This is a genomic window from Solwaraspora sp. WMMB762, assembly GCF_049179115.1.
Lineage (GTDB): Bacteria > Actinomycetota > Actinomycetes > Mycobacteriales > Micromonosporaceae > Micromonospora_E.
In genome coordinates this window covers 4,886,436-5,803,704 of record NZ_JBMHMD010000001.1, presented here as the reverse complement: position 1 = coordinate 5,803,704, position 917,269 = coordinate 4,886,436, and the positions used below count along the sequence as shown (strand labels likewise).

The following is a 917,269-nucleotide window of genomic DNA, read 5'->3' as shown; positions in this document are numbered from 1 at the left end:
CCTCGGCGTGCTCGACCGGGTCGAGCCCACGCTGGCGCAGCTGGGCCGCGGCGAGGTAGTCCGGGTTGCCGCCGAGCAGGATGTCCGTGCCGCGGCCGGCCATGTTGGTCGCCACGGTGACCGCGCCCTTACGGCCGGCCTGCGCGATGATCTCGGCTTCCTTGGCGTGGAACTTCGCGTTGAGCACCGCGTGCGGGATGCCCCGGCGACGCAGCAGCTGGGAGAGGATCTCCGAATTCTCCACCGACACCGTGCCGACCAGCACCGGCTGGCCCACCGCGTGCCGCTCGGCGATGTCCTCGACGGCGGCGTTGAACTTGGCCTTCTCCGTCTTGTAGATGACGTCCGCCCGGTCCATCCGGACCATTTCCCGGTGGGTCGGGATGGTCACCACGCCGACGTCGTAGACCTTGTTGAACTCGCCGGCCTCGGTCTGCGCCGTACCGGTCATCCCGGCCAGCTTGCCGTAGAGCCGGAAGTAGTTCTGCAGGGTGATGGTGGCGAGGGTCTGGTTCTCCTGCTTGATCTCGACGCCTTCCTTGGCCTCGATCGCCTGGTGCATGCCCTCGTTGTAGCGGCGGCCGTGCAGGATTCGGCCGGTGAACTCGTCGACGATCAGGACCTCGCCGTCGTTGACGATGTAGTCCTTGTCCCGCTTGTAGAGCTCCTTCGCCTTGATGGCGTTGTTCAGATAGCCGACCAACGGGGTGTTCACCGACTCGTACAGGTTGTCGATGCCCAGCCGGTCCTCGACCTTGGCGACGCCCCGCTCGGTCACCGCGACGGTGCGCTTGGCGTAGTCGATCTCGTAGTCGCCCTCGCCGTCCTTGCCGGCCTGCATCCGCTTGACCACGGCGGCGAACTCGCCGTACCAGCGGGCGGAATGCTCGGCCGGGCCGGAGATGATCAGCGGTGTCCGCGCCTCGTCGATCAGGATCGAGTCGACCTCGTCGACGATGGCGAAGTTGTGCCCGCGCTGCACCAGGTCGTCCTTTGACCAGGCCATGTTGTCGCGCAGGTAGTCGAAGCCGAACTCGTTGTTGGTGCCGTAGGTGATGTCCGCCTGGTACGCGGCCCGGTGGTCGGCCGAGGGCCGGTTGGGCAGGATCACGCCGACGGTGAGCCCGAGGAACTCGTGCACCCGGCCCATCCAGGCGGCATCCCGCTCGGCCAGGTAGTCATTGACGGTTACGATGTGCACACCTTTGCCGGACAACGCGTTGAGGTACGCCGGCAGTACCGAGGTGAGCGTCTTACCCTCACCGGTCTTCATCTCGGCGATGTTGCCGAAGTGCAGCGCCGCGCCACCCATGATCTGCACGTCGTAGTGCCGCTGGCCGAGCACCCGTGAGGCGGCCTCCCGGGCGGTGGCGAACGCCTCCGGGAGGAGGTCGTCGAGGGACTCGCCGTCGGCGTACCGCTGGCGGTACTGGTCGGTCAGCTCCCGCAGCTCCGCGTCGGTGAGGTCGACGTAGTCGTCCTCGATCGAGTTGACGGCCGTGGCGACCGCCTTGAGCCGACGCAACATGCGGCCCTCGCCGGCGCGGAGGACCTTCTCAAGAATCGACACGGATCAACGCTCCCCTAGACGGTGTGCCTCACCATCGTAGGCGCATCAATCGGTACGGCGGCAGTCGCAGCCCGCATCCGACACCGGATATTCCGACATAACGGACCATGTCGACGGGGTGCGCCCGGCATATGCGTTATGCCCTGCGCGAAAGCTGCGTCAGGATGGGCCGGTGGAACCCGTCGAACTCACCGAGGGCGGCGTCCGGCTTCGGATGTTTCTGCCCGACGACGCCCCTGCGGTCGCCGAGGCCTGCGGCGATCCGATCACCCAGCGGTTCATCCCCGACCTGCCCCGGCCATACACGGTCATCGACGCACTGCACTGGATCACCAAGGGGTCCACCGCCGCCTGGGCCGGCGGCGGCGCGGCCTGGGCGATCGCCGACCCGGGCAGCGACGAGCTGCTCGGCTGCGTCGGGCTCAGCCGGGCGGTACCCGAGCGGGCCCAGATCGAGGTCGGCTACTGGATCACGCCCCGGGCCCGGGGCAAAGGAGCGGCCACCGCGGCCACCATCGCCGCCACCGGCCACGCGGTGCGGTCCGGGTTCGGCCGGGTCGAGCTGCTCACCGACGCGGCCAACGCGGTCAGCCAGCGGGTGGCGCTGGCCGCCGGCTTCAGCTACGAGGGGGTACGCCGAGGCGCCGCCAGCCAGCCCGGCCGACTGCCGACCGCCGATCGGGAGGACCTGGTGGTCTGGACCCGACTGGCCGGCGACCCACCGGGCCCGACCCCACGCACCCTGCCGGACCTGCCCGGCGACGGGTTGACCGACGGGGTGGTCCGGCTGCGCCCGCTCGGCCCGGCCGACGCCGACTTCGCGTACCACCTGGAGTCGCTGCCCGACGTCGCCGCGACCTCGGTCCCACCGGTGGTGCCGACCCGCGCCCTGATCGAGGCGCAGTGCGCCAAGGCACCGGGCAGGTGGCTGGCCGGCCAGCGGATCGACGTGGTCGTCTGCGACGCGGCCAGCGGTACGCCGGCCGGGCGGATCGGGCTCAGTTATCTGAGTCCGGAACTCGGCGAGGCGATGATCGGCTATTCGCTGCTGCCGCAGTGGCGCGGGCGCGGCTACACCGCTCGGGCAGTACGGCTGCTCGCCCGGTGGATCTTCGCCAACACGGCCGTCGCCCGGTTGGCCGCCGGTGCGCTGCCCAGCAACGTCGCGTCCCAGCGGGTCCTGGAGCGGGCCGGCTTTCAGCGCGAAGGGCGGAACCGGGCCCAGTTGCCCGGCGCGGACGCCAGCCGCCACGACAGTGTCCAGTACTCGCTGCTACCGGCCGACCTCGACAAAGCGTGAGCCGCGCCGGCCGGTCGGATACCGTCGACGGCCGCCCGTTTGGCGGCGATGGCCGGCGGTATCCGACCGGTCGACCACGAATTGTCGAAATGGTGGTCGATCAGGCGGTGACGGTCGGTTCAGCCAGCGCGATGACACCGTAGTCATAGCCTTTGCGGCGGTAGACCACGCTCGGCCGGCCGGACTCCTTGTCCAGGAACAGATAGAAGTCGTGCCCGACCAGTTCCATCTGGAACAACGCGTCGTCGACCGTCATCGGATTGCCCGGGTGTTCCTTCTCCCGGACGATGTGCCAGGGCTGGTCGTCGTACTCGTCGGCAACGTCTTCGTACCCATCGTCGGTGAAATCCTGCGCGGTGCGGTCGAGCACCGCGACCGATGTCGCCGGCTCCTCGGTCGGCTGGGACGGCGGCAACGGGGCGAACCCGTTCAGCCCGGCGGTCGGCAGCCCGGAGGTCGCCTCGGCCACCGAGACCGGCGCGTGCCGGCCGCGGTGCACCCGGCGCCGGTCGGCGGCGCGGCGCAGCCGGGTGTCCAGCTTGCTGATGGCGGCGTCGAGGGCGCTGTAGAAATCCTTGGCGCACGCTTCCGCCCGGATCACCGGCCCGCGCGAGACACAGGTGAGTTCGACCCGCTGGCAGTGGTCCGACTGACGGGGATTGCGCTCGTGAAACAACTCGACGTCGACGCGCATCAGCTTGTGGTCGTACCGTTCGACCTTGGCCAACTTCTCGGCTACATGGGCTCGGTAGTGGTCGGGGACCTCTACGTTACGGCCTTTCACCACGATGTCCACGCGTGACCTCCCTGGAACGATCTCAACGATCGGTGTCGCTGCGAAAGAATGTGGGACCGGTCAGCGGACCAAGAGTGGTCGGCGTCAACCGGCCGGGTAGCGGAATACACCTCCCTCCGGGACACCTCAGGTGGTTGTTCAACCACCGGCCATACCCCTGATGCGCCTACGCTAACCCGCCGACGGCGGCGCGTCATCAGTTCGGCAGAGACCGGTGCGCGAAGATTCCCAGATCATGAACAAACCACGACAAAGGACACTAGACACTGACTACCGCAGGTGACGGCGTCGCGTCGCTGCGAGCACCACGGCGGCGTACGCCGGCAGTCCCTGCGCGACAAGCAGCCGGTGCACAGCGGCCAGCGTCGCGCCAGTGGTGACGATGTCGTCCACCACGATCACCCGCAGTCGCGGATCCGCCCGCAGCGAGATGTCAAGTCCGACCCGCCGGGGCCGAAACGCCGTCCGGGCGGACGCCAGCCGCGCCGCACTGTCCAACCCGGCCGAGTCCGGGCGGGTCCGGGCCCGCAGCGGCCGCGCCACCGCGACCCGCCGGCCGTCGGCCCGCAACCGGGCCGCCGCGTACCGGGTCAGCCGGGCGAGATGATCACCGTGCCGGGCCCGCGCCGCCGCAGCGGTGCTCGGCACCGGAACCAGCAGCACCGGCCGGTCCGCACCGGTGCCGACCGCGGCGGCGACCGCGTCGCCGAGCAGCCGGCCCAGCGGCCGGCCCAGCCCGTGCCGCCCCCGTTCCTTGTACGCCAGCAGCAACTCCCGCAGCACCCCCGCGTACTCGCCCAACGCCACGCAGGGCGGCAGGTCGGGCGGGGCCGGCTCGGGGCGTACCGGCCGGGGGCGCAGCCGCTGCACCTCGTCGGCGCACCGGCCGCACACGCCGAACCGCAGCCGGCCGCCGGTGCGGCGGCAACCGGCGCACTCCGCCGGCAGCACCAGGTCGGCCAGCGCCGACCAGACGTCGCCCACCACCGCCGCAGGTCAGTACAGGAAGAACGGGGCGGTCGGATTGGCGGTCGAGTTCTCCGGCTCCTCGGTCCCGCTCGGCTCCACCCCTTCGATCTCCTCCGGCCGGATCTGCTCACTCGGCTCGAACAGGTCGTACGGAACACCGTTGGCGACGTACATCCGGGCACCGACCGTGCCGCCGCCGACCGGGTTGGCCGGATAGCCGGCCAGATGGGTCACGCTCGCCCCGCCGAGGTCCCGCAGCGAGCTGGTCTCGATCGCGCCGTCCACCGTCACGTCGTACAGGCTGACCCGCCCGTCAGGGTTCGTGCCGGCGGCCACCAGCAGCGTCTCGGCCACCCAGTCGACCTGGGTGAGGTCGGACAGCGAGGTCGGCACCCGACGGGGTGGCAGCACCTCGACCTTGCCGCCCCGGTTCAGCGCGGCCACGTACAGCCGACCGTCGACCACCAGCGCGATCCGGTGCCCGTCCGGGGCCGCACCGACCGACTGCACCTCGCCCGTCACCCCGGGCAGCGTGACCGGTTCGACCGCACCGCTGCCCACCCGGAACGAGTACAGCCCACCGTCCGCGACGACCAGCCCCACGTCGCCCGGTGCCTTGAGCCAGACCGGCCGGCCGATGTCGTCGAAGGTCCGGGTGCTGGCGTCGAAGCTGGTGCCCGCCCCGGTCGCCGCCCCGACGATCAGCCGCTGGCCATTGCCGTCGGCCACCGCGAGGGCCGCGTACGTACCGCCACCCGCCTGGGTGAAACCGGCGGTGACCACGTTCTGGTTGACCTCCTCGGTGAGCACCGGGATCGGCTCGCCGGAGCGCGCCGAGCTGCGCAACCGGTGCACCCGGCCTTGGTAGACGGTGAACCGTTCGGGCGTCTCGGGCAGCGCCTGGGTGCCGTTCATCGCCAGCAGGTCGGCACCCGGGTACACCTTCGGGCTCTGCCCCTGGATGGTCAACTCCAGGTCGTTGTCGAACTCCGGCCACAGCGACCACATCAACTGGGCGGCCAGTCGGTCGAGTTCGCGTTCGTCGGCGAACGGGGTCGCGTCGGCGATCAACGTGACCTTCAGCCGGTCCCCGGTGTCGGGCACGTTGCCACCCGAGCGGATCCCGCTCGGCAGCGCCTGCACCGCCGAGGCGAGCCAGTTCGACGGCCCGCTGATCAGCATTTCCAGCAGGACGGTGCGCTGGCGCTCCAACGGCACCGCCACCGGCAGGTAGCGCAGGTCCGGCACCAGCGCCCGTTGGCTGGTGTCCCAGAAGTAGATGGTGCGCTGCAGGTAGAACGTGTTCAACGCGTCCACGCTGAGCAGCAGCGCCGCCGGCGGGTTGAGGACGAACTTGCCCGTCTCACCGGCCACCGACCCGACCTGGAAGGTGTACTCGGTGAACTCCGGCTCCTGGGCGGGCAGCGGCTCCAACGCGCCGTTCGGCCGCAGCAGGCCGAGCTGCTGGACGTCGAGCGCCACCTCCTCCACCCCGGCCTCGGCCCGGGTGATCTGCGGACGTTCCCGCAGTCGAACCACGGTCAGCGCGACCTCGGGATTGGGATCGCGGATGTCCGCGCGGTCCTGCGGCGCGACGTACTCGCGTACCTGTTCCACTGCCCGTTCCGCCTCCACGGCGGCGGCCTGCAGGAAGTTGACGACGAACGCCTCGGTGTTGTTGCGTTCGTCGAGCCGCGACGCCGGCGTCTGGGCGCCGCCGCCACCGGTCGGCAGACCGGGTGCCGGCCCCTGCCCGTCGACCCGGACGTCGGTGTTCTCCGGAATGCCGCACCCGGCGGCCAGCACCCCGGCGAGCACCGGCAGCAGCGCCAGTCGACGCCACCGGCGGATCACGGTGCCGCTCCGGTCGCAGCCACGCCGCCACTGGCCCGGCCGCCGGAGCCGACGCTCTGCTCCGGGAGGACGACCATCGTGCCGACCGGTTCGGCGGCCGAGGGCGCGGGCTGCGTCGGCGCCCGCCACGGCTCGTCCGGATCGGCACCGTCCGACCCACCGTCCGACCCGCTGTCCGACCCACCGGACGGCGGCCGGCGGTCCTCCGGTACCAGCCGTAGCGGTGACGAGGTGAGCCGGTCACCGGCCCGGGCCGGCAGGGTGAGCCGGAACTGGGCACCCTCACCGGGCGCACCCCACGCTTCCAGCCAGCCGCCGTGCAGCCGGGCGTCCTCCACGCTGATCGACAGGCCGAGACCGGTCCCACCGGTCTGCCGGGCACGGGACGGATCCGCCCGCCAGAAGCGGTTGAACACCAACTTGTCCTCCCCGGCCCGCAGGCCGACCCCATGATCACGTACGGTCACCGCGACCGCCGCGTCGTCGACGCCGAGAGTGACCACCACCGGCCGGCCCTCGCCGTGCTCGACGGCGTTGCCGACCAGGTTGCGCAGCACCCGCTCGACCCGACGGGGATCCACCTCGGCGATCACCGGCGTCGCGGGCAGTCGCAGCTCGATCCGCACGCCGAGCCGGGCGGCCAGCCCGTCGAGCCGGTCGGCGACCCGGCGGACCACCGACACCAGATCGGTCGGCTCGGCGTCCAGCACCGCGAACCCGGCGTCGAACCGGCTGATCTCCAGCAAATCGGTGAGCAGGCTCTCGAACCGGTCCAGCTCGGTCTGCAGCAGTTCGGCGCTGCGGGCCGCCGCCGGGTCGAAGCCGTCCCGCTCGGCGAAGAGCAGATCGGCGGCCATCCGTACGGTGGTCAGCGGGGTGCGCAGCTCGTGCGACACGTCGGAGGTGAACCGACGCTGCAGCCGGGACATCTCCTCCAGCCGGGTGATCTGCCGCTGCAGGTTCGTCGCCATCTGGTTGAACGAGGCGGCCAGCATGGCCAGGTCGTCCTCGCCGTCGACCACCATCCGTTGGTCCAGCAGCCCGGCGGAGAGTCGCTGCGCGGTGCGCGCGGCCACCCGTACCGGCGTGACGACCAGCCTGGTGACCAGCGCGGCCAGCAGGCCGAGCAGCATCACCAGGGCCAGTCCGGTGATGAGCACGGTCGCCCGGATCTGGTTGGCGGCCTGATCCTGGGTGGTCAGCGGCACCAGGTAGTAGAGCTCGACCTGACCGAACTTGGTCGGCACCGGAGAGCCGTAGACCAGATACTTGAGCCGCCCCTCGCCGAGGTCACCGGTGCGGATCTGGTGCGCCTGGGCACCGGAGCCGACGTGCCGGGCCAGCTCGTCGCTGATCATACCGGACGCGTCCACCGCCGGCGAGGTCGCCGACTGGATCAGTGGGTAGCCGCTCGCCGCCATCACCACGACCACCCCACCCACCTGGTCGGGGTCGCCGCCGGCCAGGGTGCTGACGGTCAGCTCGAAGGTCACCCGGACCTGCGGGTCGAAGTACTGCGGATGCACGCTCATCTGCTCGGCGGCGTAGTCCCGCCCGTGGGTCAGCCGCCGCTGCACGTCCTCCCGGGCCCGGTCCAGCAGAATGTTGGTGCTCTGCGACGCCACCATGTACGCGAACCCGCCGACCAGCAGGCCGGACGCGACCAGAGTGATGGTCACCACCCGCAGCTGCAGGGACCTGCGCCACATCCGCTGGGCTCCGCTGGTCACCGGCCGGGTCCGGGCCAGCAGCAGCTCCCGCGCCGGGCGCAGTGCGCCACTGACACGGGAGAGCAGGTCGGACACGGTGCGGGATCGGCCAGCCACAGTACCGACCAGGCTAGCCGGTGCCCGCCTTGTAGCCCACGCCCCGAACGGTGAGGATGATTTCGGGTCGCTCCGGATCCGGCTCGATCTTGGCGCGCAACCGCTGCACGTGCACGTTCACCAGCCGGGTGTCGGCCGCGTGCCGGTAACCCCAGACCTGCTCCAGCAGCACCTCACGGGTGAACACCTGGCGCGGCTTGCGGGCCAGCGCGACCAGCAGGTCGAACTCCAACGGAGTCAGCTTCACCTCCTCACCGTCGCGGCTGACGGTGTGCGCCGGCACGTCGATGGTGATCTGGTTCCCCGGTGGCCCGATGGTGAGCAGTTCGGGTGCGACGTCCTCGCCCCGGCGCAGCCGGGCCCGCATCCGGGCGACCAGCTCCTTGGGCTTGAACGGCTTCACCACGTAGTCGTCGGCGCCGGACTCCAGGCCGAGCACGACGTCGACGGTGTCACTCTTGGCGGTGAGCATGACGATCGGGATGCCCGACTCGGAGCGGATCGCCCGGCAGACGTCGATCCCGCTCATCCCGGGCAGCATCAGGTCGAGCAGCACGATGTCCGGCCGGTTGTCCCGGAACGCGGCGAGCGCCCGCTCACCGTCGGCAACGAACGACGGCAGGAAGCCCTCGCTGCGCAGCACGATACCCATCATCTCCGCCAGGGCGGGATCGTCATCGACAACCAGCACGCGGGCTCTCATGTGACCAATATTCCATCCCGGTTCCAGCGGTGGGGGACCGCCACCGGCCGGGCCGGTCGCAGCGCCACCGGCACGGTCACGACATCCCCGTACGGTAATGACATTCCGGACGCCGCGCCGCCCTACAGCGTCCGACGGCGATCCGCGTGCCACGATGGTAGGCCAGCGTCCCGTCCGAACCATCGACCACCTCGTCACCAGGAGTCCGCGTGCATCACGCCGACCCGCCCGACGTGCTGCCGCTACGCCCGCTCACCACGGGCGAACTGCTGGACGCAGCCGTGGGTCTGCTCCGCGGCCACGCGCCCGTCCTGTTGACCGTCGGCGCCGTACTCGCTCTCGGTGAGCAGCTGCTGCTGCTCCCACTGCGCGAGGCGGCCGGAGCCACCGCCCCGGCGTACCTGCCGAGCTGGAACCGGCTCGGCCTCTACTGGCTGCTGCTCGCCGCCGGGGCGGCCCTCGAAGTGACGGCGATCGCCCTGCTCAGCGGCCTCACCTCGCGGGCGGCCGGAGCGACGCTGTCCGGTCGGCGCATCACCGGGGCCCGGCTGCTCGACCCGCGCGGCGGCCGGTTCGCCGCGGTCGTGCTGGTCGCCTGGGCGGCCGGCACCATCATGTTCACCGCCGCGCTCGCCGGGCCGGTCTGGTTCATCGGGTACGCGGTCCTCGGGCTGGCGGTCCCGGCCGTGGTGCTGGACCGGGTGCCGGTCTGGCAGTCGCTGGCCCGGTCCGCCGCGCTCGCCACCCGCGCCGGGCTGCGCGCCGGGCTGATCCGCGTCCTGGGCTACCTGATCTGGTTCGCCATCCGCGCCGGCCTGGCGATCGGCGCGGTGAACCTGGTCGACCGGGACGCGGCGTGGCTCGCCGTCGCGACCGTCGCCGGCTGGACACTTCTCAACGCGGTCGGCTACCCGGCGCTCGCCTGCCTGGACGCCGTCCTGCACGTGGAGACGCGGATGCGTACCGAAGGACTGGACATCCGCCTGCGGCGGGCATCGACCCCGACGGCCACCTCCCGGGCCGCAGCGTCGATGAGGCCGGACGCCGGTTTGCCGGTGGCCGGCAGGTGATCGCGACCGTGAGCCGCTGGTGGACCGAGTTCGTCGCCGCCGTCGGCGACGTCGTCCCGCTGTCCCTTGCCACAGTGCTGCTGGTGGCCGGTGCCGCGTTGGCCGCCCTCGGATGGTTCCACCGGCCCCGCTGGTGGCCACGGCGCCGGTCCGGTCGATGGGGCTGGCTGGGCCGGCCGGGCCTGGCCGACCGGCTGCGCCGGCTGGGCCGCTGGCGGCCGGCACTGCCCGGCCTGCCCCGCTGGCTGACCGCACTCCAGCCGCGCCGCTGGCTGGCCGCACTCCAGCCGCGCCGCTGGCTGGCCGCACTCCAGCCGCGCCGCTGGCTGGCCGCGCTCGATCCACGCCGCTGGCGACGCCGGCCGGCGGCCGCCGGCGGCCGCCCCGGTGGTTCGCCGGTGCCGCCGCCCCGGTCGACCGACGTTCCGGCCGCACTCGCCGACCGGTACGCCGACCAGGGCCGGTACGCCGAGGCGGTCCGGGAACGGCTGCGCGCGATGGTCGTGGAGATCACCGACCACGGGGTGCTCACCGACCGCCCCAGCTGGACCGTCACCGAACTCGCCGATGTGGCCGGGCGGGCCGAGCCGGCCGCCCACCCCGTGCTGACCGAGGCCGGCGGCATCTTCAGCGACGTGTGGTACGGCGGGCAGCCGGCACTGCCCGGCCACGACCGGCGGATGCGCGAACTCGCCGGCCAGCTGCGTCACGCACTCGACCAGGACCGTCGGCCCGCCGGCCAGCGACCGGGCCGGCGACGGTGACGGTGACCCGGCCCGGCGTCCGCCGCCAAGGGCTGCCACGGCGGCGGTGGCGGTGGCTGCGGATCGCGATCCCGTTCACGGTGGTCGGCGTACTGCTCGTCGGCACCGCCGTGGCGTACCAGCTGACCCACCCGGACCCGACCCGGCCCGGCTTCCTCTCCCCGACCAACCACGGCCCGGACGGCGGCAGCGACCTCGCCGCCGCGTTGCGCGACGACGGCATCGCCGTCCACTCCGCCGACGGGACCGTCGACGCGATCCGCGCCGCGCTGACCGGACCCACCACGCTGTTCGTTCCCGCACCAACCCTGGTGCATCCGGACTACCTGCAGGCGCTCGGTCGGATGCCGGCCGGGACCCGGGTGCTGCTGGTCGACCCGCCGGCCCGGCTGCTACGCGGCGAGCCGCTGCCGGTCGAGCGCCGCACCCGGCGCTGGGCGGCCCGGGTCGACGATCCGGACCACGACGGCCGGCCATGCGCACTGCCCGAGGTGGCCGACACCGGACCGGCGGCGGCCGTACGGCAGCGTTACGCTGCCCCGCCCGGAATCGACCCGGACCGGTTCGACCTGTGCTTCGATGCCGGCCTGGCCCGGCTCGACTGGGGGCAGGCCGAGCTGGTGGTGGTCGGGGCGAGCGACCCGTTCCGCAACGACCGGTTCGACGAGCACCGCAACGCGCGGTTCGCCGCCCAGCTGCTCGGCGCCCGTGCACAGGTGGTCTGGCTCGACCTCGCCCGCCCGGACACCCCACCGGAGCCCGGGGAGCCGGTGCAGCAGCCGTCGATCCACCTCGGCGAGGACGACCCCGGCGCCGGCCCGCAGGTCAGCGCCCAGCCGACCGGGCGACCGCAGGGACCCGTGGCCAGCGAGGTCCGGCCGTCGCAGGACACCCTGCTGGACGCCTTTCCGCCGTGGTTCTGGGCGTTGCTCGCCCAGTTGGCCGTCGCCGCCCTGGTACTGGTGCTGTGGCGGGCCCGCCGGTTCGGTCCACCGGTGTCCGAGGCGCTGCCGGTGACGGTTCCGGTTGCCGAGACGATGCTGGGCCGAGGGCAGCTCTACCGGCGGTCCCGGGAACGGGCCCCCACCACGGGTATCCTGCGTACCGCCGCACTGGCCCGGCTCGTCCCGATGCTGGATCTGCCGGATCAACCCCAACCGGCGGACGTCGTGGCGGCGGTCGCCGACCGAACCGGGGCGTCCGCCGAGCAGATCGACGCGTTGCTGTACGGGCCGCCGCCCACCACCGACGGCGACCTGCTGCACCTGGCCCGGCGGCTGGCCGCCCTGCCCGCCGAGGTCGCCGGTCCGGCCAACCGCATCGAACCGGCAAATGGGCCGGAGCGGACACCGCCCGACGGGCCGGAGCGGACACCGTCCGACGGGCCGGAGCGGATACCGTCCGACGGGCCGGTGGCTCCGGCACCCCGGTCCCCATCCGCGATCGAAGGAGAACCCCGGTGACCCGACCCAGCGTGACCGGTCCGGCGGACGCCGTACCCGCCGACCGGCACAGCGGCCCCGCCGCCGACCGGCACAGCGGCAGCGTCACCGCCGGCCAAGGCACCGACCTCGCCGGTCACGACGCGGCCCGCGACGCGCTACGCCGGCTGCGCGCCGAGGTCGCCAAGGCCGTGGTCGGGCAGGACGCCGTGGTCACCGGTCTGGTCATCGCGCTGCTCTGCCGTGGGCACGTGCTGCTGGAAGGCGTACCCGGCGTCGCCAAGACCCTGCTGGTACGCGCGTTCGCCGCAGCGCTGGATCTGGACGCCAAGCGGGTGCAGTTCACCCCGGACCTGATGCCGGGCGACGTCACCGGGTCACTCATCTTCGATCCACGAAGTGCTGCGTTCACCTTCCGGGAAGGCCCGGTCTTCACCAACCTGCTGCTCGCCGACGAGATCAACCGGACACCACCGAAGACGCAGTCGGCCCTGCTCGAGGTGATGGAGGAGCATCAGGTCTCGGTGGAAGGGGTCCGCCGGCCGCTGCCGGCACCGTTCATCGTGGCCGCCACCCAGAACCCGATCGAGTACGAGGGCACCTACCCGTTGCCGGAGGCGCAGCTCGACCGGTTCCTGCTCAAGCTGTCCGTACCGCTGCCCAGCCGGAACGAGGAACTGGGCGTGCTGCGGGCCCACCACGCCGGCTTCGATCCGGCGGACCTGGCCGCCGCCGGGGTGCGCCCGGTCGCCGGGGCGGCCGACGTGGCCGCGGCCCGCCGGTCCATCGGGCAGGTACGGGTCAGCGAAGAGGTGTTCGGCTACATCGTGGACCTGTGCCGGGCCACCCGGACGGCTCCCGCGCTGGCGCTCGGCGCCTCACCAAGAGGCACCACCGCGCTGCTCAACACCGCCAAGGCGTGGGGGTGGCTGGCCGGCCGCGACTACGTCACACCGGACGACGTGAAGGCGGTCACCCGGGCCACCCTGCGGCACCGGATCCGGCTACGGCCGGAGGCGGAGCTGGAGGGAGTCACCGAGGACGCCGTACTCGAATCGGTGCTCGGCGCCGTCCCGACGCCCCGGTGACCAGGCCTGACGCAGCCGTGACCAGGCTTGACGCCACGGTGACCAGGTCGCTGGCACCGCCGGCCGGGACCGGGCGGGCGCCGTGCTGACCTGGCGGGCGGCGGCGCTGCTCGGGGCCGGTGCGGTGACCCTGCCGTGGTGGCCGCGGCCATGGCTGGGTCTGGTGATCGTCACCGGATCGGTGGCCCTGCTCGCGCTGATCGACCTGGCGTTGGCCGCCCCGCTGAGCGCGCTGGAGCTGCGCCGCGACGGCGACCGGACCAGTTGGTTCGGCACTGCGGCGACGGTGACGTTGCGGCTGCGCAACGGCTCCGGACGGCGGCTGCGGGCCGAGGTCCGCGACGCCTGGACCCCGTCGGCCGGCGCCGCCCCCGCCGACAGCGCCGGCACCGATTCCGCCGATCGCGCCGGCACCGATCCGGCCGTTCGCGCCGGCACCGCCGCTAGCCCTGCCGGCACCGTCGGCGGTGGACCCATCTGGCGGGTACGGCTGGCACCGGGAGCTACCGCCGCGCTGCCCGCCGCGCTCAGCCCGACCCGTCGCGGCGACCGCCGCGCCGTCGAGGTGACCGTCCGGTCCGCCGGCCCACTCGGGCTGGCGTTCCGGCAGCGACGCCGACGGCCGGCCACCCCGCAGTGGACGCTGCGGGTGCTGCCCCGCTTCGACTCCCGGCGGCTGTTGCCGGAGAAGCTGGCCCGGCTGCGGGTGATCGACGGCATGCGGGCGACCCGGGGACGGGGGCAGGGCACCGAGTTCGACAACCTGCGCGAGTACGTGGTCGGCGACGACGTACGGTCGATCGACTGGCGGGCCAGCGCCCGGCGCTCCGACGTACTGGTCCGGACCTGGCGTCCGGAGCGGGACCGGCGGGTGGTGTTCGTCCTGGACACCGGGCGCACGTCGGCGGTCCGCGTCGGCGACCAGCCCCGGCTGGACGTGGCGGTCGACGCCGCGCTGCTGCTGGCCACGCTGGCGCACCGAGCCGGTGACCGGTTCGACCTGCTGGCGGTGGACACGAAGGTCCGGGCGCGGATCTGGGGTGCGAGCCGACAGACCCTGCTGCCCCGGTTGGTCGCCGAACTGGCGGCGCTGCAACCGGCGCTGGTGGAAACGGACCACGAACTGATGGTCGGTGAGGTGCTCCGCCGGGAGACTCGCCGGTCCCTGGTGGTGCTCTGCACCGCGCTGGAGCCGGCGGCGCTCGGCGACGGTCTGCTGCCGGTACTGCCCCGGCTCGTCGCCCGGCACCAGGTGGTGGTGGCCGCGGTCGGGGATCCGGCGGTGCCGGCCGTCGCCAACGGGCCGGTCCGCGACGTCGCCGACGTGTACCTGGCCGCATCGGCAGCACAGACCAGGGCCGAGCGGGACCGGGTCGGTGGTGCGCTGCGTCGGCACGGTGTCCCGGTGCTGGACGCGGCCGCGCCGAGCTTCGCCGGCCGGCTCGCCGACCTCTACCTTCAGCTGAAACTGCTCGGCCGGCTCTGAACCGAATCGGCGGGGCGCAGGGCCGGATCAGCGGGGCGCCGGGCCGGGTCGGCGGGACGCAGGGAGCCGAGGATGAGGACGTAGCCGAGGAAAGCGAGCCAGGCGGCGAACCCGATCGCGACCCGCAGCCAGGTCGGCAGCGGTGCCGGGGTGACGAAGGCCTCGATCAGCCCGGCCACCGCGAACAGCAGCACCAGCCCGAGCGCCACCAGTACGCCGGAGAGCCCGGCCTCGGCGACCGCCCGGCCCCGGGTCAGGTGCGCCGGCGGCGCGATCCAGGCCCCGCCGATCCGCAGCCCCACGCCGGCAGCGATGAAGACGCCGGTCAACTCCAGCAGACCGTGCGGCGTGACCAGTCCGAAGAAGACATCCGCCCGGTCGTACGAGATCATCACCCCACCGGTGACCCCGAGGTTCAGCGCGTTCACCCAGAGTAGGTAGAGCACCGGGACCACCAGTACGCCGGCGGCCAGGCACTGCGCGGCGAGCCAGGCGTTGTGCGCCCACAACTGGGCGGCGAAGTTCGGTGCCGCGTACCGGGTGTAGTAGCCGGCGAAGCTCGACTCGGCGAGCTCAGCGGCGGCCTGGTCACCGATCAGTAGCCGGGCGCTGTCCGGATTGCCGGCCACCCACCACATCAGGAAGCCGGTGAGCGTGCAGAAGGCGACGGCCACCGCCGCCCACCAGGGCGCCGCCTGGAACACCGCCCGGGGGAACCCGACGCTGAAGAACCGGCCGACCCGGGCCCAGGAGAATCCCCGACCCCGGGTGAGCCGGGCGCGGGCCGCCAGCACCAGCCGGGACAGCCGGGCGACCAGCGCCGGGTCCGGCGAGCGGCTGCGGACCGCCGACAGGTGGGTGGCGGTCCGCTGGTAGAGCGCGACCAGCTCGTCCACCTCGGCGACGGTCAGTCGCCGGGCACGCACGAGCTGTTCCAGTCGTCGCCACTGGGGCTCGTGCTCCGCCACGTACGCGTCGAGGTCCACGGTCACCTCCCGTCCCATAGTGTTCACTGGCAGGGTGGCCATGCAGACAACCGGGGGCGGCAGGCTCGTCAGCGGCGAAGCTGTCGAGGTGGAGGTACGGTTGGCCCGGCTCGGCTCGCGGCTGCTGGCCCTGCTCGTCGACCTCGTCGTGCAGGCGCTGATCGCGGTGGTGCTGGCGGTCCTGGCCGGGCTGCTGCTCGCGTCGATGCGCGCGTCCATCGAGGTCGACGAGGCGCTCGGGCAGGCCCTACTCACGGTCGGCGCGGTCCTGGTGCTGGTCGGTTACCCGGTGCTGGGCGAGACGTTGAACGCCGGCCGTACCGTCGGCAAGCTGGCGGTCGGCATCCGGGTGGTACGCGACGACGGCAGCCCGCCACGTTTCCGGCACTCGCTGACCCGCGCCCTGGTCGGCGTGGCCGCCGAGTGGCCCGGTCTGCTGCTGCCGCCGCTCACCTGGCTGGCCAGCCTGGTGACGATGGTGACCAACCGGGACGGCAAACGTCTCGGGGACCTGGCCGCCGGCACGATCGTGGTGCACGACCGGGCCCCGGCGGCCTGGGGGTGGGTGCCGGACATGCCGCCGGTGCTCGCCGGTTGGGCCCGTACCCTCGATCTGAGCCGCCTCGACGACGACCTCGCGCTGGACGTACGGCATCTGCTCGCCCGGGGGCACGGGTTCGCCGAACCGGCCCGCTCCGACCTGGTCCGGTTGGTGACCGAACAGGTCACGGCGGTGGTCACTCCCCCGCCGCCGGCCGGTGTCCCGGACTGGGCCTACCTGGCGGCGGTTCTCGCCGAACGCCGTCGCCGGTCGGCGCAGCGACTGGCCCGGACCAGGGCGGTGACCGCCGCGCTCTGGCCGGAACTCGCTGCGGTGAGTCCGGCGCGCACAAGTGCCCTGCGTCCGGCGGCGCCGGTCCGGGCCGCTGCGCCCGAGCCGGTTGCGCCGGCGCAGCGGGACGGACCGGACTGGCCGCGCGGCAGCTGGCCGCGGCCGCCCTGGCTGGGCCCGACGGCGGAGCAGCCGGACTGGACCGGGGTGCGCCGTCCACCGGTCGCCAGCACGCTGCGCACCTCCGGCGCACGATCCGACCGAGAGCGGCCGCCCGGATCCGCACTGTCGTGAACCGGCTTACGGCTGGCCAGGTGTGGCAGCATCGGTGCCGTGAAGGCATTCCTCCCGTGGTTGGTCGTCCTTTCCCTGGTGATCCTGTTGAACGCGGTCGGGTTGCGCCCGTTGGCCACCGCGCTGGCACTCGGTTGGCTGGTGTACTGCATCTGGACCTGGGTACGACCGGGCAGCCGCTCCCAGGGTTGACCCCGCCGGCACGCCACGAGTCGGTAATTTCCGGATTAGCTTGACAGCGTGACTACTCACTGCAAATCTATGGCTACGTCGCGTCACGATGATCGTCACGCTGACGCGCGGGGGAACCAAACCGGGGGGATGCGCGGGGCGGCTGTCGGTGAGCGGAGCGGACGCTCACCCGGCCGCCCCGCGTGCTTGTCCGGCAGCAGCCGGCTAGTCGATCGACGGATCGACCGAGGCGACGAACGCCGTACCAGTGCCGGAGACCACCAACGGCGTCCCGCCGGCCGGTCCCACCGCCGCCTGCCCGGCCCGGACCGACACCGCCGCCACATCGTCGTCGACGGTGACCTCACCGGCGACGCAGAGCACCACCCGGGGGCCTTCGACCGGCACCGACACCTGCCGCACGTCAGCGTCGAGCACAATTCGGTGCAGCGCGAACTCGGCGACCGGCACCGGCCAGGTGACCACCCCGGAAGCGACCGGACGGACGCGTACCACCGGGTCGTCGAGCACCTCGAAGCGCAACACCCGCAGCAGCTCCGCGACGTCGACATGCTTGGGGGTCAACCCACCGCGCAGCACGTTGTCACTGGCCGCCATGATCTCCACGCCGGCACCCCGCAGGTACGCGTGCAGGTTGCCGGCCGGCATCCAGATCGCCTCCCCCGGAGCCAGGGTGACCTGGTTGAGCAGCAACGCCACCAGTACCCCGGGGTCGGCCGGATAGTGCCCGGCCAGCCGGCGCAGCAGCGCCGCGTCGGCGGCGTACCGCGTCGGCAGCCGGTCGGCGCCCGCCACCGCCGCCGCGACCAGAGCCGACCGTTGCGGACCCGGCCACCGCAGCAACCGTTCCAATGCCTCCGGCAGCCCGCCCGGTCCGACCCGCAACGCCTTGATCACCGGCTCCAGCTCGTCGACACCCAACGCCGCCAGCACCTCGGCGGAGAGCTGCGGTGCCCGGAAGCCGCAGAGCGCATCGAACTCGCTGAGCGCCACCAGCAGCTCCGGCTTGTGGTGCGGGTCGGCGTAGTTACGCCCCGCCGAGGTGGACGGCAGCTTCGACTGCGCGGTGTACCCGGCGCGGGCCTGCGCCGCATCCGGATGCGCCTGCAACGACAGCGGCGTCTCGGCGGCCAGCACCTTCATCAGGTACGGCAGCCGCCCGTCGAACCGGGTCGCGGTCGGCTCACCCAGCCAGCCCACCGGATCCTGGTCGATCAGCTCCGGCAGCCCGACCAGCGCCCCGCCCCGCCGCACCTGGGACGGCGCACCGGGGTGGGCACCCAGCCAGAGCTCCGCCTCCGGGCCGGGTGCCGGAGCCGGGCGCCCCTGCAGCTGCGCGATGACGGTCCGCGACCCCCACGCGTAGTCCCGGATCCGGCCGGTCAACAGTTCCACGGCGCCCGCCTCAGGTGGTGGAGAGTTCCTTCATCTCGCTCACCGCCGGCACCGCCATCGGGTCCAGATGGTGCGCCAGCGCCAGGTAGACGGAGGCGAAGTCGGGGACCGAGATCAACGAGGCGAGCCGTTCCAGTGCCGAACCGCCCTCCGCGGTGATCACGTCGCACCGCACACCGCGCCGGTCCGCCAGAGTCTGCACCGCCTCGGCCCGACGCTCCTCGACCACGAAGGGTTCGTCGGCGTCGTCCTCCGGGTTCAACCCACCGTCACGCAGCAGCACCAGACGCAACCGGGTCGGCGACTCGGACTGGTCATCATCGTCGTCCGGGTCGGCGAAAATGTCCCGGGTCGACTCCCCCAGACCGCCGAAGACCCCGTCGAGCAGCCCTACCCGGCCCCGGCCGGCCTCACCGAGCGCCCCGGTGACCACCGGGTAGCGGGCGTTCGTGGACAGCGTGTCGCCGAACCGGCGGGCGGCGACCGACGCCACCGGCGACGAGCCCCAGACGATCGGCACCGACCCGGCCAGCCCGAGAGCGAGCGCCTTCGCCGGATTGACGAACGACTCAGCGGCCGGGCGGCACCGCTCGGCGTCGGCGTCCAGCCGGGCCGCCGTCTCCGCCAGATCCGCCTCGTTGACCTTGACCAGCCCCAACGCCCGCGCGGCAAGCAGCACCGGCACGGTCAACGCCCAGAGGCTGGCCCGGGCCGGAGCGCGTCGTGGCACCGGGACGAACGGGGCGCGTACTCCTTCGGCGACCGACTGCAGCTGCGAGTCGGGCGGCCCGACGGCGACCAGCCGGGCACCGCGCCGGGCGGCGGCCTGAGCCGCACCCAGCGCTTCCGGGCTGCGTCCCGAAGCGCTGACCGCGATGACCACGTCGGCCGCGCCGACCCAGCCGGGCACGCCGGCGCTGCGGTGCGGGATCACCGGTACGGGACAGCGCGGTCCGGCCACAGTGGCCAGCACGTCACCGGTCCGCCCGGCGGTACCGATACCGGCGATGACCACCGCCCGGGGGCGCCCCTCGTCGCCGAGCACACCAAGGTTGGCCTCGGCGGCCAACGCCGCCGACTCGCGCACCTGGGCACCGGCCGACGCGGTGAACCGCAGCATGCCGCCGGGATCGGTCGAGTTGAGCCCGTCCACGTCGTCGAGCAGCGCCTCGTCGGCGACCCGCCGACCCACCACCCCGGACGTGCCGTCGATCGGAACCGCCATCAGCCGGCCTCGCCGGGCCGGCGGGCCTCGTCCAGCAGCAGCACCGGGATCCCGTCGCGCACCTCGAAGATCCGCGAGCACTCCGGGCAGGTCAGGGTCGCCGCGTCCGCGTCGTAGGTCAACGGCGTGTGGTGCGTGTCCGGGCAGGCGAGGATCTCCAGCAGCTGCGAATCCAGGGCCATCGGATGGCTCCTTCCACGTGTCTCGCCGGCGGACCCCGTCCCGGGGTGCGCCTTCCGGTGAAGATCCTAGCCGCGAACCAGCGCGAGCACCCCGTCGCGCAGTTCGGCCATCCGCTCGACGGTCGGTGCCTCCACGTTGAGCCGCAGCAACGGCTCGGTGTTCGAGGCACGGATGTTGATCCAGGCACCGTCGTCGAAGCGGACGGTCAGCCCGTCGAGCTCGTCGGTGTCGGCGTCGGCGTACGCGGTCTTGATCTCGGCGAGCTTGGCCTGCTGGTCGGTGACCGTCGAGTTGATCTCACCGGAGGCGACGTACCGCTCGAACTCGTGGGCCAGCTCGGACAGCGGCTTGTCCTGCTCGCCCAGCGCGGCCAGCATGTGCATCGCGGCCAGCATCCCGGTGTCGGCGAACCAGAAGTCCCGGAAGTAGTAGTGCGCCGAGTGCTCACCGCCGAAGACCGCGTTGGTCCGGGCCATCTCGGCCTTGATGAACGAGTGGCCGACCCGGGAACGCACCGGCTCACCGCCGTTCTCCCGAACGATCTCCGGCACCGCGCTGGAGGTGATCAGGTTGTGAATGACCGTCTCGCCGGGGTGTTTGGCCAGCTCCCGGGTGGCGACCAGGGCGGTGATCGCCGACGGGGAGACCGGCTCGCCACGCTCATCGACGACGAAGCAGCGGTCGGCGTCGCCGTCGAATGCCAGCCCCAGGTCGGCGTTGTGGTCCCGGACCGCCTTCTGCAGGTCGACGATGTTCTCCGGGTTGAGCGGGTTCGCCTCGTGGTTCGGGAACGAGCCGTCCAGCTCGAAGTACATCGGCACGATGTCCAGCGGCAGAGCCGGCAGCACCGTGTCGCCGAGGACCGCCGGCACGGTGTAGCCGCCCATCCCGTTGCCGGCGTCGACGACCACCTTGAGCGGCCGGATCGCGGACAGGTCGACCAGGGTACGCAGATGCGCGGCGTAGTCGGCGAGCAGTTCGCGCCGCTCGACCTGGTCCCCGCCGGACGGCACCTCGCCACTGTCGAGCAGCGCCTGGGCCCGGTCCCGGATGTCGGTCAGCCCGGAGTCCTGGCCGATCGGCGCCGCCCCGGCCCGGCACATCTTGATGCCGTTGTACTGGGCCGGATTGTGGCTGGCGGTGAACATCGCGCCGGGCAGCTCCAGCGCGCCGGAGGCGTAGTAGAGCAGATCGGTGGAGGCCAGCCCGGCGTGCAGCACCTCGGCACCGGCGGCGGTGGCCCCGGCGGCGAACGCGTCGGCCAGCGGCGGCGACGACTCACGCATGTCGTGGGCGATGACTATCCGGTCGGCTTTGTCGCCGCGCTCGGCCAGGACCTGCACGAACGCGGTACCGATGGCCCGGGCCACGGTCTCGTTCAGCTGATCCGGAGTGGTGCCACGGACGTCGTAGGCCTTGACGATTTTGGACAAGTCAGACAAGGTCTCACTCCTCAGCCGTGCCGATGCCAACACGAGTGAGGGTAACGGAGCGGTGGGCAATGCCTTCGGCCAAGGCTGACGGTCCATCCTCCGGCAGCACGATGTTCATCCTCCGGCCGGGTACGCCGCTGCCGGCAACGCCGAGCCGCTGGTCAGCGCCGAATCCGGGGCAACAGCATGGTCGCCCCGCCGCCCCCAACATCCCCACCAGGACCACCCGTACCACCGGGGGCCGACCGGGTCGGACGCAGCCTGCGGACCAGCAGCACCAGCAGGGCGATACCGACAGCGACCATGCCGATCCCGGCGGCCATCACCCCGGTGCCGATACCGGAACCGTCGTCACCGGCCGGCCCACCGGCCGAGCCGGCCGCAGCCAGCAGATCCTGGTCCGGCAGGACGGCCGGCGCGTCGCTCGGCTCCACGGCCGCGCTGTCGACCGTCGGTTCCGGGGTCGGTTCCGCACTCGGCGACGGGGTCGGCGGACCCGGCTGGTAGGTGCCGGCGAGCCGGCCGCCGACCCGTTTGGCCCCGGCTTCCCGGCCGAGCAGCACCCCACCGGCGGTGTACGCCTCACCGACGATGTGCGCGACTCCGGCCGGCGCACCGGCCCGGAACGCCATCCGGTAGCGGACCGAGCGGCTCTTGCCCTTGCACAGCTCGTCATCTTCCGGCGCGGTGTGCTCGGTCAGCAGCAGCCCGTCGCCGTTGTCCCACAGCGGCACGGTCACCCAGTCGTCGTCGATTCGGGCCTGCACGCCGACCTGGTCGGGGGTGACACCGGGCAGCCGGATCGCCAGCGCGGTACGCACCGCCACGCACCCGTCGGTGCGTTTGGTCACCTTCACGGTCACCCCACCGGCCTTCTCGCCGACCGCGAACTTGCTCGGCAGGCCGATCCGCACCCGCTCGTCCTGGCCGTAGGCGGGACCTGCGGCGAGCACCGCTGTGCCGACGGTCAGCGCGAGCACCGTCGCCAGTCGAGCCGCGCCACGCCGTACCGACATCTCCGCCTCGCCTTCCGCGTCGCCGGCACCCGCGCTTCGGACGCCACCGCGCGACAGGCTACCGCGCTCCGGCTACGCGGCCGGCCCGCGCAGCGAGCCACCCCGGACATCGGCGACGAACCGCCCGAAGTCCGTCGCGGTGAAGGCGAGCACCGGGCTGGCCGGGTCCTTGGAATCCCGTACGCCGACGGTCCCGCCGACGACGGCGACCTCGACGCAGCTGCCGTTGCCGCCGCTGTAGCTGCTCTTGCGCCAGCCCGCCCCGGTGAAGTCTGCTGTGGACATGCGGTGCTCCTTGTCAGCGACGCGTCAGGTCAGCCCGTCGGCGACCTCGGCGATGAACGCCCGGGAGTCGTCGCAGCCGAGCGCATCCGCCCGCAGGTCGTCGAAGACAAGGTTATACCGGGCGACGCCGGCCGGCTTCTCCACGTAGAGGTCGCCGGCCTCGTTCTCGACGTAGGCCACGTCGGCGTCGGCGGTCTCCGGGAAGGTCAGCACGGTGAACGGCCCGGTGATGCAGGCTGAGGCACCGCGTGCGAAGGGCAGGACCTGCAGCCGTACGGTCGACAAAGTGGACAGGTCGACCAGGTGACGCAGCTGCCGGTGCATCAGCTCCGGCCCACCGACCAACCGGCGCAGCACCGCCTCGTCGAGGACCGCCCAGAGCCGCACCGGGTCGGTGTCGCGGGTCAGCACCCGCTGCCGGGCCATCCGGACGCCGACCTTCTCCTCGATGGTCTCGGCGCTGTGGCCGGGCAGGGTCTTGCGGATGACCGTCCGGGCGTACTCCTCGATCTGCACCAGACCGGGCAGTACGGACGGCTCGAACCAGCGCAGCTCGGCGGCGTCGTTCTCCAGCGCGATCAGCGTGGAGTATTCCCAGGTGAGACGTTCGCTGTACTCCTGCCACCAGCCGGTCTCCTGCGCCTGGCGGGCCAGGGCGACCAGCCGCTGCCGCTCGGGGCCCTCGATGCCGTAGACGTCGAGCAGCTCGTGGACGGTGCCGGGCGAGATCCTGACCCGGGCCGTCTCGATCCGGCTGATCCGGGCGGTCGAGCAGCGCAACTCGGTGGCGACCTGCTCGGCGAGCAGGCCGGATGTCTCCCGCAGGGCGCGCAGCTCGCGACCGAGCTGCCGGCGTCGCACCGTCGGCGGCGATCCGACGACCATCAGACACCTCCTGAACATTGATGCATGGATGCCAGTCTCGCTTACCGGAAGCGCGAAGTCAGCTACCAGTAGTTCAGATAGTGCAACTCGATGCACTTGCATGACCGGTGGCCACCAGAACACGATGACATCACCACACGTCACTGCGTACCGAATCGAGGACGACTGTGAGCGACCAGACCCGCACGGCAACCACCGCGATCCGGCTGGAGGCGGTCCTGCTCGACCGGGCACCGAAGGTGTTCGCCCTGTGCCGCTGATCGTGCACAGCGACGGCAGCCGCGACGGAATGACCTGGTGCAACGACATCGAGTCGGCGAGTCGGTTCTGGGCACCGCTGATCGGTGCCGACCTGCTGGCCGTCGCCTAACCTGCGAGGTGCCAGGTCAGAGGTCGAGTCCGGTGAGGACCATCACCCGGGGATCGGTGTAGTCGTCCATCGCGCTACGGACCCCTTCGCGGCCGACACCGCTGCCCTTGACCCCGCCGTACGGCATCTGGTCGGCCCGGTACGACGGCACGTCGCCGACGATCACCCCGCCGACCTGCAACGTCCGATGTGCGGTGAACGCGGTCTGCAGGTTGTGGGTGAACACGCCGGCCTGCAGCCCGTACGCCGAGTCGTTGACCGCCGCGAACCCGGCCTCGTCGTTCTCCACCCGGTCCACGACGAGCACCGGGCCGAAGACCTCCTCGGTGAGCACCTTCGCGCCGGCCGGCACCCCGGTCAGCACCGTCGGTGGGTACGTCGCGCCGTCGCGCCGGCCGCCGACCTCGATCGTCGCCCCGGCGGCCACCGCCTCGTCCACCCAGGACTCGACGCGTATCGCGGCGTCCTCGCTGATCAGCGGCCCGACGTCGGTCGCCTCGTCGGCCGGGTCACCGGCCCGCAGCGCCTGAACGGCCGCGACGAGCCGGGGCAGGAAGCCGTCGTAGAGCCATTCGTGCACGTACACCCGTTGCACCGCGATGCAGCTCTGCCCGGCCTGATAGTTGGCGAAGGTGGCTATCCGCTGTGCCGCCCGGGTCAGCTCCTCGTCGCCGGTCCAGTCCTCGCAGATCACCGCTGCGGCGTTACCGCCCAGCTCCAGGGTGACGTGCTTGTCCGGCACTGAGCGGCGGATCAGCGCGCCGACCAGGCCGGAGCCGGTGAACGACACCACCGGCAGGCGTGGGTCGGCGACCAGGTCGCCGGCCCGGTCGTTCGGCACCGGCAGTACGGAGACCATCCCGGCAGGCAGCCCGGTGCCTGATCCACTGCCCGGCACGGCGTCCGACGCGGCGTCCGGATCGGCCGGCTCGGTGACCTCGGCGATCAACTCGCCGAGCAGCAGCGCGGTCAGCGGGGTCGCCGGGGCCGGCTTGACGATGATCGGGGCGCCGACCGCGATCGCCGGGGCCACCTTGTGCGCCACCAGGTTCAGCGGAAAATTGAACGGCGAGATGCCCAGCACCGGCCCGCGCGGCACCCGGCGGATCACAGCCATCCGGCCGGCGGCGGCCGGGTCGGTGTCCAGGCGCTGCAGGTCGCCGGAGAACCGCCGGGCCTCCTCCGCCGCCCAGCGGAACGTGGAGACGGCGCGCGACACTTCGGCCCGCGCCCACTTGACCGGTTTGCCGTTCTCGGCGGTGATCAGCCGGGCGATCTCGTCGGCCCGCTGCGCGAGCCGGGCACTGATGTGGTCCAGTGCGGCCGCCCGGCGGTACGCGGGCAGCGCGGCGGCCTGCGGCGCGACCCGGTGCGCGGCGGCGACCGCCTGCTCGACCTGGTCGGGCGTGGCGTAGCTGGTTTGTCCGACGAGCCGACCGTCGTACGGGTGGTGCACGTCGAGCGGTGTGTCACCGTGCGCCGGCTCGCCGGCCAGCCAGAACGGCGTACGCGGGGTCGGGTCGGGGTGATCCATCCGGCCAGCCTAAAGCCAGTGACCGAGGCACTCGATGGCCTTGACAACGTACAACCGATCGGTTGTATATTAGCGTGGTGATCGAGGAGAGCGCGGACCGGGCGGACGCCATGTTCCACGCGCTCGCCGACCGCACCCGGCGCGACATCCTGCGCCGGGTGCTGGCCGGGGAGCACTCCGTCTCCGCGCTCGCCGCCAAGTACGACATGAGCTTCGCCGCCGTACAGAAACACGTCACCGTGCTGGAGAAGGCCGGTTTACTGACCAAGCGACGCAGTGGTCGCGAGCAGCTGGCCAGCGGCGACGTGCAGGCGGTGCGCTCGGTGGCGGCCATGCTCGCCGAGCTCGAACACATCTGGCGTGGCCGCATCGCACGCATCGACGCGCTGCTCGCAGACGACCCCGACGAAAGGACCGAACAATGCCCGTGACCGACGTCCAGCAGGACCTTGACAACCTGACCCTGACCATCACGGCGGACTTCGCCGCGCCGGTGGAGCGGGTCTGGCAGGTCTACGCCGACCCTCGCCAACTGGAGAAGGTGTGGGGACCGCCGACCTACCCGGCGACCGTGGTCGACCACGATTTCACGCCCGGCGGTCGCGTGACCTACTTCATGACCGGCCCGGAGGGCGACAAGCATGCCGGATACTGGCTGATCACCGCCGTGGACGAGCCGACGAGCTTTACCTTCGACGACGGCTTCGCGGACCTGGACTTCAATCCGCTGTCGGAGTTGCCGGCCTCCCGCAACACCTACACCTTCGCCGAGCACAACGGCGGCACCCGGGCGACCTACCTGAGTAAATACGAGTCCGCTGAGGCACTGCAACAGGTGCTGGACATGGGCGTGGTGGAGGGCTCCAAGTCGGCGATCAACCAGATCGACGAGCTACTCGCCCCCGCTCCTTGATCAAAAATCGCTGCTGCGAGAAGCGCTCCGATTTCAGCACCCACGGCAATTCACCCGGTGGTCTACTTCCACGCTGGACTATCAGTCGGTGTCGTTAGAAGATGAACCTCGTTGAACCCGCTGCCACTTCTGGGTATTCGAGGTGATAATCATGAGTGAACTCACCACAGAGCTTCGACGGCTCCGACTGTCCCGGCGCATAAACCAGACGCAGCTGGCGAAGGCGCTACGCGTGTCGAAGTCGCTGATAGCCAGCTTCGAGACCGGTCGGCTGGTGCCGAAGGAGGACACCGCGCAGGCACTCGACGAGGTGCTGAACTCCGGTGACAAGATCCAGCAACTGGCCGAGGAAGCACGCGGAGACCGCCAGCCGTGGCTGCGTCCGTGGGCCGAACACGAACGGCGGGCCGCGTTGCTGCGCTGCTGGGAGTTGTCGATCATCCCTGGGCTGCTGCAACGCGAGCCCTACATGCGTGAGCTGTTCGCCGCCTCACCCTGGAGCAAGAGCAAGGTCGACGATCTTATTCGGATCCGCCTCGACCGGCAGACGGCGGTGTTCACCCGCGACGAGCCGGTCGAGCTGTCCTGCCTGATCGGCGAGGCCGCTCTGCACCAGGGGTCCCGTGAGGTTCTCAAGGACCAGCTCGCCTACCTGGTCGACGCCAGCCACCAGTCGAACGTCCGGATACGGGTGGTGCCCGACCGCAACCTCGGCCTCAACCCAGGCCTTAACGGACCACTTTCGCTGGCCACCCTGGGCGACGGCAGCCGGATCGCCTACCTGGACGACCAGCTGCGCGGCAGGATGGCGACCACAACCGCCGACGTCATCGAACTGGAATGGGCGTGGGAGGCGATCAACGATCTCTCGCTATCGACTACCCAGAGCCGAGACCTGATTCTAAGGTTGATTGATGAACACGACTGACCCTTCATGGCGGAAGTCCACCAGATCAAGCGGCGTGAGCAACTGTGTCGAGGTGGCCGACAACCTGCCCGGCCGGGTCCTGGTCCGGGACACCAAGGACCGCGACGGCGGCACGCTGACCTTCGACGCCCCCGCCTGGCGTTCCTTCGTCGAACTGACGAAGCACCACCACTGACCCAGCCACCCACCCCGCAAGACACCGTCGAAGCGCCGGCCCTGCCAGCCAGGGCCGGCGCTTCATCTCGACCAAGCCGGCCCGGTCCCCCCTCGGCGGGGCGAGCCTGCACCCAGCGTCAGGCCGGCCGGTCACACCGATGACACGGACAGAAATCCTAGTTGCGGCAAATCGACCCAAAAGGTCTGGCAGCCTGCTCATCGACAGAGCCGGCGGTATCTTGAGGTGGTAGCCGATCGCCGGTCAGGAGGCGCGGATGACTGTCGAGATGGTCGCGCCGGCTTGGATGCACGAACAGGTCACGGCCGAGCAGTACGCGACGTGGACAGAAGAGCAGTGTGCGGGCATTGAGATCGTGGATGGGATGGTGCTCGTGAGTCCGAGTGCCTCTAAGCGGCACAATCGCCTGGCCAGGCTGCTGGCGAACGCTCTGGATGGTGCCGCCGGGCCGGATTGGAACGCTGACACCGACTTCGATGTTCGGCTCCAGGACGTGCCGCTGAACAACCGTCGTCCCGATGTGACGGTTTACCGGGCGGACACCATCGACGTCACCCCGACCCGCCCCGAGCATGTGCTACTGGTGGTCGAGGTGGTCTCTCCCGGATCGGAAACGACCGACCGGATCGTCAAGGCTGACCAGTACGCCAGGGTTGGCATCCAGTTCTACTGGCGGGTCGAGCAGGCCGCCACTGGCGCACCGCTGGTCTACACGTACGTTCTTGACCCGGCGACTGGGCGCTACCGCGATGGCGAGATCTTCACCGGCGTCGTAAAACTGACCGCGCCCTTCTCCGTTGAAGTCGATCTCGGCCAACTCTGAACGCCACGCGGCGAGGTCGGGCGGGGTCAGGCGGCTGCCGGGGTGTCGACGTCGCCGACGCGGTCGAACCCCGCCCTGCGGTTGAGGTTGCCACTCAGGCGCGCCGCCCGTTTGCGGCTCAGGAGGCGCGAGGCGAACGCGATGCCGCGATCGGACAGACCCCCGGGGAACGAGATCTCTTTGCCACGCGCGAAATCGTCGAGCGACTTCGCTGCGATGCGCTCGGGCGGGACGGCTCTGGTGTGCATCTTTGCGGTGGTTCCGTCGAAGAACCCGGTAGCGACAGGTCCGGGATGCACCGCCATCACCCGTACTGCGGTGTCGTGCAGTTCCTCGGCGAGGGCTTCGGTGAACGACAGCACGAACGCCTTGGTCGCGGCGTAGCTGGCCTGGAACGGCATGGGTTGGAAGCCGGCCACCGAGGACACGTTGATGATGCCGCCGTGGCCACGCTCCAGCATGTGGCCTCCGATGCTGTGCACGAGGCCCATGAGTGCGGTGATGTTGAGCTCGACCGAGTCGACGTTCGGAGCCAACGGGCGGGTCAGGAACGGGCCGACCGCTCCCATGCCTGCGTTGTTGATCAGCAGGTCGATCTCGACACGCTGCTCGGCGAGGGCGTCGACGATGGCACGCGGCGCGGCGCGGCGCGGTCGGACAGATCAGCGGCGAGTACGACGATTGGGGACTGGTGGGTCTGCCGCAGTGTCGCGGCGAGCTTCTCCAGCGCTTCGGTCGAGCGGGCGACGAGGACGAGGGCGGCTCCGCGGGACGCGAGTTCCCGTGCGTACGCCTCCCCAATGCCCTTCGAGGCCCCGGTGATCAGCGCAGTGGTTCCGGCAAACGAGTGCATCAGGATGTACCTTTCCGGGCCACCGGCCCCACCATGTTACTTCGAGACTCGAAGCATACGTTACTTCGAGTCTCGAATCAAATGCAGTCGGCCCCGCTAAGCGCCGTCGTCGCCATCGCGCAGGGAACGGACCATCCGCCGCAGGATCCGCAACGCCTCCGACTGCTCGGTCTCAGTCAACCCGGCCAGCATCCTGACCTCGACCGACCGGACCGCGACGGTCGCCTTTTCGAGACTCTGCCGACCCAGAGGCGTGAGCCGCGTGGGCAGCACCTTCCCGACGGGCGCTTCCGCCGGTCTGGTCACGTAGCCCTCTCGCTCCAGCGTCTGGAGCAGCACGTTCATTGACTGCCGGGTCACGAAGGCGCCCCGCGCGAGCTCGGAGTTCGACAGGCCTGGCCGTTGCGCCAGCAACTCCAGGCACGAGTAGCGCGTCACGCTCATCCCGAGGGGTCGCAGCACCTCCTCCATGGCCACCCGGAGCGCGCTCGATGCCTTCTTCAGCAGATAGCCCAGCGATGTCTCCAGGTCGACGCCCTGCCCGCTGCCCTGCCCACCTTGACTCATGTCAGCATCCTGACATACATTGCGCGATGTCAGGAACCTGACACGACCGGAGGAGATCATCATGCCCGTCACCGGCCCCGACTTCATCTCGCTGCAGGCACGCGACCTCGACGCCTCGCGGGCGTTCTACGAGCAGTACCTCGGGCTCCTACGCTCGCCGGCCGGGCCTGCGCACGCCGTCGTCTTCGAGACCAAGCCCATCGCGTTCGCGCTGCGCGAGATCGTCCCCGGCACCGACCTTGGATCCGTTGCTCAGCCGGGCATCGGTGCAGCCATCTGGCTCCACGCCACAGACGTGCAGGACATTCACGATGCTCTCGTCGCCGACGGTCACACAATCGTCTCCGCGCCGATCGACGGCCCCTTCGGTCGGACCTTCACCTTCGCCGACCCCGATGGCTACCAGGTCACTCTGCACGACCGCGCCTGACGAGCCCCGGACCCCCATGATGCGTCCGACGACCTGATGCCACAGGTGCATCTTGATGCACCTGTGGCATCAAGCTCAACCAGTACCCACCGGCTGACGTGCTCGATCCCGTCCTGCGGTATCAGCAGGTCGCCGCCGGTGTCGGGTCTGCGCCGATGACCGCCGCAACCTCGACCGGCAACGGATAGACCCGCTCGGCCGGCAGCAGGGCGGCAGCACCCGCGTCATCACCAGCGGAAAGCCGGTCACGCACGGCGTGCGCCAGCCCGGTCACCTCGGTGATGGCGACGGTCCACTCGTCGACGTACCGGTCGACTGCGTCGCCGGACAGTCCCACCTGCAGCGACCGGTACGGCAGCGGCCCGAGCCGCAGCGACCGCTCAGGATCCCACTGCACCCGCACCGGGCTCGTCCTCACCCGTCGCGCCCACGTATCGCGGTCCGGGTACAAGCTTCGGTCGAAGTGGCTCAGGCACGCTGCCGCCAGCGCCCGCTCGAACCCGCTGCGCCGGATCTCGACCGCCAGCACCCGCTCCTGACCGGGGTTGGACGCCCACCCGCACCGGTACATCATCCACAGGAACGACGGCTTGATCCACGTCATCCGGTCCCGCTTGAACGGGGCCACGAACCGCCCGTTCGCCAACGCCGGCACCGCGATCTCCGCCGGATACGCCTGGTACACGGTGACGGTGTCGGCGGTGTACCGAGCCCGGACCTGCCGATGACGAGCGTCCACGCATGAGATCATCGCCGATGCCGGCGACGGTCATCCACCAGATTTCACCCAGCATCCGCACGGCCGTAACCCGTTCCGCCCGCTAGGGCGTGTATCAAAGTCGGTCACAGCCACTCGTTGATCGCCGCGACCTGCACGGTCGCCTCGTACCGGACCGCGAGCTTGTCGTAGCGGGTCGCGACGGCACGGTTGCGCTTGAGCCGGTTGATCCCGCACTCGACCGCGTGGCGCTGCTTGTAGATCTCGGGGTCGAAGGCCGGCGGCCTGCCGCCCTTCGACCCCTTCTTCCGCCGGTTGGCGTCCTGGTCGGCCTTCGACGGGATCGTCGCGGCGACACCCCGTCGACGCAGGTAGGCACGGTTCGCCTTCGACGTGTACGCCTTGTCCGCCAGCACCCGGTCCGGACGGGTCCGGGGCCGACCGGCCCCGAGCCGGGGCACCCGGATTCGGTCGAGGACCGTCGTGAACTGCGGGCTGTCGCCACGCTGCCCGCCGGTCAGCACGATCGACAGCGGTTTCTGTCCCTGTTCACAGCCCAGGTGCAGTTTCGTGGTCCGTCCGCCACGGGAACGCCCCAACGCGTGGTCGTCGGGTTCCGACCCGGTACCGCCGGGTGGTTCGGCCTGCAGATCCCCCTTTTACGCGCTCCGGCGGCGTGCTGGTGCGCTCGGCTGATCGTGGAGTCCACGGACACGTCCCAGACGATCCGTCCCGCCGCGTCGGCCAGGGCCTGCAACGCGGTCAGGATCCGTGCCCAGGTCCCGTCGCGCTGCCACCGGCGGAACAGGGCGTACGCCGCAGCCCAGGAGCCGTAGTGGTCGGGGATGTCCCGCCACGGGGCGCCGGCCCGGGTCCGCCACCGGATCGCGTCGATGAGCTGCCGTTTCGTTGATGCGGGCGGTCGGCCCGGTCGGCGTGCGGTGGGCAGGAGAGGCTCCAGGACTGCCCACTGCGCGTCCGTCAGGTCGTGCCGCCTCGTCACCGCTACGCTGGTCACGAGGTCTCCGTGTTGATGGTTCGTCTTGGTCGATAAGCCGTCTACCGGAGACCTCGCTGTTTACCGGGCAGCGACACGCCGAAAGTCGTCACCCGCCCACGGCCGACTTTGATACACGCCCTAGGCCCTTACGCGCCGACGTCACTCAGAGCTGCGACAGCGGTGCTGCCGGTGCATGCGTTTTACGCGTTGTACGCTGGTGCCGTGGTTGCGCGAGAGTACGGGTGGACTGAGGCCGGCAAGATCAGCGCGGCACGGCACGGCGTCTCCGAACAGGAGACGGTCGAAGCGCTCCACTCGCCGCAGCGGATCGAGAACCACATCGGGACACTCCTGCTGGCGTAGCTGGCCTGGCTGGCACAGCACGCGTGATCATGGTGCTGTGTGAGCGGGTGGGAAAGGTCAACAGCTACGCGATCCTGGCGGCTCGGCCTGCGACGCCGGAGGAGGTCAAGCAGTGGATGGAGGGGACACGATGAGTGCGAGCCGTGATCCGCGGACGATGAGCCGCGAAGAGCTGGTGGCGTATTTCGACCAGGGTGGCGACATCTCGGAGCTGCTACGCGACGCCTCCAGAGGCCCCGATCTTGGCCCTACGCCGTCACCGGAGAGCGTACCCATGATCGTTACCGGAGTCCGCCTCTCCGCGACGGCCGTGCGGCGGCTGGACGAACTCGCCGGCAACGACAAGGGAGGCCGGTCGGGGCTCATTCGTCAGGCGATCGACGAGTTCCTCGCCCGACACGCCGACGAAGCGGCGTGAGACACGCTGACGAGGCGGCACGGTCCAGCAACGCGCGCACGGAAACAGTTGCCGTACCTCTTGTCTGCTGCGATTTCGGTCGCGAAGATGGCTCCTAGCTGGCGGATACCTCATCCTGCCTGATCCAGGCCGAGCCGACGTGCAGGAGCCGAACCATGACCGACAAGCAGACGGTGCGCAACTTCGTCGACGGTGCCTACGTCGACCCGGTCGACGGCGGCTACCAGGACCTGGTCGACCCGTGCACCGGTGAGGTGTTCGCCCAATCACCAACGTCCGGCCCCGTCGACGTCGACCGGGCCATGTCGGCCGCCGCCACCGCCTTCGACAGTTGGCGGGACACCATCCCGGCGCAGCGACAGCTGGCCCTGCTCAAGCTGGCCGACGCGGTCGAGGCCCGCGCCGCCGAGCTGGTCGACGCCGAGGTCCGCAACACCGGCAAGCCGCGCCAGCTGACCGCCGACGAGGAGCTGCCGCCCAGCGTCGACCAGCTCCGGTTCTTCGCCGGGGCGGCCCGGGTGCTGGAGGGCAAGTCGGCCGGCGAGTACCTGGCCGGGCACACCTCCTACGTACGCCGGGAGCCGATCGGGGTCTGCGCGCAGGTGACGCCCTGGAACTACCCGCTGATGATGGCGGTCTGGAAGATCGCCCCGGCGCTGGCCGCCGGCAACACGGTGGTACTCAAACCGTCCGACACCACCCCGCTGTCTACCCTGCTGCTGGCCGAGATCGCCGCTGAGTTCCTGCCGCCGGGCGTGTTCAACGTGGTCTGCGGCGACCGGGACACCGGCCGGGCGCTGGTCGCCCACCCGACCCCGGAGTTCGTGTCGATCACCGGATCCACCCGGGCCGGCATGGAGGTGGCGGCCGCCGCCGCGCCCGACCTCAAGCGCACCCACCTGGAACTGGGCGGCAAGGCCCCGGTGGTGGTCTTCGACGACGCCGACGTGGCGGCGGCGGCCGAGGCGATCGCCGGGGCCGGCTACTTCAACGCCGGGCAGGACTGCACCGCGGCGACCCGGGTGCTGGCCGGGCCGGGCGTGCACGACGACTTCGTCGCCGCCCTGGCCGAGCAGGCCCGAGCGACGAAGACCGGGCTACCGGACGAGCCGGACGTGGCGTACGGGCCGTTGAACAACGCCGACCAGCTGGGCCGGGTCACCGGCTTCGTCGACCGGCTGCCGGACCACGCTCAGCTGCACACCGGCGGCGTACGGGTCGGCGACCGGGGCTATTTCTACGCCCCGACGGTGGTCGCCGGGGTCCGCCAGCCCGACGAGATCATCCAGGACGAGGTGTTCGGGCCGGTGATCACCGTGCAGCGCTTCACCGACGAGGACGAGGCGGTCCGGTGGGCCAACGGCGTCCGGTACGGCCTGTCCGCCTCCGTGTGGACCCGCGACCACGGCCGGGCGATGCGGATGACCCGCCGGCTCGACTTCGGCTGCGTCTGGGTCAACACCCACATCCCGATCGTGGCGGAGATGCCGCACGGCGGGTTCAAGCACTCCGGCCACGGCAAGGACCTGTCCATGTACGGGCTGGAGGACTACACCCGGGTCAAGCACGTCATGCACGCGTTCGAGGACTGACCTGGCCTCGGCGATGCCCGAGGGCACCGCCGAGCACCACCACCAGCAGCGCCACCGCGAACATCGCCGTGCCGATCACGTTGACCTGCGGCGGGATGCCACGCTGGGCGGCACCCCAGACGTACATCGGGAAGGTGACGGTGGTGCCGGAGTTGAAGTTCGTGACGATGAAGTCGTCGAACGACAGCGAGAAGGCCAGCAGCGCGGCGGCCACGATGCCGGGCAGCACCAGCGGCAGGGTGACCAGGCGGAACGTCTGCCATTCGGAGGCGTACAGGTCCATCGCCGCCTCCTCCAGGCGGGTGTCCATGCCGGCCAGCCGCGCCTTCACCGTGACCACGACGAAGCTCAGGCAGAACATCACGTGGGCGGTCACCACCGTCCAGAAGCCGAGCGGCACCGCCCCGGCCACGAACAGGGTCAGCAGCGACGAGCCCATCACCAGCTCCGGCGTGGCCATCGGCAGGAAAATCAGCAGGTTCACCGCGGACCGGCCACGGAACCGGTGCCGGACCAGCGCGAACGCCATCAGAGTGCCGAGGATCGTGGCCCCGGCGGTGGCCAGGAACCCGATCTGTACGCTGCGCAGCACCGCGTCGCACATCTCGCTGGTCGCGCACGGCTGCCGCCAGTTGTCCAACGTGAACTCGTTGAAGTCGTAGGACAGCCGGCTGGACGGCCGGTTGACTGACAACCCGGCGACCACCGCCACCGGCAGCAGCAGGTAGCCGAGCACCAGCAGGCCGACGCCGAGCACCCACCGGTCGACCAGCCACCGAGCCAGCCGCGCACCGATCCCCGTCGCGCCCCGGCCCATCACAGCACCTCCTCGGTGCCGGTGCGCCGGACGTAGACCGACACGATGATCAGGATCGCCGCCATCAGCAGGAAGGACAGCGCCGCCGCCTGTGGATAGTCCAGCCGCACCAGGAACGCCGAGTCGATCACGTTGCCGATCATGTACTCGTTGGGGGTGCCGAGCAGCCGGGCGTTGATGTAGTCACCGGAGGCCGGGATGAAGGTCAGCAGGGTGCCGGCGACCAGACCGGGTGCCGACAACGGCAGGGTGACCCGCCAGAAGGCCCGCGCCGGGCTCGCGTACAGGTCGCTGGCCGCCTCCAGCAGCCGGGGATCGAGCCGGTCCAGGCTCGCATACAGCGGCAGCACCATGAACGGCAGGAAGTTGTACGTCAGCCCGAGCACCACCGCGACCGGGGTGAACAGCAGGCGGCCGTCCGGCGCGAGCAGGTGCAGATCCCGCAGTACGCCGACCAGCCAGCCGTTTTCCGACAGGATCGTCTTCCAGGCCAGGGTACGTACCAGGAAACTGGTGAACATCGGGGCGACGACGCAGATCAGCATCAGGTTCTTCCACCGGCCGGCCCGCCGGGCGATCGCGTACGCCAGTGGGTAGCCGAGCAGCACCGCGATCACGGTGGCGATGCCGGCGAAGAGGAAGCCGCGACCGAACTGCGTCCAGTACGCCGACAGCGCGTCCGGGTAGTTGCCGAACGACCAGGTCATCGCGTACCCGGTGGCCAGCGAGCCGGCCGGGTCGTACAGGCTGGTCGCGCCGAGTTGGATCGCCGGCACCGCGAAGAACAGGGTCAGCCAGGCCCCGCCGGGCAGGAGCAGCAGGTACGGCAGCAGCCGGCTGCGCCGCCGGGCAGCCTGCACCGGGGCGGGCGGCTTTCCCGCTCCCCCGCCGACGTGGGCCAGGACGCTCATGACGCGGGTACGGCGTCGTCGAGCAGCGGGCTGGTCTGGTCGCCGGCGCCCGGCTCGCGGGCCAGCAGGAAGGCGTGCGCCGGCTGCCAGTAGGCGACCACGTCGGCACCGACCGGCAGCAGAGCTCCGTCCCCGCTGTTCGGGCTGAACACGCTCAGCTCGGTGCCCCAACCGGTGCGCACCTGGTATTGGGTGCTGACCCCGAGGTATGCCAGCTCGGTGACCACGCCGGTGACCGACTGCGCCCCGGCCGGTACGGCGTCGGCGTCCCGGGTCAGGGCGAGCTTTTCCGGGCGTACCCCCAGATGGACCGGACCGTCGACGGACCGGGACCGGGCCGCGGGCACGGTGAACCGCGAGCCGTACGCGGTGACCAGCACGTCGTCGCCGGATCGGCCGGTGGCCTCGCCGGCCAGCAGGTTCGACTGGCCGAGGAAGTTCGCCACGAACGCGGTCGCCGGGAACTCGTACATCTGCGCGGGCGGGCCGAGCTGCTCGATCCGGCCGGCGTTCATCACCGCGACCGTGTCGGCCATCGTCATGGCCTCCTCCTGGTCGTGGGTGACGTGCACGAAGGTGATGCCGACCTCGGTCTGGATGCGTTTCAGCTCGGCCTGCATCTGTCGGCGCAGTTTGAGGTCGAGCGCGCCGAGTGGTTCGTCGAGCAGCAGCACCTGCGGGTGGTTGATCAACGCGCGGGCCAGGGCGACCCGCTGCTGCTGCCCGCCGGAGAGCTGTTGCGGGCGGCGCGGGCCGAAGCCGTCCAGCTGCACCAGGGCGAGCATCCGTTCGACCTGCGGGCGCACGTCGCGGATGCCACGCCGGCGCAGTCCGAACGCGACGTTGTCGGCCACGCTGAGGTGCGGGAAGAGTGCGTAGCTCTGGAAGACGGTGTTCACCGGCCGGCGGTACGGCCGCAGCCGGGTGATGTCCCGCCCGCCGAGCAGCAGCTGGCCGCTGGTGGGCTGCTCCAGCCCGGCGACCATCCGCAACGTGGTGGTCTTGCCGCAGCCGGAGGCACCGAGCAGGGCGAAGAACGCGCCCTGCGGGATCGTCAGGTCGAGTCCGTCCACGGCGGTGAACGGGCCGAACCGCTTGGTCAGGTCGGTCAGCTTCAGGTCACCGGCGCTCGGGTCGGCTGGGCGTGGGTCGCCGCCGAGTCGGCCACCGGCGGGTGGGTCGGTCGCCATCGGTTGCCGCCTCAGGCCCCGATGACCTGCTGGAACTTCTGCTCGTACGTGCGTTCCTGCTCCTCAGTCAGCGCCATGAACACGGCGGACCGGGCGAGCAGCGCCTCGTCGGGGAAGATCAGCGGATTGGCGGCCAGCTCCGGATCGATCGCGGCCATCGCCTCCTGGGCACCTTCGACCGGGCAGATGAAGTTGACGTACGCGGCGACCTCGGCGGCGACCGCCGGGTCGTAGTAGTGGTCCATCAGCTTCTCGGCGTTGGTCTTGTGGGCGGCCTGGTTCGGCACCTGCATGTTGTCGGAGAAGAGAATCAGCCCGGACTCGGGTGCCTGAAAGACGATGTTCGGGTCTTCGGCGGCCAACTGGATCACGTCGCCGGACCAGCCGATGCAGGCGGCGACGTCACCCCGGGCCAGGTCGGCGGCGTAGTCGTTGCCGGTGAACCGGCGGATCTGCCCGTCGGCGACCGCCCGGCGCAGCTTCTCCAGGGCGTCGTCGAACTGGGCGTCGGTGAAGTCGGCCGGGTCGTGCCCGTTCGACTGCAGCAGCAGCCCCATGGTGTCGCGCATCTCGGTCAACGCGGTCACCCGGCCTTTGAGGTCGGCCTGGGTGAGCAGGTCGTCGATGGTGCGGACCTCGCCGGTGACGGTGCCGTTGTAGGCGATGCCGGTCAGCCCGGACTGCCACGGTACGGCGTACGAGTCGTCCGGGTCGAACGGCCGGGCCTTCAGCGACGGCAGCAGGTTGGCGGCGACGTTGGGCAGGTTCGCCTTGTCGAGGGACTGCACCCAGCCGAGCCGGATCATCCGGGCGGCCAGCCAGTCGGTGAGCACCATGATGTCGCGTCCGGTGGGCTGGCAGGCGGACAGCTGGTTCTGCACCTTGCCGAAGAACTCGTTGTTGTCGTTGATGTCCTCGGTGTACGTGACCGTGATGCCGCTGGCCTGCTGGAACGCCTCCAGGGTGGGTCGGCGACTCTCGTCGTCGGCGTCGACGTCGATGTACTGCGGCCAGTTCGAGAAGTTGATCACCTGTTCGCTGTCGGACAGGTCCTCGCTGACGCAGCTCTCCTCGGTCTGCTGGGCTGCCGGGGTGCCGCAGGCGGCGAACGCACCGCCGGCGAGCAGCAGCCCACCGGAGGTGGCGGCGCCGCGTACCAGGGAGCGTCGGGTGAGGGTACGGCGCATGCCGAGGGCCGCGAGCAGGGCGGCGGCCGGCGCGGACGGTGGGGGGCGGAGGCGACTGCGCATGGACGGCTCCTGGAGTGGTGCCGGTCCGAAGGACCGGAAGGGTACGGGCCGGCGGGGCCGGCACGGAGGCAAGGCGTAGTTTGTGAACCGATCAGACGCCGATCCTGGCATGCAGATGCGCACTTCACAAGGGATTCCGTTGCGCTGCTCGCCATTGGCCACGAAATACGCCAGACTCGGACTCTTAACGCCGACCCGCTCGGCGACGTATCAGCGGTGCGGCACAATGCGCCGATTCTGACAGACGAGGAGACCCGGATGGGGACACGACAGCAGGGCGGCGGCTCCGGTCACGTCCTCCTCGACGACGTGGCGAAACAGATCATCGAACAGTTACAGGAGGACGGGCGCCGCCCGTACGCCACGATCGGCAAGGCGGTCGGACTCTCCGAGGCGGCGGTCCGCCAGCGGGTGCAGCGGCTGCTCGACGCCGGGGTGATGCAGATCGTGGCGGTCACCGATCCGCTACAGCTCGGCTTCCCCCGCCAGGCGATGATCGGGCTGCGTACCTCCGGGGATCTGGAGACGGTCGCCGACCGGCTCGCGGAGCTGGACGAGGTCGACTACGTGGTGATCACCGCCGGGTCGTTCGACCTGCTCACCGAGGTGGTTTGCCGCAACGACGACCACCTGCTGGAGATCCTGCAGCGGCTGCGCACGGTCGAGGGGGTCGTCTCCACCGAGGCGTTCGTCTACCTGAAGCTGCGCAAGCAGACCTACACCTGGGGTACGGCCTGACCGGTCGGATTGATTCGCTTTCTTACCCTGACGGCACACGTCGAGGAGAGTGGGGCAAACGGATGCGTCGTCAGCTACGGGTGATCGCGGGTCTCGGTGCGCTGCTGGTGCTGACCGTGACCGGCTGCACCACGGTAAGCACCGAGTCGGACCAGGTGGCGCTGCACTACGACGCGGGCGCCTTCTCCAGCACGACCTACCAGGCCTGCGTCACCCAGAACAACCGCACCTGGGACGGGCCGGGCGAGCGGTACTACGTGTACCCGGCCGGCCAGCGTACGTTCGACTTCACCGGCAACGAGGGCTCCGAGTCCACGCCGTTCGTGGTGGTCTCCAAGGACAACCAGGAGCTGACCGTCTCCGGCGGGTTGACGTTCCACCTGGACACCTCGTGTGCCGACGAGGGCGGGATGCTGCGCGAGTTCCACGAGGAGATCGGGCTGAAGTTCCAGCCGGTGATGGACGGCGACGGCCGGACCACCGAACACTGGCTGGACCTGCTGCGGTTCTACATCGGGCAGCCGCTGCACAAGGCGATGACCACCGAGGCGCAGAAGTACGACTGGTTGGCGCTGTACAACGACCCGGCGACCCGGGCCGCCTTCGAGACGGCGATCAACGAGGATCTGGGCGCGGCGGTGCAGGCCACCACCGGTGGGCGGGCGTACTTCCTGCAGTTCAACCTGACCCTGCAGAAGCCGACGCCGCGGCAGGATCTGGTCGACGGCCTGGCCGCGGTCCAGGTGGCGATCACCGAGCGGCGGGCGATCACCGAGCAGAACGCCACCGTCGAGGAGAAGCTCAAGCAGATCCGTCAGCTCGTCGAGGTGCTCGGCCCGGAGGGCTACATCTTGTACGAGGTGTTCCAGCGCTGCCTGACCGACGAGACCGCCAAGGGCTGCCCGACGTTCCTGCCGGTGCCCGCCGGCGGCAGCGTGGACCTCAACGCCGGGCGCCCGGCGAACACCGACTGACCGCTCGCGGGTGTTTGTCGGATCTTCACCCCGCCCCACACCTACCTACGAGCTGCTATGGTGCGACTACCGGGTGTCGATCCTCCAGAAGGGATTCGGACGATGCTGACCTTCATCCGCAACACCTTCGCCGCAGCTTTACTCGTGGTGGCCGCCACCCTGGTAGCCACCAGCGCTCCGGCACAGGCCATTCCAGACGAGTACCACTTGATGGTCACCATCTACTACTCGGACAGCAGTCGCACCACCCAGGTCGGCACCCGTTGGTACGGCCACTGTCCCGACCAGGACTGGGACCGTCTCGTCGGCTACAGCACCCCGTACTCCACCAGCGGCATTCACCCGTGCCCGTAGAAACGCGAACGGGCTCTGCCCACGCTGGCCGGCGGCAGCGTCGTCCTCAACGCCGGTCGCCCGACGACCACCGACCGATCGGCCCGATCCGGGCTCGGCCTCGCCGGCAAGCGAGGCCGAGCCGGATGCCGCAAACCGAACACGTGCGCGCCGCAGATCGAACACGAGGCTGCCGCAGACCGAACATCAACCTGCCGCAGACCGAAAGCGAGGTCGTCGCAGATCGAAAGTGTGGCGGCTAGTATGGGGTTGTGCCTACGTCACGCCTGATCCCGCGCCACGCCGCCGCCCAGGTGGACGCCGCGCTGGCGGACACCCGCGTCGTACTGATCAGCGGCGCACGCCAAGCAGGCAAGAGCACCCTCGTGCGCATCGTCGCCGGGGACCGCTTCGCCGAACGCCGTGATCTTGACCGGGCGCAGGATCGCGCGGCGGCGACAGCCGACCCGGTCGGCTTCGTTGACTCCCCGGAACTGCTGATCATCGATGAGATCCAACGTGTCCCGGAACTGCTGCTGGCTATCAAAGCCGCCGTGGATGAGGATCCCCGACCAGGTCGATACCTTCTCACCGGCTCCGCGCGGTTGTTCGGCACGTTAGCCGCTCCCGACGCGCTGCCCGGCCGGATGGAGACCATCGAGCTCTGGCCGTTCTCCCAGGGTGAGCTGGAGGATGAGCCGGACGGCTTCGTCGACGCCATCTTCACGCTCGGCCCTGAGTTGCGCCACGAGTCCGCCGTGACCCGCGCCGACTACGCCGCCAGAATCGTGCGCGGCGGTCTGCCCGAAGCCACATCCCGCGCCGACCCCCGCCGTCGTCAACGCTTTCTCGACGCATATGTCCAGGCGCTCATCGACCGCGACGTCCGGCAACTCGCCGACATCCAGCGCAAGGGCGAGCTACGCAGACTGGTACGGCTGCTCGCTGCCAGGTCGGCCACCATCGTCGCGGCCAACTCCCTCGAATCCGCGCTCGGACTGAGCCGACCGACGATCGCGCGTTACCTCCAGGCACTGGAGGAGATCTTCCTCATCAGGCGAATTCCAGGATGGTCGCGCAACCTCGGCACCCGAGCCACCGCAGCCGCCAAACTGATCTTCGTCGACTCGGGCATCGCCGCCAACGAGATGGCGGTCGACGCCCGGGCACTGCTGCGCCCCGGTGCGTCGTTCGGCCCGCTGCTCGAATCCTTCGTCCTGTCCGAGCTGTCCCGCCAACTGAGCTGGTCTGCCCAGTCCGTCGAGCTGTCCCACTACCGGGACCACAGCAAGTTCGAAGTCGACGCGGTGCTCGAGGACAGGGCCGGCCGTGTCGTCGGCATCGAGGTCAAGGCCGCCTCGACCGTCGGACCGGACGACTTCCGTGGGCTACGCAGGCTCGCCGACCGGCTCAGCGACGACTTCGTCGCCGGCGTCGTCCTCTACACCGGCACCGCCACGCTGCCGTTCGGCCCCAAACTACGGGCCATGCCGGTCAGCGCCCTGTGGCAGGTTCCTCCGCAAGCCGAGCTCCGCTGAGCGAAGCGCCGCCGGGCAGCGCCGCCTTGAAGACGAGATTCGTGCCTCCCGCCTGGCCGAGGAGTGATGTCTTTCGTCAGGGGCGGCGGGTGGTGACGAAGGTCTGCCAGGCGGCCGGGTCGAAGGTGAGCACGCCGCCGGCCCGGTCCTTGGAGTCACGGACCAGCACCCGCCCCGGCAGGTTGTCCGCCACCTCGACACAGTTTCCGCCGTTGTTGCTGCTGCGGGTAGACGTACGCCACCGGGCGCCGGTCAGGTCCATGATTGCGCCACTTCCTTGATCAGGTCGATCGATGGTGCCTCCCCGCTGACACTGTCCCACCGCCGGCCCAGCGTGGCAATGTCGTCGTGCGCGGCGTGTATCTCGCCGCGCAACTGGTTGTCCAGATAGGCGAACTCGTGACCATCGGCGAGCCGGGCGAGCGCGAACGGGCCGGCCAGCCCGGTGTGCCAGGGCACGCCCGCCGGGATCACCCGGATCTGCACGTGCGGGTGGCTCTCGGTCAACGCGATCAGGTGCCGCAACTGATCGTGCATCACCGCCCGGTCGGCGACCAGTCGACGCAGCACCACCTCGTCGATCACCATCACCAGGAACGGCGGACGTGCCCCGGTCAGGATCGTCTGACGTTCCAACCGGGTAAGCACGATCCGCTCCACCTCGTCGGCGGTGTTCACCCCGCCGACGTGCAGCATCGCCCGTGCGTACCCCTCGGTCTGCAGCAGGCCAGGCACGACGAGCGGTTCGTACGAGCGCAGCGCGACCGCCTCCCGCTCGATCTCCTCCCATGGCCGGAACCAGGCCTTGCCTCGGTGTCGGTACGGGTCCGGCCACAGCTCGGCGGGGTCCACGCCGAGCACCACCGCCGTCAGATGCCGGTTGCGCGGATGCGGCACCCAAGCTGCTGTCCACCGGCGAGGGCGGGTTCGTGCTCACCGACGATGATGAACTGGCCGACCGCATCGACTTCTACACTCACCTCGGCCACCTCAAGGGCCACGTCCACGGCGTGAACTACAAGCTCCCTGGGCCCCTCGCGGCGATCGGGCTGCGGCGGCTGCGCAGCCTGCAGGCGCAACTGCGCTCCCGCCGCGCCAACGCAACCTGGCTGCTGAGGGCGCTGCCCAAGGACGGCCACCTGACCGAACTGTCGTACGGTGAGGCCGACCAGCCCAACTACTACAACCTGGTACTCACCACGCAGCCCGCTTCCACGCAAGCACTCACCGCCGGTTTCGCCGCTGCGGGCCTGCCACCAGACTCGGTGCGCTACGGCTATCGACCGCTGTACCACCGGCCGATCTTCACCGCCTATGCCACCCCTTGCCCGAACGCCGATGCTCTCGCTGCGACGACGTTCCAGCTTCCCGTTCACCCGGGTATGTCCGAGGCGGCCCTAGGATGGGTCGCGGACCGCATCCGCGTCTTCGCCGAAGGGCAGCTCCCGTGATGATCCGGCACAACACCGCGTCCGCTGTCGTCCTCGACGATGAGGATCGAGTCCTGCTCGTGCATCACAACAAGATCGGCCTATGGCTGTACCCAGGCGGGCACATCGACCCCAACGAGGACCCGGCCCAGGCGGCGGTGCGTGAGGTGGCCGAGGAAACCGGTGTTCAGGCCACCGTTCTTGGCGATCCAGCGTTCACCCACCCGGCGGTCGCAAGCCATGCCGCCCCGTGGACGGTCATCGAGATGGACGTGACCGACTCCAAGATCGGCGCGCATCGGCACATCGACTTCGTGTACGTGTGCCGCGCCTCCGGTGGCGACCTGACCGCGCAGCTGGAGGAAGTCGCCAGCGCCCGCTGGGTGCCGGTCGCCGACCTCGCCGGGCTCCCCACCCCGGCCGAGCTGCCCGAACTGGTCGCTGCGGCCTCGCGGTGGGCCAAGACACACAGATAGATGGCGAGCGGTTCCACCGACTTGCGCCGAAGGGCGGACCGCAGCCCGGGTCCGCCCTTCGGCGTATTCGTGTGACGGCGTCACACGTGGTCGGGTGGACCGCGCAATGTCAGCGAGCGGCCCTGACTGGCCGACTCACCCGTGATGCGGATTTCGTCGTTGTAGCTGGCTCGGATTGCTCAAACCGTAGGTGAACGGCACTGTTGATCTCGTGAACCTTGCAGTGAGCGGAGGATCTGTGCGATAACCGTAGCCAGGACGGTGCCTGCGCAGGCGCCGGTGCGACCGACGCGATGGGGCCACGACATGGGCAACCCGACCGACCACCTCTGGCTGCACTTCACCCGGATGTCCAGCTACCGGGACGCCCCGGTGCCGACCATCGTGCGCGGCGACGGCGCGCACGTCTGGGACAGCGAGGGACGCAGGCTGCTGGACGGGCTGGCCGGGCTGTTCGTGGTCAACGCCGGCCACGGGCGCACCGAGCTCGCCGAGGCCGCCGCGAAGCAGGCCAGCGAGCTGGCGTACTTCCCGATCTGGTCGTACGCCCACCCGACGGCGATCGAGCTGGCCGAACGGATCGCCGCGCTCGCCCCCGGCGACCTCAACCGGGTCTTCTTCACCACCGGCGGCTCCGAGGCGGTGGAGTCGGCGTGGAAACTGGCCCGCGCCTACTTCAAGCGGGTCGGCAAACCCACCAAGCACAAGGTGGTCAGCCGGGACATCGCCTACCACGGCACCACGATGGGGGCGCTGGCGATCACCGGGCTGCCCGGCATCAAGGCCGACTTCGAGCCGCTGGTCCCGGGCGGGATCAAGGTGCCGAACACCAACTTCTACCGGGCGCCGGAGCACGGCGACGACCCGGTGGCGTTCGGCCGGTGGGCAGCCGACGAGATCGGCCGGGCGATCGAACGCGAAGGCCCGGAGACCGTCGCCGCCGTCTTCCTGGAGCCGGTGCAGAACGCCGGCGGCTGTTTCCCGCCGCCGCCGGGCTACTTCGAGCGGGTACGCGAGATCTGCGACGCGTACGACGTGCTGCTCGTCTCCGACGAGGTGATCTGCTCGTGGGGCCGGCTCGGCGAGTACTTCGGCGCCCAGCGGTACGGCTACCAGCCGGACATCATCACCACCGCCAAGGCGCTCACCTCCGGCTACTCCCCGCTCGGTGCGATGATCGCGTCGGACCGGTTGATCGAGCCGTTCCTGCACGGCACTGAGTCGTTCGGCCACGGGATCACCTTCGGCGGGCATCCGGTCTCCTGCGCGGTGGCGCTGGCCAACCTGGAGATCTTCGCCCGGGAGGAGCTGACCGGGCACGTACGGGCCAACGAAAGCGCTTTCCGGGGCACTCTGGAGAAGCTGTACGACCTGCCGATCGTCGGTGACATCCGGGGCGACGGCTACTTCTACGGCATCGAGCTGGTCAAGGACAAGGCGACCCGGGAGAGCTTTGACGACGCCGAGTCGGAGCGGCTGCTACGCGGGTTCCTCTCCGGCGCGCTGTTCGCCGCCGGGCTGTACTGCCGGGCCGACGACCGGGGCGATCCGGTGATCCAGCTCGCCCCACCGCTGATCGCCGGCCAGGCCGAGTTCGACGAGATCGAACAGATCCTGCGGGCCGTGCTGTCCGAGGCCTGGCAGCGACTGTAGCGCCGGGCCGACAACAGGAGGGTCGTGGACCATGCGCGGTCACGGTGACTACCGAGACGTGTCGCACTGGATGGCCACCGTGGACGACGAGCTGACGCCCCGGCCCGCGTTGGACGGCGACACGACCGCCGACGTGGCGATCGTCGGCGCCGGCTACACCGGGCTGTGGACGGCGTACTACCTGGCCCGCGCCGATCCGGCGCTGCGGGTCGTGGTGCTGGAGCGGGAGATCGCCGGGTACGGCGCCTCCGGCCGTAACGGCGGCTGGTGCTCGGCACTGCTGCCCAGCTCGCCGACCGCGCTGGCCCGCCGGCACGGCCGGGACGCGGCGGTCGCCATGCAGCAGGCCATGTACGCCACGGTCGACGAGGTCGGCCGGGTCGCCGCCGCCGAGGGCATCGACTGCCACTGGAGCCACGGCGGCACGGTCACTCTGGCCCGTACCCCGGCGCAGCTGCGGCGGGCCGAGGCGGCGGTCGCCGAAACCCACGCGTACGGCGGCACCCACGCCGACCTCGCCCTGCTCGACGCCGACGCGGCGACCGCCCGGTGCGCCGCCGACGGCGTACTCGGCGGCGCCTACACCCCGCACTGCGCGGCGATCCACCCCGCCCGGCTGGTCCGTGGCCTGGCCCGGGCCGTCGAACGGCACGGCGGGACGATCCACGAGCACACCCCGGTCACCAGGTACGGCCCCGGGGCGGCCGAGACGCCGACCGGCACGGTCCGCGCCCCGGTGGTGGTACGGGCGACCGAGGGCTACACCCCGGCGCTGCCCGGCGCCCGCCGCGCAGTGGCCCCGATCTACTCGCTGATGATCGCCACCGAGCCGCTGCCGGACGAGATCTGGGCCCGGATCGGGCTGGCGCGGCGCGAGACGTTCAGCGACTACCGGCATCTGATCATCTACGGGCAGCGGACCGCCGACGGCCGGCTGGCGTTCGGCGGGCGGGGCGCGCCGTACCACTTCCGGTCCCGGATCCGGCCCGAGTACGACCGCGACCCTCGGGTGTTCACCGCGCTGCGCCGGACGCTCGGCGAGCTGTTCCCGGTGCTCGGCGACGCGGTACCGGTGGCCCGGGCCTGGGGCGGTCCGCTCGGCGTCGCCCGCGACTGGGCGGCGTCGGTGGGGTTGGACCGGGCCACCGGGCTGGCCTGGGCCGGCGGGTACGTCGGCGACGGGGTGGGCACCGCCAACCTGGCCGGCCGTACCCTCGCCGACCTGATCCTCGACGTGGACAGCGAGTTGACCGCGCTGCCCTGGGTCGGGCACCGCTCGCCGCGCTGGGAGCCGGAGCCGCTGCGCTGGCTCGGCGTCAACGCGGGTCTGCGGCTGGTGACCGCCGCCGACGCGGCCGAGGCGCGCGGCGACCGGCCGTCCCGGCTGACCGGGCTGCTGGGCCGGCTGACCGGGCAGTGACGCGGTCGGCCGTACCGCCGCCTGCGGTCGGCTTGGCGGGGTCGGGGGCGGATCGGCCCGCGGTCAGGCCGGCGGGATCACCCGGAGGTGGCCACGGCGGCCGGTCGACGGGTTGATGTCGATGTCGACGGCGTCCGGGTCACCGGGGCGGGGCGGCGGGGCCGGTCGGGCCGCCTCCCGGACCGCCTCGGCGAGCGCCACCAGATCGTCGGTGGTCGGTGGGGGCGGGTCGAACTCACCCTCGTGCCGGACGACCTGCCAGCCACGGGGCGCGGTCAGGCTACGGGCGTGCTGCTCGCAGAGGTCGTAGGTGTGCGGTTCGGCGAACGCGGCGAGCGGGCCGACCACCGCGGTCGACTCGTTGTAGACATAGGTCAACGTGGCGACGGCCTGGCGGGGGCAGCCGTTACGGGAGCAGCGCCGTGGTGACCTCACGGCGGCACGTTATCTCTAATACCGGCTCCACTACCAGCTTGCCGACGCGACACGCCGGGACTCCTGATCCGCACGCCCGGAAAGGGCCGATCCGGACTACGCTGGGCAGGTGACCGGAGGATCCCAGTGACCATCCCCGTGCCCGGCAGCGCGCAGACGCCCCGCCGGGCGCGTCGGGATCGCCGGGACCGGCACGGGCGCGGGCTGCGCGGTCGGCTGGTGCCGGCGACGGTGCCGTTGGCCCGGACCAAGGCCGAGGTCTTCGACGAGCTGGTCCTGGACACGGTCGAGACGCTGGAGCGGCGCTTCGCGAAGGAGCTGGCCGGCGTCGAATTCGCCGTCGAGGACGTCCCACCTGATCTGAACGTGTACGACTCCGACGTGCTGGAGGACGGCGAGGTGCCGTTGGCCCGGCTGCTGCCCGGCCGGCCGGGGCGTCAGGAGATGCCGCCGCGGATCGTGCTCTACCGGCGTCCGCTGGAGTTCCGGGCGTTGAACCGGGAGGATCTCGCCGACCTGGTGCACGACGTGATCATCGAGCAGGTGGCGAATCTGCTCGGCGTCGACCCGGACGAGCTGGCCTGACTTGGCAACTCGCCCGGGCCGACAGCGGCAGGTCAGGCGACCCTGCGCTTGAGCTTGCGTCGTTCCCGCTCGGACAGTCCGCCCCAGATGCCGAACCGCTCGTCGTGACCGAGTGCGTACTCCAGGCACTCGGACTTCACCTCGCAACGAGAGCAGATCCGCTTGGCCTCGCGGGTGGATCCGCCCTTCTCCGGGAAGAACGCCTCCGGATCGGTCTGCGAGCACAGCGCCCGCTCCTGCCACTCCGGGGCGTTACCGAGCAGGTCCGCGACCTCCAGCCGACCATCCATACGCGTGCCTCCTTTCGCGCGCCGCCCCACCCGGCCGGCGCAACCCCCCACGCGGAAGGCGTGTCCATCTTGCCCGTTCGATCCGGTTTTGATGCAGCCCGTCCGAGCGACCCCGTTGAAATTACACGCGTGTAATGCGTGCGTCGTCAAGACGAACCTGGTAAATGGGCTTGCTGTCGCGCACCGGTCACCCGCCCTCCCCGTTGTCATCCGGCCCGCAACCTGCCCTATCGATTCAGACCCCCACCGGGTAACGCGGGACCGGCGAGTCGCACCACCCTGCCCGGCCTGACCGGCGAATCCCAGCGGCGACGACGCTGTCCGCAGACGACATCGAGCCGGTGCCGCTCACGCGGCACCGGCTCGATGTCCGGTCGGACGACCGGTCTACCTCACTAGCCCTACTTCCCTCCCCAGGGGTCGATCACGCCTACGGCCCAGAAGCCGATCGCGCCCAAGCGTCAATCTCGTCACACTGTCGTGCGGGACTCCTGTCACCCTGCCTTGGGGATCAGCCGCCCAGCGGTGGCGTGCTGCGGCCAGACGAACTCGGTCACCGCCCCGCCGGTGATCGTCACCTGACCGGCGGGCACCTCGTCGGAGCGCCACACGGTGTAGGAACCCGCCGGCAGATCGGTGTAGACGGCGCTGAAGAAGACTCCGTCGCGTACCTGCCGCTCCCGGACCGCCGCATGGGTACGCGGGGCCGGATCCGGCTGGTCCGGACCGGCGGTCGGGCTGATCTCGATCTCCCGGCCGTGGAACTCCTGTCCGGTGTAGATGATCAGGGCACCCATGTCGCCGCCGATGTCGAGGACAACGCCGCCGGTCTCCGACGGGGCCAGACTGTGCTCGTGCATGCTCCCCACCTTCTCTGGATGTGCCGGGGTCGGCCCGGACGGGACGTGCGGGCCGGTCAGGACGGGTTGTTGAACCCGTCGTACGGCACGCCGAGATACGGGAAATGCTTCAGGAACGGGGCGGTCACGTCGGCCGCGCTCAGCCCGTGGGTCACCGCGCCGGCCGCGTCGTCCGGGGTGAAGTTCTTGTCGATCAGCGGGAACGTCAACCCGGCGATGGCCCGCAGCGAGATGGTGACCACGTCGTCGGTCGTCCGGCGGCCGTTCGGGAAACCGGCCAGGTCGCCGCCGAGCAGACCGAACCGGCTCGGCCGCTTCGCCGGCGGGATCGCGGTGTTCAGCCGCAGCATGTCCGCCTGCAGATCGCCGGTGTTGTTCTGGAAACCGTCGATCAGCCCGGCCGGGATCCCGGTCAGCAGGATCGCCACCAGATCGGCGCGGGGTTTGCCGGACTCGTTGAGCTCGGCCAGATTGGGGAAGACGTCCGGGTAGAGCACCGGCAGCAACTGCGCCAGTTCGGGCTTCTCCACCAGGCCGGCGAAGCGCTTGTCCTCCGACGGGGGCAGGGTGTTCCACAGGTCCTTCTGCGCCATCGGCACGATGACCTCGTTGAACAACGGATTGCCGAGCCGCGACACCTGAGCCACCGGGCCGACGGTGACGTCGGCGGCCTTGGCCGCCCCCAGCACCCGCACCTGCTGACGCCCGGCCGAGGTCCACACCCCGATCACCGCACGCTGGTCGTTGACGTCGTACCGGCCGCCGCCGCTGACCAGGTGGGTGATCGGGATCTGCAGCGCGATGCTGGACACGTTCAGCCGGTCGGTCGCGTTGACCGGCTCGTCCGCCACGTTGAAGATGTCCTTGCCGACCACGTGCAACTGCTGGAAGGGCCGCAGGTTGCCCAGGTCGAAGATGGCGCCCAGGTCGACGAAGAACCCCTCGGCCCGCTGCCCGGCGAAGACCCGTTCACCGCTCTTGAGCTGGAACGTGGCGTCATTGGCCAGCCCCACGTAGTCGGGGGTGGACAGCGGACCGATGTTGCACGGCGGGCAGGGCACATTGCGGGCCAGCAGCTGCGCCTTGCCGTGCGAGTCCACCTTGGTAACACTGTAGAACTGGCGCCGGTTCCAGTTCTCGCTGTCCAGCGCGTCGATCGGTCCGGTGTTGTAGAGAAACGTGTTCTCGTTGGTGATCTCAGTGTGGAACCGGAACTGGTAGGTGATGTCCGGATGACCGTCACCGTTGTTGTCCACGTGGATCTCGTAGAGCACGTCATCGCCGAACTCGAAGAAGTTCGGCCCGCCCGACGGCACCTGGAAAGGCAGATAGTTGGCGATGAGAGTCACCGTGTCCGGGCGGTCCGGACTCACGAACGCGTAAAGGTCGGTGCTGTCGGCGACCGGGTCCTTGGATATCTCCGGCGCTTCACGGTGCGAAGACATGGCGAACCTACCTCACATAGCCTGAATGAATCGGTGATCGACGCGGTACGCGTCAGGTGAAACGTGCCCGTACGGCGTACTCAGCCCTGGCGGGCGGCGCGCTGCAACCGGGCGGCGAGACCTTTGTCGCGTACCTCGATCCGCGATGTGCCGACGAAGACGTCCAGCGTGCCGTTGGACGGATCCCGTAGATGGACGACGATCGCCTCGTCATTCGAGGCTGCTCCGGCCAGCCGGCTGTCCACGGCCGACGAAAGGCCGCTGACGCTGACCGCGGCCGCGCCGACACCCGCACTCGCCGCCACGGTCAGCACCTGGCGGCGGGAAATTTTGAACTTCGGTCGGTTTCGCTGGCGAGTTCTCATGGACAACCCTTCCGGTGGGTCAGGGGGTAACCCACTGTCGCGATGGGACCAGTGCCGGCGCGGCCCATCTGTCACCCGCAGTCGCCGGCACCTATCCATACGGTCGACGACGCCGGTGGGTTCGATCATCCGCGAATCGACTTTTGTCGGGTACGCCACCGCAGTGCGCCGGCCCCGGCCCCGGGCCGGCCGTCAGCGCTGGTACGCGGTGGACCGGCGGACCGCCGGACGGCCGGCGGCGGCCGCGATCGACTGCAACTGCGCCTCGGTACGCGCCGAACCGTTGGCCGAACCGGCCATCCGGGAGATCGTCTCCTCCATCAGCGTCCCGCCGAGATCGTTGCACCCGCCGCGCAGCATCGCCACGGTGCCCTCGTCGCCGAGCTTCACCCAGGAACACTGAATGTTCTCGATCCGGCCGTGCAGCAGCAGCCTGGCCATGGCGTGCACGGCGCGGTTCTCCCGCCAGGTCGGCCCGGGCCGGGCCAACCCGGCAAGGTAGATCGGCGCATTGGTGTGCACAAATGGCAGTGCGACGAACTCGGTGAAGCCGCCGGTACGGTCCTGCACCCCGGCCAGCACCCGGAAATGCGCCAACCACTGGCCGGGATGGTCCACGTGCCCGTACATCATCGTCGAGCTGGACCGCAGCCCCAGCTCGTGCGCGGTGGTCACCACCTCGACCCAGGTGGCGGCCGGCAGTTTGCCCTTGGTCAGCACCCACCGCACGTCGTCGTCGAGGATCTCCGCCGCGGTCCCCGGGATGGTGTCCAGTCCCGCCTCGCGCAGCATCAGCAGCCAGTCCCGGACCGGCATGCCCGCCTTCGCGGCGGCGGTGACGATCTCCATCGGGGAAAAGGCGTGCACGTGCAGCTGCGGCACCCGTCGTTTGACCGCCCGGACCAGCTCGGCGTACGCGGTCACCGGCAGCTTGGGGTCGATGCCGCCCTGCATGCAGACCTCGGTGGCACCGGCCCGCCACGCCTCCTCGGCCCGGTCCGCCACCTGCTCGGCGGAGAGCCGGAACGCGTCGGCGTCCCGTTCCCGCTGGGCGAACGCGCAGAACCGGCAGCCGACGTAGCAGACGTTGGAAAAGTTGATGTTGCGGTTGACCACGTAGGTGACGTCGTCGCCGACGGTGTCCCGGCGTACCTCGTCGGCGATCCGGCAGACCTGGTCCAGCGCCGCGCCATCGGCGGTGAACAGGGCGAGCGCCGCGTCGGTGTGCCGTGGTTGCAGCAGCGCCGCCGGATCGTCGGCGGCCAGCCGCAGCCCGGCCCGCAGATTCGCGTCGCCGACGCCGTCGCCGTTGGTACCGGCACCGGTCGGTACGCTGATCCGGCCGGCGACCTCGGCCCAGTCGCCGTACACCCGGTCGAAGTCGCCCCGCCGGTCGCCGGTCCGCCCGGTGGTGTCGATCGTGGTGTGCAGATCGGTCCGACCGACCGGGGCGAACACCTCCTCCGGCTCCTGCCAGGGGCGGCCGACCGGCATCGCCGACTCGTCGGCCAGACCGGTGCCCGGCTCGGCGAGCGCCGACACGTGCGCGGCCAGCCGGGGGTCCAGCCACGCCTCGCCGCGCCGCACATACTCGGGGTAGACGGTCAGCCGTTCCCGCAGAGTGAACCCGGCGGCGGCGGTACGCCGGGTCAGCTCGTCGATCTGCGGCCAGGGCCGCTCCGGGTTGACGTGGTCCGGGGTCACCGGCGACACCCCGCCCCAGTCGTCGATGCCGGCCCGCAGCAGCAGCGCGTACTCCCCCTCGACCAGGTTCGGCGGGGCCTGGATGCGGGCACCCGGCCCGAGCAGGACGCGGCCGACGGCGACCGTCGCGGCCAGGTCACGCAGTTCGGCGTCCGGCATGCCACGCATCGCCGTGTCCGGCTTGGCGCGGAAGTTCTGCAGGATCACCTCCTGGATGTGGCCGTACTCCCGGGCCGCCGAGCGGATCGCGAACAGCGACTCGACCCGTTCCCGGGGAGTTTCGCCGATGCCGATCAGCAGTCCGGTGGTGTACGGCACGCCGACCCGGCCGGCGTCGGCGATCGCCCGCAGCCGCACCGCCGGTTCCTTGTCCGGCGATCCGTGGTGCGGGCCGCCCGGCTCGGACCACAGCCGGGTCGCGGTGGTCTCCAGCATCATCCCCATGCTGGGCGCCACCGGCTTGAGCCGTTGCAGCTCGGCCCAGCTCAGCACCCCCGGGTTGAGGTGCGGCAGCAGACCGGTCTCCTCCAGTACGGCGATCGCGCAGGCCCGCAGGTAGTCGACGGTGGAGTCGTAGCCCCGCTCGTCCAGCCACCGGCGGGCCGCCGGCCAGCGGTCTTCGGGCCGGTCGCCGAGGGTGAACAACGCCTCCTTGCAGCCCTGAGCGGCACCGGCCCGGGCGATCGCAAGGACCTCGTCGCGGTCCAGGTACGCGGCGGGCAGCCGGCCCGGCACGGTGGCGAAGGTGCAGTAGTGGCAGCGGTCCCGGCAGAGCCGGGTCAACGGCACGAAGACCTTCCGCGAGTACGTGATCACGCCCGGCCGGCCGGCGTCCCGCAGCCCCGCGTCGCGCAGCGAACCGGCGAGGTCGAGCAGTTCGTCGAACTCGCCACCGGTGGCGGCCAGCAGCGCGACCGCCTCGTCCAGGTCGAGGCTGCGGCCGGTCGCGGCACGACGCAGCGCCCGCCGGACACTGGCGGTGGTGGGCTGTTCCGCCGGGGCGGCCCCGGTCACCCGGGCGACGACGGATTCGGTGTGCTCGGCCACCAGTGCAGACTAGGCCCTCGGGCCTTCGCCGGCCGGTGGCGCTCGCCACAGCGGTCACCGGCGACCGGAGCTGGGCCGCCGGCGACCGGAGCCGATCAGGAGATCCGCTGGGTCGGCCCGTCCGGTCCCGGCTCCTGCGGCCGGGGCCTGTCGCCAGCCGGCCCGGGCTGTTCCGCCGTGCCGGACGGCGGTGCCGGCTGGGCGGGCGGCCCGGACGACGGTGCCGGCTGAGCGGGCGGCCCGGACGACGGTGCCGGCGGTGGCGCGTACATCGGATGCGGGCCGCTGGGCTGCGGCGGTGGGTACGCCGGCCCCGGTTGGCCGGGCTGGCCGTACTGCCCCGGCTGGTGGTACGGACCCGGCTGGCCGTATCCGGGCGGCGGTGGGCCGTACGGACCGGGCTGGCCGTACTGCCCTACTGGGCCGTAGCCCGGCGGTGGGCCGTACTGCCCGGGTGGGCCGTAGCCGCCCGGTGCCGGCGGCTTCGGTCGCACCACCTGGTAGCGCCCCTGCCAGATCCGCCACAGCGCGTACCCGGCGACACCGAGCACCGCCAGCCACGCCGCCCGGGTCAACAGCGCCTGAAATCCGCCGCGGATGGTGTCGTCGACCAGCACGACGAAGCCGACCAGCAGCCCGAACAGACCACCGAACACCGCGACGACCGCGTACTCGACGAGGGCGACCAGGGTCATCAGCCGGGCCCGGCCCAGCTCCGGGGTGAGGTGCGTGGCGAGCAGCACCGCCAGCAACGGGAAGCCGACCGTGGCCAGGTTGACGAAGCTGCCGAAACTGTCCGCCGAACGGCGGGCAAACCCCGGCCCGAAGCCGAGCCGGTACGGGACAAGCAGGTCCAGCAACGCGGTGAACAGGAACACCGCGGTGGCACCGAGCAGGACGGCGGCGGCGAGCTCCCGCAGCGGCATGGTGAGATCTCTGGCTGGCGGCCGGTCGCCGGGCCCAGCCTCTGGTTGGGTGGTCACGCATTTCTCCCGGTGCTCGCAGGTGGCGGCGGTCGATGCCGGTGAGCGTAGTGCTCCGCCGATGGACGAGGATGGACGGCATGCGGATCGTGGTACTGACCGGCGGGATCGGCGGCGCGAAGTTCCTGGTCGGCGCGCGGGAGTACGCCCGACGCACGGGAGCCGAGCTGACCGCCGTGGTCAACGTCGGTGACGACGTCATCCTGCACGGGTTGCGGATCAGCCCGGACCTGGACAGCGTGATGTACACACTCGGCGGTGGCGCGGATCCGGAGCGCGGTTGGGGCCGGGTCGACGAGACCTGGGCGGTGAAGAACGAGCTGGCCGCGTACCAGGCGGAACCCACCTGGTTCGGGCTCGGTGACCGGGACGTCGCCACCCATCTGGTCCGCACCACCATGCTCAACGCCGGCTACCCGCTGTCGGCGGTCACCGAGGCGCTCTGCGCCCGCTGGCAGCCGGGGCTGCGGCTGCTGCCGGCCACCGACGACCGGCTGGAGACCCACGTCGTCGTCTCCGACCCGGAGTCGGGGCCGGGCTCCGAGTCGGGGCCGGGGCCTGATGCCGGCGGCGAGCGGGCCATCCATTTCCAGGAATGGTGGGTACGTCATCGGGGCGCGCTGCCCACCCACCGGTTCGTCTTCGTCGGCGCGGCACAGGCCAAGCCGGCCGCCGGCGTACTGGACGCACTGGCCGCCGCCGACGTCGTGCTGATCGCGCCGAGCAACCCGGTGGTGAGCATCGCGCCGGTGCTCGCCGTACCCGGGATCCGCGAGGCGCTCGCCGGCAACCCGGCCCCGGTGGTCGGAGTGTCGCCGATCATCGGCGACGCACCGGTACGCGGCATGGCCGACCGGTGCCTCGCGGTGCTGGGTGAACCGTGCACGGCGGCGGGGGTGGCGGCGCTCTACGGTGCCCGGCGCGCCGGTGGGCTGCTGGACGGCTGGCTGGTCGACCCGGTGGACGAGGCCACCCGGGTGGACGGGATCGAGGTGCGGGCCGTACCGCTGTGGATGTCCGACGAGGCGGCGACGGCCGCGATGGTCGGCGCCGCGATCGAACTGGCCGGCCGGCCGACCGGGGTGACCGGATGAGGCTGGAGATCCTGCCGGTCACCGGGATCGGCGAGGTGGTCCCCGGTGACGACCTGGCGGCGCTGATCGGGGACGCCGCGCCGTGGCTGCGCGACGGCGACGTCCTCGTGGTGACCAGCAAGATTGTTTCCAAGGCCGAGGGCCGGCTGGTGGACCTGCCGGCCGACGAGCCGGACCGCAGCCGGGTCCGCGACGAGGTGCTGGCCGCTGAGACCGTCGAGGTGGTGGCGCGGCGTGGGGCGACCCGGATTGTCCGGACCCGGCACGGGTTCGTGATGGCGGCCGCCGGGATCGACAACTCGAACGTCGCGCCCACCCGGCTGGTGCTGTTACCGGTCGATCCGGACCGGTCGGCCCGACAACTACGGGCCGGATTGCACGCCCGGCTGGGGCTCGATCTGGCGGTCGTCGTGTCGGACACCATGGGACGGCCGTGGCGCAACGGCCTGACCGACGTCGCGCTCGGGGCCGCCGGCATCGACCCGGTGCGCGACTACCGCGGCCAGACCGACCGGTACGGCAACGAGCTGAGGCTCACCCAGATGGCGGTGGTCGACGAGATGGCCGCTGCCGGGGACCTGGTGAAGGGCAAGTCGGAGCAGGTGCCGGTGGCGGTGGTCCGCGGCTATCCGTGGCGGCCGGAACCGCCGGCGGGGCCGGCCGGTCCCGACGGGCCGGGCGTGCGCCCACTGATCCGCGAACCAGGTCAGGACCTGTTCACGCTGGGTACGGCGGAGGCCCGCCGGGCCGGGCTGCTCGCGGCGGCGACCCTGCCGCCGGGCGGACCGGTAGCGGCCCCGGCCGGACCGGTAGCGGCCCCGGCCGGACCGGCGGGCGCTCCGGCCGTCGGAGTCGACGATCGCCGTCCGGTCGACGGCGGGACCGTGGCCCGGGCGGTCCGGCTGGTGTCCGAGGTGGTGGCACCCGGCACCCGCTTCGAACTGGCCGACGCCGACAACCAGCGGACCCCGGCCGACGGTCTGCCGGCCGACGCGGCGTACCCGGTGTTGCTGCGCTGCCGGCCGCCCGGCGATACGCCACCGGACCTGGTGCGTTTCGGCGCCGACCTGCACCGGCTACGGGCGGCGCTGGCGGCCGACGGTGTCGCCAGCGCCGAGCTGGGTACCGTCGCCGGCCCCGACGGCACCGTCGTCGCACTCGGGCTCGTCGCGCCGCCGTGACGGACCGGGTGGCTCAGACGTAGCCGTCCTCGCCGCGTTCCTTGAGTGCGTCCACCAGCCGCTTGACGTCCTGCGCCCGATCGCGCGGGCAGACCATTACCGCGTCCGGGGTGTCCACCACGATCAGGTCCCGTACGCCGAGCGCCGCGACCAGCCGGCCGGAGTGCGGCACCACCACCAGGCCGCTGCTGTCCCGCAGCAGCACCCCCGGCTTCTCCTCGGCCGCCGGGGCGCCGAGGACGACGTTGCCGTCCGGATCGGCGGGCAGCACGTCGCCGAGGGTGTGGAAGTCCCCGACGTCGTTCCAGCCGAAGTCGCCGGGGACGGTGCCGACCCGCCCGGCGGCGGCCGCGCCCTCCATCACCGCGTAGTCGACGGAGATGCGGGGCAGTGTCGGCCAGATCTCGCCGAGCACCTCGTCCCGGTCGGGGCTGTCCCACCTGGCCGCGATCCGGGTCAGGCCGGTGTGCAGCTCGGGCTGTTGGCGGGCCAGCTCGGTGAGGAACACGTCGACCCGCCAGACGAACATGCTGGCGTTCCAGAGGTGCCGGCCGGAGCGCAGGTATTTCTCGGCAACCGCCAGCCCTGGCTTCTCGGTGAACTGCTCGACCCGGCGGACCGGCCCGGAACCGATGGTGTCGCCGCAGGCCAGGTAGCCGTAGCCGGTCTCCGGCCGGGTGGGGGTGATACCGACGGTCATCAGCAGGCCGGTGCGGGCTCCGTCCACCGCCTGACGGATCGTCTCCACGTACCGGTCGGTGTCGCCGATCAAATGGTCGGCCGCGAACGAACCCATCACGGCCTGCGGTTCACGCCGGGCGACGACTGCGGCGGCGAGGGCGATCGCCGCGCAGGAGTCCCGGGGCGACGGCTCGACGAGCACGTTCTCCTCCGGCACCGTCGCCAACTGCCGGGCGACCGCCGCGGCGTGCGCCGCACCGGTCACCACCAGAATCCGTTCCGGATCGGTCAGCGGCGCCAGCCGTGCGACGGTCGCCTGCAGCAGTGAGGCGGTGGTGCCGGTGAGGGGGTGCAGGAATTTAGGGTTACCGGCGCGGGACAGCGGCCACAGTCGGGTGCCGCTGCCACCCGCCGGAATAACGGCGAAGAGCATCAGCACATCATGCCCGGCACGGGCACGCCACCCGACGAGATGGTGGATACCTACCCGTACCGGTAGGTAGTGGTCGGGTCACCAGGCGACCCGGTTCATGCTGGCGGCCCGGCTCCACGACGCCACATGCACCTCGGCGCTGGACGCCCAGGTGAACTCCTTGGCCCGGTCCACCCCGGCCTTGGCCAACGCGTGCCGGCGGGACTCGTCGTCGAGCAACGCCACCAGGTCGGCGGCGATCCGGTCCGGATCCTCGCTGGTGTAGGCGACCGCGTCACCGCCGACCTCGGGCAGCGACAGCCGCGGCGTGGTCAGCACCGGGGTACCGCAGGCCATCGCCTCCAGGATCGGCAGGCCGAAGCCCTCCCCGTAGGACGGGTAGGCGGCGACGAGGGCCCCGCCGAGGAAGCCGGGCAGGTCGGCGTAGCGCAGGTAGCCGGGACGCAGTAGCCGCAGGTGGGCGGGGACGTCGGAGACCGCACGGTCGATGTCGTCGTCATGGCCCTGCCCGCCGGCGACCACGAGCGCGGGCGGCTCGGGCCGGTCCTGCACCGCGCGCACCCAGCCCCGGATCAGGTTGGGCACGTTCTTACGCGGCTCCTTGGCACCGAGGAACGCGATGTAGTCGGTGCCGGTCAGCCCGAGCCGGGCCCGTACCCGGGCCTTCTCTTCGTCGCTGGGCACGTGGAAGGCGCCGCAGTCGACGCCGTGGTACGCCACGTCGATCCGGGCCTGGTCGGCGTTGAGTAGCCGGATCAGCTCGTCGCGGCTGGCCTTGCTGGGCACGATCACCCGACTGGCCCGGCGCAGCGAGGTCTTGATCGCGCTACGGAAGAAGGTTCGCCGCGACTTGTCGTAGTGCTCCGGTTCGGTGAAGAACGTCGCATCGTGCACAGTTACCGTTACCGGACATCCCGCCCGCATCGGACAGGTGTAGTACGGCGAGTGCAGCACGTCAGCACCGGCTTGCTGGGCGAGCAGCGGCAACCCGGTCTGCTCCCAGGCCAGCCGGGCCGGGCGATGCGCGACGGCGGCCGGCGCGGCGATCACGTCGGCGGCCGGCAACATTCGGGTGTACCGCTCGACATCTGTACGCAGCGCTACGACGGAGAGCTCGACGCCGCTGCCGATGAGCGCGCCGAGGGCCCCCAGCAGGCCGTCAACGTATCGACCGACGCCACCGCGGTCGGTGGGCACGCTCGTGGCGTCGATGAGTACGCGGGGCGGTCGACCGGCGGTCACTGGGCAACTCCTCTAAGGGGGTGGTGGAGGGTTGTGAAGAACGACACGTGTGCCAAGACTACGCCGCCCGACGCCGTCCGCCGTGTCGACGACGCGACCGAAAACGCGTCGCGGCGAACCACGCCGCCGACGATCAGCGGGGCGAGACCACCCGGTGACAGCGTGTACGTACAGTGACGGCGCTACGCTCGGCCCCGATGACCAACAACCTGGCCGGGCTACTCGCGGTCGCCGTCGCGGCGGACCCGACGCGGCCCCTGCTCACCTGGTACGACGACGCGACCGGCGACCGGACCGAACTGTCCGGCGCGACGCTGGCCAACTGGGTGGCCAAGACCGCCAACCTGGTGGTGGACGGGGCCGGCGCGGCCGCCGGTGACCACGCCGACGTCGCGTTGCCGGCCCACTGGCAGACCGCCGGCGTCCTGCTCGGTTGCTGGTCGGCCGCGCTGGTGGTGCGGACCGCCCCGGCCGCCGGACCCGGTGCCCCGACCGGCCGGGACCCGCTGCCGGCGCTGCCCGACGACCCGGCCGCGGAAGTGCTCTTCGCCAGCCCACCGGCGGTGCCCGAGGTCGATCGGCGGCCCGTCGGCGAGCGCTACCTGCTCAGCCTCGCCCCGATGGCGGCACCCGCCCGGGAACTGCCACCCGGCTGGACCGACTACATCACCGAGGTACGCGGCCACGGCGACCATTTCACCCCGTACCCGGCGGTCGACCGACAGGACGCGGAGCTGGCCGGCCGGGCCCGCCGGCGCGGCGCGGAGCTGGGCATCGGGGCCGGGGCCCGGGTCCTGGTCGACTGCGACCGGTACCCGGACCCGACCGACTGGCTGCTGGCGCCGCTGGCCGCCGAGGCGACCATGGTGCTCTGCCGCAACCTCGACCGGCAGCGGCTCGACGGGCGGGTGGACAGCGAGAAGGTCGATCTGGTCCTGGCCTGAGTGGTCGTCGTCGGCGCCGCCGGACGATCGGGGCCGGTCAGAGTTCGCGGGGCACCACTTCCCGCAGTTCGCCGTCCGGCGCGCACACGTAGAACCCGGCCCGATCGGCCAGCCACGGCTTGCCCGCCGCCTCACCGTCGCTGAGCAGCTTCTCCTGCACGCCGAGGATGATGTACCGGGACCCGTCCGGGTTGCCGTCCCGCCAGCCCGGGCCGTACAGCCGGTCGACCAGCATCTCGCGACGCTGTCGCGGCACCGCGCCGTCCACCACCCAGTCGGTTGGCAGCCGGTACCAGAACGTCCGGGTGATCCCGGCCAACGGGTTGAAGGCGTGTGCCCCCTCGACCCGGACGCCGAGCGTGTCGGTGATCTTCAAGCGGAAGTAGACACCCACGCCTGTGAGACGCGCTGCGCTGACGCTGCGTTGCCATCCCGGCGGAATCGGTCAACCCACCGACGCTTCCCGGTCCTGGGCGAACCGGATGAACGGCGCCAACGCCGCCGGATCGGTCAACGCCCCGGCCGCCGCCGCCTGCCCGGCCGGCACGCCGGTGAGGATCTTCTTCACCGGCACCTCCAGCTTCTTGCCGGACAGCGTCCGGGGCACGGCCGCGACCTGGTGAATCCCGTCCGGCACGTGCCGCGGTGACAGCGCCGAGCGCAGCTCACGCACGATCCGGGTACGCAGCGCGTCGTCCAGCCCGACCCCGGCCCGCAACGCCACGAACAGCAGCAGCTCCCCCGCCCCGCCCTGCGGATCCTCCAGGTGGATCACCAGCGAGTCGGCGACCTCCGGCAACGCCTCCACCACCGAGTAGAACTCGGCGGTGCCCAACCGCACCCCGCCCCGGTTCAGGGTGGCGTCCGAACGGCCGGTGATCGCGCAGCTCCCGTCCTCGGCGACGGTGATCCAGTCACCGTGGCACCAGACCCCCGGGTACCGGTCGAAGTACGCCTGCCGGTAACGGCTGCCGTCCGGGTCGTTCCAGAACCCGACCGGCATGCTCGGCATCGGCTCGGTGATCACCAGCTCGCCCAGCTCACCGACCACCGTCCGGCCGTCGGCGGCCCGGGCCTCGACCCGCGCGCCCAGACACCGGCAGGCGATCTCCCCGGCCCGCACCGGCAACAGTGGTACGCCGCCCACGAACCCGGTGCACACGTCGGTGCCGCCGGACAGCGACGTCAGCTGCAGATCCTCGCCGACCGACCGGTACACCCAGGTGAAACCCTCGGCCGGCAGCGGCGCCCCGGTCGAGCCGACCCCTCGCAGCCGGGACAGATCGGCGATCTCGCGGGGCACCAGCCCCTCCTTACGGCAGGCCAGCAGGAACGGCGCCGAGGTGCCGAAGTAGGTGGCGCCGGTCTCGGCGGCCAGTCGCCACAGGGTGCCCAGGTCCGGGCTGGCCGGGCCGCCCGGGGCCGCACTCACCGCCGGGTTGCCGTCGAACAGCACGATGGCCGCACCCACCGCCGGCCCGGAGGCGAGATAGTTCCACATCATCCAGCCGGTGGTGGTGAACCAGAAAAACCGGTCCCCCGGCCCCAGATCGTGATGCAACGCCAGCATCTTCAGATGCTCCAGCAGGATGCCGCCGTGCCGGTGCACGATCGGCTTGGGCAGCCCGGTGGTGCCCGACGAGTAGAGCACGTACAGCGGCTGGTCGAACGGCACCGCGTCGAACGCCAACGGCTCGTCGGTCGGCGCGGCGAGCGCCTCCCAGGTCGAGGTGGCCCACGACGGGGCGTCCGACGGCTCAGCCGACAGGTACGGGATCAGCACCCGGTGCCGCGCCGACGGCAACGCGTCCGCGATCGCCGCCACCTCGGCCCGGCGGTCGACCGCCTTGTCGCCGTACCGGTAGCCGTCGACCGCGACCAGCACCGTCGGCTCGATCTGCTGCCAGCGGTCGGTGACGCTGCGGGTGCCGAACTCCGGCGCGCAGGACGAGAAGATTCCGCCCAGACTGGCGGTGGCCAGCATCAGCACGTACGTCTCGGGGATGTTCGGCGCGTACGCCGCGACCCGGTCGCCCGGCCCCACCCCGAGCCGGCGCAGCCCGGCCCGCACCCGGCGGACCTCGTCGCGCAGTTGCCCGACGGTGAGGGTGACCGGCGCTCGGGTCTGGCTGTGCGCGATCACCACCGGCGCGTCCTCGGCCAGCCCGGGGGCGCGTAGAACGTGCTCGGCGTAGTTGAGCCGGGCACCGGGGAACCACCGCGCCCCGGGCATCCGCCGGTCAGCGAGCACCTGCTCCGCCGGCTGATGGCCGACCACCTCGAAGTAGTCCCAGATCGACCCCCAGAACCCGGCCAGGTCGTCGACCGACCACTGCCACAGCTGCCGGTAGTCGGCGAACCGCAGCCCCCGGGTGCGCTCCAGCCACGCCAGGTATCCGCCGATCCGGGTCCGCTGCCGCACGTCCGCCGGTGGGCGCCACAGCACCTCGCTCACGACTGACACTCCTCCCCGGGTCACGGCCGCGTCGCCGGACCGCGTGTGGCCGTCCACTTCCATCCTCGCGTACGTCGAGCGCCGCCGGCGGCGGTGCCGCTGATCGATTGTCCTGCCAACCGGGGCGCAACGGAGCGTGCCGGGAACACAAGCTGTCGTCGGCAGGTAGCGCAACGGGCACAGCCTGCGGCGGGCGCCAACGCGTACCCGAAAAAGTGCGCCGCCCCGCTGCGCCCCCGCCCAAGCCTCCCGCCCGAAACGGTACGGTTCGCCCATGCGTCATCTCTGGAGCTTCCTCAGCGGCCTGGCTGCGGCACCGCTGTGCTGGGTGCTGATCGCGGTCGGCCAGACGACGTCGGCCCGCACCATAGCCGGCTGGGTGACCGACGGCAGCTACCACACGGCGACCCTGCTGGCACCGGCCGCGTTCGTGTTCGCCGCCGGTCTGCTGCTCGGGCTGCTGGGCACGCTACGGTTCTCCCCGCTCGGTCCACTCACCGCCGGGCTGGCCCTGGCCGCCCCGTACGTCGCGATGTTCGTCGACCCGTTCGGTGCCCGCGACCTGATCGGTACGCCGTGGCGGCTCTTCGGTGAACCGGTGGTACTGCTGCAGCCAGTGGAGAACGGCACCCTCGCGTTGCTCGGGGTGCTGCTCAGCACCGCGGTGCTGAGCCGGCAGCGGTGGCGGTCCCGGCCCGCGACGAACAGCACCGCCGACGACAAGGCCGGCTCCGACGCGGCGGCGGCGGAGCCGTTGCCGGTCCGGCCGCTCGGCGAGTTCGATCCGTCGCTCTGGTCGCTGCCGGGCGGCAGCACCACGACGTCGGACGAATCCGCCGACGCACCGACCGGCCCGGACCGGGCCGACGCCGGCCGGCCGGCGTCGTTGACCACGAAGACGAAGACGAAGTCGACACTGGCCGCGCCGGCCGAAGACGTTCGACCCGACGGCGACGGACTACGGCCGGCCCGGCCCATCCCCCGGTCCAGTCGGGTGATTCGCTGAACCGACCCACCGACCGTCGTCGGTGACGTTGCGCCTGGCGGGTACCGTGCCGGAAGGCACCATCCCCGCGAGGAGGTCAGATGCGGCACCTGGGCTCGCTGATCCTGTCCCTGCTCCTCGCACCGGTGATCTGGTTCCTCGCCGGGCTCGGCCTGAGCGAGTACGCGCTGGCCCGACGGGACGCTTACAGCGAACCACCGCTCGACGTGTTCATCGGGTTGGCCGCGCTCGCGGTCTGCGGGGTGTCGTACGCGCTGTTGCTGCTGCCCCGGTTGTCCCCGGTCGGGCCGGTGCTGGCCGGGGCGTCGTTCGTCGCAGTGTCGGTGTGGGCCACCGTCGACATCGTGGGGTTCTACGACACGATGCCGCGCCGGCTGCTCGGCACGGACTTCGTCCTCACGGCGCCGGCCGAAGGGCTCGCCGTGGTGCTGGCCGTCCCGTTGTTGGCCACCGTGTTCAGCCCACGTCGCTGGCGGGGTGAGCGGATGGTGGCGCTGTATGCCGGCGGACCACCACCGCAGGACGTGACACGGACCGCCCCACTGCCCGGCCCCGGCGGGTACGGCGACCCGGGCGGATACGGCAGCCCAGCGGGCGGATACGGCGGCAACCCAGCGGGCGGATACGGCGGCAACCCGGCCGGCGGATACGGCGGCAACGCCGGACCGCCGGCGTGGTCGGCCCAGCCGCCGACCGGCGATCCGGCTCGGACCATCGCGTTCCCGGCTGCCGCCAACCCGCCGCTGCGGCCAGCCCGATCGGCGACGGGTGCCGGCACCGACTCGGAGCACGACACGATGCGGCTGACCCCGCCGGGGCACCGGCGGGACGATCCGACCGTCGTACTGCCCCAGGCGTCGGCGTTCGCACCGCCCCGACCGGCGGTGACTGGCGGCGACCCGGACGAGACCACCCGGATCAGCCAGCCGAGCACCACCGACCCGGACGAGACCACCCGGATCAGCCAGCCGGACCAGACAGAGCGGATCGACCAGGCCGACGAGACCACCCGGATCGTCCCGACGGCGGACGGCCCGGACGGTGGCGACGAGACCACGACGGTGCTGCCGGCCCGTCCCGACGACGCCGGAAAGTCCCAGAACTGAGGCCAGAGCTGGGCCGGACCCGGACCTCAGGTCCGGCCTCAGGTCAGGTCAGGGTGTCAGCAGCTGACGCGCCATCACGATCCGCTGCACCTGGTTCGTGCCCTCGTAGATCTGAGTGATCTTGGCGTCCCGCATCATCCGCTCGACCGGGTAGTCCCGGGTGTAGCCGTACCCGCCGAGCAGTTGCACCGCGTCGGTGGTGATCTCCATGGCCGCGTCGGAGGCGAAACACTTCGCCGCCGCCCCGAAGAAGGTCAGGTCGGCGTCGGCGCGCTCCGACCGGGCGGCGGCGGCGTAGGTGATCTGCCGGGCCGCCTCCAGCTTCATGCCCATCTCCGCGATCATGAACTGGACGCCCTGGAAGTCGGCGATCGGCTTGCCGAACTGCTGGCGCTCCCGCACGTACCCGCGGGCGAAGTCGAGCGCGCCCTGCGCGATGCCGACGGCCTGGGCGGCGATCGTCACCCGGGTGTGGTCCAGGGTGCGCATCGCGGTGGCGAACCCGGTGCCCGGCTCGCCGATCATCCGGTCCGCCGGAATCCGGACATTGTCCAGGTAGACCTCGCAGGTCGGTGACCCCTTGATGCCGAGTTTCTTCTCCGGTGCACCGAAGCTCACCCCGGGGTCGGACTTCTCCACGACGAACGCGGAGATCCCCCGTGACCGGGCACCCGGCTCGGTGACCGCGAAGACCGTGTAGTACTCCGAGACACCGGCGTTGGTGATCCACCGCTTCACCCCGTTGAGCACCCAGTGGTCGCCGTCGCGGACCGCGCGGGTGGTCATCGACGCCGCGTCGCTGCCCGCCTCCGGCTCGGACAGGCAGTACGAGAACATCGCCGCCCCGGACGCCACCGGCCGCAGATAGCGCTCCTTCAACTGCTCCGAGCCGGCCAGCAGCAGCGGCATCGTGCCGAGCTTGTTGACCGCCGGGATCAACGATGAGGATGCGCAGGCCCGCGCGACCTCCTCGATGACGATCGCGGTGGCGAGGGCGTCAGCACCCGCCCCGCCGTACTGCTCCGGGACGTGCGGGGCGTGGAAGTCCGCCGCCCGCAACGCGTCGTAGGACGCGGTGGGAAACTGTGCGGTTTCGTCGGCCTCGGCGGCGTTGGGGGCGACCTTCGCGTCGCACACCTCCCGTACCGCTTCCCGGATCGCCGTGTGCTCCTCTGGTAACTGATAGACATCGAACGCCGGCCCGGACGTCATCACGCCCTCCCTCGCCTGGAGTGTTCCCTCGATATCCTGCTCCAGTGCGAGGATACCGGCGAGTAACGCCGACGTCGGTCGCCCCCACCCAGCCATACGGACTATCGTCTGCCGGGCAGCCGATCGGCGGCTCTCAGCCGGGTCGGTCCCCACAGAAGCGGTATGCCGCGAACGTCAAAACCACGATGATTGGTGTCGAGCCCCCGGCACCGGACCACCGAGTGCGACGCGACCACAGCGCCGCCAGCGCGAGCGGAGAATCAAGGCGTGACCATCCCGTACCCGAACATCCAGCCTGTCCCGGCCATCGCGGCGGTGACCCCGCCGTCCGGTGCCCCCCGCCCGCGCCTGACCTTCCTCGGCACCGGCTACCTCGGCGCGACCTACGCCATCTGCTTCGCCGAACTCGGCTACGAGGTGATCGGCTACGACGTCGACGCCGACAAGATCGCCAAGCTGTCCGCAGGTGAGGTGCCCTTCCACGAGCCGGGTCTGGACGAGTTGCTCAAGCGGAGCCTGGCCGCCGGGCGGTTGCGGTTCACCACGGACATGGCCGCCACCGCCGATTTCGGCGACGTGCACTTCATCTGTGTGGGCACCCCGCAGCGGGCCGACGCGATGGGCGCGGACCTGTCCTACGTCGAGGCGGCGGTCACCGGCCTGGCCCAGCACCTGACCCGGAAGGCGTTGATCGTCGGCAAGTCCACCGTGCCGGTCGGCACCGCCGAGTGGATCGAGCAGCTGGTCGGCAAGCACGCCTCGGGCGACCTGGGCGTCGAGGTGGCGTGGAGTCCGGAGTTCCTGCAGGAGGGCTTCGCCGTCGAGGACGTGCTGCGGCCGAACCGGATCGTGGTCGGGGTCCGCAGCGAGTGGGCCAACGGCATGCTGTACGCCGCGCACAAGGGGGTGTTCGACCTGGCCGCCACCGAGGACCGGGAGGTGCCGTTGGTGGTGACCGACTTCGCCACCGCCGAGCTGGTGAAGGTCGCGGCGAACGCGTTTCTGGCCACGAAGATCTCGTTCATCAACGCGATGGCCGAGGTGTGTGAGGTGGCCGGCGGCGACGTCACCCAGTTGGCCCGGGCGATCGGCTACGACCCGCGGATCGGTAACCGGTTCCTGCAGGCCGGGGTCGGGTTCGGTGGTGGCTGTCTGCCGAAGGACATCCGGGCGTTCCAGGCGCGGGCGCAGGAGCTCGGCGCGGGTGAGGCGTTGCGGTTCCTGCACGAGGTGGATCTGATCAACCAGCGGCGGCGGTCCCGGGTGGTGCAGCTCGCGGCCGAGCTGCTGGGCCGCCGGTCCGGGCCGGCCGGGCCGGATCTGTCCGGCACGACGGTGGCGGTGCTGGGGGCGACGTTCAAACCCAACTCCGACGACGTCCGCGACGCGCCGTCGCTCGCGGTGGCGGCGATGCTGGCCAAGACCGGCGCGCAGGTGCGGGTCTTCGACCCCGAGGGTACGGAGAACGCCCGGCGGGCGCAGCCGGACCTGACCTACGTACCGTCGATGGTCGACGCGGTCCGCGACGCCGACCTGGTCTGCGTCCTGACCGAGTGGGCCGACTTCCGTAACGCCGACCCGGTGGCGTTGGGTGAGCTGGTCGCCGGCCGCCGGGTGATCGACGGCCGGAACTGCCTCGACTCGACGTTGTGGACCGGCGCCGGCTGGCAGTACCGCGGCATGGGCCGCCCCTGAGCCCGGCACCGCCCGCGCCGAACCGGCCGGTTGTGGGTCCGGGACGGACCCACAACCGGTTTTTCTCCGATCTCCACGCCGCCTGGGGCTGTTCAACAGTTGCTTGGTTTAGGCATGCTTCGTAGGAAGTGGTCCACAGTGTGGTCCGGGCGTGGAGGAGGGTGCCATGAGTACGCCGTACCGCTGCGCCTCGTGCGGGCGGACCGTGCCGGCGGCGGCGACCTGCCCCCGGTGCGGTGCCGAGCAGCCGCAGTTCGCTGAGGACCTGGCCCGCATCGAGCGGTCCATCGCCGAGATGAAGGCCCGCGAGCTCGCGCTGGCCAAAGAGCAGAAGCAGATGGCCAGCGATCTGCAGGCGGCGATCTTCCAGCGGGACATCCTGTCCACCGGCGGTGCCGCCGGTCGGCGTGGCCCGGGGCCCCGGGTCTCGGTCCGCCGCCGGGCCGGGCGTCGACCGCCGACCGCCGACCAGGGCACCGCCCCGCCGAAGTTCCCCCGGCAGAGCCCCAACCTGGTCGCTGACGACGACGCGCCACCGACCGGGCCGCCGCCGGGCTCTGAACCGCCCGGCTACCCGCCGGCCGCCGGTGGCGACGATCCGACCCAGGTCCTGTCGGCGGACGGCACCCGACCGGAGGCGTCCGCCCAGTCGATCCAGAACGTCCTGCTCGGCCTCGGCGCGCTGATGGCGGTGGTGGTGTTCGCCGCCGTCGCCAACAGCGCGTTGCCCGACGTCACCCGGCTGAGCGTGCTGTTCGCCGGCACGCTACTGCTGCTCGCGGCCCCGCCAGCGGTCGCCGCCCGCGGGCTCACCTCCACCGCGGAGACGATCGCCGCCGTGGCGCTGGTCCTCGTCCCGATCGACGGTTACGCGATCTGGGCGACCGACGCCGTCCGGGCCGGCCCGGTCAGCCCATCGACGTTCGCCGGCCTCACCTTCGCCGTCACCGCGCTGGTCGCCGCCGGATACGCCGCCACGACCGGGCTGCGTCTGCCCCGGTACGGCATGGTGCTCGCGATCCAGCCGGTCGTGCCGCTGCTCGGTCAGGACCTGATCCGGGGGCCGGCCGGGTGGGCGTCGGCGCTCGCCGTGGTCGCCGTGCTCGATTTGCTGCTGGTCCGGCTGCTGAGCGGCTCCGGGCAGCTCGGCGCCAACTGGCGGTTCGGGTCGCCGACGGTGGCCCGACCCCGGCCGGACGTGCCGGCCGGGTCGGCCGGGTCGGCCGCGCCGGCCGGACCGGACAGCGGCAACCGGCCCGGCGACCGGGCCAGCGGGCCGGCCGGGCCGGCTCCGTCCGGCACCGGCTCCGACCGGCCGGAGAGCGCGCCGGAGGAGGCCGACGCCGTCGTCGCGGGCGAGCCTCCCGGTGGCGGCGACGGTCGTCGACAGCCGGGCTGGCTGCCGCCGGCACCCACTGCGGCCGTCCTCTGGCTACGCGACCTGATCTGGACCCTGCACGGGCTGGCCGTCACCGCCGCGCTGCTGTTCGCTGTGGTGGCGGTGCTGCGCGCCGACACGGTGCCCGCCACGCTGGTCGCGGCGGCGGTGCTGCTGATCGCCGCCGGGGTCGGGCTCGTCGGCGGATTCACCCTGGGCCACCCGCCGCTGCCGGACCTGGCCGCCGGCGTGTTCGCCCTGGCGGTCATCGGCGCGGCCAGCCGGGTCGCGGCGGTCGCCCTGCCGGGCCCGGCGCTGTTGTTGATCGCCGCCGTGGTCGCCGTCGCCGGGATCGGCGTACGGGCCCTGCCGGAGCAGGTCCGCCGTGGCCCGCAGCTCGCGGCGGCGGCCGCGTTGACCGTGCTCGGCGTACTCGTCGCCGGTGGCGCGCTGCGGGCGGCGCTGGCGCCGGTCCGCGCCGCGTTGCCCGCCTGGCAGGCCGACCTGGCCGGCTACCAGGAGAGCCTGGTCGACTACGCCGGGCCCGCCGACTGGCAGCTCGCCCTGGCCGCGCTGCTGATCACCATCGCGGCGGCGGTCGCCATGCCGGTCGAATGGCGTCGCGAGGCGACCGTCGTCGGCGTGACGCTGACCGCGCTGGCCGTACCGGCGTCCTTCGCCCTGCCCTGGTACGCCGCACCATGGCTGCCGGTGCTCGCCGCCGTCGCGGTGGCCGGCACCGGTTTCCTCACCGACACCACCCGGGCCGCCCGGGTACACGTGATCTGCGCGGCGGTGCTCGGCACCGCCGGTGCGGGCGCGGCGCTGGCCCGACCCGGCTCCACCGCTGCCGCCCTGCTGGTGCTGGCCGCCGCCGGCGTACTGATCGCGGTAGCCGGGACGCTGCCGGAGGTACGCCGCCGGCCCGCCGGGGACGCGGTCGGGGGTTGGGCCGCCGGCGGGGCCGCGTTCGCCCTGCCCGGTGGGGTGGCGGCGTTCGTCACCGCTCTGGTGCCGCCGCCGGGGCCGACCGCGCTGGCCGTCCAGGAGACGACCGCCCCGATCCTGGCCGCCGGTTTCCTCGCGGTCTGCGGCACGCTCGGCTACTCGGCGCTGGCGCAGGTGGCGGAACGGCAGATCCCCCGACCGTTGACCATCGGCACCGGGCTGGGGGCGCTCGCGGTCACCGCCGCGGCGTTCGGCTCGCCCGGCGCGGCCATCGCCGACGTGTGGGTCGCCGTCGGGCTGCTGGTCGCCGCTGGGCTGCTGCTCATGGCGCCTTCGATCGACGCCGGCCGGCGGGCGGACCGGCTGCTCGACGGCCCCGACTACGCCGCGGCGGCGGCCACCGCCGCGCTGGTCGGCACGCTGGCCAGGGTCAGCGCGATCGTGGTACCCGGCACCGAACTGGTGGCCAGCGCGGCGCTGACCCTGCTGGTGGCGGTCGCCGTACGCGCCCTGCCCGAGCACTGGCGGCGCGGACCGGTCCTGGGCACCGCGGTCAGCGGTGGGGTCATCGCCGTCCTCGCCGGCTACACGGCGGTCGCCGGCGGCGTCCAGGCACTGGCCACTCCGGGCCAGCTCTGGCAGGCGGACCTGACCGCCTGGTCCACCGAGGTCGCCGCCAACTCCTGGCAGGTGCCGCTGGCCCTGGTGCTGCTCGCGCTGGCCGCCGCCGTCGCGCTGCCCCGGCCCTGGTCGTTCCACGCCGCCGGCGTGCTGGTCGCGCTCGCCACCGTCGGCACCCCGGCGGCGCTCGGCCTGCCCTGGTGGTCGCCGATCGTGGTCGGCTGCCTGGTCGCGATCGGGTACGGGATCGTCTCGGTGGCCGCCAACGATCCACAGGCGGCCACCGCCCGGGCCGGCGTCGCCGTGGCGGTCGCCCTGTACGCCATCGGCGCCAGCCTGGTCCGTCCGTGGACCACCGCCGCCGCGCTCGGTGTCGTGGTGCTGACCTGCGTGGTGGTGGCGGTACTCGCCCGGGTCGTCGCCACCGTGACGCTGGCCGACCAATCTGCTCAGGCTGACCAGGCTGACCAGGCTGACCAGGTCGACCAGGCAGGTACCGGGCCGCCCGTCCCCGACCGGGAGTCGATGCCGGCGCACCTGGCGAAGATCGGTGGCGCGGCGACCGGGGCCGCGCTGCTGGCACTGCCCGGAGCGGTCGCCGCGCTGGCCGCCGCGCTCGGCTGGACCACGGAGATCGTGCTGACCGGGGCGTTGGCCGCCTCAGCGCTCGGCGTCGCCGTGCTGGCCATGGTCCGCCGCCGGGTCCCGCACTACCTGCCGTACGCCACCGTCGGGTTGGCCGCCGGCGCGACGGTCACCGCCCTCGCCTCGCTCCCGACCAGCCTGCCGACCGGCATGTACGCCGCCGGAGCCGCACTGCTCGGCGTACTCGCCGAACTGCTCCGGGCCGCCACCCCACCGCCGGTGGACCTGTCCCGGCCGAGTCGCCGATGGTCCGGGCTCGGCGGCCGGTGGAGCCAGCCGGGGCCGCTGGAGATCGGCCAGGAGTGGGCGATCAGCCCGGTCAAGGGTGCGCTGGCAGCCGCCGCGCTGCCCACCGCGCTGGCCGTCGCGGCGGTGGCACCGACGCTGACCGCCGCACTGGTCGAGCCGTACCGCACCCTGACCGCGATCTGGCAGGGACCACCGGCCGGGCTGCTCGATCCGCCGGCCGCCGCCGTGGACCCGACCAACCTGCTCGCGGCGCTGCTACTCACCGTCGCGGCGGCGCTGGCCGCGACCGGGTTCAACACCGGCCAGCCGGGCCAGGCGGTTCCGGTGGTACTGCCCGGCGTGGCGATCACCCTGCTGATCACCCCGATGTCGTTCGGCGTCGGCTGGCCGGCGGGCACCATGGCGGCGCTGCTGGTCTTCGCGGTCGCCATGGTCGGACTGGCGTTGACCGAACCGCCGCCGGACACCGAGCGGCACCGGCCGCTGCGCATCGCCCGCCGGCTGCTGTTCCTGATCGGCCTCGCCGCCGGTGGCGCCGGACTCGCCGGGGCGCTGGCCAACGACCAACTGACCGTCTTCACGCTGGGCAGCTCGGTGTGCGTCGGAGCGGTGTCCGCGTACGCCGGACGCAGCCAGCCGGCCCGGATCCTCGGCTGGCTGTTCGCCTCGGTGATGGCGCAGATGTTCGTGCTGACCATAGGCCTCGTCGCCGGCCTTCCGCCGAGCTGGTCGGCGTTCGGCGTACTCGCCGTCGGTGCCGGCCTGCTGTTGTCCGCGACCCGGCTGCCCCGGCTCAGCCACCCCGAGGCGGTACGCGAGGCGGCGGTGGTCGAGTGGAGCAGCTACGCGGCCGCACTGCTCGCGCTGGCCCTGGCGTACGACTCGGCCGCGCATCTGGCCGGGCTGCTGGCCGCCTGGGGTGCGGTGCTCGGGGTGACGGCCACCCGGCCTGGCCGCCGTGCGATGGAGCGCCGGGTGCTGTTCTGGCTGGCGGTCGGCTGCGAGATCACCGCCTGGTGGATGCTGATGCGGATCACCGATGTGGCGCTCACCGAGGCGTACACCTTGCCGTTCGCCGTCCTCGCCCTGCTAGTCGGGGTGCTCGAGCTGCGGCACCGGCCGGACCTGAGCAGTTGGACGGCGTACGGGCCGGCACTGGCCGCGGCGTTCCTGCCCACCCTGGTACTGGTGATCAGCTCGGGGGAGAACAGTTTCCGGCAGGTCCTGTTGCTGCTCGGTGCGGTCGGCACCCTGCTGGTCGGGGCGATGAGTCAGCAGCAGGCCCCGGTGGTGGTCGGTACGGTGGTCAGCGCGGTGACCGCGTTGCACGCGTTGACCTTCTTCGGGCCGTGGCTGGTGCTGATCCCGGTCGGTCTGGTGCTGCTGGCGCTCGGGGCCAGCAGCGAGTGGCGCCGGCAGACCCAGGAGCGGGTGCGGGGCGCCCTGCGCGGCATGCGCTGAGGCCGCTCGGGGTTAGGCGGTACCGCCGGCTGACGCCTGCAGCGCGGCGTCCTTCGTGGCGACCAGCTCGACCAGCTCCTGCTGGTAGGCGAGCATCCGGGCGCGCAGCCCCGGGTCGGTGGCGGCGAGGATCCGCACCGCCAGCAGACCGGCGTTGCGGGCGCCACCGATCGACACCGTGGCCACCGGCACGCCCGCCGGCATCTGCACGATCGACAGCAGCGAGTCCATCCCGTCCAGGTGCTTCAACGGCACCGGCACCCCGATCACCGGCAGCGGCGTCGCCGAGGCGACCATGCCCGGCAGGTGCGCCGCACCGCCCGCCCCGGCGATGATCACCTGGAGGCCACGGTCGGCGGCGGTGCCGGCATAGTCGAGCATGCCGTGCGGGGTGCGGTGCGCCGAAATCACCCGCACCTCGTGCTCGACGTCGAACTCGGCGAGAGCCTCGGCGGCGGCCCGCATCGTCGGCCAGTCCGAGTCGCTGCCCATGATGACGCCGATCATCGACCCTCCTGTAGCCAGCGGGCGGCCCGGGCGGCCCGATTCCGGACGTCGGTGAGGTCCTCGCCGAGCACCGTCACGTGGCCGATCTTGCGGCCCGGCCGGACCTGTTTGCCGTACAGGTGGACCTTGGCGCCGGGGTCGGTCGCGAACAGGTGGTGCAGCCGCTCGTCGATGCCCATCCCGCCGTCCGCGCCGCCAAGCACGTTGGCCATCACCACCGCCGGGGCGGTCAGCCCGGTGTCACCCATCGGATAGTCCAGGACCGCCCGCAGATGCTGCTCGAATTGGGAGGTACGGGCCCCCTCGATGGTCCAGTGCCCGGAATTGTGCGGCCGCATCGCCAGCTCGTTGACCACCAGGCCACCGGGCACCTCGAACAGCTCCACCGCCAGCAGCCCGACCACGTCGAGCGCGCTGGCCAGGTCGATGGCCAGCTGCTGGGCGGCCAGAGCGCGCGACTGCGGCAGGGCCGGCGCGGGCGCCAGCACCTCGACACAGATGCCGTCCCGTTGCACGGTCTCCACCACCGGGTAGACCGCCAGCTGACCGAACGGCGAGCGGGCCACCTGCACCGCCAGCTCGCGGACCAGCTTCACCCGCTCCTCGGCGATCAGCTCCACCGCCGGGTCGGCCGACGGGCCGGCCGGGTCGAGCCCGGCGGCGACCAGCTCGTCCGGCGTGTCCAGCAACCACACCCCGCGGCCGTCGTAGCCGCCGCGCGCGGTCTTGACCACCACCGGCCAGCCGACCTCGGCGCCGAACTCGGCCAGCTCGTCGACCGAGCCGATCCGCCGCCAGCGCGGCACCGGGGCACCCAGCTCGGTCAGCCGCTGCCGCATCACCGCCTTGTCCTGGGCACAGCGCAGCGCGTCGGCCCCCGGGTGCAGGCGCACGCCGTCGGCGGCCAGCGCCCGGATGTGCTCGCCCGGCACGTGCTCGTGGTCGAAGGTGACAACGTCGCAGCCCTTGGCGAAGGTACGCAGCGCGGCGAGGTCGGTGTGCTCGCCGTACTGCACGTCGGCGGCGACCAGGGCGGCGCCGTCCTCCGGCGTACGGGCCAGCACGCGCAGCGACTGGCCGAGCGCGATCGCGGCCTGATGGGTCATCCGGGCGAGCTGCCCACCACCCACCATGCCGACGACGGGCAGTCCGGTACGGGTATCCATGGCGGCGACAGCCTAACCCAGCTGCGCGACCAGATCCGCGACGGAGGTGACCGGCCGGTCGCAGACGAAGCCCCGGCAGACGTACGCGGTCGACGCCCCGCCGATCATCGGCCGGTCCGCCAGCAGCGGTACGCCGGCCTGGTCGGGACGGCCGGCCACCACCACCGCACCGGGCGGCGCGTGCCGCCGCGCCGCCCGTAGCAGCGGGTCACCGGTCGGGTCCTCGGTGACCACGGCGATCTCGTACGGACCGGACAGCAACGCCTCGCCGACGGCGGCGGCGTAGCCGGTGAACCGGGCATGCCGGGCGACCACCGGCGCGACGGTGGCCAGCGCGGCCTCGGCGGCGGCCCGGTACTGCGGGGCGCCGCGCAGCGCCGCGTACCCGGTGAGCGCGGCGGCGGTGGCCGACAGCCCGGACGCGGTGGCGTTGTCGGTCGGGTCCGCCGGCCGGGCGACCAGCTGTTCGGCGTCGTCGGCGGTGTCGTAGAAGCCGCCGTTGTCGGCGGCGAACCGGGCCAACGCGACGTCCAGCAGCTCGCCGGCGAGGTCCAGCCATCGACGTTCCCCGGTGAGCTGGTGCAGCGAGCAGAACGCCTCGGCGAGGCAGCCGTAGTCCTCCAGCACCCCGTCGGGCGCGCCGACCAGACCGTCCCGGGAGACTCGGCGCAGCCGCCCGCCGACCAGGTGGGTACGGGCCAGATGCGCACCGGTCGCGACCGCCAACTCGGTGGCCAGCTCGACGTCGCCGTCGGTGCCGGCCGCGGCACCGGTCTCGTCGGCACCGGTCTCGTCGGCACCGCTCAGGGCATCGGCGGTGGTGGCGAACTCGACCAACGCAGTGACCGCCAGGCCGTTCCAGGCGGTCACCACCTTGTCGTCGCGGGCCGGCTGCGGCCGGCCCGACCGGGCCCGACGCAGCGCCGCCCGGACCCGGTCCAGCTGCTCCGGCGGCGTGTCGTCGACGTCGCGGGCCAGGCGCAGCACGCTGGTGCCGTGTTCGAAGGTGCCGTCGCCGGTCACCCCGTACAGGTCGGCCGCCCACCGGCCGTCGGCCTCGCCGAGGACCTCGATCAGCTGCTGCGGCGTCCACACGTAGCTGGCGCCTTCGACCCCGCCGGTGTCGGCGTCCAACGCGGAGGCGAACCCGCCACCGGGTACGGCGAGCGCCTCGGCGAGGAAACGGACCGTCTCCCGGGCGATCCGACCGGCCATCCGGTCGCCGGTGAGCCGCCACAGCAGCGTGTAGACCCGCAGCAGCAGCGCGTTGTCGTAGAGCATCTTCTCGAAGTGCGGCACCGTCCAGGTGCCGTCCACCGCGTACCGGGCGAAGCCCCCGGCGAGTTGGTCGTAGATGCCGCCCCGGGCCATCGCCTCGCAGGTGTGCTGGACGATCTCCAGGCTGTCGGCGGCGCCGGTGCGTTGATGATGCCGCAGCAGGAAGAGCAGGCTGAGATGCGGGGGGAACTTCGGCGCCCCGCCGAACCCGCCGTGCGTCGGGTCGTACTCCTTGCCCAGCGTCGCTGCGGCGGCGTCGAGCAGGTCGGCGGTCAACGGCGTGGTCGCCCCGCCGACCGCCTGCGCGCCGCCGACCGCCTCGGCCACCGCGGCCCCCTGGCGCAGCACGGCGTCGCGCTGGTCGCGCCAGGCGGCACCGACCGAGTGGAGCAGCCGGACGAAGTTCGCCTGCGGGAAGTAGGTCCCGCAGAAGAACGGGGTGCCGTCGGCGGTGGCGAACACGGTCATCGGCCAGCCGCCGTGACCGGTCATCGCCTGGGTCGCGGCCAGGTAGACCGCGTCCACGTCGGGGCGTTCCTCCCGGTCCACTTTGATCGCGACGAAGTTGTCGTTGATCAGCTGCCCGACCGCGTCGTCCTCGAACGACTCGTGCGCCATCACGTGGCACCAGTGGCAGGCCGCGTACCCGACCGAGATCAGCACCGGCACGTCCCGGCGGCGGGCCTCGTCGAACGCCTCCGGGCACCACGGCCACCAGTCGACCGGGTTGTCGGCATGCTGCTGCAGGTACGGGCTGGTCGCCTCACCGAGCCGGTTCACGCTGAGTCGCTCCTCGGGGTCGTGGCACGACTCCGACGGTGTGGGGTCGCACGTTCCGACCATAGCCAGTCGGTGGGCGGCTCACCGCCGGGTCGGCAGCGGAACGTCCGGGTATCGCAGCGCGATGAGGCCCGCCTCGGCGGCGGCCTGGACGTTCTCCGGGCGGTCGTCGACGAAGGTGACCCGGTCGGCAGGCGCGCCGAGCCGGCGCAGCAGCGCCGCGAAGATCGCCGGATCGGGTTTGGTCAACGCCAGCCGGCAGCTGAACAGCCGGTGGTGGAACACCGCCGCCCAGTCGGCCGAGTCGATCGCCGTGGCGATGGACTCGGGAGCGTTGGACAGCAGCGCCAGGCCGTGTCCGTCGGCGGCAAGGCCGGTGACGAGTTCGACGGTACGCGGATTCAGCTGCGACCAGCTGGCGATGTCGGCCCGGTCCAGCTCGGCCACGAGCGGATCGTCGGCGGACAGCGGCCGACCGACCACGTGGCTCCAGTAGCGGTCGGCCGGCCAGCCGGCGTCGTAGGCGTCCCGGTGCCGCCAGTACCCCTCGTCGAAGGTGGCCTGCGGCAGGCCGGCCAGCTGGGCCATGGCGGCCACCGCGGCCGACGGCTGCGGCAGCGAGATGACCTGGCCGTAGTCGAAGACCAGCCAGTCCCGGACGGCACCGCTGGGCCCGCCGGTCACGACGCACCGTCCGCGCGCAGCGGGTAGATCTGGGCCTGCGCGGAGTCCGCCAGGGACCGGAGCACCGCGAGCACCTTGTCGGCGGGCATCGGCTTGAAGAAGTGGTAGCCCTGGGCGGCGGCGCAGCCGAGGGCGGCCAGAGTGGCCCGCTGGTCGGCGGTCTCCACCCCCTCGGCGACCACCCGCAGGCCCATCTCCCGGCCCAGCCGGACGGTGTGTCGCACGATGGCGGCGTCGCGTGGCGAGTCGGCCATCCGGACCACGAAGGACCGGTCGACCTTCAACTCGTCGACGGTGACCCGGGTCAGGAAGGCCAGCGAGGAGAACCCCGTGCCGAAGTCGTCGACGGCGAGCTGGACGCCCATCTCCCGGAGGCTGGCCAGCACCTCGTCGATGATCTCCAACTCGCTCATCACCACTGTCTCGGTGATCTCCAGCACCAACCGGTGGGCCGGGACCTGGTGGCGGCGCAGCAGCTCGCCGATCTCGGCCGGCAGCTGCGGGTCGAGCAGGCTCCGGGCCGAGATGTTGACCGAGATCGGTACGTCGATGCCGTGCGCCGCCCACTCGGCGGCGGCCGACAACGCCCGGTCGACGACGTACCGGGTGAACGGGGCGAGCAGTTCACTGCCCTCGACCGCTCTGACGAAGTGGACCGGGGTGAGCCGGCCGCGGCGCGGATGCCGCCACCGGATCAGCGCCTCCACCCCGGTCGGCCCGCCGGTGGCGAGGTCGACCGCCGGTTGCAGGGCCAGTTCGAGCTGGTCGTCGACGTCCAGCGCGGCGCGCAGTTCGGCCAACAGTGCCAACTGGTCGGTGTTGGCGGCGTCCTTCGCGCTGTCGTAGCCGGCGACGCTACCGCCGATCGCCTTCGCCTGGCTCATCGCGATGTTCGCCCGGCGGAGCAGTTCGTTCATGTCGGCGGTGCCGGCACCGGCGACCACCACGCCGAGTGCGCCTTCGACCGACATCCGCACGCCGGCGACCTCGGTCGGCTCGGCCAGCATCGCGGTGATCTCGCGGGCCCGGCGCATCGCCACCCCGGTCGGCGAGGTCCGCTCGACGCAACCGGCCGCCGCCGGGCTCAGCGAGGTCAGGAGCAGGGCGAACTCGTCGTTGCCGAGTCGGCCGAGCAGCTCGCCGGGGCGGAGTCGGTCGCTGAGCCGCCGGGCGGCGGACTGCAGCAGCTCGTCGCCTGCGGCGTTGCCCAGGGTGTCGTTGACCTCTTTGAAGCCCTTGATGTCGAGCAGCAGCAGAGCGACCGGATGATCGTGCTCCAGCCGGTGCAGTGCGGCGTCCCCCTTGGTGAGCAGCGCCGCCCGGTTGAGCAGCTCGGTCACCGGATCGTGCATGGACCGGTGCATGGTCCGGTCGGTGAGGTGGCGCAGTGCCCGCTCGGTCGCCGCGTCGTGCAGGGCTGCGGCGAGCGCGTCACCGAAGGCGGAGAGCGCGTTGCGGTCCCGGGACCTCGGCATGGTGCTGACCGGCAGGTGGATCCGCAGCTCACCGACGCCGGTCCGGCCGACCGTGAGCGGGTGGACGAGCATCTGGTCGGTGGCGTCGTCCGCGACGTCCTCAGCCGCCGCGACGGGGTCGACGGGATCGGCCGGCGGCTCCGACCGGCGCAACCCGCCGTCGGCGTCGCCGACGTAGCGCCACAGCCTGCCGTCGACCTGCCGCACGTCGATCTCGACCCGCTCGGCACCGAACAGGGCCAGCCCGCCGGCAACTCCGGCGCCGACGACGGCCGGCTCGTCGAGCTGGTTGAGCGCCCGGGTCGCCCGGGCGAACTCCTGCCAGGCCCGACGCTCGTCCTCGATCCGCAACCGGTGGCCGTAGGTCTGCTGCAGCAGCCACAGCACCGGGGGCAGCAGCAGCAGCCAACGCGGATCGTGACCGAGCATCCCGACCGTGACCAGCCCGACCAGGACGTTGCCGACGAACATCAGCAGCTTGTTGCGCAGCGCGTGCAGCAGGGTGGCACCGAACGGCCGGCCGTGCCGCAGCGACAGGGCGACCGTGGCGAGGGCGGCGGTGATCAGCAGATAGACCAGCCCGCCGAGGAGCATGGCGGCGGCGAGCAGTGGGGTGAGCTGCTGGGCGTACGGGTCGGCGACCGCCCGGGCGGCGACGCCGGCCGCCGCGACGGCGACGGTCAACGACGCGGTGACCCGGAGGATCTCCGGCACGGTACGGGGCTCGGAGAAGATCGACAGCAGGGTCCAGGCGATGCCCACGCCGACTGCGGCGGCGGCCGGCAGCCAGCCGGCCGGGAGGACGTAGAGCCCGACGATGAGGGCGGCCTCGCCCCAGGTGAAGCTGACCGTGCCGGTCCCGATGCGGAACCGCAGTCGGGCGAGTTGCGCGACGCCGAGCAGCGCCGCGACGATCGCGAATCCGGCCAGGGGCGGGAGCGCCGACGCCTGCGGGGCCGACCCGGTGAGCAGCCCGATGGTGATGGTGGCGACGGCAGCCACCAGGACAGCGACGGTGAAGACGGGCAGCCGCCACTGGCCCCCGCCGTCCAGGGTTTCGGTCGTCGCCTGGTGCGCGGTCGCAGCCGGTTCCGGCCGCGCCGGCGTCACGGGTCACCCCCGGTGACCGCCGGGCCGTGGACCGACGCCCGGCGCGGACGACCGACCATGATGAGCATCCCTCGCGTCCGTTCCGTACGACCAGGGACGACAGCTGTGCGATCCATGGTCGCCCCTTTCCGCGCGCGGTCGGAGGAACTGAAGGTCCCCGGCGGAAGGCTAAGCCAAAGCCGATTCCGGCAACAGGGGCCACTGGGCCGGTTTACCGGCGGAGGCCCACTGGAGGGGAGAAAAGTCCCTGGTGAGAGCGCCTGTAAGCGCTTACAAAGGGGATCCGGGACGCGAGTCGCCTTCTGTCGGATCAAGGACATTGCGTTCGGCCGCCGCCGACCCGCTGCCCGGCGCCGCGTCGTCGAACCGCTCGGGCAGCCGACGCAGCCGGGCGTTCATGTTCCTGATCAGAAACACCGTCGCGGCGGCGAGCACCAGGAGCAGGAACAGCCCCATCGGCCCGGCCAGACCACCGCTGCGGGTGTCCCCGAAGTTGTTCACCGCCAGGACATGGACAGCACTCAGCACGATCGGACCCCTCTGCGTCGCTGACGTCGACTACACGTTACGCCCGGCGGATCAGGAGTGGCTGAGCCCCTCGCGAATCCCGGCAAACAGGTCGGATTCCGGCTTCGGGCTGTCGACGAACGACCGGACCAACTCGAAATCCTCGGTCGGCCAGGCCTGCCGCTGCACCTCCATCGGCACCTGGAACCAGAAGCCGTCCGGATCGACCTGGGTGGCGTGCGCGCGCAGCGCGTCGTCGCGGACCGGGAAGTAGTCGGCGCAGTCGACCCGGGTGGTGATCCGGTCGCCCTTGTCCGGGCGCTCCTCCCACCGGTCCATCCACTCCTGGTACGGCGACTCCCGACCGATCGCGAGCATCCCCTCGTGCAGCGCGAGAATCCGCGCTTTGGTGAAGCTCATGCAGTAGTACAGCTTCAACGGCTGCCACGGCTCGCCACCGACACCCGGGTAGCGGGCCGGGTCACCGGCCGCCTCGAACGCGGCGACGCTCACCCGGTTGCACATGATGTGGTCCGGGTGCGGATAACCGCCGTCCTCGTCGTAGGTGGTCACCACGTGCGGACGGAACTCCCGCATCAACCGCACCAGCGGCCCGGCCGCCTCCTCCAGCGGCTCCAGGGCGAAACACCCGTCCGGCAGCGGCGGCAGCGGATCGCCCTCGGGCAGACCCGAGTCGACGAAGCCCAACCAGGCCTGCTCGACGCCGAGGATCGCCCGGGCGGCGTCCATCTCGGCCCGGCGGATCTCGGCGATGTTCTCCCACACGTCCGGCCGGTCGAGTTTCGGGTTCAGCACACTGCCCCGCTCCCCGCCGGTGCAGGTCACCACCAGCACCTGGGCACCTTCCGCGACGTACCGGGCCATCGTCGCGGCACCCTTGCTGGACTCGTCGTCAGGATGGGCGTGCACCGCCATCAGACGCAGTTGCTCAGCCAACGAAAACGCTCCCTCATCCCGTGCCTGACATCCCCTGCCGGCGGCGTCCGGGCCCGGCTGCGACAATGGGGCCCGTCGACCATTCTCGCCGACCGCACCGACACGTCCGCCAAGGAGTTCCGTCCCGGGTGACCGACACGTCCGCCACAACCGCACCGACCGCCGCCATGTTCCCACCCGGGCGGTACGGACGGCGACGCGCGCCCCGAGCGCGCCGGCCGTGGCTCGTCGCGCTGCTCACGGCGGTGGCGGTGCTGGTCGGGACGGCGATCGCCGGCCGGCTCTACACGCTGTACGGCGACCCGCTGCACCAGCCCGAGGTGATCACCTACACCGAGGCCACCGAGGACGGGATCACCATCGACTTCGCCGTCACGGTGCCCCCCGGCGGTGCGACGACCTGCCTGGTCAGGGCCCGGTCGCGGGACGGGGCGGAGGTGGGCCGGTCCGAGGTGACCGTCCGGGCCGAACCGGGCGAACGACACGTCCGCACCACGTACCGGCTGGCCACCGAAGGGGTCGCGTTCCTGGGCGAGGTGCCACGTTGCCGACCCGCCGCCTGACCAGCCGACCGTGACCCTCGCCACACCCGCCGAGGCGGGTGGCGATCCGGCGGCCGGCACACCCGGGCCGTTGCAACCCCGGCACCTCGGTGCGGATCGCTGGTACGTTGGTAGTTCGACCTCGACCGCCCGCAAGCCCACAAGGAGATCGTCTGTGTCCACGACCGACCGCGAGGCGCCCACCACCTGGCTGTCCCAGGACGCTTACGACCGGCTCCAGGCCGAGCTCAACGAGCTGATCGCCGGACGGACGGCGATGGCCGCCGAGATCAATGCCCGTCGGGAGGAAGGCGACCTGCGGGAGAACGGCGGCTACCATGCCGCCCGCGAGGAGCAGGGCAAGCAGGAGGCCCGGATCCGCTACCTGCAGGAGCTGCTGCGTACCGCCAAGGTCGGCGAGGCACCGGACGCGGACAGCGTCGCGCCCGGCACGGTCGTCACGATCCACTTTGACGACGACCCCGCCGACACCGAGACCTTCCTGCTCGGCTCCCGGGAGATCTCCTCGACGACCGAGCTGACCGTCTACAGCCCGGAGTCCGCGCTCGGTCAGGCCATCCTGGGCAGCCGACAGGGTCAGACGGTGACCTACACCGCGCCGAGCGGCGCGGACATCAAGGTCACTGTCGACAAGTTCGAGCCCTTCGCCGGCTGAGTTTGCGGCCGCCGCAGCGGCGGTGGGTCCGTCGGCAGCGGTGGGCCAGTCAGCGAGGGTGGGTCAGTCAGCGACGGCGAACGTTACCTGGTAGCCGCGATCACGGAGCACCTCGACCAGCTCGGTCGAGTGCTCCGGGCCGCGGGTCTCTACCGACAGGCCGACCTGGACCTCACCCAACCGCAGATGCGGGTTGCGCCGCTGATGATCGACGTCGACCACGTTCGCCCGCTGCTCGGCGATCAGCGCCAGCAGCGCGGCCAGCTCACCGGGCCGGTCGCCGCACCGTACGGTGAACCGCAGGTACCGGCCGGCGGCGGCCAGGCCGTACTCGATCACCCGCAACAGCAGCAACGGGTCGATGTTGCCGCCGGAGAGCACCGCGACCGTCGGGGTGGCCGGCCGCACCGCGCCGGACAACAGCGCCGCCACCGCGGCCGAGCCGGCCGGTTCGACCACCTGCTTGCCCCGCTCCAACAGCATCAGCAGCGCCCTCGACAGATCCTCCTCGGAGACCGTCACGATCTCGTCGACCAACTTGCTGACGTGCGCGAACGTCAGGTCACCGGGGCGTCCCACGGCGATGCCGTCGGCGATCGTCCGGTAGTCGGCCAATCGCACCGGGGCACCGGCGGCCAGCGACGGTGGGTACGCGGCCGCGCTGTCCGCCTGCACGCCGATCACCCGTACGTCCGGGCGCAGCGCCTTGACCGCTACCGCGATCCCGGAGATCAACCCGCCGCCACCCACCGAAGTGACGATGGTGGCGACCTCCGGGCACTGCTCCAGGATCTCCAGCGCCACGGTGCCCTGACCGGCGATGACGTCCGGATGGTCGAACGGGTGGATGAGCACCGCACCGGTACGGTCGGCGAACTCCCGGGCCGCGTCCAACGCCTCGTCCACGGTGGTGCCGGCGAACTCGACCTCGGCACCGTACCCTCTGGTCGCGGCGACCTTCGGCAGCGGCGCGCCGGTCGGCATGAACACCGTCGCGCCGATGTCCAGCAGCCCGGCGGCGAGCGCCACGCCCTGGGCGTGGTTGCCGGCGCTGGCCGCGACCACCCCGCGCCGCCGCTGCTGCTCGGTCAGCCGGGAGATTCGCAGGTACGCGCCCCGCACCTTGTAGGAGCCAGCCCGCTGCAGGTTCTCGCACTTCAACCAGACCGGCCCGCCGAGCAGTGCGGTCAACGGGCGGGACGGCTCCAGCGGAGTCACCCGTACCACGTCCGCCAGGACGTCTCGGGCGGCGAGGACGTCCGGCAGTCCGACCAGTTCCGTCATACCGGGCTGTCCACTCTCGGCCACGACGGGGCGTGCCGGGGCCACGATGCCATCATCTCCAGCTGGCCGGCCACCGCGAGCAGCAGCAGCTCCGAGCCGGGCGGCCCGACCAGCTGGACCCCGACCGGCAAGCCGTCCGGGCGCAGCCCGGCCGGCGCCACCAACGCGGGCAGCCCGGCCATGTTCCACGGCGCGGCGTACGGGGCGTACCGCACGCAGCTCCACATGTTCGCCACCCAGGACCGGCGCGCCCAGCTGGTCGCGGCCGGCGGGGTACTGGCCAGCGCCGGCGTCAGCAGCACGTCGGCGCGCTGGTCGGTGAAGAACCCGGTCATCCGGTCCCGCCAGGCGGTGCGGTCGGCTTCCCGGACGTACCCGCGCCGTTGTGCCCACCGGCCGAGCGCGACATGCCGACGGGTCCGTGGTTGCAGTTCCCGGCCGCCGGCCCGGCCGGCCGCGGCGTCCTCGGCCGCGGCGGCGAACCAGGTGGACAGTCCCCGCAGCCCCAGCGAGGCCGGATAGTGCAGCTCGGTGCCGACCACGTCGTGCCCGGCCTCGGTGAGCCGACGCGACGTCGCCGCAACCGCGTCCCGGTTGGCCGCATCTGCCCGCAGCCCGGCCACCGGCGAGGTGAGCGAGACCGCCACCCGCAGCCGGCCCGGCTGGACCAGCTTCTCCGGTCGCCGGCCAGCGAGCACCGCGAAGCCGGTCGCGGCGTCCGCCACGCAGGTCGTCAGGATGCCGTGCTCGGTGAGGCCGAACCAGTCCTCGGTGCCGAGCTGTCGCGGAACCACGTCGCGGCCCGGTTTGAGCCCGAGCAGGCCGCAGCAGGCAGCCGGGATCCGGATCGAGCCGAATCCGTCGTTGCCGTGTGCGATCGGCACCATGCCGCTGGCCACCGCGGCCGCCGCGCCACCGGAGGAACCGCCCGGGGTGCGCGACAACTGCCAGGGGTTGCGGCTGGTTGCCGTTGCGTCGTCGGTGGTCGCCCAGAGCCCGAGCTCCGGCATCCGGGTGACCCCGACGACGACCGCGCCGGCACCGCGCATCCGGCGGACGATCTCGTGGTCGTGTTCGGCGACCGGGGTCCGCGCGGCGGCCGATCCGCGCCAGGTCGGCAGCCCGGCGACCGGGGTGTTCTCCTTGATCGCCACCGGCACCCCGGCCAGCGGCAGGTTCGCCAGGTCCTCCTGCTCGTCGACCTTCTCCGCTTCGACGATGGCCTCGCCGCCACGGACCGCTCGGAAGGCGGACAGCTCCGGGTCGGCCCGGGCGATGTGGTCGAGATGGTCGGCAACGACCCGGGTCGCCGAGGTGTCACCCCGGCGTACGGCCCGGGCGATCTGCCGGGCGGTGGTCCCGACCCAGGTCGGTACGATGTCGTGCACGGCACCTCCAGGCAGCCGGTACGCGGTTCGCGTCGCTGTGCGGACCCGTCGCCGGACCCGCCCGGGTGTCGGGCCGGCCCGGGGTGGGCCCGCCCGTCGGATCTCGCCGACGGATCCTCAGCCGAGCGCCTGATCCAGGTCGGCCAGCAGGTCGTCCACGGTTTCGATTCCGACAGACAGTCGCACGAGATCGCCGGGGACTTCAAGAGGCGAGCCGGCGGCGCTCGCGTGGGTCATCCGTCCAGGATGTTCGATCAACGATTCGACCCCGCCGAGCGATTCGGCGAGTACGAACAGTCGGGCCCGGTTGCAGATCCGCACCGCTTCCGCCTCACCGCCGGCCGCCCGGAACGAAACCATCCCACCGAACCGGCGCATCTGCTTGGCCGCCGTCTCGTGGCCGGGGTGGTCGCGGTGTCCGGGGTAGAGCACCTGGCGTACCGCCGGGTGGTGGTCGAGGAATTCGACGATCCGCTCGGCGTTGTCGCAGTGCCGTTCCATCCGTACGCCCAGGGTCTTGATCCCGCGCAGGGTGAGCCAGGCGTCGAAGGGTCCGTTGACCGCGCCCATGGCGTTCTGGTGGAAGGCCAGCTCGGCGGCGAGCTCCGGATCGTCGGTGACCAGCGCGCCACCGACCACGTCGGAGTGTCCACCGAGATATTTGGTGGTGGAGTGGACCACCACGTCGGCGCCGAGCGCCAGCGGCTGCTGCAGGTACGGCGAGGCGAAGGTGTTGTCCACCACGAGCCGCGCCGCGACGTCACGGGCCAGGGCGGCCAGCCCGGCGATGTCGGCGATGCCGAGCAGCGGGTTCGTCGGGGTCTCCGCCCAGATCATCCGGGTACGACCGGGTTGTACCGCTGCCCGGACCGCGTCGACGTCGGAGATCCGCGCGGCGGTCCAGGCCAGTCCCCAACGCTCGGCGACCTTGGCGAACAGGCGAAACGTGCCGCCGTACGCGTCGTCCGGAATGATCACGTGGTCGCCGGGCCGGCAGACGGTACGCAGCAGCGTGTCCTCAGCCGCCAGACCACTGGCGAAGGCGAGCCCGACCCGGCCCCCCTCGATCGCGGCCAGGCATTCCTGCAGCGCGTCCCGGGTCGGGTTGGCCGACCGGCTGTACTCGTACCCGGCCCGGGGCGCGCCCACCTCGTCCTGGGCGTACGTGCTGGTCTGGTAGATCGGCGGCACGACCGCTCCGGTCCGGGCCTCCGGCTCCTGCCCGGCGTGGATGGCGACCGTGTCGAACCCGTATGTCATGGCACGAGGCTAGGCCATCGGTCCGAGCGCCACCGCCGGTGGGACGGATGCCCGCCCGACCTGCGGGTACCCCGGCGGGAACGAGCTGGCCCCCGCCGGTGTTGTCCGAGAGGCCACGAACGAGAGGAGTCGCACGGTGTTCCTGCGACCGATGAAAGCGAATCTGCCCGAACCGGGGCAGGCCCTGCCCGGCCGGGACCGGCCGATGCCGGTGGCGGACCGGCACGCGGTGCTCGGTACGCCGCTGACCGGCCCGTGGCCGGCCGGTACCCGGGTGGCGGTCTTCGGGATGGGCTGCTTCTGGGGGGCCGAACGGCTGTTCTGGCGGCTGCCCGGGGTCGTGTCGACCTCGGTCGGGTACGCCGGCGGCGAGACGCCGAACCCCACGTACGAGGAGGTGTGCTCCGGCGGGACGGGGCACGCCGAGGTCGTCCAGGTGGTTTACGACCCGGCCCGGATCGGCTACGCCGACCTGCTGAAGGTGTTCTGGGAGAACCACGACCCGACGCAGGGCATGCGCCAGGGCAACGACGTCGGTACGCAGTACCGGTCGACGATCTACACCACCGATGCCGAGCAGGCGACCGAGGCCGCCGATTCCCGGGCCGCGTTCGCTCCGGTGGTGGCCGCGGCCGGCCGGGACGGGATCACCACGGAGATCCGGCCGCTCGGCGAGTACTACTACGCCGAGGGCTACCACCAGCAGTACCTGCACAAGAATCCGGGCGGCTACTGCAACCACGGGCCGAACGGGATGACCTGCCCGGTGGGCGTCGCGCGCAGCGCCGACTGACCCGGAACCGGCCCGTCGCCGATACCGACCTGGAGGCTGGCCGTCGCCGATCAGGCGGCGGCCCGCTCCACCTCCCGCAGCATCAACCGCAGCGACTGGCTGTGCTTGGCCGGTGGCAGACTCGCCAGTGCCGACCGGGCGTACCGCAGCCCTTCGACGCGGTCACCCGACTTGACCAGCATCAGCCCCCGGTGCAGCTCGATGTGGGTGGCGAACCGGGCCAGGCTGGCCGGCCGGGTCCGGTCCGCCCACTCCTGGGCGTCGACCGCAGCCGGGTCGCCGAGGCGGGCGAGCAGCATGCTGGTGAAGGTCGCCATCCGCCACTCGGGCACGGCGAAGTCGGAGATCTGCTCGGCGGAGCAGGTCTGATCGAAGACCCGGCGGGCCGCGTCCAGATGCGCCAGCGCGGCGGTACGGTCGCCACGGACGCCGGCGACGTGCGCCTTGGCCATCAACGCGTTGAGCCGCCCGAGCGACGGTCGGTCGGTCAACGTGAGGGCCTGGTCGGCCAGGTCCTGCGCGACCGCGAGGGCGGCACCCTCGTAGCCGAGGGCGAGCGCGGCGCGGCCCCGGACCCAGACCCGCACGCTCCGGTCGCCGCTGCGGTCCGCGCTGACCGCGGCCAACCGGTACCACCGGACGGCTTCCTGCGCCTCCCCGGTGGTCTTGCCGTAGACGCTGAGGAAGCGGGCGGCCAGTCCCCACATCACCGGGGACCCGAGTTGCTGCTGCAGCACGACGAGGTCGCTGGCGAGCCGGTCCTGCAGCTCACCGGCTCCGACGGACATGTAGTCGCGCCCGAGATTGCCGGCCCGCTCCTGCCACTGCTCCTCGGCCGCCGGGTCGCCGAGCGCCGCAGTGAAGCCGCGGTGGATCAACTCGGAGACGGCGGCCGGTGCCACCACCGCGGCGGCGAGCCCGGTGATCAGGCCCCGACGTTGCATATGGTCCCCCAAGACCTGCTCGTAGGCGGTCACCACGTCGGCCGTCGCTGTCCGCCGCCCCGCCTCGACGTTCGACAGATGACCCTTGCTGAAGTGGCTCAGCGCGGCCATTTTCGCCAGGCTGACACCAGCGGATTCCCGGGCCTTCCTCAGGGTCTCACCCGTATCGCTCATATTCCGCCTGCCTACCTGTATTGAAGACCTGCTGAAAACCCAACCGCGCTTTTCCTGACCTTCGACTGCCCCTGACGCTATTGGTCAGAGGCCGCGGGGATGGCGCGTGGACGCGTTGGACCGAACCTCCACCGACTCGGCGTAACGGCCCGCCGACCTCGCGGCCCATCGACCAGCATGCCAGCGACAGGCCACCATGTACACCAACGTTCCAGGGGTAGGTACACCATCCGGCAAAGACGATGGCAGATGTCGGCCGTGCTGGACAAGTCCGAGCAGACTTCATCCGATCTTCAGTGGCGCGATACCCGAGGCCAGACGAGACTAAGACCATAATCAATCATTGTCATTAACCACTCAAAGTAAGGGCAAGGTAACCATTCGTCACCTTCGGGTAGTGGACCAGCCGGGTGCGACCGACCGCCGGTTCCACCGACCGGACTGGCCCGCGAGCCGTGCCGACGGTCGACGCCGGCACCCCGGCCGAGCAGTCCACGCCGGCACCCCGGCCAGGCAGTCCACGCCGTCGCCCCGGTCGGCGGAAAAATCGTTGCCGGCGGCCGTAGCGGCCGGCTAGCGTGGCCGTACACGGGAAAGGAGGTGGTCCAGCGTTGTATAGCTATAGGACTCGTGAGGTGGCTGCCCGCTAGCCGCTGTCCTTGACAGCTCCGATCGTCGAGACCGTGTGGCAGCGGTGCGGCGAATCCACGACAGCCACCCGGCCCCCGGGGTGCCGGCCCAGTCCAGCCGGCCCGCGTCGAAGACGCGGAAGCCCCGGGGGTCGTTTCATGCCGGTAGGCTCGGCCGGGTGGCGGTCACCCTGCGCACGGCCATCCTCGACGACATCGCCCCGGTGGGTCACCTGCACCACCGGTCCCGGCGCAGCGCGTACCAGGGCATGGTGCCGGATGCCGCGCTGGACACCTACGGGGCGGACGCCGCGGCGCGGTGGTGGGTCGAGCGGTGGAGCCACGAACGTGACACGCACCGGCTGACGGTCGCCGAACACCAGGGGCGGCTGATCGGGTTCACCTACGTCGGCCCGCACGAGGACGGCGAGCCGGCCACCGGTGAGCTGTATGCGATCCACGTCGATCCCGGGCACCAGGGCCGCGGCGTCGGCCGGGCGTTGATCCGCGACGCGCTCGACACGATGCGCGAGCGCCGGTGCCGTCGGGCGGTGCTCTGGGTGTACGCGGCCAACCACCGGGCCCGAGACTTCTACGAAGCGGGTGGCTGGCGCCCGGACGGGGTCGGCCGGGACGGCTGGCTCGGGCCGGTGCCGACTCCGCAGCTGCGCTATGCGCTCGACCTCACGGTCGCCGCAGCTGAGCCGGCGACCCCGGCCGCCGCACAGGGCTGACCGCCACCGGGCTGAGCGCCGCGCCGCCACACAGGGCTTGACGGCCGGGCGAGAGTACGGGACCGCTGCTGCGGGGGTTCCGTCCAGCCCCGCACTCTCGCCCGGCACTGCCCGCCCTAACCGGGGGAAAACGCCTGGCCGAAGGCGCTCAACCGGCGGAGGCGTGCCGGTTGATCGGCGTGGGCGGGCAACAGTGCGGGACCCCGGGATGCTGGCGGGCGCCCAGGGTCACCGCGGTGGTGAAGCACCATGGTCGCCTGCCCCGGTGGCGAACCGTGCCGGGGCAGCGCTTCCATGGCCCTAGTCAACCCCAGCTACCAGCGATCAACCGGACACAATGTGCGACTATCGGCCGGACTTTCCCAGATGTGCCAGCAGGTCCTGACGGGTGATCACTCCACGTGGTTTGCCGTCGACCAGCACCAGGGCGGCGTCGGTGCCGGCCAGCAGCGCCACCGCCTCGCGTACCGGCTGGCCACCGCCCACCATGGGCAGCGGCTGCGCCATGTGCCGCTCGATCGTGTCGTGCAGCTGCGCCTTGCCGCTGAACAGCGCGTCCAGCAGATCCCGTTCGGCGATCGACCCGGCCACCTCGCCGGTCACCACCGGCGGCTCAGCCTTGAGCACCGGCAGCTGCGAGATGCCGTACTCGCGCATGTAGTCGACCGCGTCGCGGATCGTCTCGGTCGGGTGCACGTGCACCAGCTCCGGCAGGCCGCCCGGCTTCGCCGCCAGCACGTCACCGACGGTCGGTTCAGCCGCCTCGACCCCCAGAAACCCGTACCTGGCCATCCACTCGTCGTTGAAGATCTTCGACAGGTAGCCACGTCCGCCGTCCGGCAGCAGCACCACCACCACGTCGTCCGGCCCGGCCCGGCGGGCCACCCGCAGCGCCGCCGCGACGGCCATCCCGCACGAGCCACCGACCAGCAACCCTTCCTCCCGGGCCAGCCGGCGGGTCAACTCGAACGACTCCTGGTCGGAGACCTCCACGATCTCGTCACAGACCGACCGGTCGTAGGTCTGCGGCCAGAAGTCCTCCCCCACCCCTTCGACCAGGTACGGCCGCCCTGACCCGCCGGAGTAGACCGAGCCCTCCGGGTCGGCGCCGACCACCCGCACCGCGCCGCCGGACACCTCCTTCAGATAGCGGCCCACCCCGGAGATCGTCCCTCCGGTGCCTACCCCGGCGACGAAATGGGTGATCCGCCCCTCGGTCTGTGTCCACAGCTCCGGCCCGGTGCCTTCGTAGTGCGACTGCGGATTCGCCGGGTTCGCGTACTGGTCCGGCTTCCACGCGCCGGGGATCTCCGCCGCCAGTCGGTCGGACACCTGGTAGTACGAGCGGGGGTCCTCCGGCGCGACCGCCGTCGGGCAGACGACCACCTCGGCACCGTACGCCCGGAGCACGTTCTGCTTGTCCTCGCTGACCTTGTCTGGGCAGACGAAGACACACGAATAGCCGCGCAGCTGCGCGACCAACGCCAGACCGACGCCGGTGTTTCCGCTGGTCGGCTCGACGATCGTGCCACCGGGACGGAGCAGCCCGGCCTGTTCGGCGGCCTCGACCATCCGCAGCGCGATCCGGTCCTTCACCGAGCCGCCCGGGTTGAAGTACTCGACCTTGGCCAGCACCGTCGCGGAGATCCCCGCGGTGACGTTGCGCAGCCGCACCAGCGGGGTGTCGCCGATGAGATCGACAACGCTGTCGTGGTAACGCACCTCGTTGTGCCCTTCTGCTGACGCCGGCAAGGCGCCATCGTCGGGTTGAGGTCGTCAGCCGACAACAGCCCGCTGCCGGCGGTGGAGTATGTCGGGGTCAGCCTACTGGTGCACGGCCGGTCAGCCGACCACCTGACCGGGCACCACCGACTCGCGCCGGGCCTCCCAGTCCAGGAAGCGTTCGGTCTCGGCGAGCACGCTGCCAGCGAGCCAGGTCACCACGAGCGCGTCGTCGACGATGCCGAGCATCAGCAGCATCGCCTCCGGCACCAGGTCGAACGGGGACGCGACGTAGGCCACGGCCGCGGTCATCAACGCCAGCCGCAGGCCGCCGTCGTAGTCGCCGCGCATCGTGGCCCGGATCATCCGGGGCAGCGCCGCCAGCCGCCGCCCCAGTGAGGGACCACCGCGGGCGCCTGCGGTCAGCGCCCGCCCCAGCGCCGCGAACGCCGCCGCCCGCTTGAGTGTCCTGGCCATCGCGGCCACCTCCTCGTCACCGGGCCTGCCGGATGTGTGTGTGCCCACCGGCCGCCGACCGTACCCCGGTCGTCGACCCGTGGTGCCCTGCCCTCCATGATGCCCGGGATCGGCAACTGTCGCCGGACACGCGTCCGCCGGACACGCGTCCCCAGGCCGGTGGACCCCGGCCAGAATCGGGCTGAGCCCGGCACCGCGGGCCGAGATAATCTCGAAAGACCTAGCACGACGGCAGCAGCGGATCGCAGTCGGGGGGCGCGATGGGCACGGGTGGCGCGGGGACACGTCCGACCGACTGGACCGTGGCTACGCGGGCCGTCCGGCTGGCGGCGTTCGGAGCAGGTGCCGCCGCAGCGGCCGCGGTAGCCACCGCCGGCACCCTCTACGGGCAGGCCAAGCAGGCCCGGCGGATCATCCCGCTGGCCGAGGCGCCACCGCCACGCGGCGACGGGGTGTACGGTTCCCGGCTGCCCGGGCCGCCGCTGACCCTGGTGGTGCTCGGCGACTCGTCGGCCGCCGGCTACGGCGTGCACCGCCCCCGGGAGACCATCGGCGCGCTGCTGGCCACCGGCATCTCCCGCCGGCAGCGGCGACCGGTCCGGCTGCACCGGCTGGCGGTGGTGGGTGCCCGGTCGGTCGGCCTGGTCCCGCAGGTGGAGGCGGCGCTGGAGCTACGACCGGACCTCGCGGTCATCCTGATCGGCGGCAACGACGTCACCCACCGCACCCCGCCGGAGGTCGCGGTCGGGCACCTCGTCGACGCGGTACGGCAACTGCGCGCAGCCGGGGCCGAGGTGGTCGTCGGCACCTGCCCGGACCTGGGCGCGATCAAGCCGATCAAACCGCCGCTGCGCTGGCTGGCCCGTCGGTGGAGCCGACAACTCGCCGCGGCGCAGACCGTCGCGGTGGTCGAGGCCGGCGGCTGGACGGTCTCCCTCGGCGACCTGCTCGGTCCACGGTTCGCCGCCGAACCGGGCCGGCTCTACTCCTGGGACCGGTTCCACCCCTCGGCAGAGGGGTACGCCATGGCCGCCGCCGTCCTGCTGCCGGCGGCACTCGGCGCGCTCGGTGCCAGCACCGCCTCGCGTGGTGGCGTCGCCGGCCGGGAGAAGGTGCGGACGCTGCCCCAGGCCGCGCACGAGGCCGTCCGCCACGCCGGCACCGAGGTCCGCGGCACCCGGGTGGCCGGCCGGGAACGCGGTCCGGCCGGCCGCTGGGCCCGGCTGCGCCGTAGGCCGAGGTTCGCCGGCCGATCCTGGCAGACCGCGGCGCTCACCTGGTTGTTCGGTCCGCCGGGCGGCGATCGGGACGGCGACCACCGCAAGTCGGCCGTATCCTCCGATCAGCGGGTGGGCCTGTCCACCGCCGGACCGCAGGACTGAGCCGTGCGCGACCGCAACCGTACCGACGGAAGGTGACCGCCGTGACGTCGAGAAACATCGCTGTACGGATGGGCCAGGTCACCGCCGCCGCGGTCGTCGCCGGCGCGGTGGGCAGCGCCGCGCTGCTGGTCGGGGAGGCGGTGCTGGCCCGTCACCGCCGGTACGCCCAGCCGGAGCTGGGGCTGGCCGTACGGGTGGCGCTCGGTCCGGCCGGCGGCGCGCCGCTGCGGCTGGTGCTGCTCGGCGACTCGGTGACCCTCGGAGTGGGAGTGGACCGGGTGGCCGACACGGTCGGCGGCCAGTTGGCCCGGCTGCTCGCCGAGCACGAGGGCGGTTCGGCGGTCACCGGGCGCCGGGTCCTGCTCTCCAGCGTCGGTGTGGCCGGCTCCCGCTCACGGGACCTGGCCACCCAGGTCGCCCGGGCGTTGCTGGGCGAACGACCGGACGTCGCGGTCGTTCTGATCGGCACCAACGACGCGGCCGCACTGCGTCGGCCCGGCGAGTCGGCGGTTCATCTCGCCGCAGCGGTACGCCGGCTACGTGGCGCCGGGACGGAGGTGGTGGTCGGCACCTGCCCGGATCTCGGCGCCGCCCGGGCGATCGCGCCGCCGCTGCGTCAGCTCGCCGGGCTGCTCGGGCGGCGGACCGCCCGGGCCCAGGCCCGCGCCGGCCGGGACGCCGGCGCCAGGGTGGTCGACCTGGCCGGCGAGACCGGGGCGGTGTTCCGTGCCGACCCCAACACCTACTGCCATGACGGCTACCACCCGTCGGCCGACGGGTACCGGATCTGGGCGCACGCGCTGCTTCCGGCGGTACTCGCGGCGGCGAACACTGCCCCGCACCGCTGACCCACCGCGTACCACTAGACCGCACCGGCCTGGGCCGGGCGTCGGTCGACGGGGCCGTTGCCGGTGGCTCCGGTGGCGGGTCAGAGCGTATCGAGCCGGCCGGTGGGGATCAGGACGTTTCGAGCCGGCCGCGCAGCCGCCGCGCCGCAGCCGCCGCCGATTCCAGCGCCGCAGGATCGGGTGCCGCCCGGATCAGGTCGGCGGCGACCACCCGCAACTGGTCGGGCAGCGCGGTGTCCCGGCTCAGCCGGGGTACCTGCCGGCCGGGCCGCCCTTCGGCGGCCGCGCCCAAGTCGGCAAGGTACTGCACCAGGTCGTGGAACTCGTCCGCTCGGTGGCCGTCACCCGCCGCCCATCGGGGCTGTTCCCAGTGGGCCACCTGCCGGACCAGGAGGTCGACCAGGCGGGTCAGGTGCGCTGCGGCCACCGCCGCAGTCTAGTGCCGGCGACGACAGCCGCGCCGCGCCGACAGTACGGCGCGGCGCGGCGCGGCGCGGACGGGGACGGTCAGCGGACGGACGGTCAGTCGTCGCCCTGCAAGAAGCTGAGCAGGCGCAGGATCTCGATGTAGAGCCAGATCAGGCTGACCAGGATGCCGAACGCCGCGGTCCAGGAGTAGCGCTGCGGCAGGCCGAGCCGGACGCCCTCCTCGACCTCGTGGAAGCTCAACACGAAGCTCAGCGAGGCGACCACGATGCAGATGAGGCTGAAGATGATGGCGACCGGACCGCCACTACGCAGCCCGGTGTCGACGCCGAAGAGCGACAACACCAGGTTGATCATCATGACCGCGAAGACACCGACCATCGCGGCGATCAGGCCACGGGTGAACTTCGGGGTGGCCCGGATGACCTTCATCTTGTAGAGGGCGGCCATCAGGAAGAAGACGCCGAAGGTGGCTACCACCGCCTGCAGGACGATGCCCTGGTAGCCGGCGACCACCTCGAAGAACTTGCTGACCAGGCCGACGAAGACACCCTCGACGACGGCGTAGGTGACCACCAGCGCCGGGTTCGCGACCCGGGAGAACGAGATGACCAGCCCCAGTACCAGGCCGACGATCGCGGCGCCGATCCAGGCGCCGAACAGCAGCGAGTCGGGGACCAGGATCCAGGCCGCCGCCGCCGACAGCCCGGTGATGCCGAGCAGGGTGACGGTCTTGACGACGACGTCGTCGACCGTCATCGGCGCGACGGTGGGTGGCGCGGCCGGGTGACCGGCCTGCGACGGATATGGCTGCCCGGTGCCGGGCTGCCCGTAGGGACCGGCAGGGGCGTACCCGGTGGCCCGCTCCCGCTCGGCCGCCTGGCCGAGCCGAGCCAGGACCGGGTTGGATGTCTTCACTGTCCAGCCTCCCTCAGGGGGTTGTCACACGATGGTGTGAGGTCAAGGGTAGACGGCTCGATCGACGCTGTGCAGGACCGCCGGTCACGGGCGGACTCGGTCCGGTGGAACGGGCGGACTCCGGCCGGTGGCACCAGGCCTCGAAACGGCACCAGGTGACACCGAGGTACCCGGGGCGGGAATCGAACCCGCACGCTTTTCAGCAGCCGCTTTTAAGGCAGCCGTGTCTGCCATTCCACCACCCGGGCCGGCGGGTCGGCCGGGCTGCGCCCGGTCGGACCGATCGCCGACACGCCACGCGCTGGTACGCGACGGCAGATGTCACGGTAGCGGGTCGCGCCCAGCCGGACGCAGCCCGGCCGGCCCACGGCACTAGGGTGCGAACCGTGAGCCGCTCAGCAACCGCAGCGCAGGACACCGGCCCCGTTCCGCCCCGGCCCGGCGGACCCTCGACGGCTGGCTCCCGGTGGTCCCGGATCGCCGCGGCGGCTCGCGGACACCGGGTGGACGCCGTCGTGTGCCTGTTCTTCGTCCTGTTCGCCGGCGTGCTGACCCACCGGCTCTGGCCCGCACCCGGTGCCCACCTGCTGGCCTTCAACCCGGAGGACCAGACCCTGTACGAGTGGTTCCTGGCCAGCGACGCGCGGCTGCTGTTCGGCGACTTCGGCCTGCTCAGTGACCGGTTGAACGCCCCCGACGGGGTGAATCTGATGGCCAACACGACGGTCATCGCGCTCGGCTTCCTGATGGCCCCGGTCACCGTGCTCTTCGGCGCCCCGGTGAGCTTCGCGCTGCTGGTCGCCGGCAACCTGGCCGCCAGCGCGATCGCGTTCTACTTCCTGTTCTCCCGGCCCCTCGGCGCGCACCGGCTGGCCGCCGCGACCGGCGGCGCGTTCTGCGGGTTCGCCCCCGGGATGGTCTCGCAGAGCAACAGCCACCTGCACATGACCGCGCTGTGGCTGATCCCGGTCATGATGTGGCTGCTCCTCCGGATCATGCGGGCCGCCGACCCCACCGGCTCGACACCCGACGGGCGGATCCTCGGGCCGGCCGGCCGGCCCGACCGCCGCCGGATCGTCACCTCCGGCGGCTGGCTCGGGCTGGTCGTCGCGGTCCAGGTGTTCGTCGGCGAGGAGGTACTCTTCCTCACCGCGGTCACGCTGATCATCATGGCGGCGGCGTTCGCCGCGACCAGACCCCGGTACGCGTGGCGGATCCTGCCGAACTTCGTCGCCGGGATGCTGGTCGCCGTGGCCGTCGGCGTGGTGCTGCTCGGGTATCCGCTGTGGTTCCAGTTCGCCGGGCCGCAGAGCGTCTCCGACGGCGTGTTCGACCCGGCGTACTTCTCGGCCGATCTGGCCAGCTGGCCGGCGGTGTCCGAGCTGTCGGTGGCCGGTTCGGCGGCCGCCGCCGAGCTGACCACCGGACCGGCCGAGTACAACACTTTCCTCGGCTGGCCGCTGGTGCTGGTCACGGCCGCCGCCACCGGCTGGTTGATCCGGCGGCCGGTGGTCGTCGCCTGCGCCGCCGGGACGCTGCTGATGGCGGGGCTCTCACTCGGCCCACGGATCGTCGTCGACGGCGCCAAGTCCGACGTCCCGGGGCCGTACGCCCTGCTCGACGGGATGCCGGTGGTGGACGGGGCGCTGCCGATGCGGTTCGCCCTCGCGGTGATCCCGTTGATCGCCGTCATCCTGACCCTCGCCGTCGACCGGGCGTTGCGGCTCGGCCGGCGACCGGCCCGGCTGGCCGTCCCAGCCGTCGTCGCAGTGGCGCTGATCCCGGTCGTGCCGGCCCCGCTGCCGGCGATGGACCGCGACCCGTTGCCGGAGTTCATCGTCGGCGGTCACTGGCGGAGCTGCGTACCGTCCGGCGGCGTGCTGGTGCCGGTGCCGCCCGCCACCCCGCCGCAGCCGTGGCCGATGGCCTGGGCCACCGCGACCACGGTCGACTTCGGCATGCCGGAAGGGTTCTTCATCGGCCCGTACGCCCCGGGGGGCGACGCCTCGATGGGCACGTTCAAGCTGCCGACGTCGAAGATCCTCGCCGAGGTGGCCCGGACCGGCGAGGTGCCGGAGATCACCGACGAGGAACGCGCCCGGGCCCGTCGTGACCTGGCCCGTTGGGGTGCCGACTGCGTGGTGCTGGTGGACGACACCACGCACGCTGCCGAGCTGCGGCAGACCACCGAGGACCTGCTCGGGCCGGGCCAGCGGGTGGCCGACGCCTGGACCTGGCCGGTCAGCTGACCCGGGCCGGTGCGGCACCTGGCTGGTCGAGCTGCGGGGTCGCCCCGAGGAACTCCTCGCGCGGGTCGTGCAGCTGCCCGAGCGCCACCACCTCCCGCTTGAGCACCAGCGCGAGCGTCCAGTCGACGATCACCCGCACCTTGCGGTTCAGCGACGGGATCCGGCTCATGTGGTACGTACGGTGCATGAACCAGGCCGGCAGCCCGGTCATCTTGATCCCGTACACCTGGGCGACGCCCTTGTGCAGGCCGAGGCTGGCCACGCTGCCGGCGTGCTTGTGCCGGTACTCGACCGGCTGCTGCCCACGGACCACCGCCAGGATGTTGTCGGCCATCGTGCGGGCCTGGCGCACCGCGTGCTGGGCGCTCGGCGAGCAGTACGCCCCGGGCGGGCCGGTCAGGTCCGGCACCGCGGCGCAGTCACCGGCGCTCCACGCGCCGTCGACCGTCCGGTCGCCGTCGACGACCTGCAGCGTCGGCCGGCAGCTGATCCGCCGCCGCTCGTCGCGGGGCAGATCGGTGGCGTCGAGCATCGGCGACGGTTTGACCCCGGCGGTCCAGACGATCGTGTCGGCCGGGAAGCTGTCGCCGTCGGAGAGCCGCACCAGCCCGTCGACGCAGGACTCCAGCCGGGTGTCCAACCGGATGTCCATCCCCCGCTTGACCAGCTGCTGCACCGTGTAGGCGCCCATGTCCCGGTCGACCTCGGGCAGCACCCGCTGGGTCGCCTCGACAAGCACCCAGCGCATGTCCGTCGGCTTCAGCTCGGGGTAGTAGCGCAGCGCGTCCCGGGCCATGTCCTCCATCTCGGCCAGCGCCTCGATGCCGGCGTAGCCGCCGCCGACGAAGACGAACGTCAACGCGGTCCGGCGGACCTGCTCGTCGGCGGTCGCCGCTGCCACGTCGAGCCGTTCCAGGACGTGGTTGCGCAGGTAGATCGCCTCGCCGATGGTCTTGAACCCGATGCCGTGCTCACGCAGACCGGGGATCGGCAGGGTGCGGGACACCGAACCGGGAGCGACGATCACATGGTCGTAGCTGATCTCCCGGGGCGGGCCGACGATAGGTTGCACCTCGGCGACCTTGCGGGCGTGCTCGATCCTGGTCACCGCTCCGGCGATCACGTGGCAGCGGCGCAGCTCCCGGCGCAGCGGCACGACGGAGTGCCGGGGTGAGATGTTGCCCGCCGACGCCTCCGGCAGGAACGGCTGGTAGGTCATGTGCGGCTGCGGGTCGACCACGATCACCTCGACCTCGCCCCGACGCATCTTGCGGGACAGGCGCAGGGCGGCGTAGAGACCGACATGCCCGGCACCGACGACAAGGATCCGTTGCCTGTTCACGTACCCCATCTTCCTCCCGGTTGCCTCTTGACGCCGCCTCGAAAGCCAGATATGTGACCGAGCACGCCCGTGTGAGCCGCCGCACCTCCCGGCCGATCATGCCTCCGCCGGACGGTCAGCGGCGCCGGCCGATCATGCCTCCGCCGGCCGGTCAGCGGCGCCGGCCCAGGGCGGCGAGCAGGGCGACCGCGCCGACCGCCACCGCCAAGCCGGCCAGCACCGCGAGCAGGAAAGGCTGACCGGCGGTCCGGCCGGCGGCGGTGATCAGCAGCACCACCAGCACCGCCGAGGCGAGCAGCACCGCCGCCACCCGGGTCGACCAGCGCACCACGACCTCGGGGGCCAGCACCACGTCGTACGGCACGGCGGCGGCCAGCGCGGCGAGACTGTGGGTCAGGTACAGCAGCGCGCCGACCGCCAACAGCCGCCACAGCTGCACCGGGGTCCCGTACCCGGTGGTGGCGAGCACCCAGCCGCCGATCCCGACCAGGATCGTCACCGCCGGCGCGTGCCCGCGCGGCGCCAACGCCGGCAGCAGCGCGACGGCGAGCAGCGCCGGGCCGGCCCGGCCGAGGAAGACTTCGGCCGGGTACGCGAGCCCGAACGCGAGCAGCGCGGTGACCGCCACCACGCCCCGCAGCAGCACCGGCGCGAGGGTGACCCGGGTGAATCCGGTGCGCACCGCCGCCACCCGGTCCCGGATCGCGGTGATCATCGCAGTACCGCCTTCGGCGCCGACGCCAGCCGGGCCACGTCCCGCAGCACCTGGTCGAGGCTTCCAGCCCCGGCCCAGTTCACCACCGGTACGCCGTGTTCACGCAACTGTCCGACGGTGTTCTCCCGGTCCAGCCGCCACAGCCGGTACGCCACCTCGGTCCACTGGCCCTGCCGGGGCGGCGGCGCCACCGTGGTGGGCAGCGTGTCGACGGCGACGACGATCCGCCCCGAGCGGGCCATCCGGGCCAGCATCTCCGCCGAACGCGGGTCCACCAGTGGGGTCAGCACCACGACCAGCGCGTCCGAGGAGAGCAGTTGGGGGCCGAAGACCTGGTCGTACGGTTCGTACGGGGTGGGCCGCACCTCGACGTCGAGCAGCCACTCCAGGACCGTCAGGTACTGCCGGCGGCCGGTGGCCGGGCGGAGCCGGCGGGCCGTCGGCCCATACTCCAGCATCGACACCCGGTCACCGCGGTGCAGATAGTGTTCGGCGATCGCGGCCGCCGCCCGGACCGTGGTGTCCAGCACCGACGCACCGCCGGACACCCCACCGGAGCGGCCGACCTCGGTGAGGACGTCGAGCAGCAGCACCACCTCAGCGTCGCGGTCGGACAGGGTCGCGGCGACGTGCAGTTGTCGGGCCCGCAGCGACACCCGCCAGTCGATGCGGCGCAGCCGGTCGCCGGGGCCGAAGATGCGCACCCCGGCCAGTTCACCGCCCTCCCCCGGCCGGCGGGAGCGGTGCCCGCCGACCAGCCCGGCGGCGCGGGGCATCGCCTCGTCGGCGTTGAACGGGTCGATCACCGGGTAGACCGGCACCCGGACCGGTTCGGCGACCACCGGCCGGCAGGACAGCAGCCCGTCGCAGGAGATCGCCCGCGCGGCGACCGGTCCGACCGGCTGCCGGCCCCAGCGCAGCGCCACCCCGGACAGTTCGAAACCGGCCGCCGAGCCGGTCGGCACCGCCAGGCCGAACGGGCGGTCCGGCACTCCACCACTGGGACGGGGACGGGCCGCCGCCGCCAACCGTTCGAGTACCAGCAGTTGGCCACCACCGGCGGGCGGGTCGGTGGACGGGTCGCCCGGATCCGCGGCCCGTCCGCCACCGGAACGGCCGCCGTCGAGCGGAATCGGCGCCAGCACCCCGACCTCGTCGATGCGCAACCACGGCGACACCAGCGCGCGTACCACGACCAGGTCGTAGTCGGCGTCGGCCGGGTTGGCTGCGGCGGCCCGGGCACCGACCTGGCCGCCCTCGACGAGGTTGGCGTCGACCGCCCCGAGGTCCAGCACCGGCGCGGCGACCGGCCGACGGCGCAGCGCGTACGCGGTGCCCAGCGCGAACGGGGTGGCCAGGGCGACCAGGTCGACCCGGCCGAGGATCACCCCGGTGATCAGCAGCAGCCCGGTGATCAGCACCGCCCGGCCCAGCGCCCGGGTCGGTTGCCATTGCGTGGCGGTCATGACACGCCGCCGCCGGTCACGGTGCCGCGCGGCGGCCGGCCGCCGCGTTGCCCGGTGGGCCGAACCCGCCGCCGTAGCTGGGCAGCGCGCCGCTGGCCGGGGCCGGGGTCTGCGCCAGCACCTCGCCTACCACGAACGACGGATCCACCCGGCGCAGCCACATCTCCGGCCGCAGGGTGATCCGGTGTGCCAGTACGGGGGCGGCCACCTCCTTGACGTCCTCCGGCACGACGAAGTCCCGGCCGGCCAGCACCGCCTTGGCCCGGGCCAGCAGCAGCAGCGCCAGCGAACCCCGGGGCGACGCTCCGACCAGGACCGACGGATGTTCCCGGGTGGCCGCGGTGAGGGCCACGATGTACCGGCCGATGGAGTCCTCGACCACCACGTTCTCCAGCGCCGCCTGCATGGCCCGCAGCCCGGCGGCGTCAACCACGGCGGCCAGCTCGGTCTCCTCCTGGCGGCGGGAGATGCGCCGGCGCAGCACCTCCCACTCCTCCTCGTGGCTGGGGTAGCCGAACGACACCCGCAGCAGGAACCGGTCGAGTTGCGCCTCGGGCAGCGGGTAGGTTCCCTCGTACTCGATCGGGTTGGCGGTGGCCAGTACGTGGAACGGCGCCTCGAGCCGGTAGGTGACCCCCTCGACCGACACCTGCTTCTCCTGCATCGCCTCCAGCAGCGCCGACTGGGTCTTCGGCGGTGTCCGGTTGATCTCGTCGGCGAGCAGCAAATTGGTGAACAGTGGACCGGCCCGGAAAGTGAAGTCGGCGCTGCGCTGGTCGTAGAGGAACGAACCGGTGACGTCGGCCGGCAGCAGGTCGGGGGTGAACTGCAGCCGACGGAAGTCCAGCCCCAACGCCTGGGCGAACGACCGGGCGGTCAGCGTCTTACCCAGCCCGGGCAGATCCTCCAGCAGCACGTGCCCGCCGGCGAGGATGCCGGCGAGGACCAGCTCCAGCGCGTCCCGCTTGCCGACCAGCACGGTGCCGACCGAGTCCAGTACGGCGTGCGCGAGCCGGCTGACCTCGGTGGTCGGGGCTGCCACCACGTCGTTCATATTTTCTCCAATTGGCTGACGAACACCGCGCAGTCCTTGGCCGACGGCTTGCGCCGGGCCGGGGTGTTCAGGAAGTTCCACAGTTCGTCCCCGCAGATATCCCGGGCCCGTTGTGGGTCGGTGGCCCGGGTCAGCCCGTACCGGTGCCGTAGCCGCTCGTCGACCAGCTCGCCGAGCACCGGCAGGGTCACCTCGGCGAACCGGCCCGCGTCGCCCTGACCGGCCCGCAGCCGGCGTTCCCACCGGCCGACCGCCTCCCGCAGGCCGTCCTCGCTGCCGAAGACGTAGCTGCCGTCCTCCGGGTCGGAGCCGACCCGGCGCAGCTTGACCGGGGGCGGGGCGGCGACCGACCGGACGGTGCGGCGCAGCACCACCAGCGCGAGGCAGCCGGCGAAGACCGCCTCGACCGGCACCGTCAGGCCGAACAGCCGCAGCCCGAGCAGGACGGCAGCGGTGCCGGCGGCGGCCAGCGCCAGCGCCGTCAGCCAGGACCGGACCCGGCCGGGCGCGCGACGCTCGCGGGGCGGCGCCTCCTCGTCGTGGTAGAGCAGGTCGTCGATGCTGGTCTGCGGGTCACTCACCGGCCGGCCCGCCTTCGCCTTCGCCGGGGCCGACTGCGGCGGTCAGCTCGGTACGCAGCCGGCGCAGCGCCCACCGCGCCTGCTCCCGGGTCCGTTCGTCGACGTCGTGCCGGGCGTAGCGGGCCTCGCGGTAGACGCCCGCGAACGCCGACAGCACCTCGGCGCTGATCTCGTGCCCGGCGAGCAGCCGGGTGACCAGGTCGGTCGAGGTGTCGCCGATCTGGCGCGGGGTGCCGGCCGCGGCGGCGGCCTGCTCCAGCCGTACCCAGCAGGCGATCACCGCCCGGCGCGGGTCGGCGTCGGCGGCGGAGAGCTCGACCAGTCCGGCGTCGACGGCGGCGACCACCTCGGCCGTGCTGGCCGGGCCGGGCCCTGCGGTGCTCCGCCGGCGGATGCCGACCGGGATCGACCGGGGTCGGCGGCGCACCACGTCACGCAGCAGGGTCCACAGCAGCAGGCCGGCGACGACCAGCACGGCGAGGCCGCACAGCGCCCCGGCGAGCAGCGGAACCCAGGACGGAAGCTGCTGCTGGTCGGCGGCGGCGAAGTCGTCCGGCGGCGGCTGGTACGTCGGTGCCGTCTGCGGCTGCTGGTAGTCCGGCAGCGCGGGGATGTCCCGTTCGACGGTGGCGTCGGTGCGGCCGACCGGCAGGGTGGAGTTCGCCGCCGCGACCGCGGTCAGCGCGAGCAGTACGGCGACGGCGGCGAGTGGCCACAGCCTGCGGATAGCCGCGGAATCCATTGCCGGCGGGTGCCCCCTCGAGTCCTCCAGTGGTCGTCTCGGCCCGATCAAATCCGCCCCGCCAGGCGATTCACCTCGGTGAACACCTCGTCGAGCATGGCGGGAGTGAGCCGTCCAGTGAACGTGTTCTGCTGGCTGACGTGGTAGCAGCCCAGCACGTCGGGCACCGCCCCGCCGCCCGACCAGTGTGCCCCATGGCCGAACACCGGCCTGGGTGTGGGCGGTCGTCGCCCGTACACCCGGCTCATCGCCGGCCACCACGCGGCCCAGGCGAACGCGCCGAGCGCGACCACCACCCGCAGCGTCGGTCTCAGCAGGGCGATCTCCCGGTGCAGCCAGGGCGCACAGGTGTCCCGCTCGGCCGGGGTGGGCCGGTTCGCCGGCGGGGCGCAGCGGACGGCGGCCACCACCCGGGTGTCCGACAGCCGCAGACCGTCATCGACGGCGACGCTGGTCGGCTGGTTGGCCAGCCCGGCGCGGTGCAGGGCGGCGAACAGCACGTCGCCGGAGCGGTCGCCGGTGAAGACCCGACCGGTGCGGTTGCCGCCGTGCGCCGCCGGCGCCAGCCCGAGGATCGCGATCCGGGCGTCCGGCGGCCCGAAGCCGGGGACCGGACGGCCCCAGTAGGTCTGGTCACGAAACGCCGCGCGCTTCGTCGCGGCGACCTCTTCCCGCCAGGCCACCAGGTTCGGGCAGGCCCGGCAGCCGGCTATCGCGTGGTCCAGTGCCGGCAGGTCCGGCACCCGCGCCGCCACGCTGGTCACGTCGGCCGCGCTGGTCACGTCGGCTGCGGTACCGGTCACCACGGCTCCTTCCGACGTCGGTCGGCCAGCGGACGACGCACCGCGAGACCGAGACCGGCCGGCCGTGGCGTCAGCCGAGTCGGGTCCGGAACATCTCCAAGGTCCGCGCCCAGGCACGCGTCGACGCGTCGTCGTCGTACGACTCCGGCCGGTCGTCATTGAAGAACGCGTGCCGGGTGCCAGGGTAGTCGTAGACCACGCAACCCCCGCCGGCCGCCTCGATGTAGCCCTTGGCCTGCTGGATCCCGTCGGCGGCGGAGGTGCCGTCCTGCTCCGAGCAGTGGATCATCGCCGACTTGCCGGCGTAGCCCGCCCAGTCGGGACGCATCCGCTCCCACGGCAGCGCCGGATAGAACCCGGCGGTGGCGACGATCCGCCCGGTCAGCGTGGCCGACCAGAGCGCCAGGCTGCCGCCAGCGCAGAAGCCGACCGTACCGACGGTGTCGCCCGCCGACTCGGCCCGGCCGGCGAGGTACTCGGCGGCGCCGGCGATGTCCTTGGCCGCCTGGTCCATCGCCAGGCCCATCAGCAGCCGGCGGGCGTCGTCCGGCTCGGTCGCCTGTACGCCGTGGTAGAGGTCGGGAGCGAGGGCCACGAACCCCGCCTCGGCTAGCCGGTCGGCGACCGCGGTGATGTGCGGCACCAGCCCCCACCATTCCTGGATCACGATGACCGCAGGTGCGGCGCCCGCCGCGCCGCCCTCCCCGGGTGCCGGTGGCAGGGCCAGGTATCCCTCGCTGGTCCCGCCGTTGCTGCGGTAGCTCACCATCTCGCCCATGGGGGTCCTCCTGTCGGTCAGTCATCGTTGGCTGGCGCGCAGTGGGGCACGTGTCCGGGTAGCCTGACACGCGCCGTGGGGCCGGGGAAGGCGCGCGGAGGGTGGCGTACGCCTCTTGGTGAGCTGCGGTACGTCTGCCGGTCACCGCAAGCTCAGGCAGATCCCGTCCAGGATGTCGTGCTCGCTGGCCACCACCGACGACACGTCGGCGCGTTCCATGACGATCCGCAGCACCAGGGCGCCGGCGGCGATCACGTCGGCCCGGCCCGGGTGCATCACCGGGATCCGCAGCCGCTGCCCGACCGGCATGGCCAGCAGGTCGGCGGTCACCTCGGCCACCTGGTCGTAGCTGATCCGGGCGTGGTGCAGCCGGTCCGCCCGGTAGCTGTCCAGCCGCAGCGCGATCCCGGCCACCGTGGTCACCGACCCGGCGAGCCCGACCAGCGTCGGCGGCGGGCCGGACCGGTCCGGCCCCATCACCACCGACAGCGCCCGGTCGACCGCCACCGCGATGTCGCGTTCGGCGGCGGCGATCTGGGCGGCGGTCGGCGGATCGGCACGCAGGTGCCGCTCGGTCATCCGTACGCAGCCGACGTCCACCGACACCGCCCGGTGCACCGTGTCGGTGCCGACGACGAACTCGCTCGACCCGCCGCCGATGTCCACCACCAGGTACGGTGCCGGCGCGGTGGCGGCCAGCCCACCGACCGCCCCGGCGAAGGTGAGCCGGGCCTCCTCGTCGCCGGTCACCACCTCCGGGGTCACTCCGAGGGTGGCCTGCACCATCGCCACGAACTCGTCGGCGTTGTCGGCGTCGCGGCTGGCCGAGGTGGCGCACATCCGCACCCGCTCGACGCCGTGCGCGGCCAGCTCGGCGGCGTACCCGGTGAGAGCCTGCCGGGTCCGTTCGATGGCCGCCGGGGCGAGCCGGCGGGTCCGGTCGACGCCTTCCCCGAGCCGGACGATCTCCATCCGACGGACCACGTCGGTCAGCGGCGCGGCGGCCGACCCGGCCGGCGAGCCGGCTCCCGTGACCGAGCCGGCTCCCGTGACCGAGCCGGTCCCGGATTCTGCCAGCTGCTGCGGGTCCGGCAGGTCCGCGATCAGCAACCGGACCGCGTTGGTGCCACAGTCGATGCCCGCCACCCGCGTCGCCACACCGGACACCGTACCGGGTACGCAGCCGCTGCCGGGCCGGCGGCCGACGCCGTCGGGCGCGGGTGCGGTGCACGTCAGCGCAGGTGCAGCAGCAGTCAGCGCAGGTGCAGCAGCATCCGGGTGTTGCCGAGCGTGTTCGGCTTGACCCGCTCCAACCCGAGGAACTCGGCGACGCCCTCGTCGTACGAACGCAGCAGCTGCTCGTAGACCTGGGCCGGCACCGGGGCCCCGTCGATCTCGACGAAGCCAAAGCTGGCGAAGAACCTGGTCTCGAAGGTGAGCACGAACACCCGGGCCACGCCCAGTTGACGGGCGACGGCGACCAGCTCCGTCACGATCCGGTGCCCGATCCGCCGGCCCCGGCACTGCGGGTCGACCGCGACGGTACGGATCTCCGCCAGGTCCTCCCACATCACGTGCAGCGCGCCGCAGCCGACGATCGCCCCGTCCGCCGACCGCTCGGCGACCCAGAACTCCTGGACGTCCTCGAACAGCGTGACCGTGGCCTTGCTGAGCAGCCGACGGTCCGGGCTGTACAGGTCGATCAGCCGGCGGATGCCCCGTACGTCGCGGGTCCGGGCCCGCCGGACGACCAGGCCGGCGTCGGATCCGGGATCCGTCACGCCGGTCACCTAGTCCGACTCCGGCGGCGGTACGCAGGGGCCGCCGGCCCACCAGGGGCCGATCAGCTCCCGCACCCGGTCGCCGATCGGGTTGACGCCGGGGCCGACGGCGAGCGCGTGACCCAGGTGGACGTGCAGGCACTTGACCCGGCCCGGCATGCCGCCGGCCGACACTCCGGCGATCTCCGGGACGTGGCCGATCGCCTCCCGCCGGGCGAGGTAGTCCTCGTGCGCCGCCCGGTAGTCGGCGGCGAACTCGGGATCCTCGGCCAGCTCGGCGGCGTACTCACGCATCAGTCCAGCTGATTCGAGCCGACTGCAGGCCGATGTCGCCCGGGGGCAGGTGAGATAGAACAGGGTCGGGAACGGCGTGCCGTCGGCGAGCCGGGGCACCGTCTCGACCACGTCGGGCAGTTGACACGGACAGCGGTGGGCGACCGCCCGGGTGCCGCGCGGCGGCCGGCCGAGCTGCGCGGCGACCGCCGCGAGATCGCGTTCGTCGGCTGCTTCACTCACCGATTCGTTCACCGATTCGCTCACCGAGAAATGCCCTCCGCGTCGGCGGCCTGCACGCTCGACCAGAGCGTGTCGTACCACGGGCCGGCCGGGCCGTCGCGCTCACCGGCCGGCTCGACCGGCTCGCCCGAGTCGCGGGCGGCACCGTCCGGATCGTGCAGCACCAGCAGCGGGACCTCACCCGGGTAGACCATGTAGAACCGCCGCTTCGCCTCGATCCGGATGAAGTCCGGGTCCTGCCAGCGCTCGGCCTGCGCGTTGAGCTCGGCGATCCGTTCGCGCTGGGCCTGCTGGGCCTGCTCGATGCGGGCGATGTCGGACTGCTGGGCCAGGTAGACCCGCACCGGATAGGTGTACGCCAGCGCCAGGGCGACCAGCACCACCAGCAGCACGGTCGCCCGGCCGGTGAACCGGTTGGGCTGCGGCGCGGTGGTCCGCTTGACCGGGCCGCCGGGCACCCGGCGGCCGGCAGCCGGGCGGCTGGCCGGGCGACCCGGGTCACCGGAGCGGCCCGCAGCGGGGCGGGGCACGCCGGAGCGCGGCGCAGCGACCCGGTCGGCACCCGCCGACCGGGTCGCTCTGCCGCGCTGGTCGGCCCGGGAGCCGCCGTCGGAACCGGTGTCGCGGCCGGCGAGCCGCAGTGGCCCGCGCGAGCCGGACCGGCCGGGCTGTCCCGGCCGGCGGGCCGGGCCCTGACCACTCGGTGTGCGCCGTTGCGGCACCGTCGTCACACCCCTCCCCGGGCGGTTGGCTGTACGGGACCGGTCGGGTGCGCAGGCGGCTGGTCGAACCGTCGGCGCGCCGGGACCGGTCGGACCGGACCCGGTCACCAGGACCGGGCCGGTCGAACCGGCGGGACGCTAGGCGGAACGGTACCTCGGGAACGCGCCGGCCCCGGCGTAGCGCGCCGCGTCGGCCAGCTCCTCCTCGATCCGCAGCAGCTGGTTGTACTTGGCCACCCGCTCGGAGCGGGCCGGTGCGCCGGTCTTGATCTGGCCGCAGCCGGTGGCTACCGCCAGGTCGGCGATCGTGGTGTCCTCGGTCTCACCGGACCGGTGGCTCATCATGCAGCGGAAGTTGCTGCGGTGGGCCAGCTCGACCGCGTCGAACGTCTCGGTCAGCGAGCCGATCTGGTTGACCTTGACCAGAACGGCGTTCGCCGCCTGCTCGGCGATGCCCCGGGCGATCCGCTCCGGGTTGGTGACGAACAGATCGTCGCCGACGATCTGAATCCGGTCGCCGAGCGCGGCGGTCATCGCCGACCAGCCAGCCCAGTCGTCCTCGCCCAGCGGGTCCTCGATGGACACGATCGGGTACTCGCCGACCAGCTTGGTGTAGTAGGCGACCATCTCGTCGGAGGTCTTGCCGGAGCCTTCGAAGACGTACGCGCCGTCGCGGTAGAACTCGGTGGCGGCGACGTCGAGCGCCAGCACGATGTCGGTGCCGAGCTGGTAGCCGGCGGCGCCGACCGCCTCGGCGATCAGGTCCAGCGCGGCGGCGTTGGTGGGCAGGTCCGGGGCGAAGCCACCCTCGTCACCGAGGCCGGTGGCCAGGCCCTTCTTCTTCAGCACCGACTTGAGCTTGTGGTAGACCTCGGCACCGCAGCGCAACGCCTCCCGGAAGGTCGGCGCGCCGATCGGGGCGATCATGAACTCCTGCACGTCGACGTTGGAGTCGGCGTGTGCGCCGCCGTTGAGGATGTTCATCATCGGCACCGGCAGCAGGTGGGCGTTCGGCCCGCCGAGGTACCGGAAGAGGCTCAGCTCGGCGCTGTTCGCGGCGGCCTTCGCGACCGCCAGGGAAACGCCGAGAATGGCGTTCGCGCCCAGCCCGGACTTGTCCGCGGTGCCGTCCAGATCCAGCATCTTCTGGTCGATCAGCCGCTGCTCGCTCGCCTCGAAACCGACCAGCTGGTCGACGATGCGCTCCTCGATGTTGGCCACCGCCTGCTCGACGCCCTTGCCGGAGTAGCGGTCCGCGTCGCCGTCACGCAGCTCGATCGCCTCGAAGGCCCCGGTGGACGCGCCGGACGGCACCGCAGCGCGGGCGATGGTGCCGTCGTCAAGCCCGATTTCGACCTCGACGGTCGGATTGCCGCGCGAATCGAGAATCTCCCTGGCGACGATTCCCTCGATGGTAGCCACTGTGTCGCTCCTCGTGATCAAGTCCCGCAAGGCCGCGACGGTGCGGCCGACCGTTCCGGTGGCAGCGTATCGGGCGACGGTGACGCTGCGGGCGCTGGCTTCCGAAACGCGGGATGTACGCGTCGGGAACCACCCGGATCCGGCATCGATCTCATTTACTGACATTGATGGCAATCGGTTTGCGGTGGGTGGACAGGATCGGTCACCCTGTCACCATGCGTGCAACGGAGAACCGGTTCCGCCGCGCCGCAGCGGCCACCGCCGCCGGCACGCTGCTGCTGGTCGCCGGCTGCCAGACCATCGCCGACGCCGGCCAGACCATCGAGCCGGCCGACCTGGTCAACGAGCTGGCCGCCCGACTCGACGGGGCCAGGGCATTGACCTACTCGGCCGAGTACCAGCTGGTCGGCGGGGCCAGTGCCAGCATCGTGCAGGCGCAGACCCCGCAACGTACGGCGTACGTCTACCCGGGCGGCAAGCTGATCGTCACCGACGAGACCACCACCGAGTGTGACACCGACGACTCCCCGCCGGTCTGCACCCTGACCAGCGGGCCGTCCCCGTCCGCCCAACCAGATCCGGAGCTGTTCACCGACGCCAACGCCGGAGGCCTGGTCACCCCACCGGTGGTGATCACGCTACTCAACGCCACCGCGCTGGATCCGGCGGCCGTGGTGAGCCAGAACGACACCACGATCGCCGGCCGACACGCCACCTGTGTGCAGGTCAGCCAGGTGCAGGGGGCGGCGGCGTCCCGGTTCGACGTGTGTGTCACCACCGAAGGCGCGCTGGGCAGCTTCACCGGGGTGGTCGATGGACAGACCGTCGAATTCGCGATAAGCCGGTACAGTGACACTGCCGACGAGACCGCCTTCACGCTCCCCCACGGAGCACGGTCCGTCGACCGTCGACCCGGCCCCGCGTAACGGGCCGTCCGTGGCCGATCCGCCCCCGCCCAGCGACCCGGCCCCGCCCAGCGACCCGGCCCCGCCCGGCAGATTCGTTCCCGACGCCCGGGTGGGCCGAGGCGCCGACCCGGCCGATCCGTGCCTGGTGGTGGCCGGCCGCCGACTGCTGGTCGGCGCCGACGGCGGACTACCGTCGGTGGCCGATCTACCGGCCAGCACCGAGTGGGTGCCGCTGGGCAGCCTGGACGGCACCCGGGTGTGGGCAGCCGGCCTGCCCGCCGTCGACGACCAGCTCGGCGGCTGGCGGAGCTGGCCGGCGATGGCCGGTGAGCTGGGTGAGCCACTCGCCGCGCTCGCCGGACGCGCCCTGCAGGTGATCACCTGGCGGCGTACCCACCGGTTCTGCGGAGCCTGCGCCACCGAGCTGGCCGAGGTGCCCGGCGAGCATGCCCGCCGCTGCCCCGGCTGCGACCTGTACGTACCGATGCAGCTCTCCCCCGCCGTGCTGGCCGCGATCACCCGCAGCCCCGGACCCGACGGTGACGAGTTGCTGCTGGTCCGGCACACCTACGGGCCGACCGCTGTCTGGGCCCTGGTCGCCGGATTCGTCGAGGCCGGCGAGACGCTGGAGGAGGCGGTGCACCGCGAGGTCGCCGAGGAGGTCGGTCTCGACGTGCACGAGGTGGACTACTTCGGCAGCCAGCCGTGGGCGATGTCCGGCCCCGGCGTGGTGCTCGCCGGTTTCACCGCCCGCGCCGGGCCGGACGCCGAACCGGTCGTCGACGGCCGGGAGATCGCCGAGGCCCGGTGGTTCGCCCTGGACGACCTGCCGGCCGAGCTGCCGGCAACGTACTCGATCTCCCGCTGGCTGATCGAACACCAGCGCGCCGGCAGGTCAGACCGGCAGTAGCGCCGGCAGGTGCCGCGGCGGCGGCGAGCCGTGCGCCAGCATCGCGTCGTGCCACTGCCGCGCCGGTACGCCGGCCGGCCGCGCCGCCGCCACCTGCGCCACCTCGGCGTACCCCACGAAGTACGTGGACAGCTGGGTGGAGGTCAGCAACGCCCGACGCCACTTGCCGGCCGCTTCGCCCTCCTCCTGGAAGCCGCGGCCGGTCATCAACGCCATCGCCTCGGCCTGCGGCAGCTCCGCGCAGTGCGTCAACTGGTCCAGGATCGCGTTGATGGTCATCCGCAGCTGCATCTTCAACTGCTGCAGCCGCACCGGCAGGCCACCGAACCCGGCGTCGACCATCATCTCCTCGGCGTACACCGCCCAGCCCTCGACGAACGGCCCGGACCGGCCGACCGCCCGCACCCGGGTGGTGCCGAGGAACCGGCGGGCGTGCGCCAACTGCAGGAAGTGCCCCGGCATCGCCTCGTGCACGGTCAGGTTACGCACCATGTGGTCGTTGTACTCGCGGTAGAACGACTCGACCCGCTCGGCGGGCCAATCCGTCGGCGTCGGCGCGATGCAGTAGAACGTCGGCACGTCGGCTCGCTCCAGCACCCCGGGCGGGTCGCAGTAGGCCACCGCGACGCCCCGGGCGAACTCCGGCATCTCCTGGATCACGCACCGGTCGTCCACCATCGACACCAGATCGTGGGCGGCGACGAACTCGGTGGTCTCCCGCATCGCGGTCTGTGCCAGCGACACGATGGACGAGTCGTCCGGATGCTCGGCGGCCAGCCGGGCCAACGCGGTGCGTACCGTGTCGTCGGTGGCCGGCCCACCGGTCAGCTCGGCCGCCGCCGCCCGGATCTCGCCGGTTACCCGCTCCAGATTCGCCCAGGCCCGGTCCAGCACGTCGGCGGCGGTCAGCTCGGTGTCCAGGGTGTGCCACAGCTGCGCCTCCCACAGCCGCCGGCCCAGCCGTGGGTCCCGCCGGTCGACGTCGCGCTCCAGGCTGTCGCGCAGCCAGCCGGCGAACTCGTCCAACGCGAACGCCGCCTCGGCCGCCAGCGGCTCGACCTTGTCCCGCAGCCCCGGCTCCTCGGCCAGCAGCCCCGGCACCTGGTCGCGGACCAGCGCGGCGGTGCCGGCGAACTGGCCGGCGGCGGTCTCGGCGTGGATCGCCGGCACGCCGCGCAGCGTCTCGCGGGCGGTAGCCAGCATGTCCGGTACGGCGCCGAGCCGCCCGGCCAGGCTGGTCAGCCGCTGCGCGGCCGGCGCGAACGGGCGGGCGATCAGCCCGTGCAGCAGCGGCCCCGGGTTGTAGACCAGCGGATTCCACTCCCGGGCACGCACCTCGGTCAGCTCGAACAGCCGCCGATCGACGATCGCCGACAGGATCGCGTGATCCACCTGCTCCTGGGTGGACAATGCGTCCGCGTCGACCTCGGCGAGCGCGTTGGTGGCGTCCAGCAGCATCGTCGCGGTGGCGGCGACGCCGTCGACCGACAGGTCCGGCAACCGGTCGTCGTGGCGGTGGTCACCGGCCGACGACGCCAGGGCCGGATCGCTGGCCAGCAGCGCGTCGATGATGCGTTCAGCCAGAGGTACGAACGACGCCATGCCACCGACCCTAGGCCATCCCACCGACGCTATGCGTCGAGCAACCCGGCGAGTGTCCGGACCGCCGATTCCAGTTCGTCGGGTGAATGCGCGGCGTAGCCGAGCACCAGGCCGGGCCGACCCGCCGGCGGTGACGGTCCGAGCCGGGCCGCAGACAGCGGTACCGGCCCCAGCCCGACCCGTGTAGCGGCCGCGGCCAGCGCCGTGTCGTCGACCCCGGCCGGCAGCTCCAGCACCAGATGCAGGCCGGCCGCAACACCGGAGACCCGGGCCTGCGGCAGATGCCGACGGATGGCACCGATCAGGGCGTCCCGCCGTCGCCGGTGCACCAGCCGGGAGCGACGCAGCTGCCGGTCGTACCCGCCGCAGGCCAACAGCTCGGCGAAGGCGAGCTGTTCCAGGACCGGTCCGCCGAGGTCGGCCGCCGCCTTCTCGGCCAGCACCGACTGCCGAAGATCCGGCGGTACGCCGAGCCAGCCCAGCCGCATCCCCGGTGCCAGGGCCTTGCTGACCGAGCCGACGTAGGCCACCAGGTCCGGTGCCAGCCCTTGCAGGCAGCCGACCGGATCCCGGTCGTAGCGGAACTCGGCGTCGTAGTCGTCCTCGACGATCAACCGGCCGGTACGCCGAGCCCAGTCGAGCAGCTCGTGGCGGCGGCGCGGGGCCAGCACCACCCCGGTCGGAAACTGGTGCGCCGGGGTGACCAGCACCGCGTGCGCGTCACTCGCCGCGAGCGCGCCGACGTCGAGACCGTCGGCGTCGACCAGCACCGGCACCAGCCGCAGCCCGTGCGCCGTCAGGTGCCCACGGATGCCAGGGCTGCCCGGATCCTCAATACCGACCGTGGTCGCGCCGTGCTGTCGCAGCACGGCGGCGAGCAAGCCGAACGCCTGTGCGGCGCCGGTGGTGACGAACAGTTCATCCGGGTCGAGCCGGGCGGCCCGAACCCGGCCGAGGTAGCCGGCCAGTTCGGTGCGTAGCCGTGGCGCCCCGCGCGGGTCGCCGTAGTCGAGGTCGGCGTCGCGGGCGGTGCGCAGCGCCCGCTCGTACGCCCGGCGCCACTCGGCGCGCGGAAACATCGCCAGATCCGGTACGCCCGGCCGCAGCACCGTCGCCCGGGCCCCGGTTCCCGCCGGTCCGTGCAGTGGTCCTCGCGGCGGGTCCGGCGGGGTGTACTGAGCTGCCGGGCGCGGCGGGGTCGCGGCGACCGTGGTGCCGGCACCCCGTCGGGCCAGCAGCCAGCCCTCGGCGGACAACTGCTCGTACGCCTCGACGACGACCCCCCGGGAGACCATCAGCTCGGCGGCCAGGTTGCGGGTGGACGGCAGTCGGGTGCCGGCGGCGAGCCGGCCATCGCCGATCGCCGATCGCAGCGCACCGGTCAGCTGGTCAGTGAGCCCTGCCCGGGTCCGGTCCAGCTCGACCAGCACCTCCCACATCCGAATTGGTCCTTTCAGTGGAGTAGAAATTGGCACTTAAGACTGGACCACCACGCGCCTAGCGTCAACCGACGTGAATCCCGTTGGAGTGCTGCTCTGCACCGCAGCCATGATCGTGCTCGGCAACTCGGTCTCAATCAGCCGACTGGTCCTGAACTACCCGACCCTGACCGGCCAGACCCTGCGGTACGCCGTTGCCACCGTGCTGCTGGCCGCGCTGGTTCGCTACGCGCCCCGGCTCGGTGGCGGCCCCCGCCCGGCAGGTCACCGTCGGCTGCGCCGGCGGGACTGGACCCTGCTCGCCGCACTGGCCGCCACCGGCCTGGTCGCGTTCAACATCTGCGTGCTGGCCGCGCTGCGGCACGCCGACCCCGCCACCGTCGGCACCATAGTCGGCGCCGCCCCGCTCGCCCTGGCGCTACTCGGCCCGCTGCTGCGCGGCTGCCGCCCGGCAGCCCGGCTGGTGCTTGCCGCCGGCATCGTGGTCGTCGGTACGGCGACCGTCCACGGCACCGGCACCGCCGATGCCGTCGGGCTGACCGCCTGCGCGGGGGCGCTCGCCGGCGAGGTGGCGTTCTCACTGCTCGCCGCCGCCCTGCTGGACCGGCTCGGGGCGGTACGGGTCTCCGCGTACAGCTGCGGGTTGGCGGTGCCAATGTTCGCGCTGGCCGCGCTCGTCGCCGGAGAGGCGACCCGCTGGCGGCTACCGACGGCGGCCGAGACGGCGGCGTTCGGCTACCTGGCGGTGATGCTGACCGTGGTGGCGTTCCTGGCTTGGTTCACCGGGCTGCGCCGGCTCGGAGTGGAACGTGCCGGCATGTTCATCGGTGTGCTGCCGATCGCCACCCTCGTCTCGGCCGCTCTGCTCGATCGGGAACCACCGTCGGCCGGGCAGAGCGTCGGCGTACTGATCGTCGCGGCCGGCCTCGCCATCGGGCTGGGTCGAGTTCTGCCGGCCCGGCAGCCCTCGCGCCAGATAGTCGACGCCGCGCCGGTCGAGCCAGAGCACCAGCAGGGCGTGCGGTGCGGTTAGCCCGGCCAACACCGCGAAGCCGGTGGACATCCCCACCTGCGGCGTGGCCGAGACGGCGAACGGCACCAGGACAGCCAGTACGGCTCCGGTAGGGATCGCCGCCTGGGCAGCGAACCGCCACAGTGCCGGACCGAGCCGGCCGGCGGCCAGGGTGGCAGCGTTGCCGGGGTCGGCCAGCAGCAGCCGGGCCACATGCCGCACCGAGTGACCCGCCGCGAAGTAGGTGCCGAACGCCCACGCAGGCGGCACCAGCACGAACACGGCGATCAGCAGCCCGAGGTATCCGGCGTCACCGCGCCGGCCAGCCCGCAGGTCGTTGACCATGGTGGCGACCACCGCCGCGCCGGCAACCACGACGGCACTCACCCGGACCTCGCTGTTCAGCAGGTACGCCGAACCGGCGCCGATGCTCTCCAGCAGCGGATCAACGTGGTCCGGCCAGAGCGTCAACGGCAGCAGCACCGGCGGCGCTCCGTAGGCGAGCACGGCGTACGGCCGAGTCGGTGTTCGTCGTGCGTCCCGTTGCCGGTGGAACGCCTCGTCGCCGGCGCCGAAGTGGACGACCGCGACCATCAGGAACACGACGAGCGCCGGGCCGGGGACGCGGTAGCAGATCCACCAGACGAGGACTGCGAGGCAGACGTACCCGACGAGCAGACCTGCCCGTGCTCGCCATTCGTCGGCGGCGGGTTTCAGCCAGGCCGGCACCAGATGATCGACGGCACCGTGGGGTAGGCCGAGTAACAGCCCCACCAGCAACGGCAGCGTGGAATCGGCCGTTGATGTCGTGTGGCTCAGCACCGGCAGTTGGATCAGCAGCACCACGCCGAACGCCGGGACGACGACCCGCCCGGCCCGGCGCAGCAGCCAACGGCCGGCATTCAATGCACGACGTGCAGCGCGTCCCGGTTGGCGAACAACCGCAGCCGCCCCAGGTCGAGCGCGCTCCACACGATCTTCATCAGCACCGTGAGGACCACGAACACCGCCGTCGTGGTGGGCTCGTCGAACACGCCGAGACCGGCTGGTCCCATCAGCCAGACCAGGGTGAAGCCGAGCCACAGGGCGCTGAGCAGCACGGCCAACTGGTTGAAGTGCGTCCGCATGTGGTCCGGCTGCTGAGCTGCCGCTCTGCGCAGCGGCCCCCAGATCACGACATAGTTGGCGCCGAGCGCGAGCACGCCGACACCGTAGGCGAGGTACCGCGTGGTCGGTTCGAGCGCCAGGTCCCCGACCAGTCCGCAGAAGATCATGGGAACGCTGGTCACTACCACGAGGACCACCAGGTCGGTCCTCCTGCCGGCCGACGCATGCGTTCCGACCAGCACCAGCGCGTAACCGAGCAACGGGGCGGTGACGATCCAGTCGGCGTAGTACCCCCAGTGCACGGCATGGTCGCCGACCGTGGTCAGGGCGCCGCCAAGCGCCATCACCGCGTGCCAGATGGCAGACCAGATCAGGATGACGATCGCGAGCAGGTACACGGCGACCGGGACGCCCTTGGGCTCGCGCATCCAGCGGACGAAGTACAGCACGGCACCGAGCGCGACCACCACGAAGGACCACAACCACAACTGCGAAACCACGAATCCTCCGCAGTCGGGAAGCCCACCGGAGACATCTTCCCAACGGTATCCCCTTGCCACGCTCTTGGTGGCTATTCGCAACATCAGCCGACCTGCCAGTTGCACCGTCCACCTAGGCTTGAGTCGTGCAGGCGGAGCCAGTGGCGTACTCCGACCCTGCCGGGCAGGGTGCGGGGTCCGAAGAGCCTGTCGACGCGGCTGTGCACTTCCGGGCAGCGGTGGGAGAATCACCGATCATGAGTGAGCGCGCCGGCACCGACGAGAGCATCCACGAACCGACTGACGGCGGTACGGCAGCACGCGCGCCCCGGCGGCAGCGATGGACCGACTGGGCTCCGTGGCTCGCCTTCGTAATCGCCGCCACGGTGCTCGTCGTCGACCAGTTGACGAAGATGTGGGCGGAGGCGACGCTGACCCGGGGCGAGCGGACCCCGCTGATCGGCGACGCCCTCGGCATTCAACTGATCTACAACCCGGGTGCCGCGTTCTCCTTTGGCGAGAACACCACGTGGATCTTCACCATCGCCGCCGCGATCGGTGTCGGCGTGACTGCCTGGTTCGCGTTGCGGGCCCGTTCTCGGGCCTGGGCGACAGCGCTCGGCCTGGTGCTGGGTGGGGCATTCACCCATCTGCTGGACCGGCTGTTCCGGAAGCCGTCGTTCGGGCAGGGCCACGTCGTCGACTTCATCGCATACTTCGACTGGTTCATCGGCAACGTCGCCGACATCGCGCTCTTCTTCGGCGTCGTCACGTTCCTGACCCTGGAGCTGCTCGGCATCCGGCTCCGGCCAGAGCCGTCGGAACCCTCCGAGCCGTCCGAGCCGTCCGAGCCGTCGGAACCCTCCGAGCCGTCGGTGCCGCCGAAGCCGTCAGTCGGTGGCGGCGGTGCGGACGGCGGCGGCGTACGCGAGGGTGGCACGGCGTAACGCGCCCTCGGCGTCCAGTCCGTCGGCGCGGGCCTGCGCGACCAGCTCGAGCAGTTGCGCGCCGAGCCGCGTCGACGGGTCATCTGCCGGGTCCGGCTGCGGCAGCGGTACGTCGACCCCGGCGCGCCCGGCCCGCTGCAGCACCTTGTCGGCCAGCGACAACGCCGGCTGGGCGAGTACGATCCCGTCCATCGGCGACGGGGTCTCGCCCGCGCCGGAAGCGGCACCCGACTCGACCCGTTCGGCAGCCTTGATCTGCTCCCAGTTGTCGACGATGTCGTCGATGCCATCGACCTGCACGCCGGCGAAGACGTGCGGATTGCGGCGGATCATCTTCGCCACCAGGCCACCGGCTACGTCGTCGACGTCCCAACGTTCGCCGTCCGGCAGCTCCTGGGCGAGCCTGGCGTGCAGCACCACCTGCAGCAGCACGTCACCCAGCTCGTCGCGCAGCGCTGTCAGGTCACCGGCCGCGATCGCGTCGTACGCCTCGTAGCTCTCCTCCAGCAGGTACCGCGCCAGCGAGTCGTGGGTCTGCTGCCGCTTCCACGGATCGCCGCCGGGCGAGACGAGCCGGTCCATGACCTCGACCGCGTCGAGCAGCCGGGCCCCGGGCGGATCCCAGGAGCCGTACATCAGCTCCAGCTCGGCCAGGGCAGGCTCGCGGGCCAGCCGCAGCCCCAGCCGGCGGGCCAGGTCCTCGTCGCCGGCCGGACCGGCCAGCCACACCGCGGTGCCGTGCTCGGCGGCCGCCGCCAACAGCGTCTGCTCAACCGACTCCGACTCCGGTGCCGGTACGGTGACCGTGCCACCGGCGACACTGACCGCCGTGGCCAGCTCACTGTCCGCGCCGGCGAACACCGGGAACCGGCGTACGACGTCCCAGGCCTGCGCGGTCAGCAGCCCGGCCGGCAGCCGGGGCGAGGTGACCAGCAGGACGATCCGGGCGGTCACTGCCGTTCGGAGACCGTGCCCGAGTCGCCGCCACCCAACGGGATGCCGACCGCGATCACGTTGCCCTGGGCCGTCTGGAAGCTGAGCACCGGGAACTCCAGCGGACGGTACCGCGGGTTGACCGTGACATCCTGCTCGGCGACCGCGTCGGCGATCGCGTCGCGGGCGGCCAGCGCGGACCGCAACTGCTCACCGTCGAGTTGACCGGCGGCCTCCTCATCGGTCACGTCGTCCGGGATCACCCCGGCGGCCCGGCCCTTCTCGACCAGGTCGAACAGCTCCTCCTGGGTCGGCTGCACCTGGCCGCCGGCCTGCAGGCCGGTGACGCAGGTCCAGGCCTGCGCTGCCGCCCGCACGTACTCCGAGTCGGGCGGCAGACCGAACTGCTGGGCGTACTGCTCCGGGGAGATCGGCTGCGCGCCGCCCGGCACGTCGAGCTGCGCGCAGACGTCGGCGAGCACCAGGGCACTGACCACCTGCTGCCGGGTCGGCAGCGGCGGGGCGCCCTGCTCACCGGCCTGCTCGCCGAGCTGGTCGCCCAGGTCGTCGACGACGCTGGTCACCTGCTCCTCGGTGTACTGCTCGTCGCCGACGTAGGCGGCGACCCCGGGCTGCGACCGGCAGGCGGACAGTGCGGCGACCCCGACCAGGGCAATGACGGTGATCGACGCCAGGCGACGGACACGCTGCATGGACGACACTCTCTCACGCACCCCTGCCGGCCGGTGCACCGACCCGGGCACTGTCCGTCGACGGTACGGCATCCGTGGTCGGCGGGTCACCGAGCACGTCGCGCAGCAGCTGGGCGCACCAGTCCAGCAGCGCCTGGTCGCGCAGCGGCTCGCCGCCGATCCGCCGGGTCGTCGGCCGGGGCACGCTGACCTGGTCGGCGGCCGACTTGTAGACCGAGTCCGGGTGGTAACGCTTGAGCCGCAGCTGCTTCGAGTCGGGCAGCACCAGCGGGGCGAACCGGACATGTTTGCCCTGCATCGACACGTCGGTCAGCCCGTACGCCTTGGCCAGCAGCCGGAACCTCGCCACCGCCACCAGGTTGCCGACCTGCGCCGGTGGTTCGCCGTACCGGTCGGTCATCTCGGCGACGATCTCCTGCAGGGCGGCGGCGTCGCGCGCCCCGGCGAGTTTGCGGTACATCTCCAGACGCAGCCGTTCCACGCCGATGTAGTCGTGCGGCAGGTGCGCGTCGACCGGCAGGTCGACCTTCACCTCGGCGGCCTCGGCGTCGTCCGGCGCCTCGCCCTTGAAGTTCTGCACCGCCTCGCCGACCATCCGCACGTACAGGTCGAAGCCGACGCCCTCGATGTGGCCGGACTGTTCGCCGCCGAGCAGGTTGCCGGCGCCCCGGATCTCCAGGTCCTTCATCGCCACGTACATGCCGGCGCCCAGCTCGGTGTGCTGGGCGATGGTGGACAGCCGCTCGTGGGCGTGCTCGGTCAACGGCTTCTCGCGCGGGTAGAGGAAGTAGGCGTACGCCCGCTCCCGGCCCCGGCCGACCCGGCCGCGGATCTGATGCAGCTGGGCCAGGCCGAGCAGGTCGGCCCGCTCCACGATCAGCGTGTTCGCGTTCGGGATGTCGATACCCGACTCGACGATCGTGGTGCAGACCAGGACGTCGAACTCCTTCTCCCAGAAGCCGACCATCACCTTCTCCAGGGCGTCCTCACCCATCTGGCCGTGCGCCACCGCAACCCGCGCCTCCGGCACCAGCTCGCGGAGCCGCCGCGCCGCCTTGTCGATCGACTCGACCCGGTTGTGCAGGTAGAAGACCTGGCCGTCGCGGAGCAGCTCGCGGTGGATCGCGGCGGCGACCTGCTTGTCGTCGTACGCCCCGACGGCGGTCAGCACCGGATGGCGCTCCTCCGGTGGGGTGGCGATCGTCGACATCTCCCGGATGCCGGTGATCGCCATCTCCAGGGTGCGCGGAATCGGCGTCGCCGACATGGTCAGCACGTCGACCGAGGTACGCAGCGACTTCAGGTGCTCCTTGTGCTCCACCCCGAACCGCTGCTCCTCGTCGACGATGATCAACCCGAGCGCCTTGAAGCGGGTGGCCGACTGCAGCAGCCGGTGGGTGCCGATGACGATGTCGGCGGTGCCCTCGGCTGCCATGGTCAGCGTCTGCTCGGTCTCCTTCGGGGTCTGGAACCGCGACAGCTGCCGGATCTCGACCGGGAACTGGGCCATCCGCTCGGCGAACGTGTTGAAATGCTGCTGGGCGAGCAGCGTCGTCGGCACCAGCACCGCCACCTGCTTGCCGTCCTGCACCGCCTTGAACGCCGCCCGTACCGCGATCTCGGTCTTGCCGTAGCCGACGTCGCCGCAGATCAGCCGGTCCATCGGGGTCGACTGCTGCATGTCGCCCTTGACCTCGTCGATCGCCGCCAGCTGGTCCGGGGTCTCGGTGTACGGGAAGGCGTCCTCCAGCTCCCGCTGCCACGGGGTGTCCGGGCCGAACGCGTGCCCCTTGGCTGCCTTGCGGGCCGCGTACAGCTGGATCAGCTGGGCGGCGATCTCCCGGACCGCCTTGCGGGCCCGGGTCTTGGCCTTCTGCCAGTCCGAGCCGCCCATCTTGTGCAGCGTCGGCTGCTCCCCGCCGACGTAGCGGGACAGCTGGTCCAGCTGGTCGGTCGGGACGAACAGCCGGTCGCCGGGCTGGCCGCGCTTGGCCGGCGCGTACTCGATGACCAGGTACTCCCGGTCGGCGCCGTTGACCTTGCGCTGCACCAGCTCGACGTAGCGGCCGATGCCGTGCTGCTCGTGCACCACGTGGTCGCCGGCGCGCAACTCCAGCGGGTCGATGGTGTTGCGCCGCCGGCTCGGCATCTTGCGCATGTCCTTGGTGGACGCGCCCCGGCCGCCGCTGATGTCGGCGCCGGTGACGATCGCCAGCCGGGCCCGTTCGGCGACGAAGCCGTTGCCGAGGCTGCCGCAGGTGACGACCAGCTCACCGGCTTTCGGCGCGTCCGGCACCGCCTCGGTGAGCGTCGCGCCGAGGCCGGCGTCGCGCAGCACGGCCACCGATCGCTGCGCCGGCCCGTGCCCCTCGAAGACCAGCACCACCGACCAACCGTCGCCGGTCCAGCGTTTCAGGTCGTCGACGACCCGGGCGGTCTCCCCGTGGTAGAGCGGCGCGGGGGCGGCGGTCAGCGCCACCGCGTCCCCGGCGTCCGGGCTGACGCTCACCGGCGCCGACGCGTCCTCCCAGGGCGCGATGTCGGAGGTTGCGTCGGTTTCCGCCTCGGCCAGCCCGAACGGCGACAGCGTCCACCACGGCTGGTCGAGCGTGGCGGCCACCGCGCGTACCTCGGCCAGCGTGCGGAAGGCGGCCGCGCCCAGGTCGATCGGGGCCTGGCCGCCGACGGCGGCCGCGGCCCAGCTGGCTTCGAGAAACTCCGCCGAGGTACGGACCAGATCGTGCGCCCGGGTGCGAATCCGCTCCGGGTCGCAGAGCAGTACGTGGGTGCCGGTCGGCATGCAGTGCAGCAGCAGCTCCATGCTGTCGGTGCCGTCCAGCAGGGCCGGGGCCAGCGACTCCATGCCTTCGACCGGGATGCCCTCGGCCAGCTTGTCCAGGATCTCGCCCAGCTCGGGATGCTGCTGGGCCAGCTCGGCGGCCCGCTGGCGTACCGGGTCGGTGAGCAGCAGTTCCCGGCACGGCGGTGCCCACAGCCGGTCGACGGCTTCGATGGTGCGCTGGTCGGCGACGGCGAAGGTGCGGATTTCCTCGACATCGTCGCCCCAGAACTCGACCCGGGACGGGTGCTCGTCCGTCGGCGGGAACACGTCCAGGATGCCGCCGCGTACCGCGAACTCACCGCGCTTGGTGACCAGGTCGACCCGTGCGTACGCCATCGCGACCAGCCGGTCGACGACCTCCTCCAGGCCGCCGGAGTTGCCTCCGGCGGTCAGCTGGACCGGCTCCAGGTCACCGAGCCCTCTTAGCTGCGGCTGCAGCACGGAGCGGACCGGCGCCACGACCACCCGCAGCGGCCCTTGCCGCTGTCGCTCGCCGTGCGTACCGTCGCCGGACTTGCCGTCGCTGGCCGTTGGTCCGGTGTCCGCTTCGGGGTGCGCCAGCCGGCGCAGCACGGCGAGCCGTCGCCCGACGGTGTCCGAACGCGGCGACAGCCGCTCGTGCGGCAGCGTCTCCCAGCTCGGGAAGACCGCGACCTGGCCGGCCGGCAGTAGCTCACCGAGGGCGGCGGCCAGGTCGTCGGCCTCCCGGCTGGTCGCGGTGACCGCCAGCACCGGTCGCCCCGCCCCGCCGGCCTGCGTCTCGGCGGCCACCGCCGCGACCGTGAACGGGCGCAGCGCCGGCGGCGCGGTGACGTCCAGCCCGTCTTTTTCAGGCGTGGCGATCTTTGCCAGATCCCGTACCCGGGTCAGGGCGGGATCGGCGAGAGCGGCATTGAGCAGGCCGGCGAGCGCGGTCATGGTCACAACCTTCGCGGTGGGATACGCCTTGCTGTGCGGCGGTGCACGCTTAGGGCGCACACGCGACGACAACCCCACGCCCGGTCCGGGCGGGGGGTCAGGCCTACCAGCCTATCCGCCCGCTGATCCGCCCTCACCCACTAACCTCGCCGGACATGGGCACACCGACCGAGAAACGGTTCGTCGAACTCAGCCACGTCGTCCGGGACGGCATGGTCACCTATCCGGGGCTACCCGCCCCGGCGATCACCGAGTGGCTCAGCCGGGAGGCATCGGCCGAGCGGTACGCGGCCGGCACCACGTTCCGGATCAACCAGATCACGATGATCGGCAACACCGGAACGTACCTGGACGCCCCGTCGCACCGCTGGTCCGACGGGGCGGACCTGGCCGGGCTGCCGCTGGAAAAGCTGGCTGATCTGCCCGGCGTGGTGGTCCGGGTGCCGTCCGCCACGCGAGCGGTGGACGCCGCGCTGCTGCGCCCGCACCTGGCCGGGGCAGCCGTCGTCGACGGCACGGTCGTCGGCGGCACGGCCGCTGGCGACGGCACGGCCGCCGGCGGGGCGCTGGCGGGGCGGGCGGTGCTACTGGACACCGGCTGGTCGGCACACTTCGGCACCGAGCGGTACGCCGCCCCGGACCACCCGTACCTGGCAGCGGACGGTGCGGAACTGCTGGTCTCGGCAGGAGTCGCCCTGGTCGGCATCGACTCGATCAACATCGACGACACCGCGCCCTCGGCCAACGGTGCCCGGCCGGCGCACAGCATCCTGCTGGCCGCCGGGATCCCGATCGTCGAGCACCTACGTGGGCTCGGCGAGCTACCGGCGTACGGGTTCCGGTTCAGCGCCGTACCGCCGATGTTCGCCGGGCTGGACACCGCGCCGGTCCGCGCGTACGCCATCGTCGACTGACCGTGCTGAACCTACGGTCACCGACCGGCGTACCGGCCCTGGCCGTCAGGCAGCTGGCCCCGTCAGCCGGCAGCCGTCAGGCTGCACGGCGGAGCCGGGGCACGACGTCGTCGCGCAGCAGTCGCGGGATGAGCCGGGTCAGGGCGAGCGCCTGCGCCCGGTCGACCGGCCACTGGTCGACGTCGTCACCGAGTCGAAATTCCAGCAGTACGCCACCAGCCAGCAGCGCCGCCGTACCGGTCGCGCCGGTCCGCTGCCTTCGGGCCGCCTGCGGTGCTCCGGCCGGATCGAGTTGCCAGCGGCCGACAGCGACGTCCACGCACGGGTGCACGTCGGTCGCGGCGACTCGCAGCAGGCGGGACGAGTGCCAGGCGGCGCTGTCGGGCGTAGTGGCGCAGTCGGCGCCGCGCAGGCACCACGGCGGGTGGGCACGCTTCGGTAGATTGCTCATGGGCCGGGGTCCTCTCCCGGTCAAGGCCCGGGAGCCTGGAGCGCCAACTCTACCCGGGCCGCCTACAAATCTCATCACTTCGACCTGCCACGGTCGACGGGCTCAATCTAGGATTACCTGTCATGTCAGGTCAAGCCCTGTCGGCTCTTGACATTGACGCTCGGACGAGATCCGTGATCACATGGGCATACCTGCCACGGAAGTCATGCCCATGCCTGCCTACACGAAGAAGCAACGACTGATCGACACGCTGACCTCGCGGATCGAGTCAGGCGAGTACCCGCCCGGCGCGAAGCTGCCATCCGGCACCGAGTTGTGCGCCGAGTTCGACGTCTCCCGTCAGGTCGTCCGCGCCGCGATCGACTGGCTGAAAGCACGCGGGCTCGTCGACGGTGCACCCGGCGCCGGCGTCTTCGTACGGGAGCAGTCGGATCGGTGACGATCCGGCAGACCCGAGGCGCCGACTACCAACGGTCGTCGGGCAGGTCACGCTCCGACATCTGCCGCCAGAACCGGCTCAGCGCCGAACGGGGCACTGCCTGCCAGGTTGCCCGGTTGACGAACCAGGCTCGCCATAATTCTGGACGCCACGGGCCGTACCGCCAATAGCCTGACTTCCAGAAATCGCGGTGCCAGAAATCGACCCTCATCGTGCTGGCCAGGTCCGCCTGGCGCGCACAGAAGCTCTGGTCCATCTGGTACGTCAGCCGTTCGCCCCGGGCTGGCAGTGGGCAGAGTCGAAACGGGCAGCCGTGCAGGCAGGTCTTGCCCGGTTCGCCACGTTCCTTGAGGTCAAGGTTCCGCTTGACCTGCAATGCCTCGCGGTCACTTGTCATACACGGCGGCAGGTCGCTACGGTCCGACCGGGCCAGCCGTACTTCCCGGCGGTCCGGGCTATCACCTCGGTCGGCAAGGTTGTAGAGCAGCATGACGTCGGCCAGCAGGCGCTGTGCTCGGGGCACCAGCAGACTCCAGCCCATCGAATCGGGGATCCACGACGTCTGGTGCCACCGGACATCCTCCGACGGGCTGCACGCACCGACCCGGCTTGCTGTCTCGCTCTCGTCGATCCAGATGTAGCGCTCGGGACGCAGTGTGAGCAGCGCAGACAAACAAAAGCGACCGACCTCGGTGACAAATGGATGTGCCTTGCCCCTCTCGCCACCTGGAACGGCGCTGCCGGCCAGACCGATCCAGTACTGGACCTGGGCCCAGGGATCGGCAACATGCCCGCCCGGCGGAGCCGACGCATTCGGATCATCGGGGAGCGAAAGCAGGGTGAGCGCCTGGATCAGAGCGATCTGGCTGTACCAGAACCCGGAGTTGCGCAGCGCCAACTCGGCCCGCTCGACCATGAAGCTACGGTCTCGGACCCGGGCGCCCCTGGGCAGGCGACGTAGATTTGCGGCAAGCCGGAAGCCCTGTGCCAGCGCGAGCTCCGCCCTGATCGAGAAACGTGCATGAGGTTGGGCGGGATCCCGCTTGGGCAACGCAAACAGCCACTGGTCGAGCTTCTCGGTGAGCATGTCGTTTCCGCAGGAACTACTGGCCAGCCGGGACCGGCCGGCGGTTCCCTGGAAATCCTGGTCCTCTAGGGAGGTCGACAGGTATAGCAGGGGTAGCACCCATCCAACGATCTGGTAGTGGTCATCATTCTTGTGATCCTGCGAAACTCCCATATTGCGGTCCGGTAGACCAGTTTGCCCGTCGCCGGTCCCCAACTGCACCTTCTCCGTTGAGACCACCGCCTGTGCGGCAGAGTAGGACGCACGCTTCCCTGCGATTGGCAGGCCCGACCGTCGCAGCGACAACCAGCGGTACGAAGAACTGTGGCTGGCGGCCGCCTCTGCTGCATATATGACCTCCGATCGCCGAGAGTGATCCAACAGCGGCGGCGGCGGCGCGAGTAGATCCCCCACACACAACTGCTCTACAGCATCGATGCCACCGAGACCGACCTCGCGGGCAGCCGCCAACCGAACACGGTACGAGTTCTCCTTGAGGGCGATGCGAAACAATCTCTCGTACGACAGCGCTACGCCACTGACGTCGCCAACATGGGATCTGTCGTGAAGTATCCGCACGGCGTCTCCAGCTCGCCGCACGAGATGGAGCTTGGCTTCATCCAACGGCCGATCAGGTGCGGTCTCGTCCTCACAGAAGTCGTCCCAGCACCCCAGCAACTGATCGATTATCGAATATTGTTCAGGCTCCTCACGCATGGCGTCGATCTCCAGCGCCGCTGCATACATCTCCAGGCGCCAGCATGGAATTATCCAATCTTTTCCTTCACTCGTCCGCGCACCATCGAGAAGGTCTTCAACTATTCCACACAAGAATTCCCTCTTCCACCCCTCTTCACTCGGCATTCTTGACATCATAATCAACGAATCCAGCAACTCCCGGCTTGGCTGTCGATTGCCAGAGAAACCCTTGCCACCTCGCCCAAGGCCAAATTGTTTCGCAACTCGACGAAAGTCCTTCATACTTAATCTGGACATGAATTCTGCGGCGAGGTACGCCTGAAGATCACCGTACTGAAAACGCACACCATCCCTTGCCTCATCGACAAATCCTAGCGCTTCACCACGCTGAATGGCGATGACAACACTATCCCTATCCTCGATCTCAACTCTGCCACTAGGAATATGATCACGCAGTCGCACTTGCAGATCATCCCTGATCAGTTCGGCAAATCCACGGTCCTTCCCGCGATCTATATAGAGACGGTCAAAGTGCACGAACTGCGGCGATTGCTGGTTGAGACCAAGACTCAGACAGGCGAACGCCTGAAGGATCTCCTCAGTCATCCTTCGCTCATCTTTGGTATGGGCATAGTCTATTCGGAAACCTCCTTCGCATAGCGCTTCGCACCACTTCCTGAGCAGAGCTAGCCGAACGGTAGCTCGATCCCTTGACTGCCAATCCCCTCTGATGTCCACCTTGGTGCCGCCGAATAATTCACGGGGTAGTTGATCAGCCCCCTCCAAGTCACGGATGACGCGCAGGAACATCGGCGACTGCGCGACATCCGCCGTGTGCACGACAGTTGCAATTTCGGCGATCGACCGATTCGCCAGGGAGCCACCCCCGTTGCTCACATACTCGATAGCAGCACCTTCACCAAGCGGCTCCAGCGCGATGACAGTCGACTTCATACCGCGTAGCGGATCGTAAGGGCGGGAAGCGATCACCAACGGCAGACCGTCATGGACGGCCTGCTGAATAGCTTCCCGGATCGCACTATCCCTAGCCGGCGCTCCCTGAATTGCCTCGTCGAGTCCGTCCGCGAGGATAGCCACCTCGTTGGAGCGGAAGAGCTCCCGCCAGAGCCGCTCCATGTGGCCGTCACTGAACAGTTTCGAATCGACTTCCTTCTTGAACTTCTCTCTAGCCAGCTCCTTGAAGTTGAGTTCTTCCTTCCCAGCCGTGTCCCGTAGCCGGATCGGGATAGGCACGATATCTTGTGCAGCCAACTTCCGGGTCAGCTCGACCAGCGTTGCAGTCTTTCCGGCACCGACCCCACCGATGAGCACCATCGGAGACCGAGTCGCCGGATCCCGAATTCGCTCGATCAGCACCTCACACAACTCCCGGCGACCAGGCACGTCATCGATAATCTTTGTTGCGGTCTCCACGAGTTCCGTCGGCGAATCATGCGCCTTCTTCCGATAGAAGCGGATGATTCGCCAATGCGCAAATATGTAGTAGACGACAAAGGCGAAGGCGATGCTGATAATCGGACCGAGAACGGTCTTCATCTCACCCCACGCCGTGGCTGGGCTCCACTGCAGCCATTGGTACGACCATGGCGGAATTAGCCTGTCCCAGTCATGCCAGCGCGAAAAGATGCTGTAAAGGGGAACCAACAATTGGAAGATCACGACGACTAAAGCGATCAGCACCAATGCCGCTCGGCAGAGGGCAAACCACAGGGTTCGGTGCCACGGGCGGGCGTCGGTCTGCCGCGGCTCGACGGCACGCTGCAGGAGGGGCCGAGACTGGTACTCCACCTCTATCTCGGCTCGACGAACCAAGCGGGCCCACCAGACGCGGGGGGACAAGAGCCAGGATCTTCCGAGCCAGCCGCGCATCACCGTACCCCCGTCCACGGCGCGTCCAGCTGGGGCGAAGTGCCCCCTGCCATCGCGGTCAACGTAGCCCGGTCACTCGTGGTGCGAAGGCGTCTTCGTACAGGAGCAGTCGGATCGGTGACGCAACCGGTCGCTGGGGCAGCGGTCAGTGAAGCCTGTCGGGCAGGCTCTGCCGATGTCTGTCGCCGCCAGAGTCCCTCGCGAGTTGAGGTTCGCCCCGTTCTCCGGTAGCCGAGCGGTGGCTGCCGGCCTGGCCACCTGGCAGATGCTCCGTGGCCCTGCCTGGCAACGGCTGCTTCCCGACGTCTACGTGGAGGCGGCGGCGTTCGACCCCGACGACCACCGGATGTGGTGCGAGGCGGTGGCGGTGAAGCTGCCCGTCGGCGGGGCGATCAGCGGACTGAGCGCCGCGTACCTGTGGGGTGTCGACCTGCTCCCCCGTAGGAGCCCGGTGCACGTCACCCTGCCTCGCTCGGCCAGACTCGGCGCGCACCCCCGGCTGGCCGTCTCCCGTCGCGCGCTCGACCCGACCGACATCACCGTTTCGTTCGGCGGTATCGCGTTGACCACCGAGATACGCACGGCGTTCGACCTGGGCCGTCTGCTGCCCCGGGCCGACGCGCTCGCCGCACTCGACGCCATGCTGCACCGCCGTCTGCTGCGCGCTGAAGCCATCACCGGCTACCTCGACACCAACACCGGCGGACGTGGCATCGCCCAACTGCGCGAACTCGTCACGCTCGCCGAGCCGTTGGCCGAGTCGCCGATGGAGTCGCGGCTCCGGCTCGTGCTGCACGATGCCGGCCTGCCCCGCCCGACAGTGCAGTACGAAGTACGCCGGCCGGCGCAGCAGGCGAGGCCGCCGCAGGCGAGGCCGCAACGGCATACGACATCGCGACGACAGGCATCGGATGGTGCCGGCCGGGGTCGCTTCATTGCTCGGGTCGATCTTGCCTACCCGCAGTGGCGGATCGCCATCGAGTACGAGGGTGACCACCATCGGGAGCGCACGACGTTCCGCCGCGACGTGGGTCGGTACAACGCGCTACGGGCCGCCGGCTGGCTCGTACTGCGCTTCACTGCGGACGACGTCCTCCGGCAAAGCGGACAACTCGCCCGGATGGTCCGGCAGGCCATCGCCGAGCAACGCCAGTGATCGGATCGAGGGAACCTACATTGTTGTCACCCGGCGGGTTTGACGACAATGTAGGTTCCCTCGCTGAGCAGGTGGGGGTGACCGGCTCCCCTCGCTGCGTGGGCGCCGCCCCTGAAGGGGGCATCGCCGGTTGGGCGGGCCACCCCAGAAAGGGACATTCCGGGACGGTACGCCGAACGTTGAGACAAGACTCACCAGTTTCCCCGTGGCCGGGGGGACGGCCGATAACATCCAAGTTGTCGGACAGCGCCGTCCTTCGTACTCGCGTGAGGAGCGCCCAGTGACTGAGCTGTCCGCAAACCCGATGCCCGACGCCCAGCAACTCGCCGCCACCCAACCCGCAAACGCCGCGCAACCGGACGCCGCGCAAGCCAACAAGGCCCAGGCCGGCAACGCGCAGGACGGTGCCGCCCAGGCCGGCAACGCGAAGGCAGGCACCGTGCAGACCGATGCTGCTGGCAGCGGTCAGGACGGGCCGGACGCGGCGCTGCGGTCCGACATCCGCCGGCTCGGCACCCTGCTCGGCCAGACGCTGGCCCGGCAGGAGGGTCAGCCGCTGCTCGACCTGGTCGAGGAGATCCGTACCCAGGTGCGCAGTGACGCCGAGGCCGCCGCGGCCCGGCTCGCCGCGATGGACGTCACCACGGGTACGAAGCTGGCCCGCGCCTTCTCCACCTACTTCCACCTGGCGAACATCACCGAGCAGGTGCACCGGGCCCGGGACCTGCGCCGCCGCCGGGCCACCGAGGGTGGCTGGCTGGACAAGGCCGCGACGTTGATCTCCGCTCGCGGGGTGTCGGCCGACGAGATCGCCGCCGCCGCCCGCCGGCTCGCGGTACGCCCGGTGTTCACCGCGCATCCGACCGAGGCGGCCCGCCGGTCGATCCTGTCGAAGCTGCGGGCGGTCGCCGACGAACTCGACGTGGAGATGTCCGAAGCGGTGCTGTACGGGGCCAGTGAGCACGCCTCGGCGAGCAGCCGCCGGCTGGCGGAGCTGCTGGATCTGCTCTGGCAGACCGACGAGTTGCGGCTGGACCGCCCGGACCCGACCGACGAAGCCCGCAACGCGGTGTACTACCTGCGGGACCTGTACGCCGACGCCGCCCCGCAGGTACTCGACGATCTTGCTGACACGCTGCGCCGGCTGGGTGTCGAGACCGCCCCCACGGCGCGGCCGTTGACCTTCGGCAGTTGGATCGGCGGTGACCGGGACGGTAACCCGTACGTCACCCCGGCGGTGACCCGCGACGTGTTGATGATCCAGCACGAGCACGGCATCCAGGCCACCGACGAGGCGATGGACGCGCTGATCAACGAGGTGTCGGTGTCCCGGCGGCTGCGCGGCGTCTCGCTGGATCTGTCGGCCAGCCTGGCCAAGGATCTGGACGCGTTGCCGGAGGTGGCGCCCCGGTTCCGGCGTACCAACGCGGAGGAGCCGTACCGGCTGAAGGCCCGGTGCGTGAAGGCGAAGCTGGCGAACACCCGGCTGCGGCTCAACCGGGGCACCGCGCACGTGCCGGGCCGCGACTACCGCGGCTCCGACGAGCTGTTGTCCGATCTGGAGCTGATGCGGGCGTCGCTGGCCCGCAACTCGGGTCAGCTGACCGCGGTCGGCAAGCTGGCGTCGGCGATCCGTACGGTGTCGGCGTTCGGTCTGCACCTGGCGACGCTGGACGTGCGCGAGCACGCCGAGGCGCACCACGCGGTGCTGGCCCAGATGTACGCCCGGGTCGGCGAGGTGACCGACTACAACTCGTTGAGCCGCCCCGAGCGGACGAAGCTGCTGGCCGACGAGCTGACCGGCCGCCGGCCGCTGTCTAGCATGGACGCTCCGCTGACCGAGTCGGCGCGCAAGACGTTCAACGTCTTCGGCACGATCCGCGAGGCGCAGCAGCGGTTCGGCCCGGAGGTCGTCGAGTCGTACATCATCTCGATGACGTTGGGCAGTGACGACGTGCTGGCCGCCGCGGTACTGGCCCGCGAGGCCGGCCTGGTCGACGTGCACAACGGGCTGGCCCGGGTCGGGTTCGTGCCGCTGCTGGAGACCCCGGCCGAGCTGGATTCCGGTGGCGACCTGCTCGACGAGCTGCTGTCGCTGCCGGCGTACCGGGCGATCGTTGCCGCGCGCGGCGAGGTGCAGGAGGTGATGCTGGGCTACTCCGACTCCAACAAGGAGGCCGGCATCACCACCAGCCAGTGGAAGATCCACCGGGCGCAGCGGGCGCTGCGCGACGTCGCGGCCCGGCACGGCGTACGGCTGCGGTTGTTCCACGGCCGAGGCGGCACCGTCGGCCGGGGCGGTGGGCCGACGCACGAGGCGATTCTGGCCCAGCCGTACGGCACCCTGGACGGTTCGATCAAGGTGACCGAGCAGGGCGAGGTGATCTCCGACAAGTACACGATCCCCGCCCTGGCCCGGGAAAACCTGGAGTTGACGGTCGCGGCGGTGCTGCAGGCGACGCTGCTGCACACCGAGCCGCGCCAGCCGCTTGAGCTGCTGGAAAACTGGGACGCGGCGATGGACGTCGTCTCCGACTCGGCGTACGCCTGCTACCGCTCGCTGGTCGAGGACCCGGACCTGCCGGCGTACTTCTGGGCGGCGACCCCGACCGAGTTGCTGGGCGCGCTCAACATCGGCTCCCGGCCGGCGAAGCGGCCGAACACCGGCGCCGGGCTGGGTGGGCTGCGGGCGATTCCGTGGGTGTTCGGCTGGACCCAGTCGCGGCAGATCGTGCCCGGCTGGTTCGGGGTCGGCTCCGGGCTGGCCGCCGCCCGTGAGGCCGGCCTGTCCGACGTGCTCGGCGAGATGTTCGAGCAGTGGCACTTCTTCCGCACGTTCCTGTCGAACGTCGAGATGATGCTGACCAAGACCGACCTGGGCATCGCGCGGCGCTACGTGGAGACGCTGGTGCCGGGTCCGCTGCAGCCGATCTTCGACAAGATCACCGAGGAGTACGAGCGGACGGTACGCGAGGTACTTGCGATCACCGGGTCGTCGAGCCTGCTGCAGAACAACAACGTGCTGCAGCGCACCCTCGCGGTCCGGGACACCTACCTGGAGCCGCTGCACCACCTGCAGGTGGCGTTGCTGCGGCAGTACCGCGACTCGGGGGCGGCGACGCGGACGGTGGCGACCGCGCCGGGTGCCCGGCGGGCGCCGAGCGACAACACCGCGTTGGAGCGGGCCCTGCTGACCACGGTCAACGGCATCGCCGCCGGTATGCGCAACACGGGCTGACGCAGCCGGGCCGGCCGACCAGCGGGGAGACTGGTCGGCCGGCACGGGCACCCCCCGATGCGAGCCGCTCGATGCCGGTCGGGTCAGCTGGTCTCGCCGGCTACGCTGAACGAACGGAGCCGGTCGATGGCGAGCAGGGTGAACAGCACCGCGATCACCGCGGTCATGATCACCGACACGGTGACCGACACCTGGCCGTCGAACAGTGTCGTGGCGGCCATCCGGTCGGCGAAGGTGACCACGTACTGCTGGACGGAGAGCACCTGGGTGCCGGAGACGATGTTGCCCAGCAGCCCTTCCCAGATCAGCACGTAGACCAGGCCGAGTAGCACCGGACGGCGGGTGACCAGGCTCAGCGCCACGAACAGCGCCGAGTAGGCCAGCGCTCCGGCGGCGCTCGCGGCGGCCAGGGCGAGGCCGAGGCGCGCCGATTCGGCAAGCACCCCGGCGACGTACAGCGGCACCGCGACGGTCAGCGTGGTGACACCGAACGCGACGACGAGCTTCGGCAGCACGATCTGCCAGCGCGGCAGCGGCTTGCTGAGTACGTGCACGATGGTGCCGTCGTCGATCTCCGAACCGAGCACCCCGGTGCCGACGATCAGCGCCACCACCGGCAGCACCACGGCCAGGCCGAGCGCGATCAGGACCGGCTGGGCCCAGTTGCCCGGCGCGACGCCGAGCCACCGGCACAGGACGGCGAGGGCGATCACCAGCACCGGCAGCGGCAGCAGGAGCAGGAACCGGCGGCGGCCGAACAGCCCCCGCGCGGTGATCCACATGACGGTCGAGTTCACGGCTCTCAGGCCTCCACGAGGTAGGAGAAGACGCTCTCCAGGGATTCGTCCGACGGCAGCAGGCGGTGCACCCGGATCCCTTCGGTGAGCGCGATCCGGGGCAGGGCGCGGGTGAAGCTGCCGTAGTCACCGGCGCGTACGGTGATCCCACCGCCCTTGGGCAGGTCGACGCCGGTGACCGAGTCGTGGCGCAGCAGCGCCACCGCCAGGGCCCGGTCGTCGCTGGACTGTACGGCGAACACGTGCGGCCGGTTGGTCATCAGCCGCCGGATGCTGCGGAAGTCGCCGGAGGCGGCCAGCCGGCCGGCGACCATCACCTGGACGGTGCCGGAGACCTGCTCGACCTCCTCCAGGATGTGCGAGCTGAACAGGATGGTCCGGCCGGCGTCGCCGAGCGAGTGCAGCAGCGTCATCATGTGCATCCGCTGGCGCGGGTCCATGCCGTTGAACGGCTCGTCGAGCAGCAGCACCGTCGGGTCGTGCACCAGCGCGGCGGCGACCCGGGTGCGCTGGCGCATCCCCTTGGAGTAGGTGCCGATCCGCCGGTCCTGCGCCGGGGTCATCTCGACCAGCTCGATCGCCCGCCGGGCGGCGGCCGCCGGGTCGGGCAACCCGTGCAGCCGGGCGCTGGCCAGCACGAACTCGTACGCGGTGAGGAAGCCGTGCACGGCCTCCCGTTCGCTGACCAGCCCGAGTTTGCGGTAGACGCCCGGGTTGCGCCAGGTCGGTTCGCCGTCGACGGTGACGGCACCCCGCGACGGCGGCAGGAAGCCGGCCATCATGTGCAGCAGCGTGGTCTTGCCGGCGCCGTTCGGGCCGAGCAGGCCGGTGACCCCGGCATTGAGGGCCATACTGACGTCGTTGACCGCGACGACGTTGCCGTACCAGCGGGAAACCCCGGCGAGCTCGATCGCGGCGGGGCGGCCGGCGGTGCCAGCGGTGCCGGTGCCGGCGGCGGAGGTAACCGGGGCCGCGGCGGCCGGGGTGGAGCTCGGGGTCGAGGTCGAGGTGGTCATCGACGGGCCGCCTTCCGGTAGCGGGCGATCAGGGCGGCGATGCAGCCGGCGATCAGGACGACAGTGACCAGCCCGTACAGCGGGCCGAAGCCGCCGGTGTCCAGACCGGTGCCGGCTTCGGTTATCAGCGCGTCCCGGAACAGCCAGATCCCGGTGCCCTGCACCAGGCTGGACGGGGCGACCAGACCGGCGAGCTGGTTGGCGGTGACCGACGGCAGCACCGAGAGCACCCCGCCGATCGGGGTGGTCATCAGGAAGACTGCGACGATCCCACCGGCGGCGAATGCCCGCTTACCGGTGACTGAGGCGACCGCCAGCCCGATGGCGCTGAACACACCGGCCCACAACACGGCGTACGCCAGGCCTGGGGCGAGGTCGGTGACCTCGTCCCACACCCCGGACCAGCCGGCGTCGGTGGTGAACGCGCCGCCGAGGAACATCACCAGCTGTGGTGCGCCGAGCAGCATGAACACGGCGGTGGCCAGGGCGGCGAACTTGGCCAGTGGGTAGTCGACGAGCCGCAGCGGCCGGGAGAAGTACAGCGGCAGCACACCGCTGCCGAGGTCGCGGGAGACCAGTTCGGGGGCGACCACCGCGACGAAGAAGATCACCAGCCAGCTCATCGTGTCGGCGAACTGCGCGTAGCTGAGCAGCACCTGGCCGATCTGGGCGCGGACGGCCACCAGGCCGGCGGCGGCGGCGACCACCACCCCGACGATGAACCAGGGGAAGATCTTGGCCTTGGCGCTGCGGCCGAGCCCGAACGCGGTACGCAGGCTGTGCGCGTAGAGCGCGCCGACGACGTGCCGGCGACCGAGCCGGACCCCGGTGTAGCGCTGGTAGCCGATGTCGTGGATGACGCCGCCCGGCGCGCCGTTCGAGGTGGTGCCCGCGACAGCCGGGCCGGCCGGCGTCGGCCCGGTGCCCCGGGCGGCGGTGAGCTGGTCAGACGTTGACACGGGAGTCCTCCGTGGTGGCGAAGAGTTCGGCGACCCGGTGCCGGCGCTGGTCGAGCCGGTGCAGCGGCAGGTCGAGTTCGACGACCGCGGTGAGGATCCGGTCGTACACGTCGGAGCCGGTCTCGGCGGGCACCAGCAGCAGCTGACCTTCCCGGCTGACCGGCAGGTCGGCCGCGGCCAGCCGGGCGGCCAGCGCCTCGGTGCCCTCGCTGACCTCGATCGCCAGCACGTCACTGGCGGTGGTCATGTCGGAGAGCTGGGCGGAACGCAGCAGTCGGCCGCCGTCGATGGCGATCAGCGAGTCGCAGATCCGTTCCACCTCGCCGAGCAGGTGCGAGCAGACCAGCACCGAGATGCCGAACTCGGCGCCGATCCGGTGCACCAGGGCCAGCATGGCGTCCCGGCCGGCCGGGTCCAGGCCGTTGGTCGGCTCGTCCAGCAGCAGCAGGTCGGGGTCGTGCACCAGCGCCTGGGCCAGCTTGACCCGCTGCTTCATACCGGTGGAGTAGCCGCCGATCTGCCGGTAGCGCTCCTCGTAGAGCCCGACGTGGCGCAGCGCCTCGGAGGCCCGTTCCCGGGCCGCCGCGCGCGGCAGACCGCTGATCCGCCCCAGGTGGGTGACGAATTCGGCGGCGCTGAGGTCCGGCGGCAGGCAGTCGTTCTCCGGCATGTAGCCGACCCGGGCGCGGACCGCGTCGGCGTCGGTGGTGGGGTCCAGTCCGAGCACCCGGGCCTGTCCGCTGGTCGGGGCGAGCAGGCCGAGCAGGATCTTGATCAGGGTCGACTTGCCGGCGCCGTTGGCCCCGACGAGGCCGACGATGCCGGGCTGGACCTCGACGGTCAGGTCGGCCAGGGCCGTCACCCGCCCGCCGTACGTCTTGGTCAGCGCATCGGTTGCGATGAGAGTCACCCGGTCAGCGTATGGACTGCCGGCACGTCGTGGGATGGGGTTTCCCCCTGGAGGTTCCCTGAGGTGCGACCCATGCCCTGCCATTAGGGGTGACTCCGCCGGACCCGGAAGCAAGCGTTGCTCTGGTTCGGCCCCGGACGAGACGTCGACATCGCGCGACGATGGTCGACATCCCGCGATGGTGACAGAACTCGCCGTGCCAGTCTCGACCGACGGCCGGCCGGCTGCGAAACTGTGAGTTCGATCCATTGGGGGGTGTGATGACCGACGGCTGGGTGCTGCCTGACGACGTGCTGCGGGACGCGCCGGCGTACACGCCGCGGCCGTTCGAGTTGGCCGACCTTGAGCTGATCCTGTCCGAGGCGTACGCCCCGCTGACCGGCTTCCACACCCGCGCCGATCTTGCCTCGTTGCGTAGTCGCGGCCGGCTGGCCGACGGCACCGCCTGGCCGGTGCCGGTCACCCTGGAGGTGCCGGCCGGCCTGGTCGCCGGGCTCGACCTGACGAATCCGCTGCTGCGGGTGCTGGTGCTCACCGACCCGGAGGGTGCTCCGGTGGCCGCGCTGGACATCGTCGACGCCTGGCCGAGCCGGGACGGCTTCTCGGCGGTCGGCGGCCGGGTGCGCCGGCTCGGCGACGGCACCGGCGGGCCGTTCCAGCGGCTGCGTCGCAGCCCGGCGGAGGTACGCGCGCTGCTGCCCCCGGGCCGGGTGCTCGGGGTGATCGCCGACCGCCCGTTGCACCGCCCGCAGCTGGCCCAGATCGCGCACGCCGCCCGTACCCTCGCCGCACATCTGCTGATCCTGATCCCGGTCGCCGACGGCGGGGTCAGCGGGCTGCCGCCGGAGGTGCTGGTCCGCAGTGTCTTCGCGGCCCGGGACCGGATGCCGCCGGCGACGTTGGTCGCGGTGCCGTTGACCCGGCGCGGTGACGAGATCCGCGACGCGCTGCTGCGGGCCCGGGTGGCGGCCGCGTACGGCGTCACCCACCTGCTGTCCACCGGCGAGATGCTCTCCGGCGGCGGTCCACGGGTGCTGGTGCCCCGGGAGCTGGCCTACGACAACCGGGACGGTCAGTGGCGCTGGCGCGACGACATCCCGCCGCGCAACCGGCGGCTGGCGCTCGACCAGGAGGAGATCGACGACCTGCTGGACCGGGGTTTTCCGCTACCGGAGTGGCACACCCCGCCGGCGGTGGCGCGGGAGCTGGCCCGGGCCCGGCCGCCGCGCCGGCATCGTGGCCTGGTGGTGTTCTTCACCGGGCTGTCCGGTTCCGGCAAGTCGACCATCGCCCGGGGGGTGGCGGACGCGCTGCGGGAGAGCGGCGACCGGACCGTCACGCTGCTCGACGGGGACGTGGTACGCCGTGAGCTCTCCGCCGGGTTGACGTTCTCCAAGACGGACCGGGACCGCAACGTCCGTCGGATCGGCTGGGTCGCGTCCGAGGTCGGTCGGCACCACGGGGTGGCGATCTGCTGCCCGATCGCACCGTACGCCCAGGCCCGGGCGGTGGCCCGGCAGATGGCGAACGACGCCGGGGCCGGGTTCCTGCTGGTCTGGGTGGCGACCCCGTTGGAGGTCTGCGAGGCCCGCGACCGTAAGGGGCTGTATGCCAAGGCGCGGGCCGGTCAGCTGACCGGGATGACCGGGATCGACGATCCGTACGAGGAGCCGACTGATGCCGACCTGGTGCTGAACACCAGTGAGATGAGCATCGAGCAGGGCGTGCAGACGGTGCTGCAGCACCTCACCGAAACGGGTTGGGTGGAGCCGCGACTGAAGCCGGCCTGACCCACGACATCCTCCTTTGTCGCCTTTTCTGCAGATGACGGCAAGTCGGGCGAGAAGCCGCTCTTGTCCGGGTAGCGGCAGCGTTATCCGGTAAATAGCGTTTCGCGCCACCCCGGCAGCACAGCCGTCCAGGCAGGACAGGAGAGGGCGACATGCCGATACGCAGTCGGATCCCGGAGCCGCTACGCCGGATCGTGCCCACCCGGTCCTGGTCGTACGGGCGGTGGACGGCCCCGAGGCGGGTGCTGCCGTCGTTCCTGATCTGCGGCGGGCACCGGTGCGGGACCGCCGGGTTGCACCGGATGCTGGCCGCTCATCCGCTGGTGCTGCGGGCGGCCCGCCGCGACGGGGTGAGCTTCTTCGACACCTCGTACGAGCGCGGCATCGACTGGTACCGGGGGCACTTCCCCCGCCAGCGCACCGCCCGCCGGTTGCAGCGACGCCACGGCGGCACCGCCAGCGCCTTCGAGACCAGCACCTACTACCTCTACCACCCGTACGCGGCGCTGCGGATCGCCCGCGACCTGCCGGACGTGCGGCTGCTGGTGCTGGTCCGCGATCCGGTGGACCGGGCCTGGTCGCACTTCCGGGTGGAACGGCTGGCCGGGCACGAGCCGGAGCCATCGTTCGCTCGGGCGCTGGCGCTGGAGTCCGCCCGGCTACGCGGGCAGGAGGAACGCCTCGGGGTGGAGGCCGGGTACCGCAGCTTCGCCCACCAGCACCACGCGTACCGGCAGCGCGGCGAGTACGCCACCTACCTGGACCGGTTGGCCTCTCAGGTTGGCCGGGAGCGGATCTGCCTGGTGGAGGCCGAACGGCTGTGGACCACGCCGGCCAAGGTGTACGGCGAGGTGCTGGACTTCCTCGGCCTGCCGAGGCTCGACGAGGAGCCGTGGCTACCGCCGCCGACGCAACCGCCGGCCCTGGTCGACGGAGCACCGGGCGCACCGTCCGACGGCCTGCCGGTCGAGCCGCCCGGTGCCCGTACCCGTCGGGAGCTGGCCGACCACTACGCCCCGCACGACGCGCACCTCGCCGCCTGGCTCGGCCGTCCGCCGGTCTGGCGCAGCGCGGTGGCGGAAGCGTTCCGCTGACCCGACCCTACGCAGGCGCCTACCTGGCCGGGCGTACTTCCGTTCGGCCGCACCTGCGCGATAGTGTTCGCATCTGTTGGATTTAGTGCGAGCAGGTGGGAGCAGGACGTGGTGCTGATGCTCGCGCCGCAGCGCCAGGCAGCGATCCTGGACCGGGTCCGGGCCGCTGGCGGGGTACGGGTCACCGACCTGGCCGTCGAGTTCGGCGTCTCAGACATGACGATCCGCCGGGACCTGGACGTCCTCGCCGACCGGGGGCTGCTGGCCAAGGTGCACGGCGGGGCCACCCTGGTCGATCCCGGGGCCACCGACGAGCCCGGGTTCGTGGCGAAGTCCGCCCGGCAGCAGGCCGAGAAGGCGGCGATCGCCGCACGCGCCGCCGAGCTGGTCGTCGCCGGCGGGGCGGTGGCGTTGTCGGCCGGCACCACCACGGTGGAGCTCGCCCGCCGGCTGGTCGACGTCCCCGGGCTGACGGTGGTGACCAACTCGATCCCGGTGGCCGACGTGTTCTACCGGGACGGTCGGGGCGACCGTACGGTGATCCTCACCGGTGGGGTGCGTACCCCGTCGGACGCGCTGGTCGGGCCGGTGGCCGTGACCGCCCTCCGCGACCTGCACGTGGACCTGCTCTTCCTCGGTGTGCACGGGATGAGCGAACGGGCCGGCTACACCACCCCGAACCTGATGGAGTCCGACACCAACCGCGCCCTGATCACAGCGGCGGCCCGCCTGGTGGTGCTGGCCGACCATACCAAATGGGACGTCGTGGGCATCTCCTCGATGGCAGAGCTGGCCACGGCCCAGGTCGTGGTCAGCGACCCCGGACTACCCGCACCGGCCCGCGACGTCCTGGCCGGACACGGCGTCGAGCTGTCGATCGCCGACCCACACCGATAGGAACTCAGCGTCGTGAAACGCCATGCGGTACGGCTCGCCGACGGGCGGGAACTCATCTACTTCGACGAGCGGGACGACGCCGTCCGGGAAGGACCGGACCGGCGGGAGCTGCCGCCCCCGCCACCCGCCTCGGAGCTTCGCCACGATCCGTTGACCGACGAGTGGGTGGCGATCGCCGCGCACCGGCAGACCCGGACCTTCCTGCCGCCGACCGACCAGTGCCCGCTCTGCCCGTCGCGGCCCGACCGGTCCAGTGAGATTCCGGCGTACGACTACGACGTGGTGGTCTTCGAGAACCGGTTCCCGTCGCTGAGCGACCGGGTGGGTGACGGGACCGCCGGCTACCCCGGTGGTACGCCGTTCACCCCGACCCGGCCCGGTCTCGGGCGCTGCGAGGTGGTCTGCTTCACCGCCGAGCACGGCACCTCGTTCGCCGCCCTGGCCCCGGCCCGGGTCCGCACCGTCGTCGACGCGCTGGCCGACCGGACCGCCGAGTTGTCCGCGCTGGACGCGGTGGAGCAGGTGTTCTGTTTCGAGAACCGGGGCGTGGAGATCGGGGTAACCCTGCATCACCCGCACGGACAGATCTACGCGTACCCGTTCGTGCCGCCGCGTACCCGGTCGATGCTGGCCGCCGCCCGACGGCACGCCGCAGCGACCGGCGGGCGGAGCCTGTACGCGGACGTGCTGGCCGCCGAGCGGGCGGCCGGGGTACGGGTGGTGGCGGCGAACGACCGGTGGACGGCGTACGTACCGGCCGCGGCGCGCTGGCCGTTCGAGGTGCACCTGGCACCGCACCGCCGGGTGCCGGACATCGCCGCGTTGGACGACGCCGAACGGGACGCATTCGGGCCGCTCTACCTGGACGTACTGCGCCGCTTCGACCGGCTCTTCGACAGCCGGCAGGGCACACCGTACATCGCGGCGTGGCATCAGGCCCCGGTACGTCACGAACGGGAGCTGGGTTACCTGCATCTGCAGGTGTTCACCATCCGGCGGGCGGCGGACAAGCTGAAGTACCTGGCCGGTTCGGAATCGGCGATGGGCGTATTCATCAACGACGTCCGGCCCGAACAGGCGGCTGCGCTGCTGCGTGACGCCTGACCGGCCCGGACACGTTCCACCGGACCCGACATGTCCGACCGTGCCGGACATGGTTGCGGGGGGCCCGGGACAGGGCCCCCCGCAGGGAAGGGACGGCAGGCTGCTGGTTCACAGCCGAGGATCCACCGTTGGCGTCATGTTGCTCAGGGCGACCGCCACCGGAAGATCCCCTTGGACGCGACTGGCACCACGTCCACCCTGTTCAACGATTCGCCGGAGGAACCGGTGACGGTGCCGGCCGCGAGCTCAGGCGCTCAGCTGCTCAGACGCTCGGCTACTCAGGCGCTCAGCCGCTTGGCCAGGTTGCCGTCGAGAGCCGCCATGAACTCGTCGGTGGTCAGCCACGGAGCGTTGCGGTCGATCAGCAGCGCCAGGTCCTTGGTCATCTGGCCCGCCTCGACGGTCTCGATGCAGACCTGCTCGAGCGTGTTGGCGAACTCGGTCACCGCCGGAGTGCCGTCCAGCTTGCCGCGGTGGGCCAGACCCCGGGTCCAGGCGAAAATCGACGCGATCGGGTTGGTCGACGTCTTCTCGCCCTTCTGCCACTGCCGGTAGTGCCGGGTGACCGTGCCGTGCGCGGCCTCCGCCTCCACGGTACGGCCGTCCGGGGTCATCAGCACCGACGTCATCAGCCCCAGCGAGCCGAAGCCCTGGGCGACGGTGTCCGACTGCACGTCACCGTCGTAGTTCTTGCAGGCCCAGACAAAGCCGCCCTCCCACTTGAGCGCGGCGGCGACCATGTCATCGATCAGCCGGTGCTCGTAGGTGATGCCAGCGGCGGCGAACTCGGTGGCGAACTCGGCCTCGTACACCTCGGCGAAGATGTCCTTGAACCGACCGTCGTACGCCTTGAGGATGGTGTTCTTGGTCGACAGGTAGACCGGGTAACCGCGGTCCAGACCGTAGCGCAGCGAGGCGCGGGCGAAGTCACGGATCGACTCGTCGAAGTTGTACATACCCATCGCGACACCGCCGCCGGGGAAGTTGGCGACCTCCATCTCGACCGGGGCGCTGCCGTCGGCCGGGGTGTAGGTGATGGTCACCGTGCCCGGCCCGGGTACCACGAAGTCGGAGGCCTTGTACTGGTCGCCGTGCGCGTGCCGGCCGATGATGATCGGCTTGGTCCAGCCGGGCACCAGCCGGGGGACGTTCGACATGATGATCGGCTCGCGGAACACCACGCCGCCGAGGATGTTCCGGATGGTGCCGTTCGGGGAGCGCCACATCTTCTTGAGGCCGAACTCCTCGACCCGGGCCTCGTCCGGGGTGATGGTGGCGCACTTGACGCCGACGCCGTGCTGCTTGATGGCGTTCGCGGCGTCCACCGTCACCTGGTCGTCGGTCTCGTCGCGGTACTGGATCGACAGGTCGTAGTAGTGCAGGTCGACGTCGAGGTAGGGCAGGATCAACTGCTCCCGGATCTGCTTCCAGATGATCCTGGTCATCTCGTCGCCGTCGAGCTCGACGACCGGGTTGGTTACCTTGATCTTCGCCATCGACCGGCGCTCCTCTCGGAAACTCGTGTTAGCAGTACGAGCGTACTGGATTGCCGAACCCGGTGCGCAGCGGGCGGGACGAACGAGGCGCGACACACGTCGGGGCGGGCACCCGGATGCCCGCCCCGATCGTCACGCCGGTACGGCTCAGAGGTCGGCCACGTCCGCCTGCTTGGCCCGGACCGCCTCGGCGGCCTCCTTCAGTGCGGCCAGCTCCGTGTCGGTCAGGTCGGTGGTCACCACCCGACGGACACCCTCGGCCCCGAGCTCGGCCTCCACGCCCAGGTAGACGCCGTCGATGCCGTACTCCCCGGTGACCCAGGCGCAGACCGGCATCACCGCGCCGGAGTCCTCGGCCACCGCCTTGGCCATCCGGGCCGCCGCCGCCGACGGCGCGTAGTACGCCGACCCGGTCTTGAGCAGGGCGACGACCTCGGCCCCACCGTTGCGGGTCCGGACCACCAGCTCCTCGATCTTGTCCGCCGGCAGCAGCTCGGTCAGCGGCTTGCCGTTGACGGTGCACCGCGACGGCACCGGCACCATGGTGTCACCGTGCGAGCCGAGAGTCAGCGTGCGTACGGTCGCCACCGGTACCGCCAGGGTCTCGGCGACGAAGTGGGAGAACCGGGCGGTGTCCAGCATGCCGGCCTGGCCGAGCACCCGGTTGCGCGGGAACCCGGTGGCGATCTGCGCCAGCGCGGTCATCTCGTCGAGCGGGTTGGACACCACGATGACCACCGCGTCCGGGGCGTACCGGGCGATGTTCTCCGCGACGCCGCGGACGATCTTGGCGTTGACCTCCAGCAGGTCCATCCGGCTCATCCCCGGCTTGCGCGGCAGGCCGGCGGTGACGATGACGACGTCCGAGCCGGAGATCACCTCGTAGCCGGAGCCGTCCACCCCGGTGGTCGCACCGACGACCTTGGTCTCGAAGCCCTCGATCGGCCGCGACTGGTTGAGATCGAGGGCCAGTCCCTCGGGCTTGCCCTCGATGATGTCGGTCAGCACGACGGTGTCGAAGACGTCGTACTCGGCCAGGCGCTGCGCGGTCGTCGAGCCGTAGAAGCCGGCCCCGACGACGGTGACCTTCTTGCCCATTGTCGTCTCACTCCCTGCTACCGGGCGAATTTGACGGGACCGTATCAGCCAGGTAACGGCTGAGCGGGTCAGGGGCGCGCCCGGAGACCCACCTCACGCCCACCACACCGATCGGCTCACCGGCCGGCTCACCGGCCGGCCAGGCCCCGCTCGGCCAGTTCCACGACGTTGGTCAGCAGCATGGCCCGGGTCATCGGGCCGATCCCGCCGGGCACCGGGGCCAGCGCACCGGCCACCTCGGCCACGTCCGGTGCCACGTCACCGGTGTACTGGCCCTTGCCGTTCTCGCCGAGCACCCGGGTGATGCCGACGTCGACGACCGTCGCCCCCGGCGTGATCATTTCGGCGGTGACCAGCCCCGGTACGCCCGCCGCAGCGATCACGATGTCGGCCCGGCGGGTGTGGTCGCCCAGATCCAGGGTGCCGGTGTGGCACAGGGTCACCGTGGCGTTCTCACTGCGCCGGGTCAGCAGCAGACCCAGCGGCCGGCCGACGGTGGTGCCCCGGCCGATCACCACCACCTCCGCGCCCCGGATCCGGATCCCGTTGCGGCGCAGCAGGTCGACGATGCCGCGCGGGGTGCAGGCGACCGGCGCGTCGAAACCGAGCACCAGCCGGCCCAGGTTCACCGGGTGCAGCCCGTCGGCGTCCTTGTCCGGATCGACCCGCTCAAGCACCCGCTGGGTGTCGATCTGGGCCGGCATCGGCAGCTGCACGATGTAGCCGTGGCAGGCCGGATCGGCGTTCAGCTCGGCCACCACCGCCTCCACCTGCTCCTGGGTCGCGTCGGCCGGCAGGTCCCGGCGGATCGAGGCGATGCCGACCTCGGCGCAGTCGCGGTGCTTGCCGTTGACGTACGCCTGGGAGCCGGGATCCTCACCGACCAGCACGGTGCCGAGACCAGGCACCACCGACTGCTCCGCGAGCGCCTTGACCCGGGCACGAAGGTTGTCCTTGATGGCGGAAGCCGCCGCCTTGCCGTCCAGAATTGTCGCCGTCACGTCACCGATCGTCTCACGTCGCCCGATCCGCCCCGGTTGGCACCTCGCACGGACCAGCCCGGTCAGGGGCCGCACGGACCAGCCGGTCAGGGCCCTGCGGACCAGCCGGTCAGGGCCGCACGTCGGCGCCGTACGCCGCCGCGACCTGCACCGCCTGGGCCAGGTCGATCCGCGCCCCGGTCAGATCGAGGCCGCGCAGCTCGACCCCGGCCAGATCCGCCCCACGCAGGTCCGTGCCGCGCAGCTTCGCGCTGGTCAGCCGGGCATAGCCGAGGTCCGCCCCGGAAAGATCCACCCGGCTCAGGTCCGCCTCGGTCAGGTCGGCCTCCCGTAGCCGCAGCCCGGACAGCTTCGTCCCGGTCAGGTCCTGGCCGCGCAGCAGCACGAACCCCCAGTCCCCGCCGTCGACGTGCAGCGGGCGCAGCGTGCAGTCGAGGAACTGGGTGCCGGTCAGTTTGCAGTCGGCGAACGTCGCGTCGAAGAACGACGACCGCCGGATCACGCAGTGCAGCAGCGCGCAGTGGGTCAGCCGGGCCGCGTTGGCCCGCACGTTCGCCAGTACGCAGTTGGTGAAGACGCAGCCGGTCAGCACCGCCTCGGTCAGGTCGACGTCGACGAGCTCACAGCGGTCGAAGTGCACCCGGTCGAACTCGTCGAGCGCCCAGTCGGCCCCGACGATCCGCTCCTCGACGCGCTGCTGCGGCGACACGACGACGGCCGGCCGGTCAGTGGAAGAAGTGCCGGGTGCCGGTCAGGTACATGGCGACCCCGGCGGCGTTCGCCGCCGCGATCACCTCGTCGTCCCGGATCGAACCGCCGGGCTGCACCACCGCGCGTACCCCGGCGTCGATCAGCACCTGCAGGCCGTCCGGAAACGGGAAGAACGCGTCGGAGGCGGCCACCGCACCGGCGGCCCGGCCGGCACCGGCCCGGCGCACCGCCAACTCGGCGGCGTCGACCCGGTTGACCTGGCCCATCCCGACCCCGACGGTGGCACCGTCGCGGGCCAGCAGGATCGCGTTGCTCTTCACCGCACGTACCGCCCGCCAGGCAAAGCCCAGGTCGGCCAGCAGGTCCGCGTCAGCCGGAGCACCGGTGGCCAGCCGCCAGCTCGCCGGATCGTCGCCGGCGGCGTCGATCCGGTCGGCGGTCTGCGCCAGCCGGCCGCCGGAGACCTGCCGCCACTCGACCTCCGCCGGCTGCCACGCCGGGGCGAGCAGCAGCCGCAGGTTCTTCTTCCGGGCCAGCACCTCGACCGCGGCCGGGTCGAACCCGGGGGCCACCACCACCTCGGTGAAGATCTCCGCGACCTGGTTGGCCAGCTCGACGGTGACCGGCCGGTTGACCGCGATCACCCCGCCGTACGCGGAGACCGGGTCGCAGGCGTGCGCCTTGCGGTGCGCCTCGGCGACGTCGACACCGACCGCGATGCCGCACGGGTTGGCGTGCTTGATGATCGCCACCGCCGGGGCGGTGAAGTCGTTCGCCGCCCGCCAGGCGGCATCGGCGTCGACGTAGTTGTTGTACGACATCTCCTTGCCGTGCAACTGCTCGGCCTGGGCCAGCCCGGCCGGTGCCGCCGGGTCCAGGTAGAGGGCCGCCCGCTGGTGCGGGTTCTCGCCGTAGCGCAGCACGGCGGCCCGGCGCAGCGCGGTGCCGGCGAACTCCGGCCAGTCGACCGGCTGGTCGGTGTCCGCGCCGACCAGGGTCCGGGCGCACCAGTCGGCGACCGCGACGTCGTACTCGGCGATGTCGGCGAACGCGCGGGCGGCGAGGGCGCGCCGCTGCCGCAGGGTGAAGCCGCCGTCGGCGAGGGCCTGCTCGATCAGCGGGTACGCCGACACCGAGGTGACCACCGCGACGCTGGCGTGGTTCTTCGCCGCCGCCCGCACCATCGCCGGGCCACCGATGTCGATCTGCTCCACACAGCCGTCCAGGTCGGCGCCGGAGGCCACCGTCTGCTGGAACGGGTACAGGTTGGACACCAGCAGGTCGAACGGGGCGACGCCGAGCTCGGCCAGCTGCGTGGTGTGGTCGGCGGAGCGCAGGTCGGCCAGCAGCCCGGCGTGCACGTGCGGGTGCAGCGTCTTGACCCGGCCGTCCAGGCATTCCGGGAAGCCGGTCACGTCCTCCACCCGGACCACCGGCACGCCGGCGGCGGCGATGGTGGTCGCGGTCGACCCGGTGGAGACGATCTCCACCCCGGCGGCGTGCAGCATGGTGGCCAGCTCGACCAGGCCGGTCTTGTCGTAGACGCTGATCAACGCCCGGTGCAGCGGGCGGCGGCCGTCGATGCTCGGGTTCATCGGATGGTGACCTTTCGATGCGAGATGGTCCAGCCGTGCCGGACCAGCCGGCCGACGTACTCGACGAGCTGCGCCCGTTCCGCTTCCTTGATCCGCTCGGTCAGGCTGGCCTCGTCGTCGTCCGGCTCGACCGGGACCGCGACCTGCGCGACGATCGGTCCGGTGTCGACGCCGGCGTCGACGAAGAAGAGCGTGGCACCGGCCAGCTTGACCCCGTAGGCGAGGGCGTCCCGCGGTCCGTTCATGCCGGGGAACGCGGGCAGCAGCGAGTTGTGGGTGTTGACGTAGCGGTCCCCGAAGGCGGCCAGGAACCGGGCGCCGACCAGCTTCAGGAAGCCGGCCGAAACGATCAGGTCCGGCTGGTACGCGGCGACCTCGGCGGTCAGCGCGGCGTCCCAGTCGGCCCGGCTGGCGTGGTCGGCGACCCGGGCCACGAAGGTGGGCACCCCGGCGGCCTTGGCCCGGTCCAGCCCGGCGATCCCGTCCCGGTCCGCGCCGACCGCGACGACGACCGCGCCGTACGCGGGGTCCTCGGTGGCGTCGAGCAGCGCCTGCAGATTGGTGCCGGAGCCGGAGACGAGCACCACGAGTCTGGCCGGGGACGAGGTCACCCGAGCACCCTACCCGGCCGCCGACGAGGCCCCGCCCAGGTCCCGCCCAGGTCCCGCCCAACGCGACGGGCGGGCGCGACGGGCGGCAGGATTTGCGCTGACCAGATACGCTGCCCGACGCTCGGGCAAAAACACGATCTCCGACCGCCCTGAGCGTCGTCGTCATGAAGGAGCTCTCTGTGCAGCCCGGCTACCCAGGCCAAGATCCGTACGGCCAGCAGCCCCAGCAGCCCCAGGACCCGACCTCGTCGCCACCGTCCGACCCGTACGGTCAGCCGCCGTCCTCGGGGCAGCCCTACTCGGACCCGTACGGCCAGCAGCCGCCGTCGTCAGGACAGCCCTACTCGGACCCGTACGGCCAGCAGCCGCCGCCGGGGCAGCCGTACCCGCAGCAGCCGCCGGGGCAGCCCTACGGTGACCCGTACGCGCAGCAGCCGGTGCCGGGCCAGCCGTACCCCGCCGGCGGCTACGGCATGCCGGGCCAGCAGAAGAACAACAACCTGGGCCTGATCGGCATGATCGTCGGCATCGCCTCGCTGGTGCTGGCCGTGTGCTGCCCGCTGCTCGGCATTCCGGCCGGGATCGCCGGCGCGGTGCTCGGCTTCCTCGGCAAGAACAAGGTCGACCAGGGCCTGGCCGACAACCGTGGCCAGGCGATGGCCGGGCTGATCTGCGGCGCGATCGGGGTGGTGCTCGGCATCGCGAACTCGATCCTCGGCGTTCTGCTGGACTTCGGCAGCGGGTTCAACAGCATCTGAGCCAGGCTCTGTGACGCGACCCGATCAGGGCGTCCCGGATCGTCCGGGGCGCCCTGTGCCGTTGCCGAGATGTCCCTGCCCGGCACCGGACCGGGCGGCGGCGGACCGGGCGGCGGCGGACCGGGCGGCGGCGGACCGCCGCTGGCGGGGCGCGGACCGGTCCGCCGGAGGTGCCGCCACCGCCCGCGCCGCCGCCGCGCCGACCACCGCCCCGACCGCGACCACCGCGCTCGACACCACCGCCACCTGCCAGGCGACCGGGCCGACGTCGGCGAGCCGCCCGGCACCGAGCGGCCCGCCGGACACCGCCGCCGCACCGCCCAGGAACAGTCCGGCCACCGGCCCGCTGATCAGGGCAGCACCGATCAGCACCGGCCAGCCGGGCAGCCCGGCACCACCCCGGTCGGACCCCGCCGGCCAGCGGCGGGCCAGCACCCACCCGGTGGTCATCCCGGCCAGCACCGGCAGGGCGAGCAACGCCGCGCTGAGCCCGCCGGCCGGGCCGTTGGGCAGCCCGGCGAACAACGGGACCGCTGGCAGGCTGCCGAGGGTGACTTCGGTGGTCCGTACCGCCGTGTCGGATCCGAGCGCGAAGCCCGGCCCAAGTAGGTAGGCGGTCGCCCAGATGGTGGCGTTCGGCGCGTAGGCGATGCTGAGCAGCGTGATCCCGGCCTGCCCGGCCACCCCGGCCCGGTACACCCCGATGGTGTCGGCGGCGTCCCCACCGCTGATCGCCACGGACAGCCCGGCCACGGCGGCGCCGGCACCGAGCACCAGCAGCGCGGCGACCAGCCCGGCCCGCGCCGCGTGCCGGAGCAGGTCGGGGCAGCGCGCCGCCAGTCGGCGCAGCGTTCCGGTGGTCTGGCCGGCTCCGAGCAACGCGCCGATCCCGCCGAACGCCGCCAGCGTGCCCCCGGCCCGCAGCGGTTCGACCGCCGTGGTAGCGCTGTTGGTGACGTGCGCGGCGGCGGCGCCCAGCGCGCCGTACGCGGTCGCGACGGCAAACGCGACGACGATCGCCCGGCCGGCGGACCCGCGGTGCCGGGCACCGACCGCCCGGGTGGTGTGCACCCCGGCCCGGTAGATCCGCCAGGCGGCGAGCGCGCTGAGCAGCAGCGGCGGCAGGCCGAGCGGACCGGTCGGCGTGTCCAGCGGTACGCCGTGCCCGAGCAGCCAGGCGGCCAGACCGATCCGGGCCGCGCCGAGGACCGACGAGTCGCCTTCGGCGAGTCGGATCAGCCACATCACCACCGCGACCGGCAGGTACGACACGACGGCGGCCCACAGGGTGGTCACCGAGGCCGCGACGGCCAGCGGGGCCCGGCCACGGCGGGCGGCGCCGGGGGCACGGCCGGGGCCGGGGTGCCGAACGGCGTCGACCGACGCGGTACTGTCCGCCGTCCGTGGCGGATCCGGGGGGTGGGCTGCCATCGTGCCTACTTTGGCACGTGGGCGCACTGATCCGGCGGCAATATCGCCGTGGCCTGGCCGGTCACCTGCCGAACCCGCCGACATTCCGGTCATTTGGCCGTACGCTCGGTGCTGGACCGCGCCGTCGACGACGGCGGTTGTCGAGTTGACGGGGGATCCTGCCGATGACCCAGTATCCACCGGCCGCAGCGTCGGCCGGCAGCGACCGCAGCACCTTGTGGGGTGTGCTCGGCATCGTGGTCGGCCTGCTCTGCTGCGGTATCCTCGGCATCGTCTTCGGCGCACTGTCGATCCGCGACGCCAACCGCTTCCGGAAGTCCCCGGTGCTCGGCTGGGTGGCCATCGTGCTGAGCGTGCTGAACATCATCGCCAACGCCAGCTTCTGGGCCACCGGGAACTACCCGATCGGCTGACCACACGACGACGGCCGCCGACCGGTCTCCCGGTCGACGGCCCATGTCGGCTGTGGCCGGTCAGCCGCCGGTGATCACCTGACGCATCAGCCGGGCGGTCTCGCTCGGCGTACGGCCGACCTTGACTCCGGCCGCCTCCAGCGCGACCTGCTTGGCGGCGGCGGTACCCGCCGAGCCGGAGATGATCGCACCGGCGTGGCCCATCGTCTTGCCGGGCGGGGCGGTGAACCCGGCGATGTAGCCGACCACCGGTTTGGTCACGTTCGCCTTGATGAACTCCGCGGCCCGCTCCTCGGCGTCGCCGCCGATCTCGCCGATCATCACGATCGCGTCGGTCTCCGGGTCCTCCTGGAAGGCCGCCAGCGCGTCGATGTGGGTGGTGCCGATGACCGGGTCACCGCCGATACCGACGCAGGTGGAGAAGCCGATGTCGCGCAGCTCGTACATCAGCTGGTAGGTCAGCGTGCCGCTCTTGCTGACCAGGCCGATCCGGCCGGCCGGGGTGATGTCCGCCGGAATGATGCCGGCGTTCGAGGCACCCGGGGAGGCGATGCCCGGACAGTTCGGACCGACGATCCTGGTCTTGCCGCCCTTAACCGTGTTGTAGGCCCAGAAGGCGGTCGAGTCGTGCACCGGGATGCCTTCGGTGATCACCACGGCGAGCGGGATCTCGGCGTCGATCGCCTCGATCACCGCCGCCTTGCAGAACGCCGGCGGGACGAAGATGACCGTGACGTCGGCTCCGGTCTCCTTCATCGCCTCGCCGACGTTGGCGAACACCGGCAGCCGGGTGTCGCCGAACTCGACCTGCTGCCCGGCCTTGCGCGGGTTGACCCCGCCGACGACGGTGGTGCCGGCGGCGAGCATCCGCCGGGTGTGCTTGGAGCCCTCGGAGCCGGTCATCCCCTGCACGATGACCTTGGAGTCCTTGGTCAGCCAGATCGCCATCTCGATCACTGTCCTTCCGGGCGGCCGGACGCCGCTGCGGCGAGCTGCGCGGCCCGCTCGGCCGCTCCGTCCATGGTGTCGACCCGCTCGACGAGGGGGTTGGCGGCCGAGTCGAGGATCGCCCGGCCCGCCTCGGCGTTGTTGCCGTCCAGCCGGACGACGAGCGGCTTGGTCACCGTCTCTCCGCGCTGTTCGAGCAGAGCCAGCGCCTGGACGACGCCGTTGGCCACCTCGTCGCAGGCGGTGATCCCGCCGAAGACGTTGACGAACACGGTCCGCACGTCCGGGTCGGAGAGCACGATCTCCAGCCCGTTGGCCATCACCGCGGCGCTGGCGCCACCGCCGATGTCGAGGAAGTTGGCCGGTTTGACGCCGCCGTGCGCCTCGCCGGCGTACGCCACCACGTCGAGGGTGGACATGACCAGGCCGGCCCCGTTGCCGATGATCCCGACCGAGCCGTCGAGCTTGACGTAGTTGAGGTCCTTCTCCTTGGCCCGCTGCTCCAGCGGGTCGACCGCGGACTGGTCGACCATCGCCTCGTGGTCGGGGTGCCGGAAACCGGCGTTCTCATCCAGGGTGACCTTGGCGTCGAGGCAGAGCACCCGACCCTCGGGGGTCCGGGCCAGCGGGTTCACCTCGACCAGGGTGGCGTCCTCGGCGATGAACGCCTGCCAGAGGCGGACCGCGATCTCGGTGATCTGGTCGGTGAGCTCGGCCGGAAAGCCGGCGGCGGTGACGATCTCGGCGGCCTTGGCCTCGTCCACCCCGACGTTGGCGTCGATGGCGATCTTCGCCACCCGCTCCGGCGTCTCGGCGGCGACCTGCTCGATGTCCATCCCGCCCGCGACACTGGCGATGCAGAGGAAGGTGCGGTTGGCCCGGTCCAGCAGGTACGACAGGTAGTACTCGTCGGCGATGTCGGCGGTCACCGTCAGCATCACCTTGCCGACGGTGTGCCCCTTGATGTCCATACCGAGGATGTTGGTGGCGTGGCTGACCGCCTCGTCGGCGTCCTCGGCCAGCTTCACGCCGCCGGCCTTGCCTCGACCACCGACCTTGACCTGGGCCTTGACCACGACACGGCCGCCGAGGCGCTCGGCGATCGCGCGGGCCTCTTCCGGGGTGGTGGCGACGCCGCCGGCGAGCACGGGCAACCCGTGTCGCTCGAACAGCTCGCGCCCCTGGTACTCGTACAGGTCCACGTTTGCGCGTCCCGTTCCGTCTCCGCGGCGCGCCGTCGCGCCGCCGCCAGCGTGCAGAATCAGATGATTTCCCGGTCACGAGCGGTGACCGGCCATTGGCGCAGCCTAACCACCCGGCCCTGGGACGCCAGTAGGCGGGCGGACGGTGTGCGCAACTGCACACATCCGGCGAGCCGCCCACCCAGCCGTACGGCGACCCGGCCGCGACCACCGGCACGGCCCCCGAAAATAAGGTGTGCCGGCGACGTAACCCCCGGTGACAGGTGTCGTTGAGTGAGGTGTCGGAAACGCAGCGCGGGGCCGACGGAAGCGGCCGATGCCCTGTCGGTCGAGGGGTGGCGGCGGGGCATCGTGCATGGAGAGGCCGGACGTGTGAGGGGTGCGTCCGGCCTCTCACCCTTTTCGCTGGGTCGCTCACCTTTTCACTGGGCGGGGACGTTGCCGCTTCACTGGGCGGGGACGTTGCCGCGGACCCAGTCGACAATGTCGGCGGTGCTCGCCCCGGGGGTGAAGATCCTGGCCACGCCGAGCGCGCTGAGTGCCGCGATGTCCTCGTCGGGGACGATGCCTCCACCGAAGACCACGATGTCGTCCGCACCCCGCTCGCGCAGCAGGTCGAGCACTCGGCGGAACAGCGTCAGGTGCGCGCCGGACAGCACGGAGAGCCCGATGGCGTCGGCATCCTCCTGGATGGCGGTCTCGACGATCTGCTCCGGTGTCTGGTGCAGACCGGTGTAGATGACTTCGATGCCGGCATCCCGCAACGCCCTGGCCACCACTTTGACGCCGCGGTCGTGGCCGTCGAGACCAGGCTTCGCCACCACCACCCGGATCCGAGTCTCCATCGCTGCCCGCCTCCTGCCGACCGGTCGATCCTTAACGAAGGTTAACCAACCTCGGCACATCGCCGGCAGCCCGGCCGACCCCGAGCCGCAACCCCGAATCCACCCTGACTGAACGCACGATAAGTAATGCTCAATGTAACCAGCAGTTACCAACGAGTGGCCCGATAAAAGGTTACGAAATCGGGCAATACACAACGGACGGTCGCAGATCGTCAACAGTTTTTCGCGAGTCGGGTTGTGGCGACCCTAGGGGTTGGCTACCGTGTCCACGGTTGTCCTCTGGCTCCGGCCAGAACCAACCCGGCCAACGAGCGTTAATCCCAGGTTCCGCAACGAGGTCCCGGATGCTCGCACCGCCGCCGAACTACCCGCCGATGGAGGGTGTGCGTGCGCCAGCGCCTGTCGTCAGAGCCCGATCGATATCGGGGTCGTCGCCGCGTACCGACTCCACCCCGTAGCCGCTACGCGGCGGTCATGACCACCGCCGTCGTCGGCGCGGGTGTCGTCGCCCTCGGGGCCAGCGCGATGCCCGACGCCAAGACACTCAGCCCGTCGGCCCTGGCCGACCTGGAGAACAGCGTCGCGCTGAGCGACCAGGCTCTGGAGATCGACGACCAGGCCCTCGACCTGGACAGCCAGATCAGCGAGCGGGCCGAGGACGCCGAGCGCGCCTCCCGGGACGCCGACCGGACCCCGGCCACCTCGATGACCCAGGCCGCTCCGGACGTGTGGATGCTGCCACTGCGCGGCTACACCTTCACCTCCCCGTACGGCATGCGCTGGGGAAAGCTGCACGCCGGCGTCGACCTAGCCGCCGCCGAGGGCACCCCGTTCCACTCGATCCACGCTGGCACGGTCACCCTCGCCGGTTGGAACGGCGGCTACGGCTACTGCGTGATCGTCAAGCACGACGACGGGACCGAGGCCGTCTACGGCCATGCGTCCCGGCTGCGGGTCACCGCCGGTCAGCGGGTGGAAGCCGGTGATCTGCTCGGCGACGTCGGCAACACCGGCCACTCCTACGGCGCCCACCTGCACCTCGAGGTGCACGTGGACTCGGAGCCGCAGGACCCGATCACCTGGCTGCGGGGCAAGGGAGTGGACCTCAAGCTGCAGGTCGAGGCGATCTACGGTGGCGTCGTCGAGCCCTGACACTCTAAGTGACTGACGAAAACCGCTCAGACCGTACGGTCTGAGCGGTTTTCTTGTGCAGTTCGGTCGCCCGTACCAGCGAAAATATGTCCTACGTCACACTGGATCTTGTGATCTGCACCACTACCGGTCGGGCCAGCGAATCCCCCATCTGACCACGGAGAGTCACGAAAGTCCGGCCTCCGGGCGGTGCGCGCCGACTTCTCCGCCTACCCGGTACCCACCCTCTGTGCCTGGCACACCACCATTTCCGGGTCCGTGCCCCCCTTACCACGGAGGTCACCCCCGTGTCGCACCCCGAGCCCCCGGAGCGCAGCAAGCCCTCGACCCGGCGTCGGTCACCAGGGCTGCACCGGCTGGTTCCGCCCGGCAAGCACGCCCAGGTGGCGGAGTTCGGCCGCCGGACCCGTACCGCCGCCCTCACCGCGCTGGCCGTCGCGGCCCTCGCTATCGGCGGCGCGGCCACCGCACTCAACTCCGCCCCCGACCCCGCCGCGACCGATCCGGCGACGACCTCGGCCCTCGCCGACCGGGCCGACTCGGCGGGACGCGCCGACCGGAGCACCCGTCAGCCGACGACCACCCCGGACAGCGGCGGGGACGAGACCGGTTTCGGCCCGGCGCCCACCGACAGCAGCACCAGCCGCGCCGAGGAGACCGGTCAACCGGCGGACCCGACCGAAGCAGCCGACGACGCCGCGCCGACCGGGACCGACGACGAGACCGCGAGATCGACCGACGACGCCGCGAGGCAGACCGACGACGCCGGCAGCGACGGCAATGACCCGGCCACGACCGCGGCGGCGGCGGCGAGTACAGCGGCCAGCACGGCCGACTGGGTCACCCCGATGCCCGGCGCCCAGATCACCTCCTGCTACGGCCAGCGCTGGGGCGTGCTGCACGCCGGGATCGACCTGGCCCTGCCGGCCGGCACCCCGGTGCTCGCCGCCGGCGCCGGAACGGTGCAGGTCGCCGGCTGGGCGTACACCGGGTACGGGATCTCGGTGGTGATCGACCACGGCGGCGGTGTACTCACCCACTACGCGCACCTCTCCGCGACCAGCGTCGCCGTCGGTGACCAGGTGGCCCCCGGGGACACCATCGGCGCGGAGGGCTCCACCGGCGACTCCACCGGCCCGCACCTGCACTTCGAGGTGCACGTCGGCGGGCTGTGGAGCCAGGTGGACCCGGCCCCGTGGATGCGCGAACGCGGCGTCGACCTGGGCTGCTGACCGCTGCGGTACGGGCCGGGTCAGATCTTCTCGATCGGCGCGTGCCGCAGCACCAGCCACATCGTCTGGTCACCGAAGTCGACCTGGGCCCTGGCTCCCGGCCCGTGCCCCTCCACGGCCAGCACCCGGCCCAGCCCGTACCGCTGGTGGTTGACCCGCTCCCCCACCGTCACCTTGGGCGCGGTGGGCAGCTCGCTGGCGGTGCTCAGCCGGCTCGGATCCACCCCGAGCCGCTGAGCGAGGCGGGCGGCCTTCGGCGTACCGCCGGCGAAGCCGCCGCCGCGCGCGACCGGCGACCGGTCCGCGGCGGCCGACCGCCCACCGACCCCGCCACCCGTGCCCGACCAGGAGGTGTACGCCGCCTCGGTCCGCTCCCAGCGGACCAGCTCGGCCGGCAACTCGGAGAGGAACCGCGACGGCGGGTTGTACGCCGGCTGCCCCCACGCGGCCCGGGTCACCGACCGGGACAGGAACAGGCGCTGCCGGGCCCGGGTGATCCCGACGTACGCCAGCCGCCGCTCCTCCTCCAGCTCCCCGGTGTCGCCGAGAGCCCGCAGGTGCGGGAAGACGCCGTCCTCCAGGCCGGTCAGGAAGACCACCGGGAACTCCAGGCCCTTGGCGGTGTGCAGGGTCATCAGGGTGACCACACCCTGGTGGTCCGGGTCGTCGTCGGGCACCTGGTCGGCGTCGGCGACCAGCGCGACCTGCTCCAGGAAGCCGGCGACGGTCGCCGGCTCGTCGGACGCCTCGACCCGCTCGGTGTACTCGCGGGCCACGCTGACCAGCTCCTGCAGGTTCTCCACCCGGCCGGCGTCCTGCGGATCCAGGCTCTCCTCCAGCTCGGTCAGGTAACCCGAGCGCAGCAGCACCGACTCCAGTGCCTCCTCCGGGGTGGTGGTGGCCAGTTGCTCCCGTACCCCGTCGAGCAGCGCCACGAAGTCGGCGATCGCGTTCGCCGCCCGGGTGGAGATCCCCGGTGCCTCGGTCGCCCGCCGCAGCGCGGCACCGAACGAGATCCGCTCGCGGGCGGCCAGCGCCTCGACGCACGCCTCGGCCCGGTCGCCGATGCCCCGACGCGGCGTGTTGAGCACCCGCCGGATGCTCACCGTGTCGTCGGCGTTGACCACCGCCCGCAGATAGGCCAGCGCGTCGCGGACCTCCTTGCGCTCGTAGAAGCGCACCCCGCCGACCACCTTGTACGGCAGGCCGACCCGGATGAACACCTCCTCGAAGACCCGGGACTGGGCGTTGGTGCGGTAGAAGACCGCCACGTCGCCCGGGCGGGCCGCGCCGTCGTCGCACAACCGGTCGATCTGCCGGGCCGCCCAGTCCGCCTCGGCGTGCTCGGTGTCGGCGACGTAGCCGACGATCCGCTCGCCGTCGCCCTGATCGCTCCACAGGCGCTTCGGCTTGCGACCGGCGTTGTTGGTGATCACCGCGTTGGCGGCGGTCAGGATCGTCTGGGTGGAGCGGTAGTTCTGCTCCAGCAGGATCGTGCGGGCCTGGGCGAAGTCCCGCTCGAACTCCAGGATGTTGCGGATGGTCGCGCCCCGGAAGGCGTAGATGGACTGGTCGGCGTCGCCGACCACGCAGAGCTCCCCCGGCGGTACGTCGTCCGAACCGTCCCCCACCAGCTCCTTGACCAGCTGGTACTGCGCGTGGTTCGTGTCCTGGTACTCGTCGACCAGCACGTGCCGGAACCGCCGCCGGTAGCTGCCGGCCACGTGCGGGTGGGCCTGCAGCAGGTGCACCGTCGTCATGATCAGGTCGTCGAAGTCGAGCGCGTGCGCCTCGCGCAGCCGGCGCTGATAGAGCGTGTACGCCTCGGCCAGGGCCCGCTCGTTGGGGCCGGCCGCCCGGTCGGCGAACGTCTCCGGGTCGACCAGCTCGTTCTTCAGGTTCGACACCTGGGTGGCCAGCCCTCGGGCCGGGTAGCGCTTCGGGTCCAGGTCGAGCTCCCGGGCGACCAGTTGCATCAGCCGCCGCGAGTCGTCCGCGTCGTAGATGGAGAACGTCGACTTCAGCCCGGCGTGCTCGTGCTCGGCCCGCAGGATTCGCACACAGGCGGAGTGGAAGGTGGAGACCCACATCATCCGGGCCCGTGGCCCGACCAGGTTGCCGACCCGCTCCTTCAGCTCACCGGCCGCCTTGTTGGTGAAGGTGATCGCCAGGACCTCACCGGGGTGGGTCTGCCGGGCCGCGAGCAGGTAGGCGATCCGGTGGGTGAGCACCTTGGTCTTGCCGGAACCGGCACCGGCCACGATCAGCAGCGGGCCACCGGCGTGGGTGACTGCCTCCCGTTGCGGGCCGTTGAGCCCGGTCAGCAGCGCGGCACCGGCCAGATTGGGTTCAACCGACCCTCGGCCGGCCACACCGGGCTCGACCGGGGGCGGTCCGGCCGACGGACCGTCCCGATCTGGGGCAGGTGCGGATGGGGCCGCTGGGGTTTCGAAGAGTGGATGCATCGCACGGCGAGTCTATGCCGCACGACCGACAGCCCTGCGCCGCCCGCGCCGCCAGCCCGGATCGCAGGCTCAGGCCCGCCCAAGCTCAGGCCCGCCCAAGCTCGGGCCCGCCAAGCTCAGGCCGTCGGCGCGCTGGGTGTCTTCCCAGAGGATGGCGGAATTCTTGCGCTGGCGTCACCGGCCTGGGCATACTCGTAGCGTGATCCGCCAGGCACGATTTTTCTTTAGCTACGGTTCCGGGAGTCCGGCTGCCGTAGGTCGCGCCTGATCATCAGACCTACAAGTGCCCCGGGCTCTCGCGAGAGCCCGGGGCACTTCGCGTTCCGGGTTCCGCGTCCACCGGGGCCGGACAGTCCAGGAGGCAGGACATGGGGACCAACGCCGTTGCGCACACCGCCGACAGCAGCGCGACGCCACCGGCCGGCACCGCCGAGGAGGCGAGCCAACCGGGCGCGACCGGCTCAACGGGGCGATCCGACGGTCGGCACCAGACCGGGACGGACGCGCCGGAGGCGGCCGATCGCATCCTGGCCATCCGGAACAGGATCAACGAGATCGACGACGCCCTGATCGCGCTCTGGCAGGAACGGGCCGAGCTGTCGAAGCAGGTGGGCGCGGTGCGGATCGCCTCGGGCGGCACCCGGCTGGTGCTCTCCCGGGAACGTGAGATCGTCGACCGCTACCGGTCGGAGCTGGGTGCCGACGGCACCCAGTTGGCGCTGCTGGTGCTGCGGGCAGGCCGCGGCCCGTTGTGATCACCGCCCGGCACCTGCGATGGCCGGCCGACCGGCCCGCACGGTGCCCAGCCGGCCCGCCCAGGCCGTGCGTCGAGGTGACGCGAGGCGACGAGCGGGCCGGCGCCGGGACTACTCGGTGACCCGCACGACGTTGCGTACCTCGGCGAAGTGGCAGGCGCTGGGGTGCGCCGAAGCGTCCCGTACCGTCAGGGTCGGTTCCTCGGCGGCGCAGATGTCCTGCGCCTTCCAGCAGCGGGTCCGGAACCGGCAGCCCGACGGCGGGTCGGCCGGTGACGGCACGTCGCCTTCCAGCACGATCTGGTCCCGCAGGCCGCGTACCGTCGGGTCGGGCAGCGGGACCGCGGAGAGCAACGCCTGGGTGTACGGGTGGGTCGGCTGCTCGTAGATTTCCTCCTCGGTGCCGATCTCCGCGATCTTGCCGAGGTACATCACGCCGACCCGGTGCGCGATGTGCCGCACCACCGACAGGTCGTGGGCGATGAAGATGTACGACAGCCCCAGTTCCTTCTGCAGCTGCTCCAGCAGGTTGATCACCTGAGCCTGGATCGACACGTCCAGCGCGGAGACCGGCTCGTCGCAGAGGATGATCTCCGGGCGCAGCGCCAGCGCCCGGGCGATGCCGATCCGCTGCCGCTGCCCGCCGGAGAACTGGTGCGGGTAGCGGTTGATGTGGTCCGGGTTGAGGCCGACCAGTTCCAGCAGCTCCTGGACCCGGCGGCTACGGTCGCCTTTCGGCGCCACGTCCGGGTGGATCTCGAACGGTTCGCCGATCAGGTCGCCGACCGTCATCCGCGGGTTCAGCGAGGTGTACGGATCCTGCATCACCAGCTGGATGTTGCGCCGGGCCCGGCGCATCTCGGCGCCGCTGCGGCCGGCGATGTCCGCACCGTGCACCATGATCGAGCCGGACGACGGGGTCTCCAACCCGACCAGCAGCTTGGCCAGGGTGGACTTGCCGCACCCGGACTCGCCGACGATGCCGAGCGTCTCGCCCCGGTGCAGCTGGAGGTTGATCCCGTCCACCGCGCGGACCGCGCCGATCTGCCTCTTGAACAGGATGCCCTGGGTCAGCGGGAAGTGCTTGACCAGGTCCTTGGTCTCCAGGACAACGTCACTCATCGCCCTTGACCTCCTTCCAGAAGTGGCAGGCGGAGGTCCGGCTCGGGGCCAGCGCGAACCGGGGCGGCTCCGGGTCGGCCCGGCAGACATCCTGCGCGTACCGGCAGCGCGGGTTGAACGAGCAGCCGGCCGGGATGTTCGTCAACGCGGGCGGCAGGCCCTTGATGACGTTCAGCTCCTGGCCCTTGAGGTCGATCCGGGGGATCGATTCCAGCAGCGCCTTGGTGTACGGGTGGGCCGGCGAGGCGTAGATGTCCCGCACCGGCGCCTCCTCGACGACCCGACCGGCGTACATGACCGAGATCCGGTCGGCGACGTCGGCCACCACCCCCATGTCGTGGGTGATCAGCACCAGGCCCATGTTGCGTTCCCGCTGCAGCTCCGCGAGCAGGGCCATCACCTGGGCCTGGACGGTGACGTCGAGGGCGGTGGTCGGCTCGTCGGCGATCAGCACCTCGGGGTCGAGAGCCAACGCCATCGCGATCATCACCCGCTGGCGCATGCCACCGGAGAACTGGTGCGGGAAGTCGCTGACCCGTTGTTTGGCGGCCGGGATCTTCACCAGGTCGAGCAGTTCGACCGCCCGGGCCTTTCCGTCGGCCCGGGACATTCCCCGGTGCTTGCGGAACAGCTCGGAGAGCTGGAAGCCGACGGTGAACACCGGGTTCAACGCCGACAGCGCGTCCTGGAAGATCATCGCGACCCGGTTGGCCCGGATCTTGCGCCGCTGCGATTCGGGCAGCTTGAGCAGATCCACGCCCCGGTACTTGATTTCGCCGCCGGTGACGAACCCGGGCGGTGAGTCGATGATGCCCATGATCGCCTGGGCGGTGACGCTCTTTCCGCAGCCGGACTCACCCAGGATGGCCAGGGTCTCGCCGGCCTGCAACGAGAAGCTCACCCCGTTGACCGCGCGGGCGATGCCGTTGCGGGTGCGGAACTCGACCTGCAGGTCGTTGACCTCCAGCGGCGGTGCGCTGGCGTCGAGCCCGGGCAGCGCGTCGATGGTGGCGGTGATGTCTCTGTCTGTCGCCATGGCTCACCTCACCGCAGCTTCGGGTCGAGGGCGTCGCGCAGCGCGTCGCCCATGAGGATGAAGGAGAGCACCGTGCCGACCAGCAGCCCGCACGGGAAGAGCAGCAGCCACGGGTGGTCCAGGAAGTAGACCTGGTGCTGGGAGATCATGATGCCCCAGGACTCCTCCGGTGGCTGCAGGCCGACGCCGAGGTAGGTCAGCGTCGCCTCGGCGGAGACGAACGCGCCCAGGGTGATCGTCGCGTAGACGACCATCGGGGCGATCGCGTTCGGCAGGATGTGCCGGAACATCAGCCGGCCGTGCCCGGCCCCCATCGCCTTGGCCGCCTGCACGTAGTCCAGGCCCTTGGAGGAGAGCACGCTGCCGCGCATGATCCGGGCGATGGTGGTCCAGCCGAGCACGATCAGCACAGCGGCCAGCGTCCAGACGTTCTGCTGCTTGATCACGGTCAGGAAGACGATCGCACCGAGCAGGAACGGCAGCGAGAAGAAAATGTCGGTGATCCGCGAGATGATCGCGTCCACCCAGCCGCCGAAGTAGCCGGCGAGCAGCCCGGCGATGCCACCGAGCAGGACGATGCCCAGCGTGGCGAAGATCGCGATCTGCAGCGACGGCCGGGCCCCGTGGATGGCGTGCGAGTAGTAGTCGCAGCCCAGGTTGTTGAACCCGAACGGGTGCTCCCAGCTGGGCGCGATCCGGGTCCGCTGGACGTCACAGGCGCGCGGGTCCTGCCGGGTCCACAGGGTGGGGAAGGCGGCCATCGACGCGACCAGCAGCACGTAGATCGACGCGGCGATGAAGACCGGGTCACGCAGCAGTTGCCGCCGGGCGTCGGCCCACAGGCTGGCGTTGCGTTCGGTGGTGGCCGGGGCCGGTTCGGGTGGCGGTGGCGCCACCTCGGTGCCGCCGGCGGGGGCCGTGGGATGGGTCGGGTCACTCATGGTGGCACCTCGCTACGCTCGGTCCGCCGTGGATCAACACGGCGCCGGGCCGGATGTTCGGTCCATTGCGATCACTCATAGCGGATCCTCGGGTCGAGGACCGCGTAAAGCAGGTCCACCAGCAGGTTCACCAGCAGGAAGACCATGACCAGCATGGTCACCACGCCGATCGCCACCGAGGCTTCACCGGAGGTGGCGGCCTGGGCGACCAACGATCCGATACCGCGTACGTTGAAGATCCGCTCGGTGACCACCGCGCCGCCCATCAGCGAGCCGATGTCGACACCGAGGTACGTGATCACCGGGATCAGCGAGTTGCGCAGCGTGTGCACGCCGATGACCCGCCGGTTCGCCAGACCCTTGGCCTTGGCGGTACGCACGTAGTCGGCCCGGATGTTCTCCATGATGCTGGTCCGGGTGAGCCGGGCGGTGGTGGCCAGGGAGACCGCGCCGAGCACCATGCCGGGGATGACCAGGCTGGCGGTCGGGTAGTCGGCGATGAACCCGGCGCCGAAGACGCCTCGGGAGATCAGTTCCGGTATCCAGTCCTGCCCACGTAGGACGTTGCCGAACTCGACGCCGACGTACTGGCGGACCACGACGCCGAGGACGAAGATCGGCACGGAGATGACGAAGACCGTGGAGATCTTCACCAGGTAGTCCCAGAAGCTGCCGTTACGCAGCCCAGCCAGGACACCGGCGAAGATGCCGATGACCGCCTCGAAGACGATGGCGATGAGCACCAGCTTGAGAGTGTGCGGCAGGGCCCGGGAGACCAGTTCGGTGACCGGCTCCTGCTGCAGGTTGATGCCGAAGTCGAAGCGCAGGAAGATGTCCTGCAGGCGGTCGAAGAACAGACCGAAGCACGGGTTGCCCGGCTGCTCCAGGCAGGGGTCGCCGAAGCCGAGCTTCTCGGTCATGGCGGCGAGCTGCGCTTCGGTCGGCTTGCGGTCGCCGAAGATCGCCCGGACCGGGTTGCCGCTGAACTGGATGCCCAGCGACGTGACGTAGTGCAGTAGGAACATGGTGCCCAGCACGGTGGGGATGAACTGGAGCAACCGTCGGATGACGTAGCGCCCCATCTGGGGGGTCTCCTCTCGGCGCTAAACGTGGCGGCAACAGGCCCCCTCGTGGGAGTTCCCGTTGCCGCCACGTCGCGTTACGACTTGATCAGTCAGACTCGCAGGTCAGGAGTTCTTCAGAGTGATCTTGCCGTACTCAGCGTCCGAGATCTTGTTCCAGTGGAACTCGTCGACGTTCTCGCCGTACAGCGCGGCGATCTTGCTGAACCACATCGGGATGACCGGCATGTCCTCCACGATGATGTCCTCGGCCTGGTTGTAGAACGGGATCGCCGCCTCGAGGTCCGCCGCGGCGTCGCCCTGGGCGATCAGCGCGTCGAAGTCGGGGTTGTTGTAGCCCGAGCTGTTGCTGTCCGAACCGGAGCCGTAGAGCGGGTAGAGGTAGGTCTCGACCACCGGGTAGTCCGGGCCCCAGCCGAGCCGGAACGGACCGGTGAACTCCTTCTCGTCGGCGGTCGCCAGGTACTCGGGGAACTGCAGGTTGACCTTCAGCTCGTAGTCGATGCCCAGCGCGGCCTTCAGCTGGTCGCCGACCGCCTGCAGCCACTGCTCGTGACCGGCACCGGCGTTGGCCCACAGCACCAGCGGCTCGCCGTCCCAGCCGCCGGCCTCTTCCAGCAGCTCCTTGGCCCGGTCGACGTCCTGGGTGCAGTACTCGCAGACGCCCGGACGGTAGCCGTCGAAGGTCGGCGCCACGACGCCCTCGGCGGGGGTGAACCGGCCGTCGAAGACGGCGTCGATGATGCCCTGCCGGTCGATCGCGAGCGAGAAGGCCTGCCGCACCCGCTTGTCGGCGAAGCGCTCGTCGTAGGTCGGGAAGCCGACGTAGGTGAAGCTGTCGCCGGGGGCCTCGTACATCCGGTCGCCGTACTGCTGCTTGGCCTCCTGGTACCGCGCCGGCGGGATGGTGTACATCACGTCCAGCTCGCCGGACTGGAAGGCGGCGTAGCCGGCGTCCACATCGGCGTAGATCTTGTAGTCCAGGACGTCGGCCGCGCCCTTTTCCTCACCGGCCCAGGTCTCGCTGCGCGCCAGCTGGATCCGCTGGTCGTGCTCCCAGCTGCCCTCGATCTTGTACGGACCGTTGCCGATCGGGGTCTCGTTGCAGGCGTCGGTGTCCGCGAGGCAGGCCTCGGCCATCGGGAAGAACCCGGAGTAGCCGACGATCGCCGGGAAGCCGGCGAACGGCTCCTTCAGCTCGACGGTGAAGGTCAGCTCGTCGACCTTCTGCAGGCCGGAGAGCTCCTCGGCCGCCGGCTCCTCGCCGCTGACCTCGTCGATGCCGGCGATGCGCTTCATGAAGTACGCGTTGTTCTGGGCGTTGGGCCCGTACGCCGTGTAGTTCCACGCCCGGATGAAGGCGTCGGCGTTGACCGGCTCACCGTTGTCGAAGGTGTAGCCGTCCTTGAGCGTGACCGTCCAGGTCTTGTTGTCCTCGGACTCGATCGACTCGGCGAGGTCGTTCTCCGGCTCACCGGTCTCGGCGTTGTACTTGACCAGACCACGGTAGAGCTGGCGGATGACCAGGATGGACGGCTCGTCGTCACCAGCGGACGGCAGCAGGAACGCCGGCTCCGAGGCGTAGATGCGAAGCGTACCTCCGGAGTTGTTGTTCTCCGTGGTTTCTTCGCCGTCGCTACTGCAAGCGGTGGCGAACAGAGCGATGGCGGTCGCTGCGACCGCCACCTTTAGGGTTTTCCCACGCATGGGAGAGCCTCCTCAGGGCGCTCACGGGGGGGTTGTGAGGTGACTGACACTGTGACACCAGGTAGCCCGTTGCGTGAAGGTGCCGTTATCAAGGTGATACGCGGACGGGACGGCCCCGATACTCCGGTCAAGATCACTCAACCGTCGCTCAGACCCGCCCTGACCTGGGCATCGGACCACTGTACAACCCTTATTACTGCAGAGTAGGAAAGCCCTCGTGTGACCTTCCCCGCGACCCCTCCATCACGTTCGGATGTCAAGTGAATACGAATAGTCACCACTTGTCCGAGGTGCCCGGATGCCGGATTGGCGGCAATTTCCGGCTTGTAACCTCAGGGTTAACACCGGTCCGCAGCAGACCCACAACGAGCCAAGAACCAGGCCCGCCATGATCGACTCCGGACGGATCGCCAACCAGGTTCCCATCATCCGGGAGATAGAGCAAGTCCGCTGGTCGGTCAGATGAGCCGCCGGTCCGCCGCCCATCTGGACAGTTCGTACCGGTTCGACATCTGCAGCTTGCGCAGCACGTTGGAGACGTGGGTCTCCACCGTCTTGATCGAGATGAACAGCTCCTTGGCGATCTCCTTGTAGGCGTAGCCCCGGGCGAGCAGCCGCAGCACCTCCCGCTCCCGGTTGGTCAGCTGGTCCAGCTCCGGATCCACCACCGGCGCGTCCGACCGGGAGGCGAACGCGTCCAGCACGAACCCGGCCAGCCGAGGGCTGAACACCGCGTCCCCGTCGGCCACCCGTTGGATCGCCGCCGCCAGATCGTCCGGTGAGATCGTCTTCGTCACGTATCCACGGGCGCCCGCCCGGATCAGCCCGATCACGTCCTCCGCCGCGTCCGAGACACTCAGCGCCAGGAACCGCACCGACGGCCGCGCCACGCCGGAGCCCCGTAGCACCGCGTCCAGCACCGCCCGTCCCCCACCATCAGGCATGTGTACGTCGAGCAGCACCACGTCCGGGCCGACCGCGGCGATCCCGCTGACCGCCTCGGCCACCGTGCTCGCCTCGCCCACCACATCCACGTGGGCGCCGAGTTCGGCGCGGACCCCGGTGCGGAACATCGCATGGTCGTCGACCAGGAAGACCCGCAACCGCCGTCCGTCCGGCTGCCCCGGTGCCCCACCCGCCGCCGGCTGGCTGGTCGGTTCACTCATCTCTGCCCCTCTCCAGGCTGTCGGCGCTCCGGCGTGGGCTGTGGACTCTGCGGCCCAGGTTGCCGGCCCTGCGGTCCAGGTTGCCGGCTCTCCGGCCCGACCGGCAGCGTCAGCCGGACCTCGGTGCCCGAGCCCGGCGTACTGATGATCTCGGCTCGACCGCCGTGCCGGCGCATCCGGCCGACGATCGAGCCGCGCACCCCGTGCCGGTGCTCCCCCACCCGGGCCGGGTCGAAGCCCGCGCCCCGGTCCCGGACGAAGACGCTGAGCTGCTCCGGCTCCACCTCCGCGTACAGCGACACGGTCTGCACCCCGGCGTGCCGCGCCGCGTTGACCAGCGCCTCCCGGGTCGCCGCCACCAACGCGCCGACCCGTTCGTCGGTGCCCCGGTCACCCACCACGACCGCCTCGACGGACAACCCGAAGGTGTCCTCCACCTCGGCCGCCACCTGCTCCAACGCCGCCGCGAAGCGCTCGGTCGGCGAGGCCGTCGGCTTGTAGAGCCAGTTCCGCAGGGTCCGTTCCTGACCCCGGGCCAGCCGCTGCACGGTCTTCGGGTCGGCGGCGTTGCGCTGGATCAGCGCCAGGGTGTGCAGCACCTGGTCGTGGATCATCGCGGCGAGCTCGGCCCGCTCCTGCTCCCGGACCCGGCCTTCCCGCTCGGTGCGCAACTGGTTGAACGTCCGCCACAGCACCGGGGCGGTGACCACCCCGACGCCGGCGAGACCGACCAGGGCGAAGATGACGCCGTTGATGACGGCAGCGAAGTCGCCCCGGGGCGAATACACCGCGGCCACCCCGATCACGCCGACCGCCACCAGCAGCCCACCGCCGATGAACCGCAGCAGGAAGGCTCGGCGGTCGCTCTCGTCGACCACCGCACCCAGCCACGGCACCTGCGGCAGGGTCTCCCGCCAGGCCCGCCGCCGTTCCGGTGCCGACTGGTGCCAGATGATCCCGGTCCCGACCGCGATGACCGCCACCAGCCAGCCGGCGGTGGCACTCACTCCACTGGACTCGAAGACCAGCACCTGGATCAGGATGACGCCGAGGCCGATCGCCACGAACGGCAGTAGTTCGCCCAGGTCGCGACGCTTCGGCGGCCCGGCGGTCGCGGGTGGCACCACCGCCCAGAACGCCGCGTAGAGCAGCACGCCGAGGCCGCTGAACCCGATCAGTACGACGAACGCCACCCGTACGCCGACCACCGGCAGTCGCAGGTGGTGGGCGATCCCGGCGGCGACTCCGGCGACCACCCGCTGCTCGCGACTGCGATACAGACGTGGCGGCTCGATCGCGGTAGTGATCGCTGCCTCCTCGGCGGATGGGACGTGGACGATCTGACGGCCGATCCGGCCGGCGCCCGCTGGCGGTGAGTTCGGCCGGCGAGTTCAGCCGGTGGATTCGATCGTCACACGGCGACGACCCGCGCGACCACGGGGACGTCCCGGACAACCACCGTCTGGAAAGTCAGGGTGGCGTCAGGGTCGATTCCCGAGGCAGGTCGGACAGCCGGGCACGGAGGATCACAAGTATGACCGACGACCCGACCAAGCCAGGTGGACCGGCTCAGCCACCCGACCCAGCGACCAGACCGGCGCAGCCGCCCGACCATGCGGACGAGTCGGCACAGCAGCCCGGCACAGCGGGCGAGCCGGCCGACGGGACCGCGTCGGCCCCGCCGACGGACGCCCCCGGGTACGGCTGGCCGCCACCGCCACCGCCACCGCAGGCCGAGGCCCTCGCCTCGCGGTACGGGTTGATCAGGCCGCGTCAGGGCCGGTACCTGGCCGGGGTGTGCGGGGCCATCGGCCGGGCCACCAACACCGACCCGGTCCTGTGGCGGGTGCTGCTGGCGGTGCTCGGCTTCTTCGGCGGCATCGGCATCCTGGTGTATCTGGTGGTGTGGCTGGCCACCCCGAGTGAGGGGGACAGCACCTCGCCGGTGGAAGGGCTGCTGGGCCGGGGCCGGTCGAGCACCTCACCGGTCGTCGTACTGGTGATCGGCATCCTCGCCGCTGTCATGTTCGGCTTCATCGTCACCGACGGGTTCCGGGCCGTCCTGCTCGGCTCGGCGGTGCTGATCGGCGGCGCATTGCTGCTCAACCGCAGTTTCCGGGAGGACGGCCCGCGACCGGCCGGACCCCCGGCGCCGGCACCGCCGGGATACGGCCCACCACCACCCGGATACGGCCCACCGCTGGCAGGGTACGGTCCACCACCGCCGCACGGGTACAACCCACCACCGCCACCCGCGCCGGTAGCGGGAGCGGCGGGTGCAGCCGTACCGGTCGCCGCCGGGCAGCTGGCCCAGCCACGGCCGGACGACCCGCCGACCCACCCGCTGCCGGTGTACCCGCCGGTAGGCCCGCCACCACCGGCCGGGGGCTACCGGGCACCGTTCGCGCCCTACGGCCCGTACGCCGGTCGTAGCAGGCCACCGGGGCAGTTCCCCCCGCCGCCGGTCCCCCCGCCGCCGGCGGCCGCACCACGGCCCCGCAAGGAACGGTCCCGGCTGGGCACCATCACCTTTTCGATGATCTTCGTGGTGCTCGGGCTGGTCGCCGCGCTCGACCTGACCGACCTGGCACCCACGCCACCCTCGGCCTACTTCGCGGCGGTACTCGCCACGATCGCGGTCGGGCTGCTGGTCGGGGCCTGGATCGGCCGGGCCCGCTGGCTCATCGCGCTGGGTCTGACGGCTGCCGCTGCGGTCGGTGTCTCCAGCCTCGTCGAGTCGGCCAAGGAGGCCACGTCGGAGCCGGTGGTGTGGAAACCGGCAACCTACGGCCAGGTGGATTCGCGGTACGCGGCGACATTCGGCGACGCCGTACTGGACCTGCGCAACGTGGACTTCACCGACCGGCAGAAGGACGTGACGGTCTCGCTGTCGTTCGGCAAACTCCGCGTCTACCTACCGGACGAGGTCGACGTCCGGACCGAGACCGACATGAACGCCGGCAACGCGTCCGTGCTCGGCCACCGCTGGGACGGCTTCGAGCAGGGCAGTCGCGTCGTGGAGGACCTCGGATCGGACGGCACCGGCGGCGGCGAACTCACCCTGCGGATCGAAATCAACGCTGGCGACTTGGAGGTCATCCGATGAAACGGCATCGTACCGACGGCGTCTCCCTCACCTTCGGGCTGATCTTCCTCCTGATCGCCGGCTGGTGGTTGATCGCCCAGTCAGTCAACGTACCGCTGCCTCGAGTCGGCTGGATCGTCGCCGGCGGGCTGATCCTGATCGGCGTACTCGGGTTGGTCGGTGCCTTGCGGTCCGGCCGCCGCGAACCTCCCGCTGGCACCGCTGGCCAGGACAACGGGCCGGCGGACGCCGACGAGCACAGCGGCGGACCGGCGGACGCCCACGCCCGGACGCCCGACGCCGCCGCGCCCGGCGAGCCCGCGCCCGGCCAGCCGGCTACCCCGCCCAGCGGGTCGGGTGGTTGACGGCCCGCTGCAGCCCACCGGTGGTGCACCTATGCTGGGTCCGCGTCCCACCATTGCCGCGAGGAGCCCGTCCGCCATGTCCGACACCCCCGTACCAGTCGCTTCCGTGCTTCGCACCCGCGTCGACATCGGCGAGCGCGCCGCCCGAGCGCTGACCGCCGAACTCGCCCGCGACAACGCGGCAAAGCACGTCCTGCTGGTCGAGGTGGTTCCGGGAACAAGGGTGGTCAACGCCGCCATCGACGCACTGCTGCCCGGCGACACGATGACCGTGGTGCCGGCCAGCGTCGACCAGACGGCACAACTGCGGGCGGAGATCGCCGGTCACGGCCCGTGGGTCGACGAACGGGTCCGGGTGATCGAGACGGTGTCGGCCGCCGACCCGGCCGATCTGCTGATCGTCGGAACCGTCCTCACCGGAAGTGGTGAACAGGCCCGCACCATGATCGACGGCTACGGCAAGTACCTCACCGAAGGCGCCGTACTGTCCGTGGCCGTCGCGGCGCTGCCGGGCGGCACCTCCGGTGCGGCCGCCGAACTGGACCGGCAGGCGGCGCTCTTCGGCGTCGGCAGTGACCTGGTGCTGCGCAACGTCCCGCCGCTGCGGGTGCACCGGCTGCGGTTCACCCCGGCACCGGTCGACCGGACCGCCAAGCTGGGGCCGGCGTTCCGGACCAGCAGCGTTCCGCTGACCCGGGGGATGCACATCGACTCCAGCGGCGTGGCCGCCGCCGGGATTGCCCTCGGGCTGGCCGCCGCGACCCGGCTGGCCCGGCCGAAGAGCCGGCTCTGGCTGCTGCCGGCGTTGGCCGCCGGCCCGGTCGCCGCGTTCTTCCGCGACCCGCAACGCGACGTACCGGAGGACCCGACCGCCGTGGTCGCGGCGAGCGACGGCCGGGTGCTGTCGGTGGAACGGGTGCACGACGAACGGCTCGGTGCCGCCGGGTTCCTACGGATCGCGGTCTTCCTCTCGGTGCTCGACGTGCACGTCAACCGCAGTCCGGTCGCCGGCCGGGTGGTTGACCACTTCGTCACCGACGGGGGTTTCGCCGCCGCGATGAAGCCGGCCGCGGAGCACAACGTCGCCGCGTACACGGTGCTGGAGACCTCCCACGGCCGGGTGGTGGTCGCGCAGCGTACCGGGATGGTGGCCCGCCGGATCGTGCACCGCGCCCCGGTCGGCAGTCTGCTCGCCAAGGGCGAGCGGTTCGGACTGATCAGGTTCGGTTCGCGCACCGACGTCTACCTGCCGGCGGACGCCGCCGAGGCGCTGGTCGGGCCGGGTGACCGGGTGGCCGGTGGCAGCTCGGTGATCGCCCGCTGGCGCTGACCCGCAGGGCCGGCCGGTCGGGGCCGGCCGGTGACTGAGGGTCAGGCGGCCCGTCGCTGGTGCAGCCAGAGCAACGGCCCGCTCACCAGGTAGGCCAGCACGGTCAGGCCGAAGGTCAGCCGGGCGTCGATCAACGCGCCGACCACCGGCACGACCCACAGCCACGGCGGCAGCTTGATCAGCCGGGCCAGCTTCGCGTACGGGAAGCTGGAGACCATCGCGAAGGCCAGCAGCGCCACGACCGCCAGCTGCGCACCACCGGGGATCGGGACGTCGATCAGCACGCCGAGACCGAGGACGGCGGCGGCCAGCGTGGTCGGTACGCCGGTGAAGAACCCACCGTCGCACGGCGACACGTTGAACCGGGCCAGCCGGATCGCTGCGCAGCCGGCGACCAGGGCGCAGGCGACCGCCGCGGCGGTGGTGGAGACCGAGCCGGCCAGCGAGGCGTAGACGACGACCGGGGCGGCCAGCCCGAACGAACACATGTCGGCGAGTGAGTCCATCTGCGCGCCGAACGGGCTCGCCACCCCGAGCCGGCGGGCCAGCGCCCCGTCGAGTCCGTCGAAGACCACGCAGGCGATCAGGCAGACCGCAGCCGGGCGTACGTCGCCTTCCATGGCCAGAAAGATGGCGGTGAGGCCGAGCGTGAGGCTGGCCAGCGTGGTCGAGTTGACCAGCACGAAGCCGGCCCGCCGGGCCGCCGTCGGGGTGCCGGGCAGCAGCGGTACGGGAGCCGGCTGCAGCCCGCCGGGCCGGCTGTCCGCCGTGGCGGTGTGGTCCTCAGGGGTGATCGGGTGGTCCTCGACGCCGGCGGCAGGTGCCGGACCGACCGGACCGACCGCCGGGCTGAGCGGAGCGATCGCGGCGATCTCGGCCGCCGTCAGCGGGTCGACCCGGTACCGTCCGACGGAGTCCGCCGACCGCCGGCCGAACCGGAGCCGGTCGCTGCCGCTGCGGCCGACCCGCACCAGCAGGACCTGGCGGGCCAGGCTGCCACTACGACGAAGCGGACCGGTCCATCGACGGCCCGCCCATTGACGTCCTGCCGGCCGGGGACTGTCAGTCGTACGCCGCCGCCGCCACGGGGCTCTCGCCACGGATCCCTCCATCATCGGTCGGTCGTCCCGCGCAACTTGCGCCGGACGCCCGATTATGCGGCCTACACCATTGCACAGCCGACGCGGGATGGCGAGAGATCAGTCTGAGTTATGCCGGTTCGTCCGGGCCAAACCGGTCACCTGCTCACGGCGGTACGCTAGCTCAAGCAAAGCAGCGCTAGCTGGAGCTAGCACCGACCACGGCCTTCCCGGCGGCGCCGCCGAGCGTCGGTGGCACCGCCGGGGTCGGGTCAGACCAGCCGGGCGGCTCCGACCGCCTCGGCGGTCACCTCGGTCAGCTCCGACCGGATGGCTGCCAGATCCGTACGGGCGAACCAGCGGGCCTCCGAGGTCGACCCACCAATGTCAGTGACGATCGGCAGGGACGGGCGGTCCACCTCCACCTGGTAGAAAGCGCGCACCCCGTGCCAGTCGATCGGGTAACCCTCCGGACCGAGCGAGGCCGCGTCCCGGTGGCTGGCCACGCCGAGCAGCCGGACCAGCCGGCCACGCTGGCCGGTCTCCTCGACCAGCTCGCGGATCAGCGCCGTGCCGGGCTGCTCGCCGTAGTCGGTGCCACCGCCGGGCAGATGCCACCGACCGGCACCCGGGTAGCCGGGCGCGATCCGGGTCAGCAGGACCCGCCGGGCCGGGTCGGTGGCGACCGCGTACGCCGCGAACCGTTGCGCCCGGTGCAGCCCGTCCGGCCCCGGTACGGCGTAGAACGACGGGAAGTCGGGAGCGGTGTCCGGCCGCAGGTCGATCGTCTCCGGCGGCAGGCCGAGAGCGCTGGCGGTGAACGGACGCAGCGGCAACTGCTTCGCCTCGTCCAGACTGCACCACCGGGCGAGGTCGGTGGGCTGGTTGATCCGGTGGCAGATCTGTCCGCCACGGATCGACGCGTCGTAGATCAACCGGTCGGTGTGCAGGGTGATGCCGCGCCGGGGAAGGGAGCGCATGTCGGCGAGGACGTCCCGCAACCCGGTGACCGCGACCGAAATGCCAGTTTCCGCGGCGGTCTCCCGGACGACGGTGTGGTTGGGATCCTCCCCGTGGTCCACTGCTCCTCCCGGCAGCGACCACACCCCGGGTGTACCAGAGCGCGGAGAGGCGCGGACCAGCAGAACCCGGTCCTCCGAATCGGCACAGACAGCGTATGCCGCGATCCTGCGAAGCGGCTCTAGGGCGGGAGTCACGAGTCCGAATTCTGCCCGCAAGTGGCCAGTCGGCGCGGACGACTGTCAGATTGGCGACAGTATTCTAGGTAACTACTTGACTACCTAGAGCCGCATTCCGGGACGGATCAGGGTATTGATCCGGGAGGTCACCGAGGTCGCCGAGGACCGTCGCGCGGACCGTTGAAGCATGACGACCTCCCAGAACCCCACAGCTCAGGCCCCGTACAAGCAGCTCCGGCGACCCACCACGGACCGCATGATCGCCGGTGTCGCCAGCGGCCTCGGCCGCTACTTCGACACCGACCCCACCCTGGTCCGGGTGATCTTCGCGGTGGTCACCGTACTGACCGGCGGCCTGGCCGCGCTGACCTACCCGGTGATCTGGTTCCTGATGCCGGAGGAGCCGCCGACCGCGCCGCCCTGGCCCGGCGGCACCACCGACTGACCGGTCAGCTCACTCCCACTCGATGGTGCCCGGCGGCTTGCTGGTCACGTCCAGCACCACCCGGTTCACCTCGGGCACCTCGTTGGTGATCCGGGTGGAGATCCGGCCGATCACCTCGTACGGCAGCCGGGACCAGTCGGCGGTCATCGCGTCCTCACTGGACACCGGACGCAGCACCACCGGGTGGCCGTAGCTGCGCCCGTCGCCCTGCACCCCGACGCTGCGCACGTCGGCCAGCAGTACCACCGGGAACTGCCAGACGTCGCGGTCCAGCCCGGCGGCGGTGAGCTCCTCGCGGGCGATCAGATCGGCGGCGCGCAGCAGGTCCAGCCGCTGCCGGTCGACCGCGCCGATGATCCGGATCGCCAGACCCGGGCCGGGGAACGGGTGCCGCCAGACCATCGCCTCCGGCAGCCCGAGTTGCAGGCCGAGCGCCCGCACCTCGTCCTTGAACAGCGTGCGCAGCGGCTCGACCAGGGCGAACTGCAGGTCGTCCGGCAGCCCGCCGACGTTGTGGTGCGACTTGATGTTGGCGGTGCCGGTGCCGCCACCGGACTCCACCACGTCCGGGTAGAGGGTGCCCTGCACCAGGAACTCGACGTCACCGGCGGCGGCCACCTCGCGGGCCGCCGCCTCGAAGACCCGGATGAACTCCCGACCGATGATCTTGCGCTTCTGCTCCGGGTCGGTCACCCCGGTCAACGCGCCGAGGAACTGGTCGGTGGCGTCGACCACCTTCAACTTGATCCCGGTCGCGGCGACGTAGTCCGACTCGACCTGCTCGGCCTCCCCCGCCCGCAGCAGCCCGTGGTCGACGAAGACACAGGTCAGCTGGTCGCCGACAGCCCGGTGCACCAACGCGGCGACGACCGCCGAGTCGACCCCGCCGGACAGCCCGCAGATGACCTCCTTGGCACCGACCTGCTCGCGGATCCGGGCCACCTGCTCGTCGATGATGTTCTGCGGCGTCCAGGTCGGCTCGATGCCGGCGATGTCGTACAGGAAGCGGGTCAGCATCAGCTGGCCGTGCGCGGTGTGCCCCACCTCCGGGTGGAACTGCACCCCGGCCCGCCGGCCGGCGAGATCCTCGAACGCGGCGACCGGTGCCCCGGCCGAACCGGCGGTGACCGTGAACCCTTCCGGCGCGGCGGTCACGCAGTCACCGTGACTCATCCACACCGGGATCTCGGTCGGCAGCTCCCGTAGCAGCACTCCGGCCTCGGGGCGGGCGGCCAGCGGGGTGCCGCCGTACTCCCGGTTGCCGGTGTGCGCGACGGTGCCGCCGAGCGCCAACGCCATCGCCTGGAAGCCGTAGCAGATGCCGAAGACCGGCACCCCGCCGTCGAACAGCTTCGGGTCGACCCGCGGGGCACCGTCGGCGTAGACGCTGGCCGGGCCGCCGGACAGGATGATCGCGGCCGGCTCCTTGGCCATCATCTCGGCCACCGGCATGTCGTGCGGGACGATCTCCGAGTAGACCTTGGCCTCGCGCACCCGACGGGCGATCAGCTGGGCGTACTGGGCTCCGAAGTCCACCACCAGGACCGGACGCGGCGTGCTCATGCTCCGGAGCCTACCGACCGTCGCCGAACCGTCCCGACGATGGTTCAGGGTCGCGGCTCAGCTCGCCGGCGGACGGCGGTCCGGCTCGCCCTTGACCGGCCAGTGGGCCATCGCCCGCTCGGCGAGCGCGGCGATGGTCAGCGACGGGTTCACCCCTAGGTTCGCCGGGACCGCCGCGCCGTCGACCACGTGCAGGCCCGGACAACCGAAGACCCGGTGGTACGCGTCGACGACGCCGTCCGCGCGGGTGGCCCCGATCACCGCCCCGCCCAGAATGTGCGCGGTCATCGGCACGTCGAACGGCTCGGTGACCGCGCCGCCCGGCATGCCGCCGATCTCGTCGGCGAGCAGCCGCACCGCCCGGTGACCGGCCGGGATCCAGCTCGGGTTGGGTCGGCCGTGCCCGTGCCCGGCGACCAGCCGCCCGCGTCGGTGGTACGTGGTCAGCGAGTTGTCCACCGACTGCATCACCAGCGCCACGATGGTGCGCCGCGACCAGTCCCGAACCGACAGCAGCCGCAGCGTCTCCCGGGGCCGGCCGGCCAGCGCGGCCAGCCAGCGGCGCACCCGGTGCGGCCCGCCGGGCACCAGCGCCGACTGCAGCAGCCCCATCAGGTTGGACCCGTCGCCGTAACGCACCGGCTCGACGTGGGTGCCCGGCTCCGGGTGGAACGAACTGGTGATCGCCGCCCCGTCGGTGAAGTCGAGGGCGCGGCGGCGGGCGGCCCGGCGGGGGACAGACACGCCGAGGATCGCCTCCGAGTTGGTCCGGGTCAGGGTGCCGATCCGGGCGGAGATCGCCGGCAGCGCGCCGGTGGCGCGGGCGGCGTGCAGCAGCCGCTGGGTGCCGAGCGCCCCGGCGGCGAGCACCACCTGGTCGGCGACGATCGTCTGCCGGCCGCCGACCCAGGCACCGGTACGACGTACGTCGACAAGGTAGCCGGCACCGTCCGGACCCGGCCGCAACCCGACGACGGTGGTCAGCGGCCGGATGTGCGCTCCGGCCCGTTCGGCGAACCACAGGTAGTTCTTCGGCAGCGAGTTCTTGGCACCGACCCGGCAACCGGTCATGCAGGAACCGCAGTGGGTGCAGCCGACCCGGTCCGGCCCGGCCCCACCGAAGTACGGGTCGGCGACCCGCTCACCGGGACGACCGAGGTAGACGGCGACCGGGGTGGACCGGAACGTGTCGCCGGCACCCATCCGGTCGGCGACCGCCCGCATCGCCTCGTCGGCGGCGGTGGTGCGCGGATAGTCGACGACGCCGAGCATCTGCTTGGCGCGGGCGTAGTGCGGGGCGAGTTCGGCCCGCCAGTTGATGATGCCGGACCATTGCGGGTCGGCGTAGAAGTCGTCCGGCGGCTCGTAGAGCGTGTTCGCGTAGATCAGCGACCCGCCGCCGACCCCGGCTCCGGAGAGCACCAGCACCCCGGCCCGGCCGCTGCTCTCCCCCGCAGGTGCCTCCCCTGTACCTGTTCCTCCTGCGCGTACGCGGGCTGCTCCGCGTCGGCCGGCCGGGCGCAGCAGGGCGATCCGCTGGATTCCGTAGCAGCCGAGCGCCGGCGCCCACAGGAACCGTCGCACCCGCCAGGAGGTGCGCGGCAACTCGTGGTCGGCGAAGCGGCGGCCGGCCTCCAGTACCAGCACCGAGTAGCCCTTCTCAGCGAGCCGCAGCGCGGCGACGCTGCCGCCGAACCCGGACCCGATCACGACCACGTCGTACCGCATCCCGCCATCATTACCGACTGGTAACCGCTGCACCACCAGCCGATCCGCCGATCCATCCGCTAGCGGATCGGCAAGCAGCCGCACGCCGACCAGGCGCTGAGGGCAAAGATGCGGGCCGACGCGGAGCACGCTCGTGGCAACATCGACGACCTCGCGGAGGTTCGCCGGGTACAGGCTGAGATGGACGAGCTCGGTGCGTGGTGACGTTTACCGGCTGCGCGCACCCCGCGATGCCGTCGGTCACGAGCAACAAGGAGCGCGGTACGTCGTGGTGGTGCAGTCCGACGATCTCAACCTGTCCACGACGATCGTCGCTCCTACCTCCGCCTCAGCCCACCCGTACGTGTTCCGGCCCGAGGTCGCCGTGCGCGGCGAGCCAACCCGACTCATGCTGGACCAACTGCGTGCCGTCGACGTCGAAAAGGCAATCGGCGAGCGCGTCGGCCGGCTGAGCCCGGCCGAGATGGTCGAGGTCAACCGGCTGCTACGCGCCGTTCTCGACATCCTTTGAGCCGGCCCAGCTCCTGGACGGCAAACTACCGGACCTGCGCGTCGGGGTCCTGCGTCGAAGCCTCCAGCGCTCGGGCGACCGCCGAGATGATCTGGCTGTCGTCCACGCCGAGTTGACGCGTCTCGCGGACGAACGCGGCAGCGTGGTGACGCAGCATCTCATCCGGACCGGGCCCGGCGGGCGGCGCGGCCGCGACCCGGGTGCCGCCGCCACGCCGGGAGGTCACCAGCCCCGCCCAGCGCAGCGAGCCGCGCCGCGCACCCGGTCCGGCATCGGCCTCCGCTGCCCACTCCCGGGTCGACACGCTCAGCCTGGAGAGCTTCACGGGCGGCTCGGAGGTTGACCGGCGCGGTCCACGTCCATCATCATCCCAGGCTGGGCGTACTATCATCTCAGGCTGAGATGCGCAGCATCCGCTGATGCGTGTCGTCCACTTCGGGCAGGGATCCGCTTCGGACAGGGACCGGCTGCGGGCAGAGACAGGGCTAGGACACTGATCAAACGGACCTTCACCTTCGCCAAGCACCACACGCCCAGCAACGTGCGCGTGGCGGTGCGGTGGACGATGCTCGAGACGCGGATCGCGAGAAGCCGGCTGACGATCCCGGTGGTCGCCCGCTGCGAATACGACAACATCTACCACTGCACGGTCCGCAAGACGGGCAGCCAGTGGGTGAAGGCCATCCTCAGCGACCCGGTCGTGTATCAGTACTCCGGCCTGCTGCCCTTCGATCAGCGAGTCCACCGGCGGCGTTACCCTGACGCCATTCCGCCCGGCCGGGTCGCCTCGTCGCTCTTCGTCGGCTACAAACGCTTCGAAGCGATCCCCAAGCCGGAGAAGTACCGGGCCTTCTTCGTGATGCGGGACCCGCGCGACATCGTCGTCTCCAGTTACTTCTCGCTGCGGAACTCGCACACCCCGATGGGTGACGTCCTGCACCATCGGAAGATCCTCAAAGAGAAGCCACGCAAGGAAGGCCTGCTCTACATCATCAACCACCTCGCGGAGAAGAACCTGTTCTCCGCGCTGCGGTCGTGGGTGGCCGCACCCAGCGCCGAGACGTTCCGCCTCTTCCGGTACGAGGATCTGACCGGTGAGCGACAGGCGGACGAGGTGGAAGAGTTGATGCGGCACTGTGGGATTGCCCTGCCTCCGGCCGAGTTGGCGGCGCTGCTCGACCGGCACGGGTTCTCCCGGATGCGCAAGAATCGCCTGGAGACCGGGCCGACTGCGCACTACCGCAAGGGCAAGGCCGGCGACTGGCTCAACCATTTCGACGACGACATCTACGAAGCCTTCGTCGCGACGACCGGCAACCTCGTCGAGCTCTGCGGGTACCCCAGCCGCGACGAGGCGCGTGCGGCCCTGGACCCGAACGGTCAGCAGAGCCTGGACCCGAACGGCCAGTAGGGCCGCACCGAAACGGATCGACCGTGATGCGGGCCGATCCCGGCGGGGCGGGGCTGCGGTCCAGCGATCGAGCCATCACAATGCGTACATGGTCTATGACGCCAACCAGGTGCCTGAGCACCTGTTGATCAAAATCGAGCATCGGGACGACCCGGTATCGGCGGTTTCCGAGGACGACGCCCGCAACCGTGCGGCCGCTTATCCGAAGCTCATGTGGGGTGCCCCGATCTACGGCTCTGCCCAGGAGGTAAACGGTCGGTGGCGGATCCTGCGGCTGAACGCCGACAGCCCGCAGGACGCCCGTGACAGCCTTGCATCCCACTTCCGGAGGCTGCACAGTGAGACACCGCAGACCCCCGAGCACGCCGCCGAGCGGGCAGAGTACGAAGCGGTGTACGAGTTGCTGGACTGGGAGGCGGTCGACGAGCTGACCGTCAACGGTTCCCGCTACCGGATCATCCGCGCCCAGCCGTTCATCCGGATGGGCGCGGACGGGCCGGAGCCACCCCGGCCGACCGACCCGGACCCGTACCCGCCGGGCCAGACGAAGCGGAACACGTCGCAGTTGGATGGATTCGTTATTGACCCGGCCGCCGGCACCGGACTGACCAACGGACTCGTCCGGATGGAAATGATCTCCGCCTCCTACCATCCGAGGGCCGTCCCAGGGGACGTGCACGCCGATTCCCGGCTGGCGGTGACCACGCATCCGAACGTGGTGCTGCTCCCGGTCGGTTTCACCGTCGGAGAGTGCGTCGCTGGCCGATGGCGGCCGCGGTCGTCCACCACCTACGCGACGCCGCAGGACGCCCGGGACGCGCAGTCGTTCTCGATCTCCGACGTCGGGGTCAAGCTGGACGACGACACCCCGATGGAAGAGTTCATCGCCGCGTACGAGCGGGCCCGCGCGGCGCACCGGCCACCCCGCACCGACGACTTCGAGTTGAAGGGCGTCCCGTGCCGGGTGACCCGGGTGGAGACCTTCGTCCGGGTCGGCCCGGACGGCCCGGAAGGGCCCCGCCCGTCGGACCCGGACTCGCACCTGCCACCGGCGCGGCTCATGCAGGAACCTGACGTCCCAGCATAGACATAGGTTGATGGACTGGGAGCGCTCCCGTAACATACCCGGCACGGATGTTAACGCTCACCTAACACTGACCTGAGCACAAGTGCGAGGTCACCGTCCTGCCGGGAGAGTGCTACATGATCAAATCGAGAACAACCAGAGCCGGGCTGGCGTCGGCCGGGGCCGCGTTGCTGGCGTCGGCGGCGCTCGTCGTGGCGGCACCGGCCGGTGCCGCCGCGGCGGGCTGCTCGGTCAACTACGCCGTGTCGTCACAGTGGCCGGGCGGCTTCGGCGCCAACGTGACCATCACGAACCTCGGGGACCCACTGACCAGTTGGACGCTGACGTGGTCGTTCGGCGCCGGGCAGACGGTGACGCAGGCCTGGAACACGTCACTGACCCAGAGCGGCTCGGCGGTGACCGCCAGCAACGTCAGCTACAACAACGCCGTCCCCACCAACGGCACGGTGTCGTTCGGCTTCAACGGCTCGTGGACGGGCAGCAACCCGGCACCGACGAGTTTCGCGCTCAACGGTGTGGCATGTAACGGCGGCACGACCCCGACCACCGCACCGCCACCCACCACCGCACCACCGACCACCGCACCGCCACCGACCACCGCACCGCCCACCACCGCACCGCCGCCGACCACCGCACCGCCGACCTGCAATCTGCCGTCGAGCTACCGCTGGACCTCCACCGGCGCACTCGCCCAACCCCGCTCCGGCTGGGTGTCACTGAAAGACTTCACCCACGCCCCCTACAACGGCCAACACCTCGTCTACGCCACCAACCACGACTACGGCACCAGCTGGGGCTCGATGAACTTCGGCCTCTTCTCCAACTGGAACCAGATGGGCTCCGCCAGCCAGAACGCCATGCCCTTCTCCGCCGTCGCACCCAGCCTGTTCTACTTCGCCCCCCGCAACATCTGGGTCCTCGCCTACCAGTGGGGCGGCCCCGCCTTCTCCTACCGCACCTCCACCAACCCCACCAACGTCAACAGCTGGTCCGCCCACCAGACCCTCTTCACCGGCAGCATCAGCAACTCCGGCACCGGACCCATCGACCAAGCACTCATCGGCGACGACCAGAACATGTACCTCTTCTTCGCCGGCGACAACGGCCGCATCTACCGCGCCAGCATGCCCATCGGCAACTTCCCCGGCAACTTCGGCTCCAACTACACCACCATCATGACCGACACCACCAACAACCTCTTCGAAGGCGTCCAGGTCTACAAACTCCAAGGCCAACAGCGCTACCTCATGATCGTCGAAGCCATCGGCTCCCAGGGCCGCTACTTCCGCTCCTTCACCGCCACCAACCTCGGCGGCACCTGGACCCCCAACGCCACCAGCGAGAACAACCCCTTCGCAGGCCGTGCCAACAGCGGCGCCACCTGGACCAACGACATCAGCCACGGCGAACTCATCCGCACCAACGCCGACCAGACCATGACCATCGACCCCTGCAACCTCCAAATGCTCTACCAAGGCCGCTCCCCCAACTCCGGCGGCGACTACGGCCTCCTGCCCTACCGCCCCGGCCTCCTCACCCTCCAACGCTGAACCACACCCACACCACACCATGACAAGGCGGGCCCGGCATCCACGCCGGGCCCGCCACGCACTACCAGTCAGGGCTTGGCCGGAGCGGTGTCGCCGTACAGCCAGGCATCGAAGAATTCCCGCAACGGCTGGCCGGAAACCCGCTCGGCGAGCGTGACGAACTCCTCGGTGCTGGCGTTGCCGTTGCGTCGCTCGGCCGTCCAGGTGCGGAGCAGGCGGAAGAACGCGTCGTCCCCGATGGTCAGCCGCAACGCGTGCACGGTCAGCCCACCCCGCTTGTACACCGACTGGCTGAAGATCCCCGCCGGGCCAGGGTCACCGGCCGGACTCGCCCAGTCGATCCGGTCGTACTCCCGGTCGAACATCTCGTCGACGGTGGCCGCACCGTCGTGCTCGGACCACAACCACTCCGCGTACGTCGCGAAACCCTCGTTGAGCCACATGTCCCGCCAGTGCCGGATCGACACGCTGTTGCCGAACCACTGGTGGGCCAACTCGTGCGCGACCACCCAGGTGACCGGCCCGGAGTCGAAGAACACGTCGCCGTACACCGGCCGGGACTGGGTCTCCAGGGCGTAGCGGATCCGGTCGTCGTTCACCACCACGCCGCCGTACGCGTCGACCGGGTACGGGCCGAACACCGACTCCAGGTAGTCGGCGATCTCACCGGTGCGGGCCATCGCCTGCTCGGCCGGGCCACCTTCCGGCAGATCGGCGGAGACGGCGGTCACCATCGGCCGGCCGGCGTGGGTGCCACGCTCCACCCGGTAGTCGCCGATCACCAGGGTGGTCAGGTAGCTGGCCAACGGGGTGGACTCCGACCAGGTCCAGGTGGTCCAGCCGTCGGCGCTGCTGGTCGGCCCCGGTACGCCGATGCTCAGCGCGGCCAGCCCGTCCGGGACGGTGACGTCGATGTCGAAGGTCGCCTTGTCCAGCGGATGGTCGTTGACCGGGAACCAGGTGCTGGCCGACTCAGGCTGGCCGAGCGCGATCGCCCCGTCGTCGGTCACGTGAAAGCCGCCCGCGCCCAGGTCCGGGCTGGTCAGGAGCTCGGGCCGGCCGCCGTAGTCGACGACCACGGTGAACTGCGTACCGTCGGCCAGCCCGGTGGCCGGGGTGACGACCAGCTCGTTGCCGTCGCGGCTGTGCCCGGCCGGGGTGTCGTCGACGGTGACCGCGTCGACGACCAGCCCGGCCAGGTCAAGGTTGAACCGGGACAGATCCGTGGTGGCGGTGGCGGTGATCGTGGCGGTGCCGTCGAGCCGCTCGCTGTCCGGGTCGTAGCGCAGCGTCAACTGGTAGCCGGCCACGTCGTAGCCACCGTTGCCGTACGTCGGGAAGTAGGGGTCGCCGATGCCGGCCGCACCGGGTTGGAAACCACCCGTCGAGCTGTCGTCGCCCCGGTCGACCAGCTCCGGCAGTACGCCGCAGCCGGCGATGCCGGCGGCCAGCACCGCCGCGAGCAGCGCGGTGACACCCGCCGTACGCCGCCGTGGCCCGGACCACCGACGGCGGCCCGGCGCGAACGACGGACGGCGGCTGGTCACCGGTCGAGGACCAGACCGACCCGCTGGAACTCCTTCAGATCGCGGTAGCCGCACTTGGCCATCGCCCGGCGCAGCCCGCCGAACAGGTTCTGCTGGCCGTCCGGGGAGTCGGCCGGCCCGAACAGCAACTGCTCCATGGTGCCCAGCGGCTCGTCGGCCACCCCGAACGCGCCACGCGGCAGCTTCGGGTGGCTGGCCACCGAATGCCACCACGCCCCGGCTGCCGGGGCCTCGGCGCACAGCGACAGCGGCTCACCGAGCATCACCGCGTCGGCACCGCAGCCCAGCGCCTTGGCGATGTCACCGGAGGTCTGCAGGTCACCGTCGGCGATCAGGTGCACGTACCGGCCGCCGGTCTCGTCCAGGTAGTCGCGGCGGGCGGCGGCCGCGTCGGCGATCGCCGTGGCCATCGGCACCCGGATACCGAGCACCGAGTCGGTGGTCGACCACTCGTCCGCGCCGATCCCGACGATCACCCCGGCCGCGCCGGTACGCATCAGGTGCAGCGCCGTCTTGTAGTCGGTGCAGCCGCCGACCACCACCGGCAGGTCCAGGTCGGCGATGAACTCCTTGAGGTTCAGCGGCTCGTCGGTGGTGGAGACGTGCTCCGCCGACACCAGGGTGCCCTGGATCACCAGGATGTCCACGCCGGCGTCCAGCACCACCGGGGCCAGCGCCAGGGTGTGCTGCGGCGACACCCGGGCAGCGACCGTACCGCCGCCGGCCCGCATCTGCCGGACCCGTTCGGCGATCAGCTCGGGACGGATCGGTTCGGCGTACACCTCCTGCAGCCGGCGGGTCGCCGGGTCGTCGTCGCCCAGCGCGGTCAGCTCGCCGAGCACCCTGCTCGGGTCCTCGTAGCGGGTCCACAGCCCTTCGACGTTGAGCACGCCGAGCCCGCCCAGCTCGCTCAGCTTGGCGGCGCTGGCCGGGCTCATCGTGGCATCCGACGGATGCGCCACGCACGGGATCTTGAACTGGTACGCGTCGAGCTGCCACGCGGTGGAGACGTCGTCGACGTCCCGGGTCCGCCGGCTCGGCACGATGGCGATGTCGTCCAGGTGGTAGCCGCGCTGCGCGGTCTTGCCCAGCCCGATCTCGACCACGTCACGCATGGCATATCTCCGTCATGGACAGGTCGACCGCCCGGCGGCTCGGCCACCGCGCGGGCAGGTCGACGGCGTAGGTCAGCGGGTGTGGTAGTTGGGGGCCTCGACGGTCATCTGGATGTCGTGCGGGTGGCTCTCCTTCAGACCGGCGGCGGTGATCCGGATCAGCTGGCCGCGCTGGTGCAGGTCGTCGATGCCTTCGGCGCCGACGTACCCCATGGCCAGCCGGACCCCGCCGATCAGCTGGTGCACGACGGTGGCCAGCGGTCCACGGTACGGCACCTGGCCCTCGACACCCTCCGGGACCAGCTTCTCGTCGCTGAGCACATCGTGCTGGAAGTAGCGGTCCTTGGAGTAGGAGCGGGCCTGGCCACGGGACTGCATCGCGCCCAGCGACCCCATTCCCCGGTACGACTTGAACTGCTTGCCGTTGATGAACAGCAGCTCGCCGGGGCTCTCCTCGCAGCCGGCGAGCAGGCTGCCCAGCATCACCGTGTGCGCACCGGCGACCAGCGCCTTGGCGATGTCGCCCGAGTACTGGATGCCGCCGTCGGCGATCACCGGAACGCCGGCCGGGTGGCAGGCCCGGACCGCCTCCATGATCGCGGTGACCTGCGGCACGCCGACCCCGGCGACCACCCGGGTGGTGCAGATCGCGCCCGGGCCGACCCCGACCTTGACCGCGTCCACGCCGGCCTCGACCAGCGCGCGGGCACCGGCGTAGGTGGCGACGTTGCCGCCGACCACGTCGACCTCGGTGTCCCGTTTCAGGGCGCGCACCATGTCCAGCACCCCGCGCTGGTGGCCGTGGGCGGTGTCCACGATCAGTACGTCGACGCCCGCGTCGACCAGGGTCCGGGCCCGCTTGTACGAGTCGTCGCCGACGCCGATCGCAGCGGCCACCCGCAGCCGGCCGGCGTCGTCCTTGGTCGCGTCCGGGTACTGCTCGCTCTTGGTGAAGTCCTTCACGGTGATCAGCCCGCGCAGCCGGCCGGCGTCGTCGACCAGGGGCAGCTTCTCCACCTTGTGCTGGCGCAGCAGGGCCAGCGCGTCCGCCTTGGCCACCCCGACCGGGGCGGTGACCAGCGGCATCGAGGTCATCAGGTCGCGTACCGGGCGGCTCTGGTCGGTCTCGAACCGCATGTCGCGGTTGGTGATGATGCCGACCAGGGCGCCCTGCTCGTCGACGACCGGGACACCGGAGATGCGGTACCGGCCACACAGCGTGTCGACGTGCCGCAGCGTGTCGTCCGGGCCGCAGGTCACCGGGTTGGTGATCATGCCGGCCTCGGAACGCTTCACCAGGTCGACCTGGATCGCCTGGTCGTCGGCGGAGAGGTTGCGGTGCAGTACGCCGATGCCGCCCTGCCGGGCCATCGCGATCGCCATCCGCGCCTCGGTCACCGTGTCCATCGCGCTGGACAGCAACGGTACGGACAGTCGCACGTTGCGGGTCATCGAGGTCACCGTGTTGACCCGGCTCGGGATGACGTCCGACTCGGCGGGCTGCAGCAACACGTCGTCGAAGGTCAACCCGAGCGGCACCGCCCGGGCCGACCCGGCGGGCATCTCCGGCACGTGGCCGCCGAACGCGGCGGGGACCGGGGGCACGTGACCGCCGTTGGCGGTGCTGTCGACGACGGGCTGCTGGGTGGGCGAGTTTTCCACGACTTCTTCCCCTGAGCTGGTCGGACGGTTCGCCTGGGGCCGGCGGCGGCTGATGCCCAGGCGCCGGGTCGGCAGGCGGCCCGGCGTGGGTGGCGGTTGACCGGCTCGCCCCGTCTTGCGGTGCGATGGTTCATCGTACCCACCGCCTGACCGGCGGGGCGCGCCACCTGCGCGGCCGGCCGGACCGGGTGGGGCCCACGCAGCCGGTACGGGTGGGACTACGGTGGAGGGGTGCACGAAGAGCCGATCGATCCGTTCAGCGGCGACCCCGCCGATCCGGCAGCCGGGCTGGAGGATCCCACCGAGGCCGGCGAGCCGGACTCGTTGACGCCCGCCGAACGGCAGGACGTGTTGGAGGACCTCGCCGACCTGGAGGTCTACCGGGCGCTGCTCGGCGCGGTCGGGATCCGCGGGCTGGTGATCGACTGCGAGGACTGCCGGGAGCCGCACTACTTCGACTGGGACCTGCTGCGCGGCAATCTGCGCCACCTGCTGGACTCCGGCCGGCCGCGGGTGCACGAGCCGGCCTTCAACCCCGACCCGGACCACTACGTGAGCTGGGAGTACGCCCGGGGGTACGCCGACGGCGTGCACGACACCCTGCGGGACGAGGCGGACGACGACCAGGACCGGCCGGGCTAAGGTCGGTCAGGCGACCAGTCCGGTACGGAATCCGGTGGCCACCGCGTGCGCCCGGTCCCGTGCGCCGAGCTTGCGGAACAGTCGTCGCGCGTGGGTCTTGACGGTGTCCTCCGAGACGAACAGGTCGCGGCCGATCTCGCCGTTGCTCTTGCCTTCCGCCATCCCGCGTAGCACCTGGAGTTCGCGTTCGGTGAGCCCGATCCGGCGTAGTGCGGTGACTCGACCGTCCGACGGCTGGGCGCCGTCCGGTCCGGCACCGGGCGCCACGCCGTCATTGGGTGCGCTGTCATTGGGTGCGCTGTCATTGGGTGCGCTGTCGGTCGGCGCGCCGTCGGGGTGCGGGACGGGTGCCGGTGCTTCGGCGGTGTCGGCGGCCGGCGCCGTAGCGGCCGCGTCGTCGCGTTGGTTCGGCACCACGTTCGGGCCGGTGGCCGGGTCCGCACCGGCAGCGGCCGCAGCCGTCTGCTCGGCGGCGCCGGTGACCGATCGTCCGGCGGAGTCGGTACCAGCGGCGGCAGCCCCGGAGTGATGAGTCGCCGTGCCAGCGGCACCAATAGTGGCGGTCACCGCCGAGGCCGGTGCGGCGGCTGCTGACTGCTCGGTCAGCAGTGCCGGCGTACGGCGGCCCGGCGCGGCGAGCAGCAGCAGGGTCTTCGCCACGGCGGTGACCAGGTCGTCGGTGCCGCGCAGCAGCCCACGGGCACCGGCGGCCAGCGCGGCCGACGCCACCTGCGGGTCCTCCCCGCCGAACAGCACGATCACGCTGCCCGGCGAACGGGCCAGCACCCGGCGGGTGAAGCTTGCGCTGTCCGGACGGGCAAGGGCGGTGTCGGCGAGTACGATCTCGGCTGGCCGTTCGGCGAGCCGCAGCATCACCTCCGGTTCAGAGACCGCTGTGCGTACTGCGGCGGAGAGGCCGAGCCGGGCGGCGGCGGCGGTGATGTTCTGAGCTGCAATTACCGTTCGTACACACACGAGCACCTTGCGCACTTGTGACTCCCCTCTCCCGCCAGCAGCAGATCACGCGAGGCACGCTCGCTCATGCGCTTTGCCACGAAAAAAGATGAAAGTTCAGGACCGGCGGCCACGTCGCCGACCGGCTATCGCGCGCAGGTTCCGACCCGGGTGATCCCACACGTTCCGGCACGGGTGATTGAGCAGTGGGACTCCCGGGTACCCCGGTGACACGAAGGACCGGAGCGCTTGCGCGGCCGGCCGCCCGGTCCTACCACGAAGTGTCCGCGGGAGCCGCGCGGAAGGAGGGGTGCAGATGTCGGATGTACGCCGACTGCCCGGACCGATCGTCGACCTGTGGGAGTGGCAGATCCTCGGTGCCTGCCGTGGCCGGGACAGCGCCCAGTTCTTCCACCCCGACGGTGAGCGGGGGTCGTCACGCAACCGCCGGGAGTCGGGAGCCAAGGCGGTCTGCCGGACCTGCCCGGTCCGCGCGGAGTGCGCCGCGCACGCCCTGTCGGTGCGCGAGCCGTACGGGGTGTGGGGCGGCTTCAGCGAGTCGGAACGGCTCCGGCTGCTCGCCCTCGGCTGGGAGGATCTCGCCGACCGCCGCGGCGGCCGGGTCGACGTGCAACGGCTGGAGGCCCGGCTGGGCCGACCGCACAAGTCGACCGTGCCGGCCCAGCGCCGGCCGGAATCGGCTGCCGTCAGGCCGCAGCCGGCGGACTCGGCCACCGCCGCCTGACCACGGCAAACTGCCACCTGACCGCGCGGCTGCGGTCGCGGTCGCGGCCACCACCTGGGCCGCGACCTCGGCCACCGGCCGCAGCCGGTTCGATTGTCCCTACTGGACTGTTACGCGGACCGAGTGCCAGCCTGTCGCCCCGTCCGGGGCGACAGGCTGGCGTAGTTCGGGCTGGGTGGCGCCGGTCCCGTCGGTGGCCCGGACCTGCAGCAGGTGCTCACCCGAGGTCGCCGGCCACTGCCAGACCCACTGCACCCAGGTGTCCGCGGAGACCGCCGGGGCCAGCTCGGCCGGCTGCCAGGGGCCGTCGTCCACCCGTACCTCGACGCCGCTGATGCCCCGGTGCGGGGCCCACGCCACCCCGGCCACCGGTACGGTGCCGGCGGACAGTTCGGCGCGGACCCGGGGGGTGTCGATCCGGGACTGGGTCTTGATCGGGCCCTGCGCCGCCCAGCCGCGCGGCACCCAGTACGCGTCGAAGTCGGCGAAGCTGGTCAACTCCAGCTCGGTGACCCACTTGCAGGCGGAGACGTACCCGTAGAGGCCGGGCACCACCATGCGGACCGGAAAACCGTGCTCGACCGGCAGCGGTTGACCGTTCATCCCGACCGCGAGCAGCGCGTCCCGCCCGTCCAGCAGCGCCTCGGTCGGGGTGCCGCAGGTCCAGCCGTCGACGGACCGGCCGACGACCTGGTCGGCTCCGGGCAGCGGGCCCGCCTCGACCAGCAGGTCCCGCACCGGTACGCCGAGCCAGCGGGCGTTGCCGATGAGATTCCCGCCCACCTCGTTCGAGACACAGGCCAGCGTGACGTACCGCTCCACCAGCTCCATCCCGAGCAGGTCGGCGTAGCTCAGGGTGATCGGGTTGGTCACCCGGCCGTGGATCCGCAGTCGCCATTCGTCCGGGTCGACCTGGGGCACGACCAACGCGGTGTCGATCCGGTAGAAGTCACGGTTGGTGGTGACGTACCGGCTCAGCCCCGGCGCTGCCGGGTCCACACCGGAAGGCAGCGGCGGCGCGGCGTCGACCGGGGCGGGCAGCGTCACGGCGGACCGGGCGGTGGCCACCCCCCGGCGTTGCGCCAGCCAGCGCCCGCCGGCACCGGTGACCAGGGCAGCGCCGACCGACACGCCGACGCTGGACAGGAACCGGCGCCGGTCGGCGGTGCCGGCACCGGGCCGAACCGGTACCGGCGCCGGTTCGGCAGGCGAAGCCGGCGAGGCCGACGCGGCGACGGCGGCCGGCCGCAGCGGGCCGGCGAGCAGCGCCCAGAGCAGCAGCGCGGCGGCGGACGCGCCGATCACCGCCGGCAGGACGGCGGCCGGCCCGGCACCGGGCCGGGTGAGCGCGGCCGCCGCGCCGATCACGCCGAAGACCGCGATGCCGGCGAAGCCGACGGCGAGCCGGCGGGCGGCCAGCATCCCGATGACGGCGGCGAACCCGGCGAGCAGTACGCCGGTGCCGATCAGCAGCGCGGTCTTGTCGTGTACGCCGAACACGTCGATGGCGAACTGCTTCAGCGGCTCGGGGACGGTGTCGACGACCACCCCGCCGACCGCGACCAGCGGTGCCGAGCGGGCGCCGGTGGCGACGGCGATCAGCTCGGCCAGGCCCAGGGCGAGCGCGGCCGCGGCCACCCCGGCGAGCGCCGCGAGCGGCCCGGGCAGGCGGCCCGGCGGTTCGGTCTGCGCAGCTGGCCCGGTCGGCTCCGGCCCTGTCGCGTCCGGCACCGTCGGTTCCGGCCTCATCGCGTCCAGCCCATCTGTCCGGCACCGTACGGGGTCGACGGCGCGTAGGTACCGCCGACGATACGCAGAATCCGCGTGATCAGAAACCTCGGGCGGAGTGCGCCCTCGGCCGTACTGATCACGCGGATCCAGGGTGGAGCAGGTGGAGCAGGGTGGAATTTCCGGTCAGAAACCGGGACCGTGCTGGTGGCCGTGCCCATGGTCGTGACCGTGACCGCCGGCGGCCGGCTCGACCTTCTCCGGCTTCTCCACCACCAGGCTCTCGGTGGTGAGCAGCAGCCCGGCGATCGACGCGGCGTTGCTGACCGCGTTGCGGGTCACCTTCACCGGGTCGATGATGCCGGCCCGGGCCAGATCGACGTACTCACCGGTGGCGGCGTTGAGACCGTGGCCCCAGTCGCCTTCGAGTACCTTGCCGACCACGACGTACCCGTCGTAGCCGGCGTTCTGGGCGATCCACCGCAGCGGCTCGTGCAGCGCCTTGCGGACCACCGACACGCCGACCTTCTCGTCGCCGTCGAAGCCGAGGTCGTCGTCGAGCACGGCGGCGATCTGGCTCAGCGCCGCGCCGCCACCGGGGATGGTGCCCTCCTCGACCGCGGCCTTGGTCGCGGCGATGGCGTCCTCGATGCGGTGCTTGCGCTCCTTCATCTCCACCTCGGTGGCGGCCCCGGCCTTGATCACCGCGATGCCACCGGAGAGCTTGGCCAGCCGCTCGGCGAGCTTCTCCCGGTCCCAGTCCGAGTCGGACGCGTCGATCTCCTTGCGGATCTGGGTGACCCGGTCGGCGACCTCGGAGTCGTTGCCGGCACCGTCGACCACCGTGGTGGTGTCCTTGTCGACCACGATCCGCCGGGCCCGGCCCAGCGACTCCAGCCCGACCGCGTCGAGCTTGTAGCCCAGCTCCGGGGCGATCAGCTCGGCACCGGTCAGGATCGCCATGTCCTGCAGCATCGCCTTGCGCCGGTCACCGAAGCCGGGAGCCTTGACCGCACAGATCTTCACGGTCTTGCGCACGGCGTTGACCACCAGGGTGGACAGCGCCTGCCCGTCGACATCCTCGGCGACGATCAGCAGCGGCTTGCTGTCCTGGACGATCTTCTCCAGCAGCGGCAGCAGCTCCTCGATCGAGGAGATCTTCTGGGTGGTGATCAGGATGTACGCGTCCTCGAGGACCGCCTCCTGCGCTTCGGCGTCGGTGACGAAGTGCGGGGAGATGAAGCCCTTGTCGAACTGCAGGCCCTCGGTGACCTCCAGCTCGGTGGCCAGGGTCGAGCCTTCCTCGACGGTGATCACGCCGTCGCGGCCGACCCGCTCCATCGCCTCGGCGATCAGCTCGCCGATCGTGGCGTCCTGGGCCGAGATCGTCGCGACCTGCGCGATCGAGCCCTTGTCGGCCACGTCCGCCGCCTTGGCCAGCAGCGATTCGGAGACCTTCTGCGCGGCCGCGTCGATGCCGCGCTTGAGGCCGGCCGGGTTGGTCCCGGCGGCGACGTTGCGCAGACCTTCACGGACCATCGCCTGGGCGAGCACGGTGGCGGTGGTGGTCCCGTCGCCGGCGACGTCGTTGGTCTTCGTCGCCACCTCCTTGACCAGCTGCGCACCGAGGTTCTCGTACGGGTTGGTGAGCTCGATCTCCTTGGCGATGGTCACGCCATCGTTGGTGATCGTCGGAGCGCCGAACTTCTTGTCCAGCACGACGTTGCGCCCGCGCGGGCCGAGGGTGACCTTGACCGTGTCCGCGAGCGTGTTGACGCCGTGCTCCAAGAGGTGCCGGGCGTCGTCCGAGAAACTCAGGATCTTCGCCATGACATTCCCTTCACAGGCACTAGCCGTCGGCCGGCCGGCGGCTGCCGGCACCGGCCAACGGGCGACGCCCCGAAGCCCCGGGCTGGGGCTTCGGGGCGTTCAGCACTGGCAGTAGGTCACTTCTCGATGACCGCGAGGACGTCGCGGGCGGAGAGCACCAGGTACTCCTCGCCGGCGTACTTGACCTCGGTGCCGCCGTACTTCGAGTAGATGACCGTGTCGCCGACGTTGACGTCAACCGGGATCCGGTTGCCCTTGTCGTCGACGCGGCCGGGGCCGACAGCGAGGACGGTGCCCTCCTGCGGCTTCTCCTTGGCGGTGTCGGGGATCACGATGCCCGACGCCGTGGTGGTCTCAGCCTCGTTCGCCTGGACCAGGATCCGGTCCTCGAGCGGCTTGATCGCAACCTTGGTCGCGGTAGTCACGGGCATACCCTCCTGGGGTATCTGGTTTTGGTGCCGGCCACGTGGGTAACCGGCGTCAATCTGCCTCATGTCCACCGGGCGGATCCGTCGTCGCGGGTGCCGGACCGCCTGGCGTTTCGCTCACCGGCGGGAGCCGGCGGGCTGGCACCCTCGACCCGAGAGTGCTAACCGCAGATTAGCAGTCGCCTGTACGGAGTGCTAGCCCGATGGCCGAGCATGGACAATGTCGCGGTGCACCCGGACGAACTGGCCGCCCTGCGCGCCCCGGAAGGCGCGGCCGCGCTGGTCACCGCAGCCGAGGTGCTGGCCGCGCCGGGCGGGACGGATCCACTCACGGCGGCGACCGCGCTGCGTACCGCCGGGGTGCCGGCACCGCTGGCGACCGCCGCGCTCACCCAGGCCGCGCTGCGTGCCCGCGCGGTCGGCAAGTTCGGCCCGGCCGCCGCCCGGATGTTCTTCACCCGCGCCGGCCTGGAGCAGGCCACCCGGTCAGCGGTCGCCGACCGGCGCGCCGCCCGGTTGCGCGCCGCCGGGGTGCGCCACCTCGCCGACCTCGGTTGCGGTCTCGGCGCGGACACCCTCGCCGCCGCCCGGGCCGGCATCCGGGTGTACGCGGTGGAGGCCGACCCGGGCACCGCCGCGATCGCCGCCGCCAACGTCGAGGCGACCGGGCTGGCCGACCTGGTCGACGTGGTCTGCGCCGACGCCACCGGAGTCGACCTCACCGGCTACGACGCGGTCTTCTGCGACCCGGCCCGCCGGTCCGGCAACGGTCGGCGCACCTTCGACCCGGACAGCTACTCCCCGCCGTGGGACTTCGTCCGGTCGCTGGTCGCCCGGGTGCCCCGGACCGTGCTGAAGGTGGCGCCGGGGATCGACCACGCGCTGATCCCGCCGGGAGCCGAGGCCGAGTGGGTCAGCGTCGACCGGGATGTGGTCGAGGCGGCGTTCTGGTGCGGCCCGCTGGCCGACACGCCGCGCCGGGCCACCCTGCTGCGGGCCGGGCAGCCGGCCACGGAGCTGACCGGCGACGGTGGCGAGCCGGTCGACGTCGGCCCGGTCCGGCGCTACCTGTACGACCCGGACGGGGCGGTGGTCCGCTCGCACCTGGTCGCCGCGTTCGCCGCGACCGTCGACGGCACCCTCGCCGACGGGTCGATCGCCTACGTCTACGCCGACACGCCGACCGACACGCCGTACGGCCGGTGTCTGGAGATCACCGACGTGCTGCCGTTCTCGCTGAAGCGGCTGCGGGCGCTGCTGCGCGAACGCGGTGTCACGCGGCTGGAGATCCTCAAACGCGGCTCCCCGCTCGACCCCGCCCAGTTGCGCCGCGAGCTGCGGCTGCGTACCGCCTCCGGGGCCGGCGTGGCGGCGAGCCTGGTGCTGACCCGGGTGGCCGGCGCCCCGACGGCGCTGCTCGCCCACCCGGTGCCGGCGCCGGGCCGGTGAGCGTGCCAGGCCGGGCGAGCGCGCCCGCCCGATGAGCGCGCGGGCCGGTAACGTCGCGCGGCATGGCAGGTACCGCGACCCCGGCGACGACGCTGCTGACCAAGCGGCGGATCACCTTCCAACTGCACCCGTACCGGGTCTCGCCGGACACCCCGGACTACGGCGCGGCGGTCGCGGCCGCCCTCGGCGTCGCCGCCGAGCAGGTGTTCAAGACGCTGGTGGCGCAGGTCGACGGGGCACTCGCCGTCGGCGTCGTGCCGGTCACCGGGGAGCTGGACCTGAAGGCTCTGGCGGTGGCGCTCGGCGGCAAGCGCGCGGTGCTCGCCGACCGGGTGCTCGCCGAGCGGACCACCGGGTACGTCCGGGGCGGGATCAGCCCGATCGGGCAGCGCAGACGCCTGCCGACGGTGCTGGACGCCTCGGCGCAGCGGTACGCCGACGTGTACGTCTCGGCCGGCCGTCGCGGGTTGCAGTTGAGTATCACTCCGGGCGACCTGGCAGCGGTGGCCGACGCCCGGTTCGCCCCGATCGCTACCCACTGATCCGGTCAGTCGACGGGCAGATGTCCGCCACGTTGCTGAATTGTTATCGCGGGCAACAAAACTGGTGACGTCAGCGGTCTTGTGCTCGGCGCCACACTCCTAATACGTTGCCGGACACAACAAAACTGTGACGGCCCAGCCCAGCCCCAGGCCGTTGCCGTCGCCGGCCGGGTCTCCGGAGCCCACCAGCGCCGCGCGAGCCACACCTGAGACCGCACGACACGCACCAGCACAAAACCCTTGTACGCGAAACATCACCCTTCGAAAGGACCCGAGCGATGCGCAGAGGGATCCTCAGCACCGCCGCCGCTGGCGTCCTGCTCGCCGGCGGCCTGACCGCCTGCAGCAGCGACACCGGCACCGACAGCGGTGACACGCCCACCCCGAAGATCGGCGTGATCCTGCCGGACAGCGCCTCCTCCGACCGCTGGGAGACCGCCGACCGGCGCTTCCTGCAGGAGGCGTTCGACGCCGCCGGCGTCGACGCCACCATCCAGAACGCGCAGGGCGACAAGGCCCAGTTCCAGACCCTCGCCGACCAGATGATCACCGACGGGGCCACCGTCCTGATGATCGTCAACCTGGACTCCGGCACCGGCAAGGCCGTGCTGGACAAGGCCAAGCAGCAGGGCGTCGCCACCATCGACTACGACCGGCTGACCCTGGGCGGCTCCGCCGAGTACTACGTGAGCTTCGACAACGAGGCCGTCGGCCAGCTGCAGGGCGAGGGTCTGGTCAAGTGCCTGACCGACGCCGGCGTGGAAGAGCCGACCATCGCCACCCTCAACGGCTCCGAGACCGACAACAACGCCACCCTGTTCAAGAACGGCTACGACGGCGTGCTCGACCCGTTGTACGAGTCCGGCGAATACGTCAAGGGCCCGGACCAGTGGGTGCCGGACTGGGACGGCGCCCAGGCCGCCACCATCTTCGAGCAGATGCTGACCCAGACCGGCGGCGAGATCCACGGTGTGCTGGCCGCCAACGACACCCTCGGCAACGCGGCGATCTCGGTGCTCAAGCGCAACCAGCTCAACGGCCAGGTGCCGGTCACCGGGCAGGACGCCACCCCGCAGGGTCTGCAGAACATCCTCGCCGGCGACCAGTGCATGACCGTCTACAAGGCGATCAAGGCCGAGGCGCAGGCCGCCGCCGACCTGGCGGTCGCGCTGGCCAACGGTGAGCGCAAGGAGGTCGCGCAGACCGTCACCGACCCGGAGACCAACCGGGAGGTGCCGTCGGTGCTGCTCACCCCGCAGGCCATCTACAAGGAGAACGTCGCCGACGTGGTCAACGACGGCTACGTCACCGCCGAGGAGCTCTGCACCGACGAGTTCGCCGAGCTCTGCGCCGAGGCCGGCATCAGCTGACCGGCGTACCGGCGACCGACCGGTAGCCCCGCCGCGGGTGTCACCCGGCAGCACCATCGCCGGGTGACACCCGCGGCGGCGGAACCGGCACCGGCCGGGCACCCTCACGAAGGAGACCACCCGTGTCCGCGACCCCCCTGCTGCAACTGCGCGGGATCGACAAGAACTTCGGCCCCGTCCAGGTGCTGCGCAACGTCGACTTCGCCGTCTACCCCGGCGAGGTGACCGCGCTCGTCGGTGACAACGGTGCCGGCAAGTCCACCCTGGTCAAATGCATCAGCGGCATCCACCCGATCGACCGCGGCGAGGTCCTCGTCAACGGCCGCCGGGTGCACATCCACAACCCGCGCGACGCCGCCTCGCACGGCATCGAGGTCGTCTACCAGGACCTCGCGCTCTGCGACAACCTCGACATCGTGCAGAACATGTTCCTCGGGCGGGAGAAGCGCACCGGGATCGTGCTGGACGAGACCACCATGGAGCAGATGGCCGCGGACACCCTCGCCGGGCTCTCCGTCCGGACCGTCAAGTCGCTGCGGCAACTCGTCGCCAGCCTCTCCGGCGGCCAGCGCCAGACCGTCGCCATCGCCAAGGCGGTGCTGTGGAACAGCAAGGTCGTCATCCTCGACGAACCCACCGCGGCGCTCGGCGTCGCCCAGACCGCCCAGGTGCTCGAACTGGTCCGCCGGCTCGCCGACAACGGCCTCGCCGTCGTGCTGATCTCGCACAACATGAACGATGTCTTCGCGGTGTCGGACCGGATCGCCGCGCTGTACCTCGGCCAGATGGTCGCCCAGGTCCGCAGCACGGAGATCACCCACGCGCAGATCGTGGAGCTGATCACCGCCGGCCGCAGCGGTGACCTCGGCCTGCCGGCCGACAACGGCACCGAGTACACCGTCACCACCGGACCGGGAGCCGACCGATGAGCACCGCCACCTCGACAGTCCAGCGGCCCGCCGCCCCGGCCGACTCGCCCGGCGTCGGCGAACACCTGCGCAACTACTTCTCCCGGGTGCGCGGCGGCGACCTCGGCGCGCTGCCCGCCATCCTCGGTCTCGTCGTGCTCTGCACGGTCTTCTCGATCGTGCGGCCCAACTTCTTCACCGCCGGCAACTTCGCCAACCTGTTCATCCAGGGCGGAGCGGTCACCCTGATCGCGATGGGGCTGATCTTCGTCCTGCTGCTCGGTGAGATCGACCTCTCCGCCGGCTTCGCCAGCGGTGTCTGCGCCGCGATCCTGGCGGTCGTCTCCACCGAGATGGGACTGCCCTGGTACGTGGCGGTGCTGGCGGCGGTCGCCACCGGCACCCTGATCGGCACCACCCTCGGATTCCTGGTCGCCAAGGTCGGCATCCCGTCGTTCGTGGTCACCCTGGCCGCGTTCCTCGCCTTCCAGGGCACCGTGCTGCTGCTGATCGAAGGCGGCAAGAACGTCTCGCTGCGCGACGACGTGCTCATCGCGATCGTCAACCGCAACGTCCCGCCGGTCGTCGGCTGGGCGATCTTCGGCGTCGGGGTGGCCGGGTTCGCGCTGATCCAACTGCTGCGCTACCGCACCCGGTCCGCCAAGGGCCTGGTCACCGACCCGATGGTGGTGGTGCTGACCCGCATCGGCGTGCTGATCGCGATCGCCGGCGCCGCCGTCTACATCCTCAACCAGGAGCGCAGCATCAACCCGCTGATCACCTCGCTGCGCGGGGTGCCGATCGTGGTGCCGGTCATCGTGGTACTGCTGGTCTTCTGGACCTTCGTGCTGCGGCGTACCGCGTACGGCCGGCACATCTACGCCGTCGGCGGCAACCGGGAAGCCGCCCGCCGGGCCGGCATCAACGTCGACCGGATCCGGATCTCCGCCTTCATGATCTGCTCCTCGATGGCCGCCGTCGGCGGCATCGTGGCCGCCAGCCGGGCCAACTCGGTCGATGCCAACACCGGCGGCAGCAACGTGCTGCTGTTCGCCGTCGGCGCGGCGGTGATCGGCGGCACCAGCCTGTTCGGCGGCAAGGGCCGGGTCCTCGACGCGGTCCTCGGCGGCGCCGTGGTCGCGGTCATCGAGAACGGCATGGGGCTGATGAACGTCAGCTCCGGGGTGAAGTTCGTCTTCACCGGGCTGGTGCTGCTGCTGGCCGCCAGCGTCGACGCGCTGTCCCGTCGTCGCGCCGCCGCCGGGTCACGATGACTGCGGAGACGACGATCCGATGCGGGCAAGACCCAGCCAGGAGGAGATCCGCCGGCACAACCTCGGCGCGCTGCTGCGCCACGTGCACGTGCACGGCGCCACCTCACGGGCCGAACTGACCACCACGCTGGGGCTCAACCGCAGCACCATCGGCGCGCTCACCGCCGACCTGGCCGCCGCCGGCCTGGTCAGCGAGGGCGGCGCCCGGGAAACCGGCCGGGCCGGACGACCGTCGCTGGTCGTCCGGCCCGCGTCCGAGCGGGTGTACGCGTACGCGCTCAGCATCGAGGTCGACCGGTTACGGGCCGCCCGGGTCGGGCTCGGCGGCCGGATCCTCGACATCCGCACCGCCGAACGGCCGCGCGGGACGCTGGCCGCCGAGGCGGTCGGCCCGCTCACCGGCTTCGTCAAGGAGCTGCACCAGGCGGTGCCGGCCGGCGCGGTCTGCGTCGGCAGCGGCGTCGCGGTCTGCGGCATGGTCCGCCGCGACGACGGCATGGTCCGGCTCGGGCCGACCATGGGCTGGGTCGACGAGCCGCTCGGCGCGGCCCTGGCCGAGGCGCTCGGCGGTGACCGGGGCGTGCTGGTCGGCAACGTCTCCGACGTGTGTGCGCTGGCCGAACACACCCGGGGCGCGGCGGTCGGCTGCGACCACGTCATCTACCTGTACGGCGACGTCGGCGTCGGCGCCGGCATCATCGCCGGTGGCCGGCGGGTCACCGGCCACGGCGGGTACGGCGGCGAGGTCGGCCACATGGTGGTGCACCCCGGTGGCCGGCCCTGCCTGTGCGGATCCCGGGGCTGCTGGGAGACCGAGATCGGCGAACACGCGCTGATCCAGGCGGCGGGCCGCAGCGGGGCCGTCGTCGGCCGGGAAGCGGTGCTCGCCGTGGTGGACGCGGCCGACCGAGGCGACAGCCAGGCCCAGGCCGCGGTCCGCCAGGTCGGCAACTGGCTCGGTTTCGGCGTGGCCAACCTGGTCAACATCTTCAACCCGGAGACGGTGATCTTCGGCGGCACGCTGCGGGACGTCTACCTGGCGGCGGCCGCGCACGTGCGCAGCCGGCTCAACTCCAACGGGCTACCGGCCTGCCGGGAACACGTCCGGCTGCGCACCCCGAAACTCGGCGACGACGCCCCGCTGATCGGCGCCGCCGAACTCGCCTTCGAACAGCTGCTCGCCGACCCGCTCGACGCGGTGGCCGGCTGACCCCGGTCAGCCGACCGCCTGCGCCGACCCGACGCCCTGCCAGGTGCGCCACAGTACGGCGTACGGGCCGTCGGCGGCGACCAGCTCGTCGTGCGAGCCGAACTCGGTGATCAGCCCGTCCTCGACCACGGCGATCCGGTCGGCGTCGTGTGCCGAGTACAGCCGGTGCGCGATCGCGATCACCGTACGCCCGTGCAGCACCGCAGCGAGCGACCGCTCCGTGCGCCGGGCGGTACGCGGGTCGATCAGCGACGTCGCCTCGTCCAGCACCAGGGTCTGCGGATCGGCCAGCACCAGCCGGGCCAGGGCGAGCTGCTGGGCCTGGTCCGGACCGACCGGATGGCCGCCGGCACCGACCACCGTGGCCGCCCCGTCCGGCAGGGCGGAGACCCAGTCCAGTGCGTCGACGGCGGCCAACGCGGCGCGTACCTCGGCGTCGCTGGCGTCCGGTCGGACCAGCGCGACATTGTCGCGCACCGTACCGATGAAGACGTGATGCTCCTGGGTGACCAGGGCGACCCGGCCGCGCAGCTGGTCCGGGGCGAGGTCGGTCAGCGGCACGCCGCCGGCGGTGACCGAACCGGCGGTCGGCCGCAGCACCCCGGCCAGCAGCCGGCCCAGGGTGGACTTGCCGGCGCCGGACGGCCCGACGATGGCGATCCGCTCCCCCGGCTGCGGCACCAGGGTGACCCCGCGCAGCACCTCCCGCCCGTCGACGTAGCTGAAGTGGACGTCGACCGCCGCGACCGGGTCGGCGGCGCGCACGCCGTCAGGTGCCGGCGCGCGGGGCACCGCGATCGCGGGCCGGTCCGGCTGGGCGACGCCGAGCAGCCGGGCCAGCGACGCGGCACCGAGCTGCAGTTCGTCCAGCCAGTTCAGCAGCCGGTCCAGCGGGGCGGCCAGCATCTGCACGTACAGCACCGCCGCGGTGACCTGGCCGAGCGTCACCCAACCGCGCAGGTAGCACCAGCCGCCGACGGCCAGGGTCGCCGCGACCGGCACCACGTAGCTGATCTCGATCAGCGGGAACCAGACGGTACGCAGCCACAGCGTGTAACGCTCGGCCGCGTACTGCCGGGCGATGTCGGCGTCGGTACGCCGCCGCCGGTGCTCCTGCCGGCGCAGCGCCTCGACGGTCCGGGCACCGTCGACGGTCTCGCTGAGCCCGTCGGTGATCCGCGAGTACGCGGCGCTCTCGGCCAGGTAGCCGTCCGGTGCCCGGCGCAGATACCAGCGGGTGCCCGCCCACAACAGCGGCACCACGATCAGGCAGGGCACCGCCAGCACCGGGCCGACCAGCAGCAACGCCCCGAAGATGAAGGTCGCGGTGCTGATCGCGATCAGCGTCTCGGGCACCGCGAACCGCACCGACTTGGACAGCACGGCGACGTCGTGCGAGGTCCGGGTGAGCAGGTCACCGGTGCCGGCCTTCTCCACCGTCGACAGCGGGATGGACAGCACCCGGCCGATGAATTCTTCGCGCAACGCGGCCAGCACCCGCTCGCCGAGCCGGGCGGACGCGACGTGCGCGTAGCGGGCCAGCACCGCCTGTAAGACCAGGAAGCCGGCGATCGCCAGGGCGGTCCGGTCGACGGCGGCGACCGCCGCCGTCCCGGTGGTGAGCGTCTCGACCAGGCCGCCGAGCAGCCGGGGCGCGGCGAGCCCGGCGACCGCGGCACCCACGTGCAGCGCCAGGGCACCGGCCAGCATCCGTGGGTGCCGGCGGACCAGGACACGGGCGTACCGGCGGACCTCGGCCCGGTCCGCGACCGGCAACGCTGTCACGACGTCACCTCGCTCAACGCCGCCGACTCGGCGCGGGTCACCAGGGCGGCGTACCCGGGTTCGGTGCGCAGCAGATCGGCGTGACTGCCGTCGGCCACCACCCGGCCGGCGTCGACGAACACCACCCGGTCGGCGTGTTCCAGCAGCAGTGGGCTGGTGGTGCAGACGACGGTGGTCCGGCCGGTCCGGGCGGCCGGCAGTCGGGCGGCGATCCGCACCTCGGTGTGCGCGTCCACGGCGCTGGTCGGCTCGACCAGCACCAGGACCGGCGGGTCGGCGAGCAGCGCCCGGGCCAGCCGGAGCCGCTGCTGCTGGCCGCCGGAGAACTCCCGGCCACGTTCGGCGACCTCGACGTCGAGACCGTCCGGCAGCGCGTCGACGATGTCGGTGGCGCTGGCCGCGACCAGGGCCGCCCGGATCGCGTCGTCGCTGGCCCGCCCGGTGCCGTCGAGTTCGTCGCGCAGCCGGCCGGTGAACAGCCGGTCGTCGTTGTCGGCCACCAGGATCCGCTGCCGGACCGTGGCCAGGTCCAGCTCCCGCAGCGGTACGCCGGCCAGGGCGACCTCGGCGTCGCGGTAGCGCCCCAGCCGGTCGGCGAGCCCGGCGACGTCCTCCGGCGCGGTGGCCGCGATGGCGGTCAACTGGTACGGGGCCACCCGCAGGCCGGACGTGCAATCGACCAGTTCGCCGTCGCGGTCCGGCAGTCGGCGCGGCCACGCCGGGTCGGTGAACTCCGGCGTGATGGCGAGCAGGCCCGCGACCCGGCGGGCGGCGACGTGGCCACGGGTCATGGTGTGCAGGAACTCGGTCAGCGTCCGGATCGGACCGGTCAGGAACGCGGTGTACGCGTAGGCGGCGACCAGCTGCCCGACGGTCAGCTCGCCGGAGAGCGTGAGCCGCGCCCCGAGCCAGGTCACCAGCACCAGGAACATCCCGGGCAGCAGCAGCTGGCCGGCCTCCAGTACGGACTCGACCCGGGCCAGTCGGTCGCCGCGCCGCCGCAGCTCCTGCGACTGGTCCCGGTAGCGGTCGGCGAAGGCCGGTTCACCGCCGACGCCGCGCAGAATCCGCAGGCCGGTCACGATGTCGCCGGCCAGGGTCGCCAGGGTGGCCTGCTGGTCCCGGTAGGTCTGCTGGCGGCGGTGCAGCGGCCGCAGGCCGAGCCCGACGGCCGCCATCAGCACCGGCACCCCGATCACGATCACCAGCCCGAGCGGAACGGAGGTGCCGAGCAGGATCGCGGCGACCACGACGATCGCCACCACCGCACCGACCGCCCGGGCGACGACCTCCACCGCGCTGCCGAGACTGCTCATGTCGGCGGTCCCGATGCTCACCACCTCGCCGGTGGCCAGCCGTTTCGGCAGGGTGGCGCCGAGCCGGTTGGCCTGCCGTACGGTGAGCTGGACCGTGCGGTACGCGGTGGACAGCCAGTTGAACACCCCGAACCAGTGCTGGCTGATGCTGGCCGTCGCCTGGACCAGCCCCAGCCCCAGTAGCACCGCTGACCAGCCGAGCAGCGCCTGCGGATCGCGGGCGGTGAGGCCGACGTCGACGGCCTGCCCGAGAACCGCCGGCATCAACGCCTGGCTGCCCATCCAGACCACGCTGAGCACCGATCCCCAAGCCACGGACGCCCCGGCGCGTCCGGCCAGCCAGCGCAGCAGACGCAGGGCTGACCGGTGATCGGCTACGCCGGGATCGGCGACGGGCAGGGACCACATGACATCGCGACGGTACGGCTACTTTGCGTGGCCGATCCACCGATTTTCCCATTTCCGCCGGTCGGTCGGCGGCTTCAGCGGTCGACCTGGGTGAAGTCCCAGCTGTGCGGTGGACGGGTGACCAGCCGCAGCGGTGGTTCCGGCAACGACAGCGGGCTGCTGCGCCACTTCGAGATGACCACCAGCCGGTCATCGGTCGACGAGAAGACCTCACTGGCCACGTGCAGCGGGCTGTGTTCGATCTCCGGAAGCGCGGTGTCGCAGACCCAGGTGAGCAACTCGGTCAGGCGGGACGGCTCGGCCTTGGCCTCCCACATCCGCACGATCACGTCGCCGGACATTACACGCTCACCGTGGTCAACGGCAGCGCGGAGTCGGCCGGCAGGTCCAGCCGGCTGGCCGGTACCCCGGCGGCGACCAGATGCGAACCGAGCGCCGCGACCATCGCGCCGTTGTCGGTGCACAGTTTCGGCCGGGGCACCCGGACCTGGATCCCGTACCGCTCGCAGCGTTGCTCGGCCATCGCCCGCAGCCGCGAGTTGGCCGCCACCCCACCACCGATGACCAGGGTCTCGACGCCCCGGTCCCGACAGGCGTCGACCGCCTTGGCGGTCAGCACGTCACAGACCGCCTCCTGGAACGACGCGGCGACGTCCGCCACCGGCACCGGCTCACCGGCCCGTTCCCGGGCCTCGACCCAGCGGGCCACCGCGGTCTTCAGCCCGGAGAAGGAGAAGTCGAACCGGTGTGCGGCGAGGTCCTTCGGCGCGGTGAGTCCACGGGGAAACGCGATCGCCGCGGCGTCACCGTCGCGGGCCGACCGGTCGATCGGCGGCCCGCCGGGGAACGGCAGGCCGAGCAGCCGGGCCACCTTGTCGAACGCCTCGCCGGCCGCGTCGTCGATGGTGGCACCGAGCGGGGTGACCCCGGCGGTCAGGTCGTCGACCAGCAGCAGCGACGAGTGCCCACCGGAGACCAGCAGGGCGATCGCCGGCTCCGGCAGCGGACCGTGTTCCAGGGTGTCGACGGCCACGTGGGCGGCGAGGTGGTTGACGCCGTACACCGGCTTGTCGGTGGCGATCGCGTAGCCCTTGGCCGCCGCGACACCGACCAGCAGGGCACCGGCCAGACCGGGGCCGGCGGTCACCGCGATCGCGTCGATGTCGGCCAGGGTGACACCGGCGTCGTCGAGGGCCCGGCGCATCGTCGGCACGATCGCCTCCAGGTGGGCCCGGCTGGCCACCTCCGGCACCACGCCGCCGAACCGGGCGTGTTCGGCCACGCTGGAGGCCAGCGCGTCGGCGAGCAGCGTGTGCCCGCGGACGATGCCGACCCCGGTCTCGTCGCAGGAGGTCTCGATCCCGAGGACCAGAGGTTCGTCAGCCATCTCGCATCATCACCAGAGCGTCGGTGTTGCTGGGTTGGTAGTAGCCACGGCGTACGCCGACCGGTTCGAAACCGTACGCCGCGTACAGCCGCTGCGCGGCTGCGTTGTCCACCGCGACCTCCAGGAAGGTCCGGCCGGCCCCGCGCCGGGTGGCTTCGTCGAGCAGCCCGACCAGCAGGGTCCGGCCCACGCCGCGCCGTTGGCTGTCCCGGCGTACCGCGACGTTCTGCACCCACGCCTCGTCGGGTGTCGCCGGGTCGCCGGCCAGTGCCAGCCCGGCGTACCCGGCCAGCTGGTCGGTGCCGTCGACGGCGGCCAGGTAGTGGTGCCCGTTGGCCAGCTCGTTCCAGAACATCTCGGCCGACCACTGTTCGGCACCGAACAGGTCGGCTTCGATCGGCACCGCCTGTTCGATGTGCCACCAGCGGAACCGGACGATCCGCAGCTGCCCACCGACCTGGGTCACTGGAGCACCGGTTTGCGTCCGGCCGCCGCGACCGCGTCGGGCCGGCGCAGATAGCACGGGGTCAGCGGCTCGGTGGGCGCGGCGGTGCGGACCCGGTCGGCCGCCAACCGCGCCAGCGCCAGCGCGTCCGGGTAGCGGGGCTCGGGTCGCACCGGTACGCCGAGCAGTTCGGCGTAGCGCAGGGCGCCGTCGCCGACGGCCGTGGTGACGCCGAGACCCGCCAGGGCCTCGGCGACGGCGGCCGGCGCGCCGACTGCCGGGTCGGTGAGCCGCCGACCGTCGGCGGCGTACACCGCCCAGTAGATTTCCCGGCGCCGCGCGTCGGTGGCAGCCAGCACCCGGCCGGTCGCGGCGTCGCTGCCGGCGAGGTCGTCGCTTGCGAGGTCGGTGCCGGCGAGGTCGGTGCCGGCGAGGTCGGTGCCGGCGGCGTGGCCGAGCGCGTCGAGCGAGTTGACGCCGTACGTCGGGATGTCGAGGGCGTGCGCCACGCTGGCGGCGGTGACCAAGCCGACCCGCAGTCCGGTGAACGGCCCGGGGCCGAGCCCGGCCACCACTGCGGTCAGGTCCGCCGCCGTCGCACCGGACTCGGCCAGGCAGGCCGCGATCTGCGGGGAGAGCAGCTCGCCGTGCGCCCGCGCATCGACCGTACGTCGGCTCGCCAGCAGACGTACGTCATCGGTGATCTCGGCCAGCGCGGCGGTCACTGCGGGAGTCGACGAATCCAGCACCAGTACCAGCACGGTATGCACCCTAACCGGACACCGGGGCCGGCTCCTGGCTGCCCTCGGCGCGCCCGTGGCCGGGTCACCCCACACCCCCCGCGACCCCGCGACCCCGCGTCCCGTATGTCGCGCGTGTCCCGCGTATCGCCCGCCACTCATACTCTCCGGACCTGATGCCACACGTGCATCTTGATGCCACAGATGCATCAAGCCTGGAGAGAGACCATGTCCCCCGCGCCGAACCTGGCCCGGTCCGAGTCCGGTCCGAGTCCGGCCGCCCGGGAGTCCAACCAGCCGGTCACGCGCCGCCGGTCGGGAACCGGACATCCGTCGAGGATGGACATCATCGGTACCGGACAGGGACCATCAGCGAATGGAATCGTCGACCCGGCTCGGCGGGGAGGTCGGCCGGCTGCTGCGGCAGGAACGCGAACTCCGCCGGCTGACCCAGCGGGATCTGGCCACGGCCACCGGAATCGCGCAAACCACCGTGGCCCGGGTCGAGTCCGGTCACCGGGGCGCGGCGTTACCACTGGTCGAGCGGTTGTTCGCGGCGCTGGGCCGGCAGCTCGTGGTCGGAGTCGAGGACCTCGACGAGGACGTGGACCGGCAGATAGCGCAACTCGCCGACCGCGGGATCGATGACCGGCTCCTGGACACCGACGTCGAGCGGTTCCGCCGCCACGTCGACGGAATCAGCTACGTATTCGACGGTCCGACCGCCGCACTGCTGCAGGGCGCACCGGTGCCGGCACCCGGAGTGCACGTGGCCCTGCTCTGGTCCGAGGCGGACACCATCAGCGAATGGCTGACCGGCCGGTACGCGAGCCGGTGGATGGACCGTTGGCAGGAGTACCGGCACATTCCGGTCGATCCGCGCGAGCCGTATCCACACCGGTGGCAGACGATAGCCGGGGAGATCCACGCCCGGATGTGCGACGAACTCCCCGAGTCGATCGACGTACGGCACGGCGAGCGGCACTACCCGGTGGTGCCGCTGGCCGAGCTGGCGATCGCCGATCCGGGCGTCGCCCGGCTACTGGACCGGCACCGGGCGGGCCGCAGCGGTCAGCCGGTCGCCGGGGAGCGGCGGTTGACCGGTCAGCCGGCCACCGGCTGATCGGCACCACCGGTCCGGCTCCAGTCGATGCCGGGCAGGCCGGCATCGGCCAGCGCCTTGTCGGTGGCGCTGAACGGCCGGCTGCCGAGAAAGCCCCGCGGGTTCATCGGGCTGGGGTGGCCGGCCTCCAGCACGACGTGCCCCGGGTTGGTGATCAGCCCGCGCTTCTTGCGGGCGTAGCCGCCCCACAGCAGGAAGACGACCCGCTGGTCGCGGGCGTCGAGCGCGGCGATCGTGGCGTCGGTGAACTCCTCCCAGCCCTTGCCGGCGTGTGAGCCGGGCCGGCCCTGCCGCACGGTGAGCACCGCGTTGAGCAGCAGCACGCCCTGGGCCGCCCAGCCGGTCAGGTCACCACTGCGCGGCATCGGCACCCCGACATCGGTGCCCAGCTCCTTGAAGACGTTGCGCAGCGACGGCGGCACCGGCACCCCGTCGCGGACGCTGAAGCTCAGCCCGTGGGCCTGCCCGGCCCGGTGGTACGGGTCCTGGCCGAGGATCAGCACCCGGCACTGCTCCGGCGGGCACAGCCGGTACGCGGTGAACAGGTCCTCCACCGGCGGGTACACCGTCTGGTCGGCGTACTCGTCGGCGACGTACCGGCCGAGCGCGGCGGTGCCGGCCGGGTCCAGGTGCGGGGTGAGCGCGGTGGCCCAGGCAGAAGGCAGCATGGCCAGCAGATCGAGCATCTCGGGAGCCTTTCGTCACGCCTCGGTGGTGGCCGCCGCCCCTCCTCATGGATAGCTGCGCGCCGTCCGGCACTCTACGGGTGGCCTACGACATCACCGTCCAGCATGGCCGGCCGGCTGGTCCAGTGCGGCGAGCCGGCCCGACCAGCCGAGGCCCCGCCCGGTCACCTCGGCGGTCCGGGAGTCGTCCTCGGCCCGGTGCATGCGGATCAGCAGGTGCGCCTCGGCGAGCTGCTCGACCATCCCCTCGCCCCACTCGACGACGGTGACCGCCCGGTCCATGTCGGCGTCCAGGTCGAGGTCGTCGATCTCGGCCCGCGGGTCGGGCGCGTCGCCGAGCCGGTACGCATCGGCGTGCACCAGGGTGAGCGTGCCGCCCCGGGCCGGATCCGGCTGGTGCACCCGGGCGATGACGAAGGTCGGCGAGGTGACGTCGCCGCGTACCCCGAGGCCGTCGCCGATCCCCTGCACCAGGGCGGTCTTGCCGGCACCGAGCGGACCGGTCAGCACCACCAGGTCACCCTGGCGCAGCAGCCGGCCGAGGCGGCGGCCGAGGTCGTGGGTGTCGGCCAGTTCGGGTAGCGGAATCCGGACGGTCATCGGGCAATTTTCGCAAGGAACGCGAACAGCGCCGCGTTGACCCGGTCGGCGTGTTCCAGCATCACCACGTGCCCACCGTCGGGGATCCTCACGTAGTCGGCGTCGGGCAGCCGACGCAGGATCTCCTCCGAGTGGGTCACCGGGGTGATCATGTCCTTGTCGCCGACGATGACCAGGGTGGGGCTGCTCTCCAGGACCGCGAGCGCCGGGTACCGGGAGTGGGTCAGCAGGGTCCGCACGTACCGGGTGACGGTCTCCGCCGAGGTCCGCGAGTTCATCCGCTCCACGTAGCTGACCAGCGCCGGGCTGGGCCGGGCGGTGCCGAAGCCGTACTGGCGGGTCAGCAGCCAGGCGAGGTCGGCGGTGGCCACCCGCAGCCGGTCGATCACTGGACCGGTCAGCCGGGTGGCGTTGTTGACCAGCATCAGCAGCGGCGAGCCGGCCCGGCTGAGGATCGCCGGCAGACCGAGCCGGGCCTCGTCGACCAGACTGCCCGAGGTCGCCATCAGTACGGTGCCGACCACCCGGTCGCGGAACAGCTCCGGATGCCGTTGCGCCAGGGCCATGATGGTCATACCGCCCATCGAATGTCCGACCAGGATCAATGGGCCGTCACCGGCGGCCTGCTCGATGACCGCCCGCAGCGTCTCACCGAGCGCGTCGATCTCGTAGTCGCCGGACTCCAGCCGGCCGGAGCGGCCGTGGCCGGGCTGGTCGTAGCAGACCAACCGGTACTCTCCCCGCCGGGTCAGCTCCCGGCGCTGGAAGTGGAAGGTCCCCATGTCCAGGCAGTAGCCGTGCACGAAGACGATGGTCGGCCGCAGCGGTGCCGCGTCGTCCGGCTCGACGATCTCCACGTAGACGTCGGTGCCGTCGGCGGCGGTGACCACCCGGGTCTCGTCGTAGGGCAGCTCGCCGAAGGGTTCGTCGGCGTACCGGTCCGCCACCTCCCGCTTGAGTCGGCGCACCAGGGCGCGTTCGACGGTGACCGTCGCGGTCACCCCGGCAGCCGCGACGCCGATGGCCGCGCCGACGATGCCGGCGGTCCGGGCCACCTTCTGCGCACCGGCCCGCTGCCCGCTCATGGCCGGATGTCCTGGTAGATCCGGGGCACCCGGGGACTACCGAACCGGGTGACGATCTCGTAGTTGATGGTGCCGACCGCGTCGGCCCAGTCGTCGGCGGTCGGGCCGCCGTCGCGTCCGTCACCGAACAATGTGGCCACCTCCCCAGCGTTGATCTCGTCGTCGCCGCAGTCGAGCACGATCTGGTCCATGCACACCCGCCCGGCGATCCGGCGCGTCCGGCCGCCGAGGCGCACCGGCCCGGTGTTGGACGCGTGCCGGGGCACGCCGTCGGCGTAGCCGAGCGGCACCACGGCCAGGGTGCTCTCCCGTTCGGTGTGGTAGGTGTGCCCGTAGGAGACGCCCTGCCCGGCGGGGACCCGTTTGACCAGCATCACCCGGGCACGGACGGTCATCGCCGGTCGCAGACCGAAGGTCTCGCCCGGCACCGGGGACAGCCCGTAGCAGGCGATACCGGGCCGGACCAGGTCGAAGTGGGTGTCCGGCCGGGTCAGGGTGGCCGCCGAATTGGCCAGGTGCCGGTAGCGGGGTCGCAGCCCGTACCGGCTGGCCACGGCGAGCCCGTCGTGGTACGCCGCCAACTGCCGGTCGATGGTGGCGTGGCCGGGCGCGTCGGCGAAGACGAAGTGGCTCCACACCCCGACCACCTCGACGGTGCCGTCGGACTGTGCCTTGGCGGCCGCCTCGACCAGCTCTGGCCAGTCGTCGCCGGTGGCCCCACCCCGGGACAAGCCAGTGTCGATCTTGAGATGCAACCGGGCCGGCCGGCCGGCGAGTCGGGCCGCGGCGACGGCCTCGGACAGCAGGGCGCGGCTGCCGACGCCGAGGTCGACGTCGGCGGCGACCGCGTCGTGCAGGGGCAGTCCGGGGCTGAGCAGCCAGGCCAGCACCGGCCCGGTCAGTCCGGCACCGCGCAGCTCCAGCGCCTCACCGAGGGTGCAGACGCCCAGCCAGTCCGCTCCGGCGTCGAGGGCGGCCCGGGCCGCCGGCACCATGCCGTGGCCGTACCCGTCGCCCTTCACCACCGCCATCAGCTCGGCGCTGGTGCCGGCCCGCAGCCGGGCCACGTTCTCCCGGATCGCGTCCAGGTCGACCCGCACCTCTGCCTGCCACATGAGGCCAGCCTACTGACCGGTCACCTGATCGGGCAGGTTCCCAGCCGGTCAGGTCGGCGGCCGGCCGGGTCAGATCATCGTCACCCGTCGGAAGGTCACCGTCACCCACCGGTCAGGTCGGCCACCACCGGGCGCAGCGCGGCGGCCACCTCGACTGCGGTGACCGGCCCGCTCCGGGCGGCGGCCCGGCCGGCCAGGCCGTGCACGTACGCGGCGGCCAACGCCGCCCGCTGCGGGTCCAGCCCGGCGGCGAGCAGCGAGCCGAGCAGGCCGGCCAGCACGTCGCCGGTGCCGCCGGTGGCCAGCGCCGGGGTGCCGGTGGCGTTCACGTACGCCCGTCCGTCCGGGGCGGCGACCACCGTACGGTCGCCTTTGAGCAGGACGGTCGCCCGCATCCAGGCGGCCAGCCGCAGCGCGGCCCCGACCCGGTCGTCGCCGGGTGGCTGGCCGGCGAGCCGGGCGAACTCCCGGTCGTGCGGGGTGATCACGGTGGGTGCCTGCCGGCCGCGTAGCTGCTCCGCCCAGCTGCCGTCGACCAGCATGGTCAACGCGTCGGCGTCCAGCACCACCGGCACCGGCGCGGCCAGCACCGACCGCAGCTCGGTCACGGCGTGTTCCCCGCCGCCCAGCCCGGAGCCGCACACCCAGGCCTGCACCCGGCCGGCGTCGGCGACCCGACCGGTGGCGATCACCGAGGGGTACCGGTCCAGCACCTGGGCGGCGGCGCTGCCGGCGTACCGGACCAGGCCGGTCGGCCCGGCGACCGCCCCGCCGACGGAGAGCACCGCCGCGCCCGGGTAGGTCGCCGATCCGGTCGCCACCCCGACGACTCCCCGGGTGTACTTCTCGGCGGCCGGGGCCAGCGTCGGCCACCAGGCTGACACGTCGTCGCGACCGGGCACCTCGAACGCGGGTGTGCCGCGCAGCCACGGTCGCAGGCCGATGTCGACCAGGTCCACGTGGCCGGCGCGGACGGCGGCCGGTCCGACCATCAGGGCCGGCTTCAGGCAGCCGAAGGTGACGGTGACGTCGGCTCGTACGGTGTCCGTCCCGGCCGCGGCGGGCCCGGCTCCGGCAAGGCCGGCTCCGGCCGACGGCACCGCAGCACCGTCGGGCACCCCGCCGGTGTCGACCGCCACGCCGCTGGGCACGTCCACCGCGACCATGACCGGCCGACCGCCGCGTGCCGAGGTGAGCTCGCCGACCCGGGCGAGCGCACCGGCGGCCGGCTCCCGCAGCCCGCCGGTGCCCCCGATGCCGACGATCCCGTCCAGGATCAGGTCCGCGTGCCGGCCGGCGCCGTCGGCGGTCCGGCCGTCGATGGTACGGCCGCCGGCGGCCCGCAGCGCGGCGAGCCCGCCGCAGTGGACCCGGTCCGGTCGCAGCAGCCAGGCGGTGACCCGGGCACCCCGGCGGGCCAGCCGGGCTCCGGCGTACAGCGTGTCACCGCCGTTGTCGCCCGAGCCGACCAGCAGCAGCACCTCGGCACCGTAGACCCCGCCGCGCTCGGCGAGCAGGGTGGCGCACCTGCGGGCCAGGCCGGCGGCGGCCCGGTGCATCAATGTCCCCGGTGGAACGGTCGCCATCAGCGCCTGCTCGGCGCTGCGGACGTCGGACACCCGCCACACCTGGATCATTCGCGTACCTCCACCGCGCCGCTTCGTCGCTCACCGCCCACGGTCACCCTACCGGCGGCGGGGACCGGCGGGACGGTAACCGCTGCGCCGATTGTCCACAGGGTCCCCCGCCACGCCGCCGGTTCCGGCTAGCGTCTGCCCATCGACGCATGCCGACGGAGGCGACACGGTGAACGGAGCCGACACGGGCGAACGGAGGCGACATGGGTGAACGGAGGCGACATGGGTGAACGGAGGCGACATGGGTGAACGGAGGCGACATGGGTGAACTGCCCGGCAACGACGTGGGCCCGGCCGGCGGCGGGCCGCTGCGGGTGCGGCCGGCCGTGCTGCACGACGCCGCCGACCGGTTGACCGGGCTGGCCTACCGGCTGGCGCACGGGCTGGCCGGCCAGCCGGAGCTGACCGTCGCCGCACCGGGCTGGGCCGCAGCCGACCTGCTGGTCACGGTGGAGGCCGCAGTGCACCGGCAGGTGAGCCGGGCCGGCGCGGACGCGGCCGCCACCGGGCAGGCGCTGGCCAGGGCCTCCGACGAGTACGACGCCGCCGACTGGCGGGCGGTCCACCGGCTGGCCGGGTGATCACGTACCGGCAGCTGTGGCGGGCCGACCCGGCGGCCTGGCAACGGGCCGCGTACGGCTGGCGGCGCCGGCAACCAGCGGTCGAGCGGCGGGCCGCCGAGGTGGCCGGGGCGGCCGGGGCACTGCGCGCCGGCTGGTCCGGCCCGGCGGCGACCGCCGCCGACACCCGGTTGGCCGGCCTGGGTGACCGGTTGGACGCCGTCGGCCCGGCGCTGTGCGTCGTCGACCAGATCCTCAGCCGGTACGCCGAGCAGCTGGCCCGGGCCAAGGCGGTGCTCGCCGACTGGGTCGCCACGGCGGGGGTGCTCGGTCTGTCGATCGACCGGGACGGTCGAGTCGGCGTGGACCCGGCGGTGACCCGCCCGGACGCACCGACCCTGGCCGGTGCCCGCCGGGTGGCCGCCGGCGTCGCCGACGCGCTTGCCCTGGCCACCGAGGCGGACGTCGACGCGGCCCGCCGGCTCGACGCGGCCGCCACCGCCGCCAGCCAGGGCTGGCCGGCCCGCCCGCCGGCGACGCGGCCGCCGCCGTCGGCCGCGCCGGCGACGGTGCGGGCCTGGTGGGCCGGGCTGGACGACGCGCAGCGACGCTGGTTGATCCGACACGAGCCGGCCCGGGTCGGTCGGTGGGACGGTCTGCCGGCGGCCGTTCGAGACCAGGCGAACCGGCTGCTGCTGGGTCGGCAGCGGACGGCGTTGCTGGCCGAGCGGGCGGCGCTGCTGGACAGCACGGACCCGACGGCGGTGCCGCGGTTGCGCCGGCTGGACCGGCTGATCGACGGCTTGGACACGGTCGACGACCGGCTCGCGTCCGCAGCCGGCCCGCGGGCCTACCTGCTGGCGCTGGACGGCGGTGCCGGCCGGCCGGCTGATCCGTCGGCCCCCGCCTCGACCGGCCGGGTGATCCTCGCGCTGGGCGATCCCGATCAGGCCCGACGCGTGCTGACCCACGTGCCGGGGATGGGCAGCGGTCTCGACCGGGTCGGCGGCGAGTTGGTCCGCACCGAGCAGGTGCTGCGACGTTGCCAGCAGTTGGCTCCGCAGGAGTCGACCGCCGCCGTGTTGTGGCTGGACTACGCAGCGCCGGCGTTCGTCAACGAGGCGGCCAGCACCGCCCCGGCGCGGGCCGGGGCCGCCGACCTGCGCCGGTTCCAGGAAGGTCTGGGCGTCAACCGCGACGGCGACCCGGGCGGGCTGACGGTGCTCGGACACAGCTACGGCTCGCTGGTGGTGGGTACGGCGGCCCAGGCACCCGGCCTGGCCGCCGACAACCTGATCTTCGTCGGTTCGCCCGGGGTGGGGGTGGATCGGGTGGGCGAGTTGGCGGTGCCGGCCGACCGGGTGTGGGCCACCACCGCCGACAACGATGTCATCCGCCGGGCGACCTGGCCGCAGCTGTGGCCGGGCGACCGGCTGTGGCACGGCGAGGACCCGAGCGGCGAGGACTTCGGTGCCCGGGTCTTCACCGGTGACGCGTCGGGGCATCTGGGCTACTGGGCCGGGGACAATCCGGCGCTGGACTCGATGGCCCGGATCGTGCTCGGCGTCGACCACCCGGCTGGCAGCCGCCCCGGCACGGGCCCGGCGGTCACTCCACGGTGACCGACTTCGCCAGGTTCCGGGGCTGGTCGACGTCGTGTCCCCGGGCGGCGGCGATCTCGCAGGCGAGCACCTGCAGCGGCACCGTGGTCAACAGCGGGGCCAGCAGCGTCGGGGTGCGCGGTACGTAGATCAGATCGTCGGCGTACGGTGCCACGGCGGTGTCGCCCTCCTCGGCGATCACCACGGTACGGGCGCCCCGGGCCCGTACCTCCTGGATGTTCGACACGATCTTGTCGTGCAGCATGCCCCGGCCGGCCGGTGAGGGCACCACGCAGACCACCGGGGTGCCCTGGTCGATCAGCGCGATCGGGCCATGCTTGAGCTCGCCGGCGGCGAAGCCCTCGGCGTGCATGTAGGCGAGCTCCTTGAGCTTGAGCGCGCCTTCGAGGGCGACCGGGTAGCCGACGTGCCGGCCGATGAACAGCACCTGGTTGGCGGTGGCGAGGTCCCGGGCGAGCTGGCGGACCGGTTCCATCGAGTCCAGCACCTGCCGCAGCTTGTCCGGCATCTCCTGCAGCTGGCTGACCACGGCGGCCACCTCGTCGGCGTACTTGATGCCGCGTACCTGGGCCAGGTGCAGGCCGATCAGGTAGCAGGCCACCAGCTGGGTGAGGAACGCCTTGGTGGAGGCGACCGCGATCTCCGGGCCGCTGTGGGTGTACAGCACCGCGTCGGACTCGCGCGGAATGGTGGAACCGTTGGTGTTGCAGATCGCCAGCACCCGGGCCTTCTGCTCCTTGGCGTGGCGCAGCGCCATCAGGGTGTCCATCGTCTCGCCGGACTGGGAGATCGCCACCACCAGGGTGGACCGGTCCAGCACCGGGTCCCGGTAACGGAACTCGCTGGCCAGCTCCACTTCGCACGGGATCCGGGTCCAGTGTTCGATGGCGTACTTGGCGACCATCCCGGAGTGGTACGCCGTACCGCAGGCGACGATGAAGACCTTGTCGGCGTCGCGCAGGTCCTGGTCGGTGAGGCGGACCTCGTCCAGCATGATCTCGCCGGTCTCGGTGAGCCGGCCGAGCAGCGTGTCGGCGACCGCCTGCGGCTGCTCGGCGATCTCCTTGAGCATGAAGTAGTCGTAGCCGCCCTTCTCGGCGGCGGAGGCGTCCCAGTCGATGTGGAAGTCGCGGCCGAGCGCCGGCGCGCCGGAGAAGTCGGTGATCTCGATGCTGTCCGGGGTGATCAGGACGACCTGGTCCTGACCGAGCTCGACGGCGTCGCGGGTGTGCTCGATGAACGCGGAGACGTCGCTGGCCAGGTAGTGCTCGCTTGGGCCGCGACCGACCACCAGCGGGGAGTTGCGCCGCGCTCCGACCACCGCGTCCGGGATGCTGGCGTCCACCGCGAGCAGGGTGAACGCGCCTTCGAGGCGTTGACACACCCGACGCATCGCGGCGGCCAGCAGCCGCGGCCCCTCCGGCTCGCCGGCGGCCCGCAGGTCGGCCAGCGCGGCGGCGAGCAGGTGGGCGGCGCATTCGGTGTCGGTGTCGCTGACGAACTCGACCCCGTCGGCTTCGAGCTCGGCGACCAGCTTGGCGAAGTTCTCGATGATCCCGTTGTGGATCACCGCGATCCGGCCGTCCCGGGACACGTGCGGGTGGGCGTTGCGGTCGGTCGGTCCGCCGTGGGTGGCCCACCGGGTGTGGCCGATGCCGGCGGTGCCGTCGCCGATGCCGACCGGGGCCGGGCAGCCGGTGCCGTCGGCCGTCGTGGTGTCACCGGCCGTGCCGGTGCCGAACCGCTCGTCGCCGAGCGCCTTCTCCAGGTTGGCGAGTTTGCCGGCCCGCTTCTCGGTGCGCAGTTCGTCGTCACAGACGATCGCCACGCCGGCCGAGTCGTAGCCCCGGTATTCGAGCCGCCGGAGCCCGTCCAGCACGATGCCCAGCGCCGGCCGCGTGCCGACGTACCCCACGATTCCACACATGAGTCGTAGCCTAACCCACGATCGCTCATCGGCTGTGCGCATAACCCCAGCAATCAATCAAGCACGCTGAGCAGTAACCGACCAAACCCGCCTTATGGTGCAAAGTACGGGTGCCGTCATCTGTTTCGATGGACCGCATAAAGTGGCGAGGTGGTCACCTCCCCCGGCGCCCCCGCCGACATCGACCCCCTGGTCCGCCGCATGCGCCCGTTCGGCACGACGATTTTCGCCGAGATGTCCGCTCTTGCCGTCCGCACCGGCGCGGTCAACCTCGGCCAGGGTTTCCCGGACACCGACGGGCCCACCGTGATGCTGACCGCCGCCACCGAGGCGCTGCGCAGCGGCCACAACCAGTACCCACCCGGTCCTGGGATTCCGGCGCTGCGCACCGCCGTCGCCCGCAACCAGCAGCGCTTCTGGGATCTCGACTACGACCCGGAGACCGAGGTCCTGATCACCGCCGGCGCGACCGAGGCGATCACCGCCGCCATCCTCGCGCTGTGCGAGCCGGGCGACGAAGTCGTCTGCTTCGAGCCCTACTACGACTCGTACGCGGCCGCGATCGCGCTCGCCGGGGCGGTCCGCCGGCCGGTCACCCTACGTCCCGACGGGGACGGCCGGTACGCCTTCGACCCCGCCGCACTGCGCGCCGCGGTCGGGCCGCGTACCCGACTGGTGCTGCTCAACTCCCCGCACAACCCGACCGGCAAGGTCTTCACCGTCGCCGAGCTCACCGCGATCGCCGCGATCTGCCGGGAGCACGACATCTGGGCGGTCACCGACGAGGTGTACGAGCACCTCGTCTTCACCGACGCCGACACCCCGCACGTCCCGCTCGCCACCCTGCCCGGGATGCGAGACCGGACGCTGCGCATCTCGTCGGCCGGCAAGACCTTCTCCTGTACGGGCTGGAAGATCGGCTGGGCCAGTGGGCCGGCCGCGTTGGTCTCCGCCACCGCCCGGGTCAAGCAGTTCCTCACCTACGTCAACGGCGGGCCGCTGCAGCCAGCCGTCGCGGTGGCGCTGGACCTGCCGGACAGCTACTACACCGGGCTGCGGCAGCACATGCAGGCGCAGCGCGACCAACTGGTGGCCGGGCTGTCCGAGGCCGGATTCCGGGTGCTGGTGCCGGAGGGCACCTACTTCGCCACCGCCGACATCAGTGCGCTGGGCGGCACCGACGGGATCGAATTCTGCCTGTCCCTACCGGAGCGCTGTGGCGTGGTCGCGGTTCCGACCCAGGTGTTCTACGACGAGCCGGACGCCGGGCGGCTGCTGGTCAGGTTCGCCTTCTGCAAACGTCCCGAGGTCCTCGCCGAAGCCAGCCGGCGGCTGGCCGGCCTGCGACCGGCCGGCTGACGGGGCCGGGCAGACGGGAACAGGCCGGGCGGGCCGGACCGGGTTCAGGCCGGGCTGGCCGCGCGGACGGCGGCGGCGATCCGCTCGGCGACCGAGCGGGCGGTCTCCACCGTCGCCGCCTCGACCATCACCCGGACCAGCGGCTCGGTGCCGGACGGGCGCAGCAGCACCCGCCCGGTGCCGCCCAGCTCGGCCTCGGCCTGCTCGGCGGCGGCCCGTACCGCCGGGTCTCCGGCGCCGGCGACCCGGTCGCCGACCGGCACGTTGATCAGCACCTGGGGCAGCTTGGTGACGGCGGCGGCCAGGCCGGCCAGCGAAGATCCGGTAGCCGCCATCCGGGACATCAGCTGCAGCCCGGTGAGCACCCCGTCGCCGGTGGTGGCGTAGCTGGGCATCACGATGTGCCCGCTCTGCTCACCGCCCAGCGCCAGCCCGCTGGCCCGCAGCTCCTCCAGCACGTACCGGTCGCCGACCTTGGTCTCGACCAGCTTGATGCCCTCCCGGGACATGGCCAGTCGCAGACCGAGGTTGCTCATCACGGTGGCCACCAGGGTGTCGGCGGTCAACGTGCCGGCGTCGCGCATGGCCAGCGCCAGGATCGCCATGATCTCGTCGCCGTCCACCTCGGTGCCGTCGGCGGTCACCGCCAGGCACCGGTCGGCGTCGCCGTCGTGGGCCAGCCCAAGATCGGCACCGTGTTCGAGGACGGCGGCCCGGACCACGTCGAGGTGGGTCGAGCCGCAACCGTCGTTGATGTTGAGCCCGTTCGGCTCGGCGTTGATCGCGATGACCTCCGCGCCGGCCTCCCGGTAGGCGACCGGGCCGACCTCGGCCGCCGCCCCGTTCGCGCAGTCGACCACCACCCGCAGCCCGTCGAGCCGGTGGTCGACCGTGCCGACCAGATGCCCGACGTAGTGCTCGGCCCCGTCCAGCAGGTCACTCACCCGGCCGATCCCGGCCCCGGTGGGTCGCCGACGGCCGGTGGACCCGTCGCCCTCGATCGCCGCGCCGATCGCGGCCTCGATCCTCATTTCGAGATCGTCCGGCAGTTTGTGCCCACCGGCGGCGAACAGCTTGATGCCGTTGTCCGGCATCGGGTTGTGCGACGCGGAGAGCATCACTCCGAAGTCGGCCTTGGTCTCGCCGACCAGGAACGCGACACCGGGGGTCGGTAGCACACCGACCCGCAACACGTTCGCGCCAGCGCTGGTCAGCCCGGCCACCACGGCGGCCTCCAGCATCTCGCCGCTGGCCCGCGGGTCGCGGCCGACCACGGCCAGCGGCTGACGGCTCGGATCCCGCTCGGCCAGGGTGTGCGCGGCGGCGACCGCGACCGCCAGCGCCAGCTCCGGGGTGAGATCGGCGTTGGCCCGCCCGCGTACGCCATCGGTGCCGAACAGCCGCGCCATACCTGTCATCCTCCGATGGTCCCGCTAATGGTGCCGCTCCGCCGCCCCGTCGGGGGTAGGGATCCGCCCCGCTGCGATGGCGAGCGGGCCGGCAACCGATGAAGATACTGCCGATGAACGGAAGAATCCGCATCAACTAGACAAAAAAGCACGGACGGCCGAGAAACCCCACGAAGGAGGTGTCCCAGCCGTCCGTTCAGCCGTGTCGGACTAGCGCTTCGAGTACTGCGGAGCCTTACGGGCCTTCTTCAGGCCGTACTTCTTGCTTTCCTTGACCCGGTCGTCGCGGGTGAGGAAACCCGCCTTCTTCAGCGCCGGGCGGTCGTCGCCGTCATTGGCGCACAGCGCCCGGGCGATGCCCAGCCGCAGCGCACCCGCCTGGCCGGTGATGCCGCCACCGCGCAGGTTGGCGATCACGTCGAACGCCTCGGCCTTCTCGGCCGTCACCAGCGGCTCCCGGATCAGCTGCTGGTGCACCTTGCTCGGGAAGTACTCCTCGAGCTCGCGACCGTTGCAGGTGATCTTGCCGGAGCCGGGGACGATCCGCACCCGGACGATGGCTTCCTTGCGCCGCCCAACGGTCTGGATCGGGCGCTCGCCGCGCGGCGCGCGCACCACTGGCGCGGGCGTCACGGCGGTGGCCGGCTCGGTCTCGGCAACGGCGACCGGGCTGGCCTCGGTGGTGTCGGTCATGCTGGTTCCTTCGCCCGCGCTCACTGCGCGATCTGCTTGATCTCGAACGGCACCGGCTGCTGCGCGCCGTGCGGGTGCTCGGCGCCGGCGTAGACCTTGAGCTTGCGGATCAGCTTGGCACCGAGCTTGTTGTGCGGCAGCATGCCCTTGACGGCCAGCTCGATCGCCCGCTCGGGGCGCTTGGCCAGCAGCTCGTCGTAGCCGACCTGCTTCAGCCCGCCGGGGTATCCGGAGTGCCGGTAGGCCACCTTGGTGTGCCGCTTGTTGCCAGTCAACGCCACCTTGCCGGCGTTGACGACGATGACGAAGTCACCGGTGTCGACATGCGGCGCGAAAGTCGGCTTGTGCTTGCCGCGCAGCAGCGTGGCGGCGTGGGTGGCCAGGCGGCCCAGCACGACGTCAGAGGCGTCGATCACATGCCACTGACGCTCGATCTCACCCGGCTTCGGGCTGTACGTACGCACAGGTCTACCTTGTCTCGTCGTCGGTCTGGGGTCGCGCGTCGGTCGTCAGGTAACGCGCGGGCCGTCGGGGCGACCCGGAACCGGGCGACCTGGCAGAGAACGCGCGCGCGAACGACAAGCATACCCCGGCTGACCTGGCACCATCGGACGGGGCCTCCCGCAGACGGTGAGCTGCATCCACGGACGGTGACCTGGGACGGTGACGGGTCTGGCGAGGGACGCCCCTCGGTTGTCGCACAACAGCAGGCGACGATACCCGCTGCCCGGCACGCCGGTCAAAACGGCTGGTCGGCACCGGTACGCCGGAGGTCCCAGCAGATGGGCTGGCTAACCCCCTGACAACGGTCCGTGTGAGCTGCTCTTAGCAGGCTGGAAACAATCGGGACGTCGCGGTGAAATCGCCCCCCGGCACGCTTCGCACATGCCAGGCAGCGTGCAGGTGGCCATCGGGCCGACCGGCGGATCCGTCGACCGGACCGTGGCCACCCACTGCCCGTACTGCGCCCTGCAGTGCGGCATGCGGCTGCGCGCAAGCGCCGACGGCGGCGTACAGGTGCTGCCCCGGCAGTTTCCCACCAACCAGGGCGGGCTCTGTCAGAAGGGCTGGACCGCCGCCGAGCTGCTCGACCACCCGCAGCGGCTGACCACCCCGCTGGTCCGTGACCGACCGGGAGCGGAGCTGCGGCCGGCCAGCTGGGACGAGGCGCTGGACCGGATCGTCGCCGACGTCACCGGCATTCAGCAGGCACACGGCCGCGACGCGGTCGCGATGTTCGGCGGCGGCGGGCTCACCAACGAGAAGGCGTACGCGCTGGGCAAGTTCGCCCGGGTCGCGCTGCGCACCCGCAACATCGACTACAACGGCCGGTTCTGCATGTCCTCGGCGGCCGCCGCCGGGATCCGGGCCTTCGGCGTCGACCGCGGTCTGCCGTTCCCGATGGCCGACGTCGGCGCCGCCGACACCCTGCTGCTGGTCGGCGCGAACGTGGCCGAGACGATGCCGCCGTTCGCCCGCTACCTGACCGAGATGAAACAGCGCGGCGGCACGCTGATCGTGATCGACCCCCGCCGCACCGCCACGGCCCGCCTGGCCGACCTGCACCTGCAGCCCACCCCCGGCACCGACCTCGCGGTGGCCAACGCGCTGCTGCACGTCGCGCTGCGGGAGGGCTGGGTGGACCAGACCTACGTCACCGAGCGGACCACCGGCTTCGACACCGTCCGGGCCACCGTCGCCGGCTACTGGCCGGCCCGGGTGGAACGGCTCACCGGCGTACCGATCGGCGATCTGGAGGCGGCGGCGCGGGCGCTGGCCGGCGGCGACCGCCGCGCGACCGACGCCCCGCCCGCGAAGGTCGTCATCCTCACCGCGCGCGGAGCCGAACAGCACGCCAAGGGCGTCGACACGGTCAGCGCCTACGTCAACCTGGCGCTCGCCCTCGGGCTGCCCGGCCGACCCGGCTCCGGATACGGCTGCCTGACCGGCCAGGGCAACGGTCAGGGTGGCCGGGAGCACGGTCAGAAGGCCGACCAGCTGCCCGGCTACCGGCGCATCGACGACCCGGCGGCGCGGGCACACGTGGCCGGGGTGTGGGGAGTCGACCCGGCCGACCTGCCCGGGCCGGGGGTTTCCGCGTACGAGCTGCTGGACGCGCTCGGCACCCCGGCCGGGCCGAAGGCGTTGCTGGTCTTCGGCTCCAACCCGGTGGTCTCCGCCCCCCGCGCCGGCCGGGTCCAGCGCCGACTGGCCGATCTGGACCTGCTGGTCGTCGCCGACTTCGTGCTGTCCGAGACGGCGGCGATGGCCGACGTGGTGCTGCCCACCGCCCAGTGGGCCGAAGAGGACGGCACCATGACCAACCTGGAGGGCCGGGTGCTGCGCCGGCACGCGCTGCGGCCACCCCCGCCCGGCGCCCGCACCGACCTGGCCGTCCTGGCCGACCTGGCGCAGCGGCTCGGCTGCCCGGCCGGGCAGTTCCCGGCCGACCCAGCCGAGGTCTTCACCGAGCTACGCCGGGCCTCGGCCGGCGGGGTCGCCGACTACGCCGGGGTCACCTGGGAGCGGATCGACGCCGCCGACGGGGTCTTCTGGCCCTGCCCGGACCCGGACCGGCCGGACACCCCACGGATGTTCACCGAGCGGTTCGCCACCCCGGACGGGCGGGCCCGGTTCGTGCCGGTGGAGCACCGGGCCGCCGCCGAGGAGGTCTGCGCCGACTATCCGCTCTACCTGACCACCGGCCGGGTGCTGGCCCAGTACCAGTCCGGTGCACAGACCCGCCGGATCGCGCCGCTGCGCGGCGCCGCCCCGGAGGCCTTCGTGGAGCTGCACCCGGACCTGGCCGCCCGGCTCGGCGTCGCCGACGGCGACCCGGTCACGGTGACCAGCCGACGCGGCGAGATGCGCGCCCCGGCCCGACTGACCGAGTCGATCCGCCCGGACACCGTGTTCGCCCCGTTCCACTGGGGTGGCGCGGGGCGGATCAACTCGGTCACCAACGACGCGTTGGACCCGACATCCCGGATGCCCGAGTTCAAGATCTGTGCGGTCAGGGTGGAGCGAGCGTGAACCGTATCGTCATCGTCGGCCACGGCATGGCCGGTGCCCGGCTCGCCGCCGAGCTGCACGCCCGGCGCGGCGACTACAAGATCACCGTGTACGGGGCGGAGCGGCACCGGGCGTACAACCGGATCATGCTGTCGAACCTGCTCGCCGGCCGGGCCGACGAGCTGGACGTCACGCTCACCGAGGCCGCCGGGCACGGCATCGACGTGCGGTCCGGGTTGGCGGTGACCGCGATCGAGCCGGCCACCCGGACGGTGCGCACCGCCGACGGCACCGCCACCGAGTACGACCATCTGGTGCTCGCCACCGGCAGCCGGGCCGTGGTCCCCGACCTGCCCGGCCTGACCGGTGCCGACGGCCCGGCGGGGTTGCCCGACCGGGTCGCGGTGTTCCGGACCCTGGACGACTGCCGGCGGATCCTCGCCGCCGCAGCCGGTGCCCGCACCGCGCTGGTGCTCGGCGGCGGCCTGCTCGGGCTGGAAGCCGCCCGTGGGCTCGCCGCACGCGGACTGGACGTGCGGGTGGTACACAAGGTCGGTCAGCTGATGGAGCGTCAACTCGACGCCACCGCCAGCGCGGTGCTCGCCCGTACCCTGGCCGGCCTCGGCGTCGGCACCGAGCTGGCCGCCGCCGCCGAGTCGGTCACCGCCACCACGGACGGGGTACGGCTACGGCTCGGCGACAGCCGGGAGCTGGACGCCGACCTGCTGGTGCTGGCCTGCGGTGTCCGGCCGGACACCGACCTGGCCCGGCGGGCCGGGCTACGGGTCGGGCGCGGTGTGATGGTCGACGACCGGATGGCCACCAGCGACCCGCACATCTGGGCGATCGGGGACTGCGCCGAACACGACGGCGTCGTTACCGGGCTGGTCGCCCCCGCCTGGGAACAGGCCCAGGTGCTGGCCCGGGTGCTGGCCGGCGACGACCCGGGTGCCCGCTACCGGCCACTGCCGACGGTGACCCGGCTCAAGGCCGCCGGCATCGACCTCGCCGCGATGGGCGACACCCGGCCGGGCGCCGACGGGCAGACCGAGGAGCTCAGCTTCGCCGACCCGGCGCGCGGCACGTACGCCCGGCTGCTGATCCGCGACGACCGGCTGACCGGGGCGATCATGCTCGGCGACAACCCGGCCGTCGGCACCGTCATCCAACTGTTCGACCGGGGCGGTCCGGTGCCGACCGACCGGCGGGCGCTGCTGCTCGGCCGGGCGGTCGGCGGCACCGTCGCGGCGCCGGCGACCAGTCCGGCGCTGATGCCGGACGCGGCGACCGTCTGCCAGTGCAACACGGTCAGCAAGGGGGCGCTGGTGCGCTGCTGGCGCGCCGGTGCCCGGTCGGTCGCCGAGGTGGTCGCCGCCACCCGGGCCACCACCGGCTGTGGCAGCTGCACCGACGCGGTCACCGGCATCGTCGACTGGCTCTCATCTGTGGATTCCGACGTGGAGGTACCAGCGTGAACCGGTTGATCGTCATCGGCAACGGCATGGTCGGGCAGCGCCTGGTCGAAGCGGTCCGGTCCCGCGACACCGGCGGCGAATGGCAGGTCACGGTGCTCGCCGAGGAGTCGCGGCCGGCGTACGACCGGGTCCGGTTGTCGGCCTTCTTCGACGGTGTCGGGCCGGACGAGTTGAGCGTGCACACCCCGGACGACGGGGTGGACCTGCGGCTGGCCGAGCCGGCCCGGCGCATCGACCGGGACCGTCGGGTGGTCGTCACCGACCACGGCGAGTACGGCTACGACGCGCTGGTGCTGGCCACCGGCTCGTACCCGTTCGTCCCGCCGATCGACGGCGCACACCGCCCCACCGACGGCGCCGACGGCGGCGGCCTGCGCGACGGGGTGTTCGTCTACCGGACGCTGGACGACCTGGTCGCCATCCGCGACTTCGCCACCGATCCGGCCGCCGGCCGGCGGGTCGGCACGGTGATCGGCGGCGGCCTGCTCGGCCTGGAGGCCGCCAACGCGCTGCGGCTGCTCGGCCTGCGTACCCACGTGGTGGAGTTCGCGCCCCGGCTGATGCCGGTCCAGATCGACGAGGCCGGCGGGGCGATGCTGCGCCGCTACGTCGAGGACCTCGGCGTTGACGTGCACCTGGGGACCGCGACGTCGGCGATCCGCACCGGGCCGGACGGCACCCCGCACGGAGTGGCCCTCACCGACGGCACCGAACTGGAGACCGACCTGGTGGTCGTCGCCGCCGGCATCCGGCCCCGCGACGACCTGGCCCGCGCCGCCGCGCTGGCCATCGGCGAGCGCGGCGGGGTGACCGTCAACGCCACCTGCCGGACCAGCGACCCGCACATCTGGGCGGTCGGCGAGTGCGCCGCGGTCAGCGTGGACGGCGAACCGGGCCGCTGCTACGGGCTGGTCGCCCCCGGCTACGCGATGGCCGAGGTGGTCGCGGACCGGCTGCTCGGCGGCACCGCCGCCTTCCCCGGCGCGGACACCTCCACGAAGCTCAAACTGCTCGGGGTGGACGTGGCGTCGTTCGGCGACGCGCACGGCACCACCGCCGACTGTCTGGACGTCACCTTCACCGACCCGGCCACCCGGGTCTACGCCAAGTTGGTGCTCTCCGACGACGCGCGGACCCTGCTCGGCGGGGTGCTGGTCGGCGACGCGACGGCGTACCCGACGCTGCGGGCCAGCGTCGGCGGGCCGCTGCCCGGCCCGCCGCTGGCGCTGCTCGCCCCGGCCGGTTCCGACGGTGCCGCCGGCGGGGCCGGCATCGACGCGCTGCCCGGCAGCGCCCAGGTCTGCTCCTGCAACGCGGTCACCAAGGATCAGATCCTCGGCGCGATCGGCGAAGGCTGCACCGACGTCGCCGGGATCAAGGCGTGCACCCGGGCCGGCACCAGCTGCGGGTCCTGCGTACCGATGCTCAAGCAGTTGCTGTCCGTCGCCGGGGTGGCCCAGTCGACCGCGCTGTGCGAACACTTCGACCACAGCCGCCAGGAGCTGTTCGACATCGTCCGGGTACGCGGCATCCGGACCTTTTCCCAGCTGGTCGCCGAGCACGGTCGGGGCCGGGGCTGCGACATCTGCAAGCCGGTGGTCGCCTCGATTCTCGCCTCGCTGGGCAACGGCTACGTCCTCGACGGCGAGCAGGCCACCCTGCAGGACACCAACGACCACTTCCTGGCCAACATCCAGCGCGACGGCACCTACTCGGTGGTGCCGCGGATCCCCGGCGGGGAGATCACCCCGGAGAAGCTGATCGTGATCGGCGAGGTGGCCCGGGACTTCAACCTCTACACGAAGATCACCGGTGGGCAGCGGATCGACCTGTTCGGTGCCCGGGTGGAGCAGTTGCCGAAGATCTGGCGGCGGCTGGTCGACGCCGGCTTCGAGTCCGGTCACGCTTACGGCAAGGCGCTGCGGACGGTGAAGTCCTGCGTCGGCTCCACCTGGTGCCGCTACGGGGTGCAGGACTCGGTCGGCCTGGCGGTCGCCCTGGAGCTGCGCTACCGAGGGCTGCGCGCCCCGCACAAGATCAAGTCTGCGGTCTCCGGCTGCGCCCGGGAGTGCGCCGAAGCGCGCAGCAAGGACTTCGGCATCATCGCCACCGACGTCGGCTGGAACCTCTACGTCGGCGGCAACGGCGGCTTCCGGCCCCGGCACGCCGACCTGTTCGCCAGCGACCTGTCCACTGAGGAGCTCGTCCGTACCATCGACCGGTTCCTGATGTTCTACATCCGCACCGCCGATCGGCTGCAACGCACCGCGGCCTGGATCGAGGCCATGGACGGCGGCCTGGACCACCTGCGATCGGTGATCGTCGACGACTCGCTCGGGCTGGCGGCCGAGCTGGACGAGGCGATGGCCCGGCACGTCGAGTCCTACTCGGACGAGTGGCGGGACACGATCGACGACCCGGAGCGGCTACGCCGCTTCGCCTCCTTCGTCAACGCACCCGACACCCCGGACCCGTCGATCACCTTCGAGGTCGAGCGGGGCCAGCCGGTGCCGGCCCTGGGCGAGCGCCGGCCCGTCGCGCTCGGTCTCCCGACAACCCTGGAGGTACGCCGATGAGTGTGCAGACAGTCAACGTCACCGCCCGGTGGACACCGGTGTGCCCGTACTCCCGGGTGGAGCCGGAGCGGGGCGTGGCCGCACTGGTCGACGGCGAGCAGGTGGCGGTCTTCCGGACCTACGACGGGACGTTGTACGCGATCGGCAACCAGGACCCGGTGGCCGGCGCCCACGTCATGTCCCGGGGCATCGTCGGTACCCGGGGGGACATCCCGACCTTGGCGTCACCACTGCACAAGCAGGTCTACGACCTGCGTACCGGCGAATGTCTGGATCTGCCGGGCGTCGCCGTGCCGACCTACCGGGTGCGCTGTCGGGACGGGCTGATCGAGGTGCTCGGTCGGCGGCAGGACCAGTGATGTCCGACGAGCTGTCCGGATTCACCATCGGGGTCACCGCCGACCGGCGGCGCGACGAGCTGGCCGCGCTGCTGGAACGGCGGGGTGCCCGGGTGGTGCTCGCCCCGGCGCTGCGGATCGTGCCGCTGGCCGACGACACCGAACTACGGGCGTCGACCCGGGCCTGCCTGGACAATCCGCCGGACGTGCTGATCGCCAACACCGGCATCGGCATGCGTGGCTGGCTGGAGGCCGCGGAGGGGTGGGGCTTGGCCGAGCCGCTGCGGGCGGTGCTCGGCGGCGCCTACATCGTGGCCCGCGGTCCCAAGGCCCGGGGCGCGATCCGGGCAGCCGGCCTGCACGACCAATGGTCACCCGCGTCGGAGAGCTGTGACGAGGTCACCGACTATCTGCGGGCCCGCGGCGTGGCCGGCCAGGTGATCGCGATGCAGCTGCACGGGGAACGGCAACCGGAGTGTTCGGCGGCGCTCGAGGCGGCCGGCGCCACCGTGATCGAGGTGCCGGTGTACCGGTGGGCGCCGCCGACCGACCCGGCACCACTGCACCGGCTGGTCGATCTGGTCGCCGGCCGGCTCGTCGACGCGGTCACCTTCACCTCCGCGCCGGCGGTCGGAGCGCTGCTGCGCGCCGCCGGGCCCAACGCCGACGCGGTGCTCGAGGCGATGCGGACCGACGTACTGGCCGCCTGCGTCGGGCCGGTCACCGCGGCGCCGCTGCGCCGGCACGGAGTGCCGGTGACCGCACCGGCTCGCGCCCGACTCGGGGCGCTGGTCCGGACCATCGTCGACGAACTGCCCCGCCGGGCGGTCAACCTGAAGGTCGGCGGACACCTGCTCACCCTACGCGGACACGCCGCGGTGATCGACGGTGAGCTGCGCCCGTTGGCACCGGCACCGATGGCGGTGCTACGCGCGCTGGCGCAGACCCCGGGACGGGTGCTGTCCCGGGCCGCGCTGCTGCGCACCCTGCCCCGAGGCGCCGACGAGCACGCCGTCGAGATGGCGGTGGCCCGGCTCCGGGCCGGGCTGGGTACGCCCGGGGTGATCCAGACCGTGGTCAAACGCGGCTACCGACTGCCCATCGACTGAGGTCGCACCGGCCGGCGGCGCAGCGGCCGCCGGCCGTTTCCGTAGCGGTCAGCCGACCGGCGTCGGATACCCTCGGCCGTGCTCGGCGCGCAGCGTCGCCATCGCGTGTTCGACCACGGTGACCAGGACGCTCTTCGTCGAGTCCCGGCTGCGGGCGTCGCACATCACCAGCGGCACGTGCGGCGCGATGGCCAGCGCCTCCCGCACCTCCTCCGGCTCGTACTGTGGCGCGCCGTCGAAGCAGTTCAACGCCACGAGGTACGGCAGCTGCCGGTTCTCGAAGTAGTCGAGCGGGGCGAAGGCGTCGGTGATCCGGCGGGTGTCCACCAGCACCGCGGCACCGACCGCGCCGCGGATGATCTCGTCCCACATGAACCAGAACCGGGTCTGTCCGGGTGTGCCGAACAGATAGAGAATCAGGTCGTCGGCCATGGTGATCCGGCCGAAGTCCATCGCCACCGTGGTGGTCTCCTTGCCGGGGACCTTTGACGGATCGTCGATGCCGACACCGGCCGAGGTCATCAGCGCCTCGGTGGTCAGCGGCGTGATCTCGGAGACCGCGCCGACCATGGTGGTCTTGCCCACCCCGAATCCACCGGCGATGACGATCTTCGCCGAGGTGATTCCCTTGTCCCGGCGGACGCCGGGACGGTCATAGCCTGCGAAGTCCACTTAGCACCCTCTCAAGAAGTTCCATCCGCTCCTCGTAGCCCTCTGTCTCAGTCGGAGCGGTGCTGTGCAACGCCAGCAGGCCGTCGGCGACCATGTCGGCGACGAGGACCCGTGCGACGCCCAGCGGGAGCCGGGTGTACGCGGCGATCTCCGCCAGTGACTGGGCACGGTTGTCGCAGATCGTGGCGATTCGATGCTTGTCGTGCCCGGCGAAACGAGACTCGGTGACCGCTGCCGCCGAGGCCACCAGCACCGCCTCCAGTGCGATGTGCTGCCGTGGCTCGGTACGCCCGCGGGTGACCGCATAGGGGCGGACCAGCGCTCCGCGCGGGTCCTGTCGTGGTTGGCCCATTGAGCGGTCACCTCCTCGTGGGTCTGCTGGCACGTCATCGGTGACGGTCCCTTGTGTCGCAGCGGAACTTCAGCCTCGGATCAGGGTCGGCCGCCCACGGTCTCCCGTGGCGCCGGGACCAGCGCGGCACCGACCCGCTCGACCAGCAATGCCATCTCGTACCCGACCTGACCGACGTCGCAACTACGGGCGGCGAGCACCGCCATCGACGATCCATCGCTGATGGACATCAGGAACAGGTACCCGCTGTCCATCTCGATCACCGTCTGCAGCACGCCACCCGCGCTGAACATCCGCGACGCCCCGTCGGTGAGGCTGACCACGCCGGAGGTGATCGCCGCCAACTGGTCGGCCCGGTCCGCCGGCAGGTCACGCGAGGAGGCGAGCAGCAGTCCGTCTGCCGAGACAGCCACGACATGGGCGATCCCCGCCACGCTGTCGGCAAAGTTGCTGAGCAGCCAACCCATGTCCTGAATAGCTGCTGGCCTGTTCATTCGCTGGTCTCCTTGGTTGAGGTGGCGCGGTACTGCTCGCTGCCGACGGTCCGGCCGCGTTGCACGCCACGGTGATATGCCGACAACAGGCCGCGGACCTCGTCCGGGGTCCGCCGGGTCGGCTCGCGGCCCTGCTTGGCCTCCACGCCACCCGGCACCAGCTGTGCCTGGGGCTGGCGCTTCGGCAGACCAGAGCGGGTGGTGCCGGCGGTCGCCGGCTCCGCTGCCTTACTGGCCCGGGCCCAGCCCTCGTCAGCGGCGGTACGCCAACTGCCGGAGTCGCCGGTCCGTTGCCGGGGAATGGCACCCAGCGCCGACGTCGCCGCGCCGGCCGGAGTGGACGGTGCGGGCGCCGGTGGCGCGGCCGGGGGTGGTGGTGCGGCGTTCGGCTGCACCGGAGCAGAGTACGCCGCCGGCTGTGGAGTCGACTGTCCCGGGTTGCGGGCCGGCAGCGGTGTCCTGGTCGGAGCGGGTGCCGGTGAGTACGCCGGTGCGGGCGCACCGGCAGCAGGCGGACGACCGGCGGTCGGCAGCGGCAGGACGGTGGTCTCGGCCGAGCCGTGTGACCGGAACCAGACCGCCTCCATCTCCCGGAAGATGGGCATCTCGGCGGCGTCCTCGGGCCGGGCACCGGGGTTGGCGGGCGCAGCGGGGTTGGCGGGCGCAGCGGGCGCACCGCCGCCGGTGGAGCCGCCGGCCATCGGGCCGTGCGGCAGCTGGCCGCCGGTGCGTACCGCCGGGGCCAGCGGGTGCATGGTGGCCGGGATGACCGACTGGTCCGGGTAGCCGCTGGTACCGGTCGGTCGCACCGTCGGGTAGGCCACGGTCGGCGTACCGACGTTGGCCACCGGCGATGCCGCCGCAGGCGGGGCGGCGGATGCCGCCGGACGGTACGCCGGCAGCCCCGGGTTGTACGTCGGCGCGGCCGGGCCGGCGGCCGGGGCAGCCGGTGCCCCGGACATGGGAGCGCCGGACATCGGGGGGCCCGACATCGGCGGCCCGGACATCGGCGAGCCGGACATCGGCGACGCGGAGATCGGGGCGGCGGACACCGGCGTCGACTGCCCGCCGGTGGTCACCGGGAAGGCGGCGGTAGGTGCACCGGCCACCGCGTTCCACTGTGACGACCGGGCGTTCTGCCACTGGTCGGTGAGGGTCGCCGTACGGCCTGGTGCCGCCGCCGGCGGACTCGAGATCGGCGACCAGGTCCCGCCTGACGTGGGCGCGGCGGAGATCGGCTCGGCCGCCATGGCCGGGCGTCCCCGCGTGATCACCGGCTCCCGGGTGCGCTGCGGCAGTACCAGGATGCTGCTCGGCAGCGTGGCCTGGGCGATAGTGCCGCCCTCCGGGTTGGGCCGCAGCTCGACCCGGATGCCGTACCGGCCGGCCAGCCGGCTGACCACGGCGAGACCCATCAGTCGGAACGCCGAGACGTCGACCGTGGACGGCTCGGCGAGCCTCCGGTTGAGATTGTCCAACTGCTCCTCGGACAGCCCCAGGCCGCGGTCCTCCACCTGGACCAGTACGTAGTCGCGCAGCCGCCGGGCGTCGGCGACGACCGTGGTGGTCGGCGGGGAGAACCGGGTGGCGTTGTCGAGCAGCTCGGCGACGAGACGTACCACGTCGTTGACCGCGTGCGCGGAGATCAGGATGTCGGTGTCGACGGTGCCGAACTCGATCCGGTTGTAGAGCTCGACCTCAGACTGCGCGGCCCGCAGCGCGTCGACCAGCAGCGCGTCCTCCCGGCGTGGCGCCGTCGAGTCGGCACCGGCCAGGACCAGCAGGTTCTCGTCGTTGCGGCGCATCCGGGTGGCGAGGTGGTCGAGCTGGAACAGCTGGGCGAGCCGCTTCGGGTCCTCCTCGCCACGCTCGATCGCGTCGAGCTCGCCGATCATCCGGTCGACCAGCGTCTGGCTTCGGCGGGCCAGGGAGAGGAACATCGCCGACACGCTCGCCCGCAGTGCGGCCTGCTCGGCGGCGATCCGGACCGCCTCCCGGTGCACCACGTTGAACGCCTGGCCGACCTGGCCGACCTCGTCGCGGTTGGGCAGGCGGATCGGGTCACGTAGGTTGCGGACGATCTCCTCCGGGCCCCGGTCGTTGAGGTCGTTGACGTCGCGGAGCTTGGCCACCGCTTCCGGCAGGTCCCGGCTGGCCACCGACATGGCGCCTTCCCGCAGCCGCCGCAGCGAGTCGTTCAACGAGCGGGCCAGGACCACCGCCAGGGCGATCGCCAGCACCAGGACGATCAGCACCGCGATCGACTCGATGATCGCCTGCCGGGTGACGTTGGTGCTCACCTCGGTGGCCCGGTCGAGCAGCCGGTTCTCCAGCTGGATCTCGGCCCACCGCATCAGGTCGTTGACCGCGCCCACGGCCCGGGCCGCCTGTGCGGCGCTCATCGGAGCCCGCTGGCCCACCGAACGGGTGATCTCGGTGGCGACCCGGTCGGCCAGGAAGACGGCGTCACCGGTGACGCTGCTGTCGACCAGCTCCTGCTCCCACGGCGACGCGGCCAGCGAGAACGACAGCAGCGCCTCCTGCTGGCTGGTCAGCGTGGCCAGGTAGGACGAGAACTGCTCCTCGTCCAGCCGGCCGGTGGACAGCGCGGCGAAGATGATCGCCTCCTCCTCGGCCGTGGCCAGCTTGGCCCGGGCGAAGGCGGAGACGGCACGCAGACTGTCCGGCACCTCGCCGTCACCGGAGACCTGGCCGAGCACCTCACCGTAGGAAGCCAGGTCGGACAGGATGACGCCGTACCGCAGCACCGCTTCCGGCACTGGCATCTGCCGCCGGTCGAGCACCTCCTGGCGGGTGGCGTTCAAGGTGTCCAGGTGGTCGTCGATGGCGACCAGCTGCCGCTCGACCGCCTCCGGCACGTTACCGACCCGGTCGCGTTCGGCGGCGTACGCAGCGATCCGCTCGTCGGTGCTGCGCACCCGGATGTTGTAGGCCTCGGCGTCGGCGTCACGGGCGGCCAGGAAGGTCACCGCGGCCATCCGCTCCTTGTGGACGTCCTGAGCCAGGGCTGAGACGTCGACGGAGAGTTCGGCCATCGACCGCACCATTCGCGCGTCGATTGCGCCCTGTCCTACGTCGACCAGCCGTACCGTGGCCAGAGCGGCGACCGCGGCCAGCGGAACGACCAGGATCAGGGCCAGTTTGGACCTGATCCGCGCATCCCTCAGTCGCGGCACCCAACGCAATGGCGCGCGGCGCTTCCGCGGGCCGTTGTCGGGCAGGGTCGTCGGTCCGGTCCTCACGACATCGCCTCCGTCGCTATCTCCACACGCGGACTGCCGACCGATGCCTGCTGCAGCGGTGAGCGCCGCATGCGGCACGGCCGCGATTTCACCAGAAGTGGACCCGCTTGGGAAGCCTCAGTGGGGCAGGAATCGGTCGGACGACCCGTAATCACCCTAGTGTTACCGGAGAGTATCTTCATCACACCGCCCTGATCAGCGCGGATAGAACTTCCACCGTCAGTTGTCCCGCCAAAGTCAACGCTCGCAACATGTACTCGTTGCCAACATGTGGGACGACAGTCCCGGAAACGCCCCGACCGGCGCGCTTGACCAGAACGCCGCCCATTGGCATGGTTTCCCAAGTTTGCAGGCTCCGCGCACACCGTACGGCATGCCGCCGGCGCGACTTCTACTGAGGACGTGCTCAGCCGCGCCGCCGCCCACCGACCGGGTGCGCATCCGCCGCGTACCTGGAGGACTGACTTGAGGCCCACCCGTTCCGCCCTACTCATGGCGCTCGCATCCACATTGCTGGCCTCTTCGCTCACCGGCTGCCAGTTCGCCAGCGACTCGGCCGGCGGGGACGGCGGCGAGATCGTCATCGCCGCCGACCTGGAACTGTCCGGTGCCGCCGCAACCGTCGGCAAGGGCTACCAGCGAGCCCTCGAACTGAAGGTCGAGCAGATCAACGAATCGGGTCTGCTGGGCGACCGGACGATCCGGCTGGACGTCCGGGACAATCGTTCCGACCCGAGCGAGTCGCTGCGCAACATCGGCGACTTCACCGGCGACTCCGCGGTGACCGCGATCATCATGGGCAGTTGCAGTGACTGTGCGGTCGGCGCCGCCCGGACGATCAACGACAAACGGGTGCCGACCATCTCGCTGGCCCCGGCCACCGCGGTCGCCACCCCGGTCACCGAGCGTCGCTATCTGTTCAAGCTCGGCCCCAACGCGGCGGACAGCGCCGCCGCGGTCGCCAACGAGCTGCGCCGCCGCAACATCGGGCGGGCCAGCCTGCTGCACACCGACGACGAGTACGGCCGGGACGGCCTGCGGGTGATCACCGCCGAACTGGACAAGCTCGGCATCAACCTGGTCGGCACCGAACAGGTGCGTACCACCGACACCGACGTGAGCCAGGCCGTCGCCACCCTGGCGCAGCCGTTGACCGGCGAGAATCCGGGCGCGCTGCTGGTCTGGACCTCGGCCGAGCAGGCGGCGCTGGCGGCGGACAGCGCGGCGCAGGCCGACTACCCGGGGCCCCTGTTCTTCGACGCCGCCGCCGCCGGGGACCTGTTCCTGTCCGGTGGTTCGGCCACCGGCACCAAGGGCGTCAACCTGGTCTTCACCCAGACCATGGTGATCGACGACGTGATCGCCAACACCCCGGCGAAGGCAGCCCGCAAGCAGTGGTTCCGCGACTACACGGCCAGGTTCGGCAGCTACTACGGGTTCTCTTCGTTCGCGGCCGACGCCGTCCAGCTGATCGCCGACGCGGTGGCCACGTCGACCGGCGACGGCTCGATCAACCGGGAGGCCATCCGTGAGGTGCTGGAGACCACCCAGTTCGACGGGCTGTCCGGGCCGATCCGGATGACCCCGGACAACCACTCCGGACTGATGCCCCAGGCACTGACCATGCTGGTCTCCCGGGGCGGCCGCTGGCGGCTGGCCAGCTGACGGCCCCGGTACGGACCGGCCTCGTGCGCCCGCCAGGAGTTGTTCCTGGCGGGCGCACGACGTCCGGGGCGGGCGCGACATGGTGGCGACGTCAGCGGGCGGACGTCGTCTCCCGCACCCACGGCAGCAGCAGCCGTTCGAAGCCGACCAGCGCGAAGTAGAGCAGAATGCTCATCAGCCCGATCAACACGATCGCCGCCCAGGCGGCGGAGTTCTCGCCCATCCCGCTGAACTGCAGGGTCATGTAGCCCAGGCCTTCCTCACCGGCCTGGAACTCGCCGATCACGGCACCGATCGCCGCCAACGGCATCGCGACCTTCAGGCCGACGAAGATCTGCGGCAACGCCGCCGGAAACCGGATCTTGCGAAAGGTCTGCCACCGGGACGCGTCCAGCGACCGGGCCAGCTCGGCCAGATCGGCCGGGGTCGAGGTCAGGCCGGTCACCGTGGAGAGCACGATCGGAAAGAAGCAGAGCAGGAAGACCATGGTGAGGATCGACTGCTGGCCCCAGCCGAGAGTGACCACGAGCAGCGGGGCGAGCACGATCTTCGGTACGGCGTTGAGCGCCACCAGCAGCGGGGAGAACATCCGCTCGGCCACCTGTGAGCCGGCCAGCGCCAGACCGATCAGCACCCCGACCACGGTGGAGATCGCGAACCCGGCGACGGTCGAGGTGGTGGTCGCCAGGGTGTGTTCCAGCAGTCGCGGCACCCGCAGGGAGAACGCCGCGTACACGTCCTGCGGGGGTGGCAGCACCACCGAGTGCACCAGGTCGAACACGCTGGTCACGAGCCACCACACGGTCACCGTCACCGCCACGCCGAGCAGCGGTAGTCCAACGGCGGCGACCCGGCCGCCGGCGGGGCGGCGGACCGGAGCGGTGGTCGCGGCGCGTACCGGTGGCGCCTGCGCCGGTTTGAGTACGGTCATCAGATGCCTTCCGTGGATACTCCGGCCTTCCGGCCGGGGAGGAAACGGACACCTGCGGAGCACGGCAGGGAAAGTCGACTCGCCGCCGAGGCGGATCGACGTCCACTACTCACACACCGAGAGATCCGGCGTGCGAACAGGTGTGCTAACGTGGCCTTGCCCTTCCGGTGACAGCCAGGCCGGTCGGGCCTACCGCCGGGCTGGTGGGAAGTGACGTCTGTGGAGACCGTGTAAGACCGATGGGCGGTACTCCGTCCCTCGCCGTTGATTCGGGTCGGCAGTGGTCGGCGAAGCAGAAAGCTCGACCCGTGAGGGTCGAATCTCCTTGCTTCAGCAGGGGGAGATGTCAACGACACTCCTCAGGCTCGCCGAGCCGCCGGGTGTGGGCGGGTGGGCCACCCACCGGTGGCCCACCCGCCCACACCCGGGTCGGTCAGGATTCGGCGTTCGGGGCCAGGTCGAAGTTGACGACCTGCTCCGGCTCCAGGCCCGGCGGGATCGCCCCGGCGCCCTGCAGGATCGCGATGCTGCGGGCGATCCGCTGGCTGTCCAGCGCACCGACCGGCACACCGGAGCTGGTCGACTTCACGAAGGCGGCCATCAGCTCCAGTTCGGCGGCGGCGGCGGCCGGGTTGGCCTCCTCCACGTTCTTGGCCAGGATCTCGCCGGCCTCCTCCGGGTTGGTGATGCTGTACTCCAGGCCCTTGAGCAGTGCCGCGCTGAAGCGCTTCACCATCTCCGGGTCCTCCTCGGCGATCGCCGTCGAGGTGATCAGCACGTTGCCGTACAGGTCGGTCATGATGTCGCTGTACGGCAGCACCACGGCGGTCTTGCCCTGCGCGACGGTCTCCACGGTGGGCTTACCGACCACGAACTGGCCGATGCCGTCCACCGAACCGGAGGCCAGGGTGCCCATCAGGGTCTGCGGGGCGCCGTTGACCCACTCGACCTTGGTCTCGTCGATGCCGGCCAGCGAGGCGTAGGTCGGGAACAGGTTGCGCACCACCGAGCCGGGGGCGTCGGCGAGCGTCTTGCCCTCCAGGTCCTTGGGGGTGGTGATGCCGCTGCCGTCGAGCGCGATGATCGCGGCCATGGTGCGCTGCTGGATGCCGGCGACCACGACGAAGTCCTTCGCCTCGCCGTTGCCGTACTGCAGCAGTCCGCCGGTCATGTCGATCGGCGTGAAGTGGGCCTGGCCTGCGACGACGGTCTTGATGTTGTCGCCGGTGCCGGCTCCTGCCTTGACCTCGACGTCGAAACCGGCCTCCTCGAAGAAGCCCTTGTCCTTGGCGACCCAGGCGTAGGAGTCCCGACCGAAGTTACCGAAGGAAGTGAGGTACGTCACTTTCTTCAATTCCTCGGTGCCACCGGCATTCGCCTCGTCACCGTCGTCCGCGCTGCAGCCGGCAGTGACCGCGAGCGCCGCCGCGAGGGCCGTGGCGGCGATCGTACGGGTGAGCCTTGTCATGAACGTGTGTCCTTTCCAACCCGACGGCCCCTCGACAAACCCGCAGGTCGTCGAGCCGACCGGAGGGGGTAGTTGGTCCGGCGCGGCAGCCGGTCGGTGGGGGCCGCACCGGTGCCGCGGTCGCGTTGGGAAACTTCGCGGGCAACAGAGTACGAGGGAAACCTCACCAATGCGACAGCCGGGCATCGCGAACCCTGGATCGCAATCAAAAGTGTTTACCGTGCGGGTGGTGCATGGCCGGCACGATCCGGATACTCTGTCCCCCGCTTGTTGATCGACTCAGGACGAGGGAGCTGCCGGCCCCATGATCCAGCTCAGCGGAGTCGGACGGACGTTCGCCGGTCGCTCCGGCACAGTGGAGGCACTGCGCGGCATCGACCTTTCGGTGACTGCCGGTGAGTTCGTCGCGGTCGTAGGTCGATCCGGTTGCGGCAAGTCCACCCTGCTCAGACTCATCGCCGGACTGCTTCCGACGACAGCCGGCGAGATCACCGTCGGTGGTCAGCAGGTGGTCAAACCACGCCGGGACATCGCGATGCTCTTTCAACGTCCGGCCCTGCTGCCCTGGCGATCAGTGCTGGACAATGTTCTGCTGCCGGCGGAGATCTTCGGGTTGCGCCGCAGACAGCACCGGGCAAAGGCCATGGAACTGCTGGAGATGGTCGGGCTGGCCGGCTTCGACAAGCGGCTGCCGCACGAGCTGTCCGGCGGCATGCAGCAGCGGGTGTCGCTGTGCCGCTCGTTGCTCGCCGAACCACAGGTGCTGCTGATGGACGAGCCGTTCTCGGCGCTGGACGCGCTGACCCGGGAGGAACTCTCCGTCGAGCTGCAACGGATCCACATGGAGCGCGCGGCGACCATCGTCTTCGTCACCCACTCGATCGACGAAGCCGTCCTGCTCGCCGACCGGGTCGTGGTGCTGAGCCCTCGACCAGGGCGGATCCGCAAGATCGTGCCGATCGACATCCCCCGCCCCCGCAGCCTGGGGCGCAACGCGCACACCGAGGACGTGGCCCGGTGCAGTGCGGAACTGCACGAGGTGCTGATGGAACGCGACGCACCGGCGACGGCCGGGATCGGAGGGTACTGACCATGCGGGTCAGCGTGTTCACCGAGCCGCACCGCGGCGCCAGCTACGACGACCAGCTCCGGCTGGCCCGGCTCGCCGAGGAGTCCGGGTTCGAGGGTTACCTGCGGGCCGACCACTACCAGTCGATGGGCGAGGAGCTGGCGCTGCCGGGGCCGACCGACGCCTGGCTGACCCTGGCCGCGCTGGCCCGGGAGACCTCCCGGATCCGGCTCGGCACGCTGGTCACCTCGGCGACCTTCCGGCTGCCCGGACCGCTCGCCGTGATGGTCGCCCAGGTCGACCAGATGAGCGGTGGCCGGGTCGACCTCGGCATCGGCGCCGGCTGGTACGCCCGGGAACACACCGCGTACGGGCTGCCGTTCCCGTCCGTCGGGGAACGCTTCGACCGGTTGGCCGAGCAGCTCGAGGTGATCACCGGGCTGTGGCGTACCCCGGTCGGTGACAAGTTCAGCTTCCACGGCGACCACTACCAGCTGGTCGACGCTCCGGCGCTACCGAAGCCGGCGCAGCCGGCCGGCCCGCCGATCATCATCGGCGGACGGGGGCCGAAGCGGACCCCGGAGCTCGCCGCCCAGTTCGCCGACGAGTTCAACATGCCGTTCAAGTCGGTCGCCGAGACCGCGGCGGCTTACGAGCGGGTGACCGAGGCCTGTCACCGGACCGGGCGCACCGAGCAGGGCCGACCGCCGCTGACCATGTCAGCCGGCATCGTCATCGCGATCGGGCGTACCGACGCCGAGGCGCAGCGTCGCGCCGCGCCGCTGCACGAGAAGAGCGCCCTGCCACCGGAGGACCCGGTGATCGGTTCGCCGGCCCAGCTGGTGGACCGGATCGGGGAGTTCGCGGCGATCGGTACCAGCCGGGTACACCTGCGGTTCATCGACCTCGCCGATCTGGACCACCTGGAGCTGGTCGCCGCCGAGGTGCTGCCCCAGCTGGGCTGACCCACCGGCCCGGCGGCGGTCGCCCCGGTCCAGGTCGACAGTGCGGGCGGCCGGCCGTAACCTCCCGGCATGGCCTTGCGGACCTGGCTCAGAGCGATCACCACGGCATTCGGTGTAGCGGCGTTCGCCGGCGCCGTCCAGCTCGGTGCCGGTTACGGTCTCCAACTGGTACGCCTGCGTCGCGACTTCGTCGGGCCGACCGCAGACTTCTGGCCGACCCAGCTGTCCTGGCTCGCCTGGTTCGCGATCGTCGCTGCCGTCGTCGGCGCGTGCGTGGCGCAACGGGTCGCCGAGCAGCGTCCGGCCCGGCCCCGGCGGGTGTCGGCGGTCCGGACAGCGCTCCGCCGGGTCGTCTTGGCGCTGGTCGCCGCAATCGGTGCGGCGCTCGCCGTGGTCGGGTTGTCGGTGCTGCCGGCGCAGGCGTCGACCGGGGTCGACGATCCGGTGACGGTTACCGCCCTGATCGGCGGGATCGGGGCGGTGGTGGGTCTGCCGGCGGCGCTGGCCGCGTTGACCCATCCGGCGATGCGCTGGAACGTGCTGGTGTTCAGCGGCGCGCTCTGGCTGCTGGCGGTCGGGTCAGTTGCCCCGGACCTGTGGGCGGGTGACCCCGTCGCCGAGATCCGACCCGGGGTACTCGAACCGGTCGCGCTCGACCCGGGTGACCCCGGTTGGCAGCTGTTCGTGCTGCTGCCGGCGCTGGCGCTGGCGCTCGGTGCGGCGGTGAGCGGGCTGGCCCGGTGGCGGGCGGCGCCGACGGTGGCCACGGCGGTGTCCGGAATGGCCGGACCGGCGGTCCTCGACGCCGCGTACCTGGCCGCCGGGGCCGGCCGCGCCGGGCCTTACCAGGACGACCCCTACTGGGCGGCGCTGCTGGCGGTGGCCGCCGGGGTCGTCGGTTCGATCACCGTGGCTGCCGTGCGTCGGCCCGGCCGACGGGCCAGCACCGCAACCGGAACGCCCGCACCCGTGCCCGCGAGTGGGACGCCCACGAGTGGGACGCCCGCGAGTGGGACGCCCGTGCCCGCCGTCGGAGCGACCGTCGGACCCGCCGATAGCTCGTCCGAGAGCCGAGAATCGGTAGTGGAAATTGCCCTATCTGAAAAGATTCCCGCCGATTCGGCATCCGTCGGGCGGGTGTCACCCGGTCCGGCAGCGCCGCCTGTGCCGGACCCGCCGACGCCGGGCCGGCCCACGCCCGACCTGCTGGCGTCATACCCGCCCGCAGCGGACCCGCCCACACCGAGCCTGACCTCACCGGACCCGGTCCGATCAGGCCCGGTCCGATCAGGCCCGGTCCGATCAGGCCCGGTCCGATCAGGCCCGGTCCGATCAGGCCCGACCGCAGCGTCACCGGTGCCGGTCGCCGCGCAGTCGCATCCGGGCGACCGTCCGCCGCCGACACCTGCGGCGGTCACCCCCCGTGTCGACCCGACACCGATCGCGCCGGACGGGCCGCCGACACCGACACCGACACCGGTGACCGATGGCGTCGACCGGCCGACGCCAAGGCCGGTGGCACCACCACCGGTCGCACCGCAACCGGTCGCCGCACCACCCGCCGCACCTGCGGCCGGCCGGATTCCCCGGCCACGGTTCATGCGCCAGCGGCGGCCGGCGCCTCCACCGGCGTTGACCGACGAGGACGCCGAACACGTGGACTGGGTCAGCGAGTTGCGTCGGCAGCCCCGCCGCGCGGACGGCCGGAGCCGTAACGGTGCGGAGGACCGGAACCGCGACGGTGCCGACAATCGGAGCCGTAGCGGCGCCGACGATCAGGCCAACGGCAGGTAGACCCGGCCACCGGATGCGACGAATTCATCCGACTTGTCCTTCATGCCCTGCTGGGCGTACTCCTTCAGATCCTGCGTGATTTTCATCGAGCAGAACTTCGGGCCGCACATCGAGCAGAAGTGGGCCGACTTCGCCGGCTCGGCCGGCAGCGTCGCGTCGTGGTAGGACCGGGCGGTCTCCGGGTCGAGCGACAGGTTGAACTGGTCCTCCCAGCGGAACTCGAACCGCGCCTTGGACAGCGCGTCGTCCCACGCCTGCGCACCTGGATGCCCCTTGGCCAGGTCGGCGGCGTGCGCCGCGATCTTGTACGCGATCACCCCGGCCTTGACGTCGTCGCGATCCGGCAGCCCCAGATGCTCCTTCGGCGTGACGTAGCAGAGCATCGCGGTACCGAACATGCCGATCATCGCCGCTCCGATCGCCGACGTGATGTGGTCGTACGCCGGCGCGATGTCGGTGGTCAGCGGGCCGAGCGTGTAGAACGGCGCCTGGTGGCACAGCTCCTGCTGCAGGTCCACGTTCTCCTTGATCTTGTGCATCGGCACGTGGCCGGGGCCTTCGATCATCACCTGCACGTCGTGCTCCCACGCCACGGACGTCAGCTCGCCCAACGTCCGCAGCTCGGCGAACTGCGCGGCGTCGTTGGCGTCGGCGATCGACCCCGGCCGCAGCCCGTCACCCAACGAGAAGGTCACGTCGTAGCGGGCCAGGATCTCGCACAGCTCCGCGAAGTTGGTGTAGAGGAAGTTCTCCTCGTGGTGCGCCAGGCACCAGGCAGCCATGATCGACCCGCCCCGGGAGACGATCCCGGTGACCCGGTCGACCGCCAACGGCACGTACGGCAGCAGCACCCCGGCATGCACCGTCATGTAGTCGACGCCCTGCTCGGCCTGCTCGATCACGGTCTCCCGGAACACGTCCCAGCTCAGCTTGACCGGATCCCCACCAACCTTCTCCAACGCCTGGTAGATCGGCACCGTACCGATCGGCACCGCCGAGTTGCGCACGATCGCCTCGCGGGTCTCGTGGATCCGCTTGCCGGTGGACAGGTCCATCACCGTGTCCGCACCCCACCGGGTGGCCCAGGTCAGCTTCTCCACCTCCTCGGCCACCGACGACGAGACCGCCGAGGTGCCGATGTTGGCGTTCACCTTCACCAGGAACCGACCGCCGATGATCATCGGCTCGGACTCGGGATGGTTGACGTTGGCCGGCAGCACCGCGCGTCCGGCGGCGATCTCGTCGCGTACCACCTCGGCCGGCAGGTTCTCCCGCAGCGCGACGAACTCCATCTCCGGGGTGACCATCCCGGCCCGGGCGTACGCCAGTTGGGTGGGCCGACGCCCGAGGGCCCCGGCCAGCGGGGTGCCGGCACCGCGCACCGGGGCGACGTCGCCGCGCTCGGCAATCCACCGCCCACGCAGCGCGGCCAGCCCGACCTGCGGGTCCGACCCCGGGCCGGACGTGTCGTAGAGCCGCACCGGCGGGTTGTCGCCGGTCAGGGTCACCTCGGCGAACGGCACCTGGATGTCCGGTCGCGGTCCTTGCACGTACACCTTGCGCCGAGCCTGCATCAGCGGGCCTCCTTCAGGTAGTTGCCGAAATGGTCTATTGGTCCGTGGCCGGAACCCAACCGCCAGTGCCGGGCACCGGCCAGCGCCCGCGCGACGTACTCCTTGGCGAAGACCAACGCCGCCGGTACGTCGTCGCCGAGCGCCAGCCGGGCGGCCACCGCCGCCGCGAAACTGCACCCGGTGCCGTGCGTGTTGCCGGTGTCCAGCCGCTCGCCGACCAGCCGCCAGCCGCCGTCGGCGGTGCCGACGACGTCGACCGCCGGGTCCGCCGCCGCGAGCACGTCGGCCGAGGCCGGGTCGGTCGACGTACCGTCCGGGTCGCCACCGGTCACCACCACGAACCTCGGCCCGCCGGCGGCCAGCTCGGCGGCGGCCCGCGCCATCTCGTCGACGGTCCGCACCGGCCAGCCGACCAACGCCGAGGCCTCCGCCCGATTCGGCGTCGCGACCAGCGCGTACGGCAGCAGCCGCTCGACCGCGCCGACCACGCCGAGCCGGTGCCCGCTGGTCGAGACCAGTACCGGATCGACCACCAGGTTCGGCAGCTCCCCGGCTCGGGCCAGCGCGGCGACCGCCCCGGCGATCCGGGCCGTACCGAGCATGCCGGTCTTCACCGCGCGCACCGGCAGGTCGGCGCGGACCGCCTCGATCTGGGCGAGCACCTGCGCTGCCGGCAGTTGGTGGACGCTGGTGACGCCGGTGGTGTTCTGCGCGGTCACCGCAGTGATCGCGCTGGTGCCGTAGACGCCGAGCGCGGCGAAGACCTTGAGGTCCGCCTGGATGCCGGCGCCGCCGCCGGAATCGGAGCCGGCGATCGTCATCGCCACCACCGGGGTGATCCGGTCGGCGGGCGTCAGCTGCTCACCTCGATCGCCGGCCATCAGCAGCTCACCTCGGCCGGTGCGGCCGCAGCGACCAACTCCGCCACGACGGCCGCCGGGTCGGCGGCGCGCATCACCGCGCCCATCACCGCCACCCCGGCGGCACCGGCCGCCCGGCAGGTGGCGACCTGCTCCGCCGTGGTCACCCCGGCGAGGGCGACCACCGGCCGGCCGGCGGCCACCCGGACCAGGCGGGCCAGCCCGGCCGGGCCCAGCGGCGGCCCGTACCCGGGCTTGGACGCGGTCACGAAGACCGGCGACACCGTCAGGTAGTCCTCCGTGGTCAGTCGGCGGAGCTCGGCCTCGTCGTGGCAGGAGCGGCCGACCAGCCCGAACGCCGGTGGCGGGTACGGTCCGGCGGCGCTCAGATGCACCGCGTCACCGCCCAGCGGATCGGGGCCGGCCACGATCAACGTCCCGCCGACCGGGGCGAGGATGCCGCGCAGCCGGTCGGCCAACGCGGCGCGTTCGGCTCGGGGCAGGTCACGTTCCCGCAGCACCACCTGCCGGAGTCCGCCGGCCACCGCCGCCGCGACCACCTCCGACAGCGGCCGGGCCGTCTGCCGGCGATCGGTGAGCAACAAAATCCCGTTCACAGTTCGGGTCGCCCCTCGTCCGGAGTGGATGCCAGGGCGTGGAAACGCTTCGGGATCCGCCCGGCGCGGGCCGCCAGCCGGCCTGCGTCGATGGCGTACCGCATGGCGGTGGCCATCGCGACCGGGTCGGCGGCCCGGGTGACCGCGCTGGCCAGCAGCACCGCGTCGCAGCCGAGTTCCATCGCGAGCGCGGCGTCGGAGGCAGTGCCGACCCCCGCGTCCAGCACCACCGGGATGTCCACTGACTGACGAATCAGTCGGATGTGGTGCGGGTTGAGGATGCCCAGCCCGGAGCCGATCGGCGCACCGGCCGGCATCACCGCCGCGCAGCCGGCGTCGGCCAGCCGGCGGGCCAGCACCGGATCGTCGGTGGTGTACGGCAGCACGGTGAAACCGTCGTCGACCAGCTGCTCGGCGGCGCGCAGCAACTCGGCGCCGTCCGGCAGCAGGGTCCGTTCGTCGCCGATGACCTCCAGCTTCACCCAGTCGGTGTCGAACGCCTCGCGGGCCAGGTGGGCGACCTTGACCGCCTCGGTGGCGGTGTAGCAGCCGGCGGTGTTCGGCAGCAGCCGTACGCCGCAGCGCTCCAGCAGGTCGAGCAGCCCGCCGTGCATGGTGGCGGCGCTGTCCACCCGGCGCAGCGCGACCGTGACCAGACCGGTGCCACTGGCCGCGATCGCCTGCTCCAGGATGTGCAGGTTGGCGGCACCGCCGGTGCCGAGGATCAGCCGGGAGTCGAAACTGTGCCCGGCAACGGTGAACGGCATCCGGCTCACCCGCCCTGCGCCGCGATCAGCACCTCGACCCGGTCGCCGTCGCACAGCTGCTCGGCCGACCAGCCGCTGCGCGGCACCACCTCACCGTTGACGGCGACAGCGACGCCACGTGCTCGGTCGGTGACCGCCCGGACGACGTCGGCCAGCACGGTTCCCGTCGGCGCGGTCATCGATGCCCCGTTGACGATCAACTCCACGGCTGCTCCTCCCTCGCGTTTTCCCTGTTCGCGGCAGTGAACCGGCCGGGCGTAAACGGTGCCAGCGCCGGATCCGGGTCGGCACCGGCCACCATGTCGGCGATCAGGTCGGCGGTCACCGGGGTCAGCACGATGCCGTGCCGGTGATGCCCGGTCGCCACCAGCACTTCCCTGCCTGCGGAGCCGCCGGCCGAGTTGACGTCGGGCTGCTGGTGCCAGCCGAGCAGCGGCGCGTTGTCCGGGGTGCCGGGCCGGGCCGCCGCCTGTGCCTCGACCAGCTCGTACTCGGCGATCTCCGGCAGCAGGTCGGCGGCGGCACGCAGCAGCTCCAGCACCGCTCCGGCGGTGACGGTGGTGTCGACGCGCTCCTCGACGGTGGCGCCGACGACCACCTCACCGTCGGCGCGCGGCACCAGGTAGACGTGCCGGCCGTCGGCGTACCCCCGGATCACGTGCCGGAACCCGACGGCGCCGGCGGGTGCCCGCAGCCGCAGGATCTGGCCTTTGACCGGGCGGACCGGCAGCCCGGTCAGCGCCGCTGATCCACAGCCGGCGGCGACCACGACCACCGCCGCATCCAATGTGGAAACGTCGGTGACCGGCTGCGGGACGACGGTGACCCCGGCCCGGTCCAGCGCGGTGTCCAACGCCGCGACCAGCCGGCGCGGGTCGACCTGGTGGTCGTCGGGCATCAGCGCACCGCCGCGCACCCTGGGGGCCAACGCCGGTTCGCGCTCCCGCAGCGCCGTGGCGCGCAGCAGCGTGATCGGCAGGTCCAGACTCTGCTGGTACGCCCAGAGCCGCTCCGCCTCGCGTCGGTCGTCACCGGTGAGCGTGACGACCAGGGTGCCGTCGGTGCGGTAGCCGATGTCCTGGCCGGTGACTGCGGTCAGCTCGGCGGCGAACGCCGGCCAACGGGCCGCCGAGTCGACCAGCAGCCGGGTCAGCTCAGCCTCGCCGAAGTGCGACTCGGCGACCGGGGCGAGCATCCCGGCGGCCACCGAGGACGCCCCGGATCCGGGTGCCGGGTCGTAGAGCACGGTACGCAGCTCACGCTGGGCGCAGCGCCAGGCGATACTCATCCCGATCGGCCCGCCGCCGACCACCGCCACATCAGCCCGGCTGCTGGCCCAGCCGTTGGCGTGTCCGTTGCCCGTCGCCGTCATGCCGGCGCTCCGTTGTCGGTGCCGGTAGGCCGCTGCCGTACCGCAGTCAGCAGGTCGGCGGTGGCCCGCCCCGGGTCGGCGGCGGCGGCGATCGCGCCGACCACCGCGACCCCGTGCGCACCGGCGGCCAGCAGGTCCGACACCCGGTCCACGGTGACCCCGGCGATCGCGACCACCGGTACGTCGACGGCGGCGGCGACGGCGGCCAGCCCGGCCGGCCCGATCGGGTCGGGCAGCTCGGTCTTGGTGCCGGTGGCGTAGCACGGCCCGACCCCCAGGTACGTCGCCCCGGCCGCGACCGCCGCCCGCCCGGTGGCCGGGTCGCGGGCGGTGGCACCGAGGATCGCGGCCGGCCCGAGCACCCGGCGGGCGGCGTCGACCGGCAGGTCCAGCGCGCCGACGTGCGCGCCGGCCGCACCGGTGGCGAGCGCGACGTGCAGCCGGTCGTTGACCAAACAGGTCACCTGGTACGCGGCACATTCGGCGACCGCGCGGCCGGTCAGCTCGTACGCGTCCCGGTCGGACATGTCGTCCTCGACCCGGACCTGCACGACCAGGTCGGCGGTGGCGTCGGCGGCGTGGGCGGCGGCCAACGCCGCCCGCAGTACGCCGAGCGGGTCGCACCCGGGTCGGGTGTCGGTGATCAGATGCAGTCGCCCAAGGGACGGCACGGCAACGCTCCTCCCTGCGCCGGCATTACCCGGATCAGGTTCTACGGTCGGAGGCCGCGTCAGCCTCCCTCTCAGCCCGGTGCACCGGGCTCCCGTGGGTTACTTGCCTGTTACCGTACGACGGTCTCGTCGATCCGCCAAGGGCCGATCCGAGGCAACCTTCGGTCGCTGCCCGCCCCGCCGCTGTCGGCCGTGACCAGGCTCACCGCCGGCCGGCCGCCGGCGCACCGCCGCCGTCAGCTGGTGAGGGCCCCGCCCTTGGCGGCGGCGACGAAGCGTGACCAGCTTGTCGGGGCGACCACCAGCACCGGACCAGCCGGATCCTTCGAGTCCCGCACCCCGACGACCCCACCCAGCCCGTCAGCCACCTCGACACACTGACCCTGGTTGTTTGATCGGCTGCTCTTGCGCCAGCTAGCTCCGGAAAGATCGATCATGACTCGTACTCCTTCGCGGTCCGCCAGAAGAGGTCACGACTGGCCTGCTCGCTCAGCGCCCGGCCAGCGATGTCGGTGAAGGTCCAAGCGTACCGCTCAGCCTCATCCGGCCGATCGAGGAACAGAGCTCCTGTCAGCTCCTCCACGTAGACAGTCGTCGGCTCGTTCCCTTCTGGAAAATCAAGAAGAGTGAACGAACCGTGCGCCATCAGGCCGGCGTGCAACCCGGCGCTGAACGGCAGCACCCGGACCGAGACATTCGGCTGCTCCCCGGCCTGAGCCAGCCGACGCAACTGTCCGGCCATGATCTGCCCGCTGCCGATCGGTCGACGCAGGATCGCTTCATCGAGCACGATGTCGAACCTGGGCAGGTAGGGCTCCATCCGGGTCAGCAACCGCGCGCGACGCATCCGCATCTCGACCCTGCGCTCGATCTCATCCGCAGGCACTTCATCCTGGTTCACGCTGAACACGGCAGTTGCGTACTCGCGGGTCTGCAGCACGCCGGAGACGAGCTCCGTATGGAATTCGCGGAGATGGGCGGCGGCCTCCTCCAGGCCGACGAACAGCTCGAACCAGGACGGGATGCTGGCGTAGTCGTGCCACCAGCCCTTCTCCTTGGTCTTCGGGGCCAACGCGGCCAACGCCTCGACGGTCTTCAGGTCCGCGCCGTACAGCTCACAGAGCAGCACCACGTCCTCGGCGCGGATCGGCACCTCACCCCGCTCCATCCGCAGCAGCTTGGTCGCCGACCACTCCAACTCCCCGGGCCGCCGTGGTCTGCGGGACCCCGGCCAACCGCTCACGCAGCCGACGCAGCTCCCGACCGAGCTGCCGTCGGGGCACCGACGAGTTCAACAATGCTGCGGGCACGTTGCCACCTCCTGGTATGCCACTCACCGACGACGGAATGATCGACAGACGACAGTCACTATCGAGTGGACATATCTCTACCACAACGCCACGACGCCATTGCCGAACCGCTAATTGATCATTGATTGACGGCTGGCCTGAAAATCGGCACGAAGCACCGCGATCCGCAGCCGGTCTCCACGCCACGCAATGCGGGTACCCGATCATCGGCGGAAGTCCAGCCGAGGAGTCAGGATCATGTGAGGCTCAGCCTTGCCGGCACTCCCCCGGCGCGGCACCCCGCATCGCCCCTGGGCGGTGCGCGGGGCGGCCGGTGACGCGGATCAGCTCGAGGGAACCGTCATTGTCGTCAAAACGGCCCCGAGACAACAATGTGGGTTCCCTCGGCACCATGAGCTCTCGGCACCGTGAGCTCTCGGCGCCATGAGTGGCAGTGGCGGTCAGCTCAGCGAGCCGCCGGGGCCGGCGTGCTCCGGCAGGATCGACCGCAGTTCGGCGAGGTCGGCGGCGTCGGGCTGCCAGGTCCCGGCGGCGGCGTTCGCCCGTACCTGCTCGGGGGTGGTCGCCCCGGCGATCACCGACGCCACGGCCGGCTGCGCGGCCAAGCCGCCGATCGCGACCGCGAGCAGCGACAGGTCCCGCTTCGCGGCGTACGCGTCGAGGGCCTCGATGACGTCCCACGGCGCTCCGCCGAGTCGGGCGGCGTACCGGCTGCTCTCGCCGGCCAGCCGGCTACCCGGCGGCGGCGCCTCGCTCCGGCGGTACTTGCCGGTCAGCAGCCCGTCGGCGAGCGGGAAGTACGGCAGCAGTCCCAGGCCGAAGCGCCGGCAGGCCGGCACCACTTCCTGCTCGACCCGCCGGTCCAGCAGGTTGTACTCGTTCTGCGCGCTGACGAACGGCGACAACCCGGCGGTACGCGCGATCCACGCGGCGTCGGCGATCTGCCAGCCGGCGAAGTTCGAGCACCCGACATAGCGGACCTTGCCGGCGCGGACCAGGTCGTCCAGGGCCTGCAGGGTCTCCTCGATCGGGGTAACCGGGTCCGGCTCGTGGAACTGGTACAGGTCGATGTAGTCGGTGCCGAGTCGGCGCAACGACGCCTCGACGGCCCGCATGATGTACCGCCGGGAGCCACGTACCCCGTGGTCGACGCCGTTCATCCCCGACATGTCCATGCCGAACTTGGTGGCCAGCACCACGTCGTCGCGGCGGCCGCGCAGCGCCGCCCCGAGTTGCTCCTCGGAACCGCCGTGCGGGGTGCCGTAGATGTCGGCGGTGTCGAACAGGGTGATCCCGGCGTCGAGTGCGGCGTCGACCACCGCCCGGGTGCCGGCCGCGTCCAGCTTGCGGCCGAAGTTGTTGCAGCCGACCCCGACCGCCGACACCATCAGCCCGGAGTCACCCAACCGGCGGTAGATCATCTCAGCCATGTCGGTCAGCGTACGTCCCAGACCGGCTCGGGGACCTCGACCACCTCCCCGTCGCCCTGGAACAGCACGAACCGGTCGAAGGATCGGCTGAACCAACGGTCGTGGGTGACCGCGATCACCGTACCCTCGAAGGCCTTCAGCCCTTCCTCCAGCGCCTCCGCCGACGCCAGGTCCAGGTTGTCGGTCGGCTCGTCGAGCAGCAGCAGGGTGGCGCCGGACAGCTCCAGCAGCAGCACCAGGAACCGGGCCTGCTGGCCACCGGAGAGGGTGCCGAACCGCTGGTCGCCCTGGCCGGCCAGGTCGTAGCGGGACAGCACGGCCATCGCCGCGTGCCGGTCCATCCCGTCGCGGTGGTCGTCGCCGCGCCACAGTACGTCGGCGAGGGTCTGGTCGAGCAGTTCCGGCCGGTCGTGGGTCTGCGAGAAGTGGCCGGGCCGGACCCGGGCACCGAGCCGGACCATGCCGTCATGGGCCACCGGGGCGAGCGTCGCGCCGGCGATCGGGCCGGCCGCCGGGTCCGGGTCGGTGCCGCCCCGCGCCAGCAACCGCAGAAAGTGGGACTTGCCGGTGCCGTTGGCGCCGAGCACCGCGACCCGGTCGCCGTACCAGATCTCCAGGTCGAACGGGTAGGTCAGCCCATCCAGCTCCAGTTGCTCACAGATCACCGCCCGCTTGCCGGTACGGCCGCCGGACAGCCGCATCCGCAGCGACTGGTCCTTCGGCGGCAGCGGCGGCGGGCCGGCCTCCTCGAACTTGCGCAGCCGGGTCTGCGCGGCCTGGTACCGCGAGGCCAACCCGTCGTTGTACGCCGCCTTCTGCTTGTACATCAGCATCAGTTCGCGCAGTTTCTCGTGCTCCTCGTCCCACCGGCGGCGCTGCTCCTCCAGCCGGGCGTGCCGGGCGACCCGCGCGGAGTGCCAGCTGGCGAAGCCGCCCGGATGGGTCCAGGCGGAGCCGCCTTCGACGGCGACCACCCGGTCGGCGGTCTGGGCCAGCAGCTCCCGGTCGTGCGAGACGTAGAGCACCGACTTGGTCGACTCGCGCAGCCGCTGCTCCAGCCACCGTTTCCCGGGTACGTCGAGGAAGTTGTCCGGCTCGTCGAGCAGCAGCACCTCGTCGGTGCCGCGCAGCAGCAGCTCCAGCGCGAACCGTTTCTGCTGTCCACCGGAGAGTGTCCGGACGGGACGGTCACGGACCCGGTCCCACGGCAGGTCGAGCACTGCGGTGGCCACCGTGTCGAAGACGACCTCGGCCTCGTAGCCGCCGGCTTCGCCCCAGGCGGCGAGGGCGTTGGCGTACCCGATCTGGGTTTTCTCGGCGGCGGCCGAGGTCGCGCCGGCGGCCTCTGCGGCGTGCACGGCCCGTTCGGCGGCGGCGAGCCGTTCTCCTGCGGCCCGCAGCGGCGGCGGGGCGAGTGACAGTGCCAGGTCGGCGAGGGTACGGTCGTCGCCGATCATGCCGATGAACTGCCGCATCACGCCGAGCCCGCCGGCGCGGGCGACTGCTCCGGTGGCCACCGGCAGGTCACCGGCGACCATCCGCAGCAGCGTCGTCTTGCCGGCGCCGTTCGGGCCGACCAGTGCCACCTTGGCACCCTCGCCGACCCGGAACGACACGTCGGCAAAGAGCTCCCGACCATCCGGCAGGGTGTGCCCCACCGCGGCCACGTCCACGTATCCCACCCCGGCATGGTGCCTGATCGGGCCTGTCGTCGGCAGCTGAGATTCGCGCCGCCGGGTGAGCGACTGGCACTGGCACTGGCGAACCGGGGTGGCGGTCAGTCGGCGTGGTGGGTGACCCGCAGCACCCGGTAGCCCTTCTGGCTGGCGTGCCGATCCACCTGCCAGCCCTGCTCCCGCAGCCACTGCTGCACCGAGTCGCCACCCAGGTAGCGGGCGATGACCAGCCAGCCGACGCCGCCCGGGGCGAGGCGGGGCAGCCAGCGGGCGAGCAGGGCGTGCAGTTCCGCCTTGCCGACCCGGATCGGCGGGTTGGACCACAGCTGGGTGAAGGTGAGCTCCGACGGCACGCGGTCCGGATCAGCAACCCGGACCCGGTCGGCGACGCCGATCCGGCCGGCGTTGAGCAGGGTGAGCTCGCGGGCGCGGGCGTTGACGTCCACCGCGTAGACCGTTGCGGCCGGTGCCTGGTCGGCCAGCACGCAGGTGATCGGGCCGTACCCGCAGCCGAGGTCGAGGAAGGGACCGGGGTCGGTCGGCGCGGGCAGGTCGGCCTTACGCAGCAGTACGGCGGTGCCCGGGTCGAGCCGGCCGGCGGAGAACACCCCGGCGGCGGCGGTCAGCGGGTAGTCGCGCCCGGCCACCGTGAACTCGATCTCCGACCGTACGTCCGCGGTGCCGGGTTGCGGGCTGAAGTAGTGGTCGCCGGTCACCGGGGCATTGTCGCCCAACCCGGGGTACGGCGTTGACGGCGGTCACCATGATCGATGTGGCTTATGCCCGGTCTTCAATTGATGCAAGTCTTGACCGGCAGCTCTCCCCCCAATCCGTCCGTTACCCTGTGCGATATGACGTACGGGTACGAATCCGGCGCGGACCGCCGGCCGATTCGACCCGATCAATCGGCTCGGCCGCCGTGGTCCGCCGGTGTACCGCCGACGCCACCGCGCCCCCGGCCCCAGCCGATACCCCGAGCACACCCCGGTGGGCAGCCGTCACCGCGACCGCGCCCCGGGGTCCAGCCGCCGCCGGGAGCACACCCCCGCGCCCAGCCCCAACCGCATCCCCGCGCCCAGCCCCAACCGCATCCGGGGCGGCCGAGTTGGCCGCCGCCTGCCGCACCGCCGTCGGGTGCCGGGCCGGCGCACTACGCCGTACCGCGCGGCACCGGGCCGGCGCGCTACGCCGTGCCACCGCCGGGCGTCGCGCCGCCGCAGCGCGGTGCCGGCCCGGCACACTACGCTGTGCCACCGCCGCAGGCATTCCGGCCGCCGCAGGTATCCCCGCCCCCGCAGGCATTCCCGCCGCCGGCCGCACCGAGCCCGGCGGGCGACGCGCCGCCGGGCGGCGGACCTACCGCGCCCGGATCGCCTCGGAGTCCCAGGACACGTCGTCAGGCCGGACGCCGGCGGCCGGGCACCGCCCCGCCGCCGGGCAGGACCCCCCGACCGCGTCGACCCCCGACCGGCGGTCCCACTGAACCTCACGGCCGGCGACCGCCCGGGCCGGCCGCAGCAGTGTGGTCGTCGACGAAGCTGTGGCAGGTCGTGATCAGCGGTGTCGCCGTCCTGCTGATGCTCGGCGTCTGCGGGCTTAGCTCGTACTTCATCGTCGTGGACGAACGTAACGGGCGGGCGGCGGCGGGTGCCCCGGCGGCGGCACCGACCGTGGTCCCCCGGGACATCAGCTCCCGGGAGGCCGATCCGCAGCCGCTCACCGTCGAGGAGGTCTTCCCGACCGGTGACATCGTGATCGACCCGGCCGAGCCGCCGTACCGGCTGCTGAAAACCCAGATCGAGGAGCGCTGCCGGGCGGCGGTCGCCGGCGACATCGGCACCCTGCTCGACGAGCTCGGCTGCAACCAGGTGGTCCGCGGCACGCTACGGTCACCGACCGGCGAGTATCTGATCACCACCGGGGTGTTCAACCTGGCCGACGCCTCCGGCGCGGAATGGGCACACACCCGGATAAAACCGATGGTCGACGAGGAGAAGGGCCGCTTTCAGGGCATGATCGCCGACGAGGGGACCGAGGCGATCGCGCTCTCCTCCGCCCAGGTCGGCTGGCACTCGCTCGGCCACTTCCTGATGTACTGCGTGATCGCCCGCGCCGACAGCGAACCGGTGCCCGCCGACGACCCGTACGCCCGGCAGATCCTCTTCGACATGCTGCAACTGCACCTGCAGGCGAACGTGCTGGAGAAGCGGGCGGTGCAACCGGCAGCAGCGGACGAGCCGGCCGGGTCCGACGGCGATCCCGCAGCGGCCGACGGCGACGCGGCACCGAACGAGGCCGACGCGGGGGCTGACGCCGCAGCAGCTCGGTGACCGGCCGTCAGTCGGCCGCCGGTAGCCGCAGCCGGCGGGTGACGCTGGCGCGGGCCGCGTACCCGGCCGGGTCGGTGGGGTAGCCGACCTCGACCAGGGTGAGCCCGTGCGGCGGGGCGACGGTGACCTCACTGGACCGTTCCCGCCGGGTCAGCAGGCTGCCCGGCCAGTCGACCGGCCGGCGGCCGTCACCGACGAACAGCATCGCCCCGACCAGGCTGCGCACCATCGCCTGGCAGAACGCGTCCGCCTGTACGGTGCCGATGAGTGTCCCGTCCGGGTCCCGGTGCCAGTCCAGCCGGGTGATCTGCCGGATCGTGGTGGCATGCTCCTTGCGCCGGCAGTACGCGGCGAAGTCGTGCTCGCCGACCAGCAGGGCGGCGGCGGCGTTCAGCGCGGCCAGGTCGAGCGGACGCGGCCAGGCAAGCGTGTCGTGCCGGCGCAGCGGCTCCGCACCGTACGGGGCGTCGGTGACCCGGTACGCGTACCGCCGGTAGGTGGCCGCGAACCGGGCCTCGAAGTCGGCCGGCACCTCGGTGACCGCCCGCACCCGGACGTCGCGGGGCAGCGTACCGGCGAACCGGCGCAGCAGCGTCGCGGACCGTTCGCTCCACACCTCGGCCGGCACGTCGAGGTGGCACACCTGGCCGGTGGCGTGCACCCCCGCGTCGGTACGCCCGGCCACGGTCAGCCCAAGTGCGACGCCTGGCCCGAACGCCCGGTCGAGTGCCTCGGTCAGCACCCCGGCGACGGTCCGCCGCTGCGGCTGCACCGCCCAGCCGGAGAAGTCGGTGCCGTCGTACGCGACATCGAGCCGCAGCCGGACGTACCCCTGCCGCACCTGATCCTCCTGTGTCGCGTGGTTGCCGGAAAGACGGTGGGACCCGACGCTGCTGTCGCAGCGCCGGGTCCCACCGGTTGTGCTCCTCGCCGGCTCAGGCCGTGTCGTCGCCTTCGGCGGCGGCTCAGGCCTTGTTGTCGCCTTCGCCGGCCGGGGCGGCCTGGGTGGCATCACTGTCGCCTGCGGCGGCCTGGGTGGCAGCGGTGTCGGTGTCACCGGAGGCCGACACCGGCGGCTCGGCGTCCTGGTCGGCCGCGGTGTCCGCGTCGGTACGCGCGGCCGGTGCCTCGTCGGCACCGGCGAGCGCCTCGACCTTGTCCTGCTGGGCGGCCGCCCGACGGTCGGCCTTGGCCGGCGCCGGGGTGGTCACCACCAGCTCCTCGACCAGCTCGATGATCGCCATCGGGGCGTTGTCGCCCTTGCGCGGTCCGGTCTTCACGATCCGGGTGTAGCCACCCGGACGGTTGGCGAACCGGGGCGCGATCTGGTCGAACAGCTCGAAGACCACGTCCTTGTCCCGCACGACGGTCAGCACCCGACGGCGCGAGTGCAGGTCGCCCCGCTTGGCCTTGGTGATCAGCTGCTCCGCGAGGGGACGCAGCCGCTTCGCCTTGGTCTCGGTGGTCTTGATCTTGCCGTACCGGAACAGCGAGGTGGCCAGGTTGGCCAGCATCATCCGCTCGTGCGCGGGGCTGCCGCCGAGGCGGGGGCCCTTGGTGGGCGTGGGCATGGTTGGTGCTCCTCAGTGGTGGCGGCAGCCGGCGTTACAGCTGCTCGGTCTCGCGGTAGTCGTCGGTGTCGTAGTCGGCTTCGCTGAAGGAGTCCACGACGTGTGCCGGGTCGAAGTTGGGCGCCGAGTCCTTCAGACCCAGCCCCATCCCGGCGAGCTTCATCTTGACCTCGTCGATCGACTTCTGACCGAAATTCCTTATATCGAGGAGGTCCGCTTCGGTCCGCCCGATCAGCTCGCCGACGCTGTTGATGCCCTCGCGCTTGAGGCAGTTGTACGACCGTACGGTCAGGTCCAGCTCCTCGATCGGCAGCGCCAGGTCGGCGGCCAGCTGGGCGTCCTGCGGCGACGGCCCGATGTCGATGCCCTCCGCGGTCTCGTCCAGCTCGCGGGCCAAACCGAACAGCTCGACCAGGGTGGAGCCGGCCGAGGCCAGCGCGGTACGCGGCCCGATCGACGCCTTGGTCTCGACGTCGATGATCAGCCGGTCGAAGTCGGTCCGTTGCTCGACCCGGGTCGCCTCCACCCGGTAGGTGACCTTGAGCACCGGCGAGTAGATCGAGTCGACCGGGATCCGGCCGATCTCGGCACCGGCCTGCTTGTTCTGCGCGGCGGTGACGTACCCGCGGCCCCGCTCGACGGTGAGCTCCATGTCGAGGCGGCCCTTGCCGTTGAGGGTGGCCAGTTTGAGGTCCGGGTTGTGCACCGAGACCCCGGCCGGCGGCTGGATGTCACCGGCGGTCACGTCACCGGGGCCCTGCTTGCGCAGGTACATGCTGACCGGCTCGTCGTGCTCGGAGCTGACGCACAGCTCCTTGACGTTCATGACCAGCTCGACCACGTCCTCCTTGACGCCGGGGATCGTGGTGAACTCGTGCAGCACGCCGTCGATCTTGATGCTGGTGACCGCCGCGCCCGGAATGGAGCTGAGCAGGGTACGCCGCAGCGAGTTGCCGAGCGTGTAGCCGAAACCCGGCTCCAACGGCTCGATGGTGAACAGGGACCTCGTGTCGCTGATCGACTCCTCGGACAGAGTCGGCCGCTGGCTGATGAGCACGTACTTCTCCTTGGGTCGGGGCGACCGCTATATGACGCCCGTCGGTCGTGCGCCCATCGACGGGGGCCGGGCCGGTGCCGTACGTCGGTGACGCCGGTCGACCGCGACCCCCCGTCGACGGGGGTGGCTCACTTCGAGTAGAGCTCGACGATCAGCTGCTCCTGAACCTGCGTGTCGATCGTCTGACGCGCCGGCATGGAGTGCACGAGGATCTTCATCTGGCTGGGGATCGCCTCCAGCCAGGCCGGGACGGTCTTGGAACCGGCCTCGCCCTGGGCGACCAGGAACGGGGTCAGCTCCTTCGACTTCGTCCGCACCTCGACGATGTCGTGCTCCTTGACGCGGAACGAGGGGATGTCGACCTTCTTGCCGTTGACCATGAAGTGCCCGTGCTTGACCAGCTGGCGCGCCATGTCCCGGGACTTGGCGTAGCCAGCCCGGTACACGACGTTGTCAATCCGGGACTCCAGGATCTGCAGCAGCACCTCACCGGTCTTCGCCTGCTTGGCCACTGCTTCCTCGTAGTAGCCGCGGAACTGCTTCTCCAGCACGCCGTACACCCGGCGGGCCTTCTGCTTCTCCCGCAGCTGGAGGAGGTACTCGGTCTCCTTGGTCCGACCACGGCCGTGCTGGCCGGGCGGGAAGGGCCGGGATTCGAACGGGCACTTCGGCCCATCGCACTTGCTGCCCTTGAGGAACAGCTTCATCTTCTCCCGCCGGCAACGGCGGCAGTCAGCACCCGTGTAACGAGCCATCTCTTCCTAACCTCTCAGACCCGGCGACGCTTCGGCGGACGGCACCCGTTGTGCGGCTGCGGCGTGACATCGGAGATCTGCCCGACCTCCAGGCCGACGGCCTGCAACGAACGGATTGCGGTCTCCCGGCCGGAGCCGGGGCCCTTGACGAAGACGTCGACCTTGCGCATGCCGTGCTCCATCGCCCGCCGGGCGGCGGCCTCGGCGGCCAGCTGCGCGGCGAACGGCGTCGACTTGCGGGAGCCCTTGAAACCGACCTGGCCGGCGGAGGCCCAGGAGATCACCGCACCGGTCGGGTCGGTGATCGAGACGATGGTGTTGTTGAAGGTGCTCTTGATGTGCGCCTGCCCGTGGGCGACGTTCTTGCGTTCCTTGCGCCGGACCTTCTTGACAGCGGCTCCAGCGCGAGCCTTCGGTGGCATAAGTTTTCTGCGCTCCTATTGAACGATCGAGGTATCCGGGCGAGCCCGGCGTCGGCCAGGACTACTTCTTGCCCGGCTTCTTCTTGCCGGCGACGGTCCGCTTCGGGCCCTTGCGGGTCCGGGCGTTGGTCCGGGTGCGCTGGCCGTGCACGGGCAACCCGCGGCGGTGCCGGATGCCCTCGTAGCAGCCGATCTCCACCTTGCGGCGGATGTCTGCGGCAACCTCCCGACGCAGATCACCCTCGACCTTGAAGCTGGCCTCGATGTGATCCCGGAGCTGGACCAGCTCCTCGTCGGTGAGGTCCCGGACCCGCTTGTTCGGGTCGATGCCAGTCGCGGCAAGCGTGGCGATCGAACGGGTCCGGCCGATCCCGAAGATGTAGGTGAGCGCGATCTCCATCCGCTTCTCGCGGGGCAGATCCACGCCGACTAGACGTGCCATGTGCGGGCGTACTCCTCAAGTGGTGTGCACGGAGGTCTGAGCCCGCCCCACCCCGGCTGCCCTCGCCGACCACCCACCTGGGCGGGCCGGCATGCCGGGCCCCGGCCTCCGACCGGGGGTTGCGCCACGGACACGGCGACATGGTCACCGGGTGCTCGCGGCTGGAACGAGCATGTGCTGTTGTGCGATCGGCCGCCTGAACCGCCCCGTCGCCGGCCCGGCTCCTGCCGGTCGGCTCGGGGTCAGCCCTGGCGCTGCTTGTGCCGGGGGTCGGTGCAGATGACCATCACCCGGCCGTGCCGGCGGATCACCCGGCACTTGTTGCAGATCCTCTTGACGCTCGGCTTGACCTTCACGGTGTGCCTTACTTCCGTTGACGCCCGGCCGCATACACGGTGCGGGCTTGAGGACGGACACGGGACGCCCCGGCCGCCGTCAGGCGGTTACTTGTAGCGATAGACGATGCGCCCGCGGGTGAGGTCGTACGGCGAAAGCTCGACGACGACCCGGTCCTCGGGCAGGATGCGGATGTAGTGCTGCCGCATCTTGCCGCTGATGTGAGCCAGCACCTTGTGGCCGTTGGCGAGCTCCACCCGGAACATCGCGTTCGGTAGTGGCTCGATCACTCGACCTTCGATCTCGATGGCCCCGTCTTTTTTCGGCATGTCCTCCGCTGTCCTGACGTCGGTTGCTCGGGATCGGCTCACAACACCATTCGCGGACGGACCCGTCCGGCCTGCCGACCGTACCGATTCGACCGCGCCAGCCGCGGCTCCAGACGTCTGACGACGGGCTCGGTCCGGGTTACGGAAACCCAGGCGACACCCGATCAGACACGGCCTGCCGAAGCGCAGAGCAGGCACGCTGGAGTGGACGCTGTGCGCCGATCTATCAGTGTACGCGGGTTGTCACGCGGACAGCAAACCGCGCGCTGCCGCAGGTCAGCATACCCGACAAAGCAGCAGGAGCAGGGAGTTTACCGGCAACCCGCCGGCCGTCGGTCAGGCCTTCTACCGCCGTGAGCCGGTCAGGCCTTCGACCGCCGGCCGACCGCGCGGCCTCCGGTGTGTGCGGCCGGGTGGCTACCTGGCTACCCCTGGCCCGGGGCTGGACCATCGGCCCCGCCGGACTCGTGCTCGAGCCGCTTGCGTTCCGCCTTCTCCTGCTTCGCCAGGTGCCTCCGGGCCTGCTTGGCCGCCCACTGTTGCGGCTCGCCCTTCATCAGACCCAGCACGGTGGTCACCAGCAGCACCGCGCCCCACGGGCCGGCCACCCAGCCCGGCCAGAAGTACAGCAGGTCCTGACTCATGACGCAGGTCACCGCCCAGATCGCGATGGTGATCCCGACCGCCGTCCCGTACCCGTCCCACTCGTTGACCAGCCACCGGCGGGTCGCACCGGGATAGCGGCCGTCCGGGCCGGGAGTCAACTCGGCGGGCAGCCCGTCAGCGACGATCGGCACCAACTGCGAGCGTCCGGCGGCGGTCACCGGTGGCAGATCGTCGAGCAGTCCGTCCAGATCACCGTACGTCTTCGCCGCGTAGGCCAGCTGCAACCGCTCGTCGAACTCGGCAAGATCCAGTCGACCCTCGCTCAGCGCGTTGCGCAACCGTTCGGCCACTGCCTCCCGGTCGGCGTCGGCCGCCCGCATCTCGTCCCGCCGATCCATGGCTACCAGCTTGACACCCCGGTGCCAGCCCGACCAGACCGGCACCGGACCTGACCAGAGAGCGGCCGGAGCCGGGGCAGGCCCCGGGTCAGCGTCGGGAATTGGCCGGCTGACGGGCGGTCACCAGATCGCCGAGCCGGGAGCGGCCGCCGTCCGGCTCGGTCAACACCCAGACGCCGTCCGGCAGCAGCGCCATCGAATGTTCGACGTGCACCGCCATCGACCCGTCCCGGGTCACCACCGTCCAGCCGTCAGCCAGCTCGTCGGTGCGGGCCGACCCCTCGGTGATCATCGGCTCGATGGCCAACGCCATCCCCGGGACCAGGCGCGGGCCCTTGCCCGGCCGTCCGTAGTTGAGCACGTGCGGGTCCTGGTGCATCTCGGTGCCGATCCCGTGGCCGCCGTAGCCCTCGACGATGCCGTACCGGCCGCCCGCCCGGATCGCCCGTTCCACCGCGTACGAGATGTCGGTGAGCCGGCCACGGCCACTGACCGCACCGCGCGCCGCAGCGGCGATCCCGGCCCACAGCGCGTCCTGGGCGACCGTGATCATCCGCAGCAGTTCCGGACGTACCTCCCCGACCGGAGCGGTGAAGGCCGCGTCGCCGTGCCAGCCGTCCAGTACGGCCCCGCAGTCGACCGAGATGACGTCACCGTCGCGCAGCACCTGCCCAGCGGCCGGGATCGCGTGCACCACCTGCTCGTTGACCGAGGAGCAGATGGTCGCCGGGTAGCCGTGGTAGCCCTTGAACGACGGGACAGCGCCGGCGTCGCGGATCGTCTCCGCGGCGATGGCGTCCAGGTCGGCGGTGGAGACGCCGGGGGCGATCGCCGCCCGCATCCGGGCCAGGGCGTCTGCGACCACCAGGCCGGCGGCGCGCATCCGGTCGATCTGCTCCGGAGTCTTCAGCTGGATGTCCAACTGCTGGCGGCGCATCGGACGCTACCCGCCGTACGAACGCAGGGCGTCGATCGCGCGTACGGTGACGTCCTCGACCGGCCCGGTGGCGTCGATCCCGACCAGCTTGCCCTGGGCACCGTAGAAGTCGACCAGCGGCGCGGTCTTCTCGGCGTACTCCACCAGGCGCTGGGCGATGGTCTCCGGCTTGTCGTCGTCGCGCTGGAACAGCTCGGCGCCGCACCGGTCACAGCGGCCCTCGGTCGCCGGCGCGTCGAACTCGACGTGCCAGATCTTGCCGCAGCCGCGACAGGTACGCCGACCGGACAGCCGCCGGATCACCTCGTCGTCGTCGACGACCAGCTCCAGCACCAGATCCAGCGCGGTGCCGAGGTCGGCCAGCAGCTTGTCCAGCGCGGCGGCCTGCGGAGTGGTCCTCGGGAAACCGTCGAGCAGGAAGCCTTCAGCAGCGTCCGGCTCGGCCAGCCGGTCCCGGACCATGTTGATGGTCACTTCGTCCGGGACCAGCTTGCCGGCGTCCATGTATCGCTTGGCCTCGACACCCAGCGGCGTGCCCTGGGAGACGTTGGCCCGGAAGATGTCCCCGGTCGAGATCTTGGGCACGACCAGGTGAGCGGCGATGAACTCGGCCTGGGTCCCCTTCCCCGCCCCGGGGGGACCGACCAGTACCAGCCTCATCTACCGGAGGAACCCTTCGTAGTTGCGCTGCATGAGTTGGCTCTCGATCTGCTTCACGGTTTCCAGACCGACACCGACCATGATGAGCACGGCGGTGCCACCGAACGGGAAGTTCACGTACTGGTCGCTGTCCAGCCAGATGAAGAAGAAGTTCGGCAGGACGGAGATGAGGCCGAGGTAGAGCGCACCGGGGAGGGTGATCCGGCTGAGGATGAAGTCGAGGTACTCGGCCGTGGGCCGGCCCGGTCGGATGCCGGGCACGAAGCCACCGTACTTCTTCATGTTCTCCGCGACCTCGGTCGGGTTGAACGTGATCGACACGTAGAAGTACGTGAAGAAGATGATCATAAAGAAGTACGTGACGATGTAGATCGGGCTGGTCGGGTTCGCCAGGTTGTTCTGAATCCACGCCTGGACCTGACCAGGGTCGTTCGGATCGAAGAACTGCAGCCCGAGCTGCGGCAGGTAGAGCACCGACGAGGCGAAGATCACCGGAATGACACCGGCCTGGTTGACCTTCAACGGGATGTAGGTCGAGGTGCCACCGTACATCCGCCGGCCGATCATCCGCTTGGCGTACTGCACCGGGATCCGGCGCTGTGCCTGCTCGATGAAGACCACCGCGGTGATGACCACCAGGACCAGCACGATCACCAGGCCGAACATGCCCCAGCCGTGGGTGTTCTTGATCGCCCAACCCTCGCTGGGCAGCCGCGCCGCGATCGAGGTGAAGATCAGCACCGACATGCCGTTGCCGACGCCCCGGTCGGTGATCAGCTCGCCGAGCCACATCACCATGCCGGTGCCGGCGGTCATCGTGATGACCAGCACGCTGAGCGTCAACCAGGTCGGCAGGCCGGTCCCGTCCGGGATGATCGGCCACTGGTCGCACTGGTTGTTGAACAGCTGCCCGGAGCGGGCCAGCGCGACGAACGCCGAGGCCTGCAGGATGCCCAAGCCCAGGGTCAGGTACCGGGTGTACTGGGTGATCTTGGCCTGGCCGGACTGCCCCTCCTTGCGGAGCTGCTCCAACCGTGGAATCACCACGGTGAGCAACTGCAGGATGATCGACGCGGTGATGTAGGGCATGATGCCCAGCGCGAAGACGGACAGGGACAGCAACGCACCGCCGGAGAAGAGGTTCAGCAGGGTGAAGACCCCGCTGGAGTCCCCGGACTCCAGGGCGGTGATGCACTGCTGCACGTTGCCGTACGACACGCCTGGGCTCGGCAGCGTGGCGCCGAGCCGGTAGATCGCGACGATGAAGACCGTGAACAGCAGCTTCTTGCGCAGGTCAGGCGTGCGGAACGCACTGAGAAAGGCGGAGAGCAACTTCTTCCTCCTGCGCGAGGCGGCCGCCGGATGTTCTGGCGGGTCGGGGTGGGTGCGGAGCGCCCGATATCCATGGCTGGCATCGGACTCTAACAGTCCGGCGTCGGTCTGGGCAGGCGTGCCCTAGAACATACACCGGTCCCGATATTAACGGGACGGAGGCTTCACCAGTAGGCCGTGGCGCCCGTCAGTCGCGGACAACTGAGCGAGCGCCACGTCCAAGCTGGGTGTTCAGAGCTCGGTGACCGAGCCGCCAGCTGCGGTGATCTTCTCCTTGGCCGACCCGCTGAACGCGTGCGCCGACACCTGGAGAGACACACCACCGAGGTCGCCGCTGCCCAGCACCTTGACCGGCTGGCCCTTGCGGACCGCACCGGACTCGGCCAACTGCTGCGGACCGACCTCACCACCGTTCGGGAAGAGCTCCGCCAACCGGTCCAGGTTGACCACCTGGTAGACGACCTTGAACCGGTTCTTGAAGCCCTTCAGCTTCGGCAGACGCATGTGGATGGGCATCTGCCCACCCTCGAACGCCGCCGGGATGTTCTTGCGGGCCTTGGAGCCCTTGGTGCCCCGACCGGCGGTCTTGCCCTTGGAGCCCTCACCGCGGCCCACCCGGGTCTTCGCGGTCTTGGCCCCCGGCGCCGGCCGGAGGTGGTGGACCTTGATCGCCATTACTCGACCTCCTCGACCTTCACGAGGTGGTTCACGGTGAAGATCATGCCCCGGATCTCGGGCCGGTCCTCCTTGACCACCACGTCGTTGATCCGCTTCAGACCGAGCGACCGCAGCGACTCCCGCTGGTTGCGCTTGGTCCCGATCCCGGACCGGACCTGGGTCACCTTCAGACGTGCCATCACAGCCGCCCTCCGTTCATCTTCGCTGTCACGCCCCTGCGCCCGCGCGGGACGCGAGCATCGCGGCTGGGGCCACGTCCTCGACCGGCAGGCCACGCCGGGTGGCGACCGCCTCCGGCGACTCCAGGCTCTTCAGCGCGGCGACCGTGGCGTGCACGATGTTGATCGGGTTCGACGAGCCGAGGCTCTTGGAGAGCACGTCGTGGATGCCCGCGCACTCCAGCACCGCACGCACCGGGCCACCGGCGATCACACCCGTACCGGCGCTCGCCGGCTTCAACAGGACCACGCCAGCGGCGTCCTCGCCCTGCACCGGGTGCGGGATCGACGCGGCGATCCGGGGCACCTTGAAGAAGTGCTTCTTGGCCTCCTCGACACCCTTGGCGATCGCCGCCGGCACCTCCTTGGCCTTGCCGTAACCCACGCCGACCGTGCCGTCACCGTCGCCCACGATCACCAGGGCGGTGAAGCTGAAACGCCGACCGCCCTTCACGACCTTGGCGACCCGGTTGATCGCGACGACGCGCTCCAGGTGTGGGGTCTTCTCGACGGGCGCGTTGCCGCGACCGCCCTCACGGCGGTTGTCGCGGCGACCACCTTCGTTGCCACCGGACCCGCCGCCACGACGCTGTTGACCTGGCATCAGCAGCCTTCCTTCCTACTCGTGACGGGGTTTGCTTCGATTTGCGTCTGGACAGGCATCAGACGGCCGCTAGAACTCGAGTCCGGCTTCGCGGGCGGCGTCGGCCAGCGCGGCGATCCGCCCCGCGTACCGGTTGCCCCCACGGTCGAACACGACCTTGGAGATACCTGCCGCCTTGGCCCGCTCGGCGAGCAGCGTGCCCACCTTGCCGGCCAGTTCGCTCTTGGCACCCGCGGTACCCCGCAGCGACGCGTCCATGGTCGACGCGGACGCCAGGGTGTGGCCCTTGGTGTCGTCGACGATCTGGGCGACCATGTGCTTCAGGGAACGGGTGACCACCAGGCGCGGCCGCTGCGCGGTCCCGCTGAGGTTCTTGCGCACCCGGAAGTGCCGGCGCGCCCGCCCGATGGCACGCCGCGCGGAGACGCTGCCGCCCGCCCGACGCTTCAACAGTGTGGCGCTCACTTCTTACCTGCCTTTCCGGCCTTGCGGCGGATGACCTCGCCCTGGTACTTCACGCCCTTGCCCTTGTACGGCTCCGGCGGGCGGATCTTCCGGATGTTGGCGGCGACCTCACCGACCTGCCACTTGTTGATCCCGGCCACGTGGAACAGCGTCGGCCGCTCCACGGTGAAGGTGATCCCCTCCGGGGCCGGCACCAGCACCGGGTGCGAGAACCCGAGCGCGAACTCCAAGTCCTTGCCCTTGGCGGTGACCCGGTAACCCGTACCCGCGATCTCCAGGGTCTTGCGGTAACCGTCGGTCACCCCGATGACCATGTTCGACACCAGGGTGCGGCTCAGCCCGTGCAGTTCCTTGGCCTGGCGCTCGTCGTTGGCCCGGTTGATCTGGAGCTGACCGTCCTCGGTCCGCTCAACGGTGATCGACTCGGGCAGGACGTGCGACAGCTCGCCCTTGGGGCCCTTGACCGTGACGGTCTGGCCATCGATCTTGACATCGACGCCGGCCGGCACCGGGATCGACTTACGTCCAATACGCGACATTGTTACCAGTCTCCCGATTACCAGACGAAGGCGAGGACTTCCCCGCCCACGCTCCGCTTACGGGCCTGCCGGTCGGTGAGCAGCCCCTGGGACGTCGAAATGATCGCCACGCCCAGGCCGCCGAGCACCCGGGGCAGCTCATCCGACTTGGCGTACACCCGCAGACCCGGCTTGGACACGCGCTTGATCCCGGCGAGGCTGCGCTCCCGGTTCTGGCCGTACTTCAAATCGACCACCAGCCGCCGGCCGACGGCACCCTCCGCGGGGTCCTCGACCTGCCAGGTCGAGATGTAACCCTCGGCCTTGAGGACCTCGGCGATGTTCGCCTTGACCTTCGAGTACGGCATCGTCACCCGGTCGTGGTACGCCTGGTTGGCGTTGCGCAGACGGGTCAGCATGTCTGCGATCGGGTCGGTCATCGTCATGGGTCTCGTCAACCTTTCTCGCCGGGGTTCCCGGTGGCTGTGCCACCGGGCCTACGGCGAAGACCTGTCAAGGTGGGGTTACCAGGAAGCCTTCGACACACCGGGCAGCTCACCGCGGTGCGCCATCTCCCGGATGCAGACCCGGCAGAGGCCGAACTTGCGGTAGACCGCCTTGGGCCGCCCGCACCGCTGGCAACGGGTGTACGCGCGCACCGAGAACTTCGGCTTCGCGGCGGCCTTGATGATCAGCGCCTTCTTGGCCATAGCTCAGTTCTCCTTGAACGGGAAGCCCAGGAGCTTGAGCAGCGCCCGGCCCTCGTCGTCGGTCTTGGCGGTGGTCACCACCGTGATGTCCATGCCCCGGGTGCGGTCGATCCGGTCCTGGTCGATCTCGTGGAACACCGACTGCTCGGTGAGCCCGAAGGTGTAGTTGCCGTTGCCGTCGAGCTTGCGACCGTCCAGCCCGCGGAAGTCCCGGATCCGGGGCAGCGCGATGGACAGCAGCCGGTCCAGGAACTCCCACATCCGGTCACCACGCAGGGTGACCTTCGCGCCGATCGGCATCCCCTCACGGAGCTTGAACTGCGCGATCGACTTGGTCGCCCGCCGCACCTGCGGCTTCTGACCGGTAATGGTGGCCAGGTCACGCATGGCACCGTCGATCAGCTTGGCGTCCCGGGCGGCCTCGCCGACACCCATGTTCACGACGATCTTGACGAGCCCCGGAACCTGCATCGGGTTCGCGTACTGGAACTGCTCACGCAGCTGCGCGATGGTCTCCTCGCGGTACCGCTGCTTGAGGCGCGGCGCCGGCCTGGTCTGGGTAGCGGTGGTCATCACAGGTCCTTACCGTTGCTACGCGCGATCCGCACCTTCTGGCCGCTGTCGTCGAACCGGTAGCCGACCCGGGTCGGCTTGCCGTCGGAGTCGAGCACCTGCACGTTCGAGACGTGGATCGGAGCTTCCTGGGTGACGATGCCACCGGTCTGCCCGCCGCGCTGGGTGGTCTGGATGCGGGTGTGCTTCTTGATCCGGTTCACGCCTTCGACGAGGACCTTGTCCTGCCGCGGGTAGGCCGCGATGACCTTGCCCTTGGCACCCTTGTCCTTACCGGCGATGACGACGACCGTGTCGCCCTTCTTCACCTTCACGGTCACAGCACCTCCGGCGCCAAAGAAATGATCTTCATGAACCGCTTGTCCCGCAGCTCACGCCCGACCGGGCCGAAGATGCGGGTACCGCGCGGGTCCCCACCGTCCTTGATGATGACGGCAGCGTTCTCGTCGAAGCGGATGTACGACCCGTCCGGCCGCCGCTTCTCCTTCGCGGTCCGGACCACGACGGCCTTCACCACGTCGCCCTTTTTCACGCCGGCGCCGGGAATCGCGTCCTTGACCGTCCCGACGATCACGTCGCCGATGCCTGCGTAGCGCCGACCGGAGCCACCGAGCACCCGGATGCACAGGATCTCCCGGGCACCCGTGTTGTCGGCGACACGCAGTCGCGACTCCTGCTGGATCACGTCTATCTCCTATGTCTGCCAGTCCTCCGGTCACCCGGAGCTTGGAAGAACCTGGTCCGCGCTACGCGCGGGCTGCCATCCGGACCCGACCGACCCGAACGCCGCGCGACGGCGGCGGACGGGTCGCCCGGCTACTTCGCCTTCTCGAGAATCTCGACGACCCGCCACCGCTTGGTGGCGGACAACGGCCGGGTCTCCATCAGCAGCACCCGGTCACCGACCCCGCACGCGTTCTGCTCGTCGTGTGCCTTCAGCTTGCTGGTACGGCGCATGACCTTGCCGTACAGCCGGTGCTTGACCCGGTCCTCGACCTCGACGACGACGGTCTTTTCCATCTTGTCGCTGACCACGAGCCCTTCGCGAACCTTGCGGCGGGCCCGGACGACCGTTGCGCCCTGCTCGGGGGCGGTGTTCTCACTCATGATGCAGCCACCTCAGTCGGCGCGGCGGAGAGTCCCAACTCACGCTCACGCATGATCGTGTAGATCCGGGCGATCTCCCGACGGATGACCTGCAGCCGGCGGTTGTTGTCCAGCTGACCGGTCGCGGCCTGCACGCGGAGGTTGAACAGCTCCGCCTTGGCCTCCCGCAGCTTCGTGACCAGCTCCTCCTCGGAGAGTTCACGCAGCTCGGCGGCCGAAACGCCCGCTGCCATCAGCTTTCACCCACTTCGCGCGTCACGATGCGGCACTTCATCGGGAGCTTGTGGATCGCACGACGCATCGCCTCACGCGCGATCTGCTCGTTCGGGAAGGACATCTCGAAGAGCACCCGTCCCGGCTTGATGTTGGCGACCCACCACTCGGGCGAGCCCTTACCGGACCCCATCCGGGTCTCGGCCGGCTTCTTGGTCAGCGCCTGGTCGGGGAAGACCGTGATCCAGACCTTGCCACCACGCTTGATGTGGCGGGTCATGGCGATACGGGCCGACTCGATCTGACGGTTGGTCACGTACGCCGGCTCGAGCGCCTGGATACCGAACTCGCCGAACACCACCCGGGTGCCGCCCTTGGCGGCGCCAGTACGGCTCGGGTGATGCGGCTTGCGGAAGCCCTTCGGGGGCTTGCGCGGGATCAGCATCTGTCAGCCCTCCTGCGCTGAGCTGTCCGCTCCGGCCGAAGCGGCCGGAGTGGCCGGCGCGGCATCAGCCGGCGCGGCACTGCTGGTCGTGGTCGACGGGCCACCGGAGATCTCCGCGGCGGCCGCCCGGCCGGCCTCGGTGCCACCGGCGGTCGTCCCGCTGGAGCCGGAACGCCCGCGACGGGGCCGGTCCGGCCGCTCCCGGCGGGGACGGCTGGGCGCCTCGGCCGGAGCCTCCCGCCCCGGGACCGCGTCGCCCTTGTAGATCCACACCTTGACGCCGATGCGGCCAAAGGTGGTCCGGGCCTCGAAGAAGCCGTACTCGATGTTGGCCCGCAGCGTGTGCAGCGGCACCCGACCCTCGCGGTAGAACTCGGTACGGCTCATCTCCGCACCGCCGAGCCGGCCGGAGACCTGCACCCGGATGCCCTTGACGATCGGGTTCTTCATCGCCGACTGCATGGCCTTGCGCATCGCCCGCCGGAAGCTGACCCGACTGGCCAGCTGCTCGGCGACGCCCTGCGCGACCAGCTGTGCGTCCGACTCGGGGCTCTTCACCTCGAGGATGTTGAGCTGCACCTGCTTGCCGGTGAGCTTCTCCAGCTTGCCCCGGATCCGGTCCGCCTCGGCGCCCTTACGGCCGATGACGATGCCCGGGCGGGCGGTGTGGATGTCGACCCGGACCCGGTCACGGGTCCGCTCGATGTCCACCTTGGAGATACCGGCCCGCTCGAGACCGCTGGACATCATCCGGCGGATCTTGACGTCCTCGGCGATGTAGTCCTTGTACAGCTTGTCCGCGTACCAGCGCGACTTCCAGTCGGTCGAGATGCCGAGCCGGAACCCGTGCGGGTGAACTTTCTGACCCATTACTCGGCACCCTCCGTGCTGCTCTGCTTGCCGCCGGCCGGCTCGTTCGCGGTCGTGCCGCCCTGCGCCGTGCTCTCGGTCTGCTCCACGGCCGCCGGCTGCGCGTCGGTCGCTGCCGCCTCGGCCGGCTGGGCCTTCTTCGCGGCCTTCGCCGGCTGGGCCTTGGCCGCCCGCCGCGTCGGCTTCGCCGCGGCGACGGCCTCCACCGCGATGGTGATGTGGCAGGTCCGCTTACGGATCCGGTACGCCCGGCCCTGCGCCCGTGGCCGGAACCGCTTCAGCGTCGGACCCTCGTCCACGAACGCCTCGCTGACCAGCAGCGCGTCGGGGTCCAGCTGCTCGTTGTTCTCGGCGTTGGCGATCGCGCTGGCCAGGACCTTGTACACCTGCTCACTGGCGGCCTGCGGCGCGAACTGCAGGACGGTGAGTGCCTCCTTCGCGGGCAGACCGCGGACGAGGTCGACCACCCGACGCGCCTTCATCGGCGAGATGCGCACGTACCGCGCAACCGCCCGCGCGCCCGGAAGCACCGGAGCGTCGCCCTTCACTGGCATCGCTGTAACCCCTTGATCCTCTATCCGTGCCCGCGACTCAGCGCCGACGGCTCTTGCGGTCGTCCTTCTCGTGACCCTTGAAGGTGCGGGTCAGGGCAAACTCGCCGAGCTTGTGCCCGACCATCGACTCGGTGATGAACACCGGGACGTGCTTGCGCCCGTCGTGCACGGCGATCGTGTGCCCGAGCATCTCCGGGGTGATCGTCGAGCGCCGCGACCAGGTCTTGATGACGTTCTTCGAGCCCTTGTCGTTCTGCGTCTCCACCTTCTTCATCAGGTGGTCGTCGACGAACGGGCCCTTCTTCAGGCTGCGAGGCATGTGCTACCAGACTCCTTCTAGCCGCGCTTGCGGGTGGCGTAGCGGCGGCGGACGATCAGCCGGTCACTCGGCTGGCCCTTACGACGGGTCCGGCCCTCCGGCTTGCCCTTCGGGTTCACCGGGTGGCGACCACCGGAGGTCTTGCCCTCACCACCACCGTGCGGGTGGTCGACCGGGTTCATCGCGACGCCACGGACGGTCGGGCGCTTGCCCTTCCACCGCATGCGGCCCGCCTTGCCCCAGTTGATGTTTGACTGGTCGGCGTTGCCGATCTCGCCGATGGTGGCCCGGCAGCGCACGTCGACCCGGCGGATCTCGCCGGAGGGCATCCGCAGCGTCGCGTAGGCACCCTCCCGGCCGAGCAGCTGGATACCGGTGCCGGCCGAGCGGGCCAGCTTGGCGCCGCCACCCGGCCGCAGCTCCACACCGTGGATGGTGGAACCGACCGGGATGTTGCGCAGCGGCAGGTTGTTGCCGGGCTTGATGTCGGCGCCGGGGCCGGACTCGACGGTGTCGCCCTGCTTCAGGTCCTTCGGCGCGATGATGTAGCGCTTCTCGCCGTCGGCGTAGTGCAGCAGCGCGATCCGGGCGGTCCGGTTCGGGTCGTACTCGATGTGCGCGACCTTGGCCGGTACGCCGTCCTTGTCGACCCGCTTGAAGTCGATCAGCCGGTACTGGCGCTTGTGACCACCGCCGTGGTGCCGGGCGGTGATCCGGCCGTGCGTGTTCCGACCGCCCTTCTTGGGCAGCGGCACCAGCAGCGACTTCTCCGGCGTGGACCGGGTGATCTCGGCGAAGTCGGCGACGGACGAACCACGGCGGCCCGGCGTCGTCGGCTTGTACTTACGGATTGGCATTGTCTACACCCCTCAGCTGACCGGGCCGCCGAAGGCCTCGATACGGTCACCGTCGGCCAGCTTCACCATCGCCCGCTTGGTCGCCTTGCGCTGACCGAAGCCGGTCCGGGTGCGCTTGCGCTTGCCTTCGCGGTTGAGCGTGTTCACGGTCAGCACCCGGACGTCGAAGATCTGCTGGATCGCGATCTTGATCTGGGTCTTGTTGGCGTCCGGGTGGACCAGGAACGTGTACCAGTTCCGGTTGAGCTCGGCGTAGCTCTTCTCCGAGACCACCGGCGCCACGATGATGTCGCGCGGGTCGGCAATCGTGCTCACTTGTCGCCCTCCTCGGTCTGCGCCGGAACACCGAGGAACTCGTCGAGAGCCCCCTTGGTGAAGACCACGTCGTCGGCGACCAGCACGTCGTACGTGTTGAGCTGCCCCACCTCGATGAGGTGCACCAGCGGCTCGCTGTTGCGCAGGTTGCGCAGCGACAGCCAGTTGAGCTCGTCGGTCGCGCTCAGCACGACCAGCACCCGCTTGGCGGAGCTGACCTTGCGCAGCGTGGCCAGGGCGCTCTTGGTCGACGGCTTTTCACCGGTGACGAACGCCTCCACGACGTGCAGCTGCCCGGCCCGCGCCCGGTCGGAGAGGGCGCCGCGCAGCGCGGCGGCCTTCATCTTCTTGGGGGTCCGCTGGCTGTAGTCACGCGGCACCGGGCCGTGCACCACGCCACCGCCGGCGAACTGCGGCGCGCGGATCGAGCCCTGCCGGGCCCGGCCGGTGCCCTTCTGCTTGTACGGCTTCTTGCCGCCGCCGGCGACCTCGCCGCGGGTCTTGGTCTTGTGGGTGCCCTGCCGCGCGGCGGCGAGCTGGGCGACCACGACCTGGTGCATCAGGGCGATGTTGGCCTGTACGTCGAAGACCTCGCCCGGCAGGTCGACGGTGCCGCTCTTGGCACCCTCGGGGTTGATCACGTCAACGGTGGTCATTTGCCGGCACCGCCCTTCTTCGCCTGCGCCTTCGCCGCGCTGCGGACCAGGATCAGCGCGCCCGCCGGGCCCGGGATCGCGCCCTTGACGAGCAGCAGGTTGCTCTCCGGGTCGACCGCCTGCACGGTGAGGTTCTGCACGGTGTAGCGCACGCTGCCCATGCGGCCGGCCATCTTGACGCCCTTGAAGACGCGACCCGGGGTAGCGCAGGCGCCGATCGAGCCGGGCGAGCGGTGCTTGCGCTCGACACCGTGGCTGGCCCGCAGGCCGTGGAAGCCGTGCCGCTTCATGACACCGGCGAAGCCCTTGCCCTTGGTCCGGCCGGTGACGTCGACCCGGGCACCCGGCTCGAAGGTCTCGACGGTGATCTCCTGGCCCAGCTCGTACTCGCTGGCGTCCGTGGTGCGCAGCTCGACCAGGTGCCGCCGCGGTGCCACGCCGGACTTGGCGAAGTGACCGGATTCCGGCTTGTTCACCTTGCGTGGGTCGACCGCGCCGAACGCGAGCTGGACCGCGGAGTAACCGTCCTTGTCGGCGGTCCGCACCTGGGTCACCACACACGGGCCGGCCTGCACCACCGTCACCGGGACGACCCGGTTGTTGTCCCAGACCTGGGTCATGCCGAGCTTGGCGCCCAGGATGCCCTTCACTTGCCTGTCCATTGTCCGGTCCCTACAGCTTGATCTCGATGTCGACGCCAGCCGGCAGGTCGAGGCGCATCAGCGAATCGACCGTCTTCGGAGTCGGGTCGATGATGTCGATCAGACGCTTGTGCGTGCGCATCTCGAAGTGCTCGCGCGAGTCCTTGTACTTGTGCGGCGAACGGATGACGCAGAAACGGTTGATCTCAGTGGGCAGCGGCACCGGGCCTGCGACCTGAGCGCCGGTGCGCGTCACCGTCTCGACGATCTTCCGCGCCGAGGAGTCCACGACCTCGTGGTCATAGGCCTTGAGCCGGATGCGGATCTTTTGTCCCGCCATGGTGGCTTCTGTTCCTTCTCTCTCCGCCCGCAATGGAGCCCGCTCGCCGGAGCGGATGCCGCCGGTCGGACCCCGGCGCTGCCGTTTCATTTCGGTGTCCGACCCCCGCGGTCGGGCGTGTCGCAACCGCTGACCAGGCTCCGCCCCGGGACTCCGGAGCGATCTGGCCCCACACGGAGACGATCCCCACCGCTGAGGTCTTGGGCACCGGGCCAGGCCAGCGGCATCACCGCCCCGGTCGGCGAAACGGCGAAGCCGTACGCTGCCGAACAGTGCGGGTGCCGCGGCGAATCTGCCCCGGACGCCGTGCGAGGGTGGCTGGCTGCCGGGCAGCCAGCCACCCTACGCGGACGCAACCTGACTAGTATGCCGTACCGAGGTACGGCAAGGCCAATCGGGTTACCAGTTCACTTGATGATCTTGGTGACCCGGCCGGCGCCGACGGTGCGGCCACCCTCCCGGATCGCGAACTTCAGGTTCTCCTCCATGGCGATCGGCTGGATCAGCTTCACGCTCATCGAGGTGTTGTCACCGGGCATGACCATCTCGGTGCCTTCCGGCAGCGTGACCACACCGGTCACGTCGGTGGTCCGGAAGTAGAACTGCGGACGGTAGTTCTGGAAGAACGGGGTGTGCCGGCCGCCCTCCTCCTTGGAGAGGATGTAGACCGTCGCCTCGAACTCCGTGTGCGGGGTGGTGGTACCCGGCTTGATGACCACCATGCCGCGCTCGACGTCCTCGCGCTTGATACCACGCAGCAGCAGACCGACGTTCTCACCGGCCCGCGCCTCGTCGAGCAGCTTGCGGAACATCTCGATACCGGTGCAGGTGGTCTTCATCGACTTCTCACGGATGCCGACGATCTCCACCTCCTCGTTCGGCTTGAGCACGCCACGCTCGGCGCGACCGGTCACCACGGTGCCCCGACCGGTGATCGTGAAGACGTCCTCGATCGGCATCAGGAACGGCTTCTCGGTCTCCCGCTCGGGCTGCGGGATCGCGGTGTCGACCGCGTTCATCAGCTCCATGAGCTTGTCGGACCACTCCTGGTCGCCCTCCAGCGCCTTCAGCGCGGAGACCCGAACCACCGGCAGGTCGTCGCCCGGGTACTCCTGGGCCGACAGCAGCTCACGTACCTCGAGCTCGACCAGCTCGAGCAGCTCCTCGTCGTCGACCATGTCGCTCTTGTTGAGCGCCACGACGATGTACGGGACGCCGACCTGACGGGCCAGCAGCACGTGCTCGCGGGTCTGCGGCATCGGGCCGTCGGTCGCCGCGACCACCAGGATCGCGCCGTCCATCTGCGCGGCACCGGTGATCATGTTCTTGATGTAGTCGGCGTGCCCGGGGCAGTCGACGTGCGCGTAGTGCCGCGCCTCGGTCTGGTACTCGACGTGCGCGATCGAGATCGTGATGCCGCGGGCCTTCTCCTCCGGCGCCTTGTCGATCTCGTCGAACGGCGTGTACGGGTTGAGGTCCGGCATCCTGTCGTGCAGGACCTTGGTGATGGCCGCCGTCAGCGTCGTCTTACCGTGGTCGATGTGACCAATGGTGCCGATGTTGACGTGCGGCTTAGTCCGCTCGAACTTCGCCTTCGCCACTGGTGTCCTCCTGTGGACTTCTTGGTTCGTACGCCCGGCGCGCCGTTCGGCGCTTAGGACTCTGTCGACAGCCTTTCCGGTCCGGTGTCGGCGACCGGGAAGTGCTCGGGTCTTGCGGCGGTCACGCCTTCAGGCCCGGTATGCAGTTCGCCCGAGACGGGCCGGGGAGGGTCAACTCCCCGGACCGTTACTCGCCCGTCGCCTTCGCGATGATCTCCTTCGCCACGCTCTGCGGCACTTCGGCGTAGGAGTCGAACTGCATGCTGTAGCTCGCCCGGCCCTGGGTCTTCGACCGCAGGTCGCCGACGTAGCCGAACATCTCCGACAGTGGCACCAGGGCACGGACGACGCGGGCTCCGCCGCGCTCCTCCATCGCCTGGATGATGCCACGCCGGGAGTTGAGGTCGCCGATGACGTCACCCATGTTCTCCTCGGGAGAGGTGACCTCAACGGCCATCATCGGTTCGAGCAGCGCGGGGTCCGCCCGGCGGGCGGCCTCCTTGAGCGCCATCGAGCCGGCGATCTTGAACGCCATCTCGGACGAGTCGACCTCGTGGTACTGCCCGTCGACCAGGGTCAGCTTGACCCCGACCAGCGGGTAGCCGGCGAGGATGCCGTACTGCATGGCGTCCTGGGCACCGGCGTCGACCGACGGGATGAACTCCCGCGGCACCCGACCACCGGTCACCGCGTTGGCGAACTCGTAGGTCGGCGCCTCGTTGTCCAGCGGCAGCGGCTCCAGACTGATGATCACCCGGGCGTACTGGCCGGAACCACCGGTCTGCTTCTTGTGGGTGTACTCGACCTTCTCCACCTTCCGGCGGATGGTCTCCCGGTACGCCACCTGCGGCTTGCCGATGTTGGCCTCGACGTTGAACTCGCGGCGCATCCGGTCGACCAGGATGTCCAGGTGCAGCTCGCCCATGCCGGCGATGACCGTCTGCCCGGTCTCCTCGTCGTTCTTGACGCGGAAGGTCGGGTCCTCCTCGGCCAGCCGCTGGATCGCGGTGGAGAGCTTCTCCTGGTCGGCCTTTGTCTTGGGCTCGATCGCCACCTCGATGACCGGCTCCGGGAACGTCATCGACTCCAGGATGACCGGGTTCGCCGGATCGGACAGGGTGTCGCCGGTGGTGGTCTGCTTCAGGCCCTGGACGGCGATGATGTCGCCGGCGATCGCGGTCGCCCGCTCCTCACGCTTGTTCGCGTGCATCTGGTAGATCTTGCCGATCCGCTCCTTGCGGTCCTTGGTGGAGTTGATCACCTGGGACCCGGAGTCCAGCGTGCCGGAGTAGACCCGTACGTAGGTCAGCTTGCCGAGGTGCCGGTCGGTCTGGATCTTGAACGCGAGGCCGGAGAACGGCTCGGTGGTCGACGGCTTGCGCAGCATCGGCGTCTCGCCGTCCGTCGCGGTGCCCTCGATCGCCGGGATGTCCAGCGGCGACGGCAGGTAGTCGACCACCGCGTCCAGCATCGGCTGGACGCCCTTGTTCTTGAACGCCGAGCCGCACAGCACCGGGTTGCCCTTGTCGGCGAGGGTGGCCCGGCGGATCGCCGCCTTGATCTCCTCGACCGACAACTCCTCACCCTCGAGGTACTTCTCCATGATGGAGTCGTCCACGTCGGCGAGGGTCTCCAGCAGCTTCTCCCGCCACTCGGCGGCCGAATCGGCGAGGTCGGCCGGGATCTCCTCGACCGCGTAGTCCTCGCCCTTCATCGTCTCGCCACGCCAGGTGAGCGCCCGCATCTCGACCAGGTCGACGACACCGATGTGGCCGCTCTCGAGGCCGATCGGGATCTGCAGCACCAGCGGGGTGGCGTTGAGCCGGTCCACCATCATCTGCACGCAGCGGAAGAAGTCGGCCCCGGTCCGGTCGAGCTTGTTGACGAAGCACATCCGGGGGACCTTGTACTTGTCCGCCTGCCGCCACACGTTCTCGGTCTGCGGCTCCACGCCGGCCACGCCGTCGTAGACCGCGACCGCACCATCGAGCACCCGCAGCGACCGCTCGACCTCGACCGTGAAGTCGACGTGGCCCGGCGTGTCGATGATCTGGATCGTGTGGCCCTTCCACTCGCACTTGGTGGCGGCGGAGGTGATGGTGATGCCCCGCTCCTGCTCCTGTTCCATCCAGTCCATGACGGCAGCGCCCTCGTGGACCTCACCGATCTTGTACGTGATACCGGTGTAGAACAGGATCCGCTCAGTGGTCGTGGTCTTACCGGCATCGATGTGCGCCATGATGCCGATGTTGCGTACCTTGGCGAGCGCGTCTACGGCGGCCACTTCAATCCCTACTTCGTCTCGTCGTCGACTGTGTCTGCGCGGCTATGCCGGCGGGCATGACAGCGGCTTACCAGCGGTAGTGGGCGAAGGCCTTGTTGGACTCCGCCATCTTGTGGGTGTCCTCGCGGCGCTTGACCGCCGCGCCGAGACCGTTGCTCGCGTCCAGCAGCTCGTTCATCAGCCGCTCGATCATCGTCTTCTCCCGGCGGGCCTTGGAGTACTGGACGAGCCAGCGCAGCCCGAGGGTGGTCGCCCGGGACGGGCGAACCTCGACCGGCACCTGGTACGTCGCGCCACCGACCCGGCGGCTGCGGACCTCCAGGGTCGGCTTCACGTTGTCCATGGCGCGCTTGAGGGTGACGACCGGGTCGGTGCCGGACTTCTCCCGGCAGCCCTCCAGGGCGCCGTAGACGATCCGCTCGGCGAGCTGACGCTTGCCCCGCAGCAGGATCTTGTTGACCAGCTGGGTCACCAGCGGGGAGTTGTACACCGGGTCCGCGACCAGGGGGCGACGCGGAGCAGGGCCCTTACGCGGCATCTCAGCTCTTCTCCTTCTTCGCGCCGTAGCGGCTGCGAGCCTGCTTGCGGTTACGGACACCCTGGGTGTCCAGCGAACCGCGGACGATCTTGTAGCGGACGCCCGGAAGGTCCTTCACCCGGCCGCCGCGCACCAGCACGATGGAGTGCTCCTGCAGGTTGTGGCCGACGCCGGGGATGTAGGCGGTCACCTCGATCTGGCTGCTCAGCTTCACCCGAGCGACCTTGCGCAGCGCGGAGTTCGGCTTCTTGGGGGTGGTGGTGTACACACGGGTGCACACGCCACGACGCTGCGGGCTGCCCTTGAGCGCCGGCGTCTTGGTCTTGCTCGTCTTGTCCTGGCGGCCCTTACGGACCAGCTGCTGGATCGTTGGCACCGGGTTCCTTTGCTCCCTCCGGCCGCACAGGCGGCCGCACTTTTCCTCAGCCGCCCTGCGGGCCGACTCTCCTACACTCCGACCGGCCACCCGCCAGGGCACCGGCACCCGCGGTCGGGCGTGTCGCCCGCACACGGACCCGGCCGTCAGCTGTCAACCACCGGGATCTGCACTCCGCCGTTGCGCTGCTCGATGACCATCGGCTGGATCGGGCGCACGCACGACTTGCCCGGGCAGGCCGGGCACAAGAGGGTAGAGTACCCACCACGCGCGCGCAGGTCAAAACGGCGGCACCGAACTCCTGACCCTGGCCCCGTAATCTCGGAACCCGAACCCCGGACCTCGGATCGGCCGTCTGTCTGCTCCGCCTGCAGCGGACCGCTCCGGTCACCAAGTGTACCGGTTCGCCCGGCTGCCGGCCCGGCGGGCGGCGTACTGGGCACTGGCCGGATGCTCCGGCGAATGTCAGCCGGCGACCAGCAGGAGCGCGACGGCGAAGCTGAACAGGGTCACCGCCAGCCCCACCCCGCCGCAGCTGATCCCGGCGATCGCCAGACCGCGGCCGGTGAACCGCACCGCCGGCGGTGGCGCGGTCTGCCGGACCTGGCGCAGACCGAGCAGGCCCAGGCCGACGGCCGCCCCTCCGAAGGCGACGCCGAGCAGGGTGAACGCCCCGGCGGCCCAGCCGCCCCAGCCACCGTCCGCGCCGGCCACGCCCAGGCAGCCGACGGTCAGCGAGACCAGCACCGAGATGACGCCGGCGATCAACGACGTCACCGCCAGCCCGGACACCACCGGCGGCACCTCCAGGTGCACCAGCCCGAAACTCGTGCCAGGCACCTGCTCCACCCGCCGTGGGGACAGCCGTCCCTCCGGCGGTGGCGGGGCCACCGGTCGGGCACCGGGCGGCGGCCCGATCGGCGGCCCGGCCGGTGGCGCTGCGGTCCCGTACCCCGAGGGCTGGGTCACCTGCGTTCCTCCTCGTCCTGCGACCGGCCCAGCCGGTCGTTCGTGACCGGCCGGTGGCGGCCCGGTCGCCCGGGCCGGCCCGGTGCCGCTGCGGTCAGTCGATGCCGGGGTCGAAGTCCTGCCCGACCGGACCGGTGGCCCAGTCGAAGATGCCGAACACCAGCGCCAGGGTCAGCGTCACGGCGGCGAGGAGCAGGCCCGTCCAGGCCAGGCGTTCGCCGCGGCGCAGCCAGCCCGCCCCGGTCAGGTAACCCCGCGACGAGTACGCCTCCCGGCGCGCCTGGTTGGCCAGCAGCAGCGCCACCACGGCCGGTACCACGCCGCCGACCAGCAGCCCGGTGATCGCCGCGACCAGCCCGAGCGCGAAGACGGCTCCGGCCTTGGTGGACCGCACCGGGTCGGGGTCCGCCGGATGCCGTGGCGTCGGGTGCGCGGCCTGGGGCACCGGGGTCACCTGCACGGTGCCAGCCTACAAGCTGAAGGCGCCTGCCCCGCCGCGGTCGCGGCGGGGCAGGCGCCCGGACAGTCGTACCAGCCGTTGATCAGCGGTAGGAACCGAAATCGAAGTCGTCCAGCGGTACGGCCTGACCGCTGGCCGGCCCGAACCCGTAGTCGGTCTCCGGGTAGCCGGTCATCGAGTAGACCTTCGCCTTCGCTTCCTCGGTCGGCTCGACCCGGATGTTGCGGTACTTGCTGATGCCGGTACCGGCCGGGATGAGCTTACCGATGATCACGTTCTCCTTGAGGCCGATCAGCGAGTCGCTGCGGGCGTTGATCGCCGCGTCGGTCAGCACCCGGGTGGTCTCCTGGAAGGAGGCCGCCGAGAGCCAGGAGTCGGTGGCCAGCGACGCCTTGGTGATGCCCATCAGCATCGGCCGACCGGCGGCGGGCTCGCCGCCTTCGGAGACGAGCCGGCGGTTCTCCGACTCGAAGACCGCGCGGTCGACGAGCACACCGGGCAGCAGTTCGGTGCCGCCGGAGTCGATGACCGTCACCCGCTTGAGCATCTGCCGGATGATGATCTCGATGTGCTTGTCGTGGATCAGCACACCCTGCGAGCGGTAGACCTCCTGGACCTCCTGGGTCAGGTGGACCTGGACCGCCCGCGGGCCGAGGATCCGCAGCAGTTCGTGCGGATCGATGGTGCCCTCGGTGAGCTTCTCGCCGACGGTGACGTGGTCACCGTCGTGCACCCGCAGCCGGACCCGCTTGGAGACCTTGTCGTGGACGATCTCGTCGCTGCCGTCGTCCGGGATGACGACGATCTTCCGGGACCGCTCGCCGTCCTCGATCCGCACCCGGCCCGGGGTGTCGGCGATCGGCGCCTTGCCCTTCGGCACCCGGGCCTCGAAGATCTCCTGCACCCGGGGCAGACCCTGGGTGATGTCCTCACCGGCGACACCACCGGTGTGGAAGGTCCGCATCGTCAGCTGGGTGCCCGGCTCACCGATCGACTGGGCGGCGATGATGCCGACCGCCTCGCCGATGTCCACCGTCTTGCCGGTGGGCAGCGAACGCCCGTAGCAGGCGCCGCAGACACCCAGCTTGGATTCGCAGGTGAGCACGCTGCGTACCCGCACGTTCTCCACCCCGGCGGCGACCAGCTTGTCCACCAGGATCGAGTTGAGGTCCGCGCCGCGCTCGACCACGACCTCGCCGTCGGCACCCTTGATGTCCTCGGCGAGGGTACGGGCGTGCACGCCGGTCTCGGCGAACTCGTGCACCACCAGCTTGCCGTCGAGCCGCTCACCGACCTGCATGGTGATCGCCCGGTCGGTGCCGCAGTCCTCCTCGCGGATGATGACGTCCTGCGACACGTCGACCAGTCGACGGGTCAGGTAACCGGAGTCGGCGGTCCGCAGCGCGGTGTCGGCCAGACCCTTACGGGCACCGTGGGTGGAGATGAAGTACTCCAGTACCGACAGACCCTCCCGGTAGCTCGACTTGATCGGCCGCGGGATGATCTCGCCCTTCGGGTTGGCCACCAGACCACGGATCGCGGCGATCTGCCGCAGCTGCAGCAGGTTGCCTCGGGCACCAGAGTGGATCATCTTCCACAGCGGGTTCTCGTGCGGCAGCGAGGTCTCCAGATCCTTGGCGATCTCGTTGGTCGCCTTGGTCCAGATCTCGATCAGCTCACCGCGTCGTTCCTCGCCGGTCATCAGACCGCGCTGGTACTGCTTGTCGATCCGGGCGGCCTCCGCCTCGTACCGCTCCAGGGTCTCCTGCTTGTGCGGCGGCGCGACGACGTCCTGCATGCCGATGGTCACGCCGGACCAGGTGGCCCAGTGGTAGCCGGCCTCCTTGAGCCCGTCCAGGGTCGCCGCGAGGGCCACCTTCGGGAACCGCTCGGCCAGGTCGTTGACGATCGCCGACAGCTGGCTCTTGCGGACCTCGTAGTTGACGAACCGGTAGCCGACCGGCATGACCTCGTTGAACAGCACCCGGCCGAGGGTGGTGTCGACGATCAGCGGCGTACCCGGCTGCCAATCCTCGGGTGCCACCCAACGCGACGCGCCGGCACCGTTGTCGACCTCGACCACGCCGTGCAGCCGGATCCGGACCGGCGACTGCAGGTGCAGTTCGCCGTTGTCGAACGCCATCCGGGCCTCGGCGTCCGAGCTGAACAGCCGACCCTCACCGGTCAGACCCTCGGTCCGGTGGGTGAGGTGGTACAGCCCGATGATCATGTCCTGGGTGGGCATGGTCACCGGCTTGCCGTCGGACGGCTTGAGGATGTTGTTCGACGACAGCATCAGGATCCGGGCCTCGGCCTGCGCCTCGGCCGACAGCGGTACGTGCACCGCCATCTGGTCACCGTCGAAGTCGGCGTTGAAGGCGGTGCAGACCAACGGGTGGATCTGGATCGCCTTGCCCTCGACCAGCTGCGGCTCGAACGCCTGGATGCCCAGCCGGTGCAGGGTCGGCGCCCGGTTGAGCAGGACCGGGTGCTCGGAGATGACCTCTTCGAGCACGTCCCACACCACCGGCCGCTGCCGCTCGACCATCCGCTTGGCGGACTTGATGTTCTGCGCGTGGTTCAGGTCGACCAGCCGCTTCATCACGAACGGCTTGAACAGCTCCAGCGCCATCTGCTTGGGCAGACCGCACTGGTGCAGCTTCAGCTTCGGACCGACGACGATGACCGACCGGCCGGAGTAGTCGACCCGCTTGCCGAGCAGGTTCTGCCGGAACCGGCCCTGCTTGCCCTTGAGCATGTCGGACAGCGACTTCAGCGGACGGTTACCCGGGCCGGTGACCGGCCGGCCGCGGCGGCCGTTGTCGAACAGCGCGTCGACGGCCTCCTGCAGCATCCGCTTCTCGTTGTTGACGATGATCTCCGGTGCGCCCAGGTCGATCAGCCGCTTGAGCCGGTTGTTCCGGTTGATCACCCGGCGGTACAGGTCGTTGAGGTCGCTGGTGGCGAACCGGCCACCGTCGAGCTGCACCATCGGGCGCAGGTCCGGCGGGATCACCGGTACGCAGTCGAGGACCATGCCCCCGGGCGAGTTCCGGGTGCTGAGGAACGCGGCGACCACCTTGAGCCGCTTCAAGGCCCGGATCTTGCGCTGGCCCTTGCCGCTCCGGATGATCTCCCGCAGGTTGTCCGCCTCGGCGTCCAGATCCATGTGCTGCAGCAGGGTCTTGATCGCCTCGGCGCCCATCCCGCCGGTGAAGTACTCACCGAACCGGTCGCGCAGCTCCCGGTACAGCAGCTCGTCGGTGACCAGCTGCTTCGGCTCCAGCTTGCGGAAGGTGTCGAGCACCTCGTCGAGCCGGTCGATCTCCCGCTGCGCCCGGTCGCGGATCTGGCGCATCTCCCGCTCGCCGGACTCCTTGACCTTGCGGCGTACGTCGGCCTTGGCGCCCTCGGCCTCCAGCTCGGCCAGGTCGGCCTCCAGCTTGGCGGCCCGCTTCTCGATCTCCGAGTCGCGGCTGTTCTCCGACTGGCGCTTCTCCGCGAAGATCTCGTTCTCGATCGTCGACATGTCGCGGTGGCGCGCCTCGGCGTCCACCCCGGTCACCACGTACGACGCGAAGTAGATGATCTTTTCCAGGTCCTTCGGCGCCAGGTCGAGCAGGTAGCCGAGCCGGCTCGGGACGCCCTTGAAGTACCAGATGTGAGTGACCGGAGCGGCGAGCTCGATGTGCCCCATCCGCTCACGACGGACCTTGGAGCGGGTCACCTCGACGCCGCACCGCTCACAGATGATGCCCTTGAAGCGGACGCGCTTGTACTTGCCGCAGTAGCACTCCCAGTCCCGCTGCGGGCCGAAGATCTTCTCGCAGAAGAGCCCGTCCTTCTCCGGCTTGAGGGTGCGGTAGTTGATCGTCTCGGGCTTCTTGACCTCGCCGTGGGACCACTGACGAATGTCGTCGGCGGTGGCGAGACCGATGCGCAACTCGTCGAAGAAGTTGACGTCGAGCACGTTTCGTGTCCCCTATGTCGTCGTCGCTACTGCTGGTTCACGGGGCCCCGGTCGGCGGCCCTGGGGTCAGGGCCGCCGACCGCGCCTCACACTTCCTCGACCGAGCTCGGCTCCCGCCGGGACAGGTCGATACCGAGTTCCTCCGCGGCCCGGAACACCTCGTCGTCGGTCTCGCGCATCTCCAGGGCCACGCCGTCGCTGGACAGCACCTCGACGTTGAGGCACAGCGACTGCAGCTCCTTGAGCAGCACCTTGAACGACTCCGGGATGCCCGGCTCGGGGATGTTCTCGCCCTTGACAATCGCCTCGTAGACCTTGACCCGGCCCAGGACGTCGTCCGACTTGATGGTGAGCAGCTCCTGCAGCGCGTAGGCGGCGCCGTAGGCCTGCATCGCCCAGCACTCCATCTCACCGAAGCGCTGGCCGCCGAACTGTGCCTTACCGCCGAGCGGCTGCTGGGTGATCATGGAGTACGGGCCAGTCGACCGCGCATGGATCTTGTCGTCCACCAGGTGGTTGAGCTTGAGGATGTAGATGTAGCCGACCGCGATCGCGTCCGGCAGCGGCTCACCGGACCGGCCGTCGAACAGCTGGGCCTTGCCCGAGCTGCCGATCAGCTGCACGCCGTCCCGGTTGGGCAGGGTGCTGCCCAGCAGGCCGGTGATCTCCTCCTCGCGGACACCGTCGAAGACCGGGGTCGCGACGTTGGTGTCCGGCTCGGCGTCGTCCGAGCCGATGGCGCGCAGCGCGGCCTTCCACTCGGCGTCGTCACCCTCGACCTTCCACCCGGTCTTGGCCACCCACCCGAGGTGGGTCTCCAGGATCTGGCCGATGTTCATCCGGCCCGGCACACCGAGCGGGTTGAGCACGATGTCGACCGGCGTGCCGTCGGAGAGGAACGGCATGTCCTCGACCGGCAGGATCTTGGAGATGACGCCCTTGTTGCCGTGCCGGCCGGCGAGCTTGTCGCCGTCCTGGATCTTCCGCTTCTGCGCGACGTAGACCCGGACCAGCTCGTTGACGCCGGGCGGCAACTCGTCGCCGTCGTCGCGGGAGAAGGTCCGTACGCCGATCACCGTGCCGGTCTCGCCGTGCGGCACCTTCAGTGAGGTGTCCCGGACCTCCCGGGCCTTCTCGCCGAAGATCGCCCGCAGCAGCCGCTCCTCCGGGGTCAGCTCGGTCTCACCCTTCGGGGTGACCTTGCCGACCAGGATGTCACCGGGAACCACCTCGGCGCCGATCCGGATGATGCCGCGCTCGTCGAGGTCGGCGAGCATCTCCTCGCTGACGTTCGGGATGTCGCGGGTGATCTCCTCGGGGCCGAGCTTGGTGTCCCGGGCGTCGACCTCGTGCTCCTCGATGTGGATCGAGGTGAGCACGTCCTGCTGCACCAGCCGCTGGGACAGGATGATGGCGTCCTCGTAGTTGTAACCCTCCCACGGCATGAACGCCACGAGCAGGTTGCGGCCGAGTGCCATCTCGCCGTCGTCGGTGCACGGGCCGTCCGCGATGACCTGGCCGGCCTCGACCCGGTCGCCCTCGAAGACGGTCGGCTTCTGGTTGACGCAGGAGCCGGCGTTCGAGCGACGGAACTTGTGCAGCAGGTAGGTCCGGCGGTGGCCGTCGTCCTGGTGCACGGTGACGTAGTCGGCGCACAGGTCCTCGACCACACCACCGGACTCGGCGATCACCACGTCACCGGCGTCGACCGCGGCGCGGTACTCCATGCCGGTGCCGACCAGCGGGGACTCCGCCTTGACCAGCGGCACCGCCTGGCGCTGCATGTTCGCGCCCATCAGCGCCCGGTTGGCGTCGTCGTGCTCCAGGAACGGGATCATCGCGGTGGCGACGGAGACCATCTGCCGCGGTGATACGTCCATGTAGTCGACGGCCGCCGGCGGGACGAAGTCGACCTCACCGCCCTTGCGTCGGACCAGGACCCGGTCCTCGGCGAAGGTGCCGTCGGCCATCAGCGGCGCGTTGGCCTGCGCCTTGACGAACCGGTCCTCCTCGTCCGCGGTCAGGTAGTCGATCTGATCGGTGACCCGGCCGTCGATGACCTTGCGGTACGGGGTCTCGATGAAGCCGAACGGGTTGACCCGCCCGAAGGTGGACAGCGCCCCGATCAGACCGATGTTCGGGCCTTCCGGGGTCTCGATCGGGCACATCCGACCGTAGTGCGACGGGTGCACGTCACGGACCTCGAAGCCGGCCCGTTCCCGGGACAGACCACCCGGGCCGAGCGCGCTGAGCCGCCGGCGGTGGGTCAACCCGGCCAGCGGGTTGGTCTGGTCCATGAACTGGGACAGCTGCGAGGTGCCGAAGAACTCCTTGATCGCCGCCACCACCGGGCGGATGTTGATCAGGGTCTGCGGCGTGATGGCCTCGACGTCCTGCGTCGTCATCCGCTCGCGGACGACCCGCTCCATCCGGGACAGGCCGACCCGTACCTGGTTCTGGATCAGCTCGCCGACGGTACGCAGCCGCCGGTTGCCGAAGTGGTCGATGTCGTCGGCTTCGTAGCCCTCCTCACCGGCGTGCAGCCGGCAGAGGTACTCGACGGTGGCGACGATGTCGTCCTCGGTGAGCGTCCCGGAGTTGATCGGGACGTCGAGGTTGAGCTTCTTGTTGAACTTGTACCGGCCGACCTTGGCGACGTCGTACCGCTTGGGGTTGAAGAACAGGTTGTCGAGCAGCGTCTGCGCGTTCTCGCGGGTCGGCGGCTCACCAGGACGGAGCTTGCGGTAGATGTCGAGCAGCGCCTCGTCCACCCCGGCGATGTGGTCCTTCTCCAGGGTGGTCATCATCAGCTCGGACCAGCCGAACCGCTCCCGGATCCGGTCGGCGGACCAACCGATGGCCTTGAGCAGGACGGTGACGGCCTGACGCCGCTTACGGTCGATGCGGACACCGACGGTGTCGCGCTTGTCGATGTCGAACTCCAGCCAGGCACCCCGGCTAGGGATCACCTTGACGCTGGACAGGTCGCGGTCGGAGGTCTTGTCCGGCTGCTTGTCGAAGTACACGCCCGGGGACCGGACGAGCTGGCTGACCACCACGCGCTCGGTGCCATTGATGATGAAGGTGCCCTTCGGCGTCATCATCGGGAAGTCACCCATGAACACCGTCTGGCTCTTGATCTCGCCGGTGGTGTTGTTGGTGAACTCCGCGGTGACGAAGAGCGGTGCGCAGTAGGTCAGGTCCTTCTCCTTGCACTCCTCGATCGAGGCCTTGACCTCGTCGAAGCGCGGGCTGGAGAAGGAGAGCGACATGGTGCCGGAAAAGTCCTCAATGGGACTGATCTCGTCGAGGATCTCCGCGAGGCCGGATCGTGCGTGCGGGTCGTCAGCCGACCGGCCCTGCCAAGCCTCGTTGCCCACCAGCCAGTCGAACGACTCGGTCTGGATGGAGAGAAGGTTGGGGACCTCGAGGTGTTCGGTGATCCGGCCGAATGAGATTCGGCGAGGAGCGAAAGCGCTCGACGTACGACTGGTCTTCGCAGGGCGGGAAGCTGCCAAGATGCGTCCTTCCGAGGACCGGTGCTGCAGACGGCTGTTTCGCGCGCACTCCAAAGAACCTCGGTCAAAATATCCAGGATCGGACATTCCGGGCGCGAGGCAAGTCGGAAGGCAGCGCAAACTAGCAGTGTAGCCGAGCGGCTAACCGCTGTCCAGCCCGACGCCGAAGGACGTCGCGGAGCTGGTCGGGGCGACCGGGACCGGTGCCTCCGTACCGCTCGGAACGCGGCGTTCCCACGGAGCCTGGTGGGGGCTGGCGAACACCGGGACCCCTGACCGGTCTCCCGATCCGGCGACCCGCTGCTGGTGCCATTACCCAGCTTTGGCCGTCGCAAGCCCGTGAAACAGCTTGCTGTAGTCAGCGTGCCTGCCGGTCCGTGCCGCGTCAAGGCCTGTCGTACGGGGAGATCGCCCACTACGTCAGCCGGTTGCCGGCCGGCCGGGCAGCCCGTCGACCCCGACCAGGGTGAAATGCCCTGATCATCGGGCAATCGCACCGGGTGTGCGAACGGAAACGGGCGGCAACCCCCGTCGGGGATCGCCGCCCGCAATCAACCTCGGTGTGGGTCAGGTCACTTGAGGGTGACCTTGGCGCCCTCCGCCTCCAGCTTGGCCTTGGCCTTGTCGGCGGTCTCCTTGTTGGCCTTCTCGAGGACCGCCTTCGGCGCGGCCTCGACCAGGTCCTTGGCCTCCTTGAGGCCGAGGCCGGTCAGCTCCCGGACCACCTTGATGACCTGGATCTTCTTGCCACCGTCCGCGTCGAGGATGACGTCGAACTCGTCCTTCTCCGGCTCGGCCTCGGCCGGGGCGGCGGCCGGGCCACCGGCGGCCGCGACGGCCACCGGCGCGGCGGCGGTCACGTCGAAGGTCTCCTCGAACTGCTTCACGAACTCCGAGAGCTCGATCAGCGTCATCTCCTTGAACGCGTCGAGCAGCTCGTCGGTGCTGAGCTTCGCCATGGTCGGCTTCCTTTCGAATTGAGTACGTTGACGGGGCGCTGGCGGGTCAGGCCTGCGTACCCTCGGATTCGCGCTTGTCCTGCAGCGCTGCCGCCAGGCGGGCGGTCTTCGACAGCGGGGCCTGCAGCACGGCCGCGGCCTTGCTCAGGTTCGCCTTCATGCCACCGGCCAGCTTGGCCAGCAGCACCTCGCGGGACTCGAGGTCGGCCAACTTGTTGACCTCGGTCGCGGTGATCGCGCGCCCCTCGAAGACCCCGCCCTTGATGACCAGCATCGGGTTGGCCTTAGCGAAGTCGCGCAGGCCCTTCGCGGCCTCGACCACGTCGCCGGAGACGAAGGTGAGCGCGGTAGGACCGGTGAACAGCGCGTCGAGTCCGTCGATGCCCGCGTCCGACGCGGCCCGCTTGGCCAGGGTGTTCTTCGCCACCGAGTAGGTCGCGCTCTGCCCCAGCGAACGGCGCAGCTGGGTCAGCTGGGCGACGGTGAGACCCCGGTACTCGGTGAGCACCGTGGCACCCGATGCACGGAACCGTTCGGTCAGGTCGGCGACCGCAGTCGCCTTGTCGGCACGAACCGGCTTGTCCGCCATGTCCCTCCTCTCTGGTGCTCCAGGCTGGCGGTCGGCCGGCGGGTGGCCGGCCGGCCGTGAAGATCCCGCGCCCACGAAAAACGCCCCGGGCGCAGGGCGCACGGGGCGAGGCAGCCGTCAGCCGACGGCGATGACTCATCGTCCGTTCCGCCCCTGCGCGGGCCGCCCGTGGAAACGGGACCTTCAACCGTGCCGAGGCACGGTGACCAGCGGTCTTTGGGTGTGGATACGGCAAGCGTACGGCACCGCACTGGCGGGCACCAAATCCGCCCGGCACGGCGGTGGGGGTGGAGTCCGCCGGACCCCACCCCCACCGTCAGTCGATCTGGACCGCTCAGCCTTCGCTGGTCGCCTCGTGTAGGTCCTTGACCACGTTCGGGTCCACCGGCACGCCCGGCCCCATGGTGGTGGTCAGCACGACCTTCTTGAGGTACTTGCCCTTGGCCGCGGACGGCTTGGCCCGCAGCACCTCGTCGAGCACGGCCGCGTAGTTGTCGATCAACTGGGCCTCGCCGAACGAGGCCTTCCCGATGATCAGGTGCAGGTTGGAGTGCTTGTCCACCCGGAAGGCGATCTTGCCGCCCTTGATGTCCGAGACGGCCTTGGTCACGTCCATGGTGACCGTGCCGGTCTTCGGGTTCGGCATCAGGCCGCGCGGGCCCAGGATCCGCGCGATCCGGCCGATCTTCGCCATCTGGTCCGGAGTGGCGATCGCCGCGTCGAAGTCCAGCCAGCCACCCTGGATCCGGGCGACCAGCTCGTCGGTGCCGACCTCGTCCGCGCCGGCGGCGACGGCCTCCTCCGCCTTCGCCCCGGCGGCGAAGACGATCACCCGGGCCGTCTTGCCCGTACCGTGCGGCAGGTTGACCGTGCCGCGGACCATCTGGTCCGCCTTACGCGGGTCGATGCCGAGGCGCATCGCGACCTCGACCGTGGCGTCGAACTTCGCCGAGCTGGTTTCCTTGGCCAACTTCACCGCCTCGGCCGGGGCGTACAGCTTCGTCCGGTCGATCTGCTCGGTGGCCTTGCGGTAGTTCTTGCTGCGCTGCATTGTCTCTGGCTCCTGTGGTCACTGGCGGGCGACGCCGTGCGCGCGCCCTCCCACGTCGGTCGGCTCCGACCCGCAGTCGCGGGTCGGGACGGTCACTCCTTGACGGTGATGCCCATCGACCGGGCGGTCCCGGTGATGATCTTCTCCGCCTGCTCGATGCTGTTCGCGTTGAGGTCGGCCATCTTCTTCTCGGCGATCTCCCGCAGCTGGGCGGTGGTCACCTGGCCGACCTTGGTGGTGTGCGGCACACCCGAGCCCTTCTGGATCCCGGCGGCCTTGAGCAGCAGCCGGGCAGCGGGCGGGGTCTTCAGCACGAACGTGAAGGACCGGTCCTCGTACACGCTGATCTCAGCGGGCACGATGTCGCCCCGCTGGGATTCGGTCTGCGCGTTGTACGACTTGCAGAACTCCATGATGTTCACGCCGTGCTGACCCAGCGCCGGACCGACCGGCGGTGCCGGGGTGGCCTGACCCGCCGGCAACTGCAGCGTGAACGTCTTGACGAGCTTCTTCTTCGGAGGCATGTCACTTCCTGGGGCTTGATCTGGTGTTCCGCACCGGATCTGCGGGACGTCACCGGCGACTGGCCGTCGTCCGGCACGGGCTGGCGAACCCTCGACACGCGCGCACGGTCAGGCGCGGCCCAGGGCCGACGTTCTAGGTTAGCGCAGCTGACGGCGGCAACCCCAGCTGGGGTTGCCGCCGTCGGTGCAGCAGTGGTTACGCAGGCGCCGGAGAACCGCCGGCCCGGCTGAGCCGGAGTCAGATCTTGGCGACCTGGTTGAAGTTCAGCTCCACCGGGGTCTCCCGGCCGAAGATCGACACCAGCACCTTCAGCTTCTGCTGGTCGGCGTTGATCTCGCTGATCGTGGCCGGCAACGAGGCGAACGCGCCGTCGGTCACGGTGACCGAGTCGCCGACCTCGAAGTCCAGCACCTTGACCTCGGGCTTGGCCTTCTTGGGCTCGGCCGCCACCGCCGGGACGAGCCACTTGAGCACCTCGTTGAGCGACAACGGCGCCGGCCGGTCGGCCCGGTCGGTCGCCCCGACGAAGCCGGTGACGCCCGGGGTGTTACGCACGCAGGAGTACGACTCCGGGGTGAGGTCCATCCGGACCAGGATGTAGCCGGGGAAGACCTTGTTCTGCACCTGGAGCCGCTTGCCGTTCTTGACCTCGACCTCCTCCCGGGTCGGCACCTCGACCTGGAAGATGTACTCCTCCATGTCGAGGCTGCTGATCCGGGTCTCGAGGTTGGTCTTGACCTTGTTCTCGTAGCCGGCGTACGAGTGCACCACGTACCAGTCGCCTGGCGCGTAGCGCAGCTTCTGCCGCAGCTCGGCGACCGGGTCGAACTCCTCGTCGTCGGCCGCGGCGGCGGGTTCGGCGGCCTCGGCCGCTGAACTGTCCGGACTGTCCGGCCCGGCGGCGGAGCCGTTGGCGTCGGCCGGGGAGTCGTCCGCCCCGGCAGCGGGGACCGGTGGTGCGCTGGCGGCCTCAACCGACTCATCAGCCGCCGCCGTGGCCACCGTCGACTGGTCGTCGGTGACGCCGGCGGTCTCGTCGTACTCAGGCACGCTTGCTCACTTCCGTCACAAAATCAGCTGGGGTTGCCGAATACCCACAGCACACCCTTGGCGAACACGAAGTCCAGCCCGGCCACGATGGTCAGCATGACCGCGATGAACACGACCACCACGGCGGTGTAGGTCAGCAACTCCTTACGAGTCGGCCAGATGACCTTACGCAGTTCGGCGACCACTTCGCGGACGAACCGGATGATCCGCCCGAAAAACCCCACCCCGGCCTCGGACTTCGCCTTCGGTCGTCCCTCCGACGACTCCGCCTTGGCCTTGCTCCGGGTGGCCGTGCCACCCCGTGCCGCCGGCTCGTCGTCGTCGACCTCGTCCTCGACCGACGTCTCGTCGATCGACTCGTCCTCGGGGCGGTCGTCCGCGGCGTCATCGCCACGCCGGTTCCTCTCGGCCATCTCGCCCTCCGTCGGGGTGATCGGGTCGCGCGCCAGGTCAGACGCGCTGCGTCGTGCACGTCGGCCATTCCCCTTGCGGGACGGCCGCCAACGGGGACGGCAGCCGACCCACCGGGTCGGTCAGGCCTTGGGCGCAGGGGTGACAGGACTTGAACCTGCAGCCTGCGGTTTTGGAGACCGCTGCTCTGCCAATTGAGCTACACCCCTGTGCGGGTCGGCAACCCCACCCAACCCCGCGAGGCGCAGGGCCACGCAGGACTGAACAGGGGTCACAGGCCCCACGGCGGACCAGTGTACGGGTAGAGCCACCACTTTCCCAACCGGTACCGGCACCGCGCGTACCCGGGCCGGTACCACCGGCCGTCAGCGCGAGGTACGAACCAGTGCCCGGGCCTGGCTGAGCACCTTCTCGCCGCCGCAGACGGCCGTGACGTCGATCCGGGTCAACCCGTCCTCGGTGGTGCCCTTGACCACCCCGGTCACCTCGATCTCGGTGCCTTCGTCGTCGTCCGGGACCACGACCGGGCGGGTGAACCGGACCGAGTACTCGACCACCGCGTCCGCCGATCCGGCCCACTGCGTCACCGCGCGCCCGGCCAACGCCATGGTGAGCATGCCGTGGGCGATGACACCTGGCAGGCCGACCCCGGTGGCGAACCGGTCGCTCCAGTGGATGGGGTTGAAGTCACCGGAGGCTCCGGCGTAGCGGACGAGGTCGGCCCGGGTGACCCGGAACCGTTGCGGAGTCAGCTCCATCTCAGTCCTCCCCCCGGACGACCAGCTTCATCCAGACGGTGACCACCGGTTCACCGGTCGCCGCAGCGGCGACCTCGGTACGGACGGTCAGAAAGTCATGTCCGCCCCGGGACATGATCTCCTCGATGGTGTCGGTGCACACCAGTTCGTCGCCGGCGACCGCCGGGCGGACGTACCGGAACCGCTGGTCGCCGTGCACGACCCGGCTGTAGTCGATCGCGAGATCGGGATCGGAGATCACCCGCTCGGACGAGGACATGGTGACCGCCACCGGGAAGGTCGGTGGCGCGACCACGTCCGGATAGCCCGCTTTGCGGGCGGCATCCGGATCGTGGTGGACGGCATCGCTGGCCCCGATGGCGGCGGCGAACTCGCGGATCTTCTCCCGCCCCACCAGGTACGTACCGCCGGGCGGGTAACTGCGACCGACTAAGGACGGATCCATGGGCATGCGCAGCAACCTACCCGCTGGCCGGTACCCGGACGACGTGCGGGCCGCCCGGAACGGCGATGGTCAGCGGGTCTCGCGATGCAGCGTGTGCTTGCCGTCCCGGGGGCAGAACTTCTTCAGCTCGATGCGGTCCGGGTCGTTCCGGCGGTTCTTCCGCGTGATGTAGTTGCGCTCCTTGCACTCCACACACGCCAAAGTGATCTTTGGACGGACGTCGGTCGCCTTGGCCACGGCGGGGTGCCTTCCTCGCTATCGGAACAACTACAGCGTGCCAGCGTAGCCTGCGGCAGCGCGGACATGCAAAGCGGGCGCCTGCGGCGCCCACCCGTACTTCGTACCACCGGCCTCACCCACGAAGCCGACCGTAGCGGTGGCCGGACTTGAACCGGCGACACAACGATTATGAGCCGTTTGCTCTACCACCTGAGCTACACCGCCGTGACGGGTCCAGTGGAACCCTCTGAGCCCCCTTACGGAATCGAACCGTAGACCTTCTCCTTACCATGGAGACGCTCTGCCGACTGAGCTAAGGGGGCCGAACACCCACCCGCCTGGGCGGATGTGCACGGGTAAGAGTACACGGCCCGCCCCGCGAGGTGAAATCAGCTTGGCCCGGCCACGCCGCCGCAGGTCAGAGGCCCTGCCCGTCGCGAATCAGGCGCTGCCGGTCGGGGCTCAGGCGCTGCCGGTCGGCGTTCAGGGCACGGCCCGCAGCCGGCGAACCTCGCTGGACTGCAGGCTCTCCGGGTCGGCCTGGGCCTCGTACCAGGCGGCCAGCCGCTCGTACGGCAACGGACGGCTGAACAGGAAGCCCTGCCCGACCTGGCAGCCGATGTCCTGCAGCAGCTCCAGGGTCAACTCGCTTTCCACCCCTTCGGCCACCACGGTCAGGCCGAACTGCTGGGACAGCGTCACGACCGCGTTGACGATCGCCAGGTCCCCCGGGTCGGTCGCCATCCCCTGCACGAACGACCGGTCGACCTTCACCTCGTGCACCGGCAGCCGGCGCAGGTGCGCCAGCGAGGTGTAGCCGGTGCCGAAATCGTCGACGGACAGCCGCACCCCCAGGTCGCGCAGCCGCCGCAGGGTCGGCATCGGCCGGTCCGTACCATCCAGCACACCGGCCTCGGCGATCTCCAGGGTGAGCAGCTCCGGAGCGACCTGTGCCTCGTCCAGCAGGGTCCGGACCAGCTCGGGAAACTCCGGATCGGTCAGGGTACGGGCGGACAGGTTGACGGCCACCGGCAACGGCTGTTGACCGACATTCCACTCCCGGCTGCGGCGCAGCCCTTCGCGCAGCACGAACTCGGTCAGCCGACCGAGCTGACCGGTGTGTTCGGCGACCGCGACGAAGTCCTCCGGCGAGACCGAACCGTGGGTCGGATGCTCCCACCGGGTCAGACACTCGACCCCGACCAGCCGGCGGCCGTGCAGCGTCACCTTCGGCTGGTAGTAGACCTCCAGCTGCGTCTCGTCGAGCGCGACCCGCAGGTCACCGGCGAGACCGAGGCGGCGTACCGAACGGGACTCCAACGCCGGGTTGAACAGCTGGACGCCGCCGGGCACCGACTTCGCCGCCGTCGCGGCCAGGTCCGCCCGCTGCAGCAGCGTCGCGGCGTCGCTGCCGTGGTCGGGGTGCACCGCGACACCGGCCACGGTGTCGACGTCCAGGGTCAACGCGCCGAAGACCATCTGGTCGCGGATCTGGTCCCGGAGCTCGACCGCGAGCTGTACGGCGTACTCGGCGGCCTCCATCCGCAGGGTGACCACGAACTCGTCCCCGCCGCTGCGGCCGACCAGCGCGGCCGACGGGGCCCTGGCCCGTAGCCGCCGGGCGACCTCGGCCAGGACCTTGTCCCCGGCCGCGTGGCCGAGCGACTCGTTGACCTGCCGCAGCCCGGCGACGTCGAAGAGCAGCACCGCGACCACCTCACCCGGGGTCCGGATGGCCACCGACTCGTCGAGTGCGGCGGTCAGCCTGCGACGGTTGGCCAGCCGGGTCAAGCCGTCGTGGGCCGCGTCGAAGCGCAGCCGATCGACCAGGCGCGAGTTCTCCACGGCGACTGCGGCGTGCACGGCGATAGCTTCCAGTAGCCGCAGGTCACCGGGTCCGAAGTGGGAGATGTCCCCGAGCCGGCCGGACACCTCCAGGCAGCCGATCACCAGCGAGCCGGCACGCAACGGCACCACGACGGCGTCCTTCGTGCCCCATTCACGAAGTGCCGTGTCGAACGGGCTGTCGCCGAATTTCGCCCCGACGGCCAGGGAACTCCCGGTTTCAAAGACGTGTTCACGGATCGATTCCGGAGCGCCGACCGTGTCGACCAGCCCTTGCCCGTCGGCCGTCGCCGACAGCAGCACCTCGGGATACCGCCCCTGTTTCGGCAGCCAGAGCGTGGCGTACTCGGATTGCAGCACCTCCCGGACCCGCTTGAGCAGTATGTCGATGATCGTCCCGTCGTGCGGGGTGTCGGCGATCGCCCGGGTCAACGCGTAGATCTGAGAGAGCGTGCGGTTCTGCCGCAGTGATTTCGCGTACGACCGGTAGGCGAGCACGAAGAAGGTGATCAGCGCGACCAGCAGGATCAGCGCCCAGTCGCTCTGCGCCAGCAGGATCAGCACCACCAGCCCGAAGGTGATGTTGATGGAGGCGACGACCAGGGCGGGGACGGTCGTGGTGGTGAGCTCCTTGGTGGACAACCGGCCCTGGGCCAGGGTGATCACCACGAGCACGGCGACCAGGGTGATGATCTGGCAGGCGATCATCGCCCCGACCAGGGTCAGCCAGGTACGCGGCTCGGCGGCGTCGAGCACGTCTGCGTTGACGACCATCGCGGTGGCGATGGACGTGCCGGCGGCCACGTTCGCGACGTTGAACCACAACTTGACGGGTGGTTGCCGCAGGCTCAGATGACCGAGTACGGCGGCCAGCACCCGGCCGATGATCAGGGTGAGTGGCGGCAGGAAAAACAGACCCAGCAGAAACGGGATCTCGCCCATGTTCAGGGTGAACGACTGTCGGCGTACCTCGAACAACAGGATTGCCGCGTGTGCGGCCAGGAACAGGCCGAAGAACAGCAGACCGAGCAGCCAATCTCCGGTGGGATTGGGGTGGTTGATGGCCAAGGCCACAGAGATGAGTACGGCTATCAGAGCGAGTGGCCCGGTTACGAACCACGCCCGCCCGGAAGAATGCCGTGAGATCGCCTGTGGCCTTGGCACTCGATCCCCTTGGTGTCGGATGCGGCGATCAGGTCCAGCTGAAGTCGTAGAGCGAGACCTGCGAATCCACCGTGGCGTCGAAGCCGTACTTGTCCACCGGGGAAACCACAGGCACTTCGTCACCGACCGTAACCCAGGCTTGGGCAGCCTGGGCGGCGGTCCCAGCGGTGAACGAGACAGCAATCCCGAGTGCGGCGACCGCGACGACCCTGCCGAGCCGGCGGCCCATCGTGTGTCCACGCATGTTACAGACTCCCGTCCAAGGAGGCGAATGAGTTACGCGAATGAGGGGCAGAGTCCTGATGGTGCCACACCGGACCGCACCAACGGTAGGTTGACGCGGCCGGCCTGCACCTTCGGCACCGCCCATCCTAGCCAATCGGACGAGGAGAACCTTAGCGGCGGCTTTGCCCTGCGGCTTTCGTCCCGCTGCTGCTCAGGCTGGGCGATCCGGCTCGGCGACAGCCGGTGACGCCGCGAAGAGGATTGGCGGCCACGGACACTAGGCAAACCCCGCACTCAGCGACGCGACTGGGCCAATATCATGACCGACATGCCGGATTTATTACGAATCAACGAAGGAAGTGATTTGTTGCTCTTTTATGCAACTAAAATTCGGGATAGATGGTCAACTGACCGAGTCATCAGCCAGCCGACAACGGACCGTCGCCGGGTCTCGACGCTAAGCCCTGCCGGCCACTCGATGGCGCCCTTTTCGGTCACGGCTCGGTGTCGGTAGCTACTCGCCAGTTCGGAAATCGCAGCCCAAACGGTGTACTGCGGCCAAGAACACTACCCAGTCCGGATCGACGGCGCCGGCGGGCGCGGCGCGCGGGCCAGTTGACGCACCTCTCCCCTGCCGACCGGTCCCCTGCCGACCGGCCTTCACCGACCGGACCACGCGGGCCCGTCGTTGACCTCCGAGACCCACCGACAACGATACGCACCGATCGATTGACGCAGAGCAACCACCCCGGGTCGGTGGCACCGGTCGGGCTTGATGCCACAGGTGCATCTTGATGCACCTGTGGCATCAAGGCCGCAGAGGCACGTTGGGGTCCGGCGCCTTGGTCCCGGAAAGCCGGGGACGGCTGGATCTGGCTGGACCGGACGGGACGCGCCGGGAGCCCGTACGACAACAGCCCTTGACCTGTTGGTGCAGGTCAAGGGCTGTTGGTGCGCCTGGTGGCGGGTAGAGGATTCGAACCTCTGTAGCTTTCGCGACGGATTTACAGTGTGCCGACGATCCCGACCCTCATCCGGCCGCTGACCTGGCGCTTCGTCTCCCCCGCCGGGCCAACCGGCGCAGTCCCGCCCACTATTCGCCCACCGTGGCCGGCCTGCCCACCAGCAGGAAGCTGACCTGAGCCAGCCACTCCAGCCAGCCCGCCAAGTTCACCGAACTTGGCTAGGGATTTTTTGGGGGTCCGGATGGCCCAGGGCGATGACCGCAGCCATCGCAGCGGCGATGCCGCCCATGGTGAGCTGGAATCCGGAAGGAGCTTCGGCGAAGCCAGCAGAGGCCGCCGCGCCCGTCGTGCATGCCGCGAGGATGGCCCGGAGGGCAGCGCGGCTACGCCGGGGAACTCTGGCCATACAGGAAGTGTGGCAGGTCGGGTAAAGGTCATCCGAGCGCGCCGCCGATCTTGTCGTTCATGCCGTCGTCCCCGCCGTCGACGCAGTTGGCGTATACCCGGAGCAGGACCGCGACCCCGTGGCCGAGGCGTCGGGCGACCTCGGTCGGCGGTACTCCGGCGTTCAGCCACAGGGACGCCGCAGCGTGACGAAGGTCATACGGACGACGGACCAGCGGCGAGGCGACCTGTTCCTCTGTCAGCGCCTTCTCACGCGCGAGCTTCCACCACCGGTCGTACACCGACTCAGACAGCGGCCCGCCGTGCAGCCCGTGGAAGAGCCGACCATCGCGCGCCGTGCCGTACCGGCGCAGGTGCACGCAGAGCAGTTCGACCTGTTGGGGAGGAATCGAGACGGTTCGCGTCTCTTTGTCCGCCCGATGCTTGAGCCCACGCCGCTCGTGAGGCTGCCCGTCATCGGTCCAGTGCGACCCAGCGCGCGGCGAGGTACCCGCCAACGTCACCCGACCCCACCCGTACTCGATTTTCTCGTGATCGCAGGACCGGCCCGGCTGGACGGTGACCGCGTCGACCAGGTCCACGCCGCAGCCGACGCACCGACCCGGCAACACGCAGTCCGCCCGCCGCAGGTCCGCCGCTTCAGCCGGACGCATGCCCGCGTAGTAGAGGCAGCCGAAGAAGGCGACCACCCGGTCAGCCCGGTTGCCGAGAGATTTCACCGCTTCCAGCAGCGCCGCCACCTGGGCCGGGTTGGCGACCACCCGACGGTCGATCGACTGGGCGACCTCGGGTGCCTTCCACTGCACCCGGTCGACCGGGTTGGCGTCGAGTAGTTCCAGCTCCACCGCGTACCCCAGGGCGTTGTAGAACGTCGCCCGCTTGCGCTGCACCGTCGCGGCCGCCGCCGGCTTACCGTCCAACCGCAGGCACAACCCGTCGAGTACGCGACGCACCATCACCGGCGAGTCCAGCTCGACCACCGGCAACGACGCCGATTCCAGCCAGGCCAGGGCCGCCGCATGCTCGCCGGGCACCTCGTCCGACCAGCGTCGCGGGTTGAACCCGTACAGGTACAGCGCCTCACGCAGCAGTTCATCGGCCGGACGCCCCCGCTTGGCAGGCCGGGTCAAGATCACCGTGACGGACGTCAGCGCTTCGACGATCGACCGCCGCGTTTTCGCCGCCGCCCGTGGCCACTTCATTTCGACGTACGCCCGAGCGTGCGCGTACCAGGTGACGCCGAGCCGCTCGCGGATCTGGTCGACGGGACGCCCGGTCTCCGTGTCGAAGGGCTCCCCCGCGTTGGATGCCTTGACCAGGTCCGACCGGAACGACTCCGCGAGCGCCCTGGTACGGAAGGTGTCTTCGAACCGCTTACCGGCGACGGACCACCGCACCCGCCACGGCCGGGCCTTCCGGTCGGCACGCTTGCCGACGCCCCAGACCTGGAAGTCGTAGCTCTTCACGCCGCGTCACACTCCAGCGTGCCGAGCCACTGCCCGAGGACCGAGCGCCGGATGCGTAGCTCCCCATTGGGCAGCTTGATGACCCGTGGAGCCTTGCCCGTCTGCCGCCAGTAGTACCAGGTAGAGCGAGGAACCCGCAGTTCCGCCAGCACCTCTGGCACGGTCAGCAGCTCGTCATTCACTGTCTCTCCCCGTCCGTCGTCGTTCCGCCGCCAGTTGCCGAAAGGTCGTGGCTCGTCTCCTGGGCCGCCCGGTCCTTCGCGGCGAGGAGTTGGGAGCGCCAGCGGGCGCGTTCGGAGATGGAGCGCAGGAGTCGGTGCCCGAGGGGTGTGACGTCCGGGTCGTCGGGCCGGGCCAGTTCCCACGCGTGCCGGGACGAGGTCGCGCCGTCGGTGCCGGTCGCCTGGTCGACGCCGGCCAGATCGGTGGTAGCGCCGAGCAGTGCCCGGACCCAGGCGCGCGCGTCGTGTTTGTGGTCGGTGAGGGTTTTGCCGGACCAGTCGCGGGAGATGAGGATGCGCCGGCCGCCGATGCCGAGGGTGGCGCGTTGGTGGACTTTGCCCCGGCAGCGTCCGGGCCGCAGCTTCGCACTGGCGTTCTTGGGCTGGACGCCGTAGAGCAGCCAGTTCGCGCACCGGTCGGTGCAGGGGGTGACCTGCAGTTGTTGCCAGAACCGTTCGAGATGCTGGCGTTGCCGGCCGCTGGTGGTGGTGTGGCAGTCGGCGGCGTGTTTGGTGATGTACTTCGTGATGTAGCGGATGGTGCGTTCCGCATCCTGCGTGCCGGGCATGACGCCGCGTGCGTCGACCTGGGTGCCGAAGCGGACCACGTGGACTGGTTCCGCGTCCGGGTCGGCGTCGACGGCGTCGAGTGCTTCCGCCCAGCTGGTCAGCGGTTGACGGGTGTGCGGGTCGACCCAGGCCGTCTGGTCGACGTCCCAGACGGGCAGGTGTTCGCCGCCGTAGTGCTGGACGTCGACGGACGGCCACCACACCTGGTGATAGGTCGCCGCCGCCACCGTCCGCAGCGTCTGTCGGGGGATGGTGCCGCGGATCGCGAAGTGCGCGTGAGGGGCGAGGCGTCGTTGGGGTTCGACGCATCCGGCGTACTGGACGTTCCAGCCTTCGCAGCGGCGGAGGTTCTGCCAGAACCGGTCGAGGAGTCGGGGGAAGTGGACCGCGTCCCAGGCGGCACGGCGGTAGTCGTAGCGGTCGGGGTTGACCGGGGTGCCGTCCGGGCGGACGGGTCCGTAGCTGTCGAGGGTGAGGGTGAGCCACATCGACGGGCGGTAGGTGGTGCCGTCGGGTGCGGTGTAGGTCTTGCCGACGGTGCGCGCTTCCACCGGTCGGCGGGGTAGGTCGGGTGCGTCCTGGCGCCGTCTGGTCGACCGCTTCCGCCGTTTGCCGTTGTCCTGCGCGTCGCCCTGGTCGACACCATCGCCGTCGGTGGTGGTCGGGGTGTGGGGTGGTGCGACGCGGCCGCGTAGTCCTTCGGCGGTGATGGCGTCTTCTACTTCGCGGATGGCGTCGTCGAGGTCGGTGACCTGCTTCCAGTCGGCTTCCCGTACGGCCGCGTCGCGTTCGAACTCGAAGTGCGCCCGCAGCACGATCAGCGCCTTCTGCTCATCCGACGCCGGTGCAGGTGGCGGCAACGGTTCGTCGTCGCGGTGCCAGCCGTCGCGGATCTGCGCCTGCCGCAGCCGCCGGTTCCGCTTCGCACACGGTGGGCATTTGTCCTCACGGGTCGCGCCGCAGGGCAGGTCGATGACCCCGGTACGGCCGGTGTCGAGGTCGGTGCGCCGCATGGCGAGCGGGCGGATGCAGACGCCGTATTCGGTGGCGACGTCGCGCAGGACATCAACCGACCGGGGCAGGCCCATCCGCGCGGCACGGGAGCCGGGCCGAGGCTGTTGTTCGACGGTCGTCGGCCGATCCGTGGCGGATCCTTCCAGGCCGGGGAGGGTGGTGGGTGCGGTCACCGGCCGACCACCATCCCGTTTGCCCGTCGCGGCTGGACGACCCCGAGCGGCGGCAACACCGACGCGTGACCGGCGACGCGGACCGGTTCGACGACCGCAGGCCGCTCGACGTGATCCGGTTCCGGGTCGGTGTCGTCGGTCGGGACCTGGTCGACGCGCACCCGATCAGCAGGACCAGCAGGACCAGTCGGGTTGGCCGCCGCAGTCGACGCCGCCGGACCAGCAGGGACAGCCGGGACAGCGGGTGCGCTGGACAGCACGACCTTGACCAGGGCCAGGAACGCCAGCGACGGCACAGCGGCCACGATCCAGCCCCACACGGACGGTTCCGCTTCCGCGACCTGCGCGGCCAACGACAGGAGTGCGAAGCCGACGAGGAGGACGGCGACGAACCCGACCGGTCGACCCGCCCGACGCCGAGCCCGGATCTCCAGCCCCAGGTAGATAGCCATCAGCTCGACGGCGACGGCGTTGGCCCAGCCGATCCAGTGGGGTTGGCCGTGAGCGACGGACAGGTCATGAACGTGGGTGAACGCCGCCGCGCCGGCCATCGAGCCGATGGCGAGCAGGATCACCAGCCGCAGCACCGTTTCGGCACGCTGCCAGGTCACGGCGTGTCCTCCCGGTCGGTGATGGTCAGGTCGATGCGGACCCGCATTCCTGGCCTGCCACGAAGGTTGAGGTAGGTGCGGAGACCGGCGAGGAGCGCGGCGAGTTGATCGGCCGGGCCGGTCGCGGTAATGCGGATCGGCCGGTGCAGGAGTCGGGCCAGCCACGGCAGCCGCAGCAGGAGCCAGGAGGGGCGGTTGAGGGATGGCATCAGGGGTTACCTCCCGGTCGGGTGGATGGTGGTGCGGATGTGGTCGGGTGGATCGCCGAGGGACGCGACGGCTTCGGACAGGCAGCGCCACAGCGCCCACGCCTCACCGGGGGTCAGGTAGACCCGGCGTCGGCCGGAGCCGATGGCGACATACAGCGGGTAGGGGTCGGGCCGGTCGGTGTCGACCCGGACAGATACCGCTGTTCCGCGCCCGCCGTCGGTGGTGGGGGTCCGCAGCCGGTAGAAGCGCCGCCCCGGCGTAGACGTCTGTGTCACCGGGAACCACCGCCGCCGCTGGTGTCGGTGTCGCCCTGGTCGTGCCGGCCGTTGTTGTCGCGCAGCAGGTTGAGTAGTGAGTCAGGCAGCAGCGGTCCGGAAGGCTTACGAGACAACGGAATCCGCCGCACACCCGATGTCGGAGACGGGTCAGGTTCGGGGATGGTTTCCCGGCCGACCTGGGCGAGGATGTCCGCAGCGGCCACCGGCGCCGGGAACTCTTCGGCCATGGTTTTGATGTCGGTGTCGGTGAGGTAGGAGAACCGGACCCGGACCGGGTCGGGTGTGCCGTCCAGCAGGACGTAGCCGACGCCTTTGGCCCACGACGGCATCTGATCCGCCAACGCGCCCCGGTTGCGTGCGCCGTCGCCCAACACCATGTCGACCTGCGACGCCTCGGTCAGACCGAGCGCGATCCGGGTGGGGAACAGGTCCCGGAACGGCAGCACCTCCTTACGCGGGTCCTGCAACGCGGCCACCACGAGGACACCGACGCCGGCACCCTGGGACAGCAGCAGCCCCAACGAGGAGGCGATGCGCTTCCGCAGCTCGACGTCTTGCAGGTACGCGGTCAGGGCCGCCATTTCGTCGATCACCACGACGACCAGCGGGTCATCGACGGTGGGTGTGTGGACGCGGACCGTGCCGGCAAGGCGTGCCTGCCGCTCCCGCAGCACGGCGACCGCCTCATCGAGGAGATCGGCCATGGCGTCGAAGGAGGTGGAGGCGAACCGGGCGAACATCGGCCGGCCGAACGCGAATTCCATCCCGCCCTTGGGGTCGATCACCCACAGCCGGACCAGCCCGGACGCCACCCCACCCGCCAACGAGCGCACGAGGGACCAGAGGACGGAGCCTTTCCCGCGTCGGGTCGCCCCACCGATCAGCACATGCGTCGCCAACAGCCGCAGGTGCCACGTGCGGAGGTCTTCCCGCACGGCCAGCGGGAGCGCGGTGAAGTCCGGGACGGTCGGCACCGGGAACGGTGGGACCGTCTTCCGAAGGGCATCGGTGCGGACCAGGACGATGTAGACGACGTCGGGCCGGTCACGGAACCGGTAGGCGTCGGCCTGGCGCAGCAGCCACCCCACCCAGCCACCGCCACGCACCGGCAGTTCATCGGGGCGTTCGGTGTAGACGCGGGCGTGCCGCCGGCCGAACGCGTACGCCAACTGCTCCGTGGCACGTTGGAAGTCGGCGGGGGTCTGCCCGCGCAGCATCCGCACCGACAACACATCCAACGCCTGGTCACAGTGCACGGCCAGAAGCTGCGGCAACACCGTCTGGTGCTGGTAGACCCGCGACAGGTCACACATGGTCATCGCTTCACGCCACACCCGCCGGTACACGACCGTGTGCCGCCACCGGCCGAGCACAGGCCCGGCGCACCACACCCACCAGGACGATTCGTGCCGCCACCGCCACAACGCCGACCCCAACCCCGCCAACACGACCGGAGTCACCAGACCGGGCACGCCGTAGTCGAGGTACACGGCGACCGTGATCACCGAGACGGTGAGGATGCGGGGGTGCTTGAGGCACCACCACAGGCCCCGACCGGTCCACCGCGCGAGCAGGCCGAGAAGGACCGCCCACCAGGGCAGCCGCAGCCGGCGGGGCCGGACGACGAGCAGATCACCGGAGACGGTGGTGACGACCTCACCACGCGGACGCCCCATCACCGGCCACCACCGACGACCGGGAGGAAACGGCCGCGAGCGTCGCGCAACCTTGGGAACGGCAACACCAGCTGACCCGCGCACAGCCCACACCGGGCCGCATCACCGCCGACGGTCACGGCGTTGGTGGCGTTGTCGGTGTCGCCCTGGGCGTCGTCGGTCGGGGTGGGGGTGAACATGTTCTTGCAGTCGGCGCAGCGGATCCGCGCCCGATTTTGGGCGCGCTTAACCTGGGACACGTCGGAACCTCACCGAATCTGAGAAAGAGGAGTGGGGGGAGACACCAGGGGTGGGGCTGCCGTCCGCCAAGACCAGACAGCCCCACCCCGAACCGAGTGCTACGAGCCGGAACCCGCAGCGGCGCGCGCCTTACCGTTGGAGGCCGCGCCGGCCGGGGCGCGCATCCCCGACGCCCGCAGCGAGTACGCCATCCGTCCGTTGGACGCCACGTACGGCGTGACCGTCATGTCGTCGAACTCCACCGCCTCGAACGGCGTGCCGGTCGGCGGGACCGGCTGGTGGTCGGCCGAGATCTTGACCGTGGTTTCCCGCGACCGCTTGCCCAACTCCGGGTCGAGGTCCATCACCCGGACCTGCCACACCCGCTGGCCCGTCAGCTTGTCTTTCGCCGGCGACCGCCGACCCGTCTTCTCGTCGTAGTCCTCGACCTCACCCAGCGACTCGGGCACCAACGCGCACCCCGCCGGGAACACGTCCGAACACCGGACCGAGAACCTCGTTCCGCCTCGCAGAGCCATCTCTGCAACTCCCAACTTGTAGTAACGTCTGCCAACCGGCAGGACCAAAGGTAGGGACTACTTGGCAGACATGTCAACGAGTCTCGGAAAGTGGTCCGGTATACCCCGAATGACCCTTGCGGACAGCCCCGCAACCCCGCCCAGACCGGCTACCGGGTCGACGGACGTCGACGGGCACGCGAAAAGCCCCGCCGGTCGGTGTGGACTAGGCGGGGCGGGACGAGCGCCGGGTTAGGGCAGGGTGACCGTGGTGTTCAGCTTGGCCAGCGCTCTGACGCGGGTGTCGATGATCCGCATCCGGGTCGCGTGTTCGCCGGGTTCGCGGTGCGCGGCCTGGCTGGTGACCTGACCGGGCCACTTGCGATACAGCAGGCCGGTTTCGGCGTGGAAGAAGCCGCCGGTGATGGTGCTCGCGGCCAGGAGCAGGCCGGTGTCCTCGGACGCGGGCAGGGCCATCCAGCCGCCCAGGGCGAACAGCACATCCGTCCGCAGACACAGCGTCGCCGGATGCACCGGTGCCCGGTAGTTGTTGGCGAGCCAGAACGCGTGCACGTCACCGCAGGCGATCGGCCCGGCGGGCGGGTCGGAGTCGAAGCCGACCGTTGACCCGTCCGGCAGCAGATCCAGCACCCGCGACGTCGACCACCCGATCGACGGGTGCGCGGTCAGGGCGGCGATGTCCCGGGCGAGGACACCGGGGGTGAGCTGGTCGTCGGCGTCGAGGACCTTCACCAACGGCCCGTCGACCCGGTCCATCGCGAGGGTCCGGGCGACACCGGGGCCGCCGGGTCGGCCGACACCGACGGAGATACGCGGGTCGTCGGGCAACGCGTCGGCCACAGCCCCGGTGCGCCCGTCCTCCTGGACCAGCCACCGCCACCCCCAGCCGTCCGGCATGTCCTGGGCGACCAGGGAGGCGTAGGCGTCGGCGAGATAGCCGATGCTCGGCGGGTGCACCGGGGTGATGACCGAAACGACCTGGGTCAAGCAGGCCACCGCGTCAGCGTGTTCGAGTACACGAGCTCGGTGCGGTCGCCGGGCATGACGACGTCAGCGACCTCCACCACCCGCTCACCGATGTCCACCGACGTTTTCCGCACGGTCAGCACGGACACGCCCGGATCGATGTCGAGGAGTTCGGCCTCATCCGGCGACGGAGGCCGCGCCCTGATCTCGTCGACGATCCGGTCCAGTTCGATCCCGACCGTGTACAGCTGATGCTGCGTACCGCCCGGCCACGGCTCGTTCGCCGCGTCGAGCAGGTCCGGGTTCCCGGCGATCAACGCCACCGGCAGGAACGAGTACGACACCGACAACGGAGCCGACTCCGTGCGCGTCGTGGTCCAGTACACCCGCCGCAGCAACTCCGTACCCGGTTCCAGGCCGAACGCGGCCGCCATCTCGGCATCGGCCGGGACGCGGGTGTACTCGGCGTGGAACTTCAGATCATCGACCGTCAGCCCGGTGTCATGCTCTGTGCCGCCCGTCGCCCGCCGTTCCGCGTCGGGGAGTAGGACGCGGTCCTTCTCCCACTGGTAGCGCTCCGTGTTGCGCCGCCGCACCCGCTGACGCGGAGCCCGTACGTAGGTGCCCCGCCCTTGTTCTGCGCGGACCAGGCCCCATTCCCGCAGCTGCCGGATCGCGTTACGGACACTCGTGCGCGACAGGCCCGACGATTCGGCCAACTCGGTTTCCGACGGCATCAACGTGCCCGGCGGCATCTCCCCGGACAGGATCTGACCCCGCAACTGCTCAGCGAGTTGCAGATACCGGGGTCGCCAGTCCTTGGCCGTCACGCCAGCAACGCTACCCCCTAGACGTTCATACGTCTGCCAGGTGGTCGGCGCTCCCGCACGGTCAGCCCACACCCCGCCCCGCACCACCCTGCGGCTGATCCTTTGGGTCATGGGCCGATCACCAGCGGCTCCATATCGGCCGGCACCAGCACCGTGTAGACCGCGCCGCCGGACTCCTGCCGCACCGACAACAGCGCCGCCGTCGGGAACTCCGGCACCTCGTCGGTGTCGACGACCAGGACCACGCCGCCGAACAGCAGCACCCGCATCCCCGGCTCCAACTGCGCCGCCCGCCGGTACGCCAACCCCTCCACCCGTTCCGTCGGGCGGGTGAACGCGTGCAGCAGCCGCGTCGCCTGGTTCAGGCCGCCGAGGAACCGCGCCGCCGGACCCGGCTGCAGCAACACCGTCTGCGTCGACGCGTACCGGGTGACGTCCACCTTCACGCGCACATCCGACACCGCCCCGTGATCGGCGATCACATCCGCACTCACCCAGCCCGTGCGCTCCGTTCCCGCCGTCACCAGACCGGCCCGGTGCATCCGGTCACGCGGACCACACCCCGCGCACCACACCGGACACAACACCAGCCCACCCGGCCGGGCATCCTCCCCGTTCACGAGCCGCCCGCCTTCCCCCGGTCGGCACCGTTGGTGTCATCGCCCGGTCCGGTGCCGGCCGCGTCGGCGTCGGCGAGCAGGCCGGTCAACGCGTCGACGAGCTTGCGCACCTCCGACAACCGCAACTCAGCACACCCCGCGCCCAGCCACGGCGCAGCCGCGTGCACCGCCACCACCGGCGGCAACCGGTCACCACCGATCAGATACGCGACCACACTGCCGCCCGCGACACGAGGCGTGCCCACCTGACACAACCTGGACCGGTGCCGCCGCGCCATGTGCGCAAAGAGTGGTGGCACGACGTGCCCGCACCGATCCCGCGCACACCACGCCGGATGCTCCACCTTCTCCGCGCCACCGCCGACCGGGGTCACCGCGACCACCGCCCACCAGCAGCCCGGAACCGCTGACCCACCGTCAACAACGGCGCACCCACCACCAGCGGAGACACCTCCGTCGGCTCCACCGCCCACCCAGGAACGACACGGGCCACCGCCCGCACAGTCGGGCCGGTCCGACGTCGACGACGCCACCACGCCACCAGACGCGAAGTCCTCATCATCAGCACCTCCCACGCTGACAGGAGACCGGCGACCCCGCACGCAACGGGGGGAACGCACAGAGCCGCCGGCCCCACCGCGAGGTACGGCGCACCGCCCGGCGGGCGGAGTCGGGTAACGCCGCACCCCGACCAGGACGCACACCACCCGCACCCCCACCACGGGAGGTGCCATCAGGCAGTACGCGAGCGTGTGGCCGGGACACCACCGCAGCCAACCCCTTGATCACGAGCGGCTAACTCGGCCACACACAGGGAAACGTACCTACAAGTGGACCTGTTGTCCAGACGTAGAAACGAGCAGCCAGACGGCACTTGACTACACAACAGACAGGTAACGTGACACGAGTGCCAACCCCGCACTACGGAACACCCCGCTACCGCCGCGTAGCCGACCAACTCCGCGACCGCATCACCAGCGGCGCCATACCACCCGGCGCACTCCTACCCGCAGAAACCGCACTCGCCAAAGAGTTCAACGTCGCACGCGGCACCATCCGCGCCGCCATCAACGCCCTACGCCAAGACGGACTCGTCACCACCGAACACGGCCGAGGCACCCACACCCGACCAACACCCGCACCGCGCAGCGCCGACCGCGACCACCAAGCCGACGCAGACCGAGCGACCGCCGCCAGCGACTCCGGCGCACAACGCCGCTATGTCGTCCACATCCCGATCCACGCCCGCGACCTCACCTCAGCCATCGCAACAGCCCGCACCATCGCGGCGACCCTCGTTGACGCCCGCCCTGACCTACGCGGACTCGACTACCGCAGCGCCACCGTCACCGCCGACGAGGACCAGGCCCAGCACCATCGGGTTATCTGAACCAATGTCGAGTGCGCTTCTCGGACCCCACGTGACCTCCGAGTGCGGGCCAGAAAAGCTTGTAGTGCCGACAGAGACTCCGGTGGTCGCAATTGAAGAAGATCCTGCCATACACTACCTCAGGCAGTCAACGCATCACAGTCACTACCGACACCACATACACGTCGCCGATACCTATATTCGCCAGATCCGAAGGTGTGGCAGTTAGGTCGCTACAAACCTTCAATCACAGGATAGGCTACGTGACAGAGCTACTAAAATCCTGATCGCGACCCACGAAACCGGCATGTAAGGCCAGCACCATTGGCCGCTCGGACGCGGACGCAGTTCGAACCGCACGTCTTGCACCCGTAGGCCAATCTCAATCTCGCAGTTATGACCGAATGCCTGGTTTAATGTTAGCTGCAGTCCTACATCTCAGAGTCGTCTTCCGCAGCTTCCTCGACAGCTTCGACGCTAGAAAGAAATACGTGGTGTCGATCATCCTTAGCAAGGTATGCGAGAAAGGATTCCCGAATCTTCTGCGACTCCTTATAGTAGCTCCTAAAGGCCCCCGAAGCGACTCTCGCTTGATCCGATGTGGGCGGGATAGGTATTCTAATCTCGCGGTAGCGAGACCCAACATCTTCACGATTGGTCTGCATAAAGATGACACGCCCCCATTGGCGACGAACAGCCTTCAGCGTCATGGCCCAAAGAAGATAGAAGTTGTCAAACGGCGCCCCGTCCATCGCGCGAAGGACAAGCATCTCTTTGGTCAGAACCACACGCTCTTGGCCCGGCATGAGGACAGCAAACTCGCCGATGTTCTTTGAGGTTCGGATTGGTGTAATCAGATCCCAAGCCTGTAGCCCGGAATCCGAACCACCCCAGAACCGTTCCGCAACCACGCTCGATACGCGATTGCTAGGGTTTATGTTTATTAGACCAGCCCGCACATCGCTCACTTTAATGTACGGAACCTCGCCTGTGCGTAAATCAGCCGAGGGACTACCATGGCCCGCGCTGGCCCTCACCCACCGCCGGCCTATAAGGTCACCCAACGATGCACTCGACCACCCGTCAAAATCGTCACCGTCGAGCAGGGCATCGAACTCTCGCTGTGGCCGCTCATCGAAGTAGGCTGGCACAGCAAGGAACGGCTCATCATGATTGAGCCTTACCCACCGGCTAGTGTCCCCAGCGCTGGGCGTGAGGCCGGCCAAAAGCCTGTCTACGTCGTCGGCCATCCGGTCGTCGATAATCCCCGTACGCTGACCTGTTGCGGCATCAACAACGTAAAGCTCCTCACCATCTTTGTTGATGCCGCAGGTCGGAGCGTACGAAATGAACACTTCACCGTCGCGGAACCAAGCCGGCTTATGCACCACGCCAACTACCTCTTTTCCAGAATGTAAAAATTCGTCTTTGCGCGGCAAAATCCCTGGAAAGCCTCCATCGGAATATTCACCGCACCTCGGAGAGTGAACCTTTCCTCTAGCCAAGAAGTGAACCAACGATACGAAGAAGAGAAGAAGTACGTCTCGGGCAAGATGATTCCGAGGCGCCCACCTGGCATGAGTAGCTGATGGGCACGCTCAACGAATACGAGCCCAATCTCAACATCCCTGTGCTCGCGACCGCCCGCTCTTGTTACCGTGTAGCCGTTACGCTTTCCGTCATTCCTTGAAACTCTTAGATTTCTACCGAATGGCGGATTCGTGATGACGACCGAGAAGGCACCGTCTTGCACCGATGGCGGAAGATGTGGGTAGTCGCGCTGCCATCGGTCTTTCAAAAGTGAATCGCCGACATGAATGTGAGCCGATCCGTCGCCAAGGATAACCATGACTGCACGCGAAAGCTTGACATTGATTGAATCCTTGTCGATGCCGAACACATTACGATGAGCCCACGTCCTAGCGGCGCCAGGATTCGCACCAACCCCCATCTTACTAATGTGCCGGAATGCCTCAACCAAGAAGCCGCCCGTACCGCAGGCCGGATCGATAATCTTGTCACCCGGCCGGATATCCATGAGTCGCACCGCGCTCGAGATCACCCTTTGAGGAGTAAAATATTGGCCCTCGCCAGCCTTCAGGTTCGCCCTACGAAAAACCTGGAAGGCCGATGAAACCGCCTCGGCGCCGACCTCTAGGAGATTCAGACTACTAAGCTCGTAGACGGCTGCTTGAATTGTGTGATCATCCAGGAAAAGACCAGGCTCGTTGTCGTTTGCGAAGACATCCCCGTTCTTAGTGCGAAGCTGGTCGAACTGCCTTCGAATTGTCCTTGCGGTTGCGCTCTCAGCTGCAGAAAGCTGGAATGCGAGCGGCTCACGAGGCTCGAAGGATCCCTGCGTATCCGAATCGAGCTTTAGCAGAAGAAGGTTACACAGTTGATTTAGCTGTCCGTCGGATCGCGTAGATTTACTATCCCGAGCGACGATCGCATCGAGCAGCCGCTTGAAGACAGCCTTGAGCCTCCCGCCATCCGGTATCACGAGGTCACTATAGGTTAATGGCTTCTCGCTGGGCTGCTCAAAATTGTCGCCCGGGCGAGGAATTCCGCCACCCCCGCGATGCTGGAAGGTGCCGTCTGCCCGCTTCAGAACAGTAAGGGATTCGCTGCCATTGCTCCAGTAGCCTACCCGGGCTCGCGGCTCTCTCGCTAAGTAGATCTCGAGCTGGGAGGCACCTTCTGACAGGGTCGGCGCCTTGAACTCGCAAATCACTAGCAGATGCTCCCACTGCCCTACAGTGCTCACATCATCAAAGATCGCCAGGTCGACAGGCCAGCCTGCGAATGACTTCCCCACCTCGCGCTTGGCAGCGTCGTGCGGCGACTGCGGAACTCTCCACTCAGGTTTCCACTGAAGTTGTGACCGATCCCATCCTGCCGCAAGCAGGGCATCGATTGTAGGGACGCGGACCCGCACGTGTTCCGGTCCGCCTAGCGCCCCTCGGGGCTGTGTCGCTTCTGGTGCCACGGCCGCATAGCCTACCGAATAAAAGCCGCTGACGACAGAACCGGCCGGCGTCTAATGCTAGTCCCAGGCCGGCTCAGTTGCCGTACTGCTCACCAACTAGCGCCTCCACCAGGCAGCATCGGACAACGTTGGGGCCAACCAGCAAGGCGGGAGGACGTGCGACACAAAGCTCGACAAATCGATTGATCACGCGAGACAGCAGGCCACATCGAGGCTCCAAGGATCGACTTCATGTCCGGGGAAAATTCGCTCGTCACTGCAAGTGACCCCAGAGCCAGACTGACCGCCAACTCCAGGAATTAAATGGTTCTCTCCTTAGAAACATTCTTAATCCGAGCCACCGTCTGACACCTCAAGGATTGAAAACTCCTGCTCTGCTCTCAGATTATCCGCAATGTCCTTCAAAGATCCCTGATCTGGCACGTGCCAATGCAACGTACCTGCGACATTCACACTCTTACCCGAGGCCATCTCTCGCATCTTTCGCACGAGGCCACTAGGCGAGTACCATTGCCCATCAATCTGCCATTGAAGCGGATTCCTCGCATGGTTGCGCCACTGCGCAAGTCCGCGATCCGGGTTCGCGGCCAGCCACTCGGTCATTTCGCGGCGCTCGGGTCGAGTGGTCGGCCGAAACTCAAGTACGGTTCCGTCCGGAATTCGCGCCGCCGCGACGATCGTCTTGACAGCGTCAACCTGCCTGCCTTTTTCTCCTGCCGATGGGATCCTATATCCAGGACGCAGCTTCGGAGGCTTGTGGCCAGCCCTAATCCCTTCGATTGCACTACGAGCTACGCGCTGAATACGCTCCGTATTGCGAACGGCTGCGATGATATGACTTGTTGTACCGTATTCGGCATCGATTGCCTGCAGGCACCACCCAAGCGATCGCTCAGCCAGAGTAGGGACTTCCGTCAGCTGCGCGTTCCAGCCGCTGTCAGGATCACCAATGCCCTTGTTGTTCAGATTCTTAAAGACAACATGGGTGATAAGAAGATCCCCGTAACCCGCCATCGCGGCGGCGCGCCATAGCAATCCTTCGCGAAGCCCAGCTAACCGCTCTCGTACCTGGCGCAGTAGCTGCACCGACCGCCAGACCTGGTGAACATTCGGCGCAGATCCGAAGATGTTCTTATACACGTCATCTTTCCAGATGGCGGAGAGTTCACGCTTGGCAAGGGCGGCGTACTCGGCGTTGGGATGAGTAGCGGCCAGAGCTTCTGCAACCTCGCTAATCGACGTACCGTGCTCCTGATCAGGTAGCGGTTCGCCGCGCTTGAAGACGTAACTTAGACTGAGTTCGAACGCGAATTCATCTCGTAGTTTGATTTGAACTTCATCCAACGATTTGAAGTCGCGGTCTTCGATCGGATTCTGCGTGTTGGTGCTCGTCGTAACCAGGTCACCGAAGCCCGGAGGACAATCTTCAAGCGAGATCAGCCTCACTAAGACACGGCCACGCTCTGCGGTGGCGGGGTCGGCAACGTACGCCGTGTGAATGGCACTGACTGTTTGCGCGCCATTTACTACGCTAGCGCGGCGCAAAGCCAGCTCACCCACACCGCCGAGAATCACTTTTCGGACCGGCTTGATCGAGTCGCATAAGATGGTTATGCCGTTGCTAAAATACCAAAAATGCTCCGGTTCCTGCAGGAGCGTGTTTCTTATCTTTACGTTGACGTCGGTGCTATCGAGGGAATCTCTGATGTTTCTGGCAAAAAGCCCGCGTCTGTGTTGGCTAAAGATGTCGGCTAAATCTGGGACTGTCATCGTTCCATACATGGCCTTGTATGGGCTTGATTCTTGTCCGATCCCTTCCAGTCGTACCGTAACGTCGATGTTTGACGTTGCGGCTTCGCCAAGGATCGCCCGATGGAAGTCTCTTAAATCGAGGATCTTGTAGTCGACCATTTCTTCGACTTGATTGAACGGAGCAATCTTTTTCTCAAGCAGCTTACGAACGTTCGCATTAATCGGCTCAGTTCGCATGAGCGCCAACACGAGTACAATCCTCGGTGTTCCGGTTTTAGTGTCGAATGCGATATCGAGTTCCGGAACATGCCTCTGGAAACGTTGGTTAAACGCAGTGAACTGCAGGTCGAGCATCAAGTCGAGGCCTTCGATCATCTTATGGACCTCAGCCTCTCCAAAGCCGCCCACGGCCTTATCGCTCCACTTGGCCTGGTATAGATATATCCTTGGGCGCGCGGTCCGCCGGTCCACGCTGATTGCATCTAGGCCCCGGTCGTCACGCCCGTCGAATACAGAATCTGCCGCTATTTGGTCGTTACACGGATGCTCGATTTGTCGGGCAAGGGCAGCCAAGCCGCGACTTAGGAACTCTTGCTCCCGCTTCTCCTCGGAAATGTTCGGCCTGTCAGACATGCTAATCAAAGGACCAAATCGATCTTTAATCGCGTTTCGGACAAATCTGACCTGGACGACACTCAATGTTTCCCCCTGTGGGCAGCGGCGAATGTGTCACTGTAGTCCCGTGGCGCGCTACTGACGAGTCGATGCCTCCAGAGCTTCAATCAGAGCGCGTCGGTAAGGGCCGCGTGACCTCGACGCCGGGTTGTTCTAGCACCAAGCCAGCTCCGGACGGGCTCTGCTCGTACTGCGTCCGGCCGCAGGAGCTTCGTACCGTCCTTCCGGCGGAGCGACTACTGTGGTGTCGGGCTCTGTGGTGGGCTCTGTGGCTCCTGCCGAATTGCTCTGTACTGGATCAAGGCGCGCCGCGCCCGGCGCGGCGCGCGGGCGGAACGCCGGCCGGCGGCAAGCCGCCCCGGCTGCCTCCGGCGCCGGGGCGGGAACCACCGAGAGCCGCCGGGCAGCCGCCCGCGCGCCCGCCTGGTGGCGAGCAGGGTTACCGTGCGATCGTGATGAGGCTCGACCCTGCGACAGCCGAGGACCTTCGGAACGTGCTCTACGACCTGGGCGAGCACCAGGCCGCTGGCAGGCCCGATCCCCCACATGGACGGCGGGACCAGCGACCGACTCGGCGCGCTCCTGCGCGACCTTGACGCCATGCTGAGCGGACCCGGCAGGTTCTCCTAGCCACTTGAGGCGCGGCCGTACGGAAGCCGGCGGGGCTGGTCGCCGTCGAGGTCGGGGCTTCCGGCTGCCGCGCCAGTCCAAGAACGGGACCGGCTTGCCCCCGAGCTGCCCGCTGACGGCCCGTACCGCCGCGTCCCACATCCCAGCCGCCCCGGCACCCGTACGGCGTCCGTGGAAGCCCCAGGACCGGCCCGCCGCCCCCAGCGACCTCGCCCAGGCCCCCGCCGACCAGGTCCACGGCCAAGATCAACCTGCCCACGATCCGCCCACAGACCGCCGTAGACGGCTGGATCTGGCTGGACTGGACGGGACGCGCCGGGAGCCCGTACGACAACAGCCCTTGACCTGTTGGTGCAGGTCAAGGGCTGTTGGTGCGCCTGGTGGCGGGTAGAGGATTCGAACCTCTGTAGCTTTCGCGACGGATTTACAGTCCGCTCCCATTGGCCGCTCGGGCAACCCGCCAGGGCGTGCCGCCTCGTCACGCGAGGCGACGCAGGAAAGGATAGCGGCATGCCGGGGCTCTCCCGCAACCGGGTACCGTCAGCGGGAGTCAACTGTCCAGCAACGTCCGATACACCGTCCGAGACCCGCGCACCGTCCGAGACCCGCACTGGCAGGGAGCAGATCATGGCAGCCAACCCGTCGTTCGACATCGTGAGCAAGGTCGACCGGCAGGAGATCGACAACGCCCTCCGGCAGACCGAGAAGGAGCTGTCCACCCGCTTCGACTTCCGTGGCACCGGCGCCGAGATCACCTGGTCCGGCGAGGAGGCCGTGACGTTGCAGGCGGAGACCGAGGAGCGGGTCAAGGCCAGCCTGGACGTGTTCAAGGAGAAGCTGGTCAAGCGGAACATCTCGCTCAAGTCGCTGGACGCCGGTGACCCACGCTCGTCGGGCAAGACCTACAAGATCGACTGCAAGGTCATCCAGGGCATCGAGTCGGACAAGGCGAAGGCGATCAGCAAGAAGATCCGCGACGACGGCCCCAAGGGTGTCCAGGCGCAGATCCAGGGCGACCAGCTGCGCGTCACCGCCAAGAAGAAGGACGACCTGCAGGCGGTCATCGCGCTGCTCAAGCAGGAGGACTTCGGCATCGCCCTGCAGTTCACCAACTACCGCTGACCCAGCTCAGGCCGGATCGCCGAGCAGGGCTCGGTCCAGGTCGACCGACGCGCGGGCCTCGGCCCGGCTGATCGGACCGGCCGGCCAGCCGGCCAGCAGCGCAGCCAGGGCGAGCGCGGCGGCGGCGAACAGGAACGCCGCCGCCGGGCCACCAACACGGTCCACGAGCACTCCGGCGACCGCACCGCCGGCCGCACTGGCACCGACCGCCATGGTGGTCACCCAGGTGTACGCCTCGTTCAGCATGCTGACCGGGGCGATCCGGCCGACCATGGTGTTCTCGACGGTCAGCGCCGGGGCGATCACGGCGCCGCCGAGTGTCAGCGCCACGCCCAGGGCCAGCGGGTGCGGCATCACCGCGTACACGACGAAACTGGCGGCGACCCCGGCGAGCAGCCAGGCGAACTGCCGGGACGCGTCGACCGCCGGTCGGCGGATGCCGAAGTAGATCCCGCCGGTGGCGCTACCGACGGCCCAGACGGCCAGCAGTACGCCGGCGAGGCTGCCGCCGTCGTCGTTGGCGCCCAGGTAGTTGGAGGCGTACGCGGGCACCGCCACGCCGGCCGTACCGAAGCCGATGCCGAGCCCGCCGACGCAGGCGAGCAACGCCGGGAAGCCGGGCACCCGCAGCGGGCCGAGGCCCCGGGCGTGACCTTCCCGTGAGTGTGGTCGCCAGCCGCGCATCGCCCTACCGAGCGCCACCACGGTGGTGCCGGCCAGGGTGAGTACGGCCGCGGCGACCAGCGCGGCCGCGGCGTCGGCGATCACGACGAGCCCGGCGACGAGCAGCGGGCCGATCACGAACACCACCTCGAAGATGGTGGTCTCGGCGGCGAGCGCGGTGTTGCGCAGCGGGTAGCGGCCGCTGGCCGGGCTGGTCAGGTTGTTCCAGGCGCCCCGGATCGCGGCGCTGAGCGGCGGATAGCTGGCACCGGCGAGGCCGGACACCAGGAACACGGCCAGGATCGAGCCGCCGCTGCGGGTGGCGAACAGCAGGGCGATCAGGGCGACCGGGTGGGCGATCCCGGTGGCCAGCAGCACCGGGCTCGGGCCGAGCCGGTCGGCGATCCGCCCGGCGACCGGGCTGAGGGCCGCACCGGCGAGGGCGTAGACGCCGCCGGCGATCGCGGCGAGTGAGTACCGGCCGGTGGAGTCGCTGATCACCAGCAGCAGGGCGAGCGGGGTCATGCCGATGCTGAGCCGGCCGATGACGCCCGGGATCAGCAGGGTGGGTCCGCCGGGGATGCGCCAGACGGCGACATACTTCCGCAATCCGGACACTGTTCCGTTCCCTTCACCGGCTGGTGGCACCGGCGGCCGACGTGCTGCGGACCTGCCGATGGGCCGGCGGCGGTAACGACCGCTCGGCCTGCCGACCCTAACCCGCTGACGGCCCCGCACCCCACCGGTTTCGGTCCGGTACGGGGTGCGAGGCCGCTCACACAGGCGTATTTACAACCGGCTGTATTTACTACCGGCGCTGCACCGGACCGCCGGCACCGGCGTACGCCAGCTGCTCCAGCCGGGCCACCCGCTGCTCCATCGGCGGGTGGGTGGAGAACAGCGCGGCGAATCCGCCCTTGCGCAGCGGGTTGTCGATCATCAGGTGGGCCGAGCTGGCCAGCTGACCCTCGGCCGGCAGCGGCATCCGCTGCGTACCCATGTGGATCTTGCGTAGCGCGCTGGCCAGCGCGAGCGGGTCGCGGGTCAGCGCGGCGCCGGACGCGTCCGCCTGGTACTCGCGGTTACGGCTGATCGCCAGCTGGATGATCGACGCGGCCAGCGGCCCGAGGATCAGCATGGCGAGCAGCGCCGCCGGGTTGGCGCCCTCGTCGTCGTCCCCGCCGCCGAACGGCAGGAACCAGGCGAGGTGGGCCAGCATGGTGACGATGCCGGCGAGCGACGCCGCGACGCTGGAGATCAGGATGTCCCGGTTGTAGACGTGGGACAGTTCGTGCCCGATCACCCCGCGCAGTTCGCGGTAGTCGAGGATCTGCACGATCCCCTGGGTGACGCAGACCGCCGCGTTGGCCGGGTTACGCCCGGTCGCGAACGCGTTGGGCTGCATGGTCGGGCTGACGTAGAGCCGGGGCATCGGCTGCCCGGCCTCGGCGGCCAGCTCCCGGACCATCCGATGCAGCGCCGGGAACTGCGCTTCGCTGACCGGCTGGGCCCGCATCGAGCGCAACGCGATCTTGTCGGACCAGAAGTAGGTGCCGGCGTTCATCGCCAGCGAGACTCCTACGGCGATCATCAGGCCGCCGCTGCCGCCGAACCAGTAGCCAACGCCGAGGATCATGGCGGTGAGCAGGCCGAGCAGGGCTGCCGTTTTGAGACCGTTGTGGTGGCTGTGCACGTTCACTCCCTCTCCACCGGGTCATCTGGAGGACCCCACGGCAGGTGCAACGCTCACGTACCCACTGCGCATCCCGCAATAGCTGAGAGTTAGCTGTCAATCAAGACCTGGCGGGCATGTTTCACTCAGTCAGGAACTCTCACTCAGCCCGCGACGACGTCAAAGACCACCTGTGGTGCGAATCCGAGCAGAACGGCCAGAACGGTCGCGACGGCGAGCGTCGCCACCACCGGCCACGCCACCGGGCCACCGGGCACCGGCACTGCGCCACCAGGTGCAGGCACGCCACGAGCCGAGGACTGCGGCGCCGGCTCCCGGGCGTACAGCGTGGCGCTGACCCGCAGGTAGTAGACCAGGCCGAGGACCGCGTTGACGGCGACCACCAACGCCAGCCAGCCGGCCCCGCCGACCAGCAGCGACCGGACCACCGCCACCTTGGCGAACAACCCGGCCAGGCCCGGCGGCAGACCAGCCAGCCCGATCAACGCCAGCGTCAGCGCGGCACCGACCCACGGCCGACGGCGGGCCGCGCCCGCATACGCGGCGATCAGGCCGCCGTCGCCGGCCGCCGGCCGCAACGCCACCACCGCCGCGAAGGCGGCCAGCTCCAACAACACAAAGAAGACGGTGTACGCGAAGACCGCCGCGACGGCCACCGCCTGCTCCTCGACGCCCCGGCCGGCCACCCCGGCGGCCGCCGCCAGCGGCACCAGGATGTACCCGGCCTGCGCGATCGACGACCAGGCCAGCAGCCGCACCATCCGCCGCTGCCGCAGCGCGACCAGGTTACCGACCGTCATGGTCGCCACCGCCAGCACCGCGAGCACCGGCCCGGACGCGGCCAACTGCGGGGTGAGCCCTTCGGTCACCACCGCGACGATCGCCACCACACCGCCGAGCTTCGACGCGGTCGACAGGTACGCGGCGACCGGCAGCGGCGCACCGTCGTAGGTGTTCGGCGCCCAGGCGTGCAGCGGCACCGCCGCCACCTTGAACGCCAGACCGGTCAGCAGCAGCACCACACCGACCCGGGCCAGCCGGGCCTGCCCGTCGGCCGAGCCGCCGACGACCGTACCGGCCGGCTCGGCCAGGCCGCTGGCTCCGGCGAGCAGGTCGAGGTGCACCGCGCCGTACGCGGCGTACAGCAGCGCCACGCCGAGCAGCGCCACCGCCGTGGACACCACGCTGACCACGAAGAAGCTCACTGCCGACTCGGCCGAGGCGGCCCGCTGCCGGCGCAGCCCGACCAGGATGTACAGCGGCAGGGTGAGCGTCTCCACCGCCACGACCAGGGTGATCAGGTCTCCGGCGGCGCCGAGCACCACCCCGCCGGTCATCGAGCAGACCAGCAGGAAGCAGTACTCGCCGGCCGGCACCGCACCGGAGGTCAGCAACGGCGCGGACAGCGCGAGCACCCCAGCGGTGAGCGCCGCGAACAGCAGCGCGACCAGGGCGGCCCGGCTGTCGGCGACGTATGAGCAGGCGAACCCGCCGTCGACGAGCCCGCCGGACGGCAGTCCGCCCTCGGTGGGTACGGCGGACGGCGTACCGCAGAAGGTGGCCCGTGCCGGATGCGCCAGCGCCACCAGCGCGGCGAGGCCGACCCCGGCGGCACCGGCGACAGCGGTCGCCCCGGTGACCGCCCGCCGGCTGACGAACAGGTCGGCCAGCAGCACCGCGACCGCGGTCGCCGCCGCCAGGTACGCCGGAAGCAGCGCCAGGTGGTCGATCGTCTGTGCGGCAGTCCCGTCGGTCACCGGATCACCTCCAGCAGGATCGTGACCGGCGACTCGGCGACGCCGAGCACCAGCGCCGGCACCAGCCCGATGGCCAACGCCAGCAGCACCAGCGGTGCCCAGGCCAGCGCCTCGGGGCGGCTGATCGCCGGGGCGGGCACCACGGCCCGGACCGCTGTACCGGCCGGGCCGTGGGTGACCCGGCGCAGCATCCGCAGCAGGTACGCGGCGGTCAGCGCCGCCCCGAACGCCGCCGCCACGGCCAGCGTCGTCCACAGTGCCCCGCCGCGCTGCCAGGCGGCGACGACGGCGAACGCCTCCCCCCAGAAGCCGGCCAGGCCGGGCAGGCCGAGTGAGGCGATCGCCGCGTAGCCGAGCAGCCCGGACAGCGCCGGGGAGCGTTCCCGCAGTCCGCCGAGCGCCGCCAACTCGCCGGTGTGGTAGCGGTCCTTGACCGCGCCGGCGAGGAAGAACAGCAGGCCGGTGATGACGCCGTGGGCGATGTTGCCGATCAGCGCGGCCTGGATGCCGGTGGCGCTCAGCGTGGCGATGCCGAGCAGCACGAACCCCATGTGTCCGACGCTGGAGTAGGCGATCAGCCGTTTCAGCTCGGTCTGCGCCAGGCACACCAGGGAGCCGACGATGATCGCGGCGACGGCGAGGGTGCCGAGCACCGGGGCGGCCCACCTGGCGCCTTCGGGGGCGACGCCGACGGCGACCCGGATCAGCCCGTACGTGCCCATTTTGAGCAGCACCCCGGCGAGGATCACGCTGCCGACGGTGGGTGCCTGGCTGTGCGCGTCGGGCAGCCAGCTGTGCAGTGGCCACAGCGGTGCCTTGACCGCGAAGGCCAGCGCCAGCAGCGTGAACGCGAAGAGCTGGGTGCCCCGGCCGAGTCCGTCGCCGCCGGTGAGTACGGTCAGGTCGGCGGTGCCGGCGGCGGTCGTCACGGTCACCACGCCGACCAGCAGCAGCACCGAGCCGGCCAGGGTGTAGATGGCGAACTTGGTCGCCGCCCGCCGGTGCGCGCCACCGGTCTGCTCCGTGCTGCCGCCCCAGCCGGCGATGATCGCGTACATCGGCAGCAGCACGACCTCGAAGAAGACGAAGAACAGCACCAGGTCGAGGGCGAGGAAGGTGCCGACGATGCCGACCTCGACGACCAGCAGCAACGCGACCAACGCCCGCCCGTTGCGCCCGTGCGGGGCGCGCCAGACGGTGTACGCGCAGCAGAGCAGGGTCAGCCCGGTGGTGAGTAGCACCAGCGGGTACGAGATCCCGTCGACGCCGAGGTGGAACCGCAGGTCCAGGGCGGGCACCCAGGGCAGGTCGAGTTGATGCCAGGGCAGCACCCCGGGTGGGCCGTCCAGCGGTGGACCGTACGCGAACCAGCCGACCCCGGTCGGGTCGCGCAGCAACGGCAGGCTGACCAGAAACGTGATCGCCGCGAAGACGGTGCCGGTGACCCGGCCGGCCCGGTCGCCGCCGACCGGCAGGGCGAGCAGCAGCGCGCCGAGCGCCGGCACGACCAGCACGGCCAGCAGGGCGAACTGCCCGACGGTCCAGCCGTCGTCGGCGTACGTCATCATCGTCGGCCCCCGCTCATCCCGCGCTCCCCAGGGCGGCGGCGGCCGCGGTCGCCAACCCGATCAGCAGTACGCCGGCGAGGACCATGGTGACCGCCCGGGGCAGCGGGGCGGCGTGCCAGCGGCGCAACCAGTCGCCCAGCCCGGTCACTGCCCGGCCGGTGCCGGTGACCGTGCCGTCCACGCCGGACTCGTCGCCGACCCGGGCCGCGGCGGCGAGCGCCGTCACCGGGCGGACCACCACGGCCCGCTGCACCGCGTCGAGCCAGAACGCCGCCGCGAACGCCGGCCGCAGCGGGCCGAGCACCCGGGCCGGGTCAGCGGCCGGGTCACGTCGATGCAGCCACACCGCCGCGCCGACGCCGACGGCCAGCAGCAGCACCGGCAGCACCAGGTCGGGACCGAAGTGCACCAGCTCAGCTTGCACCGGTGGGAACTGGTCGCCGGCGGGTCGGTTGTCGCCCGGACCGAATCCCGCGCTGGGCTGCGGGGCGTTGAGCCAGTTTGTGAAGGTGGTGCTGAATGCGGCCAGGCCGAGCAGCCCGGCCGGCACGGCCAGCGCCAGCACCGGCCAGCGCATCAACGCCGGCGGGTCGTGCGGGTGCACGCCGGCGGGCACCCGGGAGGGCCCGAGGAAGGTCCGCAGCAGCAGCCGGGTGGCGTACCAGGCGGTGACCGCCACCCCGACGAGTCCGGCCGTCCAGACCAGCCAGCCCAGCCACGCCGGCACCGGCCCGTCGCCCGGGTGGCGGGCGGCTTCGGCGGCCGCGTACAGCACGCTCTCCTTGCTCCAGAAGCCGGCCAGCGGCGGCAGCCCGGCGAGCGCGCCGAGCCCGACGGCGGTGGCGGCGAAGGTGACCGGCATCGGCCGGCGCAGCCCGCCCATCGCCGACATCAGGTTGCTGCCGACGGCGTGGATCACGCAGCCGGCGGCGAGGAACAGCAGTGCCTTGAACGCGGCGTGGGTGAGCAGGTGAAACAGGGCGGCCGGTGGGGAGCCGACGGCCAACGCGCCGGTCATGTAGCCCAGCTGGGAGACGGTCGACCAGGCCAGTACCCGTTTGATGTCGTCGGCGGCGGTGGCCGCGAACGCGCCGAGCAGCAGGGTGACGACGCCGAGTACGCCGAGCAGTATCAGCGCGGCCGGGGCGGCGACGAAGACCGGGTAGAGCCGGATCACCACGTACACCCCGGCGGCGACCATGGTGGCGGCGTGGATGAGCGCGGAGATCGGCGTCGGGCCGGCCATCGCGTCCGGCAGCCAGGTGTGCAGCGGGAACTGGGCGCTCTTGCCGGCCACGCCGGCGAGCAGCAGCAGCGCCGCCGTGGTGACCGTGGCCGGCGGGTAGTCGTGGGCGAGCACCTCGGCGATCCGGAAGCTGCCGGCGCCGATGCCGAGCACCGCGATGCCGAGCAGGAAACCGACGTCGCCGACCCGGGTGACCAGGAACGCCTTCATGGCCGCCGCCGGTGCCTCGGGCAGCCGCCGGTCGTGCGCGATCAGCAGGTACGAGCAGGCGCCCATCACCTCCCAGCCGACCAGCAGCATGATCAGGTCACCGGCGACGACGACCAGCAGCATGGCGGCGGTGAACAGGCTGACCTGGGCGGCGTACGCCGGGTAGCGGTCGTCGTCGGCGAGGTAGGCGACGGAGTACAGCTGTACGGCGAGCGCGACCGCGCCGACCGCGACGGCGACCAGGGCGGCGGGGCCGTCCAGCCGTACGCCGAAGGTGACCGCCAGCCCGCCGACGTCGACCCACGACCGGGACTGCTCGACGGTCGGTGCCCCGCTGGCCAGCAGTGCGACGGCGACGGCCAGCGCGGCGGCGGCACCGCCGACGCCGAGCCCGGCGGCGACCCGTCGTCGGGTGGCGGTCAGTGGGTCGGGTCGCAGGCTGACCAGCAGGCCGGCCAGGGCGGCCGCGAACGGTACGGCGGGCAGCAGGTGGCCCAGGGTCGACCCGGTCACCGGGTCACCTCCTGCCGCTCGGCGGGATCGACCGGCGCGGCAGCGGTGTCGGCCGGCGGGTCTGCGTCGAGCGGCCCGGCAGCGTCATCGCCGAGCGGCACGTCGTCGACGATGACGCTGGCCCGCAGCCGGTACAGGTGCAGCACGATGGCCAGCCCGACACCCACCTCGGCGGCGGCGATCACGATGATGAACAGGGCGAACGTCTGCCCGGTGTACGGCAGTGCGGCGCGCACCGTGGTGTCGGCGGTGACCAGGACCAGGTTGACGGCGTTGAGCATCAGCTCGACCGACATCAGCAGCAGGACGGCGTTACGGCGGCGCAGCACGCCGTACAGGCCGAGCCCGAACAGCGCGGCGGCGACGAGGTACGGGATGACCGGGCGCATCAGCCGCGCCCGCCCGGCTCAGTCGGCTCCGGCTGCCCGGCCTGCTCGGGCGGTGCGCCGGCTTCGGGACTCGGCGCCGCGCCGACGTCGGGGCGGGACAGCACGATCGCGCCGATCAGCGCGGACAGCAGCAGCACCGACAGCACCTCGAACGGCAGCACCCAGCTACCGAAGACGGCAGCGCCGAGCCGGTCGGCGGTGCCGGCGTCGGGCAGGTCGACGCGCGACCAGCGGTACGCGTCGACGAACAGTGCGGCCAGCCCCAGCCCGGCCCCGCCGCCGATCAGCGCGGCCGGCCAGCCGGGCCGGTCCAGGTCGGTGGCGGCACCGATCGGGGCGCGGGTGAGCATCACCGCGAACAGCAGCAGCACCACGACCGCGCCGACGTAGATCAGCACCTGCACCCAGGCGACCAGTTCGGCGGTGAGCACCAGGTACAGGCCGGCGACGGCGCCGAGGCAGCCGACCAGGTACAGCCCGGCGCGGACGATGTGCCGGGTGGTCACCACCAGGGTGGCTGCGCCGACGGCGACCGCGCCGAGGGCGAGCAGCAGCACGTCCGTACCGGTCACGTGGTCGCCCCACGGGCAGGCCGACCGGGCGCGGCGGCCTTGCGGGCGGCGGCGGTCTCCTCTTTGGCCGGTTCGCCGTTCGGGTCGTGCGCCGGCGGCGGCGGTACGCTCGCCATCCACTCGCCGAGGTGTTCCTTGTCGTGCAGCAGGTTCCGGATGTCGTACTCGGCGTACTCGAACTCGGGCGACCAGTAGAGCGCGTCGAACGGGCAGACCTCAACGCAGATGCCGCAGTACATGCAGAGCGAGAAGTCGATGTCGAACCGGTCGAGGACGTTGCGCTGCCGGGCCCGTGCCGCCCCCGGCACCTGCACCTCCTCCTTGTGCGAGTCGATGTAGATGCACCAGTCGGGGCATTCGCGGGCGCAGAGCATGCAGACCGTGCAGTTCTCGGCCAGCAGCGCGATGACCCCACGGGAGCGGGGCGGCAGGTCGGGGGCGACGTCCGGATACTGCTGGGTGTGGGCCGGGGAGACCATCGTCTTGAAGGTCGTCGCCAGGCCTTTCAGCAGCCCTTCGCCGTGCCCGCCACGGTGCCCGCTCTCGCCGTGCCCGGCACCACCGTGTCCGGTGCCGCTGTGTCCGGTGTCGTGCTCCTCGCCGCTCATGCCGGTCGTCCGCCGCGTCGGTCCATGCGCCTCATCCTGCCGAATCCGTGCCGGGCACGCGAGCATCTGATCTCCGTTGCCTTCGATCTCCGCTGTCTCCGGTCTCCGGTCTCCGTCGCCGATTGCCGATTGCCGATTGCCACGCTGTCACCAGCGGCCGAGGCAGGCGTACCCGGAATCCGGTTCGACGACCGGCGGCTGCGGGTCCGGCCCGGCCGTCAGGTCGACCAGCACCCAGGCCGCGGTGGACGTCGACCAGCGGTCGGCGGGGAAGTCGCGGATTTCGACGACGGTGCCGAGCTCGGCGAGCTCGGCGGCGACCCGGGTCGGGTAGTCGGCCGGCTCGCCGCTGAGGTTGCGGCCGTGCACGTACCAGACGCGGTCGGCGTCACCGAGCCATTCGCCGAACGCCTGCGGGTCGCATTTGTCGTGATCGGACAGGTACAGCCGGACGGTACGCGGTGCCAGGTCGTGCTGCGGCCCGTACCAGACCACCATCCGGTAGCTGAACCAGTAGAACAGGACGACGTCGCCGGGCCGGGCCCGGGCGGCCACGTCGGCGAGGGCGGCGGGACCGGCGTCCTTCATCCGTGGGTCGATCACCTGCCGGTACGCCGCGACGGCCGCCGGGTGGGCGATCACTGGCAGCACGGCGGCGGCCAGTAGCAGCGCCAGGGACGCCACCGCCACCCGACCGGCGCGCCGGGCCAGCCCGGCGCTGGCGTGCAGAGCCAGCCGTACGCCGCCGTCCAGGCCGGCGACGACCAGGATCACCGTCGGGGCGATCAGCCAGGTCGCCACCCGGTCGGCGAGCGGCAGGCCACGGGCCGCCGCAGCGGCCACCGCCACCAGCAGGGTCCCGCCGAGCATCGCCGCCCACAGCGGCCGGCGCCGCCAGATCAGCGCCGCGACGCCGGCTACGGCCAGCAGCAGGACCAGCAGCGGTTGGCGCCAGTCCAGGGTCACCGTGACGAAACTGGACCACATCCGGGGCAGCCAGGTGAGGATCTCCACCGGCCCGGAGCCGGCCGGCGGGGTGCCGTCGGCGAAGTAGTCGGACTGGCCGGGCATGAACGGGAACCGGCGGCGGCGGTGGATCAGGTAGCCGGCGAAGGCGACCGCCGGCGCGGAGCCGGCGAGCAGGACCGCTGCGTCGGTCCAGCGGCGACGCAGCGCGAGCAGCAGGGTCATCCCGGCGACGGCACCGGCGAGGGCCAGTACCGCAGTCAGGCTGACGAAGACGGCGACCAAGGTGGCCGCCGCCCAGCCGACCGGGATCAGCCAGCGGGACCGGCCCTGGCGGGAGCCGACCGACGCCAGGTACCGGTCACCGAGCAGCAGTACCGCCAGGGCGACCGCCGATTCGACGGCGTACTGCTTGAGCTCGCCGACGTAGGTCAGGATCATCGGCGCTGCGGCGATCAGCGCGGTCGCGGCCACCGCCGCCCACCGCCCGACCACCCGGTGGGTGATGATCGCGGTCAGCGCCAGGACGGCCAGCATGCCGGCCAGCGACGGCAGCCGCAGCACCCGTTCGCCGTCGCCGAACGCCCACCACAGGGTCTTTTCCAGCCAGAGCCAGCCGACTGGGGCGACCTGCTGGAACTCCATCCCCCGGGTCAGTTCGAGGAAGGTGCGGCGCAGGTTGATGGCGATGGCGGTCTCGTCGTTCCACAGCCAGTTGCCGGCGGCCCAGACCGCGATCTGCCCGGCGGCGCCAGCGGCCAGGGTCACGGCGAGGGCGATCCGGGCCAGCCAGCGTAGCCGGTCCCGGTCCAGCCACCGCCACCGGTTGACCGGCGGCTGGCGCAGCCGGTCCCCCGGCGCCCCAGCGGTGCCGGCCGGCGGCGACTCGTCGGGCTGGTCGGGCCCGTCAGGTCGGTCGGCCCGGCCGTCCGCACGCTCCTGGGTGTGCGTGGCGCTGGTCATCAGATGGTCACCTTCACCCCTGCGGTGAGTACCAGCTGGGCCAGGGCGAGCGGCACCAGCACCAGCCAGCACAACCGTTGCAGCTGGTCTTCGCGCAGCCGGGGGAACGACACCCGCAGCCAGATGATCACGAACGCGACGGCGAAGACCTTCAGCAGCGTCCACAGCCAGCCGAGCTGTTCGACACCGAACGGCCCCTGCCAGCCGCCGAGGAACAGCACGGTGGTCAGCGCGGCGATGACGACGATGCCGGCGTACTCGGCGAGCAGGAAGAACGCGAACCGCAGCCCGGTGTACTCGGTCAGGTAGCCGAAGACCAGCTCGGAGTCGGCGATCGGCATGTCGAACGGTGGGCGACGGATCTCGGCCATGCCGGCGAGGAAGAACACGATCAGGGCGGGTGCCTGCCAGAGCAGCCACCAGGGCCGCCACGCTTCGACGATGCCGGACAGCGACAGGGTGCCGGCGGCCATCGCGACGCTGGCGGCGGCGAGCACCAGCGGCAGTTCGTAGGCGAGCAGCTGGGCGGCCCCGCGCAGCCCGCCGAGCAGGCTGTACTTGTTGGCCGACGCCCAGGCGGCCATCAGCACGGCGACGACGCCGACACCCATCACGGCGAGGACGAAGAACAGGCCGACGTCGAGCGGCTGGCCGACGAGGTCGCCCGGCCCGAGGGGGATGACGAGCAGGACCAGCAGGTACGGCACGAGGGCGATCGCCGGGGCGAGCCGGAACACCGGCCGGTCGGCGGCGCGCGGGGTGATGTCCTCCTTCTGCACGAACTTGACGCCGTCGGCGATGAGTTGCGCCCAGCCGTGGAAGCCACCGGCGTACATCGGGCCGAGCCGGCCCTGCATATGCGCCATCGCCTTGTGTTCCAGCTGCCCGACGAGCAGCGGCAGGGTGAGGAACGCGGCGACGACGGCACCGACCCGGATCGTCAGCTCCAGCCAGAGCGGCATCAGTCCGTACCCCCGTCGGGGTCGGCGTCGCGCGCGGGCCTGGCGGCCTGCGGACCCCATTCGGTCGGCAGCGGTACGCCCGGTGGCCGCATCGGGGCCCGCCGGGATCCAGTGCCGCCGCCGGCCGGTTCGCCGGGCTCCTTCGCGCCCGGCCACGGCTTGGCGACCCGGGCGGCGAGGACGAATTCCTTGCGCAGCGGGTGGCCTTCGAACTCGGGGGGCAGCAGCAGCGGGGTGAGGGCGGGGTGGCCGACGAAGTGGACGCCGAACATCTCGTGGGTTTCCCGCTCGTGCCAGTCGGCGCCGGGGAACACGTCGACCACGGACAGCAGCTCGGGGCGTTCGCGCGGCACCCGGGTGCGCAGCAGCAGTCCGTGCCGGTGCCGGGTGGACCACAGGTGGGCGACGATCGCGAAGCCGTCGTCGAGCTCGTCGACGGCGGAGAGCCAGTCGAAGAAGTCGCAGGCCAGGTCGGCGTCGTCGCGGGCGGCGGCGAGCGCGGCCGGCCAGCTGTCGGCGGGTACGTCGACGGTGGCCCGGGCGTACCGGTCGCCGCCTGCGGAGACCGTGGCGGTGACCGGCGCGGCCGGCGACGCCGCCTCCGACGCGGCCGCCGGCTGGTCGAGCAGGCTGACCAGGTGCGCGCCGATCTCCTCGGGGGTCATGGGTCTGATCCTAAGGGCGCGGGTGGGAGGCACGTGGGCCCGACATTGCGCGTGTAGGTACTGACCTGCGGGGAAACATCCTGGTCATGCGTGCGCTGACTGTCACCCCGGGCAAGGCCGATTCGCTGCGGCTCGTCGACGACGTGCCGGAGCCGTCACCCGACGAGGGTGAGGTGCTGGTCGAGGCGGTCGCGGTCGGCATCTGCGGCACCGACGGGGAGATCCTCGGCGGTGACTACGGCGAACCGCCGCCGGGCCGGGACACGCTGGTCCTCGGCCACGAGTCGCTGGGCCGGGTGGTCGAGGACCCGAGTGGGACGACCCGGCCAGGTGACCTGGTCGCCGGGATCGTCCGGCGGCCCGACCCGGTGCCGTGCCGGTACTGTGCCGCCGGCGAGTGGGACATGTGCACCAACGGGCGGTACACCGAGTGCGGGATCAAGGGGATCGACGGGTTCGCCCGGCAGCGGTGGCGGGTGCCGGCCGAGTACGCCGTACCGCTGCGGCCGGAGCTGGGGCTGGCCGGGGTGCTGCTGGAGCCGACCAGCGTGGTCGCGAAGGCCTGGGACCACGTCGACAGGATCGGGGCGCGTGGTTTCTGGGCACCGCAGCGGGTGCTGGTCACCGGCGCCGGCCCGATCGGGCTGCTGGCGGCGCTGCTGAGCGTGCAGCGCGGCCTGGAGACGCATGTGCTGGCCCGGGGCACGTCGGGGCCGAAGCCGGAGCTGGCCCGCCGGCTGGGTGCGACGTACCACGCGGTGCCGGTGGAGGAGTTGGACTTCGACCCGGACGTCATCATCGAGTGCACCGGCGCGCCGCCGGTGGTCCGTGAGGTGTTCAGCAAACTGGCGCCGAACGGCATCGGCTGCCTGACCGGGATCAACGCCAAGGCCCACCACATCGAGCTGGACCTCAACGAGCTGAACCGCTGCCTGGTGTTGAAGAACAACGTCCTGTTCGGCACGGTCAACGCCAACCGGCGGCACTGGCGGCAGGCCGCCGAGGCGCTGGCCCGCGCCGACCACGACTGGCTGATGGGCCTGATCACCCACCGGTACGGCCTAGACGACTTCGAGCGGGCGTACGCCGAGGAGGAAGGCATCAAGACGGTCATCGAGTTCTGACCGGTCCACCCGGCGGGCCGGCGCTCCGGGTTGAGGACGGGCCGTCAGGCCCAGGGCAGGTCGGCGTTGGTCAGCTCCCGGCCGGCCGACCCCGACGGGTACGACGACCGGCGGACCCGGGCCGAGAAGCGACGCCAGGCCCCGGCCCCAGTGGCCGGGTCGACTGCGGCGAGGTGCCGTTCGCCGCCGACGTGGAGCAGGTCGTCGGCGACGGTCAGCGCGTCGATCCGGCCGACCGGCAGCCTCCGCCACCAGCTCACCTCGCGGCGGTCCCGGTGGAACGCGACCAGCAGCCCGTGGATGCCGCCGACGTGCAGCAGCTCGTCGGAGACGGCGATGCTGAGCGCCGGTACGCCGATCCGCCAGACGCGCCGCACCTCGCCTGTGTCCCGGTCCAGCAGGTGAACGTCGCCGTTGCGGCTCGGCACGTGGATCTCCTGCTCGGTGAGCACCGGCCGGTCGACCTGCTGACCGGCGAACGCCGCCGCCCCGCCCGGTGCGGCGAACGGAAGCAGCCCGGATCGGATCGGCAGTCCCAACTTCGGGCCGGCCCGCACCAGCCAGGCCGTGTCGCCGGTGTCGCGGCGGAGCACGATGAACCGGCCTTGACCGTCGCCGACGCAGACCAGGTCACCGCCGACGGTCAGCGTGGCTCCGCCGCCGCCTTCGACGCGGCCACTCCAGACTTCGGTGCCGGTGGACCGGTCGAAGGCCATGATCAGGTAGCCGCCGTCGGTGGGCGAGTTCTGGGTGCGGATCCGGGCGATCGCGTACACATGGTCGCCGTCGACCGCCGGTTGGTCGAAGACGGCCTCCCACGGCCCGGTCGTCTGCGGCGGCGGCACCGTCCACCGCACCCGCCCGTCGGCCGGGTCGAGGCAGGTCAGACCGTCGCGGTCGGTGACGACGACGTCTTTGTCGTCGGCGGCGAGCCCGGTGACGGTGGTGCCGACGAGCGGGTACGTCCACCGCTGGGCGCCGTCGGCGGTGGCCAGCCCGAGCACCGCGTCCGCCCAGCCGGACCCGCCGAGGGAGGCGGTGACGGCCAAGGTGTCACCGGCGAGCACCGGCGGCAGCGGCGGGTAGTACGGGTTGGGCTTCGGCTCGCCCCGCCGGGCCCGCCACCGGGGCCGGCCGCTGCCGGCGTCGAGGGTGTGGACGTGCCCGTCCTCACCGGCGACGTGGACGAGTCCACCGGCCACCAGTGGGGCGCTCAGCAACTCTGTCGATTCGAACCGCCAACCGGGTCGGGCCACCACTCGACGGTAGCCCGGTCATGCCACCGTCCGTCGCCAGTGGTCGGCGTCGTCGCCCGGATCCACGCCGTCCTGGCTGACCCGGCTCAGGCGGGCTTGAACAGATTCCCGTAGCCGTACGGCGGGGTCAGGACGAGCCAGTCGCCTTGAAAGCCGAACCGGAACTGGCTGCCGACCTGGGCACCCTGGCCGTCGCTGGCGACCACTTCCGCGATCGCGGAGTTGCGGGTGGCGAGGATGATCTTCAGCTGGACGGTGGACATCCACACCGGGTCGGACCACCGGTCAACCAGGTACGTCGCCTCGGCGCTGCCGTCCGGGCGCACTTCGAGTGGGCCGTCCTCCTGGCTGCGCCACGCCCCGACGAAGGCGGAGACGTCCGGTGGCTCCGCCGGGGGCGGCGGCTCCTGCATCATGTCCGGGAACAGTGGCTGCAACTCCTGCGGGTCCAGGTCGAAGTAGGCGAGGTCGGCGGGGCGGAACCGGCCGTCCCATCCGGTGGAGAGCGCCCGGGTGTGCCAGCTCGCCCCGATCGCGGCGAACAGCACCGCCTGGCGTGGGCGGTCGGCGTGTGCGGTGTCGGTGAACTGGACGTGGGCGTACCCGTCCCGGCAGTTGACCGACGTGACGTCCGGCTCGTCGATCAGCGTCGGGGCCTGGTCGGCGAAGAATTGTTCGGTGCACGGCGGCGGGGTCGTCCGTACCGCCATGGCCGGGTCAGCGCCGGTTGCCGGCGGCACCGTCACCATCGGCTCCCGGTCGGTGTCCACGACGACCTGCCGCTGCTCGTCCTGCACGACGAGGCGGCGACTACGGTCGAGGATGATCTGCGTTTCCGGGTCGATCTGCCGGATCCACTCGGCACCTCGGAGGCTGTCCAGGCGCTCCCACTGGCCGTCGGTCAGCCGCCACAGGGTCACCGGCCTGGCCCGCCGGTGGTCGGGGTTGCTCCGGTCCAGCCGGTCGGTCCGGCAGAAGTACGGCCGGACCAGGGCGTACAGCTCGCCGTCGGCTCCCCACCACAGGTCGGTGACGCGCGTGCCGTCGTCGGGGCCGTGTTCGATGGCGAAACCCGGGGTCCTGGTCAGCTGCCCGGACGCGGGGTCGAGCAGTGACACGCCAGCAGACTGGCAGGAGTGGAACTCGCTTTCCTCGACCGGTTGGATGACCGAAGCGTCGAACGCGAACACCGTGGCACCGTCGACCGTGCCGGTTGCGGCGTCGAACGGGACGCTGCTGTCGGAATCGCCGGCCACCGTCCGTGCCGTCCCGTCGCGGCTGATCAGCTGCAGGTTGCCGGTCCCCCGGCTCGGTGCGACGAGGACGACGTCCGGCACGGCGGCGATCACCCGGTATCCACGGTCCGGATCGGGGGTCGGCGGCAGGCCCCGTACCGGCGTACTGCTCGGTGGTTCCTCCGGGGTGGCCAGGTCCAGGACCCGCAGGTCTGCCTGTTGGTTCCGTTGGTCCAGGTAGGCCACGCTGCTGCCGCCGGCGGCGACCGGGGTGCCCTCGTCGGGGCAGTCCGGGCAGTCGACGGTGTGTTGTCGGCCGGTGGCGACGTCCACCACCAGGATCCGGTGCTGCTCGCGATCCTCGTTGCTGGAGATGGCGTACGCGTAGGCGGCGTCGGCGGTGAACCTGGGGCGGCCCAGCGACCAGCCGTCCCCGGCCGGCATGGTCACCGCCGGGCGGCTCCCGCGCATCAGGGTCAGCGATTCGCCGTCGGTCACGGCGAACAGCCCGCTGCCGATCGGCTGCCGCCCTGCCCCGTCGGGGTCGCCGGGGCCGAATCTGGTCCAGACGACATGGGCGGTCGCGCCCACGATGGCGGCGAGCACGACCGACGCCGCGACGAGGCGTACGACGCCGCGCCGGCCCGCCCGGCTCATCGGTCCTCATCGGGGCAGAGGAACGGCGCGGTCTGCCGGTGCAGTCGCGGCGGCTGGTCGTGCACACACCACACGTAGCTCTCCGTACGTGGCAGGCGGGTCAGGTCGTCACCGAGGTAACCGGAGTTGGTGCTGAACGGCCGGTCGTCGCGGCCGTCCCGCAGCCGGTAGGTCCGCTGCTCTCCGTCGACGAGCAGGTGTACGACGAGCTCCCAGTCGTACCAGCCGTAGCGGGCCTCCAGCCGGACCGTGATGTACGGCTTCCGGTCGCCGGCGAGCAGCTCGATCGGTTGCGGTGACGTCCAGAACATGTGTACGTAGTGGGCTGGCACCTCGGTGGGCACACCGGTTTCCAGCCCGTCCAGGGTCCGGGCGTCGCCGGCCCGGGAGGGCGTGTCACCGGGCACGTCAACGAGCGGAAGCTGCCCCTCGTCGGGAACCTTCTGGGTGGCGGAGCAGGCGATCGCCCGGCTCTCGAACGGGTCGCGCCGGTCCAGCCGTACCACTTCGACCTTGGTGGCGGTGACGGTCACGTCGTCGGTCGGCGCCCAGAGGTTGACCTGGACCTGGCTGCCGCCGACGTCGATCGCGCCCTGGGTCCGCATCCAGGCGTGCAGGTCGCCGCAGGTGCTGATCCCGGCTGGTGGGTCGGGTGGCTCGGCGAGGCTGGGGAAGGCGACGACCGCCGCGTCGCCGGGCAGTCCGAAGTCGTCCACTGTGCTGGTGGCGGTGACGTCGAGTTGCGGGCCGTCGGACTCCGCCGTTGACGGGGCGTCAGACGAGACCGTCGGTGGGGCGTCGAACTCCGCCGTCGGCGGCGCGTCGGACTCGACCGCAGGAGTCGCCTCGGCCTCAGGCTCGGCCTCGGACCCGGATTCGCTGCCGGTGCAGGCGACGAGGAGCGTCGCGAGAAGCACCGCGCTCACGGCGACGGCGAGTGCTCGGCGGTTCCTCAACCGGGCCACTACCAATTCCTGCACTGGCCTGGGGACCGTTCGTACCAGCCGTTGTCCTTCTGCCAGTCGTGGTCGAACTCCTGCTTTCCGGCCCGGACGAGGTAGGTCTGGTAGTCGTCAGCCTCGTCGCTGATGGTGAACGGCGAGCCGTTGTCGTCGATGACGAGCGTGGCTGGCTCGCCGTCGACCGTGTATCTGACTTCGAGGTGCCACGCCGCCCATCGACCGGGCGGCGGAAGTGCGGTCACCACCAGGCTGTGGGTCTCGTTCTTGGCCAGCGTGATGTCTCCGTTGGAGAGGAAGTAGGAGGAGCCGGTCCCTCGACCGTTCGCGACTCGCGCGACCGGGTCCTGGTCACCGAGGTTGATTTCGACGACGGTGACGTCCCCGGTGCCCTCCGAGTACTCGCAGAAAAGGCTGCCGTCCCACGCTGGTTGGCTGTCCACCACCCGGCCCCGGATACTGTTGATCCGCACCTGGCGCTCCCGGGGGTTGGTGAACTCGATGCGGGTCACGTGGCTGTAGACCTGCACACCGCCCTCGGCCAGCACCCACTTGTGGAAGTCCGGCCCGGCCTGCGGCATCGCCGCCTCCTGCTCGGCCGTCACATCTGCCGGCAGGGCCCAGGCGTCGCCGATCGACGTCGTGGGGAAGTGACGCTCCAACGTGTACGTCAGGTGCGTCCCGCCCTGGGCCCGGTCGACCAGACCGAGAAGGGACTCCCTGGTCAGCACCGCGGCCACTACCGCGCCGACGACCGCCGTGATGACCGTCAGGATCACGGCGTTCTTCAGGCCGCTACCGGAACGATTGGCCCTGCCGCTGCCGCTACCCCGCCGGGCCGGGATCTGCCTGGATCTTCTCGCCACGGTAGCCCTTCATCCGTGTCCGTGCCGACACTGTCCAGGATGGCAGCCCCGGCCCAACGGCGCGGTCGGCGACCTGACATTTTGATCTCGCTGTTACCGGGCACCCGGCGCTAGACCCAGGGCAGTTGGCCGTTGCGGAACAGGTCGACGAAGATCCGGTGGTCGGTGCGGGCGCGGGCACCGTACCGGTGGGCGAAGTCGACCAGGCCCGCGACGAAGCCGGCCTCGTCGGTGTCGATCGCCGCGACGATCGCCTCCTCGGTCGAGTAGTCGACCAGGTCGTGGCTGGACTCGTCGTCGGCGACCGAATGCATCCGGGCCACCGAGTGGGCCAGGTCGGTGACGACGCCGGTCAGCTCGTCTTGCTCGTTGACGTCGGACCAGTCCAGGTCGGCGGCGTACGGCGAGACTTCGGCGACGAGCTGGCCGACGCCGGCCAGCTCGGTGAAGCCGAGCCACGGGTCGGCGTGGGCCTGCAACGCCCGCTGCGACTCGGCGGTCCGGTGGCCCTGGTGCCGGAAGTACGACCGGACGCCTTCGTCGTGGACGTGCCGGGCGACGGCCGGCACCTGGGCCTGCTTCATGTAGACGACGACGTCGTTCTCCAGCGCCTGGGTGTGGCCTTCGAGCAGGATGCTGTACGACGGCAGCCCGGCCGAGCCGATGCCGACGCCTTTGCGTAGCACGATGTCCTTGATCTGGGCGGCGACGGCGCGACCGCCGCCGGCCCGGTGCGGCAGCGTGGCCAGGTAGTCGCCGAACGCGGCGGTGACCGCGGCCCGGGTGTCGTCGTCGACCTCGTACACCCCGTCGCGGATGATGAACCGCCGCTCGTAGTCATTGATGGTGGTGAGGTTCTCCAGCAGGCCGACGCGGGTGTTGAGCCGGGCCTCCTGCAGCACGTGGCGCAGCACGCCGGTGGCGTTGGCCAGGGTGATCGAGCCGATCGCCTCTTCGCCGCCGGCGACGATGGCCCGCAGCTCGGCCAGGTAGGCGGTGGCGAACTCGCGTACCAGGGTGCCGATGATCTCGTCGGAGAGCGCCTTGCCGTAGCCGATCAGGGCGAGGCTGGCGGCGAAGCGGCGCAGGTCCCAGATGAACGGGCCGACGTACGCCTCGTCGAAGTCGTTGACGTTGAAGACCAGCTCGCCGGAGCCGTTCATGTAGGTGCCGAAGTTCTCGGCGTGCAGGTCGCCGTGGATCCAGACCCGGCTGGTCTGCTTGTCGCAGAAGCTGTCGTCGTTGAACGGCCCGTCGGGCTCGGTCTGGTCGGCGTAGAACAGGCAGGCGGTGCCCCGGTAGAACGCGAACGGGCTGGCGGCCATCTTGCGGAACTTGCGGCGGAAGGCGGCCGGGTCCACCGCCATCAGCTCGCCGAACTCGGCGGTCAGGATGTCGACGATCTGCGTCGCGCGCTGAGAATCACTCACGTTGGCGCAGGCTACCGCGTTTCAGCAACCGCGCCACTGAGCGCCGGGTCAGATCCCGGCGGTACGCCGGGTCAGCTCGCCGGTCGGTCTGGTTCCGGCTGGTGGGCCGGCTCAGCTCGGTGGCTTGACGACCGGTGCGGTGAGCCGGTCGACCGGCGAGGCGAGCGGGTCGGGCCGGTGCACGCCGCCGATGCCGGAGCGCTCGGCGGCGATCTTGTCCTGCAGCCGCAGGATGCCGTGCAACAGGGCTTCCGGCCGGGGCGGGCAGCCGGGCACGTACACGTCGACGGGGATCAGCTGGTCGACGCCCTTGGTCACCGAGTACGAGTCCCAGTACGGGCCGCCGCAGTTGGAGCAGGCACCGAACGAGATCACGTACTTGGGCTCGGGCATCTGGTCGTAGAGCCGCTTGATCGCCGGCGCCATCTTGTCGGTGACGGTGCCGGAGACGACCATCAGGTCGGCCTGGCGCGGCCCGTGGGCGAACGGGATGACGCCGAGCCGGATGAAGTCGTGCCGGCCCATGCTGGTGGCGATGAACTCGATCGCGCAGCAGGCCAGGCCGAAGTTGAACACCCACAGCGAGTAGCGGCGACCCCAGTTCAGCACGAACCGGATCGGCTCACCGAGCACCGCCGGCAACTGCACCACCGCGCCGCCACCTCCTCCGGCCCCGCTCCCCCACCTACGTACGCGCTACCCAGTCAACCACAACGGGCACACGCCTGGTCGTCAGGAAGACTGACGCCATGAGCGGTGGGCGGTTCGTGTTTCTGGACCCTGACGGTACGGCCGGCATGTGGATTCACCTGGTCGTCGAGGCCCGGACGGGGGTGGTCTATCAGCAGCAGTACGGCGGTACGGCGTGTCGACAAGGGCAGGTGGAGGGCTTCCTCGTCCCGATGGCGGATGAGGACGCGTTGGACGCGCTTCGCGAGCTGTTCGAGAAGGACTTCCGTGGCGCTGGCACACGGAACCGTGCATGGTCGGAGCCGGAGCGGAGCAGGCTCCGCAGGATCATCGGCGGCATCACCTACTGGGCGTGCGATCGACACAGCCAGGAGCCACATGCCCTGCAACTGGACGAGAGCCGTATGCACGAGGCCGACGAGGCATGGATACCGGTGACCACTCCGGACGGTCCCGGGATGCTCGTCTGGTACAACTCGGACTAGCCGGGACCGGTCCCGGCTGCGACGATAGGCTAAGCGGGCCGGCGGCGAGGCGTAGTCGTGCCGTAACCTTGTGGCAGATCGACCCTGACGCGCGACTGGTCCGACAGGGTCGAATCCCCTCCCCGCCACTCCCCCTGGACCGGTGAGCATCGTTGAGCAGGCAAGCCTCCCCGCTGGCCACGCACGCGAACCTGGGCAGCCTCCTGTCACCCGCCGCCTCCGCAACGACCGTTGGGGGCATCACCTGGAGGCAGAAGCCCGGCCTCGACAAGGAGGGCCTGGTCCAGGTCCGGATCGCCATCAAGCATCTTGCGCCGTGCGTCCTACGGATGACGGTCCATCCGCTACGACCGAGCGAGCCTTTCCTTCAGTACCTCGTCGGCGCTGGTCGTGACGGCTTCTCGGCTCGGCGACTGTGCGTCAACCACACGCACCGGCCCATCGATGGCACCCACAAGCATCAGACAGAGCCGGCGATGGGCGACGAAGTCGCCTATAAGCCTACGGACATCCCCGAAGTGCCGTTGGCGCCTCGCGTCGCTCCAGGCGTCTACCGTGCGATATTTGAAGCGTTCGCGGCAGAGTGCCTCGTCGAGCTGGGTACTGATTTCACCTGGGTAGAGCCGTGATGGGGGTGGCGATGAACAGCGAAACCGTCGTAGGCGCGATCTTGCGCGCGGTCAACGACCACAGCGTCACCCAGGCGTACGGCGACGGCCTGCTCATCGACCTGCCGCTCACCTACGGCGACGGCGACGCGGTGCGCCTGCTCGTCGAGCCGATCGGCGATGGCTACCGCATCTCCGACCGCGCCATGGCGACCACCCTGCTGTCGATGGCTGGTGTCAACTTCGACCACGGTCGTCCTGCGGAGGCGATCGCTGAGGCCGCGCGCCTGTCCGGCCTGAACGGCTTCAACGCCGTGCCCGGCGAGTTGGCCACCTACGGCGCCAAGGAGTCGTTGGGCGAGCTGGTGCTCGCCGTCGCCCAAGCGTCGATGCGGGTGGACCAGCTGCGGTGGCTGGCGGTGAAGCAACCACTGGTTCGCTTCCCCGATCAGGTCGTCGATCGGGTCAAGGAGTGGGCAACCAAGGATGGTCGACGGGTACGGCGCGAGGCGGCGATGCGCCTGAGCTCGGGTCGCGAGCGACAGGTCACTCTGCAGGTGTCGTCCGCCAACAAGGCCGCATACGTGCAGGCGGTCAGCGGACGCGACCAGGAGCAAGCTGCCTCGCACTGCTACCACATCTTCAGCCTGTCCGAGGTGCCGAAACAGCAGCGCATCGCAGCTCTCGACGGGACACAAGACGACTGGTCGCCGGCCATCGTCCGCGAGCTGGAGTCGGTGAGCGACGTGGAGTTTTTCGCCAACCCCCACAAGTTGGAGCAGCGGATCGACGCCGTCGTGCCGCCCCCGCACGCGCCGCTACTGGCCTGACCCTGGTCGCCGGACCACCATCAGCTCGTCGCGTGCCCGGGTCGCCGCGACGTAGCGCAGCGATCGGGCTCGCAGCTCCGCGTCGGCCCGGTCTGCGGGATCCAACGATTCCATCCTGGCGAGTTCGGCCGGGGACGGCTTGCCGAGCGCGAGTACGACCTTGGAGAACTCGGTGCCTTTGGCTCGGTGCATGGTCAGCACTGGCACTCGACCTGCTGGCGGACGGTCACGGTCGACGGCACGGGCGTCGATGCCCTGGTCGGTCAGGGCGGTGACGACCCGGTCCCGGTGGAATCGGTCTTGGACGAGGACCGCGATCGTGTCGGGTGCGGCGCCTTCGTCGAGCCAGCGGCGCACGGTGCCGACGATCGCCGTCAGCTCGTCGGTGATGGAGTCTGCGGATTCCACGACCGGTGTCGGTCCGGTCCGGGCGGAGCGGTAACCGGTGGCTTCACGGTCGCCATCGAGGTCGACGAACTCGGCGCCGTCGAGGATCGCCAACGCGTACTTCAGGTTCTGGGCGGTGGTGCGGTAGTTGAGGGTCAGCCGGTGGGATCGGCCGACGACGGCGACGCCGTACCGGGACAGCACGGTGCGGGCGCCGTAGATGCGCTGGTGGGAGTCCTCGGCGATGAACATGTCGTCCGGTCCGGCGGCGACGAGGGCACGCAGCAGCTGCCAATGGGTCGGTGACAGGTCTTGCCCCTCGTCGACCAGCACGTGGTCGGCGGGTCGGTCGGGCTGGCCGGTCAGGTGTGCGGCGGCGACAGCGGCGGCCTCGGCGAAGTCGAGGCTGCCGTCGATACGGCTCTGTGCCCGGTACGCGGCGATCAGCTCCCACACCGCCGCGCGCTTGGCGCGGTCGAGTGCCACGCCTCGGCCGGGGCGGCGGACCCGTAGGTAGCCGGCCTCGTCGTGGATCTTGTTGGGCAGTACGACGTGGGCGTACTCGGTGGCGAGGAAGGTCTCGTTGGCCAGCTCTGGTGGCAGCGTGGTCCCGGTCGATTCGATCGTCTCCCGCCAGCGGGTGCCGGCTGTCCTGGCGACCGGGGTGGACCGTTCTTCGCCGAGCACGTCCCGCATGGCGGCGGTGAGCCCACCGCCGGCGCCGCGCAGCACGGCGGCGGCCAGCGCGTCGACTCCGGCCACGTACACGCCGGGCTGGCCGAGCGTCTTGGTCTGCGGCACCTGGGGGTCGAGTTGGGTGAGGTTGTCGCCGAGGGCTTCGGCGAGGTTGGTGGTGAAGGTGGTCAGCACGATCCGCGCTTGCGGGTCACGCCGGGCCAGCGCGCGGGCGCGGTGGACGAGGACGACGGTCTTGCCGGTGCCGGCTCCACCGGAGACCCGGTACGGGCCGTTGTAGCGGCGTTCGACGTACCGGCGCTGCTCGGGGTGCAGGAAGATCCGCCAGGCACCGAAGTCGCCGTCTTCGATGACGCGGCGCAGTTCCTCCTGGTCGCCGATGAAGGCGTACTGGAGCGCGGCTGCCGGGCGCTTGAGTGACTGCAGCACGTCGGCGTCGGCGTCGGCGGCCGGGTCGGTCTTCTCCAGTTGCATCCGGGCGACGATCGCGTCAACGGTGTCGCCTGCTGCGAGGTCGACGAGGATGGTGCCGACCCAGCCGTCGTGGCGCTGCGCCAGGTCGAGCACGGCGTCCTCGTCGGCTGCGGCCATCGCGTCGGCGACGACGTCGGCGGGCAGGCCGAGGACCTCGATCAGGTCCGTCTGGTCGTGGCCGAGCCGCAGCAGCAGCGGTTCGGCGACGGGCCGGGCCGGCGGCGGAGGTGGGGGCGGGGGCGGCGTGGGGTCGATCTCCTCGATCTGCGGCAGGCCGTTGATCGGATTGACTTTGAGCCGTACGCGCCCGGCCACGGCGATCGCGTCGTCGTGCGGCCAGATCCCGTGGATGACGTAGTGCGTTTCGCCGTCTCCGTCGAGGCGGAACATCACAGCCCGCCAGAATTCGTCGACCCGGCCGGTGCGTACCCGGGGGTCGGCGGATTTCTGGATCGGTTCCACGTGCAGGCCGGGTGTGGCGTCGTCGGTGCCGAGCTTCTGCAGGAAGGCCATGGCCTTTCCGCGCACGGAGCCGTCGATTTTGTTGGCGAGCTTGCCCATGATGATCGTCGGCATCAGCGTTCTCCGGCGGGGTCGAGGACGTGGGTGACGGTTTCGGCGACGAGTTCGGGGGTGGGCTCGACGAGTCGCCAGCCTGCTTCGGCGAGGTCGGCGCGATCTTGTGCCGACATGTGGGCGAAGGCGACGGCCACTCGCAGGGTGGGCCAGGAAAGGTCGAGTGGGATGCCGTCGGGGCCTTCCGCGCCGACCACTGGCGGGGCGATTCCGTCGTGCGCGGCGAGCGCGGCGACGAGTCGTCGTTCTTCGCCGGGCGCGGCGGCGTCGTAGACGTCGGCCCAGGCGCCGACAGGGCGTCCGAGCACGGTTCCGGTCTGCTCGTCGGCCGGGTCGCCGGCGGCGGCGTGGACGAGGCTCGTGGTGGTCACTACGGTCGGCCAGTCTCGCAGCGCCAGCGCGTTGGACAACCGCAGCCATGCTCGCCACGCTTCGGCGTGGGCGTCGTCGAGTGCTTCGTCGCGGTCGTCGAGGACCACGGCGACTTCGACGACCATTCCGGCGAGGATCTCCACGACCACCGCGAGGGCTCCTCGGCGGTTCAGGTAGAGCTTGCGCTCGCCGACTGGCAGGTGCTCGTCGAGCAGGGCGGCACGGGCCAACTCTTCGGGGGTGACCGAATCGGCGACGGGCATCACGTGCGCTCCGGCCGACAGGAACATCGGTACGGCGCGGGCGACGGCCCGGACCGCAGCCGGTTGGGGGTTCGACACCCAGTCGACGAGCCAGTCGACGGGTCCTCGGCCGAGGCTACGGTACGCCTCTGGTGGCGCCTGCAGTTGCGGTATGTTCATCAGGTTGCCGGCCATGTCGGGGTTGTACCACCAGGGCGGGGCGGCGCCCTGGTCGCCGGGTTCGACGTCGGCGATGGTGGCGGCGAGCACCACGAATCCGGCGTCGCGCAGGTTGGCCCGTTTCGCGGCGTCGTCGGCGAGCCGGTTCGCGGCAGCGGTGGCGTGGTACGCCCGCCCGTCGGTGAAGATGGCGACCGTGGGCACGTTCATGTCGTTGGTTTCCAGCAGGAAGTCGGGCCGGGAATCGACGACGTTGGCTTGCGGGGTGAGGGTCCACTGCCGGTGCATGCCGGGCAGGGTGAACCGCACGACGTTGCCGGTCGGCCCGGGCGCTTCGGAGACGGCGGCACCGGCTCGCCGCAGCCGGCCGACGAAGATCCGGTGGAAGGCGCGTTCCAGATGCGACTCGGGCTCCTCGTGCGGTGCCACCTCGGTCACGGTCCAGGTCGTCCCTTCTGCGGTTTCGGCGTCGGGCGCGAGCTCGAGCAGGGCACGCAGGTGCCGTTCGGCCGATGCCCGGGAGACTCGCCGCACGGCCCCGGGGTCGGTGAACGGCAGGAGGCATCGATGGCAGGCGAGCCGGTCTTCGTGGCGGCATTCGCAGTCACGGACCCGATCCCAGGCGAGGACGAGCAGTTCGCGTAGCCGCTCGGGGGTGGCGGTTTCGGCGAGGTAGCCGGTCCCGGCGGGTACCGCGTCGTGCAGCAGGATCGCGTCGTGGTTGTCGGTGCCGTCGGTGAGGGTGGGGTCGACGACGTGTTCGACCCGGATGTGGTCGGGGTGGCCGCCCATCTGTTCCCGGAGGCCGAGCAGCAGCGCGGCGGAGAGGCTGGGCACGGCGAAGTCGTCGCCGATGCTGACCGCGTGCGGCAGCCGGATCAGCAACCCTTGGGTACGCAGCGTCCGGGACAGCGCGATGGTGCTGGTCTTCTCGGTGGGCGACATCCGATGTGGGCACCACGGCCGGTGCTCGTGCGGCCGGTTGCGGCCGGTTTCGGTGTCTTTCTTGCCGCAGCCGGAGCAGACGCGAAACAGGTTGCCCTGCCGCTCGTCGCCGGCGATCGTCCGGGTGGTGCCGTGCCCGCGTAGTCCCAGGTTGATCCAGCGCAGGTCGACGACGCGCAGATAGGTGCAGCCGAGCCCGGTGCCTTCGACGAACCAGCGGCGGGCGACGTTCGCCGGGTCGACGTCGGCGGCGACGACGACCAGAAACCCGGTACGGGTTCGATCGTCCTTGCGGTCGGAGATGGCGGCTTCGTCGCGGCGCACTTCGGCGGAGACCCGGGTCAGTTCGACGACGTCGAGTCGTTGCCCGGTGTCGCCGATGCCGGTGCTGCCGCAGCGCGGGCAGGCCGGGACCGGCACTTCACGGCCGGTCAGCGCGACGTCGACGGCGTACCCGCAGGCGGGGCAGAACGCCCACTTGCGGATCGCCGAGCCGTCCATGCCGAGGTCGACGGCGTCGATGTCGATTTCCCAGCCACGGGCGTAGAAGGTGGCGCCGGGGGCGAACTCACTGAGCGCCTGCGCGGAGCCGCGTGCGAAGTGCGCCCGGTCGTAGGTGTACGTGAGAGTATCCGGATCCATCCAGGACAGACCGACGTCGAGGGTGACGGTGTCGTCGAGCAGCGTGTAGTTGGGCAGCAGTCCGTATTCTTCGAGGACGCTGATCCAGTAGCCGCCGCGCAGGTCGGCCAGCTGACCGCCGGTCAGCCCGAGGGCGGATCGCGCCGACCGCAACGCCTGCTTGTCGTCGTCGGTGGCGGCAGGCGACGCCGTCTTCGCTTCCAGCTCGGGCAGCAGCTCGGTGATCTTCGTCCGTCGGCGTTCCAGCGTCTCGACGTTGTCCCGCCAGCGGCGGCTGGCTTCCTGTACGTGCGCGGCGAACCCGCTGGTCCGTGGCCCGCTGACCGGCCGCAGCCAGTCGCGCAGCCGCTCGACGACGTCGTCGGGCAGGTCGAAGGTGGCCACGAATCGGGGCAGCTGTTCGTCGGCGCTGGTCTCGGCGTGCGACACCAGGTCACCGAGGAAGGTGCCCGGGTTGGTCGAGGCGATCGCCCCGACGGCGGTCCTCGGGTGGCGGCGGCCGGCGTCGCGGGCGAAGCCGTCGGCCAGGTAAGCGGTGTACTGCCGGCGCAGGATCTCCTCCGCCGCCAGGTAGGTCGCCGGTGGCCGCACCTCTCCGTCGATGACCGACAGCGGGTCGCCGAGTTTCGGCAGGTGCTCACCGCGCCCGGTGACGAAGGCCAGGTTGAGCGCGTTGCCGGTGAGCCGGCCGGCGCGGCCGACCCGCTGCAGGTAGGAGGCGACGGTGCGGGGCAGCGACGCGAGGAGCACCGCCGACAGGTCGCCGATGTCGATACCCATCTCCAGGGTGGGGGTGGCGACGAGGACGTTCGGGGCCTGCGGGCTGGTCGCGGCGTCGCGGAACCCGTCTTCGTACGCCAGGCGGGTCTCGTCGTCGAGCAGGCTGGTGTGTTCCCGGGAGACGACTCGGCGCATGTCCGGGGATCCGTACAGCCGTCGGTAGAAGTTGTCCTTCAGCCGGTCGGGCTGCAGGTGCCCACGGCAGCGCACGTGCAGGCAGGGTGCACCGGTGAGCTGGGCGACGACGTCGACGGTGCCCGGGGTGACGGCCCGGCAGGTCTCGCAGACCAGCAGGTGCCGGCCGGCGGCCAGGTCGGCTTCGTCGACTGGCGCGACGACGACCGCAGACGGGGGGATCCCGTAGACGGTGGCGCCGGATTCGCTGGTGGTCGTGGTGAGGGTTCCGTCGCGGGCGAGCCGGTCGAGCAGCTGCCGGGCGAGCCGGCCGCCGTCGAGCGGGGAGACGTCGAGTACGCGGGACGTCCAGCGGGCGTACCAGGATTGTGGGGTGGTCACCGGGTCCAGTCCGCCGTTGGCCGGTCCGGCGCCGCCGCCGACCCTCGGGTACGCGGGCCGGGGCCGGTTTCGGGGGAACGCCGGCATGCCGTCGCTGCGGGGCCGCCCGCCCCAGATCGACCAGTCGCGGCCGTCTTCGGCCCGGTAGTGGTCGAACCACGGGTGGTCGATGGCACCTTGTGCGCGCATCCGGTCCAGCAGGCCGCGGACCCACCGCACCAGCGTCGCGTCGTCGGGCCCGGTCACGCCGAGCGCGGCCTGCCAGGACGCGCCGTCGAGCACGGCTCGGGCCGTCCCGGCCATCCGGGCGGGTTCACCGGCGGTGACCTCGACGGCGACCGCGCCGGTGAGTTCCAGGGTTCGGCCGGTGCGGGAGTTGAGCCCGAACTCCAGCGCGGCGTCGAGCGCGAGCCGTTTGCGCACCCGGGCCTGCACCTTCGCGGGCACCGCACGCAGCTTTCCGGCCTTCCAGAACTCCACGAAGGACTCCCGGTCGGCGCAGTCCGGGGCGAGGACCCGGTAGCGCGCGAACGGGTCGTCGCCGGCTTGCCGGATCACTTCCTCGACGAGTGCGTCGAGGGTCAGCTCCCCGTCGGCGACGGCGTGCCGCAGCACGGACCGCAGCGTCAACGTGTGCGACCGGGCCTGGACGAACCCGGCCCGGTGCGCGGCGTCCTGCACCGAGTCGGTGAAGACCAGCGCCTTCTTCTCCCGGGCGTCGAGGGTCGGCGAGCCGAACAGCGTCGACAGCGACACCGACAGCAGCGTGGCGACCGCGCTGCCGAGGAACCGGATGCCGTCTTCCTGCCCGCAGGACGGGCAGGCGTCCTTGCGGCTCTGCTGGTCGGCGTCGGTGCCGAGGTTGGTGAGCACCGGCAGGATCCAGCCGTCGCGCAGCTCCGGGTCGTCGTCGGCGACGCTGGTGAGCAGTTCCCGGCTGCGGATCGAGAACCACACCAGTCCGTCGATGGGCTCGCCGCTGTCGATGCTGGCGGCGGCTTCGGCCGGCGCGTACAGCAGTGGCCGGAACCGGCCCTCCTTGACGGCGTGGTCGCGGCGGATGTAATCGTCCTCGGGGGTGAGGCTGTTGCCGACCGGGGCGAGGCCGATCCCCCAGCCGGATCTGCCGCAGTGTCGGCAGAAGATCGCCGGGAAGGACGGCCGGGTGTCCTCGGCGTCGCCGCCGGGGACCGGCGGGCCGTCGTCGCTCCACCGGAACCGTGCGGCGGTGGCGGCGGCCCGGTCGATGCGGGTCAGCTCCCGGATCCACAGGTGCACGTCGACGGCGAGCGCGTCACGGCCGGCGACCGCGCGGACGTGCCCGAGCGCGGCGATCACGTGCGTCAGCAGCGCCTGGGCGCGGGCGGGGTGACCGACGCCGAAGACCCGTTCGGCGAGGGCGTCTAAGGCGACGGCATGTTCGGCTTCGCGGGCCAGGGTGTGCACCAGCGGATGCGCTTGGCAGAGCGCGAGCAGCAGGTGCGGGTCGGCGCCGGCGAACCGCTCCGGTTCGACGCCGTAGAGCTGGCTGAGGACGACGTGGGCGAGCTGCTCACCGGTCGGGTCGTGGCCGAGGTCGGCGACGGCGTCCAGCGCGGCCGTCACGTCCAGCGTGCCGACCTCGACCGGGTGAAGGTTGGCGGCGGTGGTCTGGTCGGCCGCGCCGGCGGACCACTCGTCGAGGTCGAGCCTGGTCTCGGTGACGATCGAGTCGGCGTTGAACCGTTCACCGAACACGGTGTGGGCGAAGTCGAGCATCACCAGCGGGTCGCCCTTGTCGCCGAGGGTCGCCGAGGTCGCCACCGGGGTCGCCAGCCCCAGCGGCCGGCTGCGCGCGGCGTCGTCGATGGCCGGGTCGTCGTCGCGCCAGTGGCTCTTGAGGGCCAGGCCGAGCCGGCGCAGCAGCATCGCCACGTCGGTGCCTTGCGCGCCGTCGTAGGTGTGAAATTCGTCGAGTACGAGGTACCGCAGGCTGGTCGCCGACTGTCGCCACAGCTCCTGGTCCTCGACCCGCAGCAGCAGCTGGTCGAGCATCTTGTAATTGGTCAGGAGGATGTCCGGCGCGGTGTCCCGAATGATCTCCCGGTCGGTAATCAGCCCGTCGGCGCTCACCGCCGGCCGGGTCTCCCCAGCCTGCCCGGTGTAGAGCGCAGCGGTCACCTCGGCCAGGTCGGGCTGCTCGACGAGCAGCTTCGTCAACCGGGCCGCCTGGTCGTTGGCGAGCGCGTTCATCGGGTAGAGGATCAACGCCTTGATGCCGGTCACCCCGTCGCGGCGGGCCCGCTGCACATGGTCCAGGATCGGTGCCAGGAACGCCTCGGTCTTGCCCGAGCCGGTGCCGGTGGTGACCAGGGTCGGCAGCGGCCGGCGCGGCTGTCCGCCGGCTGCCGAGGCGAGCCGGGCGAACGCGGCGGCCTGGTGGCCGTACGGCGGCGGGAAGCCTTCGTACCACTCCAGGGTGTCCCGCCAGCCGGCGTCGGCGGGCCGGTACGGCAGTCGCAGCCGCACGTACGGGCCTTTGAACATGCCGGTGTCCGGGTCGGACAGGAAGCGGTCCAGGCCGTCGCGGGCGTCGCCGTCGGTCAGCCCGAACGTCGTCGTCAGGTAGTCGACGAGGCTGTGCCGGATCCGGTCCGCCTGGTGGGTGGGGAGCAGCTCGCTCACGTGCGCTCCCGCAGCAGCTGCTCGAAGTGGGCGTATGCCTGCCGCATGTCCGCCTCCCGGTCCAGGGTCACGAACGGCAGCTCGTACGTGTACGTGTTGCCCGCCTGGTTGGTCGCGGTCCGCTCCTCCTCGGTGATCCGGTCGCCCTTCTTCCGCCACACGCTCAACACGGAGTTGGGCACCAGCCGCCCGTTGACGTCGTAGTAGTAGACGTTGCGGTCGTAGCCATAGAGCACGGCGAACTGGGTCCGGTAGATCGTGCACAGCTCGTCGGCGGTCAGCCCGAGCATCAGCGCCACCAACGCATCGATCTCGACGAGCGCCTGCCGACGGTCCGCCGCGATCCGCAGCGGCGTGTCCGCGTCCCACTCCGGTCCTACCGCCCCCAACGGCCGCCGCCGAGCATGCGCGAACCCACCCGCCCACTGATCGTCAAGGAACTCGGGCGTGTAACACTCCCGCCACAGATCCGCGTAGGCATCCGTCACACAGTTCAGCCGAAGCACACGAAAGACGATTTCAGATTCCATCTCAATTTGCACGTTGCCAGGCAATCGAGCTATCGTACTATAGCGAATATTCGCCTTCGGTGCGACGCGGACAACCATATCACATACAAGAGATGCCGCAAATCCAGCAATTTCCACCAGGCGGAGCGGATGTTCATCCGGAACACCAAGAGATGAAATTCCGTCGATATGAGCTGCACCCGGTGGGATGATGCCTGAGATAAGCGTCCGTTCTCCAGTATTGGCAGCCATCTTCCGCCACGCGAGCCGATAGTATTTGCACGCAAGGTCGGGGTCTTCCTTCGAGCCCCAATTCGTATAGTCGCGATCGTACCGCTCCCGATCGCCAACCGGCTTGTACGAGGTCACCGGAACTGCATCGACAGCCAGCGCCTCGAAGTCAGTCGCCGACCAGTCTTGGTTGTGCAGCATCGTCTTGTTCGGCATCTTGTACAGCGGAGTCGCTACGAATAGGTGAGGACCCTGCAAGATCACATCATTCCACGATCTGACCGCACCCCACTCCAACTCAAAGTAGCCCTTAGTTCGATCACTTTTCTCATGCCAGCCAGGCGAAAAATGGAGTCCCGCTTCACCAATTCGCCGCGCACCCGAAAGTTTGAACAGTACCCTCGCCACCGAACTATTGACCGCATACACCATACGTGACTGCCCTACCGAGACGCTGTCATCCTCGAGAACTCCGTGCCAGGTTGACAGGGTTTCCTTGGTAACCAACGTAATCCGAGCCGCATGCGGGCGAATGTCCCAGTTTCCACTCACGTCTTTCGTGCCTGGCTCGACCCCTGAGCCATCATGCCCCAACGAACGCTCCACCGTTTCGGGGTGGTAGAGGGAAGTTGCCATCAAGAAGCGGGGATTGTCCAGGCACTCGCCATAGATGTGGACACCATAGGAAACCTGGTCGTGGACCTCAAACAGGAACAATGCGTTCATGAATTGCCAATGGCGGCGCAGTCGCCGGTAGGATTCCCCACGAACAGCCTTCGCCTTCTCATCCGTAAAATGCGACTCAGGATGTATTAGCCCAATGATTCCATGCCGCGATCCATGCCGCCAGCTCTGCAACATGAAGCAGCGGTAGAAGTCGGGCTGCAGGCCCTTAAGGGAACCATACTGCGATACTGATCCAGCAAATTCGGCAAGGCAGGCGACATCCGTCACGCCATCCACGACGAGGTCTGCGAGTCCCGGGAGAACAAGGGTCGTCTCGCGGCGAGCCGTTACTTGTACCTGCGTCGGTTTAACGACGAGCTGCCACCACGGATCGCCCTCGGCTAGCAGGGCAGGAATGTCGACAATCGGTCGAACCCAGGGTGGGTTACCGACTTGGAGGTCGAAGCCGCCGCGGGCGAAGACGGTGGCAAAGTCGAGGTTCCAGTGGAAGAAGCCTTGCTGTTCGGCGACCCGCTCGCACACCACCAGCCACGGGTGTTTCCGCAGCGCATCGGCTACGGGGAGGGCGTTAGCGAAGCCGAGGTCGATCTTCTCGCCCTCGTTCAGCTCGTCCCAGCTTGCGCTGGCGGCGAGCGTCTCACGCGGCAGGGATGGCTTGCGCAGCTCAGGGCTGCGTCCAAGCAGCGCCTGCAAACCGGCGAGCCATTCTGTCATGGTGGGTGGCGCGACCTGTGCCCCATCGACCGTGGTGATCTCGTCGGTGAGGGGCCAGAACCACAGCGCGGTCCAGGCATCCATCACCCGGCGCAACCGCTGGTAGGCGCCATCGGGGTCGGCGAGTGCGGCCTCGATCTGCTCGCGTTGCACGCCACCTCCGGCCGGCAAGTCGCCCGCCTCCCAGACCGCGATCGCCCGGCGGATCTCCCGTTCGGCGATGCTCAGCCGGCGGTAGGCGATCTGCCATAGCACCTCGACCCGGTGCGCCAGCTCGACCAGGGTGTTGACCTGCTGCTGGCTGGGCTTCGACTTGACGCTGCTGCGCCACGACTTGAGCCGCTTCGCGGCCACGGGGGCGAGTGCAGCGGCTTCCTTGGCGTCAGCGGCGGCTCCCCAGCCGTCTGCCGGCAGCAGGAAGTGGTGGATGCCGCCGCTGGCGACGCGTTCGGCCTCCATGTCCTCGACCAGTGAGGTCAGCGGCACGTCGGTCGGCACCGCGCCGAGCCAGGACTTGTCGCTGACCTGGTTACGCCGGTAGACGGCCCGGCGGGCACCGACGAGAGAGTTGCCGCGTCGCAGGTGCAGGCCGAACCACGGCGCGGCGAGGCCTTCGACCATGGTGTCCAGCCAGAGCGAGATTTCGGCCAGCTCGACGGCGGTGGCGTTGAGGTCGACGCCGTAGACGTTGTGCAACGCCAGGTACGCCTTGACTTCCTGCACCCGACGCGGGTACTCGTCGGGGTCGATCCGGATGCCCAGCTCGGCTTGGCGACGTTTGAGGTACTGGTCGGCGAGCTGCCGGACGGCTTCGATGGCGAAGGCACCAGAGCCGAGCGCCGGCTCGCAGACCGTCATCTCCAGGATTTCGGCGGCCTTGGTGGTGCGGCCGTCCTGGTCGAGCAGCTCCTCCAGGGCCTGGCCGACGGTGAAGCGGGTCAGCACCTCGGGGGTGTAGTACGACGCGGACTGCTGGCGTTCACGACCGGCGAGCCGGAAGACGAACGAGCCTTCCGGGTGCAGGACCGGCTTCGACTCGCCGGTCTGCTCGTCGGTTGCCTTGACGAAGTCGGCGGCGGAGATGCCGTCCACCCGGTCGGTGGGCACCACCCAGGAGCCCTTGGACGAGTCGCCGTTCTTGGCGACCTCGTACAGGTCGGTTTCGGCGAAGAAGCCGGTGTAGGACATCAGCCCCTCGTAGACCGCGCCGAGCTGGTTGATGCCCAGTTCGGCGTACGAGATGAAGCCCCGGTCCTTGCCGCGTGATTCCTTGCTGAGCAGCAGGTGGGTGAGGACCTTCTGCAGGGCGACGTTGCCGAGGCCGACGGCGTCGATGTGGGCGGTCGCCTCCGGGCGGAACAGGTCGGCGCGCAGTGCGTTGAAGGTCAGCCCTTCAGCGGCCAACGGTGCGTCGTCGCCTTCGGTGTCATCGTCCGAGGCGGCGACCGCGCCCGGCTGGTGTCCCTTGTCGACCAGGCGGAACAGCACGCCGAGGGATTCGTAGAGGTGGGTGCCACTGCGAGCACGTGGGGTGGCCAACTCCACCTGGACCAGGTCCCGCAGTCGGTCCAGGCTGTAGCCCTGGTCGTATTCTCCGGCACCGACCGGCAGCACGCCCAGCTCGGGGGACGCCTCGGCGTACAGCAAGAACAGGATGCGGTAGAGGAACCGCAGCGACTGCTTGGCCAGCGGCTGGGCTTCGCTGGCCGGCAGCGGTGGGAGCCCCTTGGCGCGGCGACGGTCGACGACCTCGTTGGCGATGATCTCGATCGAGAGCCGGACACCGTCGCGCAGGTCCTTGGAGACGCCGACGGTGTGCTTGACCGAGGCAGCGAGGATGTCGTGCCACCACAGCTTGCCGTCGGCGTCCGGGGCGATCGACTCGGCGGAGAGGCAGGTCAGCGCCCGGTCGATCTCCCCGCCCTTCTTGGTGTCGTTGCGTTCGCAGACCAGCTGCACGTCAACGGCGAGGTAGCGGCCTTCGGCCCAGCGTTCCCGCTCGGCGAGCAGCGCCCATCGGCCGGCGAGCACCAGGACCAGGTCGGGGGCGTCGTCGGCGACGAACAACGCGGACACCAGCCGGGCGGCGGACTTCAGCTCCTCGGTGCCCTCGGTGAGGCTGACCGGTTCGGGCAGCGTGGCCGCGTCGCGGGCCAGCAGCTCCTCGACGGCGGCGACCGGACGGGCCGAGACGACGACCAGCGGCGCCCGGTCGGTGATCCCGGGTGAGGAGATCCGCAGCAGCGGCCCGTCGCGGCGCACGACCAGGCCGTGGCCGGTCAGCTCCAACACGTCGATCAGTCGCTCATGGACGGTGGCGGCGACGTCGTCGGCCGTACGGCCGTCTAGCGGCTCGGCGCTGGCGGCCGGGTCGAGCAGCTCGGCCAGGGTCGCCAGCTCGGTTTCCAGGGTCTGCCGGGCCTCGGTGAAGCGCGACCTCGGCGTCGGTCGGCCTTCCTTGGCTTCGGCGTCCCAGGCGTCGCGGCGCTTCTTGACCTCGGCGCGGAACGATTCGCCCTTGGCTTCGGTGGTGAAGTAGTGCTCCGAGATCCATCCTTCGCCGACGAGGATCGCGTCCGAGCCGCTCACCGCTTGCCACCTTCCATGTCCGGGACGACCAGCAGCAGCGGCCGTACGAGCTGTCGATCGGGCGCCATCGCCTGCACCATTTCGCGTTCCTGCTCGACGCTGGCCCGGCGCTGCTTGATGTCGCTGCGTTGGATGAGTGCGTCTGCTTCGACGTCCCAGCGGTCCAGCCGCTGCGACCACTGTTCGACCCGCTGGGCGACGTCCTTCTTCGACGCCTCGAACACGGTGCGCAGGTGCCGTTCGGCTTCGTGCACCGCCGGGGCGACGAGTCGCTGCAGGGTCTCGACGTCGGCGACCGGGCCCGGGTTGTTGCGGGCCGTGCCCCAGCCGAGGGCGTGCAGCGCGTCGCGGGCAGACTCGTGCGGGGAGACCAGCGAGAACGACGGGTCGTCCGGCGACGGGAACTCGGCGGTCAGCCAGGCCGCCGAGACGATCTGCCCACGCCGGTTGGTGAGCGTGCCGAGCAGCAGCACCGTGGGCGCGTCGACGGCGCCCCGAACGGCGAAGACCTCGTTGCGGCCGAGCGCCGCCAACGCCCGGTCCGACGCCCAGTCCAGCACCGGATGCAGCGGGCTGAGGAAGTGCGCGTCCGGCCAGGTCGAGTCGCTGTCATCGCGCAACGCCGCCGCGAGCCGGTCCTTGCCTCGGCCCGTGGTGGCAGCCAACACGAGTCGTTCGGTGACCCGCCGGTCGGCGAGGTACGACTGTGGCAGCACGTCGAGGCGCTGCGCGAGGTCCGGTGGCGGGGTCAGCTCGACGGTGCCGAACGCGGCGTCGCGGCGCCAGCCGACGCCCCCGTTCTTCGGCGGGGCCGCCGGCTCGATGAACGCCTCCTGCAGCGCGTCCTCCAGGTAGGACACGTCGTCGGGGTAGAGGCCGGAGTCGAGATCGGCGACGTCGGCCACGGGGCCCGTCTGCTGCGGGGCCGGCGCGGCGGGCGCGTCGAAGAGCTGGCTGAACATCGCGGCCAGGTCGTTGCCGGTGGCGACCTTCTCGACCGGCCGTACGACGTCGTCGAGGGTCTTCTTGCCGGCGAGCACCGCGCGGATCTCGTCCTCCTCCCCCTTGACGTCGTAGCAGCCCATCAGCGAGGCGGCGTCGCCGAGCGCGGTGTGCGCCTGGTCTTCCTTCTCCACCAGCTTCGCGAGGATCCGTACGTCGCCGGCGAAGCGTTCGCTCGACGGGTCCAGCAGCAGCGCGGTGACCCGGGGTGGATGTTTCTGCCCGTACCGGTCGATCCGGCCGTTGCGCTGCTCGATGCGGATCAGGCTCCACGGGATGTCGTAGTGGACCAGCTCGTGGCACTGGGCGTGCAGGTTGACACCTTCGGAGGCGACGTCGCCGGTGACGAGCACCCGTACCGCTGTCTTCTCTTGCTTGAAAGCCTCGACGATGCGCTGCTGCTCGTCGTCGGCGAGACCACCGTGCATGATCTCGACGGCGTCGGCGGGCAACCCGAGGTCCTTCGGCAGGCTGCGGTGCAGCCAGCGCAGCGTCTCCAGCCGTTCGGCGAAGACCACCGCGCGGGCCGGCGATCCCTGGCCGACGCCGATCTCCTTCAGGTGTGCGACCAGGCGGGTGTACTTCGCCGACGGTTGACGCAGGGTCTGCTCGTTGAGCGCGGCGAGCCGCCGCAGCGCCTGACGCTCGACGTCGGCCCGGTCGTCGTGCGCGAGCCGGCCCAGCCGGCCGTCGATGGTTTCCCGCAGCGCGGCCGGGGACGACAGGAACGCCTTGGCGAGCGTCCACGGAAACAGCGACGCGTTCTGCCCCGAGTACGGGCTGCCGCCCTTGCCCGGCCACAGCCAGACTTCCTCCAGCTCACGGGCGACGGCGTCCTCGGCTGGCGTGGCCGGCACGAGCACGTTGTTGGGTTCCTGCCGTTTCGCCCAGTCCGCGCCGACGACCTGCGCGACCTCCGGGCTGTGCCGGTGTCTGCGCACCACCAACCGCCGCACCTCCTCGCGGTCGAGGGTGCCGTCGGGTGGCACCGCCGACGGGTCGAGCAGCCGCAGCAGCTCCGCGAAGGAATCTGCCCGGCCGTTGTGCGGGGTCGCCGACGCGAGGATCAGGGCCTCGGCGTTGCGGGCGAGCAGCCGTGCCAGCCGGTTGTTCAGCGTCGCGGTGTTCGACAGGTTGTGCGACTCGTCGATGACCACCGCGTCCCACCGCTGCTTGCGCAGGCTGGCGACGTACCGATCGGACTTGAGCGTGTCGATCGAGATGATCGCCCGCTTGTAGTAGGTGAACGGGTTACGGGTCGCCGGCAGCTTCTGCCGCACCCGCTGGATGCCGGCGGAGTCCAGCCGGACGAACGGCAACGCGAAACGGGTCCACAGCTCGTGCTGCATCTGCTCCAGCACGTGCCGGGGCGTCACCACCAGAATCCGGTCACCGCGCCCCCGGCGGACCAACTCCGACAAGATCATGCCGATTTCGAGGGTCTTGCCGAGGCCGACCGCGTCGGCGAGCAGGATCCGGGGTCGCAGGTTCTCCGGTGCCAGCGCCTTGCGCACCGCCGACTGCTGGTAGCTGAGCGCGTCGGCCAGGCCGCGGGTGGCAACCGACAACGCCCGGGTGCCGAGCGGTACGGCCGTCTTGCGGATCGTCGACTCCAGCCACAGCCGCGCGGTGCGGTAGCGCGGGCTGCCGTCGGCCACGACCGTGGCCTCCGCCGGCTCCAGCGGCGTGATCGTGTCGAGGGAGTCGTAGAAGGAAGCGGTGGTGTCGCGGACCAGATCGCCGAGACCCTGGACGTGCACCAACGTGCCGTCGGCGGTTTCCTCGGTCGCGACGACGAGCCACTCTTCGTCGCGGATCACGACGACCGACCCCGGCGCGATCGACCTGCGGACGTCTTGCTTCGATCCCGTCACAGGTGTTTTCTCCGTTTTCGAGTCGTTACAAATGAGACGTTCGCCGACAAGTCGCGTTGTCGCCAGTTCGCAAGCCTAACTGCCTGTGATCTAACGGAACGTCCCCAGATAGGTTGGAGAGATGGGCCGAAAGTCCCCCTTGCCCGTACCGCTCGATGCCGCCACGTCGGCCCGACTCCGCCGTCAACCCCGCACCTCGACCAAGCCCGAGCTGTTGTTGCGCCGCGAACTGCACCGCCGTGGGCTGCGCTTCCGCATCCACGACGCGCGGCTGCCGGGCCGGCCCGACGTGGTCTTCACCCGAGCGCGGCTGGCGGTCTTCGTCGACGGCTGCTTCTGGCACTGCTGCCCCGAACACGGCACCCTGCCGCGCAACAACCGAGACTGGTGGCAGGCGAAGCTGGACCGCAACGTCGCCCGCGACCGTGCGAAGGACGCGGCACTGGCCGACCTGGGCTGGACCGTGCTGCACGTGTGGGAGCACGAGGCGACCGCAGCCGCCGCCGACCGAGTCGAAGCGCAGTGGCGGCGGCTGCTGGCCGTCACTCCTCGGGCCGTATCCGCAGGTAGCCGCCCTGACCGAACAACACCCCCCGATCGAGGAAGCGGTTGAAGAACCGGCACGACGGCTCACCCAGATGTACGCAGGCACTGCACGCCCCGCTGCCCCGACTGCAACCCGGGTCCAGCGGGCACCGGTGCTCCGCGTCGACGAAGGTGTGCATCAGGTCGTCGAGGTTGGACTCGAACACCGCTTGCATGCCGCCGAGCACGAAGTCACCCTTGGCGCCGGCGTACACGAAGAACGCCAAATGTCCAGGCAACAGGTACTCGCTGAGCGCATCGCGTTCGATGCCGGAAAAGACCGCTGTCTGGCGAATGAACCGGTGAGCGTAGGTGTGCACCAGCTTGAGAAGGTCGGTGCCGGGTGAGCCGTCGGACGGATCGTCGCGCTTCGACGGCACCACCGCCGACTCCAGCACCGCGACCCGCGCCGCAACCTCGTCCTGGTCTCCGACTTTCCAGCCCGAAAGCCGGTGGCCGCGCCCGGAGAGCCAGGTCGCCACCCGCAGCGGATCCAGCCGAATCAGGAACGCCTCCGTCTCGGCGAGGTTGCCGTACAGCCGGTAGCCGCCCCTCTTACGGCGGAACGGCCGCAACCGGCACTTCGCCGGGTCGTCGTCACCACGGGTGTAGCCGTACATCGCATTGAGCACCGGGAACCGGTCGACCAGGTCCAGCCCGGCCACGCCAGCCCGAGTTAGCGCCGCCGGGTAGCTGTCACGGTAGCGAGCGGCGAGGGCGCCACCGACCCCCGATCCGCCCAGCTTGGTCGTCGGCAATCGGCTCTCGGCCAGCGCCATCGCGATGTCGGCAGCTTCGCGTTCGGCCGTCTCGCGCCGATGTCCCGACAGCCGGTCGATCGGATGCGCGCCCGGCTTGGCGAGCCCTCCATCCCGCTCGGCGCTGTTTGCGGCGTTCTCCGCAATCGCACGATCAAGACCAGAGGCCACGAGTTGCTCGACAAGTTCTTCGCGGGTTGGCAGCGAGCTCACATCGGCAGGGCGGTCGGCGGTCAGCCCTTCGACGACCCAGACGAGCGCCTTGCGAGCACCACCGGCGAGCTTCAGGCCCTCCCGGTGCTCCGGCCTGGGCGGGTTGATGAGCACCGTGCTGCGCGGGGTGTAGACGGTGCGCGCCTTATGGACGTTCCACCGTACGGTGCCTTTGCCGCAGTCGCAGGGCCGGTTGAAGCCAAGCCCTTGCATCGTCTGCTTGCTGCAAGTGGGGCAGACGAAGCTGATGTCGGCCGCCTTGGCGCTCTTCGGAATCACGACCTTGACATCGTCGTGCTCCTTGCAGCGCCGGATCCACGGTTCGTAGATCGCCCCGCAGTCGTGGATGCCCACGAAGTGCAGCTGGCCCCATTTGCCGCGCTGCCCGCACCTGCAGGCTCGGTCCGACGATTTGCCGATGCGCTTGCAGACCCGGCACAGCCACACCTGGGGATACCGTTCGACCGTTACGCCGCGTCGGTCGTCCAGCTCCACGACCTCGACCGGCGCCTTGCGGAGCAGCTCGCCACCCATCCCGTCGTCGTTGTCCTTGACCGCCCACGCGGCGATCTCCCCTAGCAGATGCCGGCGCAACAGATCGGTGTCGACCTCTATCGGGCTAGGTGCCGACCATTCGGTGACCCGGTAGATGTCGCCGCGCAAGTCGACCGTCTGCTCGGGCAGGAAGGTCCGCAGGATCTGGCTGCCGCTGCGAGATGCGAGAGGCTTCATCACGACCGCCTGTCTTCGTGGATCGGTGCGCTGGCCTCGACGTCGCGGAGGCTCCTCATCGGTTGCCGGGGTCCGAGTTCACTGGTGAATCGTGCCCGAGTGCTCGGATCTTCGAGATCCGCGAACCACTCTCTCATCCACTGCGCGATCTGCTCACAGTGCAGCGGATCCGCTACGTCGTCGAACCCGAGCAGCGCCGCGATGTCGGCGGCCTCGCCAGCGGGAGTCATCCCGGAGTCACGGGCGTAGCCGCGCAGGTTCGCCGGTGTGCTGAGTCTCTGTTTGCTCGCCGGTTCGCGGATCATCAACGTTCGCGCACCGACGACACCCGGAATCGTCAGATCCAGCACCCTCCGGCTGCGTCGGGTGATCGGGATCGCGTCGACGAACCGGTCACCCTGTCGGACGTAGGGGCCGAAGTGCCGGAAGGTCTGGGCGTCCCGCTCCCGGCCGATCTTGTGCAGCACGTAGACCAAACCGGGGTGCCGCCGGCCGACCCGGGCCGTCGTCTGGATGAACTCGGCGGTGGTCAGCGGCAACCCCAGCATCACCATCGTGTTGAGTCGGTCGACGTCGACGCCGTGCGAGAGCATCGAGCTGGCTGCGATCACGTGAATGCGGTCGTCGAAGTTCGGCTCCGGGTGGTCCAGACGGTCGAGGATCTCTCGCACCTCGTCGAAGTCGGTCTGGCCGGTGAGCTGCTCGACGTTGATGCCCGACACGGTGTTGTTGCTGCCCAGGCTCCGCCCGGCGGCCTCCACGTCGTAGAGAGTGGTGCCGTACACGACGTCCGTGCCGTACAGGCTGACGAGCTTGTCGACGTGCTGCGTATCGACTCCGGCGTCCGCGCAAACCCTCGCCGGTTCGTCCTTGAGTTCGCGGATGCAGCGCTGCAGCGTGTCCAAGGTCCGGTCGCTGACGTGCTCCAGCGTGACGCCGCGCGGCGCGACCGCCACGAAGCGCCGCAGTGGCTGGTCGGTCGACATCGTCCAGAACGATTCGCCGGCACGCGGACCGGGCTGCGGAAACACGCGGCCGCGCCGGCGATAGAGCACGTCGACCTGATGCTCGTAGCCGGTCAGCGTCGCGCTACTGGCGACGATCTTCGCCCGAGAGCCGCACAGCCTCTGCTGCAGGTGATCCAGCAGGCTCTCGTAATGGGAGTCGACCGCCCCAAGGCTGTCCCGCAGCAGGTGCAGCTCGTCCTGCAGCCGCAACGACGGTCCGAACCGCTCGCCGTCCATCGGCAGGTCCTTGAGCAGCGGCCCGCCTTGGCAGTCCGGCACCAGGCACCCGTTGGGCGACGACGACCGCTGGGCGTAGGTGAACCCGTGCCAGGGCACCGAGCACAGCTTCTGCGGCGGACCAACCAGGCCGCGCATCGCCTGCTGCATGCCGATCGACGCCGCCTTGTCCAAGGTCCCGACGACGACCGTCGGCAGGAAGCGGAACACCTCCTGGTCGACCACGTACATCGGAAGCGGGCGGCTGCCGTTGGGGCAGTCGGTGTTGGTGCAGCGGTGTTCGAGCATCCACCGTTTGCGGTCGAACCGCATCGTCAGCTTCTCCGCCCGACAGAACGGGCAGTGCAGCAAGACCTGGTACTTGTCCGGCATACCAGGGCTGTCCGGAGTGATCTCGTCTTTCTCGGTCGTCGGAACCACCTTGTTGGGTGTGCCCGCTTGACCTACGAGGAAGCCCAGGCTGAACGGCTTGCCTCCCACCTTCTCTTCCTGGCGGACCATTTCGGCGCCTGCGAGCGCGTCAGCGAACCGCTGGGTCTGCTGCAGGCTGAGCAGCCGCAGCGGGAACCGCGACCAGGCCGTAACCCCTATCGTCTTACCCGTCAGCCGGTCGAAGAAGGCCGCCGTGAGCAGCAGACCCAGATACGTCTCGGTCTTGCCACCACCCGTGGCAAACCAGACGGTGTCGACGTACTCGGCTTCCTCGTCCCGCTCGATCAGGAACCGAACCGTTGCCAGCAGGAAGCCGATCTGGAACGGCCGCCACGTGTCGTATCCGCGCCCTTGGGCGCTGCGGGCGATCGCCTTGTTCATCAGCTGGAAGGCACGGCACAGCTCCGGTCGGGCGCGCAGCAGCTCAAGACCGGCGCGGAGCCGGTCCAGCTCGCCGAAGACCTCCGACGCCGACCGGTCCGCCTCGCCCCGCATCTCCGTGGTCCAGCCTTCGGCCGCCTGCCGGGCGTCGAGCACCGACGGCGACCAGTGCGCGTCGTCGTACCCCGCCAGCGCGCTCACGAGCGCGGACAGCTGCGGGATCGGATCGGCTGCCAGCGTCGCGAACGACAGATCCGGCGGCGCCTCGGCACCGTTCCAGTACGTCGGCCGGAAGGTCTGCACCGTCACCGTGTCGGTCGTACGGAAGACGTCGGACTCCAGCACCTCGACGCCGACGTTCACGCCGTAGGCAGGCACCTGGCGGTCGTACCGGAAGCTGTCGGGCAGCGCCTCCAGCTGAAACGGCACGGTTGGCAAGCCGCGCACTTCGATCTGCGTCTCGAAAAGATGGGAGTCGGCCAAGCCAGGCGCCTTGATCGGGCTGGTGTTGACCAGCTGCACGACCAGCTCGGTCTGCTTGTGCCAGTCCTCGACGTCGACCTTGACCTTCGCCGACAGCCCGGGCACGCCGACGGCGGCGAAGGCGTCCTCGAGCTGTTTCGATCCGGCCTCTGTACCGGCGCTGTCGACCAACACCGAGACGACCTCCTCGACGAGATCGCTCCGCCACCAGCGGCCTCTCGGATCTGGATCCTTCGCCTCGTCCTTGCCCCAGGCGCGTGCCCGCACCGTGACGGACATCGACCAGGGCGGCCCGCCGGCCGGACGCAGTCTGATCCCGATCGCACACGGATCCAGCCGTTCCGAACGGTCGTCGTTGAGTCCGTCCTTGACCTCGTCCTCGCAGGACAGCCGCCCGAGCCAGAAGGTGCCGGACGGAGCGACCTCCAGTCGTTCCAGGCCGTCACCACGGCCGGCCGCGATCACCCGACGGTCGAGCCAGGCAACGAACGCCTCGCACGCCTGCTCCAGACTCTGAACCCCTGAGCTAGTCACGAAGCCCACCTCCCTGCTGAAGCACCGTCAGCTCCCGCTCGCGAATCATCGATTAGATATGAACGAAGGCTCTGCACATCAGGGCTTTCCCTGAGCTTGGCCAGCGACTTCCCCAGCAGCTGCCGAATGCGCTCTCGGGTGATATTGAAGTGCACCCCGATCCGGTCAAGCGTTTCCTCTTCGCCGTTACCAATACCAAACCTACGCCTAATTATCTCAACCTCCCGAGGCCGGAGAACAATTTTCACGGCCCTAGCGATTTCGGCTTGGAAAACCGAGTACATCACAATCTCTGCCGGATCAGCCCGACCGTCGCGTTCCCCATCGACCGCCAGAACGTCGGAAAGTCGAAAGTCGCCATCTTCTCCAATCAATTGATCGATGCTACGAACTGGTTGCAGCAGATCAAGCGCGGCCTGCGCCTGCCCCGGCTCGAGCCCGGTCCGCTCACACATCTCCGACAGCGTCGGCTCGCGACCAAATCGGTCGGCCAGCTTCAGCTTGATTGCCCTGACCCTTCGCAACTTCTCGTACATGTGCACAGGAATGCGGATCGTTCTTCCACGGTCGCCGATGCCCCGATCAATCGCTTGCCTGATCCACCAGGACGCATAGGTGGAAAACTTGAAGCCCTTTGATCCGTCGAACTTGTCGGCCGCTCGCATCAATCCAGTGTTGCCGTCCTGGATACGGTCGGCGAACTCGACACCACAGCCTTCGTACTGCTTCAGCTTGGCTATGGAGACGACCAGACGTAGGTTGGCACAGACGAGCTCAGCGTGCGCCCGTCGACCCTCCACCGCTTGTTCCTGCAGCCGTTGTCGAAGCCCAGGGGTCAACCCTGTTTGGTCGGCGTCGTCGAGTCGCTGCTGGGCGGCCACACCTTGCGAGATCGATGACCAAAGCTCCACCTCGCGCACGGCGTTGATCAGCGGATAGCGGCCGATCTGCCGTATGTACAGACGTACCGCATCCCCATCACCTCGAGTAACGGCGGCATCCGACTTGGCTTTGATGGGCCGCGCGCCAGCTGCCACTGGCAGCTCGACGCCGGCCTCCGCTAGCCGATCGAGCAGCTCGCCATGCTGCACCAGGGAGAGTTTGCGCTGAACGGCCAATCGCGACACCTCGTCGCGCGTCAGCTGCCCGCCCTTCCTCTCCCAGTCTCCCAGGAGATCGTCGAGCGCTCGCCCGACGACATCGCTGGCTGGTCGCGGAGCTGGCAGGGGTGGCTCGTCCGCGAACATCCAATCCAAGGCGTCGTCGTCGGTCGACATCTCGGCGAGGCCGACAGGCTCGACCGGCCCATGATCGAGATCAAGGTCGCCGGCAGCAGGTCCGCCCGGCTCTACACCGGCCGGCCGCTCCTCCGGGCCCCTGGTCAGCCCGTTCAAAAGTGCATCCACGTCGTGGTGGCTGATCTGGTGGCGATTCGCAAAGTTGCCCACTAGATTGCGGGCTTGTTCAGCTCCATGCTGTTCGAGGATCGCACGCAACTCGTCGACATGAGCCTTGTTAACGTTGGTCGATTCACGCCTCGTCTGCCGCGCTGCCGACCGGACCATCGCCATGACGTTCGCCTCCTCGATCACGAGTGGCACCATGATAGGGACGAACACCGACAAGAAAACGATTCTCATACATATGTTCGAGCGTCGACGGAGGTCGTTGTCCGCTCGGATGGCAACCAGTTCGACCTTTTCATGCAGGTAAGACCACGTGCCACTCGCCGCGGCCCGCGCGTCGGCCGAGGCCGACCGAGACGAACGTACGAGATTCACAGTCGAAATCACGACGGTACGTCATCCAGCTGGCAAGTCGACCCCGAGAACGTTCCGAACACCCTGGTCGACACACAGTCCACTACGGATCTTGAGCCTGTCGAGGATCGGGCGCGGCACCACACAGGCGACGGCCCGGGGCGTACGCTCTCCTGGTTTGATCCACTAGGATCCCAGCATGGCCGCCCGACCTGTCAAGATCTCCGCTGTCGACCTGTTCTGCGGAGTCGGCGGGCTTTCGTACGGTCTCTTGAAGGCCGGCATCCACGTCGCCGCCGGGGTCGACGTCGACGACAGCTGCGACTACCCGTTCCGCGCGAACATCGATGCGCCGTTCCACCGCCGCGACGTCCGTGAGCTCACCGCCGACGAGCTTGCCGCGATGTGGCCCGGTAAGTCCGTCCGGGTCCTCGCCGGGTGCGCGCCATGCCAGCCCTTCTCCTCGTACCGTCGTGGCGTCGACACCTCGCAGGAGGCCCAGTGGCCCCTCGTCGACGAGATGCTCCGCCTGATCGCGGGCACGCTGCCCGAGATCGTCACGATGGAGAACGTGCCACGGATCGTCAGCACCGCGATCTTCCGCAAGTTCGTAGCCGGGCTGCGCGAGCTCGGCTACTCGGTCGATCACTCGTCGTGCTTCTGCCCCGCGTACGGGGTGCCGCAGCGCCGGCGGCGCATGGTCCTGGTCGCCTCGTTGCTCGGCCCGATCGCGGTTCCTAAGGGCACGGTCCCCAGCTCGGAGTACGTCACTGTCCGCCAACGAATCGGGGGCCTCACTCCAGTGGAGCACGGGCAGGCCGCGGCCGACGACCCGCTGCACAAGTGCCGGAGTCTGAGCGACACGAATCTCGACCGGATCAGGCAGTCCAAGCCGGGCGGTACGTGGGAGCAGTGGGACGAAGAGCTACGCGCGCCCTGCCATCGCAAGGCCTCCGGGTCGACCTTCCGCAACGTGTACGCCCGGATGGCATGGGACGAGCCCGCACCGACGATCACTACGCTCGCGTACAACTACGGCGCCGGCCGATTCGGGCACCCCGAGCAGGACCGGGCCCTCACGCTGCGGGAGGCCGCGATCTTGCAGAGCTTCCCGGAGGAGTACGAGTTCGTGGCCCCCGATCAGCCCGTCCAGTTCGCGCCGCTCGGCCGTCTGATCGGCAACGCCGTCCCGCCTCGGCTCGCGGAGGCCGTCGGGACGGCCATCGTCGACCACGTCCACGCCCACACGAAGCAGAAGCGGTCCCGCCCCCGGGCGGTCGTCCAGCAACTGCCGTTGCCGGCCGTCTGAGGTCAGTGCGTCGCTTCCTCGAAGATGTGCTGGCGATGCCACGCCAGATACTTGGTGTGCGGAGGCTGGGCGCCATCCGGTAGCAGCAGCCGCTCGGCCAGGGGTGGCCGACCAAAGGCCGCTCGCGTCGCAGGGTCCGTCTCGACCGCTGCGGCGAGCACGGGCTTGACGTGGATGCGCAACCCACCGTTGACGGTCAACAGCCCGGTGTCGAACGCGACGTCGTGTGTCGGGCAGGCAGTCAGCCCGTTGCGTGCGTCGAGCCGCTCGGCGTGACTGCACGCCCGCCACGGCTTGATGTGGCTGGCGACGAGCATCCGCGCCGCTCGCTTTTCCGGCAGCGAAACCGAGAGGCCACAGAAGACGCACTGATGCCCGTGGTTGCGCAACACTTCGCTGGCGAACCGGTGCTGGCCGACCCGAACGGCCGCCATCAGGAGACGCTCCGTGGTCCGCTCGTCCAGATCGGCCCGCGAAGCGCGCCACACATCCACTGCCGGGCGAACGGCGGCGGCGACGTCCGTCTCGTCCAGCTCACGCTGGCCGATCAGGAGCAGATCGCCGTCGTCGTCGGCCAGGCCGAGGAAGTCTGGCAGAGCGTCCGGCCCAATACCGACGCTGCGAGCGGCGGTGAGCAGGAGCCGGTAGACAGCGCCGAGCTGTCCAGGCTCGGCGAGCAACTGAGCAGCGACCTGGACCTCATGCTTGGCACCGTTGCGCAGACTGCCGTCGAGATTGGCCATCTTCGCCAAAATGCTCCCGTTTGGCCGGCAGAACAGCCGTGCGATCGTCGGTATGGGCTCGGCGGCGTTGTCCGCCGTGCCTCCGCCGTACCGACGACGATCGACAACTAGGCCCACGGCAAGGCAGATGAGGGTCTCGACCGGCAGGAAGTCGACTTGCCGCTTGCCGGGAACTGGAACGCGAGAGGCGATCGATCTCCACTGCTCACGGGCCGAGCCGAGCTGGATATCGACATAGTCTCGCAGATCAGGCATCTGACCCCTCGGCTTCCCTGATGTGCCCCAATGATGCAGCGCCCGCGATCAGCCAGGGCCCCTGGCGCTGGATGAGTTTGTCCCAGCTCGACATCTTGTGGCCCAATCGGCTGGAATGGGGTCCTGTCTGACCTTCGTCAACCACCAAATGCCTGCCCCAAGAAGTTTCGACCCCGGCGGTTCTCCCAATCCGCCAGGGGCAACTGGATGCCGGGTTTACGGCGGAGATATCACCCACCACCTATCCGAATATTGCAGAGCAACTTCCCTTAAGGGCTTGCAAGTTTGTTGACAACTACCGTCAGCGCCTCACGCGCTGCCCAATTCCGGATAGCCACACGATCAGACAGGGAACTACGCAAGGAGATGCACTGATCACCCACACTATCTGCAAAACCTATATGAAGAGTTCCAACAGGATGTCCATCCTGCATGGTCGGACCCGCTACGCCAGTGGTTGCGAGACCAATAGATGATCCAAATTTCTCTCTAATTCGCGCCGCCATCTGGCGGGCAGTGTTGCAGCTTACCGGTCCCTCCTCCCTGATCGTATCGCGATCCACGCCAAGCACTTCAGATTTGGACTCCGTAGCGTACGTAATCATTCCACCGAGATAGAAACTTGACGCGCCAGGAACTGAGGTTATCAATTCACCAACCAGGCCGCCCGTAAGAGATTCGGCGGTTGCCAAAGTAAGGTTCGACTGCTTGAGCAATTTTGCCAAAGCCTCTTCGGGGAGCATCCTTCAACCAACTCCTTGACGTGAGATCATTACTCGAAAATATCTCTACCATTGTTCTTGATTTGCCTTATCAACTGCTCGATGTCACTGAATCGATACTGTCGAGTTGGCGGTAGTCTGCGACTGGTAGAGTTCGCCGCACCTTCGAGCATAAACGGAAGGGAAACATTCCGTCCAGTGAAGTAGATCGCCGGCTTACCTAGAGCCAGGGCCATCCCGGCCTCCACCAAAGCACTTGACACGATGCTTTCCGGAAATATCATCAAGAACCTTCTACTAGCCCTGACTGCCTCCATATCATTACGAAGTCCAACATCGGTGGCCTCGAAATCTTCGAGAGTCGGCCGATGCTTCCCCGAGTAGTAGCAGCGCAGTCGACAGTGCGTCTCAATTGCCTCCATTACTCTTAGGATATCTTTTCGAAATTTTTCATATCCAATACTCTCCAACGAGCTCATAGGCGACGATATGAAGATATCATACTTGATTTCAGGCTCTTCAGTTACTGCCGTCAAATCATGACCGGAGCGCCCACCGGGATGTTGTGGCACTCGTTCCCCGCGCTTCGTTCCGATCAGTTCCGGTCTCACCAGGGCCAGAACGAAGTACATTAATATAACCAACGCGAGAATACCCATGGTGTACCGGAAAGCACCATCACTGTCAGTCAGCGAAACCGCAAGCGATATCGCAATAGCCTCGACTACCAGCAACGCAAGGGTAGTTACCCCGGAGGCAGACGTCACGCTCCTAATGACAGAGGCTCTGCTAGGCAAGGCACCACTACCCTTCGTTGTCCCTTTCCCACCCACACACGAGGACTGCTCATCTTACTCGGGGATGGACAGATAGCGATGACAGCAGTCTAAGTTGATCTGTCAGATACACGTCGGAAGCCCTTGCGTCCGTTGATCCTCGAAACTACGTATTCGCCACATGTCCGACAAGATAGGAGATCTATTGATTGTCGAGCATAGATAAACTATCGGGCCAGCCAGGCAACGTCGGGCCTCGACGAAGGGGGATGGGTTGCGTCGCACCTGCCGGTCGATAACGACCCTGGCCGCTTGGTGTACGCCACTTGTTAGTAGCACCGAACCATCAGAACTCGAACTCCGGCCGAGCGTCATCGTCACCATCGGGCAGCAGCCACCGGTCGCGAGGCTCAACGAACGTGCCTTTGCCCTGATGACGGCGGACCAGTCGGCGCGCTTCCAGCCGTACGAGGATCATCTTGATGGTCGTAGCACCGACCTTGTAGCGCTTGCTCATCTCGGCGATCGAAGGCAGCTTCTCGCCAGGCTTGAGCTGGCCGCTGACGATCGCAGCACCGTACGCGTCCGATATGCGGATATAGTCCGGCCGGGTAGGCATTGGCGTCTCCTTGCGTGGCAGCAAAGATTACTCAATACCGGTCAGTGCCAGCTGCCGCCTCACCCCGTCAGGCGGCCCACCGTCCGATCTTCATCCTGGTGTCAGGTGTGCGGATGTCGATCTCACCGCCCTGCTCTGCAGCCCCAACTAAAGGGGCAGTCACTTGGGTTCGGCGACGAAGACGCCAACGCCATGGGCGCTCTCGACCAGGCCCTCCGTGCGCAGTGCATGCATGGCGTAGCGGATCACCGAGTCCGAGACGTTGTGCTCGGCCTTGAGCTGGGCAGTTGACGGGAGCTTGTCGCCGGGCCGCAGTTCGCCGCTCTTGATCTGAGCGCGGATGTGGTCGGCAAGCTTCTCCCACTTGGTGGCGGGCATGGGCACTCCTTGGTCTCCACCCGCCATGAGATCACGCGGACAGCTCAGGCAGCAAGATGCCGGTACAGCGAACTAGTGGTGTTGACTTAAGCGAACTACTTCGCTTAGGTTCCTCGGTGCGAGGTTTCCTCCTTGGTCTCCAACCTCAGAGGACTCCACGCGGCTGGTCGGGGCGTGTAGCGGGTCACGCCGTTGGGCGTCCCGGCCCCGAAGGTTTGCCCTGGTCGCCGTACTGCCGAGGAGGGCTGCGGCGATCGGGGTGGGGGTGGCCCCGCCGGGATCGGCAAGCGGCAGGGCCACCCCCGTCCAGACCCACCCACGACACCGCGAGACCCGAACACCAGCAGCGAAGGAATGGGGAGGAACACGTGATGCGAGAGCTCTGGCGACGCTGGCGGCTGCGCCGGCAACGCCGCACCATGGCTGGCACGCCACCGCGCGACTGGCCGAACGGCAGCGGTGTCTACCGCGTACCCGCCGATGGTCGTAGCCGTAATCAGCGGCCCGCCGCGTACCGGCCGATCCGGCCCTGGCAGATCCGCAGCCACCGCTTCCCGACCGTCACCCGCAAGGCCCACGGACCCGGCCTGGACCCCGGCGAAGTCGCCGCCTTCCTCGAACGGGTCGCCCACGACCTCGGCGTCGTCTACGCCGAACTCGACCGCACCTACGAGCAGAACGACCGGATCAAGGACGCGCTCCGCCGCTGGCAGACCAGCCAGGCCCGCGCTGCGCAGGCCACCGTCAACCTGCCCGCCTGGACCGGCGCCGGCACCACCACCAGGTACGCGGGACAGTCGTGACCCACGACCCGACCCCGCACCACACCGTCACCGTCGTCAGCTGCCCCCGCTGCGACGGCAGCCCCGCCGCAGCCTGTCCGCGCTGCGGCGGGGCCGGCAAACGCCGCGCCCAGTTCGTGCTCACCGTCGCCAACATCGACACCGCCGCCGTCGCGTCGGCGAACGTCGTACCCGGCGCGGTCACCCCGACCCGCACCGACGACGGCCGCTTCTGGTGCCTCGACCTGGCACCCGTCGTCGACGACCTCGCCGCCCGGGTCGGCGCCGCCCACGTCTACGACCCCGAACTACCCGGCGAACCCATCTTCGCCCCGTGGGCGGAGCTGCCCGCCGGCTGGCAACCCGACCTGCCCGACCACCAACGGCACGCCCTCGAAGCCGGGCCGATCGCCGGCGAAGGCTACGAACCATGGCGGATCTGGTACGGCCGCAGCGCCGCCCCACCACCACCCGACCCGGCCCGCCGCCTCGGCGAACTCTGCGAAACCGCCGAACTGCTCTGCCTCGACCTGGTCGTCGAAGCCCGCCGCGACCCACTCGCCCCCGACAGCGACCGCTTCCGCTGGGACGTCCGCTTCGAACTGCCCGGCAGCCCGGTCCCCGCCGGCACCGGCCGCTACGGCAGCTTCGCCGAGGCCGCCACCCGGGTCAGTGTCGCCCGCGCCTGCTACGAGCTGGTCGACCGCGGCCAGCACGCCCCCGCCCACTACGTGACCCCGCGCCCGGCCAGCGGCATCAGCCTCGGCCCGCCACCGGTCGACGTCGACCAGCTGGAACGCCGCATCGTCGCCGACTGCTCCGCGCTGCTCACCGGCGAGCCGACCCCCGGCGCGCACGCCATCTGGCGCGACGGCCGCTGGTGGCACACCACCCTGCGCACCGCCGACACTCACACCGGCACCGGCACCGGCTCCGGCGGGCGGCTGGCCCGCTCCTGGCAGCCGCCCCCACCATCGTGGCAGGGACCACCGATCCCACACCGGCGCTGCCCCGACTGCACTCACCTGCCCCACTGGGAAGACTGCGACTGCGAACCGATCGGTGGCTGCCGCACCTGCGGCGGCACCCACCGCATCTATCAAGGTGCGACCGTCACCATCGCCGCCGGCCGCCGCCGGGTCCGCCACCTCAACTGGCCACCCCTCGGCGGTACGCCGCCAGCCGCACCGCCCTGGATCGGCTACCACCCCAACGGCAAGGCGATCCACCAGCTCCCGCCGGAGTACCAGCTCGCCCACCAGCTGACCGAGATCGGCCTCGACCCGACCGAGCTGGCCACCCTCGACGGGCTCACCATGCACCTGCGCGACCACGAGCTGCTGCACGGCTACGCCACCGTGCACCGCACCGGCGGCAACCCGGTCACCGCGTACCTCGAAAATGTCACCAACGGGCACCCCGGCGGGCGGATCATGCTGCACGCCAGCCCACCGAAAGTGCCGCCCCTGGCCACAGTGGTCAAACTGGCGTACGCCCTCGACCTGGCCCTGGTCGTCAGCGTCGCCGACCACCGCCGCAACGACGGCATCCCGTACCAGGTGCAGGGCCTGCGGTGGGGGATCCGCTTTGCCCCACCCGACACCACCCGCCACCTCGGCCGCTGGGATCCCGGGGCACACAGCCCCAGCCTGCCGAAGGCGATCGCGCAGGCCCTGGAGTACCTCCCCAACGCCACCGACGCCACCGTGCCCGCCGACCCGACGACCCCGATCCCGGTGCCGACCAACCTCCACAGCAGCCCAGGTGAGCCCGACGGCGCAGGCGATGCCCAGCCCGGCAACGGCCTACCCGACCCGGTGCCGGCGCTCACCGCGCTCGCCACCCACCACCCCGGCACCGCCGTCACCGTCCTGCTCACTCCACAGCGATGCGAAGTCCACCTGCCCGACGGCCCGCACCACACCAGGCTGATCGCCACCGCCGCTACCCTCGACGGAGCAGTCACCGCGGTGACTGCCGACATCTGACCGCACGCCGCCAGCTCGGCGCCACCAGCGGGAGACCGCGCCGACCTCACCCGCAGGCGGGGCAGTCACCAGTCACCGTCATCGACTGCCCCGCCTGCACCAAACCACCACCGGCTCCCGCCCCTCCACCGTCCGCACCGGGCCGGAGCCTCCCAGCAGCCCACTCCCCCTCACTCTTGAGTCGGATTCGCGACCAGATCGACGATCGGGGCAGCGAAGCATGCATGTGTGCCGGCAAGCTCTGCCGGATGGCCCGCCCCGTCAAGGTGCCCCGCGAGTTGACCGTCGAACCGTTCGCCGGCAGCCAGGCGATCGCCGCCGGCCTGCTCACCAAGCGGATGCTCGCCGGCCCGACCTGGCGCCGTCTGCTCCACGACGTCTACGTGCATGCTGACGCGTACCAGCCAAACGACCACCGGATGTGGTGCCTCGCCGTCGCAGTCCGTCTCCCACCCATTGCGACTATCTACGGCCTGAGCGCCGCCTTTCTCTGGGGCGTCGACCTGCTGCCACACAAGGGCGCTGTGCCAGCACCCGTGCACGTCGCCGTACCGAGCAAGGCTCGACCAGACCCGCACCCCCGCATCCGGTACGCCAACCTGGCCCTCAACTGGGAGCATGACGTCACTTCCCTCACCGGGATGCCCATCACCACCGGCGTCCGGACCGCCTTCGACCTGGGTAGGCGGCTGCCAAGGGCCGACGCGCTCGTCGCCCTGGACGCGCTCCTGCGCCGCCGGACCTGCACGAAAGCCCAACTATCGGCGTACGTCGACGCCCACCCGGGGCGACGGCAGGTAAAGCAGCTCCGCGAGTTGCTGATCCTCGCTGAGCCGTTGAGCGAGTCACCGATGGAGAGCCGGCTCCGGCTGCTGCTGCACGACGCCGGCCTGCCGAAGCCCACCCCGCAGTTCAAAGTCGTCGCCCCAACAACCAGCTCGGCAGGCTCGACAGGCAGCGGGAAGTTCATCGCCAGGGTCGACCTGGCGTACCCGCAGTGGCGCATCGCCATCGAGTACGAAGGCGACCACCACCGGGAGCAGGCCACCTTCCGCAAGGACGTGCACCGGTTCAACGCCCTGCGGGCCGCCGGTTGGCTGGCACTGCGCTTCACCGCCGACGACGTACTCCGGCGAAGCGAACAAATCCCCCAAACAGTACGGCAGGCGATCGCCGAGCGTGCCGGGTGACCGCGTCGAGTGGAGGGCTGGGGTACATAATTCCGCGAGAATTACGTACCCCGGCCCTCCACTCGCGGGTCTCACCCGCTTTACTGCGGCGGGTACCAGGCGGCGGCTTTCATGTCGACGCCGTCACCGCGCAACGGACAACCCTCGGCGCGCAGCAAAGCAGAGGCGCGCTCCTCATGCCCCGGCGGCAGCCGGCCGGCCGACGAAACCACCCGGTGCCAGGGGACGGCGGAGCCGTGCCGCGCCATGATGTTCCCGACCAGGCGGGCAGAACAACGCCGACTGCGCTCAGACAACGCATCAGCGACCGCGCCGTACGACATGACCTTCCCAGCTGGGATGCGTTCGACGAGCGCCAGCACTTCCTCCACGTACTCCTGCGGGGTCACGCGCGCCACGATATGAGATCTCGGGCCGACGACGCGCACGCCGGCGCGCACAATGGGGCTCGTGCGTGCCGCAGTTACCCAGGCGAAGCGGGTCGTCGTCAAGATCGGCTCATCCTCCCTCACGACAGCGGAGGGCGGACTGGACGGCGACCGGGTCGACGCCCTCGTCGACGTCCTCGCCTCCCTCACGAACGACGGACGGGAGGTTGTGCTCGTCTCCTCCGGGGCGATCGCGGCCGGGCTCGCGCCGCTCGGGCTGACCCGACGCCCAAATGACCTGGCCACCCAGCAGGCGGCGGCCAGCGTCGGGCAGGGGCTGCTGATCGGCCGGTACGCCGCCAGCCTGGCCCGGCACGGTCTGACGACCGGCCAGGTGCTGCTGACAGTCGACGACGTGACCAGGCGGGTGCACTACCGCAACGCGTACCGGACGTTGCGCAAGCTGCTCGACCTCGGCGCGGTCCCGATCGTCAACGAGAACGACACGGTCGCCACCGACGAGATCCGGTTCGGCGACAACGACCGACTGGCCGCCCTGGTCGCCGCCCTGGTCCACGCCGACCTGCTGGTGCTGCTCTCCGACGTCGACGCCCTCTACACCGGCGACCCGGCGAAGCCGGCCAGTGAACGGATCACCGAAGTACGCGACGCCGCCGACCTGGCCGGGGTGGCGATCGGCAGGGCCGGACGGGCCGGGGTCGGCACCGGCGGCATGGTCACCAAGGTGGAGGCGGCCCGGATCGCCACCGGATTCGGCATCCCGGTGGTGCTGACCGCCGCCCCGCTCGCCGCCGAAGCATTGCGCGGTGACACCGTCGGCACCCTGTTCCACCGGGTGGAGCGCCGGCCCGCCGCCCGGCTGTTCTGGCTGGCGCACGCCACCGCGCCCCGGGGCCGGCTGCACCTGGACCCCGGGGCGGTGCAGGCGGTGGTGGCCCGCCGCAAGTCGCTGCTGCCGGCCGGGATCACCGCCGTTGACGGTACGTTCACCGCCGGCGACCCGGTCGACCTGGTCGACGCGGCGGGTGCGCCGGTGGCCCGTGGGCTGGTCAACTACGACGCGGTGGAGTTGCCGACGCTGCTCGGCCGGTCCACCGGTGAGCTGGCCGCGGCACTGGGGCCAGGATATGAGCGGGAGGTCGTGCACCGTGACGACCTGGTGCTCCTATGACCACACGACAATCGAGTGACCACACGACATTCGAGGAGAAGCTGACCATGAGCGTGACCGAGCAGGCCAAGCGGGCGCGGGTGGCGGCCGACGATCTGGTCACCGCAACCCGGGCGACCAAGGACGCCGGGTTGCTGGCGATGGCCGATGCGCTCGTCGCCCGTACCGCCGAGATCGTGGCCGCGAACGCGGCCGACCTGGACGCCGGACGGGCCAACGGCCTGTCGACGGCGATCCTGGACCGACTGGCGCTCAACGAGAAGCGCGTTGAGGACATGGCGCAGGCGCTGCGGGAGATGGCCGGCCTGGCCGACCCGGTCGGCGAGGTGGTACGCGGCTCGACGCTGCCCAACGGTCTGGAGCTGCGCCAGGTGCGGGTGCCGTTCGGGGTGGTCGGCATCATCTACGAGGCGCGGCCGAACGTGACCGTCGACGCCGCCGGGATCTGCCTGAAGTCGGGCAACGCGGCGCTGCTGCGCGGCTCGTCGTCGGCGGCGCACTCCAACGCGATCCTCGTCGAGGTGCTGCGGGACGCGCTGGTCGGCGTCGGCCTGCCGGCGGACGCGGTGCAGCTGCTGGACGCCTCGTCGCGGGACTCGGTCAAGGAGCTGATGCGGGCGCGCGGCCTGGTCGACGTGCTGATCCCCCGGGGCGGGGCGGACCTGATCCGCACCGTGGTCGAGGAGTCGACGGTGCCGGTGATCGAGACCGGCGTCGGCAACTGCCACGTGTACGTCGACGCCGCCGCCGACCTGGACAAGGCCCTCGCCGTGGCGGTCAACTCGAAGACGCAGCGGCTGTCGACCTGCAACACCGCCGAGTCGCTGCTGGTGCACGTGGACGTGGCGGCGGCGTTCCTGCCGAAACTGCTGAAGGAACTGCGTGACGCGAATGTGACCGTGCACGGCACCCCGGAGGTCGCGGCGTTCTCGGCTGACGTGGTGCCGGCCACGGACGAGGACTTCGCCACCGAGTACCTGTCGGCGGACATCTCGGTCGCCGTCGTCGGCTCACTCGACGCGGCGGTGGCGCACATCAAGCGGTACGGCACCGGGCACACCGAGGCGATCGTCACCGACTCGGCGAGCGCGGCCCGGGAGTTCACCGCCCGGGTCGACGCGGCGGCGGTGATGGTGAACGCGTCGACCCGGTTCACCGACGGCGGGCAGTTCGGCTTCGGCGCGGAGATCGGCATCTCCACCCAGAAGCTGCACGCCCGTGGGCCGATGGGGCTGCCGGAGCTGACCTCGACGAAGTACGTGGTCACCGGCGACGGCCACCTGCGCGGGTAACCCCACCCGACGGCAGGCGCGCACGCCGCCAGGCCCGGTCAGCGGCAGGCGCGGATCGCGGCCAGGACGACGTGCACCTCGAACGCGTCGCCCGCGTCGCTGTCCCAGCCGCCGTCGCTGCGCTGGGTGGTGGCCAGCCGACGGCGGGCGTTGGTCAGCAGCCAGTCGTCGTCGGCCAGGCCGGCCCGGCGCAGCGCGGCGGCCAGCTGGGCGACGTCACCGGGGGCCATGGTGGCGAGCCGGTCGTTGAGCACCACCTGCATCCGGGCCGACTCGTAGAACATGGTCTGCCGGTAGAGGGTGGCGGCGGCCAGCCAGCCGGCCAGCAGGTACGACGGCCAGGTGCCGTCCGGGCGCATCTGGGCAGCCAGGTAGTGGGCGGCGCGCTGCGCGGCGGCGCGGTGACCGGGGTCGCCGGCACCGTCGGTGTCGGCGACGCTCAGCCAGTAGCCGGCGTTGGCGGTCAGGTAGTAGGTGGCCTCCGGGTCGCCGGGCCGCGCCCAGTCGGGTGCCTCGGCGGCCAGGGTCTCGTCCTCTTCCCAGCTGCCGTCGGCCCGTTGCCGGGCGGCCAGCCAGTCGAGCGCCTTGCGGGCCGGTGGCCGGTCGAGCGCGCCGAGGTCGTCCAGTTCGGCGAGCCGGAAGCAGGTGGCGTCGACCGAGGCGACGTCGCCGGCCCAGAAGGCGGGCCAGCCGCCGTCCGGGGCCTGCCCGACCTCGGCGCTGGTGAGTGCGTCGGGCTGCGGGGCGGCCCCGGTCCGCAACCAGGACAGCCGGGCCCGGTCCACGGTGTCGCCGTGCGCGACGACGAACCCGATGGCGGCATCCATATCGACCACGGACGACAGGCTACCGCCGGGTCCGCCGGTCCGCCTCGGTAACTCAGTCAAGGTCAACTAGCCGGCCGGGGACCTGGACGGACCAGATCCCCGGCGGCGCCGTCGTCAGCGGCCAGCAGGGTGGTGGCCGGCGGGCTGGATCAGTAGCTGGGCAGCGACGGGTCGATCTGCTTGACCCAGGAGAGCACCCCGCCCTGGACGTGCACGGCGTCGGCGAAACCGGCGGCCTTGACCGCGGCGAGGGCTTCGGCCGACCGTACGCCGGACTTGCAGTGCAGCACGATCTGCCGGCCCTGGGGCAGCTTCGCCAGCGCCTCGCCGTTGAGGAACTCGCCCTTGGGGATCAGCGTCGAGCCGGGGATCTTGACGATCTCGTACTCGGCCGGCTCCCGGACGTCGACCAGGAAGAAGTCCTTGCCGGCGTCCTGCCAGTCCTTCAGCTCGCGGGCGGTGATCGTGGAGTCGACGACCGCCTCCTCGGCCTCGGTCGACACCGCGCCGCAGAAGTCGTCGTAGTCGATCAGGCCGGTGATCGGCTCGCCGTTCGGGTCCTTGCGGATCTTGATGACCCGGTAGGTCATCTCCAGTGCGTCGTAGACCATCAGCCGGCCGAGCAGCGGGTCACCGATGCCGGTGATCAGCTTGATCGCCTCGGTCACCATGATCGATCCGATCGAGGCGCAGAGCACGCCGAGTACGCCGCCCTCGGCGCAGGACGGCACCATGCCGGGCGGCGGCGGCTCCGGGTAGAGGTCCCGGTAGTTCGGGCCGTGCTGGTCCCAGAAGACGCTGACCTGGCCGTCGAACCGGTAGATCGACCCCCACACGTACGGCTTGCCGAGCAGCACGCAGGCGTCGTTGACCAGGTAGCGGGTGGCGAAGTTGTCGGTGCCGTCGAGGATCAGGTCGTACTGGCCGAAGATGTCGAAGACGTTGTCGTTGTCCAGCGACACGTCGTGGATCTGGATGTTGACGTACGGGTTGATCTCCCGCACCGACGACGCGGCCGACTCGGCCTTGGACCGGCCGATGTCCGACTGGCCGTGGATGATCTGGCGCTGCAGGTTCGACTCGTCGACGGTGTCGAAGTCGACGATGCCCAGCGTCCCGACACCGGCCGCGGCCAGGTACATCAGGGCGGGTGAGCCGAGCCCGCCGGCGCCCACGCAGAGCACCTTGGCGTTCTTGAGGCGTTTCTGGCCGTCAACCCCGACATCCGGGATGATGAGGTGCCGCGAGTAGCGGCGGATCTCATCGACGGTCAGCTCGGCGGCGGGTTCGACGAGCGGGGGCAACGACACGGTGAACTCCCCGGGATCGGCAATGCTGGCTGCGCTATTGTTGCTCGCTTCGCGCCGACTCGGCCATGAGTAGCGACACCGCCCGCCATCCGGGATCCGGGAATAGCCGTTCCCGGCGCGGGTCGCCACCCGGCACCCTGGACCGGTCGCTCCCGGTCAGGTCATCGGTGGGCCGGTGTACCGCTTACCGTCCAGGTACGGCCAGCCGTTGGCCACACAGCCCTGCATCCCGTACGTCTGCTGCTGCATCACCGGAGCGGGTCGGCCGGGTGCCGGGCAGAGTTCGTGGCCCATGCCGAACTGGTGACCGACCTCGTGGTTGATCACGTAGGCGCGGTACTCGGCGAGTGTCCCGTCGTAATGTGGCACCGCCTCCAGCCAGCGCGCCAGATTGATGATCACCTGGCCCGGCAGCCGGCATGAGGTGTACTTCTCGGTGGACAGCCCACCGAGGGCGCACATCTGCTCCGACGTGCCCGGGGTGGCCAGGTAGATGGTGAACTCGGCCGCGTCGACCCGGGACACCCGCTGCAGCCGGAACTGCCGGGAGGCGATCCAGCTGCGTCCGTCGCCGAGCGTCGCGTCGACGATCGCGGCGAACTCGTCGGCGCGCTGGCCGGTCCCGTCCTCGACGGCGACCCGGAACCGGCGGAGTTCCCCGGCCCAGCCGAGCAGCGGGCCGGTCCCGGTGAGGTAGCCGAAGGTGCCCGGCCCGGTCTCCGGGTAGCTGGCTGGCGACGGGGCCGGCGACGAGGCGGGCGGCAGGCCGGCGCCGTCCGGCGGTGCGCTGCCGGCGGGTGCCGCCCCGCCGCCGGGGCCGGGCTCGCGTACCGCCGCCGCCAGCAGCCCGGTGGCGTCGGGCCCGGCTCGCAGGACGTCGGTGACGATCAGCGCCGCCGCCATCGTCACCAGGACGAGTGCCCCGGCCCGGCGGCGTCGGCGACGGGCCGCCCGTCGACGCTCCGTCCGGTGATCCCGCTGGCGGTCCGGCCCGTGCTCCGGCCCGTTGCCCGGCCGGTGCTCCGGCTCCTCGGTGACTGGTCGTCGGTCGTGCATCGTGGCCCGCCCCTCATGGCGTGCTTCGCCACCCGCGCCGGTCGGACTGGTGCACGACAGGGGGCAAACCGGCGCGAATCCCTGGCCTGACCCGCCCAGATTGTCACGTCATGTCGGTAAGGCCCGAACGACGCGCGGGGACCATCGGTTCAGGGATTCAATCCGACCGTACGCCCCGTGTCCTCCGCCGATTAGCCGAGCGGACCGATCACAGTGGGGGACCGGAGTACTGCTTACCAGCCAGGAACGGCCACGGATTGGCCACACAGTCGTCGAGGAACAGGGTCTGCGGCATCATCACCGGGGCCGGTTCGCCCTCCCCCGGACAGCGCTCGTGACCGTGGCCCAGCTCGTGGCCGACTTCATGATTGATCACGTACGCCCGGTAGACGTCGAGCGGGACCTCGCCGCTGACGTAGTGGTCGACCGAGAACCGCCAGCGGTCCAGGTTGATGATCGCCTGGCCCTGCGCCCGACACGAGGTGTACGGCTCGCCGTCGACCCGGATGTCCACCCAGCCGGCCTGGCACATCCGGGCGGCGGTCTGCGCCGTGGCCAGGTAGACGGTGAAGTCGTGGCCGGCCTGGTCCGGCACCCGCTGCAGGCGCAGCTGACCGCCGCCGATCCAGCTCCGTTCGTCGGAGAGCAGCTTCTCCACCGCGTCACCGAACGCCTCGACGTCCTCCTCGGAGCCGATCTCCACGGCCACCCGGTAACGGCGCAGCGTGCCGGACCGACCGGCGATCTTCCCCTGCTTCGAGCTGAAATCGAACTCGCCGCTGCCGGCCGACGGCGCCGTGCCGGACAGCCGCAGCACCGGCGCGGGTGGCGCGGTGGTCGGCGGTGGGCCGGTCGTCGGGGGCGGTTCGACGCTGGGCGTCGCCGCCGTGGTGTCGCCGGGTGGCGCGGCCACCGCGTCCCGATCGCCGCCCACTCCGACCTTGGGCAACGCGAACCCGATCGCCGCCAGCCCGAGCACGGTCACCAGCGCCGCCGCCAGCACCGGCCACCGCAGCTGCCGTCGGCGGGTACGCGACGCGTCCCGCCGCTGCCGGCGGTGCGCCGACCGGCTCCGTGCCCCGGTCGGGTGGTCACGGCGTGTCGGGCGGGTACGGCGGTCAGACATCGCTGACCAGCGTGCCACAGCCGGCGCCGGTCCGGGCACCCCGGACCGGCGCGTCGATCCGGGTACCCCGTACCGCCGAATGGGCCACTGAGCGACCAGTCAGGCCGCCGGACGGTGCCGAGCAGGCCGCAGGTGCGTGCCGAGCAGGCCGCGGATACGTGCCGATCAGGCGCGGGGACCGTGCCGATCAGGCCAGCAGAGCGTCCAGTCGCCGGTTGACGGCGGCGAGTGTGGCTCTCACCACAGCCTGCCGCGGGTCCCCCGAGACGACCGCCGAACCGGCCAGCTGCTCCACCCAGCCACCGCAGGCGAGCAGTACGACGACCACCGCCACCTCGCAGCCGCCCATCGGCACCACGGCCGCGTGCTCGACGATGCACCGTCCCCGGTCCGCCGCGCCGGCCGGACCGGCCAACAGCTTCTCGATCGCCGAGGCGGCGGCCACCGCGCACAACCGCAGCACGTACCCGTCGACCGCCGGCCCGGTCGCCACACCGGACGTGGTCCGCTGGCCGGCGGTCAGTCGCACCTCGACGGTGGCGTCCACGCCGAACGTGCTGACCTGGACGTGGTCCAGCACGACCCGGGGGCCGGGCCGGCCACCCGGGTTCAGCGGCCGGGGCGGCCCGCTCTCCGGCGCGGTACCGGCCGGCTCCAGGCACGGCACAGCGGATGTCGCGGCGGCCGCACCCGCGTGCCGGGGCGGCGGATCCTCCTGGCCGGGGCGGGGACCCAGCGGCTGTCGGCGGCGGCGCGGTACGTCCGCCGGTTCCGGGGCGACCCAGCCGGGTATGCCGCCCGGCGCCGTCGGCGGCGGTGCCGTCAGGCCCGGCGGCCGACCCGGCGCCGGCAGGTCGGCGCGGCCGGGCAACGCCGGCAGCCCGTGGTCGGGTTCGACACCCGGCAGGTTCTGCGGGGCCGCCGCCAGGCCCATCCGTTCCTGGAGCAGCCGCGCCACCAACCGGCTCACCTCGGCCGGGTCGGCACCCTCGGACAGGTCGAGCCGGAGGCTGTGGGCACCGGCGTCGGTGGTCCGCAGCGAGGCGTCGCGGACTCCGCCGACGCCGCGTACCGCTGCCAGGATCGCTCCGACGTCGAAGCCTTCCGGCCGCTCCTGCGGCTGGTCGACGACGTCGCCGCGGCGCAGGTGGGACGCGATCCGCGCGAGTTCCGGCGTCTCCGCCGCGTGTTCGACCGGCGGCAGCTGCTGTGGCACGGTCGGCACGTCCGGGTCGGCGGGAACCCGCTGCGGCAACGCGTCCAGCGCGGCAGCCGCGATGGGGGTGGTGGACAGGTCCGCCGGATGTTCTACCGGCGGCAGCGCGCCACCGGCCGGCTCGGCGGTGACCGGTGCCCCAGGCGGCTCCGCAGGGACCGACGCGCCAGCCGGCCCGGACGCCGTCACCTCGCCCAGTTCGTCGTCCGCGCGGCGGGACACCGCCCGGCGGCGGGGCATCAGGTCGTCGGCATCCCCGCCGCTGTCGCCCTGGCCGGCCCGCCCCGGTCCGTACTGCCCGGCGGGAGCCGTCGGCTCGTACCGGGGCTGGCCACTGACCGGCCGGTACCCGGCGGCCTGGCCCAGGTCGGCCGGGCGGTCGGGGCGCCACGGCATCTCCTCCGGCACGGTCGGCGGATCTGGCATCGCCCAGCCCGACTCGCCGCCCGCCGCGCCCGGCCAGCCGCCGCGGTCGTCGCCGCCCCAGCTCGGTGGCGGCGGACCGGACCAGCCGCTGTCAGCCGTGGCGGTCCGATCGTCGGACCAGGCCGACGGCTCGGGGTCGTCCCGTTCCGCCGGGCCGCTCGGCCCACCGGCGGCCTCGGCCGCCCACCCCTGACCGCCGGATTCCGCAGCCGCCCAGCTCGAATCGGTCGGCCCATCCGTCCAGCCCGGCTCCGACGCCGACCAGTGCTGCCCGTACGACCAGTCCGGATCGCCGGCCGGGGGCCCGGAGGCCGACCCGGAGGCCGACCCCTGACCACGCTGGATCCGGTGGCCCGCCTCGTCGCCGGAGGGCCGGTCCCACGCGGCGGAGCTGGTCGGTCGTGGCCATTCACCGGTGGCGCTCTGTCGGTGCCACTGGTCTGCGGCCGGTGCGGCGCTGGTCGGAACCGGCCGTCGCCACTCGTCGGCGGCGCCGGGCCGGGGCCACTCGCCGGTCACCTGCCGGGACCACGGCCCGCCAGCACCTGGACCGGGCCATTCGCCGGTCGGCTGCCGGAGCGGACCGGCGTTGGACGGCTGCCCAGCAGGCTGCGGCGGTGTGGGGGCAAAGTCATCGGGTCGGGCAGGTGCGTCACGTCGGGCAGGTTCGTCACGTCCAGCTGCGTCCGCCGTACGGCCGGCGGGGCCGCCAGCAGACCGGTCGGCCGGCATACCCAGGGGGCCGGGCCGGTCGGGCGGGAGGTCAGGCCGCTCGGGCGGGAGGTCGGACTGCGCGGTGCGCTGCCGGTCGGGTTCGACCGAGCGGTCGTCGGGCTCGGACCGTTGCCCGCCGGGCCGACCGGTCGTCGGTGGTTGGAAGCCCGGTGGGGTGCCGGGGCGGGTCTGCCGGGCGGGCGACACCGGTGCCGCCGAGGCCACCGGCACCGCGCGCAGCGGCGCGGTCGGCACCACCCGGGCCGTCTCCTGCCAGCGGGGCGGCGGGTTGACCGGCGTCGGGGTCGGGCGTGGGTTGTCACCGCCCCGGCGCTCGGCGGGGCGGCCAGCTGCGGGTGGGTCGTCCGCGGGTCCGCCGGCTACCCGGCCGGTCGGCTCGTCGTCGGCTCGTCCGGTGTCCGCGCCGCCCGGCTGGATCGACTCACCGGCCGGCGCGGGGCGTGGGGTCGGTACGACGGTCTCGGCCGGCCCGGAGACCGGCCGGCCGTTGACGGCTGTGGCGCGGCCGTTGTCGGTGCTGCGGGAGCTGCGGGTGGCTGAGCCGCCGCGCGGCGTCCGGGTGAACGGCAGCACCTCGGCGTACCGGGACGGCGGGTCGGCCCAGTGCGGGCCGCTCACCGGTTCGTCGCGGGCGGCCCAGCCGGCACCGGCATGGTCGGCGTCCGGCCCGACCCCGGAGCCGTCCGACCACCGGGTCGGCGACCCCGTCCAACTGCCCATGCCCTGGTCACGACGGTCTCGCGGATCCGCTCCGCCGTCCTCTGGTCCCGGTGCAGCCCCGCGGGGTTCACCTGATTCGTCCACCGTGCGCTCCTCGGTCGCCCCCGCTGAGGCTACCGTGTGCTGACAGTGGCGATAAGTTGCAACGTCGGGCCAATTGACCGGCCAGGTGATATGCACTGATCGTTTCGTTTCTTCGCCGACCAGATGGCCGCGACCGGACTCGGAGGTTCGACATGACCGCTGCGTCGAGCGACGCACAGACAAGCGGCCGACCGGCCCGGATGCCGCGGTCCGCCCGCCGCAAGCAGCTGCTCGCCGCCGCCCAGGAGGTGTTCGTCGCACAGGGTTACCACGCGGCGGCGATGGACGACATCGCGGAGCGGGCCGGCGTGTCCAAGCCGGTGCTTTATCAGCATTTTCCGGGCAAGCTGGAGTTGTATCTGGCACTGCTCGACACGCACTGCGACGCCATAATCGCGAAGGTCGCCGCCGCGATGGCCGCGACCACCGACAACAAGGAACGGGTCAGCGGGGCGGTGCAGGCCTACTTCGACTTCGTCGACGAGGAGAGCGGCGCCTTCCGGCTGGTCTTCGACTCCGACCTGCGCAACGAACCGCTGGTACGGGCCCGGGTGGAACGCGTCGAACGCGAGTGCATCGCGTCGATCACCGACACCATCATCTCGGACACCGGGGTGAGTCGATCCCGGGCCGAACTGCTCGCCTCCGGGCTGGTCGGCGCGGCCGAGACCGCCGCCCAGTTCTGGCTGGCCGGTGGTCGACAGGTGCCCAAGGACGAAGCCGAGTCGTTGCTCGCCGCACTCTCCTGGCGGGGCATCGCCGGGTTCCCGCTGCAGGGTGAGGCATCCTGACCACAGCGCGTCCGCATCGGCTAACCTTCGCGTTGGCGTTGTTTTCGCCCACCTCAAGGAGGACCCGTGGAGGTCAAGATCGGCGTGCAGTACGCGCCGCGCGAGCTCGTTCTGGACAGTGCCCAGTCACCGGCTGAGATCGAGCAGATCGTGACCCAGGCAATCACGACCGAGGGGACTCTGTCACTCACCGACGAGCGCGGCCGGCGGGTCATCGTCCCGGTCAGCAAGATCGCGTACGTGGAGATCGCCGAGGCCGCTCCCCGCTCGGTCGGCTTCACCGTCCGCTGACCTGGCCGGACCGGCCCGAAGCCGCCAGGCCGGCTGCCGACTACCGGCCGCCAGCTCCCGGCTGCCGACTACCGGCCACCGACCGCACCGATCCGGATCGGTTCACCCTGATCCGGATCGGTCCGCCCAGATCACCCGCCAGATCGCCGCGCCGGTCGCGACTGCGGCTCGGCCGCGAAGCCGTCCGGCCGACACCGTCGACGACCGTGCCGTTCGTCACTGCCGCCGCGCCTGCACCACCCCGGCGGCGTGACAAGAACCACAGCTGAGTCGTCGGTCCGGCCACCGTCGCCGAGGATCTGCACGTCGACGCGGACCGTCAGCTACCATGGTCAGCAATGCTGCGGCCGTCGAGGATGCTCGAGCGGGGTTCGCGGCGCGCGTGCGGCCCGCGACCTGCTGATCGCGTGTGGCCAGCGCCGTCAATTGACGCACTGCGGCACGCCGCAGACAACGCGTCGCCCCGGCATCGCGACGGCACGTCGCAGCACCCGCACCGCACCGACGCGACGTCGGTGCCGACGACCATCGGACGCGCCGGCTCGGCGCGCCACACAACCGGAGCCCTTCCGGCACCGGCCACAACCGGCGCGCACCGTGCGCACCGCACAACCGGCGCCGTCGCGGCGCCGCATCCGACACGCGCCCTCAGGAACAGGCGGGGCGCACCACGAGAGGCACCCCCGACACCTGATGACTGACATTTTCGATCACAACGCCGGTGACGAGCCGGCGAAACGCCCACCGGCACGGCCGGACAGCCCCACCTTCGCCGACCTGGGCGCCCGCCCGGAGACGGTGACCGCTCTCGCCGAGGTCGGCATCGTCCACGCCTTCGCCATCCAGGAGTACGCCCTGCCGATCGCGCTGCGCGGCAGCGACCTGATCGGCCAGGCACCGACCGGGACCGGCAAGACGCTCGGCTTCGGCGTACCGCTCATCGACCGGGTGCTCGCGCCGGCCGAGGGCGGTGACGGCGTGCCGCAGGCACTCGTCGTCGTCCCGACCCGCGAGCTCGGCCTGCAGGTCGCCAAGGACCTGGCCGCCGCCGGCAGCACCCGGGGCGTGCGGGTGCTGCCGATCTACGGTGGCGTCGCGTACGAGCCGCAGATCGAGACGCTGCGCTCCGGCGTGGAGATCCTGGTCGGTACGCCGGGTCGGTTGATGGACCTGGCCAAGCAGAAGAAGCTGCGGCTGGACCGGATCCGGGCGCTGGTGCTGGACGAGGCCGACCGGATGCTCGATCTGGGCTTCCTCGACGACGTCGAGCGGATTCTGGCGATGCTGCCGGAGGACCGGCAGACGATGCTGTTCTCCGCCACCATGCCCGACCCGATCGTGGCCCTCTCCCGGCGGTTCCTGCGCCACCCGGTGACCATCCACGCCGGGCACACCACGGAGGCGGGCGTTCCCCCGCTGACCCGTCAGGTGGTCTACCGCACCCACCCGATGAACAAGATCGAGATCGTCGCCCGGATCCTGCAGGCCGAGGAGCGCGGGCTGACGATGATCTTCACGCGTACCAAGCGGGCGGCCGACCGGGTCGCCGAGGACCTGGACTTCCGTGGCTTCGCGGTGGCCGCCGTGCACGGCGACCTCGGCCAGGGAGCCCGGGAACGGGCGCTGCGCGCCTTCCGTACCGGAAAGATCGACATCCTGGTGGCCACCGACGTCGCCGCCCGCGGTCTGGACGTCTCCGGCGTCACCCACGTCATCAACTACGACTGCCCGGAGGACCAGGACACCTACACCCACCGGATCGGCCGTACCGGCCGGGCCGGCGCGACCGGGGTGGCGGTGACCTTCGTCGACTGGGAGGACATCACCCGGTGGCGAATCATCGACAAGACCCTCGGGCTGGAAATGCCCGAGCCGCCGGAGACGTACCACACATCCGAGCACCTCTACGCAGACCTGGGCATCTCCCGCGACGTCTCCGGCACGCTGCCCAGCGCCGACCGCACCCGGGCCGGGCTGTCCGCCGAGGTCGAGGAGGACCTCGGCGGCCGCAGTGCCGGCCGACGGCGGCGCGGTGACGGCGACGGCCGCGCCGAGCGCGGACCGCGCGGTGACAGCCGGGGCCGCCGGTCGTCGCGGTCGCGCCGTTCCGCCGCGCCGGACGACACCGACCGGTCCGCCGCCACCGCGACGACCGCCGGTGAGGACGATGCCCCGGCCAGCCGCCGGCCACGTCGGCGGCGGCGCGGCGGCCAGCTCGTCGACGGCGGTGCCGGCACCGACTCCGGTGCGGCGTCCACCGGCGGTACGGAGATCACGGCCGCCGCCACGTCGGACGGCGGCTCGGGCGGTTCGACGCGCCGCCGCCGGCGCCGCCGGGGTGGCTCAGGCGGAGCCGGCCGGGCCGACCAGGTCGGCGGAGCCGGCCGGGCCGACCAGGGCAGCGGCGGCGAAAACTGACTCGGTCCCTCGCCGACGCCCTCGACGACGTCCGGGCGCTGCTGCTCAGCCCGCAGCTCACCCGGGCAGTCGCCGCCGGGCGTCGGCGCAACGCCGCCCCGTCGGTCGTTCGGGCCGAGCTCCGGCCGGTCGCCCTGCGGGCCGGTACCCATCTGCAGATCGTCACCAACGACGGCACCCGGCCGGTGACCCGTAACCTGCCGCCGGGTGCCCCCGCCGAAGCAGCGATCGACCAGCTGCTCGCTGAGCCGTTCGGCAACTGGCACGTCGAGACCAGCACCAGCACGCTGCAGCTGCGGGTGACCAAGAAGGGCACGGCGCAGGTGCACCGGTCGACCGCCGACCGGGCCGACACCGGCCCCGGCGACCACGACCGGGCCAAGCGATACCTGCTGGATCCGGACGACCCGCTGTTCGCCGCGATCGGCGCCAACGCCGCGAAACGACGCCAGGTCGACGCGTTCCTGCGGGCACTCGCCGCCACCCTGCCCGACCCGCTGCCCGCCGGGCCGCTGCACGTCGTCGACCTGGGCTGCGGCAACGCCTACCTGACCTTCGCGGCCTACCGCTACCTGGTCGCCCGTGGCGCGCAGCCGGTGGTGACCGGCGTCGACGTCCGCGAGGACCAGCGGCGGCGCAACACCGCGCTGGCCGACCAGCTCGGCTGCGCCGGGCAGGTCCGGTTCGTCGCCGGCACGATCCGGCAGGCACCGGTCGAGCCGGCACCGGACCTGGTGCTGGCGTTGCACGCCTGCGACACCGCCACCGACGAGGCGCTGGCCCGCGCCGTCGACTGGCAGGCCCGGTGGGTGCTGGCCGCGCCCTGCTGCCACCACGACATCGCCGCCCAGCTGCGCCGGCTGCCGGCACCGCAGCCGTACGGGCCGCTGGTCTCCGCCGGCATCCTGCGAGAACGGTTCGCCGACGTGCTCACCGACACGCTGCGGGCGACCCTGCTCCGGGCGTACGGCTACCGGGTGGACGTGGTCGAGTTCATCGACTCCCAGCACACGCCGCGCAACCTGCTGCTGCGGGCCCGGCGCGGCGGCGTACCGGACCGGCGCGAGCAGCACCGGGCCTACCGGGCGCTGGTCGACCAGTGGGCGGTGACCCCCCGGCTGCAGACCCTGCTGCCGGCGCCGCCGGACGCCGCCGGGGCGGTGGTACCCGACGCCGCCGGGGCGGCCGTGGTCAGTCGACCGTGACGGTGAACTCGGCGGTGTGCACCTCGCCGGCCACCTGGAAGTCCAGGAACAGCCGGTAGTCTCCGGGGCTCGGGGCGGTCAGCCAGAACTTCACCGCGCCGTCGACCAGCTCGGCCTCCGGATGCACGTGCAGGTAGCCGAGGTCGCCGTCGCGCAGCGCGACCAGATGCCCGTACGCGCCGAGATAGGGCTCCAGCGTCGGGGCCTGGCCGGCCCGGCTCACCTCGAACAGCAGCGGCGTAACCACCCCGCGCTGCGCGACCCCACGCATCCGTACGGTGAAATCGTTCACCTCGGCGGTGTCGGCGGCGGCCGGCAGGTCGGCCGGCAGATACTCGCCGGCCACCACGAGGTCGACGCCGAGCGTCAACGCGACCGGCGTACCGTCGGGGTCGCGCAAGGTGAAGTCGGTGTAGAGCCGCCAGATGCCGGCGGTGGCCAGCCGGACCGCGACGCTCCAGGTGCCGTCCGATGCCATCGTCGGGTGCAGGTGCTGGTAGCCGGTCAGATCCCGGCGGGCGATGATCAGGTGCATCGGCTTGTCGTGCACCACGTCGAAGGCGGTGACCGGCCGCTGATCGGCGTCGACGATCTGGAAGCGCAGGTCGACCTGGTCGCCGATCGGCAGTTGCCGCCGCACCGGCACCAGGGTGTAGCCGCCGACACTGACCGACAGGCCGGACACCTGGTCGCGGCCGTCACCGCCGTCACCGCCGTCGGTGCCGCCGCCGTGCACATGCGGGGTGGTCCCGGGCGGGTGGGTGTGGTCGGCCGCGCCGGCCGCGTACTGGGTGCCGATGCTGGTCGGTGCGGTCGCCGCCCGGCCCAGGGCGAACCCGGCGAGCATCGCGAGCACGACGGCAGCGACCCCGGTCGCCAGCCGCACGGTGGACGTCCCCGGCCCCGCCGGGTCTGCCCGATCCGTCGACTCAGCCGGCTCTGTCGGCCCCGCCGGCCCCGCCGGGTCTGTCGGCCCCGTCGGATCGCCGGCACCGGTCACTGTTTCTCCCACCTCGCCGACGGTAGTCGCTACCGGCCGGCAACGCCTCGGCCGGGTCGTCGGCTGGTCGTCGGCTGGATCGTCGGCCGTGGCTTCCGCAACGCACCGTCGTTGTACCATCCGTGACCGTTAATAGCTTGGCAAGTAGGGCAGCCGCCCTCGTCACCGCTGTAACCGCCACGTTGCTGCCGGCTCCAGCCCAGGCGCAGGCCTCGATCGCCGAGTTGAATCGGCGGATCGACCAGGCGGCCCACCAGTTGGAGACGGTGGTCGAGCAGTACAACGAGATCCGGCTGGACCTGCGCCACAATCAGGAACGCGCTGGTGGACTCAGCGAGACGATCATCGAACTGGACCGGCAGCTCGCGGTCCGACACGATCAGGTCGGCCAACTCGCGGCCAGCAACTACCGGGTGAACGGTGCCCGACCCGTCGCCACCCTGCTGTCCACCGCGTCGGCGGAACACTTCGTCGACCAGCTGCTCATCGCCGACGTGATCAACCGCGACAACGAGCGGACGATCGCCGGGCTGCGCGACACCCGGGACCGCAGCGAAGCGGCCCGCCGGGCGGCGAACGCGCTGATCGAGCAGCAGTTGCTGCAGCAGGAGCAGCTGTCCGCGACGCAGCGGCAGATCGAGTCGGACATCCGGGCGCTGACCGAGCTGCGGGACCGCCAGCAGGCGCTGCTGGACCGGTCCGGCGCCGCCGCCGCCGACCGCAGCCCGGCCGACCCACTGCCCGAGGCGGCGACCGGCAGTGCGGCCAGCGTCGTCGCCTTCGCCCACACCCAGCTCGGCAAGCCGTACCGGTGGGGGTCGGCCGGGCCGCACTCGTACGACTGCTCCGGGCTGACCTCGGCGGCCTGGGCGACGGCCGGGGTGCGGCTGCCGCACAACGCCCGCCGCCAGTTCGGCACCGTCACCCGGATCGGCCGCGCCCAGCTCCGCCCCGGTGACCTGGTCTTCTTCTACAGCAACGTGCAGCACGTCGGGATCTACATCGGGGCCGACCAGATGATCCACGCGCCGCGACACGGTGAAGTGGTCCGCGTCGACCGGATCGACCGGATGCCGATCAAGGGCTACGGCCGGCCGGGCTGACTCGGATCAGGCTGACCGGGGCCGGGCGACCCCGTATCGCTCGGACCGGGTCAGTTCGTGGTGGCGAGGGCGAACGGCAGCACCGCCGGGGCACCGGAGCGCCGCAGCAGCCGGGCCACGGCGGTCAACGTCCAGCCGGTGTCGACCAGGTCGTCAACCAGCAGCACCGGGCCGGTCAGCCCGGACAACGCCGCGGCCAGCTCCGGCGGCGCGGCGAAGGCGTCGTGCACGGTACGGACCCGTTGGGCGCTGTTGCCCCGGCCCTGAGTCGACGGCGGCTCGGCCCAGGCCGGCTCGACCGAGCCGAGCAGCGGCAGCCGACCGACCTCGGCGATCCGTCGGGCGGTGCTGGCGACCAGCTCCGGGCGGGTCCGGGAGGCGACCGCCACCACCCCGACCGGTCGGGCCGGCCACGGTTGGGCGCCGCGCGCCCACTCGCGGAGCACGTCGATCACCGCACCAGCGACGTCGGCCGGCAGCGCGGTGTCCGGCCGGCCGGCGGCGAGCAGGTCCCGCAGCCGGCTGCCCCAGCCCAGGTCGGACAGCCGCCCGACGGCCCGGCCGGGCAGTGCCTGCTCGTCGGGGCCGATCTTGCCGCGCAGCGGTACGCCGACCGCCTCCAGCCCGGTCGGCCAGAGCTTCTTCGGGGGGATCTCCACTCCGGCCCGGCCGAGGAAGGTCTCGGCGGCGCGCAACGCGTCCGGGCTCACCTCGGACGGCAGCCACCCGCCGGCGCACCGGTCGCAGCGCCCGCACGGCTGGGCCTGCGGGTCGTCCAGGCAGTGGCGGAGGAACTCCATCCGGCAGCCGGGGCGGCCGGCCGGCGGGGCGGTGGCGGCCGGTACCGCGTACTCCTGCATGATCTGCTGTTCGGCGGTGCGCGCCTGGGCCACCCGGTGCAGCCGGGCGGCGTCGTAGTGCCACGGCTCGCCGGTGGCGACCCAGCCGCCGCGCACCCGGCGCACCGCGCCGTCCACGTCTAGCACCTTGAGCATCAGTTCGAGCCGGGTGCGCCGCAGGTCGACGATCGGTTCCAGGGCCTGGGTGGACAGCGGACGACCGGCGTTTTCGAGGGCGGCGAGCACCGAGCGCACCTGTTCCTCGCGGGGGAAGGCCAGTGACGCGAAGTACCGCCAGATCGCCTGGTCCTCGGGGCCGGGCAGCAGCACCACGTCGGCGTACCGGTCACCGTCCAGTGCCCGGCCGGCCCGGCCCACCTGCTGGTAGTAGGCGATCGGTGACGGCGGCGCGCCGAGGTGCACCACGAAGCCGAGGTCCGGCTTGTCGAAGCCCATGCCGAGCGCCGACGTCGCCACCAGGGCTTTGATCTTGTTGTCCAGCAGGTCCTGTTCGGCGGCGCGGCGTTGCGCGTCGTCGGACTGGCCGCTGTACGCGGCGACGGCGTAGCCCCGGGAGCGCAGGAACTCGGCGGTCTCGGCGGCGGCCGCGACGGTGAGTGTGTAGACGATGCCGGAGCCGGGCAGCGTGTCCAGGTGGTCGGCGAGCCAGCCGAGCCGGTGCGCGGTGCCGGGCAGGTCGAGCACGGCCAGCCGCAGCGACTGGCGGTCCAGCGGACCGCGCAGCACCAGCGTGTCGCCGAGCCTGCCGGCCCCGCCCTCGCTGGTGTCGCCGAGCTGTTCGGCGACGTCGTCGGTGACCCGGGTGTTTGCGGTCGCGGTGGTGGCCAGCACCGGCGTCCCGGGGCGCAGCTCGCGCAGGAAGGTCCGGATCCGCCGGTAGTCGGGGCGGAAGTCGTGCCCCCAGTCCGACACGCAGTGCGCCTCGTCGATGACCAGCAGGCCGGTGGTGGCGGCCAGGCTGGGCAGCACGTTGTCCCGGAAGTCCGGGTTGTTCAGCCGCTCCGGGCTGATCAGCAGTACGTCGACCGCGCCGGCCCGGATCTCCGCGCTGACGGTGTCCCACTCGTCGAGGTTGGCGGAGTTGATCGTGCGGGCCTGGATGCCGGCCCGTTCGGCGGCGGCCACCTGGTTGCGCATCAACGCCAGCAGCGGCGAGACGATCACCGTCGGCCCGGCCGGTGCGGTCGGCACCGGCCCGGCCGGGGTGGCCGGGTCGGCGCCGGACGAGCCGGTGCCGGTGCCGGACGAGCCGGCGCGCAGCAGCGCGGTGGCGATGAAGTAGACCGCCGACTTGCCCCACCCGGTGCGCTGTACGCAGAGCACCCGCCGCCGGTCGACGACCAGCGCCTCGATGGCCCGCCACTGGTCGTCGCGCAACGTCGCGTCCGGCCCGGCCAGCCGGTGCAGCGTCTGCTCGGCGCGGTCGCGCAACTCGGCCCGGTCCGGCGTAACGGTCATGGGGTGGACCGTAACAAGGACCGGCGGAACCGACCGACCGGCGGCCCCGGGCCGGGCTCAGCGGGTGGCGGCGCGGACCGCCACGGCGGTGTCCGGATGGTCGGCGAACAGTCCGTCCAACCCGAGTCCGTAGAACAGCTCGTACTCTGCGGTGATGTCGCCCCGGGCGGCCGGGTCGGCACCGATGCGATGGTCGGTCGGCAGGAACTGGTTCTCCGCCCGGAACGTCCAGGCGTGCACCGCCAGCCGGGCCCGGTGGGCGTCGCGGATCAGCGAGGTCGGGGCCAGCAGCGCACCGTCGGCGTCGCGCGGCACGATCAGGTCCTTGGTGGGCCCGATGGCGTCGGCGTACCGGCTGATCCAGGCGAGCCCGTCCGGGGTGGCCAGGTCGGCGTAGCCGCGCGGGTCACCGGCCACGACGAAGTCGTACGGCCGGCCGCTGCCGCCGAGCAGCTGCACCAGCCGCACGTCGGTCATCCGGCTCAGCTTGCGCAGGTTGGCCGTCTCGAAGGACTGGATGAACACCGCGTCGGTACGCCGGGTCAGCTTGTTGCGTCGCAGCGTGTCGACCAGCGGCTCCTCCAGGGGCAGCCCGATCGACTGGAAGTAGGTGGGGTGCTTGGTCTCCGGGTAGATGCCGATGGTTCGGCCCAGCCGCCGGCTCTGCGACCGGGCCAGGTCGATGACCTCCTGCAGGGTCGGCACCGTGAACTCACCGTCGAACGCAGTGTTGGTCGGCCGGACCTGCGGCAGTCGCTCCACGGCCCGCAGGGTACGCAGCTCGGCCAGGGTGAAGTCCTCGGTGAACCAGCCGGTGACGGATCGCCCGTCGATGGTCTTGGTGGCCCGCCGGTCGGCGAACTCGGCGCGGTCGGCGACGTCGGTGGTGCCGGAGATCTCGTTCTCGTGCCGGGCGACCAGCACCCCGTCGGCGGTCGACACCAGGTCGGGCTCGATGTAGTCGGCGCCTTGGCGGATCGCCAGCCGGTACGCCTCCAGGGTGTGCTCCGGCCGGTAGCCGCTGGCCCCTCGGTGCGCGATGACCAGTGGTTTCGGCTCGGCCTGCGGCTCGCCGCGAGTCGCCGGGTCGGTGGCGGTGGCGGTGGCGGCGGCGGCGGACGGGATCGCCATGGTGGCCAGCAGGGTGCCGGCGAGCAGCATGATCGGCAGAGTACGCGACAACGTCGTCTCCTCACAGGGGTTCCCGGGGGCACGGTCGGGCGTCAGTGAAGACGTCCCAGGCGACGGGCGGGAGACCGGTGGGCGACGGGCGGACGGTGACCGGCCGACCACCACATGAATGTTGATCAATATCCGGTGTTTTTCGGTTTTGCGGTGGTATGACATCATTGATGCGCCGGCCGCTGCGAAACCCCGCCCGGATCGTGCCGATCGCGTTCCTCGGGGCGATCGCCGTGGGCACCGTACTGATGATGGTGCCGGCCAGCCGCCAGGGACCTGACGCGGCTCCCTTCGTCACGGCCCTGTTCACCGCCACCTCGGCGGTCTGCGTGACCGGGCTGGCCGTTACCGACACCCCGGCCTACTGGACGCCGCTCGGTCTGGTGCTGATCACCGTGCTCACCCAGCTCGGCGGCTTCGGGATCATGTCGCTGGCCACCCTGCTCGGCCTGCTGGTGTCGCGCCGGCTGGGGCTGCGCAGCCGGCTCACCGCGCAGGCGGAGACCAACAGCCTGGCGCTGTCCGACATCCGGCGGGTGCTGCTGCGGATCGCGGCGACGATGCTCGGCGCCGAAACGGCGATCACCCTCATCCTGGCCGCCCGGCTGTGGCTGCACTACGACTACCCACCGCCCCGGGCCCTGTGGTACGGGCTGTTCCACGCCGTCCAGGCGTTCAACAACGGCGGCTTCGCCCTCTACTCCGACGGGCTGGTCCAGTTCGTCGGTGACTGGTGGATCTGCCTGCCGCTGATCGTCGGCGTGGTGGTCGGCGGGCTCGGCTTCCCGGCCCTGTTCGAGCTGGCCCGCGAGCGCAGCCGGCCGCAGCGCTGGTCGGTGCACACCCGGCTGACCGTCTGGGGCACGTTGGCGCTGATCGGCACCGGCTTCGTCAGCATGCTCACCTTCGAGTGGGCCAACCCGCGTACCCTGGGCCCGCTCGACCTGCCGGAGAAGCTGCTGGCCGCGCTGTTCCAGGACGTGATGACCCGGTCCGGCGGGTTCAACACGGTCGACCCGGGAGAGTTCAACCCGGAGACGACGGCGGTCTCCATCGGGATGATGTTCATCGGCGGTGGCAGCGCCAGCACCGCCGGCGGCATCAAGGTGACCACCTTCTTCCTGCTCGCCTTCGTCATCTGGTCGGAGCTGCGCGGCGAGCACGACGTGGTGATCGGCCGGCGCCGGATCGCGGCGGCCAGCCAGCGTCAGGCGCTGACCGTCGCGCTGATCGGCGTGGCGTTGGTCGGGGCCGGCACCCTGGCGCTGATCAGCCTGACCGACGACATCGGCGGCGAACAGGCGCTGTACGAGGTGACGTCGGCGTTCGGCACGACCGGGCTGTCCACCGGGATCACCGGCGACCTGCCCGACCCCGCTCAGGTGCTGCTCGTCGTGCTGATGTTCGTCGGCCGGATCGGCAGCGTCACGTTGGGCTCGGCGATCGCGTTGAACACCCGGCGGCGACGGTTCCACTACCCGGAGGAGCGACCCATCGTTGGCTGACCGTACCGGCACCAGGTCCACCCGGACCGCTGTCATCATCGGGCTCGGCCGGTTCGGCGGCCAGATCGCCGATTCCATGCTGCGGATGGGCTTCGACGTGCTCGGCGTCGACTCCAGCTCGGCGGTGGTCCAGCAGTGGGCGGACCGCCTGACGTACGTGGTGCAGGCCGACTCGACCGACACCGAGGCGCTGCGTCAGCTGGGTCTGCGGGACTTCCAGCGGGTGGTGGTCGGCATCGGCTCAGATGTCGAGGCCAGCGTGTTGACCGTGCTCAGCCTCGCCGAGATCGGCGTCACCGAGGTGTGGGCCAAGGCGGTCTCCGGCAAGCACGGCAAGATCCTGCGTTCCGTCGGCGCCCGGCACGTCATCTACCCGGAGGCCGCGATGGGCGACCGGGTGGCGCACCTGATCACCAGCAAGATGCTCGACTTCATCGAGTTCGACGACGGTTTCTCGATCGCCGAGACCCGGCTGCCGAGCGGTACGGCGGGCCGGCGGCTCGGCGAGACCGACCTGCGGTCGCGGTACGGGGTGACGGTGATCGGGGTGAAGATGCCGGGGGAACGGTTCACCTACGCCGACCGGGAGACCGAACTGCGCGAAGGTGCTCTGCTGATCGTCTCCGGCACCACCGAACAGGTGCAGCGGTTCGCCGCCGCCACCTGAACCCGTACCCCGTCACCCGATCCCTACCGCCCACCGGTGGCCGACCGGGCCGGGGACGGGTCGGTGGCGGGCTGACCGGTCGCCGTTTCCAGCAGCTCGGTCGTCGCGCCCGCCGCCTGTCCGGCGACCGCCGCGACGGACACGTCGCAGATCAGCTCGTCGAGGTGGAACTCCAGCGGCAGGGTGTTGACCCCGTCGTAGTCACCGGCCAGCTGGAGCTGCGCGGTCGCCCCCGGGGCCAGGGTGGTGACGTCGGCGGCGGGCCGCAGCCGTACGTCGCCGCCCTGCTGTTCCCACTGGCCGCCCCGCACCGCGGTGAGCCGTTGGGTGCCGGGGAAGGCGAAGCGCAGCGACCAGTCGGTCAGTTCGGCGGACCCGGTGTTGGTGACGGTGGCTGCCGCGACGAACTCCCGCCCGGAGTCGCCGCGCACCGTGTATTCGACCCGGCAGGGCGCCGAGGACTGGGCGGCGAGCCCGAAGTCCGGCGGCGCGGCCACCGCCTCACGGAACCGGTCGGTGGCCGGCGTGGCACCGGCTCCGGCCCAGACCAGGGCGCTGAGCATCATCAGGCCGACCCCGATCACCACGGCTTCCGCCCGGCGCTGCACCCACGAGGTCCGCAGCCGGCGCCGCCGGCCGGTGCCGGTCGCGACCGGCAGGTCCAGCCCGGTGACCTCCAGCCCGCAGGTGACGTCGACGCCGACGGGTGGCGGGCCGTCGTCGGTGGCGCCGTCGGTGGCGGAGCCCGGCCGGTTCGGCAGTGGCGCCACCATCGACGGCGACAGCCCGGCGGCGACCCCGACGGCTGCCGCCAACGTCTTCGCCACCTCCTCGCTGGTCGGCCGGTCCGCCGGGCATTTGGCCAGGCACCGCAGGGTGAGGTCGACCACCTCCGCCGGCAGTCCGGCGACCGGCGGCATCGGGTCGGGCACGGTGTGCAGGTGTGCCCGCAGCATCTGGGTGACGCTCGCGGCCTGCCAGGGCAGCCGGCCGGTGAGTGAGCGGTAGAGCAGCAGGCCGACGGCGTACACGTCGGTGGCCGGGGAGACCTGGCCGCCGTTGAGGCGCTCCGGCGCCAGGTATGCCGGGGTGCCGAGCAGGTTGCCGTCCGGGCCGACGTCGCTCTCGCCGGCCAACGCGGAGATGCCGAAGTCGACGACCTTTGCTCCGGTGCTGGTCAGCATGACGTTGGCCGGGGTGACGTCGCGGTGCACGACGCCGGTGGCGTGCGCGGCGGCCAGCGCCGAGGCGACCTCGGCGCAGGCCACCACCGCGTCCCGCCAGGACAGGATGTGTTCCCGGCGCAGCCGGGTGGCCAGCGACTCACCGTCGACCAGTTCCATCACCACGTACGGCAGGGTGGCTTCGTCCCGGACGGCTTCGCCGTAGTCGTAGACGTTGGTGATGTGCGGGTGGCACAGTCGGGCGGCGGCCTGCGCCTCCACCCGGATCCGGTGGCGGAACACCTGGTCCGGAGCGTACTGCGGGGCGAGGACCTTGATCGCGACCTGCCGGTCGAGGATCTCGTCGTAGCCGCGCCAGACCACCGACGTCCCGCCGGTGCCGAGCCGTTCGATCAGCCGGTACCGGTCACCGAGCAGTTGCCCGCAGTCGTTCGCCACCCCACCCATGACTCCCGAGTTGCCCGATCTGGCCCGAGCTACACCTGCGGAAACGCGTCAGGGGGCGACGAGCAGCTGGTCGACCGGGGCATAGTCGTCGGTGAGCGGCTGCGCGCCGGCCACGAAATCGGTCAGCTCGTCCCCGGCGAGCAGATCGAACTCGGCACCGACCGAAGCGGTCAACCGGGCCCGTACCTCGTCCAACGGCAGCGGCCGGTCGGCGGCGAGGATGACGAAGTTGCTGCCGCTGAGCCGGGTCGACGCCCCCGGCCGGGTGATCAGCGCCACCTCGGGGAACTCGGCCGCGACGGTGGCCACCTCGGCCTGGATGAACCGCAGCGGCGGGTAGTCGATCACGTTCTGCAGGTAGCTGCCGCCCGGTCGGACCACCCGGCGAATCTCGGCGGCCATCTCCCGGGTGGCCAGGTGCCAGGGCACGACCAGGTGCCCGAACGCGTCCCCGACGACCACGTCGACGCTGTCCGTGGGCAGGTCGGTGACCAGGATCCGGGCGTCGCCGACCACCACGGCCAGGTCGGGACCCGGCTGTACGTCGAGCTCCCGCACGCCCAGGTCGACCAGTCCACCGTCGATTTCGTAGACGGTGTTGCGGGTGCCCGGCCGGGTGGCGCTGAGGTACCGGGGCATGGTGAAGCCACCGCCGCCGAGGTGCAGCGCGTCGAGCGGTTCCCCGGGTGGGGCGGTCACGTCGAGGGCCGCACCGATCCATTTGGTGTAGGCGAACTCCAGGTGGGTGGGGTCGTCGAGGTCCACGTACGAGTGGCGGGCCGAGTTGAGCAGCAGCAGCCGGCCGGAGCCGCGGTCCGGGTCGGCCTGCACGGTGGCGCAGTGGTACTCGGTCTCCACATCGCACGGGTCGGGTGCGACGACGGCGAGGCCGACGGCGAGCAGCCCGGTCACGGCGACGGCGGACCGCGTGGCGATGCCGGTCCGGCCGCCGGGCGCTGCGCCGCCGGTGGCGGTGGTGGTGGCGGCGGCGGTGGGTGGCCGGGTGCGGTGCAGATACACCCCGAGGGCGATACCGCTGCCGCCGAGCAGCAGCGCCAGCGTCATCATGATCACGCTGCTGGGTAGCGTGGCGACCAGGAAGAAGCCGGTGCCGAGGGTGGCGGTGATCGCGCCGAGCGTACCGATACTGGACAGCTTGCCGACCACCTCGCCGGTGCGGTTCAGGTCACCGAGCTGCAGTTTGATCACCAGTGGGGTGACCGCCGACAGCAGCGCGGCCGGCAGCACGATGGCCACCATGGTGAGCAGCAGGATGCCCACCACGGCGCTGCCGCGCAGCAGTTCACCGGCGTACCGCACCAGCGGAAGGGTGATCGCGGTGGTGATCCCGGCGAGGACCAGCGCGGCCGGCAGCAGCGGGCGGGGGTCGCGCCGGTCGGCGATCCGGCCACCGATCCAGGTGCCGTAGGCGATCGCGGCCAACGCGACGCCGATCACCGCGCTGTTGGTCTGCAGGGTCACCCCGATGTACGGCCCGACCAGCCGCAGCGCGACGATCTCCAGCACCAGTACGGCGCCGCTGGAGACGAAGACCAGCGCGGCGGCCAGGCCGGGCCGCAGCGGCGTAGCCGGCGGTGTCTCGACCTGGGTGCCGGCCGCGAGCTGGGTGTCGGCGGCGGAGTCTGCCGGGTCGGCGCTGTCGGTGGCGACGTCCGGTGGTGGCGAGTCCATCGCTGTGATGGTACGCATCCCGCCCGTCGCCCGACCGGGATGCACGCGGTCAGGTCAGAGCATCGACAGATGCACGTGGTTGGTGTGGTCGCCGGCCGGGCTGCCGCCGCCGTTGTACGACCGCCAACCGGTGCCGGGCATCCAGATCTGCCGGTACCAGATGACGTAGAGCACACCGAGCCGGTCGGCGTTGTTGATGTAGTAGCTGGCGAGGTTGTTGCCGTACGTGCGGTTGCCACCGGTGGCGGCGCGGTTCTGGAATCCGCCGGCTTCGGCGGAGAAGTCGCAGGCCCGGCCCTTGGGGTGCTCGCCGCTGCCGCCGTTGCGGAAGCAGGAGACGTACCGGGTGAAGCCGGCGGACTTCGCCTGGTTCAAGGCGTGCAGGGTGCGCGGGGTAATACAGCCGGAGGTGGTCGGGTCGTCGACGTTGCAGGACTCGGAGGGCCAGGAGCCGTCGGAGTTGCGGGGCGCGGGTTTGGCGGCGGCCGAGGTGGTGCTGACGAATCCACCGCTGGACTGGCCACCGACGGCCGCCAGGGCGCGCTCGGCGTCCTGCTTCTTGCGGGCCATGATGGCGACCTGCTTTTCCTGCTCCCGTACCTCGTTGTCGATCGCGGCCTTGGCCCGGGCGGCCTGCTCGTGAGCTTCGGTGAGGGCCCGCAGGTTGCGGCCCTCCCGCTGGGCCATCACCTCCAGCCCGGCGGCGCGGTCCAGCATGTCGGCCGGGGAGGCGCTGTTCAGCAGCATGGTGACCGAGGTCAGTCGCCCCACCCGGTAGGACTCGGCCGCCATCAGCCCGACCTCGTCGGTGAGCGAGACCAGCCGCTCCTGTACGGCGTCGTACTGGGCGGTCAGCTCCTTCTGGCGTTTCTTGGAGTTGTCCAGCTTGGCCTTCGCCTCGATGTGCCCCTTGGAAGCGGCTTCCAGGACCTCGCGCAGGCTCTTGTTGTCGCCTTCGTCCGGGGCGTCGGGTGCGGCCGAGGCGACCGGCGTGCCGATCACCAGCGCGATCGCGGTGACCAGCGCAACGAGTGACGCCGCCACACCGGAGCGCCGCCGGAGTTTCGTCGTGCCGACCACAGTCGCGTCCTCCTGGATCACTTTGTCGGGTCGCGGTCCGTAAACCGGGCACAGCTTACCGGATTTCACCGTCGCCACTGGAACACCGGCGCGTCGAGTGCATTACCACACTATGCAGATGGCGCGCAGTCGAGTCCCAACTATTACCTGCGGCAATGAACTCGTCACGCAAAATCAGCACGATTACAGATCGTGACGGCCGGCGTGTCGCACTGCCATCCCGGCGACGCCACAGGGATGCAATAAATTAAGCTAGCCTAACCTTATCCACAGTTTCCAGTGAGGATTCTGGTGCCACGTTCCGAGGCTCACGTCCGGACCCCACGGTCGCGGCGCCACCTGACCCGGCTGTGCGAACACTTCGCGACCGCCGTACCGGTCAAATGGACCGCCGACCAGGGGCTGATCGACTTCGGCTTCGGCACCTGCCGGATTGACGCCACCGACGAAAGCCTCCGGCTGCACGCCGACAGCGACGACGACATCGGGCTCGCCCGAGTGGAGTACCTCGTCGGCGAACATCTGGAACGCGCCGGCGCCCGGGAGAGCCTCGCCGTCGACTGGCAGCCGGCTGACCCGGACCAGCCGACCGCCCCGGAGCACCCGGCCGGCGGCTGATCACCCGGCCGGCAGCAGCGCCGCCCGTACCTCCTGCCAGGCCGCGTCGGTCCGGGCCACCAGCAGCCCCGACCGGTCGTCGGTGAAGTCGTACGGGCTGCCGTCCAGCCGCATCGCGACGCCGCCGGTCTCCCGCACCAGCAACGTGCCCGGCACGTGGTCCCACGGCAGGGTCCGCCAGAACACCGCGAAATCCTGCTCCCCGGCGGCGATGTCCCAGTGCTCCCGGCCGGCGCAGTGCTGCCCCGGCAGCACCGCACCCACCCGGTCACCGCCGGCCTCGACAGCGGCCCGCACCGGCACCGGCAGATACTCCAGCGGCACCGCCCCACGCAGCCGGCCCACCGGCGGCATGGTCGACGGTGACGTCAGCCGCACCCCGTCCACCCAGCAGCCGGACCCGCGCTCGGCCGACACCAGCGACCCGGCCACCGGGTCGAGAATCCAGCTCGCCACCGGCTCACCCCCGGCGAGCAGGGCCACCATCATCACGAACGGCCGACGGCCGGCCGCGTAGTTCGCCGTACCGTCGATCGGGTCGACCAGCCAGACCCGGCCGGCGTCGCCCAGCCGACGCAGCAGCCGCGGATCGACGGCGACCGCCTCCTCACCGACCACCACCGAACCCGGCGCCAGCCGACGCAGCCCGGCCGCGATGACCTCCTCGGCCTGCTGGTCGGCCACGGTGACCAGGTCACCTGGGGCCTTCTCGGTGATGTGCTCGGCGGACAGCTGGTTGAACCAGGGCAGCACCGCCCGCGCCGCCGCTTCGCGCAGCAGCTCACCTACCTCGTCGATCATGTGTCAGCCGCGCGGGGGCAGCTTCACCACGCTGACGAAGAACTCGTCGATCTGCCGGATCACCGCGATGAACCGCTCGAAGTCCACCGGCTTGGTCACGTACGCGTTCGCGTGCAGCTGGTAGGAGCGCAGGATGTCCTCGTCGGCCTGCGAGGTGGTGAGCACGACCACCGGGATCCGGCCCAGTTCGTCGTCCTTCTTGATCTCCTCAAGGACCTCACGGCCGTCGCGCCGGGGCAGGTTGAGGTCGAGCAGGATCAGGTCGGGCAGCACCGCGTCGGCGTACTTGCCCTCCCGGCGCAGGTAGGCCAGGGCCTCGGCGCCGTCGGAGACGACGGTGAGCCGGTTACGGACCTTGTGCTCCTCGAACGCCTCCTGGGTCATCAGCACGTCACCCGGATCGTCCTCGACCAGCAGCACCTCTATCGGGCTCGTGCCGTCCGGTTCGGTCATCACACGCTCGCCTCCTTCTCCGCCTGCTCCGCGTCGCCGTCGACCGGCGCGGCGGACACCGGGTCCGGGCGGGCGGTCACCGGAAGCGTAAAACGAATCGCCGTACCCTCGTCGACCTGGGTGTCCACCCAGATCCGGCCGCCGTGGTACTCGACGATCTTCTTACCGATCGCCAGCCCGATCCCGGTGCCCGGGTAGGCGTCCTTCGAGTGCAGCCGCTGGAAGATGACGAAGATCTTGTCGGCGAACTCGGCCTCGATCCCGATGCCGTTGTCCCGGCAGGTGATCTCCCACTCGCCGTCCAGCTCACGAGCGGAGATCTCCACCCGGGGCGGCACCTGGGGCTGGCGGAACTTGAACGCGTTGCTGACCAGGTTGACCAGCAGGTTCGTCAACAGCGGCTCCTCGCCGGGGACCACCGGCAGCTGCGACCAGGTCAGCTCGCCACCGGCGTACTCCCGGCTCGCCTCGGTCTGGCCGGCCACGTCGGTCATCACCTTGTTCAGGTCGACGTCGGTGAAACCGGAGGCCATCCGGCCGATCCGGGAGAACGCCAGCAGGTCGTTGATCAACCGCTGCATCCGCTGCGCGCCGTCGACCGCGAACGCGATGTACTGGTCCGCGCGGGCGTCCAGCTGACCGGCGTACCGGCGCTGCAGCAGTTGACAGAAGCTGGCCACCTTGCGCAGCGGCTCCTGCAGGTCGTGCGAGGCCACGTAGGCGAACTGCTCCAGGTCACGGTTGGAGCGGACCAGCTCCTCGGCCTGCTTCTGCAGCTGGCCGTTCACCCACTCGACCCGTTCCCGGGCGTCGCGCACCTCGGCCAGATCGGCGGCGATCTTGCGCCGCATGCCGTCCACGTCGCTGGCCAGCGCGGCCAGCTCCGGCGGCCCGATGTTCGCGATGTCCCGGTGGTATTCGCCGTTGGCCACCTGCCGTACCTGCGCGGCGAGACCGGTGACCGGGCCGATCACCAGCCGGTTCAGCGACATCAGCAGCACCACCCCGGCCAGTACCACGACCACCGCCGCGACGACCAGCAGGCCGGCCAGCGTCCGGCTCGTCCCCCGGGCGTCCGCCGCGACCTGGTTACGCACCGCGAGGATGTCCGCCTGCAGTTGGTCGACGTCGGCCCGCAACGTGTCGAACCGCTGCCGGGCGGCGTCGTCGAGCAGCGTCTGCCCGGCTGCGGTCCCGTCCGTCTCGACGGCGGCGATCGCCGGCTCGGCGACCAGGTCCCGCCACTGCCGCGACTGGTCGGCGATGGCCTCGATCTGGGCACGCAGCGGATTGTCCGGGCCGAGCAGCCCGAGCATGTGGTCGATCAGCTGCCGTTCCCGGGCCACCCCCTGCCGGTACGGTTCGAGATCGGCCGGGTCGCCGGAGACCGCGTAGCCGCGTACCCCGGTCTCCTGGTCGACCAGCACGGTCAGCAGGCTCTCCGCGTCGGTCCGCAGCGGGCCGACCTGGGTCAGGACGGTGTCGATGTGGTCCTGGTTGGCCCGGGCGACCAGGGCCGCGCCGCCGGCCAGCACCGCCAGCAGGCCGCCCACCACGACGCAGAGCAGCGTCACCCGGGCGCGCAGCGTCAACCGGCCGATCGGGCGTACGGTCACCGGCCACCGCCCCGGCTGACCAGCAGCATCGCCACGTCATCGGCGAGCGGGCCGCCGTTGATCTCCTCGGCCCGGCCGACCAGCCAGCCGGGCAGCGCCGGCAGCGGCACGTCCTGAGCCGCCGGCTCGGCCACCAGCCGTTGCAGGCCGGCCACGTCCAGCCGTTCGTCGGAGTCGCCGAACCGCCCCTCGATCAGACCGTCGGTGTACATCAACAGGGACCACTCATCGGCGTCGAACTCCACATCGAAGGCGCGGGGCGGGCGGGGGTGGACGCCGAGCAGCAGGCCGCCCGGGGCGGGCACCGGCACGACCTGACCGTGGCGGAACAACAGCGGCGGCGGATGTCCCGCCAACCGTACAGTGGCCCGGTTGGCGGCCAGGTCCAGCCGGACCGCGGCCACCGTCGCGAAGATCTCCCGCAGCCGACGCTCGCTCATCAGCACCTGCTCCAGCGCCGGCAACACCGCGTCATCGGCCACCCCGGCCAACACCAGCGCCCGCCAGGCGACCCGCAGCTCGACCCCGAGCGCGGCCTCGTCGACGCCGTGCCCGCAGACATCGCCGACGATCAGGTCGATCCGCTCCGGCGTGGTCTGCACCACGTCGAAAAAGTCACCGCCGATCAGCGCGGCGTGCCGACCCGGCCGGTAGAAGGTGTGCACCGACACCTCGTCGGTGTCCATCAACGGCTGCGGCAGCAGACCGCGCTCCAGCCGGGCCGACTCGGCCTGCCGCAGCTCGACCTCGCGCAGCCGGCGGGCGTTCTCGTCGGCCCGTTTACGCTCGACGGCGTACCGCAGTGCCCGGCTCAGCAGAACCCCGTCGACCTGGCCCTTGACCAGGTAGTCCTGGGCGCCTTCGGCGACCGCGTCGATGCCGAGGTGTTCGTCCTGCCGACCGGTGAGCACGCAGACCGCCGCCCGGCCGGCCACGCCGAGCACCCGGCGCAGGCCGTCCAGCCCTTGCGCGTCCGGCAGACCCAGGTCGAGCAGGACGCAGTCGACCCCGGCGATCCGCTCCCGGGCCTGGTTCAGGCTGTTCGCCACCACCAGGTCGACCGCCGCCTGCGCCTCCGCCAGCAACTCGCCGACCAGGAACGCGTCGCCCTCGTCGTCCTCGACCAGCAGCACCCGCAACCGCTCCGCCGGCGTCACAGCAACCGGCGGGCCCGGCTCGGACCGAGGATGGGAACGGGGCGGAACGAGTGACGAACCGGTCATGCCGGCCTGCCGCTGGTCCGCCGCCGCGCCAGGTGAGTATCGATGGTGGGCTCCTTCTCGATGACCCGCTGATCGTCTCCCGGCCGACCAGGGCACACAACCACGGGAACATTCACAAACTAGGCCACCCGGCCGACGCCTGGTGACCCGGCCGGCCCGGGTTCGGCAGGATGTAGGCACCCCGACCCCCGCAGCGCAGGAGAGCACCAATGGGCGTACCCCTCGTCGCCGCCGCCCACCGGGCGTTCGCCCGCCCCCGACGGCGGCCGGCCGCCGCGCTCGCCGCGCTCGCCGCCCTCGGCCTGCTGACCGCCGTCGCGCTGGTCGACCTGCGCCCACCCGCGCCGCGCGGCGCCGACGCGCCGGCCACCGAGTTCAGCGCGGAGCGGGCCCACCGGCACATCGAACGGATCGCGCAGCGACCGCACCCGAGCGGCAGTGCCGCCAACGACGACGTCCGCGACTACCTGGTCGACACGCTGACCGGGCTGGGGCTGGCCCCGCAGACCCAGGACGCGGTCGGTGTCGAGGCCGGGCAGCTCAGCGGCGCGGCCAGCGGCGCCACCCTGGCCCGGGTACGCAACGTGGTCGCCCGGATCCCCGGGACCGACCCGACCGGACGGATCGTGCTGGTCACCCACTACGACTCGGTCCAGGTCAGTCCGGGTGCCAACGACGACGGCGCCGGCGTCGGCACCCTGCTGGAGGTGGCCCGTGCCATCGCCGAAGGTGACCGGCCACGTAACGACGTCGTGCTGCTGTTCACCGACGCTGAGGAGGCCTGCCTGTGCGGGGCGGCGGCGTTCGTCGCCGGGCACCCGCTGGCCGACGCCGACGACACCGTGGTGCTCAACCTGGAGGCACGGGGCAGCAGCGGGCCGGTGGTCACCTTCGAGACGTCCCGCGACAACGCCGCCCTGGTCGACGTGTTCGGCCGCGCCGCCCCGCACCCGATCGGTACGTCGTTCGCCGTCGAGGTCTACCGCCTGCTGCCCAACGACACCGACTTCACCCCGTTCCTGGACGCCGGCTTCGCCGGGCTGAACTCGGCGTACATCGACGGATCGGCCATCTACCACACCCCGCAGGACACTCCCGCGTCGATGGACCTGGCCAGCCTGCAGCACCACGGCGACAACACCCTCGGTCTGGCCCGCGGATTCGGCGCGACGGACATCCCGACGCTGGCCGGCGACTCCGACGCCACCTACTTTCCCACCCCGCTCGGGCTGGCCCGCTACTCCGGCACACTCACCTGGCCGTTGGCGGTGCTGGCCGCCGTCGGGGTCGGTGTACTGGCCTGGGCGACCCGGCGACGCGGCCGGGCCGACTGGCCGCGGCTGGCCGCCGGGTTCGGCCTGGCGGCGGTCCCGCTGGTCGCCGCGCCGGCCGCCGCGCAACTGCTGTGGACCGTCGTGGTCCGGCTCCGGCCGGAGTACGCCGACCTGCTCGACCCGTACCGGCCGGTGCCGTACCGGCTGGCGGTGCTGGCGCTGACCACGGCCGTCGTTCTCACCTGGTACGCGTTGCTACGGCGGCGGGTCGGCCCGGCGGCGCTGGCCGTCGGTGGACTGGCCTGGCTGGCCCTGCTCGGTCTGCTGCTCGCCGCCCTCGCCCCCGGCGGGTCCTACCTGGCGACGCTGCCGGCGCTGGCCGGCACGGCCGGCTGCCTGGTCGCGCTGTCGCTGCGGATCACCGGCCCGTGGCCGGTGGTGGCACTGGCCGCCGGGGCGGCGGTCGGCGTGCTGTTGCTGGCGCCGACGGTGGTGCTGCTCTTCCCGGCGCTGGGCATGGGCCTGGGCGCGGCCGCCGCGTTCGTCGCGACGCTGCTGGCGCTGGCCGGGCTGCCGGTGCTGGACCTGCTGCTGCCGCAGGCCGGCGGGCAGCGTGGCGTCGCCGCGGTCCGGGCCCGCCGGGCCGGGCCGGTGCCGGCGGTCGCCGGCGGGCTCGCCGCGCTGGTGCTCACCGTCGTCGGCTTCGTCGGGGACCGGTTCGACGCCGACCATCCGGTGCCGACCCAGCTGATGTACGCGCTGGACACCGACACCGGCGAGGCCCGCTGGTTGAGCTGGGAGACCCGGCCGCAGCCGTGGACCGCCGGGTACGTCGACCAGACCGCCTCGGTGGCGGACGAGTTCCCGCTGATCGGCGACCATCCACTGCGTACCGGGTCGGCTGACGCGGCGGACCTGCCGGCCCCGGCGCTGGACCTGCTCGACGACAGCGGGGTGGCCGCCGACGGGCTGCGTACCCTGCGGCTGCGCCTGCTGCAGCAGCGGCCGGTCCGGCTGGTGGGGCTGCACGTGGCGGTCGGCGGGCCCGAGGTGGTGTCGGCGACGGTCGCCGGCCGGGAGGTGCCGGTCGAGTCGACCGGCACCTCCTCCGGTGACGGGTGGAGCTTCGGGACGGTGTTCCACGCCCCGCCGCCGCAGGGGCTGGAGGTCGTGCTGGTGCTGCGGGCCGGCGACGACGCGAACGCCGCCGCCGGCCCGGTCCGGATCCGGGTGGCCGACGGCAGCGACGGCCTGGCGGACCTGCCCGGCTTCACCCCCCGGCCGACCGGGGTCGGGGTGGCCGGTTCACACACCAGCGAACTGGTGACCGTCGCCCGGACCTACACGTTCTGACCGCCACGGCCCGGTACCCGCCCGGGCGGCGCAGGGGTGTGGATCAGCCGCGGCCCTGGTCGGCGATGAAGGCCGCGATCCAGGCCAACGGCGCGTTCCAGTTGATGGTCAGCTCGTTGGTGGCCCAGGACTCGATGTCGTCGATGTAACAGAACTGCGGCGCGCAGCCGGTCAGCAGCCGCTGCGCCACCGGGTCCTGGATCGACGAGTTCGGACCACCGGCGAGCGTGCCGCGCGGCGGGTTCGGCAGCTCGGGGTTGAGCTGCCGGGCGTACCAGCGGGAGTGCTGGTTCTGCGACGACACCGTGCCGTAGCCGGTGACGTAGGAGATGTTGAGCGCGTTGCGGCCGAAGATGTAGTCCATCGTCTGCAGCACCCCGTCGCGGTACTTCTCCTTGCCGGTCAGGTCGTAGGCGGTGGCGATCACGATCGCGTTGTTGACGATGACGCTGTTCGAACCCCAGTCGTAGATGTTGCCGACCGGGGTGTACGGGATGCCGTACGGGTGGGCCTTGAGCGTGGCCAGGTAGCGGTCGGCCGCCTCGATCACCGACGCCCGCACCTGCCACCAGCCCGGCAGGCTGTTCGGCGTCGTGGCCAGCGCCATCCGGCCCAGCGGAGCGGTCCACTGCCAGCCGAACGCGCCCTCCTCGAAGATGTCACCGGTGTGGTGCGGCGAGGCGAGCACGAAGTCGCGGAACTCGCTCTCCCCGGTGGTCAGGTACAGCTCGGCGGCCGCCCAGTAGAACTCGTCGGTGACGTCGACGTCGTCGTAGGGACCACCGCCGGTGGCGTCGGCCGGGTCGGCGTACATCTCCGGATTGGCCATGGCCGCCGCCCACGCGGTGCGGGCCGCGTTCAGGTTGCGCTCGGCGAAGGCCTCGTCGTACGGCGCGAACACCCGCGCCGCCTGGGCGCCGGTGGCCGCCAGGTTGAGCGTGGCGGCGGTCGACGGCGGGTGCAGCTCGCGCAGCTGGGCGTCGAGGTGCGGCAGCAGCGGCAGACCGGTCCACGCGGCGTCGTGGATCTTGTGATGGGCCATGCCGGCCAGCGGCTGCCCGGCCGGGACCTGCATCTTGAGCAGAAACTCCTGCTGCCAGCGGGCCTCGTCGAGGATGTCCGGCAGCTTGTTGCCGCTCTCCGGCAGGTCCAGGACGCCGTCGCGCTGCAGCCACGGCTTGCCCTGGTGCACCCGCCGGGCCCGCTCGTACTCGTTCATCAGCTGGTAGACGGAGATGCCACCGTTGACGACGTACTTGCCGTGGTCACCGGCGTCGTACCAGCCGCCGGAGACGTCCAACGTGTAGTCACAGACGCCGGGCTGGCACGGTACTTCCAGGTCGCCCTGGTTGGGTGCGACGCCGACGTGCCCGGCCGGGCGGCCGTAGCCGGGCCGCAGCTCGTCGCGGATCTCGATGCCGCTGCGCTGGGTGTAGTAGAACTTCAGCGCGTCGGCACGCAGCTGCGTGTAGAAGCTGGTGCCGATCTCGAACGGGAAGCTGGTCTCGCCGTCGGCGACCAGGGTGTAGCCGGTGCCGGGCCGGACGAAGCGGCTGAACGTGATCGAGTGGACCTGCTGGCCGGAGGATTCGTCCAGCCCGCGCGGCTTTGTCTTGCCGTTGACGACGATCTTGCCGGTGGAGTCGTACAGCTTCCACGGCAGCGGGTCGGTGGCGTCGGTGACAAGGGTGGCGTTCTTCGGCCCCTTCGGCAGGTAGCCGACCTGGTTGACCCGTACCCGGGGCCCGGTGTCCGGCACGTACTCCTCTGGTTCGGCGCCGCCGCGCAGCGACACGTCATCCAGGCAGAGCCGCCACGGGTCGGTGCTGCCGCCGACCTGGAAGGCGACCTGTGCGTTGGGCAGGTCGGTCGGCGCGGTGAACGTGTACGTGTAATTGTTGCCGGAGACGCTGACCTCGGGGTTGGCCGCCATGTACTGGGCCCACGGGTCGACCGGCAGTTGGATCAGCGCCCGGATCACCTTGTTGGGGTTGGCGGTGGCGAAGAACTTGTATTCGTACGTCTCGCCGGCGACCAGCGGGACGTCGTCCTGGCCGATGATGACGTCCCACGGGTTGACGGTGCCACCGGGGATGTCGGCGCAGAGCTGCTGGCTGCTGGAGTCGAGGGTGATGTTGGGGGTGCCCCACCAGGGGGCATGGCCGTCGTCGAAGGTGCCGTTGACAATCTGTTCGGGTGCCTCGTCCTGCGCGTGGGCAGGAACAGCGGCGGTGAGTGCGGTGGCGGTCAGCGCCGTCACTGCGGTGACGGCGAGCGGAACGGTCCGCCGCCGGGAGAGTATCGACACGCCGGGTCCTTTCGATGGTCGTGCGGCGCGGGCGAGGCTCTCTGCCCGGCGCGCCGCGTCAGCGGTCGTGCATCGAAAGCAGCGGATGGGAGCGCTCCCACCCGCAGTACTCGAATATTCTCAGCGTGTTTCGAGCATGTCAATAGATCTATGCAGGCGCCTTCAGCGCGGGCGTAGCGCCGACACCCGGTCGTAGACCTCGTTGCGGGCCAGCCCGGTCAACTGACCGGCCAACGACCGTACCGTCCGGGTGTCCAGCCCCGCACCGAGCAGCAGCTCGATCACCCGGTCCGGGTCGAGGCCGCCGGCCCCGACGCCGCCGTTGGTCGACCCACCCCGCCGGACGCCCTCCACCACCACGGTGATCTCGCCCTTGACCTCGTCGCGGGCGGCCAGGTCGGCGTGCACCTGGGACAGCGGGCCGCGCAGCCACTCCTCGTGCGACTTGGTCAGGTTGCGCACCAGCGCCGCCGACCGGTCGCCGAGCACCTCGCGTACGTCGGCGAGCATCTCCACCACCCGGTGCGGCGCCTCGAAGAAGATCAACGTGGCGGCCAACGGGGCCAGCTCGGTCAACGCGGTGCGCCGCGCCGCCGACTTGCGGGGCAGGAAGCCGACGTACAGGAAACGGTTGGCCGGCAGCCCGGAGCCGACCAGGGCGCTCAGCGCGGCACTCGCCCCGGGTAGCGGGTCGACCCGCAGCCCGTCGGCCAGCGCCGCCCCGACCACCAGATAGCCGGGGTCGTTGACCAGCGGCGTACCGGCGTCGGAGATCAACGCGACGTCGGTGCCGGCGTTCAGCACGGAGATCAACTCGGCGGTACGGGCCTGCTCGTTGTGGTCGTAGCAGCTGACAATGCGGACGTCGATGTCGTGCGCGTCGAGCAGCCGCCTGGCCCGCCGGGTGTCCTCGGCGGCGACCAACCCGGCGGTACGCAGCACGTCCAGCGCCCGCAGCGTGATGTCGCGCGGGTTGCCGATCGGCGTCGGCACCACCGACAGCGTGCCGCGCCGCTGCTCACCCGGCCCGCCCGTCTCGCCCTGGTCGGCCCTGCGCTCATCGGCTGCCTCGTTCACCCGGCGATGGTAGCCACCCGGCCGGATGTGGTCGGTCGGTGCGGTCAGCCCGAGCGCGGTCGCCAGGCGCCGACGCCGGGCAGGAACCGGCCGACCCGGGCCGCGTACCGGGTCCACGCCTCGCCGTGCACACCGACCAGGTAGGGCTCCTCGACGGCCCGCACCTGAACCTGGACCGAGACGATCAGCACGGCGGCCGCGGTGAGGCTGACAGCGTTCGGCACCATGGCGGCGAGGCCGACGACGCTGGCCGCCATCACGGTGAAGATCGGGTTGCGGACGATCCCGAACAGGCCATGGGTGACCAGGGTGGTCCGTTCACCAGGATCGACCCCGACCCGCCACGACGATCCCATCTGCTGCTGGGCGGCGAGGGTCAGCGCGGCACCCGCGACGGCCAGGGCCGTCCCGGCCAGCCGAATCCAGGGCTGGTCGAGTGGAGTCAGTGGCGGAAGCCCGACCAGTGCGGCGACCGGGCCGGCGGCTGCGAGCAGCAGTGCCACGACGAACATCAGCTTCGCCCACCAGCGCAGCGAGCCGGGCCGTCCCGCGTCCAGGCGCAGCCCGGTGTCACCGGTGCGCCGCCATTGGACGACGCTACGCCAGCCGAACGCGATGGCGAGTGCGGCCAGGTAGAGGACGAGAGCGAAGCCGGCGATCACTGTTCCTCCGTTAGGACGTGCAGCAGCAGGCGTCGCCGCGCCAGGCCTCCCGGCCTTCCTTGACGGCGACGGCGGCGATGACGAGGGCGGCTGCCGAGTCGGCCCACCACCAGCCGAACAGCGAGTTGACCGCCAGCCCGACGAGCAGGACGGCGGACAGATAGGTGCAGAGCAGGGTCTGTTTCGAGTCGGCGACAGCCGACGCCGAGCCGAGCTCCCGGCCGGCGCGGCGCTGCGCGGTGGAGAGCACCGGCATGACCGCCAGGGAGAGCGCGGCGAGGACCAGCCCGACCGTGGAGTGGTCCGGACGGTGTGCGCCCAGTAGTGCCCGTACCGATTCGACACCGACGTAGCCGGCGAGGGCGAAGAACGATACGGCGATGACCCGCAGCGCGGCGCGTTCCCGGCGTTCGCGGCGCTCGTGGTCGGCGCCGGTGAACTGCCAGGCGACCGCGGCGGCGGAGGCCACCTCGACCACCGAGTCGAGGCCGAACCCGATGAGCGCGGTGGAGGAGGCGACGGTGCCGGCGCTGATCGCGACAACCGCCTCGATCACGTTGTAGGCGATGGTGGCGGCGACGAACCATCGGATTCGCCGGGCGAGCGTCGCCTGCCGGGCGGCGGACGGCCGGGTCGGGCCGGCATGCCCGGTCAGCTGGTTCTGTTCGGACGGTCGGGTTGGGCCGATCGGGATGAGCGGCAGCTGGGCGGACATCAGCAGCAGCCGTCGGTGTCAGCGGTCGGGCAGGCCGCCGGGTCAACGGTCAGCACCAGGCCGAGCAGGTCGCCCAGGGCGTGGGCGAGCCGAGGGTCGGCCAGCTCGTAGCGGGACCGCCGGCCTTCGGGCACCGCCACGACCAGGCCGCAGCCACGCAGGCAGGCCAGGTGGTTGGAGAGGTTCTGCCGGCTGGTGCCGAGCAGGTCGGCCAGCTCGGCGGGATAGCCGGGGCCGTCGCGCAGCGCGAGCAGCAGCCGGGCCCGTACCGGGTCGGACAGGGCGTGCCCGAAGCGCGCCAGCACCTGCCCGTAGGTCAGCGTCTCCACGACCGCGACAGTACATCAGATGCTGAATAAAGCAAAGACTGAACCGTTGCTCCGGTCGCTCTGGCTGACCTGGGCCGACCTGGGCTGAACTGGCCGCTCGGGTTGCTCCGGAGCAGGGTGGCTCCGCTGACCTGATGCCACAGGTGCATCTTGATGCACCTGTGGCATCAAGCTGAACCAGCACCCCAGCCCTCTCGTAATCACGCTATGCCTACATCGAAGATGCCTAGCGTTATCGACTTGTCCTGTGCGGACCCGGCCTGTCGTCGCGTCGGCAGCGGCCGATCGACGGCGGGACACCATCATCATGTTGGTGTGATCGCCGTACAGTTCGACGCACCCGTTGATGCGCCACCGCAGGTGACCGGGTTCGAGTTGGGGCACGTCCGTTTGTGCTGGCACGGCGGGGCCTACAGTTCCCGCCAACTCGGATCGCGCGGATTGTCGATGGTGTATCTCGCCGCCGCAGACATGCTCAACGGCGTCGTAACCCTGTTGGCGCACCCGGACGCCAGCTACGTGTTGGCCGGTGCCGGCAGCGGCTGGAGTTTCGCCGTACGCCGTACCCGCCGTCATGGTCTGCAGCTGAGCACGCCCGCTGGCAGGCCGCTGTGCCAGGTGCCTGAGGCTGACTACGCGGTGGCAGTCTGGCGCGGGACCGACGAGTTGCTGTCCGCCCGCACGCCGGTCAACGGCGGACCCTTGGCCGACCTGCAGGCGGCCCTCGCCGCCTTCCCGGACGTCTACCGGCGCTGACGGTCACGGACGACCGACCGCCCGGCTCACTCCGCCGACGTGACCGCTGTTGCGGCGGCCCTGCGGGTACCGCACCGCGACGACGGCAACGGTCGTGCCGGACATCGTCACGCTGCCACCGGCCTTGTCGACAGCGAATCCGACGCCGTCCAACATCGCCGCCTGTTCGTCCGGTGCCAGCCGGGTGAGGAGGCCCTGGGTCAGCATGAGATCGAACAGCTCGTCGCGGGTGTACGGCTGCGTCCAGTCGAAGCGCAGCTGCTCGGGGGTGCTGAACCCGCCGACCTCGTGCATGCCGTCGGCGGCTCTGGTCAACAGCGGCTGGTACGCGTCGACACCTTGCTTGTCCGGTTCGAAGGTGACCGGCGAGTCGGGCACCACCCGCCGGTAGGCGGCGGCGAAGGCTTCCGCCACGAGGGACGGGAGCTGGAACACGTGCCAGAAGGGTGCCAGCAGACCACCGGTGCGCAGGACCTGGGCGGCTTTGGTCGCCCCGGCGACCGGGTCGACCCAGTGCCAGGCCGTTCCGGCGATGACAGCGTCGAAGGTCCGTCCGGCGGCCTGCCACTTCTCGAATGTCGCCACTTCGACCTCGACGCCGGCGCGCCGCGCAAAGTCCGCCATCCGCGGGTCGGGTTCGACCCCGAGCACCGTGCAGCCGGCCTGCTGGAACTGTCGGGCTTCGATGCCGGTGCCGCAGCCGACGTTCAACACCTCGGATCCGGGACTGGCGGCGACGATCCGCCGTACCAGCGCGTCGGGGTAGCGAGGTCTGGCCCGGTCGTAGCGCGGTGCGTCGACGCCGAACGATTCGGCGACGCCCCTGGCAAGATGAGGATCCGGTGGACGCCCGGACGATGAAGTGGGCATGCGCCCACTCTAGTGGGCAATCGCCCATTGCGGCGGTCCGACAGGCGAGCTGAGGAGCGCACAGTGCCAACCGGTGTGGCCATCCGCGACGCGCGCGAGCTGTTGTTCGACGCCGCCGAACGCGTCCTTCTCCAAGCTGGACCAAGTGGTCTGACCAGCCGGGCGGTCACCACCGAGGCGGGGGTCGCCAAGGGCGTCCTGCACCGCTGCTTCGCCGACTTCGACACCTTCCTCACCGAGTTCGTGCTGGACCGGATGGCCCGGATCGACACCCAGGCCGCTGCCCTGCAGCAGGCAGCCGGGACCGGCACCGTCGCCGACAATCTGACCGGGCTGCTCACCGAGCTGTTCGGATCGGTGACCCTCGCCCTGATCAGTCTCATCGTCTCCCGCGACGAGCTGCGCAGCCGGTTGCGACGCACCAGACCGGACCCGCGACTGCCGATCCTCTCGGACGCCACGACCATGATCGCGTCCTACCTGGCCGCCGAGCGCGACCTCGGCCGGATCGCGGTCGACGCCGACATCGACACGCTCGCGCCGATACTGGTAGGGACCGGACATCTGCTCTTCGCTGACCGGGAAAGCGACCCGCCGGGCGTACCCGCGGTGCGTAAGGTCGTCACCATCGCCCTCGACAGCGCCGCACCGGGCCCATCGCGTTGACGATCGTTGCTTGACCTTGTCGCGGCGGCAACGACGCCGCACCCCCGTCATCATGTTCGTCGACACTGCACTGGTGGGCCGTAGCTGATCGGCCGGCAACATTCGCAAAAAGTAGCTTTCGGTGACTGTCTCATAACCGACAGTGCGCCAAATGAGTTATATGGTCCGTCACCGGAGGAGGGAACAAGCACTTCAAGTTGAAGTGCCCGAATCCCTGTAAGTGCATGAAGACGATGTCAACAACGCCCTCGAATCCGAACTACTTACGAGACATGAGGGCTCAGCTTCGTCGGGCGACGTGCTGGGAGGCAACGTGAAAGAGTTCCGTCTCGCGGTCCAGATGACCTTCGTCAGCACCCCCCATGGCACCGATGAGCAGTTCGAAGAATTCATCGATGCGGTCCAGGAACAACTGGATTCTCTGAACGTCGAGGTCCAGATCGCCGCGAAGCTCGCTGACCGGATCGTGGACATCGCCACGTCGACCGAGGCCACCAGCTTCGAGTTCGCTGCCAGCAGGCTGCTGATGGACATCCGTACCGCGCTGCACGCCGTCGGCTGTCACACGCCGGACTGGCCACGGTTCCAGGCGGTCGACCACCACCTCCGAGAACTCCAAGACGCCTGACAGTCCGCGAGGCCGCTACGGCAAGCTTGACCTTGTCGTAGCGGCAACGTTTCTACTGGTGGCATGCGGATCGGCGAGCTTGCCGTGCTGGTCGGGGTCTCCACCCGGACCGTGCGCCACTACCACCATCTCGGGTTGCTGCCTGAGCCGGAGCGGCTGTCCAACGGCTACCGGGAGTACCGGCTGCGCGATGCGGTCGTGCTGGCCCGGGTACGCCGGTTGACCGAGCTGGGGCTCTCGCTCGACGAGATTCGTGACGTGCTCGCCGACGACCAGGGCCGGGAGCTGCGCGAGGTGCTCACCGAGCTGGACGCCGACCTGGCCCGCCAGCAGGCCGCGATCGCCAGCAGGCGGCAACGGCTCGCTGTACTGCTGGCCGCCGGCGAGAACCTCGACGAGCTGGACGCCGATGCCACGGTGTCCGAGGAGATGGCGGCGGTGCTGCGTCAACTGCCGACCGACGGCTCGGCGTTCGCCGCCCTGGACCGGGAGATGCTGGCGCTGCTGGATACCGGGGTCGGGCCGGAGCAGCGGGGTGAGTTCAGCGCGCTGTTCCAGCCGCTGACCGAGCCGGCGATGCTGTCCCGTACGCAGGAGTTCTACCGACGGCTCGACGAGATCGCCGACGCGGACCCGGCCGACGCGCGGGTGGCGTCGCTCGCCGCCGACCTGGAAGGCTTCCTGCCGGCCGAGATGACCGAGGCGATCGTCACGACCACCGGCGACGCGCAGGCCACTCAATGGCTGACCACCATCGCCGGTGAGCTCTCCCCCGCCCAGGCCGAGGTGTTCCGGCTGCTGGTCGCCCGGTTGCGAGATCACCGATGACCGCGCGTCGGGTCGGGGTGGTGCTGCGCCGGCTGGTCGGCTTCGAGGCAGCCGGCCTGGTCAGCCTCTGGCTGTGGGTACGCCGTCGCCGCCACGGCGTACCGGAGTCGGCGACGGCGGTGCCCTACGCCGGGGCGGTGGCGTCGACGATGGCGATGTTCCTGGTGGTGTCGATCGTCGAGCTGGTCGCGGTGGAGATCCTGCTACGGGCGGTCGGTGCGCCGGCCCCGCTGCGGCACGCGATCCTGATCGTCGACGCGTACGGCGTACTGATCGCACTGGCCGTGATCGCCGCGACCGTGACCCGGCCGCATGTGATCGGGCCCGACGAGATCCGGGTCCGCAACGCCGCGTTCCTGGACGTACGGGTGCCCCGTCGGCTGGTCGCCGAGGTCCGCATGGTGCGCAACTACAACGAGCAGGGCACCATCCGGGTAGCCGGTGACGTGCTGATCGTGTCGGCGATCGCGCAGACCAACCTGGTGGTCGAGCTGGCCGAGCCGCTGCGGGTGGTCCGCCCGTTGGGCAGGCTCGCACTCGTACGGACGATCCGGTTCTTCGCCGACGATCCGGTTGCCGCGCTGTCGGCCTGGTCAACCCGGCAGGCCGCGACCGGCCGGGATACGGCGACGCGGCCTGCGGCGGCGACGCCGGTCAGCCCAGCAGCTGCTCCGAGCGCTCCCACAGCCGCCGGGCGAGATCAGGGTCGTACGCCTGGGAGTTGACGCGCTTGGCGGGCCGACGCTTCTCGTAGTAGCGGCCGGGCTCCCAGTCGATGCCGGGCCGGCTGGTGGCCAGCCAGATCAGCTGGTCGGCGCCCTTCTCCGGGGTGGTCAGCATGGCCCGGGTGACCGGGTTGGTGGTGATGAACCGCATCAGCCGGCTCGCCGACTGGGTGCCGAAGCTGGTAGCGACGTTGCCCGGGTGGAAGGCGGCGGCGGCGATGCCTTCGGCGTGGTAGCGGCGGTGCAGTTCGGTGGTGAACAGGATGTTCTCCAGTTTGGCGGCGCTGTAGGCGCGTACCGGGTCGAAGTTGCGGTCGAGGTTGAGGTCGTCGACGTCGAGCTTGCCGGCCAGCCGCGCGCCGACGCTCGACGTCTGGATCACGGTGGCCCGCGACGCGGTCAGCTTGTCGATGAGCAGCCGGGTCAGCAGGAACGGTGCCAGGTGGTTGATCTGAAAGGTCAACTCGAAGCCGTCGGTCGTCTTGGTGGGGTCGCCGAAGACGCCGCCGGCGTTGTTGGCGAGCACGTCGATGCGCGGGTACGCGGCGTCCAGCTCGGCGGCGAGCTTGCGGACCTCGTCGAGGCGGGCGAAGTCGGCGAGGAAGTACTCCGCGCCGATCTCGCGGGCGACGGCCTCGGTCTTGCGCGGGGAGCGCCCGACGACGACCACCCGGTGGCCGGCGCCGTGCAGCTGACGGGCGGCAGCGGCGCCGATGCCGTCGCTGGATCCGGTAATGACGATCACCTTGGTCATGGCGACACTGTACGCCGAAACTGTCAGCTACTGTCAACCACGACGGCCAGTGCTAGGCTGACCACATCATGACTGGAAAGCAGCCAACCCTGCGCGAACGCACCCGCCGAGCGGTGCAGCGCGACATCGCCGACGCGGCCTTGCAGCTCTTCGTGTCCCGGGGCTACGACGCCACCACGATCGACGACATCGCGGCGGCCGTCGGCATGTCGCAACGCAGCGTCTTCCGCTACTTCCCGACGAAGGAGGACATCGTCGTCGGCAAGTTCGACCTCGGTGCCGACGACATGCTCGCCAACCTGCGGGAGCGCCCCGCCGACGAACCCGTCTGGGCGTCGCTGCGCCGGCTGTTCGACATCGTGGACGCCACAGCAGACACGTCAGGCCAACAGCAGGTCAGCAAGCCCGTCCAGCGGGTGATCCTGGAGACGCCCGCGCTGCTCGCCGTCTACCTGCGCAAGCTGCAGAGCATGCAGCACGCCGTCGTCGAGGTGCTACGGGAGCGCGCCGAGGCCGCCGGCGCCCCGTACGCCGCCGACGACCCGACGCCGGGGGCGCTCGCCGCCGCCGCCTTCGGCTGCCTGGTCGCGGCGCAGCACGCCTGGCTGGCGTCCACGACCGAGGACTCACTCGCCGACTACGTCGACCGGGCGATGGCGGCCCTCAGCCCGCGATAGGTGGCCGCGTCGCTACCAGCGCAGCGGCGGAGTCGCTAACAGCGCAGCGATGGAGTCACTTCCAGCGGAAGTGGACGAACAGTCGGCCGAAGTTCTTCGAGTCCTTCTCCACCCGGTGGTAGAGCTGCTTGACGTCCTTCTGGTCGAGGAACCGCAGCACCCGCTTCTTCAGCTGGCCGGAGCCCTTGCCGGGGATGATCTCGACGAGGGTGGCCTTCTTGGCCACCGCCTCGTCGATGACACCCCGCAGCGCCCGATCGATGTCCTGGCCACGGTTGTAGATGTCGTGCAGGTCCAGTTTGATCTTCACGACGCCCTTCCGTTGACCTTCGCCTCGACCCGGCGCAGCGCGGCCAGGTAGTCCGAATGCTCGGAGCGCATGGCGGCGGCGAGCCGCAGGTGCCGCAGCGCCTGCGACGGCCGACCGAGCCGTTCCAGGGTACGGCCCAGCACGTGATGGGCGTAATGGTCACTCGGGTCGCGGTCGATCAGCTCGCGCAGCTGCTCCTCGGCCCGGCCGAGCTGCGCAGACTTGAAGTAGGAGCGGGCCAGCAGCTGGCGGACCGCCGAGTTGTCGGGCTCGGCGGCGATGATCGGCTCCAGCAACCGGGCCGCCCCGGATGGATCGCCGGACTCGAAGTACAGGTTCGCCCGGCGGTACTCCTCCAACAGATCCATGGCCGCCCCACCTTCCCGGTCGCGATCACCGACAACCTTGACGCTGGCACAACCACCGGCGGAATGCGACTGTTCCCGTACCGGACATCCGCCGGTCACCCAGTCAGATTCAGGACGACCCGGCACAGACCAGTCAGGGCCGGAATGGTTTCAGGGGTCGGGCCGGTCTCGCGGTCGGACCGGTCTCAGGGTCGGATCAGCGTCCAGGCCCGTACGCCGCCGACGATGCCGGCCGTGTTCGGCACCACCACCACGTCGTCGCCCATCCGGGCCACCTGCTCGGGCCGGATCAGCCGCGAGTTGCCGCCGCCGAGGTAGAGCCGGTCCCAGCAAAACACCGGTCGCAGACCGTCGACGACGCCGCGTACCCGCCGGGACCAGAACGCGTCGCCGAGCCGGCGGCGTTCGTGCTCGCCGACGTAGGTGTCGTAGCTCTGCCCCCAGCGCACCGGTGCCTGGGACAGCTCCAGGTGCGGGGCGAGCCGGCCGCCGTCGAACAGCGCGCAGCCGAGCCCGGTGCCGAGGGTCAGGACCAGTTCGCAGCCGGTGCCGGCGACCACCCCGGCGCCGTGCACCTCGGCGTCGTTGAGCACCAGCACCGGCAGCTCGAAGGCGACGCCGAGCGCCGTACGGGCATCGAAGCCGGACCATTCGGCGAACAGTCCCGGGTCGACCTTGGTCCGCGGACCGGCCTTCGTCACATAGTGCGGGGTGGCGACCACCACCCCGTGCCGGATCATTCCGGGCATCCCGACGGTGACCCGGTCGGCCGCCGGCAGCTGGTCGCTCAACCCGCGCAGGGTGTCGACGAAGCGTTTCGGCGGCAGCGGGTACGGGGTCGGCACCCGCAGCGGCCGGGCCCGCATGGTGCCGGCCTCGTCGAGTACGGACGCCTTGATGCCGCCGCCGCCGCAGTCGATCGCCAGCGTGGAAATCATGCAGCACAGTCTGCCGGTCGGCGGCTACGATCGCCGGGCCATGAGCGCCACGTTGATCGCCAGAGACCTGTCCGCCGGGCACGGTGACCGGCAGCTCTTCACCGGGCTGGACCTCGTCGTCGCGCCCGGCGACGTGATCGGGCTGGTCGGCGCGAACGGTGCCGGCAAGTCGACGCTGCTGCGAATCCTGGCCGGGGTGGACACGCCCGAGTCGGGCACGGTCACGCTCGGCCCGCCGACCGCCACCGTCGGGCTGCTGCCGCAGGAGCCGCAGCGCCGGCCGGGCGAGTCGGTACGCGACTACCTGGCCCGCCGGACCGGGGTGGCGGCGGCGCAGCACGAACTGGACGCGTCGACGCAGGCGTTGGCCGACGGCCGGGCCGGCGCCGACGACGCGTACGCGGTGGCGCTGGAACGCTGGCTGGACCTCGGCGGCGCCGACCTGGCCGAACGCGCCGAGCAGGTGGTCGCCGACCTGGGCCTGACGGTGGCGTTGGACCAGCCGACGACGGCTCTCTCCGGCGGCCAGGCGGCCCGCGCCCAGCTCGCGTCGCTGCTGCTCAGCCGCTACGACGTGGTGCTGCTCGACGAGCCGACCAACGATCTGGACCTGGCCGGGCTGGCCCGGCTGGAGCAGTTCGTCACCGGGCTGCGCGCCGGTGCCGTGCTGGTGTCGCACGACCGGGAGTTCCTGGCCCGTACGGTGCACCGGGTGGTCGAGCTGGATCTGGCCCAGCAGCAGGTCAACCACTACGGCGGCGGGTACGAGGCGTACCTGGCCGAGCGGGAGATGGCCCGCCGGCACGCCCGCGAGGCGTACGAGGAGTATGCCGACACCCGGGCCGGGCTGGAGGCCCGCGCCCGTACCCAGCGGGCCTGGATGGAGAAAGGCGTCCGCAACGCGCGGCGCAAGGCCACCGACAACGACAAGTTCATTCCCCACCTGCGGGGCGAGACGTCGGAGAAGCAGGCGGCGAAGGCGCGGCAGACCGAGCGGATGATCGAGCGGCTGGAGGTCGTCGAGGAGCCGCGCAAGGAGTGGGAGCTGCGGATGGAGATCGCCGCCGCGCCCCGGGCCGGCGCGGTGGTCGCGGTGCTGCGACAAGCGGTGGTACGCCGAGGCGGGTTCACTCTCGGCCCGGTGGATCTGCAGATCGACTGGGCGGACCGGGTGGCGATCACCGGGCCGAACGGGTCCGGCAAGTCGACGCTGCTCGGCGCGCTGCTGGGGCGGCTGCCGCTGGCCTCGGGCGAGTCGTGGCTCGGCCCCGGGGTGGTGGTCGGCGAGATCGACCAGGCCCGCCAACTGTTCCTGCGCGACGAGCCGGTGTTGGACGCGTTCCGGGCGGCGGCCGACCTGGCCCCCGCCGAGGCCCGTACCGTGCTGGCGAAGTTCGGGCTGCGGGCCGACCACGTGCTGCGGCCGGCGGCCACCCTGTCGCCGGGCGAGCGGACCCGTACGGCGTTGGCGTTGCTGCAGGCGCGCGGGGTGAACCTGCTGGTCCTCGACGAGCCGACGAACCATCTGGATCTGCCGGCGATCGAGCAGTTGGAGTCGGCGCTGGCGTCGTTCACCGGCACGTTGCTGCTGGTCACGCACGACCGCCGGATGTTGGAGTCGGTGCGGCTGACCCGCCGGATCACGCTGGGCGGCGGCGGCCCCGCACGCCGGTCGATGCTGGACCTGTCCCTCGACTAGGGCAGGACCAGGGCCACGACCGGGTTGCGGGGGCGCCGCCGGGGCACTCCGGCTCAGCGTCGGTCGTCGTCCGGTGTCGGTTGCGGCAGTTGCTGGTAGATGTCCGGGATTCCGTCGCCGTCACGGTCCTGCCGTTCCTGTTCGGAGATCCGCCGGTAGACCTTGTTTCGTCGGCTGAGGACGATGGCGGCGAGCATCGCCGCGGTCAGCGAGCCGATCAGGACGGCCGCTTTGACGTGGGCGTCGCGGTCGCTGCCGGCACCGAACGCCAACTCGCCGATCAGCAGCGAGACGGTGAACCCGATGCCGGCCAGCAGCGACACCCCGAGCAGGTCGACCCATTTCAGCCCGCCCAGGTCGGCGCGGGTGAAGCGGGTCATCAGCCCGGTGGCGCCCAGGATGCCGATCGTCTTGCCGAGGACCAGACCGGCGATCACCCCGATCGCCACCGGATCGGTCAACACCGAGCCGATGCCGCCGTCCCGCAGCGACACACCGGCGGCGAAGAAGGCGAAGACCGGCACGGCGAAGCCGGCGGAGATCGGCCGCCACCGGTGTTCGAAGTGCTCGGCCATGCCGTGCTGCTCGCCCTTGCGGGGCAGCACCGGCACCATGAAGCCGAGCAGTACGCCGGCGATGGTGGCGTGTACGCCGGAGGCGTGCATCAGCGTCCAGGTGATGGCGGCCAGTGGGATCAGCGCCCACCACCAGGTCCTGCCGAACCGCAGCAGCAGCGCGAAGGCGAGCAGCGGCAGCAGGGAGCCGGCCAGGGCCAGGAAGTTGACCTGTTCGGTGTAGAAGAACGCGATGATGGTGATCGCCAGCAGGTCATCGACGACGGCCAGGGTGAGCAGGAAGGCGCGCAGGCCCTGCGGCAGGTGGGAGCCGATGACGGCGAGCACGGCGAGGGCGAACGCGATGTCGGTGGCGGTGGGGATCGCCCAGCCGCGCAGCGCGCTGTCGCCGGTGTTGAGGTTGATCAGTACGTAGATGAGCGCCGGCATGGCCATGCCGCCGACCGCGGCGATCACCGGCAGCGCGGCCCGGCGTGGGCTGCGCAGTTCACCGGCGACGAATTCGCGTTTGAGTTCCAGACCGACCACGAAGAAGAAGATCGCCAACAGGCCGTCCGCCGCCCAGTGGGCCAGGTCGACGTCCAGGTGCAGCGGTGCCCCACCCGGCCAGGGCACGAACTGGCCCAGGTCGGTGTAGGCGTCACCCCACGGCGAGTTGGCCCAGATCAGCGCGATGACCGCGCCGAGCAGCAGCAGCCCGCCGCCGACGGTCTCGGTGCGGAGCACGTCGCCGATGAACTTGGCTTCCGCCCAGGAGGAGAGCTGGAACGGACGCCGGGACTCCGGCGGCCTGGTTGAGTCCGACTTTTCACTCGATCCGGACTTGTCACCGGATCCGGAGGCCTTGGTGGGGGTCGGGTCGGTCATGTAGGGAACTCCACCTCCACGTACGTGCAGCAGGTACAGCGACGCCGGTCCTGGTTGACCGGCGCGTCGATGATGATCACACTATCCGTTCCGGCACGGTTACCGAAGGTCTCCGGTTGGCGACGCCGCCGCCGGGCAACCTCCGGCACCGGTTCTGCCGTACCCCGATTCTTCCAAGGTCATGTCGCGCTGACCAGCAAGTGCGGGGTCTCTCACCGACCCCGTCCGGTGCCGCAGCCAGAGTTCGAGTTGAAGCAACGTGTAGATCTCGCCGGCGTGGTCGAGCCCGGCCTGGTGCTCGTCGAGCAGCCGGCGGACCGCAGCCGGCTGGAACAGGCCACGGTCCTGGAAGGTCCGGTCGGTGAGCAGGTCCCGGGCGAGTTCGCGCAGCTCGGCTCGCAGCCAGCCGGCCAGCGGTGGCCGGGCGTCCACCGGCTCGGATGTGACCACCCGGCCCGGCAACCAGCCGGCCGCCGCCCGCCGCGCCAGGTTCCGCCGCCGCCCCGGCACCTTCCACGATGCCGGCAGGCCGGCCACCCACTCGAGCAGTCGGTGGTCGAGTAACGGCGCCTGCAGCCGTAGTCCCGCGCCGGCCGACACCGTCGACCACCGGGCGAGTACGTCGCCGGGCAGGTATCCGAGCAGGTCCGCATCGGCCATCCGGGCCGCCTGGGAGTCCCCCGACGAGGCGAGGTAGGCCGCCTCGGCCAGCAGGCCGCTGTCCACGTCGGCGAGTTCGTCGCGCAGCCGCGCCGGGTAGAGGGCATTCTTCTGCTCGGCGCTGCACTCGGCGACGATCCGCGCGTACCGGGTCGGCGGTGGGCAGCCGGCGACCTCCAGCAGCCGGCCGAACCGGCGCACCGGGGTCCCGGCCATGCTCCGCCGCACCAACGCGGCCCCGGCCCGCTGCAACCCCGGCAGTCCGGCCGGCCGCTGCGGCCAGCCGTTGAGCCAGCCGAGCAGCAGGTGGTGCGGGAACCCGCCGTACAGCAGGGCACCGCCGAGGCCGCAGAACGCCTCCGCCCGCCGCACCCCGGCGTACCGGGCGACCAGGTAGGCCGGGATCGCGGCCGGGCTGGCGAACGGTTCGTCGAACAGGCCGGCGATCTGCTGCGGTACGGCCGGGTCGAGCCCGGTCACCAGATACTCCTGGTGCTCGGTGCCGAGCGCCCGGGCGACGGCTCGCGCCGCCGCCCGCTGGTCGAGCCGGGGGTCGCCGAACCCGACGGAGCAGGTGTGCGTCCTGACGCTGGTGCTGCGGGTCACGGCGGCCGCGACCAGCGTGGCGCTGATCCCGCCGGAGAGCAGCACCTGCGGCGACCCGGTGGCCGGCAGCCGGGAGCGCACGGCGTCGACCAGCCGCCCGCGTAGCTGCTCGGCGGCCTGGTCGATGCCCAGTGCCGACGGCCCGGCAGCGGCGTCGAGTGTCCAGTAGCGACGGGTGGTGACCCGCCCGTCCGCCCAGGTCAGCGATGTGCCCGGGGGAAGCTTGCGGATGCCGGCGTAGATCGTCCACGGCGCGGGGACGTACCGGTAGGTCAGGTAGTGGTGCAGTGCGACCGGGTCGAGCTCCTGGCTGGTACGGGGATCGGCCAGCAACGCCCGCAGCTGCGAGGCGAAGGTCAGCTGGCCACCGCTGAGCCGCCAGTACAGCGTCCGCTCTCCGGTCCGGTCGGCCGCCAGCAGCAGCTGGTTCCGGTCGCGGTCCCAGACCGCGACCGCGAAGTCGCCGGTCAGCCTGGTGACAGCCGCCGTACCGTGCCGCCGGTACAGGTCGAGCAGGTCGGGTTGGGCAGTGCAGCTGACCGCGACCGCGTCCGCCGTGGCCGCGTAGTGCGGCGACCGGGTCGCGGAGTACGGCGACCGGGTCGCGGAGTACGGCGACCGGGTCGCGGAGTACGGCGACCGGGTCGCGGAGTACGGCGACCGGGTCGCCGCCCGGTCGCCGTCGGACCAGCGGGCGACGATCGCCGCTCGGTCGTCCAGGTAGCGACCGGTCTGCTGAAGGTCGTGCGGGGTGCAGGCCAGGGCGAGTTGGTCGACGCCCTCTTGGCGGCCACCTACATCACCGACAATACCGACTATTACTGACATATTGTGACGCTAACCCCAGTTGGCTGCGCCGGGTGCCGGGTTGTCGATCCGGTTCACCCGACGACGCCGGTCAGCCCGAGTCTCATCTAGATTTTCGCCGATTGGCGTTATAGATCCGTAATGTCTGGTTAGCCTGGATCTCTCAGCGATCGAGCCAGAGGTGATCACGATGACCGGGCGACCTGACGATCAGGACAATCCGGCACCGGCCTGGGAGAACTGGGCCGACCTGCCCACGCACGACCAGGGCCAGCACCGCCCCGCCACGGCGGACGACGACTGGGCCGAGTCACACCAGTGGACCATCGACCAGCAGCACGACCAATGGGCCACGGCCGACCAGACATACGACCAGTGGGCGGCCGCCGACCAGCCGCGCTGGGCGGCGGACCAGCCGCAATGCACCGTCCAGCAGCAGTCGACGGACCAGCCGCAGTGGTCCGACCAGCCGCAGTGGTCCGACCGGCAGCAGTGGTCCGACCAGCAGCAGTGGTCCGACCGGCAGCCGGCGGGTCCGGCGACCAGCCCGGTGACGCTGACCCGGTCGAGCGCCGGCAGTGGCCAGCACCGGCGGCCACCGGCCCGGCACGGCCGTCGCCGGCTGCGCCGCATCGCCCTGCTCGGCATCACCGGCCTGGTGGTCGCCGCCCTCGCCGGGGTGGCCGGGGTGGCCGCCGTCAGCCACTACTACCTCGGCGAGATCAAGCGAATCCCCGACCCGTTCGCCGCCATCCCGGCCGACCAGCGGCCGGCACCGACGCCGGAAGGGCTGACCGTGCTGCTCGCCGGCGTCGACAGCCTCGCCTCCAGCGCCACCGGCGCGGACTCCCCCACCGGGCCGTACGGCCGGACCGACTCGCTGATGGTGGTCCGGATCACCGCCGACCGGGAGCGGGCGTACGTCGTCTCCATCCCCCGCGACTCGTGGGTGCCGGTCCCCGGGCACGGCAACCTCAAGATCAATTCCGCGTACGCGCTCGGCGGCGCCAGCCTCGCCGTACAGACCGTCGAGAACGTGACCGGGCTACGCATCGACCACGTCGCCCTGATCGACCTCGTCGGGCTGCAAGACCTGACCGACGCGGTCGGTGGAGTGACCGTGGAGATCCCGGCCGGGACGCCCGGACCGAGCCTGCAATCCAGCTGGCCCGCCGGACCGCAGCGGCTCGACGGCGAGCAGGCCGTCAAGTACGTACGCCAGCGCTACGGCCTGCCGGAGGGCGACTTCGACCGGATGCGCCGCCACCAGAACTACCTGCGCGCGCTGCTCGACGAGACCCTCGACCGGGACACTCTGACCAGCCCACGACAGCTCGGTGCGCTGCTCGACGCGATCACCGCGACCGTCACCGTCGACGACGGCCTGACCAACGACAAGCTCCGGCAGCTCACCTTCGACCTGCGCAAGATCCGCAACGACGTTCGGTTCGTCACCGCGCCGGTGGCGGACACCGGATACGTCGGCGACCAGTGGGTGATGTGGCTGGACACCGATCGCGGCGTCGAGTTCTGGACCGCCGTAGGCGACGACACCTTGGAGCGGTACATCGAGCGGTACGGCGCCGAGCAGCTCGACTCGGTCGTCGTTCGCTGACCACACCACCCCACCCGTCAGTCGGACCCGACGCGGCTGAGTGCCGGGTCCGTCCCGAACCAGGAACACCGGAACGATCAAGGAAGGTAGAGAACCTGTGCGTACCAGCAGACTCCTGACCGTGGGCGCCGCGACGGTGACGGCGATCGCCCTGGCGGCCACCCCGGCCGCCGCTCAGCAGGACACCACGACGACGTTCGACCTGGACGCCGGCACCCTGGACATGACCGTCCCGGGCACCGCCGATCTGGGCAACGGCGGCAGTGGCACCACGATCACCGGACAGCTCGGCGCGGTGGCCGTCGCCGACACCCGGGCCGCCGCCGACGCGTCCTGGACCGCCGAGGTGCAGGCCACCGACTTCACCACCGACGACGGCGGTGACGCGAGTGAGATCGTCACACCCGGAAACATCGACTACTGGTCCGGCGCGGCGACGGCGACCGAGGGAAACGGCACCTTCACCCCGGGACAGGCTGACGCCGGCGCGGCTGTCCCGCTCAGCGATGTCACACCGGTCACTGCTTTCACCCACGCCGGCGGCACCGGAAACAACTCCGCGTCCTGGAACCCGACATTGGAGGTCAACGTACCGCTGGCGAACGTCGCCGGCACCTACACCGGGACGGTGACCCATTCGGTCGCCTGACCACCGTCGGCGGTGGCTGTCGTTCGCCGTCCTGCTGTGCTGCGGCGCCGTCCTGAGCCATCCGGCCCGGGCCGGCGCCGCCCCGGCGCCGGAACCGGCGCCGGCCGCCGACGCCGGGATCGGCATCCAGCTGCTGGAGGCGCCCACGCAGCGTCGCGCCGACCCGCGGGCGCACCGGTACATCGTCGACCACGTGCCGCCAGGTACCGGAATCCGGCGTGAGGTGCTGGTCGTCAACAACTCGGGGCTGCACCGGCGGATCGAGGTGTACGCCGGCGCCGCCCGCATCGAGCAGGGCCGGTTCCGCTTCGCCGCGACCGGCACCGGCAACGAGCTGACCTCCTGGACCACTGTGGACCGGCCCCGGCTGGACCTGGCACCGTACGAGCAGGCCCGGGTCGAGGTGGCCATCGCCGTGCCGCCCAAGGCATCCGAGGGCGAGCGGTACGCAGTGATCTGGGCGGCGACCGGCACAGCCGACGACAGCACGGACGACGGCGCAGACGACGACGGCACCGGTGCGGACAGTGGCACCGGCGGTGGTCAACCGGGCGACCGGCAGGGAGTGCAGGGCGATGTCCGCCAGGTGCACCGGGTCGGCATCCGGGTCTACCTCGACGTCGGGATGGGCGGCGAGCCGCGCTCCGACTTCGAGATCGAAGGGCTGCTGCCGGCCCGCGATGACGCCGGAGTGCCGTCGCTCAGTGCCCGGGTACGCAACACCGGCGGCCGGGCCGTCGACCTGACCGGCGAGGTGGAGCTGTCCGACGGGCCGGCCGGGGCGCGGGCCGGACCGTTCCCGGTGGTACGGGGGACCACCCTGCTGCCCGGGGAGACCGGATCGGTGCTGGTCGAGCTGCCGGGTGACCTGCCCGACGGACCGTGGACGGTGACCGTACGGCTGCGCAGCGGGACCGTCGCCCACGAGGCGACCGGACGGCTCACCTTCCCCGAACCGGGCGAGGTCGGCGTACCCGCGTCGATCCTGAGCGGGATGCTCACCGCGCCGACGGTGATGGGCGGGTCGCTGGTGTTCGGCCTGCTGGTGCTCGGCGCTCTGGCGATCGTGGCTCGGCGGGTTCGCTCGGGGGCCCGGACGGCGTGACCGGGGCCCGGTTCGACCACCACCGGGCCAGGGCCGCGCAGACGATCAGCTGGATCTGGTGGAAAATCATCAGCGGTAGGACCAGCAGGCCGAGCAGTTGCGGGCTGAACAGCACGGCCGCCATCGGCAACCCGGTGGCCAGGCTCTTCTTGGCGCCGCAGAAGACCGTCGCGACCCGGTCGGCGTGGTCGAAGCCGAGCAGCCGGGTGACGCCGAACAGCAGCCCCATCACCACCGCCAGCAGGGCGCCGACGGTGGCCCCGAGAACCAGCAGCTGGCTGACGGCGATCTGCTGCCAGATCCCGGCGACCACCCCGGCGCTGAACGCGGTGTAGACCACCAGCAGGATCGAGCCCCGGTCGACCACCGAGGTCAGGCTCTTGTGCCGGCCGATCCAGTCGGCGGTCCACCGCCGGGACAACTGACCGGCGACGAACGGCAGCAGCAGCTGCCCGACGATCGATCCGATCGAACCGGCGGTCAGCCGCAGGTCACCGGTGTTCTGCATGAGTAGCACGGCGAGCAGCGGGGTGAGCGCGACCCCGACGATGTTGGAGAACGACGCGCTGAACACGGCGGCCGGCACGTTGCCCCGGGCGATCGAGGTGAACGCGATCGACGACTGCACCGTCGAGGGGACCACGCAGAGGAAGAGGACCCCCTGGTAGAGGTCGGCTGGCAGCAGTTGCGGGCTGATCACCGCGACGGCCAGGCCGAGCAGCGGGAAGACCACGAAGGTGGTGCTCAGCACCACGGTGTGCAGGCGCCAGTGCCGGGCGCCGGCGAGCGCCGCGGTCGGGGCGATCCTGGCCCCGTGCAAAAAGAACAGCAGGGCGATGCCGACGCTGGCGACGACACCGGCGACCGAGGCGGCGGTACCGCGGACCGGGAGCAGCGCGGCGAGCGCCACGACGGCGAACAGCATCGCGATGAACGGGTCGATGATCGGCCAGCGGGGCCAGCGCATCCGGGTGCTCCAGGTAGCCAGGGGGTGGTCCACCCATTCTGAGCGGCTGGCCGATCAGCGGGAAAGCTGATCACCGCACTGACTGTCATCGCATATCGCGATAACATTCAGATCGTGTACGAGCCTGTCCAGCTGCGCAGCTTCCTGGCGGTCAGCCAGTTGCTGAGCTTCACCCGGGCCGCCGAGCGGCTCGGTCTGCGGCAGTCCACGGTCAGCGCGCACGTACGGCGGTTGGAGGAGGCAGCCGGGCGGCCGCTGCTGCTGCGCGACACGCACACCGTGCAGCTGACGGTGGACGGCGAAGCGATGATCAGCTTCGCCCGGGACATTCTCGACGCGCACGACCGGGCCCGCCGGCATTTCAGCACCACGGTGGTACGCGGCAAGCTGCGGCTCGGCGTCTCCGAGGACCTGATCTCCAGCTATCTGCCGGACGTGCTGCAGACCTTCCGCCGCCGCAACCCGCTGGTCGACGTCGAGCTGACCGTGGCGCTGAGCGGCACACTGCACCAGTTGCTGGACGCCCGGGCACTCGACCTGGTTTTCGCCAAACGTCTGGCGGGTCAGTCCCGGGGCGCTCTGGTCTGGCGTGACCGGCTGGTCTGGCTGGGCGCGGCGGACCAGCCGACGCCGCCGCGGCGCACCGCCGGGGAACCGGTGCCGCTGGTGGTCTACCCGCCGCCGAGCATCTCCCGGGCGCAGGCGCTCGCCGCGCTCTCGTCGGCCGGTCAACCGTGGCGGATCGCCTGCACCAGCGGCAGTCTCGGCGGGCTGGTGGCCGCCGCCCGCGCCGGTCTCGGCCTGCTGCCGCACTCGGCCCGGTTGGTGCCGGCCGGCCTGACCCCGGTGACCCCGGCCGATCTGCCGCCGCTGGGCGAGGTGGAGTTCATCCTGCTGTCCCGTCCGGACGCCGATCCGGCGGTGGCGGCGGCGGTCAGTGAGGCGGTCGGGGCCGCCGGTCGGCCGACCGTCGGCGGTCGGGGGCGGACTCCGCGTACCGCCGGCTGACCCCGGGCCGGGACCGCAGTTCGACGGATCTTGCTGCAAGCAGAGGTCAGATCTTGCAGCCCGATCCGGGACTGCCATCCGACACACCTCAAGCTCCCGGCCGAAACAAGCTGTTCACAGCGAGACGTCTGATTGTTACCCTCACCACACGCCTGGAAGTACTTGCGATCCTTGCAGGATTTTTCAGGACCCTGCTGCCTGCCTCCTCGCAGGCAGGCCATCACCAGCATTGGAGCGCCGATGTCCGTACCCGGATCGACCGTGTCCAGACCGGTGGCCACCGCCGTGGCGGCCATCCTCGGGATCCCGTTGGCCGTCACCCTGACCACGCCCGCCACCGCCACCGCCGCCGCCACGCCCCCCGCAGCGGCCCCGGCCGCGACCGCCGAGGCGACCGCCACCGCCGATGCGGCCGCCACCGCCGTCGGCAACGGCGACGCGATCGTGCACCTGTTCCAGTGGCGGTGGGACTCCATCGCCGAGGAGTGCGAGACAACACTCGGCCCGGACGGCTGGGGTGGGGTCCAGGTATCCCCGCCGCAGGAGCATGTGGTGCTGCCCAGCGCCGAAGGTGCCAGCTATCCGTGGTGGCAGGACTACCAGCCGGTCTCGTACCGGATCGACCAGACCCGGCGCGGCGACCGGGCCGACTTCGTCGACATGGTCGAACGCTGCCGCGACCAGGGCGTCAAGATCTACGTCGACATGGTGCTCAACCACATGAGCGGCACCGGATCGGTCGGCAGCGGGCCGGGCAGCGCCGGCACCGTCTACAGCAAGTACGGCTATCCCGACCTGTTCGGCGACGGCTCCGGCGACAGCTACGGCTACGCCGACTTCGGCCCCTGCTACCGCACCATCAGCAACTGGGGCAGCAAGACCGAAGTGCAGGACTGTGAACTGCTCGACCTGGCCGACCTCAACACCGCCGACCCGGAGGTACGCCGCAAGATCGCCAAGTACATGAACTCGGTGATCGCCCTCGGCGTCGCCGGGTTCCGGGTGGACGCCGCCAAACACGTCCAGGAAGCCCACCTGGCGGACATCATCTCCCGGCTCGACGACGTGCCCGGCTTCGGCGGCCGGCCCGACCTGTTCCACGAGGTGTACGGCGACGGCACCATCCCGTACACCGCGTACGCACCGTACGGCAAGGTCACCAACTTCGACTACCAGCGGGCAGTCTCCGCGGCCTTCCGCGACGGCAACATCGCCCAACTGGCCAGCCTGCCGGACTACGGCGGGCTGACCGGCGACCAGGCTGTCGTCTTCATCGACAACCACGACACCCAGCGGGCCACCCCGACGCTCACCTACCAGGACGGCGACCGCTACTACCTGGCCGACGCGTTCATGCTGGCCCACCCGTACGGGACCCCGCAGTTGATGTCCAGCTACGCCTTCGGCCCGGTGGTCGCCCAGGGCCCGCCCAGCACCGGCGACGGCACCACGCTGCCGACCGACTGCGCCAGCGCCGAGTGGATCTGCGAGCACCGCGACGAGCAGGTCGCCGGGATGGTCGGCTTCCGCAACGCCACCGCCGGCACCGGCATCGGCGCCGTGGTCACCGACGGCAACGGCCGGTTCGGCTTCGCCCGCGCCGACCGCGGGTACGCCGCGTTCAACGCGACCGGCGGCACCTGGAGCCGCAGCTTCACCACCAGCCTGCCGGACGGCTGGTACTGCAACGTCGCCCGGGGCACCTACCGGGCGGACAGTGGCACCTGCACCGGTGGCACGATCGCCGTCACCGACGGCGACTTCCACGCCGAAATCCCGGCGAACCGGGCGGTGGCACTGCACGTCGCGGCGCGGCTCGACTGCACCGACCCGGCCGGCTGCCCCCCGGTCGACCCGCCCCCGGGCGACGGCACCCCGGTCACCGCCACCGTGCAGACCACGCCCGGTCAGCAGGTACGGGTGGTCGGCTCACTGCCCGAACTCGGCTCCTGGGACCCGGCCGGCGCGGCGCCGCTGGGCACCGACGCGGCCAGCTACCCGACCTGGACCGGCTCCGTCGACGTCCCGGACGGTACGGCGTTCGAGTGGAAACTGGTCAAGGTGGCGCCGAACGGCATCGTCGAGTGGGAAGCTGGCGCGAACCGCACCGGCGTCGGCGGCACCCCGCTCACCGCCACCTGGGGCCAACCCGACTCCGGCGGCGAGCAGCCGGGCACCGTCCCGGTCACCTTCGACGTCACCGCGACCACCTGGTACGGGCAGGACGTCCTGGTCGTCGGCTCGGTCCCGGCGCTGGGCTCGTGGGACCCGACCAGGGCGGTCGCCCTCGCTCCGGACGACTACCCGGTCTGGTCGGGCAGCGTCAACCTGCCGGCGGGTGAGTCCTTCGAGTACAAGTACGTCAAGCGCGCACCGGACGGCACCGTCGACTGGGAGTCGGGCGGCAACCGCAGTGCCACCCCGGCAGGCGACACGACGACCCTCACCGACACCTGGCGGTGACCTGCGGGGTGTACGGCGGACCGGCTCCGCGCGGTCCGCCGTACACCCGACGGCCGAGCTGATAGCCTCGGCCCAGGTGGACGGACCGGCTGCGGACGCCTGCCGTTCGGGAGGTCACCGGTGCGAATCGGGCCGCGGGTAGCAACCGTCGTAGTCAACTACCGGCACTACGACGACACTGTCCGTTGCCTCACCTCGCTGCAGGCCAGTGACACCGCCGACCAGCGGGTGATCGTCGTCGACAACACCGAACGGGAGCACCACGGACCCGATCTCACCGACTTGCTGGATCCGGCCGTGGAGGTCGTCTCGGCCGGCGACAACGTCGGCTTCGCCGCTGGCTGCAACATCGGGATCCGGGCCGCACTGGCGTCGTCCGCCGAGTTCGTCTGGCTGCTCAACCCGGATGCGGTCGTCAGCGCGGAGACGCTAACTCGTCTGCTGCAGACCGCCGAGGAGCACCCGGACGCCGGGATCGTCGGCAGCCGCATCCTCGACGGCGGACACCCGGCCCGCATTCTGTTCAACGGCGGCGTGATCAAGGGCCACGGGTCCACGTACCACGCCGACGCCGGGGTGTTCGATCCGTCCGTGCCGGACGGGACGGTACGCGACGTCGACTACGTCACCGGCGCGTGTTTCCTGATCCGGCGGGAGACGCTACGCCAGATCGGTCTGCTGTCCGAGGACTACTTCCTGTACTATGAGGAGACCGACTACTGCCTGCGTGCCCAGCAGGCCGGCTGGCGTACCGTCCTCGCTCCCTACTCCCGGGTCTGGCACTACAAACGGTCGGCCGGCAGATACCCGCCGCCGTACTACGTCTACTACATGTGCCGGAACCGGTTGCACTTCAGCAAGCGGTTCTTCACCGCCCCGCTGAGCGAGATCGAGTCGGAGCTCGAGGCGTTCGCCACCTGTTGGCTCCAGCAGGTCGCCACCCATGCCCCACAGTTGCGCGCCGGCTACGAGAAGCTCGTCGAACTGGCTCTCGCCGACGGCCGGGACGGTCGCCTCGGCCGCCGCGACGACATCGACGCGCTCGTCTGCGGCTAGCCGGAGACGACGAGCGGATCGCCAGCCGGAGACGAGCGGATCGCGAGCCGGAGACGAGCCCGATCGCCAGCCGCGCCGGGCCCGACGGATTGCCAACCGGATTTGACGCGGTTGCTGGCGCTTCGCCGCCGGTCACCCCGTTGATCCAGTAAAGTTGCTGTTCAGCCACCCCCTGCGCCCCGACTACGCACCGCCCGGCCGACGAGGCCCACGGCGCACCCGCGGAGACGGACTTGAGCAGATACTCCTACAGCTTCGAGCCGGAGGACACCAACAACACCGCCGCCGCCGTCTACCGGCTGGCGGCGAGCGGTGGCCCCCGGGTACTCGACCTCGGTTCGGGGCCGGGCGTCGTCTCCGGCATGCTCGCCACCGTCGCGGGGCGCACCGTCACCTGCGCCGACGTCGACACCGAGGCGCTCGCCGAGGCCCGGGCCGGCGGCGTACAGGAGACGATGGTCGTCGACCTGCGGGAACCGGACTGGCCCGGCGTACTGGCCGGCCGCGAGTACGACGTGGTGATCCTCGCCGACGTGCTGGAGCATCTGATCGAGCCGGGTTCCGTGCTGCGCGCACTGCGGGACGACAAGATCCTCGCTCCGGACGGTCTGCTGGTCGTCAGCTTTCCGAACATGGCGCACGAGTCGATCATCATCGAGTTGATGACGGGCAACTTCGAGTACACCAGGACGGGCCTGCTGGACTCGACCCACCTGCGCTTCTTCACCCGGACCAGCATGCAGACGCTGCTCGAGTCGAACGGGTTCCTGGTCAGCGCGACACACCGGACGATCCGGTCCGCCGAGCAGACTCCGCACCGGGCCCGCGCCTTCGAGATCAGCGCCGAGCTGCGCCGGGTGGTAGCCCAGCTCGGCGCGGAGGCCGAGACCTACCAGTACGTCGTGGAGTGCCGGCCGTCCACCGAAGCGGTCCGGATCAGCCTGGCCGAGCAGCGGCTCACCGCCGAGCATTCGGCCCACCTCGACGCGCTGGCCGAGAACAAGCGGCTGGCCGCGCAACTCGACGACCTGCAGCACCGGCACCGGCAGCTGGACGAGCAGTTCCGCCTCGCTCAGGACCTGGTCGGCCAGGAACGACTCGACGCGCTGCAGGCCCGGGAGACGCTGCGCCGGGCCGAGCAGGAACGGACGCAGTTCCAGGCGAAGCTCAAGGACTCGCAGCAGAAGGTCAAGGAACTGCAGGAGACGGCCACCAGGCTGCAGACCCGGATCAACAAGATGGCCAACAGCAACACGTACCGGGCCGGAAAGATGGTCCGGTACGTGTTCCGGCCGAACGAGGGCCTGCGGGCCGTCAAACGCCGACGGAGCCGGTCGACCAACCGACGCGCCACGACCGGCACCGGTGCCGGCGCCGACAGCTCGGACGGTCGCGGGGCGCCGGCCACCAACGTACCGACCACCAACGTGCCGGCCCAGTTTCACGGGCTGACCGCTGATCCGGTGCTGTGCGACGCCTACCGGCGGGCCTGCGGGCAGGACCGGTTCCACCGCTCGGACGCGGTGAAGGTGGTGTTCTGCGTCTCCACCGTCGACCTGGACGCCGGCCGTGGCGACCTCTACGTCGCCGTCGGGATCGGCCGCTACCTGCAGCGGCACGGCTACGAGGTCGCGTACCTGCCAGCGGAGCGCTGGGCGGAGCTGCCACCGGAGACCGACGTGGCGGTCGCCATGATCCCGACGTTCGACCCGCTGACCGTGCCGGACCGCTGCCGGATCGTCGCCTGGGTCCGCAACGAGACCGACCGCTGGCGGGAGCATCCGCACCTCGCCCTGTTCGACACGGTGGTCGCCTCCTCGTCCGCCTCGGTCAGCCGGCTGCGCGAGCACTACGACGGGCCGGTCGGGTTGCTGCCGCTCGGGGTGGACACCGAGCTGTTCACCCTGCCCGGTGCCGACCAGGTCCGCAGCGGCGCGGTGACGACGGTCAACTCGTGGGGCCGGGAGCGGCACCTGTACCAGTGCCTGCGCGGGGTGGACATCAGCTTCCCGTTCGTCGTCTTCGGCGAGAAGCGCGGGCTGAACGCGTACTTCTCCCGGTACGCCGGCGGCCCGACCAGCTATTTCAACCTGCCGGGCCTGTACCGGCGGGCGCTGCTGGTGCTCGACGACCTCAACCACACCACCCGGCCGTACGGCAACGTCAACTCGCGGCTGCTGGAGAGCCTGGCGGCGGGTGCGCTGCCGCTGACGAACTGCCGGATCGGGCTCGCCGAACTCGGGCTGGCGGAGCTGCCCACGTACAGCGACGCGGCCAGCCTCGGCGACCTGATCGCCCGGCTGACCGGCGACCCCGCCGGCACCGTCGCGCTGGCCGGCCAGCTGTCCGCAGTGGTACGCGAGCGGCACTCGTTCGCCCGCCGGGCGGCGGACCTGCACGCGGTGATCGACGGCCTGGACCCGCAGCCGCGCCGGGCCAACAGCCGGTTTGTCGGCACGTACCCCTACTATGTGGACAATCCCTATCAGCAGCTGCTGATGTCGGGTCTCCGCGACGTCGGGGTGCGCTGGTTCCCGGTCGCCGACGCCGTCCGGGTCTCCGCCGCCCCGCACCTGGCCGCCGGTCGGCTGGACAACTACGTGCTGCACGTGCACTGGACCGACCCGATCGTGCACCCGGCCACCGACGTCCAGCAGGCGGCGGCGCGGCTGGCCGAGTTCCAGAACCGGATCGCCGACCTACGGCGTCGGGGCGGCCGGCTGATCTGGACCATCCACAACGTCTTCCCGCACGAGTGGAAGTTCCCGGAGGTGGAGAAGGAGCTGGCCCGCTACCTCGCCGCCGAGGCCGATGTCGTGCACCTGCTCTGTCCGGAGACGGTGGCGGCGACCGCGCCACACTATCCGCTGCCGCCGGAGAAGGTCCGGATCGTCCGGCACAGCAGCTACCTCGGGGTGTATCCCGACTCGGTGAGTCGGCTCGCGGCCCGTCGCCGGTTCGGGTACACCACCGACGACCACGTCCTGCTGTTCTTCGGTGGGATCAGACCGTACAAGGGGGTCAGCGAACTGCTCGACGCGTTCAACGCGGCCGGTGAGCAGGATCCCCGGCTGCGACTGATCGTCGCGGGGGCGCCGAAACGGCTCGACCCGCGCGACGGGCTGGCCGAACGCTGCGACGGTGACCCCCGGATCACCGCGATGTTCGATCCGGTCCCGGACGACGAGGTCCAGTTCTACTTCAAGGCCGCGGACACGGTGGTGCTGCCGTACCGCACGGTGCTCAACTCGGGCAGCTTCCATCTGGCGGTCTCGTTCGGCCGCCCGGTGGTGGCGCCACGGGTGGGCGCGTTGACCGCGCTGCTGGATCCGGCGTACACCATCGGCTTCGATCCGGCGGCCCGCGACGGGCTGACCGACGCCCTGCTGGCCTCGACCGAGCTGCGCGGCAGGCATGTGGAGCTGGCTGCCCGGGGCGCCGCCCGCAGCTACCAGTTCGGCGACATGGCCCGCGACTACGCCAAGATGGTCACCGAACTGTTCGAGGCCCCACACCGCGACTGAGCCGGTACGCGTGACGACCGCCCGGTCGCAACCTCGTGGCCGCTGCCCGATCCCGCGCCGGGCCGCGCCCTGCCACTGTGGAGGGCACATTGGATGATCACTAGGATCGCCCGGTGATCATCCGACGTACCGCCCAGGCTGTCCTGATCGGACTACTGGGCGTCATCATCCTGCCCGGAACCCCGCCCGCCGGTGCCGACGAGACCACCGAGAATCTGCGGATGCAGCTGGTCCTGGACGTCAGCGGCTCGATGCGGGAGCCCGACATGAACGGCCAGACCCGGATGGCCGTCGCCCAACGCGCGTTCAACGAGGTCGTCGACGCCGTGCCGGCCGGCACGGACCTGGGTATCCGGGTTCTCGGGGCCACCTACCCCGGCGACGACAAGGCACTCGGCTGCCAGGACACCCAGCAGATCGTGCCGGTCGGGCCGGTCGACCGCGACCAGGCGAAGGCCGCGATCGCCAGCCTGCGGCCCACCGGCTTCACCCCGATCGGGCTGGCCCTGCGGGAGGCGGCCAAGGATCTCGGCTCCGGTGAGACCGCCCGCCGCATCGTCCTGATCACCGATGGCGAGGACACCTGCGCCCCACCCGACCCGTGTGACGTCGCCCGGGAACTCGCCGCCCAGGGCACCCGGCTGATCGTCGACACGCTCGGCCTCACCCTCGACGACAAGGTCCGCCAGCAGCTGGTCTGCATCGCCGGGGCCACCGGCGGCACGTACACCACCGCGCAGAGCGCCGACCAGCTCGCCGACCGGATCAACCAGCTGGTCGACCGGGCCCAGGACACCTACACCCAGACCCCGGAGCTGGTCACCGGCAGCACCGACTGCACGGCGGCACCACTGCTCGCGGCCGGCGTCTACACCGACCGGGAACGCTTCGAGGAGCACCGCTGGTACCGCGTACCGATCCGAGCGGACCAGGAGCTGCGCGCCTCGGTGAGCATCGCGCTGGACCGCCCGGTGAACCGGGACTACGGGATCCTGCTCCGCGCGGTCCATCCCAACGGCCGTGAACTGGTCCGGGGTACCGACGCCGGCAGCGGCCGGACCGACGTACTGTCCACCGGTCTGCGCTGGTCCGCCGGCCCGGAAGACGACCGGACCGACGGGACCGACCAAGCCGACGACACCGATGGAACTGCTGACCTGGCCGGTACTCCGTCCGCCGCCGTGCCGACGGCCGCCGGCGTGGAACCACCGCCCGCCGAGGTCTGCCTGGTAGTCAGCAACTCGTTCGCCGCCGCCGGCGCGGCCGGTGACGCCCCGGGCATGCCGATCGAGCTCACCGTCGATCTGGTGGCCGCCTCCCCCACCCCGGAAAGCCCGGGCCTGGGCCGCGGCTGGCTGCTGCTGATCGTGCTCAGCCTCGCCGGGCTGGTCACCGGAGTCCTCGCCGGCTGGCTGACCCGCTGGTGGACCACTGTCTGGAAGGAGAGCTGAGTTGACCCGCCGTACATTTCGGCTGACCCGCACCGGCCTGGCCGTCGGCGCCGCTGGCGCCGCCGTCCTTCTCGTCGCGACCCCGGCGGCGGCCGATGGCCCCACCCCGGCACCGGCGGAGGCCACTCTCACCAAGGCCGGTACGTCGTTCCTCACCGCTGCGGCGGTCCACATCGACCAGCCGGTCCGGGTCTCCGCCGCGACCGGCGAGTACCTGTACTGGTCGTTCCCGGCCCAGGCCGGCCAGACCAGCTCGATCGCGGCGACCGTGACTCTCGCCGATCCGGCGACGCGCAGCGGCGCGTCGACCTGGACCATCGACGTGTTCGACGGGCTGCGCCGCCGCCAGCCGTGTACCGCAGGAATGCAGGCACCCGTCGGCTCCGCCACCGACCGGCAGGTACGGGCGGGCTGCGTACTGCGGCAGGTCCGGGCCTGGGCGGAGCCGTGGTCCGCCGATCCACTACCCGGCACCTACTACGTCCGGCTCTCCGTCACCGACCTGCCGGAGCAGGACCTCGGCCTGCCGGTGCAGGTCGAGCTGCGGGTGAGCGCCGACATGTCGGACGACACCAGCCCGGAGGGCGGCCGGCTGGAGGCGCCGCTGACGCCGACCGTACGGCAAGGGGCGGTGCTCACCAGCGACGCCGTTGCCGGCGACCCGGCCGCCGCCGGACAGGTCAGCGAAGAGTCCTGGTGGGATGGTGTCGTCGGCTGGTTCAGCGGCTGGTTGCCCGGCCTGACGAGTCGGTGGATCTGGACGGTGGCCGGTGGTGTACTGGCCGCCGTCGGTGGCGTGGTCGGCTTCGGGCTGACCCGCCGGCCGCGCCCCCGGACCGACCCCGCCGCAGCCGGCTGACCTGCTGACCGCCCGGTCAGCCGGCGGCCGCGAGCCGGCGCATCGGTTCGGCCGGCAGCCGGCGCATCGGTTCGGCCGGCAGCCGGCGCATCGGTTCGGCCGGCAGCCGGCGTCCGACCGCCACCACCGGCCGTCCGGCGGGCGTGCCGTCGCCCGAACCGGCGGCAGCCGGGTCGATCTCGGTCAGCAGCCGGCGGAACAGCGTCGGGCGGTCCACCCGGATCACCGTGCTGCGCCCACTGCGCTCGACGACCGTGTGCGGCAGCGCCAACGCCGGCGCGGCACTTCGCAGCAGCGCCGCCGCCGGGGTGCTCACCGAGATGGCGAGCACCCCGGCGGTCCGGTCCGCCGGAGCCAGCAGCGCGGCCATCCGCCAGACGGCCAGCGCAGCGGGGTAGTGCGCGGCCGCCAGCACGGGACAGCCGAGCATCCGCCGCCCGTCGCGCCACGCGCCGGCCAACGCCCGCAACACCCGGTGGTACCCGTCCGAGGACACCTCGACCCTGGTCAGCGAGGTGGCTGCGCCGACCGGGCTGGTCACCGACCAGGTGATCGTGGACAGCAGGCGGGCGGTCCGGGCCGCGGCCGCGGGCTGCTCGGTCTGGGCCACCGGTAGCTGCCGGTCCGCGGTGGCCGACGCCGCCCCCAGCCGGCGCCAGCCGACCGGCCGCCGCTCGTTCCAGCAGAACGCGGCCTCCAGCAACGGGTACGCGCCGAGCGGGCCGGCCGCGACTGCGCGCAGCACCTTCTCGGTGCCACCACCGGGCCGGTTGCCCGCCCCGGTGCAGGCCTCGCCGGCACCGCCACTGCCAGCCGTGGTCGGTAGGGTCATGACTCAACTCCTCTGCCACGTTCACGGACGCGCCCGCCAGGGGCGCGCAGGTCAACTTGCCGGGATGGACCGCTCCGCCACGAACCGGCCCTGCTGGACGCGGAACGCCCAGACCACCACCGACGACGCCACCAGCTCGCCGGTGCCGGTCCAGGCGATCCGGGTGGTGACCCCGGGCGCGTCGTAGTCGTCGACGAACGCGGCCATCGCGGCCCGGTCACCGTGTCCGGCCTGGATTCCGGCGAGGAACACCGTCGCCGCGTCGTACGACTCGGCGGAGTTGGTGCCCGGCTCCACCCCGAAGCGTTCCCGGTAGCGCTGCGGGAACTCGGCCCCGGCCCGCTCCGGCGGCAGGCAGGGGCAGGTGATCACCACCCCGGTCTCGGCGTCGTCGCCGGCCTCGCGGAGAAAGCCGTCCGCCTTCGCCCCGTCACCGGCGACGAAGGTCGCCGGGATGTCGGCCGCGCGGAGCTGGCGGCGCAGCCGACCGGCTTCCGCGTAGTAGCCGCCGTAGAAGACCACGTCGGCGTCGGCGGAACGGATCTGCCCGACGACCGCACTGAAGTCGGTCGCGCCGGCGGCGACCGTCGCCCGCTGCACCACCTTGGCGCCGAGTGTGGCGGCCACCTGGTCGGCCAGCCCTTGGCCGTACGCCCCGCCGTCGTCGACGACGAACACCGCCGTGCCGCCCAGCGCCTGGTCGATGTACCGACCGGCGGCACGCCCCTGCGCGGCGTCGTTGCCGACCAGCCGGTGAAAGGTGGACCAGCCGCGTTCGCTGAGTTCGGTACGGGTCGCCGAGGTGGTGATGGTGGCGACGCCGCCCTGGTCGAGGATCGGCAGTGCCGCTTCGGCCTCGCCGGAGAAACCCGGACCGACCACCCCGATGATGCGGGCGTCGTTGACGATCTGCTGGGCCAGCGCGGGGGCCTGCTTCGGGTCGCCCTGCGAATCGAACTCGACCAGCTCCACCGGGCAGTCCGGATGCTCCGCCCGGTACTGGTCGAAGGCCAGGCGGGCACCGTCGCGGACGTTGCCGCCGAGGTCGGCCGAGTCGCCGGAGAGCGGGCCGAGGACCGCGATGCGGCTGCCGCAGGCGCTGGCCGGTGCCGTCTGCTCGCCGCCGGCCGCGACGCATCCGGTCAGCATCGACAGCAGGCCGAGCACCGCCGTCGGCCGCAGCAACGTGCGCACGTCCACCTCCTGAACCCGGTCGGACCCGCCTATCCTGCTGGTAGGAGCGTGAGGTTTTGATGAGACGGTTGATCCTGGGTGCGGTGCTGACCCTCACCGGGTTGGTCCTCACCGGGTGCAGTGACCCCGGGGCCGGGACCCCGGTGGGTGTCTCCGCCGCGCCGTCGTCCACCGCGACCGGCACCGCGTTGTACGCGGTCGACTCCCGGACGCTGGACGAGATCGTCATCGACGCGCAGGGGTTCGTGCTGTACCGGTCCGACCGGGACACCGCGGCACCGACCTGGTCCGCCTGCGAGGGACAGTGCCGGCAGTCCTGGCTTCCGGCCCCCTGCGAGGGCGAGGTACGGGTGGAGGGGATCGACCGGCAGCTGGTCGGCTGCTTCGACCGGTCCGACGGGAGCCGGCAGCTGAGCCTGGCCGGCTGGCCGCTGTACGGGTACGCCGGTGACCGGATGCCCGGCGACGCGAACGGTCACGGCCAGTCGGGCATCTGGTTCGCGATCCGCCCCGACGGCGACAACGCGGTCTACGTGCCCTGATCGGGTGGTCCTGGCACACTGGCCGGTACGCTCGGGCATACCGCCCTACCCGCCCTGACCGCCGGGCAGCCGCAGCCGGGCCTCGGCACCGCCGCCTTCGGCGTTGACCAGCCGCAGCTGCCCGCCGTGCAGTTGCGCCACCCAGCTGGCGATGGCCAGCCCGAGCCCGGTGCCGTCCTCGGTGCCGCTGCGGAACCGCTGCTCAGGCGCGGCGGCGACGGCTTCGCTGAGCCCGGTGCCGTGGTCGCGTACCCGTACCGTCGGCGGTCCAGGGGTGACCTCGAGCCGGATCTCGGCCGGCTGGTCGGCGCCCCGCCCGTGCTGGACCGCGTTCTGGATCAGGTTGCGCAGCGCGATCCGGACCAGCGCCGGGTCGCCGTACGCCACCACCGCCTCGGTGACCGGCACCGCGCGGTGCGGTGCGACGACGGTGTCGGTCAGCACCTCCTCGGCCAGTTGGTCCAGGCGAAACGGCTCGCGGCGCAGGTCGCGCAGGCCGGCGACGAGCTGGGCCCGGGTGAGCAGGACGGAGACCGAGTCGGCGAGCCGGTCGGCGGAGCGCACCACCTGACGCAGCGCCGCCGGGCGGCGCTGCGGCTCGGCCAGCGCGGTCTCGGAGACGGCACGGATCACGGTCAACGGGGTGCGCAGCTCGTGCGCGGCGTCGGCGACGAACCGTTCCTGCTGGTTGAGCGCGTCGGCGATGGGCTCGGTGCCCCGGCGGGCGAGCAGGTAACCGCCGGCGCAGGCCAGCGCGGTGAAGCTGACCCCGCCGGCGACCAGGGCCAGGGCCAGCCGCCGGTTGGCGGTCTCGGCCGGCCCGGTGTCGCCGAGCACCACGACGGTGCCGGCCACCGCTCCGGTGACGGCGTGCTCGAACGGTACGGCGAGCAGCGGGGTGGGGGTACCGGCGGTGTCGCCGACTCCGCCGGCGAGCTCGGTGCCGGAGGTCCAGACCGTCCGGGCCGGTGCGAGCAGGTTGTTCGGCGGGACGACCGGCAGCCGGGCCGGGTATGCGAAGACCAGGCTGAGGTCGGCTCGGCCGGCCTCGTAGACGTAGACGGCGGTGGTGCCGTTGGCGACCGCGTTGTCGAACAGTTTGTCGAGTTGCAGCGCCCCGGACTCGTAGTAGAGCAGGGCGGCGGCGGTGCTGGCGGTACGCCGCAGCTCGGCGGCGACCACCTCGTCGCGCTGCCGTCCGTCGACCAGCAACGCGACGGCGCCCATCCCGGCCAGGCCGACCACGTTGATCGCCATCACCAGCAGCGTGATCCGGATCCGCAGGTTACGCAGCCGGTCAGCGGTCTGCAGCGGCTTGCCGCCCCGCCGGTCGCGGCGGTTCACGACGGCACCCCGCCGACTCGGCCGGCGGTCACGACGGCGACCCGCCAACCCGGTAGCCGACCCCGCGTACGGTGTGGATCAGCTGCGGCTCGCCGAGCTTGCGGCGCAGCTGGGCGACCACCGCGTCCACCACGTTCGAGCTGGGGTCGGCGAGCTCGTCCCAGCAGTGTTCGAACAGGTCGCTCCGGCTGACCACCGCCGGGCGCCGGACCAGCAGCATCTCCAGTACGGCGAACTCCTTGCGGGTGAGCGTCAGCAGGACGCCGGCGCGGCGCACCTCCCGGCGGGCGGCGTCGACCTCCAGATCCGCCACCCGCAGCAGCGGTGGGGTGGTTGCGCCGCGGCGTCGGCAGAGCGCCCGGACCCGCAGCACCAGTTCGGCGGTGACGAACGGCTTCACCACGTAGTCGTCGACACCGGCCTGGAAGCCGGCGATCCGGTCCCCGGCGCTGTCCAGCGCGGTGAGCACCAGGGCCGGTGTGGTGAGCCCGGCCCGCCGTCGGTGGCCGAGCTGGTGCAGTGAGTCGCCTTCCGGAAGGATCCGGTCGAGCACCAGGCAGTCGTAGTCGTTGATGCTCATGCTCAGGTCGGCCTGGCTCCAGTCGGCCGCCTGGTCGACGGCGAATCCGCCGGAGCGCAGCGCGGTGACGACGGCGCTGCGTACCTCGGGGTCGTCCTCGACCACCAGCACCCGCATGCGGGCGAGGCTAGCAAGCCGCCGTCACCAGCGCGTCTTCGACGAGGGGTCAACCCGAGGACGTGCACCGGTCGCCGTTGAGCAGGAAGTCCGTGGGCGGCGTGTTGCTCGCCGAGTACCTGACCACGAAACCGAGTTGTACGCTGCCGCCGGCCGGGATCCGGCTGTTCCACGGCGTGTTGGTGACGGTGATGTCCGGCGGGACCAGGTCGACCGGTTCGGCGCCCCACAGGTGGCTGATCTGCTGGTCGCCGGGGAAGGTCCAGCGCAGGGTCCAGCCGTCGATCACGGCCGGTCCGGCGTTGTGGATGGTCAGCTGGGCCTGGAAGGCTCCGGGCCAGTGGTTCACCACCTGGTAGCTGACCTCGCAGACCGGTGCCGCCGGCAGGGTCCGCACGGTCAGTGGCTCGGACGGTGGTGACGTGTTGCCGGCGTCGTCGTGGGCCCGCACCACGAAGGTGTACGCGGTCTGCGGCCGCAGTGCGCCGACCCGGGCGGTCGGTCCGGTCGGCGGGTGTTGCGGGGCGGTCGCCACCGGGGTGGTGGAGCCGTCAGGGTTGACTCGCAGCACCTCGTACCAGGCGACGTAGACGTTGTCGACGGACGGCTGCCACCGCAGGGTGACCGAGTCAGTGCCGATCGTGGTGGCGGTCAGCGCGCTGGGCGCGGTGGGTGGTTGGTCGTCGCCGGGCGGCATGGTCAGGCGCAGGCTCGGGCTGGCCGGCGAACGGTTGCCGGCGGCGTCGAGCGCGTACACCCAGAACTGGTACGTCTGCGACGGCCCCAGCCCGCCGATGGTGATCGCGTAGTCGGGGGTCGTGCTGATCACGACGTAGTCGGTGTGCAGTCGGGCGACCTCTTGACATCCTCTCCGCCCTGAAGAAGGACGGAGATTCCCTCCACGCTGCGCGTGGAACACGCAGCGTCCGGGTGGGTTACCGCTTCACTGCGCGCCGCCGGGACAAGTCCCGGTCTTACGTGCGCTCGACGGTCGTTGAAGTCCGCCTGTCCGGCGGCCTTGATGTTGATGGCGGCGTTGATGTCCCGGTCGTGGTGACTGCCACACGGGCAGTCCCACTCCCGGACGTTCAACGCGATCTTCTCGTTGATCCGGCCGCAGTCGCAGCACATCCGGGTGGACGGGAGCCACCGGTCCACCCGGGCGAACGCGCGCCCGTACCGCTGCGCCTTGTACTCCAGCATGCCGGTGAAGGCGGCCCAGCCCGCATCGTGCACGGACTTCGCCAGCCGAGTCCGGCCGAGACCAACAACGCACAGGTCCTCGACGTACACCGCTTGGTTCTCGCGGATGATCGCCGTGGACAGCTTGTGCTGCCAGTCCCGCCGGGTGTCGGCTACCCGCGCGTGAGCGCGGGCCACCTCGATCACGGCTTTCCTGCGGCGGTTGCTGCCCCTCTGCTTGCGTGAGAGTGCCTGCTGCAACCGCTTGAGCTTGCGGGCCGCGCGGCGCAGGAACTTCGGTGCGGTCACCTTCGTGCCGTCGGACATGACCGCGAAGTGGGTCAGGCCCAGATCGATGCCGATCTCGGAGTCGACCGGCGGCAGCGTCTCGTCCTCGCCGATCCGCACGACGAACGAGGCGAAGTACCGGCCTGCCGTGTCCTTGATCACGGTGACCGAGGTGGGATCCGACGGCAGGCCGCGCGACCAGCGCACCGGAACGTCGCCGATCTTCGGCAGCCGCAGGCGGCCGTTGTCACAGACCTTGAACCGGGAGTTCTTCGTGAACCGGATCGCCTGCCGGTTGTCCTTACGGGACCGGTACCGGGGCGGGGCCACCTTGCGGCCCCGGCGTTTGCCGGACAGCGAGTTGAAGAAGTTGCGGTACGCGGTGTTCAGATCGGCGAGGGCCTGCTGCAACACCACGGCCGACACCTCACCCAGCCAGGCCCGGTCCTCGCTGGCCTTGGCCGCTGTGATGACCAACTTCGACAGGTCGCCGTCGGAGATGTACTTCTCGCCCGCCTCGCGGGCCTGCTGACGCAGCCTGAGTCCGTCGTTGAAAACCACCCGGGCACACCCGAACGCCTGCGCCAGCGCGGTGCGCTGGGCGGCGTCCGGGGTGATCCGGTAGTTGTAACGGAGCTGCACGGCCATCACTGTATCATGTTGGTTTATGGTCGAACTTCAAGGCATCCGCACTGGCAGACACTGCACTTTCGCGATGCATGTCCACTTGGTTTTCGTGACGAAGTTCCGGCACAACGTGTTCGCCGACCGGCACCTGACCCGGATGGAGGCGATCATGCGAGACGTGTGCGCCGACTTCGAGGCCGAACTGGTCGAGTTCAACGGCGGCCACAACCACGTCCACCTGCTGGTCAACTTCCCGCCCAAGGTCGCCGTGGCCAGGCTGGTCAACAGCCTCAAAGGGGTCTCCTCGCGCCGCCTCCGGCAGGAGTTCCCCGACCTGGTGCGCCACTACTACCGGGCCAACAAACTCTGGTCCGGCTCGTACTTCGCCGGGTCTGTCGGCGGCGCACCGTTGACCGTCATCAAGCAGTACATCGAGCAGCAGAACCGTCCCGGTCAAGGCACTGCTCGGGCCTGGCGGCCCTCCCAGCGCGGGCCTTCACCCCCGGCCTGAAGGCCGGAGCACTGGCCCGCATTCCGGTAGCCGGTCACCCCGACGTCGTCGGTGGCCGCCGTCCAGACCAGGGTGACGTCGGTGGTGCTGATCTCGGCGACGGTCGGGGTGCCGGGGGTGGTCGGCGGCTCGGTGTCCGCCGCGGCGAGCGCCGCGGACGCCGGTAGCAGGGGTGGGCCGAGCAGTGCGGCGGCGACCGCGACGCCGAGCCGGCGTCGGGTGTGGTTGGGATCGCGCCGGATCCCCCGGCGGCAGCGGTGCGGCGGTTGCGGCATGGACATCTCGCTTTCGGTGCGGCCGCCGGGACGGACCAGCGACATTGATATCCATGATTGTCGATTGACTAGTCGGGCACCACCGCGCCGGCGGCGCGTGACCGGACCGTCCGGTCGCGACCAGCAGATCGACCGACTGTGAGCTTGCTCACTACCGATCGACGAGCATCGAAGCCTTACGCGGCGACGGAAAGGTCGGTCCGACCGTTTGCCGCAGACCGGACGCGGCAGCCCAGCCGCTGCCCCAGGCCCCATACACAACGAAGCCTGCCGATGCATCGGCAGGCCGGGCAGCGCTGTCGGACGGACCGGCGTCGCGGTCCTGACTTGTCGGCGATTCCCCGCCGTAACAATCGAGGACTAGCGTGGGGACGGGGAGGGCAACCCCCGTCCCCACCATCAGTTGCTAAACACGCACGAGCGGTCTGGCGTCCAGGTCGTGCGTGACGCGCGGGAGCCGGGCCACGCGAGTGGCTCTGGTTCCACCTCCTCTCGACAGGTGGTGCGCGGGCTGGCGGCGGAGTCCGGGCTTGGCCCGCCGCCAGCCTCGGGAGCTGTGCGGTTGACACGGTGATGTCGCCATCGCCGCGCCACGCGTCGATTACTTCAGCGGGGGCACATCCATCGATGGAAGCGCTCCCATGCAGGGACTGTAGCCTGAGTCACGAGTTTGCGAAAGTCCGGCGGCTGATCAGCTCACGAAATGAAGGTGTGATGAGGCGGTCACGCCCATGTTCACCGGCCGAACTGCTGAACCGCCGTGGTCGCCCCGGCGACGATCAGCAGCGCATCCGGCGGGATCAACGTCTCAGGTCCCGCGTACCTCAGCTGCCGGTCCCGCTCCTTGATCCCGACCACCGTGATGCCGTACCGCTGACGTAGCCGGGACTCGGCCAACGTCCGGCCGGCGGCGTCCGGCGGGGCGCAGACCTTGGCGATGGCGAACCCGTCGTCGAACTCGATGAAGTCGAGCATCCGACTGGCCAGCAGGTGGGCCACCCGGTCACCCATCGCCGCCTCCGGAAAGATCACATGGTGCGCGCCGACCGAGGCGAGGATCCGGCCGTGCTTGGCGGTGATCGCCTTCGCCCAGACCTCCGGGACACCCAGCTCGGTCAGCGCCACCACGGTGAGGATGCTGGCCTCGACGTCCGAGCCGATGCCGACCACCGCGCGGGGGTAGTCGGCGACGCCGCACTGGCGCAGCGCCTGGTCATCGGTCGAATCCGCCTCGACCACCCTCGGCAGCCGCTCGGACCAGCGGTGCACCCGTTTGGGATGCTCGTCGATGCCCAGCACGTCGTGGCCGAGGCGGAGCAGAGACTGGGCGACCTGACCACCGAACCGGCCGAGGCCGATCACCACCACGCTGTCGGCGTCCGGCGGCCCAACCGGGGAATCGTCATCTCTCACCGAAGATCCGTCCGACGCTACGACTTTCCCGCTTTTCCTCATACGCACTGTAGTCAGCCGCTAACCTCGGCGCAGCGAATCCGGCCCGCCTGACGACTTGTCGTACGCCGCCGAACGCAGAAAGTGGACATCACCGAAAGTCGTTGCCCGGTAACGGATTTTTCCAGCTCAGTCAGGATTGTCGAGGTGTTGATGCCGGTGACCGATCCGGTAAGCTTGCCGGCGGTCTCCGCCAGGCGGCGCCCACCGGTGCCGGCGGTGACCGCCGCCCAATCACCCTCCGGGGTGAGCCGGGGAACCACGTTTCCACCGGGGTGAATCCGCGCCAGCGGTAGGGATCGTTCCGTCCCGAACCCGTCAGCTAACTCGGTCGGCGGCCAAGGAAAGGAACAGGATGACCGCACCCCTCCGCCGGCGGATTCCGACGGCCGCGGCCCTCGCCGCCGTCGCCGCCCTGCTCGCCGGCTTCGTCGTAGCGTCGCCGGCCGCCGCTCAGGATCCGGACGACGAAGGCGCCCCGCCACTGCTCAGCGAAGTGCTCGAATCGACCGGCCGGGGCTACGTCGAAGCCAAGGCGGCGGTCGACGAGTCCCGCAAACGCCAGTTGAAGCTCAACCTCGAGTTGGAAAAGGTCGAGGAACGGATAGCGGCGCTGACCCCACAGATCGGCCAGGTCGCCTCCAACTCGTACCGTCTCGGTCGGATCACCCCGGTGATGGTCCTGCTCAACAGCGCCGACCCGGACGCGTTGCTGGAACGCGCCGAAGGCCTGGACATGATCGCCATGCACGACAACAAGCGGATCCGGGAGCTCAACGAGGCCCGCGCACAGGCCGCCCGGGCGGTCGCCGCAATCGACGCCGAGGTGGCCCGCGAGGAACAGCAACTCGAAGCGATGGCCCGCCAGAAGAAAGAGGCCGAAAAGGCCCTGCAACTGGTCGGCGCGGTCGCCACCAACGGGTTCGTCTCGGCCACCTCGCCGGTCGCCGCCCAGGCTCCGCGTAACTCGGACGGTTCCTGGCCGTCCCAGTCGTGCAGTCTGGACGACCCCACCACGAGCGGCTGCATCACGCCGCGCACCATGCACGCGCTGAACGAGGCGAAGAAGGCCGGCTTCACCCGCTTCGTCTCCTGCTTCCGCCCCGGCGGACCGTTCGAGCACCCCAAGGGGCGGGCCTGCGACTTCTCCGCTCAGCAGCAGGGGTTCGGCGGCGACGCCTTCGGCGACGACCGGCTGTACGGCAACAACCTGACCGCCTTCTTCGTCCGCAACGCCGACAAGCTCGGCATCCTGTACGTCATCTGGTACCGCCAGTTCTGGTCACCGACCACCGGTTGGAGTTCGTACAGCGGTGCCGGCGGCGACCCGAACAGCGACCACACCAACCACGTACATCTGTCCCTGCTGTGACCTGACCTCGCTTCGCGCGGTGCCGGGCCGGTCCGGCACCGCGCGAAGAACCGTCAGTCGGTACGCGCCGTCAGTCGGTACGCGCCGACCGGCGCACCGGTGACCGGCCGGTCGGCTGCTGCGGCGGCGGACCGACCGGACCGGCCGGCGGGATCGCCCGGGTGACCGGCTTGTCCGCAGCCACCGTGATCGGCTCGCCGTGGTGGGTCAGGTCGACGGTGGCGTTCGGGTCGACGTCACGCAGCGAATAGGTCACCTCGTCGTGCTGGACCGCCACCCGCAGCCGCAGGCCCCGCCACATCATGGCGAACTCCAGCCGGTTGATCCGCTGCGGCAGCCGGGGAGCGAAGGTCAGCTCCCCGCCGTGGTCACGCATCCCCCCGAAGCCGGCGACCAGCGCGAGCCACGCCCCGGCCAGGGCGGCCACGTGGATGCCGTCGCGGGTGTTGCGATTGATGTCGTGCAGGTCCATCAACGCGGCCTCACCCATGTAGTCGTGGGCGAGCTCCAGATGTCCGGTCTCCGCGGCTATCACCGACTGGGTGCACGCCGACAATGACGAGTCCCGCACCGTACGCCGCTCGTAGTAGGCGAAGTTGCGGGCCTTCTCCTCCTCGGTGAACGCGTCACCCCGCCAGTGCATCGCCAGCGCCAGGTCGGCCTGCTTGACCACCTGCTTGCGGTACAGATCGAAGTACGGGTAGTGCAGCAGCAGCGGATAGTGGTCCTGCGGGGTGCCGGCGAAGTCCCACTCCTGGTGCCGGGTGAACCCGGCCGACTGCGGGTGCACGCCCAGCTCGTCGTCGTACGGGACGTGCATCGACAGCGCCGCGTCCCGCCAGGCCGCGGTCTCCTCGTCGTCGACGCCGAGCACCCAGGCCCGGTCGGCGTAGCGCAGCGCGCAGTCGGCGGCGGTCAGCAGGTTCCGCTGCGCCATCAGGTTGGTGTAGATGTTGTCGTCGACCACGGCGGTGTACTCGTCCGGCCCGGTCACCCCGTCGATGTGGAACCGGCCGTGCCGGTCGTGGTGGCCCAGCGAACGCCACAACCGGGCGGTCTCCACCAGCAGTTCGAGGCCGATCTCCCGCTCGAACTCGACGTCCCCGGTGGCGTGCACGTACCGCCGGACCGCGTCGGCGATGTCCGCCGCCACGTGGAACGCGGCCGTGCCGGCTGGCCAGTACGCCGAGCACTCCTGGCCACGGATGGTCCGCCACGGGAACGCCGCCCCGTTGAGCCCGAGCATCCGGGCCCGCTCCCGCGCCTGGTCCAGGGTCGAGTGCCGCCAGCGCAGCACCGAGGCGACCGCCCCCGGCTGGGTGTAGGTCAGCACCGGCAGCACGAACATCTCGGTGTCCCAGAAGGCGTGCCCGTCGTACCCCGGGCCGGTCAGCCCTTTCGCCGCGATCGGCCGCTGCTCGGCTCGGGCACCGGCCTGCAGCACGTGGAACAGCCCGAACCGGACCGCCTGCTGGATCTCCGGGTCGCCGTCCACCCGCACGTCCGAGTGGCTCCAGAAGTCGTCGAGGTACTTGCGCTGCTCGGCGCAGAGCCCTTCCCAGCCGGAGATCCGGGCGCCGGCCAACGCCGCGCCGACCTGGTCGCGCAGCGCCGGCAACGAGCGCTGACTGGACCAGCCGTACGTCAGCAGCTTCACCATCCGCAGCCGCTGCCCCGGCTCCAGCAGGCAGGAGACGGTGGTCCGGACCCAGTCGTCGAAGCCCTCGGTGCTGACCGACACCTCGCCGGGGCCGTCGATCTCGTGCCCCATCGCCGCCGCCATCCGCAGCCCGCTGGCCTTGGTACGGTGGATTAGCAGCCCGCCGTCGGGCTGTACCAGCCGCTCCTCGGCCTGCAGCGGCGTCTCCAGCACCGCCGCGACACGCGGGTCCTTGCTCTGTGCCGGCAACTCCTCGTTGGCGACCAGCTCGGACTGCACGATGATGCGCAACGGCTCGTCGACCGCCTCCACCTCGAAGCAGATCGCGGCGACCGCCCGTTGGGTGAACGACACCAGCCGGGTGCTGCGGACCCGGGCGGTACGCCCGGCCGGCGAGCGCCACTCCAGCCGACGGTCCAGCAGACCGGCCCGCAGGTCGAGCACCCGCTCGTGGGAGAGCAGGTCGCCGTAGCGCACGTCGAACGGTTCGTCGTCGATCAGCAGCCGGATCGGTTTGCCGTTGGTGACGTTGACCAGCGTCTGGCCGGACTCGGGGAAGCCGTAGCCGGCTTCGGCGTACGGCAGCGGCCGCAACTCGTAGAACGAGTTCAGGTAGGTGCCGGGCAGGCCGTGCGGTTCGCCCTCGTCCAGGTTGCCGCGGAATCCGACGTGCCCGTTCGCGAGGGCGAAGACCGACTCCGACTGGGCCAGGATGTCGAAGTCGAGCCGGGTCTCCCGCACGTGCCACGGCTCCACGGGGTAGGCCCGTTCGCGGATCACCGTTCGGCTCCGACCAGCAACTCCCCCAGATCGCTCACCACGATGTCGGCACCGTTGGCGAGCAGTTCGTCACCGATGCCGACCCGGTCGACTCCGATGACACAGCCGAACTCCCCCGCACGCGCCGCCGTCACGCCGGCCAGCGCGTCCTCGAACACCGCGGCGTTGCCCGGCTCGACGCCGAGCTGCGCGGCAGCGGCCAGAAACGTGTCTGGTTCCGGCTTGCCCCGCAGGCCCTTCTCGCGCGCGATCACCCCGTCTACCCGCACCTCGACCAACTCCTCAATCCCCGCCGCGATCAGCACGTCCCGGCAGTTGGCGCTGGCCGAGACGACGGCCCGGTGCAGCCCGACCCAGCGGGCAGCATGAAGGTAGGCCAATGAACCGTCGTAGACCTGCACCCCGTCTTCGGCGATGCGTCGCAGCAGCACCTCGTTCTTCCGGGTGCCGATGCCGTACACGGTGTCGGCCTCCGGGGGGTCGTCCGCCGACCCCTCGGGAAGCTCAACGCCTCGCGAGGCGAGGAAGGAACGCACCCCGTCGGCTCGTGGTCGGCCGTCGACGTAGCGGCTGTAGTCGGCGCCCGGATCGAATGGCTGGAACGGCTGGCCGGTCTCGTCGGCGCGGGCGCGGAGGAAGTTGTTGAAGGTTTCCTCCCACGCCGCGTTGTGCACTTTCGCGGTCTGAGTCAACACCCCATCGAGGTCGAACAGGCAGGCGGTCACATGAGCGGGTAGACCGAGCACGCAGCCAATCTAACCTGATCTCCGGTCGGCCGGCTCGGTTTCCACCGGCGCGCCAGCCCATGGTGACCGGTCAGTCACTCATCGCCATCCGCCCACTCATCGCCAGCCGACGTCGATTCGGTCACCCCGTTCGTCGAAGAAGTGCAGGGCGTCCATCCGGACCGAGACGGCCAGTGGATGGCCGGGGGTGACCGCCGGGTACGGGGCCAGTCGCACGGCCAGCTCGGCCGGCCGGCGGTGGTGCCGCCCCGGGTCGCTGAGCACGCTCTCCCGGTCCGGGCCGGGCTCGGCCGACTGCTCGCCGACGGCCGCCCGGCCGACCGACCGGCCGGTGAGGCGCTGCATCACGCCACCGAACCGGCGCAGGCGGCCGCCGGCACCGGCCGGCTCCACCGCCGTGCCGGCGAGGTCGTCGACCACGATCGCGGTGGCCCCGATGTCGAGGTAGGCCAGCGACTCGTGGCCGTGGTGTTCGAGGAACCGGATCCGGCCCTGCAGCACGTCACCCGGGCTGCCGGGGGCTACCGGGGTCAGCGCCTCGGCCCGCAGGCCGACCACGATGCGTTCCCCGTGGTAGTGCGACACGGCCCGGGCGCGCAGATCGGTCCAGGGCAGGTAGAGGGTCTGTTCGCCCAGGTTGAGCGCGACGTAGCGGTCGAGATGGACGTAGACCGATGCCTCCAGCAGGTTCATCCGAGGGCTGCCGAGGAACGCGGCGACGTAGAGGGTGGCCGGCCGGCCGTACACCTCGGTCGGGGTGCCGACGTCCTGCAGCACGCCCTTGCGCATGATCGCCACCCGGTCGGCCATGGTGAGCGCCTCGGCCTGGTCGTGGGTGACGTAGACCGTGCTGACGCCGAGCTCGCGGACCAGCCCGGAGATCTCCGCCCGCAGCTCGGCCCGCAGCCCGCTGTCCAGGTTGGATAGCGGCTCGTCCATCAGGAACAGGCCGGGACGGCGGACGATGGCCCGCCCCATCGCCACCCGTTGCCGCTGGCCACCGGATAGCTGACTGGGCTTGCGGGCGAGTACGTCGCCGATGCCCAGCGCGCTGGCGACGTCCGCCACCCGCTCCTGCCGGGACGCCGTCTCCACTCCGGACAGGCGCAGCGGGAAGGCGATGTTGTCCCCCACCGACATGTGCGGGTAGAGGGCGAAGTCCTGGAAGACCATCGCGACCCGGCGGTCCCGGGGCGGAATGTCGTTGGCCAGCTCGCCGTCCAGCAGCACCGCACCGCTGCTCGGATCCTCCAGCCCGGCGATCATCCGCAGCACGGTCGACTTGCCGCAGCCGGACGGGCCGAGGAGCACCATGAACTCACCGTCGTTGACGTCGAGGTTGACCTTGTCGACGGCGACGGTCCCGTCGGCAAAGACCTTGGATACATCCTTGAGCGCGACGGTGGTCACCGTCACCTCCCCCAGCCATCGGTTGCCGGCCCCCGAATGACTGTGACGAGCGCCATCGCCCTGGCACATCGGGTAAACGTGCCATGTTCATATTGTGACAGCTCGATTACCAGGAGATCGGATGGATTACCGAGCGGTTACCTCGGGTAGTCCGACCGGCGACGTACCGAACTCCGGGTGCCGGGGCACCCCGTCCCACTGCTGGCCACCCCGACGCAGGAAGTAGTCGAGACCGGCGTCCCAGGTGTGCCCGGCCGCCCGCCGTTCGTACAGGTAGCCGAGCGGATGGGTGCGGTAGATCAGCCCGCCGGCACGCAGCACCCGGTCCATCAGGCCACGGTCCACCGACCGGGGCACCGGCCGCCAACCACCGACCGCCTCCAGGTCACCGCGCGCCATCAACATGGTGCCGCCGGCCACCGGGGCGCCGTACGCCTCCGGCGGCACCGCGGCCCGGCGGACCGTGACCCCGAGCATCTGCAGCACCACGAACTCGGCCGCCTTGCCGACCAGCATCGCGCCCGAGTACTCCCGGGCCAGCACCAGGTCCCAGATGTGCTCCGGGCCGTACACGTCGTCGTCGTCGACCTTGGTGACCAGGCTGCCCCGCGCCCGCGCGGTCGCCGCGCCCATCACCTCGCCGAAGCTGAACCCGGCGGGCGCGCTGAAGATCTGGATCGGCCGGCCGCACTCACCGAGCCGCGCCCGCAGGTCCGCCGTCAACTCGATACCGTGCAGGCAGAGCACGATCTCCAACTCCGGGTAGGTCTGCCCGGCCAGCTGCCGCACCACGTCCGGCAGGTACTCGGGACGCCGGGTGACCAGCACCGCGCTCACCGACGGCGGCGCCGCCAGCGCCGGAAACGTGTCGGCGGTGACGTCACCGGCGGCGAACGCGGCGGCGTGCCCACGCAACGCCGCCGACCGCTGCCGTACGCTGCGGATCTCCCACTCCAACGGATCCGCGCCGACCCCGGGCAGGTCGCTGTGCAGCACCGCCAGCAGCGGCTCGGCCAGCCGGTCCGCCACCGCCGGCGGCAGTTGCGGCACCCGCAGCACGGCACCGGTCGCCGCCAGCTGGGCGAGCAGCGTCGCCTCCGCCGCCGGCGCGACCGCCGGCACGTCGGGGCAGATCAGATGGGTGAACCGGCGGATGGCCGCCAGCTGGTCGCCGGACAGCGGCGCGCCGGCCAACCCGCCGCGCGCCACCGGCACCGCACCGGCTGCCGGGGAATCCGCCCCGACCGGTGCCGGATCCGCCGGGGCGGGGACGGACTCAGCCGGCCGCACCTGCCAGCCCGGCACCGGGTCGCCGGGCAGGAACTCCAGCACCCCGGTCGGCTCCGTCGGCCCGTACCGGCGGCCCCGGCCGACCGGGTTCGCCACCGCCGAATCGATCAGCACCAGCGGCTGCCGGTTGGCCACCCGGGCACCGGTGCCACCGGCGGTCACCGCCACCCCGACCAGGTCCGACGGCGCGGCCAGCGTCGCCGCGTCCGGGGCGAGCACCACGTCGTACCCGCGGATCTCGGGGTTCGTCGTCAGCGCCCCGGTCACCGAGTGGTTGGCGTCGACCGGCAGCCAGCCGGGCGCCACCCCGACCGCCGCGACGTCGGCGCTGGCCGGTCGGGGCAACGGCCGGACCGGCGCCAGCACCGCCAGCGCGGCGGTGAGCAGATCGTGCAGCGGGACCGGCTCGGCCAGGTCGACGCTCAGCCGTGCGTTGCCGCCACCGCGCGGCAGCCGCACCCGGTGCCGCCGCAGGCCCGGTACCGGGCCCAGCCGGCCGGACCAGCCGGCGGTCGGCGGACGCCAACGGCGTACCCGGACCACCAGCTGGCGGGTCGGCGTGGCCGCGGCCGGCTCAGCCAGCAGGCGGCGCAGCGCCGCCACCGAGTCGGCGTCCACCAGCGCCCGACGGGCCGCCCCGGTGGTCGGCCCGGACACCGGGCGGCCGTCCGGTCGATCGGTCAACCGGACCCGCCACCACCAGCGCCGGTGATCGGGGCTCCCGCCGCGCACGACGCCACCCACCGCATTCTCCGCCACCCTGCGCCACCTTGTCGTTCCGGCTCGGAGCACCACGTCGGGCCGACGCACGCGACACCGACCCACATCACGGCAGAGGCTACCGGCCAGGCTTCCGGTACGCTGCACGCGTGTCCCTGCCTGGTGCCGTGTCCGCCGCTCCGTCACCACACAACGACTGGACCCTGATCGCCCCCGTGGAGCCCGGTCACCCGGCACCCACCGCCCAGGTGAGCGTGCTGGTGGTCGGCGACGGTGGCGACCCGGCGGGCGCCGCCCGTACCGTCGCCGCGCTGCGCCAGCAGCGGTACCCGGACCGGCTGTTGCAGATCGTCACCGTCACCGCCGACAGCGACTTCGCCGACCAGGTCGGCACCGCGAAGGGCGAGATCATCGTCCGGATTCCGGCCGGGGCGGTCCCGGCACCGGACCTGGTCTCGGCGCTCACCCGCTGGCAGCAGGCCAGTCCGGCGGCGGTCAGTGTCGCCGTACCGATGATCTTCTCCGGCCGGGCCCCGGACCCGGACGTGATCGTGGCCCATGCCAGCGCCGGCACCCTCGGCCAGCTCTTCCCGGGCAGTACGGTCGACCCCGGGCTGGCCCGGCTGCTCGACACCACGCATCAGCTCCGCACCGCCGACCATCTCGTTTTTCTGGCCGCCGCCGGCACCGGTTATGCCTTCCAGCGGGACCGCTACCAGGCCGGCTCCGACCGGTTCCAGGGCACTGACGTCGAGGTCGCCTACCGGCTGGCGCAGGCTGGGGCGGTGTTCGTGCCGGAGCCGGCGGCGACGCTGTGGACGGCCGCCCCGGCGGATCCGGTCACCACCGGGCAGCGGGCCGACGCCGAGCTGACCGACCTGGTGCCGTTCCCCCGCGAGCGTCGCAACCGGCCCGGCCGGGTCTGGCAGGTGCCACTGGTGACCGCCGTGGTACCGGTCGACCAGCCGTACCGGGTGGTCCGGTCCTGCGTCGACCGGCTGCTCGGCGGCGACGAGCGCGACCTGCACGTCGCCCTGGTCGGCGACTGGGCCGTGGCCGGGACCGACAGCGGCGGAGCCGACAGCAGCCAAGCCGACAGCAGCGGGACCGACGGCAGCCGAGCCGACCTGCGGCTGCTGGCCGCCGAGTACCGCAGCGAACCACGGGTACGCATGGTCAGCAGTGCTCCGGTGACCGCCTTCCCCGCGCCGTACCTGCTCCGGGTGCCGGCCCGGCTGGGCGTCGGTCCACGGACCGTCCGCTCGCTGGTCGCGGCGATGGAGAAGTGGCGGTGCGGGCTGCTCCGGGTGCTGCCGGCCGGTGCCGGTGCCCCGACCCACGCCGTCGAGCTGTGGTCCACCGCAGCCCGCAGCCGGGCGCTGCACGCCGGTACCGCCGACGGCGCGCTGGTCGAGGCGGTTGCCGCCAGCCACGGGCAACGGTGGGAGACCGGCAGCGAGTACGACGTGGTCGACCTGACCGCAGCCGGGTCGGGCGCGGCGGGCGGCTCGGCTACGGCCGGACCGCGCGGCGGCCGACGGGCCGGGCAGACGGTCACCGTCGGTGGGGCCCGCAGCCTCGGCCGGGCGACCGTCTTCGTCGCCCGCAAGTACGCCCGCGGGGTACGCCGTCGGCTGGTCTCCCGCTGAGCCTCGATCACCCGCCCCCACCAAGGGCGATCATGAAAATTCCTTGTTTCAGACCACCCGGCACCACCCGCTCTTCGGGCACGGCGCTGCAGGTGGGCGATGATCCCGTCGGTTCCATCGCACCAGTGGTATAGACGTTTCAGAATATAACTTCCCAGTGTCAACTCAGATTACTCTCAGCAAGATCGGCGTTCACTGATCCGCTGTCACCGTCAGCGGACTGACGCCTGCCGATCTGATGGGAGGACGGGAGATGAATCTCCCCCGCAGGATCATCATCGTCGGTGCCACCGCACTGGCCATGGTGGCGGCAGTCACCGGACCGGTCACCGCCGCCGAACCGGAGGGGACGATCCGGCACGCTGGTGGACCGACCGCCGTACCGGACAGCTACATCGTGGTCTTCAAGAAGAGCGCGGTCACCCGGGGACAGGTCGCCGCGACCGCCCGCAACCTGGCCAGCCAGCACGGTCGGACGGTCGCCCGCACCTACACCGCCGCGCTGCGCGGCTTCGAGATCTCCGCCAACGCCAAGCAGGCGGCCCGGATCGCCGCCCACCCGGCGGTCGAGTACGTCGAGCAGAACCACACCGTACGGATCACCGACACCCAGCCGAACCCGCCGTCATGGGGGCTGGACCGGATCGACCAGCGTGATCTGCCGCTGGACGACTCGTACACCTACCCGAACACCGCGTCCAACGTGCACGCGTACATCATCGACACCGGGATCCGGTTCGGCCACAACGACTTCGGCGGCCGGGCGGTCAGCGGTTTCGACGCCGTCGACGGCGGGTCCGCGGACGACTGCAACGGCCACGGTACGCACGTCGCCGGCACCGTCGGCGGCACCGCGTACGGCGTCGCCAAGGACGTCACGCTGGTCGGCGTCCGGGTGCTGAACTGCTCCGGCAGCGGCACCACCGCCGGCGTCATCGCCGGGGTGGACTGGGTGACCGACAACGCCGAACTGCCGGCGGTGGCCAACATGAGCCTCGGCGGCGGCGCCAACACCTCGCTGGACACCGCGGTGCGCAACTCGATCGCGGCCGGTGTGACCTACAGCCTGGCGGCGGGCAACAGCAACGCCAACGCCTGCAACACCTCCCCGGCCCGGGTCACCGAAGCCATCACCGTCGGCTCCACCACCAGCAACGACGGCCGGTCCAGCTTCTCCAACTACGGCACCTGCCTTGACGTGTTCGCACCCGGGTCGTCGATCACCTCGGCCTGGCACACCAGCGACACCGCGACGAACACCATCAGCGGCACCTCTATGGCCGCGCCGCACGTGGCCGGCGCGGCTGCCCTGGTCGCCTCGACCAACCCTGGCTGGAGCCCGCAGGAGGTCCGCGACTACCTGTACGACAACGCGACGGTGGGCGCGGTGGGCAACCCGGGCAGCGGCTCGCCCAACCGGCTGCTGTACGTGGTCAACGACGGCACCCCGCCGGCGGACAACTTCTCCATGTCGGTCAGCCCGACGTCCGGCTCGACCACCCCAGGTGGTTCGGTGACGGCGACCGTCTCCACCGCCACCACGTCCGGCTCGGCGCAGTCGGTCAGCTTCTCGGCCAGCGGTCTGCCGAGCGGCGCGACCGCCAGCTTCAGCCCGTCGAGCGTCACCTCGGGCGGCTCGGCCACCCTGACCGTCAGCACCTCGGCGAGCACCCCGGGCGGCAGCTACCCGGTCACCGTCACCGGCACCGGCAGCTCGGCGACCCGTACCGCGACGTTCACCCTGACGGTGATCGGTCCGGGCGGCAGCTGCACCGGCACCAACGGCACCGACGTGGCGATCCCGGACAGCGGATCGTGGGTGAGCAGCAGCATCGCGATCAGCGGCTGCAGCAGCACCCCCTCGTCGTCGTCGACGGTGGACGTCAACATCCAGCACACCTACCGGGGTGACCTGATCGTCGACCTGATCGCCCCGGACGGCTCCTCCTACCGGTTGAAGAGCTGGGCGTTCTTCGACGGAGCCGACAACGTGATCGAGACGTACACGGTGAACCTGTCGTCGGAGACCGCCAACGGGACCTGGCAGCTGCGGGTCCGCGACATCTTCAGCGGCGACACCGGCTACATCAACACCTGGTCGCTCGAGCTGTGATCCTGTCCCGGGCCCGGTCGAGTCGGGCCTGACCGGGCTCCGGCCGGACAGCGCACCGGAACCGGGGGCGTCGCGAACCCGCGACGCCCCCGGTCGCGTACCCACCGGGCCGCCAATACATTGATTTATGCAGATTTTTTTATATGATTGCCCTTGTTGTCGCGCATGCCGCTGCTAAGAGAAGGGCAACCGTGCATGGTCAATCCAGTGACACGTCGGATTCTGGGGACGGCGTTGGCCGCCATGGTCGGCTCGGTGGGTGCCGTGGTCATCGCCGCTGGACCGGCTTCCGCCTACTGCCGTACCGGTATGACGAAGTGGAACAACACCACCTACTCGAAGACCCTCGGCGTCGACCCCAGCTTCCCGACGGCGATGCGCACCGGGCTGAGCAACGGCCTCACCCAGTGGAACCGCAGCGGCTCCACCCTGCGGTACACGACACCGGACTACACCAGCGGCTGGATGATCTACGCGTTCCGCGGCTCCCACTCCTACTCGCCGTTGATGGGCAACGCGCCCGGCTACGCGCAGACCATGGTCAGCGGCTCGACCCACTCCGGTGGCAACCTGATCCTGTCCAACCGGTTCAGCTGGGTCAACGGCAGTCAGAACATCTCCGGCGGGGTCGCCGACGTGCAGACCGTCGCGGTCCACGAGGTCGGTCACTTCACCGGGCTGGCACACCCCTGGATCGGGCACTGCACCGACGGGACGTCGTACACCCCCGCCGAGCAGGCCTCGGTCATGACGACCATCAACACCGGCACCCGCCGCACCCTCAACAGTGACGACGTCGCCGGGGTCACCGCCATCTACTAGGAGCGCCGCCATGATCGGTCACGGTTTCCTGCGACCCGGCACCATCGCGGTCGCCACCCTCGGCCTCGCCGCAGCCCTGATCGCCGGCTGCGGCCAGAACGGCGGCACCCCGTCCGCCGCCACCGCCCCCACAGTGGTGAAGGCACATCCGTACAAGATCGAGAGCGATCTGCCGAACGCCCTGGCCTTCTTCGGCAACACCAACGTCTTCGAAGGCACCGTCGACAGCGTGCTGCCGAACGTACACGCCGTCGACGTCCTCGACACCGGAGAGACCATCGAGGCGGTCTACACCCCGGTGACGATCACTATCGACACGGTCTACCGGGGCAAACTCAAGGCCGGCTCCGAGGTGACCATCAGATCGATGGGCGGCGAAGCCGGCGGAATCTCGTACGTCATCCACGAGGCACCGGCGAAGGAGACCTTCCAGCCCGGCTCACGAGTCGTCATCTTCGGCGGTGAGCTGGCCCGGGTCGACTCCGAGTCGGCTCCGGCGATCACCCCGAACTTCGTCTACCAGCAGGTCGGCGGGGAATTCGTCGACGCGACGTACGCGGACGGACCGACGAACGGGGACGCCCCCAGCGCCGCCGCCGTCGCCGAGGTCCGTGCCCAACTGCGTGCCCTGCCGTCGGCACCGCAGCGGGACTGACCGCCGTCCCGCACCCTCCACCGCTGTCGGCGGGTGGCCCGGTCCCGGGCCACCCGCCGACAGTACGAGTGTCGGGCATCTGACCTGCCGCTACGCCATCCGGCCCGGTCCCACGGGCGTCATCTGCATGACCCGGCCCACCGGCCGGGCCACCCGTCACGCAGATACGCCGACCGGCAGGAGGCCGCTGATGACCGCGATCCACCCAGCCGCCGTGACGATCCGTACCGCCGGAGTGGACGACCTCCCACAGGCCGCCACCCTGCTCACCGAGGCGTTCCTGATCGCGCCGGTGTCGCAGTGGCTGGTCAAAGACCTGGAGGCACGGGCGGAGGTCTTCCGGACGCTGTTCACCATAGAGCTGGAGCACGCCATCCGGGCCGGCGGCACGGTGCACGTCGCCGGCCAGTTCAGCGGGGTCGCGGTATGGCACCCGCGCGGGCGACGTACGCCCACCGAGCCGGAGACGGTCAGCGACCACGAGCTGCACCTGCTCACCGCGACCGGACGGTGGCAACCCCGCTTCGCCGCGTTGGGCCGGATCCTGGCGGCGCACCATCCGTGGCAGCCGCACTGGCATCTGGCCTACCTGGCGGTGGCGCCGTGGCGGCAGGGTAGCGGGTTGGGCAGTGCGCTGCTGCGGCACCACCACCGGCACCTGGACGGCTACGGCACCCCCGGCTATCTGGAGGCGACCACGCCACGCAACCGGGACCTGTACCTTCGGCACGGCTATCGGCCGCATGGGCCGGTCCGGCTGCCTGACGGCCCGCCGATCTGGCCGATGTGGCGCGAGCCCCGACCCCGAGTGAACGATCGTTGACCGGCCGCTACCCGTTGTCGCCGAGAGCCCTCAGCAGGTTCCGGCCGGCAACGTCCGCACGTTCGCCGGCGCTCAGGCCAGCCAGGCCGACCGGATCGAGTGTCTGGGCGAACGAGACGTGGTCCAGACAGGGCGGGAAATCGGAGCCCCAGTAGAGCCGTTGTGGCCCGTACCACTCGATCAGCTGCTCGACGAAGGGCCGGGCGGCCGCGTGCGGGTGGTCGTACGGGGGGTCGCTGACCGCGTACAGGCCGGAGACCTTGACCCCGACGTGGGGCAGCCTGGCCAGCTCACCCAGCGGGGCGAGGATGGCGGCTGCCGTCGACGGTGCCGGCGGTGCGGGTTGCCGGCCAGGCAGACCGAGGTGGCTGAACAGCACGGTGCAGTCGCCGACCGCGGCGAGCGCCGGGCCGAGCCGGGCGACGGCGGCCGGTACGGCGTTCACGCTGAGCAGGCAGTGCGCCCGGTTGACGGTGGCGGTGTGCCGGGTCAACCAGTCGGCGAACCAGTCGGCGCTGTCCCGGTCGCCCAGGTACGCGGCGAAGCCGACGAACCCGGCGGCCAGCCAGTGGCCGGGTGCGGTGTCACCGGTCTGGCCCCGCCGGCCGCCGCTCTCGATCGGATCGATGTGGTCGTCCCGGTGCGCGCCGGGTTTCGGTCCACCGGAGTGCAGGTAGGCGACCGGGGCCAGCCACTCGTGTACGGCGGCGAGGCTCGCCAGGTAGTGGTTGTTGCCGGCGAAGCGGGGCTCGCCCTCGTAGCCGACCACGAGAGCACGACTAATCCCGTGTTCACGTCGTATGTCCTGGTATATGGATATTTCTTGCCCGCCTGACGGGGATCTGCCGTACCGGCCCGGATAGCCGTCGGCGAACAGGTGCAGGTGTGCGTCGGCCCGTTCCATGGCCGGACCCTAACCCGGATCCGACCAGCCCATTGACGCGACGCACCCGCTGACCTAAGTTCTGTCTCTATTAGGTCCGGATTTATGTCACACGTGAGGTGAAGCTAGGTGACGCTGGCAGGCGACGAGGTCGAAGCGCTGACGCAGTTGCGGCGCCAACTTCACCAGCACCCTGAGCTGCGCTTCGAGGAGAAGCAGACAGCAGCGACACTGCAGAGACTGCTGGGACCACTGGGTCGGCTACACACCGGCATAGCCGGCACTGGGCTGCTTCTGGAGCTCGACTCCGCCACGCCTGGACCAGCCGTACTTATTCGGGCCGATATGGATGCGTACCCGGTGTCGGATGCCAAGGAGGTGCCCTACGCCTCCCGTACCCCGGGCGTCTGCCACGCCTGCGGGCACGACGTACACATGACCGTCGCGTACGGGGTCGCCGCCCGGATCGCCGGCGACCCGCCACCGGCCGGCAGCGTCACCGTGCTCTTCCAGCCCGCAGAGGAGATCCCGTTCGGCGCCGGCTCAGGGGCCGCCGCCGTGCTCGCCGACCCGGCACTCGCCGACCGGCGCTTCGACGCCGTACTCGGGCTGCACTGCTGGCCAGGGCTACCCGCCGGAGCCCTCGGTGTCGACCGGACCACCGCGATGGCCGCCAAGGACGCCTTCCGCGTCGAGTTGGTCGGCCGGGCCGCACACGCCGCCACCCCGGCCAGCGGACGCGACGCCATTCTCGGTCTCGCCACCATCGTGACCACCCTGCACACCGCCGTCGCCCGCGCACAGAACCCTGACGATCTCGTCGCCTTCAACATCGGCACGATCACCGGCGGGGCCAGCCAGAGCCAGGTCGCCGAACGCGCCGAAGCGACCGGCACGCTGCGCACCCACGATCCGGCCGTCCGGGCCCGGCTCAAACAGGTGATCGAACGGGTCGCCGTCGGGCAGGCCGACGCTCTCGACCTCGACCTGCGCTTCACCTGGGCCAACGAGATGCCGCCGGTACGCAACGCGAAACGGCTCGTCGCCCTGGCCGACGCCGTACTGCCCGGTCTGGTCGACCTGCACCCGCTGTCGGTCCCACCGCTGACCACCGACGACTTCGCGCTGCTCGGCGCGCTCGGCCCCAGCTTGTACGTCAAACTCGGCGTGTCGAGCGGCACCGCCGGCGGCGCGCCACTGCACTCCGGCTCGTTCGACGTCGACGAACGGTGCATCGGCGTCGGGGTGACGGTGCTGGAACGGCTGACCCGGGCCGTTCTCGCCGGCGGGCTCGCCCAGCCCGGCACCACCGTCCCGGCACAGCCGTCCGCACGAGCCGAACCGGCACCGGCCACCGGGGCGGCGGACCGATGAGCTCCGGACTGCGGGTCGCCGTGCTCGGAGCCGGTGCGTTCGGCACCCGGCACGTGGCCGCCTACCGATCACTCGGTGTCACCGTTGACGCCCTCGTCGACCCCGACCCGGTTGCTCGGGAGCACGTTGCCCGGCGGTACGGCGTCAGCCGCACCTTCGGTTCCGTCACCGAACTGCTCGCCGCGGCCCGGCCCGACGCCGCCTCGGTCTGCGTACCCGGCCCGGTCCACCGCGCGGTCGCCGTCGCGCTGCTCGACGCCGGTGTGCCCGTACTGGTGGAAAAGCCGCTGGCCACGACGGTCGACGACGCCGCCGCGATCGTCGCGGCCGCCCAGGAGCGCGACGTGCTCTGCCAGCCCGGCCACATCCTGCGGTTCAGTCCCGCGCACCGGGCACTGTACGACGCCGTACGCGCCGGCCGACTCGGCCAGGTGCTGGCCGTCTCGTCGCGCCGGGACCGGCCGCGCACGTTGAGCCGACTCTTCCCGCACGAGCATCCCGCGCTGCTCACCGCGGTGCACGACATCGACCTCGCTCTGTGGTACGCGCAGGCGCCGGTGGTCGAGGTGCGCGCCACGGCCCGGACCCGACCCGGATCGGCCACGCCGGTCCTGGTCTGGGCGGAGCTGCGACACGCCAACGACGTCGTGTCGTCGATCCGCAACAGCTACCTGCTGCCCGAACACACGCCCAACCACACCAGCGACCTCGTCGAGGTGTACGGCACCGACGGGGTCGGTCACGTCGACCTCGCCCACCCCACCCTGCTGGTGCAGGCCGAACAGACCGAAGCGCCGGACTGGCAGGTGTCGCCCGCCGACGGCGGCGGTGCGCTCGCCGCCGAACTGCGGCACTTCCTGCACCGCGTCGACGGCGGGGACCCGACTCCGGTCGTACCGCTCGCCGACGGCCTGCACGTGGTCGAGGTCGCCGCCGCCATCGCCGCCAGCGCCGCCGCCGGCGGCGCCACCCACCGGATCCGCCACACCTCTCGCTGATTAGGAGCTTCACCGGATGAATCGACGACGTACCCTTGCCGGCCTCGCCGCCGCCGGGACGGCAGCCGCCGCGCTGCTCACCGGCTGCGGCGGTGACGACGGCACCGCCGACGGACCGGTCACCCTCAAGGTGCTGACCTGGGAGCCGGGCGGTGCCGAATACTGGCAGCAGGTCAAGAGCAGTTTCGAGGCCAGCCACCCGGACATCAAGCTGGAGATGGAATCGGTCCCGTTCGACAAGTACCCGGAGGTGCAGGGACCGTACATCACCTCCCAGTCCGGGCCGGACGTGATGGCCAACAACGCCGGGCTGGAGCTGTTCGATCGGCGCAACGCGTACGTGCCGCTCGGCGAGCAGGCGGCCGAGATCAACAAGGACCTGGTGTCCTACAGCGGCGCCTGCGAGGACTTCGACACCAGCAAGAACTGCTACGGGGTGCCGTTCTCCTATCAGGGCAACGTCCTCTACTACAACAAGGACGTGCTGGCCGCCGCCGGGCTCGACCCGGAACAGCCGCCGGCCACCTGGGACGAGTTCGGCGCGGCCTGCGAGGCGGTCGCCGCCACCGGCAAGACCTGCCTGGCGCTCGGGCTGTCCGGCACCTTCCCGGCGTACTGGGACTTCCCGGAGATTGCCCGCAACTACCTGACCGAGGACGACATCCGCGCCCTGCTGGCCGGCACCATCTCCTGGACCGACCCGAAACTGGTGTCCACACTGGAGAAGCTTGCGGAGATCACCACCAGCGGCTGGGCCAACGACAACGCCCCGTCGATCACCATGCTGCCCGATGGCGCGGACATCTTCCAGCGCGGTGACGCCGCCTTCGCCGGCACGATCATCTCCGACGCGGTGAACTGGCAGGCGTTCGGCGAGGCCCTCGGCGACGAGACCCTCGGCGTCACCCGCTGGCCGGTGATCAACCCGGACGCGCCGCTGGCGCAGAAGTTCTCCGGCATCGAAGGCGCCGTCTACGGCGTCACCCAGTGGAGCGACAAGAAGGACGCCGGTCTGACCTTCATCTCCTGGCTGGCCGGCAAGGAGAACGGCGAGCTGTGGGTGGAGTACGCCAAGGGGCAGCCGTTGAACACGAACGTGGACTCCGCGCTGCTGCCTGACTCACCGGCGTTCCTCAAGATTCAGGAACTGGTCGCCGACCCGACCCTGCACGCCGGCGTGATGCTCTCCGGCCCGGAGGCCGACGCGCTGGCCCGCGGCTGGCAGCAGGTCACGCTGGGCCAGCTCACCGTTGACGCCTGGGCCGAACAGATGCAGCAGGCCCTGGAACGCAGCCCGACCAAGCAGCAGAACTGACCGCCGCGTCGGTGGGCAGGCATGGCACCGCCTGCCCACCGACCGGTACCCCTGCCAGGCTAAGGACACCGCGATGACGATCTCCACCGCGCCGGCACCGGAGCCGACGTCCGCCGACCGGACGCCCGGAACCGCCCGCCGACCGGCCCGCCGCCACCGGCATGCCCGCGAGTGGTGGCTGGCCGCGCTGCTGGTGTCCCCGGCGTTGGCGCTGGCCGTGGCGTTCAAACTGGTGCCGCTGGTACGGGGCGTGATCACCAGCATGGAGTCGTCGGCGGGCTTCGGCGGTGCCACGTTCGCCGGTGCCGACAACTACCTGCGGATGCTCGACGACCCGATGGTCATCACCAGCTTCCGCAACGCGCTGCTGGTGGTCGCCACTCTGCCGGTGTGGGTGGTGCTGCCACTGGTGCTGGCGGTGCTGATCCACCAGCGGGCCCCCGGCTGGAAGTTCTTCCGGGCCGTCTACTTCGTCCCGTACACGATCGCGCCGATCGTCGTCGGCATCATGTTCCGCCAGATTCTCGCCCCCGACGGCCCGATCAACGCCGGCCTGCGCACGATCGGGCTCGACCCGTTGGCGATCGCCTGGCTCAACGGCCGCTACAGCGCACTCTTCTCGCTGGTCGCCGTCGCGTTGTGGAGCTTCTTCGGGCTCGGGGTAATGACCTACCTGGCCGGGCTGGCCACCATCCCCGACGAGATGCTCGAAGCGGCGTACCTCGACGGGGCCGGCTTCTGGCGACGGCTGTTCTCGATCGTGGTGCCGATGCTGCGCCCGACCGTGGCGTACTGGAGTGTGCTGTGCGCCTCCGGGGTGCTGATCTGGCTGTTCCCGCTGATCTACGCGCTGACCCAGGGCGGCCCCGGTGACGCCACCATGCTGCCGGAGTACCTGGTCTTCCTGACCACCTTCACCTTCCTCGACCGCGGTTACGGCTCCGCGATCGGCATCGCCCTGTTCGTCTTCGTCGCCGTGCTGTCGATCTTCTCCGTGCGGCACATGTTCAAAGAGGGGACCCGCAAGCCGCGATGAGCCGACGGACCACCGCCCGACTCGGGCGCTACCTACTGACGTTCGCGCTGGTCGTCGTCGCGGTCGCGGCGATCTACCCGCTGCTGTTCACCGTGATCAGCTCGCTGAAGACGCAGTACGGCTTCGCCGAGGATCCGCTCGGGCTGCCGACCACCGGGGTGACCCTGGAGAACTACGTCGAGGCGTTCCGCCGGATGGACATGCCCCGGCTGCTGCTCAACTCGCTGATCACCACCGCGGGCGGGCTGGTGCTGTCGGTGCTGGCCGCGCTGCTCGTCGCGTACGCGGTGACGAAGCTGCGCTTCCGCGGCGGCAAGGCCGTCTTCCTGCTGATCATCATCACGCTGACCATCCCCAGCCAGGCGATCATCTACCCGCTCTACCAAACCGTGCTCGACCTGGGCATGTCCGGCGAATACCAGGGGCTGATCCTGGCGTACGCGGCGTTCGGCCTGCCGCTGGGCACCTACCAGCTGGCCGGCTACTTCCAGCAGGTGCCCGACGAGCTGATCGAAGCCGCCCGGATGGACGGTGCCGGGCACTTCACCATCCTGTTCCGGCTCCTGGTGCCGATCGCCACCCCGGCGCTGGCCGCGCTGGCCATCTTCAACTTCGTGTGGATGTGGAACGACCTGCTGCTGCCGCTGGTCATCATGGGCGGGTCGGACTCCAAGACCCTGATGGTCGGGGTGTCGCTGCTGTCCGGCCAGTACGACGTGTCGGTGCCGCTGGTCAGCGCCGGCCTGATCGTGGCGCTGCTGCCGGTGCTGATCGTCTACCTGGTGTTCCAGCGGCAACTGGTCTCCGGCGCGCTCGCGGGCTCCGGCAAGTGAGCGCACCCGCCGACAGCGAGGCGCCGGGCGCGCAGCTGTGTTACGTGTACCGGCTGCGGCCCGGCGCCGGGCAGGAGTACGAGCGGCGACACGCCGAGGTCTGGCCGGAGTTGTCGGCGCTGATCGACGAGGCCGGCATCTACGACTACCGCATCTACCGGCACGGGCTGCTGCTGATCTGCGTGCTGCGGACCCGCAACGGCTTCGGTCACGCCAGTCGGGTCACCGCCGCGTCGCAGGTGCAGGCCCGGTGGACCCGTTCGCTGGCACACCTGTTCGCCGAGGTCGCCGACGCCGACGGCGAGCCGCTGTGGGCGTACCCGGTCTTCGACCATCCGGGCCACCCACCGCCGCCCGCTGCTCCCTCGCCGCCGCCCGCCTGACGGCCATGGGCGGCGGATGCGCTACGGTCCAGGCGCGGACCTGCCCCGCTCACGCGGACAAGCAGGTCTGCTTGTGTTTCACCCTCGCATCGGGCCGTCGACGGCGCACCGTCGGCTAATCTGGACGTCATGTACACGGGTACCGGGTCGCTGAGGCTGCGCGCCGCCGCCTGACGGCAGCGCGTACCTTTCCCTTTTCTCCGCTGCCGTCCCAGGCGTCCATGCCGGGCGGCGCTCTCGCGTGCCTTCCCGGCTCTCGATCCGAGACCGCGGAGAAACCCTGTGCCTCAGCACCACCTTGATGCCACCGCGAGCCCGAACGCCGCCGGCCCGGCCGGCGACCGCTTCACCAATGACGCCGGCGACCGCATCACCGACCGCGCCGACGGCCTCGTCCCCGCTCGGGACAACGCCCAGCTCACCGCCGCCGGGCTGACCGTGCGGCGCGGCGGGCGGCTCGTCCTCGACCAGGTCGATCTCACCGTGGCCACCGGCACCCGGCTCGCCGTCGTCGGCGAGAACGGCCGAGGTAAGACCACCCTGCTGCACGCCCTGGCCGGGCGGCTCACCCCGGACGCCGGCACCGTGCACCGCGTCGGCACCTTCGGCCTCGCCGAACAGGAACTCGACGCCGCCGACGGGGTGACGGTTGGCGAGCTACTTGACGCGGCGCTCGCCGGCCCGCACGCCGCGCTGGCCGCGTTCGCGCAGGCCACCGCTGATCTCAGCGACGGTGTCCCTGGTGCCGACGAGGCGTATGCCGACGCGTTGGCGCGCTGCGAGGCGTTCGACGCCTGGGACGCCGACCGGCGACTGGACGTCGCCCTCGCCGAGTTGGGTGCCTGCGGTGACCGGCCGCGACCGCTGAACACCCTGTCGGTCGGGCAGCGTTACCGCGTCCGGCTGGCCTGCCTGCTCGGCGCGGACCTGGACCTGCTGCTGCTCGACGAGCCCACCAACCATCTCGACGCCGCCGGGCTGGACTTCCTCACCCGTCGGCTGCGCGAACACCGAGGCGGCGTCGTCGTGGTCAGCCACGACCGCGCGCTGCTCGCCGACGTCGCGAACCAGGTCCTCGACCTCGACCCGAGCCAGGACGGCCGGCCGCGTCGTTACGGCGGCGGCTACGCCGGTTGGCGCGAGGGCCGGGCCCGTGATCGAGCCCGCTGGGAGCAGGAGTACGCCGCCCAGCAGGACGAACAGCGGCGGCTGCAGCAGGCGTTGACGCAGGCGCAGGCGCGGCTACGCACCGGGTGGCGGCCGGACAAGGGCACCAACAAGCATCAGCGGCAGACCCGCACGCCAGGGGTGGTGCAGGCGGTCAACCGGCACCGCGCCGCGTTGGAGGCCCATCGGATCACCGTGCCGGAGCCGCCGCTGGAGCTGCGCGTACCGCCGCTGGGGCGGCGACGTGACGCGCACCTGGTCACCACGGTGGCCGTGGCCGTGGCCGGCCGGCTCGACGCGCCGGTGTCGATGACGCTCACGCAGGCAGGCCGGCTGCTGGTCACCGGGCCGAACGGTGCCGGCAAGTCGACGCTGCTCGCCGTGCTCGCCGGTACCCTGGAGCCCACGTCGGGCACCGTACGCCGGTCGGCGGACACCCGGGTGGCGCTGGTGGCTCAGGAGTCACCTCGGCTGACCGACGCCGATTCGGCGGCCCGGGCGTACGACGACCACGTTGATCGGTTGATCGCCCACGGGTATCTGACGCAGGCCGAGGCCGTCGGGTTGGTCGGCCTCGGCCTGCTCGATCGCGCCGCCCGCGCTACACCGGTGGGCCGGCTGTCCACCGGCCAGTTGCGCCGGCTGGAACTCGCGATGCGGCTGGCCGAGCGCCCTGATCTGCTGATCCTCGACGAGCCGACCAACCATCTGTCGATCGCCTTGGTCGACGAGCTCGTCGCGGCCCTCGACGTCACCGGCGCGGCGGTGGTGATCGCCTCCCACGACCGGCAACTACTGCGCGACCTGCACCGCTGGCCCCGGCGGGCGGTCGGCGCCGGATGAGCGCGAACCTACGAGCAGCAGCCGCCTTCGGCTGGACTGCCCGACCCGACTGCGACGGGCTCGCCGGTGTTGGCTGGCTGGTTCTGGGCGGCGGGCTGGTTCTGGGCGGCGGATGCGCCGATGTCGTCGGAGTCGCCCTTGACCACGTACACCTCCCACGGCTCGTTGCCCGGGCCACGGACCCACACCTTGTCCTGCACCGCGTAGCAGCAGGACGTGTCGTTTTCGGTGAGGGTGATCAGACCGGCCTCGGTGAGCCGGTCGGTCGCGGCGGTGACCTGCGCGCCGTCGAAGACCTCGACGCCGAGGTGGTCCAGTGCGGTCGGCTGGTCGGGGGCGCCTTCGAGCAGCACCAGCTTGAGTGGCGGCTCGGCGATCGCGAAGTTGGCGTAGCCGGGGCGCCGCTTGGCGGGCTCGACGCCGAACAGCTTGGTGTAGAAGGCGACCGACGCTTCCAGGTCGGCGACGCGCAGGGCGAGTTGGACACGGGACATCCCGCACCTCCAGCACTGATTAGACGAATATCTAGGCAGCAAGCTTGCGCGCTGTCTTGATGATCGTCAAACTAGACGCGTGTCGAGACAAGAGTTGCCGGTCGTGCCGGACACGTCAACCTGCTGCGCCCCGCTGACCGACCAGGCGCTCACCGACGAGGCGGCGGCGAGCCTGGCCCCCGGCTTCAAGGCCCTTGGCGACCCGGTACGCCTGCGACTGCTGTCGCTGATCGCGTCCCAGGCCGGCGGCGAGGTGTGCGTCTGCGACCTGACCGAGGCGTTCACCCTGACCGGGCCGACGATCTCCCACCACCTGAAGGTGCTGCGGGAGGCCGGTCTGATCGACTGCGAGCGCCGGGGCACCTGGGTGTACTACTGGATCGCCCCGACCCGGCTCGCCGCCCTGTCCCGGCTCCTCGACGTCGCCACCACCACCGGAGCCGGACGGTGACCGCCGCCGGTGCGACGCCACCGGTGGTCCTCACCTCGATGACCGACGCGCACCGCGACGCCGTGCTCGACATCTACCGCCTCGGCATCGCCACCGGCGACGCCACCTTCGAAACCGAACCACCCGGCTGGGACAGGTTCACCGCCACCCGGTTGCCGGACCACCGCTGGGTCGCCGTCGACGCCGATGCCGCTCACCTCACCGTCCTCGGCTGGACCGCCTGCACCCCGGTCTCCGACCGGTGCGTCTACGCCGGGGTCGTCGAACATTCCGTCTACGTCCACCCGGGCGCCCGAGGGCGCGGCGTCGGCCGGCTGCTGCTCCGGCAGTTGATCGCCTCAACCGAGCAGGCCGGCATCTGGACCATCCAATCTGGAATATTTCCCGAGAACACCGCCAGCCTCGCCCTGCACCACACCTGCGGTTTCCGCACCATCGGCACCCGTGAGCGCGTCGGCCGCCACCACGGCCGCTGGCGCGACGTCGTTCTGCTCGAACGCCGCAGCCCGATCATCGGCTGACGCCTGATCGGCGCCCAGACCGGCGACGGCGGCCGGATGATCGGATCGGGCCACGACGGTCGGGCGCCGCCAGGGTGCGCTCGGCCAGGCTGGACGTCGAAGGGAGGCCTACGTGATCTCGGCACTCAACCGGCTGGTCGACCTCGTCGAGGAGCACCTGACCGAGGAGCTCGACGTGGACGCGCTGGCCAGGACGCTCGGCACGACCCAGTACCACCTGCGGCGGATGTTCTCGTCGCTGGCCGGGATGCCGCTGTCGGAGTACGTACGCCGACGCCGGATGACGGTCGCCGCCGCCGAGTTGGTGCGCGGCGACGACGATCTGCTGAGCATCGCCGTCCGGCACGGGTACGGCTCGACCGAGGCGTTCGGACGGGCGTTCCGGGCGGTCCACGGTGTCGGCCCGAGTGAGGTACGCCGCGACGGAGGCCCCCTTCGCAGCCAGTCACAGCTCAGGTTCCGCCTGACCGTCGAAGGGAGCATCCCGATGGACACCCGTATCGTCGACCGGCCCGAGTTCCGGCTCGTTGGACACGCGACCCGGGTCCCGCTGATCCACCACGGCGTCAACCCGCACATCCAGCAGCACATCGCCGCACTGCCGGCGCAGGAGCATGTGCGGCTGAAGGCGCTGTGCGGCACCGAGCCGGCCGGCATCTTGCAGGTCATCGCCGATCTCGACCCGGAAGCCACCGAAGGCAGCGAGCTGACCTACCTGCACGGGGTCGCGGTCGAGGCGGAGACGCCCACGCCCGCCGACCTGGACGCCGTGGCTGCGCCGGCCGGCAGGTGGGCGGTCTTCCACGTCGCCGGGTCGTACCCGCAGGCCCTGCAGTCGGCCTGGGCGGCGACGGCGACCGACTGGTTTCCGTCGAATCCGTGGCGGCTGCGGCCAGGTCCGTCGATGGTCGCGGTGCTCGACCGCGCTGCCGATTTCAGCACCGCGACCTGCGAACTGTGGCTACCGGTCGAACCGGCCTGAGGTCGCTGGGCCGCAGCGTGAGGTCACCGGGCCGCTGCGTCGCCGCGCTGGCGGCGCAGCATCAGCCGGGCGATGAGCACCGGCGCCAGATGCAGGACGGCGGCGATCATCCCGGCGAGCACCGCGATCTGACCGACCGACAGCCCTTGCCACGCCAACACCAGTGCCGCGCAGGCGATGGTGAGCAGCGCGCCGCGCACGGCACGCAACAGGATCCGGCTGGGCGGGGCGTCCGCGCCCTGCTCAGCCGGGGTGGCGGGCCGCCGGACCAGGGTGGTGACGACCGCCGAGATCGCGATCAGCGTGGCGAACTGCAGGGCCCACAGCGCGGTCGCCGCGACGCTGGCCCCGCTGGTCGCCGCCGGCGCGACGGCGGTCGCCGCCGCGAGGACGACGAAGGCCGGCAGCCAGCTGAAGACATAGGCGAGCAGCGCGACCCGGACCAGTCCGACCGCTCCGGGTTGCTGGATCTGCGGCTGGACCTGCTGCGCGATACGACCCATCAGCTCGTCGGAGGCGTACACCAGTTGCCGGTTTGGCCGGATCTCGGGCGTCGGTTGCGACATGCCGACAAGCGTATCGACCCGTCGCTCGTCCGACCTGTCGGAATTGGGGTGACAGGTACCCCGTCCGGGGCTGTTGGGCTCAGACGGCGTAGGCGACGGAGCCGTCGGAACGCAGCGGGATCCGGCTCAGTGGCCGGCCGGTGAGGTCCAGTGGTGCGGCGTCGGTCAGGTCGAGGGTGACGCCGAGGCCCGGCTGGTCGGGCACCGGCAGGAAGCCGCCGTCACGGCGGACCGCCGGGCGGGCGGGGCCGGTGGCGGGGGTGTCGTCCAGTGGCGAGTACTCCTGGACGACGAAGTTCGGGATCGCCGCGTCGAGGTGCACCGACGCCATGGTCAGCAGCGGGCCGAGGCAGTTGTGGGTGACCACGGCGGCGTGGTGCGCCTCGGCCAGGGCGGCGATCTTACGGGCGTGACTGAGTCCGCCGGCCAGGCCGACGTCGGGGCGCACGTACTGGGCACCGCCCTGGGCGAGCAGCTCCTTGAACTCCCAGATGGTGTGCAGTCGTTCGCCGTTGGCCATCGGTACGCCGGCCGCCCGACGCGCCACGTCGGCCTGGCTGCTGACGCTGTCGATCTGGATCGGGTCCTCGACCAGCAGCGGCAGGTGCCGGGCCAGTGCGGGTACGACCGATTCGGCCTGCAGCGGGGTGAGTTTGCGGTGCAGTTCGATCAGCAGGTCGACGTCGGGCCCGACGGTGTCGCGTACGGCTGCGGTGGTGGCTTCGGTCTGCGCGACCAGCCGGGCCACCGACAGGTTCGCGTAGTCGGCCGGCAGCGGGTCGAACTTGACGGCGGTGAAGCCGTCGGCGACGGCGGCCGCCGCCTGGGCGGCCAGGTCGTCGGCACCGGTGCCGCCCAGCAGCAGGTGCAGCCGGATCCGGTCCCGGACCTGGCCGCCGAGCAGCTGCCAGACGGGTACGCCGAGTCGCTTGCCGAGCAGGTCCCACAGCGCGATGTCGATCGCGGAGACGGCGGCGGTGAGCACCGAGCCGCGGAACGGTCCCATCCGGTACAGGTGGTGCCAGTGGTGCTCGATCCGGCGTGGGTCTGCGCCGAGCAGGTACGGGCGGAAGGCTTCGACCACGGCGTGCACCGCCGCCGGGTATCCCCAGCAGGCGGACTGGCCGACGCCGGTCAGCCCGTCGGCGGTGTGCACCTGGACGAAGTGCGCGTCGCCGAGCACCACCGAGTCCACGGCGGCGATCTCCATAGCTGCCCCCAGAAAATTTGAGACCTATAACGGCCAGAAACTTGCCATCTCACTCTTCCATAGCATGACATCCCTGGTCTAGGCTCCGTTCTCAACGGACTGCAATAAGGGACTAATGAGCGTTGGGGGTGTGATGGGGCTGCCGGACGACTACCGGTCGATGGCCCGGATCCGCCGGTTCGAGGAGCGGCTGACCGCTCTCAAGGACGGCGGCGAGATCCCGGGGTCGATCCACCTGTGCAACGGTCAGGAGGCGATCCCGGTCGGTGCCTGCCGTACGCTGCGTGACGGCGACTACGTGACTGCCACCTACCGTGGTCACGGCTGGGCGATCGCTCGCGGCGTCGACCTCGCCGGACTGTTCGCCGAGATGATGGGCCGCGACAGCGCGCTGTGCGGCGGCCGGGCCGCCTCCCCGTACCTGTCGGATCCGAGCCGCTGGTTCGTCGGCGAGAACTCCATCGTCGGCGCCGGGGTGCCGGTGGCCGCCGGGGCCGCGTTGACCGCGCAGCGCACCGGCTCCGGCGCGGTCTCGGTGGTGAGCATCGGCGACGGCGCGATGAATCAGGGCAACGTGCACGAGGCGATCAACATGGCCGCCGTGCTGGACCTGCCGCTGGTCGTCGTCGTGGAGAACAACGTCTACTCGGAGATGTCGCGGATCGAAGACATGGTCCGCGTCCGCCAACTCGCCGAGCGGGCACCCGGCTACGGCGTACCCGGTCGGGTCGTCGACGGCAACGACCCGGACGCGGTCGCGGTCGCCGTCGACGAGGCGGTGGCCCGCGCCCGCGAGGGCTCCGGCCCATCCATCGTGGAGGCAATGACCGAACGCCTGGTCGGGCACTACAGCGGCGACGCCCAGCACTACCGGCCGGCCGGCGAGATCGCCGCCGCCCGCCAGCGTGAGCCGCTCGCCCGCATCCGGCAGGCCGCCGACGCGGCGCTGACCGCCGCCCTGGACGCGATCGACGCCGAGGTGGACGCCGAGATCGAAGCCGCCGTCGCCGCCGCCCGCGCCACGCCGCTGCCCGACCCGGCGACCGTCAAGGAGCACGTCCATGTCTGAGTCCCTGCGCTACATCCAGGCCGTCAACGCCGCCCTCACCTGGGCGTTGGACAGCCGGGACGACACCATCTACTTCGGCGAGGACGTCGCCCTGCCCGGCGGGCCGTTCGGCGCCACGAAAGGGCTGCACAAGCGGTTCGGCTCGGCGCGGATCTTCGACACCCCGATCTCCGAGTCCGGCTTCCTCGGCATGGCGCTCGGCGCGGCCATGACCGGCCTGCGGCCGATCGCCGAGATCATGTACGCCGACTTCTCGTTCGTCGCGATGGACCAGTTCGTCAACCAGATCCCGACGATCCACTACGCCAGCAACGGCCGGTGGCGGGTGCCGTTGGTGATCCGGATGCAGCAGGGCTACTCCCCGGGCGCCTGCGCGCAGCACTCGCACTCCCCGGAGGCGTACTTCGCGCACACCCCCGGACTACGGCTGGCTCTACCGGCCACTGCGGACGACGCGTTTCAGATGCTGCGTACCGCCGTGGTCAGCGACGACCCGGTGGTCGTCGCCGAGGCCCGGATGCTGTACCCGACCCGGGGCGAGGTGCGCACTGACGCCGCGGTGGAGCCGGTCGGCGGCGCGCGGGTGGTCCGCCCTGGCACCGACGTCACCGTGGTCGCCTGGTCCCGGATGGTGTCCGCGTCGGTGGACGCCGCCGGGCAGTTGCACGCCGACGACGGTATCGACGCCGAGGTGATCGACCTGCGTTGGCTCAACCCGCTCGACTTCGACACCGTCGCGGCGTCGGTGGCCCGTACCGGCCGGCTCGTCGTGGCCCACGAGGCCAACCTGACCGGCGGCTTCGGTGCGGAGATCGCCGCCCGCGCCGCCGCCGAGTGCTTCGCCGACCTGCGTGCCCCCGTCGCCCGGGTCGCCTGCCCGGACGTGCCGATGCCGGCCGCACCGGCGTTGCAGGCCGCCGTCGTGCCGGAGGCCGCCGACGTGGCCGCCGCCGTGCGCCGGACGGTCGGCGCGTGACCAGCGGCGGCCGGGCCGTCACCCTGGCGGAGGATCCGGCGGCGGAGGATCCGGCGGCGGCCACACCGGCCAGCGGTACGGCCTCCCTGCTGGCCGGGCGCCGGGTCGTGGTGGTCGGCGGTGCCTCCGGCATCGGGCTGGCCACCGTCCGGGCCGCCACCTCGGCCGGCGCCGCCGCAGTCGCCGTCCTCGACGCCGACGGAGCCGGTGCGGCCCGCGCCGCCGAGCAGGTCCGCCACCTCGGTGTCACGGCGTACTCCCGTCAGGTCGACGTCACGGTCGAGATTGAGGTGGCCGACGCGTTCGACGGCGTCGCCGCCGCCTGGGGCGGCATCGACGCGGTGCTGCACGTCGCCGGGATCATGCAGGGCCAGGGCCTCGACGTGACCGACGTGCCGATCGAGCTTTGGCACCGGGTGCTCTCGGTCAACCTGACCGGGCCGTTCCTGGTCGCCAAGCACGCCGTGCCGCACCTGGCCGCCGGCACCGGGGTGCTGGTGCTGGTCGGCTCCAAGGCGGGCGTGCTGACCGGCTCCGGGTCGGTACCCTACGGCGCGAGCAAGGGAGGGTTGCACGGTCTGGCGCTGACCCTGGACCGCCAGCTTCGCGCACGAGGGGTCAGAGTGCACGCGCTCTGCCCCGGCGACATCGACACCCCGTTGATGCGCCGCTCGCTGGACGAGGCGCGGGCCAACGGGGTCGATGCCGGCCGAGTCGCCGGCATCGAAGCCGGCCTGGGCCGGCCGGAAGATGTGGCGTCGGCGTTGGTGCTACTCGCGGCACCACTGTCGGCCAGCATCACCGGCACCGTCTACACCGGCTGAACGGCCCGGCTGAGCAGCCCGCCCGCGAGCCGGCGACGACGTGGAGGCAGCAACACATGATCGGCATCATCGGGCCGGAGGATTCCATCCGGCTGGTCCAGGAGGTCGCCGCCGGCGAAGGGCGGCCCGGCGAACTCGCCAGCCGCGCGTACGCCCGGCCGGAGCAGGCCCCGGAACTGGCCCGCGAGCTCGACAAGCTCTGCCAGGTACTGCTGTTCACCGGTCGGATCCCGTACGCGCTGGCCACCGCCGCCGGTGACCTGCGGGCCGAGGTCGACTACATCCGCCACGGCGGCATCGACCTCTACCGCACCCTGTCCCGGATGCTGCTGGCCACCGGCGGTCAACTGCCGACGGTCAGCGTCGACACCATCGAGGCCGCAGTGGTGCGGGAGACGTACCACGACATCGAGGTGCCCGCACCGACCGAGATCCTGCCGATCGCCGACTCGACCGGACTGCTCTACGCCACCCTCGACGACGTCACCGCCTACCACCGCGACCGGTATGCCGCCGGTGCCGTCGAAGCCTGCCTGACCTGCCTCGGTGCGGTGCACCGCGACCTGCGCGAGGCGGGCGTGCCGGTCTGGCGGGTCGAGCACACCCGCGCGTCGGTGCGCGACGCGCTACGCCGCGCCTGGCTGGCCGCCGAGATCCGGCAGTCCCGGGCCACCCAGATCGCCGTCATGATGATCGAATTCGCCGAGCCGACCAGCCGGCGGCACGACCCGTACGAGGTGGAACGGCAGCGGCTGCGGCTGCGCGAGGCGCTGCTGGAACACGCCGAACGGATGCGCGGGCGGCTCAGCATGATCGACGACCGGACGATGGTGATCACCACCACCCGGGGCACCGTGGACAGTGCCCTCGCCCGCCACCGGGCCGGCCACGCCTCCCTGCTCACCCTGCGCGGCGTCGACGGCGGCCACACCGTCGGCTTCGGCGCCGGCACGACGATCGCCGCCGCCGAGGACAACGCCCGCAAGGCCCTCGCGTTGAGCCGGGGCAGTGGTGACACCCACGTCGTCTTCCCCGACGGGGAGATCCACTCCAGCCGGGTGAGCCCGGTCAAGCAACGCCTGCGGGAGACCGCGCCCGGCATCCTGCGCGTCTCCGAGCAGCTCAAGCTCGGCCCGCTGTCCACCCGACGGCTGCTGGAGGCGCTGCATCAACTGGACCCCAACGAGGTCACCGCCCGCGGCCTGGCCGACGCATACGGGGTGGAGGCCCGCTCGGCACGCCGGCTGCTCAACTCGCTGCGCGCCGCCGGCTACGCCGACGAGGTCGGAGTGCATGTCAGCACCGGAGCCGGCCGCCCGCAGACGGTCTACCGGGTGGCGATGCAGCGGCTGTTCGAAGCGATTGGCGGTGACGCGTGAAGTTCGAGCCAACCTACCTGGTCACCGCCAGGTACGCCGCCGACGCGGCGCAGCGGCGCGGGCCGCACCGGTCCGCTCACCTGGACCGGGTCGCCACCCTGCTCGCCGACGGCACCGCGCTGGTCGCCGGCGCGTACGCCGATCTGAGCGCGTCGGTGCTCATCGTGCGGGCCGCCGACGCCGCCGCCGCCCGTGCGGTGTGCGAGGCCGACCCGTACTGGCGGCACGGGGTGTGGACCGCCATCGAGGTGGCCGAGTACCTGGCCGCCACACCACAATCCCTCGGGAGGTAGACATGTCGCAGTTACGACGGATTGCCGGAGTCCAGGTACGCGGTGCCGAATCCGCGCCGTACGCTGCCCGGCTGCTCGCCGAGACCTTCGGCAGCTCCACCGACGGGGTGCCGGTGCACCTCGACGCCGACCCGGCGCTGCCGGAGGGCGCCTACCGGATCGAGGTTCCGGCCGGTGGCGGGCCGGGCGCGGACCCGACCGGTGACGGTGGGATCCGGCTGACCGGCGACCCGTTCGCCGGCCTGATCTACGCCGCCCGGGAGCTGACCGAGCTGACCACCGAACGCGGGGTCCCGGTGGGGGTACGGGAGCAGGCACCCGGGCTGGCGCTGCGCACCCTGTGGACCTGGGACCACTCGACCAACTGGGATCTGCGCCAGCTCGGCCAGCAGGAGATCGGCGCGCTCAACCCGTACGCCAAGTCAGCCGACGCGTTCGGCGCCGACTACCGGCGACTGGTCGACTTCTGCAGCCGGGAGCGGATCGGCGGGATCGTCGTGTACGGGCTGCTGCGCGACGCGCACGGCGGAGTCGACGCGGCCCGCGACCTGTGCGCGTACGCCAACGAGCGGGGCGTGCGGATCATCGCCGGGATCGGGGTCAACGCCTACGGCGGCATCTACTTCGACGGCCGGCACCGCTACAACCTGGCGACCTGGCTGCGGCAACGCCCCGACCTGGCCGCCGAGCTGCCGAAGAAGATCGGCTTTGACATCGACGAGTTCGGCGATCTGCACTTCCCGGCCAGCGAGTACATGATGGCCGCCTGCCCGTCGCAGCCGGACAATCTGGCCTGGAATCGCGACGCCGTCGACTGGCTGCTGGAGACGATCCCGGTGGGCGGGATCAACTTCGAGACCGGCGACTACGGCAGTTGCGCCTGCGCTCGGTGCACCCGGCGCACCGGCGGTGAACGCACCTCCTGGTCGTACGAGGCGATGCGGTCGGTCTACCCTGCGCTGCTGGACACGGCCCGGCGTACCGGGCCGGCCGGGGTGCCGCTGCGGCACCTGGTCGAGGTCTACTGGGACAACATCTTCGACCTGCCGGCACAGCGTCCGCTGGCCGACCTGCCCGACGACGTGGCCTACCAGTACTGCGTCAACCGGGGGTTCTGGTACGACAACCGGGACCGGTTGACCGCCGCGCACGTCGAAGCGCTACCGCACACGGCGAACGTGCTGCGTACCCACGCCGGATCGCAGTGGAACCGGCAGCGGCACTCCTGGGTGCCGCAGCTGTACGCCGACATGGCGGCCCGGGTCGGCGCGGCCGGCATGCGGGGGCTGACCATCTTCGGCGAGGCGGGCGCCTACCACCCGACGAACGAGATCAGCTATCTGGCGTACGCCCGGTTCGGCTGGAACCCGGAGCTGGACTGGGCGGACTTCTGGCGCGACGAGGTCGCTCCCCGGTTCGGTGGCGGGGCCGAGGCGGAGGCGTTCCGCGACGGCGCCGGGCTGCTCGACGCCCCGGCGGCTGACGCCGTCGCACTGGACAGGGTGCGCACCGACGCGCTCGGCATGGTCGCCGCGACCAGCGGTGCGGTGCAGCGCCGGTGGCTGTGGCTGGCCGAACGGGCCGCCCGATACGCGTACAGCGCCGGCTGAGTCCGGCGGCGCGACCAGTCGGCAGGGTCGCCAGCCACTGGGCGCCCCGTCACGCCAGCGGGTCGAGGTGCCGCCGCAACTCGGCCGCGAACCGGGCGCTGACCTTTGCCGGGGCCAGGGCTTCGACGTGGTCACGGACCGCCGCACGGACCGGCTCGGCACGGTCCCAGGCCCCACCGGACTCGGTGATCGTCTCGGCGGTCTTGTCCGGGTCGGACAGGTCGAACCGGCGCAGCGCGGCGTCCGGCAGCAGACCACCGACGGTGGTGCCGGTCGACACGTACGCCGGCAGGCCGAATCCGGCGGTCAGCGCCAGCGCGCCGGAGTTCAGCGACGACCGGTACGGGTAGACGGCGGCGTCGGCCGCCCGCAGGAAGTACTGCACGTCGGTGTCGGGCGCGAAGCCGGGATGAAAGATCACCGCCGGGTGCTCGGCGGCCCGGCGCATGAACTCGGGGCCGCCGGCCTCCTCGCGTACCTTGCCGGCGACCAGCCAGCGCAGCCGCAGGTCGTGCCGGACCGCGACGTCGAGCGCGTCGAGGAAGTCGCCGTGCCCCTTGTACGGCCGGACCTGCCCGAAGGTGACCAGCACCCGGGCGCCGAGCGGAATGCCGAGATGGCTGCGGGCGGCGGGCCGGTCCACCCAGTCCGGATAGGCACCGGCGAAGGTCGGGTGCGGGGCGATCACCACGCGTCGGGGCTCGGCTCCGAAAGTGTCCCGCAGGATGTCGAGGTGGCTGTCGTGCATCAGGTGCACCACGTCGGCGGCGGCGAGCATCACCTGGCGCAGCCGGGTTTCGGTCGCCCGGTGCACGGTCTCGTGCGGAAGCAGGTTGTGCACCGTCCAGACCAGCCGTACGCCCTGGTCGCGCAGGGTGTCCAGCCGCTCGGCGAAGGCATCGACCGCCGCTTCGGCCTGGCTGGTGGTGGTGCAACCGGAGGTGACGTCGTAGAGCCAGTGCACATGCAGCACCCGGCCGATGCCGTCGGGCAGTGCGGGCAGCAGCTTGTCCATCTGGTCGAGCCGGCGGACCCGGATCGGCGTCAGGTTGTGCTGGGAGAACCGGCTGTACAGCAACGACTGGTACGGATTGGCCGTGTCGACCGGCCAGTGCAGCCAGGCGACCGGGGGGCGGTCGGTGTCGGACCAGTCGGCGGCGGCCAGCGCGCTCAGCGCGTCGTCAAGCAGGTGTCCGTCGGAGGTGCCACGGCGCCAGGGAACGATCACGGCTACCCACCGTACCGTGCACCGGTGCCGGCGGCGACCGCTCGGCCGACGGATGTGCTGGCCGGGTCGCCGGCGCGCACCTCGACGACGCCGCCGGTCGCCGCGAGTCGGGTGAGGACACTGGCGGTGAGCTGGTCTCGCAGGTCGGACGGCAACTCAGCCCAGGCAGGACGCCAGTACGACAGCGGTGCGGCTCGGCCGGTGACGGTGGCCTCGATCGGGGCTGCCGGATCGGGTCGGTGCAGGGTGAGCCGGACTGCGTCGCCGGCCGGTCGACCTGCGGGCGGCGGGTCGGCGACCGGGGTCGGCCGGTCGGTGGTTGCGGGCGGCGGGTCGGCGGCCGGGGCCGGTGCGCCGACGCCGACGGACCGGACCCGCCGCTGCTCGGTCTCGTTCGCCGCCCCGCGCTGCACCAGCCGGAGCAGGGCCGCCGTTATGCCCTGACGATCGCCCTTGCGCTCGGCGATGCCGGCAAGAAGACGAACGTCGCTCGCGGTAACGTTCGGGCTGTAGAGTTGCGCCGCTGGCCGGCCGGCCATGCGCTGTAACCGACCAACCATCCGCCGTGCCGGGCGCAGCACGCGACGTACTCTACGAATCAGGGTCACCGATCCAGATTACCCAGTCGTGACGTGAGGTGAACGCGGTGCCATCCCCGACGGTCAGCGTCGTCGTGCCGGTCTACAACACAGAGAAATGGCTCGCGGAAGCGCTCGGATCGATCGAACGCCAGCCTGGTCGGGACCTGGTAGAGGTCGTCGTGGTCGACGACGGCTCGACTGACGGATCAGCCGAGATCGCCCAGCGGTACGCAGGCCAGGCCACCGCGGTGCGCTACGTCCGGCAGGACAACGCCGGGCTCGGCGCGGCCCGCAATCACGGCGTGCGCCTCGCCACCGGCCGTTACCTGGCGTTCCTCGACTCGGACGACATCTACCCGGACGGCGCGCTCAGTCACCTGACCGGGCTCGCCGACCGCCACGAGGCGGCGATCGCCGTCGGCGACATGCAAGGGCTGCCGCCCCGGCCGAACCCCGCCTGGCGTCGTGAACTGCTCATCGGTGAACGGGTCGTCGAGCACATCGCGCACGCCCCGGACCTGGTTGGCAACCCGTCGGCCTGCAACAAGATCTTCCGCCGGGATCTGGTCGACGCGGTCGGCGTCACGTTCACCGAGGGCACCGCGTTCGAGGACGTGTTGTTCACCATTCCGTTGCTGGCCAGGTCGCCCCGGACGGTCCTCACCCCCCGGCTGAGCTACCTCTACCGGCAGCGGGGGGACAATTCCTCGCTGATGGATTCCCGCAGCCAGCCGGCCCGGATCATGCAGCATCTGACCATCATCGAGCGGCTCGCCGACGAGGTGCGTGACCTGCGCCCCGACGACCGCGAAGCGGTGTACCGGTGGATCGCCTACATGCAGCTGCACTACGCGTGGCGGGCGGCGGCCGGCTGCGACGACGATCAGCTCGCCGAGTTCACCGCCCGGATGCACAGCCTCTTCAAGGACATCCCGATCGATGTGGCCAGCGAGTTCGTCGGCAACGCCGGGGCCGGGTTGCGCGCCGTCGCGATCTACGAGCAGGACGCCGAGACAGTACGCCGGCCGCGTTCCAGCCGACCGCTGCGGGTGCACGCCGGCCAGCCGTACCTCGGATATCCCGACTTCGACACCTACCGCGATCTGCTCCGGGTCCGTGAGGTGACGGTCAGTGTCAAGGCGCTGCGTGGCAGTCGGCCGGTCACCGGCCCGGCAGCCGCTGGCCCGACAGTCACCGTCCTGGGCACGGTGCGCTGCGCCGGCATCGACGGCGAACCCGGTCAGGTCCGCTCCGACCTGCTGCTGGAGATCGGTGACGGGCTGCTCCGCCAACCGGTCACCGTCGAGTGCCGCGAGAGCAACGATCTGCGCTGGTCCTGCCGGCTGGCCGCCGGCGAGCTGGCTCCCGGCCGGTACCCGGTCCGGCTGGTCGTCCGGGACAGCGGCCGCGAGTACGCCGTACCGCCGGGTCCGGAGCGCGGCGGCCGGGGCACCCTCGGCACCCGACCGACCCGGGTCGGCACCCGGGTGCTCTGGCTGACGCCGGACGCCGCCGGGCCGACACTGGTCGTCACCGACGGCACCGCCGGCACCCTGGCCCGCAGCCCGCAGTGGCTGTCCGAGATGGGTGCCCGGCAGAGCCGGAACCTGCTTCACCGGGCATGGCGGACGGCACGGTCCAGTCGACGGCGGCTGACGTCTCGCGGTACCGACAGCTGACCGGTCGCGGCGGCCGGGCCGATCGCCGTCAACTGGCCAGCAGGGCGACCCGGTGCAGCCGGTCCGGCTCCAGTCGCAGCCGGAGCGGCTGCCTGCCACCGGTGCCGTCCGCTCGGCCCAGGCCGTCCCGGATACCCAGGGACACCGGCAGGTCGCACACCTGGCCACCGGCGCCCGGTCGGTAGCCGAACCACCAGCGGCCCGGTTCAAGCTGGTCCGGGCCGGCGGCCGGCACTCGGACCTGCCAGCCTTCGTCGACGCTCTCCACCGGCAGGTCGCGGTCCGCCGGGGCGGCCGCGTCCCGCAGGTCGTCGGCGTGCCGCAGGACGACCAGGGACGGTAGGTCATCAACCGCGCACTCACCGCCGATGGTCACCCCGCTCTGATCTACAGTGGCCCAGGTGACCACCGGACCGGTCGGCAGCATCCGGATCGTCAGGCTGCCCTGATCCCCCGGCTCCACCAACGGGCCCGGACGCCCACCGACCGGGTGCAGATCGACGAAGCCCTCCCCGACCGGCAGGTGTTCGTCGGTCCGGTCGGCGCCGAGCCGGTAGCCGACCAACCAGCCCGACACCGGATCACCGACCGGCGCCGGTCGCTGGACGGCAGCCCCGGCGAGCAGATCCGCGAGCGGGATCCGACAGCTGAAGACAGCTCCGGTCGCCTCGTCGGTGTCCGGACCGGCCGCCGCCGGATCGGCGGCGGGCCGGGCGGATCCGCCGACGGCGGTCGGGTAGCGCCGCCACACCACCGCCGGCGCCCGGGACAGGGACAGGGCGGTCGGCGGCGCGACACCGGCGGCGACTGTTCCGCTGATCACCAGGCTGTCGTCGTCGACCTCGGCGGCGGTGGCCCACACCCTGGGTCGTTCGACCCGCAACCGCAGCGCACCGTCGTACAGCACCGGCACGATCCGTACCTCGGGTGCCACCCAGGTGGCGGGGAGGGCCGGCTGGATCTCGCCGACCTTGACCGGTCCGCTGACCGGCGGTCCGGCCGGGTCGACCACGCCGGTCATCACCAGCCAGGTGCCGGTCCGCCATCCTGAGCTGGGCCGCAGCGCCGACGTACGGAACGATGCGTCGAACCCCGACCCGGCCGGCAGGTCCTCGGCCGACTGACACGACGCCGAGCCGCGACCAGCGAACACCCGCGAGTGGGCCGGCCCCGGCACGCGCCGCCCGGAACGGCCCCGCTCGCGCAGCCACAGGGCGCGTAGCCGTAGCCAGGGTGCGCCGGCCACCTGCGGCGCACGGTAGACGTGCCCGGATATCCGCAACCGGCCGCCCCGCCAGGCGACCGACCGCAGGGCGGTACGCAACCGCCGGTCCGGCCGGTACAGCTGTACCGGGACGTCCGGCACCACCGGCGGTTTCTGCCCGAGCCGGGTCGCCGCCACCACGGTGAGCAGCTCGGCGAGTCGACCGTCGCCAGCCAACCGCCAGGCCACCCGCAGTCCCGGTTCGAGCCGGTCCGGCACCGACGGGTCGACCTCGGCGAGGAACTCGCCGGCCAACTGCAGGAAGCGCTGCCGGTACGCCTCGTCCGCCACGTCCGGCAGCAGGTACAGGAACATCCGCAGGTCGCTGCGTAACGCGATGGTGTCGTAGTGGTTCTTCATTCTACGGTTGCCGAGCGCGGCGAGTGACCGGCTGGCGCTGCGCACCGCCGCGAACCGGTCGACCAGGTTGGTGATCTCTGTCTGCCGTTGACTGATCGACTCCTCGGCACCGGCCTCGCGCTGGCGCCAGTGGTAGACCGGGGTGCTCAGCACGTCGATCTTCGCAGCCAGAGCGTACGCCGGAACGGTCACCGGGATGTCCTCGTACCGCACCCCTTCGGGAAACCACAGCTCGTTGCCGGTCCAGAAGTCCCGCCGGAACACCTTGTTGCAGGCCAGCCGGTCGTAGAGCAGGTTCCGGCGGCGACGTAGCCGGGCACCGAGCCGGGTCCGCCGGTGGGTGCCCCGGTGCAGCGGAGACTGCCAGAGCCCGCGTGAGTTGAACAACAGGACGTTGCCGGAGGCGATCTGCGAACCGGTCGACTCCAGCGCACCGACCAGCAGCTCGAAGGCGTACCGGGGAAGCACGTCGTCGCTGTCGACGAACGCCAGGTAGTCGCCGCTGGCCGCGCGGATTCCGGTGTTGCGGGCCGCGCCCAACCCTCGGTTCGGCTGCCGGATCAGCTGGAACCGGGGATCGGCCTCGGCCCGCGCGGCGGCGATCTCACCGCTGTCGTCGGTGGAGCCGTCGTCGACCAGGACGAACTCGATGTCCGGGTGGGTCTGGTCGGCCAGCGAGTCGAGGCATTCCGGCAGGTAGCGCGCCACGTTGTAGATCGGTGTGACGACGCTGAGCAGTGCGCCCACCGGGGTCAGCGGGCAGCCGGCTGGGTTGGCTCGCCGAGCAACGCGCGGCGGACCACCCGCTCGGCGGCGTGCCCGTCGTCGAGGTGGCAGAACCGCCCCCGGAACTGGGTCCGGGCCTTGGCCGCGGCGTCGTCGTCGACCGCTCCGGTACGGAACACGTCCAGCAGGTGGCCGAAGGTGGTGGCGACCGCTCCCGGGGGTTCCGCGGTGATGTCGAAGTAGACGCCCCGCGCCATCGCGTACGCCGCGGCATCCGGCGCGTAGATCACGATCGGTCGGTCCAGGATCGCGTAGTCGAACATCGCCGACGAGTAGTCCGTGATCAGCACGTCGGCGGCGAGGTACAGGTCCTCGACCACCGGGTGCGCCGACACGTCCCGGACCCGGCCGCTGGCCGGGGCGTTGGGCGCCCGGCCGGTCCGCTGCCGGTCGTGGAAGTAGTGGCTGCGGATCAGCAGCCAGGCGTCCGGGCCGAGGACCTCGGCGAAGGCGTCGGCGTCGAAGTCGGGCCGCCAGCCGGGCTGGTGTTCGCGGTGGGTCGGCAGGTACAGCACCACCCGCTCGCCGGGAGCGATGCCGAGCGCCTCCCGGGCCGCGGCCACCTCGGCGTCGGTGGCCAGCGCCAGCCGGTCGTTGCGCGGATAGCCGGTGTCCAGCGATTCGAAGCTGGCCGGGTAGGCGCGCTCCCACATCTGGGTGGAGAAGTGGTTGGCACTGACGCTGTAGTCCCACCGGTCCACCCGGCGCAGCAGCAGGGAGAAGTTCATCGAGGTGGCACCGATCGGGTGCCGCTGCTGGTCCAGGCCCATCACCTTGACCGGCGTGCCGTGGTGGGTCTGCACGTGCACGGAGCCGGGCCGCTTGCGAACGTAGTCGGGGAAGTTCACGTTGTTGATCAGCCACTTCGACCGGGCCAGGGCCCGGTAGTAGCCCCGGGTGCCCGCGACGACGTACGGCACCCCGGGCGGCATGCTCGGGGCCCGGTCCCGCCGGACCACCCAGACGCTCTTGATCTGCGGGGCGATCTGCGCCGCCTTGGCGTGGATCGCCGCCGGGTTGCAGCTGTAGCCCCGGTACCAGTACGCGGCGTACAGCGCCAGCGACTCGTCCATCGGCAGCCGCAGCTGCAGCCGGTAGTAGCCACGCAGCAACGTCCGCCGGCCGACCCGGGCCAGGTTGATCAGCCGCCGCTTGACCGGCCGACCGAACCGTCGGGTGACCGAGGGCAGCTTCTTGCGGGCCTGCTGGCCGACCCGCAACGCGGCGAAGGTACGCCACCGGTTGGCGGCCAGCAGCCGCCGCTTCAGCCCTTCCACACCATCCGGCTCGGGGTAACCGCCGGCCGGCAGCCGCCGCTGGTAGTCGGCGTGTGCCCGGGCGAAGAACTCCCGGTGCAGCTCGCGGGGCAGCCGACCGCCGTGTCCCAGCACCATCAGGTAGTGGGAGATCATCAGACCGAACAGCTCGGGCCGGACCGGATCGGCCTGCGGGCCGCGGGCGTCCAACCAGTCGAAGGTGTGGCCCCAGTGGTCGAACATCTCGAAGTGCCGGGCGCTGCGGGTCCGGGTGATCGCCCCGGTGCGACGCTGCCGGTAGTTGACGCACGCCCGGTCGAGCACGGTGATCCGCTCGGCCGCGACCAGCAGCGGGAAGGTGAACGACACGTCCTCGTACCAGCCAGCCTCGAACCGCAGCCCGAGATCGACCAGGAACTCCCGGCGGGTGACCTTGTTCCAGGCGGTGTGCAGGACCTTGAGCGTCTCCGGCCGGGTCCGCACGTCGAACACCTCGTCGCCGGGCGAGGTCGGGAAGGCCTGACGGAGCGCGCTACCCGCCTGGTAGTTGTTCCAGAAGACCCGTACGTGGTCGACGATTAGCACGTCGGGGGTGGTGTCGCGGAGCCGGTTGGCGACCGCCCGCAGCGCACCGTCGGTCAGCCAGTCGTCGCTGTCCAGGAACCAGACGTACTCGCCGGTCGCCGCGTCCAGGCCGGCGTTTCGGGCCTTGCCCAGGCCGACGTTGGCCGGCAGCGACAGCACGGTCAGCCGGGGGTCGCGGGCGGCGTACTCGGCGAGGATCTGCCCGGAGGTGTCCGGCGAGCAGTCGTCGACCGCGATCACCTCGACGTCGGTGAACGACTGCCCGAGGATGGAGTCAAGGCACTCCCGCAGGTAGCCCTGCACCTTGTACACCGGCACAACGATACTGATCAACGTCATCGGTCATCACCTGCGATCGTGCCGGCGGGGCGGCCGGCGGGGTGGAGGGAGGGAGCCGGACCAACCGGCATGGCCGGCCGTCGGCGGGGTGCCGGGATCCGGGCGACGGCGCCCGGCGGGCGGTGATCCGCTGCTCGATCCGGCGCCGCCGGCCGATGATCGATCACCGCGGTCACGAGGAAGTGCAGCACCAGGTAGCCGGCGAATGCGGCAACCACACCGGTGGTCACCGCGACCGGGGTGACCGTCGCGGGCAGCCCGGGAGCGAGCAGCATCGGTCCGGCAGCGGCGGCGGCCAGCAGCAGTGTCCGGCCGTCCCAGCCGAGGCTCCACCGGCGCAGCGGTGGTCCGTCGAGCCGTTTCTCCAGCCGGGCGGTCAGATCGTAGTGGTGCAGGGCGAGGATCAGCAGCAGTCCGTAGGTGACCGCGGCCGGCACGCCGGCGACCACGCCGGCCGCGACGACGAAGAGAAGTTCGGCCGCCCGCAGCGCCGCCGGCACCAGCCAGTCGAGCGCGCCGGTGGCCGGCCGGGCCGCGCTGGCCGAGCCGGCCGCCAGCAGGGCCGCCGCGCCGACGAGAACGGCACCGGCACCGGCGAACACGCCGGTCGCGGTCAGGGCCAACAGGATCGCGGCTGTCCCGGCGGCGACCACCGCGAGGGGCAACTGCCCGGCGGGGGACCGACCGGTCAGCAGACCGGCGATCCGACCGGCCAGGAAACCGTCGTCACGGTAGTTCGCGGTGTCCACCGCCGCCAGTACCGGGACCCGCATCGACCGGGCCCGCAGGGTCCGCAGGCCCGCCGTCCAGATGGCCGCGAGCAGCCCCCAGCCGAGTACGGCCCACAGGCTGACCAGCGGGCCGAACAGCACCACGGTGACGGCGATCAGTGCCCACCGCTCGCCGATCGGAAAGACGATGGTCCGTTTCGCCCAGTAGATCGGCGAGCGCGGCCCGGCGAGCACCCGATCGGAGGCCTGGCTGAGCCGGCCGCCGACCCCGCCCGCCGACGCGCCGGTGGCCGGTCGGCTCGGCGGCCGGTGGGCGGCTTCGTCGTGCAGTGCCCCGTACCAGGCGTCGGTCATGTGCCGGACGGTCTGCAACACGATCGCTGCGGTGGCCAGCACCCATCCGTCGGCCGCCCACCCACCGGCCAGTCCCGCCTGGTGTACACCGACGCCGAGCCCCGCGTAGACCAGGTACTCCTTGCCCCGGTCGGCGATGGTGTCCAGCCAACCACCGAACGCGCTGAACCGGCCGGTGTAGCGGGCCAGTTGGCCGTCGACGCAGTCGAGCACGAAGCCGAGATAGAGCAGGACCGCACCGAGCAGCAGCAGCGGTCGGTCACCGACGGCGAACAACAGCGCGGCCGCGGCGGCGAACGCGACCGAGATCGCGGTGACCCCGGTCGGGCTCAGCCCGATCCGGGCCGCGAGCTTCGCGACCATCGGTGACCAACTGCTCACGAAGTAGGTGGCGAACAGGTCGTCCTGTTCCTTCACCACGAGACGCAGGCGGGCCCGGTCGGGGTCGACGGCACGGATCCGGGCCTCGGCGTCGGACAGACCGACCGGGTCGGCCACCCGCCGGGCCACCAGGTGCCGCAGCGGGTACGCACCGACGACGGCGCCGTCGGCGACGAACTCGGCGAGGATCGCGTCCAGCGGGTGGGTGCCCGGGGGCAGTCGCCGGGTGGCGGCGGCCCGGGCCGCCGTGGCAAACGCGGGCAGGTCACCGACGCCGACCCGCAGTACGCCGCCGAAGAGCGGAAGCCGGCCAGCGGTGGCCGGGCCGGCGGTGGCCGGGCCGGTGGTGGCCGGGCCGGCGGTGGCCGGGCCGGTGGTGGCCGGGCCGGTGGTGACTTCGATGATCCGGCCGCGCAGCGCGCTGACGGCGGCGGCCTGACCGCCGCCGGAGCCGTCCGCGGCGGGCAGCAGCAGCGCCCGGGTGGACTCGGCCGGTGCCACGGAGAGGACCCGGATCACCTCGGTGTGAGCGACGACGTCGGTGGCGCACAGCAGGACCGGCCCACCGGCCCGCTCGACGAGGTCGGCGACGCCGGCCGGTTCCGCCGTCCGCACCTCGGCCGCGCCGACCGCCGCAAGCTGTTCCCGGAGGTGATCGTCAAGCGACAATCCGCTTGCGGTGCGCAACTCTCCGGCATCGGCGCTGGTGGGGGTAGCAGAAGCCCGGTTCGCCGAAATCAGGATCGCCAGTGTCACATTCGCGCGCTTCCGTCTAGACGAGCGCGCGAGGCGCTCCGAGGGGTGTCGTCGCCCGAGCGCACCGACGAGGGTGGGGGCAGCGTCAGCGTGGGCAACGCCGGCAAGATTAGCAGTCGGTGAACAATGCGGGTAGCTCGCACGTCCGTGAGATGACGCCACCCGGGCGCGGCCCCCTGAATGATCTTGAATCGGTCAGGGTAACGCCGTACGGGAGCCACGCCGCGAATCGGTCCGTGGACCGAGGCCACCGCCTCCCGGCGTACCTACCGTGGAAGTGGCAGACCGGCCAGCAACGACACCCGAAGGAGCGTCCGATGAGCCGCAAACTGGTACGTCCCCGCAACGGAAGGATGATTGCCGGCGTCTGCGCCGGGCTCGGCCAACGGTTCGGCATCTCAGCGGGAATGGTGCGGTTGATCTTCCTGCTCTCCCTGCTGCTGCCCGGCACCCAGGTGATCATTTACCTGGCGCTGTGGATCGTGATGCCAAACGAGGACCGTAACCTCGCCACGTCGTACTGAGCACCCGCCCCGGGCACCGCCAGCCCCAGGAACGGCCGACCACGGTCACCGACGGACCGAGACCACGACCTGTCCCGGCAGGTCGTCGCGGACCACCCAGTACCGCGGGTCGAACTGGTCGCGATGGAACCGCAGGTCCCGCCAGATCAGCTCGTCGCCGTCCCGGGTCAGGACGAAGACGTCGATCGGCCCGAACGCGGTCGCCGCAGACTCGGCGGCGAACGCCGCCGGGTCCTCCTGGTCGGCCAGATCGCGCAGCTCGGCCCGGCGTTCGTCCCACCGGGACAGGGTGCCCGCCGCGGTCCGGTCGTTGCTCAGGTAACCCGGCCACGGCAGGTACGAGAAGAGCCGTTCGTCGACGCTGAGGGTGACTCGGTCCGGGTCCGGCCCGGTGACCTGCTCGACCGCTCGACGTACCGGCTCGACCGGGAACCAGTCAGCGCGGCCGGTGTCGGGCGCGTACCGGGGATAGCCGCCGCCGGGCAGCGGCTCAGCGTGCGCGGCCGCCGCGTACCCCGAACCGGAGCCGCTGGTGCCCGGCATCCAATTCGTGGAGTAGACCGGCACCGCCCAGGCCAGCAGCACCGCCAGCGGCACGCCGGCCAGTCCGACCGGCGGGCTGATCCGCAGCCGGCGCAGCAGCAGCGGCACCGCGTGCACCAGGGTCAGCACCCCGGCGACGGCCAGTACGACGCCGTACAGCCGGGCCGTGTAGTGCGCGAAGGCGGTGTGCCCGGTCAGCACGAACCGCACCAACGACAGCAGGCGGTAGGCGAACGCACCGGCGGCGATCAGCAGCAGCGGCCGGGCCCACCAGGTCGACCGGATCAGCCACACCGAGCCCACCAGGCCGGCCAGCTGCAGGCCACGCAGCGGCAGGTCACCCCGCTCCAGGAACGGCAGCAGACCGTCGAGGTAGTACGGCGACACGAACAGGTCGGAAACCAGCTGTCCGCCGCCGCCGGTGGTCAGGGCCGACAAATACGGCAGCACGTACCACGCCGACGAGACGGCGGCGACCGCGGCGACCAGCAGCAGCCGCCGCAGGTACGCCCACCGGTCCGGCTCGGCCCGCCAGGCCGAGCCGACGATCACCGCGAGGCCGAGCGCCCCGTAGACCAGCCAGGCCTGGTAGAGCACCACCAGCAGACCCCCGAGCAGCCCGCAGGCCAGCCAGTGCAGCCGGCTGCGAGGCGGACGGGTGAAGGTCTCCAGCACCCACGGGATGAAAACCATCAAGGCGAGGACCTCGTACGCCTTCCGCGGGTCGGACCAGGCCAGCACCCCCACGCAGGAGATCGCCAGCGCCGTCCAGGGACCCACCTGGCGGCGCCAGAGCAGGAAACCGACCAGCACCGACGCCGAGACGAACAGCACCTCGGCGTCGCCGAGCAACCGCCAGGCCGGCTGGTCGAGCAGCACCGCCGCCCGGCCGACCAGCCAGGCGTACAGCGGCGGGTACTCCGACGGCAGCCCGGGCACCGTGGTGTCCGCGCTGGCCACGGTGACCGTGTACCGGGTGGCGGTGGCGGTCATCCGCAGCATGTCCCCGGACAGGCCACCGAAGCCGAACGGGGTGCCGTACAGCGCGGCCCGCAGGATCAGCGCCAGCCAGGCCGAGGCCAGGCCGGCGCTGACTCCGGCCAGTGCCGGCATCGCGGTGGGCTGCCATCGCCGAACGGCGGCGGCGGCCAGTCCGCCGAGGCAGACCAGCAGCAGGCCACTGGCGACCGGCAGCGCCCGACCGGCCACCGTGAAGGGGTCGGCGCGCGCCACCGACGGCAGCACGACCGCCACCGGTGTGGCCACCAGCCAGGTCAGTACGGCGAGCAGCCCCGGCCGGCCGGCCAGTGCCGGCAACCGGCTGACCCGGAGCCGACCCGGCCCTGGCCCTGGCCCTGACTCCGGTCTCCGAGATCCGTCCGGATTGTCCTGCTCCGGGATCCGGCCCGATGCCGTCCGGCCTTGCGAGCCTGACTCCCGGCCGGGCGAACCGACCTCCCGGCCGGACGGCTCGCCAGCGCCGGCCGGGGATGTCTCGACAGTCATGGTGCTCCGCGGAACCGTTCGTTGTCGTGACGCGCGCCGGCTATGTCGTGCATCGGCGGCCGTCCTGGTCAGTGGGTGCTGACGACCAGCGGGCCGGGCTCCGAGATCTGCTGATCGGCCACGGCGACGGAGACCCGCCGTAGGCTGAGCAGGCTGGAGAAGAGCCCAGCGAAGATCAGTGTCGCGCCGAGGCCGATCGCGGTCGAGGAGGGCAGCACTACCCGCATGGTGTCACTCGCGTCCTGGGCGCCGAAGCCGGTCGCACCCCAGGTGGCGACCGCCAGGATGGTGCCGGCCAGACCGAGCAGGATCAACGCGATCCCGCCGGCCGTGCAGGTCTCCAGTCTGACGTACCGGCTCCACCGGTCGGACTGTCGCAGGTCGGTGATGCCCTCGTATCTGCCGTAGATCAGCGCGAACGCTCCGAAGAGCAGCAGCTGTGCGCCGGCGAGCATGGCGAGACAGGTGTAGACGAGGGTGCTGACGTCGAACCCGATCCCGCCGACGACCAACGGGCCGACGGCCAACGTGACGGTGCCGATCAGGCCGACCGTGAACAGCACCGCACCGGGCCAGATCAGCATCTTCCGGGGGGCGAACACCAGCAGGAACCGCAGGTGACGCCAGCCGTCCCGCCAGGTCCGCAGGTGGGGCGGCCGGCTCCGGCCGTCGGGGCGCAGGGTGGTCGGCACCTCGGTGATGTCGTAGCCGTTGAGCGCGGCCCGGACGACCAGTTCGGAGGCGAATTCCATGCCCGGCATGCACAGCTGCAACTGCCGGACCCGGTCCCGGTTGAACCCACGGATCCCGCAGTGAAAATCACCCACATTCAGGTTGAACAGCCGACGGCCCAGCCAGGAGAGCACCGGGTTGCCGAGATGACGGTGCAGAAACGGCATCGCGCCGTCGGCTATACCGCCGCGGAACCGGTTCCCCATCACCACATCCCGACCGCGCCGCAATTCATGAATGAAAGGTCCGAGGTCGGAAAGGTCGTACGAGTCGTCGGCGTCGGCCATGATGACGTACCGACCGCGGGCCTGCTCGACGCCGTTGATCAGTGCTCCGCCGTAGCCGCGCATCGGGGCGTGCGACACCCGGGCACCGGCGCGTACGGCGATTTCCTGTGAGCCGTCGGTGGAGCCGTTGTCGCTGACCAGGACCTCGCCCCGGACCCCGAGCTCGTCGAGCGACCGGCGGGCCTTGCGGATGCACACCTCCAGCGTCTCCGCCTCGTTCAGACACGGCAGAAGGACAGTGACCTCGACCTCGTCGTTGCGCACCGAACGCGCCACGGGTGCACCCCCGAATTAGAGACTGACCACAGTCAGGCCGCCGTACAAGTCATGAGTCAATTTCATTTTCTGTCCCGCCGTTTCCGCGGATCCGGCCCTCGACTGCACTCTAGCGCGACCCACGCGGAACGAGTGCCCACCCCTGGACAGAAAACGCCGGACCGAAGGATGATTCGGTCCGGCGGATCATCACCCTTCCCGGGCGGTTTGCGGAAATGTCTACGGCGCCACAAAGGTGACTGAGATTTCCTCGTATCCCAGAGAGCGCAGCAGCCCCGTCAGCATCTTGCGGGTGTTCTCCTCGGCCCGCCCGGCGATCCCGCTCTCCCGGGCGGCGGCCGTGATCCGGTCCTCGGCCAACTGGTAGACCTGCTGCCGCCGGTTCGGGTCACCGCCGAACACCTCACCGAGACGGTTGAGCAGGCCGCGCTCCTCGGCGAAGACATAACTGTTGTCGAGATCGAGATCCGCGTCGGTCAACTGCGGGGCCGGCAACTCGATTTGCGCAGAAAGACCATCCTCAGAGGTAGATATGGCTTCCTCGCCGATTTGCCCGAAATCGACGTATGCCTCGACCGTTCCGACCCCGACGAACAGGGTTCGTTCGTTGAGCAGGAAATCCGGCACGTACCGTCGGTCCTGCTCAAGGTCGACGACGACCTGGTAGTTGCCCTCCGCCGCGACGAACCGGCTGAGATCCTGGATCGACTGCAGCACCGGCGGCTGAGTGCGATCGGTCTCCTGTTGGGCGAAGGGGTTGCGCCAGTTCGGCAGCAACCCGACGGCCTGGGTCGACAGCAGCACCACCGCGACCAGGCCGACGATTGCGGCGAGGCCGAGCAGCCCGCGTCGACGCCCGCCGGACTCCGCCGGTGGCGTAGCCGGCTCGACCGGCCCGGCCGGCTCCGGCGAACCGTCGGGATATTCCGGAAATTCCTGAGTAGGAGTGTTGACATCGCCGCTACGGGACATCCCCATCACCGTCCTCACCAGACGCCGGCCCACCGCCGGGACGTCTGGATTCACCGTACGGCCCCGGTACGACAACCGCATCCGGAGCCGGCCGGCGGAGCATCACGCCCGGCGGACGAATCGGGCCGGCAGGCAGGGCCGGGCCGGCAGATCAGCCGGCGGCCCGCTGCTGGATGAGCAGGTACACCCGGGCGTGGATCTGGTTGCGCTGCTGGAGCGCGGCCCGCAGGGCACGGTGCAGGCCGTCCTCCAGGTAGAGACCGCCGTTCCACTGGACCACGTGCGGGAAGAGGTCGCCGTAGAACGTCGAGTCCTCGGCGAGCAGCTTGTCCAGCGCCAGCTCCCGCTTGGTGGTGATCAGCTGATCGAGCCGCAGCGGGCGGGGCGGAATCTCCGCCCACTGCTTCAGGGTCAGACCGTGCTCAGGGTAAGGACGACCGTCCCGCACCGCTTTGAAGATCACGACGGCGCGCTCCTCCCATGTCGCCTACCGGACCGTCTGTCTGCCGAACCGCCACCCGCCGGCCGGACGCCACCGTACGCCAGCGCGTCTGCCAGCGTAGCGACCTGCCGCGACCAATCGGAGCGTTCCTGTGGCCCGTATCGCAGCGTCACCGCCGGCAACCGGCCCCGGTCAACCGTTCCACCGGCCACGATGAACCACCTCGTCGACCGGACGGCGACCGCGACGCAGCGACGGGGAACGCGTGTCAGGTGCCCGGTAGCCGACGGTGATCGCACCGATCGGGACGAACTCGTCCGGCACGCCGAACGCCTCCCGGAAATTCGGCGTGCGCTCCGGCGGGATGCCGAAGAAGCAGGCTCCCAGCCCTTCGTCCACGGCGGTCAGCAGCATCAGCAGCGCCGCGAACCCGGTGTCGATGTGCCAGTACGGCACCGGCCAGCGCGCCTCGTCGCGGTCGGTCCAACCCTTGTCCGGCTGGGCGTACCGGTCCAGGTACGCCGACCGGTTGGCGTGCGGCACGATGATCAGTGGCGCCTGGGTCATGCCGGCCAGCCAGCGGCTGCGCCGCTCGGTGTCCGGGTCCGCCGCCACCGGGGTGGTCGCCGCCCAGAACGCCGCCCGGTCGTCCGGCCGGTCCAGCACCAGGAAACCCCAGCCCTGGGAGAACCCGGCCGACGGCGCGTGGATGGCGTGCTCCAGCAACCGGTCGACGATCTCAGGCGGTACCGGGCGGTCCGGATCGTAGTTGCGGACCATCCGCCGCCGACGTACCGCGTCGCGGAACTCCATCACCGGCTCTCCGGTCCCGGTCCCGCCGGCTCCTGCCCCGGCCGGATGCCCCAGCTCGCCTGCCAGGTCTCGGCCGGCGCCAGGACGATCAGATCCCGCCCGGACCGGAACGCGTCCGGCGGGCAGGTCATCGGCTCGACCGCCACCGACCGCCGGTAGCGCGGCTCCGCCAGGGTGTCCCCGCTGAACAGCTGCCACCAGCCGAAGGCGGCGTCGGCCCAGAGCGTCACGCCTTCCGATCCATCCTGGTTGGACAACCGGACCGCGGAGCCGCCCGACGGATCCCGGTCAAGATCGCCGAACGCGGTGTCCAGCACCACCGGGCCGATCCGCCGCGGCTTGGTGAAGTCGTACTCGCCACCGGCCACCTTCGCCGCACCGATCGGCAGCAGCCGGCCGTCCACCAGCAGCCGGCTGCGGGCCGGCAGGTGCAGGGTCAGGTCGTCGACGACGGTGTCCGGCAGCCGCAGGTACGGATGGACCCCGAGCCCGAACGGTGCCGGCTCGGCGCTGGCGTTGGTCACCTGATGGGTCACCCGCAGTCCGTCGGCGCCGACCGCCCAGCGGGTACGCAGCACCAGCGACCACGGGTAGCCGGGGTGCGGGAAGAGGGTGCAGCCGACCACCACTTCCTCGGCTGTCTTGGTGATCAGTTGCCAGGGCAGCCAGCAGACCAGCCCGTGCAGCGCGGTGTGCCGGTCCGGCTCGGACAGGTGCAGCTGCCGGGTGACCTCGGCGAAGGTGTAGCGGCCGTCGCGGATCCGGTTCGGCCACGGAGCCAGGACCTGGCCGGCACCGCCGACACAGAGCTCGTCCTCGGCGTACCCGTCGACGTAGTCGACCCCACCGGCGCGGTACGCCCGCAGCCCGCCACCCACCTCGACCACGACGGCCTCGTGCCCGTCCGCCGCGATCGTCCACTGCGCTCCCGACGGCGGGCCCGGACGTGCATCGACGTTGTCCATGCGGCGACGATAACGGTTCAATCCAGCTCGCGGGTCACCCGCCGGCCAGTGATCCACTATAGCTAAGAGTAAATTAAAGGTTGCGCTACGGCGCGATCCGCTCGATCGACCAGCCACCGCCGGCATCCCGGCGGTACCGCAACCGGTCGTGCAGCCGGTCGGCCCGGCCCTGCCAGAACTCGACGGTCCACGGCGTCACCCGCAGGCCGCCCCAGTGCGGCGGCGGTGGCACCACGGTCGGCTCCGGGAACCGCCGCCGGGCTGCTGCCAGACCGGCGTCGACCGCCGCGCGGTCCGGCACCACCCGCGACTGCGGGCTGGCCCACGCGCCGAGCTGGGAGCCACGCGGCCGGGTGGCGAAGTACGCCTCGGTCTGCGCCCGGGGGACCGGTGCCACCACCCCACGTACCTCCACCTGCCGGGACATCGCGAACCACGGAAAGAGCAGGCTGACCGAGGGATTGTCGGTGGCCTCGGTGCCCTTGCGGGACCGGTAGTTGGTGAAGAAGACGATTCCCGTCTCGTCGTACCCTTTCATCAGCACCGTCCGGGTACTCGGTCGCCCATCGACGTCGGCCGTGGCCAGCACCATCGCATTCGGCTCCGGCAACCCGGCCGCCACCGCGTCGGCGAACCATCGGGCGAACTGGGTGTGCCAGTCGACGGCGAGGTCGCAGCGACGCAGTTCCGGGGCACCGCGATAGTCACGACGCGGCAGACTCGGTCGTGGTGTGTCTCCCGTCACGTCGCTCTCCTGAACTAGGGCTACCCCTGGCACCGAACTTACGCTGGGTACCCACCAGGCACGAACAACCGGTCACCCACCGGGCGCGAACGACCAGTCACCGCAGCACACGGACGTCAGTGAAAGCCGTTCAGGGCAGCCTGCAGCAGTTCTACCGGGCGCTCGGGCAGCACCGCCAAAATCCCCACCAGGAGAGCCACATGTCCGACTTCAAACCGGGTCTCGAAGGTGTGATCGCATTCGAGACCGAAATCGCCGAGCCTGACAAGGAGGGCGGTGCCCTACGGTACCGCGGCGTCGACATCGAGGATCTGATCGGACAGGTCTCCTTCGGCAACGTCTGGGCACTGCTGGTCGACGGCCGGTTCGGGCCGGGTCTGCCGCCCGCCGAGCCGTTCCCGGTGCCGGTGCACTCCGGCGACATCCGGGTGGACGTGCAGTCGGCGGTCGCCATGCTCGCCCCGTACTGGGGGCTGTCCCAGCTGCTCGACATCTCCGACGAGCAGGCCCGCGCGGACCTGGCCCGGGTGTCGGTCACCGCGTTGTCGTTCGTCGCCCAGTCGGCCCGTGGACTCGGTCTGCCGGCCGTGCCGCAGAAGGAGATCGACAAGGCGCAGACCATCGTCGAGCGGTTCATGCGCCGGTGGCGTGGCGAGCCCGACCCGCGGCACGTCAAGGCGGTCGACGCGTACTTCATCTCCGCCGCCGAACACGGCATGAACGCCTCCACCTTCACCGCCCGGGTGGTCGCCTCCACCGGAGCCGACGCCGCCGCCTGCATCTCGTCGGGCATCGGCGCGCTCTCCGGACCGCTGCACGGTGGTGCCCCGTCCCGGGTGCTGCACATGATCGAGGGCGTGGAACGCAGCGGCGACGCCGAGTCGTACGTCAAGGGCGTGCTCGACCGCGGCGAACGGCTGATGGGGTTCGGCCACCGGGTGTACCGGGCCGAGGACCCGCGCGCCCGGGTGCTGCGCCGCACCGCCAAGGAGCTCGGCGCGCCCCGTTACGAGGTGGCCGAGGCGCTGGAGAAGGCCGCTCTGGAGGAGTTGCACAACCGCAAGCCGGACCGGGTGCTGGCGACCAACGTCGAGTTCTGGTCGGCGGTGGTGCTCGACTTCGCCGAGGTGCCGGCGCACATGTTCACCTCGATGTTCACCTGCGCCCGGATGGGCGGCTGGAGCGCCCACATCCTGGAGCAGAAGCGGCTCAAGCGGCTGGTCCGCCCGTCCGCCCGGTACGTCGGCCCGCAGCCGCGCAAGCCGCAGCAGGTCGCCGGCTGGGACGCGGTCCCGCACGACGTCTGATCCGGCACGGATCCTGGTCCGGCACCGATCCTGATCGGGTACGGATTCCGCCGGCACCGGCCCGGGGGATGTGGGGCACGCCTCAGTCGCAGACGTGGGACCACACCCCGGGGCCAGCCGGTCGGGTGCGAGGATTGGTCGACCCGTAGCGCATCTGGAAGGACTGCTGACCACCGTGGCTGACGTTGCGACCATCCGCATCCCAGACGAGATCAAGCCCGCCGACGGCAGGTTCGGCTGCGGCCCGTCGAAGGTCCGCCCGGCAGCCGTAGAGGCGCTGTCCGAGGTCGCCACCAGCTACCTGGGCACCTCCCACCGGCAGCGCACCGTCCGCGACGAGGTGGCCCGGCTGCGGCGCGGCATCGCCGAATTCTTCGCGCTGCCCGATGGCTACGAGGTGATTCTCGGCAACGGCGGTACCACGGCGTTCTGGGAGGTCGCCACGTTCGGTCTGGTCCGCGACCGGGCGCAGTTCGCCAGCTTCGGCGAGTTCGGGGCCAAGTTCGCCAAGGCGGTACGCGACGCGCCGTTCCTCGGCGAGCCGACGGTGCACAAGGCCGAGCCGGGCAGCGCCCCGACCCTGGTCGCCGAGGCGGGCGTCGACGTCTACGCGACGCCGCACAACGAGACCTCCACCGGGGTCGCGGTGCCGATCCGGCGGGTCGCCGGGGCCGACGACGGTGCACTGATGCTGGTCGACGCCACGTCCGGCGCCGGTGGTCTGGAGGTCGACCCGACCGAGACCGACGTCTACTACTTCGCCCCGCAGAAGTGCTTCGGCTCGGACGGCGGCATCTGGCTGGCCCTGATGTCGCCGGCTGCCCTGGACCGGGCCGCCCAGGTGAAGGCGTCCGGCCGGTACATCCCGGCGTTCCTGGACCTGGTGACCGCGATCGACAACTCGCGGTTGGAGCAGACCTACAACACCCCGGCGCTGGCGACGATCTTCCTCGCCGCCGAGCAGACCGACTGGATGAACGCCCAGGGTGGGCTCGCCTGGGCGGCGAAGCGGACGGCGGAGAGCGCGGCGGCGATCTACGGCTGGGCTCAGCGGTCCGCAGTGGCCACCCCGTTCGTCACCGATCCGGCACTGCGGTCGAACGTGGTGGCGACCATCGACTTCGTCGACGGAGTGGACGCCGCCAAGGTCGCCAAGGTACTTCGGGCCAACGGCATCGTGGACACCGAGCCGTACCGCAAGCTCGGCCGCAACCAGCTGCGGGTGGCGCTGTTCCCCGCGATCGACCCGGCCGACGTCGAGGCGTTGACCGCCTGCGTCGACTTCGTGATCGAGCGGCTCTGAGGCATATCGGGCGATAAGGCCGGTTCGGCGTTGATTGTCGCCGAACCGGCCGGTTTGCTCTAGGATGACGATCAACCGCTGACCATCCGCGATCGACCGTGATCGCCGACGCTCGATCACCGTCCGCCATCCGACCCGCCCAGCCGGACGGATCGGGGCAGCTCACTCGACATGCCCGGCGTGGCCTACTCCCATCGGGTGACTTATCGGCGTACCGTGTGCGGAGGACGTCGCGGGCGGGTCGACCTTGCGGCGTGGGGCAGCTCAGCGGGACGGAGGCAACGCGATGCGCCCGGTACGCTTCGTCGCCCTCTCCGAGGACGGTCAGGCCCTGGTCCTCGCTGACGAGGTCGGCCGACTGCTCGCCCTACCGATCGACGACCGCGTCTCCACCGCCGTGCAGGCGGACCCGGACAGCTCGACCACGTTGACGGTGGCCAGCCAGCCCGGTGATCCCCAGCCGTCGCTGTCCCCCCGGGACATCCAGGCCCGGATCCGGTCCGGCGAGTCGGCCGACGACGTCGCGCGGATCGCCGGGGTGCCGGTCGACCGGGTGCTGCGCTACGCCGGACCGGTGCTGCAGGAGCGGGCCATGCTCGCCCAGCACGCCCGGCGTACCAGGCTGAAGAACTCCGACAAGGGTGCCCCGCTCGCCGAGGTCGTCGACGGCCGGCTGGCCCAGCACGGCATCGACGCGGAGAAAATCTCCTGGGACGCGTACCGGCGCGACGACGGCACCTGGCGGATCATCGCTACCTGGCCGTCCGGTAAGGCCACCGCCCAGGCCATCTGGGAGCTCGACAAGAGCCGCCAGGTGATCTCGCCGCACGACGACATGGCGCAGTACCTCTGCACCGAGCGGCCCACCCAGATCCTCGGTCAGGAGCCGGCGCCGGAGCGGGGCGGGCACGCGCTGCCCGGTCCGTCGCGTGCCGAGCCGGGCCGGGGCGGCGGGCACGGCCTCCCGGCTGCCCCCGGTGACCAGCCACGACCCAGCCGGGACCCGATCCGGGCCGGGCGGGACGCGCTGCTCGCTTCGCTGGACCGACCGCTCGGTTCGGCGGCCGGTCGTGGCCTGGAGCCGGCGGCCAACGCCGAGACGCCCCGGCAGCGGCCGGTGGCCGGTGGTGCCGCCGCCCTGCTCGGCGGCGGCGCGGGTTCCGCCTTCGACGACGACGCCGACGCGCCCAAGGAGGTCCCGGCGGTGCCGTCCCTGGCGGTGCTGCGGCCCCGGCGCGCCGCGTCCGGTGCCACCGAGACCCCGGCCGACAGCTCCGGCAAGCCCCGCAAGCGGCTGCCGAGCTGGGACGACGTCCTGTTCGGTAGCGGCCCGGCCGACCGCGCGAGTTCCTGACCCGCCGGCGGCCGCCGACGGCCTCCGGCGGCCTGGGACCGATCGGCCCCGGGCAGTACGGCTCCAGGACCCCGGGCAGTACGGCTCCAGGTCAGGCTCGGACTGCTCCGGCATGGGCCGGCGCGGGTCGGGCCGGCAGTACGTAGAGCCGGGGCATCGGTGCCCACCTCAGCCGCAGCCGGCCGCCGGTACGCCGCAACTGCCAGGCCAGCGCGGCGGCGGCGGTCAGGAAGGACAGCAGGCCGCCCAGCCAGATGCTGGCCCCGGCGCCGAAGCGCTCGGCGACCCAGCCGATGATCGGTGCGCCGACCGGGTTGGTGCCCAGGAAGACCAGCACCCACAGCGCCATCACCCGGCCCCGGAACGCCGGGTCGACACCGAGCTGCACCCGCTGGTTGGAGGCCTGCGCGAAGTAGACCATGAAGAACCCGGTCGGCAGCAGCAGGAGCACCACCAGCCAGTACGTCGGGGCCAGCCCGACCAGGGTGCCGAGGCCGGCGAAGGTCAACGCGCTGCCCAGCACGACGTAGACCGACGGTCGGTCGCGCCGGCCGCTGGCGGCCAGGGCACCGGCCAGCGCGCCCACCGCGAGCGCCGTGGTGAACAGCCCGAACGACGCCGCACCGGTCTCGAAGACCGTCTTGGCCAACGCGGCGAGGGTCAGCTGGAAGTTGAACAGCAGTAGGCCGAGCACGGCCATCAGGGCCATCGGCAGCATCAGGTCGGGGCGGCGGGCGACGTAGCGCAACCCGTCGACCACCTTGGCGGCGTCCCGCTGCGCTCCGACCGGCAGGCCGACCCGGTGCAGTTCGCCGGAGCGCATCCGGATCAGTCCGACCAGCTGGGCCGTGGACGCGAGCGCGCTGATCAGGAAGACCGGCCCGACGTCGAACGCCGCGATGGTCAGCCCGGCCACGGCCGGGCCGACGATCCGGGCGGTGTTGAACGTCGCCGAGGACAGCGCGAGGGCGTTGGGCAGCAGCGGGGTCCCGACCAGTTCGGAGACGAACGCCTGCCGGACCGGGGTCTCCAGGGCGTTGCCGACGCCGAGCAGTCCGGCGAAGACGAAGACATGCCAGAGCGCCACCACGCCGGTCAGCACCAGCACGCTCATCACCAGGGCCAGCACGCACCAGATGGCGTTGGCGACGAACAGCAGCAGCCGCTTGTCGTAGCGGTCGGCGAGCCGGCCGAAGATCAGGGTGAACAGCAGCACCGGGGTGAACTGGAGGGCGACCACCACGCCGAGCGCGGTGGCGGAGTCGTCCGACAGCTGCAGGACGAGCCAGTCCTGCGCGATGAACATCATCCACACACCGATCAGCTTGATCAGCTGCCCGGTGGCGAAGATCCGGTAGTTGCGGACCTGTAGGGACTGGAAGGTGGTGTTCAGTGTCGCCCGCACTCGGGGTGCGCCTCCTCGGATCGTACGCGTCATCCACATGGGACGAAGCGGACCCGATGGCGACTGTCGCGTCAGCCGCGGGCGACCTGCTGCAGGATCTCCGCCGCCTGCCGTAACGTGTCCCGTTCGGCAGGACTCAGCGCGGCGAGCCGGGTGGCGAGCCACTCGTCACGTACCCGTTCGAACCCGGCGATCACCTCGCGGCCCGACCCGGTGGCCGACAGGATCACCTGCCGGCCGTCGGTCGGGTGCGGGGTGCGTTGCACCAGTCCGCGCTCCTCGAGCTTGGCGACGATCCTGGTCATCGTCGGCGGTTGGACCCGCTCGATGTCGGCCAGCTCCCGCGGCGTCATCGCACCGGCCAGCTCCAGGCTGGTGAGCGCGGACAGCTGGGTGACCGTCAGATCGCCGACCGGCCGGGCCCGTCGGACCCGCCGGTTGAGTCGGGTGATGGCATCGCGCAGGGACGTCGCCAGTTGCGCGGCCGTGACCTGCTGCTCTCCCATCACCGCCCACTCCGTCACGTTCGTTAGCCTAACTAACGAACACACCGATCGACCAGCCGTTATGACCACCGTCACCGGCGGCACCAGGGTACCGCCGGTGCCGGCAGACGAAGCGACGAGGCGGTCGGCTCAGCCGATCAGCAACTCCAGCGGATGCCGCAGGAAGTAGAGGGTGAACAGCGCGGCCACCCCGTACAGCAGCGGATGCACCTGCGCCGCGCGGCCCTTCACCAGCTTGATCAGCACGAAGGTGATCACCCCCGCGCCGATCCCGTTGGAGATCGAGTAGGTGAACGGCATCAGCACGATGGTGAGGAACGCCGGGATGGCGATCTCGTAGTCGGTCCAGTCGATGGTGCGCACCGCGGTCAGCATCAGGAAGCCGACCACCACCAGCGCGGTCGACGCCGCCTCGAACGGCACCACCTCGACCAGCGGGGACAGGAAGACGGCCAGTAGGAACAACCCGCCGGTGACCAGGTTCGCCGCTCCGGTCCGGGCGCCCTCCGCCACCCCGGCGGCGCTTTCGATGTACGAGGTGTTGCTCGACGTACTCGCCATGCCGCCCGCCGCCGCCGCGATCGAGTCGACGACCAGGATCTCCTTGGTCCTCGGCGGCATCCCCTCGGCGTCGAGCAGGCCGCCCTCCTGACCGACCGCGACCATGGTGCCCATCGTGTCGAAGAAGTCGGTCAGCAGCAGGGTGAAGACGAACATCAGGGCGATCAGCCAGGTGGCCGAGTCCCACGCCCCCAGCACGGAAAACTTGCCGAGCAGCGACAGATCCGGCATGCCGAAGACCTGGTCGGGCAGGCTCGGCACGGTCAGGGCCCAACCGCCGGGTTGGCCGTCCGGGCCGCCGGCCGGCCCGAACCCGCCGATCGCCTCGACGACAATGGCCAGCACCGTGGAGCCCAGGATGCCGATCAGGATCGCACCGCGCACCTTGCGGACCACCAGCACCAGGGTGAGCAGCAGGCCGAGTACGAAGACGAACGCCGGCCAGGTAGCGATCATGCCGTTGACGCCCAGGCCGAGCGGCGGCGACGCGGTGCCACCGGTGACGAACCCGGCGTTGACGAAGCCGATCAACGCGAGGAACAGCCCGATGCCGACCCCGATGGCGGTCTTCAGCTGGGTCGGCACGGCCCGGAAGACGGCGGTACGCAGCCCGGTCAGCACCAGGACCAGGATGATCACGCCTTCGATGACCACCAGGCCCATCGCGTCGGCCCAGGTCATCTGCGGTGCGATCTCGAAGGCGACGAGGGCGTTCACCCCGAGACCGGCGGCCAGCGCCAGCGGGAACCGGGCGACCACCCCCATCAGCAGCGTCATCAACCCGGCGATCAGGGCGGTCGCGGCGGCGATCGCCGGGATCGCCAGCGCGGCGCCCTCGCCGTCGACCGCGCTACCCAGGATCAACGGGTTGAGCACCACGATGTACGCCATCGTGAAGAAGGTGGCCAGGCCGCCGCGTACCTCCCGGCCGGGGGTGGAGCCGCGGGCGGTGATCTCGAAGAACCGGTCGAACGCGTTACGTGGGCTGCGGTCCGGAGTCGACCCGGTCGTCTCTGCCGGCACTGTCGCCATGGGTCCTCACAGCTGATCATCAGGTTGACTGGGTTGCGCGCATCGTCTCAGATCAGCTGTTACCTGTGGAGGTCCATCCGGTTACGTCCCGCGACATCGCCGATCCGGCCGCCCGCCGTCCGGGTTGACCGGCCCGTCGCGGCGGTCTCGATCAACCGGGACGTACCCTGGTAGCGTGCCCGACTCGCCGCCGATGACTCCGCCGGACGCCCCGACCGGCCCGGTGCGGCTGCCGAGGGCACCCCGACCGGCGCCGCTGGACCCACCGATGGTGCCGTTCGCCGTCGGCGGGATGATCGCCTGGGCCGTCGCCGGGCTGGTCTGCCTGCTCGCCCGAGACTGGCTGGCCGACACCGGGCGTACCGACTGGCTCTGGACCTGCCTGGCCGGTCTCCTGCTCGGGCTGCCCGGGCTCGCGGTGATGCTGCGGCACGACGCCAACCGGCGACGGCGCCACGCCGACCAGGTCAGTCGCCGGCCGGACCCGAACGCACCGTGACCGTCTCGACCTCGCCGTCGTCGTAGACCGTGGGCAGCTCGTCCACCGGGGTCACCGCCGGGCCGGTCAGCGTCTCCGAGTGCGCGCCACAGCCGTGGTCCACGCTCACCACCCGGCCGTCGTCCGGTGCGTACACGTTGCCGCACACCCCGAACGCCTGCCGCAGCGCCCCAGCCAGCATCAGGTAGAACCCGCAGGCGCCGCAGCGGGCCGTGTCCGGCGCGGCGACCGAGATCGGTGCCTGCGGGCCGTGTTCGCCGTCGTACCAGCGCTGCGCGGTGTCGGCGCGGCCCTCGCGAGACATCACCCGGCTCCGACCGAGCCCGAGCTCCCAGGAGACCTCCTCGACGGCCGGGTCGTCCGACTGCAGGTAACCGGGCGCGAGCCGGTCGTCGTCGAACGAGGTCGGCAGCAGGTCACCGACGCCCAGGTCACCGGGCTGCAGCCGGTCGTGCCAGGGCAGCCAACCCGGTGCCAGCAACGCGTCCGGGCCGGGCAGCAGCACCGTCTCACAGACGGTCACCTGCCGGCTGCGAGAGACCCGGGTCACGGTGACCGCCCACCGCCAGCCCTGGTACCCGGCAAGATGACAGTCGAAGAGGTGGGTCACCAGCCGGTCGCCTTCGGCGACTGCCTGCAGGTGCTCGCCGACCTCGGCGGGATCCACCGCGTCGGTCAGCGCGGCGTACGCCACGTCGACGGCTTTGGCGCAGACCGAGTCGAGGCGGGCGGCACGAGCGGTGCTCCTGGTCACCGTCCCATTGTTGCCTACCGGCCGGCACCGCCGACAGGCACTCCCCCGCCGACGGCGACTCGTTGTCGGCAGGCACTCCCCCGCCGACCCGGACCCGCGACCGCGAAAACCGGCACAGCCCGAGACGGGACGGCTGCGGATAGGTGAGGATGGGCGCATGGGGCTGTTTCGCTCGCTCGGGCACACGGCCGGGACCGCCTTCCGCGGCACCCGCGCGGTGCTGCGCGGCACGGCGCACAGCGGTCGCTGGGCCGGACACAAGGTTCTGCAGGTACGCCACCGCGGGGCGGGCGGTGAGCCGGGCATGTCGCGCCTGTTCGACCTGCACGCTGCCTCCTGCGCCGGGGACACCCTGATCACCATCGGGCTTGCCGGGACCATCTTCTTCAGCGCGCCGCTCGGCGAGGCGCGCAGCAGCGTGGCGCTCTACCTGCTGGTGACGATGGTGCCGTTCGCGCTGCTGGCCCCGGTGGTCGGCCCGGTGCTCGACCACTTCCGGCACGGCCGGCGGTACGCGCTGGCCACCACCATGCTCGGCCGGGCCTTCCTGGCCTGGTTGATCGCCGACCACCTGAACGGGTTCGGGCTGTATCCGGCGGCGTTCGGGGTGCTCGCCCTGTCCCGGGCGTACGGCGTCGGCCGCTCCGCCGCCGTGCCCCGTCTGTTGCCGGCCGGGCTGGGGCTGTCCCAGGCCGGGGCCCGGGCCAGCGTCTACGGCACGATCGCCGGGGCGCTGGTCGCACCACTGGGGCTGGCGGCGTTCTGGTTCGGGCCGCAGTGGCCGCTGCGGGTCGCGTCGGTGATCTTCCTGGTCGGCATGGTGATCGCGCTGCGGCTGCCGCCTCGGGCCGACTCCGAGCCCGCCGAGCGGGTGCCACGCGCGTTCCGGGTGTTCGGTCTGCGGCGCGGCACCGACCGGCAGCGGATTCTCACCGGAAGCCGGCTGGTGATCGCCACCCTGGTGGGCAGCGGCACGTTACGCTGCCTCTACGGCTTCCTGCTGCTCTTCCTCGCCTTCGCGATCAAGGCGGGCGATCTGTCCACGGTGGTGTTCCGCCAGCAGCTCGGCGACGAAGGCGCGCTGGGGTTGGTCGGAGCGGCGTTGGCCGCCGGAAGCTTCGCCGCCACCGCGATCGGCAGCCGGATGCGGATCAACCGCCCACTCGCCCTGCAGTCCAGCGGGCTGGTGATCGTGGCCGGTGTCGGTGTACTCGCCACCCTGCAGTTCTCGCTGCTGATGGTGGCACTGTTCTGTTTCGTCACCGCGATCATCAGCGGCATCGCGAAGCTCGCGGTGGACGCCACCATCCAGGAGCGGCTGCCGGAACGGCTGCGGGCCAGCGCATTCGCCCACTCCGAGACCATTCTGATGCTGTCGTTCGTCGCCGGTGGCGCGTTCGGGCTGATTCCGGTGGACGGCCGGGTCGGTGTCGTCGCGGCGGCCGGCTTCGGCATACTCGCCGCCGCCCGCGCGATGATCGTCGCCGGCCGGCAGCGCAAGGACCGGCTCAACGGCCGACCGGTCGACGCAGCCGACGACGTCCCGGAGACGCCCGAAACTGGCCCGCCCGAACCCGGCACCGCCGGATCAGTCACCGCCGATTCCGGTACGCCCGACGCCGGCTCACCCGACGACGGCGGCACGGTTGTTCCGCCACGCGCCCGCCGGTCGCTCGTCCCGGCCCGCATCCGGCCACGTCCGCGACCCGCCCCGCCGACGCCGGCACCGCCGGCACCGGTCGGCGCTGGGCAGGGCGGCACCGGCCCGGTCGGTGCCGAGCCGGTCGGCGTCCCGGCCGCCGGCGCACCCGCCGGTCACCGCGGCGACGACCGGTCCGACGGCCAAGCCGACGACGACGATCCGACGCCACCCGGATTCCACATCTACCGCCCGTCGTCGACGCTGCGCCGCGCGGCCGAGGACGATCGACCCGACGGGCCGGACAGCGGAAGCTGGCCCACGGGCGGGTAAGACGCCAACCCACGGGCAGGTGACGAGTCGCCGGGCAACGGACCCTGCCCGGCGGCCGGTAGGTCCAGGAAGGCGCGGTGGGTAGGGTGCGGCAGGTGCGGATTCTGATCGTGACCGCGGTCGAGGCCGAGGCGGTCGCCCTCCGGCGCGGAATCGCCCCGGGCGGCGGCACGGCGGGCAGCAGCACGGCCGGTAGCGGCACGGCAGCGGACGGCGGCACGACGGGCGACGCAGCCGACCGAGCGGTCGACGTCGCGGTGGTCGGGGTCGGTTCGGCGGCGGCCGCCGCCGGGACCAGCCGGCAGCTGGCACTCGCGGCGAGCAGCGGACGCCCGTACGACGCGGTGGTCAGCGCGGGGATCGGCGGCGGATTCCCCGATCGGATCGCCGTCGGGCAGACCGCCGTCGCCACCCGCAGCGTCGCGGCCGACCTCGGCGCCGAGTCGCCGGACGGGTTCCTGACGATCGACGAACTCGGCTTCGGCACCGCGGTCGCCCCCGCCGACGGCGCGCTCACCGGCTGGCTGCGGACGGTGCTGCCGGACGCCGTACCCGGCGCGGTGCTGACGGTGAACACCGTGACCGGCACCGCGACGACCGCTGGAACGCTCACCGGCCGTTACCCCGACGCGGTGGCCGAGGCCATGGAGGGGTACGGGGTGGCCTGCGCCGCCGAGCTGGCCGGGCTGCCCTTCGCGGAGCTGCGTACCATCTCCAACCCGGTCGGCCCGCGCGACCGGTCCGGCTGGCGGATCCCGTTGGCGCTGGCCGCGCTGACCACAGCGGCCAGCGCGCTGGCCAGCCGGAGTGCCGACTACCGTGGCTGACGTGACCCTGCGGCTGGCTTTCTCCCCCTGCCCCAACGACACGTTCGTCTTTCACGCCCTGGTGCACGGGCTGGTGCCGGACGCCCCGCCGGTCACCGTCCGGTACGCCGATGTGGACGTCACCAACTCCGCCGCGCAACGCGGCGAGTTCGACCTGGTCAAGGTCAGTTTCGCCGCGTTGCCCTGGCTGCTGCCGGACTACCACCTGCTGCCCTGCGGGGGTGCGTTGGGCCGGGGCTGCGGCCCGCTGCTGCTGACCGGCGGTACGGCCGGCGGTACGGCCGGCGAGGGCCGCTGGGCGGCCGGCGACCTGACCGGGGCGACTGTCGCCGTACCCGGTGAGCGGACCACCGCGTACCTGCTGTTCCGGCTCTGGTCGGCGGGTCGGCCGCCGGCCCGGATCGAGGTCGTGCCGTTCCACGAGATCATGCCCGGCGTCGCCGCCGGCCGGTACGACGCCGGGCTGGTGATCCACGAGGCGCGGTTCACCTACCAGCGGTACGGGCTCTCCGCGCTGGTCGACCTCGGAGCGTGGTGGGAGTCGGACACCGGGCTGCCGATCCCGTTGGGCGCGATCCTGGCCCGACGGGGCGTCGTCGACCCGGCGCAGGCGGCCGGCTGGGTTCGCGAGTCGGTCCGACTGGCCTGGGCCGATCCGGGCGCCTCCCGGGACTACGTGCTGGCCCATGCCCAGGAGATGGAGCCGGACGTGGTGGACCGGCACATCGGGCTGTACGTCAACGAATTCACCGCCGACCTCGGTGCCGACGGGTACGCGGCGGTCGCCGCGCTACTGGACCGGGCGGCGGCGCAAGGGCTCACCCCACCGACGGCAGGGCTGCTCGCGCCACCGCCCGACGACCAGCTACGGCGGCGGTAGAGAGCCGACCACTGCGGTCCGGGGACCGCGACCGCGGGTCAGACCTCCAGTTCGCGGGCGACCGCGTGCACCAGCTGGGCCACGGTCTGCGCCGTCTTGCGGTCCGGGAACCGGCCCCGCCGCAGGTCCGGCTGGACCTTGGCCTCCAGCACCTTGATCATGTCTTCGACCAGTCCGTGCAGCTCCTCCGGCGGTCGCCGACGCAGCTCGGCGACGGACGGCGGGGCCTCCAGCAGCTGTACGCCGAGCGCCTGCGCGCCGCGCCGGCTGTCCACCACCCCGAACTCCACCCGTTGCCCGGACTTGAGGTCGGTGACGCCAGCCGGCAACGCACCCTTGGGCAGGAACACGTCGCCACCCTCGTCACTGGTGACGAATCCGTACCCCTTTCCCGCGTCGTACCATTTCACTCGACCCGTCGGCACCACTGACCTCGACTTCACTCGCAGGATTGACCTCACCAGGCTAGCCGGAGCAGTGCGTCGGCCGCCGCCGGGAATCCGGTCAGGTCGTCGATCACCGCAGCCGCTCCGGTGGACCGCAGCTCAGCCGCCGAACAGGGGCCGGAGGCCACCCCGAGACCCGGTATCCCGGCGGTCCGCGCGGCCACCATGTCCGCCGTGTGGTCACCCACATACAGCTGTACGGCGTACTCGCGCAGGGCGACCGCCTTTCCCTCGGCGAACAGGTCCCCGGCGACCTCGTCCGCCGGCAGCCTCAGGTGGTCCAGGTGCAGGCGAGCCAGCCGGCCGAGCTTCGAGGTGACCACCACCACCCGCCCACCCCGCTCCCGGACCAGTTCGAGCGCGGCGACCGCCCCGGGCATCGGCAGGGTCGGACCGACCGCGTAGTGGGGGTAGAGCGACCGGAACTGCTCGACCGCGGCATCGACCTGGTCGGCCGGGAACCACTGGCTGATCTCGTGGCGCAGCGGCGGGCCGAGCCGGGACACCGCGACCTCGGCGTCCACCTGCACCCCGGTGAGCTCGGTCAACGCCCGGTAGGTGGCGGCGACCCCCGGCCGCGAGTCGATCAATGTCATGTCCAGGTCGAATCCGACCACCGGCGACATGCGCGTGTCCCTCCCTCGTCACGCCCGCCACGACGGGTGGGTCCGGCCGGCGGGTGGCCGGTCGGGTGGCGGCCGGAGGGTGAGCCTATGCGGGCGACTCCCGAGCCGGCGCATCTGCTCCGGACGGCCGAGGCCACCTGGGGCGTCCGGCGGGCTAGCGTGGAACAACCATGGCCAACACACTCGCCGACCACCTGCGTTCCCGCTCCGACGCGGAGCTGGGTGACCTGCTGCGCCTGCGTCCGGATCTGGTGGTGCCGGCGCCGACCGACATCGCCACGCTGGCCGCCCGGGCCCAGTCGCGGGTCTCCGCTGCCCGCGCGCTCGACGACCTCGACGAGTTCACCCTGCGGATCCTTGACGCCGCGCGGCTGTGCCGGGAGCCGTCGGCCGGAGCCGGTTCGGCCGACACCGCCGACGCCGTCGTCCCAGTGGACGCGGTGCTGGCGATGGCCACCGCGCCGGGCAGCGGGGCGACTGCGGCTCAGGTCCGCGCGGCGGTGGACCGGCTGCTGGCCCGTTGCCTGCTGTACGGGTCGGCCGGGCGGTTGCGGGTGGCCGGCGGGGTGGACGAGGCGAGTTCGCCGTACCCGGCGGGGCTGGGCCGGCCCGCCGCCGACCTGGACGACCGGGTGGCGCGACGGTGCGCCGATCCGGCCACGTTGCGCCGGACGCTGCTCAGCGCCCCGCCGTCGGCCCGGGCGGTGCTCGACCGGCTCGCCGCCGGTCCGCCGCTCGGCACGGTGACTACCGCCGCTGGCGGCCCGGCCGCTGGCGCTCAGGCCCGCGAAGCCCCGGCCGCTGGCGCTCAGGCCCGCGAGGCCCCGGCCGCTGCTGCCCCGGCCGCCCTGGGTCCAGGCGACGGGGTGAGCCCGGTGCGCTGGCTGGTCGAGGCCGGCCTGCTGGCGGTGGTCACCGACGAGCCGGCGACGGCCGGCAGCCAGGCCGTGGAATTGCCCCGCGAGGTCGGGCTGTTGCTGCGCCGGGACACCGGGCCGCTCGGCGCGCTGCGCCCCGACCCGCCTGCCGCCGGTTCCGCCGAACGCGATCCGAAGGCGGTTGACTCGACCGGTGCCGGGCAGGCGATGGAGCTGGTCCGGCAGGCCGGCGCGCTGCTGGAGGCGTTGGCCGCCGAGCCGGCGCCGCTGCTGCGTACCGGCGGGATCGGGGTGCGGGAGCTGCGCCGGCTGGCCCGCGTCGGTGGGGTCAGCGAGTCGCTGGCCGGGCTGCTGATCGAGATCGGGTACGCCGCCGGGCTGCTCGGTGCCGCCGAACTGCCCGCCTCGGCCAGCCGCACCGCCGTCGACCAGCAGATCCTGCCGACCGGCAACTACGACCAGTGGATCAACGAACCGGTGGCCCGGCGGTGGGAGCGGCTGGCCGGGGCGTGGCTGGCGATGACCCGGCGGGCCGGGTTGATCGGCCGCCGGGACGACCGGGACCGGCCGATCACCGCGTTGTCGACCGACGTGGAGCGGGCCGGCGCGCCGACGGTACGCCGTACCGTGCTCGGGGTGCTGGCCGCGCTGCCGCCGGGGGCCGCGCCGACCGCCGACGAAGTGCTCACGCTGCTCGCCTGGCAGGCGCCGCGGCGCAGCCGGGGCCGCGACGAGCTGCACCGCGAGGTCCTCGACGAGGCGGCTCAACTGGGCGTCACCGGGCTGGGCGTGTTGACCGGGTACGGCCGCTCGCTGCTCGCCGGGGAGGGCCGGGACGCTCGGGACATCGCGGCCGACGACGATCCGCTCGGCGTACGGGCAACCGAACGGGAGCACCGAGGTGCGGCGTCGACGGTGGAACGGGCGCTGGACGACCTGCTGCCGTCCCCGGTGGACCACGTTCTGGTGCAGGCCGACCTGACCGTGGTGGTGCCCGGTCCACCGGAGCCGGCCCTGGCTGCCGAATTGGAGCTGGTCGCCGAGCCGGAGTCGACCGGGGCGGCCAGTGTGCACCGGGTCACGTCGGCGAGTGTGCGCCGGGCGTTGGACGCCGGCTACCAGGCGGCCGAGCTGCATGAGTTGTTCGCCCGGCGGTCCCGCACCCCGGTGCCGCAGGGCCTCACCTACCTGATCGACGACTCAGCGCGTACCCATGGCGGGTTGCGCGCCGGATCGGCCGGCGGCTATCTGCGCAGCGACGACGAGGCGTTGCTGGCCACGGTGCTGGCGGACCGCCGGCTGGCTGCCCTGTCGCTGCGTCGGCTGGCGCCGACGGTGCTGGTCAGCGTGGTGCCCGCCGGCCGGATGCTGGAGGCGCTGCGGCAGGCCGGCTACGCCCCGGTGCCGGAGGACGGCACCGGGGCCGCGCTACGCACCGGCCGGCCCCGGGCCCGGCGGGCACCGGTGCGGCATCCGGTGACGTTGCGGTCGGTCGATCCGCTGGCCGTGCCGAAGCTGACCGCCCCCCGGATCAGCGGTCTGGTCGAGCAGCTCCGTCGGGGTGAGGCGGCGGCCCGTGCGGTACGGCGCGCACCCGGTCCGGTCCGGGCGGCGACCGGGCAGGCGGTCGACGGGCTGGCGGCGGTGCAGGCGCACTCGCAGGCGCTGGCCGTGCTGCAGCAGGCGGTACGGGACAAGGCGCTGGTCTGGGTGGGCTACGTGGACGCGCACGGTGCCGCCGCGTCCCGGCTGGTCCGTCCGGTGTCGATCGGCGCGGGTTACCTGCGGGCCGAGGACGAGCGGACCGAGACGCTGCACACCTTCGCGTTGCAGCGGGTGACCGCCGCGGTGGTGCACGACTGACTGACCGCACTGCGGCCTGCCACGGCGGTCGGCCCGGACCGCGCGGCGGCCCCGGTCGGCCCGGTCGGTACGCCCGGGAGCGTCAGCCCGTGGGCCGGCCGTCGTGCCGGTGCCGGCGGGCCGCCTCGATCACCGACACCGTGAGCAGCAGCGCGAATCCGGTGCCGAGTGCCTCACCCACCGAGTCGACGAAGCCCTGACGCAGCACCAGCCAGCCGAACAGGAACCAGCCGACGAGCAGGGTCGACGCGAACGCGTACCAGAACAACGTGGCCCGCGAGACCGACGCCGGGTAGCCCCGGTCGGCCGGCCCTGGTCGATCCGCACTGTCGTTGACCGCCATGACCGCCTCCCGGCCCGATCGCTGCCCTTCGCTGTCTCCAGACTGGCAGGTCGGGGCCGGATCGGACAGTAACCGGCACCGGCCGACGTGTCCGGTGCCGGCAGACGTGCCCGGCACCGGCCGGCACCGTCGGGGTCGGGGTGCCGGTGCGGGCGGGGACCCGCACCGGCACCCGCTGCCCTCAGTGGGTGAGCACGACGGTGGAGATGCTGCGTGCGCCCACGTTGACGGTGACCTGCTGGCCGTTCACCGTCACCGACTGGCTGGCCGCGCTGGAGTACTGCGAGGTGAGGTAGTGCTCCGCCCGCGTGACGTTCTGCGGGGCCTGGACGACCGCACCGTTGACCGCGCTGTTCGACCGGTTGAGGATCACCAGGGTGGTCTTCCCGTCACCGGTGTAGGCGGTCACCTCCAGCGGCGACGCCTTGGAGCTCTTGGTCAGGGCGACCCGCTGGTAACCGGGACGGACGTACTTGGCGTACTGCGAAAACGCGTACCCGCGCTTGAGCGGCGCTCCGGCCGTGGTGCCGAAGGCCGACTCGCCGTCGCCGATGAAGGAGTAGTACCGCTTGCCGTACCACCAGATGTAGGCGGTCCAGTTGGCCTCCATCGACCGGTGCACCGTACGCATGATGTCGTCGAGCGTCTCGTTCCAGACGGTCTGGTTGCTCGGGTTGCCCCAGATGTTCGAACCGCTTCCGTCCGCCTCGTGGAGGTTCCACTCGGTCATCCATACCGGCTTGCCGTGCTGGTTGGCCAGGTTGTACGGCCCCAGCCGGCCCGACGCCTCGGTGCCGTACAGGTGCCCGCCGATGTAGCCGATGTTGTTGCGGGCGGTCGCGTCGTTGAGGGTCGGATCGGTGTAGCTGTAGTTCAGGTTGACCGCCTCGGCGACCATCAGCTCGGTGTTCTGCACCCGCCACCCGTGGTCGCGGACGAAGTTGCGCAGTTCGGTACCGCTCCAGTCCATCGAGTCGTAGCTCGGGTGCCAGTCCGGCTCGTTCTGCACCGAGGTGACGTCGACCGTCACGCCCTGGTTGCGCATGTACTGGACGTAGCTGTTCAGATGGTTGGCGTAGTCGTCGTAGTAGTCGGTCCGCAGCTTGCCGCCGTTGATCCGGCTGTTGTTGGTCTTCCATGCCGCCGGCGCAGTCCACGGTGACGCGAGGATCTTCACGTCGGAGCCGTACGACTTCGCCGTACGCAGCGCGTTGACCTGGACCGGCCACTCACCGGACTCCGGGGAGATCCCGGTCCGGATGATCGAAAGGCCCAACTGGTTGGGCCCGAGCCCGACCATGGTCTGGGTTTCGGCGGTCGACCACGTGCCGCTGCCCCAGATCCAGGTGGCGGCGCCGAAGCCGTCGACCGTCTGGTAGCGGGTGGCGCTGTTCACCGTGATGTCGGCCGGCCCGGTCGGAGGCGGCGTGGTCGGTGGTGCGGTGGTCGGAGGTGCGGTGGTCGGAGGTGCGGTGGTCGGTGGTGCGGTCGTCGGAGGCGCGGTGGTCGGCGCGGTACCGCCGGTGCAGGCCACTCCGTTCAACGCGAAGCTGGTGGGAGCGGGGTTGCTGCCGTTCCACGAGCCGTTGAAGCCGAACGAGGTCGTGCCGTTGGTCGGGATGGCACCGTTGTAACTGACGTTCCTGGCAGTCACCGTGGCACCGCTCTGGGTCAGCGTCGTGTTCCACGCCTGGGTCACGGTCTGGCCTGCGCCGAACGACCAGGTGAGCGTCCAGCTGGTAAGTGGGTCACCGAGGTTGGTGATGGCGACGTTGGCGCCGAACCCACCCGGCCACTGCGACGACACCGCGTAATTCACCGAGCATCCGGCGGCTGCGGCGACTGGCGCCGCAGCCGCCACCGCAGCCGAGGCGAACAGAACGGCACCGACCGACGCCAAGGCGGCGTTGGTTCTCCATCTCTTCATCTACTTCCCCTGATCTCATGGACGGTCGAACGCGTTGGAATCGCACGGCCGGTCAAAGGCATTGGGCCGGCCCGGAAGCCTGCCGGGAGGAAACTGGTGCGGTCGGGCCGGTGCGGAGAGGACAGCCTCCGCACCGGCCCAGAGCTGCTCAGCCGGCAGTGCAGCTGGGCGTCGGAATCGAACCGTTTCCGCTGGCCTGGAAACCGAACTCGGTGGACTGCCCGGCACCGACCTGGCCGTTGTAGCTGACATTGGTGAAGTCGACGGCACCGGTGTTGCCGCTGCGGTCGGCGTTCCACGCGCCGGTGACGCTGGCCCCGGACGGTACGTTGAGCCGGACCCGCCAGCCGTTGATCGACGACGATCCGGCGGTGACCCGGACGGTGGCCACGAATCCGCCGTTCCAGGAGTTCATCGAGACGGTCGCGGAGCATCCGCCGCCGGACGGTGGCGGAGTGGTTGCCGGCGGCGCGGTGGTCGGCGGCGGGGGGTTGCCGCCGGCGTTGAGGGCGTTGAGTACGGCGTCGTAGGCGGGTTTCTTGTTGCCGTTGCCGTCGAACAGCAGGGGGTTGGCGCCGGTGCGCCAGGAGTCGGGGTCGAGGACGCCCCAGACGGTGATGCCGGTGCAGCGGGCGACGGCGAGGCAGGCGCGGGTGACCTGGCCGTACATGTTGGCCTGGTTTCCGCCCTGTTGGATGTCGAGTTCGGTGATCTGGACGTCGACGCCGAGGTCGGCGAAGCGTTGGATGTTCTGCTGGTAGGTGGGGTCGAGGCTGGTGCCGAGGTGGGACTGCAGGCCGACGCAGTCGATGGGGACGCCGCGGGCTTTGAAGTCGCGGACCATGTTGTAGATGGCGGTGGACTTGGCGTTGATGCCGTCGGTGTTGTAGTCGTTGTAGCAGAGTTTGGCGTTGGGGTCGGCGGCGCGGGCGGTGCGGAAGGCGACCTCGATCCAGTCGTTGCCGGTGCGTTGCAGGTTGGAGTCGCGGCGTCCGCCGCTGCCGCCGTCGGCGAAGGCTTCGTTGACGACGTCCCAGGAGTGGATCTGGCCGCGCCAGTGGCCGGCGACCCGGTTGATGTGGTTGATCATGGCGTTGCGCAGGGCGCTGCCGGACATGTTCTGGGCCCACTGGGGTTGTTGGGCGTGCCAGACGAGGGTGTGGCCGCGGACGGTCATGCCGCGGGCGCGGGCGTGGGCGATGAGTTGGTCGCCGGCGGTGAAGTTGAACTGGTTCTGGTTGGGTTCGGTGTGGTACCACTTCATTTCGTTCTCGGCCACGATGGAGTTGAACTCGCGGTTGAGGACGGTGGCGTGGGGTTGGCGGTTCAGCATGAACGAGTTGGTGGCGGCGCCGAAGTAGCGGCCGCTCTCGGCGGCGGCGGCACCCAACGTCGACGCCGCGCTGGCTGAGGTGGCTACCGCCACCGCCATTCCTGTCGACAGCGCGATCGTCGCGGAGATCGCGACCATCGTGCGTACACTTCTGGGCCTTCTCATTCCTTTTCCTCTCCTGAAGTCGCGACCGACACTCATGGCGTACTGAGTTCGAACCGTCGGACGGTGACGGAACCGCCGAGCGCCTGCGTCGCATAATTGAAGATCCCGAACCGGTAACCCATGAAGAACTGCCACTCATTGTTCAACGTGAACGCCGGCCCGAACGACGTGAAATTCACCCCGTCCGTGCTGTACGAGAACCGCGCCTGCCGCCCCGCACCCGGCCGGATATCAGCATTCGCCCGCAACCAGACCCGACCACCCGACACCGGCGCACTCGCCACCTCAGTCCCGGTCCCGATGGTGTTCCAGTTACTGTCCATCGTCAACCCGTTCGTCATCACCACCCGGGTCGACCCATTGTCCCGACGCACCCCGACCCACGCCGACGACTGCCGCAACATCACCAACCCCGACCGGTCACCATCCCGCATCGACGAATAATCCAACTCGACCGTCGCCGTCGACGTCGGCCCCTGAATCCGATGCGTCAACGTGTTCCGCGCACTGTAGAGATCATTCGTCACGGTCGCGGTGGACAACCGCAGCCCGTCGTTCACCGACCACCGCGAGTTGTCCGGATTGTGGTTCCACTCCCACTGCGGCCCCAACGTCGTCCCCGCGAACGTGTCCACCCCGGTCAACGGCTTCACCACCCGCGGCGGCGCCGGCAGATTCGGCACCGGGTAGTTCACCCCCCACCGACCGTTCACCGTCCGCAACTGCGGCCACCCGTCACCCGTCCAGGTGATCGGCGCCAACGCCGGCATCCGCCCACCCGGATACGCGTCCACGAACGCCATGTAGTACCAGTCACCGTTCTGCGTCTGCACCACACCACCCTGATGCGGCACCCCACCACCCGAGATCGGCCCCGGCAGATCCAACAACACCTGCCGCATCTCGTACGGCCCGAACGGCCCGTTCGTCGACCGCAACACATACTGACCGTTCGCCGGCCGCGTCAACCAGATGTAATAGCTACCGTTCCGCTTGTAGAACCGGGCCCCCTCCAGCGTCCCCACACTCGACGGCGTCTGGAACACCTGCTGCGCCCGCACCTGCGACCGACCATCCGCCGACAACTGCGCCACACTGATCGTCCCGTTACCGTACGCCACATACGGCGTGTCATCATCGTCGAACAACAACCCCGCGTCGTAGTAACACGGCAACGTCGCATGCTTCGTCCACGGCCCCTCCACCGACCGCGACGTGTACATGTGCGTCTGACTGAAATCGATACAACCCGCCCAGTAGTACGTCCCGTTGCTCCGCCGGTAGTTCAACGTCGACGCCCAGATCCCCCGCACATACCCACGCTGCGCCCCCGACAGGTCGTACTTCGACCCGAACTCCAACCTCGGTACCGCATGCCCCGCGAACTCCCAGTTCACCAGATCGTACGACCGCAGAATCGGCGCACCCGGCGAATAATGCATCGTCGACGCCGTCATGTAGTACGTGTCGTCGACCCGGATCACCTCCACATCCGCGAAGTCCTGCCACACCACCGGATTCGTGTAATCCCCCGACGGCGGCGGTGTCGTCGGCGGAGCCGTGGTGGGCGGGGCGGTGGTCGGCGGAGCCGTCGTGGGCGGGACGGTGGTGGGCGGAGCGGTGGTCGGGTCGGTCACGCCTCCGGTGCAGACCGTTCCGTTGAGGGTGAACGAGCCGGGCGTCGGGTTGCTGCTGTTGTTCCAGGAGCCGTTGAACCCGAACGAGGCGGTGCCGTTCGTCGCGATCGCGCTGTTCCAGCTGACATTGCGCGCGGTCACCTGTGCCCCGCTCTGGGTCAGCGACGTGTTCCACGCCTGGGTGACCTGTTGTCCAGCGGTGTACGACCAGGTGAGGGTCCAGCCGTCGATCGGGTCTCCGAGATTGGTGACGGTGACGTTGGCGCCGAATCCGCCGGGCCACTGGGACGACACGGCGTAGTCCACAGAGCATCCGGCGGCTGCGGCGGCGGTTGCGGGCAGGACCACGGTCGCCGCCGAGGCGACCAGGCCACCGGCCGCCGCGAGCAGCACTGCTCGTTTGACAGCTGTTTGTCGCACTGGAGTTCCTTTCCGGGATGGGTGCCGACGGCGCCGGGTACCCAGGCAGCAAGGTTCAGCGGAATCGCAAGTTGGGATGGCGGCGTCGGCCACGGTGCGGGCTGGGCACCGTGGCCGACGCCAGCAGGCACCGGCACCGCCGGACAGCCGCGTCGCACGGCGTGGCCCGGGGACGCTTCACCGAGGTGGACTCGCCCGGCCCGCAACGCTCGGCGCCCGAGGCCCGGCTCGGAAGGCGGGAACGCTGCCGGCCACCACACCCGGCCGACTCCCGACAAGGCCGGTGGAAGCAGGTGGGACGTGCCCCGCGCCCCACAGCAGGAGCATAGGTGTTATCGCTAACACCTTCAATACATCGAGACAACTGGATCAGTCTCGGGCGCATTGTAACGATGCAACTGGGAAAGCTGCTGCACCCTCACTGCCCATCGACCCGCCGAGCACTTTCAGCCAGCCGCTGCTTGTTTACGATAACAACATTGACCCGAACCGTTTCGAGAGGTGGTTGCCGGACCGTGGAGCCAGGGCTGGCGGCCGGAGACACGCGTGAGCCCGTCGGAGGATCCGGCGATCCTCCGACAGGCTCACGGTCGGGCGGTAGTCAGGCTGACCCGGACCCGGTTGCCCGGACCCGGGTCCGTCGGCTCAGGAGGCGCTGTCGTTGCGCTGGCTGAGCAGCCACTTCAGGATGCTGCGGTCCTCGTACGTCGGACCGTAGGCGGCGTGGTAGTCGGGCAGCGAGAACGCGTCGTTCTCGTACTCGGTGTAGCGCACCAGGTCGGCGATCTCCTGCTCGCTCTTGCCCTGCGCCGCGTGCGCCGCCTGCAGCGCGTCGCGGGAGTTGCGTCCCAGCGAGATGTTCAGCAGGTGGTCGTTGACGCCGTGGGTGACGTACACCGGCATCTCCGCCTCGGCCACCGCGGCGGCCTGCTCCTCGTTGATCTGGAACCCACCGGTGATCAGACCGGCGGCGAACAGATCCGGCCGCTGCTCGAACGCCGCCCAGGCCAGCTGCGATCCGTAGGAGACCGTGGTGGTGTAGATCCGGGTGGGGTCGACGCTGTACTCGTCGACGAACTGGTCGATCAGCTTGATCAGCAGCGCGGCCTCGGCCGCCGCACCGACCCGCTGGTTCTGCGGGGCGAGCACGATCACGTCCTCGTCGCTGCCGGTCCACTTACGCTCCAGCCAGGCCACCGCGGGGATGTCCGCCGCGATCTGTACCCCGGTGTTGTCCCCGTCGAAGCCCATCCCGTGGCCGGGCAGCACGACCATCAGCGGATACCGCTTGGCCGGGTCGTAGTTCTTCGGCAGGTGGTAGTGGTACGGCAGCACCATGCCGCCGCTCAGGTACGAGTCGTAGGCGAACTCGTCGACCAGCAGGTTCACCGGCTCCTCGGTCATCGCCCGGACCCGGTGCGGGGTGCCCGGTGCGAGCACCGGCCCCAGACCGTTGCCGTTGCCCTGCTTGGCGTGGATCCGCTTGCGCTGGGTCAGCGTGGTCGGTAGATCCGGGTTGACCTTGACCGTGCACAGAAAGGTCGGGCACTTCGAGACGATCACGGTCCAGCCGCCCACGTCGGCCGGGTCGAGTTCGATGATCACGTAGCGTCCGGTGACCGACCGCTGGTCGAACCGGGTGTGCGCCCGGCTGTTGGTGTAGACGTTGGTGATGGTCCGGTCGGCCATCTTGGTCAGGTCCTCGATCGGGTTGAACCGGAAGTTGTACACGGTGTCCGACACGGTGTAGGTGCTCGGGTCGATCGAGTCGGGGTTGACGATCTCGCCGTACTCGACCGCCACCGCGGAGACCCGCTGGCCGTACGTGTAGACCTCGGTGATCGGGGTGATGCTCTGGATGCCGGTGGTGATGCCGCCGCCGTTGCCACCCTGAGCGTTCGCCGCCCCGGCGGTGCTCAGCACCGCGGCTACGGCGAGCAGGGCAACCGCCTTCTTGCGGAGGGTCATGCGTCCTTCCTTCCCGCGCGAGCGCGTGTGCCCAGCCAGGCCTGCGGGTGGGGGTCACAAGCGGGGGACCGGCAGTCAAGCTGGGCGAGTAGATCGACGCTAAACTGATTTAGCTGAGCATGCTCGCGATGATCAGGCCATGTCAAGACACGTGCCAGAAATCGGCTGGACATATAGTTGTTGCTGGTGGGACGGGGGATACCCGCTCCGAGCCTCAGTCCAGGCAGTCCCGCAACGCGGCGGTCAGCCGGTTGGCCCGGTCGTCGTCCGCCGGCCCCATCTGGTTCAGCACGTACCCGAAGCCGACCCGGTAGCGGTCGTCAGCGAAGCCCAGATGCCCGCCCGCCCCGTCGTGACCGAAGCTGCGGTCGCCGAGCATCGGGCGGATCCGGGGCGACCCGAGCAGGAAGCCGGTCCCCCAGCGCTGCCCGGCGTCCGGGCCGCCGTACCGCTGCCGGCCCTGCGAGCGCACCACCACCGCGTCGTCCACCGAGGCGGTGGTCAGCAGCGGGGGTCCGGCCACCGGCGCGACGCAGGCGGCGTACAGCCGGGCCAGGCCGGCGGCGGAGCTCACCCCGCCGGCTCCGGGAACCTCGGCCGCCTGGACGGCCGGGTCGTTGAAGCTGACCAGGCCGGCGGCGTCCGCCGGGAAGTCGAACGCGCCACCCATGGTCAGCGACCGCTCGCTGACCCGGTCCGGGTAGCTGACCGGGTTGTCCGGCGGGGCCAGCGTCCAGGCCACGCTGTCCCGCTCGGCGGCCGGCAGCCCGATCCAGGTCCGCAGGCCGAGCGGCCCGGCCAGGGTGTCGCGGAAGAACTCCCCCACCGGTACGCCGGTGACCCGCCGGATCACCTCGCCGACCAGCCAGCCGTAGGTCAACGCGTGGTACGTGTACGCCGTACCCGGCTGCCACAGCGGGGTCTGCTCCTCGATCGCGGCGATCACCGGCTCCCAGGCCAGCACCTGTTCCCGGGTCAAATCGCGGTCCAGCGCCGGCAGGCCGGCCCGGTGGGTGAGCAGGTCGCGGACCACGATGTCGGCCTTGCCGTTGCGACCGAACCCGGGCCAGTAGCGGGTGACCGGGGCGGCCAGGTCCAGCCGGCCGGACTGCACCAGCAGGTAGGCGCAGACCGCCAGGATGCCCTTGGTGCAGGAGAAGACCACCGCCGGGGTGTCCCGCTGCCAGACCCGTCCGGTACGCGGATCGGCGAGCCCGCCGTACAGGTCGACGACCGGGCGTCCGTCGACGTAGACGGCCAGGCCGGCGCCGACCTCGCCCCGGGTGGCGAAGTTGTCCCGGAACACGTCGGCGACCCGGCCGAAGCCGTCGGCGACGTCGCCCTGCACGAGCGGCTGGTCGGACGCGGTCACCCCTTCACCGACCCTTGCAGCAGGGCCTTGATGAACTGACGCTGGAAGATCAGGAAGACGATCAGCGTCGGGGTGAGGATCAGCAGCGACCCGGCGCACAGCAGCACCTGGTCGGTGCCCCACTGCCCCTGGAAGGCGCCGAGCGCCCCGGCCATGGTCCGCTTGGTGCCGTCGTCGACGAGCACGATGGCCAGCAGGAACTGGTTCCACGTCCAGAGGAACAGCAGGATGGTCAGCGAGGCGATCGCCGGCCGGGCCAGCGGCAGGTGGATCCGCCAGAACAGCTGCCAGGTGCTGCTGCCGTCGACCCGGGCCGCCTCGGACAGCTCGGCCGGCACGTTGATGAAGTGGGTACGCATCCAGAACACGCCGAACGGCATGAAGAGCCCGATCAGCGGCAGGATGATCGCCCACCGGGTGTTCAGCAGACCGAAGTCCTGGATCTGGTAGTACAGCGGGGTGATCACCGCCTCGAACGGCATGGTCAGACCGAGCAGGAAGAAGACGAAGACGAACCGGGCGCCGGGGATCTTCAGGTGGCCGAGGCCGAAGCCGGCCATGGTCGCGATCACCACGGCGACCGGCACCACCCCGGCGACGATCAGGCCGCTGGACTTGAGCAGCGCGCCCATGTTGGCCACGGTGAAGGCGTCGGCGAAGTTGCCCCACTGCGGGTCGGACGGCCAGGTCAGCCCGGTCGGCACCGTTCCCCGGGGTTGCAACGCCGCCGACAGCATGCTCACGAACGGCAGCAGGGTGACCAGGACCAGCAGGATCAGGAAGACCCGCCCGGTCACCTGCTCGCTGCGACTGAGCCTCATCCCTTCTCCTCCCGGGTCAGACGCTGGATCGGCAGTACGCAGAGCAGCACCAGCGCCATCAGCACGATGGCCAGCGCGGAGGCGAGGCCGACCTGCCGCTGGGCGAACGCCAGCCGGTAGATCTCCAGGCCCGGCACGGTGGTCTGGTACCCCGGGCCGCCGCTGGTGGAGATATAGACGATGTCGAAGCTGGCCAGCGCCGCGATGACGGTCACCGTCAGACAGACGCCGATCTCGCGGCGCAGGCCGGGCAGGGTGACCGCGAAGAACTCCCGGACCGGGCCGGCGCCGTCCATCCGGGCCGCCTCGTACAGGCTCGGGTCGATCTTGCCGATCCCGGTGATCAGCAGGATGGTGCACAGGCCGAGGGAGACCCAGGCGCCGATCATGCCGACCGACGGCAGGGCGGTGTCGAAGTCGCCGAGCCACGGCCGGGCCAGCCCGCCCAGGCCGACGGCGCGCAGCACCTGGTTGACCACGCCGGACGACGAGAGCAGCCAGCTCCACGCGATGCCGGCGGCGACCAGCGGGATGACCTGCGGGAGAAACAGAATCGTCCGTACGGCGGTGCCGAACAGACCGGTGGCCATCCGCCGGACCAGGCTGGCCACCAGCAACCCGACCCCGACCGGGATGAAACTGAAGAAGACGATCAGCACGAACGCGTTCCCGATGATCTTCAGCAGGTCGGAGTCGGTGAAGACGGTGAGGTAGTTGTCCAGCCCGGCCCACCGCGCGACGCCGATGCCGTTCCAGTCGTAGAGCGAGTACTGGAAGGTGAGCGTCAACGGGCGGACCACGAAGACCACGTACATCACCAGGGCCGGCACCACCCACAACCAGCCGGACCAGCGGCCCGAACGGGCCCACCGGTTCCGGTGGGCCCGCGCGGGTGACGTGCTGCCGGTAGCGGGCAGCGTCATCGAGACAGTTCCTCTTCGTACTGGGCCTGGACCGCCTGCACGTACCCTTCCGGGGTCTGCTCGCCGACGATCAGCTTCTGCAGCTCCGGGGTGATCGCCGAGGCGAAGATCGAGCCGGTCGCGTTGGCGGTGAAGTCCACCGCGCCGTTCTCCTCGGCCAGCTGCCCGCTGGCGGCGAGGGTCTGGGCGAGTACGGTGCCCTCGGCGGCGGTCGGCACCTCGAGGTCGGCCGGGCCGCCCGGGCTGGAGCCACCGACCTGCACCGAGATCTCCCGGGCCTTCTCGTTCGTGTGCACCCAGTTCAGGAAGAAGGCGGCGGCGTCGGGGTTCTTCGCCTTGGCGCCGACCCCGAAGGTGTTCGGGGCGGACATCGCCACGTGCGAGGCGTCCGCGGTCTCCCCCGGGAACAGGAAGAAGCCGACCTCGCCCGCCATGTTGGCGTCCAGGTTGCCCGACTCCCAGTCACCGTTGAACATGAACAGGCCGTTGCCCTCCTGGAACTGGCCCATCATCGCGGTGTAGTCGATGGCGTTGGCGTCCGCCGGGAAGTAGCCGGCCTGGGCCCACTTCTCGATGGTCTGGGTGGCCTTGAGCGCGGCCGGCGTGTCGAAGGTGGCGCCTTCCTTCTGGAAGATCCAGTCGGCGATCTCCTGCGGGTCGCCGTACTGGTTCTGCAGCGCCTGGTGCGGGAAGTTGATCCCGGCGGTGTCCTGGTTGAACTGCATGATCGGCTGGATGCCGGCGTCCTTGGCCGCGGCGAGCAGCTCCTCGAACTCGGCGATGGTCGCCGGCGGCTCGGTCATCCCGACCTGCTCGGCGAGTTCCTTGTTGTAGAACACGCCGGTGACGCTGTAGCCGAGGCCCATGCCGTAGAGCGAGCCGCTGCCCCGGGTGCCGTCGTCGGCGATCCGCAGCTGCTCCAGCTGCGAGGCGGGGAAGCTGTCCCAGCCGTACGCGTCGAAGTAGGGGTCGAGGTTCTTCAGCAGGCCGTCGGAGACCAGGTCGATCATGGTGGGAAGCCGGATGATGTCCGGCGCGTTGTCGCCGGCCAGCACCCGGGGGGCGTTTTCGACGATGACGGTGAACTGGTCCTCGCGCACGTTGAACGTGACGTTCGGGTACTGGTTGCTGAACTCGTCGGCGAGCGCCTTGGCCAGCGGGAAGCCGGTCTCGGCGTACATCTCCAGGGTGATCGGGTCGCTGCCCAGTTCGGTGCTGACCTCGGTGTCACCGCCGTCCTCGGTGACCGGGTCGGCACCCGGGGCCGAGCAGGCGGTGATGGCAAGGGCCGCCGCCATCAGCGGCGCCAGCGCCAGCGCCGGGCGACCGGCGTGGAGCTTCCGCGCATATCTACGCATCTCGGGACTCCTTGAGTTGTCGCCGCCCCGCCGATCCCACGCGGCGCAGCGGTTCGTGATGTTTCGCCTGCGACGGCTGCGGTGCGCCGTCGGCTGGGGTTCCGCCGTGACTGCCCTGGCGGATCGGTTAGCTAAACTGATTTAGCAGAGCATGCTGCGAAAAGCTCGTTGCTGTCAAGGACCAGTTGGCAACGGTCCGGAAACGGCTCGTTCACAGGTGGCGGGTCAGCCCGCCTGCCCCGGACCAGGGGCGGCATCGCATGATGGAGCATGGGCATGACCGGCGGAGGCAGTGCTGTGGACAGTGAACCCCCATCAAGAGGATCAACGGTGCGGAACCGGGCCACCTTGGCCGATGTCGCCCGCCGAGCCGGCCTGTCCAAGACCGCCGCGTCGATGGTGCTGAACGGGCGGGAGGGAACGCGCCTCTCCGTCGAGGCGCACCAGCGGGTCTTCGCCGCCGCCGAAGAACTAGGCTACCGCCCGAACGTCGCCGCACGAAGCCTGCGGACCAGGAAAACCGCCACAATTGCCTTCGTGTCCGACATCGTGGCAACTACCCGTTTTGCCGGTGGGTTGATCCGGGGTGCGCTGGACGCCGCCCGGGAGCGCGACCACGTACTGCTGATCACCGAGACGCAGGGCGACGCCGAGTTCGAGCGGTACGCGATCGAAGCCATGCTGGACCGGCAGGTCGACGGGGTGATCTACGCCGCGATGGCCACCCGCCGGCTGACCGTGCCGCCGGCCATCCTGGGCGGCCCGGTGGTGCTGCTCAACGCCACCAGCCCGGACAACCTGCCGTGTGTGCTGCCGGACGACGAACTGGCCGGTCGGGCGGTCACCGAGGCCCTGCTCAAGCAGGGCCACCGGCAACGGATCGCGCTGATCGGGCGCAACCGCCTCAAGGAACGCGACCCGGAGGTGTCGCTGGCCGCCGAGGCCAGGCTGCTCGGCATCCGGCACGCTCTGTCGGCCGCCGACGCCACGTTGTACGCCGAGCCGTTCTGCCGGGAGTGGCTGCCCGAGCACGGCTACACCGCGATGCGCACCCTGCTCGCCCGAGCCGTCCCACCCACTGCGGTGATCTGCATGAACGACCGCCTCGCCTTCGGCGCGTACCAGGCGATCGCCGACGCCGGGCTGACCGTGCCCACCGACATCTCGGTCGTCTCGTTCGACGACGACCCGATCGCCACCTGGCTGCGGCCTGGCCTGTTCACCGCGGCGCTGCCGCACGAGCGGATGGGCCAGCGGGCGGTGGAGATCCTGCTCGACGGCGAATCCACCGAGCGGTGCATGGTGCCGATGCCACTGCACCGCCGGAAGTCGATCGCCGCGCCGGCGGACAGCAGCTGAGCAGCGACGTCGGCCGGCCCCTGGAAGTCCGTCCCCAGTACGTCGGGTAACGACGCGAACTTGGCGCTAAACCGATTCACTGCTAGGTTTCCCGGCATGCTTCGGCTACCGGATCACTGGGTGTGGGACAGCTGGTACGCACGGGACGACAGCGGCCGCTGGCACGCGTTCTTCCTGCGTGCCTCCCGGGCGTTGGGCGACCCGCACCGGCGGCACCACCGCGCCAGCATCGGCCACGCGGTCTCCACCGACCTGCGCAACTGGCGGCTGGTCGCCGACGCGCTGGTCCCGGCGGACGCACCCGCCTGGGACGACCTCGCCACCTGGACCGGCAGCACCGTCCGGGGTCCGGACGGCCGCTGGTACCTCTTCTACACCGGGGTCAGCCGGGCCGAGCAGGGGCTGGTGCAGCGGATCGGTCTGGCCGTCTCGGACGACCTGATGACCTGGCACCGGCACGGCACCGAGCCGCTGGTCGAGGCCGACCCGACCTGGTACGAACTGCTCGACCGGGACGCCTGGTACGAACAGGCGTGGCGCGACCCGTGGGTCTTCCCGGACCCGGCCGGCGCCGGTTGGCACATGCTGATCACCGCCCGGTCCGCCACCGGGCCGGCCGACACCCGGGGCGTGATCGGGCACGCCACCTCGGACGACCTGACCACCTGGCGGGTCCGGCCGCCGCTGTCCGTACCGGCGGGCTTCGGGCACCTGGAGGTCCCCCAGGTGGTGGTGATCGACGGACAGCCGTTGTTGCTGTTCTGCACCAACAACGCCGTCTCGCCGGCCCGGGGCGCGACCACCGACCAGATCTGGGTGGTGCCCGGCACCGCCACCACCGGCCCGTGGGACGTCGCCGCCGCCCAGCCGTTCACCCACCCCGGCCTGTACGCACCGCGCCTCGTGCCGGACGCAGACCAGGGCGGCTGGCAGCTGATCGGCTTCCTGGACCACCTGGACGGCCGGTTCGTCGGCGAGATCATCGACCCGGTCCCGGTGCGGTACACCTCCGGCGTCGGGCTCACCCCCGCTCGCTGAGGTGGTGGCCGCCGGCTGCTCGCTGGAGAGTCGCCAGCAGCCGGTGGCCACCACCTGGCCGTCGCACGGGTGTGGACCGCCCGCCCCCGTTACTCCGCCCGCGTCGCCGCTCCCCGGGCTGCCTCTCCGGCCCGGACGGGTCACGGTGCGGATCGAACGCGTCCGTCGGCACCGGCCAGTGTGACGCTGCCCTGGCGTACCTCCAGGTCATGTCCTGACCAGGACAGCCGTCGTGAGGTAAGACGCCGCAGCGGCCGCTGAGGTTGCGATATTCACCAGGTACGCAACGATCGTCACTCCGACAGTGGCGTCGGTCACCAGGGCCGCCCGGTGTCGGGCGGTCGCGTGCGAGACTGGTGGGTCGGCCAGAAGGGGGATACCGACAGTGAACAACGGACCGCTGATCGTCCAGTCGGACAAGACCTTGCTGCTGGAGATCGACCACCCGGACGCCACCGCGTGCCGGATGGCGATCGCCCCGTTCGCCGAGCTGGAGCGCTCACCCGAGCACGTGCACACGTACCGGCTCACCCCGCTCGGCCTGTGGAACGCCCGCGCCGCCGGGCACGACGCCGAGAGCGTCGTCGACGCGCTGCTCAAGTACTCCCGCTACCCGGTGCCGCACGCGCTGCTGGTCGACGTCGCCGACACCATGGACCGGTACGGCCGGCTGCAGCTGGCCAACGACCCCGCGTACGGGCTGGTGCTGCGGACCACCGACCGGGCCGTGCTGACCGAGGTGACCAAGAGCAAGAAGCTCGCCGGCATGTTCGGCGACAAGATCGACGACGACACGGTGGCGGTGCACCCGTCCGAACGGGGCCGGCTCAAGCAGGGCCTGCTCAAGCTCGGCTGGCCGGCCGAGGACCTGGCCGGCTACGTCGACGGCGAGGCGCACCCGATCGAGCTGGACACCGCCGGCGGCGACGGGCAGCCCGGCTGGTCGCTGCGGTCCTACCAGCAGGAGGCGGTCGAGCAGTTCTGGGCCGGCGGCTCCGGCGTGGTGGTGCTGCCCTGCGGTGCCGGCAAGACGCTGGTCGGTGCGGCGGCGATGGCCGAGGCCAAGGCGACCACGCTGATCCTGGTCACCAACACGGTCGCCGGCCGGCAGTGGAAGCGGGAGCTGGTCGCCCGCACCTCGCTGACCGCCGACGAGATCGGCGAGTACTCCGGCGAGCGCAAGGAGATCCGCCCGGTCACCATCGCCACGTACCAGGTGCTGACCTCGCGCCGCAAGGGCGCCTTCACCCACCTCGACCTGTTCAACGCCCGCGACTGGGGCCTGGTGATCTACGACGAGGTGCATCTGCTGCCGGCACCGATCTTCCGGTTCACCGCCGACCTGCAGGCCCGCCGCCGGCTCGGCCTGACCGCCACCCTGGTCCGCGAGGACGGCCGGGAAGGCGACGTCTTCTCACTGATCGGGCCGAAACGCTACGACGCGCCGTGGAAGGACATCGAGGCGCAGGGCTGGATCGCCCCGGCCGAATGCGTCGAGGTCCGGGTCACCCTCACCGACGCGGAACGGATGGGGTACGCGGTCACCGAGACCGAGGAGCGGTACCGGGCGGCGGCCACCGCGCGTACCAAGCTGCCGGTGGTCAAGGCGCTGGTCGACCGACACTACGGCGAGCAGGTGCTGGTCATCGGGGCGTACATCGACCAGCTGCACCAGCTCGGTGAGTTCCTGGGCGCGCCGATCGTGCAGGGCTCCACCACCAACAAGGAGCGGGAACGGCTGTTCGACGCGTTCCGCCATGGTGAGATCCCCACGCTGATCATCTCCAAGGTCGGGAACTTCTCCATCGACCTGCCGGAGGCGGCGGTGGCGATCCAGGTGTCCGGCACGTTCGGCTCCCGGCAGGAGGAGGCGCAGCGGCTCGGCCGGGTGCTGCGGCCCAAGGCCGACGGCCGGCAGGCGCACTTCTACACCGTGGTCTCCCGGGACACCATCGACACCGAGTACGCCGCGCACCGGCAGCGGTTCCTCGCCGAGCAGGGGTACGCGTACACGATCGTCGACGCCGACGACGTACTCGGCCCGGCCCTACCCTGACTCTTGCCTGCGCTCTGGGACCGGCGGCCCGACGGTCAGCAGGTCGGCGAGCAGGTCGCCGTACTCGGCGAGCCGGTCCAGCACCTCGGCGGCGGTGAACTGGCGGACGACGCCCGGCTCGCCGGCCGCCGCGGCCTCCACCTCCGGCCAGGTCAGCGGCGCGGAGGCGGCCGGCACCGGGCCGGCCCGCAGCGAGTACGGCGCCACCGTCGTCTTCGCCGCGTTGTTCTGGCTCCAGTCGATGAAGACCCGGCCGGGCCGCAGCCGCTTGGCCATCTTCGACGTGATCGTCTTCGGTGAGCGGCGTTCCAGCTCCTCGGCGACCCGCTTCACGTAGCCGGAGACGACGTCGGCCGGCTGCCCGGCCGACACCGGCGCGCCGAGCTGCATGCCCTTGCGGCCGGAGGTCTTCGGGAAGCAGGCGATGCCGTCGTCGGCGAACCGGTCGCGGATCAGCACCGCGACCGCGCAGCACTCCTCGATCCCGGCCGGTGCCCCCGGGTCGAGGTCGACGACCAGCAGATCGGGGTCGGCGCCGACCCGCCACTGCGGGGTGTGCAGCTCCAACGCGGCCAGGTTGGCCAGCCAGACCAGGGTGGGCAGGTCGTCGGCGATCACGAAGTCGAGCTCGTCGCGGCCCCGCGACGACCCGGGGGTGGGCAGCCGTTCGGTCCGCACCCAGTCCGGGGTGCTCGCCGGGGCGTTCTTCTCGAAGAAGAACTGGCCGTCGACGCCGTTCGGGTAGCGGATCCGGGTGAGTGCCCGGTCGGCGAGGTGCGGCAGCAGCGCACCGGAGACCCGGGTGTAGTAGTCGATCACCTCGCCCTTGGTGAACCCGGCCGCCGGGTACAGCACCTTGTCCAGGTTGGACAACTCCAGCGACCGGCCGGCGACGTCCACCCGGATCCGGCGCTCGCCCGCGCCGAGACTGCGATCAGCCCGCATCGGCGTCCTCCTCGGTGACGTCGGTGGCCGGCAGGTCCGGGCGGATCCGCAGGAACCGGGGGAACCGCAGCCGCCCGTCCGGGGTCTGCTGGCCGTACCGTACTTCGATCACCACCTCTGGGCGTACCCAGATCGCGCCGCGGGCGTCCTCCCGGGGCAGCGGCGTGTCAAACGGGGGCGTCTCGGCACGCAGCGGCTCCAACGCGGCCAGCAGGGCCCGCTCCGCGGCCGACCCGATCCCGCCGCCGACCCGGCCGGTGAAGCGCAGCGCGCCGGTCGCCGCGCCGGTCGCGTCCCGCACCGGTACGCCGACCAGCAGCCCGCCGAGCCGACGCACCCCGGGACGCCAGCCCCCGACGACGAAGTCCCGGGTCAGCTCGATTTTGACCTTGACCCAGTCGGGGCTGCGGGCACCAGGCCGGTAGATCGCGTCGCGGCGCTTGGCGACCACGCCCTCCAGCCCGTGTTCGGCGGCGGCGGCCCGGGTGGCCGGCCCGTCGGTGAAGCTGGGCGGCACCGCCCACGCCGGCCCGGCCAGCCCGAGCGCTTCCAGCGCGTGCCGCCGGTCCCGGTACGGCCAGCCGGTCAGGTCCGCGCCGCGTAGCCGCAGCAGGTCGAAGATCATGTACGTGGCCGGCGCACCGGCGGCCAGCCGGGCCGCCCGCGCCGGATCCCGCACGTGCATCCGCTCGGCGAGCAGGGTGAACGATGGTCGGCCGGCGGCGTCGAGCAGCACCATCTCCCCGTCGAGCAGGGCGTCGTCCAGGGCGCGGGGCAGCCCGGACAGCTCCGGGTAGGCGATGGTGATCTCGGCACCGGACCGGGCGTACAGCCGCTGCCCACCGGCGGAGATATCCGCCAGAGCGCGCACTCCGTCCCATTTGAACTCGTACCACCAGCCGGGGCCTGTGGGCAGCTCCCCGGTCGTCGCGAGCATCGGCCGCAGCGGTCCACCCGGCATCCTGCCACTGTAAAACCAGCAACGAAGTGGTCGCGCTGAGTTCTGTCGGATGCGATCCTGGATCAACACCGGGCCGACCTGGCGATCTTGACCTTGGGGAAGGGCGGGACAGGTCGGCGGCCGCCGGTGGTGGCGAAGGGATCAGCCATGCGCGCGATCTGGAAAGGCGCGGTGTCGTTCGGCCTCGTGTCGATCGGGGTACGCCTGTACTCCGCCACCGAGGAGAAGGACATCCGGTTCCACCAGGTGCACCGGGAGGACGGCGGGCGCATCCGGTACAAGCGGGTCTGCTCGGTCGACGGCGAGGAGGTCAGCTACGACGACATCGCCAAGGGCTACGACCTCGGCGGCGGCGAGATGGTGATCCTCACCGACGAGGACTTCGCCGACCTGCCGTTGAGCACCTCCCGGGCGATCGACGTGCTGGAGTTCGTACCGGCCGACCAGGTCGACCCGATGCTCTACAACAAGGCCTACTACCTGGAGCCGGAAGGCACCGCGACGAAGCCGTACGTGCTGCTGCGCGACGCCCTGGCCGACTCGGACCGGGTGGCGATCGTCAAGGTCGCGATCCGGCAACGCGAGCAGCTGGCCACCCTGCGGGTACGCGACAACGTGCTGGTGCTCAACACGATGCTCTGGCCGGACGAGGTCCGGCAGGCGTCTTTCGGCTTCCTCGACGACGACATCCAGGTCCGCCCGCCGGAGCTGGCGATGGCCGCCTCGCTGATCGACTCGATGGCCGGCGAGTTCGCGCCGGACGAGTACACCGACGACTACCGGGCGGCGCTGCAGGAGGTCATCGACGCCAAGGTGGAGGGCCGGGAAATCGTCGCCCCGGAGGAGGAAGAGGAGGCACCGGCCGCCGCGGTCGACCTGATGGCCGCGCTGCGCGCCTCGGTCGAGCGGGCCCGGGTGGCGCGCGGAGAGGCCCCCGGCGAGGCTGCTGGCGAGGACCGGGAGCCGGCCGAGCCGACCCCGATCACCTCGGCCAAATCGGCCAAGGCCGCCGCCCCTGCGGCGAAGAAGGCGGCCCCGGCCAGGAAGACGGCCCCGGCGAAGAAGGCTGCGGCCGCCGACCAGAAGAAGACCACCGCCAAGAAGGCCCAGCCGGAAAAGGCCCAGGCCCGCAAGACCGCCGCGAAAAGCGCCGACCAGAAGACCGGCGGTACGCGACAGACCGGTGGTACGCAGAAGTCCGGTGCCCGCAAGACCACCGCAAAGAAGACCACTGACCGCAAGTCCGCTTGAACCACCCAAGTCGGGCTGGATAAAACGGATTATTCGGATGCACCGGGCCGTGCCGGGGGCAGATGCGATTTTCAGCTTGATGCCACAGGTGCATCATGATGCACTTGTGGCATCAGCCTCAGCGGCTCGGGTCGACCCAGGCCTCAGCGGCTGGGGGCGACCCAGTAGCGGCAGCCGGCCTGGTCCAGGTGAGCGGCCATCACCTGCCCGGCGTGCGCGGCGGCCAGCTCGGTGAGCCGCCCGACGATGTCCGGCACGACCGGCGGCACCAGTTGCTGCGGCACCGGGATCGGCCGTGCCGGGTCGGCCGGCAGCGACTCGACCACCGCCAGCTCCAGGTAGCGCAGGCAACGGCCGATCGCCTGCTGCACACTGCGACTCAACGGCTCATCAATCGGCTCCGGCTCATCGACCGGCTCCGGCTCGCCCACCCGCTCCGTCCCGTCGGCCGGTTTCGCGTCATCGACCGGACGGATCACCGGCAACGCCTCGACGCCCCAGAGCAGGTCGTGCACCACCATCGGGTCGTCGACGTACGACCGCATGTCCCGGGCGGTCACCCGCAACGCCAGACCGAGCCCGACCACCAACGCAGCGAACGCGTCGAACGCCGGCAGTTCGGCCCAGTCGGTGGCGTGCACCAGCAGGCGGGCACCGGGCCGGCCGGCGGCGGCAGCCCGCAGGTACCGCCGGACCGGGTCCGGCCCGTCGCCGAGCACCGGCACCACCGCGTCGCGCAGCTCCTGCGGGACCACCCGCTCCCCGGTGAGGTCGAGCAGGTCCACCGGCCGTACGCCGAACACGCCGGCCAGCCGGCTCAGCCGGAATCGTTCCGGCAACCGCACCACCGGCGGCCCACCCGACTCCAGGACGGACGCAGCGGTGTCCCCGCTCGTGGTGCGGCTCGGCCGCCACTCGACGTGCGTCGCCCGGTCCCGCAGATTGGTGACGGTGACGACGACTCCGTCGAACTGCCGGCCGTGGCCGCCGCACCGCCGGCAGGTCAGCACCGGGTGCCGCCAGCCGGTAGCGTGACAGTCCGGGCACGGCACGCTGGGGATCGGCTCGCCGAGCCACGGCGGCAGCGGCGGCTGCCAGGTCCGGCGCAGCACCGGGGCCAGTTCGGGGATCGCCGGCCGAGGGCCCGGGATCCGGCACAGCGACGTGTGCCGCCAGCGGCGATCCCGCCAGATGGCCTGCGCCCCGGCGGTCCACTCCCCCGCGCCGGCCGGGACCGGCGGCGGCGTACCGCAGTCCTGGACGATGCGGCGCTCCAGCCGTTCGACGTCGATTTCGTCGGGCGGTGCCGCCGACCGCAACGCCGGCAGCAGGAAGTGCGCCGGTGCGGTCAACGACCGTTCGGCCAGCCCGGCCAACGCGTCCGCAACGGCGGTACGGTCGACGGCGGCAGGCAGGCTCGCGGCGTACCCGCGCTGGTCACGCGGCACGGCCGCGCCGGGCGTCTCGAACCTGATGTCCCAGTTGAGGCCGGCCGCGAACACCCCCCACCGGGCCTCGACGACCAGGTCGAGGCAGAGCAGGTCGGCCAGCGCGCACAGCCGGGCCAACGACTCGTCGACGCTGACCGGCGGCTCAGCCACCGTACGCCCGAAGTGGATCGACCAGGCCGGGTGGCCGGGACCGGTGTGCGCCGCCGCGAGCCCGGCGGCCCGCTCGGCGTCCGGATAGCGCAGGTCACGCAGCGTCGACCGGTCGACCTTGACCTGCGCCGCCAACTCGTCGCGCACCGACCACAGTGGTATCTCCCAGCCGCCGTGCGGTGCCGGCTCCGGCTCGATGTCGCCGGGCATCACGCTGGTGGAGGCGACCGCGCCGGTGTCCAGGTTCGCGACGGTCAGCACCAGTTGGGTACGCGGCCCGGCGGTCATACGTACATCCGGGTCTGGGTGGACTGCCATTCGCGCAGCGCCCGCTTGATCCGCAGGTTCTCGTCGTCGGTGCGCCGCAGGTCGTCCCGCAGGGCGGTCAGGTCCTCGGCGACGTAGTGCAGGAAGGCGTACACCTCGGCGGGGTCGAGGCCGCGCCGCACCTCGCGGAACCGGCGGTCGCGGACCTGGCCGGGGTGGATCCGGGGCCGCAACGGCGGCCGGCGGAACACTCCGGCGTTGCGAAGCACTCCGGCGTTGCGGGGCCGCAGGTGCTGCGGTGGCTCGACCACCCGGTTTGCTCGCCGGCCTGGTCGGTTGAAGATCCGGTGGAGAAGGTTGCGCATCGTCGGGGTTCCCCTTCGGTCAGGAGTACGCCGGCAGCCGATGCCGCCGACGCGATGCCGCGCTGTTGCTGTGCCTGATCTGCGCCCGGTGCTGGTGCTGCGTATCTGTGTGCTTGGACGGGGCGACCCGCCGGCCGGGAAGGCCGAAGCGGGAGGACTCGCAGCCGACGGGTCGCCCCAGCTCCGGCGGTCGCAGCCTCGTTCGGCGAGTACGACCCCGGAGCGGCTCATGCTGGATCTCTGCTGCTCACGGGTTTACGGGTTTCGCGGGGATTCGCTCGGGTAGGGCGGTCGGGGCGGGCAAGCCGCGCGCCACCACCCCGCCCCGACCACTGCACGAACACCCCATCGTTGCCACGCGAGGAGCGCCCGCAGGGAGCAACTTATATGAGGAAGCCAAGTAACTCAAGTTCCATTGCTCATACACCTTCCTTGTGATCAAATTGGAGTCGCCACGCGAGGAGCCCTCGACAAGCAGGAGCGTCATGCCTGCCAAGCCTGACTACCTGCGGATCGCCGACGAGATCATGGCGGACATCCGCGCAGGTAAGTACGCACCCGGCGACAAGCTGCCGTCGATCGCCGAGTTCTGCAAGATCTACACAGTCAGCCCGTCCACCATGCAACTGGTGCACATACGGCTCGAAGCCCTTGAGGTGATCCGCCGCCACCAAGGCAAGGGCATCTTCGTCACCGATCCGGCGACGTGGATGCGCAAGCCGTAGGCCCCTCTCCCGCTCACCGGTGACCTGCCGTCTGCGTCTCGTCAGGGCATCGTCGGTCGATGATCCACTGCGCCTCATCGACTCGACACGCCGAGGGCTCGTCAGAACGCGCGCATCCGATCACCGCACCCTGGAGCACGAAGCCCGGCCGTCAAGCCGTCCCGGGCAGCCGGCACATACGCACACCCCCCTCCCTGCCTAGGTTGACCGTCCGCGTCTGCCGGCCACCCGGCGATGCAATACCACCTGCTCAGCCGCCGCCCGATCCGTTTTGCCGAACCAACCGGAGACGACCACGGCTCAACTTACTGCACTTACTACAGCATATCTACCTCGCCTTTGCGGGACCAACTTGGCTTAGTTATTGCAGTAAGTCATCCAGGTGCGGCACGATCAGGGTGCCGAACCAACTGGAGACACCCCATGCCAACTGCAAAACCGTCGTTCCGAGAGATCGTCGACGACATCGCTGCCAAGATCAACAATGGCGAGCTGGCTCCCGGCGAGAAGCTGCCGTCGACCAGCGAGCTTGCCGATGCCTACGACGTCAGCACCGGTACGGTCTACCGCGCGCTGTCGCTCCTCCACGACCGCAATTTGATCATCGGCCAACAGGGACGCGGCACCTACGTTGCCGACCACTCGACCGGCTAGCCCGACGCCGACCCCGGCCGGGGCGAACCGCCCTGGTCAGACCCACCCACCGACGTCAGGCTCCCCCACCCGGCTCCACTCTCGCCCTCAGTGACCACCAACGCCGACACGGGCGGCCAACACCGCACCCTCAGTTTCGAGTTGAAGCTGACGCACGTTAAGCCGGCGGAGTGACGTGCGTCAGCTTCAACTCGTGGCAAGCAGAGCGGGCACCGACCGCCCACCCGTCACGGTCGGTGAAGATCGTTCCGGCAACACGGCACACATGTACCGCATCCCGCCAAGCAGCCAACCAGCTACGCCGCTGGTCCACTGTGCCTACCAGCAGACCGTCCCCGTAGCGGACAGACGGTAGCCTTTACGTCACCAGAAGGCGCAGCACGTCGCGGATTGCGTCGCCCCCGTCTGGACGGATGCCTACATGTCGGTCAACGATGTCAAGGTGCGTATCGGGCTGGCCATCGAAGCCGCCGAGGAGGCCAGGAAGCTCATCGAGCAGCTTGCGGAAGTCGCGGCAGAAGCGGGTGACCTGGCACTGCGCACCGTGCACGACAGCCAGCACGATTGCGTCAACGAAGGCCGGGAGCACTTCAAGGCTGCGATCAAGGAGGTTGAGCTGACCATCCGTCGGATCGATGCGTGTGTCGAGCACGCACGGGTGTACCGGAGAAAACTCGGGTGACCCTGGCCGACGTGGTCGCCCAGCTCCGTACCGCCGTCGAGCGACTGGACCAGGCCGCAGCCGGAGCTACTCGCGCCCAAGCGGACTTGGCCCAGGCGCACCGGCACCTCGACGAAGCCGGCGCCGGGTCCGACCACAGTGAGATCCGGGGTGCCGTCGACGATGCCGCGATCGCGGCGGCCAAGGCCGGCCGACTCGGCAACCTGCTCGCCAAGTCGGCAGAGGCGTTCTCCAGGTACGGCAACCACATCATGCCCGGCTCGATGCCCGTCGGCCGGGCCAACCCGGATACCAGCCTGCCCTCCGGCGAGGAGATCGTCGCAAGCACCGCACGCCCGAAGAGCTGGCACCGACGAGTCGCCAAGAAGAGTGTTGAGAATGCCGAGACCGCCGGCGACGTGACCGGAAAGATAACGGATGCGATAACCCAGCTTGGGCCAAAGGGAACCACATCCACGGTGCAACATCCCTCGACGCCCGGGCCCTCCAACCAAAGCCCCGGTTACGCTGAATCCGCCGAGTCCGCCGCAATTGCACTCGCGGCAACGCTTGCCCTTATCCTGAAGAAGCTCGACGACAGGAAGTCTCGGAGGCGGAAAATTGACGACTGACCGCGAGCCGTACCTGGAACTCCTCCGGGAGCTTACCCACGGCGACCCAGGTGCCTATCGGGAGCGCTGCCGGCAGCTTGACGAAGCAGGGTGGCAGGAGCTCGGCCTGGTGCTCGGAGCAGCGTTTTTCCTCGCCGCACGCGAGCGGCTCGGGGAGCGGACAACCAGGGGCGAGGTTATTCGCCTGGTCGCCGAGGTTCGCAGCAAGTTCGCGGACACCACGCTGAATCTTGATCCGGAGCTGGCCGAAAAAATGCTGATCTCGGCCCTGACCGGCGAAACCGGCGACGTTGAGGATGCTGATCAGGGCGCACTACTTGAAACCGAACTCGTCGTGCTGTGGCATCTACTCTCGGACGCACCAGCAGACAAGTTGGACCGCTTCCTCGCTGAGGTCGACCAGCTCGCGGAGGAGTGGAGTGAAGAAGATTAGTCCAGGGGCGGTTGCCCTGGTGCGGACGTTGCTGACTCTCGACGACGCTGCGGACGTGCCGACCGTTCAGGAAGATATTCCGCCCGAGGACCAGCTCTGGGTGGCAGCACTGACCACCTCCTTGTTCGTCCTCGCGGTGCAACGGCAGTACCCGGAAGGTGCCAGCCGTGGCGAGATCATCCGCTTCGTCGCGGAGCTTCGCGCCGCCCTGCCCGCAGGCACGTCGGTCGATGCGCGGGCGACCGAGGAGATGATCACCTCCGTGGTGGACGCGAAGCGCCGGGAGGAGATCCCGTACGAGGTGGCGGCGGAGTCGGTGATGGAGGTCCTCCAGTACCTTCTCGACCCAGCCAAGATCGGCACGGACGAGCTGGAAGCAGCCTTGGCGCGGGCTATCGCGTTCGCCGAGGAGCACGGCCTCGACGCTCATCTGAAAGTGAAAGAATCCTACGGGAGCCAGTCCTGATCCAACCTCAGGCAGAGGTGCCTTGATCACCGATCCGGCGACGTGGATGCGTCCGATCATCCCGCTCGGGCACGGCCGGACCGACACGTCGTCGGCAGCCCTCGATGCGCTGGCGCCGCCACCCAGCAGGGTCTGCCGTCCCAGCAGGGCCGGCCGGGACCGCTGTCACGAACGCGACGACGAGTCGCGGAGACAGCGAAGGCTATGTATGTTGGGGGACATCAGGTTACCGGGCCCATGTACCTGAAGTGGATCCACAAGTGAATTACGGGGTACCTCCCGTTCGTTGACGAACGAACTCTGCCTCGGGGGCACCGAGGTGTCGGCAGAATTTCGACGATCACGACGAGGAAGTAGGAACACGAGTGAAGATCCGTACCAGCCTGGCTGCGCTGTTCGCAGCAGTCACGGCCGCAGCGTTCATGGCCGCCCCGGCATCGGCGGCACCATCAGGCACGGCGAATGGCTCCGGCACGGCGGAGACGACCGTCGCCGTCGATCCGGCGAGCGTCGACACGATCGCGTACGGCGCGAAGTCCAGCGCACCAGAGGGTGCGGCCGAGATCGGCCTGCTCTGGGAGCGGTGCCTGATCCAGGGTTCGACCGGCAACCAGGCCTGTTTCGAGGACTACGGCGACTGGTTCCACGTGTACGACGGCGACTCCGACGGCGCGTCGGCCGCCGCGTACTGGTGGACCGACTACGGCCGGTCCGGCATCTGCTACAACTCCGAGGGTGCCGGCACCTGGGCGTCGTGCAACTACAACATGGACGAGGACGGCATCGTCTACTGGAAGACGTGCTACCAGAACCGGTCCGCCGGCGGTGACCTCTACTGCACCCAGACGACCGTGTCGAAGGCGATCAATGGCGACTGGTGACCGCCGGACGTGAGCTGACATTGAGCTGAGGCGGTGGGTGGGTCCGGGTGCACCCGGACCCACCCACCGACACCCGGCACTCAACCACCACGCAATACCCAGCGCGCCGCCACACCCGTTGTGCATCGAGAGCCACTGATGTAACGATGAGGGTGCCTACAGTGGCCTGGGCCGGCGGAGATCTGTGGGACCGTCCGTCCTGCCGGCCCGACCGGTCGGCACGGGTTCCTGGGATCGAAGGAGACCAGCCCCTATGTCGTTGTCGTCCACCCCACCGACGCACCACCGTACCGATGGATTGCCCCGCAGCCGCCGCCGGACCTCGTGGTGGCGGGCCGCGGCCGGCGTCGCCGCCGCGATGCTTCTCGCCACCAGCGGCACGGCGGCGACCGGCGCCCCGGCGTACGCGGTCGGCACGACCGCCGGCGACGCCGCCAGCGCCGGATGCCTGACGGTGACAATCGAGAGCAGCTACTGGAACAACGGCCCGGACAGCGGTGGCGTCTTCCGCGACATCACCATCACCAACAACTGCGCCACGGCGGTCAACGGCTGGAAACTGGTGCTGACGCTGCCGGCCGGTGAGACGGTCCAGCAGGGCTGGAACGCCAACTGGACCCTGGACGGCAAGACCCTCACCGCCACCCCGACAACGTGGAACAACGTCATCGCCGCCGGCGGGTCGGTCGAGATCGGGTACGTCGGCGCCTGGACCGGCGGCCGACCGCAGGATCCGGGCTGCACCATCAACGGTGACCCGTGCGACGGCACCGGTCCGGGGCCGGCACCCGAGGTGACGCTGACCAGTCCGGTCGACGGCAGCTACCTGGTGTCGGTCTGCGCGGTCCGGATGACCGCCGACGCCAGCACCGACGTGGGGACCATCGACCGGGTCGAGTTCTACATCAACGACATCCTGGTCGGCAGCGACAGCAGCGCCCCGTACGGCATCGACGTCCCGCCGGACCATCCGGCGCTGCGCATCGGCTCGCCGAGCATCCCCCGCCACACCGCGTTCGCCCGGGTCGTCACCGTCGCCCCGGCGGCCACCGCCGACTCGCCCGAGGTCGGCTTCACGCCCGCGCCGATGCCGCCGGCGCTGATGGTGATCGCCTGCCCGTCACAGGTGGCGGTGCCTGAGGGCGGCACCGCGATCGTGACGTTCGTGGTGTCCGCCTGCACCACCTCGGCGGCGCTGCACCTGACCGTCACCGGCGACCCCGGGGTCAGCGTCACCCCGACGGTCACCCGGCCCGGCAGCCCGGAGCATCCGGTCACCATCACCGCCGCGCCTGGCAGCGCCGGAGCGGTCGCCCGGGTCACCGCGACCGCCGACACCAACTCCTGTCTGCCGGCCACGGCGACGGTCACGGTCGGGCCCGCGCAGTGACGGCGGCGACGAGGGCCCGCCGCGGCGGCGGGCCCTCGTCGACCGGTGCCCGCACCCGGCACCCGGCAATCGCCCAGTGATCCCGGCAATCGCCCAGTGATCATGGACGAAGTGTTGCTCGGCGCAAAGTCCGCGAAATAGCCTCAGGCGACCGAATAGCACGTAGGTCAACGGCGACTCAGTGCACAATCGTACGCCGCGAGGAAACACGCATGTCACAAAAGAACAGTACGACCGGCAGGATATGGCAGCGGAGAATGGCCCGTAGCGCGTTGGCCATCATCTCAATTTTCGCCACACTCACCCTCGTAGCGTCGCCGGCTGCGGCGCTTCCGGGCGACGGTGGCATCATCCGCAACTGGCAGACCGGTCTGTGCCTCGACAGCAACCACAGCGGCGACGTCTACGCTATGGGCTGCAACGGCGGCAACTACCAGAACTGGGACGAAGGCTGGATCAGCAACGGGGAGCGCTACCAGATCGTGAACAAGCAGACTGGTCGCTGTCTCGACGCCAACCAGGCCGGGCAGGTCTACACCTCGCCATGCGCCAGGGACAATCCGTACCAGCGGTGGAAGCCGACCAACTGGAACCGCAGCTGCTGCAACTACTACCGCATTCAGTTCCAGCACTACATCCACGGAAACGTCTGCCTGGACAGCGACCGTCAGGGGAAGGTCTACACCATGCCGTGCAACGGCGGCAATTACCAGAACTGGCGTGCCGACGGCAACATGTAGATAGCTGGCGGGTGTGCGGCACGCTGGTGAGGTGACCCGCCACCGCGCTGCCCCGCCCCGGGTGGTGGCCGTGATCGGCTACCCGGACGCCGAGTTGCTGGACATCGCCTGCCTGACCACGACGTTCGACTACGCCAACCGGGGCGCGGACCCACCGTACGAGCTGGTGGTCGCCGCCCCGGCAGGGCGGCCGATCAGCTGCCAGTCCGGGTTGACGCTGCACGCCCAGGCGGCACTCGAACGGCTCCGTGGCCCGCTCGACACGGTGATCGTGTCGGGCGGGGAGGGGCACCTCGCCGCCGCCGGGGACTCCCGGCTGGTCGCCCACGTACGGCGGCTGGCCCGGGAGTCCCGCCGGGTCGCCTCGGTCTGCACCGGCGCGTCGGTGCTGGCCGCCGCCGGACTGCTCGACGGGCGGCGGGCCACCACCCACTGGATGTACGCCGACCAGCTCTCCGCCCGCCACCCGGCCGTACGGGTGGACGCCCGTCCGCTGTGGATCCGCGACGGCGTGGTGACCACGGCGGCCGGCGTCACCAGCGCCCTCGATCTCGCTCTGGCCTTCGTCGAGGAGGACCACGGCGCGGAGTTGGCCCGCCACGTCGCCCGCGCGCTGGTCACCTACCTGCAGCGGCCGGCCAACCAGGCCCAGGTCAGCATGTTCCTGAGCGCCCCGGTTCCCGAGCACAGCCTGGTCCGCGACCTGGTCCGGGCGATCCGGGACACGCCCGACGCCGACCTGAGCGTGCCGGCGCTCGCCGCCCGCGCGGCGGTCAGCGAACGTCACCTCACCCGGTTGTTCGTCGCCCACCTGGGGCAGAACCCGGCCCGTTTCGTCCGGGGCGTACGGACCGAGGCGGCGGCCCACCTGCTGGTCACCAGCCGGCTACCGCTGGCCGCGATCGCCACCCGGTGTGGCTTCGGCTCCACCGACGCGCTGCGCCAGTCCTTCATGGACCGGTACGGCATCACTCCGTCCGGTTACCGGGCCGGGTACCGCAGCAGCCACACCGGTGCCCCGGGTGACCAGGCCGGCCCGGCCGGATCGGCCTGGTCACCCGGAAACGGCGCCGGTGGCGGCGAGGGCCAGGAAGCCGAGCCCTAACGGGACGTCCAGCAGTACGCAGAACTCGGCCAGCGACCGGGGCACCACCTCGTCACGCCGGTGGTGGATGACGTCCCAGACGCCGTGTGCGGCCAACGCCAGCCCGGCCAGCACCATCCCGACAGCCGGCACAACCAGCACCGCGGTGACCGCCAGCCCGCCGTAGCCGAGCAGCGCAACCGTCTGCGCGGTGAGCGGCGCCCTCGGTACGCCGCCGACCAGGCCACCGGCCACCAGCACCACCGCGACGAAGCCGAGGCCGGCCCACCACGGCAGGCCGGCCAGCTCACTCGCCGCGACCACGAGCGAGCCGGCGCCGAGGCCTACCCAGGCCATCCAGCGCCGCTGGGTCGCGGCGGCGGTGAGATAGCAGAGCACGGCGACACCGAGCACGATCGCCAGGACCTCACGCCCGGCCCCGGCCACCAGCACCAGTACGGCACACCCCAGGCCGAGCGCGCTCGGCCAGCGGTGCAGCAGATTCGAGGTCATACCGATGACGGTGCCGGGGCCGGCGGCCGGTGACGAGGCCCCGGTCGCGACCTGTCCGGATTCCCGGGCATCGTGTCCGCTTAACCCGCAGTGCCGCGAAAGCTGAACGTCACAGAGCGCAGGGCCGGGCCCGCCGCCCGGCCTATCCGGCGTCGGCCGGCGTGCTGGTGCCGTCCAGGAACGGGTAGTCGGTGTAGCCGTGGGCGTCACCGCCGTACACCGTCGCCTGGTCGACCTCGTTGAGCGGAGCCCGCTCGCGCCAGCGGCGTACCAGGTCGGGGTTGGCGATGAACGGTCGACCGACCGCGACCGCGGTCGCCTTCCCACTGCGTACCAGGGTCTGCGCGGTTTCCCGGTCGGTGACCGACGCGAACCCGGTGTTGACGACGACCGGGCCGCCGAACCGGGCCGACAGGTCCGCGAGCAGCGGATCGGCCGGGTCGATCGACAGGTGCAGGAAGGCCAGGCCGAGCGGGGCGATCGCGTCGGCCAGCGCCCGGTAGGTGGCGGCGGTCTCGGCCGGGTCGTCCTCGATCAGACCGTTGGCGCCGTTGGCCGGGGAGAGCCGCAGGCCGACCCGTTCCGGGCCGATCTCCTGCGCGACGGCGGCAACCGTCTCGGCGACGAACCGGGCACGGGCGGCCGGCGAACCGCCGTACCCGTCGGTGCGCCGGTTGGTCGGCGGGGCGAGAAACTGGTGCAGCAGGTAGCCGTTGGCGCCGTGCAGCTCGACCCCGTCGAGGCCGGCGTCGACGGCCGAACGCGCCGCCTGCCGGAACTCGTCGACCACCTGCGGCAGCTCGTCGGTGGTCAGGGCACGGGGCGTCGGGTACGGCTGCATGCCGGTGGCCGTGATCATGGTGCCGTCGGCGGCGACGGCACTCGGCGCTACCGTCTCCTGTCCGTGCTTGTTGTCCGGGTGGGCGATCCGGCCGGCGTGCATCAACTGGGCGACGATCCGCCCGTCGGCGGCGTGCACCGCGTCGGCGATCCGCCGCCAGCCGTCGACCTGCGCGGGTGTGTGCAGGCCGGGGGTGTTCGGGTAGCCCTGCCCGACGGCGCTCGGCTGCACCCCCTCGGTGATGATCAGGCCGGCGGTGGCCCGCTGCTGGTAGTAGCTGGCGGCGTGCTCGTTGGGCACCCCGTCGGGCTGCGCCCGGTTGCGGGTCATGGGTGCCATGAAGACCCGGTTGGGCAGGTTCCACTTGCCGATGGTCACCGGCTCGAACAGCTCAGGCATTGGTCAGATCTCTTCCGGTTGTGACCCCGGCGGGGTCGGATCGAGCGGGTCGGATCGAGCGGGTCGGCTCAGAAGGCGTACGGGCCGAAGCGGCCCCAGGCGACGACGGCGGCCATCGCCAGGAGGACCAGGTTGGGCAGAATCGCCGGGTACTCCTTGCGCTGGAAGTGCACAATCGCGGCACCGATCATCATCGCGACCAGGCCGAGGGCGGCCAGCGGCACGAACACCGGGGCGATGCCGGTGACCGCCGGCAGGATCAGGCCGATCGCGGCAAGGATCTCCAGCGCGCCGATGGTCCGCACCAGACCCATCGGGAAGTCGGCGGCGAAGCCCATGCCCTTCTCGACGAGCTTCTCTCTCGGCTGGCTGACCTTCATCAGCCCCGCGCCGAGGAACGCTGCGGCGAGCAGGCCGGCGAGTACCCAAAGAACGATGTTCATATCTGTCTCCGATGTCGGATCGCTTTAAGCTTGAAGCGAGGCTAGTCCGTCATGACTTTAAGCGTCAAGTGACGCAGCTCTCGTGATCACTTGACGCTTGAAGCTAGACTCGACGACATGGCCACCCCGACCGAGCAGCCGCACTGGCTCGACAAGGAGGAACTGGAGACCTGGTTCGCCCTCGCCGGCGTACTGGCCAGGCTGCCGGGCGCCCTCGACCGGCAGTTGCAGCGCGACGCCGGGATCAGCCACTTCGAGTACCAGGTGATGGCCGCGCTGTCCGAGACACCCGAGCGCACCATGCGGATGAGCCGGCTCGCCATGATCGCCGACGGGTCGTTGTCGCGGCTGTCGCAGGTCGTCACCCGGCTGGAAAAGCGCGGCTGGGTCTGCCGTACGCCGGACCCGACCGACGGCCGCTACACGCTCGCGACGCTGACCGACGACGGCTGGGACAAGCTGGTCGCCACGGCCCCCGGCCACGTCGCCGAGGTGCGTCGACTCGTCTTCGACCCGATGACGAAGGCCCAGTGCCGGCAGCTACGCGACATCGGCCGACGCATCACCACCACCATCGACCCCGACGACTCCTGCCTGCGCTGAGCGCGGCGGCCTGCGCACCCTGTGCCGGTACGCAGGCCACGCTCAGCGAACGGTCACCCGATCGGGCCACCCGCCATTCCTGACATCCGGGCGATCATGGTCTCGTCGGCGGCTCCCGCGTACACCCGGACCTCGTCGACGACGCCGGTGAGGTACTGGCCGAAGCTCCCGTTGTGCAACGCCCGGCCCACCTGCAGGCCGCCGTTCGCCCGCCAGCTGGCCGTGTAGGCGGCAGTGCCAGTCGCGGAGAGTCGGCCGTCGACGTAGAACCGCACCTCCTGGCGCGCCGAGTCGTAGACCACCGCCAGGTGCTGGCCGAAGTAATCCCATTCCGGGTAGGTCAGGTTGTCCTGTATGACTGTCGACGCCGGGTCGGTGGTGTCCTGGTGTGGCAGGACCAGCTCCCAGCGATTCGACGCGGCGTTGCAGCGGATGACGAACCCGCTGGCCGTCGTACCAGCCTGGGACAGCACCGCCTGATCGGTGTCTCCGCAGTTCGGGCCCGGCAACCGCACCCGTACGCCGACGGTGAAGCTGCGGTCGGTCACCCCGACCGGTCCGTCGGTCTGCGCCCAATCGTCGACTCCGTCGAGCACCAGATGCCCATCGCCTACCAGCGGGGTCTCAACGAACGGGTCCTCGTCCATATCCGGGGTATACAGGTGCGAATCGCCATACAACCGCAGGTCCGCACCGCCGCCGTACTCCGGGCTGTCGCCGTCGGTGGCCTCGTCCAACGGCCAGTAGCCGAACGAGGTCGTCGGCCGAGCCGACAGGTCCCGCACCTCGCGGGACACCAGTACGCGGTCAAAGACCGCGACGTCGGCCAAGTCTCCGGCCCAGCCCGCGGTGTAGCCGCTGCCGCTGACGGCGCGACCGATCTGCACCGCGCCCTGCGACGCCCACACCGACTGACGCTGCGCCACCGGTTGCTCGTCGCCGTGGACGTACAACGTCATCGTGGTCAGCTCCGGATCGTACGCGGCAGCCAGGTGGGTCCACTCGCCGAGAGCGACCGGCGCGGTGCTGGTCACCGACGACACCGCCGGTGAAGGCGAGTCCGATGCAGCGATCCCGAACGCCCACCGGCCACTGTCTGCGTCGAAGCCGAGGGTGAAGCCGGGTACGTCGGTGCCGTCCTGGCTGACCGCGACCCGGTCGACCGAGTCGTCGGTCAACCGCACCCAGGCGCTGGCACCGAACCCGGTCGACGTGTCGATCAGGCCGGAAGTGCTGGTAGCCAGGTAGCTGTTAGCCGCGTCGCCGGTGAGTCGGGCCGCCCCGCCGAGTTGGCACTGCGCGCCCAGGTCAGCGCACTCCGACCCGGGAACGCCGAACGTGACGCCGCTGCCGGCGGCCGCCGGGTGGTTGCCGCGCGCGTCCGCCGCCGACGTGGCACCGGCCGCGTCGTCGAGCGGCCACTCGCCAGCAGCGAGCCGAGTCGGTACGGAGAACAGGCAGTATGCGATCGGCGAACGTCCTCCGGCGGCGTCAACCGCCTGCACGGTGACTGAGGTCGTCCGGTCCTGCACCGGCATCCAGCGCAGCGACACCGGCGCACCGATGCTCGCGGGCACCAGGACGTTGTCCGGCAAGGGGTTGGTGTTGAAGCCGTACAGGTACTTGACGACCTGAGGGGACGGCGAGTGGAAGGTGAAGGTGCCGTACACACCGATCGACCCGCGATGCTGGTTGTCCTCGGCGCAGGCGCTGGTGTGTTCGTCGGCGTCGAGCGGCAGGTACTCCGGCGAGTCGATGTCCGGCGCGATCGGCGCGACGACGTTGCTCGACGTCGCAGTTTCGTGCCCGGTCGGTCCGGCCACCGCCGGAGCGGCGGCCACGGCGTGCACCCCGAGCACCATCACGATCAGCACCGCAAGCCGCCGCAGCCCGCGCACGGATGCACCACGATCCAATGTCATCTGCTACTCCCCGTGCCAGACCTTGGAACCGATCGGCCGTCACGCTACGGGGCTGATCGCTCACTGTCAATGAGTAAACCATGGTTCCCAATTCGGCTAGCCTGAGTGAACTGAGTCGATACTCTGACGTAGATGGACGCGGGTAAGACCGACCGAGTCCACATCGATGTCGGCGGTCACCTGGTAGACCTCGGCGATCCGGGCTGGCGTCAGCACCTGCGCCGGCGGCCCGGCCGCCGCCACCCGCCCGGCGTGCAGCAGCACGATCTGATCGCAGAACCGGGCCGCCAGGTTGATGTCGTGCAGCGCCGCTATCACGGTCGTCGATCCGGCCGCCAGCCGCTCCAGCAGGTCCAGCTGGTGGCGGATGTCCAGGTGGTTGGTCGGCTCGTCGAGCAGCAGCACCTGCGGCTGCTGCAGCAGCGCACGGGCGATGTCGACCCGCTGCCGCTCCCCGCCGGACAGCGACGACCAGCGACGGTCCCCGAACCCGGGCAGCCCGGCGTCGGCCAGCGCCTGCTCGGCGGCGGCGACCTCCGCCGCCGTGGTCGCGGCGAGCAGCGGGCGGTGCGGGATCCGGGCCAGCAGCAGTACGTCACGTACCGACATGTCCACGTCGGCCGCCGTGTGCTGGGTGACCAGGGCCAACGTCCGGGCCAGCGCCCGGCGCGGGATGGATCGGGTGTCGACCCCGTCGAGCAGCACCCGCCCGGTGTCCGGCCGCTGCAGGCCGGCGAGCACCCGCAGCAGGCTGGACTTTCCGGAGCCGTTCGGGCCGAGCAGCCCGACCAGGGCGCCGTCGGGCGCGTCGAGGGTGACGTCGGCGAGCAGCGGCTTCCCGCGTACCGCCCAGCTGATCTTCTCGGCGCGCAGTCTCATGCCGGCGCCTGCCGACGGCGGATGAGCAGCGCGAACGCCGGCACCCCGAGCAGTGCGGTGACCACCCCGACCGGCACCTCCTGCGGCGCGAACACGGTCCGGGCGGCGGTGTCCGCCCAGATCAGGAAGGTAGCGCCGATGATCGCGCAGGTGGGCAGCAGGATCCGGTGCCGGGAGCCGACCAGGAACCGGGCGGCGTGCGGCACGGTCAACCCGACGAAGCCGATCGCGCCGCTGGCCGCGACGAGGACCGCCGCAAGCAACGCCGTGGTGGTGAACAGCGCCGCCCGGACCTTCGCCGGGGCGAAACCGAGGGACTGGGCGACGTCGGTGCCGTAGGTGAACGCATCGAGCGCCGGGGTGGCCGCCCAGCAGATTCCCACCGCGACGGTGGTGACGGCGGCGGCCAGCGCCACCGACGGCCAGCTCGCCATGGTCAGCGAGCCGAGCAGCCAGAAGGTGACGCCCCGGGTCTGCTGCGGCGAGGCGGCCGAGACCACGATCAGGCTGGTGACGGCGGCGAAGAGTTGGCCGACGGCGACCCCGGCGAGCAGGATCCGGGACGGTTCGGTCCATCGTCGGCCGGCCATGGCCAGGGCGGCGGCGAACGCGGCGACGGCGCCGACGAACGCGCCGCCGGTCAGCGCGGCGGTGCCGACGCCGAGGCCGAAGACCAGCACCGACACCGCGCCGGTCGACGCCCCGGCGGAGATGCCCAGCAGGTACGGGTCGGCGAGCGGGTTGCGGGTCAACGCCTGCAGGACCGCGCCGCAGACCGCCAGCCCGCCGCCGACCAGGCCGGCGAGCAGCACCCTGGGGGTACGCAGGTTCCACACGATGCTGTCGGCCAGCGGCGGCAGCCCGGTCACCGGCAGTCCGAGGTGGACGGCGTGGGTGCGGAACACGTCGGCGACGGTCAGATCGGCGGTGCCGATCGTGGTCGCCCCGGCGACGCTGAGCGCCAGCGCGGCGACGGCGAAAATCAACACCGGTGCCCGGGTACGGGTGCCCCGTGCCACCCGCACCCGGGTCCGGGTGGTCGGCGGCGTTCGCGACGGGGTGAGGGTCATCGTCGGGCGAACACCACGTGGTCGTCGAGGTACTGCCAGATGGTGCCGACCTCGGCGAATCCGGCGGTACGCAGCGCGGCGAGGTGGAACTGCAGCGGCGAGTCCGGCTGCTGCGACCGGTCGGCGAAGCGCCGCCGCCGTTCGGCGGTCAGTGCGGCGAGGGCGGGGGTGCGGGCCGCCTCGGCGTGCCAGGCGTCGTAGCGCAGCGCTCCGGCGGCGAAGCCGGCCTGCTGGGTCTGCTCATCGTGCTGCCGGGCCAGCGTGGCCAGGGTCGGCTGCTCGGGGCCGAACCGCAGGTGGTCGGCGTTGAGCAGGATTCCGCCGGGGCGTAGCAGCCGGGCGGCGGCGGTGTAGACGGCGAGCAGTTGCGCCGGGGAGAGCCAGTGCAGGGCGGTGGAGCTGACCACCGCGTCGACGGTGTCGACGCCGAGCCGGTCGGCCCAGTCGTCGGCGACCAGGTCGAGGTCGCGTACGTCGGCGCGGTCGCCGTGGTCGGCGAGCGCGGCGGTGGCGATGCGCAGCAGCATCGGGTCGTAGTCGACGGCGACGCAGCGGGCGGCGGGCAGTTCGGTGAGCACCCGGTCGGTGAGGGCGCCGGGTCCGCAGGCCAGGTCGAGTACGGTGGCCGGCCGGTCGCCGAGGTGCAGCCGCAGCACGTCGCGCATCGCCTGGAAGCGGTTCTCCCGGTGGGCGACGTACGCCGTCTGCTGGGTGTCCCACAGGTCGAGCAGTCGACGCGCGTCGGCCGGGGTGAACTGGTCGGTCATCAGGTCGGTCATCAGATTGTTCCTCAGGAGTCGGTGAGCTGGGCGAGGCCGGCGGCGACCGCTTCGACGGCGGTGACGCTGCGTACGGACGGGTCCATCGACGAACCGGAGACGGTGATGAACCGGCCGGCCTTGACGGCGTCGAGTTCGGCGGTGGTCGGGTTGCTCCGCAGGTAGTCGATCTTTGCCTGGGCGCTGTCGCCGTCGCCGCCCCGGGTCAGGTCGGCCAGCACGATGACGTCGGGGTTGCGGGCGGCGATCTCCTCCCAGCTGCCGGCCGGCCAGGTCTGTTCGGCGTCACCGTAGGCGTTGGTGACGCCGAGCTGGGTGCTGATCGCGTCGGGCAGCCCGCCGGAGCCGGCCACGTACGGGGTGGCGGTGCCCGAGTAGTACCAGAGCAGGCTGGTGTCGGCCGGTGCGGTGGCGGCCGCGATGGCGGCGTCGAGCCGGCCACGCTGGTCGGCGACGAGCTCCTCGCCCCGCTCGGTGACGCCGAAGATGGTGGCGATCTCGGTGATCTCGGCGAAGATGCCGTCGAAGTCGACCGCGCTCTCGCCGGTGGCGGGGTCCTCGCAGGCGAACCGGGACAGGTAGGCGGGGATGTCGAGGGCCGCGAGGTCCGCGCGGGGGCCGGCGGCCTCCGGGCTGTACGCGGAGGTGAAGGTGGAGTAGACGAAGTCGGGCGCGGCGTCGAGGACGGCTTCGCGGTTGGGGTAGAGGTCGGCGAGCACCGGTACGGCCGCGTAGTCGTCGGCGAGTTCGGGCAGCACCGGGTCGGTCTGGTAGCTGGTGCCGATCATGCGGTCGGCCAGGCCGAGGCTGAGCAGGATCTCGGTGGCGTTCTGCTCCATGGCGAGGGCCCGGCGCGGCGGTGCGGCGATGGTCAGCGTGGTGCCGCAGTTGGTGATCTCGACGACGTCGGCCGGGGTCGTGGCGGTGCCGGCGTCGGCGTCGGGGCTGGCGGTGGCGCAGCCGGCCAGGCCGACCGCCAGCACCACCGCCAGCCCGGCAGAAACGGTAACGGTTTTCATGTCGGCAAGCTAGCATGGTCAAACCGCAGGTCAACCCAGGGGTCCGCAGGTCAGCCCGGGATCACCCGCCGCGCCTTGCTCAGGTTGACGATCAACTCGTCACGGTTCTGATGTGCGTGCCGGAGCCAGACGGGCTGGCCCGGACCACTGCGCCAGGACTCGCTCAGCGGGCTGTTGTCGACGGTGTCGAACCCGAACTGGTCGTACAGCCGGGTCACCAGCGCCACGGCGTCCGGGAAGTCACTCGACACCGACAGCGCCAGCCGGTCGGGGGCACCCGCTGGCCGGCCGGCGGTGAGCAGCCGGGGAGCCTGGATATCGGTGAACGCCTTGGCGACCTTGGACGTCGGGAGTTGTTCCTGACGTAACTCGTGGACCGTCTTCTCGCCGGAGTCGAGGACCGGGATGTTGCCGTCGCGCCAGACGACCTGGTAGCCGACCGACACCGCCGCCCGCGCGATCTGGCTGCCGACCTCGCCGGCACCGATGATCCCGATCGTCGTTCCCACCGGCCGCGTCTTCGGCCGGTCAGTCACTGTCCCTCCCCCTCTCCTGCCCGTTACCAGCTCAGCGGACCGGACTCGTCGTGGAACGTCCCGGTGGGACCGTCGGCGTCGAGGGTGGCCCAGTGCACGATGACCCGGGCGCTGTCCGCCGCCGGCCGTCCGCCGGGCATGGCGGCCGTCATGTCGGTGGCGGTGAAGCCGGGTTCGACCGCGTTGAACCTGATGCCCGGCTCAGACTTGGCGTACTGGACGGTGAGCATGGTGGCCGCCGCCTTGGATGCCGCGTACAGCGCCGCCGGTAGACCGAACTCCGGGCGCTGCGGGTTGGTCACCGCCCAGAAGGAACCCATGCTGCTCGACACCGTGACCACCGTGGCGTTCGCGGACTTGCGCAGCAGCGGCAACGCCGCCTCGGTGACGCGGTAGATGCCGACCACGTTGGTGTCGAACACCCGCAGGGCCGCCGGCCCGTCGGCGGCGTCGAGTCCGAGGAGGCCCGCGTTGTTCACCAGGATGTCGAGGCGGCCCTCGGCCGAGGCGACCACCGCCAGGGCGTCGCGTACCGATGCGTCGTCGGTGACGTCGAGCTGCACGAACCGCGCGCCCAGCGTCGTGGCGGCCCGCTCGCCCCGCTCGACGTCGCGGGCGCCCAGGTAGACGGTGTGGCCCAACGCGAGAAGCTGCCGGGCGGTCTCGAAGCCCAGACCCTTGTTGGCGCCGGTGACCAGTGCGACTGACATGTGTCTCCTCCCAGCGGCGGCGGAACCAGTCCGCCCCCATTCTGTACCGATCGGTTGGGAGGAACCGTAACAGATTCTGTACCGATCGGTTGGTGAGCCCGGTCACGATCTGTACCGAGCGGTAAAGTAGGCGCATGGGCACAGGGACGCACCCCGCCGGCCGACCGCGCGCCTTCGACGAGGAGGCGGTCCTCGACCGGGCCACGGAGGTCTTCTGGCGGTACGGCTACGAAGGCACCTCGCTGAGCACCCTCACCGCCGCGATGGGCATCAACCGGCCGAGCCTGTACGCCGCGTTCGGCAGCAAGGAGCAGCTGTTCCAGCGCGCCTTCGCCCGCTACCACGAAACCCAGCTGGCCGCCGTCCGCGCAGCCCTCGACCAGCCCACCGCGTACGCCGCGATAGCAGCGTTCCTGCGCGCCAGCGCCGACAAACTCACCTCCGCAGGCCACCCCGGCGGCTGCCTCTCCGTCCAGGGCGGCCTGACCTGTTCACCGGAGAACACCCGGATCTCCCAGGTCCTGGCAGCCGGCCGGGCCGCCACCGAAGCAGCCGTCGCCGAACGGCTGTCCCGCGCCGCCGAGGAAGGCGACCTGCCCGACGGGGTGGACGCCCGAGCGCTGGCGCGGTTCGTGATGGCGCTCAGCGAAGGCCACGCCGTCCACGCCGCAGCCGGCGCCAGCCGCGAGGAGCTGCAGGCCTCCGTCGACATCGCGCTCCGCGCCGTCGTCGGTGCACCCCGCTGACCAGCGACTCCAGCGACTCCAGCGACTCCAGCGCCGACGGCGTCGGGCCAGAACTCAGGAGCCCGGGACGAACCGGACCCGGAACAGCGCCGGCCAGTACTTGCCGGTGATCAGGAAATCATCGGTGCCGGGCACCGCCGCGATGCCGTTGAGCACGTCCGCACCGGCCCGCTCCGCACCGGTCAGCAGGTCACCGGCGTCGACCTCGGCGACCACCTGCCCGGTCGCCGGGTCGATCCGGACGATCTCGTCGGTCCGCCAGACGTTCGCCCAGACCTGACCGTCGACGCACTCCAGCTCGTTGATGTCACGCAGCGGCGCGCCGTCGCGGGTCACCGTGACCGACCCGGTCGGGTCGAACGTGGCCGGGTCGCGGAAGGTGAGCCGGTCGGTACCGTCGCTCATCACCAGCCGGTCCGCGGCGTCGTCGTGGCAGATGCCCCAGCCCTCGCCGTCGTAGGTCACCTCGCGCAGCACGTCGAGGGTTTCCCGGTCGCGCTCGTACGCGACCCCCTCCCGCCAGGTAATCTGCCAGATGCGCGACTCCAGCACGGTGATGCCCTCACCGAAGGCGGTCTCCGGCAGGCTCACCCGGTGCCGCACCGTGCCGCTGGCCAGGTCGACGACCCGCAACTCGGACTCGCCGTACTGGCCGGTGCCCTCGTACAGGTCCGATCCGGCCAGCTCCAGCCCCTGGGTGAACGCGGCGGTGTCGTGCGGGTAGCGGGCCAGCACCTCGACCCGCAACTGCTCGGTGGGCGTGGCCGACGCGGCCCGCTCGGGGACGACCGGCACCAGCGCCGGCTCGGCGGACCGCGACCCGGTGCATCCCGCCGTGGCGGCGACCGCCGCGACGGCGGCCAGCAGCGCCACGACCCGTCGCCAATCCAGCACGCCAGCCACCTCCGATCCGCTCACGGCTCCACCCCCCGCACACGGCTCCGCTCCGTCGTCCCGGTCGCCGAGCTGCGTCGTCCGGTCGTCGACAAGTGTCGCGCACCGGCGGCCGGGCCGGGTGCCCGGAGCCGACCACCGCGTGTCGATCATGACCCGCCCGGGGTCACCTCGACGACGATCTTCGACCGGGGATGCTCCTCGACGAAGAACCGCACCGCCTCGGCCGCGCGGTCCAGCGGAAACGTCCGCTCCACCGGGAGGACCATCCGGCCGGCCTCGATCAACTCGGTCAGCTCCCGCAGCGGCTGCGGCCCGGGTGCGGCCAGGAAGCCGACCACCCGTTGGCTGACGAACGGTGCCCAGACCTTCGACCGCAGCAGCCGGCCCACCGGGCCGAACCAGCGACTGCCCGTGCCGCCGCACAGGACCAGCGTCCCGCGCGGGGTCAGCGCCCGGCGGCAGTCGGTCAGCCGGTGCCGACCCGCCACGTCGAAGATCAGATCCCACTGCCGACCCGACCGGGTGAAGTCCTCGCGGGTGTAGTCGATCACGTCGTCCGCGCCGAGTGAGCGCACCAGGTCGACGTTGCGGTCCCGGCAGACCCCGGTGACCTCGGCACCGAGCGCCTTGGCGAGCTGCACCGCGAAGGTGCCGACCCCACCGGAGGCCCCGTTGACCAGCACCCGTTGACCGGGCTGGAGCCGGCCGTGGTCCCGCAACCCCTGCCAGGCGGTTACCCCGGCGAGTGGCACCGTCGCCGCCTGCACCGGGGTGACGTTCGCCGGGGTACGCCAGGCCCGGTCGGCGGGGACGGCGGCGTACTCGGCGAAGCTGCCACTGTCGATCTCGGCGTACACCCGGTCACCGGGACGGAACCCGGAGACCGCCGCCCCGACCGCGACAACCTCGCCGGCGACGTCGCGCCCGCGTACCTTCGCCCGGGGGCCGGACAGGCCGAAGGCCAACCGGGCGAGATACGGCTCACCGGTGACGAACACCAGGTCGGCGTAGTTGACCGAGGCAGCCTGTACCCGTACCAGCAGGTCTTTGTCCGTGATGGACGGACACGGCAGCTGCCGCACGGTCAGCACCTCGGCGGACCCGTAGCGGTCCTGGACGACGGCCCGCATGGTGTCGGTGACCGGGGTGGTCCGACCGGCGCTCATTCGACGGTCCGCAGGATCTGCTCGATGGCGCTGGTCCGGGTCCGCAGCTCGGCCAGGTCGGCCGCGACCCGCTGCTGCGCGTCGACCGAGTTCTCGGCGAGCTGCTCGTAGCGGCGCACCAGTTGGCGCATCGCCTCCTCCTGCCCGGCCAGGGTCCGGGTCTTGCGGAACTCGTGCAGAGTGGACAGGATCGCGATGACCAGGATGACGGCCAGCGTCATCGCCCCAAGGGCGAGTGCCGTCTCCGGCCAGGTCGCTGCGGTCTGCGCCGCGTTGGCGTACATCAGGACTTCTCCTTACGCGCGGGGCCCGCTGCCGACGGGTCCGGTCCGGTGAGGGTCGCCGCCGCCGCGGCGAGCGTCGACGGGGTCAGGTGCAGGGTGAAATCGGCGACTTCGTAGTACTTCATGGCTTTGCCGTCCTCGGACAGCTCGAGACTTCCGACGATCAGGCCGGCGGCTTCCAGTCGCTGCAGGTGCATGTGCAGCAGCGGGCGGCTGATGCCGATCTCACGGGAGAGGTGGCTGACGTAGTCCCGACCGGCGGCGAGCCGGCCGATGATCCGCAGCCGCAGCGGGTTGGCCAGCGCCGCCAGCTTCTCGACCAGATCGTCACCGGAGGGCGTGGCCGATGTCATCGCTCTCCTTCACATGTCATGTTTTTCTGACAGGTGAAAGCGTAACAGGTCAGGGCCAGCCCGCCAACGGGCGTGAGATCAGCCGGCTTCGTCGGCGCGGTTCAGTCGGTCTTGCGGGCGCGGATCAGCACCTCGATGCCGTCCAGCACCCGGTCCAGCGCGAACCGTAGGTCCTCGTACTCACCGTCGTCCGGCTGCTCGAAGATGCCGCTGGCGACGATCTCGCTCATCGCCGGGAACCGCTCTTCGTCGATCAGCCGGGACAGCCGTCCCCCGTAGTCGGTCAGGTTGCCGGCGTTCGGCCCCCGGTACGCCTCGGCCAGCTGCAGCGCCAGGACCATCTCGCCACGCACCAGGTTTGCGATCAGCAGGACCACGGCGAGCCGTTCGGCCGGATCCAGGCCGGTCCCGGCGAGCCGGCGCAGCGCGTTGTCCGCCCAGGCCACCGCGTTCGGGGTGATCGGCGGCCCGCTGACCGGCACCTGGATGATCCACGGATCCCGCCGGTAGACGTCGGTCACGGCCCAGGCCCAGCGACCCAGCCCGGCCCGCCAGTCCTCGTCCGGCCCGATCGGCGGAGGATCGCCGTAGACGGCGTCCACCATCAGCTCGACCAGCTCGTGCTTGGCGGAGACGTAGCGGTAGAGGGACATGGTCGCCGCGCCGAGCTCTTTGGCGACCCGGCTCATCGACACCGCGCCGATCCCCTCCGCGCGGGCCACCGCGACGCCGGCGGCCACCACCCGGGCCAGGGTCAGCGCCGGTCGCGGCCCCTTCTGCGGCCGGTCCCGCAAACCCCAGGCCGCCTCGATGCTCGCCGGCAGTCCCGTCCCGGTCCCGGTCTCCGCCATCGTCGCGCCGCCCTTTCCATCCACCGCCGATGCCACGTGTTGCCGGACGATCCAACTGCGTATACCGTACGCTTAAGCGTATGTCGTACGCAGAAGATCGACCGACCCGGGGGAGCATCCCATGGAGGACAACCTGGCGGTGCGGGCGACCGCCCTGACCAAGGCGTACGGCCGGCACACCGTGCTGGCCGGAGTGGACATCGCCGTACCCGCCGGCAGCATCTTCGCGCTGCTCGGCCCGAACGGCGCCGGCAAGACCACCACCGTACGGATCCTGGCCACCCTGCTACGGCCGGACAGCGGCCAGGCCCAGGTCGCCGGCTTCGACGCGGTCCGGCAACGCCGACAGGTACGCCGGGCGATCAGCCTCACCGGCCAGCACACCGCGATCGACACCCTGCAGACCGGCCAGGAGAACCTGCGGATGCTCGGCCGGCTCGCCGGGCTGTCCCGCACCGACGCACAGCGACGCGCCACCGAACTGCTGCACCGGTTCGACCTCGTCGACGCCGGCCGCCGCCGAGTCGGCACCTACTCCGGCGGGATGCGGCGCCGGCTCGACCTCGCCGCCGGCCTGGTCGGCGCACCGTCGGTGCTGTTCCTCGACGAGCCGACCACCGGCCTCGACCCGCGCAGCCGGCAGGACCTGTGGCAGGTCATCACCGAACTGGCCGCCGGCGGCGCCACCGTCCTGCTCACCACCCAGTACCTAGAGGAGGCCGACCAACTGGCCGACCGCATCGCCGTGCTCGACGGCGGCCAGGTGGTCGCCGAAGGCACCCCCGACGAGCTGAAACACCGGGTCGCCGGGCAACGGCTCGACCTGACCGCCACCGACCAGGCCGCCTTCAGCCAACTCGTCGCCCGCGCCGGCGGCCGGGCCGGCGCCGTCGCCCCCGACCGGCTGCTGGTCAGCATGCCCACCGACGGCAGCGCCGGACACGTGCGGGCGCTGCTCGACGACATCGACCCCGGACGCGACACCGTCGCCCGGTTCACCGTGCACGCCGCCAGCCTCGACGACGTGTTCCTCGCCCTCACCGGACGCGCCACCAGCCAGGAAAGCGAGCCCACCCGTGTCTGACGTCACCGTCATGTCGCAGCGCAGCCTGCGGATCAGCCTACGCAACGTCGACGGGCTGATCACCGCGCTGATGCTGCCGGTCATGCTGATGCTGCTGTTCGTCTACCTGTTCGGCGGCGCGATCCAGACCGGCACCCGGTACGTCACCTACGTCGTGCCCGGCGTGATCCTGCTCTGCGCCGCGTACGGCGCGTCGATGACCGCCGTCTCGGTCGCCAGTGACATGAGCGAAGGAGTCATCGACCGGTTCCGCTCGATGGACGTCCCCGGGGCGGCGATCCTCGCCGGTCACGTCGCCGCGAGCAGCCTGCGCAACCTCGCCTCCGCCGGGATCGTGCTGGCCGTGGCGTATCTGATCGGCTTCCGACCGCAGGCCGGGCCACTGCGGTGGCTCGCCGCGATCGGCGTACTGCTCGCTTTCATCGTGGCGCTGTCCTGGCTGTCGGCGGCGGTCGGCCTGCTCGCGAAGTCGGCCGAGGCGGCCAGCGGGTTCACCTTCTTCGTACTGTTCCTGCCCTATCCGAGCAGCGCGTTCGTGCCGATCGAGACGATGCCGACCTGGCTGCACGGCTTCGCCGAACACCAGCCCGCCACCCCGGTCATCGAAACCATCCGCGGACTGCTGCTCGACCAGCCGACCGGCTCCAGCGTCGGACCCGCCCTCGCCTGGTGCGCCGGTATCAGCCTGGTCTCGGTGGCAGCCGCCGCCCTGCTGTTCCAGACCCGCACCCGCCGCTGATCGAGGACCCAGGCGGCGCCCGCCTCGCCTAAGGTTGCTCCATGGCCAGCATCTCCTGGGCGGATTCGTACCTCGGGCAACTGCGGGCGCTGGCCGGCGACCGTACCTTGATGTTCGTCGGTGCCCGGTGCGTGGTCCGCGACGCCGACGACCGGGTGCTGCTGATCCGGCGGTCGGACAACGGGCTGTGGGCGCTACCGGCCGGCGCGATGGAACTCGGTGAGTCGATCGCCGGCTGCGCCGCCCGGGAGGTCTACGAGGAGACCGGGCTGCGGGCCGCCGGTGTCACCCCGTTCGCCATGCACACCGGCGCCGACTACACCTTCACCAACATGTTCGACGACACGTACCAGCTGTTCGTGGTCTGTTTCCGGGTCGACGGCTTCGCCGGCGACCTGCTGACCGTCACCGACGAGACCACCGACGCCGGGTTCTTCGCGCACGCCGAGATGCCGGCCCCGTTGGCCGGCACCGTCGGCGAGACCCTCACCGACCTGGCCGCCTTCGAGCACTCCGGCCAGCTGGTGCTGAAGTAGAGCCGGCACGGACCGGACCGTCCGGTCCGTCTCCGGACTATCCGGCGAGGTCGGCTGAGGTGGCCTGCGACTCGACCTCGCCGCGCAGCTCCCGGTCCGGCAGCACCAACGTGATCAGCACGGCGATCACCGCGACCAGGCCGGTCACCAGGAACACCGTGTGCAGCGACTCCACGAAGGCGTACTGGATGGCGTCCCGGACCGGGTCGGGCAACGCCAGGATCACCGCCGGCTGGTCGATCGAGATCTCCGCGCCTCCGGCGGCGGCGATGTCGGCGGCCTGCTCCGGTGGCAGCTGGGCGATCGCGGCCGGCATTCGGTCGGCCAGCTCGCCGGTCAGCCGGGCGTTGAGCACCGCGCCGAGGATCGCGACCCCGAACGAGCCACCCAGCGTCCGGAAGAAGGCGACCGTGGAGGTGCCGGCACCCAGGTCGCGCAGCGGGATCGCGTTCTGTACGGCGAGCACCAGCGACTGCATGGACAGCCCGAGCCCGACGCCGACCGCCACCATCACCACGAACGCCTGCCAGAGCGGGCTGGTCACCTCCAGCCGGGTGAAGAGCAGACCGCCGGCGACCAGCGCCCCCGAGCCGGCCACCGGGAACCACTTGTACCGGCCGTACCGGGTCATCGCCCGCCCGGCGGCCACCGAGGTGACGATGATGCCGGCCATCATCGGCAGCATCAGCAGACCACTGGCCGTCGGTGAGGCGCCCTTGACGATCTGCAGGTAGAGCGGGATGAAGATGATCGAGCCGAACATGGCCAGACCGAGCACGAAGCCGGCGGCGTTGGCCAGCGCGAAGGTCGGTTCCCGGAACAGCCTCAGCGGCAGGATCGGCTCGGCGACCCGGGACTCCTGGACGAGGAAGATCGCGGCGAGGACCGCGCCGACGGCGAACAGTCCGATGATCACCGGGGAGCCCCAGGCGTACTCGCCGCCGCCCCAGCTCAGCGCCAGCAGGATGGCGCTGACCCCGGCTACCAGCAGGGTCGCGCCGAGCCAGTCGATCGCGTGGTCCCGCCGCCGGAACGGGATCAGCCGCATCACGTACCAGCAGATGACCATCGCGATGATCGCCAGCGGCACGTTGATGTAGAAGATCCAGCGCCAGTTCGTCTCCGCGAAATAGCCGCCGGCCAGCGGCCCGGCCACCGACGACAGGCCGAAGACCGCGCCGAACAGGCCCTGGTAGCGCCCGCGGTCGCGGGGCGACACCACGTCCGAGATGATGGTGAACGCCAGGGTCATCAGGCCGCCGGCACCGAGCCCCTGCAGGCCCCGGGTGACGATCAGCTGGGTCATGTTCTGCGACATGCCGGCCAGCAGCGAGCCCAGCAGGAACATCCCGATCGCGAACAGGAACACCGGTCGGCGGCCGATCAGGTCGGCGGTCTTGCCGTACAGCGGCGTCGACGCGGTGGACGCCAGCAGATACGCCGTGACCACCCACGAGTAGTGGTTGATCCCGCCCAGCTCGCCGACGATGGTGGGCAGCGCCACCCCGACGATGGTCTGGTCGAGCGCGGCCAGCAGCATGCCGGTCATCAGGCTGGCCAGCAGCAGCAGGATCTGCCGGCGGCTGAGTGCCGGCGCGACCCGCTCCTCGGTGGTCGTCATTGTGGTGTTTCCCCTTCCCCCCGCGGACAGCGATCCGCCGGATCCGTCCCCCCGTAGCGGGTGGTGATCGTCTCGTTGAGCCGGGTCAACAGCCGCCCGAACTCGCTCATCTCGGCCGGGGTCCAGTCGGCCAGCAGGTCCCGCATCGCGCCCACCCAGACCGCCCGGTTGTGGGTGTAGACCTGCACGCCGAGCTCGGTCGCCGCGATCACGCTGGCCCGCCGGTCGGTGGGATCCGGCGTACGGGTGGCCAGCCCGGCCGCCTCCAGCGCGGCGACCTGGCGGCTCACCGTGGACAGGTCCAGGCCGAGGCCGTCGGCGAGCACGCTGAGCCGGGCTGGCCGGTCGCCGGCGATCCGCACCAGCAGGGTGTACGCCGCCCGCTCCAGCGGCGGGTCGAACCGCAGCCGTTGGTAGAACATGTGCACGGACCGGTGGAAGACGCCGAACTGCTTGCCGAGGGCGATGAGCTCCGCGTCGGGACCGGTCGGCGGGTCGGTGTGCACCGCCGATCTCACCCCATCCGATAGTTGCTTGCTACAAGCATTCTGCCATGCCGGGGCGGAAAGCCAACCGATTTATCTGTGATCCCCGACATGTACCGACCCGCACGTTTGACCGTGCCCGTCCCGGGCACCCGCTGCCCCATGCGGCCCTCGTCCAACGACCGGCGGCACCGCGCCGGCCTGGCTGGCCCCACCGGCCCGTCTGACGGCACCGGTCCCGCCGACCCCACCGGCCCGCCTGACGGCGCCGGACCCGCCGACCTCGTCGAGCTGTGGTCCGGGCGACCCGTCCTGGTCGTCGGGGACGCGATGCTCGACGAATGGCGGTTCGCCACCTCCACCCGGCTCTGCCGGGAGGCACCCGCCCCGGTGCTCACCCTGGACCGGCGGCAGGTCGCCGCCGGCGGTGCCGCGAACACCGCAGTCAACCTCGCCGCGCTCGGCGCCCGCCCACTGCTGGTCGCCCCGATCGGCGTCGACCAGGTCGGCGACCAGGTGGCGCGCTGCCTGCACCGGGCCGGCGTGCAGGACCGGATGATCGCCCAGCCGGGCACCCGTACCCCGGTGAAACGCCGACTGCTCGCCGCCGACCAGATCCTGCTCCGCGAGGACGACGGCGGCCCGGCCGGTCCACTCCCCGCCGAACAGGTTGAACGGCTGCTCGCCGCGCTCGTCGCCAGCACCGAGGAGATCCGGCTCGGCCCAGCCGAGCCGGATGTCGACGGCACCGGGGCGAATCCCGACGTGGTGCGGCCCGACCTGGTCATCTGCGACTACGGGCTCGGTGCGCTGCCCGACCGGATCCGGCAGTGGCTGATCCGGCACCGGGACCGCTACGGCACCGTCGCCCTCGACGCCCACGACCTCACCCGGTGGGCCGGACTGCGGCCGACGCTGATCACGCCCAGCATCGCCGAGGCCGCACCGGCCGTCGGCGAACCCACGCCGGACCGCGACCGGGTCGCCGCCGCCCGGCGACTGCTGCCCCGGCTGCACGCCGCAACCGGGGCGGACCTGGTGGCGGTGACCCTGGACACCGACGGCTCGGTGGTCGGCGACCGCAGCGGCGCCACGCACCACTGCCGTACCGAACCGGTCGCGGCCAGCCGGGCCGTCGGAGCCGGCGACGCCTATCTGGCCGCTCTCACCCTGTCGGTGGTCGCCGGCGCCACCCTGCCGGTCGCCGCCGAGCTGGCCCAGCTCGCCGCCGCGCTGACCGTGCGCGACTGCGGCACCTGCGTCTGCCACCGCGACACGCTGACCGCCGCGCTGACCGAGGCGTTCCCGGCCGCCGGCACCGACCCCGCCGACCTGGTCGAACAGGTACGCGTACAGCGTGCCGCCGGAGCCCGGATCGTCTTCACCAACGGCTGCTTCGACGTGCTGCACCGCGGTCACGTCGGCTACCTGGCGGAGGCCGCCGCCCTCGGTGACCTGCTGATCGTCGCCGTCAACTCGGACCACAGCGTGCGACGGCTCAAAGGGCCGGACCGGCCGGTCAACCCGGTCGAGGACCGGGTCGCCGTGCTCGCCGCGCTGACCAGCGTCGACCACGTGGTGGTCTTCGAGGAGGACTCCCCGGCCAGGCTGATCGAGCGGATCCGCCCGGACGTCTACGTCAAGGGCGGCGACTACCCGCCGGACATGGTGCCCGAAGCGCCGCTGGTCCGCCGGCTCGGCGGGGCGGTGCACATCCTCGGCTACGTCGCGGACCGGTCCACTTCGGCCGTCATCGACCGGATCCGGTCGGCAGCCGCTCCGATCGTCCCGGCCGGCGGGCCGGCCGGCCGGCCCGAAACGCACCCGGCACCCGAAGCACACCCGCAACCCGAAGCACACCCGGAAGGAGCCCGATGAGTCGACCGTTGCCGCCCGGGGACCCGGTCGAGTTCCGCCGCAACCGGCTGCTCGACGTACTCGTCCCGACCCGCAACCGACCCGCCGAGCTGGCCGCCACCCTCGCCGGGCTCGCCGCACAGGACGCCCCCGACGGGTTCGGCGTGGTGGTCAGTGACCAGTCCGACGGCGGACCGGCGTGGGCCGACCCGGCCGCCGCCACCATGGTCCGGGCGCTGCGGCACACCGGTCACCCGGTGCTGCTCACCCGGCGGCTGCCCCGGCGCGGACTGGCCGAACACCGGGCGTACCTGCTCAGTCTCTCCACCGCCCGGCTGGTGCTGATGCTCGACGACGACGTCTGGCTCGCCCCCGGCACCATCGGCCGACTGGTCACCGCGATCGCCGAACTGCGCTGCGGCTTCGTCGGCAACGCCGTACACGGATTGTCCTACCTGGATGATGTGCGGCCGCAGGACCACGACGGGTACGTCGAATGGGACGGCCGGCCGCAGCCGGAGCGGATCCGGCCCGGTACGCCGCAGTGGTCCCGGGCCCGGCTGCACTCGGCCGCCAACCTGCTGCACGTCACCGAACGGCTCCAGCTGGGCGAAGGCCAGTGGCGGGCGTACCGGGTGTCCTGGATCGGCGGGTGCGTGCTGTTCGACCGGGCCAAGCTGGTCGCCGCCGGTGGCTTCGACTTCTGGCCCCGGATGCCGGTCGACCACCAGGGCGAGGACGTCGCCGCCCAACTTTCGGTGCTCAGCCGCTACGGCGGTGCCGGCATCGTGCCCAGCGGCGCGTTCCACCTGGAATCGCCGACCACGGTCACCGACCGGCGGGTCGAATGCTGGCAGCTGCTGCTCGACGAGGAGGCCGCGGCCGGGTACGACCCGGCGGCGGCCGGCGGCGGGCCGCGCCACGAGCGGCAGGAGGTCGGGCCGTGACGGTACGGCTGGCCCGCCCGACCACCACGATCTGGCAGCTGGACGTGGCGGTGCTGCGTACCCTCGTCGAACTGCTGCCCGACGGCGAGGCGGCGCTGCTGGTCGACGCGCTGCCGCCGCTACTGGCGATGGCGGCCCGCCCGGACCCCGAGCACCGGCCGGACCGGGACGGAACCGCCGATGGGGCCGGAGCGGGGGCGCCGGAGCGGTTCGACGCCGCCGAGCTGGTCCGGCGGGTCCGCCGCCGGACCGCCCGGTACGACACCGACGACCGGACGGTACGCGACGGGGTGCGGTCCGCGTTGGACCGGATCGCCGGCTACTGCCCGGACGGGGTGCTGTACCGGGTGCAGCTACCGTTGCCCGACGACGTCCGGGAATTGTTCCCCCCGCCGGTCCAGGTGCGCGCCGTCGGCGCCGGCTGACGCCAGCCGCCGGGTGAGCCGCCCACCTTCGACATCGACGTTCGGCAGGACCCGGTCGAGCCACCTCGGCAGCCACCACGCGGACCGGCCGAGCAGCGACAGCACCGCAGGGACGATGGTCATCCGGACCAGCAGGGCATCGACGGCGACGCCGAAAGCGAGCGCGAACCCGAGCGACTTGACGACACTGTCCTCGGCGAGGATGAAGCCGGCGAAGACGCTGACCATGATCAGCGCGGCGGCGGTGACCACCCGGGCGCTGTGCCGCATGCCGGCGACCACGGCGTCGTCCGGGGCGGCGCCGTGTACATACTCCTCCCGGGCCCGGGTGACCAGGAACATTTCGTAGTCCATGGCCAGGCCGAACAGGATGCCGACCAGGAAGATCGGGATGAAGCTGACGACCGGACCGGTCGCGGCGATGCCGAGCAGGTCGGCGAAGTGGCCCTGCTGGAACACGAAGACCAGGGCGCCGAACGAGGCAGCCACCGACAGCAGGAAACCCGCCGCCGCCTTGATCGGCACCAGAACGCTGCGGAACACCAGCATCAGCAGAACGAACGCCAGGCCGACCACGACGGCCAGATAGGGCAGCAGCGCGTCGTCGATCTGCTTTGACACGTCCAGGTCGATCGCGGCCCGACCGGTGACGGACAACGCCGCGCCGCCGGTAGCCGCGCCGAGGTCCGGCTGGTGGGCGCGGATGGCACGGACCAGCTGCTTGGTGTCTTCACTGGTCGGCCCGTGCGCGGGCACGACCTGGAGGATCGCGGTGTCACCGGTCGGGTTCGCCGCCGCCGGGGTGACCGCCACGACGTCGTCGAGGCCGGCGACGTACCGCCGGGCCTGTTCGGCGGCGGCCATCGCCGCGCCGGGAGCGGTCTCCACCACGACGATCAGCGGACCGTTGACGCCGGCTCCGAAGCCGGCGGCAAGCTGGTCGTACGCCTTGCGCTGCGTTGACTCGGGGGCGGCGGTGCCGGCGTCGGGCAACGCCAACGTCAGGTCGAGCGCGGGGATCGCGGCGACACCGGCCGCGACGACCGACAGGATCAGCGCCGGCACCCGGTGGCGTACCACGCCGCGCGCCCAGCGTTCGCCGAACGGGATCCGGCTGCCGGTGGGCCGGCGCCGCTGGGCCCTGGGCAGGACCCGGCGGCCGGCGAAGCCGAGCAGGGCCGGCAGCAGGGTCAGGCTGATCAGCACCGCCACGGCGACGGTTCCGGCGGCGGCGATCCCCATCGCGGTCAGGAACGGGATCCGGACCACGGCGAGCGCGGTCAACGCGATGACCACGGTCAGGCCGGCGAAGACGACGGCGGACCCGGCGGTGCCGACGGCCCGACCGGCGGCCTCCGCCGCGTCGCGGCCCGGATGTTCGGTCGCGTCGCGGTCGGCGGCGAGCTCGTGCCGGTAGCGGGAGATGACGAACAGGGCGTAGTCGATCCCGACGGCCAGGCCCAGCATGGTGGCCAGGGCGGAGGTGTTCGAGGTCAGGTCGAGGAAGCCAGAGGCGATCCCGATGCCGAGCAGGCCGACGGCGACCCCGATCAGCGCGGTCAGCAGCGGCAGGCCGGCGGCGGTGAGCGAACCGAAGGTGATCAGCAGGACCACGGCGGCCACCAGCAGACCGAACGCCTCGGCGGCGGCGCCCTCCTCGGCCTCGGTGACCACATCGCCGGAGTACTCGACGCCGATGCCGGCCCGCCGGGCGGTGTCGCCGGCGGCGAGCAGCGCCGCCCGGGACTCGGCGGTCACCTCGTGATCGTCCACCGCGTAGGAGACGTCGGCGTACCCGGTCCGGCCGTCCGGCGCGATCGTCTGCGTCTCGTACGGGTCGTCGACCGTCGCGACCTGCGGTAGTCGCCGCAGCTCGGCGACCGTGGCCCGGACAGCCGCCTGCTCGTCGGGGCCGGTCAACGTCGCGTCGCCCGGCACGGTGAACACCACCTTCACCGAGGCGGTGGTGCCGGTGCCGAACTTCTCGCCCAACACGTCCATCGCCCGCCACGACTCCGAGCCGGGCAGGGACAGGGCGTCGCTGGTCGGCCCGGACAGTTTGGCCGCGCCGAGCCCGAACGAGACGAGCAGGACCACCCAGACGACCAGGGTCAGTCGGCGGTGCCGGAAACTCGCCCGCCCGAGCCGGTAGAACAAGGTCGCCACGACCATCCTCCGTTGCTGGTGAAACCCCGGGATTCAGGGGTGGTTACACGATCGCGGGGGGCGGGCGGGTGCGTCGTCCGACCGGTGCAGGCGGCTGTGTACTGCGGATGCGGTAGCCGCGTAGGTCGCCGGTACCGCAGGAACAGGTCGCTGGGGACCGGCCCGGCGTTCTACCGTCGTGACCGTGTCAGCGGTGCGCAGTCGACGGAGTTTCCAGCCCTACGACCGCTACCGTGGCCTGCTGGGCGACTACCGTGGCCTGCTCGGCGACGTGGTGCTGACCGCGACCGGGGTGCTGTCGGTGCTGTTCATCGGCGTCACCTCGACCCACCCCGCGATGACGGTGCTGGCGGTGCTGTGCGCCGCGCTGGCCCTCATCCGCCGGTGGCGACCGGTCCCGGTGCTGACCGCCGCCACTGTGCTCGCCATGATCACCATCACGCTGGGTCGCCCACCGGACGGACTGTTCATCGCCGTCGGGCTGCTGACCTACTCGGCCGTGCTGTACAGCCCGCGTCGCCGGCCGTGGTTCTACGCCGGGCTCGTCTGGGCTGCGCTGATGGCCACCGGCACGGTCGTTCACCTGCTCGGCTGGTGGAACACCGAGCAGCTCACGGTGGCGGCGATCATCTTCGGCGGTGCCGGGGTGGGCGACTCGGTCCGGATGCGCCGCGCGTACGTCGCCGAGGTCACCGAACGGGCCCGGCAGGCGGAGCTGTCCCGGGAGGAGGAGGCCCGCCGCCGGGTGGTCGACGAGCGGCTGCGCATCGCCCGGGAGCTGCACGACGTCGTCGCCCACCACATCGCGGTGATCAGTGTGCACGCCGGCGCCGCCGACCATGTGCTGCGCCACCAGCCGGACCGGGTGTGGCCGGTGCTCGGGCACATCCGTACCGCCGCCGACACCGTCCTGGCGGAGATCAAGTCGGTGATCAGTGTGCTCCGCGACCCGGACGAGGTACGCGACGCCGAACCGGCCCCGGGTCTGGAACGGGTGCCGGACCTGCTGGCCGGGATGGCGGCCACCGGGTTCGCCGTACGGCACCGGCAGCGCGGCGAGCCCCGGCCGCTGCCGGCGGTGGTCGACCTGGCCGCGTACCGCATCGTGCAGGAGGCGTTGACCAATGCCCACCGGTACGGTGACGGCGGTGCCGACCTCGACCTCGAGTACGCCGCCGACACGCTCCGCGTCGAGGTCACCAACCGGGTCACCGCCGGATCCGGTCCGGGTACCGGATCCGGCCGGGGTACCGGGTTCGGGCTGCTCGGCATGCGGGAACGCGCCACCGCCGCGAACGGCACGATCACCGCCGGACCGACCGGCGACGGCATGTTCCGGGTACGCGCCGAGCTGCCCGCCGGCACCACCGAGGACCGGCACCACCGAGGAGAGGTGACGTGACCATCCGGGTTCTGCTCGCCGACGATCAGGCACTCATCCGCGCCGGGTTCCGGATGATCGTGGACGCGGCGCCGGGGCTGGAAGTCGTCGGTGAGGCCGCCGACGGCGCCGAGGCCGTCGAGCTGTGCCACCGCCACCGGGTCGACGTCGTCCTGATGGACATCCGGATGCCGCGGGTCGACGGCATCGAGGCGACCCGGCGCATCGGCGCCGACGAACGCCTCGCCGGAGTCCGGGTGCTGGTGCTCACCACGTTCGACAACGACGACAACGTGATCCACGCTCTCCAGGCCGGGGCGAGCGGATTCCTGGGCAAGAACGTGGCCCCCGGTGATCTGGTCACCGCCATCCGGGTGGTCGCCGACGGCGAGGCGCTGCTGTCGCCCCGGGCCACCCGTGGGCTGGTCAGCCGGCTGATCCGCGACCTCCAGCCGTCGGTGCGGCAGCCACCGGAGCTCGACCTGGTCACCGACCGGGAAAAGGAGATCCTGCTGCTGGTCGCGCATGGACTGTCCAACACTGACATCGCCGAACGGCTGCATCTGTCGCCGCTGACCGTCAAGACCCACATCAACCGTACGATGATCAAGCTGGCCGCCCGGGACCGGGCGCAGCTGGTGGTGTTCGCCTACCGGCACCAGCTGGTCAGACCGGGCGACCCGCCGCCCTGACGGCGGCCGGCACCCGGGCGGACCGTCGGTGCCGGCCGCCCGGTGCGCCGGATGCCGCAGGGGCCAACTCCAGCACCGCGTCGACCACCTCGGCGACCGGCACGTCGGTGACGAACGACTCCTGATGGCCGCAGCTGCGCCCGCCGCCCCGGGCCGGGAAGCCGACCGTACTGACGTCCATCCCGCACACCGGGCAGTGGATGGTGAACGCGGCCAGCGGGCGGTGTCGGCCACGTACCGGCGGAGCACCGTTGAGCAGGTTGCCGATCCAGTAGATGCCCACCGTCGGCGCGCCGACCGCCGCCGCCAGGTGCAGCGGGCCGGTGTCGTTGGCGACCAGCACCGCGCAGCCGGCCAGCAGCCCGGCCAGGCCACCCAGGCTCAACTCGTCCACCACGGTCCGCACCGGCCGGGCCGTCGCCGCGCTGACCTCGGCGACCACGTCCCGCTCCGGCCCGGTGCCGGTCACCAGCACCTCGAAACCGCGATCGGTCAGCGCGTCGGCGACCGCCGCGAACCGTTCCGCCGGCCACCGTCGGCGCGGGTCGCTGGCCCCCGGATGCAGCACCGCCCTGGGCTGCCGGGCCGGGCCGAGCACCCGGTCCGCCTCGGCCCGGTCGGCGCCGGTCACCGGCACCTTGGGCTGCAGCGTCACCGGTTCGGCGCCGACCAGCCCGGCCACCTCCAGGTAGCGGAACACCTCCGGCTGGTAGTAGACGTACCGGATCCAGCGGTCCAGCGGCGGCGCGTCGGCCGCCCGCAGCCCGGCGGTGACCCGCGCGCCCAGCGCCGCGACCAGCGGATTGCTGTTGCGCCCGCCGCCGTGCAACTGCACCGCCAGGTCGAACGACTCACGCCGGGCCCGGTCCAGGAACTGGGTCATCGTGACCGGCTCGTCGTCGGGCTGCGCCGCCCGGATACCGTCCGCGGCCGGCACCACCAGCACCCGGTCCACCGGGCCCGGCCGGTCGGCCACTGGCCGGGCATCCAGCCAGCGGGCATGCCAGGGCGCGCCGAGCAGCACCAGCTCCGCCTGCGGGTACGCGGCCCGCAACGCCGTCAACGCCGGTACGGCGAAAATGAAGTCACCGAGCGCGTTGGCGCGCAGCACCGCGATCCGGTGCACGTCCGGCACCAGTCGGTCACTGGCCGCGTCGACGGTCAGGCCCAGCGTGGCCGGCCGGGCCGGGCCGGCGGTCAGGCCCGGTGCTGCCGGCCGGGCCGGGCCGGCGGTCATCGCGCGGTGCTGGCCTGCTGCCGCTGCGGGTCCGCCTCACCCGCGTACGGATGGTGCATCTCCCGGTCGGCGGCCGGATCGATCTCCTCGGCGGCGATTCCGGCGCCGTCCGTGGTGATCCGGACCTGTTCGGCGCGGCCGGACCGGGCAGCCGCCGAACCGGCGGTCGGCTGCTGGTGCTGCGGCCGGCCCACGGTGATCGACCGGCGGCCACCCGGCTCGGCCCGGGGCATCGTGACGGTGAGCAGTCCGTGGTCCATCACCGCGTCCATCCGGTGTACGTCCACCCCGCTGGGCAGGCGCAGCCGGTACTCGAAGCCGCGCTCGGTCGAACCGGTCTCCGCCAGCCCGTTGTCGACGTTGACCTCCTGCTCGGACCGGCCCCGCAGGCACAGGTCCGCGCCGTCGATCTCGACCGCCACCTCTTCCGGTGCGACGCCGGGCAGCCGGGCGACCACCCGCCAGCCGTCGTCGGTGTCCAGCAGCTCGACCTCGGGTACGCCGGCGTCGCCGCCGAAGACCCGGCCCAGCTCCGACCAGAGCGACTGCAGACTGCCGATCGGATCCCAGCCGCGTTCCTGCATCTGGTCGCGGGGTTGGCTCATCGGACACCTCCCGTGCGGTTCGGCCGGGCGGGAGGGTGGACCCGCCCGGTCAGTGGGGCAGCATCCCCGGCGCGTACCCCTGGATCGGGGCGGCAAACCCGGTGCGGCGCCGGCGCTCGACGGCGGGGCCGGACCCGGGGTGGGTTAGGGTCGTTGCCGTGGCGGAACTCGATGTCATCACCGAGCGGTCGGATCCGGCCGTCCAGCGGATCATCGACGTCACCAAGCATTCGCGATCCGTCGTGCGGACCGTGCTGATCGAGGACGCCGAGCCGCTGGTCCAGGCGATCCACGCCGGGCTGGAGTTCATCGAGGTCTATGGGGTGCAGACCAGCCCGCTGCCCGGCGAGGTGGTCACCGCATGCCGGCGGGAAGGAATCCCGGTCCGCCTGGTCGCGGCCCCGATCATGAACGACCTGTTCCGAACCGACAAGAAGCCCAAGGCGTTCGGGATAGCCCGGGTCCCGAGACCGTGGAGCTTCGACGAGTTGTCCCGTACGACCGGCGACCTCGTCGTCCTGGACGGGGTGAAGATCGTCGGCAACATCGGGGCCATCGTGCGGACGTCGTTCGCGCTCGGCGCCGGTGGCATCGTGCTGGTGGACAGCGACCTGACCACCATCGCGGACCGGCGGCTGATCAGGGCCAGCCGGGGCTACGTCTTCTCGCTGCCGATCGTGCTCGCGTCGCGGGCCGAGGCGACCGGCTACTTCCGGCGTACCGGCATTCCGTTGATCGCCTTCGACGCCGACGGCGATCTCGCGGTCAGCGACCTACGCGACGCGGACGAGCAGCTCGCCCTGCTGCTGGGTAGCGAGAAGACCGGCACGTCGCGCTCCTTCGAGAACATCTCCCGCCATTCGGTGTCGATCCCCATCGACCCGGCCGCGGAGTCGCTGAACGTCTCCGTCTGCGCCGGGATCGCACTGTACGAGCGTTACCACTGGAACCTCGCCGACCGGCGGCGCCCGCCACCGGCCACCGCGCCCAACCAGCAGCAGCCCGCCAAGCGCCGCACCAGAAGGCCTGCATCGTCGTCCGGCGGGCCGGGCCGCCGTCGCTGAGCCACCTCAGCGGCTTGATCCGCCGGCTGCCACCGCAGATCGGGCCCATCGTCGACGTCTATACGCGTTGGTGACTTTAGGTGCTGTCCTTGCAGCGATAGGTTACCTCCATGGTCCGGACTACCGGTTCAGGCTTGATGCCAGAGGTGCATCAAGATGCACCTCTGGCATCAAGCCATCGAACACACCCTTGGCCCCTCGGAGCCGGCGAGGGGCATCTCGCCGGCGCACCGACCACCACCCGCCACTCACGGTGCCCCTGTACGACGGGGTGAACTCCGGCCGGCTCCACCTCGCCCGCCTACGTACGGCCGGTTTGCCGCAGCCCCGCGCGTGCGACGGTCGGACCGGAACCCCCTCGGGCCGCGTCGCCTGTCCTACGGCGGCGGGTAGAACATGCCCTGCGCGGTCACCGACGGACTGGCCGCCGACTCGTTGCCGGCGGCGTCGACGGCGACCACCGTGTACGTGTGCCAGGTCGCCCCGCCCACCGGCAGCGTCAGCTGGGTCCCGTCGGTCTCGCCGACGACGGTCGCTCCCTCGTACACCCGGTAGCTGACAGCAGGCTCGCCTCCAGTGGAGGCAGACCACACCAGGGTGAGCCGAGCGTCGGTGGGCCAGTTGCCGGGGGCGTTGCCGGTCACCTCGAGCGACGCCGGCGCCGCCGGCCGGGCGGCAGGACCGGGTGCGGTGGTGACCCGCGCCGGAGCGGAGCGTGGGGTCTCGCCGCAGGACTGGGGGAGGGTCGCGCTGACCCGGTAGACATGCCGGGACGCGGACGGCAGCCCGGAGACCACCGTCTCCGGGTAGCGGGAGGTGGCGACAGCCGTGTCACCGTCCCAAACGGTGTACGAAGTGGCGGTCGCGTCGAAGGTCCAGCTCAGCCGCACCGACGACGGGGAGAGCGCGGTCGCCACCAGCCCGACCGGCCGGGGCGGGCTGCTCAGGCAGGTCTCGGTGCTGGCTGACACCGCTGGGCTGTGCGCCGACTCGTTGCCGGCGGAATCGAGCGCGGCGATGGTGAAGCGGTGCCAGGTGGCGTGGAAGAGCCGCTGGACGGTGGCCGTGGTGCCGACGCTGACGGCGACCCGGGTGCCGCCCTCGTAGATCGCGTACCGGTCCGGCGGCGGTCCGGCCGGCGCGGTCCAGGCCAGGCTGATTGTGGTGTCGGTGCGCCCGGTGACGGTGAGGCCGGTAGGCGGGCCGTGCCGCGCGGGATCGCCAGCGGCGGTCGTGGCGCTGGCCGAGCCGACCGGTTCGGCGGATCCGGGACCGCATGGGTTGAGCCGGTAGAGCTGGATCTGGTGATCGGTGGCGGGTGCCAGACCGCCGACCCGGGCGCTGGTCAGCGACGTCCAGCCCAGGCTGATGCCGTTCACCCGCAGTTCCAGCTCGTCGCCGAGCGGGTGCCGGGGCCAGGAGAGCGAGACCGCCGACGCGGTCACGGCGGTGACGGTGATCGGCAGGGTCGGGGTCGGCAGACACTCCGGGTTGACCCCGGAAAGCCAGGAGCGGCCGGTTACCGGGTCGGTCGGCGCCGACTCCCGCCCGTGCCGGTCGACGGCGGTGACGGTGTACGCGTGCGACGACCCGAAGGGCACGTTCATCGTCGTCGACGTGGTGCTGGTGCGGGCGACCACTTCTCCGCCCTCGTACACCCGGAAGGAGTGGACCCGTGGCCCGGTGGGCGGTTGCTGCCAGGTCAGGCTGATCGCGACGCCGTTGGTGCTGGCCCAGAGCGCGGTCGGGGTCGGCGGGCCGGCCGGTCCGCCGTACCGCGCGACGGCGGGGGATGCGCCGAGCGCGATGACGGCGATGAGTGCGGCGCTGGTCAGCGCGGCGGCGCCGCGCCAGTGAGACGGGGTACGCACGGCTGTCCCTCCATTGACACCGGCCAGTTATCGACTTCGATCGATCACATCTAGGAAACTGGTGCATCGACGCCATGTCAAGCGCGGTGGACCCAGGGGCCCCGCATCCCGCCGACAGATACGCGGGACCTGATCGCCGGTAGGCGTTTCTGGGGAGTTCGGGGGACGATTCAAAACCCCATCGATGAGAATGATGCCCTGACCAGCGAACCTACCGGTCAGGGCATCTCTCTGAGCCGCCTGACGGAATCGAACCGTCGACCTACGCATTACGAGTGCGTCGCTCTGCCGACTGAGCTAAGGCGGCAACGATCAACCAGTGTACGGCACCGGGCGGAGATCACGCCGGCCGGCCGGTGCACCGACAGGTACGACCGGGCCCGGCCACGGGTGACAGGCGTCGATGACCGACAGTAGGCTCCGGACGTGTGACGGACGAACCGAGCACGCCTGCCCCAGCCGCCGCCGACCATCACCGACCCCGGTCGCTGGACCCGAGGGAGCTCGGCTTCACCCCCCGCCCCCCAGTGCCCTGGCTGGCCCCGATGCTGCTGCTCAGCACCGGGCTGCGCACCCTGCTGGCGACGCTGTTCGGTGCGTACCTCGACAAGCGGGAACTGCAGGGTGCCCTCCCCGACGACGTGCACCACCACGACGCCGTCGACGGGGAGCTGTGGATCGACTACGTGGCCGACCTGGGTGACGGCTTCCCGGCCACCTACTCGCTGGCGTACCTGCTGGCGCAGCCGGAGCTGGACGTCGACGGCGCCGGCCGGCTGCGCCGCGGCGACCTGCTGGTGATGGGCGGCGACCAGGTCTACCCGGCGGCCAGCGGCGAGGCGTACGAGGACCGGAGCAAGGGGCCGTACCAGGCGGCCTTCCCGAAGCCGCCGGCCGGGCAGCAGCGGCCCACGCTGTACGCCATCCCCGGCAACCACGACTGGTACGACGGGCTCACCGCGTTCCTGCGGCTGTTCGCCCGGCGGCGCGACGCCACCATCGGTGGCTGGCGCACCGAGCAGAAACGGTCGTACTTCGCCACCCGGCTGCCGAACGACTGGTGGTTGTTCGCCATCGACGAGCAGTTCGGCGCGTACCTGGACGACCCGCAGCTGATCTACTTCGAGAAGGCGGCCGGGCAGCTCAAGCCGGGCGACCGGGTGATCCTGGCGGTGCCGGAACCGGCCTGGGTCAAGGCGGTCGGCGACCCGCAGGCCTACGACGCGGTCGACTACTTCCTGCGTACGGTGATCGAGCCGACCGGCGCCCGGGTGCCGCTGATGATCTCCGGCGACCAGCACCACTACGCCCGGTACGCCAACCCGGACCGGCAGCTGATCACCTGCGGGGGCGGCGGCGCCTACCTGTCGGCGACGCACAAGCTGCCCGAGCGGATCACCGTACCGCCGGTCGACTCCCTCGCCCGCAACGCCAGCCCGCACCGCGACTACGAGCTGGCCGGCCGCTACCCGGAGGCGGCCCGGTCCCGCCGCTACAGCTGGGGGATCTTCCACCGGCTGCCGCGCCGCAACCCGGGCTTCGCCACCCTGCTCGGCACCCTGCAGACGCTGCTGATGCTGGCCGTCGCCGGGGTCATCGTCTCCTGGGCCGACCCCGACAACCAGCGGCTGTTCAGCATCCCGCTGGTCGCGATGGTGGTGCTCACCCTCGCCGCGTCGGTGGTCTTCGCCAAGCCGCCGAGCGCCAGCGGTGCCCGACATTCCCGGCACTGGCTGCTCGGGCTCGGCCACGGCGTCGCACACATCGCGCTGGCCTGGGTCGGTGCGCTGATCTGGCTGGAGCTGCCGTTCGTCGACTGGCCCTGGCCGTTGCCGGTGGTCGCCGCCGCGGTCGTCTACGGCCCGGTCGCCGGGCTGGTCGCCAGCCAGCTGACCGCCGGATATCTGGTGCTGGCCGGCACCTTCGACGTCAACCTCAACGAGCTGTTCGCCGGGCAGGGCATCGAGGACTCGAAGTGCTTCATCCGGATGCGGATCGCCGCCGACGGGTCGCTGACCCTCTACCCGGTGGCCGTCGACCGGGTGTGCCAGCGCTGGCGGGCCGACCCGCAGGCCCCCGCGCACGCCCCGTGGATCGTGCCGGAACAGCCGCTGGCCACCCGACTCGCCGAGGAGCCGATCACCATCCGCTGAGCCGCGACGTCCGGTGCGCCGCGAGGTCAGCCGTACGCCTGGTCGTGGGCGCGGCGCGGACCGCAGACGTCGGCCAGGGCGCAGCGTTTCACCGCCCCGTCGGCAATCTGCCGTACGGTGACCGACTCGCTCGGCGGATGCCGCGACACCACCTTGGCCGGCCCGTCCGGGGTCTCGACCCGCTGACCCGACGTGGGGTAGCTGCCGCTCTCCGCGTACAGCGGATGTTCGTACTTGAGGCAGCACATCAGCCGGCCGCAGGCCCCGGAGATGCGTAGCGGGTTGAGCGGCAGGTCCTGGTCCTTGGCCATCCGGATGGTCACCGGCTCGAAGTCGGTGAGGAAGGTGGCGCAGCACAGGTCCCGGCCACAGGAGCCGATGCCGCCCTGCACCCGGGCCGAGTCGCGGGCCGACAGCTGCCGCAGCTCCACCCGGCAGTGCAGGGTCGCACCGAGGTCGCGCACCAGCGACCGGAAGTCGACCCGGTGCGGCGCGGTGAAGTAGATGGTGGCCCGGGCGCTCTGCAGCGACCCTTGCTCCAGGACATGGTCGACAGCGACCACCTTCATCGGCAGGCCGTGCTCGCGGATCAGCCGCTTCGCCGCGACCTTCGCCTCCGCCTTGCGTTTGCGCTGCACCTCGTCACGGTGCAGATCCTGCTCGGTGGCCAGGCCGGCCAGCCGGGGAAAGCCGTCGGTCGGATCGTCGACCCACTGCGGGGCCCAGACGCACTCGGCGACCTCGGTGCCGTCGTCGGTGGGCACCAGCACCTTGTCGCCGACCGCCGGCCGCAGATCCCCGGGGTCGAGGTAGAAGAGGCGCCCGTACCGGTTGAAGCTGACCGCGCAGAGCATCCCCATGGCCCTACCCTACGTCGACCTCCCGGCATCGAGAAGGCAGCCGGCGACAGCCGATCCGCCGGACGGGGTCGGCTGAACGGGTGAATGTGCCGGGCGGCCCGCAACCTGTCCGGGTCGGCCGCGTTCCCTTCGGTATCAAGAGCCTGCGGGGGGTGCAGGAAAGGCCACGGCGTCGCAGCCGGAGCAACAGGCGAAAAGCCGTGCTCCTGAGCGCGGCGCCGTTGCCTGTTCCGGGGTCGTCGCGCCCTGTTGGGCCGGAAGCCCCGTCAGTAGCGCAGCCGGATCGTCCCGTCTGATCCGGCACCCGGGCTGGCGACGTCGATCGGTCGGTGCCCGCCGGCCGGTGCCAGCCGGGGCCGCCAGCGCTCCAGCAGCTCCTCGCCCCGCTCGGTGATTTCCAGGATCGCGGTCAGCACCGCCGCCGCGATCGTGGCGGCGGCGTCGGCCGGCCCCAACGATCCGACCTGCCCAAACGCGGACCATCCGGATTCGGCGGCGGCGGTCCGTACGGTGACCGCCTCGGCCGAGCCCAGCGCCTCGGCCAGCACTGCGGCCAGGCCGGCCCGGCTCAGCGCCGCCCAGTCGGCGACCGCCTCGGCGTACCCGGCGGTAGCCGCCAACCGACCGGCAAAGCTGTCCGGGTCGGCGGCGCCACCGCCGCCGGTCAGCCGGGTGGCGAGGGTACGGCGTGCCGCGTCGTACGCCTGGGCCGCCGGGCCGGACCAGTCGAGCCGGCCGGCCAGTACGTCGACCGCTTCGGCGTACCCGTCAAGTTGCGGGCGGATCGCGGTGCCGGCGGCGGCCAACGGCTCCGGGCGCACCGCGACGAACGCGGCCACCGCTTCGCCGGGCAACGCCCGCACCTGGCGCAGCAGCGGCCAGACCGGATGCCCCGGCGGCGCGCCGTTGCCGACGAGCAGCGCGTCCACCCGGGCCAGCAGCTCCCGGGCCGGGGCGGCGACCCGGTCCAACACGTCCATCAGCTGCCCTCCGTCGGCTGCCGGCGGCGGGCCGTCAGGTCGACGTCGCGGTACGCGCCGACCACGGACCGCAACCCGGCTGCGGTTTCGGCGAGTCGCCGGCCGGCCTCGTCCGCTTCGGCTGCCCGCTGCGCCACCGTGTCCCGCCACTGCCGGCCCAGCGCTGCGGTGAGCGCGCCCAACCGGCCGGCCGACGCCGCCTGCGGCCCGCCGTCGGCGGCGTCGCTCAACTCGCCGCCCGGCCCGCCGCCCAGTCCACGGTCTGCGTTGTCGCGCAGCCCGGTCAGCTGGCTCGCGGTGCCGGTCAGCTGGTCGGCGCAGCGCGCCAGCTCGGCGGCGACCAGCTGCGCGGTGGCGTCCATGTCACACCTCCCGCAGCGACGGGTGGGCACCGAACGTCTCGGCCCACAGTTTCTCGCGCGCCCAGCGGGCGGCATCGGCTGCCGCCGCCACCGTGGAGCGCACGGCGGCGGCCAGTTCGGTGTTGCTCCGGGTGTGCAGGGGACCGAGGATCCGCACGTCGGTCACGGTGCCGGCGGCGTTGACCACGATCTCGACCGACCCGTCCGGCGAGCGCACCGTCACCTCGACGGTGTGCACCGCCTTGTCGAACTCGACCTGCCGGGCCTCGATCTGGCGGTACCGCTCGACCGCGTCCTCGATCCACGCTTCGTCGATCTGCCGTACCACGGGGTCCTCACCATCGTCGGCAAGCGGGCACAGACCGGTCTGCACCCTACGTACGGATGGGGCTGCGCTACGGCACCGAACCGTACCGGCAGCAACCTAGCCGCGCCAGAGGCTGAGCATCATCGCTTCGACGGCGATCCGTGGCTTGACGTTGCCGGTGATCGCTTCTCGGCAGCTCAGCACCGCTTCCAGCCGGCGCAGCGCCGACTCCGCTGTCCACTTTTCGGCAGCCGCGCCGGTGAGCCCGGCGATGTCGGTGTGCACCGGGGCCACCGGGGCCCGCAGCGCGGAAACCAGTACGTCTCGGTAGAAGCCGGCCAGATCGACCAGCGCCCGGTCCAACGCGTCCCGCTGCGCCCGGGTGGCCCGGGACTTCTGCCGCCGTTCCAGCTCCTTGATCTGCCCGGCGGTCCCCCGGGCCGCGCTGGCGGCACCGCGCCCGGTACCGCCGGCGCCCAGCGCGGTCTGCAGCGCCGTACGCTCCGCCGCGTCGACCTCGGCGACCGCCGCCTCGGCCTCCGCCTCGGCGGCGGCGATCAACGCCGACGCGGCGTCGAAGCAGGCTCCGACCGTGGTCAGCCGGCGCGGCACCGCCAGGACGGCCTCCCGGCGCTCCCGCGCCTGCTGGTCCTGGGCCAGCCGCCGGGCCCGGCCGACGTGCCCCTGCGCGGCCGCCGCCGCCCAGGTGGCGGTCTCCGCCGGTACGCCGTCCCGCTCGGCCAGCACCTGGGCGACCGCCTCGGCCGGCGGCTGCCGCAGGCTGACCACCCGGCAGCGGGACCGGATGGTCACCGAAATGTCGTCCGGGTGGGTGGACGGCGTACAGAGCAGGAACACCGTCCTGGGCGGCGGTTCCTCGATCGCCTTGAGCAGCGCGTTGCCGGCCGCCTCGGTGAGCCGGTCGGCGTCCTCGATCACCAGCACCTGCCAGCGTCCGGCCGACGGGGTGCTGGCGGCCCGCAGCACCAGCGCGCGCATCTCGCCGACGCTGATCGACAGGCCGTCCGGCACGACGAACCGGACGTCGGCGTGGGTACCGGCCCGGGTGGTGTGGCAGCCGGCGCACCGGCCGCAGCCCTGCCCGTGCAGGCACTGCAGCGCGGCGGCCAGCGCGCGGGCGGCCACCGACCGCCCGGAGCCGGGCGGCCCGGTGAAAATCCAGGCGTGGGTCATCGCTCCGGCCGACGGCGGCGGGTCGCCGTCGCCGGCGGCGAGCAGTTCGCCAGCTGCCGCAGCGGCCCGGCGCAGGGTCTGCACCGCCTCGTCCTGGCCGACCAGGTCGGCGAAGACGTCAGCGGGCATGCTCACGGTCGTCACGTCGGTCGCGGTCGTCACGTCGGTCGCCCCGCTCCGGCATCGGCGTTCGGCTCGGCATCGGCGTTCGGCTCGGTGGCGGCGACGGGTGCCGCCGGGTCGGCCCGGCCGGTCAGCACCTCGACCCGGTCGAGCACCGCGCCGCGTACCTCGTCGACGCCCCGGGTGGCGTCCAGCACCAAATAGCGTTTCGGCTCGGCGGCGGCCAGGTCGAGGAACGCGTACCGGACCCGTTCGTGGAACGCCAGCGACTCGCTCTCCAGCCGGTCGGCACCGGCCCCGCGCCGCTGCGCCCGGTCCAGGCCGGCCCGTGGCTCGATGTCCAGCAGCACCACCAGGTCGGGTTTGAGACCCCCGGTGGCCCAGGAGGAGAGCCAGGAGACCTCATCGACCGGCAGGGTCCGCCCGGCACCCTGGTACGCCAACGACGAATCGACGTAGCGGTCGCTGATCACGACCGCGCCCCGGGCCAGCGCCGGCCGGACCACGGTCGCCACATGGTGGGCCCGGTCGGCGGCGTACAGCAGGGCCTCCGCGCGGGGCGACGGCGCGTCCGGGCCGCCGTCGAGCACCAGCCGGCGGATCTTCTCGCCGAGGCCGCTGGCCCCCGGTTCGCGGGTCACCACCACCTCCCGGCCCCGCTCGCGCAGCGCCTGCGCCAACGCTGTCACCTGTGTCGACTTGCCGGCGCCCTCGCCGCCTTCGAAGACGACGAAGACCCCGTTGGCGGTGAACGGCTCCACCGACGTCAACGGTCGCCCCCGGATCGACCCCCACAGGTCGGCCAGGACCGGAACGCCCGGTTTGTCGTCCATCTGGCGGAAGGCGCTGAGCCCGGCGAAGATGCCGAACACCCCGGCGAGCAGCAGCAGCAACCGGGTCGAGGAGAACGAGACGCCCAGGTTGGCGATCTGCAGCTGGCGGGAGCCGCCCACGCCGACCAGTACGCTGCTGACCGAGATGGCCAGCATCAGCACCACCCGGGTGCCGGTCTGCACCACGGCGAAGACCCGGCCCCGGACGTCGTCGGCGATCTCGCCGCCGAGCAGGGTGATCCCGGCCAGGAACGCCATCCCGGCCGCCGCGCCGACCAGCACCGCGCCGAGGATGGCCATGGACAGGTGGATGGACAGGGCGAGGATCAGCACCGAGCCGCTGGCCAGCACGATGCTCAGCCCGAACCAGCGCCGCCGGGACAGGTCACGCACCACCGTCGGGCCCAGCCCGATCCCGGCGCCCAGCCCGACGAAGATCGCCGCGAAGAGCAGATAGAACGCGGCGTCACCGGCGCTCAGCGAGGCGGTGAAGAACTTCGCGGTGCCGATCACGATGCCACCACCGGCGAACGCGCCGAAGATGCCCAGCACCAGGCCCCGGACCAGCGGGGTCTGGCCGATGAACCGCCACCCCTCGACGAACTGCCGGATCAGGCTCTGGTCGGCGTGCCCGGCGGCGACGGCCCGTCCGCTGATCTCCTTGATGCCGTAGAAGACCACGATCGCCGTGGCCAGCCGGGAGGCTGCGTTGAAGAACAGCGCCAACTGCGCCGGCTCCGCCCAGGCCGGCAGATCGGTCACCGCCGCCGCCCGGACGGCGGCGTCGAGGACAGCCAGACTGATCGCGGCGAGCACCGGGGTGAACCCGTACGTGGCGATCAGGGTGAGCTGGTTGGCGATCTCCAGCCGGGCCTTGGGGATCAGGTTGGGGACCGCCGCCTCCTTCGCCGGGATCCAGATCAACGTGATCGTCTCGATCAGGAAGATCGCGATCGCCGCCCAGGCGACCGTGAGTGCACCGCTCGCGCCGAACATCGGCAGCAGCGGGATGGAGGCGAACAGCACGAACCGGAGCAGGTCGCAGATGACCATCGTGTAGCGGCGGTCGAACCGGTCGGCGAGCACCCCGGCGACCGGGCCGAGGACCAACGCCGGCAGCAGCCGTACGGCGATCACACCGCCGAACGCCGCGCCCTGCGCCGCACCGCCGGAGACCTGCCCGGCCGCGAAGATCGAGGTGGCGAGCAGGCCCAGCCAGTCGCTGAACGAGGCGACCCCGAGCACGATCCACAGCCGCCGGAACGGACGGATGCGCAGCACCGAACGCAGCGCCGGCAGACCGGACAGGTCGACCGGGGCGGCAGCCTGGTCGGCCGGCGGTGTGTCGGGCGCACCACCGCGCTGCGGCCTGGTGGCGTTGTCGTCGATGACCGTTCCTCCCCGTCGGCCCGGCGGCGGGGCCCCGGTCACACTCTAATCCTGGCGCTCAGCCCGGTCGGTCACGGTCACCGTCGCGGTCACGGTCACCGGTCGCGGCGGGGTCGACGTGGCGGTGCAGGTACTCGCGGATCAGTGCCTTCGCTTCGCGCAGTACGCTCTCATCGCCCTCGGCGGTGCGCCGGAACGCCAGTTTGATCAGCGCGTCGGCGGCCTCCACCGCGATCTGCAGCGCGAACCGCAGCCGGGGTTCGTCCGGGATGCCGAACCGCCCCACCAGTACCTTGGACAGCTCACTGGCGATCACCGCGTTGTTGTCCCTGCTCTCGTCCAGCAGCCGTACGTCGACCACGTCACCGAAGTGCAGGGTGCGAAATCCGGGCACCGTCCGGTGCATGCAGATGTACTCGTCGATGCCGGCGGCGACGCCGTCCCACCAGTGGTCGAACTCGCCGCCGGTGAACCGTTCGTTGAGCCGCTGCACGTACGCCTCGATGTTGCGCAGCGTCAGCGCCTGCACGATCGCCCGCTTGTCCGGAAAGAACTGATAGACGGAACCGATGGCCACCTCGGCTCGTTCGGCGAGCAGGGTCGTCGTCAGACCCTCGTAGCCAACCTCGTCCACGATCTCGGCGCACGCGTCGAGCATGCGCTGGACCCGGGCGAGACTGCGCCCCTGGACCGGCACCCGCCGCAGCGGGCCACTGGTGACGGCTGGTGTCGACACTCGTCCCACTCCTTCCGAGAAAGATCCCCCGCGCGTCGGAACCATCGTCGGCAGCAGTGAGATCAAAAACGTTACTCGGATTAACGAGCGAAACGGATATCGGTATTCACCTGTACCACATCATCCTGACCATGAAGATCATTTACGAAGATCATTCATGACAATCTCACCGGCGGCGGGCCACCGCCGGCCAGAAGCACGACCAGGAGCACGGCCAGGAGTCATCTACCTGGCGCGCGTTCGGCGGCGTGGTCTGCGGCGTGGTCAGGAGTCGTCGGACTGGTCTGCGGCCCGGCTGGCGGTGGCCTTCTTCGGCGCCGCCTTCTTGGCCGCGGTCTTCTTGGCCGCAGTCTTCTTCGCACCGGTCGCCTTGGCGGTGGTCGCCTTGGCCGCGGTCTTCGCACCGGCGTTCTTGGCGGTGGTCTTCTTCGCCGGTGCTTTCTTCGCCGCCTTCTTACGCGGCGCCGGGCCCTTCGCCCGCTTCTCGGCCAACATCTCCGACGCCTGCTCGATCGTCAACGACTCGGGCGTCTGGCCACGCCGCAGCGAGGCGTTGCTCTCGCCGTCGGTGACGTACGGGCCGAACCGGCCGTCCTTGATCACCAGCGGGCGCTCGGTGAGCGGATCCGCGCCCATCTCCCGCAACGGCGGCGCGGCGGCCCGCCGCTGCCGGGTCTTCGGCGCGGCGAGCAACGTCAACGCCTCGTCCAGCGAGACGGTGAACAGCTGTTCCTCGGACTCCAGCGACCGGAACTCGTCGCCCTTTTTGACGTACGGGCCGTACCGGCCGGCGGCGGCGAGCACCTCGGCACCATCCGGTGCCACCCCGACCACCCGGGGCAGCGACAGCAGCCGCAGCGCCTCGGCGATGCTCAGCGTCTCCGGTGACTGGGAGCGCAGCAATGAGGAGCGGCGCTCGCCACTGGCGACGTACGGGCCGAACCGGCCGGACTTGAGCACGATCGGCTCGCCGGTCTCCGGGTGTTCGCCGAGCTTGCGCTCGCCACCACCGCCGAGGAACAGTTCGTTGATCTTCTCCGGGGTCAGCTCGTCCGGCGCGATCCCCTCCGGCAGCGAAACGCGGTCCCCGCCGGCTCCGGCTGCCGCCCCCTCCGCCTCGTCACCGCCACCGGCCGCCGGCTCGGCTCCGCCGGCAGCGCCAACTGTGGGCGCGGCCGCTGAGCCACCACCGTTCGACCCGGCCGCTGGGCCGCCACCGGTCGGCCCGGCCGCCGCGTGGTCGGCACCCTCCGTGTCGGGCAGGAACCGCTGCAGGTACGGACCGTAGCGGCCGACCCGGACGACGACCTGACGGCCCTCGTCGTCGACACCGAGCGGGATCGAATTCACGCTGCGAGCGTCGATCTCGGCGAGCTTCTCGGTGACCAGCCGCTTGAGGCCACCGGAGCGGGCGACCGACTCGTCCCCGGCGGTGTCGCTGCCGAAGTAGAACGAGGTGAGGAAGTCCACTGCCTGGTGGTCGCCGGACGCGATCTCGTCCAGCTCGTTCTCCATGCTGGCGGTGAAGTTGTAGTCGACCAGTCGCGGATAGTGCCGCTCCAGCAGCCCGATCACCGCGAAGGCCAGGAACGACGGGATGAGCGCCTGGCCGCGTTTGGCGACGTACCCCCGGTCCTGGATCGTCTGCATGATCGACGCGTAGGTGGACGGCCGCCCGATGCCCAGCTCCTCCAACGCCTTGACCAGGGAGGCCTCGGTGTAGCGGGCCGGCGGCTGGGTGCTGTGCCCGACCGCCGCCAGCTCCCGCGCGGTGAGTGGCTGATCCTTGGCCAGGTTCGGCAGCCGGCGCTCGGCGTCCTCCGCCTCGGCCGACTCGTCGTCGGAGGACTCGACGTAGGCGCGCAGAAAGCCCGGGTCGGTGATCGTCTTGCCGGTCGCACCGAAGTCGCACTCCTCGCCGGCGGTCGAGACGGCCCGGATCCGTACCGACACGCTGGAACCCACCGCGTCGGTCATCTGGGACGCGATGGTCCGCCGCCAGATCAGCTCGTAGAGCTTGAACTCCTCGGCGGACAGTTCGTTGGCCAACTCCCCGGGAGTGCGGAACTGGTCACCAGCGGGGCGGATGGCCTCGTGCGCCTCCTGGGCGTTCTTGACCTTGCCGGTATAGCGACGCGGCTCCGGTGGAACGAAACGGTCGCCGTACAGCTCGGCGACCTGGCTGCGGGCGGCGGCGATCGCCGTCTCCGACAGGTTGACCGAGTCGGTCCGCATGTAGGTGATGTAGCCGTTCTCGTACAGCCGCTGCGCGGTGCGCATCGTCTGCTGCGACGAGAACCGCAGCTTGCGGGCCGCTTCCTGTTGCAGGGTGGAGGTAATGAACGGGGCGTACGGCCGCCGGCGGTACGGCTTCTCCTCGACCCGGGTGACGGTGAACGGCCGACCGTCGAGCCGGGCCGCCAGGCCCCGCGCCCCGTCGCCGTCCAGGTGCACCACCGACGCCTCCGGGCGGACCCGTCCGGTGCTCGGCTCGAAATCCTTGCCGGTGGCGATCCGGTCGCCGCCGAGCGCGATCAGGTTGGCGGTGAACGAGCGGGGTCCGTCGGCGTCGGCCGCCGGCTGGCCGGTCACCGCCAGGGTGGCCTGGATGTCCCAATACTCGGCGGTACGGAACGCCATCCGCTGCCGCTCGCGCTCCACCACGATCCGGGTGGCCACCGACTGCACCCGGCCGGCGGACAGCCGGGGCATCACCTTCTTCCACAGCACCGGCGAGACCTCGTAGCCGTACAGCCGGTCCAGGATCCGCCGCGCCTCCTGGGCGTCGACCAGGTTGCGGTCGATCTCCCGGGGATTGGCCACTGCGGCCCGGATGGCGGCGCGGGTGATCTCGTGGAAGACCATCCGGCGCACCGGCACCTTGGGTTTGAGGGTCTCCACCAGGTGCCAGGCGATCGCTTCGCCCTCGCGGTCCTCGTCCGTGGCGAGCAGGACCTCGTCGACCTCCTTGGCCAGCTTGGTCAGCTTGGCGATCTGCTGCTTACGGTCGGCCGAGACGACGTACAGCGCGGCGAAGCCGTTGTCGACGTCGACGCCGAGCCGGGCCCACGGCTCCTTCTTGTAGCGGGCCGGCACGTCGGCGGCGTTGCGCGGCAGGTCCCGGACATGCCCGAGGCTCGCCTCGACGACGTACCCCGGGCCCAGGTAGCCCGAGATCGTCTTGGCCTTCGCCGGCGACTCGACGATGACCAGACGGCTGGTTGAGGTGTTGCTCGGCACGTCTCTCCTGACCTCGACCCCACTCGGACCGCCCGGCGACAGGCGGCGGCCCAGATCGACCGGCGCCCGCCACGACAAGCGGGCGGGCGACGGTCACGATGTCCAACGTAACGCGAACCCGGGGCCGGTGGAGCACACGCACCCAAGCCTTCGGCCCGATTTGCGTCGGTCGTCCGGTTGGTTCACCGCAGCCGGTCAGCAGCCCACCCGATGCCGACCCAGCTCGTTCCTACCGCACCAACGGCGACACGGTACACCCACCGACCGGCGTGACGTGGCGCACCGCACCGCAGCAGCCGCTGGCGTCGGTCGATGTCCCGGCTGTTCTGTCAGCGATCAGACAGCGATCAGACCGGGTCGGACAGCAGCCGGACCCCGGGTCGGACCGGGTCGTACGGGGTCGCGGTATCACGCCCAGCCGTCCTCGGGGGCGGCGGCGGGCCGGTCGCCGAGCAGCTCGGCCAGCCTGGTCAGCCGACGTCGGCCCACGATCCGGTACGCCGGACCGCCGGACCGGGCATCGAGCAGCACCGCCGGCAGCCCGATCGCGGCGAGCGCGGCACCCACCTGGGGCCAGTTGTCCGCGTCCGACTCGGCCAGCCGCAACCGGTAGCCGAGCGGGTCCCTGGCACCGGCCGCCGCAGCCCACAGCCGCAGCCGCTGACCAGCCAGGTGGAAACCGGTCGGCGGCCGCTTCACCAGCCGGTCGTCCTCGCCGCGCACCGGCCCGGCGTCCGGCAGGTCGGCCTCCGGTTGGGCGGCCTCCGGTTGGGCGGCCTCCGGCAGGTCGGCGTCCGGTTGGTCCGGCGTCGGCGGATGCAGCCAGGCCGCGCCGAGCCGGGCCAGCACCGCCGTGTACGCCGTCCGCACCGTCAGCCGGCCGTCCGGCAGCTGACGCCAACTCGGCGCCAGCCCGCGCCGCCGGAACTCGGCCACCAGCACGTGCACCCGCCAGGCCGGCTCGACGTCCACCGACACCCGTACCGTGCCGCCCATTCGGCTGATCCGGCCCGGACCGGCGAGCAGACCCGCCAGGTCGCCCGGCGTCGGATCCGCCGCCGCCACGCCGAACAGCGACAACTGCCGGGCCGTCGGGGCGCCGGCGGAGGAGTCGGTCGGCGGCGTCAGCGACACTCCGGGACCTCGTCGAAGGCCCGATTGAGCTCCGCGGAATCCAGTGAGCTGGTGTCCAGCGCGCTGCGCTGGTAGTCGTCGGTGAGGGTGGCGAGCACCGCCTCGACCCCGTCGTAGAAGCTGTCCGCCGGTCCGGTGGCGTCCAGCTCGGCAATGCCCTCCTCGGCCTTGCCGTACGCGTCGCGTACCGCGCCGAGCGAGTCGGCGAACCCGGTGGCCACCTGCTCACCCTGGTCCGCGTCGGGTACCCCGGCCTCCACCACCCGGACCCGGGCGGTCTCGGTCGCGGCGGCCGCACCGGACAGCAGTCGGACCAGGTTCTCCTGCGCCTGCGCCGGGGTCGTCTGCGCGGTCATCTGCTGCTGGGTGCTGCTGGTCAGATTGCTGATCTCGGCCCGCCACGGGCGCAGCGCGGTGCACACCTCGGCCGCCCAGACGACCGGGCTGGGCCCTCCACCGCAGCCCGACAGCGTCAACGCCACGGCAGTGAGCAGCACTGCGATCCGGGCAGTTGACACCACGCGGCGCGCTCCCATGCTGTGCAGCGTACGCACCGGTGACGACAGCCGTACGGCCCGCCGCCGGTCGGCGGTACGTCGAAGCCGGTGGCTCCACCCGGTCCACAGGGATCGGGCGGAGCCACCGGTCGGTCGGACGGTGACCGGTCAGCCTGCGACCGGTCGGTCGGAGGTCGGTCAGACGCTCACGCGCTCCGATTCGGACCCGGTGCTGCCGCCGCCGGCCGGGCCGCCGTCGATGTTCTCCCCCATCGCCATCGGCTTGCGCTTGGTGAACACCACCGCGGCTACCACGACCAGGGTCGCCACCACCGCGATGGCGATGCGCAGCGGGTCGTTCTGGTCGGTGCCCACGCCCCACATGATCACCGCGGGGGCGATCAGCAGCGCCACCAGGTTCATCACCTTGAGCAGCGGGTTGATCGCCGGGCCGGCGGTGTCCTTGAACGGGTCGCCGACGGTGTCGCCGATGACCGTGGCGGCGTGCGCCTCGGAACCCTTCCCACCGTGCGCGCCGTCCTCGACCAGCTTCTTGGCGTTGTCCCAGGCACCGCCGGAGTTGGCCAGGAAGACCGCCATCAGCACACCGGTGCCGATCGCGCCGGCCAGGTACGCGGCGAGGGCACCGGCGCCGAGGCCGAACCCGACCGCGATCGGCGCCAGCACCGCCAGCAGACCCGGGGTGAGCAGCTCCCGCTGGGCGTCGCGGGTGCAGATGTCGACCACCTTGCCGTACTCCGGCCGTTGGGTCCGTTCCATGATGCCGGGGTTGTCGCGGAACTGGCGGCGGACCTCCAGCACGACGGCGCCGGCCGAGCGGGACACCGCGTTGATGGCCAGCCCGGAGAAGAGGAAGACCACCGCGGCACCGATGATCAGACCGACCAGGTTGCCCGGGTTGGCGACGTTGAGCGAGTCGGCCAGGTAGCCCGGCACGTCGTCGATCCCGGCGTCGTTCAACGCGATGCTGACCGTGTCGGTGTAGGAGCCGAACAGCGCCGTCGCGGCGAGCACGGCGGTGGCGATCGCGATGCCCTTGGTGATCGCCTTCGTGGTGTTGCCGACCGCGTCCAGCTCGGTGAGGGTACGGGCGCCGGCCTCGTCGATGTCACCGGACATCTCGGCGATACCCTGCGCGTTGTCGGAGATCGGGCCGAAGGTGTCCATCGCCACGATCACGCCGACCGTGGTGAGCAGGCCGGTGCCGGCCAGCGCCACGGCGAACAGCGACAGGGTGATGGAACCGCCACCGAGCAGGAACGCCCCGAACACACCCGCGCCGACCAGCAGCGCCGAGTAGACCGCCGACTCCAGACCGACGCTGATGCCGGCCAGGATGACGGTGGCCGCGCCGGTCTGCGAGCTCTTGCCGATGTCCTGCACCGGGCGGCGGTGCACCTCGGTGAAGTATCCGGTGAGCAGCTGGATCGCGGCGGCCAGCACGATGCCGATGAGCACCGCGCCGATGGCCAGGCCGGCCGGGGACAGCGGCAGGTCGGCCCCGTCGTCGACACCGAGCTGTGTACGCCAGTCGTCGCCGAGCAGCGCCGTCCAGCTGCTCGGCAGGTAGAGGAAGGCGGCGACGGCGACCAGCACCGCGGCCAGCACCGCCGAGGTGAAGAACGCCCGGTTGATCGCCACCATGCCGTTGCGGTCCGACGGGCGCAGTCGGGTGATCAGTACGCCGAACAGCGCGATCACCGCACCGATGGTGGAGACGATCAGCGGGAAGACCAGGCCTTCCTCGCCGAACGCGGCCCGGCCCAGGATCAGCGCGGCGACCAGGGTCACCGCGTACGACTCGAACAGGTCGGCGGCCATGCCTGCGCAGTCACCGACGTTGTCGCCCACGTTGTCGGCGATGGTCGCCGGGTTACGGGCGTCGTCCTCCGGGATGCCCTGCTCGACCTTGCCGACCAGGTCGGCGCCGACGTCGGCGGCCTTGGTGAAGATGCCGCCGCCGACCCGCATGAACATGGCCAGCAGGGCGGCGCCGAAGCCGAAGCCCTCCAGCACGGTCGGTGCGTCGACCCGGTAGAGGACGACCACCAGGGCCGCGCCGAACAGGCCGAGGCCCACCGTGAGGAAGCCGACCACGCCGCCGGTCCGGAAGGCGATCTTCATCGCGTTCTCCCGGCCACCGGCGCCGGTGCCGGCCGCTGCGGCGACCCGCAGGTTCGCCCGGGTGGCCAGCGCCATCCCGGCGCCGCCGATGAACGCGCTGAACACCGCGCCCACCACGAAGAAGACGGATCGACCGACCTTCACCATCGTCTCGCTGCCCTGTGTCTCGTGCACAGGGAGCAGGAAGAGCAGTATGACGGCGAGTACGACGAACACGCCGAGGGTTTTGAACTGGCGGAACAGGTACGCCGACGCGCCTTCCTGCACGGCGCCGGCGATCTCCTGCATGTTCGTGGTGCCCTTACCGGTCGCCAGCACCGCCCGTACCAGGGCGGCGGCGAAACCCAGCGCCACCAGCGCGATGACCGCGGCGATGACGACGTACGTCAGGTGTGTGCCGGTAAGGGACAGCCCGCCGCCTTCGGCGGCCAAGGTGGTCCCGGACATCAGTGTCCTCCTGTACCGAACGCTCGCCCCGGTCGGTGGACGAACCGGCGGGGCGACTCCACGCGGGGAGCAACGAGGTCTGCTGGCACCCACAGGTTTGTGGGGCCAGGACAGTTGGTGATAACCCGCGTACTCTAGCCGGACCGGGTAAGGCAGGTCACACCGTCCACCCACCGAGTTGTGGATCATTCCTGCAGGCGGAACGGACAGTTGTGACGACGGAGGTTGATCTTCAGCTGGTGGGCGGGGCCGACGGGGGTCTCACCGGCCGACCGGCCAGACCATCCGCACCTCGGTTCCGACACCTTCGTCGACCGGCCGCACCTGGAGGTCCTCGACGAAACCGGCCAGCAGGGCGAAACCGACACCGACCGTCAGGGCCTCGTCGGTCAACGACTCGTCGGCCAGTTCGTCGGGCGGCAGCGCGCTCAGGCCGAGTCCGGCTTCGATCGGGGCCCGGTCGATGACCCGTACGGTGTAGGTCTCCTCATCGGACATCTCCACCTGAACCAGGTCGGCCAGCCCGTACTGGCGGTGCAGGGCGACGGCCCGGGTGCAGGCCTCGCCGATCGCCAGCCGGACCTCGTCGAGCAGCTCCTCGGCCACTCCGGCCCGGCGGGCTACGGCGACGCCGACCAGGCGGGCGGTGCGCACGTGCACCGGCGCCGGGGAGAACGAGAGGCGGACGGTGGCCATCACGCCGTCGGCGCTGCGCCAGCTGAGCCATCCGGTTCCCCACCGGTGGCGGCCTGTACGGTCGGGAAGATCGGGAAGACCTGGTCCAGCGCGGTGATCCGGAAGATCTTCAGCAGGGACTCTTTGTCGCAGACCAGCCCGAAGGTGCCGCCAGCCGGACGGAGTCGCTTCAGCGCGCCGACCAGCACGCCGAGCCCGGTGGAGTCCAGGAAGTCGACCCGGTGGAGATCAACGACGATCTTGTGGTTGCCGGCGTCGATCAGCTCGATCAACCGCTCCCGCAGCCGGGGAGCGGTATAGACGTCCACTTCGCCGCCGACCTCCAGCACCGTGTACTCGCCAACGGTGCGAGTCGACAGCGACAGCTCCATCGGTCCCCTCCTCGGCTGCGATGCACGCCTATGGCATCTAACCACCGCGCGGCGCGGTTGCGCCGCGCGACTCCATACGGTCGATGATCTCCCTGCATCCCACAGACCTACCCCGGCATGCCGGCGTCGGCGCCCCGGTGCGAGAGTGCAGACGTGACCTCACCCGCCACCGTAACGCCCGGACCGGGTCCGGACCCGGCGGGGTTGCTGCGTCGGTGGGGCGCCGCCGGGGAACTGCCGCGCCAGACCGGCACCGCGCCAGCGCACCAGACGGCCCCCGGGCAGCAGGCAACGCCGGCTAGGTCGACCGTTGGACCGGATCCGACTCCGTACCCGGCTGCGGTCACCCATGTCGAGCGGTTGCCGGTGCGGCCCGGTGCCACCGCGCCGTGGCCCGACTGGGTGCCCGCCGACCTGCGGGACGTGTTGACCACACGCGGGGTCCAGCAGCCTTGGCGGCACCAGGCGTACGCAGCCGATTTGGCCTACTCCGGCCGGCACGTCATCGTCGCCACCGGCACCGGGTCGGGCAAGTCGCTCGCGTATCTGCTGCCGGCGTTGGCGAAGCTGCTGTCCGACCCTCGGGCCACTGTGCTGTACCTGGCGCCGACGAAGGCACTCGCCGCCGACCAGTTGCGCGCCGTCGCCGACCTGGGACTCGACGGGGTACGGCCGGCCTGCTACGACGGCGACACCCCGCAGCCGGAGCGGGCCTGGATCCGGCAGCATGCCCGCTTTGTGCTGACGAATCCAGACATGCTGCATCGAGGAATCCTGCCCCGGCACGGGGCCTGGTCGAATTTCCTCCGCCGGCTGACCTACGTCATCGTCGACGAGTGCCACAGCTACCGGGGCGTGTTCGGCTCGCACGTGGCCCACGTACTGCGTCGACTGCGTCGCCAGACCGAGCGGTACCAGCGGGTCCGGCCCACCACCGCGCCCGGCACGCCGGTGTTCATCCTGGCCTCGGCGACCTCGGGAGAGCCGGCGCGGGCGGGCAGCCAGCTGACCGGGCTGCCGGTGGAGCCGGTCACCGAGGACAGCGCGCCGCGCGGGGCGGTGACCTTCGCGCTGTGGGAGCCACCGCTGCTGCCCGGTGCCCGCGCCGACACCGACGACCTCACCCCGGTACGGCGGTCGGCGCTGCGGGAAAGCGCCGACCTGCTCGCCGACGCGGTCGCCGCCGGGGTACGCACGCTCGCGTTCGTCCGGTCCCGGCGCGGGGCGGAGGTGGTTGCCAGCAGCGCGCGCCGGGCGCTCGACGAGGTAGCACCCGGGCTCGGTGACCGGGTGGCGGCGTACCGGGCCGGTTTCCTGGCCGAGGAGCGACGGGCGTTGGAGCGCGCGCTCACCACCGGTGAACTGCTCGGGCTGGCCTCGACGAACGCCCTCGAGCTCGGGGTGGACCTGGTCGGTCTGGACGCGGTGCTGATCTGCGGATATCCCGGCACCCGGGCGTCGTTGTGGCAGCAGGCCGGGCGGGCCGGACGCGCCGGACGCGAGGCGCTGGCGGTGCTGATCGCCCGGGACGACCCGCTCGACACCTACCTGGTGCACCATCCGGAGGCGGTCTTCGGCCGGCCGGTGGAGGCCACGGTGCTCGACCCGACCAATCCGTACGTGCTCGGGCCGCAACTGTGCTGCGCGGCCGCCGAGGGCGCGTTGACCTCGGCCGACATCGAACTGTTCGGTGGCGCGTCGGTCAAGCAGACGCTGGACGAACTGGTCGCCGCCGGGCTGCTGCGGCGCCGCCCCACCGGCTGGTACTGGACCGCCGCCGGGCGTCCCGAGGTCGACCTGCGCGGCGAAGGAGGCACCCCGGTCGACGTCGTGGAGACGTCGACCGGTCGGCTGCTCGGCACGGTCGACCCCGGCTCGTCGCACTTCCTGATCCATCCGGGCGCGGTCTACCTGCACCAGGGCGTGTCGTACGTGGTGGACGACCTCGATCTGGACGGGGCGTGCGCGCTGGTGCACGCCGAGGAGCCGGACTGGTCCACCCACGCCCGGGAGGTCACCTCGCTGTCGGTGGCGGCGGTACGCGAGTACCGCGACGCCGGCCCGGTCGGCCTGTTCGTCGGCGACGTCGACGTGACCAGCCAGGTCGTCTCCTACCAGCGGCGCCGGATCGGGTCGGGCGAGGTGCTGGACACCCGACCGCTGGACCTGCCGGCCCGACAGTTGCGCACCGTCGCCGTGTGGTTCACCGTCTCGCCGGCAGCGCTCGCCGCCGCCGGGGTCGAGCCGGCGGACGTGCCCGGCGCGCTGCACGCCGCCGAGCACGCGGCGATCGGCCTGCTGCCGTTGATCGCCACCTGCGACCGGTGGGACATCGGTGGGCTCTCCACCGCCGCGCACGCCGACACCGAGGCGCCGACCGTGTTCGTCTACGACGGCCACCCCGGGGGCGCCGGGTTCGCCGAACGCGCCTACCAGGCGGCCCGGACCTGGTTGAGGGCCACCCGCGATCTGATCGCCGCGTGTGGCTGCGAGACCGGCTGCCCGTCCTGCGTGCAGTCGCCGAAGTGCGGCAACGGCAACAACCCGCTGGGCAAGGCCGACGCCGTCCGGGTGCTCGACGTGGTGCTGACCAGCCTGCCGGAAAGCGCTGACTGATCCGGCACCGGACCATGTGCGATCTACTGGCATGAATTTCTCCTGATCTGGATAGATTAGACGTGGGAGCGCTTCCACCACGCCACCGGAGGAGAACGCCGTGGCCGACACCGTGGCCGACACCGTCGAACTGCTCTACTCGATCGACCCGCAGAACCTCACCGTCGACCAGCAGATCGCCCTGGCCCAGGCGTACGCGGCCCTGGCCCAGGCGGAACGCCTCGAACTGATCCAGCAGCGGCTCTACAACATTCACCAGGTGATTTCCCGCTGGGCCATGCACGCCACCACCGCCGACGGCCCGCCGCGCTGACCCGGGATCGGCCCGCGCGGCGGCGCCCACCCACGGGTCGGCCCGCAGCGGACCGGCTCGGGCGGTCACCCTCACCGGCCGGCCGACGCCGGTGGCCGGAAGCGGCGTCACCTCGACGGTGACCACGACTTCCAGCCCGTCGACGGTGCAGGCACGCAACCGCCCGCCGTTGCGTCCGACCACCTCGGCCGCCCGGTCGCAGACCACGCCGGGGCCGGCGAACACCCGGGCAGCACCGGCGAGGGCGGCCAAATCGGCGGCCACCGACGCCTGCTGCCGGGCGAGCCGGACCGCACCGATCAGCGCGCCGGCCATGCCGGCGGCGACCAGCATCAACCCGACAGCGAGCAGCCACAGGCTGGCGCTGCCGCGCTGCCCGACGTCGACCCCGGGCCGGCGTGGGCGGCCTGGGTCACGCGGCCCACGCTGGCGTCGTCGGCCGGTCACCGGTGACGCTCCGGCAGCGATCCAGCGCCGTCACCGCCGTCACCGCCGTCGACGGCACCGCCGGTAACGGAACCGCTGCTGCCGGCGCTCCCAGGTACGCCGGCTGCGCTCCCAGTCGCGACGGCAGCGCTCCCGGTGACGCCGGGCTCGACCGCTGCGGTCACCGACGCGGTGACCGACGTCAGCCCGAGCCGGGCGCCCAACGCCCGCAGCGGTGCCCGAACCGTGACGGTGACCAGGTCACCGTCGACGACCACGGAGACCTCGGCCCCCGGCGGCCCGGCCAGAGCCGCCGCGTCACGGTCGCCCCGCGCGGTGGCCAGCGCGACCGACCGCGCCATATCGAGACACTCGGACTTGGTGACCACGGCACTGACGGCGGACAACCCGACCGCCAGCAGCAGCACCAGCGCCGGCAGACCGGCGGCCAACTCGGCGGTGAACGAGCCCCGGTCACCGCCGGCCTGCCGGCGCGGCCTCATCCGAGCGCCCGGTCGATGACCGAGGCGAGGGCAGCCTGCACGCCCTCGCTGGTCAACACCTTGAGCAGAATCCCGGCGAAGGCGACGGCGGCCAGGGTGCCGACGGCGTACTCGGCGGTGTTCATCCCGGCGTCGTCGCGCAACCGGCCGGCCAGTTGGCCGCGCCACCGGCGGACCACCCGCCGTCCGAGCCCCGCTGTCGCTGTCGGCGCCGCCGCCGCGTCGGGCGGAACCTTCGTCGACCGCATGATGACTCCTTTCCTCAGAGGACGTCGCCGAGGACGGCGACGATCACCGGTACCAGACCGGCGAGAATGAAGGCGGGCAGAAAACACAGCCCGAGGGGAAGCACGATCAGCACTCCGGCGCGGCGGGCCGCCGCCTCGGCCGCCGCCGAACGACCGGCCCGCAGATCGTCGGCGAGCCTGGTCGCCGCACCGGCGAGGGCGGCGCCGCTGGCCGCGGAGCGGATCGCGGCGGCGGCCAGGCGCTCGCCGCCCGGCACCGCGTCGAGATGCCGCCACGCCTCGGCCGGCTCGGCACCGAGCCGCAACGCCCGAGCCACCCGGCTCAGCCGGGAACCGAGCGGCCCGGTCAGCGCATCGGCCACCGCGACCACCGCCTGATCCACGGGCGCTCCGGCGCGCAGCGCCGCCGCCAGTAGATCGGCGGCCAGCGGCAGGTCGGCTGCCGCGCGCAGCCGCCGACGGCGTACCGACGGTGGCTCGATCCGGCGCAGTGACCGGTCGACACCGACAGCGGCCGCGACGGCCAGCGGCACGGCGAGCCAGCTGCCGCCGATCACCAGCACCGCCAAGCCGGACAGCACCGCGACTGGCCGGACGAGCCGCGACAGGTCGGACTCCGCTGGCGGATCGCCGCCGAGCCGGGCGAGCCGGCGGCGGGTCGCGAGTGCCGTGACCGGGCGGACCGCCGGCGGCAGCATCGTGCGGGTGCCGGCCATCAGCTGGTCGCCTCCGGTGCCCGGTTCAGCCGCTCGGTCCAGGCCAGCCCGGCGACCTGCAGGGCCACCGCGGCGAGCGCGCAGGCCGCGCCGATCGGGGTCCGCAACAGCACCGCTACCGGATCCACCCCGATGCTGTAGCCGAGGGCCAGACCGCCGGCGGGCAGCCCGGCCAGCAGCCAGGCGGTCATCTGCGCACCGGCTGCCTGCGCGGCGGCAGCGTCCCGCGACCGGTCCAGCGCACGGGCGTCGGCTTCGATCCGTTCGATCAGGTCGGCCAGTGGCGCGCCGGTGCGCTCCGCCAGTCGTACGGCGGCGGTCGACAGGCCGGCGAGCCGGGTCGCGGCGGTGTCCGTCGTTGGGCCCGGGTCCGGCAACGTCGCAGGCTGCGGCAACGTCATCGGCCGCGCCGGCAGTCCGGCCCGCAGGTCGGCGGCGTGCGCGGCCAGCGCGTCCAACTGCCGTACCCGCCGATCCCGCCGGGCCTTGGCGGCGGCCCGGTTCGCCGCCGTACGCAGGCCGAGCCCCAGGTACGCGGCGGTGATCGCCGCCGCCACCGGCCCGCCCAACCACCAGGCGGCGAGCCCGCCGGTGCCTGCGACGGCCACCGACGTCCGACGCGGATGCCGGCGCGCGGCGCCGCCGAGCCGCAGCGCCCGGGACCGCAGCCGGACGCAGAACCGAACGGTGGTTGGTGTCGGCGAGTCCGGACCGCCACTGGACCGGACCGGGGTCGGTCCGGTCACCGCCAGCAGCCGACGACGGTGTCCCCACGGACGGCGCAGCCGACGCGGCCAACGCCGGTGCGACATACCGGGTCGCAGGCTCATCGCGGCCCCCGGCTGTCGAGCACCGCCGGCACCGGTACGCCGCGTTCGACGAGCAACCTGGCCAGGGCCGGGCCGGCCGGCTGCGGGCCGGCCCCGCGCCGCCAGGCCGGGGTGACCGTGATCAGCCGCTCCGGCCCGTGCGGGGTGAGCAGACAGATCGCGTCGACGAATCGCCGCCCGGCGAACCGGCGCAGCTGCACGACCACCTGGATGGCGGCCGCGATCTGCGCGTGCAACGCGGCGCGGGGCAGACCGCCGAGCAACCCCAACGCCTCCAGCCGGGCCGGCACGTCGCTGGCCGCGTTCGCGTGCAGGGTGCCAGCGCCGCCGTCGTGGCCGGTGTTGAGCGCGGCCAGCAGGTCGACGACCTCGGCGCCCCGGCACTCGCCCACGACCAGCCGGTCCGGCCGCATCCGCAACGCCTGCCGGACCAACGCACCCAGCCCGACCGACCCGACGCCCTCGACGTTGGCCGTCCGCGCCTGCAATGTCACCACGTGCGGATGCTCCGGCCGCAACTCGGCCGCGTCCTCCACCATCACGATCCGCTCGTCGGCCGGCACCAGCCCGAGCAGCGTGTTCAACAGCGTCGTCTTGCCCGACCCCGTGCCGCCCGCGATCAGGTACGCCAACCGCCCCGCCACCACCGCCCGCAGCAACTCCGCCACCGGCGGATCGACCATGCCGTTGCCCACCAGCTCCGCCAACTGGAACGGACGCTGCCGGAAGGTCCGCAACGACAGGTACGGCCCCGTCGCCGCCACCGGCGGCAACACCGCGTGCAACCGGGTACCGTCCGGCAACCGGGCATCGACGTACGGGCAACCGTCATCGAGCCGACGCCCGCAGGCCGCCGCCAGCCGCTGCGCCAACCGGCGTACCTCGTCCACGGAACCGACGCCCACGGCCGCCCGCTCCAACCCGGCACCCCGGTCCACCCACACCTGGGTGCCGTTCACCAGAACGTCGGTCACCCGCGCGTCGGCCAGCAACGGCGCCAGCGGCCCCGCCCCGGCCAACTCACCGTGCACCCGGTCAGCCAGCCGCAACAACCCGGCGTCACCCCGCAACGCCGCCCCCGGCTCGGCACGCACCGCACCGACCACCGACGCCGGCGTCACCGACGTGCCGTCCGCGACGAACCGCTCCCGTACGCGGGCCGCCACCACCGCCTCGTCGACGCCCGCACCACCCGGCCACCCGGCCGTCATGACGCCACCACCGCACGATCGACCAGGCCCGCGACGTTACGCCGAGGTCTTCCCTCGGCGGTGACGAGCGGCGTACAGGTGCGGCGAATCGTGACGGGGTACAGCGGCGGCATCTGAGCCCTCCTACGGCTCGGGGAGCGATGCCGAAACTGTGGACGCTGACGCGGCGTTCACGCCTGGACGATCAGGCAGGCTGTGGACAACCGACCTGCCTGTGGATAACTCCTCCCGGCCGGAGGTGATCTGCTATAGCGGCCGGGCAGGCAATGAACCGGCGGGGTCAGATCGAGCGGCGTGGCCAGCGCTTGCGGGGGCGCGGCTCCTCCTCACGGTGCTGACGCTTGTGCTCGTGCACGCGGTCCTCCCACGCCTGCTGGTCGTCGTCGGCGGGATCGAACGGGTACCAGCGGTGCGAACCGTCCTCGAAGTGCATGTCCTCGTCACCGGGCCGGATGACCGACATCAGCGCCACCACCCCATGAATCGCCAGTACAGGTACCCGCTGCGGTTGTCGGCCAGGTCGATCATCGCGTCGAGCAGGCACGTCGCCATATAGATCGACAGCGACACCGTCGCCCCCGCGTACTCCGCGAGCAGCTCCTCACGACGGGTGTGACAGGGCCACGGATCCGCGCATCCCGCGCAGGTCCACGCCGGCTGGATCGGGATGTGGGAGCTCACGCGCCCTCCCCTGGCCAGTGCCCCCGGTTGATCGGTATCCGGTGCCGCGCCCGGCAGGGCAACGACGCTCCACACCGGCAGACCTGTCGCCACTTGCGCCAGGACCACACCGGCCGGTGTCGCCTGGCCAGCGTCCTTGCTACAGCGACGATGTACGCCTCATAGGTGACGTGCCTCGGCATCATCCAGCCTGTCGAGAGGGATTCATCACGGGCACAGTCACTCTAAGTGCTGTATTGACGTCAACACAACACTACGGCAGCATGTAGTGACCTAACTTGCCGCTGTGACCAGAGACCGCGACTTCGATCCCGACGTCGCTACGTGGAAGCAGCTCGCAGACCGGCTGCGTCAGGCGATCCGTACGGGTGAGCTTGCCGCTGGCCAGCGAGTCCCTTCCGAACTGCATCTGGTGCAGGAGTACCAACTGAGTCGCCTCACGGTCCGGCGCGCACTACAGCAACTGCGGAGCGAGGGCTTGATCGTGGTCGTGCAGAGTCGCGGAACGTTCGTCATGGGTGAGCAGGAGCGGACTACCGTCACCTTGGGTAGTGGCGACCGGGCGCAGGCCCGGATGCCCGATCCAGAGGAACGCCGCAAGTATGGGCTCCACGAGGGCGAACCGGTCGTGCTGGTGACACGCATTGACGGCGGTGTGGAGGGCTACGGCGCACACCGGGTCACGATCGAAGGACAGTAAACGGGAACTGCCCCCGATCCCGGGTGTGGGATCGAGGGCAGTTCGGGTTAGATCACCGCCAGCCGTTCGACGGCGACCCCACGGTCTTCAAGGTCGGACAGTTCGACCGCTGACCTCAATGAACGTCTGCCCTGATGTGACGACCAGGACCAGGGGCAGACGCTGGCGTCAGGGCAGCTGTTTAGGCTGCGATGAACTCGACCGCACCGCCGCTGACCTTGATATTGAAACCCATGCCTGTGCCCTTCGATAGCTTGACCAGGGTCGCGATCGACGGAGGCTGATCGCCCGACTCAAGGCGCGCGATCACCGACTGAGTCATCCCGACCTCGCGGGCAAGACCCGCCTGGGTCAGGCCATGTTCCTGGCGGTAGCGCAAGATTCGCAGCGCGATGTCGTTGGCGAACGCTGTGCGGTCCCACTCCGAGCGAAACTCTGGGTCGTGGCGCTGCTCGTCGTGGACTTGGGCCGAGGTCTTCAGATCGGACAGGTTCATCACTCGTCGCCCCTCACTTCGTCGATGCGCTACTCCGCTTCCGCCTCGGGGTGGTAGTAGACAGGCCACGACGCCTGGCGAATATAGCAGAACTGCGATAACGGCGTGTGCCTGGAGGCCGTTTCACCAGAACGTCGGTCACCCGCGCCCGAACGGGCCGAAGCCGCAGTCACGACGCTGCCGCCGTACGGTCGACCAGGCCGGCGACGATCCGCTGACACAACTCGGCCAACGGACCCCGGCCCGAGGAACCTGGAGCGTCACCGCGCTCCAGCCCTCGGCTGACTCGTGGCTCAGGTTGCAGCACCCCGGTCACCGGCAGCCCCAGGGTCCGCCCGATCTCCCGGGCCCGCAGCCGGCCCGGGGCCGGTCCGCGCACGACCAGCGACAGGTCGGTGCAGTGCCGCTGGATGTCGGCGATCACCCGGGCGGTCGCCGCCGTGGCCCGCAACTCGGCCGGGACCAGCACCAGCACCCGGTCGGTGGCGTGCATCGCCGCGATCGCGGCGTCGTCGGGCCGCCGGGGCAGGTCGACGACGACCACGTCCCGCTCCCGCCGGGCTGCGTCGAGGGCAGCGCTCATCGTGGCGGCGGGCAGCGGTAGCGGTTCGCCCCGGTCCCAGGAGAGCAGCCCGAGGTCGCCCCGGCAGGGCAGCGCACCGGCCAGCGCCGACGGGTCGATCCGGCCGTCACTGTCGGCGAGCGCCGGCCAGCGCAGCCCGTCGATCTGCTCCCAGCCGAGGACCAGATCGAGGCCGCCACCGAGCGGGTCGGCGTCGACCAGCAGGCTGCGCAGCCCGAGCCGGGCAGCGGTGACCGACAGGGCACCGGCCAGCACGCTGGCGCCGGCACCACCCCGGCCGCCGATCACCCCGATGACAGCCGCAGCCGGTTTGTCGGTGCCGCCGTTGTCGGTAAGGCGGTCGACCAGCCACGGCTCCGCCGCCGGCAGGATCGCGACGTGCTCGGCACCGAGCAGCTCGGCGACCTGCCAGGGCTGGTCCTGGTCGGCCCGGCCGACCAGGACCAGCCGGGGTCGGCGGGGCATTCTGGCCCGCAGGTAGGCGTCCGCCTGGTCGGCACCGACCAGGACGAGCGGGGCGGCGGCCTGCCGGGACCGGGCGGCGACCGGGTCGGCAGCCAGGTCGACGTCGGTGCCGGCGAGCGCCGCGAGGCGCAGCAGGTCGTCGAGCAGTCGTTCGTCAGCGGTGACGACCAGTGGCAGCCGGCGGGGTGCAGCGGTGCTGGTGTGCGGCGGCATCCGGACCTCCTGCAGTCGGTGAGGGGATGCCGCAACTGTGGGTGCCGACCCGGTGCCGGTGGGCCCTCGACGGGGCTGCCTGTGGACAACGGGACAGGCTGTGGACAACGCCGATGCCGGCCAGCTGATCTGCTACGCGAAGAGGACCGGGCGGCGGAACGGCGCCGGAAGCTGGAACACGCCCTGGAATAGCGACGACCCCCGCCGGGGGGAGACGGGGGTCGCCTGGGGGTTCGGCTCCGGGGGGGTCGAGCCGAACCCGCTCAGCGGTCACGGGGGGTGCAACCGCCGAGTGTCTTCCGGATGAAGCCTGGGACGGGAAAGATAACTGTGTCATGACAAGCATGCCTGAGCAGACCGCCACCCGTCGAGTGGCGTTTCACCGGGAGTCGCACCGCTGACGGCACGGGACGCAGGTTGGGCCACTCAGGTTCCTGATCGTTGGATCAGATCCCGGGGGATCCCTGTCGCCGGCCGGCGACGGAGCACCGGCCGTCGCCGACGTCCCGCTCCGGCTAGACTGCACCGTCGTGGGCCGCAGCGCCGCTTTTTTTGATCTCGACAAGACTGTCATCGCCAAGTCCAGCGCCTTGGCGTTCGGCCGGCCGTTCTACCGCGACGGGCTGATCACCAGGCGGGACGTGGTCAAGTCCGCGTACGCCCAGCTGATGTTCCGGCTCGGCGGCTCCGACGAGCAGACCATGGCCCGCACCCGCGACTACCTGGCCGCGCTGTGCAAGGGCTGGCAGGTGGAGCAGGTCCGCCAGGTCGTCGCGGAGACGTTGCACGAGCTGATCAACCCGTACGTCTACGCCGAGGCGGCGGCGCTGATCGAGGAGCACCAGAACGCCGGGCGGGACGTGGTGCTGGTCTCCGCGTCGGGCGAGGAGATGGTACGCCCGATCGGCGAACTACTCGGGGTCACCGACGTGATCGCCACCCGGATGGCTGTGGAGAACGGCCGGTACAGCGGAGAAATCGAGTTCTACGCGGCCGGGGCAGCCAAGGTCACCGGTGTCACCGAGCTCGCTGAGCAGCGCGGATACGACCTCGCCGAGTGCTACGCCTACTCCGACTCGGTCACCGACGTACCCATGCTCGAATGCGTCGGGCACCCGACGGTGGTCAACCCGGACCGCCAGCTCCGCAAGCTCGCCACCGAGCAGGGCTGGCCGGTCCTCGCCTTCCGCCACCCGATACCGCTCGGCCGCAGGTTGCGGGAGCGGCCGGCGGTCCCGGTGGCGGCCGCCGCGTTGAGCGTCGGGGTCGGGGTCGCGATCGGCATCGCCTGGTACGGCCGGCACCGCCGGACAAAGACAGCCTCGGCCTGACCCTGCACCTGCCAAGCAAGATCAGGTAAGCGTCATGGACCTCTCAAGCGACCGGTGAGGTCCATGACGCTCACCTGATCTTGGTCAGGGACGCACGGCCAACCCAACAGGCTCGCACTAGCGCCCCGGCCAGTAGCGGCTCAGGCGTTGGCCAGCACTTCGTCGGCGACCCGGGTCAGCTCCTGGGCACCCAGCTCGACCGCGGTCAGATAGTGCCGCAGCCAGGAGCGGACGCCGTCTGGCGTACCCGTCGCGAGGGCGCCCGCCGAACCCACGTACTCGGGTTGCCGCTCGTGGTGGCCGACCTCGACGGCGAGCAGGCCACGCGGGTCCGTGCCGGCCGCGACCAGGGTGAGCCGCGCGGCGGCCCGGGCCACCACCCCGCTCGGCCCGGCGAACGGCCGCAACGCGAGCAGCTCGGCGTGCACCACCGCAGCCAGCAGCAGTGCCGGCACCGAGGTACCGCCGCTGACCAGTGCGGAAACCCCGTCCAGCCGCAGCGTCACATCCGGGCCCGGCGTCGCGCCTGACTGCGGCGTCACGTCAGGCCGAGCGACCGGACGACCCAGCTGGTCGGCCGGCACCAGCCCGCGCGCGGCGAGCACGTGCAACCGGGCCAGAACCTGACGGGGGGTACGGGGCCAGCGGTCGGCCAGCGCAGGGACCGCCTCGGCCACCCGCAGCGCCCCCTGCACCACCGGATCGGTCACCGTCCCGGCGCGTACGTCGGCGACCGGATGGTCGTGCCCGTCCAACGCGGCGCTGGCCACCGCCGAGCGGAGGCTGATCTCGGCCGCCACCGCCCCGCCGTGCCGACGCAGCGCCCGGTGCCGCAACGCGGCGTCGACCTGCTCGCGGGCGCGGTCCAGCGCGGGTGCCACGTCGGCGAGGTCGAGCAGCGGGGCCAGCGGGTCGGTCTCGGTCACCAGCGTCACGGTACAAGCTTGGCCAGCTGAACCGCCCGCCGCGCCGGTGTGGCCGCTCGGCGCGCGATGGGTACCCAGGTATCCGCCAAGTCTCGTGCCGGCGGGACGGCGACACTAACCTCGGAGCAAGTCAAGCGACGTGTGAGGAGCCCCACGCATGAGCGAAACGCTGGAGAACCTACTTCAGGAGAATCGCCGGTTCGAGCCGCCCGCCGAGCTGGCCGGGGCGGCCAACGTCACCGCGGCCGCGTACGACGAGGCAGCCGCCGACCGACTCGGCTTCTGGGCGGACCAGGCCCGCCGGCTGCACTGGGCCAAGGAGTGGGACCAGGTGCTGGACTGGTCCAACCCGCCGTTCGCCAAGTGGTTCGTCGGCGGTCAGCTCAACGTCGCGTACAACTGTCTGGACCGGCACGTCGCCGCCGGGGCCGGCGACCGGGTCGCCATCCACTGGGAGGGTGAGCCGGGCGACACCCGCACCATCACCTACGCCGACCTGCACCGGATGACCTGCCAGGCGGCGAACGCGCTGACCGACCTCGGTGTGACGGCGGGTGACCGGGTGGCGATCTACCTGCCGATGATCCCGGAGGCCGCAGTCGCGATGCTGGCCTGCGCCCGGATCGGCGCGACGCACAACGTCGTGTTCGGCGGCTTCTCGGTCGACGCGCTCTCCGGCCGGGTACAGGACGCCAGCGCCAAGGTGATCATCACCGCCGACGGCGGCTACCGGCGCGGCAAGCCCTCGGCCCTGAAGCCGACCGTCGACGAGGCGGTGGCCCAGTGCCCGTCGGTGGAGCACGTTCTGGTGGTCCGGCGGACCGGCGAGGAGGTCACCTGGACCGACAAGGATCACTGGTGGCATGAGACGGTGGAGAAAGCGAGCGCCGAGCACGAGGCGCAGCCGTTCGACGCCGAGCAGCCGCTGTTCATCCTCTACACCAGCGGCACCACGGCCAAGCCGAAGGGCATCCTGCACACCACCGGCGGCTATCTGACCCAGGCGTCGTACACCCATCACGCGGTCTTCGACCTCAAGCCGGAGACCGACGTCTACTGGTGCACCGCCGACATCGGCTGGGTCACCGGGCACTCGTACATTGTGTACGGTCCGCTGTCCAACGGCGCCACCCAGCTGATGTACGAGGGCACCCCGGACACCCCGCACAAGGGCCGGTTCTGGGAGCTCGTGCAGAAGTACAAGGTGAGCATCCTCTACACCGCGCCGACGCTGATCCGCACCATGATGAAGTGGGGCGAGGACATCCCGGCCGGGTACGACCTCAGTTCGCTGCGGCTGCTCGGCAGCGTCGGTGAGCCGATCAACCCGGAGGCCTGGATGTGGTACCGGGAACACATCGGCGGCGGCCGGTGTCCGATCGTGGACACCTGGTGGCAGACCGAGACGGGCTCGATCATGATCTCGCCGTTGCCCGGGGTGACCGCCACCAAGCCGGGCAGCGCGATGACCCCGCTGCCCGGAATCAGCGCCGACGTGGTCGACGACCAGGCCGAGTCGGTGCCCGACGGCGGCGGCGGCTACCTGGTGCTGCGTGAGCCGTGGCCGTCGATGCTGCGCACCATTTGGGGCGACGACCAGCGGTTCATCGACACCTACTGGTCCCGGTTCGACAAGATGTACTTCGCCGGTGACGGGGCCAAGAAGGACGCCGACGGGCACATCTGGCTGCTCGGCCGGGTGGACGACGTGATGCTGGTCTCCGGGCACAACATCTCCACCACCGAGGTGGAGTCGGCGCTGGTGTCGCACCCGTCGGTGGCGGAGGCCGCCGTGGTCGGCGCCACCGACCCGACCACCGGTCAGGCCATCGTCGCGTTCACCATCCCGCGCGGCAGCGCGGACATCGCGGGCGAGGCCGGCGAGGCGCTGATCCAGGAGCTGCGCAACCATGTGGCGCGTACGCTCGGGCCGATCGCCAAGCCCCGTCAGATCATGCTGGTGCCGGAGCTGCCGAAGACCCGCTCCGGCAAGATCATGCGCCGGTTGCTGCGCGACGTCGCCGAGAACCGGTCGCTCGGCGACGTGACCACGCTGCAGGACTCCACCGTGATGGAGCTGATCTCCTCCGGCATGCAGGGTGGCAAGTCCGACGACGACTGACGTCCGCCGCCGGCGGTGGTGCGATCCCGGCGTACCGCCGGCGGTGGTGCGGTCCCGGCGTACCGCCGACGTGAACGGCTCGTGGCCGGCCCGGTCGCTTCGGCGGCCGGGCCGGCCACTTTTCACGGCGTGATCGTTGTGACATATCAGGGCGATCCAGCCGGGAGCGTGAAACAAATCGACGCATTGACCTTCACAGGGGTTCCCTCGGGTGACTAGGTTCACGATGGCCCCAACAACGGGGGCCACATCATCCGGAGATCGTGCCGCCCTCACCCAAGTGGCGGCGTTGATTCCCCCGAACCGGAGGTATCCAGGTGCGCAAAGTCATGGTGGGGATGCTCACCGTGTCGCTCGCCTCGGGCATGGGCTTTGCTCTACCCGCGACGGCGATGGCCGCACCACCGGTGGACGCACCGGTGGCGGCTCCTTCCCGGGCCGAAGCCCCGAGCGACGACCTGCCCAACCCGCTCGGCGAGAAGCGTCGTGAACTGCGCGAACGCGCAGTGAGCGAAGTGGTCAGTGGCCGACTCACACCGGAACGGCGGGGCGCGAGCACCGTCGCGAAGGTCGGTGAGACGTCGGGCACCGGCATCGCCGGCCGGGCCGCCCGCGGCGGTGCCGGTTCCGGCAAGGACCAGTACGTCGAGTTGGAGCGGGAGACCACCGACCGGATCTTCGTGATCCTGGCCGAGTTCGGCAACGAACGGCACCCCAGCTACCCGGACGTGGACAGCAACCCGAACTGGGACGGCCCGGCCCGGTTCGACGGACCGCTGCACAACGAGATCCCCGCCCCGGACCGGACGGTCGACAACACCACCATCTGGCAGGCCGACTACTCCGCCGAGCACTACCGGGACCTCTACTTCGGTGCCGGTGAAGGCGTCGAGTCGGTCAAGACCTACTACGAGACCCAGTCCTCCGGGCGGTACAGCGTCGAGGGCACCGTCACCGACTGGGTGAAGGTCCGCTACAACGAGGCCCGGTACGGCCGCGACCTGTGCGGCGGCAACGTCTGCAGCAACGTCTGGCAGCTGCTGCGCGACGCCGCCAACCAGTGGGTCGCCGACCAGCAGGCGCTCGGCCGCACCGACGAGGAGATCGCCGCCGAGCTGCGTGAGTTCGACAAGTGGGACCGGTACGACTTCGACGGCGACGGCGACTTCAACGAGGCCGACGGCTACATCGACCACTTCCAGATCGTGCACGCCGGTGGCGACCAGGCCGACCGTGACCCGTGGCAGGGTGAGGACGCGATCTGGAGCCACCGCTGGTACGCCTTCGCCACCGACATCGGGCTGACCGGCCCGGCACAGAACCCGGCCGGTGGCACCCAGATCGGCGACAGTGGGCTGTGGATCGGCGACTACACCATCCAGCCGGAGAACGGTGGACTGAGCGTCTTCGTCCACGAGTACGGCCACGACCTGGGCCTGCCGGACGACTACGACACCTCCGGCGGCGGTGACAACAACAACGAGCACTGGACGCTGATGGCGCAGAGCCGCCTCGGTGCCGCCACCGACGGCGGGATTGGCGAGCGCCCCGGTGACCTCGGCGCATGGAACAAGCTCCAGCTGGGCTGGCTGGACTACGAAGTGGTGGTGGCCGGGCAGAAACGCACCCTGCACCTGGGTCCACAGGAGTACAACACCAAGCGGGCCCAGGCGGTCGTCGTCGTGCTGCCGAAGAAGGAGGTCACCACCGAGCTCGGCGAGCCGTACGCCGGTGAGATGCAGTACTTCTCCGGCAACGAAGACGACATGAGCAACACGATGACCCGTGAGTTCGACCTCGCCGGTGCCTCGACCGCCGCACTGTCGATGAAGGCGCGTTACGACATCGAGGACGACTACGACTACCTGTACTTCCAGGCGTCGGCGGACGGTGGGGCGAGCTGGACCTCGCTCGAAGGTACCGTCAACGGTGTCCCGTACGGCACCGACGGCAGCGGCACCCCGGCGATCGACAGCTCGACCGGTGGCCAGTGGGTCGACATCAACGTGCCGCTGGACGCGTACGCCGGGGACGCCGTACTGGTCCGGCTGCTCTACCGCACCGACGGCGCGGTGGCGTACGGCGGCTTCTTCGGCGACGAGATGACCGTGACCGCCGACGGCTCACCGATCTTCACCGACGGTGCCGAGGGCGACGGCGGTTGGGCGCTCGACGGTTGGACCACGGTCGGGGCCAGCGTGACCGCTGACTACGACAACTACTACATCGCCGGGCACCGCTCGTACGTATCGTACGACCGCTACCTGGAGACCGGCCCGTACTACTTCGGGTACGCCGACACCAAGCCCGACATGGTGGACCACTACGCGTACCAGGAGGGTCTGCTGATCTCGTACTGGGACACCTCCCAGGTCGACAACAACACCAACGTGCACCCGGGTGAGGGGCGCAACCTGTACATCGACTCGCGGCCGCGGCCGATGTACAACCTGACCGGCGCGCCGTGGCGGGCCCGGGTCCAGGTGTACGACGCGCCGTTCAGCCTCGAGAAGGCCGACGGGTTCACCCTGCACATCAACGGCGAACCGCACTGGGTACGCGGCCAGGCGGCCCAGCCGCTGTTCAACGACACCCGGAAGTACTTCTACGAGGAACTGCCCAACCACGGGGTGAAGCTGCCCGCGGTCGGCGTGAAGATCCGGGTGGTGTCGGTGGACGGCACCACGATGAAGATCCGGGTCTCCTGACCCGGCGGTGACGCGGTCCCGGCCGGCCGGTGGAACTCCGGCCGGCCGGGCGGCGTCCAACCGGCATGGCAGTACCGAAGCTGATCCGACAGTCAGCCTCCCGGTCCGTCGCCGTCATGCTGACCCGCGTGGCGCTGATCGCCGTCGCCGGTTGCGGTGGCGGCCCCACGTCAGGAGCACCGATGCCGGCGACCCCGGACGCCTCGCAGAGCGGTTCCGGCGGGCCGGCGACACCGACACCGACACCGACCGGTACGCCGGGTCTGTCCCGGACCGAACCGCCGACGCTACCCCGGCCCGGGACACCACCGAAGACCCCGTCCGACCTGATCACCGGCGACTGGCTGGTCGGTACGGTGACCCGGGGCGGCACCGGACCCTGCTACGGGCTGGTCACCGACGACGGGACCGAACACGCGCTGTACGGCGACGACGGCACCATGCTCACCCAGCACACCCGGATCCGGGTGAAGGTGGCTCCGCTGCGGATCCGGATCTACTGCGGGCCGGGCCAGCACTGGCAGTTGATCCGGGCGGAGGTCATCCGGTGACGCCGTCGGCCAGCTCCAGCCAGTGATAGTCGTGCCGGCACGGCGGGCCGGCGGCCAGCCCCAGCCGGCGGGCGTCCAAATCGATCAGCACCGAGTAGACCGTTTCCGCCTGGTCCGCCGGTGCGTCCCGCTCGTCGAGATGCCGACAGATCGCCAACGGCAGACCCAGATGATCATGAAAAACGTCGGCCAGGTCGGCCAGGCTCAACGGCCCACCGGCCGCCCGTTCGACCAGCAGCCGGCGGGCCCGTGCCGCCCGGAACATCGACGAGCCGCCGAGGTTCTTCGTCGTGTCCCGTACCGGCAGGGCCGTCTCCAGGTGGTTCGCGTGGGTGAGCACGCCGTCCACCGGGTGGGTCCACCCGACGTCGCCGGGGACCACCTCCAGGTCGAGCAGTTCCCCGCCGGCCGGGCCAGCCTGGCCGAGCAGTAGGTTGATCGACGCGTTCCGGGGGGTACGGCAGGCCACCCGGGTCGCCTGGCCGAGGCTGCCGGCTTCCAGCACCGCGCGCAGCAGCACGTGGTACGGCACCCCGGGCGATCGGCCCGGCGCCAGCCCGTCCCGGTCGCTGCCGAGCATGTTGATGCAGACCCCCAGCCCGGCCGAGTTCAGCCCGGCCTTGGCGAGCATGCCCGCCTCGGTGAGGGTGAGCACGGTCAGTCCTCGCTCGTCCGTGGTCCGCAGCAGCACCATGGTGTCCCGCTGATCGGGATGCCAGTCCCAGTTCTGCCCGAGCAGCAGATGGCCGTCGGCGGTCCGGGAGCCGAGCACCCCGGCCGTCGTACAGCCGCCGGCCGACCCGTCCGGACCGACCTCACGGCCGGGGCCGGGGCCGGGGCCGGTGGGTTCCGGCTCGGTGGGGTCGCTGGGCGGCGGGTCGGCCGCCGTCCGCCCGGTGCCGTACAGCAGTTCGGTACGGGCGTTCAGCGCGTAGACCTCGTCGACGTGCACCCCGGCGCCGCCGGCCACCGCGTCGAGCGCCTCGACGATCCTCGGGTGGGCGGCCCGGCTGGCGTTGCGGAAGGTACCGCCGGCGATCCGTACCGCCGACCTGCTCAACCCGGCCTCGTCGCGAAACCGCCGCAGGTAGTGCTCGATGTTGCGGGCGATCACCGATGCCGCCGCCGCACCGTAGCCGGCGCCGTACTCGGCCGGCGGCCCGGCGACGCTGATCAACGGGACGGGTGGCGGTTGGGGGTTGCCCGGCGCGGGTCCGGCAGCATCGTCGGCCATCCGGCAACCGTATCGCCGCCCGACCGGTTCCCGCCGCCAGCGGCGGAAGTCCGCCGCCCCCGGTGGACCACCCTGAGCCCACGCCGGTGATCGCCCTGAATCAACCTCTATTGTTTGCCCAGGCCGGATACGGTGGTGCGGGGCCGGCCTACGCTGTCGCCATGGGAGAACGTGGCAGGACAGCGGGCCCGGTCGACGAGTCCTGTGTGCTCATCAAGGGCCCCTGGGAGCACCGGTACGTCGGTGCCAACGGCAGCCGGTTCCACGTGGTCGAGGCCGGCACCGGCCCGCTGGTCCTTTTCCTGCACGGCTTTCCCGAGTTCTGGTGGGCCTGGCACGAGATGCTGCCGGCGGTGGCCGACGCCGGTTACCGTGCCGTCGCGGTCGACATGCGCGGTTTCGGCGCGAGCGACAAGCCGCCGCGCGGGTACGACGGATACACGCTGGCCGCCGACGTCACCGGCATGATCAGGGCGCTCGGCGAGCGTTCGGCGGTCATCGTCGGCGCTGGCTTCGGCGGCATGATCGGGTGGACCGCCGCCGCCTTCCACCCGAGGATGGTGCGCCGGCTGGTCGTCATCGGGGCCGCCCACCCGCTGCGGCTACGCTCGGCGATCTTCACCGACCCGCGTGGGCAGGCAGCCGCCTCCACCCCGTCGCTGCGCTTCCAGCTGCCCCGCTACGAACACGTGCTGACCCGCGACGACGCGGCGATGGTCGGTGGGTTCCTCCGCCAGTGGGGTGGGCCGGCGTGGACGGGCGGAGCCCGGTTCACCGAGTACGAACAGCTGTGCCGGACCGCGATGCGGATCCCGCAGGCGTCGTTCTGCGCGCTGGAGGGATACCGCTGGGCGTTCCGGTCGCTGCTACGGCTGCACGGCTACCGCTTCGTCAAGCTGCTGCAGGAGCCGCTGGTGACACCGACGTTGCAGCTGCACGGAGCGTTGGACCCGGCAGTGCTGCCCCGGACTGCGCAAGGCTCCGGGCGGTACGTGATCGCCCCGTACGAGTGGCGGCTACTGGACGAAGTGGGTCACTTCCCGCACGTCGAGTCGCCGGAGGTGGTGCTCGGCGAGGTACTGCGCTGGGCCAAGAGCTGACCCGCGACCCGGGGTCAGACCCGGTGCTCGCGCAGCTCGGTCACCTCGTTGGCCGCCGCCCAGCCCTGGTAGACGCCGAAGTCGAACTCCTCCAGCCCGAGCGACTGGGCGACCGGTGCCCGACCGCCGGTGTACTCGACCCGCAGCCAGCCGTCGTGCTTGGCGAGCACGACGAACGGCTGGCCGTGCCAGGTGCAGGTGGTACGCACGTACGCCAGGTCGTCGACCTCGGACATCGGCACCACCCGGACGTACCGGCCGGAGCGGATCGCGGTGAAGCCTTCGCCCTCCGTCGGCTGGTAGATCCGCACCTCGTCACCGGCCGGGCTGGCGTCGTACTCCTGCCCCTGCCAGCGGGCGACGTAGCCGTCGCGCATCATTCCTCCTTGACCCGCTGCCAGGCGGTCTCGTCGGCGTCCAGCCGGGCGACGAGCGTCCCGGTGCCGTCCGCGCCGAGCCGCCACAGCTGCGAGCCGTGCGGCAGCCGGATCCCGTCGACCTTGAACTCGGCTACGACGTCGCTGCTCTCCCCAGGGGCGAAGCCGTTGCCACGGAACGGCGGGCGCTCGATCACCCAGCCTTCCATCGCCCGCATGGCGTTCTCGTTCTGACCGCCGTAGGGGATCCGGTAGAGGCTCGGCCGGTAGGCCGGCCACCGCAGCACGAAGATCTCCTCGGCGTCCGGAGCGAACGGTGACCCGGCGTAGCCGAGCCCGAGTGCCGCGTACAGCTTGGCTGGGGTGTCCAGGTGGGCGACCTCGGCGGCGCGGTGCACGAACCCCGACACCCGGTCGTAGCCACGGTCCAGGTAGTAGCCGACCTGGCTGGCGGCGACTGTCTTCTGCATCGTGGTCGGCTGCCCCGGGACGTCCGGCCCGCTGGACACGGCCGGCTTCGGCGCGGCCGACGCGCCGGGTTGGGGTTCGGCCGGCTGTTCGACGTCGGCTTCCTCGTCTCCCAGCCCGACTTCGGCCGCCCAGCTGGCCAGGCCGACGATCTCGGTGCCGGGCAGCTTCGCGCCGACCGGAGTGCCGGGGTTGATGACGAACGACCACTGCGGGTCCGGCCAGCGGCGGATCAGCTGGACGAATTTCACTTCGACGGTCTCGACCGGGGTGTCGAAGTGATCGGCGATCCGCTCCGGCGAGGTGAACACCACGACGAACGTACCGTCGGCGGCGGTCTCGGTCCGCCAGGTGAAGCCCTCGTCGCCGGGTCTGGACCCGGCCACGGACGATTCGGAGACGGGCAGCAGCACCTTGGCGAGCAGGAGGGTGGACAGGAACGAGTTGCTGCCGCCGCCGCCTGCCGCCGCAACCAGGTCCCGCTCCACGTCGTTGGCCGGTTCGAAGGCCGGACCGGACGGTGGCTCCTCGACCACCGGACCGGACGGTGGATCGACGTCTGGCTCGAATGCCGGACCGGACGCCGGCTCGGTGGCCGGACCGACGACCGTGCTGCGCTGTTCCGCCGCTGGTGCCGGGTCTTCGGTAGGCGGCGCGGGAGTCGGCACCCGGCGGGGCAGACCGCCGGCCGACAGCCCGGCGGTCGCACCGGCCGGGGATCGGGTCGAACCGTACGGTGGCGGCGAGCCGGGCGGCACCGGACTGACGGTCGGCGGCGCCGGGTCGGCGGCCGCGTTGTCCGGGTGCGGCCACTGACCTTCCGGAGCCGGAGCGGTCGGCGCCGGAGCGGCCGGTGCCGGAGCGGCCGGTGCCGGCGGTGGGCTGGCAGCGGCGGAAGCTTCGGCGGCGTACCAGGTGGGATGCCGGCCGTGGTCCGGCAGTAGAGCCGGCCCGCCGTCAACGGGCCCACCGTCGACCGGCCCGGCACCGCCGGGATGGCTGGCCGGTCCGGGGACGGTGGCGGTCGCGCGGGCTCGGGCGGCGGCATCGGCTCGGCCCTCGGACTGGCCGCCGCGATTCGGCAGTCGCGCGTCTCCGCGAGCCAACTGGGCGACGAACCAGGCCGGCAGCCAGCCTTCGATCGGCAGACCCGGGTTGACCGCCAGCCACCACTCCAGGTTCGGCCAGGTGGCGGCCAGCTCCGCAAACGTCACCCGACGGGCGGAACTGCCGCTGTCGCCAAGGCAGGCGTGCAGGGTGACCGGCGAAGTGAACGCGAGAACGTGGGTCCGCCCGTTCGTCGTCCAGGTGCCCCAGCCCATCGGGGCCTGGCCGGCCAGGGCCTGAGCCGAAACCGGGAGCAGCAACTCGGTGCCGGCAAGCAGTTGGAAGTAGAGCTCCTGGTCCTGACGGAGCAGGGCGTCACGCATCGCGGCCTCGATCTCGGTGGCCGGTTGCCAATCGGTCACGGCCGACCCCCCTTTCCACCGGACAGGCCACACGCGTCCGGTACAACCTACAAGGTGGTGCCACGATCACAACGGCCGGCGGACGCCTTGCAGATCAACTGATGTGAGAAAACACTTCGCGTAGTCGAGGGAACACCGTTCGACTCATCGGAACAGGTCCGCGTTGCGCCGTTCGGTGCTCAGATAGTCGGCGGCCGACTCGTCGACGGCGACCTTGATCTCCCGCAGCAGGGCCTGGAGATTCTGCGCCGCGCCGCGCCACCGGGCCTGCCGTTGCTCGTACGCCTGACGGGCTGCACCCTCCCAGGTCGCTACCAGTGGCGCAGCCTCCCGTTCCACCTGGTGCAACTGCGACCCGAGAGTACGCAGCGCCTGCCCGATGTCGGCGCTGGCCTGTTGCAGCGCTCGGAAATCCACCACCAGCTCGCCGTCGGCCACCTGGTCACCTCCTCCGTGTCGTACCATCGTGCCGCCCGCCAGGTCGTGCCCCCTGGAGCAGCCGCCCGCCAGGTCGTGCCCTGGAGCAGCTGGCCGGCAGGCTGCCAGTCCGTCTCAGAGCGGCAGCTCGATCCGTCGCCCCGCCCGGGTCACCCGGTCCGCCGCCGCAGCGTCAGTCGCCTGGTACTGCGTCCCGGCGGTACGGATCGCTCCGGCCGTCTCGCGCAACGCCCGGTGCAACACCGCCTGCTCCCTGGCCCACCCGGCTGTGACCTGCTCGAAGGATCGGCCACCGGCACCACGCCAGGCGTGCTGAAGCACCTCCAAACGCTGCAGCAGACCGCGCAGCATCGCGTCGAGCTCCTCGTCGACCTGGTCGAAACGGCTGGCCGCCCGCTGCATGATCGCCAACTCGGCTTGCGTCTGCGACACGCTGTGCCCCTCTCGGTCCCGGTCCAAGCCGGTGCCTACCACCCCGGTGCCTACCGGCCGACGCTTCCCGCGCCGGACGGTGGCCAGTCACCCCCGCCGCGCCGGCGGTGAACGTCACCTCGCCGACCGTAGTCGGGTCGACCCGCCGCCGCAGCCCCACCTCGTCCGCTGTGGATAACGGCTCGGTTGCGGTGGCACCGGCGACGAATCAGCCAGCGAGCGGCTAACCCGGGGGGACGGTCAGCAGGGTCGACCGACCGTCGCGCCGGGTACCGGTAGGACTGCATCTGGTGGGACTGCAACTGGTGCTGCCGGGACGTCGACGGCGCATCTGCGGGACCGATGGGCCGCAACCGGCGGTCGGCATGGCAGGATTCCCGGATGGGTTTCCTCAAAAGCCTCCTCATCCGCCTGGGTAGTACGGCGTTGGCGTTCTGGCTGGCCACCCTGATCATTCCGGGCATCACGTTGCAGACCGACGCGATCGGCGAGGCGGTCGTCACGCTGCTGCTCGTGTCGGTCATCTTCGGCGTGGTGAACGCGGTGCTGCAGCCGATCGTCAAGACCGTCGGGTGTGGCCTGTACCTGCTGACCCTCGGGCTGATCGCGGTGGTCGTCAACGGACTGCTGTTCCTGTTGACCGGATTCATCGCCGGACAGCTCGACCTGCCGTTCGAGGTGGATGGTTTCTGGCCGGCCGCCGTGCTCGGGGCGCTGCTGGTCGGGGTGGTCACCTGGCTGCTGGGTCTGGTCCTGGACCGGGACTGACCGGCCGACCAGACTGGACCGGGACTGACCGGCCGACCAGACTGGACCGGGACTGACCGGCCAACCAGGCCGGGCCGGAACCGACCGGCAACCGACCAGGTCAGCCGACCTGGTATGCCAGGATCGCCGCGCCGTCGGAACGGACCAGTTCGAGCCGTTCCAGTTGGTCGTGCTCGAACCGGGTCGCCCCGGTGAAGACGATCTCGGCTCCGGGACTGACCGCCCACGAGCCGACCTGCTGCTTGGCCCCGTTCCGGTCGTAGGCGACCAGCTCGAAATCCATCGGTCGGCCGTCCGGGTTGGTCGGCTCCCACCAGCAGCGCATGGTGACCTCGGTGCCGTTGGCCGCCGCCTGCAGACCCACCTCGGCGTGAATCGGCAACTGCGAGGCCACCGGCTGCATCGCGACAAGCTGGGAGCCGGGCGTGGTCTCCGGCGTACCGCCGGCCCCCACCCAGCCGACCCCGAAGCCGACCACGATCGCGAGACCCGCGGCGGCCAGCGCCGCCCCGGCGGTCTGCCACCGGCGCATCCGCCGGCCCCGGCGGCGGGCCCGGCCCGCCGCGGCAACCAGGGTTGCCAACCGGGGCTCGGTCGACGGCGGGTCGCTGATCTGCTCGAAGCCGGCTGGATCCAGCCGGCCGAGCAGTCCGGGCAGCACCGCGATGTCGGCGACTGCCTGCCGGCAGCTCGGGCAGCCGGCGAGGTGATGCTCGTACGCCGCTCGCTCCGCAGGTGACAGGGCACCCAGGACGTACGCGCCGTCGTCGTGCGCGTAGTCACACCTCACTGGGTCACCCCCATCTCCTCCAGCACCAGCCGCAACGAGCGCAGTGCGTAATGTGTCCGTGACTTAACGGTACCCGGCGGAACACCGAGCCTGGCCGCCGCCTCGGAGACCGAACGCCCCCGGTAGAAGCACTCGATCAGCACTTCCCGGTGTGGTTGGGAGAGCCGGCCGAGAGCTTCGGCGACGGTCCACGCCTCCACGGCACGGTCCGCCTCGTCCACCGCCGGTGGTGGTTCCGGCAGTTCGTCGGTGACCACCTCGCCGACCCGGACACTGCGTCGACGCCAGGCGTCGATCGCGAGGTTCCGGGCCGTGGTGAACAGCCAGGCCCGTACGGATCCCCGCTCCGGGTCCAGCGACTCGGGATGTCGCCAGGCCCGCAGCAGCGTCTCCTGGACCAGGTCCTCGGCCCGCTGCCGGTCGCCACCGGCCAGCCGCAGCGCATGGGCGAAGAGCGCGTCACCGTGCTCCTCGTGCAACGCGCGCATCAGTTGTGAATCCTGGTCGGTCAAGAGGCGCCCTTCCCTTCCGCCTCATGACACGTAGCCGCCGGCCGGGCGGTTCAAGGTCCTGGAGAAACTGTTCAGCTGCCCGGATGCTCCGGGCCGGTCATCGCCTCGGCGACCGCCCGGGCGGCGGTGAGCAGCTTCGCGCGGACCACCCGGGCCGAGGTCATCATCTCGGCCGCCGGCAACGCGCAGGCGATCGCCACCCGCCGCTCGACGTCCTTGTCCGCGTTGACCATCACCGCGGCGCAGGCGAGGCCCTGCCGGTACTGGCCGATCTCCAGGTGCATGCCGCGCCGGTCGCCGACCGCGAGATCGGCTTCGAAGCCCTCGATGGTGGTGATCGTGGCCGAGGTGAACGGCCGCATGCCGAACTCTTTGAGGTAGCGGAACCGCTGGTCGGGAGTGAGGGTGGCGAGCAGCGCCTTACCCAGTGCGGTGGCGTGTGCCCCCTCGTCGAACCCGGGCACCAGGTCCTCCAGGTACGGCGAGCGCAGCCCGTCGGCCGACGCGGTCACCGCCACCTGGGACCCGACGAAGCGGCCGAGGTAGTGGCTGTAGCCGGTCTCCGCCGCTGCACGGCGCAGCGCCTCACCGACCGCTGGCGGGCCGCGGAACGCGGCGACCAGTTCGCGGTAGCGGTCCGCCACCTCGAGGCCGACGATGTAGGTGCCGTCCTCGCGACGGATCACGTAGCCCTCGTACGCCAGGGTGCGCACCAGGTGGTAAGTGGTCGCCACGGTCAGCTCGCAGCGCCGGGCAATCTGTTTGACGGTCAGTCCGCGCGGGGCACGTCCGACCGCTTCGAGCACACGCAGTGCCCGTGAAACGCTCCGGATGAGGTCCGAAGGTTCCGCCAAGGGGTCGCGCACAACCACCTCCGCCGCCGGGGACTTACACCATATGAAAAGACAGCCGCCTGTGGAATGCCCTTTCGAATCAGGGGCACCAGGTGGCGACTATCGGTGTGGCGCCCGACACGTACGGTTCATGCTATTGGCTAACGCAACATCATCGCAAATGGCGGTGCCGTTCGTCGCCCCCGTACCGTCGCCGGCCGGCGGAAATCCGCCCGGGCGACCGGACCGGACCAGGACCGGACCCCGGCCGCCCGGCTAGTTCGTCCGGTCGGCGATGAAGTCGCACAGCGACTGCATCGCCTGCCGCGCCGGGCCGGGTGGCAGCGGCGCGAGCCGGGACCGGGCCTCCTCGGCGTAGCCGCGCACCGTCTCCCGGGCCCGCTTCAGCGCCGGTGACTCGCGCAGCAGGCCCAGCGCCTCGGCGTGCAGGTCGTCGTCGGTGACCGGACCGGCGGCCAGGATCTCCCGCAACCGTCGGGAGGCGGCGTCACCGTCGTCCGAGCCGAGCGCGTAGAGCACCGGAAGCGTGTGCACCCCTTCGCGCAGGTCGGTGCCGGGTGTCTTGCCCGACTGGGCGGAGTCCGACGCGATGTCGAGCAAATCGTCGGATAGCTGAAACGCCACCCCGATGGTCTCGCCGTACCCGGCCAGGGCCTCGACGTGCTCTGCTGCCGCGCCACCGAACATCCCGCCGAACCGCGCGGACGTCGCGATCAACGACCCGGTCTTGTCCCCGATCACCTGCAGGTAGTGGCCGACCGAAGGCTCGCCGCCATGCGGGCCGACCGTCTCGGCGATCTGGCCGTGCACCAGCCGGGCGAACGTGCGGGCCTGCAGCCGTACCGCCTCGATACCGAGATCCGCGGCGAGGTCGGCGGCCCGGGCGAACAGGTAGTCCCCGACCAGGATCGCCACCGAGTTGGTCCACCGCGAGTTGGCGCTCGGTGCGCCGCGACGCACCGGTGCCTCATCCATCACGTCGTCGTGGTAGAGCGTCGCCAGATGGGTCAGCTCCATCACCACCGCCGCCGGCACCACCAGCGGTGCCGCCGGATCGCCGAAGTGCGCACCGAGCGCCACCAGCAACGGGCGAAACCGCTTGCCGCCGGCCTCGACCAGATGGCGGGCCGCCTCGGTGACGAACGGGTCGGCACTGAACACGCTGTCGCGCAGCTCGACCTCGACTCCGGCCAGGATCCCGGCGATGGACGCCTGCAGCTGCGGGTCGACGATGTCGATCCCGATCGAGGTCACCGCTCCCGCGCCGGACGCGAAGGAGCTGCCGTCAGCCGTCCTCACCACACCCCCAACCATGCCACAGCGGCGGTGGCGGCCCAGGTTGGGGGCGGGTGAGGTGGTTCATCGGACAAACTCGGCGGCGTTACTGGTCAGATCCAGCAGCGCTCCCGGTGCGACCCCGAGCAGCAGGGTGGCCAGTACCCCGATCATCAGCGCCGCCGAGGTCAGCGCACCGGGGATCACCACCGTCGGGGTGGCGTCGCTCGGCTCGCTCAGCCACATCATCACCACCACCCGCAGGTACGGGAAGGCGAGGATCATGCTGGTCACCACACCGGCGATCACCAGCCAGATCTGGCCGTCCCCGACCGCCGCCCCGAAGACGGCGAACTTGCTGGTGAAACCGCTGGTCAACGGGATACCCGCGAACGCCAGCAGGATGAAGGTGAAGATGCCGGCGAACACCGGGGACCGTCGGCCCAGCCCCGCCCAGCGGGACAGGTGGGTGGCCTCGCCGTCGGCGTCGCGGACCAGGGTGACCACCGCGAACGCGGCGAGCACGATGAAGCCGTACGCCACCAGGTAGAACATCGTGCTGGCCAGGCCCTCGGCGGACAGCGACAGCACACCGACCAGCAGGTAACCGGCGTTGGCCACCGACGAGTACGCCAGCAGCCGCTTGATGTCGGTCTGGGTGACCGCCAGGATCGCCCCGACCAGCATGGTCAGGATGGCCACCGTGCCCAGCACCGGGGTGAAGTCCCACGCCGCGCCGTAAAACGCCACGTGCAGCACCCGCAGCAGCGCGCCGAACGCGGCGACCTTGGTGCAGGCGGCCATGAAGCCGGTCACCGGTGTCGGTGCCCCCTGGTAGACGTCCGGGGCCCAGACGTGGAACGGGGCGGCGGTCGCCTTGAACAGCAGGCCGACCGAGATCAGCGCGATGCCGGCGAACAACAGCACCGGGCTGGACTGCGAGGTCTCCACCGCCGCCCGGATGGTGGCGAAGTCGACCCCGGGCCCGGTCGGACTGTCCACCCCGGAGGTGAAGCCGTAGGTCAGCGCCAGCCCGAACAGGAAGAACGCCGACGAGTAGGCGCCCAGCATGAAGTACTTGAGAGCCGCCTCCTGGCTGAGCAGCCGCCGCCGCCGGGCCAGCGCGCAGAGCAGGTACAGCGGCAGCGAGAACGCCTCCAGGGCGATGAACATGGTCAGCAGGTCGTTGGCCGCGACGAACAGCAGCATGCCGGCGAGGGCGAACAGCGCCAACGGGTAGACCTCGGTCGCACCGGACCGGCCGGCCGCCTGCTTACGGTCCTCGGCCGAGTTGACCACGATCGCCGCCTGGGCGACGAAGGCGCCGCCGGTCTCCAGCGACCGCTCACCGATCAGCAGCATCGCCATCACGCCGAGCACCAGGATCGCGCCCTGCAGGAACAGCGTAGGGCCGTCGACCGCGATCGCCTCACCGGCCGTCACCGTCCGGGTGCTGCCCTGCAGGACCACCGCGACCAGCGCGCCGACCATGCTGGCCAGGGCGAGCACCAGCTGCACCGGGTTACGCAGTGAGCGGGGCACGAACGCCTCGACGAGGACGCCGATCATCGCCGCGCCGAACAGGATCAGCATCGGCGAGATAGCCGCGTAGTCGATCGCGGGGGATGAGAACTCGCTCACCGGGCCGCCTCCTGGATTACGCCCTCGGTCGGGGCGGGGTCGGACGTGCCGACGTCATCGAACAACGTCGCCTCGATGGCCGGGTTGATGACGTCGGTCAACGGCTTCGGGTAGAAGCCGAACAGCAGGATCAGGGCGATCAGCGGGGCCACCACGACCTTCTCCCGCAGGGTGATGTCGCGCTTCATGCCGTCGACCGTGGTCAGCGCCGGGTTCAACGTGCCCTGGGTGGTGCGCTGCACCATCCACAGCACGTACGCCGCAGCCAGAATGATGCCGAGGGTGGCGATCACCGCGACCGGTTTGTTCACCGAGAAGGTGCCGATCAGCACCAGGAACTCGGAGATGAACGGCGCGGTGCCGGGCAGTGCCAGCGACGCCAGACCGGCGAAGAAGAACACCCCGGCGAGCACCGGGACCATCTTGCCGGCCCCGCCGAAGTCGCTGATCAGTGCGGAGCCGCGCCGGGCCACGAACATCCCGACGACCAGGAAGAGCAGGCCGGTGGCGAGCCCGTGGTTGACCATGTAGAGCACCGCGCCGGTGCCGGCTTGGGTGGTGAACGCGAAGATGCCGACCCCGATGAAACCGAAGTGTGAGATCGAGGTGTACGACACCAGCCGCTTCAGGTCGTTCTGACCGACCGCCAGCAGGGCCGCGTAGATGATGCCGATCACGGCCAGGGCCAGCGCCCACGGGGCGAACCACTGCGACGCCTCCGGGAACAGCCCCAGGCAGTAGCGCAGGATGCCGAACGTACCGACCTTGTCCATCACGCCGACCAGCAGCGCGGCCGATCCGGCCGGCGCGGCACCACCGGCGTCCGGCAGCCAGGTGTGGAACGGGAAGAACGGCGCCTTGATCGCGAACGCCACGAAGAAGCCGAGGAACAGCCAGCGTTCCACGCCGGTGGACATGTCGATCTCGCTGAGCGCCTGCCAGTCGAAGGTCTGCCCGCCGACCACCCACAGCCCGATCACCGCGGCCAGCATGAACAGACCGCCGACCAGCGAGTAGAGGAAGAACTTCACCGCCGCGTACTGCCGCTGGTGGCCGCCGTAGCTGCCGATCAGGAAGTACATCGGCACCAGCATGACCTCGAAGAACACGTAGAACAGGAAGATGTCGGCGGCGGCGAAGACGCCGATCATCGTGCCTTCGAGCAGCAGCAGCAGGCCGAAGTAGACCGGCACCGACCGCTTCGACGCCTCCGCGTCGTGCCAGGAGGCGAGGATCACCAACGGCACCAGCACCGCGATCAGCATCAGCATGACCAGCGCGATGCCGTCGGCCGCGAAGGTGAAGTTCACCCCCCAGTTGGGGATCCACGGGTAGGACTCACGGAACTGGAACCGGTCGCCGCCGACGGTGAAGGCGAACCACATCACCAGTGACAGCACCAGCACCGCCACCGACCAGCCGAGCGCCAGCCACTTGGCCAGCTCCCCCTGACGGCGCGGGACGAGCGCCACCACGAGCGCACCGACCAGCGGCGCCACGGTCAGCACCGAGAGGAACGGAAAGTCGTTCACGCCAGCCATCCCATCTGCAGGGCGAGGAACGCCGCGACCACCACGAAGGCACCGGCGAGCACGGACATCGCGTACGAGCGCACGAAGCCGGTCTGCAGCCGCCGCAGCCGCCCGGAGCTGCCACCGATCACGGCGGCGAGGCCGTTGACCAGGCCGTCGACTCCCCGGTTGTCGAGGAAGACCAGCGCCCGGGTGAGGAAGATGCCCGGCTTTTCGAACACCACCCGGTTGAACGCGTCGGTGTAGAGGTTGTGCCGGGCGGCGGTGACCAGCACCCCGGCCGGCTGCTCCTGCTCGGCGGTGCCGTTGCGGAACAGCAGCCAGCCGAGCAGCGCGCCGAGCACGGTGATCACCAGCGCCAGGATGGTGACCACGCCGTGCGACAGCACCGCCTCGTGGTGGCCCTCCTCGCTGCCCAGCACCGGGGTCAACCACTCTGGCACCGAGGTGGACATCAGCCAGCCGGCGGCGACCGACCCGACCGCGAGCAGGACCAGCGGCACCCACATCAGCGCCGGCGACTCGTGCGGGTGGTCGATGTCTTCGGTCCACCGCTTCGGGCCGTGGAAGGTGAGGATGAACAGCCGGGTCATGTAGAAGGCGGTCAGCCCGGCACCGAGCAGGGCGGCCCCGCCGAACAGCCAGGCGGTCCAGTCCTCCCGCTCGAAGGCCGCCGCGATGATCGGCTCCTTGGAGAAGTAGCCGGACAACGGCCAGATGCCGATGATCGCCAGCCAGGCCAACCCGAAGGTCGCCCAGGTGATCTTCATGTGCCGCCACAGGCCGCCGAACCGCCGGATGTCGGTCTGGTCCTTCATCCCGTGCATCACCGAGCCGGCACCGAGGAACAGCCCGGCCTTGAAGAAACCGTGCGCCAGCAGGTGCACGATCGCCAGCGCGTACGCGCCGCCGCCGAGCCCGACCCCGAGGAACATGTAGCCGATCTGGGAGACCGTCGACCAGGCCAGCACCCGCTTGATGTCGTCCTTGGCGCAGCCGATGACCGCGCCGATCAGCAGGGTGAGCGCGCCGACGCTGACCACCACGGTCTGCAGCGTCGGGTTGGCCGAGAAGATCGGGTTGGACCGGGCGATCAGGTAGACGCCGGCGGTGACCATCGTCGCCGCGTGGATCAGCGCCGAGACCGGGGTCGGGCCCTCCATCGCGTCCGGCAACCACGCCTGCAGCGGGAACTGACCGGACTTGCCGGTCGCGCCGAGCAGCAGCAGCAGGCCCATCGCCAGGATGGTGCCGGAGGCCAGCGCGCCGGCGCCGGTGAACACCGCCTCGAACTGGGTGGTGCCGAGCGTGGCGAACATCAGGAAGATCGCCAGCACCAGGCCGGCGTCGCCGACCCGGTTCATCAGGAACGCCTTCTTACCGGCGGTCGCCGCCGCCGGCAGGTGGTACCAGAACGAGATCAGCAGGTACGACGCCAGACCGACGCCCTCCCAGCCGAGGAACAGCATCACGTAGTTGTTGCCCAGCACCAGCACCAGCATCGCGGCGACGAACAGGTTGAAGTACGCGAAGAAGCGCCGTCGTCCCGGGTCGTGCGACATGTACTCGACCGCGTACACGTGGATCAGGAAACCCACGCCGGTGATCAGCAGCACGAAGACCGCCGACAGCGGGTCGAACAGCAGCCCGAAGTCCACCGACAGGCCACCGACCTCGATGAACTCCCACAGGCTCAGCTCGACCGCCCGGTTGTCCAGGCCGCGTAGCTGGAAGAAGTAGGTCAGGCCGAGGACGAAGATCGCCCCGACGGCGACCACCCCGAGCCAGTGTCCCCACTTGTCGGCGCGCTTGCCGAGCAGCAGCAGGATCGCCGCGCTGGCCAGCGGGATGGCCACCAGCAGCCACACGCTACTCAGCAGCCCCGTGGCCTGGGCGTACTCCACAGTCGATTCCACGTGTGGGCCCCTTTAGTACTTCAGCAGGTTGGCGTCGTCGACGCTCGCCGAGCGCCGAGTCCGGAAGATGGTCATGATGATGGCGAGCCCCACGACCACCTCGGCTGCCGCCACGACCATCACGAAGAAGGCGATGATCTGACCGTTGAGGTCACCGTTGATCCGGCTGAACGTGACCAGCGCCAGGTTCGCGGAGTTGAGCATCAGTTCGATGCACATGAACAGCACGATCGCGTTGCGGCGGACCAGCACGCCGACCGCGCCGATGGTGAACAGCACCGCCGACAGGATCAGGTAGTTGTCCGGAGTCATTTGTCAGTCCCCTTCGGGGCGGCCTCGCTGGGCGAGAGTTCGCGCGTCGGCAGGATCGCCGGGATGCTCCGGTCGGTGAGCGTGCCGTCCGGCAGCCGGCCGGGGGTGGCCACCGAGGTGGAGGTGGCGTAGACACCCGGACCCGGCTTCGGGCCGGGGTAGTTGCCGGGGGCGAACCGGGCCCGCATCATCTCCGGTTGGCCGCGCCGCTCCTCCTTGCGCTTCTCGATGTGCGCCAGGATCAGCGCGCCGATCGCGGCGGTGGTCAGCAGGGCGGCGGTCACCTCGAACGCGACCAGGTAGCGGCCGAACAGCAGGGCGGCGATGCCCTGCACGTTGCCGTCCGCGTTGGCCTGCTCCAGGCCGACCGCCTGCACCCCGCCGAGGCCCCGGTACAGCCCGGTGCCGACCAGCGCGGCGAAGCCGACGCCGAGGGCGACCGCGGCGATCCGCTGCCCGCGCAGCGTCTCGATCAGCGAGTCGGAGGCGTCCCGGCCGACCAGCATCAGCACGAACAGGAAGAGCATCATGATCGCGCCGGTGTAGACGATGATCTGCACCAGGCCGATGAACGGCCCGCCCTGCACGACGTAGAACACGCCGAGGCAGAGCATGGTCAGCACCAACCAGAGCGCCGAGTGCACCGCGTTGCGGGCCCACACCATGCCGATCGCGCCGAGCAGCGCGAGCGGAGCCAGGATCCAGAAGGTCACCGCCTCCCCGGTGGAGACCTCCGCTGCGAGCTCGGTCATGGCTTGCCCTCTCCCGTCGTCCCCGAGCCGTCCTGGGTGCCCTGCTCCGACCAGGGCGCCCGTTCGGCGCCCGCCGAGGTGCCCGGGTTGGTCAGCGCGCCGACGTAGTAGTCCTTCTCGCTGTCGCCCAACCGCATCGGGTGTGGCGGCTGCTCCATGCCTTGCAGCAGCGGCGCCAGCAGCTGCTCCTTGGTGAAGATCAGGTCCTGCCGGGAGTCGCGGGCCAACTCGTACTCGTTGCTCATGGTCAACGAGCGGGTCGGGCAGGCCTCGATGCACAGCCCGCAGAAGATGCACCGGGCGTAGTTGATCTGGTACGTGCTGGCGTACCGCTCACCCGGGGAGAACCGCTGCTCCTCGGTGTTGTCGCCGCCCTCGACGTAGATCGCATCCGCCGGGCAGGCCCAGGCGCACAGCTCACAGCCGATGCACTTCTCCAGCCCGTCCGGGTGCCGGTTGAGGATGTGCCGGCCGTGGTAGCGCGGCGCGGACACCGGCGGCTTGAACGGGTAGTCGGTGGTGACCACCTTGCGGAACATGTGGGAGAAGGTGACCCCGAAGCCTTTGAACGTTCCCGTGATCGCGCCCACGTCACACCTCCTTGTCGTCGGTGGCGGGACCGACCTGGGCCGGTTCCCGTTCGGCTACCGCCCGCTTGGCCCGTGGGCTGGGCGGGACCTGCAGGTCCATCGGGGGCAGCGGGAAGCTGCCCGGTGGCCGGGAGTCGACCTGCTCCTGCAGGGTCGGCGCCGGCCGCTCCTTGCGCGTCGGCCAGAAGATCACCACGGCGAGCAGGATGGCGACCGGGATGCCGATCGCGATCAGCCGGTCGTTGCGCTCCCAGCCGCTGGTCACCCGGATCCCGCCGAGGGCCAGGATCCAGGCCAGGTTGATCGGCAGCAGCACCTTCCAGCCGAACCGCATGAACTGGTCGTAGCGCAGCCGGGGCAGGGTGCCGCGGAGCCAGACGAAGACGAAGATCAGCGCGATCACCTTGCCCATGAACCAGAGCATCGGCCACCAGCCGCTGTTCGCCCCGTCCCAGATGCTGATCGGCCAGGGGGCCCGCCAGCCGCCGAGGAACAGCGTCACCGTCACCGCCGACATGGTCACCATGGCGACGTACTCGGAGAGCATGAACAGCGCGAACTTCAGCGAGCTGTACTCGGTCATGTAGCCGGCGACCAGCTCGGACTCCGCCTCGGGCAGGTCGAACGGCGCCCGGTTGGTCTCCGCCACCGCGGCGATGAAGAAGATGATGAAGCTGGGCAGCAGCAGGATCGCGTACCAGCCCGGGGCGTACAGGTCGAACCCGCCGATCGAGGTGAACAGGTCACCGCCGGACTGGGCGGCGACGATCCCGCTGGTCGACATGGTGCCGGCGGTCATGAAGACGCCGACCACCGACAACCCGAGCGCGATCTCGTACGAGATCACCTGCGCCGTCGAGCGCAGGCCACCGAGCAGCGGGTACGTCGACCCGGACGCCCAGCCGCCGAGCACCAGCCCGTACACACCCATCGACGAGCAGGCCAGCAGCACCAGCACCGCCACCGGCACGTCGGTGACCTGCAGTGGGGTCTGGGTGCCGAAGATGCTCACCATCGGCCCGAACGGGATCACCGACAGCGCGGTGACCGCACAGATCACCGAGATCGTCGGGGCGAAGAAGTAGACCACCTTGTCCGACGCCTTGGGGAGGATGTCCTCCTTGAAGGCCATCTTCAGCCCATCGGCCAGGGTCTGCAGCAGGCCGAACGGGCCGGCCTGGTTGGGGCCGGGACGGACCTGCATCCGGCCGACCACCCGCCGCTCGAACCAGACCCCGAGCAGGGTGCCCAGCAGCCCGAAGACGAAGGCGAAGACCACCTTGATCAGGATCAGCCACCAGGGGTCCAGCCCGAAGTCGGACAGCGTCGGTTCCTGTGCCAGTGGGTTCACCGCAGACCCCCTAGGTTCGGGTTCGTCGCGCCGTTGTGGCTGATCCGCCCGTTGCCGTCCGATCCGGCGACCGTGCCGTCCGAGCCGGTGGCGGCGCTGACCTTGACCAGTGCGCCGGAGACCGCGCCGAGGCTGCGGCGCACCGTCGAGCCGGGCGAGTTCGTCGGTAGCCAGACCACCCCGTCGGGCAGCAGATCGGTGACCGCCGCCGGCAGGGTGACCGCGCCCCGGTCGGTGCCGACAGTGACCGGATCCCCGTCGGCCACCCCGAGCGCCCCGGCCAGCGACTTGGCCAGCCGGACCACCGGCGGCCGTGCGGTGCCACCCAGGTAGGGGTCACCGTCGGTGAGAGTGCCGAGGTCGATCAGGTGGTGCCAGGTCGCCAGCACCGCCTCGCCGGCACCTGGGCTGGCCGGTGCCGTCGGGTCGACCAGCGGCAGCCCGGGACGCTGCGCCTTGGTGGCCGGCAGCGCGCCGAGCTCCCGGCGGATCAGGTTGACCTCGCCGGTGCCGAGTGCGACACCGAGCTGGGCGGCGATCGCGTCGAGCACCCGGGAGTCGGCCATCGCGGTGGTGTTCAGCACGGCCTCGAAGGTGCGCAGCCGGCCCTCCCAGTCGAGGTAGCTGCCGGCCTTCTCCACCGCCGGCGCCACCGGCAGGACCACGTCCGCGCGGCGGGTCACCGCGCTGTGCCGGATCTCCAGGCTGACCAGGAACGGCACCGCGTCGAGGGCCTGCTCGGCGAGCCGCGGGTCGGCCAGGTCGGCCGGGTCGACCCCGGCGACGACCAGCGCGCCGATCTTGCCGGCGGCGGTCGCCGCGACGATCGCGTCGACGTCGCGGCCCGGCTCGGACGGGATGGTCCCGGCACCGATGTCCCAGGCCCCGGTCAGCTCCGCCCGGGCGGCCGCGTCGGCGACCGGACGGCCGCCGGGCAGCAGGTTCGGCAGGCAGCCTGCGTCGACCGCGCCCCGGTCACCGGCCCGTCGTGGCACCCAGGCCAGCTTCGCGCCGGCCCGCTCGGCGACCGCGCCGGCGGTCGACAACCCACCGGGTACGGTGGCCAGCCGCTCGCCGACGAACAGGATCGCGCCGGACCGGCCGAGCGCCTCGGTGACCGCGCGGTCCTCGGTGAGCAGCCGCGCCTCGTCGCCGGGCACGGTCGGCACCAACGTGGCGCCCAGCTTCTCCAGCCCCCGGCTCAGGTACGGGGCCAGGGCGATCACCCGCAGCCCCTTCTTGCTGTACGCCTTACGCAGCCGCAGGAAGAGGATCGGGCACTCCTCCTCCGGCTCCAGCCCGGCGATCACCACCACCGGGGCCCGCTCGATGTCGGCGTAGGTGACGTCGGAGCCACCGGCCACCCGGGCGGCCAGGAAGTCGGCCTCCTCGGTGGAGCCGGCGGCACCGGTGACCGGTCGGGCCCGGAAGTCGATGTCGTTGGTGCGCAGCGCCACCCGGGCGAACTTGGCGTACGCGTAGGCGTCCTCGACGGTGAGCCGACCGCCGGTGAGCACCCCGACGCCGTACGCCCCGTCGCGGGCGTTGCGCAGCCCGTCGGCGGCGACCGCCAGGGCCTCGCTCCAGGACGCCTCCCGCAGCTCACCGGTGCCGGCGTCGCGGACCAGCGGGGTGGTGAGCCGGTCGGTGGCGGTGGCGTAGCGGAACCCCCACCGGCCCTTGTCGCAGTTCCACTCCTCGTTGACCGCCGGGTCGTCGCCGGCCAGCCGGCGCATCACCTTGCCGCGCCGGTGGTCGGTACGCTGCGCGCAGCCGGCCGAGCAGTGCTCACAGACGCTCGGCGAGGAGACCAGGTCGAACGGGCGGGCCCGGAACCGGTACTGGGCACCGGTGAGCGCGCCGACCGGGCAGATCTGCACCGTGTTGCCGGAGAAGTAGGAGTTGAACGGCACGTCGCCGTCGCCCTCACCGTCCGGCGTCGGTTCGGCGCCGAACGCCTCGTCCCGGTAGACGTTGATCTGCTCGCCGGAGGAGCGGTCCATCAGGTCGATGAAGGCGTCGCCGGCGATCTCCTCGGAGAACCGGGTGCAGCGCTGGCAGAGCACGCAGCGCTCGCGGTCCAGCAGCACCTGGGTGGAGATCTCGACGGGCTTCGGGTACTCCCGCTTGTGCTCGTGGAACCGGGAGTCCGGCCGGCCGGTGGACATCGCCTGGTTCTGCAGCGGACACTCGCCGCCCTTGTCGCACATCGGGCAGTCGAGCGGGTGGTTGACCAGCAGCAGCTCCATGATCCCCTGCTGGGCCTTCTTGGCCACCTCGGAGGTGAGCTGAGTGCGGACCACCATGCCGTCGGCGACGGTCTGGGTGCAGGAGGCGACGGGTTTGCGCTGCCCCTCCACGTCGACCAGGCACTGCCGGCAGGCGCCGGCCGGGGCGAGCAGCGGGTGGTCGCAGAACCGGGGGATCTCGATGCCCAGCTTCTCGGCGACCCGGATCAGCAGGGCGCCCTTGGGCGCGGTGACCTCGACGCCGTCGATGGTCAACGTCACCGTCTCGGTGGTCTTGGCTACCTCTGCCATTAGTGCGCACCTACCAATGCTTTCTCCGACAGCTTCGGTGCCGTGCGGCCCTCGATGTAGTCGAGGTAGTCCTGCTTGAAGTACTTCAGCGAGGACGTCACCGAGCTGGTCGCGCCGTCGCCGAGGCCGCAGAACGAGCGGCCGAGGATGTTGTCGCAGGTGTCGAGCAGGGTGTCCAGGTCCTCGTGGGTGCCCTGACCGGCGAGGATCCGCCGGAAGACCCGCACCATCCAGTAGTTGCCCTCCCGGCACGGGGTGCACTTGCCGCACGACTCGTGGTGGTAGAACTCCAGCCACCGGTAGGTGGCGTACACCGGACAGTCCTGGTCGGAGAAGATCTGGGTGGCGGTGGTGCCGAGGATCGAGCCGGCGCCGGCCACCCCTTCGAAGTCCAGCGGTACGTCCAGGTGCTCGGCGGTGAGCAGCGGGGTCGACGAACCGCCGGGCGTCCAGAACCGCAGCTCGTGACCGGGCTGCATCCCGCCGGCCAGCTCGATCAGCTCGCGCAGGGTGATGCCCATCGAGCACTCGTACTGCCCCGGGTTGGCGATCCGGCCGGAGAGCGAGTAGATCATCGGGCCGGACGACTTCTCCGTACCCATGCTCTTCCACCAGGCGGCGCCACCGAGCACGATGTACGGCACGCTGGAGATGGTGCCGACGTTGTTGACCACCGTCGGGCAGGCGTACAGGCCGTGGGTGGCCGGGAACGGCGGACGCAGCCGGGGCTGGCCACGGAACCCTTCGAGGGAGTCCAGCAGCGCCGTCTCCTCGCCGCAGATGTAGGCACCCGCCCCGCTGTGCACCACCAGGTCCAGGTCGAAACCGGAGCCGAGGATGTCCTTGCCGAGGTAGCCGGCCCGGTACGCCTCGTCGACCGCGTTGCGCAGCCGGCGGGCGGCGTGCACCGCCTCACCCCGGATGTAGATGTAGGCCCGGCTGGCCCGGATCGCGTACGAGGCGATGATGACGCCCTCGACCAGCGAGTGCGGGTCGTACATCATCAGCGGCAGGTCCTTGCAGGTGCCCGGCTCGCCCTCGTCGGCGTTGACCACCAGGTAGTGCGGCTTGCCGTCGCCCTGTGGGATGAACCCCCACTTGAGGCCGGTGGGGAAGCCGGCCCCGCCCCGGCCGCGCAGCCCGGAGTCCTTGATCAGCTTGATCAGGTCGTCCGGGTGCACCGGGTCGGCGTCGCGGCCCCGGCCGTCCGGCGTACCGGTCAGCACCTTGCGCAGCGCGGCGTAGCCGTCGAGCTGCTGGTAGACGTCGATCTTCCAGGCGTCCGGTGACAGCCAACGCTTGGTCAGCACCGGGGTCAGCTTCTGCAGGGTTTCCGGTCGCGGCTGGGTCATCGGGTGCCCTCCTCGCTGCGCGCGTCCCGCAGCGACCCGCGCTGTGGCTGCGAGTTGTCGCCGGCCGGTTTGGCGTCACCGGCGGGCGGGTTGGCGGCGGCGCCGGCCGACTCGGCGGCCTCGGCGTCGCTGTCCGGCTCGGCCCGGTCGGTCGGCACCGTGGTGCCGGGGGCGTCCGGGGCCGGGGTCTTCGCGTCCGGGGCGCGGGTCTCGGCGGCCCGGATCTCCGGCGACTTGGCCTGTGGTGCCTTGACGTCCGGGGCGGTGCTGCCGGTCGCCGCCGGTGCCGGCCGGCTGGGTGCCGGGGCGGGGGCGTCGCCGCTGATCGGCGTGTTCGGGTCGAAGCCGGCGACCGAGACGCCGTGCTGCTGGGCCAGCCGCAGGCCGCGCAGCGTGGGGTCGCCGGCCGGTCCGTCGGCGACCGCGCCCTCGCGGGTGTCGGAGAAGCCGGCCAGCTGCAGCGACATCTCCTTCAGCGTGCACAGCCGGGCACCCCGGGTGGGTGCCGGGCGGCCGCCGGACTGCAGCTCGGCGACGACGCCGAGCGCGATGTCCGGGTCGACCTTGTCGAAGAAGTCGTAGTTGACCGTCATCACCGGGCCGTAGTCGCAGGCGGCCAGGCACTCGGCGTGCTCCAGGGTGATGGTGCCGTCGGCGGTGGTCTCCTCGTGGCCGACACCGAGGTGCTCGCTGAGCGCGTCGTAGACCCGCTGGCCGCCGAGCACGTCGCACATCGTGTTGGTGCAGACGCTGACCAGCCAGTCACCGGTGGGCCGGCGCTTGTACATGGTGTAGAAGGTGGCGACCGCGCTGACCTGGGCCTTGTTGATGCCCAGCGCTTCGGCGCAGAACTCGACGCCGGCCGGCGAGACGTAGCCCTCCTCGGACTGCACCAGGTGCAGCAGCGGCAGCAGTGCCGACCGGGAGCGGTCCGCCGGGTAGCGGGCGATGATCTCCCGGGCCCGGTCGTGCGTTTCCTGACTGAAGCCCATCAGCGGTCACACCCACCCATCACGGGGTCCAACGAGGCGCCCCCGGCGATCACGTCGGCGAGCAGCCCGCCCTCGGCCATGGCCGGGATCGCCTGGAGGTTGACGAAGCTCGGTTCGCGGTAGTGCACCCGGTACGGCCTGGTCCCGCCGTCGGAGACGGCGTGCACGCCCAACTCGCCGCGGGGCGACTCGATGCCGACGTACACCTGGCCGGGCGGCACCCGGAAGCCCTCGGTCACCAGCTTGAAGTGGTGGATCAGCGACTCCATCGACTGACCCATGATCTTGGCGACGTGCTCCAGCGAGTTGCCCATGCCGTCCACGCCGATGGCCAGCTGCGCCGGCCAGGCGATCTTCTTGTCGGCGACCATGATCGGACCGGGCTTGAGCCGGTCCAACGCCTGCTCGATGATCTTCAGCGACTCGCGCATCTCGGCCATCCGGACCAGGTAGCGGCCCCAGACGTCGGCGGTCGGCGTGGTCGGCACGTCGAACTCGTAGTCCTCGTAGCCGCAGTACGGCATGGTCTTGCGCAGGTCCCAGGCCAGCCCGGCGGAGCGCAGCACCGGCCCGGTGACGCCCAGCGCGAGGCAGCCGGTGACGTCGAGCACTGCGACGTTCTGCGTCCGCTCCAGCCAGATCGGCTGCCCGGAGAGCAGGTCCTCGTACTCCTTGAGCCGCTTCGGCATCACCTTGAGGAACTCGCGGATCTTGGCGATCGCCTCGTCCGGCACGTCCTGGGCGACCCCGCCGGGCCGCACGTAGGCCATGTTCATCCGCAGCCCGGAGACCAGCTCGAAGATCTCCAGGATGTACTCGCGCTCCCGGAAGCAGTACAGCATGATCGAGATCGCGCCGAGTTCCAGGCCGGTGGTGCCCAGCCAGATCAGGTGCGAGGAGATCCGGTTGAGCTCCATCATCAGCACCCGGATGGTGTTCGCCCGCTCGGTGACGTCGTCGGTGATCCCGAGCAGCTTCTCCACCGCCAGGCTGTACGCCGTCTCGTTGAAGATCGGCGCCAGGTAGTCCATCCGGGTGACGAACGTGGTGCCCTGCACCCAGTTGCGGTACTCGAGGTTCTTCTCGATCCCGGTGTGCAGGTAGCCGACGACCGTCCGGGCCTCCCGGACGGTCTCCCCCTCCAGCTCCAGCACCAGCCGCAGCACCCCGTGGGTGGACGGGTGCTGCGGCCCCATGTTGACGATGATCCGCTCGTCGGTGAGCGGGTCCGTACCGCCGACCACGGTGTCCCAGTCGCCACCGGTGACGGTGAAGACCTTGCCCTCGTCGGTCTCGCGTTCGGTTGCGTATCCGGCCGTCATTGGTAGCTCCTCCGCTTGTCCGGCGGTGGGATCTCGGCGCCCTTGTACTCCACCGGGACGCCGCCCAGCGGGTAGTCCTTACGCTGCGGGTGGCCCTCCCAGTCGTCCGGCATCAGGATCCGGGTCAGCGCCGGGTGGCCGTCGAAGACCACGCCGAACATGTCGTACGTCTCCCGTTCCTGCCAGTCGGCGGTCGGGTAGACGGCGGTGACGCTCGGCAGGTGCGGATCCTCGGCGGTGACCGCCGCCTCCAGCCGGACCCGACGCCGGTAGGTCATCGAGGTCAGCTGGTAGACGACGTGCAGCCGACGCTCGTCGGCACCCAGGTAGTCCGCCCCGGACACCGAGGAGCAGAGCTCGAAGCGCAGCGCCTCGTCGTCGCGCATCACCCGGCAGACCTCGGCGATCCGCTCCGGCTTGATGTGCAGGGTCAGCTCACCCCGGTCGACCACGACCTTCTCGATCGCGTCGGCGAAGGCCGGGTACGCCTCCTCGAGGGCGTCGCACACCTCGTCGAAGTAGCCGCCGTACGGCCGTTCGCTGCCGGCCACGCTGGACCGGCGACGAACCAGGCCGCCGAAGCCGGACGTGTCGCCGGAGCCCTGGATGCCGAACATTCCCCGGCCGGCCCCGCTGGCCGGTGGGAACTCGGCCGGCGCGCCGCTGGTCGCCCCGACCGGCGGGGCGGCGGCGGGTACGCCACCGCCCGGCTGCTCACTGGGCGCGTTGGTCGGCCCGGTCACTGGATCGTCCTTTCGCTGGTCGACGCGGGAATCACTTCAGCCGCTCCCGGGCGTGCAGGTGGTTCTGGGCCTTCATCCAGTTCTCGATCCGCAGCTGCTCCTCGCGGCCTTCCCGGACGGCCTGCTCCCACTCGGCCCGGCGGGCCTTGTCGGAGCGGTACGACGACGGCATCGCCCCGGGCGCGACCACCGGCACGTCACCGCGGGCCCGGCGGGCCTCCAGCATCTTGCGGCCGTTCGGGCCGAGCGGCTCGTGGCCGATCTTCTCGCGCAGCTTGAGAACCGCGTCGATGAGCATCTCCGGACGGGGCGGGCAGCCGGGCAGGTACATGTCGACCGGCACCACGTGGTCCACGCCCTGCACGATGGCGTAGTTGTTGAACATGCCGCCGCTGGAGGCGCAGACCCCCATCGACAGCACCCAGCGGGGCTCGGCCATCTGGTCGTAGATCTGCCGCAGCACCGGGGCCATCTTCTGGCTGACCCGGCCGGCGACGATCATCAGGTCGGCCTGCCGGGGCGAGGCCCGGAACACCTCCATGCCCCAGCGACCCATGTCGTAGTGCGGGGCACCGGCCGCCATCATCTCGATCGCGCAGCAGGCCAGGCCGAAGGTCGCCCCCCAGACGGAGGTCTTGCGGGACCAGTTGACCAGCTTCTCCACCGAGGTGAGCAGTACGCCGGCGGGGAGTTTCTCCTCGATTCCCATGGTTCCTCCGTCAGTCCCAGTCGAGCCCGCCGCGCCGCCACTCGTACACATAGGCGACCGAGACGGCGACGATGAACAGCGAGACCGCGACGTAGCCGAACGCGCCGAGCGGGTCCAGCGAGACCGCCCACGGGATCAGGAAGATGATCTCGATGTCGAAGATGATGAACATCATCGCGGTCAGATAGAACTTGATCGGGATCCGACCGCCGCCGACCGGCTCCGGGCTGGGCTCGATCCCACACTCGTACGCTTCGAGCTTGGCCCGGTTGTAGCGCAGCGGCCCGGCCAGCCGGGCGGCCGCCACCGAGAACAGCGCGAAGGCCGAGGCGAGGGCGAAGACCCCGACGATGGGTATGTAAGGCGAGAGCGACATGGGCTTCTCCTGCTCGTCCTTCCCTGCCCGCGGTCAGTTTCCAGCGATCCGTGATGTCTCCCGCCGGGACCGGGCGTCGTTGCCCCATCCTGGCGACTACTGCGGTGGGCCGACGGCCCGGGGTGCTGCCGGCGGCGTCACACGGCCGGAGCCACCTTGGTCATCGCGTTGATCATCCGGTCCATCGCGTCCCCGCCACGTGGATCGGTCAGGTTCGCCAGCAGCTTCAGCACGAACCGCATCAGTGTCGGATGCGGCATGCCGTGCTTGGTGGCGATTCGCATGATTTGTGGGTTGCCGATCATCTTCACGAAGATGTTCCCGAGCCGGTAGTAGCCCCCGTAGCGGGCCTTCAGCTCGTTCGGGTAGTGCGCCAGCGCCCGCTCCCGGTCGACGCCGGCCGGCCGGGCCAACGCCTGCACCGCCACCTCGGCGGCCAGCTCACCGGACTCCATCGCGTACGCGATGCCTTCGCCGTTGAACGGGTTGACCATACCGCCGGAGTCACCGACCAGCAGGACTCCCCGGGTGTAGTGCGGAACCCGGTTGAAGCCCATCGGCAGGGCCGCGCCGAGGATCGGGCCGTCGGCGTTGGCCTCGTCGGCCAGCCCCCAGTCCGGTGGCGTGCTGCCCAGCCAGTCGGTCAGCATCCGCCGGTAGTTGGTCTTGCCGAAGGCGCTGGACGAGTTGAGCACACCCAGGCCGACATTGACCCGGCCGTCACCCATGCCGAAGATCCAGCCGTAGCCGGGCAGCAGTTTCTCGCCGCCCTCCCGGCTGCGCAGCTCCAGCCAGGACTCCAGGTACTCGTCCCGGTGCCGCACCGGCGACCGGTAGTACCGCCGGACCGCGACTCCGATCGGCCGGTCCTCGCGCTTGGCCAGCCCCATGGCGAGCGGGAACCGGCCGGAGACCCCGTCCGCGGCGACGATCAACGGGGCATGGAAGGTGGCCGGCTGCTTGTCCGGGCCGACCTCGGCGGTCACGCCGATCGCCCGCCCGGTGGCGTCCAGCACCGGAGCCACCACGTTGGTGTTGGTGTGCAGCACCGCTCCCGCCTCGACCGCCTGCTTCGCCAGCAGGTCGTCGAAGTCCAGTCGGGTGCGGACCAGGCCGTAGTTGGGGAAGCTGGCCAGGTCGGGCCAGTCGAGCTCCAGCCGGATGCCGCCGCCGATCACCCGCAGGCCGCGGTTGTGCAGCCAGCCGGCCTCGGGCGAGGTGTCGACGCCCAGCTTGATCAACTGCTTGACGGCGCGCGGCGTGAGCCCGTCACCGCAGACCTTCTCCCGGGGAAAGGTGGTCTTCTCCAGCAGGAGTACCCGTACGCCGTGCCGGGCGAGGTGGAAGGCGGTCGCGGAACCACCGGGGCCCGCCCCGACGACGATCACATCGGCTTCGGTCTCGCTCACAGCCACCTCCCGTTCGCCTCCCAGTCGCTCGTGAAATGCTTCACAAGCCGTCTCGCAGGTGAGTCTAGAACCGTTAACAGGGCGGCAATCGGTTAGGCGACCCTAACCCTGCGAGGTAGCGACCTCGGCGGGTGACCGACGACCCGAAATCACCCATCGACGGACACCGAGGAGTGACCGACCCGTCGCCCGAGCACCCGGATCCGGCGTACGGCAGCACGGCGCTACTTCCAGGTGGCACGGCGCTACCGCCGGGTGGCGCGGTGCAGCGCCACGATGCCACCGGTGAGATTGCGCCACTGCGCCGACCGCCACCCCGCCGCCGTGATCCGCCCGGCGAGCGCCGCCTGGTCCGGCCACTGCCGGATGGACTCGGCCAGATAGACGTACGCGTCCGGGTTGCTCGCCACCGCACGGGCCACCGCCGGCAACGACCGCATCAGATAGGACAGGTAGAGCGTCCGGAAGGCGGGACTGGTCGGCTGACTGAACTCGCACACCACCAGCCGTCCGCCGGGCCGGGTCACCCGGGCCAGCTCGGCCAACGCGGCGTCGGTGTCGACCACGTTGCGCAGCGCGAACGAGATCGTCACCGCGTCGAAGGTGGCGTCCCGGAACGGCAACGCCAGGGCGTCCCCGGCGAGCAGTGGCACCTGCGGACGGGCCCGGCGGCCGGCCCGCAGCATGCCGAGCGAGATGTCCGAGCCGACCGCCCACACCCCACCCCGGCCGAGTTCGGCGGTGGAGACCCCGGTGCCGGCGCCGACGTCGAGCACCCGGTCGCCGGGGAGCAGGTCGAGCGCCGCCCGGGTGGCCCGGCGCCACCGTCGGTCCTGGCCGAAGGAGATCACCGTGTTGGTCAGGTCGTACCGGCCGGCCACGCCGTCGAACATCGCGGCGACCTCGGCCGGCTGCTTGTCCAGGCCGGCGCGGACCGGCGGCGGGATGTCAGTCACGCCCGACCACTTTGCCAGGCACCCGTCCCGACCTGCGGCGCGGGGCCGGCGGCGCGGGTGACCGAGGCCACATACACTACGGGCGAGGTGGGTTGAACCACCTCGCCCGTAATGCCGTGCGTTATGTGGACGGCCCCCTCGGACCGCTGGAGTACGGCTCCGGCGACCACCGCCATTAGGGGACGTGACCTGCGACGACCAGGGGGACGGCGTCGCGGCGCGGGCGGCTGCCGGAACGTTGTTGACGAGGACGTTAGCGGCCGACGGGAAGCTTCGCGCCCCTCGTGATCAACACGTTATGGCCCCTTGTCCTAAGGTTCGCGCCACCTCGCCGCATCGACAGCGCTGCCCGCCACGACCGGCCGACCACCGGCCCACCCGCCGGTCGAGAAGGGCTGACTGGTCGGCCTCACCAGCCATCCGATCGGACGAATCCGGGCCGGTCAGTGCAGGTCCGGTCGGTCAATGGGCATCCAACCGGTCAGTGCACGTCCAGTCAGTCAGCGCGCGTCAACCAGCGGCAGATCGCGGCGGGCCCCGCCATTGGGCAACGCGATCGACGAGAAGTGCGACACCACCCGCTCGTCGGTCGGGTCGTCCGCCGGATCACGGTGCACAGCGAGGTGGTGGTACTCGGTGTCCCGCTGGGCGGGGATCCGGCCCGCCGAACGGATCATCCAGATCAGCTCGTGCAGGTTCGACCGGTGCCGGGCACCGGCCGAGGAGATCACGTTCTCCTCCAGCATGATCGAACCGAGATCGTCGACCCCCATGTGCAGCGCCAACTGCCCGACGTCCTTGCCGGTGGTCAGCCAGGACGCCTGCAGATGCGCCACCTGGTCGAAGAAGAGCCGGGAGACCGCGATCATCCGCAGGTACTCCAGGGTCGTCGCCTGGGTGCGGCCCTTGAGATGGTTGTTCTCCGGCTGATAGGTCCAAGGAATGAACGCCCGGAAACCACCGGTCCGGTCCTGGACGTCCCGGATCATCCGCAGATGCTCGATCCGCTCCGCGTTGGTCTCCCCGGTGCCCATCATCATCGTGGCGGTCGACTCGATGCCGTGCCGGTGCGCCAGCTCCATGACCTCCAGCCAGCGCGCCCCGGACTCCTTGAGTGGAGCGATCGCCCGGCGGGGTCGGTCCGGCAGCATCTCGGCGCCGGCGCCGGCGATCGAATCCAGCCCGGCGGCCTTGATCCGGGTGATCGCCTCGTCCAGCGAGACGTCGGACACCTTCGCCATGTGCAGGATCTCGCTCGGCCCGATCGAGTGGATCACCAACCGGGGGTACGCCGCCTTGACCGCGCCGAACAGCTGCTCGTAGTACTCCACCCCGAAATCGGGGTGGTGGCCACCCTGCAGCATCACCTGGGTAGCGCCCAGCTCGACCGCCTCGCCGCAACGACGCAGAATCTCCTCGATCGGGTGGGCCCAGCCCTCGGCGTGCTTGGGCGCCCGGTAGAAAGCGCAGAAACGACACGCGGTGACGCAGACGTTGGTGTAATTGATGTTGCGATCGATCAGATAGGTCACGACGTTGTCCGGGTACCGGCGACGGCGCACCGCGTCCGCGGCCTCGCCGAGGGCGTGGAACGGCGCTTCGGTGTAGATCAGCAGCGCCTCCTCGGCGGAGATCCGCCCACCGTCGGCGCCACGCTGCAGGATGCTGTCGATCTCCCGGCTGGTAGTCACGCATGAAGCGTACTGCCATGTCGAGGGAGGGGCAGAGCGACCGGATGACGCCACTGCGCCGCCACCTGCCTCTGGTGATCCTGCTCGCCGCCGGTCTCGGACTGCGGATCGCCTACCTGGTCGCGTATCAGCCGGCGTTCTGGTTCCACGGCGACAGCGGCGAGTACCTGCTGATGCTGCAGCAGCCACTGGAGCCGCACCCGAACCGGCCGATCGGCTACGTGCTGCTGCTGTCCGCGCTACAGCAGACCCGGACACTCGCCGCCGTCGCGGCCGTCCAGCATCTGCTCAGCCTGCTGCTCGCCGTCGGCCTGTACGCCCTGCTGCTGCGCCGGGGCGTGGTCCGCTGGCTGGCCACCCTGGCCGCCGTACCGCTGATCTTCGACTCCCTGGTCCTCACCATGGGGCACTATCTGCTGCCCGACCTGATGTTCATGGTGCTGTTCGCCACCGCCGTCGGGGCGCTGCTCTGGTCGCCCCGCCCCGGTCCGGTGGCGGCCGTCGTATCCGGCGGGCTGATCGCCGTCGCCTGGGTGACCAAACCCACCGCGCTGCCGGTCGCCCTGCTACTCGCCGGCTACCTGGTGGTACGCCGAGTCGGCTGGCGGCCGGTGCTCGGCTATCTGCTCGCCTTCGGTGTGCCGTACATCATGGTGATGGTCTGGATCGGCGACCGGCAGAGCGTCTACAGCGCGCAGAGCGGCACCGCCCTGTACGGCCGGGCCGCGATGATCGCTGACTGCGACCGCATCGAACTGACCGACGAGGAGCGGATCGCCTGCCCGGACCAGCCGCCGGACCAGCGTTGGGACCGGGCCGACGCGTTCTTCTGGCGGCGGCCGGCCCGACTCGGCGACTGGGTCTACACCCCGGAGGGCGCCCGGGTGCTGACCAGCTTCTCCCGGTCGGTGATCAGCCAGCAGCCCGGCGACTACTTCGCGACGGTCGGCCGGGAGAGCGCCGCACACTTCGTCCCCGGCCTGTACCTAGGGCCGATGAACGAGTGCCTGCGGCAGCGCTTGGTGCCGCCGGTCCGGTTCCGCTCCGCCGACGTGCGGGTCGAGCAGAACTGTCCGCCGGCCCAGGCGTCCAGCGGGTTTCAGGCGGCGGTCGCCGAGCCGGTCGTCGCGGACCCGGCCACCCCGCTGACCCGGACGCTGCACCAGTACGGCCGCTGGACCCGGGGCATCCCGGTGGTGATGTCGTTGGCGGTGCTGCTGACCGTCGCGGCGCTGGCCGCCGGGCGGCGGGTCGCCGGCTGGATCCGGCTCGACACCGTACTGCTGGTGGTCGCCGGCCCCGGGTTGGCCGTGTTCACCGTGGCGATCGGCATGTACGAGCCCCGGTACGCGCTGCCGGCCCTGCCGCTGGCGGCGGCGGCCGCGACCCTGGCCGTCCAGGGGCTGATCCACCGCGACGCGCCCACCCGGCCGGAGACGGTCGGACCGCAGGGGACAGTCGGATCTGCGACGCGAGACACCGACGGGGCGGCGGGCCGACCAGCCGGCCGGGCAGACTCTGGCGATGCCCCGCGCCCGGCGGATCCCGCGTGAGCTGAGTATCGGCCCGTTCTCCGGCACCCGCGCAGTGGCCGCCGGACTACTCACCCGGCGGATGCTCGCCGGCCGGACGTGGCGCCGTGTGCTACCCGACGTGTACGTGCACGCAGCCGTCTTCGACGCCGACGACCACCGAATGTGGTGCGAGGCGGTGGCGCTGAAACTGCCGCCCGGCGGGGCGGTCCGAGGGCTGAGCGCCGCGTATCTGTGGGGTGTCGACCTGCTGCCCCGCGACAGCCCGGTGCACGTCGATCTGCCACCGACGGCGCGGCTGTGGCGCCACCCCCGTGTCGCGGTCACCCATCACGCGCTCGAGCCGGCCGACATCACCACCCTGTTCGGCGGGATACCGCTGACCATTGAGGTGCGTACCGGCTTCGACCTGGGGCGCATGCTGCCCCGCGCCGACGCGCTCGCCGCACTCGACGCGCTGCTGCGTCATCGGTCGTTCCGCCGCGAGGCACTCGTCCGCTACCTCGACGCCCACCCGGGCCGACGCGGCACGGCACAGTTGCGGGAACTCGTCGCCTTGGCCGAGCCGCTGAGCGAGTCGCCGATGGAGTCCCGGCTGCGGCTGTTGCTGCATGATGCCGGCCTGCCCCGTCCGGTCCCGCAACACGAGGTACGGACACTGCCGCACGCCTCAGCGGCCTCGGCGACATTAGCGGCTTCGGCGACCTCGGCGACCCTAGGCGCGCCGCCGTCGGCGGGACGGCACGGGACACGCGGACGTTTCCTGGCCCGCGTCGATCTCGCCTACCCGCGCTGGCGGATCGCCATCGAGTACGAGGGCGACCACCACCGGGAGCGTACGACGTTCCGCCGGGATGTGGCCCGCTACAACGCGCTGCGGGCGGCCGGCTGGCTGGTGCTGCGGTTCACCGCCGACGACGTACTCCGGCAAAGTGGACAAGTCGTGCGGGATGTTCGGCAGGCGATCGCCGAGCGGGCCACGAGTTGAAGGCCAGGCACCTTTCGTCAGCACTTTGAGGTATCTGACCTTCAACTCGAACGGTAGGCAGGGGCAGCACGACAGGACAGGCAGCACGAAAGAAAGGGGCAGCGAGGTGCGACGGGTGTCGGTGATGGGGGCGCCGGGGTCGGGCAAGTCGACCCTGGCCGCCGAGTTGGCCGTACGGCTCGGCGTGCCGCACGTCGAGTTGGACGCCCTGTTCCACCAGCAGGACTGGCAGCCGACGCCGGAACCGGAGTTCCGGGAACGGGTGACGGCGGTTGTCTCCGGCGACGGCTGGGTGGCGGACGGCAACTACTCGACGGTGCGCGACCCGATCTGGCGGCGAGCCGACACGGTGATCTGGTTCGACCTGCCGCGCCGGCAGGTGATGCAGCAGATCGTCCGACGCACGGTACGCCGCGCGGCGCGCCGGGTGGAACTGTGGAACGGCAACCGGGAACGCTGGTCAAACGTGTTCAGCCTTGATCCGGAGGAATCGATCATCGTCTGGGCCTGGCAACAGCACGCCCGTTACCGCAGCCGGCTGCAGGAGGCTTCGGTCGACCCCCGATGGAGCCGGTTGCGGTTCATCCGACTCACCTCCCACGCGCAGGCCCGCCAACTGCTCGACCAGCTCGATCGACGATCATCCCCGTGACGCCCCGACAGCCGTCGTGGCCAGCGACGTCAGGCGTCGTAGTCGGCGGTGAGCGTCGGCGTGGTTGGCGTGGACTGGCAGGTCAGCACATAACCGGCGGCCACCTCGTCCGGCTCCAGGGCGTAGTTGCGGGCCATCGTCACCGCGCCGTCGACGATCTTCGCCCGGCAGGTGGAGCAGACCCCGCCCTTGCAGGCGTACGGCAGCTCGGACCGGACCCGCAGGGCCGCGTCGAGCACCCGCTCCCCCGGCCGCGTCCGCACCGTCGACGCCCGCCCGTCGAGCAGTACGGTCACCTCGGTGCCGGCCGTCTCCGCGCCGGCGCCCCCGGCCGGTGCGGTGTCCCCGGCCGATGCGGCGTCCCCGGCGTGGAAGAGTTCGCTGTGTACGGCACCATCCGGCACGCCCCGCTCGGCGAGCACCTGCCGGGCCGCCATGACCAGCCCATATGGTCCGCAGAGAAACCATTCGTCTACTTGATCGCCCGGCACCACGGTGTCGAGCAGCCGGTCGAACCGGGCGGCGTCGATCCGCCCGGTGAGCAGCTCCGCGTCCTGCGTCTCCCGGGTCAGCACGTGCACCACCTGCAGCCGGTCCGGGTACCGGTCCTTCAGGTCGGCGATCTCGTCGGCGAACATCACGGTGTGCGCGGACCGGTTGCCGAAGATCAGACTGAACCGACTGTCCGGCTCGGTGGCCAGCCCGGTGGCGAGCAGGGACAGCACCGGGGTGATGCCGGAGCCGGCGGCCAGCGCGCCGTAGTACCGGCTGCGGCCCGGTTTGAACCCGGTGGTGAAATGCCCGAGCGGCGGCATCACCTCCACGGTGGCCCCGGCGGCGAGTTGGCGCACCGCGTACCCGGAGAAGGCGCCACCGGCGACGTGCCGCACGCCGATCCGCAGCCGGCCGTGGTCGGCAAGCTCCGCCGGGGTCGAGCAGATGGAGTACGAACGGCGGATCTCCGGGCCACCGGCCGGCTCGACCAGCCGTACGGTCAGATGCTGTCCGGCCCGGAACCGGTACGCGTCACGCAGCTCGGGCGGTACGGCGAAGGTAACCGCCACAGCGTCGGCGGTGAGCTGATCGACGCTGGCGACCGCCAGCGGGTGGAACACCGGACGCCGTCGCGCCGGTCGGCTGATCGTCACCGCCATCAGAACGCCTTCATCTGCTCGAACGGCTCGGTGCAGTCCTGACACCGCCACAGCGCCTTGCAGGCCGTGGCACCAAATCGGCTCAGCTGCTCGGTGCGCGGTGAGCCGCAGGCCGGGCAGCGTACGGCCAACGGGACCGGCACTGGACCGGTGGCGGCCGGCGCAGGTGGGACGATCCCGACGGCGGCGAGCTTGTGCCGGCCCGCCTCGGTGATCCAGTCGGTGCTCCACGCGGGCGCCAGTTCGGTGACGACCGCGACGTCGGTGAAGCCGGACCGGTGCAGCGCCGCCCGGATCTCGGCCCGGATCAGCTCCATCGCCGGGCACCCGCTGTAGGTGGGAGTGATCGTCACCCGGACCGCGCCGGTGGCCTCGGTGACCTCGACGGCGCGGAGGATGCCGAGCTCGGCGATGGTGAGTACGCGGATCTCCGGGTCGACGACGGCTTCGACCGCCGCCCGGGCTGCCGACCCGGCCCCGCCAGCGGCCGAGCTGTCGACGCCGGTAGCCGAGCTGGCCCCGCCGGCGGTTGCGGGGCTTCCGGTCACCATCGCGCACCCGGGTGGGCCCGGTGCACCACCTGCATCTCGGCCAGCAGGTACGACAGGTGTTCGGTGTGCCGGCCCAGCCGACCGCCGCCGGGCCGCCAGCCGCCACCAGGCGCGGCCAGGGTCGCTTCGGCAAGGATGGGACCGACCGTGGCGAGCCAGTCGGACCGCAGGTCGGCCAGGCCGCTGCCGGGCACCGGGGCGACCAGCTCATAGGTGTACGGCCAGAGTTCGTCGACCGCGTGCTGCATGCGGCGGTGCGACTCCTCGGTGCCGTCGCCGAGCCGCAGGGTCCACAGCCGCGCGTGGTCGAGGTGGTAGGCGGACTCCTTGGCCGCCTTGCCGGCGATCGCGGCGAGCCGCTGGTCGGTGCCGGCGCTCAGCACGGCGTAGAGCCGGACCTGGTACGCGGCGAGGAACAGCAGCTTGCCGATGGTCACCGCGTAGTCGTCGTCCGGCAGCTCCACCAGCAGGCAGTTGCGAAACTCCTGGTCGGAGCGGAGAAACGCCAGGGTGTCCTCGGTGACCGGCTGGTCGGCCGGCGCGGCCGGCACCGCATCGGGGGTGAGCTGCTCGGCGGCGTACGACAGCAGCAGCCGGGCCACGCCGAGCTGGTCGAGCGCGATGTTGGTGAGCGCGACATCCTCCTCCAGCTCGGGGGCGCGGGCGCACCAGGCGGCCAGCCGCTGAGCGGTGATCAACGCATCGTCGGCCCAGCAGAGCAGCTGGTCGGGGGGTGTCGTGGTCACAGGTGCCGCGCTCCGTCCGGCACCTGGTAGAAGGTCGGGTGCCGGTAGACCTTGTCGGCCGCCGGGTCGAAGAAGGCGTCCTTCTCGTCGGGGCTGGACGCGGTGATCGACTCCGCCGGTACCACCCAGATCGAGACGCCTTCCTGCCGGCGGGTGTACAGGTCGCGGGCGTGCCGCAGGGCGAGCGTCGCGTCCGGCGCGTGCAGGCTGCCGACGTGGGTGTGGGCAAGCCCGCGCCGGGACCGGATGAAGACCTCCCACAGCGGGGTGGGCGGGGTCCGGGCCGGTTCGCCGCTCATCCGGCACCCACTCCGACCGGCGGAGCGCCCACTCCGGCCGCCGCGACGCCGGCTCCGGCCGCCGCGACGCCGGCTTTCCGCCGGCCGGCCTGCTTCTCCGCGTACGCCCGGGCCGCCTCGCGGACCCAGCCGCCGGCGGCGTGCGCGGCCCGCCGGTGGGCGAGCCGCTGCCGGTTGCACGGCCCGTCGCCGCGGATCACCCGGAGCAGTTCGTCGTAGTCCGGCGGGGTGAAGTCGTACGCCTGACGCTGCTCGTTCCACCGTAGTTCGGGATCGGGCAGGGTGAGCCCGAGCGGGCCGACCTGCTGGACGCACATGTCCACGAAGCGTTGGCGCAGCTCGTCGTTGGAGAACCGCTTGATCTTCCAGCGCATCGACTGGCCCGAATGGGTCGAGTCGGCGTCCGGCGGCCCGAACATCGCCAGCGACGGGTACCACCAGCGGTCCACCGCGTCCTGGGCCATCTGATGCTGAGCCGGGGTGCCGTGCGCGAGGGTGTGCAGGATCTCGTAGCCCTGCCGCTGGTGGAACGACTCCTCCTTGCAGATGCGGATCATGGCGCGGGCGTACGGGCCGTATGAACATCGGCACAGCGGGACCTGGTTGATGATCGCCGCGCCGTCCACCAGCCAACCGATCGCGCCGACGTCTGCCCAGGTCAGCGTGGGGTAGTTGAAGATGGAGCTGTATTTCTGCCGGCCGGCGAGCAGCAGGTCGACCAACTCTTCCCGACTGATGCCGAGGGTCTCCGCCGCGGCGTACAGGTACAGCCCGTGGCCGACCTCGTCCTGGACCTTTGCCAGCAGGATCGCCTTGCGGTGCAGGCTGGGCGCCCGGGTCAGCCAGTTGCCCTCAGGCTGCATGCCGATGATCTCGGAGTGCGCGTGTTGCGCGATCTGCCGGATCAGTGTGCGCCGGTAGCCGTCCGGCATCCAGTCGCGCGGCTCGATCTTCTGGTCGGCGTCGATCATCTCGATGAAGTCCCGGTCGGGATCGCCCGGTTTGTCGGGACAGGTCGGATCGTCGGCGGCCCGTGGACCGGGGATCCGGCCGCGCAGCGCCGCGTCGCGCAGGGCAGCTTCGGCGGCCTCGACCTCGTCGAGAATCCCACTGCTGGCGCCACTCACCGTCTGGGCGTCGTCACCGTCCACCGACATAGTGTTACAAGAAACCCCAGTCGCAGCCAAGCCCTGTAACAGCACTCGAAAAATCTTCATCGCCAGAGATTGGGCCGGCACAACGAGTGACCGGATGTGCCCCCGCAAACATGACTTTTATCCACTTATTATCCTGAAAATACTCAGCTAACCGGACGAATCAGGTGTATTCGTCACTCATCCCCTGAGATCTCCGGCGCGCGAGGGCTGGCACTCCGAGATTCGCCCCGTAAACTGCCCAATGGCGCGGCGGCGTCGAGGCGCGCACCGGCCCACCTGACCCACATTTGTCGGAAAAACCCGCACCTCCAGAAACACCCGGTACGAGGACCTTCCCTCACCGACGTAACCCGCCAGAGCACCGACGAGCTGAAATCACCGATTCACTCCCCGGAGCCGCCTTCCATGAGTTCACGCGTGACACTCACTGTCGTGCTGGCAGCCCTGGTGGTCGGTGCCGTTCTGGTGGTCCCCACCGCCTCGGCCCGGTTCGTCGGCGGGCCCGGGCCGGACGCCAACCGGTCCGCCGTCGAGCTGACCGATCCGGCCCTCGCCATGGCCGAGTCCCCCGAGCCGCCGGCCGTTCCGACGTTGCGGGCCGTACCGGTCTCGGTCCCGGTCGACGGTTTCATGACCTGGGCGCTGCTGGACCGCGACAGCGGCGAGATCGGCGGCTCGGCCAACATGACCGAGACCAGCTCCACCGAATCGATGATCAAGATCTGGATCGTCGCTGACTACCTGCGGAGACTCGACGACGCCGAGCCCAAGCCCGAGGTTCTGCAGCAGGCCAGCCTGGCCATCCGCGACAGCGACGACCGGGCCACCGACCGGCTGTACTACGAGGCCGGTGGCGACGAGGTCCTCGCCCGGATGATCAAGATGTGCGGCCTGCAGCAGACCCGGATGGTCGTACCGCCGAAGGAGGACCACGTCTGGTGGAGCTACACCCAGATGTCCGCCCGCGACGCCGTGCTCATGGGCGAGTGCGTCAAGAACGGCACCGCCGCCGGCCCTTTTTGGACCGACTGGGTGCTCGACGAGATGTCCCAGGTACGGGGCGGAACCGCCGCGTCCGAGCAGGAGACCGCCTCCGGCGGGGGCCGCTGGGGCATCATCGACGGCCTGCCGGAGAGCCTGCTGCGGGAGTCGCCGGTCGGCATCAAGAACGGTTGGACGCTGATCTGGGCGGACGGCCTGTGGCATCTCAACTGCCTGGCCGTACACGACGACTGGGTGCTGGCGGTGATGACCCGGTACCCGGGCCGCTACGGCCTCGAGTACGGGTCGGGCATCTGCCGCGAGGTAACCCGGCAACTCGTCACCCCACACGTCGGCGCCGCCATCCAGCTGCCCGCCGAGCTGCCGCCCCCGGCGACACCGGCCGGGTGACATGCCACCCACCTCCTGGATTCCGTCGACCCGCCGGCTGCGCCGGTTGTTCACCAGCCGACCTGGTCGGCTGGTGACCGGGCAAGTTGGCGGCGTGGCCCGCCACTCCCGGGCCGGGTGGCGTACCCCGCTGATCGTGATCGGTGTCGTCGCTCTGGGCGTCGCCGGTATCGCCGGGTTGCGGCTGGTTCCCGACGCGCCGTTGGCCGCCGCCGACGACGAGCCGAGCGACCAGCAGTCCCGCTGGCGTCAGCCGGCGTCAACCTTGACGGTCGGCCCGAGCGAGAGCCCGACTCCGGAGCCCGACCCGACGCTGTCACCGCTGGCCATCGCGCCGACCACGGTACGGCTGGACGGCATCGACGGCTGGTGGTCGTGGGCGATGCTCGACCAGCGGACCGGAGAGATCCACGGATCGGCCAACCTGGCCGAGACCAGTACCACGGCGTCGCTGATCAAGGCGTGGATCGCGGCCGACTACCTGCGTACCTCGGCCGAGGCGGGCCGGTCGCCGAGCGACTTCCGGATGCGGCAGCTCGAAATCATGATCAGGGACAGTGACAACCAGGTCGCTGAGGAGCTGTGGCAGGAGATCGGCCGAACCGCCGCGACCGAGCGGATGATCCGGATCTGCGGGCTCACCGACAGCCGCAGCTCGACCGAGAACCGGTGGAGCACCACCCGGCTCTCCCCCCGCGACGTGGCCCGGATCGGGGCGTGCATCGTCGACGGCCGGGCGGCCGGCGCCGAGTGGACCGACTGGCTGCTGACCGAGATGCGCAGCGTACGCAGTCCAGGCGATTTCGGGGTGATCGAGGCGTTCCCGACAGACGACGCCGACGGGATCGCCATCAAGAACGGCTGGGTGATCCGCGACGATGAGCAGGAGTGGCACGTCAACTGCCTGGCGATCGGCGACGGGTGGACCATTGGGGTGATGACCCGGTTCCCGGCCGACCGGCCGTTCACGTACGGCGGGCAGATCTGCCGCGCGGTGACCGAGCAGCTGCGGGCAGCGATGACCGCCTCGGTCGGGCACTGAACCGTCGGGGCCCGGTCAGGGCAGAGAGCAAGCGGTCAGGGCAGGAAGAACTCTGGACCGGCCGGCGGCAACGCCGGGGCGGCACCCGACCGGGCCGCCCGCCGGGCGAACTCCCGCAGCCCGGCCACCTGCCGGTCGCCGAGCGAAAAGTCCAACGCCCGGAAGTACGACGCCAGGGTCGGCGCGTCGAACGGCTCCCACCGAGCGGCGGACCGCGCCACCTCGTCGAGCTCGGCGAGGCACAGGTCACGCGACCGCAGGAACGCCTGGTGGACCTCCTTGACCTGGCCTGGGTGGGCAGCGGCGAAGTCACGGCGGACCGCCCAGACGGCGAAGACCATCGGCAGCCCGGTCCAGTCCCGCCACGCCTGCCCCAGATCGGTGACGGCCAGACCGCGCTCCGGCGCCTCGTGGTGGGCCCGCAACGCGACGTCGCCGATCAGCACGGCGGCGTCGGCCTCCAGCAGCATCTGGGTGACGTCCGGCGGGCAGGTGAAGTAGTCCGGTTCGACGCCGTACCGCTCGGCCAGCAGCATCCGGGCCAGCAGCACACCGGTCCGTGAGGTGGAGCCCAGCGCCACCGGGCGGCCGGACAATTCGCCCAGTGGCCGGGTGGCGACGACGTTCACCGACAGCACCGGCCCGTCGCTACCTACCGCGATGTCCGGCAGTAGCAGGAACTGGTCGGCGTGCCGCAGGTACTCGACCAACGAGATCGGGCCGATGTCCAGGTCCCCGGCTACCAGGGCGGCACCGAGCCGTTCCGGGGAGTCCTTGTGCAGGTCGACGTCGAGCAGCGCGCCGGAGCGCATCAGCCCCCAGTAGATGGGCAGGCAGTTCAGGAACTGGATGTGCCCGACCCGTGGTCGGCGCAGCCCGCCGCCCTCGCCCCCGTCACCGTGACTCATGATCTCCACGGTAGCCGTCGGGCGGTCGCCACGCCCGGCGGCGGCCCGGCCTGTGGCGCACCCCGCACCCCCGGACACCCCGTCGAGCAGATCGGCCGGCAACCCCGTCGCGCCGACGTAGCGGGGAAATCTGGTTGACCCGCGACGGGCCAGGGGTAAAGTCGATGGCCGCTTGACGGCCGCGGTGAGTCGCACCGCAGCGGACGTCCCCCGCGCCGGGCACCGGCCGACCCGGTTCCGGACACGCGAGCGAGCACGCCGGCGATCCAGCCAGGAGTCAGCATGCCCGCACCCGACCTCGACCGCCCCGCACCCGACCCCCGCCCCACACCCGACCCCCGCCCCACACCCGACCGCCCCGCACCCGATTTGGACGGCGAACTCGCCTCCGAACGCGCCCATCTGACCGCGTCCCGCGCCGCCCTCGCCCGGATGCGCAACCGGGCCGAAGCCCTGTTCAGCACCGGCGACCGGGTCGCCGGGGACGCGTACACCGCCGAGACCCTGGGCCGGCACCTGGCCCGCCGGGTCGCCGAGCTGGCCGACAACCCGGACACGCCGCTGTTCTTCGGCCGGCTCGACGTCGAAGACGATCCCGATCCCGATCCCGATCTCGATCTCGATCTCGATCTCGACGAGATTGACGACGACCTCGTGCCAGGTCATGAGCCCGATCCGGGCGGGCCGCGGAGCGGCCGGCACCAAATCAGCCGGCACCACATCGGCCGCCGGCATGTCGCCGACGACACTGGCGAGCCACTGGTCCTCGACTGGCGGGCGCCGATCAGCCGGGCCTTCTACCAGGCCAGCGCCCGCGACCCGCAGCGGGTACGGGTCCGCCGCCGGTTCGGCTACGCCGGCGGCGAACTCACCAGCTTCGAGGACGAACACCTCGACCGGGGCGAGGAGCTCGGCACCGCCTCACGCATCCTGACCACGGAGATCGAGCGCCCCCGGGTCGGCCCGATGCGGGACATCGTCGCCACCATCCAGCCCGAACAGGACGAGCTCGTCCGGGCCGAGCTGGCCGAGTCGATCTGCGTGCAGGGCGCGCCCGGCACCGGCAAGACCGCGGTCGGCCTGCACCGGGCCGCCTACCTGCTGTACGCGCACCGGGAACGGCTACGCAAGGCCGGAGTGCTGATCGTCGGGCCGAACCGGGTGTTCCTGTCCTACATCGCCAACGTGCTGCCCGCCCTCGGTGAGGTCGAGGTGGCCCAGTGCACGGTCACCGACCTGATCGACTCGGTGCCGGTACGGGCCGAGGACACCCCGGCCGCCGCCGCGATCAAACACGACCCCAGGATGGCGCAGGTGCTGCGCCGCGCCGTCGAGACGTACCTCGGCGAACCGGACGAGTCGATCGTGGTGCCGGACGGCTCCTACCGCTGGCGGATCGGCGTCGAGGCGTTGCACCGCATCGTGCGGACGGTCCGTGAGGAGGATCCGCCGTACCGGATCGGTCGGGAACGGGTGCAGGCCCGGATCGTCGCGCTGCTGCAACGCCAAGCCGAGACCCGGCGCGCCGAATCACCGAGCGACGCCTGGCTGCGGCGGATGGCCCGGGTGGCCCCGGTGCGCGCCCGGCTGGACCGGGTCTGGCCGGCGCTCACCCCGACCGGGGTGGTGTCCACGCTGCTCACCGATGCGCAGCGGCTGGCGGCGGCCGCCACCGGTCTGCTCGACGAGGCCGAACAGGCGGCGCTGCTGCGGCCGCCGGCCAGGTCGGTCCGCACCACCAGATGGACCGAGGCCGACCTGGTGCTGATCGACGAGGTCGCCGGGCTGCTCGACCGGCCGACCGGGTACGGGCACGTGGTGATCGACGAGGCGCAGGACCTGTCGCCGATGCAGTGCCGGGCGATCGCCCGGCGCAGCGAACACGGCTCGGTCACCCTGCTCGGCGACCTGGCGCAGGGCACCGCCCCGTGGGCGGCCACCGACTGGCAGCGCACGCTGACCCACCTCGGTCGGCCCGACGCCCCGGTGGTGCCGCTGACGGTCGGCTTCCGGGTGCCGGCGGTGGTGGTCGAGCTGGCCAACCGGCTGCTGCCGGCGCTCGCAGTGGACGTACCACCGGCGGTGTCGCTGCGTCGCGACGGGTCGCTGTCGCTGCGTACGGTCGACGATCTGACCGGTGCCACGGTGGCCGAGGTACGCGCGGCGCTGACGCACGACGGCTCGGTCGGGGTGATCGCCGCCGAGTCCGCGGTGACCGGCCTGCACGAGGCGCTGACCGCCGCCGGTGTCGAGGTCACCGGAGCCGCCGGCGACCCCGGGATCCGGGTGTCGGTGGTCGCCGCGACCGAGGTGAAAGGGCTGGAGTACGACCACGTGGTGGTGGTCGAGCCGGCCGGTATCGTCGCGGCCGAGCCGCGTGGGCTGCACCGGCTGTACGTGGTGCTGACCCGGGCGGTGTCCCGGTTGACGGTGCTGCACGCCGAACCGTTGCCACCCGCGCTTACCGACCACGCCCGGACCGACCACCGGCACTGACAGAACCGACCGGCGGTACTAGCAGAACGGCGCGCGCCACACCGCCCGCCCCCTCCAGGTTGGCCCGGCGACAGCTGGGAAACAATCGCCAGGTGAGCGATGGAGGGACGGCCGGGCAGGACCGCGCCGGTGGCGGCGGCCGGCGGCTGCTCGGTTTCCTGCTCGCTGTGCTCCCGGTCGCCGTGGTGCCGTTGACCGCCGAGGTGCTGCGACACCGGCTGCCGGACCGGCTGCCGATGCACTGGAACACGGCCGACGTGGTCGACGCGACCAGTTCGCTGACGAACAGCGTGACCGGCTACACGATCGGCGCGGCCGCCGGGGCGGTGCTCGCCGCAGTCGGGGTGCTGCCGCTCGGGCTGCGGTGGCAGCTGCGGCGGTGGCTGATCACCATCGGCGCGGCGGTCGCCGGGTTCGTCGCCGGGATCTGGCTGACCACCGTGGCACTGTCGGTCGATGTACTGGACCCGACCCGGGCACCGGCGCCGAGCTGGCACATTCCCGCGCTGATGGTCGGGGTGACCGGTTGGACGGTGCTGGCGTACGCGGCGTGCGGTTCGCCGCCGGCCCGGCCGGCGGCGGACGGCCGACCCGCCGCCGAGCTGCCCCGGGTGCCGCTGCCGGCCGACGGTGCCGGGTGGACCGAGCAGACGTCGGTGTCCCGCACCGGGCTGTGGATCCTGGTCCCGTTGCTGCTGCTCGCCGGGGTCCTGGCGGTCTGGATCAACGTCTGGGTGGCCAGCCCGGTGCTGCTCACCGTGGCGTTGGTGATGCTGCTGCTGGTCAACCGGCTGACCATCGACCGGCAGGGCATCCACATCGGCTTCGGACCGTTCGGGTGGCCGCGGATCAGCGTGCCGGCGCGGGAGGTCGTCGGGGCCGTCCAGACGACGGTACGGGTGTCCGAATGGGGCGGCTGGGGCTACCGCTACCACCCCGACACGCGGGGACGTGCCCTGATCACCCGATCCGGTCCGGGCATCCGGGTGCAACTGTCCGGTGGGCGCTACCTCGTGTTGACCACCCGGGAGCCGCAGACCGCAGCCGGTCTGGTGAACACCGTCGCCGACCTCGCCGACCGCTGATTCCGGTCCCGCGGGCTCACAGGCCCGTCGGCCAGCCGCTCGACGACTGGCCGGACGGGTTGAACACGGTGTGCAGCTCCGCCGCCACCCGGTCCTGGGCCGCCTCCGCCACGTCCAGCACCGCGCCCATCCCGAAGAACTCGTGCGGTACGCCGTCGTAGTGGATGTGCTCGACCGGTACCCCGGCCGCCCGCAGCCGCTGCGCGAACGCCTGCCCCTGGTCGCGCAGCGGATCCCGTTCCACGGTCAGCACCACCGCCGGCGGCAGACCGGCGAGCCGTTGCACCGGCAGGTCAAGCAACGCCACCCGGGGGTCGTCGAGCATCTCCGGGCGAGGGAAGGCGTGCCGGGCGAACCAGCTCAGCATCGGGCGGTTCAGCGGTGCCGCGTCGGCGGCGTCCACTCCGGAGCCGTCGTCGACCGTCACACTGGTCACCGGGTAGATCAGCACCTGCAGCAGCGGCAGCCGCTGACCGGCGTCGCGCAACTGCAGGCAGGTGGCCACCGCCATGTTGCCGCCAGCGGCCTCGCCGGCGATGGCGATCCGCTCCGGGTCACCGCCGATCTCCCCGGCGTTGTCCAGCAGCCAGCGGGTCGCGGCGAGCACGTCGTCGTGGGCGGCCGGGAACGGATGCTCCGGGGCGTGCCGGTAGTCCACCGCCACCACCAGACACCGTTCCTTGTTGCACAGCGCCCGGGGGGTGGCGTCGTAGGTGTCCAGGCTGCCCACCACCCACCCACCCGCGTACAGGTAGATCAGCACCGGCAGGCCGCCGGCCGGTGACGCCGACGTCGGCCGGTAGACCCGCAGGGTCAGTTCCCCGCCGGGACCGTCGATGGCGAAGTCGAAGACCGAGTCGACCGGCTCCCGTTCCGCCAGGTCCCCCCGGTCGGTACGGATCCGGGCCACCGCGTCGGACAGGGTCGGCTGGCGCCGCGCCTCGGCCGGATCGAGGATCTCGGTGGGCCGGGGGCCGAGCGCGGCGAACGCGTCCAGCAGCGCCTGCGATTGCGGTTCCAGCAGCCCGGACGCGTCGGTGGCGAACCAGCCACGCCGCCCCGAGGTCCGGTCGCGGAGCCGGTCGACCAGCGCGGCCGGGCCGCTCAGCAGCCGACTGCTGCGGGAGGTGTTCGGTGTCTGCGGATGCGGATGGGTGGGTGCACGGTACTTGGCGGCGGTGAACTGCGCCCCGAGTTCGGCCATCCGCTGCGGACCGACCGCGGCCCGCAGTGCCGGCAACAGCACCCCCTCCTGGTCGGCGGCCTGCCGGCGAACGTCGGCGATCAAATGGTTGAGCGCTTCTTCGAAGTCCAGGTTCCCGGGTCTGGACCGGTCGATCTCGGCCGCCGCCTCCTTGATCCGCTGACGGGTGTCCCGCCCCCGCTGGACCAGCTCGGCCGCCGACCCGGCAGTCAATCGCCGACCGGCCGGACCGTCAGTTGACGCGCCGTCGACGGACAACCGGTTGGTCACCGTCGGCTCGTCGAAGACCGGGTCGAGGACCTGTTCCTCGGCCGCCAGGTGCATGGAGATCCGGTAGACCACCTGGTCTGCCAGGATCCGCCGGTCGCCCTGGCCTGTCTCCAGCCGCCGGAAAAGCTGGTCCAGCAGGACGTGATCGTCGTTGATCGCCCGGTCGATGTCGCCCGGCAACACCTCGATCACCCGTACCATCGTTCTCCCCCGCTGTCCCGCGTCCCGGCCGCTGTCCCGCGTCCCGGCCGGTGTCCGGCACCCCGCCTGGCTTCGGTCGGTAACATCAGCCCGGCGCACGGTTACCCTCGGCGCGGGCCATGATTCCGCGCGACGGGCGATTGCTTCGGCGAATCTCCCCCGACCGTCGTCGACCGGGTGCCAGGATTCGGTCAGCAGGGTCCACCCAGCCGATCAGCAGGAGGAAATCCGCCATGTCCGTCGCCGCGGCCGGGGTGCCCGCCTGGGTCGACCTCGGTACCTCCGACCTGCCCGGTGCGATCCGGTTCTACGGCGAACTGTTCGGCTGGTCCGCGCAGCCGCCCGACGGTCCGGACGCCGAGGGATACACCCTGTTCAGCAAGGACGACAAACTGGTCGCCGGGGCCGGCTCGGTCGCCACCGACGGGCAGCCGCCGACCTGGACCACGTACATCGGCACGCTCGACGCCCAGGCGAGCGCCAAGCTCGTCGAATCGGCCGGCGGCACCGTGCTGATGCCGCCGTTCGACGTGCTCGACCGGGGCCGGGCGGCGGTCTTCACCGACCCGGCCGGGGCCAGCTTCGCCGTCTGGCAGCCGCTGTCCATGGCCGGCGCGGAGCTGGCGAACGTGCCCGGCTCACTCTGCTGGAACGAGCTGACCACCCGCGACCCGGAGGGCGCGAAGGAGTTCTACGGCGCGGTCTTCGACTGGGAGACCCGGGACACCCCGTTCCCGCCGATCATGTACACCGAATGGCTGGTCGAGCAGCAGCCCGTCGCCGGGATGATGCCGATGGTCGGCGACGACTGGCCGGCGGACCTGCCGGCCCACTGGATGGTGTACTTCGCGGTGAACGACTGCGATGCCACCGCCGAGCACGCCGCCGCGCTCGGCGGCACCGTCTCAGTCCCGCCCACCGACCTGCCGCACGGCCGGTTCGCCGTGCTCAACGACCCGCAGGGGGCCTTCTTCTCGGTGATCCGGATCGCCGGCGACTGACGGTTCTGGACGGGGAACGGGCCGGTCCGTGCCGGGAACGTCCCGGTCGCGGACCGGGACGACCAGCGGGCCGTGCGCGCCGGGCAGCACCCGCACCCGGGCCCGGTAGTACCGGGCCAGGTTCTCCTCGGTGAGCACCTCGGCCGGCGGGCCGGCGGCCACCGTCCGGCCGGCGGCGAGCAGCACCAGCCGGTCGGCGTACTCGCCGGCCACCGACAGGTCGTGCATGGTGGCCAGCACGGTCAGCCCACGGTCCCGGCGCAGCTCGTCGACCAGTTCCAGCACCTCCTGCTGATGGCCGATGTCCAGGGCGCTGGTCGGCTCGTCGAGCAGCAGCAGCGGGGCGCCCTGGGCCAGCGCCCGGGCCAGCAGCACCCGCTGGCGTTCACCACCGGACAGGGTGGCCAGCCGCCGGTGCGCGAACCCGGTCAGATCGAGCCGGGCCAGCACGTCGTCGACCACCGCCAGGTCGGCCGCCGACTCCCGGCCCAGCAGCGGGACGTACGGGGTACGGCCGAGCAGCACGTAGTCGGCGACGGCGATCCCGGCCGGCACCACCGGCGACTGTACGACGGTGGCGACCAGCCGGGCCCGGTCCCGCCGGCCGAGCCGGGTGATCGGCGTACCGAACAGCTCCAGGCCGCCGTCGACCGGCAGCAGCCCGCCGACCGCCCGCAGCAGGGTCGACTTGCCGGCTCCGTTCGGCCCGATCACCGCCACCCACTCGCCGGCGGCCACGGTCAGGTCGACACCGTCCAGCACCGGCGCGCCGCCGAGGCGTACCCGCAGATCACGGCCGACCACCGGGGTGCCGGCGGCAGTGCTCGCGGGCGCGGACTTGAGCGCGGGCCCGGTCTCGGGCCCGGGATCGGGCCCGGACGCCGGCCCGGTCACAGCGCCACCGTCCGGCGGGTGGTACGCAGCACCAGCACGAAGAACGGGGCGCCGAAGAAGGCGGTGACCACACCGATCGGGATCTCCGCCGGCGCGGCCACGGTCCGGGCCACCACGTCGGTGACGGTCAGGAACGCGCCGCCGAGCAGCATCGACAGTGGCAGGATCACCCGGTAGCTGCTGCCGGCGACCAGCCGGACCAGGTGCGGCACGATCAACCCGACGAAACCGATCAGCCCGGACACCGACACCGCCGCCGCGGTGCCCAGCGACGCGGCGGCGAGCAGCAGGTATCGGGACCGTTGCGGGTGCAGGCCGAGGCTGGCCGCCTCCTCGTCACCGACCGACAGCACGTCCAACTCGCGGCGGTGCGCCAACACCACCACGGCGGCGATCACCGCGTACGGCAGGACCAGCCGGACCTCGTGCCAGCCGTCGGTGGCCAGCCGGCCCAGCAGCCACGAGTACACCTCCCGGATGGTGTCGACGTGGCGTTGCAGCAGGTAGGTCTGCCCGGCGGCGAGGAACGCCGAGACCGCCACCCCGGCCAGGATCAGCGTCGCGGTGGACCGGTCCGGCCCGGCGGCACCCGTACCGAGCAGGTAGGTCAACGCGACCGCGCCGAGCGCGCCGACGAACGCGGCCAGCGGCACCGTCACCGGCAGCCCGGTCAGCACCCCGGTGCCGGGGCGCAGCGCGATGACCGCGGTCACCGCCAACCCGGCTCCGGCGGCGACGCCGAGCAGATGCGGGTCGGCCAGCGGGTTGCGGAACACCCCCTGGTAGCAGCCGCCGGCCAGGGCCAGCATGCCGCCGACCAGCAGCGCCAGCACCACCCGGGGCAGCCGCAACTGGGTGACGATCGCCACCTGCCGGTCGTTGAGTCCACTGTCCAGGTCGACGCCGGGCAGCAGGTTGAGCAGTTCGGCGGCGACCGCCAGCGGCGGCAGACTGGCCGGGCCGAACGCCAGCCCGGCCAGGGCCGACAGCACGACGGCGGCCACCGCACCGGCGAACCAGCCGGCGGTCAGCCCGGGCCGCCGCCGAGTCGCCGCCGCGTCGGGCATGTCAGGACGCCGCCGCGTCGACCGCGTCGACGATCGCCCGGACCAGGTCGACCACCCGGGGGCCCCAGCGGGACGCGACGTCGTCGTCGAGCTCGACCACCTGACCGGCCTGGACGGCGGTGATCGTGGACCAGCCGGCCCGCTGCGCCACCGTCTGCGCGTTCTGCTGGCAGCACTTGCTGTCGGCCAGGAAGATCAGGTCCGGGTCGGCGTCGATCAGCGCCTCGGCGGACAGCTGCGGGTAGCCACCGGCCTCCCCGGACGGGTCCGCCGGGTCGGCGACGTTGGTCAGCCCGACCATGGTGAACAGTGAGCCGACGAAGGTGTCGCTGGTCACCGTGTAGAGGGTGGGATCGAGCTCGTAGTAGTAGCTCAGCGGCTCGGCCGGCCTCGCCACGTCGGCGACCAGCTTGTCGATGTCGGACCGCATGGTGTCGACCAGGTCGGCCGCCGCCTCCGGGTGCCCGGTGAGGGCACCAAGTTCGGTGATCTGGCGGTACGTGTCGTCCAGAGTGACCGCCGCCCCGGCCAGGTAGACCGGGATCGACAGTCGGGTCAGCCCGGCCACCACCTCGTTGGTGTCGCCGGAGAGCACCACCAGGTCGGGTTCGTAGCCGGCGATCGCCTCGACGTTCGGGGTGAACCCGGACAGGTCAGTGGTCGGCGCCTCGGCCGGGAAGTTGGAGTTGTCATCGACGGCGGCCACCTGGTCGCCGGCGCCGATCGCGAAGAGCATCTCGGTCGCGGTCGGCGACAGTGCGACGATCCGCTCCGGGCGTACCTCCAGGGTCAGGTCACCGACGGTGACCGGGTAGCTGGCGGCGGTCTCTGGGCTGACGCCGGGCTGCGCGTCGTCAGGCCCGCCGGAGCCGTCGCCGGCCTGGCCGCAGCCGGTCAGGGCAAGGGCCGCGGCGGTGGCGACCACGGCGGTACGCAGCAGCGCGGCCCGCAGCGGGTGGGATCTGCTCATCTGGTCCTCCTGTCGGTCGAGGGCTGGTGCTTCGCCGACAGGTCGGGGGTGGTGACTCCGGCCCCGGCCAGGTGGCGAGGCGCCCTTCCTCGAGAGCGCGGTTCGCGACCACGCCGCAGGCGACCTGGCTAGCCCCGGCCGTCGGCCGGGGCATCACAGTTGCGGGACAGCGCCGGGTTCGCACCGGCTTCGCTGCGGGGCGGTCGGTAGCACCGTAACCCACCGGCGCCGGCCGGCAGACACCGCGACAGCGCAGGGCCGCCGTACGGTGATGTTCACCGCACGGCAGCCCTGCGTGCCGGCACGAGCCGGGCCGGCACCGCTGGTGACGTCAGGAGCTGGTGATCCGGACGTCGTCGATGGCCGCCTCGACCAGGCTGGCGGTGGAGGCGTCCGCCGCCTCGACCAGGATCCGCACCGTCTGACCCGCGTACGGGGTCAGGTTGTAGCTGCCGGTCGACCAGGACCCGTACCGGTTGCTCCCCGCGCCGGACTGGTTCAACAGCGTCGTCGTGCCACCACTGTGCACCACGCTGATCCGCAGGTAGTCAGCCGACGACGAGTTGTTCAGGTGGGCCAGGTACCAGGCGAGCGACAGGGTGAGGGTGCCGCTCGACGGCAACGCGACGGCCGGCGAGCGGGCGCTGGTCGCCCCGCTGTCGATGTCGTACGAGCCGGCCGAGGAGCCGGCCAGCCGGCCGGTGACCAGGCTGTTGCTGCCCTGGTACGCGGTCAGCTGCAGGGCCCCGCCGGAGCTGGTGGCCTGCGCGACGCCGCGCTCCCACTGCCCGGTGCTGGCGGTGTCGGTGCCGCTCGGGTCGGTCGTCCAGCCGGTGGCGGACTCGAAGTCGTCCGCCCAGACGGTGCTGCCCGGCGGGTCGACCGGGCCACCACCGTCGCAGTACTGCGACTCCTTGCCGATCACCCGGTACGGGCAGTCGGCGTACTCGCTGAACATCAGCACCGCTTCCCGGTTGCGGGCGGTCTGGGCGGGGATCACCTCGTCGGGCGGGTAGAAGCCGCCGCCGCCGGACGAGCCGGGGTACATCTCGAACGTGTACGCCCAGATGCCGTGCTCCCCCCACATCCAGTCGATGCTGCTGCCGTCGGTGATGTACAGATCGGAGGCCTGTTCCGGGGTGTAGCCGTTGGTCGCCGCCATCTGTCCACCGAGGGTGGCGAAGGTGTTGTACTGGTCGGTGGTCATCCCGGAGGGCGTGTTGGCGGTGGTCCAGCCGAACGGCCAGAGCACCAGCTCCGAGTAGCTGTGGAAGTCGATGTTGGCCTTGATCTGCTGCTCACCGCCGACGACCCGGCTGTCGACGAAGTCGCGCAGCGCCTGGGTCTCCGGGGCAGAGAAGGCGTACGGGCCACGGTAGGTCGACGACGACGGGGAGCCGGAGGACCCGCCGCAGCAGCCCCACCGGTAGTCCCAGTTGCGGTTCAGGTCGGTGCCGACGGCGAGCGCACCGCTGTTCGGCTGCCGGTTCTTGCGCCAGGACCGGTACGAGCCGGTGGCGATGTCGTACTCGCTGCCGTCCGGGTTGACGGTCGGCACGATCCAGATCTCGCGGGTGTTGACGATGTTGGTGATCCGCGAGTCGCTGCCGTAGCCGTCGGTGAACAGGTTCAGCAGGTAGACCGCCATCTCGACGGTGAGGTGCTCGCGGGCGTGCTGCTGCGAGTTGAACAGGATCTCCGGCTCGTCCTCGTCGGTGGCGACGTTGTCGGAGATCTTGACCGCCATCAGGTCGCGGCCCTCGTACGAGGTCCCGATGCTGATCTTCCGGGCGATGTTCGAGTGGCTGGAGACCACCTGGTTGACCACCGTGGTCAGCTCGGCGTAGTTGTGGTAAGCCGAGTCGGACGGCGGGAAGTCCAGGGTGCCCACGTCGCCGGTGCCCCGGACCGGGGCGCGGACCGCTTCGACGTCGAAGCCGAGCGCCTGGATCGCGCTGACCTCGGCCCGGGTCGCGGTGATGTTGAGGATGCCGTGTTCGATGTAGTCGATCGCGGCGCCGGTCCCGGCCACCGCGTCGCGGTCGGCGAAGGTCTTCGGTCCAAGGACCCGGTACGGGCCGGCGATCGACTCCCGGTCGGCACCGCTGGGCTTGGGATCGGCCGACACTGGGCCGGTCACGACGGCGAACAGGCCGACGACGGTCGCGACGGCGAGGACGGTGGTCCTGCGCCACGAGCCGGCGTTGGCAGTTGGTGCGCGGAATCGCATCTAGACCTCCTGGGGGTGGGGAGGACTCCGCTGGTGAGCACAACTGCACCATCTGTCACATGGTCATATCAATATCTATTACGCTCAGTTCCATGCCAAGCTGATCATCACACGACGCGGATACTTCGCGTACCGGACACCATGCGGGCGGGACGATGACACTGGCCTTGACGGATCTCAGCTACCAGGGACTCCTCGATCCGCCGCGCCGCGCGTACCACGCGGACGCCGCCACCCGCGACCGACGGCGCGCCCTCCGCTCAAGATCATGTGAGCGCCATGGACGTCTCCTGGCGCTTGTGAGGTCCATAGCGCTCACATGATCTTGGATCTCGCCTGCGCGTCGGAGACGGGCCGGGTAAACCGGATGACGCTGTCTGCCGGCCGCCCGATGATGGCCAACGTGGCGCAGGTCGAGGTCGTCGTCGCCCATCACGAGCGCGCGACCCTGCGCGTCGGCGACGTGTTCCTGAAAATCGATGCCGATCAGACACGCACCGAGGTCGAGGTCGAGGCGATGGCGAGAGCACCGGTGCCGACTCCGCAGGTGCTGTGGCGTAGACCGCCCGTACTCGCGCTCGCGGCCCTGGCCGGGACGGCGCTCGGCCGGCTCGGCGAGCCGTCGGCGACGCCGTCGGCGGCCTGGGCCGCGACGGGTGCCGCCGTACGGATGCTGCACGACGCGCCGCTGCCACCGTGGCCCGGTCGCAGTCCCGACGAGTTGGCTTCGCAACTCGACGGCGAGTGCGAGTGGCTCATCGCGACCAGAGTGCTCCCCGCCGACCTCGTCCTGCGCAACCGCCGGACCGCCGAGGCCGCGCTGCGGCCGTGGACACCGGTCTTCACGCACGGCGACCTGCAGGTCGCCCACGTCTTCGTCGACGGCGACGAGGTCACCGGCGTGCTCGACTGGTCCGAGGCGGGCCGGGGTGACGCCCTGTTCGACCTCGCCACCTTGACGTTGGGGCACCGGGAACGCCTTGGTGACCTCCTCGCCGGCTACGGCACCGACGTCGACCTCGACGTGATCCGCGCCTGGTGGTCGGTGCGCAGTCTGCTGACGATCCGTTGGCTGGTCGGGCACGGCTTCGACCCGGCCTCGCCGGGCTGCGAGATCGACGTACTGAGATCCGCAGGGACCCCGCCGACCGGCCGGTGACCGACAAGGCCGGTGAACTGTAGGGTCGGCCACCGTGACAGGTCTCAGGTGGCGGGTACGGCTGGCGGGTCTGGCAGCCGCCGCCGGGTTCCTCGCCGTGGCGCTCGGCATCCGGGTGCTCGCCGGTGGGGACGGCGTGCTGGACAGTTCCGGTGCGCTGCAGCAGTACTCCGGCACCGCCCTGTACGCGTCGATGGTCTACGCCGGCGTGTTCGTCCTGACACCGGCTGCCGGGCCGATCGTGGCCGGGACGGTCGCCGTCGCCTTCTGCTGGCTCGTCGAGCTGCTGCAGCTGACCGGCGTACCGGCGGAGCTGTCCGAGCGCAGTCTGCTGGCACGGCTGGTCCTGGGCGCCCATTTCGACCCCACCGACCTGGCCTGGTACGTGGTGGGCGTACTGCCGTTGGTGCTGCTGCATGTGGGCGTCGATCGCTGGCGACTGCGCCACCCTGGCCGGTGAGTCACGGTGTGGCCGGTTGACCCAGGGCCGCCTGGACGATCCGGATCGCCTCGGCGGGGTCGATGCCGCCCCTGGTGATGATCGTCGCGTAGTCGCGGGCGGCGCGGTGGGCCTGTTCGAGAGCCTGATCGCCGGCGGCTGTGACGAACGAGCCGGCCCGCCCACGGGTCTCGATCAGCCCGGCCTCCTCCAGCTCCCGGTACGCCCGGCCGACGGTGTTCACGGCCAGGCCGAGGTCGGCGGCGAGCCGGCGGACCGTCGGCAGCCGGGTGCCGACGGTCAGCGACCGGTCCTGGATCTGCCGGGCGAGCTGGGCCCGGAGCTGCTCGTACGGCGGCGTCGGCGAGGCGGCGTCGATGACGATCATCGGACGATAATGGCCTGCCGTGCGGTCGCCCCGACAGCCATGGTCCGGGTCTGGACCAGACCGAACGCGACGACTCCGGCCAGGACGAGTCCGATCGCGACCGCGTTCCACCAGCCCAGCGACTCGCCGTACAGGAAAATGGCCGGCAGCGACCAGACCAGGCTTGGGGTGACGAGGGCTCGGGCGTCCTCGACCCGCATGATGACGTCGGCGGTGAGTGAGGCCTCGTCCTCGGCGACGGCCGGGCTGGTCAGCACCTGACGCAGCTGCATGACGATGCCGGCTCCGGCACCGACGAGCCCGATCAACACGACGGCGGCTCCGGCCCGCAGGACCGGGTCGGAAACCGGCAGTACGCTCACCGCGAGCGCCAGCGCGCCGGTGTAGGCGGCGACCGTGAAGACGGCGTACGGCCGGCCGAGCACCGCCGGCCAGCCGAACCCGACCGGGTGGGCCACCCGCCGGGGCAGTTGCGCGCCGGCCCGCCGGTCGACGCGGCGGACCCACTGGCGGAGCAGCCACTGCGCCGCCAGCAGACCGACCACCAGCGCGGTGAGCAGCAGCAACGACAACCAGGAGTACGCGGCGTCGGTGAGCCGGCTCAACGTGTGGGTGAGCGCCGCGCCGATCAGGAACGCGGCCAGCAGCATGTCGCCGGCGAGCTTGGCCCGCCGTCGTACGGCAAGCCGGGTCGCCAGCAGCGGGGTCGGCTCGGTGTCGGTCAGACCGTGCTGGTCCAGCCACTGCCTGGTCTCGCTGTGCTCTGCCTGACGCATCGCCACCACCTCAATAGTCGCAATCTTTGTCTTACAACCATGAGTCATAGCATGCGACAAAGTCAAGCCAGTGAGGCGTTGGCCTCGGCCCCCGCCCTGCGACTGGAACCCAGGGGAGGGGAGAAACCCCTCGCAGCCCTGAAACCACCGCTAGTATTACGTAGTACAAGTAATACGTGACACGCTGGAGGCACGGTGAAGCTGAACAGCAAGGGTCAGGTGACCATCCCTGCGCCGCTGCGCGCCAAACACGGCCTGCATGAAGGCGACGAGATCGAGGTTGTCGAGGAGGGCGACGCGCTGCGAATCGTGCGGGTCGACGGTGCCCTCTCCAGAGGACAACGGCTTGTGCGGCATCTGCGCGGGCAGGGCACCGCACGCGAGACGGAGGGCATGACCACGGACCAGCTCATGGAGTTGCTCCGTGGCGAATGAGCGGCTCCGCGTGGTGCCCGAGAGGCATTCGGACGGGACCGTCACGCTGGTCGACTCCAACGTCCTGCTCGACATCCTCACCGAGGATCCGACGTGGTCACAGTGGTCGAGTTCGGCGCTCGCCGCGTCCCGCGACGCAGGCGTGCTCGTGATCAACCCGATCGTGTACGCCGAGATCTCGGTACGGTTCGACCGCATCGAGGATCTGGACGAGGTCGTCCCGGCATCGGATTTTCTCCGCGAACAACCGCCTTACCCTGCGGGTTTCCTGGCAGGGAAGGCATATGTCAAGTACCGCAGGCAAGGTGGCACCAAGAGCTCGCCGATCGCCGACTTCTACATCGGCGCCCATGCGGCAGTATGCGGCTATCAGCTCCTCACCCGGGACTCCGCCCGGTACCGCAGCTACTTCCCCAGGCTGGCCGTGGTCGCCCCCGACTCGTCGCAGGCATAGCCGAGGTCATGCCGCTCACTGTCCGCGAGCTGGTGACGTGGACGCCCCGGTCGGCGACCGCTCGGCGGCAGCGAGGCCGCGTCAGTCACCGCTGACGGGCCCGCCACCGGCCGAGGCCTGCGGCGCTCAGGCCTTCCCCCAGACCACCGACGATGAAATGATGGCATCGCTGGGCGTCGATCTCGTTATGTCTGGAGACACGCGGAAGATCGGCGAGTGCCCCGACCCTATGGGAGGATGCATGCGAAGACTGACCACACTGCTGGTGGCGTTCATGATCGCCATGGCCGGCCTGTTCGCGACCACCGCCGCCCCAGCATCGGCGGACTACCCGGACCCGCCGGGCGGCACGCTCCGCAACGTCTACAGTGATCTGAATTTCTGCCACTGGTACGGCAACTACGGGATCCAGAACGACCTGTGGAGTTCCTACCTCTGCCAGTACCGCGCGTACGGCAACCCGCCCACCGTCTACTACTTCTTCTGGACGTTCGACTAGCGGGTGGCTCCTGGGGAGGCTCCACCGGGGCAGGTCAGGGCACGTCCGTAGGTGGCGTGCCGGTCGACCGTCGCGTTCGACGACGCCGAGACGCCTGCGATGCCCGGTCCCGGAAAACCAAGGTGCCCGAGAGCTTGATGCCACAGGTGCATCATGATGCATCTCCGGCATCACGCTCGACCGACACCCCCGCCCGAGACGCGACACTGCGTACGTCGGGCGGCGCGTTCCGTAAGGCGTCGTCGGGATCGCGGTGATCGGCGGCGCCGGCCTGACCCTCAGCGCCGGCCTGACCCTCAGCGCCGGCCTGGTCCCCGGCGTCGGTGGGATGCGCCGTCGAGACGGTTCCGGGCGATGGTGAGCGGCCCGGTTCGCGGCGGTCGGCACGTGGCGCACGGCGGTGGTCAGCAGACGGCGTACCGTCCGGGGCCGCACCACACCCGCCGCGACCAGCCGCCCCGCGACCTGCTGATGAGCGCCGGGGCGCCAGCAGCGCCAACCAGGTACCCACCCGCCGGTACCCCGACTCGGCGGCCATCCAACGCAGGATCCAGCCGCCGAGCGCGTCCACCGGCACGTGCCGCGCCGCCAGCCAGAGCCGGCTGTCGCGCACCCGCAGCGCCCCGGCGTCGACCAGGTCCACCAGCAGCGCGGCGGCCAGGCCCAACCGGCGGTCCCGGTCCCAGCGGCGATCCCGGCTCCGACCCTTGCCCCGGTGCGGTGGACCATCATGGCTCCCTTCGTGGTCACGAGCCGACGGCCTACACCGGCATCCGGGCCTGGAACTGCCGCGACTGCCAGTCCCGCAGCGCCTGCTTGATCCGTACGTTCTCGTCGCGGGTCATCGCCAGCTCGGCCCGCACTGCGGCCAACTCGTCGGCGACCAGGTGCAGAAAGGCGCGTACCTCGGCCGGGTCGAGACCGCGCCGGGTACGGTCCAGGAACTGACGGTCACGGACCAGCCCTGGGCTGATCGACGGCCGGACCGCGCCACGGTAGTGGCGGGCACCGGCGTTGCGGGTGTGCGGCCGGGACTGCCGCCGGGTACGCCGGGGAAACAGGACGAGGTGGAGAAGCCTGCGCACGGTGGAACCGCCTTTCGCATTTCGACGGGATCGCTGTCAGGGCGTTTCTGGTCAGGAGCGAGATTCGGGGGTACGGCCGTCGCGCTCGACGACGCCGGGCCGCCGCAATGCGTGTTTGAACACCGACAGCAGCATCATCTGGCCGGCGCGGGGGCCGCTGACGAAGGTGCCCATCACCGCGATCATGGTCACGTGTGGAATGTCGTGACCGTGCCGCAGATGGGACACCCGAATCGCCACCGGACTGTTGCCGAATGCCCAGTCTTCGGCGCGCAGACGCAGCACGTCGCCGACCTTGATCAACGGTTCACCGGACAATTTCACACCACCCGCTGCCGTTGCCGCTCCGGCCGTCGTCGCTGCTCTCCGGCGGGTGCGGGAACTCCGGCGGCGACAAGCCGGCGACGGTGAGGACGGTCCGAATCCGCCGTGCTCGCGGCACGTCCCGCCGGTCGAGGACCGCCAGGGCCATGGTGAACGGTGCGCAGAACGCGACCGATCCGCACGTCGGGCATTCGCCGATCCGCCTCGGCAGGTGCTTCTCAGCGGTCTCCCGGGCGTGCCGCAACACCGGATCGTCGTCCGGGTCCGCCCCGGCGACCATCACCTTATTGATCATCGAATCCCTCCCGATCTTTTGCTGTCAGCAGATCCACCCTGGACCCGCAGCGCCAGCAGTGGAAGGATTCCCACCAACAGAACCCGTTCCGAAACTTCGATCTTGAATCGGGAAGGACCGGTAATTCGTGAGCAGCAACGGGGTTCCCCGCACTCTCAAGTTCCTCCGCACCCTCAACGGAGGCATGACCCAGGAGCAGTTGGCGCAGCGGCTGAGCGTCTCCACCTCGCTTATCGCCAAGTTCGAGACGGCCCGGCAGATCCCCCTGCCGGACACCGCCGAGCAGATCGACGATGTCTTCGGCAGCGGCACCCTGGTGCAGGAGACCGCCGCAGACGCCCGCAACGCCGTGCCGCCGGACTGGTTTCAGCCGTGGCCGGAGTACGAGGCCCAGGCCGAGATGCTGCGCGGGTACGAGTCGACCTACGTCCCCGGGCTGTTGCAGACCGAGGCGTACGCCCGCGCGGTGCTCGCCGTCGGCCTGCTTCCGCCGGAGGTGGCCGAGCAGCGGCTGGCGCACCGGCTGGCTCGCCAGGTGACCGTCTTCGACCGCAAGACGCCGCCGGTCACCTCGTTCATCGTCGACGAGGCCGCGCTACGGCGGGGCGACCCGGTGATGATGAAGGAGCAGCTGCTGCACCTGGTGGAGATGTCGCGGCGCGACCGGGTGCTGCTGCACGTGGTGCCGGCCGACGCCGGGCTCTACATCGGCCAGCTGGGCAATTTCGCGCTGGCCACGCTGCCGGGCGGGGCGACGGTGGCCTATGCGGAGAACCCGGTGGACGGCCGCACCTACGAGGAGCCGGCCAAGGTCGCCGCCTTCATCAACGCCTGGGAGGCGATACGCTCGGTGGCATTGCCCCAAGACATGTCCCGGGACCTGATCGCGAGAATGGCAGAGGAGCTATGACCGAGCCAGCGTGGCGCACCGCCAGCCGCAGCAACAGCAACGGCGGCAACTGTGTCGAGGTCGCCGACAACCTGCCCGGCCAGGTGCTGGTCCGCGACAGCAAAAACCGCACCGGCGGCACCCTCACCTTCACCCCAACCGCCTGGTCAACCTTCGTCAACCAGGCCGCCACCACCCGACCCTGACCAACCCGACACCGGCCCTCTTGGAGGAGGATGCAGAACCGGCGCGCATCAGCGCTGACCTATCCGCCGGATGTATCCGCCACTCGACGTGCAGGGCGTCGGCCCTCAGCACGTCCGAGCGGCCGTACTCGCCGCCGAGAGTCCGTACAGCTTGGACCGGCGACCGGCCGAGCCTCCAGGAACGCATCAGCTGTTCCCGGATCGGGTGGGTACCAACGCGCGCTCATGCCGAGAAGCGCGCACCTCGGTTCGTCGAGTCTCGGTCCGCCGCCGAGTGGAGGGCTCAGGCACGTTATTTGCGCGAATAACGTGCCTGATCCCTCCACTCGAAGCAGTGTCGCCGATCGCGGCGTCCGGATCTGAACCTGCCGCCGCGGCCGCTTCGGCGGTTGAGGTGTCGGGGCGGTACAGCGAAATCCGCTCATGCCGCAAACCGATCGTCACCGTGGATGACGGAGCGCCAGGTTGCGACTTCTCGGACTTGCCGATGGAAGTGCGAGCAAGGGACGTGACATCGCCCGTGGTCAGGGCAGCGAGATCCGCGTCGGCCGAGCGCCGCCGGCAGCTCCGTAGCGTTCTGCGATCAGGACCCTACCGCTGGCGACGGCGGCCCGCTGGCGTGCCGATTCGTACAGCATGACAGTCGCGGCGGTCGCCGCGTTCAGAGAGCTGGCGGACCCGAGCATTGGGATCCGGACGAGCTGGTCGCATGCCTCGCGCCAGCCGGAGCTGAGGCCGGTGGTCTCGTTGCCGATCAACGCCAGGGTGGGTTGCGTGAAGTCGTACTCGGCGGCGTCCAGAATGCCGCGCTCATCGGTTCCCATGATGCTCATTCCGATGCCGCCGGCACGGACGTCAGCGACCCAGGACAGAACGGCCTGGTGGGAGGGCACCCGAACTACCGGCAAGGCGAACAGCGAGCCGGTACTCGCGCGAACCGCCTTCGGGTCGTACACGTCGGCGGCGTGACCGGTGACGATGACGCCGCCGGCGCCGAAGGCGTCCGCCGACCGAACGAGGGTCCCGATATTGCCGGGGCTGGTGGGCCGATCGAACACAACGGTGAGCATGGTCGGACCGATCGGGATACGGCGCAGGTTGTCCTCCGGCAGTGCGACCACGGCCAGCAGCTCTGGAACCTTGTCTGCCTTGCCTCCCAGTTCGTGCATCAGTTCACGCGAGACGGCACATTTCTCGGCCCGGACTGTGTCCAGGACCTCGCGTGCCCAGCCAGACAGCTGAGCGCTGGTGTCGTAGAGCAGCTCCCGGATCTGCCAGCCGTGTTCGACGGCCATGGTGATCGGGCGCACGCCCTGCACCAGGAACTCGCCACGTCGCTGCCGCTTGGTCCGATTCCCGAGGAGAGCTTTCCACTGCTGGAACCGGGCATTGCGCGCACTCACTCGCAGAACCACTGCCAAAACCCCGCCTCCGACGCACTTAGCCGGCCCTGCCCTGCCTGCCACACTTCACCGGCCTCTGGCTCCCCGATGTTCCGAAAAGACCCTCGGCCAGGCATTCAGGAACGGACGGAGCAAGTCGCCCCGGCGCCGCGGTCGGTGCCGTCCCCGTCCGGACCGAGGGCATCCTGCCCGAGACCTCGACGGATCGTGATCTCTACAGGTGAATATGCGCAGTCGGCCCGCTCCAGTTCGTACGGTGCGGCTGGCATCAGCGGCGGTTGGGCCATGAAGCGGGGCCGCGTTCCGTGGTGCGGTTGCGCCGCGTGTACCAGGAATGGGTGGCACAGGAAGACATCGCCCGGAGAGCCGGTGGCGAGGGCGAGCGGCCGGTGCTCGGACGCCGCCACCAGGTCGGGCGCAAGGGCCAGTCCACTCGCTCCATCCTCCCCGTACGTCTCCAGCACCTTCGGTACGTCGAGGTGGGAGCCGACCCGGATCCGGGTCGGGGCGTCCTTTTCACCGACCTCACTGAACAGGAACAGCATCAGCAGCGCCCTGCCCCGGGAGCGCACATTGGTGAAGTACCAGCTCTCGCCCTCCGGCAGATAGCTGCCCTCGATATGCCAGCCCGCGTCGTCCGGCTCCTCTTCGTGCGGGAAGCGCAGCGGGAACGTGCCCAGCGAGTAGCGGGGCTCCCAGCGTCCCGCACCGACGAGCAGGTCGTACGCGTGATGGAGGAACGGGGAGTTGGGAGCGGCGGCAAACGGCCCCTGCGCCATGCCGGGCACCCAGTGCACGGGCTGCGTCCACGTCGCTGAGTCGTCCGGATCGCAGCCCGTCTCCCGCCACAGCAGCCGCGCGCAGTCCGCTGCCACGCGCGGCGCGACGGCGCCCTCCAGCTTCACGAAGCCGTCGCGAAGAAAGCGAGACACCAACGTCGTGTCATCCATGCCCACCATCGTGCGGCGGCACCGTCTCGACCACCCGACACTTTCCGCGCCGATTCTGTAGGGTGCCTACCGGCGCGCTGCAACCAAGGTTGACGAGCGACGTCCTTGACCCCGACTACGCCGAGGGCACCGCGCTGACCTACCTTCACGGGGTCACCGTGTCCCCGGGTACGCCGGTCCCCGGCGGTCTCGACATCATCGAAGTTCCGGCTGGCAGATGGGTGGTCATTCGGACCAAGGGGCCGCATCCCGTGCATGAGCCTACGAACGACTTCAGCACCGCGACCTGTGAACTCTGGCTGCCCGTCGAACCGGCGTAACGATCTGGCGAGCATCCAGACAACATCAGGGGTCCGGCCGGCGGCCGAGTTGTACGCCGGGCACCAACGGACGACTCGAAGGTGCGTGGGGCCACTGGCGTGCCCTGCCCACCAGGGGTTCAAAAGTCCCCTCGGTCCACAGATCCCCTGACCTGCCGCAATCGGCACGCTGCCCAGCGTTACGCCGAGCTGCCCGGCTGTCGTCCGGACGTGCCGAGAAGCGCACACCTCGGTCCGTCGAGTCTCGGTCCGCCGCCGAGTGGAGGGCTCAGGCACGTTATTCGCGCGAATAACGTGCCTGATCCCTCCACTCGAAGCAGCGTCGCCGATCGCGGCGTCCGAATCTGAACCTGCCGCCACGCGCCGCTCCGGCGGTTGAGGTGTCGGGGCGGTACAGCGAAATCCGCTCATGCCGCGAAGCGTTCGCCGTTGCCTGGTCGGGCCGGAACGTAGCACTGGCTCCAAAATCTCCTACTGGAAAGGCTCCGGCGACTCGCCGATCCGGGCTTCCAGGTCGCCGAAGTCGGTGAGGAAGCAGGCAACCTCGCCGCCGGCGGTGTACCCGACCCAGCTCCGGTACCGACCGTCAGCGCCGAGGTGGATGGCGATGAGGTTGGTGCCGGTAGCCTCGTGGTGGTAGATGCTGTAGGGCTCGTCCGCGTCGAAGGAGAGGTCCGCTATCAGTTCCTCGCGGGCCTCGTCGTCGGTCAACGCCTCGAAGACCTCGACCGAGCCGAACCCCCCGGTGGCGCCGTCGACCGGATAGATGTAATCCTCTCCGTTGCGCTGGGCGGGCAGCCACTGGCTGACCGGCTCGGGACGTACGACGACCCGGGCACCCAGCACCACGTCGTCCTCGGTCAGGATCTCGACGGCGTACTCGCCGGGTGACACGGTCTGGGTGAACGCCCAGCGGGCGACTTCGCCGGCGGGGAAGAGCCCAGGCGGTTCGGCGGCGACCAATCTTCCGCTTGGCAGCCGCAGCCGCACGTCGGCGGTGAGGGTCGTCGCTGCGGCGAGCAGCCCGTCGAAGTCGTAAGTCATGGCGGAATTCCCGGGGTGGTCGGCTGACGCGGAGGGACGGCAAGCAGCTCATGCTCGCGCATTTGGCCGAGATGCGTACCACCGTCGCCGTACACCCGCAATCGGAGCTGAGGTACGGGCTCGGCGGGCCACGCTCGTCGACACCACGCTCTGCGCGAGGTGGCCCGTAGCGGGCGAGGATGGTTCAGCAACGGACCAACCCGTCCATCAACACCCAGTGATGTTCCTCAATCGACCGGTCGGCGTTGAGGTTCAACAGCGTCCGCACCACGGTGGCCATACGGTCGGCAGTGATCCGTTGCGGGTCATCGTCGCTGACCTGTAGCTGGATGGCGACCAGCTTGACCACCGTCCACAGCCGGCTGGTCTCGACCTGGTCGAGGCTGCCGAACATCTGCTCCGCCAGTACGGCGGTCCGCTCGATTGCCACACTTGCGATGCTCTCATCCATGCTGTCCAGGGCGGCTTGGTTCGCCAGGTCCTGCCGGACCGGCTCGGCCAGGCGGGCCGTCGCAGCCGGCGGGACCGTGCTGGCCGTTGCCTCCGGAGACGCCAACACCGCCGACCGCGGAGAGTCGAGGAACGCCTGGTTGGTTGACGACGTATGGTCCGGCAGTTGCTCGACAACCTCCGGTGCCACCACGACAACCGGCTCAACCGGCTCAACCTCCGGTTCAGCAACAACCTCCGCCGCTGCCACGACGGACGTCTCGATCGGCTCGACATCCGGCTCGACAACTGGCTCAGGCACCACCTCGACATCGTCGACGGGCGGGGGCGGAGGTCCGCCGAGCAGTTCCTGCATGTGGGCGACGTGGTCCGCCTTGTACCAGGCCGCGCGGTCGTCGCGGTACCACCGCCAGATCCGCCCGGGTCTGTCGAAGGTAGCCCTCGTCGGCACGACCACGTGCACGCCAAGCGCCCGGTGCAGGTCCCGGGCGAGCTTGCGCAGGTGCGCCGCCCCGCTGGCGCCGGACAGCTCCGCTGGATGTTTCGGCAGCAGCAGAATGTCCCGGCGGTCCCAGCCGACGGTATGCCGAATCTGTGCCGCCAACGTCGCCACGTTGTCGATGGCCTCGTCGCCCAGATGGACCCTGCCGGTCGCGTCGATGTCGACCACGACGGTGGTGACGCTCGGATGGCGCGACAGCGTGCCCGGGTCGAGCGCGGGCAACGCGCTGGCCCGGGTGGACTCGACGACCAGGATCTCACCGCCATGCAGGGCCGTGGTGTGCAGTTGCGGCGGCGGCCCGGTCAGCTCGGCCGGCGCTACGGCCTCGGGCAGCTTCAGCGCCTTGGCCGCAGCCGCGGTCACGGTGATCACCGCCGCGTTGCTGACCGTCAGGTCGATCGTCATCGGCTGGTGGACGTTGTGCGTCCCCGTGATCCGGAAAGTGCCGCGGCTGACCAGGTAGACGTACCCCTCGGTCTTGTCCTCGTGGGTGTGTTCGACTGTCCTGGACACCGTGAGCGGGTCGGGCCGGTCCGTGCTCGACGCCAGTTTGGTCTGCAGAAACTCCTGATCACGGCTGTTGGTGACGGTGGTGCTGGTCTCCGTCTCGTCGCCGAGTTCCCGCATGCTCTCGTTGGTGAACTTGACCGAGTAGAGGTACGTCAACTTGTGCGGCAGCAACTGGACCGCCGGGTCGGCGATCAGCAGGTGGGTCAGACCGGGGATCCTGACCCCGCCGGGTTGCAGGATGCGGTCGCCGAGCCCGAGCAGCACCGCCGGGACGACCTGCGTGGCCAGGTGGCCCTGGGTGCCCGGAGCCAGCCAGTACGGCGGATGGGGCAGCCGGTCGGCGTGCCGGAACGCCGCGTTCTGCACCCCTCGGATGGCTGCCGCCAGCATCGACCTGTCGACGGTGAGGTCGTTGAGCAGCACCTTCGACTTGACGTTGCCCTCGACGGTGTCGAGCTGCTGCGCGGACAGGTCGTAGTACGGCGGCAGGTCCGCCGGCCGGCGGTCCCGGTAGACGACGACCTCCGTCAGCGCGCTGCCGACTGGCAGCATCGGGGTGTCGAAGGTCAGCGCGGTCGGGTAGTGCAGTCGTATCGTTCCGGGCAACCTACGGGTCTGAGCTGGTTGGGGTCGTTGTCGCGCCCACCAGGTGGCGATGAGGCTGGCCTGTCCGAGAGTCATCCAGAGCAGCAGCTGAGGAGGGCTGGACACCGTGGCGATCCGGACAGTGAAGGCCCACGGGTGGGTGTACTCCTCGAACCCGACGTACTTGCGGGTGTCGGTGTCCGCCTTGAGCGCCCTGTCATCGATCTTGAAGCGTTCCTGCTGGCGGTCGGACTCCGACACCGCCACGGTCCGCACCTTGTTCCGGCTCGATGCCATGCCGAACAGCCGGGCGGTCACCCCGATCGTGTCGTCCTTGGCGGGGAGCGTCAGGTTGCCGCCACGGCTCCACTCGAAGCCGCGGCCACGCCGGTCCTCGCGCTGGGTGCCGCCCTGGTGGTAGGTGTCCGACTTCTCCTTGGCCGGCAGACTGCCGATGTGGGTCCCCCGGCCCATCCTGGCCGTCACCGTGACCACGTCGACGGTCCACCCGTACCAGGTCCTGCGCGGCAGCAGCAGTTCCAGGGCACCGTTCGCACCGAGGTACGGGGCCAGGCCGAGCAGGGCGTCGGCCCCCAGCAGCATGGCCAGTTTGTCCTGCCGTCTGGCGACGACGCTCCACGCCTCGCTGGTGTCGGTGGCATGAGGCAGCAGGGTCAGCACCGCCGGCAGCACGTCGTCGCCGTTGCTCAGCTCCACCACGTCGGCGAGATCGAGCGACTGCCCGGAGGCGACCGTCGGCGGGAGATGACGCCGGGTCGTGGTGGTCGCTGTATGGCTGCTCGCCACGAACTGGCCGGCGAGTGCCTCGGTGACCGTGCCGGTGAGCGCCGGCGCGGGCAGGTTGAACCGGTCGGGGAAGCGCAGCGTCTCGGTACGCGGCAGGACGGCGGTCATCGACCCGGCCGCGACGAGCTTCGACTCGGTCACCATCGTTGCGTCGGCGCCCTCCCGGGTCGCCCGCACCTCGAGGACGGTGTGGAACTGGTACAGGTCGCTGGCGGTGCTGTCCTTCGCGGACCGACGGTTCACGCCGTTGATGCCGTGGCCGGACGAATGGTCCCAGAGCGTGAACCCCAACTGGCCGCCGTAGCTGCCGGCCAGTCCGACGGCGGTGCCGTCCTGCTCACCTCGCAGGCCGAGGGACGCGAGCAGCCGCCAGTTCCACTTGATCTTGTACGCCGCAGACGTGTCGAGACTGCTGTTGACGTCCTTGACGTTCTCCGGTCCGCCACTGAACTGGGAGCCCCGCTGCAGACCCGCGTCAGTCAACGCCTTGACCGGGTCGCGCAGGATGTCCACCGGACGTGCCTGGTAGAGCCGACGTTGGACGGTCAGGTACCGCACCGAACCGTCGGCGGCGGTGAACAGGCCCAGGTAGGTGGTGCCGGACGGGCTCATCGCGTTCGCCGGCCCGTACAGGTTCGCCACCCGCACGCCGGTGATGATCGTGTCCCGGTCGATCTGCGTGACGTCGATCTCGTCGGGGTAGCCGAGCAGTTCGCCGATGGCCGCCGCCACCCCGGCGGTCTGCGGCGGGGTCAGCGGAGTCGAGCCCGGTGGCAGCTTCACCTCCGGACCGGGATCAGCCAGGTCGAGGGTACCGAGCTGCGGCAGGGCGTCGACCTGGTCGCTGTCGAGCCGCCCGGTCGTCGTGACGGCGGAGTCGATCGACTTCGCCGTCAACTGCGGGTCCTCAACGCCCGCCAGGTCGAGCACCAGCGTCTCGACGTGCAGGACCGCGCCGTGCCGGCCGCGCACCCCCGCGCCGGTCAACTTGATCCGCCGATTGCCCCGGTGGCCGAGCGTGGCGCTGTCGGACATCACCTGGCTGAAGGCGAAGTCGGTGCCGGCGCTGAGCCCGCCCTGGACCAGCCACTCGGGGCCCGAACCGAACTTCTTCCGACCGACGACCGCACCGTCGACGCCGACCTGCTGACTGGTGGTCACGCCGGTACGGGTGACCAACTTTCCGCCGTACTTGGCCGACGAGTCGATGGTGAGCTTGTCGTCGGACCGGGGCGATCCGGCGACGCCGAACAGGGACTGGTCGGTGGCGGCTCCCTCCTGCTCGATCCAGAACTCGACATGCACCAGAAACGTGTCGAGTTCGTACGACGCCTGCAGGCTGCCGTCGACCGCCTTGCCGTGCCCGGTAAGCAGGGCGCTGCCGGAGAAGTGGGTCGCGAAGTGGCGCTCCATGGCGGCCAGCTGCACCGGTGACACGGCGGTACCGTTGGGGAACTCGTCGAGCGCCTCCCGCACCGAATCCATCACCGCGGGAAACACCTGCTCCACCTTGGTGATACCGGTGACCATCGGCAGCACGGTGAACGGCTGCTGGATTCCGGTCTGCGCCGGGGTCAGGAACGTCAGCGGGGTCAGGGCGCTCGTGCTACCGGCCTCGTCGCGGGCGGCGGAAAGGAACGTACGGGCCGGCCCGGTGAACGTCTGCGTGGCGCCGATCTCGGGGGTGACGACCACCGTGGCGACCAGCGTCCTGTTCATCAGCAGCGCGTCGGTTGTCCGTTCCACCACCGCCTTCTGCGCGTACTGACCGGCGTCGCTGACGTTCACCGTCTTCGTGGTTCCGCCGCCGACGGTGCCCCGCACGGTGGCGCGCCCCGGAGTCTCGACGTCCTCCCCGGTCGGTGGATCGGTCACCTCGTTGATCCCGAACCCGGCGCCGGCGAAGACCGCCAGTTGGGCGCTGCTGCCGTTGCCGTCCTTGCCAGCCGTCTTCGTACCGCCCAGCGAATCCAACCGCAGGATCGTGTTCGACAGCCGGTCGATCGCCCAGGTGTGCGCCGAGGCGCTGGCGTCCTGCGAGGTCAGCGTCAGCGCCAACTGGTCGGTGCGGGACCGGCCGTCGAGCGTGTGTGGTACGGACAACAGCAGCGCCCCGGACGCGAGGTCACGCGGATGGTGGGTGAGAGTGCGTTCGCTGACGAACTCCGCAATGGACCTCAGCACATCGGGGCGGGCCCGTCGCCGGTGCACCACCCCGTCGGCGTCGGCGGTGTCCGAATGATAGTGGTCCAGCAACTGCGATCTGAGGGCATTGAGGTCGACCGAGACGACCTTCTTCCAGGCACCGTCGAGGTCGCCGGTGACGGTGCCGGGCGACAGATGGTCCTGCTCACCGTCGGGTGCGCGCAGCCCGCTCAGGTCCGGGACCAGGGTCTCCTTCAGGTAGCGGACGGTGATCTGCTTACCGATCGGCACCGACGTCGCGGCGTGCGGACCGCCGATACGACGCACCGTGATCTGGGGGTCGGGATAGTCGAAGTAGCCGGGTGCCTTGAAGCTCTTGATGGAGGTGGCGTACTCCGCCATCGTCGTCACCGACTGTCCGGTGCTGGTGGTGACCCCGGCGGTCGCCGTCACGGCCGCCACCACGCCGGTCTCCGGCGGCAGCCCGATCGCCGGGGTCGACGCCGAGCTGGTCTGGCTGGCGGCGGTGACTGACTTCGGCGCCGAGCGTGCACCGTACGGCACGGCGAAGTTGACCTCGCCGGCCTTGAACGCCGGCTTGGCGACGGCCGGGCCCAGCTTCAGCCGTATCTCGTACATCCTGCCGCCGGACGACACGACGTCGCCGCTGTTCGCCAGGTTGCGCAGGTAGTGGTCGTCGGTCAGGTCGTCGGCCAGCTTGGCAGCCACCGACTTCGACAGCGGCGTGTCCCGGGCGATTCTGGCCGCGAAGTCGCCGAGGTCGCGCAGCCCGGAGTCGAGCTGCCCGTCGCCCAGGGCGTCGAACTGCTGGGCGTGCGCCGGCGGCCCGAACGTGATCCCGTGCCGTTCGCCGGCGAAGTCGACGTACCGCTGCACCAGTTCGGGCCAGTGTCGCCGATCGACGGACCGCAGGCCCCCGTTGAACGCGTCGGACAGCTGCGTCACGCGGATGCCCTCCGGCAGCGTGTCGCGTACCGCCGGAGCGAGCTCGCCGGGGTTGTTCACCAGCAGCACGACGAGGTTGGCGCCGTTGCCCGGGGCCTCTTGCTCGATGAGTTCGTGAAGCTGGCGTGGCTCGTCCCGGCCGGCCTCGACGACCGTGCCGGACTCCGGGTCCACCGCCGCGAAGACCACCGCCGTCGGTGGTACCGGCGCGCCGACCCGCAGCCCGCCGAACACGACGTCCAGCACCTGCAACGTCCAGGTCGGCGCATTGTCGAACGACCCGTCGAATTCGAACACCTTGGCGACGCTGACCGTCAGCCCGTCGGAGATCGTGTTCCAGTCCTGCCGCCGCAGTTCCTGCTCCACCTGCTCGGCGTGTTCGGCGTGTTCGATGTGCTCGATGTGCTCGGTGTGCTCAGCGGCGGTGGCCGCCTCCGCAACGGCGTTCTCCATCGCCCGCAGTTCCTGCTCGATCTGGTTGATATCGGCCGTCAGCGCAACGGCCTCCTCGGAGATCGGCTCGCTCGACGATCCGGTCAGCCTGGCCCGTTCATCGATCAGGCGCTGGAGATCCCGCCGCAACTCCGCCGCACTCTTTGGGGTCTCGGTGGTCTGGTCGAGGGTGCCGGGTCGGTAGTCGCGTGGGGCCAACAGCAGTCCGGAGACGCCGTCGTGGTGAGCGAAGTCCGGCCCGGTCAGCGGAACCCGGTCCGGGGTGAAGGCGATGAACCGCAGATCGGCCAACCCGACCGGAGCGTTTCGGCTCGGCGTACGGCTGTCGTAGGCGGTCACCGGGTCCTGCTCGGCGGGAGCCGTCACGTCGACGAACGCCAGCCCCGACGAGGAGTCGTTGACCAGTGCGAAGGCGTGCGACGGCGCGTTGGGCGGACCGGCCGTCAGGTACGCGACGGACCCCGGCACGCCGCGCAACAGGTCGGCGACCTGCTCGATGCTGCCTGCCTGCCGCCAGGGTTGCCCGTGGTCGATCGCGAACCGCTGCGCCGGCCCGGCCTCCAGGTAGGCGGAGTCGCGCACCACATTCGGCCTCGGCGCGAGCACTCCGGCCTTGGTCAGGCCGGTGTCGACGTTGTGCAGCTGAGGCAGGCAGTCCAACGGCTGCGGGTCGGCCAGGCGCGTCTGCTGCAGCGACCGCGCCGTGTCGGCGGTCGACCCCACCGTACGGGTGGTCGGCCCCGCCGTGGCGGCGGTGGTCGGCTCCGGCGGCTGGGGGACCGTGCGCCAGACCGCCAGCAGTTCCTCGCGCCACCGGTCGGTCCTCGCGGCATCCGCAGCCCGCATGTCGGCGTCGGCTTTCGTGGTGTACGACGAGAACACGTCGCCGTTGGCCTGCTCATGATTGAGCCAGAGTTTGCTGTGACCGCCCGAGTTCAGCTGCTCGCGGGCCAGGTAGACGAAGTCCTCACGGTAGTCGCCGCCGATCTGGTCGAGCACGTCACGGGACAGGCCGCGGTTGTACGCCAACTGCTGGAAGCCGTCGCGGGCCTCGACCACCGCCCGGTTCGACTTGATCTCGCCGATGAAGCGGTCGGACAGGTTGTCGACGTCGAGCAGGTCACGGTAGGGCGCGGTGGTGATGTCCTCAGGGCGGGAGTTGGTCGGCAGCGACTCCTCGAACACCGCCCGGAAGTCCTGCCTGAACACGTTCCAGGCGCGATCCAGCGCGGTCGCGTCCAGCTCGGGAAAGTAGGCCGCGACCTCGTCGAACGCGCCCCGGGCCTGGTTCAGGGTACGTTCGAAGCTGGCCTCGGCGGTGAAGGCGTCGTACAACCTCGCCCGGTTCGTCTCCACGGTCTCCAGCAGGTGTTCCAGCGGGGACCCGTTGCCGGCGTCGAAGGCTTCGCGGTACGCGGCCCGCACCGTCTGCTCCCAGCGCGCGTTGACAGTCGCCAACCCTTGGGGGGACAGCGCCGACTTCGGGGTGCCCGACTGCCAGTCGACGTACGCCTGGTTGAACAGCTCGACCTGGATGTGGCGCAGACCGTCCGGGCTTTCCAGCACCCCGAGGGGTGCCTTGCTGTTGGTCGCCTCCCACAGCTGTGCCGGTGACGGGTACGGGTTGTCGCCGCCGTCGAGCAGTTGCCCCACCGTGGTGATGTGCTCCTGCCCGGCGCCGAGCCGGTCCCGTACGTGTGCGGGCAGTTCCCGGTCGCGCCACCGGTCGAGGTCCGGGAACGGTTGGTCCCGCCGACGGTCGATCAGGTTCGCGGCCTGCCGTTCCCCCGCGTCGGGGTGCAGGGCGAGCTTCGCCTCCTGCTGGGTCAGCGGTTCGGAGATGCCCAGATCGTTCTGGCGTTGCGCGTTGATTTTCAGCAGCTCGCTGGGGCGCACCCCGCGTTCCAGACCCTTCTGGTACGCGGCCAGGTCGGCACTGTCCAGGTCGAGATCGTGCAGCCGTTGCTGGATGTTGGCGCGGTGATCCTCGAAGGGGTTCAGCCGGGACTCGGCCAGCAACCGGTTCAGGCCAAGCCACTCGGCGTCAGTGACGCCGAGGACCTTGCGGCCGTCGGCGCGCTCGGCCCAGCTGCGGCCGTCCTGCCCGCGCTGGTCGGGATGCGGGCTGAGCAGTTCCGCGCGGTCCAGCAGGTATCCGTACTCGCGGTCCAGGGCAAGCCGGGCCTCTGGAGTCAACTGTGGACCCCACAGTTGTGCCTGCGACTGTGGCGACGGCTGCGGCGGCGGTGTCACGGCCGGCTGCGACTGGACGGTGCCCGCGTCCCGCACCGCCGGAGGCACCGGATCCGGCTTGGACACCGACTGTGGCTGCGGCGAGGGCGTCTGCCCCGGCTGCGACGTCTGTCCCGACTGCGACGATTGCGGCGGCTGCGACTGCGACGGCTGCGACTGCGACGTCGACTGCGATGTCTGCCCCGACTGCGCCGGTGCGTGCGACGTCGACTGCGACGGTACCTGCTGAGGCGGATCCGCGATCGTCGACGGCCGGGCCGGAACCGACGAGGTCGACGTCGTCCGGTCGAGGCTGCTCACCGAGGTGCGCGGGGAGTTGTCCGGTACGACCGGGCCGGGGACGACACTCGCCGAGGTCTTCGGGGCGGTCCCCAGGTTCGCCGGCGTTGCGACGCCGCCGGTGGTGATGCCCAGATCCACCTTCGGCGGCGGCGACGTGACCGATCCGATCACCGGCGCGTTCGGTACCGACTGCGCCGGCACCGGCAGGGGCGGGCCGACCGACGCGGGCAGCCCGGTGACGGGCCCTGGGCGGGAGGTGGCCGGGACCATGTCGTGCACACCCGGTACGGCACCCGACAGGCCCATCGCCGCCGAGATGCCGATCACGGCCGGATCGGCGTGGTACGGCACCCCGTACGCCGTCTTGACGATCGCATCGGGGCCGAGGTCCACCGCCATGTTGATGCCGACGTTGGAGATGACCTCCGCCGTCGGCCGGATGACGGCCTGGCTGGAGCGTACCGCCGCATTCGCCACCTGCGCCGGGGTCCGGACCGCCGGCGGCACCACGGTGGCACCGTTGCGGACCGCGACCTGCAACGCCCCGGCCAGGCCCTCGCCCACCTGCACGGTGGTGATCCGCGGCATCCCGGCGGCGACGATCCGCAACGCCCGGCCGAAGTTGACCGACACGTTCACCACGACCCGCACCAGGCTGGACAGCAGTACGGAGACGGCCCGGGTGATGGCGGTGAACAGTGGCCCGATGGCGAACGTCAGCGGCGTCAGCACCACCCCGATCACGCCGACGATGATCTCGATGGTCCGCATCTGTTCCTGTTCGGCCCGCGCCTCCCGGACCGCCTGGGCGAAATCCTGGATCGCCTGCCCGATCGCGATCATCTCGTTGGCCACCGGCACCACCGTGTTGGTGACGATCCCGTCCCAGGCCTGCACCGCCCGGTCGCGGCCGGTGCCCTGCCAGGCGGCCTCGCCGAGCGGGCCGGTGATCCCGCTGGCCTGCCGGTACAGGTCGTTGCCCAGGGCGACGAACGCGTTGCCGAGGCTCTGGATCTGCTGGTCGTCGATCTCAGTTGGAAAGATCGGCACGCCGCACCTCCGTCATCGGCACCTCAGGCCTCCTCGATCGCCACCTGGATCACCGTGTCGGGGTGCGCCCGGCGCAGCAGCCGACCCCGGCCCGGTGGCCCGTTCTCGGCCCTGTGGCCGCCGAACAGCACCCCTTCACGACTGTCCCCGGGCAGGATCAACGCGGCCGGCTGCTGCTCCCGCAACCGGGCGAGCAGCTGATCGACCGCGAACCCCCGGGAGCTGCCGGTGACGCGCCGGGCGAGCACCACGTGGAATCCGAGGTCGGGCCCGTGCGGCAGCCGGTCGACCAGCGGCGACAACGGCGAGCTGCCGCCGCCGACCAGGTCGTGGTCGTCGACCACGACGAACAGCTGCGGCCCCTGCCACCAGTCCCGGCGGGCCAGGTCCTGGCCGGTCAGGCCGGGCGGCGGCATGCGTTCGGCGAGCTTGCCGTCGACCTGCCCGACGTACTCGGCGGCGGCGGTCGGATCGGCGGCGTAGGCACCCAGGTAGTCCTCGGGCACCGCGCCCAGCAGGGTCCGCCGGTAGTCGATCACGACGAACCGGATCTCCCACGCCGTGTAGCGGCGGGCCATCGCCGCCATCCAGGTCCGCAGCAGCTGGGTCTTGCCGGTGCCGGAGTCGCCGAGCACCACCAGATGCGGATCGTCACCGATCAGGTCGAGGTGGACCGGAGCGAGGCCGACCTCGTCGAGCCCGATCGGTACGCCGCCGATCGGTACGCCGGCAGCGGCGGTGTCGACCGGCAGTTGCGCCGCGGCCAGCCGGCGCGGCAGGACCCGTACTTCGGGGGCGGCCGGTCCGCTCCAGCCGGCAGCAAGTTTGCCGACCACCTCGTCGACCGCCTCGGTCAGGGCGTCGACGGTGTCGGCGTCGTCGACCCGGGGCAGCAACGCCTGGTACGGCACGCCGGGTGGGGCCAGACCCCGGCCGGCGACGACGTCACCGAGCGACCGGGCCGCCGGCCGGCTGATCTCGCTCTCCGCCGGGTCGTTGAGCCGCAGTTCGAGCCGGCCGGCGAGGCTGTCGCGCAGGTTGGACCGGATGTCGAACCAGCGGTTCGCGGTCACCAGGACGTGCACCCCGACGCCGAGTCCGCGCGCCGCGACGTCCACGACGACTTCGTCGGCCAGGTCGAACTCGGCCCGGATGGCGGGCCAGTTGTCCAGCACCAGGAACACGTCGGCGGCGCGTACGTCGCCGGGCAGGCCGCCGCTGGCCCGCAGCTGCCGCCAGCGGCCGGCCGAGTCGACGCCTAGGTCGGCAAAGATCCGTTCCCGTTCGTCGACGAGCCGCCGGGTGTCCAGCAGGATCCGGCGGGCCAGCTCCACGTCGCGGCGGCCGGCGACCCCGGCGACGTGCGGGGCGGCGGCGAGCGTCCGCAGGCCACCACCGCCGAGGTCGACGCAGGCGAACTGGGCCTCGTCCGGGGTGTGGGTCAGCATCAATGCCAGCACCGTGGTGCGCAGCAGGGTGCTCTTGCCGGTCTGCGGGGCGCCGACCACGGCGAGGTTCCCGGCCGCACCGAAGTCGACCAGCATCGGGGACTGCTGCTGGGTGGCCGGCTCGTCGAGGACGCCGAGCGGCACCCGCAGCCCGCCGAGCCACGGCCAGCTCTCGGCCTGCAGCCCGCGTTCCGGCACCTCGCCCACCGGGCCGAGCACGGATCCGAGGGCGATCGCCGGTGGCAGCGGCGGCAGCCACACCTGGTGGGCTACCGCGTCGGCCTGCGCCAACGCGGTCGTCACCAGATCCAGTGTCGACGGTCCGATGGCGTCGGCCTCGGGCAGCCCGTCGACGGGTTCCGGCCCGCCGTCGACAGTCGGCCCGCCAGCGCCGTCGGCCCGGCCGTCGGGGTACGGCGCGTCGCGGCTGACCGGGCCGAACGGCACTGGGACGAGCTGGACCGGCGCGGCCGGCCGGACCACCGGCCAGGCCGGACCGGAGACGTGCGAGACCCGGAACCGGCGGTACGCCGACTCGTCGACCTTCAGATACGCCGAGCCGGGCAGCGGCGGCAGCAGGTACGCGTCGGCGGTGCCGAGCACCGCCCGGCTCTCGGCGGCGCTGAACGTCCGCAACCCGATCCGGTACGACAGGTGCGACTCCAGGCCACGCAGCCGACCCTCGTCGAGCCGCTGGCTGGCCAGCAGCAGATGGATCCCGAGGCTGCGGCCCACCCGACCGATCTGCACGAACAGGTCGATGAAGTCGGGCCGCCCGGTGAGCAGCTCACCGAACTCGTCCACGATCACCAGCAGGTACGGCAGGGCCGGCAGCGGGGCACCGTCGACGTCCGTACCGCCGGCCGCGCGGCGCACCTGGTACTCGCGTACCGAGTCGACGTTGCCGGCGTCGCGCAGCAGCCGCTGCCGACGCTGCTGTTCCCCGACGAGCGCCGCTCTGACCCGGTCCACCAGCGCCATGTCGTCGGCCAGGTTGGTGATCAGACCGGCGACGTGCGGCAGGTCGACGGCGTTGGCGAAGGTGGCCCCGCCCTTGAAGTCGACGAGCACGAAGCTGAGCAGGTCCGGCGGGTGGGTCATGGCCAACCCCACCAGCAGGGTACGCAGCAGTTCGCTCTTGCCGGACCCGGTCGCGCCGATCACCAGCCCGTGCGGGCCGACACCGCCCTGCGCCGACTCCTTCAGGTCGAGCACCACCGGCCGGCCGTCGCTGTCGATGCCGATCGGTGCGCGCAGCAGTTCGTCGCTGCCGGCCGGCAACCAGCGGCCGGTGCCGACCACCTCGTCACGGGACAGGCCCAACAGTTCCGGCACCGACAGCGAGTCGACCAGGTCGCCGGCCCGGGGCGGCCGCAGCCGCAGCGGTGCCATGGCCCGGGCCAGGCACCGCGCCAGGGCCGGGGTCGGGGCGTCGCCGACCAGATCGTCGACCCCGACGATCAGCTCCGACCGGCCGGCGAGGGTGACCCGGCCGGTGTCGTCGACGCTGACCCGTACGTCGGCCCGGGGTGGCTGGTGCGACGGGCTGGGCACCAGGCACACCACGCTCACCCCGCTGGCCTTCCCGGCCCGGGCCAGCAGCTCGGTGAGGACCGGCTCGCGCACCCATGCGCTGGTCGGGTCGTAGCCGTCGATCAGCAGCACCAGCCGGCGGCCCGGGTCGGCGTCGGCCCGGGTCAGCAGGACCGGCTCGTCGGTGGCGGCGAGCCGGGCCAGCCACAGCTGCAGCAGCCCGACCAGTGCGGACAGGTCGTCGGCGACGGCGACCGGCGCGACCGTCGGCGGCAGGTCGGCCACCTGCCCGGTGGGGCCGGCGGTGCGTACGTGCGGCAGCCAGACCGCCCACTCCCAGTCCCGGACGGTGTCCGGCGCGCAGACCATCACGGCGACGTCCTCCGGCGGGTGCAACGCCGCCGTCTGGCACAGCATCGCCCGGCCCACCGCGCGGGCCGCCGCCGGCGGACCGATCACGCTGACCACACCGGCCCGGCCCAGGTCGACCACGCCGGGCTGGCGGCCGACCGTACCGACCTGGTGGACCACCGCCTCGGCGGCCGCGGTGAGGTCCGGGTCGGTGTCGGCCATCGGGTCGGCTCTGGCCGACAGGGTCACCGGCACGCACAGCGGCCCGGTGCCGAGGCCGATCCGGATCCGGAGGAAGTCCGGATCGGTGGGTCGACGCTCCCACAGCCGTTGCCGGTGCCAGGCGATGGCGAGCAGCCGCTGCGGTGACGGGTGGGTCACCGGCACCGCCGCGCGTTGCTGGGCGGCGATCCCCCGGGCGCTGCGACGGATCCCGGTCAGATGCGCGTGGTAGCGGATCCGCTGGCGGGCCCGCTGGCGGCGGGCGTGCGCGCTCATCTGGTACCGGATGCCGAAGGTCGACACGATCGAGATCACGATGAACGCGATGCCGGCCACCACCATCCACCGGTGCCCGAGCGTGATCATGTAGCCGGCCATCGCGATCGTGCTGAGCAGCGGCAACAGCAGGGTGATCAGCGCGATGCCGCCGTTGCCGGCGGGGTCGGTGGGCGGGGCCGCCACGGTCAGCCGGCCCTGCGGCAACGCCGGCCCGGCGGTACGCGCGGCCCGGTGCAGCAGCCGGACGGGGAGCGGGGATTCTGACGTCGACATGGCTTCCTGCGGTCCGGCCCGGTTCAGGACCGGGCCACCTCGGTGAGAGTCACGGGGTTGGGGGTGCCGCCCGGCGCGGTGTCGCCGCCGCCGGGGCCGCCGGACGGATCCGGGCCACCGGACGGGCCGGAGCCGCCACCGACCACGTCGATGAACGCGTCGAACATGGCGACGATCTGGGTCTCGGCGGCGTCGTAGTTCAGCGCCGCCCGGCGCAGGTTGACCCCGATCACCGCGAACAACCCGGGTGGTTCGTCGTTGAACAGCTCACTGGCCGCCGCGTTGAAGTTGTCGAACAGCAACTGCGCGTCGGTCGCGCTCGGACCCAGCCAGGCACCCGCCTCGGACAGGCCGTTGAGCGCCCCGACGATCCGTTCCAGGCATCCCGCGACCCGGCCGGCGTCGTCCAGCACCTGCTGGCCGTCGGCGGCCAGGGTGGTGATGTCGCAGGAGATGCTGCTGGTGTTGTAGACCGGGTTCGGCCCGAGCGGGTTGTCGGCCAGGGGCATGTCAGGTCCCCCCGACGGTGTAGTAGTTCGCGGTCTCCGTCCGCTGATAGTTGTCGAGGGTGGTCTGCATCCGGCTGATGATCGCGTCGATCGCGTCGATCAGGTCGGTGTTCGCGCCGACCAGCTGCTGCGACAGGTCGGCGAAGGTGGACGCCGCCGGCCCGGACCAGACGGCGGTGGCGCTGTCCAACGCGCCCTCGATGCCGGTCAGCAGCTCGTCAACGGTGTCGCGTTCGGTCCTGATGGTCGTGATCGCGGCACGCACCGCGTCCATGTCGACGTAGTACATCAACGGCATGCCGGCTCCTTTCCCCACCCGCGCGCGCCGGGTGACGCGGCACCGGATGCGGTCACCGTAGGTCGCCGGCCAAGGCCCCGGACAGCTCCGCTTTCGGGCCCGGTACCCAGAACATGGACGTTCCCGTGGTCGCCAGATTCAGGGGATGCTGCGCCGGAACCGACGGCACGACCGGGAGGTGGCATGGGAACGACGAGCAACAATCCGGGCGACGAGACCCGCGACCCGGGCCTGCCGGTGCCCCCACCGGCCCCGGCCGGCGGCGACTCCGCGCCGCCGCCGGAGCAGATCACCCCGGACTCGGTCACCGTCGACCCGGGCTTCTCGATCTCCTACGAGCCCGGCGAATCGTCGGAAGCCTCCGGCCAGGCCGACGTCGACGGCCGGACCGCGACCTACGCCCAGCTGTCCGTGTCACTGGCCGGGCTGGCCGCCGTCGAAGGTTCCCTGCTCACCGCCGTCCGGGACCTCACCAGCCGGTACGAAGAGCTACGCAACCGGGTAGCGACGACTCAGGACACCGTCTTCGGGCAGACCGAGACCCATGACGAGATCGTGCAGGACAACCCCGGGGCACCGCACCAGCAGTACTACATCCGGCAGGACGTGCCGGACAGCCTGCAGGCCGACGCGATCGAGTTCGCCAACGCGATTCGCCCGTACATGGCGCAGGCGCTGGACGACTTCGCGAAGACGCTGCAACTGTTCGGCGCGTACGTGCAGGCGTTGGAGGCCACCGGCGACGGGTACGCGACCGCCGACGACCACTCCCGGTTCGACTCCGGCTGACGCTCGCGGCCTGCTGACCTGGGCTGGTCAGGACGCGATCGACCGGCCCAGGTCGAGCATCACGCCGACCGCCCCCCAGATCGTCAGCGCCGCGACCAGCGCCACCGCCACGAACAGCGTCGAGGCGCCCAGCAGCCACCGGGGTCGGCGGTCCGTCAGCGGCGACCGCGACGCCAGCCAGCCACCGCAGCCCACCAGGGTCAGCGCCACCAGCACGCCCACCCCGACCGCGACCGGCCACCGGGCCGCGACGGTCAAGGTCAGGGTCACCAGGCCGGCCACGGCGGCGGCGAGCGTCGACGCCGCCTCCACCGCGAACTCGTGGCTGACCGCACGCAACGCCAACGCCAACGCCAACGCGCCGACCAGCAGCCAGGCCGCCCAGTCCGACGAGCGGGCCACCCCGACCAGACCGGTCGCGGTGAGCAGCGCCGCAGCCACCGTCCACCCGGCCAGGATCCGGTACGCCCGGCGTACCGCCGCGGTGACCGTCACCGGGTCGTCAGCCGGCACCGACCCGGGGCGTCCCTGCCCGAACATGGCCAGCCGGCTGGCGGCCGGCGCGGCGGCGACCAGCATCGCGAAACCGACCAGCGCCACCACCGCCAGCAGGCCGGCACCCGAGGGCCGCAGCACGACCAGCGGTACGGCGCATCCGGCGGCGACGGCGATCCACAACGCCACCGCCAGCGTCCCGGCCGACGGCACCGCCGCGAACGCCAGCAGACCGCCGACGCTGGCCGCCACCGCCGCCCCCGACACGCTGCCCAGGGCCATCGCCCCGGCGCAGCCCAGCGCGAGCGGGGCGGTCAGGGCCAGGCCGGCCAGCAGCGGCTCCGGCAACGGCCAGCCGCGCCGCCGGGCGAGGGCGACCAGCCCTGGTACGGCCAGCCCGACGACGACGGCGAGCAGTTCGACCCCGACGGGCCGACCCGACCCGGACGTGGCCGGTCCGGACGCCGCAGGCCCGATCGTTGCCAGTCCGATCGTCGCCAATCCGATCGTCGCCACCAGCCACCCGACACCCGCCGCCACCAGGGTCGCGGCTGCCGCCCGCTGGTTCCACCGCCGCCGCCCCAACTCGTCGGTGGCTTCGGCGACGACCTCGTCGATGTCGGTCACCTGCGGCTCGTGGTCCTCGTCGGCGGCCACGTCGACCAGGTACAGCACCATGCCCTCGGTCGGTGCGCAGTCGGCGAGCGGGGCGTCCAGCGGCAGTGGCCGACGCCCCAGCGGGGCCAGCGACCACACCTGCGGGTGGGCGCCGGTGGTGGGCTGCTCACACAGGTCGAGGATCAGCCCGAGGTACTCACCGACCGGCACCTCCACCGGCAGAGCGAGGTCCACCCGGCGGCGGGCACCGACCACGGTGACCGGGCACCGGTGTCCCGTCGCGGCACCGACACCGGTGCTGGCACCGGCACCGACACCGGTGCCGGCGGTGGTCGGCGTCACGACGACCGCCACGTCGCCCGGTTGCTCTCCTCCGCCCCGGTGTAGTTGTCCCAGCAGGTGTTCAGCGCGTGGCCGACCATGCCGAGCACCCCGGTCGGTCCGAACAGGTCAGCGGCGGCCACACTCCACTGGTTCCGCAGCTCGAAGTAGTGCTCCCGGGCCTCACCGGTCCAGATCGACTCCAACTCGGCGAGCTGGGTCTTCAACTGGGAGAGCCGTTCCTCCATCTCGGCGGACCGGGACAGCACGTAGCTACCGGCGGTCTCCTGCGCCGAGGTGACCCGCAGAAAACTACTGTCGATGCTCATCGATCACTCCTTGCCGTCGTCAGCCGAGCCGGGCCGGCGGCATGGACGCGAGCACCTGCTGCACCGACTGGTTGTTGGCCGTCTCGCTGCTCACGTAGTTCTGGTAGGTGGTGTTCAGCCCGTTGGAGATCCCCACCAACGCGTTGTGCAGGTTCTGGGCGTCGACCGCCCACCGTTGCATCAGCTCGTCGAAACTCACCTGCGCCACGCCTTCCCATGCGCCGCGCAGCGACGCCACGTACTGCCGCAGTTGATCGAGCCCGACGGAGATCTCGTCGGCGATCGCCGCGGCGCTCTGTGCGCCGGCCTGCACCTGCAACGGGGTTACACCGTAGTCGGGCACCATCAGTTCACCTACCTCATCACGCGTCCGCCACCTGGCATCCGTCATCGTGTCCGGTCTGCATGGGGCACCACCAGTCACCGAAACCCCGACATCGGGGTGGGCGGCCAGAACAGGGACGTAGTGCGCCAGGCCAGGCACCGCCGACAATCGTCCCTGATGACCACACGCCTCCGGGTAGCGACGCACGGCTGGGGCGTGCACCGCAGCGTCGGTGCCGCCCTACGGGCGGCCGATGTCGGCGGCACCGTCACGATCCGGGCCGGCCGCTACCGGGAGGCGCTGGTCCTCGACCGGGCCGTCACCCTGGTCGCCGAGGGCGAACCGGGGTCCGTCCGGATCGTCACGCCGGTCGCCCCGGTGCTGGTGATCGGCGCGACGGTGGCCATCCGCGGGGTGGTGTTCGAGGCGCCGCCGACCCACCCGGGTACGCCGGACGGGCACACCGCCGCCGTGCTGCTCGACCAGGGCCACGCGCTCCTGGAGGACTGCACGGTCGTCGGTGCCGGCGTGATGGTCACCGGCACCACGACGGCGACGCTGCGTCGGGTGACCATCCGGCAGGTCGCCGGCGACGGACTCCAGGTGACCGACGACGCCACCGTCACGGTCACCGACTGCGTACTGACCGGGGTCGGCGGGTGCGGGCTGCGGGTCGTCGGCGGCCAGGTCGACGTCACCGGCAGCCGGATCGACGGCAGCACCGGCGCCGGGGTGCTGGCCACCGGCACCGCGCAGGTACGGCTCGACGACTGTGTCCTCACCGGGGTACGGGACTCGGCGGTGGCGGCCCGCGACGACGCCCGACTGACCGTCACCGCAGGTCGGCTCGTCGACGCGCAGGGCAACGCCGCATACCTGACCGGGCGGGCCCGGATCACGATGACCGGGGTCGTCGCCACCGGGTCCGGCTACAGCACCGTGCACGTCGGCGGACAGGCCCGCGCCGAACTGGCCGGCTGCGAACTGACCGGCAGCGGCGAGCACGGGGTGGCGGTGGTCGACACCGCGACGGCGCAGCTGACCGGTGGACGAATCGACGGTGCCCGGCTGGCCGGTGTGCACGTCGCCGACCGGGGCGACCTGACCGCCGACGGCGCGACGATCGCCGGCGGCACCGGCCTGATCGTCGACACCGCGCACCGGCCGCTGCTGCGCGGCGGCGCGATCACCGGCACCGGCGGCGTCGCCGTGCAGGTCGGCGACGGGTGCACCACGGTGCTCGCCGGCCCGACGCTGCACGGCAGCGTCCACGGCGGACCGTGGGCGGTGCTGCGCTGCCCCGACCCGGGTCCACGCAGTGGTCAACCACCGACCAGGCCGGTGTCCGCAGCGCCGGCCGACGCCCCGGCCGACCCAGCCGATGCGGTGGCCCGGCTGCTGCACCAACTCGACCAGCTCATCGGACTCGACGACGTCAAGCGCGACGTCGGCGCCCTGGTCACCGTCATGCGGCTGGTCCGGTTGCGGCGCGACGCCGGGCTGCCGCCGCCACCGCTGAGCCGGCATCTGGTCTTCGCCGGCAACCCGGGGACCGGCAAGACCACCGTGGCCCGCCTGTACGGCCGGATCCTGCACGCGCTGGGCCTGCTCACCCGGGGGCATCTGGTCGAGGCCAGCCGCAGCGACCTGGTCGGCGAATATGTCGGACACACCGCGCCGAAGACCACCGGCGTCTTCCAACGGGCCCGCGGCGGCGTGCTGTTCATCGACGAGGCGTACGCGCTGGCGCCGACCGGGCAGGGCGCGGACTTCGGTGCCGAAGCGGTCGCCACCCTGGTCAAACTGATGGAGGACCACCGCGAAGACGTCGTCGTCATCGCCGCCGGCTACCCCGACGACATGGCCCGGTTCGTCGCCTCGAACCCGGGCCTGGCGTCGCGGTTCACCCGTACGCTGCGGTTCCCCGACTACCGGTCGGCCGAGCTGGTCCGCATCGTCGAAGCCCAGGCCGAGCAGCACCGCTACCGGCTCACCGGCTCCACCCGGGACACCCTGACCGCACTGTTCGACCGGCTCCCCCGGGTCGACGGGTTCGGCAACGGCCGGGCCGCCCGGCACGTGTTCCAGCGGATGACCGAACGCCACGCGCTACGCGTCGCCACGACCCCCGGGGCGAGCGAGGACGAGCTGACCGACCTTCGACCGCAGGACGTGCCCGATGACGCTGACTGACCGACCCGCTCCCGCCGAGCCGGCCACGCCCGACAACCGCGCGATGCCCGCCGACCCGGCCACGGAGCCGACGACGCCGCGGCTGGTGCTGCTGCTCGACTGGGCGTCGCTGCCCGCCGCCCGGTACGCCGCCGTGGCCGCAGCAGCCGGAAACCGCTGCGTGGTCCTGGCCGTCCCGGCCGACGAACCGGTGGACCTGGTGGGACTGCTGCGGGCGGGCGTGCGTGCGCTGGTCGCCGCCGGCGACCCCGTACCCGATCTCGACCTGGCGATGGTGGCGGCCGCCGCCGGAGGCCGGTACGTCTCGGCCGGACTGGTCGACCGGTTTGTCGCCTCCGTCGACGAGCCGGCACCACCGGACCGGATCCCGTTGACCTACCGGGAACTCGAGGTCCTGCAGGGCATCACCCAGGGCCTGACCCACCGGCAGGTGGCTCGGCGCATCGGCGTCACCGAGGCGACCGTCCACACGTACGCGAAGCGACTGCGCCGCAAACTCGACGCGGTCAACAAGGCCGACCTCACCCGGCGCGCGATCGAGTTGGGGTACGCGCAGGCCGCCCCCGCCGAGCGCTGAGCACGCCTCGTCGGCCCGGTTCTGCCGGTGCGATTTCCTGTCGCCGACCCCCGCCGGCCGGTTGGATTGCCAGGTGGGTGGCGTACCGGCGGCGGGTCGCCGCAACCGGGCAACCAGCAGGCGCCCCGGCGGAGCGCCGCTCGGGAGGACGCGTTGACCGTCGAACCGGTCCCGTACGACGTCATCGCCCTCGTCCGGGATCCGCTGGCCGGCATGGGCGTACGCTTCCTGCTCTCCGAGGCCCACCGGATCCGCGACCTCACGCTGCGCTGCCAGGTCCAGGACCTGCTCACCGGTACGGTGCCCGACACCTCCGCGCCGCGCCGGCCGGCGGTGGCGGTGCTCGGCGTCGACCTGCCCCCGGCACAGCTGCGCCGGATCTGCGACCGGTGGCCCACCCTGGTGGTGGCGTCGGCGACGGCGATGAGCTCGGCGCTGGCCGCGATCCGGTGCGGCGCCCGCTCGGTGCTCGTCGCGGGGGCGACCGACCCGGCCGAGATGCGCATCGCCCTGGACGCCGTCGTGTCCGGCGGAATCCACCTCGGACGGGGCCTGCAGTGGGCGCCAGCCGAGCCGGTCCGGGCAGCGCCGGCCCGGACCGGCTCGGCAGCCGCCGAAAGCCGGCAGCTTCCGGCGCTCGCTCCCCGGGAGGTGCAGACCCTACGGCTGATCGCCCGGGGTCTCACCCACGCACAGGCCGCCCGGGAGCTGGGGCTGACCGCCGCCACCGTCGACACCTACGTGAAGCGGATCCGGACCAAACTCGCCGTGGGCAACAAGGCCGAGCTGACCAGGCGGGCGATCGAGTTCGGTTACGTACCGGCGCAGCTGGCCGCCACCGGTTCCTGACCCGGTTCGAGACGACCGGCCACCGGCCCGGTGGGCTATCCGGCGGTGCAGTTCACCCGGACCTGTGCGGCACCGATGTGTTCACCGTTCGGGTCCCGGCCGGAGTCCTGCAGGTGCAGCGAGATGGCACCGTTGCGGACCGCCACCGCCCCGGTGCCGACCCACCGTCCCCGGTTCGCCGTCTGGTTGATCGAGAACTGGGCGTACGGGCTCGTCGACGTCCGACCGCCGAGCACCTTGTACACCGCCGGGTTGCCGGCGACGTCGCGCGCCGAGCCGCTGTTCGGGACGAGGACCGAGAAGGTGCAGGTGCCGTTGACCACCGGAGCTGTCTCGAACCACCAGACCACGTAGTTGCGGCCGGTCGCGGTGGAACTGCCGGACATCGGCATCGCCAGCGCCGACCCGGAACAGCCGTCGCCGCGGTGGCCGCCGGTGATGTCGTACCAGCCGGCGGTGCCGTCGCGGTACACCCCCTGGCTGTACCAGTTGTGCGCGTCGTTGTTGCCGGAGCAGCCGGGACCGGCGATCGCCGAGTACGTGGTGGCCGCCAGCCGTGCCGCGCTCGTCGGCTGTGACGCGACCGACCGGCTCTCGCCGGTGGTGGCCGGTGGCGTGGTCCGGGTCGCGGACGCCACGGCGGGGGCGGTCGTCGGCTGCGTCCCGGCCGGTGGCGGCGCCAGGTGCGCGCCGGTCGGCGTACCCGACTGCCGGCCGGCCGTCGTCGGACCGCCGGTCGGGGCGGACCCGTCCGGTTGGCCCGGACTCTCGGATCCGGCCGGCCCGGCCGGGCTGTCCGGGTCGGTGGTCGGCGCGGTGGCGCCTGGTACGTCGGCCGCCCGCGCGGTGCCTTTTCCGCTGCTCAGGTACTCCACCAGGAACCCGGCGACAGCCACGACGACCAGGGTCAGCAGCACCGCGACCAACGCGGCGGCCCCGCGTCGCACCGGTGAGGCAGCCGGATCGCGGTGCAGCACCCGGGTCGCGACCGCGTCGGCGAACGCTGCCCGCGCACGGTCGGCCGGCAGGTGGCCGGTGGGTGCCGCCCCGGCTGGCGGTTGCTGGCCGAGCTGCATCGCTGTCCTCCGGGCACGGTCGGCGTCGACGTCTCGACGCACGTGAACTCGACGCAGGCGACCGCGACGCACGTGATCGCCTCGACCCTCGGATGGAACCCGATCCCCGGGCACCGGAACAGGAAAACCGACCGGCAGAACCGGGTGTCAGTGCCAGGTGCCGGTGTCACTGCCGGGCGAGCCGCGCCAGCAGGCTGCATACCTCCAGGTCCGCCGACCCCTCGCACAGCGACCGGGCCCGGTCGAAGCACCGCAGCTGGTCCTCGGAGCGCTGCTCGGCGCGGGCCACCAGGCCCAACGCGTACCAGGCCTGGGCTTCCCGCAGCTCGTCGCCCAGCTCGTGGCAGACGCCGACGGCGCGGGTGGCGACCGCGACCGCGCGCGGGTGGCCGAGTCGCGCCAGCACCTCGCTGAGCGCGCCGAGACATTCGGCGATCCCGGTCGGATGATGCTCGGCGGCGAACGTCGCGTACGCCTGCTCGAGCACCCGCGCCGCGCCCGGCAGGTCCCCGACCGCAGCCAGGTCGAGACCGAGCCGGTAGCCGAACATGCCGGCGTTCACCCGGTCCCGGCCGGCCGGCTCGGCGAGCCGTTCCAGCCCACGGCGATGGGTCCGCGCCGCCTGCTCCGGATGCCCCAGGTCACGTTGGATGTCGCCGATGGCGTAGCTGGCGATCACCGCCCCCTGCGTCTCGCCCAGCGCGGCGAACAGCTCCGCGGCGAGCCGGGCCCGGTCGAGCGCCTCCGCGAGCCGGCCGCAGCGGTGCAGCGCACCGGTGGTGTAGAGCGTGCTCCACGCGTACCCGACCCGGTCGCCGATCGCCGCGTGCAGCTGCCGGGCCCGCTCGTGCTCCGGCAACGCCTGCCCTGGTTGACGCACCTGGTACTTGAACGCGAAGCCGAGGGAGTCGCGGTGCCGGGCTTCCGCCGCCGGGTCGCCGAGCACGACGGCGGAGTCCACAGCAGCCTGGAAGACTTCGCGCCACGAGGCCAGATGGTGGTGACGGTTGGCGATGCCACGGATCGCGTCCACCACGGTGACGATCTCGGCGTGGCGCTGGTGCTGGGCCGTGCGACGCAACGCCCAGGTGATCGCCCGACGCTGCGCGGTGCACCAGTCGAGGGCGGCCGACGCGGACCCGAACGGGGTACGGGCAGCGGGGAACCGGTGCCGGTCCAGCGGCTCCTGGTACGACGGGAACCAGGCACCGGCGGCGACGACCGCCGCGAGCAGCCCGGTGCGTACCCGGTCGACGGCCGCCTGCTGATCCGCCGGGCTGTCCTCGTCCGCCGCGCGTTCCTGCCCGAACACCACCAGCAGGTCGTGCAACCGGAACCGACCGCCGCTGCCGGTGATCAGGCCCGCCTCGACCAGCCCGTCCAACGCCGTGGCCGCCCGGTCGGTGTCGAGATCGGTGTGGCTGTCGCTGCGGCTGTCGGTGTCGGTGTCGAGCAGGTCGGCCACGGTCGTCACGTCGTAGCCGTGCCACGGCAGCAGTGCCAGTCGGCGCAACGCCGTCTGCTGATCCGGTTCGAGTTGCCGGTACGACACCATGAACGCGGCGCGGACCTCGACGTCCCCGGCGTACAGCCCGTCGAGCCGCCGTCGGCTGTCGCGCAACCGGTCCAACAGACCGCCGACGGTCCACAGCGGTCGGATCGCCAACCGGCTCGCCGCGATCCGCAGCGCCAGCGGCAGGCCGCCGCAGATCCGGACGAGTTCGTCGACCGCCGCCGGCTCGGCGGCCAGCCGGGCCGGACCGACCACTCCGGTCAGCAGCTTGCGGGCGTCGGGGCCGGGCAGCGCACCGAGCGCGATCCGCTCGACGCGCGTCGACCCGGCATCGGCCGAGTCGGTGTCGGTGAGGTCGGTCAGCTGCCGACGACTGGATATCAACACCCGCCAGTCGCCGCCGGTCGGCAGCAACGGCCGCACCTGCGCGGCGTCGCGGGCATCGTCGAGGACCAGTACGCCGCTGCGGCCGGCCGTCATCGCGTCGTACAACGCCAACCGCTCGTTCAGACCGCTGGGGAGGCGACGTCGGTCCACGCCGAGATCGGCGAGCAGCTGCGCCACCGCCGCGCGGGGCGTCACCGGCTGCCGCGCGGTGCCCCGCAGGTCGACGAAGAACGCCCCGTCCGCCAACGCGGCGGCCAGTTCCCGCGCCGCCCGTACGACCACACTGGTCTTTCCGATCCCAGGTGGACCGTGCACCACCACCACGGCCCCGGGCCGCGACATCCGACCGGCCAGCCGGTCCAGTTCGGTGCCACGCCCACTGAAGTCCGGCGGATCCGCCGGCAACGGCACCCTCGGCGGCGTGGTCAGCCCGATCGGTTCAAGATCAGGATCGCCGTCGACGAGCTGGCCCGACGACACCGGCTGGCCCGACGAGACCGACCGGCGTAGCCGCTGCGCCTCGGCCGGCCGCAGCCGCAGCGCCTCGGCCAGCCCGGTCACGGTGGCCCGCTGCGGTCGGCCGACCCGGCCGCGTTCCAGGTCCCGCAGCGTCCGCACGCCGAGCCCGGCAGCCTGCGCCAACTGCTGCTGGCTCAACCCGGCGGCCCGCCGGTACCGTCGCAGCAGCAGCGCGAAGACGTCCGGACCGTCCGGGTCCGCAGCCCCGAGGCTCATCGATCGGCCTTCCGCCGCGCCGACGCTGACCATGCGGGCACAAGTTACCCGACATCAACTCGGCAGCCATACAGCCGAATCACCAGGACTGAACGATCATCAGGTATGCCGACACCGACCGACCTGCCGTCGCCGATGGACTTGCCGACGCTGCTCGTGGCGTTGCGGCGCTCGGCCGGACTGTCGCAGGAGCGCCTCGCCGAGGCCGCCGGACTGTCGTCGCGCACGGTCGGCAACCTGGAACGCGGCCGGGTCGTCCCGCAACCGCTGACGGTCGAACGAATCGCGGCGGTACTCGGCGCGGCGACGTCCGTCGGCGCCGCAGCGGCCGGCCAGCTCACCCGGGCGGCGGCCGCGTCGACGGCCGGCCCGCCGGAGACCGCCCACCCGCTGGCACTGCCCGACCCGACCCCGCCCGGTACGGTACCGCCCGGTAACGGGCGGGAATCCCAACTGCGCCAGATCGGCGAGCTGGCGACGGCGGCCGTCGGACCGGAACCGTCCACGACCGGGCCAACCGTCGTCGTGGTGTACGGACCGGCGGGCACCGGCAAGACGGAGGTCGCGGTGACGGCGGCACACCGGGCCTGCCGACGGTACGGCGTCGACGGGCTGCTGCTGGACCTGGCCGGCACGTCCCGGCAGCCGCTGGCCGTCGGTACGGCGATCGACCGTCTACTCCGCGCGTTCGGGGTCCCGGAGCACCGGGCACCACTGCCGGTCCTGGAACGTGCGACGCTGCTGCGGTCGGTCATGTCCGGTCGGCGCGGGATCCTGGTGCTGGACGACGCGTACGCCGAGGAGCAGGTCCGCCCGGTGCTACCGGCGTCGGCGGGGTGGCTGACGATCGTGACGAGCCGCAGCGGGCTCGCCGGCCTCTTCGGGGCCCGCTGGTGCCCGCTGGAGTCGCCGCCGACCGCCGTGGCCACCGGTGGTCCCGCCGGCTCCGACACCGCGTACCTGCGGTTGCCGGCCGCGCAACGGCAGCTGTTCCGCCGGCTGGCGCTGCTGCGCCCCGGTGACCACCCGGCGACGGTGGCCGAACTGCTGACCGATCTCGGCCCGGCCGCGACCGCCCACGCCCTGGACGGGCTGATCGAGGCGGGGCTGCTGACCGACGCCCCACAGCCGGGCAGCTTCCGCCTCTGCCCGACGGTGCGCCGGCACGCCGCCGCCCGGCTGCGGCAGGAGGAGACCGTCGAGCTGTGGCGCGACACCTGCCTGCGGTTGCGGCGGCACCCGGACCGGCAGCAGTGAGGCCCGAATGTTCCAGGGCCGGTGCCACCGGTCAGGGTTTGCGGGCGACCAGCATGCCCAGCGGTGGGCGGCCCGGTGCCGGCGGGGTCTGCTCGACGGTCACCAGGACCAGGAAGCCGGCCTTGGTCAACAACCGCGCCACCTCGGCCGGCCGCTGCCGGTGGAAGCGCAGGTCGATCCGCTTGCCCTCGAACTCGTCCCGGTGCCGGATGTCATCGCCGACCTGGAAGACCAGCATCAGGTAACCGCCCGGCACCAGCACCCGGTGGAACTCGGCGAACGCCTCCGGCCGCCGCTGCCACGGCAGGTGGATGATCGAGAAGTAGGCGAGCAGCCCGCCGAGCCCGCCGTCGGGCAGGTCCAGGTCGAGCATCGAGCCGACCTCGAACCGCAGCCCTGGGTACGCCTGCCGGGCGTGCGCAATCATGCCCGGGGAGAGATCGATCCCGAACGCGTCCAGCCCGTGCCCGGCCAGCAGCCCGGTGACCCGACCCGGGCCGCAGCCGACATCGGCGACTGCGGTGTTGCCCGTCGAACGCACCAGCTCGGCGAACATGCCGAGCATGGCCCGGTCCAACGGCGCCTCGTCCAGCTCGGTCTTCACCGCCTCGGCGTACTCGCCGACGATCGCGTCGTAGGAGTCACGGGTGGTCTGTAGGAAGTCGGCGTCGGACACCGACAGCACGGTACGCGACCGGCAGCAGCAGCGCCGCGACGACCAGCCCCACCACCGGCCACAGCCAGAACCGGGGTCCCGGCCAGCGAGACGGGTCCTGCCCCGGCCGGATCACCCCGGTGGCGAGCGCCCGGTCGGCCACGTCGATCGCCCGTACCCCGTCGGCGGCCGTCATCCGTACCGTCGGGGTCGTCCCGCCGGGCGCCAACGACATCAGCTGTACGCCGCCGACGTGCCCGTAGCTGATCCGCTGCCCGAGCGACTGGTAGGAACTCCGACCGGTCGATTCCGGCTGGTAGGCGACCACCAGGGCGGCCCCGTCCGGCTGCCAGCCGAGCAGCCGGACCGCCAGCATGTCGGTCACGGCGGGCAGCCGCTGGCCCGGCACCTCGGCGCCGGTCGCCGGGTCGACGCCGATCAGCCGCCAGTCGTCACCGTCCTGCTCGACCAGGGTCAGCCTGCCGCCGTCCGGCTGCCAGGCGCCCTTGCCGGCCAGCGTCCGGCCGGCCGGCAGGTCGAGCGTGTGCCGCCGGTCGGTGGCCAGGTCGACAATGGTCAGCTCGGTACCGAGCTGCAGCGCCAGCCGCCGGCCGTCGACGGTGAACGCGACCGAGTAACCGGGGACGGGCGCGGTGGCGTCGTCGTCGGTGGTGGCCAGCTCCCGTACCGATCCGCTGGCCACGTCGACCAGGCTGACGACCGCCCGGTACGCCGCCCGGTCCGGTGTGCGCGGCACCGAGTCGACCAGCACCAGCCGGCTGCCGTCCGGCGACCAGCCCAGCGGCCGGGTGAGGACGCTGTCGCTGGTGCCCGGCCCGACCGTCTGCACCGACCGGTCGCCGAGGTCGATGACGGCGACACCGGTCCGTCGCCGGTCGTCGCTGCCTTGTTCGTCGGTCCCTTGTTCGTCGCTCCACTGGTGCGCCAACCGGGTGCCGTCCGGGGAGAGCAGCACCACCTCGCCGGCCGGGGCGGTGACCCCGACCCGGTGCACCCGGTACCGGCCGGTCGCGGCGTCCACCACGGCGACGCTGCCGGTGTCGGCACCGCCGAACCCGCTGACCGCGACCGCCGCCGCGCCGATCGGGAACGGATCGGTGATCCGCAGTGTGCCCAACGGCGGGGTGCCGACCCGGTCCGGCAGCGCCTCGACGCCGGCCGTCGCCGACGCGCTGCCCGGCACCAGCAGCGAACCGCCGAGCACGAGCAGGGCCACCGTGATCATCGTTTTCGTCGCGCGCACGTAGGAGACGACGCGTCACGTACCGCGATCGGTTGCCTGATTTTCCTGTCGCATCCGTGTGGTGAGGTGACCGGCATGGGTGTGCTGTACGACTACTTCCGGTCCGTCGATGACGACGCGGCGATCGCGCTGATGGACGAGCTCGACGGCGGGCCGGTCGCCCGCGCTGCCGGCAGCGGCGGCATCGACGGTGCCGGCGGCGTTGCCGTGGACGCCGTCGACCTCAAGTGGATCGACCCTCCGGTCGCTCTCGGCCAGCTCGTCAGCTTCGTCCGGGATGCGCCCTGGCGGGCCAGCCTGGTGCAGAGCCGACTGATCTGGAACCCGGAGGAGCACGGCCCGTGGCTGTTCGGCCTCGACGACGCCGCCAGGGACACCCTCGCCTCGATCAGCGGCGGCCAGCTGCCGGAGCTGTCGGCGCGGTGGGGGCGGATCGACGAGTTCGCCCACTCCGGCCCACTGCCCGAAGGCGAGCTCGTCCCGGTGATCGAGGCGATCGCCGGTCTCGCCCGACGGGCCCGCGACGCCGGTGACCACCTCTACTGCTGGTGCTGCCTGTGACGGGCCACGGCCGACCGGTGCCGCCGGTTCTCATCCTTCTCCCATGATTGCGTGATCTGATCAGCAGACATGGGCAACGCATCGGCGCGCATCCTGGTCGTCGACGACCAACCGAACATCGTCGACATGCTGGTCACCGTGCTCACCTTCCACGGCTTCGCGGTCGACTCCGCGACCACCGTGGCGCAGGCGGAGCAGCTCGCCGAGTCGGGGCGACCGGATCTCGTCGTACTCGACGTGATGCTGCCCGACGGCGACGGGTTCGACCTGTGCCGACGGCTACGGCAACGCGGCCACCGGTTCGGCATCGTCTTCCTGACCGCCCGCGACGCCCGCCGCGACCTGGTCTCCGGGCTCACCCTCGGCGGTGACGACTACCTGACCAAGCCGTTCGCGGTGGAGGAACTGCTGGCCCGGGTACGGGCGGTGCTGCGCCGGGTCGGCTCCGGCACCGCCGGCCGGGACGGTCCCACCGGGCCGGGCGATCCGGCTGGCACGGCCGGTCGGGCCGGTCCCGTGCTGCGCTACGCCGACCTGGAGCTGGACGAGGACACCTTGCTGGTGCAGCGGGCCGGCACCCCGGTCCAGTTGTCGCCGACCGAGTTCAAGCTGCTGCGGTATCTGATGCTCAACTCCGGCCGGGTGTTGTCCCGCAGCCAGATCCTGGAGGCGGTGTGGCGCTACGACTTCGGTGGTGAGTCGAACGTCGTCGACACCTACATCGGCTACCTGCGCCGCAAACTGGACCCGCTGGGTGAGCCGCTGATCGTCACCCACCGCGGCTTCGGCTACGCGCTGCGTACCGCCGTGCAGGGGTGAGCTGTGCCACCGCGCAGTCGCACCCGCCGGGCACCGCGCAGTCGCACCCGTCGGGCACCGCGCTGGTCGCTGCGCGGGTCGCTGATCGCCGCCACCGTCGCGCTCACCTGCGCCGCGCTGCTGATCACCGGCGTGGTCAGCGCGGTCGCGTTGCGCCAGCAGCTGATGGACCGGACCGACGAGCAGCTCACCACCGCCGCCGCGCTGGTCGCCAGCGGCAGCCGGCAGATCGCCCGGGTCGGCGAACGGGACGTGCGGGACCAGACGGTACGCGCGGTGATCGGCCCCACCGAGTTCCTGGTGGAGATCCGGACCGCAGACGGCGAGCTGACCCGGTTCGCGTCCACCGCGCCGGTGCCGGCGACCCCGCTGCTGGACGCCGCACCGGCCCCGCCGCCCGGCGGGCAGTCCCCGCTGACCAGCATCACCACCCCGGAAGGGGTGTACCGGGTGGTGACCGTCGACGCCGGCCCCGGCGTGGTGCTGCTGGGGCTGCCGCTGGCCCCGGTCCGGGAGACCGTGGCGCGGCTGCTCGGCATCGAGGTGCTGGTGTCGGTGGCGGTCGCCGTACTGCTGGCGTTTCTGGCCCGGATGCTGATCGTGGCCCGGATGCGGCCGTTGGACGACATCGCGCGGACCGCCGACGCGATCGCCGGGGGGCAGTTGGACCGCCGGGTGCCGATCACCGACGACCCCCGACGGGTACGGCGTACCGAAGCCGGCCGGCTGACCCTGGCGGTCAACGGCATGCTGGACCGGATCCTCGCCGCGCTGGCCGTGCGGGAGCGTTCCGAGCAGCGGATGCGGTCGTTCGTCGCGGACGCGTCGCACGAGCTGCGCACCCCGCTGACCGTGATCCGCGGCTACACCCAGCTGCTGCGCGGCGGCATGGTCGACGAACAGCGCCGGCCGGACGTGCTGCGCCGGCTCGACGACGAGGCCGCCCGGATGTCCACGATGGTGTCCGACCTGCTGTTTCTGGCCCGGTTGGACGCCGAGCCGCAGTTGCAGGACGAGCCGGTCGACATCGCTGTGCTGGCCCGCGACGCGGTCGCCGACGCGCTCGCCGTCGAGCCGGAACGGGTGATCGCGCTGGATTCGCCACCGCATCTGCTCGTCGCCGGTGACGCGGACGCGTTGCGGCGGGTGCTGGCGAACCTGCTGGCCAACGTACGGGCGCACACGCCGGTCGAGGCGAACGCCGAGGTGTCGGTGCACGCCGACGCCGGCCGGGTGCGGGTGGCGGTGTCGGACACCGGGCCGGGGCTGACCCCGGAGGCCACCGAACGGATCTTCGACCGCTTCTACCGGGCGGGCGCGGCGGGCGGCGCCGCCGAGGGTAGCGGGCTCGGGTTGGCGATCGTCGCCGACGCGGTACGGGCTCTCGGCGGCGAGGTCGGCGCCGACACCACTCCCGGCGGCGGGACCACCATCTGGTTCACCGTCCCGGCCGCACCGGCCGATGCCGCTGGCGTCACTCGTAGTGGTAACGGCATGAAATGACAGTGATTGCCCCCTGCTCGACCGCGTACACCAGACGGTGCTCATCGTCGATGCGCCGCGACCGCAGGCCGGCAAGGGTGTTTCGAAGAATCTCGGGCTTGCCGATGCCTGGCCCGTCAGGGTCCCGCTTGATATCGGAAATCAGGGCGTTGATTCGCCTCAGCGTCTTGCGGTCCTGGGTCTGCCAGTACAGGTAGTCGGCCCAGGCGTTGTCGGTCCAGGTGAGCTTCACTCGTCGAGACCCAGGTCACGCTCGACGGCGGTCCCGGCCCGCCACTGATCGATGCTCTCCATCAGGTGATTCGCGTTGGCAGGCGTCCGGAGCAGGTAGTTCGTCTCCATGATCGAATCCCAGTCCTCCTTGCTCACCAGCACTGCGTTGCCCCGCTTGGAGACGATCTCAATCGGGGTGTGGTCCTCGTTGACCCGCTCGATGAGCGGGAACAGGGTCTTGCGGGCCTCGCTCGCACTGATCGCCGCCGCCACGACACCTCCTCAATCTTGTACCGGATACGGTACCACTTGCCGGACTCCGCTGCCAGAATGCTCCCTCGCACCCCCGTAGCGGCTTGCGGTTGACGAGCAGCGCCGGGCGGGAGTGTCGCGGTGACGTCGGCGGGCACAGCGGGTACGGTCTCCGGCCGTGGCGACGAAACCGGCGAACCAGGCCGCCGCGCGGGCGGCGGCGATTGAAGCCGACGCGGAGAAGTATCCGGACGAGCGGGCCGAGCTCCTGCTGGAAGCGGCCGAGGCGTGGCGGGCGGCCGGCCAGCTCGACCGGGCACGCAAGCTGCTGGCCGAGCTGATCGCGGCGGGCGGCGAGGACGGCTGCTACGCGCGGTGCGACCTGGCCGGGATCGAGTTCGAGGCCGGGGCGGACAGCGAGGCGTACGCGGAGCTGGCCCGGCTCGCCCGCGACCCCGACCTCAGTGAGGGGCAGTGCACTCTCGTCGCCGAACTGCTGGCCGAACGCGGTGACCTGCCGGCGGCGCTGGAATGGTACGACCGGGCCGTCGCCCGCCTGACGCCGGACGAGCTCGAGGCGCTGCGCGGGCCGGACGGCTGGATGAAGATGTCGTCGGTGATGGTCCGGGCCCGGCGCGAGGTCCGGCGTCAGCTCGGGTTGCCGGCGGACAACACCGACGAGATAGCTCCGGCGGCACCGGCGCAGCAGATGGCCGAGCCGGCCGGACTGCCGACGACGCTGGACGAGGCGCGGGAGCACTTCGAGTCGGGTCGGATACCCGATCAACTGCGGCTGCTGGTGTTTCAGCGCGCCGAGCGGGCCGAGGCCCGCCGCCGGTGGCCCGACGCGTACGTCGACCCTGACGAGGAGTACTTTCCGGCGGCGGAGCGTCGCTGGCGCGGCCTGGCCGAAAGCGGAGTGCCGGCGATCCGCGTGGTGCCGGCCACGGTTGCCGGGTTGTCGGAGTTCGCCGAGCGGATCGGTGAGTCGCCACTCGACTCGGCGGTGAAGACCCGGTACGCCAGGCTGGCCGCCGACCAGGACACCATCGTCTGGCCACCGGGACGCAACGATCCGTGCTGGTGCGGGTCGGGTACCAAGTACAAGAAGTGCTGCGGCCGAGCAGGCCTGGCTCGTAACGCCGTAGTCCGACCAGCGACCTAGCTGAGACCGGGGCAGGCTGTCGGTAGTCCGATCGTGCGGGCGATGTCCAGCATCCGCTTGTCGTAACTGATCAGGACCGTCAGGGCGGCGCCCAGCACCTGAGCGCTTGCGATGTGGATCGCGTCCAGGGACCGCGTACCAGGTGGTACGAGCGCAGCGGTGTCCCGGACCTCGGCGGTCAGCAGGATCTCGGTGAAGTTGCGAAGCAGATTCGACATTATGTCGGGATAGTCACCGATCGTGTCGAGGGTACGGACGGTCTCGACGAACCCGAGGGTCGACGTGGCCATCGGTGCCGCAGGTTGATCGCCAAGATACTCGCGCAACCCGGGCGCGTACGACCGGCCAGAGACGAGGGTGACGAGAGCCGAGGAGTCAAGGTAGATCAACGGTCCTCGTCCTCACGGGCTTCGAGCAGCAGGTCCAGCGGTGACACGTCCTCTGGTACGTCGAAGTGCGGGATTTGGTCCAAGTCGCTCGTCGTGGTCGTGGCGAGTTTGATCAGGCCCTTCGCGACCAGCGGCGAGTAGCGGCTGAGGGCGGCCGAACCAGGTAGCAGCACGGCGATCACGGTGCCGTGCCGGGTGACCTCGAGCGTTTCGCCACGCTCGACCCTGGCGAACATGGCACTCGGGTTGTACGAGAATTCACGTACGGACACGGTGCTCAACCCGACCCCCCAACTGTGCCTACAACTCAACCATAGTACCTACAGCTTCAGCCGCCGCCCGGAACCACGGGACGAGCTGGTGCGGTTGCAGCGGTGCGGGCAGTTCTTAACGGGTTCTCATCGAACTCACGTCCGGCTTGCACCCCGGCCGGATGTGATCGGGGCATGCGCATCTGGAGACCTCGCAACCGGCGAGGATGGCTGCTGCTCACCGCGGCGCTGCTGATCCCCGGGAGTCTCGTCGTCGCGGACCGGATCGCCGCCGGCGTGGTCGGCGCCCGGCTCGCCGACACCGCCGCCTGCGTCCTCGGGCTGGCCGAGCCGCCGCAGGTCGACGTGCACGGCTTCCCCTTCGTGACGCAGGCGTTGGCCGGCCGGTTCGCCGGTCTCACCGTCACCGCCGACCGCTTCGGTGAAAGCGAGCTGCCGATCGCCGGGGTCACCGCCGAGGTACGCGACGTCGAGTTCGACGGGGGCCTGGCGGCGGCCGGTGCCGGCTCCGCGGCGTCGGGCCCGGTTGAGATCCGGATCGGCCGGCTGTACGCCGCGCTCACGGTCGACCTCGCCCGCCTCGACGCGCTGGCCGACGACCGGGCCGACAGCGGAGCCGACGACTCCGTGGGCGGTCTGCTCTCCGGGGCCGACGTGCAGATTCGCGGCAGCGACAACGGCCAGCTGATCGTCGACGTGACAGCGACGATCTTCGGCCAGGCCGTGCCGGTGACCGTGTACGCCGTACCCGTGCTCGACGGCCGCATGTTGCGGATCGAGCCGGTGGAGGTCGAGGTGTTCGGGCTGCGCCGCTCCGCCGACCAGCTGGCCGGTGCCCTCGGCGCCGGCGCCCTCGGCGAGCGCCGGATCGAACGGGAGCTGCCCGAGCTGCCGGCCGGGCTGGCGTACCAGGGACTGACCGCGACCGCCGACGGGCTGCGTCTGGAGATCACCGGCGAGTCCGTCACCGTCGGCGGGGATGACCTACGGCCCGTCGGACGGGCGACGCCGTCAGCCACCGACACCTGCGGGGAGCCGGCGTGAACACGGTGGAGACCGGCGCCGTGCACCGGATGATGGGCGCGGTCGGCAGCGCGGTGGTACGGCGGCCGTGGTGGGTGATCAGCGCCTGGTTGCTGGTGGCCGTCACGGTGGCGGCGTTGATCGCCGGCTTCGGCCGGCCGACCGAGGAGGACGTCTCGCTGCCCGGCAGCGACGGCCAGATCGGGCGGGACCTGCTCGACCAGCACTTCTCCGGCAGCGACGAGGCCAGCGGGCAGCTGATCTTCGAAGCGAGCGACGGGCGGTTGGATGATCCGGCGAACGTCGCGGCGGTCACCGCCGCGCTCGACCGGGTCGAGCAGGCACCGCACGTGGTGTCGGTGACCCCGCCGGCCGCCGCAGCCGGCACGATCAGCGCCGACGGCACGATCGGCTACGCGACCGTACGGCTGGATATCGGCCCGCGCTCGGTCACCCGGCAGATGTCCGACGACATTGTCGACGCCGCAGCCCCGGCCCGCGACGCCGGCATCGAGACCGTGCCCGGCGGCGCGCTGGCCCGCCACGACGCCGCGACCCACGCCAGCGAACTGCTCGGTCTCGGAGTCGCGGTGATCGTGCTGGTGCTGGTCTTCGGTGGGCTGGTCGCCGCCGCGTTGCCGCTGTTCACCGGAGTGCTCACGCTGCTGATCGGGGTCGGCGCGGTCGGGCTGGCCGGGCACCTGACCGACATGCCGGGGGTGGCGAGCACCCTGGCCACGATGATCGGTCTCGGTGTCGGCATCGACTACGCGCTGTTCCTGGTCACCCGCTACCGGACACTCCTCGACGACGGTACGGCGATCGGGCCGGCGATCGTCGCCACGGTCGCCTCGTCGGGCAGTGCGGTGCTGTTCGCCGGCGGTACGGTGATCGTCGCGCTCGGCGGGCTGGCCGTCGCCCAGGTGCCGATCCTCACCACGTTGGGCTGGACGGCCGGGCTGGTGGTGCTGGTCGCAGTGGCCGCCGCCACCACTCTGCTGCCGGCGCTGCTGGCTGTACTCGGCCCCCGGATCGGCGCGCTGCGCGTTCCCGGCCTGCGGCGACGCGGTGACAGCGGCGCCTTCTGGGGGCGGCTGGCCGACCGGGTCACCCGCCGCCCCGGCCGCTACGCCCTCGGCACCGCCGCCCTGCTGGCCCTGCTGGCGGCGCCGACGCTCGGGTTGCAGCTGGGGCAGACCGACCCCGGCGACGATCTGCCGGGTAGCCCCACCCGGCTCGGCTACGACCTGATGGCCGAAGGGTTCGGGCCCGGGGTCAACGGCATGCTCAGCGTGGTCGTCTCATGGGACTCGCCGGCCACCGGGCCGGACGACCCGCGCGTGCTGGCGCTGCGTCAGGAGCTGTCCGCCACCGACGGTGTCGCGACGGTCGCGCCACCGGCCGTCTCCGGCGACGGTCGGGTGAGCACGTTGCGGGTGCAGCCGACCACCGCCCCCAGCGATCCGGCCACCGTGGACACCGTGGCGGCGCTGCGGGACGTCCAGCCGGACGGCGGGCAGCTGCACGTCACCGGCGCGGTGGCGATCAAGTCTGATCTCACCGATCAGGTCGCCGACCGGATGCCGTGGGTGATCGCCGTGGTGGTGGCGCTCTCCGCGGTGCTGCTGCTGTTCGCGTTCCGGGCACCCGTGCTGGCGGTCAAGGCGGCGGTGATGAACCTGCTGTCGGTCGGTGCCGCGTACGGGGCGCTGGTCGCGGTGTTCGTCTGGGGGTGGGGGACCGCGGTGACCGGGCTGGACGGCCCGGTGCCGGTCGAGTCGTACGTGCCGATGATGCTGTTCGCGCTGCTGTTCGGCCTGTCCATGGACTACGAGGTGTTTCTGCTGACGGCGGTCGGTGAGAGCTGGCAACGGACCGGTGACAACCTGCTGTCGGTACGCACCGGGCTGGCCGCCACCGGCCGGGTGATCACCTCGGCCGCGTTGATCATGGTCTGCGTCTTCGCCAGCTTCGTGCTCAACCCGAGCCCGGTGATCAAGATGTTCGGGCTGGGGATGGCGGTGGCGATCGCAGTGGACGCCACGATCATCCGTGGCCTGCTGGTACCGGCCACGATGGCGCTGCTCGGCCGGGCCAACTGGTGGCGACCCGGCGCGGGCGGACCGGCCGCCGGGGACACCCAGGCGGACACCCAGCGCGACGGTCTGCTACCGGTCGGCGAAGCGGGTCGACCACTCGACGCAGCAGCCGGGCTGCCGTTCAGCACCGACGGTAACCCACCGTAGTATGCCTAGTGGACCAGATCACGGGGGGTGCGGTGGCTGGGCGGCTGGCAAACCGACTGGGAACGGCCCGCGAAGAGGCGTTCGTCGGCCGTGCCGCCGAACTGGACGCCTTCCGGGCCGCACTGGCCGGCACGCCCGACGGATGTCCGGTGTGGTTCGTGCACGGCCCCGGCGGCATCGGAAAGTCCATGTTGCTGCGTCGGTTCGCGGCCCTCGCCCGCGACGCCGGCCGGATCGTCGTTCAGGTCGACGGCGCCGGCATCGACCCGTCCCCGGCCGGATTCACCGCAGCCGCCTACGCTGCGCTCAGCGGCGCCCCGGCCGTCCTGCTCGTCGACACGTTCGAACGCTGCCAGGGCCTGGAAGGCTGGCTGCGGGACCGGTTCCTGCCGCGCATCCCGGACGGCGTCGTCGTGGTGGTCGCCGGCCGGCAGGCACCGGACTGCGAGTGGCAGGCCGACCTCGGCTGGTCCGGCGTACTGCGGGTGGAGAGCCTCGGCGGTCTGCCGCCGGACGCGGCCACCGAACTGCTGGACCGGCGCGGCGTACCGCGTGAACTCTGGGACGCGGTGCTGCGCTTCGCCGGCGGCCATCCGCTCGCGCTCAACCTCTCCGCCGCGGTCGCCGTCGGCGACCGGCGGGCCGCCGCCACCTGGACACCGACCCCGGACGTCGTCGCGACCCTGCTGCACCACCTGGTCGGCGAGGTGCCGTCGGCGCAGCACCGGCTCGCGCTGGAGACCTGCTCACACGCGCTGACCACCACCGAGGACCTGCTGCGTTCGGTGGTCGGCGAGGCGGCGGCGGAGCTGTTCGCCTGGCTGCGCCGGCTACCATTCGTCCAAAGTGGCCGTGATGGGGTCGTCCCGCACGACGTGGTACGCAGTGTGCTGGACGCGGATCTGCGCTGGCGGGACCCGCACGGCTACCAGGTGATGCACGCCCGGGTGGCGGCCCACCTGCTGCACCGGGCGCGGGCCGCCAGCGGCGAGGCCGTGCTGCCGGCGGTCCGCTCGCTGTACCACATCCTGCAGGACACCGCCGTGATGGCGCCGTTCGCGCTGCGCCACGGCGGCGGCGCGGTCTACCCGGACCGGGCGACGCCCGCCGACCACGCCACCCTGCGGCGGATCGTGCGGGAGTCCGGCGACGGCACCGACCAGCTGGTCGGATTCTGGCTGGACCGCCAACCGGAGGCGTTCGACGTATACCGGCGCTCGCTCGACGGAGCCGTCGCCGGGTTCCAGGTGACCCTGCGGCTGACCGGCCCGGACCCGGACGAGATCGCCGCCGACCCGGTGGTCGCGGCGGTCTGGCGGTCCGCCGCCGCCGCGCCGCCCCGGGCCGGCGAACACATCCTGCTCACCCGGTTCAGCTACCCGTTGGCGGCGCGGCGGCGCTCCGCGGTCCGGGATCTGATGCACGTCCGGACCCTGCAGTGGTGGATCCGGTCGCAGCGGCTCGCCTGGTCGTTCCTCACGCTGGCCGACGAGGCGGTCGGGGTGGCCGAGTTCATCGACCACCAGCCGGTCCGGCCCCGGCCGGTGGTGGACGGCCGGGCGTACGACCTGTACGCGCACGACTGGCGGGCGGTCCCGGTGGACGTGTGGGCGGCCCGGGTGACCGCGTGGCCGCTGGCTGGCCCGGCAGCGCGGTCGTCAACCGGCCCGACGGTCCGTTCCTCGACCGGCGCGACCACCGCCGTCGCCGCCCTGGTGCACACGGTGCTGTCCCGCCCCGACTTCGACGCGGCGGTCCGATCGGCGCTGCGGCTGCTGCACGACGGGTCGGCGTTGCGGTCCAACCCGTTGACCCGCAGCCGGCTGGTGCTCGGTTCCGGTTCCGGTGCCGGTCCGGCCGCCGACCCGGTGGGCGCGCTGCGGACGCTGCTGACCGACGCGGCGGAGTCGCTGCGGCACGACCCACGTGATGCCAAGCTGTACCGGGTGCTGTCCGCCACCTACCTGGCCGGGCCGACCACCCAGGAGGCGGCGGCGGACCGGCTCGGTCTGCCGGCCAGCACGTACAAGCGGCATCTGCGGGCCGCCATCGACCGGGTCTGTGAGCTGTTGTGGCGCAAGGAGTCGGCACCTGACCGCCGCTCGGCTTGAGTCAGCCGTGCAGTTCGCGGTGCCACAGGGCGTCGCTGATCCGGTCCAACGCCCGGGTCAGGTGCCGCCGGTAGGTGCTGAACGGCAAGCCGAGCCGGTCCGCCGCCGCCTCCTGCGTCGGGGTGCCGTGCACGAACGTGGTGACCAGCACCCGGTGTGACCGAACGTCGTCGCGCAGGCCGTCGAGCGCGGCACCGAGCACACCGCGCAGCGCGTCGACCGGGTCACCGTCCGGGCGGTCGCCGTCCGGGCGGTCGGCGACCAGCCGGGTACGGACCAGCGGGTTGGCGGCGAGCGCGTCGGGGCGGCGCCAGGCCCGCATCGCGGACCGGACCGCCGCGTCGAACTCGGGGCGGGACAGCACCAGCAGGTCGGCACCGGGCCGGGCGGTACGCGGCTGCAGCCCGTACAGCAGCTGTTGCTGGTTGTGGTCGAGCCAGTGCATCAGCGGCGTGACCCGCCAGTCGTGAAAGAACAGGTGGTACGGGCGTCCGCCGACCTGCGGCACCGTCTCGACGGGATGGTCGTCGAAGTAGGCCAGGTGCGGCCCCCAGAACTCGGCGTCGTGCAGCACCAGGTAGTGCAGGGCCAGACCCTTGTCATGCAGGTAGTGGGCCAGCATCCGCATCTGGATCATGTCGGTCACCGGCGACGGCCGCTGGCAGGACGGGGGATGCACCATGAACCGGGCCAGACCGATGTGTTCGCCGCCGCGCAGCGGGGCGCTGGCCCGGCAGTGCCGCCAGGCGGTGTCGACGACCGGGTCGGCTTCCAGCTCGGCCGGCTGCGGATCGTCCAGGTCCAGCCAGATCATGAAGCCCACCACCTCGTCGGTGGCGGAGCTGCGGTAGACGTGGCAGCCCTCGGGCTGGCGGTCCAGCCAGAAGCCGACCAGCGCGGCGGACTCCGGGCCTTCGGCCTCGCTGGCGAGGTCCAGCACCGTCGGCCGGTCCGCCGGCTGGTACGGATCCTCGTAGGCCTCGCCCTCGTCGGCGAAGGTGAAGTAGCGGCGGATCTCCTGCGCGTGCCGTTGCAGGTACATCATCGCGCCGACCGCCGGCAGCACCGCCGGCCCGGTGGCGGCCAACGCCTGCTCGAGCAGGTAGGCGTGCAGCCGCCGGTGCATCGTCTCGTAGCCCTGCGGGTCGCGCCAGCGCAGGTCGTCGTTGAGCGCGTCGCGGACCACGTCGTGCGGGCGCAGGCCGCGGGCGTCGGACTCGATGAACGGCAATTCACGCAGCCAGGCGAAGATCGGCCCGGGGTCGCGGTCCAGGGCGGCCCGCAGCAGTCCTTCGGTGGTCGTCTGGGCGTGCGCGCAGATTTCCAGCGCCTGCCGGTGCAGCGGCGACGGCGTCTCCCCGATCAGCTGGGTGAGCAGGGTCTCCACCACGTTCAGACTGGGCCGCCAGACGGCGGTGGCGGCGGCGTCGTGGGTGACCGCGACCTCGGCGGCGAGCCGCAGCGCCAGTGGGTGGCCGCCGGCGAACGACAGCACCGAGGGGTGCAGATCCGGCGGTACGCCCCGACGGTTGAGCAGCGCGACGGCGTGCTCCCGGGACAGGTTGTCCATCGGGATCACTTTCAGCAGGTCACGCCAGGCCGGATCGGCCCGCCACTGCGGCCCGGGGCCGCCCCGGCCGGCCAGCACCACCAGGACGGACTCCGGCAGTCGGGGCAGAAACCGGTCCCGCAGCCAGTCCTCCAGCCCTTGGCAGTGCTCGAAGGAGTCGACCAGCAGCACCGCCGTCTCGTCGGACAGTGCATCAGCGGCGGCGAGCTCGAACCGGGCCGGTGACGGACTGACCGCCCGGCCGTCCACATGCACCACCCGGCGCCCGGCGGCGGCCGCATCGTCGCCGAAGTACCGCAGCAGGGTGGACTTGCCGATACCACCCGGCCCGTGCAGGTAGAGCACTCCGAGCGGCTCGGGGGCGCGCTCCAACGCCTCCCGCAGCAGGGCGAGCTCGGCTGCCCGGCCGACGAAGTGGTGCTCCCGGGTCTGCCGCAGCCGTCGGTCCAGACTGGTGGTCGCTTGCCCACATCCGGCCATCACAAATCGATATCTTAGTGAAGCCGGTACGCCAACGACCGCCCCGGCCCGGCTGCCGGGACGGCACCACCGGCGGCTCCGAGGCGGGATCGGCAGGTCACCGTGACTGCAGGGCGTCCAGCGCGACGGCCATGGCGATCACCAGGCGGCGGTCCAGTTGCGGGTGGTGGATGTCGACCTGGTAGTTGTCCCGCAGGCCCCACTTGCGCACCACGGAGAAGGCCGGCTGGCCGTCGATGGTGAAGTCGAAGTGGTACGGCAGCCAGGAAAGCAGGTCGCTGAACCGGCGCAGCAGGGCGACCGCCACGTTACGTTCCGCGCCGGTCGCCACGCCGAGCCCGGGCTGCTCCAGGTGCCAGGTGGAGCGCAGCAGTGACTTGGCGAAGTCCTTGCGGAACAGTCCGATCGGGTGGCCGGCGGCGTCCGTCACGTCGTAGGTCGCCCCGAGGTCGATCACCTGCCGGGCCTTGAATCCGAGTACGGGCTGCTGGCGCTGGTCGTCGGCGTAGAGGGTGACCTGTTCGCGGAAGGCCAGCCGCTTCTGCTGGGCGAAGGCGAGCAGCGGCCCGGGTGAGCCGTCCGGGCCGACGGCGCGGACCTCGTACTGGTTGACCATCAACCGGATGCGCTGTCTCACGTACAACTGTCGGAGCGTCTGCAGTTGCTGCTGGTCCATCGGTCGCTGGCCTTCTTCCGTCGGGTGGGCGGCCGTTCGCTACCGGCGCGGTGGGCGGCCGATCACCACCGGATTGAAAGTTTGCCATGGATACCTGGTACGACACTCACCGGCATCACCGACCACATATCCTTCAGTAGCCTCCACGCTACGTTCCGTCCGCCCCTGCGGCAGGCTGACGACAAAGGATTCGGACGCATGTGGCCTATTCAGCAGAAATCTTCCGCTGCCACGCAACCATCCGCCGGCTCCCCCGACGACAGCGAGGCGCTGCCCGAACTCGCCGACGCGGACTGGATGCACCACGCCCGGGCGTTCGCCGAGACCAGCTTCTGGACGGTCGCCCGCCGACTGCCCGGGATCCTCGCTGAGGCGGTCCGGTTGGCCTGGTCGGTGAGCCCACGCGACACGGTCGCCGCGATCGGGCTGAACATCGTGGCCGGGGTGATGACGACTTTCGGGCTGCTGGCCACCAGCAGCGTACTGCGGGAACTGTTCGCCTCCGGGCCGACGCCGGACCGGATCCGCGCGGCCGCCCCGGCCCTCACCGTCGCCGCGCTCGCCGTGGTGGCCCGGGGCGGGCTGACCATCGCCGCCGGCTGGGCCCAGGCCCGGCTGGCCCCGCAGGTCACCTACCGGGCCGAGCTGCGGCTGTTCGAGGCCACCACGTCGGTGGAGCTGGCCGCGTTCGACGACGCCGGCTTCGCCGAGGAGATGGACCGGGCCCGCGACCGGGGCACCGTCGAAGCGGCGTCCATCGTCGACGACGCGGTGAACCTCACCACCGGAGTCGTCGGGGTGGCCGCCACCGCCGCCGCGGTCACCGTCATCGAACCGCTGCTGCTGCCGTGCCTGCTGCTGGCCGCCGTACCGGCCGCCGTCACCGCCATCCGGATCGCCCGCCGCGAATACCTCGCGCTGCTGGCCCGGATCACCCGCCGACGGCGGATGTGGATGCTGGCCCATTTGATGGCCAACCGGCACACCGCCGCGGAAATCCGCACCTACCAGATGCGGGACTTCCTGCTCGGCGAGTACCACCGCACGATGACCACCGAGACCCGGGCCCAGCTGCGGCTGGTCCGGGCGCAGACCGGCACCCGGGTGGTCGGGGGTGCGTTCAGCGGTACCGCTGCCTTCGTCGTGTACGCCGTACTCGGCGGTCTGCTCCTGGTCGGCATGATCCCGCTGGCCGCCGCCGCCACCGCGATGATCGCGCTCCAGGCGGCCCGGGCCAACCTCAACACCGCCATCCACGCCACCAACTCGCTGTACGAGGACGCGCTGTACTACCGCGACTACCGCGACTTCCTGGCCCGCGCCGACCGGCAGGTGCCGCCGGCCGGCGGACGGCGGATCGGCGGGTACGACGAGATCGAGCTGGACGGGGTCAGCCTGAGCTACCCGGACACCGACCATCCGGCGGTCGACGGGGTCAGCCTGACCCTGCGCCGGGGTGAGGTGATCGCACTGGTCGGTGAGAACGGCTCCGGCAAGTCGACCCTGGCCAAGCTGATCGCCGGGCTGTACCGGCCGAGCAGCGGCAGCATCCGCTGGGACGGCGTCGACATCGACGAGATCGACCCACAGCGGCTCGCCGGCCAGGTCGCGGTGATGAGCCAGGACTGGTGGCGGTTCCCGTTCACCGCCGGGCAGAACATCACCATCGGCCGAACCGACCGCGACCAGGCAGGGCACGGTCAGCCGGACCTCGACCGGCCGGTGGGCGACCGGATACGTCCATCCATGGTGGATGCCGCGACCGCCGCCACCGCCCACGACATGATCGAGAGCCTGCCACGCGGCTACCGGACGCTGCTCGACCGCAACTTCCGGGAGGGCCACGACCTGTCCGGTGGCCAGTGGCAGCGCCTCGTCGCCGCCCGCGGCATCTACCGCGACGCGCCGCTGCTGATCTGCGACGAACCGTCGGCGGCGCTGGACGCCCGCGCCGAACACGCCCTGTTCCAGCAGCTCCGCCGCCGGCCGGACCGGACCGTCGTACTGATCACCCACCGGCTGGCGAACGTCCGCTGGGCCGACCGGATCTACGTGCTGCGGTCGGGCCGGCTGGTCGAGGCCGGTACGCACGACGAGCTGCTCGCCGCCGACGGGCTGTACCGGGAACTGTTCGAACTGCAGGCGAGCGGGTACGCCGACACGCCGGTCGGATAATCGACCGGTGACCGCCACCACCGGACCCACCGCCGCCCCGGCCACGCCCTCGGCCGTACCTTCGGCCACGCCCTCGGCCGCGCCGCCGACCCGGCCTCCGGCAGCGGTACTGGAGGCGGTCCTGGAACGGATCACCTACGCCAACGAGGAGACCGGCTACACCATCGCCCGGGTCGCCACCGAGCGGTCCGGCACCGACCTGCTGACCGTGGTCGGCTCGCTGCTCGGCGTACAGCCCGGGGAGAGCATCCGGCTGGTCGGCCGGTGGGGGTCGCACCCGAAGTACGGCCGACAGTTCGAGGTCCACTCGTACACCACGGTGCTGCCGGCCACCGTGCAGGGCATCGAACGCTACCTCGGCTCCGGGCTGATCAAGGGGATCGGGCCGAAGATGGCCGGCCGGATCGTCGCCCACTTCGGCGCCGACACGCTACGGATCATCGAGGAAGAGGCTGGCCGGCTGGTCGAAGTGCCCGGTCTCGGGCCGAAACGGACCTCGCTGATCGCCAAGGCGTGGATCGAACAGCAGGCGATCAAGGAGGTGATGATCTTCCTGCAGGGTGTCGGGGTCACCACCTCGCTCGCCGTACGGATCTACAAGAAGTACGGCGACGGGTCGATCTCGATCGTCCGCAACGAGCCGTACCGGCTGGCCGCCGACGTCTGGGGCATCGGGTTCAAGACCGCCGACACCATCGCCCAAGCGGTCGGCATCCCGCACGACAGCCCGGAACGGATCAAGGCCGGCATCCAGTACACCCTCTCCGAGGCCGCCGACAACGGCCACTGCTATCTGCCGGAGCCCAACCTGTGTACGGACGCCGCCGGCATCCTCGGCGTCGCCGTCGAACTGGTCCGCGACGCGCTCACCTCGCTGGTCGCCGAGGAAGGCGTGGTACGCGAGGCGGTGCCGAACCCGACCAGCGAGGGCGGCACCATCCCGGCCGTCTACCTGGTGCCGTTCCACCGGGCCGAATGCTCACTGGCCGGCAGCCTGCTGCGGCTGCTGCACCACCGCGCCGACCGGTTGTCGGCGTTCGCCGACGTCGACTGGGGCCGGGCGCTGGCCTGGCTGCGCGCCGGCACCGGTGCCGACCTCGCCCCCGAGCAAGAGCAGGCGGTACGCCTGGCGCTGACCTCGAAGGTGGCGGTGCTCACCGGCGGGCCGGGCTGCGGCAAGTCGTTCACCGTCAAGTCGATCATCACGCTGGCCGCCGCCAAGGGCGCCAAGATCGTGCTCGCCGCGCCGACCGGCCGGGCGGCGAAACGGATGACCGAGCTCACCGGCCACCCGGCCGCCACCGTGCACCGGCTGCTGCAACTGCGGCCGGGCGGCGATCCGACGTACGACCGGGACAACCCGATCGACGCCGACCTGATCGTCGTCGACGAGGCCTCGATGCTCGACCTGATCCTGGCCAACAAGCTGGTCAAGGCGGTGGCACCCGGCGCCCACCTGCTGCTGGTCGGCGACGTCGACCAGCTGCCGTCGGTCGGCGCCGGCGAGGTGCTGCGCGACGTGCTCGCCGCCCCGGCCGTACCGCAGGTGCGGTTGACCCGGATCTTCCGGCAGGCCCAGGAGTCCGGGGTAGTAGTCAACGCGCACCGGATCAACGCCGGCGAGCAGCCCCGCACCGACGGCATGGCCGACTTCTTCCTGTTCGCGGCCGACGACCCGGAGGCGGTCGCCGGCCTGGTGGTGGACATCGTCGCCCGACGGATCCCGCGCAAGTTCCGGGTGCCGGCCCGCGACATCCAGGTACTCAGCCCGATGCACCGGGGTCCGGCCGGCGCCGGCAACCTGAACACCGCCCTGCAGGAGGCGCTCGCACCGCCGCGCGACGACCGGCCGGAGCGGCGGCACGGCGCCCGGGTGTTCCGGATCAACGACAAGGTCATCCAGATCCGCAACAACTACGACAAGGGCACCGCCGGCGTCTTCAACGGCACCATCGGAGTCGTCACCGCGGTCAGCACCGAGGAGCGCAAGCTCACCGTCCGCACCGACGAGGACGAGGACATCGAGTACGAGTTCGACGAGCTGGACGAGTTACAGCACGCGTACGCGATCACCGTGCACCGCTCCCAGGGCAGCGAGTACCCGGCGGTGGTCATCCCGGTGACGATGAGCTCGTACACGCTGCTGCAGCGCAACCTGCTCTACACGGCGGTGACCCGGGCGAAGAAACTCGTGGTCCTGGTCGGCTCCCGCAAGGCGATCGCGATCGCGGTCCGGACCGCCGGGGCCGGTCGCCGGCACACCGCACTCACCCACCGCCTGGCTCCCGACGACTGACCCATCCGCCGATGGCCAAGATCAACGTGAGTGCCATGGTTCCCATGAGGTCTATTCACAGGCGATCCTGTAGAAGTGCAGCCCGATGGCGCAGGAGATCGTTTCTGTGAAGGTCGCGAGCGGTCTGCGGTAGTCGGTGTGCAGGATTCTCCAGGTCTTCAGATTCGCGATGACCTGTTCGACGACCCAGCGGATCTTGTTGACCTGCCTGTTGTATTCCTTCTGCCACTCTGTGAGCTCGCCGCCCTTGGGCTTCTTGTACGGAGTGATCATGCCGTTGCCGACGTATCCCTTGTCGCCGATCCAGCCTCCAGGATTCAGGCTGACGAGAACACCGGTGTCGTTGATCGCGTACGAGTCGTGGTGGTTGCCGGTGACGGGATCGGAGACCCAGACGAGCGCGCCGTCGAGGGTGCAGGCGACCTGGACGCTCATGCCCGTGGTCTTGTGCTTGCCGGAGTACAGACAGCGGTCCGTGCGCCATGACCAGCAGGGGAACAGGGTGCCGTCGACGATGTACTGGACGGTCGGGTCGAGCTCGTCGGCGGTCGGCGAGAACCCCGCCAGCACGCGGTCGAGGACCGGTGTGATGCCGGTGACCGCCCGTGAGATCGTCGACTGGGAGACGCCGTGCGCCTCGGCGATCTCCGCTTGGACGCGGTTGCGCCGCATGTAGGTCAACGTGACCACGAGGGCGCGGTAGAGGCCGAGGATCGGTGGCCACGGTTCCATGCCCAGGTTCCGGCATTCGGCGCGGACCAGCACGCAGAGGTCGCGGATCTGATCGGTCGTGAAGCCGGTGGTATGATACATGTTCGGCGGTCCGCTTTTCTTTGGTTGTTGTGTGGTAACTCCATCCTATGGGAGGGCGGGCCGTCTCATTTATCGGGGGTCCACTGTGGGCTATCGAGGCCCTGCTGAATAAGCCTCCATGTAGCTGTTTTGAGACCCATGGCGCTCACATTGATCTTGTTTTGGGTCACGCGGATCCGGTCCGCTTAGCCAGATCGACGAACCCACGCAGCTCCGCCGTCAGCTCATTGAAGGGCAGCTCCCGAGAGAGCTGCGACGTAGGTGTGGATGCTCTCCGCGTCGCCCTCGAAGCCGAGGCCTCAATGAAGGGCAGCTCCCGAGAGCTGCGACCCGACCGCAGCGACCAGCGCGGCGGCAACGGCGGTCGGCGGCCTCAATGAAGGGCAGCTCCCGAGAGAGCTGCGACCAGCACCTCGCCAAGGCCGCCGTACGGATGGCCGGCCAGCCTCAATGAAGGGCAGCTCCCGAGAGAGCTGCGACCTCCGGCCTGCTCGGGCAGGGTGAGCGACCTACCCGCCTCAATGAAGGGCAGCTCCCGAGAGAGCTGCGACGTACGCTCCGCGTGAGTGTTCGGCGGTGCGAACGCCTGCCTCAATGAAGGGCAGCTCCCGAGAGAGCTGCGACGTTTGTGCCCACTGGTCGCCGAGCAGGTGCCCGACGCCTCAATGAAGGGCAGCTCCCGAGAGAGCTGCGACTGACTTGACGCTACGGGCCGTTCATCGGTCTGGCGCCTCAATGAAGGGCAGCTCCCGAGAGAGCTGCGACTTCCGAACAGCAAGACCACCTACGCCCGGCTGGTGCCTCAATGAAGGGCAGCTCCCGAGAGAGCTGCGACACTGACCAAAATCACCGCCCAACTCGACGCCCTGCCTCAATGAAGGGCAGCTCCCGAGAGAGCTGCGACTGACGCGGATGGACACGAAGTCCTGACCGGCTCCCGAGCCGCCTCAATGAAGGGCAGCTCCCGAGAGAGCTGCGACAAAAGACGGAACAAAGACGGAATTCGGACGCCGCCTCAATGAAGGGCAGCTCCCGAGAGAGCTGCGACCGAAACCATCACCTCGCTGGCAGCCAAGGTCCCGATGTCGCCTCAATGAAGGGCAGCTCCCGAGAGAGCTGCGACCCTCGGGCGCGAGTTCCTTGCGGCGGCCGCAGATGATCGGGCCTCAATGAAGGGCAGCTCCCGAGAGAGCTGCGACTTGGCTGCGCACGGGCTCCCCGTCGGCGACGACGGCCTCAATGAAGGGCAGCTCCCGAGAGAGCTGCGACTCGACGACGGGGTGCCCGTGCGAGACGTCCAGCCTCAATGAAGGGCAGCTCCCGAGAGAGCTGCGACATGTCGATGTGCCGGCGGTGCTTGCGGCCCACCGCGCCTCAATGAAGGGCAGCTCCCGAGAGAGCTGCGACGACGACGAGAAGATCGCCCACGAGGAGATCGCCGCGCCTCAATGAAGGGCAGCTCCCGAGAGAGCTGCGACTTCGGCGATCCACTGCAGCGGCGCCCTGCGGTCAGCCACGCCTCAATGAAGGGCAGCTCCCGAGAGAGCTGCGACCATCCGTCACCAGTGCTTCGACTGTCGGGCCACGGAGAGGCCTCAATGAAGGGCAGCTCCCGAGAGAGCTGCGACCACCGTGCAGAAGCCATCCATCGGCCGCATCGTCCAGCCTCAATGAAGGGCAGCTCCCGAGAGAGCTGCGACCATTCTTCGACGGTGGCGAGGTTGGCCATCCAGGCCTCAATGAAGGGCAGCTCCCGAGAGAGCTGCGACTCGACGCGGGCGTCGAGGTCGGCCGCGTCTACGTGCAGCCTCAATGAAGGGCAGCTCCCGAGAGAGCTGCGACAGGGTACCGATTCTACCCCTCCTGACCTGCGGTGGAGCGGGCGGTCCGCGAAGGGTCCGCCCGGAGAGAGCACGACAACAGCCCGAACGCCACCAACGTCCACTCTCGAACCGTACTTGAGCTGCGTAAACAGCTCCGCGAAGGGTCCGCGCTCACGGACGTCATGACGGAGCCTTCGCGGCGGAGAGCGAACCGACCGAGCCGGCCAGCGAGCACGCGACCCTGACTCACTGCGTCCGGCGAGCGATACAGAGCGCCGACCCTACCGAGGCAGGGTCGGCGCTCGTTGGCTGTCTCGCCGAGATAGCCGTCAGGCCGTCAGTGGTGGCGCTTCGCCACCTCGATGAACGAGCGCCACGCGGACGGGCCGAAGGCCAGGGTGCCGCCGTCTCGGTTCTTGGTGTCCCGGACCAGGACCCGGCCGGGCAGGTTGTCGGCCACTTCGACGCAGTTGTTCTGTCCGTTGCTCCGACTCGATGTGAACCAACGAGCCGCTGAAACGTCGCCAGTGATCATTTGCCCATCTCCTTCATCGCGTCCCTGATTGCCTGCCTCGATGCCTGTTCATCGAGCGAGGCGTCCCAGATGTTGGTGAATGCTGCCTCGTACCGGTCGATCTCATACGGCTTGTCCAGGAACAGCGCCCCGGTGAAACCGTCGACGTAGACTGTGGGTGGTTCGGTGGCCTGGCCGTTGCCGTTGGTGGGGAACTCCAACACGACGAACGGACCCGACATGATGCCGGCGTGTGTCCCGACCGCGAACGGCAGCACCCGCAGTGCCACGTTCGACATCTCGCTCACGGTGAGCAGCCGTTCCAGCTGCGCGCTCATGACCTCCTGCCCGCCCACCGGCCGACGGAGGATCGACTCGTTGAGCACCACCCTCAGCTCCGGTGCCGCGACCGGTCTGGTGAGCAGCGCCTGCCGGGCGATGCGAAGCTTAACCCGCCGGGCGATCTCGTCCGGCTCCGTGCCGGGGTTGTCGGCCTCGATCAGCGTACGGGCGTAGTCCTCGGTTTGCAGTAGCCCTGGCACGAGCTCAGCTTCGTACCACCGCAAGTGACTGCAGGACTCCTCCAGTCCGATGTAAACGTCGAAGCCCTCGTTGATTATGTCCGCGTAAGACAGCCACCAGCCCTTGCTCTTGGTCTCCTTGGCGAGAGCCATGAGCGATGTCGTCGTCTCGGTCAACGCGCCGTAGACGCGGCACATCTGCTCGACGTCGAGTGACCGCATGGACGTCTGCCCGGTCTCGATCCGCCAGATCTTCGCTTCGCTCCACTCCAGAGCGGAGGCAGCGGCTCTGACCGTGAACCGGGCCTGCATCCGGAGATCACGCAGGCAGCGGCCCAGTTGCCGTCTCGGCACCGTTGACCCTGTCGCTCCTTCCGCCACGTCTTACCCTCCGCTCCTCGCCTCACGGTGAGGCGACCCTGTCACTCACGATGAAAGCACCCGTACGCCTGTTTTGCAATGCATGCTTCGCTCACTATGACCGACTTCTGGGTGCCCTAAATGAAGTCTTGCAGATCGATACACGCAGTGCTCTACTCGTTTTCGATACCTGGGCATGCCGCACCGCCCAGCAGCCGGCGAGGGGTAGCCCGAGCAGGCACATGTCGTCGGTCCCGCTCGACTCGAAGAGGGCTCCATGGTGAAGCCACTGATGTACGGCTACCTGCGGGTGGACCTCGACGCCCTCGACGGCGACATCCGGCAGATGGAACTCGCCCTCAAGTTCTGGGCCGAGCAGGAGGGCTGCTGCCTCGCAGGGCTCTTCCATGAGTACGACAGCGCGCTGAGCCGCCCGGCCCTCACCGCACTGATCGAAGAGACCCGCCGCTCCAACGCCCGGCGCGTGATCACGCCCAGCCTTGCGCACCTCTCCACGCACCCGGTGGTCCAGCACCACCTTCTCAACGCGCTGGAAGACACCGGCGTCCTGGTCCACACCCTGCAGGAGAACTGAACCCATGAAACCGCCGCTGTACGGCTACATCCGCCTACTGCCGCCGCACGCCAACACCAGCAACGCCATCGTGGACCAAGCCGAGCAACGCATGCAGCAGTTCGCCGACAGCCACGGCTACGACCTGACCGCCGTCTTCATCGAACGCGCAGCGACCAGCCGAGCAGCGTTCGACCGCCTGATGCATGACCTCCTCGTCGAGGACGCCCACCACATCATCGTCCCCGCCCACGAAACCCTCTCCGCACACCACAGCCACCTCTTCGACGACCTGATCGAGGAACTTCACGCGGCAGACGCGCTCATCTTCGATCTCGAAGCCATCGACACCTGCGACAGGAGAGTGTGGCCATGCTAGGAATCGGGGCAGTCGTCGGCGCGGCGCTGCTCGGCTTCTGCGCCGGGCTCTGGTCGTTCAAGATTAAATCCAGGTGGTGCCCAGACTGCGGGCGCACGACCTACCCGATAGCGGATCGGCCTGGTGAGTAGCCGACTACTCGCCACGCCGGAGCCGAAACCCGGCGACGTCCTGATCATCGGCCGGGAAGCCAGCGTCCAGTTCGCCGACGACCGCGCCATCCGACTCCGGGTCATCGCCGTCGACCGGAAGTGGACCTACGACGGGTGGATCTGGCTCACCGGATACGTCATCGACCGTCACGGCAACGCCGCCGAACGACGGGAGATCTTCGTCCAACGCCACGGACTCTACCGACTACCACGGCACGCAGAAGCCCGACCACCGACCAATTGATCAAGGGAGAGAAATGATCACCGAAATGCTCCGTGACTGGTGGCTGCGCTGGCTCGACTGGCGCTCCGGCCGGTCCACGGCCTCCAAGCGGCTGCACCACCTGCGCCGCGAGCTGCGGCAACAACGGCAGACGGCATCGGCCCGTCACCGCCGACTCGACGGCAACCGGGGACACCACTGGACCACACAGGCGACCGAACTGGTCCCGACCCTGCGCCCACTGATGACCTACGGCCAACAACTCGGCTACTGCCTACCGCCCACCATCACATGGTGATGCCGCCAATGGCGATCGGGCGATCGGCGTACGCCAGCGGTACGTCTGCCGGCGGCGGTTATCTGCCGGCAGACGTACGGCTGGCGCGACCACCGCGACCACCGCGACCACCGCCCTGCGCCGGCACCTGCGGCGGGCTCGCCGGCCCCGGCGTCTGGCCAGCCGACCCGCGTTGTCGGCCGGCCGGCCGCCAAGTGCGGCCGTTGGCGTAGACGATCCGGAAGCCCAGGTACGCCGCCAGCGGCGCCCAGTGCGACGAACCCATCCGCAGCTCAGCGGCGTTGTTGTAGACCCCGTTGGCGAGCACGTCGAGCAGCACCGTCTCGAACGCCGCCGACTCCACCCAGTCGACCTCCCGGGTGTAGCCGCAGATCAGCGAGGCCCCGGTGGTGGCGAGGAACTCGCGCATCCGGGCGTCGGAGGCGCGCAGCACCGAACAGCTGCCGAAGTACAGCCGCTTGCCGGCGCACCGGCCGGCCATCTGCTCGGCCACGTCGTCCAGGTCGACGTGGTGCCGTTCGGTCAGGCACAGTTTGGTCGGCTCGCCGTGCATGGCGAAGAAGCCGACCCGGTAGTCGGCGTACTGGCGCAGCAGCCAGCGGTCCAGGAAGTAGGCCAGCTCGTCGGGGGTCGCGGCGTCGCGGTGGATGAACCGGATCCGGCTGAGCCGTTCCAGCAGCTCCAGGGTCGGCAGCACCGAGCCGCGCTCGTTCAGGTCGCGATGCCACTGCCCCTCGATGCAGAAGACACCACCGCGCGCCACGTCGCCTCCCACCGTCGCGGACCACCCGCCGGACCGCCCAAGGTCGCAGCCGGCCCGGAGCACCGAGGTCCGCTGCCTGCCGGGTCGCCCGGTCGGCAGCCCGGCCGGGCCCGCTACCCACCTGTCGGTCCGGTCAGTGACCATACCGCCGGTCAGGCCGGTGGTGTCACCTCGGACCGGGGCACCGCGAGACGGACCACCCCGGCGTCGACCGCCGCCAGCTGTTCGACGCTGACATAGCCGACACCGCCCGACAACGCCGCCGGCTCCGTCGTGCTGATCTTGATGAAGCCGGTACGCAGCAGCCGGGCCGCCACGTCGGGCGCGGTGGCCGGCTCGTCGCCCACCTGCGGGTGGGGCACCTCGTCGCCGATCGCGTCCTGCGGATCGACCGCGCCTTCGACCGTCACCGCGTTCGGATCCGCTGGACGGACCAGGGCGACGGTGCCGATCTCCTCGCCCCGTGCGTCGACCACCGGCATGCCGGTGGCGATCCGGTCTGTCACAGATGCGTCAGCCGCGTTCATGGAAGTCCGGTTCCCCGTGTCGGCGTGCGACAAACCGTCCGTCGGAGACCTCGCGCCAGGCGCCGGGGCCGTCGATCAGGCGACGGACCGCGTCGTACGCGGACTCCTCGGTGTCGTACTCGGTGAACCGTGACCTGCCCTCGGCGCCGCCGACGCGGGCCTCGACGAACCACCGGTCGGCGTCGGCGCGGAGGAACACGTCCCGCCGGGCCAGCCGCCCCCAACTGCCGTTCCACCAGTGTTTACGCTGCTCCACCCGACGGACCCTATCGAACATTTGTTCGAGTGGGTACGGCGGTCAGTCCGTCTCCGGCCGCTGGTAGCAGGTGCCACAGGTGGGGTCGTCACAGCGGGGCCGGACAAGGGTGGCCACCGCCCGCCCGCCAGCGGGTTGGGCGGTCGGTCGACCGAGGTCGGCGACGGGTCGGGTAGGGGTTGCGCAGTCCTGGGACGTGATCCCGGCTAGCTGCTCCATGTGTCAAGTGTCACGCAAATCACGTCCCGCCGCCGCCATTTTTCAACTGCTGGGAGTGATAGGGCAACTACGGAGAGTTCCTCGAGGTCGGCGCCTCGTCGACCTGGCGCCACCGAGGGAACCTACATGGTTGTCTCGGAGCCGATTTGACGACAATGACGGTTCCCTCGATCCGAATCCGCGCCGGTGACCACCCGGGACGACGACACCTACCGGTCGGTGCGGCGGGTCACCAGAGCGTCCCGGATCTCGGTCAGCAACTTGATCTCCTCGCTCGGCGCGGCCGGCGGCGGCTCCTCGCCCCGACGCCGACGCTCCGCGAGCCGGTTCATCGGCATGACGACCAGGAAGTACAGCGCGGCGGCGGTGAGCACGAAGGTGATCACCGCGTTGACGAAGGCCGGCCAGTCGAAGACGACGCCACGGACCGTGAACCCAGCACCGCCGATGCCCTCCTCGCCGGTCAGCAGCACGGACAGCAGCCTGATGAACGGCTCGAGGAACGACTTGGTCAACTGGGTCACCACGGCGGTGAACGCCGCACCGATGACGATGCCGACCGCGAGGTCGACAACGTTCCCGCGCAGGATGAAATTCTTGAAGCCGTTGATCATGAGGGGCACTCCCGGCAGCTGAGCGGAATATCGGTCGACAACCTACCGCGACGATCTGCCCGCCCCGCTGGCGCACGCCCCGTCGCCCGGCCCCCGGCAGCGCGGTGGAATGCCTGGTGACCGGCGGTCGTTGTGCATGGTCCGCCCCCGCACCGCACGACCACCTGGAACGGCGATCCCCCCGGCACGGAGAGGTGGACCCCCCATGAACACGATCATCACCGGTACGCTCCGCGACAAGCTGCGTAACACCGCCCTCGGCATCGCCGGGCTGGCCCTGGCCGGCGGCGCGATCGCCGCCCCCGCCCTGGCCGCCCAGCACACCCCCGGCGTCCGGGCTGCCACCACGGACACCGCCGTCACCACCAGTGACACCGTCACCACCGACCACGACGCCACCAGCGACCGCGTCGACAGCGACAAGCTGACCCCGCACGGTGTGCAGGGTGAGCAGTCCCGCATCACCCTGTCCGGCGAGCAGACCGACAACGTCAAGGGCATCATCGCCGCGACGAAGAAGGCCGGCATGGACGAGCGGGCCGCCGTGGTCGCCATCGCCACCGCCCTGCAGGAGTCGAAGCTGGAGAACCTCGGCCACCTCGGTGACCGCAACGACCACGACTCGCAGGGCCTGTTCCAGCAGCGTCCCTCCTCCGGCTGGGGCACGGTGGAGCAGATCACCGACGTCGAGTACTCCACCACCGCGTTCCTGAACGGGCTCAAGGCCGTCGACGGCTGGCAGGACATGCCGCTGACCGAGGCCGCCCAGACCGTCCAGGTATCGGCGTACCCGTTCCACTATGCGCAGTGGGAGACCCAGGCCGCCGAACTGGTCGCCCAGCATTGGAACAGCTGACCCACCGCACCATCCGCAGCAGCACCGGAGCAGCGCGCCGCAGCGCGGCACCACCGCGCAGCGCTCAGCGCGAGGGCCGGACCCCGCCCCCCGGGGTCCGGCCCTCGTCGCGTCAGCGTCACGGGCCGGTCTTGCGTGAGCGTCGCGGGTCAGTCGGTGCCGAGGTAGGCGGCCGCCTCTCGGGCCGCCCGTTCCGGGTCACCGTCGCGGATCGCCGCGACCAGCCGGCCGTGGTCGACGTGCCGGTCCGGGTGCAGGTCCGGGCCGACCGCCTCGGCGACGGTGGCCCGCATCGCCGCGCCGATCGAGTCGTACAGCTCGGACAGCATCACGTTGTGCGCGGCGGCCATGATCGCCCGGTGCAGCGTCAGGTCCGCGTCGACGAACCGGGCCAGGTCGCCCCCGCGCCAGGCTGCCTCGCGGTCGGCCAGCGCCGCGTCCAGTGACGCCACGTCCGCCGGGGTACGCCGCTGCGCCGCCAGCCGAGCCGCCTCGACCTCGAACGCCCGGCGGACCTCCACGGTCTCCCGCCACTCGGCGGTGGCGCAGCGGCGGGCCACCGCGCCGGCCAACTCGTCGGTGGAGATCACGTAGGTGCCGGAGCCCTGCCGGCACTCCAGCACGCCGGCGTGCACCAACGCGCGTACCGCCTCGCGGACCGTGTTGCGCCCGACGCCGAGCGCCTCGGCCAGCCGTGGTTCGGTCGGGATCCGGGTGCCGAGCGGCCAGTCGCCGGCGGCGATCTGTTCGCGCAGCGAGTCGATCGCCTGGCGGACCAGAGTCTGCCGGGACCTGCGGGAAGTGCCGGAAGTGCCGGACTGGCCGGCAGGTGCCGGCGGGGAAGCTGCCGAGGGTGTCATCGGTTACATCACCCGACCATAAATCATCCCATGATTTTAGGATGGTCGACATGACTCCGCCAACCGCCCTCACCGGCCGCCCGGCTACCCGGACCGCACCGGGGTCGACCGTGCCGAGGCAGACCTCATCGGGGCGGGCCGTGCCGGGGCCAACCACGACCGGGCCAAGCACGACCGGGCCAACCACGACCGGGCCAACCACGACCGGGCGGATCCAGCCGGTGCCGGCCACTTCACCGGCCGGGACGGCGACCACCGGAGCCGGCCGGCGCGGCACGGTCGTGGTGCTGATCGCGATGATCCTCGTCGCGCTCAACCTGCGGCTCGCGATCACCAGCCTCGGCCCGCTGCTGGACGAGGTCCGTACCGGCCTGGCGCTGTCCGGCCTGCTTGCCGGCGTGGTGACCATGCTGCCGGCGTTGGCCTTCGCCTCGGTCGGCGCGTTCACCCCGTGGCTGGTCCGCCGCTTCTCGCCACCGCGGCTGCTGGTGGCCTCGATGGCGGCGCTCGCCACCGGTCAACTGCTGCGGGTCACCACCAGCTCCGCCTGGTTGTTCGTGGCGACCAGCGCCCTGGCCCTGGCCGGGATCGCGGTGGCGAACGTGCTGCTGCCGATGCTGGTCCGGCAGTACTTCCCGCACCGGGCCGGCCTGGTCACCGGCGCGTACATGATGTCGCTGACCATCGGCGCGTCGGTGTCGGCCGGCACCGCGGTCCCGATCGCCCACGCGGCCGGCAGTTGGCGGGTCGGGCTCGGCTTCTGGGCGCTGATCGCTGTCGCCGCCGCGGTGTTCTGGGTGCCGGTCGCCTGGCGGGACCGGCGGCAGCCGGCGACCAGCGCCACCGGGCATCGGCCGGCGGCCAGCGCTGCCGGCCAGCAGCCGGCGGTCACTACCGCTGGTCGACGGCCGCTGGCGCGGCCGGGCGCGACGGCGATCCGACCGGGCCGGACCCGGCTCGGTTGGCTGATGGCCGGCTTCTTCGGCGCACAGTCGTTCGGCGCGTACGCCCAGATGGGTTGGCTGGCGCAGGTGTTCCGCGACGCCGGTTTCCGGCCGGAGACCGCCGGGCTGCTGCTGGCCGGGGTCACCGCGGTCGCTGTGCCGATCGCGCTGCTGACGCCGACGCTGGCCACCCGGATGGCGAGTCTGCGGCCGCTGGTGCTCGGTACCGCCGTGGCGTCCGCGCTCAGCTACGCCGGGCTGCTCTGGCTGCCGTACGAGGGTGCCCTGGTGTGGATGGTGCTGCTCGCGCTCGGCCAGGGCACCTTCCCGCTGGCGCTGGCAATGATCGGGCTCCGGGCCCGGACCGGGGCCGGCGTCGTGTCGTTGTCGGCGTTCACCCAGAGCACCGGTTACCTGATCGCCGCGCTCGGCCCGCTCTCGGTGGGTCTGCTGTACGAGCAGACCGGCGGCTGGTTGGTGCCGATCGCGCTGCTCGGTGTGGCGCTGCTGGTGCAGACCGGTACGGGCTGGGCGATCGCCCGGCCCCGCTGGATCGAGGACGAGGCCGGCGCCGCCGCGTCAGTCAGTCGGCCGGAGCCGGCTGGGGCGCCGAGACCGCTTCGTCGACGGTCGGGAAGGTCTGCAGGACCTCGACCAGGCCGCTGACCTCCAGGATGCGCAGCACCCCGCGCTGCGGTGCGGCGAGCCGGACGACGCCGCCGGCCTCGTCGCACCCGTTCTTCGCCCGGACGAAGACCGACAGGCCGGTGGAGTCGCAGAACGACACGTCGGCCAGATCGAAGACCAGCCGACTACGGCCTTTGTCCAGTAGATCCGTTATCTGGTCCTGGAGTTGGGGTGCGGTGGCCATGTCCAACTCACCACCGACCGACACGACGACGACGTCGCCACGCTGCTCCGTCTGCACCGTCAGGGACATTCGAGACCTCCAGCCATTCCGCTCGAACGGTACTCCACTTGCTGTCGTCCGCGCAGGACCGGGAGTTCGTTGCCCGGTCACCATAATCCCAGCCCGGTCGGGGACCCGCCGCGACCGGCGTCATCGCGGCGACGGCGGGGTCCCGTCCGCCGGCCGGGTCAGCCGGCCAGCCCCACCCGGTCGAGGATCCAGGCCGTGACGAAGGCCTCCTCGTGCCAGGCGTCGTAGCGCCCGCTCGGGCCGCCGTGACCGGCACCCATCTCCGTCTTCAGCAGGTACGACCCGCCGGGAGCCACCGCGCGCAGTTTCGCCACCCACTTCGCCGGCTCGTGGTAGAAGACCCGGGTGTCGTTGAGGCTGGTCACGGCCAGGATCGGCGGGTAGTCGACGGCGGCGACGTTCTCGTACGGGGTGTACGAGCGCATGTACGCGTACACGTCGGGGTCCTCCAGGGGGTTGCCCCATTCCTCCCATTCGGTGACCGTCAACGGCAGCGTCGGGTCGAGGATCGTGTTCAGCGCGTCCACGAACGGCACCTGCGCCACGATGCCGCCGAACGCGTCCGGGGCGAGGTTGACCACCGCGCCCATCAGCAGCCCACCGGCCGAGCCGCCCCGGGCGATCAGCCGGTCCGAGGTGGTCCAGCCCGCCTTCACCAGGTGTCGGGCGCAGGCCACGAAGTCGGTGAACGAGTTCTTCTTGGCCATCATCTTGCCGTCGTCGTACCAACGCCGGCCCAGCTCACCGCCGCCTCGCACGTGCGCGACAGCGAACACCACGCCACGGTCCAGCAGCGACAGCCGGGGCACCGAGAACCACGGGTCCATGCTGATCTCGTACGACCCGTACCCGTAGATCACGCACGGCGCGGAACCGTCCCGGGGGGTCCCGGCGCGGCACACCACCGAGATCGGCACCCGGGTGCCGTCGTCGGCGACCGCCCATTCCCGGTGCTGCTCGTAGCCGGCCGGGTCGTAGCCGCCGAGCACCGGCTTGCGCTTGCGCAGCGCCAGGTCGCGGGTGACCAGGTCGTAGTCGTAGATGGAGTCGGGGGTGATCAGCGAGGTGTAGCGGATCCGCAGGCTGGTGGTGGTGTACTCGGGGTTGGCGTCCAGCCCGACGCTGTAGATCGGTTCGGGGAACTCGATGTCGAAGGTGTCGGTGCTGCCGACCGGGAGCACCCGCAGCCCGGTCAGTCCGTCAGTACGCAGCGACACCACCAGGTGGTTGGCGAACGCGTCCACCGATTCGAGCCGGGTGCCGGGGGTGTGCCCGATCAGCGGAACCCAGTCGCCGGGGGCGTCCACAGAGGTGTACGCGAGGGCGAAGTCCTCGGCGCCGTCGTTGTGCAGGATCAGGAACCGGTGCCCATGGTGCTCGACCGAGTAGTCCACCCCCTGCCGACGCGGGGCGATGACCACCGGCTCGGCGGTCGGGTCGGTGGCCGGCAGTGCCCGTACCTCGCTGGTGGTCTTGCTGTGCGCGTCGATCAGGATGAACCGCTCGGAGCGGGTCAGCTCGACGCCGACCCAGAACCGCTCGTCGTCCTCCTGGTGGACGATGACGTCGCGGTCCGCGCCGGTGCCGATCTGGTGGCGCCAGACCCGGTACGGCCGCCACGCGTCGTCCACGGTCAGGTAGAACAGCGCGCTGCCGTCGGCCGCCCAGGCGGTGCCGTAGAAGGTCGACGGCACCTCGTCGGGCAGCACCTCGCCGGTGGACAGGTCCTTGATCCGCAGGGTGAAGCGCTCGTCGCCGGAGAAGTCGGTGGAGTACGCCAGCCAGCGGCCGTCCGGGCTGACGTCGAAGGTGCCCAGCGCGAAGAAGTCGTGCCCCTCGGCGAGGGCGTTGCCGTCGAGCAGGATCTCCTCGCCGTCGATCGACACGCCGTCGACAGTGGCCGGCGGGGCCGAATCACCAGGCCGGACCGCGAGCCGGCAGTGGATGCCGTACTGCTGGCCTTCGACGGTCCGGGTGTAGTACCAGTAGTCGCCCTTGCGGGTCGGCACCGACAGGTCGGTCTCCTGGGTACGCCGCTTCGTCTCGCCGAACAGTGTTTCGCGCAGCGCGGCGAGGTGCGCCGTGGCACCCTCGGTGTAGGCGTTCTCCGCCTGCAGGTAGGCGATCGTGTCCGGGTCGTCCTTGGCGGCGAGCCAGGCGTAGTCGTCGACGACCGTGTCGCCGTGGTGGACGCGCTCGGTCGGGACACGCTTGGCGGTCGGCGGAACCGGTGTCTGGGTCGTCACCCGGCCACGGTACCGCCCGGAGCGGGCCGCCCGGTCGCGGCGGCACGCCGCACGGCCATCCGGATCGATTAGAACACGTGTACGATCAGCGCGGGGGGTGACTCGACGGTGATTCAGGACGTGGCCGCTCGACTGGCTGAGATCTGTGGTGCCGCGCACGTGCGCGACGCTGGCCCGGCCGATGAGGTGGCGGCCGCCGCTCCGCGTTGGGTGGCGGCACCGGGCACGGCCTCGGCGACCGCCGAGGTGCTGCGCCTGTGCGCCGATCGGGATCTGACCCTGATCCCCCGCGGCTCCGGCAGCAAACTGGACTGGTGGACTCCTCCGTCCCAGGTGGACATCGTGCTGGACACCTCCCGGCTGACCGGCGTCTGGCACCGCCCGCCAGGATCACGCACCGTCCGGGTCGGCGCGGGCACCCCGCTGCACACCGCCCAGCAGGCCGTCGGCCGGGCCGGCTGGCGGATGCCGCTGGACCCGCCCTCCGCGTCGGCGACGGTCGGCGGGATCGTCGCCACCGACGAGACCGGACCGTTGAGCCACCGGCACGGTCCGCCGTGCCGGCACGTGACCGGGGTCGACTACGTCGACGCCGCCGGGCGGCTGGTCCGGGCGGCGTCGGAGACTGACGACGCCGGTGACGAACTGCCCCACCTGCTCTGCGGTTCGCAGGGGGCCCTGGCGGTGCTGGTCGCCGCGACGGTCCGGCTGCAGCCGGTGCCGGCCGACCGACGCTGGGTGCGACGCACCGTGCACACCCCGCTGGAGGTACGCGACCTGGTCGGCGAGCTGACCGTCGACGGGCTGCACCCGGTGGCGGTCGAGCTGGATCTGCCGGCACACGCCGCGCGTACCGTCCGGCCGTCCCAGGTGCCGCCCGGCGGGCAGCTCGCGGTGCTGTTCGAGGGCGAGCCGGGTCTGAACCGGCAACGCGCCGGCCGGGCGGCGGCACTGCTCGGCGGGGACGCCGTCGACACCGCCCGACCGCCGGTCTGGTGGCGGCGCTACCCGTTCACCGCCAGCGACATCGCTCTGCGGCTCGACGTACCGGCCGCGCACCTGCACGCCGCGATCTACGCGGTGCGCGACGCGGTCGGCGCGCCCATCGGTGTTCGCGGTTCGGTCGGCACCGGCCTGGTGCACGCCGTACTTCCCGGGTCGACCCCGCCGGAGCGGGTCGCCGAGACCCTGGCGACGGTTCGGGCGGTGCTGCTGGCGCGCAGCGGCAGCTGCGTGGTGCTGACCGCGCCCGCCGAGGTCCGACAGGCCGTCGACATCTGGGGCCACCGGCCGGGCCTGCCCCGGCTACTTGAGCTCAAGCAACGGTTCGACCCGCAGCACCGGCTGGCCCCCGGCCGGTTCACCGACGGGTCCTGACCGGGCTGGCCGGGCCGGCCTTCGTCGCCGGCTCGTTGCGTACCACCAGGATCGCGATGTCGTCGCGGGGCGCCTCGACCGAGAAGTCCAGCGTCGTGGTACGCAGCCGGGCCGCCACCACGTCGGCGGAGAAGCCGGCCAGCGGTGCCGCCGCGCGGCGCAGCCGCTCGGTGCCGAACAGTTCCCGCCCGTTGCGTCGCTCGGTGATCCCGTCGGTGTAGAAGACCAGCGAGTCGCCGGGTGCCAGGCTGAGCTCCACCGACGGTGCGACGATCTCCTCCAGCAGCCCGAGCGCGGTCCCGCCGGCACCGACGAACCGGGCCTGCCCGTACCCGCTGATCAGCACCGGCCGGTCGTGGCCGGCCAGGTGCAGTCGGACGTCCAGCTGTTGGTCGGCGGTGACCGTCACGGCGGCCATCGCGAGCGTGCAGTAGCGGCCACCGCCCCGTTCGACGAGCGTGTCGTTGAGCCGGGCCAGCACCTCCGGCAACGCCTTTCCGTCGCGTACCAGCACCCGGATGACGTCCCGGACCAGCCCGGTGACGGTGGCGGCCTGCACCCCTTTGCCGGACACGTCGCCGACCACCACCAGCCAGCGGCCCTCCGACAACGGCACCACGTCGTAGAAGTCCCCGCCGACCTCGACCGCGTCGCCGCTGGGCACGTACTCGGCCGCCAGCCCGATCCCGCCGATGGTGGGCAGCCCCGGCGGCAGCAGCGACTGTTGCAGGGTGTGCGCGACCCGTCGGCGTTCCTGATGGATCCGGGCGTTGTCGATGGCCAGCGCGGCCCGCCGGGCGACGTCCTCCAGGACCGACACCTCGTCCGGGTCGTGCCGGTGCCGCAGGTGCCGGCCGACCGCGAGGGTGCCGAGCCGCTGACCCCGGGCCACCAGCGGTACGGCGAAGCCGTCCATCGGTGCGCCGAGCGGCACCTGTGATCCGCTGCGCGACGCCTCCCGCAGCCGGGCCAGCACGGAGTCGGGGCCGGACTCGCGCAGCGTGGCGTGCAGCGTGGGCAGGACCGTCTCGTCGGCGTGGCTCGCGGCGGCCAATTGCAGCTGGCCCCACTCGTCCGCGGTGTGCACCGCGCACCACCGGCCGAGCCGGGGCACCACCAGCTGCGGGATCAACGCCATTGTCAGGTCGACGTCGAGTGACTGGGCGAGCAGTTCACTCGCCTCGGCCAGGAAGGTCAGCCAGGTCTGCCGGCGCAGGTCGGCGCGGCGCAGCCGGTCGTTCTCCAGGTGCAGCGAGAGCCGTTCGGCGACGAGCGCGGCCAGCGGCCGGGCGTAGTCCGACGGTGCGGCGTCGAGTTCGAGTTCCCCGGAGTACGGCCGGTGCACGGTCAGCGGTACGCGCAGCAGTTCACCGGCCCGCGGCTGGCGGCCGTACCGCGCCAGGATCTGGACCCCGTTGCCGTCGCCACGGTCCAGCCGGACGGTGCCACCGGCCGCGCCGACCAGGTCCGCCACCCGGGCGAGCAGGCTGCCGGCCAGGTCCGCGAGCGGATCGTCGGCATGCGGTTCCGGCCCGGCCTGCATCAGCGCGGCGAGCGTCCCGGCGCTGGGCGCGGCGGGCGGCCGGGTGTGGTGATCATCGTCGGCGGTGGGTGCCGGCCGGGTGCCGGCCGGCCACGGCGGGAACCAGTCGTCCGGTGCCGGTGGGGTGCCGTGCCGGTCGAGTCGGAACCAGACCCCCTTGCCGGTGCGCAGGTGGGTGGTGCCCCACCGGCTGGCGAAGTGGTCGACGAGGAGCAGCCCCCGGCCCCGCTCGGACACCTCGGAGATGTTCTGCCGCTCGTTGCGGGGCAGCGCGGCGACGTTCTCGATCGGGCCGGCCGCGAAGTCGGTGACCGTGACGGTCAGCCCGACCGGGTCGGCCACCACCTCGATGATCAGCTCGGTGCCGGCGTGTACGACCGCGTTGGTGGACAGCTCGGTGGTGAGCAGCAGCGCCTCGTTGATCAGTTCATCCAGGGCGGCTTCGGACAGCACCGACCTGACTACCGCACGTGCGGTGGCCGGGGTCCGTCGGTCGGCCGGCAGGCGAACCCGCCGGACATGCTCACTCCCGGTGCCGGTGGCGGAACGCTCGGCCCTAGCTGTCACCTGCCGGTTCCTCCGATCCCCTGACAGATTGGTGCGGGCATGCGCCTCGCATCTGCCACGGTAGTCGAGCAATGATGAGGTCAGCCCACTCCCAGAGCTGAGCGAGGAGTTATGACCAGCGCGAAACAGCTGTCCTCCGACCAACGGCCGGCGATCGACGAGACCGCGCTGCTGACCGAGCTCGCCGAGGCGCTGCGCCGGGTGGGGCAGGGGGATCTAAAGGTACGGCTGCCCCGCCGGGTCGGGGTGGCCGGCGAGGTCGCCGACGCCTTCAACGAGGTGGTCTCGCTGCAGGAACGTCAGCACCTGGACCTGCGCCGGATCAGCCGGATCGTCGGCCGGGACGGCCGGCTCAGCGAACGCCTCGACGAGGAGGGCTTCGGCGGTGCCTGGGCGGACAACCACCAGGCGATCAACGCGCTGATCGACGACCTGGGTCGACCGACCACCGAGATCGCCCGGGTGATCCGGGCGGTCGCCGAAGGTGACCTGTCCCAGCACATGGAGCTGGAGATCGACGGACAGCCGCTGCGCGGCGAGTTCCTGCGGATCGGCCGGACGGTGAACACGATGGTCGGCCAGCTTTCGTCGTTCGCCGACGAGGTCACCCGGGTCGCCCGGGAGGTGGGCACCGAGGGCAAGCTGGGTGGCCAGGCGCGGGTCAAGGGGGTCTCCGGCACCTGGAAGGACCTGACCGACAACGTCAACTCGATGGCCTCCAACCTGACCCACCAGGTCCGGTCGATCTCCCAGGTGGCCACCGCGATGTCGCGGGGCGACCTGTCGCAGAAGATCACCGTGTCGGCCAAGGGTGAGGTCGCCGAGCTCGCCGACACGATCAACATGCTGACCGACACGCTGCGGTTGTTCGCCGAGCAGGTCACCCGGGTCGCCCGCGAAGTCGGTACGGAGGGCAAACTCGGCGGGCAGGCCCAGGTGCCGAACGTGGCGGGCACCTGGAAGGACCTGACCGACAGCGTCAACTCGATGGCGTCGAACCTGACCGCCCAGGTACGGAACATCGCCCAGGTCTCCACGGCGGTCGCCAAGGGCGACCTCTCCCAGAAGATCACCGTCGCCGCCCAGGGCGAGATCCTCGAACTGAAATCGACGGTCAACACGATGGTGGACCAGCTGTCGTGGTTTGCCGACGAGGTCACCCGGGTCGCCCGCGAAGTCGGTATCGAAGGCAAGTTGGGTGGTCAGGCCCAGGTCCGCGGGCTCTCCGGGACGTGGCGTGACCTCACGCAGAACGTGAACCAGCTGGCCGGCAACCTGACCAGTCAGGTCCGGAACATCTCCCAGGTCTCCACGGCGGTCGCCAAGGGCGACCTGTCGCAGAAGATCACCGTCGACGCACGCGGCGAGATCCTCGAACTCAAGTCGACCGTCAACACCATGGTCGACCAACTGTCGCTGTTCGCCGACGAGGTCACCCGGGTCGCCCGGGAGGTGGGTACGGAAGGCAAACTCGGCGGCCAGGCCCAGGTCAAGGGAGTCTCCGGCACCTGGCGCGACCTCACCGACAACGTCAACTCGATGGCCTCCAACCTCACCAGCCAGGTCCGCAACATCGCCTCGGTCACCACCGCCGTCGCCAAGGGCGACCTCTCCCAGAAGATCACCGTCGACGCACGCGGCGAGATCCTCGAACTCAAGTCGACCGTCAACACCATGGTCGACCAGCTCTCGTCGTTCGCCGACGAGGTCACCCGGGTCGCCCGCGAAGTCGGCACCGAAGGCAAGCTCGGCGGCCAGGCACAGGTGCGCGGGGTGGCCGGGACGTGGCGGGACCTGACCGACAACGTCAACTCGATGGCGTCGAACCTGACCGCCCAGGTACGGAACATCGCCCAGGTCTCCACGGCGGTCGCCAAGGGCGACCTCTCCCAGAAGATCACCGTCGACGCGCAGGGCGAGATCCTGGAGCTCAAGTCGACCGTCAACACCATGGTCGACCAACTGTCGTCATTCGCCGACGAGGTCACCCGGGTCGCCCGCGAAGTCGGCACCGAAGGCAAACTCGGCGGCCAGGCCCAGGTCAAGGGAGTCTCCGGCACCTGGCGCGACCTCACCGACAACGTCAACTCGATGGCCTCCAACCTCACCAGCCAGGTCCGCAACATCGCCTCGGTCACCACCGCCGTCGCCAAGGGCGACCTCTCCCAGAAGATCACCGTCGACGCGCAGGGCGAGATCCTGGAGCTCAAGTCGACCGTCAACACCATGGTCGACCAACTGTCGTCATTCGCCGACGAGGTCACCCGGGTCGCCCGGGAGGTCGGCACCGAGGGGGAGCTCGGCGGCCAGGCGCAGGTCAAGGGGGTCTCCGGCACCTGGCGCGACCTCACCGAGAACGTCAACCAGCTGGCGTCCACCCTGACCACCCAGCTGCGGGCGATCGCGCAGGTCTCCACCTCGGTGACCCGTGGCGACATGACCCAGCACATCACCGTGCAGGCGCAGGGCGAGGTCGCCGAGCTGAAGGACAACATCAACCAGATGATCGTCACCCTGCGGGACACCACCAAGAAGAACGCCGAGCAGGGCTGGCTGGACTCGAACCTGGCGCGGATCGGTGGCCTGCTGCAGGGGCAGCGGGACCTCGGCGAGGTCTGTCGCATGATCATGAATGAGGTGACGCCGCTGGTCGACGCGCAGCTCGGCGCGTTCTTCCTCGCCGACGCCGACGATGGGGTGACCCGCCTCGGGCTCACCGCCGCGTACGGCTACGTGGCCCGGGACCACAAGATCATCTTTGGGCCGGGTGAAGGGCTGGTCGGCCAGGCCGCCGTCTCCCGCCGGACCATCCGGGTCGGCGCCGGCGCCACCGGCGCACTCACCCTGCGCTCCGGGCTGCTCAGCATCCCGCCCCGGGACCACGTGGTGCTGCCAGTGCTGTTCGAAGGCGAAATGCTGGGGGTGATCGAGTTCGCCTCCGTCGCCGCCTTCTCCGAGCTGCACCTGGCGTTCCTGGAGCGGCTGGTCGCCACGATCGGCATCGCGGTCAACACCATCCAGGCGAACAAGCGCACCGAGGAACTGCTCGCCCAGTCGCAGCGGCTGGCCAACGAGATGCAGGCCCAGTCGGCCGAACTGCAGCGCACCAACGCCGAGCTGGAGGACAAGGCCCGGCTGCTGTCCGAGCAGAAGGGCAACATCGAGACCAAGAACCGGGAGATCGAACTGGCCCGGATCGGTCTGGAGGAGAAGGCCCAGCAGCTGTCCCGGGCCTCGGCGTACAAGTCGGAGTTCCTGGCCAACATGAGCCACGAGCTGCGTACCCCGTTGAACTCGCTGCTGCTGCTGGCCCGGCTGCTGGCCGACAACCCGGACGACAACCTCACCGGCAAGCAGATCGAGTTCGCCAAGACCATCCACAGCGCCGGCTCCGATCTGCTGTCCCTCATCGACGACATCCTCGACCTGTCGAAGATCGAGGCCGGCCGGATGGACGTGCAGCCGGCCGAGGTGCCGTTCGGCGAGATCCGGTCGTACGTCGAGCAGGCGTTCGCGCCGCAGGTCGACGAGAAAGGGCTGGAACTGCACGTCGAGGTGGCGCCGGACCTGCCGCCGGCGGTCGTCACCGACGCGCAGCGGCTGCAGCAGATCCTGCGCAACCTGCTCTCCAACGCAGTGAAGTTCACCGATGCCGGGTCGGTGACGCTGCAGATCGCCCCCGCCCCGCAGGACCTGACCTTCGAACAACCAGCGCTGTCCACCGCCGACCAGGTGGTCGCCTTCACGGTGATCGACACCGGAATCGGCATCTCCGACGACAAGCTCTCGCTGATCTTCGAGGCGTTCCAGCAGGCGGACGGGACGACCAGCAGGCGGTACGGCGGCACCGGCCTCGGCCTGTCGATCAGCCGCGACCTGGCCCGGCTGATCGGCGGCGCGATCTCCGTCTCGTCGGTGCCGGGCGAAGGATCCACCTTCACGCTGTACGTTCCCGACGTGCTCAACACCGACGCGGTGCTGCCGCCAGCACCGTTGCCGGCCGCGGCGCCGATCCGCACCGCGCTGCCACCGCTGACCCGGCCGATCGAGGTGGACCGCCCCGAACCGCCGACCACCCGGCGGCTGGACGGGGCCACCGTACTGATCATCGACGACGACGTCCGCAACGTCTTCGCGCTGACCAGCGCGTTGGAGCTGCACGGGATGACCGTGATCTACGCGGACAACGGGGTCGACGGCGTACGTAAACTCGCCGAACGCCCCGAAGTGAACATCGTGCTGATGGACGCGATGATGCCGGACCAGGACGGTTACGAGACGACCCGGATCATCCGCCGCAACGAACGCTTCGCGGACCTGCCGGTGGTCTTCCTGACCGCGAAGGCGATGCCGGGTGACCGGGAGTCCGCGCTGCAGGCCGGGGCGACGGACTACATCACCAAGCCGGTGGACCTGGACGAACTGATCACCCTGATGGTGACCTGGATCAACGCGGCTGAGGAGTTGAACTCGTGACTGCCGGATCGGCGAAGGTACTGCTGGTGGACGACCGGCGGGACAACCTGCTCGCCCTGGAGGCGATCCTGCAGGGGTTGCCGGTGCAGGCCGTGGCGGTGGAGAGCGGCGAGGACGCGCTGAAGAAACTACTGGTGGACGACTTCGCGGTGATCCTGCTGGACGCGCAGATGCCGGAGATGGACGGATTCGAAACGGCCAACCACATCAAGCGTCGCGAACGCACCCGGCACGTACCGATCCTGTTCCTGACCGCCGCAGACCGCGACGCCCAACTCGCCCTGCGCGGGTACGCCGTCGGCGCGGTCGACTACCTGATCAAGCCCTTCGACCCGTGGGTGCTGCGGGCCAAGGTCGGCGTCTTCGTCGACCTCTGGGTGAAGAACCGCCAACTCGCCGCCCAGGCGGACCTGGTCCGGCAGCGGGACGAACAGGTACGGCAACTGTGTGCGGCGATTGACCGGGCGACCGCCCGGCTGCGCGACGGCGAAGTGGATCCGGCCGAGGTCGCCGACGAGTTGGATACAGCCCGCTGGGGCGGCTGACCGCAGCTGCCAGGCTGGCCGGCCCGGGTCAGCCGGCGCCGTTACGGATGGTGAGCGCCGACCGCAGCCCGGTGATGTTCAACACCCGGTGCAGGAACTCGCCGACGTTGGTGAGCAGCAGCAGACTCTGCGCGTGACTGGCCTTGCGGGTGAGCACCACCAGGGTGCCCAGCCCCTGCGAGTCGCAGAAGGTGACACCGGCCATGTCCAGCACGATCCGGGACGGCGCGTCACCGAGCAGATCGTTGACGGTGGTGGACAGCTGGGCGGCGGTGAGCATGTCGATCTCACCGACGAGGCGTAGCACAGCCTCGTCGGGAGTGCGCCGCAACGCGATCGACAACTCCGCCCGCTCCACCCGGCCAGCGTATCGCGACAGCGCGAGCCCGGCCCTGGTACGGCGGTCGCCGGGAACCCGGGCGTTGGGCAGGGTCGGATGTGCGGTCGCCTGGTGACGCTGCCACAATGGCAGGGCCGTGACTGCCACCGAAACTGCCGGCGCCCGCCCGTACCCGGCGCACGCGCCCGCATCCCAGGCCCTGTTCGACCGCGCCACCAGGATCATCCCTGGCGGGGTCAACTCGCCCGTGCGCGCCTTCCGGGCGGTCGGCGGGACCCCCAGGTTCATGGCCCGAGGATCCGGCCCGTGGCTGTTCGACGCCGACGACCGGCGCTACCTCGACCTGGTCTGCTCCTGGGGACCGCTGATCCTCGGCCACGCCCACCCCGAGGTGGTCGCCGCGCTCAGCGCAGCCGCCGCGCACGGCACCAGCTTCGGTACGCCGACGCCCGGCGAGGTGGAGCTGGCCGCCGAGATCGTCGACCGTACCCCGGTCGACCAGCTCCGGCTGGTCAACTCCGGCACCGAGGCGACGATGTCGGCGATCCGGCTGGCCCGGGGCCACACCGGCCGGCCCCGGATCGTCAAGTTCGCCGGCTGCTACCACGGCCACGTCGACGCACTGCTCGCCGCCGCCGGCAGCGGGGTGGCCACCCTCGGGCTGCCCGACTCGCCCGGGGTGACCGGTGCCGCCGCCAGCGAGACGATCGTGCTGCCGTACAACGACGTGGCGGCGGTGGAGGCGACCTTCGCCGAGCACGGCGACCAGATCGCCGCGATCATCACCGAAGCGGCCGCCGGCAACATGGGAGTGGTGCCGCCCGCCCCCGGCTTCAACGCCGCACTGGCCCGGATCGCCCACGCCCACGGCGCGCTGCTGATCGTCGACGAGGTGATGACCGGGTTCCGGGTCGCCCGGGGCGGCTGGGCCGAGCTGGAGCCGGTTGACGCCGACCTCTATACGTACGGCAAGGTGATGGGTGGCGGTCTGCCGGCCGCCGCGTTCGGTGGCCGGGCCGAGATCATGCGGCAGTTGGCCCCGGCCGGCCCGGTCTACCAGGCGGGCACGCTCTCCGGGAACCCGCTGGCCTGCGCCGCCGGGCTGGCCACGCTCCGGCTGGCCGACACCGACCTGTACCGGCGGCTGGCCGACACCGCGACCCGGGTCGCCGAGCTGGCCACCGGGGCGCTCACCGCCGCCGGAGTGCCGCACCGGCTCTCCACCGCCGGCACCATGTTCTCCATCTTTTTCACCGACGCCGAAGTCACCGACTACGCTGGCGCCCGCCTGCAGGACGTCGACGCGTACCGGGCCTTCTTCCACGCGATGCTCGCGCACGGCGTCTACCTGCCCCCCAGTGCGTTCGAGGCATGGTTCGTCTCGGCGGCGATCGACGACGCCGCCCTGGAGCAGCTCGCGGCCGCGCTGCCGGCCGGGGCCGCAGCCGCCGCTGCGGCGGCGGACGGCGCGCTGCGGGCACCGACGCTGGGGGACAACGCATGAAACGGACGGTCGTCCACGTACTGCGGCACGGCGAGGTCCACAATCCGGAGAAGATTCTGTACGGCCGACTGCCCGGTTTCCGCCTCTCCGAGCTCGGCGTGCAGATGGCCAAGGCGGCCAGCCAGGCCCTCGCCGACCGGGACGTGGTGCACGTGGTCGCCAGTCCGTTGGAACGCGCCCAGGAGACCGCCGAGCCGATCGCGGCCCAGTTCCGGTTGCCGGTCTCGGTCGACGAACGGCTGATCGAGTCGGCCAACTGGTTCGAGGGCCGGCGGGTCTCCCCCGGCGACGGGTCGTTCCGCGACCCGCGCAACTGGTGGGTGCTGCGCGATCCGGTCACCCCGTCGTGGGGCGAGGCCTACACCGCGATCGCCGAGCGGATGTTCGCCGCGGTGCACGCCGCCCGGGTCGCCGCCGAGGGCCACGAGGCGGTATGCGTCTCCCACCAGCTGCCGATCTGGACGCTGCGCCGCTACCTGGAACGCAAGCGGCTCTGGCACGACCCGCGCCGCCGGCAGTGCGGCCTGGCCAGCCTGACCGCCATCCACTTCGAGGACGCGAAGGTGGTCGGCATCGGCTACTCCGAGCCGGCTGCCCACCTGATCGCCATGTCGCCGTCGGCGCGGACGGCCAAGGGGGCCTGAGATGCGGTCGGCAGGGCGTGGGCTGATCGCGCCGGGCCGCCGGTCGGCCGCCCTTCTCGCCGGTACGTTGGCCGCCGCGCTGGCCCTGACCGGCTGCGCCGCCAGCGACTGGGCGACCGACTGCGACACCGACCCGCAGGGCGTGATCCGGTGCACCGGGGACGACCGGCCGGCGGCACCGGAGCTGGACGCCGAGCTGCTCGACGGCTCCGCGTTCGATCCGGCGGCGTACCGGGGCCAGGTCCTGGTGGTCAACTTCTGGGGCTCCTGGTGCCCGCCCTGCCGGGCCGAGGCCGCCGACCTGGAGGCCACCTACCAGGCGACCCGGGAGCAGGGAGTGCGCTTCCTCGGCATCAACGTCCGCGACGAACGGGACAAGGCCCGCGCCTTCGAGGCGGGCCGGGTGACGTACCCGAGCCTGTTCGACCCGGCCAGCCGGCTCGCCCTGGACTTCAACATTCCGCCGAACAGCATCCCCGCGACGATGATCATCGACCGGAGCGGCCGGATCGCCACCGTCGTCCGCGCCGAGATCCGCCAGGACGAGCTGCAGCCGCTGGTCGAACAGATCGCCGCCGAGGCGACCGGCGGCGGCGAGGCGACCGGCGGCGGCGCCGGCACCGAGCCGGACCCGGCCGATGGGTGAGACGTTCGCCGAGATCGCCCGGGGCGGTCCGGTGTTGCTGGCTCTCGGCCTGGCCGCGCTGGCCGGGCTGGTCAGCTTCCTCTCCCCGTGCATCCTGCCGCTCGCCCCCGGCTACCTGTCGTACGTGACCGGACTGGCCGGCTCCGACCTCGACGCCACCGGTGGCCGCAGCGGCAGCGGTGCCGGCGCGAGTGCCGGCAGTTCCTTCGGCGGCCGGCACGGCCGGGTGCTGGCCGGAACCCTGCTGTTCATCAGCGGGTTCACCGTGGTCTTCACCCTCACCGCGATCCTGATGGCCAGCGTCGGCCGCCACCTGTTCGTCTACCAGCGGCCGGTGGAGATCGGCGTCGGGCTGCTGATCATCCTGTTCGGGCTCGCCTTCCTCGGTCTGGTGCCCGGCCTGCAACGCGAGGTGCGGGTACGCCGGCTGCCGGAGGCCGGCCTGGTCGGCGCACCGGTGTTCGGCGCGGTCTTCGCGCTGTCCTGGACGCCGTGCGTCGGCCCCACCCTCGGTGCGGTGATGGGGATGGCGACGGTCAGCGGCCAGACCGACCGGGCGGTGGCGCTCGCCGTGGCGTACTGCCTCGGGCTCGGCCTGCCGTTCGTCGTCTTCGGCCTGGCGTTCCGCCGGCTGCTCGGCGTGTTCACGGTGATCCGGCGCAACAGCCGCTGGGTCACCCGGGTCGGCGGGGCGATGCTGATCCTGGTCGGGGCGGCGCTGGTCACCGGCGCCTGGACCGACTTCGTCATCTGGTTCCAGGCCACCGTCGGGGCCGGCGAGGTCGGCATCTGATGTCCCGGCCGAATCCGGCGCTGGCTCTGCTGCGCAACTCGTGGCGGCAGCTGACCAGCATGCGGACCGCGCTGATCCTGCTCTTCCTGCTGGCGGTGGCGGCGATCCCCGGCTCGCTGCTGCCGCAGCGCGACGTCAACATCGAAAACGTCGACGCGTACTTCGCGGCGAACCCGCGGCTGGCCCCGGTGCTGGACCGGCTCGGCATGTTCGACGTGTTCGCCTCGACCTGGTTCGCGGCGATCTACCTGCTGCTGTTCACCTCCCTGGTCGGCTGCATCGTGCCCCGGCTGCGCGAGCACGTACGGGCGTTGCGGGCCGCGCCGCCGGCCGCACCGCGCCGGCTGGACCGGCTGCCGCAGCACGCCCGCTGGACCGCCGCCGGCGACACCACGGCCGGCGACACCACGGCCGGCGACGCACCCGCCGCCGCGCGGGACGCGATCGCCGTCGAGCTGCGCCGCCGCCGCTGGCGGGTCACCGTCACCGACGACAGCGTCGCCGCCGAGAAAGGCCACTTGAAGGAGACCGGCAACCTGGTCTTCCACCTGTCGCTGATCGGCGTCCTGCTCGGGGTCGCCGTGGGCAGCTGGTTCGGCTGGAACGGCAACCGGCTGCTGGTCGCCGGGCCGGACACCGCGTTCTGCAACACCGTGCAGCAGTACGACGAGTACCGGCTCGGCCCCCGGATCTCCGACGGTGACCTGCCCCGGTTCTGTCTGGAGCTGACCGACTTCACCGCCACCTTCCTGGAGACCGGGCAGCCGGCCAGCTACTCCGCCGAGGTGCGGGTCGACGCCGACGGCGGCGCGGCCCGGTCCGAGACGTTCTCGGTGAACTCCCCGCTGCGCCTCGACGGTGCCAACGTTTACCTGCTCGGGCACGGCTACGTGCCGGTGCTGCGCTACACCGACCGCTACGGGCAGGCGCAGACCGTCTCCGCGCCGTTCCTGGCCGTCGACGGGATGCTGACCAGCGAAGGGGTCGCCAGCTTCCCGGACGCCAACGTCGACCCGACGACCGGCGAACGGGACCCGCAGCTGCAGGTGGCCTTCAAAGGGCTCTTGCTGCCGTCCGCCCCGCAGCAGCCGCCGTACGTCCGCTCCACCCACCCGGAGCTGCGCGACCCGGCGGTGATGCTGTGGGCGTACCGGGGCAACCTCGGTTTGGACGCCGGCATCCCCGGCTCGGTCTACCAGATCGACCAGCGGCAGGTGGAGGCCGGCCGGCTGCTGCCGGTCGGTGACCCGCAGCTGCTGCGGGTCGGCGAGACCATGACCCTGGACGACGGCACCACCATCGAATTTCTCGACATTTCGCAGTACGTGACCCTGTCGGTCCGGCACGATCCCGGCAGCGGCCTGCTGCTGGCCAGCTCGGCGGCGCTGCTGCTCGGGCTGATGCCGGCACTGTTCGGCCGACGCCGCCGGGTGTGGTTCCGGGTCACACCGGCCGGCCCCGACGCAGCGTCAACGACACCCGGTAGTAGCTTGGTCGAGGCCGGTGGGCTGCCGCGCACCGACCATCCCGGGTTCGGCGACGAGTTCCGGGAGCTCATCCGGGCACTCGGCGGCGACGCCGGGCCACGGGAAGGACGGCACTGATGTCAGCACTGTCGGATCAACTCCTGGTGGTGGCGATCTTCGCGTATCTGCTCGCGATGATCTGCCACGCGGTCGAAGCCGGGTTCGGCACCAGGCGTACCGCTGCAGCGACGGTGCCCGACCGCGAACTCGCCGCCGTCGCGGCGGCCGGAACCGGCGGCGGACCGACGCCTGGATCCGGCCCGGCCGGCGCGGTCGATCCGGCCGGGCCGACCATCGACAAGAGCACGGGTACGGGCAGCGAGCGGACCGGCTGGCCGGCGGTCGGACTCGCCGGCTGGTTCGCCGCCGGCGCCACCGTGCTGGGTGCCCTGTTCCACCTGGCCTGCCTGGTCACCCGGGGGATCGCCGCAGAGCGGCTGCCGTGGGGCAACATGTACGAGTACGTCCTGGCGATCACCTTCGTCGGGGTGGCCGCCTGGCTGGTGATGGTCTACCGCCGGCCGTCGCTGCGGCTGCTCGGCCTGTTCGTCGCGCTCGTCATGGTGGCCCTGCTCGGCCTGGCCGGCCTGGTGTTCTACACCCCGATCACGCCGCTGGTGCCGGCGCTGGAGTCCTACTGGTACGCCATCCACGTCTCGACGATCATGGCGTCGTCCGGGGTGCTGCTGCTCGGGTCGATCCCGGCCGCCATGTTCCTGCTGCGGCACGGCTACGAGCAGGGTCGGCGCGGGTTCCCGTACCTGCTGGCCAAGCGGGTGCCGGCGGCGGTGTCGCTGGAACGGCTCACCTTCGGGTTGCACGCCTTCGGCTTCCCGGTGTTCACCTTCGCGGTGATCGCCGGGGCGATCTGGGCGGAACACGCCTGGTCGCGGCCGTGGGCCTGGGACCCGAAGGAGACCTGGGCGTTCATCTCCTGGGTGATCTACGCCGGCTACCTGCACGCCCGGGCGACCCCGAGCGTACGGCGGACCACGGTCACCTGGATCGCGATCCTCGGCTTCCTCACCATGCTGATGAACCTGTTCGGGGTCAACTACTTCTTCGAGAGCCTGCACTCCTACGCCTGACCGGCACCGGCCCGAGTCCGGACGCGGCGCGAATCACCGCCCCGGGTGGTGGCACCGGCCGCCGGGTAGGCCAGACTTGGCGGCATGGCGGCTCCAGGTTTCCCGTACCAGGATCTGAAGGACTTCGTCGCGGCGCTGGAGACGGCCGGTGAGCTGCGGCGGGTCGACGTACCGGTGGATCCGACGCTGGAGGTCAGCGAGGTCGTCACCCGGACCGTGCGCGCCGGCGGGCCGGCGCTGCTGTTCGACCGGCCCACCCGGGGCGAGATGCCGGTGGCGATCAACCTGTTCGGCACCGAGAAACGCACCGCGATGGCGCTCGGCGTCGAGAACCTGAACGAGATCGGCGACCGGATCGGGGCGATGATCAAGCCCGACCTGCCGGTCGGCTGGTCCGGCATCCGCGACGGGCTCGGCAAGGTCATGCAGCTCACCTCGCTGCCGCCGCGCAAGGTCAAGACCGCGCCCTGCCAGGAGGTCGTCTACACCGGCGCGGACGTCGACCTGAACCGGCTGCCCGGGCTGCAGGTCTGGCCCGGCGACGGCGGCATCTTCCACAACTACGGGCTGACCCACACCAAGCACCCGGAGACCGGCAAGCGCAACCTGGGCCTCTACCGGCTGCAGCAGCACTCACCCACCACGCTCGGCATGCACTGGCAGATCCACAAGGACTCCACCGCCCACCACGCGGTCGCCGAGCGGCGCGGCGAGCGGCTTCCGGTGGCGGTAGCGATCGGCTGCGACCCGGTGGTCAGCTACTCGGCGTCGGCCCCGCTGCCCGGCGACATCGACGAATACCTGTTCGCCGGGTTCCTGCGCGGCCAGCGGGTCGAGATGGTCGACTGCAAGACCGTGCCGTTGCAGGTGCCGGCGCACGCCCAGATCGTGCTGGAGGGCTACCTGGAGCCGGGCGAGCGGCTGCCCGAGGGCCCGTTCGGCGACCACACCGGCTTCTACACCCCGGTCGAGCCGTTCCCGGTGCTGCACATCGAATGCATGACCACCCAGCGCGACCCGCTCTACCACTCGATCATCACCTCGAAGCCGCCGCAGGAGGACCACGGGCTCGGCAAGGCCACCGAACGGATCTTCCTGCCGCTGCTGCGGATGCTGATCCCGGACATCGTCGACTACGACCTGCCGGCCGCCGGGGTGTTCCACAACTGCGTGATCGTGTCGATCCGCAAGCGCTACCCGAAGCACGCCCAGAAGATCATGTCGGCGATCTGGGGCGCCCACCTGCTGTCGCTGTCGAAGCTGATCGTCGTGGTCGACGACGACTGCGACGTGCACGACTACCACGAGGTCGCGTTCCGCGCCTTCGGCAACGTCGACTACGCCCGCGACCTGCTACTCACCGAGGGCCCGGTCGACCACCTCGACCACTCGTCGTACCAGCAGTTCTGGGGCGGCAAGGCCGGCGTCGACGCGACCCGCAAACTACCCACCGAGGGCTACACCCGGGGCTGGCCGCAGGAGATGAGCATGTCGCCGGAGATCGTCTCGCTGGTGGACAAGCGGTGGCGGGAGTACGGGATCTCGTGAGTGCCGCAGCCACCACCGGACCGGCCGGCGCGCCCGCCGCCCCGGTCGGCAGGATCCGGGCCTTCCTACGGCTCGTCGCGATCGAGCACTCGGTCTTCGCGCTGCCGTTCGCGTACCTGTCCGCGCTGACCGTGATGGCCCGCCTCGACGGCGGCGTCCGCTGGCTCGACCTGCTGCTGATCACCGTCGCGATGGTCGGTGCCCGGACGTTCGCCATGGCGGCGAACCGGATCATCGACCGGCACATCGACGCGCGCAATCCGCGTACCGCCGGACGGGAACTGGTGACCGGGGCGGTGAGCGTCCGGACGGCCTGGACCGGCGCGGTGGTCGCGCTGGTGGTCTTCCTCGGCGCCGCCGCCGCGTTGAACCCGCTCTGCCTCGCGCTCGCCCCGCTGGCGGCGGTCCCGCTGGTGGTCTACCCGTACGCCAAGCGGTTCACCGACTGGCCGCACGCGGTGCTCGGGCTGGCCCAACTGGTCGGCCCGGTCGGTGCCTGGCTGGCGGTCACCGGCACCTTCGACGGAGCCGGGCCGGCGATCCTGCTCGGCGCCGCGGTCGGGCTGTGGATCGGCGGATTCGACCTGATCTACGCCTGCCAGGACGCCGAGGTCGACCGCGAGATCGGGGTACGCAGCGTGCCCGCCCGGTACGGTCGACGCTTCGCGCTGCACGCCTCGACAGTGGCGCACCTGGTGACGTTCGCCCTGTTCGGGTGGTTCGGCGTGCTGGTCGGCTTCGGCTGGCCGTGGTGGATCGGGCTGGCGTTGACCGCGGTGGCGTTCGGCTACCAGCATCTGGTGGTGACGCCGACCGACCTGTCCCGGGTCAACCGGGCGTTCTTCACCGCCAACGGCTTCGTCGGCATCGCGTTGTTCGCGTTCGCCCTGGTCGACCTGGTGGTACGGCTCGACCTGCGCTGACCGTTGACCGCCCCGGCCGGTCAGCGCCGCTGCTGGTAGCGGGCGCTCTCGAACGACCAGTCGATGGTGCCGCGGACGGCGTACCCGACCCCGGCCAGCAGGCCGTGCGCCGCCCGGGCGTGGTCCGGCCCGAACGACGGCACCTCGGCCTGGCGTGCGCCGAACGCCGCCATCTCGGCCCGCCACCGGTGCGCGACGATGACCAGCGCGTCGCCGATCGGCACCCGCCGCGCCTCGGCGACCGCCACCACCAGGTTGTGACCGCCGGCGGTGGTCAGGTCGCGGGGCAGTGAGAAAAGGTCGTTGTACCAGGAGAGCAGGTCGTTGCCGGCGACCCGGACATCGCGCACCCGGGGGTGGTGGAAGACGGCGTCCGGCACCGGGTCGCCGGTCGCGTAGTCGATCAGGGTGTACGCCACGTGCGCCGCCGAAGTGGCCCGGCGCAACTCGACGTACTCGTCCGGGCCGGGCCGGTGGCCGGCCGCTTTGTTCGCCGCCTCGCGTACCGCTCCGTCGAGGTGCTCCGCCACCGCCTCGACGAACCGGCGGCGCCACCAGTCGGGCATGGCCCGTTGCACCGCCTGCCACGGACCGGCGAGCATCCGGCGCAGCGGTCCGGCCAGGACCGGGTCAGGGCCCGGCGCCGGGTCACCGCGCAGCACCGCCAGCACCTCGTCGGCGAGTCGGCGCAACCTCCCCTCCGGCGGATCCGCGACCCCGTCGAACTCGTCGTCGAGCAGGAAGAACCAGGCGAACATGGCGGCCAGCACCCGCAGCCGGGCCGCCGGCACACCTGGATAGAGCCGGGCGGCGTACCGGCCGATCCGGGCCCCGGCGAGCCGACGGTGGGTGGCGGTGCCCGGTGGCAGGCCGCACCGCTGCAGCCAGCCGGGCAGCCAGGCGTCGGCCTGTGCCGCGTACGGGGACAGCACGGTGGGCAGCGGGCAGCCGGCGCGCAGCTCCACGAGCAGTTCGCCGAGCAGTTCGGCGGCCGGCCCGTCGAGGCAGGAAGAGCCGTACGGGATGTCGGGGCGGGGCGGCGACGGGGTGAATTTGCGGGAGTCCATGGGCTGCCTGCGAAGTTGCTGCCAATGTGTCCGTAAGGCGGGTCGTCTTACCCTATGGGGTGACCGGGCACCGGCGACAGCCCGCGACCAGCCACGCGAACAGGGATCTGATGAGAAGACCATGGGTGATCGGCATCTCCGGGGCGTCCGGTACGCCGTACCCGGCCGCGGTGCTCCGCGCGCTGCTCGACGCCGGCCATCCGGTCGACCTGGTGGTGTCCCGCGCGGCCCGGCTCACCCTGCTCGACGAGACGGGCGCACCGCTGCGGGACAGTCACTGGCGCGCCGACCTGGCCCGCTGGCTCGGCCGTGGGCTGGACGACGCGGACGTACGGTTCTGGCCGGCGGGTGATCTCGCCGCCGGGCCGAGCAGCGGCTCGTACCAGGTACGCGGGATGGTGGTCGTACCGGCCAGCACGGCCGCCTGCGCCGGCATCGCCATCGGGCTGTCCAAGGACCTGCTGCAGCGGGCCGCCGAGGTGAACCTCAAGGAACGCCGGCCGGTCGTGCTGGTCCCCCGGGAGACCCCGGTGACCCGCAGTCACCTGGAGCACCTGCTCGCCCTGCACGATGCGGGCGCGGTGGTGCTGCCGGCCAGTCCGGGCTTCTATGGTGCGGGTGCCGAGGCCACCGCCGCTCAGTTGGTCGATTTCGTCGCCGGCAAGGTGCTGGACGCGCTCGGCGTACCGCACGATCTGTTCCGGCGGTGGTCCGGCGAGTTGGGCGCGGACCGGCCGTGACCACCGGCTCAGTGCGGCCGGCGTCAGTACGGCCCGGCTGCTCCTGATCCGTTCTCGGTGTGCCGGGGCCGGGTGGTCTCCGCGCTTTCCGCCTGCATCTCCTCCAGCACGCCTTCGCCTTCGAGTAGCGCACGCACCTCGGACTCCCGGAACCGACGATGGCCTCCGGGAGTTCGGATACTGCCGATCCGGCCGGCCGCTGCCCATCGTGTGACGGTCTTCGGGTCGACACGGAACAGCGCGGCCACCTCGCCCGGCGTCAGCAGACGATCTCCAGTGTCCACGGTCCCCTCCTCGCGTCCACGACGGCTCTGGCGTGGCCAGTCAGCCCCCCGATGGACCGTGTGCCAGATGCCGTAGTGCCAGACGTACGGCCATTAGAGCACCGGCCGACCGCCGTGTCCGGGAAATGAGGAAAGCTACCCGACTGGGCAGTTACCCGGTAGGATTTGCGCCCTATGTTGTAATTTACCCTAGCTCGTCAACCAGCGGATCCGGATGCGGAACGAGGCGGACACCGGCCCGGACGACCGCAGGCCATCGGCACGGCGACCGCCAACCGCCGGCGCGGACCAGTGCGGGCCACCCGGGCGGGCGACAGGCACTAGGGTCTACATCCCGTGGACGCCATCGACCTCCGGCTCGTCGACCTGCTGCGCGGCAACGCCCGGCTCTCCTACGCCGAACTCGCCCGCCAGGTCGGACTCTCCGCACCCGCCGTACACGAACGGATCGGCAAGCTCGAAACCTCCGGCGTGCTGCGCGGCTACCGGGCCGACGTACAGCCGGAATCGGTCGGCCTCGGCGTCACCGCCCTGATCGGACTGGTCGAAGACTCAGGTGCCGACACCGAGGCGGTGCTCGACGCGCTGCGCGACATGCCGGAAATCGAGTCCTGCTACTTCATGGCCGGCACCGAGTCGTTCCTCTGCCTCGCCCGGGTCGGCACCATCGCCGAGCTGGAACAGCTCATCATGCGGCTGAACCGGACACCGGGGATCGCCAACACCCGGACCAGCGTCACCCTGTCCACCAAATGGGAGAACCGGCCCCGCCCCCTGACCGGGTGATTCGGCGACGTCACTTGTTACCGTCTGCGAGTGAATCAACTGGACCGGTACGACGACGCCGGCCGGGCCTGGGTGACCGACGCGATCGCCAAGGTCGAGGCGGACGCCAACCGGTCCGCCGACACCCACCTGCTGCCGTTCCCACTCCCCCCGTCCTGGGGCATCGACCTCTACCTCAAGGACGAGTCGGTGCACCCGACCGGTTCACTCAAGCACCGGCTGGCCCGCTCGTTGTTCCTGTACGGCCTGTGCAACGGGTGGATCGGTCCGCAGACCACGATCGTCGAGGCGTCGAGTGGCTCCACCGCCATCTCCGAGGCGTACTTCGCCCGGATGCTCGGCCTGCCGTTCGTGGCGGTGATGCCCGCCGGCACCTCGGCGGAGAAGATCGCCCAGATCGAGTTCCACGGTGCCCGCCCCCACCTGGTCCGCGACCCGGCCGCAGTGGTGATCGAGGCACGGTGGCTCGCCGAGGACCTCGGCGGGCACTTCATGGACCAGTTCACCTACGCGGAACGGGCCACCGACTGGCGGGGCAACAACAACATCGCCGAGTCGATATTCGCCCAGCTGGCGCTGGAACGGCACCCGGTCCCGCACTGGATCGTGGTCGGTGCCGGCACTGGCGGCACCAGCGCCACCATCGGCCGGTACGTCCGCTACCAGCGGCACCGCACCAAGATCTGCGTCGTCGACCCGGAGAACTCCGCCTTCTACCCGGCATGGTGCAGCGGTGACTGGTCGACCTCGACCGGCCGGGGGTCGATGATCGAGGGGATCGGTCGGCCGACCGTCGAAGCGTCCTTCCAGCCGTCCGTGGTGGACCGGATGATCCAGGTTCCGGACGCCGCCTCACTGGCCGCCATGCGCATCGCCAGCGACCTGCTGGGTCGGCGGGTCGGCGGGTCGACCGGCACCAACCTGTGGGGCGCGTTCGCGCTGATCGCGCAGATGCGGGCCGCCGGCGAGCAGGGCTCGGTGGTGACGCTGCTGTGCGACAGCGGCGAACGGTACGCCGCCAGCTACTACTCGGCCGACTGGCTGACCCGGCACGGGATCGATCTGGCCCCGTACCGGGCCGTGGCCGAACAGTTCCTGCGTACCGGCGAATGGCCGACCGACGCGCGTTGATCGGGATCAGGCGCGCTGCGCCAGCCCCGGGTAGTGCAGCACGAAACCGTCCGGATCCACCGTCACGTCGGCCGTGAAGCTGTCGCTGCGGTACCGGACCCGGTCAGCGCCGAGCACCGTGTAGGTCTGCTCCATCGGCATCACCTCCAGGCTCGGCACCCGGACCCAGGCCGCGACCAGCCGGTGTTCCTGCCCGACCGGCTGCTCCGACAACCGCAGCCGGCGGATCGGCAGGGTGTTGAACAGCGGCGCGGCGTCCAGATCGACATCGAGCGCCGCGTCGAGCCGGCCCGGTTCCTCGGTGCCGGGCAGGCCGACCGGGCTGCGCCCGGCCGCCCGCAAAGCACGGTCCAGGTCACCCTGTTCGGCGGTGCTCACCCGCCACCGGCCGAGCGCCCGTTCCATCCGTACGGTCCGCAGCCAGCCGGCACCCTCGACGGTGACGGTGAGCCGGACGGCGGCCCACTGTTCGTCGGTGGCGAGTTCGTAGTGGCAGCTGTACGGCAGCGGCGCCGCCGCCACCGCCACCCCGCGAGCGGTCAGCCCGCGCTGGTCGTCGAAGAGGACCTGATCGGCACCGCCGGTGTCCGTCCGCGTCCAGACGATCGATTTCGGCAACGTCGGCATGTTCCCGACCGTACCGGCCCGACGAGCCGCCGCGGAGCGGGTCGTCGGCGCCGGTCACGCACGCGGGTCGTAGCGGGTCAGTAGCTGCGGCTCGGCCGCCGGTCGGTGAAGCGCCGGTCACCACCGCCGCGCCGCCGGTCACCACCGGCCCGGTCGGCGCCACCCCGGCCGGCCCGGTCGGCACCACCACGGCCGGCCCAGTCGGCACCACCGCGCGCACCCCGCTCGCCGTCACCCCGGAAGCGGTCCGCTCCGTCGGCCCGGGAGCGGTCGCCCCGCCCCCGGAAGCGGTCGGGGCGGTCCGGCCGGAACCGGTCCCCCCTCGCGCGGGACTGCCGGGGCGGCTCCGGCTCGTTCACGATCGGCACGCCGCTCGGCTCGGTCGCGCCGGTCAGCTCGGACAGCGCGGCGTCGCCGCGGCGTACCCGGGTCTGGGCCGGCTCCACCCCGGCCTTTTCCAGCATGGCCAGGGTGCTGCGCCGCTGTTTCGGCAGCACCAGGGTGGCGACCGCGCCGGACTCGCCGGCCCGCGCGGTCCGCCCCGCCCGGTGCAGGTAGTCCTTGGGGTCCTTCGGCGGGTCGACGTGCACCACCAGCGAGACCCCGTCGACGTGGATGCCCCGGGCAGCCACGTCCGTAGCGACCAGGACGTTCGTCCGGCCTTCCTTGAACTCGGCGAGGGTACGGGTGCGTACCCGCTGGGTCTTGCCGCCGTGCAGGGCACCGGCCCGCACCCCGACCGACGCCAGCTGGTCCACCAGCCGGTCCACGCCCAGCTGGGTACGGGCGAACATCATGGTCCGCCCGGAACGGGCGGCGATCGAAGCGGCCACGGCGAACTTGTCGCTCGGCGGGATCAGCAGCAGATGGTGGTCCATGGTGGTCACGGCGGCGGTGGCCGGCGCGGTGGAATGGGTGACCGGATCGGTCATGAACCGCTGGACCAGCGTGTCGACGTCATTGTCCAAGGTGGCTGAGAAGAGCAGCCGCTGGGCGTCCGCCGGAGTCTTGGCCAGCAGCTCGGTGACCTCCGGCAGGAAGCCCATATCGGCCATCTGGTCCGCCTCGTCCAGGACGGTGATCTCGATGTCGTCCAGCTGGCAGACGCCGCGCTGGATCAGGTCACCGAGCCGCCCCGGGGTGGCCACGATGATCTCCACACCGCGACGCAACGAATCGATCTGCCGGTCGTACGGGACGCCGCCGACCGCCGTCTTGAGGAAGACCCCGACCGCCCGGCCCAGCGGGAACAACGCGTCGTTGACCTGCATCGCCAGCTCGCGAGTGGGGACCAGGATCAGGGCCCGGGGCCGCAGTGGGCGGGCCCGCCGGCCGTCGGCGATCCGGGCCAGCAACGGCAGGCCGAACGCGAGGGTCTTGCCGGAGCCGGTCTGGCCGCGACCGAGCACGTCCCGGCCCGCCAACGCGTCGGGCACGGTGGCGCGCTGGATCTCGAACGGGGTGGTGATGCCCTCCCGGGCGAGTGCCCGGACCAGCTGCCGGGGCAACCCGAGCGCCGCGAAGTCAGGCTCGGCGACAACCGGCTCGGCGGCCGCGGCCGCGGCGACCGGCTCGGCGGTCTGGCTGGTCGCCGGCTCCGCCGGCAGGTCGGCGGCCTCGGGCACGGTGTCGAGAACGGAGGGGAACGTGCTGGGATCAGCGAAGGTGGTCAAGAAAACCTCTCAGAGCGGGGCGGATCTTCGCGAATGGCCCGTTCCGGTGTGCACCGTTGAATCGCCCGCAAGATCGCCCATGAGCACGCGGTAGCGCGCCGGGTTGATGATCGAGTGACAAGTGTACGGGTTTGCCGCGCTGCTGCCACCTGACCCGTCCGACCGGTGGGCCGACTCACCTCCGCCGATCCGGCGTCAACCGCCCAGCAGCCCGTCGAAGATGTCGGTGAAGGTGTTACCCACGGCGAGCACCGCGATGATGCCGATCACCACCATCACGGCCAGACCGACCGCCATGGCCAGCACCACCTTGGTGGTACTGCGGTCCTCCCGCTCGGGCAGGTCAGCCCAGCCCTGGGCCAGGATGTGACCGGTCAGCGAGCCGGAGTTTTCCACGGCGGGGTTGAACACCACGCCGCCGGGTGCCCCGGGCATGCCGCCGGGCGCCCCCATCGGCAGACCCATCGTCGGATCGGCCGCTGGCCGGCTGGCCGGGCCGGGTCCGGGCGTGTCGCTGTCGGGCCGGCGGGCCCCGTACACCCGCCCGGCCGCCGGGGCCGGGGTGCTGCGTGCCCACTGCCCGTAGGCCGGCGAAGGCTCCGGCGGCGCGACCGGCTCCGGCGGCGCCGGCGGCTGGTGCCAGGGCGTCGGCGGTGACTCGCGCCACGGCGTCGGTGGAACCGCCGGTGGGATCGTGTAGCCGCCGGCCGCCTGGGTCATCTGGTACGCGGTCCCGGCTGGCGGCGGGAACGGCGGTGGCGGAGTCGGGCCCGGTGGGTTCGGACCCGGGCCCGGCGGGTACGGGCCTGGCACCGGAGCGGGTGAGGTCGGCCGTGGCGGCAACGGCGGAGCCGGGGCCGGGGCGGGTTCCGGCTCGGGTGAGGTCGGCCTGGACGGCGGTTCCGCAGGTGCGGGCGGCTGTACCGGGTCGGGGGGTAGGGCCGGATCGCTGGGCGAGGGCTCCTCGGTACGACGCGCACCGTAGACACGGGTCCCGCCGGTCGGCACCCGGAGCGCCCCGACGTCGCTGGCGGAGACCCGTTGCGCTCCGGCCACCGTGGCGCGGGCACGGGCCGACGCGGCTTCCCCGCTGGCCGCCGGAGGCGACGACACCGCAGCGGGTGGCTCGGTCGCGGCAGCTGCGGACGCCGACGCGGCATGGTCGGCCGGCTGCTGGTCAGTCGTGGCCGGCGGCTGCCAGGGCAAGGCGAACGCCGACCATGCGGACGCCGGCGACGCGGGAGCCGGCGACGCGGGAGCCGGCGACGCGGAAGCGGACGACCCGGCCGCCGGCGAGGTCGGAGCCGGCGAGGTCGGAGCCGACGGCCCGGCCGCCGACGACGGGGAAGACGTACCAGGCACGACCGGGACGTCGGCACTGGAACCGGTGCCGACCGGCGACGCCCACAGCGCCCCGGCCGGTGGTGGCGGCGGCGGACTGAACGGAGCCGGCAACTCCTCTGCCGGTGGCGGCGCCGATCCGGACCGGTCGACCTGGTCGGGCACCCGCCGCTGACCACCGTCGACCTGGTCCACCGACGACCAGGGCCGAGCTTCGTCCATCACTGCCTCCCGTGCCAGCTCACCGGAACACCTCCGGTCGGTGAGGAGTCCGCCGGTTTACCGTGCCATACCGATGCACCTCGGCACAGCCGGAGTATCGGCGTACCGACCGTGGCCGTCTGTCCGGTACTGGGCGCAACGGTCCGACCGGAGGACGTACGGTCAGCCTTCCAGCGGGCCTGCGCTCGGCGTGCCGGCCGACGTCGCCGACGCGCTCGGGCCGGCCGAAGCGGAACTCGACTCGCTCGGGGTACTGGTCGGGGTTCCGGAGCCGCTCGCGTCCGGATCCGGGGTTCCGGAGCCGCTCGCGTCCGGATCCGGAGCCCCGGAGCCGGTCGGCGACGGGCTGGGGTCGCTCGGCGTCGGCATCGGACCGGGCGTGGACGGGCTGGTCGACGGCGACGGGGAAGGCGACGGCGAATCCGACGGATCCGGCGACGGCGAATCCGTGGGGTCCGGGGACGGCGAGTCGGACGGGTCGGGCGACGGCGAGTCCGTGGGGTCCGGCGTCGGATCGGGCGACGGGTCCGGCGATGGCGTGGGCGTCGGGGTCGGGGTGGGCGTCGGGGTCGGGGTCGGTGCGACCTCGCGGATCACCCGGGTCGCCGCGTAGAACCGGGACCACCAGACGGTGGAGACCTTGACCACGTCTCCGGTGGTCGGCGCGTGCACCATCTTGCCGTTGCCGACGTACATCCCGACGTGGTGCACCGTCGTCCAACTGGACCCGGAGGCGAAGAAGATCAGGTCACCGGGTAGCAGTGCCGACCGGTCCACCTTGTTGTGCCGGGTCGCGTAGTACTGGTCCTTGGCCACCCGGGGCAGGCCGAAGTAGTCGGCGCCGGGCGACCGGTACGCCGCCCACATCAGGCCGGAACAGTCGTAGCGGTGCGGTCCCTCGGCCCCCCACAGGTATGGCTTGCCGAGCTGCTTGAGGGCGAACTCCAGGGCGGCGACGGCACGGGGATGGGCGGCGGCACCGTCGATCCCGTCGATGCCCTGCCCGATCTCCTGCTCGGCGGCCTCCCGCTGGCGTTCGATCGCCACCAGTTGCTCGGTGTTCTGCTCTTTCAACGCGAGCAGCGCGGTCTCCCGCTGCTTGTACGTGCCCTCGGTGCTGCCGAACTCGCTGCGCAGCGCGTCGACCAGGGCCAGCGCCGCCGTGTAGGTCTGGTACGCCTCCTGCTCGGCGGCAGCGGCGAGCGAAACGTCCCGGTTGGCGGCGTCGGTGCCGACGCCGGGCTGCTGGCCCCGTTGCAGCCGGGACAGGGCACCGAGTCCGTGCAAATCACCGCGGTACTCGCCGGGCGGCATCGCGGCGGCGTCCTTCAGTGCGTACGACGCCGCGCTGTCCGCGTCCCGCTGCGCCTCGATCAGCGCGGTTCGCGCCTCGCGCAGCGACTGCTCGGCGGCGGCCAGTGCGGTCTCCGCCGCGGTCTGCTCCTGTTCGAGCTCGAGCAGCTGCTGACCGAGCAGCGCGACCTCGGTCTCACCGGCGTAGATCTGCGCGGCGAGCGGGCCCTCCACCGGGGTGGGGGTGATGGCCGGCGCGTTGGTCGTCGGGCCGGTGCCGGGCAGCTGCAGGCCGCCGGCGGGCACCGGCCGGCTGCCGGTGTCCGGCACGGTCGCCGGCTGGGCGTACACCGGGGAGGCCAGGGCGACTGCGGTGACGGCGCCGAGCAGGCCGGCCCACAGGGCCGGGCTCAGCCGGACCGGAACGGCACCGACCATCACGAACCGGCGTTGCCGCCGTGCTCCGTCGCGCCGCTGGCCCACTGCCGCGCCCCTGCTTCTTCGTGCCATGCCTGCCCGCTCGCTCCCGTACGGCGCATTTGTCCGGTGCTGATGCGCCGGAACCGAGTCGCGTCGCCTGGTGTCGCCTGTCCCACATCGGTCTTACCGCACGGGGCTGCTGATGTCGATGATTCGTGAGGTAACGAGAAGCTGAGAGGTTGGCGACCCGGGCATGACGCAGGTCGCTGTGCCGCCGGGCGACGAGCCGATCGGCGGCCCCGGGACGTACGCTCGAACGCGGATCACGGCTGATGGTCGTCGACGGCGGGTCGTCGGCGTGGCCGGCCGGGAAGGGGCGTGGCGGACGTGGACGCTGGTCGCAAGCGTGAGCTCGAAGAGAAGGTGTACGCCGGGGAGCGGCTGGACTACACCGACGGGGTGGACCTGTACGCCAGCGACGACCTGGCCTGGCTGGGCCGGCTGGCGCACCACCGGCGGACCGAGCTCAACGGCGACCGGGTGATGTTCAACGTCAACCGGCACCTCAACCTGACCAACGTGTGCAGCGCCTCCTGCGCGTACTGCTCGTTCCAGCGCAAGCCGGGCGAGAAGGACGCATACACGATGCGCATCGACGAGGCCGTCCGTAAGGCCAAGGAGATGGAGGACGAGCAGCTCACCGAGCTGCACATCGTCAACGGCCTGCACCCGACCCTGCCCTGGCGGTACTACCCGAAGGTGCTGCGCGAGCTCAAGGCGGCGCTGCCGAACGTCAAGCTCAAGGCGTTCACCGCGACCGAGGTGCAGTGGTTCGAAAAGATCAGCGGGCTGCCGGCGGACGAGATCCTCGACGAGCTGATGGACGCCGGTCTGGAGTCGCTGACCGGCGGTGGCGCGGAGATCTTCGACTGGGAGGTCCGCCAGCACATCGTCGACCACGCCTGCCACTGGGAGGACTGGTCACGGATTCACCGGCTGGCGCACAGCAAGGGGCTGCGGACCCCGTCAACGATGTTGTACGGGCACATCGAGGAGCCCCGGCACCGGGTGGACCACGTGCTGCGGCTGCGCGAGTTGCAGGACGAGACCGGCGGCTTCACCGTCTTCATCCCACTGCGCTACCAGCACGACTTTGTCGACTCGGCGGACGGCAAGATCCGTAACCGGATCCAGGAGCGCACCACGATGGCGGCGCCGGCCGAGTCGTTGAAGACCTTCGCGGTGTCCCGGCTGCTGTTCGACAACGTGCCGCACGTCAAGTGTTTCTGGGTGATGCACGGGCTGTCCGTGGCACAGCTGTCGCTCAACTTCGGCGTCGACGACCTGGACGGGTCGGTGGTCGAGTACAAGATCACCCACGACGCGGACTCCTACGGCACGCCGAACACCATGCACCGCGAGGACCTGCTGCACCTGATCTGGGACGCTGGCTTCCAGCCGGTCGAGCGGGACACCCGCTACCAGGTGGTACGCGAGTACGACCGGCCGCCGGCGCTGGCCGACCGGCGGGCCGAGCCGCAGCAGATCTGGGCCTGAGCGAGGCCGCACCGGCAACGCCTTCGAGCAGCCCGGACCGGCCTGATCCGGCGGGCAGGTGTCGACCCGCCCCGGCGTGGGAAAGACGCAGCGGTGAATCAGCGCCGTGGCATGCTGTCCCGCCTCCGTGGCGTGTGGGGCAGTTTCTGGGCGGTACCGGCGGCGTTCGCGACCGGCGCGGTGCTCGGCGCGATCCTGCTCACCGCCCTGGAGCTGCGGCTACGGCTGCCGCTGGACGGCTTCCTGCCGAGCGGACCGGCCGGCGCCAGGTCGCTGCTGTCGGCGGTGATCACCGCGATGATCTCGTTCACCGCGCTGGTCTTCTCCATCACGGTGGTAGCGGTGCAGCTGGCCTCCAGCCAGTACTCACCCCGGGTACTGCGGACGTTCCTGCGCGACCGGGTCACCCAGGCCACCCTCGGCACCTTCGTCGCGACGTTCCTGTTCGCGATGGTGGTCCTCGCCGCGCTACCGGACCGGTCCGACGCCCGGCTGCCGGCGCTGTCGCTGGCCGTGTCGATGGCCCTGGTGCTGGGCAGCACCGGAATGTTCATCTACTACCTGCACCATATGACCGCTCTGATGCGGGTCTCGCACATGATCGCGGCGATCGGGGTGCAGAGCAGACGCAGCATCGACCGGTGGGCGCCCGGCCGACCGATCCGACCGGTTCCCCGGACGGCCCGATCGTCGATGTGCTGGCGGCACCGGCCACCGGGGTGGTCATCGCGGTCGACGTCAACCTGCTGGCGCGGCTCGCCCGCCGGGACGGCTGCGCCCTCACCGTCGAACGGATCCCCGGCGAGTTCGTGGTGGCCGGCATGCCACTGGTCGCCGTACACGCCGTCGGTGACACCCCGCCGGGCCCGGTCGACGCGACGCTGGCCGGACAGGCCGTCGAGGTCGGCGTCGAACGGGTCCCCGGCCAGGACGTCGGCTTCGGGCTACGGCAGCTCGCCGACATCGCCGAACGGGCGCTCTCGCCCGGCATCAACGACGCCACCACCGCCGTCCGCGCCCTGCAGGAGGCGCATGACCTGCTACGCCGACTGGCCGACCGGCCGGACCGACCGAGGATCGTCCGGGACGACGACGGGACGGTCCGGGTCCACGTCCGCCGGCAGTCGTTCGCCAGCCACCTCGCCACCTCGATCACCGACGTCCGGCAGGCAGCCACTGACCAGCCCAGGGTCATCGAGCTGATCGACAGCATTCTCGCCGATCTGGCCACGGCGGCCCGGCCCGAGCACCGGCCGGACATCCAGCGGTGCCGGGCGGCGTCACCGGCCGCCGACGCCCCGGGACGTCGCTGAGGAGTACCAGCGGCGACCGGCGGTGGCGGTCACCCCGTGCACCAGGGTGCTGGCCGCGATCACCAGCGTCCCGGCCGCCCACAGCCGGGAATCCGTCGCCCCCTCGGCGTAGCTGTACGTCAGGTAGAACAGCGCGGACACGCCGATCGGGCCGAACCAGCCGAGAAACACCGTGTCCCGCCACGACATGCCCAGCGCCGGCCGCAGGGCCAGCACCACCGGCAGCCGGCGCAGCAGCAGCACGGCCACCGGAAACGCCACGACGGGCCAGCCGAGCTCCAGCCACTGCCGCCACGGCACCACCAGACCGAGCAGGAAGAACACCGGCAGGACGAGATACCGGGTGAGCGCGTCGTCGAGTTGCTGCTCAGACGCCCGGGACCGGCGGCCGATCAGCCGGTTGTAGGCCAGCCCGGTGACGAACACGGCGAGGATCGCGTCGGTACCGGCGACCCGGGCGACGCCCAACGCGGCCACGCCGAGGACCACGGCGAAGACCAGCAGCGAGCCCTGGTCGACCTGCTCCCGCGCCTCGGCCGCCCGTACCGCCCAACCGGCCAGGCAGCCGACCGCCACCCCGACCAGGACCGCACCGCCGACGCCCCAGGCCGCCTCGGCCACCTGCTGCCCGGCCGGCCGGGCGGCGGCCGCGATCAACGCCAGCGCGACCAACAGGTACGCGAGCCCGTCGTTGATCCCGGACTCACCGCTGATCACCTGACGCAGCCGGGCCGGCAGTGCCTGTTCGGCGGGTGTCCCGGACAGCCCGGACACCGGGCCGACCAGGACGCCGAGCAGCAACGCGAGCAGCGGTTCGCTGACCGGCGCGCGGCGGATGGCGCTCGACCAGAAGGCCAGCAGTACGGCGAGCACGCCGACCAGGGCGTAGCTCAGATGCAGCGGATGCATCCGGACACCTTCACCGCAGCGGTGGGCGGCTCAAACCTGGCGGCGTCGACCCTCGGTGCCCCGTACCACCGGGGGTCGGCTGCCATCTTGGCCGGTTATCCGGATGCCGGCGTGGCAAACCTGGTCCGGGTGCGGCACCGGCCCAGGCGTACCCTCATCTGGTCATGACGGAATCGAAGAGCGACAGTCTTCCGCGCCGGGACGCCGCAGGTCGGGTCGTCGCGTTGCCGGATCTGCTCGGCGTGGTCGGCGCCGGCCTGGTGATCGGCCTGGTCGTGCTGCTGCTGTTCGACGGCGTGTTCACGCTGATCGGCGACGGCCGGCTCGGCCAGTCGAACGGCTGGCTGGCGGTGATCCTGCCGGCGTGGCTGTTCGCCGACGACTTCCGGGCCTGGGCCGGCGGCTCCGCCCGGTTCGTCGCCGCCGCCGTGGCGACCGGGGTCGGGGTCGCGTCCGGGCTGCTCGCCGCCGGGATCGCGGCCGACCTGCCGCCGACGGCCGGCGGCGGGATCGGAGCGGCGGTCTTCGCCCTGGTGTACGCGGCGGTCTGGTTCCATGGCGTCCGGTGGCTGGACGGCCGGTGAGGAGAGGCATGAGCCCTGCGGTGAAGTACACGCTCGGCCGGATCGGGCTGTTCGTGATCGTCGTGCTGGCCCTCTGGCCGGTCGACATCAACATTTTTCTTAAACTTATGATCGCGGTCATTTTCTCGGCCGCGCTGTCGTGGTTTCTGATGCGCGGCTGGCGGGACGAGATGGCGCAGCAGATCGCCGAGTCCGCCGAGCGCCGCCGGTCCGAGAAGGAACGGTTGCGGTCCGCGCTGGCCGGCGACGACCAGACCGACGGTACGGCCGGCAGGTCCGGTACGGCGGGCAAGTCCCAGGAGGATTCCTAGCATTCACCCACCGGCATTGACCGTGGCTGAGTGGGATCGATTCAATATCGACCGGAATCGCCTCGGCGGATGCACCTGAGACGGTGGTTGATCATGATGCCCGGATCCTTGCCGTTCCGACGCCTGCTCGACCTGTTCCGACGCCTGCTCGATCGGCTCCCGCGACGCACCACGGCAGGCGTCATCGCCGGGCTGGCGGCGCTGTCCACGGTCGTCGCGACCATCGGGTTCGGTGCGGCGTCCGCCCGCGACGACGACCTGATCGGCCAGCCGGTCTCCGACGAGCAGTTGGCGGTCATCGTCGCCGCCGCCGAGTCGTGCCCGATGCTCAACCCGGCCCGGGTCGCCGGCCAGCTGATGGCCGAGTCCGGCCTGGACGCCGGCGCGGACACCACCACCTCCGGTGGGCAGGGCATCGCCGGGCTCGACTCGCAGGACTGGCAGGACTGGGCGCCGTGGCCGGCGGCGGAACGCGCCGACGTCGAGGCAAACGTGATCGCCCTGGCCCGCCAGATGTGCCAGCTCAGCGGCCGGCTGCGGGTGGCAGAGGTGCCGGGTGACCAGTGGTGGCTGGCGCTCGCGGCGTTCCACACCGGGCTGGACACGGTCACCGACGCCGGTGGGGTACCCGATCCGGCACTCACCTACGTCGGCCAGGCCAGCGGCTACGCGGCGTACTACAGCAAGCTGCCGCAGTTCGGCGGGTCCGGCGACGAGCCGGCCGACACGAACCGTCAGCCGAAGGCGATCTCCACCGAGTACGTCGAGCTGATCGTCGAGGCCGGATCGACCTGCCCGGCGGTCACCGCCCCGGCGGTCGCCGCCTCGTTGATGGCGCTGTCCGGGTTCGACGCGACCCTGGTCGGCGCCGACGACCGGCAGGGCATCGCCCAGTTCACCACCGAGCTCTGGCAGGAGCACGGGCCGGCCGACGCGTCACCGATGGTGCCGGCGGCGGCCATCCCGGCGTTCGGCACCGCGATGTGCGCGCTGGTCGAGTCGTTCGGCGACGCCGAAGGGGACGTCTACCTGATGGCGCTGGCCGCGTACCACGCCGGGGTCGACGCGGTGCGCCAGACCGACGGCCCGCTCGACAAGGAGACCGAGAACCTGCTGGAGTCGGTGCAGCGGCTCACCGACTTCTACGCGATGGACGCCCGGATGACCACCGAGCCGTCGCCGTCGGCCACGCCGTCGCCGTCGGCCTCCGCGTCGCCGTCGACGTCACCGACCCCGGCCGCTTCCCCGACCGGTTCGCCGAAGTCCAGGTCAGCGACGACGCCACCGGCTACGGTCAACACCCGGCGGGCGGCACCGCCGCCCAGCCCGCGCGCCACGAAGAACCCGCCGAAGCAGACCACCCCGGCGGCGCCGCCCGCCCCGGTACGCCCGTCCAACACCTACCAGCTGGTCGGTAAGGAGACCGGGTTGTGCGTCAGCGCCGGTGCCGGCTCCGACGGGACACGGCTCACCCTGCAGCGCTGCGCCGAGAACAAGTCGCAGTGGTGGCAGTTGCGCAGCGACGGCACGATCCGCGCCAACGGGCTCTGCATGGATGTGGCCTGGGGTGCCAGCGAAGACGGCACCCCGGTGCAGATGGCGTACTGCAGCGGCCACCCGGCGCAGAACTGGCAGAAGTGGCAGGGCCGCAGCGGCACCCTGGTCAACCCGCTGACCGGCAAGTGCCTGGATGTCGACGGTCACGGGGTGGGCTCGCCGCTGATGATCTGGTACTGCGTGGGTCACCCGAAGCAGACCTTCAACCAGCGGTGACCGTACGGGCGGCCGGCCCGACCCGGGCCGGCCGCACCGCGCGACGGTGCCGAGTCGGCCCCTAGCCGGGCAGCTGTGCTTCGATCGCGGCGACCACCGCGTCGTCGGTCGGCTCGACCCGGGGCCGGAACCGGCCGGCCACCCGGCCGTCCGGCGCGACCAGGAACTTCTCGAAGTTCCACTGGATGTCACCGGCCGTGCCGTCGGCGTCGGCGGTTTCGGTCAGCTCGGCGTAGACCGGGTGCCGGCCGGGCCCGTTGACCTCGATCTTGGCGAACATCGGGAACGTGACCCCGTACGTGGCCGAGCAGAACTCCTGGATCTCCTCGGCACTGCCCGGCTCCTGGCCGCCGAACTGGTTGCACGGGAAGCCGACCACGGAGAAGCCCCGGTCGGCGTACCGCTCGTGCAGCTGTTCCAGGCCGGCGTACTGCGGGGTCAGCCCGCACTTCGACGCCACGTTGACCACCAGCAGTGCCTTGCCGGCGAAGTCCCCCAACGAGCCGGGCTGCCCGGCCAGGGTGGTGAGCGGAATGTCGTAGATCCCCACGTGTCGATCCTCTCTCCCGCCCGGTGCGCTCACACCGGCCGGCCGTCGTGCAGGTAGGCGACGTGTCCGTGATCGGCCGCCGCGAGTGCACACCGCACCCGCCTGCCAACATAAGCCGCCGCAGCCGTCCGACCGCCTAGGGGCAGACGAGCCGCGCCCGGTTCCGGCGCGGTGGACTGCCAGGAACCGGGCGCGGGCGCGCCGTGACCAGGGACCCCGTCGGGACGCCGACCGGGGCAACGACGCGACGGTCAGCCGCGCCGCCACTTCTGGTTGGCGCCGCCGTGGCACTCGTAGATGATCAGGCGGGCACCGTCGGCGGTGTTCCAGTCGACCACGTCGACGCACTTGTTGGCCTGCGGGTTTACCAGGTCACCGGCGCCGGAGAGCACCCACTGCTGGGCCGGGTTGCCGCTGCAGTTCGCGAGCTGCACCACGGCGCCGTTGGCGGTCGAGCCCCAGGCGACGTCCATGCAGAGCCCCAGCGCCCGGATGGTGCCGTCACCGGGGAAGGTCCAGTTCTGCGCGTTGGTGCCGTTGCACCGGTACAACTGCAGGTACTGGCCGTCGACTCCGTTGGAGTTCGGTACGTCGATGCACTTGTCGGCGAGCCCGATGATCCGGCTGGTCGAGCCGCTGCCGGTGGTGGTCAACGACAGCCCGTAGCGGGACAGGATCTCGTTGACCGGCTGGTAGACGGTGGTGCCGCCGGAGCTGCAGGTGCCACCGGCGCCGGAGGTGACGCCCTGCGCCTGGGTGCCGGCGAGGAACGAGCCGCCGGAGTCACCGGGCTGCGCGCAGGCGCTGCTGGCGACCAGTCCGTAGACGAGCTGGCCCGAGTAGTTGACGGTGACGTTCTTGGCGGTGATGGTGCCGCACCGCCAGCCGGTGGTCCGGCCGGACCGGCAGACAGCGGCACCGACGGCTGCCTCCTGGGAGCCGGTGACGTTGACCGTGCCGCCGCCGTAGTTGTTCACCCACGGCCGGGGCACCCAGTTGGCGTTGGTCTGCACCCAGGCCAGGTCGTCGCCGGGGAACGACGACCCCCGGAAGGTGCCCTGCGCGACCCCGCTGCCGGCGGTTGAGGCACCGACGCCGCCGCAGTGGCCGGCGGTGACGAACCCGCCGGCGACGGCGAAGCCGACCGAGCAGAGCACGCTGTTGTTGATCACGTACTGGTCACCGCCCCGGATGTCGTACACCGGGCGGTAAGCGTCGTCGCTGCGTACCACCGATGTGGCGGCGGTGGGCAGCCCGGCGGCGCGGGCGAAGCCGGCGGCCGCCGCGACGTCGGCGGCCTCGATGGTCACCGTGTTGGTGACCGGGTCGACGTACCAGGAGTGCACGGCGTCACCGGCGCTGGCGGCCCGTCGGTCGAGTCCGGCGGCGAGCCGGTCCAGCTCGGCGAGGCTGCGGGTGACGGTCCGGGGTTCGGCACCGGCTGCGCGGACCCGGGCGGCCTGCACCGGATCGGTCACCCCGACGACGACGGTACGGCCGTCGGCGGCGACCCAGGTGCCGGCGTACGCGTCGGCCAGTTCGGTGCGCAGGCGGTGTTCGATCGGTACGGCGGCGGTCTCGACGGCGAGCCGGGTGGCCAGCTGGTCCGGGGTGAGGTCGAGATCTCTGCGCAGCGCGGCGAGCTGGCCGGCGGGCAGCGCGGCCATATCGGCGGCTGCGGCGTAGTCGGCGGGCGCGGCGGTGGTGGCCGGCGCGCTCGTGGCGGGTCCGGCGACCGGCGCGGTGGTCGGCGCGCTCGTGGCGGGGCCGGAGGCGCCGGCGGTCGGCGCGGCGGCGGCCGGTGGCGGTACGGCGAGCAGGCTGGCGCTCAGGGTCAGGCCCAGCAGCGCACCCAGCTTGCGGTTCATCTGCATACCTCCGAGAGGTCGATGGAAGCAAGGCGTGAGAGCGCTCTCAGATAGGAAAGTTTACTAATTGACAAACTTCTGTCAATATCCACAGAGGCCGACCCGATCAACCGCTGCCGGATACCGCCGACGGGTGCCGCCGACGGACGGGTTCGACCGGGGTCGGGCTAGATTCGCCCGGTGCGTCGCCGACCGGTTCTGCTGACCGCCGCAGGCGGGTGCGCCGTGCCGCGCTGGCCCGACTCCGGTCATGGCGCGGTCAGCCACGCGGTCGTCGACGTGCTCGGGAAGGTGCTGGCCAACTTGGGTCAGCTCGGCGGTCCGCCAGCCTGCCGCCAGCGCCGCATGATGTGACAGCCCGTCGACGGCGAGCATGATCACGCCGCTGCGTGCCCGGGACAGTTCTGCGAGTACGACATCGGGTACGTCCGACAGTGAGGTGTACGGAGCCGACGGCATAGATCCCCCTCTTCCCCGGCTTCGAGGATCACCGACGCCACCGGCACCGCCAGGCTGACCGGCACCGACGCCACGAGTTGAAGGTGAGATACCTTTCAACCGGCGGGAAAGGTATCTCACCTTCAACTGATCTTGGTGATCCCGGCCGGGCGGGCGTGTGGTCCCGGCTGATTGGGTGTCGGGGCGGGGGCCGGTCAGGGTGAGCCGTGCAGGACGACCCGGTAGCCGAGTTGCTGGCCGTAGGTCATCAACGGGCGCAGGGTCGGGACGAGTTCGGTGGCCTGTGTGGTCCAGTGGTGTCCCCGGTTGCCGTCGAGTCGGCGGTGACGGGCCGATGCCGTCTGCCGTTGTCGCTGCAACTCGCGGCGCAGGTGGTGCAGCCGCTTGGACGCCGTCGACCGGCCGGAGCGCCAGTCGAGCCAGCGCAGCCACCAGTCACGGATCATCTCGGTGATCATTTCTCTCCCTTGATCGTTAGTCAGCTTTCCGCGCGCCGAGAGGTAGTCGGTAGAGTCCGTGGCGCTGGACGAAGATCTCCCGCCGTTCGGCTGCGTTGCCGTGGCGGTCGATGACGTATCCGGTGAGCCAGATCCACCCGTCGTACGTCCACTTCCGGTCCACTGAGATCACCCGCATCCGGAAGCCCCGGCCGTCTGCGAACTGGACGCTGGCTTCCCGGCCGATGATCAGGACGTCGCCGGGTTTCGGCTCCGGCGTGGCGAGTAGCCGGCTACTCACCAGGCCGATCCGCTATCGGGTACGTCGTACGCCCGCAGTCCGGGCACCACCTGGACTTGACCTTGAACGACCACAACCCGGCACAGAAGCCGAGTAGCGCCGCGCTGAACAACGCTCCCACTTCCATCATCGACATCCCCTCCTGCGGGATCGACACAGCATCAGCGCCACCACCCAATGAACCGCCAGTACAGGTACCCGGACCTGTGGAGCGGCAGGTCGGTCATGGCGTCTATCAGGCACGTGGCCATGTAGACCGACAGCGACACCCGTGCGCCGGTGTACTCGGCGAGGAGCTCCTGACGGCGCGCGTCGCACGGCCATGGAAGTCCGCACTTCGCACACATCCAGTGGGGACGATCCGGAGTGTGCGTGCTCACTGGGCTTCCTTCGGCCAGTGCCCCCGGTTGACAGGGACGTGTTGAGACATGCCCGCTCCCTCGCATTTGCGCGGTGTGGCTCGTGCATCCAGTTTGCGCGCGCACTTTTGTGGAGTCAAGGATTGGCAGCCATCTAGGATTGACGAAATATGGATGGCCGAGAACGAGGCGTCAGGAGCAGAATGTGGGCATGACGAGCCCGACCTTCGTGCGGTTCCAGCTCGGCGTGCAGCTCCGCCGAGCACGCGAGGAAGCCAACGTGACCACCGAGAAGGCAGCTGACACCATCGAAGTCTCGGCAAGCACCCTGCGCCGCATCGAGCAGGGCAGGGTAGGGCTGAAGGGTCCGGCGCTGAACGCCCTACTGGACCTGTACGGCGTGGCCGACGCCGAGCTACGCGAGACCCTGCTGTCGATGGCGCGGAGCGGCAAGCAACGCGGCTGGTGGGCGAAGTACGGAGACCTGCCGAACTCGTACCGGCAGTACATCGGACTGGAGTCCGCCGCGACGACGATCCAGAACTTCGAGACGCTCGTGGTGCCTGGCCTGCTGCAGACCGTCGACTACACCCGTGCGATCGCCGCCGCCGCCGTTGAGCAGCCCACGCCGCAGGCCGTAGAGGAACGGGTCGCGGTCCGCGTGGAGCGACAGAAGCTACTCACCGAGGAGAAGCTTCGCCTGGTCGCGGTCATCGACGAGGCAGTGCTGCACCGCCGGATCGGCGGACCGGAGGTAATGACCAACCAGCTGACAGCGCTGCTCGAAGCCCAGGACCGGTGGAACGTGATCATTCAGGTCATCCCGTTCGGGGAGGGTGCATACGCCTCGATGCTGTCGAGCTTCCACATCCTCAGCTTCGACGAGGGCCCAGGGGTGGTCTACATCGAAGGGCTGACCGGAGACCTCTACGCTGAAGGTGAGGATGTGCAGAGATGCGCCAAGGTCTTCGACGACCTACGGGCATCTGCCCTGTCACCCGCAGCATCGGCCGAGATGATCAAGGACCTCCGGGATAGGGAGACACCATGAAGACACTCGACAACCAGTGGCGCACGAGCAGCCGCAGCGGCCACAACGGTGCCTGCGTGGAGGCGCGGTACGTCGACCAGGCCGCCGAGGTGCGTGACAGCAAGGACCAGGCTGGGCCGGTGCTGTCCTTCACCCCGACCCAGTGGACCGGCTTCGTCCAGGAGATCAAGACCGGCAGGTTCGAAGCCTGACACCCGTCCGACCGCTGGCCCGGCAAGCGAGTGCCAGCGGTGCTGCTCCGTCGATGTCTGCCTGGAGCGTTGGTGAGCGATCCGACCGCTGACGGAGGGTCAGGTTAGATTCACCCGGTGCGTCGCGGACCGGTTCTCCTGACCGCCGCAGGCGGATGCGCCGTGATCCACGTCGCTGGCGTTTTGACAGCCAGCCCGGCCTGGCGCTACGCCGAGGTGCTGGCGATCGGCCTGCTCGTCGCCTACGCCGTGGTCAGCGGGCTGCCGACGCCACGTTGGGCGGTGCCGGCGGCGCTCGCCGTACTGATGCTGGACGCCGTCCGGACGATGCCCGGTGACCGCGCCGAGGGTCACGGCTGGCAGGTGCTGCGGCCGGATACCGCCGGCGTCGACCGGTTCGCTGGCGTCGAGTCGAGCCTCGCCATCTGCTGGGCGTCGCTGACCGCAGTGGCGGTACTGCTCGCGGCGTGGCACCGACGGGGTGATCGCCACCTGGGCCCGGGTGTCCGCCCCTGGCGTCGGCGGACAGCGGTCACCGCAGCACTGGCGGCCGTGCTGATCACCGGGTACGCGGCGTTCCGGATCATCGCCATCTGGCTGACCATCGCGACCGACCACCGTGACCACCCGACCGGGGCGGACCTGGCCGGAGCGGACCTGGCCGGTTCGGTGATCGCCGTGAGCCTGGCCGTGCTGCCGCCACTGGGGCTCGGGTTGGCCGCGCTGGCGCTCGCCACGGCACTGGCCGGGCACCGCCGGTGGCTCGCCTCGGCCGGCGCGGCGCTGCTCGCCGTCACCGCGCTGCCCCAAGTGGACGCAGCCGTCCGGGCCGTGCCGCTGCCCCTGTACGTGGGCGACCAGCTGGCCTGGTCCGCCGCGTACGCCATCGGGTCCACGCCGTTGGCGCCGTACCCGGTCCCGGCGCTCACCGCGCTGCTGGAGCTGACCGCGTACCTGCTGCTCGTCACGGGCTTGACCGGTTTCCACCCGCCGACATCCACTGCCCGGGCCGAGACCGGCCAGTCGCGGCGTTGAACCCTCGGGGTCGCTGCCGCACTAGCTGACCAACCGCCGGACGACGGGCGCCTATCCTCCGCAAACGAAAACCGTTATCATCACCATGCCGGTTGCCGAGCGAGGAGGCGTCGATGGCGCATGTGTTGCTGGTGGAAAGCTGGGTCGGGGCAATGGCCCACCTGCTGCCCAGGGCGGTGCTGGAGGCCGGGCACCGGTTCTCCTTCCTGACCCGCGACCTGCACCACTACCTGCGCGGCGCGCCGGCCGGGGGCGCGCATCCGTTGCTCGCCGCGCACAACGTGCTGACCGCCGAGACCAACGACCTGCCTGGACTGCTCGACCACGCACAACGGCTGCATCAGGCGCTGCGCTTCGACGGCGTACTCACCTCCTGCGACTACTACCTCGACACCGCCGCCCAGCTGGCCGCCCACCTGGGTCTGCCAGGCACCCACCCGGCGGCGGTGCGTCGGGCGTACCGCAAGGACCTCGCCCGGGCGGCGATGGACGCCGCCGACGTGCCGCAACCCCGGTACGCGCTCGCGCAGAGCTGGTCCGACGTCGCGCGGGCCGCCCGGGAGCTGGGCTTCCCACTGGTGGTCAAACCGGTCGACCTCTGCGCCGGCATGTACGTGCGCGAAGTCGCCGACGAGGCCGGGCTACGGGCGGCGTTCAACGCCCTCACCGGGTTCCCGGTCAACGCCCGACACCAGCCCCGGGTGCCGACGGTGCTGCTGGAGGAGCTGCTGTCCGGCCCGGAGGTGAGCGTGGAGACGGTCACCGTCAACGGGGAAACGACGGTCGTCGGGGTGACCGACAAGAGCCTCGGCGGCACCTCGGGGTTCGTCGAGACCGGACACATGTTCCCGGCGCCGCTCGACCCGGCGACCACCCGCCGGGCCGGTGAGGTGGCGGTGGCCGCGCTGGCGGCGGTCGGGCTGGACCGCGGCGTCGCCCACACCGAACTGCGGCTGACTCCGGCCGGGCCCCGGGTGGTCGAGGTCAACCCCCGGCCGGCCGGCAACCAGATCACCGAGCTGGTGCGCCGGGTCACCGGCATCGACCTACCCATGGTGTACGCGCAGCTGGCGCTCGGCGAGACCGCCGACCTCACACCCGCCGACACCGGCGTACACAGCGCCGCGATCGCGTTCGTGCTGCCGCCGCGCCCCGGCGCCATCGCCCGAGTCGACGGGACCGGGGCCTGGCAGACGGACCCACGGGTCGTCGACTGGTCGGTCAAACCCGCCGGCCACCGGGCCGGTGACGGCAGCAGCAACAACGACTACCTGGGCCACGTGATGGTGGTCGACACGGCCGGAGCCGGCGCGCGGACCATCGCCGACGGCCTGGCCGCACAGGTACGCGTCGGGTACGTCGACGACGACGGCACCACCGACCGGGACCGGTCCGCCGCCGCACCGGCCGCCGCGCCGGCCGCCGCACCGGCCGGAGCCGCGGTATGACGGCGTCCACCGACAGCACCCCGGCGGCGTCCCTGTCGTCGGCCCGTTCGGCCTCGCCCGTATCGCCGGCCCGGCCGGCGTACCGGTCCCTCGCCGCGCTGAGCGACGCGGTACGGGCCGGCCAGCACGGCGTGGACCCGACCCGCCGGCAGGTCAGCGTGGGGTTCGTGACCAGGCAGGGCGCGCGGCACGCGACCCGGCTGCGCGGCTACCGCAACCAGGTACTGAGCCTGCGGGTCGACGCGGCGGTCGGCTCGTGCGCGGTCGAGCCCGGCGAGTTGCCCGACGAGGTCGTCTACGACTGCGTCGGTGCCACGGTCGCCGACCTGCTCACGCATCCGCTGCTGCCGGTGCGGGTGGCCGCGCTCGACGCGTACCTGATGGCGCAGCGCCCGCACGCCGACGCGGCCGACACGGTGGTCACCGTGCCCGCCGGCAGCTCGCTGGCCAAGTCGCAGGCCCGCGCCGCCGCCGTGGTCGACCTGCTGCCGGCGACCAGCGGCACGGTCCTGGTCGTCGGCGTGGTGAACTCGCTGCTGGCCCGGCTCCGCGCCGCCGACCGACGGTACCTGCCGTGCGACCTGGCCGGCGGCCGCACCGAATGGGACGAGCCGTGCCTGCCCGACGCGGCGGCGCTGCTGGACCGCTGCGACGCGATCCTCGCCTCGGGGATGACCCTCGGCAACGGCACCTTCGAGCCGCTGCTGGCCCACGCCGCCGCCGAGGGCAAGCCGTTCGTGGCGTTCGCGCAGACCGGCAGCGCGGTGCTGCCGTGGTTCCGCGGCGCCGGGCTGACGGCGGTGTCAGCCGAGCCGTACCCGTTCTTCTGGCTCGACGGCGGCCCGACGACCATCTACCGGTACGGGGTGTCCGGGTGAGCGCGCCGCAGCTGCTGAACCTGCTGGGGCACACCCCGCTGATCTACGTCGACGCGCCGCTGCCGCACCCGCACGGCGGCTTCTGGGCGAAGGTCGAGTGCGTCGCACCGGGCGGGATGAAGGCCCGCGCGGCGGTGGCGATGCTGGCCGGCGCGCGACGGCGCGGCGAACTCCGCGACGGCGCACCCGTGGTGGAGTCGACCAGCGGCACTCTCGGTATCGGGCTGGTCTTCGCCGGGCAGGCCCTCGGCCACCCGGTGGTGCTGGTCGTCGACCGGGAGTTGGAGCCGTCGATGCGGGCGCTGCTGCACGCGTACGGGGCCCGGCTGGAGGTGGTCGACCGGCCCCACCCGACGGGTGGCTGGCAGCAGGCCCGCCGGGAACGGCTGACGCAGGTGCTGGCGGCGCTGCCCGGCGCGTACTGGCCGGACCAGTACCACAACCCGGACAACGTCGCCGGGTACGCGAGCCTCGGTGACGAGATCGCCGCCCAGGTCGACGCGGTCGACGTGCTGGTCTGCAGCGTCGGCACCGGCGGGCACAGCGCCGGGCTGGCCCGGACACTGCGCCGGCACTGGCCGCAGCTGCGCCTGATCGGCGTGGACACCATCGGCTCGACGATCTTCGGCCAGCCGGCCCGGCGGCGGGTGATGCGCGGGCTGGGCAGCAGCATATTCCCGGACAACGTGGACTATCCGGCGTTCGACGAGGTGCACTGGTTGGGCCCGGCGGAGGCGGTGGACACCTGCCGGCGGCTGGCCCGTACGGCATTCGTCACCGGCGGATGGTCCACCGGCGCGGTCGCCAGGGTCGCCGCCTGGACGGCCCGCACCCAGCCGGACACCCGGGTGCTGGCGGTCTTCCCCGACGGTCCGCACCGATACCTCGACTCCATCTTCGACGATGGCTGGTGCGTCCGGAACGGCCTGCTCGGCCCCACCCCGGGCCATCCGGTCGAGATACCGCACCCCGGTGCGGTGGAGGTCACCCGGTGGAGCCGCTGCCGGGCAGTCAGCGACCCGGTACGCCACGAGCGGGTGCCGGCATGAAACTGTCCTGGCGCTCCTACCGGCTGGTGCTGCGCGAACCGCTGCGGATCTCCCGGTCGGTGATGGCCCACCGCGAAGCGGTCCGGCTGACCGTCACCCACGACGGGCTCACCGGCCACGGCGAGGTCGTCACCAGCGGCTACTACGGACTCGACCGGGCCGCGATCGAACGTACCTGTGCCGGCTGGACCGGCCGGCTATCCGGCTATCCGGATCCGGCGGCGCTGCGCGACGAGCTGAGCACCTTCGACGGACCCGCCGGGGTGCTCGCGGCGCTGGACACCGCCGTGCACGACCTGCTCGGTAAGGCCCGGGGGCTGCCGGTGCACCGGCTGCTGCAAGCGCCGACGCCGACGCCGGTGGCCACGGCGTACACGATCGGGCTGGTGCCGGTCGCGGACGCGGCGGCGACCGCGCGCCGGCTGGTCGCCGCCGGGTTCGCGGTGCTGAAGGTGAAGGCCGGTGACGCCGACGACGTGGCCCGGGTCGCGGCGGTACGCGCGGAGGCACCTTCGGCCCGGCTGCTGCTCGACCCCAACGGCGGCTGGTCCGCCGAGCTGGCGGTACGGCGACTCGACGCGCTCACCCGGTACCGGATCGACGCCGTCGAGCAACCGATCCCGCCGGGGCGGCCCGACCTGCTGGCCCGGGTGGCGGCCCGCACCGCGATCCCGGTCGTCGCCGACGAGGACGCCGAAAGCCTGGCCGACCTGGACCGGCTCACCGGCGCGGTCGCCGGGGTGAACGTCAAGTTGGCCAAGTGCGGCGGGATCGTCGCCGCCACCCGGATCGTCGACGCGGCTCGGGAACGCGGTCTGGACATCATGCTCGGCTGCCTGGCCGCCAGCACCCTCGGCGTCGCACCGGCCGTGCACCTGGCCGGCCTCGCCCGCTGGGTCGACCTGGACGGGCACCTGCTGATCGCCGACGACCCGTGGACCGGGATCGGCGGCCACGACGGCGTGCTGCGCCTGGCGGACACCCCCGGGCTGGGCGTGACACCGACGACGACGACCGGATCCGACCGGGCGGTGCCGGACCGGACCGGCGCGGCGGAGGCGGCGCGGTGAGGGCTACCTGGACGACGCTGACCAGCTTCCCGCCGGCGATCCGGCTGCTGGTGGTCAACCAGCTCGGCGTCAACGTCGGCTTCTACATGCTGCTGCCCTACCTGGCCGGCTACCTGCGCGACGACATCGGCCTGTCGGCCACCCTGGTCGGCCTGGTCCTCGGCGTGCGCAACCTGAGCCAGCAGGGGCTGTTCCTGGTCGGCGGGTCGGCCGCCGACCGGCTCGGCGCCCGTGGCGTGATCATCGCCGGGTGCGGGCTGCGGGCGGTCGGCTTCGCGGTGTTCGCGGTCGGCGGGTCGCTGCCCGCGCTGCTGGCCGCCTCGGTGCTGACCGGGCTGGCCGGGGCGCTGTTCAACCCGGCGGTACGCGCCTACCTCGCCCAGGCCGCGCCCGAGCGCCGGGCCGAGGCGTTCGCCCTGTTCAACGTCTTCGCCAGCGCTGGTGCGCTGCTCGGGCCGCTGCTCGGCAGCGCACTGCTGCTGGTCGACTTCCGGGCCGCCGCGATCGGCGCGACGGTGGTGTTCGCCGCGCTGACCGTCGCGCAACTGCTGGTGCTGCCACCGCATCCGGTGACCCGCAGCGGGCAGAGCGTCGGCCGGGACTGGCGGGAGGCGCTGACCGACGGCCGGTTCCTGGCGTTCACGGTGGCGTTGAGCGCGCTGTTCGCCCTGCAGACCCAGCTCTACCTGGTGCTGCCGGTGCAGGCCGAGGCCGCCGCCGGCACCGCGCTGGCGGTGGCCGCACTCTTCGTCGTGTCCACGGTGGTCACTCTCGGCTGGCAGGTCCGGCTTACCGGGTGGCTGCGCCAGCGGTGCAGCCGTGGGGTGTCCATCGCGGCCGGGATGGCGGTGGCCGGTCTCGGTTTCCTGCTGCCGCTGCTGCCGGCGACCGGCCCGGCCCCGGTACGGGCACTGCCGACGCTGGCCGCCGCGCTGGCGCTGGCGGTCGGGGTGATGATGGCGCAGCCGTTCGTGCTGGAACTGGTGCCCGGCTTCGCCCGCGACGGGCTGACCGGCACCTACTTCGGGGTGTTCTACCTGGCCTCGGGGGTCGTGGCGGCACTGGCCACCACCGCCGTCGGCCGGTTCATGCAGACCGGCGGCCAGCCGGACGGGGCGGCGCCGGGCGTACCCGCCGGAGCGTGGCTGCTCTGCGCCGGGCTGGGCCTGGCCTCCGGCGCCGCCGTGTGGCTGCTGCACCGCCGGGGCCTGCTCACCCCACGAACGGTGCCGGCCGGTGCCGGAAAGGCGGCCCGGTGAGCGAGCCGGTGGTGACGGGCGGCAACCTGCTCACCGACAACCCACAGCTGTACGAGGCCCAGTTCCCCGACCCGGAGCACCGGGCGGCCAGGTTCGTGGCCGACCTGGTCGACCGGTTCGCGCCCGGACCGCCCGGCCGACGGCTGCTCGACCTCGGCTGCGGCACCGGCCGCGACGCCGGGTACCTCGCCGGGGCCGGCTTCGACGTCACCGGGTTGGACCTGTCCACCCGGATGCTGGCCTACGCCCGCCGCCGCCACCAGCGGGTCCGGTTCGTCGAAGGTGATCTGCGTACGTTCGCCCTCGGTCACCACTTCGACGTGATCACCTGCCTGGACAGCGCGCTGCTGTACTGCCACGACAATGCCGACCTGACCGCCGCGCTGGCCAACTGCCGACGGCAGCTGGCCCCCGGCGGGCTGCTCGTCGCCGAGATGCGCAACGGCGCGTACTTCCTCGGCAACACCGACCTGCTCGACGGGCCCAGCATCCGGTCGGTGCGCTGGCAGGGCGTCACCTACACGTCCCGTACCACCTTGTGGATCGACGCCGCCGCGCAACTGCTGCGCCGCCGTCGGGTGTGGACCTGGCCGGGTGCCGAGCAGGAACTGGTGCAGACCTCCGCGTGGCGGCTGCTCTTCCCGCAGGAGTTGCGCCACCTGCTGGACCGCGCCGGGTTCGACGTCCTCGCTCTGTTCGACTCCCCCGGTCCGCGTACCGAACCGCCCTGGCATCCCGGCGCCGTGCTGGCGACCGGCCTACGCGGCGACCGCCTGCACCTGGTCGCCCGCCGCCGCGACGACGCGGCCTGAAACCCCGCTGAGAAACCCCTCTGGAAGGAAAGAACTGACATGTCGACTGCTGCCCGACTACGCCGCCGAACATTGCTCGGCGGCGGTGCCGCCGTGACCGCCGCGCTCCTCGCCGGTTGCGGCGCCGACACCCCCGCCGATTCCGACAACGCCGCAGGTTCCGCCACCCCGAAGCGGGGCGGCCGGCTGCGGGTCGCGTTCGCCGGTGGCGGTGCCACCGAGAGCCTCGACCCGCACCTGGCGAACCTGTTCAACGAGGCGTCCCGGGCCAAGGCGATCTTCGACAAGCTCGCCGACTACGGCCCGGACGTGTCGATCCAGCCCCGGCTCGCACTGGGCTGGGAGCCCAACGCCGACCTCACCCGCTGGCGGGTGCCGCTGCGCGAGGCGACCTTCCACGACGGCCGGCCGGTGCGGGCCGCCGATGTACTGGCCAGCTACGCCCGGATCACCGACCCGGACCGGGCGTTCCGCGCCAAGGCCAGCCTGTCCCTGATCGATCTGCGGGCCAGCCGGGCCGTCGACGACCGTACGGTCGAGTTCGCGCTGACCCGTCCGTTCGCCGAGTTCGGCAACGTGCTCGCCGCGTTCGGCGCGTACATCGTGCCTGAGGGCAGCGAATCGTTCGACCGGCCGATCGGCTCCGGGCCGTTCACGTTCAGCAGCTTCACCCCCGGTACGTCGCTGCTGCTGGCCCGGTACCCGGACTACTGGGACGGCGCCGCGCACCTCGACGAGCTGGAGTACGTGATCGCCAACGAGGAGTCGGCGCGGGTCAACGCGCTGCTCGCCGGGCAGGTCGAGTACGCGCACGACATCAGCCCCACCACGGCCCGCAGCTACGCCGCCGACGACCGGATCGCCATCACCCGGATGGCCAACAGCGGCCTGCAGGGCTTCACCATGAAACTGGACCGCCCCCCGTTCGACAACCGGGACCTGCGGGAGGCGATGTTCCTGCTCACCGACCGGCAGCAACTGGTCGAGACGGTCCTGTCCGGATCCGGGCAGGTCGGCAACGACCTGTTCGGCAAGGGCTACCAGTACTACGCCGACGACATCCCGCAGCGCGAACCCGACCTCGACCGGGCCCGCGCGCTCATCGACCGGGCCGGCGCAAGCGGCCTGCGGATCCCGCTGGACACCGCGCCGGTGGCCGCCGGGTTCGTCGAGGCGGCCAGCGTCTTCGCCGACCAGGCCCGCGCGGTCGGGCTGAACGTCGAACCGGTGCAACGCAACAAGGACACCTACTGGCGGGAGGTGCTCGACAACGGAGTCATGGCCTGCTTCCGCTCCGGTGCCATGCCGATCGAGACCCACATCTCGCAGCGGCTGCTGAGCACCTCCACGACGAACGCCACCAAGTGGATGCGGCCCGAGTTCGACGACCTCTACGCCACCGCCGTGTCCAGCGCCGACGAAGTGGGTCGGCGGCAGGCGTACGGCGACATGCAGCGGATGCTGCACGCCGAGGGCGGGCTGCTGGTGTGGGGCTTCGCCGACTTCCTCGTCGCCACCACACCCCAGGTCGGCGGGGTGTCCGCCGATGCCCCCGCCAACACCCTCGACTGGGCCCGCTTCGACAAGGTGTGGCTGGCTTGAGCCTGACCCGCTACACCGTACGACGGCTACTGCTCGGCGTCGGGCAGGTCGCCGGCATCACCACCATCGTGTTCGTGCTCACCGAGGCGCTGCCCGGCGACGCGGCGGTGGTGATCGCCGGTGACCAGCCCGACCCGGAGCGGATCGCGCTGATCCGCGAACAGCTCGACCTCGACCAGCCGCCCTGGCAGCGGTACCTCGACTGGCTCGCCGGCCTGCTCCATGGAGACTTCGGCGTATCGCTGATCTCCCAACGGCCGGTCCTGGACCTGATCGTCGGCAGCGCCGCAGCGACCGTACTGCTGGCCGCCGCGACGCTGCTCGTCCTGGTCCCGCTCGCGATCGGCCTCGGCATGCTCGCCGCCCGGCGCGAAGGCGGCCGGCTCGACCGGGCCATCAGCGCCGTCGCCGTCGGTCTCTACGCGGTGCCGGAGTTCGCCCTGGCCATCCTGCTGGTCGCGGTCTTCGGCGTACAGCTGGGCTGGTTTCCGCCGACCGCCGTCGGCACCGGCCCTCACCTGCTCGCCCAGCCGGCCGTGCTGGTCCTGCCGCTGCTGGTGCTGCTGGCCCGGCCGATCTGCTCACTCAGCCGGCTGACCCGCGCCGGCATGGTCGACGCGCTGCGGTCCGAGTACGTCGCCCACGCCCGCCGGCTCGGCCTCGGCGCCGGTCGGCGGTGGCTGGCCCACGCGCTGCCCACTGCCGCCGCCCCGGTCGTGCAGCAGCTCGCCCGGACCACCGACTGGCTGCTCGGCGGCGTCATCGTCGTCGAGGCGGTCTTCGTCATCCCCGGTCTGGGCACCGCACTGGTCGACGCGGTCGCCGCCCGGGACGTCCCCACCGTCCAAGGGCTGTGCGTGATCGTGGCGGTCACCACCGTGGTCGTCAACCTGGCCGCCGACCTGGTCGCGTTCCGGCTCGCCCCGCGTACGGCCGGTGCCCGATGACCGGCCGGGTTCCAATGATCAGCCGGGCTCGGCGGACCGGCCGGGTTCCGCGCCTGGTCACCGGGGTCGTCCTGCTCGCCGTACCGCTGCTGCTCGCTCTCGCCGGTCCGGCCCTGGTCGGCGACGGGACGGACCGGACCCGGCCGTTCGACCAGGCTGGGCTGCTCGGCACCGACTTCGTCGGCCGGGACGTCACCGGGCAGATCCTGCTCGGCGGCCGGTCCGTCGTCGCGGTCGCCGCCGCCGCGACCGCCCTGGCCTACCTGGTCGGCGTACCCGTCGGTCTGTTCGCCGCCCTCACCCGCCGTCGTTGGCTCGACGAGGTGCTGATGCGCCCGCTGGACCTGCTCCTCGCCGTCCCGTCGCTGCTGCTGCTCATCCTGCTCGCCGCCACCGCACCCCGGGGACCGGTGACGCTGGTGGTCATCGTCGCCGTCATCGCCCTGCCGGAGATCGCCCGGATCACCCGCGCGGCGGCCCTGCCGCTGGCCCACGGACCCGCGATGGAGGCGATGCGGCTCTACCGGGAGACGTGGTGGCGGCGGGCGGTCGGGTACGTCGCCCGGGGCATCCGCCGGGTCCTGCTCGCCGACGCCGGGATCCGGTTCATCGGCGCCGTCTACCTGGTCGCCACCGCCAGTTTCCTGGGCATCGGCGTCGCCCCGGACGCCGCCGACTGGGCCGTCATGGTCGACCGCAACCGCGCCGGGATCTTCCTGCAGCCGTGGGCGGTGGTGGTGCCCGCCGCGCTGCTCGTCGCGCTCGCCGTCGGGGTCAACCTGGTCACCGATCACCTGCTGGCCGCCCGACCGGAGGCCACGAAGTGATCCGGGTCGACGGGCTGTGTGCCGATGCCGGTGGACAGCGGCTGCTGCGCGACGTGTCGTTCACCGTGCCGGCCGGCGGCCTCCTCGCCGTCGTCGGTCCGTCCGGCAGCGGCAAGACCACCCTCGGGCGGGCGCTGCTCGGCGAGGCCGGACCCGGCGTCCGGCTCACCGGCGACGTCGAGATCGCCGGTCGACCGGTCACCCCCGACACGCCGCCGGCTGGCGGCACCGTCGGCTACATTCCGCAGCAACCGGCGGCGGCGCTGACCCCGGTACGCCGGATCGGCCCGGTGCTGCGCGAGATCGCCCGCCGGCACACCCCGGCACCGTCGCGCCGGACGCGGCGCGCGGCGATCCGGCAGGCGGTCCGGGCGGTGCTGGCCCGGGTCGGCCTGCCGGACGACCGCGACCTGCTGCGGCGCTACCCGCACCAACTCTCCGGCGGCCAGCAGCAGCGGCTGGTCATCGCGCACGCCCTGCTGGCCGGTGCCCGCGTCCTGGTCGCCGACGAACCGACCACCGGGCAGGACAGCCTCAACCGCCGCGACGTCGCCACCGAACTACGCCGTCTCGCCGCCGCCGGCGTCGCGGTCGTCCTGCTCACCCACGACCTGCACCTGGTCCGGGCGGTCGCCGACAGCGTCCTCGTGCTCGACCGGGGCACCGTCGTCGCCACCGGCCCGCCGGAAGCGGTCGTCGATCACACCGGCCCGGCCCGGCCAGCGCCGACCCCCACCGACCGGCCAGCGCCGACCCCCGCCGCTGACCCGCCGGGCGGTATCGGCCAGCTGCTGCGGGTCACCGGGCTCACCGCAGCGCACCACGGCAGCACCGTCCTGCACGGCATCGACGTGGTCATCGGCCCCGGTCAGCGCCTCGCCCTGGTCGGTTGCTCCGGCAGCGGTAAGACCACCGTCGCCCGGTGCCTGGCCGGCCTGCACCCGCCCAGCGGCGGCAGTATCGAAGTCGACGGCCGCCGGCTCGCCGGCTCGATCGACCGCCGGCAGCGGGCCGACCTCGCCGCCGTGCAGTACGTCTTCCAGGACCCACGGGCCAGTTTCCAGCCGTACGCCGTCCTGCTCGACCAGGTCGCCCGCCCCGCCGTGCGGCTGCACCGCCAACCGCCCGCCGACGCGCTGCGAACCGCCCGCGACCTGCTGCGCCAGGTGGGGATCGACGATGAACTCGCCGCCCGCCGACCCGACCGGCTCTCCGGCGGTGAACTGCAACGCGCCGCTCTCGCCCGCGCCCTGGTGGCCCAACCCCGGCTGCTGGTCTGCGACGAGATCACGTCCGGTCTCGACCGCGTCAACCGGGACCGGATCCTCGACCTGCTCGACGGGCTGTGCCGCACGCACCGGCTCGCGCTGCTGGTCATCACGCACGACCCGGACGTGGTCGGCCGGCTCGCCGACCACGTCACCGTGCTCGACCACGGCCGGATCGTCGAACACGGTCCCGCCGCCACCCTGCTGCGCGCCGGCCGGCAGCCGCTGACCCGCGCCCTGCTCGACCCTGACCTGCCGCGACCGCGCGACCCCGAACCACCGCGACACCTGCCACGACCCGCAACCACGTCCAGCACCGGAGAGATGAGCACCACGTGAACGACCAGAACATCGGTCCGTACGACATCCGTACCGCCACGCCGCAGCACCTCGACGGTGCCCGCAGCGTCATGCTGGACACCTTCTACCAGGTGTTCGGCTACGGCTACCAGCCGCGGTGGCACGCCGACGTCATCGACCTCGCCGGCACCTATCTACGGCCTGCGCGGCATGCGCTGTTCGTCGCGGTCAAGGGCGACGAGGTGGTCGCCACCGCCGTGCGCGCCGCCGCGCCGAACAGCCCGCCGCATCCCCGGTGGCTCGTCGAACGGGGCGCTCGTACGCACCTACGGCGGAGCGGTCAGTCTCTCCACAGTCTCCCGCACCGACCGCGCCGTCGACCAGCGGCTCAGCCTGCAGGAGCAGGAGAAGGAGAAGATCGCGGCACTGGCCGCGGCGTTGGTCCAGGACAGCTCGACCATCATGATCAACGGCGGGACCACGACCCTGGCGGTCGCCCGCAACCTGGGCCAGCACCGCGACCTCACCGTGGCGACGAACAATCTGCTGGTGCCCGGGGCGCTGCCACCCACCGCCATCCGCGACATCTACGTCTTCGGCGGCGCGGTGCGCACCCTGACCCTCGCCACCATCGGCCCGGTGCGGTTCCGGGCCACCAGCGGCGCCGAACTGGACATCAGCTGCGACCTGGCGCTGATCGGCGTCGGCGCGGTCGATGCGGAGGCCGGCTACACGACCAGCAACCTCGCCGAAGCCGCGATGATGCAGGAGATGATCTCGCGCGCCGGCCGGGTGGCCATCCTCGCCGACTCCTCGAAGTTCGGCCGCCGGCTCTTCGCCCAGGTCTCCGAGCTGGGCAGCGCGGACTACCTGATCACCGACACCCTGCCGCCCGCCGAACTACGGGAGGCCCTGGCCGCGAACGAGGTGAAGGTCATCACCCCGCCGGCCTCACCACGACAGCGAGGGGCCCGCAACGCGGTCTGACGGGCACGATCTCCACTCACCAACGGCTGCCCTGCTGGAGCCCGCCGGAACGTCTTATCCGTCGCCCCCACTTGCGTCGTCGCCCCTTCAGTGCGGGACAATCCCTTCATGACCGAGGACTGGGAGCTCCCTTCGGGCTCCAAGCTGGACACTGCCGTTCCGCACTCGGCGCGGATCTGGAACTACTGGCTCGGCGGCAAGGACCACTTCGCGGTCGACCGGGCCGCCGGCGATGAGGTCATCGCCCACATCCCGGACATCCCCATCGGAGCCAAGTCCGAGCGCGCGTTTCTCCAGCGCGTGGTCAGGTTCCTCGTCAGGGACGCCGGCATCCGCCAGTTCCTCGACGTCGGCACCGGTCTGCCCTCGGCGGACAACACCCACGAGGTCGCGCAGTCCCTCGACCCGCGCTGCCGGGTGGTCTACATCGACAACGACCCGCTCGTCATGGCACACGCGCGGGCGCTGCTGACCAGCACGCCGGAAGGCAGTTGCGACTACGTCGAAGCCGACCTGCGGCAGCCGGACGCGATCCTCGCGTCCGCGCGGCGGACGCTCGACTTCTCGCAGCCGATCGGGCTCATGCTCCTCGGCGTCGTCAACCACATCATGGACGACGACGTGGCGTACGGCTCCGTCGCGCAACTGGTGCAGGCGATGCCCGCCGGCAGCCACCTGGTGCTCACCCATTCCACGGCGGAGATCCACGGCGAGCCGATGCTGCGCGTGATGCGGGAAACCACCGAACGCGGCGGCACGCCGATCCGCGCCAGGACCAAGGTGGAGCTCGAACGCTTCTTCGACGGGTTGGACCTGCTGGAGCCCGGCGTCGTCACCTGCTCACGCTGGCGCCCCGACCCGGAGTCCGACGAGCCCGAGGTCTACCTGTTCGGCGGTGTCGGCCGCATCGGCTGAGCCACCACAGGTCATCTTGTCGTCTGGCGGTCAACCGTTCGTGACGGCATGTCGGCGGTAGCGGCCGGGTGGTTGGCCGTGGAGGCGGGCGAAGGCGCGGTTGAAGGCGAACTCGGAGGTGTAGCCCATCCGGTGGGCGATGGTGGCGACCGGCAAGGTGGTGTCGCGTAGCGTGCGGGCGGCCACGTCGAGGCGCCAGCGGGTGAGGTAGGTCAGTGGCGGTTCGCCGACGTGGCGGGTGAAGCGCCGGACAAGGGTGGCACGGGAGACGTTGACCGTCGCGGCGAGGGTGTCCAGGGTCCAATCGTGACCGGGTCGCTCGTGCAGCACGGCCAGAACCTGCGCGGTGAGCGGGTCACGTAGGCCCCGCAGCCACGATGGGTTGATCGTGTCACCTTCGGTGTCGAGCCAGGCCCGCACGACGTGGATCAGCAGCAGATCGAGCAGGCGTACCGCAGCGGTACCCGAGCCGGTGGCGGCACCGCTGCGGGTTTCGTGGGCCAGCAGGTCCAGAACCGAGCGCAGCCACGGTCCGCTCGCCGGTTGGGCGGTGGCCACGTGCAATACCGGCGGCAGTAGTCCCAGCAGGGGGTGGACAGCGGCCGCGTAATGGTAGCCCGCGCACAGGATTCGGGTCCGTACGCCGGGCCCGTCGAGCACCAGCTCACCATTGGGACGGATGAGGCTGCGCTTGAGGTCCTCATCGAAGCGGCGCGTCGGCAGACCCGGATCGCTGGCCAACTGGTGACGCGCCCCGGCCGGCAGCAGCACGAGGTCACCCGGGGTCAGTTGGCGCGCCGGCGCGTCGCCGACGCTGAACCAGCAGGTGCCTGCCACGACGGCGTGGAACGTGGCACCCTGTCGGGCAGGCAGTTCGATGGCCCAGGGAGCCCGCGCGTCGAAGGTCGCCATCAGGCTCGCGTCGACCCGCGCCAGCTCCAGCACGTCGCCAAGAACATCCACCCGCCTCAGTCTAGGTCCGCAAACGACATACGAGCAGGCGGGATGAGACTGAGGGACAAGTGACCGAGTAGTACGGGCATTCATCATCTCACCGGTGAGCGGCAGGGTGGATGGCATGGAGATCACGGGAAGCACCACCGTCATCACCGGAGCCAACCGCGGCCTGGGCCGCGCCCTCGTTGACGCCCTGCTCGAGCGTGGCGTCAAGCACATCTACGCCAGCGCCCGCAACCCGCAGGCGGTCCGCGTCGATGAGCGGATCACGCCCGTCGCCCTCGACGTCACCGACCGGGCCGCCATCAAGCGGCTCGCCGCCCTGGCCACCGAAGCCGACCTGCTGATCAACAACGCTGGCGCGGCGGCGTTCGCCGCGGCCCTGAACGCCGACCCCGACGGGCTGGCCCGGGAGTTCGCCGTCAACTTCACCGGCCTCTACGACATGGTCCGAGCGTTCACTCCGGCACTGGAAAGAAACAGGGGCGCGCTGGTCAACGTGCTGACCCTGCTCGCGTACGCGCCGGCACCACCGATGGCGGGTTACTCGGCGTCCAAGGCCGCCGCGCACTCGCTGACCCTCGCCTTGCGACCGGCACTGACCCGATCCGGGATCAGCGTGCACGGCGTCTACCCCGGCGGCATCGACACCGACATGCTGACCGGTGTGGACACGCCCAAGGCACCCCCCCCGGGCCGTCGCCGACGCGATCCTCGACGGCATCGCGGCCGGAGCCGAAGACATCTACCCGGATCCGACGTCCGCGCAGATGAGCGAACTGAGGAACACCGACCCGCGGGCCTTCACCGCAGCGTTCACCGCCATGGGCTCCTGAACATCGCCACGCGGTGCGGGTAGGTCGCGGATCGGTGGGCGGTGGTGAACGGGTGCCTGAACGGATGGCGGCGTTGCGGTCACCCTTCGCTCAGCGGTTCGACTCGTCCCGCCACGCGATCCAGTCCTTCAGTACGCCGAGGTCGTAGCGCGGCCCGAACGCGCCGACCGTGAACATCGAGACGCCCAGGGCCCGCAGCTGCTCGCCGAGCACATCGGGCGTTCCCGCCGGCGTGGGCGCGCCAGCCACCGCAGTCGACACCTCGATCGCGGCGGGGTCGCGGCCCACGTCGGCGCAGTGCCGGCGCAGCACGGCCATCTTGTGCGCGAGGGTCGGCGGGTCGCCGAAGCAGTGCCAGATGTCGGCATGCTCGGCCACCAGCCGCAGGGTCCGGCGTTCACCGGCGCCTCCCACGAGGACCGGGATCGGCCGGGTGGGCGGCGGGTTGAGCCGGGTCCATCGAGCCCGGATCCGGGGCAGATCCCCGCTCAGGCGGTCGAGGCGCCCGCCGGCCGTGCCGAACTCGTAGCCGTACTCCTGGTAGTCCCGTTCGCACCAACCGGCACCGATGCCGAGGACGAGCCGGCCCTCGCTGATGTGGTCGACGGTGCGGGCCATGTCGGCGAGCAGGTCGGGGTTGCGGTATCCGGTGCAGCTGACCAGTGTGCCGATCTCCACCCGGGAGGTCGACTCGGCCCAGGCGCCAAGCATCGTCCATGCCTCGAAGTGCCGGCCGTCCGGATCGCCGTCGAGCGGGAAGAAGTGGTCCCAGTTGAAGATGATGTCGACGCCGAGCTCCTCAGCCGCCACTGCGGCGTTGCGGATCTGGCGGTACTCGGCGTGCTCCGGCTGAATCTGCAGGCCGATTCGCACGGGCCTGTACATGTCGTTTCCTCCCATCGTCGCGGGCGTCGTGCCAAGGCGGGGCGATGCTCAACGTCCGGCTCCGGGCCGCCGCACCGCTCGCGCAGACGCGGTGCGGCCCTGGCTGTCGGCCGGCTGTTGCGGGCGGCGGTACTCGGTGAAGTGCTCCTCGCGGAACAGGTCCGGCCACCGACCTCGGTCGAGGCGCAACTCGCGGCCGCGCTGCAGCATGCGTCGCCAGTACGGCTTGACCGGCGGCCACTTGCTTCCGGCCTGGCAGTACGAGGTGTCGATGAAGTAGCGGTCCTTGGTACGCCCGTCCGGCCGGGGCCGCCGGGCGTGGAAGAGTGCCGAGTGCAGCACGACTGTCGAGCGCGCCGGGAGTTGCTCGAGATTGAGCTCACCGGGTAGCACGGTGGTGCCGAAGTGGGCGCGTGCGGTCTTCGCCACCCGCTCCCGGTGCGAGCCGGGGAGCACCACCAGGCTCGACGTCCCATCGTCGAGGCCGTCGAGGTAGTGCAGGGTGTGGACCATGCGGTGGGCCGGGTCGACCTGCGGCCCGTACTCGTAGTCGTGGTGCCAGGCCTTACCGGGGAGTCCGGGTGCCTGGCGGTCGCTGTGCAGGTGGTGGAAGGCGAACGCCGGTCCCAGCAGCCGGATGAGCAGGTTCATCAGCGGGGGGTAGGCGATCAACTCGCCGTGCGTCGGCATCTCAAGCTCCATCAGCGGCGGCGTACCGTGCTTGTCCGGATCGACGCAGCTGTCGATCGACCGGGCGCGCAGTCCGTCGTCCACCCAGCGATCCACCTCCTGCCGCAGTCGGTTCGCCAGGTCGACCGGCAGGAAGCCGGGAAGGATCAGATACCCCTGGTCGTCGAACTGGTTCAGCTGGGCGTCGGTGATCGCCGGGTTCGTGAACATGTCCATCTGCAGCGTGGTCACGTCGTCGACTCCGTTCTGTGCGCGGTGTGCGCCGCAGCACCGTCGGGCGTGGTTTGGGCCACCTGGCCGGATCCGCATACGCGAGGCAGCACCAGGCAAACCATCGAGCAAGTTTGGCAACATCTTTGCCATCTGGCAACCCTCGCTCGCGTTGCCCACCTCGCTCGTGTTGCCTATCCTTGCCAGATTGGGCAATATGCCGGTATGGGCACCCCACTGATCAGCATCGTGATCCCCTACAAGCAGCGCCTCGACAACGTGCGCATGGTGTTCGCGTCCCTCGCCGAACAGACGCTCGACCGCGCCCGTTTCGAGGTCGTCGTCGGGGCGATCGGATACGACCACGGCTACCTGCGGCTGTGCCAGGAGTACGCCCGCCGCCTCGACATCGCGACCGTGATGGTGGAGCGGCCCTGGAACACCAGCCACGCCCGCAACATCGCGCTGCGGCAAGCGTCCGGCGACGTGGTCGTACTCCTCGACGCCGATGTCATGCTCCCGCCCCGCTGTCTAGAGTCGATGCATCGCCGGTATTTCGCCGACGGGACTGCCCGGTGCGTGATCGGGCAGTTGATCGGCTACGACAACTTCTCGACGACCGAGGCGGTGGCCGCCGCGCCGTTCAGTCGCCACCGCGCCGTGCTCGCCCGACTGGATGCGACAACCGGGCTGCGGGAGGACCCTCGCTGGCGGTTCGAGCCGGTGACGCTGCCTTGGACGATGGTATGGACCGGTTTCGTCGCCATCTCCGGTGACGTCGTGCGCCGGCACGGAATCTACTTCGACGAGGACTTCTGCGGCTGGGGTGCCGAGGACCAGGAGTGGGGCTACCGAATCGCCGCCACCAACACACCGATCCTGCTCGGCACGGACCTCTGCGGCCTGCATCTGCCGCATGCCCGCGACGCGGAGATCAACTTCGCGGCCTTCGCGACCAACAAGGCTCGTTTCCTGGCGAAATGGCCTCGGCCCGACGTCGAGTTGTTCCGGGCCAGCGACTCCTGGGTGGCAAACCGTGAGATTGGCGCGCTCCGCGCCGAGGTAAGCACCGCGCTCGACGGCGAGGGTCAGTCGCTGGGCGTCGCCCGCGGCACCGCAAACGGCGTCGATGTCCTGGTGGTGGGCCTGGCCCTGGACGAGGCCGGCGAACCGGTGGAGGACGTGCTCGACCCGGGGACTCCGCGACAGGTGACGCCGCTGATCGGCCTCGCCCTGCCCTACGCCGATGGCGACCTGGCTGAATGTCGGGTGTTGCCGCGCGTACTGCGGCTGGGTGAGCGTTTCCGGGACATGGTGCTGGCCGAGGCTGCCCGGGTGGCCCGTCGGGTGGAGACACCGTCGCCGTCCGGGAGCTGACGTTGACGACTCAGGCAACTTTTGGCAAGATTTGGCATAAGACACGACTTCTGTCCTGAAAGGGGACTCCGATGTCGCCAGACCCGATCGGCGTCGTGACACTGACCCGGCACCGCCACCAGATGCTGCGCCGCGCGATGGCCTCCGTCCTCGCCCAGGACTACCCGGGTGACATCGAGCACATCGTCGTCATCGACGATGATCCGGAGTCGGTGGCGGTGGTGGAGTCAGCCCCGACAGCCCCCGGTCGGCGCACCGTCGCGCACCTGGTTGAGCGCTCACCACAGGAGCGCGAGGAGCCGCCGCGTGACCGGCGCTTCGTCTATCCGCGGCTGTCCCGGCTGTTCAACACCGGTGCGCGGATCTCGTCTGCCGAGTGGATCGCCTTTCTCGACGACGACAACGAGTTCGAGCCGCACCACCTGAGCAGCCTGCGCGACCTCGCACGGCAGACGGGCGCCGACGCGGTGCACTCCGGACGCACCATGTGGAACGCCGACGGCACGCCGTACACCGATGAGGTGTGGCACACCTCGTTCACGTACGAGGAGGGCCGGCGGCTCTATCAGCTCATGGTGGACCGGGGCGTCCGTTTCCCAGGGTCGAACGTCGTGATGGACCGTGCCGATCCCGGCATTCGCAGCGCCTCGTTCCGTCCCAGCACGGTCACCGGTCCCGATGATCCGATCATGACCGTCGACCAGAGCGTCTGGCTGCTGCGCCGCGAACTGCTGCTGCGCCTGCCGATCCCAGAGGAGTTCACCGAGGAGGACCACGCCAACAACGTCGCGCCCGACGACAAACTTCTCGGCAGGCTGGTGAGCAACGACGTGCCGATCTTCTCCACCGGCGCGGCGACCGTACGGTACTACCTGGGCGGCGTCTCCAACTGGAAACAGCGGGAGACCGTGGCCGCGGCCCGAGCGGCTGCGGCTACGGCTACGGCTGACTGACGGGGAGCCCGCACCACCCGTGACCATAAACACACTACCAGTGATCACGACCGTGTCGAAGGGAGCGCTGACAGCGTGCGGATGCATGCCGACCAAGTGGACATCACGGTGGCGGACGTGGCCTGCCTCGTCGCCGAACAGTTCCCCCGGTGGCGGGACCTCCCCGTCCGGCCGGTGACCTCGCACGGCACGGTCAACGCCCTGTTCCGGCTGGGCGACGATGTCGTCCTGCGGTTCCCGCTCCGCCCCGACCCGGGCGCCACCGCACGGGCGTCGCTGGAGCACGAGCAGGACCTCGCGCGCCTGATCGCCCGGCACACCCGACTGCTCGTGCCCGAGCCGCTCGCGGTCGGCCGGCCCGCCGCCGGCTATTCCGGATGGTGGACAGCGTACGGGTGGATCCCCGGTGACACCGTAGAACCGGGCACCGGCGTCGACCAGCTGGAGCTCGCTCGCGATCTCGCCCGGTTCGTCGGTGAGTTGCAGAGCATGGATACCGGCGGGCGCACCTGGCAAGGCCGCGGGCGTGGTGGCCCGCTCACCCGGCTGGCCGAGTCCGTCGATGGCGCGCTCGCCGACAGCGCCGGGCTCGTCGACGTGCGCCGGGTAGCAGAGGTCTGGCGGCAGTGCCTCGCCACCGGCAGGCATGACACCCCGGACGTGTGGATCCACGCCGACCTGATGCCCGGCAACCTGCTGTTGCGCGAGGGCCGGCTGGCCGCCGTGCTCGATCTCGGTTCGGCCGGAATCGGCGATCCCGCAGTCGACCTCATGCCGGCGTGGAACCTGCTGGACGACGAAGGGCGACGGGCGTACCGCTCCGCGCTGCGGGTGGATGATCTGACCTGGGAACGCGGCCGTGGCTGGGCCGTCGCGCAAGCGATCATGGCGCTCCCCTACTACCAGCACACCAATCCGGTGATGGCCGACACCGCTCGACGGACGCTGGCTGCGGCGGTCGCCTGAACGTCTCCTGCGCGGGTGCTGTCCGGTCACGTGTTTTACCAAAACTTGCCATCCCCGTTGCCAAACAGGAACTCCGGTGGCAACGTTATGCATCGATGACCGTTGAGCCACGGACGACGCAGTTCGCACGCCACGTCCGGGCCTACGCCCGCTCGGAGGACCTATGCCCTACGCAGGAGTCTCCTGGAGTGGCGATGGATATCGCCTCGCCGTACTGGACGACACAGGCGAACCGGTGGCCGCGCCGGCCTGGTTCAACGCCGCCGACGTCGACGCCATGATCGATCATCTGCACACGATCGGCGCACCTGCGGTCGTGGTGGACAGCACCAACGGCATTCTGGACGGCCGGATGATGGCGGCCGGCCTCGTCGTGTACCGCGCAGACCCGCATCTGCTGCCACCGCGACCCGACTTCGGCTCGGTGCCCGCCGATGTGCTCGCCCGCGCCGCCTGGCGTGACCTCGGAAGTCTGGTCAGGCTCGACCCCACCCGCGGCACGCAGACCGGCCGGGAGCACGTGCTGCGGCGCGACGAACAGGCCAGCGCCGCTGCGCTCGCCGCGATGGTCGACAAGCACCGCTGCGTGACCCACGGCGACCGGGGGCGGCCCACCCTGGCGCTGACCTTCGACGACGGCCCTGCGCCCGGGTACACCGCCCAGATCCTCGACGTGCTGCGCCGCTTTCAGGTTCCTGCGGTGTTCTTCTGCGTCGGGATGAACGCCGCGGCTCACCCCGATCTGCTGCACCGGATGATCGACGAGGGACACACCGTCGGAAACCACACCTGGTCCCACCCGTTCCTGCCCGAGCTGGCCCGGCACCAGCTGCTGGAACAGCTGGAGCGGACGAACGAGACGATCGAGAAGGCGACCGGCGCGGCGCCTAGGCTGTTCCGCCCGCCGTACGGCTCGCGCACCCCGGAGGTACTCGAGTGGCTACGGCCGGTCGACTCCACGATGGTGCTGTGGGACGTCGAACCGGTCGACTGGGCCATGCCCGGCACCGAGATCATCGCCGAACGCGTGCTCGACACCACCCGCAACGGCTCGATCGTCCTGCTCCACGACGGCGGCGGGGACCGGTCACAGGTCGTGGCGGCCCTGCCCCGCATCATCGAGGGCCTACTGGAACGTTCCTTCCGGTTCGTCGCGGTCGACGAGTTCGTCACCGGCGGGAGGTGAGCCGTGCAGACGCAGGGACTCACGAACTGGGCTGGCTCGGTCGTCTTCGGCGCGGCCCGGATCCATCAGCCAGACACCATCGACGAGGTACGGCGGTTGGTCGCCGGCGCACCTCGGATCCGGGCCCTGGGCAGCGGGCACTCGTTCAGCCTGATCGCGGACACCACGCACGATCTGATCCGGTTGGACAGCCTGCCGACGGTGCTGCACCTGGACGAGCGGAACCGGACCGTCACTGTCAGCGCGGGGATGCGGTACGCGGAGGTGGCCGCGGAGCTGCATCGGGCGGGATACGCGCTGTCGAACATGGCTTCGTTGCCACACATCTCGGTGGCCGGCTCCTGCGCGACGGGAACACACGGTTCCGGAGACACGCTGCGCTGCCTCGCCGCCGCCGTACGGGGCCTGCAACTGGTGGGCCCAGACGGCGAGCTGCGCGAGCTGCGGCGGGACGAGGACCGGATCTTCGGAGGATGCGTCGTCGCCCTGGGCGCGCTCGGTGTGGTCACGGCGCTGACCCTGGACGTCGAGCCAGCCTTTGAGATGAGCCAGCAGGTGCACGTCGGCGTTCCGCTCGACGAGATCATCGGCGAGCTGGACGCAGTCTTCAGTTCGGCCTACAGCGTCAGCGTCTTCACCACCTGGCACAGCGAGGAGGGCTCGGTCTGGCGTAAGCGCCGCGCCGGATGGGCGGAGTCGGGCTGGAACGGCGGTCGGCACGCCGAGCGGCCGATGCACCCGGTCGACGGAGTCTCGCCGGAGTTCAGCACGGAGCAACTGGATCGGCCGGGCCCGTGGCACGAGCGTCTGCCACATTTCCGCCCGGAGTTCATGCCGGGCTCGGGTGACGAACTGCAGTCAGAGTTCTACGTCCCGCGCGACCACGCCTCGGCTGCGCTGTCCGCGGTGCGTGGTCTCGCCGAGCGGCTGGCGCCGGTCCTGCAGATCGCCGAGATCCGTACGGTACGTGCCGACGACCTGTGGCTCAGCCCGGCTTACCGCCGTGACTCGGTGACGGTGCACTTCACCTGGGTCAGAAACTGGCCTGCGGTGCTCCCGGTCCTCGCCGAGGTGGAGAAGGCGCTGCGACCCTTCGACGCTCGGCCACACTGGGCCAAGCTGACTACCCTGGCCGGGCCCGACATCGTCGCGGGCTACCCGCGCGCCGCCGACTTCGCGGAGCTGATGCGGCACCTTGACTTCGCGGGCAAGTTCCGGAACGCATTTCTAGATGATCTTTTTCTGAATGGCGACGAAATCAGCGTAGCCGCCTCCGAGCCGGTCGAGTCACCGACTTTCGGCTAATCGCCAGAATCGCCAGAATCGCCAGCGTCTGGCGGTAGATTGCAGACAGCACCCCTAATGTCTACAAAGTCGGCTCCGGTCTCATGGTTACAAAATCGGATCGGCGGGTTGGTCACAGCCAGCCAGGGACAGTAGGCTTCATAAAGACATCGACGTTGGTCTTTTCGTTGGCCGCTGCAGAACGACAACGGAGTCGCACTGCCGGACATTTCGAGTACCGGGAGAATCAACCATGTCGCATCGCAACCCCGCACACCTCGTCGACCGTCGACCCACCTCGCCCACCCTGCTACGGATAGCCGCTCTCGGCGCGGCCGCCTGCCTCGCCGTCGGAGCCCTGACCGGCACGCTGGGCACGAATACGGCCACCTCGACCCCATCGACGGTCGCCTCCGACATCGACTGGCCGTGATCACGACCCGACTCGTACCACCACCGGTGTGCCGCTCCACATGGGGCGGCACACCATCGCGTACAGACGTTTCCAGATCATTGTCAGAGATTGCCAAAGTTTGCCAGATCGCTTAGCCTCGGGAACGTGCCCACACAGACCACACCGATGACGATCGGGGGAGTTCCATGGCGTACGCAGTGCCCTCCCAACCGTTGATCACCAAAAGTCGGCCAGGACGCACTCCGGACGACCCACTGCCGCACGGCCTGGCCGCAGCGCTTCCCGGAACGCCGCCGCTCCTGCCCCAGTCGGTCGACGAACACGTCCGCGCCCGCCCCCACGCCACCGCGGTACAGGGCGAGTCCGACAGCCTCAGCTACCGCGCCCTCGACGATTGGGCGGCGGCTCTCGCCGCACGGCTCACCGCCGCAGGCGTCGGCAACCGCGACACCGTCGCCGTGGTGATGGAGCCGTCGGTCGCCATGGTGGCCGCCGTCCTGGCCGTCTGGCGGGCCGGTGCCGCCTATGTGCCGATCGACCCTGCGCAGCCCGACCTACGGGTGGCGGCGGTTCTCGCCGACGCCGCCGTCGCCGCCGTCGTGACCAGCCCGGCCACCGAGCCACGGCTTCGAGCGGCCGGCCGGCCGCTCGTGGTCGCCCACCGTCCGGAGCCGGCCCCACAGCCGGGGCCGGCGGCCGAAGCCACAGCCGACGATCCCGCCTATGTCATCTACACCTCCGGGAGCACCGGCGAGCCCAAGGGTGTGCTCGTCACCCACGGCCAACTGGCCGCATCCACGGCGGCCCGCCGCCTCGTCTACCCGGGGGCGCCAGCCTTCCTGCTCGTCTCGCCGCTGGCCTTCGACTCCTCGATCGCCGGGATCTGGGGAACCCTGAGCGCTGGCGGCCGTCTGGTCGTAGCAGCAGCCGACGAGGTGCGCGACCCGGAGCGTCTGGTCCGCCTGGTGTGTCACCGCCGGGTGACGCACCTGCTCTGCGTCCCGTCGCTGTACGCGGTGCTGCTCGACGCCGCCGACCGTGCCGGCCCGGACGCCCTGCAGTCGTTGGACACCGTCATCACCGCTGGCGAGGCGCTGCCCGAAACTCTCCTGCGCCGCCATTTCGCCACGCACGGCCTCCGGGTGTGCCTGGTCAACGAGTACGGACCGACGGAGGCGACCGTCTGGGCCACGTACCGGCGGTTCACCGGGCCGGCCCCGGTCAGCATCGGCGGTCCGATCCCCGGTGGCCGGGTATATGTGCTGGACGACGACCTGCGCCCGGTCGGCCGTGGCGTCGAGGGCGAGCTGTTCGTAGGCGGTGCCGGCGTCGCTCACGGCTACCTCGGCCAACCAGAGGCAACGGAGAAGGCGTTCCTGCCCGACCCGTTCGACGCGACGCCCGGCGCGCGCATGTACCGGACCGGCGACATGGCGCGCTGGAACGACGAGGGAACGCTCGATTTCCTGGGCCGCCGCGACGATCAGATCAAGATCCGTGGGCACCGGGTGGAACTGGGCGCGGTGGACTCCGCGCTGCGGGCCGTGCCCGTCGTCCGGGACGCTGCGGTCCTGCCCGACGAAACGCGGACCGCGATGGAGGCATTCGTGGTCGCGGATCAAGCGGTGAGCGCGGAGAGCGTACGCCTGGAGTTGTTCCGGCAGGTGCCGGCGGCCATGGTGCCCGCCCGGATCCACGTCGTACCGGAGTTCCCGCTCACCGTCAACGGCAAGGTGGACCGTGAGGCACTACGCCGGTACGCCGCACACCCGACCCCGGCGCCGACGGCTCAGCCCACCCGTGACGGCGCCACCGCCCAGGTCGCCGCGGCATGGGCTGAGGTGCTGAAGGTCGCCGACGTCCCGGTCGACGTCAACTTCTTCGACCTCGGTGGCCACTCACTGACCATGTTCCAGCTGCAGGGCGCGTTGGAGCGGCGCACCGGGACGCGGCCGTCCGTGGTGGCGCTGTTCCGGCATACCACGGTGGCAGCCCAGGCGGAGCTGATCGGACGCGGTGGCACCGATACCGGGCCGGTCGACGACCCGCGTCAGGCGGTCGTGGAGCGCGCCCGAGCGGCGCGGGCCCGGCGGGTGCGGGCATGACGGCCTCCGGCGTGGACCCGCGCATCTGGCTGCAATCCGGCTCCGCCCCGGCGGGCGCACGACGACAACTGATCTGTTTCCCCCACGCCGGTGGCTCGGCGACGATGTTCCGCGACTGGCAGGCCCATCTGCCGGACAGCGTCGTGCACGCCGTCCGCTATCCCGGCCGGGCCGAGCGGATCGACGAGCCAGCGCCGGACGACCTGGTGCAGCTAGCCGCGCGGATCGCCGCAGCGGTACGCCCGCTGGCCGGCAGTCCGCTGGTCTTCTTCGGGCACAGCATGGGCGCGGCCGTGGCGCTGGAAACGGCCCGGCACCTGGAGACCGACGGTGTCCCGGTGGCCCATCTGTTCGCCTCCGGGTCACGCAACGCTCCACTGCCGGAGCCGGAGGAGTTGACGGAGGAGGAGCCCGACGACGACCCGACGACGATCGCACGGCTGATCAGCCTCGGGGGTACGGATCCCGAGGTGGCGGCAGACCCCTTCTTCCAGGAACTCGTACTTCCGTACATCCGCAGCGACGGTCGGATGTTCCACGCCTACGTCCGCGCGTTCCGGGTGGAGCCGCTGCTGCGCTGCCCGGTCACGACGATCGTAGGGCGCGAGGACGTCGACGCGGACTGTCGGCCGTGGCCGGAGCTCACCCGAGGCCCGTTCCACGAGGAGGTCGTCGCGGGCGACCACTTCTACCTGACTTCTGACCCACCGTTCGGCCTGCTCCGGGCCGGTGCCGCAGTGGGCTGAGAGGAGCGCCATGACCATGGTGGGTTCGCCCCTCGGACCGCCGCCGTTCGACCCGCAGCTCGCCGGACCGCTGCGCGACATTCTCGACGGCCTGCCGAGCATGACCGCAGACCAGATCAGCTTCCGGCGGGAGCTGTCGGCGGCCGGCCGGATGTCCGACGAGCAGATCCGTCGGGACGGTGCGTTCGACATCGAGGAGTTGACCGCCGCCGGGCCGCCCGGCGCGCCGGACATCTCCCTGCTGATCTGTCGTCCCACTGCGACGCCCGGTCCGTTCCCCGTCATCTACCACATCCACGGCGGCGGCATGGTGGCCGGTACCAGCCGCAGCCGGGAGCTGGACGGCGACCTCGACCGGGCGCAGGAGCTGGGGTTCGCGGTCGTCGCCGTGGAGTATCGCCTCGCGCCGGAGCATCCGGCGCCGGCCGGGCTGGAGGACTGCTACGCCGGGCTCGTCTGGATTGCCGAGCACGGAGCCGGGCGGTCACTCGACCCCTCCAGGGTTGTGGTCAGCGGCAACAGCGCCGGCGGTGGGCTGGCGGCCGGAGTCGCGCTGCTGGCCCGCGATCGGGGTGGACCGCGCCTGTTCGGTCAGATGCTGCAGTGCCCGATGCTCGACGACCGGTGCGAGACCCCGTCGGGGCGGCAGATGGACGGTGTCGGCCTCTGGGACCGGACCTCCAACCTGACCGGTTGGACCGCGCTGCTCGGTGAGCGCCGAGGCGGCGACGTCTCGCAGTACGTCGCTCCGGCACGGGCCGACGACCTGTCCGGGCTGGCGCCGATGTTTCTCGACGTGGGCTCGGTCGAGGCCCTGCGGGACGAGGCGGTCGACTATGCCAGCCGGGTGTGGCAGGCGGGTGGCCAGGCCGAGCTGCACGTCTGGTCGGGGGCCTTCCACAGTTTCGACGAGTGGGTGCCGGACGCGACCGTCTCGCGCGGGGCCCGGCAAGCCCGGGTGCAGTGGCTGCGTCGGCTGCTCACGGGGTGAAGATGGCCTGCAGAACCACGGCACCAGTGCCGTGAACGCGTACGGCGGGGTGTCCCGCCGTACGCGCCGGGTCATCGTGCGGAAACCACGTTCATCGCCGCGTCGGCCAGAAACTTGGCGGCCCAGTTGGGAAAGGCCAGCGGCTCGAAGCCCCCGGTCAGCGGGAAGGAGCCCGGCAACGCGCCCACCGCGGCCGGTTCCAGCGGCTGGCGCACCTGCAGTTCGGCCAGGCGCGCCAGCACCTGTTCGCAGCGTTTCGCGAGGGCAGCGTCGCCTTCTCGCCGGTGCAGGTCCCACCAGATCGTCACCATCTGGGCATCGCCGGTGAGGCATGCGTAGTCCGCCAGCGGTTCGAACCCGAGGCCGATCTCGCCCGGCAGCAGCGGGTACAACGGGCTGTCCAGTTCGGCGAGGCGGCGCGCGCACCGGTCCGCCGCAGCGCGGGCCTGCTCAGCGAGATCGTCGGCGAGCAGGTCGGCGCAGCGGGACAGCCCACGTAGGGCGTATCCGATGGTGTGGGTCCACGGCGTGTGGCTGGCGGAGAATGCCATGCCGTCGATCCAGCCGTCCGGCCGGACCTGCCGGAGGATCCAGTGCAGCGAGCGGCGGACCGCGGTGAGGACGGCCGGATCGCCGGTGGCCCGCCACAGCTCTGCCAGCGCCCAGGTGACCCGCGCCGAGTACGTGTTCGGGAAGTCGAAGTGGGAGAGCCAGGCACCGTCGGCACGTTGCTGGGTGAGCAGCCATCGGCCGGCGCGTTCGGCAGCCGCCTCGCTGGCGGTGTCTCCAATCGCCAGGAGACCGAAGATGATCTGGCCGACGTCGAAGACAACCGGCGGACCGTCGACGCCCATGCCGCCGGGGAACGCGCCGTCGGCGGACTGCAGCTCGAGCAGCCAGTCGCCGATCTCGCGGGCGCGCACGGCCAGAGCGGGTCGGTCCAGTACGCGCGCCGCGCGCAGCAGGGTCGGCACGAGATAGCCGCTGGTCTCCGGGTAGGGGGCCTGCCAGCCCTGCCGCAGGTCGTAACCTGCCGCGACCCCGCGTCGTCCGGTCGCGTCGTGCGCAGTCTCCACCCAGCTCATCGCGTCGTCGGCGATGCCGAGGATGTCGTTCGTCATGGATTGATTGTCGAGCTCCCCTGTCCACCCTGGCAAGTTTTTGGCACAATCAGGCAAAGGATGCGGTAAAGATTTGGCAAGAAGAAGGGGGAGTCATGACTGAGACACTGCTGCCGTCGCCGACGGTCACCGTGCAACGCATTGCCGGAAACATCGGTGCGGTCATCGGCGGCGTCGACGCCGCAGGCCCGTTGAGCGACGAGGTCGTCGCGCAGGTGCGGCAGGCCCTGCTCGATCACAAGGTGATCTTCCTGCGCGACCAGGAGCTCGACTACGACAGCCAGGTCGCCTTCGTGAAGCGATTCGGCGACCTGACCCTTGGCCACCCGATCTACGACAACGCCGAGGAGCAGCCGCACCTGCGGGCGATGGACTCCTCCCACGGCACCCGGGCCAACCACTGGCACACCGACCTGTCCTTCATCGAACGCCCACCCGCGGCGGCCTTCCTACATGCCAAGGTCATCCCGCCGGTGGGTGGCGACACCATCTGGGCCAACACCGCCACCGCGTACCAGAGCATGCCGGCCGAGCTGCGCGATCTCGCCGACCGGCTGCGGATCGTGCACAGCAACGACTCCGACTTCACCGACGACACCGTCGACTGGCGCGGCGACTACATCTCCAACCGGATCGAGACGGAGCATCCCGCGGTGCGGGTGCACCCGGAGACGGGGGAGCGCGCCCTGCTGCTCGGCGGATTCGCGCGTAGCGTGGTCGGTTACAGCCCGCAGGTCTCCCGCGAGCTGATCCACTCGCTTCAGGAGTACGTGACCAAACCGGAGCAGACAGTGCGGTGGCAGTGGCGCGTCGGCGACCTGGCCATCTGGGACAACCGTGCCACCGAGCACTACGCCGTCTACGACTACGGCACAGCGCACCGTCGGGCGGAACGGCTGACCCTGGTCGGCCCGACGCCGGTAGGTGTCGACGGGCGACCCAGCGTCGTGCTCTGCGGCGACACGACCGCCTACAGCAACGGTGCCTGAGACTACCGCTGGTGAGCCGCTCGGCCGGGACTCCGGCCGAGCGGCTCGTCAGTCTCCGGTCAGAGTGGTGGCCAGCGTCCGCCAGATCTCGGCGGCAAGCTCGACGTTGCGAGCCGACTCCGCCTCCTCGGCGAGCTCCCGCATCCGGTGCACACCGGCCTCCCGGTCGCCCCGGCGGATCTGCAGCCGGACACGCATGGCCTCGAACTTCAGGCGGTCGCGGAAGGAGAGCAGCGACTGCTCGGCTGCGACCCGCTCCGCCATCTCCCACGCCTCGTCCAGGCGGCCCTCCTCCACCGCGAGGTAGACCCAGAGCGTACGGAGCTCCTGCTGATGCAGCTCGGTACCGACCAGGCTGACGACCGTGGCCGCCTCCTGTAGCCTGGCCCGCACCTCGTCCAGCGGCGGCGGGCTCACCTGGAGACCGAGTGAGGCTGCGGCCAACCGTAACCGCATCCACAGCACCAGGTCGACGTGGCTGTCCAACCGGTCGAGAGCGCGTTCCAGCAGCCGCCGGCCCCCGGCGTGATCGCCCTGGCGGGTGCTGACCGTGGCCGCCGCCCAGAGCGCTTCGACGTGCGCCGTGCCCTCCACGTTCTCGGTCAGCTCACACAGCAGCTCGGCGTGTGCCTGCGCGGCCGCCAGCTCCCCTACCTCCGCCTCGATCGCGACGAGGGCCTGCAGGGCACCCGTACGGGCAGCTTGTGATGCCTTTTCGGACAGCTCATGCGCCCGCTGCGCGTACTCCCGCGCCTGCGCGGTGTGGCCGAGCGTGCGGGCGCAGCGGGAGAGGCCAGTGCAGGCGCGGGACCACAGCTCAGGCGACGCCAACGACTCGCTGAGGTCGACCAGCTCCTTGAGCAGGACGTACTCCTCCTGCTGCCGGCCCTCGCCGCGACGGATCTCGGCCAGCAGCCAGAGCGCCTGCCACCGCAGCGCGGGGTCGAGGTCGGGTGTCTCGTGCAGGGCATCGGCCAGCGACTCCGCCAGGTTGGCGTCGTTCGCCGCGGCCACCACCGCAGCCAGGAGCTCGGCGAACGCGGAGTGCCGCGGGGTGCCGACGCCGTCGTCCGGGCTTTCGAAGGCGGAGACCGACACGCCGAGCCGGCGTGCGAGGTTCTCCACTACCCGGTGCGTCGGCGGCCGTGCGCCGGACTCCAGCCGGGACAGATATCCGGTGGACATGACCCCGTCTGCGAGCGCCGCCTGAGACAGGCCACGCTCGGCGCGAAGAGCCCGGAGGCGTTGTCCGAATTCGGGTTGTTCGAGCATGGTCTTCCTTGAGTCGTCAGCTCCATCAACGACGACCTGTCGTGATGGCAAACGTTAACGGCCAGGGGTTGCCCCCAGTGACTGGGGCTCGCCGTGTTTGACCAGCAAGCGGGGCGCCCCCGCTCAACCGGCGGCGGCCCGGACGCCTCCCGGGAGCCTGTCGCGCGCCCGACCCTGCCGGTCGGCGGCGAGGAAGGCCGTGGCAGCCGCGGTCAGGATCGCACAGGCGAAGAAGACGTTGGTGAACCCGAGCCATTCGGCGACCACTCCGGCGGTGGCACCGCCCAGCAGAATGCCGATCTGGAACGAGCTGGTGTAGAGCGAGGAGGCCATACCGACCCGGTTGCCCATCGCGTCCTGCAGGATGGTCACCGGGATGCTCAGCACGATCGCGGTCCAGAGCGCGTTCGGCACCTGCAGCAGCACCAGCGCGAGCTTGGTCTGCACGAACGGGAGCGCGACGAAGAAGATCGTGGCGCAGGCGGTGGCGGCGAGCATGAGGCGCCCCTTGCCTATCCGGTCCGCGTATCGCCCGAGCACCAGGATCACGCCGACCTCCAGCGCCGCGCAGAGCCCGAGCAGCAGTCCGACGAACCCGGCGTTCAGGCCCAGGTCGCGAGTGATGAACAGGGCGACGTTGATCTGATAGATGTTGTTCACCGTCAGCATCAACAGCACGGCCAGGATGAGTAACCACAGCGACCGACCGATGCCGGCGAACGGGTTGCCCCTGGCCTTGTTCTTGGTAACGGTATCGGTCAAATCGGGCAACAGCCAGCGGCACAGCACGCCCGAGGTCATGTAGAGCGCCCCGGTGAGCAGGTACAGCGCGGTGAAGCCCCGCGCGTCGATGAGGAAGAACCCCAGCGGCGGGCCGACGATCCAGCAGGTCGACGTGATCGAGCGCAACACCGAGTTGAGCAGGGTCGGGTTCAGCGAACGGGCGGAGGCGAAGTCCCGGTTGTAGGCGAAGATCTGCGCGAAGCCGGATCCACCGATGGCGAAGAAGACCGCGCCGATGGCGAACAGCACGTAGTAGTCGCGGATCGTCGAATAGGCCAGCGCGCCAGCCGCGGAGAAGAACGGGCAGAGCATCAGCAGGGTGCGCCGGTTACCGGTGCGGTCCGACAGCGCGCCCAGGCTCAGGCCGGCCGCCACCTCCAGCAACCCACGGCCGGTGAAGAAGAGTCCGATCAGCAGCGGGGTGGCCCCGATCGCCGTGGCCAGAAAGAGGCTGGTCGAGGTGTTGACCAACGCGCCGCCGAGGCCGACGAGCGCGGTGTTCACCATGAGGCCGCGCAGCGCGCCGTCGTTGACGAGTTGCGTGAAGCCGGTGCTCTTGCTCGCCACCGCGGTCACCTGGTGCCCGTGGAGGTCAACCTCGCCAGGTACTCAGTGCAGGACGGCAGGCCGCGGTCGCGGATCTCCTGCTCGATCAGGAAGATGTCATGGTCCGGGCGGAGGCGGGTGATCGGGGTGTCGTACTTGGCCGCGAAATAGTGATGGTTGGCCTTCGCGCTGCGGGTGTCCTCCTTGGGGTGCGGACAGTGCACCGCCACCGCGTCCCGGCTCAACAGGAAACGCGCCCCCCCGCGATGAAGGCGGTACGCCAGGTCGACGTCCTCCCCGCCCCATGACCGGTACGCCTCGTCGAACATCCCGACCGCACGGGCCTGCGCCGTGTTCACCGAGACGTTGCAGGTCCAGAAGACCAGCCAGGGCGCCGCCAACTCCCACAGCCGCTCGCCGTACCGGTGGTAGTACCACTCCCGTACGTCGGGCAGGGTGTCGTCCCGTGACAGCCGCTCAATGGTGCCGTCCGGGTCGGCCGGGTCGATCCGATCGGCGGCTGCGCGGATGTCGTCGGCGAAACCCCGTACGTAGCCGATGACGGCGGCCGGGCCGGCTGTGCTCTCATGGGCGGCGCAGTGCGCCGCCAGCGCGCCAGAGCCGAGCACCACCCCCGAGTCGACGAAGACGCTCACTGGGGCGCGTGCGGCCCGCAGACCCAGGTTGCGGGCCTGGGCGACGCGGAAGCCCTCGTCCTCCTGGAAGAAATACCGGATCCGGAGCCGGTCGTGGTAGCCCGCGACCAACGCCTCGGTACCGTCGTTCGAGCCGTCGTCGCAGACGATCACCTCGAAGTCGTCGGCGGACAGGTCCTGCCGGATGAACGAGTCGAGGGTGTGCCGGAGCAGGGTGATCCGGTTGTACGTCGGCACGATGACGGAGCAACGCTGCGGTGTAGTCATCAAATTCGTCCCTCTTCTTATCGTGGCCAGGCGAGCCGGAGATCTCACCCCGACGATCGGGCGCCGGACAAGCCGAGTACGCCGAGCCCGGCAAGTTGGCAACTCCAACGAGCCGCACGCACCCTCACCAACCCAACTTTGCCACAGGTTGCCAAAATTTGCCTAGCTGTGCAGACTAAACGGGTCATCCGCCGACTCACGAGAGGACTTCTCATGACCGACGCCGGCCGTCCCGCGCAGGCACCCGCCGCACCGACCCGGCGGGTGCTCGTCGGCGCCTGCGGGATGGGCAACGGGCACGCCTCGCGCCAGCTGAACCTGGTGCGTCAGCTGCAGGAACGCGGACATCGAGTGGCCCTGGTCACCTTCGGCGACGGGGTCACCGCTCTCAACGACGCCTTCCCCTCCCACGTGCCCATCGCCGAACCCACCCACTTCCCCGGCGGCTGGGTCGCGATGACGCCGACCGGCATCGACATCACCCGCAGCGCCGCCAACGGACGGGAGCTCGACCCGCGGGGCGATGCCTGGAACTTCGCCCTCTGCGAGCAGGTCGCCGAACAGCTTGGCGACGCGCCCGAGGTGGTGCTGACCGATTACGAGCCAGCCAGCGCGCAGATCGCCTACCTGGTGGGTGCTCGCCTGATCACGACCGAGCAGCAGAGCAAGTTCCTGTTGTACCGCACGCCAGACGCCGGCGGCTACACCCGCTGGCACGAGGCGGCCAAGTTGAGGTACTTCTTCCCGGCCGCGGACGACCGGATCGCCTCCTCGTTCTTTCCACTGGAGTGGGAGCGTGACGAGCGGTACGAGGGTCAGGTCATCGAGCCGATCCTGCGCCCGGACGTGTTGTCGATGACGCCCGAGGTCGACGGGACCTCCGTGGTCGTCTACCTGTCGCCGTACGCCGCGATGCGCCAGGAGCCCGCCGAGTTTCTTCGCGTGCTCGCCGGCTTCCCGGAGGTGACGTTCACTGTCTTCAGCAAGACGCCGATCGGTGACGCACCGCAGAACGTGGTCACGTCCCTCTTCGACCGTCCGAAGTTCACCGAGGCACTACGCACCTGCTCAGCGGTGGTCGCCACTGCTGGTCACCAGCTGCTGTCCGAGTGCCTGTACCTACGCAAGCCGGTCCTGGCACTGCCGTTCGACGTCTACGAGCAGCAGTTCAACGCGATGATGCTGGACCACTGCGGGATCGGTGTTCATGGCGGCGGAGAGCTCTCGGTCGACCAGCTACAGCGGTTCCTCGACCAGCGGCCCGCCTTCGCCCAGGCCGCCGACCGGCTCGCCACGCGTCAGTTCACCGGCTCGTCGGCCGATCTCCTGAACCGCTTGGGGTTGTGAGCCGCGTGCCTGCACGCGACGCCCTGGCAGGTGCCGAACCGACTGGGCCGGAGGGGCAAGATTCCTGCCAGCACCTCCGTTAATCAGGGAATCCTGCCTGACAAGTTTGTCAAACTGCGGAGGGAGAGGCACACTTCAGGTCCCACAGCGCTCGAGGTCGGTGCTACCCGGGCCGCTCCAGGACGAGGGTGAGATGCTCGAACAACCGGCATTCGGCGAACACCTGCGGGCCATGCGCGTCAAGCGAGGGCTCTCGCAGGCTGCCCTGGCCGGCGACGGGATGTCCACCGGGTATCTCTCCCGTCTCGAGTCGGGCGCCCGCCGGCCGAACAGCCGGATCGTCGGGTACCTGGCGGAGCGGCTCGGCGTGCCGGTCGCTGAGCTGGCAGCGCCCTCGGTCGGCGGGTCCGGCCCACCGTCCACGCAGACTTCGTCGCTCGTCCAGTTCCTCGCCGAGGCTATCTCCACCTCCGCTGACGACGGGACGACCGAGCAACTCGCCGAGGCGCTGCACGACACCGACAGCTGGGACCCGGCACTGCGCTGGCAGGCGTTGTGGCTGCTGGCCCGCACCTTGAACGGCAAGGGTCGCCACGACGAGGAGCTCACCCTGCTCACCGAGCTGACCCAGCTCAGCGACGAGCTGGGTGCGCCGCAGCTGCGGGCCCGGGCGTACATCCAGCTGTCCCGCTGTATGCGCCTGCTCGGCGACAACGAGTCGGCCCGCAAGCACGCGATGACGGCGTGGCAGGCCGCCGAGGGCCTGTCGGTGGCGGACCGGGCCGGTGCCCTGCACGCACTGGTCTCCGCAGAGGCTGAGCTCGGCCGGCTGACCGAGGCATGGACCCATGCCGACCAGCTCTGCAGACTGACCGAGCAGGCAGCGGGCACGCTGCAGGTCGAGGCGCTGTGGGCGGCGGCCACTGTCCGCATCCGACAGGGCGACTATCGAGCCGCCCAGGATCTGCTCGAGCGTGCGCTGCTCGGGCTCGACGGCCGCCAGGACCTGCTCCGGTGGATCCGGCTACGACTCGCAGCGGCTTCCCTCTATCTCCAGCTCACTCCCGCCCTCACCGAACCCGCGCAGGCGCTGCTGGACGAGGTCACCCCGGTGCTACGGGTGGTCGGCACCGAGCTGCACGCCCAACAGCTGACCGCACTGCGCGCCCACCTCGCCGTCAAGCAGGACCGACTGGACGAGGCTCGAGCGATCTGCGCGCAGATCGACGGGCAGGCGCTGCTGCTGTCGTTCCGGGACCGCATCCGGTTTCAGGCGCTGTGCTGCCGGCTGCGCATCCTCGACGGCGATCACGAGCACGGCGTGCGCACACTGAAGGACCTCGCGCAGCAGGCGCAGGAGGCGCGCAACCCGGAACTCGCAGCAGAGGTCTGGCGCACCATCGCCGAGACGCTGACCCAGGACATCTCCCAAACCACTGCCGGAACGGGTACCCGCTGACCAGGGTTGCCACTCTTGGCAACCGGTGGCAACATGGCAGAGGTTGGCGCTAGCCATGCAGATGTGTCGCCAGCCGACGGGAGGCACTCCGTGCAGACCAATCCGATACCGCCGGTGGGGCCCGCCCGTCTCGACGAGGGCCTGCACCAGCGGGTGGCCCGGACAGCCCGGTGCCGGCCCGGGTCCACGGCGCTGGTCGCCGAGGATCGCCACATCAGCTACCGCGAGCTGGACGCCACGGCGAACGCCTGGGCCGCCCGGCTCGCCGCCGAGGGCGTGACCGCGGGCCATCAGGTGCCGATCGTCCTGCCACGCGGGACGGACCTCGTGCTCGCTCTCCTCGCAGTACTCAAGACAGGTTCCGCCTATGCGCTGCTGGACCCGGCTTGGCCCGCAGCACGCCTGCGGGAGGTCACCGCAGTGCTCCACGCGCCGCTGCTGATCGCCGCCGAGCCGGTCGCCGGGCCCGACCTCCCGGTGTGGACACCTCCGGTGGACGAGGCAGCCGCACCGTCCGGATTCCGGCCCGCCGAAGTCAGTGGGGACACGGCGTGCTGTGTGTTCTTCACCTCGGGAACCACCGGACGTCCGAAAGGCGTGCTCACACCCCACCGCGCCACCGCCCGGCTCTTCGCGGTCGACACCTTCGCCACCTTCGACGAAAACACTGTGATCCCGCTGGCCGCGCCGGCGCCATGGGACGCGTTCTCCCTGGAACTGTGGGCGGCACTCGCCAACGGCGGCACCTCGGTGATCGTCACGGAGCCATACCTGACCGCCGACGGGCTGCGCGACGGCATCCGCCGGCACGGGGTTTCCACCACCTGGCTGACCAGCAGCCTGTTCAATATGCTGGTCGATGAGGACCCAGATGCGTTCGCCGGGCTACGCCTGCTGATGATCGGTGGAGAACGTCTCTCACCCACCCACGTAGGCCGGTTTCTGCGCCGCCACCCCGGCATCGTCCTACTCAACGGATACGGTCCGGTGGAGTGCACCGTGTTCGCCACCACCCACCCGATCTCACCGGCCGACGCCGAACACCCGGACGGGGTGCCACTGGGCCGTCCCGTCCCGGAGACCGGGGTGCACCTCCTTGATGGCAGCCGGCCGTGCGCGGACGGCGAGATCGGCGAGATCTGCCTCACCGGCACCGGGCTGGCGCTGGGCTACGTCGGTGACGAGGAGCAGACCGCGCGCAAGTTCGTGACGATCCGGGTCGGCGACCAGGAGATACGTGCGTACCGCACCGGCGACCTCGGGGTCCGAGACGCCAGCGGGCTGCTGCACTTCCGTGGACGCGCCGACCGGCAGGTGAAGATCCGCGGCCATCGCATCGAGCCGGCGGAGATCGAGCGCAGGATCATCGCCCTGCTACCGGTACGCTCCTGCCGGGTGGTGGTCGACCGCACGGGCGGCGCTGAGCCTCGGCTGATCGCCTGGTGTGTGCCAGAGCAGCCGGATGACCCGCTCGGAGAGGCGCTACCGGTACTCCGTGAGGCGCTTCCCGCCTATCTGTTGCCCGCCGAGATCCGGACGATCGCCGCCTTTCCGGTGACGCCGCAGGGCAAGCTCGACGAACGGGCTCTCCTGTCACGCGCCGTCGCCGTCGGTCGCCATGCCGCCGGTAACGGGCACGTCGATCGGCCGGCCGGCATGGCTGTCGTCGTCGCCGAGGTCTTCGCCGAAGTGCTGGGCCGCACCGGGGTGCCGCTGGACGTGTCCCTCAGCGACCTGGGCGGTAGTTCGCTGGACATGGGCCGGGTCTGCGCGCGCCTGGCAGATCGGCTGGAACGGCCGGTCCCGCTCGCCCAGCTCCTCGACCATCCGACCGTCACCGGGCTGGCCGGCTGGCTGCAAGGAGCCGACCCCGGTGCACGGGCGGACACCGGTGCACGGGCGGACACCGGTGCACCGGCGGACACCGGCGACGCCGAGGTGGGCGTCGTCCCGCTCACGCCCATGCAGCTGATCTTCCTGACCCGGCATCTGCTCGACCCGACGGACCTGACCTCGCACTGTCTACTGACTTGGGTGATCGACGGCGAGCTCGACCACGAGGCGCTCGAGTCCGCGATCGCCGCGACGCACGCCCGGCATGAGCCGCTGCGCGCGGCCTACCTGGGCGATCCCCGGCCGATGGCACGCATCACCGAGGTCGACCCGCCGCCGCTGGAGAGACTGCCAGCGCAGCCGTCCGTGCCAGCCGCCATCGCGGCGTTGCGTGCGCTCTTCACCAGCGAGCTGCTGATTGAGGATGCGGATGTGTGGCGGGTGGCCGTGTCACCGGCCGGGGACGCGACCGTGCTCGGGATCGTCGTGCATCACATCGCGTTCGACGGCTGGTCGGAGTCGGTGCTCGCCCGGGACCTGGCGGCGGCGTACAACGCCGCCCGGCGTGGTGCGCCGCCGCCGGACCAGCCCGCGCCGCCGGCACTCGCCCGCGCCTACGGCGACTACATCGAGCGGCTCGCGATGAGCGGCCTGGTGGACCAGCGTGAAAGGTTGCGGATCGAGCTCGCCCGGGTGCCGTCCCTGCACTGGCCGGTCTTGCCCGGACCGGATCAGGTCGCCGGCACCGGCCTCGTCGAGGTATCCATCGAGCCGGACATGGTGGCCGCAGTTGACGCCGAAGCCAAAGCCGCTGGTGTCAGCCGATTCGCGGCGTTGCTGCACCACTACGCGGTCTCTCTCGCCGAGGTCACCGGGCAGCGGGACTTCGCCGTGGGCATCCCGGTCGCCCAGCGGCACGGAGCCCGCTCGGAGCTCGCCGTCGGGTGCCACATCGCGATGCTGTGCCTGCGGCTGCGCGGCGCAGCGCTCGGTGAGGGACCGGGCGCCCTACGGGCGGCCCAGCGCGACTTCGCAGCGGCGTTCTCGGCACAGGACGTGACGTTTCAGGACATGCTGCGACTGCTCGATCTGCCCGGCGGCAGCCGACCACCACTGTTCCAGAACCTGTTCGCCGTGCAGGACAACGCGCCCGGGGAGCTCGCACTGGAGGGGGCCCGGACCACCTTCGTCCGCCAGCCCTATCTTGACCTACCGCTCGAACTGCACGCGGAGATCTGGCCAGGCGAGGACGGCGGGTTGCGGCTGACGCTGTACTTCCGGCGCGACGTGATCGCCGAGTCGACCGTCGAAGAGATGAGCAAGCGAATAGGCGAGCGGATCCGCACGCTCTGATCACCGCGGTGTCAGGCGAATCGGCAGCGTCTCGGGCCCAGCGACCGCGATGGACCGCACCCGGTGCGCCGGACCGGCCGGTTCGATGAGCCGGATCCGGTCCAGCAGTTCGCTGTACAGGATCCGCATCTGTGCGCGGGCCAGCGTGGCGCCCAGACAGAAGTGCTCCCCGATACCGAGCGCGAGATGACGGTTGGGGGTACGGCCGATGTCGAAGTGGTCCGGGCTGACGAAGACATCTTCGTCCCGGTTGGCCGACGCGACCCAGAGCACCACCCGATCACCGGCCGCGATCCGCTGATCGCGGATGACGCAGTCCCGGGTGGCCGTCCGCATGCTGTGCGTGGCACTTGACGTCCACCGCAGCACCTCCTCGACGGCCGTCGGCAGCAAAGACCGATCGGCACCGAGCCGCTCCCACTGGTCGGGGCGCGCCAGGAACGCGGCCATTCCGCCAGCGATCGCCAGCCGCCCGTTCTCGGTGGCACCAACGATGTTCTCGCAGTTCAGCAGGACTTCTTCCTCGGTGAGCAGGGCACCGTCGATGGTGCCGCCGAGCAGGGCACTGACCAGGTCGTCGGCCGGCTCGACGAGGCGACGCTCCATCAATCCGATGAAGTAGTGCATCAGCTCCTGGTGCGCGGCCAGCGAGACACCCGCCTCGAATGCCTCGTTGGTCCAGCGGAACAGCTTCTCGTGGTCGTGTTCCGCAACGCCCATGATGGAGCCGATCAGATACATCGACAGCCGGCCTGCGACGTCCTGCACGAAGTCGACGACCGGCTCGTCGACCACCCGGGCGAGGATGGCGCGCACCGAGTCACGCATCGACTCTTCCAGCCATCGGACCGAGCGGGTGGTGAACCAGCCCGCGACGACCGCGCGCAGTTGCCTGTGCCGGGGCGGGTCCGTGAGTGCCAGCGTCATACCGCCGCCAGGGTCCTCGCCCCGGTAGGCGGGGCGCAGTAGCACACCGCGGCGGGACGAGAATGTCTCCGGGTCGCGGTAGACGGCTCGGACGTCCTCGTACCGAGTCAGCGACCAGAATGCCGGCAGGTCGCCGTCGGGATGGCGCAGCACCGGCGCGTGGTGGCGCATCCAGCGCCACACCCGGTGCGGGTCGCCCTCGGCGTGCAGCACCGGATCGGTGAGCCGGTGCAGGCAGACGGGCTCGTCCAGCAGCCGGGTCGGCTCAGCGGCGTGCGATGTGGATCGCATCCTCTTCTCCATCCCGTCGGATCAACTTTGTGCCAAGCTTGTCAAGAGGTTGCCATAAATTGCCTAGTGCGGCAATGTTGGGTTCGGCACTGATCGCCGCATCTTCCTCCGGAGGTCGTCCATGGAACGGGACCGCGCTCTCGACGTCGCTGTGACCGGGGTGTCCGCCCGTCTGCCGGGCGTGACCGACCTGGACTCGTGGTGGGACGCCGTTAAGGGCGGGGCGGTCCTGACCCGCCGACTGACCCGCGCCGAGTTACTCGACGCCGGCGTGCCGGCCGAAGTCGCCGGCGCGGCGGGCTACGTCCCCGTCCGCGGTGTACTCGCCGACGTCGATCGCTTCGACCACCGGCTGTTCGGTATCAGCGCCCGTGACGCCGAACTGATGGACCCACAGCACCGGCTGATGCTCGAGGTCGCCTGGTCTGCCCTGGAGGATGCCGGGATCACGCCACAAGCGGCACCCGGCGACAGTACCGGCCGCAACATCGCCGTCTTCACCAGCGGCAGCGGCAGCGGCTACCTGCGAGCCATGCTCTCCGGCGGACCACTCGACCCGCTCACCCTGGACCAGGCCCTGCACGGCACCGAACCGGACTTCATCGCCAGTCTGATCGCCTACAAGCTCGGGTTGACCGGCCCGGCGCTGAGCGTGCAGACCGCCTGCTCCTCCTCGCTGGTTGCCGTGCACTTCGCCACGCAGGCCCTGATCAACGGCGAATGCGACACGGCCCTGGTGGCGGCCGCCGGCATCGACTTCCCGCAGGGCGGCCACCTGCACGTCGACGGCGGCATCCAGTCGGCCTCCGGGCAGTGCCGGCCGTTCGACGAGCACTCCGACGGTGTCGTGGCCGGTTCCGGGGTAGTGGCCGTGGTGCTGCGCCGGCTCGCCGACCTCGGCGACGGCCCCGATCCGTACGGAGTTCTGCTCGGCGGTGCGGTCAACAACGACGGCGCCGCCAAAGTCGGCTACTACGCGCCCTCACTGACCGGTCAGGAGGAGGTGATCCGGACCGCCCTGGCCGTCGCCGACGTGCCCGGATCATCCATCGGCTATCTGGAGGCGCATGCCACCGGTACCCGGATCGGCGATCCAATCGAGTGGGCCGCGGCGAGCGCGGCGCTGGCTGCCATGGGTGCCGCACCGGGCCAGGTCGCCGTCGGCGCGCTCAAGGCCACCGTCGGCCACCTCGACGCGGCGTCCGGCCTGGCCGCGCTGATCAAGGCGATGCGGGTGGTCAGGGACGGCGTCGTCCCCCCCGTCGCCGGGTTCACCGCGCTCAACCCGCTGCTGGACGCCGAAGGATCGCCACTGCGCGTGCCGACGGCTGCGGAGCCCTGGACCGGGCCGGTCCCCCGGCGCGCTGGGATCAGCTCGTTCGGCATTGGCGGCACCAACGCTCACATGATCGTCGAGGCACCGGAGCCCGCGCCGGCCCGGCCCGTGGCACCCGTCCGGGACCGGGTGGTCATTCTGTCCGCCTCTGATCCGGAGGCCCTCGACCGGACGGTGGAACGGACGACAGCGCACCTGCGCCGCGAACAACCGGACCTCGCCGACGTCTCCGCAACTCTAGCCGTCGGTCGCGCCAAGCTGCCGGAACGCCTGGCGGTGGTTGGCCGCGACAGCGCCGAAGTCGCCGAACTGCTGCAACAGCGCTCGCTGCGCACACGTGGCCGCGCGCCGGCCGGGCCGGTTTCGGTGGCCTTCCTACTGCCCGGCCAGGGCTCGCAGCGGCCGGGGATGGCTACCGGGTACGCAACGGCGCTGCCCGGATTCAGCATGGCGCTGCAGGAGTGCCTCGCCGTGTTCCACGATGAGCTGTCCGAGCGGCTGCGCCGCGCGCTGTTCGACCCCGCCTTCCCGGCCGACGAGCTAGCCCGCACAGAGCTGGCACAGCCGGCCCTGTTCGCGGTCGGCTACGCCGCCGGGCGTGCCCTGACCGGTCTCGGCATGGCACCATGCGCTCTCCTCGGCCACAGTCTCGGTGAGATCACCGCGGCGTGTCTCGCCGACGTACTCGAGCTCGCCGATGCCGCTCGCTTCGTCGTCATCCGAGGGCGTGCCATGCAGTCCTGCCCGCCGGGCGCAATGCTGGCTGTCGGCTGCGATGCCGACACCGCCTGGGACCTGATCGCCGAATCGGGCGCCAACCTGACGCTGGCAGCGGTCAACAGTCCGGCCAGTTGCACCCTCGCCGGCACCGAACAGGAGGTGGAACGGCTGCGCCGGCACATCGGCGACCGGGTCTTCGCCCGCCGGCTGCACACCAGCCACGCCTTCCACTCCCGGCTGATGGAGCCTGCGGTGCCCGAACTGGCTGGGGCACTCACCGGGGCGGCTCTACGTCCGGTGACGACACCGCTGGCCGGAAACCTGACCGGGGAGATTGTTCCAGTCGGCGGCACCGTCACCGTCGCCGCACTGGTAGAGCAGGTGTGCCGGCCCGTACTCTTCGGCGACGCCGTCGCCGCGCTTGCCCGGCAGCATCCGCACTGCGTAGCTGTGGAGGTCGGCCCTGGGCAAGCCCTCGCCACTGCGACCGCAGCCGCCGGGCTGACCGCAGTGCCGCTCGATCCCGGTGGCGGGGACCCCGGCCGGTCGATCCTCGAGGCCCTCGGCCGGCTGTGGACCCTGGGCGTGCCGGTGCCGCCACACGCCCTCGGGGCTGGCGAAGGCCGGCGCATCCATCTGCCTGGCTACGCCTTCGCCGGGCCCCGCCTGCTCGCACCCGAGGTGAACCGCAGCCCGGCGGTAACGGCCACCACCGCTACCACAGCTACCACGACCCCCACGGGCAATCCCGATCCCGAGGTGACGGTGCCGAAGCTCTGGGCCGAGGTACTCGGGCAGGACGATCTCGCCAAGGACGCGGACTTCTTCGCCCTCGGCGGCGACTCCCTGCTGATCACCCAGCTGGCCCGGCGCATCCATGACGAGTTCGGCGTCCGCGTCCCGCTGCGCGAACTGCTGGCCGGCCGGACGCTCGGCCGACAGACCGCGCTGGTCCACAAAGCCCTGACGAGCATCGCCAACGCCTGAGAAGGCGCGGCATCACCACCCCGTCCGACGGCGCCTCCGTACCGGACCATGCGGATGTCGTGAACGTGTCTCCGCACTCCTGCCGTGACTTTCCAGTACGGAAAGTCACCGCTACTCTTTCCGTACTGGAAAGAGAGGAACCTATGGTCATCTTCCCCGACGACCCCACGCCGGATGAGGCGACGAGGGCCTTGACATCGATCGAGCGGATGAAGCAGTTCGGGCTGAGCAAGGGCCTGTACTCGCGATGGTTCGCCGCAGCCGTGTCATCGTGGTCCGCCACCATGGCTGTCGCCACCGTCTACGACGGCCCACTCGCTACATGGAGCGTCGCCACCCTTCTCATCGCCGGGCTCGTGGCCCTCGGCGCGTGGCGGCACCGCGTCGTGGCGCGGGTGAGGGCCATGCACGGCACTGCCGAAGCCCTCGCCATCGTCGTGGCCGTACCGCTGGTGATGCTCGGACTCGGATTGTTCGCAGCTCAGGCGTTCGACGCATCCCGGCAGTGGTGGATCCCGTCGGCGTCCGGGGCGGTCGCGGGTCTGGTGCTCTTCACGGTGCTCGAGCTTCTGCGCCATTCGACTCGACGAAGGGTCACGGGACGACCGTCATGAGTGCCTGTACCCCCGCGTCGGCAGAGACGCCGTGGTGACCGTGCCCCGCCTCGATCCGGTCATCCACGCACCCCACCGCCTGCACATCTGTTCCCTGCTGACCCCTCTGGACGAGGCCGAGTTCCAAGTGCTGCGAGAGGCACTCGGGATCAGCGATTCGGCACTGTCCAAGCACATCAAACAGTTGGAGGATGCGGGCTACCTCAGGCTGCGCAGGGCTACGCTCAACGGTCGCCGACGGACGTGGGCGCAGCTTACGCCTACCGGACGGCAGGCCTTCGCCGCACATGTCGATGCGCTGACCGAGATCGCATCGCTCGCGCACAGCTCCCAGTAGTGTCGTGTGATGCCGACGCCGCGAGCGGGGCGGCCCGTCGGCTCACGGATCGAGACCACGATCGAGGCCTGCCCAGGGATCGCGGCCTGCACGGCTCGCTCCGGCACACCGGCCGCCTGACCGAACCGGTCAGCCGCGACAGACCTAGACCCGGGCAGCAGACGGGCGGGTGCAGAGGCTGCGGCCAGGCGGAGTAGGGTTGGCCCTTGACGGGCCGTTAGCTCAATCGGCAGAGCTGAGGACTTTTAATCCTTAGGTTCTGGGTTCGAGTCCCAGGCGGCCCACTCGAGAGGGCTACCCAAACGGAAGACATCCCAGGAGCTTGAATGTCAAGCAGCAGCTTCGTTGAGGTGATGCGACCACGCGGTCGCCTCGTCGTAGACGGTGCCGGTCTTCAGGCATCCGTGGAGGATGCCGACGAGCCGGTTGGCGAGCTGACGCAGCGCGGCGTTGTAGCCGGCGCCACGGGCTCGTTGCCGGTCGTAGTAGGCGCGGGCACCCGGGGATGTGTGCAGGGCGGAGAACGCCTGCGTCATCAGGGCGTCGATGAGTCGGTCGTTGTGCACGAACCGGGCCGCGACGGTCCTCTTCTTCCCGGACGCGCGGGTGATCGGGCTGGTCGCGGCGTAGTTCTTCCGGGCCTTCGCGGTGGCGTAGCGGTCGTGGTCGTCACCGAACTCGGCGAGCACCCGGGCGCCGAGGACGGCACCCAGTCCGGGCTGGGACAGGATGATCTCAGCGTCCGGGTGCCGGCCAAAATGGTCCTCCACCTGCCCTTGCAGGGCCTTGACCTGTTCGTTGAGGGTGACCAGCAACGCGACCAGGGCACGTACCGACGCGGCGTACGCGGCGGTGACCACGGCGGGCTGGCCGAGGTGCTCGGCGCGCAGCGCGGCTTGGATCGTGGCCGCCTTGGCCGGGATGTCGCGGCGGCGGGCCCGTTTGAGGGCCGCGCTGATCTGCGTCAGGCTCAACCGGGCGGCGGCCGCCGGGTCGGGGGCCTTCGCGAGGAGTTCCAGGGCGTCCGGGGCGTCGAGGTCGGCGAACGCCGTGAGGGCGGCGGGGAAGTAGTCGCGCAGCGCGTGTCGCAGCCGCTGACCGGCGCGGGTGCGTTCCCAGACCAGGGTTTTGTGTGTTCGGGTGACGACCTTGACCGCCTGCGCGTCGGCGGTGTCTCCGGCGATCGGGCGCAGTTGGTGCGAGTCGGTGCGCACCATGTCGGCCAGCATGTGCGCGTCGGCGGCGTCGCTCTTGGCCCCCGACAACGCCAGGCGTTCCCGGTAGCGGGACGCCTGCAACGGATTGACCGCGTACACCGTGTAGCCGGCGGCGACGAGGGCCTGCACCCACGGGCCCCGATCGGTCTCGATGCCGATCCTCACCCGGGCGTCGTCGTCGGTGTCGATGTCGTCACCGAGGGCCTGGCCGATCATCGCGTGCAGCCTGGTCATCCCCGCGACGCCCTCGGGCAGCCGGGCCCTGGCCAGCCGGCGGCCGGAGGCGTCCATCACCTCGACGTCGTGGTGGTCCTCCGCCCAGTCATCTCCTACGAACAGCAACACGTCTCCCGTCTATCGAGTCGATCACCTTCGGTAGCCGGGAGGAGAACCATCAGCGACCTAATGAAGCAGTGCTCACGCCGCGACCGGGCGGGCACGACATCCCATCAGCGATCAACTCTCCACACCGACCGGCAGGGGCACGATCTTCCGTCAGGACTCGACGTCCGGGAACAACGAGTGCTCACCCGCCGGCGGCTACCTATCCATCAGGAGTCTGCCGGATGGCTCACTCCCAGAACTCATTAGGATCATGAGCTACGAAGCCCAGCTCATGACCGATGGCTTGTTGGCCGCACGTCTGGTGGGCTCCGCACCGAGGCGGGTCGGCGGGTGAGCGACGATGGTCCGCGCGGCGGTGCCGACCGCCCGAGCAAGGAACGCGTCTACGTGATCTACCGCAGTCAACAAGCCCTTCACCGGTTCGTCCCGTTCGTCAACTCGCCGTAGTCGAATCATCGCCCCGCCCTGCGGTGATCTCTTGGTTGAAACCCTTCTTGCGGTGTGGTCAACCATCAGGGCTGCGCTGCCAGGACGTTGGGCAGATCGCCGAAGCGGGCTTTCGCATCGCGACTGAGGATGATTCGTCCGGTCTCGGCGGCGTGCGCGGCGACGATCAGGTCGTGCGCGCCGCGTGGTGTTCCGGCGTGTCGTACGTGCGCGATGAGTCTGGCGTGGTGAGCGGCCGTGGCGTCGGTGTAGTCGAGCACGTCGACTGCGGAGACGATCGCGGCCAAGGCTCGGGCGCGGTCTGCCGCGCGGGCGACGGTGTCGGCCATTTCGATGCCGACCCGGTACTCGGCGACGGTAATGGCGGCGATCGCCAGTTCGTCCTCGTCGAGGGAAGCGCGGTCGAGCGTGCCGCGCTCGTAGGCGATGACGACGTTGGTGTCGAGGATCAGGCGTCGGCCCACGGATCCGTCCGTTCGCTCGTCACGTAGCTGAGAGCGTCGGCGAGATCCGTCTCGAAGCGGTCGTCGGGCGCGGGCATGTCGGCGAGTGCTGCTCGTAGGTCCCTGCCGGTGCGGCGGTGCGCCGGACGGATCTCAGCGATCGGGCGGTTTCCCCGCGTGATGGTGACGCTCTCGCCGCGCTCGATGGAGTCGAGGAGATCGGAGAATCTCCGTGAGGCTTCTGTGGCCGAGATGGTTCGCATGGATCTAGTCTATCTGATAATCAGATCAGTTGCTGCGTACGCCCGCGCTGGCGGTGCCGGCACCGGACAAGATCGCGGGTGGCAGGCCCGGTCTTCGTCGGGGCCATCGGTTGCGGCCCGAGGCGGGCATGCGAGCCAAAGCCAGCGAGCTACCGCCGGAGCGCGTCCGATTCAATGCCCGCCGGCTGCTCGGGCTGCGTCTGGCGGCGGCGCTTGAGGATCATGTCCCGCACGGTACGGCGCAGGTCCGGCGGGATCAGCCAGATCTGGGCGAACGTGAGGTAGTCCAGCGTGCCCGGCTGCCCGTGCCGGCGCGCCTCACGCAGCAGTGTCGCGAAGACCTTGCCGCTGCGGGTGGGTGCCGCCATCGAGCTGATCACACTCATTGTGAGCGCGGCGTACGCGCGGGGCGTCATCAGCGGACGGCTGCGCCGCAGCCACTCGAACTGTGCCTGCCACGGCGAGTCCAGGCTGATCCGTGGCCGGTTCTCATCCTGATGCCAGATGACCAGCGGCTCGTCGGCGAAGGTGAGCGCCACGTCGTCGTGGCTCAGCGCGCGCAGCGACCAGTCGAGCTCCTGCATCCGGGGCACCGTCGGATCGAACGGCACCCGGCGGAACAGCTCGGTCGGGGCCATGATCGTCGACGTCTGGATGAAGCCGTCCCCGTGGAACAGTCCGCGCCGGACGGTGAAGTACTCGCTCGGCGGTTCACCCGGATCCGGTAGCCGCCGGGGAATCACGAACTCGGCCCGTGGGGTCCGGTTGACCAGCCGGCTGGCGACGATCGGCAGCGGCGCGGACGCCTCGCGGGCCACCTCGAGCTGGGCGGCGAGCTTGTGCGGCAGCCACTCGTCGTCGTCGTCGAGCAGCGCCACCCAGGGTGCGCGGGCCTGCCGTACCCCGGCGTTGCGGGCCGCCGGCGCGCCGCCGCTGGCCGGCAACTCGACCACCCGCAGCCGGGCGTCGGCGACCGCGTCGAGCGCGGACCGGGTAGCCGTGTCGGGCCCGTCGACCACGACGATCACCTCGATCTCCTCGACGCTCTGCGCGAGGGCGCTGTGAGCGGCGCGGGTCACGAGCTCCGGGCGGTTGCGGGTCGGGATGACCACGCTGACGGCTGGGGTATCGGACATCACGCCTGACGATGGCGACCGTGAGCGACCATTGGGTGAAATCTGGGTAGTCATCATCCGTACGGGTCGGGAACACCCTCGGCGACCGGACGACGTACCGGCGACGACCCGGCATCCGGCCCCGGCACCCGGCCCGCCAGGGCGCCAGGAGCGGACCCGGGTCGGCATCGCCCCTGGCTAGACTCCGGCCGCAGCCTGTGGAGGGAGCGGTGTGACCAAGGTTCTGTTCATCGCGGCGTGGGGACGCAGCGGCACCACCATCTTGGACAACATTCTCAACTCGTACGAGTCTGTCTTCACCGTCGGTGAGCTCACCTACCTCTGGCTACGCGGGCTGCAGCAGCGCCGGCCGTGCGGCTGCGGCGTCCCGGTCCCCGAATGCCCGCTCTGGCAGGAGATCCTCCGCGCCGCGTACGGGGACGACCCGCCGTCGGCCACCGAGGTGTACGCGCTGCAGCGGCGCGCGCTGCGGGTCCGCCACACGCCCACCCTCCTACGCACCCGGCCCGCCCCCGACGTCGAGCGCTACCGACGGCTGATGGCCTCGCTCTACCGGGCGGTCGCGGACGTCACCGGGGCCACGCTGATCGTCGACTCGTCCAAGTCGCCCGCCGACGCCGCGATGCTGTCGGGTGTCGACGGGGTGCAGCCGCACCTGCTGCACGTGGTGCGCGACCCGCGGGCGGTGGCCTACTCCTGGTCCCGGACGACCTCCCACCACGATGCCTCGACCCCCGGCCTGGCCCACCACCACAGCCCGGCCGAGAGCAGCCGGCTGTGGCTCGGCTGGAACCTGCTGATCGAGCGGACCGCCCGCGCCTATCCGGGCCGGCACCGGCGGTTGCGGTACGAGGACTTCATGGCCGAGCCCCGGGATACCGTCGAAGGTCTGCTCCGCTTCGTCGGCCTGCCGGAGGAGGTCGTCTCGCCGCCGGCCGGCGGGCCGTTCGTCGACCGGCGTACCGTGCGGTTGCGGCCCAACCACACGGTCTCCGGCAACCCGAGCCGGTTCCGCACCGGCGAGGTGTCGCTGAAACTGGACGATCGCTGGATCGACCAGCAGGCCCGGGGCCAGCGGCTGATCTCGACCACGGTGTCGATGCCGCTGCTGCCCCGCTACCGCTACCCACTGTGGCCGGCTCTGCGCCGCACCGCCGACCCGGCCCACTGAGCACGGACCCGCCGGCCCGCCATCCAGGCGACCACCACCGTCGCCTTGGCCAGCGACCGTACGCCGGCCACCTCGACCGTGGTCGGCACCAGCGCGGCAGGTGCCCGGCGACGCCGGGACGGCCGGGGCATTCCGTTCGCCAGGTCGGCCACCTCGAACCGGGTGAGATCCACGACGCCGACCTCCTCGGCGGGCACGTCGCGGTGCCCGTACACCGAGGTCACCGTGTCGAACAGCGGCTCGTCGGCGGACCGCACCCACCGCGCCCGGCTGAGCGCCGCGGTCCGCCACAGCCGTACGCCGGCCTCCCGCGCCGGGTCCGCTCCGGGCTCGCCGACGTCGACCCGGACCACACCGGCCTGGTGGCGGTCGGCGACGTCGATCAGGCGTCGCAGGGCGTCCGGTGCCAGGCCGTACGCGGCCGGCAGGTCCAGCAGGTACGGCGCGGGAAAGACGCTGCCGGGCCGTTCGGTGGCCAGCCGGACCCGTGGTTCACCCCGGTAGGTCGCGGCGATCAGTCGCAGGTCGCGCAGCGGGTCGGTGAGCACCCGTACCCGCGCGTCGTCGAGCTGATCCCACGGGCCGACCAGGGTGACCCGGATGTCGTGTTCGGTGCCGCGCAGCACCGAGTCGACGGCCGCCCGTACCCGTTCCAGCGGCTGGTCACCGACTGCCGTGACCACCTCGACGAGCGGGACCGACCAGGACGTCCCACCCACCTTGCGCCAGCTGCGCGGGTACGGGATCCGGTCGGCGAAGAACGGGCGGTTCCAGCGGGCGATCTCCTTGCGGGCGCGCATCACGTGGGTCCGCCCCAGATGCCAGCTCCGCGCGACCGGCTCCGGCACGAACACGGCACCCGCCTGGGCGAGCCGGTAGCCGAACTCGGTGTCCTCGCCCAGCCGCAGCTGCGCGTCGAACCCGCCGGCCCGCTGGTACAGCTCGCGGCACAGCGCGGCGGTCGCGCCGACGTGGATCTTGAACGCGTGATGGTCGGCGATGCGCAGCTGGTCGGTCTGGTTGACGTACCGCTCGACGTAGCTGTGCGGCTCACCTGGGTCGCCACCGAACAAATCCGCTGCCGCGCCGCGAGCCAGCGTCCGCGCGACCGTCTCCGCCGACGGCCACCGCCCGTCGCCGTCCGGGTCGACGAAGCGCTTGTAGCCGAGGGTGACCGCGTACGGCAGCACATGCTGCCAGCGAACCTGGGCCGCCACATGCTCGGGAAAGGCGATCATGTCGGCGTCCAGCCAGTGCAGGATCTCGCCGGTGCTGTGCGCGACGCCGCAGCGCAGGGCGGCGGCCCGCCCCCAACCGGCCTCGCCGTCGGCACCGACCCGGACGATCTTCGTCCGCGCCGGCCGGACCTCGGGCAGGGTTAACGGCGGGTCCGAGCCGTCGTCGGCCACGACGACCTCGAGCAGGTCCGCCGGGTACGTCTGCCGGCTCAACGATGCCAGGGTCAGATCCAGCGTGGGCTGGCAGTTGAAGGCCGGGATGACGACGCTCACCGTCATCGTGGGCCGCCAGCTGTCCAGATCGGGTACGGCCACCGACGACCAGTCGTTGCGGACGACCCGTGGGACGACGCCCGCCGGCTGCCCGACTGACCCGGACCCGGACCCGGACCCGGACCCGGACCCGTCGAGCGTCCCGGATCCGTCCGTTGCGGTTGATCCGTCTGCCTGCGCCACGGGCAGAAGTTAGCAGGGGAAGGTGACCGCCGGGCGATACGCACCGCACGTACGGCCGGCCGGCGGACTCGTCGTCCGGCGGGGTGCCGCGCCGGCTTCAGCTGAACTGCGTACGCGGCCGTTGCTGGGCGACGCCGTCGACGTACAGGTCGACCTTTTCGCTGTAGAAGCAGGCCAGGCCGGCGATCTTCTGGCTCTCCGGCAACGGCGCGCGGTAGATCCAGACCAGGTCGTCGTACGTCCGCTCGCCGAGCCGCACCGACCAGTATTCGGCGGTCCCCTTGTACGGGCAGTGTGTGCGGGTCTGCGACGGCACCAGCAGGTCCCGCCGCAGGTCGGTCAGGGGCAGGTAGTAGCGCGGCGGCAGCCCGGTCTCGAACAGGATCCGGGGGGAGCCGGAGTCGGCCAGCGTCACCCCGTCGAGCTCCACCCGCACCCGCCGGCTGCTGACCAGGATGTCGACCCGGGTGTACGGGTCACGCGGGTGCGTGTAGACCGGCTCGTCCTCTTCCAGCCACTCGTCCATCGCCGCCCAGTCCAGCCGTACCGCGTCGCGTAGCTGCGGCAACGGTGAGTCGGGGTAGCGGCGGGCGGCCCCGACGGCGGTCCGGCCGTCCCCGGTGACCACGTCGAGGATCTCCGCGGTGCCCCGGCTCGGCGACCGCTCGGTGGCGCCGGTCGCGACGAGTGTCGCGCGGACGTCCGCCGCCGGCAGGTAGTAGGTCGGATAGTAGGGCTTCTCCCAGACCAGCAGCGGGGCGGTGGTGTCGGCCACCACCTCACCGTGCAGGTACACCCGGACCCGTTTCTGGCCCGGTTCCACCCGGACCGCGCCACGCCGGCCCGGGGCCGGGCCGGCGTGGGACGTCTCGTCTCCGCTGTCGGGTCCGTTCACCCCGGAATCGTCCATACCACCGGCAACGATCATCGGGGGGTGGATGTTTCCCGCTGGCGGAGTCCGGGCTGGGGTTCCCGCAGGTCGGGCTCCCGCAGGTCAGGGCTGAAGATCGTCGCAGAGGTTGTGTGCGCTGCCGACGGTGAACCGCAGTGTCCGGTACCCCGACTTGCTGACGTCCAACGTGTAGATCCCGTTCGGCACGTACATGCCGCTCGGATAGTTGCTCTTTCCTTCGTGCATGCCCAGCAGGATCGGACCCCAGACCCGCCAGGTCACGTTGTTGGAGTACGAACCGCCCGGCCGGATGTTCAGCACCGAGGTGCCGCTGATGTCCACCTCGACCGACTCCCCGGTCGCGGTGTTGGTGACCCGGTAGATGAGCGCTCCGGTGTAGATCTCCCGCTTGGATGAGCCGTCCGGGTACGTCGCCAGCACCATCTTGACCACCCGGTCCAGCACCGGCTCACCGCTGATCGGGAAGTCACAGGTGACACCGGCTTCCTGCTCGAAGGGAGCCGACGGCACCGGCACCCATTCGTCGTCGCCCGAAGGCTGACGACCGTTGTCGGGGGCCGCCGATGCGGGTACGGCGGCGAGGAGCACGGCGGTGGCCGTGGCCATTGCGAGGTAAGTGAATCGACGCATGGACCGAGTCTCGACGGCGGCCCTCACCATCGACTCACCACGATCTTGCCGAACGCGGGCCGCTAGGTCAGGTCGCCGCCGGGTGCCCGCAGGTGGCCTGACTGCAGAACCGACGACGGCCACGTTGGTCGAGGAACAGCCAGCCGCAGTGTGGGCCGGGGCAGGCGCACACCGTCGACCGGCGCGGGTCGGCGAGCAGTTCGCCGGCGCTGCGAGCGACCGCGTGCAGCGGCGCGCGCAGCCCGGCCCGACGGGACGGGTGCCAGCCGCCCAGCCCGTCCGCTCCCCGCCGGAACACCGCGTCCCGGGCGGCGTCCTCCACGAACCGGGCGACGGCGGCGAACGCGCGCGGATCCGCCGGGTCGGTGAGGCAGACGTAGAGCCGCTCGCGCAGCTGGCGGGCCTCGTCCAGCACCGTCGCGGCGCCGATCGGATCCTGCGCGGCGGTAGCGAGCAGGCCAGTGACGACACCGTCGTCGAGCAGATCCTGGTGGCCGGCCCAGACCGCGAGCGACGAGTAGCTGCGCAGCCACTCCGCGCCGGGGATCCGTTCACCGCCCCAACCCGCGTACGTGTTGCAGAACTCCAGCGCTGGATGGCCGCCCACGCTCCACGGCAGCCAGTGGTCGCGGACCCGCACCGCGTACACCGGGGCCGCCGGTCGTTCGAGGCGCGGGTCGCCGACGAGGATCCGCTGGTACACGGTCTCCAGGTCGGGGCCGGGCTCGACGCCGAGTTCGCCGATCAGAGTCTTGCGGGCGCGGTCGTACAGGCGCAGCGCGTCGGCCTGCCGGGCGGACCGGTACAGGGCGGTCATCACGCTCGCGACCAGCGCTTCCCGGCCCGGATGCTGCTCGGCCAGGTCGGTGAGGTCGCGGACCACGCGCTCGTGGTGGCCCATGTCGAGCAGCGACCGCGCGCACGTCTCGGCGACGCTGAGCCGCAGCTCCCGCAACGGTTCGCCGAGCCGTTGCCGCAGCGGCTCGTCGACCAGGTCGGCGAGGAGCGGCCCGCGCCATAGGGCCAGGGCGGCACCGCCGAGGAGGATCCGCTCGGCCGGGTCGGTGGTGCCGGCGGCCTCCCGGGCCAGGTCGGTGAAGCGGGTCGCGTCGACCTGCCCGGCCGGCACCGCGTAGCCACGACCCTTCGTGGTGATTCGCACCCCGTACGGCGACAGGGCGGCCCGCAACCGCCCGACGTAGGTGTGCACGGCACCGCGGGCGTTCGGCGGCGGTGCACCGTCCCACAGCAGGTCGGTCAGCCGATCGGTGGCGACCGGACGACCGGCTGCCAGCAGCAGGATGGCGAGCAGCAGGCGTTCCTGCCGGCGCCGGCCCACCGATACCGGCCGGCCGTCCCGTACCACTTCGAAGTTCCCGAGCAGCCTGAACTCCATACTGGAAGGACGCTCCGGCCGGCCGGCTTCGATGTCAACGCACCGACGGGTTTCACCTCGCGGTACCGTCGGCGACGTGACCGGATTCGCGGCGGTGGTGCTGGCCGGTGGCGCGGCCCGACGGATGGGCGGCGTCGACAAACCGGACGTACCGGTGGGTGGGGTGGCCATGCGGGACCGGGTGCTGGCCGCCGTCGCGGGCGCCGACCCGCGCGTCGTCGTCGGCCCGCTGGCCGACCCGCCGCCGGGTGTCCTGGCGGTACGCGAGGAGCCGCCCGGTGCCGGTCCGGTCGCCGCCACCGCCGCCGGCCTCGCCGCACTCGCCGAGGCCGCCGGCCGCACCGGTCCCGCCGCGTTCGCCGAGCCGGCCGGTCTGGTCGCGCTGCTCGCCGGCGACCTGCCGCTGCTCACCGCCGACGCGGTGGACCTGCTGACGCGGACCGTACGGGCGGTTGGTGTCGACGGGGCGCTCTACGTCGACGCCACCGGTCGGCGGCAACTGCTCTGCGGTGTGTGGCGTACCGAGCGGCTGCATGCGGCGGTCGACCGGCTCGCCGCGCAGCGCGGCGGCGGCCTCGTCGGGGCGTCGATGCGGGCGCTGTTCGGCGGCCTGTCCGTCGCCGAGGTGACCTGGTCCGGCGCCGGCCCTCCGCCGTGGTTCGATTGCGACACCGACCGGGACGTCCGGCAGGCACGGGAGTGGGTCCGATGAGCGACACGGTGGGTGCGATGAGCGACACGATGACGAGCTGGGTGGCGTCAGCCGCCGCCGAACTCGGGCTCGACCCCGGCGAGGTGCCGGTGCCGGTGGTGCTGGACCTGGCCCGCGACGTGGCGCACAACGTGCTGCGCCCGGGTGCGCCGGTCACCGCGTACCTGTTGGGGTTGGCCGTCGGCCGTGGCGCCGACCCGGTCGAGGCCGGCGCCCGGCTGGCCGCCCTGGCCCGTGCCTACGGTGACGGCGAGGTCAGGCCGGCTCCAGGCGGATGACGATCTGCTTGGACGTCGGGGTGTTCGACCCAGCGGCGGTGGAGTCCAGCGGCACCAGCACGTTCGCCTCCGGGAAGTACGCGGCCGCGCAGCCGCGCGCCGTCGGGTAACTCACCACCCGGAAGGCGCTGGCCCGGCGTTCGACCTGATCCGACCACTCCGACACCAGGTCGACCTGGTCGCCGTCGGCGAAGCCGAGTGCGGTCAGGTCGTCCGGGTGGACGAAGACCACCCGGCGCCCGCCCCGAATGCCGCGGTAGCGGTCGTCGAGCCCGTAGATCGTGGTGTTGTACTGGTCGTGGCTGCGCATGGTCTGCAGCAGCAGCCGGCCCGGCGGCACCTCGATCACGGTCAACGGGCTGACCGTGAACGCGGCCTTGCCGGACGCGGTGGCGAAGGTCCGCCGGTCCCGGGGCGGGTGCGGCAGCACGAATCCGTCCGGCTCGGCGACCCGGCGTTCGAAGTCGGCGAAGCCCGGTACGACGTCGGCGATGGCCGCCCGGATCGCCCGGTAGTCGCCCTGGTACGCCTCCCACGGCACCGGCGAGTCCGGCAGTGTCGCGCGGGCCAGTCGGGCGACGATCGCCACCTCGGAGAGCAGCTGGTCGGAGGCGGGAGCGAGCCGGCCCCGGGAGGCGTGCACCGCCGACATCGAGTCCTCGACGGTGACGAACTGGTCACCGCCGGCCTGCCGGTCCCGTTCGGTGCGGCCCAGGCAGGGCAGGATCAGCGAGGTCGCGCCGGGCACCGTGTGCGAGCGGTTCAGTTTGGTCGACACGTGCACGGTCAACGCGCACGACGCCAGGGCGGCGACCGTCACGTCGGTGTCCGGGCTGGCGGCGGCGAAGTTGCCGCCGAGGGCCATGAAGACGCGTACCTCGCCGTCGCGCATCGCCCGGATCGCGCCGACCGTGTCCAGTCCGGTCGCGGTCGGCATCGGTACGCCGAGTCGCCGGCCGAGCGCCGGCAACCAGGCCGGTGGCTCGTGCCAGATGCCCATGGTGCGGTCGCCCTGCACGTTGGAGTGTCCGCGCACCGGGCAGAGCCCGGCCCCCGGCTTGCCGATCATGCCGCGCAGCAGTTGCACGTTGACGATTTCGCGGATCGCGTCGACCGAGTCCTGCCGCTGGGTCAGCCCCATCGCCCAGCAGACGATGGTCGCGTCGGAGGCGGCGAACAGCCGGGCCACCTCGACGATCTGGGCCCGGTCCAGCCCGGTGGCGGCGGTCACCGCCGCCCAGTCGAGCCCGGCGAGGGCCGCGCGGTACTCGGCGTACCCACTGGTGTGGGTGTCGACGAAGTCAGTGTCGACCGCATCGTCGGCGACCAGCAGCGCACCGATCGCCTGGAACAGCGCCAGGTCGCCGCCGATACGGATCTGCAGGAAGTGGTCGGCCAGCGGGGTGCCGGCCCCGACCAGGCCGCCGGGGCGTTGCGGGTTGCGGAACCGCAGCAGCCCGGCTTCGGGCAGTGGGTTGACGGCGACGATGGTGGCGCCGTCCCGTTTGGCCCGTTCCAGCGCGGACAGCATCCGGGGGTGGTTGGTGCCCGGGTTCTGCCCGACGACGACGATCAGTTTCGCCCGGTGCAGGTCGTCCAGGGTCACCGAGCCCTTGCCGATGCCGATGGTGCTGAGCAGCGCCACCCCGGACGACTCGTGGCACATGTTGGAGCAGTCCGGCAGGTTGTTGGTGCCCAGCGACCGGGCGAACAGCTGGTAGAGGAAGGCGGCCTCGTTGGAGGTGCGGCCGGAGGTGTAGAACGCGGCCCGGTCCGGCGAGTCGAGGCCCCGCAGTTCGTCGCCGATCAGCCGGAACGCGTCGTCCCAGCTGATCGGGGTGTAGTGGTCGGCGCCGGGTCGGCGGATCACCGGGTGGGTGAGCCGGCCCTGCTGGCCGAGCCAGTGGTCGGAGCGGGTGGCCAGCTCGCTGATCGAATGGGCGGCGAAGAACTCCGGGGTGACCCGGCGCAGGGTTGCTTCCTCGGCGACCGCCTTGGCGCCGTTCTCGCAGAACTCGGCGTGCGCGCGCCGCTGCGCGGCCGGCTCGGGCCAGGCGCAGCCGGGGCAGTCGAAGCCGCCCGGCTGGTTGACCCGGGCCAGGGTGAGCGCGGTGCGGCGTACGCCCATCTGAGCGACGCCGGCCCGCAGTGCGTGGGTGACGCCCGGCAGTCCGGCCGCGCTGGTCGCCGGCTGGTCGACCCGTAGGTCGCGGTCGCCGGCGTCGTCTCGGGGGGCGGAACGGGCCATGCTGCCACCTTCTCACGTGCTGCGATCCGCCGGCTACGTCCAAAAGGCGCAGGCCAGCGGCGGTACGGCGAGCTGCGATCGGCCAGTGCCGGTTATCCGACGGCAACCGGGGCTAGCCGGTGTGGTGGCTCATCTGGGTAGGGTGTGCGCACAACGGGACTGAGTTGATCATCGTGGGGGAGCAGGTGCCGGCATCAGGGGATCAGGCGTCCGGGAGTCAGCCGGCGGCGCACGAGCCGCTCCTGCTCGACGAGCCGAGCACGGCCGACCTGCGGGAGAAGGTGACCCAGGCGTGGCGGGACTTCGCCGCCGCGCTGGCCGCCATGTTGCCGACGCTGCCGGCCGGTGCACAGGTGGAGCTCACCCTCGATCCGACAGCGTCCGGCACCGGCGACGCGATCTACTCGGTGGATGTCTCGATCGGCCTGCAGGACCGGTTGACCGCGTCGGCGGTGAGCAACGCCACACTGCCGCCGGACTACCGGATGGACCGGGACGCCGTCGCCGAACTGGTCGCGCTCGGCTGGTCGCCGCCCGGGGTGGTGCCGGGTTGCGGTGACAACTTCGGGCTGGCCACGACGACCACGGACGTCGCCCGGCTGGCCTCAGTGATCACCCATACGCTGCGCCAGGTCTACGGTGCCCCGCATCCGGCCTTCGTCGTCTACTCGGTGGGCGACGACAACGACTCGCCGATCGAGGTCGAGCCGCTCGGCACCGCCCGACCGGCGTCGTCCCTCGGCGACCATCTCGGGCTGCCGACCGGCGACCCGGTGCCCGGCGACGGTGACGACGGTCCGGGTGACGCGCTGCCGCTCGACGAGCGGGTCCGGACGGTGGTCGCGACGATGATGCGCAGCACCCCGGAGCATCTGCATGTGGACGCTGACGGCGACATCGGGATCCGGGCCGGCTCGGCGATGGTCTTCGTCCGGATCCGGGACAATCCGCCGCTGGTGGACGTCTTCTCGCCGGTCCTGACCGAGGTGGAGCCGACCGAGCAGTTGTACGTGAAGCTGTCCGAGTTGACCAACCGGATGCCGATCGGGCGGCTGTACTGCACCAACGACACGGTGTGGGCGTCCGTGCCGGTGTTCGGCCGCAACTTCCAGCCCACCCATCTGATGCTCGCGGTGCAGGTGATGACCGGTCTCGCCGACGAGTTGGACGACCGGTTGCACGGTGAGTTCGGTGGCAAGCGGTTCTTTGGCGACGGGGACAAGCCGTCCCGGGGCGACACCGGGGATCACCGCACCGGCATGTACCTCTGACCTGGTCGGGCACTGGCCGGTCAGGCCAGCGGGTCGGGCACTTGCCGGTCAGGCCAGCGGGTCGGGGACGGCGACCGGCGCCGGTGCGTCGACCAGCCGGGAGAGCACGATCATGCTCTTCGTGGCGGTGACGAACGACTCGGCCCGCAGCCGTTCGAGGGCCTGCTCCAGGTGCGCGATGTCGGCTGCCCGCAGGTGCACCAGGGCGTCTGCCTCGCCACTTACCGTGTACGCCCCGACCACCTCGGGGTGCTGGCGGGTAGCCGCCGCGATCTGGGCCGGTGTGGTCCGCCCGGTGCAGAACAGTTCGATGAACGCCTCGGTGGTCCAGCCGACGGCGGACGGGTCGACGACGGCAGTGAAGCCGCGGATCACCCCGGCCGCCCGCAGCCGGTCGACCCGGCGTTTGACCGCCGGGGCGGACAACGACACCCGGGCGCCGATGTCCGCGTAGGACGAACGGGCGTCGGCCACCAGCGACGCAATGATTCGCTGGTCCACGGCGTCGATCTGCAACGTTTAGTCCTTCAGGCGCAACGATCAAGACTTCTTATTGTGTGACAGCATACCTACTCTTGGTTCCCGTGACCGATGTGTGCGCTGCCGCCGGGCAGCCCCGGACGTACCTGATGTGTCCGCCGGAGCACTTCGCCGTCGAGTACGCGATCAATCCGTGGATGAACCCGCAGTTGCCGGTGGATACCGAACTCGCCGTCAAACAATGGGAAGGGCTACGCGAGACGCTGACCGGCATCGGGCACCAGGTTCGGCTGCTGCCGGCCCGCGTCGACCTGCCCGACATGGTGTACGCCGCGAACGGTGCATTCTCGGTTGACCGCACCGTCTTCGGGGCCCGGTTCACCTACCCGCAGCGGGCCGCGGAGGCCATCGCGCATCGGGAGTTCTACGAGGAGCTCGGCTGGCGGTACGTGCGGCCCACCGAGACCAACGAGGGCGAAGGCGACTTCACCTACCTTCCAGGGGCGTACGGCGGCACGATTCTCGCCGGCTACGGGTTCCGTACCGACCCGGACGCGCACCGCCGGCTCCAGGAGACGCTGAGCCGGCCGGTCGTGTCGTTGCGCCTGGTCGACCCGCACTTCTACCACCTGGACACCGCGCTGGCCGCCCTCGACGACGAGACCGTCGCCTACTACCCGCAGGCCTTCTCCCCCGCGTCGCAGCGGGTGCTCCGGCAGTTGTTCCCCGGGGCGGTGATCGCCGACCGGTCCGACGCGCTGGCTTTCGGGCTGAATCTGATCAGCGACGGCCGGCACGTGGTGGTCAACAGCGAGGCGACCGGGATGGCCGACAAGTTGGCCACCGCCGGCTACCAGCCGCTGCCGGTCGAGTTCACCGAGCTGCACAAGGGCGGAGGCAGCGTGAAGTGCTGCGTCGCCGAACTGCGCGGCTGACCACGGCTCCAGCCCAGCCCAGCGCGTGCCCAGCCCAGCGCGTGCCTGGCCCGGCTCAGGCCAGCGCGGCGCTCAGCCGAGCGTGGCGAGCTCGGTGATCAGCACGTTCGACAGCACTGGGCCGTCGCGCAGCACCTCACGCAGGTACCACTTCTGCTGCGGCGTACGCGGCTGGTTGAACTGCCACAGCCCACGCGGGCTGTCGATCTGCCCCACCCGGCCGAGCGCCAGGTTCAGCTCCTGGGACGAGACACCCGGTCCGGCGGACCGGATCGCCTTGTCCAGCACCTGGGCCGCGTCGTAGGACGACATCGCGTACGTGGTCGGCGGCGCCCCGTACCGCTTGCGGTAACCGGTGGCGAACTGCAGGTTGGCCGAATTATCCAGGTCAGCCGAGTAGTTGAGAGCGGTGACGATGCCACTCGCCTCTTCACCCAGCTGGTCGATGACGTTGCCCTCGGTGAGGAAACCCGGACCGTAGATCGGACCTTCGAAGCCGGCGTCGCGCAATTGCCGGATGAACTCGACCGCCGCCGAGCCGGTGAAATGGCAGTAGACCGCCTCCGGATCCCGGAAGATCACCTCCTGGATCGGCTCGATGAAGGTGTCCCGACCCGGATTCGGGGTGGCGTTGGCCCAGATGACCGCCCCGGAAATCCGCTCGTCGCTGGCGCCGAAGCCTTCCCGGAACCCCTGCACCACGTCGCGGCCGGCGGGCTGGTCGGCGGCAACGATCGCCACCTCGCCGTTGGCGGACACCTCTCGGGCCAGGTAGCCGCCGAGGGCGAGGCCGGGCTCGTCGGCGACGTACGAGGTACGCCAGATGTAGACGACGCTCTGCAGGCTGCGTGGCGAGGCGTTCGAGCCGATCAACGGCACCCGGGCCTCTTCCACGGCGTCCCGGATGGCGAGCATCACCGCCGAGTTGGCCACCCCGGTGAGCGCCAGCACCTGCTGCTGGAGCAGCGAGTCGACCGCCGCCCGCCCGGACTCCGGGGTCTCCCCCTCGTCGGCGATCACCAGGTCGACCGGGCGGCCACCCAGCCGCTGCTGGTGGGTGTCCAGGTAGAGCTGGAAGCCGTTGAGCATCTCGTCGCCGATCGGTTTGTAACCGCCGGTCTGCGGGACGATCAGGCCGATGCGTACTGGCCGGTCGCTGACCAGGCCGTCGTCTTCGTTCGAGTCGTCACCCGTGCCGACGCTGCAGGCACTGGCCAGCCCGGTGGCGCCGAGCGCGGCCAGCAGCTTCAGGGCTTGCCGGCGGTCGATGTGAGGCACAGGGGTGGTCCTCTCCCATGGGTACGACGGTCGGTCGCGCAGGTGGAGTACGCCGACGGTGGCGAGCTGGTCGACAGTCCACTCGGCGTTCTACCCGCTCGGCTGCGTCCAGTCAATGCTAGGTGATCTGCCGGTTCACGCCGCCGACGGGCAGCGTGAACCGGGGACCGACGGGCGGCGTGACCGGGGGACCGGCGAGCGGCGTGATCGGGGGACCGGCGAGCGGCCGGCCCTGGTGCTGCGTCAAGATGGAGCCTATGACCGAGACGTCAGGCTCCCCGGAAGAGACCAATGAGTCCGGCCCGGCGGCTGGCCGGCCCGGCGCGGTGGTGGTGGTCGGCCCGGACGGGCGACCGGTCGGCACGGTGAACGCCGGCGGTACCGGTGCCGCAGGTGCCCCCGGCGACGCCAGCGGGGCCACCGGTGCCGGCGACGAGCCGGTCGACCCGGAAGACCCGTCGCAGCTGATCGAACAGCCGGCCAAGGTGATGCGGATCGGCAGCATGATCAAACAGTTGCTGGAGGAGGTCCGCGCCGCCCCGCTCGACGAGGCGAGCCGGCAGCGGCTGCGCGAGATCCACCGGCGTTCCATCACCGAGCTGGAGGACGGCCTGGCACCGGAGCTGCGCGAGGAGCTGGCCCGGATCTCGCTGCCGTTCGAGGACGGCGCCACCCCGAGTGAGAGTGAACTGCGAGTCGCCCAGGCCCAGTTGGTCGGCTGGCTGGAAGGGCTGTTCCACGGCATCCAGGCGGCGCTGATGGCCCAGCAGATGGCAGCCCGGCTGCAGCTTGAGCAGATGCGTTCCGGCGGGCGGCCGGCACTACCGGTCGGCCCAGGTGGGATGATCCCCGGCATGCCGGGGCAGCCGGGCCAGGCCGGTCAGCCGGGCGAGGGCGGCGGCACCCGCACCGGCCAGTACCTCTGACTCTGCGCCAGTAACTGCTCCAGGTAGGCAGCCACCCCGTCGTCGGCGTTCGACGCCGTCACCGCGTCCGCGATCTCCTGCACCGTCGGGTGGGCGTTCGCCACCGCGACCGCCTGCCCGGCCCAGGTCAGCATCGGGACGTCGTTCGGCATGTCGCCGAAGGCGACCACGTCGGCGGCGCCGATCTGCCAACGGGCGCAGAGCCAGGCCAGCCCGGCCGCCTTGGTGACCCCGGCAGCTGAGATCTCCACCAACCCGGACTTCGACGAGTGGGTGGCCTCGGCCAGCCCGGCGAGCGCTCCGGCGACGATCCGGACGAACACCTCCGGGTCATCGTGGCTGCTGCGGGCCAGCAGTTTCACCGCCGGCGCGGTGAGCAGCTCCGCCGAGTCGGTGACCTGCCGGGCGGTGGGGTGGTCGCTGTTCCAGTGCGCCGGCCAGTCGGTGCCGTGCCGCATCAACCGGCCGTCCTCCACCTCGACGGCGAAGACCACATCCGGGACTTCGGCGCGCAGTCGCCGGGCGACCTCGGCCATGATCTCCGGGGCGAGCGGGTCGGCGCGCAGCACGGTGTCGGTACGCGGCTCGTAGACCACGGCACCGTTCGCGCAGACCGCCGGCACCGGAGCCCGTAGCTGCTCGTAGACGGCCGGCAGCCAACGCACCGGCCGGCCGGTGACCAGCACCACCTGCCCGCCGCGCCGCTGGAACTCGTCCAGCGCGGCGGCGGTCCGGGCACTGAGCGACTTATCGGGCCGCAGCAGTGTCCCGTCGAGATCGGTGGCGACCAGACGTGGATGCACTTCCATCTCCGGACAGTAGCCGGTCGAGGTAAATCGCTACGCCGTCATCATCATTACGCAGTGTAACCTCATCGGCGGCACGGCGTACTGTCGGATGGGCGTTCGACACCGCCACCCGCGACCACCCGGCCCAGGCGAACATCGGCAGGTCGTTGGGCATGTCGCCGAAGACCAGCACGTCCGCCGGGTCGACGCCGAGCGACTCCGCGACGACCGCCAGACCGCTGGCCTTGTCGACGCCGGGCGGACAGATCTCGATGAAGCCCAGCCCGGCCTGGGTGACCGTCGCCAGCGTCGGCGGGACGATCTGCACCGCGGCGGCGAGCAGCGCGTCCACGTCGTGCGACGGCGTTCGGGCGAACGCCTTGATCACGTCGGTGGCCAGGCACTGCTGCCGGGTACGGGCCTCGAACCGCTCCGGGTACCGCCACTGCGGGTCGAAGTCGCCCCACAGCGGCGCCTCGTGCTCGTCAGACGCTTCGACCATCACGATCAGCGGACCGACTGCCGCCTCCAGCTCGGTGATCAGCTGGGCCAGCACGTCGGCGGACAGCCGCTCGTCGCGCAGCACCCGTACACCGGTCGGGTCGCTCTGGTCGACCACCCGCCCGCCGCCGGCCATCACCAGATAGTCTGCGGCCCGGATGTCGTTTCGGGTCAGCTCCATCAGCCGGGGTCCGCGGCCGGTCGCCCCGACGACCGGGATGCCGAGGTCGCGGGCACGGTCGAGCACCCCATGGGTGTACGCGGAGACGGTCTCGTCGCTGCGGACCAGGGTGCCGTCGAGGTCGGTCGCGATCAACTTGGGTAGACCGGAGCGCGGCATGCTGTCCTCCTTGATCCCCGGGTCGACGGGTCAGCAACCGTACCTCGCGTACCGTGACCTGACCATGACTTCCGCGCGAAGACCGCGTGCACACTGACCGGGCGCCAAAATCCGCCGGCCACCCGGGTCACCGTCAACCGGATGACCGGGACCCTCGAAGGCGTCGGCGTGTTCGTGGCTGAACCGAAGTAGGGCGGCGTCAGCTGATCACCCGTCGTCGAGTGGAGGGCTGGGGTACGTAATTCCGCGAGAATTACGTACCCCAGCCCTCCACTCGACGCCGCTCAACCAGTGTCCGGCGGCCGCCAGAGCCAGCGCAGCGCGTCCGGCAGCAGCACCCCGCCGTGATTCGGGCTGTGCCCGCCGTCGCCGAGCACCAGCCGGAAGTCGTACCCCGCTTCCGCCAGCTCGGCCGCGACACGGAGGTTGCTGGCGAGCCAGTTGTGCTCCGGCTCGTTCCAGTGCAGGTCCCGGTGCCCTGCCTGCAGAAAAATCCGCAACGGCTTGCGTGGGGTGTCCCTGATGAGCTCGGGGTAGGGGTTGCCAGTTGGCATCTGGACGAAGCTGGACAGACAGCAGAGCACCCGGCGGAAGCTGTCCGGGCGCAGCCAGGCAGCGGTGAAGGCGCAGTTGCCACCGCTGCTGCCGCCGCAGATCCCCCACTGCTCCGGGTCATCGGTGATCGAGAAGTGCTCCGTCACCTGCGGGATGATCTCGTTCAACAGCAGGTTGGCGTAGCGGTCGTCGAAGGCGTCGTACTCGACGTTGCGCTGCCTGCGCCCACCGCCGTCAGTGCCAGTACCAGCACCGTCAACACCAGCACCATCGTCAGGCATGACTCCGGGGTCGACGAAGCTCCTTGGCAGGGCGGGGACGTCAGGCGGTGGCCAGGGGTTCCAGGACGTCCCGGCCGCCGAGGTACGGCTGCAGTGCCTTCGGTACCCGTACCGAGCCGTCCGGCTGCTGGTGGTTCTCCAGGATCGGGATCAGCCACCGGGTCGTCGCCAGGGTGCCGTTGAGGGTGGCCACCGGCTGGGTGCGGCCCTCGGCGTCGCGGTAGCGGATGTTCAACCGGCGGGCCTGGAAGGTGGTGCAGTTCGACGTGGAGGTGACCTCGCGGTAGCGGCCCTGCGACGGCACCCATGCCTCGCAGTCGTACTTGCGGGCCGCGCTGGTGCCCAGGTCGCCGGCGGCGACGTCGATCACCCGGTACGGGATCTCGACCTTGGCCAGCATCTCCTCCTCCCAGGCGAGCAGCCGCAGGTGCTCCTCATGGGCCTGCTCCGGCGGGCAGAAGGAGAACATCTCCACCTTGTCGAACTGGTGCACCCGCAGGATGCCGCGCACGTCCCGGCCGTACGAGCCGGCTTCCCGCCGGAAGCACGACGACCAGCCGGCGTAGCGCACCGGGCCGTCGAGGGTCAGGATCTCGTTCGAGTGGTACGCCGCCAGCGGCACCTCGCTGGTGCCGACCAGGTACAGGTCGTCGGCTTCCAGCCGGTAGATCTCGCTGGCGTGCTCGCCGAGGAAGCCGGTGCCTTCCATCGACTCCGGCTTGACCAGCACCGGGGTGATCGTCGGGGTGAGGCCGTACTCGACGGCCTGGGCGATGGCCAGCTGCAGCAGGCCGAGCTGCAGCAGCGCGCCGACCCCGGTCAGGTAGTAGAAGCGGCTGCCGGAGACCTTCGCGCCTCGTTCGACGTCGATCGCGCCGAGCGCCTCACCGAGCGCCAGGTGGTCGCGCGGTGCGTCGATGTCGGGCCGCTCACCGACCTCCCGCAGGACGACGTAGTCGTCCTCGCCACCGCCCGGCGCACCCGCCTCGATCAGGTTGGGGAAGGCCAACTGCGCCCGGCGCAGCGTCTGCTCGGCCTCGGTGGCGGCGGCTTCGGCCGCCTTCACCTGGGCCGACAACTCCTTGGTACGGGTCAGCAGCTCGGCCTTCTCGGCCGGTTCCGCCCGGGGCAGTCGCTTGCCGAGCTGCTTCTGCTCGGCGCGCAGCGCCTCGAAGGCCTGCACCGCCGCGCGGCGGGCCTCGTCAGCGTCGATCAGATCGTCCACCCGGGACTCGGACTCGCCGCGGGCACGCTGGCTGGCACGGAAGAGGTCCGGGTCGTCACGGAGCAGTCGGAGATCGATCACGGAAGTCAACGATACCGGCCCACCGCGTCGGCCCGCGCGCAGGTTTTCGGCCGGCTCACCAGCGGTGCGTCCTCACCATCGGTGCGTCTGGTGCGGCGGGTTGTCCGGCCGGACGAACGGGGCGGTCGGCCCGACCGTCAGATCGGCGGGTGCACCCCCGCCTGGATCCGGGCCGTCGTTGGATGGCCGACGCCACGGCAGGTCGGTCGGCGCGGGCGCCGTACCCGCCGGATCGCCGGTCGTCGGTTGCCCGCTCCCGTCAAGCACCCGACCATGGTCGACACCGCCTTCGATGCCGGCACCGCCACCTCCAGTGGTGCCGCCACCTCCGGTGGTCCCGCCACGGCCGGCCGTGGTCCACCCGGCCAGGTACAGCGCCAGCAGCAGCGCGCCGACGCCGACCAGGCCGGCGGTCACCGCAATACCACGGCTGACCAGCACCTCCATCTCGGTGGGAACCTGCAGCGACGACCTGATCAGCTCGTCGCTGTTCAGCATCACCGTGACCAGCAGCGCGACCAGCCCGGCACCGATGGTCAGCCCGGCGATCCGGGTGTCGGGGCGGTTGCGGTGGGAGCCGAACAGTGTCAGGGCCGCACAGACCAGCAACGCCAGCAGACCGAGCAGGTACCCGGTGCCGAAAGCGCCGAGTTCGGCGAGCCGCACGGTGGCGGCGTAGGGACCGCCGCTGCTGACCTCGACCCCGGGGATCTCGAAGGTCAGCCACACGCCGCCGAGTGAGCCGGCCGCAGCGAGCACCCCGACGGCGGCGAGCAGCAGGCTGGGCAGGTTGCCGCGGCCGGGTGTGCCGAGTCGGGTCCCGGCTGCGGCACGGGCCCGGTCTACCGTCGCGGCGGTCGCGCCGGACAGCCGCTCAGCGACGGCGGTCCACCGTCCGGTCCCGGGGCCAGGGCTGGAACCGGGGCCAGGGCTGGAATTGAGGCCGGGACCCGGGCCATCGGCCGGCGCGGTGGCGCCGCCGCCGAGCTCGATCACCGCCGGCTGGTCGGCCGGCGGGCGGGGCATGGCGGGTTCCGCGCCGCTGCGGCGGCTGTCGTCGGGCATCGGGTCCGAGCCTCCTCGGTGACCTTGCACGGGCATCGTCGCGTCGGGCATTGAGGTGAGCTAGCGTCATGCCCATGCCTATCCGTACCGCATCTGCCCGCTGGCAGGGCAATCTGACCGAGGGTTCTGGCACTATCCGCACCGGGAAGGGCGGGTACGAGGGGAACTACTCGTTCCGGTCCCGCTTCGAGGAGGGCGAGGGCACCAACCCCGAGGAGCTGATCGGCGCCGCCCACGCCGGCTGCTTCTCGATGGCGTTCTCGAAGGGTCTGGCGGACGCCGGGTTCACCCCGACGTCGGTGCAGACCACCGCGAGTGTGCACCTGGACAAGACGGACGCCGGGATGACCGTCACCCGGATCGACCTGGAGACGGTGGGCGAGGTGCCTGGCGTCGACCCGGAGACCTTCCAGAAGCTGGCCGAGGCGGCGAAGGCGAACTGCCCGATCTCCCGCCTGCTGTCGCCGGGTGCCGAGATCACCCTGAACGCCAGCCTCTCCGTCTGACCGCCCGCCCACGACGCCATCCTGACGATCTTGGGCTTGTCCGGCATCGTCGACCGATCTCACGTTCGCCGATACCTGGACAAGCCCACGATCGATACCTGGACATGCCGGCAGGCCGATACCTGAACATGCCCGGGACCGCCGATGGGAGCCCGGTGGTACGGCAGAATGGACCGATGCCGGTCGACATGAGCCGCGAGCGCTTCGAGGAGTTGGTCGGGGAGGCGCTGGACGAAGTCCCGGCGGAGCTGCTGCGGCTGATGAGCAACGTGGTGATCCTGGTCGAGGACGAGACCCCGCCGGGCGAGCCGGAGCTGCTCGGTCTGTACGAGGGACACGCGCTCACCAGTCGGGGCTGGGACTACGCCGGCGTACTGCCGGACCGGATTCTCATCTTCCGGCACCCGATCCTGCGGATCTGCGCGACCGAGGCCGACGTGGTCGACGAGATCGCGATCACCGTGGTGCACGAGATCGCCCATCATTTCGGCATTGACGACGAACGGCTACACGACCTGGGCTGGGGTTGACCAAGGATGGTCCGGCCGGGCGATGACGTGCGGTTGCGCGGGTTACCTACCCTTCGGTCGATCAACCTGACCAGGAGGAACCCATGCGCAGTGCCCTGTTCTCCGCCGATCACCTGGAGAAGGAGTCCGCCCAGCCTGGGCTGCGGCTGCAGAACTCCAAACTGTTGAAGATCGAGCTCAACGGCGAAGCGATGGCCCGGACCGGTTCGATGGTCGCCTACCAGGGCCACGTGCAGTTCCAGGCGCTCGGCTCCGGCGGTCTCGGCAACTTCATCAAGCAGAAGCTCACCGGCGAAGGCGTACCGCTGATGAAGCTGACCGGCCAGGGTGACGTGTTCCTCGCCAACGAGGCCGCCGACGTGCACCTGATCGACCTGGAGCCGGGCGACGCGCTGTCCATCAACGGCTCCAGCGTGCTGGCCTTCGACTCCACGCTGCAGTACGACATCCGGATGGTCCAGGGGATGGGCTTCGCCTCCTCCGCAGGCCTGTTCAACTGCGTCTTCACCGGGCAGGGCCGGCTCGCCATCACCACCAAGGGCACTCCGGTCGTGCTCTCCGTCGACCAGCCGACCTACGTCGACCCGCAGGCCGCCGTCTGCTGGTCGGCCAGCCTGCAGACCGGCTACCACCGGGCCGAGCAGCTGGGCATCGGTACGCTGCTCGGCCGGCGTACCGGGGAGGCGTTCACGATGAGCTTCGCCGGCCAGGGCTTCGTGATCGTCCAACCGTCCGAGGAGCCGCCGGTGCGCGGCGCCGGCCAGATGCCCCAGTAGTCCGACCGACGCGCGGGACGCGCCGGTGACTGACCCCGCTGGCGGTGTCCGGTCGGCTCAGTCCAGTTGGCCGGCGCGGATCCGGGCCAGCCAGGCGGCTGCCTGCGCGTACTCGCCGTCGTGCCGGCCGGCCGGCCCACCCGTGGTGCGGCCGCCGGCCGCCGGCGGCCAGTCGTGCCGTGGGTAGGAGCCGAGGAAGCGCACGTCGGCACAGACCCGCCGGAGCCCGCGCAGCGCGTCGCCGAGCCGGTCGTCGGCGACGTGCCCGGAGCAGTCCAGGAAGAAGGCGTACCGACCGAGTGCCTCCCCGGTCGGCCGGGACTCGATCCGGGTGAGATTGACCTCCCGGACGGCCAGCTCCATCAGCACCGCGAGCAGGGCGCCGACCCGGTCGTGGGCGATGTAGACGGCCAGGGTGGTGATATCGTCGCCGGTCGGGGCCGGCGGCGGACCGGGGCGCCGGACCAGGACGAACCGGGTCACCGCGTCGGCGTGGTCGGCGATCTTGTCGGCCAGCACGGTCAGTCGGTGGCCGCTGGCGCCGATCGGCGCGCAGATCGCCGCGTCGTATTCACCGGCCGCCGCGCCGACGGCCGCCGCGCCGTTGGACAGTACGTCGACCACGGCGGCGTTCGGCACCTGCCGGCGCAGCCAGGACCGGCACTGGGTGGACGCCTGCGGGTGGGCGGCGACGGTGCGGATCTGCTCCAGCGTCGTGCCGGCGGGTGCGGCCAGCACGAAGTCGACCGGCAGCACCACCTCCTGGGCGATCACGAGCGGCTGGCCGTTGGTCAACTCGTCGAAGGTGACACCGACCGCTCCGCCGACCGAGTTCTCCAGCGGCACCAGGGCCGCGTCGACGGTGCCGGCCCGGACCGCGTCGAGCGCCTCCGGCACGCTGCGCGCCGCGACCCGCTCGCCCTGCCGAGCCGCCGGGATGGTCAGCAGGGCCTGCTCGGCGAAGGTGCCTTCGGGGCCGAGGAAGGCGAATCGGGTCGACGCGGGGACGGACATGCCGGCCAGCTTACGGAGTGGTCGGCGGGATCGGCACCGACTCGCAGGCGAGCGTACGGATCCCGGCCGGCGCGCCGACCCGGACCGGGATGATGCAGACGTCCGTACCGGCGGTGACCAGCGTGAACGAGGTCGGCGACCCTTCGGTCACCACCTGCAACGACTCCCGGGACGGGATCTGCACCACGGTGTACTGCCAACTGCCGGCGCAACGGGGTGCCACCGGCACGCTGACCTGGGCGCCGGGCGGTAGCAGCCCGTCGGTGCGGCGCAGCAGCGCCACCACCTGGGCGGCGGATGGCCGCCCGGCGCAGTCGACGGCGACGGCCACCGGGAAGCCGTCGGCCGTCGCGGAACGGCTCGGGGTGGCCGACGGCGGGTTGGACGGCGTGGGCGTGGAGGTACCGGACGGTGCGGTCGACGGCGGTGCGGTCGGCGTCGGCGTGCCGGTCGGTGCCGGCACCGCGTCCGCCGTCGGTGCGCCGATCCCGGGCGGCCGACCGCAGCCGGCGACCATCGATACGCCGAGCAGTGCCGCGCTGATCAGCAGCAGTCCGCAGCCGGCGCGCCGGCTGGGGTGCCGGCTGCCGGCCCGGGACCGTTGACGTGCGGACAGCACCAACTCATGGTACGGCTGCGCCGGCGACCCGGTGGCCGCTGCCGGTCAGCGTGGCCAGAGCTTCGGACAGTCGGACGGTCGGCACCAGCAGATAATCCGTGTCGAAGGTCGAGAATGCCACGATGTTGACCCGGGCTTCAGCCAGCGGGCCGGCGAGCGACGCGAGGACCCCGGTCAGCGCGAGGTCCAGCGGGCCGACCACCCGCAGGCAGCGCCACGGCGTCTCGACTTTGGCACCGGGCGGCACCCGGTCGGTGCGGCAGATCACCGACACCTCGTCCTCGGTCCAGGTCACCGAGACGACCCCGGCGGTGGGGCCGGCCAGGTATTCGGCCGGCAGCGAGGACCCGGCCGGTAGGCGGCAGACGGCGTACTCCGCTGGCAGCAGGTCCAGGTCGAGCATGAGGGCAGCGTACGGCAGAGGCGTCGACCGGCGGGCCGGTCATCCGGCCGAGTACGCGGTGGTGATCGGTGCGAAGAAGGTCAGCGACCCGGTCACCTTCTTGCCGATCCACACCGGAGTGGCGATCGCGTCCACGGTGCCGTCGCCCTGGGCGGTGGCCGCGTCACTGTCGACTCGCAGCAGGCCGCGGGCGAGCCGCCCGGAGCTGAGCGCGAGCAGCGGCGGGATCTTGTCGATCTCGGTCTCGTCGAGCTCGCCGCGTTGCGCGGTGAAGTCGACCAGCCGCAGGCCGGCCAGCAGCGGCCGGCCTTCGACCTGGCCGGGTTCGCCGAGGCCCAGCAGGTCGCAGCAGGACCGGGAGATCGCGGCGACGGTCAGATCCTGGCGCAGGACGAGACACGGCTCCAGTGCGGTAGCGGCGGTGGCCACCCACAGCTGGAAGTTGTCCACGCGCATCGGCTCGATCGGCTCGCGGGCCTGGGGGACCAGCGGTTCCGAGATCGAGAGCTCGACGTGCGCCACCCGCGCCTCCCCTGACTCAACCGGACAACAGCAACGCTATCCGGTCTCTGCCGGGTCCGTCGACTGATGCCGAGCAGGCTCCGGATCGGACAGACCGGGGTAAACGGGTGCAGTCGTCACAAGCTAGTCGGCAGCTGGACGTACGCCGTAGTGAGGTCGTCAGCGCCTTCGCCCCGAAGGCTACCGCCGGCTGGTCGGCTTGTCAGCGGCTGAACGGCCGGCCCCGTACCACCGGTAGTCGGTCGCCGAGCGGTACGGAGCGTTCAGCCAGGTCTCCGGATGCCGGGCCACCTGGTACAGCTTCTCGGCGGTGGCCGAACTGATCCGGGTGCCCCCGGCGATGAGCAGCCGGTCCAACTCCCGATGGGTGGTGACCATGCACTCCTTGGGCAGCCCGTACACGCTGATCACCCCGGAACCGACGAAGGTGAGCACCGGGGCGACCGGGATGGTGTGCCCGACCGCGGCGGACATCGCCTTGCTCGCCCGCTTGGCGTCCCGGCGGGCCTCGGCGACGTACGTCGGTCGCTTGCCGTTGATCTGCACCACGTCACCGGCGACCAGGACCCGGCTGCGGCCGTGGTCGACGACGGTGACCGCGAAGAGCCCGCTGGGCCCGATGGCCAGGAACCCGGCACGTTCCTCGCGGCCAGCGGTCTCCAACCCGAGCACCCGGTCCGGGCTGTCGGTACGCGGCCAGTTCACCACGTGCCAGGACGGGCCGAGCTGGTCCAGGCGGTTCAGCGCGCGGGCGCCGGCCGCCTCGATCCGCTTGGCGCCACGCTCGGCCCGACGGCGTCGGGCCCACTCCATCGGCGACGGCCGGATGGCCTCCAACGTGCCAGGTGGGGACTCCTCCATAACCTGTTCGCCCGCTCGGCGGGGCAGCGCCCGCTGGGCGGGCAGCACGCGGCGCTCATGGAAGACAGTCATCACGACCTCCGGCAAAGGTCCCCTGGACGATGGACTACCAACTACCGTACGTGGCGACACCGGTACTGAAGCAAGACGCCAGGCCGGAGTGAGTAGGGATGAATGCCCTATTCACCCCACGACTCTTTCAACAGATGGTGCCAAACGACTGCCATAGGCTGCGAGTGTGACGCACTACGTCGACAGTGAGGTAGGCCACCTCCGGGTGGTCATGCTGCACCGTCCGGGCAGCGAACTGGCCCGGCTGACCCCCCGCAACAGCGGCGCCCTGCTCTTCGACGCGATCCCCTGGGTCGCCGGCGCCCAGGCCGAGCACGACGCGTTCGCCGCCGTGCTGCGCGAGCGCGGTGTCGAGGTGCTCTACCTCGAACAACTGCTCGCCGAGACGCTCGCCGCCACCCCGGCTCGCGCCGAGGCCGTGGCAACCGTACTGGCCGGCCGCCGGTTGGGCGAGACCCTGCGTGACCGGGTCGCCGAGCAGCTCGCCTACCTCGACCCGGCCGGGCTGGCCCGGGTGCTCGTCGCCGGCCTGGCCCGTGGCGAACTGTCCCGCCGCGACGACCGGCCGGCCGGGCTGGTGCATGCCCTGCTGCGCGAGCACGACTTCATCATCGACCCGCTGCCCAATCTGCTGTTCACTCGCGATTCATCGGTCTGGATCCGCGACCGGGTGGCGGTGACCAGCCTGGCGATGCGCGCCCGCCGCCGGGAGGGCCGGCTCACCGACCTGATCTACCGGCACCACCCCCGGTTCGCCGGGACCGAGCTGATCCACCGGCCCGACCAGGAACACGTCGAAGGCGGCGACGTGCTGCTGCTCGCCCCCGGTGTGCTGGCCGTCGGCGTCGGCGAACGGACCACACCCGCCGGAGTGGAGCGGCTGGCCCGGCGGGTGCTCGGCGACGGGCTGGCGCACACCGTCCTGGTGGTGCCGATCACCCAACGGCGGGCGACCATGCACCTGGACACCATCTGCACGCTGGTCGACGTGGACGCGGTGCTGATGTACCCGCCGATGGCCGAGGAGCTCGCCGCGTACACGGTGATCCGTACCGCCTCGGGCGACCTGCAGGTCGCCGGACCCGCGCCGTTCCTGCGGGCCGCCGCCGACGCGATGGACATCGACCGGCTCCGGCTGGTCGGCACCGGGCTGGACCCGGTCACCGCGGAGCGGGAGCAGTGGGACGACGGAAACAACACCCTGGCGCTGGCCCCGGGGGTGTGTGTGGCGTACGAGCGGAACACGGCGACCAACACGCAGCTGCGCCGGGCCGGGATCGAGGTGGTGACGATCCCCGGCGCCGAGCTCGGGTCCGGCCGGGGCGGTCCACGGTGCATGTCGGCACCGCTGGTCCGGGATCCGCTCCGGCCCGACTGACCGGCCGCCGGGTCAGCGCAGCGTGAGCTGCCGGCCCAGCAGGCCCTGCCGGGACCGGCGGGCGGCGGCGTCGAGCGGATCGGTGACGCTGGCCGCCGCCGCGAGCCGCTCGGCGAACTCGGCCAACGGCTGCTCCCACTCGGCAGCCTCCGGCCCGGACGGCAGGTCCCACACCGGCACCAGCAGCCCGTGGGCCCGGAACATCCCGGCGAACCGGGTCTGCGGCCCCATCGGCAGGTCACCGGCGGCGCTCAGCCGGGCCAGTGTGTCCAGCGTCCGGTCCTCGTCACCGGGCAGTACCCAGCGCACGTGCGCCCGCTCCCCCACCCGGCACCAGTACGCGGCGGGCGCCGCCGCCATCCGGGTCGTCGGATAGATGGACGCGTCGGCCCGCTCCAGGGAGGCCTGCACCGCCGGGTTGGCGGCCGCTTCGGGCTCCACCCAGAACGCGAAGCTGTCGTGCACCTGGACCGTCAGCGCCCCGTCGGCGAGCACGTCCTGCAGCCGGGGGCCGGGTCCGGGCAGCGGCGGCACCGGCACCGTGTCGCCCGGCTCGGTCTCCAGCGCGGCCAGCAACGCCGACGCCAGGTCGCGGGAGACGTCCCCGGACTGGGCGTGCCGCTGAAGCCCGATCATGATCTGGCCGTCGGCCCGGACGACGGCCGGGGCCGCCATCGGCAGTACGGTGGCCAGCGTCACCGTCCGGTCGGCGTACTTGCCGGCCAGCTCGGGTTCGAGGATCAGCGGCGCGGTGGCCGCCGGGACGAGTTCGCGCAGCGCGACCCAGTCCGGCTCGTCGGCCAGCCCGGCGAACGGCCGGGGCACGAATACGTCGCGGATCTTCTCCCGCTTGCCGCCGCTGGCGGCCCGGTCCTGCTTTCGGCGCTTGCCCACGGCCAGACAGCCTAGAGGAACCCGCCCACCGCCGAGGGATCCGCCCGGACCCTGGGCCGGTGACCGGAGGGAATCCGCCCGAGCCCGTCCCGGCGTCCCGCCCCGGCTCAGCCCGGATCCGGCTCGCCGATCTCCGCCCAGACGCAGCGGCCGGAGCCGGCGGGTTCCACCCCCCAGCGGCGGGCCAGGGCGGCGACGATGCCCAGGCCACGGCCGTTGAGCGCGTCCGACGGGGCGGTCCGGACCTGCGGCACGTCCCCGGACCCGCCGTCGGTCACCCGCAGCAGGACCGTGCGGCTGTGCCGGCGCGGGGTCAGCTGCCAGGTCACCCGGATCATCCCGTCCGGCAGCGGCCGGGCGTGCCGTACGGCGTTGCCGACCAGTTCGGCCACGACCGTCATCACGTCGGACAGGAAGTCGGGGCGGATCCGGTCGGCCAACGTCCTGGCGAGCTGGTGACGGGCGAACCGGGCGCCGCTGGCATGGTGCGGTACCAGCACGCTCCACACCCGTCCCGCCAGTGCCGAGGTCACGCCGCCTCCTCTCAGCTGCGGGGCAGCCGCACCTCGGCGACCGTACCTCCGCCGTCACGGGGCCGCAGGGACACCCAGCCGTGCTGGCGCTCGACGATCTGTCGGACCAGGTACAGGCCGAGTCCGGCGCCGGGGTAACGGCGCTGGTCGCCCGATTCGCCCTGCCAGAACCGATCGAACGCTCGTTCCACGTGTTCCGGACGTACCCCGATGCCGCGATCACTAATCCGCAAGGCCACCGAGCGTTCGTCGGCGATGGCGGTGACCTCGATCGGGCTGCCCGATGGCGAGTACTTGTCGGCGTTGGTGGCCAGTTCGGTGAGTACGGTGGTCAGGCTCGCCCGGTCTCCGACCGCTTTCGGCAGGTCATCGGGCAGCTCGACGGTGAGCCGCTGACGCAGTCCGGCGGGCAGATCCTCGACAGCGGCCCGCAGCGTCTCGACCAGATCGAACGGGGCGGACGGCGCGCCGACCGCCGGTCCCGAGTCGTTGGCTGCGGAGAGTAGCCGGTCGACCAGCCGGGCCAGTTCGGTGGCCCGCTGCCCGAGCACCCGGGCGGCCTCCCGTCGGTCCCGGTCGGTCAACGACTCCCAGTGGTCGCTGAGGGTCTCCGCGTACCCTTTGATCACGGTGACCGGGGTGCGCAGCTCGTGGCTGGTGACCGCGATGAACAGGTCGACGTCGTGATCGCGGTGGTGCTGGTCGGTGATGTCCCGAAAGGTGACCACCCGGGAGGCGACGAAGCCCGGCAGCTCCCCGGAGGTGATCCGCAGCCACCGGCCGTCCGGCAGCTGATGGTCCACGACCTGGCCGGGGGGCGGCACCGGGAACGGGATCGGTCGGTGCAGCCGGTCCTGCGCGGTGCTGCCGGTGAGCCGCTCAGCCGCCGGGTTCCACAGCCGTACGCAGGACTCGTCATCGACGATGGCCAGTCCGTCGGCGAGCGCGGCGACCACTGGCCCGTCGCCGTGCACCGGCAGCCCGGTCTGGTCGCCGTACATGTGGGCGATGCAGGACGCCAGGTAGGCGATCAGCGTGTGATGGTCAGGGCTGGCACTCTGGTCCGGATCCGGGTAGTAGGCGTGCAGGCTGCCGATCAGCACCCCGCCGATCTCGGCGCGCGCGACCAGCATCCGGTGCAGGCCTCGGCCGGCGATCTGGTCGGCCAGGGCAGCGGTGAGCGCCGTCACCGGGAACTCGACGGTCCGCGGTCCGGTGAGCAGCCGGGCGGTGGCGGGTTCGTCGAGGTCGACGGGTCGGCCGACCGACCATTCGGCGGCACCGGTGGCGGCGATGATCCGACCCCTGCGTGGCCCGTACTCGGCGAACGAGGTCCCGGCGGCGCCGAGCGCACGCTGCGCGAGTCGCAGCAGGTGGTGCAGGATCGGCAGCCCCGACTCACCGCTGTTGATCATATCGAGGACGACGGTGTGTCCAGCGATCAGACTCGGATAGTCGGGGCGTTCCGGCATGCTTCGAGTCTGCCCGGTGCCGGCGGATTTGGGCAGTGCCGGGCCGCCAGCGCCGGGCCGCCGGTCAGAGGACCCGGGGCGGTTCGCCGGACTCGCTCACCATCGGCCGGGAGTGCGCCGCCCAGTCCTGCATGCCGCCGGTGAGGTTGCGGACGTTGTCCCAGCCGTGCTGGTTGAGGTAGGCGACGACCTGCCCGGACCGGCCGCCGGACCGGCACACCACCACCACGTCGCCCTCCTGTGGGACGTCGGCCAACCGGTGCGGGATCTCCATCATCGGCAGGTGGTGGGCGCCCGGCGCGTGCCCGGCCGCCCATTCCTCGGGCTCGCGGACGTCCAGCAGATACGCGTCGGCGGATACGTCGGGGACGTCAACGGTGGGGATCGGTGGTCCATGCATGCCGAACAGCCTATTCCTGGCCCGCCAGCACCGACGGGTTGGCGAGGATGAACTCAGCGAGGTTGTCGTTCTTGACCGCCTGGAACATCTCCTGGCTGAGCGGATCGATGTTCTCCCGGCCGGCGTCGTTGCCGTTGAAGCTGCCGCCGTTGGTCCGCAGCATGACCAGGTCGTTGGCGGCCACCCCACGCAGGGTGAAGACGAAGTCCGGCAGCGGCACCTTGCCGGTGTCCAGCACGAACGCCTTGCCTGCCGCGTCGATCAGCTCGTTCAACTTGAGCGGGTTGGTCATCACCCCGTTGGCCATCGCCTTCTTGGCCATGGCCTTGATCAGCTTCTGCTGGTTCTTCTGCCGGTCGTAGTCGCCGTTGTCCAGCCCGTACCGCTGCCGGGAGAAGTCCAGCGCCTCCCAGCCCTGCATCTCGCGGCAGCCCTTCTTGTGCACGACCTGCTGCTTCTCCCCGCTGACCTGGTCGGCTTCGGAGTTCCACATCGGCTGGCCGTCGACCAGGGTCATGTGGATCGACGGGGTGTCCTCGTCGACGCAGAGCCGGACGCTGCCGAGGCTGTCGATGACCGACTTGAAGCCGCTGAAGTTGATGATCGCGGCGCCGTCGAAGCTGACCCCGGTGAGGTTCTTGATCGTCTCCGCCATCAACTGGGCGCCACCGGCGTGCCCGGCACCGTTCTGTGCGCCATGGAAGAACGCCTCGGTCGCCTTGCCGACCCCACCCGGCCACCCGCTCTTCTCGAACGGCGGGATCTCGACCTCGGTGTCCCGGGGGACGGAGATCAGGTACGCCTGGTCGTGGGTGGCGGGGATGTGCAGGATGATGATCGTGTCGGCCCGGGTGTCCGACTCCGCCCAGCTGCCCCGGTGGTCGATGCCGAGCAGCAACATGTCGATCGGACCTTCGAGGCTGTCACCGCCCTCGGCGTCGGTCTTGCCGGCGACGCCGAGCAGGTTCGACTGCTCGATCCCACTGGTCGCCTGGGCGATCAGCCATTTGCTGCCGACGATCGTGGTGCCGCTGAGCATCATCAGCAGCGCGCCCAGCACGACCATCGTGCGGGCCCAGACCGGGTCCTTGCGGCGGGGGCGCCGGCCCGAGCCGCTGCGGCCGGAACCCGGACCCGACCGGCCACCCGACCGACGTCCGGCCGCGCCGCGGGTGGCGAGCGGGTTCCCCGACTCGGTCGACGTCGAACGTCGGCGGGTCTGAACCGGCATGCCTGCTCCTGGGGGCGTGACAATAGGGCGAGCCCACTGTACGGAAACTTGGTCGACTTATCGACCCTGCTCGGGTTTCAAATTTGTGTCGGATTGACCCGTCACCGGGTGACGATCGGCAATGTCCACTCAGTCACCGGCTCAGGGCTGTCAGTCACTGGCGCCAGGACTGGGCGTGACATTGGCCTGGACCCAGGCGGTCATCTGATCGGCCGCCATCGCCTGGTACATCGACAATGCCTTCTCCCGGTCGGAGACGACCACCGATTCGCCGTTGATCGTCTCGCTGCCGTTGTGCGGGCTGGTCAGGAAGTGCAGGTTCTCTCCCCTGAGCTTGCGGAACTGCAGCGCCATGTCGACCAGGGAGAAGCCCTGGTCGACCGTCACCGCCTGGGTCGTCGCCTTGAGAAACGCATTCAGTTTGACCGGGTTCGACAGTGTGCCGGAACTCACAGCCTTGTCCATCAGCGCGCGGAGGAACTCTTGCTGGTGACGCATGCGCGCGAAGTCACCATCCGGAAACTGTTTGCGTTGGCGGACCCAGTCCAGCGCCTCGGCGCCGTTCATGTGATTGACGCCCTCACTGAACTGTCGGTACGGCTTGTGGATCGACGTCGTGTCCTGCTCGACGGTCAGGTCGACCCCGCCGAGCGCGTCGGTGACCTCGACGAAACCAGCGAAGTCGATCGACATCACATGATTGATCCGCACGTCGGTGAAGCACTCCACGGTCCGTACCGCCAGCGGCAGCCCGCCCCAGGCGAACGCGGCGTTGATCTTGGCCCGTTCGCCGGTCTCGCAGGCCGCGGCGGCGTCCGACGGGATCGGCACGTACAGGTCACGCGGGATCGACACCAGATAGGCGCGGTCGTGTGACGACGGGATGTGCATCACGATGATCGTGTCCGCCCGCCACTTGCCGGCCTGGTCGACCGGGGCGTCCGGATCCCGCGAGTCGGTGCCGATCAGCAGGATGTTCAGCGCGCCGTCCACCGCCGCCGGCGGCCGCCCCTCGGTGATCTGCGAGAACGGATCGGTCCGCCCCAGATCCTGGTTCAGCCCACGGGCGTACGCCCAGAGCCCGCCGCTGGCGAGCAGGGCCAGCACCACCAGCGCCACCCCGCCGACCAGGGCGATGCGCCCCCAGCGGGGCCGCGGCCGGCGTGGCGGGCCACCGACCTGATGGCCGGCACGACCGCCGTACTGATGGCCGGCACGACCGCCGACCGGCACCTGCGCCCGGCCGGTCGAGGACCCGTAGGCGGTGCCGGCCGGACCGGTCGTCCGGCCGGGGACGGCCCGGCCACCGTGGCGGCTGCTGGCTGACCGGTCACCGTGCTGGTTGCTGGCTGACATGCCTCCAGCGTACGTACCGGGCGCTCGCCCGCCGATGACTCGACTGCCGGGCCGCCGCCGATCAGCCGAGTCGCTGGCGGAAGTAGGCGATGGTGCGGCGCAGCCCGTCCTGCGGATCGACCGTCGGCTGGTAGCCGAGCCTGGTGCGGGCCAGGGTCAGGTCCGGACGGCGCATCTCCGGGTCGTCCGAGGAGCGGGCGACCAGGTTGATCGTCGATGAGCTGCCCACCAGTTGGACGATCTGCTCGGCCAGCTCCCGCATGGTCAGCTCATGCTCGGTGCCGCAGTTGATCGGCCCGGTCTCGGTGGAGTCGAGCAGTGCGACGATCCCGGTCACCAGGTCCGCCACGTAGCAGATCGACCTGGTCTGCCCGCCGGTGCCGTGCACGGTGATCGGCTCGCCGCGCAGCGCCTGGCTGATGAAGGTGGGGATGGCCCGGCCGTCGTCCGGCCGCATCCGGGGCCCGTACGTGTTGAAGATCCGCACAATGCCGGCGTCCAGTCCGCGGTACCGGTGGTACGCCATTGTCGCCGATTCGGCGAACCGCTTGGCCTCGTCGTAGACGCTGCGCACCCCGATCGGGTTGACGTTGCCCCAGTAGGTCTCCGGTTGCGGGTGCACCAACGGGTCGCCGTACGCCTCGGAGGTCGACGCCATGATGAACCGGGCCCGGTCGGCGACCGCCCGGTCCAGCAGGTGCAACGTGGCGAGGGAGCCGACCCGGAGGATCTCGATCGGCAGCGTGGCGAAGTCCGTCGGGCTGGCTGGCGAAGCGAGGTGCATGATCGCGTCGAACCGCTGACGCACCGCCGGGTGATGATCCGGCAATCCGTCCGAAATGTCCGCCTCGACGAGGGTGAACCGAGGTTCGTCGGCGAGGTGGGCGACGTTCTCCTTGGAGCCGGTGACGAAGTTGTCCACCGCCACCACCGCACAACCACGCGCGACCAACCGGTCGACGAGGTGGCTTCCGACGAAACCAGCACCTCCGGTGACCAGCACTCGATGGCCGTCGCCGAATCGGGGAACAGGCAGCATGCTCCCGAGCCTAGTGGTAGCACCCCGGCCGGGCAGCGGTTGCCACCCGGGTCGGGCCGGGTGGTGCGCTCCGGACGCTCCGGACGCTGCGGAACGTGCCCGGACCGAGCTACCGGCCGCGCGGCTCGCCGAGTTCGCGGTACCGGCCGCGGTAGTGGATCAGCGGCCCGGCGTCGCCTTCGTCGCCGACCGTGACCGACTCGACGGTCGCCTCCACCAGCATCGCCCACCCGTACGGTCGGGCGTCGTCGAGCCGGCAGCCCGCCCACCCGCTCGCCCCCGCGAGGACCGGGCCGTACCCGGTGGACTGCCAGTCCGCTGCCTTGAACGGTCCGCCCGGTGCCGGCATCAGCCCAGCGAACCGGTCCGCGAGCTGCCGATGCGCCGGACCCAGCGGAACCATCGCGAACCTGCCCGACTCGCGGAGCACCTCCCACAGCTGCGACTCCTCGTCGAGCAGCCCGAGCAGTCGCGGCGGGTCACCGTCGGCCAGCACGGTCGACGACACGGTCAATCCGGCGAGCGGAGCCGACCCGCCACCGGCCGTCCACAGCGTTACCGGTGCGGCCAGCCGGCCACGTAGCCGCCGCGCGGGCGAACGGTCCTCACTCGCCGTGGCGAACGGGTCGCGATAGTGGATCTCGGCACCGGGCTCGGGATGATTCACGTGAAACATTGTGACCCAGTCGGGAGTCACCGGCGCGGTGTCACCGTGGCGAGCAGCTCCGGCATGCGTCGGTCCAGCAGGTCACCGGTGATGTACAGGCCCAGGGCCACCGCACCCAGGCCGTATCCGACGCCGACCGGCAGGGCAAACCAGTACCAGACCTCGCCGAGCAGCGCGGTGGCGAGCACGATCGGCACCGCAGCCGCCGCCGACGCGACCATCGCCACCAGCGCCAGCATGCTCTTCGCCACGCCGGCACCGCTGTTCAGCGCGAACGGATTCGACGTCTCCGGCAGCGAGTAGGCACCGACCACCGAGACGATCAGGTTGACCGCCAGCCCGGCACCGTACGCGGCGAACAGCGTCCCGGCGGCGACCGGGATCCAGCCCGGTTCGCGCAGGAACAACCCGAGGCCGGCCGAGATCACCACCAGCAGCGGCACGATGTAGACCGAGAACCCGACCACCCGGGCACGCAGCTCCAGCCGACCCGGCACTCCGGCGATCACGTTCGCCGCGTACGCGCTGCCGTCGAATCCGAACTGGTTGGCCAGGGTCACGGCGGCGAGCGCGCCGACGAAGAGCATCGAGATACTGACGCTGGTCGCCGACGCGGTCAGCCCGACGTCCAGCGAACCGTCCGGGTCGTAGGTGAAGGCGCTGAAACCGCCGACGTTGATCAGCGCCGGGATGAACACCCCGACCACGGCGACGGTGATCAGGTTGGCCCGCCGCCGCATGTCCCGCCACCAGTAGCGCACCTCCCGGGCGACCAGAGCGCCGTACCGGTCGCGGGGGGTCCGGGTGAGCAGCCGGGGAAACAACTGACTCACCGGGGTACCGGACGCAGCGGCCACCGCCCTGGCCGAGCCGCCGCTCGCGGTGCCGACCATCGCCGACTCCAGCGACCTCGACCACCACCGGTACAGGCCGGCCAGGGTGGCGGCGGTGACCGCCAGCTTGACCGGCACCGCCCAGAGCCGTCCGTCGACGACGTCGAAACCCATCGTGTACGGGGCGGCCAGCGGGGTCCAGCCGAGGATTCCCGCCACCTCAGCCAGCTGGTCCCAGTCGGCGTTGCCCAGCCCGCCGATGACCAGCAGTTGCAGCGGGCCGAGCAGGGCGGCCAGCACGGCGAGCAGCACCGCGGCCAGGTCACGCACCCGGCGCGACCGCAGCATGCCGGCGAACGCGCTGGTGATCGCCCGACTGCCCAGGACGCAGAGCAGCAGACCGGCGGCGACCCCGACCAGTTGGACCGCGCCGGCCAGCGGGCCGCCGAGCAGCGCCGCGCTGAGCACCAGGCCCAGGCTGGCCAGGCCGGTGGCGATCGACGGCACGCCGATCAGTCCGGTGACCAGCAGCCCGGTGACCATGGTCCGCCGGGGCAGCGGCAGCAGCGCGAACCGGGCCGGGTCGAGCGTCTCGTCCACGCCGAAGAAGGCCAGTGGCAGCAGCAGCCAGCCGAGCACCAGCAGGGTGCCGCCGAACCCGGCGGCCAGCAGCATGCCCTGTTCGCTGTCGACGAACCCCGGCGCGGCGAGGATCAGGAAGCCGTTGCCGGCGAACCACAGCCCGGCGATGATCCCGCCGATGAACAACGCGATCCGCCAGCCCTGGCCACGTAGGTTGTTGCCCATCACCCGTAGCTTGAGGCGGACGAAGTGCCGGGCCCGTACCGGGCGCCGGCCGGCGACGGCGGGCACCCCGGCGGTCGACCCGGTCACCGCCACGCCGGTTCCCGGCCCGGTCACAGCCATGCCAGTTCCTCCCCGGTGGCCGTGCGACCACCGACGACGTCGACGAAGACCTCTTCCAGCGACCGCCCGGCCCGTACCTCGTCCAACGTGCCGACCTTCTTGATGACTCCGTCGGCGAGGATCGCCACGTGGCTGCAGAGCCGCTCGACCACGGCCATCACATGGCTGGAGAAGATCACCGTGCCGCCGCCGGCGACGTACCGCTGCAGGATGTCGCGAATCAGCGCGGCGGAGACCGGGTCGACCGCCTCGAACGGCTCGTCGAGCACCAGCAGCCGGGGGCCGTGCAGCAGCGCACAGGCCAGCCCGATCTTCTTCTTCATGCCCGCTGAATAGTCGACCACCAGGGTGCGTCCGGCGTCGTCGAGCGCCAGCACGTCGAGCAGTTCGCCGGCCCGCTGGTCGACCACCGCCGGGTCCATGCCGCGCAGCAGACCGTGGTACGCGAGCAGCTCGGCACCGGTGAGCCGGTCGAACAGCCGCACCCCGTCCGGCAGTACGCCGAGCAGTTGCTTCGCCCGCACCGGGTCGGCCCAGACGTCGTGGCCGAGGACGTGGGCGTGGCCGGCGTCCGGCCGTAGCAGCCCGACCGCCATCGACAACGTGGTGGTCTTGCCGGCACCGTTCGGGCCGAGCAGGCCGTAGAAGGAGCCGACCGGGACGTCCAGCTCGACCCCGGCGACCGCGACCTTGTCGTCGAACCGTTTGGCCAGGCCGCGCAGGACGAGCGCCTGCCCGCCGGGCTGGGCAGCATCTGTCATGGTCCGACGGTAACTACCGGCACCCCGGATACGCTCCCGCTGAGGGAGGATCCGGCTCTCATACCCGGGCACGACGGCGACACCGACGCCGCAGGATGTCACGGGCGCAGGCTCTCCGGCGCGTGCAGTCGCAGCATGAGGGCGTTCACCTGACCCGGCAACCGCCGCCGGGTGACCACCGACACCAGCATCATCACCGCGAACGCCAGCGGCACCGTCCAGGCCGCCGGCTGGGCGACCAGGACCGCCGGCCAGCCGGTCAGTGGCGGACCCAGCACGGTCCACAGCACCGCGCCGACGGCGGCGCCGCCACCGGCGACGATGCCGGCGGCGGCACCGGCGTCGGTCAGGCCACGCCACCAGATGCCGAGCACCAGCAGCGGGCAGAAGCTCGACGCGGCCACCGCGAACGCCAGCCCGACGACCTGCGAGACGTCCAGGCCGGAGACGTTCAGCGCGAGGACCATCGGCACCGCGCCGGCGACCAGGGTCGCCAGCCGGAACCCGCGTACCGAGTTGCGCCGCAGCACGTCGGTCGAGACCGCCCCGGCGACGCTGGTCAGCAACCCGGACGAGGTGGACAGGAAGGCGGCGAACGCCCCGGCGGCGACCAGCGCGGCGAGCAGCTGACCGAGCAGTCCGCCGCCGAGCGCCGCCTCCGGCAGCAGCACCACGACCGCGTCCGAGCGTCCGGTCATCAGCAGTTGCGGCGTGTACACCCGGCCGAGCACCCCGTACAGGGTGGGGAAGAGGTAGAACAGGCCGACCAGGGCCAGCACCACCAGCGTGGTCCGGCGGGCGGCGGCACCGTCGGGGTTGGTGTAGAACCGCACGAGTACGTGCGGAAGCCCCATCGTGCCGAGGAAGGTAGCCAGGATCAGCGAATAGGTGGCGAACAGCCCCTGGTCGCCCCGGTCCGGGTCACCGGGCAGCAGCCAGGCGGCTCCCCGGTCGGCTTCGGCCCCGGATACCTCGGGGACCCGGTCCCCGGCGGCGAAGGTCAGCTCGGTGCCGGGGGTCACCTGCTCGGTCCGCCCGTCGGCGTAGTTGAGCGTCGCGGACCGCTCGACCACCACGGTGGTCGCCTGGGTGAAGGTCAACCCGTCCGGTGGGCTGACCGGCGGCCGTCCGTCGGACTGCCACTGCATGGCCAGGAAGACCGCCGGTACGGCGAGCGCGGTCAACTTGAGCCAGTACTGGAACGCCTGCACGAAGGTGACCGCCCGCATGCCGCCGAGCGCGACGTTGGCGGTGACCACCCCGCCGACCAGCAGCGCTCCCAGCGGGTACGGCGCGCCGGTGACCGTGGCCAGGGTCAGCCCGGCGCCCTGCAGCTGGGGCAGCAGGTAGAACCAGCCGATGAAGATCACGAAGACGGTGGCCAGCCGGCGCAGTCGCCGGGAGCTGAGCCGGATCTCGCAGAAGTCCGGCAGGGTGAACGCCCCGGACCGGCGCAGCGGGGCCGCGACGAACAGCAGCAGGGCCAGGTAGCCGGCGGCGAAGCCGACCGGATACCAGAGCACGTCGACGCCGTACTTGAGGATCAGGCCGGCGATGCCGAGGAACGACGCGGCAGACAAGTACTCGCCGCTGATCGCCGCCGCGTTCCAGGACGGGCTGACGGTACGCGAGGCGACCAGGAAGTCGGACGTGGTGCGGGCCAGCTTCAGCCCGTAGAAGCCGATCGCGACGGTCACCAGGGTGACCACGACCAGTGCAGGGATCACGTACGGGTTGGTCATCGGCGCCGCTCAGCGTTCCGGCCGGCGGACCAGCGCGACGAAGTCCTGTTCGTTGCGTTCGGCGAGGTGGACGTAGGTCAGGCCGACCGCCACCAGGAACGGGAACGCGGCCACCCCGAGCAGCAGCCACGGCAGGTTGACGCCGACGATCTTGATCTCGGCGACGCCGGGGGCGATCGCGAACAGCATCGGCAGCGACCCGAGGCCGACCACGACCACCACCGCCAGCCGTATCGCCAACGCCAACTGTGCCCGGACCAGGCCGCGTACCAGTGCCTCGCCGATCTGGGTCTGCTCGGCCAGGTCGGTACGCAGCCGGTCGGCGTCCCCGCGCCGGCCGACCTCGCCCAGCACGATCCGCACCCGCCGGGGTGGCGGGTCGGCGGGCGCGGGCGCCGCAGCGGGCCCGGTGCCGTCGTGTTCGGCCATGCCGGCAGTCTCACGGCCCGTCGCGGAATGTCAAGGGCAGTCCCCGGCGCAGACGGATCCACGGCGCGTCGTCCGACAGCGAAGCGCCCAACCGCAGGAGGCGATTGGGCGCTGCTGAAGCCCGGCGAGAGGCTTTGTGGCCAGGGGCGGGGTCGAACCGCCGACCTTCCGATTTTCAGTCGGACGCTCGTACCAACTGAGCTACCTGGCCGGGTGTCCGGGACATCATACCCGCCTGCCGGTGAGGACACCGGACCGGTCGGGTCGGCCCCGAAAACGAAACGCCGCGCGTGGGAAACGCACGGCGATCGGCGTTGCGCGGTCCTGACGGGACTTGAACCCGCGACCTCCGCCTTGACAGGGCGGCGAGCACTCCGACTGCTCCACAGGACCTCGGTGTTGCTCCGGCCGGTCGGTCGGCCGGTGGTGCCCCCAACGGGATTCGAACCCGTGCTACCGCCTTGAAAGGGCGGCGTCCTGGGCCGCTAGACGATGAGGGCGGCCCCGTCATCATCGCACATCGCGACTCCGACGGTAGTGCTCCCATCCGGCCCCGCCGGAAGCTTGCGAAAGCATACGTGACGAGTATGCCCCGGACCAAACCAGATCGGCGAACCGGACGGATCAGGGGGAAAGGCTAGCACCGAGCAGGGTGATGCCGTACCGCTGCCTCAGCTCGTGGACCACGGCCGGGAGCGCGGCGACGGTGGCCGACCGGTCACCACCGCCGTCGTGCAGCAGGATGATCGACCCGAGCCGAACCTCGGCGGTGACCTGCGACACCAGCTTCTCCTTGGTGGGCTTGCGCCAGTCCTGCGGGTCGACGTCCCAGTCCAGCGGGACCATCCCCAGCTCCTCGACCACGGTGACCACCTTCGGCGTCCACAGCCCGCCAGGGTGCCGGAAGAGCTCGATCGGCACGCCGGGCACCACCTTGTGGATCTCCTTGTTGGTCCGCAGCAGGTTGGCCCGGATCTCGTCGGGCGACTGCGAGCCGAGGTCGAGCTCGTGGCTCCAGGTGTGGTTGCACAGGGTGTGCCCCTCCCGGACCATCCTGACGACCAGCGCCGGATACCGCCGCACCTGGGCGCCGACGACACAGAACGTGGCCCGCGCCCCGGCCGCCCGCAGCTCGTCGAGGATCAGCGGCGTCCACTTCGGATGCGGCCCGTCGTCGAAGGTCAGCGCCACCTGCCGACCGCCGGTACGGCGTTGCAGCAGGCGCTCGTCGACGGCCGGCCGGGCGGACGCCCCGGGTGAGCCGCTGGTCACGGCGGACGACGGTGGCTGGTCGCCGGGGTCGGCGGTCGGTGCCGGCACCGGGTCGCGGGGGCCGGGTGAGGGCACCGGCTCGGGGGGTGGAACCGGGCGGTCCGGCGCGGCACCGAGAGCGGCGGTGGCCGGCACCTGCGCCGGTACCTGCCGGGCACCACGCAGCGCGGCGATGCTTTCGCTGCCGACCAGCAGCGCGAACACCGCCAGGCCTGCCGCGACCATGGCACGTTTCGACACGGTGCGTTTCGACATGTCGACTCCGGGCGAGGGGGTGGACGGAGATCGAGCGAAGCACACGTTAGTCGATCAATCCGCACAACTCGACCCCGCACATCGGACACCAGGACTGCCGGCCGCCGGCGGTGACGGGAAGTGCCGCCAACAGCTACGGGACGTGCTGCTGGCCGATGGCCCGGTCGGCGGACCGGCAGAGGGTGACCGCGTCGGTCAGGTCGGCGCAGTGCCGTACCCCGTCCGGCAGCTCGGTGACCGGCCAGCCCGGCCCGACCGCCAGGACCAGCACCGGACGGTGCCGTCCGGATCGGGCCACACGCAACTGCCCGAGGTCCGCGGTCGCCGGGGTGTGCGACCAGAGCACGACGGCGGCCGGCCCCGTCCGATCGACCGCGGCGACCAGCGCGGTCGCCGGCACCCGGGCACCGAGCAACCGGGCGACCACGCCGACCTCGACGAGTGCGGCGGCCAGCGCCTCCAACGGCAGGGTGTGCTGCTCCTCGTCGGTGCAGGCGAGCAGCGCACCGGGGCCGCCGCCGACCCGGCCGGCGGCGGTCGCAGCGGGGACCCGGCTGGTGGCGGTCGCAGCGGGGAGCAGGCCGTCCAGCGGGCGGTCCGACGGATCATCCGGCGGGGCCGCCGAAACCGGCCCGGTCACCGAGGCGAACGCGGCGGAGACGCACCGGGACAGCAGATGCTCCACCTCGATGAAGCCGGCGGTGGCCGCGTACCGGTCACCGACGCCGGCCAGCACCGGGCGGACCACCCGGTCCCAGGTGGCAATCACCCCGTCGGTACGCAGCCCACGCTCGATGATCTCCCGCATGGCCCGGTCGTCCAGGCGTACGGCGGCCCGGGCCAGGCCACGGGCGGCCGGGCCGGCGGTGCCGACCGCGATGGTGTGCCCGCCGCCGGCCCGGCCCGGCCCGGGGCCGGCGGGGGCGGCGGGGGCGGGTGGAGCCGCGTTGCCGCGTGCCCACCGCGCCGCCTCGGCCGGGGACACGCCTTCGGCGGTGAGCCGGCGCATCACCTCCAGCCGGGCCAGATCCTCCCGGCTGTACCGGCGATGATGCCCCTTGACGTGCCGGGTCGGGCCGAGCCCGTACCGCTGATGCCAGGTGCGCAGCGTGGTCACCGCCACGCCGAGGCGGCGTGCCACGCTGCCCGCGCTCAGCGCGTCATCGCTCACCTGGCCGCTCCGCAGCCGCGCTGTGCCGCTCCGCAACCGCACCGTGGTCCCGCCGGCCCGGCGCGAACAACTGGTCGACCACGCCGGCCAGCCACGGGGCGTAGGCGTGCGGGTCGTCGGTCAGGCCGGCCCGCAGCTCGTCCGGCGGCATCCAGCGCAGCTGCGCGATCTCCGCCGGATCGGGCCGCAGCGGGGTGGCCGGGTCGAGCTCCCCCAGCAGTACGTGGTCGTACTCGTACTCAGTCCGGCCGGTGACCGGGTCGGTGGCCTGGTAGGTGTGCACACCGAGCTCGGTCAACGGCACCGGCGCGACGCCCACCTCCTCGCCGAGCCGGCGGTTGGCCGCCTCGGTCACCGATTCGCCGGGCAGCGGATGGCCGCAGCAGGTGTTCGCCCAGCGCAGCGGGAACCGGGTCTTCACCGCGGCCCGCTGTTGCAGCAGCAGTTGGCCGGCCGGGTCGACCAGGATCACCGAGAACGCCCGGTGCAGCTGGCCCGGCGGCTGGTGGGCGGCGGCGACGGTAGCCGATCCGACCGGTCGCCCGGCCGGGTCGACCAACTCGACCAGATGGCTCTCCCGCGACGTCCCGGTCATCGGGCACCCCCCGCACCGGTGATCCGACCGGCGGCCAACTTGCCGGAGATCAGCACCATCGGCACGCCGACCCCCGGCTGGGTGCCGGAACCGACGAAGACCACGTTCTCCAGGGTGGGATGCAGGTTCCCGGGTCGGAACGGGCCGGTCTGGAACAGGGTGTGCGCAGCGGCGAACGGTGTCCCGGCGGCCATTCCGGCGTCGGCCCAGTCGGCCGGGGTGGTCACCTCGCGGACCTCGATCCCGTCGGCCAGGCCCCGGTAGCCGCGCTCGGCCAGGGTGGCGATCAGCTCGTCGGCGTACCGCTGCGGCAGGTCGCCGCGCCAGTCCAGCCGGCCGCTGTCCAAGTTGGGCACCGGAGCGAGGACGTAGTAGGTGTGCCCGCCGGGCGGGGCCACCGACGGGTCGGTCCGGCTCGGGTTGGTGACCAGCAGCGACGGGTCGCTCATCAGCTCACCCCGACGGATGACCTCGTCGAAGGTGCCCTTCCACAGCCGGCCGAAGTGGATGTTGTGGTGGGCGATCTGCTGGTAGCCCTGCCGGGCGCCGAGGTGCAGCACCACGCAGGACGGCGAGTAGCGCAGCCGGCGGCGGCGGGCCGGCGGCAGCAGCTCGGCGTAGGCGACGGGCAGGTCGGGGTTGAGCACCACGACGTCGGCGGGGATCCGGTCACCGGCGGCGGTGAGCACCGCGCGCGCCCGACCACCGGCGGTCTCCACCTGGGTGACCGTGGTGTCGTAGCGGATCTGTACGCCGTGCTTCTCGGCGGCGCCGGCCAGCGCCCGGGGCACCGCGTGCATGCCGCCCCGGGGGAACGACACCCCGGCCACCGAGTCCAGGTAGGCGATGACGGTGTAGATGGCCAGCGCGTCGTGGGGCGCCAGCCCGGCGTACATCGCCTGGAACGAGAAGATCCGCTGGGTACGGGGGTCGGTGAAGAACTGCTCGATCTTGGTCTGCATGCGCCGGAACGCTCCGGCGGCGAGCAGCCGCAGCAGGTTGCCGGTGAGCAGGTCCGGCGGGCTGTCCAGGTTACGGTCGATGAAGTCGGCCCGCTCCAGCTGCCACAGCCGCCGCGCGTAGTCGACGAAGCGCAGGTAGCCGTCGGCTTCGCGGGGGCCGCAGACCCGGGCCACCTCGGCCGCCATCCGGGCGGTGTCGGTGACGACGTCCAGAGTGGACCCGTCCGGATAGTACGCCCGGTAGGCCGGTTCGAGCGGGATCAGCTCCAGCCAGTCGGAGAGCTCCTCGCCGACCGCGCCGAGCGCCTCGGCGATCAGTTCGGGCATGGTCAGCACGGTCGGCCCGGTGTCGAACTCGTAGCCGTCGAGTGCCAGCCGCCCGGCCCGCCCGCCCGGCACCGACTCGCGTTCCAGCAGGGTGACCTGCCGGCCGGCACCGGCCAGGTGCAGGGCACAGGCCAGCCCGCCGAGCCCGGCACCGACCACGACGACGCGTTCGGTCGCCCCGGTCACGGTACGCATGCCGCGACCACCTCCTTCTGAACGATGCTCACATCATGCCTGCCGAGTGGTGGCGGTCACCGCCAGGCCGGTGAGCGCGCGACGGGCGGCGGCGTCGATCGGGGCGTCGGCCAGTGCGTCGACCGCCTCCCGTACCCGTTGCTCGATCAGCTGTTCCACCTGGTCGGCGGCGCCGGTCTCGACGACGATCTCGGCCAGCCGGCTCACCCGTCGATCGTTCTCCCGGTCGGACTCCCGGTCGGCGCCGGACGGCGGCCGGGTGAGTTCGGCGCGTTGCGCCTCGGTGGCCAGCTCGCGGGCGATCAGCAGCAGCACCGTCGGCTTGCCGGTCCGCAGGTCGTCGCCGGCGGGTTTGCCGGTGGTGGCCGGGTCACCGAAGACGCCGAGCAGGTCGTCGCGCAGTTGGAACGCCTCGCCGACGTTGGTGCCGTAGCGCTGGTAGGCCTCGTGGACCGCCGGGTCGGTGCCGGTTCCGGCGAGGGCCGCACCGAGGTGCAGCGGCCGCAGCACGGTGTAGCTGGCGGTCTTGTGCCGGGCCACCCGCAGCGCCCGGTCGACCGACCAGGTGTCGGCCTCGGTCTCGCCGAGGACGTCCAGGTACTGCCCGGCTATCGTCTCGACCCGCATCTGGTCGTAGCGGCGCCGCACGTCCAGCAGGGTCCGGGGTGGCACGCCGGCCTGGCCGAGCAACCGGTCGGCCCAGACCAGGCAGAGGTCACCGACCAGCACGGCGGCACCGTCGCCGAACCGGTCGGGGTCGCCGTCGCGGCCGGCCGCCCGGTGCTGCCCGGCCAGCCGCCGGTGGGCGGTGGGGCGGCCGCGACGGGTCGCGGAACCGTCCATCACGTCGTCGTGCACCAGCGCGAACGCGTGCAGCAGCTCCAGCGCGGCCAGCGCCGGCAGCACCGGAGCCAGCGGCGCGTCCGGGCCGACCACCCCGCGCCAGCCCCAGTGGGCGAAGACCGGCCGCAGCCGTTTGCCGCCGGCCAGCACGGTGTCCCGGGCGATCTGCGCGAACGGGCGCAGCGCCGGATCGATGCGGTCGAGCGCGTCGATCTCGGTGGAGAGGAAATCGATCAGGGTGTCGTCGACGGCCGCGGTCAGCAGGTCACGGCGGTGGGCCGGGGGCTGCCCAGGGGTGGCCGACCCGGCCGGCTCGTCGACCGACGCGCTGCGGTCGGTGCCGGCAACTGTGTGATTGGCCACGCGAACGAGCGTACCCTAGGGTCAGAAGTTGCGTCGATTCTTGCGTCGATAGATGAGGGGGGCCGGTGAACGTCGATCTGTCCGCTGCCTACGCGAACTGCCGTGACCTGCACCGACGGCACGGGCGGACCTACTATCTCGCGACCCGGCTGCTACCGCAGTGGAAACGCCGGCATGTTCACGCTTTATACGGATTCACCCGATACGCGGATGAGATCGTCGACCGCACCGACCAACTGCCGCCCGCCGACCGGGCAGCCGCCCTCGACCAGTGGGGGCAGCGGTTCCTCGACGGCCTGCACGGCGCCCCGGTCGACGACCCGCTGCTGCCCGCCGTACTGCACACCATCGCGGTGTTCGACCTGGACAAGGCGGACTTCACCGCGTTCCTGCGCAGCATGGCGATGGACCTGACGGTCACCTCGTACCCGCGCTACACCGACCTGCTCGACTACATGGAGGGCTCGGCGGCGGTGATCGGCACCATGATGCTGCCGATCCTGGGCAGCACCGACCGGGCCGCCGCCCGGGAGCCGGCCCGGCAGCTCGGCTTCGCCTTCCAGCTCACCAACTTCATCCGCGACGTCGCCGAGGACCTGGACCGGGGCCGCACCTACCTGCCGGACGAGGACCTGGCCCGGTTCGGGGTGACCCGGGCCGACCTGGTCGACGCCGCCCGACACCGCCGGGCGACCCCGCCGATCGTTGAGCTGATCCGGTACGAGGTCGGCCGCGCCCGGGGCCACTACGCGGCGGCCGCCCCCGGCGTCACCCTGCTCGAACCCGCGTCGCAGGCCTGCATCCGCACCGCGTACGCGCTGTACGGCGGCATCCTCGACGAGATCGCCGCGCAGGGCTTCGACGTGTTCCGTCGCCGGGCCACCGTCGGGAACCGCCGCCGGGCCGCTGTGGCGCTGCGCTCCCTGCTCACCCCGGCCGGCACCCCGGTCACCCTGCCCGGCCCGGTCGACGTCGCCGGCCCAGTCGACGTCACCGGCCCGCCGACGCAGCCGCCGCAGCCGCCGGCCACCCCCACGCCAGCGCCGACCGCACCCACACCGACCGCCGCCACGCCGACCGCGCCGTAGCGCCCGCCGTGCGTACCGCTGTCGTGCTGTTCACCCGCGACCTGCGGGTGCACGACCAGCCAGCGCTGGCCACCGCCTGCGCCACCGCCGGACAGGTGGTGCCGCTGTTCGTCCTCGACCCACGGTTGGCCGGCCGGTCGGCCAACCGCGACCGGTTCCTGCACCAGAGCCTCGCCGACCTGCGGGCGAGGCTGCGCGGGCTCGGCGGCAACCTGCTGATCCGCCGGGGCGACCCGGTCGCCGAGACGATCCGGCTGGCCCGCGAGGTCGACGCCGACGGCGTCGCCGTCTCCGCCGACATCAGCCGCTACGCCCGGCACCGGCAGCGGCGGCTGTCCGACGAATGCGACCGGCACCGCCTCGCGTACCGCGCCTTCCCTGGTCTGACCGTCGTCGACCCCGGCGCGCTGACCCCGACCAACGGCGACCACTACAAGGTCTTCACGCCGTACTTCCGGGCCTGGGCCGGCGCCGACTGGCGTACCGGATGCGCCGCTCCGGACCGGATCCGGCTGCCCGGCGGTCCCGCCGTCGGGCGGTTGCCGGCCCTGCCGGACGGGGAGTCGCCGCAGGCCGCCGCCGGGGGCGAGACCGCCGGGCGGCGCCGGCTGCGCGACTGGCTGGGCGACCTCGACCGGTACGGCGACAGCCGCCTCGATCGATACGGCGACAGCCACGACGACCTGGCCGGCGACGCCACCTCGCGGCTCAGCCCCTACCTGCGGTTCGGGTGTCTGTCCCCGCTGGAGGTCGCCACCGCCGCCGGGGACCGCGCCGGCCCGTTCGTCCGGCAACTGTGCTGGCGGGACTTCCACTACCAGGTCGCGAACGCCTTCCCCGACCTGGCGACCACCGCGTACCGGCGCGGGGCCAGCGAGCAGTGGCGGTACGACGCCGACGCCCTCGACGCCTGGCAGACCGGGCACACCGGGGTGCCGATCGTCGACGCCGGCATGCGCCAGCTGCGGGCGGAAGGCTGGATGCACAACCGCGCCCGGCTGATCACCGCCGGGTACCTCACCAAGGAGATCGGCCTGGACTGGCGGGACGGCCTCGCCTGGTTCGGCCGCTGGCTGCTCGACGGCGACCTGCCGAACAACTCCGGCAACTGGCAGTGGGTGGCCGGCACCGGCAACGACACCCGCCCGCACCGGGGTTTCAACCCGCTGCGCCAGGCGCACCGCTTCGACCCGGCCGGCGAGTACGTCCGCCGGTGGGTGCCGGAGCTGGCCGGCGTCACCGGGGCGGCGGTGCACGAACCGTGGCGGCTGCCGCTCGCCGTCCGCGCCGGCCTGGACTACCCGCCGCCGCTGTCGGAGCGCTGAGCCTGCGCCGCAGTGCTGAGCCTGGGTCGGAGCGCCGAGCCTGCGCCGCAACGCTGAGCCCGGCCGCCCCGGCCGCCCCGGCCGCCCGGTCGGCGGTGGATCGGGCTCTGACATGCTGACCCCCATGGGTGAGCCGCAGCAGGTGGACGTCGTCGTCGTCGGGTTGGGCGTGGCCGGCGAGGAGGTCGCCGGCCGGCTCAGCCAGGCCGGGCTGGCTGTGGTCGGTGTGGAGCGCCGGCTGGTGGGCGGCGAATGCCCGTACTGGGGCTGCGTACCGAGCAAGATGATGATCCGGGCGGCGAACGCGCTCGCCGAGGGCCGCCGGATCGACGGCCTGGCCGGCACCGCCGACGTCCGTCCTGATTGGACACTGGTGGCCCGGCGGATCCGCGACGAGGCCACCGCCGACTGGTCCGACACCGCCGCCGTGGACCGGCTCACCGGCAAAGGGGTACGGGTGCTGCACGGCAGCGCCCGGCTCACCGGACCCGGGCGGGTCGACGTCGACGGGCAGGAGTTCACCGCCCGCCGGGGCGTGGTGCTGGCCACCGGCACCGTGCCGGTGGTGCCGCCGATCGACGGACTTGCCGGTACGCCGTACTGGACGAACAAGGAGGCGATCGAGGTCACCGACCTGCCCGAGTCGCTGGTCGTGCTCGGCGGCGGCGCGATCGGGCTTGAGCTGGCCCAGGTCTTCGCCCGGTTCGGTGTACGGGTGACCATCGTCGAGCCCGGCGAGCGGGTGCTGTCCCGGGAGGAGCCGGAGTCGTCGGCGCTGGCCGCCCGCGCCCTCGGCGACGACGGGGTACGGCTCCGGCTCGGCAGCCGCGCCGAGTGGATCGAGTACCGCGACGACATGTTCGCCGTACACCTGTCCCAAGGTGGGCCGGAGAGCGGGCAGCGGCTGCTGGTCGCCACCGGTCGCCGCAGCGACCTCGGTGGACTCGGCATCGACACCGTCGGGCTGGACCCGGCGGCCCGGCACCTGCCGGTCGACGAGCGGATGCGGGTCACCGACGAGCGGATGCCGGTCGCCGACAGGCTGTGGGCGGTCGGTGACGTCGCCGGCCACGGCGCCTTCACCCATCTGGCCATGTACCAGGCGGACGTGGCGATCCGCGACATCCTCGACCAAGGCGGTCCGGCGGCCGAGTACCGGGCAATTCCCCGGGTCACCTTCACCGACCCGGAGATCGGCGCGGTCGGCCTGACCGAACGTCAGGCCCGCGAGCAGGGCGTGAACGTCGCGGTGGCGGTGACCGAGGTGCCGGAGTCGTCGCGGGGCTGGATTCACGGGCCGGGCAACGACGGGTTCATCAAGCTGGTCGCTGACGCCGACCGGGGGGTGCTGGTCGGGGCGACGTCGGCGGGACCGACCGGCGGCGAGGTGCTCGGCGCGCTCGCCGTGGCGGTGCACGGCGAGGTGCCGCTGACCAGCCTGCGGCACATGATCTACGCGTACCCGACGGTGCACCGCGCCATCCAGACCGCCGTAGCGCAACTCACCTGACCGTCCGCGGCCAGCTGACCTTTCGGCTGTGTCAGGGCAGCGGGACGACGTAGGAGTCGACGCGGGCGATGAGCCCGTCCCGGAACGTGAACAGGTCGTTGAAGGCGAAGCGAAACGGTCCATGCTCGACGCTGGTGCTGCGACCCTCTCCGGTGGTGACGACGACCGGTCCGTCCTCGTAAGTGCGCTGGAGGTCGAGCTCGGGGCTGCCGGTGAACGCCGGATTCTCGATCTCGCCGTCGAACTCTGCCTTGCCGCAGGTGGTCCGGTGGCCGTGGATGACCCACTGGACGTCGTCGGTGAGGGTCGCGAGGATTCGCGGGTGGTCGCTCGTGCGGAATCCTTCGAAGTACTCCGCGACGAGGTGGCGCTGGGTTGGCTGGGTCATCGTGTGCTCCGTCCTGGGGTGGCATCGTCCTGCTGCAGGTGTGCGGCGAGGGCATCGAGGATCGAGGCGAGCCCGGTAGCTGCCTGTGCGGTACGCAGCTCGGCGGGGAGTCGACGCTGGTGGACCGTGAGATCGGTGCCGCCGTCGGCGGGCCGGATGCTGACGGTGGTACGTAGGCCGGTGACTGGCTCGTCGAATACGAGTTCGTGCGGCGCGGAGACGCTGACGTAGACGAACCGGAGTCGGCGGGTCGCGCCGTCCGGTGCGCGGGTGTCGAGGGCGAACTCTCCGCCGGGACGCAGGTCGACGAGCACGGACTCTGGCGGCACCGTTGCGTGCGAACCGCCCCAGAAGGCCGCGATGCCCGTCGGTGAGGTGAAGGCGATCCAGACCCGTTCGGGCTCCGCCGGGAGATGGCGCTTGGCGATCAGTTCGTCGTCGTGGAGTTCCGCGCTGGCACTCACTGGCCCGATCCGCTCTCGGTGTCATGCTGCTCGGCGAGGTGCTGTTCGAGGTGGTCGAGCCGGTCGTCCCAGGCACGGCGTTGCTCGTCGATCCAGGTGCCGAGCCGCGAGAGCTGGTCGACTCTGAGCCGGCAGGGGCGCCGGGTGCCCTCGCGCCGCTGCTCGACGAGGCCACACCGCCGCAGGACGCCGACATGGTGGGAGATCGCCTGTGGGGTCAGGTCGAACGGCTCAGCAAGTTCGCCGACCGTGGCGTCGCCCCGGGTGAGGCGGGTCACCAGGGCACGACGGACGGGGTCGCCGAGGGCGGCAAAGGCAGAGTCGAGGTCCGGGCCAGGTCCGACGAGCAGGGTTGGCATCGGGCTACCATAACGCAAGTGTACGTTTGCGCAAACCATCGCTTGCAAACCTTCGAGGTGTCGTGCGGTGACGATGTGCATACCCGTCCTGGACGGACTCGGTCCGGCAGGCAATGACGACCATCCATGAGACGCTTCCCGGACGGCTTCCTTTTCGGTGTCGCCACCTCCGGTCACCAGACCGAGGGCGACAACACCAGCAGCGACACCTGGCACCTGGAGAACGTCGCACCGACGGTCTTCGCCGAGCGGTCCGGCCGGGCCTGCAACAGCTGGCAGCTGTGGCGCGACGACCTTGACCTGGTGCAGGCGATGGGGCTGGGCGCCTTCCGGTTCTCCGTGGAGTGGGCCCGGGTCGAGCCGGAGGAGGGCGGCTTTTCCACCGAGGCGTTGGACCACTACGCGGCGATCGTCGACAGTTGTGCGCGGCGGGGCCTGGCCGCGGTGGTGACGCTCAACCACATGACCTGCCCGCACTGGTTCGCCGCGCGCGGCGGCTGGCTGGACCCGGCCGCGCCCGAGCTGTTCGCCCGCTACTGCGACCAGGTGATGCGCCACTTCGGTGACCGGATCACCATGGCCGTCACCCTCAACGAGCCGAACCTGCCGCAGCTGCTGTCCTGGGCGGACGTGCCGGAGTCGGTGCAGAAGTTGGAACTGGCCACCCTGGAGGCGGCCAGCGCCGCCGCCGGGGTGCCCCGGTACCGGGTCAGCAACATCATGCTGCCGGAGGAGTTCGACGCGATGCGCGACGGCATGACGGCCGGTCACCTCGCCGCCCGGGAAGCGCTCAAGGCCAGGCGGCCCGACCTGCCGGTGGGGCTGTCGATCGCCATCGTCGACGACCGGGTGGCCGGCGACGACGCCACGCTGCGCGACCGCAAGCGCGCCGAGGTGTACGACCACTGGCTGCGGCTGGCCAGCGACGACGACTTCGTCGGCATCCAGAACTACGAGAGTGCCGTCTACGACGCGGACAGGTTGTTGCCGCCGCTGCCCGGGGCCACCCTGCACCAGCTGGGCTCGGCGATCGACCCGACGTCACTCGGCGGTGCGGTGCGGTACGCGTACCAGGTCAGCGGGGTGCCGGTCTTCGTGACCGAACACGGCGTCGGTGTGGACGACGACGCCCTGCGGGCGGCCTTCATCGAGCCGTCGCTGGCCGGCCTGCTCGACGCGATCGACGACGGCGTACCGGTGCTCGGCTACTGCCGCTGGACGCTGCTGGACAACTTCGAGTGGGCGGCCGGCTACCGCTTCCACTTCGGCCTGCACACCGTCGACCGGGAGACGTTCGCGCGGACCCCGAAACCGAGCACCGCCCGGTACGCCGCCATCGCGACCAGCCGCACCCTGCGCTGAGTCAGGCACGGTCGGCCTGGCTGACATCCATTTCGGTGCCTTGTCTGGTAGGTCAGTGGAAGCTGACCTCGACCCCGCTCCACGCCGGCAGGGTGACCATGTAGTCCAGTGTCAGTTCGCAGAGCTCGGCTGCATGGTGATGCCCGCCACGGTCCATGCTGATCATGCTCAGCATGACCCCGAAGGCCAGCGTCTCGGCTGCCGACTTCTCGTCCTCGTCGGGAGATGGCGGGGGCGATCCATGAACCAACGCCCAGAAACTGCTCTGCATGATCTCGCCGTACCAGATCTCCGGAGGCGTGTGGGGCCAGTCTGCTGCAGCCGTCGCCAGCGCCCGCAGAAACTCTCGCGGGACCAGGCTGCGTCGCTGTGAACGTAGAGTGAGAGGGTTGTCCGAGACGGAGTGCAGGACTTCCTCGGCCGCTGCGGCGAACGCCTCGTCCTTCACGGCACTGAGTATCGCTTGGCCGCAGCAGTACGGAGCAAGCGGCTGGCCGGGCGCACCGATCTGCCGTCGATCGCCATCGCCAGGTCGGTCTGTTGGAGTGCGCGTCGTGGGCGCTATCGTGCTGGCAGCAATCGGTCGGAGGGATCACCACGATGGGCCCAGACCGTGTCGTCATGCCGGGACAGGTCTGGGGCCTAGCTGCCGAAGGTTCGGGCGACCCGGTCTTCGTGATCAGCTACAACGGACGCGATCTCGACGGTACGGTGCTTACCGCCGTCGACCCCACAGGCAGGGTCCTATGGCAGCGCACCTTCGAGGGGCATCCCCGGCCGCCTCGGGTCACCCCGGTCGGCACGGTATGGCTGGCGCACCGCGCCCCCACCGGTCAGGCTTTTACCGAGGTGAGCCGCGACGGCCAGGTTGTCCGCTCGGTGGTCCCTGAACATGAAGCCCACGAACACCTCGGCGCGTTCGTCCTGTTGCCTGACGGCTTCTGCGTAATCTGGCTACCCGCCAGCCCTCGCCACCACATTCCACCTGGCGCGACCGCCCGCGTCGCTCGCCACAGCCAGACTGGCGCCACCGACTGGTCCACATCGCTTCCGCTCTCGGAGCTGTCCTTCCCCGGCGTTGTGGAAGCCGGCGTACACACCGACTGGCAGCTCCGTCCGAAGAAGCCGTGGCGGCCACGCACGATCCAGGTCGACTACCGGGAGCCGCTGCTGGTCTCCGCCCACCGGACACTGGTCGGCATCGGCGATGGCAGGAGCGGCATCGGCGTCTGCGCCATCCTCGACACCGACACTGGCCGGATAATCACCACCACCGCGCCAGGCCCATACGTGCACAAAGCCATCGCCGGGCCTGGGGCCTTCTTGATCGGCCAACAAGGCTACGGCGCGTTCACGACGGTGTACTACGACTCAGAGGGCCACCGTGGGCAGACCTGGCCCAGCCACGGCATGTTGCTCGTTGACCACCGTGGCGTCATCAGCGGTGCCGAGTCGGAGAACATTCTCCCGTCCCGTTCTCGGTTCCGCGTTCTCAACTCCGATGGCTCCCTGACCGACGGCCCGCCACTGAGCGGCTACTACACCAGCTACCCGGCGCTGGACGCCGACGGCACTGCGGTTCTGTGGCGCGACGGCAAGCTCCTGGCCATCAGCCCCGACCTTCAGGCCCGGACGCTGTTCGCCCAGGACGACGATCGCGCGGTGATGAGCAGAATCCTGCTACTTGACGACGGTCACGTCCTCTTCAGTTTGAAGGACGAGCTGCTCATCTTCCGCGACAGTGGCCTCGCCAGCCTAGATAGCGGACCTTGGCCCTGCGGCGACGGGAACCCGCACGGCAACCCCGCCCTGACGTGGACTCGACCCGCGCCCAAGTGATCAGACCTCTGCTCATGCCGCGGCGGCAGCTGGTCAGGTCATGCGGTGCGGCGGCAGTCGGTAGCCGAGTTGTTGGCCGTACGTCATCAGCGGCCGCAGCGTCGGGACCAGGACGGTTGCCTCCGCCGACCAGTGGCGTCCCCGGTTGCCGTCGAGCCGGCGGTGCCGGGCCGTCGTACGGCTGCGTTGCTGTTGTCCGAGCCGTTCGCGGCGCAGGTATTCGAGGCGCCTGGACGCCGTGGACCGGCCGGAACGCCAGTCGAGCCAGCGCAGCCACCAGTCCCGTACCATCTCGGTGATCATCTTTTCTCTCCTTGATCAATTGTCACGTCGACTGCCGTTTGGCCAGTAGGTAGAGTCCATCGCGTTGCACGAAGATCTCCCGCCGCTCGGCAGCGTAACCGCGTTCGTCTATGACGTAGCCGGTGAGCCAGATCCAACCGTCGTAGGTCGGTTTCCGGTCCACCGAGATGACACGAAATCGAATTCTCCGGTTGCCGGCGAACTGCATGCTCGCTTCCTGGCCGATCAACAGCACGTCCCCTGCATTCGGCTCCGGCGTCGGCAGCAGCCGGCTATCCACCGGGCCTTCCATCGCCACGTGGCCGCTGGACACCGTCGGCGCCCCGCTCCATCGGCCAGGTCGCACGCCCGCAGCTGGGGCACCATCTGGACTTCACTTTGAACGACCACAGCCCGGCGCAGAAGCCGAGCAGCGCCGCCCCGACGAGCGCGCCCACCTCCACCGTCGACCCCCCTCACTCATCGGGTCAATTTCCCGTCGTGATCCACCCTGGACTCCCACCCAGACATAGGGCAATATGAAAGTCGCAGAGGTAAAGATGAGCCCGAGTTATTGGAGGTTATAAACATGACTGAACTACCTGTGGAGCTTCGTCGGCTCCGGCTGTCTCAGCGCATGAACCAGACTCAGTTGGCCAAAGCGGTAGGCGTGTCGAAGTCGCTCATCGCCAGCTTCGAGACCGGCCGGCTGGTGCCGAAGGAGGACACCGCGAAGGATCTCGACAAGTTACTGAACTCCGGTAACCAGCTTCAGCAGCTGTCCAGGGAGGGCAGAGAGGACCGCCAGCCGTGGCTGCGCTCCTGGGTCGATCACGAGCGACGCGCGGTGTTGCTGCGGGCCTGGGAGCCCACGCTGGTCCCTGGCCTGCTGCAGACCGAGGCGTACATGCGGCAGGTCTTCACTGGCGTGCCGTCCAACCGGGGCCGGCTCGAGGAGGTGATTGCGACCCGTCAAGAGCGACAGCGCGCGGTGCTGGACCGCGATCCCCCGGTCGACCTGGTGGTCCTGGTCGAGGAGACGGCGTTGCGTCGCGGTCCACGCGAGGTGATGAAGGACCAGCTTGCCCACCTGGTCGACCTCGGTCACCGGCCGACCGTCCGGATCCGGGCGGTCCCCGAGTCGGCCGGGCTCCACGCCGGTCTCAGTGGGCCGCTGGCACTGGCCACCATGGGCGACGGGAGGCGGGTCGGCTACCTGGACGATCTGCTGCGTGGACGCCTCGCCACCACCGCTGGTGACGTACTCGAACTGGAACTAATCTGGGAAGCAGTCAACGAGTTGGCGCTGTCCGCCGACCAGACCCGAGACCTGATGTTAAGGATGATCCAGTGATCAATGAACCAGCGTGGCGGAAGTCGTCTCGGTCGAACGGTGCATCCGGCAACTGCGTCGAGGTGGCCGACAACCTGCCCGGCCGGGTGCTGGTCCGGGACACCAAGGACCGCGACGGCGGCACCCTGGCCTTCCGCCCGTCCGCCTGGCGCTCCTTCGTCGAGCTGACCAAGCACCACCACTGACCAGCCGCGCCTACCCTCCGCCCAGACACCGTCGAAGCGCCGGCCCTGCTGCAGCAGGGCCGGCGCTTCTTCACACCCGAACACGGCCCGGCCTGACACTGCGGGTCGCGATCTGGCGAATCGTAGCGCCTCCACACCTGAGCGGACTAAGCTGCTAGCTAACTAGGAGGTCTAGTCATGTCAGCTGAGGCCGCGCACTACAACATGCACGACGCCAAGACCCACCTCTCGCGCATCATCGAGCGGGTGGAACGCGGCGAGGAGATCATCATCGACCGGGCAGGTACCCCGGTGGCGAAGGTGGTGCCGTTGGTGCGCCGGGCCAACCGGACCGCGGTCGGCTCACTCGCCGGACAGCTGGACCTGTCCGGGGACTGGGATTCGCCCCAGACCAATGCCGAGATCGCCGCCGACTTCGGCATCGGCGCATGAGTCTGCTGCTCGACACCCACGTCGCGCTCTGGGCCATCACCGGCGACGCCACCCTCGGCGACGACCTTCTCGACCGGCTCCGCCACGACCCGGACATCTTCCTGTCCCCGGTCAGCCTGTGGGAGATCACCATCAAGCAGGCCACTGGAAAGCTCGCCGGCCCGACCGACCTCGCCGAACAGGTACGGAACATGGGCTTCGTCGAACTGCCGGTGACCCACGCTCACGCGATCGCGGCCGGTCGCCTACCCGCGCATCACCGAGACCCCTTCGACAGAATGCTGGTGGCACAGGCAGCCGTCGAGGGGATGACGCTCGCCTCCCGTGACGCGTCGATAGCGGTGTACGACGTGGACATATTGAAGGTGTGACAGGCTGGCCCACCCAGCCGCCGTGCCGGAGACCGAGCTTCATAGGACCAGCCGCACAGCATCCGCTTCTGCCGCACCGAAGGCGCTGGCGGCGTGCGTCAGCGAGCGCCTCGGATCAGTTGAACGTGGTACGAACGGCATCGTGGGGGATCCAGTGGCTCGCGTCCGAAGTCCAGCCCTGGTCGTACTGCTCCACGGCCTTGATGAACTCGGCCGGCGGTCGGTAGGAATGGGCAGTGACGTAATGCCAGATGAGCGACGGTGCAGCAAACATCGCACCCGACCCTGACGGCACCCTGACCTCGGTGTGTCCCAACAGAACTCTGCCGCTCGGATGGTCCACGGAGATCATCGAGCCATCCGGACGATCCGGACAGAAGGGGCACCGATGAAATCCGCGCATCGTATTGACACGCCGCTCAACGATCGCTACACAACGTTACGCCTTCGGATCGTACGGGCACTGCTCCGTTCGGGTCGACGACCTGGAATCGAGGCCGTCGTCGCGCGGTGAGCCGCTCCGTGCGACGATCGCCGATCATGAACGTGAGTGACGTGTGGTGCCTGGTCGAACAGGCGCGAAGCGAGTTGAGCCAGGCAGCGCTGGACGCCGACGAGGTGGCACAACGGATGGTTGCGCTGCTGGGCCAACGCAAACCAGCTGAGATCGTCGCCTTTGCTCAACCGCTGTGGAATCTGCTCGCCCAGTCCTACCGCGTCGACCTCTGGGCGGCTGCTTACGTGATCAACGGTGGTGCCTCCGACGACGGCTTCGACTACTTCCGCGGTTGGCTGATCGCCCAGGGCGAGACCGTGTTCAACGAAGCACTCGCCGACCCGGACTGGCTCGCCGGTCACCCCATCGTCGTCCAGGCCGCTGCGAACGGCGAGGACCTGTGGTGTGAGGACATCCTCGCCGTCGCCTGGAACGCGCACCTGGCAGCAACCGGACAAGAGCTACCGTCCAACGCTTACAGCATCCGGTATCCCCAACTCGACCGCGACTGGGACTTCGACTTCGACGACGAGGCCGAAATGCGACGACGCCTGCCACGCTTGACCGGGCTCTACTACCAGCCGACCGAGGCGTAGTCGGGCACAAAACTGCGCGATCAAGATGTCTCGTGCTCGAACATGATTGGCAAGCCGAGGCGACGATCCGAGCCCCAGCACGTTTCACCAAGGCCAAACCTAGTGCGCGCACATGCCGCGAACCAGGTGTGACGGAGCGTAGTCGACTGCCGCCGGGTGAAGCGTCCGGACGTGCCGAGAAGCGCGCACCTCGGTTCGTCGAGTCTCGGTCCGCCGCCGAGTGGAGGGCTCAGGCACGTTATTCGGGCGAATAACGTGCCTGAGCCCTCCACTCGAAGCAGCGTCGCCGATCGCGGCGTCCGGATCTGAACCTGCCGCCACGGGCCGCTCCGGCGGTTGAAGGTGTCGGGGCGGTACAGCGAGATCCGCTCATGCCGCGATCAGGGTGCACTTACCGACTCACTGCTGACGGTCGATCTCCACCCAAGCCAGTCCATCGAGCGCGGACCGCACCTCGGGAAGCGGCGCACGGCAGACGGTACCTGGCAGGGCCGGCAGGAGCGTGTTACCTGACGTGTCCGTCAGCGCCAGCAACACCGGTATGACGAAAATCGCGCCGGCGATCTTGCCGCTATGGACAAGGGATGGACGGCGTGCTGTCACCTGGGGAGATCCCTAGCTGGGTGGCGTCGAGCAGGGCACGGACCGCTGTGGAGTCGCCGATGATGGCGACCGCTTCGGCACCCTCGATCGGAGCTCCACCGATGACCAGAGCCTTCCACGCGAGGGTCGTCGCCTCGACTCGCGCGTCGACGTCGTCGGGGATCGGTTCCTTCGACACCGTGGTACCGCCTGGGCCTACTGTCGCGAGGTACTCGACCGGCTCTTGCCCGGCGGCGCGGGAGTCCGTCAAGGTCAACGCGACGCGGCGGACGGGCTCACCTGCTGGTGCCGGCGACGCATGCGCCCGCATGGCGAGGACGAGTGTGTCCGGGCTCATGTCCGCCTCCAGCGGCAGTCGCGGCGAGCGCACGGCCCACCGTGACAGGGCTGTGTTGACGGCCTCGAGGTCGTATCCCCACTCGGTGAGGTCGTAGACGGTGACGTCGGCGGGGCGGGGCAGGGTGCGCCGTACAACAATGCCGGACTCTTCCAGGTCCTGGAGCCGGCGTGAGAGCGTTCCGGGGCCGATGCCTGGAATGTCGCGCTGAATGTCGACGAAGCGCTTCGGCCCCAGCAACAGCTCGCGCACGACGATGAGGGCCCACCGCTCTCCGATCAGGTCGAGCGCGTGGGCGGAAGCGCAGCCGTCGTTGTACGAGCCGTATGTCCTTCGTGTCGCCACGGAGCCAGTGTAACTACTTGCCTAGTAGCGTGTACTACTGTTTTAGTAGTGCCATGGATGCCCGACGCACCGATGTTTGGACTGCCGTTCACCACGAACGCGCGGCTCTTGTCCGCGACCTGGAGACTCTCGCGCCAGAGCAGTGGAACGCTCCTACCGCCTGCGGTGAGTGGGACGTGCACGATGTCGTGGCCCACCTCGTCGACACGGCGAAGACCACGAGGATCGGCTTCATCCGACACATGGTGACTGCCCGCTTCGACTTCGACCGCCAGAACGCCGCCGGTCTCGCCCGCGAACGGTGCGACGACCCGAAGGACACTCTCGACGCGCTGCGATCCGTCCTGACCCGCACCAGCACACCGCCGGCGGCGATCGCCACACGCCTCGTCGAGGCCTTCGTCCATGGAGAAGACGTCCGGCGGGCGGTCGGGCTCACCGGCGACTACCCGGCCGACCAGGTGGCGGAGGCGCTGGAATTCCAACTTCGCACGACCGTGAAGATCGGCGGCGGCAGGGAGCGCGCGCGTGGTCTGCGGATCATCGCCTCCGATGCACCCGTGGACGGTGGAACCGGACCGCTGGTGCACGGATCGGCCCTCGCCCTCCTGCTCGCGGTCTCCGGTCGCCCCGTTGAGCCCGATGAGCTCTCAGGCCCCGGTGCAGCGACTCTCGCCGAGCGCGCTACCTCCTGAAGCCGCCAGTCCACCCGAATCTGCCGCTCCGGGTGGACTGGCGTCCATCACCGGCGGTGACGCACGGTGATATACGGCTGCTTCTCCTGTCCCCCGCCTCCCGTGTCGTACCGACCGATCAACTCGTCGTGCACGCCGCAGTGTCGGCCTTCCTGGGTGGTTACCGTGGCGAGTGGTAGCGGCTGTCGTCAGCAGCGGCCACCGACGGCTCGGGTGATCGTCTCGTCAGTGGTTCCTTCCGGCGGAGTTCTACTGACGGTGTCCTACTCAACGAGCCAAGCCAGGGACGTCGCCGGCCCTTCGTCCACGGACCCGCCGCCGACCTGCCATAGGAAGCTCTACCGCGCTCATCCGTGACCAGGAACAGGCACGGCGGGACGATCTCCGTCATCGTCGACCGGCCGCATCGCAGCCAACTCGATACGCCGCAGCCGATTTCCGCCAGACTTTGCCGTCCGCCGCCACCATCGTAGAGAGCATGAGCTTCGTCATTTTCCCGATCCCACCCGAGCGGCTGAAGGCTATGCGCCATGACGGTGCCGACGATGCGGGTGAGCGCTTCGAGGCGTTCGTCGCCGAAGAGGACGGCGCCCCGCTGCGGTGCTGCCTGCGTGAGGCTCGCGCCGGTGAGCACCTCGCCCTCATCGCATACCGCCCCGAGGGCACCGCCGGCGCCTACCGCGAGATCGGCCCGGTCTTCGTGCATGCCGCCCCGTGCGAGGGCGACGCCGCCCACCGATGGTCGGCATCATCGTGTCGTTCTGATCGACCCGACTTTCCGACCGCGAAGCCACCCGGAACGCCCCATCGGCGGCCAAAGTAAGTAGACCGACGCGCCTCCGGCGCCGCCGGCCCGTCGGCGAGGGACAACCTGGCCGGTGATCCGGCTGTCGGTCGGACCCCTCTGCGGCGATCACGGTGAGCAGGCCGGTCCGATCATCGAAGTGATGCGCCGGTGCAGCACCCCGTGAAGGTACGGACTCATGCGGCAAGCCCAACTTGTCATTGACAAGATGCGCGCGCTAGACGCTATCTTGTCAATGACAAGATATGGAGGTACGCGATGGCTCCCCTGATCGCCCTCATCGGCGGCTGGCTGGTCCTGCGCATGACTGGACTGCTCGGCATCGACGCGCTCGACAACTGGCAGCCGGCGCTGCGTGGTGGACTGGCCCTCATGTTTGTGCTCACCGGTGTGGCCCACTTCAGTGCGAAGCGGCGCGACTCACTCATCGCGATGGTGCCGCCGAGGCTGCCCCGGGCACCGCTGCTGGTCACCATCACCGGGGTCCTGGAGCTGGCCGGAGCCGTCGGCCTCGCGATCCCGTCGACCGCGCCGGTCGCGGCGATCTGCCTCGCGCTCCTCCTCCTGGCGATGTTCCCAGCCAACGTGTCGGCGGCACGGCGTCAGCTCAAGATTGCCGATCGGCCGGTCACGCCCCTGGTTCCGCGCACGCTGCTGCAGGTGCTCTTCGTCGCCGCCTGCATCGCCGCCGCTCTCTGACCAGAGGATGGCCACTTTCGACGGACCGCATGTCTGCTTGATCAGCGGGCGCGACCGGACACGACTCGCTACGCTGACCCGGTGACCGTGGCCGATGAGATCGCCCGTAGCCGGTACATCAGCCTGACCACCTACCGCAAGGACGGCACCCCGGTGGCCACACCGGTCTGGCACGTACCGCACGGTGCCGAACTCTGGATCGTGACCGAAGCGGGCTCGGGCAAGGTCAAGCGGATCCGGAACAACCCGCAGGTTCGGGTGCAGCCGTGTTCCTTACGCGGGGCGGTGGCACCGGACGCGCCGGGTGTGACGGGAACGGCTTGGTTGCTGGACGGCGACGGGTCGGCGCTGGCCCGCAAGCTGCTGGCCCGCCGGTACGTCATGGCACGGGCAGGGAACTGGTTCGCTCGCCTGCTCCGGATACGCCGCCCCCCGATGGTCGGCATCATCGTGTCGTTCTGATCGACCCGACTTTCCGACCCGTGACCAAGCCTAGTCAGCTGCGGAGCTGTCGCCGGCCGTGCAGGCCAGCCAACCCGTAGCTCAAGGCAGGCGTGTCTGCACGACATCGTCCACTTCCGAGGAAATCGATACGAGCGGACCATGGTGAGGCTGGTTAAGACGACATAGCGTGATGCCGATCTGTGCCCTACTTCGAGGAGCGATGCGTTGGAGAACGAGATTCAGCTGATCAGTGACGGCGATGGCCTGGCGGTCATCGGGCATCCGGCGGCTGTCGATCGTTTCCTCACTGCGGAGCGGCTGCCGTCGAAAGACCTCGGGCTGAAACGGCTCAGCGGCGCCCTCGGCGCCGGATCCAAGATCGCCAAAGCCGGGGCTGAGATCTCCGAGCAGTCCGGCCGATGGGTCCAGCTGTCCGCGGAGTCCGCCCAGGCGATGAAGAAGTACAACCTGATGAGCGGCTCGGAGAACGGTCTCAGCCGTGCCGTGCTGACCGACCACGGCAGGATCACCGGCCTGCTCGAGATCGTGCAGACCCCGAGCGCGATGCTGACAAACCCGGCGATCCTGACCGGGGCCGCTGGCCTCATGGCGCAACTCGCGATGAAACAGAGCATGGACGAGATCACCGACTATCTCGCCGTGATCGACGCGAAGGTCGACGCCGTGCTCCGCGCTCAGACTGACGCGGTGGTGGCCGACATGATCGGGGTAGAGCTCGTCATCGACGAGGCCCTGACGATCCGGGAGCAAGTGGGCAGGGTTTCCGAGGTCACCTGGTCAAAGGTGCAGGCAACGCCGGTGCCACTGGCTCGGACCCAGGCGTACGCGTTGCGGCAGCTCGACGCTATCGCCGAGAAACTCGAGACCGCAAACGTTGGTGACCTGGCCACGACGTCGAAGGAAGCCGAGGTCAAGGTTCAGGAGTGGCTCGCTGTCCTGGCCCGCTGCTTCCAGCTCCAGGACGCGGTCGCCGTTCTCGAACTCGATCGGGTGCTGGACGCGTCCGCGCATGAGTTGGAAGAGCATCGTGTCGCTATCCGGATCGCCCGGCAGAAGCGCCTCGAGCTCATCCTCCGCACCACCGAACGCCTGATGGCCCGGATGGACGCAGCCGCCGGCACTGCCAACGCGAAGGTGCTGCTCAACCCGACCTCATCACGCGCCGTGGTGCGGTCGACCAATCACGTCGCGACGATCGTCGTCGACTTCAACGGCCGGCTCGGCGTTGAACGCAACCGCCGGTCACGGGATGCCCGGCGATGGCTCGACGCGGCCGTGGAAGCGCGCGACAAGGTCCTCGAAACGGGGTCCGAGGTGGGCGCCAAGGTTCTCGACACCGGCGCTGAGGTGAAGGGCAAGGTTTTTGAGACTGGGGCGGAGAGTGTTGGTGCCGCTAGTCGCTTCGGTATGCAGGCTCTCGGCCGGGCGAGATCGATGATGGGTAGGGTCTCCGGGGAAGTCGCCGAGCGGTCCCAGCGGCAACTTGGAAGTAAAGAGGAACTTGATCGAGAACATTCGTAGTAGGTGCATCCGGGTCTGCACAGGCCTACGGTTGCTGGTTGACGATTCGGCGCACCTCAGCTGCGACTGCTACCACTGTCAGGTGTTGACATCCTCGCCGCCCTAAACGGCGGCGATTCCAGCCACGCCGCGCGTGACACGCGCGGCGTTCTGGTGGGTTACCGTTTCACCGCGCGGTGCCGGGACAGGTCCCGGTCCTACCCGCGCTCCACGGTCGTTGAAGTCCGCCTGCCCGGCGGCCTTGATGTTGATCGCCGCGTTGACATCCCGATCGTGGTGACCGCCACACGGACAGACCCACGACCGCACGTTCAACGCCATCCTGTCGTTGATCCGGCCGCAGTCCGAGCACATCCGGGTGGACGGGAGCCACCGGTCCACCCGGCCGAAGGTACGCCCGTATCTCGCCGCCTTGTACTCCAGCATGCCGACGAACGACGACCATCCCGCGTCGTGCACCGACTTCGCCAGCCGGGTCCGGCCGAGACCGACGACACACAGATCCTCGACGTACACCGCTTGATTCTCACGGATGATCGTCGTGGACAGCTTGTGCTGCCAGTCCCGCCGGGTGTCGGCCACCCGGGCGTGCGCCCTGGCGACCTTCACGACAGCCTTCCCACGGCGGTTGCTGCCCCGCTGTTTGCGCGACAGGGCCTGCTGCAGCCGTTTCAGTTTGCGGGCCGCGCGGCGCAGGAACCTGGGCGCGGCCACCTTCGTGCCGTCCGACATGACCGCGAAGTGCGTCAGCCCCAGATCGATCCCCACCTCGGCGTCCACCTCGGGCAGCGGCTCGTCCTCGCTGGTCCGCACGACGAACGAGGCGAAATACCGCCCGGCGGCGTCCCGGATGACCGTCACGGACGACGGGTCCGACGGCAACATCCGGGACCAGCGCACCGCCAGGTCGCCGATCTTCGGCAGCCGCAGACGACCGTTGTCCAGCACCGTGAACCGGGAATTACGGGTGAAACGGATGGCCTGCCGGTTGTCCTTACGGGACCGGAACCTCGGCGGCGCCACCTTCGCACCCTTGCGTCTGCCCGTGATCGAGGCGAAGAAGGTGCGGTACGCGGCGTTGAGGTCCGCGAGGGCCTGCTGCAACACCACCGCCGACACCTCGCCCAGCCACGCCCGCTCCGGAGTCGCCTTGGCCCGCGTGATGACCCGCCTGGACAGCTCGGCGTCCGACACGTACGGCAGGCCCTGCTCGCGGGCGGTCCGCCGTGCGCGCAGCCCGTCGTTGAACACCACCCGGGCGCATCCGAACGCCCGGGCCAGCGCGATCTGCTGGCCGGGTGTCGGGTAGGCCCGGAACTGGTACCGGAGCTGCACGAACCACACGATATCATGTTGGTCTATGGCAGAAGGTGAGGGTATCCGTACCGGCAGGCACTGCGTTTTCGCGATGCATGTTCACTTGGTTTTCGTGACGAGTTCCGGCACACGGTGTTCGCCGACCGGCACCTGACCCGCATGGAGGCGATCATGCGGGACGTGTGCCGCGACTTCGAGGCCGAGCTGGTCGAGTTCAACGGCGAGGACAACCACGTCCACCTGCTGGTCGACCACCCACCCAAAGTCGCCGTTTCCCGCCTGGTCAACTCACTCAAGGGAGTCCCGTCGCGCCACCCCCGGCAGGAATTCCCCGACCTCGCACTCCACTACCACCGGGCCAACAAACTCTCTGGTCGGGCTCGTACTTCGCCGGCTCCGTCGGCGGCGCGCCACTGAGCATCGTGACGCAGTACATCGAGCAGCAGAACCGGCCAGGTTAGAGCACTGCTCGGGCCCGGGCGGCCCCTCCCAGCGCGGGCCTTCACCCCCGGCCTGAAGGCCGGAGCACTGGCCCGCATTCCGGTAGCTTCCGGCGGTATGACGTGGGCGATCGAACGCACTCTATCCATATGCCCCGAGGTCGACCGGATGCTCACCGCTCATGTCCAGCGCACGTCCGGGGTCACGATGTCCGCGACCGTCAACGCCGCACTGGCCGACTACCTGGAGGCTTCGGCGCTGAAGGCGTACCGGCGATGGGACGCCGAAGCCGACGAGGGTGAGCGGGCAGCCCTGGATGAGTTTGCCGCCCACCATGACGAGTCCTGGTCCCCTGGATGAGGTGGGGAGCACAACTCTCGCGGCATTGACAACCGCTGTCCGCAGCTACTTCGACGCGACGGACCGCGTTCCGTAGAGCTCCAACTTGGCCCGGCATGTGCAAGACCGTCGAGGTTTGGTGGTGGGTCAGGCGGGAACGTCGGGACGATGCGGGCACTGTTGATGAAGATCGAACAGGCGACCGGGCTGGACCGGATCGGCGACCGGCTGCAACAAGGCGTCCAGCGGCGGATCAGCAACGAACGGGTCCGCGACCTGCTGCACGGGGTGTGGCTGGGGCATCCGCTGCACCCAGTGCTGATCCAGGTGCCGATGGGCGCCTGGCTGAGCGCCGCCGTACTCGACATGCTGCCCGGCCAGCGACGGGCCGCGACCACCCTGGTCGGCGTCGGCACCGCCGCCGCGATCCCGGCGGCCATCGCCGGGGCGAACGACTGGGCGAGCCTGTCCCGCGAGCAGCGCCGGGTCGGCCTGGTGCACGCGATCGCCAACACCGTCGGCCTGGCCTGCTACACCGGATCGCTGGTCGCCCGGCTGCGCGGCCGGCACCAGACCGGCCGTACGCTCGGATTCCTCGGCCTCGCCGCGGTCGGTGCCGGCGGCTTCCTCGGCGGTCATCTCGCCTACAAGCAGGCCGCCGGGGTCAACCACGCGGTGCCCGAGCTGCATCGGATCTCCGCCGGCTGGCACCCGATCGCCGAGTTCGCCAACCTGCCCGAATCGGGCATGATCAGCCGGCAGGTGGACGACGTACCGGTGCTGGTCTACCGGCACGGCGAGGACGTCACGGTGCTGCTGGCCCACTGCGCCCACCAGAACGGACCCCTCGACCAGGGTGAGGTGATCAGCGCGGACGGCCACGCCTGCGTGGTCTGCCCGTGGCACGGCAGTGCGTTCCGGCTCACCGACGGCACCGTCGCCCACGGCCCGGCCGCCACCGATCAGCAGGTGCTGCGCAGCCGGGTGGTGGCCGGTGTCGTGCAGGCCCAACTGCCCTGATCCGACAGTGCCACGGCAGCCGGCAACCGTACGGTGAACTTCGCGCCGGCACCGGGGTGGCCGGCGGCCTCGATGGTGCCGCGGTGCGCCGTCACCACCTCGCGCAGCAGCGCCAGGCCCAGGCCGATGTGCAGCCGGTCCGACCCGGCCCCGCGATGGAACCGGTCGAAGATGCGCTCGTCGGGGTCGAAGCCGTCGCCGGTGTCCGCGACGGTCAGTTCGATCGTGTCGCCGACGGCGGTGCGGCAGACGGCGACGTCGATCCGGCCGCCTGGTCGGGAGTGCCGCAACGCGTTGGTCAGCAGCTCGGACACCACCCTGCGCAGCGCCGAGGAGACCCCGGCCACCGGCAGCGGACCGGCGGACCGGTCCAGGGCGATCACCACGCCGTACTCCTGTGCCCGGTCGCTCTCGGCGAGGACCGCGTCCTCGACGATGGCGGCCAGGTCGACCGGTGCGTCGGAGGCACGGTCGGCCGGGGCGGCGCCGAGCCGGGCGGACAGCAGCAGGTCGTCGACCACCTCACCGAGTTGCCGGGTGGTGCCGACCAGCCGGTCCAGGTCGGCGGCGTATTCGGACGGAATGTTGCCGTTGCCGTTACGGGCCCGGCGGGCGAGCACCTGCGCCCGGGTGTGCACCTGGGCGATGGGCGTACGCAGCTCGTGGCTGGCGTCGGCGATGAAGCGCCGCTGACGTGCGAGCGCCTCGGCGAGTGGCGCGACCGTGAGCCAGCCGACGACCATCCCACTGGCCAGGGCGGCCAGCAGTCCGATCCCCTCGGTGATGGACAGGGCCAGGAGCAGGTGCCGTCGGTCGGCGAGGTGGTAACGGGCGTCGAAGACGGCCTGAATGGTGTCGCCGCCCCGGGGCTGAGTGAGGACGAAGTAGACGGTGCCGTTGCGCTCGACCCTGGTCACCTGCTCGATGCCGGTCGCGGCAACCGTCTCCATCACCTGGCGGAGCGGGAATCCGGCTGGTGCGGGGACTCCGGCTGTCTGCAGTGCGGCGACCGCTGCGTCCTGCGGCCCGGAGGCCGTCGCGTCCGGCGGCTCGCCGCCGCCGCGCAGGAACAGCCAGGTGCAGCCCGGCGGCCCGGACGGGTTGCCGCGGCTGGCCGTGTAGCGCAGCTCCCGGTCGATTTGTTGTTCCTGCCCGTGTACGAGCATGCCGTAGGCGATCCCGCCGACCAGGGTGACCAGTGCGGTGACCGCGAGGCCGACCAGCGCGCCGACGCGCAGCCGGGCCCGCGCGATGACCTTGCGTTCGGCGGCCGCCCAGGAGGTGCCGAACTGCTCGGCCGACGGGTGGGGCATCAGAGTTCACCGAGCCGGTAGCCGACTCCGTGCACTGTCCGGATCACCGACCGGCCGAGCTTGCGGCGCAGGTAGTAGACGTAGGTGTCGACGATGGAGGTGGCGTGGGCGTCGTCGAACACCTGCCGACGCAGCCCGGACCGGGAGTGCACCCTCGTCGGCGTCATGGCGATCACCCGGAGCAGGTCGAACTCCCGCAACGACAGGGCGACCCGGGACCCGTCGGGCAGCACCACGTCCCGCAGCCCGAGGTCGAGCCAGCCGTCACCGACCCGTACCGTCTCGGCGGTGTCGAAGGCGCGCCGGCACAGCGCCCGCAACCGGGCCGCGAGCTCGTTCAGCTCGAACGGTTTCACCAGGTAGTCGTCGGCGCCCGCGTCAAGGCCGGCGACCCGGTCGTCGACGGCGCCGAGCGCGGTCAGCATCAATGCCCGGGCCCGCACCGAACGGGAACGCAGCCGGGCGAGCAGGTTCAACCCGTCGATCGCGGGCAGCACCCGGTCGATGACCATGACGTCGTACGGTCGGGTAAGTCCTAGATGCAGTCCGCGTTGTCCGTCGCGGGCGGCGTCGACCCGGTACCCTTCGTCGGCCAGCACTTCGGTCAGCAGACCCGCGAGGTCCGCGTCGTCCTCGATCAGGAGCAGGCGCAGTGCCGGTGGCGACGTCACGCTTGCCGTCATCACCTGTCGAGAATCGCACACCAGACCTGGATTTACATAGACCTTCGTCAATTTCTAGGGACTTCGGCCGGCGGGTCGACGATCAGGACTGCGACCGGTCCGGCCCCTCGGCGGCGATCGACACGTTCGAACCAGCTCAGCAGCGGCGTGGTCATCAACGTCGTCACCAGGGCGACCAGTACCAACGCGGTGAACATCGTGGAGTTGACGACACCGGTGGACAACCCGATGTTGAGCGCGATGAGCTGCATCAGGCCACGGGCGTTCATCAACGCGCCGACCCGCAACGCCACGCCGCTCGGCTCGCCCCTGAGCCGGGCCGCCAACCAGCATGATCCGAACTTGCCCAGGATCGCGACCGCCACGCAGGCCAACGCGAACAGCAGCACCGACGGATCACCGAGCAGGCCGAACTCGGTGTGCAGGCCCGAATAGGTGAAGAACAACGGCAGGAAGACGGTCTGACACACCGGGACCAGTGTCTCCACCACCTGGTCGGTCCGCGGGTCGTGCGGCATCACCGCACCGAGCGCGAACGCGCCGAAGACGGCGTACAGCCCGATCTCGTCGGTGTACCACGCCACCGCGAACAACAGCGTCACGACGGCCAGCAGCCGGGACTGGTCACCGAGCCGGCCGTCGCGCATCAGCGCCGCCGCCGTCCGGGCCCCGAACCGCCAGAGCAGCAGCCCGAACAGCACCGCCCCGCCGACGGTGACCAGCGCCGGACCGGGCCGACCGGTGGCCACGGCGAGGACCACGGCAAGCAGTATCCAGGCCACCACATCGTCGATCGCGCCACTGGCCAGGGCCAACGAACCGTGCCGGGTGCCGGCCTGCCCGCGTTCCGTGACGATCCGGGCGAGCATCGGAAACGCGGTCACCGCCAGGGTGACGCCGACGAACGCCGCCGTCACCCCGGTCGGGACCCCGTCGGCGAGCACCGGCACACGTCCGGCGGTGGCGAACACCAGCAGCGCGCCCAGCGCCAACGGTGCCAGCACCCCGGCGGCCGAGACCGCGCCGGCGGTGCCGGCCAGGTCGGCCACCCGGTGGGTGGTGAACGCGTACCCGACCTGGAACATGAACATCACCAGGCCGATCTGCCCGACGACGTACAGCACCGGATGCAGCTGTTCCGGGAACAGCGCCCGCTGGGCGGTCGGGGCGAGCAGCCCGAGCAACGACGGCCCGAGCAGGACCCCGGCGAGCATCTCGCTCACCACGGCCGGCTGACCGACCCTGCCGAGCAGCCAGGCGACCGTCCGGCAGCAGAGCAGGATGACCGCCACGGCGATGAAGAACCGTGGCGCCAGATCGACCGTACTCATCGGCCCTCCAGCGAAGTTTCGGCAGCGTCAGCGCCCGGCATGGTCGAAGTGGTTCGCGCACAGCCGCAGCCGTCGCGCGTGGAGCACCATCACACTGCCCAGCACCAGCTGGACCAGGCTTCGCCAGACGTCGGCCCACCGGTCCTCGGTGCGCATCAGCCACAGCCGCAGTCGCCCGACCTCGCCCGAACCGGCCGGGAGTAGGAAACACGGACCCCGGCTCGGCAACGACCGGTCGTGGCGTACCGAGGAGACCAGCGCGTACCGGCGCAGCACCTCGCGGGTCGCCGCGCGCATCATCACCGGCGCGACGCCGCGCGCCGGGCAGGCCCGGTTCGCGGTGACGCCGAACGGGACGAAGTGCGCCTCCCGCCGGGACAGCCGCAACCAACGGTCCGGGTCGAAGTCGTCGTCGGCGGCCGGTCCGGTGCGCTGGAAGGCCAGATAGTTGAACAGCAGCACCGAGCCGGCCGGCAGGGTGGTGCCGGCATCCACCTCGATCGGTGCCGAGGTGATCCGGTGCGCCACCCCGAACAGTGGATGCACCCGCAACGTCTCGTCGATCACCCGGTCGAGCAGCTCGTCGGCGGCCTCCGCCGGCCCGTCCAACGCCCGGCGCACCGCGAGCTGCGTCGGCGGATGCTGAGCGACGGCCAGCAGCAGATGCGCCATCGCCTCGGACATCTGCACGACCGCCGTGGTGAAGAACGCACCGTGCAGGTACCAGGCGGTCTCCTGGGCGGTGAACGGCTCCGGCAGCACGACCGGGGCGGTCCCCGCGTCGACGCGGGCCCGCAGGTAGCGGGTCAACCGGTTCCGCCGGCCCAGGTGCCGCAGCCCACTGCACTTCAGCGCGGACGACACGTCGCCGGCGTTCGCGACGATCAGCGCCCGCGCGTCCGGCGGGCATGCCTCACCGAAGACCAGCTCGTAGTAGACCTCGGCCCAGATCGGCAGCATCATGTCGCGTAGCCGCACCAGGCTGGTCCGCTCGGGCGGCAACCGGTCCAGCTGCCGGCGGGCGGCCGAGGCGGCCAACTCCGTCGACCGTCGCTGCGACACGGCCAGCACCCGCCGGGTGGTCCGGGCCACGGTGCGGTAGCGCTCACCCGGTTCGAGGTGCTCCTGGTGCATGTGCGGCCCCGGAGACAACCAGTACCAGAACAGATCGGACAGGCCCGCGCCCCGGCTGCGTCCGTCCGCCGCCGGGTGGGCGTACACCCGCTCGAAGTGCTCCGCGCCGACCAGCGGGCCGGGCACCGCGATCCCTTCACCACCGTTCACCCGGGCGAACACCCACTGCCGCAGGCCGATCACTGCCGGCGGCAGCCAGCGGGGCAGCGTCCACACCAGGACCGCCGCCGCCACAAGGGCAAGCAGCACGGGTACGCCGGGCCCGGTCATCGGCGTACCCCCACCGGCCACGCTCGGCCGCCCACCGCCGGGGTGACCAGGTCCGGGGTGATCGCGGCCGGAGAGTCCGCTCCGGCAAGCGCCATCGCCCGGTCCAGGTCGGCCCGCAGCAGCTCCAGGACCTGCCGTACGCCCATCTCACCGCCGGCGGCCAGGCCCCACAGCACCGGCCGGCCGACGCCGACGGCGACCGCGCCCAACGCCAACGCGGTGAGCACGTCGGTGCCGCGCCGCACCCCGCCGTCGAGCAGCACCGGGAGGCGGCCCGCGACCGCGTCGACGACGGCGGGCAGCGCGTCGACGCTGGCCGGTACGCCGTCGAGCTGCCGCCCGCCGTGGTTGGACACCAGCACCGCGTCGACCCCGTGTTCGACGGCCAGCGCGGCGTCGGCGGGGTGCAGGACGCCTTTGAGTACGAGCGGCAGCCGGGTGGTTTCCCGCAGCCAGTCGATCCGCCGCCAGTCCAGGGCGGCGTCCATCGTGATCGCCCGGATCTCGCCGGTCACCGGATCGCGCATGTTTTCGCAGCACAGCCCGTCGGGCAGGTCCAGGAAGCCGTGCCGCAGGTCCCGTTCGCGCCGGCCGAACACCGGCGAGTCGACGGTGACCACCAGCGCACCGCAGCCGGCCGCCTCCGCGCGCCGGATCACCGACTCGGTGAACGCCAGGTCCGGTTGCGGGTAGAGCTGGAACCACAACTTCGGCGGACGGGGCGGGCCGCTGGCCGGCGCCGGCCGGGGCGGCATCGTGGCGACGGCCGCCGCGATCGTCTCCACCGGGGTGGTGGCTGCCATGCTCACCACCATGATCGTGCCGGCCGCCGCGATCGCGCGGGCACAACCCGCCTCCCCGTCCGGGTGGGCGAGCCGGTGAAAGGCGGTCGGCGAGGCCAGCACGGGCATCGAGACCGTCTCGCCGAACAGCTCCACCCGCAGATCACGGGCGCCGACGCCGCGCAGCACCCGGGGCAGTACCCGGTAGGCGTCGAAGGCGGCTTCGTTGTCGCGTACGGTCCGTTCGTCGCCGGCACCGCCGGCGAAGAAGTCGTCGTGCGCCGGGTCGAGCCGGCGACGGGCCGCCGCCCGCAGGTCGGCCAGGTTCACCGGGGCGGCGACGCTGGGCAGCGTGGTCCCGTTCATCCGCGTACGGTGGCCAGGCAACGGTCCAGGAAGGCGACCAGCGGCGCCCGGTGCACGTCCGGCCGGTCCCACCGGTTCTCCAGGTTCTCCGCCAGGTGGTGGACGTCGGTCACGACGCCGTCGCGGTAGAGCCGGACCACCGGATGCAGGTACGCGGCGTCGTGCGCCTGGCCGGCCGAGTCCTGGGCGATCCGGTTGACCGACACGTCGAACGGGTCCACCTGGTCGTGCTCGGGCCCGTACTCCAAGGTGACCGCGAAGGCGTGGGTCGGCTCGTGGCCGGGCACGGACAGCCCGTTGCCCACCAGGTAGTCGACCGGCACCTCCTCGTGGTAGCGGACATCCGGCCCGGCCACGGTGAGCACGTCGGCGAGCACCCCGAACAGTTGCCACAGCGCGGAGGTGCGGTTGACCCGGGCGATGATGGCGTCGGCCAGCGCGGCCGGGTCGGCGTCGAGCTTCTCCGCCGGCCAGGCCTCACCGTGGTAACGCCGCCGCAGGATCCGGTGCAGCGCGCGGACGCCGTACCGGAAGCCGTGGATGAATCCGCTGGTCGACTTCTTGAAGTCGCGTTGCTGGGTGAGCGTGCCGGCGAAGAACAGGTCCGGCACGTTCACCGATTCCCACTCGGCGGTCTGGGCCGGGAACCGGTCTTTGATCGTCAGCGCCGGACGGGTGTCCGCGGCGAAGATCGACGGGTCGAACTGGAACCCGGTGCAGACCAGCACCCGGTCGTAGGGCAGCTCCTTGACGACCTCGTCGGCCCGGCTGAAACTGAACCGCACCCGGTAGCCGGCCGCGTCGCGGACGATGCTCCGCACCTCACCGTCCAGGATGGCGTTGGCCGACTTCAACTGGTACGTGTCGAGGAAGTTGTTGTTCACCGCGCGCAGGTGCCCCACGTAGTGGGTGCGCCACGCCATCCGGATCGAACTCGGCCCGGCCACGTGGATCAACGCGGTGGTCTCCAGCAGGTTGTCGGCGGTCTCGAACGCCGAGTTGCCCTTGCCGATGATCAGCACCCGTTGGTCGAGGAAGTCCTTCGGGTCGACCGGCATGTCGCCGTACCCTTCGGCGAGCTCGATGCCGGGCACCGGCGGAACGTACGGCTGGGACACCCCGGTCGCCACCACGACGCGGCGCGCCCGGTGCACCGTGCCCGACCCGTCGGTGACCTCGAAGCCACCGGCCGGGTCGCGGGCCACCTGGGTCACCCGGCATTCGTACTGCACCCGAACGCCGGTCGCGGCGGCGAAGTCGGCCAGGTAGCGCACCATCAGGTCGGCATGCGGGAAGTACCGTTCGGTGTACCGGGTGAACAGCAGGTCCGGGTCGTCGCTGAGCAGCGAATTCCAGTCCAGCCGCAGGTTCAGCTCGGGGTCGGTGGAGCCGGTGTGTGGCTTGTTGATCGAGATCAACTGGCGGTGCCGCGGGTAACGCTCGAAGAAGGCGCCCGGTGCGCCAGCGGCCTCCAGCACCAGGTAGGACGCTTGTCCGGACTGTTCGAAGTGCGACGCGAGCTGGAGCCCGGCCGGGCCCGCCCCGATGATCAGATAGTCGAGCATCGCTTGATTCACCGCCTGACGCTACAAAGGACAATTACCGAGGTTTCGCTGCCTGCCGGTCAGGTCCGGTGTCTGTCGATCCACTGCCGGCCGTCTCGTCGACGTGGTCGAGCAGGTCGGCTGCCCGGCGTACGTCCTGGTCGAGCGGGCGGTCCGGGTCGATCGCCGGCACCACCTCGACCAGCTGGTCGAGCAGCTGAGCGCAGCCCGGTGCGGTCGGCCGACGCGCCCCCACGTGCACCGCCTGGCGCAGCCCGACCGCCAGCGAGCCGCAGATCAGCCGCAGCAGCCGCGCCTGGTCCACCGCGCGCAGCGCGGCCTGGGTACCGAACGGCACGACGTCCTGGTTGTGCAGGTTGGTGGGCAGACTCTGTGAACTGACCGGCGCGACTTCCCGGCGCAGCTGCGCGACCAGCGCGGTCGCCGCCAGCTGCGCACCCTGCAGCCCGTGCTGCTGGCCGGGGCCGGCGGCGAGCATCGGCGGCAGACCACCGTTGCGGGCCGGATCGACCAGCAGATCCAGTTGCCGCTCGACCAGGTTGCCGACCTGGGCGGTGACCATCGCCAGCACGTCGGCGGCGAACGCGGCTGGCTGGCCGAAGAAGTTCCCGCCGTGCAGTACCAGATCATCGTCCGGAAAGAACAGCGGGTTGTCGCTGACCCCGGCCAGGTCCGCCGTCAACACCGTGTCCGCGTAGCGCAACGCGCCCTCGGCCGCGCCGAGCAGTTGCGGACCGCACCGGATGCTGTACGCCTCCTGCAGCGGCCGGCTACCCGACGGCCGCGCCCCGGCCAGCAGCCCACGCATCCGCGCCGCCACCTCGACCGCGCCCGGATGGCCGTACGCCGCGATCAGTCGTGGGTGCAGGAACTGGTGGGTGTCGCAGCCGAGTACGTCGGCGAGCAGCGCGGCCAGCCGCTGCGCCGACCGGTGCGCCACCCGGACATCGTGCAGCGCGGTCGCGAGGGCGGCCGTCGTCACCGACGTGCCGTTCACCAACGCCAGCGCGTCCCGTCCGTCGAGTGTCAACGGCCGCAGCCCGGCCCGCCGGAGCGCCTCGGCCGCCGGCAGCCGCTCACCGTCGAGGTAGGCATGACCCTGACCGCGTAGCGACTGGGTGGCGTACGCCAGCGGGATCAGGTCACCGCTGGCCCCGACCGACCCGAACCGGGGCATCGCCGGAGCGAACGTGGTCGCGAGCATGGCGACCAGTGCGTCGACCACGTGTGGTGACACGCCGGAAGCACCCTGGGCCAACGACCACACCCGGACGAGCATCGCGGCCCGGGCCACCGCCGGGTCGATGTCCGGGCCCTGACCGGCACCGAGGTGCGCCAGGGTGTTGTCGGCCTGATCGGCGTCGTTGTCCCGGCCGGCGAAGCCGACCAGGGCGCCGAAGCCGGTGGTCGCGCCGTAGACGGTCCGGTCGCCGTCGAGCACGCCACGCAGATACGAACGGCAACCCTGCACCCGGCCGCGTACCGCCGCAGTGACCTCGATGTGCACTGCGGCAGCCACGCGCCGTAGGTCGGCCGGGTGCAGGGGGCCGATCAGATCGATTGCATCGATCTCGGTCACCGTATTGCTGGTCACCTCGCCGACCGTAACCACGGAATCTCAGAACACTCTCAGCCCGACAGCCCCGGACCCAGCCAATCGGGTCTGATGAATCTCTGAATACCCACCGCTAGCGTCGCGCCATGGCACACGACTATCTGATCATCGGTGCCGGGCCTGCGGGACTTCAGCTCGCCGCCCTGATGCACCGCGACGGCCACGACTACGCGGTCCTCGAGGCCGGGGCCGCCCCCGGCACGTTCTTCACCCGCTATCCCCGACACCGGCAGCTGATCTCCATCAACAAAGTGCACACCGGCTACGACGACGCCGAACTTCGGCTGCGGATGGACTGGAACTCGCTGCTCAGCGACGATCCGGAGCTGCTGTTCACCCGGTACAGCAAGCGGTACTTCCCGGCAGCCGACGACCTGGTCCGCTACCTGGCCGACTTCGCCAGCGCCACCGGGGTACGGGTCGAGTACCAGACCCGGGTGATGCGGATCGGTCGCAACGGCGACGGGTTCGCCGTACTCGACGAACACGGCCGGACCTGGCACGCCCGCCGGGTGATCGTCGCGACCGGAGTATCGCAGCTGTACGTACCGCCGATCCCCGGCATCGAGACGGCAGAACGCTACGACACCGTCAGCGTCGACCCGACCGACTTCACCGGCCAGCGCGTCATGATCATCGGTAAGGGCAACTCCGGATTCGAGACCGCCGACGCGCTGATGGAAACCGCGGCCGTAATCCACGTCGCCGGTCCCCGCTCCGTCCGGTTCGCCTGGCAGACGCATTACGTCGGCCACCTGCGGGCGGTCAACAACAACTTCCTCGACAGTTACCAGCTGAAGTCGCAGAACGCGGTGCTCGACGGCACGATCGAGCGCATCACCCGCGACGCCGACGGCCGCTACCTGGTCCGGTTCCGCTACGCCCGGACGGTCGAAGCCATCCGGGAGATCCGGTACGACCGGGTGATCGCCTGCACCGGGTTCCGGTTCGACGCCGGCATCTTCGACGACACCTGCCGGCCCCGGCTGGTCATCAACGACCGGTTCCCCGAGCAGACGTCCGCCTTCGAGTCGACCACCGTGTCCGACCTGTACTTCACCGGCACGCTCACCCAGCAACGCGACTTCAAGACGTCGACCAGCGGATTCATCCACGGCTTCCGGTACGGGGTACGGGCGTTGTACCGCATCCTCGGCGCCCGGTACCACGGCACCGGCTGGCCGACCACCAAACTCGACGCCACCCCGGAGGCAATCACCGACGCACTCGTCGCCCGGGTCAACCGGTCGTCGGCGCTGTGGCAGCAGTTCGGCGTGCTCGCCGACGTGGTAACCGTCGGGCCGGACGGCTCGGCGTACCACCACGAGGAGGTGCCGCTGGCGTACCTGACCGACGGTGGACTCGGCGCCAGCCTGCCCACCTTCGCCGTCACCCTGGAGTACGGGGCGAACCACGACTCGGTCGACCCGTTCGACGTGTCGGTGCCCCGGGTCGCGGAAAACGACGCCGCCGCCGCCCACGACGCCACCTACCTGCACCCGGTGGTGCGGTTCCACAGCGGCGGCCAGGTACGCGCGGTGCACCACCTCGCCGAGAATCTGGAGAACGAGTGGGACCTGGCGAGCGTGCATCAACAGCCGCTGGCCGTGTTCGTGAAGGAGTGCCTCACCGATGTCGGCAGTTGAGCCGGCTGAGCTGCCTGGACCGGCCGAGCTGCCTGGACCGGCCGAGCTGCCTGGACCGGCTGAGCTGCCTGGACCGGCCGAGCCGGCCCCGGTGTACCCGCAGCCGATCCTGGACCTACTGGCGGCTGCCGCCGACCGGACGGTGTTCGAGCATGGTACGCGCGCCGTCACCGGGGCCGAACTCCTGGACGCCGTCGGGCGGATCAGCACCGGTCTGCGCGCGGCGGGGATCGGGCCGGGTGACGGGGTGGCGATGGCGCTCGGCGTCTCGCCGGAGGCGTTCGCCGCCATGATCGCCGCCCAGGTGGTCGGCGCCCGGGTCGCCGGGGTGCGACCTGGGCTGACACCGGGACAGTTACGCCACGTCCTCACCGGTGGCGGCACGGTGCCGGCCAACCGGGCGGTGGTGGTCGACCGGTCCACGGCGACCGACGGGCTACGGGTCGCGGCCGACGGACTCGACCTGCACGCTGTCGGCCCGTTGGGCGGATCCGCCGGCCCGTCCGGGGTTCGCGACCTGCTCGCCGGACCGCCGTCAGCGGCCGCACTGGACTGTGCCGGCCGTCCGGGGGACGGCGGGCGGATCATCTACACCAGCGGCAGCACCGGCAACCCGAAGGGCTGCCTCCAGACGTACGCCGCGCTCGGTGCGGGCTGGGCGGCGCGCCCCGACCGGTGGCCGGCAGCCGTCCGCGACCTGGCCGCCAGGCTGGGCCGCTTCCTGGTCTTCGGATCGCTGAGCAGCCAGGTGATGATGGAGTACACCGTGCTGACCCTGGCCGCCGGCGGCACTGCCGTGATCGCCGAACCCACCGGCGGCCCGGAACCGTTCCTGCCTCACGCGATCGCCCGGCTGCGGGCGACCGCCAGCGTGATCACCGTGCCCCGGCTGCATCAGTTGGTTGCCGGCCAGCGGACCGGTCCGGTCGACCTGGGTTCGTTGCGCGCCCTGCTGGTCTCCGGTTCCCCGTTGGAACCCGGCCGGCTGGCTCAGGCTGTGTCGGTGCTGGGGCCGGTCGTCTACCACGGGTACGGCCAGACCGAGGCCGGCCTGATCGCCATGCTGACCCCCGCCGAGATGACCGCGGTGCCGGCCCGGCTGGCCAGCGTCGGCCGGCCGCCCGACCCGGTCGACACACAGATCCGCGACGACGCCGGCAACCAGGTCCCGGCGGGCGGCACCGGCGAACTGTTCGTCCGTACCCCGGGCCAGGCCGCCGGCTACTGGGCCGACCCGGCCGAGACGGCGGCCGTGTTCGTCGACGGCTGGGTACGGACCCGCGATCTCGCCCGCTTCGACGCCGACGGCTACCTGTACCTGCTCGGCCGGATCCGTGACGTGATCATCGTCGACGCCAACATCCAGTACGCCGGCCCGATCGAACGGGTCCTGGCCGGTCATCCCGGCGTGGCCGAGGCCTACGTCGTCGGAATGCCCGACGAGCACAGCGGGGAGGCCGTGCACGCGTTCGTCGTACCAGCTACCGCCGAGCGGCCGGACCCAGCGGAGTTGGGCGAGCTGGTGGCCGACCGGCTCGGCCAGGCCAGCCGGCCCCGTACCGTCACCTTCATTGACGTGGTGCCGGTCGGGCCGAGCGGCAAGCCGGACAAGCGGCAGCTCCGGCCGGGCGGCGGCTGAGCAGCCGGATACCGGCGCGGTCGCGGCGGTGCCGCCCGAGTCAGGCGCGGTCGCGGCGGTACGGGCTCAGGTCAGCCCCGGTCGCGGCGGTGCCGGCCGGTCTCGCCGGACGTTCCGGCGGTACGCCGCTTCAGCCCGAGCATGGTGCCGATCTGCGCACCGACGATGCTCGCTGCGGTGATCACCGCAGTCACCGCGAGTGGACGGTTCAGGTTCTGCTCCGGGCCGGAGCGGCCGGCGGAGACGCCGCCGCCGAGGTTGCCGGTCGCCTCGTTGTCCACCTGCCAGGCGGGGCGGTCGGCGTCCGACGGTACGTCGACGGGCGGCGGGGTCTGCGGGGCCGCCGGCTGCTCCGGCGTCGGCTGCGACGGGGCCGGCTGTGACGGGGTGGGCGTCACCGCCGGGGTGACGACCGTGCCGGTGGCATGCGGCCGGACGCCGGTGTCCGTCGCCTCGGCAGGCAACCGCAGCAGTTGTCCGGCCCGGATCCGGTCCGGGTCGCCGATCTCGTTGAGGTCGGCCAGCTCCTGGTAGTCACTGAACCCGCCGAGGTAGCGGTCGGCGATGTGGCCGAGGTAGTCACCCTTGGCGACCCGGTACACGGCCGGCTCCGCCGCCTCGTCCGGCTGGTCTGTCGGTGCTGTGTCGCCGCCCTCCGGGCCGGTGGGTGCCGACGCGAGCGTGTGCAACGCCGCCGGCGAGACCAGCGGGGCCGGCGAGCCAACGGCGGCCGGTGCCGCCGCGGCGGACCGCCCGGAGGCACCGACGAGCTGGTTCGGCGTCGCCTGCTGGCCGGCGGGCGCGGCAAGCTCAGGTGCGCTGCCGAACCCGGTGCCCACCACCGCCGCCGAGGTCGCCTCGACCGGCCCCGGTGCGGCGTACGCCGCCGCCGGACCGGCCACCAGGATCAGCGAGATCGCTCCGACCAGCGCGGCGGCGACCCGCTGCTGACGGCCCATGCCGGGCAGTTTCGGGGCCGGCCGCCGCAGCAGTCGGGCCGGCACCTCCACCAGCACCGACAGCAGGAACGTCGCCCAGCCCAACCAGCCGACCACCGCCAACACCCGGATGAACAGCTGCCCGTCGTCGCGGCTGGTCAGCGCGGTGCCGATCTCGTCGATGCCGGGCAGGTGATCGGGCAGCGGGTTGCCGGCGAACGCGATCAGCGCGACCGGTGCACCGGCGAGCAGGATCAACAGGACGGTCAGCGCACCCAGGCCGGTGAGGACCTGCCCGAGCCGCCGGACGGGGGAAACGCGGGTCGCGCGCATGGTGCCGCTCCTCTCGAGGGGTCGGCTTCCCGTCACGGGTCGGTCCGGAGCACGGCGGTGGCCTGCCCGGTCACCGGGATCCCCGGCGGGAAACCGAAGAGGCTGAGCATGGTGGTCTCGTAGGTCATGTCGACGGTCACCGTCATCTGCTGCTGATCCGGGGCGACCTCGACCGTGTACCCGGTCACCCCGGGCATGTCGTCGAAGTAGTGGTCGACCGCGGCGGTGGCCGCCGGGACGTCGATGAACTGGCCCTCCCCGCTGACTGCCAGACCGATGTCGATCTGCTGCCCGCCGGTGCGGGCCGCCTCAGCGGCCAGGTTGTCCGCCCGTTGCTTGGTGCGGTACTTGCCGGCGGCGTCCACGGTGATCCCCAGGACGGTCGCCACGGCGAGGAAGGCCACGGCGAGGAAAACGCTGACCCGCCCCGCGTCGCGGTGACCGGACGCATCGCCGTTGACGCCCGGCCGTTGGCGGCTTCCGCCCGGCCGTTGGCGGCTCATCCCCGCCCCCGGTAGCGGTCCAGCGGGGAACGGAAGTCGGCGCTGAGCAGCCGGTCCTGCGCTACCCAGGGCAGCCCCAGGTCGCCGAACTGGACCGTGCAGCTGACCCGGACGTGGATCAGCGCGGTGGTGCTGCCGGGCGCGGTGGCGAACGCCTTGGACAGGGTGTCCACCCCGTTCGGGGCGAAGTCGGCGGCCGGCTCCCCGGCGCAGGCGATGCCCTCCCAGTCGAGGCGCTGCTGCGCGGCGTACTCGGCGTTGGTCTGCGCCTCGGTCACCGACCGGGAGATGGACGCGGCGCGGGCGGCGTCATGCGCCGCCGCGTCCAGGGCGTTGCGGGCCAGCACGGTCCGCCCGGTCACCCAGGCGACGACGACGAGCAGCAGGAACGCCGGGGTGAGGATGGCCACCTCCACCGAGACGGAGCCCCGGTCGCGGCCCTGGTCACGGCCCCGGCCGCAGCCCGCATGGCGTCGCCGCACGATCAGCCTCCCGCGACCTGCTCGAACCGCTCGATCTCGCCGTTGGCGGTCTCGCTGACGGTGAACGTCACACCCGGTATCAGGGACAGCGCCTTGCCGCTGACGGTGTACGACACGTACCGCCCGTCCGGGCCGACCGACGGCTCCGGCAGCGGGTCCGGGTCGAGCCAGTCGCCGGCGTCGGCGAGGAACGCGGCGGCGCGTTGCGCACCCACCCCGGTGTCGGCGTTGCCGCTGCCCAACGCGTCGTAGCCGCGTTCGGCGGTGACCGCCTGCTGGGCGGCGCTCAACGCCACGGTACGGGCCAGGAACAGCGCGGCGACCTGGATCGAGGCGAACAGCAGCAGCAGGATCGCCGGCAGCAGGATCGCCAACTCGACCGGCGCCGCGCCCCGGTCCCGGGCAGGCCGGGCCACCGGCGTGGGAGCAGGCCGGGCCACCGGGGTAGGGGCGGGCCGGGGCACCGGGGTGGGGGTGGTCCGGCCCGCCCGGCGGACGAAGTGACGGCGCATGTCGCCGATCAATCGCCGCCGCCCGGGAAGTTGCCCGAGTCCGGCAGGTCGCTGGTCGGGTCCGGGTTGGCGTTCATGAAGTCGAACGCCAGGTTCGACGCCCAGGCGAGGACGGCGATCGCGACGAGCGCCAGCCCGACGATGATCACTGCGGTGGGGACCGGGCTGTCTCCCCGGTCCCGTTCGTCGGCACCGCGCAGCTCGCCGATCCGGTCGGCCACCGCGAGGTAGAGGCGGGTGAATATCTGCATGGTGAGTGTCCTTTCGGGGGTCTGCCCGGCGGCCGCCGGGCGGTCATATCCGGGCGGTCAGATCCGGGCCAGGAAGGGATATAGGACGAATCCGATCAGGACGAAAACCAGGAACGCTCCCGGAATGTCGAGCCGGCCGGTGACCGCCTCGGCCCGAGCCAGGTTGTCGGTCCTGATCTGGTCGCGCAACGAGTCGGCGCGGCTACGCAACGTCTCGTGCACCTGGGCACCTTCGGTGCCCGACGACTGCATGATCGATCCGACGTCACCGAGTTCCGGCACGCCGATCTGGTCGGACAGGTCCCGCAACTCGTCCCAGGGCGAATGCATCTGCAGCTGGGCCAGCCGCAGCGCCTCCCGGATCCGTTCGAAGACCCACCCGTCACACACTTTCGCCGCCCGTTCCAACGCCTGCACCGGCCCGTGCGCGGCGGACAGCTGCAACGCGACGAGGTCCAGATAGGTGCAGACCGCCCGGCTGAACTCCCGCCGGGCCTGCCGGGCCTTGCTGACCACGTCCTGGTGGGCGATCAGCGCGGCCGCCGCCGCCAGCACCAGGCCGGCGGCCACTGGTACGGCGACCGGCAGGTCGATGCCGACCACGCCAAGCGCCATGCCCAGCACCGGCGGCGCGACCAGCCCGATCAACGCCGACAGCAGCAGCGACAGGGCGTACTGCTCCGGGGTCCGGCCGAGCAGGGCGAGTTCCTTGTGCGGTGGCCGCAGCCACCGGACCACGCCGGTCAGCCAGGCCAGATCGCTGTCTACGGCGACCACACCCGGCCGGCCCTGGGTGTGGTGCAGCCGGCGCAGCGCCGGCCCGAGCGCCGGCGTGGCCGGGCTGGTCTCCCGCAGCAGCAGGAAGACCCCGAGGCCGACCAGCGCTCCACTGACCACCGCGACGGTCAACTGCCAGTTGAGGATCATGACAGCACCTCGTCCGGGTCCGGGGCGGCGAGGAACCGGGCCGGTCGGGGCGGGATGCTCATCTGCCGCACCCAGACCAGCAGCGCGACGAACAGGCCGCCCAGCGAGACCATCACCAGTTGGCCGGTCGGCGTGCCGTACGGCGCCATGTAGTCCGGGTTGACCAGCCCGTACCCGAGGACCAGCAGGGTCATCACGGTCAGGAACCGCACCGCGAACCGGGGCTGGGTGCGTTTGGCCTCCACCTCGCGGCGAGTGGCGACCTCGGCGGCGGCCGCGTTCGCGATCGACCCCAGGACGTCACCGAGCCGCTCGCCCCGGTCGGTGAGGTGCAGGATCAACGCCGCCACCACCTGGTCGCAGACCGGGTCGCCGATCTCGTCAGCGAACGCCAGCAGCGCGGTCCGGCCCAGCCAGCCGGCCTGTAGCCGGGACGCCAAATCCCGTACCTCCGGGTTGATCTGCTCAGGGGCGGTGCTGACCGTGCCGATGATCGCCTGCTGCAGGCCCTGGCCGGTGCCGGAGACATCCTTGAGTCGGCGGGTCCACTCGCCGACGGCCTCGATCCGGGCGATCGCCCGCCGCTCCGCCTTGCCGACGTTGAACAGCCACGGCGCCCCCGGCACGGCGACCGCGACCAGGATGCCGGCCACCGGCAGGCCGGTGACCAGGAAGGCGAATGCGCCGACCAGCCCGGCGCCGACCAGCAGCGCCTGATGTTGGCGCTGCTCGCTGCGGCTGGTGCCGGAGCCCAGCCAGAGCCGGCGCACCAGCAGTCCGGCCCGCGACGGCGGCCCAGGTGGCCGGCTGGTGCCGATCAGCGCGACGACGGCGAGGACCAGTCCGCCGACGCAGGCGGCGCCGGCGACGACCGCGATCACCTCGATGTTGGCGGGCAGGTTCACCGGTGCCCCCGCAGGACGGTGTGCCGTGGCCGACGCCAGGCGCCGACGCCGGCCTCGATGTAGCGGGACAGCATCCGGGCGTCGTAGCCGACCCGCAGCAACTGCTCCCGGATCCGTTCCGGCAGGTGCCGGGGGACCGCCCGGCCGTCCGGGCCGGGGCCGAAGACGGTGGTGGTGGCGATCCGACCGCCCTCACCGACCCCGATCACCTCCTCGACGTGCGAGACGAACCGGTGCTTGCGTCCGCCGATGCCGGTCTCGTCCTCGACGGTGACGTAGACGATCAGGTCGAGGGCGTTGCCGGCCATCCGGCGGGCCTGGTCGACGGTCATCTCCCGGCCGTGCGACAGGGCCAGCTCGACGATCCGCTCGCCGACCCCGGACGGGGTACGGGCGTGGATGGTGCACATCGAGCCGCGGCTGGTGGTCATCGCCTGCAGCATCGGCACGATCTCCCGGGACCGGACCTCACCGACGATGATCCGCAGTACGCCCATCCGCAGCGAGACCGGGATCAGGTCGGCGATGCTCACCTCACCGGCCGGTCGGCCGTCGAAACCGCGTTCGCCGTGGCCCTCCCGGGCCTCGAAGCTCATCACCGCCCGGTGCCGTTCGGTACGCCGGGCCGGCAGCAGTTCGCGGCTCTCCTCCAGCAGCACGTACGGCTCGTCGGGCGGGATCTCGTCCATCAACGCCCGGATGATGGTGGTCTTTCCGGCCCCGGCCAGCCCGGCGACCATGATGTTCAGCCCGGCCCGCATCGACGCCCGCAGGAAGTCGCGGACCAGTACGTCGATCATCTCGTCCAGGTCGGGCCGGCCGCCGGCCACGTCGTCGAGGCTGATGTCCAGGGTGTTGTGCTTGCGGATCACCGCGTACGGGCGGTGGCTGACCAGGTAGACGGCGGCCAGCCGGCTGCCGTCGGGCAGTTGCAGGTCCAGCGTCGGCTTCGAGGTGGACAGCGACCGTTCGGTGGCCCCGGCCCGGCGGGCGGCCGCCTGCAGGATCTCCACCAGTTCGTCGTCGCTGTCGGCGATCGGGGCGTGCCAGTCCACCTGCCCGTTGCGCCGGGTGATCCGCACCTGGTCGCAGCCGAGGATGTGGACCTCTTCGATGGTGTCGTCGACCAGCAGGGTCTGCAGCCGGCCGAGCCCGACGAGTTCGGCGGTGACCTGGTCGAGCAGCACCCGTTCCTCGTACGCGGTCAGCGGGGTGCCGGCCCGGCGGACCTGGTCGGCGTACTCGGCGACGACCGCGACGGCGATCCGGGCCCGCTCGACGTCCTCCTCGTCGATGGTGAACTCGCGACCCCGCTGCCAGCGGGTGAGCCGGGTGCTGAGCTCCCGGCGCAGCTCGCGGACCAGCGCGAAGTCGGTACGCGGCCGGGCCAGCGCACCGGTGCCGGTGGTGTCGGGGGTGGCCGGCGGCGTGGTCGCTGGGGCCAGCGCGGTCGGCGGCGGGGCCACAGGGGGCGGGGCGGGGCGCGGCGGGGTCACGGGAGGCGAGGCGGTCGGCGGCGGGGTCACCGGGGGCAGGGTCGCCGGGGCGGCACCGGGCTGGATGCCGGGCCGGGGTGCGCCCGTGGGCCGGGCGGTGGGTGGCGCGGCCCACGCCGGACCGGACACCGGCGGGGCCGACACCGGTGGAGCGGCGGGTGCGTTGCCCGCCGGTGCCGCGCTGACCGGGACGACCAGCGGCCAACTGTGCCGCGCGCTGTGGCCGTGCTGTGCGGGACGCAGCGGCACGCCGCTGTGCCGGGTCGCGGCGGGCGGTACGGCGTCGCCCGGGGCGGCTTCGCCCGGGATGCCGTTCGGACCGAGCGGCGGGGTGATCGAGGTGAGCGGGTCCGGCCGGTCCCGGGCCGGGCGCGGCGGCTGGCCGGACTGACCAGGCCCGCCATGACCGGACCGACCGCGCTCGACGGGCCGGCCGGTACCGTTCTCGGACTCGTCCCGGGGGTCGCTCAGCACTGGCTCAAATCGCATTCGGCACCCCTTCCGGCGTGGGCCACCGCAGCCGGGCCTGGCGCCGCTCGATCAGCGATCGGACCGGGACCTCCAACGCGCCGGCCGCCCGCAGCAGCGGCCGGTTGAGCTTGACCGTGCCGCCGTGGCTGAGCACCTCGGCGGTACGGGGGTCGGCCGGCAACCGGGAGATCACCGGCAGCTGCAGTGCCTTGCTGATCTCGGCGCGGCTGTGCCCGTCACCGACCAGCAGCAGCCGCAGCGAGCCGGGCGGCACCCGGTGCTCGGCGAAGTCCCGCTCGATGGCGGTCACCGCCGCCCGGGCACTGGACAGGTCGGGCAGGTGCGCGGCGGCCACCACCAGGACGATGGTCGCCGCCCGCAGAATCGGCCACGGTGGATTCGCGACGTAGAATCGGCCACAGTCGACGATCACGTCGTACGGTGGACGGCCGTGTTCGAGACCGACGAAGAAGTCGGCGAACCGTTGCCACAGCGGGGTGACGCTGCCGATCTGCGTCGGGTCGACCACGCCGGGCAGCAGCAGCCGCTCCCGGCGGGGGGCGTCCAAGTCGACCAGTTGGCTCCAGAAGGCCTCCTCCAGGTTGCCGTCGCGCAACTCGCTGACCGCCAGTTCCCCGATGCCCCGCGGGCCCTCCAGGGCACCCCCGAGGTAGCCGGCCATCAACGTCCCGCCGGCCGGATCGCACTCGGCGAGCACCACCCGGTGATGCCAGGAGAGCGTGCAGGCGAGCGCGCTGGTGGTGACGCCGGGGGAACCCTTGGCGGAGACGAGCGCGACGATGGCCATCCGTCAGGCCGCCGGGGCCAGCACGACCGCGATCCGGTCCTCGGCGGCGAGTACCACCACCGCCGGCACGTCCCGCGAGGCGAGCGCCAGGTAGGCGATGACCCCGCTGCGGTCGTCGGCGGCCACGTCGATCACGGTCGCGTCGAACCGGGTGACCGCGTTCTCACTGGCGTTACGCGTCGGGGTGCCGACGAGGATCAGCTTGTCGCCGGGGTTCAGTTGCCGGGCCGGCACCTGGTCGGCCCGCAGTCCGAGGGCGATCTGCTGCTGGTCCGGCCCGATCATCGGCTCGTTGGTCAACTGCGCCGGGGTGAGCAGGCTGCCTGGCACCAGGGCTACTGCGGCCCGCAGCCCGACGACCTGGTCGAGCTGGCTGGCCGGCACCGGCTTGATCGCCTGCCCGCCAGCCACCTGCACGGTCACCAGGTCGTCGGCGGACAGGACCGTACCGACCGACACGTCCCGGGCGACCGCCAGGTAGGAGCCGGTGGCCCGGACCGAGGTGACCGCGAAGGCGGACCCGAGCCCGCCGAGGGCGATCAGCAGCACCGCCAGCCCGAGCAGGCCGGGCCGGACCCGTCGCTGCCGGACGATCTTCGGCGGGGTGACCGGCGCATCGACGCCGCCCTGGCCGGTACGTGTCGTCGCCACGGTCATCGCCGTACCACCTGCAGTTCGTCGATCTCGATCTCGATGGGGTCGCTGCTGATCTGCGGGCTGGCGAAGATGTCCTGTTCCACATCATTGATGAACCAGGTGACGTCCCAACTGACCGTGGCGGTGATCCGGTAGCTGCCCGGCGTCGAGTAGCCGTTGTCGTAGCCGCAGCCGGGGTTCCAGGGGTTGTCGACCGCCGGGTCGTATGCGTCGAAGACCTCGTCCCGTTCGCAGCTGAAACTGTCGCCGTTGCCCATGTTGAAGGTGATCTCGTCGACCTCGGCCACGACCCGGACGCTGACGTCGCGGTCCGCCTCGTCCTCATCAAGCGGTCCCCAGACGGCGTTGGACTCTTCGGACCACACCCAGACCGGCAGACCGACCAGGCCGGGCTTGTCCGGGTCGGGCGCGGTGTGGATGACCGGCTTCTCGAATTGGATCCGGGCGTACGCACGGCGACGCAGCTCGTACGGGTCCGGTGGCGCCTCGTAGCCCGACGGCGGGTCGTCCAGCCACCTGACGATTTCTGAGACCTGCCCGGCGACGCAACTGACGTTGTACGCGACCTGCCCCGGCTCGCCGCCCGGCGGCTGCGGCTCGGCCCGCATGTAGTAGCACTCGTCCTCGCGGTTGAACCAGCCGACGATCTCGTCGTAGCAGTCCAACTCGACGCCGTCGCGGTAGCACGGGCCGGCCCCGCCGTCGCCGCCGCCGTTGTTGCCGCCGCCGTTGTTGCCGCCGCCTCCGTCGTGGCCGGGGCCGCCGGGCTGCTCGACCCAGCCCTCGCACTCGGCCTGGGTGACGCCGCCGCAGCCGCCGCCGGACGACTGTGCGGCAGCCGGGACGGCGGCGGTCAGCCCGGCAGCAGCCAGCAGGACGACTGCGGCCAGCCCGACGAACGTACGGCGGCCGGTAGCACCGACGCGGGTCAACATGGCTGGTCCCGGTGTGCGACACCCCGGCTGATCAGCCAGCGACCGTCGTCGTAGCGGGTCGCGGTGGCGGTGGCCAGGTAACGACCCACCTCGGTGCCGGGAACGACCGTGTCGGTGTCGTTGGCGTAGACCATCCGGTAATTCGTCGCGTCCAGGCAGTCCTGGATGTCAACCGTCATCGGCACCGAATCCAGATTGATGTTGGTTATCGTGGGTTCGGAGGTTAGTGAGCCGGTACGCACGGCGCCGTGCTCCTTCGCTACTCGAATGCTCAGCCTGACCCGGGTCAAGAGCGGGTCGCCGAGATACTTCTTCAACTCGGGGTGATGGGGGTCGGCCGCGTGTTCGGCCTTCTCGGCGGCGGCGAGGTAGCCGTTGTACGCGGCGAGCGCGGCTTCGGCGGCCTCGGCGGCGGCCGGGTCGTCGGTCGCCGCCGGTACGCGCAGTGGTGGCAGGGTGGCGGACTGCTCGCTGGCGCAGCCGGCGAGTGCGGCAGCCGCGAGCACCGACGCGGCCAGCATCACCGCTGGCCAGGGGCGCTGACTTGGCCTCACGTCCGTCCTCCTCGGTGCCCGCCGGGCCGGCCAGGGTGGCGCAGGGCGACAAGCACTATTGCCAACATCGATGTGTTGGGGTGTTGCCGTACTGTCCGCTGGAATGATCCAGTGCTGCCTCCGGCTGGTCCGGCCAGGTGTCGACCGACGCATTTCCGCCGGTCGGTCGGATGTTTCCCGGCGGTAGTGCATCGCTCAAGGGGGGAGCATAGGCTGACGCCCGCGACAGCAACAGGGGCAATTCAGAACAATACTCAGGGTTACGATCTTCGAGTCCGGTCCCGATGGAGGGCGGTGCGATGCCCGGTCATTCCGATCACCGCCCTAAGACGCGTCGGAGTACGTCTGTCAAGTGGGCGGTGGTGATCGAAAACCGACAGTCGCCATCGCGAATTGCCAGCCTGCGCCGGATTCTGTCCCATTTGGAAGTCGACGGTCGGCGCGACCGCTGCCAGCCGGCGAGCCGACCACGGTGCGAGCCGAAACCGGTCGACCGGACTCCGCCAGGCCGGTCGACACCGAAAGTAAGCGATCATGAAAACACGGACTGTTACCAGCGTCGCGGACGCCGGGAGAGGGCGCAGGGATGATCACCGGTAACGAGCGCCCGATCGGGACCGGGCCGGCACCGGCCCCCGCCCGGCGACAGCCCGGTCAGGCCGGCAGGCTGCTCGGCGTACTGCTGGTGCTGCCCGTGCTGCGCCGAGCCGTCGCCGTCCACTCGGTGGCACCCGGCGAACCGTGGCGGACCGGCTGTCCACGGTGCGGCACGCCGTTCGGCGCGGCCGGCCGGCCGGGGTCGTTTTCCCCGCCGGCGTCGCTGTCCCCGCTGGCCAGATGCGAGGGCTGCGGTGCCCGGGTCGGCCCGCCGCCATTCGCCGTCGAGGTGGTCGCCGTCGCGGCGCTGGCGGCGTTGGTCTCCGCCGGCCTTCCCTGGCCGGTCCTTCTGGCGCTGATCTGGTGGGCGGCCTGGATGGTCCCGCTGGTCTTCGTCGATCTCGCGGTGCACCGGCTGCCGGACCGGCTCACCTACCCGGCCGCCGCCGGGACCTGGGCGCTGTTCGGTGCGGCGGTGCTGCTGCTGGGTGAGCCGTCAACGGCCTGGCTGCGGGCGGTCATCGCCGGTACGGGCGTCGCGGCGCTGTTCGCCGCCACCACCCTGGCGTTCGGCGCCAGAGGGTTCGGGCTAGGCGACGCCAAGCTGGCGCTCAGCGTCGGCGCGGTGCTCGGCTGGTTCGGATGGCCGATCGTGCTGCTCGGGCTGCTGGTCGCCTTCGTCGGCTCGGGCGGCGTGGCGGTGGTCCTGCTGGTCGCCCGGCGGATCCGCTGGACCCAGCAGCTGCCGTTCGGGCCGTTCCTGGTGCTCGGAGCCGTCGTCGGGGTGCTGCTGGCCAGTCGACCGCCGGCGGCCTGAGCCGTCCGTCGCCCCAGATGCGTCACAGGTGCCTCGGAGGCCCGCCGGGCCCGCGTCGTGCCGACGGGTTTCAGAGGCGGCGGACGACGAGCCCTGGCTTGACGTCCGAGGCAGCCGACAGGTGTGCGATGTCCTCGGGGTCGCTGGTGAAGACGATCGCGCCGCGGGCAAGCGCGATGGTGACCACGCTGGCATCGACCACGTCACGGGTACCGGCCTTCCCGCACAACACCCCGGCCGATTTGGCCAGCTCCAGACCGACTGGCACGATTTCACAGCTGCTCAGGAACCGTCCGAGCTGGACCTGCCGGCGGGTGTCTCGCCAGGCCTGGCCGACAACGACGGAAGGAACGAGTAGACGTCGCCCTTCCTCGACGGCCAGATGGTGTATCGCCCAGATCCGTCGGTCATTGCTGTCGATCGCCAGCAGCACCCCTGTGTCGTAGACGTAGGGGATGGTCACGCGGCGGCCCGACCTGGCGCGCTGAGCGCCTGAGCGTCGGCGGCAGCCATCTCCGCACGTGCCGCAGCGATCTCTTCTACGGTGAACGCACCGTGCTCGGCCTGCCAGTCGGCGACCAGCCGCCGCCCGACCCGCCGCCGGAGCTCACTTTCCGCAGCGCTCGCCACCAGCCGCGACAAGGGGACGCCATCCTCGCGAGCAGCCTCGCCGAGCGCCTCGACCAGTTCCTCGGGGAGGGTCACAGTCACCTTCTTCGCCGCCATACGCACACCATACAGCGATATGGCGGCGCCTGAGGCGAGTGCTGCCGCCCTCCCGGCCCGTTCGCCACCTGCGAACCGGGGCAGGATGGGGTGCATGGGCAGGGCGAACGAGCGACGCAGCGTGCTGCGGATCGACGTCGGCGGCGGGTCGACCCGGCGGGTCCGTCGGATGGACACCATTTCCGGGGAGGAGCCGCTGGAGATCCGGGTCGGCCCGGCCGGTGCGGCGCGGCGTCCCCCGCTGGCCGTCACCATGCGTACGCCGGGAAACGACATCGACCTCGCGATCGGTTTCCTGCTGACCGAGGGTCTGATCGGGGCCGCCGAGGACGTGGTGACCGCCCAGCTGTGTGCCGGCACCGACACACCCAACACGTACAACGTGGTCGACGTGACGCTCGCCGGGCACGTCCCGCCGCCGCAGACCGACCCGACCCGCAACTTCTACACCACCAGCTCCTGCGGGGTGTGCGGCAAGGCGAGCATCGACGCCGTACGCACCCGGTCCCGGTTCGACGTGGCCGCCGACCGGGCCACGTTCAGCCCGCAGACCCTGGTCGGCCTGCCGGACCAGCTGCGCGCCGCCCAGCAGGGCTTCGACCGCACCGGTGGGCTGCACGCCGCCGGCCTGTTCGCCGCCGACGGGCAACTCCGGGCGGTACGCGAGGACGTCGGCCGGCACAATGCCGTCGACAAGCTGATCGGCTGGGCGGCCCGGGAGGACCTGCTGCCGCTGCGCGGTCATCTGCTGCTGGTCTCCGGGCGGGCCAGCTTCGAGCTCACCCAGAAGGCCTGGATGGCCGGCATCCCGGTGCTCGCGGCGATCTCGGCGCCGAGCAGTCTGGCGGTCGCCCTCGCCGAGGAAGCGGGGATGACCCTGGTCGGGTTCCTACGCGGATCGACGATGAACGTCTACGCGGGCGCCGACCGCCTCACCGACTGACCCGGACGTGTCCGACGCTGCCGTTCGCCGTACGGCTCGCCGGGCTCCGGCGTGCCCGATAAGTTCACGTCTGTCGCCGGTTCTCCTGGATCCAGCGCTCGACGTCCGACTTCAGCCACACCGAACCCATTGCGAGGACCGCGACCGGGTCGGGAAAGCCCTTGCGTCGGCTGATGATGTGCACCCGCTGTCGGCTCACACCGAGCATCTTGGCGATTTCCTGCGCCCCGACCAGCTCAAAGTCCACAGCGTTGATGTTGTGGGATTACGACAGGGGTTGACTCAAGTAACCCTCATAAGTCATCCTTCCCGCGTAGATGGGTCAAGACAGGCCGGCGTCCGGGCCGGTCTCCCGGCCCGCCACAGGAAGGAAGTTTCGATGCTCGGAGCGGTCTTCGCGGCGTTGCTGGGCTTCTGTGCGGGGCTGTGGTCGTTCAAGGTCAAGTCCAGGTGCTGCCCGGACTGCGGGCGTACGACCTACCCGATAGCAGAATGGCGTGACGAGTAACCGACTACTCGCCACACCCGAGCCGAACCCGGCGACGTACTGATCATCGGCCGGCAAGCCAGCATCCAGTTCGCCGCCGACCGCGCCATCCGACTCCGGGTCATCGCCGTCGACCGCAAGTGGACCTACGACGGGTGGATCTGGCTGACCGGATACGTCATCGACCGGCACGGCAACGCAGCCGAACGGCGGGAGATCTTCGTCCAGCGCCACGGACTCTACCGATTGCCCCGGCGCACGGAAACCTGACTATTGATCAAGGGAGAGAAATGATCACCGAGATGATCCGTGACTGGTGGCTGCGCTGGCTCGACTGGCGCTCCGGCCGGTCGACGGCCTCCCAGCGGCTGCACCACCTGCGACGCGAGCTGCGGCGACAACGGCAGACGACGTCGGCCCGCCACCGCCGACTCGACAGCAACCGGGGACACCACTGGTCCACCGAGGCGACCGAACTGGTCCCGACCCTGCGCTCGCTGATGACCTACGGCCAGCAACTCGGCTACCAGGTCCTCGCGCACGGCTCGGCCTGACCGGCTCCCCGCGCCGATGTGAGGCTGAGATACGTAATCCCTTGGTCGATAGGTATCTCAGCCTCACATCGGCAAACAGCAGCTTCCGCGAATTGTCCGGAAAAGTGCGGTTATGTGCTCAAGCTCGTCGCCGGGGTGCCTTCCCCAGCCCGGCGAACCAACTGACCGTTGACACCGCAGTAGGCCCGGCGGCATGCGGGCGCGGCGACGGACCGAGTGGGCCGTCGGGCGATCCGACTCGGGCAAGCCGCCGGGCACCCGGCCGGGAGGCCGAAGTATCCACGTAAGGCACCTGATGACCCACTGCCACGCGTTGGCGAAGTGCACAGCCTGAGCAAGGCCGGCTGGGCGTACGGCGACCGCGACAAGGGCGCGACCTCGTGAAGTGCGCCGCGTACCCCCGCAAGATCCCTGCCGTGTCTATGCTCGGCCCTGAACAGCGCAGACAGCCTCAGATCGGAGACGGGGACATGCAGGTCGCCGAAGTCTTGGACGTGCTTGAAGCACTGTTCCAGACCAGCAAGCACCCGGACATCACCGACGTCCGTCGGTACGGGCAGGACACCGAGCCCGGCGGCAATTCGCCAGCCGGGGTACGGGTCTACTACTCGACGGGATCGACCGGGATGCTGTGGGCGGCCGTCGGCAAGCCCGCACCGGCACCGGCGTCGTTGCCGGCCGAGATGCCCGCACCTCGCGAGCGGGCGCGTCGCACGCTCGCGTTCGCCGTACAACTGCTGGACTTCGCCCGACCCGAGGAGTTCACCTCGTGGGAGCCGTGCGCCTTCACCGGGGTGCACAGCTCCCCGTCCGGTGTGAAGATCACCTGCCGGGACGGCGGCGCCGTCTTCCTCCGGGCGACCGCCACCACCGGACCGGGCGGCATCGCAGGTGAGCCGAACGAGGACCCGTACCCGGACTACCAGATTCCGGAAGGAGTCCGTTCATGGCGCCAGGAGGTAGGTGCTCGGTCTGCGGTCAGCAGGTGACCACCGCCCCCGGCCAGCCCGCACCGCTGCACCAGGGCCCGGGAAGCCGGACCAGATGTGCCGGATCGGGGCAGCCTACGTCCTGACACCGGTGCAACCCCGGAAGACCCCGGGGCGAGCCCGGGGTCTGTCCGCGTCATGCCCGCGCGGGGCGGGTTCACGGGCGGCGTCGGCCGGCAGGGCGGGCCCGGTCGAGCCGCTCACCGTCGGGTCGACGGCGCGGGCGGGTGTCCGCCCGGCCCTTACGCCCGCTGCGGTCCGGCTTGGGCCACGGACCCAGCGCCGCCGGTGGGATGCCGCGGACCAGGACGTCGTCCATCAGTTTCGCCATCGAGTAGCCGGGTTCGACGTCGAGCGCCCGGTCGAGGGCGACCCGGGCCAGGGCTCCGTTGCCGGCCCGCCAGGCGGCGAAGGCCAGCAGGCTGGCCGGCCCGGCGGCGAGCTCCGGCTCGGCCCGGCGGGCGATGTCCTGCCAGAAGGTGACCTGCCACAGCTCGTCGGTGACCCGCTCCCAGGCGTAGTCGCGCACCTCCAGGTCGGTCAGCAGCAGACTGAGCCAGGCGATGTCGTCGTCGGTCGGGGCGATGCCCCGGCCCTGCCGTTCCAGCAGCATCCGTACCGTCTTCTCCCCGGCCCGGCGCAGGGTGCGGGCACCGAGCAGGTCGGCCGGCGGGGCGTGGTCGACCAGCGCGGACCGGCGGGCCCGGGCACGTTCGGTGGCGGACCGCATCGCTGCCCGGGCCGGACCGGTGACCGGTTCCACCTGGCGGCGTAGCGCGGCCCGGTCGGGCAGGGCGACCTGCCCGGCGACGGTGGCCGCGACCGCGACCGGGTTGATCTCAGCGTCAAAACGGTGGCCCTCCGGCGGGCAGCAGGTCGGATCGTCGCAGAAGGAGGACCAGTAGCGACCGTCGGCCACCCGCAGCGCGTCGAGCAGCACGGTGCCCTGTCGGCGCAGTGCGTCGGTGGTGTCCCGCAGGACCGGGTCGACGGTGTCGGCCGGACCGTAGCCGAGCACCACGGCGGCGCTGACCTGCTGGCGATCGACGATGGAGGTCAGCTGGGCGGTTGCCGCCGCGCGGACGTCGGCCGGGACCGTGGCGTCGGGCAGGTCGGCACGGGCGGCGATGACGACCGTGTGGTCGCGCATCCCGACCACCACCACGCTGTCGGCGGGGTGGAAGCCGATCAGGTAGGGCACGGCGGCGATCAGGTCGGCCGGCTCGCGGACGGTGAGCGCGGCACCCTGGGCCGTCCCGGCAGCCGGATCAGCAGCAGGGTCAGCAGCCGGGTCGGGAACGGAATCGGGGGTGGGTACCGGTTCGGTAGGTGTCATGCCGGAAACTGTCGCGCCGGACGGTGACCGGCGGTGGCCGTTCCAACCCGACCTGTGGACGACACGCCGGGTTATCCACAAGCACGCAGAGTAGTTTCCCTGGTGGCGGCGTTTCTGCTCACTACCGGTTGCGCCACTGGGTGGGGTGACGGTTGACATCCTCTCCGCCCTGAAGAAGGACGGAGATTCCCTCCACGCTGCGCGTGGAACACGCAGCGTCCGGGTGGGTTACCGCTTCACTGCGCGCCGCCGGGACAAGTCCCGGTCTTACGTGCGCTCGACGGTCGTTGAAGTCCGCCTGTCCGGCGGCCTTGATGTTGATGGCGGCGTTGATGTCCCGGTCGTGGTGACTGCCACACGGGCAGTCCCACTCCCGGACGTTCAACGCGATCTTCTCGTTGATCCGGCCGCAGTCGCAGCACATCCGGGTGGACGGGAGCCACCGGTCCACCCGGGCGAACGCGCGCCCGTACCGCTGCGCCTTGTACTCCAGCATGCCGGTGAAGGCGGCCCAGCCCGCATCGTGCACGGACTTCGCCAGCCGAGTCCGGCCGAGACCAACAACGCACAGGTCCTCGACGTACACCGCTTGGTTCTCGCGGATGATCGCCGTGGACAGCTTGTGCTGCCAGTCCCGCCGGGTGTCGGCTACCCGCGCGTGAGCGCGGGCCACCTCGATCACGGCTTTCCTGCGGCGGTTGCTGCCCCTCTGCTTGCGTGAGAGTGCCTGCTGCAACCGCTTGAGCTTGCGGGCCGCGCGGCGCAGGAACTTCGGTGCGGTCACCTTCGTGCCGTCGGACATGACCGCGAAGTGGGTCAGGCCCAGATCGATGCCGATCTCGGAGTCGACCGGCGGCAGCGTCTCGTCCTCGCCGATCCGCACGACGAACGAGGCGAAGTACCGGCCTGCCGTGTCCTTGATCACGGTGACCGAGGTGGGATCCGACGGCAGGCCGCGCGACCAGCGCACCGGAACGTCGCCGATCTTCGGCAGCCGCAGGCGGCCGTTGTCACAGACCTTGAACCGGGAGTTCTTCGTGAACCGGATCGCCTGCCGGTTGTCCTTACGGGACCGGTACCGGGGCGGGGCCACCTTGCGGCCCCGGCGTTTGCCGGACAGCGAGTTGAAGAAGTTGCGGTACGCGGCGTTCAGATCGGCGAGGGCCTGCTGCAACACCACGGCCGACACCTCACCCAGCCAGGCCCGGTCCTCGCTGGCCTTGGCCGCTGTGATGACCAACTTCGACAGGTCGCCGTCGGAGATGTACTTCTCGCCCGCCTCGCGGGCCTGCTGACGCAGCCTGAGTCCGTCGTTGAAAACCACCCGGGCACACCCGAACGCCTGCGCCAGCGCGGTGCGCTGGGCGGCGTCCGGGGTGATCCGGTAGTTGTAACGGAGCTGCACGGCCATCACTGTATCATGTTGGTTTATGGTCGAACTTCAAGGCATCCGCACCGGCAGACACTGCACTTTCGCGATGCATGTCCACTTGGTTTTCGTGACGAAGTTCCGGCACAACGTGTTCGCCGACCGGCACCTGACCCGGATGGAGGCGATCATGCGAGACGTGTGCGCCGACTTCGAGGCCGAACTGGTCGAGTTCAACGGCGGCCACAACCACGTCCACCTGCTGGTCAACTTCCCGCCCAAGGTCGCCGTGGCCAGGCTGGTCAACAGCCTCAAAGGGGTCTCCTCGCGCCGCCTCCGGCAGGAGTTCCCCGACCTGGTGCGCCACTACTACCGGGCCAACAAACTCTGGTCCGGCTCGTACTTCGCCGGGTCTGTCGGCGGCGCACCGTTGACCGTCATCAAGCAGTACATCGAGCAGCAGAACCGTCCCGGTCAAGGCACTGCTCGGGCCTGGCGGCCCTCCCAGCGCGGGCCTTCACCCCCGGCCTGAAGGCCGGAGCACTGGCCCGCATTCCGGTAGCGCGGGTTACCGTGCCGCCATGGATCTGGCGTACCTGCGGGCTCACCCGGAGCACCTGCCGACCTTCCTCACCCATCAGCGGATCCGGGAGACGCCGGTCTCCGGCGGGTCGATCTGCGCGGCGAGCCGGCTCACCCTCGACGACGGCAACTCGGTGTTCGCCAAGTCCTGGCCGGAGCGGTCCGCCAGGCCGCTGCCGGACGGCCTGTTCGCCGCCGAGGCGGCCGGGTTGCGTTGGCTGGCCGCCGCCGGTGGGGCACCGGTGCCGGAGGTGCTGGTGGCGCTGCCGCAGCTGCTGGCCCTGGAGTGGGTCGAGCCGGGCGACGCGGACGCGGCCGCCGCCGAGCGGTTCGGCCGGGAGCTGGCAATCACCCATCGGGCCGGCGCGGCCGGGTTCGGGGCGGACTGGCCGGGGTTCGTCGGCGCGCTGCCGCAGGACAACGAACTGGTGACCGACCAGCCCTGGTCGGCCTGGTTCGGACAGCGCCGGCTGCTGCCGTACCTGCGGATGTCGGTCGACAACGGCGCGCTCACCGCCGCCGAGACCGGCCTGGTCGAGCAGGTGGTCGACAACATCAACATCAACGGGTACGGCGGCGACGAGCCGCCCGCCCGGATCCACGGCGACCTGTGGCCCGGCAACCTGCTCTGGGGCGCGGACGGGCGCTGCCGGCTGGTCGACCCGGCGGCGCACGGCGGGCACCGGGAGACCGACCTGGCGCAGCTGGCGCTGTTCGGCGGCGCTCCGTACCTGGACCGGATCCTCGACGCCTACCAGGAGCAGTGGCCGCTGGCCGACGGGTGGGCGGGCCGGGTGCCGGTGCACCAGCTGCATCTGCTGCTGGTGCACACCGCCCTGTTCGGGGCGGCGTACCGCTCGGCCGTCGCGGACGCGGCCCGCGCCGCGCTGCGATCCTGACGCACCGCCGCACTGCGTTCCTGACGCACCGCCGCGCTGCGTTCCTGACGCACCGCCGCGCTGCGTTCCTGACGCACCGGCGCGCTACGGTCGGCGCATGGCATCGAGCGCACGGCCCGCCGACGGCCGGCTCACCGATCGGTACGGACGGGTCGCCACCGACCTTCGGGTGTCCCTGACCGACCGGTGCAACCTGCGCTGCTCCTACTGCATGCCGCCGGAGGGTCTGCCCTGGCTGCCCAGCCCGGACATCCTGACCGACGACGAGGTGACCCGGCTGATCGGGGTCGCGGTGCGTCAGCTCGGGGTGACCGAGGTGCGGTTCACCGGCGGCGAGCCGCTGCTGCGCCCCGGGCTGACCCGGATCGTCGCCGCCGCGGCGGCGCTGCGGCCCCGACCGGTGCTGTCGCTGACCACCAACGGGATCGGTCTGGACCGGTTGGCGCCCGGCCTTCAGGCCGCCGGCCTGGACCGGGTGAACGTGTCGTTGGACACCCTCGACCCGCAGCGGTTCGCCCAGTTGGCGCACCGCCGGCGGCTGCCGGACGTGCTCGCCGGGCTGGCCGGCGCGGCGGCGGCCGGGCTGACCCCGGTCAAGATCAACGCGGTGCTGCTGCGCGGGGTCAACGACGACGAGGCCCCGGCGCTACTGCGGTACGCCCTGAGCCACGGCTACGAGCTGCGCTTCATCGAGCAGATGCCGCTGGACGCGCAGCAGTCCTGGGACCGCGACCGGATGGTCACCGCCACCGAGATCCTCGACCGGCTGCGGGCCGAGTTCACCCTGCTGCCGGATCCCGCCGAACGGGGTGCCGCACCGGCCGAGACCTGGCTGGTGGCCGGCGCCGAGCGGCCGGACGGCAGCCCGGCCCGGGTCGGGGTGATCGGCACGGTGACCCGGCCGTTCTGCGGTGACTGCGACCGGACCCGGCTCACCGCCGACGGCCAGGTACGCGACTGCCTGTTCGCCCGAAAGGAGTCGGACCTGCGTGGCGCGTTGCGGTCCGGGGCCGACGACGACGAGTTGGCGCAGCGGTGGCGACGGGCGATGGCCGGGAAGCTGGCCGGGCACGGCATCGACGATCCGACGTTCCTGCAGCCGGCCCGCCCGATGTCGGCGATCGGCGGCTGACCGTGGGCGACTCGATGGTGACGGTGCGTTACTTCGCTGGGGCACGGGCGGCGGCCGGGCGGACCGCCGAGGCCGTCCCGGCCGGGCTGGACCGGGCCGGGCTGGTGGCCGAGCTGACCGGTCGGCACGGCGACCGGCTGGGTCGGGTGCTGGCGGCGGCGAGTTTCCTGGTCGACGGCGCCGTCTGGCATGATCGTCACACACCGTTGCCGGCCGGTGCCACGGTCGACGTGCTGCCACCGTTCGCTGGCGGCTGAGGAGGGGCGCGTCCGTGCTCGCCGTACTCGGGTTCGTCGCAACGCTGACCCTGATCACCGGCCTGATCCACTGCTACCTGTGGTGGCGGCTGGTCCGGGACACCACCCGGCCGGGTCGGTGGCGGCGGGCCGGCACGCTGCTGGCCGTCGGGTTGGCGGTCCTGGTGCCGGTGACCATGGTGAGCACCCGGTCCGCCGGGATGTCCTGGCTTGCCTGGCCCGGCTACGTCTGGCTGGCGGTGATGTTCTACCTGCTGGTCGTCCTGCTGGTGCTGGAGCCGCCGTTGCTGGTGGCCCGGCTGGTCGGCCGGGCCCGCAGTCGCCAGCCGAGCAGAGTGGGCACGGTGCCGGTGACGGTACCGGCCGAGACGTCCGCCCCGCCGCCGGCCGAGCTGCCCGGCGGCCGGCCGGCCGACGGCTCGGTGCCGGACCCCGGCCGGCGGCTGCTGCTCGCCCGCGGTGCCGCGATCTTCGCCGGGCTGACCGCGACCGGCGTCACCGGCTACGGCATCCGGACCGCCCTCGGCCCGCCCCGGCTGGACCGGGTGCAGGTGCCGATCGCCCGGCTGCCCCGGGCCATGGACGGTCTGCGCATCGCCACCGTCTCGGACATTCACATCGGCCCGCTGACCGGGCCGGCGCACACCACCCGGATCGTCGAGCTGATCAACAGCCTGGACGCCGACCTGGTCGCGGTCGTCGGCGACCTGGTCGACGGCACCGTCACCGAGCTCGGCGGCACCGCCGCCCCGATGGCCGACCTGCGCGCCCGCTACGGCAGCTTCTTCGTCACCGGCAACCACGAGTACTACTCCGGCGTCGAGGAGTGGGTCGCCGAGGTGGACCGGCTCGGCCTGCGGGTGCTGGTCAACGAACGCCAGGAGATCGTCACCCCGGGCGGGGTGCTCGATCTGGCCGGGGTCAACGATCCGACTGCGGAGACCGCGCGGCCGGCCGGGCAGAGTGCCGACGGGTCCGGGCCACTGGCCGGCCCGGACTACGACCGGGCGCTCGGCGACCGGGATCCGGACCGCCCGGTGGTGCTGCTCGCCCATCAGCCGGTGCAGGCCCACGAGGCCGCTCGGTACGGCGTCGATCTGCAACTGTCCGGGCACACCCATGGCGGTCAGATCGCCCCGTTCAACCTGGCGGTACGGCTGGTGCAACCGGTCGTCTCCGGCCTCGCCACGGTCGACGGCACCCAGGTCTACGTCACCAACGGCGCCGGGTTCTGGGGGCCGCCGGTGCGGGTCGGCGCGCCGCCACAGGTCTCCCTGGTCGAGCTGCGCAGCGAATAGGAGCGCAACGGTCAGCCCGCGGCGAGTGAGAGTCACGTCTCGCGGGTTTCCGCGCGTGGCGACACGCCGGGCGGCCCGGTCACGTGACAGGATGCGGCGTGCCCCCGTACCGCGCCGTGCCCTCTCCCGGCTCCGCCACGGGACCCGGGCCCTTCATCGCCGACCTGCACATCCACTCCCGGTACTCGCGTGCCTGCAGCCGGGACCTGAACATGTCGAACCTGGCCTGGTGGGCCCGGCGCAAGGGCGTCAGCCTGCTCGGTACCGGTGACTTCACCCATCCGGCGTGGTTCGAGCATCTGCGGGAGTCGCTGCGCCCGGCCGAGCCGGGGCTGTACCGGCTCAGCCCGGAGGCCGAGCGGGACGTCGCCCGCCGGCTGCCGCCCCGGCTGGCCAGCGCGGCC

837 protein-coding genes, 10 tRNA genes, 16 pseudogenes, 1 CRISPR repeat array and 3 riboswitches (2 of these 867 only partly in view) are annotated in these 917,269 nt (G+C 71.1%); of the genes and pseudogenes, 326 read left to right on the top strand and 537 right to left on the bottom strand.

Going from position 1 to position 917,269, the window contains the following annotated elements:
* Window positions 1-1,570, bottom strand: partial view of a preprotein translocase subunit SecA gene (secA, locus tag ACN27J_RS26025; RefSeq protein WP_421370236.1) — the 5' portion only. The gene continues 1,403 nt to the left of window position 1, outside the view; the window shows 1,570 of its 2,973 coding nt (coding positions 1-1,570); its start codon is at window positions 1,568-1,570; its stop codon lies beyond the left edge, outside the window.
* Between the two features lie 172 nt (window positions 1,571-1,742).
* Here secA and ACN27J_RS26020 point away from each other — a divergent pair, with 172 nt between their 5' ends.
* Window positions 1,743-2,870 carry a GNAT family N-acetyltransferase gene (locus tag ACN27J_RS26020; RefSeq protein WP_421370234.1) on the top strand — a complete coding sequence of 376 codons (1,128 nt, stop codon included), beginning with the start codon at window positions 1,743-1,745 and terminating at the stop codon, window positions 2,868-2,870.
* A 100-nt stretch (window positions 2,871-2,970) separates the two neighbouring features.
* Here ACN27J_RS26020 and hpf read toward each other — a convergent pair whose 3' ends face one another.
* From hpf to mtrA, 5 genes are all read right to left on the bottom strand, one after another.
* A complete protein-coding gene (gene hpf, locus ACN27J_RS26015; RefSeq protein WP_278173976.1) occupies window positions 2,971-3,666 on the bottom strand; it encodes a ribosome hibernation-promoting factor, HPF/YfiA family in 696 nt (231 codons plus the stop codon).
* A gap of 270 nt (window positions 3,667-3,936) precedes the next feature.
* Complete coding sequence (locus ACN27J_RS26010) at window positions 3,937-4,653, bottom strand: ComF family protein (protein WP_421370232.1); 717 nt, start codon at window positions 4,651-4,653, stop codon at window positions 3,937-3,939.
* A gap of 9 nt (window positions 4,654-4,662) precedes the next feature.
* A complete protein-coding gene (locus ACN27J_RS26005) occupies window positions 4,663-6,489 on the bottom strand; it encodes an LpqB family beta-propeller domain-containing protein (protein ID WP_421370230.1) in 1,827 nt (608 codons plus the stop codon).
* On the bottom strand, window positions 6,486-8,198 hold the full coding sequence (mtrB, locus tag ACN27J_RS26000) for an MtrAB system histidine kinase MtrB (RefSeq protein WP_421372486.1): 1,713 nt from the start codon (window positions 8,196-8,198) through the stop codon (window positions 6,486-6,488). Before mtrB ends, ACN27J_RS26005 begins: the two co-directional genes overlap by 4 nt.
* A 130-nt stretch (window positions 8,199-8,328) precedes the next feature.
* Complete coding sequence (mtrA, locus tag ACN27J_RS25995; RefSeq protein WP_278173971.1) at window positions 8,329-9,018, bottom strand: MtrAB system response regulator MtrA; 690 nt, start codon at window positions 9,016-9,018, stop codon at window positions 8,329-8,331.
* Window positions 9,019-9,227: 209 nt separating this feature from the next.
* Here mtrA and ACN27J_RS25990 point away from each other — a divergent pair, with 209 nt between their 5' ends.
* The 5 genes from ACN27J_RS25990 (at window position 9,228) to ACN27J_RS25970 (ending at window position 14,868) form a co-directional block, all read left to right on the top strand.
* Window positions 9,228-10,088, top strand: coding sequence for a hypothetical protein (locus tag ACN27J_RS25990; RefSeq protein ID WP_421370227.1), 861 nt, complete (start codon window positions 9,228-9,230; stop codon window positions 10,086-10,088).
* Window positions 10,085-10,852, top strand: a complete 768-nt coding sequence (locus ACN27J_RS25985) for a DUF4129 domain-containing protein (RefSeq protein WP_421370225.1) — start codon at window positions 10,085-10,087, stop codon at window positions 10,850-10,852. The genes ACN27J_RS25990 and ACN27J_RS25985 overlap by 4 nt, the downstream gene beginning before the upstream one ends.
* A gap of 2 nt (window positions 10,853-10,854) precedes the next feature.
* A complete protein-coding gene (locus ACN27J_RS25980) occupies window positions 10,855-12,315 on the top strand; it encodes a DUF4350 domain-containing protein (RefSeq protein ID WP_421370223.1) in 1,461 nt (486 codons plus the stop codon).
* A 146-nt stretch (window positions 12,316-12,461) separates the two neighbouring features.
* Entirely contained in the window at window positions 12,462-13,382 is a 921-nt protein-coding gene (locus tag ACN27J_RS25975) for an AAA family ATPase (protein ID WP_421372484.1), read from the top strand.
* 85 nt (window positions 13,383-13,467) lie between these two features.
* Window positions 13,468-14,868 carry a DUF58 domain-containing protein gene (locus ACN27J_RS25970; RefSeq protein ID WP_421372482.1) on the top strand — a complete coding sequence of 467 codons (1,401 nt, stop codon included), beginning with the start codon at window positions 13,468-13,470 and terminating at the stop codon, window positions 14,866-14,868.
* Here ACN27J_RS25970 and ACN27J_RS25965 read toward each other — a convergent pair.
* A complete protein-coding gene (locus ACN27J_RS25965) occupies window positions 14,841-15,872 on the bottom strand; it encodes a stage II sporulation protein M (RefSeq protein ID WP_421370221.1) in 1,032 nt (343 codons plus the stop codon). The two genes, ACN27J_RS25970 and ACN27J_RS25965, sit on opposite strands and share 28 nt — an antisense overlap.
* Before the next feature lie 22 nt (window positions 15,873-15,894).
* On the opposite strand from ACN27J_RS25965, the gene ACN27J_RS25960 reads away from it, so the two are divergent.
* Window positions 15,895-16,980 carry an RDD family protein gene (locus ACN27J_RS25960; protein ID WP_421372480.1) on the top strand — a complete coding sequence of 362 codons (1,086 nt, stop codon included), beginning with the start codon at window positions 15,895-15,897 and terminating at the stop codon, window positions 16,978-16,980.
* Window positions 16,981-17,019: 39 nt separating this feature from the next.
* On the top strand, window positions 17,020-17,172 hold the full coding sequence (locus ACN27J_RS25955; RefSeq protein WP_421370219.1) for a hypothetical protein: 153 nt from the start codon (window positions 17,020-17,022) through the stop codon (window positions 17,170-17,172).
* Window positions 17,173-17,376: 204 nt separating this feature from the next.
* Here the strand turns inward: ACN27J_RS25955 and manA are convergent, their stop codons facing one another.
* The 8 genes from manA to ACN27J_RS25915 all read right to left on the bottom strand — a co-directional run bounded on the left by manA (window position 17,377) and on the right by ACN27J_RS25915 (window position 25,498).
* The gene (manA, locus tag ACN27J_RS25950) at window positions 17,377-18,567 is read right to left on the bottom strand and encodes a mannose-6-phosphate isomerase, class I (protein ID WP_421370217.1); all 1,191 of its coding nucleotides are present in this window, start codon (window positions 18,565-18,567) and stop codon (window positions 17,377-17,379) included.
* Between the two features lie 10 nt (window positions 18,568-18,577).
* The gene (locus tag ACN27J_RS25945; protein ID WP_278173962.1) at window positions 18,578-19,792 is read right to left on the bottom strand and encodes an SIS domain-containing protein; all 1,215 of its coding nucleotides are present in this window, start codon (window positions 19,790-19,792) and stop codon (window positions 18,578-18,580) included.
* Window positions 19,792-19,974 (bottom strand): Trm112 family protein, encoded by a 183-nt coding sequence (locus ACN27J_RS25940; RefSeq protein ID WP_123603724.1) that lies wholly within the window; start codon window positions 19,972-19,974, stop codon window positions 19,792-19,794. Before ACN27J_RS25940 ends, ACN27J_RS25945 begins: the two co-directional genes overlap by 1 nt.
* Before the next feature lie 66 nt (window positions 19,975-20,040).
* On the bottom strand, window positions 20,041-21,417 hold the full coding sequence (locus ACN27J_RS25935; protein ID WP_421370214.1) for a phosphomannomutase/phosphoglucomutase: 1,377 nt from the start codon (window positions 21,415-21,417) through the stop codon (window positions 20,041-20,043).
* 152 nt (window positions 21,418-21,569) lie between these two features.
* Window positions 21,570-22,424 carry a hypothetical protein gene (locus ACN27J_RS25930; protein ID WP_421370213.1) on the bottom strand — a complete coding sequence of 285 codons (855 nt, stop codon included), beginning with the start codon at window positions 22,422-22,424 and terminating at the stop codon, window positions 21,570-21,572.
* A gap of 72 nt (window positions 22,425-22,496) precedes the next feature.
* Window positions 22,497-22,709, bottom strand: coding sequence for a DUF397 domain-containing protein (locus tag ACN27J_RS25925; protein WP_421370211.1), 213 nt, complete (start codon window positions 22,707-22,709; stop codon window positions 22,497-22,499).
* Between the two features lie 24 nt (window positions 22,710-22,733).
* Window positions 22,734-23,594 (bottom strand): helix-turn-helix domain-containing protein, encoded by an 861-nt coding sequence (locus ACN27J_RS25920; RefSeq protein ID WP_421370209.1) that lies wholly within the window; start codon window positions 23,592-23,594, stop codon window positions 22,734-22,736.
* Between the two features lie 386 nt (window positions 23,595-23,980).
* Window positions 23,981-25,498, bottom strand: a complete 1,518-nt coding sequence (locus tag ACN27J_RS25915) for an aldehyde dehydrogenase family protein (protein ID WP_421370207.1) — start codon at window positions 25,496-25,498, stop codon at window positions 23,981-23,983.
* A 77-nt stretch (window positions 25,499-25,575) separates the two neighbouring features.
* Between ACN27J_RS25915 and ACN27J_RS25910 the strand changes: the two genes are divergently transcribed.
* The 5 genes from ACN27J_RS25910 to ACN27J_RS25890 all read left to right on the top strand — a co-directional run bounded on the left by ACN27J_RS25910 (window position 25,576) and on the right by ACN27J_RS25890 (window position 28,337).
* Window positions 25,576-25,929, top strand: a complete 354-nt coding sequence (locus tag ACN27J_RS25910) for an ArsR/SmtB family transcription factor (RefSeq protein ID WP_421370205.1) — start codon at window positions 25,576-25,578, stop codon at window positions 25,927-25,929.
* Complete coding sequence (locus ACN27J_RS25905) at window positions 25,920-26,411, top strand: SRPBCC family protein (protein WP_421370203.1); 492 nt, start codon at window positions 25,920-25,922, stop codon at window positions 26,409-26,411. Before ACN27J_RS25910 ends, ACN27J_RS25905 begins: the two co-directional genes overlap by 10 nt.
* 151 nt (window positions 26,412-26,562) lie before the next feature.
* Complete coding sequence (locus ACN27J_RS25900) at window positions 26,563-27,339, top strand: helix-turn-helix domain-containing protein (RefSeq protein ID WP_421370201.1); 777 nt, start codon at window positions 26,563-26,565, stop codon at window positions 27,337-27,339.
* Window positions 27,326-27,514, top strand: coding sequence for a DUF397 domain-containing protein (locus tag ACN27J_RS25895; protein WP_421370199.1), 189 nt, complete (start codon window positions 27,326-27,328; stop codon window positions 27,512-27,514). The genes ACN27J_RS25900 and ACN27J_RS25895 overlap by 14 nt, the downstream gene beginning before the upstream one ends.
* A 256-nt stretch (window positions 27,515-27,770) precedes the next feature.
* The gene (locus ACN27J_RS25890) at window positions 27,771-28,337 is read left to right on the top strand and encodes a Uma2 family endonuclease (RefSeq protein ID WP_123603734.1); all 567 of its coding nucleotides are present in this window, start codon (window positions 27,771-27,773) and stop codon (window positions 28,335-28,337) included.
* A gap of 26 nt (window positions 28,338-28,363) precedes the next feature.
* Here the strand turns inward: ACN27J_RS25890 and ACN27J_RS25885 are convergent, their stop codons facing one another.
* From ACN27J_RS25885 to ACN27J_RS25875, 3 genes are all read right to left on the bottom strand, one after another.
* A complete protein-coding gene (locus ACN27J_RS25885; RefSeq protein ID WP_421372478.1) occupies window positions 28,364-28,921 on the bottom strand; it encodes an SDR family NAD(P)-dependent oxidoreductase in 558 nt (185 codons plus the stop codon).
* A complete protein-coding gene (locus ACN27J_RS25880; protein ID WP_421370197.1) occupies window positions 28,921-29,190 on the bottom strand; it encodes an SDR family NAD(P)-dependent oxidoreductase in 270 nt (89 codons plus the stop codon). Before ACN27J_RS25880 ends, ACN27J_RS25885 begins: the two co-directional genes overlap by 1 nt.
* 96 nt (window positions 29,191-29,286) lie before the next feature.
* A complete protein-coding gene (locus tag ACN27J_RS25875; RefSeq protein WP_421370195.1) occupies window positions 29,287-29,820 on the bottom strand; it encodes a MarR family winged helix-turn-helix transcriptional regulator in 534 nt (177 codons plus the stop codon).
* Here ACN27J_RS25875 and ACN27J_RS25870 point away from each other — a divergent pair.
* Window positions 29,819-30,187 (top strand): VOC family protein, encoded by a 369-nt coding sequence (locus ACN27J_RS25870; RefSeq protein WP_421370193.1) that lies wholly within the window; start codon window positions 29,819-29,821, stop codon window positions 30,185-30,187. The genes ACN27J_RS25875 and ACN27J_RS25870 overlap by 2 nt on opposite strands.
* Window positions 30,188-30,308: 121 nt before the next feature.
* Here the strand turns inward: ACN27J_RS25870 and ACN27J_RS25865 are convergent, their stop codons facing one another.
* On the bottom strand, window positions 30,309-30,938 hold the full coding sequence (locus ACN27J_RS25865) for a DUF4291 domain-containing protein (RefSeq protein ID WP_421370191.1): 630 nt from the start codon (window positions 30,936-30,938) through the stop codon (window positions 30,309-30,311).
* A gap of 92 nt (window positions 30,939-31,030) precedes the next feature.
* A protein-coding gene (locus tag ACN27J_RS25860) for an IS5 family transposase (RefSeq protein ID WP_421372099.1) occupies window positions 31,031-31,908 on the bottom strand; the annotation gives its coding sequence in 2 pieces (ribosomal slippage) (window positions 31,031-31,516 and window positions 31,519-31,908; 876 coding nt in all).
* 219 nt (window positions 31,909-32,127) lie between these two features.
* Here ACN27J_RS25860 and ACN27J_RS25855 point away from each other — a divergent pair.
* From ACN27J_RS25855 to ACN27J_RS25845, 3 genes are all read left to right on the top strand, one after another.
* The gene (locus ACN27J_RS25855; protein WP_421370189.1) at window positions 32,128-32,268 is read left to right on the top strand and encodes a hypothetical protein; all 141 of its coding nucleotides are present in this window, start codon (window positions 32,128-32,130) and stop codon (window positions 32,266-32,268) included.
* Between the two features lie 130 nt (window positions 32,269-32,398).
* Window positions 32,399-32,686: a CopG family transcriptional regulator gene (locus ACN27J_RS25850; protein ID WP_421370187.1), complete on the top strand. Its 288-nt coding sequence runs from the start codon at window positions 32,399-32,401 to the stop codon at window positions 32,684-32,686.
* A 155-nt stretch (window positions 32,687-32,841) separates the two neighbouring features.
* Window positions 32,842-34,278 carry a gamma-aminobutyraldehyde dehydrogenase gene (locus tag ACN27J_RS25845; protein ID WP_421370186.1) on the top strand — a complete coding sequence of 479 codons (1,437 nt, stop codon included), beginning with the start codon at window positions 32,842-32,844 and terminating at the stop codon, window positions 34,276-34,278.
* Here the strand turns inward: ACN27J_RS25845 and ACN27J_RS25840 are convergent.
* Genes ACN27J_RS25840 through ACN27J_RS25825 form a run of 4 tightly spaced genes read right to left on the bottom strand, consistent with a single transcriptional unit; the run spans window position 34,256 to window position 38,446 of the window.
* Window positions 34,256-35,095, bottom strand: coding sequence for an ABC transporter permease (locus ACN27J_RS25840; RefSeq protein ID WP_421370184.1), 840 nt, complete (start codon window positions 35,093-35,095; stop codon window positions 34,256-34,258). The genes ACN27J_RS25845 and ACN27J_RS25840 overlap by 23 nt on opposite strands.
* Entirely contained in the window at window positions 35,095-36,006 is a 912-nt protein-coding gene (locus ACN27J_RS25835) for an ABC transporter permease (protein ID WP_421370182.1), read from the bottom strand. Before ACN27J_RS25835 ends, ACN27J_RS25840 begins: the two co-directional genes overlap by 1 nt.
* A complete protein-coding gene (locus ACN27J_RS25830) occupies window positions 36,003-37,196 on the bottom strand; it encodes an ABC transporter ATP-binding protein (RefSeq protein WP_421370180.1) in 1,194 nt (397 codons plus the stop codon). The genes ACN27J_RS25835 and ACN27J_RS25830 overlap by 4 nt, the downstream gene beginning before the upstream one ends.
* Before the next feature lie 11 nt (window positions 37,197-37,207).
* Window positions 37,208-38,446 carry an ABC transporter substrate-binding protein gene (locus ACN27J_RS25825; protein ID WP_421370178.1) on the bottom strand — a complete coding sequence of 413 codons (1,239 nt, stop codon included), beginning with the start codon at window positions 38,444-38,446 and terminating at the stop codon, window positions 37,208-37,210.
* 258 nt (window positions 38,447-38,704) lie between these two features.
* Here ACN27J_RS25825 and ACN27J_RS25820 point away from each other — a divergent pair, with 258 nt between their 5' ends.
* The 4 genes from ACN27J_RS25820 (at window position 38,705) to ACN27J_RS25805 (ending at window position 42,029) form a co-directional block, all read left to right on the top strand.
* Window positions 38,705-39,184, top strand: a complete 480-nt coding sequence (locus tag ACN27J_RS25820; protein WP_421370176.1) for an Lrp/AsnC family transcriptional regulator — start codon at window positions 38,705-38,707, stop codon at window positions 39,182-39,184.
* A gap of 62 nt (window positions 39,185-39,246) precedes the next feature.
* Complete coding sequence (locus tag ACN27J_RS25815; RefSeq protein WP_421370174.1) at window positions 39,247-40,158, top strand: SPFH domain-containing protein; 912 nt, start codon at window positions 39,247-39,249, stop codon at window positions 40,156-40,158.
* A gap of 102 nt (window positions 40,159-40,260) precedes the next feature.
* Window positions 40,261-40,512 carry a hypothetical protein gene (locus ACN27J_RS25810; protein ID WP_421370172.1) on the top strand — a complete coding sequence of 84 codons (252 nt, stop codon included), beginning with the start codon at window positions 40,261-40,263 and terminating at the stop codon, window positions 40,510-40,512.
* Window positions 40,513-40,763: 251 nt separating this feature from the next.
* Window positions 40,764-42,029 carry an ATP-binding protein gene (locus tag ACN27J_RS25805; RefSeq protein ID WP_421370171.1) on the top strand — a complete coding sequence of 422 codons (1,266 nt, stop codon included), beginning with the start codon at window positions 40,764-40,766 and terminating at the stop codon, window positions 42,027-42,029.
* A 76-nt stretch (window positions 42,030-42,105) separates the two neighbouring features.
* Here ACN27J_RS25805 and ACN27J_RS25800 read toward each other — a convergent pair whose 3' ends face one another.
* Window positions 42,106-42,291: a DUF397 domain-containing protein gene (locus ACN27J_RS25800; RefSeq protein WP_326551534.1), complete on the bottom strand. Its 186-nt coding sequence runs from the start codon at window positions 42,289-42,291 to the stop codon at window positions 42,106-42,108.
* Entirely contained in the window at window positions 42,282-42,926 is a 645-nt protein-coding gene (locus ACN27J_RS25795) for a Scr1 family TA system antitoxin-like transcriptional regulator (protein WP_421370169.1), read from the bottom strand. Before ACN27J_RS25795 ends, ACN27J_RS25800 begins: the two co-directional genes overlap by 10 nt.
* A 32-nt stretch (window positions 42,927-42,958) precedes the next feature.
* Here ACN27J_RS25795 and ACN27J_RS25790 point away from each other — a divergent pair, with 32 nt between their 5' ends.
* The 4 genes from ACN27J_RS25790 to ACN27J_RS25775 all read left to right on the top strand — a co-directional run bounded on the left by ACN27J_RS25790 (window position 42,959) and on the right by ACN27J_RS25775 (window position 47,008).
* A complete protein-coding gene (locus ACN27J_RS25790; protein WP_421370167.1) occupies window positions 42,959-43,480 on the top strand; it encodes a DegT/DnrJ/EryC1/StrS family aminotransferase in 522 nt (173 codons plus the stop codon).
* Entirely contained in the window at window positions 43,480-43,935 is a 456-nt protein-coding gene (locus tag ACN27J_RS25785; protein ID WP_421370165.1) for an NUDIX hydrolase, read from the top strand. The genes ACN27J_RS25790 and ACN27J_RS25785 overlap by 1 nt, the downstream gene beginning before the upstream one ends.
* A 306-nt stretch (window positions 43,936-44,241) precedes the next feature.
* Window positions 44,242-45,588, top strand: coding sequence for an aspartate aminotransferase family protein (locus ACN27J_RS25780; RefSeq protein WP_421372476.1), 1,347 nt, complete (start codon window positions 44,242-44,244; stop codon window positions 45,586-45,588).
* A gap of 31 nt (window positions 45,589-45,619) precedes the next feature.
* The gene (locus ACN27J_RS25775; RefSeq protein WP_421370163.1) at window positions 45,620-47,008 is read left to right on the top strand and encodes an NAD(P)/FAD-dependent oxidoreductase; all 1,389 of its coding nucleotides are present in this window, start codon (window positions 45,620-45,622) and stop codon (window positions 47,006-47,008) included.
* Between the two features lie 63 nt (window positions 47,009-47,071).
* Here ACN27J_RS25775 and ACN27J_RS25770 read toward each other — a convergent pair whose 3' ends face one another.
* Window positions 47,072-47,443, bottom strand: coding sequence for a DUF3499 domain-containing protein (locus ACN27J_RS25770; protein WP_278173927.1), 372 nt, complete (start codon window positions 47,441-47,443; stop codon window positions 47,072-47,074).
* A gap of 219 nt (window positions 47,444-47,662) precedes the next feature.
* Here ACN27J_RS25770 and ACN27J_RS25765 point away from each other — a divergent pair, with 219 nt between their 5' ends.
* Window positions 47,663-48,028, top strand: coding sequence for a metallopeptidase family protein (locus tag ACN27J_RS25765; RefSeq protein WP_233606708.1), 366 nt, complete (start codon window positions 47,663-47,665; stop codon window positions 48,026-48,028).
* Between the two features lie 32 nt (window positions 48,029-48,060).
* On the opposite strand, the gene ACN27J_RS25760 is transcribed toward ACN27J_RS25765, so the two are convergent.
* The 6 genes from ACN27J_RS25760 to ACN27J_RS25735 all read right to left on the bottom strand — a co-directional run bounded on the left by ACN27J_RS25760 (window position 48,061) and on the right by ACN27J_RS25735 (window position 54,722).
* On the bottom strand, window positions 48,061-48,318 hold the full coding sequence (locus ACN27J_RS25760; RefSeq protein ID WP_123605977.1) for a WhiB family transcriptional regulator: 258 nt from the start codon (window positions 48,316-48,318) through the stop codon (window positions 48,061-48,063).
* Between the two features lie 494 nt (window positions 48,319-48,812).
* The gene (locus tag ACN27J_RS25755; protein WP_421370161.1) at window positions 48,813-49,178 is read right to left on the bottom strand and encodes a phospholipase; all 366 of its coding nucleotides are present in this window, start codon (window positions 49,176-49,178) and stop codon (window positions 48,813-48,815) included.
* Between the two features lie 56 nt (window positions 49,179-49,234).
* Window positions 49,235-50,623 (bottom strand): DUF4331 domain-containing protein, encoded by a 1,389-nt coding sequence (locus tag ACN27J_RS25750; protein WP_421370159.1) that lies wholly within the window; start codon window positions 50,621-50,623, stop codon window positions 49,235-49,237.
* 80 nt (window positions 50,624-50,703) lie between these two features.
* Window positions 50,704-50,988, bottom strand: coding sequence for a hypothetical protein (locus tag ACN27J_RS25745; RefSeq protein WP_278173923.1), 285 nt, complete (start codon window positions 50,986-50,988; stop codon window positions 50,704-50,706).
* A gap of 192 nt (window positions 50,989-51,180) precedes the next feature.
* Window positions 51,181-53,706, bottom strand: a complete 2,526-nt coding sequence (locus ACN27J_RS25740; protein ID WP_421372473.1) for a bifunctional FO biosynthesis protein CofGH — start codon at window positions 53,704-53,706, stop codon at window positions 51,181-51,183.
* 128 nt (window positions 53,707-53,834) lie between these two features.
* Window positions 53,835-54,722: a hypothetical protein gene (locus tag ACN27J_RS25735; RefSeq protein WP_421370157.1), complete on the bottom strand. Its 888-nt coding sequence runs from the start codon at window positions 54,720-54,722 to the stop codon at window positions 53,835-53,837.
* Window positions 54,723-54,802: 80 nt separating this feature from the next.
* Here ACN27J_RS25735 and cofD point away from each other — a divergent pair, with 80 nt between their 5' ends.
* Both cofD and ACN27J_RS25725 read left to right on the top strand, forming a co-directional pair.
* Window positions 54,803-55,816, top strand: a complete 1,014-nt coding sequence (cofD, locus tag ACN27J_RS25730; RefSeq protein WP_421370155.1) for a 2-phospho-L-lactate transferase — start codon at window positions 54,803-54,805, stop codon at window positions 55,814-55,816.
* A complete protein-coding gene (locus tag ACN27J_RS25725) occupies window positions 55,813-56,997 on the top strand; it encodes a coenzyme F420-0:L-glutamate ligase (protein WP_421370153.1) in 1,185 nt (394 codons plus the stop codon). Before cofD ends, ACN27J_RS25725 begins: the two co-directional genes overlap by 4 nt.
* 13 nt (window positions 56,998-57,010) lie before the next feature.
* Here ACN27J_RS25725 and ACN27J_RS25720 read toward each other — a convergent pair whose 3' ends face one another.
* Together ACN27J_RS25720 and ACN27J_RS25715 are read right to left on the bottom strand one after the other, a co-directional pair.
* Window positions 57,011-58,111, bottom strand: coding sequence for a mannose-1-phosphate guanylyltransferase (locus ACN27J_RS25720; RefSeq protein WP_421370151.1), 1,101 nt, complete (start codon window positions 58,109-58,111; stop codon window positions 57,011-57,013).
* A 78-nt stretch (window positions 58,112-58,189) separates the two neighbouring features.
* Entirely contained in the window at window positions 58,190-59,353 is a 1,164-nt protein-coding gene (locus ACN27J_RS25715) for a glycosyltransferase family 4 protein (protein WP_278173916.1), read from the bottom strand.
* 197 nt (window positions 59,354-59,550) lie between these two features.
* Here ACN27J_RS25715 and ACN27J_RS25710 point away from each other — a divergent pair, with 197 nt between their 5' ends.
* Window positions 59,551-60,297: a TIGR03089 family protein gene (locus ACN27J_RS25710; RefSeq protein WP_421370149.1), complete on the top strand. Its 747-nt coding sequence runs from the start codon at window positions 59,551-59,553 to the stop codon at window positions 60,295-60,297.
* A gap of 37 nt (window positions 60,298-60,334) precedes the next feature.
* Here the strand turns inward: ACN27J_RS25710 and ACN27J_RS25705 are convergent, their stop codons facing one another.
* Together ACN27J_RS25705 and ACN27J_RS25700 are read right to left on the bottom strand one after the other, a co-directional pair.
* Entirely contained in the window at window positions 60,335-60,673 is a 339-nt protein-coding gene (locus tag ACN27J_RS25705; RefSeq protein ID WP_416567454.1) for a hypothetical protein, read from the bottom strand.
* A gap of 69 nt (window positions 60,674-60,742) precedes the next feature.
* A complete protein-coding gene (locus ACN27J_RS25700) occupies window positions 60,743-62,752 on the bottom strand; it encodes an acetoacetate--CoA ligase (protein ID WP_421370147.1) in 2,010 nt (669 codons plus the stop codon).
* A gap of 274 nt (window positions 62,753-63,026) precedes the next feature.
* Here ACN27J_RS25700 and ACN27J_RS25695 point away from each other — a divergent pair, with 274 nt between their 5' ends.
* Both ACN27J_RS25695 and ACN27J_RS25690 read left to right on the top strand, forming a co-directional pair.
* The gene (locus ACN27J_RS25695) at window positions 63,027-63,758 is read left to right on the top strand and encodes a hypothetical protein (protein WP_421370145.1); all 732 of its coding nucleotides are present in this window, start codon (window positions 63,027-63,029) and stop codon (window positions 63,756-63,758) included.
* Window positions 63,759-63,838: 80 nt separating this feature from the next.
* Window positions 63,839-64,864, top strand: a complete 1,026-nt coding sequence (locus ACN27J_RS25690) for a hypothetical protein (RefSeq protein WP_421370143.1) — start codon at window positions 63,839-63,841, stop codon at window positions 64,862-64,864.
* A gap of 48 nt (window positions 64,865-64,912) precedes the next feature.
* On the opposite strand, the gene ACN27J_RS25685 is transcribed toward ACN27J_RS25690, so the two are convergent.
* Window positions 64,913-66,076, bottom strand: a complete 1,164-nt coding sequence (locus tag ACN27J_RS25685; protein ID WP_278173910.1) for an acyl-CoA dehydrogenase family protein — start codon at window positions 66,074-66,076, stop codon at window positions 64,913-64,915.
* Window positions 66,077-66,343: 267 nt separating this feature from the next.
* On the opposite strand from ACN27J_RS25685, the gene ACN27J_RS25680 reads away from it, so the two are divergent.
* Together ACN27J_RS25680 and ACN27J_RS25675 are read left to right on the top strand one after the other, a co-directional pair.
* Window positions 66,344-67,771 (top strand): UDP-glucose dehydrogenase family protein, encoded by a 1,428-nt coding sequence (locus ACN27J_RS25680; RefSeq protein WP_278173909.1) that lies wholly within the window; start codon window positions 66,344-66,346, stop codon window positions 67,769-67,771.
* Between the two features lie 166 nt (window positions 67,772-67,937).
* Window positions 67,938-73,073, top strand: a complete 5,136-nt coding sequence (locus ACN27J_RS25675) for an SCO7613 C-terminal domain-containing membrane protein (RefSeq protein WP_421370141.1) — start codon at window positions 67,938-67,940, stop codon at window positions 73,071-73,073.
* Between the two features lie 12 nt (window positions 73,074-73,085).
* Here the strand turns inward: ACN27J_RS25675 and purE are convergent, their stop codons facing one another.
* The 8 genes and pseudogenes from purE to mca form a co-directional block, all read right to left on the bottom strand.
* Window positions 73,086-73,580, bottom strand: coding sequence for a 5-(carboxyamino)imidazole ribonucleotide mutase (purE, locus tag ACN27J_RS25670; protein WP_421370139.1), 495 nt, complete (start codon window positions 73,578-73,580; stop codon window positions 73,086-73,088).
* Complete coding sequence (locus ACN27J_RS25665; RefSeq protein WP_421370137.1) at window positions 73,577-74,746, bottom strand: 5-(carboxyamino)imidazole ribonucleotide synthase; 1,170 nt, start codon at window positions 74,744-74,746, stop codon at window positions 73,577-73,579. Before ACN27J_RS25665 ends, purE begins: the two co-directional genes overlap by 4 nt.
* A gap of 12 nt (window positions 74,747-74,758) precedes the next feature.
* Window positions 74,759-75,451, bottom strand: a pseudogene (locus ACN27J_RS25660) (hypothetical protein); the annotation flags it as partial.
* Between the two features lie 119 nt (window positions 75,452-75,570).
* Window positions 75,571-76,804: pseudogene (locus tag ACN27J_RS25655) on the bottom strand (thioredoxin domain-containing protein); the annotation flags it as partial.
* Window positions 76,805-76,885: 81 nt separating this feature from the next.
* Entirely contained in the window at window positions 76,886-77,488 is a 603-nt protein-coding gene (locus ACN27J_RS25650) for an HAD-IA family hydrolase (RefSeq protein WP_421370135.1), read from the bottom strand.
* Window positions 77,485-80,016: a putative bifunctional diguanylate cyclase/phosphodiesterase gene (locus ACN27J_RS25645; protein WP_421372470.1), complete on the bottom strand. Its 2,532-nt coding sequence runs from the start codon at window positions 80,014-80,016 to the stop codon at window positions 77,485-77,487. Before ACN27J_RS25645 ends, ACN27J_RS25650 begins: the two co-directional genes overlap by 4 nt.
* Before the next feature lie 327 nt (window positions 80,017-80,343).
* Window positions 80,344-80,601 (bottom strand): hypothetical protein, encoded by a 258-nt coding sequence (locus tag ACN27J_RS25640; RefSeq protein ID WP_278173902.1) that lies wholly within the window; start codon window positions 80,599-80,601, stop codon window positions 80,344-80,346.
* A 51-nt stretch (window positions 80,602-80,652) separates the two neighbouring features.
* Window positions 80,653-81,537 (bottom strand): mycothiol conjugate amidase Mca, encoded by an 885-nt coding sequence (gene mca, locus ACN27J_RS25635; protein ID WP_421370133.1) that lies wholly within the window; start codon window positions 81,535-81,537, stop codon window positions 80,653-80,655.
* 128 nt (window positions 81,538-81,665) lie between these two features.
* Between mca and ACN27J_RS25630 the strand changes: the two genes are divergently transcribed.
* Complete coding sequence (locus tag ACN27J_RS25630) at window positions 81,666-82,100, top strand: DUF4307 domain-containing protein (RefSeq protein ID WP_421370132.1); 435 nt, start codon at window positions 81,666-81,668, stop codon at window positions 82,098-82,100.
* 154 nt (window positions 82,101-82,254) lie between these two features.
* A complete protein-coding gene (gene greA / locus ACN27J_RS25625; RefSeq protein ID WP_278173899.1) occupies window positions 82,255-82,755 on the top strand; it encodes a transcription elongation factor GreA in 501 nt (166 codons plus the stop codon).
* A gap of 63 nt (window positions 82,756-82,818) precedes the next feature.
* On the opposite strand, the gene ilvA is transcribed toward greA, so the two are convergent.
* From ilvA to ACN27J_RS25610, 3 genes are all read right to left on the bottom strand, one after another.
* Window positions 82,819-84,039 (bottom strand): threonine ammonia-lyase, encoded by a 1,221-nt coding sequence (gene ilvA, locus ACN27J_RS25620; RefSeq protein WP_421370130.1) that lies wholly within the window; start codon window positions 84,037-84,039, stop codon window positions 82,819-82,821.
* Complete coding sequence (locus ACN27J_RS25615) at window positions 84,036-85,427, bottom strand: amidase (RefSeq protein WP_421370129.1); 1,392 nt, start codon at window positions 85,425-85,427, stop codon at window positions 84,036-84,038. The genes ilvA and ACN27J_RS25615 overlap by 4 nt, the downstream gene beginning before the upstream one ends.
* Before the next feature lie 117 nt (window positions 85,428-85,544).
* Window positions 85,545-86,687, bottom strand: a complete 1,143-nt coding sequence (locus ACN27J_RS25610; protein WP_421370127.1) for a cystathionine gamma-synthase — start codon at window positions 86,685-86,687, stop codon at window positions 85,545-85,547.
* A gap of 136 nt (window positions 86,688-86,823) precedes the next feature.
* Here ACN27J_RS25610 and msrA point away from each other — a divergent pair, with 136 nt between their 5' ends.
* The gene (gene msrA / locus ACN27J_RS25605; RefSeq protein ID WP_421370126.1) at window positions 86,824-87,480 is read left to right on the top strand and encodes a peptide-methionine (S)-S-oxide reductase MsrA; all 657 of its coding nucleotides are present in this window, start codon (window positions 86,824-86,826) and stop codon (window positions 87,478-87,480) included.
* A gap of 50 nt (window positions 87,481-87,530) precedes the next feature.
* Here msrA and ACN27J_RS25600 read toward each other — a convergent pair whose 3' ends face one another.
* Window positions 87,531-88,598 (bottom strand): helix-turn-helix domain-containing protein, encoded by a 1,068-nt coding sequence (locus ACN27J_RS25600; RefSeq protein ID WP_421370124.1) that lies wholly within the window; start codon window positions 88,596-88,598, stop codon window positions 87,531-87,533.
* Window positions 88,599-89,406: 808 nt separating this feature from the next.
* On the opposite strand from ACN27J_RS25600, the gene ACN27J_RS25595 reads away from it, so the two are divergent.
* A complete protein-coding gene (locus tag ACN27J_RS25595; protein WP_421370122.1) occupies window positions 89,407-89,961 on the top strand; it encodes a GNAT family N-acetyltransferase in 555 nt (184 codons plus the stop codon).
* 345 nt (window positions 89,962-90,306) lie between these two features.
* Here the strand turns inward: ACN27J_RS25595 and ACN27J_RS25590 are convergent, their stop codons facing one another.
* Entirely contained in the window at window positions 90,307-91,683 is a 1,377-nt protein-coding gene (locus ACN27J_RS25590) for a cystathionine beta-synthase (protein WP_421372468.1), read from the bottom strand.
* Between the two features lie 120 nt (window positions 91,684-91,803).
* Complete coding sequence (locus ACN27J_RS25585) at window positions 91,804-92,160, bottom strand: YkvA family protein (RefSeq protein ID WP_416556109.1); 357 nt, start codon at window positions 92,158-92,160, stop codon at window positions 91,804-91,806.
* 260 nt (window positions 92,161-92,420) lie between these two features.
* Here ACN27J_RS25585 and ACN27J_RS25580 point away from each other — a divergent pair, with 260 nt between their 5' ends.
* Window positions 92,421-93,542, top strand: coding sequence for an SGNH/GDSL hydrolase family protein (locus tag ACN27J_RS25580; protein WP_421370120.1), 1,122 nt, complete (start codon window positions 92,421-92,423; stop codon window positions 93,540-93,542).
* Window positions 93,543-93,583: 41 nt separating this feature from the next.
* Window positions 93,584-94,390, top strand: coding sequence for an SGNH/GDSL hydrolase family protein (locus tag ACN27J_RS25575; protein WP_421370118.1), 807 nt, complete (start codon window positions 93,584-93,586; stop codon window positions 94,388-94,390).
* Window positions 94,391-94,499: 109 nt separating this feature from the next.
* Here the strand turns inward: ACN27J_RS25575 and ACN27J_RS25570 are convergent, their stop codons facing one another.
* The 3 genes from ACN27J_RS25570 to ACN27J_RS25560 form a co-directional block, all read right to left on the bottom strand.
* Window positions 94,500-94,817 (bottom strand): hypothetical protein, encoded by a 318-nt coding sequence (locus tag ACN27J_RS25570; protein WP_421370116.1) that lies wholly within the window; start codon window positions 94,815-94,817, stop codon window positions 94,500-94,502.
* A gap of 95 nt (window positions 94,818-94,912) precedes the next feature.
* Window positions 94,913-95,734, bottom strand: coding sequence for a Bax inhibitor-1/YccA family protein (locus ACN27J_RS25565; protein ID WP_421370114.1), 822 nt, complete (start codon window positions 95,732-95,734; stop codon window positions 94,913-94,915).
* Between the two features lie 167 nt (window positions 95,735-95,901).
* Window positions 95,902-95,982, bottom strand: a tRNA-Leu gene (locus ACN27J_RS25560).
* Between the two features lie 138 nt (window positions 95,983-96,120).
* On the opposite strand from ACN27J_RS25560, the gene ACN27J_RS25555 reads away from it, so the two are divergent.
* The gene (locus ACN27J_RS25555; RefSeq protein WP_421370113.1) at window positions 96,121-97,983 is read left to right on the top strand and encodes a hypothetical protein; all 1,863 of its coding nucleotides are present in this window, start codon (window positions 96,121-96,123) and stop codon (window positions 97,981-97,983) included.
* Here ACN27J_RS25555 and ACN27J_RS25550 read toward each other — a convergent pair.
* The 13 genes from ACN27J_RS25550 to eno all read right to left on the bottom strand — a co-directional run bounded on the left by ACN27J_RS25550 (window position 97,976) and on the right by eno (window position 109,905).
* Window positions 97,976-99,325: an NAD(P)/FAD-dependent oxidoreductase gene (locus ACN27J_RS25550; protein ID WP_278173887.1), complete on the bottom strand. Its 1,350-nt coding sequence runs from the start codon at window positions 99,323-99,325 to the stop codon at window positions 97,976-97,978. The genes ACN27J_RS25555 and ACN27J_RS25550 overlap by 8 nt on opposite strands.
* A gap of 151 nt (window positions 99,326-99,476) precedes the next feature.
* The gene (locus tag ACN27J_RS25545; protein ID WP_421370111.1) at window positions 99,477-100,040 is read right to left on the bottom strand and encodes a hypothetical protein; all 564 of its coding nucleotides are present in this window, start codon (window positions 100,038-100,040) and stop codon (window positions 99,477-99,479) included.
* The gene (locus ACN27J_RS25540; RefSeq protein WP_421370109.1) at window positions 100,037-101,506 is read right to left on the bottom strand and encodes a DUF58 domain-containing protein; all 1,470 of its coding nucleotides are present in this window, start codon (window positions 101,504-101,506) and stop codon (window positions 100,037-100,039) included. The genes ACN27J_RS25545 and ACN27J_RS25540 overlap by 4 nt, the downstream gene beginning before the upstream one ends.
* A gap of 16 nt (window positions 101,507-101,522) precedes the next feature.
* Complete coding sequence (locus ACN27J_RS25535; protein ID WP_278173884.1) at window positions 101,523-102,560, bottom strand: AAA family ATPase; 1,038 nt, start codon at window positions 102,558-102,560, stop codon at window positions 101,523-101,525.
* Window positions 102,557-103,141, bottom strand: a complete 585-nt coding sequence (locus ACN27J_RS25530; RefSeq protein ID WP_421370107.1) for a hypothetical protein — start codon at window positions 103,139-103,141, stop codon at window positions 102,557-102,559. Before ACN27J_RS25530 ends, ACN27J_RS25535 begins: the two co-directional genes overlap by 4 nt.
* The gene (locus ACN27J_RS25525; RefSeq protein ID WP_421370106.1) at window positions 103,134-103,883 is read right to left on the bottom strand and encodes a DUF4129 domain-containing protein; all 750 of its coding nucleotides are present in this window, start codon (window positions 103,881-103,883) and stop codon (window positions 103,134-103,136) included. The genes ACN27J_RS25530 and ACN27J_RS25525 overlap by 8 nt, the downstream gene beginning before the upstream one ends.
* A 47-nt stretch (window positions 103,884-103,930) precedes the next feature.
* Window positions 103,931-104,686 carry a uracil-DNA glycosylase gene (locus ACN27J_RS25520; protein ID WP_421370104.1) on the bottom strand — a complete coding sequence of 252 codons (756 nt, stop codon included), beginning with the start codon at window positions 104,684-104,686 and terminating at the stop codon, window positions 103,931-103,933.
* 70 nt (window positions 104,687-104,756) lie between these two features.
* Window positions 104,757-105,464 carry a dienelactone hydrolase family protein gene (locus ACN27J_RS25515; protein ID WP_278173881.1) on the bottom strand — a complete coding sequence of 236 codons (708 nt, stop codon included), beginning with the start codon at window positions 105,462-105,464 and terminating at the stop codon, window positions 104,757-104,759.
* Between the two features lie 141 nt (window positions 105,465-105,605).
* Window positions 105,606-106,610: an exopolyphosphatase gene (locus ACN27J_RS25510; protein WP_421372466.1), complete on the bottom strand. Its 1,005-nt coding sequence runs from the start codon at window positions 106,608-106,610 to the stop codon at window positions 105,606-105,608.
* A gap of 107 nt (window positions 106,611-106,717) precedes the next feature.
* Complete coding sequence (locus tag ACN27J_RS25505) at window positions 106,718-107,245, bottom strand: amino-acid N-acetyltransferase (protein ID WP_421370102.1); 528 nt, start codon at window positions 107,243-107,245, stop codon at window positions 106,718-106,720.
* 9 nt (window positions 107,246-107,254) lie between these two features.
* The gene (locus ACN27J_RS25500; protein WP_421370100.1) at window positions 107,255-107,761 is read right to left on the bottom strand and encodes a DUF501 domain-containing protein; all 507 of its coding nucleotides are present in this window, start codon (window positions 107,759-107,761) and stop codon (window positions 107,255-107,257) included.
* Between the two features lie 20 nt (window positions 107,762-107,781).
* Window positions 107,782-108,483 carry a septum formation initiator family protein gene (locus ACN27J_RS25495; RefSeq protein ID WP_421372463.1) on the bottom strand — a complete coding sequence of 234 codons (702 nt, stop codon included), beginning with the start codon at window positions 108,481-108,483 and terminating at the stop codon, window positions 107,782-107,784.
* A gap of 138 nt (window positions 108,484-108,621) precedes the next feature.
* Entirely contained in the window at window positions 108,622-109,905 is a 1,284-nt protein-coding gene (eno, locus tag ACN27J_RS25490; protein WP_421370098.1) for a phosphopyruvate hydratase, read from the bottom strand.
* A gap of 215 nt (window positions 109,906-110,120) precedes the next feature.
* On the opposite strand from eno, the gene ACN27J_RS25485 reads away from it, so the two are divergent.
* Both ACN27J_RS25485 and nudC read left to right on the top strand, forming a co-directional pair.
* Window positions 110,121-110,831: a hypothetical protein gene (locus ACN27J_RS25485; protein WP_421370096.1), complete on the top strand. Its 711-nt coding sequence runs from the start codon at window positions 110,121-110,123 to the stop codon at window positions 110,829-110,831.
* 10 nt (window positions 110,832-110,841) lie between these two features.
* Complete coding sequence (nudC, locus tag ACN27J_RS25480; protein ID WP_421370094.1) at window positions 110,842-111,723, top strand: NAD(+) diphosphatase; 882 nt, start codon at window positions 110,842-110,844, stop codon at window positions 111,721-111,723.
* Here the strand turns inward: nudC and ACN27J_RS25475 are convergent.
* Together ACN27J_RS25475 and ACN27J_RS25470 are read right to left on the bottom strand one after the other, a co-directional pair.
* Complete coding sequence (locus ACN27J_RS25475) at window positions 111,709-113,325, bottom strand: DUF885 domain-containing protein (protein WP_421370092.1); 1,617 nt, start codon at window positions 113,323-113,325, stop codon at window positions 111,709-111,711. The two genes, nudC and ACN27J_RS25475, sit on opposite strands and share 15 nt — an antisense overlap.
* A gap of 29 nt (window positions 113,326-113,354) precedes the next feature.
* Window positions 113,355-114,764: a PLP-dependent aminotransferase family protein gene (locus ACN27J_RS25470; RefSeq protein ID WP_421370091.1), complete on the bottom strand. Its 1,410-nt coding sequence runs from the start codon at window positions 114,762-114,764 to the stop codon at window positions 113,355-113,357.
* Between the two features lie 73 nt (window positions 114,765-114,837).
* Here ACN27J_RS25470 and ACN27J_RS25465 point away from each other — a divergent pair, with 73 nt between their 5' ends.
* On the top strand, window positions 114,838-115,797 hold the full coding sequence (locus ACN27J_RS25465) for a DMT family transporter (protein ID WP_421370089.1): 960 nt from the start codon (window positions 114,838-114,840) through the stop codon (window positions 115,795-115,797).
* 21 nt (window positions 115,798-115,818) lie between these two features.
* Here ACN27J_RS25465 and ACN27J_RS25460 read toward each other — a convergent pair.
* Together ACN27J_RS25460 and ACN27J_RS25455 are read right to left on the bottom strand one after the other, a co-directional pair.
* A pseudogene (locus ACN27J_RS25460) lies at window positions 115,819-116,505 on the bottom strand (Brp/Blh family beta-carotene 15,15'-dioxygenase); the annotation flags it as partial.
* 173 nt (window positions 116,506-116,678) lie between these two features.
* On the bottom strand, window positions 116,679-117,383 hold the full coding sequence (locus tag ACN27J_RS25455; RefSeq protein ID WP_421370087.1) for a bacteriorhodopsin: 705 nt from the start codon (window positions 117,381-117,383) through the stop codon (window positions 116,679-116,681).
* Between the two features lie 236 nt (window positions 117,384-117,619).
* Between ACN27J_RS25455 and ACN27J_RS25450 the strand changes: the two genes are divergently transcribed.
* Window positions 117,620-118,309 carry a signal peptidase II gene (locus tag ACN27J_RS25450; RefSeq protein ID WP_421370086.1) on the top strand — a complete coding sequence of 230 codons (690 nt, stop codon included), beginning with the start codon at window positions 117,620-117,622 and terminating at the stop codon, window positions 118,307-118,309.
* Here the strand turns inward: ACN27J_RS25450 and ACN27J_RS25445 are convergent.
* The 3 genes from ACN27J_RS25445 to mfd are packed head-to-tail and all read right to left on the bottom strand — an operon-like array spanning window position 118,253 to window position 123,715.
* On the bottom strand, window positions 118,253-119,263 hold the full coding sequence (locus ACN27J_RS25445) for a MazG family protein (protein ID WP_421370084.1): 1,011 nt from the start codon (window positions 119,261-119,263) through the stop codon (window positions 118,253-118,255). The two genes, ACN27J_RS25450 and ACN27J_RS25445, sit on opposite strands and share 57 nt — an antisense overlap.
* Window positions 119,260-119,955 (bottom strand): hypothetical protein, encoded by a 696-nt coding sequence (locus tag ACN27J_RS25440; protein WP_421370082.1) that lies wholly within the window; start codon window positions 119,953-119,955, stop codon window positions 119,260-119,262. Before ACN27J_RS25440 ends, ACN27J_RS25445 begins: the two co-directional genes overlap by 4 nt.
* A 13-nt stretch (window positions 119,956-119,968) precedes the next feature.
* Window positions 119,969-123,715 (bottom strand): transcription-repair coupling factor, encoded by a 3,747-nt coding sequence (gene mfd, locus ACN27J_RS25435; protein ID WP_421370080.1) that lies wholly within the window; start codon window positions 123,713-123,715, stop codon window positions 119,969-119,971.
* Window positions 123,716-123,870: 155 nt separating this feature from the next.
* Here mfd and ACN27J_RS25430 point away from each other — a divergent pair, with 155 nt between their 5' ends.
* A complete protein-coding gene (locus ACN27J_RS25430) occupies window positions 123,871-124,629 on the top strand; it encodes a cyclase family protein (protein WP_421370078.1) in 759 nt (252 codons plus the stop codon).
* Window positions 124,630-124,705: 76 nt separating this feature from the next.
* Here ACN27J_RS25430 and ACN27J_RS25425 read toward each other — a convergent pair whose 3' ends face one another.
* On the bottom strand, window positions 124,706-125,080 hold the full coding sequence (locus ACN27J_RS25425; RefSeq protein ID WP_421370076.1) for a hypothetical protein: 375 nt from the start codon (window positions 125,078-125,080) through the stop codon (window positions 124,706-124,708).
* A gap of 211 nt (window positions 125,081-125,291) precedes the next feature.
* Here ACN27J_RS25425 and ACN27J_RS25420 point away from each other — a divergent pair, with 211 nt between their 5' ends.
* The gene (locus ACN27J_RS25420) at window positions 125,292-125,519 is read left to right on the top strand and encodes a winged helix-turn-helix domain-containing protein (RefSeq protein ID WP_233606558.1); all 228 of its coding nucleotides are present in this window, start codon (window positions 125,292-125,294) and stop codon (window positions 125,517-125,519) included.
* Window positions 125,520-125,544: 25 nt separating this feature from the next.
* Here the strand turns inward: ACN27J_RS25420 and ACN27J_RS25415 are convergent, their stop codons facing one another.
* The gene (locus ACN27J_RS25415; RefSeq protein WP_421370074.1) at window positions 125,545-129,093 is read right to left on the bottom strand and encodes a hypothetical protein; all 3,549 of its coding nucleotides are present in this window, start codon (window positions 129,091-129,093) and stop codon (window positions 125,545-125,547) included.
* 256 nt (window positions 129,094-129,349) lie between these two features.
* Here ACN27J_RS25415 and ACN27J_RS25410 point away from each other — a divergent pair, with 256 nt between their 5' ends.
* Window positions 129,350-130,330, top strand: a complete 981-nt coding sequence (locus tag ACN27J_RS25410) for an endonuclease domain-containing protein (RefSeq protein ID WP_421370072.1) — start codon at window positions 129,350-129,352, stop codon at window positions 130,328-130,330.
* 280 nt (window positions 130,331-130,610) lie between these two features.
* Entirely contained in the window at window positions 130,611-133,568 is a 2,958-nt protein-coding gene (ppc, locus tag ACN27J_RS25405) for a phosphoenolpyruvate carboxylase (RefSeq protein ID WP_421370070.1), read from the top strand.
* Window positions 133,569-133,651: 83 nt separating this feature from the next.
* Here the strand turns inward: ppc and ACN27J_RS25400 are convergent, their stop codons facing one another.
* From ACN27J_RS25400 to ACN27J_RS25385, 4 genes are all read right to left on the bottom strand, one after another.
* Window positions 133,652-134,350, bottom strand: a complete 699-nt coding sequence (locus ACN27J_RS25400; protein WP_421372461.1) for an ABC transporter permease subunit — start codon at window positions 134,348-134,350, stop codon at window positions 133,652-133,654.
* Window positions 134,351-134,370: 20 nt separating this feature from the next.
* Window positions 134,371-135,381 carry an ABC transporter ATP-binding protein gene (locus tag ACN27J_RS25395; RefSeq protein ID WP_421370068.1) on the bottom strand — a complete coding sequence of 337 codons (1,011 nt, stop codon included), beginning with the start codon at window positions 135,379-135,381 and terminating at the stop codon, window positions 134,371-134,373.
* Entirely contained in the window at window positions 135,378-136,238 is an 861-nt protein-coding gene (locus ACN27J_RS25390; protein ID WP_421372459.1) for an ABC transporter permease, read from the bottom strand. Before ACN27J_RS25390 ends, ACN27J_RS25395 begins: the two co-directional genes overlap by 4 nt.
* Before the next feature lie 88 nt (window positions 136,239-136,326).
* The gene (locus ACN27J_RS25385; RefSeq protein WP_416596539.1) at window positions 136,327-137,250 is read right to left on the bottom strand and encodes an ABC transporter ATP-binding protein; all 924 of its coding nucleotides are present in this window, start codon (window positions 137,248-137,250) and stop codon (window positions 136,327-136,329) included.
* 260 nt (window positions 137,251-137,510) lie between these two features.
* Between ACN27J_RS25385 and cysC the strand changes: the two genes are divergently transcribed.
* From cysC to galT, 4 genes are all read left to right on the top strand, one after another.
* Complete coding sequence (cysC, locus tag ACN27J_RS25380; protein WP_278173848.1) at window positions 137,511-139,040, top strand: adenylyl-sulfate kinase; 1,530 nt, start codon at window positions 137,511-137,513, stop codon at window positions 139,038-139,040.
* A 152-nt stretch (window positions 139,041-139,192) separates the two neighbouring features.
* Window positions 139,193-140,134: a sulfotransferase domain-containing protein gene (locus tag ACN27J_RS25375; protein WP_421370066.1), complete on the top strand. Its 942-nt coding sequence runs from the start codon at window positions 139,193-139,195 to the stop codon at window positions 140,132-140,134.
* A gap of 117 nt (window positions 140,135-140,251) precedes the next feature.
* On the top strand, window positions 140,252-141,031 hold the full coding sequence (locus tag ACN27J_RS25370) for a DeoR/GlpR family DNA-binding transcription regulator (RefSeq protein ID WP_278174764.1): 780 nt from the start codon (window positions 140,252-140,254) through the stop codon (window positions 141,029-141,031).
* A gap of 12 nt (window positions 141,032-141,043) precedes the next feature.
* Window positions 141,044-142,135: a galactose-1-phosphate uridylyltransferase gene (gene galT, locus ACN27J_RS25365; RefSeq protein ID WP_421370064.1), complete on the top strand. Its 1,092-nt coding sequence runs from the start codon at window positions 141,044-141,046 to the stop codon at window positions 142,133-142,135.
* Between the two features lie 278 nt (window positions 142,136-142,413).
* Here galT and ACN27J_RS25360 read toward each other — a convergent pair whose 3' ends face one another.
* The 6 genes from ACN27J_RS25360 to purN form a co-directional block, all read right to left on the bottom strand.
* Window positions 142,414-143,631 (bottom strand): NADP-dependent isocitrate dehydrogenase, encoded by a 1,218-nt coding sequence (locus ACN27J_RS25360; RefSeq protein WP_123606034.1) that lies wholly within the window; start codon window positions 143,629-143,631, stop codon window positions 142,414-142,416.
* Window positions 143,632-143,778: 147 nt separating this feature from the next.
* A complete protein-coding gene (gene mdh / locus ACN27J_RS25355; RefSeq protein WP_421370062.1) occupies window positions 143,779-144,729 on the bottom strand; it encodes a malate dehydrogenase in 951 nt (316 codons plus the stop codon).
* Between the two features lie 128 nt (window positions 144,730-144,857).
* On the bottom strand, window positions 144,858-145,730 hold the full coding sequence (locus ACN27J_RS25350; RefSeq protein ID WP_421370060.1) for a bifunctional methylenetetrahydrofolate dehydrogenase/methenyltetrahydrofolate cyclohydrolase: 873 nt from the start codon (window positions 145,728-145,730) through the stop codon (window positions 144,858-144,860).
* A gap of 109 nt (window positions 145,731-145,839) precedes the next feature.
* A complete protein-coding gene (locus tag ACN27J_RS25345; RefSeq protein WP_421370058.1) occupies window positions 145,840-146,439 on the bottom strand; it encodes a pentapeptide repeat-containing protein in 600 nt (199 codons plus the stop codon).
* A gap of 16 nt (window positions 146,440-146,455) precedes the next feature.
* Window positions 146,456-148,036, bottom strand: a complete 1,581-nt coding sequence (purH, locus tag ACN27J_RS25340) for a bifunctional phosphoribosylaminoimidazolecarboxamide formyltransferase/IMP cyclohydrolase (protein WP_421370056.1) — start codon at window positions 148,034-148,036, stop codon at window positions 146,456-146,458.
* The gene (gene purN / locus ACN27J_RS25335) at window positions 148,033-148,647 is read right to left on the bottom strand and encodes a phosphoribosylglycinamide formyltransferase (RefSeq protein ID WP_278173834.1); all 615 of its coding nucleotides are present in this window, start codon (window positions 148,645-148,647) and stop codon (window positions 148,033-148,035) included. The genes purH and purN overlap by 4 nt, the downstream gene beginning before the upstream one ends.
* Window positions 148,648-148,811: 164 nt before the next feature.
* Here purN and ACN27J_RS25330 point away from each other — a divergent pair, with 164 nt between their 5' ends.
* A complete protein-coding gene (locus ACN27J_RS25330) occupies window positions 148,812-149,405 on the top strand; it encodes a DUF4190 domain-containing protein (protein WP_421370054.1) in 594 nt (197 codons plus the stop codon).
* 24 nt (window positions 149,406-149,429) lie between these two features.
* Here the strand turns inward: ACN27J_RS25330 and ACN27J_RS25325 are convergent, their stop codons facing one another.
* Window positions 149,430-150,836, bottom strand: a complete 1,407-nt coding sequence (locus tag ACN27J_RS25325) for a DUF6350 family protein (protein WP_421370052.1) — start codon at window positions 150,834-150,836, stop codon at window positions 149,430-149,432.
* Window positions 150,837-151,000: 164 nt separating this feature from the next.
* Here ACN27J_RS25325 and ACN27J_RS25320 point away from each other — a divergent pair, with 164 nt between their 5' ends.
* Window positions 151,001-151,249 (top strand): hypothetical protein, encoded by a 249-nt coding sequence (locus ACN27J_RS25320; RefSeq protein WP_421370050.1) that lies wholly within the window; start codon window positions 151,001-151,003, stop codon window positions 151,247-151,249.
* A gap of 60 nt (window positions 151,250-151,309) precedes the next feature.
* Here ACN27J_RS25320 and sucD read toward each other — a convergent pair whose 3' ends face one another.
* From sucD to ACN27J_RS25305, 3 genes are all read right to left on the bottom strand, one after another.
* Window positions 151,310-152,197 carry a succinate--CoA ligase subunit alpha gene (gene sucD / locus ACN27J_RS25315; RefSeq protein ID WP_421370048.1) on the bottom strand — a complete coding sequence of 296 codons (888 nt, stop codon included), beginning with the start codon at window positions 152,195-152,197 and terminating at the stop codon, window positions 151,310-151,312.
* A gap of 5 nt (window positions 152,198-152,202) precedes the next feature.
* Entirely contained in the window at window positions 152,203-153,399 is a 1,197-nt protein-coding gene (gene sucC / locus ACN27J_RS25310) for an ADP-forming succinate--CoA ligase subunit beta (protein ID WP_281551810.1), read from the bottom strand.
* 446 nt (window positions 153,400-153,845) lie between these two features.
* Entirely contained in the window at window positions 153,846-154,244 is a 399-nt protein-coding gene (locus ACN27J_RS25305) for a cobalamin B12-binding domain-containing protein (RefSeq protein WP_421370046.1), read from the bottom strand.
* A gap of 387 nt (window positions 154,245-154,631) precedes the next feature.
* Here ACN27J_RS25305 and ACN27J_RS25300 point away from each other — a divergent pair, with 387 nt between their 5' ends.
* Complete coding sequence (locus ACN27J_RS25300; RefSeq protein ID WP_278173823.1) at window positions 154,632-155,396, top strand: M23 family metallopeptidase; 765 nt, start codon at window positions 154,632-154,634, stop codon at window positions 155,394-155,396.
* Window positions 155,397-155,683: 287 nt separating this feature from the next.
* On the top strand, window positions 155,684-156,628 hold the full coding sequence (locus ACN27J_RS25295) for a peptidoglycan DD-metalloendopeptidase family protein (protein WP_421370044.1): 945 nt from the start codon (window positions 155,684-155,686) through the stop codon (window positions 156,626-156,628).
* 20 nt (window positions 156,629-156,648) lie between these two features.
* Here the strand turns inward: ACN27J_RS25295 and pcrA are convergent, their stop codons facing one another.
* Entirely contained in the window at window positions 156,649-159,093 is a 2,445-nt protein-coding gene (pcrA, locus tag ACN27J_RS25290; protein ID WP_421370042.1) for a DNA helicase PcrA, read from the bottom strand.
* Window positions 159,094-159,461: 368 nt separating this feature from the next.
* Here pcrA and ACN27J_RS25285 point away from each other — a divergent pair, with 368 nt between their 5' ends.
* The gene (locus tag ACN27J_RS25285; protein WP_421370040.1) at window positions 159,462-159,848 is read left to right on the top strand and encodes a chorismate mutase; all 387 of its coding nucleotides are present in this window, start codon (window positions 159,462-159,464) and stop codon (window positions 159,846-159,848) included.
* 111 nt (window positions 159,849-159,959) lie between these two features.
* Here ACN27J_RS25285 and ACN27J_RS25280 read toward each other — a convergent pair whose 3' ends face one another.
* The 7 genes and pseudogenes from ACN27J_RS25280 to ACN27J_RS25250 form a co-directional block, all read right to left on the bottom strand.
* The gene (locus ACN27J_RS25280) at window positions 159,960-160,970 is read right to left on the bottom strand and encodes an ABC transporter ATP-binding protein (RefSeq protein WP_421370038.1); all 1,011 of its coding nucleotides are present in this window, start codon (window positions 160,968-160,970) and stop codon (window positions 159,960-159,962) included.
* Window positions 160,963-162,006, bottom strand: coding sequence for an ABC transporter ATP-binding protein (locus tag ACN27J_RS25275; RefSeq protein WP_421370036.1), 1,044 nt, complete (start codon window positions 162,004-162,006; stop codon window positions 160,963-160,965). The genes ACN27J_RS25280 and ACN27J_RS25275 overlap by 8 nt, the downstream gene beginning before the upstream one ends.
* Before the next feature lie 8 nt (window positions 162,007-162,014).
* Window positions 162,015-162,947 carry an ABC transporter permease gene (locus ACN27J_RS25270; RefSeq protein WP_421370034.1) on the bottom strand — a complete coding sequence of 311 codons (933 nt, stop codon included), beginning with the start codon at window positions 162,945-162,947 and terminating at the stop codon, window positions 162,015-162,017.
* A gap of 71 nt (window positions 162,948-163,018) precedes the next feature.
* Window positions 163,019-164,029: an ABC transporter permease gene (locus ACN27J_RS25265; RefSeq protein WP_278173814.1), complete on the bottom strand. Its 1,011-nt coding sequence runs from the start codon at window positions 164,027-164,029 to the stop codon at window positions 163,019-163,021.
* 105 nt (window positions 164,030-164,134) lie between these two features.
* Window positions 164,135-165,736 carry a peptide ABC transporter substrate-binding protein gene (locus ACN27J_RS25260; protein WP_421370032.1) on the bottom strand — a complete coding sequence of 534 codons (1,602 nt, stop codon included), beginning with the start codon at window positions 165,734-165,736 and terminating at the stop codon, window positions 164,135-164,137.
* A gap of 458 nt (window positions 165,737-166,194) precedes the next feature.
* Window positions 166,195-166,902, bottom strand: a complete 708-nt coding sequence (locus ACN27J_RS25255; RefSeq protein ID WP_421370030.1) for a LuxR C-terminal-related transcriptional regulator — start codon at window positions 166,900-166,902, stop codon at window positions 166,195-166,197.
* Window positions 166,903-167,000: 98 nt separating this feature from the next.
* Window positions 167,001-168,209: pseudogene (locus tag ACN27J_RS25250) on the bottom strand (PspC domain-containing protein); the annotation flags it as partial.
* A 227-nt stretch (window positions 168,210-168,436) separates the two neighbouring features.
* On the opposite strand from ACN27J_RS25250, the gene ACN27J_RS25245 reads away from it, so the two are divergent.
* The 3 genes from ACN27J_RS25245 (at window position 168,437) to ACN27J_RS25235 (ending at window position 171,682) form a co-directional block, all read left to right on the top strand.
* A complete protein-coding gene (locus tag ACN27J_RS25245) occupies window positions 168,437-170,008 on the top strand; it encodes a PspC domain-containing protein (protein ID WP_421370028.1) in 1,572 nt (523 codons plus the stop codon).
* Window positions 170,005-170,352, top strand: coding sequence for a hypothetical protein (locus ACN27J_RS25240; protein WP_421370026.1), 348 nt, complete (start codon window positions 170,005-170,007; stop codon window positions 170,350-170,352). Before ACN27J_RS25245 ends, ACN27J_RS25240 begins: the two co-directional genes overlap by 4 nt.
* A 76-nt stretch (window positions 170,353-170,428) precedes the next feature.
* Complete coding sequence (locus ACN27J_RS25235; protein ID WP_421370024.1) at window positions 170,429-171,682, top strand: phosphatidylserine decarboxylase; 1,254 nt, start codon at window positions 170,429-170,431, stop codon at window positions 171,680-171,682.
* Between the two features lie 41 nt (window positions 171,683-171,723).
* Here ACN27J_RS25235 and ACN27J_RS25230 read toward each other — a convergent pair whose 3' ends face one another.
* On the bottom strand, window positions 171,724-172,782 hold the full coding sequence (locus ACN27J_RS25230; protein ID WP_421370022.1) for a CDP-alcohol phosphatidyltransferase family protein: 1,059 nt from the start codon (window positions 172,780-172,782) through the stop codon (window positions 171,724-171,726).
* A 251-nt stretch (window positions 172,783-173,033) separates the two neighbouring features.
* A complete protein-coding gene (locus tag ACN27J_RS25225; RefSeq protein ID WP_282233585.1) occupies window positions 173,034-173,978 on the bottom strand; it encodes an NUDIX hydrolase in 945 nt (314 codons plus the stop codon).
* Between the two features lie 169 nt (window positions 173,979-174,147).
* Between ACN27J_RS25225 and ACN27J_RS25220 the strand changes: the two genes are divergently transcribed.
* The gene (locus tag ACN27J_RS25220; protein ID WP_421370019.1) at window positions 174,148-174,405 is read left to right on the top strand and encodes a PspC domain-containing protein; all 258 of its coding nucleotides are present in this window, start codon (window positions 174,148-174,150) and stop codon (window positions 174,403-174,405) included.
* 9 nt (window positions 174,406-174,414) lie between these two features.
* Here ACN27J_RS25220 and guaA read toward each other — a convergent pair whose 3' ends face one another.
* Window positions 174,415-175,968, bottom strand: coding sequence for a glutamine-hydrolyzing GMP synthase (gene guaA, locus ACN27J_RS25215; RefSeq protein WP_421370018.1), 1,554 nt, complete (start codon window positions 175,966-175,968; stop codon window positions 174,415-174,417).
* A gap of 57 nt (window positions 175,969-176,025) precedes the next feature.
* A complete protein-coding gene (locus ACN27J_RS25210; protein WP_421370016.1) occupies window positions 176,026-177,696 on the bottom strand; it encodes an FAD-dependent oxidoreductase in 1,671 nt (556 codons plus the stop codon).
* A 193-nt stretch (window positions 177,697-177,889) separates the two neighbouring features.
* Between ACN27J_RS25210 and ACN27J_RS25205 the strand changes: the two genes are divergently transcribed.
* A complete protein-coding gene (locus ACN27J_RS25205; protein ID WP_421370014.1) occupies window positions 177,890-178,207 on the top strand; it encodes a type II toxin-antitoxin system PemK/MazF family toxin in 318 nt (105 codons plus the stop codon).
* A gap of 25 nt (window positions 178,208-178,232) precedes the next feature.
* Here the strand turns inward: ACN27J_RS25205 and ACN27J_RS25200 are convergent, their stop codons facing one another.
* Window positions 178,233-178,532, bottom strand: coding sequence for a hypothetical protein (locus ACN27J_RS25200; protein WP_421370012.1), 300 nt, complete (start codon window positions 178,530-178,532; stop codon window positions 178,233-178,235).
* Window positions 178,533-178,700: 168 nt separating this feature from the next.
* Between ACN27J_RS25200 and ACN27J_RS25195 the strand changes: the two genes are divergently transcribed.
* From ACN27J_RS25195 to ACN27J_RS25185, 3 genes are all read left to right on the top strand, one after another.
* Entirely contained in the window at window positions 178,701-179,618 is a 918-nt protein-coding gene (locus ACN27J_RS25195) for a sulfotransferase domain-containing protein (RefSeq protein WP_421372457.1), read from the top strand.
* Between the two features lie 88 nt (window positions 179,619-179,706).
* Window positions 179,707-180,705 carry a DUF5954 family protein gene (locus ACN27J_RS25190; RefSeq protein ID WP_421370010.1) on the top strand — a complete coding sequence of 333 codons (999 nt, stop codon included), beginning with the start codon at window positions 179,707-179,709 and terminating at the stop codon, window positions 180,703-180,705.
* A 116-nt stretch (window positions 180,706-180,821) separates the two neighbouring features.
* Entirely contained in the window at window positions 180,822-182,255 is a 1,434-nt protein-coding gene (locus ACN27J_RS25185; protein WP_421370008.1) for a non-reducing end alpha-L-arabinofuranosidase family hydrolase, read from the top strand.
* Window positions 182,256-182,323: 68 nt separating this feature from the next.
* Here the strand turns inward: ACN27J_RS25185 and ACN27J_RS25180 are convergent, their stop codons facing one another.
* The 3 genes from ACN27J_RS25180 to guaB form a co-directional block, all read right to left on the bottom strand.
* Window positions 182,324-183,721 (bottom strand): M1 family metallopeptidase, encoded by a 1,398-nt coding sequence (locus ACN27J_RS25180; protein ID WP_421372455.1) that lies wholly within the window; start codon window positions 183,719-183,721, stop codon window positions 182,324-182,326.
* A 77-nt stretch (window positions 183,722-183,798) separates the two neighbouring features.
* Window positions 183,799-184,917 (bottom strand): GuaB3 family IMP dehydrogenase-related protein, encoded by a 1,119-nt coding sequence (locus ACN27J_RS25175; protein ID WP_278173788.1) that lies wholly within the window; start codon window positions 184,915-184,917, stop codon window positions 183,799-183,801.
* 72 nt (window positions 184,918-184,989) lie between these two features.
* Window positions 184,990-186,579 carry an IMP dehydrogenase gene (gene guaB / locus ACN27J_RS25170; protein WP_416592905.1) on the bottom strand — a complete coding sequence of 530 codons (1,590 nt, stop codon included), beginning with the start codon at window positions 186,577-186,579 and terminating at the stop codon, window positions 184,990-184,992.
* 231 nt (window positions 186,580-186,810) lie between these two features.
* Here guaB and ACN27J_RS25165 point away from each other — a divergent pair, with 231 nt between their 5' ends.
* Entirely contained in the window at window positions 186,811-187,221 is a 411-nt protein-coding gene (locus ACN27J_RS25165) for a DUF5319 domain-containing protein (protein WP_278173786.1), read from the top strand.
* A gap of 6 nt (window positions 187,222-187,227) precedes the next feature.
* Here ACN27J_RS25165 and ACN27J_RS25160 read toward each other — a convergent pair whose 3' ends face one another.
* Window positions 187,228-188,211 (bottom strand): response regulator transcription factor, encoded by a 984-nt coding sequence (locus tag ACN27J_RS25160; protein WP_421370005.1) that lies wholly within the window; start codon window positions 188,209-188,211, stop codon window positions 187,228-187,230.
* 280 nt (window positions 188,212-188,491) lie between these two features.
* Between ACN27J_RS25160 and ACN27J_RS25155 the strand changes: the two genes are divergently transcribed.
* Window positions 188,492-188,920: a WhiB family transcriptional regulator gene (locus tag ACN27J_RS25155; protein WP_278173781.1), complete on the top strand. Its 429-nt coding sequence runs from the start codon at window positions 188,492-188,494 to the stop codon at window positions 188,918-188,920.
* A 99-nt stretch (window positions 188,921-189,019) separates the two neighbouring features.
* On the opposite strand, the gene ACN27J_RS25150 is transcribed toward ACN27J_RS25155, so the two are convergent.
* From ACN27J_RS25150 to groES, 3 genes are all read right to left on the bottom strand, one after another.
* Window positions 189,020-190,588, bottom strand: coding sequence for a molybdopterin-dependent oxidoreductase (locus tag ACN27J_RS25150; protein WP_421372453.1), 1,569 nt, complete (start codon window positions 190,586-190,588; stop codon window positions 189,020-189,022).
* A 246-nt stretch (window positions 190,589-190,834) separates the two neighbouring features.
* A complete protein-coding gene (groL, locus tag ACN27J_RS25145; RefSeq protein WP_421370002.1) occupies window positions 190,835-192,478 on the bottom strand; it encodes a chaperonin GroEL in 1,644 nt (547 codons plus the stop codon).
* Window positions 192,479-192,594: 116 nt separating this feature from the next.
* Window positions 192,595-192,909 carry a co-chaperone GroES gene (groES, locus tag ACN27J_RS25140; protein WP_123606067.1) on the bottom strand — a complete coding sequence of 105 codons (315 nt, stop codon included), beginning with the start codon at window positions 192,907-192,909 and terminating at the stop codon, window positions 192,595-192,597.
* A gap of 210 nt (window positions 192,910-193,119) precedes the next feature.
* Here groES and ACN27J_RS25135 point away from each other — a divergent pair, with 210 nt between their 5' ends.
* The 6 genes from ACN27J_RS25135 (at window position 193,120) to ACN27J_RS25110 (ending at window position 199,659) form a co-directional block, all read left to right on the top strand.
* Entirely contained in the window at window positions 193,120-194,355 is a 1,236-nt protein-coding gene (locus ACN27J_RS25135; protein WP_421370000.1) for a class I SAM-dependent methyltransferase, read from the top strand.
* A 62-nt stretch (window positions 194,356-194,417) separates the two neighbouring features.
* Window positions 194,418-194,897, top strand: a complete 480-nt coding sequence (gene ybaK, locus ACN27J_RS25130) for a Cys-tRNA(Pro) deacylase (RefSeq protein ID WP_421369998.1) — start codon at window positions 194,418-194,420, stop codon at window positions 194,895-194,897.
* A gap of 278 nt (window positions 194,898-195,175) precedes the next feature.
* Window positions 195,176-196,267 (top strand): sugar ABC transporter substrate-binding protein, encoded by a 1,092-nt coding sequence (locus tag ACN27J_RS25125; protein ID WP_421369996.1) that lies wholly within the window; start codon window positions 195,176-195,178, stop codon window positions 196,265-196,267.
* A gap of 122 nt (window positions 196,268-196,389) precedes the next feature.
* Window positions 196,390-197,196, top strand: a complete 807-nt coding sequence (locus ACN27J_RS25120) for an ATP-binding cassette domain-containing protein (protein ID WP_421369994.1) — start codon at window positions 196,390-196,392, stop codon at window positions 197,194-197,196.
* On the top strand, window positions 197,193-198,449 hold the full coding sequence (locus tag ACN27J_RS25115) for a sugar ABC transporter permease (RefSeq protein ID WP_421369992.1): 1,257 nt from the start codon (window positions 197,193-197,195) through the stop codon (window positions 198,447-198,449). Before ACN27J_RS25120 ends, ACN27J_RS25115 begins: the two co-directional genes overlap by 4 nt.
* Window positions 198,450-198,468: 19 nt before the next feature.
* Window positions 198,469-199,659, top strand: a complete 1,191-nt coding sequence (locus tag ACN27J_RS25110; protein WP_421369990.1) for an ROK family protein — start codon at window positions 198,469-198,471, stop codon at window positions 199,657-199,659.
* 6 nt (window positions 199,660-199,665) lie between these two features.
* Here the strand turns inward: ACN27J_RS25110 and ACN27J_RS25105 are convergent, their stop codons facing one another.
* The 6 genes from ACN27J_RS25105 to tsaB all read right to left on the bottom strand — a co-directional run bounded on the left by ACN27J_RS25105 (window position 199,666) and on the right by tsaB (window position 205,761).
* Window positions 199,666-201,444, bottom strand: a complete 1,779-nt coding sequence (locus tag ACN27J_RS25105; protein WP_421369988.1) for an ABC transporter ATP-binding protein — start codon at window positions 201,442-201,444, stop codon at window positions 199,666-199,668.
* A complete protein-coding gene (locus ACN27J_RS25100; RefSeq protein WP_421369986.1) occupies window positions 201,441-203,168 on the bottom strand; it encodes an ABC transporter ATP-binding protein in 1,728 nt (575 codons plus the stop codon). The genes ACN27J_RS25105 and ACN27J_RS25100 overlap by 4 nt, the downstream gene beginning before the upstream one ends.
* A 74-nt stretch (window positions 203,169-203,242) precedes the next feature.
* Entirely contained in the window at window positions 203,243-203,497 is a 255-nt protein-coding gene (locus ACN27J_RS25095; protein ID WP_278174751.1) for a hypothetical protein, read from the bottom strand.
* Between the two features lie 11 nt (window positions 203,498-203,508).
* On the bottom strand, window positions 203,509-204,555 hold the full coding sequence (gene tsaD, locus ACN27J_RS25090) for a tRNA (adenosine(37)-N6)-threonylcarbamoyltransferase complex transferase subunit TsaD (RefSeq protein WP_421369984.1): 1,047 nt from the start codon (window positions 204,553-204,555) through the stop codon (window positions 203,509-203,511).
* Window positions 204,548-205,000, bottom strand: a complete 453-nt coding sequence (gene rimI / locus ACN27J_RS25085) for a ribosomal protein S18-alanine N-acetyltransferase (RefSeq protein ID WP_421372450.1) — start codon at window positions 204,998-205,000, stop codon at window positions 204,548-204,550. The genes tsaD and rimI overlap by 8 nt, the downstream gene beginning before the upstream one ends.
* 17 nt (window positions 205,001-205,017) lie before the next feature.
* Window positions 205,018-205,761, bottom strand: a complete 744-nt coding sequence (gene tsaB / locus ACN27J_RS25080) for a tRNA (adenosine(37)-N6)-threonylcarbamoyltransferase complex dimerization subunit type 1 TsaB (RefSeq protein WP_421369982.1) — start codon at window positions 205,759-205,761, stop codon at window positions 205,018-205,020.
* 355 nt (window positions 205,762-206,116) lie between these two features.
* Here tsaB and ACN27J_RS25075 point away from each other — a divergent pair, with 355 nt between their 5' ends.
* A complete protein-coding gene (locus ACN27J_RS25075) occupies window positions 206,117-206,863 on the top strand; it encodes a helix-turn-helix domain-containing protein (protein WP_421369980.1) in 747 nt (248 codons plus the stop codon).
* Here the strand turns inward: ACN27J_RS25075 and ung are convergent.
* The 5 genes from ung to ACN27J_RS25050 form a co-directional block, all read right to left on the bottom strand.
* The gene (gene ung, locus ACN27J_RS25070; protein ID WP_421369978.1) at window positions 206,845-207,549 is read right to left on the bottom strand and encodes a uracil-DNA glycosylase; all 705 of its coding nucleotides are present in this window, start codon (window positions 207,547-207,549) and stop codon (window positions 206,845-206,847) included. The genes ACN27J_RS25075 and ung overlap by 19 nt on opposite strands.
* Before the next feature lie 93 nt (window positions 207,550-207,642).
* The gene (tsaE, locus tag ACN27J_RS25065; protein WP_421369976.1) at window positions 207,643-208,149 is read right to left on the bottom strand and encodes a tRNA (adenosine(37)-N6)-threonylcarbamoyltransferase complex ATPase subunit type 1 TsaE; all 507 of its coding nucleotides are present in this window, start codon (window positions 208,147-208,149) and stop codon (window positions 207,643-207,645) included.
* A complete protein-coding gene (locus tag ACN27J_RS25060) occupies window positions 208,146-209,234 on the bottom strand; it encodes an alpha/beta fold hydrolase (protein WP_421369974.1) in 1,089 nt (362 codons plus the stop codon). Before ACN27J_RS25060 ends, tsaE begins: the two co-directional genes overlap by 4 nt.
* Window positions 209,231-210,349 carry an alanine racemase gene (gene alr / locus ACN27J_RS25055; RefSeq protein WP_421369972.1) on the bottom strand — a complete coding sequence of 373 codons (1,119 nt, stop codon included), beginning with the start codon at window positions 210,347-210,349 and terminating at the stop codon, window positions 209,231-209,233. The genes ACN27J_RS25060 and alr overlap by 4 nt, the downstream gene beginning before the upstream one ends.
* A 101-nt stretch (window positions 210,350-210,450) precedes the next feature.
* Window positions 210,451-211,986, bottom strand: coding sequence for an NAD(P)H-hydrate dehydratase (locus ACN27J_RS25050; RefSeq protein ID WP_421369971.1), 1,536 nt, complete (start codon window positions 211,984-211,986; stop codon window positions 210,451-210,453).
* A 260-nt stretch (window positions 211,987-212,246) separates the two neighbouring features.
* On the opposite strand from ACN27J_RS25050, the gene ACN27J_RS25045 reads away from it, so the two are divergent.
* Window positions 212,247-212,567: a hypothetical protein gene (locus ACN27J_RS25045; protein WP_421369969.1), complete on the top strand. Its 321-nt coding sequence runs from the start codon at window positions 212,247-212,249 to the stop codon at window positions 212,565-212,567.
* Window positions 212,564-214,168 carry an alpha/beta hydrolase gene (locus ACN27J_RS25040; protein WP_421369967.1) on the top strand — a complete coding sequence of 535 codons (1,605 nt, stop codon included), beginning with the start codon at window positions 212,564-212,566 and terminating at the stop codon, window positions 214,166-214,168. The genes ACN27J_RS25045 and ACN27J_RS25040 overlap by 4 nt, the downstream gene beginning before the upstream one ends.
* On the opposite strand, the gene glmS is transcribed toward ACN27J_RS25040, so the two are convergent.
* Window positions 214,155-216,095: a glutamine--fructose-6-phosphate transaminase (isomerizing) gene (gene glmS / locus ACN27J_RS25035; RefSeq protein WP_278173749.1), complete on the bottom strand. Its 1,941-nt coding sequence runs from the start codon at window positions 216,093-216,095 to the stop codon at window positions 214,155-214,157. The two genes, ACN27J_RS25040 and glmS, sit on opposite strands and share 14 nt — an antisense overlap.
* Window positions 216,096-216,245: 150 nt before the next feature.
* Between glmS and ACN27J_RS25030 the strand changes: the two genes are divergently transcribed.
* A complete protein-coding gene (locus ACN27J_RS25030; protein WP_421369965.1) occupies window positions 216,246-217,454 on the top strand; it encodes a pyridoxal phosphate-dependent aminotransferase in 1,209 nt (402 codons plus the stop codon).
* Window positions 217,455-217,498: 44 nt separating this feature from the next.
* Here the strand turns inward: ACN27J_RS25030 and glmM are convergent, their stop codons facing one another.
* From glmM to rplM, 3 genes are all read right to left on the bottom strand, one after another.
* Window positions 217,499-218,863 (bottom strand): phosphoglucosamine mutase, encoded by a 1,365-nt coding sequence (gene glmM / locus ACN27J_RS25025; protein WP_421372448.1) that lies wholly within the window; start codon window positions 218,861-218,863, stop codon window positions 217,499-217,501.
* Window positions 218,864-219,073: 210 nt separating this feature from the next.
* A complete protein-coding gene (gene rpsI, locus ACN27J_RS25020; protein ID WP_278173744.1) occupies window positions 219,074-219,556 on the bottom strand; it encodes a 30S ribosomal protein S9 in 483 nt (160 codons plus the stop codon).
* Window positions 219,557-219,576: 20 nt separating this feature from the next.
* Window positions 219,577-220,020: a 50S ribosomal protein L13 gene (gene rplM, locus ACN27J_RS25015; protein WP_123606095.1), complete on the bottom strand. Its 444-nt coding sequence runs from the start codon at window positions 220,018-220,020 to the stop codon at window positions 219,577-219,579.
* A 421-nt stretch (window positions 220,021-220,441) separates the two neighbouring features.
* Between rplM and ACN27J_RS25010 the strand changes: the two genes are divergently transcribed.
* Genes ACN27J_RS25010 through ACN27J_RS24990 form a run of 5 tightly spaced genes read left to right on the top strand, consistent with a single transcriptional unit; the run spans window position 220,442 to window position 228,066 of the window.
* Complete coding sequence (locus tag ACN27J_RS25010; protein ID WP_421369963.1) at window positions 220,442-222,589, top strand: molybdopterin oxidoreductase family protein; 2,148 nt, start codon at window positions 220,442-220,444, stop codon at window positions 222,587-222,589.
* On the top strand, window positions 222,586-224,043 hold the full coding sequence (locus ACN27J_RS25005; protein WP_421369961.1) for an FAD-dependent oxidoreductase: 1,458 nt from the start codon (window positions 222,586-222,588) through the stop codon (window positions 224,041-224,043). The genes ACN27J_RS25010 and ACN27J_RS25005 overlap by 4 nt, the downstream gene beginning before the upstream one ends.
* A complete protein-coding gene (gene nirB, locus ACN27J_RS25000) occupies window positions 224,040-226,619 on the top strand; it encodes a nitrite reductase large subunit NirB (protein WP_421369960.1) in 2,580 nt (859 codons plus the stop codon). The genes ACN27J_RS25005 and nirB overlap by 4 nt, the downstream gene beginning before the upstream one ends.
* Window positions 226,616-226,978, top strand: coding sequence for a nitrite reductase small subunit NirD (gene nirD, locus ACN27J_RS24995; RefSeq protein WP_421369958.1), 363 nt, complete (start codon window positions 226,616-226,618; stop codon window positions 226,976-226,978). The genes nirB and nirD overlap by 4 nt, the downstream gene beginning before the upstream one ends.
* Window positions 226,978-228,066 carry a uroporphyrinogen-III synthase gene (locus ACN27J_RS24990; RefSeq protein ID WP_278173737.1) on the top strand — a complete coding sequence of 363 codons (1,089 nt, stop codon included), beginning with the start codon at window positions 226,978-226,980 and terminating at the stop codon, window positions 228,064-228,066. Before nirD ends, ACN27J_RS24990 begins: the two co-directional genes overlap by 1 nt.
* A 48-nt stretch (window positions 228,067-228,114) precedes the next feature.
* Here the strand turns inward: ACN27J_RS24990 and ACN27J_RS24985 are convergent, their stop codons facing one another.
* The 4 genes from ACN27J_RS24985 to ACN27J_RS24970 all read right to left on the bottom strand — a co-directional run bounded on the left by ACN27J_RS24985 (window position 228,115) and on the right by ACN27J_RS24970 (window position 232,847).
* On the bottom strand, window positions 228,115-228,738 hold the full coding sequence (locus ACN27J_RS24985; RefSeq protein ID WP_282233551.1) for a GTP-binding protein: 624 nt from the start codon (window positions 228,736-228,738) through the stop codon (window positions 228,115-228,117).
* Window positions 228,719-229,090, bottom strand: coding sequence for a DUF742 domain-containing protein (locus ACN27J_RS24980; protein ID WP_123606102.1), 372 nt, complete (start codon window positions 229,088-229,090; stop codon window positions 228,719-228,721). The genes ACN27J_RS24985 and ACN27J_RS24980 overlap by 20 nt, the downstream gene beginning before the upstream one ends.
* Before the next feature lie 80 nt (window positions 229,091-229,170).
* Entirely contained in the window at window positions 229,171-229,584 is a 414-nt protein-coding gene (locus tag ACN27J_RS24975; RefSeq protein ID WP_278173735.1) for a roadblock/LC7 domain-containing protein, read from the bottom strand.
* Complete coding sequence (locus tag ACN27J_RS24970; protein WP_421369955.1) at window positions 229,581-232,847, bottom strand: nitrate- and nitrite sensing domain-containing protein; 3,267 nt, start codon at window positions 232,845-232,847, stop codon at window positions 229,581-229,583. Before ACN27J_RS24970 ends, ACN27J_RS24975 begins: the two co-directional genes overlap by 4 nt.
* A gap of 465 nt (window positions 232,848-233,312) precedes the next feature.
* Between ACN27J_RS24970 and ACN27J_RS24965 the strand changes: the two genes are divergently transcribed.
* Entirely contained in the window at window positions 233,313-234,512 is a 1,200-nt protein-coding gene (locus ACN27J_RS24965) for an ABC transporter substrate-binding protein (protein ID WP_421369954.1), read from the top strand.
* Between the two features lie 91 nt (window positions 234,513-234,603).
* Here ACN27J_RS24965 and ACN27J_RS24960 read toward each other — a convergent pair whose 3' ends face one another.
* The gene (locus tag ACN27J_RS24960; protein WP_421369952.1) at window positions 234,604-235,443 is read right to left on the bottom strand and encodes an ABC transporter permease; all 840 of its coding nucleotides are present in this window, start codon (window positions 235,441-235,443) and stop codon (window positions 234,604-234,606) included.
* Between the two features lie 433 nt (window positions 235,444-235,876).
* Window positions 235,877-236,911: an ABC transporter substrate-binding protein gene (locus tag ACN27J_RS24955; protein ID WP_278173729.1), complete on the bottom strand. Its 1,035-nt coding sequence runs from the start codon at window positions 236,909-236,911 to the stop codon at window positions 235,877-235,879.
* A 304-nt stretch (window positions 236,912-237,215) separates the two neighbouring features.
* Here ACN27J_RS24955 and ACN27J_RS24950 point away from each other — a divergent pair, with 304 nt between their 5' ends.
* The 3 genes from ACN27J_RS24950 (at window position 237,216) to ACN27J_RS24940 (ending at window position 240,739) form a co-directional block, all read left to right on the top strand.
* The gene (locus tag ACN27J_RS24950) at window positions 237,216-238,001 is read left to right on the top strand and encodes an ABC transporter ATP-binding protein (RefSeq protein WP_278173727.1); all 786 of its coding nucleotides are present in this window, start codon (window positions 237,216-237,218) and stop codon (window positions 237,999-238,001) included.
* 2 nt (window positions 238,002-238,003) lie between these two features.
* On the top strand, window positions 238,004-238,945 hold the full coding sequence (locus ACN27J_RS24945) for an LLM class F420-dependent oxidoreductase (RefSeq protein ID WP_421369949.1): 942 nt from the start codon (window positions 238,004-238,006) through the stop codon (window positions 238,943-238,945).
* 69 nt (window positions 238,946-239,014) lie between these two features.
* Window positions 239,015-240,739, top strand: coding sequence for a hypothetical protein (locus ACN27J_RS24940; RefSeq protein ID WP_421369947.1), 1,725 nt, complete (start codon window positions 239,015-239,017; stop codon window positions 240,737-240,739).
* Here the strand turns inward: ACN27J_RS24940 and thiC are convergent.
* The 13 genes from thiC to ACN27J_RS24875 all read right to left on the bottom strand — a co-directional run bounded on the left by thiC (window position 240,721) and on the right by ACN27J_RS24875 (window position 251,732).
* Window positions 240,721-242,313, bottom strand: coding sequence for a phosphomethylpyrimidine synthase ThiC (gene thiC / locus ACN27J_RS24935; protein WP_421369945.1), 1,593 nt, complete (start codon window positions 242,311-242,313; stop codon window positions 240,721-240,723). The two genes, ACN27J_RS24940 and thiC, sit on opposite strands and share 19 nt — an antisense overlap.
* Window positions 242,313-243,152 (bottom strand): bifunctional hydroxymethylpyrimidine kinase/phosphomethylpyrimidine kinase, encoded by an 840-nt coding sequence (gene thiD, locus ACN27J_RS24930; protein ID WP_421372446.1) that lies wholly within the window; start codon window positions 243,150-243,152, stop codon window positions 242,313-242,315. Before thiD ends, thiC begins: the two co-directional genes overlap by 1 nt.
* Window positions 243,153-243,193: 41 nt before the next feature.
* Window positions 243,194-243,790 (bottom strand): thiamine phosphate synthase, encoded by a 597-nt coding sequence (locus tag ACN27J_RS24925; protein WP_421369943.1) that lies wholly within the window; start codon window positions 243,788-243,790, stop codon window positions 243,194-243,196.
* Entirely contained in the window at window positions 243,787-244,557 is a 771-nt protein-coding gene (locus ACN27J_RS24920) for a thiazole synthase (protein ID WP_421369941.1), read from the bottom strand. The genes ACN27J_RS24925 and ACN27J_RS24920 overlap by 4 nt, the downstream gene beginning before the upstream one ends.
* 5 nt (window positions 244,558-244,562) lie before the next feature.
* Window positions 244,563-244,763: a sulfur carrier protein ThiS gene (thiS, locus tag ACN27J_RS24915; protein ID WP_421369940.1), complete on the bottom strand. Its 201-nt coding sequence runs from the start codon at window positions 244,761-244,763 to the stop codon at window positions 244,563-244,565.
* A complete protein-coding gene (gene thiO, locus ACN27J_RS24910) occupies window positions 244,754-245,929 on the bottom strand; it encodes a glycine oxidase ThiO (RefSeq protein WP_421369938.1) in 1,176 nt (391 codons plus the stop codon). The genes thiS and thiO overlap by 10 nt, the downstream gene beginning before the upstream one ends.
* A complete protein-coding gene (locus ACN27J_RS24905) occupies window positions 245,926-246,600 on the bottom strand; it encodes a thiamine phosphate synthase (RefSeq protein WP_421369936.1) in 675 nt (224 codons plus the stop codon). Before ACN27J_RS24905 ends, thiO begins: the two co-directional genes overlap by 4 nt.
* Window positions 246,595-246,706, bottom strand: a riboswitch (TPP riboswitch). Its footprint overlaps the gene before it by 6 nt.
* Window positions 246,707-246,836: 130 nt before the next feature.
* Complete coding sequence (locus ACN27J_RS24900; RefSeq protein ID WP_421369934.1) at window positions 246,837-247,037, bottom strand: DUF397 domain-containing protein; 201 nt, start codon at window positions 247,035-247,037, stop codon at window positions 246,837-246,839.
* The gene (locus tag ACN27J_RS24895) at window positions 247,034-247,768 is read right to left on the bottom strand and encodes a DUF5753 domain-containing protein (RefSeq protein WP_421369933.1); all 735 of its coding nucleotides are present in this window, start codon (window positions 247,766-247,768) and stop codon (window positions 247,034-247,036) included. The genes ACN27J_RS24900 and ACN27J_RS24895 overlap by 4 nt, the downstream gene beginning before the upstream one ends.
* Window positions 247,755-247,910, bottom strand: coding sequence for a hypothetical protein (locus tag ACN27J_RS24890; protein ID WP_421369931.1), 156 nt, complete (start codon window positions 247,908-247,910; stop codon window positions 247,755-247,757). Before ACN27J_RS24890 ends, ACN27J_RS24895 begins: the two co-directional genes overlap by 14 nt.
* Before the next feature lie 440 nt (window positions 247,911-248,350).
* Complete coding sequence (locus tag ACN27J_RS24885; RefSeq protein WP_421369929.1) at window positions 248,351-249,340, bottom strand: aldo/keto reductase; 990 nt, start codon at window positions 249,338-249,340, stop codon at window positions 248,351-248,353.
* Between the two features lie 5 nt (window positions 249,341-249,345).
* Window positions 249,346-251,022 (bottom strand): ABC-F family ATP-binding cassette domain-containing protein, encoded by a 1,677-nt coding sequence (locus ACN27J_RS24880; protein WP_421369927.1) that lies wholly within the window; start codon window positions 251,020-251,022, stop codon window positions 249,346-249,348.
* A 95-nt stretch (window positions 251,023-251,117) separates the two neighbouring features.
* Window positions 251,118-251,732: a class I SAM-dependent methyltransferase gene (locus ACN27J_RS24875; RefSeq protein WP_421369925.1), complete on the bottom strand. Its 615-nt coding sequence runs from the start codon at window positions 251,730-251,732 to the stop codon at window positions 251,118-251,120.
* A gap of 389 nt (window positions 251,733-252,121) precedes the next feature.
* Here ACN27J_RS24875 and ACN27J_RS24870 point away from each other — a divergent pair, with 389 nt between their 5' ends.
* Window positions 252,122-252,499 carry a hypothetical protein gene (locus ACN27J_RS24870; RefSeq protein ID WP_421369924.1) on the top strand — a complete coding sequence of 126 codons (378 nt, stop codon included), beginning with the start codon at window positions 252,122-252,124 and terminating at the stop codon, window positions 252,497-252,499.
* 67 nt (window positions 252,500-252,566) lie between these two features.
* The gene (locus ACN27J_RS24865; RefSeq protein ID WP_421369923.1) at window positions 252,567-253,346 is read left to right on the top strand and encodes a hypothetical protein; all 780 of its coding nucleotides are present in this window, start codon (window positions 252,567-252,569) and stop codon (window positions 253,344-253,346) included.
* A 7-nt stretch (window positions 253,347-253,353) separates the two neighbouring features.
* On the opposite strand, the gene truA is transcribed toward ACN27J_RS24865, so the two are convergent.
* The 68 genes from truA to ACN27J_RS24525 all read right to left on the bottom strand — a co-directional run bounded on the left by truA (window position 253,354) and on the right by ACN27J_RS24525 (window position 306,239).
* Complete coding sequence (truA, locus tag ACN27J_RS24860; RefSeq protein WP_421369921.1) at window positions 253,354-254,187, bottom strand: tRNA pseudouridine(38-40) synthase TruA; 834 nt, start codon at window positions 254,185-254,187, stop codon at window positions 253,354-253,356.
* 124 nt (window positions 254,188-254,311) lie between these two features.
* Window positions 254,312-254,917, bottom strand: a complete 606-nt coding sequence (rplQ, locus tag ACN27J_RS24855; RefSeq protein ID WP_421369920.1) for a 50S ribosomal protein L17 — start codon at window positions 254,915-254,917, stop codon at window positions 254,312-254,314.
* 34 nt (window positions 254,918-254,951) lie between these two features.
* Entirely contained in the window at window positions 254,952-255,974 is a 1,023-nt protein-coding gene (locus ACN27J_RS24850; protein WP_278173705.1) for a DNA-directed RNA polymerase subunit alpha, read from the bottom strand.
* A gap of 128 nt (window positions 255,975-256,102) precedes the next feature.
* Entirely contained in the window at window positions 256,103-256,729 is a 627-nt protein-coding gene (gene rpsD, locus ACN27J_RS24845; protein WP_278173704.1) for a 30S ribosomal protein S4, read from the bottom strand.
* Between the two features lie 14 nt (window positions 256,730-256,743).
* On the bottom strand, window positions 256,744-257,151 hold the full coding sequence (rpsK, locus tag ACN27J_RS24840) for a 30S ribosomal protein S11 (protein WP_007073011.1): 408 nt from the start codon (window positions 257,149-257,151) through the stop codon (window positions 256,744-256,746).
* Window positions 257,152-257,212: 61 nt separating this feature from the next.
* Window positions 257,213-257,593, bottom strand: coding sequence for a 30S ribosomal protein S13 (rpsM, locus tag ACN27J_RS24835; protein WP_123606127.1), 381 nt, complete (start codon window positions 257,591-257,593; stop codon window positions 257,213-257,215).
* A gap of 242 nt (window positions 257,594-257,835) precedes the next feature.
* A complete protein-coding gene (gene rpmJ / locus ACN27J_RS24830) occupies window positions 257,836-257,949 on the bottom strand; it encodes a 50S ribosomal protein L36 (protein WP_012184307.1) in 114 nt (37 codons plus the stop codon).
* 87 nt (window positions 257,950-258,036) lie between these two features.
* A complete protein-coding gene (infA, locus tag ACN27J_RS24825; RefSeq protein WP_007073013.1) occupies window positions 258,037-258,258 on the bottom strand; it encodes a translation initiation factor IF-1 in 222 nt (73 codons plus the stop codon).
* 425 nt (window positions 258,259-258,683) lie between these two features.
* Window positions 258,684-259,262: a DUF1707 SHOCT-like domain-containing protein gene (locus ACN27J_RS24820; protein ID WP_421369917.1), complete on the bottom strand. Its 579-nt coding sequence runs from the start codon at window positions 259,260-259,262 to the stop codon at window positions 258,684-258,686.
* 88 nt (window positions 259,263-259,350) lie between these two features.
* The gene (gene map / locus ACN27J_RS24815) at window positions 259,351-260,199 is read right to left on the bottom strand and encodes a type I methionyl aminopeptidase (RefSeq protein WP_421369915.1); all 849 of its coding nucleotides are present in this window, start codon (window positions 260,197-260,199) and stop codon (window positions 259,351-259,353) included.
* Window positions 260,200-260,205: 6 nt separating this feature from the next.
* Entirely contained in the window at window positions 260,206-260,859 is a 654-nt protein-coding gene (locus tag ACN27J_RS24810; protein ID WP_278173701.1) for an adenylate kinase, read from the bottom strand.
* On the bottom strand, window positions 260,860-262,191 hold the full coding sequence (gene secY, locus ACN27J_RS24805; protein ID WP_278173699.1) for a preprotein translocase subunit SecY: 1,332 nt from the start codon (window positions 262,189-262,191) through the stop codon (window positions 260,860-260,862).
* A 231-nt stretch (window positions 262,192-262,422) separates the two neighbouring features.
* Window positions 262,423-262,866 carry a 50S ribosomal protein L15 gene (gene rplO / locus ACN27J_RS24800; protein WP_278173697.1) on the bottom strand — a complete coding sequence of 148 codons (444 nt, stop codon included), beginning with the start codon at window positions 262,864-262,866 and terminating at the stop codon, window positions 262,423-262,425.
* A complete protein-coding gene (gene rpmD, locus ACN27J_RS24795; protein ID WP_199757998.1) occupies window positions 262,866-263,048 on the bottom strand; it encodes a 50S ribosomal protein L30 in 183 nt (60 codons plus the stop codon). The genes rplO and rpmD overlap by 1 nt, the downstream gene beginning before the upstream one ends.
* 28 nt (window positions 263,049-263,076) lie before the next feature.
* Window positions 263,077-263,691: a 30S ribosomal protein S5 gene (rpsE, locus tag ACN27J_RS24790; protein WP_123606133.1), complete on the bottom strand. Its 615-nt coding sequence runs from the start codon at window positions 263,689-263,691 to the stop codon at window positions 263,077-263,079.
* Window positions 263,692-263,760: 69 nt separating this feature from the next.
* A complete protein-coding gene (rplR, locus tag ACN27J_RS24785; RefSeq protein ID WP_347403741.1) occupies window positions 263,761-264,144 on the bottom strand; it encodes a 50S ribosomal protein L18 in 384 nt (127 codons plus the stop codon).
* Window positions 264,145-264,152: 8 nt separating this feature from the next.
* Window positions 264,153-264,695, bottom strand: a complete 543-nt coding sequence (rplF, locus tag ACN27J_RS24780; RefSeq protein WP_123606135.1) for a 50S ribosomal protein L6 — start codon at window positions 264,693-264,695, stop codon at window positions 264,153-264,155.
* A gap of 17 nt (window positions 264,696-264,712) precedes the next feature.
* Window positions 264,713-265,120, bottom strand: a complete 408-nt coding sequence (gene rpsH, locus ACN27J_RS24775; RefSeq protein WP_123606136.1) for a 30S ribosomal protein S8 — start codon at window positions 265,118-265,120, stop codon at window positions 264,713-264,715.
* 78 nt (window positions 265,121-265,198) lie between these two features.
* Entirely contained in the window at window positions 265,199-265,384 is a 186-nt protein-coding gene (locus ACN27J_RS24770) for a type Z 30S ribosomal protein S14 (RefSeq protein ID WP_007465272.1), read from the bottom strand.
* A gap of 3 nt (window positions 265,385-265,387) precedes the next feature.
* Window positions 265,388-265,957, bottom strand: a complete 570-nt coding sequence (gene rplE / locus ACN27J_RS24765) for a 50S ribosomal protein L5 (protein WP_278173693.1) — start codon at window positions 265,955-265,957, stop codon at window positions 265,388-265,390.
* Window positions 265,957-266,277 carry a 50S ribosomal protein L24 gene (gene rplX, locus ACN27J_RS24760; protein WP_123606138.1) on the bottom strand — a complete coding sequence of 107 codons (321 nt, stop codon included), beginning with the start codon at window positions 266,275-266,277 and terminating at the stop codon, window positions 265,957-265,959. Before rplX ends, rplE begins: the two co-directional genes overlap by 1 nt.
* Window positions 266,274-266,642, bottom strand: a complete 369-nt coding sequence (rplN, locus tag ACN27J_RS24755; RefSeq protein WP_123606139.1) for a 50S ribosomal protein L14 — start codon at window positions 266,640-266,642, stop codon at window positions 266,274-266,276. The genes rplX and rplN overlap by 4 nt, the downstream gene beginning before the upstream one ends.
* Before the next feature lie 131 nt (window positions 266,643-266,773).
* Window positions 266,774-267,064: a 30S ribosomal protein S17 gene (gene rpsQ / locus ACN27J_RS24750; protein ID WP_123606140.1), complete on the bottom strand. Its 291-nt coding sequence runs from the start codon at window positions 267,062-267,064 to the stop codon at window positions 266,774-266,776.
* A complete protein-coding gene (gene rpmC / locus ACN27J_RS24745; RefSeq protein ID WP_278173689.1) occupies window positions 267,061-267,297 on the bottom strand; it encodes a 50S ribosomal protein L29 in 237 nt (78 codons plus the stop codon). Before rpmC ends, rpsQ begins: the two co-directional genes overlap by 4 nt.
* Complete coding sequence (gene rplP, locus ACN27J_RS24740) at window positions 267,297-267,722, bottom strand: 50S ribosomal protein L16 (RefSeq protein ID WP_123606142.1); 426 nt, start codon at window positions 267,720-267,722, stop codon at window positions 267,297-267,299. Before rplP ends, rpmC begins: the two co-directional genes overlap by 1 nt.
* 3 nt (window positions 267,723-267,725) lie before the next feature.
* Entirely contained in the window at window positions 267,726-268,592 is an 867-nt protein-coding gene (rpsC, locus tag ACN27J_RS24735) for a 30S ribosomal protein S3 (RefSeq protein WP_278173687.1), read from the bottom strand.
* The gene (gene rplV, locus ACN27J_RS24730) at window positions 268,592-269,146 is read right to left on the bottom strand and encodes a 50S ribosomal protein L22 (protein ID WP_282233528.1); all 555 of its coding nucleotides are present in this window, start codon (window positions 269,144-269,146) and stop codon (window positions 268,592-268,594) included. The genes rpsC and rplV overlap by 1 nt, the downstream gene beginning before the upstream one ends.
* 37 nt (window positions 269,147-269,183) lie before the next feature.
* Window positions 269,184-269,465 carry a 30S ribosomal protein S19 gene (rpsS, locus tag ACN27J_RS24725; RefSeq protein ID WP_123606145.1) on the bottom strand — a complete coding sequence of 94 codons (282 nt, stop codon included), beginning with the start codon at window positions 269,463-269,465 and terminating at the stop codon, window positions 269,184-269,186.
* 17 nt (window positions 269,466-269,482) lie between these two features.
* Window positions 269,483-270,322 (bottom strand): 50S ribosomal protein L2, encoded by an 840-nt coding sequence (gene rplB, locus ACN27J_RS24720; protein WP_278173683.1) that lies wholly within the window; start codon window positions 270,320-270,322, stop codon window positions 269,483-269,485.
* A gap of 12 nt (window positions 270,323-270,334) precedes the next feature.
* Window positions 270,335-270,637 (bottom strand): 50S ribosomal protein L23, encoded by a 303-nt coding sequence (gene rplW, locus ACN27J_RS24715; protein WP_278173680.1) that lies wholly within the window; start codon window positions 270,635-270,637, stop codon window positions 270,335-270,337.
* Window positions 270,634-271,293, bottom strand: a complete 660-nt coding sequence (gene rplD, locus ACN27J_RS24710) for a 50S ribosomal protein L4 (protein WP_278173679.1) — start codon at window positions 271,291-271,293, stop codon at window positions 270,634-270,636. Before rplD ends, rplW begins: the two co-directional genes overlap by 4 nt.
* Entirely contained in the window at window positions 271,290-271,955 is a 666-nt protein-coding gene (gene rplC / locus ACN27J_RS24705; protein ID WP_421369909.1) for a 50S ribosomal protein L3, read from the bottom strand. The genes rplD and rplC overlap by 4 nt, the downstream gene beginning before the upstream one ends.
* Window positions 271,956-271,965: 10 nt before the next feature.
* A complete protein-coding gene (gene rpsJ / locus ACN27J_RS24700; protein ID WP_007073037.1) occupies window positions 271,966-272,274 on the bottom strand; it encodes a 30S ribosomal protein S10 in 309 nt (102 codons plus the stop codon).
* A gap of 407 nt (window positions 272,275-272,681) precedes the next feature.
* Window positions 272,682-273,875 (bottom strand): elongation factor Tu, encoded by a 1,194-nt coding sequence (gene tuf / locus ACN27J_RS24695; RefSeq protein ID WP_123606150.1) that lies wholly within the window; start codon window positions 273,873-273,875, stop codon window positions 272,682-272,684.
* A gap of 187 nt (window positions 273,876-274,062) precedes the next feature.
* Window positions 274,063-276,159 carry an elongation factor G gene (fusA, locus tag ACN27J_RS24690; RefSeq protein ID WP_278173675.1) on the bottom strand — a complete coding sequence of 699 codons (2,097 nt, stop codon included), beginning with the start codon at window positions 276,157-276,159 and terminating at the stop codon, window positions 274,063-274,065.
* A 67-nt stretch (window positions 276,160-276,226) separates the two neighbouring features.
* The gene (gene rpsG, locus ACN27J_RS24685; RefSeq protein WP_278112081.1) at window positions 276,227-276,697 is read right to left on the bottom strand and encodes a 30S ribosomal protein S7; all 471 of its coding nucleotides are present in this window, start codon (window positions 276,695-276,697) and stop codon (window positions 276,227-276,229) included.
* A gap of 1 nt (window position 276,698) precedes the next feature.
* Window positions 276,699-277,073: a 30S ribosomal protein S12 gene (rpsL, locus tag ACN27J_RS24680; RefSeq protein WP_123606153.1), complete on the bottom strand. Its 375-nt coding sequence runs from the start codon at window positions 277,071-277,073 to the stop codon at window positions 276,699-276,701.
* 465 nt (window positions 277,074-277,538) lie between these two features.
* Window positions 277,539-277,913, bottom strand: coding sequence for a hypothetical protein (locus ACN27J_RS24675; RefSeq protein ID WP_282234502.1), 375 nt, complete (start codon window positions 277,911-277,913; stop codon window positions 277,539-277,541).
* Between the two features lie 223 nt (window positions 277,914-278,136).
* A complete protein-coding gene (locus ACN27J_RS24670) occupies window positions 278,137-278,502 on the bottom strand; it encodes a hypothetical protein (protein WP_421369906.1) in 366 nt (121 codons plus the stop codon).
* Between the two features lie 82 nt (window positions 278,503-278,584).
* The gene (locus ACN27J_RS24665; RefSeq protein WP_421369904.1) at window positions 278,585-282,472 is read right to left on the bottom strand and encodes a DNA-directed RNA polymerase subunit beta'; all 3,888 of its coding nucleotides are present in this window, start codon (window positions 282,470-282,472) and stop codon (window positions 278,585-278,587) included.
* Window positions 282,473-282,558: 86 nt separating this feature from the next.
* Window positions 282,559-285,990: a DNA-directed RNA polymerase subunit beta gene (locus ACN27J_RS24660; RefSeq protein ID WP_278173667.1), complete on the bottom strand. Its 3,432-nt coding sequence runs from the start codon at window positions 285,988-285,990 to the stop codon at window positions 282,559-282,561.
* A 572-nt stretch (window positions 285,991-286,562) separates the two neighbouring features.
* Window positions 286,563-286,949 carry a 50S ribosomal protein L7/L12 gene (rplL, locus tag ACN27J_RS24655; protein ID WP_123606157.1) on the bottom strand — a complete coding sequence of 129 codons (387 nt, stop codon included), beginning with the start codon at window positions 286,947-286,949 and terminating at the stop codon, window positions 286,563-286,565.
* Between the two features lie 46 nt (window positions 286,950-286,995).
* Window positions 286,996-287,538: a 50S ribosomal protein L10 gene (rplJ, locus tag ACN27J_RS24650; RefSeq protein WP_278173663.1), complete on the bottom strand. Its 543-nt coding sequence runs from the start codon at window positions 287,536-287,538 to the stop codon at window positions 286,996-286,998.
* Window positions 287,539-287,872: 334 nt separating this feature from the next.
* A complete protein-coding gene (gene rplA / locus ACN27J_RS24645) occupies window positions 287,873-288,589 on the bottom strand; it encodes a 50S ribosomal protein L1 (protein ID WP_278173661.1) in 717 nt (238 codons plus the stop codon).
* Between the two features lie 92 nt (window positions 288,590-288,681).
* A complete protein-coding gene (gene rplK, locus ACN27J_RS24640; RefSeq protein WP_278173660.1) occupies window positions 288,682-289,113 on the bottom strand; it encodes a 50S ribosomal protein L11 in 432 nt (143 codons plus the stop codon).
* Window positions 289,114-289,351: 238 nt separating this feature from the next.
* A complete protein-coding gene (gene nusG, locus ACN27J_RS24635) occupies window positions 289,352-290,164 on the bottom strand; it encodes a transcription termination/antitermination protein NusG (protein ID WP_421369900.1) in 813 nt (270 codons plus the stop codon).
* Between the two features lie 23 nt (window positions 290,165-290,187).
* Complete coding sequence (secE, locus tag ACN27J_RS24630) at window positions 290,188-290,577, bottom strand: preprotein translocase subunit SecE (protein WP_123606162.1); 390 nt, start codon at window positions 290,575-290,577, stop codon at window positions 290,188-290,190.
* Between the two features lie 134 nt (window positions 290,578-290,711).
* Window positions 290,712-290,784, bottom strand: a tRNA-Trp gene (locus ACN27J_RS24625).
* Window positions 290,785-290,940: 156 nt separating this feature from the next.
* A complete protein-coding gene (locus ACN27J_RS24620) occupies window positions 290,941-291,333 on the bottom strand; it encodes a MaoC family dehydratase (RefSeq protein ID WP_278173657.1) in 393 nt (130 codons plus the stop codon).
* A gap of 1 nt (window position 291,334) precedes the next feature.
* The gene (locus tag ACN27J_RS24615) at window positions 291,335-291,784 is read right to left on the bottom strand and encodes an FAS1-like dehydratase domain-containing protein (protein WP_421369897.1); all 450 of its coding nucleotides are present in this window, start codon (window positions 291,782-291,784) and stop codon (window positions 291,335-291,337) included.
* Window positions 291,785-291,847: 63 nt separating this feature from the next.
* Window positions 291,848-292,015 carry a 50S ribosomal protein L33 gene (rpmG, locus tag ACN27J_RS24610; RefSeq protein WP_046567246.1) on the bottom strand — a complete coding sequence of 56 codons (168 nt, stop codon included), beginning with the start codon at window positions 292,013-292,015 and terminating at the stop codon, window positions 291,848-291,850.
* Window positions 292,016-292,149: 134 nt separating this feature from the next.
* A tRNA-Met gene (locus tag ACN27J_RS24605) sits at window positions 292,150-292,222 on the bottom strand.
* Between the two features lie 25 nt (window positions 292,223-292,247).
* Window positions 292,248-292,320, bottom strand: a tRNA-Thr gene (locus ACN27J_RS24600).
* Window positions 292,321-292,480: 160 nt separating this feature from the next.
* Entirely contained in the window at window positions 292,481-295,006 is a 2,526-nt protein-coding gene (locus ACN27J_RS24595; protein ID WP_421369895.1) for a putative bifunctional diguanylate cyclase/phosphodiesterase, read from the bottom strand.
* A gap of 28 nt (window positions 295,007-295,034) precedes the next feature.
* Complete coding sequence (locus ACN27J_RS24590; RefSeq protein WP_278173652.1) at window positions 295,035-295,250, bottom strand: hypothetical protein; 216 nt, start codon at window positions 295,248-295,250, stop codon at window positions 295,035-295,037.
* Between the two features lie 1,380 nt (window positions 295,251-296,630).
* Window positions 296,631-298,067 carry a tyrosine-type recombinase/integrase gene (locus ACN27J_RS24585; protein ID WP_421369892.1) on the bottom strand — a complete coding sequence of 479 codons (1,437 nt, stop codon included), beginning with the start codon at window positions 298,065-298,067 and terminating at the stop codon, window positions 296,631-296,633.
* The gene (locus ACN27J_RS24580) at window positions 298,064-298,249 is read right to left on the bottom strand and encodes a helix-turn-helix transcriptional regulator (RefSeq protein ID WP_421369890.1); all 186 of its coding nucleotides are present in this window, start codon (window positions 298,247-298,249) and stop codon (window positions 298,064-298,066) included. Before ACN27J_RS24580 ends, ACN27J_RS24585 begins: the two co-directional genes overlap by 4 nt.
* Window positions 298,246-300,045 carry a replication initiator gene (locus tag ACN27J_RS24575; protein ID WP_421369888.1) on the bottom strand — a complete coding sequence of 600 codons (1,800 nt, stop codon included), beginning with the start codon at window positions 300,043-300,045 and terminating at the stop codon, window positions 298,246-298,248. Before ACN27J_RS24575 ends, ACN27J_RS24580 begins: the two co-directional genes overlap by 4 nt.
* Window positions 300,042-300,656 carry a DUF2637 domain-containing protein gene (locus tag ACN27J_RS24570; protein WP_421369886.1) on the bottom strand — a complete coding sequence of 205 codons (615 nt, stop codon included), beginning with the start codon at window positions 300,654-300,656 and terminating at the stop codon, window positions 300,042-300,044. The genes ACN27J_RS24575 and ACN27J_RS24570 overlap by 4 nt, the downstream gene beginning before the upstream one ends.
* Window positions 300,653-300,865 carry a hypothetical protein gene (locus ACN27J_RS24565; RefSeq protein ID WP_421369884.1) on the bottom strand — a complete coding sequence of 71 codons (213 nt, stop codon included), beginning with the start codon at window positions 300,863-300,865 and terminating at the stop codon, window positions 300,653-300,655. The genes ACN27J_RS24570 and ACN27J_RS24565 overlap by 4 nt, the downstream gene beginning before the upstream one ends.
* 6 nt (window positions 300,866-300,871) lie before the next feature.
* Complete coding sequence (locus ACN27J_RS24560; protein WP_123606628.1) at window positions 300,872-301,141, bottom strand: hypothetical protein; 270 nt, start codon at window positions 301,139-301,141, stop codon at window positions 300,872-300,874.
* The gene (locus ACN27J_RS24555; protein WP_421369882.1) at window positions 301,138-302,820 is read right to left on the bottom strand and encodes an FtsK/SpoIIIE domain-containing protein; all 1,683 of its coding nucleotides are present in this window, start codon (window positions 302,818-302,820) and stop codon (window positions 301,138-301,140) included. Before ACN27J_RS24555 ends, ACN27J_RS24560 begins: the two co-directional genes overlap by 4 nt.
* A complete protein-coding gene (locus ACN27J_RS24550; protein WP_421369880.1) occupies window positions 302,820-303,059 on the bottom strand; it encodes a hypothetical protein in 240 nt (79 codons plus the stop codon). The genes ACN27J_RS24555 and ACN27J_RS24550 overlap by 1 nt, the downstream gene beginning before the upstream one ends.
* Window positions 303,060-303,158: 99 nt before the next feature.
* Entirely contained in the window at window positions 303,159-303,578 is a 420-nt protein-coding gene (locus ACN27J_RS24545) for a transcriptional regulator (RefSeq protein WP_421369878.1), read from the bottom strand.
* Between the two features lie 231 nt (window positions 303,579-303,809).
* Window positions 303,810-304,574, bottom strand: coding sequence for a glycosyltransferase family 2 protein (locus ACN27J_RS24540; protein WP_421369876.1), 765 nt, complete (start codon window positions 304,572-304,574; stop codon window positions 303,810-303,812).
* Complete coding sequence (locus tag ACN27J_RS24535) at window positions 304,562-305,374, bottom strand: GntR family transcriptional regulator (protein WP_421369874.1); 813 nt, start codon at window positions 305,372-305,374, stop codon at window positions 304,562-304,564. The genes ACN27J_RS24540 and ACN27J_RS24535 overlap by 13 nt, the downstream gene beginning before the upstream one ends.
* A 107-nt stretch (window positions 305,375-305,481) precedes the next feature.
* Complete coding sequence (locus ACN27J_RS24530) at window positions 305,482-305,820, bottom strand: hypothetical protein (protein ID WP_421369872.1); 339 nt, start codon at window positions 305,818-305,820, stop codon at window positions 305,482-305,484.
* Window positions 305,821-305,990: 170 nt separating this feature from the next.
* Window positions 305,991-306,239 carry a hypothetical protein gene (locus ACN27J_RS24525; RefSeq protein WP_123606623.1) on the bottom strand — a complete coding sequence of 83 codons (249 nt, stop codon included), beginning with the start codon at window positions 306,237-306,239 and terminating at the stop codon, window positions 305,991-305,993.
* A gap of 662 nt (window positions 306,240-306,901) precedes the next feature.
* On the opposite strand from ACN27J_RS24525, the gene ACN27J_RS24520 reads away from it, so the two are divergent.
* Window positions 306,902-307,384: a GntR family transcriptional regulator gene (locus ACN27J_RS24520; protein WP_421369870.1), complete on the top strand. Its 483-nt coding sequence runs from the start codon at window positions 306,902-306,904 to the stop codon at window positions 307,382-307,384.
* Window positions 307,385-307,794: 410 nt separating this feature from the next.
* Here ACN27J_RS24520 and ACN27J_RS24515 read toward each other — a convergent pair whose 3' ends face one another.
* From ACN27J_RS24515 to ACN27J_RS24500, 4 genes are all read right to left on the bottom strand, one after another.
* A complete protein-coding gene (locus ACN27J_RS24515) occupies window positions 307,795-308,754 on the bottom strand; it encodes a hypothetical protein (RefSeq protein WP_421369868.1) in 960 nt (319 codons plus the stop codon).
* A 5-nt stretch (window positions 308,755-308,759) separates the two neighbouring features.
* Window positions 308,760-310,181 (bottom strand): HsdM family class I SAM-dependent methyltransferase, encoded by a 1,422-nt coding sequence (locus ACN27J_RS24510; protein WP_421369866.1) that lies wholly within the window; start codon window positions 310,179-310,181, stop codon window positions 308,760-308,762.
* Between the two features lie 498 nt (window positions 310,182-310,679).
* The gene (locus tag ACN27J_RS24505; RefSeq protein WP_421369864.1) at window positions 310,680-312,737 is read right to left on the bottom strand and encodes an AIPR family protein; all 2,058 of its coding nucleotides are present in this window, start codon (window positions 312,735-312,737) and stop codon (window positions 310,680-310,682) included.
* 1,050 nt (window positions 312,738-313,787) lie between these two features.
* Window positions 313,788-313,871: transfer RNA gene (locus ACN27J_RS24500), tRNA-Tyr, on the bottom strand.
* Window positions 313,872-314,036: 165 nt separating this feature from the next.
* Between ACN27J_RS24500 and ACN27J_RS24495 the strand changes: the two genes are divergently transcribed.
* On the top strand, window positions 314,037-314,531 hold the full coding sequence (locus ACN27J_RS24495; protein WP_123607343.1) for a YajQ family cyclic di-GMP-binding protein: 495 nt from the start codon (window positions 314,037-314,039) through the stop codon (window positions 314,529-314,531).
* A gap of 6 nt (window positions 314,532-314,537) precedes the next feature.
* Here ACN27J_RS24495 and ACN27J_RS24490 read toward each other — a convergent pair whose 3' ends face one another.
* The 11 genes and pseudogenes from ACN27J_RS24490 to ACN27J_RS24440 form a co-directional block, all read right to left on the bottom strand.
* On the bottom strand, window positions 314,538-315,812 hold the full coding sequence (locus ACN27J_RS24490; RefSeq protein ID WP_421369862.1) for an MFS transporter: 1,275 nt from the start codon (window positions 315,810-315,812) through the stop codon (window positions 314,538-314,540).
* 190 nt (window positions 315,813-316,002) lie between these two features.
* A complete protein-coding gene (gene htpX, locus ACN27J_RS24485) occupies window positions 316,003-316,887 on the bottom strand; it encodes a zinc metalloprotease HtpX (RefSeq protein WP_421372443.1) in 885 nt (294 codons plus the stop codon).
* Between the two features lie 143 nt (window positions 316,888-317,030).
* The gene (locus ACN27J_RS24480) at window positions 317,031-318,644 is read right to left on the bottom strand and encodes an NADH-quinone oxidoreductase subunit N (RefSeq protein WP_421369860.1); all 1,614 of its coding nucleotides are present in this window, start codon (window positions 318,642-318,644) and stop codon (window positions 317,031-317,033) included.
* The gene (locus ACN27J_RS24475; protein WP_421372440.1) at window positions 318,641-320,209 is read right to left on the bottom strand and encodes a complex I subunit 4 family protein; all 1,569 of its coding nucleotides are present in this window, start codon (window positions 320,207-320,209) and stop codon (window positions 318,641-318,643) included. Before ACN27J_RS24475 ends, ACN27J_RS24480 begins: the two co-directional genes overlap by 4 nt.
* A 16-nt stretch (window positions 320,210-320,225) precedes the next feature.
* On the bottom strand, window positions 320,226-322,181 hold the full coding sequence (locus ACN27J_RS24470; RefSeq protein WP_421369858.1) for an NADH-quinone oxidoreductase subunit L: 1,956 nt from the start codon (window positions 322,179-322,181) through the stop codon (window positions 320,226-320,228).
* The gene (nuoK, locus tag ACN27J_RS24465; RefSeq protein WP_421369856.1) at window positions 322,178-322,570 is read right to left on the bottom strand and encodes an NADH-quinone oxidoreductase subunit NuoK; all 393 of its coding nucleotides are present in this window, start codon (window positions 322,568-322,570) and stop codon (window positions 322,178-322,180) included. Before nuoK (ACN27J_RS24465) ends, ACN27J_RS24470 begins: the two co-directional genes overlap by 4 nt.
* Complete coding sequence (locus ACN27J_RS24460) at window positions 322,570-323,142, bottom strand: NADH-quinone oxidoreductase subunit J (RefSeq protein WP_421369854.1); 573 nt, start codon at window positions 323,140-323,142, stop codon at window positions 322,570-322,572. The genes nuoK (ACN27J_RS24465) and ACN27J_RS24460 overlap by 1 nt, the downstream gene beginning before the upstream one ends.
* A 14-nt stretch (window positions 323,143-323,156) precedes the next feature.
* A pseudogene (locus ACN27J_RS24455) lies at window positions 323,157-323,681 on the bottom strand (NuoI/complex I 23 kDa subunit family protein); the annotation flags it as partial.
* A gap of 216 nt (window positions 323,682-323,897) precedes the next feature.
* Entirely contained in the window at window positions 323,898-325,679 is a 1,782-nt protein-coding gene (locus ACN27J_RS24450; RefSeq protein WP_421369852.1) for a hypothetical protein, read from the bottom strand.
* Window positions 325,679-326,641, bottom strand: coding sequence for an NADH-quinone oxidoreductase subunit NuoH (gene nuoH, locus ACN27J_RS24445; protein WP_421369851.1), 963 nt, complete (start codon window positions 326,639-326,641; stop codon window positions 325,679-325,681). The genes ACN27J_RS24450 and nuoH (ACN27J_RS24445) overlap by 1 nt, the downstream gene beginning before the upstream one ends.
* Complete coding sequence (locus tag ACN27J_RS24440; RefSeq protein ID WP_421369849.1) at window positions 326,641-327,306, bottom strand: NADH-quinone oxidoreductase subunit C; 666 nt, start codon at window positions 327,304-327,306, stop codon at window positions 326,641-326,643. Before ACN27J_RS24440 ends, nuoH (ACN27J_RS24445) begins: the two co-directional genes overlap by 1 nt.
* 86 nt (window positions 327,307-327,392) lie before the next feature.
* On the opposite strand from ACN27J_RS24440, the gene ACN27J_RS24435 reads away from it, so the two are divergent.
* Window positions 327,393-328,430: a glucose 1-dehydrogenase gene (locus tag ACN27J_RS24435; protein WP_421369847.1), complete on the top strand. Its 1,038-nt coding sequence runs from the start codon at window positions 327,393-327,395 to the stop codon at window positions 328,428-328,430.
* Between the two features lie 44 nt (window positions 328,431-328,474).
* Here the strand turns inward: ACN27J_RS24435 and ACN27J_RS24430 are convergent, their stop codons facing one another.
* The 6 genes from ACN27J_RS24430 to ACN27J_RS24405 all read right to left on the bottom strand — a co-directional run bounded on the left by ACN27J_RS24430 (window position 328,475) and on the right by ACN27J_RS24405 (window position 335,481).
* Window positions 328,475-329,686 carry a PQQ-binding-like beta-propeller repeat protein gene (locus ACN27J_RS24430; RefSeq protein ID WP_421369845.1) on the bottom strand — a complete coding sequence of 404 codons (1,212 nt, stop codon included), beginning with the start codon at window positions 329,684-329,686 and terminating at the stop codon, window positions 328,475-328,477.
* Between the two features lie 86 nt (window positions 329,687-329,772).
* Window positions 329,773-331,578: a hypothetical protein gene (locus tag ACN27J_RS24425; RefSeq protein WP_421369843.1), complete on the bottom strand. Its 1,806-nt coding sequence runs from the start codon at window positions 331,576-331,578 to the stop codon at window positions 329,773-329,775.
* Window positions 331,575-332,504 (bottom strand): hypothetical protein, encoded by a 930-nt coding sequence (locus tag ACN27J_RS24420; RefSeq protein WP_421369841.1) that lies wholly within the window; start codon window positions 332,502-332,504, stop codon window positions 331,575-331,577. The genes ACN27J_RS24425 and ACN27J_RS24420 overlap by 4 nt, the downstream gene beginning before the upstream one ends.
* A 38-nt stretch (window positions 332,505-332,542) precedes the next feature.
* The gene (locus tag ACN27J_RS24415; protein WP_421369839.1) at window positions 332,543-333,316 is read right to left on the bottom strand and encodes a hypothetical protein; all 774 of its coding nucleotides are present in this window, start codon (window positions 333,314-333,316) and stop codon (window positions 332,543-332,545) included.
* A gap of 197 nt (window positions 333,317-333,513) precedes the next feature.
* A complete protein-coding gene (locus ACN27J_RS24410; RefSeq protein ID WP_421372437.1) occupies window positions 333,514-334,770 on the bottom strand; it encodes a DUF2252 domain-containing protein in 1,257 nt (418 codons plus the stop codon).
* 174 nt (window positions 334,771-334,944) lie between these two features.
* On the bottom strand, window positions 334,945-335,481 hold the full coding sequence (locus ACN27J_RS24405; RefSeq protein ID WP_421372435.1) for an NADH-quinone oxidoreductase subunit B: 537 nt from the start codon (window positions 335,479-335,481) through the stop codon (window positions 334,945-334,947).
* Window positions 335,482-335,582: 101 nt separating this feature from the next.
* On the opposite strand from ACN27J_RS24405, the gene ACN27J_RS24400 reads away from it, so the two are divergent.
* The 3 genes from ACN27J_RS24400 to ACN27J_RS24390 all read left to right on the top strand — a co-directional run bounded on the left by ACN27J_RS24400 (window position 335,583) and on the right by ACN27J_RS24390 (window position 337,446).
* Window positions 335,583-336,008, top strand: a complete 426-nt coding sequence (locus tag ACN27J_RS24400) for a DUF6210 family protein (RefSeq protein WP_421369838.1) — start codon at window positions 335,583-335,585, stop codon at window positions 336,006-336,008.
* A 152-nt stretch (window positions 336,009-336,160) separates the two neighbouring features.
* A complete protein-coding gene (locus ACN27J_RS24395) occupies window positions 336,161-336,637 on the top strand; it encodes a hypothetical protein (RefSeq protein ID WP_421369836.1) in 477 nt (158 codons plus the stop codon).
* An 11-nt stretch (window positions 336,638-336,648) separates the two neighbouring features.
* A complete protein-coding gene (locus ACN27J_RS24390) occupies window positions 336,649-337,446 on the top strand; it encodes a hypothetical protein (protein WP_421369834.1) in 798 nt (265 codons plus the stop codon).
* Here ACN27J_RS24390 and ACN27J_RS24385 read toward each other — a convergent pair.
* From ACN27J_RS24385 to ACN27J_RS24370, 4 genes are read right to left on the bottom strand one after another with little or no spacing between them, the layout of a single operon-like run.
* Window positions 337,435-339,579, bottom strand: a complete 2,145-nt coding sequence (locus ACN27J_RS24385; RefSeq protein WP_421369832.1) for a UvrD-helicase domain-containing protein — start codon at window positions 339,577-339,579, stop codon at window positions 337,435-337,437. The two genes, ACN27J_RS24390 and ACN27J_RS24385, sit on opposite strands and share 12 nt — an antisense overlap.
* Complete coding sequence (locus ACN27J_RS24380) at window positions 339,579-345,920, bottom strand: DEAD/DEAH box helicase (protein WP_421369830.1); 6,342 nt, start codon at window positions 345,918-345,920, stop codon at window positions 339,579-339,581. The genes ACN27J_RS24385 and ACN27J_RS24380 overlap by 1 nt, the downstream gene beginning before the upstream one ends.
* Entirely contained in the window at window positions 345,917-350,650 is a 4,734-nt protein-coding gene (locus ACN27J_RS24375; RefSeq protein WP_421369829.1) for a class I SAM-dependent DNA methyltransferase, read from the bottom strand. Before ACN27J_RS24375 ends, ACN27J_RS24380 begins: the two co-directional genes overlap by 4 nt.
* Window positions 350,647-353,526, bottom strand: coding sequence for a helicase-related protein (locus ACN27J_RS24370; protein ID WP_421369827.1), 2,880 nt, complete (start codon window positions 353,524-353,526; stop codon window positions 350,647-350,649). The genes ACN27J_RS24375 and ACN27J_RS24370 overlap by 4 nt, the downstream gene beginning before the upstream one ends.
* Window positions 353,527-353,647: 121 nt before the next feature.
* Between ACN27J_RS24370 and ACN27J_RS24365 the strand changes: the two genes are divergently transcribed.
* On the top strand, window positions 353,648-354,139 hold the full coding sequence (locus ACN27J_RS24365) for a very short patch repair endonuclease (protein ID WP_421369825.1): 492 nt from the start codon (window positions 353,648-353,650) through the stop codon (window positions 354,137-354,139).
* Here the strand turns inward: ACN27J_RS24365 and ACN27J_RS24360 are convergent.
* From ACN27J_RS24360 to ACN27J_RS24350, 3 genes are read right to left on the bottom strand one after another with little or no spacing between them, the layout of a single operon-like run.
* A complete protein-coding gene (locus tag ACN27J_RS24360; protein ID WP_421369823.1) occupies window positions 354,069-355,814 on the bottom strand; it encodes a hypothetical protein in 1,746 nt (581 codons plus the stop codon). The two genes, ACN27J_RS24365 and ACN27J_RS24360, sit on opposite strands and share 71 nt — an antisense overlap.
* On the bottom strand, window positions 355,814-358,888 hold the full coding sequence (locus tag ACN27J_RS24355; protein WP_421369822.1) for a helicase-related protein: 3,075 nt from the start codon (window positions 358,886-358,888) through the stop codon (window positions 355,814-355,816). The genes ACN27J_RS24360 and ACN27J_RS24355 overlap by 1 nt, the downstream gene beginning before the upstream one ends.
* The gene (locus tag ACN27J_RS24350) at window positions 358,885-360,507 is read right to left on the bottom strand and encodes a sigma-70 family RNA polymerase sigma factor (RefSeq protein ID WP_421372433.1); all 1,623 of its coding nucleotides are present in this window, start codon (window positions 360,505-360,507) and stop codon (window positions 358,885-358,887) included. Before ACN27J_RS24350 ends, ACN27J_RS24355 begins: the two co-directional genes overlap by 4 nt.
* A gap of 340 nt (window positions 360,508-360,847) precedes the next feature.
* Between ACN27J_RS24350 and ACN27J_RS24345 the strand changes: the two genes are divergently transcribed.
* The gene (locus tag ACN27J_RS24345) at window positions 360,848-361,957 is read left to right on the top strand and encodes a DNA cytosine methyltransferase (RefSeq protein WP_421369820.1); all 1,110 of its coding nucleotides are present in this window, start codon (window positions 360,848-360,850) and stop codon (window positions 361,955-361,957) included.
* Between the two features lie 2 nt (window positions 361,958-361,959).
* On the opposite strand, the gene ACN27J_RS24340 is transcribed toward ACN27J_RS24345, so the two are convergent.
* The 5 genes from ACN27J_RS24340 to ACN27J_RS24320 all read right to left on the bottom strand — a co-directional run bounded on the left by ACN27J_RS24340 (window position 361,960) and on the right by ACN27J_RS24320 (window position 365,450).
* Window positions 361,960-362,955, bottom strand: coding sequence for an HNH endonuclease (locus ACN27J_RS24340; protein WP_421369818.1), 996 nt, complete (start codon window positions 362,953-362,955; stop codon window positions 361,960-361,962).
* 269 nt (window positions 362,956-363,224) lie between these two features.
* Window positions 363,225-363,698, bottom strand: coding sequence for a CinA family protein (locus tag ACN27J_RS24335; RefSeq protein WP_421369816.1), 474 nt, complete (start codon window positions 363,696-363,698; stop codon window positions 363,225-363,227).
* A 29-nt stretch (window positions 363,699-363,727) separates the two neighbouring features.
* On the bottom strand, window positions 363,728-364,444 hold the full coding sequence (locus ACN27J_RS24330; protein ID WP_421369814.1) for a hypothetical protein: 717 nt from the start codon (window positions 364,442-364,444) through the stop codon (window positions 363,728-363,730).
* A gap of 355 nt (window positions 364,445-364,799) precedes the next feature.
* A complete protein-coding gene (locus ACN27J_RS24325) occupies window positions 364,800-365,072 on the bottom strand; it encodes a winged helix-turn-helix domain-containing protein (protein ID WP_421369812.1) in 273 nt (90 codons plus the stop codon).
* Window positions 365,073-365,231: 159 nt separating this feature from the next.
* On the bottom strand, window positions 365,232-365,450 hold the full coding sequence (locus ACN27J_RS24320) for a winged helix-turn-helix domain-containing protein (protein ID WP_421369810.1): 219 nt from the start codon (window positions 365,448-365,450) through the stop codon (window positions 365,232-365,234).
* 371 nt (window positions 365,451-365,821) lie between these two features.
* Between ACN27J_RS24320 and ACN27J_RS24315 the strand changes: the two genes are divergently transcribed.
* The 3 genes from ACN27J_RS24315 to ACN27J_RS24305 all read left to right on the top strand — a co-directional run bounded on the left by ACN27J_RS24315 (window position 365,822) and on the right by ACN27J_RS24305 (window position 369,410).
* Window positions 365,822-366,253: a DivIVA domain-containing protein gene (locus ACN27J_RS24315; RefSeq protein WP_421369808.1), complete on the top strand. Its 432-nt coding sequence runs from the start codon at window positions 365,822-365,824 to the stop codon at window positions 366,251-366,253.
* Window positions 366,250-368,220 carry a hypothetical protein gene (locus tag ACN27J_RS24310; protein WP_421369806.1) on the top strand — a complete coding sequence of 657 codons (1,971 nt, stop codon included), beginning with the start codon at window positions 366,250-366,252 and terminating at the stop codon, window positions 368,218-368,220. The genes ACN27J_RS24315 and ACN27J_RS24310 overlap by 4 nt, the downstream gene beginning before the upstream one ends.
* 248 nt (window positions 368,221-368,468) lie before the next feature.
* The gene (locus ACN27J_RS24305) at window positions 368,469-369,410 is read left to right on the top strand and encodes a DUF559 domain-containing protein (RefSeq protein WP_421369804.1); all 942 of its coding nucleotides are present in this window, start codon (window positions 368,469-368,471) and stop codon (window positions 369,408-369,410) included.
* Window positions 369,411-369,490: 80 nt separating this feature from the next.
* On the opposite strand, the gene ACN27J_RS24300 is transcribed toward ACN27J_RS24305, so the two are convergent.
* Window positions 369,491-369,799 carry an MGMT family protein gene (locus ACN27J_RS24300; RefSeq protein ID WP_421369802.1) on the bottom strand — a complete coding sequence of 103 codons (309 nt, stop codon included), beginning with the start codon at window positions 369,797-369,799 and terminating at the stop codon, window positions 369,491-369,493.
* 61 nt (window positions 369,800-369,860) lie between these two features.
* Between ACN27J_RS24300 and proB the strand changes: the two genes are divergently transcribed.
* Together proB and ACN27J_RS24290 are read left to right on the top strand one after the other, a co-directional pair.
* The gene (gene proB, locus ACN27J_RS24295; protein ID WP_282233471.1) at window positions 369,861-370,970 is read left to right on the top strand and encodes a glutamate 5-kinase; all 1,110 of its coding nucleotides are present in this window, start codon (window positions 369,861-369,863) and stop codon (window positions 370,968-370,970) included.
* A gap of 47 nt (window positions 370,971-371,017) precedes the next feature.
* Window positions 371,018-372,262 (top strand): glutamate-5-semialdehyde dehydrogenase, encoded by a 1,245-nt coding sequence (locus tag ACN27J_RS24290; RefSeq protein ID WP_421369800.1) that lies wholly within the window; start codon window positions 371,018-371,020, stop codon window positions 372,260-372,262.
* 38 nt (window positions 372,263-372,300) lie between these two features.
* On the opposite strand, the gene ACN27J_RS24285 is transcribed toward ACN27J_RS24290, so the two are convergent.
* From ACN27J_RS24285 to ACN27J_RS24265, 5 genes are all read right to left on the bottom strand, one after another.
* Complete coding sequence (locus ACN27J_RS24285; RefSeq protein WP_421372431.1) at window positions 372,301-373,089, bottom strand: prenyltransferase/squalene oxidase repeat-containing protein; 789 nt, start codon at window positions 373,087-373,089, stop codon at window positions 372,301-372,303.
* A gap of 149 nt (window positions 373,090-373,238) precedes the next feature.
* Window positions 373,239-374,399, bottom strand: a complete 1,161-nt coding sequence (gene moeZ, locus ACN27J_RS24280) for an adenylyltransferase/sulfurtransferase MoeZ (protein ID WP_421369799.1) — start codon at window positions 374,397-374,399, stop codon at window positions 373,239-373,241.
* A 156-nt stretch (window positions 374,400-374,555) separates the two neighbouring features.
* On the bottom strand, window positions 374,556-375,455 hold the full coding sequence (locus ACN27J_RS24275; protein ID WP_421369797.1) for a DUF3152 domain-containing protein: 900 nt from the start codon (window positions 375,453-375,455) through the stop codon (window positions 374,556-374,558).
* A 208-nt stretch (window positions 375,456-375,663) separates the two neighbouring features.
* Window positions 375,664-376,581 carry a DUF3152 domain-containing protein gene (locus ACN27J_RS24270; RefSeq protein WP_421369795.1) on the bottom strand — a complete coding sequence of 306 codons (918 nt, stop codon included), beginning with the start codon at window positions 376,579-376,581 and terminating at the stop codon, window positions 375,664-375,666.
* A gap of 187 nt (window positions 376,582-376,768) precedes the next feature.
* The gene (locus ACN27J_RS24265) at window positions 376,769-379,678 is read right to left on the bottom strand and encodes a hypothetical protein (protein WP_421369793.1); all 2,910 of its coding nucleotides are present in this window, start codon (window positions 379,676-379,678) and stop codon (window positions 376,769-376,771) included.
* Window positions 379,679-379,914: 236 nt separating this feature from the next.
* Between ACN27J_RS24265 and ACN27J_RS24260 the strand changes: the two genes are divergently transcribed.
* The 4 genes from ACN27J_RS24260 (at window position 379,915) to ACN27J_RS24245 (ending at window position 384,467) form a co-directional block, all read left to right on the top strand.
* Window positions 379,915-380,553 (top strand): TetR/AcrR family transcriptional regulator, encoded by a 639-nt coding sequence (locus ACN27J_RS24260; RefSeq protein WP_278173588.1) that lies wholly within the window; start codon window positions 379,915-379,917, stop codon window positions 380,551-380,553.
* A 66-nt stretch (window positions 380,554-380,619) separates the two neighbouring features.
* Window positions 380,620-380,844 carry a DUF3107 domain-containing protein gene (locus ACN27J_RS24255; RefSeq protein ID WP_278173586.1) on the top strand — a complete coding sequence of 75 codons (225 nt, stop codon included), beginning with the start codon at window positions 380,620-380,622 and terminating at the stop codon, window positions 380,842-380,844.
* Window positions 380,845-381,537: 693 nt separating this feature from the next.
* Window positions 381,538-383,262: a DEAD/DEAH box helicase gene (locus tag ACN27J_RS24250; RefSeq protein ID WP_421369791.1), complete on the top strand. Its 1,725-nt coding sequence runs from the start codon at window positions 381,538-381,540 to the stop codon at window positions 383,260-383,262.
* A complete protein-coding gene (locus ACN27J_RS24245; protein ID WP_421372429.1) occupies window positions 383,259-384,467 on the top strand; it encodes a class I SAM-dependent methyltransferase in 1,209 nt (402 codons plus the stop codon). Before ACN27J_RS24250 ends, ACN27J_RS24245 begins: the two co-directional genes overlap by 4 nt.
* On the opposite strand, the gene ACN27J_RS24240 is transcribed toward ACN27J_RS24245, so the two are convergent.
* Window positions 384,454-385,353 (bottom strand): hypothetical protein, encoded by a 900-nt coding sequence (locus ACN27J_RS24240; protein WP_421369789.1) that lies wholly within the window; start codon window positions 385,351-385,353, stop codon window positions 384,454-384,456. The genes ACN27J_RS24245 and ACN27J_RS24240 overlap by 14 nt on opposite strands.
* 251 nt (window positions 385,354-385,604) lie before the next feature.
* Here ACN27J_RS24240 and ACN27J_RS24235 point away from each other — a divergent pair, with 251 nt between their 5' ends.
* Window positions 385,605-386,570 (top strand): NlpC/P60 family protein, encoded by a 966-nt coding sequence (locus tag ACN27J_RS24235; RefSeq protein WP_421369787.1) that lies wholly within the window; start codon window positions 385,605-385,607, stop codon window positions 386,568-386,570.
* A gap of 50 nt (window positions 386,571-386,620) precedes the next feature.
* Here ACN27J_RS24235 and ACN27J_RS24230 read toward each other — a convergent pair whose 3' ends face one another.
* Both ACN27J_RS24230 and ACN27J_RS24225 read right to left on the bottom strand, forming a co-directional pair.
* Window positions 386,621-388,888: a RecQ family ATP-dependent DNA helicase gene (locus tag ACN27J_RS24230; protein WP_421369785.1), complete on the bottom strand. Its 2,268-nt coding sequence runs from the start codon at window positions 388,886-388,888 to the stop codon at window positions 386,621-386,623.
* A gap of 57 nt (window positions 388,889-388,945) precedes the next feature.
* On the bottom strand, window positions 388,946-390,070 hold the full coding sequence (locus ACN27J_RS24225) for a glycerophosphodiester phosphodiesterase (protein WP_421369784.1): 1,125 nt from the start codon (window positions 390,068-390,070) through the stop codon (window positions 388,946-388,948).
* A gap of 170 nt (window positions 390,071-390,240) precedes the next feature.
* On the opposite strand from ACN27J_RS24225, the gene ACN27J_RS24220 reads away from it, so the two are divergent.
* Both ACN27J_RS24220 and ACN27J_RS24215 read left to right on the top strand, forming a co-directional pair.
* A complete protein-coding gene (locus ACN27J_RS24220) occupies window positions 390,241-391,575 on the top strand; it encodes a TrkH family potassium uptake protein (protein ID WP_421369782.1) in 1,335 nt (444 codons plus the stop codon).
* On the top strand, window positions 391,568-392,242 hold the full coding sequence (locus tag ACN27J_RS24215; protein WP_421369780.1) for a potassium channel family protein: 675 nt from the start codon (window positions 391,568-391,570) through the stop codon (window positions 392,240-392,242). The genes ACN27J_RS24220 and ACN27J_RS24215 overlap by 8 nt, the downstream gene beginning before the upstream one ends.
* Before the next feature lie 23 nt (window positions 392,243-392,265).
* Here the strand turns inward: ACN27J_RS24215 and ACN27J_RS24210 are convergent, their stop codons facing one another.
* Genes ACN27J_RS24210 through ACN27J_RS24200 form a run of 3 tightly spaced genes read right to left on the bottom strand, consistent with a single transcriptional unit; the run spans window position 392,266 to window position 396,645 of the window.
* Window positions 392,266-393,873, bottom strand: a complete 1,608-nt coding sequence (locus ACN27J_RS24210) for a serine/threonine-protein kinase (protein ID WP_421369778.1) — start codon at window positions 393,871-393,873, stop codon at window positions 392,266-392,268.
* Window positions 393,874-393,921: 48 nt separating this feature from the next.
* The gene (locus ACN27J_RS24205; RefSeq protein ID WP_421369776.1) at window positions 393,922-395,565 is read right to left on the bottom strand and encodes a fused MFS/spermidine synthase; all 1,644 of its coding nucleotides are present in this window, start codon (window positions 395,563-395,565) and stop codon (window positions 393,922-393,924) included.
* A gap of 54 nt (window positions 395,566-395,619) precedes the next feature.
* Window positions 395,620-396,645 carry a coiled-coil domain-containing protein gene (locus tag ACN27J_RS24200; RefSeq protein ID WP_421369774.1) on the bottom strand — a complete coding sequence of 342 codons (1,026 nt, stop codon included), beginning with the start codon at window positions 396,643-396,645 and terminating at the stop codon, window positions 395,620-395,622.
* Window positions 396,646-396,936: 291 nt separating this feature from the next.
* On the opposite strand from ACN27J_RS24200, the gene ACN27J_RS24195 reads away from it, so the two are divergent.
* On the top strand, window positions 396,937-397,263 hold the full coding sequence (locus ACN27J_RS24195; RefSeq protein WP_421369772.1) for a DUF2218 domain-containing protein: 327 nt from the start codon (window positions 396,937-396,939) through the stop codon (window positions 397,261-397,263).
* Here ACN27J_RS24195 and ACN27J_RS24190 read toward each other — a convergent pair whose 3' ends face one another.
* Genes ACN27J_RS24190 through ACN27J_RS24175 form a run of 4 tightly spaced genes read right to left on the bottom strand, consistent with a single transcriptional unit; the run spans window position 397,264 to window position 401,356 of the window.
* Complete coding sequence (locus ACN27J_RS24190) at window positions 397,264-398,064, bottom strand: inositol monophosphatase family protein (RefSeq protein ID WP_421369770.1); 801 nt, start codon at window positions 398,062-398,064, stop codon at window positions 397,264-397,266.
* Window positions 398,065-398,067: 3 nt separating this feature from the next.
* On the bottom strand, window positions 398,068-398,517 hold the full coding sequence (locus ACN27J_RS24185) for a response regulator (RefSeq protein WP_278173569.1): 450 nt from the start codon (window positions 398,515-398,517) through the stop codon (window positions 398,068-398,070).
* Window positions 398,517-400,133 (bottom strand): sensor histidine kinase, encoded by a 1,617-nt coding sequence (locus ACN27J_RS24180; protein WP_421369768.1) that lies wholly within the window; start codon window positions 400,131-400,133, stop codon window positions 398,517-398,519. Before ACN27J_RS24180 ends, ACN27J_RS24185 begins: the two co-directional genes overlap by 1 nt.
* Window positions 400,130-401,356, bottom strand: coding sequence for a PP2C family protein-serine/threonine phosphatase (locus tag ACN27J_RS24175; RefSeq protein ID WP_421369766.1), 1,227 nt, complete (start codon window positions 401,354-401,356; stop codon window positions 400,130-400,132). Before ACN27J_RS24175 ends, ACN27J_RS24180 begins: the two co-directional genes overlap by 4 nt.
* Before the next feature lie 209 nt (window positions 401,357-401,565).
* On the opposite strand from ACN27J_RS24175, the gene ACN27J_RS24170 reads away from it, so the two are divergent.
* Entirely contained in the window at window positions 401,566-403,983 is a 2,418-nt protein-coding gene (locus ACN27J_RS24170) for a M28 family peptidase (protein ID WP_421369764.1), read from the top strand.
* A gap of 43 nt (window positions 403,984-404,026) precedes the next feature.
* Here the strand turns inward: ACN27J_RS24170 and ACN27J_RS24165 are convergent, their stop codons facing one another.
* The 5 genes from ACN27J_RS24165 to ACN27J_RS24145 all read right to left on the bottom strand — a co-directional run bounded on the left by ACN27J_RS24165 (window position 404,027) and on the right by ACN27J_RS24145 (window position 409,074).
* Entirely contained in the window at window positions 404,027-406,291 is a 2,265-nt protein-coding gene (locus tag ACN27J_RS24165; protein WP_421369762.1) for a glycoside hydrolase family 9 protein, read from the bottom strand.
* 162 nt (window positions 406,292-406,453) lie between these two features.
* The gene (gene rsmI, locus ACN27J_RS24160; protein WP_421369760.1) at window positions 406,454-407,368 is read right to left on the bottom strand and encodes a 16S rRNA (cytidine(1402)-2'-O)-methyltransferase; all 915 of its coding nucleotides are present in this window, start codon (window positions 407,366-407,368) and stop codon (window positions 406,454-406,456) included.
* 44 nt (window positions 407,369-407,412) lie between these two features.
* Window positions 407,413-408,027 carry a methyltransferase family protein gene (locus ACN27J_RS24155; protein WP_421372427.1) on the bottom strand — a complete coding sequence of 205 codons (615 nt, stop codon included), beginning with the start codon at window positions 408,025-408,027 and terminating at the stop codon, window positions 407,413-407,415.
* Window positions 408,028-408,040: 13 nt separating this feature from the next.
* Window positions 408,041-408,745, bottom strand: coding sequence for a cation transporter (locus ACN27J_RS24150; protein ID WP_421369758.1), 705 nt, complete (start codon window positions 408,743-408,745; stop codon window positions 408,041-408,043).
* A complete protein-coding gene (locus tag ACN27J_RS24145; RefSeq protein WP_278173557.1) occupies window positions 408,745-409,074 on the bottom strand; it encodes an ArsR/SmtB family transcription factor in 330 nt (109 codons plus the stop codon). The genes ACN27J_RS24150 and ACN27J_RS24145 overlap by 1 nt, the downstream gene beginning before the upstream one ends.
* Before the next feature lie 315 nt (window positions 409,075-409,389).
* Between ACN27J_RS24145 and ACN27J_RS24140 the strand changes: the two genes are divergently transcribed.
* Entirely contained in the window at window positions 409,390-409,830 is a 441-nt protein-coding gene (locus ACN27J_RS24140) for a hypothetical protein (RefSeq protein WP_421369756.1), read from the top strand.
* 3 nt (window positions 409,831-409,833) lie between these two features.
* On the opposite strand, the gene ACN27J_RS24135 is transcribed toward ACN27J_RS24140, so the two are convergent.
* Window positions 409,834-410,700, bottom strand: coding sequence for a class I SAM-dependent methyltransferase (locus ACN27J_RS24135; protein WP_421369755.1), 867 nt, complete (start codon window positions 410,698-410,700; stop codon window positions 409,834-409,836).
* Between the two features lie 63 nt (window positions 410,701-410,763).
* Here ACN27J_RS24135 and ACN27J_RS24130 point away from each other — a divergent pair, with 63 nt between their 5' ends.
* The 4 genes from ACN27J_RS24130 (at window position 410,764) to ACN27J_RS24115 (ending at window position 413,547) form a co-directional block, all read left to right on the top strand.
* Complete coding sequence (locus ACN27J_RS24130; protein ID WP_421369753.1) at window positions 410,764-411,366, top strand: TetR/AcrR family transcriptional regulator; 603 nt, start codon at window positions 410,764-410,766, stop codon at window positions 411,364-411,366.
* Window positions 411,367-411,586: 220 nt separating this feature from the next.
* The gene (locus ACN27J_RS24125; RefSeq protein WP_421369751.1) at window positions 411,587-411,994 is read left to right on the top strand and encodes a hypothetical protein; all 408 of its coding nucleotides are present in this window, start codon (window positions 411,587-411,589) and stop codon (window positions 411,992-411,994) included.
* Window positions 411,995-412,057: 63 nt separating this feature from the next.
* Window positions 412,058-412,822, top strand: a complete 765-nt coding sequence (locus tag ACN27J_RS24120; RefSeq protein ID WP_421369749.1) for a MerR family transcriptional regulator — start codon at window positions 412,058-412,060, stop codon at window positions 412,820-412,822.
* Window positions 412,819-413,547, top strand: a complete 729-nt coding sequence (locus ACN27J_RS24115; protein ID WP_421369747.1) for a hypothetical protein — start codon at window positions 412,819-412,821, stop codon at window positions 413,545-413,547. Before ACN27J_RS24120 ends, ACN27J_RS24115 begins: the two co-directional genes overlap by 4 nt.
* On the opposite strand, the gene ACN27J_RS24110 is transcribed toward ACN27J_RS24115, so the two are convergent.
* Complete coding sequence (locus ACN27J_RS24110) at window positions 413,477-414,301, bottom strand: SDR family NAD(P)-dependent oxidoreductase (protein WP_421369746.1); 825 nt, start codon at window positions 414,299-414,301, stop codon at window positions 413,477-413,479. The genes ACN27J_RS24115 and ACN27J_RS24110 overlap by 71 nt on opposite strands.
* Before the next feature lie 68 nt (window positions 414,302-414,369).
* On the opposite strand from ACN27J_RS24110, the gene ACN27J_RS24105 reads away from it, so the two are divergent.
* Entirely contained in the window at window positions 414,370-414,978 is a 609-nt protein-coding gene (locus tag ACN27J_RS24105; protein ID WP_421369745.1) for a TetR/AcrR family transcriptional regulator, read from the top strand.
* 55 nt (window positions 414,979-415,033) lie between these two features.
* Here ACN27J_RS24105 and ACN27J_RS24100 read toward each other — a convergent pair whose 3' ends face one another.
* The 3 genes from ACN27J_RS24100 to ACN27J_RS24090 form a co-directional block, all read right to left on the bottom strand.
* Window positions 415,034-415,288 carry a Smr/MutS family protein gene (locus ACN27J_RS24100; RefSeq protein WP_123606272.1) on the bottom strand — a complete coding sequence of 85 codons (255 nt, stop codon included), beginning with the start codon at window positions 415,286-415,288 and terminating at the stop codon, window positions 415,034-415,036.
* Window positions 415,285-415,656 (bottom strand): tetratricopeptide repeat protein, encoded by a 372-nt coding sequence (locus ACN27J_RS24095; RefSeq protein ID WP_123607363.1) that lies wholly within the window; start codon window positions 415,654-415,656, stop codon window positions 415,285-415,287. The genes ACN27J_RS24100 and ACN27J_RS24095 overlap by 4 nt, the downstream gene beginning before the upstream one ends.
* A 185-nt stretch (window positions 415,657-415,841) precedes the next feature.
* Window positions 415,842-416,594: an ROK family protein gene (locus tag ACN27J_RS24090; protein WP_421369742.1), complete on the bottom strand. Its 753-nt coding sequence runs from the start codon at window positions 416,592-416,594 to the stop codon at window positions 415,842-415,844.
* A gap of 40 nt (window positions 416,595-416,634) precedes the next feature.
* Here ACN27J_RS24090 and ACN27J_RS24085 point away from each other — a divergent pair, with 40 nt between their 5' ends.
* A complete protein-coding gene (locus ACN27J_RS24085; RefSeq protein WP_421369740.1) occupies window positions 416,635-418,293 on the top strand; it encodes an ABC-F family ATP-binding cassette domain-containing protein in 1,659 nt (552 codons plus the stop codon).
* A 53-nt stretch (window positions 418,294-418,346) separates the two neighbouring features.
* On the opposite strand, the gene nhaA is transcribed toward ACN27J_RS24085, so the two are convergent.
* A complete protein-coding gene (gene nhaA / locus ACN27J_RS24080) occupies window positions 418,347-419,735 on the bottom strand; it encodes a Na+/H+ antiporter NhaA (RefSeq protein WP_421369738.1) in 1,389 nt (462 codons plus the stop codon).
* A gap of 99 nt (window positions 419,736-419,834) precedes the next feature.
* Window positions 419,835-421,829 (bottom strand): asparagine synthetase B family protein, encoded by a 1,995-nt coding sequence (locus tag ACN27J_RS24075; protein WP_421369736.1) that lies wholly within the window; start codon window positions 421,827-421,829, stop codon window positions 419,835-419,837.
* A gap of 169 nt (window positions 421,830-421,998) precedes the next feature.
* Between ACN27J_RS24075 and ACN27J_RS24070 the strand changes: the two genes are divergently transcribed.
* From ACN27J_RS24070 to ACN27J_RS24060, 3 genes are all read left to right on the top strand, one after another.
* The gene (locus tag ACN27J_RS24070; RefSeq protein ID WP_421369734.1) at window positions 421,999-423,423 is read left to right on the top strand and encodes an LCP family protein; all 1,425 of its coding nucleotides are present in this window, start codon (window positions 421,999-422,001) and stop codon (window positions 423,421-423,423) included.
* Window positions 423,424-423,520: 97 nt separating this feature from the next.
* Window positions 423,521-424,072 (top strand): hypothetical protein, encoded by a 552-nt coding sequence (locus ACN27J_RS24065; protein ID WP_421369732.1) that lies wholly within the window; start codon window positions 423,521-423,523, stop codon window positions 424,070-424,072.
* A 193-nt stretch (window positions 424,073-424,265) separates the two neighbouring features.
* Window positions 424,266-425,177, top strand: a complete 912-nt coding sequence (locus tag ACN27J_RS24060) for a hypothetical protein (protein WP_421369730.1) — start codon at window positions 424,266-424,268, stop codon at window positions 425,175-425,177.
* Here the strand turns inward: ACN27J_RS24060 and ACN27J_RS24055 are convergent.
* Complete coding sequence (locus tag ACN27J_RS24055; RefSeq protein ID WP_421369728.1) at window positions 425,071-426,144, bottom strand: bile acid:sodium symporter family protein; 1,074 nt, start codon at window positions 426,142-426,144, stop codon at window positions 425,071-425,073. The two genes, ACN27J_RS24060 and ACN27J_RS24055, sit on opposite strands and share 107 nt — an antisense overlap.
* Window positions 426,145-426,258: 114 nt before the next feature.
* Here ACN27J_RS24055 and ACN27J_RS24050 point away from each other — a divergent pair, with 114 nt between their 5' ends.
* The 6 genes from ACN27J_RS24050 to ACN27J_RS24025 all read left to right on the top strand — a co-directional run bounded on the left by ACN27J_RS24050 (window position 426,259) and on the right by ACN27J_RS24025 (window position 436,505).
* Window positions 426,259-427,152, top strand: coding sequence for a LysR family transcriptional regulator (locus tag ACN27J_RS24050; protein ID WP_421369726.1), 894 nt, complete (start codon window positions 426,259-426,261; stop codon window positions 427,150-427,152).
* Between the two features lie 261 nt (window positions 427,153-427,413).
* Window positions 427,414-429,615 carry a carbohydrate-binding module family 20 domain-containing protein gene (locus ACN27J_RS24045; RefSeq protein WP_421369724.1) on the top strand — a complete coding sequence of 734 codons (2,202 nt, stop codon included), beginning with the start codon at window positions 427,414-427,416 and terminating at the stop codon, window positions 429,613-429,615.
* A gap of 120 nt (window positions 429,616-429,735) precedes the next feature.
* Window positions 429,736-430,671, top strand: coding sequence for a glycosyltransferase family 2 protein (locus ACN27J_RS24040; protein ID WP_421369722.1), 936 nt, complete (start codon window positions 429,736-429,738; stop codon window positions 430,669-430,671).
* A gap of 233 nt (window positions 430,672-430,904) precedes the next feature.
* Entirely contained in the window at window positions 430,905-434,195 is a 3,291-nt protein-coding gene (locus tag ACN27J_RS24035) for a methyltransferase domain-containing protein (RefSeq protein WP_421369720.1), read from the top strand.
* A 113-nt stretch (window positions 434,196-434,308) separates the two neighbouring features.
* Window positions 434,309-435,646 (top strand): VWA domain-containing protein, encoded by a 1,338-nt coding sequence (locus ACN27J_RS24030; RefSeq protein ID WP_421369718.1) that lies wholly within the window; start codon window positions 434,309-434,311, stop codon window positions 435,644-435,646.
* 1 nt (window position 435,647) lies between these two features.
* The gene (locus ACN27J_RS24025) at window positions 435,648-436,505 is read left to right on the top strand and encodes a peptidase (RefSeq protein ID WP_421369716.1); all 858 of its coding nucleotides are present in this window, start codon (window positions 435,648-435,650) and stop codon (window positions 436,503-436,505) included.
* Window positions 436,506-436,521: 16 nt separating this feature from the next.
* On the opposite strand, the gene ACN27J_RS24020 is transcribed toward ACN27J_RS24025, so the two are convergent.
* Together ACN27J_RS24020 and ACN27J_RS24015 are read right to left on the bottom strand one after the other, a co-directional pair.
* Window positions 436,522-437,337, bottom strand: a complete 816-nt coding sequence (locus tag ACN27J_RS24020) for a hypothetical protein (protein ID WP_421369715.1) — start codon at window positions 437,335-437,337, stop codon at window positions 436,522-436,524.
* 51 nt (window positions 437,338-437,388) lie between these two features.
* Entirely contained in the window at window positions 437,389-438,531 is a 1,143-nt protein-coding gene (locus tag ACN27J_RS24015; protein ID WP_421369713.1) for a branched-chain amino acid ABC transporter substrate-binding protein, read from the bottom strand.
* Window positions 438,532-438,590: 59 nt separating this feature from the next.
* Between ACN27J_RS24015 and ACN27J_RS24010 the strand changes: the two genes are divergently transcribed.
* Entirely contained in the window at window positions 438,591-439,073 is a 483-nt protein-coding gene (locus ACN27J_RS24010; protein WP_421369711.1) for a hypothetical protein, read from the top strand.
* 45 nt (window positions 439,074-439,118) lie between these two features.
* Here the strand turns inward: ACN27J_RS24010 and ACN27J_RS24005 are convergent, their stop codons facing one another.
* From ACN27J_RS24005 to ACN27J_RS23990, 4 genes are read right to left on the bottom strand one after another with little or no spacing between them, the layout of a single operon-like run.
* A complete protein-coding gene (locus tag ACN27J_RS24005; RefSeq protein WP_421369710.1) occupies window positions 439,119-440,417 on the bottom strand; it encodes a sensor histidine kinase in 1,299 nt (432 codons plus the stop codon).
* Between the two features lie 28 nt (window positions 440,418-440,445).
* Window positions 440,446-441,114 (bottom strand): winged helix-turn-helix domain-containing protein, encoded by a 669-nt coding sequence (locus ACN27J_RS24000; RefSeq protein ID WP_421369708.1) that lies wholly within the window; start codon window positions 441,112-441,114, stop codon window positions 440,446-440,448.
* Window positions 441,115-441,163: 49 nt separating this feature from the next.
* Window positions 441,164-441,943, bottom strand: coding sequence for a cellulose binding domain-containing protein (locus ACN27J_RS23995; protein ID WP_421369706.1), 780 nt, complete (start codon window positions 441,941-441,943; stop codon window positions 441,164-441,166).
* Complete coding sequence (locus ACN27J_RS23990) at window positions 441,940-443,232, bottom strand: RNA-guided endonuclease InsQ/TnpB family protein (RefSeq protein ID WP_421369704.1); 1,293 nt, start codon at window positions 443,230-443,232, stop codon at window positions 441,940-441,942. The genes ACN27J_RS23995 and ACN27J_RS23990 overlap by 4 nt, the downstream gene beginning before the upstream one ends.
* A gap of 19 nt (window positions 443,233-443,251) precedes the next feature.
* Between ACN27J_RS23990 and tnpA (ACN27J_RS23985) the strand changes: the two genes are divergently transcribed.
* Complete coding sequence (tnpA, locus tag ACN27J_RS23985; protein WP_421368994.1) at window positions 443,252-443,722, top strand: IS200/IS605 family transposase; 471 nt, start codon at window positions 443,252-443,254, stop codon at window positions 443,720-443,722.
* Here the strand turns inward: tnpA (ACN27J_RS23985) and ACN27J_RS23980 are convergent.
* Both ACN27J_RS23980 and ACN27J_RS23975 read right to left on the bottom strand, forming a co-directional pair.
* Complete coding sequence (locus ACN27J_RS23980; protein ID WP_421369702.1) at window positions 443,665-444,042, bottom strand: hypothetical protein; 378 nt, start codon at window positions 444,040-444,042, stop codon at window positions 443,665-443,667. The genes tnpA (ACN27J_RS23985) and ACN27J_RS23980 overlap by 58 nt on opposite strands.
* Before the next feature lie 690 nt (window positions 444,043-444,732).
* A complete protein-coding gene (locus ACN27J_RS23975) occupies window positions 444,733-445,410 on the bottom strand; it encodes a potassium channel family protein (protein WP_278173514.1) in 678 nt (225 codons plus the stop codon).
* 256 nt (window positions 445,411-445,666) lie between these two features.
* Window positions 445,667-445,802, top strand: a riboswitch (cyclic di-AMP (ydaO/yuaA leader).
* Window positions 445,803-445,804: 2 nt separating this feature from the next.
* On the opposite strand from ACN27J_RS23975, the gene ACN27J_RS23970 reads away from it, so the two are divergent.
* Window positions 445,805-446,821: a coiled-coil domain-containing protein gene (locus tag ACN27J_RS23970; RefSeq protein ID WP_421369699.1), complete on the top strand. Its 1,017-nt coding sequence runs from the start codon at window positions 445,805-445,807 to the stop codon at window positions 446,819-446,821.
* Between the two features lie 70 nt (window positions 446,822-446,891).
* Here ACN27J_RS23970 and ACN27J_RS23965 read toward each other — a convergent pair whose 3' ends face one another.
* From ACN27J_RS23965 to ACN27J_RS23950, 4 genes are all read right to left on the bottom strand, one after another.
* The gene (locus ACN27J_RS23965; RefSeq protein ID WP_421369698.1) at window positions 446,892-449,261 is read right to left on the bottom strand and encodes a glycoside hydrolase family 65 protein; all 2,370 of its coding nucleotides are present in this window, start codon (window positions 449,259-449,261) and stop codon (window positions 446,892-446,894) included.
* On the bottom strand, window positions 449,258-450,007 hold the full coding sequence (locus tag ACN27J_RS23960) for an HAD family hydrolase (RefSeq protein WP_278173511.1): 750 nt from the start codon (window positions 450,005-450,007) through the stop codon (window positions 449,258-449,260). The genes ACN27J_RS23965 and ACN27J_RS23960 overlap by 4 nt, the downstream gene beginning before the upstream one ends.
* Window positions 450,008-450,103: 96 nt before the next feature.
* Window positions 450,104-451,417 (bottom strand): ABC transporter ATP-binding protein, encoded by a 1,314-nt coding sequence (locus ACN27J_RS23955; protein WP_421369696.1) that lies wholly within the window; start codon window positions 451,415-451,417, stop codon window positions 450,104-450,106.
* 126 nt (window positions 451,418-451,543) lie between these two features.
* Window positions 451,544-453,466, bottom strand: coding sequence for a hypothetical protein (locus tag ACN27J_RS23950; RefSeq protein WP_421369694.1), 1,923 nt, complete (start codon window positions 453,464-453,466; stop codon window positions 451,544-451,546).
* A gap of 110 nt (window positions 453,467-453,576) precedes the next feature.
* Here ACN27J_RS23950 and ACN27J_RS23945 point away from each other — a divergent pair, with 110 nt between their 5' ends.
* The 5 genes from ACN27J_RS23945 (at window position 453,577) to ACN27J_RS23925 (ending at window position 459,489) form a co-directional block, all read left to right on the top strand.
* Entirely contained in the window at window positions 453,577-455,076 is a 1,500-nt protein-coding gene (locus tag ACN27J_RS23945; RefSeq protein WP_421369693.1) for a hypothetical protein, read from the top strand.
* 253 nt (window positions 455,077-455,329) lie between these two features.
* On the top strand, window positions 455,330-457,189 hold the full coding sequence (locus tag ACN27J_RS23940; protein ID WP_421369692.1) for a S8 family peptidase: 1,860 nt from the start codon (window positions 455,330-455,332) through the stop codon (window positions 457,187-457,189).
* Window positions 457,190-457,396: 207 nt separating this feature from the next.
* Entirely contained in the window at window positions 457,397-458,011 is a 615-nt protein-coding gene (locus tag ACN27J_RS23935; protein WP_421369690.1) for a matrixin family metalloprotease, read from the top strand.
* 10 nt (window positions 458,012-458,021) lie between these two features.
* A complete protein-coding gene (locus ACN27J_RS23930) occupies window positions 458,022-458,666 on the top strand; it encodes a hypothetical protein (protein ID WP_421369688.1) in 645 nt (214 codons plus the stop codon).
* Between the two features lie 190 nt (window positions 458,667-458,856).
* Window positions 458,857-459,489 (top strand): GNAT family N-acetyltransferase, encoded by a 633-nt coding sequence (locus ACN27J_RS23925; protein WP_421369686.1) that lies wholly within the window; start codon window positions 458,857-458,859, stop codon window positions 459,487-459,489.
* 7 nt (window positions 459,490-459,496) lie between these two features.
* On the opposite strand, the gene ACN27J_RS23920 is transcribed toward ACN27J_RS23925, so the two are convergent.
* On the bottom strand, window positions 459,497-460,393 hold the full coding sequence (locus tag ACN27J_RS23920) for an amidohydrolase family protein (protein WP_421369684.1): 897 nt from the start codon (window positions 460,391-460,393) through the stop codon (window positions 459,497-459,499).
* A 108-nt stretch (window positions 460,394-460,501) separates the two neighbouring features.
* Between ACN27J_RS23920 and ACN27J_RS23915 the strand changes: the two genes are divergently transcribed.
* The 7 genes from ACN27J_RS23915 to ACN27J_RS23885 all read left to right on the top strand — a co-directional run bounded on the left by ACN27J_RS23915 (window position 460,502) and on the right by ACN27J_RS23885 (window position 468,321).
* Entirely contained in the window at window positions 460,502-461,746 is a 1,245-nt protein-coding gene (locus tag ACN27J_RS23915) for a M20 metallopeptidase family protein (RefSeq protein WP_421369682.1), read from the top strand.
* Entirely contained in the window at window positions 461,743-462,744 is a 1,002-nt protein-coding gene (locus ACN27J_RS23910; protein WP_421369680.1) for a Gfo/Idh/MocA family protein, read from the top strand. The genes ACN27J_RS23915 and ACN27J_RS23910 overlap by 4 nt, the downstream gene beginning before the upstream one ends.
* Window positions 462,745-462,760: 16 nt before the next feature.
* Entirely contained in the window at window positions 462,761-464,059 is a 1,299-nt protein-coding gene (locus ACN27J_RS23905; RefSeq protein ID WP_421369678.1) for an ABC transporter substrate-binding protein, read from the top strand.
* 73 nt (window positions 464,060-464,132) lie between these two features.
* Window positions 464,133-465,095, top strand: a complete 963-nt coding sequence (locus ACN27J_RS23900; protein WP_421369677.1) for a carbohydrate ABC transporter permease — start codon at window positions 464,133-464,135, stop codon at window positions 465,093-465,095.
* Window positions 465,092-465,928, top strand: coding sequence for a carbohydrate ABC transporter permease (locus ACN27J_RS23895; RefSeq protein WP_421369675.1), 837 nt, complete (start codon window positions 465,092-465,094; stop codon window positions 465,926-465,928). Before ACN27J_RS23900 ends, ACN27J_RS23895 begins: the two co-directional genes overlap by 4 nt.
* Window positions 465,925-466,311 (top strand): L-rhamnose mutarotase, encoded by a 387-nt coding sequence (locus tag ACN27J_RS23890; protein ID WP_421369673.1) that lies wholly within the window; start codon window positions 465,925-465,927, stop codon window positions 466,309-466,311. Before ACN27J_RS23895 ends, ACN27J_RS23890 begins: the two co-directional genes overlap by 4 nt.
* Before the next feature lie 282 nt (window positions 466,312-466,593).
* The gene (locus ACN27J_RS23885) at window positions 466,594-468,321 is read left to right on the top strand and encodes an ATP-binding cassette domain-containing protein (protein ID WP_421369671.1); all 1,728 of its coding nucleotides are present in this window, start codon (window positions 466,594-466,596) and stop codon (window positions 468,319-468,321) included.
* 8 nt (window positions 468,322-468,329) lie between these two features.
* Here the strand turns inward: ACN27J_RS23885 and ACN27J_RS23880 are convergent, their stop codons facing one another.
* Window positions 468,330-468,815 (bottom strand): ArsI/CadI family heavy metal resistance metalloenzyme, encoded by a 486-nt coding sequence (locus ACN27J_RS23880; protein WP_421369669.1) that lies wholly within the window; start codon window positions 468,813-468,815, stop codon window positions 468,330-468,332.
* A 79-nt stretch (window positions 468,816-468,894) separates the two neighbouring features.
* On the opposite strand from ACN27J_RS23880, the gene ACN27J_RS23875 reads away from it, so the two are divergent.
* The 3 genes from ACN27J_RS23875 (at window position 468,895) to ACN27J_RS23865 (ending at window position 470,769) form a co-directional block, all read left to right on the top strand.
* Complete coding sequence (locus ACN27J_RS23875) at window positions 468,895-469,266, top strand: ArsR/SmtB family transcription factor (RefSeq protein WP_421369667.1); 372 nt, start codon at window positions 468,895-468,897, stop codon at window positions 469,264-469,266.
* Between the two features lie 38 nt (window positions 469,267-469,304).
* A complete protein-coding gene (locus ACN27J_RS23870; protein ID WP_421372425.1) occupies window positions 469,305-469,787 on the top strand; it encodes a GNAT family N-acetyltransferase in 483 nt (160 codons plus the stop codon).
* 112 nt (window positions 469,788-469,899) lie between these two features.
* Window positions 469,900-470,769, top strand: a complete 870-nt coding sequence (locus tag ACN27J_RS23865) for an AraC family transcriptional regulator (protein WP_421369665.1) — start codon at window positions 469,900-469,902, stop codon at window positions 470,767-470,769.
* Between the two features lie 23 nt (window positions 470,770-470,792).
* On the opposite strand, the gene ACN27J_RS23860 is transcribed toward ACN27J_RS23865, so the two are convergent.
* Window positions 470,793-471,335, bottom strand: a complete 543-nt coding sequence (locus ACN27J_RS23860) for a hypothetical protein (RefSeq protein WP_421369663.1) — start codon at window positions 471,333-471,335, stop codon at window positions 470,793-470,795.
* A 79-nt stretch (window positions 471,336-471,414) separates the two neighbouring features.
* A complete protein-coding gene (locus ACN27J_RS23855) occupies window positions 471,415-472,545 on the bottom strand; it encodes a mandelate racemase/muconate lactonizing enzyme family protein (protein ID WP_421369661.1) in 1,131 nt (376 codons plus the stop codon).
* A 115-nt stretch (window positions 472,546-472,660) separates the two neighbouring features.
* On the opposite strand from ACN27J_RS23855, the gene ACN27J_RS23850 reads away from it, so the two are divergent.
* The 6 genes from ACN27J_RS23850 to ACN27J_RS23825 are packed head-to-tail and all read left to right on the top strand — an operon-like array spanning window position 472,661 to window position 478,696.
* Entirely contained in the window at window positions 472,661-473,614 is a 954-nt protein-coding gene (locus tag ACN27J_RS23850) for a thiamine pyrophosphate-dependent dehydrogenase E1 component subunit alpha (RefSeq protein WP_421369659.1), read from the top strand.
* Window positions 473,607-474,590 (top strand): alpha-ketoacid dehydrogenase subunit beta, encoded by a 984-nt coding sequence (locus ACN27J_RS23845; protein ID WP_421369657.1) that lies wholly within the window; start codon window positions 473,607-473,609, stop codon window positions 474,588-474,590. Before ACN27J_RS23850 ends, ACN27J_RS23845 begins: the two co-directional genes overlap by 8 nt.
* A complete protein-coding gene (locus ACN27J_RS23840) occupies window positions 474,587-475,414 on the top strand; it encodes an SDR family NAD(P)-dependent oxidoreductase (RefSeq protein WP_421369655.1) in 828 nt (275 codons plus the stop codon). The genes ACN27J_RS23845 and ACN27J_RS23840 overlap by 4 nt, the downstream gene beginning before the upstream one ends.
* A gap of 56 nt (window positions 475,415-475,470) precedes the next feature.
* Window positions 475,471-476,793 carry a hypothetical protein gene (locus ACN27J_RS23835; RefSeq protein ID WP_421369653.1) on the top strand — a complete coding sequence of 441 codons (1,323 nt, stop codon included), beginning with the start codon at window positions 475,471-475,473 and terminating at the stop codon, window positions 476,791-476,793.
* On the top strand, window positions 476,790-477,086 hold the full coding sequence (locus tag ACN27J_RS23830) for a YciI family protein (protein ID WP_421369651.1): 297 nt from the start codon (window positions 476,790-476,792) through the stop codon (window positions 477,084-477,086). Before ACN27J_RS23835 ends, ACN27J_RS23830 begins: the two co-directional genes overlap by 4 nt.
* 2 nt (window positions 477,087-477,088) lie before the next feature.
* Window positions 477,089-478,696, top strand: a complete 1,608-nt coding sequence (locus ACN27J_RS23825) for a hypothetical protein (RefSeq protein ID WP_421369649.1) — start codon at window positions 477,089-477,091, stop codon at window positions 478,694-478,696.
* A 49-nt stretch (window positions 478,697-478,745) separates the two neighbouring features.
* On the opposite strand, the gene ACN27J_RS23820 is transcribed toward ACN27J_RS23825, so the two are convergent.
* The gene (locus ACN27J_RS23820; protein ID WP_421369647.1) at window positions 478,746-479,924 is read right to left on the bottom strand and encodes a glycosyltransferase; all 1,179 of its coding nucleotides are present in this window, start codon (window positions 479,922-479,924) and stop codon (window positions 478,746-478,748) included.
* A 2-nt stretch (window positions 479,925-479,926) separates the two neighbouring features.
* A complete protein-coding gene (locus tag ACN27J_RS23815) occupies window positions 479,927-480,463 on the bottom strand; it encodes a hypothetical protein (RefSeq protein WP_421369645.1) in 537 nt (178 codons plus the stop codon).
* A 107-nt stretch (window positions 480,464-480,570) separates the two neighbouring features.
* On the opposite strand from ACN27J_RS23815, the gene ACN27J_RS23810 reads away from it, so the two are divergent.
* Entirely contained in the window at window positions 480,571-482,184 is a 1,614-nt protein-coding gene (locus tag ACN27J_RS23810) for a glycosyltransferase family 2 protein (protein WP_421369643.1), read from the top strand.
* A gap of 28 nt (window positions 482,185-482,212) precedes the next feature.
* Here ACN27J_RS23810 and ACN27J_RS23805 read toward each other — a convergent pair whose 3' ends face one another.
* Genes ACN27J_RS23805 through ACN27J_RS23795 form a run of 3 tightly spaced genes read right to left on the bottom strand, consistent with a single transcriptional unit; the run spans window position 482,213 to window position 488,909 of the window.
* Window positions 482,213-484,555 (bottom strand): glycosyltransferase family 2 protein, encoded by a 2,343-nt coding sequence (locus tag ACN27J_RS23805; protein ID WP_421369641.1) that lies wholly within the window; start codon window positions 484,553-484,555, stop codon window positions 482,213-482,215.
* 5 nt (window positions 484,556-484,560) lie between these two features.
* Window positions 484,561-486,774 carry a bifunctional glycosyltransferase/CDP-glycerol:glycerophosphate glycerophosphotransferase gene (locus ACN27J_RS23800; protein ID WP_421369639.1) on the bottom strand — a complete coding sequence of 738 codons (2,214 nt, stop codon included), beginning with the start codon at window positions 486,772-486,774 and terminating at the stop codon, window positions 484,561-484,563.
* Window positions 486,771-488,909, bottom strand: coding sequence for a DUF5941 domain-containing protein (locus tag ACN27J_RS23795; protein ID WP_421369637.1), 2,139 nt, complete (start codon window positions 488,907-488,909; stop codon window positions 486,771-486,773). The genes ACN27J_RS23800 and ACN27J_RS23795 overlap by 4 nt, the downstream gene beginning before the upstream one ends.
* A 404-nt stretch (window positions 488,910-489,313) precedes the next feature.
* Here ACN27J_RS23795 and ACN27J_RS23790 point away from each other — a divergent pair, with 404 nt between their 5' ends.
* Complete coding sequence (locus ACN27J_RS23790; protein ID WP_123607371.1) at window positions 489,314-489,520, top strand: PspC domain-containing protein; 207 nt, start codon at window positions 489,314-489,316, stop codon at window positions 489,518-489,520.
* 45 nt (window positions 489,521-489,565) lie between these two features.
* Here the strand turns inward: ACN27J_RS23790 and ACN27J_RS23785 are convergent, their stop codons facing one another.
* The 7 genes from ACN27J_RS23785 to pdxH form a co-directional block, all read right to left on the bottom strand.
* The gene (locus ACN27J_RS23785) at window positions 489,566-491,380 is read right to left on the bottom strand and encodes an arabinofuranosyltransferase (RefSeq protein WP_421369634.1); all 1,815 of its coding nucleotides are present in this window, start codon (window positions 491,378-491,380) and stop codon (window positions 489,566-489,568) included.
* Between the two features lie 257 nt (window positions 491,381-491,637).
* Window positions 491,638-492,864, bottom strand: coding sequence for a glycosyltransferase family 2 protein (locus ACN27J_RS23780; RefSeq protein ID WP_282233393.1), 1,227 nt, complete (start codon window positions 492,862-492,864; stop codon window positions 491,638-491,640).
* 219 nt (window positions 492,865-493,083) lie between these two features.
* Complete coding sequence (locus ACN27J_RS23775) at window positions 493,084-493,671, bottom strand: DUF4230 domain-containing protein (protein ID WP_421369632.1); 588 nt, start codon at window positions 493,669-493,671, stop codon at window positions 493,084-493,086.
* Between the two features lie 316 nt (window positions 493,672-493,987).
* Window positions 493,988-494,299 carry a type II toxin-antitoxin system VapB family antitoxin gene (locus ACN27J_RS23770; protein ID WP_123606308.1) on the bottom strand — a complete coding sequence of 104 codons (312 nt, stop codon included), beginning with the start codon at window positions 494,297-494,299 and terminating at the stop codon, window positions 493,988-493,990.
* A 171-nt stretch (window positions 494,300-494,470) separates the two neighbouring features.
* Window positions 494,471-495,091 carry a nitroreductase family protein gene (locus ACN27J_RS23765; RefSeq protein ID WP_421369630.1) on the bottom strand — a complete coding sequence of 207 codons (621 nt, stop codon included), beginning with the start codon at window positions 495,089-495,091 and terminating at the stop codon, window positions 494,471-494,473.
* A complete protein-coding gene (locus tag ACN27J_RS23760; RefSeq protein WP_421369629.1) occupies window positions 495,091-496,056 on the bottom strand; it encodes an aldose 1-epimerase family protein in 966 nt (321 codons plus the stop codon). Before ACN27J_RS23760 ends, ACN27J_RS23765 begins: the two co-directional genes overlap by 1 nt.
* Window positions 496,057-496,141: 85 nt before the next feature.
* Window positions 496,142-496,801: a pyridoxamine 5'-phosphate oxidase gene (gene pdxH / locus ACN27J_RS23755; RefSeq protein WP_421369627.1), complete on the bottom strand. Its 660-nt coding sequence runs from the start codon at window positions 496,799-496,801 to the stop codon at window positions 496,142-496,144.
* Between the two features lie 200 nt (window positions 496,802-497,001).
* On the opposite strand from pdxH, the gene ACN27J_RS23750 reads away from it, so the two are divergent.
* The 3 genes from ACN27J_RS23750 to sepH all read left to right on the top strand — a co-directional run bounded on the left by ACN27J_RS23750 (window position 497,002) and on the right by sepH (window position 500,765).
* Window positions 497,002-498,108: a citrate synthase 2 gene (locus tag ACN27J_RS23750; RefSeq protein WP_123606312.1), complete on the top strand. Its 1,107-nt coding sequence runs from the start codon at window positions 497,002-497,004 to the stop codon at window positions 498,106-498,108.
* Window positions 498,109-498,283: 175 nt separating this feature from the next.
* Window positions 498,284-499,411 carry a phosphoserine transaminase gene (gene serC / locus ACN27J_RS23745; protein WP_421369625.1) on the top strand — a complete coding sequence of 376 codons (1,128 nt, stop codon included), beginning with the start codon at window positions 498,284-498,286 and terminating at the stop codon, window positions 499,409-499,411.
* A 286-nt stretch (window positions 499,412-499,697) separates the two neighbouring features.
* On the top strand, window positions 499,698-500,765 hold the full coding sequence (gene sepH, locus ACN27J_RS23740; RefSeq protein ID WP_278173453.1) for a septation protein SepH: 1,068 nt from the start codon (window positions 499,698-499,700) through the stop codon (window positions 500,763-500,765).
* Between the two features lie 91 nt (window positions 500,766-500,856).
* Here the strand turns inward: sepH and ACN27J_RS23735 are convergent, their stop codons facing one another.
* From ACN27J_RS23735 to ACN27J_RS23725, 3 genes are all read right to left on the bottom strand, one after another.
* Window positions 500,857-502,170 (bottom strand): MFS transporter, encoded by a 1,314-nt coding sequence (locus ACN27J_RS23735; RefSeq protein ID WP_421369623.1) that lies wholly within the window; start codon window positions 502,168-502,170, stop codon window positions 500,857-500,859.
* Window positions 502,171-502,241: 71 nt separating this feature from the next.
* Window positions 502,242-502,676, bottom strand: a complete 435-nt coding sequence (locus ACN27J_RS23730; RefSeq protein WP_421372423.1) for a MarR family transcriptional regulator — start codon at window positions 502,674-502,676, stop codon at window positions 502,242-502,244.
* 129 nt (window positions 502,677-502,805) lie between these two features.
* Window positions 502,806-504,269: an NCS2 family permease gene (locus ACN27J_RS23725; protein ID WP_421369621.1), complete on the bottom strand. Its 1,464-nt coding sequence runs from the start codon at window positions 504,267-504,269 to the stop codon at window positions 502,806-502,808.
* 193 nt (window positions 504,270-504,462) lie between these two features.
* Between ACN27J_RS23725 and ACN27J_RS23720 the strand changes: the two genes are divergently transcribed.
* On the top strand, window positions 504,463-504,768 hold the full coding sequence (locus tag ACN27J_RS23720) for a DUF2530 domain-containing protein (protein WP_416551394.1): 306 nt from the start codon (window positions 504,463-504,465) through the stop codon (window positions 504,766-504,768).
* On the opposite strand, the gene ACN27J_RS23715 is transcribed toward ACN27J_RS23720, so the two are convergent.
* A complete protein-coding gene (locus ACN27J_RS23715) occupies window positions 504,737-505,594 on the bottom strand; it encodes a DUF3027 domain-containing protein (RefSeq protein ID WP_421372420.1) in 858 nt (285 codons plus the stop codon). The genes ACN27J_RS23720 and ACN27J_RS23715 overlap by 32 nt on opposite strands.
* Window positions 505,595-505,679: 85 nt before the next feature.
* On the opposite strand from ACN27J_RS23715, the gene ACN27J_RS23710 reads away from it, so the two are divergent.
* The 3 genes from ACN27J_RS23710 (at window position 505,680) to ACN27J_RS23700 (ending at window position 509,201) form a co-directional block, all read left to right on the top strand.
* Window positions 505,680-507,494: an MFS transporter gene (locus ACN27J_RS23710; RefSeq protein ID WP_421369619.1), complete on the top strand. Its 1,815-nt coding sequence runs from the start codon at window positions 505,680-505,682 to the stop codon at window positions 507,492-507,494.
* An 86-nt stretch (window positions 507,495-507,580) separates the two neighbouring features.
* Complete coding sequence (locus tag ACN27J_RS23705; protein ID WP_421372417.1) at window positions 507,581-508,321, top strand: futalosine hydrolase; 741 nt, start codon at window positions 507,581-507,583, stop codon at window positions 508,319-508,321.
* Between the two features lies 1 nt (window position 508,322).
* A complete protein-coding gene (locus ACN27J_RS23700; protein ID WP_421372415.1) occupies window positions 508,323-509,201 on the top strand; it encodes a 1,4-dihydroxy-6-naphthoate synthase in 879 nt (292 codons plus the stop codon).
* Between the two features lie 38 nt (window positions 509,202-509,239).
* Here the strand turns inward: ACN27J_RS23700 and ACN27J_RS23695 are convergent, their stop codons facing one another.
* Together ACN27J_RS23695 and ACN27J_RS23690 are read right to left on the bottom strand one after the other, a co-directional pair.
* Complete coding sequence (locus ACN27J_RS23695; protein ID WP_123607376.1) at window positions 509,240-509,626, bottom strand: cold-shock protein; 387 nt, start codon at window positions 509,624-509,626, stop codon at window positions 509,240-509,242.
* Window positions 509,627-509,658: 32 nt separating this feature from the next.
* Window positions 509,659-510,273 carry an HAD family hydrolase gene (locus ACN27J_RS23690; RefSeq protein ID WP_421369617.1) on the bottom strand — a complete coding sequence of 205 codons (615 nt, stop codon included), beginning with the start codon at window positions 510,271-510,273 and terminating at the stop codon, window positions 509,659-509,661.
* 170 nt (window positions 510,274-510,443) lie between these two features.
* Here ACN27J_RS23690 and ACN27J_RS23685 point away from each other — a divergent pair, with 170 nt between their 5' ends.
* Window positions 510,444-513,014, top strand: coding sequence for a helicase-associated domain-containing protein (locus ACN27J_RS23685; protein WP_421369616.1), 2,571 nt, complete (start codon window positions 510,444-510,446; stop codon window positions 513,012-513,014).
* A gap of 82 nt (window positions 513,015-513,096) precedes the next feature.
* Here ACN27J_RS23685 and ACN27J_RS23680 read toward each other — a convergent pair whose 3' ends face one another.
* The 9 genes from ACN27J_RS23680 to ACN27J_RS23640 form a co-directional block, all read right to left on the bottom strand.
* The gene (locus ACN27J_RS23680; protein WP_278173442.1) at window positions 513,097-513,357 is read right to left on the bottom strand and encodes a hypothetical protein; all 261 of its coding nucleotides are present in this window, start codon (window positions 513,355-513,357) and stop codon (window positions 513,097-513,099) included.
* A 181-nt stretch (window positions 513,358-513,538) separates the two neighbouring features.
* Window positions 513,539-515,284, bottom strand: a complete 1,746-nt coding sequence (locus ACN27J_RS23675; RefSeq protein WP_421369614.1) for a cellulose binding domain-containing protein — start codon at window positions 515,282-515,284, stop codon at window positions 513,539-513,541.
* A 148-nt stretch (window positions 515,285-515,432) separates the two neighbouring features.
* On the bottom strand, window positions 515,433-516,782 hold the full coding sequence (locus tag ACN27J_RS23670; RefSeq protein WP_421369612.1) for an endo-1,4-beta-xylanase: 1,350 nt from the start codon (window positions 516,780-516,782) through the stop codon (window positions 515,433-515,435).
* Window positions 516,783-516,814: 32 nt separating this feature from the next.
* A complete protein-coding gene (locus tag ACN27J_RS23665; protein WP_421369610.1) occupies window positions 516,815-518,839 on the bottom strand; it encodes a family 43 glycosylhydrolase in 2,025 nt (674 codons plus the stop codon).
* A 645-nt stretch (window positions 518,840-519,484) separates the two neighbouring features.
* Window positions 519,485-520,807: a hypothetical protein gene (locus ACN27J_RS23660; protein ID WP_421369609.1), complete on the bottom strand. Its 1,323-nt coding sequence runs from the start codon at window positions 520,805-520,807 to the stop codon at window positions 519,485-519,487.
* A 214-nt stretch (window positions 520,808-521,021) separates the two neighbouring features.
* On the bottom strand, window positions 521,022-522,179 hold the full coding sequence (locus ACN27J_RS23655) for a serine hydrolase domain-containing protein (protein WP_421369607.1): 1,158 nt from the start codon (window positions 522,177-522,179) through the stop codon (window positions 521,022-521,024).
* Window positions 522,176-523,000, bottom strand: coding sequence for a carbohydrate ABC transporter permease (locus tag ACN27J_RS23650; protein WP_278173432.1), 825 nt, complete (start codon window positions 522,998-523,000; stop codon window positions 522,176-522,178). Before ACN27J_RS23650 ends, ACN27J_RS23655 begins: the two co-directional genes overlap by 4 nt.
* Window positions 522,997-523,923: a carbohydrate ABC transporter permease gene (locus ACN27J_RS23645; protein WP_421369605.1), complete on the bottom strand. Its 927-nt coding sequence runs from the start codon at window positions 523,921-523,923 to the stop codon at window positions 522,997-522,999. Before ACN27J_RS23645 ends, ACN27J_RS23650 begins: the two co-directional genes overlap by 4 nt.
* Complete coding sequence (locus ACN27J_RS23640; protein ID WP_421369604.1) at window positions 523,920-525,281, bottom strand: ABC transporter substrate-binding protein; 1,362 nt, start codon at window positions 525,279-525,281, stop codon at window positions 523,920-523,922. Before ACN27J_RS23640 ends, ACN27J_RS23645 begins: the two co-directional genes overlap by 4 nt.
* 330 nt (window positions 525,282-525,611) lie before the next feature.
* On the opposite strand from ACN27J_RS23640, the gene ACN27J_RS23635 reads away from it, so the two are divergent.
* The 3 genes from ACN27J_RS23635 (at window position 525,612) to ACN27J_RS23625 (ending at window position 529,734) form a co-directional block, all read left to right on the top strand.
* The gene (locus ACN27J_RS23635; RefSeq protein WP_421369602.1) at window positions 525,612-526,640 is read left to right on the top strand and encodes a LacI family DNA-binding transcriptional regulator; all 1,029 of its coding nucleotides are present in this window, start codon (window positions 525,612-525,614) and stop codon (window positions 526,638-526,640) included.
* A gap of 60 nt (window positions 526,641-526,700) precedes the next feature.
* On the top strand, window positions 526,701-527,678 hold the full coding sequence (locus ACN27J_RS23630) for a glycosyl hydrolase family 32 (RefSeq protein WP_421369600.1): 978 nt from the start codon (window positions 526,701-526,703) through the stop codon (window positions 527,676-527,678).
* 385 nt (window positions 527,679-528,063) lie between these two features.
* The gene (locus ACN27J_RS23625) at window positions 528,064-529,734 is read left to right on the top strand and encodes a DNA repair helicase XPB (RefSeq protein ID WP_421369598.1); all 1,671 of its coding nucleotides are present in this window, start codon (window positions 528,064-528,066) and stop codon (window positions 529,732-529,734) included.
* Here ACN27J_RS23625 and ligD (ACN27J_RS23620) read toward each other — a convergent pair.
* Both ligD (ACN27J_RS23620) and ligD (ACN27J_RS23615) read right to left on the bottom strand, forming a co-directional pair.
* Window positions 529,726-530,679: a non-homologous end-joining DNA ligase gene (ligD, locus tag ACN27J_RS23620; RefSeq protein ID WP_421369596.1), complete on the bottom strand. Its 954-nt coding sequence runs from the start codon at window positions 530,677-530,679 to the stop codon at window positions 529,726-529,728. The genes ACN27J_RS23625 and ligD (ACN27J_RS23620) overlap by 9 nt on opposite strands.
* Window positions 530,669-531,640 carry a non-homologous end-joining DNA ligase gene (gene ligD, locus ACN27J_RS23615; RefSeq protein WP_421369594.1) on the bottom strand — a complete coding sequence of 324 codons (972 nt, stop codon included), beginning with the start codon at window positions 531,638-531,640 and terminating at the stop codon, window positions 530,669-530,671. The genes ligD (ACN27J_RS23620) and ligD (ACN27J_RS23615) overlap by 11 nt, the downstream gene beginning before the upstream one ends.
* A gap of 147 nt (window positions 531,641-531,787) precedes the next feature.
* Between ligD (ACN27J_RS23615) and ACN27J_RS23610 the strand changes: the two genes are divergently transcribed.
* Entirely contained in the window at window positions 531,788-532,891 is a 1,104-nt protein-coding gene (locus ACN27J_RS23610; RefSeq protein ID WP_421369593.1) for a Ku protein, read from the top strand.
* Window positions 532,892-533,034: 143 nt separating this feature from the next.
* Here the strand turns inward: ACN27J_RS23610 and ACN27J_RS23605 are convergent, their stop codons facing one another.
* A complete protein-coding gene (locus ACN27J_RS23605; RefSeq protein WP_421369591.1) occupies window positions 533,035-534,780 on the bottom strand; it encodes a hypothetical protein in 1,746 nt (581 codons plus the stop codon).
* On the bottom strand, window positions 534,777-535,124 hold the full coding sequence (locus ACN27J_RS23600) for a DivIVA domain-containing protein (RefSeq protein WP_421369589.1): 348 nt from the start codon (window positions 535,122-535,124) through the stop codon (window positions 534,777-534,779). The genes ACN27J_RS23605 and ACN27J_RS23600 overlap by 4 nt, the downstream gene beginning before the upstream one ends.
* Window positions 535,125-535,609: 485 nt before the next feature.
* On the opposite strand from ACN27J_RS23600, the gene ACN27J_RS23595 reads away from it, so the two are divergent.
* From ACN27J_RS23595 to ACN27J_RS23550, 10 genes are all read left to right on the top strand, one after another.
* Window positions 535,610-535,849 (top strand): winged helix-turn-helix domain-containing protein, encoded by a 240-nt coding sequence (locus ACN27J_RS23595; RefSeq protein ID WP_282233367.1) that lies wholly within the window; start codon window positions 535,610-535,612, stop codon window positions 535,847-535,849.
* Between the two features lie 423 nt (window positions 535,850-536,272).
* Window positions 536,273-536,503, top strand: a complete 231-nt coding sequence (locus ACN27J_RS23590; protein ID WP_421369586.1) for a GntR family transcriptional regulator — start codon at window positions 536,273-536,275, stop codon at window positions 536,501-536,503.
* 421 nt (window positions 536,504-536,924) lie between these two features.
* The gene (locus ACN27J_RS23585; RefSeq protein WP_416551116.1) at window positions 536,925-537,185 is read left to right on the top strand and encodes a hypothetical protein; all 261 of its coding nucleotides are present in this window, start codon (window positions 536,925-536,927) and stop codon (window positions 537,183-537,185) included.
* Window positions 537,182-537,796, top strand: coding sequence for a hypothetical protein (locus ACN27J_RS23580; RefSeq protein WP_421369584.1), 615 nt, complete (start codon window positions 537,182-537,184; stop codon window positions 537,794-537,796). The genes ACN27J_RS23585 and ACN27J_RS23580 overlap by 4 nt, the downstream gene beginning before the upstream one ends.
* Entirely contained in the window at window positions 537,786-538,229 is a 444-nt protein-coding gene (locus ACN27J_RS23575) for a hypothetical protein (RefSeq protein ID WP_421369582.1), read from the top strand. Before ACN27J_RS23580 ends, ACN27J_RS23575 begins: the two co-directional genes overlap by 11 nt.
* A gap of 19 nt (window positions 538,230-538,248) precedes the next feature.
* Window positions 538,249-538,695: a hypothetical protein gene (locus ACN27J_RS23570; RefSeq protein WP_421369580.1), complete on the top strand. Its 447-nt coding sequence runs from the start codon at window positions 538,249-538,251 to the stop codon at window positions 538,693-538,695.
* A gap of 365 nt (window positions 538,696-539,060) precedes the next feature.
* Window positions 539,061-539,576, top strand: a complete 516-nt coding sequence (locus tag ACN27J_RS23565; protein ID WP_421369578.1) for a hypothetical protein — start codon at window positions 539,061-539,063, stop codon at window positions 539,574-539,576.
* Window positions 539,577-539,829: 253 nt separating this feature from the next.
* Window positions 539,830-540,966 carry a cellulose binding domain-containing protein gene (locus ACN27J_RS23560; RefSeq protein ID WP_421369576.1) on the top strand — a complete coding sequence of 379 codons (1,137 nt, stop codon included), beginning with the start codon at window positions 539,830-539,832 and terminating at the stop codon, window positions 540,964-540,966.
* A 257-nt stretch (window positions 540,967-541,223) separates the two neighbouring features.
* Complete coding sequence (locus tag ACN27J_RS23555) at window positions 541,224-541,706, top strand: RICIN domain-containing protein (protein WP_421369574.1); 483 nt, start codon at window positions 541,224-541,226, stop codon at window positions 541,704-541,706.
* Window positions 541,707-541,737: 31 nt separating this feature from the next.
* Entirely contained in the window at window positions 541,738-542,811 is a 1,074-nt protein-coding gene (locus ACN27J_RS23550; RefSeq protein ID WP_421369571.1) for a GlxA family transcriptional regulator, read from the top strand.
* Here ACN27J_RS23550 and ACN27J_RS23545 read toward each other — a convergent pair.
* The 3 genes from ACN27J_RS23545 to ACN27J_RS23535 all read right to left on the bottom strand — a co-directional run bounded on the left by ACN27J_RS23545 (window position 542,761) and on the right by ACN27J_RS23535 (window position 544,986).
* Window positions 542,761-543,303 (bottom strand): hypothetical protein, encoded by a 543-nt coding sequence (locus tag ACN27J_RS23545; RefSeq protein WP_421369570.1) that lies wholly within the window; start codon window positions 543,301-543,303, stop codon window positions 542,761-542,763. The genes ACN27J_RS23550 and ACN27J_RS23545 overlap by 51 nt on opposite strands.
* A gap of 142 nt (window positions 543,304-543,445) precedes the next feature.
* Window positions 543,446-544,543, bottom strand: coding sequence for an alkene reductase (locus ACN27J_RS23540; RefSeq protein ID WP_421369568.1), 1,098 nt, complete (start codon window positions 544,541-544,543; stop codon window positions 543,446-543,448).
* A 68-nt stretch (window positions 544,544-544,611) separates the two neighbouring features.
* The gene (locus ACN27J_RS23535) at window positions 544,612-544,986 is read right to left on the bottom strand and encodes a DoxX family protein (RefSeq protein ID WP_421369566.1); all 375 of its coding nucleotides are present in this window, start codon (window positions 544,984-544,986) and stop codon (window positions 544,612-544,614) included.
* Between the two features lie 117 nt (window positions 544,987-545,103).
* Between ACN27J_RS23535 and ACN27J_RS23530 the strand changes: the two genes are divergently transcribed.
* Window positions 545,104-545,589, top strand: coding sequence for a MarR family winged helix-turn-helix transcriptional regulator (locus ACN27J_RS23530; RefSeq protein WP_421369564.1), 486 nt, complete (start codon window positions 545,104-545,106; stop codon window positions 545,587-545,589).
* A 53-nt stretch (window positions 545,590-545,642) separates the two neighbouring features.
* Here the strand turns inward: ACN27J_RS23530 and ACN27J_RS23525 are convergent, their stop codons facing one another.
* From ACN27J_RS23525 to ACN27J_RS23495, 7 genes are all read right to left on the bottom strand, one after another.
* On the bottom strand, window positions 545,643-547,511 hold the full coding sequence (locus ACN27J_RS23525) for a LamG-like jellyroll fold domain-containing protein (RefSeq protein WP_421369562.1): 1,869 nt from the start codon (window positions 547,509-547,511) through the stop codon (window positions 545,643-545,645).
* 96 nt (window positions 547,512-547,607) lie between these two features.
* A complete protein-coding gene (locus tag ACN27J_RS23520; RefSeq protein WP_421369560.1) occupies window positions 547,608-548,390 on the bottom strand; it encodes an ABC transporter ATP-binding protein in 783 nt (260 codons plus the stop codon).
* Window positions 548,387-549,460, bottom strand: a complete 1,074-nt coding sequence (locus tag ACN27J_RS23515) for a FecCD family ABC transporter permease (protein ID WP_421369558.1) — start codon at window positions 549,458-549,460, stop codon at window positions 548,387-548,389. The genes ACN27J_RS23520 and ACN27J_RS23515 overlap by 4 nt, the downstream gene beginning before the upstream one ends.
* Entirely contained in the window at window positions 549,457-550,239 is a 783-nt protein-coding gene (locus tag ACN27J_RS23510; RefSeq protein ID WP_421369556.1) for a class I SAM-dependent methyltransferase, read from the bottom strand. Before ACN27J_RS23510 ends, ACN27J_RS23515 begins: the two co-directional genes overlap by 4 nt.
* Window positions 550,240-550,250: 11 nt before the next feature.
* On the bottom strand, window positions 550,251-551,258 hold the full coding sequence (locus ACN27J_RS23505; RefSeq protein ID WP_421369554.1) for an ABC transporter substrate-binding protein: 1,008 nt from the start codon (window positions 551,256-551,258) through the stop codon (window positions 550,251-550,253).
* 50 nt (window positions 551,259-551,308) lie between these two features.
* Complete coding sequence (locus tag ACN27J_RS23500) at window positions 551,309-551,794, bottom strand: NADPH-dependent F420 reductase (protein ID WP_421369552.1); 486 nt, start codon at window positions 551,792-551,794, stop codon at window positions 551,309-551,311.
* 23 nt (window positions 551,795-551,817) lie between these two features.
* Entirely contained in the window at window positions 551,818-552,504 is a 687-nt protein-coding gene (locus ACN27J_RS23495) for an SDR family NAD(P)-dependent oxidoreductase (RefSeq protein ID WP_421369550.1), read from the bottom strand.
* 134 nt (window positions 552,505-552,638) lie between these two features.
* Here ACN27J_RS23495 and ACN27J_RS23490 point away from each other — a divergent pair, with 134 nt between their 5' ends.
* Window positions 552,639-553,250 (top strand): TetR/AcrR family transcriptional regulator, encoded by a 612-nt coding sequence (locus tag ACN27J_RS23490; RefSeq protein WP_421369548.1) that lies wholly within the window; start codon window positions 552,639-552,641, stop codon window positions 553,248-553,250.
* A 54-nt stretch (window positions 553,251-553,304) separates the two neighbouring features.
* Here the strand turns inward: ACN27J_RS23490 and ACN27J_RS23485 are convergent, their stop codons facing one another.
* The 5 genes from ACN27J_RS23485 to ACN27J_RS23465 form a co-directional block, all read right to left on the bottom strand.
* Window positions 553,305-554,144, bottom strand: coding sequence for a glutaminyl-peptide cyclotransferase (locus ACN27J_RS23485; RefSeq protein ID WP_421369546.1), 840 nt, complete (start codon window positions 554,142-554,144; stop codon window positions 553,305-553,307).
* Window positions 554,145-554,293: 149 nt separating this feature from the next.
* Window positions 554,294-555,277, bottom strand: a complete 984-nt coding sequence (locus ACN27J_RS23480; RefSeq protein WP_421372412.1) for an NAD(P)-dependent alcohol dehydrogenase — start codon at window positions 555,275-555,277, stop codon at window positions 554,294-554,296.
* A gap of 32 nt (window positions 555,278-555,309) precedes the next feature.
* The gene (locus tag ACN27J_RS23475) at window positions 555,310-555,597 is read right to left on the bottom strand and encodes a hypothetical protein (RefSeq protein ID WP_421369544.1); all 288 of its coding nucleotides are present in this window, start codon (window positions 555,595-555,597) and stop codon (window positions 555,310-555,312) included.
* Window positions 555,597-555,950: an ArsR/SmtB family transcription factor gene (locus ACN27J_RS23470; protein WP_421369542.1), complete on the bottom strand. Its 354-nt coding sequence runs from the start codon at window positions 555,948-555,950 to the stop codon at window positions 555,597-555,599. Before ACN27J_RS23470 ends, ACN27J_RS23475 begins: the two co-directional genes overlap by 1 nt.
* A gap of 101 nt (window positions 555,951-556,051) precedes the next feature.
* Window positions 556,052-556,801: a TetR/AcrR family transcriptional regulator gene (locus ACN27J_RS23465; protein WP_421369541.1), complete on the bottom strand. Its 750-nt coding sequence runs from the start codon at window positions 556,799-556,801 to the stop codon at window positions 556,052-556,054.
* A gap of 121 nt (window positions 556,802-556,922) precedes the next feature.
* Between ACN27J_RS23465 and ACN27J_RS23460 the strand changes: the two genes are divergently transcribed.
* From ACN27J_RS23460 to ACN27J_RS23450, 3 genes are read left to right on the top strand one after another with little or no spacing between them, the layout of a single operon-like run.
* Complete coding sequence (locus tag ACN27J_RS23460) at window positions 556,923-557,885, top strand: ATP-binding cassette domain-containing protein (RefSeq protein ID WP_421369539.1); 963 nt, start codon at window positions 556,923-556,925, stop codon at window positions 557,883-557,885.
* A complete protein-coding gene (locus ACN27J_RS23455) occupies window positions 557,878-558,624 on the top strand; it encodes an ABC transporter permease (protein ID WP_421369538.1) in 747 nt (248 codons plus the stop codon). Before ACN27J_RS23460 ends, ACN27J_RS23455 begins: the two co-directional genes overlap by 8 nt.
* Before the next feature lie 41 nt (window positions 558,625-558,665).
* The gene (locus tag ACN27J_RS23450; protein ID WP_421369536.1) at window positions 558,666-559,160 is read left to right on the top strand and encodes an NUDIX domain-containing protein; all 495 of its coding nucleotides are present in this window, start codon (window positions 558,666-558,668) and stop codon (window positions 559,158-559,160) included.
* Between the two features lie 37 nt (window positions 559,161-559,197).
* On the opposite strand, the gene ACN27J_RS23445 is transcribed toward ACN27J_RS23450, so the two are convergent.
* Both ACN27J_RS23445 and ACN27J_RS23440 read right to left on the bottom strand, forming a co-directional pair.
* Window positions 559,198-560,781, bottom strand: a complete 1,584-nt coding sequence (locus tag ACN27J_RS23445) for an MDR family MFS transporter (protein ID WP_421369534.1) — start codon at window positions 560,779-560,781, stop codon at window positions 559,198-559,200.
* Window positions 560,778-561,287: a MarR family winged helix-turn-helix transcriptional regulator gene (locus ACN27J_RS23440; protein ID WP_123606360.1), complete on the bottom strand. Its 510-nt coding sequence runs from the start codon at window positions 561,285-561,287 to the stop codon at window positions 560,778-560,780. The genes ACN27J_RS23445 and ACN27J_RS23440 overlap by 4 nt, the downstream gene beginning before the upstream one ends.
* A 309-nt stretch (window positions 561,288-561,596) precedes the next feature.
* Here ACN27J_RS23440 and rfaE2 point away from each other — a divergent pair, with 309 nt between their 5' ends.
* The 3 genes from rfaE2 to ACN27J_RS23425 are packed head-to-tail and all read left to right on the top strand — an operon-like array spanning window position 561,597 to window position 564,495.
* Complete coding sequence (gene rfaE2, locus ACN27J_RS23435) at window positions 561,597-563,144, top strand: D-glycero-beta-D-manno-heptose 1-phosphate adenylyltransferase (protein ID WP_421372409.1); 1,548 nt, start codon at window positions 561,597-561,599, stop codon at window positions 563,142-563,144.
* Window positions 563,141-564,070, top strand: a complete 930-nt coding sequence (locus tag ACN27J_RS23430; RefSeq protein ID WP_421369532.1) for a glycosyltransferase — start codon at window positions 563,141-563,143, stop codon at window positions 564,068-564,070. The genes rfaE2 and ACN27J_RS23430 overlap by 4 nt, the downstream gene beginning before the upstream one ends.
* Window positions 564,067-564,495 carry a DUF2267 domain-containing protein gene (locus ACN27J_RS23425; protein WP_421369530.1) on the top strand — a complete coding sequence of 143 codons (429 nt, stop codon included), beginning with the start codon at window positions 564,067-564,069 and terminating at the stop codon, window positions 564,493-564,495. Before ACN27J_RS23430 ends, ACN27J_RS23425 begins: the two co-directional genes overlap by 4 nt.
* Here ACN27J_RS23425 and ACN27J_RS23420 read toward each other — a convergent pair.
* On the bottom strand, window positions 564,424-566,661 hold the full coding sequence (locus ACN27J_RS23420; protein ID WP_421369528.1) for an MMPL family transporter: 2,238 nt from the start codon (window positions 566,659-566,661) through the stop codon (window positions 564,424-564,426). The genes ACN27J_RS23425 and ACN27J_RS23420 overlap by 72 nt on opposite strands.
* A gap of 193 nt (window positions 566,662-566,854) precedes the next feature.
* Here ACN27J_RS23420 and ACN27J_RS23415 point away from each other — a divergent pair, with 193 nt between their 5' ends.
* Both ACN27J_RS23415 and ACN27J_RS23410 read left to right on the top strand, forming a co-directional pair.
* Window positions 566,855-568,063: a sensor histidine kinase gene (locus ACN27J_RS23415; RefSeq protein WP_421369526.1), complete on the top strand. Its 1,209-nt coding sequence runs from the start codon at window positions 566,855-566,857 to the stop codon at window positions 568,061-568,063.
* The gene (locus ACN27J_RS23410; protein WP_421369524.1) at window positions 568,060-568,734 is read left to right on the top strand and encodes a response regulator; all 675 of its coding nucleotides are present in this window, start codon (window positions 568,060-568,062) and stop codon (window positions 568,732-568,734) included. The genes ACN27J_RS23415 and ACN27J_RS23410 overlap by 4 nt, the downstream gene beginning before the upstream one ends.
* On the opposite strand, the gene ACN27J_RS23405 is transcribed toward ACN27J_RS23410, so the two are convergent.
* Window positions 568,709-569,971, bottom strand: coding sequence for a glycosyltransferase family 9 protein (locus tag ACN27J_RS23405; protein WP_421369522.1), 1,263 nt, complete (start codon window positions 569,969-569,971; stop codon window positions 568,709-568,711). The genes ACN27J_RS23410 and ACN27J_RS23405 overlap by 26 nt on opposite strands.
* Window positions 569,968-570,576 carry an Hsp20/alpha crystallin family protein gene (locus ACN27J_RS23400; RefSeq protein WP_421369520.1) on the bottom strand — a complete coding sequence of 203 codons (609 nt, stop codon included), beginning with the start codon at window positions 570,574-570,576 and terminating at the stop codon, window positions 569,968-569,970. Before ACN27J_RS23400 ends, ACN27J_RS23405 begins: the two co-directional genes overlap by 4 nt.
* A gap of 158 nt (window positions 570,577-570,734) precedes the next feature.
* On the opposite strand from ACN27J_RS23400, the gene nshR reads away from it, so the two are divergent.
* Window positions 570,735-571,640, top strand: a complete 906-nt coding sequence (nshR, locus tag ACN27J_RS23395; RefSeq protein WP_421369518.1) for an NshR/TsnR family 23S rRNA methyltransferase — start codon at window positions 570,735-570,737, stop codon at window positions 571,638-571,640.
* A gap of 377 nt (window positions 571,641-572,017) precedes the next feature.
* Here nshR and ACN27J_RS23390 read toward each other — a convergent pair whose 3' ends face one another.
* Together ACN27J_RS23390 and ACN27J_RS23385 are read right to left on the bottom strand one after the other, a co-directional pair.
* A complete protein-coding gene (locus tag ACN27J_RS23390) occupies window positions 572,018-573,511 on the bottom strand; it encodes a fibronectin type III domain-containing protein (RefSeq protein ID WP_421369517.1) in 1,494 nt (497 codons plus the stop codon).
* A 234-nt stretch (window positions 573,512-573,745) separates the two neighbouring features.
* Window positions 573,746-573,818 (bottom strand) — tRNA-Thr (locus ACN27J_RS23385).
* A gap of 121 nt (window positions 573,819-573,939) precedes the next feature.
* On the opposite strand from ACN27J_RS23385, the gene ACN27J_RS23380 reads away from it, so the two are divergent.
* Window positions 573,940-575,664: a metallophosphoesterase gene (locus tag ACN27J_RS23380; protein ID WP_421369515.1), complete on the top strand. Its 1,725-nt coding sequence runs from the start codon at window positions 573,940-573,942 to the stop codon at window positions 575,662-575,664.
* Between the two features lie 26 nt (window positions 575,665-575,690).
* Here the strand turns inward: ACN27J_RS23380 and ACN27J_RS23375 are convergent, their stop codons facing one another.
* The 13 genes from ACN27J_RS23375 to ACN27J_RS23315 all read right to left on the bottom strand — a co-directional run bounded on the left by ACN27J_RS23375 (window position 575,691) and on the right by ACN27J_RS23315 (window position 590,978).
* Entirely contained in the window at window positions 575,691-576,524 is an 834-nt protein-coding gene (locus ACN27J_RS23375; protein WP_421369513.1) for a PSP1 domain-containing protein, read from the bottom strand.
* Between the two features lie 266 nt (window positions 576,525-576,790).
* On the bottom strand, window positions 576,791-577,504 hold the full coding sequence (locus tag ACN27J_RS23370) for a hypothetical protein (protein ID WP_421369511.1): 714 nt from the start codon (window positions 577,502-577,504) through the stop codon (window positions 576,791-576,793).
* Window positions 577,504-577,866, bottom strand: a complete 363-nt coding sequence (locus ACN27J_RS23365) for a hypothetical protein (protein ID WP_421369509.1) — start codon at window positions 577,864-577,866, stop codon at window positions 577,504-577,506. The genes ACN27J_RS23370 and ACN27J_RS23365 overlap by 1 nt, the downstream gene beginning before the upstream one ends.
* Before the next feature lies 1 nt (window position 577,867).
* The gene (locus ACN27J_RS23360; RefSeq protein ID WP_416556456.1) at window positions 577,868-578,194 is read right to left on the bottom strand and encodes a YbaB/EbfC family nucleoid-associated protein; all 327 of its coding nucleotides are present in this window, start codon (window positions 578,192-578,194) and stop codon (window positions 577,868-577,870) included.
* 96 nt (window positions 578,195-578,290) lie between these two features.
* Entirely contained in the window at window positions 578,291-579,496 is a 1,206-nt protein-coding gene (locus tag ACN27J_RS23355) for a DNA polymerase III subunit delta' (RefSeq protein ID WP_278174723.1), read from the bottom strand.
* A gap of 29 nt (window positions 579,497-579,525) precedes the next feature.
* Window positions 579,526-581,568 carry a dTMP kinase gene (tmk, locus tag ACN27J_RS23350; RefSeq protein WP_421372406.1) on the bottom strand — a complete coding sequence of 681 codons (2,043 nt, stop codon included), beginning with the start codon at window positions 581,566-581,568 and terminating at the stop codon, window positions 579,526-579,528.
* Window positions 581,569-581,770: 202 nt separating this feature from the next.
* On the bottom strand, window positions 581,771-582,448 hold the full coding sequence (locus ACN27J_RS23345; RefSeq protein WP_421369507.1) for a TetR family transcriptional regulator: 678 nt from the start codon (window positions 582,446-582,448) through the stop codon (window positions 581,771-581,773).
* Window positions 582,449-582,712: 264 nt separating this feature from the next.
* Window positions 582,713-585,688, bottom strand: a complete 2,976-nt coding sequence (gene topA / locus ACN27J_RS23340) for a type I DNA topoisomerase (protein ID WP_421369506.1) — start codon at window positions 585,686-585,688, stop codon at window positions 582,713-582,715.
* A 408-nt stretch (window positions 585,689-586,096) separates the two neighbouring features.
* Window positions 586,097-586,822, bottom strand: coding sequence for a hypothetical protein (locus ACN27J_RS23335; protein ID WP_421369504.1), 726 nt, complete (start codon window positions 586,820-586,822; stop codon window positions 586,097-586,099).
* Window positions 586,813-587,358 carry a hypothetical protein gene (locus ACN27J_RS23330; protein ID WP_421369502.1) on the bottom strand — a complete coding sequence of 182 codons (546 nt, stop codon included), beginning with the start codon at window positions 587,356-587,358 and terminating at the stop codon, window positions 586,813-586,815. Before ACN27J_RS23330 ends, ACN27J_RS23335 begins: the two co-directional genes overlap by 10 nt.
* A gap of 159 nt (window positions 587,359-587,517) precedes the next feature.
* Window positions 587,518-589,911 carry a sodium-translocating pyrophosphatase gene (locus ACN27J_RS23325; RefSeq protein ID WP_421369500.1) on the bottom strand — a complete coding sequence of 798 codons (2,394 nt, stop codon included), beginning with the start codon at window positions 589,909-589,911 and terminating at the stop codon, window positions 587,518-587,520.
* Between the two features lie 261 nt (window positions 589,912-590,172).
* Complete coding sequence (locus ACN27J_RS23320) at window positions 590,173-590,610, bottom strand: ATP-binding protein (RefSeq protein ID WP_278173352.1); 438 nt, start codon at window positions 590,608-590,610, stop codon at window positions 590,173-590,175.
* Window positions 590,607-590,978 (bottom strand): STAS domain-containing protein, encoded by a 372-nt coding sequence (locus tag ACN27J_RS23315; RefSeq protein WP_123604332.1) that lies wholly within the window; start codon window positions 590,976-590,978, stop codon window positions 590,607-590,609. The genes ACN27J_RS23320 and ACN27J_RS23315 overlap by 4 nt, the downstream gene beginning before the upstream one ends.
* 234 nt (window positions 590,979-591,212) lie before the next feature.
* On the opposite strand from ACN27J_RS23315, the gene ACN27J_RS23310 reads away from it, so the two are divergent.
* Together ACN27J_RS23310 and ACN27J_RS23305 are read left to right on the top strand one after the other, a co-directional pair.
* Window positions 591,213-593,594, top strand: a complete 2,382-nt coding sequence (locus tag ACN27J_RS23310; protein WP_421372404.1) for a DEAD/DEAH box helicase — start codon at window positions 591,213-591,215, stop codon at window positions 593,592-593,594.
* Window positions 593,595-593,694: 100 nt separating this feature from the next.
* Window positions 593,695-593,907, top strand: a complete 213-nt coding sequence (locus ACN27J_RS23305; RefSeq protein WP_278173348.1) for a hypothetical protein — start codon at window positions 593,695-593,697, stop codon at window positions 593,905-593,907.
* 108 nt (window positions 593,908-594,015) lie between these two features.
* On the opposite strand, the pseudogene ACN27J_RS23300 reads toward ACN27J_RS23305, so the two are convergent.
* The 8 genes and pseudogenes from ACN27J_RS23300 to ACN27J_RS23265 form a co-directional block, all read right to left on the bottom strand.
* A pseudogene (locus tag ACN27J_RS23300) lies at window positions 594,016-594,222 on the bottom strand (Rv3654c family TadE-like protein); the annotation flags it as partial.
* A 227-nt stretch (window positions 594,223-594,449) separates the two neighbouring features.
* Window positions 594,450-594,836: pseudogene (locus tag ACN27J_RS23295) on the bottom strand (TadE family type IV pilus minor pilin); the annotation flags it as partial.
* A complete protein-coding gene (locus ACN27J_RS23290; protein WP_233606454.1) occupies window positions 594,833-594,961 on the bottom strand; it encodes a DUF4244 domain-containing protein in 129 nt (42 codons plus the stop codon). The pseudogene ACN27J_RS23295 and the gene ACN27J_RS23290, both read right to left, overlap by 4 nt.
* 137 nt (window positions 594,962-595,098) lie before the next feature.
* Window positions 595,099-595,782: a type II secretion system F family protein gene (locus ACN27J_RS23285; RefSeq protein ID WP_421372402.1), complete on the bottom strand. Its 684-nt coding sequence runs from the start codon at window positions 595,780-595,782 to the stop codon at window positions 595,099-595,101.
* A 17-nt stretch (window positions 595,783-595,799) separates the two neighbouring features.
* The gene (locus ACN27J_RS23280) at window positions 595,800-596,630 is read right to left on the bottom strand and encodes a type II secretion system F family protein (RefSeq protein WP_421369497.1); all 831 of its coding nucleotides are present in this window, start codon (window positions 596,628-596,630) and stop codon (window positions 595,800-595,802) included.
* Window positions 596,627-597,841, bottom strand: coding sequence for a TadA family conjugal transfer-associated ATPase (locus tag ACN27J_RS23275; RefSeq protein WP_421369495.1), 1,215 nt, complete (start codon window positions 597,839-597,841; stop codon window positions 596,627-596,629). The genes ACN27J_RS23280 and ACN27J_RS23275 overlap by 4 nt, the downstream gene beginning before the upstream one ends.
* Window positions 597,842-598,121: 280 nt before the next feature.
* Complete coding sequence (locus ACN27J_RS23270; protein ID WP_281552073.1) at window positions 598,122-598,304, bottom strand: hypothetical protein; 183 nt, start codon at window positions 598,302-598,304, stop codon at window positions 598,122-598,124.
* Window positions 598,304-598,522 carry a flavin reductase gene (locus tag ACN27J_RS23265; RefSeq protein WP_421369493.1) on the bottom strand — a complete coding sequence of 73 codons (219 nt, stop codon included), beginning with the start codon at window positions 598,520-598,522 and terminating at the stop codon, window positions 598,304-598,306. Before ACN27J_RS23265 ends, ACN27J_RS23270 begins: the two co-directional genes overlap by 1 nt.
* A 286-nt stretch (window positions 598,523-598,808) precedes the next feature.
* Between ACN27J_RS23265 and ACN27J_RS23260 the strand changes: the two genes are divergently transcribed.
* On the top strand, window positions 598,809-599,222 hold the full coding sequence (locus ACN27J_RS23260) for a GntR family transcriptional regulator (protein WP_421369491.1): 414 nt from the start codon (window positions 598,809-598,811) through the stop codon (window positions 599,220-599,222).
* 181 nt (window positions 599,223-599,403) lie between these two features.
* On the opposite strand, the gene ACN27J_RS23255 is transcribed toward ACN27J_RS23260, so the two are convergent.
* A complete protein-coding gene (locus ACN27J_RS23255) occupies window positions 599,404-599,718 on the bottom strand; it encodes a helix-turn-helix domain-containing protein (protein ID WP_421369489.1) in 315 nt (104 codons plus the stop codon).
* Window positions 599,719-599,887: 169 nt separating this feature from the next.
* Window positions 599,888-600,979, bottom strand: coding sequence for a septum site-determining protein Ssd (gene ssd / locus ACN27J_RS23250; RefSeq protein ID WP_421369487.1), 1,092 nt, complete (start codon window positions 600,977-600,979; stop codon window positions 599,888-599,890).
* Between the two features lie 530 nt (window positions 600,980-601,509).
* On the opposite strand from ssd, the gene ACN27J_RS23245 reads away from it, so the two are divergent.
* Window positions 601,510-602,310 (top strand): HAD family hydrolase, encoded by an 801-nt coding sequence (locus tag ACN27J_RS23245; protein WP_421369485.1) that lies wholly within the window; start codon window positions 601,510-601,512, stop codon window positions 602,308-602,310.
* Between the two features lie 140 nt (window positions 602,311-602,450).
* Here the strand turns inward: ACN27J_RS23245 and ACN27J_RS23240 are convergent, their stop codons facing one another.
* On the bottom strand, window positions 602,451-603,236 hold the full coding sequence (locus ACN27J_RS23240) for an oxidoreductase (RefSeq protein ID WP_421369483.1): 786 nt from the start codon (window positions 603,234-603,236) through the stop codon (window positions 602,451-602,453).
* A 157-nt stretch (window positions 603,237-603,393) separates the two neighbouring features.
* Here ACN27J_RS23240 and acs point away from each other — a divergent pair, with 157 nt between their 5' ends.
* The 3 genes from acs to ACN27J_RS23225 all read left to right on the top strand — a co-directional run bounded on the left by acs (window position 603,394) and on the right by ACN27J_RS23225 (window position 608,617).
* Window positions 603,394-605,358 (top strand): acetate--CoA ligase, encoded by a 1,965-nt coding sequence (gene acs / locus ACN27J_RS23235; RefSeq protein ID WP_421369481.1) that lies wholly within the window; start codon window positions 603,394-603,396, stop codon window positions 605,356-605,358.
* 332 nt (window positions 605,359-605,690) lie between these two features.
* Window positions 605,691-608,066 (top strand): immune inhibitor A domain-containing protein, encoded by a 2,376-nt coding sequence (locus ACN27J_RS23230; protein WP_421372399.1) that lies wholly within the window; start codon window positions 605,691-605,693, stop codon window positions 608,064-608,066.
* Between the two features lie 182 nt (window positions 608,067-608,248).
* The gene (locus ACN27J_RS23225; RefSeq protein WP_421369479.1) at window positions 608,249-608,617 is read left to right on the top strand and encodes a hypothetical protein; all 369 of its coding nucleotides are present in this window, start codon (window positions 608,249-608,251) and stop codon (window positions 608,615-608,617) included.
* On the opposite strand, the gene ACN27J_RS23220 is transcribed toward ACN27J_RS23225, so the two are convergent.
* Window positions 608,607-609,851, bottom strand: a complete 1,245-nt coding sequence (locus tag ACN27J_RS23220; RefSeq protein ID WP_421369477.1) for a C45 family autoproteolytic acyltransferase/hydolase — start codon at window positions 609,849-609,851, stop codon at window positions 608,607-608,609. The genes ACN27J_RS23225 and ACN27J_RS23220 overlap by 11 nt on opposite strands.
* 161 nt (window positions 609,852-610,012) lie before the next feature.
* Between ACN27J_RS23220 and ACN27J_RS23215 the strand changes: the two genes are divergently transcribed.
* Window positions 610,013-610,951, top strand: a complete 939-nt coding sequence (locus ACN27J_RS23215) for an alpha/beta fold hydrolase (RefSeq protein ID WP_278173333.1) — start codon at window positions 610,013-610,015, stop codon at window positions 610,949-610,951.
* Between the two features lie 14 nt (window positions 610,952-610,965).
* Here ACN27J_RS23215 and ACN27J_RS23210 read toward each other — a convergent pair whose 3' ends face one another.
* The 4 genes from ACN27J_RS23210 to ACN27J_RS23195 all read right to left on the bottom strand — a co-directional run bounded on the left by ACN27J_RS23210 (window position 610,966) and on the right by ACN27J_RS23195 (window position 614,135).
* Entirely contained in the window at window positions 610,966-611,331 is a 366-nt protein-coding gene (locus ACN27J_RS23210) for a hypothetical protein (protein ID WP_123604350.1), read from the bottom strand.
* Window positions 611,328-613,265: an SseB family protein gene (locus ACN27J_RS23205; RefSeq protein ID WP_421369475.1), complete on the bottom strand. Its 1,938-nt coding sequence runs from the start codon at window positions 613,263-613,265 to the stop codon at window positions 611,328-611,330. The genes ACN27J_RS23210 and ACN27J_RS23205 overlap by 4 nt, the downstream gene beginning before the upstream one ends.
* 144 nt (window positions 613,266-613,409) lie before the next feature.
* Window positions 613,410-613,703 carry a WXG100 family type VII secretion target gene (locus ACN27J_RS23200; RefSeq protein ID WP_278174719.1) on the bottom strand — a complete coding sequence of 98 codons (294 nt, stop codon included), beginning with the start codon at window positions 613,701-613,703 and terminating at the stop codon, window positions 613,410-613,412.
* Between the two features lie 114 nt (window positions 613,704-613,817).
* Window positions 613,818-614,135, bottom strand: coding sequence for a WXG100 family type VII secretion target (locus ACN27J_RS23195; RefSeq protein ID WP_282233287.1), 318 nt, complete (start codon window positions 614,133-614,135; stop codon window positions 613,818-613,820).
* 381 nt (window positions 614,136-614,516) lie between these two features.
* Here ACN27J_RS23195 and ACN27J_RS23190 point away from each other — a divergent pair, with 381 nt between their 5' ends.
* Entirely contained in the window at window positions 614,517-614,903 is a 387-nt protein-coding gene (locus ACN27J_RS23190; RefSeq protein WP_421369472.1) for a phage holin family protein, read from the top strand.
* 100 nt (window positions 614,904-615,003) lie between these two features.
* Here the strand turns inward: ACN27J_RS23190 and ACN27J_RS23185 are convergent, their stop codons facing one another.
* The 21 genes from ACN27J_RS23185 to mqnC all read right to left on the bottom strand — a co-directional run bounded on the left by ACN27J_RS23185 (window position 615,004) and on the right by mqnC (window position 638,518).
* On the bottom strand, window positions 615,004-615,693 hold the full coding sequence (locus ACN27J_RS23185; protein ID WP_421369470.1) for an anti-sigma factor family protein: 690 nt from the start codon (window positions 615,691-615,693) through the stop codon (window positions 615,004-615,006).
* Window positions 615,690-616,184 carry a sigma-70 family RNA polymerase sigma factor gene (locus ACN27J_RS23180; protein ID WP_233606748.1) on the bottom strand — a complete coding sequence of 165 codons (495 nt, stop codon included), beginning with the start codon at window positions 616,182-616,184 and terminating at the stop codon, window positions 615,690-615,692. Before ACN27J_RS23180 ends, ACN27J_RS23185 begins: the two co-directional genes overlap by 4 nt.
* Window positions 616,185-616,276: 92 nt before the next feature.
* Window positions 616,277-617,071 (bottom strand): IclR family transcriptional regulator, encoded by a 795-nt coding sequence (locus ACN27J_RS23175; RefSeq protein ID WP_278173323.1) that lies wholly within the window; start codon window positions 617,069-617,071, stop codon window positions 616,277-616,279.
* A 243-nt stretch (window positions 617,072-617,314) separates the two neighbouring features.
* The gene (locus tag ACN27J_RS23170; RefSeq protein WP_421369467.1) at window positions 617,315-618,373 is read right to left on the bottom strand and encodes a polyprenyl synthetase family protein; all 1,059 of its coding nucleotides are present in this window, start codon (window positions 618,371-618,373) and stop codon (window positions 617,315-617,317) included.
* A 45-nt stretch (window positions 618,374-618,418) separates the two neighbouring features.
* Window positions 618,419-619,975 (bottom strand): NADH-quinone oxidoreductase subunit NuoN, encoded by a 1,557-nt coding sequence (gene nuoN / locus ACN27J_RS23165; protein ID WP_278173321.1) that lies wholly within the window; start codon window positions 619,973-619,975, stop codon window positions 618,419-618,421.
* The gene (locus ACN27J_RS23160; protein ID WP_123607130.1) at window positions 619,972-621,507 is read right to left on the bottom strand and encodes an NADH-quinone oxidoreductase subunit M; all 1,536 of its coding nucleotides are present in this window, start codon (window positions 621,505-621,507) and stop codon (window positions 619,972-619,974) included. Before ACN27J_RS23160 ends, nuoN begins: the two co-directional genes overlap by 4 nt.
* Window positions 621,504-623,423, bottom strand: coding sequence for an NADH-quinone oxidoreductase subunit L (gene nuoL, locus ACN27J_RS23155; RefSeq protein ID WP_421369464.1), 1,920 nt, complete (start codon window positions 623,421-623,423; stop codon window positions 621,504-621,506). Before nuoL ends, ACN27J_RS23160 begins: the two co-directional genes overlap by 4 nt.
* 12 nt (window positions 623,424-623,435) lie before the next feature.
* Window positions 623,436-623,735, bottom strand: coding sequence for an NADH-quinone oxidoreductase subunit NuoK (gene nuoK / locus ACN27J_RS23150; protein ID WP_123607128.1), 300 nt, complete (start codon window positions 623,733-623,735; stop codon window positions 623,436-623,438).
* Complete coding sequence (locus tag ACN27J_RS23145) at window positions 623,732-624,487, bottom strand: NADH-quinone oxidoreductase subunit J (RefSeq protein WP_421369462.1); 756 nt, start codon at window positions 624,485-624,487, stop codon at window positions 623,732-623,734. Before ACN27J_RS23145 ends, nuoK (ACN27J_RS23150) begins: the two co-directional genes overlap by 4 nt.
* The gene (nuoI, locus tag ACN27J_RS23140) at window positions 624,484-625,077 is read right to left on the bottom strand and encodes an NADH-quinone oxidoreductase subunit NuoI (protein WP_421369460.1); all 594 of its coding nucleotides are present in this window, start codon (window positions 625,075-625,077) and stop codon (window positions 624,484-624,486) included. Before nuoI ends, ACN27J_RS23145 begins: the two co-directional genes overlap by 4 nt.
* A gap of 1 nt (window position 625,078) precedes the next feature.
* Complete coding sequence (gene nuoH / locus ACN27J_RS23135; RefSeq protein ID WP_281552096.1) at window positions 625,079-626,428, bottom strand: NADH-quinone oxidoreductase subunit NuoH; 1,350 nt, start codon at window positions 626,426-626,428, stop codon at window positions 625,079-625,081.
* Window positions 626,425-628,968 (bottom strand): NADH-quinone oxidoreductase subunit G, encoded by a 2,544-nt coding sequence (locus ACN27J_RS23130; protein ID WP_421369458.1) that lies wholly within the window; start codon window positions 628,966-628,968, stop codon window positions 626,425-626,427. The genes nuoH (ACN27J_RS23135) and ACN27J_RS23130 overlap by 4 nt, the downstream gene beginning before the upstream one ends.
* Window positions 628,968-630,320, bottom strand: coding sequence for an NADH-quinone oxidoreductase subunit NuoF (gene nuoF, locus ACN27J_RS23125; protein WP_278173310.1), 1,353 nt, complete (start codon window positions 630,318-630,320; stop codon window positions 628,968-628,970). The genes ACN27J_RS23130 and nuoF overlap by 1 nt, the downstream gene beginning before the upstream one ends.
* A complete protein-coding gene (nuoE, locus tag ACN27J_RS23120; RefSeq protein WP_421372397.1) occupies window positions 630,317-631,315 on the bottom strand; it encodes an NADH-quinone oxidoreductase subunit NuoE in 999 nt (332 codons plus the stop codon). The genes nuoF and nuoE overlap by 4 nt, the downstream gene beginning before the upstream one ends.
* A complete protein-coding gene (locus tag ACN27J_RS23115; RefSeq protein ID WP_282233277.1) occupies window positions 631,312-632,634 on the bottom strand; it encodes an NADH-quinone oxidoreductase subunit D in 1,323 nt (440 codons plus the stop codon). The genes nuoE and ACN27J_RS23115 overlap by 4 nt, the downstream gene beginning before the upstream one ends.
* Window positions 632,631-633,377 carry an NADH-quinone oxidoreductase subunit C gene (locus ACN27J_RS23110; protein WP_123607120.1) on the bottom strand — a complete coding sequence of 249 codons (747 nt, stop codon included), beginning with the start codon at window positions 633,375-633,377 and terminating at the stop codon, window positions 632,631-632,633. The genes ACN27J_RS23115 and ACN27J_RS23110 overlap by 4 nt, the downstream gene beginning before the upstream one ends.
* Before the next feature lie 31 nt (window positions 633,378-633,408).
* Window positions 633,409-634,086, bottom strand: a complete 678-nt coding sequence (locus ACN27J_RS23105; RefSeq protein WP_123607119.1) for a NuoB/complex I 20 kDa subunit family protein — start codon at window positions 634,084-634,086, stop codon at window positions 633,409-633,411.
* Between the two features lie 10 nt (window positions 634,087-634,096).
* Complete coding sequence (locus ACN27J_RS23100; protein ID WP_123607118.1) at window positions 634,097-634,462, bottom strand: NADH-quinone oxidoreductase subunit A; 366 nt, start codon at window positions 634,460-634,462, stop codon at window positions 634,097-634,099.
* Between the two features lie 137 nt (window positions 634,463-634,599).
* Complete coding sequence (locus ACN27J_RS23095) at window positions 634,600-635,871, bottom strand: geranylgeranyl reductase family protein (protein ID WP_421369456.1); 1,272 nt, start codon at window positions 635,869-635,871, stop codon at window positions 634,600-634,602.
* 245 nt (window positions 635,872-636,116) lie between these two features.
* Entirely contained in the window at window positions 636,117-636,818 is a 702-nt protein-coding gene (locus ACN27J_RS23090) for a demethylmenaquinone methyltransferase (protein WP_421372394.1), read from the bottom strand.
* A 509-nt stretch (window positions 636,819-637,327) separates the two neighbouring features.
* Window positions 637,328-638,518 carry a cyclic dehypoxanthinyl futalosine synthase gene (mqnC, locus tag ACN27J_RS23085; protein WP_421369454.1) on the bottom strand — a complete coding sequence of 397 codons (1,191 nt, stop codon included), beginning with the start codon at window positions 638,516-638,518 and terminating at the stop codon, window positions 637,328-637,330.
* Between the two features lie 2 nt (window positions 638,519-638,520).
* Here mqnC and ACN27J_RS23080 point away from each other — a divergent pair, with 2 nt between their 5' ends.
* From ACN27J_RS23080 to ACN27J_RS23070, 3 genes are all read left to right on the top strand, one after another.
* Entirely contained in the window at window positions 638,521-640,071 is a 1,551-nt protein-coding gene (locus ACN27J_RS23080; RefSeq protein WP_421369452.1) for an ArnT family glycosyltransferase, read from the top strand.
* Window positions 640,043-641,038, top strand: a complete 996-nt coding sequence (locus ACN27J_RS23075; RefSeq protein WP_421369450.1) for an endonuclease domain-containing protein — start codon at window positions 640,043-640,045, stop codon at window positions 641,036-641,038. The genes ACN27J_RS23080 and ACN27J_RS23075 overlap by 29 nt, the downstream gene beginning before the upstream one ends.
* A 124-nt stretch (window positions 641,039-641,162) precedes the next feature.
* The gene (locus ACN27J_RS23070; RefSeq protein ID WP_421372392.1) at window positions 641,163-641,690 is read left to right on the top strand and encodes an adenylate kinase; all 528 of its coding nucleotides are present in this window, start codon (window positions 641,163-641,165) and stop codon (window positions 641,688-641,690) included.
* A 29-nt stretch (window positions 641,691-641,719) separates the two neighbouring features.
* Here ACN27J_RS23070 and paaE read toward each other — a convergent pair whose 3' ends face one another.
* The 5 genes from paaE to paaA are packed head-to-tail and all read right to left on the bottom strand — an operon-like array spanning window position 641,720 to window position 645,597.
* Entirely contained in the window at window positions 641,720-642,844 is a 1,125-nt protein-coding gene (paaE, locus tag ACN27J_RS23065; RefSeq protein WP_421369448.1) for a 1,2-phenylacetyl-CoA epoxidase subunit PaaE, read from the bottom strand.
* The gene (paaD, locus tag ACN27J_RS23060; protein WP_421369446.1) at window positions 642,844-643,392 is read right to left on the bottom strand and encodes a 1,2-phenylacetyl-CoA epoxidase subunit PaaD; all 549 of its coding nucleotides are present in this window, start codon (window positions 643,390-643,392) and stop codon (window positions 642,844-642,846) included. The genes paaE and paaD overlap by 1 nt, the downstream gene beginning before the upstream one ends.
* Window positions 643,389-644,141, bottom strand: a complete 753-nt coding sequence (gene paaC / locus ACN27J_RS23055; protein WP_421369444.1) for a 1,2-phenylacetyl-CoA epoxidase subunit PaaC — start codon at window positions 644,139-644,141, stop codon at window positions 643,389-643,391. Before paaC ends, paaD begins: the two co-directional genes overlap by 4 nt.
* Window positions 644,138-644,440 (bottom strand): 1,2-phenylacetyl-CoA epoxidase subunit PaaB, encoded by a 303-nt coding sequence (paaB, locus tag ACN27J_RS23050; RefSeq protein ID WP_416556513.1) that lies wholly within the window; start codon window positions 644,438-644,440, stop codon window positions 644,138-644,140. The genes paaC and paaB overlap by 4 nt, the downstream gene beginning before the upstream one ends.
* Complete coding sequence (gene paaA / locus ACN27J_RS23045; protein ID WP_421369442.1) at window positions 644,437-645,597, bottom strand: 1,2-phenylacetyl-CoA epoxidase subunit PaaA; 1,161 nt, start codon at window positions 645,595-645,597, stop codon at window positions 644,437-644,439. The genes paaB and paaA overlap by 4 nt, the downstream gene beginning before the upstream one ends.
* 405 nt (window positions 645,598-646,002) lie before the next feature.
* Here paaA and ACN27J_RS23040 point away from each other — a divergent pair, with 405 nt between their 5' ends.
* Together ACN27J_RS23040 and ACN27J_RS23035 are read left to right on the top strand one after the other, a co-directional pair.
* A complete protein-coding gene (locus ACN27J_RS23040) occupies window positions 646,003-646,989 on the top strand; it encodes a serine hydrolase (RefSeq protein WP_421369440.1) in 987 nt (328 codons plus the stop codon).
* A 94-nt stretch (window positions 646,990-647,083) separates the two neighbouring features.
* Window positions 647,084-648,031 (top strand): hypothetical protein, encoded by a 948-nt coding sequence (locus ACN27J_RS23035; protein ID WP_421372390.1) that lies wholly within the window; start codon window positions 647,084-647,086, stop codon window positions 648,029-648,031.
* A gap of 35 nt (window positions 648,032-648,066) precedes the next feature.
* Here ACN27J_RS23035 and ACN27J_RS23030 read toward each other — a convergent pair whose 3' ends face one another.
* A complete protein-coding gene (locus ACN27J_RS23030) occupies window positions 648,067-648,939 on the bottom strand; it encodes a menaquinone biosynthetic enzyme MqnA/MqnD family protein (RefSeq protein WP_421369438.1) in 873 nt (290 codons plus the stop codon).
* Window positions 648,940-649,221: 282 nt separating this feature from the next.
* Between ACN27J_RS23030 and ACN27J_RS23025 the strand changes: the two genes are divergently transcribed.
* Window positions 649,222-651,435, top strand: a complete 2,214-nt coding sequence (locus ACN27J_RS23025) for a HelD family protein (RefSeq protein WP_421369436.1) — start codon at window positions 649,222-649,224, stop codon at window positions 651,433-651,435.
* 92 nt (window positions 651,436-651,527) lie between these two features.
* Complete coding sequence (locus tag ACN27J_RS23020) at window positions 651,528-652,520, top strand: hypothetical protein (RefSeq protein WP_421369434.1); 993 nt, start codon at window positions 651,528-651,530, stop codon at window positions 652,518-652,520.
* A gap of 16 nt (window positions 652,521-652,536) precedes the next feature.
* On the opposite strand, the gene ACN27J_RS23015 is transcribed toward ACN27J_RS23020, so the two are convergent.
* Window positions 652,537-654,186, bottom strand: a complete 1,650-nt coding sequence (locus ACN27J_RS23015; RefSeq protein WP_421369432.1) for an alpha/beta hydrolase — start codon at window positions 654,184-654,186, stop codon at window positions 652,537-652,539.
* 242 nt (window positions 654,187-654,428) lie between these two features.
* On the opposite strand from ACN27J_RS23015, the gene ACN27J_RS23010 reads away from it, so the two are divergent.
* A complete protein-coding gene (locus ACN27J_RS23010) occupies window positions 654,429-655,196 on the top strand; it encodes a VOC family protein (RefSeq protein ID WP_421369430.1) in 768 nt (255 codons plus the stop codon).
* Window positions 655,197-655,229: 33 nt separating this feature from the next.
* Here the strand turns inward: ACN27J_RS23010 and ACN27J_RS23005 are convergent.
* From ACN27J_RS23005 to ACN27J_RS22990, 4 genes and pseudogenes are all read right to left on the bottom strand, one after another.
* A pseudogene (locus ACN27J_RS23005) lies at window positions 655,230-656,000 on the bottom strand (ABC transporter ATP-binding protein); the annotation flags it as partial.
* A gap of 86 nt (window positions 656,001-656,086) precedes the next feature.
* Window positions 656,087-657,157 carry a FecCD family ABC transporter permease gene (locus tag ACN27J_RS23000; RefSeq protein WP_421369428.1) on the bottom strand — a complete coding sequence of 357 codons (1,071 nt, stop codon included), beginning with the start codon at window positions 657,155-657,157 and terminating at the stop codon, window positions 656,087-656,089.
* 1 nt (window position 657,158) lies between these two features.
* Window positions 657,159-658,127, bottom strand: coding sequence for an ABC transporter substrate-binding protein (locus ACN27J_RS22995; protein WP_421369426.1), 969 nt, complete (start codon window positions 658,125-658,127; stop codon window positions 657,159-657,161).
* 123 nt (window positions 658,128-658,250) lie between these two features.
* A riboswitch (cobalamin riboswitch) is annotated at window positions 658,251-658,315 on the bottom strand.
* 143 nt (window positions 658,316-658,458) lie between these two features.
* On the bottom strand, window positions 658,459-660,357 hold the full coding sequence (locus tag ACN27J_RS22990; RefSeq protein ID WP_421369424.1) for a M14 family zinc carboxypeptidase: 1,899 nt from the start codon (window positions 660,355-660,357) through the stop codon (window positions 658,459-658,461).
* A 367-nt stretch (window positions 660,358-660,724) separates the two neighbouring features.
* On the opposite strand from ACN27J_RS22990, the gene ACN27J_RS22985 reads away from it, so the two are divergent.
* Together ACN27J_RS22985 and ACN27J_RS22980 are read left to right on the top strand one after the other, a co-directional pair.
* Entirely contained in the window at window positions 660,725-661,516 is a 792-nt protein-coding gene (locus ACN27J_RS22985) for a phosphotransferase family protein (protein ID WP_421369422.1), read from the top strand.
* Window positions 661,517-661,550: 34 nt separating this feature from the next.
* Window positions 661,551-661,976, top strand: a complete 426-nt coding sequence (locus tag ACN27J_RS22980; RefSeq protein ID WP_421369421.1) for a DUF2809 domain-containing protein — start codon at window positions 661,551-661,553, stop codon at window positions 661,974-661,976.
* Window position 661,977: 1 nt separating this feature from the next.
* Here the strand turns inward: ACN27J_RS22980 and ACN27J_RS22975 are convergent, their stop codons facing one another.
* Together ACN27J_RS22975 and ACN27J_RS22970 are read right to left on the bottom strand one after the other, a co-directional pair.
* On the bottom strand, window positions 661,978-662,343 hold the full coding sequence (locus ACN27J_RS22975; protein WP_421369419.1) for a GntR family transcriptional regulator: 366 nt from the start codon (window positions 662,341-662,343) through the stop codon (window positions 661,978-661,980).
* Entirely contained in the window at window positions 662,340-663,119 is a 780-nt protein-coding gene (locus ACN27J_RS22970; protein ID WP_421369418.1) for a hypothetical protein, read from the bottom strand. Before ACN27J_RS22970 ends, ACN27J_RS22975 begins: the two co-directional genes overlap by 4 nt.
* A gap of 195 nt (window positions 663,120-663,314) precedes the next feature.
* Between ACN27J_RS22970 and ACN27J_RS22965 the strand changes: the two genes are divergently transcribed.
* From ACN27J_RS22965 to ACN27J_RS22955, 3 genes are all read left to right on the top strand, one after another.
* Window positions 663,315-663,554, top strand: a complete 240-nt coding sequence (locus ACN27J_RS22965; protein WP_421369416.1) for an AbrB/MazE/SpoVT family DNA-binding domain-containing protein — start codon at window positions 663,315-663,317, stop codon at window positions 663,552-663,554.
* A gap of 10 nt (window positions 663,555-663,564) precedes the next feature.
* Window positions 663,565-664,008 (top strand): type II toxin-antitoxin system VapC family toxin, encoded by a 444-nt coding sequence (locus ACN27J_RS22960; RefSeq protein ID WP_421369414.1) that lies wholly within the window; start codon window positions 663,565-663,567, stop codon window positions 664,006-664,008.
* A gap of 241 nt (window positions 664,009-664,249) precedes the next feature.
* On the top strand, window positions 664,250-664,507 hold the full coding sequence (locus tag ACN27J_RS22955; RefSeq protein WP_421369413.1) for a hypothetical protein: 258 nt from the start codon (window positions 664,250-664,252) through the stop codon (window positions 664,505-664,507).
* 151 nt (window positions 664,508-664,658) lie between these two features.
* On the opposite strand, the pseudogene ACN27J_RS22950 reads toward ACN27J_RS22955, so the two are convergent.
* The 4 genes and pseudogenes from ACN27J_RS22950 to ACN27J_RS22935 all read right to left on the bottom strand — a co-directional run.
* A pseudogene (locus tag ACN27J_RS22950) lies at window positions 664,659-665,198 on the bottom strand (hypothetical protein); the annotation flags it as partial.
* Between the two features lie 70 nt (window positions 665,199-665,268).
* Window positions 665,269-665,592 carry a DivIVA domain-containing protein gene (locus tag ACN27J_RS22945; protein WP_421369411.1) on the bottom strand — a complete coding sequence of 108 codons (324 nt, stop codon included), beginning with the start codon at window positions 665,590-665,592 and terminating at the stop codon, window positions 665,269-665,271.
* Between the two features lie 51 nt (window positions 665,593-665,643).
* Window positions 665,644-665,895 (bottom strand): hypothetical protein, encoded by a 252-nt coding sequence (locus ACN27J_RS22940; protein ID WP_421369409.1) that lies wholly within the window; start codon window positions 665,893-665,895, stop codon window positions 665,644-665,646.
* Window positions 665,896-665,899: 4 nt separating this feature from the next.
* The gene (locus tag ACN27J_RS22935) at window positions 665,900-666,211 is read right to left on the bottom strand and encodes a hypothetical protein (RefSeq protein ID WP_421369408.1); all 312 of its coding nucleotides are present in this window, start codon (window positions 666,209-666,211) and stop codon (window positions 665,900-665,902) included.
* Window positions 666,212-666,338: 127 nt separating this feature from the next.
* Between ACN27J_RS22935 and ACN27J_RS22930 the strand changes: the two genes are divergently transcribed.
* Window positions 666,339-667,121 (top strand): helix-turn-helix domain-containing protein, encoded by a 783-nt coding sequence (locus ACN27J_RS22930; RefSeq protein ID WP_421369406.1) that lies wholly within the window; start codon window positions 666,339-666,341, stop codon window positions 667,119-667,121.
* Window positions 667,118-667,306: a DUF397 domain-containing protein gene (locus ACN27J_RS22925; RefSeq protein WP_421369404.1), complete on the top strand. Its 189-nt coding sequence runs from the start codon at window positions 667,118-667,120 to the stop codon at window positions 667,304-667,306. The genes ACN27J_RS22930 and ACN27J_RS22925 overlap by 4 nt, the downstream gene beginning before the upstream one ends.
* Before the next feature lie 524 nt (window positions 667,307-667,830).
* Here ACN27J_RS22925 and ACN27J_RS22920 read toward each other — a convergent pair.
* Entirely contained in the window at window positions 667,831-668,727 is an 897-nt protein-coding gene (locus ACN27J_RS22920; protein WP_421369403.1) for a TrmH family RNA methyltransferase, read from the bottom strand.
* Window positions 668,728-668,825: 98 nt separating this feature from the next.
* On the bottom strand, window positions 668,826-669,659 hold the full coding sequence (locus tag ACN27J_RS22915) for a phytanoyl-CoA dioxygenase family protein (RefSeq protein ID WP_421369401.1): 834 nt from the start codon (window positions 669,657-669,659) through the stop codon (window positions 668,826-668,828).
* Window positions 669,660-669,721: 62 nt separating this feature from the next.
* On the opposite strand from ACN27J_RS22915, the gene ACN27J_RS22910 reads away from it, so the two are divergent.
* Window positions 669,722-669,979: a GyrI-like domain-containing protein gene (locus ACN27J_RS22910; protein WP_421369399.1), complete on the top strand. Its 258-nt coding sequence runs from the start codon at window positions 669,722-669,724 to the stop codon at window positions 669,977-669,979.
* Window positions 669,980-670,450: 471 nt separating this feature from the next.
* On the opposite strand, the gene ACN27J_RS22905 is transcribed toward ACN27J_RS22910, so the two are convergent.
* From ACN27J_RS22905 to ACN27J_RS22885, 5 genes are all read right to left on the bottom strand, one after another.
* The gene (locus tag ACN27J_RS22905) at window positions 670,451-671,023 is read right to left on the bottom strand and encodes a DUF4241 domain-containing protein (RefSeq protein ID WP_421369397.1); all 573 of its coding nucleotides are present in this window, start codon (window positions 671,021-671,023) and stop codon (window positions 670,451-670,453) included.
* 184 nt (window positions 671,024-671,207) lie between these two features.
* Window positions 671,208-681,026, bottom strand: a complete 9,819-nt coding sequence (locus ACN27J_RS22900; RefSeq protein ID WP_421369395.1) for a hypothetical protein — start codon at window positions 681,024-681,026, stop codon at window positions 671,208-671,210.
* 23 nt (window positions 681,027-681,049) lie between these two features.
* The gene (eccCa, locus tag ACN27J_RS22895; RefSeq protein WP_421369394.1) at window positions 681,050-685,132 is read right to left on the bottom strand and encodes a type VII secretion protein EccCa; all 4,083 of its coding nucleotides are present in this window, start codon (window positions 685,130-685,132) and stop codon (window positions 681,050-681,052) included.
* 23 nt (window positions 685,133-685,155) lie between these two features.
* Window positions 685,156-685,641 carry a WXG100 family type VII secretion target gene (locus ACN27J_RS22890; protein WP_421369393.1) on the bottom strand — a complete coding sequence of 162 codons (486 nt, stop codon included), beginning with the start codon at window positions 685,639-685,641 and terminating at the stop codon, window positions 685,156-685,158.
* A gap of 1 nt (window position 685,642) precedes the next feature.
* Complete coding sequence (locus ACN27J_RS22885; protein ID WP_421369391.1) at window positions 685,643-685,939, bottom strand: WXG100 family type VII secretion target; 297 nt, start codon at window positions 685,937-685,939, stop codon at window positions 685,643-685,645.
* 183 nt (window positions 685,940-686,122) lie between these two features.
* Between ACN27J_RS22885 and ACN27J_RS22880 the strand changes: the two genes are divergently transcribed.
* Window positions 686,123-686,728 carry a hypothetical protein gene (locus ACN27J_RS22880; RefSeq protein ID WP_421369389.1) on the top strand — a complete coding sequence of 202 codons (606 nt, stop codon included), beginning with the start codon at window positions 686,123-686,125 and terminating at the stop codon, window positions 686,726-686,728.
* 27 nt (window positions 686,729-686,755) lie between these two features.
* On the opposite strand, the gene ACN27J_RS22875 is transcribed toward ACN27J_RS22880, so the two are convergent.
* Genes ACN27J_RS22875 through ACN27J_RS22865 form a run of 3 tightly spaced genes read right to left on the bottom strand, consistent with a single transcriptional unit; the run spans window position 686,756 to window position 688,837 of the window.
* Window positions 686,756-688,195, bottom strand: coding sequence for an EsaB/YukD family protein (locus ACN27J_RS22875; RefSeq protein ID WP_421369387.1), 1,440 nt, complete (start codon window positions 688,193-688,195; stop codon window positions 686,756-686,758).
* Window positions 688,180-688,491 carry a WXG100 family type VII secretion target gene (locus ACN27J_RS22870; RefSeq protein ID WP_278173242.1) on the bottom strand — a complete coding sequence of 104 codons (312 nt, stop codon included), beginning with the start codon at window positions 688,489-688,491 and terminating at the stop codon, window positions 688,180-688,182. The genes ACN27J_RS22875 and ACN27J_RS22870 overlap by 16 nt, the downstream gene beginning before the upstream one ends.
* Window positions 688,492-688,510: 19 nt before the next feature.
* A complete protein-coding gene (locus tag ACN27J_RS22865; protein ID WP_421369385.1) occupies window positions 688,511-688,837 on the bottom strand; it encodes a WXG100 family type VII secretion target in 327 nt (108 codons plus the stop codon).
* 156 nt (window positions 688,838-688,993) lie between these two features.
* Between ACN27J_RS22865 and ACN27J_RS22860 the strand changes: the two genes are divergently transcribed.
* The 3 genes from ACN27J_RS22860 to ACN27J_RS22850 all read left to right on the top strand — a co-directional run bounded on the left by ACN27J_RS22860 (window position 688,994) and on the right by ACN27J_RS22850 (window position 692,435).
* Entirely contained in the window at window positions 688,994-691,009 is a 2,016-nt protein-coding gene (locus tag ACN27J_RS22860; protein WP_421369383.1) for a right-handed parallel beta-helix repeat-containing protein, read from the top strand.
* Window positions 690,996-691,586: a response regulator transcription factor gene (locus ACN27J_RS22855; protein WP_421369381.1), complete on the top strand. Its 591-nt coding sequence runs from the start codon at window positions 690,996-690,998 to the stop codon at window positions 691,584-691,586. The genes ACN27J_RS22860 and ACN27J_RS22855 overlap by 14 nt, the downstream gene beginning before the upstream one ends.
* Window positions 691,587-691,739: 153 nt before the next feature.
* A complete protein-coding gene (locus ACN27J_RS22850; protein ID WP_421369380.1) occupies window positions 691,740-692,435 on the top strand; it encodes a response regulator transcription factor in 696 nt (231 codons plus the stop codon).
* A gap of 35 nt (window positions 692,436-692,470) precedes the next feature.
* Here the strand turns inward: ACN27J_RS22850 and ACN27J_RS22845 are convergent, their stop codons facing one another.
* A complete protein-coding gene (locus ACN27J_RS22845) occupies window positions 692,471-693,511 on the bottom strand; it encodes a hypothetical protein (RefSeq protein ID WP_421369378.1) in 1,041 nt (346 codons plus the stop codon).
* Window positions 693,512-693,677: 166 nt separating this feature from the next.
* The gene (locus ACN27J_RS22840) at window positions 693,678-696,146 is read right to left on the bottom strand and encodes a helix-turn-helix domain-containing protein (RefSeq protein WP_421369376.1); all 2,469 of its coding nucleotides are present in this window, start codon (window positions 696,144-696,146) and stop codon (window positions 693,678-693,680) included.
* Between the two features lie 105 nt (window positions 696,147-696,251).
* Between ACN27J_RS22840 and ACN27J_RS22835 the strand changes: the two genes are divergently transcribed.
* Window positions 696,252-697,403: a helix-turn-helix domain-containing protein gene (locus ACN27J_RS22835; protein ID WP_421369374.1), complete on the top strand. Its 1,152-nt coding sequence runs from the start codon at window positions 696,252-696,254 to the stop codon at window positions 697,401-697,403.
* 31 nt (window positions 697,404-697,434) lie between these two features.
* Here ACN27J_RS22835 and ACN27J_RS22830 read toward each other — a convergent pair whose 3' ends face one another.
* On the bottom strand, window positions 697,435-698,079 hold the full coding sequence (locus tag ACN27J_RS22830; RefSeq protein ID WP_421369373.1) for a methyltransferase domain-containing protein: 645 nt from the start codon (window positions 698,077-698,079) through the stop codon (window positions 697,435-697,437).
* Entirely contained in the window at window positions 698,045-699,322 is a 1,278-nt protein-coding gene (locus ACN27J_RS22825; protein WP_421369371.1) for a hypothetical protein, read from the bottom strand. Before ACN27J_RS22825 ends, ACN27J_RS22830 begins: the two co-directional genes overlap by 35 nt.
* A gap of 75 nt (window positions 699,323-699,397) precedes the next feature.
* Between ACN27J_RS22825 and ACN27J_RS22820 the strand changes: the two genes are divergently transcribed.
* From ACN27J_RS22820 to ACN27J_RS22810, 3 genes are all read left to right on the top strand, one after another.
* Entirely contained in the window at window positions 699,398-699,883 is a 486-nt protein-coding gene (locus ACN27J_RS22820) for a hypothetical protein (RefSeq protein ID WP_421369369.1), read from the top strand.
* A 69-nt stretch (window positions 699,884-699,952) separates the two neighbouring features.
* A complete protein-coding gene (locus tag ACN27J_RS22815; RefSeq protein ID WP_421369367.1) occupies window positions 699,953-700,702 on the top strand; it encodes a response regulator transcription factor in 750 nt (249 codons plus the stop codon).
* 3 nt (window positions 700,703-700,705) lie between these two features.
* Entirely contained in the window at window positions 700,706-702,205 is a 1,500-nt protein-coding gene (locus ACN27J_RS22810; protein ID WP_421369365.1) for a sensor histidine kinase, read from the top strand.
* On the opposite strand, the gene ACN27J_RS22805 is transcribed toward ACN27J_RS22810, so the two are convergent.
* Together ACN27J_RS22805 and ACN27J_RS22800 are read right to left on the bottom strand one after the other, a co-directional pair.
* Window positions 702,177-702,437, bottom strand: a complete 261-nt coding sequence (locus tag ACN27J_RS22805; RefSeq protein WP_421369363.1) for a Txe/YoeB family addiction module toxin — start codon at window positions 702,435-702,437, stop codon at window positions 702,177-702,179. The two genes, ACN27J_RS22810 and ACN27J_RS22805, sit on opposite strands and share 29 nt — an antisense overlap.
* The gene (locus ACN27J_RS22800) at window positions 702,434-702,691 is read right to left on the bottom strand and encodes a type II toxin-antitoxin system Phd/YefM family antitoxin (protein WP_278173223.1); all 258 of its coding nucleotides are present in this window, start codon (window positions 702,689-702,691) and stop codon (window positions 702,434-702,436) included. The genes ACN27J_RS22805 and ACN27J_RS22800 overlap by 4 nt, the downstream gene beginning before the upstream one ends.
* Window positions 702,692-702,848: 157 nt before the next feature.
* On the opposite strand from ACN27J_RS22800, the gene ACN27J_RS22795 reads away from it, so the two are divergent.
* A complete protein-coding gene (locus ACN27J_RS22795) occupies window positions 702,849-703,835 on the top strand; it encodes an SEC-C metal-binding domain-containing protein (RefSeq protein ID WP_421369361.1) in 987 nt (328 codons plus the stop codon).
* Here ACN27J_RS22795 and ACN27J_RS22790 read toward each other — a convergent pair.
* Together ACN27J_RS22790 and ACN27J_RS22785 are read right to left on the bottom strand one after the other, a co-directional pair.
* A complete protein-coding gene (locus ACN27J_RS22790; RefSeq protein ID WP_421369359.1) occupies window positions 703,832-704,224 on the bottom strand; it encodes a type II toxin-antitoxin system VapC family toxin in 393 nt (130 codons plus the stop codon). The two genes, ACN27J_RS22795 and ACN27J_RS22790, sit on opposite strands and share 4 nt — an antisense overlap.
* Complete coding sequence (locus ACN27J_RS22785; RefSeq protein ID WP_421369357.1) at window positions 704,221-704,496, bottom strand: type II toxin-antitoxin system Phd/YefM family antitoxin; 276 nt, start codon at window positions 704,494-704,496, stop codon at window positions 704,221-704,223. Before ACN27J_RS22785 ends, ACN27J_RS22790 begins: the two co-directional genes overlap by 4 nt.
* Window positions 704,497-704,670: 174 nt before the next feature.
* Here ACN27J_RS22785 and ACN27J_RS22780 point away from each other — a divergent pair, with 174 nt between their 5' ends.
* From ACN27J_RS22780 to ACN27J_RS22770, 3 genes are read left to right on the top strand one after another with little or no spacing between them, the layout of a single operon-like run.
* The gene (locus ACN27J_RS22780) at window positions 704,671-705,540 is read left to right on the top strand and encodes a DUF2993 domain-containing protein (protein WP_421369355.1); all 870 of its coding nucleotides are present in this window, start codon (window positions 704,671-704,673) and stop codon (window positions 705,538-705,540) included.
* Entirely contained in the window at window positions 705,537-707,765 is a 2,229-nt protein-coding gene (locus ACN27J_RS22775) for an MMPL family transporter (protein ID WP_421369353.1), read from the top strand. The genes ACN27J_RS22780 and ACN27J_RS22775 overlap by 4 nt, the downstream gene beginning before the upstream one ends.
* An 8-nt stretch (window positions 707,766-707,773) precedes the next feature.
* Window positions 707,774-709,876: an AAA family ATPase gene (locus tag ACN27J_RS22770; RefSeq protein ID WP_421369351.1), complete on the top strand. Its 2,103-nt coding sequence runs from the start codon at window positions 707,774-707,776 to the stop codon at window positions 709,874-709,876.
* A gap of 1 nt (window position 709,877) precedes the next feature.
* Here ACN27J_RS22770 and ACN27J_RS22765 read toward each other — a convergent pair whose 3' ends face one another.
* Together ACN27J_RS22765 and ACN27J_RS22760 are read right to left on the bottom strand one after the other, a co-directional pair.
* The gene (locus ACN27J_RS22765) at window positions 709,878-711,926 is read right to left on the bottom strand and encodes an AAA family ATPase (protein WP_421369349.1); all 2,049 of its coding nucleotides are present in this window, start codon (window positions 711,924-711,926) and stop codon (window positions 709,878-709,880) included.
* Window positions 711,927-712,023: 97 nt separating this feature from the next.
* Window positions 712,024-712,602 (bottom strand): hypothetical protein, encoded by a 579-nt coding sequence (locus tag ACN27J_RS22760; protein ID WP_421369347.1) that lies wholly within the window; start codon window positions 712,600-712,602, stop codon window positions 712,024-712,026.
* A 198-nt stretch (window positions 712,603-712,800) separates the two neighbouring features.
* Between ACN27J_RS22760 and ACN27J_RS22755 the strand changes: the two genes are divergently transcribed.
* Together ACN27J_RS22755 and ACN27J_RS22750 are read left to right on the top strand one after the other, a co-directional pair.
* Window positions 712,801-714,777, top strand: a complete 1,977-nt coding sequence (locus tag ACN27J_RS22755; protein WP_421369346.1) for an ABC transporter ATP-binding protein — start codon at window positions 712,801-712,803, stop codon at window positions 714,775-714,777.
* Between the two features lie 109 nt (window positions 714,778-714,886).
* Window positions 714,887-717,073 carry an ATP-dependent RecD-like DNA helicase gene (locus ACN27J_RS22750; RefSeq protein WP_421372388.1) on the top strand — a complete coding sequence of 729 codons (2,187 nt, stop codon included), beginning with the start codon at window positions 714,887-714,889 and terminating at the stop codon, window positions 717,071-717,073.
* 51 nt (window positions 717,074-717,124) lie between these two features.
* Here the strand turns inward: ACN27J_RS22750 and ACN27J_RS22745 are convergent, their stop codons facing one another.
* The 3 genes from ACN27J_RS22745 to ACN27J_RS22735 form a co-directional block, all read right to left on the bottom strand.
* Window positions 717,125-717,838, bottom strand: a complete 714-nt coding sequence (locus tag ACN27J_RS22745) for a transposase family protein (RefSeq protein ID WP_421367855.1) — start codon at window positions 717,836-717,838, stop codon at window positions 717,125-717,127.
* A 269-nt stretch (window positions 717,839-718,107) separates the two neighbouring features.
* Window positions 718,108-719,728: a CRISPR direct-repeat array (repeat unit 36 nt; unit sequence GCCTCAATGAAGGGCAGCTCCCGAGAGAGCTGCGAC).
* A gap of 318 nt (window positions 719,729-720,046) precedes the next feature.
* Complete coding sequence (locus tag ACN27J_RS22740; RefSeq protein ID WP_281552639.1) at window positions 720,047-720,244, bottom strand: DUF397 domain-containing protein; 198 nt, start codon at window positions 720,242-720,244, stop codon at window positions 720,047-720,049.
* On the bottom strand, window positions 720,241-721,098 hold the full coding sequence (locus tag ACN27J_RS22735) for a helix-turn-helix domain-containing protein (RefSeq protein WP_421369344.1): 858 nt from the start codon (window positions 721,096-721,098) through the stop codon (window positions 720,241-720,243). The genes ACN27J_RS22740 and ACN27J_RS22735 overlap by 4 nt, the downstream gene beginning before the upstream one ends.
* A gap of 283 nt (window positions 721,099-721,381) precedes the next feature.
* On the opposite strand from ACN27J_RS22735, the gene ACN27J_RS22730 reads away from it, so the two are divergent.
* The 4 genes from ACN27J_RS22730 to ACN27J_RS22715 all read left to right on the top strand — a co-directional run bounded on the left by ACN27J_RS22730 (window position 721,382) and on the right by ACN27J_RS22715 (window position 722,730).
* Window positions 721,382-721,699, top strand: a complete 318-nt coding sequence (locus ACN27J_RS22730) for a recombinase family protein (protein ID WP_421369342.1) — start codon at window positions 721,382-721,384, stop codon at window positions 721,697-721,699.
* 4 nt (window positions 721,700-721,703) lie between these two features.
* Entirely contained in the window at window positions 721,704-722,057 is a 354-nt protein-coding gene (locus ACN27J_RS22725; protein ID WP_421369340.1) for a recombinase family protein, read from the top strand.
* A gap of 123 nt (window positions 722,058-722,180) precedes the next feature.
* Entirely contained in the window at window positions 722,181-722,453 is a 273-nt protein-coding gene (locus tag ACN27J_RS22720; RefSeq protein ID WP_421369338.1) for a hypothetical protein, read from the top strand.
* A gap of 13 nt (window positions 722,454-722,466) precedes the next feature.
* A complete protein-coding gene (locus ACN27J_RS22715) occupies window positions 722,467-722,730 on the top strand; it encodes a hypothetical protein (RefSeq protein ID WP_421369336.1) in 264 nt (87 codons plus the stop codon).
* A 58-nt stretch (window positions 722,731-722,788) separates the two neighbouring features.
* On the opposite strand, the gene ACN27J_RS22710 is transcribed toward ACN27J_RS22715, so the two are convergent.
* From ACN27J_RS22710 to mscL, 4 genes are all read right to left on the bottom strand, one after another.
* Complete coding sequence (locus tag ACN27J_RS22710; RefSeq protein WP_421369335.1) at window positions 722,789-723,493, bottom strand: DUF6642 family protein; 705 nt, start codon at window positions 723,491-723,493, stop codon at window positions 722,789-722,791.
* 152 nt (window positions 723,494-723,645) lie between these two features.
* Window positions 723,646-723,999: a hypothetical protein gene (locus tag ACN27J_RS22705; protein ID WP_421369333.1), complete on the bottom strand. Its 354-nt coding sequence runs from the start codon at window positions 723,997-723,999 to the stop codon at window positions 723,646-723,648.
* A 7-nt stretch (window positions 724,000-724,006) separates the two neighbouring features.
* Window positions 724,007-724,297, bottom strand: coding sequence for a hypothetical protein (locus tag ACN27J_RS22700; RefSeq protein ID WP_416569502.1), 291 nt, complete (start codon window positions 724,295-724,297; stop codon window positions 724,007-724,009).
* Window positions 724,298-724,704: 407 nt separating this feature from the next.
* On the bottom strand, window positions 724,705-725,109 hold the full coding sequence (mscL, locus tag ACN27J_RS22695; protein ID WP_421369331.1) for a large conductance mechanosensitive channel protein MscL: 405 nt from the start codon (window positions 725,107-725,109) through the stop codon (window positions 724,705-724,707).
* Window positions 725,110-725,314: 205 nt separating this feature from the next.
* On the opposite strand from mscL, the gene ACN27J_RS22690 reads away from it, so the two are divergent.
* Window positions 725,315-725,965 carry a hypothetical protein gene (locus tag ACN27J_RS22690; protein ID WP_421369329.1) on the top strand — a complete coding sequence of 217 codons (651 nt, stop codon included), beginning with the start codon at window positions 725,315-725,317 and terminating at the stop codon, window positions 725,963-725,965.
* A gap of 149 nt (window positions 725,966-726,114) precedes the next feature.
* Here the strand turns inward: ACN27J_RS22690 and ACN27J_RS22685 are convergent, their stop codons facing one another.
* Window positions 726,115-726,825, bottom strand: coding sequence for a FadR/GntR family transcriptional regulator (locus ACN27J_RS22685; RefSeq protein WP_421369327.1), 711 nt, complete (start codon window positions 726,823-726,825; stop codon window positions 726,115-726,117).
* A 50-nt stretch (window positions 726,826-726,875) separates the two neighbouring features.
* Between ACN27J_RS22685 and ACN27J_RS22680 the strand changes: the two genes are divergently transcribed.
* The gene (locus ACN27J_RS22680) at window positions 726,876-728,435 is read left to right on the top strand and encodes a CynX/NimT family MFS transporter (RefSeq protein WP_421369325.1); all 1,560 of its coding nucleotides are present in this window, start codon (window positions 726,876-726,878) and stop codon (window positions 728,433-728,435) included.
* Here ACN27J_RS22680 and ACN27J_RS22675 read toward each other — a convergent pair.
* Both ACN27J_RS22675 and ACN27J_RS22670 read right to left on the bottom strand, forming a co-directional pair.
* Window positions 728,353-728,709, bottom strand: a complete 357-nt coding sequence (locus ACN27J_RS22675) for an STAS domain-containing protein (protein ID WP_123607037.1) — start codon at window positions 728,707-728,709, stop codon at window positions 728,353-728,355. The two genes, ACN27J_RS22680 and ACN27J_RS22675, sit on opposite strands and share 83 nt — an antisense overlap.
* Window positions 728,710-728,867: 158 nt before the next feature.
* Window positions 728,868-730,955 carry a S9 family peptidase gene (locus ACN27J_RS22670; RefSeq protein WP_421369323.1) on the bottom strand — a complete coding sequence of 696 codons (2,088 nt, stop codon included), beginning with the start codon at window positions 730,953-730,955 and terminating at the stop codon, window positions 728,868-728,870.
* A 120-nt stretch (window positions 730,956-731,075) separates the two neighbouring features.
* Here ACN27J_RS22670 and ACN27J_RS22665 point away from each other — a divergent pair, with 120 nt between their 5' ends.
* Window positions 731,076-732,332, top strand: coding sequence for an FAD-binding oxidoreductase (locus tag ACN27J_RS22665; RefSeq protein ID WP_421369321.1), 1,257 nt, complete (start codon window positions 731,076-731,078; stop codon window positions 732,330-732,332).
* Here the strand turns inward: ACN27J_RS22665 and ACN27J_RS22660 are convergent.
* Window positions 732,316-734,442 (bottom strand): SpoIIE family protein phosphatase, encoded by a 2,127-nt coding sequence (locus tag ACN27J_RS22660; protein WP_421369320.1) that lies wholly within the window; start codon window positions 734,440-734,442, stop codon window positions 732,316-732,318. The two genes, ACN27J_RS22665 and ACN27J_RS22660, sit on opposite strands and share 17 nt — an antisense overlap.
* A 111-nt stretch (window positions 734,443-734,553) precedes the next feature.
* Between ACN27J_RS22660 and ACN27J_RS22655 the strand changes: the two genes are divergently transcribed.
* Window positions 734,554-738,918 carry a HAMP domain-containing protein gene (locus ACN27J_RS22655; protein WP_421369318.1) on the top strand — a complete coding sequence of 1,455 codons (4,365 nt, stop codon included), beginning with the start codon at window positions 734,554-734,556 and terminating at the stop codon, window positions 738,916-738,918.
* Window positions 738,915-739,463: a response regulator gene (locus ACN27J_RS22650; protein WP_421369316.1), complete on the top strand. Its 549-nt coding sequence runs from the start codon at window positions 738,915-738,917 to the stop codon at window positions 739,461-739,463. Before ACN27J_RS22655 ends, ACN27J_RS22650 begins: the two co-directional genes overlap by 4 nt.
* Window positions 739,464-739,491: 28 nt before the next feature.
* Here ACN27J_RS22650 and ACN27J_RS22645 read toward each other — a convergent pair whose 3' ends face one another.
* The gene (locus tag ACN27J_RS22645) at window positions 739,492-739,821 is read right to left on the bottom strand and encodes an STAS domain-containing protein (protein WP_123607486.1); all 330 of its coding nucleotides are present in this window, start codon (window positions 739,819-739,821) and stop codon (window positions 739,492-739,494) included.
* Between the two features lie 118 nt (window positions 739,822-739,939).
* On the opposite strand from ACN27J_RS22645, the gene hemL reads away from it, so the two are divergent.
* The 8 genes from hemL (at window position 739,940) to mqnP (ending at window position 748,475) form a co-directional block, all read left to right on the top strand.
* Window positions 739,940-741,307 (top strand): glutamate-1-semialdehyde 2,1-aminomutase, encoded by a 1,368-nt coding sequence (gene hemL / locus ACN27J_RS22640; RefSeq protein WP_421369314.1) that lies wholly within the window; start codon window positions 739,940-739,942, stop codon window positions 741,305-741,307.
* Entirely contained in the window at window positions 741,304-741,951 is a 648-nt protein-coding gene (locus ACN27J_RS22635) for a histidine phosphatase family protein (RefSeq protein ID WP_123607031.1), read from the top strand. Before hemL ends, ACN27J_RS22635 begins: the two co-directional genes overlap by 4 nt.
* 1 nt (window position 741,952) lies before the next feature.
* Window positions 741,953-742,597 carry a TlpA family protein disulfide reductase gene (locus ACN27J_RS22630; RefSeq protein WP_421369312.1) on the top strand — a complete coding sequence of 215 codons (645 nt, stop codon included), beginning with the start codon at window positions 741,953-741,955 and terminating at the stop codon, window positions 742,595-742,597.
* Window positions 742,590-743,390: a cytochrome c biogenesis CcdA family protein gene (locus tag ACN27J_RS22625; protein ID WP_421369310.1), complete on the top strand. Its 801-nt coding sequence runs from the start codon at window positions 742,590-742,592 to the stop codon at window positions 743,388-743,390. Before ACN27J_RS22630 ends, ACN27J_RS22625 begins: the two co-directional genes overlap by 8 nt.
* Complete coding sequence (gene resB / locus ACN27J_RS22620) at window positions 743,390-744,994, top strand: cytochrome c biogenesis protein ResB (RefSeq protein WP_421369308.1); 1,605 nt, start codon at window positions 743,390-743,392, stop codon at window positions 744,992-744,994. Before ACN27J_RS22625 ends, resB begins: the two co-directional genes overlap by 1 nt.
* Complete coding sequence (ccsB, locus tag ACN27J_RS22615; RefSeq protein ID WP_421369307.1) at window positions 744,994-746,004, top strand: c-type cytochrome biogenesis protein CcsB; 1,011 nt, start codon at window positions 744,994-744,996, stop codon at window positions 746,002-746,004. The genes resB and ccsB overlap by 1 nt, the downstream gene beginning before the upstream one ends.
* Before the next feature lie 84 nt (window positions 746,005-746,088).
* Complete coding sequence (locus ACN27J_RS22610; RefSeq protein ID WP_421369305.1) at window positions 746,089-747,552, top strand: menaquinone biosynthesis decarboxylase; 1,464 nt, start codon at window positions 746,089-746,091, stop codon at window positions 747,550-747,552.
* Window positions 747,549-748,475, top strand: coding sequence for a menaquinone biosynthesis prenyltransferase MqnP (gene mqnP / locus ACN27J_RS22605; RefSeq protein WP_421369303.1), 927 nt, complete (start codon window positions 747,549-747,551; stop codon window positions 748,473-748,475). The genes ACN27J_RS22610 and mqnP overlap by 4 nt, the downstream gene beginning before the upstream one ends.
* A 20-nt stretch (window positions 748,476-748,495) precedes the next feature.
* On the opposite strand, the gene ACN27J_RS22600 is transcribed toward mqnP, so the two are convergent.
* Window positions 748,496-749,542 (bottom strand): terpene synthase family protein, encoded by a 1,047-nt coding sequence (locus ACN27J_RS22600; protein ID WP_421369301.1) that lies wholly within the window; start codon window positions 749,540-749,542, stop codon window positions 748,496-748,498.
* A 110-nt stretch (window positions 749,543-749,652) separates the two neighbouring features.
* On the opposite strand from ACN27J_RS22600, the gene ACN27J_RS22595 reads away from it, so the two are divergent.
* Window positions 749,653-750,282: a UbiX family flavin prenyltransferase gene (locus ACN27J_RS22595; protein ID WP_421369299.1), complete on the top strand. Its 630-nt coding sequence runs from the start codon at window positions 749,653-749,655 to the stop codon at window positions 750,280-750,282.
* 23 nt (window positions 750,283-750,305) lie between these two features.
* Here ACN27J_RS22595 and ACN27J_RS22590 read toward each other — a convergent pair whose 3' ends face one another.
* Window positions 750,306-750,566 (bottom strand): BldC family transcriptional regulator, encoded by a 261-nt coding sequence (locus ACN27J_RS22590; RefSeq protein ID WP_347403703.1) that lies wholly within the window; start codon window positions 750,564-750,566, stop codon window positions 750,306-750,308.
* Window positions 750,567-750,902: 336 nt separating this feature from the next.
* On the opposite strand from ACN27J_RS22590, the gene ACN27J_RS22585 reads away from it, so the two are divergent.
* Window positions 750,903-751,352, top strand: a complete 450-nt coding sequence (locus tag ACN27J_RS22585) for an Lrp/AsnC family transcriptional regulator (protein WP_278173175.1) — start codon at window positions 750,903-750,905, stop codon at window positions 751,350-751,352.
* Between the two features lie 30 nt (window positions 751,353-751,382).
* Window positions 751,383-752,483, top strand: a complete 1,101-nt coding sequence (locus ACN27J_RS22580; RefSeq protein WP_421369296.1) for a PLP-dependent cysteine synthase family protein — start codon at window positions 751,383-751,385, stop codon at window positions 752,481-752,483.
* Between the two features lie 6 nt (window positions 752,484-752,489).
* On the opposite strand, the gene ACN27J_RS22575 is transcribed toward ACN27J_RS22580, so the two are convergent.
* From ACN27J_RS22575 to ACN27J_RS22565, 3 genes are all read right to left on the bottom strand, one after another.
* Window positions 752,490-753,110 carry a putative glycolipid-binding domain-containing protein gene (locus ACN27J_RS22575; protein WP_421369295.1) on the bottom strand — a complete coding sequence of 207 codons (621 nt, stop codon included), beginning with the start codon at window positions 753,108-753,110 and terminating at the stop codon, window positions 752,490-752,492.
* Between the two features lie 77 nt (window positions 753,111-753,187).
* Window positions 753,188-754,618 (bottom strand): DEAD/DEAH box helicase, encoded by a 1,431-nt coding sequence (locus ACN27J_RS22570; protein ID WP_421372386.1) that lies wholly within the window; start codon window positions 754,616-754,618, stop codon window positions 753,188-753,190.
* A gap of 360 nt (window positions 754,619-754,978) precedes the next feature.
* Window positions 754,979-755,503 carry a hypothetical protein gene (locus tag ACN27J_RS22565; RefSeq protein ID WP_421369293.1) on the bottom strand — a complete coding sequence of 175 codons (525 nt, stop codon included), beginning with the start codon at window positions 755,501-755,503 and terminating at the stop codon, window positions 754,979-754,981.
* Between the two features lie 337 nt (window positions 755,504-755,840).
* Here ACN27J_RS22565 and ACN27J_RS22560 point away from each other — a divergent pair, with 337 nt between their 5' ends.
* Window positions 755,841-756,299, top strand: coding sequence for a hypothetical protein (locus ACN27J_RS22560; RefSeq protein ID WP_421369291.1), 459 nt, complete (start codon window positions 755,841-755,843; stop codon window positions 756,297-756,299).
* A gap of 209 nt (window positions 756,300-756,508) precedes the next feature.
* Here ACN27J_RS22560 and ACN27J_RS22555 read toward each other — a convergent pair whose 3' ends face one another.
* Entirely contained in the window at window positions 756,509-758,149 is a 1,641-nt protein-coding gene (locus tag ACN27J_RS22555) for a C40 family peptidase (protein WP_421369289.1), read from the bottom strand.
* Window positions 758,150-758,446: 297 nt separating this feature from the next.
* Between ACN27J_RS22555 and mqnE the strand changes: the two genes are divergently transcribed.
* The 3 genes and pseudogenes from mqnE (at window position 758,447) to ACN27J_RS22540 (ending at window position 760,929) form a co-directional block, all read left to right on the top strand.
* Window positions 758,447-759,616, top strand: coding sequence for an aminofutalosine synthase MqnE (mqnE, locus tag ACN27J_RS22550; protein ID WP_282234473.1), 1,170 nt, complete (start codon window positions 758,447-758,449; stop codon window positions 759,614-759,616).
* A gap of 111 nt (window positions 759,617-759,727) precedes the next feature.
* A pseudogene (locus ACN27J_RS22545) lies at window positions 759,728-760,213 on the top strand (DUF2254 family protein); the annotation flags it as partial.
* A 44-nt stretch (window positions 760,214-760,257) separates the two neighbouring features.
* On the top strand, window positions 760,258-760,929 hold the full coding sequence (locus ACN27J_RS22540; RefSeq protein WP_421369287.1) for a DUF2254 family protein: 672 nt from the start codon (window positions 760,258-760,260) through the stop codon (window positions 760,927-760,929).
* Here the strand turns inward: ACN27J_RS22540 and ACN27J_RS22535 are convergent.
* Entirely contained in the window at window positions 760,897-761,838 is a 942-nt protein-coding gene (locus tag ACN27J_RS22535) for a cation:proton antiporter (protein ID WP_421369285.1), read from the bottom strand. The two genes, ACN27J_RS22540 and ACN27J_RS22535, sit on opposite strands and share 33 nt — an antisense overlap.
* 164 nt (window positions 761,839-762,002) lie before the next feature.
* Between ACN27J_RS22535 and ACN27J_RS22530 the strand changes: the two genes are divergently transcribed.
* The 3 genes from ACN27J_RS22530 (at window position 762,003) to ACN27J_RS22520 (ending at window position 764,506) form a co-directional block, all read left to right on the top strand.
* Window positions 762,003-762,422, top strand: coding sequence for a hypothetical protein (locus tag ACN27J_RS22530; RefSeq protein WP_421369283.1), 420 nt, complete (start codon window positions 762,003-762,005; stop codon window positions 762,420-762,422).
* Window positions 762,423-762,430: 8 nt separating this feature from the next.
* Window positions 762,431-762,733, top strand: coding sequence for a DUF4229 domain-containing protein (locus ACN27J_RS22525; protein ID WP_421369281.1), 303 nt, complete (start codon window positions 762,431-762,433; stop codon window positions 762,731-762,733).
* A 93-nt stretch (window positions 762,734-762,826) separates the two neighbouring features.
* Window positions 762,827-764,506: a ricin-type beta-trefoil lectin domain protein gene (locus ACN27J_RS22520; RefSeq protein ID WP_421369279.1), complete on the top strand. Its 1,680-nt coding sequence runs from the start codon at window positions 762,827-762,829 to the stop codon at window positions 764,504-764,506.
* Between the two features lie 61 nt (window positions 764,507-764,567).
* Here ACN27J_RS22520 and ACN27J_RS22515 read toward each other — a convergent pair whose 3' ends face one another.
* Window positions 764,568-765,056, bottom strand: a complete 489-nt coding sequence (locus ACN27J_RS22515; protein ID WP_421369277.1) for a glutathione peroxidase — start codon at window positions 765,054-765,056, stop codon at window positions 764,568-764,570.
* Between the two features lie 251 nt (window positions 765,057-765,307).
* Window positions 765,308-766,924: a ricin-type beta-trefoil lectin domain protein gene (locus tag ACN27J_RS22510; protein ID WP_421369276.1), complete on the bottom strand. Its 1,617-nt coding sequence runs from the start codon at window positions 766,922-766,924 to the stop codon at window positions 765,308-765,310.
* 180 nt (window positions 766,925-767,104) lie between these two features.
* Between ACN27J_RS22510 and ACN27J_RS22505 the strand changes: the two genes are divergently transcribed.
* Complete coding sequence (locus tag ACN27J_RS22505; RefSeq protein ID WP_421369274.1) at window positions 767,105-767,278, top strand: hypothetical protein; 174 nt, start codon at window positions 767,105-767,107, stop codon at window positions 767,276-767,278.
* A 299-nt stretch (window positions 767,279-767,577) separates the two neighbouring features.
* On the opposite strand, the gene ACN27J_RS22500 is transcribed toward ACN27J_RS22505, so the two are convergent.
* A complete protein-coding gene (locus ACN27J_RS22500) occupies window positions 767,578-767,841 on the bottom strand; it encodes a hypothetical protein (RefSeq protein WP_421369272.1) in 264 nt (87 codons plus the stop codon).
* A gap of 16 nt (window positions 767,842-767,857) precedes the next feature.
* The gene (locus ACN27J_RS22495; RefSeq protein WP_421369271.1) at window positions 767,858-768,121 is read right to left on the bottom strand and encodes a hypothetical protein; all 264 of its coding nucleotides are present in this window, start codon (window positions 768,119-768,121) and stop codon (window positions 767,858-767,860) included.
* 570 nt (window positions 768,122-768,691) lie between these two features.
* Between ACN27J_RS22495 and ACN27J_RS22490 the strand changes: the two genes are divergently transcribed.
* From ACN27J_RS22490 to ACN27J_RS22420, 15 genes are all read left to right on the top strand, one after another.
* A complete protein-coding gene (locus tag ACN27J_RS22490) occupies window positions 768,692-769,531 on the top strand; it encodes a helix-turn-helix domain-containing protein (protein WP_421369269.1) in 840 nt (279 codons plus the stop codon).
* Window positions 769,528-769,722, top strand: coding sequence for a DUF397 domain-containing protein (locus ACN27J_RS22485; RefSeq protein WP_421369268.1), 195 nt, complete (start codon window positions 769,528-769,530; stop codon window positions 769,720-769,722). The genes ACN27J_RS22490 and ACN27J_RS22485 overlap by 4 nt, the downstream gene beginning before the upstream one ends.
* A 183-nt stretch (window positions 769,723-769,905) precedes the next feature.
* Window positions 769,906-770,757 (top strand): hypothetical protein, encoded by an 852-nt coding sequence (locus tag ACN27J_RS22480; protein WP_421369266.1) that lies wholly within the window; start codon window positions 769,906-769,908, stop codon window positions 770,755-770,757.
* 113 nt (window positions 770,758-770,870) lie between these two features.
* On the top strand, window positions 770,871-772,205 hold the full coding sequence (locus ACN27J_RS22475) for an ATP-grasp domain-containing protein (protein WP_421369264.1): 1,335 nt from the start codon (window positions 770,871-770,873) through the stop codon (window positions 772,203-772,205).
* Window positions 772,202-773,083 carry a Rossmann-like domain-containing protein gene (locus ACN27J_RS22470; RefSeq protein WP_421369263.1) on the top strand — a complete coding sequence of 294 codons (882 nt, stop codon included), beginning with the start codon at window positions 772,202-772,204 and terminating at the stop codon, window positions 773,081-773,083. Before ACN27J_RS22475 ends, ACN27J_RS22470 begins: the two co-directional genes overlap by 4 nt.
* Window positions 773,080-774,132 (top strand): PLP-dependent cysteine synthase family protein, encoded by a 1,053-nt coding sequence (locus ACN27J_RS22465; RefSeq protein WP_421369261.1) that lies wholly within the window; start codon window positions 773,080-773,082, stop codon window positions 774,130-774,132. Before ACN27J_RS22470 ends, ACN27J_RS22465 begins: the two co-directional genes overlap by 4 nt.
* Window positions 774,075-775,202 carry a dipeptide epimerase gene (locus ACN27J_RS22460; protein ID WP_421369259.1) on the top strand — a complete coding sequence of 376 codons (1,128 nt, stop codon included), beginning with the start codon at window positions 774,075-774,077 and terminating at the stop codon, window positions 775,200-775,202. The genes ACN27J_RS22465 and ACN27J_RS22460 overlap by 58 nt, the downstream gene beginning before the upstream one ends.
* Window positions 775,199-776,461, top strand: coding sequence for an MFS transporter (locus tag ACN27J_RS22455; protein ID WP_421369257.1), 1,263 nt, complete (start codon window positions 775,199-775,201; stop codon window positions 776,459-776,461). Before ACN27J_RS22460 ends, ACN27J_RS22455 begins: the two co-directional genes overlap by 4 nt.
* Entirely contained in the window at window positions 776,458-777,273 is an 816-nt protein-coding gene (locus tag ACN27J_RS22450; protein ID WP_421369255.1) for a class I SAM-dependent methyltransferase, read from the top strand. The genes ACN27J_RS22455 and ACN27J_RS22450 overlap by 4 nt, the downstream gene beginning before the upstream one ends.
* A gap of 39 nt (window positions 777,274-777,312) precedes the next feature.
* On the top strand, window positions 777,313-778,875 hold the full coding sequence (locus ACN27J_RS22445) for an ABC transporter substrate-binding protein (protein WP_421369253.1): 1,563 nt from the start codon (window positions 777,313-777,315) through the stop codon (window positions 778,873-778,875).
* Window positions 778,872-779,822, top strand: coding sequence for an ABC transporter permease (locus ACN27J_RS22440; protein WP_421369251.1), 951 nt, complete (start codon window positions 778,872-778,874; stop codon window positions 779,820-779,822). Before ACN27J_RS22445 ends, ACN27J_RS22440 begins: the two co-directional genes overlap by 4 nt.
* 14 nt (window positions 779,823-779,836) lie before the next feature.
* The gene (locus ACN27J_RS22435) at window positions 779,837-780,649 is read left to right on the top strand and encodes an ABC transporter permease (RefSeq protein WP_421369249.1); all 813 of its coding nucleotides are present in this window, start codon (window positions 779,837-779,839) and stop codon (window positions 780,647-780,649) included.
* Window positions 780,646-782,256: an ABC transporter ATP-binding protein gene (locus tag ACN27J_RS22430; protein ID WP_421369247.1), complete on the top strand. Its 1,611-nt coding sequence runs from the start codon at window positions 780,646-780,648 to the stop codon at window positions 782,254-782,256. The genes ACN27J_RS22435 and ACN27J_RS22430 overlap by 4 nt, the downstream gene beginning before the upstream one ends.
* Before the next feature lie 171 nt (window positions 782,257-782,427).
* On the top strand, window positions 782,428-783,204 hold the full coding sequence (locus ACN27J_RS22425) for a DeoR/GlpR family DNA-binding transcription regulator (RefSeq protein WP_421369245.1): 777 nt from the start codon (window positions 782,428-782,430) through the stop codon (window positions 783,202-783,204).
* A gap of 108 nt (window positions 783,205-783,312) precedes the next feature.
* Complete coding sequence (locus tag ACN27J_RS22420) at window positions 783,313-784,119, top strand: SAM-dependent methyltransferase (RefSeq protein ID WP_421369243.1); 807 nt, start codon at window positions 783,313-783,315, stop codon at window positions 784,117-784,119.
* A gap of 30 nt (window positions 784,120-784,149) precedes the next feature.
* On the opposite strand, the gene ACN27J_RS22415 is transcribed toward ACN27J_RS22420, so the two are convergent.
* Entirely contained in the window at window positions 784,150-785,082 is a 933-nt protein-coding gene (locus ACN27J_RS22415; protein WP_421369241.1) for an AraC family transcriptional regulator, read from the bottom strand.
* 115 nt (window positions 785,083-785,197) lie between these two features.
* On the opposite strand from ACN27J_RS22415, the pseudogene ACN27J_RS22410 reads away from it, so the two are divergent.
* Window positions 785,198-785,912 (top strand): annotated as a pseudogene (locus tag ACN27J_RS22410) (SDR family NAD(P)-dependent oxidoreductase).
* A 90-nt stretch (window positions 785,913-786,002) separates the two neighbouring features.
* On the opposite strand, the gene ACN27J_RS22405 reads toward ACN27J_RS22410, so the two are convergent.
* The gene (locus tag ACN27J_RS22405) at window positions 786,003-786,797 is read right to left on the bottom strand and encodes an LLM class F420-dependent oxidoreductase (protein WP_421369239.1); all 795 of its coding nucleotides are present in this window, start codon (window positions 786,795-786,797) and stop codon (window positions 786,003-786,005) included.
* Between the two features lie 48 nt (window positions 786,798-786,845).
* The gene (locus ACN27J_RS22400) at window positions 786,846-787,718 is read right to left on the bottom strand and encodes a phytanoyl-CoA dioxygenase family protein (protein WP_421369238.1); all 873 of its coding nucleotides are present in this window, start codon (window positions 787,716-787,718) and stop codon (window positions 786,846-786,848) included.
* A 48-nt stretch (window positions 787,719-787,766) separates the two neighbouring features.
* Between ACN27J_RS22400 and ACN27J_RS22395 the strand changes: the two genes are divergently transcribed.
* From ACN27J_RS22395 to ACN27J_RS22355, 9 genes are all read left to right on the top strand, one after another.
* A complete protein-coding gene (locus ACN27J_RS22395; RefSeq protein ID WP_421369236.1) occupies window positions 787,767-789,074 on the top strand; it encodes a glycosyltransferase family 2 protein in 1,308 nt (435 codons plus the stop codon).
* 71 nt (window positions 789,075-789,145) lie between these two features.
* Window positions 789,146-790,027 carry a glycosyltransferase family 2 protein gene (locus ACN27J_RS22390; RefSeq protein ID WP_421369234.1) on the top strand — a complete coding sequence of 294 codons (882 nt, stop codon included), beginning with the start codon at window positions 789,146-789,148 and terminating at the stop codon, window positions 790,025-790,027.
* Between the two features lie 81 nt (window positions 790,028-790,108).
* Window positions 790,109-790,993 (top strand): aminoglycoside phosphotransferase family protein, encoded by an 885-nt coding sequence (locus tag ACN27J_RS22385; protein WP_278173120.1) that lies wholly within the window; start codon window positions 790,109-790,111, stop codon window positions 790,991-790,993.
* Window positions 790,994-791,156: 163 nt separating this feature from the next.
* Window positions 791,157-792,179 (top strand): polysaccharide deacetylase family protein, encoded by a 1,023-nt coding sequence (locus tag ACN27J_RS22380; protein WP_421369232.1) that lies wholly within the window; start codon window positions 791,157-791,159, stop codon window positions 792,177-792,179.
* A gap of 3 nt (window positions 792,180-792,182) precedes the next feature.
* On the top strand, window positions 792,183-793,484 hold the full coding sequence (locus ACN27J_RS22375) for an FAD-binding protein (RefSeq protein WP_421369230.1): 1,302 nt from the start codon (window positions 792,183-792,185) through the stop codon (window positions 793,482-793,484).
* Between the two features lie 232 nt (window positions 793,485-793,716).
* Complete coding sequence (locus ACN27J_RS22370) at window positions 793,717-793,896, top strand: hypothetical protein (RefSeq protein ID WP_421369229.1); 180 nt, start codon at window positions 793,717-793,719, stop codon at window positions 793,894-793,896.
* A 167-nt stretch (window positions 793,897-794,063) separates the two neighbouring features.
* Window positions 794,064-795,983 carry a non-ribosomal peptide synthetase gene (locus ACN27J_RS22365; protein ID WP_421369227.1) on the top strand — a complete coding sequence of 640 codons (1,920 nt, stop codon included), beginning with the start codon at window positions 794,064-794,066 and terminating at the stop codon, window positions 795,981-795,983.
* The gene (locus ACN27J_RS22360; protein WP_421369225.1) at window positions 795,980-796,729 is read left to right on the top strand and encodes a thioesterase II family protein; all 750 of its coding nucleotides are present in this window, start codon (window positions 795,980-795,982) and stop codon (window positions 796,727-796,729) included. The genes ACN27J_RS22365 and ACN27J_RS22360 overlap by 4 nt, the downstream gene beginning before the upstream one ends.
* Before the next feature lie 16 nt (window positions 796,730-796,745).
* On the top strand, window positions 796,746-797,720 hold the full coding sequence (locus tag ACN27J_RS22355) for an alpha/beta hydrolase (protein WP_421369223.1): 975 nt from the start codon (window positions 796,746-796,748) through the stop codon (window positions 797,718-797,720).
* Between the two features lie 71 nt (window positions 797,721-797,791).
* Here the strand turns inward: ACN27J_RS22355 and ACN27J_RS22350 are convergent, their stop codons facing one another.
* Entirely contained in the window at window positions 797,792-798,841 is a 1,050-nt protein-coding gene (locus tag ACN27J_RS22350) for a hypothetical protein (protein ID WP_421369221.1), read from the bottom strand.
* 95 nt (window positions 798,842-798,936) lie between these two features.
* On the opposite strand from ACN27J_RS22350, the gene ACN27J_RS22345 reads away from it, so the two are divergent.
* Window positions 798,937-799,830 (top strand): TauD/TfdA dioxygenase family protein, encoded by an 894-nt coding sequence (locus ACN27J_RS22345; RefSeq protein ID WP_421369219.1) that lies wholly within the window; start codon window positions 798,937-798,939, stop codon window positions 799,828-799,830.
* A gap of 48 nt (window positions 799,831-799,878) precedes the next feature.
* On the opposite strand, the gene ACN27J_RS22340 is transcribed toward ACN27J_RS22345, so the two are convergent.
* The 3 genes from ACN27J_RS22340 to ACN27J_RS22330 all read right to left on the bottom strand — a co-directional run bounded on the left by ACN27J_RS22340 (window position 799,879) and on the right by ACN27J_RS22330 (window position 803,354).
* On the bottom strand, window positions 799,879-801,102 hold the full coding sequence (locus ACN27J_RS22340; RefSeq protein ID WP_421369217.1) for a helix-turn-helix domain-containing protein: 1,224 nt from the start codon (window positions 801,100-801,102) through the stop codon (window positions 799,879-799,881).
* Between the two features lie 123 nt (window positions 801,103-801,225).
* Window positions 801,226-802,452 (bottom strand): sugar efflux transporter, encoded by a 1,227-nt coding sequence (locus ACN27J_RS22335; protein WP_416595919.1) that lies wholly within the window; start codon window positions 802,450-802,452, stop codon window positions 801,226-801,228.
* A 5-nt stretch (window positions 802,453-802,457) separates the two neighbouring features.
* On the bottom strand, window positions 802,458-803,354 hold the full coding sequence (locus ACN27J_RS22330) for a glycosyltransferase (RefSeq protein ID WP_421369216.1): 897 nt from the start codon (window positions 803,352-803,354) through the stop codon (window positions 802,458-802,460).
* A gap of 213 nt (window positions 803,355-803,567) precedes the next feature.
* Here ACN27J_RS22330 and ACN27J_RS22325 point away from each other — a divergent pair, with 213 nt between their 5' ends.
* From ACN27J_RS22325 to ACN27J_RS22315, 3 genes are all read left to right on the top strand, one after another.
* Window positions 803,568-804,701: a glycosyltransferase family protein gene (locus ACN27J_RS22325; RefSeq protein WP_421369214.1), complete on the top strand. Its 1,134-nt coding sequence runs from the start codon at window positions 803,568-803,570 to the stop codon at window positions 804,699-804,701.
* 193 nt (window positions 804,702-804,894) lie between these two features.
* Entirely contained in the window at window positions 804,895-806,160 is a 1,266-nt protein-coding gene (locus ACN27J_RS22320) for a helix-turn-helix domain-containing protein (protein WP_421369213.1), read from the top strand.
* A gap of 90 nt (window positions 806,161-806,250) precedes the next feature.
* Window positions 806,251-809,346, top strand: a complete 3,096-nt coding sequence (locus ACN27J_RS22315; RefSeq protein WP_421369211.1) for an amino acid adenylation domain-containing protein — start codon at window positions 806,251-806,253, stop codon at window positions 809,344-809,346.
* Here ACN27J_RS22315 and ACN27J_RS22310 read toward each other — a convergent pair whose 3' ends face one another.
* Window positions 809,347-810,564 carry a cytochrome P450 gene (locus ACN27J_RS22310; protein ID WP_421369209.1) on the bottom strand — a complete coding sequence of 406 codons (1,218 nt, stop codon included), beginning with the start codon at window positions 810,562-810,564 and terminating at the stop codon, window positions 809,347-809,349.
* 121 nt (window positions 810,565-810,685) lie between these two features.
* On the opposite strand from ACN27J_RS22310, the gene ACN27J_RS22305 reads away from it, so the two are divergent.
* From ACN27J_RS22305 to ACN27J_RS22290, 4 genes are all read left to right on the top strand, one after another.
* On the top strand, window positions 810,686-813,607 hold the full coding sequence (locus tag ACN27J_RS22305; protein ID WP_421369207.1) for a type I polyketide synthase: 2,922 nt from the start codon (window positions 810,686-810,688) through the stop codon (window positions 813,605-813,607).
* A gap of 143 nt (window positions 813,608-813,750) precedes the next feature.
* Window positions 813,751-814,221, top strand: a complete 471-nt coding sequence (locus tag ACN27J_RS22300) for a hypothetical protein (RefSeq protein ID WP_421369205.1) — start codon at window positions 813,751-813,753, stop codon at window positions 814,219-814,221.
* 31 nt (window positions 814,222-814,252) lie between these two features.
* Window positions 814,253-814,558, top strand: coding sequence for a winged helix-turn-helix domain-containing protein (locus ACN27J_RS22295; protein WP_421369203.1), 306 nt, complete (start codon window positions 814,253-814,255; stop codon window positions 814,556-814,558).
* A 211-nt stretch (window positions 814,559-814,769) separates the two neighbouring features.
* Window positions 814,770-814,842, top strand: a tRNA-Lys gene (locus ACN27J_RS22290).
* Between the two features lie 45 nt (window positions 814,843-814,887).
* Here ACN27J_RS22290 and ACN27J_RS22285 read toward each other — a convergent pair.
* From ACN27J_RS22285 to ACN27J_RS22270, 4 genes are all read right to left on the bottom strand, one after another.
* Window positions 814,888-816,117, bottom strand: a complete 1,230-nt coding sequence (locus tag ACN27J_RS22285) for an IS110 family transposase (protein ID WP_421364504.1) — start codon at window positions 816,115-816,117, stop codon at window positions 814,888-814,890.
* A gap of 515 nt (window positions 816,118-816,632) precedes the next feature.
* Entirely contained in the window at window positions 816,633-817,031 is a 399-nt protein-coding gene (locus tag ACN27J_RS22280; protein ID WP_278173095.1) for a type II toxin-antitoxin system VapC family toxin, read from the bottom strand.
* Window positions 817,016-817,273: a type II toxin-antitoxin system Phd/YefM family antitoxin gene (locus ACN27J_RS22275; RefSeq protein ID WP_421369201.1), complete on the bottom strand. Its 258-nt coding sequence runs from the start codon at window positions 817,271-817,273 to the stop codon at window positions 817,016-817,018. Before ACN27J_RS22275 ends, ACN27J_RS22280 begins: the two co-directional genes overlap by 16 nt.
* A gap of 149 nt (window positions 817,274-817,422) precedes the next feature.
* The gene (locus ACN27J_RS22270; RefSeq protein ID WP_421369199.1) at window positions 817,423-818,409 is read right to left on the bottom strand and encodes a glycosyltransferase family 2 protein; all 987 of its coding nucleotides are present in this window, start codon (window positions 818,407-818,409) and stop codon (window positions 817,423-817,425) included.
* 211 nt (window positions 818,410-818,620) lie between these two features.
* On the opposite strand from ACN27J_RS22270, the gene ACN27J_RS22265 reads away from it, so the two are divergent.
* Complete coding sequence (locus tag ACN27J_RS22265; protein WP_421369198.1) at window positions 818,621-819,580, top strand: sulfotransferase family protein; 960 nt, start codon at window positions 818,621-818,623, stop codon at window positions 819,578-819,580.
* Here ACN27J_RS22265 and ACN27J_RS22260 read toward each other — a convergent pair.
* The 4 genes from ACN27J_RS22260 to ACN27J_RS22245 all read right to left on the bottom strand — a co-directional run bounded on the left by ACN27J_RS22260 (window position 819,532) and on the right by ACN27J_RS22245 (window position 824,213).
* Entirely contained in the window at window positions 819,532-821,274 is a 1,743-nt protein-coding gene (locus ACN27J_RS22260; RefSeq protein WP_421369196.1) for a glycosyltransferase, read from the bottom strand. The two genes, ACN27J_RS22265 and ACN27J_RS22260, sit on opposite strands and share 49 nt — an antisense overlap.
* 97 nt (window positions 821,275-821,371) lie before the next feature.
* Window positions 821,372-822,169 (bottom strand): DUF427 domain-containing protein, encoded by a 798-nt coding sequence (locus ACN27J_RS22255; RefSeq protein WP_421369195.1) that lies wholly within the window; start codon window positions 822,167-822,169, stop codon window positions 821,372-821,374.
* Between the two features lie 99 nt (window positions 822,170-822,268).
* Complete coding sequence (locus ACN27J_RS22250; RefSeq protein ID WP_421369193.1) at window positions 822,269-822,817, bottom strand: hypothetical protein; 549 nt, start codon at window positions 822,815-822,817, stop codon at window positions 822,269-822,271.
* Window positions 822,818-822,884: 67 nt separating this feature from the next.
* Window positions 822,885-824,213 (bottom strand): BTAD domain-containing putative transcriptional regulator, encoded by a 1,329-nt coding sequence (locus ACN27J_RS22245; RefSeq protein ID WP_421369191.1) that lies wholly within the window; start codon window positions 824,211-824,213, stop codon window positions 822,885-822,887.
* Between the two features lie 76 nt (window positions 824,214-824,289).
* On the opposite strand from ACN27J_RS22245, the gene mobA reads away from it, so the two are divergent.
* Window positions 824,290-824,925: a molybdenum cofactor guanylyltransferase gene (gene mobA, locus ACN27J_RS22240; protein ID WP_421369189.1), complete on the top strand. Its 636-nt coding sequence runs from the start codon at window positions 824,290-824,292 to the stop codon at window positions 824,923-824,925.
* Window positions 824,926-824,942: 17 nt separating this feature from the next.
* Complete coding sequence (locus tag ACN27J_RS22235; protein WP_282233154.1) at window positions 824,943-825,203, top strand: DUF6457 domain-containing protein; 261 nt, start codon at window positions 824,943-824,945, stop codon at window positions 825,201-825,203.
* Here the strand turns inward: ACN27J_RS22235 and ACN27J_RS22230 are convergent.
* Window positions 825,181-827,451 (bottom strand): FdhF/YdeP family oxidoreductase, encoded by a 2,271-nt coding sequence (locus ACN27J_RS22230; RefSeq protein WP_421369187.1) that lies wholly within the window; start codon window positions 827,449-827,451, stop codon window positions 825,181-825,183. The two genes, ACN27J_RS22235 and ACN27J_RS22230, sit on opposite strands and share 23 nt — an antisense overlap.
* A gap of 173 nt (window positions 827,452-827,624) precedes the next feature.
* On the opposite strand from ACN27J_RS22230, the gene ACN27J_RS22225 reads away from it, so the two are divergent.
* On the top strand, window positions 827,625-828,722 hold the full coding sequence (locus ACN27J_RS22225; RefSeq protein WP_421369185.1) for a T3SS (YopN, CesT) and YbjN peptide-binding chaperone 1: 1,098 nt from the start codon (window positions 827,625-827,627) through the stop codon (window positions 828,720-828,722).
* Window positions 828,723-828,770: 48 nt separating this feature from the next.
* On the opposite strand, the gene ACN27J_RS22220 is transcribed toward ACN27J_RS22225, so the two are convergent.
* The gene (locus tag ACN27J_RS22220; RefSeq protein ID WP_421369183.1) at window positions 828,771-829,238 is read right to left on the bottom strand and encodes an Lrp/AsnC family transcriptional regulator; all 468 of its coding nucleotides are present in this window, start codon (window positions 829,236-829,238) and stop codon (window positions 828,771-828,773) included.
* 68 nt (window positions 829,239-829,306) lie between these two features.
* On the opposite strand from ACN27J_RS22220, the gene ddaH reads away from it, so the two are divergent.
* The gene (gene ddaH / locus ACN27J_RS22215; protein ID WP_421369181.1) at window positions 829,307-830,137 is read left to right on the top strand and encodes a dimethylargininase; all 831 of its coding nucleotides are present in this window, start codon (window positions 829,307-829,309) and stop codon (window positions 830,135-830,137) included.
* 72 nt (window positions 830,138-830,209) lie between these two features.
* Here the strand turns inward: ddaH and ACN27J_RS22210 are convergent, their stop codons facing one another.
* Window positions 830,210-831,415, bottom strand: a complete 1,206-nt coding sequence (locus tag ACN27J_RS22210) for an ABC transporter substrate-binding protein (RefSeq protein WP_278173075.1) — start codon at window positions 831,413-831,415, stop codon at window positions 830,210-830,212.
* 248 nt (window positions 831,416-831,663) lie between these two features.
* Here ACN27J_RS22210 and ACN27J_RS22205 point away from each other — a divergent pair, with 248 nt between their 5' ends.
* Window positions 831,664-832,341, top strand: coding sequence for a bacterial proteasome activator family protein (locus ACN27J_RS22205; RefSeq protein WP_421369179.1), 678 nt, complete (start codon window positions 831,664-831,666; stop codon window positions 832,339-832,341).
* On the opposite strand, the gene ACN27J_RS22200 is transcribed toward ACN27J_RS22205, so the two are convergent.
* From ACN27J_RS22200 to ACN27J_RS22180, 5 genes and pseudogenes are all read right to left on the bottom strand, one after another.
* A complete protein-coding gene (locus ACN27J_RS22200; protein WP_421369177.1) occupies window positions 832,296-833,150 on the bottom strand; it encodes an HAD family hydrolase in 855 nt (284 codons plus the stop codon). The genes ACN27J_RS22205 and ACN27J_RS22200 overlap by 46 nt on opposite strands.
* Before the next feature lie 4 nt (window positions 833,151-833,154).
* A pseudogene (locus tag ACN27J_RS22195) lies at window positions 833,155-833,970 on the bottom strand (HAD family hydrolase); the annotation flags it as partial.
* A gap of 284 nt (window positions 833,971-834,254) precedes the next feature.
* Window positions 834,255-834,848, bottom strand: a pseudogene (locus tag ACN27J_RS22190) (alpha/beta hydrolase); the annotation flags it as partial.
* Window positions 834,847-836,112, bottom strand: a complete 1,266-nt coding sequence (serS, locus tag ACN27J_RS22185; protein WP_421369174.1) for a serine--tRNA ligase — start codon at window positions 836,110-836,112, stop codon at window positions 834,847-834,849. The gene serS and the pseudogene ACN27J_RS22190, both read right to left, overlap by 2 nt.
* A gap of 72 nt (window positions 836,113-836,184) precedes the next feature.
* Complete coding sequence (locus ACN27J_RS22180) at window positions 836,185-837,177, bottom strand: hypothetical protein (protein WP_421369171.1); 993 nt, start codon at window positions 837,175-837,177, stop codon at window positions 836,185-836,187.
* Window positions 837,178-837,251: 74 nt separating this feature from the next.
* Here ACN27J_RS22180 and ACN27J_RS22175 point away from each other — a divergent pair, with 74 nt between their 5' ends.
* The 3 genes from ACN27J_RS22175 (at window position 837,252) to ACN27J_RS22165 (ending at window position 838,989) form a co-directional block, all read left to right on the top strand.
* Window positions 837,252-837,683, top strand: a complete 432-nt coding sequence (locus ACN27J_RS22175; protein ID WP_123606752.1) for an OsmC family protein — start codon at window positions 837,252-837,254, stop codon at window positions 837,681-837,683.
* Between the two features lie 176 nt (window positions 837,684-837,859).
* Entirely contained in the window at window positions 837,860-838,213 is a 354-nt protein-coding gene (locus tag ACN27J_RS22170; RefSeq protein WP_278173063.1) for a metallopeptidase family protein, read from the top strand.
* Between the two features lie 83 nt (window positions 838,214-838,296).
* Entirely contained in the window at window positions 838,297-838,989 is a 693-nt protein-coding gene (locus ACN27J_RS22165; RefSeq protein ID WP_123606750.1) for an AIM24 family protein, read from the top strand.
* 57 nt (window positions 838,990-839,046) lie between these two features.
* On the opposite strand, the gene pheA is transcribed toward ACN27J_RS22165, so the two are convergent.
* From pheA to ACN27J_RS22140, 5 genes are all read right to left on the bottom strand, one after another.
* Complete coding sequence (gene pheA / locus ACN27J_RS22160; protein ID WP_421369168.1) at window positions 839,047-840,003, bottom strand: prephenate dehydratase; 957 nt, start codon at window positions 840,001-840,003, stop codon at window positions 839,047-839,049.
* Between the two features lie 10 nt (window positions 840,004-840,013).
* Window positions 840,014-840,622: a hypothetical protein gene (locus ACN27J_RS22155; RefSeq protein ID WP_421369165.1), complete on the bottom strand. Its 609-nt coding sequence runs from the start codon at window positions 840,620-840,622 to the stop codon at window positions 840,014-840,016.
* A gap of 4 nt (window positions 840,623-840,626) precedes the next feature.
* Window positions 840,627-841,025 carry an ACT domain-containing protein gene (locus ACN27J_RS22150; protein ID WP_278173055.1) on the bottom strand — a complete coding sequence of 133 codons (399 nt, stop codon included), beginning with the start codon at window positions 841,023-841,025 and terminating at the stop codon, window positions 840,627-840,629.
* A gap of 39 nt (window positions 841,026-841,064) precedes the next feature.
* Window positions 841,065-841,547: a hypothetical protein gene (locus ACN27J_RS22145; protein WP_123606747.1), complete on the bottom strand. Its 483-nt coding sequence runs from the start codon at window positions 841,545-841,547 to the stop codon at window positions 841,065-841,067.
* 180 nt (window positions 841,548-841,727) lie between these two features.
* A complete protein-coding gene (locus ACN27J_RS22140) occupies window positions 841,728-842,480 on the bottom strand; it encodes a hypothetical protein (RefSeq protein WP_278173053.1) in 753 nt (250 codons plus the stop codon).
* Between the two features lie 166 nt (window positions 842,481-842,646).
* Here ACN27J_RS22140 and ACN27J_RS22135 point away from each other — a divergent pair, with 166 nt between their 5' ends.
* Window positions 842,647-843,858, top strand: a complete 1,212-nt coding sequence (locus ACN27J_RS22135) for an arginine deiminase (RefSeq protein ID WP_421369161.1) — start codon at window positions 842,647-842,649, stop codon at window positions 843,856-843,858.
* A gap of 12 nt (window positions 843,859-843,870) precedes the next feature.
* On the opposite strand, the gene ACN27J_RS22130 is transcribed toward ACN27J_RS22135, so the two are convergent.
* The 20 genes and pseudogenes from ACN27J_RS22130 to ACN27J_RS22035 form a co-directional block, all read right to left on the bottom strand.
* Window positions 843,871-844,752, bottom strand: a complete 882-nt coding sequence (locus tag ACN27J_RS22130) for a DUF5926 family protein (protein ID WP_421369158.1) — start codon at window positions 844,750-844,752, stop codon at window positions 843,871-843,873.
* 107 nt (window positions 844,753-844,859) lie between these two features.
* On the bottom strand, window positions 844,860-845,285 hold the full coding sequence (locus tag ACN27J_RS22125; RefSeq protein WP_421369155.1) for an ATP-binding protein: 426 nt from the start codon (window positions 845,283-845,285) through the stop codon (window positions 844,860-844,862).
* Between the two features lie 11 nt (window positions 845,286-845,296).
* Entirely contained in the window at window positions 845,297-846,757 is a 1,461-nt protein-coding gene (locus ACN27J_RS22120) for an ATP-binding protein (protein WP_421369152.1), read from the bottom strand.
* A 64-nt stretch (window positions 846,758-846,821) separates the two neighbouring features.
* Window positions 846,822-847,157 carry a rhodanese-like domain-containing protein gene (locus ACN27J_RS22115; protein WP_278173045.1) on the bottom strand — a complete coding sequence of 112 codons (336 nt, stop codon included), beginning with the start codon at window positions 847,155-847,157 and terminating at the stop codon, window positions 846,822-846,824.
* 10 nt (window positions 847,158-847,167) lie between these two features.
* Window positions 847,168-848,388 (bottom strand): LCP family protein, encoded by a 1,221-nt coding sequence (locus ACN27J_RS22110; RefSeq protein WP_421369150.1) that lies wholly within the window; start codon window positions 848,386-848,388, stop codon window positions 847,168-847,170.
* Between the two features lie 150 nt (window positions 848,389-848,538).
* Window positions 848,539-849,744, bottom strand: a complete 1,206-nt coding sequence (locus ACN27J_RS22105) for an LCP family protein (protein WP_421369147.1) — start codon at window positions 849,742-849,744, stop codon at window positions 848,539-848,541.
* Between the two features lie 61 nt (window positions 849,745-849,805).
* Window positions 849,806-850,783 (bottom strand): NAD-dependent epimerase/dehydratase family protein, encoded by a 978-nt coding sequence (locus ACN27J_RS22100; RefSeq protein ID WP_421369144.1) that lies wholly within the window; start codon window positions 850,781-850,783, stop codon window positions 849,806-849,808.
* A gap of 109 nt (window positions 850,784-850,892) precedes the next feature.
* Window positions 850,893-851,459 (bottom strand): annotated as a pseudogene (locus ACN27J_RS22095) (flavin reductase family protein); the annotation flags it as partial.
* A 17-nt stretch (window positions 851,460-851,476) separates the two neighbouring features.
* A complete protein-coding gene (locus ACN27J_RS22090) occupies window positions 851,477-853,210 on the bottom strand; it encodes an ABC transporter permease (RefSeq protein ID WP_421369142.1) in 1,734 nt (577 codons plus the stop codon).
* The gene (locus tag ACN27J_RS22085) at window positions 853,201-853,971 is read right to left on the bottom strand and encodes an ABC transporter ATP-binding protein (RefSeq protein WP_421369140.1); all 771 of its coding nucleotides are present in this window, start codon (window positions 853,969-853,971) and stop codon (window positions 853,201-853,203) included. The genes ACN27J_RS22090 and ACN27J_RS22085 overlap by 10 nt, the downstream gene beginning before the upstream one ends.
* Before the next feature lie 98 nt (window positions 853,972-854,069).
* Window positions 854,070-855,713, bottom strand: coding sequence for a cation acetate symporter (locus ACN27J_RS22080; RefSeq protein WP_278173034.1), 1,644 nt, complete (start codon window positions 855,711-855,713; stop codon window positions 854,070-854,072).
* A 9-nt stretch (window positions 855,714-855,722) separates the two neighbouring features.
* Window positions 855,723-856,142: a hypothetical protein gene (locus tag ACN27J_RS22075; RefSeq protein WP_421369137.1), complete on the bottom strand. Its 420-nt coding sequence runs from the start codon at window positions 856,140-856,142 to the stop codon at window positions 855,723-855,725.
* 137 nt (window positions 856,143-856,279) lie between these two features.
* Window positions 856,280-856,353: transfer RNA gene (locus ACN27J_RS22070), tRNA-Phe, on the bottom strand.
* A gap of 108 nt (window positions 856,354-856,461) precedes the next feature.
* Window positions 856,462-856,535 (bottom strand) — tRNA-Asp (locus ACN27J_RS22065).
* A 31-nt stretch (window positions 856,536-856,566) separates the two neighbouring features.
* A tRNA-Glu gene (locus tag ACN27J_RS22060) sits at window positions 856,567-856,642 on the bottom strand.
* Window positions 856,643-856,766: 124 nt separating this feature from the next.
* Window positions 856,767-857,669 carry a polysaccharide deacetylase family protein gene (locus ACN27J_RS22055; RefSeq protein WP_421369135.1) on the bottom strand — a complete coding sequence of 301 codons (903 nt, stop codon included), beginning with the start codon at window positions 857,667-857,669 and terminating at the stop codon, window positions 856,767-856,769.
* A gap of 133 nt (window positions 857,670-857,802) precedes the next feature.
* Window positions 857,803-858,840 (bottom strand): MerR family transcriptional regulator, encoded by a 1,038-nt coding sequence (locus ACN27J_RS22050; protein WP_421369133.1) that lies wholly within the window; start codon window positions 858,838-858,840, stop codon window positions 857,803-857,805.
* The gene (gene idi, locus ACN27J_RS22045) at window positions 858,830-859,435 is read right to left on the bottom strand and encodes an isopentenyl-diphosphate Delta-isomerase (protein WP_421369131.1); all 606 of its coding nucleotides are present in this window, start codon (window positions 859,433-859,435) and stop codon (window positions 858,830-858,832) included. Before idi ends, ACN27J_RS22050 begins: the two co-directional genes overlap by 11 nt.
* Window positions 859,432-860,919 (bottom strand): phytoene desaturase family protein, encoded by a 1,488-nt coding sequence (gene crtI / locus ACN27J_RS22040; protein WP_421369128.1) that lies wholly within the window; start codon window positions 860,917-860,919, stop codon window positions 859,432-859,434. Before crtI ends, idi begins: the two co-directional genes overlap by 4 nt.
* Window positions 860,920-860,952: 33 nt before the next feature.
* Window positions 860,953-862,125: a polyprenyl synthetase family protein gene (locus ACN27J_RS22035; RefSeq protein WP_421369125.1), complete on the bottom strand. Its 1,173-nt coding sequence runs from the start codon at window positions 862,123-862,125 to the stop codon at window positions 860,953-860,955.
* A gap of 65 nt (window positions 862,126-862,190) precedes the next feature.
* Between ACN27J_RS22035 and ACN27J_RS22030 the strand changes: the two are divergent.
* The 3 genes and pseudogenes from ACN27J_RS22030 to ACN27J_RS22020 all read left to right on the top strand — a co-directional run.
* A pseudogene (locus tag ACN27J_RS22030) lies at window positions 862,191-863,090 on the top strand (phytoene/squalene synthase family protein); the annotation flags it as partial.
* Between the two features lie 131 nt (window positions 863,091-863,221).
* Entirely contained in the window at window positions 863,222-864,538 is a 1,317-nt protein-coding gene (locus ACN27J_RS22025) for a cryptochrome/photolyase family protein (protein WP_421369122.1), read from the top strand.
* Between the two features lie 124 nt (window positions 864,539-864,662).
* On the top strand, window positions 864,663-866,048 hold the full coding sequence (locus tag ACN27J_RS22020) for a dihydrolipoyl dehydrogenase family protein (protein WP_421369119.1): 1,386 nt from the start codon (window positions 864,663-864,665) through the stop codon (window positions 866,046-866,048).
* Between the two features lie 31 nt (window positions 866,049-866,079).
* Here the strand turns inward: ACN27J_RS22020 and ACN27J_RS22015 are convergent, their stop codons facing one another.
* Genes ACN27J_RS22015 through ACN27J_RS22005 form a run of 3 tightly spaced genes read right to left on the bottom strand, consistent with a single transcriptional unit; the run spans window position 866,080 to window position 867,259 of the window.
* On the bottom strand, window positions 866,080-866,436 hold the full coding sequence (locus ACN27J_RS22015; protein ID WP_421369116.1) for a nuclear transport factor 2 family protein: 357 nt from the start codon (window positions 866,434-866,436) through the stop codon (window positions 866,080-866,082).
* Window positions 866,433-866,900, bottom strand: coding sequence for an SRPBCC family protein (locus ACN27J_RS22010; protein WP_421369113.1), 468 nt, complete (start codon window positions 866,898-866,900; stop codon window positions 866,433-866,435). The genes ACN27J_RS22015 and ACN27J_RS22010 overlap by 4 nt, the downstream gene beginning before the upstream one ends.
* Window positions 866,897-867,259 carry an ArsR/SmtB family transcription factor gene (locus tag ACN27J_RS22005; RefSeq protein WP_421369110.1) on the bottom strand — a complete coding sequence of 121 codons (363 nt, stop codon included), beginning with the start codon at window positions 867,257-867,259 and terminating at the stop codon, window positions 866,897-866,899. Before ACN27J_RS22005 ends, ACN27J_RS22010 begins: the two co-directional genes overlap by 4 nt.
* 126 nt (window positions 867,260-867,385) lie before the next feature.
* Here ACN27J_RS22005 and ACN27J_RS22000 point away from each other — a divergent pair, with 126 nt between their 5' ends.
* Entirely contained in the window at window positions 867,386-868,621 is a 1,236-nt protein-coding gene (locus tag ACN27J_RS22000) for a glycoside hydrolase family 1 protein (protein ID WP_421369106.1), read from the top strand.
* A 52-nt stretch (window positions 868,622-868,673) separates the two neighbouring features.
* Here ACN27J_RS22000 and ACN27J_RS21995 read toward each other — a convergent pair whose 3' ends face one another.
* Entirely contained in the window at window positions 868,674-869,069 is a 396-nt protein-coding gene (locus ACN27J_RS21995) for a hypothetical protein (RefSeq protein ID WP_421369103.1), read from the bottom strand.
* Window positions 869,070-869,242: 173 nt separating this feature from the next.
* Between ACN27J_RS21995 and ACN27J_RS21990 the strand changes: the two genes are divergently transcribed.
* Entirely contained in the window at window positions 869,243-870,460 is a 1,218-nt protein-coding gene (locus ACN27J_RS21990; protein ID WP_421369101.1) for a hypothetical protein, read from the top strand.
* Window positions 870,461-870,493: 33 nt separating this feature from the next.
* Here ACN27J_RS21990 and ACN27J_RS21985 read toward each other — a convergent pair whose 3' ends face one another.
* Complete coding sequence (locus tag ACN27J_RS21985) at window positions 870,494-870,763, bottom strand: hypothetical protein (RefSeq protein WP_421369098.1); 270 nt, start codon at window positions 870,761-870,763, stop codon at window positions 870,494-870,496.
* A gap of 22 nt (window positions 870,764-870,785) precedes the next feature.
* On the bottom strand, window positions 870,786-871,076 hold the full coding sequence (locus ACN27J_RS21980; RefSeq protein ID WP_421369096.1) for a hypothetical protein: 291 nt from the start codon (window positions 871,074-871,076) through the stop codon (window positions 870,786-870,788).
* Between the two features lie 255 nt (window positions 871,077-871,331).
* Here ACN27J_RS21980 and ACN27J_RS21975 point away from each other — a divergent pair, with 255 nt between their 5' ends.
* The 4 genes from ACN27J_RS21975 to ACN27J_RS21960 all read left to right on the top strand — a co-directional run bounded on the left by ACN27J_RS21975 (window position 871,332) and on the right by ACN27J_RS21960 (window position 873,084).
* The gene (locus ACN27J_RS21975; protein WP_416550802.1) at window positions 871,332-872,096 is read left to right on the top strand and encodes a helix-turn-helix domain-containing protein; all 765 of its coding nucleotides are present in this window, start codon (window positions 871,332-871,334) and stop codon (window positions 872,094-872,096) included.
* Entirely contained in the window at window positions 872,096-872,281 is a 186-nt protein-coding gene (locus ACN27J_RS21970; RefSeq protein ID WP_421372382.1) for a DUF397 domain-containing protein, read from the top strand. The genes ACN27J_RS21975 and ACN27J_RS21970 overlap by 1 nt, the downstream gene beginning before the upstream one ends.
* A 177-nt stretch (window positions 872,282-872,458) precedes the next feature.
* Entirely contained in the window at window positions 872,459-872,713 is a 255-nt protein-coding gene (locus tag ACN27J_RS21965) for a type II toxin-antitoxin system Phd/YefM family antitoxin (RefSeq protein WP_421369093.1), read from the top strand.
* Window positions 872,710-873,084 (top strand): type II toxin-antitoxin system VapC family toxin, encoded by a 375-nt coding sequence (locus ACN27J_RS21960; protein WP_421369090.1) that lies wholly within the window; start codon window positions 872,710-872,712, stop codon window positions 873,082-873,084. The genes ACN27J_RS21965 and ACN27J_RS21960 overlap by 4 nt, the downstream gene beginning before the upstream one ends.
* A gap of 115 nt (window positions 873,085-873,199) precedes the next feature.
* Here ACN27J_RS21960 and ACN27J_RS21955 read toward each other — a convergent pair whose 3' ends face one another.
* On the bottom strand, window positions 873,200-873,436 hold the full coding sequence (locus ACN27J_RS21955; RefSeq protein WP_421369088.1) for a hypothetical protein: 237 nt from the start codon (window positions 873,434-873,436) through the stop codon (window positions 873,200-873,202).
* A 188-nt stretch (window positions 873,437-873,624) separates the two neighbouring features.
* Here ACN27J_RS21955 and ACN27J_RS21950 point away from each other — a divergent pair, with 188 nt between their 5' ends.
* Window positions 873,625-874,176, top strand: a complete 552-nt coding sequence (locus ACN27J_RS21950) for a DUF4240 domain-containing protein (protein WP_416550805.1) — start codon at window positions 873,625-873,627, stop codon at window positions 874,174-874,176.
* Between the two features lie 399 nt (window positions 874,177-874,575).
* Here the strand turns inward: ACN27J_RS21950 and ACN27J_RS21945 are convergent, their stop codons facing one another.
* Entirely contained in the window at window positions 874,576-874,779 is a 204-nt protein-coding gene (locus ACN27J_RS21945; RefSeq protein ID WP_421369086.1) for a hypothetical protein, read from the bottom strand.
* Window positions 874,748-875,461, bottom strand: coding sequence for a winged helix-turn-helix transcriptional regulator (locus ACN27J_RS21940; RefSeq protein ID WP_421369084.1), 714 nt, complete (start codon window positions 875,459-875,461; stop codon window positions 874,748-874,750). The genes ACN27J_RS21945 and ACN27J_RS21940 overlap by 32 nt, the downstream gene beginning before the upstream one ends.
* Before the next feature lie 53 nt (window positions 875,462-875,514).
* Between ACN27J_RS21940 and ACN27J_RS21935 the strand changes: the two genes are divergently transcribed.
* From ACN27J_RS21935 to ACN27J_RS21915, 5 genes are all read left to right on the top strand, one after another.
* On the top strand, window positions 875,515-876,156 hold the full coding sequence (locus ACN27J_RS21935; protein ID WP_421369082.1) for a maleylpyruvate isomerase family mycothiol-dependent enzyme: 642 nt from the start codon (window positions 875,515-875,517) through the stop codon (window positions 876,154-876,156).
* A 478-nt stretch (window positions 876,157-876,634) separates the two neighbouring features.
* Window positions 876,635-876,979, top strand: coding sequence for a DUF1203 domain-containing protein (locus ACN27J_RS21930; RefSeq protein WP_421369080.1), 345 nt, complete (start codon window positions 876,635-876,637; stop codon window positions 876,977-876,979).
* A gap of 240 nt (window positions 876,980-877,219) precedes the next feature.
* Entirely contained in the window at window positions 877,220-877,660 is a 441-nt protein-coding gene (locus ACN27J_RS21925; RefSeq protein ID WP_421369077.1) for a DoxX family protein, read from the top strand.
* A gap of 81 nt (window positions 877,661-877,741) precedes the next feature.
* The gene (locus ACN27J_RS21920; RefSeq protein WP_421369075.1) at window positions 877,742-878,122 is read left to right on the top strand and encodes a PPOX class F420-dependent oxidoreductase; all 381 of its coding nucleotides are present in this window, start codon (window positions 877,742-877,744) and stop codon (window positions 878,120-878,122) included.
* Between the two features lie 207 nt (window positions 878,123-878,329).
* On the top strand, window positions 878,330-879,646 hold the full coding sequence (locus ACN27J_RS21915) for a hypothetical protein (RefSeq protein ID WP_421369072.1): 1,317 nt from the start codon (window positions 878,330-878,332) through the stop codon (window positions 879,644-879,646).
* Between the two features lie 102 nt (window positions 879,647-879,748).
* On the opposite strand, the gene ACN27J_RS21910 is transcribed toward ACN27J_RS21915, so the two are convergent.
* Window positions 879,749-880,981: an RNA-guided endonuclease InsQ/TnpB family protein gene (locus tag ACN27J_RS21910; RefSeq protein WP_421369069.1), complete on the bottom strand. Its 1,233-nt coding sequence runs from the start codon at window positions 880,979-880,981 to the stop codon at window positions 879,749-879,751.
* Between the two features lie 25 nt (window positions 880,982-881,006).
* On the opposite strand from ACN27J_RS21910, the pseudogene tnpA (ACN27J_RS21905) reads away from it, so the two are divergent.
* The 3 genes and pseudogenes from tnpA (ACN27J_RS21905) to ACN27J_RS21895 all read left to right on the top strand — a co-directional run bounded on the left by tnpA (ACN27J_RS21905) (window position 881,007) and on the right by ACN27J_RS21895 (window position 882,763).
* Window positions 881,007-881,424: pseudogene (gene tnpA / locus ACN27J_RS21905) on the top strand (IS200/IS605 family transposase).
* A 148-nt stretch (window positions 881,425-881,572) separates the two neighbouring features.
* The gene (locus tag ACN27J_RS21900) at window positions 881,573-881,764 is read left to right on the top strand and encodes a hypothetical protein (protein ID WP_421369066.1); all 192 of its coding nucleotides are present in this window, start codon (window positions 881,573-881,575) and stop codon (window positions 881,762-881,764) included.
* A gap of 147 nt (window positions 881,765-881,911) precedes the next feature.
* Window positions 881,912-882,763 (top strand): Rieske 2Fe-2S domain-containing protein, encoded by an 852-nt coding sequence (locus ACN27J_RS21895; protein WP_421369063.1) that lies wholly within the window; start codon window positions 881,912-881,914, stop codon window positions 882,761-882,763.
* Here the strand turns inward: ACN27J_RS21895 and ACN27J_RS21890 are convergent.
* Genes ACN27J_RS21890 through ACN27J_RS21860 form a run of 7 tightly spaced genes read right to left on the bottom strand, consistent with a single transcriptional unit; the run spans window position 882,706 to window position 891,801 of the window.
* Entirely contained in the window at window positions 882,706-884,076 is a 1,371-nt protein-coding gene (locus ACN27J_RS21890; RefSeq protein WP_421369060.1) for a sensor histidine kinase, read from the bottom strand. The genes ACN27J_RS21895 and ACN27J_RS21890 overlap by 58 nt on opposite strands.
* Window positions 884,076-884,747 carry a response regulator transcription factor gene (locus tag ACN27J_RS21885; protein WP_421369057.1) on the bottom strand — a complete coding sequence of 224 codons (672 nt, stop codon included), beginning with the start codon at window positions 884,745-884,747 and terminating at the stop codon, window positions 884,076-884,078. Before ACN27J_RS21885 ends, ACN27J_RS21890 begins: the two co-directional genes overlap by 1 nt.
* 59 nt (window positions 884,748-884,806) lie before the next feature.
* Window positions 884,807-886,090: a cation:proton antiporter gene (locus ACN27J_RS21880; RefSeq protein WP_421369054.1), complete on the bottom strand. Its 1,284-nt coding sequence runs from the start codon at window positions 886,088-886,090 to the stop codon at window positions 884,807-884,809.
* 27 nt (window positions 886,091-886,117) lie between these two features.
* Window positions 886,118-887,494: a cytochrome P450 gene (locus ACN27J_RS21875; RefSeq protein ID WP_421369051.1), complete on the bottom strand. Its 1,377-nt coding sequence runs from the start codon at window positions 887,492-887,494 to the stop codon at window positions 886,118-886,120.
* Window positions 887,491-888,642, bottom strand: a complete 1,152-nt coding sequence (locus ACN27J_RS21870; protein WP_421369049.1) for an alpha-hydroxy acid oxidase — start codon at window positions 888,640-888,642, stop codon at window positions 887,491-887,493. Before ACN27J_RS21870 ends, ACN27J_RS21875 begins: the two co-directional genes overlap by 4 nt.
* Entirely contained in the window at window positions 888,639-890,219 is a 1,581-nt protein-coding gene (locus ACN27J_RS21865; RefSeq protein ID WP_421369047.1) for an FAD-dependent oxidoreductase, read from the bottom strand. Before ACN27J_RS21865 ends, ACN27J_RS21870 begins: the two co-directional genes overlap by 4 nt.
* A 22-nt stretch (window positions 890,220-890,241) precedes the next feature.
* A complete protein-coding gene (locus ACN27J_RS21860) occupies window positions 890,242-891,801 on the bottom strand; it encodes an aromatic amino acid ammonia-lyase (protein WP_421369045.1) in 1,560 nt (519 codons plus the stop codon).
* 107 nt (window positions 891,802-891,908) lie between these two features.
* On the opposite strand from ACN27J_RS21860, the gene ACN27J_RS21855 reads away from it, so the two are divergent.
* Complete coding sequence (locus ACN27J_RS21855) at window positions 891,909-893,468, top strand: NAD(P)-binding domain-containing protein (RefSeq protein WP_421369042.1); 1,560 nt, start codon at window positions 891,909-891,911, stop codon at window positions 893,466-893,468.
* Window positions 893,455-895,107, top strand: a complete 1,653-nt coding sequence (locus tag ACN27J_RS21850; RefSeq protein WP_421369039.1) for a class I adenylate-forming enzyme family protein — start codon at window positions 893,455-893,457, stop codon at window positions 895,105-895,107. Before ACN27J_RS21855 ends, ACN27J_RS21850 begins: the two co-directional genes overlap by 14 nt.
* Window positions 895,108-895,178: 71 nt before the next feature.
* Here the strand turns inward: ACN27J_RS21850 and ACN27J_RS21845 are convergent, their stop codons facing one another.
* The 12 genes from ACN27J_RS21845 to ACN27J_RS21790 all read right to left on the bottom strand — a co-directional run bounded on the left by ACN27J_RS21845 (window position 895,179) and on the right by ACN27J_RS21790 (window position 904,846).
* Entirely contained in the window at window positions 895,179-896,378 is a 1,200-nt protein-coding gene (locus ACN27J_RS21845) for a LysM peptidoglycan-binding domain-containing protein (RefSeq protein WP_421369036.1), read from the bottom strand.
* Window positions 896,379-896,410: 32 nt separating this feature from the next.
* Window positions 896,411-896,881 carry a pilus assembly protein TadG-related protein gene (locus tag ACN27J_RS21840; RefSeq protein ID WP_421369034.1) on the bottom strand — a complete coding sequence of 157 codons (471 nt, stop codon included), beginning with the start codon at window positions 896,879-896,881 and terminating at the stop codon, window positions 896,411-896,413.
* Entirely contained in the window at window positions 896,878-897,363 is a 486-nt protein-coding gene (locus ACN27J_RS21835) for a TadE/TadG family type IV pilus assembly protein (RefSeq protein ID WP_421369031.1), read from the bottom strand. The genes ACN27J_RS21840 and ACN27J_RS21835 overlap by 4 nt, the downstream gene beginning before the upstream one ends.
* A gap of 2 nt (window positions 897,364-897,365) precedes the next feature.
* Window positions 897,366-897,875, bottom strand: coding sequence for a TadE/TadG family type IV pilus assembly protein (locus ACN27J_RS21830; RefSeq protein WP_421369028.1), 510 nt, complete (start codon window positions 897,873-897,875; stop codon window positions 897,366-897,368).
* An 8-nt stretch (window positions 897,876-897,883) separates the two neighbouring features.
* Window positions 897,884-898,126, bottom strand: a complete 243-nt coding sequence (locus ACN27J_RS21825) for a hypothetical protein (protein WP_421369025.1) — start codon at window positions 898,124-898,126, stop codon at window positions 897,884-897,886.
* 57 nt (window positions 898,127-898,183) lie between these two features.
* Window positions 898,184-899,050 carry a type II secretion system F family protein gene (locus tag ACN27J_RS21820; protein ID WP_278174708.1) on the bottom strand — a complete coding sequence of 289 codons (867 nt, stop codon included), beginning with the start codon at window positions 899,048-899,050 and terminating at the stop codon, window positions 898,184-898,186.
* Window positions 899,050-899,952, bottom strand: coding sequence for a type II secretion system F family protein (locus ACN27J_RS21815; RefSeq protein WP_421372380.1), 903 nt, complete (start codon window positions 899,950-899,952; stop codon window positions 899,050-899,052). Before ACN27J_RS21815 ends, ACN27J_RS21820 begins: the two co-directional genes overlap by 1 nt.
* 2 nt (window positions 899,953-899,954) lie before the next feature.
* Window positions 899,955-901,598: a CpaF family protein gene (locus ACN27J_RS21810; protein WP_421372378.1), complete on the bottom strand. Its 1,644-nt coding sequence runs from the start codon at window positions 901,596-901,598 to the stop codon at window positions 899,955-899,957.
* A 334-nt stretch (window positions 901,599-901,932) separates the two neighbouring features.
* Complete coding sequence (locus ACN27J_RS21805; protein WP_421369022.1) at window positions 901,933-902,733, bottom strand: ParA family protein; 801 nt, start codon at window positions 902,731-902,733, stop codon at window positions 901,933-901,935.
* Between the two features lie 3 nt (window positions 902,734-902,736).
* Window positions 902,737-903,390 carry an SAF domain-containing protein gene (locus ACN27J_RS21800; protein WP_421369019.1) on the bottom strand — a complete coding sequence of 218 codons (654 nt, stop codon included), beginning with the start codon at window positions 903,388-903,390 and terminating at the stop codon, window positions 902,737-902,739.
* Window positions 903,387-904,325, bottom strand: a complete 939-nt coding sequence (locus ACN27J_RS21795) for a hypothetical protein (RefSeq protein ID WP_421369016.1) — start codon at window positions 904,323-904,325, stop codon at window positions 903,387-903,389. The genes ACN27J_RS21800 and ACN27J_RS21795 overlap by 4 nt, the downstream gene beginning before the upstream one ends.
* Entirely contained in the window at window positions 904,319-904,846 is a 528-nt protein-coding gene (locus tag ACN27J_RS21790) for a hypothetical protein (RefSeq protein WP_421372376.1), read from the bottom strand. Before ACN27J_RS21790 ends, ACN27J_RS21795 begins: the two co-directional genes overlap by 7 nt.
* Window positions 904,847-905,465: 619 nt before the next feature.
* Here ACN27J_RS21790 and ACN27J_RS21785 point away from each other — a divergent pair.
* On the top strand, window positions 905,466-906,293 hold the full coding sequence (locus ACN27J_RS21785) for a prepilin peptidase (protein WP_421369014.1): 828 nt from the start codon (window positions 905,466-905,468) through the stop codon (window positions 906,291-906,293).
* A gap of 70 nt (window positions 906,294-906,363) precedes the next feature.
* Here the strand turns inward: ACN27J_RS21785 and ACN27J_RS21780 are convergent, their stop codons facing one another.
* Together ACN27J_RS21780 and ACN27J_RS21775 are read right to left on the bottom strand one after the other, a co-directional pair.
* Complete coding sequence (locus ACN27J_RS21780; protein ID WP_421369011.1) at window positions 906,364-906,756, bottom strand: type II toxin-antitoxin system VapC family toxin; 393 nt, start codon at window positions 906,754-906,756, stop codon at window positions 906,364-906,366.
* Window positions 906,753-907,019, bottom strand: a complete 267-nt coding sequence (locus ACN27J_RS21775) for a YlcI/YnfO family protein (protein WP_282233099.1) — start codon at window positions 907,017-907,019, stop codon at window positions 906,753-906,755. Before ACN27J_RS21775 ends, ACN27J_RS21780 begins: the two co-directional genes overlap by 4 nt.
* Before the next feature lie 94 nt (window positions 907,020-907,113).
* Between ACN27J_RS21775 and fdhD the strand changes: the two genes are divergently transcribed.
* Complete coding sequence (gene fdhD, locus ACN27J_RS21770; protein ID WP_421369007.1) at window positions 907,114-907,962, top strand: formate dehydrogenase accessory sulfurtransferase FdhD; 849 nt, start codon at window positions 907,114-907,116, stop codon at window positions 907,960-907,962.
* A gap of 64 nt (window positions 907,963-908,026) precedes the next feature.
* On the opposite strand, the gene ACN27J_RS21765 is transcribed toward fdhD, so the two are convergent.
* Complete coding sequence (locus tag ACN27J_RS21765) at window positions 908,027-908,209, bottom strand: helix-turn-helix transcriptional regulator (protein WP_421369004.1); 183 nt, start codon at window positions 908,207-908,209, stop codon at window positions 908,027-908,029.
* A gap of 530 nt (window positions 908,210-908,739) precedes the next feature.
* On the opposite strand from ACN27J_RS21765, the gene ACN27J_RS21760 reads away from it, so the two are divergent.
* Window positions 908,740-909,003 carry a hypothetical protein gene (locus ACN27J_RS21760; RefSeq protein ID WP_421369001.1) on the top strand — a complete coding sequence of 88 codons (264 nt, stop codon included), beginning with the start codon at window positions 908,740-908,742 and terminating at the stop codon, window positions 909,001-909,003.
* A 470-nt stretch (window positions 909,004-909,473) separates the two neighbouring features.
* Complete coding sequence (locus ACN27J_RS21755; protein ID WP_278172958.1) at window positions 909,474-909,992, top strand: hypothetical protein; 519 nt, start codon at window positions 909,474-909,476, stop codon at window positions 909,990-909,992.
* 157 nt (window positions 909,993-910,149) lie between these two features.
* Here the strand turns inward: ACN27J_RS21755 and ACN27J_RS21750 are convergent, their stop codons facing one another.
* Both ACN27J_RS21750 and ACN27J_RS21745 read right to left on the bottom strand, forming a co-directional pair.
* Window positions 910,150-911,328: a DUF4192 domain-containing protein gene (locus ACN27J_RS21750; RefSeq protein WP_278172956.1), complete on the bottom strand. Its 1,179-nt coding sequence runs from the start codon at window positions 911,326-911,328 to the stop codon at window positions 910,150-910,152.
* Window positions 911,329-911,449: 121 nt separating this feature from the next.
* Window positions 911,450-912,739: an RNA-guided endonuclease InsQ/TnpB family protein gene (locus tag ACN27J_RS21745; RefSeq protein WP_421368997.1), complete on the bottom strand. Its 1,290-nt coding sequence runs from the start codon at window positions 912,737-912,739 to the stop codon at window positions 911,450-911,452.
* A gap of 19 nt (window positions 912,740-912,758) precedes the next feature.
* On the opposite strand from ACN27J_RS21745, the gene tnpA (ACN27J_RS21740) reads away from it, so the two are divergent.
* The 6 genes from tnpA (ACN27J_RS21740) to ACN27J_RS21715 form a co-directional block, all read left to right on the top strand.
* Complete coding sequence (gene tnpA / locus ACN27J_RS21740; RefSeq protein WP_421368994.1) at window positions 912,759-913,229, top strand: IS200/IS605 family transposase; 471 nt, start codon at window positions 912,759-912,761, stop codon at window positions 913,227-913,229.
* A gap of 49 nt (window positions 913,230-913,278) precedes the next feature.
* Window positions 913,279-914,178: a fructosamine kinase family protein gene (locus ACN27J_RS21735; RefSeq protein WP_421368991.1), complete on the top strand. Its 900-nt coding sequence runs from the start codon at window positions 913,279-913,281 to the stop codon at window positions 914,176-914,178.
* Between the two features lie 97 nt (window positions 914,179-914,275).
* Window positions 914,276-915,310, top strand: a complete 1,035-nt coding sequence (gene moaA / locus ACN27J_RS21730) for a GTP 3',8-cyclase MoaA (protein WP_421368988.1) — start codon at window positions 914,276-914,278, stop codon at window positions 915,308-915,310.
* 14 nt (window positions 915,311-915,324) lie between these two features.
* Complete coding sequence (locus tag ACN27J_RS21725) at window positions 915,325-915,567, top strand: MoaD/ThiS family protein (protein WP_278172951.1); 243 nt, start codon at window positions 915,325-915,327, stop codon at window positions 915,565-915,567.
* A 14-nt stretch (window positions 915,568-915,581) separates the two neighbouring features.
* A complete protein-coding gene (locus tag ACN27J_RS21720; RefSeq protein WP_421368985.1) occupies window positions 915,582-916,865 on the top strand; it encodes a metallophosphoesterase in 1,284 nt (427 codons plus the stop codon).
* A gap of 98 nt (window positions 916,866-916,963) precedes the next feature.
* Window positions 916,964-917,269: the 5' end (the start) of a UvrD-helicase domain-containing protein gene (locus tag ACN27J_RS21715; RefSeq protein ID WP_421368982.1), read on the top strand. It continues 2,997 nt past the right edge of the window; 306 of the gene's 3,303 nt are visible here — the first part of the coding sequence; its start codon is at window positions 916,964-916,966; the stop codon falls past the right edge of the window.

Excerpts from the sequence above, each read along its gene's own strand:
- ACN27J_RS23330 (WP_421369502.1), bottom strand. The coding sequence starts at position 587,358 with ATGGGAGCGCGCCGCGTGGTGTCAACTGCCCGGATCGCAGTGCTGCTC.
- ACN27J_RS23255 (WP_421369489.1), bottom strand. The coding sequence starts at position 599,718 with ATGAACCTGTCCGATCTGAAGACCTCGGCCCAAGTCCACGACGAGCAG.
- ACN27J_RS23145 (WP_421369462.1), bottom strand. The coding sequence starts at position 624,487 with ATGACCGAGCTCGCAGCGGAGGTCTCCACCGGGGAGGCGGTGACCTTC.
- ACN27J_RS22150 (WP_278173055.1), bottom strand. The coding sequence starts at position 841,025 with ATGCTCGACCTGGACCTGCTGCCAGCGGAGTACGCCGTCTGCCGCCTA.
- ACN27J_RS23375 (WP_421369513.1), bottom strand. The coding sequence starts at position 576,524 with ATGGGGATGCTCTGCGCGGTCAGCTTCAACCGGTACGGGCGCCTCTTC.
- ACN27J_RS24950 (WP_278173727.1), top strand. The coding sequence starts at position 237,216 with ATGATCCAGCTCAGCGGAGTCGGACGGACGTTCGCCGGTCGCTCCGGC.
- ACN27J_RS21830 (WP_421369028.1), bottom strand. The coding sequence starts at position 897,875 with ATGCGCCGTCACTTCGTCCGCCGGGCGGGCCGGACCACCCCCACCCCG.
- ACN27J_RS22820 (WP_421369369.1), top strand. The coding sequence starts at position 699,398 with ATGGGTGTGCTGTACGACTACTTCCGGTCCGTCGATGACGACGCGGCG.
- rplV (WP_282233528.1), bottom strand. The coding sequence starts at position 269,146 with ATGCCAGTGAAGGGCGACGCTCCGGTGCTTCCGGGCGCGCGGGCGGTT.
- ACN27J_RS21870 (WP_421369049.1), bottom strand. The coding sequence starts at position 888,642 with ATGAACGGGACCACGCTGCCCAGCGTCGCCGCCCCGGTGAACCTGGCC.
- ACN27J_RS22020 (WP_421369119.1), top strand. The coding sequence starts at position 864,663 with ATGGGTGAGCCGCAGCAGGTGGACGTCGTCGTCGTCGGGTTGGGCGTG.
- ACN27J_RS23640 (WP_421369604.1), bottom strand. The coding sequence starts at position 525,281 with ATGCGTAGATATGCGCGGAAGCTCCACGCCGGTCGCCCGGCGCTGGCG.
- infA (WP_007073013.1), bottom strand. The coding sequence starts at position 258,258 with ATGCCGAAAAAAGACGGGGCCATCGAGATCGAAGGTCGAGTGATCGAG.
- ACN27J_RS25175 (WP_278173788.1), bottom strand. The coding sequence starts at position 184,917 with ATGCGTGACGTGGTCGAGATCGGGCTGGGCAAGACCGCGCAGCGCGGC.
- ACN27J_RS23025 (WP_421369436.1), top strand. The coding sequence starts at position 649,222 with ATGCCCGCACCCGACCTCGACCGCCCCGCACCCGACCCCCGCCCCACA.
- ACN27J_RS25255 (WP_421370030.1), bottom strand. The coding sequence starts at position 166,902 with ATGAGTGAACCGACCAGCCAGCCGGCGGCGGGTGGGGCACCGGGGCAG.
- ACN27J_RS23610 (WP_421369593.1), top strand. The coding sequence starts at position 531,788 with ATGCGCGCGATCTGGAAAGGCGCGGTGTCGTTCGGCCTCGTGTCGATC.
- ACN27J_RS22840 (WP_421369376.1), bottom strand. The coding sequence starts at position 696,146 with ATGAGCCTCGGGGCTGCGGACCCGGACGGTCCGGACGTCTTCGCGCTG.
- ACN27J_RS25100 (WP_421369986.1), bottom strand. The coding sequence starts at position 203,168 with ATGTGGTCCCTGCCCGTCGCCGATCCCGGCGTAGCCGATCACCGGTCA.
- ACN27J_RS25900 (WP_421370201.1), top strand. The coding sequence starts at position 26,563 with ATGAGTGAACTCACCACAGAGCTTCGACGGCTCCGACTGTCCCGGCGC.
- ACN27J_RS25135 (WP_421370000.1), top strand. The coding sequence starts at position 193,120 with ATGGACAATGTCGCGGTGCACCCGGACGAACTGGCCGCCCTGCGCGCC.
- ACN27J_RS25525 (WP_421370106.1), bottom strand. The coding sequence starts at position 103,883 with ATGGATTCCGCGGCTATCCGCAGGCTGTGGCCACTCGCCGCCGTCGCC.
- ACN27J_RS23585 (WP_416551116.1), top strand. The coding sequence starts at position 536,925 with ATGTCGGTCAACGATGTCAAGGTGCGTATCGGGCTGGCCATCGAAGCC.
- rpsH (WP_123606136.1), bottom strand. The coding sequence starts at position 265,120 with ATGACGATGACCGACCCGATCGCAGACATGCTGACCCGTCTGCGCAAC.
- ACN27J_RS22015 (WP_421369116.1), bottom strand. The coding sequence starts at position 866,436 with ATGACCCAGCCAACCCAGCGCCACCTCGTCGCGGAGTACTTCGAAGGA.
- ACN27J_RS25240 (WP_421370026.1), top strand. The coding sequence starts at position 170,005 with ATGAAACGGCATCGTACCGACGGCGTCTCCCTCACCTTCGGGCTGATC.
- ACN27J_RS22080 (WP_278173034.1), bottom strand. The coding sequence starts at position 855,713 with ATGACCAACCCGTACGTGATCCCTGCACTGGTCGTGGTCACCCTGGTG.
- ACN27J_RS22890 (WP_421369393.1), bottom strand. The coding sequence starts at position 685,641 with ATGCCCCTGGCCGACAACCCGCTCGGGCCGAACCCGGTCTACAACACC.
- ACN27J_RS22880 (WP_421369389.1), top strand. The coding sequence starts at position 686,123 with ATGGGAACGACGAGCAACAATCCGGGCGACGAGACCCGCGACCCGGGC.
- eccCa (WP_421369394.1), bottom strand. The coding sequence starts at position 685,132 with ATGTCGACGTCAGAATCCCCGCTCCCCGTCCGGCTGCTGCACCGGGCC.
- glmS (WP_278173749.1), bottom strand. The coding sequence starts at position 216,095 with ATGTGTGGAATCGTGGGGTACGTCGGCACGCGGCCGGCGCTGGGCATC.
- ACN27J_RS22405 (WP_421369239.1), bottom strand. The coding sequence starts at position 786,797 with ATGTACAGGCCCGTGCGAATCGGCCTGCAGATTCAGCCGGAGCACGCC.
- ACN27J_RS25820 (WP_421370176.1), top strand. The coding sequence starts at position 38,705 with ATGGGGACACGACAGCAGGGCGGCGGCTCCGGTCACGTCCTCCTCGAC.
- ACN27J_RS25905 (WP_421370203.1), top strand. The coding sequence starts at position 25,920 with ATGCCCGTGACCGACGTCCAGCAGGACCTTGACAACCTGACCCTGACC.
- ACN27J_RS23530 (WP_421369564.1), top strand. The coding sequence starts at position 545,104 with ATGGCCACCCCGACCGAGCAGCCGCACTGGCTCGACAAGGAGGAACTG.
- ACN27J_RS21855 (WP_421369042.1), top strand. The coding sequence starts at position 891,909 with ATGGCACACGACTATCTGATCATCGGTGCCGGGCCTGCGGGACTTCAG.
- ACN27J_RS23210 (WP_123604350.1), bottom strand. The coding sequence starts at position 611,331 with ATGATGCGCGACGGCTACGTCGCCCGCTGGCAGGGGCAGGAGTACGAC.
- ACN27J_RS23880 (WP_421369669.1), bottom strand. The coding sequence starts at position 468,815 with ATGTCCCGTGTCCAACTCGCCCTGCGCGTCGCCGACCTGGAAGCGTCG.
- sucD (WP_421370048.1), bottom strand. The coding sequence starts at position 152,197 with ATGGCGATCTGGCTGACCAAGGACTCCAAGGTCATCGTGCAGGGGATG.
- ACN27J_RS24260 (WP_278173588.1), top strand. The coding sequence starts at position 379,915 with ATGACCGCTGCGTCGAGCGACGCACAGACAAGCGGCCGACCGGCCCGG.
- ligD (WP_421369596.1), bottom strand. The coding sequence starts at position 530,679 with ATGCGGGCTGATCGCAGTCTCGGCGCGGGCGAGCGCCGGATCCGGGTG.
- ACN27J_RS23790 (WP_123607371.1), top strand. The coding sequence starts at position 489,314 with ATGAGCCGCAAACTGGTACGTCCCCGCAACGGAAGGATGATTGCCGGC.
- ACN27J_RS23170 (WP_421369467.1), bottom strand. The coding sequence starts at position 618,373 with ATGGTTGGGGGTGTGGTGAGGACGGCTGACGGCAGCTCCTTCGCGTCC.
- ACN27J_RS25360 (WP_123606034.1), bottom strand. The coding sequence starts at position 143,631 with ATGGCGAAGATCAAGGTAACCAACCCGGTCGTCGAGCTCGACGGCGAC.
- ACN27J_RS23970 (WP_421369699.1), top strand. The coding sequence starts at position 445,805 with ATGACCGCACCCCTCCGCCGGCGGATTCCGACGGCCGCGGCCCTCGCC.
- ACN27J_RS23930 (WP_421369688.1), top strand. The coding sequence starts at position 458,022 with ATGATCGGTCACGGTTTCCTGCGACCCGGCACCATCGCGGTCGCCACC.
- ACN27J_RS23475 (WP_421369544.1), bottom strand. The coding sequence starts at position 555,597 with ATGTACGCCAACGCGGCGCAGACCGCAGCGACCTGGCCGGAGACGGCA.
- ACN27J_RS25825 (WP_421370178.1), bottom strand. The coding sequence starts at position 38,446 with ATGCGCAGTCGCCTCCGCCCCCCACCGTCCGCGCCGGCCGCCGCCCTG.
- ACN27J_RS25265 (WP_278173814.1), bottom strand. The coding sequence starts at position 164,029 with ATGGGGCGCTACGTCATCCGACGGTTGCTCCAGTTCATCCCCACCGTG.
- ACN27J_RS24170 (WP_421369764.1), top strand. The coding sequence starts at position 401,566 with ATGGGCGTACCCCTCGTCGCCGCCGCCCACCGGGCGTTCGCCCGCCCC.
- rpsE (WP_123606133.1), bottom strand. The coding sequence starts at position 263,691 with ATGCCAGGTCAACAGCGTCGTGGCGGCGGGTCCGGTGGCAACGAAGGT.
- ACN27J_RS22525 (WP_421369281.1), top strand. The coding sequence starts at position 762,431 with ATGAGCCCTGCGGTGAAGTACACGCTCGGCCGGATCGGGCTGTTCGTG.
- ACN27J_RS23190 (WP_421369472.1), top strand. The coding sequence starts at position 614,517 with ATGGGTTTCCTCAAAAGCCTCCTCATCCGCCTGGGTAGTACGGCGTTG.
- ACN27J_RS23800 (WP_421369639.1), bottom strand. The coding sequence starts at position 486,774 with ATGACGTTGATCAGTATCGTTGTGCCGGTGTACAAGGTGCAGGGCTAC.
- ACN27J_RS24135 (WP_421369755.1), bottom strand. The coding sequence starts at position 410,700 with ATGCCCACTTCATCGTCCGGGCGTCCACCGGATCCTCATCTTGCCAGG.
- ACN27J_RS24020 (WP_421369715.1), bottom strand. The coding sequence starts at position 437,337 with ATGACCCTACCGACCACGGCTGGCAGTGGCGGTGCCGGCGAGGCCTGC.
- ACN27J_RS22635 (WP_123607031.1), top strand. The coding sequence starts at position 741,304 with ATGAAACGGACGGTCGTCCACGTACTGCGGCACGGCGAGGTCCACAAT.
- ACN27J_RS25695 (WP_421370145.1), top strand. The coding sequence starts at position 63,027 with ATGCGTCATCTCTGGAGCTTCCTCAGCGGCCTGGCTGCGGCACCGCTG.
- ACN27J_RS24505 (WP_421369864.1), bottom strand. The coding sequence starts at position 312,737 with ATGTCTGACAGGCCGAACATTTCCGAGGAGAAGCGGGAGCAAGAGTTC.
- guaA (WP_421370018.1), bottom strand. The coding sequence starts at position 175,968 with ATGAGCACGCCGCGTCCGGTCCTGGTGGTGGACTTCGGAGCCCAGTAC.
- ACN27J_RS25050 (WP_421369971.1), bottom strand. The coding sequence starts at position 211,986 with ATGATCCAGGTGTGGCGGGTGTCCGACGTCCGCAGCGCCGAGCAGGCG.
- rplP (WP_123606142.1), bottom strand. The coding sequence starts at position 267,722 with ATGCTGATCCCGCGCAAGCCCCCGAAGGGCTTCCGCAAGCCGCATCAC.
- ACN27J_RS23460 (WP_421369539.1), top strand. The coding sequence starts at position 556,923 with ATGGAGGACAACCTGGCGGTGCGGGCGACCGCCCTGACCAAGGCGTAC.
- ACN27J_RS22655 (WP_421369318.1), top strand. The coding sequence starts at position 734,554 with ATGACCAGCGCGAAACAGCTGTCCTCCGACCAACGGCCGGCGATCGAC.
- paaE (WP_421369448.1), bottom strand. The coding sequence starts at position 642,844 with ATGGCGGTGACGATCAGCCGACCGGCGCGACGGCGTCCGGTGTTCCAC.
- ACN27J_RS25850 (WP_421370187.1), top strand. The coding sequence starts at position 32,399 with ATGAGTGCGAGCCGTGATCCGCGGACGATGAGCCGCGAAGAGCTGGTG.
- ACN27J_RS24770 (WP_007465272.1), bottom strand. The coding sequence starts at position 265,384 with ATGGCCAAGAAGGCGCTGATCATCAAGGCCGCCGCGAAGCCGAAGTTC.
- resB (WP_421369308.1), top strand. The coding sequence starts at position 743,390 with ATGTCCCGGCCGAATCCGGCGCTGGCTCTGCTGCGCAACTCGTGGCGG.
- ACN27J_RS23760 (WP_421369629.1), bottom strand. The coding sequence starts at position 496,056 with ATGGACAACGTCGATGCACGTCCGGGCCCGCCGTCGGGAGCGCAGTGG.
- ACN27J_RS24185 (WP_278173569.1), bottom strand. The coding sequence starts at position 398,517 with ATGACCGAACCGGACGGCACGAGCCCGATAGAGGTGCTGCTGGTCGAG.
- ACN27J_RS25190 (WP_421370010.1), top strand. The coding sequence starts at position 179,707 with ATGGTCTATGACGCCAACCAGGTGCCTGAGCACCTGTTGATCAAAATC.
- ACN27J_RS25845 (WP_421370186.1), top strand. The coding sequence starts at position 32,842 with ATGACCGACAAGCAGACGGTGCGCAACTTCGTCGACGGTGCCTACGTC.
- ACN27J_RS23495 (WP_421369550.1), bottom strand. The coding sequence starts at position 552,504 with ATGTCAGTCGCACTGGTCACCGGCGCCAACAAGGGTCTGGGCTTCGAG.
- rpmC (WP_278173689.1), bottom strand. The coding sequence starts at position 267,297 with ATGGCAGCGGGCGTTTCGGCCGCCGAGCTGCGTGAACTCTCCGAGGAG.
- ACN27J_RS21840 (WP_421369034.1), bottom strand. The coding sequence starts at position 896,881 with ATGAGCCGCCAACGGCCGGGCGGAAGCCGCCAACGGCCGGGCGTCAAC.
- ACN27J_RS21875 (WP_421369051.1), bottom strand. The coding sequence starts at position 887,494 with ATGACCGGGCCCGGCGTACCCGTGCTGCTTGCCCTTGTGGCGGCGGCG.
- ACN27J_RS22350 (WP_421369221.1), bottom strand. The coding sequence starts at position 798,841 with ATGACGAACGACATCCTCGGCATCGCCGACGACGCGATGAGCTGGGTG.
- ACN27J_RS25760 (WP_123605977.1), bottom strand. The coding sequence starts at position 48,318 with ATGGATGGTCGGCTGGAGGTCGCGGACCTGCTCGGTAACGCCCCGGAG.
- mscL (WP_421369331.1), bottom strand. The coding sequence starts at position 725,109 with ATGATCAACGGCTTCAAGAATTTCATCCTGCGCGGGAACGTTGTCGAC.
- rplA (WP_278173661.1), bottom strand. The coding sequence starts at position 288,589 with ATGCAGCGCAGCAAGAACTACCGCAAGGCCACCGAGCAGATCGACCGG.
- ACN27J_RS23855 (WP_421369661.1), bottom strand. The coding sequence starts at position 472,545 with ATGGAGATCGCCGCCGTGGACTCGGTGGTGCTCGGCGACGCGCACTTC.
- ACN27J_RS25125 (WP_421369996.1), top strand. The coding sequence starts at position 195,176 with ATGCGCAGAGGGATCCTCAGCACCGCCGCCGCTGGCGTCCTGCTCGCC.
- ACN27J_RS25425 (WP_421370076.1), bottom strand. The coding sequence starts at position 125,080 with ATGAGCAATCTACCGAAGCGTGCCCACCCGCCGTGGTGCCTGCGCGGC.
- ACN27J_RS24190 (WP_421369770.1), bottom strand. The coding sequence starts at position 398,064 with ATGATCGACGAGGTAGGTGAGCTGCTGCGCGAAGCGGCGGCGCGGGCG.
- ACN27J_RS22535 (WP_421369285.1), bottom strand. The coding sequence starts at position 761,838 with ATGCATCCGCTGCATCTGAGCTACGCCCTGGTCGGCGTGCTCGCCGTA.
- ACN27J_RS24810 (WP_278173701.1), bottom strand. The coding sequence starts at position 260,859 with ATGAGGCTGGTACTGGTCGGTCCCCCCGGGGCGGGGAAGGGGACCCAG.
- ACN27J_RS22235 (WP_282233154.1), top strand. The coding sequence starts at position 824,943 with ATGAGCGACACGATGACGAGCTGGGTGGCGTCAGCCGCCGCCGAACTC.
- ACN27J_RS23505 (WP_421369554.1), bottom strand. The coding sequence starts at position 551,258 with ATGAAAACCGTTACCGTTTCTGCCGGGCTGGCGGTGGTGCTGGCGGTC.
- ACN27J_RS25155 (WP_278173781.1), top strand. The coding sequence starts at position 188,492 with ATGTCGGATGTACGCCGACTGCCCGGACCGATCGTCGACCTGTGGGAG.
- ACN27J_RS25775 (WP_421370163.1), top strand. The coding sequence starts at position 45,620 with ATGCGCGGTCACGGTGACTACCGAGACGTGTCGCACTGGATGGCCACC.
- fdhD (WP_421369007.1), top strand. The coding sequence starts at position 907,114 with ATGGGCAGGGCGAACGAGCGACGCAGCGTGCTGCGGATCGACGTCGGC.
- rpsJ (WP_007073037.1), bottom strand. The coding sequence starts at position 272,274 with ATGGCGGGACAAAAGATCCGCATCCGGCTCAAGGCCTATGACCACGAG.
- ACN27J_RS25800 (WP_326551534.1), bottom strand. The coding sequence starts at position 42,291 with ATGGACCTGACCGGCGCCCGGTGGCGTACGTCTACCCGCAGCAGCAAC.
- ACN27J_RS25075 (WP_421369980.1), top strand. The coding sequence starts at position 206,117 with ATGGAATCGTCGACCCGGCTCGGCGGGGAGGTCGGCCGGCTGCTGCGG.
- ACN27J_RS22885 (WP_421369391.1), bottom strand. The coding sequence starts at position 685,939 with ATGCCGTTGATGTACTACGTCGACATGGACGCGGTGCGTGCCGCGATC.
- ACN27J_RS23920 (WP_421369684.1), bottom strand. The coding sequence starts at position 460,393 with ATGGAACGGGCCGACGCACACCTGCACCTGTTCGCCGACGGCTATCCG.
- ACN27J_RS23860 (WP_421369663.1), bottom strand. The coding sequence starts at position 471,335 with ATGTCGCAACCGACGCCCGAGATCCGGCCAAACCGGCAACTGGTGTAC.
- ACN27J_RS22385 (WP_278173120.1), top strand. The coding sequence starts at position 790,109 with ATGCATGCCGACCAAGTGGACATCACGGTGGCGGACGTGGCCTGCCTC.
- ACN27J_RS22330 (WP_421369216.1), bottom strand. The coding sequence starts at position 803,354 with ATGACTACACCGCAGCGTTGCTCCGTCATCGTGCCGACGTACAACCGG.
- ACN27J_RS22935 (WP_421369408.1), bottom strand. The coding sequence starts at position 666,211 with ATGATCAATAAGGTGATGGTCGCCGGGGCGGACCCGGACGACGATCCG.
- ACN27J_RS24340 (WP_421369818.1), bottom strand. The coding sequence starts at position 362,955 with ATGCCTGATCTGCGAGACTATGTCGATATCCAGCTCGGCTCGGCCCGT.
- ACN27J_RS22075 (WP_421369137.1), bottom strand. The coding sequence starts at position 856,142 with ATGGCCGAACACGACGGCACCGGGCCCGCTGCGGCGCCCGCGCCCGCC.
- ACN27J_RS23215 (WP_278173333.1), top strand. The coding sequence starts at position 610,013 with ATGGGAGAACGTGGCAGGACAGCGGGCCCGGTCGACGAGTCCTGTGTG.
- ACN27J_RS25810 (WP_421370172.1), top strand. The coding sequence starts at position 40,261 with ATGCTGACCTTCATCCGCAACACCTTCGCCGCAGCTTTACTCGTGGTG.
- ACN27J_RS25395 (WP_421370068.1), bottom strand. The coding sequence starts at position 135,381 with ATGACCACCTCGACCTCGACCCCGAGCTCCACCCCGGCCGCCGCGGCC.
- ACN27J_RS24940 (WP_421369947.1), top strand. The coding sequence starts at position 239,015 with ATGGCCTTGCGGACCTGGCTCAGAGCGATCACCACGGCATTCGGTGTA.
- ACN27J_RS22680 (WP_421369325.1), top strand. The coding sequence starts at position 726,876 with ATGACTCCGCCAACCGCCCTCACCGGCCGCCCGGCTACCCGGACCGCA.
- ACN27J_RS25185 (WP_421370008.1), top strand. The coding sequence starts at position 180,822 with ATGATCAAATCGAGAACAACCAGAGCCGGGCTGGCGTCGGCCGGGGCC.
- ACN27J_RS22510 (WP_421369276.1), bottom strand. The coding sequence starts at position 766,924 with ATGAACCGCAAGCTGGGTGCGCTGCTGGGCCTGACCCTGAGCGCCAGC.
- ACN27J_RS23680 (WP_278173442.1), bottom strand. The coding sequence starts at position 513,357 with ATGGCGGTCAACGACAGTGCGGATCGACCAGGGCCGGCCGACCGGGGC.
- ACN27J_RS22390 (WP_421369234.1), top strand. The coding sequence starts at position 789,146 with ATGTCGCCAGACCCGATCGGCGTCGTGACACTGACCCGGCACCGCCAC.
- ACN27J_RS24095 (WP_123607363.1), bottom strand. The coding sequence starts at position 415,656 with ATGGATCTGTTGGAGGAGTACCGCCGGGCGAACCTGTACTTCGAGTCC.
- ACN27J_RS22180 (WP_421369171.1), bottom strand. The coding sequence starts at position 837,177 with ATGCCCGACGACAGCCGCCGCAGCGGCGCGGAACCCGCCATGCCCCGC.
- nuoH (WP_421369851.1), bottom strand. The coding sequence starts at position 326,641 with ATGCCGCTCTGGCTGGAGCTGACGATCCGGGTCGGTGCCGTCGTCGCC.
- ACN27J_RS25210 (WP_421370016.1), bottom strand. The coding sequence starts at position 177,696 with ATGCGGTACGACGTGGTCGTGATCGGGTCCGGGTTCGGCGGCAGCGTC.
- ACN27J_RS25305 (WP_421370046.1), bottom strand. The coding sequence starts at position 154,244 with ATGGAGACTCGGATCCGGGTGGTGGTGGCGAAGCCTGGTCTCGACGGC.
- ACN27J_RS21745 (WP_421368997.1), bottom strand. The coding sequence starts at position 912,739 with ATGGCCGTGCAGCTCCGTTACAACTACCGGATCACCCCGGACGCCGCC.
- ACN27J_RS22120 (WP_421369152.1), bottom strand. The coding sequence starts at position 846,757 with ATGCCGGAACGCCCCGACTATCCGAGTCTGATCGCTGGACACACCGTC.
- ACN27J_RS22730 (WP_421369342.1), top strand. The coding sequence starts at position 721,382 with ATGGTGAAGCCACTGATGTACGGCTACCTGCGGGTGGACCTCGACGCC.
- paaB (WP_416556513.1), bottom strand. The coding sequence starts at position 644,440 with ATGAGCGGCGAACCGGCCCGGACCCCGCCCACCCCGCTGTGGGAGGTC.
- ACN27J_RS25830 (WP_421370180.1), bottom strand. The coding sequence starts at position 37,196 with ATGGCGACCGACCCACCCGCCGGTGGCCGACTCGGCGGCGACCCACGC.
- cofD (WP_421370155.1), top strand. The coding sequence starts at position 54,803 with ATGCGGATCGTGGTACTGACCGGCGGGATCGGCGGCGCGAAGTTCCTG.
- ACN27J_RS25665 (WP_421370137.1), bottom strand. The coding sequence starts at position 74,746 with ATGGATACCCGTACCGGACTGCCCGTCGTCGGCATGGTGGGTGGTGGG.
- ACN27J_RS22740 (WP_281552639.1), bottom strand. The coding sequence starts at position 720,244 with ATGATCACTGGCGACGTTTCAGCGGCTCGTTGGTTCACATCGAGTCGG.
- ACN27J_RS21960 (WP_421369090.1), top strand. The coding sequence starts at position 872,710 with ATGAGTCTGCTGCTCGACACCCACGTCGCGCTCTGGGCCATCACCGGC.
- ACN27J_RS25915 (WP_421370207.1), bottom strand. The coding sequence starts at position 25,498 with ATGGATCACCCCGACCCGACCCCGCGTACGCCGTTCTGGCTGGCCGGC.
- ACN27J_RS23105 (WP_123607119.1), bottom strand. The coding sequence starts at position 634,086 with ATGGGAATCGAGGAGAAACTCCCCGCCGGCGTACTGCTCACCTCGGTG.
- ACN27J_RS25840 (WP_421370184.1), bottom strand. The coding sequence starts at position 35,095 with ATGGGCCGGGGCGCGACGGGGATCGGTGCGCGGCTGGCTCGGTGGCTG.
- ACN27J_RS22300 (WP_421369205.1), top strand. The coding sequence starts at position 813,751 with ATGGTCATCTTCCCCGACGACCCCACGCCGGATGAGGCGACGAGGGCC.
- ACN27J_RS25475 (WP_421370092.1), bottom strand. The coding sequence starts at position 113,325 with ATGGCGTCGTTCGTACCTCTGGCTGAACGCATCATCGACGCGCTGCTG.
- ACN27J_RS21965 (WP_421369093.1), top strand. The coding sequence starts at position 872,459 with ATGTCAGCTGAGGCCGCGCACTACAACATGCACGACGCCAAGACCCAC.
- ACN27J_RS24010 (WP_421369711.1), top strand. The coding sequence starts at position 438,591 with ATGAGACGGTTGATCCTGGGTGCGGTGCTGACCCTCACCGGGTTGGTC.
- ccsB (WP_421369307.1), top strand. The coding sequence starts at position 744,994 with ATGTCAGCACTGTCGGATCAACTCCTGGTGGTGGCGATCTTCGCGTAT.
- ACN27J_RS23450 (WP_421369536.1), top strand. The coding sequence starts at position 558,666 with ATGGCCAGCATCTCCTGGGCGGATTCGTACCTCGGGCAACTGCGGGCG.
- rplK (WP_278173660.1), bottom strand. The coding sequence starts at position 289,113 with ATGCCTCCGAAGAAGAAGCTCGTCAAGACGTTCACGCTGCAGTTGCCG.
- ACN27J_RS24000 (WP_421369708.1), bottom strand. The coding sequence starts at position 441,114 with ATGCGGGTGCTGGTGGTCGAGGACGACCCCGAGGTACGCAGCGCCGTC.
- ACN27J_RS21800 (WP_421369019.1), bottom strand. The coding sequence starts at position 903,390 with ATGACCGTGGCGACGACACGTACCGGCCAGGGCGGCGTCGATGCGCCG.
- ACN27J_RS22530 (WP_421369283.1), top strand. The coding sequence starts at position 762,003 with ATGACGGAATCGAAGAGCGACAGTCTTCCGCGCCGGGACGCCGCAGGT.
- ACN27J_RS24270 (WP_421369795.1), bottom strand. The coding sequence starts at position 376,581 with ATGTCTGACCGCCGTACCCGCCCGACACGCCGTGACCACCCGACCGGG.
- secE (WP_123606162.1), bottom strand. The coding sequence starts at position 290,577 with ATGGCCGAGAGGAACCGGCGTGGCGATGACGCCGCGGACGACCGCCCC.
- ACN27J_RS22175 (WP_123606752.1), top strand. The coding sequence starts at position 837,252 with ATGCCTATCCGTACCGCATCTGCCCGCTGGCAGGGCAATCTGACCGAG.
- ACN27J_RS22365 (WP_421369227.1), top strand. The coding sequence starts at position 794,064 with ATGGCGTACGCAGTGCCCTCCCAACCGTTGATCACCAAAAGTCGGCCA.
- purE (WP_421370139.1), bottom strand. The coding sequence starts at position 73,580 with ATGATCGGCGTCATCATGGGCAGCGACTCGGACTGGCCGACGATGCGG.
- nuoF (WP_278173310.1), bottom strand. The coding sequence starts at position 630,320 with ATGACCCAGCCGCGACCGGAAACCCTGCAGAAGCTGACCCCGGTGCTG.
- ACN27J_RS21845 (WP_421369036.1), bottom strand. The coding sequence starts at position 896,378 with ATGCGCGCGACCCGCGTTTCCCCCGTCCGGCGGCTCGGGCAGGTCCTC.
- ACN27J_RS23825 (WP_421369649.1), top strand. The coding sequence starts at position 477,089 with ATGTCGCAGTTACGACGGATTGCCGGAGTCCAGGTACGCGGTGCCGAA.
- ACN27J_RS24440 (WP_421369849.1), bottom strand. The coding sequence starts at position 327,306 with ATGACCCCCGAGGAGATCGGCGCGCACCTGGTCAGCCTGCTCGACCAG.
- ACN27J_RS22380 (WP_421369232.1), top strand. The coding sequence starts at position 791,157 with ATGCCCTACGCAGGAGTCTCCTGGAGTGGCGATGGATATCGCCTCGCC.
- ACN27J_RS22325 (WP_421369214.1), top strand. The coding sequence starts at position 803,568 with ATGACCGACGCCGGCCGTCCCGCGCAGGCACCCGCCGCACCGACCCGG.
- ACN27J_RS22345 (WP_421369219.1), top strand. The coding sequence starts at position 798,937 with ATGACTGAGACACTGCTGCCGTCGCCGACGGTCACCGTGCAACGCATT.
- ACN27J_RS23080 (WP_421369452.1), top strand. The coding sequence starts at position 638,521 with ATGAAGCGTACTGCCATGTCGAGGGAGGGGCAGAGCGACCGGATGACG.
- ACN27J_RS23815 (WP_421369645.1), bottom strand. The coding sequence starts at position 480,463 with ATGGCCGGCCGGCCAGCGGCGCAACTCTACAGCCCGAACGTTACCGCG.
- ACN27J_RS25720 (WP_421370151.1), bottom strand. The coding sequence starts at position 58,111 with ATGCTCTTCGCCGTTATTCCGGCGGGTGGCAGCGGCACCCGACTGTGG.
- ACN27J_RS24920 (WP_421369941.1), bottom strand. The coding sequence starts at position 244,557 with ATGCCGTTCACCGTTGCCGGGCACAGTTTCGACTCCCGGCTGATCCTC.
- ACN27J_RS21795 (WP_421369016.1), bottom strand. The coding sequence starts at position 904,325 with ATGTTGACCCGCGTCGGTGCTACCGGCCGCCGTACGTTCGTCGGGCTG.
- ACN27J_RS24205 (WP_421369776.1), bottom strand. The coding sequence starts at position 395,565 with ATGGACTCGCCACCACCGGACGTCGCCACCGACAGCGCCGACCCGGCA.
- ACN27J_RS22760 (WP_421369347.1), bottom strand. The coding sequence starts at position 712,602 with ATGGACCAGCAGCAACTGCAGACGCTCCGACAGTTGTACGTGAGACAG.
- ACN27J_RS21950 (WP_416550805.1), top strand. The coding sequence starts at position 873,625 with ATGAACGTGAGTGACGTGTGGTGCCTGGTCGAACAGGCGCGAAGCGAG.
- ACN27J_RS23845 (WP_421369657.1), top strand. The coding sequence starts at position 473,607 with ATGTCTGAGTCCCTGCGCTACATCCAGGCCGTCAACGCCGCCCTCACC.
- ACN27J_RS25895 (WP_421370199.1), top strand. The coding sequence starts at position 27,326 with ATGAACACGACTGACCCTTCATGGCGGAAGTCCACCAGATCAAGCGGC.
- rpsI (WP_278173744.1), bottom strand. The coding sequence starts at position 219,556 with ATGACCGACACCACCGAGGCCAGCCCGGTCGCCGTTGCCGAGACCGAG.
- ACN27J_RS21825 (WP_421369025.1), bottom strand. The coding sequence starts at position 898,126 with ATGCAGATATTCACCCGCCTCTACCTCGCGGTGGCCGACCGGATCGGC.
- ACN27J_RS24900 (WP_421369934.1), bottom strand. The coding sequence starts at position 247,037 with ATGATCGATCTTTCCGGAGCTAGCTGGCGCAAGAGCAGCCGATCAAAC.
- rpsQ (WP_123606140.1), bottom strand. The coding sequence starts at position 267,064 with ATGAGTGAGAACACCGCCCCCGAGCAGGGCGCAACGGTCGTCCGGGCC.
- ACN27J_RS23895 (WP_421369675.1), top strand. The coding sequence starts at position 465,092 with ATGAGCCGACGGACCACCGCCCGACTCGGGCGCTACCTACTGACGTTC.
- ACN27J_RS23980 (WP_421369702.1), bottom strand. The coding sequence starts at position 444,042 with ATGTCGCTGGTCCGTCCCGGCGGCCGCACCGAAAGCGAGATGTCCATG.
- ACN27J_RS22905 (WP_421369397.1), bottom strand. The coding sequence starts at position 671,023 with ATGACTTACGACTTCGACGGGCTGCTCGCCGCAGCGACGACCCTCACC.
- ACN27J_RS23900 (WP_421369677.1), top strand. The coding sequence starts at position 464,133 with ATGACGATCTCCACCGCGCCGGCACCGGAGCCGACGTCCGCCGACCGG.
- ACN27J_RS24325 (WP_421369812.1), bottom strand. The coding sequence starts at position 365,072 with ATGCCTACCCGGCCGGACTATATCCGCATATCGGACGCGTACGGTGCT.
- ACN27J_RS22310 (WP_421369209.1), bottom strand. The coding sequence starts at position 810,564 with ATGCGATCCACATCGCACGCCGCTGAGCCGACCCGGCTGCTGGACGAG.
- ACN27J_RS23685 (WP_421369616.1), top strand. The coding sequence starts at position 510,444 with ATGGCCAACACACTCGCCGACCACCTGCGTTCCCGCTCCGACGCGGAG.
- ACN27J_RS24895 (WP_421369933.1), bottom strand. The coding sequence starts at position 247,768 with ATGGAGCGGGGTGAGGTGCCGATCCGCGCCGAGGACGTGGTGCTGCTC.
- ACN27J_RS21750 (WP_278172956.1), bottom strand. The coding sequence starts at position 911,328 with ATGACACCTACCGAACCGGTACCCACCCCCGATTCCGTTCCCGACCCG.
- ACN27J_RS21725 (WP_278172951.1), top strand. The coding sequence starts at position 915,325 with ATGGTGACGGTGCGTTACTTCGCTGGGGCACGGGCGGCGGCCGGGCGG.
- rplF (WP_123606135.1), bottom strand. The coding sequence starts at position 264,695 with ATGTCGCGTATTGGACGTAAGTCGATCCCGGTGCCGGCCGGCGTCGAT.
- ACN27J_RS23490 (WP_421369548.1), top strand. The coding sequence starts at position 552,639 with ATGGGCACAGGGACGCACCCCGCCGGCCGACCGCGCGCCTTCGACGAG.
- ACN27J_RS23535 (WP_421369566.1), bottom strand. The coding sequence starts at position 544,986 with ATGAACATCGTTCTTTGGGTACTCGCCGGCCTGCTCGCCGCAGCGTTC.
- ACN27J_RS25270 (WP_421370034.1), bottom strand. The coding sequence starts at position 162,947 with ATGAGTGACCCGACCCATCCCACGGCCCCCGCCGGCGGCACCGAGGTG.
- ACN27J_RS25610 (WP_421370127.1), bottom strand. The coding sequence starts at position 86,687 with ATGACATACGGGTTCGACACGGTCGCCATCCACGCCGGGCAGGAGCCG.
- ACN27J_RS25330 (WP_421370054.1), top strand. The coding sequence starts at position 148,812 with ATGAAGGAGCTCTCTGTGCAGCCCGGCTACCCAGGCCAAGATCCGTAC.
- rplJ (WP_278173663.1), bottom strand. The coding sequence starts at position 287,538 with ATGGCGGACAAGCCGGTTCGTGCCGACAAGGCGACTGCGGTCGCCGAC.
- ACN27J_RS22815 (WP_421369367.1), top strand. The coding sequence starts at position 699,953 with ATGGGCAACGCATCGGCGCGCATCCTGGTCGTCGACGACCAACCGAAC.
- ACN27J_RS22865 (WP_421369385.1), bottom strand. The coding sequence starts at position 688,837 with ATGGTGCCCGACTACGGTGTAACCCCGTTGCAGGTGCAGGCCGGCGCA.
- map (WP_421369915.1), bottom strand. The coding sequence starts at position 260,199 with ATGCGCCGCCAGCAGTTGGACATCCAGCTGAAGACTCCGGAGCAGATC.
- ACN27J_RS25585 (WP_416556109.1), bottom strand. The coding sequence starts at position 92,160 with ATGGCCAGGACACTCAAGCGGGCGGCGGCGTTCGCGGCGCTGGGGCGG.
- ACN27J_RS25060 (WP_421369974.1), bottom strand. The coding sequence starts at position 209,234 with ATGAGCGGGCAGCGGGCCGGTGCGCAGAAGGTGGCCCGGACCGCCGGC.
- ACN27J_RS22835 (WP_421369374.1), top strand. The coding sequence starts at position 696,252 with ATGCCGACACCGACCGACCTGCCGTCGCCGATGGACTTGCCGACGCTG.
- ACN27J_RS24365 (WP_421369825.1), top strand. The coding sequence starts at position 353,648 with ATGGGCCGAAAGTCCCCCTTGCCCGTACCGCTCGATGCCGCCACGTCG.
- ACN27J_RS24390 (WP_421369834.1), top strand. The coding sequence starts at position 336,649 with ATGAACAGCGAAACCGTCGTAGGCGCGATCTTGCGCGCGGTCAACGAC.
- ACN27J_RS25045 (WP_421369969.1), top strand. The coding sequence starts at position 212,247 with ATGGGTGAACTGCCCGGCAACGACGTGGGCCCGGCCGGCGGCGGGCCG.
- ACN27J_RS22425 (WP_421369245.1), top strand. The coding sequence starts at position 782,428 with ATGCGCTGTTCGTCGCGGTCAAGGGCGACGAGGTGGTCGCCACCGCCG.
- ACN27J_RS25920 (WP_421370209.1), bottom strand. The coding sequence starts at position 23,594 with ATGGTCGTCGGATCGCCGCCGACGGTGCGACGCCGGCAGCTCGGTCGC.
- ACN27J_RS22230 (WP_421369187.1), bottom strand. The coding sequence starts at position 827,451 with ATGGCCCGTTCCGCCCCCCGAGACGACGCCGGCGACCGCGACCTACGG.
- ssd (WP_421369487.1), bottom strand. The coding sequence starts at position 600,979 with ATGCCGCCGCACACCAGCACCGCTGCACCCCGCCGGCTGCCACTGGTC.
- ACN27J_RS23515 (WP_421369558.1), bottom strand. The coding sequence starts at position 549,460 with ATGACCCTCACCCCGTCGCGAACGCCGCCGACCACCCGGACCCGGGTG.
- ACN27J_RS23510 (WP_421369556.1), bottom strand. The coding sequence starts at position 550,239 with ATGACCGACCTGATGACCGACCAGTTCACCCCGGCCGACGCGCGTCGA.
- ACN27J_RS23405 (WP_421369522.1), bottom strand. The coding sequence starts at position 569,971 with ATGACCGCCGGCCCGGCCCGGCCGGCAGCACCGGGCCTGACCGCCGGC.
- rpsK (WP_007073011.1), bottom strand. The coding sequence starts at position 257,151 with ATGCCACCGAAGGCTCGCGCTGGAGCCGCTGTCAAGAAGGTCCGGCGC.
- ACN27J_RS25710 (WP_421370149.1), top strand. The coding sequence starts at position 59,551 with ATGACCAACAACCTGGCCGGGCTACTCGCGGTCGCCGTCGCGGCGGAC.
- ACN27J_RS24360 (WP_421369823.1), bottom strand. The coding sequence starts at position 355,814 with ATGAAGCCTCTCGCATCTCGCAGCGGCAGCCAGATCCTGCGGACCTTC.
- ACN27J_RS22470 (WP_421369263.1), top strand. The coding sequence starts at position 772,202 with ATGACGGCGTCCACCGACAGCACCCCGGCGGCGTCCCTGTCGTCGGCC.
- ACN27J_RS22320 (WP_421369213.1), top strand. The coding sequence starts at position 804,895 with ATGCTCGAACAACCGGCATTCGGCGAACACCTGCGGGCCATGCGCGTC.
- ACN27J_RS24120 (WP_421369749.1), top strand. The coding sequence starts at position 412,058 with ATGCGGATCGGCGAGCTTGCCGTGCTGGTCGGGGTCTCCACCCGGACC.
- rpsS (WP_123606145.1), bottom strand. The coding sequence starts at position 269,465 with ATGCCTCGCAGCCTGAAGAAGGGCCCGTTCGTCGACGACCACCTGATG.
- ACN27J_RS22520 (WP_421369279.1), top strand. The coding sequence starts at position 762,827 with ATGATGCCCGGATCCTTGCCGTTCCGACGCCTGCTCGACCTGTTCCGA.
- ACN27J_RS23835 (WP_421369653.1), top strand. The coding sequence starts at position 475,471 with ATGATCGGCATCATCGGGCCGGAGGATTCCATCCGGCTGGTCCAGGAG.
- ACN27J_RS25875 (WP_421370195.1), bottom strand. The coding sequence starts at position 29,820 with ATGATGATCTCCTCCGGTCGTGTCAGGTTCCTGACATCGCGCAATGTA.
- ACN27J_RS23690 (WP_421369617.1), bottom strand. The coding sequence starts at position 510,273 with ATGTCGCCGGTGGTCGGATTCGACCTGGACATGACATTGATCGACTCG.
- ACN27J_RS23650 (WP_278173432.1), bottom strand. The coding sequence starts at position 523,000 with ATGAGGCTCAGTCGCAGCGAGCAGGTGACCGGGCGGGTCTTCCTGATC.
- ACN27J_RS22200 (WP_421369177.1), bottom strand. The coding sequence starts at position 833,150 with ATGGAAGTGCATCCACGTCTGGTCGCCACCGATCTCGACGGGACACTG.
- ACN27J_RS25275 (WP_421370036.1), bottom strand. The coding sequence starts at position 162,006 with ATGGCGACAGACAGAGACATCACCGCCACCATCGACGCGCTGCCCGGG.
- ACN27J_RS25960 (WP_421372480.1), top strand. The coding sequence starts at position 15,895 with ATGCAGACAACCGGGGGCGGCAGGCTCGTCAGCGGCGAAGCTGTCGAG.
- ACN27J_RS23990 (WP_421369704.1), bottom strand. The coding sequence starts at position 443,232 with ATGGCCGTGCAGCTCCGTTACAACTACCGGATCACCCCGGACGCCGCC.
- ACN27J_RS24990 (WP_278173737.1), top strand. The coding sequence starts at position 226,978 with ATGTCCGACGAGCTGTCCGGATTCACCATCGGGGTCACCGCCGACCGG.
- ACN27J_RS24545 (WP_421369878.1), bottom strand. The coding sequence starts at position 303,578 with ATGGCTCTGCGAGGCGGAACGAGGTTCTCGGTCCGGTGTTCGGACGTG.
- ACN27J_RS23225 (WP_421369479.1), top strand. The coding sequence starts at position 608,249 with ATGCCGGCGACCCCGGACGCCTCGCAGAGCGGTTCCGGCGGGCCGGCG.
- ACN27J_RS22360 (WP_421369225.1), top strand. The coding sequence starts at position 795,980 with ATGACGGCCTCCGGCGTGGACCCGCGCATCTGGCTGCAATCCGGCTCC.
- mtrB (WP_421372486.1), bottom strand. The coding sequence starts at position 8,198 with ATGTGGCGCAGGTCCCTGCAGCTGCGGGTGGTGACCATCACTCTGGTC.
- ACN27J_RS24335 (WP_421369816.1), bottom strand. The coding sequence starts at position 363,698 with ATGCTCCCCGAAGAGGCTTTGGCAAAATTGCTCAAGCAGTCGAACCTT.
- ACN27J_RS24435 (WP_421369847.1), top strand. The coding sequence starts at position 327,393 with ATGCGTGCGCTGACTGTCACCCCGGGCAAGGCCGATTCGCTGCGGCTC.
- ACN27J_RS22370 (WP_421369229.1), top strand. The coding sequence starts at position 793,717 with ATGTCGCATCGCAACCCCGCACACCTCGTCGACCGTCGACCCACCTCG.
- rplD (WP_278173679.1), bottom strand. The coding sequence starts at position 271,293 with ATGACCACCGTTGACGTGATCAACCCCGAGGGTGCCAAGAGCGGCACC.
- ACN27J_RS24055 (WP_421369728.1), bottom strand. The coding sequence starts at position 426,144 with ATGCGCTGGCCCCGCTGGCCGATCATCGACCCGTTCATCGCGATGCTG.
- ACN27J_RS23675 (WP_421369614.1), bottom strand. The coding sequence starts at position 515,284 with ATGAAGAGATGGAGAACCAACGCCGCCTTGGCGTCGGTCGGTGCCGTT.
- rplQ (WP_421369920.1), bottom strand. The coding sequence starts at position 254,917 with ATGCCCACGCCCACCAAGGGCCCCCGCCTCGGCGGCAGCCCCGCGCAC.
- ACN27J_RS23465 (WP_421369541.1), bottom strand. The coding sequence starts at position 556,801 with ATGGCGGAGACCGGGACCGGGACGGGACTGCCGGCGAGCATCGAGGCG.
- nirD (WP_421369958.1), top strand. The coding sequence starts at position 226,616 with ATGAGTGTGCAGACAGTCAACGTCACCGCCCGGTGGACACCGGTGTGC.
- rplC (WP_421369909.1), bottom strand. The coding sequence starts at position 271,955 with ATGGACAGGCAAGTGAAGGGCATCCTGGGCGCCAAGCTCGGCATGACC.
- ACN27J_RS22485 (WP_421369268.1), top strand. The coding sequence starts at position 769,528 with ATGAAGACACTCGACAACCAGTGGCGCACGAGCAGCCGCAGCGGCCAC.
- ACN27J_RS22000 (WP_421369106.1), top strand. The coding sequence starts at position 867,386 with ATGAGACGCTTCCCGGACGGCTTCCTTTTCGGTGTCGCCACCTCCGGT.
- ACN27J_RS22090 (WP_421369142.1), bottom strand. The coding sequence starts at position 853,210 with ATGGCTGTGACCGGGCCGGGAACCGGCGTGGCGGTGACCGGGTCGACC.
- ACN27J_RS23850 (WP_421369659.1), top strand. The coding sequence starts at position 472,661 with ATGAGCGTTGGGGGTGTGATGGGGCTGCCGGACGACTACCGGTCGATG.
- ACN27J_RS24150 (WP_421369758.1), bottom strand. The coding sequence starts at position 408,745 with ATGTCCGCCCAGCTGCCGCTCATCCCGATCGGCCCAACCCGACCGTCC.
- ACN27J_RS22860 (WP_421369383.1), top strand. The coding sequence starts at position 688,994 with ATGACCACACGCCTCCGGGTAGCGACGCACGGCTGGGGCGTGCACCGC.
- ACN27J_RS23030 (WP_421369438.1), bottom strand. The coding sequence starts at position 648,939 with ATGAGTCACGGTGACGGGGGCGAGGGCGGCGGGCTGCGCCGACCACGG.
- ACN27J_RS23040 (WP_421369440.1), top strand. The coding sequence starts at position 646,003 with ATGAGTTCACGCGTGACACTCACTGTCGTGCTGGCAGCCCTGGTGGTC.
- ACN27J_RS22755 (WP_421369346.1), top strand. The coding sequence starts at position 712,801 with ATGTGGCCTATTCAGCAGAAATCTTCCGCTGCCACGCAACCATCCGCC.
- ACN27J_RS25325 (WP_421370052.1), bottom strand. The coding sequence starts at position 150,836 with ATGGCAGCCCACCCCCCGGATCCGCCACGGACGGCGGACAGTACCGCG.
- purH (WP_421370056.1), bottom strand. The coding sequence starts at position 148,036 with ATGAACCCGAGCATCGACGGCCGCCGCCCGCTGCACCGGGCGTTGATC.
- ACN27J_RS24475 (WP_421372440.1), bottom strand. The coding sequence starts at position 320,209 with ATGACGTACGCCGACGACGGCTGGACCGTCGGGCAGTTCGCCCTGCTG.
- ACN27J_RS25515 (WP_278173881.1), bottom strand. The coding sequence starts at position 105,464 with ATGGGCGAGATGGTGAGCTACCGCAGCAACGGCGGGACCAGCGAGGGA.
- ACN27J_RS23445 (WP_421369534.1), bottom strand. The coding sequence starts at position 560,781 with ATGACGACCACCGAGGAGCGGGTCGCGCCGGCACTCAGCCGCCGGCAG.
- ACN27J_RS25690 (WP_421370143.1), top strand. The coding sequence starts at position 63,839 with ATGCGGCACCTGGGCTCGCTGATCCTGTCCCTGCTCCTCGCACCGGTG.
- ACN27J_RS21760 (WP_421369001.1), top strand. The coding sequence starts at position 908,740 with ATGATCACCGAGATGATCCGTGACTGGTGGCTGCGCTGGCTCGACTGG.
- ACN27J_RS22355 (WP_421369223.1), top strand. The coding sequence starts at position 796,746 with ATGGTGGGTTCGCCCCTCGGACCGCCGCCGTTCGACCCGCAGCTCGCC.
- crtI (WP_421369128.1), bottom strand. The coding sequence starts at position 860,919 with ATGCGTACCGTGACCGGGGCGACCGAACGCGTCGTCGTGGTCGGTGCC.
- ACN27J_RS22700 (WP_416569502.1), bottom strand. The coding sequence starts at position 724,297 with ATGTTCGATAGGGTCCGTCGGGTGGAGCAGCGTAAACACTGGTGGAAC.
- ACN27J_RS25600 (WP_421370124.1), bottom strand. The coding sequence starts at position 88,598 with ATGAGCGATACGGGTGAGACCCTGAGGAAGGCCCGGGAATCCGCTGGT.
- ACN27J_RS25320 (WP_421370050.1), top strand. The coding sequence starts at position 151,001 with ATGACCCAGTATCCACCGGCCGCAGCGTCGGCCGGCAGCGACCGCAGC.
- ACN27J_RS23925 (WP_421369686.1), top strand. The coding sequence starts at position 458,857 with ATGACCGCGATCCACCCAGCCGCCGTGACGATCCGTACCGCCGGAGTG.
- ACN27J_RS25925 (WP_421370211.1), bottom strand. The coding sequence starts at position 22,709 with ATGTCCACAGCAGACTTCACCGGGGCGGGCTGGCGCAAGAGCAGCTAC.
- ACN27J_RS25965 (WP_421370221.1), bottom strand. The coding sequence starts at position 15,872 with ATGGGACGGGAGGTGACCGTGGACCTCGACGCGTACGTGGCGGAGCAC.
- ACN27J_RS24320 (WP_421369810.1), bottom strand. The coding sequence starts at position 365,450 with ATGCCCGCCACCAAGTGGGAGAAGCTTGCCGACCACATCCGCGCTCAG.
- ACN27J_RS21955 (WP_421369088.1), bottom strand. The coding sequence starts at position 873,436 with ATGATCTCCGTGGACCATCCGAGCGGCAGAGTTCTGTTGGGACACACC.
- groES (WP_123606067.1), bottom strand. The coding sequence starts at position 192,909 with ATGCCCGTGACTACCGCGACCAAGGTTGCGATCAAGCCGCTCGAGGAC.
- ACN27J_RS24975 (WP_278173735.1), bottom strand. The coding sequence starts at position 229,584 with ATGAACAGGCCAGCAGCTATTCAGGACATGGGTTGGCTGCTCAGCAAC.
- tnpA (WP_421368994.1), top strand. The coding sequence starts at position 912,759 with ATGGTCGAACTTCAAGGCATCCGCACCGGCAGACACTGCACTTTCGCG.
- mfd (WP_421370080.1), bottom strand. The coding sequence starts at position 123,715 with ATGACCGCGCTCGCCGGCCTGCTCAATGCCGCTCTCGCCGATCCCGCC.
- ACN27J_RS21930 (WP_421369080.1), top strand. The coding sequence starts at position 876,635 with ATGAGCTTCGTCATTTTCCCGATCCCACCCGAGCGGCTGAAGGCTATG.
- ACN27J_RS21735 (WP_421368991.1), top strand. The coding sequence starts at position 913,279 with ATGGATCTGGCGTACCTGCGGGCTCACCCGGAGCACCTGCCGACCTTC.
- ACN27J_RS24265 (WP_421369793.1), bottom strand. The coding sequence starts at position 379,678 with ATGGGCAGTTGGACGGGGTCGCCGACCCGGTGGTCGGACGGCTCCGGG.
- ACN27J_RS22685 (WP_421369327.1), bottom strand. The coding sequence starts at position 726,825 with ATGACACCCTCGGCAGCTTCCCCGCCGGCACCTGCCGGCCAGTCCGGC.
- ACN27J_RS23010 (WP_421369430.1), top strand. The coding sequence starts at position 654,429 with ATGTCCGTCGCCGCGGCCGGGGTGCCCGCCTGGGTCGACCTCGGTACC.
- ACN27J_RS23480 (WP_421372412.1), bottom strand. The coding sequence starts at position 555,277 with ATGCGGGCCGTCGTCCAGGACCGCTACGGGTCCGCCGAGGTGCTGACC.
- ACN27J_RS25010 (WP_421369963.1), top strand. The coding sequence starts at position 220,442 with ATGCCAGGCAGCGTGCAGGTGGCCATCGGGCCGACCGGCGGATCCGTC.
- ACN27J_RS23275 (WP_421369495.1), bottom strand. The coding sequence starts at position 597,841 with ATGACGGCCGGGTGGCCGGGTGGTGCGGGCGTCGACGAGGCGGTGGTG.
- ACN27J_RS25280 (WP_421370038.1), bottom strand. The coding sequence starts at position 160,970 with ATGAGTGACGTTGTCCTGGAGACCAAGGACCTGGTCAAGCACTTCCCG.
- ACN27J_RS24230 (WP_421369785.1), bottom strand. The coding sequence starts at position 388,888 with ATGACCGTTACGCCGGACCGGGCCGAGTTGCGCGACCGCGCCGAGCAG.
- ACN27J_RS23070 (WP_421372392.1), top strand. The coding sequence starts at position 641,163 with ATGGGGGCGCCGGGGTCGGGCAAGTCGACCCTGGCCGCCGAGTTGGCC.
- ACN27J_RS21900 (WP_421369066.1), top strand. The coding sequence starts at position 881,573 with ATGCTCACCGCTCATGTCCAGCGCACGTCCGGGGTCACGATGTCCGCG.
- thiO (WP_421369938.1), bottom strand. The coding sequence starts at position 245,929 with ATGACGGCGACGGGCAACGGACACGCCAACGGCTGGGCCAGCAGCCGG.
- ACN27J_RS22595 (WP_421369299.1), top strand. The coding sequence starts at position 749,653 with ATGAGAAGACCATGGGTGATCGGCATCTCCGGGGCGTCCGGTACGCCG.
- ACN27J_RS23430 (WP_421369532.1), top strand. The coding sequence starts at position 563,141 with ATGAGTCGACCGTTGCCGCCCGGGGACCCGGTCGAGTTCCGCCGCAAC.
- ACN27J_RS25375 (WP_421370066.1), top strand. The coding sequence starts at position 139,193 with ATGCCGATACGCAGTCGGATCCCGGAGCCGCTACGCCGGATCGTGCCC.
- ACN27J_RS22780 (WP_421369355.1), top strand. The coding sequence starts at position 704,671 with ATGCGCATCTGGAGACCTCGCAACCGGCGAGGATGGCTGCTGCTCACC.
- ACN27J_RS22435 (WP_421369249.1), top strand. The coding sequence starts at position 779,837 with ATGATCAGCCGGGCTCGGCGGACCGGCCGGGTTCCGCGCCTGGTCACC.
- ACN27J_RS23765 (WP_421369630.1), bottom strand. The coding sequence starts at position 495,091 with ATGGAGTTCCGCGACGCGGTACGTCGGCGGCGGATGGTCCGCAACTAC.
- rfaE2 (WP_421372409.1), top strand. The coding sequence starts at position 561,597 with ATGCTCGACGAATGGCGGTTCGCCACCTCCACCCGGCTCTGCCGGGAG.
- ACN27J_RS22600 (WP_421369301.1), bottom strand. The coding sequence starts at position 749,542 with ATGGACTCCCGCAAATTCACCCCGTCGCCGCCCCGCCCCGACATCCCG.
- rpmD (WP_199757998.1), bottom strand. The coding sequence starts at position 263,048 with ATGGCACGTCTGAAGGTGACCCAGGTCCGGTCCGGGATCGGGACCAAG.
- ACN27J_RS21850 (WP_421369039.1), top strand. The coding sequence starts at position 893,455 with ATGTCGGCAGTTGAGCCGGCTGAGCTGCCTGGACCGGCCGAGCTGCCT.
- ACN27J_RS22725 (WP_421369340.1), top strand. The coding sequence starts at position 721,704 with ATGAAACCGCCGCTGTACGGCTACATCCGCCTACTGCCGCCGCACGCC.
- ACN27J_RS24410 (WP_421372437.1), bottom strand. The coding sequence starts at position 334,770 with ATGGCGGTGGACCCGGCCGCCTTCCGCCGCAAGTTCCGCAAGATGGCC.
- ACN27J_RS24070 (WP_421369734.1), top strand. The coding sequence starts at position 421,999 with ATGACCGGGCGACCTGACGATCAGGACAATCCGGCACCGGCCTGGGAG.
- ACN27J_RS25755 (WP_421370161.1), bottom strand. The coding sequence starts at position 49,178 with ATGCACGAGCACAGTCTGGCCCCGTCGGAGACCGGCGGCGTTGTCCTC.
- ACN27J_RS25685 (WP_278173910.1), bottom strand. The coding sequence starts at position 66,076 with ATGACGTCCGGGCCGGCGTTCGATGTCTATCAGTTACCAGAGGAGCAC.
- ybaK (WP_421369998.1), top strand. The coding sequence starts at position 194,418 with ATGGCAGGTACCGCGACCCCGGCGACGACGCTGCTGACCAAGCGGCGG.
- ACN27J_RS25235 (WP_421370024.1), top strand. The coding sequence starts at position 170,429 with ATGTCCGACACCCCCGTACCAGTCGCTTCCGTGCTTCGCACCCGCGTC.
- ACN27J_RS21925 (WP_421369077.1), top strand. The coding sequence starts at position 877,220 with ATGGCTCCCCTGATCGCCCTCATCGGCGGCTGGCTGGTCCTGCGCATG.
- ACN27J_RS23130 (WP_421369458.1), bottom strand. The coding sequence starts at position 628,968 with ATGGCAGAGGTAGCCAAGACCACCGAGACGGTGACGTTGACCATCGAC.
- ACN27J_RS24450 (WP_421369852.1), bottom strand. The coding sequence starts at position 325,679 with ATGACCAGCGCCACGCACACCCAGGAGCGTGCGGACGGCCGGGCCGAC.
- ACN27J_RS24220 (WP_421369782.1), top strand. The coding sequence starts at position 390,241 with ATGCGCCGGCCGCTGCGAAACCCCGCCCGGATCGTGCCGATCGCGTTC.
- ACN27J_RS22970 (WP_421369418.1), bottom strand. The coding sequence starts at position 663,119 with ATGCGTCAGGCAGAGCACAGCGAGACCAGGCAGTGGCTGGACCAGCAC.
- ACN27J_RS23595 (WP_282233367.1), top strand. The coding sequence starts at position 535,610 with ATGCCTGCCAAGCCTGACTACCTGCGGATCGCCGACGAGATCATGGCG.
- ACN27J_RS23000 (WP_421369428.1), bottom strand. The coding sequence starts at position 657,157 with ATGCCCGACGCGGCGGCGACTCGGCGGCGGCCCGGGCTGACCGCCGGC.
- ACN27J_RS21805 (WP_421369022.1), bottom strand. The coding sequence starts at position 902,733 with ATGGCCATCGTCGCGCTCGTCTCCGCCAAGGGTTCCCCCGGCGTCACC.
- ACN27J_RS21990 (WP_421369101.1), top strand. The coding sequence starts at position 869,243 with ATGCCGGGACAGGTCTGGGGCCTAGCTGCCGAAGGTTCGGGCGACCCG.
- ACN27J_RS24590 (WP_278173652.1), bottom strand. The coding sequence starts at position 295,250 with ATGCGTGGACACACGATGGGCCGCCGGCTCGGCAGGGTCGTCGCGGTC.
- ACN27J_RS22690 (WP_421369329.1), top strand. The coding sequence starts at position 725,315 with ATGAACACGATCATCACCGGTACGCTCCGCGACAAGCTGCGTAACACC.
- ACN27J_RS22845 (WP_421369378.1), bottom strand. The coding sequence starts at position 693,511 with ATGCAGCTCGGCCAGCAACCGCCAGCCGGGGCGGCACCCACCGGCCAC.
- ACN27J_RS25945 (WP_278173962.1), bottom strand. The coding sequence starts at position 19,792 with ATGGCGGTTCCGATCGACGGCACGTCCGGGGTGGTGGGTCGGCGGGTC.
- ACN27J_RS23115 (WP_282233277.1), bottom strand. The coding sequence starts at position 632,634 with ATGACGGCCGGATACGCAACCGAACGCGAGACCGACGAGGGCAAGGTC.
- ACN27J_RS22100 (WP_421369144.1), bottom strand. The coding sequence starts at position 850,783 with ATGCTGCCTGTTCCCCGATTCGGCGACGGCCATCGAGTGCTGGTCACC.
- ACN27J_RS24555 (WP_421369882.1), bottom strand. The coding sequence starts at position 302,820 with ATGGGGCGTCCGCGTGGTGAGGTCGTCACCACCGTCTCCGGTGATCTG.
- ACN27J_RS25440 (WP_421370082.1), bottom strand. The coding sequence starts at position 119,955 with ATGCAGCGTGTCCGTCGCCTGGCGTCGATCACCGTCATTGCCCTGGTC.
- ACN27J_RS24250 (WP_421369791.1), top strand. The coding sequence starts at position 381,538 with ATGACTGACATTTTCGATCACAACGCCGGTGACGAGCCGGCGAAACGC.
- ACN27J_RS23750 (WP_123606312.1), top strand. The coding sequence starts at position 497,002 with ATGTCCGACTTCAAACCGGGTCTCGAAGGTGTGATCGCATTCGAGACC.
- nhaA (WP_421369738.1), bottom strand. The coding sequence starts at position 419,735 with ATGACCGACCCGACCCCCACCAAGGCCTCCGGATCCGGTGACAAGTCC.
- ACN27J_RS25870 (WP_421370193.1), top strand. The coding sequence starts at position 29,819 with ATGCCCGTCACCGGCCCCGACTTCATCTCGCTGCAGGCACGCGACCTC.
- ACN27J_RS25780 (WP_421372476.1), top strand. The coding sequence starts at position 44,242 with ATGGGCAACCCGACCGACCACCTCTGGCTGCACTTCACCCGGATGTCC.
- ACN27J_RS23600 (WP_421369589.1), bottom strand. The coding sequence starts at position 535,124 with ATGCGCAACCTTCTCCACCGGATCTTCAACCGACCAGGCCGGCGAGCA.
- ACN27J_RS25400 (WP_421372461.1), bottom strand. The coding sequence starts at position 134,350 with ATGTGGATCACCGCGCGGGGGCTGTTCGGCCGCCGCCGGTTCCTGCTC.
- ACN27J_RS22985 (WP_421369422.1), top strand. The coding sequence starts at position 660,725 with ATGACGCTGTCTGCCGGCCGCCCGATGATGGCCAACGTGGCGCAGGTC.
- ACN27J_RS23905 (WP_421369678.1), top strand. The coding sequence starts at position 462,761 with ATGAATCGACGACGTACCCTTGCCGGCCTCGCCGCCGCCGGGACGGCA.
- mtrA (WP_278173971.1), bottom strand. The coding sequence starts at position 9,018 with ATGAGAGCCCGCGTGCTGGTTGTCGATGACGATCCCGCCCTGGCGGAG.
- acs (WP_421369481.1), top strand. The coding sequence starts at position 603,394 with ATGAGCGAAACGCTGGAGAACCTACTTCAGGAGAATCGCCGGTTCGAG.
- ACN27J_RS25285 (WP_421370040.1), top strand. The coding sequence starts at position 159,462 with ATGGGGACCAACGCCGTTGCGCACACCGCCGACAGCAGCGCGACGCCA.
- ung (WP_421369978.1), bottom strand. The coding sequence starts at position 207,549 with ATGCTCGATCTGCTGGCCATGCTGCCTTCTGCCTGGGCCACCGCGCTC.
- ACN27J_RS22995 (WP_421369426.1), bottom strand. The coding sequence starts at position 658,127 with ATGAGCAGATCCCACCCGCTGCGGGCCGCGCTGCTGCGTACCGCCGTG.
- ACN27J_RS25535 (WP_278173884.1), bottom strand. The coding sequence starts at position 102,560 with ATGAACGACGTGGTGGCAGCCCCGACCACCGAGGTCAGCCGGCTCGCG.
- ACN27J_RS22270 (WP_421369199.1), bottom strand. The coding sequence starts at position 818,409 with ATGTCCGATACCCCAGCCGTCAGCGTGGTCATCCCGACCCGCAACCGC.
- ACN27J_RS24425 (WP_421369843.1), bottom strand. The coding sequence starts at position 331,578 with ATGAGCCGGGCGGGCCGGCGCGGCGTCGTACGCCTCGTCGCGGCGTCG.
- ACN27J_RS22555 (WP_421369289.1), bottom strand. The coding sequence starts at position 758,149 with ATGGCACGAAGAAGCAGGGGCGCGGCAGTGGGCCAGCGGCGCGACGGA.
- ACN27J_RS22500 (WP_421369272.1), bottom strand. The coding sequence starts at position 767,841 with ATGATCACCGAGATGATCCGTGACTGGTGGCTGCGCTGGCTCGACTGG.
- ACN27J_RS22140 (WP_278173053.1), bottom strand. The coding sequence starts at position 842,480 with ATGACTGTCTTCCATGAGCGCCGCGTGCTGCCCGCCCAGCGGGCGCTG.
- ACN27J_RS25815 (WP_421370174.1), top strand. The coding sequence starts at position 39,247 with ATGCGTCGTCAGCTACGGGTGATCGCGGGTCTCGGTGCGCTGCTGGTG.
- ACN27J_RS22340 (WP_421369217.1), bottom strand. The coding sequence starts at position 801,102 with ATGCTCGAACAACCCGAATTCGGACAACGCCTCCGGGCTCTTCGCGCC.
- ACN27J_RS22855 (WP_421369381.1), top strand. The coding sequence starts at position 690,996 with ATGACGCTGACTGACCGACCCGCTCCCGCCGAGCCGGCCACGCCCGAC.
- ACN27J_RS22490 (WP_421369269.1), top strand. The coding sequence starts at position 768,692 with ATGACGAGCCCGACCTTCGTGCGGTTCCAGCTCGGCGTGCAGCTCCGC.
- ligD (WP_421369594.1), bottom strand. The coding sequence starts at position 531,640 with ATGCCGGGTGGACCGCTGCGGCCGATGCTCGCGACGACCGGGGAGCTG.
- nuoK (WP_421369856.1), bottom strand. The coding sequence starts at position 322,570 with ATGCGCCCGGTCATCCCGTACCTCGTCGCCGCCGCGCTGTTCGGGCTC.
- rpsM (WP_123606127.1), bottom strand. The coding sequence starts at position 257,593 with ATGGCACGTCTAGTCGGCGTGGATCTGCCCCGCGAGAAGCGGATGGAG.
- ACN27J_RS24385 (WP_421369832.1), bottom strand. The coding sequence starts at position 339,579 with ATGCCGACGATCATCATGGGCAAGCTCGCCAACAAAATCGACGGCTCC.
- ACN27J_RS23370 (WP_421369511.1), bottom strand. The coding sequence starts at position 577,504 with ATGGACGTGTTGGACCGGGTCGCCGCCCCGGCCCGGGAGCTGCTGGCC.
- ACN27J_RS23645 (WP_421369605.1), bottom strand. The coding sequence starts at position 523,923 with ATGACGCTGCCCGCTACCGGCAGCACGTCACCCGCGCGGGCCCACCGG.
- ACN27J_RS25370 (WP_278174764.1), top strand. The coding sequence starts at position 140,252 with ATGCTCGCGCCGCAGCGCCAGGCAGCGATCCTGGACCGGGTCCGGGCC.
- ACN27J_RS21775 (WP_282233099.1), bottom strand. The coding sequence starts at position 907,019 with ATGGCGGCGAAGAAGGTGACTGTGACCCTCCCCGAGGAACTGGTCGAG.
- ACN27J_RS22245 (WP_421369191.1), bottom strand. The coding sequence starts at position 824,213 with ATGGAGTTCAGGCTGCTCGGGAACTTCGAAGTGGTACGGGACGGCCGG.
- ACN27J_RS23270 (WP_281552073.1), bottom strand. The coding sequence starts at position 598,304 with ATGTCGGTCATCCGGCCCGGTGACGAGGACATGCACTTCGAGGACGGT.
- ACN27J_RS22715 (WP_421369336.1), top strand. The coding sequence starts at position 722,467 with ATGATCACCGAAATGCTCCGTGACTGGTGGCTGCGCTGGCTCGACTGG.
- ACN27J_RS25580 (WP_421370120.1), top strand. The coding sequence starts at position 92,421 with ATGGGCACGGGTGGCGCGGGGACACGTCCGACCGACTGGACCGTGGCT.
- rplO (WP_278173697.1), bottom strand. The coding sequence starts at position 262,866 with ATGGCGATCAAGGTCCACCACCTCCGGCCGGCGCCGGGGGCCAAGACC.
- ACN27J_RS24105 (WP_421369745.1), top strand. The coding sequence starts at position 414,370 with ATGACTGGAAAGCAGCCAACCCTGCGCGAACGCACCCGCCGAGCGGTG.
- ACN27J_RS23660 (WP_421369609.1), bottom strand. The coding sequence starts at position 520,807 with ATGACCCTCCGCAAGAAGGCGGTTGCCCTGCTCGCCGTAGCCGCGGTG.
- ACN27J_RS23910 (WP_421369680.1), top strand. The coding sequence starts at position 461,743 with ATGAGCTCCGGACTGCGGGTCGCCGTGCTCGGAGCCGGTGCGTTCGGC.
- idi (WP_421369131.1), bottom strand. The coding sequence starts at position 859,435 with ATGACCGGGACGTCGCGGGAGAGCCATCTGGTCGAGTTGGTCGACCCG.
- mdh (WP_421370062.1), bottom strand. The coding sequence starts at position 144,729 with ATGGGCAAGAAGGTCACCGTCGTCGGGGCCGGCTTCTACGGCTCGACG.
- ACN27J_RS25540 (WP_421370109.1), bottom strand. The coding sequence starts at position 101,506 with ATGACCGCCACGCAATGGCAACCGACCCGGGCGCTGGGCCGGGCGGTG.
- ACN27J_RS25785 (WP_421370165.1), top strand. The coding sequence starts at position 43,480 with ATGATCCGGCACAACACCGCGTCCGCTGTCGTCCTCGACGATGAGGAT.
- ACN27J_RS24110 (WP_421369746.1), bottom strand. The coding sequence starts at position 414,301 with ATGACCAAGGTGATCGTCATTACCGGATCCAGCGACGGCATCGGCGCC.
- rpsC (WP_278173687.1), bottom strand. The coding sequence starts at position 268,592 with ATGGGTCAGAAAGTTCACCCGCACGGGTTCCGGCTCGGCATCTCGACC.
- ACN27J_RS23365 (WP_421369509.1), bottom strand. The coding sequence starts at position 577,866 with ATGGACGCCACCGCGCAGCTGGTCGCCGCCGAGCTGGCGCGCTGCGCC.
- ACN27J_RS22105 (WP_421369147.1), bottom strand. The coding sequence starts at position 849,744 with ATGTCAGCCAGCAACCAGCACGGTGACCGGTCAGCCAGCAGCCGCCAC.
- ACN27J_RS23670 (WP_421369612.1), bottom strand. The coding sequence starts at position 516,782 with ATGAGAAGGCCCAGAAGTGTACGCACGATGGTCGCGATCTCCGCGACG.
- ACN27J_RS22990 (WP_421369424.1), bottom strand. The coding sequence starts at position 660,357 with ATGCGATTCCGCGCACCAACTGCCAACGCCGGCTCGTGGCGCAGGACC.
- ACN27J_RS25410 (WP_421370072.1), top strand. The coding sequence starts at position 129,350 with ATGTCTGTCGCCGCCAGAGTCCCTCGCGAGTTGAGGTTCGCCCCGTTC.
- ACN27J_RS23315 (WP_123604332.1), bottom strand. The coding sequence starts at position 590,978 with ATGGAGCTGTCGCTGTCGACTCGCACCGTTGGCGAGTACACGGTGCTG.
- ACN27J_RS23730 (WP_421372423.1), bottom strand. The coding sequence starts at position 502,676 with ATGGGAGAGCAGCAGGTCACGGCCGCGCAACTGGCGACGTCCCTGCGC.
- ACN27J_RS22165 (WP_123606750.1), top strand. The coding sequence starts at position 838,297 with ATGCGCAGTGCCCTGTTCTCCGCCGATCACCTGGAGAAGGAGTCCGCC.
- rpsG (WP_278112081.1), bottom strand. The coding sequence starts at position 276,697 with ATGCCGCGTAAGGGCCCTGCTCCGCGTCGCCCCCTGGTCGCGGACCCG.
- ilvA (WP_421370130.1), bottom strand. The coding sequence starts at position 84,039 with ATGACGGAACTGGTCGGACTGCCGGACGTCCTCGCCGCCCGAGACGTC.
- glmM (WP_421372448.1), bottom strand. The coding sequence starts at position 218,863 with ATGGCGCGGCTGTTCGGCACCGATGGCGTACGCGGGCGGGCCAACGCC.
- ACN27J_RS24090 (WP_421369742.1), bottom strand. The coding sequence starts at position 416,594 with ATGATTTCCACGCTGGCGATCGACTGCGGCGGCGGCGGCATCAAGGCG.
- ACN27J_RS21890 (WP_421369060.1), bottom strand. The coding sequence starts at position 884,076 with ATGCCCCACCCGTCGGCCGAGCAGTTCGGCACCTCCTGGGCGGCCGCC.
- ACN27J_RS23220 (WP_421369477.1), bottom strand. The coding sequence starts at position 609,851 with ATGGCCGACGATGCTGCCGGACCCGCGCCGGGCAACCCCCAACCGCCA.
- ACN27J_RS25545 (WP_421370111.1), bottom strand. The coding sequence starts at position 100,040 with ATGATCACCGCGATCCGGGACCGGGTGGCGGCGGTGCGCACCGGATTC.
- ACN27J_RS24345 (WP_421369820.1), top strand. The coding sequence starts at position 360,848 with ATGGCCGCCCGACCTGTCAAGATCTCCGCTGTCGACCTGTTCTGCGGA.
- ACN27J_RS24955 (WP_278173729.1), bottom strand. The coding sequence starts at position 236,911 with ATGACAAGGCTCACCCGTACGATCGCCGCCACGGCCCTCGCGGCGGCG.
- rplE (WP_278173693.1), bottom strand. The coding sequence starts at position 265,957 with ATGACCACCGCTACCCAGACCAGGCCGGCGCCGCGCCTCAAGCAGCGG.
- ACN27J_RS25930 (WP_421370213.1), bottom strand. The coding sequence starts at position 22,424 with ATGTCGGTACGGCGTGGCGCGGCTCGACTGGCGACGGTGCTCGCGCTG.
- ACN27J_RS25450 (WP_421370086.1), top strand. The coding sequence starts at position 117,620 with ATGAGTGAGCGCGCCGGCACCGACGAGAGCATCCACGAACCGACTGAC.
- ACN27J_RS23725 (WP_421369621.1), bottom strand. The coding sequence starts at position 504,269 with ATGGCGACAGTGCCGGCAGAGACGACCGGGTCGACTCCGGACCGCAGC.
- ACN27J_RS23525 (WP_421369562.1), bottom strand. The coding sequence starts at position 547,511 with ATGACATTGGATCGTGGTGCATCCGTGCGCGGGCTGCGGCGGCTTGCG.
- ACN27J_RS22170 (WP_278173063.1), top strand. The coding sequence starts at position 837,860 with ATGCCGGTCGACATGAGCCGCGAGCGCTTCGAGGAGTTGGTCGGGGAG.
- ACN27J_RS23555 (WP_421369574.1), top strand. The coding sequence starts at position 541,224 with ATGGCCCGTAGCGCGTTGGCCATCATCTCAATTTTCGCCACACTCACC.
- ACN27J_RS22870 (WP_278173242.1), bottom strand. The coding sequence starts at position 688,491 with ATGAGCATCGACAGTAGTTTTCTGCGGGTCACCTCGGCGCAGGAGACC.
- ACN27J_RS22305 (WP_421369207.1), top strand. The coding sequence starts at position 810,686 with ATGGAACGGGACCGCGCTCTCGACGTCGCTGTGACCGGGGTGTCCGCC.
- ACN27J_RS21880 (WP_421369054.1), bottom strand. The coding sequence starts at position 886,090 with ATGAGTACGGTCGATCTGGCGCCACGGTTCTTCATCGCCGTGGCGGTC.
- ACN27J_RS22625 (WP_421369310.1), top strand. The coding sequence starts at position 742,590 with ATGGGTGAGACGTTCGCCGAGATCGCCCGGGGCGGTCCGGTGTTGCTG.
- ACN27J_RS25260 (WP_421370032.1), bottom strand. The coding sequence starts at position 165,736 with ATGCGTGGGAAAACCCTAAAGGTGGCGGTCGCAGCGACCGCCATCGCT.
- moaA (WP_421368988.1), top strand. The coding sequence starts at position 914,276 with ATGGCATCGAGCGCACGGCCCGCCGACGGCCGGCTCACCGATCGGTAC.
- ACN27J_RS24085 (WP_421369740.1), top strand. The coding sequence starts at position 416,635 with ATGAGCGCCACGTTGATCGCCAGAGACCTGTCCGCCGGGCACGGTGAC.
- tnpA (WP_421368994.1), top strand. The coding sequence starts at position 443,252 with ATGGTCGAACTTCAAGGCATCCGCACTGGCAGACACTGCACTTTCGCG.
- ACN27J_RS25725 (WP_421370153.1), top strand. The coding sequence starts at position 55,813 with ATGAGGCTGGAGATCCTGCCGGTCACCGGGATCGGCGAGGTGGTCCCC.
- ACN27J_RS25470 (WP_421370091.1), bottom strand. The coding sequence starts at position 114,764 with ATGTGGGAGGTGCTGGTCGAGCTGGACCGGACCCGGGCAGGGCTCACT.
- rplL (WP_123606157.1), bottom strand. The coding sequence starts at position 286,949 with ATGGCGAAGCTCAGCACCGACGAGCTGCTCGACGCGTTCAAGGAGATG.
- ACN27J_RS23720 (WP_416551394.1), top strand. The coding sequence starts at position 504,463 with ATGACTCCGCCGGACGCCCCGACCGGCCCGGTGCGGCTGCCGAGGGCA.
- ACN27J_RS25835 (WP_421370182.1), bottom strand. The coding sequence starts at position 36,006 with ATGAGCGTCCTGGCCCACGTCGGCGGGGGAGCGGGAAAGCCGCCCGCC.
- ACN27J_RS22610 (WP_421369305.1), top strand. The coding sequence starts at position 746,089 with ATGGCGGCTCCAGGTTTCCCGTACCAGGATCTGAAGGACTTCGTCGCG.
- ACN27J_RS22085 (WP_421369140.1), bottom strand. The coding sequence starts at position 853,971 with ATGACAGATGCTGCCCAGCCCGGCGGGCAGGCGCTCGTCCTGCGCGGC.
- ACN27J_RS23590 (WP_421369586.1), top strand. The coding sequence starts at position 536,273 with ATGCCAACTGCAAAACCGTCGTTCCGAGAGATCGTCGACGACATCGCT.
- ACN27J_RS24400 (WP_421369838.1), top strand. The coding sequence starts at position 335,583 with ATGAGCGGTGGGCGGTTCGTGTTTCTGGACCCTGACGGTACGGCCGGC.
- ACN27J_RS25110 (WP_421369990.1), top strand. The coding sequence starts at position 198,469 with ATGCGGGCAAGACCCAGCCAGGAGGAGATCCGCCGGCACAACCTCGGC.
- ACN27J_RS24565 (WP_421369884.1), bottom strand. The coding sequence starts at position 300,865 with ATGCCATCCCTCAACCGCCCCTCCTGGCTCCTGCTGCGGCTGCCGTGG.
- ACN27J_RS24615 (WP_421369897.1), bottom strand. The coding sequence starts at position 291,784 with ATGCCCATGGATCCGTCCTTAGTCGGTCGCAGTTACCCGCCCGGCGGT.
- ACN27J_RS25890 (WP_123603734.1), top strand. The coding sequence starts at position 27,771 with ATGACTGTCGAGATGGTCGCGCCGGCTTGGATGCACGAACAGGTCACG.
- ACN27J_RS23545 (WP_421369570.1), bottom strand. The coding sequence starts at position 543,303 with ATGACCTCGAATCTGCTGCACCGCTGGCCGAGCGCGCTCGGCCTGGGG.
- ACN27J_RS22575 (WP_421369295.1), bottom strand. The coding sequence starts at position 753,110 with ATGCCGACGTTGCCGAAATCGATCGTCTGGACGCGGACGGACACCGGC.
- ACN27J_RS22955 (WP_421369413.1), top strand. The coding sequence starts at position 664,250 with ATGCGAAGACTGACCACACTGCTGGTGGCGTTCATGATCGCCATGGCC.
- groL (WP_421370002.1), bottom strand. The coding sequence starts at position 192,478 with ATGGCGAAGATCCTGAGTTTCTCGGACGACGCCCGGCACCTCTTGGAG.
- ACN27J_RS22110 (WP_421369150.1), bottom strand. The coding sequence starts at position 848,388 with ATGCCGGTTCAGACCCGCCGACGTTCGACGTCGACCGAGTCGGGGAAC.
- ACN27J_RS23400 (WP_421369520.1), bottom strand. The coding sequence starts at position 570,576 with ATGAGCCAACCCCGCGACCAGATGCAGGAACGCGGCTGGGATCCGATC.
- ACN27J_RS24495 (WP_123607343.1), top strand. The coding sequence starts at position 314,037 with ATGGCAGCCAACCCGTCGTTCGACATCGTGAGCAAGGTCGACCGGCAG.
- ACN27J_RS23940 (WP_421369692.1), top strand. The coding sequence starts at position 455,330 with ATGAATCTCCCCCGCAGGATCATCATCGTCGGTGCCACCGCACTGGCC.
- ACN27J_RS24620 (WP_278173657.1), bottom strand. The coding sequence starts at position 291,333 with ATGGAGCTGACTCCGCAACGGTTCCGGGTCACCCGGGCCGACCTCGTC.
- ACN27J_RS22630 (WP_421369312.1), top strand. The coding sequence starts at position 741,953 with ATGCGGTCGGCAGGGCGTGGGCTGATCGCGCCGGGCCGCCGGTCGGCC.
- ACN27J_RS22005 (WP_421369110.1), bottom strand. The coding sequence starts at position 867,259 with ATGCCAACCCTGCTCGTCGGACCTGGCCCGGACCTCGACTCTGCCTTT.
- ACN27J_RS22275 (WP_421369201.1), bottom strand. The coding sequence starts at position 817,273 with ATGCGAACCATCTCGGCCACAGAAGCCTCACGGAGATTCTCCGATCTC.
- ACN27J_RS21935 (WP_421369082.1), top strand. The coding sequence starts at position 875,515 with ATGGATGCCCGACGCACCGATGTTTGGACTGCCGTTCACCACGAACGC.
- ACN27J_RS25115 (WP_421369992.1), top strand. The coding sequence starts at position 197,193 with ATGAGCACCGCCACCTCGACAGTCCAGCGGCCCGCCGCCCCGGCCGAC.
- ACN27J_RS22475 (WP_421369264.1), top strand. The coding sequence starts at position 770,871 with ATGGCGCATGTGTTGCTGGTGGAAAGCTGGGTCGGGGCAATGGCCCAC.
- alr (WP_421369972.1), bottom strand. The coding sequence starts at position 210,349 with ATGTGGCAGGCAGAGGTGCGGGTCGACCTGGACGCGATCCGGGAGAAC.
- ACN27J_RS21985 (WP_421369098.1), bottom strand. The coding sequence starts at position 870,763 with ATGATCACCGAGATGGTACGGGACTGGTGGCTGCGCTGGCTCGACTGG.
- ACN27J_RS25675 (WP_421370141.1), top strand. The coding sequence starts at position 67,938 with ATGAGTACGCCGTACCGCTGCGCCTCGTGCGGGCGGACCGTGCCGGCG.
- ACN27J_RS25865 (WP_421370191.1), bottom strand. The coding sequence starts at position 30,938 with ATGATCTCATGCGTGGACGCTCGTCATCGGCAGGTCCGGGCTCGGTAC.
- ACN27J_RS24290 (WP_421369800.1), top strand. The coding sequence starts at position 371,018 with ATGAGCGTGACCGAGCAGGCCAAGCGGGCGCGGGTGGCGGCCGACGAT.
- ACN27J_RS23560 (WP_421369576.1), top strand. The coding sequence starts at position 539,830 with ATGTCGTTGTCGTCCACCCCACCGACGCACCACCGTACCGATGGATTG.
- ACN27J_RS23290 (WP_233606454.1), bottom strand. The coding sequence starts at position 594,961 with ATGAACACCGCCGAGTACGCCGTCGGCACCCTGGCCGCCGTCGCCTTC.
- paaA (WP_421369442.1), bottom strand. The coding sequence starts at position 645,597 with ATGTCGGTGGACGGTGACGACGCCCAGACGGTGAGTGGCGCCAGCAGT.
- ACN27J_RS24075 (WP_421369736.1), bottom strand. The coding sequence starts at position 421,829 with ATGTCAGTAATAGTCGGTATTGTCGGTGATGTAGGTGGCCGCCAAGAG.
- ACN27J_RS23470 (WP_421369542.1), bottom strand. The coding sequence starts at position 555,950 with ATGACATCGGCCACGCCCTCCGGTGACGATCTGGTCGAGAAGCTGGCG.
- ACN27J_RS24960 (WP_421369952.1), bottom strand. The coding sequence starts at position 235,443 with ATGACCGTACTCAAACCGGCGCAGGCGCCACCGGTACGCGCCGCGACC.
- ACN27J_RS25245 (WP_421370028.1), top strand. The coding sequence starts at position 168,437 with ATGACCGACGACCCGACCAAGCCAGGTGGACCGGCTCAGCCACCCGAC.
- ACN27J_RS22420 (WP_421369243.1), top strand. The coding sequence starts at position 783,313 with ATGACCGAGGACTGGGAGCTCCCTTCGGGCTCCAAGCTGGACACTGCC.
- ACN27J_RS23355 (WP_278174723.1), bottom strand. The coding sequence starts at position 579,496 with ATGCCCGCTGACGTCTTCGCCGACCTGGTCGGCCAGGACGAGGCGGTG.
- ACN27J_RS22115 (WP_278173045.1), bottom strand. The coding sequence starts at position 847,157 with ATGCATGGACCACCGATCCCCACCGTTGACGTCCCCGACGTATCCGCC.
- ACN27J_RS21790 (WP_421372376.1), bottom strand. The coding sequence starts at position 904,846 with ATGCTGGCCGCGTCGGTGCTCGCGGCTGCCGCACTCGCCGGCTGCGCC.
- ACN27J_RS24175 (WP_421369766.1), bottom strand. The coding sequence starts at position 401,356 with ATGACCGGTTCGTCACTCGTTCCGCCCCGTTCCCATCCTCGGTCCGAG.
- ACN27J_RS25745 (WP_278173923.1), bottom strand. The coding sequence starts at position 50,988 with ATGAGAACTCGCCAGCGAAACCGACCGAAGTTCAAAATTTCCCGCCGC.
- pcrA (WP_421370042.1), bottom strand. The coding sequence starts at position 159,093 with ATGCATCCACTCTTCGAAACCCCAGCGGCCCCATCCGCACCTGCCCCA.
- ACN27J_RS21785 (WP_421369014.1), top strand. The coding sequence starts at position 905,466 with ATGATCACCGGTAACGAGCGCCCGATCGGGACCGGGCCGGCACCGGCC.
- ACN27J_RS24275 (WP_421369797.1), bottom strand. The coding sequence starts at position 375,455 with ATGCACGACCGACGACCAGTCACCGAGGAGCCGGAGCACCGGCCGGGC.
- ACN27J_RS21975 (WP_416550802.1), top strand. The coding sequence starts at position 871,332 with ATGACTGAACTACCTGTGGAGCTTCGTCGGCTCCGGCTGTCTCAGCGC.
- ACN27J_RS25940 (WP_123603724.1), bottom strand. The coding sequence starts at position 19,974 with ATGGCCCTGGATTCGCAGCTGCTGGAGATCCTCGCCTGCCCGGACACG.
- rpsD (WP_278173704.1), bottom strand. The coding sequence starts at position 256,729 with ATGGCTCGTTACACGGGTGCTGACTGCCGCCGTTGCCGGCGGGAGAAG.
- ACN27J_RS24885 (WP_421369929.1), bottom strand. The coding sequence starts at position 249,340 with ATGGCTGAGATGATCTACCGCCGGTTGGGTGACTCCGGGCTGATGGTG.
- ACN27J_RS24820 (WP_421369917.1), bottom strand. The coding sequence starts at position 259,262 with ATGGATCGGCGGGACGAGATGCGGGCGGCCGACGCCGACCGGGAGGCA.
- ACN27J_RS22250 (WP_421369193.1), bottom strand. The coding sequence starts at position 822,817 with ATGCGTCGATTCACTTACCTCGCAATGGCCACGGCCACCGCCGTGCTC.
- pheA (WP_421369168.1), bottom strand. The coding sequence starts at position 840,003 with ATGTCCGTCCCCGCGTCGACCCGATTCGCCTTCCTCGGCCCCGAAGGC.
- ACN27J_RS25750 (WP_421370159.1), bottom strand. The coding sequence starts at position 50,623 with ATGTCTTCGCACCGTGAAGCGCCGGAGATATCCAAGGACCCGGTCGCC.
- ACN27J_RS24115 (WP_421369747.1), top strand. The coding sequence starts at position 412,819 with ATGACCGCGCGTCGGGTCGGGGTGGTGCTGCGCCGGCTGGTCGGCTTC.
- cysC (WP_278173848.1), top strand. The coding sequence starts at position 137,511 with ATGACCGACGGCTGGGTGCTGCCTGACGACGTGCTGCGGGACGCGCCG.
- ACN27J_RS25220 (WP_421370019.1), top strand. The coding sequence starts at position 174,148 with ATGACGACCTCCCAGAACCCCACAGCTCAGGCCCCGTACAAGCAGCTC.
- ACN27J_RS23075 (WP_421369450.1), top strand. The coding sequence starts at position 640,043 with ATGCCCCGCGCCCGGCGGATCCCGCGTGAGCTGAGTATCGGCCCGTTC.
- ACN27J_RS22765 (WP_421369349.1), bottom strand. The coding sequence starts at position 711,926 with ATGGCCGGATGTGGGCAAGCGACCACCAGTCTGGACCGACGGCTGCGG.
- ACN27J_RS24210 (WP_421369778.1), bottom strand. The coding sequence starts at position 393,873 with ATGGGTGGGGTGGCGAACGACTGCGGGCAACTGCTCGGTGACCGGTAC.
- ACN27J_RS22205 (WP_421369179.1), top strand. The coding sequence starts at position 831,664 with ATGGAGCCTATGACCGAGACGTCAGGCTCCCCGGAAGAGACCAATGAG.
- ACN27J_RS25880 (WP_421370197.1), bottom strand. The coding sequence starts at position 29,190 with ATGCACTCGTTTGCCGGAACCACTGCGCTGATCACCGGGGCCTCGAAG.
- ACN27J_RS23605 (WP_421369591.1), bottom strand. The coding sequence starts at position 534,780 with ATGACCGCCGGGCCGCGTACCCAACTGGTGCTGACCGTCGCGAACCTG.
- sepH (WP_278173453.1), top strand. The coding sequence starts at position 499,698 with ATGCGCCCGGTACGCTTCGTCGCCCTCTCCGAGGACGGTCAGGCCCTG.
- ACN27J_RS22565 (WP_421369293.1), bottom strand. The coding sequence starts at position 755,503 with ATGACCCAGGCGGCCGGCGGCTACACGATCCCACCGGCGGTTCCACCG.
- ACN27J_RS21755 (WP_278172958.1), top strand. The coding sequence starts at position 909,474 with ATGCAGGTCGCCGAAGTCTTGGACGTGCTTGAAGCACTGTTCCAGACC.
- ACN27J_RS23285 (WP_421372402.1), bottom strand. The coding sequence starts at position 595,782 with ATGCTGCCGCCGGCGGTCCGCCCGGTCACGGCACTCGCGACCCGCCGC.
- ACN27J_RS24305 (WP_421369804.1), top strand. The coding sequence starts at position 368,469 with ATGGCCCGCCCCGTCAAGGTGCCCCGCGAGTTGACCGTCGAACCGTTC.
- ACN27J_RS23325 (WP_421369500.1), bottom strand. The coding sequence starts at position 589,911 with ATGTCCGGGACCACCTTGGCCGCCGAAGGCGGCGGGCTGTCCCTTACC.
- ACN27J_RS24315 (WP_421369808.1), top strand. The coding sequence starts at position 365,822 with ATGCGAGAGCTCTGGCGACGCTGGCGGCTGCGCCGGCAACGCCGCACC.
- ACN27J_RS22915 (WP_421369401.1), bottom strand. The coding sequence starts at position 669,659 with ATGGATGACACGACGTTGGTGTCTCGCTTTCTTCGCGACGGCTTCGTG.
- tsaE (WP_421369976.1), bottom strand. The coding sequence starts at position 208,149 with ATGACCGTCCGGATTCCGCTACCCGAACTGGCCGACACCCACGACCTC.
- ACN27J_RS23540 (WP_421369568.1), bottom strand. The coding sequence starts at position 544,543 with ATGCCTGAGCTGTTCGAGCCGGTGACCATCGGCAAGTGGAACCTGCCC.
- ACN27J_RS25430 (WP_421370078.1), top strand. The coding sequence starts at position 123,871 with ATGGGCACACCGACCGAGAAACGGTTCGTCGAACTCAGCCACGTCGTC.
- ACN27J_RS22975 (WP_421369419.1), bottom strand. The coding sequence starts at position 662,343 with ATGATCGTCATCGACGCCGCCTCGCCGACGCCGCCGTACGAGCAGCTC.
- rplB (WP_278173683.1), bottom strand. The coding sequence starts at position 270,322 with ATGCCAATCCGTAAGTACAAGCCGACGACGCCGGGCCGCCGTGGTTCG.
- ACN27J_RS22925 (WP_421369404.1), top strand. The coding sequence starts at position 667,118 with ATGACCGAGCCAGCGTGGCGCACCGCCAGCCGCAGCAACAGCAACGGC.
- tsaD (WP_421369984.1), bottom strand. The coding sequence starts at position 204,555 with ATGGCTGACGAACCTCTGGTCCTCGGGATCGAGACCTCCTGCGACGAG.
- ACN27J_RS21895 (WP_421369063.1), top strand. The coding sequence starts at position 881,912 with ATGCGGGCACTGTTGATGAAGATCGAACAGGCGACCGGGCTGGACCGG.
- ACN27J_RS25485 (WP_421370096.1), top strand. The coding sequence starts at position 110,121 with ATGCGTGCAACGGAGAACCGGTTCCGCCGCGCCGCAGCGGCCACCGCC.
- ACN27J_RS25420 (WP_233606558.1), top strand. The coding sequence starts at position 125,292 with ATGCCTGCCTACACGAAGAAGCAACGACTGATCGACACGCTGACCTCG.
- thiC (WP_421369945.1), bottom strand. The coding sequence starts at position 242,313 with ATGCAGGCTCGGCGCAAGGTGTACGTGCAAGGACCGCGACCGGACATC.
- ACN27J_RS23870 (WP_421372425.1), top strand. The coding sequence starts at position 469,305 with ATGACCGACGCGCACCGCGACGCCGTGCTCGACATCTACCGCCTCGGC.
- nuoK (WP_123607128.1), bottom strand. The coding sequence starts at position 623,735 with ATGACTCCGGACAACTACCTGATCCTGTCGGCGGTGCTGTTCACCATC.
- ACN27J_RS22675 (WP_123607037.1), bottom strand. The coding sequence starts at position 728,709 with ATGTCCCTGACGGTGCAGACGGAGCAGCGTGGCGACGTCGTCGTCGTG.
- ACN27J_RS23710 (WP_421369619.1), top strand. The coding sequence starts at position 505,680 with ATGGGGCTGTTTCGCTCGCTCGGGCACACGGCCGGGACCGCCTTCCGC.
- ACN27J_RS23100 (WP_123607118.1), bottom strand. The coding sequence starts at position 634,462 with ATGTCGCTCTCGCCTTACATACCCATCGTCGGGGTCTTCGCCCTCGCC.
- ACN27J_RS23520 (WP_421369560.1), bottom strand. The coding sequence starts at position 548,390 with ATGAGACTGCGCGCCGAGAAGATCAGCTGGGCGGTACGCGGGAAGCCG.
- ACN27J_RS22055 (WP_421369135.1), bottom strand. The coding sequence starts at position 857,669 with ATGTCGAAACGCACCGTGTCGAAACGTGCCATGGTCGCGGCAGGCCTG.
- ACN27J_RS23280 (WP_421369497.1), bottom strand. The coding sequence starts at position 596,630 with ATGAGCCTGCGACCCGGTATGTCGCACCGGCGTTGGCCGCGTCGGCTG.
- ACN27J_RS24945 (WP_421369949.1), top strand. The coding sequence starts at position 238,004 with ATGCGGGTCAGCGTGTTCACCGAGCCGCACCGCGGCGCCAGCTACGAC.
- ACN27J_RS24285 (WP_421372431.1), bottom strand. The coding sequence starts at position 373,089 with ATGGATGCCGCCATCGGGTTCGTCGTCGCGCACGGCGACACCGTGGAC.
- ACN27J_RS24980 (WP_123606102.1), bottom strand. The coding sequence starts at position 229,090 with ATGGGCCAACCACGACAGGACCCGCGCGGAGCGCTGGTCCGCCCCTAT.
- ACN27J_RS22445 (WP_421369253.1), top strand. The coding sequence starts at position 777,313 with ATGTCGACTGCTGCCCGACTACGCCGCCGAACATTGCTCGGCGGCGGT.